This is a genomic window from Curtobacterium sp. C1 (assembly GCF_021049325.1).
GTDB lineage: Bacteria > Actinomycetota > Actinomycetes > Actinomycetales > Microbacteriaceae > Curtobacterium > Curtobacterium citreum.
The window spans coordinates 612,902-1,521,767 of sequence record NZ_CP088076.1 but is presented as its reverse complement, the minus strand read 5'-3'; the positions used below and the strand labels follow the sequence as shown (position 1 = coordinate 1,521,767).

General features: G+C 72.3%; 841 protein-coding genes, 13 tRNA genes, 3 rRNA genes, 1 other RNA gene, 3 pseudogenes and 4 riboswitches (2 of these 865 cut by a window edge). Of the genes and pseudogenes, 306 read left to right on the top strand and 555 right to left on the bottom strand.

Annotated features, from left to right (window positions below; genetic code table 11):
- From LQK89_RS07405 to LQK89_RS07390, 4 genes are all read right to left on the bottom strand, one after another.
- Positions 1 to 410: the 5' end (the start) of a glycosyltransferase family 2 protein gene (locus tag LQK89_RS07405; protein WP_175324853.1), read on the bottom strand. The gene continues 1,207 nt to the left of window position 1, outside the view; the window shows 410 of its 1,617 coding nt (coding positions 1-410); its start codon is at positions 408 to 410; its stop codon lies beyond the left edge, outside the window.
- Between the two features lie 515 nt (positions 411 to 925).
- Complete coding sequence (locus tag LQK89_RS07400) at positions 926 to 3,898, bottom strand: bifunctional [glutamine synthetase] adenylyltransferase/[glutamine synthetase]-adenylyl-L-tyrosine phosphorylase (RefSeq protein WP_231050616.1); 2,973 nt, start codon at positions 3,896 to 3,898, stop codon at positions 926 to 928.
- A 21-nt stretch (positions 3,899 to 3,919) separates the two neighbouring features.
- Positions 3,920 to 5,257, bottom strand: coding sequence for a glutamine synthetase family protein (locus tag LQK89_RS07395; RefSeq protein ID WP_058741328.1), 1,338 nt, complete (start codon positions 5,255 to 5,257; stop codon positions 3,920 to 3,922).
- A 36-nt stretch (positions 5,258 to 5,293) separates the two neighbouring features.
- Entirely contained in the window at positions 5,294 to 5,473 is a 180-nt protein-coding gene (locus LQK89_RS07390) for an SPOR domain-containing protein (RefSeq protein WP_231050615.1), read from the bottom strand.
- A gap of 355 nt (positions 5,474 to 5,828) precedes the next feature.
- Between LQK89_RS07390 and map the strand changes: the two genes are divergently transcribed.
- The 3 genes from map (at position 5,829) to rnpB (ending at position 7,986) form a co-directional block, all read left to right on the top strand.
- Complete coding sequence (map, locus tag LQK89_RS07385; RefSeq protein ID WP_114850996.1) at positions 5,829 to 6,692, top strand: type I methionyl aminopeptidase; 864 nt, start codon at positions 5,829 to 5,831, stop codon at positions 6,690 to 6,692.
- Positions 6,693 to 6,706: 14 nt separating this feature from the next.
- Complete coding sequence (ppgK, locus tag LQK89_RS07380) at positions 6,707 to 7,462, top strand: polyphosphate--glucose phosphotransferase (protein WP_231050614.1); 756 nt, start codon at positions 6,707 to 6,709, stop codon at positions 7,460 to 7,462.
- A gap of 167 nt (positions 7,463 to 7,629) precedes the next feature.
- Positions 7,630 to 7,986, top strand: an RNA gene (gene rnpB, locus LQK89_RS07375) — RNase P RNA component class A.
- A gap of 115 nt (positions 7,987 to 8,101) precedes the next feature.
- Here the strand turns inward: rnpB and LQK89_RS07370 are convergent.
- From LQK89_RS07370 to LQK89_RS07325, 10 genes are all read right to left on the bottom strand, one after another.
- Entirely contained in the window at positions 8,102 to 8,836 is a 735-nt protein-coding gene (locus tag LQK89_RS07370; protein WP_058741331.1) for a zinc ribbon domain-containing protein, read from the bottom strand.
- Positions 8,833 to 9,696, bottom strand: a complete 864-nt coding sequence (locus tag LQK89_RS07365; RefSeq protein WP_231050613.1) for a Nif3-like dinuclear metal center hexameric protein — start codon at positions 9,694 to 9,696, stop codon at positions 8,833 to 8,835. The genes LQK89_RS07370 and LQK89_RS07365 overlap by 4 nt, the downstream gene beginning before the upstream one ends.
- Before the next feature lie 65 nt (positions 9,697 to 9,761).
- Positions 9,762 to 10,775, bottom strand: coding sequence for a hypothetical protein (locus LQK89_RS07360; protein WP_231050612.1), 1,014 nt, complete (start codon positions 10,773 to 10,775; stop codon positions 9,762 to 9,764).
- A gap of 115 nt (positions 10,776 to 10,890) precedes the next feature.
- Positions 10,891 to 11,472 carry an RBBP9/YdeN family alpha/beta hydrolase gene (locus LQK89_RS07355; RefSeq protein WP_231050611.1) on the bottom strand — a complete coding sequence of 194 codons (582 nt, stop codon included), beginning with the start codon at positions 11,470 to 11,472 and terminating at the stop codon, positions 10,891 to 10,893.
- 27 nt (positions 11,473 to 11,499) lie between these two features.
- Positions 11,500 to 12,465: a helix-turn-helix transcriptional regulator gene (locus LQK89_RS07350; RefSeq protein WP_231050610.1), complete on the bottom strand. Its 966-nt coding sequence runs from the start codon at positions 12,463 to 12,465 to the stop codon at positions 11,500 to 11,502.
- A 171-nt stretch (positions 12,466 to 12,636) separates the two neighbouring features.
- Positions 12,637 to 13,050, bottom strand: coding sequence for an ATP-binding protein (locus LQK89_RS07345; RefSeq protein ID WP_231050609.1), 414 nt, complete (start codon positions 13,048 to 13,050; stop codon positions 12,637 to 12,639).
- A complete protein-coding gene (locus tag LQK89_RS07340) occupies positions 13,047 to 13,385 on the bottom strand; it encodes an STAS domain-containing protein (RefSeq protein ID WP_058741336.1) in 339 nt (112 codons plus the stop codon). The genes LQK89_RS07345 and LQK89_RS07340 overlap by 4 nt, the downstream gene beginning before the upstream one ends.
- 57 nt (positions 13,386 to 13,442) lie before the next feature.
- Entirely contained in the window at positions 13,443 to 14,690 is a 1,248-nt protein-coding gene (locus tag LQK89_RS07335) for a multidrug effflux MFS transporter (RefSeq protein ID WP_175324996.1), read from the bottom strand.
- 106 nt (positions 14,691 to 14,796) lie between these two features.
- Positions 14,797 to 17,454: a phosphoenolpyruvate carboxylase gene (locus LQK89_RS07330; protein ID WP_144801372.1), complete on the bottom strand. Its 2,658-nt coding sequence runs from the start codon at positions 17,452 to 17,454 to the stop codon at positions 14,797 to 14,799.
- Between the two features lie 103 nt (positions 17,455 to 17,557).
- Positions 17,558 to 18,220, bottom strand: a complete 663-nt coding sequence (locus tag LQK89_RS07325; protein ID WP_114850905.1) for a biliverdin-producing heme oxygenase — start codon at positions 18,218 to 18,220, stop codon at positions 17,558 to 17,560.
- A gap of 60 nt (positions 18,221 to 18,280) precedes the next feature.
- Here LQK89_RS07325 and LQK89_RS07320 point away from each other — a divergent pair, with 60 nt between their 5' ends.
- On the top strand, positions 18,281 to 19,123 hold the full coding sequence (locus LQK89_RS07320; RefSeq protein ID WP_231050607.1) for a siderophore-interacting protein: 843 nt from the start codon (positions 18,281 to 18,283) through the stop codon (positions 19,121 to 19,123).
- A gap of 63 nt (positions 19,124 to 19,186) precedes the next feature.
- Entirely contained in the window at positions 19,187 to 19,795 is a 609-nt protein-coding gene (locus tag LQK89_RS07315; RefSeq protein WP_442874062.1) for a GIY-YIG nuclease family protein, read from the top strand.
- A gap of 36 nt (positions 19,796 to 19,831) precedes the next feature.
- Here the strand turns inward: LQK89_RS07315 and LQK89_RS07310 are convergent, their stop codons facing one another.
- The 5 genes from LQK89_RS07310 to LQK89_RS07290 form a co-directional block, all read right to left on the bottom strand.
- A complete protein-coding gene (locus LQK89_RS07310; RefSeq protein WP_231050606.1) occupies positions 19,832 to 21,421 on the bottom strand; it encodes a GMC family oxidoreductase in 1,590 nt (529 codons plus the stop codon).
- The gene (locus LQK89_RS07305; RefSeq protein WP_231050605.1) at positions 21,418 to 22,758 is read right to left on the bottom strand and encodes an alpha/beta fold hydrolase; all 1,341 of its coding nucleotides are present in this window, start codon (positions 22,756 to 22,758) and stop codon (positions 21,418 to 21,420) included. Before LQK89_RS07305 ends, LQK89_RS07310 begins: the two co-directional genes overlap by 4 nt.
- 112 nt (positions 22,759 to 22,870) lie before the next feature.
- Positions 22,871 to 23,473, bottom strand: coding sequence for a TetR/AcrR family transcriptional regulator (locus tag LQK89_RS07300; protein WP_058743146.1), 603 nt, complete (start codon positions 23,471 to 23,473; stop codon positions 22,871 to 22,873).
- A gap of 116 nt (positions 23,474 to 23,589) precedes the next feature.
- Positions 23,590 to 23,793, bottom strand: a complete 204-nt coding sequence (locus LQK89_RS07295) for a hypothetical protein (protein ID WP_231050604.1) — start codon at positions 23,791 to 23,793, stop codon at positions 23,590 to 23,592.
- Positions 23,790 to 23,996: a hypothetical protein gene (locus LQK89_RS07290; protein WP_175324993.1), complete on the bottom strand. Its 207-nt coding sequence runs from the start codon at positions 23,994 to 23,996 to the stop codon at positions 23,790 to 23,792. The genes LQK89_RS07295 and LQK89_RS07290 overlap by 4 nt, the downstream gene beginning before the upstream one ends.
- Positions 23,997 to 24,232: 236 nt before the next feature.
- Between LQK89_RS07290 and LQK89_RS07285 the strand changes: the two genes are divergently transcribed.
- Entirely contained in the window at positions 24,233 to 25,189 is a 957-nt protein-coding gene (locus tag LQK89_RS07285; protein WP_231050603.1) for a helix-turn-helix transcriptional regulator, read from the top strand.
- Between the two features lie 29 nt (positions 25,190 to 25,218).
- Here LQK89_RS07285 and LQK89_RS07280 read toward each other — a convergent pair whose 3' ends face one another.
- The 4 genes from LQK89_RS07280 to LQK89_RS07265 all read right to left on the bottom strand — a co-directional run bounded on the left by LQK89_RS07280 (position 25,219) and on the right by LQK89_RS07265 (position 27,868).
- Positions 25,219 to 26,232, bottom strand: a complete 1,014-nt coding sequence (locus tag LQK89_RS07280) for an endonuclease domain-containing protein (RefSeq protein ID WP_231050602.1) — start codon at positions 26,230 to 26,232, stop codon at positions 25,219 to 25,221.
- A 76-nt stretch (positions 26,233 to 26,308) separates the two neighbouring features.
- Positions 26,309 to 26,977, bottom strand: a complete 669-nt coding sequence (locus tag LQK89_RS07275) for an RES family NAD+ phosphorylase (RefSeq protein ID WP_231050601.1) — start codon at positions 26,975 to 26,977, stop codon at positions 26,309 to 26,311.
- Positions 26,974 to 27,528 (bottom strand): hypothetical protein, encoded by a 555-nt coding sequence (locus LQK89_RS07270; protein WP_231050600.1) that lies wholly within the window; start codon positions 27,526 to 27,528, stop codon positions 26,974 to 26,976. The genes LQK89_RS07275 and LQK89_RS07270 overlap by 4 nt, the downstream gene beginning before the upstream one ends.
- An 88-nt stretch (positions 27,529 to 27,616) precedes the next feature.
- The gene (locus LQK89_RS07265; protein ID WP_231050599.1) at positions 27,617 to 27,868 is read right to left on the bottom strand and encodes a DUF4287 domain-containing protein; all 252 of its coding nucleotides are present in this window, start codon (positions 27,866 to 27,868) and stop codon (positions 27,617 to 27,619) included.
- 176 nt (positions 27,869 to 28,044) lie between these two features.
- Here LQK89_RS07265 and LQK89_RS07260 point away from each other — a divergent pair, with 176 nt between their 5' ends.
- From LQK89_RS07260 to LQK89_RS07250, 3 genes are all read left to right on the top strand, one after another.
- On the top strand, positions 28,045 to 29,172 hold the full coding sequence (locus LQK89_RS07260; RefSeq protein WP_231050598.1) for an amino acid ABC transporter permease: 1,128 nt from the start codon (positions 28,045 to 28,047) through the stop codon (positions 29,170 to 29,172).
- The gene (locus tag LQK89_RS07255; protein WP_231050597.1) at positions 29,169 to 29,942 is read left to right on the top strand and encodes an amino acid ABC transporter ATP-binding protein; all 774 of its coding nucleotides are present in this window, start codon (positions 29,169 to 29,171) and stop codon (positions 29,940 to 29,942) included. Before LQK89_RS07260 ends, LQK89_RS07255 begins: the two co-directional genes overlap by 4 nt.
- 62 nt (positions 29,943 to 30,004) lie before the next feature.
- Entirely contained in the window at positions 30,005 to 31,036 is a 1,032-nt protein-coding gene (locus LQK89_RS07250) for an ABC transporter substrate-binding protein (RefSeq protein ID WP_231050596.1), read from the top strand.
- Positions 31,037 to 31,761: 725 nt separating this feature from the next.
- Here LQK89_RS07250 and LQK89_RS07245 read toward each other — a convergent pair.
- From LQK89_RS07245 to LQK89_RS07235, 3 genes are read right to left on the bottom strand one after another with little or no spacing between them, the layout of a single operon-like run.
- Positions 31,762 to 32,889: an LLM class flavin-dependent oxidoreductase gene (locus LQK89_RS07245; RefSeq protein ID WP_231050595.1), complete on the bottom strand. Its 1,128-nt coding sequence runs from the start codon at positions 32,887 to 32,889 to the stop codon at positions 31,762 to 31,764.
- On the bottom strand, positions 32,886 to 34,250 hold the full coding sequence (locus LQK89_RS07240; protein ID WP_058743158.1) for an NtaA/DmoA family FMN-dependent monooxygenase: 1,365 nt from the start codon (positions 34,248 to 34,250) through the stop codon (positions 32,886 to 32,888). Before LQK89_RS07240 ends, LQK89_RS07245 begins: the two co-directional genes overlap by 4 nt.
- Positions 34,247 to 35,521, bottom strand: coding sequence for an LLM class flavin-dependent oxidoreductase (locus LQK89_RS07235; protein WP_231050594.1), 1,275 nt, complete (start codon positions 35,519 to 35,521; stop codon positions 34,247 to 34,249). Before LQK89_RS07235 ends, LQK89_RS07240 begins: the two co-directional genes overlap by 4 nt.
- Before the next feature lie 94 nt (positions 35,522 to 35,615).
- Between LQK89_RS07235 and LQK89_RS07230 the strand changes: the two genes are divergently transcribed.
- Entirely contained in the window at positions 35,616 to 36,176 is a 561-nt protein-coding gene (locus tag LQK89_RS07230) for a histidine phosphatase family protein (RefSeq protein ID WP_231050593.1), read from the top strand.
- Positions 36,177 to 36,400: 224 nt separating this feature from the next.
- Here the strand turns inward: LQK89_RS07230 and LQK89_RS07225 are convergent, their stop codons facing one another.
- Together LQK89_RS07225 and LQK89_RS07220 are read right to left on the bottom strand one after the other, a co-directional pair.
- Positions 36,401 to 37,231 carry a DUF1684 domain-containing protein gene (locus tag LQK89_RS07225; protein ID WP_231050592.1) on the bottom strand — a complete coding sequence of 277 codons (831 nt, stop codon included), beginning with the start codon at positions 37,229 to 37,231 and terminating at the stop codon, positions 36,401 to 36,403.
- A 395-nt stretch (positions 37,232 to 37,626) separates the two neighbouring features.
- Positions 37,627 to 38,583 (bottom strand): SDR family NAD(P)-dependent oxidoreductase, encoded by a 957-nt coding sequence (locus tag LQK89_RS07220; protein WP_231050591.1) that lies wholly within the window; start codon positions 38,581 to 38,583, stop codon positions 37,627 to 37,629.
- Positions 38,584 to 38,715: 132 nt separating this feature from the next.
- Here LQK89_RS07220 and LQK89_RS07215 point away from each other — a divergent pair, with 132 nt between their 5' ends.
- From LQK89_RS07215 to LQK89_RS07205, 3 genes are all read left to right on the top strand, one after another.
- Positions 38,716 to 38,979, top strand: coding sequence for a hypothetical protein (locus tag LQK89_RS07215; RefSeq protein ID WP_058743194.1), 264 nt, complete (start codon positions 38,716 to 38,718; stop codon positions 38,977 to 38,979).
- 89 nt (positions 38,980 to 39,068) lie between these two features.
- A complete protein-coding gene (locus tag LQK89_RS07210; RefSeq protein WP_231050590.1) occupies positions 39,069 to 40,376 on the top strand; it encodes a PP2C family protein-serine/threonine phosphatase in 1,308 nt (435 codons plus the stop codon).
- 128 nt (positions 40,377 to 40,504) lie between these two features.
- Positions 40,505 to 41,407: a glycoside hydrolase family 16 protein gene (locus LQK89_RS07205; RefSeq protein WP_231050589.1), complete on the top strand. Its 903-nt coding sequence runs from the start codon at positions 40,505 to 40,507 to the stop codon at positions 41,405 to 41,407.
- 61 nt (positions 41,408 to 41,468) lie between these two features.
- Here LQK89_RS07205 and LQK89_RS07200 read toward each other — a convergent pair whose 3' ends face one another.
- A complete protein-coding gene (locus LQK89_RS07200) occupies positions 41,469 to 41,678 on the bottom strand; it encodes a hypothetical protein (RefSeq protein ID WP_114850926.1) in 210 nt (69 codons plus the stop codon).
- 23 nt (positions 41,679 to 41,701) lie between these two features.
- Positions 41,702 to 42,043 (bottom strand): DUF3140 domain-containing protein, encoded by a 342-nt coding sequence (locus LQK89_RS07195; protein ID WP_058743218.1) that lies wholly within the window; start codon positions 42,041 to 42,043, stop codon positions 41,702 to 41,704.
- A gap of 151 nt (positions 42,044 to 42,194) precedes the next feature.
- Here LQK89_RS07195 and LQK89_RS07190 point away from each other — a divergent pair, with 151 nt between their 5' ends.
- From LQK89_RS07190 to LQK89_RS07180, 3 genes are all read left to right on the top strand, one after another.
- The gene (locus LQK89_RS07190; protein WP_231050588.1) at positions 42,195 to 43,418 is read left to right on the top strand and encodes a zinc-dependent alcohol dehydrogenase; all 1,224 of its coding nucleotides are present in this window, start codon (positions 42,195 to 42,197) and stop codon (positions 43,416 to 43,418) included.
- A complete protein-coding gene (locus LQK89_RS07185) occupies positions 43,415 to 44,320 on the top strand; it encodes an SDR family oxidoreductase (RefSeq protein ID WP_231050587.1) in 906 nt (301 codons plus the stop codon). The genes LQK89_RS07190 and LQK89_RS07185 overlap by 4 nt, the downstream gene beginning before the upstream one ends.
- A 61-nt stretch (positions 44,321 to 44,381) precedes the next feature.
- Positions 44,382 to 44,522, top strand: coding sequence for a hypothetical protein (locus LQK89_RS07180; protein WP_167510052.1), 141 nt, complete (start codon positions 44,382 to 44,384; stop codon positions 44,520 to 44,522).
- A 130-nt stretch (positions 44,523 to 44,652) separates the two neighbouring features.
- On the opposite strand, the gene LQK89_RS07175 is transcribed toward LQK89_RS07180, so the two are convergent.
- The 7 genes from LQK89_RS07175 to LQK89_RS07145 all read right to left on the bottom strand — a co-directional run bounded on the left by LQK89_RS07175 (position 44,653) and on the right by LQK89_RS07145 (position 50,995).
- Positions 44,653 to 45,066, bottom strand: coding sequence for a VOC family protein (locus LQK89_RS07175; protein WP_208745586.1), 414 nt, complete (start codon positions 45,064 to 45,066; stop codon positions 44,653 to 44,655).
- A 98-nt stretch (positions 45,067 to 45,164) separates the two neighbouring features.
- A complete protein-coding gene (locus LQK89_RS07170; RefSeq protein ID WP_231050586.1) occupies positions 45,165 to 45,938 on the bottom strand; it encodes an FAD:protein FMN transferase in 774 nt (257 codons plus the stop codon).
- Positions 45,935 to 46,471, bottom strand: a complete 537-nt coding sequence (locus LQK89_RS07165; RefSeq protein WP_231050585.1) for an FMN-binding protein — start codon at positions 46,469 to 46,471, stop codon at positions 45,935 to 45,937. The genes LQK89_RS07170 and LQK89_RS07165 overlap by 4 nt, the downstream gene beginning before the upstream one ends.
- On the bottom strand, positions 46,468 to 47,907 hold the full coding sequence (locus tag LQK89_RS07160) for a ferredoxin reductase family protein (RefSeq protein ID WP_231050584.1): 1,440 nt from the start codon (positions 47,905 to 47,907) through the stop codon (positions 46,468 to 46,470). Before LQK89_RS07160 ends, LQK89_RS07165 begins: the two co-directional genes overlap by 4 nt.
- A gap of 136 nt (positions 47,908 to 48,043) precedes the next feature.
- Positions 48,044 to 49,480, bottom strand: a complete 1,437-nt coding sequence (locus tag LQK89_RS07155; RefSeq protein WP_231050583.1) for an ATP-binding protein — start codon at positions 49,478 to 49,480, stop codon at positions 48,044 to 48,046.
- Positions 49,477 to 50,157, bottom strand: a complete 681-nt coding sequence (locus tag LQK89_RS07150; RefSeq protein WP_058741368.1) for a response regulator transcription factor — start codon at positions 50,155 to 50,157, stop codon at positions 49,477 to 49,479. The genes LQK89_RS07155 and LQK89_RS07150 overlap by 4 nt, the downstream gene beginning before the upstream one ends.
- An 88-nt stretch (positions 50,158 to 50,245) precedes the next feature.
- Positions 50,246 to 50,995 (bottom strand): VIT1/CCC1 transporter family protein, encoded by a 750-nt coding sequence (locus LQK89_RS07145; protein WP_141861271.1) that lies wholly within the window; start codon positions 50,993 to 50,995, stop codon positions 50,246 to 50,248.
- Between the two features lie 160 nt (positions 50,996 to 51,155).
- Here LQK89_RS07145 and LQK89_RS07140 point away from each other — a divergent pair, with 160 nt between their 5' ends.
- The 3 genes from LQK89_RS07140 (at position 51,156) to LQK89_RS07130 (ending at position 55,276) form a co-directional block, all read left to right on the top strand.
- Positions 51,156 to 51,620 carry a DUF2231 domain-containing protein gene (locus LQK89_RS07140; RefSeq protein ID WP_058741366.1) on the top strand — a complete coding sequence of 155 codons (465 nt, stop codon included), beginning with the start codon at positions 51,156 to 51,158 and terminating at the stop codon, positions 51,618 to 51,620.
- Between the two features lie 248 nt (positions 51,621 to 51,868).
- The gene (gene katG, locus LQK89_RS07135) at positions 51,869 to 54,136 is read left to right on the top strand and encodes a catalase/peroxidase HPI (RefSeq protein WP_058741374.1); all 2,268 of its coding nucleotides are present in this window, start codon (positions 51,869 to 51,871) and stop codon (positions 54,134 to 54,136) included.
- A 174-nt stretch (positions 54,137 to 54,310) separates the two neighbouring features.
- Entirely contained in the window at positions 54,311 to 55,276 is a 966-nt protein-coding gene (locus LQK89_RS07130; RefSeq protein WP_152999450.1) for an AraC family transcriptional regulator, read from the top strand.
- On the opposite strand, the gene LQK89_RS07125 is transcribed toward LQK89_RS07130, so the two are convergent.
- From LQK89_RS07125 to LQK89_RS07105, 5 genes are all read right to left on the bottom strand, one after another.
- A complete protein-coding gene (locus LQK89_RS07125; RefSeq protein WP_174778373.1) occupies positions 55,261 to 55,398 on the bottom strand; it encodes a hypothetical protein in 138 nt (45 codons plus the stop codon). The two genes, LQK89_RS07130 and LQK89_RS07125, sit on opposite strands and share 16 nt — an antisense overlap.
- A 100-nt stretch (positions 55,399 to 55,498) precedes the next feature.
- A complete protein-coding gene (locus LQK89_RS07120; protein ID WP_175326305.1) occupies positions 55,499 to 55,660 on the bottom strand; it encodes a hypothetical protein in 162 nt (53 codons plus the stop codon).
- A complete protein-coding gene (locus LQK89_RS07115) occupies positions 55,657 to 55,803 on the bottom strand; it encodes a hypothetical protein (RefSeq protein WP_175326304.1) in 147 nt (48 codons plus the stop codon). The genes LQK89_RS07120 and LQK89_RS07115 overlap by 4 nt, the downstream gene beginning before the upstream one ends.
- A gap of 257 nt (positions 55,804 to 56,060) precedes the next feature.
- Positions 56,061 to 56,133 (bottom strand) — tRNA-Val (locus LQK89_RS07110).
- Between the two features lie 42 nt (positions 56,134 to 56,175).
- Positions 56,176 to 57,771 (bottom strand): long-chain-fatty-acid--CoA ligase, encoded by a 1,596-nt coding sequence (locus tag LQK89_RS07105; protein ID WP_174778370.1) that lies wholly within the window; start codon positions 57,769 to 57,771, stop codon positions 56,176 to 56,178.
- 196 nt (positions 57,772 to 57,967) lie between these two features.
- Here LQK89_RS07105 and LQK89_RS07100 point away from each other — a divergent pair, with 196 nt between their 5' ends.
- The 3 genes from LQK89_RS07100 to LQK89_RS07090 all read left to right on the top strand — a co-directional run bounded on the left by LQK89_RS07100 (position 57,968) and on the right by LQK89_RS07090 (position 58,906).
- On the top strand, positions 57,968 to 58,510 hold the full coding sequence (locus LQK89_RS07100; RefSeq protein ID WP_231050582.1) for a MarR family winged helix-turn-helix transcriptional regulator: 543 nt from the start codon (positions 57,968 to 57,970) through the stop codon (positions 58,508 to 58,510).
- Positions 58,511 to 58,589: 79 nt separating this feature from the next.
- On the top strand, positions 58,590 to 58,739 hold the full coding sequence (locus tag LQK89_RS07095) for a hypothetical protein (RefSeq protein ID WP_167510048.1): 150 nt from the start codon (positions 58,590 to 58,592) through the stop codon (positions 58,737 to 58,739).
- A 5-nt stretch (positions 58,740 to 58,744) separates the two neighbouring features.
- On the top strand, positions 58,745 to 58,906 hold the full coding sequence (locus LQK89_RS07090; RefSeq protein ID WP_174778368.1) for a hypothetical protein: 162 nt from the start codon (positions 58,745 to 58,747) through the stop codon (positions 58,904 to 58,906).
- 21 nt (positions 58,907 to 58,927) lie between these two features.
- On the opposite strand, the gene LQK89_RS07085 is transcribed toward LQK89_RS07090, so the two are convergent.
- Entirely contained in the window at positions 58,928 to 60,685 is a 1,758-nt protein-coding gene (locus LQK89_RS07085) for an AMP-binding protein (protein ID WP_231050581.1), read from the bottom strand.
- 70 nt (positions 60,686 to 60,755) lie between these two features.
- Between LQK89_RS07085 and LQK89_RS07080 the strand changes: the two genes are divergently transcribed.
- From LQK89_RS07080 to LQK89_RS07045, 8 genes are all read left to right on the top strand, one after another.
- Positions 60,756 to 61,283 (top strand): hypothetical protein, encoded by a 528-nt coding sequence (locus tag LQK89_RS07080; RefSeq protein WP_231050580.1) that lies wholly within the window; start codon positions 60,756 to 60,758, stop codon positions 61,281 to 61,283.
- A 114-nt stretch (positions 61,284 to 61,397) separates the two neighbouring features.
- A complete protein-coding gene (locus LQK89_RS07075; RefSeq protein ID WP_231050579.1) occupies positions 61,398 to 62,378 on the top strand; it encodes an aldo/keto reductase in 981 nt (326 codons plus the stop codon).
- A complete protein-coding gene (locus tag LQK89_RS07070; RefSeq protein WP_231050578.1) occupies positions 62,375 to 62,989 on the top strand; it encodes a hypothetical protein in 615 nt (204 codons plus the stop codon). The genes LQK89_RS07075 and LQK89_RS07070 overlap by 4 nt, the downstream gene beginning before the upstream one ends.
- Before the next feature lie 50 nt (positions 62,990 to 63,039).
- Positions 63,040 to 63,414 carry a holo-ACP synthase gene (locus LQK89_RS07065; RefSeq protein ID WP_231050577.1) on the top strand — a complete coding sequence of 125 codons (375 nt, stop codon included), beginning with the start codon at positions 63,040 to 63,042 and terminating at the stop codon, positions 63,412 to 63,414.
- Positions 63,415 to 63,517: 103 nt separating this feature from the next.
- Positions 63,518 to 63,838 carry an acyl carrier protein gene (locus LQK89_RS07060; protein ID WP_114851008.1) on the top strand — a complete coding sequence of 107 codons (321 nt, stop codon included), beginning with the start codon at positions 63,518 to 63,520 and terminating at the stop codon, positions 63,836 to 63,838.
- On the top strand, positions 63,835 to 65,091 hold the full coding sequence (locus LQK89_RS07055) for an acyl-CoA dehydrogenase family protein (protein ID WP_206609164.1): 1,257 nt from the start codon (positions 63,835 to 63,837) through the stop codon (positions 65,089 to 65,091). Before LQK89_RS07060 ends, LQK89_RS07055 begins: the two co-directional genes overlap by 4 nt.
- On the top strand, positions 65,088 to 66,050 hold the full coding sequence (locus tag LQK89_RS07050; protein WP_208738901.1) for an amino acid--[acyl-carrier-protein] ligase: 963 nt from the start codon (positions 65,088 to 65,090) through the stop codon (positions 66,048 to 66,050). Before LQK89_RS07055 ends, LQK89_RS07050 begins: the two co-directional genes overlap by 4 nt.
- A complete protein-coding gene (locus tag LQK89_RS07045; RefSeq protein WP_231050576.1) occupies positions 66,047 to 67,627 on the top strand; it encodes an alpha/beta fold hydrolase in 1,581 nt (526 codons plus the stop codon). The genes LQK89_RS07050 and LQK89_RS07045 overlap by 4 nt, the downstream gene beginning before the upstream one ends.
- 17 nt (positions 67,628 to 67,644) lie before the next feature.
- On the opposite strand, the gene LQK89_RS07040 is transcribed toward LQK89_RS07045, so the two are convergent.
- Together LQK89_RS07040 and LQK89_RS07035 are read right to left on the bottom strand one after the other, a co-directional pair.
- Positions 67,645 to 68,514, bottom strand: coding sequence for an alpha/beta fold hydrolase (locus LQK89_RS07040; protein ID WP_231050575.1), 870 nt, complete (start codon positions 68,512 to 68,514; stop codon positions 67,645 to 67,647).
- A 43-nt stretch (positions 68,515 to 68,557) separates the two neighbouring features.
- The gene (locus LQK89_RS07035) at positions 68,558 to 69,046 is read right to left on the bottom strand and encodes a peroxiredoxin (RefSeq protein ID WP_058741353.1); all 489 of its coding nucleotides are present in this window, start codon (positions 69,044 to 69,046) and stop codon (positions 68,558 to 68,560) included.
- Positions 69,047 to 69,291: 245 nt separating this feature from the next.
- Between LQK89_RS07035 and aceE the strand changes: the two genes are divergently transcribed.
- The 6 genes from aceE (at position 69,292) to LQK89_RS07005 (ending at position 77,053) form a co-directional block, all read left to right on the top strand.
- Positions 69,292 to 72,036 (top strand): pyruvate dehydrogenase (acetyl-transferring), homodimeric type, encoded by a 2,745-nt coding sequence (aceE, locus tag LQK89_RS07030; RefSeq protein ID WP_231050574.1) that lies wholly within the window; start codon positions 69,292 to 69,294, stop codon positions 72,034 to 72,036.
- Positions 72,037 to 72,043: 7 nt separating this feature from the next.
- Positions 72,044 to 73,273 (top strand): PucR family transcriptional regulator, encoded by a 1,230-nt coding sequence (locus LQK89_RS07025; protein WP_141861245.1) that lies wholly within the window; start codon positions 72,044 to 72,046, stop codon positions 73,271 to 73,273.
- Between the two features lie 78 nt (positions 73,274 to 73,351).
- Entirely contained in the window at positions 73,352 to 74,308 is a 957-nt protein-coding gene (locus LQK89_RS07020) for an ACP S-malonyltransferase (RefSeq protein WP_058741350.1), read from the top strand.
- The gene (locus LQK89_RS07015) at positions 74,305 to 75,360 is read left to right on the top strand and encodes a beta-ketoacyl-ACP synthase III (RefSeq protein ID WP_058741349.1); all 1,056 of its coding nucleotides are present in this window, start codon (positions 74,305 to 74,307) and stop codon (positions 75,358 to 75,360) included. The genes LQK89_RS07020 and LQK89_RS07015 overlap by 4 nt, the downstream gene beginning before the upstream one ends.
- Before the next feature lie 82 nt (positions 75,361 to 75,442).
- On the top strand, positions 75,443 to 75,691 hold the full coding sequence (locus LQK89_RS07010) for an acyl carrier protein (RefSeq protein ID WP_058741348.1): 249 nt from the start codon (positions 75,443 to 75,445) through the stop codon (positions 75,689 to 75,691).
- 117 nt (positions 75,692 to 75,808) lie between these two features.
- Positions 75,809 to 77,053, top strand: coding sequence for a beta-ketoacyl-[acyl-carrier-protein] synthase family protein (locus tag LQK89_RS07005; protein ID WP_231050573.1), 1,245 nt, complete (start codon positions 75,809 to 75,811; stop codon positions 77,051 to 77,053).
- Positions 77,054 to 77,439: 386 nt separating this feature from the next.
- Here the strand turns inward: LQK89_RS07005 and LQK89_RS07000 are convergent, their stop codons facing one another.
- The 6 genes from LQK89_RS07000 to LQK89_RS06975 all read right to left on the bottom strand — a co-directional run bounded on the left by LQK89_RS07000 (position 77,440) and on the right by LQK89_RS06975 (position 82,527).
- Positions 77,440 to 77,940: a DUF3145 domain-containing protein gene (locus LQK89_RS07000; RefSeq protein ID WP_058741346.1), complete on the bottom strand. Its 501-nt coding sequence runs from the start codon at positions 77,938 to 77,940 to the stop codon at positions 77,440 to 77,442.
- Positions 77,941 to 78,113: 173 nt separating this feature from the next.
- The gene (locus tag LQK89_RS06995; RefSeq protein ID WP_231050572.1) at positions 78,114 to 78,947 is read right to left on the bottom strand and encodes a DUF1684 domain-containing protein; all 834 of its coding nucleotides are present in this window, start codon (positions 78,945 to 78,947) and stop codon (positions 78,114 to 78,116) included.
- Positions 78,944 to 80,071, bottom strand: a complete 1,128-nt coding sequence (locus LQK89_RS06990) for an AI-2E family transporter (RefSeq protein ID WP_083519862.1) — start codon at positions 80,069 to 80,071, stop codon at positions 78,944 to 78,946. Before LQK89_RS06990 ends, LQK89_RS06995 begins: the two co-directional genes overlap by 4 nt.
- Before the next feature lie 34 nt (positions 80,072 to 80,105).
- Positions 80,106 to 80,180: transfer RNA gene (locus LQK89_RS06985), tRNA-Ile, on the bottom strand.
- Positions 80,181 to 80,191: 11 nt separating this feature from the next.
- A complete protein-coding gene (locus LQK89_RS06980; protein WP_174778355.1) occupies positions 80,192 to 81,403 on the bottom strand; it encodes a glycosyltransferase in 1,212 nt (403 codons plus the stop codon).
- Between the two features lie 212 nt (positions 81,404 to 81,615).
- Positions 81,616 to 82,527, bottom strand: coding sequence for a multidrug DMT transporter permease (locus LQK89_RS06975; protein WP_175326291.1), 912 nt, complete (start codon positions 82,525 to 82,527; stop codon positions 81,616 to 81,618).
- Positions 82,528 to 82,566: 39 nt separating this feature from the next.
- On the opposite strand from LQK89_RS06975, the gene def reads away from it, so the two are divergent.
- The gene (gene def / locus LQK89_RS06970) at positions 82,567 to 83,142 is read left to right on the top strand and encodes a peptide deformylase (protein WP_231050571.1); all 576 of its coding nucleotides are present in this window, start codon (positions 82,567 to 82,569) and stop codon (positions 83,140 to 83,142) included.
- A 66-nt stretch (positions 83,143 to 83,208) separates the two neighbouring features.
- On the opposite strand, the gene LQK89_RS06965 is transcribed toward def, so the two are convergent.
- The 11 genes from LQK89_RS06965 to dusB all read right to left on the bottom strand — a co-directional run bounded on the left by LQK89_RS06965 (position 83,209) and on the right by dusB (position 96,840).
- Positions 83,209 to 83,697, bottom strand: a complete 489-nt coding sequence (locus LQK89_RS06965; protein ID WP_231050570.1) for a hypothetical protein — start codon at positions 83,695 to 83,697, stop codon at positions 83,209 to 83,211.
- Positions 83,698 to 83,954: 257 nt separating this feature from the next.
- Positions 83,955 to 84,027, bottom strand: a tRNA-Asn gene (locus tag LQK89_RS06960).
- Between the two features lie 128 nt (positions 84,028 to 84,155).
- Entirely contained in the window at positions 84,156 to 85,169 is a 1,014-nt protein-coding gene (locus LQK89_RS06955) for a D-isomer specific 2-hydroxyacid dehydrogenase family protein (protein WP_231050569.1), read from the bottom strand.
- Positions 85,166 to 86,098 (bottom strand): ATP-binding cassette domain-containing protein, encoded by a 933-nt coding sequence (locus LQK89_RS06950; protein WP_231050568.1) that lies wholly within the window; start codon positions 86,096 to 86,098, stop codon positions 85,166 to 85,168. The genes LQK89_RS06955 and LQK89_RS06950 overlap by 4 nt, the downstream gene beginning before the upstream one ends.
- A 146-nt stretch (positions 86,099 to 86,244) precedes the next feature.
- On the bottom strand, positions 86,245 to 87,930 hold the full coding sequence (locus LQK89_RS06945; protein ID WP_231050567.1) for an ABC transporter ATP-binding protein: 1,686 nt from the start codon (positions 87,928 to 87,930) through the stop codon (positions 86,245 to 86,247).
- Entirely contained in the window at positions 87,927 to 88,922 is a 996-nt protein-coding gene (locus LQK89_RS06940) for an ABC transporter permease (RefSeq protein ID WP_058742427.1), read from the bottom strand. The genes LQK89_RS06945 and LQK89_RS06940 overlap by 4 nt, the downstream gene beginning before the upstream one ends.
- 2 nt (positions 88,923 to 88,924) lie before the next feature.
- Positions 88,925 to 90,031, bottom strand: a complete 1,107-nt coding sequence (locus tag LQK89_RS06935; protein WP_175326286.1) for an ABC transporter permease — start codon at positions 90,029 to 90,031, stop codon at positions 88,925 to 88,927.
- An 84-nt stretch (positions 90,032 to 90,115) separates the two neighbouring features.
- Positions 90,116 to 91,732: an ABC transporter substrate-binding protein gene (locus LQK89_RS06930; RefSeq protein WP_058742429.1), complete on the bottom strand. Its 1,617-nt coding sequence runs from the start codon at positions 91,730 to 91,732 to the stop codon at positions 90,116 to 90,118.
- A 435-nt stretch (positions 91,733 to 92,167) separates the two neighbouring features.
- Entirely contained in the window at positions 92,168 to 94,087 is a 1,920-nt protein-coding gene (gene dnaG / locus LQK89_RS06925) for a DNA primase (RefSeq protein WP_231050566.1), read from the bottom strand.
- A 294-nt stretch (positions 94,088 to 94,381) separates the two neighbouring features.
- Positions 94,382 to 95,671, bottom strand: a complete 1,290-nt coding sequence (locus tag LQK89_RS06920) for a deoxyguanosinetriphosphate triphosphohydrolase (protein WP_058742431.1) — start codon at positions 95,669 to 95,671, stop codon at positions 94,382 to 94,384.
- On the bottom strand, positions 95,668 to 96,840 hold the full coding sequence (gene dusB, locus LQK89_RS06915) for a tRNA dihydrouridine synthase DusB (protein WP_175326285.1): 1,173 nt from the start codon (positions 96,838 to 96,840) through the stop codon (positions 95,668 to 95,670). Before dusB ends, LQK89_RS06920 begins: the two co-directional genes overlap by 4 nt.
- Positions 96,841 to 96,888: 48 nt before the next feature.
- Between dusB and LQK89_RS06910 the strand changes: the two genes are divergently transcribed.
- Positions 96,889 to 97,374 carry an aminoacyl-tRNA deacylase gene (locus tag LQK89_RS06910; RefSeq protein ID WP_231050565.1) on the top strand — a complete coding sequence of 162 codons (486 nt, stop codon included), beginning with the start codon at positions 96,889 to 96,891 and terminating at the stop codon, positions 97,372 to 97,374.
- 16 nt (positions 97,375 to 97,390) lie between these two features.
- On the opposite strand, the gene LQK89_RS06905 is transcribed toward LQK89_RS06910, so the two are convergent.
- The 4 genes from LQK89_RS06905 to LQK89_RS06890 form a co-directional block, all read right to left on the bottom strand.
- Positions 97,391 to 97,555, bottom strand: coding sequence for a hypothetical protein (locus tag LQK89_RS06905; RefSeq protein WP_167510044.1), 165 nt, complete (start codon positions 97,553 to 97,555; stop codon positions 97,391 to 97,393).
- Positions 97,556 to 97,560: 5 nt separating this feature from the next.
- Positions 97,561 to 98,295 (bottom strand): DsbA family oxidoreductase, encoded by a 735-nt coding sequence (locus tag LQK89_RS06900; protein WP_174778347.1) that lies wholly within the window; start codon positions 98,293 to 98,295, stop codon positions 97,561 to 97,563.
- Positions 98,296 to 98,378: 83 nt separating this feature from the next.
- On the bottom strand, positions 98,379 to 99,764 hold the full coding sequence (locus tag LQK89_RS06895) for a glycine--tRNA ligase (protein WP_058742435.1): 1,386 nt from the start codon (positions 99,762 to 99,764) through the stop codon (positions 98,379 to 98,381).
- Positions 99,765 to 99,851: 87 nt separating this feature from the next.
- A complete protein-coding gene (locus LQK89_RS06890; protein ID WP_231050564.1) occupies positions 99,852 to 100,925 on the bottom strand; it encodes an aminotransferase class V-fold PLP-dependent enzyme in 1,074 nt (357 codons plus the stop codon).
- 70 nt (positions 100,926 to 100,995) lie between these two features.
- Between LQK89_RS06890 and LQK89_RS06885 the strand changes: the two genes are divergently transcribed.
- Positions 100,996 to 102,018 carry a LysR family transcriptional regulator gene (locus LQK89_RS06885; protein ID WP_174778346.1) on the top strand — a complete coding sequence of 341 codons (1,023 nt, stop codon included), beginning with the start codon at positions 100,996 to 100,998 and terminating at the stop codon, positions 102,016 to 102,018.
- A gap of 57 nt (positions 102,019 to 102,075) precedes the next feature.
- On the opposite strand, the gene LQK89_RS06880 is transcribed toward LQK89_RS06885, so the two are convergent.
- From LQK89_RS06880 to hrcA, 15 genes are all read right to left on the bottom strand, one after another.
- On the bottom strand, positions 102,076 to 102,873 hold the full coding sequence (locus LQK89_RS06880) for an isoprenyl transferase (protein WP_231050563.1): 798 nt from the start codon (positions 102,871 to 102,873) through the stop codon (positions 102,076 to 102,078).
- Complete coding sequence (gene recO, locus LQK89_RS06875) at positions 102,870 to 103,718, bottom strand: DNA repair protein RecO (protein WP_141861209.1); 849 nt, start codon at positions 103,716 to 103,718, stop codon at positions 102,870 to 102,872. Before recO ends, LQK89_RS06880 begins: the two co-directional genes overlap by 4 nt.
- A 305-nt stretch (positions 103,719 to 104,023) precedes the next feature.
- The gene (gene leuA / locus LQK89_RS06870) at positions 104,024 to 105,793 is read right to left on the bottom strand and encodes a 2-isopropylmalate synthase (RefSeq protein ID WP_231050562.1); all 1,770 of its coding nucleotides are present in this window, start codon (positions 105,791 to 105,793) and stop codon (positions 104,024 to 104,026) included.
- Positions 105,794 to 106,052: 259 nt separating this feature from the next.
- The gene (locus LQK89_RS06865; protein WP_231050561.1) at positions 106,053 to 107,453 is read right to left on the bottom strand and encodes an ABC transporter permease; all 1,401 of its coding nucleotides are present in this window, start codon (positions 107,451 to 107,453) and stop codon (positions 106,053 to 106,055) included.
- Entirely contained in the window at positions 107,450 to 108,202 is a 753-nt protein-coding gene (locus LQK89_RS06860; RefSeq protein ID WP_231050560.1) for an ABC transporter ATP-binding protein, read from the bottom strand. Before LQK89_RS06860 ends, LQK89_RS06865 begins: the two co-directional genes overlap by 4 nt.
- A gap of 112 nt (positions 108,203 to 108,314) precedes the next feature.
- Entirely contained in the window at positions 108,315 to 109,004 is a 690-nt protein-coding gene (locus LQK89_RS06855) for a response regulator (protein WP_141861201.1), read from the bottom strand.
- On the bottom strand, positions 109,001 to 110,239 hold the full coding sequence (locus tag LQK89_RS06850) for a sensor histidine kinase (RefSeq protein ID WP_141861199.1): 1,239 nt from the start codon (positions 110,237 to 110,239) through the stop codon (positions 109,001 to 109,003). Before LQK89_RS06850 ends, LQK89_RS06855 begins: the two co-directional genes overlap by 4 nt.
- A gap of 56 nt (positions 110,240 to 110,295) precedes the next feature.
- Complete coding sequence (gene era / locus LQK89_RS06845) at positions 110,296 to 111,234, bottom strand: GTPase Era (RefSeq protein WP_231050559.1); 939 nt, start codon at positions 111,232 to 111,234, stop codon at positions 110,296 to 110,298.
- Positions 111,231 to 112,553 (bottom strand): hemolysin family protein, encoded by a 1,323-nt coding sequence (locus LQK89_RS06840; protein ID WP_114850972.1) that lies wholly within the window; start codon positions 112,551 to 112,553, stop codon positions 111,231 to 111,233. The genes era and LQK89_RS06840 overlap by 4 nt, the downstream gene beginning before the upstream one ends.
- A 4-nt stretch (positions 112,554 to 112,557) precedes the next feature.
- Entirely contained in the window at positions 112,558 to 113,019 is a 462-nt protein-coding gene (gene ybeY / locus LQK89_RS06835; RefSeq protein ID WP_058742447.1) for an rRNA maturation RNase YbeY, read from the bottom strand.
- A complete protein-coding gene (locus tag LQK89_RS06830) occupies positions 113,016 to 114,077 on the bottom strand; it encodes a PhoH family protein (protein ID WP_229666903.1) in 1,062 nt (353 codons plus the stop codon). The genes ybeY and LQK89_RS06830 overlap by 4 nt, the downstream gene beginning before the upstream one ends.
- A 67-nt stretch (positions 114,078 to 114,144) precedes the next feature.
- A complete protein-coding gene (locus LQK89_RS06825) occupies positions 114,145 to 114,501 on the bottom strand; it encodes a histidine triad nucleotide-binding protein (protein ID WP_174778339.1) in 357 nt (118 codons plus the stop codon).
- A gap of 49 nt (positions 114,502 to 114,550) precedes the next feature.
- On the bottom strand, positions 114,551 to 115,324 hold the full coding sequence (locus LQK89_RS06820; protein ID WP_231050558.1) for a 16S rRNA (uracil(1498)-N(3))-methyltransferase: 774 nt from the start codon (positions 115,322 to 115,324) through the stop codon (positions 114,551 to 114,553).
- Positions 115,324 to 116,436 carry a molecular chaperone DnaJ gene (gene dnaJ, locus LQK89_RS06815; RefSeq protein WP_144801452.1) on the bottom strand — a complete coding sequence of 371 codons (1,113 nt, stop codon included), beginning with the start codon at positions 116,434 to 116,436 and terminating at the stop codon, positions 115,324 to 115,326. Before dnaJ ends, LQK89_RS06820 begins: the two co-directional genes overlap by 1 nt.
- 108 nt (positions 116,437 to 116,544) lie before the next feature.
- Complete coding sequence (hrcA, locus tag LQK89_RS06810; protein ID WP_231050557.1) at positions 116,545 to 117,567, bottom strand: heat-inducible transcriptional repressor HrcA; 1,023 nt, start codon at positions 117,565 to 117,567, stop codon at positions 116,545 to 116,547.
- 109 nt (positions 117,568 to 117,676) lie between these two features.
- Between hrcA and LQK89_RS06805 the strand changes: the two genes are divergently transcribed.
- Positions 117,677 to 118,108, top strand: a complete 432-nt coding sequence (locus LQK89_RS06805) for a DUF4870 domain-containing protein (protein ID WP_229666891.1) — start codon at positions 117,677 to 117,679, stop codon at positions 118,106 to 118,108.
- Positions 118,109 to 118,128: 20 nt separating this feature from the next.
- On the opposite strand, the gene hemW is transcribed toward LQK89_RS06805, so the two are convergent.
- On the bottom strand, positions 118,129 to 119,364 hold the full coding sequence (gene hemW, locus LQK89_RS06800) for a radical SAM family heme chaperone HemW (protein ID WP_231050556.1): 1,236 nt from the start codon (positions 119,362 to 119,364) through the stop codon (positions 118,129 to 118,131).
- Positions 119,365 to 119,393: 29 nt separating this feature from the next.
- Here hemW and LQK89_RS06795 point away from each other — a divergent pair, with 29 nt between their 5' ends.
- A complete protein-coding gene (locus tag LQK89_RS06795) occupies positions 119,394 to 120,086 on the top strand; it encodes an HAD family hydrolase (RefSeq protein ID WP_167510043.1) in 693 nt (230 codons plus the stop codon).
- 45 nt (positions 120,087 to 120,131) lie between these two features.
- On the opposite strand, the gene LQK89_RS06790 is transcribed toward LQK89_RS06795, so the two are convergent.
- From LQK89_RS06790 to LQK89_RS06780, 3 genes are all read right to left on the bottom strand, one after another.
- Positions 120,132 to 120,779 (bottom strand): DUF1990 family protein, encoded by a 648-nt coding sequence (locus LQK89_RS06790; protein ID WP_058742454.1) that lies wholly within the window; start codon positions 120,777 to 120,779, stop codon positions 120,132 to 120,134.
- A gap of 52 nt (positions 120,780 to 120,831) precedes the next feature.
- The gene (lepA, locus tag LQK89_RS06785; protein ID WP_114850978.1) at positions 120,832 to 122,679 is read right to left on the bottom strand and encodes a translation elongation factor 4; all 1,848 of its coding nucleotides are present in this window, start codon (positions 122,677 to 122,679) and stop codon (positions 120,832 to 120,834) included.
- Between the two features lie 155 nt (positions 122,680 to 122,834).
- Entirely contained in the window at positions 122,835 to 124,001 is a 1,167-nt protein-coding gene (locus LQK89_RS06780) for a pyridoxal phosphate-dependent aminotransferase (RefSeq protein WP_231050555.1), read from the bottom strand.
- A gap of 195 nt (positions 124,002 to 124,196) precedes the next feature.
- Between LQK89_RS06780 and rpsT the strand changes: the two genes are divergently transcribed.
- Positions 124,197 to 124,457 (top strand): 30S ribosomal protein S20, encoded by a 261-nt coding sequence (rpsT, locus tag LQK89_RS06775; RefSeq protein WP_058742457.1) that lies wholly within the window; start codon positions 124,197 to 124,199, stop codon positions 124,455 to 124,457.
- Positions 124,458 to 124,768: 311 nt separating this feature from the next.
- Here rpsT and holA read toward each other — a convergent pair whose 3' ends face one another.
- The 13 genes and pseudogenes from holA to LQK89_RS06710 form a co-directional block, all read right to left on the bottom strand.
- The gene (holA, locus tag LQK89_RS06770; RefSeq protein ID WP_231050758.1) at positions 124,769 to 125,788 is read right to left on the bottom strand and encodes a DNA polymerase III subunit delta; all 1,020 of its coding nucleotides are present in this window, start codon (positions 125,786 to 125,788) and stop codon (positions 124,769 to 124,771) included.
- A 705-nt stretch (positions 125,789 to 126,493) separates the two neighbouring features.
- Positions 126,494 to 127,723 (bottom strand): annotated as a pseudogene (locus tag LQK89_RS06765) (ComEC/Rec2 family competence protein); the annotation flags it as partial.
- A gap of 509 nt (positions 127,724 to 128,232) precedes the next feature.
- Positions 128,233 to 129,021 (bottom strand): ComEA family DNA-binding protein, encoded by a 789-nt coding sequence (locus tag LQK89_RS06760; RefSeq protein ID WP_231050554.1) that lies wholly within the window; start codon positions 129,019 to 129,021, stop codon positions 128,233 to 128,235.
- A 114-nt stretch (positions 129,022 to 129,135) separates the two neighbouring features.
- Positions 129,136 to 131,697, bottom strand: coding sequence for a leucine--tRNA ligase (gene leuS, locus LQK89_RS06755; protein WP_058742463.1), 2,562 nt, complete (start codon positions 131,695 to 131,697; stop codon positions 129,136 to 129,138).
- Between the two features lie 138 nt (positions 131,698 to 131,835).
- Positions 131,836 to 133,524: a thiol reductant ABC exporter subunit CydC gene (gene cydC, locus LQK89_RS06750; protein ID WP_174778331.1), complete on the bottom strand. Its 1,689-nt coding sequence runs from the start codon at positions 133,522 to 133,524 to the stop codon at positions 131,836 to 131,838.
- On the bottom strand, positions 133,521 to 135,239 hold the full coding sequence (gene cydD / locus LQK89_RS06745; RefSeq protein WP_231050553.1) for a thiol reductant ABC exporter subunit CydD: 1,719 nt from the start codon (positions 135,237 to 135,239) through the stop codon (positions 133,521 to 133,523). The genes cydC and cydD overlap by 4 nt, the downstream gene beginning before the upstream one ends.
- A 12-nt stretch (positions 135,240 to 135,251) precedes the next feature.
- The gene (gene cydB, locus LQK89_RS06740) at positions 135,252 to 136,256 is read right to left on the bottom strand and encodes a cytochrome d ubiquinol oxidase subunit II (protein ID WP_141861175.1); all 1,005 of its coding nucleotides are present in this window, start codon (positions 136,254 to 136,256) and stop codon (positions 135,252 to 135,254) included.
- 19 nt (positions 136,257 to 136,275) lie between these two features.
- Positions 136,276 to 137,688 carry a cytochrome ubiquinol oxidase subunit I gene (locus LQK89_RS06735; RefSeq protein ID WP_231050552.1) on the bottom strand — a complete coding sequence of 471 codons (1,413 nt, stop codon included), beginning with the start codon at positions 137,686 to 137,688 and terminating at the stop codon, positions 136,276 to 136,278.
- A 277-nt stretch (positions 137,689 to 137,965) separates the two neighbouring features.
- A complete protein-coding gene (locus LQK89_RS06730; protein ID WP_141861171.1) occupies positions 137,966 to 138,886 on the bottom strand; it encodes an ABC transporter substrate-binding protein in 921 nt (306 codons plus the stop codon).
- Positions 138,883 to 139,611 carry an ABC transporter permease gene (locus LQK89_RS06725; RefSeq protein ID WP_231050551.1) on the bottom strand — a complete coding sequence of 243 codons (729 nt, stop codon included), beginning with the start codon at positions 139,609 to 139,611 and terminating at the stop codon, positions 138,883 to 138,885. The genes LQK89_RS06730 and LQK89_RS06725 overlap by 4 nt, the downstream gene beginning before the upstream one ends.
- A complete protein-coding gene (locus tag LQK89_RS06720) occupies positions 139,608 to 140,324 on the bottom strand; it encodes an ABC transporter permease (RefSeq protein ID WP_144801472.1) in 717 nt (238 codons plus the stop codon). The genes LQK89_RS06725 and LQK89_RS06720 overlap by 4 nt, the downstream gene beginning before the upstream one ends.
- The gene (locus LQK89_RS06715; protein ID WP_231050550.1) at positions 140,321 to 141,235 is read right to left on the bottom strand and encodes an ABC transporter ATP-binding protein; all 915 of its coding nucleotides are present in this window, start codon (positions 141,233 to 141,235) and stop codon (positions 140,321 to 140,323) included. Before LQK89_RS06715 ends, LQK89_RS06720 begins: the two co-directional genes overlap by 4 nt.
- Positions 141,236 to 141,463: 228 nt before the next feature.
- The gene (locus tag LQK89_RS06710; protein WP_174778326.1) at positions 141,464 to 142,111 is read right to left on the bottom strand and encodes a TetR/AcrR family transcriptional regulator; all 648 of its coding nucleotides are present in this window, start codon (positions 142,109 to 142,111) and stop codon (positions 141,464 to 141,466) included.
- A 124-nt stretch (positions 142,112 to 142,235) separates the two neighbouring features.
- Here LQK89_RS06710 and LQK89_RS06705 point away from each other — a divergent pair, with 124 nt between their 5' ends.
- Together LQK89_RS06705 and LQK89_RS06700 are read left to right on the top strand one after the other, a co-directional pair.
- Entirely contained in the window at positions 142,236 to 143,309 is a 1,074-nt protein-coding gene (locus LQK89_RS06705; RefSeq protein WP_174778325.1) for an App1 family protein, read from the top strand.
- Positions 143,310 to 143,364: 55 nt separating this feature from the next.
- Positions 143,365 to 145,251 carry a glycoside hydrolase family 15 protein gene (locus LQK89_RS06700; RefSeq protein WP_180225155.1) on the top strand — a complete coding sequence of 629 codons (1,887 nt, stop codon included), beginning with the start codon at positions 143,365 to 143,367 and terminating at the stop codon, positions 145,249 to 145,251.
- Positions 145,252 to 145,504: 253 nt separating this feature from the next.
- On the opposite strand, the gene LQK89_RS06695 is transcribed toward LQK89_RS06700, so the two are convergent.
- From LQK89_RS06695 to LQK89_RS06670, 6 genes are all read right to left on the bottom strand, one after another.
- A complete protein-coding gene (locus tag LQK89_RS06695) occupies positions 145,505 to 146,878 on the bottom strand; it encodes a glucose-6-phosphate dehydrogenase (protein WP_231050549.1) in 1,374 nt (457 codons plus the stop codon).
- A 284-nt stretch (positions 146,879 to 147,162) separates the two neighbouring features.
- Complete coding sequence (locus LQK89_RS06690; protein ID WP_174778322.1) at positions 147,163 to 147,579, bottom strand: cytochrome c oxidase subunit 4; 417 nt, start codon at positions 147,577 to 147,579, stop codon at positions 147,163 to 147,165.
- A 4-nt stretch (positions 147,580 to 147,583) separates the two neighbouring features.
- Positions 147,584 to 149,320, bottom strand: coding sequence for an aa3-type cytochrome oxidase subunit I (gene ctaD, locus LQK89_RS06685; protein ID WP_058741691.1), 1,737 nt, complete (start codon positions 149,318 to 149,320; stop codon positions 147,584 to 147,586).
- 11 nt (positions 149,321 to 149,331) lie between these two features.
- Positions 149,332 to 150,234 (bottom strand): aa3-type cytochrome oxidase subunit II, encoded by a 903-nt coding sequence (ctaC, locus tag LQK89_RS06680; protein WP_058741692.1) that lies wholly within the window; start codon positions 150,232 to 150,234, stop codon positions 149,332 to 149,334.
- A gap of 312 nt (positions 150,235 to 150,546) precedes the next feature.
- Positions 150,547 to 150,921 carry a HesB/IscA family protein gene (locus LQK89_RS06675; RefSeq protein ID WP_058741693.1) on the bottom strand — a complete coding sequence of 125 codons (375 nt, stop codon included), beginning with the start codon at positions 150,919 to 150,921 and terminating at the stop codon, positions 150,547 to 150,549.
- 163 nt (positions 150,922 to 151,084) lie between these two features.
- The gene (locus LQK89_RS06670) at positions 151,085 to 152,563 is read right to left on the bottom strand and encodes a dipeptidase (RefSeq protein ID WP_231050548.1); all 1,479 of its coding nucleotides are present in this window, start codon (positions 152,561 to 152,563) and stop codon (positions 151,085 to 151,087) included.
- 52 nt (positions 152,564 to 152,615) lie between these two features.
- Here LQK89_RS06670 and LQK89_RS06665 point away from each other — a divergent pair, with 52 nt between their 5' ends.
- The gene (locus LQK89_RS06665) at positions 152,616 to 153,191 is read left to right on the top strand and encodes a DUF3043 domain-containing protein (protein WP_058741695.1); all 576 of its coding nucleotides are present in this window, start codon (positions 152,616 to 152,618) and stop codon (positions 153,189 to 153,191) included.
- A gap of 235 nt (positions 153,192 to 153,426) precedes the next feature.
- Here the strand turns inward: LQK89_RS06665 and LQK89_RS06660 are convergent, their stop codons facing one another.
- The 25 genes from LQK89_RS06660 to LQK89_RS06540 form a co-directional block, all read right to left on the bottom strand.
- Entirely contained in the window at positions 153,427 to 154,434 is a 1,008-nt protein-coding gene (locus LQK89_RS06660) for a quinone-dependent dihydroorotate dehydrogenase (protein ID WP_231050757.1), read from the bottom strand.
- 65 nt (positions 154,435 to 154,499) lie between these two features.
- Positions 154,500 to 154,976, bottom strand: a complete 477-nt coding sequence (nrdR, locus tag LQK89_RS06655) for a transcriptional regulator NrdR (protein ID WP_058741696.1) — start codon at positions 154,974 to 154,976, stop codon at positions 154,500 to 154,502.
- A gap of 112 nt (positions 154,977 to 155,088) precedes the next feature.
- The gene (gene hisD, locus LQK89_RS06650) at positions 155,089 to 156,399 is read right to left on the bottom strand and encodes a histidinol dehydrogenase (protein ID WP_231050547.1); all 1,311 of its coding nucleotides are present in this window, start codon (positions 156,397 to 156,399) and stop codon (positions 155,089 to 155,091) included.
- The gene (locus LQK89_RS06645) at positions 156,396 to 157,172 is read right to left on the bottom strand and encodes a hypothetical protein (protein WP_231050546.1); all 777 of its coding nucleotides are present in this window, start codon (positions 157,170 to 157,172) and stop codon (positions 156,396 to 156,398) included. The genes hisD and LQK89_RS06645 overlap by 4 nt, the downstream gene beginning before the upstream one ends.
- Before the next feature lie 115 nt (positions 157,173 to 157,287).
- Positions 157,288 to 160,770 carry a DNA polymerase III subunit alpha gene (dnaE, locus tag LQK89_RS06640; RefSeq protein ID WP_231050756.1) on the bottom strand — a complete coding sequence of 1,161 codons (3,483 nt, stop codon included), beginning with the start codon at positions 160,768 to 160,770 and terminating at the stop codon, positions 157,288 to 157,290.
- Between the two features lie 530 nt (positions 160,771 to 161,300).
- Complete coding sequence (locus LQK89_RS06635) at positions 161,301 to 162,224, bottom strand: RluA family pseudouridine synthase (protein WP_231050545.1); 924 nt, start codon at positions 162,222 to 162,224, stop codon at positions 161,301 to 161,303.
- On the bottom strand, positions 162,221 to 162,886 hold the full coding sequence (gene lspA / locus LQK89_RS06630) for a signal peptidase II (RefSeq protein WP_269145919.1): 666 nt from the start codon (positions 162,884 to 162,886) through the stop codon (positions 162,221 to 162,223). The genes LQK89_RS06635 and lspA overlap by 4 nt, the downstream gene beginning before the upstream one ends.
- 2 nt (positions 162,887 to 162,888) lie before the next feature.
- Positions 162,889 to 163,581 (bottom strand): DivIVA domain-containing protein, encoded by a 693-nt coding sequence (locus LQK89_RS06625; protein ID WP_058743347.1) that lies wholly within the window; start codon positions 163,579 to 163,581, stop codon positions 162,889 to 162,891.
- A gap of 185 nt (positions 163,582 to 163,766) precedes the next feature.
- Positions 163,767 to 164,063 carry a YggT family protein gene (locus LQK89_RS06620; RefSeq protein WP_058743346.1) on the bottom strand — a complete coding sequence of 99 codons (297 nt, stop codon included), beginning with the start codon at positions 164,061 to 164,063 and terminating at the stop codon, positions 163,767 to 163,769.
- 71 nt (positions 164,064 to 164,134) lie between these two features.
- On the bottom strand, positions 164,135 to 164,698 hold the full coding sequence (locus LQK89_RS06615; RefSeq protein ID WP_231050544.1) for a cell division protein SepF: 564 nt from the start codon (positions 164,696 to 164,698) through the stop codon (positions 164,135 to 164,137).
- 42 nt (positions 164,699 to 164,740) lie between these two features.
- Positions 164,741 to 165,466, bottom strand: coding sequence for a YggS family pyridoxal phosphate-dependent enzyme (locus LQK89_RS06610; protein WP_231050543.1), 726 nt, complete (start codon positions 165,464 to 165,466; stop codon positions 164,741 to 164,743).
- A 7-nt stretch (positions 165,467 to 165,473) separates the two neighbouring features.
- Positions 165,474 to 166,634 carry a cell division protein FtsZ gene (gene ftsZ, locus LQK89_RS06605; RefSeq protein ID WP_144801493.1) on the bottom strand — a complete coding sequence of 387 codons (1,161 nt, stop codon included), beginning with the start codon at positions 166,632 to 166,634 and terminating at the stop codon, positions 165,474 to 165,476.
- A 181-nt stretch (positions 166,635 to 166,815) separates the two neighbouring features.
- Positions 166,816 to 168,126 (bottom strand): FtsQ-type POTRA domain-containing protein, encoded by a 1,311-nt coding sequence (locus LQK89_RS06600; RefSeq protein WP_231050542.1) that lies wholly within the window; start codon positions 168,124 to 168,126, stop codon positions 166,816 to 166,818.
- Positions 168,123 to 169,547 (bottom strand): UDP-N-acetylmuramate--L-alanine ligase, encoded by a 1,425-nt coding sequence (murC, locus tag LQK89_RS06595; protein ID WP_231050541.1) that lies wholly within the window; start codon positions 169,545 to 169,547, stop codon positions 168,123 to 168,125. The genes LQK89_RS06600 and murC overlap by 4 nt, the downstream gene beginning before the upstream one ends.
- Positions 169,544 to 170,647, bottom strand: a complete 1,104-nt coding sequence (murG, locus tag LQK89_RS06590; protein WP_114850869.1) for an undecaprenyldiphospho-muramoylpentapeptide beta-N-acetylglucosaminyltransferase — start codon at positions 170,645 to 170,647, stop codon at positions 169,544 to 169,546. The genes murC and murG overlap by 4 nt, the downstream gene beginning before the upstream one ends.
- Positions 170,644 to 171,942: a putative lipid II flippase FtsW gene (gene ftsW / locus LQK89_RS06585; protein WP_442874061.1), complete on the bottom strand. Its 1,299-nt coding sequence runs from the start codon at positions 171,940 to 171,942 to the stop codon at positions 170,644 to 170,646. The genes murG and ftsW overlap by 4 nt, the downstream gene beginning before the upstream one ends.
- Positions 171,911 to 173,437 (bottom strand): UDP-N-acetylmuramoyl-L-alanine--D-glutamate ligase, encoded by a 1,527-nt coding sequence (murD, locus tag LQK89_RS06580; RefSeq protein ID WP_231050540.1) that lies wholly within the window; start codon positions 173,435 to 173,437, stop codon positions 171,911 to 171,913. The genes ftsW and murD overlap by 32 nt, the downstream gene beginning before the upstream one ends.
- Positions 173,427 to 174,530 carry a phospho-N-acetylmuramoyl-pentapeptide-transferase gene (gene mraY / locus LQK89_RS06575; protein WP_058742388.1) on the bottom strand — a complete coding sequence of 368 codons (1,104 nt, stop codon included), beginning with the start codon at positions 174,528 to 174,530 and terminating at the stop codon, positions 173,427 to 173,429. Before mraY ends, murD begins: the two co-directional genes overlap by 11 nt.
- Positions 174,527 to 176,005: a UDP-N-acetylmuramoyl-tripeptide--D-alanyl-D-alanine ligase gene (locus LQK89_RS06570; RefSeq protein WP_231050539.1), complete on the bottom strand. Its 1,479-nt coding sequence runs from the start codon at positions 176,003 to 176,005 to the stop codon at positions 174,527 to 174,529. The genes mraY and LQK89_RS06570 overlap by 4 nt, the downstream gene beginning before the upstream one ends.
- Positions 176,002 to 177,630: a Mur ligase family protein gene (locus tag LQK89_RS06565; protein WP_231050538.1), complete on the bottom strand. Its 1,629-nt coding sequence runs from the start codon at positions 177,628 to 177,630 to the stop codon at positions 176,002 to 176,004. Before LQK89_RS06565 ends, LQK89_RS06570 begins: the two co-directional genes overlap by 4 nt.
- Positions 177,631 to 177,644: 14 nt before the next feature.
- The gene (locus LQK89_RS06560) at positions 177,645 to 179,414 is read right to left on the bottom strand and encodes a peptidoglycan D,D-transpeptidase FtsI family protein (RefSeq protein WP_175326255.1); all 1,770 of its coding nucleotides are present in this window, start codon (positions 179,412 to 179,414) and stop codon (positions 177,645 to 177,647) included.
- Positions 179,415 to 179,463: 49 nt separating this feature from the next.
- A complete protein-coding gene (locus tag LQK89_RS06555) occupies positions 179,464 to 180,159 on the bottom strand; it encodes a hypothetical protein (RefSeq protein WP_058742391.1) in 696 nt (231 codons plus the stop codon).
- 1 nt (position 180,160) lies between these two features.
- The gene (gene rsmH / locus LQK89_RS06550) at positions 180,161 to 181,117 is read right to left on the bottom strand and encodes a 16S rRNA (cytosine(1402)-N(4))-methyltransferase RsmH (protein ID WP_231050754.1); all 957 of its coding nucleotides are present in this window, start codon (positions 181,115 to 181,117) and stop codon (positions 180,161 to 180,163) included.
- A 107-nt stretch (positions 181,118 to 181,224) separates the two neighbouring features.
- Complete coding sequence (gene mraZ, locus LQK89_RS06545; protein WP_058729729.1) at positions 181,225 to 181,656, bottom strand: division/cell wall cluster transcriptional repressor MraZ; 432 nt, start codon at positions 181,654 to 181,656, stop codon at positions 181,225 to 181,227.
- A gap of 530 nt (positions 181,657 to 182,186) precedes the next feature.
- Positions 182,187 to 182,582 carry a DUF3040 domain-containing protein gene (locus LQK89_RS06540; RefSeq protein ID WP_231050537.1) on the bottom strand — a complete coding sequence of 132 codons (396 nt, stop codon included), beginning with the start codon at positions 182,580 to 182,582 and terminating at the stop codon, positions 182,187 to 182,189.
- Between the two features lie 129 nt (positions 182,583 to 182,711).
- On the opposite strand from LQK89_RS06540, the gene LQK89_RS06535 reads away from it, so the two are divergent.
- Positions 182,712 to 183,809: a polyprenyl synthetase family protein gene (locus LQK89_RS06535; protein ID WP_310796266.1), complete on the top strand. Its 1,098-nt coding sequence runs from the start codon at positions 182,712 to 182,714 to the stop codon at positions 183,807 to 183,809.
- Positions 183,810 to 183,882: 73 nt separating this feature from the next.
- Here the strand turns inward: LQK89_RS06535 and LQK89_RS06530 are convergent, their stop codons facing one another.
- A complete protein-coding gene (locus tag LQK89_RS06530; protein WP_058742395.1) occupies positions 183,883 to 184,248 on the bottom strand; it encodes an Rv2175c family DNA-binding protein in 366 nt (121 codons plus the stop codon).
- 174 nt (positions 184,249 to 184,422) lie between these two features.
- Here LQK89_RS06530 and LQK89_RS06525 point away from each other — a divergent pair, with 174 nt between their 5' ends.
- Positions 184,423 to 185,700: a LysM peptidoglycan-binding domain-containing protein gene (locus tag LQK89_RS06525; protein ID WP_231050536.1), complete on the top strand. Its 1,278-nt coding sequence runs from the start codon at positions 184,423 to 184,425 to the stop codon at positions 185,698 to 185,700.
- Between the two features lie 109 nt (positions 185,701 to 185,809).
- On the top strand, positions 185,810 to 187,825 hold the full coding sequence (gene pknB, locus LQK89_RS06520) for a Stk1 family PASTA domain-containing Ser/Thr kinase (RefSeq protein WP_231050535.1): 2,016 nt from the start codon (positions 185,810 to 185,812) through the stop codon (positions 187,823 to 187,825).
- Positions 187,826 to 188,085: 260 nt separating this feature from the next.
- Here pknB and LQK89_RS06515 read toward each other — a convergent pair whose 3' ends face one another.
- From LQK89_RS06515 to LQK89_RS06505, 3 genes are all read right to left on the bottom strand, one after another.
- Positions 188,086 to 189,429, bottom strand: coding sequence for a class II 3-deoxy-7-phosphoheptulonate synthase (locus LQK89_RS06515; RefSeq protein ID WP_114850887.1), 1,344 nt, complete (start codon positions 189,427 to 189,429; stop codon positions 188,086 to 188,088).
- 116 nt (positions 189,430 to 189,545) lie between these two features.
- Positions 189,546 to 190,271: a lysophospholipid acyltransferase family protein gene (locus LQK89_RS06510; RefSeq protein ID WP_058742399.1), complete on the bottom strand. Its 726-nt coding sequence runs from the start codon at positions 190,269 to 190,271 to the stop codon at positions 189,546 to 189,548.
- 30 nt (positions 190,272 to 190,301) lie between these two features.
- Positions 190,302 to 191,255 carry an ROK family glucokinase gene (locus tag LQK89_RS06505; protein WP_058742408.1) on the bottom strand — a complete coding sequence of 318 codons (954 nt, stop codon included), beginning with the start codon at positions 191,253 to 191,255 and terminating at the stop codon, positions 190,302 to 190,304.
- Positions 191,256 to 191,405: 150 nt separating this feature from the next.
- On the opposite strand from LQK89_RS06505, the gene LQK89_RS06500 reads away from it, so the two are divergent.
- Complete coding sequence (locus LQK89_RS06500) at positions 191,406 to 193,250, top strand: AMP-dependent synthetase/ligase (RefSeq protein WP_231050534.1); 1,845 nt, start codon at positions 191,406 to 191,408, stop codon at positions 193,248 to 193,250.
- Positions 193,251 to 193,358: 108 nt separating this feature from the next.
- Here the strand turns inward: LQK89_RS06500 and LQK89_RS18030 are convergent, their stop codons facing one another.
- The 3 genes from LQK89_RS18030 to LQK89_RS06490 form a co-directional block, all read right to left on the bottom strand.
- Positions 193,359 to 193,490, bottom strand: coding sequence for a hypothetical protein (locus LQK89_RS18030; RefSeq protein ID WP_257222091.1), 132 nt, complete (start codon positions 193,488 to 193,490; stop codon positions 193,359 to 193,361).
- A gap of 139 nt (positions 193,491 to 193,629) precedes the next feature.
- Positions 193,630 to 194,124 carry a peptide deformylase gene (locus tag LQK89_RS06495; RefSeq protein WP_231050533.1) on the bottom strand — a complete coding sequence of 165 codons (495 nt, stop codon included), beginning with the start codon at positions 194,122 to 194,124 and terminating at the stop codon, positions 193,630 to 193,632.
- A gap of 1 nt (position 194,125) precedes the next feature.
- A complete protein-coding gene (locus tag LQK89_RS06490) occupies positions 194,126 to 197,536 on the bottom strand; it encodes a pyruvate carboxylase (protein WP_231050532.1) in 3,411 nt (1,136 codons plus the stop codon).
- A 60-nt stretch (positions 197,537 to 197,596) separates the two neighbouring features.
- On the opposite strand from LQK89_RS06490, the gene LQK89_RS06485 reads away from it, so the two are divergent.
- Positions 197,597 to 198,409: a ParA family protein gene (locus LQK89_RS06485; protein WP_058742403.1), complete on the top strand. Its 813-nt coding sequence runs from the start codon at positions 197,597 to 197,599 to the stop codon at positions 198,407 to 198,409.
- A gap of 416 nt (positions 198,410 to 198,825) precedes the next feature.
- Here the strand turns inward: LQK89_RS06485 and LQK89_RS06480 are convergent, their stop codons facing one another.
- From LQK89_RS06480 to LQK89_RS06450, 7 genes are all read right to left on the bottom strand, one after another.
- The gene (locus tag LQK89_RS06480; protein ID WP_058729221.1) at positions 198,826 to 199,386 is read right to left on the bottom strand and encodes a MerR family transcriptional regulator; all 561 of its coding nucleotides are present in this window, start codon (positions 199,384 to 199,386) and stop codon (positions 198,826 to 198,828) included.
- Between the two features lie 202 nt (positions 199,387 to 199,588).
- Positions 199,589 to 200,293: a transcriptional regulator FtsR gene (ftsR, locus tag LQK89_RS06475; protein WP_144801519.1), complete on the bottom strand. Its 705-nt coding sequence runs from the start codon at positions 200,291 to 200,293 to the stop codon at positions 199,589 to 199,591.
- A complete protein-coding gene (locus LQK89_RS06470) occupies positions 200,293 to 200,772 on the bottom strand; it encodes an FHA domain-containing protein (protein ID WP_058742405.1) in 480 nt (159 codons plus the stop codon). Before LQK89_RS06470 ends, ftsR begins: the two co-directional genes overlap by 1 nt.
- Positions 200,773 to 200,970: 198 nt before the next feature.
- On the bottom strand, positions 200,971 to 202,620 hold the full coding sequence (locus LQK89_RS06465; RefSeq protein ID WP_231050531.1) for a chitinase: 1,650 nt from the start codon (positions 202,618 to 202,620) through the stop codon (positions 200,971 to 200,973).
- A complete protein-coding gene (locus LQK89_RS06460) occupies positions 202,620 to 205,085 on the bottom strand; it encodes a glycosyltransferase family 2 protein (RefSeq protein WP_231050530.1) in 2,466 nt (821 codons plus the stop codon). Before LQK89_RS06460 ends, LQK89_RS06465 begins: the two co-directional genes overlap by 1 nt.
- Before the next feature lie 222 nt (positions 205,086 to 205,307).
- Positions 205,308 to 206,288: a FecCD family ABC transporter permease gene (locus LQK89_RS06455; RefSeq protein WP_144801528.1), complete on the bottom strand. Its 981-nt coding sequence runs from the start codon at positions 206,286 to 206,288 to the stop codon at positions 205,308 to 205,310.
- Positions 206,285 to 207,286 carry a FecCD family ABC transporter permease gene (locus tag LQK89_RS06450; RefSeq protein ID WP_144801532.1) on the bottom strand — a complete coding sequence of 334 codons (1,002 nt, stop codon included), beginning with the start codon at positions 207,284 to 207,286 and terminating at the stop codon, positions 206,285 to 206,287. The genes LQK89_RS06455 and LQK89_RS06450 overlap by 4 nt, the downstream gene beginning before the upstream one ends.
- Positions 207,287 to 207,521: 235 nt before the next feature.
- Between LQK89_RS06450 and LQK89_RS06445 the strand changes: the two genes are divergently transcribed.
- Positions 207,522 to 209,066, top strand: coding sequence for a S1C family serine protease (locus tag LQK89_RS06445; RefSeq protein ID WP_231050529.1), 1,545 nt, complete (start codon positions 207,522 to 207,524; stop codon positions 209,064 to 209,066).
- Here LQK89_RS06445 and LQK89_RS06440 read toward each other — a convergent pair.
- On the bottom strand, positions 209,063 to 210,241 hold the full coding sequence (locus LQK89_RS06440; protein ID WP_144801537.1) for a hypothetical protein: 1,179 nt from the start codon (positions 210,239 to 210,241) through the stop codon (positions 209,063 to 209,065). The two genes, LQK89_RS06445 and LQK89_RS06440, sit on opposite strands and share 4 nt — an antisense overlap.
- A gap of 96 nt (positions 210,242 to 210,337) precedes the next feature.
- On the bottom strand, positions 210,338 to 210,610 hold the full coding sequence (locus LQK89_RS06435) for a hypothetical protein (RefSeq protein ID WP_231050528.1): 273 nt from the start codon (positions 210,608 to 210,610) through the stop codon (positions 210,338 to 210,340).
- 44 nt (positions 210,611 to 210,654) lie between these two features.
- Here LQK89_RS06435 and LQK89_RS06430 point away from each other — a divergent pair, with 44 nt between their 5' ends.
- Entirely contained in the window at positions 210,655 to 211,017 is a 363-nt protein-coding gene (locus LQK89_RS06430) for an RNA-binding S4 domain-containing protein (RefSeq protein WP_231050527.1), read from the top strand.
- 25 nt (positions 211,018 to 211,042) lie between these two features.
- Here the strand turns inward: LQK89_RS06430 and LQK89_RS06425 are convergent, their stop codons facing one another.
- From LQK89_RS06425 to LQK89_RS06415, 3 genes are all read right to left on the bottom strand, one after another.
- Positions 211,043 to 211,993 carry a DnaJ domain-containing protein gene (locus LQK89_RS06425; protein ID WP_144801543.1) on the bottom strand — a complete coding sequence of 317 codons (951 nt, stop codon included), beginning with the start codon at positions 211,991 to 211,993 and terminating at the stop codon, positions 211,043 to 211,045.
- A 77-nt stretch (positions 211,994 to 212,070) separates the two neighbouring features.
- Entirely contained in the window at positions 212,071 to 212,820 is a 750-nt protein-coding gene (locus tag LQK89_RS06420) for a phosphotransferase enzyme family protein (protein ID WP_231050526.1), read from the bottom strand.
- Positions 212,821 to 212,968: 148 nt separating this feature from the next.
- A complete protein-coding gene (locus LQK89_RS06415; protein ID WP_231050525.1) occupies positions 212,969 to 213,859 on the bottom strand; it encodes an NUDIX domain-containing protein in 891 nt (296 codons plus the stop codon).
- A gap of 58 nt (positions 213,860 to 213,917) precedes the next feature.
- Positions 213,918 to 214,014, top strand: a riboswitch (TPP riboswitch).
- On the opposite strand from LQK89_RS06415, the gene thiM reads away from it, so the two are divergent.
- The 3 genes from thiM to thiD all read left to right on the top strand — a co-directional run bounded on the left by thiM (position 214,003) and on the right by thiD (position 217,057).
- Entirely contained in the window at positions 214,003 to 214,866 is an 864-nt protein-coding gene (gene thiM / locus LQK89_RS06410; protein WP_231050524.1) for a hydroxyethylthiazole kinase, read from the top strand. (Overlaps the previous riboswitch by 12 nt.)
- Positions 214,863 to 215,603 (top strand): thiamine phosphate synthase, encoded by a 741-nt coding sequence (thiE, locus tag LQK89_RS06405; protein ID WP_231050523.1) that lies wholly within the window; start codon positions 214,863 to 214,865, stop codon positions 215,601 to 215,603. The genes thiM and thiE overlap by 4 nt, the downstream gene beginning before the upstream one ends.
- The gene (thiD, locus tag LQK89_RS06400; RefSeq protein WP_231050522.1) at positions 215,600 to 217,057 is read left to right on the top strand and encodes a bifunctional hydroxymethylpyrimidine kinase/phosphomethylpyrimidine kinase; all 1,458 of its coding nucleotides are present in this window, start codon (positions 215,600 to 215,602) and stop codon (positions 217,055 to 217,057) included. The genes thiE and thiD overlap by 4 nt, the downstream gene beginning before the upstream one ends.
- Positions 217,058 to 217,137: 80 nt before the next feature.
- On the opposite strand, the gene LQK89_RS06395 is transcribed toward thiD, so the two are convergent.
- From LQK89_RS06395 to LQK89_RS06380, 4 genes are all read right to left on the bottom strand, one after another.
- Complete coding sequence (locus LQK89_RS06395) at positions 217,138 to 217,641, bottom strand: metallophosphoesterase family protein (protein ID WP_231050521.1); 504 nt, start codon at positions 217,639 to 217,641, stop codon at positions 217,138 to 217,140.
- Positions 217,638 to 218,153 (bottom strand): MarR family winged helix-turn-helix transcriptional regulator, encoded by a 516-nt coding sequence (locus tag LQK89_RS06390; protein WP_231050520.1) that lies wholly within the window; start codon positions 218,151 to 218,153, stop codon positions 217,638 to 217,640. Before LQK89_RS06390 ends, LQK89_RS06395 begins: the two co-directional genes overlap by 4 nt.
- 87 nt (positions 218,154 to 218,240) lie before the next feature.
- Positions 218,241 to 218,702: a VOC family protein gene (locus LQK89_RS06385; RefSeq protein WP_058743239.1), complete on the bottom strand. Its 462-nt coding sequence runs from the start codon at positions 218,700 to 218,702 to the stop codon at positions 218,241 to 218,243.
- Between the two features lie 21 nt (positions 218,703 to 218,723).
- Positions 218,724 to 219,020 (bottom strand): GNAT family N-acetyltransferase, encoded by a 297-nt coding sequence (locus LQK89_RS06380; protein ID WP_058743238.1) that lies wholly within the window; start codon positions 219,018 to 219,020, stop codon positions 218,724 to 218,726.
- 123 nt (positions 219,021 to 219,143) lie between these two features.
- Here LQK89_RS06380 and LQK89_RS06375 point away from each other — a divergent pair, with 123 nt between their 5' ends.
- Positions 219,144 to 219,791, top strand: coding sequence for an NADPH-dependent F420 reductase (locus LQK89_RS06375; protein ID WP_058743237.1), 648 nt, complete (start codon positions 219,144 to 219,146; stop codon positions 219,789 to 219,791).
- A 102-nt stretch (positions 219,792 to 219,893) separates the two neighbouring features.
- Positions 219,894 to 221,054: a hypothetical protein gene (locus tag LQK89_RS06370; RefSeq protein ID WP_231050519.1), complete on the top strand. Its 1,161-nt coding sequence runs from the start codon at positions 219,894 to 219,896 to the stop codon at positions 221,052 to 221,054.
- Between the two features lie 9 nt (positions 221,055 to 221,063).
- On the opposite strand, the gene LQK89_RS06365 is transcribed toward LQK89_RS06370, so the two are convergent.
- The gene (locus tag LQK89_RS06365; RefSeq protein WP_058743356.1) at positions 221,064 to 221,921 is read right to left on the bottom strand and encodes a LysR substrate-binding domain-containing protein; all 858 of its coding nucleotides are present in this window, start codon (positions 221,919 to 221,921) and stop codon (positions 221,064 to 221,066) included.
- 133 nt (positions 221,922 to 222,054) lie between these two features.
- Here LQK89_RS06365 and LQK89_RS06360 point away from each other — a divergent pair, with 133 nt between their 5' ends.
- Complete coding sequence (locus LQK89_RS06360) at positions 222,055 to 223,380, top strand: MFS transporter (RefSeq protein ID WP_231050518.1); 1,326 nt, start codon at positions 222,055 to 222,057, stop codon at positions 223,378 to 223,380.
- A gap of 209 nt (positions 223,381 to 223,589) precedes the next feature.
- Here the strand turns inward: LQK89_RS06360 and LQK89_RS06355 are convergent, their stop codons facing one another.
- The gene (locus tag LQK89_RS06355) at positions 223,590 to 224,237 is read right to left on the bottom strand and encodes an NAD(P)-dependent oxidoreductase (RefSeq protein WP_231050517.1); all 648 of its coding nucleotides are present in this window, start codon (positions 224,235 to 224,237) and stop codon (positions 223,590 to 223,592) included.
- A gap of 99 nt (positions 224,238 to 224,336) precedes the next feature.
- Between LQK89_RS06355 and LQK89_RS06350 the strand changes: the two genes are divergently transcribed.
- The 4 genes from LQK89_RS06350 to LQK89_RS06335 all read left to right on the top strand — a co-directional run bounded on the left by LQK89_RS06350 (position 224,337) and on the right by LQK89_RS06335 (position 229,006).
- Entirely contained in the window at positions 224,337 to 224,699 is a 363-nt protein-coding gene (locus LQK89_RS06350) for a winged helix-turn-helix transcriptional regulator (RefSeq protein WP_058741795.1), read from the top strand.
- 102 nt (positions 224,700 to 224,801) lie between these two features.
- The gene (locus tag LQK89_RS06345; protein ID WP_141861080.1) at positions 224,802 to 225,830 is read left to right on the top strand and encodes an NADPH:quinone reductase; all 1,029 of its coding nucleotides are present in this window, start codon (positions 224,802 to 224,804) and stop codon (positions 225,828 to 225,830) included.
- Positions 225,831 to 225,911: 81 nt separating this feature from the next.
- Positions 225,912 to 226,784: a patatin-like phospholipase family protein gene (locus LQK89_RS06340; protein ID WP_231050516.1), complete on the top strand. Its 873-nt coding sequence runs from the start codon at positions 225,912 to 225,914 to the stop codon at positions 226,782 to 226,784.
- 104 nt (positions 226,785 to 226,888) lie between these two features.
- Positions 226,889 to 229,006 carry a S9 family peptidase gene (locus tag LQK89_RS06335; RefSeq protein WP_231050515.1) on the top strand — a complete coding sequence of 706 codons (2,118 nt, stop codon included), beginning with the start codon at positions 226,889 to 226,891 and terminating at the stop codon, positions 229,004 to 229,006.
- A gap of 63 nt (positions 229,007 to 229,069) precedes the next feature.
- Here the strand turns inward: LQK89_RS06335 and LQK89_RS06330 are convergent, their stop codons facing one another.
- Positions 229,070 to 230,263, bottom strand: coding sequence for an acyl-CoA dehydrogenase family protein (locus LQK89_RS06330; protein WP_058741791.1), 1,194 nt, complete (start codon positions 230,261 to 230,263; stop codon positions 229,070 to 229,072).
- A gap of 45 nt (positions 230,264 to 230,308) precedes the next feature.
- Here LQK89_RS06330 and LQK89_RS06325 point away from each other — a divergent pair, with 45 nt between their 5' ends.
- Positions 230,309 to 230,947, top strand: coding sequence for a QsdR family transcriptional regulator (locus LQK89_RS06325; RefSeq protein WP_229666900.1), 639 nt, complete (start codon positions 230,309 to 230,311; stop codon positions 230,945 to 230,947).
- 105 nt (positions 230,948 to 231,052) lie between these two features.
- The gene (locus LQK89_RS06320; protein WP_058741789.1) at positions 231,053 to 231,487 is read left to right on the top strand and encodes an acyl-CoA thioesterase; all 435 of its coding nucleotides are present in this window, start codon (positions 231,053 to 231,055) and stop codon (positions 231,485 to 231,487) included.
- 18 nt (positions 231,488 to 231,505) lie between these two features.
- On the opposite strand, the gene LQK89_RS06315 is transcribed toward LQK89_RS06320, so the two are convergent.
- The 3 genes from LQK89_RS06315 to LQK89_RS06305 all read right to left on the bottom strand — a co-directional run bounded on the left by LQK89_RS06315 (position 231,506) and on the right by LQK89_RS06305 (position 235,928).
- Entirely contained in the window at positions 231,506 to 231,943 is a 438-nt protein-coding gene (locus tag LQK89_RS06315) for a VOC family protein (RefSeq protein ID WP_231050514.1), read from the bottom strand.
- A 90-nt stretch (positions 231,944 to 232,033) separates the two neighbouring features.
- Entirely contained in the window at positions 232,034 to 232,189 is a 156-nt protein-coding gene (locus LQK89_RS06310; RefSeq protein ID WP_175326111.1) for a hypothetical protein, read from the bottom strand.
- A 268-nt stretch (positions 232,190 to 232,457) separates the two neighbouring features.
- Positions 232,458 to 235,928 carry a proline dehydrogenase family protein gene (locus LQK89_RS06305; protein ID WP_231050513.1) on the bottom strand — a complete coding sequence of 1,157 codons (3,471 nt, stop codon included), beginning with the start codon at positions 235,926 to 235,928 and terminating at the stop codon, positions 232,458 to 232,460.
- Positions 235,929 to 236,009: 81 nt separating this feature from the next.
- Between LQK89_RS06305 and LQK89_RS06300 the strand changes: the two genes are divergently transcribed.
- The 3 genes from LQK89_RS06300 (at position 236,010) to LQK89_RS06290 (ending at position 239,491) form a co-directional block, all read left to right on the top strand.
- Entirely contained in the window at positions 236,010 to 236,939 is a 930-nt protein-coding gene (locus LQK89_RS06300; protein ID WP_058741797.1) for a LysR substrate-binding domain-containing protein, read from the top strand.
- Between the two features lie 234 nt (positions 236,940 to 237,173).
- Positions 237,174 to 238,727, top strand: coding sequence for a hypothetical protein (locus tag LQK89_RS06295; protein WP_231050512.1), 1,554 nt, complete (start codon positions 237,174 to 237,176; stop codon positions 238,725 to 238,727).
- Between the two features lie 131 nt (positions 238,728 to 238,858).
- On the top strand, positions 238,859 to 239,491 hold the full coding sequence (locus LQK89_RS06290; protein WP_231050511.1) for an FMN-dependent NADH-azoreductase: 633 nt from the start codon (positions 238,859 to 238,861) through the stop codon (positions 239,489 to 239,491).
- 72 nt (positions 239,492 to 239,563) lie between these two features.
- On the opposite strand, the gene LQK89_RS06285 is transcribed toward LQK89_RS06290, so the two are convergent.
- On the bottom strand, positions 239,564 to 240,607 hold the full coding sequence (locus tag LQK89_RS06285; RefSeq protein ID WP_231050510.1) for an MBL fold metallo-hydrolase: 1,044 nt from the start codon (positions 240,605 to 240,607) through the stop codon (positions 239,564 to 239,566).
- Positions 240,608 to 240,783: 176 nt separating this feature from the next.
- Here LQK89_RS06285 and LQK89_RS06280 point away from each other — a divergent pair, with 176 nt between their 5' ends.
- The gene (locus tag LQK89_RS06280; RefSeq protein WP_144801598.1) at positions 240,784 to 241,827 is read left to right on the top strand and encodes an ATP-dependent DNA ligase; all 1,044 of its coding nucleotides are present in this window, start codon (positions 240,784 to 240,786) and stop codon (positions 241,825 to 241,827) included.
- Positions 241,828 to 241,925: 98 nt separating this feature from the next.
- Positions 241,926 to 242,069 (top strand): hypothetical protein, encoded by a 144-nt coding sequence (locus LQK89_RS06275; protein ID WP_174778278.1) that lies wholly within the window; start codon positions 241,926 to 241,928, stop codon positions 242,067 to 242,069.
- 9 nt (positions 242,070 to 242,078) lie between these two features.
- Here the strand turns inward: LQK89_RS06275 and ligD are convergent, their stop codons facing one another.
- Complete coding sequence (gene ligD, locus LQK89_RS06270) at positions 242,079 to 243,098, bottom strand: non-homologous end-joining DNA ligase (protein ID WP_231050509.1); 1,020 nt, start codon at positions 243,096 to 243,098, stop codon at positions 242,079 to 242,081.
- 32 nt (positions 243,099 to 243,130) lie between these two features.
- On the opposite strand from ligD, the gene LQK89_RS06265 reads away from it, so the two are divergent.
- Genes LQK89_RS06265 through LQK89_RS06255 form a run of 3 tightly spaced genes read left to right on the top strand, consistent with a single transcriptional unit; the run spans position 243,131 to position 245,883 of the window.
- The gene (locus tag LQK89_RS06265) at positions 243,131 to 243,967 is read left to right on the top strand and encodes a DUF429 domain-containing protein (RefSeq protein WP_231050508.1); all 837 of its coding nucleotides are present in this window, start codon (positions 243,131 to 243,133) and stop codon (positions 243,965 to 243,967) included.
- A 9-nt stretch (positions 243,968 to 243,976) separates the two neighbouring features.
- A complete protein-coding gene (locus LQK89_RS06260) occupies positions 243,977 to 245,179 on the top strand; it encodes a glycosyltransferase (protein WP_058741828.1) in 1,203 nt (400 codons plus the stop codon).
- Complete coding sequence (locus LQK89_RS06255; RefSeq protein ID WP_231050507.1) at positions 245,179 to 245,883, top strand: uracil-DNA glycosylase; 705 nt, start codon at positions 245,179 to 245,181, stop codon at positions 245,881 to 245,883. The genes LQK89_RS06260 and LQK89_RS06255 overlap by 1 nt, the downstream gene beginning before the upstream one ends.
- A gap of 162 nt (positions 245,884 to 246,045) precedes the next feature.
- On the opposite strand, the gene LQK89_RS06250 is transcribed toward LQK89_RS06255, so the two are convergent.
- Positions 246,046 to 246,474, bottom strand: a complete 429-nt coding sequence (locus LQK89_RS06250) for a DUF6892 domain-containing protein (protein ID WP_058741826.1) — start codon at positions 246,472 to 246,474, stop codon at positions 246,046 to 246,048.
- Positions 246,475 to 246,621: 147 nt separating this feature from the next.
- Between LQK89_RS06250 and LQK89_RS06245 the strand changes: the two genes are divergently transcribed.
- Together LQK89_RS06245 and LQK89_RS06240 are read left to right on the top strand one after the other, a co-directional pair.
- Positions 246,622 to 248,103: an APC family permease gene (locus tag LQK89_RS06245; RefSeq protein ID WP_144801607.1), complete on the top strand. Its 1,482-nt coding sequence runs from the start codon at positions 246,622 to 246,624 to the stop codon at positions 248,101 to 248,103.
- Between the two features lie 87 nt (positions 248,104 to 248,190).
- Entirely contained in the window at positions 248,191 to 248,805 is a 615-nt protein-coding gene (locus LQK89_RS06240) for a hypothetical protein (protein WP_144801611.1), read from the top strand.
- Between the two features lie 22 nt (positions 248,806 to 248,827).
- Here the strand turns inward: LQK89_RS06240 and LQK89_RS06235 are convergent, their stop codons facing one another.
- The 3 genes from LQK89_RS06235 to LQK89_RS06225 all read right to left on the bottom strand — a co-directional run bounded on the left by LQK89_RS06235 (position 248,828) and on the right by LQK89_RS06225 (position 250,215).
- Entirely contained in the window at positions 248,828 to 249,262 is a 435-nt protein-coding gene (locus LQK89_RS06235) for a hypothetical protein (RefSeq protein WP_141861040.1), read from the bottom strand.
- 102 nt (positions 249,263 to 249,364) lie between these two features.
- Entirely contained in the window at positions 249,365 to 249,871 is a 507-nt protein-coding gene (locus LQK89_RS06230) for a DUF6264 family protein (protein ID WP_231050506.1), read from the bottom strand.
- Positions 249,826 to 250,215: a DoxX family protein gene (locus LQK89_RS06225; protein ID WP_231050505.1), complete on the bottom strand. Its 390-nt coding sequence runs from the start codon at positions 250,213 to 250,215 to the stop codon at positions 249,826 to 249,828. Before LQK89_RS06225 ends, LQK89_RS06230 begins: the two co-directional genes overlap by 46 nt.
- An 82-nt stretch (positions 250,216 to 250,297) precedes the next feature.
- Between LQK89_RS06225 and LQK89_RS06220 the strand changes: the two genes are divergently transcribed.
- Positions 250,298 to 250,630 carry a hypothetical protein gene (locus tag LQK89_RS06220; RefSeq protein WP_058741820.1) on the top strand — a complete coding sequence of 111 codons (333 nt, stop codon included), beginning with the start codon at positions 250,298 to 250,300 and terminating at the stop codon, positions 250,628 to 250,630.
- A gap of 78 nt (positions 250,631 to 250,708) precedes the next feature.
- On the opposite strand, the gene LQK89_RS06215 is transcribed toward LQK89_RS06220, so the two are convergent.
- On the bottom strand, positions 250,709 to 251,200 hold the full coding sequence (locus LQK89_RS06215) for a DUF427 domain-containing protein (RefSeq protein WP_231050504.1): 492 nt from the start codon (positions 251,198 to 251,200) through the stop codon (positions 250,709 to 250,711).
- Positions 251,201 to 251,368: 168 nt separating this feature from the next.
- On the opposite strand from LQK89_RS06215, the gene LQK89_RS06210 reads away from it, so the two are divergent.
- Positions 251,369 to 252,787, top strand: coding sequence for an amino acid permease (locus LQK89_RS06210; protein WP_231050503.1), 1,419 nt, complete (start codon positions 251,369 to 251,371; stop codon positions 252,785 to 252,787).
- Positions 252,788 to 252,825: 38 nt separating this feature from the next.
- Here LQK89_RS06210 and LQK89_RS06205 read toward each other — a convergent pair whose 3' ends face one another.
- The 4 genes from LQK89_RS06205 to LQK89_RS06190 form a co-directional block, all read right to left on the bottom strand.
- Entirely contained in the window at positions 252,826 to 253,131 is a 306-nt protein-coding gene (locus tag LQK89_RS06205; RefSeq protein ID WP_058741818.1) for a hypothetical protein, read from the bottom strand.
- An 82-nt stretch (positions 253,132 to 253,213) separates the two neighbouring features.
- Complete coding sequence (locus LQK89_RS06200) at positions 253,214 to 253,660, bottom strand: BLUF domain-containing protein (RefSeq protein ID WP_231050753.1); 447 nt, start codon at positions 253,658 to 253,660, stop codon at positions 253,214 to 253,216.
- Between the two features lie 71 nt (positions 253,661 to 253,731).
- Positions 253,732 to 255,420 carry an NRAMP family divalent metal transporter gene (locus LQK89_RS06195; RefSeq protein WP_231050502.1) on the bottom strand — a complete coding sequence of 563 codons (1,689 nt, stop codon included), beginning with the start codon at positions 255,418 to 255,420 and terminating at the stop codon, positions 253,732 to 253,734.
- Between the two features lie 377 nt (positions 255,421 to 255,797).
- Positions 255,798 to 255,969: riboswitch (M-box (ykoK) riboswitch) on the bottom strand.
- 92 nt (positions 255,970 to 256,061) lie between these two features.
- Positions 256,062 to 257,447, bottom strand: a complete 1,386-nt coding sequence (locus LQK89_RS06190; protein ID WP_231050501.1) for an LCP family protein — start codon at positions 257,445 to 257,447, stop codon at positions 256,062 to 256,064.
- 186 nt (positions 257,448 to 257,633) lie between these two features.
- On the opposite strand from LQK89_RS06190, the gene LQK89_RS06185 reads away from it, so the two are divergent.
- Positions 257,634 to 260,951 (top strand): DEAD/DEAH box helicase, encoded by a 3,318-nt coding sequence (locus tag LQK89_RS06185; protein WP_231050500.1) that lies wholly within the window; start codon positions 257,634 to 257,636, stop codon positions 260,949 to 260,951.
- A 139-nt stretch (positions 260,952 to 261,090) separates the two neighbouring features.
- Here LQK89_RS06185 and LQK89_RS06180 read toward each other — a convergent pair whose 3' ends face one another.
- Positions 261,091 to 261,870 (bottom strand): aldo/keto reductase, encoded by a 780-nt coding sequence (locus LQK89_RS06180; RefSeq protein ID WP_231050499.1) that lies wholly within the window; start codon positions 261,868 to 261,870, stop codon positions 261,091 to 261,093.
- Positions 261,871 to 261,965: 95 nt separating this feature from the next.
- Between LQK89_RS06180 and LQK89_RS06175 the strand changes: the two genes are divergently transcribed.
- From LQK89_RS06175 to LQK89_RS06165, 3 genes are all read left to right on the top strand, one after another.
- A complete protein-coding gene (locus tag LQK89_RS06175; protein WP_231050498.1) occupies positions 261,966 to 262,754 on the top strand; it encodes an HNH endonuclease family protein in 789 nt (262 codons plus the stop codon).
- A 91-nt stretch (positions 262,755 to 262,845) separates the two neighbouring features.
- Positions 262,846 to 263,640, top strand: a complete 795-nt coding sequence (locus LQK89_RS06170) for a glucose 1-dehydrogenase (protein WP_231050497.1) — start codon at positions 262,846 to 262,848, stop codon at positions 263,638 to 263,640.
- Positions 263,641 to 263,775: 135 nt separating this feature from the next.
- Positions 263,776 to 264,219 carry an SseB family protein gene (locus LQK89_RS06165; protein ID WP_231050496.1) on the top strand — a complete coding sequence of 148 codons (444 nt, stop codon included), beginning with the start codon at positions 263,776 to 263,778 and terminating at the stop codon, positions 264,217 to 264,219.
- A 25-nt stretch (positions 264,220 to 264,244) separates the two neighbouring features.
- On the opposite strand, the gene LQK89_RS06160 is transcribed toward LQK89_RS06165, so the two are convergent.
- Together LQK89_RS06160 and LQK89_RS06155 are read right to left on the bottom strand one after the other, a co-directional pair.
- Positions 264,245 to 264,553, bottom strand: coding sequence for a hypothetical protein (locus LQK89_RS06160; RefSeq protein ID WP_231050495.1), 309 nt, complete (start codon positions 264,551 to 264,553; stop codon positions 264,245 to 264,247).
- A 31-nt stretch (positions 264,554 to 264,584) separates the two neighbouring features.
- Positions 264,585 to 264,956: a PH domain-containing protein gene (locus LQK89_RS06155; protein ID WP_231050752.1), complete on the bottom strand. Its 372-nt coding sequence runs from the start codon at positions 264,954 to 264,956 to the stop codon at positions 264,585 to 264,587.
- A 471-nt stretch (positions 264,957 to 265,427) separates the two neighbouring features.
- Between LQK89_RS06155 and LQK89_RS06150 the strand changes: the two genes are divergently transcribed.
- Positions 265,428 to 266,087, top strand: coding sequence for a hypothetical protein (locus LQK89_RS06150; RefSeq protein ID WP_231050494.1), 660 nt, complete (start codon positions 265,428 to 265,430; stop codon positions 266,085 to 266,087).
- On the opposite strand, the gene LQK89_RS06145 is transcribed toward LQK89_RS06150, so the two are convergent.
- Positions 266,051 to 269,590, bottom strand: coding sequence for a TM0106 family RecB-like putative nuclease (locus LQK89_RS06145; protein WP_231050493.1), 3,540 nt, complete (start codon positions 269,588 to 269,590; stop codon positions 266,051 to 266,053). The genes LQK89_RS06150 and LQK89_RS06145 overlap by 37 nt on opposite strands.
- A 34-nt stretch (positions 269,591 to 269,624) precedes the next feature.
- Positions 269,625 to 269,858, bottom strand: a complete 234-nt coding sequence (locus LQK89_RS06140) for a DUF1653 domain-containing protein (RefSeq protein WP_231050492.1) — start codon at positions 269,856 to 269,858, stop codon at positions 269,625 to 269,627.
- Positions 269,859 to 269,914: 56 nt separating this feature from the next.
- On the opposite strand from LQK89_RS06140, the gene LQK89_RS06135 reads away from it, so the two are divergent.
- The 5 genes from LQK89_RS06135 (at position 269,915) to LQK89_RS06115 (ending at position 272,543) form a co-directional block, all read left to right on the top strand.
- A complete protein-coding gene (locus tag LQK89_RS06135) occupies positions 269,915 to 270,493 on the top strand; it encodes a hypothetical protein (RefSeq protein ID WP_231050491.1) in 579 nt (192 codons plus the stop codon).
- A gap of 64 nt (positions 270,494 to 270,557) precedes the next feature.
- The gene (vsr, locus tag LQK89_RS06130) at positions 270,558 to 271,034 is read left to right on the top strand and encodes a DNA mismatch endonuclease Vsr (RefSeq protein WP_231050490.1); all 477 of its coding nucleotides are present in this window, start codon (positions 270,558 to 270,560) and stop codon (positions 271,032 to 271,034) included.
- Positions 271,031 to 271,552: a hypothetical protein gene (locus LQK89_RS06125; protein WP_231050489.1), complete on the top strand. Its 522-nt coding sequence runs from the start codon at positions 271,031 to 271,033 to the stop codon at positions 271,550 to 271,552. Before vsr ends, LQK89_RS06125 begins: the two co-directional genes overlap by 4 nt.
- Before the next feature lie 65 nt (positions 271,553 to 271,617).
- Positions 271,618 to 272,067, top strand: coding sequence for a TlpA family protein disulfide reductase (locus LQK89_RS06120; protein WP_231050488.1), 450 nt, complete (start codon positions 271,618 to 271,620; stop codon positions 272,065 to 272,067).
- A complete protein-coding gene (locus LQK89_RS06115) occupies positions 272,064 to 272,543 on the top strand; it encodes a DUF4395 domain-containing protein (RefSeq protein ID WP_231050487.1) in 480 nt (159 codons plus the stop codon). Before LQK89_RS06120 ends, LQK89_RS06115 begins: the two co-directional genes overlap by 4 nt.
- Positions 272,544 to 272,719: 176 nt before the next feature.
- Here LQK89_RS06115 and LQK89_RS06110 read toward each other — a convergent pair whose 3' ends face one another.
- Positions 272,720 to 273,661, bottom strand: coding sequence for an ADP-ribosylglycohydrolase family protein (locus LQK89_RS06110; RefSeq protein WP_231050486.1), 942 nt, complete (start codon positions 273,659 to 273,661; stop codon positions 272,720 to 272,722).
- A gap of 88 nt (positions 273,662 to 273,749) precedes the next feature.
- On the opposite strand from LQK89_RS06110, the gene LQK89_RS06105 reads away from it, so the two are divergent.
- Positions 273,750 to 274,415: an NUDIX hydrolase gene (locus LQK89_RS06105; protein ID WP_231050485.1), complete on the top strand. Its 666-nt coding sequence runs from the start codon at positions 273,750 to 273,752 to the stop codon at positions 274,413 to 274,415.
- 56 nt (positions 274,416 to 274,471) lie between these two features.
- On the opposite strand, the gene LQK89_RS06100 is transcribed toward LQK89_RS06105, so the two are convergent.
- From LQK89_RS06100 to LQK89_RS06075, 6 genes are all read right to left on the bottom strand, one after another.
- A complete protein-coding gene (locus LQK89_RS06100) occupies positions 274,472 to 276,886 on the bottom strand; it encodes a P-loop ATPase, Sll1717 family (RefSeq protein ID WP_231050484.1) in 2,415 nt (804 codons plus the stop codon).
- Between the two features lie 226 nt (positions 276,887 to 277,112).
- On the bottom strand, positions 277,113 to 277,796 hold the full coding sequence (locus LQK89_RS06095; protein ID WP_231050483.1) for a hypothetical protein: 684 nt from the start codon (positions 277,794 to 277,796) through the stop codon (positions 277,113 to 277,115).
- A 290-nt stretch (positions 277,797 to 278,086) separates the two neighbouring features.
- Positions 278,087 to 278,377 carry a hypothetical protein gene (locus LQK89_RS06090; RefSeq protein ID WP_231050482.1) on the bottom strand — a complete coding sequence of 97 codons (291 nt, stop codon included), beginning with the start codon at positions 278,375 to 278,377 and terminating at the stop codon, positions 278,087 to 278,089.
- Between the two features lie 102 nt (positions 278,378 to 278,479).
- Positions 278,480 to 279,184, bottom strand: coding sequence for a site-specific integrase (locus LQK89_RS06085; protein ID WP_231050481.1), 705 nt, complete (start codon positions 279,182 to 279,184; stop codon positions 278,480 to 278,482).
- A gap of 442 nt (positions 279,185 to 279,626) precedes the next feature.
- Positions 279,627 to 281,342, bottom strand: a complete 1,716-nt coding sequence (locus tag LQK89_RS06080) for a DUF2075 domain-containing protein (RefSeq protein WP_231050480.1) — start codon at positions 281,340 to 281,342, stop codon at positions 279,627 to 279,629.
- The gene (locus LQK89_RS06075; protein WP_231050479.1) at positions 281,329 to 281,649 is read right to left on the bottom strand and encodes a nucleotide pyrophosphohydrolase; all 321 of its coding nucleotides are present in this window, start codon (positions 281,647 to 281,649) and stop codon (positions 281,329 to 281,331) included. Before LQK89_RS06075 ends, LQK89_RS06080 begins: the two co-directional genes overlap by 14 nt.
- Positions 281,650 to 281,831: 182 nt before the next feature.
- Between LQK89_RS06075 and LQK89_RS06070 the strand changes: the two genes are divergently transcribed.
- Together LQK89_RS06070 and LQK89_RS06065 are read left to right on the top strand one after the other, a co-directional pair.
- Entirely contained in the window at positions 281,832 to 283,943 is a 2,112-nt protein-coding gene (locus LQK89_RS06070) for a 3'-5' exonuclease (RefSeq protein WP_231050478.1), read from the top strand.
- Positions 283,944 to 284,028: 85 nt separating this feature from the next.
- A complete protein-coding gene (locus tag LQK89_RS06065; protein ID WP_231050477.1) occupies positions 284,029 to 286,680 on the top strand; it encodes a DEAD/DEAH box helicase in 2,652 nt (883 codons plus the stop codon).
- Between the two features lie 25 nt (positions 286,681 to 286,705).
- Here the strand turns inward: LQK89_RS06065 and LQK89_RS06060 are convergent, their stop codons facing one another.
- The gene (locus LQK89_RS06060) at positions 286,706 to 287,953 is read right to left on the bottom strand and encodes an exonuclease domain-containing protein (RefSeq protein WP_231050476.1); all 1,248 of its coding nucleotides are present in this window, start codon (positions 287,951 to 287,953) and stop codon (positions 286,706 to 286,708) included.
- 189 nt (positions 287,954 to 288,142) lie between these two features.
- On the opposite strand from LQK89_RS06060, the gene LQK89_RS06055 reads away from it, so the two are divergent.
- Positions 288,143 to 288,664 (top strand): hypothetical protein, encoded by a 522-nt coding sequence (locus tag LQK89_RS06055; protein ID WP_175326482.1) that lies wholly within the window; start codon positions 288,143 to 288,145, stop codon positions 288,662 to 288,664.
- A gap of 78 nt (positions 288,665 to 288,742) precedes the next feature.
- Here the strand turns inward: LQK89_RS06055 and LQK89_RS06050 are convergent, their stop codons facing one another.
- Positions 288,743 to 289,672 (bottom strand): NADP-dependent oxidoreductase, encoded by a 930-nt coding sequence (locus LQK89_RS06050; RefSeq protein ID WP_231050475.1) that lies wholly within the window; start codon positions 289,670 to 289,672, stop codon positions 288,743 to 288,745.
- Positions 289,673 to 289,774: 102 nt separating this feature from the next.
- Complete coding sequence (locus LQK89_RS06045; RefSeq protein WP_231050474.1) at positions 289,775 to 290,632, bottom strand: hypothetical protein; 858 nt, start codon at positions 290,630 to 290,632, stop codon at positions 289,775 to 289,777.
- Positions 290,633 to 290,797: 165 nt separating this feature from the next.
- On the opposite strand from LQK89_RS06045, the gene LQK89_RS06040 reads away from it, so the two are divergent.
- Positions 290,798 to 293,218, top strand: coding sequence for an ATP-binding cassette domain-containing protein (locus LQK89_RS06040; protein ID WP_231050473.1), 2,421 nt, complete (start codon positions 290,798 to 290,800; stop codon positions 293,216 to 293,218).
- A gap of 9 nt (positions 293,219 to 293,227) precedes the next feature.
- Here LQK89_RS06040 and LQK89_RS06035 read toward each other — a convergent pair whose 3' ends face one another.
- The gene (locus tag LQK89_RS06035; protein WP_231050472.1) at positions 293,228 to 293,782 is read right to left on the bottom strand and encodes a hypothetical protein; all 555 of its coding nucleotides are present in this window, start codon (positions 293,780 to 293,782) and stop codon (positions 293,228 to 293,230) included.
- Positions 293,783 to 293,934: 152 nt separating this feature from the next.
- Here LQK89_RS06035 and LQK89_RS06030 point away from each other — a divergent pair, with 152 nt between their 5' ends.
- From LQK89_RS06030 to LQK89_RS06015, 4 genes are read left to right on the top strand one after another with little or no spacing between them, the layout of a single operon-like run.
- The gene (locus LQK89_RS06030; RefSeq protein WP_231050471.1) at positions 293,935 to 294,780 is read left to right on the top strand and encodes an ABC transporter ATP-binding protein; all 846 of its coding nucleotides are present in this window, start codon (positions 293,935 to 293,937) and stop codon (positions 294,778 to 294,780) included.
- A complete protein-coding gene (locus LQK89_RS06025) occupies positions 294,777 to 295,643 on the top strand; it encodes an ABC transporter permease (RefSeq protein WP_231050470.1) in 867 nt (288 codons plus the stop codon). Before LQK89_RS06030 ends, LQK89_RS06025 begins: the two co-directional genes overlap by 4 nt.
- Positions 295,644 to 295,695: 52 nt before the next feature.
- The gene (locus tag LQK89_RS06020) at positions 295,696 to 296,907 is read left to right on the top strand and encodes a sensor histidine kinase (protein WP_231050469.1); all 1,212 of its coding nucleotides are present in this window, start codon (positions 295,696 to 295,698) and stop codon (positions 296,905 to 296,907) included.
- Positions 296,904 to 297,527, top strand: a complete 624-nt coding sequence (locus LQK89_RS06015; RefSeq protein WP_231050468.1) for a response regulator transcription factor — start codon at positions 296,904 to 296,906, stop codon at positions 297,525 to 297,527. The genes LQK89_RS06020 and LQK89_RS06015 overlap by 4 nt, the downstream gene beginning before the upstream one ends.
- A gap of 119 nt (positions 297,528 to 297,646) precedes the next feature.
- Here LQK89_RS06015 and rrf read toward each other — a convergent pair.
- The 8 genes from rrf to LQK89_RS05975 form a co-directional block, all read right to left on the bottom strand.
- Positions 297,647 to 297,763, bottom strand: a 5S ribosomal RNA gene (rrf, locus tag LQK89_RS06010).
- A 135-nt stretch (positions 297,764 to 297,898) separates the two neighbouring features.
- Positions 297,899 to 301,027, bottom strand: a 23S ribosomal RNA gene (locus LQK89_RS06005).
- A 466-nt stretch (positions 301,028 to 301,493) separates the two neighbouring features.
- Positions 301,494 to 303,015, bottom strand: a 16S ribosomal RNA gene (locus LQK89_RS06000).
- The 16S, 23S and 5S rRNA genes sit together here, the layout of an rRNA operon.
- Positions 303,016 to 303,476: 461 nt before the next feature.
- Positions 303,477 to 304,709 (bottom strand): 23S rRNA (adenine(2503)-C(2))-methyltransferase RlmN, encoded by a 1,233-nt coding sequence (gene rlmN / locus LQK89_RS05995; protein ID WP_058743283.1) that lies wholly within the window; start codon positions 304,707 to 304,709, stop codon positions 303,477 to 303,479.
- 55 nt (positions 304,710 to 304,764) lie between these two features.
- Positions 304,765 to 305,859 (bottom strand): C40 family peptidase, encoded by a 1,095-nt coding sequence (locus tag LQK89_RS05990; RefSeq protein ID WP_231050467.1) that lies wholly within the window; start codon positions 305,857 to 305,859, stop codon positions 304,765 to 304,767.
- 216 nt (positions 305,860 to 306,075) lie between these two features.
- Entirely contained in the window at positions 306,076 to 306,948 is an 873-nt protein-coding gene (locus tag LQK89_RS05985; protein WP_231050466.1) for an alpha/beta fold hydrolase, read from the bottom strand.
- A 97-nt stretch (positions 306,949 to 307,045) separates the two neighbouring features.
- Complete coding sequence (locus LQK89_RS05980; protein ID WP_231050465.1) at positions 307,046 to 308,116, bottom strand: helix-turn-helix transcriptional regulator; 1,071 nt, start codon at positions 308,114 to 308,116, stop codon at positions 307,046 to 307,048.
- Positions 308,113 to 308,280 carry a hypothetical protein gene (locus tag LQK89_RS05975; RefSeq protein WP_175324824.1) on the bottom strand — a complete coding sequence of 56 codons (168 nt, stop codon included), beginning with the start codon at positions 308,278 to 308,280 and terminating at the stop codon, positions 308,113 to 308,115. The genes LQK89_RS05980 and LQK89_RS05975 overlap by 4 nt, the downstream gene beginning before the upstream one ends.
- 280 nt (positions 308,281 to 308,560) lie before the next feature.
- On the opposite strand from LQK89_RS05975, the gene LQK89_RS05970 reads away from it, so the two are divergent.
- The 4 genes from LQK89_RS05970 to LQK89_RS05955 all read left to right on the top strand — a co-directional run bounded on the left by LQK89_RS05970 (position 308,561) and on the right by LQK89_RS05955 (position 311,724).
- Positions 308,561 to 308,911, top strand: coding sequence for a GntR family transcriptional regulator (locus tag LQK89_RS05970; RefSeq protein ID WP_175324825.1), 351 nt, complete (start codon positions 308,561 to 308,563; stop codon positions 308,909 to 308,911).
- Positions 308,908 to 309,864 carry a DUF1648 domain-containing protein gene (locus LQK89_RS05965; protein ID WP_231050464.1) on the top strand — a complete coding sequence of 319 codons (957 nt, stop codon included), beginning with the start codon at positions 308,908 to 308,910 and terminating at the stop codon, positions 309,862 to 309,864. Before LQK89_RS05970 ends, LQK89_RS05965 begins: the two co-directional genes overlap by 4 nt.
- 308 nt (positions 309,865 to 310,172) lie before the next feature.
- Positions 310,173 to 310,892, top strand: coding sequence for a class I SAM-dependent methyltransferase (locus LQK89_RS05960; RefSeq protein WP_231050463.1), 720 nt, complete (start codon positions 310,173 to 310,175; stop codon positions 310,890 to 310,892).
- A gap of 10 nt (positions 310,893 to 310,902) precedes the next feature.
- Positions 310,903 to 311,724, top strand: coding sequence for a PmoA family protein (locus LQK89_RS05955; protein WP_231050462.1), 822 nt, complete (start codon positions 310,903 to 310,905; stop codon positions 311,722 to 311,724).
- Between the two features lie 63 nt (positions 311,725 to 311,787).
- Here the strand turns inward: LQK89_RS05955 and LQK89_RS05950 are convergent, their stop codons facing one another.
- A complete protein-coding gene (locus tag LQK89_RS05950; protein WP_174778221.1) occupies positions 311,788 to 313,191 on the bottom strand; it encodes a protein kinase domain-containing protein in 1,404 nt (467 codons plus the stop codon).
- Between the two features lie 111 nt (positions 313,192 to 313,302).
- Here LQK89_RS05950 and LQK89_RS05945 point away from each other — a divergent pair, with 111 nt between their 5' ends.
- On the top strand, positions 313,303 to 313,806 hold the full coding sequence (locus LQK89_RS05945; protein ID WP_144801929.1) for a tetratricopeptide repeat protein: 504 nt from the start codon (positions 313,303 to 313,305) through the stop codon (positions 313,804 to 313,806).
- Between the two features lie 87 nt (positions 313,807 to 313,893).
- Positions 313,894 to 314,496, top strand: coding sequence for a dihydrofolate reductase family protein (locus tag LQK89_RS05940; protein WP_144801932.1), 603 nt, complete (start codon positions 313,894 to 313,896; stop codon positions 314,494 to 314,496).
- A gap of 85 nt (positions 314,497 to 314,581) precedes the next feature.
- Here the strand turns inward: LQK89_RS05940 and LQK89_RS05935 are convergent, their stop codons facing one another.
- The 7 genes from LQK89_RS05935 to LQK89_RS05905 all read right to left on the bottom strand — a co-directional run bounded on the left by LQK89_RS05935 (position 314,582) and on the right by LQK89_RS05905 (position 317,819).
- Complete coding sequence (locus LQK89_RS05935) at positions 314,582 to 314,770, bottom strand: hypothetical protein (protein ID WP_058743411.1); 189 nt, start codon at positions 314,768 to 314,770, stop codon at positions 314,582 to 314,584.
- A gap of 25 nt (positions 314,771 to 314,795) precedes the next feature.
- A complete protein-coding gene (aqpZ, locus tag LQK89_RS05930; protein ID WP_231050461.1) occupies positions 314,796 to 315,596 on the bottom strand; it encodes an aquaporin Z in 801 nt (266 codons plus the stop codon).
- 120 nt (positions 315,597 to 315,716) lie between these two features.
- On the bottom strand, positions 315,717 to 316,280 hold the full coding sequence (locus LQK89_RS05925; RefSeq protein WP_231050460.1) for a hypothetical protein: 564 nt from the start codon (positions 316,278 to 316,280) through the stop codon (positions 315,717 to 315,719).
- The gene (locus LQK89_RS05920; protein ID WP_231049397.1) at positions 316,277 to 316,855 is read right to left on the bottom strand and encodes a DUF6286 domain-containing protein; all 579 of its coding nucleotides are present in this window, start codon (positions 316,853 to 316,855) and stop codon (positions 316,277 to 316,279) included. The genes LQK89_RS05925 and LQK89_RS05920 overlap by 4 nt, the downstream gene beginning before the upstream one ends.
- Before the next feature lie 13 nt (positions 316,856 to 316,868).
- Positions 316,869 to 317,201, bottom strand: coding sequence for a hypothetical protein (locus LQK89_RS05915; RefSeq protein ID WP_231050459.1), 333 nt, complete (start codon positions 317,199 to 317,201; stop codon positions 316,869 to 316,871).
- Positions 317,198 to 317,389, bottom strand: coding sequence for a DUF2273 domain-containing protein (locus LQK89_RS05910; protein ID WP_022902999.1), 192 nt, complete (start codon positions 317,387 to 317,389; stop codon positions 317,198 to 317,200). The genes LQK89_RS05915 and LQK89_RS05910 overlap by 4 nt, the downstream gene beginning before the upstream one ends.
- The gene (locus LQK89_RS05905) at positions 317,382 to 317,819 is read right to left on the bottom strand and encodes an Asp23/Gls24 family envelope stress response protein (protein WP_058740372.1); all 438 of its coding nucleotides are present in this window, start codon (positions 317,817 to 317,819) and stop codon (positions 317,382 to 317,384) included. Before LQK89_RS05905 ends, LQK89_RS05910 begins: the two co-directional genes overlap by 8 nt.
- A 287-nt stretch (positions 317,820 to 318,106) precedes the next feature.
- Here LQK89_RS05905 and LQK89_RS05900 point away from each other — a divergent pair, with 287 nt between their 5' ends.
- On the top strand, positions 318,107 to 318,736 hold the full coding sequence (locus LQK89_RS05900) for an HD domain-containing protein (protein ID WP_058740373.1): 630 nt from the start codon (positions 318,107 to 318,109) through the stop codon (positions 318,734 to 318,736).
- Here LQK89_RS05900 and LQK89_RS05895 read toward each other — a convergent pair.
- The 10 genes from LQK89_RS05895 to LQK89_RS05850 form a co-directional block, all read right to left on the bottom strand.
- Positions 318,733 to 320,637: an ABC transporter ATP-binding protein gene (locus LQK89_RS05895; protein WP_058740374.1), complete on the bottom strand. Its 1,905-nt coding sequence runs from the start codon at positions 320,635 to 320,637 to the stop codon at positions 318,733 to 318,735. The genes LQK89_RS05900 and LQK89_RS05895 overlap by 4 nt on opposite strands.
- A 173-nt stretch (positions 320,638 to 320,810) precedes the next feature.
- On the bottom strand, positions 320,811 to 322,043 hold the full coding sequence (locus LQK89_RS05890) for an acyl-CoA dehydrogenase family protein (RefSeq protein ID WP_231050458.1): 1,233 nt from the start codon (positions 322,041 to 322,043) through the stop codon (positions 320,811 to 320,813).
- 41 nt (positions 322,044 to 322,084) lie between these two features.
- Entirely contained in the window at positions 322,085 to 322,717 is a 633-nt protein-coding gene (locus LQK89_RS05885) for an AmiS/UreI family transporter (RefSeq protein WP_058740376.1), read from the bottom strand.
- A 179-nt stretch (positions 322,718 to 322,896) separates the two neighbouring features.
- Positions 322,897 to 323,583, bottom strand: coding sequence for a hypothetical protein (locus tag LQK89_RS05880; protein WP_175325063.1), 687 nt, complete (start codon positions 323,581 to 323,583; stop codon positions 322,897 to 322,899).
- A 106-nt stretch (positions 323,584 to 323,689) separates the two neighbouring features.
- Complete coding sequence (locus LQK89_RS05875; RefSeq protein ID WP_058740915.1) at positions 323,690 to 324,433, bottom strand: SDR family NAD(P)-dependent oxidoreductase; 744 nt, start codon at positions 324,431 to 324,433, stop codon at positions 323,690 to 323,692.
- Complete coding sequence (locus LQK89_RS05870) at positions 324,433 to 325,245, bottom strand: SDR family NAD(P)-dependent oxidoreductase (protein ID WP_231050457.1); 813 nt, start codon at positions 325,243 to 325,245, stop codon at positions 324,433 to 324,435. The genes LQK89_RS05875 and LQK89_RS05870 overlap by 1 nt, the downstream gene beginning before the upstream one ends.
- Positions 325,242 to 326,591, bottom strand: coding sequence for an MFS transporter (locus tag LQK89_RS05865; RefSeq protein WP_174779295.1), 1,350 nt, complete (start codon positions 326,589 to 326,591; stop codon positions 325,242 to 325,244). Before LQK89_RS05865 ends, LQK89_RS05870 begins: the two co-directional genes overlap by 4 nt.
- Positions 326,592 to 326,689: 98 nt before the next feature.
- A complete protein-coding gene (locus tag LQK89_RS05860) occupies positions 326,690 to 327,721 on the bottom strand; it encodes an asparaginase (RefSeq protein WP_231050456.1) in 1,032 nt (343 codons plus the stop codon).
- 5 nt (positions 327,722 to 327,726) lie between these two features.
- Complete coding sequence (locus LQK89_RS05855; RefSeq protein ID WP_231050455.1) at positions 327,727 to 328,074, bottom strand: hypothetical protein; 348 nt, start codon at positions 328,072 to 328,074, stop codon at positions 327,727 to 327,729.
- Positions 328,075 to 328,100: 26 nt separating this feature from the next.
- The gene (locus LQK89_RS05850) at positions 328,101 to 329,003 is read right to left on the bottom strand and encodes a polysaccharide deacetylase family protein (protein ID WP_114851511.1); all 903 of its coding nucleotides are present in this window, start codon (positions 329,001 to 329,003) and stop codon (positions 328,101 to 328,103) included.
- A gap of 176 nt (positions 329,004 to 329,179) precedes the next feature.
- On the opposite strand from LQK89_RS05850, the gene LQK89_RS05845 reads away from it, so the two are divergent.
- The 4 genes from LQK89_RS05845 (at position 329,180) to LQK89_RS05830 (ending at position 333,553) form a co-directional block, all read left to right on the top strand.
- Positions 329,180 to 330,232 carry a LacI family DNA-binding transcriptional regulator gene (locus LQK89_RS05845; RefSeq protein WP_231050454.1) on the top strand — a complete coding sequence of 351 codons (1,053 nt, stop codon included), beginning with the start codon at positions 329,180 to 329,182 and terminating at the stop codon, positions 330,230 to 330,232.
- Between the two features lie 199 nt (positions 330,233 to 330,431).
- Positions 330,432 to 331,952, top strand: coding sequence for an MFS transporter (locus LQK89_RS05840; protein WP_269145918.1), 1,521 nt, complete (start codon positions 330,432 to 330,434; stop codon positions 331,950 to 331,952).
- Positions 331,945 to 332,916: an alpha/beta hydrolase gene (locus LQK89_RS05835; RefSeq protein ID WP_231050453.1), complete on the top strand. Its 972-nt coding sequence runs from the start codon at positions 331,945 to 331,947 to the stop codon at positions 332,914 to 332,916. Before LQK89_RS05840 ends, LQK89_RS05835 begins: the two co-directional genes overlap by 8 nt.
- A 64-nt stretch (positions 332,917 to 332,980) precedes the next feature.
- Entirely contained in the window at positions 332,981 to 333,553 is a 573-nt protein-coding gene (locus tag LQK89_RS05830) for a hypothetical protein (protein WP_231050452.1), read from the top strand.
- A 72-nt stretch (positions 333,554 to 333,625) separates the two neighbouring features.
- Here the strand turns inward: LQK89_RS05830 and LQK89_RS05825 are convergent, their stop codons facing one another.
- From LQK89_RS05825 to LQK89_RS05805, 6 genes and pseudogenes are all read right to left on the bottom strand, one after another.
- Entirely contained in the window at positions 333,626 to 334,303 is a 678-nt protein-coding gene (locus tag LQK89_RS05825; protein ID WP_231050451.1) for a DUF6671 family protein, read from the bottom strand.
- Positions 334,304 to 334,419: 116 nt separating this feature from the next.
- Positions 334,420 to 334,563, bottom strand: a pseudogene (locus LQK89_RS18025) (transcriptional regulator); the annotation flags it as partial.
- Positions 334,548 to 334,736, bottom strand: coding sequence for a hypothetical protein (locus LQK89_RS05820; RefSeq protein WP_217507864.1), 189 nt, complete (start codon positions 334,734 to 334,736; stop codon positions 334,548 to 334,550). The gene LQK89_RS05820 and the pseudogene LQK89_RS18025, both read right to left, overlap by 16 nt.
- Positions 334,733 to 334,936 (bottom strand): hypothetical protein, encoded by a 204-nt coding sequence (locus tag LQK89_RS05815; protein WP_231050450.1) that lies wholly within the window; start codon positions 334,934 to 334,936, stop codon positions 334,733 to 334,735. The genes LQK89_RS05820 and LQK89_RS05815 overlap by 4 nt, the downstream gene beginning before the upstream one ends.
- A gap of 176 nt (positions 334,937 to 335,112) precedes the next feature.
- Positions 335,113 to 335,709, bottom strand: coding sequence for a DUF305 domain-containing protein (locus tag LQK89_RS05810; RefSeq protein ID WP_175325835.1), 597 nt, complete (start codon positions 335,707 to 335,709; stop codon positions 335,113 to 335,115).
- A 108-nt stretch (positions 335,710 to 335,817) separates the two neighbouring features.
- On the bottom strand, positions 335,818 to 336,273 hold the full coding sequence (locus LQK89_RS05805; protein ID WP_231050449.1) for a hypothetical protein: 456 nt from the start codon (positions 336,271 to 336,273) through the stop codon (positions 335,818 to 335,820).
- A 204-nt stretch (positions 336,274 to 336,477) separates the two neighbouring features.
- Between LQK89_RS05805 and LQK89_RS05800 the strand changes: the two genes are divergently transcribed.
- Positions 336,478 to 336,978 (top strand): DUF4396 domain-containing protein, encoded by a 501-nt coding sequence (locus LQK89_RS05800; protein WP_231050448.1) that lies wholly within the window; start codon positions 336,478 to 336,480, stop codon positions 336,976 to 336,978.
- A gap of 231 nt (positions 336,979 to 337,209) precedes the next feature.
- On the opposite strand, the gene LQK89_RS05795 is transcribed toward LQK89_RS05800, so the two are convergent.
- Together LQK89_RS05795 and LQK89_RS05790 are read right to left on the bottom strand one after the other, a co-directional pair.
- On the bottom strand, positions 337,210 to 338,265 hold the full coding sequence (locus LQK89_RS05795) for a cation diffusion facilitator family transporter (protein ID WP_231050447.1): 1,056 nt from the start codon (positions 338,263 to 338,265) through the stop codon (positions 337,210 to 337,212).
- A complete protein-coding gene (locus LQK89_RS05790; protein WP_258554756.1) occupies positions 338,262 to 338,624 on the bottom strand; it encodes an ArsR/SmtB family transcription factor in 363 nt (120 codons plus the stop codon). Before LQK89_RS05790 ends, LQK89_RS05795 begins: the two co-directional genes overlap by 4 nt.
- A gap of 70 nt (positions 338,625 to 338,694) precedes the next feature.
- On the opposite strand from LQK89_RS05790, the gene LQK89_RS05785 reads away from it, so the two are divergent.
- Positions 338,695 to 339,138 (top strand): hypothetical protein, encoded by a 444-nt coding sequence (locus LQK89_RS05785; protein ID WP_144801980.1) that lies wholly within the window; start codon positions 338,695 to 338,697, stop codon positions 339,136 to 339,138.
- Positions 339,139 to 339,286: 148 nt separating this feature from the next.
- Here LQK89_RS05785 and LQK89_RS05780 read toward each other — a convergent pair whose 3' ends face one another.
- On the bottom strand, positions 339,287 to 339,886 hold the full coding sequence (locus tag LQK89_RS05780; RefSeq protein ID WP_231050446.1) for a DUF2625 family protein: 600 nt from the start codon (positions 339,884 to 339,886) through the stop codon (positions 339,287 to 339,289).
- A gap of 86 nt (positions 339,887 to 339,972) precedes the next feature.
- Between LQK89_RS05780 and LQK89_RS05775 the strand changes: the two genes are divergently transcribed.
- The gene (locus tag LQK89_RS05775; protein WP_058741454.1) at positions 339,973 to 340,377 is read left to right on the top strand and encodes a DUF4259 domain-containing protein; all 405 of its coding nucleotides are present in this window, start codon (positions 339,973 to 339,975) and stop codon (positions 340,375 to 340,377) included.
- Positions 340,378 to 340,541: 164 nt separating this feature from the next.
- Here LQK89_RS05775 and LQK89_RS05770 read toward each other — a convergent pair.
- The 3 genes from LQK89_RS05770 to LQK89_RS05760 form a co-directional block, all read right to left on the bottom strand.
- Positions 340,542 to 340,615, bottom strand: a tRNA-Pro gene (locus LQK89_RS05770).
- A 169-nt stretch (positions 340,616 to 340,784) separates the two neighbouring features.
- The gene (locus tag LQK89_RS05765; RefSeq protein WP_231050445.1) at positions 340,785 to 341,366 is read right to left on the bottom strand and encodes a hypothetical protein; all 582 of its coding nucleotides are present in this window, start codon (positions 341,364 to 341,366) and stop codon (positions 340,785 to 340,787) included.
- A complete protein-coding gene (locus LQK89_RS05760) occupies positions 341,363 to 342,193 on the bottom strand; it encodes an endonuclease/exonuclease/phosphatase family protein (RefSeq protein WP_175324835.1) in 831 nt (276 codons plus the stop codon). Before LQK89_RS05760 ends, LQK89_RS05765 begins: the two co-directional genes overlap by 4 nt.
- 127 nt (positions 342,194 to 342,320) lie before the next feature.
- Here LQK89_RS05760 and LQK89_RS05755 point away from each other — a divergent pair, with 127 nt between their 5' ends.
- The 3 genes from LQK89_RS05755 to LQK89_RS05745 all read left to right on the top strand — a co-directional run bounded on the left by LQK89_RS05755 (position 342,321) and on the right by LQK89_RS05745 (position 346,854).
- Positions 342,321 to 343,061 (top strand): SGNH/GDSL hydrolase family protein, encoded by a 741-nt coding sequence (locus LQK89_RS05755; protein ID WP_058741440.1) that lies wholly within the window; start codon positions 342,321 to 342,323, stop codon positions 343,059 to 343,061.
- A 56-nt stretch (positions 343,062 to 343,117) separates the two neighbouring features.
- Positions 343,118 to 344,644 (top strand): hypothetical protein, encoded by a 1,527-nt coding sequence (locus LQK89_RS05750; protein ID WP_231050444.1) that lies wholly within the window; start codon positions 343,118 to 343,120, stop codon positions 344,642 to 344,644.
- 77 nt (positions 344,645 to 344,721) lie between these two features.
- A complete protein-coding gene (locus tag LQK89_RS05745) occupies positions 344,722 to 346,854 on the top strand; it encodes a RecQ family ATP-dependent DNA helicase (RefSeq protein ID WP_231050443.1) in 2,133 nt (710 codons plus the stop codon).
- Positions 346,855 to 346,940: 86 nt separating this feature from the next.
- Here LQK89_RS05745 and LQK89_RS05740 read toward each other — a convergent pair whose 3' ends face one another.
- From LQK89_RS05740 to LQK89_RS05710, 7 genes are all read right to left on the bottom strand, one after another.
- Positions 346,941 to 347,810 carry an oxidoreductase gene (locus LQK89_RS05740; protein WP_175324979.1) on the bottom strand — a complete coding sequence of 290 codons (870 nt, stop codon included), beginning with the start codon at positions 347,808 to 347,810 and terminating at the stop codon, positions 346,941 to 346,943.
- Positions 347,811 to 347,912: 102 nt separating this feature from the next.
- Complete coding sequence (locus tag LQK89_RS05735; protein WP_231050442.1) at positions 347,913 to 348,446, bottom strand: hypothetical protein; 534 nt, start codon at positions 348,444 to 348,446, stop codon at positions 347,913 to 347,915.
- A 143-nt stretch (positions 348,447 to 348,589) separates the two neighbouring features.
- The gene (locus LQK89_RS05730; RefSeq protein ID WP_231050441.1) at positions 348,590 to 349,171 is read right to left on the bottom strand and encodes a hypothetical protein; all 582 of its coding nucleotides are present in this window, start codon (positions 349,169 to 349,171) and stop codon (positions 348,590 to 348,592) included.
- 62 nt (positions 349,172 to 349,233) lie between these two features.
- The gene (der, locus tag LQK89_RS05725; RefSeq protein ID WP_058743357.1) at positions 349,234 to 350,757 is read right to left on the bottom strand and encodes a ribosome biogenesis GTPase Der; all 1,524 of its coding nucleotides are present in this window, start codon (positions 350,755 to 350,757) and stop codon (positions 349,234 to 349,236) included.
- A 103-nt stretch (positions 350,758 to 350,860) separates the two neighbouring features.
- Positions 350,861 to 351,544 (bottom strand): (d)CMP kinase, encoded by a 684-nt coding sequence (gene cmk / locus LQK89_RS05720; RefSeq protein WP_254630065.1) that lies wholly within the window; start codon positions 351,542 to 351,544, stop codon positions 350,861 to 350,863.
- Positions 351,545 to 351,723: 179 nt separating this feature from the next.
- Positions 351,724 to 352,848, bottom strand: coding sequence for a prephenate dehydrogenase (locus LQK89_RS05715; RefSeq protein WP_144802013.1), 1,125 nt, complete (start codon positions 352,846 to 352,848; stop codon positions 351,724 to 351,726).
- 19 nt (positions 352,849 to 352,867) lie between these two features.
- A complete protein-coding gene (locus tag LQK89_RS05710) occupies positions 352,868 to 353,668 on the bottom strand; it encodes a pseudouridine synthase (RefSeq protein WP_141863279.1) in 801 nt (266 codons plus the stop codon).
- Positions 353,669 to 353,893: 225 nt separating this feature from the next.
- On the opposite strand from LQK89_RS05710, the gene LQK89_RS05705 reads away from it, so the two are divergent.
- Complete coding sequence (locus tag LQK89_RS05705; protein ID WP_231050440.1) at positions 353,894 to 354,631, top strand: hypothetical protein; 738 nt, start codon at positions 353,894 to 353,896, stop codon at positions 354,629 to 354,631.
- Positions 354,632 to 354,698: 67 nt separating this feature from the next.
- On the opposite strand, the gene scpB is transcribed toward LQK89_RS05705, so the two are convergent.
- The 9 genes from scpB to LQK89_RS05660 all read right to left on the bottom strand — a co-directional run bounded on the left by scpB (position 354,699) and on the right by LQK89_RS05660 (position 361,599).
- Positions 354,699 to 355,385, bottom strand: coding sequence for an SMC-Scp complex subunit ScpB (gene scpB, locus LQK89_RS05700; RefSeq protein ID WP_231050439.1), 687 nt, complete (start codon positions 355,383 to 355,385; stop codon positions 354,699 to 354,701).
- Positions 355,375 to 356,190, bottom strand: coding sequence for a segregation and condensation protein A (locus tag LQK89_RS05695; protein WP_058742962.1), 816 nt, complete (start codon positions 356,188 to 356,190; stop codon positions 355,375 to 355,377). Before LQK89_RS05695 ends, scpB begins: the two co-directional genes overlap by 11 nt.
- The gene (locus LQK89_RS05690; RefSeq protein WP_058742961.1) at positions 356,174 to 357,052 is read right to left on the bottom strand and encodes a ParA family protein; all 879 of its coding nucleotides are present in this window, start codon (positions 357,050 to 357,052) and stop codon (positions 356,174 to 356,176) included. The genes LQK89_RS05695 and LQK89_RS05690 overlap by 17 nt, the downstream gene beginning before the upstream one ends.
- Positions 357,053 to 357,138: 86 nt before the next feature.
- Positions 357,139 to 357,960: an SseB family protein gene (locus LQK89_RS05685; RefSeq protein WP_174778554.1), complete on the bottom strand. Its 822-nt coding sequence runs from the start codon at positions 357,958 to 357,960 to the stop codon at positions 357,139 to 357,141.
- 6 nt (positions 357,961 to 357,966) lie between these two features.
- Positions 357,967 to 358,713 carry a bifunctional 1-(5-phosphoribosyl)-5-((5-phosphoribosylamino)methylideneamino)imidazole-4-carboxamide isomerase/phosphoribosylanthranilate isomerase PriA gene (gene priA / locus LQK89_RS05680; protein ID WP_141860838.1) on the bottom strand — a complete coding sequence of 249 codons (747 nt, stop codon included), beginning with the start codon at positions 358,711 to 358,713 and terminating at the stop codon, positions 357,967 to 357,969.
- 34 nt (positions 358,714 to 358,747) lie between these two features.
- Positions 358,748 to 359,365: an imidazole glycerol phosphate synthase subunit HisH gene (gene hisH / locus LQK89_RS05675; protein ID WP_231050750.1), complete on the bottom strand. Its 618-nt coding sequence runs from the start codon at positions 359,363 to 359,365 to the stop codon at positions 358,748 to 358,750.
- Between the two features lie 74 nt (positions 359,366 to 359,439).
- Entirely contained in the window at positions 359,440 to 360,042 is a 603-nt protein-coding gene (gene hisB, locus LQK89_RS05670) for an imidazoleglycerol-phosphate dehydratase HisB (protein ID WP_141860836.1), read from the bottom strand.
- Complete coding sequence (locus LQK89_RS05665; RefSeq protein ID WP_175326236.1) at positions 360,039 to 361,145, bottom strand: histidinol-phosphate transaminase; 1,107 nt, start codon at positions 361,143 to 361,145, stop codon at positions 360,039 to 360,041. The genes hisB and LQK89_RS05665 overlap by 4 nt, the downstream gene beginning before the upstream one ends.
- 76 nt (positions 361,146 to 361,221) lie before the next feature.
- Positions 361,222 to 361,599 (bottom strand): LysM peptidoglycan-binding domain-containing protein, encoded by a 378-nt coding sequence (locus tag LQK89_RS05660; RefSeq protein WP_231050438.1) that lies wholly within the window; start codon positions 361,597 to 361,599, stop codon positions 361,222 to 361,224.
- A 235-nt stretch (positions 361,600 to 361,834) separates the two neighbouring features.
- Between LQK89_RS05660 and lexA the strand changes: the two genes are divergently transcribed.
- On the top strand, positions 361,835 to 362,479 hold the full coding sequence (gene lexA / locus LQK89_RS05655) for a transcriptional repressor LexA (protein WP_058742957.1): 645 nt from the start codon (positions 361,835 to 361,837) through the stop codon (positions 362,477 to 362,479).
- A gap of 94 nt (positions 362,480 to 362,573) precedes the next feature.
- Here lexA and hflX read toward each other — a convergent pair whose 3' ends face one another.
- Positions 362,574 to 364,112, bottom strand: coding sequence for a GTPase HflX (gene hflX, locus LQK89_RS05650; RefSeq protein ID WP_231050437.1), 1,539 nt, complete (start codon positions 364,110 to 364,112; stop codon positions 362,574 to 362,576).
- Between the two features lie 61 nt (positions 364,113 to 364,173).
- Here hflX and LQK89_RS05645 point away from each other — a divergent pair, with 61 nt between their 5' ends.
- A complete protein-coding gene (locus LQK89_RS05645) occupies positions 364,174 to 364,806 on the top strand; it encodes a class I SAM-dependent methyltransferase (RefSeq protein ID WP_231050436.1) in 633 nt (210 codons plus the stop codon).
- Positions 364,807 to 365,197: 391 nt separating this feature from the next.
- Here the strand turns inward: LQK89_RS05645 and dapF are convergent, their stop codons facing one another.
- The 17 genes from dapF to LQK89_RS05560 all read right to left on the bottom strand — a co-directional run bounded on the left by dapF (position 365,198) and on the right by LQK89_RS05560 (position 383,211).
- Positions 365,198 to 366,088: a diaminopimelate epimerase gene (dapF, locus tag LQK89_RS05640; RefSeq protein ID WP_231050435.1), complete on the bottom strand. Its 891-nt coding sequence runs from the start codon at positions 366,086 to 366,088 to the stop codon at positions 365,198 to 365,200.
- Positions 366,085 to 367,053: a tRNA (adenosine(37)-N6)-dimethylallyltransferase MiaA gene (gene miaA / locus LQK89_RS05635; RefSeq protein WP_442874064.1), complete on the bottom strand. Its 969-nt coding sequence runs from the start codon at positions 367,051 to 367,053 to the stop codon at positions 366,085 to 366,087. Before miaA ends, dapF begins: the two co-directional genes overlap by 4 nt.
- A 4-nt stretch (positions 367,054 to 367,057) precedes the next feature.
- Complete coding sequence (gene miaB, locus LQK89_RS05630; protein WP_231050434.1) at positions 367,058 to 368,557, bottom strand: tRNA (N6-isopentenyl adenosine(37)-C2)-methylthiotransferase MiaB; 1,500 nt, start codon at positions 368,555 to 368,557, stop codon at positions 367,058 to 367,060.
- A 28-nt stretch (positions 368,558 to 368,585) separates the two neighbouring features.
- Positions 368,586 to 369,560 (bottom strand): regulatory protein RecX, encoded by a 975-nt coding sequence (locus tag LQK89_RS05625; protein WP_231050433.1) that lies wholly within the window; start codon positions 369,558 to 369,560, stop codon positions 368,586 to 368,588.
- Entirely contained in the window at positions 369,557 to 370,624 is a 1,068-nt protein-coding gene (gene recA / locus LQK89_RS05620) for a recombinase RecA (RefSeq protein ID WP_114849117.1), read from the bottom strand. Before recA ends, LQK89_RS05625 begins: the two co-directional genes overlap by 4 nt.
- Before the next feature lie 264 nt (positions 370,625 to 370,888).
- Positions 370,889 to 371,113 (bottom strand): DUF3046 domain-containing protein, encoded by a 225-nt coding sequence (locus LQK89_RS05615; RefSeq protein ID WP_114849116.1) that lies wholly within the window; start codon positions 371,111 to 371,113, stop codon positions 370,889 to 370,891.
- 79 nt (positions 371,114 to 371,192) lie between these two features.
- Positions 371,193 to 371,501 (bottom strand): helix-turn-helix domain-containing protein, encoded by a 309-nt coding sequence (locus LQK89_RS05610; RefSeq protein WP_058742950.1) that lies wholly within the window; start codon positions 371,499 to 371,501, stop codon positions 371,193 to 371,195.
- A gap of 154 nt (positions 371,502 to 371,655) precedes the next feature.
- Positions 371,656 to 372,144, bottom strand: a complete 489-nt coding sequence (locus LQK89_RS05605; protein WP_175326230.1) for a CinA family protein — start codon at positions 372,142 to 372,144, stop codon at positions 371,656 to 371,658.
- Complete coding sequence (gene pgsA, locus LQK89_RS05600; RefSeq protein ID WP_144802051.1) at positions 372,141 to 372,779, bottom strand: CDP-diacylglycerol--glycerol-3-phosphate 3-phosphatidyltransferase; 639 nt, start codon at positions 372,777 to 372,779, stop codon at positions 372,141 to 372,143. Before pgsA ends, LQK89_RS05605 begins: the two co-directional genes overlap by 4 nt.
- A 4-nt stretch (positions 372,780 to 372,783) precedes the next feature.
- On the bottom strand, positions 372,784 to 375,762 hold the full coding sequence (locus LQK89_RS05595; protein ID WP_231050432.1) for an FtsK/SpoIIIE family DNA translocase: 2,979 nt from the start codon (positions 375,760 to 375,762) through the stop codon (positions 372,784 to 372,786).
- Between the two features lie 48 nt (positions 375,763 to 375,810).
- Entirely contained in the window at positions 375,811 to 377,064 is a 1,254-nt protein-coding gene (locus LQK89_RS05590; protein ID WP_231050431.1) for an ABC transporter permease, read from the bottom strand.
- Positions 377,061 to 377,834: an ABC transporter ATP-binding protein gene (locus LQK89_RS05585; RefSeq protein ID WP_231050430.1), complete on the bottom strand. Its 774-nt coding sequence runs from the start codon at positions 377,832 to 377,834 to the stop codon at positions 377,061 to 377,063. Before LQK89_RS05585 ends, LQK89_RS05590 begins: the two co-directional genes overlap by 4 nt.
- Complete coding sequence (locus tag LQK89_RS05580; RefSeq protein ID WP_231050429.1) at positions 377,831 to 378,871, bottom strand: HlyD family efflux transporter periplasmic adaptor subunit; 1,041 nt, start codon at positions 378,869 to 378,871, stop codon at positions 377,831 to 377,833. Before LQK89_RS05580 ends, LQK89_RS05585 begins: the two co-directional genes overlap by 4 nt.
- A 196-nt stretch (positions 378,872 to 379,067) precedes the next feature.
- Complete coding sequence (locus tag LQK89_RS05575) at positions 379,068 to 380,744, bottom strand: ribonuclease J (RefSeq protein WP_175326225.1); 1,677 nt, start codon at positions 380,742 to 380,744, stop codon at positions 379,068 to 379,070.
- A 47-nt stretch (positions 380,745 to 380,791) separates the two neighbouring features.
- Positions 380,792 to 381,769, bottom strand: coding sequence for a 4-hydroxy-tetrahydrodipicolinate synthase (gene dapA, locus LQK89_RS05570; RefSeq protein ID WP_058730183.1), 978 nt, complete (start codon positions 381,767 to 381,769; stop codon positions 380,792 to 380,794).
- 105 nt (positions 381,770 to 381,874) lie between these two features.
- Positions 381,875 to 382,387 carry a dihydrofolate reductase gene (locus tag LQK89_RS05565; RefSeq protein WP_058742942.1) on the bottom strand — a complete coding sequence of 171 codons (513 nt, stop codon included), beginning with the start codon at positions 382,385 to 382,387 and terminating at the stop codon, positions 381,875 to 381,877.
- On the bottom strand, positions 382,387 to 383,211 hold the full coding sequence (locus LQK89_RS05560; RefSeq protein WP_231050428.1) for a thymidylate synthase: 825 nt from the start codon (positions 383,209 to 383,211) through the stop codon (positions 382,387 to 382,389). The genes LQK89_RS05565 and LQK89_RS05560 overlap by 1 nt, the downstream gene beginning before the upstream one ends.
- A gap of 36 nt (positions 383,212 to 383,247) precedes the next feature.
- Between LQK89_RS05560 and LQK89_RS05555 the strand changes: the two genes are divergently transcribed.
- The gene (locus LQK89_RS05555; RefSeq protein ID WP_231050427.1) at positions 383,248 to 384,159 is read left to right on the top strand and encodes a TIGR01777 family oxidoreductase; all 912 of its coding nucleotides are present in this window, start codon (positions 383,248 to 383,250) and stop codon (positions 384,157 to 384,159) included.
- A gap of 79 nt (positions 384,160 to 384,238) precedes the next feature.
- On the opposite strand, the gene LQK89_RS05550 is transcribed toward LQK89_RS05555, so the two are convergent.
- Both LQK89_RS05550 and LQK89_RS05545 read right to left on the bottom strand, forming a co-directional pair.
- A complete protein-coding gene (locus LQK89_RS05550; RefSeq protein WP_231050748.1) occupies positions 384,239 to 384,676 on the bottom strand; it encodes a tetratricopeptide repeat protein in 438 nt (145 codons plus the stop codon).
- 52 nt (positions 384,677 to 384,728) lie between these two features.
- Complete coding sequence (locus LQK89_RS05545) at positions 384,729 to 385,475, bottom strand: 4-hydroxy-tetrahydrodipicolinate reductase (RefSeq protein ID WP_144802067.1); 747 nt, start codon at positions 385,473 to 385,475, stop codon at positions 384,729 to 384,731.
- 23 nt (positions 385,476 to 385,498) lie between these two features.
- Between LQK89_RS05545 and LQK89_RS05540 the strand changes: the two genes are divergently transcribed.
- Entirely contained in the window at positions 385,499 to 385,975 is a 477-nt protein-coding gene (locus tag LQK89_RS05540; protein ID WP_231050426.1) for a GNAT family N-acetyltransferase, read from the top strand.
- A 25-nt stretch (positions 385,976 to 386,000) separates the two neighbouring features.
- On the opposite strand, the gene LQK89_RS05535 is transcribed toward LQK89_RS05540, so the two are convergent.
- Both LQK89_RS05535 and LQK89_RS05530 read right to left on the bottom strand, forming a co-directional pair.
- The gene (locus LQK89_RS05535; RefSeq protein WP_111227629.1) at positions 386,001 to 386,603 is read right to left on the bottom strand and encodes a histidine phosphatase family protein; all 603 of its coding nucleotides are present in this window, start codon (positions 386,601 to 386,603) and stop codon (positions 386,001 to 386,003) included.
- Positions 386,604 to 386,608: 5 nt separating this feature from the next.
- Positions 386,609 to 387,943: a M16 family metallopeptidase gene (locus LQK89_RS05530; protein WP_231050425.1), complete on the bottom strand. Its 1,335-nt coding sequence runs from the start codon at positions 387,941 to 387,943 to the stop codon at positions 386,609 to 386,611.
- A gap of 246 nt (positions 387,944 to 388,189) precedes the next feature.
- On the opposite strand from LQK89_RS05530, the gene LQK89_RS05525 reads away from it, so the two are divergent.
- Positions 388,190 to 388,837: a TetR/AcrR family transcriptional regulator gene (locus tag LQK89_RS05525; RefSeq protein WP_058742598.1), complete on the top strand. Its 648-nt coding sequence runs from the start codon at positions 388,190 to 388,192 to the stop codon at positions 388,835 to 388,837.
- A gap of 112 nt (positions 388,838 to 388,949) precedes the next feature.
- Positions 388,950 to 389,477 carry a YbhB/YbcL family Raf kinase inhibitor-like protein gene (locus LQK89_RS05520; protein ID WP_114849101.1) on the top strand — a complete coding sequence of 176 codons (528 nt, stop codon included), beginning with the start codon at positions 388,950 to 388,952 and terminating at the stop codon, positions 389,475 to 389,477.
- A 72-nt stretch (positions 389,478 to 389,549) separates the two neighbouring features.
- On the opposite strand, the gene LQK89_RS05515 is transcribed toward LQK89_RS05520, so the two are convergent.
- The gene (locus LQK89_RS05515) at positions 389,550 to 391,823 is read right to left on the bottom strand and encodes a polyribonucleotide nucleotidyltransferase (RefSeq protein WP_231050424.1); all 2,274 of its coding nucleotides are present in this window, start codon (positions 391,821 to 391,823) and stop codon (positions 389,550 to 389,552) included.
- Between the two features lie 291 nt (positions 391,824 to 392,114).
- On the opposite strand from LQK89_RS05515, the gene LQK89_RS05510 reads away from it, so the two are divergent.
- The gene (locus LQK89_RS05510) at positions 392,115 to 393,311 is read left to right on the top strand and encodes a coiled-coil domain-containing protein (RefSeq protein ID WP_231050423.1); all 1,197 of its coding nucleotides are present in this window, start codon (positions 392,115 to 392,117) and stop codon (positions 393,309 to 393,311) included.
- Between the two features lie 118 nt (positions 393,312 to 393,429).
- Here the strand turns inward: LQK89_RS05510 and LQK89_RS05505 are convergent, their stop codons facing one another.
- The 5 genes from LQK89_RS05505 to LQK89_RS05485 form a co-directional block, all read right to left on the bottom strand.
- Positions 393,430 to 394,380 carry an FAD:protein FMN transferase gene (locus LQK89_RS05505; RefSeq protein ID WP_231050422.1) on the bottom strand — a complete coding sequence of 317 codons (951 nt, stop codon included), beginning with the start codon at positions 394,378 to 394,380 and terminating at the stop codon, positions 393,430 to 393,432.
- Complete coding sequence (locus tag LQK89_RS05500; RefSeq protein ID WP_186315199.1) at positions 394,377 to 394,703, bottom strand: hypothetical protein; 327 nt, start codon at positions 394,701 to 394,703, stop codon at positions 394,377 to 394,379. Before LQK89_RS05500 ends, LQK89_RS05505 begins: the two co-directional genes overlap by 4 nt.
- 105 nt (positions 394,704 to 394,808) lie before the next feature.
- Positions 394,809 to 395,432, bottom strand: a complete 624-nt coding sequence (locus LQK89_RS05495) for a CE1759 family FMN reductase (protein WP_058742594.1) — start codon at positions 395,430 to 395,432, stop codon at positions 394,809 to 394,811.
- 168 nt (positions 395,433 to 395,600) lie between these two features.
- Complete coding sequence (rpsO, locus tag LQK89_RS05490; RefSeq protein WP_058742593.1) at positions 395,601 to 395,870, bottom strand: 30S ribosomal protein S15; 270 nt, start codon at positions 395,868 to 395,870, stop codon at positions 395,601 to 395,603.
- 118 nt (positions 395,871 to 395,988) lie between these two features.
- Entirely contained in the window at positions 395,989 to 396,435 is a 447-nt protein-coding gene (locus LQK89_RS05485; protein ID WP_058742592.1) for a VanZ family protein, read from the bottom strand.
- Between the two features lie 103 nt (positions 396,436 to 396,538).
- Between LQK89_RS05485 and LQK89_RS05480 the strand changes: the two genes are divergently transcribed.
- The 3 genes from LQK89_RS05480 to LQK89_RS05470 are packed head-to-tail and all read left to right on the top strand — an operon-like array spanning position 396,539 to position 398,971.
- The gene (locus tag LQK89_RS05480; RefSeq protein WP_231050421.1) at positions 396,539 to 397,582 is read left to right on the top strand and encodes a glycoside hydrolase family 6 protein; all 1,044 of its coding nucleotides are present in this window, start codon (positions 396,539 to 396,541) and stop codon (positions 397,580 to 397,582) included.
- A 43-nt stretch (positions 397,583 to 397,625) separates the two neighbouring features.
- Entirely contained in the window at positions 397,626 to 398,681 is a 1,056-nt protein-coding gene (locus LQK89_RS05475; RefSeq protein WP_231050420.1) for a M4 family metallopeptidase, read from the top strand.
- A 17-nt stretch (positions 398,682 to 398,698) separates the two neighbouring features.
- Entirely contained in the window at positions 398,699 to 398,971 is a 273-nt protein-coding gene (locus LQK89_RS05470; RefSeq protein ID WP_058742605.1) for a protealysin inhibitor emfourin, read from the top strand.
- A 57-nt stretch (positions 398,972 to 399,028) separates the two neighbouring features.
- On the opposite strand, the gene LQK89_RS05465 is transcribed toward LQK89_RS05470, so the two are convergent.
- The 3 genes from LQK89_RS05465 to LQK89_RS05455 form a co-directional block, all read right to left on the bottom strand.
- Entirely contained in the window at positions 399,029 to 401,275 is a 2,247-nt protein-coding gene (locus tag LQK89_RS05465) for a HelD family protein (RefSeq protein WP_231050419.1), read from the bottom strand.
- 144 nt (positions 401,276 to 401,419) lie between these two features.
- Positions 401,420 to 402,256, bottom strand: a complete 837-nt coding sequence (locus LQK89_RS05460; RefSeq protein ID WP_174778577.1) for an aldo/keto reductase — start codon at positions 402,254 to 402,256, stop codon at positions 401,420 to 401,422.
- On the bottom strand, positions 402,256 to 402,627 hold the full coding sequence (locus LQK89_RS05455; RefSeq protein ID WP_175326216.1) for an FKBP-type peptidyl-prolyl cis-trans isomerase: 372 nt from the start codon (positions 402,625 to 402,627) through the stop codon (positions 402,256 to 402,258). Before LQK89_RS05455 ends, LQK89_RS05460 begins: the two co-directional genes overlap by 1 nt.
- A gap of 68 nt (positions 402,628 to 402,695) precedes the next feature.
- On the opposite strand from LQK89_RS05455, the gene LQK89_RS05450 reads away from it, so the two are divergent.
- A complete protein-coding gene (locus LQK89_RS05450) occupies positions 402,696 to 404,012 on the top strand; it encodes an MFS transporter (RefSeq protein ID WP_175326215.1) in 1,317 nt (438 codons plus the stop codon).
- Between the two features lie 98 nt (positions 404,013 to 404,110).
- Positions 404,111 to 405,196, top strand: coding sequence for a YihY/virulence factor BrkB family protein (locus tag LQK89_RS05445; RefSeq protein WP_231050418.1), 1,086 nt, complete (start codon positions 404,111 to 404,113; stop codon positions 405,194 to 405,196).
- Between the two features lie 140 nt (positions 405,197 to 405,336).
- On the opposite strand, the gene LQK89_RS05440 is transcribed toward LQK89_RS05445, so the two are convergent.
- From LQK89_RS05440 to LQK89_RS05430, 3 genes are all read right to left on the bottom strand, one after another.
- Positions 405,337 to 406,821 carry an aspartate ammonia-lyase gene (locus LQK89_RS05440; RefSeq protein WP_144802101.1) on the bottom strand — a complete coding sequence of 495 codons (1,485 nt, stop codon included), beginning with the start codon at positions 406,819 to 406,821 and terminating at the stop codon, positions 405,337 to 405,339.
- A gap of 135 nt (positions 406,822 to 406,956) precedes the next feature.
- Positions 406,957 to 407,253: a hypothetical protein gene (locus tag LQK89_RS05435; RefSeq protein ID WP_058742585.1), complete on the bottom strand. Its 297-nt coding sequence runs from the start codon at positions 407,251 to 407,253 to the stop codon at positions 406,957 to 406,959.
- Positions 407,253 to 408,503, bottom strand: a complete 1,251-nt coding sequence (locus tag LQK89_RS05430; protein ID WP_231050417.1) for an inorganic phosphate transporter — start codon at positions 408,501 to 408,503, stop codon at positions 407,253 to 407,255. The genes LQK89_RS05435 and LQK89_RS05430 overlap by 1 nt, the downstream gene beginning before the upstream one ends.
- A 116-nt stretch (positions 408,504 to 408,619) precedes the next feature.
- Here LQK89_RS05430 and LQK89_RS05425 point away from each other — a divergent pair, with 116 nt between their 5' ends.
- The 3 genes from LQK89_RS05425 (at position 408,620) to LQK89_RS05415 (ending at position 412,261) form a co-directional block, all read left to right on the top strand.
- Positions 408,620 to 410,308 (top strand): cation:proton antiporter, encoded by a 1,689-nt coding sequence (locus tag LQK89_RS05425; protein ID WP_141860790.1) that lies wholly within the window; start codon positions 408,620 to 408,622, stop codon positions 410,306 to 410,308.
- 78 nt (positions 410,309 to 410,386) lie between these two features.
- On the top strand, positions 410,387 to 411,943 hold the full coding sequence (locus tag LQK89_RS05420) for an ABC transporter permease (RefSeq protein WP_231050416.1): 1,557 nt from the start codon (positions 410,387 to 410,389) through the stop codon (positions 411,941 to 411,943).
- Between the two features lie 30 nt (positions 411,944 to 411,973).
- Positions 411,974 to 412,261, top strand: coding sequence for a hypothetical protein (locus LQK89_RS05415; protein WP_058742582.1), 288 nt, complete (start codon positions 411,974 to 411,976; stop codon positions 412,259 to 412,261).
- 21 nt (positions 412,262 to 412,282) lie between these two features.
- On the opposite strand, the gene LQK89_RS05410 is transcribed toward LQK89_RS05415, so the two are convergent.
- On the bottom strand, positions 412,283 to 412,789 hold the full coding sequence (locus tag LQK89_RS05410) for an 8-oxo-dGTP diphosphatase (protein WP_058742581.1): 507 nt from the start codon (positions 412,787 to 412,789) through the stop codon (positions 412,283 to 412,285).
- A 64-nt stretch (positions 412,790 to 412,853) separates the two neighbouring features.
- Between LQK89_RS05410 and LQK89_RS05405 the strand changes: the two genes are divergently transcribed.
- The gene (locus tag LQK89_RS05405; RefSeq protein ID WP_174778588.1) at positions 412,854 to 413,204 is read left to right on the top strand and encodes a tryptophan synthase subunit alpha; all 351 of its coding nucleotides are present in this window, start codon (positions 412,854 to 412,856) and stop codon (positions 413,202 to 413,204) included.
- Positions 413,205 to 413,244: 40 nt separating this feature from the next.
- A complete protein-coding gene (locus LQK89_RS05400; RefSeq protein WP_058742579.1) occupies positions 413,245 to 414,135 on the top strand; it encodes an aminodeoxychorismate lyase in 891 nt (296 codons plus the stop codon).
- Between the two features lie 63 nt (positions 414,136 to 414,198).
- On the opposite strand, the gene LQK89_RS05395 is transcribed toward LQK89_RS05400, so the two are convergent.
- The gene (locus LQK89_RS05395) at positions 414,199 to 415,398 is read right to left on the bottom strand and encodes an amidohydrolase (RefSeq protein ID WP_231050415.1); all 1,200 of its coding nucleotides are present in this window, start codon (positions 415,396 to 415,398) and stop codon (positions 414,199 to 414,201) included.
- 348 nt (positions 415,399 to 415,746) lie between these two features.
- On the opposite strand from LQK89_RS05395, the gene LQK89_RS05390 reads away from it, so the two are divergent.
- Together LQK89_RS05390 and LQK89_RS05385 are read left to right on the top strand one after the other, a co-directional pair.
- The gene (locus tag LQK89_RS05390) at positions 415,747 to 416,877 is read left to right on the top strand and encodes a Fic family protein (protein ID WP_231050414.1); all 1,131 of its coding nucleotides are present in this window, start codon (positions 415,747 to 415,749) and stop codon (positions 416,875 to 416,877) included.
- 9 nt (positions 416,878 to 416,886) lie between these two features.
- A complete protein-coding gene (locus tag LQK89_RS05385) occupies positions 416,887 to 419,061 on the top strand; it encodes a S9 family peptidase (protein WP_231050413.1) in 2,175 nt (724 codons plus the stop codon).
- A gap of 95 nt (positions 419,062 to 419,156) precedes the next feature.
- Here the strand turns inward: LQK89_RS05385 and LQK89_RS05380 are convergent, their stop codons facing one another.
- Positions 419,157 to 420,689 carry a CYTH domain-containing protein gene (locus LQK89_RS05380; protein ID WP_231050412.1) on the bottom strand — a complete coding sequence of 511 codons (1,533 nt, stop codon included), beginning with the start codon at positions 420,687 to 420,689 and terminating at the stop codon, positions 419,157 to 419,159.
- Between the two features lie 59 nt (positions 420,690 to 420,748).
- Between LQK89_RS05380 and LQK89_RS05375 the strand changes: the two genes are divergently transcribed.
- Positions 420,749 to 421,021 (top strand): mycoredoxin, encoded by a 273-nt coding sequence (locus LQK89_RS05375; RefSeq protein WP_058741668.1) that lies wholly within the window; start codon positions 420,749 to 420,751, stop codon positions 421,019 to 421,021.
- A 161-nt stretch (positions 421,022 to 421,182) separates the two neighbouring features.
- On the opposite strand, the gene LQK89_RS05370 is transcribed toward LQK89_RS05375, so the two are convergent.
- A complete protein-coding gene (locus LQK89_RS05370; protein ID WP_058741661.1) occupies positions 421,183 to 423,309 on the bottom strand; it encodes a DEAD/DEAH box helicase in 2,127 nt (708 codons plus the stop codon).
- A gap of 485 nt (positions 423,310 to 423,794) precedes the next feature.
- Positions 423,795 to 425,039 carry an aminoglycoside phosphotransferase family protein gene (locus LQK89_RS05365; protein WP_058741662.1) on the bottom strand — a complete coding sequence of 415 codons (1,245 nt, stop codon included), beginning with the start codon at positions 425,037 to 425,039 and terminating at the stop codon, positions 423,795 to 423,797.
- Between the two features lie 80 nt (positions 425,040 to 425,119).
- Between LQK89_RS05365 and LQK89_RS05360 the strand changes: the two genes are divergently transcribed.
- Entirely contained in the window at positions 425,120 to 426,196 is a 1,077-nt protein-coding gene (locus LQK89_RS05360) for an FUSC family protein (RefSeq protein WP_144802127.1), read from the top strand.
- A gap of 46 nt (positions 426,197 to 426,242) precedes the next feature.
- Here LQK89_RS05360 and LQK89_RS05355 read toward each other — a convergent pair whose 3' ends face one another.
- Complete coding sequence (locus tag LQK89_RS05355; protein ID WP_231050411.1) at positions 426,243 to 426,731, bottom strand: hypothetical protein; 489 nt, start codon at positions 426,729 to 426,731, stop codon at positions 426,243 to 426,245.
- A gap of 250 nt (positions 426,732 to 426,981) precedes the next feature.
- Between LQK89_RS05355 and LQK89_RS05350 the strand changes: the two genes are divergently transcribed.
- Together LQK89_RS05350 and LQK89_RS05345 are read left to right on the top strand one after the other, a co-directional pair.
- Positions 426,982 to 427,659 (top strand): response regulator transcription factor, encoded by a 678-nt coding sequence (locus tag LQK89_RS05350; RefSeq protein ID WP_058741664.1) that lies wholly within the window; start codon positions 426,982 to 426,984, stop codon positions 427,657 to 427,659.
- Positions 427,656 to 429,161, top strand: a complete 1,506-nt coding sequence (locus tag LQK89_RS05345) for a sensor histidine kinase (protein ID WP_174778597.1) — start codon at positions 427,656 to 427,658, stop codon at positions 429,159 to 429,161. Before LQK89_RS05350 ends, LQK89_RS05345 begins: the two co-directional genes overlap by 4 nt.
- An 18-nt stretch (positions 429,162 to 429,179) precedes the next feature.
- On the opposite strand, the gene LQK89_RS05340 is transcribed toward LQK89_RS05345, so the two are convergent.
- The 15 genes from LQK89_RS05340 to rplU form a co-directional block, all read right to left on the bottom strand.
- On the bottom strand, positions 429,180 to 432,590 hold the full coding sequence (locus LQK89_RS05340) for an error-prone DNA polymerase (protein WP_231050410.1): 3,411 nt from the start codon (positions 432,588 to 432,590) through the stop codon (positions 429,180 to 429,182).
- A 13-nt stretch (positions 432,591 to 432,603) separates the two neighbouring features.
- On the bottom strand, positions 432,604 to 434,232 hold the full coding sequence (locus LQK89_RS05335; protein ID WP_174778599.1) for a DNA polymerase Y family protein: 1,629 nt from the start codon (positions 434,230 to 434,232) through the stop codon (positions 432,604 to 432,606).
- Between the two features lie 62 nt (positions 434,233 to 434,294).
- Complete coding sequence (locus LQK89_RS05330; RefSeq protein WP_231050409.1) at positions 434,295 to 435,152, bottom strand: hypothetical protein; 858 nt, start codon at positions 435,150 to 435,152, stop codon at positions 434,295 to 434,297.
- 109 nt (positions 435,153 to 435,261) lie between these two features.
- Positions 435,262 to 436,779, bottom strand: coding sequence for an anthranilate synthase component I family protein (locus tag LQK89_RS05325; RefSeq protein WP_231050408.1), 1,518 nt, complete (start codon positions 436,777 to 436,779; stop codon positions 435,262 to 435,264).
- Positions 436,758 to 437,681 (bottom strand): aldose 1-epimerase family protein, encoded by a 924-nt coding sequence (locus LQK89_RS05320; protein WP_231050407.1) that lies wholly within the window; start codon positions 437,679 to 437,681, stop codon positions 436,758 to 436,760. Before LQK89_RS05320 ends, LQK89_RS05325 begins: the two co-directional genes overlap by 22 nt.
- A gap of 135 nt (positions 437,682 to 437,816) precedes the next feature.
- Positions 437,817 to 437,889: transfer RNA gene (locus LQK89_RS05315), tRNA-Ala, on the bottom strand.
- 121 nt (positions 437,890 to 438,010) lie between these two features.
- Positions 438,011 to 438,403 (bottom strand): ribosome silencing factor, encoded by a 393-nt coding sequence (gene rsfS / locus LQK89_RS05310; protein ID WP_058741657.1) that lies wholly within the window; start codon positions 438,401 to 438,403, stop codon positions 438,011 to 438,013.
- 126 nt (positions 438,404 to 438,529) lie between these two features.
- Positions 438,530 to 439,711: a hypothetical protein gene (locus tag LQK89_RS05305; protein WP_231050406.1), complete on the bottom strand. Its 1,182-nt coding sequence runs from the start codon at positions 439,709 to 439,711 to the stop codon at positions 438,530 to 438,532.
- A gap of 293 nt (positions 439,712 to 440,004) precedes the next feature.
- Positions 440,005 to 440,604, bottom strand: a complete 600-nt coding sequence (nadD, locus tag LQK89_RS05300) for a nicotinate-nucleotide adenylyltransferase (RefSeq protein WP_083519913.1) — start codon at positions 440,602 to 440,604, stop codon at positions 440,005 to 440,007.
- An 11-nt stretch (positions 440,605 to 440,615) separates the two neighbouring features.
- Positions 440,616 to 440,816, bottom strand: coding sequence for a hypothetical protein (locus LQK89_RS05295; protein WP_058741649.1), 201 nt, complete (start codon positions 440,814 to 440,816; stop codon positions 440,616 to 440,618).
- A gap of 44 nt (positions 440,817 to 440,860) precedes the next feature.
- Positions 440,861 to 442,126, bottom strand: coding sequence for a glutamate-5-semialdehyde dehydrogenase (locus LQK89_RS05290; protein ID WP_141860745.1), 1,266 nt, complete (start codon positions 442,124 to 442,126; stop codon positions 440,861 to 440,863).
- A 116-nt stretch (positions 442,127 to 442,242) separates the two neighbouring features.
- The gene (proB, locus tag LQK89_RS05285) at positions 442,243 to 443,061 is read right to left on the bottom strand and encodes a glutamate 5-kinase (RefSeq protein ID WP_231050405.1); all 819 of its coding nucleotides are present in this window, start codon (positions 443,059 to 443,061) and stop codon (positions 442,243 to 442,245) included.
- A 7-nt stretch (positions 443,062 to 443,068) separates the two neighbouring features.
- Positions 443,069 to 444,577, bottom strand: a complete 1,509-nt coding sequence (gene obgE, locus LQK89_RS05280; RefSeq protein WP_174778603.1) for a GTPase ObgE — start codon at positions 444,575 to 444,577, stop codon at positions 443,069 to 443,071.
- 86 nt (positions 444,578 to 444,663) lie between these two features.
- Positions 444,664 to 444,915, bottom strand: coding sequence for a 50S ribosomal protein L27 (gene rpmA / locus LQK89_RS05275; RefSeq protein WP_058741646.1), 252 nt, complete (start codon positions 444,913 to 444,915; stop codon positions 444,664 to 444,666).
- A 14-nt stretch (positions 444,916 to 444,929) separates the two neighbouring features.
- A complete protein-coding gene (rplU, locus tag LQK89_RS05270) occupies positions 444,930 to 445,238 on the bottom strand; it encodes a 50S ribosomal protein L21 (RefSeq protein ID WP_058741645.1) in 309 nt (102 codons plus the stop codon).
- Positions 445,239 to 445,417: 179 nt separating this feature from the next.
- Here rplU and LQK89_RS05265 point away from each other — a divergent pair, with 179 nt between their 5' ends.
- Positions 445,418 to 445,690, top strand: coding sequence for a DUF4031 domain-containing protein (locus tag LQK89_RS05265; RefSeq protein ID WP_058741654.1), 273 nt, complete (start codon positions 445,418 to 445,420; stop codon positions 445,688 to 445,690).
- A 162-nt stretch (positions 445,691 to 445,852) separates the two neighbouring features.
- On the opposite strand, the gene LQK89_RS05260 is transcribed toward LQK89_RS05265, so the two are convergent.
- Together LQK89_RS05260 and LQK89_RS05255 are read right to left on the bottom strand one after the other, a co-directional pair.
- Positions 445,853 to 446,710 (bottom strand): hypothetical protein, encoded by an 858-nt coding sequence (locus tag LQK89_RS05260; RefSeq protein ID WP_231050404.1) that lies wholly within the window; start codon positions 446,708 to 446,710, stop codon positions 445,853 to 445,855.
- Position 446,711: 1 nt separating this feature from the next.
- Complete coding sequence (locus LQK89_RS05255; protein WP_231050403.1) at positions 446,712 to 449,603, bottom strand: Rne/Rng family ribonuclease; 2,892 nt, start codon at positions 449,601 to 449,603, stop codon at positions 446,712 to 446,714.
- Positions 449,604 to 449,962: 359 nt separating this feature from the next.
- Here LQK89_RS05255 and LQK89_RS05250 point away from each other — a divergent pair, with 359 nt between their 5' ends.
- Complete coding sequence (locus LQK89_RS05250; protein ID WP_231050402.1) at positions 449,963 to 450,565, top strand: vitamin K epoxide reductase family protein; 603 nt, start codon at positions 449,963 to 449,965, stop codon at positions 450,563 to 450,565.
- Positions 450,566 to 450,970: 405 nt separating this feature from the next.
- Here the strand turns inward: LQK89_RS05250 and LQK89_RS05245 are convergent, their stop codons facing one another.
- Genes LQK89_RS05245 through ileS form a run of 5 tightly spaced genes read right to left on the bottom strand, consistent with a single transcriptional unit; the run spans position 450,971 to position 457,440 of the window.
- Positions 450,971 to 451,819, bottom strand: coding sequence for a DsbA family protein (locus tag LQK89_RS05245; RefSeq protein ID WP_231050401.1), 849 nt, complete (start codon positions 451,817 to 451,819; stop codon positions 450,971 to 450,973).
- Positions 451,820 to 451,847: 28 nt separating this feature from the next.
- Entirely contained in the window at positions 451,848 to 452,267 is a 420-nt protein-coding gene (gene ndk / locus LQK89_RS05240) for a nucleoside-diphosphate kinase (protein WP_058741641.1), read from the bottom strand.
- A gap of 36 nt (positions 452,268 to 452,303) precedes the next feature.
- Positions 452,304 to 452,720 carry a DUF4233 domain-containing protein gene (locus tag LQK89_RS05235; RefSeq protein WP_231050400.1) on the bottom strand — a complete coding sequence of 139 codons (417 nt, stop codon included), beginning with the start codon at positions 452,718 to 452,720 and terminating at the stop codon, positions 452,304 to 452,306.
- Complete coding sequence (locus LQK89_RS05230; RefSeq protein ID WP_231050399.1) at positions 452,720 to 454,189, bottom strand: bifunctional folylpolyglutamate synthase/dihydrofolate synthase; 1,470 nt, start codon at positions 454,187 to 454,189, stop codon at positions 452,720 to 452,722. Before LQK89_RS05230 ends, LQK89_RS05235 begins: the two co-directional genes overlap by 1 nt.
- Positions 454,186 to 457,440 carry an isoleucine--tRNA ligase gene (gene ileS / locus LQK89_RS05225; RefSeq protein ID WP_231050398.1) on the bottom strand — a complete coding sequence of 1,085 codons (3,255 nt, stop codon included), beginning with the start codon at positions 457,438 to 457,440 and terminating at the stop codon, positions 454,186 to 454,188. The genes LQK89_RS05230 and ileS overlap by 4 nt, the downstream gene beginning before the upstream one ends.
- Before the next feature lie 239 nt (positions 457,441 to 457,679).
- Between ileS and LQK89_RS05220 the strand changes: the two genes are divergently transcribed.
- Complete coding sequence (locus LQK89_RS05220) at positions 457,680 to 458,714, top strand: cation diffusion facilitator family transporter (RefSeq protein ID WP_231050397.1); 1,035 nt, start codon at positions 457,680 to 457,682, stop codon at positions 458,712 to 458,714.
- 44 nt (positions 458,715 to 458,758) lie between these two features.
- Here the strand turns inward: LQK89_RS05220 and LQK89_RS05215 are convergent, their stop codons facing one another.
- Complete coding sequence (locus tag LQK89_RS05215; protein ID WP_058742996.1) at positions 458,759 to 459,358, bottom strand: TetR/AcrR family transcriptional regulator; 600 nt, start codon at positions 459,356 to 459,358, stop codon at positions 458,759 to 458,761.
- A 31-nt stretch (positions 459,359 to 459,389) separates the two neighbouring features.
- Here LQK89_RS05215 and LQK89_RS05210 point away from each other — a divergent pair, with 31 nt between their 5' ends.
- Genes LQK89_RS05210 through LQK89_RS05195 form a run of 4 tightly spaced genes read left to right on the top strand, consistent with a single transcriptional unit; the run spans position 459,390 to position 464,612 of the window.
- On the top strand, positions 459,390 to 461,057 hold the full coding sequence (locus LQK89_RS05210) for an ABC transporter substrate-binding protein (protein ID WP_180225515.1): 1,668 nt from the start codon (positions 459,390 to 459,392) through the stop codon (positions 461,055 to 461,057).
- Positions 461,058 to 461,080: 23 nt separating this feature from the next.
- Entirely contained in the window at positions 461,081 to 462,109 is a 1,029-nt protein-coding gene (locus tag LQK89_RS05205) for an ABC transporter permease (protein ID WP_231050396.1), read from the top strand.
- A complete protein-coding gene (locus LQK89_RS05200) occupies positions 462,106 to 462,996 on the top strand; it encodes an ABC transporter permease (protein ID WP_231050395.1) in 891 nt (296 codons plus the stop codon). The genes LQK89_RS05205 and LQK89_RS05200 overlap by 4 nt, the downstream gene beginning before the upstream one ends.
- 11 nt (positions 462,997 to 463,007) lie before the next feature.
- A complete protein-coding gene (locus tag LQK89_RS05195; protein WP_231050394.1) occupies positions 463,008 to 464,612 on the top strand; it encodes an ATP-binding cassette domain-containing protein in 1,605 nt (534 codons plus the stop codon).
- A 186-nt stretch (positions 464,613 to 464,798) separates the two neighbouring features.
- Here LQK89_RS05195 and proP read toward each other — a convergent pair whose 3' ends face one another.
- Positions 464,799 to 466,376, bottom strand: a complete 1,578-nt coding sequence (proP, locus tag LQK89_RS05190; protein WP_231050393.1) for a glycine betaine/L-proline transporter ProP — start codon at positions 466,374 to 466,376, stop codon at positions 464,799 to 464,801.
- Between the two features lie 310 nt (positions 466,377 to 466,686).
- Between proP and valS the strand changes: the two genes are divergently transcribed.
- The 4 genes from valS to LQK89_RS05170 all read left to right on the top strand — a co-directional run bounded on the left by valS (position 466,687) and on the right by LQK89_RS05170 (position 472,432).
- Complete coding sequence (gene valS / locus LQK89_RS05185) at positions 466,687 to 469,308, top strand: valine--tRNA ligase (RefSeq protein WP_231050392.1); 2,622 nt, start codon at positions 466,687 to 466,689, stop codon at positions 469,306 to 469,308.
- 98 nt (positions 469,309 to 469,406) lie between these two features.
- Positions 469,407 to 469,658 (top strand): hypothetical protein, encoded by a 252-nt coding sequence (locus LQK89_RS05180; protein ID WP_141860729.1) that lies wholly within the window; start codon positions 469,407 to 469,409, stop codon positions 469,656 to 469,658.
- 74 nt (positions 469,659 to 469,732) lie between these two features.
- The gene (locus LQK89_RS05175) at positions 469,733 to 470,395 is read left to right on the top strand and encodes a TetR/AcrR family transcriptional regulator (RefSeq protein WP_231050391.1); all 663 of its coding nucleotides are present in this window, start codon (positions 469,733 to 469,735) and stop codon (positions 470,393 to 470,395) included.
- A 9-nt stretch (positions 470,396 to 470,404) separates the two neighbouring features.
- Positions 470,405 to 472,432 carry a M3 family metallopeptidase gene (locus LQK89_RS05170; RefSeq protein ID WP_231050390.1) on the top strand — a complete coding sequence of 676 codons (2,028 nt, stop codon included), beginning with the start codon at positions 470,405 to 470,407 and terminating at the stop codon, positions 472,430 to 472,432.
- Positions 472,433 to 472,619: 187 nt separating this feature from the next.
- Here the strand turns inward: LQK89_RS05170 and clpX are convergent, their stop codons facing one another.
- Positions 472,620 to 473,900 (bottom strand): ATP-dependent Clp protease ATP-binding subunit ClpX, encoded by a 1,281-nt coding sequence (clpX, locus tag LQK89_RS05165; RefSeq protein WP_058742935.1) that lies wholly within the window; start codon positions 473,898 to 473,900, stop codon positions 472,620 to 472,622.
- Between the two features lie 180 nt (positions 473,901 to 474,080).
- On the opposite strand from clpX, the gene LQK89_RS05160 reads away from it, so the two are divergent.
- Both LQK89_RS05160 and LQK89_RS05155 read left to right on the top strand, forming a co-directional pair.
- A complete protein-coding gene (locus LQK89_RS05160) occupies positions 474,081 to 474,797 on the top strand; it encodes a YcnI family copper-binding membrane protein (RefSeq protein ID WP_231050389.1) in 717 nt (238 codons plus the stop codon).
- 56 nt (positions 474,798 to 474,853) lie between these two features.
- Positions 474,854 to 475,468 (top strand): copper resistance CopC family protein, encoded by a 615-nt coding sequence (locus LQK89_RS05155; protein WP_175326459.1) that lies wholly within the window; start codon positions 474,854 to 474,856, stop codon positions 475,466 to 475,468.
- A 57-nt stretch (positions 475,469 to 475,525) separates the two neighbouring features.
- Here the strand turns inward: LQK89_RS05155 and LQK89_RS05150 are convergent, their stop codons facing one another.
- The 5 genes from LQK89_RS05150 to LQK89_RS05130 form a co-directional block, all read right to left on the bottom strand.
- Entirely contained in the window at positions 475,526 to 476,185 is a 660-nt protein-coding gene (locus LQK89_RS05150) for an ATP-dependent Clp protease proteolytic subunit (RefSeq protein ID WP_058728413.1), read from the bottom strand.
- Between the two features lie 26 nt (positions 476,186 to 476,211).
- Positions 476,212 to 476,838 (bottom strand): ATP-dependent Clp protease proteolytic subunit, encoded by a 627-nt coding sequence (locus tag LQK89_RS05145; RefSeq protein ID WP_058742932.1) that lies wholly within the window; start codon positions 476,836 to 476,838, stop codon positions 476,212 to 476,214.
- A gap of 159 nt (positions 476,839 to 476,997) precedes the next feature.
- Entirely contained in the window at positions 476,998 to 478,305 is a 1,308-nt protein-coding gene (gene tig, locus LQK89_RS05140) for a trigger factor (protein ID WP_141860716.1), read from the bottom strand.
- A 36-nt stretch (positions 478,306 to 478,341) separates the two neighbouring features.
- Positions 478,342 to 478,418: transfer RNA gene (locus LQK89_RS05135), tRNA-Pro, on the bottom strand.
- Positions 478,419 to 478,472: 54 nt separating this feature from the next.
- Complete coding sequence (locus LQK89_RS05130; protein ID WP_114849060.1) at positions 478,473 to 478,796, bottom strand: hypothetical protein; 324 nt, start codon at positions 478,794 to 478,796, stop codon at positions 478,473 to 478,475.
- A gap of 56 nt (positions 478,797 to 478,852) precedes the next feature.
- Here LQK89_RS05130 and LQK89_RS05125 point away from each other — a divergent pair.
- A tRNA-Gly gene (locus LQK89_RS05125) sits at positions 478,853 to 478,923 on the top strand.
- Between the two features lie 74 nt (positions 478,924 to 478,997).
- Here the strand turns inward: LQK89_RS05125 and LQK89_RS05120 are convergent.
- From LQK89_RS05120 to LQK89_RS05080, 9 genes are all read right to left on the bottom strand, one after another.
- Complete coding sequence (locus LQK89_RS05120; protein WP_231050747.1) at positions 478,998 to 479,279, bottom strand: DUF1905 domain-containing protein; 282 nt, start codon at positions 479,277 to 479,279, stop codon at positions 478,998 to 479,000.
- Positions 479,280 to 479,304: 25 nt separating this feature from the next.
- Positions 479,305 to 480,849: a glycosyltransferase gene (locus LQK89_RS05115; protein ID WP_231050388.1), complete on the bottom strand. Its 1,545-nt coding sequence runs from the start codon at positions 480,847 to 480,849 to the stop codon at positions 479,305 to 479,307.
- A gap of 170 nt (positions 480,850 to 481,019) precedes the next feature.
- Entirely contained in the window at positions 481,020 to 482,201 is a 1,182-nt protein-coding gene (locus LQK89_RS05110) for a hypothetical protein (protein ID WP_231050387.1), read from the bottom strand.
- Positions 482,202 to 482,393: 192 nt separating this feature from the next.
- Positions 482,394 to 483,353: an endo-beta-N-acetylglucosaminidase H gene (locus tag LQK89_RS05105; protein ID WP_231050386.1), complete on the bottom strand. Its 960-nt coding sequence runs from the start codon at positions 483,351 to 483,353 to the stop codon at positions 482,394 to 482,396.
- Positions 483,354 to 483,427: 74 nt separating this feature from the next.
- A complete protein-coding gene (locus tag LQK89_RS05100) occupies positions 483,428 to 486,427 on the bottom strand; it encodes an alpha-mannosidase (protein ID WP_231050385.1) in 3,000 nt (999 codons plus the stop codon).
- 39 nt (positions 486,428 to 486,466) lie between these two features.
- Positions 486,467 to 487,798: a glycoside hydrolase 5 family protein gene (locus LQK89_RS05095; protein ID WP_231050384.1), complete on the bottom strand. Its 1,332-nt coding sequence runs from the start codon at positions 487,796 to 487,798 to the stop codon at positions 486,467 to 486,469.
- Positions 487,798 to 488,757 carry a carbohydrate ABC transporter permease gene (locus LQK89_RS05090; protein ID WP_231050383.1) on the bottom strand — a complete coding sequence of 320 codons (960 nt, stop codon included), beginning with the start codon at positions 488,755 to 488,757 and terminating at the stop codon, positions 487,798 to 487,800. Before LQK89_RS05090 ends, LQK89_RS05095 begins: the two co-directional genes overlap by 1 nt.
- The gene (locus LQK89_RS05085) at positions 488,754 to 489,632 is read right to left on the bottom strand and encodes a carbohydrate ABC transporter permease (protein WP_058740421.1); all 879 of its coding nucleotides are present in this window, start codon (positions 489,630 to 489,632) and stop codon (positions 488,754 to 488,756) included. Before LQK89_RS05085 ends, LQK89_RS05090 begins: the two co-directional genes overlap by 4 nt.
- The gene (locus LQK89_RS05080) at positions 489,632 to 490,927 is read right to left on the bottom strand and encodes an ABC transporter substrate-binding protein (protein WP_231050382.1); all 1,296 of its coding nucleotides are present in this window, start codon (positions 490,925 to 490,927) and stop codon (positions 489,632 to 489,634) included. The genes LQK89_RS05085 and LQK89_RS05080 overlap by 1 nt, the downstream gene beginning before the upstream one ends.
- 102 nt (positions 490,928 to 491,029) lie before the next feature.
- On the opposite strand from LQK89_RS05080, the gene LQK89_RS05075 reads away from it, so the two are divergent.
- The 3 genes from LQK89_RS05075 to LQK89_RS05065 all read left to right on the top strand — a co-directional run bounded on the left by LQK89_RS05075 (position 491,030) and on the right by LQK89_RS05065 (position 492,803).
- Positions 491,030 to 492,061, top strand: coding sequence for a LacI family DNA-binding transcriptional regulator (locus LQK89_RS05075; RefSeq protein WP_231050381.1), 1,032 nt, complete (start codon positions 491,030 to 491,032; stop codon positions 492,059 to 492,061).
- 165 nt (positions 492,062 to 492,226) lie between these two features.
- Complete coding sequence (locus LQK89_RS05070; protein ID WP_058740424.1) at positions 492,227 to 492,550, top strand: hypothetical protein; 324 nt, start codon at positions 492,227 to 492,229, stop codon at positions 492,548 to 492,550.
- Positions 492,551 to 492,650: 100 nt separating this feature from the next.
- Positions 492,651 to 492,803 (top strand): hypothetical protein, encoded by a 153-nt coding sequence (locus LQK89_RS05065; protein WP_174778623.1) that lies wholly within the window; start codon positions 492,651 to 492,653, stop codon positions 492,801 to 492,803.
- Positions 492,804 to 492,895: 92 nt separating this feature from the next.
- Here the strand turns inward: LQK89_RS05065 and LQK89_RS05060 are convergent, their stop codons facing one another.
- The 4 genes from LQK89_RS05060 to LQK89_RS05045 form a co-directional block, all read right to left on the bottom strand.
- Positions 492,896 to 493,750 carry an EamA family transporter gene (locus LQK89_RS05060; RefSeq protein ID WP_231050380.1) on the bottom strand — a complete coding sequence of 285 codons (855 nt, stop codon included), beginning with the start codon at positions 493,748 to 493,750 and terminating at the stop codon, positions 492,896 to 492,898.
- Positions 493,747 to 494,409, bottom strand: coding sequence for a response regulator transcription factor (locus tag LQK89_RS05055; protein WP_058740426.1), 663 nt, complete (start codon positions 494,407 to 494,409; stop codon positions 493,747 to 493,749). Before LQK89_RS05055 ends, LQK89_RS05060 begins: the two co-directional genes overlap by 4 nt.
- A gap of 39 nt (positions 494,410 to 494,448) precedes the next feature.
- Positions 494,449 to 495,972 (bottom strand): sensor histidine kinase, encoded by a 1,524-nt coding sequence (locus LQK89_RS05050; RefSeq protein WP_231050379.1) that lies wholly within the window; start codon positions 495,970 to 495,972, stop codon positions 494,449 to 494,451.
- Between the two features lie 95 nt (positions 495,973 to 496,067).
- A complete protein-coding gene (locus LQK89_RS05045) occupies positions 496,068 to 497,474 on the bottom strand; it encodes a serine hydrolase domain-containing protein (RefSeq protein WP_231050378.1) in 1,407 nt (468 codons plus the stop codon).
- 33 nt (positions 497,475 to 497,507) lie between these two features.
- Between LQK89_RS05045 and LQK89_RS05040 the strand changes: the two genes are divergently transcribed.
- Both LQK89_RS05040 and LQK89_RS05035 read left to right on the top strand, forming a co-directional pair.
- The gene (locus LQK89_RS05040) at positions 497,508 to 498,161 is read left to right on the top strand and encodes an FMN-binding negative transcriptional regulator (protein WP_231050377.1); all 654 of its coding nucleotides are present in this window, start codon (positions 497,508 to 497,510) and stop codon (positions 498,159 to 498,161) included.
- A complete protein-coding gene (locus LQK89_RS05035) occupies positions 498,158 to 499,639 on the top strand; it encodes an amidohydrolase (protein WP_231050376.1) in 1,482 nt (493 codons plus the stop codon). Before LQK89_RS05040 ends, LQK89_RS05035 begins: the two co-directional genes overlap by 4 nt.
- Before the next feature lie 4 nt (positions 499,640 to 499,643).
- On the opposite strand, the gene LQK89_RS05030 is transcribed toward LQK89_RS05035, so the two are convergent.
- Genes LQK89_RS05030 through LQK89_RS05020 form a run of 3 tightly spaced genes read right to left on the bottom strand, consistent with a single transcriptional unit; the run spans position 499,644 to position 501,766 of the window.
- Complete coding sequence (locus LQK89_RS05030; protein ID WP_231050375.1) at positions 499,644 to 500,573, bottom strand: Fpg/Nei family DNA glycosylase; 930 nt, start codon at positions 500,571 to 500,573, stop codon at positions 499,644 to 499,646.
- Between the two features lie 18 nt (positions 500,574 to 500,591).
- Positions 500,592 to 501,080 (bottom strand): ribose-5-phosphate isomerase, encoded by a 489-nt coding sequence (locus LQK89_RS05025; RefSeq protein ID WP_058740432.1) that lies wholly within the window; start codon positions 501,078 to 501,080, stop codon positions 500,592 to 500,594.
- Positions 501,081 to 501,112: 32 nt separating this feature from the next.
- On the bottom strand, positions 501,113 to 501,766 hold the full coding sequence (locus tag LQK89_RS05020) for an XRE family transcriptional regulator (RefSeq protein WP_231050374.1): 654 nt from the start codon (positions 501,764 to 501,766) through the stop codon (positions 501,113 to 501,115).
- Here LQK89_RS05020 and LQK89_RS05015 point away from each other — a divergent pair.
- Entirely contained in the window at positions 501,765 to 502,292 is a 528-nt protein-coding gene (locus LQK89_RS05015; RefSeq protein ID WP_231050373.1) for a GNAT family N-acetyltransferase, read from the top strand. The two genes, LQK89_RS05020 and LQK89_RS05015, sit on opposite strands and share 2 nt — an antisense overlap.
- Positions 502,293 to 502,371: 79 nt before the next feature.
- Here LQK89_RS05015 and LQK89_RS05010 read toward each other — a convergent pair whose 3' ends face one another.
- Complete coding sequence (locus LQK89_RS05010; RefSeq protein ID WP_058740441.1) at positions 502,372 to 503,001, bottom strand: mycothiol-dependent nitroreductase Rv2466c family protein; 630 nt, start codon at positions 502,999 to 503,001, stop codon at positions 502,372 to 502,374.
- A 136-nt stretch (positions 503,002 to 503,137) separates the two neighbouring features.
- Here LQK89_RS05010 and pepN point away from each other — a divergent pair, with 136 nt between their 5' ends.
- From pepN to LQK89_RS04995, 3 genes are all read left to right on the top strand, one after another.
- Positions 503,138 to 505,717 (top strand): aminopeptidase N, encoded by a 2,580-nt coding sequence (gene pepN, locus LQK89_RS05005; RefSeq protein ID WP_231050372.1) that lies wholly within the window; start codon positions 503,138 to 503,140, stop codon positions 505,715 to 505,717.
- Between the two features lie 84 nt (positions 505,718 to 505,801).
- A complete protein-coding gene (locus tag LQK89_RS05000; protein WP_231050371.1) occupies positions 505,802 to 506,881 on the top strand; it encodes a mechanosensitive ion channel family protein in 1,080 nt (359 codons plus the stop codon).
- 53 nt (positions 506,882 to 506,934) lie between these two features.
- Positions 506,935 to 507,345 carry a globin gene (locus LQK89_RS04995; protein WP_442874063.1) on the top strand — a complete coding sequence of 137 codons (411 nt, stop codon included), beginning with the start codon at positions 506,935 to 506,937 and terminating at the stop codon, positions 507,343 to 507,345.
- Between the two features lie 102 nt (positions 507,346 to 507,447).
- On the opposite strand, the gene LQK89_RS04990 is transcribed toward LQK89_RS04995, so the two are convergent.
- Positions 507,448 to 508,290, bottom strand: coding sequence for an NAD-dependent epimerase/dehydratase family protein (locus tag LQK89_RS04990; RefSeq protein ID WP_231050370.1), 843 nt, complete (start codon positions 508,288 to 508,290; stop codon positions 507,448 to 507,450).
- 127 nt (positions 508,291 to 508,417) lie between these two features.
- On the bottom strand, positions 508,418 to 509,119 hold the full coding sequence (locus LQK89_RS04985; protein WP_174778632.1) for a hypothetical protein: 702 nt from the start codon (positions 509,117 to 509,119) through the stop codon (positions 508,418 to 508,420).
- A 43-nt stretch (positions 509,120 to 509,162) separates the two neighbouring features.
- On the opposite strand from LQK89_RS04985, the gene LQK89_RS04980 reads away from it, so the two are divergent.
- The gene (locus LQK89_RS04980) at positions 509,163 to 510,020 is read left to right on the top strand and encodes an acyl-CoA thioesterase (protein WP_058740438.1); all 858 of its coding nucleotides are present in this window, start codon (positions 509,163 to 509,165) and stop codon (positions 510,018 to 510,020) included.
- Positions 510,021 to 510,262: 242 nt separating this feature from the next.
- Here LQK89_RS04980 and LQK89_RS04975 read toward each other — a convergent pair whose 3' ends face one another.
- From LQK89_RS04975 to msrA, 5 genes are all read right to left on the bottom strand, one after another.
- Positions 510,263 to 510,718: an acyl-CoA thioesterase gene (locus LQK89_RS04975; RefSeq protein ID WP_231050369.1), complete on the bottom strand. Its 456-nt coding sequence runs from the start codon at positions 510,716 to 510,718 to the stop codon at positions 510,263 to 510,265.
- A 30-nt stretch (positions 510,719 to 510,748) separates the two neighbouring features.
- Entirely contained in the window at positions 510,749 to 512,434 is a 1,686-nt protein-coding gene (ettA, locus tag LQK89_RS04970; RefSeq protein WP_058742559.1) for an energy-dependent translational throttle protein EttA, read from the bottom strand.
- Between the two features lie 63 nt (positions 512,435 to 512,497).
- Positions 512,498 to 513,148, bottom strand: a complete 651-nt coding sequence (locus LQK89_RS04965) for a single-stranded DNA-binding protein (RefSeq protein ID WP_231050368.1) — start codon at positions 513,146 to 513,148, stop codon at positions 512,498 to 512,500.
- Between the two features lie 153 nt (positions 513,149 to 513,301).
- Complete coding sequence (locus tag LQK89_RS04960; protein WP_083520052.1) at positions 513,302 to 513,508, bottom strand: hypothetical protein; 207 nt, start codon at positions 513,506 to 513,508, stop codon at positions 513,302 to 513,304.
- 37 nt (positions 513,509 to 513,545) lie between these two features.
- On the bottom strand, positions 513,546 to 514,073 hold the full coding sequence (msrA, locus tag LQK89_RS04955; protein WP_141860682.1) for a peptide-methionine (S)-S-oxide reductase MsrA: 528 nt from the start codon (positions 514,071 to 514,073) through the stop codon (positions 513,546 to 513,548).
- Positions 514,074 to 514,243: 170 nt separating this feature from the next.
- Here msrA and LQK89_RS04950 point away from each other — a divergent pair, with 170 nt between their 5' ends.
- Together LQK89_RS04950 and LQK89_RS04945 are read left to right on the top strand one after the other, a co-directional pair.
- Complete coding sequence (locus LQK89_RS04950) at positions 514,244 to 514,510, top strand: hypothetical protein (protein WP_058742563.1); 267 nt, start codon at positions 514,244 to 514,246, stop codon at positions 514,508 to 514,510.
- A gap of 65 nt (positions 514,511 to 514,575) precedes the next feature.
- Positions 514,576 to 515,793: a hypothetical protein gene (locus LQK89_RS04945; RefSeq protein WP_231050367.1), complete on the top strand. Its 1,218-nt coding sequence runs from the start codon at positions 514,576 to 514,578 to the stop codon at positions 515,791 to 515,793.
- Positions 515,794 to 515,858: 65 nt separating this feature from the next.
- On the opposite strand, the gene LQK89_RS04940 is transcribed toward LQK89_RS04945, so the two are convergent.
- A tRNA-Arg gene (locus LQK89_RS04940) sits at positions 515,859 to 515,931 on the bottom strand.
- A gap of 14 nt (positions 515,932 to 515,945) precedes the next feature.
- Positions 515,946 to 516,506 (bottom strand): AAA family ATPase, encoded by a 561-nt coding sequence (locus tag LQK89_RS04935; RefSeq protein ID WP_175326440.1) that lies wholly within the window; start codon positions 516,504 to 516,506, stop codon positions 515,946 to 515,948.
- Between the two features lie 399 nt (positions 516,507 to 516,905).
- Here LQK89_RS04935 and LQK89_RS04930 point away from each other — a divergent pair, with 399 nt between their 5' ends.
- Genes LQK89_RS04930 through LQK89_RS04920 form a run of 3 tightly spaced genes read left to right on the top strand, consistent with a single transcriptional unit; the run spans position 516,906 to position 520,132 of the window.
- Positions 516,906 to 517,778, top strand: a complete 873-nt coding sequence (locus LQK89_RS04930) for an acylneuraminate cytidylyltransferase family protein (RefSeq protein WP_231050366.1) — start codon at positions 516,906 to 516,908, stop codon at positions 517,776 to 517,778.
- Entirely contained in the window at positions 517,775 to 518,647 is an 873-nt protein-coding gene (locus tag LQK89_RS04925) for an N-acetylneuraminate synthase family protein (RefSeq protein ID WP_058742749.1), read from the top strand. The genes LQK89_RS04930 and LQK89_RS04925 overlap by 4 nt, the downstream gene beginning before the upstream one ends.
- A gap of 51 nt (positions 518,648 to 518,698) precedes the next feature.
- The gene (locus tag LQK89_RS04920; protein ID WP_231050365.1) at positions 518,699 to 520,132 is read left to right on the top strand and encodes a DUF6716 putative glycosyltransferase; all 1,434 of its coding nucleotides are present in this window, start codon (positions 518,699 to 518,701) and stop codon (positions 520,130 to 520,132) included.
- 79 nt (positions 520,133 to 520,211) lie between these two features.
- Here the strand turns inward: LQK89_RS04920 and LQK89_RS04915 are convergent, their stop codons facing one another.
- Together LQK89_RS04915 and LQK89_RS04910 are read right to left on the bottom strand one after the other, a co-directional pair.
- Entirely contained in the window at positions 520,212 to 520,472 is a 261-nt protein-coding gene (locus LQK89_RS04915; protein WP_174778641.1) for a thioredoxin family protein, read from the bottom strand.
- Positions 520,473 to 520,557: 85 nt separating this feature from the next.
- Complete coding sequence (locus LQK89_RS04910) at positions 520,558 to 520,848, bottom strand: hypothetical protein (protein WP_083520084.1); 291 nt, start codon at positions 520,846 to 520,848, stop codon at positions 520,558 to 520,560.
- A gap of 61 nt (positions 520,849 to 520,909) precedes the next feature.
- On the opposite strand from LQK89_RS04910, the gene LQK89_RS04905 reads away from it, so the two are divergent.
- The 5 genes from LQK89_RS04905 to LQK89_RS04885 all read left to right on the top strand — a co-directional run bounded on the left by LQK89_RS04905 (position 520,910) and on the right by LQK89_RS04885 (position 524,510).
- Positions 520,910 to 521,473, top strand: coding sequence for a MarR family winged helix-turn-helix transcriptional regulator (locus LQK89_RS04905; protein ID WP_231050364.1), 564 nt, complete (start codon positions 520,910 to 520,912; stop codon positions 521,471 to 521,473).
- The gene (locus LQK89_RS04900; protein WP_231050363.1) at positions 521,470 to 522,708 is read left to right on the top strand and encodes an MFS transporter; all 1,239 of its coding nucleotides are present in this window, start codon (positions 521,470 to 521,472) and stop codon (positions 522,706 to 522,708) included. Before LQK89_RS04905 ends, LQK89_RS04900 begins: the two co-directional genes overlap by 4 nt.
- A gap of 601 nt (positions 522,709 to 523,309) precedes the next feature.
- Complete coding sequence (gene orn, locus LQK89_RS04895; RefSeq protein WP_058740498.1) at positions 523,310 to 523,948, top strand: oligoribonuclease; 639 nt, start codon at positions 523,310 to 523,312, stop codon at positions 523,946 to 523,948.
- Positions 523,949 to 524,015: 67 nt separating this feature from the next.
- Positions 524,016 to 524,088, top strand: a tRNA-His gene (locus LQK89_RS04890).
- Between the two features lie 77 nt (positions 524,089 to 524,165).
- Positions 524,166 to 524,510: a metallopeptidase family protein gene (locus LQK89_RS04885; RefSeq protein WP_058740497.1), complete on the top strand. Its 345-nt coding sequence runs from the start codon at positions 524,166 to 524,168 to the stop codon at positions 524,508 to 524,510.
- Positions 524,511 to 524,648: 138 nt separating this feature from the next.
- On the opposite strand, the gene LQK89_RS04880 is transcribed toward LQK89_RS04885, so the two are convergent.
- The 4 genes from LQK89_RS04880 to LQK89_RS04865 form a co-directional block, all read right to left on the bottom strand.
- Positions 524,649 to 525,215 (bottom strand): ATP-binding protein, encoded by a 567-nt coding sequence (locus tag LQK89_RS04880; RefSeq protein WP_231050362.1) that lies wholly within the window; start codon positions 525,213 to 525,215, stop codon positions 524,649 to 524,651.
- On the bottom strand, positions 525,208 to 527,634 hold the full coding sequence (locus LQK89_RS04875; protein WP_231050361.1) for an ATP-binding cassette domain-containing protein: 2,427 nt from the start codon (positions 527,632 to 527,634) through the stop codon (positions 525,208 to 525,210). The genes LQK89_RS04880 and LQK89_RS04875 overlap by 8 nt, the downstream gene beginning before the upstream one ends.
- On the bottom strand, positions 527,631 to 528,272 hold the full coding sequence (locus LQK89_RS04870) for an ECF transporter S component (RefSeq protein WP_058740494.1): 642 nt from the start codon (positions 528,270 to 528,272) through the stop codon (positions 527,631 to 527,633). The genes LQK89_RS04875 and LQK89_RS04870 overlap by 4 nt, the downstream gene beginning before the upstream one ends.
- Positions 528,267 to 528,378, bottom strand: a riboswitch (TPP riboswitch). Its footprint overlaps the gene before it by 6 nt.
- A gap of 80 nt (positions 528,379 to 528,458) precedes the next feature.
- On the bottom strand, positions 528,459 to 528,782 hold the full coding sequence (locus LQK89_RS04865) for a hypothetical protein (protein WP_058769316.1): 324 nt from the start codon (positions 528,780 to 528,782) through the stop codon (positions 528,459 to 528,461).
- A 129-nt stretch (positions 528,783 to 528,911) separates the two neighbouring features.
- On the opposite strand from LQK89_RS04865, the gene glgX reads away from it, so the two are divergent.
- Genes glgX through treZ form a run of 3 tightly spaced genes read left to right on the top strand, consistent with a single transcriptional unit; the run spans position 528,912 to position 535,434 of the window.
- A complete protein-coding gene (gene glgX / locus LQK89_RS04860) occupies positions 528,912 to 531,227 on the top strand; it encodes a glycogen debranching protein GlgX (RefSeq protein WP_231050360.1) in 2,316 nt (771 codons plus the stop codon).
- A complete protein-coding gene (treY, locus tag LQK89_RS04855; protein WP_231050359.1) occupies positions 531,224 to 533,683 on the top strand; it encodes a malto-oligosyltrehalose synthase in 2,460 nt (819 codons plus the stop codon). The genes glgX and treY overlap by 4 nt, the downstream gene beginning before the upstream one ends.
- Positions 533,680 to 535,434: a malto-oligosyltrehalose trehalohydrolase gene (gene treZ, locus LQK89_RS04850; RefSeq protein ID WP_174778645.1), complete on the top strand. Its 1,755-nt coding sequence runs from the start codon at positions 533,680 to 533,682 to the stop codon at positions 535,432 to 535,434. The genes treY and treZ overlap by 4 nt, the downstream gene beginning before the upstream one ends.
- 127 nt (positions 535,435 to 535,561) lie before the next feature.
- Here the strand turns inward: treZ and LQK89_RS04845 are convergent, their stop codons facing one another.
- The 8 genes from LQK89_RS04845 to LQK89_RS04810 form a co-directional block, all read right to left on the bottom strand.
- The gene (locus LQK89_RS04845; protein ID WP_231050358.1) at positions 535,562 to 536,356 is read right to left on the bottom strand and encodes a polyprenol monophosphomannose synthase; all 795 of its coding nucleotides are present in this window, start codon (positions 536,354 to 536,356) and stop codon (positions 535,562 to 535,564) included.
- 47 nt (positions 536,357 to 536,403) lie between these two features.
- Positions 536,404 to 537,081, bottom strand: a complete 678-nt coding sequence (locus tag LQK89_RS04840) for a class F sortase (RefSeq protein ID WP_231050357.1) — start codon at positions 537,079 to 537,081, stop codon at positions 536,404 to 536,406.
- Between the two features lie 83 nt (positions 537,082 to 537,164).
- Positions 537,165 to 538,316, bottom strand: a complete 1,152-nt coding sequence (locus LQK89_RS04835) for a glycosyl hydrolase family 8 (protein WP_231050356.1) — start codon at positions 538,314 to 538,316, stop codon at positions 537,165 to 537,167.
- Between the two features lie 96 nt (positions 538,317 to 538,412).
- Positions 538,413 to 539,312: a DUF4397 domain-containing protein gene (locus LQK89_RS04830; RefSeq protein WP_231050355.1), complete on the bottom strand. Its 900-nt coding sequence runs from the start codon at positions 539,310 to 539,312 to the stop codon at positions 538,413 to 538,415.
- Positions 539,313 to 539,482: 170 nt separating this feature from the next.
- Positions 539,483 to 541,471 (bottom strand): ArnT family glycosyltransferase, encoded by a 1,989-nt coding sequence (locus LQK89_RS04825; RefSeq protein WP_231050354.1) that lies wholly within the window; start codon positions 541,469 to 541,471, stop codon positions 539,483 to 539,485.
- Positions 541,468 to 542,958, bottom strand: coding sequence for a glycosyltransferase (locus LQK89_RS04820; RefSeq protein WP_231050353.1), 1,491 nt, complete (start codon positions 542,956 to 542,958; stop codon positions 541,468 to 541,470). The genes LQK89_RS04825 and LQK89_RS04820 overlap by 4 nt, the downstream gene beginning before the upstream one ends.
- On the bottom strand, positions 542,955 to 543,533 hold the full coding sequence (locus tag LQK89_RS04815) for a GtrA family protein (RefSeq protein ID WP_231050352.1): 579 nt from the start codon (positions 543,531 to 543,533) through the stop codon (positions 542,955 to 542,957). The genes LQK89_RS04820 and LQK89_RS04815 overlap by 4 nt, the downstream gene beginning before the upstream one ends.
- Positions 543,534 to 543,769: 236 nt before the next feature.
- On the bottom strand, positions 543,770 to 544,774 hold the full coding sequence (locus LQK89_RS04810; RefSeq protein WP_231050351.1) for an aldo/keto reductase family protein: 1,005 nt from the start codon (positions 544,772 to 544,774) through the stop codon (positions 543,770 to 543,772).
- Between the two features lie 311 nt (positions 544,775 to 545,085).
- Here LQK89_RS04810 and LQK89_RS04805 point away from each other — a divergent pair, with 311 nt between their 5' ends.
- The 4 genes from LQK89_RS04805 to LQK89_RS04790 all read left to right on the top strand — a co-directional run bounded on the left by LQK89_RS04805 (position 545,086) and on the right by LQK89_RS04790 (position 548,911).
- Positions 545,086 to 546,030 carry a hypothetical protein gene (locus tag LQK89_RS04805; protein WP_175324883.1) on the top strand — a complete coding sequence of 315 codons (945 nt, stop codon included), beginning with the start codon at positions 545,086 to 545,088 and terminating at the stop codon, positions 546,028 to 546,030.
- A 119-nt stretch (positions 546,031 to 546,149) separates the two neighbouring features.
- Positions 546,150 to 546,710 (top strand): YceI family protein, encoded by a 561-nt coding sequence (locus LQK89_RS04800; RefSeq protein WP_174778654.1) that lies wholly within the window; start codon positions 546,150 to 546,152, stop codon positions 546,708 to 546,710.
- 447 nt (positions 546,711 to 547,157) lie between these two features.
- Complete coding sequence (locus tag LQK89_RS04795) at positions 547,158 to 547,724, top strand: TIGR03086 family metal-binding protein (protein WP_231050350.1); 567 nt, start codon at positions 547,158 to 547,160, stop codon at positions 547,722 to 547,724.
- Between the two features lie 203 nt (positions 547,725 to 547,927).
- Positions 547,928 to 548,911 (top strand): aldo/keto reductase, encoded by a 984-nt coding sequence (locus LQK89_RS04790; RefSeq protein WP_144802289.1) that lies wholly within the window; start codon positions 547,928 to 547,930, stop codon positions 548,909 to 548,911.
- Between the two features lie 56 nt (positions 548,912 to 548,967).
- On the opposite strand, the gene LQK89_RS04785 is transcribed toward LQK89_RS04790, so the two are convergent.
- Positions 548,968 to 549,891, bottom strand: coding sequence for an oxygenase MpaB family protein (locus LQK89_RS04785; protein ID WP_058743199.1), 924 nt, complete (start codon positions 549,889 to 549,891; stop codon positions 548,968 to 548,970).
- Between the two features lie 59 nt (positions 549,892 to 549,950).
- Here LQK89_RS04785 and LQK89_RS04780 point away from each other — a divergent pair, with 59 nt between their 5' ends.
- The gene (locus LQK89_RS04780; protein WP_174778656.1) at positions 549,951 to 551,633 is read left to right on the top strand and encodes a long-chain-fatty-acid--CoA ligase; all 1,683 of its coding nucleotides are present in this window, start codon (positions 549,951 to 549,953) and stop codon (positions 551,631 to 551,633) included.
- Here LQK89_RS04780 and LQK89_RS04775 read toward each other — a convergent pair.
- The 10 genes from LQK89_RS04775 to LQK89_RS04730 form a co-directional block, all read right to left on the bottom strand.
- Positions 551,620 to 552,618, bottom strand: a complete 999-nt coding sequence (locus tag LQK89_RS04775) for a DMT family transporter (RefSeq protein WP_231050349.1) — start codon at positions 552,616 to 552,618, stop codon at positions 551,620 to 551,622. The two genes, LQK89_RS04780 and LQK89_RS04775, sit on opposite strands and share 14 nt — an antisense overlap.
- A complete protein-coding gene (locus tag LQK89_RS04770) occupies positions 552,615 to 554,516 on the bottom strand; it encodes an amino acid transporter (protein WP_217507578.1) in 1,902 nt (633 codons plus the stop codon). The genes LQK89_RS04775 and LQK89_RS04770 overlap by 4 nt, the downstream gene beginning before the upstream one ends.
- Before the next feature lie 129 nt (positions 554,517 to 554,645).
- Entirely contained in the window at positions 554,646 to 555,494 is an 849-nt protein-coding gene (locus tag LQK89_RS04765; RefSeq protein ID WP_217483555.1) for an ABC transporter permease, read from the bottom strand.
- Entirely contained in the window at positions 555,491 to 556,558 is a 1,068-nt protein-coding gene (locus LQK89_RS04760; RefSeq protein ID WP_231050348.1) for an ATP-binding cassette domain-containing protein, read from the bottom strand. The genes LQK89_RS04765 and LQK89_RS04760 overlap by 4 nt, the downstream gene beginning before the upstream one ends.
- A gap of 51 nt (positions 556,559 to 556,609) precedes the next feature.
- A complete protein-coding gene (locus tag LQK89_RS04755) occupies positions 556,610 to 557,380 on the bottom strand; it encodes a hypothetical protein (RefSeq protein ID WP_231050347.1) in 771 nt (256 codons plus the stop codon).
- Positions 557,381 to 557,500: 120 nt separating this feature from the next.
- Positions 557,501 to 559,198 (bottom strand): inositol monophosphatase family protein, encoded by a 1,698-nt coding sequence (locus LQK89_RS04750; protein WP_231050346.1) that lies wholly within the window; start codon positions 559,196 to 559,198, stop codon positions 557,501 to 557,503.
- Entirely contained in the window at positions 559,195 to 560,310 is a 1,116-nt protein-coding gene (locus LQK89_RS04745) for an ABC transporter ATP-binding protein (protein ID WP_175324877.1), read from the bottom strand. The genes LQK89_RS04750 and LQK89_RS04745 overlap by 4 nt, the downstream gene beginning before the upstream one ends.
- A complete protein-coding gene (locus LQK89_RS04740; RefSeq protein WP_058742253.1) occupies positions 560,307 to 561,137 on the bottom strand; it encodes an ABC transporter permease in 831 nt (276 codons plus the stop codon). The genes LQK89_RS04745 and LQK89_RS04740 overlap by 4 nt, the downstream gene beginning before the upstream one ends.
- On the bottom strand, positions 561,134 to 562,171 hold the full coding sequence (locus tag LQK89_RS04735; RefSeq protein ID WP_231050345.1) for an ABC transporter permease: 1,038 nt from the start codon (positions 562,169 to 562,171) through the stop codon (positions 561,134 to 561,136). Before LQK89_RS04735 ends, LQK89_RS04740 begins: the two co-directional genes overlap by 4 nt.
- Entirely contained in the window at positions 562,168 to 563,343 is a 1,176-nt protein-coding gene (locus LQK89_RS04730) for an extracellular solute-binding protein (protein ID WP_231050344.1), read from the bottom strand. The genes LQK89_RS04735 and LQK89_RS04730 overlap by 4 nt, the downstream gene beginning before the upstream one ends.
- A 172-nt stretch (positions 563,344 to 563,515) precedes the next feature.
- On the opposite strand from LQK89_RS04730, the gene LQK89_RS04725 reads away from it, so the two are divergent.
- Together LQK89_RS04725 and LQK89_RS04720 are read left to right on the top strand one after the other, a co-directional pair.
- A complete protein-coding gene (locus LQK89_RS04725) occupies positions 563,516 to 563,935 on the top strand; it encodes a DUF3054 domain-containing protein (RefSeq protein WP_231050343.1) in 420 nt (139 codons plus the stop codon).
- Between the two features lie 62 nt (positions 563,936 to 563,997).
- The gene (locus tag LQK89_RS04720; RefSeq protein ID WP_231050342.1) at positions 563,998 to 564,975 is read left to right on the top strand and encodes a LacI family DNA-binding transcriptional regulator; all 978 of its coding nucleotides are present in this window, start codon (positions 563,998 to 564,000) and stop codon (positions 564,973 to 564,975) included.
- Between the two features lie 25 nt (positions 564,976 to 565,000).
- On the opposite strand, the gene LQK89_RS04715 is transcribed toward LQK89_RS04720, so the two are convergent.
- Together LQK89_RS04715 and LQK89_RS04710 are read right to left on the bottom strand one after the other, a co-directional pair.
- The gene (locus LQK89_RS04715; RefSeq protein WP_231050341.1) at positions 565,001 to 565,651 is read right to left on the bottom strand and encodes a spermidine/putrescine ABC transporter substrate-binding protein; all 651 of its coding nucleotides are present in this window, start codon (positions 565,649 to 565,651) and stop codon (positions 565,001 to 565,003) included.
- Between the two features lie 290 nt (positions 565,652 to 565,941).
- Positions 565,942 to 566,886: a DUF3097 domain-containing protein gene (locus tag LQK89_RS04710; protein ID WP_058742249.1), complete on the bottom strand. Its 945-nt coding sequence runs from the start codon at positions 566,884 to 566,886 to the stop codon at positions 565,942 to 565,944.
- A gap of 94 nt (positions 566,887 to 566,980) precedes the next feature.
- On the opposite strand from LQK89_RS04710, the gene LQK89_RS04705 reads away from it, so the two are divergent.
- A complete protein-coding gene (locus LQK89_RS04705) occupies positions 566,981 to 568,033 on the top strand; it encodes a zinc-dependent alcohol dehydrogenase family protein (RefSeq protein WP_175324872.1) in 1,053 nt (350 codons plus the stop codon).
- 160 nt (positions 568,034 to 568,193) lie between these two features.
- Here LQK89_RS04705 and LQK89_RS04700 read toward each other — a convergent pair whose 3' ends face one another.
- From LQK89_RS04700 to mnmA, 9 genes are all read right to left on the bottom strand, one after another.
- On the bottom strand, positions 568,194 to 568,916 hold the full coding sequence (locus LQK89_RS04700; RefSeq protein ID WP_083520003.1) for a methyltransferase domain-containing protein: 723 nt from the start codon (positions 568,914 to 568,916) through the stop codon (positions 568,194 to 568,196).
- Complete coding sequence (locus LQK89_RS04695; protein WP_231050340.1) at positions 568,913 to 569,998, bottom strand: type III polyketide synthase; 1,086 nt, start codon at positions 569,996 to 569,998, stop codon at positions 568,913 to 568,915. Before LQK89_RS04695 ends, LQK89_RS04700 begins: the two co-directional genes overlap by 4 nt.
- 127 nt (positions 569,999 to 570,125) lie before the next feature.
- The gene (gene gatB, locus LQK89_RS04690) at positions 570,126 to 571,631 is read right to left on the bottom strand and encodes an Asp-tRNA(Asn)/Glu-tRNA(Gln) amidotransferase subunit GatB (protein ID WP_144802323.1); all 1,506 of its coding nucleotides are present in this window, start codon (positions 571,629 to 571,631) and stop codon (positions 570,126 to 570,128) included.
- Positions 571,631 to 573,178, bottom strand: a complete 1,548-nt coding sequence (gene gatA / locus LQK89_RS04685) for an Asp-tRNA(Asn)/Glu-tRNA(Gln) amidotransferase subunit GatA (RefSeq protein ID WP_058742244.1) — start codon at positions 573,176 to 573,178, stop codon at positions 571,631 to 571,633. The genes gatB and gatA overlap by 1 nt, the downstream gene beginning before the upstream one ends.
- A gap of 10 nt (positions 573,179 to 573,188) precedes the next feature.
- Positions 573,189 to 573,488: an Asp-tRNA(Asn)/Glu-tRNA(Gln) amidotransferase subunit GatC gene (gatC, locus tag LQK89_RS04680; protein ID WP_058728900.1), complete on the bottom strand. Its 300-nt coding sequence runs from the start codon at positions 573,486 to 573,488 to the stop codon at positions 573,189 to 573,191.
- A gap of 521 nt (positions 573,489 to 574,009) precedes the next feature.
- Positions 574,010 to 576,394, bottom strand: a complete 2,385-nt coding sequence (locus LQK89_RS04675; RefSeq protein WP_231050339.1) for a transglycosylase domain-containing protein — start codon at positions 576,392 to 576,394, stop codon at positions 574,010 to 574,012.
- 176 nt (positions 576,395 to 576,570) lie between these two features.
- On the bottom strand, positions 576,571 to 577,905 hold the full coding sequence (locus LQK89_RS04670) for an alpha/beta hydrolase (protein ID WP_231050338.1): 1,335 nt from the start codon (positions 577,903 to 577,905) through the stop codon (positions 576,571 to 576,573).
- 169 nt (positions 577,906 to 578,074) lie between these two features.
- The gene (ligA, locus tag LQK89_RS04665) at positions 578,075 to 580,441 is read right to left on the bottom strand and encodes an NAD-dependent DNA ligase LigA (protein WP_231050337.1); all 2,367 of its coding nucleotides are present in this window, start codon (positions 580,439 to 580,441) and stop codon (positions 578,075 to 578,077) included.
- 83 nt (positions 580,442 to 580,524) lie between these two features.
- Positions 580,525 to 581,631: a tRNA 2-thiouridine(34) synthase MnmA gene (gene mnmA, locus LQK89_RS04660; protein ID WP_152999589.1), complete on the bottom strand. Its 1,107-nt coding sequence runs from the start codon at positions 581,629 to 581,631 to the stop codon at positions 580,525 to 580,527.
- A 42-nt stretch (positions 581,632 to 581,673) separates the two neighbouring features.
- On the opposite strand from mnmA, the gene LQK89_RS04655 reads away from it, so the two are divergent.
- The 3 genes from LQK89_RS04655 (at position 581,674) to LQK89_RS04645 (ending at position 583,962) form a co-directional block, all read left to right on the top strand.
- Entirely contained in the window at positions 581,674 to 582,999 is a 1,326-nt protein-coding gene (locus LQK89_RS04655) for an MFS transporter (RefSeq protein ID WP_231050336.1), read from the top strand.
- Between the two features lie 84 nt (positions 583,000 to 583,083).
- Positions 583,084 to 583,167: transfer RNA gene (locus LQK89_RS04650), tRNA-Leu, on the top strand.
- 102 nt (positions 583,168 to 583,269) lie between these two features.
- On the top strand, positions 583,270 to 583,962 hold the full coding sequence (locus tag LQK89_RS04645; protein WP_058743128.1) for a DedA family protein: 693 nt from the start codon (positions 583,270 to 583,272) through the stop codon (positions 583,960 to 583,962).
- 87 nt (positions 583,963 to 584,049) lie between these two features.
- On the opposite strand, the gene rdgB is transcribed toward LQK89_RS04645, so the two are convergent.
- From rdgB to murI, 3 genes are read right to left on the bottom strand one after another with little or no spacing between them, the layout of a single operon-like run.
- Positions 584,050 to 584,643, bottom strand: a complete 594-nt coding sequence (gene rdgB / locus LQK89_RS04640) for an RdgB/HAM1 family non-canonical purine NTP pyrophosphatase (protein WP_174778674.1) — start codon at positions 584,641 to 584,643, stop codon at positions 584,050 to 584,052.
- The gene (rph, locus tag LQK89_RS04635; RefSeq protein ID WP_058743126.1) at positions 584,640 to 585,374 is read right to left on the bottom strand and encodes a ribonuclease PH; all 735 of its coding nucleotides are present in this window, start codon (positions 585,372 to 585,374) and stop codon (positions 584,640 to 584,642) included. The genes rdgB and rph overlap by 4 nt, the downstream gene beginning before the upstream one ends.
- Positions 585,371 to 586,216 (bottom strand): glutamate racemase, encoded by an 846-nt coding sequence (murI, locus tag LQK89_RS04630; RefSeq protein WP_174778675.1) that lies wholly within the window; start codon positions 586,214 to 586,216, stop codon positions 585,371 to 585,373. Before murI ends, rph begins: the two co-directional genes overlap by 4 nt.
- Positions 586,217 to 586,525: 309 nt before the next feature.
- On the opposite strand from murI, the gene LQK89_RS04625 reads away from it, so the two are divergent.
- A complete protein-coding gene (locus LQK89_RS04625; RefSeq protein ID WP_231050745.1) occupies positions 586,526 to 587,776 on the top strand; it encodes a nicotinate phosphoribosyltransferase in 1,251 nt (416 codons plus the stop codon).
- A gap of 6 nt (positions 587,777 to 587,782) precedes the next feature.
- On the opposite strand, the gene LQK89_RS04620 is transcribed toward LQK89_RS04625, so the two are convergent.
- From LQK89_RS04620 to LQK89_RS04610, 3 genes are all read right to left on the bottom strand, one after another.
- Positions 587,783 to 588,043: a DUF3039 domain-containing protein gene (locus LQK89_RS04620; RefSeq protein WP_114848987.1), complete on the bottom strand. Its 261-nt coding sequence runs from the start codon at positions 588,041 to 588,043 to the stop codon at positions 587,783 to 587,785.
- 187 nt (positions 588,044 to 588,230) lie between these two features.
- A complete protein-coding gene (locus tag LQK89_RS04615; RefSeq protein ID WP_175326687.1) occupies positions 588,231 to 589,802 on the bottom strand; it encodes an ABC transporter permease in 1,572 nt (523 codons plus the stop codon).
- Positions 589,778 to 591,037: an ABC transporter ATP-binding protein gene (locus tag LQK89_RS04610; protein WP_231050335.1), complete on the bottom strand. Its 1,260-nt coding sequence runs from the start codon at positions 591,035 to 591,037 to the stop codon at positions 589,778 to 589,780. Before LQK89_RS04610 ends, LQK89_RS04615 begins: the two co-directional genes overlap by 25 nt.
- 314 nt (positions 591,038 to 591,351) lie before the next feature.
- On the opposite strand from LQK89_RS04610, the gene LQK89_RS04605 reads away from it, so the two are divergent.
- The 4 genes from LQK89_RS04605 to LQK89_RS04590 all read left to right on the top strand — a co-directional run bounded on the left by LQK89_RS04605 (position 591,352) and on the right by LQK89_RS04590 (position 594,095).
- Entirely contained in the window at positions 591,352 to 592,047 is a 696-nt protein-coding gene (locus LQK89_RS04605; protein WP_058741506.1) for a phosphocholine cytidylyltransferase family protein, read from the top strand.
- A gap of 41 nt (positions 592,048 to 592,088) precedes the next feature.
- The gene (locus tag LQK89_RS04600) at positions 592,089 to 592,913 is read left to right on the top strand and encodes an ABC transporter permease (RefSeq protein WP_411914192.1); all 825 of its coding nucleotides are present in this window, start codon (positions 592,089 to 592,091) and stop codon (positions 592,911 to 592,913) included.
- The gene (locus tag LQK89_RS04595; RefSeq protein WP_058741505.1) at positions 592,913 to 593,683 is read left to right on the top strand and encodes an ABC transporter ATP-binding protein; all 771 of its coding nucleotides are present in this window, start codon (positions 592,913 to 592,915) and stop codon (positions 593,681 to 593,683) included. The genes LQK89_RS04600 and LQK89_RS04595 overlap by 1 nt, the downstream gene beginning before the upstream one ends.
- 109 nt (positions 593,684 to 593,792) lie before the next feature.
- Complete coding sequence (locus tag LQK89_RS04590; RefSeq protein ID WP_144802355.1) at positions 593,793 to 594,095, top strand: hypothetical protein; 303 nt, start codon at positions 593,793 to 593,795, stop codon at positions 594,093 to 594,095.
- 94 nt (positions 594,096 to 594,189) lie between these two features.
- Here LQK89_RS04590 and LQK89_RS04585 read toward each other — a convergent pair whose 3' ends face one another.
- The 5 genes from LQK89_RS04585 to LQK89_RS04565 form a co-directional block, all read right to left on the bottom strand.
- Positions 594,190 to 595,422, bottom strand: coding sequence for a CDP-glycerol glycerophosphotransferase family protein (locus tag LQK89_RS04585; RefSeq protein ID WP_231050334.1), 1,233 nt, complete (start codon positions 595,420 to 595,422; stop codon positions 594,190 to 594,192).
- 27 nt (positions 595,423 to 595,449) lie between these two features.
- On the bottom strand, positions 595,450 to 596,358 hold the full coding sequence (locus LQK89_RS04580; RefSeq protein ID WP_231050333.1) for a glycosyltransferase family 2 protein: 909 nt from the start codon (positions 596,356 to 596,358) through the stop codon (positions 595,450 to 595,452).
- Positions 596,355 to 597,173 (bottom strand): CDP-alcohol phosphatidyltransferase family protein, encoded by an 819-nt coding sequence (locus tag LQK89_RS04575; RefSeq protein WP_144802362.1) that lies wholly within the window; start codon positions 597,171 to 597,173, stop codon positions 596,355 to 596,357. The genes LQK89_RS04580 and LQK89_RS04575 overlap by 4 nt, the downstream gene beginning before the upstream one ends.
- Positions 597,174 to 597,182: 9 nt before the next feature.
- Complete coding sequence (locus tag LQK89_RS04570; protein ID WP_231050332.1) at positions 597,183 to 598,226, bottom strand: glycosyltransferase family 2 protein; 1,044 nt, start codon at positions 598,224 to 598,226, stop codon at positions 597,183 to 597,185.
- A gap of 212 nt (positions 598,227 to 598,438) precedes the next feature.
- Complete coding sequence (locus LQK89_RS04565; protein ID WP_231050331.1) at positions 598,439 to 600,493, bottom strand: S1C family serine protease; 2,055 nt, start codon at positions 600,491 to 600,493, stop codon at positions 598,439 to 598,441.
- Between the two features lie 191 nt (positions 600,494 to 600,684).
- On the opposite strand from LQK89_RS04565, the gene LQK89_RS04560 reads away from it, so the two are divergent.
- Entirely contained in the window at positions 600,685 to 601,887 is a 1,203-nt protein-coding gene (locus tag LQK89_RS04560) for an aminotransferase class I/II-fold pyridoxal phosphate-dependent enzyme (protein WP_231050330.1), read from the top strand.
- Between the two features lie 26 nt (positions 601,888 to 601,913).
- On the opposite strand, the gene LQK89_RS04555 is transcribed toward LQK89_RS04560, so the two are convergent.
- The 4 genes from LQK89_RS04555 to LQK89_RS04540 form a co-directional block, all read right to left on the bottom strand.
- Positions 601,914 to 602,726: a carbon-nitrogen hydrolase family protein gene (locus tag LQK89_RS04555; RefSeq protein ID WP_231050329.1), complete on the bottom strand. Its 813-nt coding sequence runs from the start codon at positions 602,724 to 602,726 to the stop codon at positions 601,914 to 601,916.
- 88 nt (positions 602,727 to 602,814) lie between these two features.
- Positions 602,815 to 602,891, bottom strand: a tRNA-Met gene (locus tag LQK89_RS04550).
- Positions 602,892 to 602,954: 63 nt separating this feature from the next.
- Entirely contained in the window at positions 602,955 to 605,942 is a 2,988-nt protein-coding gene (locus tag LQK89_RS04545) for a UPF0182 family membrane protein (RefSeq protein ID WP_231050328.1), read from the bottom strand.
- A 269-nt stretch (positions 605,943 to 606,211) separates the two neighbouring features.
- Entirely contained in the window at positions 606,212 to 607,321 is a 1,110-nt protein-coding gene (locus LQK89_RS04540) for a YlbL family protein (RefSeq protein ID WP_231050327.1), read from the bottom strand.
- Between the two features lie 123 nt (positions 607,322 to 607,444).
- On the opposite strand from LQK89_RS04540, the gene LQK89_RS04535 reads away from it, so the two are divergent.
- Together LQK89_RS04535 and LQK89_RS04530 are read left to right on the top strand one after the other, a co-directional pair.
- Positions 607,445 to 608,839 (top strand): zinc-dependent metalloprotease, encoded by a 1,395-nt coding sequence (locus tag LQK89_RS04535; protein ID WP_175326678.1) that lies wholly within the window; start codon positions 607,445 to 607,447, stop codon positions 608,837 to 608,839.
- 66 nt (positions 608,840 to 608,905) lie between these two features.
- Positions 608,906 to 609,769 carry a TOMM precursor leader peptide-binding protein gene (locus LQK89_RS04530; protein ID WP_083519883.1) on the top strand — a complete coding sequence of 288 codons (864 nt, stop codon included), beginning with the start codon at positions 608,906 to 608,908 and terminating at the stop codon, positions 609,767 to 609,769.
- Here the strand turns inward: LQK89_RS04530 and LQK89_RS04525 are convergent.
- Both LQK89_RS04525 and nudC read right to left on the bottom strand, forming a co-directional pair.
- Positions 609,654 to 611,405, bottom strand: coding sequence for an ATP-dependent helicase (locus LQK89_RS04525; RefSeq protein WP_231050326.1), 1,752 nt, complete (start codon positions 611,403 to 611,405; stop codon positions 609,654 to 609,656). The two genes, LQK89_RS04530 and LQK89_RS04525, sit on opposite strands and share 116 nt — an antisense overlap.
- Before the next feature lie 48 nt (positions 611,406 to 611,453).
- Positions 611,454 to 612,389, bottom strand: coding sequence for an NAD(+) diphosphatase (nudC, locus tag LQK89_RS04520; protein WP_231050325.1), 936 nt, complete (start codon positions 612,387 to 612,389; stop codon positions 611,454 to 611,456).
- A gap of 120 nt (positions 612,390 to 612,509) precedes the next feature.
- Between nudC and LQK89_RS04515 the strand changes: the two genes are divergently transcribed.
- Positions 612,510 to 613,508, top strand: a complete 999-nt coding sequence (locus LQK89_RS04515; RefSeq protein WP_144802382.1) for a phosphotransferase — start codon at positions 612,510 to 612,512, stop codon at positions 613,506 to 613,508.
- Positions 613,509 to 613,636: 128 nt separating this feature from the next.
- Here the strand turns inward: LQK89_RS04515 and LQK89_RS04510 are convergent, their stop codons facing one another.
- Positions 613,637 to 616,900: a UvrD/REP family DEAD/DEAH box helicase gene (locus LQK89_RS04510; RefSeq protein ID WP_231050324.1), complete on the bottom strand. Its 3,264-nt coding sequence runs from the start codon at positions 616,898 to 616,900 to the stop codon at positions 613,637 to 613,639.
- On the bottom strand, positions 616,897 to 620,052 hold the full coding sequence (locus LQK89_RS04505) for a UrvD/REP family ATP-dependent DNA helicase (protein WP_231050323.1): 3,156 nt from the start codon (positions 620,050 to 620,052) through the stop codon (positions 616,897 to 616,899). Before LQK89_RS04505 ends, LQK89_RS04510 begins: the two co-directional genes overlap by 4 nt.
- Positions 620,053 to 620,158: 106 nt before the next feature.
- Between LQK89_RS04505 and LQK89_RS04500 the strand changes: the two genes are divergently transcribed.
- The gene (locus LQK89_RS04500) at positions 620,159 to 620,383 is read left to right on the top strand and encodes a DUF3107 domain-containing protein (RefSeq protein ID WP_058741489.1); all 225 of its coding nucleotides are present in this window, start codon (positions 620,159 to 620,161) and stop codon (positions 620,381 to 620,383) included.
- A gap of 1 nt (position 620,384) precedes the next feature.
- The gene (locus tag LQK89_RS04495; RefSeq protein ID WP_058741488.1) at positions 620,385 to 620,672 is read left to right on the top strand and encodes a hypothetical protein; all 288 of its coding nucleotides are present in this window, start codon (positions 620,385 to 620,387) and stop codon (positions 620,670 to 620,672) included.
- Between the two features lie 59 nt (positions 620,673 to 620,731).
- On the opposite strand, the gene LQK89_RS04490 is transcribed toward LQK89_RS04495, so the two are convergent.
- Positions 620,732 to 621,448, bottom strand: coding sequence for a ferritin-like fold-containing protein (locus tag LQK89_RS04490; protein ID WP_229666750.1), 717 nt, complete (start codon positions 621,446 to 621,448; stop codon positions 620,732 to 620,734).
- A gap of 108 nt (positions 621,449 to 621,556) precedes the next feature.
- On the opposite strand from LQK89_RS04490, the gene LQK89_RS04485 reads away from it, so the two are divergent.
- A complete protein-coding gene (locus LQK89_RS04485; protein WP_058741485.1) occupies positions 621,557 to 623,038 on the top strand; it encodes a DEAD/DEAH box helicase in 1,482 nt (493 codons plus the stop codon).
- A 97-nt stretch (positions 623,039 to 623,135) separates the two neighbouring features.
- Here LQK89_RS04485 and LQK89_RS04480 read toward each other — a convergent pair whose 3' ends face one another.
- Positions 623,136 to 624,008, bottom strand: coding sequence for a PHP domain-containing protein (locus tag LQK89_RS04480; RefSeq protein ID WP_058741484.1), 873 nt, complete (start codon positions 624,006 to 624,008; stop codon positions 623,136 to 623,138).
- Positions 624,009 to 624,110: 102 nt separating this feature from the next.
- Here LQK89_RS04480 and LQK89_RS04475 point away from each other — a divergent pair, with 102 nt between their 5' ends.
- Together LQK89_RS04475 and LQK89_RS04470 are read left to right on the top strand one after the other, a co-directional pair.
- Positions 624,111 to 625,595: an aminopeptidase P family protein gene (locus tag LQK89_RS04475; RefSeq protein ID WP_058741515.1), complete on the top strand. Its 1,485-nt coding sequence runs from the start codon at positions 624,111 to 624,113 to the stop codon at positions 625,593 to 625,595.
- A 9-nt stretch (positions 625,596 to 625,604) separates the two neighbouring features.
- A complete protein-coding gene (locus tag LQK89_RS04470; RefSeq protein WP_231050322.1) occupies positions 625,605 to 626,120 on the top strand; it encodes a GNAT family N-acetyltransferase in 516 nt (171 codons plus the stop codon).
- Positions 626,121 to 626,141: 21 nt separating this feature from the next.
- Here the strand turns inward: LQK89_RS04470 and LQK89_RS04465 are convergent, their stop codons facing one another.
- Positions 626,142 to 627,059, bottom strand: coding sequence for a general stress protein (locus LQK89_RS04465; RefSeq protein WP_175326668.1), 918 nt, complete (start codon positions 627,057 to 627,059; stop codon positions 626,142 to 626,144).
- 169 nt (positions 627,060 to 627,228) lie between these two features.
- On the opposite strand from LQK89_RS04465, the gene LQK89_RS04460 reads away from it, so the two are divergent.
- From LQK89_RS04460 to LQK89_RS04445, 4 genes are all read left to right on the top strand, one after another.
- Positions 627,229 to 628,548 carry a magnesium transporter MgtE N-terminal domain-containing protein gene (locus LQK89_RS04460; protein ID WP_058741482.1) on the top strand — a complete coding sequence of 440 codons (1,320 nt, stop codon included), beginning with the start codon at positions 627,229 to 627,231 and terminating at the stop codon, positions 628,546 to 628,548.
- A gap of 34 nt (positions 628,549 to 628,582) precedes the next feature.
- On the top strand, positions 628,583 to 629,080 hold the full coding sequence (locus LQK89_RS04455) for a DUF1003 domain-containing protein (protein WP_141863260.1): 498 nt from the start codon (positions 628,583 to 628,585) through the stop codon (positions 629,078 to 629,080).
- Positions 629,073 to 630,233: a P-loop NTPase gene (locus LQK89_RS04450; RefSeq protein WP_231050321.1), complete on the top strand. Its 1,161-nt coding sequence runs from the start codon at positions 629,073 to 629,075 to the stop codon at positions 630,231 to 630,233. Before LQK89_RS04455 ends, LQK89_RS04450 begins: the two co-directional genes overlap by 8 nt.
- 72 nt (positions 630,234 to 630,305) lie before the next feature.
- Positions 630,306 to 631,157 carry a class I SAM-dependent methyltransferase gene (locus LQK89_RS04445; protein ID WP_231050320.1) on the top strand — a complete coding sequence of 284 codons (852 nt, stop codon included), beginning with the start codon at positions 630,306 to 630,308 and terminating at the stop codon, positions 631,155 to 631,157.
- A gap of 221 nt (positions 631,158 to 631,378) precedes the next feature.
- Here LQK89_RS04445 and LQK89_RS04440 read toward each other — a convergent pair whose 3' ends face one another.
- Entirely contained in the window at positions 631,379 to 631,759 is a 381-nt protein-coding gene (locus LQK89_RS04440) for a twin-arginine translocase TatA/TatE family subunit (RefSeq protein WP_058741480.1), read from the bottom strand.
- A gap of 65 nt (positions 631,760 to 631,824) precedes the next feature.
- Here LQK89_RS04440 and LQK89_RS04435 point away from each other — a divergent pair, with 65 nt between their 5' ends.
- Positions 631,825 to 632,457 (top strand): O-methyltransferase, encoded by a 633-nt coding sequence (locus LQK89_RS04435; protein WP_058741479.1) that lies wholly within the window; start codon positions 631,825 to 631,827, stop codon positions 632,455 to 632,457.
- Here LQK89_RS04435 and LQK89_RS04430 read toward each other — a convergent pair.
- Both LQK89_RS04430 and LQK89_RS04425 read right to left on the bottom strand, forming a co-directional pair.
- Positions 632,454 to 633,197, bottom strand: coding sequence for an AAA family ATPase (locus LQK89_RS04430; RefSeq protein WP_175326663.1), 744 nt, complete (start codon positions 633,195 to 633,197; stop codon positions 632,454 to 632,456). The two genes, LQK89_RS04435 and LQK89_RS04430, sit on opposite strands and share 4 nt — an antisense overlap.
- Before the next feature lie 120 nt (positions 633,198 to 633,317).
- Entirely contained in the window at positions 633,318 to 633,488 is a 171-nt protein-coding gene (locus LQK89_RS04425; protein ID WP_017887054.1) for a DUF3117 domain-containing protein, read from the bottom strand.
- 145 nt (positions 633,489 to 633,633) lie between these two features.
- Here LQK89_RS04425 and LQK89_RS04420 point away from each other — a divergent pair, with 145 nt between their 5' ends.
- Positions 633,634 to 634,776, top strand: coding sequence for an AI-2E family transporter (locus LQK89_RS04420; RefSeq protein WP_217508198.1), 1,143 nt, complete (start codon positions 633,634 to 633,636; stop codon positions 634,774 to 634,776).
- Here LQK89_RS04420 and LQK89_RS04415 read toward each other — a convergent pair.
- On the bottom strand, positions 634,755 to 636,005 hold the full coding sequence (locus tag LQK89_RS04415; protein ID WP_231050319.1) for a hypothetical protein: 1,251 nt from the start codon (positions 636,003 to 636,005) through the stop codon (positions 634,755 to 634,757). The two genes, LQK89_RS04420 and LQK89_RS04415, sit on opposite strands and share 22 nt — an antisense overlap.
- Positions 635,990 to 637,072: a succinyl-diaminopimelate desuccinylase gene (gene dapE / locus LQK89_RS04410; RefSeq protein ID WP_174778700.1), complete on the bottom strand. Its 1,083-nt coding sequence runs from the start codon at positions 637,070 to 637,072 to the stop codon at positions 635,990 to 635,992. The genes LQK89_RS04415 and dapE overlap by 16 nt, the downstream gene beginning before the upstream one ends.
- 129 nt (positions 637,073 to 637,201) lie before the next feature.
- On the opposite strand from dapE, the gene dapD reads away from it, so the two are divergent.
- Positions 637,202 to 638,170: a 2,3,4,5-tetrahydropyridine-2,6-dicarboxylate N-succinyltransferase gene (gene dapD, locus LQK89_RS04405; protein WP_058741475.1), complete on the top strand. Its 969-nt coding sequence runs from the start codon at positions 637,202 to 637,204 to the stop codon at positions 638,168 to 638,170.
- Between the two features lie 118 nt (positions 638,171 to 638,288).
- Here dapD and LQK89_RS04400 read toward each other — a convergent pair whose 3' ends face one another.
- From LQK89_RS04400 to typA, 7 genes are all read right to left on the bottom strand, one after another.
- The gene (locus LQK89_RS04400; protein WP_083519881.1) at positions 638,289 to 639,587 is read right to left on the bottom strand and encodes a citrate synthase; all 1,299 of its coding nucleotides are present in this window, start codon (positions 639,585 to 639,587) and stop codon (positions 638,289 to 638,291) included.
- Positions 639,588 to 639,813: 226 nt separating this feature from the next.
- Positions 639,814 to 640,932, bottom strand: a complete 1,119-nt coding sequence (dapC, locus tag LQK89_RS04395) for a succinyldiaminopimelate transaminase (RefSeq protein ID WP_231050318.1) — start codon at positions 640,930 to 640,932, stop codon at positions 639,814 to 639,816.
- Between the two features lie 14 nt (positions 640,933 to 640,946).
- Positions 640,947 to 641,264 (bottom strand): ferredoxin, encoded by a 318-nt coding sequence (gene fdxA / locus LQK89_RS04390; RefSeq protein WP_231050317.1) that lies wholly within the window; start codon positions 641,262 to 641,264, stop codon positions 640,947 to 640,949.
- A 37-nt stretch (positions 641,265 to 641,301) separates the two neighbouring features.
- Complete coding sequence (locus LQK89_RS04385) at positions 641,302 to 642,525, bottom strand: PIG-L family deacetylase (protein ID WP_231050316.1); 1,224 nt, start codon at positions 642,523 to 642,525, stop codon at positions 641,302 to 641,304.
- A 19-nt stretch (positions 642,526 to 642,544) separates the two neighbouring features.
- Positions 642,545 to 643,084 carry a hypothetical protein gene (locus LQK89_RS04380; RefSeq protein ID WP_114848962.1) on the bottom strand — a complete coding sequence of 180 codons (540 nt, stop codon included), beginning with the start codon at positions 643,082 to 643,084 and terminating at the stop codon, positions 642,545 to 642,547.
- Positions 643,085 to 643,178: 94 nt separating this feature from the next.
- On the bottom strand, positions 643,179 to 644,372 hold the full coding sequence (locus tag LQK89_RS04375) for an amidohydrolase (protein ID WP_231050315.1): 1,194 nt from the start codon (positions 644,370 to 644,372) through the stop codon (positions 643,179 to 643,181).
- Between the two features lie 94 nt (positions 644,373 to 644,466).
- On the bottom strand, positions 644,467 to 646,389 hold the full coding sequence (typA, locus tag LQK89_RS04370) for a translational GTPase TypA (protein ID WP_058741470.1): 1,923 nt from the start codon (positions 646,387 to 646,389) through the stop codon (positions 644,467 to 644,469).
- Positions 646,390 to 646,514: 125 nt separating this feature from the next.
- Here typA and LQK89_RS04365 point away from each other — a divergent pair, with 125 nt between their 5' ends.
- From LQK89_RS04365 to LQK89_RS04355, 3 genes are all read left to right on the top strand, one after another.
- Positions 646,515 to 647,264, top strand: coding sequence for a CPBP family intramembrane glutamic endopeptidase (locus LQK89_RS04365; protein ID WP_231050314.1), 750 nt, complete (start codon positions 646,515 to 646,517; stop codon positions 647,262 to 647,264).
- Positions 647,265 to 647,534: 270 nt separating this feature from the next.
- Positions 647,535 to 648,014 (top strand): peroxiredoxin, encoded by a 480-nt coding sequence (locus LQK89_RS04360; RefSeq protein WP_231050313.1) that lies wholly within the window; start codon positions 647,535 to 647,537, stop codon positions 648,012 to 648,014.
- A 260-nt stretch (positions 648,015 to 648,274) separates the two neighbouring features.
- Positions 648,275 to 648,829, top strand: coding sequence for a hypothetical protein (locus LQK89_RS04355; RefSeq protein WP_231050312.1), 555 nt, complete (start codon positions 648,275 to 648,277; stop codon positions 648,827 to 648,829).
- Positions 648,830 to 648,963: 134 nt separating this feature from the next.
- Here the strand turns inward: LQK89_RS04355 and LQK89_RS04350 are convergent, their stop codons facing one another.
- Positions 648,964 to 650,676 carry an ABC transporter family substrate-binding protein gene (locus tag LQK89_RS04350; RefSeq protein ID WP_231050311.1) on the bottom strand — a complete coding sequence of 571 codons (1,713 nt, stop codon included), beginning with the start codon at positions 650,674 to 650,676 and terminating at the stop codon, positions 648,964 to 648,966.
- Positions 650,677 to 650,926: 250 nt separating this feature from the next.
- Between LQK89_RS04350 and LQK89_RS04345 the strand changes: the two genes are divergently transcribed.
- Genes LQK89_RS04345 through LQK89_RS04335 form a run of 3 tightly spaced genes read left to right on the top strand, consistent with a single transcriptional unit; the run spans position 650,927 to position 654,986 of the window.
- Entirely contained in the window at positions 650,927 to 651,907 is a 981-nt protein-coding gene (locus tag LQK89_RS04345) for an ABC transporter permease (RefSeq protein ID WP_058741465.1), read from the top strand.
- Positions 651,908 to 651,910: 3 nt separating this feature from the next.
- The gene (locus LQK89_RS04340) at positions 651,911 to 652,849 is read left to right on the top strand and encodes an ABC transporter permease (protein WP_114848957.1); all 939 of its coding nucleotides are present in this window, start codon (positions 651,911 to 651,913) and stop codon (positions 652,847 to 652,849) included.
- Positions 652,800 to 654,986, top strand: a complete 2,187-nt coding sequence (locus LQK89_RS04335) for a dipeptide ABC transporter ATP-binding protein (RefSeq protein ID WP_175326654.1) — start codon at positions 652,800 to 652,802, stop codon at positions 654,984 to 654,986. The genes LQK89_RS04340 and LQK89_RS04335 overlap by 50 nt, the downstream gene beginning before the upstream one ends.
- Before the next feature lie 438 nt (positions 654,987 to 655,424).
- Here the strand turns inward: LQK89_RS04335 and LQK89_RS04330 are convergent, their stop codons facing one another.
- The 8 genes from LQK89_RS04330 to gcvT all read right to left on the bottom strand — a co-directional run bounded on the left by LQK89_RS04330 (position 655,425) and on the right by gcvT (position 666,240).
- Positions 655,425 to 655,931, bottom strand: coding sequence for a PH domain-containing protein (locus LQK89_RS04330; protein WP_231050310.1), 507 nt, complete (start codon positions 655,929 to 655,931; stop codon positions 655,425 to 655,427).
- A gap of 59 nt (positions 655,932 to 655,990) precedes the next feature.
- Complete coding sequence (locus tag LQK89_RS04325; RefSeq protein WP_174778712.1) at positions 655,991 to 657,733, bottom strand: dipeptide ABC transporter ATP-binding protein; 1,743 nt, start codon at positions 657,731 to 657,733, stop codon at positions 655,991 to 655,993.
- Positions 657,730 to 658,680 (bottom strand): ABC transporter permease, encoded by a 951-nt coding sequence (locus LQK89_RS04320; protein ID WP_058741978.1) that lies wholly within the window; start codon positions 658,678 to 658,680, stop codon positions 657,730 to 657,732. Before LQK89_RS04320 ends, LQK89_RS04325 begins: the two co-directional genes overlap by 4 nt.
- A complete protein-coding gene (locus LQK89_RS04315; protein ID WP_058741977.1) occupies positions 658,670 to 659,599 on the bottom strand; it encodes an ABC transporter permease in 930 nt (309 codons plus the stop codon). The genes LQK89_RS04320 and LQK89_RS04315 overlap by 11 nt, the downstream gene beginning before the upstream one ends.
- A 229-nt stretch (positions 659,600 to 659,828) precedes the next feature.
- Positions 659,829 to 661,463 carry a peptide ABC transporter substrate-binding protein gene (locus LQK89_RS04310; RefSeq protein WP_058741976.1) on the bottom strand — a complete coding sequence of 545 codons (1,635 nt, stop codon included), beginning with the start codon at positions 661,461 to 661,463 and terminating at the stop codon, positions 659,829 to 659,831.
- 370 nt (positions 661,464 to 661,833) lie between these two features.
- Entirely contained in the window at positions 661,834 to 664,758 is a 2,925-nt protein-coding gene (gene gcvP, locus LQK89_RS04305; RefSeq protein ID WP_231050309.1) for an aminomethyl-transferring glycine dehydrogenase, read from the bottom strand.
- Positions 664,755 to 665,132: a glycine cleavage system protein GcvH gene (gene gcvH, locus LQK89_RS04300; protein WP_114848950.1), complete on the bottom strand. Its 378-nt coding sequence runs from the start codon at positions 665,130 to 665,132 to the stop codon at positions 664,755 to 664,757. The genes gcvP and gcvH overlap by 4 nt, the downstream gene beginning before the upstream one ends.
- 4 nt (positions 665,133 to 665,136) lie before the next feature.
- Positions 665,137 to 666,240 carry a glycine cleavage system aminomethyltransferase GcvT gene (gcvT, locus tag LQK89_RS04295; RefSeq protein WP_231050308.1) on the bottom strand — a complete coding sequence of 368 codons (1,104 nt, stop codon included), beginning with the start codon at positions 666,238 to 666,240 and terminating at the stop codon, positions 665,137 to 665,139.
- 169 nt (positions 666,241 to 666,409) lie between these two features.
- A riboswitch (glycine riboswitch) is annotated at positions 666,410 to 666,510 on the bottom strand.
- A gap of 95 nt (positions 666,511 to 666,605) precedes the next feature.
- Here gcvT and LQK89_RS04290 point away from each other — a divergent pair.
- From LQK89_RS04290 to LQK89_RS04270, 5 genes are all read left to right on the top strand, one after another.
- On the top strand, positions 666,606 to 667,004 hold the full coding sequence (locus LQK89_RS04290) for a BlaI/MecI/CopY family transcriptional regulator (protein WP_058741973.1): 399 nt from the start codon (positions 666,606 to 666,608) through the stop codon (positions 667,002 to 667,004).
- Between the two features lie 13 nt (positions 667,005 to 667,017).
- Positions 667,018 to 667,755, top strand: a complete 738-nt coding sequence (locus LQK89_RS04285; protein ID WP_058741972.1) for a M56 family metallopeptidase — start codon at positions 667,018 to 667,020, stop codon at positions 667,753 to 667,755.
- A gap of 39 nt (positions 667,756 to 667,794) precedes the next feature.
- Positions 667,795 to 668,277 carry an FBP domain-containing protein gene (locus LQK89_RS04280; RefSeq protein ID WP_058741971.1) on the top strand — a complete coding sequence of 161 codons (483 nt, stop codon included), beginning with the start codon at positions 667,795 to 667,797 and terminating at the stop codon, positions 668,275 to 668,277.
- Positions 668,274 to 668,528: a hypothetical protein gene (locus LQK89_RS04275; protein WP_231050307.1), complete on the top strand. Its 255-nt coding sequence runs from the start codon at positions 668,274 to 668,276 to the stop codon at positions 668,526 to 668,528. The genes LQK89_RS04280 and LQK89_RS04275 overlap by 4 nt, the downstream gene beginning before the upstream one ends.
- A 74-nt stretch (positions 668,529 to 668,602) precedes the next feature.
- On the top strand, positions 668,603 to 669,889 hold the full coding sequence (locus LQK89_RS04270; RefSeq protein ID WP_231050306.1) for a hypothetical protein: 1,287 nt from the start codon (positions 668,603 to 668,605) through the stop codon (positions 669,887 to 669,889).
- Positions 669,890 to 670,053: 164 nt separating this feature from the next.
- Here LQK89_RS04270 and LQK89_RS04265 read toward each other — a convergent pair whose 3' ends face one another.
- Entirely contained in the window at positions 670,054 to 670,932 is an 879-nt protein-coding gene (locus LQK89_RS04265) for a LysR substrate-binding domain-containing protein (RefSeq protein ID WP_231050305.1), read from the bottom strand.
- A 68-nt stretch (positions 670,933 to 671,000) separates the two neighbouring features.
- Here LQK89_RS04265 and LQK89_RS04260 point away from each other — a divergent pair, with 68 nt between their 5' ends.
- The 3 genes from LQK89_RS04260 to LQK89_RS04250 are packed head-to-tail and all read left to right on the top strand — an operon-like array spanning position 671,001 to position 672,244.
- Positions 671,001 to 671,489 carry a GNAT family N-acetyltransferase gene (locus LQK89_RS04260; RefSeq protein WP_058741967.1) on the top strand — a complete coding sequence of 163 codons (489 nt, stop codon included), beginning with the start codon at positions 671,001 to 671,003 and terminating at the stop codon, positions 671,487 to 671,489.
- A gap of 42 nt (positions 671,490 to 671,531) precedes the next feature.
- Positions 671,532 to 672,038, top strand: a complete 507-nt coding sequence (locus tag LQK89_RS04255) for a GNAT family N-acetyltransferase (protein ID WP_231050304.1) — start codon at positions 671,532 to 671,534, stop codon at positions 672,036 to 672,038.
- Between the two features lie 17 nt (positions 672,039 to 672,055).
- Positions 672,056 to 672,244, top strand: a complete 189-nt coding sequence (locus LQK89_RS04250; protein WP_231050303.1) for a hypothetical protein — start codon at positions 672,056 to 672,058, stop codon at positions 672,242 to 672,244.
- Between the two features lie 107 nt (positions 672,245 to 672,351).
- On the opposite strand, the gene LQK89_RS04245 is transcribed toward LQK89_RS04250, so the two are convergent.
- Positions 672,352 to 673,539: a MalY/PatB family protein gene (locus LQK89_RS04245; RefSeq protein WP_231050302.1), complete on the bottom strand. Its 1,188-nt coding sequence runs from the start codon at positions 673,537 to 673,539 to the stop codon at positions 672,352 to 672,354.
- A 110-nt stretch (positions 673,540 to 673,649) separates the two neighbouring features.
- Between LQK89_RS04245 and LQK89_RS04240 the strand changes: the two genes are divergently transcribed.
- Positions 673,650 to 674,426, top strand: coding sequence for an isocitrate lyase/PEP mutase family protein (locus tag LQK89_RS04240; RefSeq protein ID WP_058741962.1), 777 nt, complete (start codon positions 673,650 to 673,652; stop codon positions 674,424 to 674,426).
- Between the two features lie 106 nt (positions 674,427 to 674,532).
- Here the strand turns inward: LQK89_RS04240 and LQK89_RS04235 are convergent, their stop codons facing one another.
- Positions 674,533 to 676,449, bottom strand: a complete 1,917-nt coding sequence (locus LQK89_RS04235) for an amidase family protein (protein ID WP_231050301.1) — start codon at positions 676,447 to 676,449, stop codon at positions 674,533 to 674,535.
- Entirely contained in the window at positions 676,446 to 677,228 is a 783-nt protein-coding gene (locus LQK89_RS04230; RefSeq protein ID WP_231050300.1) for a cohesin domain-containing protein, read from the bottom strand. The genes LQK89_RS04235 and LQK89_RS04230 overlap by 4 nt, the downstream gene beginning before the upstream one ends.
- Positions 677,229 to 677,625: 397 nt before the next feature.
- Between LQK89_RS04230 and LQK89_RS04225 the strand changes: the two genes are divergently transcribed.
- A complete protein-coding gene (locus tag LQK89_RS04225) occupies positions 677,626 to 677,916 on the top strand; it encodes a hypothetical protein (protein ID WP_231050299.1) in 291 nt (96 codons plus the stop codon).
- Between the two features lie 195 nt (positions 677,917 to 678,111).
- Here the strand turns inward: LQK89_RS04225 and LQK89_RS04220 are convergent, their stop codons facing one another.
- The gene (locus LQK89_RS04220) at positions 678,112 to 678,441 is read right to left on the bottom strand and encodes a hypothetical protein (protein ID WP_058742755.1); all 330 of its coding nucleotides are present in this window, start codon (positions 678,439 to 678,441) and stop codon (positions 678,112 to 678,114) included.
- A 114-nt stretch (positions 678,442 to 678,555) separates the two neighbouring features.
- On the opposite strand from LQK89_RS04220, the gene LQK89_RS04215 reads away from it, so the two are divergent.
- Positions 678,556 to 679,020 (top strand): helix-turn-helix domain-containing protein, encoded by a 465-nt coding sequence (locus LQK89_RS04215; protein ID WP_231050298.1) that lies wholly within the window; start codon positions 678,556 to 678,558, stop codon positions 679,018 to 679,020.
- Positions 679,017 to 679,346 carry a HepT-like ribonuclease domain-containing protein gene (locus LQK89_RS04210; protein ID WP_175326646.1) on the top strand — a complete coding sequence of 110 codons (330 nt, stop codon included), beginning with the start codon at positions 679,017 to 679,019 and terminating at the stop codon, positions 679,344 to 679,346. The genes LQK89_RS04215 and LQK89_RS04210 overlap by 4 nt, the downstream gene beginning before the upstream one ends.
- A gap of 7 nt (positions 679,347 to 679,353) precedes the next feature.
- On the opposite strand, the gene LQK89_RS04205 is transcribed toward LQK89_RS04210, so the two are convergent.
- Together LQK89_RS04205 and LQK89_RS04200 are read right to left on the bottom strand one after the other, a co-directional pair.
- Positions 679,354 to 679,815, bottom strand: a complete 462-nt coding sequence (locus LQK89_RS04205) for a hypothetical protein (protein ID WP_058742758.1) — start codon at positions 679,813 to 679,815, stop codon at positions 679,354 to 679,356.
- 37 nt (positions 679,816 to 679,852) lie between these two features.
- Positions 679,853 to 680,206 carry a hypothetical protein gene (locus LQK89_RS04200; protein WP_058742759.1) on the bottom strand — a complete coding sequence of 118 codons (354 nt, stop codon included), beginning with the start codon at positions 680,204 to 680,206 and terminating at the stop codon, positions 679,853 to 679,855.
- 108 nt (positions 680,207 to 680,314) lie between these two features.
- Here LQK89_RS04200 and LQK89_RS04195 point away from each other — a divergent pair, with 108 nt between their 5' ends.
- Entirely contained in the window at positions 680,315 to 680,950 is a 636-nt protein-coding gene (locus LQK89_RS04195; protein ID WP_231050297.1) for a TetR family transcriptional regulator C-terminal domain-containing protein, read from the top strand.
- A 33-nt stretch (positions 680,951 to 680,983) separates the two neighbouring features.
- Here the strand turns inward: LQK89_RS04195 and ychF are convergent, their stop codons facing one another.
- The 3 genes from ychF to LQK89_RS04180 all read right to left on the bottom strand — a co-directional run bounded on the left by ychF (position 680,984) and on the right by LQK89_RS04180 (position 682,835).
- Positions 680,984 to 682,057: a redox-regulated ATPase YchF gene (ychF, locus tag LQK89_RS04190; RefSeq protein WP_144802492.1), complete on the bottom strand. Its 1,074-nt coding sequence runs from the start codon at positions 682,055 to 682,057 to the stop codon at positions 680,984 to 680,986.
- Between the two features lie 61 nt (positions 682,058 to 682,118).
- Positions 682,119 to 682,271 (bottom strand): hypothetical protein, encoded by a 153-nt coding sequence (locus LQK89_RS04185; RefSeq protein WP_175326642.1) that lies wholly within the window; start codon positions 682,269 to 682,271, stop codon positions 682,119 to 682,121.
- A gap of 9 nt (positions 682,272 to 682,280) precedes the next feature.
- Positions 682,281 to 682,835 (bottom strand): hypothetical protein, encoded by a 555-nt coding sequence (locus tag LQK89_RS04180; RefSeq protein WP_231050296.1) that lies wholly within the window; start codon positions 682,833 to 682,835, stop codon positions 682,281 to 682,283.
- A gap of 51 nt (positions 682,836 to 682,886) precedes the next feature.
- Between LQK89_RS04180 and LQK89_RS04175 the strand changes: the two genes are divergently transcribed.
- Entirely contained in the window at positions 682,887 to 683,561 is a 675-nt protein-coding gene (locus LQK89_RS04175; protein WP_058741739.1) for an exonuclease domain-containing protein, read from the top strand.
- Between the two features lie 95 nt (positions 683,562 to 683,656).
- Entirely contained in the window at positions 683,657 to 684,415 is a 759-nt protein-coding gene (locus LQK89_RS04170) for a GntR family transcriptional regulator (RefSeq protein WP_231050295.1), read from the top strand.
- Positions 684,416 to 684,448: 33 nt separating this feature from the next.
- Here LQK89_RS04170 and LQK89_RS04165 read toward each other — a convergent pair whose 3' ends face one another.
- The 11 genes from LQK89_RS04165 to iolC form a co-directional block, all read right to left on the bottom strand.
- Positions 684,449 to 684,856, bottom strand: a complete 408-nt coding sequence (locus tag LQK89_RS04165) for a tautomerase family protein (RefSeq protein ID WP_231050294.1) — start codon at positions 684,854 to 684,856, stop codon at positions 684,449 to 684,451.
- 124 nt (positions 684,857 to 684,980) lie between these two features.
- Positions 684,981 to 686,180, bottom strand: coding sequence for a Gfo/Idh/MocA family protein (locus LQK89_RS04160; protein ID WP_231050293.1), 1,200 nt, complete (start codon positions 686,178 to 686,180; stop codon positions 684,981 to 684,983).
- Positions 686,177 to 687,292 (bottom strand): transaldolase family protein, encoded by a 1,116-nt coding sequence (locus LQK89_RS04155; protein WP_231050292.1) that lies wholly within the window; start codon positions 687,290 to 687,292, stop codon positions 686,177 to 686,179. The genes LQK89_RS04160 and LQK89_RS04155 overlap by 4 nt, the downstream gene beginning before the upstream one ends.
- Positions 687,289 to 688,158: a sugar phosphate isomerase/epimerase family protein gene (locus LQK89_RS04150; RefSeq protein ID WP_058741744.1), complete on the bottom strand. Its 870-nt coding sequence runs from the start codon at positions 688,156 to 688,158 to the stop codon at positions 687,289 to 687,291. The genes LQK89_RS04155 and LQK89_RS04150 overlap by 4 nt, the downstream gene beginning before the upstream one ends.
- Positions 688,158 to 689,219: a Gfo/Idh/MocA family protein gene (locus tag LQK89_RS04145; RefSeq protein WP_231050291.1), complete on the bottom strand. Its 1,062-nt coding sequence runs from the start codon at positions 689,217 to 689,219 to the stop codon at positions 688,158 to 688,160. Before LQK89_RS04145 ends, LQK89_RS04150 begins: the two co-directional genes overlap by 1 nt.
- 41 nt (positions 689,220 to 689,260) lie before the next feature.
- Positions 689,261 to 690,181, bottom strand: coding sequence for a sugar phosphate isomerase/epimerase family protein (locus LQK89_RS04140; protein ID WP_231050290.1), 921 nt, complete (start codon positions 690,179 to 690,181; stop codon positions 689,261 to 689,263).
- Positions 690,182 to 690,218: 37 nt separating this feature from the next.
- Positions 690,219 to 692,114 (bottom strand): 3D-(3,5/4)-trihydroxycyclohexane-1,2-dione acylhydrolase (decyclizing), encoded by a 1,896-nt coding sequence (gene iolD, locus LQK89_RS04135; protein ID WP_175326635.1) that lies wholly within the window; start codon positions 692,112 to 692,114, stop codon positions 690,219 to 690,221.
- Positions 692,111 to 693,013, bottom strand: a complete 903-nt coding sequence (gene iolB / locus LQK89_RS04130) for a 5-deoxy-glucuronate isomerase (protein ID WP_058741748.1) — start codon at positions 693,011 to 693,013, stop codon at positions 692,111 to 692,113. Before iolB ends, iolD begins: the two co-directional genes overlap by 4 nt.
- A gap of 8 nt (positions 693,014 to 693,021) precedes the next feature.
- Positions 693,022 to 694,548 (bottom strand): CoA-acylating methylmalonate-semialdehyde dehydrogenase, encoded by a 1,527-nt coding sequence (locus LQK89_RS04125; protein ID WP_231050289.1) that lies wholly within the window; start codon positions 694,546 to 694,548, stop codon positions 693,022 to 693,024.
- The gene (locus tag LQK89_RS04120) at positions 694,545 to 695,540 is read right to left on the bottom strand and encodes a class I fructose-bisphosphate aldolase (RefSeq protein ID WP_231050288.1); all 996 of its coding nucleotides are present in this window, start codon (positions 695,538 to 695,540) and stop codon (positions 694,545 to 694,547) included. The genes LQK89_RS04125 and LQK89_RS04120 overlap by 4 nt, the downstream gene beginning before the upstream one ends.
- Complete coding sequence (gene iolC / locus LQK89_RS04115; protein ID WP_231050287.1) at positions 695,533 to 696,534, bottom strand: 5-dehydro-2-deoxygluconokinase; 1,002 nt, start codon at positions 696,532 to 696,534, stop codon at positions 695,533 to 695,535. Before iolC ends, LQK89_RS04120 begins: the two co-directional genes overlap by 8 nt.
- Before the next feature lie 154 nt (positions 696,535 to 696,688).
- Between iolC and LQK89_RS04110 the strand changes: the two genes are divergently transcribed.
- A complete protein-coding gene (locus LQK89_RS04110; RefSeq protein WP_231050286.1) occupies positions 696,689 to 697,951 on the top strand; it encodes a DNA recombination protein RmuC in 1,263 nt (420 codons plus the stop codon).
- Positions 697,952 to 697,973: 22 nt separating this feature from the next.
- Positions 697,974 to 699,074, top strand: a complete 1,101-nt coding sequence (locus tag LQK89_RS04105) for a DUF1266 domain-containing protein (protein ID WP_231050285.1) — start codon at positions 697,974 to 697,976, stop codon at positions 699,072 to 699,074.
- Between the two features lie 6 nt (positions 699,075 to 699,080).
- On the opposite strand, the gene LQK89_RS04100 is transcribed toward LQK89_RS04105, so the two are convergent.
- The 6 genes from LQK89_RS04100 to glpX form a co-directional block, all read right to left on the bottom strand.
- Positions 699,081 to 699,821 (bottom strand): PoNe immunity protein domain-containing protein, encoded by a 741-nt coding sequence (locus LQK89_RS04100; RefSeq protein WP_231050284.1) that lies wholly within the window; start codon positions 699,819 to 699,821, stop codon positions 699,081 to 699,083.
- Positions 699,822 to 699,871: 50 nt separating this feature from the next.
- A complete protein-coding gene (locus tag LQK89_RS04095; protein ID WP_231050283.1) occupies positions 699,872 to 700,612 on the bottom strand; it encodes a DUF1911 domain-containing protein in 741 nt (246 codons plus the stop codon).
- Positions 700,613 to 700,710: 98 nt separating this feature from the next.
- Positions 700,711 to 701,469 (bottom strand): PoNe immunity protein domain-containing protein, encoded by a 759-nt coding sequence (locus LQK89_RS04090; protein ID WP_231050282.1) that lies wholly within the window; start codon positions 701,467 to 701,469, stop codon positions 700,711 to 700,713.
- A 5-nt stretch (positions 701,470 to 701,474) separates the two neighbouring features.
- A complete protein-coding gene (locus LQK89_RS04085; RefSeq protein ID WP_331000571.1) occupies positions 701,475 to 703,082 on the bottom strand; it encodes a putative T7SS-secreted protein in 1,608 nt (535 codons plus the stop codon).
- A 100-nt stretch (positions 703,083 to 703,182) separates the two neighbouring features.
- Positions 703,183 to 704,079: a hypothetical protein gene (locus LQK89_RS04080; RefSeq protein WP_231050280.1), complete on the bottom strand. Its 897-nt coding sequence runs from the start codon at positions 704,077 to 704,079 to the stop codon at positions 703,183 to 703,185.
- Positions 704,080 to 704,161: 82 nt separating this feature from the next.
- The gene (gene glpX / locus LQK89_RS04075; RefSeq protein WP_114848921.1) at positions 704,162 to 705,151 is read right to left on the bottom strand and encodes a class II fructose-bisphosphatase; all 990 of its coding nucleotides are present in this window, start codon (positions 705,149 to 705,151) and stop codon (positions 704,162 to 704,164) included.
- A gap of 121 nt (positions 705,152 to 705,272) precedes the next feature.
- Here glpX and fbaA point away from each other — a divergent pair, with 121 nt between their 5' ends.
- Positions 705,273 to 706,301: a class II fructose-bisphosphate aldolase gene (gene fbaA / locus LQK89_RS04070; RefSeq protein WP_144802520.1), complete on the top strand. Its 1,029-nt coding sequence runs from the start codon at positions 705,273 to 705,275 to the stop codon at positions 706,299 to 706,301.
- Between the two features lie 104 nt (positions 706,302 to 706,405).
- The gene (locus LQK89_RS04065) at positions 706,406 to 707,662 is read left to right on the top strand and encodes a M18 family aminopeptidase (protein ID WP_231050279.1); all 1,257 of its coding nucleotides are present in this window, start codon (positions 706,406 to 706,408) and stop codon (positions 707,660 to 707,662) included.
- A gap of 29 nt (positions 707,663 to 707,691) precedes the next feature.
- Here LQK89_RS04065 and LQK89_RS04060 read toward each other — a convergent pair whose 3' ends face one another.
- Both LQK89_RS04060 and LQK89_RS04055 read right to left on the bottom strand, forming a co-directional pair.
- Positions 707,692 to 708,360 carry a DUF6264 family protein gene (locus LQK89_RS04060; protein WP_231050278.1) on the bottom strand — a complete coding sequence of 223 codons (669 nt, stop codon included), beginning with the start codon at positions 708,358 to 708,360 and terminating at the stop codon, positions 707,692 to 707,694.
- On the bottom strand, positions 708,357 to 709,421 hold the full coding sequence (locus LQK89_RS04055; RefSeq protein ID WP_231050277.1) for a 4-hydroxy-3-methylbut-2-enyl diphosphate reductase: 1,065 nt from the start codon (positions 709,419 to 709,421) through the stop codon (positions 708,357 to 708,359). The genes LQK89_RS04060 and LQK89_RS04055 overlap by 4 nt, the downstream gene beginning before the upstream one ends.
- Positions 709,422 to 709,569: 148 nt before the next feature.
- Here LQK89_RS04055 and xseA point away from each other — a divergent pair, with 148 nt between their 5' ends.
- From xseA to LQK89_RS04030, 5 genes are all read left to right on the top strand, one after another.
- A complete protein-coding gene (gene xseA / locus LQK89_RS04050) occupies positions 709,570 to 710,811 on the top strand; it encodes an exodeoxyribonuclease VII large subunit (protein WP_144802529.1) in 1,242 nt (413 codons plus the stop codon).
- A 144-nt stretch (positions 710,812 to 710,955) separates the two neighbouring features.
- The gene (locus tag LQK89_RS04045) at positions 710,956 to 711,225 is read left to right on the top strand and encodes an exodeoxyribonuclease VII small subunit (protein WP_231050276.1); all 270 of its coding nucleotides are present in this window, start codon (positions 710,956 to 710,958) and stop codon (positions 711,223 to 711,225) included.
- Positions 711,222 to 711,860, top strand: a complete 639-nt coding sequence (locus LQK89_RS04040) for a DUF4245 domain-containing protein (RefSeq protein WP_231050275.1) — start codon at positions 711,222 to 711,224, stop codon at positions 711,858 to 711,860. The genes LQK89_RS04045 and LQK89_RS04040 overlap by 4 nt, the downstream gene beginning before the upstream one ends.
- 37 nt (positions 711,861 to 711,897) lie before the next feature.
- Positions 711,898 to 712,512 carry a carbonic anhydrase gene (locus LQK89_RS04035; RefSeq protein ID WP_141860512.1) on the top strand — a complete coding sequence of 205 codons (615 nt, stop codon included), beginning with the start codon at positions 711,898 to 711,900 and terminating at the stop codon, positions 712,510 to 712,512.
- A gap of 95 nt (positions 712,513 to 712,607) precedes the next feature.
- Positions 712,608 to 714,038: a class II fumarate hydratase gene (locus LQK89_RS04030; protein ID WP_442874060.1), complete on the top strand. Its 1,431-nt coding sequence runs from the start codon at positions 712,608 to 712,610 to the stop codon at positions 714,036 to 714,038.
- 86 nt (positions 714,039 to 714,124) lie between these two features.
- On the opposite strand, the gene LQK89_RS04025 is transcribed toward LQK89_RS04030, so the two are convergent.
- From LQK89_RS04025 to LQK89_RS04015, 3 genes are all read right to left on the bottom strand, one after another.
- Entirely contained in the window at positions 714,125 to 715,486 is a 1,362-nt protein-coding gene (locus tag LQK89_RS04025; RefSeq protein WP_175326944.1) for a PhoH family protein, read from the bottom strand.
- A gap of 255 nt (positions 715,487 to 715,741) precedes the next feature.
- Positions 715,742 to 716,851: an aminotransferase class V-fold PLP-dependent enzyme gene (locus LQK89_RS04020; protein WP_141860510.1), complete on the bottom strand. Its 1,110-nt coding sequence runs from the start codon at positions 716,849 to 716,851 to the stop codon at positions 715,742 to 715,744.
- 146 nt (positions 716,852 to 716,997) lie between these two features.
- The gene (locus LQK89_RS04015) at positions 716,998 to 717,783 is read right to left on the bottom strand and encodes an isoprenyl transferase (RefSeq protein WP_231050274.1); all 786 of its coding nucleotides are present in this window, start codon (positions 717,781 to 717,783) and stop codon (positions 716,998 to 717,000) included.
- A 69-nt stretch (positions 717,784 to 717,852) separates the two neighbouring features.
- Between LQK89_RS04015 and trhA the strand changes: the two genes are divergently transcribed.
- A complete protein-coding gene (gene trhA / locus LQK89_RS04010; RefSeq protein ID WP_175326946.1) occupies positions 717,853 to 718,548 on the top strand; it encodes a PAQR family membrane homeostasis protein TrhA in 696 nt (231 codons plus the stop codon).
- Between the two features lie 76 nt (positions 718,549 to 718,624).
- Here trhA and LQK89_RS04005 read toward each other — a convergent pair whose 3' ends face one another.
- Together LQK89_RS04005 and mca are read right to left on the bottom strand one after the other, a co-directional pair.
- Entirely contained in the window at positions 718,625 to 718,921 is a 297-nt protein-coding gene (locus LQK89_RS04005; protein WP_058742781.1) for a hypothetical protein, read from the bottom strand.
- Positions 718,918 to 719,808 carry a mycothiol conjugate amidase Mca gene (gene mca, locus LQK89_RS04000; protein ID WP_231050273.1) on the bottom strand — a complete coding sequence of 297 codons (891 nt, stop codon included), beginning with the start codon at positions 719,806 to 719,808 and terminating at the stop codon, positions 718,918 to 718,920. Before mca ends, LQK89_RS04005 begins: the two co-directional genes overlap by 4 nt.
- A 224-nt stretch (positions 719,809 to 720,032) precedes the next feature.
- On the opposite strand from mca, the gene LQK89_RS03995 reads away from it, so the two are divergent.
- Both LQK89_RS03995 and greA read left to right on the top strand, forming a co-directional pair.
- Positions 720,033 to 720,356, top strand: coding sequence for a DUF4307 domain-containing protein (locus tag LQK89_RS03995; RefSeq protein ID WP_058742780.1), 324 nt, complete (start codon positions 720,033 to 720,035; stop codon positions 720,354 to 720,356).
- A 67-nt stretch (positions 720,357 to 720,423) separates the two neighbouring features.
- Positions 720,424 to 720,912, top strand: coding sequence for a transcription elongation factor GreA (gene greA, locus LQK89_RS03990; protein WP_058742779.1), 489 nt, complete (start codon positions 720,424 to 720,426; stop codon positions 720,910 to 720,912).
- A gap of 110 nt (positions 720,913 to 721,022) precedes the next feature.
- Here the strand turns inward: greA and LQK89_RS03985 are convergent, their stop codons facing one another.
- From LQK89_RS03985 to LQK89_RS03975, 3 genes are all read right to left on the bottom strand, one after another.
- A complete protein-coding gene (locus tag LQK89_RS03985; protein ID WP_058742778.1) occupies positions 721,023 to 721,514 on the bottom strand; it encodes a hypothetical protein in 492 nt (163 codons plus the stop codon).
- A gap of 95 nt (positions 721,515 to 721,609) precedes the next feature.
- The gene (gene ilvA, locus LQK89_RS03980) at positions 721,610 to 722,869 is read right to left on the bottom strand and encodes a threonine ammonia-lyase (protein WP_175326950.1); all 1,260 of its coding nucleotides are present in this window, start codon (positions 722,867 to 722,869) and stop codon (positions 721,610 to 721,612) included.
- Between the two features lie 90 nt (positions 722,870 to 722,959).
- Positions 722,960 to 724,198 carry an AI-2E family transporter gene (locus tag LQK89_RS03975; RefSeq protein ID WP_114848908.1) on the bottom strand — a complete coding sequence of 413 codons (1,239 nt, stop codon included), beginning with the start codon at positions 724,196 to 724,198 and terminating at the stop codon, positions 722,960 to 722,962.
- Positions 724,199 to 724,291: 93 nt separating this feature from the next.
- Between LQK89_RS03975 and LQK89_RS03970 the strand changes: the two genes are divergently transcribed.
- A complete protein-coding gene (locus LQK89_RS03970; protein ID WP_231050272.1) occupies positions 724,292 to 725,554 on the top strand; it encodes a winged helix-turn-helix domain-containing protein in 1,263 nt (420 codons plus the stop codon).
- A 61-nt stretch (positions 725,555 to 725,615) separates the two neighbouring features.
- On the opposite strand, the gene LQK89_RS03965 is transcribed toward LQK89_RS03970, so the two are convergent.
- Positions 725,616 to 726,197: a LemA family protein gene (locus LQK89_RS03965; RefSeq protein WP_141860500.1), complete on the bottom strand. Its 582-nt coding sequence runs from the start codon at positions 726,195 to 726,197 to the stop codon at positions 725,616 to 725,618.
- A 242-nt stretch (positions 726,198 to 726,439) separates the two neighbouring features.
- Here LQK89_RS03965 and LQK89_RS03960 point away from each other — a divergent pair, with 242 nt between their 5' ends.
- Positions 726,440 to 728,926, top strand: a complete 2,487-nt coding sequence (locus tag LQK89_RS03960; protein WP_231050271.1) for an Ig-like domain-containing protein — start codon at positions 726,440 to 726,442, stop codon at positions 728,924 to 728,926.
- A 106-nt stretch (positions 728,927 to 729,032) separates the two neighbouring features.
- Here LQK89_RS03960 and LQK89_RS03955 read toward each other — a convergent pair whose 3' ends face one another.
- The 7 genes from LQK89_RS03955 to hisS all read right to left on the bottom strand — a co-directional run bounded on the left by LQK89_RS03955 (position 729,033) and on the right by hisS (position 736,318).
- Positions 729,033 to 730,382, bottom strand: a complete 1,350-nt coding sequence (locus tag LQK89_RS03955; RefSeq protein ID WP_231050270.1) for a threonine/serine exporter family protein — start codon at positions 730,380 to 730,382, stop codon at positions 729,033 to 729,035.
- 97 nt (positions 730,383 to 730,479) lie between these two features.
- A tRNA-Leu gene (locus tag LQK89_RS03950) sits at positions 730,480 to 730,553 on the bottom strand.
- An 87-nt stretch (positions 730,554 to 730,640) separates the two neighbouring features.
- Positions 730,641 to 732,116 (bottom strand): NAD(P)/FAD-dependent oxidoreductase, encoded by a 1,476-nt coding sequence (locus LQK89_RS03945; RefSeq protein WP_114848905.1) that lies wholly within the window; start codon positions 732,114 to 732,116, stop codon positions 730,641 to 730,643.
- A 43-nt stretch (positions 732,117 to 732,159) separates the two neighbouring features.
- Positions 732,160 to 732,708, bottom strand: coding sequence for a DUF501 domain-containing protein (locus LQK89_RS03940; RefSeq protein WP_231050269.1), 549 nt, complete (start codon positions 732,706 to 732,708; stop codon positions 732,160 to 732,162).
- Between the two features lie 35 nt (positions 732,709 to 732,743).
- Positions 732,744 to 733,301 (bottom strand): FtsB family cell division protein, encoded by a 558-nt coding sequence (locus tag LQK89_RS03935; protein ID WP_231050268.1) that lies wholly within the window; start codon positions 733,299 to 733,301, stop codon positions 732,744 to 732,746.
- A 394-nt stretch (positions 733,302 to 733,695) separates the two neighbouring features.
- Positions 733,696 to 734,979: a phosphopyruvate hydratase gene (eno, locus tag LQK89_RS03930; RefSeq protein ID WP_058742296.1), complete on the bottom strand. Its 1,284-nt coding sequence runs from the start codon at positions 734,977 to 734,979 to the stop codon at positions 733,696 to 733,698.
- Between the two features lie 94 nt (positions 734,980 to 735,073).
- Complete coding sequence (hisS, locus tag LQK89_RS03925) at positions 735,074 to 736,318, bottom strand: histidine--tRNA ligase (protein WP_231050267.1); 1,245 nt, start codon at positions 736,316 to 736,318, stop codon at positions 735,074 to 735,076.
- 461 nt (positions 736,319 to 736,779) lie between these two features.
- On the opposite strand from hisS, the gene LQK89_RS03920 reads away from it, so the two are divergent.
- Positions 736,780 to 737,622: a M15 family metallopeptidase gene (locus tag LQK89_RS03920; RefSeq protein ID WP_231050266.1), complete on the top strand. Its 843-nt coding sequence runs from the start codon at positions 736,780 to 736,782 to the stop codon at positions 737,620 to 737,622.
- A gap of 147 nt (positions 737,623 to 737,769) precedes the next feature.
- Here the strand turns inward: LQK89_RS03920 and LQK89_RS03915 are convergent, their stop codons facing one another.
- Positions 737,770 to 738,426: a MazG family protein gene (locus LQK89_RS03915; protein WP_058742294.1), complete on the bottom strand. Its 657-nt coding sequence runs from the start codon at positions 738,424 to 738,426 to the stop codon at positions 737,770 to 737,772.
- Between the two features lie 99 nt (positions 738,427 to 738,525).
- On the opposite strand from LQK89_RS03915, the gene nhaA reads away from it, so the two are divergent.
- The gene (gene nhaA / locus LQK89_RS03910; RefSeq protein ID WP_231050265.1) at positions 738,526 to 739,704 is read left to right on the top strand and encodes a Na+/H+ antiporter NhaA; all 1,179 of its coding nucleotides are present in this window, start codon (positions 738,526 to 738,528) and stop codon (positions 739,702 to 739,704) included.
- Positions 739,705 to 739,853: 149 nt separating this feature from the next.
- Here nhaA and mfd read toward each other — a convergent pair whose 3' ends face one another.
- The 18 genes from mfd to LQK89_RS03820 all read right to left on the bottom strand — a co-directional run bounded on the left by mfd (position 739,854) and on the right by LQK89_RS03820 (position 761,392).
- Positions 739,854 to 743,465 (bottom strand): transcription-repair coupling factor, encoded by a 3,612-nt coding sequence (mfd, locus tag LQK89_RS03905; RefSeq protein ID WP_231050264.1) that lies wholly within the window; start codon positions 743,463 to 743,465, stop codon positions 739,854 to 739,856.
- 96 nt (positions 743,466 to 743,561) lie between these two features.
- Positions 743,562 to 744,944: a hypothetical protein gene (locus LQK89_RS03900; protein WP_231050263.1), complete on the bottom strand. Its 1,383-nt coding sequence runs from the start codon at positions 744,942 to 744,944 to the stop codon at positions 743,562 to 743,564.
- A 96-nt stretch (positions 744,945 to 745,040) separates the two neighbouring features.
- Positions 745,041 to 745,223 (bottom strand): hypothetical protein, encoded by a 183-nt coding sequence (locus tag LQK89_RS03895; protein WP_144802565.1) that lies wholly within the window; start codon positions 745,221 to 745,223, stop codon positions 745,041 to 745,043.
- Positions 745,220 to 745,804 carry an aminoacyl-tRNA hydrolase gene (pth, locus tag LQK89_RS03890; RefSeq protein WP_204621021.1) on the bottom strand — a complete coding sequence of 195 codons (585 nt, stop codon included), beginning with the start codon at positions 745,802 to 745,804 and terminating at the stop codon, positions 745,220 to 745,222. Before pth ends, LQK89_RS03895 begins: the two co-directional genes overlap by 4 nt.
- 31 nt (positions 745,805 to 745,835) lie before the next feature.
- On the bottom strand, positions 745,836 to 746,477 hold the full coding sequence (locus LQK89_RS03885) for a 50S ribosomal protein L25/general stress protein Ctc (protein WP_058742289.1): 642 nt from the start codon (positions 746,475 to 746,477) through the stop codon (positions 745,836 to 745,838).
- Between the two features lie 347 nt (positions 746,478 to 746,824).
- A complete protein-coding gene (locus LQK89_RS03880; protein ID WP_231050262.1) occupies positions 746,825 to 747,787 on the bottom strand; it encodes a hypothetical protein in 963 nt (320 codons plus the stop codon).
- 9 nt (positions 747,788 to 747,796) lie between these two features.
- A complete protein-coding gene (locus LQK89_RS03875) occupies positions 747,797 to 748,453 on the bottom strand; it encodes a response regulator transcription factor (RefSeq protein WP_083520012.1) in 657 nt (218 codons plus the stop codon).
- The gene (locus LQK89_RS03870) at positions 748,450 to 749,652 is read right to left on the bottom strand and encodes a sensor histidine kinase (protein ID WP_231050261.1); all 1,203 of its coding nucleotides are present in this window, start codon (positions 749,650 to 749,652) and stop codon (positions 748,450 to 748,452) included. Before LQK89_RS03870 ends, LQK89_RS03875 begins: the two co-directional genes overlap by 4 nt.
- A 97-nt stretch (positions 749,653 to 749,749) precedes the next feature.
- Positions 749,750 to 751,429, bottom strand: a complete 1,680-nt coding sequence (locus tag LQK89_RS03865; RefSeq protein ID WP_231050260.1) for an HAD family acid phosphatase — start codon at positions 751,427 to 751,429, stop codon at positions 749,750 to 749,752.
- Positions 751,430 to 751,519: 90 nt separating this feature from the next.
- A complete protein-coding gene (locus LQK89_RS03860) occupies positions 751,520 to 752,440 on the bottom strand; it encodes a hypothetical protein (protein WP_231050259.1) in 921 nt (306 codons plus the stop codon).
- A 31-nt stretch (positions 752,441 to 752,471) separates the two neighbouring features.
- Positions 752,472 to 753,824 carry a D-mannonate dehydratase ManD gene (gene manD, locus LQK89_RS03855; protein ID WP_217508267.1) on the bottom strand — a complete coding sequence of 451 codons (1,353 nt, stop codon included), beginning with the start codon at positions 753,822 to 753,824 and terminating at the stop codon, positions 752,472 to 752,474.
- Positions 753,821 to 755,104 carry a mannitol dehydrogenase family protein gene (locus LQK89_RS03850; RefSeq protein ID WP_231050258.1) on the bottom strand — a complete coding sequence of 428 codons (1,284 nt, stop codon included), beginning with the start codon at positions 755,102 to 755,104 and terminating at the stop codon, positions 753,821 to 753,823. Before LQK89_RS03850 ends, manD begins: the two co-directional genes overlap by 4 nt.
- Entirely contained in the window at positions 755,101 to 755,973 is an 873-nt protein-coding gene (locus LQK89_RS03845; RefSeq protein ID WP_231050257.1) for a sugar phosphate isomerase/epimerase family protein, read from the bottom strand. The genes LQK89_RS03850 and LQK89_RS03845 overlap by 4 nt, the downstream gene beginning before the upstream one ends.
- Positions 755,970 to 757,190 (bottom strand): Gfo/Idh/MocA family protein, encoded by a 1,221-nt coding sequence (locus LQK89_RS03840; RefSeq protein ID WP_231050256.1) that lies wholly within the window; start codon positions 757,188 to 757,190, stop codon positions 755,970 to 755,972. Before LQK89_RS03840 ends, LQK89_RS03845 begins: the two co-directional genes overlap by 4 nt.
- Positions 757,187 to 758,026 carry a sugar phosphate isomerase/epimerase family protein gene (locus LQK89_RS03835; RefSeq protein ID WP_058742281.1) on the bottom strand — a complete coding sequence of 280 codons (840 nt, stop codon included), beginning with the start codon at positions 758,024 to 758,026 and terminating at the stop codon, positions 757,187 to 757,189. The genes LQK89_RS03840 and LQK89_RS03835 overlap by 4 nt, the downstream gene beginning before the upstream one ends.
- Positions 758,027 to 758,106: 80 nt before the next feature.
- Positions 758,107 to 759,057, bottom strand: a complete 951-nt coding sequence (locus LQK89_RS03830; protein ID WP_174778819.1) for a carbohydrate ABC transporter permease — start codon at positions 759,055 to 759,057, stop codon at positions 758,107 to 758,109.
- Complete coding sequence (locus LQK89_RS03825; RefSeq protein ID WP_231050255.1) at positions 759,054 to 760,040, bottom strand: carbohydrate ABC transporter permease; 987 nt, start codon at positions 760,038 to 760,040, stop codon at positions 759,054 to 759,056. The genes LQK89_RS03830 and LQK89_RS03825 overlap by 4 nt, the downstream gene beginning before the upstream one ends.
- Complete coding sequence (locus tag LQK89_RS03820) at positions 760,040 to 761,392, bottom strand: ABC transporter substrate-binding protein (protein ID WP_231050254.1); 1,353 nt, start codon at positions 761,390 to 761,392, stop codon at positions 760,040 to 760,042. The genes LQK89_RS03825 and LQK89_RS03820 overlap by 1 nt, the downstream gene beginning before the upstream one ends.
- Positions 761,393 to 761,536: 144 nt before the next feature.
- Here LQK89_RS03820 and LQK89_RS03815 point away from each other — a divergent pair, with 144 nt between their 5' ends.
- From LQK89_RS03815 to LQK89_RS03800, 4 genes are all read left to right on the top strand, one after another.
- A complete protein-coding gene (locus tag LQK89_RS03815) occupies positions 761,537 to 762,598 on the top strand; it encodes a LacI family DNA-binding transcriptional regulator (RefSeq protein ID WP_231050253.1) in 1,062 nt (353 codons plus the stop codon).
- Between the two features lie 11 nt (positions 762,599 to 762,609).
- On the top strand, positions 762,610 to 764,049 hold the full coding sequence (gene uxaC / locus LQK89_RS03810; protein ID WP_231050252.1) for a glucuronate isomerase: 1,440 nt from the start codon (positions 762,610 to 762,612) through the stop codon (positions 764,047 to 764,049).
- Positions 764,050 to 764,157: 108 nt separating this feature from the next.
- On the top strand, positions 764,158 to 767,634 hold the full coding sequence (locus tag LQK89_RS03805) for an SdrD B-like domain-containing protein (RefSeq protein WP_231050251.1): 3,477 nt from the start codon (positions 764,158 to 764,160) through the stop codon (positions 767,632 to 767,634).
- Positions 767,635 to 767,741: 107 nt separating this feature from the next.
- Positions 767,742 to 768,341, top strand: coding sequence for a class I SAM-dependent methyltransferase (locus LQK89_RS03800; protein ID WP_231050250.1), 600 nt, complete (start codon positions 767,742 to 767,744; stop codon positions 768,339 to 768,341).
- Positions 768,342 to 768,362: 21 nt separating this feature from the next.
- Here the strand turns inward: LQK89_RS03800 and LQK89_RS03795 are convergent, their stop codons facing one another.
- Both LQK89_RS03795 and LQK89_RS03790 read right to left on the bottom strand, forming a co-directional pair.
- Positions 768,363 to 769,154, bottom strand: coding sequence for a response regulator transcription factor (locus LQK89_RS03795; protein WP_231050249.1), 792 nt, complete (start codon positions 769,152 to 769,154; stop codon positions 768,363 to 768,365).
- Entirely contained in the window at positions 769,151 to 770,443 is a 1,293-nt protein-coding gene (locus tag LQK89_RS03790; RefSeq protein ID WP_231050248.1) for a sensor histidine kinase, read from the bottom strand. The genes LQK89_RS03795 and LQK89_RS03790 overlap by 4 nt, the downstream gene beginning before the upstream one ends.
- Before the next feature lie 214 nt (positions 770,444 to 770,657).
- Here LQK89_RS03790 and LQK89_RS03785 point away from each other — a divergent pair, with 214 nt between their 5' ends.
- Positions 770,658 to 770,906 (top strand): hypothetical protein, encoded by a 249-nt coding sequence (locus LQK89_RS03785; protein ID WP_058742273.1) that lies wholly within the window; start codon positions 770,658 to 770,660, stop codon positions 770,904 to 770,906.
- Between the two features lie 15 nt (positions 770,907 to 770,921).
- Here the strand turns inward: LQK89_RS03785 and LQK89_RS03780 are convergent, their stop codons facing one another.
- A complete protein-coding gene (locus LQK89_RS03780) occupies positions 770,922 to 771,461 on the bottom strand; it encodes a gluconokinase (protein WP_231050247.1) in 540 nt (179 codons plus the stop codon).
- A gap of 114 nt (positions 771,462 to 771,575) precedes the next feature.
- Between LQK89_RS03780 and gndA the strand changes: the two genes are divergently transcribed.
- A complete protein-coding gene (gene gndA, locus LQK89_RS03775; protein ID WP_180225616.1) occupies positions 771,576 to 773,033 on the top strand; it encodes an NADP-dependent phosphogluconate dehydrogenase in 1,458 nt (485 codons plus the stop codon).
- Between the two features lie 89 nt (positions 773,034 to 773,122).
- On the opposite strand, the gene LQK89_RS03770 is transcribed toward gndA, so the two are convergent.
- The gene (locus LQK89_RS03770) at positions 773,123 to 773,749 is read right to left on the bottom strand and encodes a hypothetical protein (protein ID WP_231050246.1); all 627 of its coding nucleotides are present in this window, start codon (positions 773,747 to 773,749) and stop codon (positions 773,123 to 773,125) included.
- A 291-nt stretch (positions 773,750 to 774,040) separates the two neighbouring features.
- On the opposite strand from LQK89_RS03770, the gene LQK89_RS03765 reads away from it, so the two are divergent.
- On the top strand, positions 774,041 to 775,657 hold the full coding sequence (locus tag LQK89_RS03765) for a molybdopterin-dependent oxidoreductase (protein ID WP_442874059.1): 1,617 nt from the start codon (positions 774,041 to 774,043) through the stop codon (positions 775,655 to 775,657).
- Between the two features lie 27 nt (positions 775,658 to 775,684).
- On the opposite strand, the gene LQK89_RS03760 is transcribed toward LQK89_RS03765, so the two are convergent.
- The 10 genes from LQK89_RS03760 to LQK89_RS03715 form a co-directional block, all read right to left on the bottom strand.
- Positions 775,685 to 776,461 carry a putative protein N(5)-glutamine methyltransferase gene (locus LQK89_RS03760; RefSeq protein WP_231050245.1) on the bottom strand — a complete coding sequence of 259 codons (777 nt, stop codon included), beginning with the start codon at positions 776,459 to 776,461 and terminating at the stop codon, positions 775,685 to 775,687.
- The gene (locus tag LQK89_RS03755) at positions 776,458 to 777,435 is read right to left on the bottom strand and encodes a ribose-phosphate diphosphokinase (RefSeq protein ID WP_114848877.1); all 978 of its coding nucleotides are present in this window, start codon (positions 777,433 to 777,435) and stop codon (positions 776,458 to 776,460) included. The genes LQK89_RS03760 and LQK89_RS03755 overlap by 4 nt, the downstream gene beginning before the upstream one ends.
- Positions 777,436 to 777,484: 49 nt before the next feature.
- Positions 777,485 to 778,921, bottom strand: a complete 1,437-nt coding sequence (gene glmU, locus LQK89_RS03750) for a bifunctional UDP-N-acetylglucosamine diphosphorylase/glucosamine-1-phosphate N-acetyltransferase GlmU (RefSeq protein WP_231050244.1) — start codon at positions 778,919 to 778,921, stop codon at positions 777,485 to 777,487.
- Positions 778,922 to 779,112: 191 nt separating this feature from the next.
- Complete coding sequence (locus LQK89_RS03745) at positions 779,113 to 780,513, bottom strand: MFS transporter (RefSeq protein WP_231050243.1); 1,401 nt, start codon at positions 780,511 to 780,513, stop codon at positions 779,113 to 779,115.
- 160 nt (positions 780,514 to 780,673) lie between these two features.
- Positions 780,674 to 781,720: an NAD(P)-dependent alcohol dehydrogenase gene (locus tag LQK89_RS03740; RefSeq protein WP_231050242.1), complete on the bottom strand. Its 1,047-nt coding sequence runs from the start codon at positions 781,718 to 781,720 to the stop codon at positions 780,674 to 780,676.
- Entirely contained in the window at positions 781,717 to 783,018 is a 1,302-nt protein-coding gene (locus LQK89_RS03735) for an ROK family transcriptional regulator (RefSeq protein ID WP_231050241.1), read from the bottom strand. The genes LQK89_RS03740 and LQK89_RS03735 overlap by 4 nt, the downstream gene beginning before the upstream one ends.
- Before the next feature lie 160 nt (positions 783,019 to 783,178).
- Positions 783,179 to 784,222: a sugar phosphate isomerase/epimerase family protein gene (locus LQK89_RS03730; protein ID WP_174778834.1), complete on the bottom strand. Its 1,044-nt coding sequence runs from the start codon at positions 784,220 to 784,222 to the stop codon at positions 783,179 to 783,181.
- 26 nt (positions 784,223 to 784,248) lie between these two features.
- Positions 784,249 to 785,349 carry a Gfo/Idh/MocA family protein gene (locus LQK89_RS03725; protein WP_442874074.1) on the bottom strand — a complete coding sequence of 367 codons (1,101 nt, stop codon included), beginning with the start codon at positions 785,347 to 785,349 and terminating at the stop codon, positions 784,249 to 784,251.
- On the bottom strand, positions 785,346 to 786,044 hold the full coding sequence (locus tag LQK89_RS03720) for a ThuA domain-containing protein (RefSeq protein WP_141860448.1): 699 nt from the start codon (positions 786,042 to 786,044) through the stop codon (positions 785,346 to 785,348). Before LQK89_RS03720 ends, LQK89_RS03725 begins: the two co-directional genes overlap by 4 nt.
- Complete coding sequence (locus tag LQK89_RS03715; protein ID WP_231050239.1) at positions 786,041 to 787,237, bottom strand: Gfo/Idh/MocA family protein; 1,197 nt, start codon at positions 787,235 to 787,237, stop codon at positions 786,041 to 786,043. The genes LQK89_RS03720 and LQK89_RS03715 overlap by 4 nt, the downstream gene beginning before the upstream one ends.
- A 97-nt stretch (positions 787,238 to 787,334) precedes the next feature.
- Between LQK89_RS03715 and xylA the strand changes: the two genes are divergently transcribed.
- The 3 genes from xylA (at position 787,335) to LQK89_RS03700 (ending at position 791,149) form a co-directional block, all read left to right on the top strand.
- Positions 787,335 to 788,525 carry a xylose isomerase gene (gene xylA / locus LQK89_RS03710; RefSeq protein WP_058742654.1) on the top strand — a complete coding sequence of 397 codons (1,191 nt, stop codon included), beginning with the start codon at positions 787,335 to 787,337 and terminating at the stop codon, positions 788,523 to 788,525.
- Entirely contained in the window at positions 788,522 to 790,012 is a 1,491-nt protein-coding gene (locus tag LQK89_RS03705) for a xylulokinase (RefSeq protein WP_231050238.1), read from the top strand. Before xylA ends, LQK89_RS03705 begins: the two co-directional genes overlap by 4 nt.
- Before the next feature lie 147 nt (positions 790,013 to 790,159).
- Complete coding sequence (locus LQK89_RS03700) at positions 790,160 to 791,149, top strand: acetylxylan esterase (RefSeq protein ID WP_231050237.1); 990 nt, start codon at positions 790,160 to 790,162, stop codon at positions 791,147 to 791,149.
- A gap of 22 nt (positions 791,150 to 791,171) precedes the next feature.
- On the opposite strand, the gene LQK89_RS03695 is transcribed toward LQK89_RS03700, so the two are convergent.
- From LQK89_RS03695 to LQK89_RS03665, 7 genes and pseudogenes are all read right to left on the bottom strand, one after another.
- Positions 791,172 to 791,744 carry a TetR/AcrR family transcriptional regulator gene (locus tag LQK89_RS03695; protein WP_231050236.1) on the bottom strand — a complete coding sequence of 191 codons (573 nt, stop codon included), beginning with the start codon at positions 791,742 to 791,744 and terminating at the stop codon, positions 791,172 to 791,174.
- A 119-nt stretch (positions 791,745 to 791,863) separates the two neighbouring features.
- Positions 791,864 to 792,034, bottom strand: a complete 171-nt coding sequence (locus LQK89_RS03690) for a hypothetical protein (protein ID WP_167510013.1) — start codon at positions 792,032 to 792,034, stop codon at positions 791,864 to 791,866.
- A 56-nt stretch (positions 792,035 to 792,090) separates the two neighbouring features.
- Entirely contained in the window at positions 792,091 to 792,531 is a 441-nt protein-coding gene (locus tag LQK89_RS03685; RefSeq protein ID WP_231050235.1) for a bleomycin resistance protein, read from the bottom strand.
- A gap of 87 nt (positions 792,532 to 792,618) precedes the next feature.
- Positions 792,619 to 795,010: pseudogene (locus tag LQK89_RS03680) on the bottom strand (beta-glucosidase).
- 170 nt (positions 795,011 to 795,180) lie between these two features.
- Positions 795,181 to 796,059 (bottom strand): carbohydrate ABC transporter permease, encoded by an 879-nt coding sequence (locus LQK89_RS03675; protein WP_114848865.1) that lies wholly within the window; start codon positions 796,057 to 796,059, stop codon positions 795,181 to 795,183.
- The gene (locus LQK89_RS03670; protein ID WP_231050234.1) at positions 796,056 to 797,084 is read right to left on the bottom strand and encodes a carbohydrate ABC transporter permease; all 1,029 of its coding nucleotides are present in this window, start codon (positions 797,082 to 797,084) and stop codon (positions 796,056 to 796,058) included. Before LQK89_RS03670 ends, LQK89_RS03675 begins: the two co-directional genes overlap by 4 nt.
- A 7-nt stretch (positions 797,085 to 797,091) precedes the next feature.
- Positions 797,092 to 798,387, bottom strand: a complete 1,296-nt coding sequence (locus LQK89_RS03665; RefSeq protein ID WP_231050233.1) for an ABC transporter substrate-binding protein — start codon at positions 798,385 to 798,387, stop codon at positions 797,092 to 797,094.
- A 156-nt stretch (positions 798,388 to 798,543) separates the two neighbouring features.
- On the opposite strand from LQK89_RS03665, the gene LQK89_RS03660 reads away from it, so the two are divergent.
- Positions 798,544 to 799,581: a LacI family DNA-binding transcriptional regulator gene (locus tag LQK89_RS03660; protein WP_231050232.1), complete on the top strand. Its 1,038-nt coding sequence runs from the start codon at positions 798,544 to 798,546 to the stop codon at positions 799,579 to 799,581.
- A gap of 177 nt (positions 799,582 to 799,758) precedes the next feature.
- Here the strand turns inward: LQK89_RS03660 and LQK89_RS03655 are convergent, their stop codons facing one another.
- Positions 799,759 to 800,742, bottom strand: coding sequence for an AraC family transcriptional regulator (locus tag LQK89_RS03655; protein ID WP_175326995.1), 984 nt, complete (start codon positions 800,740 to 800,742; stop codon positions 799,759 to 799,761).
- 115 nt (positions 800,743 to 800,857) lie between these two features.
- Here LQK89_RS03655 and LQK89_RS03650 point away from each other — a divergent pair, with 115 nt between their 5' ends.
- Positions 800,858 to 801,304 (top strand): MarR family winged helix-turn-helix transcriptional regulator, encoded by a 447-nt coding sequence (locus tag LQK89_RS03650; protein WP_058743118.1) that lies wholly within the window; start codon positions 800,858 to 800,860, stop codon positions 801,302 to 801,304.
- Positions 801,305 to 801,464: 160 nt separating this feature from the next.
- Positions 801,465 to 801,620: a hypothetical protein gene (locus LQK89_RS03645; RefSeq protein WP_167510011.1), complete on the top strand. Its 156-nt coding sequence runs from the start codon at positions 801,465 to 801,467 to the stop codon at positions 801,618 to 801,620.
- Positions 801,621 to 801,720: 100 nt separating this feature from the next.
- Here the strand turns inward: LQK89_RS03645 and LQK89_RS03640 are convergent, their stop codons facing one another.
- From LQK89_RS03640 to LQK89_RS03625, 4 genes are all read right to left on the bottom strand, one after another.
- Complete coding sequence (locus tag LQK89_RS03640) at positions 801,721 to 802,569, bottom strand: carbohydrate ABC transporter permease (RefSeq protein WP_231050231.1); 849 nt, start codon at positions 802,567 to 802,569, stop codon at positions 801,721 to 801,723.
- Entirely contained in the window at positions 802,569 to 803,537 is a 969-nt protein-coding gene (locus LQK89_RS03635; RefSeq protein ID WP_180225635.1) for a carbohydrate ABC transporter permease, read from the bottom strand. Before LQK89_RS03635 ends, LQK89_RS03640 begins: the two co-directional genes overlap by 1 nt.
- On the bottom strand, positions 803,534 to 804,853 hold the full coding sequence (locus LQK89_RS03630) for an ABC transporter substrate-binding protein (RefSeq protein ID WP_175326997.1): 1,320 nt from the start codon (positions 804,851 to 804,853) through the stop codon (positions 803,534 to 803,536). The genes LQK89_RS03635 and LQK89_RS03630 overlap by 4 nt, the downstream gene beginning before the upstream one ends.
- Before the next feature lie 165 nt (positions 804,854 to 805,018).
- Positions 805,019 to 806,047, bottom strand: a complete 1,029-nt coding sequence (locus tag LQK89_RS03625; RefSeq protein ID WP_231050230.1) for a LacI family DNA-binding transcriptional regulator — start codon at positions 806,045 to 806,047, stop codon at positions 805,019 to 805,021.
- Positions 806,048 to 806,289: 242 nt separating this feature from the next.
- Here LQK89_RS03625 and LQK89_RS03620 point away from each other — a divergent pair, with 242 nt between their 5' ends.
- Genes LQK89_RS03620 through LQK89_RS03600 form a run of 5 tightly spaced genes read left to right on the top strand, consistent with a single transcriptional unit; the run spans position 806,290 to position 811,398 of the window.
- The gene (locus LQK89_RS03620; RefSeq protein WP_174778845.1) at positions 806,290 to 807,525 is read left to right on the top strand and encodes a sugar ABC transporter substrate-binding protein; all 1,236 of its coding nucleotides are present in this window, start codon (positions 806,290 to 806,292) and stop codon (positions 807,523 to 807,525) included.
- Positions 807,526 to 807,583: 58 nt separating this feature from the next.
- The gene (locus LQK89_RS03615) at positions 807,584 to 808,531 is read left to right on the top strand and encodes a carbohydrate ABC transporter permease (protein WP_231050229.1); all 948 of its coding nucleotides are present in this window, start codon (positions 807,584 to 807,586) and stop codon (positions 808,529 to 808,531) included.
- Positions 808,528 to 809,418, top strand: a complete 891-nt coding sequence (locus LQK89_RS03610; RefSeq protein ID WP_058743273.1) for a carbohydrate ABC transporter permease — start codon at positions 808,528 to 808,530, stop codon at positions 809,416 to 809,418. Before LQK89_RS03615 ends, LQK89_RS03610 begins: the two co-directional genes overlap by 4 nt.
- Positions 809,419 to 809,461: 43 nt before the next feature.
- The gene (locus LQK89_RS03605) at positions 809,462 to 810,286 is read left to right on the top strand and encodes a ThuA domain-containing protein (RefSeq protein WP_175326999.1); all 825 of its coding nucleotides are present in this window, start codon (positions 809,462 to 809,464) and stop codon (positions 810,284 to 810,286) included.
- Positions 810,283 to 811,398, top strand: a complete 1,116-nt coding sequence (locus LQK89_RS03600) for a Gfo/Idh/MocA family protein (protein ID WP_231050228.1) — start codon at positions 810,283 to 810,285, stop codon at positions 811,396 to 811,398. Before LQK89_RS03605 ends, LQK89_RS03600 begins: the two co-directional genes overlap by 4 nt.
- A gap of 258 nt (positions 811,399 to 811,656) precedes the next feature.
- On the opposite strand, the gene opgC is transcribed toward LQK89_RS03600, so the two are convergent.
- The 4 genes from opgC to LQK89_RS03580 form a co-directional block, all read right to left on the bottom strand.
- Entirely contained in the window at positions 811,657 to 814,191 is a 2,535-nt protein-coding gene (opgC, locus tag LQK89_RS03595; protein ID WP_231050227.1) for an OpgC domain-containing protein, read from the bottom strand.
- Positions 814,188 to 814,595 (bottom strand): ATP-binding protein, encoded by a 408-nt coding sequence (locus tag LQK89_RS03590; RefSeq protein WP_058742853.1) that lies wholly within the window; start codon positions 814,593 to 814,595, stop codon positions 814,188 to 814,190. The genes opgC and LQK89_RS03590 overlap by 4 nt, the downstream gene beginning before the upstream one ends.
- Before the next feature lie 2 nt (positions 814,596 to 814,597).
- Positions 814,598 to 816,625, bottom strand: coding sequence for a glycosyltransferase (locus LQK89_RS03585; protein WP_058742852.1), 2,028 nt, complete (start codon positions 816,623 to 816,625; stop codon positions 814,598 to 814,600).
- Positions 816,626 to 816,746: 121 nt separating this feature from the next.
- Positions 816,747 to 817,481 carry a TetR/AcrR family transcriptional regulator gene (locus tag LQK89_RS03580; RefSeq protein WP_231050226.1) on the bottom strand — a complete coding sequence of 245 codons (735 nt, stop codon included), beginning with the start codon at positions 817,479 to 817,481 and terminating at the stop codon, positions 816,747 to 816,749.
- 122 nt (positions 817,482 to 817,603) lie between these two features.
- Between LQK89_RS03580 and LQK89_RS03575 the strand changes: the two genes are divergently transcribed.
- Complete coding sequence (locus LQK89_RS03575) at positions 817,604 to 818,536, top strand: NAD-dependent epimerase/dehydratase family protein (protein ID WP_231050225.1); 933 nt, start codon at positions 817,604 to 817,606, stop codon at positions 818,534 to 818,536.
- A 139-nt stretch (positions 818,537 to 818,675) separates the two neighbouring features.
- Here the strand turns inward: LQK89_RS03575 and LQK89_RS03570 are convergent, their stop codons facing one another.
- Both LQK89_RS03570 and LQK89_RS03565 read right to left on the bottom strand, forming a co-directional pair.
- Positions 818,676 to 820,505, bottom strand: a complete 1,830-nt coding sequence (locus tag LQK89_RS03570) for a DEAD/DEAH box helicase (RefSeq protein WP_231050224.1) — start codon at positions 820,503 to 820,505, stop codon at positions 818,676 to 818,678.
- Positions 820,506 to 820,640: 135 nt separating this feature from the next.
- The gene (locus LQK89_RS03565; RefSeq protein WP_231050223.1) at positions 820,641 to 821,117 is read right to left on the bottom strand and encodes a MarR family winged helix-turn-helix transcriptional regulator; all 477 of its coding nucleotides are present in this window, start codon (positions 821,115 to 821,117) and stop codon (positions 820,641 to 820,643) included.
- Between the two features lie 97 nt (positions 821,118 to 821,214).
- Between LQK89_RS03565 and LQK89_RS03560 the strand changes: the two genes are divergently transcribed.
- Both LQK89_RS03560 and LQK89_RS03555 read left to right on the top strand, forming a co-directional pair.
- A complete protein-coding gene (locus LQK89_RS03560; RefSeq protein ID WP_231050222.1) occupies positions 821,215 to 823,401 on the top strand; it encodes an MDR family MFS transporter in 2,187 nt (728 codons plus the stop codon).
- 77 nt (positions 823,402 to 823,478) lie between these two features.
- Entirely contained in the window at positions 823,479 to 824,069 is a 591-nt protein-coding gene (locus tag LQK89_RS03555) for a TetR/AcrR family transcriptional regulator (RefSeq protein WP_114848851.1), read from the top strand.
- Positions 824,070 to 824,396: 327 nt separating this feature from the next.
- On the opposite strand, the gene LQK89_RS03550 is transcribed toward LQK89_RS03555, so the two are convergent.
- Entirely contained in the window at positions 824,397 to 825,155 is a 759-nt protein-coding gene (locus LQK89_RS03550) for an SDR family NAD(P)-dependent oxidoreductase (RefSeq protein WP_231050221.1), read from the bottom strand.
- A gap of 91 nt (positions 825,156 to 825,246) precedes the next feature.
- Between LQK89_RS03550 and LQK89_RS03545 the strand changes: the two genes are divergently transcribed.
- Complete coding sequence (locus LQK89_RS03545) at positions 825,247 to 825,810, top strand: TetR family transcriptional regulator (protein WP_144802694.1); 564 nt, start codon at positions 825,247 to 825,249, stop codon at positions 825,808 to 825,810.
- 38 nt (positions 825,811 to 825,848) lie between these two features.
- On the top strand, positions 825,849 to 826,286 hold the full coding sequence (locus tag LQK89_RS03540) for a VOC family protein (protein ID WP_144802697.1): 438 nt from the start codon (positions 825,849 to 825,851) through the stop codon (positions 826,284 to 826,286).
- Here LQK89_RS03540 and LQK89_RS03535 read toward each other — a convergent pair.
- The gene (locus LQK89_RS03535) at positions 826,283 to 826,552 is read right to left on the bottom strand and encodes a hypothetical protein (protein WP_058741162.1); all 270 of its coding nucleotides are present in this window, start codon (positions 826,550 to 826,552) and stop codon (positions 826,283 to 826,285) included. The two genes, LQK89_RS03540 and LQK89_RS03535, sit on opposite strands and share 4 nt — an antisense overlap.
- A 65-nt stretch (positions 826,553 to 826,617) precedes the next feature.
- Between LQK89_RS03535 and LQK89_RS03530 the strand changes: the two genes are divergently transcribed.
- Positions 826,618 to 826,923 carry a hypothetical protein gene (locus tag LQK89_RS03530; RefSeq protein WP_231050220.1) on the top strand — a complete coding sequence of 102 codons (306 nt, stop codon included), beginning with the start codon at positions 826,618 to 826,620 and terminating at the stop codon, positions 826,921 to 826,923.
- Positions 826,924 to 826,965: 42 nt separating this feature from the next.
- The gene (locus tag LQK89_RS03525; RefSeq protein ID WP_144802703.1) at positions 826,966 to 827,844 is read left to right on the top strand and encodes a DUF808 domain-containing protein; all 879 of its coding nucleotides are present in this window, start codon (positions 826,966 to 826,968) and stop codon (positions 827,842 to 827,844) included.
- 121 nt (positions 827,845 to 827,965) lie between these two features.
- On the opposite strand, the gene LQK89_RS03520 is transcribed toward LQK89_RS03525, so the two are convergent.
- The 3 genes from LQK89_RS03520 to mtnN all read right to left on the bottom strand — a co-directional run bounded on the left by LQK89_RS03520 (position 827,966) and on the right by mtnN (position 831,352).
- Positions 827,966 to 828,190: a hypothetical protein gene (locus LQK89_RS03520; RefSeq protein ID WP_231050219.1), complete on the bottom strand. Its 225-nt coding sequence runs from the start codon at positions 828,188 to 828,190 to the stop codon at positions 827,966 to 827,968.
- A gap of 133 nt (positions 828,191 to 828,323) precedes the next feature.
- A complete protein-coding gene (locus tag LQK89_RS03515) occupies positions 828,324 to 830,273 on the bottom strand; it encodes a potassium transporter Kup (RefSeq protein ID WP_174778851.1) in 1,950 nt (649 codons plus the stop codon).
- Between the two features lie 368 nt (positions 830,274 to 830,641).
- Complete coding sequence (gene mtnN / locus LQK89_RS03510) at positions 830,642 to 831,352, bottom strand: 5'-methylthioadenosine/S-adenosylhomocysteine nucleosidase (protein ID WP_231050218.1); 711 nt, start codon at positions 831,350 to 831,352, stop codon at positions 830,642 to 830,644.
- A 41-nt stretch (positions 831,353 to 831,393) separates the two neighbouring features.
- Between mtnN and LQK89_RS03505 the strand changes: the two genes are divergently transcribed.
- Positions 831,394 to 832,980 carry a sensor histidine kinase gene (locus tag LQK89_RS03505; RefSeq protein WP_231050217.1) on the top strand — a complete coding sequence of 529 codons (1,587 nt, stop codon included), beginning with the start codon at positions 831,394 to 831,396 and terminating at the stop codon, positions 832,978 to 832,980.
- The gene (locus tag LQK89_RS03500; protein WP_058741169.1) at positions 832,977 to 833,663 is read left to right on the top strand and encodes a hypothetical protein; all 687 of its coding nucleotides are present in this window, start codon (positions 832,977 to 832,979) and stop codon (positions 833,661 to 833,663) included. Before LQK89_RS03505 ends, LQK89_RS03500 begins: the two co-directional genes overlap by 4 nt.
- A gap of 36 nt (positions 833,664 to 833,699) precedes the next feature.
- On the opposite strand, the gene LQK89_RS03495 is transcribed toward LQK89_RS03500, so the two are convergent.
- The gene (locus LQK89_RS03495) at positions 833,700 to 834,380 is read right to left on the bottom strand and encodes a hypothetical protein (protein WP_231050216.1); all 681 of its coding nucleotides are present in this window, start codon (positions 834,378 to 834,380) and stop codon (positions 833,700 to 833,702) included.
- A 125-nt stretch (positions 834,381 to 834,505) separates the two neighbouring features.
- On the opposite strand from LQK89_RS03495, the gene LQK89_RS03490 reads away from it, so the two are divergent.
- Positions 834,506 to 835,987 (top strand): glycosyltransferase family 2 protein, encoded by a 1,482-nt coding sequence (locus tag LQK89_RS03490; protein ID WP_331000569.1) that lies wholly within the window; start codon positions 834,506 to 834,508, stop codon positions 835,985 to 835,987.
- Between the two features lie 18 nt (positions 835,988 to 836,005).
- Here LQK89_RS03490 and LQK89_RS03485 read toward each other — a convergent pair whose 3' ends face one another.
- The gene (locus LQK89_RS03485; protein ID WP_231050215.1) at positions 836,006 to 836,986 is read right to left on the bottom strand and encodes a response regulator transcription factor; all 981 of its coding nucleotides are present in this window, start codon (positions 836,984 to 836,986) and stop codon (positions 836,006 to 836,008) included.
- Positions 836,987 to 836,988: 2 nt separating this feature from the next.
- Here LQK89_RS03485 and LQK89_RS03480 point away from each other — a divergent pair, with 2 nt between their 5' ends.
- A complete protein-coding gene (locus tag LQK89_RS03480; RefSeq protein WP_231050214.1) occupies positions 836,989 to 837,336 on the top strand; it encodes a hypothetical protein in 348 nt (115 codons plus the stop codon).
- 88 nt (positions 837,337 to 837,424) lie between these two features.
- Here LQK89_RS03480 and LQK89_RS03475 read toward each other — a convergent pair whose 3' ends face one another.
- Both LQK89_RS03475 and LQK89_RS18020 read right to left on the bottom strand, forming a co-directional pair.
- Positions 837,425 to 838,318 (bottom strand): serine hydrolase domain-containing protein, encoded by an 894-nt coding sequence (locus LQK89_RS03475; protein WP_231050213.1) that lies wholly within the window; start codon positions 838,316 to 838,318, stop codon positions 837,425 to 837,427.
- Positions 838,319 to 838,355: 37 nt separating this feature from the next.
- Positions 838,356 to 838,484: a hypothetical protein gene (locus LQK89_RS18020; protein ID WP_257222040.1), complete on the bottom strand. Its 129-nt coding sequence runs from the start codon at positions 838,482 to 838,484 to the stop codon at positions 838,356 to 838,358.
- A 211-nt stretch (positions 838,485 to 838,695) separates the two neighbouring features.
- Here LQK89_RS18020 and LQK89_RS03470 point away from each other — a divergent pair, with 211 nt between their 5' ends.
- From LQK89_RS03470 to LQK89_RS03460, 3 genes are read left to right on the top strand one after another with little or no spacing between them, the layout of a single operon-like run.
- Positions 838,696 to 839,256: an RNA polymerase sigma factor gene (locus LQK89_RS03470; protein WP_231050212.1), complete on the top strand. Its 561-nt coding sequence runs from the start codon at positions 838,696 to 838,698 to the stop codon at positions 839,254 to 839,256.
- Positions 839,253 to 839,894, top strand: coding sequence for a hypothetical protein (locus tag LQK89_RS03465; RefSeq protein WP_231050211.1), 642 nt, complete (start codon positions 839,253 to 839,255; stop codon positions 839,892 to 839,894). Before LQK89_RS03470 ends, LQK89_RS03465 begins: the two co-directional genes overlap by 4 nt.
- Before the next feature lie 11 nt (positions 839,895 to 839,905).
- The gene (locus tag LQK89_RS03460; protein WP_114848836.1) at positions 839,906 to 840,250 is read left to right on the top strand and encodes a hypothetical protein; all 345 of its coding nucleotides are present in this window, start codon (positions 839,906 to 839,908) and stop codon (positions 840,248 to 840,250) included.
- Positions 840,251 to 840,341: 91 nt separating this feature from the next.
- Here LQK89_RS03460 and LQK89_RS03455 read toward each other — a convergent pair whose 3' ends face one another.
- The 6 genes from LQK89_RS03455 to LQK89_RS03430 all read right to left on the bottom strand — a co-directional run bounded on the left by LQK89_RS03455 (position 840,342) and on the right by LQK89_RS03430 (position 847,559).
- Positions 840,342 to 842,108: a hypothetical protein gene (locus LQK89_RS03455; protein ID WP_217508270.1), complete on the bottom strand. Its 1,767-nt coding sequence runs from the start codon at positions 842,106 to 842,108 to the stop codon at positions 840,342 to 840,344.
- Positions 842,109 to 842,154: 46 nt separating this feature from the next.
- Positions 842,155 to 842,376, bottom strand: a complete 222-nt coding sequence (locus LQK89_RS03450; protein ID WP_144802728.1) for a LacI family DNA-binding transcriptional regulator — start codon at positions 842,374 to 842,376, stop codon at positions 842,155 to 842,157.
- An 83-nt stretch (positions 842,377 to 842,459) separates the two neighbouring features.
- Positions 842,460 to 844,364, bottom strand: coding sequence for a glycoside hydrolase family 127 protein (locus tag LQK89_RS03445; protein WP_231050210.1), 1,905 nt, complete (start codon positions 844,362 to 844,364; stop codon positions 842,460 to 842,462).
- Between the two features lie 32 nt (positions 844,365 to 844,396).
- The gene (locus tag LQK89_RS03440; RefSeq protein ID WP_431831434.1) at positions 844,397 to 845,290 is read right to left on the bottom strand and encodes a carbohydrate ABC transporter permease; all 894 of its coding nucleotides are present in this window, start codon (positions 845,288 to 845,290) and stop codon (positions 844,397 to 844,399) included.
- Between the two features lies 1 nt (position 845,291).
- The gene (locus tag LQK89_RS03435; RefSeq protein ID WP_231050209.1) at positions 845,292 to 846,263 is read right to left on the bottom strand and encodes a carbohydrate ABC transporter permease; all 972 of its coding nucleotides are present in this window, start codon (positions 846,261 to 846,263) and stop codon (positions 845,292 to 845,294) included.
- Positions 846,264 to 846,308: 45 nt separating this feature from the next.
- Entirely contained in the window at positions 846,309 to 847,559 is a 1,251-nt protein-coding gene (locus LQK89_RS03430) for a sugar ABC transporter substrate-binding protein (protein WP_175327020.1), read from the bottom strand.
- Positions 847,560 to 847,729: 170 nt separating this feature from the next.
- Here LQK89_RS03430 and LQK89_RS03425 point away from each other — a divergent pair, with 170 nt between their 5' ends.
- Both LQK89_RS03425 and LQK89_RS03420 read left to right on the top strand, forming a co-directional pair.
- The gene (locus tag LQK89_RS03425) at positions 847,730 to 848,788 is read left to right on the top strand and encodes a LacI family DNA-binding transcriptional regulator (protein WP_231050208.1); all 1,059 of its coding nucleotides are present in this window, start codon (positions 847,730 to 847,732) and stop codon (positions 848,786 to 848,788) included.
- A 96-nt stretch (positions 848,789 to 848,884) separates the two neighbouring features.
- Entirely contained in the window at positions 848,885 to 849,478 is a 594-nt protein-coding gene (locus tag LQK89_RS03420; RefSeq protein ID WP_231050207.1) for a DUF2510 domain-containing protein, read from the top strand.
- Positions 849,479 to 849,611: 133 nt separating this feature from the next.
- Here the strand turns inward: LQK89_RS03420 and LQK89_RS03415 are convergent, their stop codons facing one another.
- The 3 genes from LQK89_RS03415 to LQK89_RS03405 all read right to left on the bottom strand — a co-directional run bounded on the left by LQK89_RS03415 (position 849,612) and on the right by LQK89_RS03405 (position 852,701).
- Positions 849,612 to 850,292, bottom strand: coding sequence for a TetR/AcrR family transcriptional regulator (locus LQK89_RS03415; protein WP_231050206.1), 681 nt, complete (start codon positions 850,290 to 850,292; stop codon positions 849,612 to 849,614).
- A gap of 75 nt (positions 850,293 to 850,367) precedes the next feature.
- Positions 850,368 to 851,864, bottom strand: a complete 1,497-nt coding sequence (locus LQK89_RS03410) for an amidase (protein ID WP_231050205.1) — start codon at positions 851,862 to 851,864, stop codon at positions 850,368 to 850,370.
- A gap of 96 nt (positions 851,865 to 851,960) precedes the next feature.
- Positions 851,961 to 852,701 carry an SDR family oxidoreductase gene (locus tag LQK89_RS03405; RefSeq protein ID WP_231050204.1) on the bottom strand — a complete coding sequence of 247 codons (741 nt, stop codon included), beginning with the start codon at positions 852,699 to 852,701 and terminating at the stop codon, positions 851,961 to 851,963.
- Positions 852,702 to 852,829: 128 nt separating this feature from the next.
- Here LQK89_RS03405 and LQK89_RS03400 point away from each other — a divergent pair, with 128 nt between their 5' ends.
- Positions 852,830 to 853,684, top strand: coding sequence for a helix-turn-helix domain-containing protein (locus tag LQK89_RS03400; protein WP_231050203.1), 855 nt, complete (start codon positions 852,830 to 852,832; stop codon positions 853,682 to 853,684).
- Positions 853,685 to 853,735: 51 nt separating this feature from the next.
- Here the strand turns inward: LQK89_RS03400 and LQK89_RS03395 are convergent.
- Positions 853,736 to 853,807: transfer RNA gene (locus LQK89_RS03395), tRNA-Gln, on the bottom strand.
- Between the two features lie 81 nt (positions 853,808 to 853,888).
- Here LQK89_RS03395 and LQK89_RS03390 point away from each other — a divergent pair.
- Both LQK89_RS03390 and LQK89_RS03385 read left to right on the top strand, forming a co-directional pair.
- Positions 853,889 to 854,383 carry a MarR family winged helix-turn-helix transcriptional regulator gene (locus LQK89_RS03390; protein ID WP_058740569.1) on the top strand — a complete coding sequence of 165 codons (495 nt, stop codon included), beginning with the start codon at positions 853,889 to 853,891 and terminating at the stop codon, positions 854,381 to 854,383.
- An 86-nt stretch (positions 854,384 to 854,469) separates the two neighbouring features.
- Positions 854,470 to 854,922, top strand: a complete 453-nt coding sequence (locus tag LQK89_RS03385; protein ID WP_231050202.1) for a VOC family protein — start codon at positions 854,470 to 854,472, stop codon at positions 854,920 to 854,922.
- 64 nt (positions 854,923 to 854,986) lie between these two features.
- Here the strand turns inward: LQK89_RS03385 and LQK89_RS03380 are convergent, their stop codons facing one another.
- The 6 genes from LQK89_RS03380 to LQK89_RS03355 form a co-directional block, all read right to left on the bottom strand.
- Positions 854,987 to 856,834, bottom strand: coding sequence for an ABC-F family ATP-binding cassette domain-containing protein (locus LQK89_RS03380; RefSeq protein WP_231050201.1), 1,848 nt, complete (start codon positions 856,832 to 856,834; stop codon positions 854,987 to 854,989).
- Between the two features lie 167 nt (positions 856,835 to 857,001).
- A complete protein-coding gene (locus LQK89_RS03375) occupies positions 857,002 to 857,400 on the bottom strand; it encodes a PLD nuclease N-terminal domain-containing protein (RefSeq protein WP_058740572.1) in 399 nt (132 codons plus the stop codon).
- Positions 857,401 to 857,496: 96 nt separating this feature from the next.
- The gene (locus LQK89_RS03370) at positions 857,497 to 857,937 is read right to left on the bottom strand and encodes a molybdenum cofactor biosynthesis protein MoaE (protein ID WP_231050200.1); all 441 of its coding nucleotides are present in this window, start codon (positions 857,935 to 857,937) and stop codon (positions 857,497 to 857,499) included.
- On the bottom strand, positions 857,934 to 858,446 hold the full coding sequence (locus LQK89_RS03365; protein ID WP_231050199.1) for a MogA/MoaB family molybdenum cofactor biosynthesis protein: 513 nt from the start codon (positions 858,444 to 858,446) through the stop codon (positions 857,934 to 857,936). The genes LQK89_RS03370 and LQK89_RS03365 overlap by 4 nt, the downstream gene beginning before the upstream one ends.
- Positions 858,443 to 858,931 (bottom strand): cyclic pyranopterin monophosphate synthase MoaC, encoded by a 489-nt coding sequence (gene moaC / locus LQK89_RS03360; protein WP_231050198.1) that lies wholly within the window; start codon positions 858,929 to 858,931, stop codon positions 858,443 to 858,445. Before moaC ends, LQK89_RS03365 begins: the two co-directional genes overlap by 4 nt.
- Entirely contained in the window at positions 858,928 to 860,196 is a 1,269-nt protein-coding gene (locus tag LQK89_RS03355; protein WP_231050197.1) for a molybdopterin molybdotransferase MoeA, read from the bottom strand. The genes moaC and LQK89_RS03355 overlap by 4 nt, the downstream gene beginning before the upstream one ends.
- A 115-nt stretch (positions 860,197 to 860,311) precedes the next feature.
- On the opposite strand from LQK89_RS03355, the gene LQK89_RS03350 reads away from it, so the two are divergent.
- From LQK89_RS03350 to LQK89_RS03315, 8 genes are all read left to right on the top strand, one after another.
- Positions 860,312 to 861,190, top strand: coding sequence for an MTAP family purine nucleoside phosphorylase (locus LQK89_RS03350; RefSeq protein ID WP_231050196.1), 879 nt, complete (start codon positions 860,312 to 860,314; stop codon positions 861,188 to 861,190).
- Positions 861,187 to 862,257, top strand: coding sequence for an NAD-dependent epimerase/dehydratase family protein (locus tag LQK89_RS03345; protein ID WP_231050195.1), 1,071 nt, complete (start codon positions 861,187 to 861,189; stop codon positions 862,255 to 862,257). Before LQK89_RS03350 ends, LQK89_RS03345 begins: the two co-directional genes overlap by 4 nt.
- 194 nt (positions 862,258 to 862,451) lie before the next feature.
- Positions 862,452 to 863,342 (top strand): glycosyltransferase family 2 protein, encoded by an 891-nt coding sequence (locus LQK89_RS03340; RefSeq protein ID WP_331000568.1) that lies wholly within the window; start codon positions 862,452 to 862,454, stop codon positions 863,340 to 863,342.
- Entirely contained in the window at positions 863,339 to 863,986 is a 648-nt protein-coding gene (locus LQK89_RS03335) for a TIGR04282 family arsenosugar biosynthesis glycosyltransferase (RefSeq protein WP_231050194.1), read from the top strand. The genes LQK89_RS03340 and LQK89_RS03335 overlap by 4 nt, the downstream gene beginning before the upstream one ends.
- Positions 863,983 to 864,645 (top strand): class I SAM-dependent DNA methyltransferase, encoded by a 663-nt coding sequence (locus LQK89_RS03330; protein ID WP_175325356.1) that lies wholly within the window; start codon positions 863,983 to 863,985, stop codon positions 864,643 to 864,645. The genes LQK89_RS03335 and LQK89_RS03330 overlap by 4 nt, the downstream gene beginning before the upstream one ends.
- Positions 864,646 to 864,789: 144 nt before the next feature.
- Positions 864,790 to 865,035: a hypothetical protein gene (locus tag LQK89_RS03325; protein WP_174777141.1), complete on the top strand. Its 246-nt coding sequence runs from the start codon at positions 864,790 to 864,792 to the stop codon at positions 865,033 to 865,035.
- Between the two features lie 39 nt (positions 865,036 to 865,074).
- Complete coding sequence (gene pgm / locus LQK89_RS03320; RefSeq protein ID WP_114850166.1) at positions 865,075 to 866,694, top strand: phosphoglucomutase (alpha-D-glucose-1,6-bisphosphate-dependent); 1,620 nt, start codon at positions 865,075 to 865,077, stop codon at positions 866,692 to 866,694.
- Between the two features lie 201 nt (positions 866,695 to 866,895).
- Entirely contained in the window at positions 866,896 to 869,358 is a 2,463-nt protein-coding gene (locus LQK89_RS03315) for an MDR family MFS transporter (RefSeq protein ID WP_231050193.1), read from the top strand.
- A gap of 63 nt (positions 869,359 to 869,421) precedes the next feature.
- Here LQK89_RS03315 and LQK89_RS03310 read toward each other — a convergent pair whose 3' ends face one another.
- Positions 869,422 to 870,291 carry a DNA-methyltransferase gene (locus tag LQK89_RS03310; RefSeq protein ID WP_231050192.1) on the bottom strand — a complete coding sequence of 290 codons (870 nt, stop codon included), beginning with the start codon at positions 870,289 to 870,291 and terminating at the stop codon, positions 869,422 to 869,424.
- A gap of 85 nt (positions 870,292 to 870,376) precedes the next feature.
- On the bottom strand, positions 870,377 to 871,732 hold the full coding sequence (locus LQK89_RS03305; RefSeq protein WP_231050191.1) for a hypothetical protein: 1,356 nt from the start codon (positions 871,730 to 871,732) through the stop codon (positions 870,377 to 870,379).
- A gap of 116 nt (positions 871,733 to 871,848) precedes the next feature.
- Between LQK89_RS03305 and LQK89_RS03300 the strand changes: the two genes are divergently transcribed.
- A complete protein-coding gene (locus LQK89_RS03300; protein ID WP_231050190.1) occupies positions 871,849 to 872,133 on the top strand; it encodes a GNAT family N-acetyltransferase in 285 nt (94 codons plus the stop codon).
- 6 nt (positions 872,134 to 872,139) lie between these two features.
- On the opposite strand, the gene LQK89_RS03295 is transcribed toward LQK89_RS03300, so the two are convergent.
- Positions 872,140 to 872,469 carry a hypothetical protein gene (locus LQK89_RS03295; protein ID WP_174777146.1) on the bottom strand — a complete coding sequence of 110 codons (330 nt, stop codon included), beginning with the start codon at positions 872,467 to 872,469 and terminating at the stop codon, positions 872,140 to 872,142.
- Positions 872,470 to 872,640: 171 nt separating this feature from the next.
- On the opposite strand from LQK89_RS03295, the gene LQK89_RS03290 reads away from it, so the two are divergent.
- The 4 genes from LQK89_RS03290 (at position 872,641) to LQK89_RS03275 (ending at position 876,762) form a co-directional block, all read left to right on the top strand.
- Positions 872,641 to 874,107: an efflux RND transporter periplasmic adaptor subunit gene (locus LQK89_RS03290; RefSeq protein WP_231050189.1), complete on the top strand. Its 1,467-nt coding sequence runs from the start codon at positions 872,641 to 872,643 to the stop codon at positions 874,105 to 874,107.
- Positions 874,104 to 874,859 (top strand): ABC transporter ATP-binding protein, encoded by a 756-nt coding sequence (locus LQK89_RS03285; RefSeq protein WP_231050188.1) that lies wholly within the window; start codon positions 874,104 to 874,106, stop codon positions 874,857 to 874,859. Before LQK89_RS03290 ends, LQK89_RS03285 begins: the two co-directional genes overlap by 4 nt.
- The gene (locus tag LQK89_RS03280; RefSeq protein WP_144802814.1) at positions 874,856 to 876,046 is read left to right on the top strand and encodes an ABC transporter permease; all 1,191 of its coding nucleotides are present in this window, start codon (positions 874,856 to 874,858) and stop codon (positions 876,044 to 876,046) included. The genes LQK89_RS03285 and LQK89_RS03280 overlap by 4 nt, the downstream gene beginning before the upstream one ends.
- 62 nt (positions 876,047 to 876,108) lie before the next feature.
- The gene (locus tag LQK89_RS03275) at positions 876,109 to 876,762 is read left to right on the top strand and encodes a hypothetical protein (RefSeq protein ID WP_231050187.1); all 654 of its coding nucleotides are present in this window, start codon (positions 876,109 to 876,111) and stop codon (positions 876,760 to 876,762) included.
- Between the two features lie 92 nt (positions 876,763 to 876,854).
- Here the strand turns inward: LQK89_RS03275 and LQK89_RS03270 are convergent, their stop codons facing one another.
- Both LQK89_RS03270 and LQK89_RS03265 read right to left on the bottom strand, forming a co-directional pair.
- Positions 876,855 to 877,904, bottom strand: coding sequence for a lipoate--protein ligase family protein (locus LQK89_RS03270; protein WP_175325346.1), 1,050 nt, complete (start codon positions 877,902 to 877,904; stop codon positions 876,855 to 876,857).
- An 85-nt stretch (positions 877,905 to 877,989) separates the two neighbouring features.
- Positions 877,990 to 878,859 (bottom strand): alpha/beta hydrolase, encoded by an 870-nt coding sequence (locus LQK89_RS03265; protein ID WP_231050186.1) that lies wholly within the window; start codon positions 878,857 to 878,859, stop codon positions 877,990 to 877,992.
- 87 nt (positions 878,860 to 878,946) lie between these two features.
- Between LQK89_RS03265 and LQK89_RS03260 the strand changes: the two genes are divergently transcribed.
- The 5 genes from LQK89_RS03260 (at position 878,947) to LQK89_RS03240 (ending at position 883,440) form a co-directional block, all read left to right on the top strand.
- Positions 878,947 to 880,092: an inorganic phosphate transporter gene (locus tag LQK89_RS03260; protein WP_231050185.1), complete on the top strand. Its 1,146-nt coding sequence runs from the start codon at positions 878,947 to 878,949 to the stop codon at positions 880,090 to 880,092.
- 9 nt (positions 880,093 to 880,101) lie between these two features.
- Positions 880,102 to 880,371: a hypothetical protein gene (locus LQK89_RS03255; RefSeq protein ID WP_231050184.1), complete on the top strand. Its 270-nt coding sequence runs from the start codon at positions 880,102 to 880,104 to the stop codon at positions 880,369 to 880,371.
- Positions 880,372 to 880,415: 44 nt separating this feature from the next.
- The gene (locus LQK89_RS03250; protein WP_231050183.1) at positions 880,416 to 881,354 is read left to right on the top strand and encodes an acetamidase/formamidase family protein; all 939 of its coding nucleotides are present in this window, start codon (positions 880,416 to 880,418) and stop codon (positions 881,352 to 881,354) included.
- A 323-nt stretch (positions 881,355 to 881,677) separates the two neighbouring features.
- Positions 881,678 to 882,097 carry a MarR family winged helix-turn-helix transcriptional regulator gene (locus LQK89_RS03245; protein ID WP_058740593.1) on the top strand — a complete coding sequence of 140 codons (420 nt, stop codon included), beginning with the start codon at positions 881,678 to 881,680 and terminating at the stop codon, positions 882,095 to 882,097.
- On the top strand, positions 882,094 to 883,440 hold the full coding sequence (locus LQK89_RS03240) for an MFS transporter (protein ID WP_186315224.1): 1,347 nt from the start codon (positions 882,094 to 882,096) through the stop codon (positions 883,438 to 883,440). The genes LQK89_RS03245 and LQK89_RS03240 overlap by 4 nt, the downstream gene beginning before the upstream one ends.
- Positions 883,441 to 883,789: 349 nt before the next feature.
- Here the strand turns inward: LQK89_RS03240 and LQK89_RS03235 are convergent, their stop codons facing one another.
- Complete coding sequence (locus LQK89_RS03235; protein WP_231050182.1) at positions 883,790 to 884,683, bottom strand: alpha-E domain-containing protein; 894 nt, start codon at positions 884,681 to 884,683, stop codon at positions 883,790 to 883,792.
- 176 nt (positions 884,684 to 884,859) lie between these two features.
- Between LQK89_RS03235 and LQK89_RS03230 the strand changes: the two genes are divergently transcribed.
- Both LQK89_RS03230 and LQK89_RS03225 read left to right on the top strand, forming a co-directional pair.
- Positions 884,860 to 885,375 (top strand): MarR family winged helix-turn-helix transcriptional regulator, encoded by a 516-nt coding sequence (locus LQK89_RS03230; protein ID WP_174778878.1) that lies wholly within the window; start codon positions 884,860 to 884,862, stop codon positions 885,373 to 885,375.
- A 9-nt stretch (positions 885,376 to 885,384) separates the two neighbouring features.
- Entirely contained in the window at positions 885,385 to 885,606 is a 222-nt protein-coding gene (locus LQK89_RS03225) for a hypothetical protein (RefSeq protein ID WP_174778879.1), read from the top strand.
- A gap of 6 nt (positions 885,607 to 885,612) precedes the next feature.
- Here LQK89_RS03225 and LQK89_RS03220 read toward each other — a convergent pair whose 3' ends face one another.
- The 6 genes from LQK89_RS03220 to LQK89_RS03195 all read right to left on the bottom strand — a co-directional run bounded on the left by LQK89_RS03220 (position 885,613) and on the right by LQK89_RS03195 (position 891,919).
- Positions 885,613 to 886,455, bottom strand: a complete 843-nt coding sequence (locus tag LQK89_RS03220) for an NAD(P)-dependent oxidoreductase (RefSeq protein WP_083519763.1) — start codon at positions 886,453 to 886,455, stop codon at positions 885,613 to 885,615.
- Positions 886,456 to 886,584: 129 nt separating this feature from the next.
- Entirely contained in the window at positions 886,585 to 887,196 is a 612-nt protein-coding gene (locus LQK89_RS03215; RefSeq protein WP_231050180.1) for a M23 family metallopeptidase, read from the bottom strand.
- A gap of 407 nt (positions 887,197 to 887,603) precedes the next feature.
- Entirely contained in the window at positions 887,604 to 887,996 is a 393-nt protein-coding gene (locus LQK89_RS03210) for a hypothetical protein (protein WP_231050179.1), read from the bottom strand.
- A 121-nt stretch (positions 887,997 to 888,117) separates the two neighbouring features.
- Positions 888,118 to 888,831: a lysophospholipid acyltransferase family protein gene (locus LQK89_RS03205; protein WP_231050832.1), complete on the bottom strand. Its 714-nt coding sequence runs from the start codon at positions 888,829 to 888,831 to the stop codon at positions 888,118 to 888,120.
- Positions 888,832 to 888,967: 136 nt separating this feature from the next.
- Positions 888,968 to 890,785 carry a DNA helicase RecQ gene (gene recQ, locus LQK89_RS03200; protein WP_231050178.1) on the bottom strand — a complete coding sequence of 606 codons (1,818 nt, stop codon included), beginning with the start codon at positions 890,783 to 890,785 and terminating at the stop codon, positions 888,968 to 888,970.
- Between the two features lie 9 nt (positions 890,786 to 890,794).
- Positions 890,795 to 891,919 (bottom strand): CPBP family intramembrane glutamic endopeptidase, encoded by a 1,125-nt coding sequence (locus LQK89_RS03195; RefSeq protein ID WP_174778886.1) that lies wholly within the window; start codon positions 891,917 to 891,919, stop codon positions 890,795 to 890,797.
- Positions 891,920 to 891,955: 36 nt separating this feature from the next.
- Between LQK89_RS03195 and LQK89_RS03190 the strand changes: the two genes are divergently transcribed.
- Positions 891,956 to 892,915, top strand: coding sequence for an EamA family transporter (locus LQK89_RS03190; protein ID WP_231050177.1), 960 nt, complete (start codon positions 891,956 to 891,958; stop codon positions 892,913 to 892,915).
- 32 nt (positions 892,916 to 892,947) lie between these two features.
- Here LQK89_RS03190 and LQK89_RS03185 read toward each other — a convergent pair whose 3' ends face one another.
- Positions 892,948 to 893,412, bottom strand: coding sequence for a GNAT family acetyltransferase (locus LQK89_RS03185; RefSeq protein WP_231050176.1), 465 nt, complete (start codon positions 893,410 to 893,412; stop codon positions 892,948 to 892,950).
- An 85-nt stretch (positions 893,413 to 893,497) separates the two neighbouring features.
- Here LQK89_RS03185 and LQK89_RS03180 point away from each other — a divergent pair, with 85 nt between their 5' ends.
- Complete coding sequence (locus LQK89_RS03180; RefSeq protein WP_231050175.1) at positions 893,498 to 894,304, top strand: class E sortase; 807 nt, start codon at positions 893,498 to 893,500, stop codon at positions 894,302 to 894,304.
- Positions 894,301 to 894,477: a hypothetical protein gene (locus tag LQK89_RS03175; RefSeq protein ID WP_167509945.1), complete on the top strand. Its 177-nt coding sequence runs from the start codon at positions 894,301 to 894,303 to the stop codon at positions 894,475 to 894,477. The genes LQK89_RS03180 and LQK89_RS03175 overlap by 4 nt, the downstream gene beginning before the upstream one ends.
- Before the next feature lie 88 nt (positions 894,478 to 894,565).
- Here the strand turns inward: LQK89_RS03175 and LQK89_RS03170 are convergent, their stop codons facing one another.
- The 4 genes from LQK89_RS03170 to LQK89_RS03155 all read right to left on the bottom strand — a co-directional run bounded on the left by LQK89_RS03170 (position 894,566) and on the right by LQK89_RS03155 (position 900,532).
- Complete coding sequence (locus LQK89_RS03170; protein WP_231050174.1) at positions 894,566 to 897,586, bottom strand: AAA family ATPase; 3,021 nt, start codon at positions 897,584 to 897,586, stop codon at positions 894,566 to 894,568.
- Positions 897,586 to 898,749 (bottom strand): metallophosphoesterase family protein, encoded by a 1,164-nt coding sequence (locus LQK89_RS03165; RefSeq protein ID WP_231050173.1) that lies wholly within the window; start codon positions 898,747 to 898,749, stop codon positions 897,586 to 897,588. Before LQK89_RS03165 ends, LQK89_RS03170 begins: the two co-directional genes overlap by 1 nt.
- 64 nt (positions 898,750 to 898,813) lie before the next feature.
- Complete coding sequence (locus LQK89_RS03160; protein ID WP_231050172.1) at positions 898,814 to 899,911, bottom strand: S24/S26 family peptidase; 1,098 nt, start codon at positions 899,909 to 899,911, stop codon at positions 898,814 to 898,816.
- An 18-nt stretch (positions 899,912 to 899,929) separates the two neighbouring features.
- Entirely contained in the window at positions 899,930 to 900,532 is a 603-nt protein-coding gene (locus tag LQK89_RS03155) for a CalY family protein (protein WP_231050171.1), read from the bottom strand.
- 188 nt (positions 900,533 to 900,720) lie between these two features.
- Between LQK89_RS03155 and LQK89_RS03150 the strand changes: the two genes are divergently transcribed.
- Together LQK89_RS03150 and LQK89_RS03145 are read left to right on the top strand one after the other, a co-directional pair.
- Entirely contained in the window at positions 900,721 to 901,194 is a 474-nt protein-coding gene (locus LQK89_RS03150; protein ID WP_058740606.1) for a MarR family winged helix-turn-helix transcriptional regulator, read from the top strand.
- Between the two features lie 50 nt (positions 901,195 to 901,244).
- The gene (locus LQK89_RS03145; RefSeq protein ID WP_058740607.1) at positions 901,245 to 901,754 is read left to right on the top strand and encodes a mycothiol transferase; all 510 of its coding nucleotides are present in this window, start codon (positions 901,245 to 901,247) and stop codon (positions 901,752 to 901,754) included.
- A 175-nt stretch (positions 901,755 to 901,929) separates the two neighbouring features.
- Here the strand turns inward: LQK89_RS03145 and LQK89_RS03140 are convergent, their stop codons facing one another.
- Positions 901,930 to 903,939 carry a DEAD/DEAH box helicase gene (locus tag LQK89_RS03140; protein ID WP_231050170.1) on the bottom strand — a complete coding sequence of 670 codons (2,010 nt, stop codon included), beginning with the start codon at positions 903,937 to 903,939 and terminating at the stop codon, positions 901,930 to 901,932.
- A 211-nt stretch (positions 903,940 to 904,150) separates the two neighbouring features.
- A complete protein-coding gene (locus LQK89_RS03135; RefSeq protein WP_231050169.1) occupies positions 904,151 to 905,005 on the bottom strand; it encodes a PPK2 family polyphosphate kinase in 855 nt (284 codons plus the stop codon).
- Between the two features lie 96 nt (positions 905,006 to 905,101).
- On the opposite strand from LQK89_RS03135, the gene LQK89_RS03130 reads away from it, so the two are divergent.
- Both LQK89_RS03130 and LQK89_RS03125 read left to right on the top strand, forming a co-directional pair.
- Entirely contained in the window at positions 905,102 to 906,130 is a 1,029-nt protein-coding gene (locus LQK89_RS03130) for an alpha/beta hydrolase (RefSeq protein ID WP_231050168.1), read from the top strand.
- Between the two features lie 79 nt (positions 906,131 to 906,209).
- A complete protein-coding gene (locus tag LQK89_RS03125) occupies positions 906,210 to 906,446 on the top strand; it encodes a hypothetical protein (protein WP_058740611.1) in 237 nt (78 codons plus the stop codon).
- Positions 906,447 to 906,494: 48 nt separating this feature from the next.
- Here LQK89_RS03125 and LQK89_RS03120 read toward each other — a convergent pair whose 3' ends face one another.
- On the bottom strand, positions 906,495 to 908,866 hold the 3' portion of the coding sequence (locus LQK89_RS03120; protein WP_231050167.1) for an efflux RND transporter permease subunit. 1,036 nt of this gene lie beyond the right edge of the window; only the last 2,372 of its 3,408 coding nucleotides appear in the window; the start codon falls outside the window, past its right edge — the gene reads right to left on this strand; the stop codon is at positions 906,495 to 906,497.

Sequence of the window (908,866 nt, the reverse complement as noted above, 5' to 3'; positions counted from 1 at the left end):
TCGGAGTCGACGAGCACGGTGATGTCGCCGGTGGACATCTCGGTGCCGACCTTGACGGCGTTGCGCTTGCCCGGGATGGGTGTGTGGGTCCAGCGGACGAGTGGGGCGAACTCGTCGCAGACCGCCTCGAGCGCGGCGTTCCGGGCGCCGTTGATCACGACGATGATCTCGCCGGGGCGCTGCTCGACCATGCGGCCGATCACGTCACGGAACAGGTCGATCGGCTCGTCCACCACGGGGACGACCACGCTGGTCGTGCCGGTGAAGGTGCCGGTGTAGGGGCGGTAGCGGGCGGACAGGACGACCTTGAGCAACCAGAGCAACCAGATCACCGCGGAGTACACGGCGAACAGGTAGAACTCGGGATGCCCTTCGACCATCTGCCGGATCTGCAGAATGAAGGTGAACATCGATCCCTGCTTCAACGTTCGAGGTGGGGATTCCGCTCCATCGAGGAACCTTGGGCCGGTTCGGGTGACCTCATTGAGACAGAACCTGGACGTCCTCGCAACGCGTCCCCCGTCCGGGGGCATTTCAGGCAGGTTACGGGGTACATGAATGTCCTCCTCTTGAGGTCGCACCCGTGTCCGCACTGCTGCTGACAGCAACAGGGTGGACCGGTCCACGCGGGCGGCACGTCACGACGTGGTCGCCAGACGACCGGGAGGCACGGTGCACCTCGACGAAGAACCCCCGGTCAGCAGGTGGTCACCCCTGTTCGGGGGTATCCGCGGGAACGTTCCCCGACACGGTCCGGACGACCCTGGTCACGGTGCGGTCACGATCCCCCCTGCGGGAGCTGACGGGGTACACCGCGGGCAACGACGGGGGACGTCGCGCGACATCGCGAATTCACTTTCGACGACACGTCACCTTGCGCCGAAACGTGTCGGCCCGGGCGTGTCGCGGTCCGTGCGACGCCGTGTCAGGCGCCGTAGAACTCGCGCTCGAAGACCTGGCGGGCCCGCCGGGTGACCCCGAGGTAGTCGTCCTCGAGCTGCGACGCCGAACCCGGCGGGTACTCCATGAGCCGCGCGACGCCCTCGAGCTGCACCCGGTCGACGGGCAGCACGTCGGTCGTCTTCCCCGACCAGAGCACCAGCGCGCTGCGGGTCCGCGACGCGAAGCGCCAGGCGGCCCCGAGGCGCTCGGCGTCCTCCGGCCCGATGAACCCGGCGTCCGTCGCGGCGGCCAGGGCCTCGAGCGTCGAGGTCGTCCGGAGCCCCGGGACGTCGGTCGCGTGCTGCAGCTGGAGGAGCTGCACGAACCACTCGACGTCACTGAGCGACCCGCGTCCGAGCTTGAGGTGACGGGCCGGGTCCGCGCCCCGGGGCAGCCGCTCCGACTCCACGCGGGCCTTGATGCGGCGGACCTCGCGGACCTCGCGCTCGTCGATGTGCTGCGGGTAGCGAGTGCGGTCCGCGAGGTGCTCGAAGTCGCGGAGGAGCGCCGTGTCCCCCACGGATCCCCGGGCGCGGAGGAGCGCCTGGGCCTCCCACGTGAGCGACCAGCGGGCGTAGTAGGCGCCGTACGAGTCGAGCGTCCGGACGACCGGCCCGTTCTTGCCCTCCGGGCGCAGGTCGATGTCCAGGTCGAACGGGTGGATCGCGTCGTCGGTGAGTCGTGCGACCTCGCGCACGATCGCCTGCGCCGCGCGCGATGCCTGCTCGCTCGGCAGCGACTCGGGTGCCCGGTGGACGTAGAGCACGTCGGCGTCCGAGCCGAAGCCGAGCTCCCGGCCGCCGAAGCGACCCATCGCGATGATCCCGAACTCGAGCCCGTCGGGGGCGTCCCGGCGCGCCAGGGTCAGGGCGCCGGCGAGCGTGGCCTCGGTGACGTCGGTCAGCGCGGGTCCGAGGGCGTCGACGTCGAGGTGCCCGAGCACGGCGGCCATGCCGAGGCGCAGGGTCTCACGGCGGCGGGCGGAGCGGACGAGCGCCGCGGCACCGTCCACGTCGTCCCCGTGCCGGGCGGTCGTCGCGGTGACCTCGGCGAGCAGCGACTCGAGCGGCCGCGGGCGCAGGAGCGCCTCGGGTTCGTCGAGCCAGGCCACGGCCTCCGGGAAGCGTTCGAGCAGCCCGGCCAGGAACGCCGACTCGGACAGCACGGTCGTCAGGGAGTGTGCGGCGCCGGACGAGTCCCGGAGCATCCGGAGGAACCAGCTCGACTCCCCCAGCGTGTCGCTGAGCCGGCGGAAGGCCAGCAGCGCCCGGTCCGGTGCCGGACCCTCGGCCATCCAACGGAGGAGCACCGGGAGCAGGTTGCGCTGGATCGTGGCGCGCCGGCTCGTGCCCTGGGTGAGCGCGCGGATGTGCCCGAGCGCGCCGGCGGGGTCCGCGAACCCGATCGCCCCGAGCCGGTCGGCCGCCTGGTCGCTCGTCAGCACGATCTCGCCGTCGGTCGCGGCCACGGCGGACAGCAGCGGTCGGTAGAACAACCGCTCGTGCAGCCCGCGCACCTCGAGCTTGACGCCGCGCCAGCGCTGCTCGAGCGTGGCGGCCGAGGTCGCGAGGCCCGTCGACCGGGCGAGGACACGCAACTCCTCCTCGTCGCTCGGCATGAGGTGCGTGCGCTGGAGCCGCCGGAGCTGGATGCGGTGCTCGAGGAGCCGCAGCAGGGCGTAGTCGGGACCGAAGCGCGCGGCCTCGGGACGACCGACGTACCCGGCGGCCGTCAGTGCGTCCATCGCCTCGAGCGTCGAGCGCACCCGCACGCTCTCGTCGTCCCGCCCGTGCACGAGCTGCAGCAGCTGCACGGTGAACTCGACGTCGCGCAGGCCGCCGGGCCCGAGCTTCAGCTGCCGGTCGACCTCGGCGTCCGGGATGTGCTCGGTGACCCGCTCACGCATCCGCTGCACGGACTCGACGAACCCCGGTCGGCCGGCCGAACTCCAGACGAACGGGGCGACGGCGGCGGCGTACCGCGCACCGAGGTCCCGGCTGCCCGCGATCGGCCGGGCCTTGAGGAGCGCCTGGAACTCCCACCCCTTCGCCCAGCGCTCGTAGTACGCCACGTGCGAGTCGAGCGTCCGGACGAGCGCGCCGTCCTTGCCCTCCGGGCGCAGGTTGGCGTCGACCTCCCACAGGGCCGGCTCGGCCGCGAGGTCGGTGATCGCGTGCGTCGCCGCGATCGCCAGCCGGGTCGCGATGAGCACCGCGCGGTCTGTCCCCACGCCGGTGTCCGCGTCGTCGTCGCGAGTGGGTTCGGTGACGAAGATGACGTCGACGTCGCTGACGTAGTTGAGCTCGCGCGCGCCGGCCTTGCCCATCGCGATGACGGCGAGCGGGGTCGCGGCGACGTCGGCCGCGGGGAACGGGACCTCGCGCCGGGCGACGTCCACCGCGGTCTGCAGTGCGGCACCGGCCAGGTCCGCGAGTCCCGCCGCGACCGCCGGGAACGCCTCGGTCGGTGCGGGGTGCAGCACGTCGAAGAGCGCGATCTGGGCCAGGTGTCGGCGGTACCGGACGCGCAGCCGGAGTCGGGCGTCCTCCCCGGTCGTGCCGTCGACGGCCTCGGCGAGGGACGCCTCGTACGCCTCCTGCGTCCACGGCGCCGTCACCGGGTCGAGCAGCAGCGCGGTCTCGGCCGGACGACGGAGCAGGAACTCCCCCAGGCCGACCGAGGCACCGAGGAGCCGGACCAGGCGCTCGGTCGCGGCCTCGTCGGCCAGGACCGGCCGGACCTCGTCCGGGGCACGCTCGAGCAGCCGCTCGAGCGCGCGCAGCGCGCCGTCCGGGTCGGCCGTCGACTCCCACAGGGCCGGGGCGTCGCTGACCGGCACCCGCACGTCGGGGCCGAACCGTGCCTCCAGGCCGGCGATCCGTTCCAGGCTCTCCGACAGCTCCGCGAAGCCCAACCGGGCCATCTCGGAACGGGACGTCCTCGTCCGACCGGTCATGTGGCGCTCCGAGTCGGGCTGCTAGAGCGCGCCGAGGTTGGTGTCGAGCTCGAAGGGCGTGACCTGGTCGCGGTACGCCTTCCACTCCTGGCGCTTGTTGAGCAGGACGTAGTTGAAGACCTGCTCGCCGAGCGTCTCCGCCACGAGCTCGGAGTCCTCCATGAGGCCGAGGGCGTGGTCGAGGCTCGCCGGGAGCTGCTTGTAGCCCAGGGCGCGGCGCTCCGCGTCGGACAGGCTCCAGACGTTGTCCTCGGCCTCCGGCGGGAGCTCGTAGCCCTCGTCGATGCCCTTGAGCCCGGCGGCGAGGAGCAGCGAGTACGCCAGGTACGGGTTCGCGGCGGAGTCGATGCCGCGGTACTCGACCCGGGCGGACTGGCCCTTGTTCGGCTTGTACAGCGGCACGCGGAGGAGCGCCGACCGGTTGTTGTGGCCCCAGGTGACGAAGGACGGGGCCTCGTCGCCGCCCCAGAGACGCTTGTACGAGTTCACGAACTGGTTCGTGACCGCGGTGATCTCCGGCGCGTGACGCAGGACGCCCGCGATGAAGTGCTTCGCGGTCTGCGAGAGCTGGTACTCGCCGCCCGCCTCGTAGAACGCGTTCTGGTCGCCCTCGAAGAGCGACACGTGCGTGTGCATGCCCGAGCCGGGCTGCCCCGAGATCGGCTTCGGCATGAACGTCGCGTAGACGCCCTGCTCGATCGCCACCTCCTTCACGACGGTGCGGAACGTCATGATGTTGTCCGCCATCGTCAGGGCGTCGGCGTACCGGAGGTCGATCTCGTTCTGTCCGGGGCCGGCCTCGTGGTGGCTGAACTCGACCGAGATACCGAGGTCCTCGAGCATCCGGACGGACCGGCGACGGAAGTCGTGCGCGCTGCCGCCGGGGACGTTGTCGAAGTAGCCGGCGCGGTCGACGGGCTGCGGGCCGCCGTCCTTCCAGTCGCGGCTCTTGAGCAGGTAGAACTCGATCTCGGGGTGCGTGTAGAACGTGAAGCCGCGGTCGCTCGCCTTCGCCAGCGTGCGCTTGAGCACGTTGCGGGGGTCGGCGACGGCGGGCTGCCCGTCGGGCGTCGTGATGTCGCAGAACATCCGCGCGGTCGGGTCGATCTCCCCGCGCCACGGCAGGATCTGGAACGTCGAGGGGTCCGGGTGCGCGAGCACGTCGGCCTCGTACGAGCGCGTCAGGCCCTCGATCGCGGAGCCGTCGAACCCGATGCCCTCGGCGAAGGCGCCCTCGACCTCGGCCGGGGCGATCGCCACCGACTTCAGCGTCCCGATGACGTCCGTGAACCAGAGTCGGATGAACTTGATGCCGCGCTCCTCGATGGTGCGGAGCACGAAGTCCGTCTGCTTGTCCATTGACGCCCTTTCCGTGGAGCAGTTGGGATGCTCAGCCTATTGGTCTTCGTCGTCCCAACGCTCGTTGTTCGCCTTGATGCGGTCGAGGGCGTGTTGCGCCTCCTCGCGCGTCTCGAACGGGCCGATGCGTTCGCGCTGCGGGGACTGCGGTCCCTGCTCGACGGCGTGCGTCTTCTCGTTGAACCACCACTGGGACTCGATGCGTTCGTCGCTCATGGCGCCACCGTACCCACGGGCGGCCCGGGTGGGCCGGGCGCGGCGGCGCGCGGCTGCGCGGCCGCGCGGCGCGGCTGCGCACGGCCTGGGAGGTCTCGGGCTGAGCGACACCTCACGCCGTCAGCGCGACGTGAGGTGTCGCTGCGCCCGTGAGGTCGGTGCCGCTCCGGCAGATCGGAGCGGCACCGCCGCGCCCCGCACCCACGGCGACCGCCTGGAGGCCCGGTGCCGGTCCGGCGGGCCGGCACCGAGCCTCCAGGCGGTCGCTTCCCGACCACGCCGGTCGGGTGGGCCCCGCGCGCTCGGGTGCGACGGGGGCGACGGGGGCGCGCCACGCGCGGATAGAGTGGTCGGCATGCCCCGGGACGCACACGGACACCTGACCCCCGGCCGGATCTCCCCGCAGCGGGCGGTGCCCCGGGAGATCGAGCGCCCCGAGTACGTCGGACGGGCCGAGCCGCACGAGCACGGCCTCGGCGACACGTACACCCCGGACGAGGTCGAGCGCATCCGGGTCGCCGGGCGGATCGCCTCGCAGGCGATCGACGCCGTCGGTGCAGCGATCCGCCCCGGCATCACCACCGACGAACTCGACCGGATCGGCCACGAGTACGTCGTGTCGCACGGTGCGTACCCGTCGACGCTCGGGTACCGCGGGTACCCGAAGTCGCTCTGCTCGAGCCTCAACGAGGTCATCTGCCACGGCATCCCGGACGACACCGTGCTGCAGGAGGGCGACCTCGTCAACATCGACGTCACCGCCTACAAGGACGGCATGCACGGCGACACGAACCGCACGTTCATCGTCGGCGAGGGCTCGCAGGAGGTCCGTGACCTCGTCGACCGCACGCGGACCGCGCTCGAACGCGGCATCAAGGCCGTCGCCCCCGGCCGCCGGGTGAACGTGATCGGGCGGGCCATCGAGGCCTACGCGAAGCGCTTCGGCTACGGGGTCGTCCGCGACTACACGGGCCACGGGGTCGGACGCGCGTTCCACTCCGGCCTGATCATCCCGCACTACGACGCGCCCCACTACGACACGGTCATCGAGCCGGGCATGGTCTTCACGATCGAACCGATGCTCACGCTCGGCGGGATCGACGCGGACATCTGGTCGGACGACTGGACCGTGTCGACGCGCGACAAGTCCTGGACCGCCCAGTTCGAACACACCCTCGTCGTCACCGAGCGCGGCGCGGAACTCCTCACCGTCTCCTGAAAGGCACCATCCCCATGACCTCTCTCGCAGTCGGCGTCGACATCGGCGGTACGGGCATCAAGGGCGCGATCGTCGACGTGACGACCGGTGAACTCCAGACCGACCGGATCAAGAAGGCGACCCCCGAGGGCGGCAAGCCCCACGACATCGTCGCCGTGGCCAAGTCGATCCTCGACGAGCTCGCCCCGGGTGCGGACGTGCCCGTGGGGGTCTGCTTCCCGGCGATCGTCCGCGACGGCAAGACCATGTCGGCCGCCAACGTGTCGAAGAAGTGGATCGGGTTCGAGGCCGAGGCCCTCTTCGAGAAGGAGCTCGGCCGCTCCATCCACTTCGTCAACGACGCCGACGCCGCCGGGTTCGCCGAGCAGCAGTTCGGTGCCGCGAGGGGCAAGGAGGGCCTGGTGGTCGTCACGACCCTCGGCACCGGGATCGGCACGGCACTCATCAACGACGGCGTGCTCATCGTCAACTCCGAGCTCGGGCACCTGGAGATCGACGGGCACGACGCCGAGTCGCGGGCCTCGTTCGCGGCGAAGGAGCGGGACGAGCTGAGCTGGAAGCACTGGGCGAAGCGGCTGCAGAAGTACTACTCGACGCTCGAGGCGCTGCTCTCCCCCGAGCTCTTCGTCGTCGGCGGCGGGGTGTCGAAGCACCACGAGGAGTTCCTGCCCCTGCTCGACCTGCAGGCCGGGATCATCCCCGCGACCCTGCGCAACAACGCGGGCATCATCGGCGCTGCGACCCTGGCCGCGCGGTCGCAGCAGCGCTGAGCGCGGGCGCGGACGCGGGTCGCGCGCCGAACGCGCAGGACACGCCGCGCGCGGTGCGCCGAACGGGCGGTACCGGTCGGGGACGGGCGTCGAGCGCGACAGAAGTGGCACGCTCGGCGACGCGGCGCAGGGACCGGCGCGCGCGGCCGGTAGACTCGGAGGGCGAACGGGTCGGTGAGACGGTCGCGTCACTCCCCCGGGAGTGCCGAGGAACGTCCGGGCTCCACAGAGCAGGGCGGTGGGTAACACCCACCCGGAGCAATCCGCGAGACAGTGCCACAGAAAGCAGACCGCCGGCGGCGACGTCGGTAAGGGTGAAACGGTGGTGTAAGAGACCACCAGGGGTCCGGGTGACCGGATCCGCTCGGTAAACCTCGCCCGGAGCAAGGTCAGACAGAGGACGACGAGGCTGCTCGCTGAGTCCTCGGGTGGACCGCTGGAGGCCGACGGCAACGTCGGTCCGAGAGAGATGGCCGTCACCTCCGCGAGGAGGGACAGAACCCGGCGTACGGCCGGCCCGTTCGCACACAGACCACACAGGCAGCGCACGCAGAGCAGGCGCGCATGCGCGCACATGACGGACGGGAGGCACGGTGCCAGCCGGCACCGTGCCTCCCGTCCGTCGCGTGGTCGCGCTGGCTACAGTCCCGACTCGGCGGTCCGCACCAGGATCGCGTCGCTGTCCGGGCAGAGCACGACGTCGTCGGGCGCGGCCTGACGGATGGTCTGCAGGTCCGAGTTGGTGAGCGTCACGCCGGAAGCCGTGGACACGCCGCCCTGGAGCAGGGAGGCGCCGAAGCCGTAGCGTGCCCGCTGCCGGTCGTACAGGGCGAGCAGGTCGGCGGGGACCTTCGCAGCGACCGCGGCACGGCTCTGCACCGCGGCGTCGCGGTCGGCCTCGACGCGGGCGATCTCGGTGTCGCGCTCGGCGACCAGGGTGGAGCGCGAGGCCTCGACGTCGGCGAGCTGTGCCTCGATGTCGCCGACCCGGGCGCGGTGCACGTCGAGCTGCTCCATCACCTCGAGCTCGGCCGTCTCGAGGTCGCCGATGCGGCGCTGCAGCGACTCCAACTCGCTCTGCAGGCCGGCGGCGTCCTTCGCGTTCGAGACGTTCTGCAGCATGGTGGTGTCGCGCGTGATGCGGGCCTGGGCGGTCGCGGTGTCCGACTCGAGCCGGGCGAGGTCGCGCTCGGCGTCCTCGACCCGGCCGGTCGCGGCGGCGAGCTCGGCGCGGAGTCCGGCGGCGGTGGTGCCGAGCTCGGTCAGCCGGTCGCCCTTCTGCAGGGCGGTGATGCGGTGCGTCAGGCGCGTGACGTCGTTGTCCAGGCGCTGGAGGTCGAGGAGGACGACCTGGTCCTCGGGTGCTGCCTTCACGGTCGGTCTCCTTCGGGGGCGGGGGTGGTGGGCGCGACCGGCTCGGCCGCGGGCAGGACGGCGAAGTCCCACGGGTCGGTGCGGAGCTCGCTGACGGTGACGCGGACCCCGGCGGCGCGCCGGAGCTGTTCGGCGGCGACGTCGAGCCAGAGCCACTCGGTGGCCCAGTGCGAGGTGTCGACCAGGGCTGGACCGTCGCCGAGCAGTGCCTGCTCGCGGAACTCGGACGCGGGGTGGTGCCGGAGGTCGCTCGTGACGTAGACGTCGGCGGCCCGGACGGCGGGGTTGCCGAGCAGCGAGTCCCCCGCGCCGGCGCAGAGCGCGACGGTGCGCACCGGCCGGTCGAAGTCACCGGAGACCCGGACGCCGGTGGCGGTCGGCGGGAGCAGGTCGACGAGGGCGCGCGCGAGCGCACCGAGGGTCGTCGGCGCGGGCAGGGTCCCGACGCGGCCGAGGCCCGTCGCGGGGTCGGCACCGGGTTCGAGCGGACGCTGGTCGACCAGTCCGAGTCGGTCGGCGAGCACCGCCGAGGTGCCGGTCGTCACGACGTCGGCGTTGGTGTGTGCCGCGAGCAGGGCCGTGCCGCCGCGGACGAGGGTCGCGAGGACGTTCCCCTTGACGGTCGACTCGTCGATGGTCGTCACGCCGCGCAGGAGCAGGGGGTGGTGGGTGAGGAGCAGGTCGGCGCCGGCCTCGACCGCCTCGTGCGCGGTCGCGGGGACGGCGTCGACGGCGAGGTGCACGTGCTCGATCGGCTGGTCGGCGCGGCCGGAGACGAGTCCGACGCTGTCCCAGGACTCCGCCCCCGCGGCGGGCCACAGGTCCTCTATGACGGCCTGGAGTTCGCGGAGCGTCGGCATCCCGTCAGTCTACCGAGAGCGCTGGCGGCCGAACGCCGGGACCCGGGCCGGGACCGGCACCTGGGTCATCGGCGGCCGAACAGCCCGAGGAGCCGGGCGACGAACCGCGACCACCAGCCGGCGCGGGCGACGGACGCCGGCTCCTCGACCGCTGCGTCGGACGCTTCCGGCGCCGCGGGCAGCGCGACCGCCTCGGGCAGGACGACGGGCGTGCTCGCCGTCACGCCGGCGTGGGCCGTGAGGGCGGCGGCGAAGGCGGCGCGGTCGATCACGGTCGGACCGGTAGCGGGCTGGACGAGCGGGGTCGGGCGGGTGTTCGCGGACACCGGGCTGACCACGGGCAGGGACAGCACCGGGCGCACCGGCTCGGCTGCCGCTGCGACCGCCTGCGTCACTCCGGGGACCGCCGGCACCGTGCGTGCGGGTGCCGGGCGGACGGGGGTCGGCAGGGAACCGGTCGCGGCGCGACGGGCGGCGGCGCGGTCACGGCGGTCTGCCTCGGCAGCGGCGTCGGCGAGCAGGTCGGCGAAGACGGTGCGCGCGAAGGCACGGGCGGCCTCGACCTCGGCGTCGTCCAGGTGGGCGACGGTGGCCTCCCACGCGGCGAGGCGGGCGAGGTCCTCGTCACGGCGGCGGATCTCGTCCTCGAGCAGCACGATGCGCTCGACCGTGGTACGTCCGGTGGCTGCGGAGAGCTCGACGGCCAGGTCCTCGATGCGCAGGGCGAGGCGCTCCGGCGGCTCGGGGAACGACGGCGCGCAGGCGGCGACGTGGCGGGCCCGGTCGCGGCGGCGGAAGGAGGTGGCCTCGGGTGCGACGGCGGCCTCGGCGGCGACGGTGGCCGGTGCCTCGTCGGCCGGCTCCTCGTCGATCGGGTCGGGCTGGGTCGCCTCCGCCTCCGCGTCCACCGGAGCCGTGTCGACCACGGTGTCCGGACGCTGCACGGGCCCGGTCACCGGCGGCACCACGAGGTCCGCGAGGTAGGGCGTGCGCGTCGCCGGCGCGTCCCGCAGCCACTCCTCGACCTCGCGACCGAAGGGGTCCACGAGGGGGGTGCGTGCGCCGGGCTGCGTCTCCATGTGACGAAGGATAGATATCACGCGCCCGTGAACGGCGGACATCCGCGGTGTGTCGCGGTTCACGGGGCCGCGGACGTGGTGTGCCAGCCCGGACGTGAGCGGCGTGTCGGACCGCTCAGCAGCGCTCCTCGAACGCGGCCAGGAGCTGCCGTCCCTCGTCCCACCGGCCGACACCGCTGGCGACGTTGACGTGCTGCCGGGCGCCCACCCGCAGCACCTCGGCGCCGAGGGCCGCGGCGAAACCCGTCGCACGGTCCGCCGAGCAGTACCGGTCGTCGTCGCTCACGACGAGGGCGGTCGGCGTCGACGCCCGGACGGTCGGGGCCCGGAAGCCCGCGGCGGCCGCGGGGAAGGACGGTGCGTCGGGGTCCGGCGGCGCCACGAGGAAAGCTCCGGCGACGCGGTCCCCGTGCGTCACGAGCCAGTCGGTGACCGCGAGCACGCCGAGGCTGTGGGCGACGAGCACCGGCGGGCGGCTCGCGGACGCCACGGCGCGGGACAGCGCCTGCGACCAGTCGGCCGGGTCCGGGTCCGACCACGACGTGGGCGCGATCCGGACGGCCTCGACCCCGGGCTCCGCCTGCCACCGGGACTGCCAGTGGTCGGGGTCCGAGTCCCAGATCCCCGGGACGATCACCCAGGGGTGCCGCTGCGGGCTCCCCTGGCTCCGGGCCGACGGCCGTGGTCCTGCGTTCACCCGGGCAGCGTAGCGGGGCCCCGGGCGTCAGCGGTGGAGTGTGTCACGCGGGTACTCACCGAAGCGCTGGTGGTACGCGGCGGAGAACCGGCCGAGGTGCGCGAAGCCCCAGCGCACGGCGACCTCGGCGACGGTCAGCTGCCCGGGCGCTCCGCGGAGCAGCTCCTCACGGACGCGGTCCATCCGGACGCCGCGGAGCATCGCGTTCGGTGCCGTGCCGACCTGCCGCTGGAAGGCCTGCTGGAGCCCGCGGACGCTCAGCCCGACGTGCTCGGCGACGTCCGTGGTCGAGATCGGGGTGTGGGCGAACGCGTGCATGAACTCGATCGCCGTCCGGACACGGCTCGTCGCCCCCTGCGGCACGGGGACCTCCGGGGCCAGCTGGCGGTGCGGGAACGTGTGCAGCATCGCGAGTGCGGTCGCGCGGGCGGTCTCGGCCATCGCGATCGGCGACACCGGGCCGCTGCCGAGGATCGTCGATGCGGCGCGCTGGACCTGCGCGTTCCAGGTGACCAGGTCCTCGCGGCGGGGACGCGCTGCCTGGTCGAAGACGAGCGGCCCGGCGGACCCGCCGTGGACCTCGGAGGCGATGCCCTCGAGGAACCGCTTGTCGAAGTGCACCAGGCTCTGCCGGACGTCCTGCAGGTCGAAGGCGAAGGGGCCGTCCGTCGGGAACACCACGGGTGTCCCGGGACCGTAGCGGACCTCGTCCTGGCCGGAGCCGACGACACCCCCGCCCTCCGACGTCCAGACGACCACGTACTCGTCCCCGGACGATGCCTGACCCGCGGCACGGGCGTCGAACACCGTCGAGCGGAAGGACATGACGTCGTCGCCCACGACCCGGAACCGGTAGGAGAACGGCCGGTCGGTGTGGCCGCCGACGAAACCGGCCCCCTCGTACGCCTGCCCGAACATGTCGAGCGCGGCACCGAGGTCGGTGCCGGCGGTCTCGAACCGGGTGCGCGGGTCGATCGGGGTGTCGATGCTCATCGCATCCACCGTCTCACCGGCACCGTCCGACGGCTCGCGTGGCGGCGACGGGTGCGCATGGCGGCTCCGCCCGTGCGCAAACCGGATGACGCGATGCCCCCGTCCGGGTGCCGTCCGGACGGCCGGTCGAGCGTCGGGGCCGCCCGGGATCCGACGGTCAGGTCACCGCCGTCAGTGCCGGTCGCGCCGTGCGGTCCAGCGGTTCTCGTCGCCGACCCGCTCGTACCGCAGGTCCTCGACGACCATCTGCACGAGCGCGAGCCCGCGACCGCTCTCGGCGAGCCCCTCGGGCAGGTGCGCCTTCGCCGGGTCGACCGGCACCGGGACACCGTCGTCGGTCAGCCGGACGCGGACCTCGGACGGGTCCACGTCGAGCCGCAGCGAGCAGCTCACGGCGCCGCCCGCCGCGCCGTGCTCGACGACGTTCGAGGCGAGCTCCACGAGCGCGAGCTCGAGCGCCATGCGGTCCTCCGCCGACACGTCGGGCTCGCTGGCCCAGACGTCGGCGAGGAACGTGTGCACCGCCGTGACGTCGTCCGGCGGACACGCGAGGTCGAGGACGTGCCCGCCCATGGCGAGGGTCATCCCCAGTTCGTCACCGCGGCGTCCCCGTCCGGGTACGTCCGCAGGATCTTGTCGATGTTCGAGAGCTTCAGCACCATCTGGACCTGTTCCGACGGCGCCGCCAGCCGCAGGTCGCCCCCGGCCTGTCGCGCGGTCTTCAGGCAGCCGACGAGTGCACCGAGGCCGGAGGAGTCCATGAACTCGACGCCGGACAGCTCGACGACAAGGCGCGAACGCCCGCCCTCGACCACCTTGGCCACCGTCTCACGGAACGCACCGGCGCTCACCATGTTGAGCCGGCCGCTGCATTCGAGCACGGCGGTGTCCGCCGTGGCCTCGTGTACGACGATGTCCATGCAGGTGTCCCTCCTGATCACTGCGGGTGCAGCTTGCAACCTACCGGGTTGCGTCCGTCAGGTGTTCCGGCCTCGCCGGGTGGCGACGACCTGGACGACGAGCGCGGCGGCGATGAGGACCGCCATCACCCCGCCCATCGCGAGCGCGGTCCCGCCGAGCGCACCGGCCAGCGGAGTTCCGAGCCCGCCGAGGCCGAACGTCAGGCCGCCCTGCAGCGCCGCGGCCGTCCCGGGGTGCGCCGCACCGACGTGCTGCGTCCGCGTCATCGCCGCGGGCAGGACGAAGCCCCAGGCGCCGGTCACGACCGCGAGCCCGCACCACACCGGGACCGGTCCGGCACCGGCCAGCGCCGCGACGAGCACCACCGTGCTGCCGACGGTGCCGACGAGCAGCCCGACGGTCAGCAGGGTGTCCTCGGAGACACGGCCGACGACCCGGCGGAACACGAGCGTCGTGACGACCATCATCGTGGCGTTGGTCGCGAACACGAGCGTGTACAGCTGCTCGGAGAAGCCGTACTGCCGCTGGAAGACGAACGAGCTCGTCGCGATGTAGGCGAAGAACCCGATCGTCGAGAGCACGCCGGTCAGGACGTACGCCCGGAACCGCCCGATCGCGAGCAGGTCCCGGATCCGCCGGCCGTTGTCGCGGAAGCCCGTGCCCCCGCGGGACGCCGGCGGCAGCGTCTCGCCGAAGCGCAGCACGACGGCCGCCGCGAACCCCACCCCGAGCACCGCGAGCACGACGAACATGAGCCGCCACGACCCGACGGTGAGCACGGCTCCCCCGGCCAGCGGCGCGACGACCGGTCCGAGGGCGTTGATCGCCGCGAGGGTCCCGAACACCTTCGCCGTGCGGGCCCCGGTGGTCGTGTCCGACACCATCGCGCGTCCGGCCACCGCCGCCGCGGCCCCGGCGAGGCCCTGCAGGACCCGGGCGGCGACGAGCGTGCCGACGTCCGGCGCGACCGCGCAGCCGACCGACGCCAGGGCGAACGCCGTCGTCCCGACGAGCATGAGCGGTCGCCGTCCGATCCCGTCGCTGACCGGTCCGGCCAGGAGCTGCCCCACCGCGAACGCGACGAGGAAGGCGGTGAGCGAGAGCTGCACGACACCGGGCGTCGTCCCGAGCTCGCGGGCGATCGCGGGGAGCGCCGGGATGTACATGTCCGTCGCGAACGGCGAGACGCCGACGATCAGCGCGAGCGGCACGATCGGCGGCAGCACCGCTCCGGCGGTCGGTCGGGTCCCCCTGCGCTCCGTCGTCACCCGCGCAACGCTACGCGCCTCCGATCGATTCGACAGTGTGACCGCGGCGGGTGGGTGGTGACCCCACGACGGACGGGAGGCACGTGGCGGGTCCGCCACGTGCCTCCGGTCCGTCAGGGGGTCGCGATCGCGACCCGCGGGGTCACCCGGTGTTCTGCAGGCCGGCGGCCACGCCGTTCACGGTGAGCAGGAGCAGCCGGTGGTCGGCGTCCGTCGGGTCGGTGCTGCCGGAGGTGCGGATCGACCGCAGCGCGCGGAGCTGCAGGTGCGAAAGGGCGTCGACGTACGGGCTGCGCAGGCGGACGGCGCGGGCGAGCACGGGGCGGTCCTCGAGGACGTCGCTGCCGCCGGAGACCCGGAGCACCCAGTCGCGGGTGCGGAGCATCTCGTCGAGGACCTTCGCGGCGAGGTCGTCACGGTCGGCGAGCTCGAGGTACCGGCGGGCGATCTGCTCGTCGGTCTTCGCGAGCGACATCTCGACGTTCTTGATCATCGCGCCGAACAGCGGCCACTCGGCGTACGCCGTCCGGAGCAGCTCGACGTCGCGGACCGCTTCGAGTGCGGAGCCGAGGCCGTACCAGCCGGCGAGGTTGATGCGGGCCTGCGTCCACGAGAACACCCACGGGATGGCGCGGAGGTCCTCGAGCGACTCGACGCTCAGACCACGGCGGGCCGGGCGGGAGCCGAGGGGCAGGAGCCCGATCTCCTCCATCGGGGTGACCCGGGCGAACCAGGGCGCGAAGCCGTCGGCCTTGACGAGGTCGTGGAACGCGGTCCGCGACACGTCGTCGAGCTGCTGCGCGAGGTCCGCGAACCGGGTCGCCGCGGCGGCGGTGCGGTCCTCGTTCGAGGGCGACGACGCGAACAGCGTGGCCGAGGCCATCTGCTCGAGGTGCCGCGCGGCGATGTCCTGGTCGCCGTACTGGGCGAAGATGACCTCGCCCTGCTCGGTGAGCTTGAGTCGACCGTCGATCGACCCCGGCGGCTGGGCGAGGACGGCCTCGTTCGCCGGACCGCCGCCGCGACCGAGCGAGCCGCCGCGACCGTGGAACAGCGTCAGCTCGACGTCGTGGTCACGTGCCCAGTCGGCGATGCGGGCCTGCGCGTCGTACAGCGCGAGGTTCGCCGAGACCGGGCCGACGTCCTTCGACGAGTCGGAGTAGCCGAGCATGACCTCGAGCTTCCGGCCCGTCGCGGCGAGCCGTCGCTCGAACGCCTCGGTGCGCACGGCCTCATCGAGGATGTCGACGCTCGCGTGCAGGTCGGCGAACGTCTCGAAGAGCGGGATGACGTCGAGCACGGGTGCTGCCTCGACCGATCCGAGGGCCGCGACCGCGAGCTCGTGGACGTTCGCCAGGTCCTGGGCGGACTGCGTGAACGAGACGATGTAGCGGTGCGCCGAGCGGACGCCGTAGCGGCGCTGCAGGTCGGCGATGGTGCGGAAGACCGCGAGGACCTCTTCCGTGGTCTCGCTCAGCTCACCGCCGGCGCGGATCTCGGCGAGGGCCGTCCGGTGCACCTGCGAGTGCTGGCGGACCTCGAGCTCGGCGAGGTGGAACCCGAAGGTCTCGACCTGCCAGACGAGGTTCTGCAGCTCGCCGTTCGCGGTGCGGGCGGCACCGGCGGCGACGAGCGAGGCCTGGATGACGCGCAGGTCGGCGAGCAGTTCCTCGGGTCCGGCGTAGGCCATGCCGTCCTGACCACGGCGCGTGGCGCGGATGCGGGCGGCGACGAAGAGCAGCGCCCGACGGTGGGTCTCGTTCGGGGCGCGCACCCCGATGCGCTCGGCGACGGCGGGGTCGAGCGACTCCTGCGCGGCGACGAGGGCCTGGAGCCCGGCGTCCGCCGGGGTCTCGGCGGCGTCGAGCGTCAGCGCGGCGCCGATGCGGGTGGCGGCGCGGGCGAGCCCGAGCAGGATGTGCTCGGCGGCGATGTCCGCGGCCTGCCTGGTGACCTCGGCGGTGACGTGCGGGTTGCCGTCGCGGTCGCCGCCGATCCAGGTGCCGAACCGCACGAACGCCGGTGCCGTGACGGGCACGCTGCCGGCGTCCTCGCCGAGCAGCCTGTCGTCGAGCAGTCGGTAGACCTGCGGCACGATCTCGAACAGCGTCTGGTCGAACACGCTCATCGCCGTGCGGACCTCGTCGAGCGGGGTCGGCCGGGTCGTGCGGAGCGGCGAGGTGCGGAGGAGCGTCGTGATCTCCTCGAGCAACCGACGCTCGTTCTCGGCGCGGGCGGTGGCGTTGCGGGCCGCGTCGCGCTCGTCGATCAGGTCGGTGATGCGCCGGACGGCCGTGGTGACGGCGCGGCGGCGGGCCTCGGTCGGGTGGGCGGTGAGCACCGGGTGGAACCGGAGGTCACGGAGCCGCGCGGCTGCCTCGTCCGCGCCGACCTGCTCCACGAGGGACGCGTAGGTGGCGGGGAACGAGTCACCCGCGACACCGCCGTCGTCGCCACGGGCCCGCAGCACGCGCACGCGGTGGTGCTCCTCGGCGAGGTTCGTCAGGTGGAAGTACGTCGTGAAGGCCTGGGCCACGGCCTCGGCACGCTCCGCCGACATCCCCGCGACGATCCGTTCGGCCCGGGCGGCACCGTCGGTGTCGGACCCCTCGTACGCGCCGATCACGGCGGCACGCAGGTCCTCCACGTCGTGCAGGAGTCCGTCTCCACCGGTCTCCCGCAGCACCCGCCCGAGCAGGTTGCCGAGGTACCGGACGTCCGCGCGCAGGTCGCTGTCGACCGCTCCGCTGACGTCGTCCCGTGCGCGCCCGTGGCGCGTCGATCCGTCGATCGCCGTCATGGGTTCCTCTCACGTCCGCCGGGCACGCGGCCCGGGTCCCCAGCAGCGTACCGGCGCGGACAGGACCGTGACGACGACCGTCCGGACGGTCCCCGCGTCGGGCTCAGGCGGTCGCCGCGGGCAGGCCGTGGCCGATCGACCGGAGCACGGCGCGGTCGAGTGCGGCGGCCGTCTCGACCTCGGCCAGGACGGCGTCGCGCTCGGCGTCCGTCCACGGTGCGGCGTCGAGCTCGGCGCGGTAGGTCTCCTGGAACGCGGCCGGGTCGGCGACCTGGTCGAAGATCGTGAACAGGACGCCGTTCGTGTCGAAGCCGAACCGCTCCTCGAGCAGCGCGGCGAGGGTCGGGCCCCCGCTGAGGTCGCCGAGGTAGCGCGTGTAGTGGTGCGCCACGAACCCGCCCGGCGAGGTCGCGGCGACCTCGTTGAGGCGCCGGACGTACGCGGTCGTCGCGGCGGTCGGGCAGCACAGCTCCGACCAGTCCGGACCGACGAGGTACTCCAGGTCCGCGGTGATCGCGGGCAGCCGGGTGAGCTGGTTCGTGACGAAGGGCGCCGCGACGGGGTGGTCGGCCATCCGCTCGGCGGCGCGCTCGAGGGCGGCGTAGACGTGGGCGTACTGGCCGAGCAGGTCGGCGTAGTCCGCGACGTCGCACTCCCCCGCGAACAGGCCCTGCGCGCCGGACGCAGCCGCCCCGGATGCGGCCGCGTCCGAGCGACCCGCCCGCCGCCGCAGCAGCTCGGAGAACGTCGTCACGGTCGCACCCATGAGGTAAGGCTAACCTCAGTGCTCGGAACGTCAAGCAGTCGACTGACAGGAAGTCCCCCGATGAGCTCCAAGCCCCAGCGCCCGCAGCACGTCTTCGTGGTCGAGCGCACCGAGCGGCTCACGCCGCACATGGTCCGCGTGCACCTCGGCGGCCCGGCGTTCGCGGACTTCGTCGCCGCCGCCGACCCGGAGCGGCTCGCGTCGACGGACCGGTACGTGAAGCTGCTGCTCCCCGCACCCGGCTCCGACCTGCGGCCGCCGTACGACCTCGACGCACTCCGGGCGACGCTGCCGAAGCACGAGCTGCCCGCGCGCCGCACCTACACCGTGCGGGCGGTCGACCACGAGGCCGGCACCATCGCGGTCGACTTCGTGGTGCACGGCGACGAGGGGCGCGCCGGCCCCTGGGCCGCCACGGCGCGGCCGGGCGACCTGCTCGCGCTCTCCGGCCCCGGCGGCGGCTACGCGCCGTCCACGGACCCCGCCGTCACGCACGTGCTGCTCGGCGACGACAGCGCGCTCCCGGCGATCGGCTCCGCCCTGGAGGCGCTGCCCGCCGCCGCCACGGGCGTCGCCCTGGTCGAGGTGGCCGGGCCCGCTGACGAGCAGCCGCTCGCCCACCCGGCCGGGCTCGGCCTGCGGTGGCTGCACCGCGACGCCACCGGCGCCGAGCCGGGCACGCTCCTGCTCGCGGCGACCCGGGAGCTGCCCCGTGCCTCCCGGCCGGTCCAGGTGTTCGCGCACGGCGAGCGGACCGCGGTCAAGGCGATCCGTCGACTGCTGCAGGACGAGTGGGGACTCGAGAAGGCGGACCTGTCGCTGTCGGCGTACTGGGCGCTCGGGCGGGCGGAGGACCGGTTCCAGGAGGAGAAGCGCGAGCCGGTCGGGGTGATCTTCGACTGACCGCAGGCGCGGGCGACCCGGCGGCCGCCGGCGGGGTCGGTGGCTGCCGGTAGCGTCCGGCGGGTGAGCACCTCGTCTGCGGCCCGCTGCTGCGTCACCGGGTGCGGTCGCCCCACGGCACCCGGCACGCAGGGCGTGCTGCCGCTCTGTCTGGAGCACCTCGGGCTGGCGGTCGAAGCCGTCGAGGCCGGCGCTGCGTCCGGAGCCGCGTCCGGTCTGGTGTCCGGTGTGGAGGACGTGCTGCCGGGGCCGTGCCCGGCGTGCGGGTCGCGGCTCGGCGTGCGGTACGCGTCGGGGATGCTGTGCGCCGTGTGCGAGTGGCGCTGGGGCGAGGTGCCCGACGGCGACCTCGCACCGCCGCGCGTGGACGTCGTCTACTACCTGCGGCAGCGCGACGACTTCGGCGACCGGATCAAGATCGGCACGACGGCGAACCCGCGGCAGCGGCTCGCGGCGGTGCCGCACCAGGAGCTGCTCGCGTTCGAGCGCGGCGACCGGACGCTCGAGCGGCGGCGGCACGCGGCGTTCGCGGCGGACCGCTTCGCCGGGACCGAGTGGTTCCGGACCACGCCGGCGCTCCTCGACCACGTCGACGGCGTCGCCGCGGGCGTGCCGGACCCGTGGGTCCTGCACGCCCGCTGGCGGAGCGAGGCGCTGGCGCTCCGGGGCTGAGGCCGCCGGTCCTCCGTCTCGGACGGGTGGGCGGGGTCAGGCCGCGGTGGCGGCGCTCCGGGCGCGGTCGGCGGCCGGGTCGTCGCGCAGGAAGCGGTCGGCCGTGCGGAGCGAGAGCGCCATGATCGTCAGCGCCGGGTTCGCGATGACCGCGCTCGGGAACACCGAGTTGTCGCAGACCCACAGGTTCGGCACGTCCCACGAACGTCCGGCCGGGTCGACGACCGAGCTCCCGGCGTCGAGGCCCATCCGCGCGGTGCCGATCGTGTGCGCGGTGCGCTCGAGCACCCGGACGTCGGTCCCGCCGGCCGCTTCGACGATCGCGGTCATCGTCCGGACGGCGTGCGCCCGGATGGCGTCCTCGTTCGCACCGGGCGAGAAGGTCACGCGCGCCCGCGGGACCCCGTGCTCGTCGAGCTCGTCGGACAGCACGAGCCGGTTGTCGTCGTACGGCAGGCACTCCGCGTTGATGCCGACGCCGGCCGTCCTCGGGTAGTCCCGCATCGCCCGGACGAGCTCGGCGCCGCGCAGCCCGCCGCCACGCACGAGCGTGGTGGCGAACGTGAGCGGCTGCACGCCGAGGGACTGGATGAGGTAGCCGCCGGCGAAGTCCGCGTCGGCGGGTCGGACGAAGTCCTCGGTGATGATCGACGACGGGTAGCCGCGGTACGAGCGCATCGACTCGTCGAAGGTCGCCCAGACCTGCGTCGCGCCGTGCGCGGTGAAGTTCCGCCCGACCTGGCCACTGCTGTTCGCGAGCCCGGTGTGGAGCAGGAGCCGCGGGGTCTCCACGCCGCCCGCAGCGAGCACCAGGGAACGGCACCGCTGCCGGCGCTCCTGCCCGTCGCGGGTGTACAGCACCGCACAGACCCGCCCCTCGGCGTCGAGCTCGATGCCGTGCACGAACGACTCGGGACGGATCTCGGCCCCGAACGCCACGGCCGCGGGCAGGTACGTCGTGTCCATCGACACCTTCGCCCCGTTCCGGCAGCCCTGGTGACACGAGCCGCACGACACGCAGGCCTGGCGGAGGCCGTGGTGCTCCTGGACGCGGTCCTCGGTCGTGAGTGCGACGGGGGCGTCGGTCGCGGTGATGCCGAGCGCCTCGGCGCCGCGGACCATCATGTCCGACGAGGCGTTCCGCGGCGGCGGACCCATCCGGTAGCGGCGCTCCGGGTCCCACGGGTAGTGCGCGGGACCCGCGACGCCGACCTCGTACTCGACGCGCTCGATGTAGGCGGTGAGCTCGGCGTGGTCGACCGGCCAGTCCTCGCCCTGCCCGCTCTCGGTGCGCAGGCGCAGGTCGTGGACGCTCGGCCGGGGCGTGAAGGCACCCCAGTGCAGGGTCGACCCGCCGACGCCGGTGCCGCTGTTGTTCGGACCGAACGCGGTCGGTGCGGACCCGCCGCTGATCCGCTCGTCCATCCAGTTGATGTCCGCCGGGGCCTCGACCTCGTCGGGCAGGTGGTCCTCGGGCTCCGTGTTGCGGCCGGCCTCGAAGGCGACCGCGGTCAGGCCCTCGCGGGCGAGCCGGGCCAGGAGCGGGGCGCCGCCGGCCCCCGTGCCGACCACGACCACGTCCACGACCTCGTCGTCCGGGTACCGGCGCTGTGCGTCGAGTCTCATCGTGCTGTTCCCTCCGGTTCCCATGCTTCCCGTTGCCCGGCTCCGAGCAACTGGAAGCCCTGCTTGCGGACACCGTCGCCACCGTTGGCGAAGCCGTCGTAGTCGATGTCGGACATGGTCGCGGGGTGGGCGAGCCACTGCTTGACCAGGTCCACCCCGGCGTCCTCGAACCACGTCCGGAGCTGCCCGGCGTCGAGCGGACCGTCGGAGCGCAGTCGTCCGGCCGCGGCGTCCTCGAGCGCCGCGGGCAGGTCACCGGAGTCGGCGATCGGCGCGAGCACGTCGAGGGCGGCCCGGTAGGCGTCGGCGTCCGTCGGCATGCCGTCGGCGCGCCACCCGTCCCCCTGACCCGCGGCGAGCTGGGCGTCCAGGCGCAACGCGAGGTCGACCTGCTGCGGACCCGGCTGCGGGACGACGACGCGGGCGACCGCGCGGAGCGTGTCGAGCTGCCGGGCGGTCAGGGCGCGGGGTTCCGTCGCGGGGTCGTCCGGCAGTGCGCGGACGGCCAGGACCCCGCGTGTGCGGGCGCTCACCCGCGGCGACGCGAGCACCCGGGCGGTGTCGGCGGGGACGACCGGGGACGGCGCGACCCGGCGCGACCAGAACTCGCGGACGACGGCGGCCACCTCGACCGGGCGCTCCCACGGCAGCAGGTGGGCGGCGCCGTCGACGACGTGCAGCTCGGCGGCCGGCCAGTGCGGCATGGTCAGGCGTCGCTGGGCGTCGGCGTCCAGGTCGCCGTCCTCGGCACCGGCCAGGACGAGCGCCGGCGCGGGGTTGGGCTCGGCGTCGGCCGACCAGTCCTCACGGCTGCCGCGGAGCAGCCAGTCGCGCCAGGCCCGCGGGTCGGTGCGCTCGACGTCGTGCACGGCCATCTCGTGCCGGTCCGGCGGCAGCGTGGACGCGGTGTTCGCGTCGACGAACTCGGCGGCGTGGTCGGGTCGGATGCGTCCGTGCTCGGCCCACGCGAGCATCGACTCCCGACGTTCCTCGGCCATCGGCTCGGGAGCGAGGGGCGAGGCCGCGAGGAGCACGACGGCGCGCAGCCCGAACAGGCCGTTCGCGCCGGAGAGCGTGCGGTCCGCGACCACCGTCGCGACCTTCCCGCCCATCGAGTGCCCCACCAGCGCCCACTCGGTGGCGCCGCTCGCGCCGATGGCCCGCTCGACCGCGACCGCCATCTCCTCGACGGTGGTCCCTGCGCTCGCGGGGCTGCGGCCGAAGCCGGGGAGGTCGATGCCGACCAGGTCGAGGTCGCCCGCGAGCTCGGAGCGGAGCAGCGCGAACTCCTCCGAACTCGACCCGAGTGCGTGGAGGCAGAACGCGGTCGCTGTCATCCTTCGTTCCTACCGGCGCGGAACGGCCGGACCCAGACTGGCGTACCCCGATCCTGTACCCCGCACTGGGTCCGGTCTCCGCGCTGGGTCCGGTCCCCGCGCCGGGCTGCGGTCAGTCGGTCGGGTCGCCCTCGTAGACCGACAGCAGCATCGCGGCGCCGAGGCGTGCCGCCCGTGCGGGCTGGGCGGAGCGCTGCACCGCCGACTCGACGCGGGCGCCCTCGACGAGGAGCGACAGGGCCTGCGCCACGTGGGCGGGCACCCCGGCGCGGGAGCAGAGCATCGTGAGGTGCGCCTCGACGTCGGCGAAGTGCTCCTGGGCGAGCGCGGCGATCGCCGGGTCCTGCCGCCCGAGCTCGGCGTGGCCGTTGATGAACGCGCAGCCGCGCCAGCCCTCGTCGGCGAAGCACTGCTCCAGGTAGCCGAACACCCCGAGGACCTCGTCCCGCGGGTCGTCGGAGGCCGCCGCGATCCCGTCGAGAGCGCGGCGCCAGGCTCCGTGCCACCGCTGCAGCACCGCGACGACGAGCGCACGCTTCGTCGGGTAGGCCGCCGTGAGCTCCGCACGGGTCAGCCCCGCCCGCTCAGCGACGTCGTCGAGGGTGACCGGGGTGACGCCGCGTTCGGTGAACAGGGCGTCGGCGGCACCGGAGGCCCGTCGCTGGACGGACGTCTCGCGGTCGGTCCGGACGAGGGTCGGGGTGACGGTGCTCATGCGCTCTCTGCTGATCGGGGCTGGTGTGGACGTGCGTGCTGGCTCGCTCGTGCGGGCTCGCTCGTGCGGGCTCGCTCGCGCTGGCTCGCTCGTGCGGGCTCGCTCGTGCGGTGAGCCTACTGACCGGGCACGCGCGACGTGTCGAGCGTCTCGGCGAGCAGGGCACGCATGTCGATGGGCTGCGTCGCGGTGTCGGACGCCGCCGACCGGCGCACCGGCAGGAGCGTGTCGGCGAGGGACCGGTCCGCCCCGGGGATCGCCCGGGTGCCGCGTGCGACCCGGGACCCGCGGATGCCGAGCTCGTTGCGGGGGACGCTCATGCGGAGACCCCGAGCAGGATCGCGGCCGACGCGGCCACCGTCACGGACACCAGCCCGGTCGTCACCGCGGCGACCTGCAGCCCGTGCTGCAGGCGGGCCTGGCGGACCTCGGAGAAGGTGGCCCCTCGGCGTCGGCTCGTCGACGAGACCGCGTGGCGGGCGCTCGTGGGTCCGGTGTCCAGGTCGGCGGCGATGGTCGTCACGGTGGCTTCCTCGTCTCGGGGGTCCGGCTGCTCCGGACCCGTCACCGACGACGCTAGGACGCCGGCCGCTGCGACGCGGTGCGGACGCCCGTGGTCGACGATTCCCGGACGTCGGAGTCCGACACGCGACGATCCGTGGACATCGCCCGCGGCGGCGGACCGAGCGGTCGACCCCCGGACCGGGGGCACGGCGACCCGGACAGGGCCGCACGGAGCGGACATCATGCACGAGACCCATGAACCCGACACCCCCGACCCGGATCGACGTCGACGAGCAGAGCTCGGACCTCGACGCCGCCCGCGACCTGCTCGCCACCGCGTACGCGGGGAACGAGTGGCGCGCCGACGCGACCGCGATGCCGTTCGCGTTCCGGTTCGCGGCCGTCGGCGACACCGCGATGTCCCTCCGGACGATCCGCTTCGACGGGCACCTGCAGGGCGTGATGACCCCGTCCGAGGACTTCGTCGTGCAGTGGACGACGCGCGGGACGGCCACGATCGGCTCCGGGGACGACCAGCTCCTGATGGAGACCGGTCGGCCGCAGCTCTGGCCGCAGCAGGGTGCGGCGTTCTCGTACCGGGACTACGAGCAGAAGATCGTGCAGGTGAACCGGGCGGCGCTCGAGGAGGTCGCCGGCGAACGCGGGACGGCACCGGGGCAGCTCGTCCTGGACCACACCGTCCGCCCCGACGAGCGCGCCCTGCGGGTCTGGCGGAGCAGCGTGCAGCTCATCTCGCACACCGTGCTCGACCGCAAGGCGTCGCCGCTGCTGCAGGCCGAGATGGGACGGCTCGGCGCCCTCGCCCTGCTCGAGCTCTACCCGGTGGTCAGCGCGTCGCTCCCCGACGAGCTGCTGCTCCCCCGCAACGCCCACGTCCGACGGGCCGTCGAGTACGTGCACGAGCACGCGCACCTGCCGATCACGAGCACCGACCTGGCCCGGGTGGCCTCGCTGAGCCTCCGTGCGCTGCAGATCGCGTTCCAGCGGGCGTTCGAGCTCTCCCCCAACGCCTACATCCGGCAGGTCCGGCTCGACCGGGTGCGGGACGCGCTGCTGCAGGGCGACCCGGCGACGACGAGCATCGCCGAGGTCGCGAAGCAGTGGGGCTTCGCGCACGCCGGACGGTTCTCCGCGACGTACCAGCAGCGCCACGGCGAGTACCCGCGGGACACCCTGCGCCGACGCGCGTAGCGCCCGGCCGACGGGTCGTCACCCGGGTGTCAGCGCCCGTAGGCGTCGACGAACAGCGGGCCGCGGACCGTGCGGAGGGTGTCGACGAGCTGGTCGATCGTCCGCCGCGAGATGCCGGACACCTCGAGGTCGTACGGCCCGAGTGCGGGGAGCCGACCCGTGCGGATCCGCACGACCTCCCACCCGACGGCCCGGACGGCGCGGTCCTTCCGACGGTCCGTCTCCTGCCGCGGCCCGACGTGTTCGAGTCCGTGTCGCCCCGTGCTGTCGTACTCGATCGCGACGCGGAGCTCCGGCAGCACGATGTCCGGCCACGCCTCGACGTGGTCGAAGAACGGCCGGTCGAGACGGATCGCGGTGTGGTCGAACGTCAGCGCGAACCGTTCCTGCAGGGCCGCCCGGAGTTCGGCCTCGACCGCGGAGGCCGTCGCGGGGGCGCACACGCTCGGGAACGACTCCCCCGACGGCAGCCTCGGGGTCTTCGGGCAGATCGTCCTCGGGACGGGCGGTCGGGCAGCCGCCCGCCGACCACCACCGCCACCGCCACCGCCCGCGCCGGACCGCCCGGACCGCGCACGGCTCGACGCGACGGCACCCGTCGGCCCCGCCCCGCGCGGCGACGGAGCCGCGCCGCGCACCGGTGCCGCGGGCAGGGTCTGGCGACCGGTGACACGTTCGGCCCGCTGCGGTGCAGGCACGGACGCCGGCCAGTCCGCGGGCAGCACGGGCCACCGGCGGGGCTGCGCCTGGAGCTGGCACTCCGGGCACCACACCGACCGGCGACGCTCCCGGCCCGGCCGCGACCGCTGCTCGGCCGGCGTCGCGACGAACACGTGGCCGACGTCGCACTCCCACGTGAGCAGGACCTCGGCCGTCGGGGGAACCTGGGTCAGGACCACGCCGTGGTTCCACTCCGGGTGGTACTGCCGGATCAGCACCGGGTAGGACGCCCACGCCGACCGGAACTCGCCGACGGCGTACGGCACCGCGACGCCGCGGGACCACTGCCGGCGGCGCCACCACGCATCGACGGGTTCGACCACCCCGCCACGGTAGGGACGGCCACCGACACCGCGGCCCGTCGACCGTCCGACCGTCCGCCCGTGCTCGGCCCGGCCGTCAGTCCTGCGGGGGCGTCGTGAACGTGAAGCGCTCCGGCCCGGACTCCGACCCGTCGTCGAGCACCCGGATCCCCGCTTCGCGGCACGCCGTGACCCCGTCGCGGTGCACGCGCTCCGGACGCGGCCGCCGCGGGATGCCCGCCGCGCCGAACACCGCCCACGCGTTCGCCGCCGACGCGCTCGTGAACCGCGTGCTGTACCGCACGCCGGCGAAGCCCGCCGCGTCGAGGGCCCGGGCCCAGGCCTGCGGCACGCGGTAGTCCCCCATCGTCTGCAGCTCCGCGCCGACGCCCCACCGCACCGCCGCCGGGTGCGTGACGTCCGCGAAGCGACGGCCGCGCGAGGCCCGGGCCGCGACGACGACCATCTCGCGGGCGCGCGACGCGAACACCGTGTTCGTCGTCAGGACGTGGTGCGCGAGGCGCTCGCGCACCGCGACCTCGACCGCGTCCGCCCAGTAGCAGGTGCCCCGCGGCACGGCGAGGTCGAACCGACCACCGTCGACCCCGTCGGCGTCCGGCTCCGTGCTCGCGAACCACCACGCGCCACGATCGTGCCGCTTGGCACGGTAGAACGTGGTGCCGCGGCTCTCCTCGGCGGGGAAGTCGGTCAGGTCCAGGTCGTCGCGCGGACGCTGCTGGGCGACGTCGGTGCGCTTCAGCGTCACGCGTCGGCCGCCCAGGCCGTGGCGGCACGGCGGGCGGCGGCGAGGACCTGCTCGTGCCGGCCCTCGCGCAGCGCCTGCGCCGCGGTGGTCCCGCCGAACTCGTCCGCCACGGTGTGCAGCCAGAGGGCGCTGCCCCAGGGATCGAACCGGTCGGGGTCGACGAGCGCGAGGACCTGCCGCAGGTGCGGCAGCGGCGTCCCGGACGCGCCGAACTGGAAGGACGGGAAGACGAGGCTGCCGTCGCCGATCTTCAGCCCGATCAGGTCGCGCTTGGCGACCGCCTTGCTGAGCGCCTGCCGGGTCACCCCGCGCCAGGCCGCGAGCGTCGGGGTGTCGTAGAACGGGCCGATCAGCGCGTCGGCCTCGTGCTTGACGGACGGCAGGGCGGCGAGCATCCGGTCGGCCAGGAGCTCGACGTCGACGCCGGACTCGAGCGCACCGGCCGCGCGACCGTCCGCGATCCGCCGGCGCAGTGCGTCGAGCAGCGCCGTCTCGCCCGCCGAGGGGCCGTCCGTCCCCGTGGCCCGCCGTGCGTGGGTCGTCGCTGCCATGGCGCCTCCTGTCAACTGCGTCAACCGGATCCTAGGCCGTCACGACAACCGCGTCAACCACCGGCGCGCTGGCTCGGCGGCGCCGCGCTCAGGCGTCCAGAGCGCGCCGCACGTACCCCACGAGCGCGTTGGCGTGGCCGTGGCCGAGCCCGTGCTCCACCTTGAGCCACGACACGACCTCCATGTGGCGGTGGTCGTCGAGGCGGTCGGCGACCAGGTCGAGCCACTCCTGCACGGGCCGGCCGTACGTCCGCTCGATGCTCGGGAAGTACGAGGCCGGGCCGGAGACCTTCGTGCCGTCGGCGGGCGGCTGCGGCGCGGGGACGCGATGCGTGGTCACGGTCGTCAGGGTAGCCGCGCGAGGGTGGCACCGACAGGGGTCCCGTGCACGCCGCACCGTCACGCGGGGTCACCGGAGGTCACGCGCGCGACGCTCCGTGACGTCCCGTTCCGTCCCGTGGCGAAGTGTTGCGAGGACCCGTTGTCCGGGTCCGCCGGCCCTCCTACGGTCGCCCCATGACCGACACCACGGACCGCTCGACGCGCAGGTCCGCACCCCACGCGACCGCCCCGGCGACCGCAGCCGGCGCGCGCGACGGGAGCAGTGCCTCCCGTCCGCTCGCCCCGACCGTCGACGCGGCCGCACGCGCCGCGCTCGACCGTCCCGTCCTGCCGCTGCGCCACCCCGTGCGGTGGATCGCCGCCGCGGTCGTCCTGGTGCTCCTGCTGAACGGTGTCGAGACGCTCTTCACCAACCCGGCATGGGGGTGGCCCGCGGTCGGGAAGTGGCTGTTCAGCCCCGCGATCCTGACCGGACTGCAGTTGACGCTCGTCGCGACCGGGCTGAGCGCGGTGATCAGCTTCGCGGGCGGTGTCCTCGTGGCGCTGGCACGGCTGTCCCGCAACCCGGTGCTGTCCGGGCTGGCGTGGGGCTACGTCTGGCTGTTCCGATCGGTGCCGCTCATCCTGGTGCTCGTCTTCCTGTACAACCTCGGGTCGCTGTACCCGACGATCGGGATCGGGATCCCCTTCGGGCCGCAGCTCGAGGTACGGACGGCGAACGTGCTGGGCGACCTGGCGATCGGCGTCCTGGCGCTGAGCCTGAGCGAGATCGCCTACGCGTCGGAGATCGTCCGGGCGGGCGTCCTCGCGGTGGACCACGGTCAGCTCGAGGCGGCGCAGGCCCTCGGGCTCCCCCGCCGTCGGCAGTTCGTGCGGGTCGTGCTGCCGCAGGCGCTCCGCTCGATCGTGCCGGCGTTCGTCAACCAGGTGGTCGGGTTGCTCAAGGCCTCGTCACTGCTGTTCTACGTCTCCCTGCTCGACCTGTTCGGCGTCGTCCAGAACCTGTCGAGCACCTACCCGACGGACATCATCCCGCTGCTCGTGGTCGCGACGATCTGGTACCTCGCGTTGACGAGTGCGGTCTCGGTCTTGCAGTACTACATCGAGCGGTGGACGTCGCGCGGGTCCGCGCGGGCGCTGCCGCCGACGCCCCTGCAGCGAGTGCGGGCGGCGGTCCGGCAGGTGCGGTCGGACCGTCCTGGAGGCACGGCTCGCGTCGCGCAGGTCGCCAGCGCCCAGCGGGTGGTCGCGTCCGGCACCGCGTCCGGCGCCGGCGCCGGAACCGTCGAGGTCGTCTCGTGAGCGCGGCCGTCGCGGTCGTCGGCGCGGTGAAGTCCTTCGGCGACCGGCGGGTCATCGACGGGGTCGACCTGGAGCTCGCCGCCGGGAGCGTCACCGTGGTCCTCGGGCCGTCCGGGTCCGGCAAGTCCACGCTGCTGCGCGCGATCAACCACCTCGAACCGCTCGACCGCGGCGTCGTCACGGTCGGCGGCGAGCCCGTCGGCGTGCGGTTGCGGGCCGGGCGGGACGGCACGACCCGCTGGAAGGAGCTGCCAGAGCGGGTGATCCTGCGGCAGCGGTCCCGGATCGGTTTCGTGTTCCAGCGATTCGAGCTGTTCCCGCACCTGACCGCGCTCGAGAACGTCGCCGAGGGGCCGATCGCCGCCGGGGTGGCCCGTCCGGTCGCGCTCCGTCGTGCCCAGGAGCTGCTCGAGCGCGTCGGGCTCGGCGACCGAGGGGCGTCCCGTCCCCGGCAGCTGTCCGGCGGGCAGCAGCAGCGCGTGGCGATCGCCCGGGCGCTGGCGCTGGAGCCCGCGGTCGTGCTGCTCGACGAGCCGACCTCCGCCCTCGACCCCGAGCTCGTCGGCGAGGTCCTCGGCGTCATCCGCTCCCTGGCCGAGTCCGGCACGACCCTCGTCATCGTCACGCACGAGGTCGCGTTCGCCCGCGAGGTCGCCGACCACGTCGTCTTCCTCGACCACGGGCGCGTCGTCGAGCAGGGGCCGCCGCGCCAGGTCATCGATGCCCCGCAGCACCCCCGCACGCGCGACTTCCTGTCCCGCGTCCGCTGAGCCCTTCCTCCCGTTCCCCACCGTTCCCACCGTTCCCACCGTTCCCATCCGAGGAGTCCGCCTTGCCCACCACCGCTCTCTCCCGCTGGCGTCACCGCGCCGGAGCCCTCGTCCTCGCGGCCGGCGTCGTCGTCGCCCTGGCCGGGTGCGCCGCGAACGCCTCCGCCGCCGACGGCGCTGCCGGGTCCGCCGGGTCCGCTGACGGCACCGTGACGATCGGCGGCGCGTCGAACGGCGCCGCGACCGAGACGAAGGTCCGGGTCTCCGAGGACACCAAGCTCCACGACGCACTCCCCGCCGACGTCAAGTCGTCCGGGAAGCTCACGATCGGCATCGGCGCGCTGCCTGCCGGGTTCCCGCCGCTGGCCTTCACCGGGGACGACCAGAAGACGCTGACCGGTTCCGAGCCCGACCTCGGCCGGCTCGTCGCCGCGAAGCTCGGACTCCGGGCGGACGTGCAGAACGCCACCTGGGACAACCTGTTCGTCGGCATCGACGGCGGGAAGTACGACGCCGGGTTCTCGAACGTGACCGTGACCGAGCAGCGCAAGGAGAAGTACGACTTCGCGTCGTACCGGCAGGACAACCTGGCGCTCCAGGTGCTGAAGACCTCGAAGCTGACCTTCGACGGCGACCCGTCCGTGCTCGCCGGCAAGACGATCGCCGTGAGCTCCGGCACGAACCAGGAGAAGATCCTGCTCGAGTGGAAGGCCGACCTCGAGAAGGACGGCAAGACCATCGACGTCAAGTACTACCCGGACGGGAACGCCGTGAAGCTCGCGCTCGACTCCGGCAAGATCGACGGCTACTTCGGCCCGAACCCGACCATCGCGTACGCGAACAAGCAGAGCGTGGGGAGCGCGCACCCGACGACGACCGCGGGGACGTACTCCGGTGCCGGCTCGACCCTGCAGGGACTCATCGCGGCGACCACGAAGAAGGACAGCGGTCTCGCGAAGCCGATCGCCGACGCGGTCAACGAGCTCATCGCGGACGGGACGTACGCGAAGTGGCTGCAGGCGTACAACCTGTCGAACGAGGCCGTGCAGACCTCGCAGGTGAACCCGGAGGGGCTGCCGCTCGACAACAGCTGAGCGCGTCCCCTGTCCGTCGACACCCCCGTGCCCGTCGTGGTCGCGGGGGTGTCCGGCGTGCGGGGTGCGGCTCGCGGCGCGGCCGTGGCTCGGGCGTGGTGTCCCCGCTCGACACGCCCGGCCGCGGGCGCCCGGGGTGCAGGACACACCGCGCGTAGCTCGCCCCGGGTGCACGACACGACGTCCGGCAGCGCCGAGCGCGCCAGATGTGGGCTTCTCGGCCGCGCCGAGCCGGCGCGTCCGCTCAGCTGATCGCGCCGGGGCCATCCCCCCTCGACACGCCCGAGCGCGGGAGCCCAGCGCAGGACACGCCGCGCGTCGGTCGCCCCGGGTGCACGAAGCGTCGTCGGGCAGCGCCGAGCGCGCCAGATGTGGGCACCTCCACGGGGCGGCCCTGGCACGCCGGACGCAGCCGGTCGCGCCGAGGCCCCCCCCGCTCGACACGCCCGACCGCGGACGCCCGGAGCGCAGGACACGCCGCGCGGCGCTCGCCCCGGGTGCACGACACGCCGCCCGGCAGCAACGAGCGTGCCAGATGTGGGCACCTCGGCGTCGGTGCGCCCCACGCAGCCGGTCACCCCGCTCGACACGCCCGAGCGCGGATGCTCGGGGCGCAAGACACGCCGCGGGTCGTTCGCCCCGGGGGCACGACACGCCGTCCGGCAGCGCCGAGCGCGCCGGATGTGGGCACCTCGGCGCGGCGGCGCAGCACCGGCGCGCCCGGGTCAGGCGGCCGGCGCCACCGCCCGGCGCGCCCACTCGGCGGCGAGCAGCTCGTAGGAGCGGACCCGGGCGGCGTGGTCGTGCGTGATGGTCGTGACGAGCAGCTCGTCCGCACCGGTCACACGGCGGAGCACCTCGAGCCGGTCGGCCACGTGCGCGGGGTCGCCGACGAACCGCGACACGAGTCGGTCCCGCACGGCGGCGGCCGCCTCCTCGGTGAGCGGTGTTGCACGGGCCTCGTCGGGCGTCGGGTACGGGATCGCCCCGACACCGGAGCGGATCGAGTGCACCCACTGGCCGTACCCGAGGGCGAGCTCCTCGGCCTCGGCAGCGGACCGCCCGACGACGACGTCGGCCGAGACCACCACCCGCGGCGCATCGAGCACGCCCGGGCGGAACGCCGCACGGTACGCCTCGACCGACGCCAACACGGTGCCCGGCGACGAGTGGTGGTTCGCGCCGTACGGCAGTCCGAGGGACCCGGCGACGCGGGCGCTCTCGCCGCCGGTCGACCCGTGGATCCACAGCTCGACGTCGGCACCGGTCGCGGGCGGCGCCTCGACGACCTTCCCGTCGCGGGTCCAGGTGCCGGCGAAGAGGGCCCGGACGAGCGCGAGGTCGTCGTCGAAGCGCTCGACGTCGCCCGGCACGCGACCGAGCAGCTCGCCCTGCAGCGCGAACGTCGACCCCGGAGCGACCCGGAAGTCGAACGGTGCGGGGAGGAGCAGGCCGTCGACGATCCGATCGGCACGAGGCGCGAGCGACGGCGGCTTCGGTGTCCCCGGCGCCGGGGCCCCTGAACGGCCGAGCCCGAGGTCGAACCGCGGTCCGTACAGCCCGGTGAGCGTCCCGAAGGTCTCCGCGATCTGCAGGCCGCGGACGTTCCCGACGAGCGTCGCAGCACTGCCGACCCGGATGGTGGAGGTGACCGCGGCCACGGCACCGATCACCACGGTCGGGGCGCTGCCCGCGACGCCGGGGTTCAGGTGGTGCTCGGCGAGCCAGTAGCGGGCGTACCCGGCACGCTCGGCGACCCGGGCCAGGTCGAGGGTGCGGTGCAGTGCGGTCGCCGACGTCGACCCGGAGACGACGGGGACCAGGTCGAGGACCGAGAGCGGGACGGCGGTCACGCGGACACCGCCTGCCGGTCGCGGACGGCCCCGGAGAGGCCGAGGGTGTCGCGGAGCGTGGCGCCCTCGTCGTAGGACTCGCGGTACACCCCGCGCTCCTGGAGCAGCGGGACGACGCGGTCGACGAACTCGTCGAGGCCGTACGGGTTGGTGTGCGGGACGACGACGAACCCGTCCGACGCCCGCTCCTGCACGTACCGCTCGATCTCGGCGGCGATGGACGACGGCGTGCCGACGAACCCGCCGCGCGTCGAGACCTGGATGACGAGCTCACGGATCGACAGGTGCTCGGCCGCGGCACGGTCGCGCCAGCCCTGCACCAGTGCGCGGGGGTCACGGACGTGCCGCACGCGCCCCCGGGTGATCGTCTCGGCGTCGACGTCCGGCTCGACGTCGGGCAGCGGACCGTCGACGTCGTACGACGACAGGTCCCGGTTCCAGACCTGCTCGAGGAAGGCGATCGCCGTCGCCGGGCTGACCTGGGCGCGGCGGATCGCCCGCGAGTGCTCCTCGGCCTCGGCCTGGGTGTCCCCGAGCGTGAAGGTCGCCCCGGGCATCACGAGCAGTTCGTCCTCGGACCGTCCGACGCGCTCGAGCCGGGCGGTGACGTCGTCGTAGAAGGTGCGCGCGTCCTCGAACTCGGTGTGGAGCGAGAACACCACCTCGGCGTGCCGGGCGGCGAGGTCGCGGCCCTCGTCGGAGTCCCCGGCCTGGACGACCACCGGGTGTCGCTGCGGGCTCCGCGGGACGGGGAAGGTCCCGGTGACGTCGAACTGCGGTCCGTGGTGGTCGACGTCCCGGATGCGCGAGCGGTCGGCGAACCGTCCGGACGCGGGGTCCGCGACGACGGCGTCGGCTTCCCAGGAGTCCCAGAGCTCCCGCGCCGTCTCGACGAACTCCGCCGCCCGCGTGTACCGGTCGGCGTGGTCGAGGAACCCGCCGCGGCGGAAGTTCGCCCCGTGGAACGCGTCCGAGCTCGTCACGACGTTCCAGCCCGCGCGGCCGCCGGTCAGGTGGTCGAGCGTCGCGAGCTGCTTCGCGAGCTCCACGGGCTCGTTGAAGGTGGTCTGCAGGGTGCCGACGAGACCGATGTGCGACGTGACCCCCGCCAGGGCAGCGAGGATCGCGAGGGTGTTCGGCCGCCCGACGACGTCGAGGTCGTGGATCCGCCCCTTCTGCTCGCGGAGCCGCAGTCCCTCGGCGAGGAACAGGTAGTCGAAGCACCCGCGCTCGGCGTTCCGGGCGAAGTGCTCGAAGGACGAGAACGCGATCTGGCTCTCGGCGCGCTCGTCGCTCCAGATCGTCGTGTTGTTGACGCCCGGGAAGTGGGCGGCGAGGTGGACCTGACGCTTCGTGCTCATGACGAGACCCCCTGGGCCGGGACGGCGTACCGGCTGAGCGCCGGCGCGATGCCGAGCCGCGTGCGCAGGTCGACGGTGGGACGGGACGGCGGGTCGGCGCGCAGGCCGGCGGTGACGAGGGCGGGGACGAGCTGCCGGGCGATCGCCGTGCTGTCGGCGGGCGTCCGCAGCGGGCGGAGCCGGACCCCGGCGTAGCCGATCGCGCGGAGGTCCGCGATCCGGTCGACGAGGCCCTTCGAGGTGGTGGCGAGCACGGCGGCGTCCGACGCTGCCGAGTACGGCGACCCGGACGCGGCGTCGAGGGCGGCGAGCTCGTCCTCGGCCTCGGCGACCGAGGACCCGAGGAGCACCGCGAGGTCCGCGAGGACCGGACGGACCGTGGCGGACCCGGCCGCCTGCTCGGTGTGACGGACGCGTGCCAGCGCGCCCCGCGCCTCCAGGCCGACACCGCCGACAGCGCCGGCACCGTCGACAGCGCCGGCACCGTCGACAGCGCCAACACCGCGGACAGCACCCGACGGACCTGACCGACCTGACGCGCCCGGTGTGACGAGCACCACGTCGGCCGTGTCGACGGCCAGGCGAGCCGCGTCGTCGTCGTGCGCGAGCGCGAACACGGGCGGCCGCCCCTGCGGCGACCGCGGGACGATCGACGCGCCGTGCACGGAGACGTGCTCGCCCACGAAGCGGGCGTCGTGGATCCGGTCGCGGTCGATGAAGCGTCCCGTCGCGACGTCGCGGATGATCGCGTCGTCGTCCCAGCTGTCCCAGAGACGGGAGACGACCTCGGCGACCTCGCGGGCCTCCGCGGCGAGCGTCGCCGGGTCGTCGCCGCCGGGGCGGCGGCCGAAGAGCGCGGCCTCGCGGGTCGTCGGGCTCACCTGGATCCGCCACCCGGCTCGCCCCGCGGAGACGTGGTCCAGGGTCTGGAGGCCCGTGGCCACGTGGAACGGCTCGGTGTGCGTGACCGAGACGGTCGGCACCAACCCCACCGAGCGGGTCGCGGGTGCGACCGCGCTCGCGACCAGGAGGGCGTCGAGCCGCCCCACGACGGTCCGGGTGTCGAGGTCGCCGTCGGCGTCGAGGGGACCCGCGGTGAAGGCGTCCTCGAGCGTGACGGCGTCGATGCCGGCGCGGTCCTGCTCGACGACCACGCGGCGCCAGTGCGCGAGCCGGGTGGTGTCGCGGGCAACTGCGGGGTCGGCGCGCCAGGCGGCCGGGTGCCAGCCGGCGCCGTGGAGGGCCGTGACGAGGATGGTTCGGTCGGGCATGGAGCCGACGCTACGGCCGGGACGGTCCGGCGACGACGGGTGTTGCGGAGGATGACCGGGCGTTGCGTCGTGTGACGTCTGCCAGGCTCGTCGGATGGTGTCCTGCTTCCTGACCCACGCCGAGGTGGTCGTCGACCCGGAGGTCCCGATCGAGTCGTGGGGGCTGTCCGCCGCCGGTCGACGCCGTGCCGCCGCGGCCCACCGACTCGCGTGGTCCCCCGACGTCGGCCGGATCGTGTCGAGCGCGGAGCGGAAGGCCGAGGAGACCGCGGCGGTGCTCGCCCGGGCCGTCGGAAGCGGATCGGACGTCGAGGTCGAGCCGGCGCTCGGCGAGATCGACCGCAGCGCGACGGGCTACCTGCCACCGACCGAGTTCGAGGCCGTCGTCGACGCGTTCTTCGCCCGTCCGGACGAGTCCGTCAGGGGTTGGGAACGTGCGGTGGACGCGCAGGCCCGGATCGTCGCGGCCGTCCGGGCGCTGACCCGGACCGGGGACGTGACGGTCGTGTCGCACGGTGCGGTCGGCGCACTGCTCCTCGCCGATCTCCGCGGCGTGCCGATCAGTCGGGCGCTCGACCAGCCGGGGATGGGCAGCGTGTTCACGTTCGACCCGCGGCGGTGGCGCGCGTGCTCCGGGTGGGCGCGGGTCGGCTGACCCGGGCATGCGGCGCACCCCGGCAGCGCGGGCGGCTCCGGCGGCGGTGGCCTCGCGCCCGCCGTGGTGCGCACTGCCCCCGCACAACCGGAAGCACGCCGCACCACGCGTTTCCGCGGCACGACGTGCTTCCCGTTGTGCAGAGCGCACCGCTCCGCACCGCAGCGCACCGCACCGCACCGCACCGCAGCGTGGCGTGGCGCAGCCCGGCGGCGCGCGGGCCGTCAGGCCGGCAGGCGCTCCCCCGCCTCGATCGCGACGTCGAGCCGGTTCTCCCGAGGGGGCAGCGGGCAGGTCGCGTGCGCAGTGTATGCGCACGGCAGGTTCGTCGCCCGGGTGAAGTCGAGCCGCACGCGGCCGTCCGCACCGGGTGCCGGCACGTCGAGGCTCCGCGTGGCAGCGGTCGTCGTGCCGCTCGACCGGTCGGTGAACAGCACGTGCAGCCCGTCACCGTGTCCGTTGAAGGCCAGGAGCGTCCGCCGTCCGTCGAGGTCGAACGACAGCGTGCCCCGCGCGGCGAACACGTGCTGCAGGCCGTCGACGACGGACCCGACGGTCACCTCGCGCGGCACGTCGAAGGGTTCGAAGCGGGCCTCGACGACGAAGCGCTCGTCCGGCTCGAAGGTCGGCGTCCCGCGGTACGCCGTGCGCGTCGGGGCGGCCGGGTCGCGCGGACGGAGGAGGTCGCTGCCGCCGCGCCGGGCGACCTCGACGACGACGTCACGGTCCTCCAGGTGCCAGACGACGCGGGGCTCGGGACGGTCCTGCAGCCTGCCGAAGCGGTGGGTTCCCGTGACGGTCGTGCCGTCGACCTCGAGGGACTCGTCGGACGCGAGGGTGACGACCGGACCGGCCTCGTCCGTCGACCACGCCCCGGGGAGGTCGTCGAACCGCTCGGGCGTGGGCGTGAGCCAGCGCATGCTCGTGATCGCGAGGAACCCGTGCTCGCTCGCCCGCGCGGCTTCGTGGGCCGCGTGCCACTCGGCCCACTCGGTCCACTCGGCGGCGGTGGTGCTGGCGGCGGCGGTGCTGTCGGTCCCGGTCGTCGTGCTCATGCTCCGACCGTACGACCCCCGACGGACGGGGCCGGGCGCGGCTGGACGCGCGCCGTAACGCGAGCGGGCGGAACAGGTCGCCCGGACGCGACAGCAGTGACCGAGATGGCCCGTTCGCAGCGCGGGTGGCCGGGACAGCCCGCTCGCGACGGCGGCGACGGGTACCAGCGTGGCCACGGGCCGGACGGGAGGCGCGGTGCGGGCTGGTGCCGTGCCTCCCGTCCGGCTCCTGCCGCCGACGCGACGTTCCTGCCCATCGCACGCGCGATGGGAGGCAGGACCGCGCATGGCAGGCCGGGAGGAACGACACACCACGAGCGGAACGGCTTCCCATGCGCGGATCGGCACGCTACGCGCGGAAGGGCAGGCGAGCTGGCGGGCGGGGCGGGGCCGGCTCAGCGGCGGCGGAGCAGCACCGTGCCGACGACCGCGGCGACGCCGGCCCAGAGCAGCGGGCGCGTGACCCGGCGGCGCTTCGCGACCCACCCGCCGTCCGTGGCGTTCGCGTGGTCCGCCGGGGCGTAGAGGTTGCCGTCGGTGGGGTCCTGGCGGCTACGGAGGGCGAAGACCTCGACGGCGGGCCGGGTGATGCGGTGGAACAGCCACGGCACGACGAACTCGGCGGGCACGAGCGCGGCCTGCAGCCGCCCGACGTACCGGTTCCGCTTCGGGTGCAGGGCCTGGGCGACGACGGCCTTCGCGGCGCGCTGCACGGAGACGGTCGGCGGCAGCGGGTGCGAGGCCTTGCCGGTGTAGTTCGCGCCGTTCTGGTAGATCGGGGTGTCGATCGTCGAGGGCAGCACGGCGCCGAAGCGGATCCGCGTGCCCTGGTGCTCGTCGGCGAGCACGTCCATCAGGCCGAGGGCCGCATGCTTGCTCGTGACGTACGCCGACTGGTACGGCGCGGACAGGAGCGACTGGATCGACCCGACGAGGACGTAGGTGCCCTCGCCCCGCTGCTGCCAGTGCGGGAGCAGGGCCTTCACGGCGTGGACGTGCCCGTGCAGGTTCGTGTCGACGACGCGCTTGAAGGCCTCGGTGGGCGTCTGCTCGAACAGGCCGTAGACGAACAGGGCCGCGTTGCCGACGAAGACGTCGATGCGGCCGTACCGTGCGGTCGTGGTGGCGACGAGGTCGGCGACCTGGTGCTCCTCGGCGACGTCGGTGGGGACCGCGACGGCCTCGGCGCCGAGGTCCCGGCATTCCTGCGCCGCGTCTTCCAGGCTCTGGCGGCCGCGGGCGGCGAGCACGAGGGTCGCCCCCTGCCGGGCGAACTCGTGCGCGGCGGCCCTCCCGATGCCGCTCGATGCTCCGGTGACGACGACGATCTTCCCGCGGAACCGATGTGCCATGACCCCGGTGGTACCCGGACGCCGCTCCACCGTCCCCCAGTCGTCGCGGTCCGCGGCCACGCGCACACGCGTCGGACGTCGGACCGAGGTGCCACGCTTCCGCGCGTCGGAGGGAGGTGCCACGATGGGCGCATGCCCCGTGACGACCTGACCGTCGAGGAAGCGACAGCGATCGCCGAGCACGCTCGCTCCGGTTCGCTGCCGCTCGACGACCCCGAGGTCCGCAAGGTCGTCGACCAGGCCAACCGGACCCTGGTGCGCGCGCAGATGTGGGGCGAGGACCGCAGCCCGAAGCTCCGACGCCGCCGGCGGATCATCGCGTTCGCGGCGCTCGCGATGGTCCTGGTCTGGGTCGTGGGACTGCTCGGCCCGCTGCTGCTCCGGCTCGGCGTCTGACCCGTCGGCGTCGCCCTACCAGTCCGACCTGCGCGACACCCCGGCATCCGGAGTTGCCGAGCGATGCTCGAACCGGTTGACTCGGGCGGGTGACGAGCACCACCGACCGGAGCGGCGTGACGTCGTGGACGACCACCGTCCGGGACGACACCGGACCGATCGTGCTGACCGGCGTCCGGGCCTCGTGGGAACCCCTCGTCAAGCAGACCGTCGTCGCGGTCCTCGTCGTGGGTGCCGCGATCGCGAGCGTCCTGACACCCTGGCTCGAGGTCACCGACGCGCCGCTGATGTGGACGGCCGTCGGACTGGTCCTGGTCGGGCTGCTCGGCGGCGGGCTGATGGCACGCTGGCCGGCCGTCACCCGGGTGGAGCTCCTGCTCCCGGCCCTCGACTTCCTGGCCGTCGGCCTGCTCCGCTACGGCACCGGTGAGGCGCGGTCGGTGTTCCTGGCGATCGTCGTCCTGCCGGTCATCTGGATGGCGACGAACCCCGGTCGCCGACACGTGGTGTACCCGCTGCTCGGCACCGCCGCGACGCTGCTCCTCCCCTACGTCCTGGACCCCGTGGCGCCGCAGCCGAGCGAGCTGGTGCGGCTCGTGGTGGCGCTCCTCGTCTACGCCGCGGCCGCCGCGGTGACGAACGAGCTCGCGCGCCGCGCCGACCTGCAGCTGAGCGCCGTGCAGCGGAAGCGCCGGGTGGCCGAGGGCGAGATCGACCGTGCCGCACTCGTCCAGCGCTCCCTGCTGCCGACGACGACCGCAGGGCTGCCGGACGAGCTGCGCGCGGTCGGGGTCTGCCTGCCGGCCCGGACGGTCGGCGGCGACTTCTACGACTGGTTCCCCACGGGCGAGGGCGCCGCCTTCACCCTCGGCGACGTCATGGGCAAGGGCGTCGGTGCCGGGATGATCGCCGCCGCCGTGCGCTCCCTGATCCGGAGCACCGTCGACGAGACCGACCCCGCGGTCGCCGTCCGCCGTGCGGCCTCCGGGCTCGCCACCGGCGGCTCGGACCTGACGAGCGGCCAGTTCACGACCTGCTTCCACATCCGGATCGACCGGGACGGGCACGCGCGCTGGGTCGACGCCGGCCACGGCCTGACCGTCCTGCGTCGGGTGGACGGCTCCGTGCACCCGCTGCGCGCCGGGCACCTGCCGATCGGCGTCGGCACGACGTGGACCGCCGACACGACGTCCCTCGGCCCCGGCGACGTGGTCGTGGCGGTGAGCGACGGCGTGCTCGACCTGTTCGGCGGCGACCTCGACGCGCTCGACCGGTTCGAGACCTGGGTGGCCTCGCGCTCGCACGCCCAGGAGATCGTCGACGGGATCGCGGAGCTCGCCGCGTCCGGCGACCACCCGGACGACGTCACCGTCCTCTGCGTCGCGTACCGCCCCTGAACACGGACCGACGCGCACCCCGCGGGCCGTCCCTCGCAGGAGGGTCCGTCGAAGTGCGGACTGGTGTACCGTCCGCGTCCGGGCGATGATCCAGCGACCCGATCCGCCCGAACCCCAGGGACCCCCCGATGCCCCAGCACCAGACCCCCGTTGCCGCGCGCCCGCTCGACCGGCGCCGCTTCCTCACCCTCGGCCTGACCGGGACCGCCGCCACCGCAGCCGCGGCGACCGCAGCCCTCGCCGCACCGGACGCTGCCCACGCAGCCACCCGCACCGCAGCCACCACGAGTTCCACGAGCACGACCGCCCCGACCAAGCTGCTCGCCGCCGACGAGTTCGACGGCCCCGCCGGCAGCGCCCCGAACCCGGCGATCTGGCGCTTCGACACCGGCGCAGGCGGGTGGGGCAACCAGGAGCTCGAGACCTACACCGACTCCCGCCGGAACAGCGCCCTGAACGGCTCCGGGCAGCTCGCGATCACCGCGATCCGCGAGCCCGACGGCACCTTCACCTCGGCCCGGCTGAAGACCGAGGGCACCTTCACCGCGCAGTACGGCCGCGTCGAGGCGCGCATCAAGATCCCCCGCGGGCAGGGCATCTGGCCCGCGTTCTGGATGCTCGGGGCCGACATCGGCCAGGTCGGCTGGCCCGCGTGCGGCGAGATCGACGTCATGGAGAACGTCGGGTACGAGCCGACGATCGTGCACGCCACGGTGCACGGCCCGGGGTACTCGGGCGCGAACGGCCTGTCCGCCGCGTGCACGAGCCCGACCGGCGCCGCCTTCGCCGACGACTTCCACGTCTTCGGCGTCGACTGGCGCCCAGACTCGATCACCTGGCTGGTGGACGGTGTCGAACGCGGCACCGTCACCCGGGACGCCGTGGGTACGAACCCGTGGGTCTTCGACAAGCCGTTCTTCGTCGTGCTCAACGTCGCCGTCGGTGGCACCTGGCCCGGGTCGCCGGACGCGACCACGCGGTTCCCGCAGCAGATGCTGGTCGACTGGGTGCGCGTCTGGCAGCTGGGCTGACGCCGGACAGCAGGCCCGCGGCGGGCGCCGCCACCTTCCTTGTGTCCGGTGGGTGGTCGCGTCAGCGACGCTGGCGCGCCAGCAACCAGAGGTAGGTGCTGTGTCCCGCGAGGGCCAGGCCGAAGAACACCGCGGCGACCGCGTAGACGCGGTCGAGCTTGCCCTGCCCGATCACGAGCATGACGACGCAGAAGACGACCGCGGCGGCGAGCACGCCCACCTGGATGGTCGACCAGATGCGGCGGAAACGGGGCATGCCGGAGTCGCTCACGCCTCCATCCTGCCCCAGTCCGGTCACTTCTCGGGGTCGTGGCCCCAGTTCATGAGCGAGTACCGCCACTTCGAGTCGTGCGTGTCGCCCTTCGGCTCCTGCTTCCCGTGCCGGGCCACGTACCCGACGACCTTCCGCATGTGGGCGTAGTCGTCGTCGGTGTAGTCGGCCTGCTTCTTCTCGAGGATCCGGACGATGTGCCGGCCGCTCTCGTGCCCGGTCGACTCGCCACCGCTCGCGGGCTTCTGGCCGACCTCCTTCGACTCGTCGGAGTCGAGCCACCGCTTCAGCTCCGACGCGGTCATGTTGACGGCGTCGGCGAAGTCGTCCCGGGTCTGCTGCTCGTCGTGCTGGTCATCGCTCATGGCCGTCACGCAACCCGTGCCGCCTGGGCGACGACGCAGGAGCGGTTGTCCCCCGAACCGGTGCGCACATCGGACGCCACTGCAGGTGCTTCCAGGGCCGAACGGGTTGTGTGTCCCCCGAACCCACCACCGAGAAGGAAGCGAGAGCAGCATGCGCGCAGTGGTCTGGCACGGGATCGGCGACATCCGACTCGACGACGTCCCCGAGCCCACCATCCAGCATCCGGAGGACGCGATCGTCCGGATCACCCGGAGTGCGATCTGCGGCACGGACCTGCACTTCGTCCGCGGGACCATGGCCCCGATGGAGGAGGGCACGATCCTCGGCCACGAGGCCGTCGGCGTCGTCACCGAGGTCGGCGACGCGGTGCGCGGCTTCAGCCCCGGTGACCGCGTCGTGATCAACTCGACGATCTCCTGCGGCGCCTGCCGGTACTGCCGGATGGGCAAGACCGCCCAGTGCGACGTCGCGAACCCGAACGGTCCGCAGGCCGGCACGAGCTTCTTCGGCGGCCCGCAGTCGACCGGCCCGGTGAACGGTCTGCAGGCCGAGTACGTCCGGGTCCCGTACGCGCGGAACACCATGCACCCGCTGCCCGAGAACGTCAGCGACGAGCAGGCCATCCTGCTGTCGGACATCTTCCCGACCGGCTGGTTCGGCGCCGAGCTCGCCGGGGTCACCCGCGGCGACGTCGTCGTGGTCTTCGGCGCCGGCATCGTCGGGCAGTTCGTCGCGGCGTCGGCGTACAAGCTCGGCGCCGGTCGCGTGATCGTCGTCGACGGGGACGAGACCCGGCTCGCGGCAGCCCTCGCGCAGCACTGCGAAGTGGTCGACTACAACCGCGAGGACCCCGTGCAGGCGATCATGGACCTGACGAACGGCATCGGCGCGGACGCCGTGATCGACGCCGTCGGGGTCGACGCCGAGCGCCCGAAGCGCGGCCCGGCGGCGGTGTCCGACGAGCAGGCCGCGCAGTTCGACGCCGAGGTCCAGCAGGTCGCGCCGGACGCGTCCCCGGACGGCTTCGGCGACCTCGAGCAGTGGAAGCCCGGCGACGGTCCGTCGCAGGTCGCGCAGTGGGCCGTGGCCTCGGTCGCGAAGTACGGCCGGATCGGCATCATCGGCGTGTACGGCCCGACGGCGGAGCGCTACCCGATCGGGCAGGCTATGAACAAGAACCTGACGATCCGGATGGGCAACTGCGACCACCACTCGGTGACGCCGCCGCTCATCGACCTCGTGGCGTCGGGGCAGTTCGACCCGACGGCGCTCATCACCGAGCACGAGCCGGTCGGTTCGGCGATCGAGGCGTACGAGGCCTTCGACCGTCGCGAGCCGGGCTGGGTCAAGGTCGAGCTGGAGGTCGCCGAGTGACCGGGCCGATCGACCAGTACGCGTTCGGGGACCCGCGGACGCGTTACCCCGACGTCTCGCCGGAGCCGCAGACCCAGGACGAGCCGGGCCTGCAGTCCGCGATGACGCCCGTGCCGGACCTCGGTGAAGACTCCTACCGGGGCACCGGACGCCTGGAGGGTCGCCGTGCGGTGATCACCGGCGGCGACTCCGGCATCGGCGCGGCCGTTGCGATCGCCTTCGCCCGCGAGGGCGCCGACGTCGTCCTGGCCTACCTGCCCGAGGAGCAGTCGGACGCCGACCACGTGGTCGAGCAGGTCGAGGCGGCCGGTCGTCGTGCCGTGACGGTGCCCGGTGACCTCCGGGACAAGGCGTACGCCGGGCAACTCGTCGAGCGGGCGGTCGCGGAGCTCGGCGGCATCGACACCGTCGTCAGCGTGGCGGGCAAGCAGCGCTGGCAGCCGGACCTGCTCGACCTGACCGACGAGCAGTTCGAGGCGACGTTCGACGTCAACGTGTTCGGGCTGTTCCGGCTCGTCAAGGCCGCACTGCCGCACCTCGAGCCCGGGTCGACGATCACGACGACCGCGTCGATGGAGGCGTACAAGCCCGCGCCGGACCGGCTCGACTACGCCGCGTCGAAGGGCGCGATCAACAACTTCTCGAAGGGGCTCTCGCAGCTCCTCGTGGAGCGCGGGATCCGCGTGAACGTCGTCGCTCCGGGGCCCACCTGGACCGTCCTGCAGCCGAGCGGTGGTGTCGACCCCGAGTCGCTGCCCGAGTTCGGCAGCAGCGAGTCACCGATGGGCCGCGCCGCGCAGCCCGCCGAGCTCGCCCCCGCCTACGTGTTCCTCGCCTCGCAGGAGTCGAGCTACGTCGTCGGCGAGACCCTCAACGTCAACGGCGGCATGGTCACCCCCTGACCGGGAATGCCGGAGCCCCCTCCGGCGTCGAACCATCCACCGACATGCGAAGGAGCACATCATGACCCTCGACCTCCACAAGGGGAACGGCGTCGACACCGAGCGCCGCTGGAACCCGACCACCACCACGCTGCGCGTGCTGCACGACGAGCCGCAGACGACCTTCGGTCGCTGGCTCGGCCAGATCAACGGACAGCACTGATCAACGGACAGCACTGATCAACGGACAGCACTGACCGGCGGTCGGTACTGGACGACGGACGGGAGGCGCGGTGCCAGCTGGCACCGCGCCTCCCGTCCGTCTGCCGGTGCCGCCTGTGGACCGGCGCGCGTCAGGCGGGGACGCCGCTGATGTTGACGAGCCAGGTGACCCCGAAGCGGTCGGTGAGCATCCCGAAGGTGTCGCCCCACGGGGCCTTCGTCAGCGGCTCGATGACGGTCGCACCGTCCGACAGGCCCTCCCAGTAGCCGGTGAGCCGGGCCTCGTCGTCGCCGCTCAGCGAGACGGAGATGTTGCTCTCGGTCGGGGCGGGCATGCTCGACGGCGAGTCCGACGCCATGAGCGTCAGGTCGTCGGCCTCGATCTGACCGTGCATGACCTTGTCGGCGTCCGCCGGGTCCTGGACCATGCCGCCCTCAGCGAAGGTCATCGTCTTCAGTTCGCCGCCGAAGACCGCGTGGTAGAAGCCGAGGGCGTCGCGGGCCTGGTCGCGGAAGCCGATGTACGGGTTGAGCGTGACGGACACGGGTGGTTCCCTCCGGGTCGGGCGGACGTCGTCGTCCGGTGGGCACCATGCTGGCAGGTCCCGGCCTGCCGCGGAAGTCTCTCGGGCAGCGCCGTCGGTCAGGCCGCGGCGGCGGTGACGTACGCGGAGGCGCCAGGGGTCGCCCACACACGGCCGTCCACCCCGGAGGCCAGGACGTCGACCGAGCCGTCTTCGGTCACCGAGGCGAGGTCGTGCTCGTCGCCCGCGAGGACCGCGGTGGCCAGGACGTCCGCGGTGACGATGTCCGACGCGACGACGGTGACCTGCCGGAACACCGGCTCGGCCCGGCGCCAGACGTGTTCGCCGCGCTCGGCGGTGCCGGAGGTCGCGACCGCCCGACGGTCGTCGCCGAGCGGGACCACGCCGACGACCCGCGTACGGTCGAGCGGATCGACGACGCCGACCTGCCAGGGGTCGTCGCCCTGCGTCCCGCTCGCGAGCACGTCACCGCCGACGGCGAGCATCCAGTCGGCGGACCCCGCCCGGGAGACGGCGTCGAGGACGGCGCCGGCGTCGCGGATCGCGAGGGCCTTCACGACCCCGGACAGGTCGAGTACGCCGTCCGGTCGGTGCGGGGTGAAGGCACCGTGCGTCCGCTCGCGCCAGTCGAGGGCGAGCGCGTAGGTGTCGCGGACGTCCTGCGGTGCGGCCGCGAGCCGGAGCGTCCCGGCGGCGATCCGGCTGAGCGCGGAGTCCGGGTCGTACAGGCTGTACCGGCGGTCGTACGCGACGAAGACGTCCCGGACGGCGAGGGCGGTCGGGGCGTCGGCGCCGCGGAGGCTCACGACCGTGCCCATCGTCTCGAAGGTCCGCACGGCGGTGTCGGCCGCGGGCCGGTCGACGCGGCTCACAGGCCCGCCTGGTCGAGGGCGGACTGCAGCGAGGTCGTGTAGCCCTCGCTCGTGTAGGTCGCACCGCTGACCGCCTGGATCGTCGCGGACTGCGCCTGCAGGGCCTCCTGCCGGAGGATCGGCGCGGCCTGCTGGCTGATCGCGACCGACCGGCCGTCCCGGTTCGTGAGCTGCAGGGCCTGGACGTCGGTCAGTTTCCCTCCGCTGACGGTCACCCGGACCTGCACGGGGCCGTAGCGGGTCTCGGCGGCGGTGCCGGTGTAGGTGCCGGACGCGCCGCTGCCGCCGGACGCGCTGCCGCCGCCGGCGGACGGGGCGGTGGTGGCCGGGGCGGTGGCGGTCGTGCCACCGGTCCCGGTGGCTCCCGTCGCGCCCGTCCCGCTCGTGCCGCTCGTGGTGCCGGAGTTCGTCCCGGCCGTGGTGCCCGACGCGGCGACCTGGGCGGGCTGGCCGCCGAGCTGCCACCCGATGGCGAGCACCGCGACGGAGGACAGCGCGCCGATGACGACCCCGCGGGTCCGCACGGCGGTCACGAGGCGAACCGTTCCTGGTGGATGCGGTGCTCGGGGACGCCGGCCGCGCGGGCCTCGGCCACGACGAGGTCCGTCCAGACCTGCGGGCCGCAGACGTACAGGTCGGAGTCGAGCAGGTCGGGGAACACGCTCCGCAGGTGCACCCCGCGACGCAGGTCGTCCTCGGTCATCCAGCTCTCGGCCGACCGGGCACGCGGCCCGACCATGCCGTACACACGACTGCCGGTGCGACGGGCGAGCTCGGCGGTCTCCTCCCACAGGTACTGCTGGTCGCTGTCGGAGCCACGGAGGAGCACCGTCGCCTCGCCCGGACGCAGGTCGGCGTCCTCGAGCAGGGCACGGATCGGGGTGATGCCGATGCCCGAGGCCACGAGCGCGAGCTTCGGCGCGGACCGTGCCTGCTTCGTGAAGAGCCCGTACGGCCCCTCGAGCGAGACGGCCGTGCCCGGGCGGATGCGGCCGAGCCGCGCGGACCCCGCGCCGAGGTCGCGCACCGTGATGCGGGCGCCGTTCCGGCTCGGGACCGCGGAGAACGACACCGGGTGGGCGTGCCACCAGGTCTGCCGGCTCCAGAAGCGCCAGACGCCGTACTGGCCGCCGTGCGCGCCGAGTGCGTCGAGGTCCCGGCCGGCCATGTGGATGGAGACGACCCCCGGAGCGATCGGTTCGACGCCGACCACCCGGATGCGGTGCCGGAAGGTCACGACGACGGGCAGCACGAACCGGTACAGGGCGACGAGTCCGAACGCGGCGACGTACAGCGCGATCCAGTAGGCCCGCTGCCAGCTGCCCGCACCGAGGACGCTGCCGGTGGTCATGTGCGGGAACGCGACGAGCACCGCCGCGTAGCTGAGCAGGTGGATCACGTGCCAGGCCTCGTACGGCAGCCGACGGCGGACCGCGACGATCGAGGTGCCGACCACGACGACGAACAGGCCGATCGACAGGTAGGCCAGCGGCATGTCCTGCGAGCCGAACAGCGCGACGGTCTCGGCGATCGGGCCCGTGCCGTCGCCGATGCCGTAGCCGAGCGTCAGCAGCGCACCGTGCGCGAGCAGCAGGTACAGGACCGGCTTGCCGAGCGCCCGGTGGTGCGCGATCGCCACGTCCTGCCCGATCAGGCGGTCGATGACCGGCACCCGTGCGGCCAGGACCAGCATGACGAGCACGAGGTCGGTCCCGATCAGTCCCGCGACGATCCCGCCGGCCTCGAGCCAGCCACCGATGCCGGCGACGGTGTGCGACCCCGGGGTCGCGAGCCAGAGCGTGACCGCCACGGCTGCGGACAGCCAGGTCAGCACGGTCAGCAGGTCGACCCCGCGCAGGCGTCGACGGGTGGCGGCACGGCGGCGCTCGGCCGCGACGGGCAGCGGTTCGGGGGCCGGCGGCCGGTCGAGCGGGGTGCGGCGGGTGGTCGGCCGCGCGGTGTCGATCATCGGGTCGCTCCTGTCCAGCGGGGGTTCGGGTCCCTCACAGCATCGGAGCGCGACCTCGCAGGGACCTCGGAACGGGACCCGGACTTCGTTCGAGATCTCGAGTGCTCTGAGAACGGCTGCGGGTCGGAGCTCCTGGTCAGCGCCGCGGCAGCCGCACCTCGGCCGCGGCACCGCCGGTCTCCCGGTTGCGCAGCGTCGCCGAACCGCCGGCGCGCTCGGCGGTGCCCCGGACGAGCGCGAGCCCGAGACCGCTGCCGCCCAGGGCGCTGTTCCGCGACGCGTCCGCCCGGGCGAACCGCTCGAAGGCGTGCGGCAGGAACGCGTCCGGCACACCGGGTCCGTCGTCGAGCACCCGGAGCACGAGCTCGTCGTCGCGCTGCGCGAGGTCGACCTGCACCGAGCCGCCCGTCGCCGCGGCGAGGGCGTTCGCGGTGAGGTTGTCGACCACCCGGGCGAACGCCGACCGACCGATGGCGTACCGGGCGTCACCGTCCGGCACCGCGGTGACGAAGTCGACCTCGGTGGTGACCGCCTCGGGCAGGGCGCGGGCGCGGTCGACGGACGCCATCAGCTCGGAGACCAGCTCGTCCGCCGTCGAGGTCACGTGCTCATCGGCCCCGTCGTCGAGCCGGCTGAGCTCGAGGAGCGACGCGGCGAGCGCCGACAGTCGGGCGGCGTCGCGTTCGGCGGCGGTCAGGTCGCCCTCGAGGGCGGGCGCGTCCCCGCTGTGCCGGTGGGCGAGCTCGAGTCGCGCGGTGAGGGCGGCGAGCGGTGTGCGGAGCTCGTGGGCGGCATCGGAGACCATGCGGCGTTCCCGGGCGGCGTTCTCGTGCTGCCGGTCGACGAAGCGGTTGAGGGTCCGGGCGAGGGCGGCGAGTTCGTCCTCGGCGGGTCCGACGGGCAGGTGTCCGTCCGCTCCCCCGTCGCCGAGGTCCTCGGCGCGGCGGCGCATCCGGGCGACCGGACGGAGGGCGAGCCCGGTGAGGACCCAGGCGGTGCCGGCGAACGCGGCGACGGCGAGCAGGGTGCCGACGACGAGCGAACGGTCGACGCGGCGGATGGTCTCCTGCCCGGGGCGGGTGTCCCGTGCCGCCCAGACGACGGTGTCACCGACCTGCTGACCGGCGACGACGTACGTGCGGCCGTCGGCGCGGACCTCGCGGGTCGCCGCGCGGTCGCCGTCCCCGTCTCCGCTGCCGTCCCGGTCCCGGTCCCGGTCGCCGTCCCCGTCGTCCTGGGGCCGACCGTCCGTGGGACCGGACGTGCCCGCGGTGGTGGGCAGTGCCTCCCGGACGCCCCGCGGGAGCGTGTCGACCACCCAGCGGCCGTCGGCTCGGATGCCGACCAGCACGCCGCGTGTGGGTTCGTCGGGCAGTTCGTCCGGGTTCTGCCGGAGGTCCTGGACGAACGGTGCCAGGTCGCTCGCGGCGAGCGAGCGGTCGGTGTCCTCGGTGGCCGTCCGGACCTGGTGGTGCAGCGCGACGGAGGCGGCGGACAGGACGACGAGGCCGACCGCGACGCTGCCCAGGGTGATGCGCGTCCGGATGCTGCGGCGGAGGAGCCAGCGCCTCACGGGTGGTGCACGTCCAGGGCGTAGCCGACACCGCGCACCGTGCGGATGGCGACGTCCGCATCGGCGGCGGCGAGCTTCTTGCGGACGTAGCTGACGTACTGGTCGACGATCGTCGGGTCGAAGTGCTCGGCGCTCCCCCAGACCTCCTCGAGCACGGCCGTACGGCTCCGGGGTTCCGGGCTGCCCTGGATGAGGAACCGGAGCAGGGAGAACTCCTTGACGCTGAGGGGCAGGTCGCGGCCGCGGACCGTCGCGCGCACGGCGACGGTGTCGAGCCGGACGGCGCCGGCCTGCGCCACGGTGGGGGTGCCGGCGGCGCGACGGCGCAGGTGTGCGCGGAGGCGGGCGTTCAGTTCGGCGATGGCGAACGGCTTGGTGAGGTAGTCGTCCGCGCCGGAGTCGAGCCCGAAGACGCGGTCGTCGACGGCGTCGCGGGCGGTGACGAGCACGACGGGCAGGTCCTTGCCGAGTTCCCGGAGTCGTCGGCACACCTCGAAGCCGCTCATCTCGGGGAGCATGACGTCGATCGCGGCGGCGTCGAAGTCCTCGGCGAGTGCCTGGCCGAGGGCGGCGTTGCCGTCCCGGACCAGGGTGACGTCGTGGCCCTCGTCGGTGAGGCCGCGTTCGACGAGGGTGCCCATCTCGGGGTCGTCCTCGACCACCAGGATCTTCGCCATCGTGTGTCCCCTCCCGGGTGTCCGTCGTCTGCGGTGGCGGCTGGCGGCGTCGGCCGGTGCCGCCGGCCGCTGCCGGTCGGCGCCGGCGTCAGACGACGCCGCTCGTCCCCAGGAGCGATCCGATCAGGAACGTGGCCGCCAGGGCGAGCGCCCCGCCGACGACGACGCGGATGGTCGCCCGTGGCACGGACCCCCCGCCGATCTTCGCACCGATCGCCCCGGTGAGCGCGAGGGCGAGGAGCACGACGACGAAGGTGACGGGGACCCGGACGGCGTCGGGCGGCAGCAGGATCGCGAGGAGCGGCAGGAGTGCCCCGACCGAGAACGCCACGGCCGAGGCGCCGGCGGCGTGCCAGGGGCTCACGACCTCGTCCTCGTCGATGCCGAGCTCCGTCGTGAGGTGTGCACGCAGGGCGTCCCGGTCGGTCAGCTCCGCGGCGACGCGCTCGGCGGTGTCCCGCTGGAGCCCGCGGTCCTGCCACAGCCGCGTGAGTTCCTCGAGCTCGGCGTCCGGGTCCTCGGCGAGCTCCCGGCGCTCCTTCTCGATCAGCGCGCGCTGGCTGTCGGACTGGCTGCTCACCGAGACGTACTCGCCGAGGGCCATCGACACCGCACCGCCGACCAGGGCCGCGATGCCGGCGGTGGCGATCGCCGGCACGGACGTCGACGCACCGGCGACGCCCACGACGATCGACGCGGTGGACACGATGCCGTCGTTCGCGCCGAGGACACCGGCGCGGAGCCAGTTCAGCCGCGACGACAGGTCGCCGGTGTGGGCCTCGCCGGGGTGCGGCTCGGCGGCCGACGGCTCGGCGGCGCGGGGCTCGGGTTCGCTCATGGGTCCGAGTGAACCAGGTCCGGCGGCCCGCGTTCGTGTGTGGTTTCGAGTGATCGCGGAGTGCGCTGATCGGCCCGTCGTGCGGGCGGTGTGCGGACACAGCCGGTTGCCTGGGGGCGAGGCGTCGGACGGACCGGCGCGCGAACCGGAAGGCCCCCTCGTGAACTGGCAGTTCGACGGCGTCCCGCTGCACCCCCTCCTCGTCCACCTGACCACCGTCTCGGTCCCGGTCGCCGCCCTGAGCGCCATCGTGGTCGCCGCGTGGCCCGCCGCCCGACGGTGGCTCGCGGTCGGTGCGCCGATCATCGCGCTCGTCGCCCTGGTGTCGGTGCCCCTGGCGACGTCGTCCGGCGAGTGGCTCGAGCACCGCGAGAAGGAGACCGCCCTGCTCGAACGGCACACCGAGCTCGCGGACGGACTGCTGCCGTGGTCGATCGCGGTGTTCGTGCTCGTGACGCTGTGGTGGGGGTGGCACCGGTTCGCCGCACCGCGCGTGACGAACACCGGGCTCGTGCGGGCCGTCGGCGTCGTCGGTCCGGTGCTGCTCGTCGCCGCCGGGATCGGCTCGATCATCGAGGTCGTCGTGATCGGCCACGCCGGCGCCGTGTCGGTCTGGAAGGGCTGACAGCCACCCAGCACGACCGGGCGGTCTGGACGGGCTGACAGCCTCCGACCGCACCCCTCCCGTGCTCCTCCCAGGCGGGGAGCGAAGCGTGACCACCGGCCCCCGCGTTCCGCGGACAGCATCGAACAGGAGCAGCGTTGAGCGAGAACAGCACGACCAGCAGCAACGGCGACCCGGACCACCGTGGCGCCGGGCACGGCGGCGCGGACCACCGCGACGCCGACGGCACCGACACCTGCAGCTTCCACATGGCCGGCTCCCTGCCGGCCGGCGGCGACCACCTGGGCGGCTCCTTCGGGCAGTCGCCGACCCTCGAGGCCTGGTACCCCCAGCGCCTCCGCGTCGAGCTCCTGCACCGCAACGGTGTGGACGCCGACCCGCTCGGTCCCGACTTCGACTACGCCGCGGCCTTCGCGACGATCGACCTCGAGGAACTCAAGCGCGACATCAAGACCCTCCTCACGACCTCGGTGGACTGGTGGCCCGCCGACTACGGCAACTACGGCCCGCAGATGATCCGGATGGCGTGGCACGCCGCCGGCACCTACCGCATCGCGGACGGCCGCGGCGGCGCGGGGACCGCGATGCAGCGGTTCGCCCCGATCGGCAGCTGGTGGGACAACGGCAACACCGACAAGTCCCGCCGCCTGCTCCAGCCGATCAAGCACAAGTACGGCAACGCCCTGTCCTGGGCGGACCTCATGGTCCTGACCGGCAACTGCTCCCTCGAGCTGATGGGTCTGCCGACGTACGGCTTCGGCGGCGGACGCCTCGACGCGTGGGAGCCGGACGACGGCACCTGGTGGGGCCCCGAGGTCTGGGACCCGCACGCCGTGACGAGCATGGACGAGATGGTCAGTCGTGACGAGCGCTGGCACGGGCAGAACGGCGACGCAGACTACGACCTGCAGAGCCCGCTGGCCGCGTCGCACCAGGCGCTCATCTACGTGAACCCCGAGGGCCCGTACGCGAACGGCGACCCGCTCGGCTCCGCCCGGGACATCCGGATCACGTTCACGCGGATGGCGATGAACGACGAGGAGACCGTCGCCCTGATCGCCGGTGGCCACGCGTTCGGCAAGAGCCACGGCATGGTGCCCGCGGCGAAGATCGGGCCGTCGCCGGAACTCGCACCCATCGAGTCGATGGGGCTCGGCTGGCACAACCCGCAGGGCGCCGGCAACGGCAAGGACACCTCGACGAACGGCATCGAGGGCAGCTGGACGCAGGACCCCACCCGCTGGGACAACAGCTACCTCGAGAACCTGTTCGGCCACGAGTGGGAGCAGACCCGCAGCCCCGCCGGTGCCCTCCAGTGGACGCCCGTCGACGCGGACGCCCCGCGCACGCCGGACGCCCACGTGCCCGGCGAGACCCACGCGCTCATGATGATGACGTCGGACCTCGCGCTGAAGGTCGACCCGGCCTACCGCGAGGTCTGCGAGCGGTTCCTCGCCGACTTCGACCTGTTCACGACCGCGTTCTCGAAGGCCTGGTACAAGCTGACGCACCGCGACATGGGGCCGAAGCACCGCTACCTCGGCCCGGAGACGACGATCTCCGACGAGCTGCTCTGGCAGGACCCGCTCCCCGACGCGACGGGCGCGCCCCTCGGCGAGGCCGACCTCGACACGCTCCGCCAGGCGGTCCGCGACACCGGGATCTCCGCCTCGGACCTCGTCGTCACCGCGTACTCCGCCGCGTCGACCTACCGCGACAGCGACAAGCGCGGCGGTGCGAACGGCGGCCGGATCGCCCTCGCGCCGCAGAAGGACTGGCCGGTGAACCGCCGGACCGTCCCCGTCGTCGAGGCGCTCCGCGGCGTCCAGGCCGACTTCGCCCGCGGCGGTGGCCACGTGTCCCTCGCCGACCTCGTCGTCCTCGCCGGCTGCGTCGGTGTCGAGGACGCCGCACGCGCCGCCGGCGTCGAGGTCACCGTGCCCTTCACCCCGGGCCGGGTGGACGCGACGCAGGAGCAGACCGACGTCGAGATGTTCGAGTGGCTCCGCCCGGTCGCCGACGGGTTCCGCAACCACGTCTCGGAACGCTTCGCGGACTTCGCCCCCGGGGTCGCGCCGGAGGCCGTCTTCCTCGACCGCGCGAACCTCATGACGCTCACCGCGCCCGAGTGGACGGTCCTGACGGGCGGGCTCCGCGTCCTCGGGGCGAACTGGGACGGCTCGTCGACCGGCGTCCTGACCGACCGGGTCGGGGCGCTCACGACGGACTTCTTCGTGAACCTGACGGACACCGACCTGGTGTGGACGAAGACCGACGACACCGAGACGACGTTCACCGGCACGGTGCAGGGCACCGGTGAGGAGCGCTGGACGGCGTCCCGCGCCGACCTGCTCTTCGGCTCGAACGCGCAGCTGCGCTCGATCGTCGACGCCTACGCGGGCAGCGACGGACACGAGCGGTTCGTCCGCGACTTCGTCGCGGCGTGGGACAAGGTCATGATGCTCGACCGGTACGACGTCAAGGGGCACCGCCGGTACGGACCGATGGCGGCGTGAGCCGTCGACGCAGCGGCGCGAGCCGGGCACGTGGCGCGACCGCGTGACGGACGGGAGGCGCGGTGCCAGCCGGCACCGCGCCTCCCGTCCGTCAGCCGGTCACCATCCACCGTCCGCACTCGCCCCCGGTGTGGGGCATCGACCGTCGGTGGAGACCGGCAGAATGTGGAGGGCATGCCCACCGATGCCGCGCTCCCGCACGACGTCGACCGCCGCAGTACCTCGATCGACGAGGCGGTCGCGTTCTACGAGCGCGTCTACGACAGCCCGGACATCAACGTCGGGCGCGCGGTGCCCGACGGGTTCTCCTGGCGCTACCGAGCCGTCGGCGACGACGAGGTCACGGTCGGCACCTCGTCCGTGGGCGCGAACCGCTGGGGCACGGTCGGGCAGGGCACCGGGTACGTGCTCGCCTGGGCGACGGCTCCCGGGCTGACGCTCGACTCGGCGTCCCGCGACCCCCTGCAGATGCAGCCCGGCGTCCCGGTGATGTACCCGGTCGGACGCGACTTCGCGTTCGAGGCACTCCCCACCACGCAGCACCTCATCCGGTTCGACAGCGGCTTCCTCGAGTCCGTCGCCGCGGCCCGTCGCGCCACCGTGCCCGGCCCCCTGACGTTCACCAGCACGACGGATGCCGCGCACCTCGAACACCTCCGTGGCCTCATCCGTGCCGCCGCGCCGGAGCTCCTCGACCCCGGTACCGACCGGGACCGCCGTGCGGCCCTCAACATGCTCGTCGCCGAGTCGGTCGTCGACGCGTACGACGCCGCGCCGACGGTCGACGTCGCCCTGTTCGAGGGCCCGGCGACGATGCGGTTCGCGCAGGAGTGGATGATCGCGAACGCACACCGGCCGATCACCGGGACCGACGTCGCGCGCGCTGCGGGGGTCAAGGCCCGCGCCCTGCAGGCGACCTTCCAACGGCACGCCGACACCACACCGATGGCGTTCCTCCGCCAGGTCCGGCTGCACCGGGTGCGGGCGCAGCTGGTGGCCGGCGACCCGACGACCACGACCGTCGCGGCCACGGCGGGCGCGTGGGGGTTCGCGCACCTGGGTCGGTTCGCCGCGTTCTACGCAGAGTCGTTCGGGGAGCGACCGTCCGAGACGCTCCGACGGGTTCAGCGCCTCGGTTGACCGGGCCGCTCGTCCTCCGGATGGTCGTCGTCGACGGACTCGACGGGTGCGAGCGAGTTGACGAAGTCGTCCACGAACCGCCGGTGGTCGTGGTCGTGTGGTCCGGGCTGCTGGGAGGGCACCGTGCCACCCTAGGCGAATTCGCTAGATCGCCTAGCGATCCGTCCACCCGGCGCGGCGCGCGCTCCGCGTCGGGCGTGCCGCGCGGCGGACGTTCTGCGGTCAGGGCGCGACGAAGAAGTCGCCGTACGTCGGTTCGACCGGCACGTCCTCGTGCAGACGCCGCAGGACCATCGCCGCGATCTCGTCCGGGTGGCTCATCCCGCGGCGGTGCCACTCGACCGCCTGCGACCGGGGGTCCACCGGGTGCTCGTGCTCGGTCACGCCGGCACCAGGACGACGACGAGGACCGAGGCGGCGGCGGTGGCCAGGGCGAGAGCGAAGGCCGTCGCCCCCGCGGCGACCAGCCGGAGGCGCGGCACACCGCTGTGCGCGACGTGGATCGCGGGGATCGTCGTCGGTTCCATGTCGGGCCGCCTCACTGCTGCGCCGGGGAGCGCTCGTCACCAGCATGACGCCTCGAGGTTAGTTTGCCTAACTACGTTCGGGAACCGGATGGCGGCCGACGCGGAGCGCAGCACGCGGACGGATCGGTGTCCCGCATCGCCGCTCACCGATCGGCCGGCTCCCGCACCGAGTCTCGGCCCCAGCGACGAGTTCCGCGTACCCGGGTGCGAGACTCGTCGCACCGCCCGAGACTCGGCCGGCGCCGGTCGCGCACCAGTGGGCCCTGCCGGGATCGAACCGACGACATCCACGGTGTAAACGTGGCGCTCTACCAGCTGAGCTAAAGGCCCCTGCCGCCGATCCTACCGGGACCGGTCAGCGCTGCCGAGACGTCAGGCGTCCCCGAACCGGTCGACGAGCTCCCGCTTGAGCACCTTCCCGCTCGGCCCGAGCGGGAGCGCGTCGAGGACGTGCACGACCCGCGGGTACTTGTAGACGGCGATCTCGTCGGCGACGAAGTGGATGAGCTCGTCCGTGGTGACGGTCGCTCCGTCACGCAGGACCACGGCCGCGGCGACCTCCTGCCCGTGCACCTCGTGCGGGATCCCGAACACGGCGGCCATGGTCACGTCGGGGTGCGACGCGAGGACCTCTTCGACCTGCCGCGGGTACACGTTGTAGCCGTTCCGGATGATCATGTCCTTCGTCCGGTCGACGATCGTCAGGTACCCGTCGTCGCCCTTCGTGCCGAGGTCGCCGGTGCGGAACCACCCGTCCACCATCACGGCGGCGGTGTCCTCCGGGCGGTTCAGGTACCCGTTCATCAGGTTGTGCCCGCGGATCACGAGCTCGCCGATCTCCCCGTTCGGCATGAACCGGACCGCGTCGGTGACCTCGGGGTCGGCGATCTCGATGTCGACGCCCCAGATCGGCGTCCCGATCGTCCCGGGATGCGGCGCGGTGCCGACGTGGTTGAAGGACGCGACGGGCGAGGTCTCGGTCAGGCCGTAGCCCTCGTGGATCGGCGCGTCGTACACCTGCTGGAACTTCTCGAGCACGGCGAGCGGGAGCGACGCGCCACCGGAGATCGCGTAGCGCAGGGCCGGGCGGGCCTCGCTGCGGGCGGCCGCGTCGAGGAGCGCCATGTACATCGTGGGGACGCCCATGAAGATCTCGCAGCCGTGCTCGACCATGGCGGCGAGTGCGGCGTCGCCGTCGAACTTCGGCAGCATCACGATCGTTGCGCCGGCGCGGAAGCCGGTGTTCATGGTGCAGGTCTGCCCGAAGGTGTGGAACAACGGGAGCGCCCCGAGCAGCACGTCGCCGCGGTGCATGTCGAACGTGCTCATCAGGTTCGTGTTGACCTGCTCGAGGAGCGCGAAGTGCGACCCCTCGGCGCCCTTGGGGCGCCCGGTCGTGCCGCTCGTGTACAGGATCGTGGCCGTGTCGAACGGGTCCCGGGGCACGTAGGTGGTGAGGGGCTCGCTCGACCCGGCCAGTGCCTCCAGTCGGTCGTGGCCGTCCGCGGAGTCCGCCGGTGCGAGCACGGTGACCACGTCGACACCGGCGAGGTCGGCGCCGGCGGCGCCCTCGGCGAGGAGCGGGGCGGCGCAGACCAGCAGTCGCGCGCCGCTGTCGCGGAGCACGTACTCGATCTCCTTCCGCTTGAGCAGTGCGTGCACGGGGACGACGACCGCGCCGAGCGCGAGCGTGGCGTAGTAGACGCGGGCGAAGTCGGCGACGTTCGGGACGAGCATGGCGACGCGGTCGCCCTCGGCGACGCCGCGGGCGCGGAGCGCACCCGCGTAGCCGAGCGTCTCGGCCCACAGCTCGGCGTAGGTGGTCCGGCGGTCACCCACGATGACGGCGACGTCGTCGGGGTAGCGGCTCGCGGACTCGGCGAGGATCGCGGCGACGGACGCGGTCGCCTGCGTGGTGCGCGTCCCGGCGGCGGTGCTGGACGCGGGGTGCTCGGTGGTGCTGGTCATGCCGACCTTCCGTCTCGTGTGACGACTGCTCACGACGGAGCCTACGTCCCGGCCGCGGGCGGCGTCCGTGCGCCCCGCCGGGAGCGCCCGGCCGGCTCGGTCGGGGCCTGCCGGCTCCGACGGGGCCGTGCGCCTGTACCCCGGTGCGGGCGCGGCTGCCGGTACTGTTCGGCGCACCGCAACAGGAGGTTTGCTCGTGGCCGAAGGCGACACGTACGACGCGACGGGGTACTGGTACCCCGACCGGCCGTCCCGGTCCGGCGTCGAGGTCCTGACCCTGATGCGGCGCTACCGCGCCGCCGAGGTCGCGATGCGCGAGCGGACGCGGCGGTCGATGAAGATGAACGCCACGGACATGGAGGCGGTCCGCTTCCTCCTGCGCGCCGGCGAGCGTGACGAGCAGGTCCGCCCAGGCGACCTCGCGGCCCACCTCGGCATCACGTCCGCGTCGACCACCGCGGTGGTGAAGCGCCTGGTCGCGTCCGGGCACGCCGAGCGCCGCGCGGACCCCGCGGACGGACGCGGTGCGCTGCTCGTCGCGACGGGGTACACCGACGAGGAGGTCCGGACCGAGCTCACCGACGTGCACGCCCGGATGATCGCCGCCGCCGAGCGGCTGTCGCCGCAGACCGTCGACGAGATGGCCGGGTTCTTCACGGAGCTGATCGCCGCGATGGAGGACGACGGATCAGAGGCGCGTGACCCGCTGTCCCATATGCGTACGCATCCACATCAGTAGTTAGACAAACTAGAGAAACCAGCGCATGCTGGACCCAGCCACCGAGACGGTGGTCTCCGACGACACGGAAGGGCCGGCCATGAGCACCATCGACGCGACGCACTCGCAGTTCTCCGAAGTCCGCGAGGCAGCAAGGGGCCGCCTGCTCGCCGCCGTCGCGACGAGCCTCGGCATCGTCGCCGTGACCGTCGCCACCGCTGCCGTCACCGTCGTCACCCTGGGGGCCTGAGCACGATGGTCCACCTCCGCGAACTCAGCGAGCTCCAGCGCCACCCGCACGAGTGGCACCGACGCGGGATGCGCCACCCGGACGAGATCGACGCCCTCGTGCACCACCGCACGATCGGGGACGTGCCGCAGGAGCCGTCGTACGGGGACTTCTTCCGCGCGGTCTGACGCCGCGCCGGTCTGGGTGGCTCAGCTCCGCCGGTCGTCCGCCCGCCGGCCGACCGACCGCAGCTCCGGGAACTGCTCGTCCCGCCACTCCCCCGCCACCGGTACCCCGTCGGCCACGGCGCGCTCCTCGCGCTCCCGCAGCTCGACCCGCCGGATCTTCCCCGAGATCGTCTTCGGCAGCTCTGCGAACTCGACCCGACGCACCCGGGCGTAGGCCGGCAGCGACGTCCGGGCGTGCCCGAGCACCGCGCGGGCGGTCTCGGCGGACGGCTCCCATCCCGCGGCGAGCGCCACGTAGGCCTTCACCACGTTGAGGCGGGCGTCGTCAGGTGCCGGCACGACCGCGCTCTCGGCCACGGCGGGGTGCTGCAGCAGGGCGCTCTCGACCTCGAACGGTGACACCTTGTAGTCCGAGGACTTGAACACGTCGTCGGTCCGCCCGATGAACGTCAACTGCCCGTCGGCGTCCCGGCTCGCGATGTCGCCGGTGTGGAAGGAACCGTCGCGCATCGCGTCGTCCGTGCGGGCCGGGTCGCCGAGGTAGCCCGACATCAGGTTCGTCGGACGCTCGGTCAGGTCGAGGCAGACCTCGCCCTCGTCACCCGGCTCCCCGGTGAGCGGGTCGAGCAGCACGACGGAGACGCCGGGCAGCGGCTGCCCCATCGCCCCGGGGGTGACCGGGGAGCCGGGGACGTTGCCGATGATCGCGGTCGTCTCGGTCTGCCCGTAGCCGTCGCGGATGGTGAGCCCCCACGCCGCCTGGACCCGCGCGATGACCTCGGGGTTGAGCGGCTCGCCCGCCGAGACGACCTCGCGCAGCGCCCGCGGCTTCGGCCCGAGGTCCGACTGCAGCAGCATCCGCCACGCGGTCGGCGGCGCGCAGAAGGTGTCGACGCCGTCCTGGTCGAGCCGGGCGAGGAGCCCCGCCGGGTCGAACCGCGGGGTGTCGTAGACGTAGACGGTGGCCTCGGCGATCCACGGCGAGAAGAAGCAGCTCCACGCGTGCTTGCCCCAGCCGGGCGAGCTGATCGCCAGGTGCACGTCACCGGGGCGCAGCCCCAGCCAGTGCATGGTGCTCAGGTGTCCGACCGGGTACGAGGTCTGCGAGTGCACGACCATCTTCGGCTTGGACGTCGTGCCCGAGGTGAAGTACACCAGGCACGGGTCGGTGGTCAGGGTCGTGACGACCGGTCGCTGCTCGTCGGCCGGTGCGGGCTCGCCGAGGTCCGTCGGGTACGAGCGCCACCCCTCCACGTCGCCGCCGATCACGATGCGGGACTCCGCCCCGGTCACGCCGTCGAACTTCGGCGTCTCGCCGCGGTTCGTCACCACGTGCGCGACGGCGCCGCGGTCGACGCGGTCCTGCAGGTCCGCGGTGTCGAGCATGGTGGAGGTCGGCAGGATCACGGCGCCGAGCTTGATGACGGCGAGCATGGTCTCCCACAGCTCGAGCTGGTTGCCGAGCATGACGAGCACGTGGTCGCCCTTCCGGACGCCCCAGCGGTCCAGGTGCACCGCGAGCCGGTCCGACCGCGCGGCCATCTCGGCGTAGGTCGTGCGGGAGCCGCCGTCCCCGTCCACGATCCACAGCGCCACCCGGTCGTTGTCCCGCGCGACCACGTCGAACCAGTCGGTCGCCCAGTTGAAGGTCGGGCCGAGGTCCGGCCACCGGAACGCACGGCGCGCGGCGTCGGCGTGGACGGGGTCCTGCTCGTCGAGGACGGCGAGGAGCTCGTCCCGGGCGGCACGGTAGGCGGTGGTCGGGTTCGTGGAGGGCACCGGTCGATCATGCCCGATGCGGGCGGGGATGCGCAGCGCTCCCGCATCGGACGGGGGTACGGTCGCACGCGTGGACGGTGTCGGTGTGGTCGACGAGGCCGGGCGGCTGCGGCTGCTCGGCGCCGCCGTGGCGGGCGCCGCGTTCGGCGGCGTGCTCGCCGTGCTCCTCGCGTCGTCGTGGACGGCCGCGACCACCGGTCTGCTCGTCGGGGTCGGCGTCCCCGCCGGCGCGGTCGGCGCCGGGATCGGCGTGTGGTCGCAGCTCCGGAGCTGGCGCACCGCCGGCGGCTACGAGCAGAGCGTCCGTGCCCAGCGGTGGGTCGCCGACGGCGCCGTGCCGCCCGGCGTCCCCGCCGAGACCTGGGTTCCGCTCCTGCAGGCACAGGCGGACCGCGAGGGCGCCGGCTGGAGCAAGATCGTGCTCTGCGTCCTGTGGAGCCTCATGACGTGGTCGGCCGAGCCGCAGCACGGACCGGTCCTGACGGTCCTGCTCGTCGGCCTGTGGGTCGGCATCGGCGCCTGGTCGGCGCTCTGGGTGATCCCCCGGGCTCGCGCTGCGCGCGCGGTCCTCCGTCGCGGGGTCACCACCGTCCCCTGACCGGGTCGGCCTGGAGGCACGCCCCACCGCCGCCACGCCCGTCGGGCGGACGTCGCTCGGCGGGGGACGGACAGACCGCGGCGACCCCACGGTGGCGTGACTACGCTCGGCCGCATGCAGAGTCGCACCCTCGGCCGTACCGGCCGCTCCGTGTCCGTCGTCGGTCTCGGCACCTGGCAGTTCGGCGGCGACTGGGGTCCCGTCAGCGAGCAGGACGCGAACGCCGTCATGGACGCCTCCGTCGAGGCCGGCGTGACCCTGTTCGACACCGCCGACGTCTACGGCGACGGGCGGAGCGAGCAGCTCATCGGCGCCTGGCGCCAGGACCACCCCGACGTCCCGCTGACCGTCACGACGAAGATGGGCCGCCGTTCCGAGCAGGTCCCGTCGAACTACGTCGCCGCGCACTTCCGCGAGTGGGTCGACCGCTCCCGGGGGAACCTGCGGCAGGACACCCTCGACCTGGTCCAGCTGCACTGCCCGCCGACGCCCGTCTACGAGGACGACGCCGTGTACGACGCGCTCGACGCCCTCGTCGCCGACGGGTCCGTCGCCGCCTACGGTGTCTCGGTCGAGACCGCCGACCAGGCGCTCACGGCGATCGCCCGACCGAACGTGGCGACCGTGCAGGTCATCCTCAACGCCTTCCGCCTGAAGCCGCTGGACCGGGTGCTCCCCGCGGCGCGCGAAGCGGGTGTCGGCATCCTCGCCCGCGTCCCGCTCGCGTCGGGACTGCTCTCCGGCAAGTACACGACGGACACGACCTTCCCGGAGCAGGACCACCGCAACTACAACCGGCACGGCGAGGCCTTCGACCAGGGCGAGACCTTCAGCGGCGTCGACTTCGCCGACGGGGTCCAGGCCGCGCAGGCCTTCGCCGCGGCGCTCCCGGAGGGCGTGTCCGTCCCGCAGGCCGCGCTCGCGTGGATCATCGCGCAGGAGGGTGTCACGGCAGCGATCCCCGGGGCGCGCAACCCGGAGCAGGCCCGCTCGAACGCCGACGCGGCGGACCTCGGCGAGGTGCCGGGGCTCGACGCCACGGTGCACGAGCTCTACGACCGGTGGTTCCGCGCCGCCGTGCACGACCGGTGGTGACGACCACACGACCCGGCCGGGCCGGAGGCCGCGCCCGAGGCGCCCGGCCGACGGCGCCCCGCGCCGTCGTCGTGACGCTCGTCGCGGCGGTCGCCGTCCTGCTGCTGGCCGTCTGCACGGCGCCGGCGGCGGGGACGACCCGCACCGTGCCTCCCTGGCCGGCGCCCACCGACCTGCAGACGCGAGCCGACGCGGCGGGCCTGCACGACGTGTGGGGCGAGCCGCTGGCGGAGCACGTGCACACCCACCTCACCATCCTGGACGGCGACGTGCCGGTGACGGTGCCGGCGAACGTCGGCCACTCCGACCGCGAACGGTTCGCCGCGGAGCTGCACACCCACGACACGTCGGGCATCCTGCACGTCGAGTCCCCCGAGCGACGGACGTTCACGCTCGGCCAGTTCTTCGACGAGTGGGACGTGTCGCTCGGCGCCGGGCACGTCGGCGGGCTGCGGGGCGAACTCACCGTCTGGGTCGACGGCCACCGGTACCTCGGCAACCCGCGCTCGATCGCGCTGACCGACCGCCGGCAGATCGTGCTCGCCGTGGCCGGGATCGGGCAGGTCCCGCACCTGCCGCAACCGTTCGACTGGCCGCCGCAGTACCGCTGAACGATCCGGACGACCAGGGGCGCGCCCCCACGCCGTACGCTCGCACCGTGATGGCCATCCGCACCGGCACCGATCTCGCCGCCGTCGACGACGTCGTCGCGGCCGTCGCCGCACACGGCGAGCGCTACCTGTCCCGCGTCTTCACCGTCCGGGAACGTGCCGACACCGGGGACGACCCGGAACGCCTCACCGCGCGGTTCGCCGGGAAGGAGGCGGTGCTCAAGCTGCTCCGCCCCGCTCGCGACGAGGCGGTCCCGCTCCGCGACGTCGCGATCGTGCTCGACGCGGACGGCGCCCCCACGGTGGAGCTGTCCGGCCGGGCCGCAGCGCTCGCGGACGCCATCGGCTGCGGTGCGATCGCGGTGTCGCTGTCCCACGAACGGGGACTCGCGGTCGCGACCGCGGTCGCGCTGACCCAGCGCTGACGACGGCCGGTCCCGCGTCGGGGCTGGTCGGGCCCGGAGGCGTGCGGTTTCCCGCACCCGCACGGCGGCTTCCCGAGGCCCGGTCGTCCCTATGGTGGCGGGCATGGACCAGGACCCGAACCCCGTCGCCACCGCTGTCGCACCCGACGCCAGCGAGGTCGAGCAGGTCGTGCGCGGCGCCCTGGCGGACCACGGCCGGCTCGCCGTGGACGCCCGGGACGTCGCCTCGATCGCGGACCTCTACACGCTCGGTCTGACCTCGCACGCATCGGTGACCGTGATGCTCGCGATCGAGGACGACCTCGACACCGAGTTCCCGGACGCGCTGCTGCACCGCTCCACCTTCGCCACGGTCGAGGCCCTCGTCGCCGCGGCCACCACGGCGCTCGTCGGCACCGGCACCCCGACGGGGGCGGCAGCGTGAGCGCCCCGGTGCTCGACCGCCCCGCCGGGTCCGGCCCGGGTGTTCCGGCCGTCGCGAGCGCACCGGCCGTCGCGGCTGCACCCGCCGCCGCGGCCGAAGGGGCTCCCGCGGACCGCTTCGCCGAACGTGCTGCCCGGGTCGCCGAGGTCGCCGCCCGCCACGCGGACGAGGTCGACCGGGACGCCCGACCCCCGCGCGAGGCCATCGCCGCGATGCGCGAGCACGGCCTGCTCGCCGCCGCGGTGCCCGTCCGGCTCGGTGGCGAGGGCGCGACCCTCGCCGAACTCTCCCGCATCGCGACCACCCTCGGCCGCTCGTGCGCCGCGACCGGCATGGTGTTCGCGATGCACCACGGCCAGGCGATGGCCCTCTGGCGACACGGCGGCCCCTCGACCGGGATCGCCCGCACGGTCGACGCCGTCCGTGACGGGGCGCTCGTGGCGTCCGCGACCACCGAGCGCGGCGTCGGCGGCGACACCCGCCGCAGCACCTGCGCCGTCGAGACGACCGCCGACGGCCGCGTGCACCTGCACAAGGACGCGCCGGTGATCTCGTACGCCACCGAGGCCGACGCGGTCCTCGTCACCGCGCGCCGCTCCCCCGACGCGGCACCGTCCGACCAGCGCCTGGTCGTGTGCCTGCCGTCGGACACCACGCTGACGCAGACGTCGACGTGGGACACCCTCGGCCTCCGCGGGACGTGCAGCCACGGCTGGGTGCTCGACGCCGACACGGACGCCGACCTCGTGCTCCCCGAGGACTACGCCACGATCTCCGCGACGACGGTCCTGCCGGTGTCGCACGTCCTCTGGGCCTCGGTCTGGCTCGGCATCGCCGCCGACGCCGCCGACCGTGCCCGCGCCGCGGTCCGGAAGCAGGCCCGCGCCTCGCTCGGCACGACCCCGCCGTCCGCCCTGCGGCTCGCCGAGCTGCTCGTCGACCTGCAGGCGCTCGGCGACACCGTCCGCCGGTCGGCCGACCGCTTCGACGAGGCCGCCGACGACCCGGAGACCCTCGGGTCGCCCGCCCACGCCCTCGCCGCGAACGCCCTCAAGGTCGGCGCCTCCGAGCGCGTCACCGACCTCGTCACCCGCGCGCTCCGCATCGTCGGGATCGCCGGGTACGCCGCGAGCGGCCCGACCAGCCTCGGCCGCCACCTCCGCGACGCGCACGGCGCCGCGGTGATGGTGGCCAACGACCGCCTCCTCGCCGCCGACGCCGACCTCGCCCTCATGACGGGAGCACTGCTGTGACCATCACCCAGCCCACGACCCAGCCCGACACCGACCAGGCCCCCACCGCGCTCGACGCCGCGCGCGCCGACCTCCGCGGACGCCTGCTCGCCGACGGGGTCCTGCTCGACCTCGGCTCCCCCGGGCTCTACGGCCGCACGGGCGTCTTCGAGCGCGTGTACGCCGCCGTCGACGCCGCGGCGGTCCGGAGCCAGGCCGACCTCGACGCCGACGTCCTGCGCTTCCCGCCCGTCGAGCCCCTCGCCGCCTTCGAGCGCACCGACTACATCGCGTCCTTCCCCGACCTCGCCGCCGCCGTGTCCGGCTTCACGGGCGACGACCGCGCCCACCGCGCACTCCTGGCGGCCCGCGACCGCGGCGAGCGCTGGGAGTCGTTCCTCGAGCCCGCCGACCTCATGCTGACCCCGGCGGTCTGCCACCCCGTCTACGGGCTGATCGGCGACGTCGTGCCCGCCGGCGGCCGGAACCTCGACGTCCTCGGCGACTCGTTCCGCCGCGAACCGTCCCTCGACCCGATGCGGCTGCAGGCCTTCCACATGCACGAGTTCGTGCATGTCGGCACCCCGGCGTCCGCCCGGGCGCACCGCGACGACCGCATCCCCGGCATGCGCGCGCTGCTCGAGTCCTTCGGTCTCGGCATCGACGTCGTCCCCGCGAACGACCCGTTCTTCGGACGGGTGGGGCAGGTCCTCGCCCGCAACCAGGTCGAGCAGTCGCTCAAGTTCGAGTTCGTCACGCACGTCTACGGCCCGGACCTGCCCGAGACGGCGATCAGCTCGGCGAACCTGCACGAGGACCACTTCGGCACGTCGTTCGGCCTCCGCACCGAGGACGGCGCGGTCGCGCACAGCGCCTGCCTGGCCTTCGGCCTCGAGCGCATCACGATCGCCCTGTTCGCGCTGCACGGCACCGCCCCGGACCGCTGGGACGGCGACGTCCGCGCGGCCCTCGGCCTGTGAGCACGCACCACGGCTGGTCCGGTCGCCCCGCGATGCGGGTCGCCGTCCAGCTCCCCGACGCCGCGCGCGCTGGCGTCGTCCTCTGCCCGCCGCTCGGGCAGGAGGGCGTGATCGCGTACCGCACGCTCCGCCTGCTGGCGGACGGCCTGGAGGATCGTGGCGTGGCCTCGGTACGCTACGACCCGTCCGGACGTGGCGACTCCGCCGACGACGCGGCTCCGGACGCGCAGGTGCGTTCCGCCCGGGACGCAGCGGCGCTGCTCCGCCGCGCGGGCGTCGAGCGCATCGCCTTCGTGGGACTCGCGTCGGCCGCGCTCGTCGGGGCGGCCGCTGCGACGGACGACGACGCGCTCGTCGTCTGGGATGCCCCGGCCTCCGGCCGAGCATGGCTCCGGGGCCAGCGTGCCCTCGCGGCCGTGTCGGTCAGCGGCGCGCTCACGGTGGACGGGGTCGAGTCGCTCGTCGGGATCGACCTCCCGCCGGCCGAGGTCGCGGTCGTCGAGGCACTGACCTACCCGGCGCGGAGCGGTCCGACGATCGCGGTCGTCCGGCCGGGCTCCCGCGCGCCCCGGGCCCTCGGGTCGGCCGAGGTGCTCGAGGTCCCGGGCACCGCGGAGCTGCTCGACGGCACGAGCATCGACGCGCGGATCCCCGGGGCAGCGGTCGCCAGGATCGTCGACCGGCTGGACGCCTGGGCACCCGCGGTCGCGACGCCGACCACGGCGCCGGCGCTCGACGAGGTCCTCGACGTCGACGACCGCGTCGCCGAGCGCATCCTCCGGATCGGCCCGCACGGGCTGTTCGCCGTCGAGACGGTGTCGTCGGCGCAGGACGAGGACGCCCCCGTCGTCGTCCTGCACAACGGCGGTGCCGAACACCGCACGGGCGCCACCGACTACCAGGTCGACCTCGCCCGGGCCCTGGCCCGCGACGGCGTCCGGGTGGTCCGGGTCGACCGCCGCGGCACGGGCGAGAGCTCACCGGTGCACGCGGACGAGCAGGCGTTCCTGTTCGCCCAGGAGTGGCTGGACGACCAGCGAGCCGTCGTGGCCGCGCTGCGCGTGCCCGCCGAGCGACTGGCGATCGTCGGGATGTGCGCCGGCGCCTGGCTCGCCGGCCGAGCGGTCGAGGAGCACCCGCGGCTCGTCGTCGAGATCAGCCCGAACGACTACCGCCGCACCCCGGCCGCGCCGGGGTCGTACGCCGAGACCGCACAGGGGGTCGCGGACGCCTCCCCGCTGCGCCGTTGGCTGCGTGGTCCGTACAACCGCTGGGTCCCGGCCGGTCTCCGTGACCGCATCGCTCGTCGGGGTGCCCTGGGCAGCGTGGTCGGCCACCTCGGACCCGTCCTCGACCGCGGCACCGACGTCGTGGTCGTGGCCACCCCCGAGGACGTCGCACTGTTCGACCGGTTCGGCGGGCGCCGTGCGGTCCGACGGTGGGGTGCCCGGCTGACCGTCGTCGAGGTCCCGGACGGCGACCACGCGCTCTTCTCCCCCGGGATGCGACGGACCGTCGTCGCCGAGGTGCGGTCGCGGGTCGCCGAGACGTTCCCCGCACGGGCCCTGTCCCGCTGAACGCGTCAGGACGTCCGTCAGGGAGTCGGCAGCAGCCCGGTGAACCGCGCGACGGCCGCGGGGTGCTCGACGTGCGCGAAGTGACCGCAGTCCTCGAGCACCGCCGTGCGCACGGCGGGCAGGAGTGCGCGCAGGTCGTCGAGGTCGGACGGTCGGGCGAACACGTCCCCGCGCCCGACGACCGCCGCGACCGGCACGGTGACCGTCCGCCAGCCGTCGACGTCGTACCCCGCGGCGGCGCGGGCGGTCAGGGCGAACAACTCCGGGCGGAACTCCTGCACGAACGCGTCGAGCACGCTCCGGTCGAGCCGCCGCACGTGGGCGAACACCGGGGCGGCCAGCAGCGGCAGCAGCCCGACGCGGGCGAGCCCGCGGAGCATGCCGCGTGCCGCACCACCCGTGACGAGCACGCCAGCGCGGAGCAGCGTGAACGCCGGCAGGGTCCGGAGCGCGCGGAACGGGTGGGCGGCGGCCCTGATGGTCGCCGTCGTGGTCCCGGAGACCAGCCCGAGCGAGCGCACGCGGTCCGGGGACGTCCGGGCCAGGTGGAGCCCGACGAACGCGCCCATCGAGTGCCCGACGACGTCCGCGGCGGCCACCCCGAGCGCGTCGAGCACGTCCACGACCACCCGGGCTCCCGCGTCGACGTCCACGGGGCGCTCCGGCGGCGGCGACGCACCCCAGCCCGGCAGGTCGAGGAGCACGAGCCCCCGGCCGTCGACGCCGTCGGCGGCCCGGAGCACCGGCGTCCAGGTCGTCCACGACCCCGCGACGCCGTGCAGCAGCACGACGGGACGCGGGCCCGGTCGGTGGTGCACCACGACCGGTCCGACGCCGGTCCGGACGACCGTACGACGCAGCGACCACGTGGTCGGGTCGGCCGTCACCGGGTACGGCGCGTAGTCCTCGTCCAGTGGACCGGGGACGGGGTCAGCCGACCGGGACGGGCGCGGTGCAGGCGGCGAGCCGGTCGAGCGCCGCGCGGTACTCCGCGACGTCGCGCTGCAGACCGGGCTCGGTGATGATCGACGCCTTGATGCGGCCCTGCACGTCGATGACGAAGGTCGCGCGGGTGGCGAAGCCCTTCTTCTCGAGGAAGACGCCGTACTCCTTCGACACGGCGCCGTGCGGCCAGAAGTCGGCGAGCAGCTCGAAGTCGTAGCCGTGCTGCTCCGCGAACGACCGCAGCGTGGCCTTCGAGTCGACGGAGACGCCGATGAGCTCGACCCGCTGGTCCTCGAACATCGCGATGTTGTCCTGCAGGGTGCACAGCTCGTTGGTGCAGCCCGACGAGAACGCGAGGGGGAAGAAGACGAGGGCGACCGGGCGGACGCCGCGGAAGTCGCTGAGGCGGACGTGCTCACCGAACTGGTTCGGGAGTTCGAAGTCCGGCGCGATCGAGCCGATCTCCAGGGCCATCGGTGCGTGCTTCTTCCTCGGGCGTGGGGTGTGCCCGTGTCGCGTGTGCAGGCGCGGGTCGCGCGTGCACGATCGGCAATCGTACGCCGACGGCACCCGAATGCAAGCGCGTGTCCACCTGCGCGTCACCATCAGGCTGCCGGTCGGTGGTGGGGCCTAGAGTGGTGTGGGTTTCCCCGCCGGTCGCGACCCGACACGAACGGGAACCACCATGTCCACCACCACGAGAACGAACGAGGTCAAGGGTGACGGTGAACGACCAGGACCCGCGCAGCACCGCAGGGACCGACCAGGACCCGGAGGAGACCGCAGAGTGGCGTGAATCGCTCGACGGTCTCGTCGCGACGCACGGCCACCAGCGGGCCCGCGAGATCATGCAGAGCCTGCTGAAGCGCTCGAACGAGCTGCACCTCGGCGTGCCGATGGTCCCGACGACCGACTACGTCAACACGATCGCGCCGGAGGACGAGCCGGAGTTCCCCGGCGACGAAGAACTCGAGCGCCGCTACCGCCGGTGGATCCGCTGGAACGCCGCGATCACCGTGCACCGCGCGCAGCGCCCCGGCATCGCCGTCGGCGGCCACATCTCGACCTACGCGTCGAGCGCCGCGATGTACGAGGTCGGCTACAACCACTTCTTCCGCGCGCAGGACCACCCGTCCGGCGGCGACCAGGTGTTCTTCCAGGGCCACGCCTCCCCCGGCATGTACGCCCGCGCCTACATGGAAGGCCGCCTCAGCGAGGACCAGCTCGACGGCTTCCGCCAGGAGAAGTCGCACGCCGGTGGCGGCCTGTCGTCGTACCCGCACCCGCGCCTCATGCCGCACTTCTGGCAGTTCCCGACCGTGTCGATGGGCATCGGCCCGATCAACGCGATCTACCAGGCCCAGCAGGCCAAGTACCTCACCAACCGCGGCATCAAGGACGCCGGCGACCAGCAGGTCTGGGCGTTCCTCGGCGACGGCGAGATGGACGAGGTCGAGTCGCGCGGTCAGCTGCAGGTCGCGGCGAACGACGGGCTCGACAACCTGAACTTCGTCATCAACTGCAACCTCCAGCGCCTCGACGGCCCGGTGCGCGGCAACGGCAAGATCATCCAGGAGCTCGAGGCGTTCTTCCGCGGTGCCGGATGGAACGTCATCAAGGTCGTGTGGGGCCGCGAGTGGGACGACCTGCTCGCGCGCGACACCGACGGCGCGCTGCTCAACCTGATGAACGCCACGCCGGACGGCGACTACCAGACGTACAAGGCCGAGAACGGCGCCTACGTCCGCGAGAACTTCTTCGGGCGCGACCCGAAGGCGCTCGAGCTGGTCAAGGACTACTCGGACGACCAGATCTGGAACCTCAAGCGCGGTGGCCACGACTACCGCAAGGTCTACGCCGCGTTCAAGGCCGCGACCGAGCACAAGGGCCAGCCGACCGTCATCCTCGCGAAGACCGTCAAGGGCTACGGCCTCGGCCCGAGCTTCGAGGGCCGCAACGCGACCCACCAGATGAAGAAGCTCACGCTCGACAACCTCAAGCAGTTCCGCGACGAGATGCGCATCCCGATCTCCGACGCGCAGCTCGAGGAGAACCCCTACACGCCGCCGTACTACCACCCCGGCAACGACGACGAGGCGATCCAGTACATGCACGAGCGTCGCCGTGAGCTCGGCGGCTACGTGCCGGAGCGCCGGACGAAGTACACGCAGTTCACCCTCCCCGAGGACGCGAAGTACCAGGTCGTGAAGAAGGGCTCCGGCAAGCAGGAGGTCGCCACGACCATGGCGTTCGCGCGCCTGCTCAAGGACCTGCTCCGTTCCCCGGACTTCGGCGACCGCGTGGTCCCGATCATCCCGGACGAAGCACGCACGTTCGGCATGGACGCGTACTTCCCGACCGCCAAGATCTACAACCCGAACGGCCAGCACTACACCTCGGTCGACCGCGAGCTCCTCCTGGCCTACAAGGAGAGCCCGCAGGGCCAGATCGTCCACGTCGGCATCAACGAGGCGGGCGCACTCGCGGCGTTCACCGCGATCGGTACCTCGTACTCGACGCAGGGCGAACCGCTCATCCCGGTCTACGTCTTCTACTCGCAGTTCGGGTTCCAGCGCACCGGCGACGCCATCTGGGCGGCGGGCGACCAGATGGCCCGCGGCTTCATGATCGGCGCCACGGCCGGCCGCACCACGCTGACCGGCGAGGGCCTGCAGCACGCCGACGGCCACTCGCTGCTCCTCGCGGCGACGAACCCGGCGGTCGTGTCCTACGACCCGGCGTACGGCTACGAGATCGGGCACATCGTCCGCTCCGGCCTCGAGCGCATGTACGGCACGAACGAGGACGGCTCGCCGAAGCACGCCGACCCGAACGTCATGTACTACCTGACGGTTTACAACGAGCCGCTCGTGCAGCCGGCCGAGCCCGAGGGCGTCGACGTCGAGGGCATCGTCAAGGGCATGTACCTGCTCAAGCCGAGCGAGCACGACGGCCCCAAGGCCCAGCTGCTCGCGTCCGGTGTCGCGGTGCCGTGGATCCTCGAGGCGCAGCAGCTCCTCGCCGAGGACTGGGGCGTGTCCGCCGACGTCTGGAGCGTCACGAGCTGGGGTGAGCTGTACCGCGACGGTCTCGACGCGGAGCAGCACGCGTTCCTCAACCCGAACGAGCAGCCGCGCACCCCGTACGTGACCGAGCGCCTGCTCGGCACCGAGGGCCCGGTCGTCGCAGTGAGCGACTTCATGCACCAGGTGCAGGAGCAGATCCGCCCGTTCGTGCCGACCGACTACGCGACCCTCGGCGCCGACGGCTTCGGCTTCTCGGACACGCGTCCGGCCGCCCGCCGCTTCTTCCACATCGACGGCCCCTCGGTCGTCGTGCGGACGCTGCAGCAGCTCGCCCGCCAGGGCAAGGTCGACCAGGCCGTCGTCCAGCAGGCGATCGACCGCTACCGCCTGCACGACGTCACCGCCGGCACGACCGGCAGCGCTGGCGGCGAGAGCTGATCAGCAGGTGAGCACCCCCCGCACCGACACCGCCGTGGGCCGGGAGAGCGATCGCGACCGCGCGCTCTCCTGGCTCCGGCAGGTGTCGGGCGAACTCTCGACCGCGACCATCAAGCGGCTCGAGGACACCCTCCCGTGGTACAGCGAGATGCCCCCTGGGCGCCGCTCGGCCGTCGGGCTCGTGGCCCAGGCCGGCATCACGTCGTTCATCTCCTGGCTCGAGGGCAGCGCGTCGACGCCGTGGATCGCGGCCGCCGACGTCTTCGGCTCCGCGCCGCGCGAGCTCCTGCGCTCGGTGAGCCTGCAGCAGACCCTGCAGCTCATCCGCGTGGTGGTCACCGTCGTCGAGGAACGTGCCAAGGACGACGAGATGCTGCAGGAGGCGATCCTGAAGTACTCGCGGGACATCGCCTTCGCGGCAGCCGACGTCTACGCCCGCGCGGCCGAGGCCCGTGGGCTCTGGGACGCCCGGCTCGAGGCCCTCGTCGTCGACTCCATCCTGTCCGGCGAGTACGACGACGAACTCCCCTCCCGCATCGCGGCGCTCGGCTGGCACGGCCACGGCGAGGTCGCGGTCCTGGTCGGCAACGCCCCGAAGCAGCTCGAGGTCGACCAGATCCGGCGGACCGCACGGCACATGGACGCCGACGTGCTCATCGGCGTCCAGGGATCGCGGCTCGTGGTCGTCATCGGCCGCGCCACCCCGCGGGACGACGTCCCCGAGGGCGAGGAGCCCGTCTCCTTCACCGCCATCGCGCAGGCCCTCGAACCGTCCTTCGGCGAGGGCCACCTGGTCCTCGGCAACGAGGTCCCCGGGGTCGTCGACGCCTCGACCAGCGCGAAGGGCGCCCTCGCCGGGTTCGCCGTCGCGCGGGCCTGGCGCGGCGCCCCACGCCCGGCGCTGGCGGACGACCTGCTGCCCGAACGGGCCCTCGCCGGCGACCCGCTGGCCCGGTCCGCCCTCGTCCAGCGAATCTACGTGCCGCTCAAGGACCAGTCCACCGAGCTCCTCCAGACGCTCTGGTGCTACCTGGACACCGGCCGGTCGCTCGAGGCCACGGCCCGCGAGCTCTTCGTGCACCCGAACACCGTGCGCTACCGGCTCCGCCGCGTCGCCGACGTCATCGGGTGGGACGCCACGCACGCCCGCGACGCCCTCATCGTGCAGTCGGCGCTCATCCTCGGCGCCATGTCCGAGTCGAACACCGGCCGCCGGCGGCCTGCCGCGCGACGATAGGGATCGCACAAGGTCTCCGGCGGATCGCTGTCGGAAGTCCACACGCTCCTCGGCCGCCGGGGCAGGAAGGATCGATGGGTGATCGTCGTCGTCGCGCCCGGACAGGGCTCCCAGACCCCCGGCTTCCTCGCCCCCTGGCTCGAGGACGCCGCCGTCCGTGACCGCGTGGGCGCGTGGTCCGACGCGATCGGCGTCGACCTCGCGCACCACGGCACCGAGTCCGACGCCGACACCATCAAGGACACCGCGCTCGCGCAGCCGCTCATCGTGGCCGCGGGCCTGGTCACCGCCGACGCCCTGCTCGCCGACGGCCGTCGCGCCCTCGTCGGCGGGGTCGCCGGCCACTCCGTCGGCGAGTTCACCGCCGCAGCCGTGGCCGGGATCCTCGAGCCGACGGACGCCGTGTCGCTCGTCGCCGAGCGCGGCCGGGCCATGGCCGACGCCGCCGCCCTCGAACCGACCTCGATGGCCGCCGTCCTGGGGGGCGACCCTGACGCGGTCGCCGCGGCGCTCGAGCAGCACGGCCTCGTCCCCGCGAACCACAACGGCGGCGGCCAGACCGTCGTCGCCGGTCCCGCCGACGGCATCGCCGCCCTCGCCTCGGAGCCGCCCGCCAAGGCCCGCGTGGTCCCGCTCGCGGTCGCCGGCGCCTTCCACACGCGGTACATGGCCCCCGCCGTCGCCCGGGTCGCCCCGGTCGCGGCCGCCGCCACCGCGCACGACCCGAGCCTGCCGATCTGGACGAACGCCGACGGCTCCCGCGTCGACGACGGCCGCCGTTTCGTCGACCTCATGGTCCAGCAGATCGAGAACCCCGTGCACTGGGACGCCGTGATGGAGTCCTTCGCCGCCGCCGGCGTCACCGGCATCATCGAACTGGCCCCGGCAGGTGCCCTGGTCGGCCTCGCGAAGCGCGGCCTCCGCGGCACCCCGACCGTGGCGATCAAGACCCCCGACGACCTGCCCGCCGCCGTCGAGCTCCTGGAGCGCGACCGCGACCAGTCCGCAGGCCAGGAAGCAGACGCAACCGCATGACCGACGCGACCACGCCGTCCCCCGCCACCGACGGGACGGCCGCTCCCCGTGCCTCCCGTCCGCTGCTGCAGCAGCGTCGCGGCCACGAGTTCACCCGCATCCTCGCGTTCGGCGCCGCCCGCGGCGAGAACGTCGTCCCGAACGACGACCTCGTCGGCCCGATCGACTCCTCCGACGAGTGGATCCGGCAGCGCACCGGCATCGTGACCCGCAAGCGCGCGGGCGCCGACGTCGAAGCGGTCGACCTCGCCGAGGCCGCCGCGCGCGAGGCGATCGCGAAGGCCGGCATCGAGCCGTCGCAGATCGGCGTCGTGCTGGTGAGCACCGTCACGCACACCGTGGCGACCCCGTCGATGGCGTCCCTGCTCGCCGAGCGCATCGGCGCCACCCCGGCTGCGGCGTACGACGTCAGCGCCGCGTGCGCCGGCTACGCGTACGGCATCGCCCAGGCCGACTCGTTCATCAAGTCCGGCCTCGCCGACCACGTGCTCGTCGTCGGCGCCGAGAAGCTCAGCGACGTCGTCGACCCGACCGACCGCTCCATCTCGTTCCTCCTCGGTGACGGGGCGGGCGCGGCCGTGGTCGGCCCGAGCGACTTCCCCGGCATCGCCCCGACGATCTGGGGCTCGGACGGCTCGAAGTGGGACGCGATCGGCATGACCGCGACCTACAACGAGTGGGCCGCCGGCGCACCCCGCCCGACCATGCGCCAGGCCGGACAGACGGTCTTCCGCTGGGCCGTGTGGGAGATGGTCAAGGTCGCCCGCCAGGCACTCGAGACCGCCGGGGTCCGCCCCGAGGACCTCGCCGCCTTCGTGCCGCACCAGGCGAACATCCGGATCATCGACGAGTTCGCCAAGCAGCTCGGCCTGCCGGACACGGTGACGATCGCCCGCGACATCACCACGACCGGCAACACCTCCGCCGCGAGCATCCCGCTCGCCACGCACCGCCTGCTCGAGGAGCACCCGGAACTGTCGGGCGGCCTCGCCCTGCAGATCGGCTTCGGCGCCGGACTCGTGTTCGGTGCCCAGGTGGTCGTCCTCCCCTAGTCCCCGCGCCTCCGCGCACGGACCGAGCCCGTGCCCTAGGCTGTCCCACGGTCAAACGACACCCCCCTCAAGGAGAACCCTCATGGCCCTGTCCAACGAAGAAGTCCTCGCCGGCCTGGCCGAGCTGATCAACGACGAGACCGGCATCGCGACCGACACCGTCGCCGCCGACAAGTCGTTCACCGACGACCTCGACATCGACTCGATCTCGATGATGACCATCGTCGTGAACGCCGAGGAGAAGTTCGACGTGAAGATCCCGGACGAAGAGGTCAAGAACCTCAAGACCGTGGGCGACGCCGTCGACTTCATCGTCAAGGCGCAGGCCTGACGCGAGCTTCCTGAGCGCCGCGGCCCCGGCGGAACTGCCGCGGGCCGCGGCGCTCGTCTCGTCCACCCCCGGCTCCCCGCAGGAGCCAGCTCGTCCAACGAAAGAACACGTCGTTCCATGACCAACAAGACCGTCGTCGTCACCGGGATCGGTGCGATCACACCCCTCGCCGCGACCGCCCCGGAGACGTGGGAGGCGCTGCTCGCCGGGAAGTCCGGCATCACCCGCATCGAGGACCCGCGCTACGCCGAGCTGGAGCTCCCCGTCGAGTTCGCCGGCCAGGCGCGCCGCTTCCTCACCGACCAGCTCACCCGCCCGGAGACGAAGCGCCTCGACCCCTCGTCGCAGCTGTCGCTCGTCGCCGCACACGAAGCCTGGGCCGACGCCGGCATCGACGCCGAGTCCGTCGTCCCCGAGCGCCTCATCGTCGACTGGGCGACCGGCATCGGCGGCGTCAACACGCTGCTCGACGCCTGGGACACCCTGCGCGAGAAGGGCCCGCGCCGCGTCATGCCGATGACGGTGCCGATGCTCATGGCGAACGGCCCCGCCGCCGCCATCGAGATGGAGTTCGGCGCCCGCGGCGGAGCCCGCACGTACCTCTCGGCCTGCGCGTCCTCGACCGAGTCCCTCGCCGAGGCCTACCGCCACGTCGCATCGGGCGAGGCCGACATCGTCATCACCGGTGGCGCGGAGGCCGCGCTGCACCCGCTGCCCCTCGCCGCGTTCGCCGCGATGCAGGCCCTGTCGCGCCGCAACGACTCCCCGGAGACCGCCTCGCGGCCGTACGACGTCACGCGTGACGGCTTCGTCCTGGGTGACGGCGCTGCGGCGCTGATCCTCGAGACCAAGGAGCACGCCGAGGCCCGCGGCGCGAAGATCTACGCCGAGGTCGCCGGTGCCGGCATCACCTCGGACGCGTTCCACATCACCGCCCCGGACCCCGAGGGCAGCGCCGCCGCCCGCGCGGTCATCACGGCGCTCGAGCACGCCGGCGCCGCCCGCGAGGACGTCGTCCACGTCAACGCGCACGCCACCTCCACCCCGGTGGGCGACGTGGCCGAGTACCACGCCATGCGTCGCGTCTTCGGCGACCACCTGGACAACGTGGTCGTCTCGGCGACCAAGGCGTCCACGGGGCACCTGCTCGGCGGTGCCGGCGCGATCGAGGCAGCGTTCACCGTCCTCGCCCTGCACGAGCGCGTCGCCCCGCCGACGATCAACCTCACGCAGCAGGACCCGGAGATCGTCATGGACGTCGCCACCGCGCCGCGCGAGCTGCCGGTGGGCGACCTGCTGGCGGTCAGCAACTCGTTCGGCTTCGGCGGGCACAACGCCGTGGTCGCGTTCCGCTCGGTCTGACCCCCGGTCACGGCCTGGAGGCCCGTCCTGCGTCCGCAGGGCGGGCCTCCGTCACGTCGTGGCCGGCCCCGGCACGCCCGCACCGGCCGCCGCGTCACCCTCCCCGCTCACCGTTCTCCCTCGCGAAGGCGACACATCGCGCCCCCCGCACGCGTGTCTGTCCCGCGAGGGCGACACATGCCCGCCGATCAACCGCGCGGAACTGTCGCCTTCGCGGATCGGGCGCGACATGTGCGTCCGGAGACCGGTCCGTGCGTGGCCGCCGCCCGCCGCGTGCGGTGCCGCCCAGCACGTCAGGTGGCGGGGTACGACGGACGCCGCCCGCTCCAGAGGGAGCGGACGGCGTCCGAGGTGCGGGAGGAACCGGGCGGGCGGAACCGTGCGGGTCAGCCGACGCGGTGCAGCCAGACGACGGGGTTGCCCTCGGCGGCGTGGCGGAAGGGCTCGAGTTCGTCGTCCCAGGCCTGCCCGAGGGCGAGCCGGAGCTCCCGGTGCAGCTCCAGGGCGTTGCTCCCGGCGAGCTCCATGGCGTAGCGGACCCGGTCCTCGGGGACGACCATGTTGCCGGACACGTCGGTCTGCGCGAAGAAGACGCCGAGGTCCGGCGTGTGCATCCAGCGGCCGCCGTCGGACTCCGCCGTCGGTTCCTCGGTGACCTCGAACCGCAGGTGCTCCCAACCGCGCAGGGCAGAGGCGATCGCCGCACCGGTGCCGACCTGCCCGGTCCAGGTGAACTCCGTCCGACGGGAGCCGTCGAGCGCGGGCTGGTCGAGCCACGAGAAGTTCACGGCGCGGCTCATCGCGCGACCTGCCGCCCATTCGACGTGCGGGCAGAGCGCGCGTGGTGAGGAGTGCACGTAGAGCACCCCTGTCGTCGTTCCGTTCACGATTCCTCCGCTTCGTCAGGTGCGACTTCCCCATCGACCTGTGGTGCGGAGCCCCGGAACGGGACATCGGTATCCGATTGTGATGTCCTTGCGGACACGCCCATTATGCATGGCACCGGCTGCGAACGCCACACCCGGGTCGCACGGATCGCGGCGACGTCAGTGCTCACCGTTCAGTGCAGGACGGCTCCGGTGGCGTCGACCGGGTGGCGCTCTCCCGCGCGGAGCGGGACCGGCATCCGGTTCTGCTCGGGAGGGATCGGGCAGGCGAACTGGTACGAGAACGCGCACGGGGGCAGGACGAGGCGGTCCCAGTCGAGCAGCACCTCGGCACCGGCGTCGTCGCCGGCGAGGGCATCGGCGCCGGGGTCGTCGAGGTACAGGAACCGGCCCATCGAGTACGAGCTGCCGGGGTCGTCCTCGGGCAGGGCGCTCGTGGCGTCCTGCACGATGAGCTGCAGGCGAGCAGCACCGTGGTGGACCGCCGAACGCACCGCCAGGAGCTCCAGCGGGACGCCGTCGACCTCGGTCGAGACGGTGCCGGCGACCACGAGCGGATCGCCGGCGGCGTCGACGACGCTGCCACGGTCCTCCTGGCCGGTGGTCGCCCGGAACCTGCCGGAGGTGACGTGCGACGGCGACACTGCGAAGCGCGCGATCGTGGCGAAGCGGGTGACCGCGTCTCTCGCCGGGTCCCACACCCGCAGCGTGTGCCCGTGCACCGTGGCGGCCGTGCCGTCCGCGAAGGCGACCGTCGAGGGGACGACCGCCTGGTCGCCGGCGACGAGCACCGCGCCGTCGACCGGGACGCCGTCGACGACGATGTCGTCCGCAGCGTCGGCCGTGACCGTCAGTCCGCCTGCGGCCGGCGCCCACCGCCCCGGCACGGGCCAGACCGGCTGGGGCTGCTCGACGAGCTGCGTCGTCACCAGGGCGAGCGGTCCCCGCGCGCTGCGGGCCCAGCGGTCACGCTCGGCGACGTGGTCCGCCAACGACCGCTCGGTCACGACTGCTCCTGGCGGGGGTAGATGACCTTCTGGACGATGATGATCACCGACGCCGCGAACGGCACGGCCACGAGCGCGCCGAGGACTCCGCCGATCGTGCCGCCGGCCACCGCCGCGATGACCACGAGGGCCCCGGGGACCTGCACGGCTCGGGACATGATGCGCGGCGAGATGAGGTACGCCTCGACCTGCATGTAGACGAGGTAGTAGATCGCCGCGGCCAGTGCGGTCGCGGGCGAGGCGAACAGGCAGAGCAGCGAGATGATGATCGCCGCGGCCAGCGTGCCGACGAGCGGGATGAGCGACCCGAGGAACGCGAAGGTCGCCAGGAGCACCGGCAGCGGCGCCCCGATGATGAGCAGGAACACGAGGCTGAGGATGCCGTTGATGAGCGCCTGGCTGATCTGCCCGACGACGTAGCGACCGACGGCCTGGGTGATCTGCTCGCTGACGTCGATGAAGTTCTCGCGTCGCGTGGCCGGGACGAACCGGTACGCCATCGACTTGAGGCCGCGCATCGACGCCAGGAAGTACAGCATCAGGATGATGACGATCACGGCACCGGTGAGCCCGGAGAGGATGCCCCCGCCGACCGCCAGGATGCCGCCGCCCAGGCTGAGCAGGTTGCCCGGGTCCTCGACGAAGGACTGCAGGGACTGCAGCGCGTGGTTGATGTCGAACGAGCCCGCGAACTGCTGCGACAGGTCCTGCACCCACTCCTGCCGGGAGATGTCCTGCACGATCTCGGGGAAGTTCTGGATGAGGTTCGTCGCCTGCTGGATGAGGATCGGGACGACTGCGAACACGACCCCGGCGAAGGCAGCGAGGACTCCGACGACCACGATCGTGATCGCCGACCACCGCGGGATGTACCGCTCGAGGAACGACACCAGCGGGTCGATGCCGAGCGCGAGGAACAGGGCGACGCCGATGTAGACGAGGACCGTGCTCAGCTCGCTGACGATCGTGCCCACGAGCAGGGCGATCAGGACGCCGAGCGCCCCCGTGAAGCCGATCCGGAAGGCGTTGACCCGGACGCCGGTGCCGACCCGGGTCGCCTCGAACGTCACGTTCGGGGTCGGGCCGTGCTCCTCCGACTCGTCGTGCTTGCGCTTGAACTGCATGGGAGACGGGTCAGCCTTCCTCGGGCGTTTCGCGTAGGGCGGGCGGGACTTGAACCCGCGGATCGTTCGGTTATGAGCCGACTGCCTTGACCAGCTTGGCTACCGCCCCTCGGAGACCGTTCAGGCCACCGCTTCCCCACGATACAGCGACTCGAACGTCGACAGCGTGCGGTTGATGTCGTGTGCCTCGATCATCGCCAGGCTGCGCTCGCGCATCGTCGTGTAGTCCTCGTCCGACGCGGTCAGCACGGTCGTGAGCTTCGCCGCGAGGTCGGAAGCGTCGCCCGGGGTGAAGAGGTACCCGTTGCCGTCGATCAGGTGCGGCAGCGCCATCGAGTCGGCCGCCACGACGGGGAGCCCGGAGGCCATCGCCTCGAGCGAGGAGATGCTCTGCAGCTCGGCCGTCGACGGCATCGCGAACACGGTGCCGTTCGTCAGCGCCTGCCGCTTCGCCTCGTCCGTGACGAAGCCCGCGAACCGAACCCGGTCGTCCAGGCCGAGCTCGTGCACGAGCGCCGTCAGCTTCGGGATCATCTCGCCGCCGCCGACGATGGTCAGGTGCGCGTGCAGCTCGGCGGGGATGAGCGGGAGTGCCCGGACCAGGACGTCGAGGTTCTTCTCGGGGGCGACGCGGCCGACGAAGACGATCTCGTTCGTGGCCGGTCGTCCCGGTCGTGCGGTGTAGCGGGCGGCGTCGATGCCGCACGAGATCGCGAGGACCTGCTGCCCGGCGATCGCCTTGCGCAGGTAGTCGGCGGCGAGCACCGTCGGCGTCGTGATGGCGTCGGCCAGCCGGTAGGTCTTGGCGGCGTCGTTCCAGGCGATCTTCAGCGCGATCGGCAGCGTGAACCGACCGAAGGGCGTGTACTCGAGCAGGTTCTCGGGCATGAAGTGGTTGGTGCCGACGACGCGGATGCCGCGCTCGTGGGCCTCCTGCACGATCCCGCGCCCGATGACGATGTGGGACTGGATGTGCACGACGTCCGGCTGCACGGCGTCCAGGATCGGGCCGGTCCACTTCCGGACGCTCCACGGCCAGACGAAGCGGAGCCACGCGTGCCACGGCCACTTGTACGACTTCAGGCGGTGCACCGTGAGGGTGACGCCGCGGTGCTCCTCGTCGAAGGTGCCGTGGTGGGCGCTCGACGCCGGGGCGACGACGTGCACCTCGTGCCCGCGTTCGGCGAGGCCGACGGCGAGCTGCTCGGCGAACGTGGCGGCGCCGTTGACGTCCGGCGGGAAGGTGTCCGCAGCGATCAGGACACGGAGCGGTCGGGAGCCGCCCGTCGCACCCGTCGGTTCGGCGGTGGCGGTGGTGGCGTCCTCTGACACGGCTGGCGTCGTCCTCTCGTGGGCGGGTGCTGGTCGGTGCTCGACGGTACCGCACGCTCCCGGAGGGACGCGTCCGCCTCGCGGCGGACCCGGGCGGCGGTCAGGCGGACGAGCGGGCGGGCGGCAGCGCGCAGCGCCGCTGGTCAGCTGCGCACAATGCCGCCGGTCAGCTCCGCACAGCGCCGCCGGTCAGCTCCGCACAGCGCCGCTGGTCAGCTCCGCGACTCCGGGTGGTGCTTGGCGAGCAGGAAGACCCCGGTGATCGCGACGACCGCGGCGACGAGGAACCCGAGCACGGCGAACCAGGGCGCCCCCTGGGCCTCGCCGAGCACCACGACGCCGATGCCGACCGCCACGATCGGGTCGATCACGGTGAGCCCGGCGATGACCAGGTCGGCCGACCCGCTCGAGTACGCGTTCTGCACGAAGTACCCGCCGAGTGCCGCCGCGACGACGACCCCGACGATCGCGAGCACCGTGAGCCAGTCGAACGTGCCGGCGACGAAGCGGTTGAGCACGACCTTCGCGAGCGTCGCGACGAAGCCGTAGAGGACGCCCGCCGCGACGATGTAGTACAGCGCGACCTGGTGCTTCGCGGCGTACCGGAACGAGACGAGCACGACCGCCAGCACCACGACCAGGATGAGCAGGATCGTCGTCAGCTGGGCGGCGTCGATCGCGCTCTCCCGACCGACGAAGGCTGCGATCGCGACGAAGATCCCGACGCCGACGATGCACGTCCAGACGGCGCGACGGGCCTGCTGCCCGAGCGGCCGGCCGCTCGACCGCGACGAGAACCACGTGGTGATGACGAGGGCCACCGCCCCGAGCGGCTGCACGACGATGAGCGGCGCGTTCGTGATGCTGAAGAGCTGCAGGACGACCGCGAGCCCGAGCATGAGCGTGCCGAGCACCCAGTACCCGCTGCCGAGCAGCGCGAGCACGTGCCGGACCGAGAGCCCCTTGGACTGCCGGCCGAGCTTGGCCTCGACCCGCTGGACGCCGCGGCTCTGGAACTGCGCGCCGAGCGACAGGAAGACCGCACCGACGAGGGCGACGGGGATCATCAGGGCCTGGAAGGGTGTCAGGTTCACCGCATCCGGGATCGGGAGGTCCGTCGTCACGCGATGAGGCTACCGGTCACCGCCGGATAACCTGGGTGAATGGCCGTTCTCCCCATCCGCATCACCGGCGAACCCGTCCTGCACGAGCGCGCAGCCGAGGTCACCGTCTTCGACGACGACCTGCGCACCCTGGTGGACGACATGTACGAGACCATGGACCTGGCCCCGGGGGTGGGCCTGGCCGGTCCGCAGGTCGGCGTAGGGAAGCGGCTCTTCGTGTACGCATGGACCGATGATGACGAGGTCCTGCACCGCGGCGTCGCGGTGAACCCCGTGCTGTGGACGAGCCCCCTCGTGCCCGAGGCTGTGGAGGAACTCGACGAGGACGAGGAGTCCGAGGGCTGCCTCTCGATCCCGGGCGAGCGCTTCCCGCTGCGCCGCGCCGAGGGCGTCCTGCTCCGCGCCGTCGACGCCGAGGGCACCCCGTTCGAGGTCGAGGCCCACGGCTGGCTCGCCCGGATCTTCCAGCACGAGTACGACCACCTCGACGGCTACCTGTACGCCGACCGCCTCGGGCACCCCTACGCCAAGCAGGCGGCGAAGGCCGTCCGCAAGAGCAGCTGGGGCGTCCCGGGCAAGTCCTGGCTCCCCGGCCGCGACCACCCCGAGGGCTGACGCAGCGCTGCCCGGTGCGGTCCGCCGCGGTCCGGCGCGCTCACCGGACCGGCCTGGAGGCGCGGGTCACCCCCGGTGGGCGAGCAGCGCCTCCTGCAGGCGGTCCCGGTCCGGGTGGCCGGGGCAGTACTCGAGGAGCCCGGCAGCGACGCGCGCCTGGTCGTCCGTCTCGACGGCGGCCGTCCACGGTGCGACCCCGCGCTCCGCGCAGGTCGCCGCGAGGTCGCGCAGGTCGACGGTGTCGTCCGCTGCGCGGACCGCGGCCTGCTGCTGCGCGGACATCTCGGTCCCGGTGATCGGCTTCGCCGTGCAGTCCGTGCGGTCCGCCTCCCACGCGGCGGCGTAGGTCGTGTAGGTCTCCGTCGTGTCGCCCTGCCCCGTACGGCACACGAACGCGAAGACGATCGGCGCGCTGCCGGACGCGGCGACCTCGGCCCCGGAGGTGGCGTCGACCGAGCCGTCCAGCTCGGGCTCGACACCGGCCGTGCACCCCGCGAGGCCGAGCGCCGCGGCGACGATGACCGTCGTGGCGAGGGCGCGGCGCAGGGTGGTCACCTGTGAACGCTAACAGCTTCCGTCCGGACGCGACCTGCGAACCCGGCGCAGCCAGCCCAGCCCGCCCCAGCCGGCCGCCCCGAGACTCGGCCCGGCGGACAAGACTCGCGGCGCGCGACGCGCGTCTCGTCCGCCAGCGCGAGACTCGGCGCACCCGACCACCGCGCCCGCGCAACCATCCCGCACGCGGGCCCCGCACGCGGGACTCGCCCCGGAACGCGAGAAGGCCCCCACCGCGAACGGTGAGGGCCTGCCTGCTCCCCGAGTTGGACTCGAACCAACAACCTGCCGGTTAACAGCCGGCTGCTCTGCCAATTGAGCTATCGAGGATCACTGCCCGCCGAGGTGAACCCCCTGCGAACAACGGGTACCAGCATAGCAGGACGCAGCGGCCGCTCCGCGCATCCGCCGCGCATCCCGGGCGCGCCGCACGCGGACCCTGCGACGACCGCGCGCGGTCAGTACCCGGCGGCGGGGTCGACCACCCCGACGAACCCCTCGCCCGCTCCGCCCAGGAACGCGGTCGTGTTCGTGCGCACGCGCTCGGCGAGGAGCGGCGCCACCATCTCCGGCGTGTCCGCCTGGTGCGGCGTGATGACGACCCCTGGTGTGGTCCACAGCGGGTGTCCGTCCGGCAGCGGCTCGGGGTCCGTGACGTCCAGCCCCGCGCCGGCGACCTCGCCGTCGTGCAGTGCGGCCACCAGGGCGTCCGTGTCGACCAGACCGCCGCGGGCGATGTTCACGATCCGGGCGCTCGGCTTCATGCGGGCGAACTGCGGTGCCCCGAGGAGCTTCGCGGTGCCGCTCGTCATCGCCGCGGCGACCATCACGACGTCGGCGTCCGGCAGCACGGCGTCGAGCTCGTCCGTCGTGACGGTCCGGTCGGCGCCCGGCACCGGGTCGCTCGAGCGCCGCACCACGGTCACCGACACCTCGAACGGTGCGAGCAGTCGGATGTACTCGAGCGCGATGCCCCCGGCGCCGATGACCACGACGTTCCGGCCGTACAGTGAGACACCCTCGGGCTCGGTCGCCCACGAGGTCGCCCGCGCACGCTTCGGCAGGACACGCAGCGTCGCGAGCGTCAGGGCGAGGGCGTGCTCAGCGACGGGTTCGGCGTACGCGCCCTTGGCCGAGGTGAAGAGCACCCGGTCCCCGTGCTCCTCGATGAGGTGCGCGAACGCGTCCACCCCCGCGAACGGCAGCTGCACCCACCCGACTCCCGGGGCCCGGTCGAGCGCCGCGGCGAGCCCGTCGGGGTCGCGCGCGTCGAGCCAGACGACCGCGCGGGTGTCCTCGTCGAGCGGTGCGACCGTCCCGCCGGCCTCGGTGACCGCGGCGACGTGCAGGTCGGCCGGCGACGGCAGGATCGCGACCGGTCCGGCGGTGGGCGGCGCCACCGGGAGCGGTGCGCCGGCGTCGGTCACGACTGCACGGTGCCCGCGGGTGGAGGTCCCGGTGGTGGTCGTCATGCGTGCTCCTGTCGTTCGGCGCGAGGGCCGGTGCCGGCCGCGGCGACGGGCCGACGGGGTGCGGCGGACCGGGCCCCGGAAGCGGTGGCAGGTCGGCGCTTGACCGGCCGGGACGCCGTCGCCGCCAGGGTCTTGACGTACGGGTCGACGGGGTTGTCGAGGACCTCGTCGAAGGTGCCGAGCCCGACCACACGGCCTTCGGCCATCACGGCGACGCGGTCGGCCAGGGCACGGGCCTCGCGGAGGTCGCTCGAGACGACCACGGCGGAGAACTGCCGGCCTCGCTGCAGGTTGGTGAGCGCCTCGAGCACGGACTGCCGCACGAGCACGTCGACACCGCGGGCCGGCTCGTCGGCGACGAGGAGCTGCGGCTCGAGGACGAGCGCCCGGGCGAGGGCGACGCGCTGCCGCTGGCCGCTCGAGAGCTCCCAGGTGTTCAGTCGCATGACCCCGAGCGGCAGGTGCACGGCGTCGACCAGGCGGGCCACGATGAGCCCGGCCTCCTTCCGGTCGAAGCGACGGTCGCGCACGTAGATGGGTTCGGCGATCGCCTCGCCGACGGTCAGGTCCGGGCTCAGCCGGTCGGCGCCGTCCTGCGGCAGGTACCCGATCCGACCGGTCAGCCGGGCGGCCTTCCGCGACGTCGGCCGGAGCCCGCGGACCTTCTGCCCGAGCACGGTGAGCTCGCCACCGGTGATGTGCCGTCGGTGCGCCCCCTCGCCCTCGCCGGTCGCGCCGAGCTGTCCGGCGATCGCCGCGGCGAACGTGGACTTGCCCGAGCCGGACTCGCCGAGCACGGCGAGGATCTCCCCCTGTCGGACGGTCAGGCTCACCCCGTCGACGGCCCGGATCGCGGCTGCGCCGCGAGCCCCCCGGTACTCGATCGAGACGTCGTCTGCGACGACCGCCGGGCCGTTCACCGCGATCATGGATCCCCTTCCGCGGCGCCCCTGACTGCGACCGCGCCTGTCGGTCGCGACGGTGCGGTCACGACGTGGTGCGGTGGAGGTGACCGCCTGGAGGCGCGACCCGCGTCGCGGACGCGGGTCGCGCCTCCAGGCTGGTCGCCACCGGATCAGGACCCGGCGTGCTCCAGTTCGACCAGCGTACGCCGTCGCTCGGCCTGCTCGGCCGGGTCCGGGACCGGCAGCGACGCGAGGAGCCGCTGCGTGTACGGGTGCTGGGGCGCCCCGAGCACCTCGGCGGTCGTGCCGGTCTCCACGAGGTCACCGCGGTAGAGGACCGCGATGCGGTCCGACAGCGCCCCCACGACCGCCAGGTCGTGGCTGATGAACAGCGAGGCGAAGCCGAGGTCCTGCTGGAGCTCGAGGAACAGCTCGAGCACGCGGGCCTGCACGGACACGTCGAGCGCGCTCGTCGGCTCGTCGGCGATGAGCAGCTTCGGCCGGAGCGCGAGCGACCGGGCGAGCGACGCGCGCTGCCGCTGGCCACCGGAGAGCTCGTGCGGGTAGCGGTCGCCGTACGCGGCGGGCAGCTGCACCGCCTCGAGCAACTCGTCGACGCGCTTCCGGGCGGCTCGGGGGTTCCGGACCTCGCCGTGCACGACGAGGGGTTCGGCGACGCACTCCGCGATCGTCAGCAGCGGGTTGAACGAGGTCGCCGGGTCCTGGAACACGAACCCGATGTCCTTCCGGTGCCGCTTGAAGTCCCGCTCGCGGTACCCGAGCATCTCGGTCCCGAGGACGTTCAGCGACCCGCCCGTGATCCGCGTCAGGCCCGCGATGGCCCGGCCGATGGTGGTCTTGCCGGAGCCGGACTCCCCCACCAGGCCGAGGACCTCGCCCGGACGGATCGCCAGGTCGACGCCCTTCACCGCGCGGAACGCCGGCGAGCCGAGCCGGCCCGGGTACTCGATCTCCAGCCCGCGGGCCGACACGAGCGGCTCGACGTCCTCGGTGATCGCGGCACGACGGGCGGTCCCGGTCGACGCCTCGAGCCGGGGCACGGCGGCGAGGAGCTTCTTCGTGTAGTCGGCCTGCGGTGCCGCGAAGAGCTCGGCGACCGGGGCCTCCTCGACCAGCTCGCCCTGGTACATCACGGCGACGCGGTCGGCCAGGTCGGCGACGACGCCCATGTTGTGCGTGATGATGACGATCGCCGCGCCGAACTCGTCGCGGCAGCGGCGGAGCAGGTCCAGGATCTCCGCCTGCACCGTCACGTCGAGCGCGGTGGTCGGCTCGTCGGCGATGATGACGCTCGGTTCGAGGGCCAGGGCGGACGCGATGACGACGCGCTGCTTCTGCCCGCCGGAGAACTGGTGCGGGTAGTGGTCGACGCGCTGCTCCGGGTCGGGGATGCCCACCCGCCGCAGGTAGTCGATCGCCTTCGCCCGCGCCTCCTTCTTCGAGACGCCGCCGTGCGCCCGGAGGCCCTCGGCGATCTGCCACCCGACGGTGAAGACCGGGTTGAGCGCCGTGGACGGCTCCTGGAACACCATCGCACCGGCGGTCCCGCGGAGCTCCCGCAGCTTCGCCGGGCCGACGCTGACGACGTCGGTCCCGTCGAGGTACACCGCGCCGCCGAGCGTCGCCGTCTCCGGCATGAGGCGGAGCATGCTCCGGGCCGTGACGGACTTGCCCGATCCGGACTCGCCGACCAGTGCCAGGACCTCGCCGGGACGGACGTCCAGGCTGACACCCTTCACGGCGTCGACGGCGCCGCCGTCGGTCGCGAAGGTGACGGTCAGGTCATCGACGACCGCGACGGGTGCGTGCTGCTGGTCGTTCGCTGCGTCGGTCATGCCGTCGCCCCTTCCGTGGTCGCGGCCTGCTTGCGCGACACCAGCTGCTTCAGCCGGCGACGGGCGCGGAGACGCGGGTCGGAGATGTCGTTGAGGCTCTCGCCGATGAAGGTCACGCCGAGCACGAGCACGACGATCGCGACGCCGGGGAACACGCCGGTCCACCAGACGCCGGAGGCGACGTCGGACAGCGCGCGGCTGAGGTCGTAGCCCCACTCGGCCCCGGCGGTCGGGCCGATGCCGAACCCGAGGAACCCGAGGCCGGCGAGCGTCAGGATCGCGTCGCTCGCGTTGAGCGTGAGGATGAGCGGGAGCGACCGAGTCGAGTTGCGGAGCACGTGGCGCGTCATGATCCGCCACGGGTTCGTGCCCACCACGCGGGCGGACTCGACGAAGGCCTCGTTCTTCAGCCGGACGGCCTCGGCACGGACGACGCGGAAGTACTGCGGCACGTAGACGACCGTGATCGAGATCGCCGCGGCGACGATGCCGCCGGAGTAGCTCGAGTTGCCGCCGGAGATGACGATCGAGACGACGATCGCCAGGAGCAGCGACGGGAACGCGTAGATCGCGTCCGCCACGACGACGAGCACCCGGTCGAGCCAGCCGCCCAGGTAACCGGACACCATGCCGAGGATGACGCCGATCGTGATCGAGACGACCACGGCGACGATGACCACGAGCACCGCGGTCCGCGCGCCGAACACGACGCGGCTGAACACGTCGAACCCGCCGACCGTGGTGCCCCAGATGTGCTCGGGGCTCGGAGCACCGGTGCGCGGGAAGCCCTGGCCGTCGGCGCCCTGCAGCTGGCCGAAGCCGTACGGGGCGATGAGCGGCGCCGCGATCGCGACGATCAGGTACAGGGCGCAGATGACCACGCCGGTGATGAGCATGGCGCGCTGCCAGCCGGTGCTCCGGCGGAGCTGGACCACCACGGGCAGCCGCTTCCAGAGCGGCTCGTGGCGGTCGACGAGCGAGACGTCGGCCATCGCTAGAACCTCACTCTCGGGTCGATGAGCGCCGCGACGACGTCGACGACGAAGTTCGTCACGGCGACGATCACGGCGAGCATCGCGACGATGCCCTGGACCGCGACGAAGTCGCGGGCCGACAGGTACTGGTTGAGCTCGAAGCCGAGTCCTCGCCAACCGAAGGTGGTCTCGGTGAGCACCGAGCCGCCGAGCAGCATGGCGATCTGCAGACCCATCACGGTGATGATCGGGACCAGCGCCGGACGGAACGCGTGCGTCCGGACGAGACGAGCCTCCCGGACGCCGCGCGAGCGGGCCGCGTCGACGTACTCCGAGCCGAGCGTGCCGATCATGTTGGCGCGCACCAGGCGCAGGAAGATGCCGGCGGTGAGCAGCCCGAGCGTCAGCGCGGGCAGGACGGCGTGCGCGAGCACGTCGCCGATGATCTGGGCGTTGCCGGTGCGGAGCGCGTCGACGATGTAGATGCCGGTCGCGCCCGGGATGTTGTCGAGGACGAGCGACACCCGGGTCGACGCGCGGTCGCCGAGCGGCAGCCACCCGAGCCACACCGAGAAGACGAGCTTGAGCAGCAGGCCGCCGAAGAACACCGGCGTCGCGTAGGTCAGGATCGCGAGCGCACGGAACAGCACGTCCGGCCACTTGTCACGGACGTACGCGGCGAGCATGCCGAGCGGGATGCCGAGGACGAGCGCCACGATGAGCGCCCAGAACACGAGCTCCGCGGTCGCACCGCCGTACGTGACGATGATCTCGGTGATCGGACGGTTGTCGGTCGACGTCGTGCCGAAGTCGCCGCGGACGATGTTGCCGAGGTACTCGAGGTACTGCACGATGACCGGCCGGTCGTACCCGGCGGCGTGCAGGCGCTCCTGGAGCTGCGCCGGCGTCAGGCGACCACCGACGGACGCGGTGATCGGGTTGCCGATGACGCGCATCAGGAAGAAGACGAGCGTGACCAGGATGAACACGGTCGGGAAGATGAGGAGGAAGCGGACCAGGATGTACCGGCCGAGCCCGCCGCCCTGCCCGCGGGCACGTCGCTGTGCCTGGGGCTTGGTGGGGTCGGTGGCCAGCTCCGAGGCCGCCTCCGGGGTGCTGAGGGTCACGAGGACGGGTGCCTTTCGGTGCCGTTCGGGACGCGGCCACGGGGGCGTTCCTCGTGGGAACGCCCCCGTGGGCCGACGCCGGTGTTACTTGGAGAGGGTGGCGTAGCGGAACTTGTACGAGGAGTCGAGGACGAGGCCCTTGACGTCCTTCGAGGCGACCGCGACCGACTTGCCCTGCAGCAGCGGCAGCGTCGAGATCTGGGTGGCCTCACGCTCCTGCGCCTGCTCGATCAGGTCGGCACGCTTGCTCTTGTCCGACTCCTGCTGCTCCTGGGAGATCAGGTCCTGGATCGTCGGGTCGTCGTAGTGGTTCTGCACGAAGTTCTCCTTCGTGAAGAACGGCGACAGGTAGTTGTCGGCGTCCGAGAAGTCCGGGAACCAACCGAGCTGGTACACCGGGTAGGCGTCCTTCGTGCGCTCCTGCGCGTACGTCGTGTAGACCGTCGACTGGATGTTCACGGTGAACAGGCCCGAGTTCTCGAGCTGCGTCTTGAGCTCGGCGTACTCGTCGTCCGAGGTCGAGCCGTAGTGGTCCGGCGCGTACTGGATGTCGAGCTGGACCTTGCCGGTGACCCCGGCCTTGGACAGCGTCTCCTTCGCCTTGTCGACGCTCGGACCGCCGTTGCCGTCGCCGTAGAGCTGCTCGAACGGCTTCGCGGCGCCCGTCAGGCCCTCGGGGACCATCGAGTACAGCGGCGAGTAGGTGTCGTTGTAGACGTCCTTGGCGAGCTTCTCGCGGTCGACGACGTCGGCGACGGCCTGACGGACCGCGAGGGCCTTCGTCTCGTCCTTGTCGGACTGGCTCGCTCCGAACGGCTGCGTGTTGAAGTTGAAGACCAGGTAGCGGATCTCGCCGCCGGGGCCGTCGGTGACCTCGAGCTTGGAGTCCTTGCGGAGGTCCGCGATGTCGGTCGGCGTCAGGGAGCGGTACGCCACGTCGACGTCGCCCTTCTGCACGGCGAGCTTGAGGTCGGTCTCCTTGGTGTAGTAGCTGGCGGTGACCTCGTCGGTCTTCGCCTTGCCGAGGAGCCCGTCGTACTTCGGGTTCGCCTTGTACTGGATGGTGTCGTTCTCCTTGTACGAGGTGATCTCGTACTGCCCGGCGAACGCCTTGCCCTTGACGATGTCGGCCGCGGGCGTGAGCTTGTCGGCCGAGAACACCTGCTCGTCGACGATCGGGCCGGCGGGGCTCGAGAGCACCTGCGGCCAGGTCTGGTCGGCGTGGTCGAGGTTGAACACCACGGTCGTGTCGTCCGGGGTGTCGATGCTCTTGAGGTTGGCGAGCAGCGACTGCGGGCCGTTCTCGTTGTTGATCTTCAGCTCGCGCTCGAACGAGAACTTCACGTCGCTCGACGTGAGGTCGTGGCCGTTCGCGAACTGCAGGCCCTTCTTGAGCGTGACGGTGTACGTCGTCGGGTTCGTGAACTCGCCCTTGGTGGCGATGTCCGGCTTCACGTCCGGGCTGTTGACCGGGGTGTTCATCAGGAACGGGAACACCTGGTTCTGCACGGCGAAGGAGCCGTTGTCGTAGGAGCCCGCCGGGTCGAGTGACGTGATCTTGTCCGTCGTGCCGATGCTGATGCCGTTCAGGGCGGTGTCGGAGACGCTGCTGCTCGCGCAGCCCGTGAGCACCAGCGCCGTCGCTGCTGCCCCGGCGCCGAGCGCGAGACCGCGCTTGCCCCACTTGGTCACGGATGCCATGTCCGCTCTCTCTCTGGTGATGGTTGCAAGGGTCCTGGACAGGGCGGTGGTTCGACTGTGTGCCCGGCCAGGAACGCTCATTGGTACCACCCTGACACGGAATCTCCGGCGCCGGAGGGCATTTGTTTACACCCTTGTAATGCAGGACCGCGTCGCATGGCGCATGATGCGCGCGTGGCGCCCCGGCGTGTCACGCAGGATTGTTGCGTTCGGCAACGGGGTCGCGCGAGCGGGCCGAGCGTGCCACTTGTGGCCCGCTCGGCGGTCCGACCCGACACTTCTCGACCGCTCGAAGCCGAGCACGCGGCGTGTCCTGCCAGTTCGGCGGAGGGCAGACAGCGGGCATGCCGGACAGCGGGCATACCGGACAGCGGGCACGCCGGACAACGGGCACGCCGGCCAGCGGGCACGTCGGACGAGGCGGACGACGAGTCCCTACGCGGACGCCTCGCCATCGGCCCGGAGCCGCATGCGCTGGGCGTCGAGCTCCACGAGCTCCCGCTGGATCTCGGCGCGGCGGTCGCCCTGCTCGTGCGGGTCGGCGCGCTGCAGCTGCCCGAGGAGCGCGGCCTTGCGGGCGAGCAGGTCACGCTCGACCAGGGCCTGCACGATGCTCCGGGCGTAGAGCGCGAGGTCCTCGTCGGTGCGGGCGGGGATCGGCGCGAGCGCGAGCTCCTGCACGAGGCCGCGGAACGGCGCCGGCACGTCCTGCAGCAGCCGGTCGAGCCAGTCCCCCGCGCCGATCGCGTCGACGTTGGCCACGACGGCGTCACGGACGACCGACAGCATCGGCGCCGAGAACGTCGCCGATGCAGCGAGCCAGATCAGCGGCGTCCCGACGTACCCGGGCTGCTGCACCATCGCCATCACGGCGTCGCGCTCCATCCGGGTGACCGGGTCGTTCGGCAGCAGTCGCAGCCCGGCCACGGGCTCCTCCGGAGGGGCGACCAGCTCGCCACCGGGACCCGCCTGTCCGACCGGCACCGAGCCTCCTGACTGGTCCTGACGGGTCGATCCCTGCCGCTGCCGCGCGTTCTCGACCGCGCGCCGGACCTCCGGGATGTCGATACCGAGCCACTTGGCGGTCTCGCGGACGTAGGCGCTGGCCAGGGTGCGGTCGCGGATGCCGGCCACGACGGGTGCGGCGTCGCGGAGCCCGGCGACCCTGCCTTCGGCGGTCTCGATGTCGTGGGACGCCAATCGGCGACGGATCATGAACTCGAACATCGGGCGCTTGGTCTCGACGAGCCGCTCGATCGCGGCGTCACCGCGCGTCAGCCGGAGGTCGCACGGGTCGAGGCCACCCGGCGCGACCGCGACGTAGGTCTGCGAGGCGAACCGGCTCTCCTCGGCGAAGGCGCGTGCCGCGGCACGCTGCCCGGCCTCGTCCGGGTCGAACGTGAAGACGATGTCGCCGAGCTGCGACAGGTGCGCACCGGCCGAGTCGCCGAGCATCGGCCGCAGGACCTTGATGTGGTCGACCCCGAAGGACGTGCCGCACGTCGCGACCGCGGTGGTCACGCCCGCGAGGTGGCACGCCATCACGTCGGTGTAGCCCTCGACGATCACGACCTGCTTCTGCTTCGAGATGTCCCGCCGGGCGAGGTCGAGCCCGTAGAGCACCTGGCTCTTGTGGTAGATCGGCGTCTCGGGGGTGTTGAGGTACTTCGGCCCCTTGTCGTCGTCGAGCAGGCGACGCGCACCGAAGCCGATCGTCGCGCCGGTGACGTCGCGGATCGGCCACATCAGACGTCCGCGGAAGCGGTCGTACGGCGACCGGTCCCCCTGGCCCGCGAGCCCGGCGGCGAGGATCTCGTCCATCGAGAAGCCCCGGCCGCGCAGGTGCTCACGCGTCGCGTCGTACGACTGCGGCGCGAAGCCGACCCCGAAGTGCTGCGCCGCGGCGGGGTCGAAGCCACGCTCCCCGAGGAACCGGCGGGCGGGTTCGGCGCCCGCGGTCGTGAGCTGCGCCTGGTAGAACGCCAGCGCGGCTTCGTTCACGGCGATCAGCCGCGCGCGCTGATTGTAGTCGGTGCGCGGCCCGTCGCCTTCTTCGTAGTGGAGCGTGAAGCCGATCTTCGCCGCCATCCGCTCGACGGCTTCCTGGAAGGTCGTGTGGTCCTGCTTGATGATGAACTCGAAGACGTCGCCGTCCTCACCGCACCCGAAGCAGTGGTACCGACCGACCTGGGGCCGCACGTGGAAGGACGGGGAACGCTCGTCGTGGAAGGGGCAGAGGCCCTTGAGCGACCCGACACCGGCGGACTTCAGCGTGACGTAGTCGCCGACGACGTCGGCGATGTTGACACGCGAGCGGACCTCGTCGATGTCGTTCCGCGCGATCCTGCCAGCCACCCCTCGATCCTAGTTCGTGCAGGTGACCCCGGCGGACGGTCGCGCTCGCCTGTGGACGGGCGTCCGCCTGTGGACGGGTGACGGCCTGGAGGCACGGGGCACGTCCGGCACGTCGGCTGCGGTCGCGGGGTGGTCCGGACGGGAGGCGTGCGCGTCCGCGTCCGCGTCCGGTCGCGCCGAGACGGTCCGGTCGCGCCCAGACGGTCGCGTCCCACCGAGACGGTCCCGGAACCGGCGGCGTCCCGCGCGCACGGGGGCATCTCGCGGAACCGGCACCGGCACGGGCACCGCGCCTCAGACCGGGATGTGCGTCGTCTCCCGCTCGCCGACGACGAGCCGCTTGTGCCACGCGAGTGCCCCCTGGTCGGTCAGGCTCGCCACCTGGTCGACCACGGCCCGCAGCCGCCCGGCGTCGTCGGACGCCGCTCGCCAGTCCGCCGCGAAGCCCGGCTCGAGGTCCGCGCTCCCCGTGGCCGCGAGGGCGTCGAGCAGCTCGGTGAGGACGCGACGCTGGTCCTCGTACACCGGCTGCCGGTCCCCCTGGGTCATCACGAACGCCGCGACGATGCCCTTGAGCACCGCGATCTCCCCGATGATCTCGGGCGGGGTGACGACGGACGCCGCGAACCGCACGAGCGACCCGGACGCGTAGGACTCACGTGTCGCCGCCGTCGCCGTGCGCGCGAAGCGCCCGATGAGCTGCGACGTCAGGTTCTTCAGCCGCGCCATGTCCCGCCGCGACCCGTCGTACGAGGTCATCCACAGCGGCAGGGAACGCAGCCGGTCGAAGGCCTCGAGCAGCTCGTCGCGGCTGAGGTCGGACCCCACCCACGCGTGCATCGCCGTGACGATGTCGTTCTCGCCGACCCGGTCGCCGAGCGCCGCCACGTCGATGAAGCCCGCGACGACCGCGTCCTCGAAGTCGTGCACCGAGTACGCGATGTCGTCGGACAGGTCCATGACCTGCGCCTCGATGCACCGCTGCCGGCGGGGAGCCCCAGCACGGAGCCACTCGAAGGCGTCGTGGTCGTCGTCGTAGAAGCCGAACTTCGTGCGCCCGGACGACGCCTCGGCCACACCCTGCGCCGCCGGCCACGGGTACTTGCAGCTCGCGTCGAGGGAGGCCCGGGTCAGGTTGAGCCCGTACGGACGGTCGTCGTCCGGACCGACGCCGTAGACCTTCGGCTCGAGTCGCGTGAGCAGACGCAGGGTCTGCGCGTTGCCCTCGAACCCGCCGATCCCGGCAGCCCAGGCGTTCACGGCCGTCTCGCCGTTGTGGCCGAACGGCGGGTGGCCGATGTCGTGCGCCAGACAGGCCGTGTCGACGACGTCGGGGTCGAGCCCGAGCGAGTCGGCGAGCTCGCGGCCGACCTGCGCGACCTCGAGCGAGTGCGTCAGGCGGTTCCGCGCGAAGTCGAGCCCCGTGGTCGGGCTGAGCACCTGGGTCTTCGCGGCGAGCCGCCGGAGCGCGCTCGAGTGCAGCAGTCGGGCACGGTCGCGGGCGAAGTCGGACCGACGGTTGCCGTGGGTCTCGGGCAGCCAGCGCTCGGCGTCGGCGGGCCCGTACGAGGCGGTGGCGCTCATCCGCCGCTGTGGTGCAGCTCGGCGGCGGCGAGGACCTTCCGGAACGCCTCGTCGACGTCGCGGGACTCGAGCCAGCGGTCCGGCAGGGCCGTGCGCTTCGGGTGCCCGGCGCGACCGCGCGGCCCCTCGACGTCGGCGCCCGGGTACGGGGCCGTCCAGTCGAGCTGCCCGAGCAGGTCGTCGATCTCCTGCAGGCTCGACGCCATCGACAGCGCCGACCGGACGTCGCCGCCGATCGGGTAGCCCTTGAAGTACCACGAGACGTGCTTGCGGGCGTCACGGCAGCCGTGGTCCTCGGACCCGAAGAACTCGACGAGCAGCTCGGCGTGCCGGCGGAACGCGGTCGCGACGTCGCCGAGGGACGGCATCGCACGGACGTCCTCGCCGCGGAACGCCGCCGCGAGGTCGCCGAACAGCCACGGACGCCCCAGGCACCCGCGGCCGACGACCACGCCGTCGCAGCCGGTCTCGTCGACCATGCGCAGCGCGTCGGCGGCGGACCAGATGTCGCCGTTGCCGAGCACCGGGACGTCGGTGATCGCTTCCTTCAGCGTCGCAATCGCCGACCAGTCCGCGTGCCCGGAGTAGTGCTCGTTCGCGGTGCGGGCGTGCAGCGAGATCGCGGCCACACCCGCGTCCCGGGCGATGCGCGCCGCGTCGAGGTACGTGAGGTGGTCCGCGTCGATGCCCTTGCGCATCTTGACGGTCACCGGGACGTCACCGGCGGCCTTGACGGTCTTCTCGACCAGGTCCTTGAACAGGTCGAGCTTCCACGGCAGGGCCGCTCCCCCGCCCTTCCGCGTGACCTTGGGCACCGGGCACCCGAAGTTCAGGTCGATGTGGTCGGCCCGGTCCTCGCCCACCAGGATCGTCGCGGCCTCGGCCACGGTGTTCGGCTCGACGCCGTACAGCTGGATCGACCGGGGCGTCTCCGACTCGTGGTGCTGGATGAGCTGCATCGAGACCGGGGTCCGCTCGACCAGCGCGCGCGAGGTGATCATCTCGCAGACGTAGAGACCCGCGCCGTACTCGCGGCAGAGTCGGCGGTAGGCCATGTTCGTGATGCCCGCCATCGGAGCGAGCACCACGGGCGCGTCGACCTCGATGGGGCCGATGCGCAGGGGCTTCGCCGGTCGGGTCGCCGTCCGGGGCGCGTCAGTGATCGTCATACGTCGTCCATTCTCCCATGCCCGTTCCGCGCCGGTAGCGTTCTCCACATGTCCGACACCGCCATCGCCCGCTTCGACGCCGACGCAGCAGCCAGGGGGCTCGACGTCGAGGTCGTCGAACGCCCCGCGGCCGACTCGCTCGAGCAGGCCGCCGCACTGCTCGGGATCACCCCGGGCGACATCGTCAAGACCCTCGTCGTCAAGCGGCACGACGGCGGCTTCCTGCTCGCGCTCGTACCGGGAGGGCGGAGCATCGCGTGGAAGAAGCTCCGCGCGGTCGTCGGGGTCAACAAGCTCTCGATGCCCGACGCGGCCACCGCGCTCGAGGCCTCGGGCTACGAGCGCGGCACGATCACCCCGATCGGTGCGACGGGTGACCTGCCGGTCGTCGCCGACGAGCGCGTGCTCGGCCGACGGATCGCGCTCGGCGCGGGACGGCACGGCGCGAGCGCGTTCGTCGACGCGGACGCCCTGGTCGCCGCCTACGACGCGACGGTCGCGGACATCACCGACGAGGAACCCGTCCGGGGCTGACCCGGGCGCGGGTCCGTCAGTCCGGGACCTCGGTCCAGCTCCCCTCGGCGCCGGGCACGAAGCAGCTGTCGCCCTCGCAGACCGGCGCGCCGCCGGTCACGGGGAACGTCAGCAGTGCGGGTCCGGCGGACGGGTTCGACCCGGCCTGGAGGCCCGGTGCGGCCCCGCCGGTCGTCGTCACGTCGCTCACCGGGCCGCCGCCGCATCCGCTGCCGCGTCGTCCTCGGCGCGCTGCTGCTCGGCTGCGAGCTCCTCGGGTGTGGACGAGCGCAGCGCCACGACCTGGCGGAGCACCTGCTCGAAGGCCGCCGGGTCCTGGGCGCCGGAGACGCCGTACTTGCCGTCGATGACGAAGAACGGGACGCCGTTGATGCCGAACGCCTGTGCCTGGGCCTGGTCGGCACGGACGGCGGCGAGCTGCCCGTCGTCGCGCAGGGTCGTCAGGACCTCGTCGCGGTCCAGGCCGACCTCGGCGGCCAGGTCCGCGAGGGACTCGTCCTGCCCGACGTGCTCGCCCCGCTCGAAGTACGCGGTGAAGAGCCGCTCGACCATGTCGAGCTGCTTGCCGTGCTGCTTGGCGAGGTGGATGACCTGGTGCGCCTTCACCGTGTTGGTGTGGTGCATCGCGTCGAAGTCGTAGTCCAGGCCGACGCTCTGCGCGATGCCGGCGACGTGCTCGAGCATCTGCTGCGCTTGCTCGACGGGCATGCCCTTGTGGCCGGACAGGAACTCGGCCTCGGTCCCCTCGAAGTCGACCGGGGTGTCCGGGCTGAGCTCGAACGAGTGGTACTCGACCTCGACCGGCGCGGCGTCGGGACCGGCGCCGAACGCCGCGGCTCCCGCCTCGAACTTGCGCTTGCCGATGTAGCACCAGGGGCACGCGATGTCGGACCAGACATCGACCTTCACGGAGTCGTTCACGCTGACGACAACGCGGCCACTGCCCGGGTATTCCCGGGCCGTGGCCGCGTGTGTCTGTCTGTCCGTCGGTCGGGCGGTCGGTGCTACGCGCCGAGCAGCCGCTGCGCCAGGTAGCCCTGCAGCTGGTCGAGGGACACGCGCTCCTGCGCCATGGTGTCGCGCTCGCGGACCGTCACGGCCCGGTCGTCGAGCGTGTCGAAGTCGACCGTGATGCAGAACGGCGTACCGATCTCGTCATGGCGACGGTAGCGACGACCGATCGCACCGGCGTCGTCGAAGTCGACGTTCCAGTGCTTGCGGAGGTCGTCGGCGAGCCCACGGGCGACCGGCGAGAGCTGCTCGTTGCGCGACAGCGGCAGGACAGCGGCCTTGACCGGGGCGAGCCGCGGGTCCAGGCGCAGGACGGTTCGCTTGTCGACGCCACCCTTCGCGTTCGGGGCCTCGTCCTCGTGGTAGGCGTCGAGCAGGAACGCCATGAGCGCACGGGTGAGCCCGAACGACGGCTCGATGACGTACGGCACGTACTTCTCGTTGGCGGCCTGGTCGAAGAACCGGAGGTCCTTGCCCGAGGACTCGATGTGGTTGTTGAGGTCGAAGTCGGTGCGGTTCGCGACGCCCATGAGCTCGCCCCACTCGGACCCGGCGAAGCCGAAGCGGTACTCGATGTCGGCCGTGGCGTCGGAGTAGTGCGCGCGCTCCCCGTCCGGCACGTCGAACCGGCGGAGGTTCTCCGGGTCGATGCCGAGGTCGGTGAAGAACGCGACCGAGTCGGCGATCCACTGCTCGTAGTGCGTGTCGACGTCGGCCGGCGGCACGAAGTACTCGATCTCCATCTGCTCGAACTCGCGGGTCCGGAAGATGAAGTTGCCGGGCGTGATCTCGTTGCGGAACGCCTTGCCGACCTGGCCGATGCCGAACGGGGGCTTCATGCGGCTCGTCGTGACGACCTGCGCGAAGTCGACGAAGATGCCCTGCGCGGTCTCGGGGCGCAGGAAGTTCAGGCCTTCTTCGGACTCGACCGGGCCGAGGTACGTCTTGAGCATCCCGGAGAACTCACGGGGCTCGGTCCACTCGCCGCGGGTGCCGCAGTTCGGGCAGGCGATCTCCGCCATGCCACCCTCGGGGTCGCGGCCCTTCTTGGCGACGAAGGCCTCGACCAGGTGGTCCTCGCGGAAGCGGTGGTGGCAGTGCAGGCACTCGACGAGCGGGTCGGTGAAGGTCGCGACGTGGCCGGAGGCCTCCCACACCTTGCGCGGCAGGATGACGGCCGAGTCCAGGCCGACCATGTCGCCACGGCCGCGGACGAACCGCTGCCACCACTGGCGCTTGATGTTCTCCTTGAGTTCGACACCGAGGGGCCCGTAGTCCCACGCGGAGCGCGATCCGCCGTAGATCTCCCCCGACTGGAAGACGAAGCCGCGGCCCTTGGCCAGGGCGATGACGCTGTCGAGACGGGAGGACGGTGCCAAGAGGGACTCCTGTGGTCGCCGGACTGGGTGCCCGGGTCGGAACGGTACCCGGCAAGCGTACCGGCCCGTCGAGCGGGGGCGGACGGGCTACCGCACGCTGTGGACGAGCGGCCGCTCCACCGGTCGGAAGCTGCCGAGTCCCCCGAGCACCGCGACGACGCGGTCGACGTCCTCGGCGTCGTTCCACAGGTGGAAGGCGAGCCGCAGCCGCCCCGCCCGGCCGCTCGCGGTGACCCCGGCGTCCGCCAGTGCGCGGAGCGCCGTGCCGTCAGGGTCCGGGAACGTCGTGATCGCCTGCCCGGGTCGGGGCCTCCCGAGCGCGTCGGCGAGCCGGTCCGCGAGACCGGTGGCGTGCCTCCAGGCCGAGGCCGCGTCGACGGACGCGAGGTGCCGCAGGGCGGCGACCGCCCCGGGCCAGGCCTGCCAGGCCGGGGAGACGTCGAAGCGACGGGCGTCGTCGGCGAGCCGCATGTCGGGTCCGTAGCACGAGGACCACACGTCGGCGCCCGCGTACCAGCCCGCCTGCACGGGCCGGAGCTCCGCGAGCGCGCGGTCCGAGAACGTCGCGAACGCGACCCCGCGCGGCGCGCAGAGCCACTTGTAGGCGTGCGTCACGGTGACGTCGAAGGGTGCCGCGTCGACGGGGAGCACCCCGGCCGCCTGCGTGAGGTCGCACAGCGTCAGGGCGCCGACCGCCCGGGCCGCGGCGAGCACGGGCGCCGGGTCGGTCACCACGCCGGAGGCGGACTGCACGGCGGACCACGCGACGAGTCGGGTGCCCGGGCGCACGGCGTCGGCGAGGTCCGCGAGCGGGACGCTCCGCACCCGGACCCCGCGGTAGGCCTGGGCGAGGAACGGGAAGACCACCGAGCTGAAGTCCCCGTCGGGGACGACGACCTCGGCGCCGTCGGGCAGCGAGGCGGCGACGACGGCGACCATCGCCGACGTCTGCGAGCCGGTGGCGACCCGCGCCCGATCGACGCCGACGATCCCCGCGAACAGTTCACGGCCCTGTTCGACGAGTGCGCCGTAGCCGGTCGGGGTCGTCGCCGCCCGGGACCACGCGTCGAGGTCCGCGCGCTGGGCGGTGAGCGTGCCGAGCGTCGGCAGACCGGCGGTGCAGGCGGCGAGGTACCCGGTGCCGTCGACGAAGGAGTCCATGCGTCCAGCATCGACGGCGGGCGGCCATCACACCAGGGCAGCTTTCTTCGGCACCCCATAACATCGTGTTGTGGACGACCTCGACCCCCAGCTGCTCCGTGTGCTCCGTGCCGTCCGGGACGCCGGGTCGATCAGCCGCGCCGCGAACGTCCTCGGGTACAGCCAGCCGGCCGTCAGCCAGCTCCTGGCGCGGGCCGAGCGTCGGCTGGGCCACGAGCTCGTACTGCGCGGGGGAACCGGCGGGAGCGCCGGGCCCGGTGGCAGCGCCGGCACCGGCGTCGGCGGTCGCGGCGGGCCCGCGGGTCGTGGTGGGCGCGGCGCCACCCTCACCGAGGCCGGTGCGGTGCTCGCCGGCCACGCGCAGGCGGTCGAGTCCGCGCTGGCCGCCGCACGCGAGGACCTGGACGCCGTCGGCGGACTCGCACGCGGACGGGTGCGGTTCGCCGGGTTCCCGAGTGCCTCGTCCACCCTGGTGCCCGCCGTGCTCGCCACGCTCGCGGCGGACCACCCCGGGGTCGTGACCTCGTACGTGGAGGCCGAACCGCCCGAGGCCGTCGAGCTCGTCCGCCGCGGCGAGGTCGACGTCGCCCTGGTCTTCTCGCACGCCTTCGTCGAGCCCGCCGACGACACCACCACGGACCCGATGCTCCGCACCCGGGCGCTCGGACGCGACCCGCTCGCACTCGTGACGCCGGGCCCGGGCGGTGGCGACGGAGCACTGCCGGTCGACTGGTCCGGCGGGAGCGTCGCGGACCTCGCCGACCACCGCGAGGCGCGCTGGATCGGCGGCTGCCCGCGCTGCCGGGGACACCTGCTCGCCTCGTGCGCCGCCTCCGGGTTCACCCCGGAGATCGTGCTCGAGACCGACAACGCTGCGGCGGTCGTCGGGCTCGTCGCGGCCGGCCTCGGGGTGGCGCTCCTGCCCCGGCTCGCGCTCGTGTCGACCGTCATCCCGGCCGGCGTCGCCGTCACCCCCGCCGAGGACGACCTGGCCAGGCGGGTCGAGGTGGTCGTCGCGCGCGGGGCGGACCGGGTGCCGAGCGTCCGTGCCGCGCTCGACGCGGTCCGTGGGGCGGCGCACCTGCTCGACTGACGGGGCTGGCCCGTGTCGGACGGGAGGATCGTGGCGGCGCCCGCCATGCGCCTCCGGTCAGGCGGTGGGTGCGTCGACGGCGCCGCCGTACCGGCGGTCCCGGCTCGCGTACTCCTCGATCGCGCCCCAGAGGTCCGTCCTCCGGAAGTCCGGCCAGAGCCGGTCGAGGAACACCATCTCGGCGTAGGCCGACTGCCAGAGCATGAAGTTCGAGGTGCGCTGTTCCCCCGAGCTCCGGAGGAACAGGTCGACGTCCGGCAGCTCCGGCACGTACAGCCGCTTCGCCAGGGCCTTCTCGGTGACCTGGCTCGGCTTCATCCGCCCGGCGGCGACGTCCTCGGCCATGCTGCGGACGGCGTCGACGATCTCGTTCCGGCCGCCGTAGTTCACGCACATCGTCAGCGTGAGACGAGCGTTGTCGGCCGTCATGCGCTCGGCGGTCTGCAGCTCGTCGACCACGCTCCGCCAGAGCCGTGGGCGCCGTCCGGCCCACCGCACCCGGACGCCCCAGGCGTGGAGCTGGTCGCGTCGCCGGTGGATGACCTCGCGGTTGAAGCCCATCAGGAAGCGGACCTCGTCCGGGGAGCGCTTCCAGTTCTCGGTCGAGAACGCGTACGCCGAGACGTGCTTGACGCCGATCTGGATGGCGCCGGCGACGACGTCGAGGAGCGAGGCCTCGCCCGCCTTGTGCCCCTCGACCCGCGTCAGTCCGCGCTGGTTCGCCCACCGGCCGTTGCCGTCCATCACGATCGCGACGTGCTCGGGCACGAACTGCGCGGGGATCGCGGGCGGCTGCTCCCCCGTCCAGTCGACGGGCTTCATCGGCTCGGACGCTGCTGACCGGCGTGGGCTCATGCAGGGGCTCCTTCGGGATCGGACGGCACGGTGTCGGTCGGCACGGGGACCGTGGGTGCCGGTGTCGCGGAGACCGCGGCGGGGACCCCACCCGGCGTCGGTGCGACCGGTGCCGGGTGCTCGCTGCGGTCGACGTGCGGCAGGGACCGGAGCGATCGTTCCAGGTGCCACTGGGCGTACGCCGCCACCACGCCGGAAGCCCGGGAGCGCGTCCGTTCGTCCGCGACGTCCACGGTCGCCCAGTCGCCCGCGAGGAGGGCTCCGAGCAGGCCGAGCGTGTCGATGTCCAGGCGCGGGGTGCCGGGCGGCGCCGCCCGATCGGCCACGACGCCGCCGAGTTGCACGACGAAGGCGGTGTGCGGCCCGGGCTCCCCGGTCACCGCGCAGTCGCCGAACGAGGGCGCCCAACCCGCGATGCTCATCGCCCGGAGCAGGTAGGAGTCGAGCGTCGCGCTCGTGACGTGCTCGCGACGGGACAACGAGCGCAGGGCCCCGACGAGCAGCAGGTACTGCTGCAGCCCGGCGTCCGCCTCGCTCAGGCGGTCGGCGGTCTCGACCATCGCACTCGCGGCCGTGTACGCGCCGTAGTCCGCGACGATCTGGGCACCGTACGACCCGAGGCTCTCGGCCTGCGTGACGATGTCGAGCGTGCGGCCCTCGTAGAACTGCGCGTCGACGACCATGAACGGCTCGAGCCGAGACCCGAACTTCGACGCGGTGCGCCGGACGCCCTTCGCGACGGCCCGGATCTTGCCGTGCTGCCGGGAGAGCATCGTGACGATGCGGTCGGCTTCACCGAGCTTGTGGGTGCGCAACACGACGCACTCGTCCCGGTACAGCGGCATCGCACCAGTATCCCCCGCCCCGCCGACAGCGGGGTGCGGGGGGGGAGGCGACCGTTCCGCGCGTCGGAGACCGATCCGCGCGTCGGAGACCGATCCGCGCGTCGGAGACCGATCCGCGCGTCGGAGACCGCGAGTTCCGTCCTCCCATGCGCGATCCGTCCTCCCATCTCGGGCGCGATGGGACGGAACGCACCACGCGACGGCGGGCGCGACGGGTAGGGACGGGGCGGCACCACGGACGGGAGGCGCGGTGCGGGTCGGACCCGCACCGCGCCTCCCGTCAGGTGGTCGCGCTGAGCGCGCGGTCAGGCGGAGACCAGCTCCGACGCGCCGGACGCGGCCCCTGCGCGGACTGCGCGGTTCACCGCCGAGACGATCGCCTTGAGCGACGCCGTCGCGATGTCCGCGTCGATGCCGACGCCCCACAGGCGGACGCCGTCGACGTCGAGCTCGACGTACGAGGCGGCCTGCGCGTCACCCGAGGCGCTCATCGTGTGCTCCGAGTAGTCGTACAGCGTGACGGCGACGCCCTGGTCGCGCATCACCGACAGGAACGCGTCGATCGGCCCGGTCCCGACCGCCTGCGCCTCGACCGACCCCTCGTCGACGCGCATCGCGACCGAGAGCTTCGTCGTGCCGTCGAAGTCGCTCGACGTCGCCGTCTTCGTGATCTCGTAGCGACCCCACTTGTCCTCGTCCGTGGTCGCGGGCAGGTACTCGTCGCGGAACAGGTCCCAGATGCGCTCAGACGAGAACTCGCCGCCCTCGGAGTCGGTGCGCTGCTGCACGACACCGGAGAACTCGATCTGCAGCTTGCGGGGCAGGTCGATCGCGTGGTCGGTCTTGAGCAGGTACGCGACACCGCCCTTGCCGGACTGCGAGTTGACGCGGATGACCGCCTCGTACGAGCGGCCGATGTCCTTCGGGTCGACCGGCAGGTACGGCACCGCCCAGGCGATCTCGTCGACGGTCGTCCCAGCAGCCTCGGCCTTCGCCTGCATGGCGTCGAAGCCCTTCTTGATGGCGTCCTGGTGCGACCCGCTGAACGCGGTGTACACGAGGTCGCCCGCCCAGGGCTGGCGCTCGGGCACCGGTAGCTGGTTGCAGTACTCGACCGTCCGCTTCACCTGGTCGATGTCGCTGAAGTCGATCTCCGGGTCGATGCCCTGCGTGAACAGGTTCATGCCGAGGGCGACGAGGTCGACGTTGCCGGTGCGCTCCCCGTTGCCGAACAGGCAGCCCTCGATGCGGTCGGCGCCGGCCATGTAACCGAGCTCCGCTGCGGCGACGGCCGTCCCGCGGTCGTTGTGCGGGTGCAGCGAGAGGATGACGTCCTCACGGTGGTCGAGGTTCCGCGACATCCACTCGATCGAGTCGGCGTAGACGTTCGGCGTCGCCATCTCGACCGTGGCGGGCAGGTTGATGATGACCTTGCGATCAGGGGTCGGCTCGAAGACCTCGAGCACGGCGTTGCAGATCCGGACCGCCACCTCGAGCTCGGTGCCCGTGTAGGACTCCGGTGAGTACTCGTAGAACACCGTCGTGTCGTGCTGCAGCGCCGCCTCGGCCGCCTTGCACATCCGCGCGCCCTCGACCGCGATGTCCACGACGCCCTGCACGTCCGTCCGGAAGACGACCTCGCGCTGCACGATCGACGTCGAGTTGTACAGGTGCACGATCGCCTGCTTCGCACCGTCGATCGCCTCGTAGGTGCGGTTGATGAGGTGCTCGCGGGCCTGCGTCAGGACCTGGATCGTGACGTCGTCGGGGATGGCTCCGTCGTCGATGAGCGACCGGACGAAGTCGAAGTCGGTCTGCGAGGCGCTCGGGAACCCGACCTCGATCTCCTTGTAGCCCATCCGGACGAGCAGGTCGAACATCGCCCGCTTGCGCTCGGAGTCCATCGGGTCGATCAGGGCCTGGTTACCGTCCCGGAGGTCGACCGCGCACCACCGCGGCGCACGGTCGATGCGCTTCGTCGGCCAGGTGCGGTCGGGCAGCTCGACCGCGATCTGCTCGTGGAAGGGGACGTACTTGTGGATGGGCATCCCGGAGGGGCGCTGCGTGTTCTGCATCGGTTCGTCGCTTTCGTCGTCAGGTGTGTGTCAGGCCACGACGGACTCCGCGACGAGGTGGGCCGTTGTGTCAGGCCTCGTCGCGGCAGCGAAGGAGGAGGAGTGCCGGGTACATCACGGCCACCGTAGCACTGGTACACCAGCGCGGTGCAAGTGCGTGACGCTGCCGGCGCCCGGGCCTGGGTGCTGCAGTACTGGCCCGGGCGCTGCTGCCCGGGCGCTGCCGCCCGGGCACTGCTGCCCGCGCCAGGTGTCGTGCTCAGTCGACGGCGAGTGCCTCGGTCGGCGGGACCCGCATCGCGCGGCGGACCGGAGCGACGGTCGCGACCACCGCCAGGACGAGCGCCCCGACGACGACCACGGCGACGGTACCGAGCGGCAGGACGGGCGGCACGACGGTGCCGATCGAGCCGAGGAGCGTCTGTCCGCCGACCCAGCCGTAGCAGGTGCCGAGCACGAGTCCGGTCACGACCGCAGCGACGACCATCTGCACGGCCTCGGTCACGATCATCCGCCGGACCTGCGCCCCGGTGAGCCCGAGCACACGGAGCAGCCCGAGCTCACGGCGACGCTGGAGCACGCCGAGGGCGAGGGCGTTCACGACCCCGACCGCGGCGATCACGGCGGAGAACCCGACGATCGCGCCCACGACGGTGTTGAGCTGCACGAAGAAGTCGCGCTGCGCCTGCAGGACCTCGGGCGTCATCGTGCCGTCGTCCATCGCGGAGAGCTGCTGCTCGAGCACGTGCTGCATGATGCCGAGCGCGACCGCGAACGTCACGAGGAGCGTCACGCCGATGACGAGTCCGATCGTGGCACGCGAGGCCCGCCCGGGCGCCCGCATCGCGTTCCGACCGGCGAGGAGCACCACGGGGTCGCGGGAGCCGATCCGTCCGATCAGCTGCAGGACCGGCGGCATCACGATGGTCGCTCCGACGGCGACGCCCGCGAAGGACACGAAGCCGCCGAGGGCGGCCGGCAGGACCGCGAACGGCGAGCTCACGCTGACGCCCAGCCCGAGCAGCATCAGCAGCGAGCCCGCGGCCATGAGCAGGATCGCCCACACCTTCCGCGCAGTGCCGGACCGGACGTCCTCGTGCGCGGGTTCGACACTTGACGACAGCGCCTGGAGCGGGGTCACCGTCAGGACGCGCCGCGACCCGGCGGCGAAGGCACCCCAGGTCGCGAGGACGACGGCGACGAGCGGCAGGACGAGCTCCCACGGGACGAGGGTGTACGCCGTCTCCGGCAGGAAGCCGTTCCCGCGCAGCACCGCGACGAACACGGCCGACAGCCCGGTTCCCACGACGACACCGATCGCACCGCCGAGCGCGCCGACGAGCAGCCCGGTCCGGGTGATGCGGGCGCGGAGCGTGGCGCCCGTGGCACCGACGAGCCGCTGCAGCGCGATGATGCGCGTCTGGCCGGCGATGAGGGTGGCGCAGGTGTTGGCCGTGACGATCGCCCCGACGTAGAGGGCGATGCCGAGGAAGAGCCAGCCGATCACCGCGAGGATCGCCTTGACCGGACCGAGGTCGCTCAACCCCGCCGCGGCCATCGCCTGGGTCACGACGCCCGGTGCGATCACGAGCGCCGAGCCGAAGGTGGTGCCGAGCGCCGCGACGAGCACGGTGGGCGCGAAGGCACGGAGGCCGGTCATGCTGCCGCCTCCATCCCGAGCATCGTGGCGGAGATGTCCGACGCGGTCATCGCCGGACGGTCGTCCACGATGCGGCCGTCGGCGAGGAACAGGATGCGGTCGGCGTTCGCCGCCGCGACGGGGTCGTGCGTGACCATGACGACGCTCTGCCCCCACTCCTGCACGGCGCCACGGAGGATCCCGAGCACGTCGCGCCCGGTCCGCGAGTCGAGGGCTCCGGTCGGCTCGTCGGCGACGACGACGGCCGGACGCGAGGCCAGCGCCCGCGCGATCGCGACGCGCTGCTGCTGTCCGCCGGAGAGCTGGTGGGGACGGTGGCCCAGGCGGTTCCCGAGGCCGAGCATCTCGACCAGCCGGTCGATCCACGCCGACTCGTCCCGCGTGGGCTTCTGCCCACCGAGCAGGAACGGCAGGCTGATGTTCTCGGCGACGTCCAGGGTGGGCACGAGGTTGAACGACTGGAACACGAAGCCGAGACGGCGCCGACGCAGCTCGGTGAGCTCGCGGTCCGCCAGCCCGGTGATCTCGACCCCGTCGATGCTGATCCGCCCCGACGACACCGCGTCGAGTCCGGCGGCGACGTGCATCAGTGTCGACTTGCCGGAGCCGGACGGACCCATCACGGCGGTGAACTCCCCCGCACCGATGTCGACGCTGACGTCATCGAGGGCGGTGACCCGGCGCGCGGCGTCGCCGTAGTGCTTGGAGACGTGGTCGAGTCGGATGATCGGCGTCTGGTTGGTGGTCATGGCACCACCCTCCCGGTCGGGGGCCACGCCCCGCGTCGGTCCGTCGTCTCCTGTGGATCGTCCGCTCGGCTCGGTTCCCTGTGGAGGGGTCATCCTGTCGGATGACGGTCGGTCACTCCGCCTTCGGCACGAGCCCGTGCTCGTGCGCGAACACCACGAGCCGCACGCGGTCCCGGAGGTCGAGCTTCGTCAGCACCCGCGAGATGTGCGTCTTCACGGTCGCCTCGCTGACGTACTCGTGCTGGGCGATCTCGCTGTTGCTGAACCCACGGGCCGCGAGGTCGAAGATCTCGCGCTCGCGCGGGGTCAGCTCGGCGAACGACGGCGGGACCGGCGCGGACTGTCCGGCGGTGTCGTCGTACCGGCGCAGGAGCTCGCGGGTGGCCGACGCGGCGAACACCGCGGTGCCGGCGTGCACCGTGCGGACGGCGGCGAGCAGGAACTCGGGGTCGGCGTCCTTCAGGACGAAGCCGCTGGCCCCCGCGCGGATCGCCTTCGCCGCGGCCTCGTCGAAGTCGAACGTGGTCAGGACGAGGACCTTCGCGGCGTCCGGACCACTCTGCTCGACGATGCGGGACGTCGCGGTGATGCCGTCCATCACGGGCATCCGGACGTCCATGAGCACGACGTCCGCCCGGGTCCGGCGGACGAGCTCGACACCCGCTGCTCCGTCGCCCGCCTCGCCGACGAAGAGGAGGTCCGGCTGCGAGTCGACGAGCATCCGGATGCCCGTGCGGAAGAGCGCCTGGTCGTCGACGAGCGCGACACGGATCTGGGGGGCGGTGGCCGCGGTGGTGGTCATCGGGTGGTGCGCTCCTGCTGGGTCGAGGTGATCCGGTCGCGGGGCATCTGCCCGCTGGCCGGGACGGCGGGCATCCGGACGGCCACCGTGAAGTCGTCGCCGCGGGGTCCTGCGGTCATCGTGCCGCCGGTCATCGTCGCCCGTTCGCGCATCCCGACGAGCCCGTGCCCGGTGCCCGGGCCGCGGGTGCCGTCGTCGGCGCGCCGGTTCACCACGGTGATCTCGACGGTGTCCGGACGGTACGTCAGCGACGCGTGCACGGGGGCTCCGGGCTGGCCGTGCTTCCACGCGTTCGTCAGGCTCTCCTGGACGATGCGGTAGACCGCGAGCTGCGTGGTGGTGGGGAGCCGTCCGGGGTCGCCCTCGCGGTCGACGCGGACGTCCAGCCCGACGTCGCGCATCTCGCCGACGAGCTTCTCGATGTCGTCGACCTCCGGCGTCGGGGCGGTCCCCTGCTCGTGCCGGAGTGCCCCGAGGAGCTCACGGACGTCGCCGAGGGCTCCGCGCGCCGTGCTCGAGATGGTGCCGAGGGCCTGGTCCGCGATCGCGGGGTCGGCCTTGAGCGCGTACCGCGCCCCGTCCGCCTGGGCGATCACCACCGCGAGCGAGTGCGCCACGATGTCGTGCATGTCCCGGGCGATCCGGACCCGCTCCTGCTCGACGGCGACGGCGCGGTCGGCCCGGGCTGCGTCCCGCTCGGCGACGAGCTGCGCTTCGCGGCTCATGCTGGCGGACCGGCGCGTCCGGACCACGAGGCCGGCGAGCCACGGCAGCAGGAGGAGCAGGAGCGTGACGGCGAAGAACGAGATCGTCACCTGCAGGGACTCCTGCAGCGGCGTCGTCGCAGTGGCCTCTCCGACCCGCACCCCGTAGTCCGTGACCCCCTCGTAGAGCGCGGCCGTGACCGACCCGCCGATCGCGGACGCCAGCCCGAGGCCCCGGACCCGCGGGCTGCCGTACGCGCTCGTCGTGTACATGATCGGCGCGATGAACAGGTTCGCGATGCTCGGCGTCTGGCCCGTGACCATCTGGAACGCCGCGAAGACCCATGCGATACCGAGGGCGAGCCCCGGGGAGAGTCGGCGGAACGCCAGCGCGGCGGTCAGTCCGACCACCGTCAGCCAGCTGACCGGGCCGTCCACCCCGCGCGTCGACACCACGAGCACGAGCAGCCCGAGCACCGACGCCGTGACGACGTCGGTGACGATCTGCGAGCGCAGCATGGGACGGAACACCACCCCACGGTACGTCCGGCCGGCCACGAGCGCGTCCGTCCGGCGGATGACGCGGGTCAGAACCCCAGGCGCCCGAGCTGCTTCGGGTCGCGCTGCCACTCCTTCGCGACCTTCACCCGGATGTTCAGGTACACGTGCCGGCCGCCCAGCAGGGACTCGATCTCGGCCCGGGCACGCGACCCGACGTCCTTGAGCCGCTCGCCGCCCCGGCCGATCACGATCGCCTTCTGGCTGTCCCGCTCGACGAACAGGTTCGCGAAGATGCGCAGCGGCCCGTCGGGGTCGTCCTCGTCGTCGGGTTCGACGACGTCCTCGACCACGACGGCCAGCGAGTGCGGGAGCTCGTCGCGGACGCCCTCGAGCGCGGCTTCCCTGATGAGCTCGGCGATGCGGTCCTCGTCGGTCTCCTCGGTGACGGTCGCGTCGTCGTAGAGCTGCGGCGACTCGGGCAGCAGCGAGGTGATCTCCCCGAGGAGCGCCTCGAGCTGCAGGCCCTTCGTGCCCGAGGTCGGGACGATGGCGTCCCAGTCGCGCAGCTTCGAGACCGCCAGGAGCTGCTCCCCCACGGTGTCCTTCGCGGTGCGGTCGATCTTCGTCACGATCGCGATCTTCTTCGCGCGCGGGTACTGGTCGAGCGACTCGTTGATCCAGCGGTCGCCGGGGCCGATCGGTTCGTTCGCCGGCACGCAGAACCCGATCACGTCGACGTCGCTGAGCGTGGACTGCACGAGGTCGTTCAGTCGCTCGCCGAGGAGCGTCCGCGGCCGGTGCACGCCCGGGGTGTCGACGATGATGACCTGGCCGTCGGGTCGGTGCACGATGCCGCGGATCGCGCGCCGCGTGGTCTGCGGCTTCGACGACGTGATCGCCACCTTCTCGCCGACGAGCGCGTTGGTGAGCGTCGACTTGCCGACGTTCGGGCGGCCGACGAACGACACGAAGCCGGCGCGGTAGGGGCGCTCGGGCGTCGTCGGTCCGGTCTCGGTGTCGGTCATGCGTTCGTGGTTCCCGTCGTGGTCGGTGTCGTGTCGTCGAGGGCGTCCTCGGCGTCCTGCAGCGCGGCGGTCCGCTCTGCGAGGACGGTGACCAGGTGGCGGCGCTTGCCCTCCACCCGGTCGGCGGTGAGCAGCAGACCGGACACGCTGACCTGCTCGCCGCTCACCGGCAGTCGGCCGAGTTCCTTGGTGAGGAGTCCGCCGGCGGTGTCGACGTCGTCGTCCTCGAGCTCGATGCCGAACAGGTCGCCGAGCTCGTCGATCGGCAGCCGGGCCGCGATGCGCCAGACGCCGGGCTCGACCTCGGTGCGGTCGACGACGGTGCGGTCGTACTCGTCGGAGATGTCCCCGACGAGCTCCTCGATGAGGTCCTCCATCGTGACGAGCCCGGCGACCCCGCCGTACTCGTCGACGACCAGGACCAGGTGGTTCTTCGCGAGCTGCATGTGCCGGAGCGTGTCGTCGGCGTGCTTCGACTCCGGCACGAACTCGGCCGGACGCAGCAGCGTCGTCACGGGTTCCTGCCCGGCGCCCTGCCGCTCGTACAGCGCGCGGGACACGTCGCGCAGGTACAGGACCCCGAGGACGTCGTCGCTGTCCTTGCCGGTCACGGGCATGCGCGACACCCCGGCGACGAGGAACTGCTCCATCCCGGCCGCGAGGGTGTCGTCCCCGTCGACGGTCAGCATGTCGGTGCGCGGCACCATGACCTCGCGCACGAGGGTGTCGCTGAACTCGAACACCGAGTGGATGAGCTCCCGGTCGTCCTGCTCGAGCACGTTGCTCTCGGTCGCCTCGTCGACGAGCGACAGCAGCTGCTCCTCGCTCGACACTGTCGACGCGCTGCGACCGCGTCCGGGCGTGACCCGGTCACCGATCGCCACGAGCAACCCGGCGAGCGGACCGAGCACGATCCGGACACCGCGGACGAGCCCGCCGGTCGCGGCGATGAAGCGCTCCGCGTGCGCCCGCCCGACGCTGCGCGGACTGGACCCGACGAGCACGAACGAGACAGCGGTCATGATCGCCGCGGACACGATGAGCGCCACCCACCAGGTGTCGAACACCGTGACGAGTGCGATGGTCACGAGCACCGCGGCGGCGGTCTCGGCCAGGACGCGGACGAAGTTCAGGGCGTTGACGTGCGCGCCGACGTCGTCCGCGATCGCCTCGATCGCCCGACGGCGGCTGCTGTCCTTCGCGATCTCGTCGAGGTCGGCGCGGGACAGCACCGTGAGCGCTGCGTCGGACGCGGCCAGCAGACCACCGACGACGACGAGCACGAACGCCACCGCGAGCAGGACGGCGACGAGCACCATCAGGTCACCGCCCGCGCTGCTGGGCGGCGAACGCGGAGAGGATCTCGCCCTGGAGTCCGAACATCTCGGCCTTCTCCTCCGGCTCGGCGTGGTCGAACCCGAGCAGGTGCAGGATGCCGTGGCAGGTGAGGAGCAGCATCTCGTCGGTGCTCGTGTGCCCGGCGGTCTTCGCCTGCTCCGCCGCGACCTGCGGGCAGACGACGATGTCCCCGAGGAGTCCGGCGGGCGTCGGCTCGTCCTCGGTCCCTGGTCGCAGCTCGTCCATCGGGAAGCTCAGCACGTCGGTCGGGCCGGGCTCGTCCATCCACCGGACGTGGAGCTGCTCCATGGCGCCCTCGTCGACGAGCACGATCGCGAGCTCCGCGTCCGCGTGGACGTGCATCGCGTCGAGCGCGAAGGCGGCGAGGCGCTGGATGGCTGCCTCGTCGACCTCGACGCCGGACTCGTTGTTGAGCTCGATGCTCACCGGTTGCCTCCTCGGGCGTCGTTCTGGGGGTACGGGGACTGCTGCCGGTCCTGCGGCGGCCGTCCCCGACGCTCGGCGCGGTTCGCACCGGCGGGGTTGCCGGCGGGCGCGGTGCCCCGACCGCCGGGGCGGTGTCCGGCCTGCTCGGCGAGACGTTCCTCGTCGTAGACGGTGTAGGCGTCGACGATCCGGCCGACGAGCGTGTGGCGGACGACGTCCTCGCTGCCGAGCCGGGCGAAGTGGATGTCCTCGACGTCGCCGAGGATCCGCGTCACGAGCCGGAGTCCGGACAGGTTGCCGGGCAGGTCGACCTGGGTGATGTCGCCCGTGACGACCATCTTCGAGCCGAAGCCCAGGCGCGTGAGGAACATCTTCATCTGCTCGGGCGTGGTGTTCTGCGCCTCGTCGAGGATCACGAACGAGTCGTTGAGCGTCCGCCCGCGCATGTAGGCGAGCGGAGCGACCTCGACCGTGCCGGCGGCGAGGAGCTTCGGGACCAGCTCCGGGTCCATCATCTCGTTCAGTGCGTCGTACAGCGGGCGCAGGTAGGGGTCGATCTTGTCGGTCAGCGTGCCCGGCAGGAATCCGAGCCGCTCGCCGGCCTCGACCGCGGGGCGGGTCAGGATGATCCGGTTCACCTCGCGCCGCTGCAGGGCCTGGACCGCCTTGGCCATCGCCAGGTAGGTCTTGCCGGTACCGGCCGGACCGATGCCGAACGTGATGGTGTGCTCGTCGATGGCGTCGACGTAGGCACGCTGCCCGTCCGTCTTCGGACGCACCGACTTGCCGCGGCTCGAGACGATCGGGGTGCCGAACGTGTCCGAGGGCTTGCGGTCGTCGTCGAGCATCCGGGCGGAGACCGGGATGTCGGACGGCCCGATGTCCTGGCCGCGTCGGACCATCCCGACGAGCTCGTCGACGAGCGCGTGGGCACGGGCGACGTCCCGCTCCGGGCCGGTCAGTGTGACCTCGTTGCCGCGGACCAGGACCCGCACGCCCGGGTACTGCCGTTCGACGGTCTTGAGCAGGCGGTCCTGGGGGCCGAGGAGCTGGACCATCGCGATGCCGTCGACCTGGATGTCGACGGTGACGTCCGACGGTTCGGCGTCGTGGTGGGCGGTCGTGTCAACCGGCAAGGAGGTTCCCTTCGTGCAGTTCGCCTGCGAGCACGTGCGCGTGCACGTGGAAGACGGTCTGGCCGGCGGCTTCGCCGGTGTTGAAGACGAGTCGGTACTGGCCGTCCGCGCGCTCGTCGGCGATGCGCTGGGCGGTGGCGACGACGTGGGCCAACAGCTCCGGATCGCCCGCGGCGAGGGCGCTCACGTCGCGGTACTGCTCGGTCTTCGGGATCACGAGCACGTGCACCGGGGCCTGCGGCGCGATGTCCTCGATCGCGATCACGCGGTCGTCCTCGGCCACGACGGTCGCGGGGATCTCGCGCGCGATGATCTTCGAGAAGACGCTCGGGGTGCTGGTGCTCATTGGTCCATCGTAGAACGCGGGTCCGACGCCGGACCTTCCCGGTCCACCGCTACCAGCGTCCGAGCCGCGTCTGGAGGACGGCCAGGGCGGCCGGGCCCGCGGTGGAGGTGCGCAGCACCGTGTCGCCGAGCCGCACCCGCACCGCACCGGCGCGCTCGAGCCGGTCGAACTCGGCGCTGTCGATCCCGCCCTCCGGACCGACCACCAGGACGATCTCGTCGACGTCCGCCGGCGGTTCCCATGCCGACAGCCGCACCGCGCCCACCGGGTCCAGCACGACCAGCGCACGCCGATCCTCCTGGCCGACACCCGACGACGCGCCGACACCCGACGACGATGCCAGCTGCGCCGTCGTCACCGGCGCGTCCACCTCGGGGACGCGGGACCGGACGGCCTGCTTCGCGGCTTCCTGCGCGATCGCGGCCCACCGGGCCCGACCCTTCTCGACCTTCGCGCCGTCCCACCGCGACACGCTCCGCGTCGCCGCCCACGGCACGATGCGGTCGACCCCGATCTCGGTCGCGGCCTGCACCGCCATCTCGTCGCGGCCGCCCTTCGCGAGCGCCTGCACGAGCACGAGCGCCGGTCGGGGCGCCGGCTCGACCGTGACGGCGTCGACGGTGAGCGTCAGCTCGTCGCGACCCGTCGACGCGACCGTCCCGGCCACCACCGTGCCGCGGCCGTCGGCGATGCGCAGGGCCTCGCCGACACGGACCCGCGCGACCGACACGGCGTGCCGGCCCTCTGGACCGTCGAGCGTGACGGTGTCGCCGACCCCGACACCGTCGAGCGTGCCCGGGTCGACCAGGTGGAGGGACGCCATCAGAAGTGCAGGAAGCGGTCGCGCAGCTTGCCGAACATGCCCTGCTGGAACCGGGCGAGCTGCGGCTTCGCGGCCTTGTGCGACTTCGCGAGCTGCTCGACGAGCTGGCGCTCCTTGTGCGACAGCTTGGTCGGGGTGACGACCTGCACGCCGACGCGCAGGTCGCCGCGACCGTTGCCGCGGAGCTTGGTGACCCCGCGGTCCTTGATCACGAGCACGTCGGCGCTCTGCACGCCCGGGCGCAGCTCGAGCTCGACCGGGCCGTCCAGACCGTCGATCGTGGTGTGCGCGCCGAGGATCGCGTCGGTCATCTGGACCTCGAGCGTCGCGAGCAGGTCGTCGCCGTCGCGGCTGAAGACGTCGTGGTGGCGGACCTTCACCTCGAGGTACAGGTCGCCCGAGGGGCCACCGGCCGGACCGACCTCGCCCTGGCCGGGCATCTGCAGTCGGAGCCCGGTCTCGACGCCGGCGGGGACGTCGACCGGGATCGTGCGGCGCGCACGGACGCGGCCCTGGCCCTGGCAGGTCGGGCAGGGGCTCGGGATGACGGTGCCGTACCCGCGGCAGGTACCGCACGGGGCGCTCGTCACCACGTTGCCGAGGAGCGATCGGACCTGGCGCTGGATGTGCCCGCTTCCGCCGCAGATGTCGCACGTGCGCGGGCTCGTCCCGGGCGCGCAGCACGAGCCGTTGCAGGTCTCGCAGACGACGGCCGTGTCGACCTCGACGTCCTTGTGGGTGCCGAAGACGACCTCGTCGAGGTCGACCTCGATGCGCAGCAGGGCGTCCTGTCCACGCTCGGCCCGGCTGCGCGGGCCGTTGCCCCGCCCGCCACCGCCGCCGCCACCGAAGAACGCGTCGAAGATGTCGCTGAACCCGCCGGCGCCGCCACCGAAGGGGCTGTCCGCCTGCGGTCCGGCGTCGTACCGCCGTCGCTGCTCGGGGTCGCTCAGCACGTCGTACGCGTGCGTCACGTCCTTGAAGCGCTCGGCCGCGTCCGGGCTCGGGTTCACGTCCGGGTGCAGCTCGCGCGCGAGCCGGCGGTACGCCTTCTTGATGTCGGCATCGGAGGCGTCCTGCTGGACGCCGAGGACGTCGTAGTGGTCTGCCACGTATCCCTCAGTCGGTTCGGTCGGTGCGGCGTTCGCCGCCGGTCAGGTCGGTCTGGAGGCACGGATCACCCGCGCGGGGCGGCCTGTGCCCGTCGGGGGCCGGGTCGGTCAATGTTCGCCCAGGAGCTTGGACAGGTACCGTGCGACGGCGCGCACCGCGGCCATGTTCGTGCCGTAGTCCATCCGCGTCGGCCCGAGCACCCCGAGCCGCGCGACCTCGCCGCCGCCGGCCAGGTAGCCGCCGGCGACGATGCTCGTGGCGTCGAGCCCGTACTCGGCGTTCTCGGCGCCGATGCTCGCGGCGACCGCGACGTCGTCCACCTGCATCTCGCCGAACAGCCGGAGCAGGGTGACCTGCTCCTCGATCGCCTCGAGCACGGGGAACAGTCCGCCGGAGAAGTCGCGCTCGCTCTTCGCGAGGTTCGCCGCCCCCGCCATCACCAGGCGGTCCTGTCGGTTCGCCGCGACCTGCTCGATGAGCGTCGCGACGACGACGCCGGCGAGCGTCTGGGCGTCGGGGCGGAGCTGTTGCGGGACCGCCCGGAGCGCCCGGGGCACGTCCTGCAGGAGCAGCCCGACGGACGCGCCGTTGAGAACGGAGCGCAGTTCGCCGAGAGCGTCTTCGTCGAGTGGGACGTCGGTCTCGACGACGCGCTGCTCGACCCGGGCGGTGTCGGTGATGAGCACCACCATGAGCCGCGTGTCGCCGAGGCGGACGAGTTCGATGTGCTGCACGCGGGCGCGCACCATCGACGGGTACTGGACGAGTGCGACCTGGTTCGTGAGCTGGCTGAGCAGCCGGACGGTGCGGCCGAGGACCTCGTCGAGGTCGTTCGGGGTGCCGAGGAACGTCTCGATCGCGTGGCGCTGCGCGCTGGACAGCGGGCGGGCGGCCGCGAGGTGGTCGACGAAGACCCGGTACCCCTTGTCGGTCGGCACCCGGCCCGACGAGGTGTGCGGGGCCACGATGAGCTGTTCGTCCTCGAGCAGGGCCATGTCGTTCCGGATCGTCGCGGCGCTCACCCCGAAGGCGTGCCGGTCGACGATCGACTTCGAGCCGACGGGCTCGCGCGACGCGACGTAGTCCCGCACGATGGCCTTGAGGACCTCGAGGGAGCGTTCGCTGACCATCCGGACCCCTTCCGTTCGATGCTGGCACTCGGACGTCTCGACTGCTGATCCTACGCCCGACCGCCGACGGACCGGGACCCGGGCGGGCCCCTCCCGCTACGCTCTGGGCATGAGCTACGGACAGCAGCCCGGAGGGCCCTACGACCAGCAGCCCGGGGGGCCGGCGAACCCCGGCGGACCGCAGTACCCGCAGGGGTACCAGGTCCCGCAGCCGATGTCGCCGGAGGACCAGCGGCTGTGGGCGACCCTGACGCACGTCGGCGGCATCTTCTTCAACTTCCTCGTGCCGTTGATCGCCTACCTGGTGCTCCGCGACCGTGGGTCGTTCATCAAGGAGCACACCCGCACGGCGCTGAACTTCCACATCACCGCGGCCATCGCGTACATCGTCGCCGGGCTGCTCTGCATCGTCCTGATCGGCTTCGTGCTGCTCCCGATCATCGGGGTGCTCGTCATCGTCTTCGCGATCATGGCGGCCATCGCAGCGAACCGTGGCGACCTCTACAAGTACCCGCTCACGATCGAGTTCATCAAGAACTAGGCCGCTCGAGCAGGACCAGGTCAGTCGAGCAGCTCGCGGACCACCGCGTCCGCGAGCAGCCGACCCTGCAGGGTCAGCTCGAGCCGCCCCCGCACCGCGGCCGGACCGTCCACGAGTCCGCGCGCGATGAGCCCGGCGACGCGCTCGCGTGCCGACGGACGGAGCTCCGCTGTGGTGAGCTCGCCGCGGACCCGCGCGGCGAGCAGGACGCGCTCGACGTACCGGGTCTCGTCGTCGAGCGTCTCGCGGCCGGCTGCCGGTGACTCCCCCGCGAGCACCCGGTTCGCGTAGGCGGCCGGGTGCTTCACGTTCCACCAGCGGGTGCCGGCCACCGCGGAGTGCGCGCCCGGTCCGATCCCCCACCAGTCGTGTCCCTTCCAGTACGACAGGTTGTGCCGGCTCGCGTGCTGCGCCGGACTGCCGTCCGCGTCCGCCCGGGCCCAGTTCGAGACCTCGTACCAGGTGTAGCCGGCGTCACCGAGGACCCGGTCCGCCAGCTCGTACATGTCGGCGGCGAGGTCGTCGTCCGGGGCCGGGAGCTCGCCGCGGGACACCGCGCGGCCCATCGCCGTGCCCTCCTCGACGATGAGCGAGTACGCCGAGACGTGGTCGGGCCGGCACGCGAGCGCCGCGTCGAGGGAGGTCCGCCAGTCGTCCAGGGACTCGCCGGGCGTCGAGTAGATGAGGTCGAGCGAGACGTCGAGCCCGTGCTGCTTCGCGAGGTCGACGACGACGGGCACCCGTTCGGGGTCGTGCGTGCGGTCGAGCGTCGCGAGGACGTGCGGCACCGCGGACTGCATGCCGTAGCTCATCCGCGTGAAGCCCGCGCGCTGCAGGGTGCCGATCGCGTCCGCGTCGACGGAGTCCGGGTTCGCCTCGGTCGTGACCTCTGCCCCGGGCAGGATCCCCCACGTGTCGTCGATCGCCCGCAGGATCATCGCGAGGTCCGACGCCGGGAGCATCGTCGGGGTGCCGCCGCCGAAGAACACCGTGGAGACCGGTCGGCGCGGGACGCCGGAGCGGTCGAGCACCTCGGCCGCCCAGGCGATCTCCTGCACCGCGTGGCCGGCGTAGTCGTCGCGGCGGACCCCTCGGAGCTCGGACGCCGTGTAGGTGTTGAAGTCGCAGTAGCCGCAGCGCACCCGGCAGAACGGCACGTGCACGTACACGCCGAAGGGGACGTCGCCCGCTCCGGGGCCGGGGGTGATCAGGCCGTCCGACGGCGCGGGGTCGGCGATCGGCAGAGCACTCGGCATGGACTCCATTCTCGGTCATGATGGAGGGCATGGAGCACCACACCGTCCCCACCACGGTGCTGTGGGACATCGACGGCACCCTCGTGTTGAACGCCGTCTCGCCCGGCAACCTCTACCACCTCGCGCTCGAACGGGCCGTCGGTCGCGACCTCGCCCTGCGCGTCGGGCACCAGCACGGGCGCACCGACGCGGGGCTCATCGCCGAGCACGTCCGGGCGCACCACCTCGACGACGCGCTCATCCCCACCGTCACCGGGCACCTGCGGGACCTGACCGACGAGCGGCACCGGCGGGGTGACCGTCGTTCGCCCGCGCCGGGGGCGACCGCGCTCGTGCAGCGGTTCGCCGCCCTGGGCTGGCGGAACGGGCTGCTCACCGGCAACTCCGAGCACCGGGCGCGCGTGAAGCTCGCCGGCGCCGGGTTCGCCGTGGACGCCTTCGACTGGGAGCACTCGTTCTTCGGCGACGAGGAGGTCGACCGGTCCGGTGTGACCGCGAGGGCCGCCGCCGCACTGGCGGGCACCCGCGCCGTGATCGTCGGGGACACCCCGCGGGACGGCGAGGCCGCGGACACCGCGGGGATCCCGTTCCTCGCCGTCGCGACCGGGGTCTACGACGTCGACGCCCTCCGCACGACCAACGCCGTCACGGTCGCGCGGGACTGCGTGCAGGACGCGGGGCTCATCGAGGACGCGATCGCCGCGCTCCCTCCGCTGCGGTAGCGCACCCGTCGCGGAGCGCGGCGTCAGTCGTCGCGCAGCGCAGGGTCAGTCGCCGCGCAGCGCCTCGAGGTACTTCGCCGCCATGACCTTCTGCTGCCGCTTGAGCAGCGGCGACAGGAAGCGCCACTTCGGGCTCGCCGGCTGCGAGAACTGCCGGACCTGCAGCCAGACCGACCCGTCGGCGGTGCGCTCGACCACGAACGACTCCTCGCCCGACAGCGGGTGTCCCTCGAGCGTGCCGTAGGCGAAGCCCTTGCGGTCGGTCTCGTCGATGATCGACACGACCCGGACCGGCGCGTGCACGGTCCGCCCGAACGCGTGCATCTCGAGCGTGGCCGTCGTGCCGGCCGTCAGGAGCGGTGTGCCGTCGGCCGCGAACTTCTCGACGCGCGGGGTCCCGATCGACGCCGGCGCGATCGGCACGCCCCGTTCGTCGAAGGTGACCGGGTTGTAGCGCACCTCGTCGTCGTCGGGCTGGTCCTCGACGCGCACCCGGATGCCGCTGCGCTCCTGGATCTGCCAGGACAGCGTCTGCGTGACGGCGGTCTCGAAGCGCTGGTCGCCGTGCCCGATCCGGGCCCGCGACTCCGCCGGGACGAAGCCCTCGGGCGGGTAGGTCATGAGGTCCGCCGCCTGGGTCGCGCCCACGGCGCCGTACGTCAGGGCGGTCCGGTAGCTGCCGCGGGAACTCATGCGGCAAGCCTACCCGGGCGGCTCGGGCGCACCTGCCCGCCCGGGCTCCGCGCTACTTCTTCTTCTCTTCGACGTCACCCGAGAGCGCGGCGATGAAGGCTTCCTGCGGGACCTCGACGCGACCCACCATCTTCATGCGCTTCTTGCCCTCCTTCTGCTTCTCGAGGAGCTTGCGCTTGCGGGTGATGTCACCGCCGTAGCACTTCGCGAGGACGTCCTTGCGCATCGCCCGGATGCTCTCGCGGGCGATGATGCGCGCACCGATGGCCGCCTGGATCGGGACCTCGAACTGCTGGCGCGGGATGAGCTTGCGCAGTCGTTCGGTCATGAGCGTGCCGTACGCGTACGCCTTGTCGCGGTGCACGATCGCGCTGAACGCGTCGACCTGCTCGCCCTGCAGCAGGATGTCGACCTTCACGAGGTCAGCAGCCTGGTCGCCGGTGGGCTCGTAGTCGAGGGAGGCGTAGCCCTGCGTCTTGCTCTTGAGCTGGTCGAAGAAGTCGAAGACGATCTCGCCGAGGGGCATCTCGTAGCGGATCTCGACGCGGTCCTCGCCGAGGTACTCCATGCCGAGCAGGGAGCCGCGACGCGACTGGCAGAGCTCCATGATCGCGCCGACGTAGTCCTTCGGCGCGAGGATCGCGGCACGGACCATCGGCTCGCGGACCTCGACGATGCGGCCGCCGGGGAACTCGGACGGGTTCGTGACCTCGGTCACGGTGTTGTCCTCGTTCGTGACCTCGTAGATCACGCTCGGCGCGGTGGTGATGAGGTCGAGCCCGAACTCGCGGGACAGGCGCTCGGTGATGATCTCGAGGTGGAGCAGACCGAGGAAGCCGCAGCGGAAGCCGAAGCCGAGCGCGACCGAGGTCTCCGGCTCGTAGACGAGCGCCGCGTCGGACAGCTTGAGCTTGTCGAGCGCTTCGCGGAGGTCCGGGTAGTCGGAGCCGTCGATCGGGTACAGGCCCGAGAACACCATCGGCTTCGGGTCGGTGTAGCCCGCGAGCGCTTCGGTCGCGGGCTTCTGCGCGGTCGTGACGGTGTCGCCGACCTTCGACTGGCGGACGTCCTTCACGCCGGTGATCAGGTAGCCGACCTCGCCGACGCTGAGGCCCTTCGTCGGCTTCGGCTCGGGCGAGGACACCCCGATCTCGAGGATCTCGTGCGTCGTCCCCGTCGACATCATCTGGACCTTCTCGCGCGGCTTGATCGTGCCGTCGACCATCCGGACGTAGGTGACGACGCCGCGGTAGCTGTCGTAGACGGAGTCGAAGATCATCGCGCGGGGCGATGCGTCGACGGTCCCGACGGGCGGGGGCACGGAGCCGACGACACGGTCGAGCAGCTCGGGCACGCCGACGCCGGTCTTGCCGGAGACGCGCAGGACGTCCTCCGGCTTGCCGCCGATGAGCTGCGCGAGCTCCGCGGCGTACTTGTCCGGATCCGCGGCGGGCAGGTCGATCTTGTTGAGGACCGGGATGATCTCGAGGTCGTTCTCGAGCGCCAGGTACAGGTTGGCGAGCGTCTGCGCCTCGATCCCCTGGGCGGCGTCGACGAGCAGGATCGCACCTTCGCACGCGGCGAGGGACCGGGAGACCTCGTACGAGAAGTCGACGTGCCCCGGGGTGTCGATCATGTTGAGCGCGAAGGTCTGCCCGTCGAGCTCCCACGGCATGCGGACGGCCTGCGACTTGATCGTGATGCCGCGCTCGCGCTCGATGTCCATGCGGTCGAGGTACTGCGCGCGCATCGCACGGTCCTCGACGATGCCGGTGATCTGCAGCATGCGGTCGGCCAGCGTCGACTTGCCGTGGTCGATGTGCGCGATGATGCAGAAGTTGCGGATCGACCCGGCCGGGGTCGCGGCGGGCTCGAGTGGCGCGGATGCTTGTGGGCTCACGGTTCCTCAGGGGTCGGGACGGTCGAACGATTGTCCCACGGTTGTGCGCGCGGAGCGCGCAGCGCCGGCACACCTGTGGACGGCGGGCGCCGCACCAGGTGGCGTGGAGGACGGACTGGAGGCGCGTGGCGGGGCCGCCCCGCGCCTCCAGTCCGTCAGACGGCCACCGTGGCGGGGGCGGGCAGCGCGCCGAGGCCGCGGCGGAGGTCGTCCGCGGTGGCGGCGAGGCAGACGCGGATCCAGCCCTCGCCGGAGCGACCGAAGGCGCTGCCGGGCGCGACCGCGACCTGCTCGCGGTGCAGGAACGCGAGGGCCCACTCCGCGACGTCGCCGGCGGCGGCGTGCGACACGTCGACCCAGAGGTAGAACGCCCCGCGGGGGTCGAGGTAGCGGATCCCGGCGGCGTCGAGGACCTCCTTCGCGACGGCGAGGTTCGCGCGGTAGTGCTCGCGGGCGTCCTGCACGGACTGGTGGTCACCGACGATCGCGGCCAGCGCCGCCCACTGGTCCGGCTCGGCGACGCAGCTGATCATCGCCTCCTGCGTGGTGCGCATCGTCGGGCCGAGCCCCTTCGGCGTCACGAGGTAGCCGACGCGGACACCGGTCATCGCGTAGGTCTTGCTCAGGGAGAAGGCACTGAAGACGCGGTCGTCCTCGTCGAGGGCGGCGATGCTGACGTGTCGGGTGCCGTAGGTGAAGTACTCGTAGACCTCGTCGCTGATCACCCAGAGGTCGTGCCGCTTCGCGAGGGCGAGCAGGGCGCGCAGGGTGTCCTCGCCGAACACCGAGCCGAGCGGGTTGGACGGGGAGTTCACGACGAGCGCCCGGGTCCGCTCGGTGATGCTCGCCTCGAGCGCGTCGAGGTCCGGCTCGAAGCCGTGCTGCGGCTCGAGCCGGTACGGCACCGGGGTCGCGCCGAGGATGTGCGCGTTCATCGTGAAGGTCGTGTACCCGGGGTCCGGCACGAGCACCTCGTCGCCCGGGCTGAGGACGAGGGTCATCGCCTGGAACAGGGCCTGCGTCGCGCCGATCGTCATCCAGACCTGCTCGAGGTCGACCTCGATCCGGTTCTCGCGGCGCAGCTTCTCCTGGATCGCAGCACGCAGCGGGGCGATCCCGCCGTTCGGCGTGTAGTCGGTGCGGTCCTCGGACCAGGCACGGCGCGCCGCCTCGCCGACGTGCGGGGCCACCGGGACGTCCGGCTCGCCGATCACGAGCATCGCCACGTCGGTGCCGTCGGCCTGGAGCAGGGCGGCCTGCTCGTACACCCGGCGGATGCCGGAGGCGGGGACGGTGTCGATCCGGGGCGCGAGGGAGGGCATGCCGTCACGGTAGCGGCTGCGTGTTGCCGGGCGGTTTCCGACCGCGACGCTCCGGTCTTTGGTGGGACCCCGTCCTGCTGGTAGAGTTGGTGGCTGGCTTCCGCGTTCCCCGCCCACGGGTGGAACGCGATGCGACGGAGGGCCCCTCTACCCAGACGTCGCGACCACCCGGAGAGACGACAAGGAGCAACACGCATGGCGAACATCAAGTCGCAGATCAAGCGCATCAAGACCAACCTGAAGGCCCAGGAGCGCAACAAGGCCTACCGCTCGGAGCTCAAGACGGTCATCCGTCACACCAACGAGGCCGTCGCCGCCGGTGACAAGGACAAGGCCACCGCGGCCCTCGTCCTCGCCTCGAAGAAGCTCGACAAGGCCGTGAGCAAGGGCGTCATCCACAAGAACCAGGCGGCGAACCGCAAGTCGGCCATCGCCAAGAAGGTCTCTGCTCTCTGAGATTCCGCTCTCTGAGCTTCGGCGCTCTGACCCACTGAGTGCCGCACGAAGGCCCCGCACCGATCGGTGCGGGGCCTTCGTCGTTGCCGGGCCCGACGGCGGCCGGGAGGCCCGGCCCGGCGCCGGTGCCGGCATGGTCGCCGAGGGCCGGCACCGGGGCGTGTGTGCGAGCCGCGGGCGGGCACGACGCGGCACAACCGGAAGCACGACGCGCCGCGGAAGTGCGTGGTTCGGCGTGCTTCCGGTTGTGCGATCGCACGACGCGCCACGCACGAGCGCCAGCACCGCGCGGCAGCACGGGCGCCGTCGCGTCAGCGGGCCTCGCCGCGCCGGGCGATCGTGCGGACCATCACCTCGAGCGCGTAGTGCGCGTCCCGCGAGCCGCCCTTCACCGCGGTGTCCGCCTCGGCGATGCTCGTGATCGCGTTCGCCAGCCCGGCCTCGCTCCACCCGGCGACGTCCCGCTGCGCGCGCTGGACCTGCCACGGCGCCATGCCGAGGGCGGACGCCGCCTGGCCGCTCGTGCCACGGAAGGAGCTGACCTTCGCCATCGTGCGGATCTTGCTCGCGAACGCGGCGACGATCGGGACCGGGGCCTCACCCGTCGCCAGGGCGTGCCGCAGCTCGACGATCGCCGGGGCCGAGCGCCCCGCGAGTGCGATGTCGGCGACCTTGAACGCGTTCGTCTCGACGCGCCCGCCGTAGTACTTGTCGACGACCTTGTCCGTGATCTCCTCGGCCTCGTCCGCCAGGAGCTGCCGGCACGCGGCCGCGAGCTCGGCCAGGTCATCGGAGAACGCCGCCACGAGCGTGCGCACGGCCGAGGGGACGACCTTGCGACGGGCGGCTCGGAACTCCGCGTTGACGAAGTCGATCTTGTCGGTGTCGCGCTTGAGCTCGTCGCACTGGACCTCGACGCCGCCGCCGACCCCGCTGCGGATCGTGTCGAGGAGCTTCTTGCCGCGGACCCCACCGCCGTGCCGCAGGACGAGCGTGACGTCGTCCGCCGGACCCTGCAGGTACGCGATGGTCTCGGTGATGAAGGCGTCCGTGCACTTCTCGACGTTGGTGACCCGCACGAGTCGGGGCTCGCCGAAGAGCGACGGACTCGCGAGGGTCGCGAGCAGGCCCGGTGCGTACTGGTCGGCTTCGAGGTCGTGCACCTCGAGCGCGGGGTCCTCACCCACGAGCAGGTCGCGCAGGACGCCCATCGCACGGTCGGCGAGGAACGCCTCCGGCCCGGTGACGAGCACCACGGGCGCGGGACGGATCCCCGACCACGGCACCTGGTCGATCGCGGCAGCGGCGCGCGAGGGCTTCTTGGCGGGCATGCGGTCCTTCCGTCGCGGGCGGGGTCGTGGACGTCGCCGAGGTCGGCGCCGGGGTCGGCTCCAGGGTCGATCGTGGCCCGCGACGATCCTACGGCCGGCCGCCGACGGCTCGGCCCGCACTCCCCCGGTCGGCCCCGGAGATGCGCCGTCCGGGTGTTCCGTCCAGACCCGGAGCGCCCCGGAGCGGTCCCGTGAGACGACGACCGTCCCCTGCACATCGGTCCGGAACGCCGTCGTCCCCGCGGCCCGGAGCAGATCGAGCGTCCGCTGCGTGGGGTGCCCGTAGGTGTTGTCCGCCCCGACGCCGATCAGCCCGACCGGCGCCGCCAGCTGCCGGTAGAGCCCCGGGTCCTGGTCGGCCGACCCGTGGTGCGCGACCTTGACGACGTCGGGGTGCACGTCCAGGTGCGGGCGGAGGCGCCGCTGCGCCCGCTCGCCGAGGTCCCCGAGGAAGACGCCGCACACGCAGGTCCCGCACCCGTTGCCCGCTGTCGTCGCGAGCACGACACTCGCGTCGTTGCCCGCCTCGATGGACCCCGACGGCGGCCACACGACCCGCCACCCCAGGGCGCCGAGCCTGCCCTCGGTCGTGTCGTCCGCCGTCCCGACCCGCACGTCGGCACGGCGCAGGTCCTCGACGACCCGGGCGTCCTCGGCGCGCCCGACCGGTCCGACGAGCGCGCGGTCGACCAGCCCCGCGACGGCGGGCAGTGCGCCGACGTGGTCCCGGTCGAAGTGCGTCAGGACGAGCAGCGCCACCCGCTCCACCCCGAGCAGGTCGAGGCACGCGAGCAGGCGCGGTCCGTCGTCCCCGGTGTCGACGAGTGCGATCGGGCCGTCCGGTGCCCGGACGAGCACCGCGTCCCCCTGTCCGACGTCGCACATCGCCACCGACCAGTCGGCCGGCACGCTCGTCCGCAGGACCGCACGGGGCACCGCGACCGCTCCGACGCCCAGCGCGAGTGCGACCGCACCGACGAGGAGCACCGGGACCCGGAGCCGCTCGCGGACGAGCACGGCCCCCACGACGGCTCCGCTCACGACGACCGCGGCGACGATCCCCGTCCCGCCGGCGGGCCACCCGATCGACGCCGCGGGGAGCGCGGCCGCGGTGTGTGCCACCCACCCGATCGCGGCGGCCGGTGCCCAGGCGACGCCGGCCAGGACCCCCGCCGCTGCGGGCCACACCGGTGCCACCGTGCACGCGACGAGGCCGAGGACCGTGACGACCGGCGCGAGCGGCTCGGTGAGCAGGTTGGCCGGGACCGCGTAGGTGGGGAACACCGGGGCGAGGACGATCGTCACCGGCCAGCAGGCTGCCTGCGCCGCGACCGGGACCGCCACCGCGGCGGCCACCGGTGGCCACAGTCGCCGCGCGAGCAGCTCGGTGAGCGGTGGCCCGAGCACGAGGATGCCGCCGGTCGCGAGCACCGAGAGCGCGAACGCGATCGCCCGCCCGGTCCAGGGGTCGACGATGAGCATCCCGAGCACGGCCAGGGCGACGAGGGGCACGCCGCGGACCGGCCGCCCGGTCAGGCGGACGACGAGCACGACGACGGCCATCACGGTCGCCCGCAGGATGGACGGGTCCGGGCGGACGAGCACGACGAAGGCGACGAGGAGCGCCACCGCCGCGACGGCGCGCATGCACCTGGGCGCGCCGAGCCCGCGGCCGACCGCCACCACGAGTGCGACCACCACCGCGCAGTTCGAGCCGGACACCGCCGTCAGGTGGGTGAGCGCCGACGTCTCCATCGCGGCTTCCGTCCCGGGGTCGAGCCCGCTGCGGTCGCCGATCGCGAGCCCGCGGAGGAGCGCGGCGCCCGGTTCCGGCAGGTCCGCCGTGACTGCGACGAAGGCCCGGCGGACCTCGGCCGTCGCCGCCAGTGCGCCGGTCGGTGGCTCCCGCTCGGGCTCGCCGCGCAGGAACAGCACCGCCGCGGTCGGCGATCCCGGGTCGTCCCGCTCGACGGTCGCGCGCCCGGTGAGCAGGGTCCCCGCGGGCAGCACCGTGTCGGAGGTGGTGACCACCCGCGCCGGCACGCCCCCGACGCCGTGCCCGTCCACCGCGCGGAGCGCCCCGACCACCGATTTGTCGCCCGGCCCGAGGTCGCGGCGCAGGTCGACCGCGACCCGGGCGCTGTGGCCGACGGCTCGCCGAAGGGCCTCGGGGTCGCGGTGCACTTGCCCGACCGCGATCGACACCGCGACGAGCACGCAGCACGCCCCCGCGGTCAGCACGACGGCGCCGACGGCCCGCACCCGCGGACGGAGCGCCGGGTGCCCGGTGACGACCCCGCCGAGCACGGCGACGCCGGCGGCGACCGCCGCGACGAGGAGCGCGGACCCGGGCTGCGCGACCAGGAGCACCACGACCACCCACGCCACGGCGACCGGGCCGGCGAACCGCAGGTCCGTGAGGACCGGACGCAGGTCGACGGCCCTCACACCCGGACCCGCTCCCGGAGCTCCGCGAACCGGGTGTCGCCGATGCCGCTGACGTCGAGCAGGTCCTCGACCGTGGTGAAGCCGCCGTGCTCGTCCCGCCAGGCGATGATCCGCGCGGCGAGGGCCGGACCGATCCCGGGCAGGGTCTCGAGCGTCGCCTGGTCCGCCCGGTTCAGGTCGACGACGTCACCCGCGCCGCCGGCACCGGCAGCCGAGCCGCCACCGGCGCCAGCCCCGGCACCACCGCCGGCGCCGCCCGCCACGTCCGGACCGAGCGCCGCCGGCACCTCGGTCTCGCCCACCGCGGGCACGTACAGCCGCTCACCGTCGACCACCGGGCGCGCCAGGTTCACCCGCGTCAGGTCCGCGACGTCGGTCGCCCCGCCCGCTCGTTCGATCGCGGCCTGCACGCGGGAGCCGTCCGGCAGCTCGACGACCCCCGCGCGAGCGACCGCCCCGACCACGTGGACGGAGACGAGCGCCGCCGTCGGTGACGGAGTCGGACCACCCGTCGGACGCGCGTCGAGCGACCGGGGCGCCCCCGTGCCTCCAGGCCGACCGTCCGTCCCGGCCGACGCGGCCCCCGACGCCGGCCCAGACCCTGCGCCCGACCCGGCCGACCCACCGGACACCGTGACCTGCCCCGTCGATCGCTCCCCGACGGCACCCACGCCGACGATCGCCAGCGCGACCGCCACGACCACCGCCCCGAGCACCACCGCCGTGCGCGGCGTCAGCGTCCAGCGTCGCCAGCGAGCGTCGGGGACCGGGTCAGCAGGAGCCATGCCGGCACGCTAGGACCGCCGCATCGACGACGACGGCCCGGCGTCCGCCCCTGTGGAGGGCGACGCCGGGCCGTCGATTGTGGAGGAGCGGGCTCAGCCCAGGAACACCGGGCCTCAGCCCTTGATCGCGATGTTCACGAGCTTCGGCGCCCGCACGATGACCTTCACGATCTCGCGCTCGCCGATGTACCGCTGCACGTTCGCCGACGCACGCGCGAGCTGCTCGAGCTCGTCCGCCTCGATCGACTTCGACACCTCGAACGAGTCCCGGACCTTGCCGTTGACCTGCACGACCGCCGTCAGGGTGTCCTGCACGAGCAGCGTCGGGTCGGCCTTCCGCCAGCCGTACGTGGCGACGGTGGCCTCGTAGCCCAGCTTCTCCCACATCTCCTCGCCGGTGTACGGCGCGAACACGGCGAGGGCCAGTGCGACGGTCTCGGCGGCCTCGCGCACGGCCGGGTCACCGGCGCCGGGGCCGCTGTCGATGGCCTTGCGGGTGACGTTCACCAGGTCCATGAGCCGCGCGATCACGACGTTGAACTTGAACGACTCCATGAGGCCTGGGGCGTCCGCCAGGAAGCGGTGCGTGACCTGCCGGAGTGCACGGTCGCCGTCGGCCCACACGGCGTCGGGCGACGACGTGACGTCGGTCGCCAGGCGGTAGGCACGGGCGAGGAAGCGCGCGGACGCCGACGGGGAGACGTCCTCCCAGTTGATGTCGTCCTCCGGCGGGCCGGCGAAGCCCATGACCAGGCGGATCGCGTCGACACCGTTCGCGTCGAGCTCGTCGCCGAGCGAGACGCCGCCCTTCGACTTCGACATCTTCGAACCGCCGGACAGCACCATGCCCTGGTTGAGGAGCGCCGAGAACGGCTCGGTGAAGTCGAGGTACCCGAGGTCGAACAGGACCTTCGTGACGAAGCGGGCGTACAGCAGGTGCAGGATCGCGTGCTCGATGCCGCCGATGTACTGGTCGACCGGAGCCCACTTGCGCGCGATGGCCGGGTCGAACGCCTGCGTGTCGTCGTTCGCGGCGAGGAAGCGCAGGAAGTACCACGACGAGTCGACGAACGTGTCCATCGTGTCGGTGTCGCGCAGCGCCGGCGAGCCGTCCACCGGGTTCGGCACGTTCACCCAGTCGGTGGCGCCGCCGAGGGGCGAGGTGCCCTTCGGCTTGAGGTCGAGGCCCTCGGTCGACGGCAGGCGCACCGGCAGCTGGTCGAACGGCACCGGGTGCTCGGTGCCGTCGGCGCCGTGGATGATCGGGATCGGGGTGCCCCAGAAGCGCTGCCGCGAGATGAGCCAGTCGCGCAGGCGGTAGGTCTTCGCGGCACGACCGGTGCCGCGCTCCTCGAGCAGGCCGATCGCCGCGGTGATCGCGTGCTGCTTCGACATGCCGTCGAGCGGGCCGGAGTTGATCATCCGCCCCTGGCCGGTCAGCGCCTCGCCGGTGGAGACGGGGTCGAGGGCGGGCAGGTCCTCGAGCGTCGCGCCCTCGGGGATCACCGGGATCGCGCCGGTGACGGCGGCGTTCGTGTCGACGACGACCTTGACGGGCAGGTCGAACGCCCGCGCGAAGTCGAGGTCGCGCTGGTCGTGCGCCGGGACGGCCATGACCGCACCGTGGCCGTAGTCGGCGAGCACGTAGTCGGCGGCCCAGATCGGCAGACGCTCGCCCGTCAGCGGGTGGATCGCGAAGCGGCCGAGCGGGACGCCCGTCTTCGGACGGTCGGCGTTCTGCCGGTCGATCTCGGAGGTCTTCTGCGTCGCCGTCAGGTACTCGTCGAACGCCTCACGCACCGCGGGCTCGGCCGAGGAGACCAGCGACGCCGCCAGGTCGGAGTCCGGCGCCACGACCAGGAACGTCACGCCGTGGATCGTGTCCGGGCGCGTGGTGAAGACGGTGACCGGCTCGTCGCGACCCTCGATGACGAAGTCGACGTCGGCACCGACCGACCGGCCGATCCAGTTGCGCTGCTGGGCGATGACCTTCGCCGGCCAGCGGCCCTCGAGCTGGTTGAGGTCGTCGAGCAGGCGGTCGGCGTACTTCGTGATCGCGAAGTACCACTGCGTCAGCTTCTTCTTGACGACGACGGCGCCGGAGCGGTCCGAGGTGCCGTCTGGCAGCACCTGCTCGTTCGCGAGCACGGTCTGGTCCACCGGGTCCCAGTTGACCCAGCTGTCCTTCCGGTACGCCAGGCCCTTCTCGTACATCTTGAGGAACAGCCACTGGTTCCACTTGTAGTACTCGGGGTCCGAGGTGTGGATCTCGGTCGTCCAGTCGAAGGACGGCGCGTAGCGCTTGAACGACGCCTTCTGCTGCTCGATGTTCGCGTAGGTCCACTCACGCGGGTCGACCCCGCGCTTGATGGCGGCGTTCTCGGCGGGCAGCCCGAACGAGTCCCAGCCGATCGGGTGCAGCACGTTGAAGCCCTGCTGCCGCCAGTAGCGCGCCACGAAGTCGCCCAGCGCCCAGTTCTCGGCGTGGCCCATGTGCAGGTCGCCGGACGGGTACGGGAACATCTCGAGGATGTACTTGCGCGGGCGGCTGTCGTCGAGGTCGGTGGTGAAGAGTCCGAGCTCCTCCCACCGCGGCTGCCACTTCTCCTGGATGCGCCGGAAGTCGTAGGCGTCGGGGTCGACGGGTGCCTGCTCGGTGGGGTGCTCGGTGGTCACGGTCACCCAGCGTACAAGGCCTGGAGGCGCGGCTCGGCCCCGCTCCGCACCGTCGCTCCCGCCACCGGGTCGCGCCCACCCCGGACCGCGGGCCACATCCGTCCCGACGCCCGTCCGGCTGCGCCTCCGGCCCGCGGCTCACGCCGAGACGAGCCGCCCGTCCCGCATCCGCAGCGTCCGGTCCACGAGGTCGGCCGGCACCGGTACGTGCGACACGACGAGCACCGTCCGTCCAGCCGACCGCGCCGCCCCGACGAGGTCGCGCAGCACGGCGTCGCCGAGGTCGGGGTCGACGTCAGCGGTCGGCTCGTCGAGCACGAGCACCGGGAACGCGTGGAGCAACGCCCGCGCCAGGGCGAGCCGGTGCGCCTGGCCGCCGGACAGCAGCGTGCCCCGCTCCCCCACGGGTGCGTCGAGTCCGCCGCGTCGGGCGAGCCAGCCGCCCAGGCCGACCCGTTCGAGGGCGTCGACGAGCTCGGCGTCGGTCGCGGCGTCGCGGGCGAAGAGCAGGTTCTGCCGCACGGTCTGGTCGAACACGAACGGGTCCTGCTCGACGAGTCCGACCCGGGCGCGCACGGCGTCCGGGTGCAGCCGACGCGCCTCGACGCCGTCGAGCGTGTACGAGCCCTCGTGGTCGACGAACCGGACCAGGGCGTCGACGAGCGTGGACTTCCCCGCGCCGCTCGGCCCCGCGAGGACGACGACCTCGCCGGGCCGCAGGTCGAGGCAGACCCGGTCGACCGCGGGTGTCCCGGCACCGGGCCACCGCACGGTGAGGTCACGGAGGGCCACGGTCACCGGCCCGTCGACGGCGAGCTCGTCCGCGGTCGCGGGCTCGTCCGGCTCGGGGACGATCCCGGCCGGCACCGCTGCCGGGACGACCTGCTCCACCCGCTCGGCGGCGGCCCGGACCCGACGGAGCGTCAGGACCGCGAGCGGCACACCGCCGACGACCTCGAACAGGGCCAGCGGCACGAACACCGCGAGCGCCCACAGCGGTCCGTCCAGCGCACCGCGGACGACGGCGGGTGCGCCGACGGCAAGGACGCCGACGACCGCGCCGCCGCCGAGCAGCCCGACGAGCGCCCCGACGAGCGACTCGACGGTCGCGCGGCGCCGCACCGCCCGCGTGACCCGGTCGTCGAGCGCCGCGATCGTCGCGAGCCGGTCCGGCAGCGTGCCGTAGGCGGCGAAGACGTCGAGCGTGCGCACGGTGTCGAGCACGAGGTCCGCGACCCGGCCGCGCTCCGCGGCGGTCTCGCGGTCGGACCGCCGGGCGACCGCGAGCGTCACGACCGTCCCGAGCACCGCGGCGGCACCGAGGGCGAGGAGCAGCACGAGCGCGGCCGGCCACCACACGACCGCGACGGCGACCACGGACAGCACCGCGACGACCCCCGCCGACACGAGCGGCCCGACGACGCGGATCGGCAGGTCCTGCAGGCGGTCGGTGTCGGTCACGAGCCGCGTGAGCAGGTCGCCGCGGCCGGTGCGGCCGAGCCCGGCCGGGGCGACCGACGCGAGGCGGCGGTACATCTCCGTCCGGACGACCGCGAGCTGCCGGAACGACGCGTCGTGCCCGGCGAGCCGGTCGACGTAGCGCAGGGCGGCCCGTCCGAGGGCGAACGCCCGGACGCCGACCATCACGAGCGTCAGGTACAGGATGGGCGGCTGCTCGGCCGCCCGCGTGATCAGGTAGCCGCTCGCGGCGAGGAGCGCGACCGCGCAGAGCGCGCTGGTCGTCCCGGCGGCGACCGCCTTCGCCCAACCCGCACCGTGCGGCAGGGCGAGCCGCAGGACCGACGTGCGCCGTGCCTCCCGGCTCACGCCCGCACCGCCCGTCGGGCCGTCACGGTCGTCGCGCCGTCCGCGTGCAGGTCGACGCGCACGTCGGCCGCGGCGAGCACGGCCGGGCGGTGGCTGGCGACCACGACGACCGCCCCGTCGTCCGCGAGGGCGCGCAGGGCGCGCACGACGGTCTGCTCGGCCTCGGCGTCGAGGGCCGACGTCGGTTCGTCGAGCAGGACGAGCGGCGTCCGCTCGCGCCGGGCGCGGTACAGCGCGCGGGCCACCGCGACCCGCTGCGCCTGACCGCCGGAGAGGCCGGCTCCGCCGGGTCCGACCGGGAGGCCCGGGTCGAGTCCCAGCCCCGCCTCGCCCAGGGCGCGACGTACGTCGGCCGTGTCGGGTCGGGAGTGCAGGGCGACGTTCTCGGCGACCGTTCCGCGGACGAGGCGCGGCCGCTGGTCGACCCACGTGGTGCGCTCGGCGACCGACCGCGTCGCGGGGACCAACCGATCGGTCCCGGACGGCACGGCGACCGTGCCGTCGTGCGGGAGCACGCCGCGGATCGCGGCGACGAGGCTCGACTTGCCGGAGCCGCTCGGGCCGGCCAGCGCGACGACCGTGCCGGGGGCGGCGCGCACGTCGAGCGGGCCGATGACGGTGTCGGGGCGGGTGACCGTGAGGCGGGTGAGGACCAGGTCGGTCCCGGGGTCCGTCGGTCCGTCGTGCCCGGATGCGCGCGGGACGACGCGGTGGTCGCCTGCGGGGTCGTCTCCTGCGCGGTCGTGTCCAGCGCGGTCGTCGAGCACGTCGAGGACGGCCGCGGACGCCTCGACGCCGTCCTGGGCGGCGTGGAAGTCGGCGCCGACCTGCCGGATCGGCGCGAAGGCCTCCGGCGCGAGGACGAGCACGAACATCGCGGCGCCCAGGCCGAGCGAGCCGTCGACGAGCCGGACGCCGATCGACACCGCGACGAGCGCGACGGACAGGCTTGCGGCGAGCTCGAGCGCGAAGCCGCTGACGAACGACAGCCGCAGGACGCCGAGGGTGCCGCGACGGTACTCGTCGGTGACGTCCCCGATCCGGCCGACCTGGCGGCGGGCGCGGCCGAACACCTTCAGCGTCGCCAGGCCCTCGACCGCCTCGGTGAACGCGCTCCCGAGACGGGCGAGGGCATCGGCCTGCCGGCGCTGCAGCGACTGGGTCGCGAGCCCGATGAGCACCATGAACACCGGGATCACCGGCATCGCGAGCACGATGACGAGCGCGCTCGTCAGGTCGCCGGCCCCGATCGCGAGCAGCAGGACCGGGGTCGCCACGGCGGTGAGGGCGAGCTGCGGCAGGAACCGGCCGAAGTACGCGTCGAGCGCGTCGAGCCCGGGGCCGAGGGTGGTCGCGAACGCGGCGCTCGACCGCCCCTGCAGCCACGCCGGTCCGCGCTCCGCCGCACGCGCCAGGACGGTGGCCCGGAGCTCGCTCTTCACCCGAGCACCCGCCCGGGCAGCGAGGTCGTCGGTCGCCCACGCGGCGACGGCCCGCACGAAGAAGGCCGCGCCGAGCAGGGCGAGCGTCGGGGTGAGCGCGGCGGGGACGACGCGGTCGCGCACCCCGTCGACGCCGAGGGTGACGGCGGTGGCGATGCCCCAGGCGATCGCGACGGTGGCGAGCGTCCGGACCAGGCCGGTGGCCGCGGACGCCGCGACGGCCCCGCGCGCCGTGCGCGACAGGCGGAGCAGTCGGGGGTCGAGCGGCTTCACGGCGGTGTCCTCCTAGTGCGCGGCCTGCGCGATGTGGGCCCGGGAGACCCGCTTGCGGAACACCCAGTACGTCCAGGCCTGGTAGGCGAGCACGAGCGGCACGAAGATCAGCGCCACCCAGCTCATCACCGTCAACGTGTAGGTCCCGCTCGCGGCGTTGACGACGTTCAGGCTGTTCGCCGGGTCGTTCGACGCGGGCATGACGTCCGGGAAGATCGCGGTGAACATCGCCAGGACGACCGCGGCGATCGTGACGGCCATGAGCGCGAACGCCCGCCCCTCCTTCCCCCACGCCGAGCAGAGCACCGCGAGCACGAGGGCCAGGGCCGCGACGACCGAGAGCACGAGGCTCGCCGGAGTCGCGCGGACGAACGCCATCGCGACGAGGAACGCCGCGGCGACGACGATCGTCAGCACGCCCGCCCGGGTCGCGAGGCGCTTCGCCCGCTCGCGGATCTCGCCCTCGGTCTTCAGCGCGACGAACACCACGCCGTGTGTGAAGAACACGAGCAGGGTCGCGAGCCCGGTCAGGAGCGCGAAGGGGTTGAGCAGGTCGAGGAAGGTGCCGGTGTAGTTGTGCCCGGCGTCCATCGGGATGCCCCGGACGACGTTGCCGAACGCGACACCCCACAGGAACGACGGGACCGCGCTGCCGACGACGATCATCAGGTCGAACCGGCGCTTCCACGCCAGGTGCTTCTCCTGGTGCCGGTACTCGAACGAGACCCCGCGGGCGATGAGCGCCGCGAGGATGAGCAGCAGCGCCAGGTAGAACCCGGAGAACATCGTCGCGTACCACTCGGGGAACGCCGCGAACAGGCACGCCCCCGCGACGATGACCCACGTCTCGTTGAGGTCCCAGACCGGGCCGATCGTGTTGATGAGCACGCGACGGTCGGTGTCATCCCTGCCGAGGAACGGCAGCGACATCCCGACGCCGAAGTCGAACCCGTCGAGCACGAAGTACCCGACGAAGAACAGACCGACGATCGCGAACCAGAGAACGGGGAGGTCCATGGTCAGACAGTTTCCATTTCTAGTAGACCGTCACTTCGTGCTTGACCGCGCCGGTCTCCTCGTCGACCTCCGCCGGGGCGGCGGGGCCCTCCTGCGCGACCTTCTTGATGAGGCGGAACTCGACGACCGCGAGCGTGCCGTAGATGAGTGTGAACACGACGAGCGAGATGAGGACCTCGACCCCGGTCACGTTCGGGGAGACCCCGTCGGCGGTCTTGAGCAACCCGAACACGAGCCACGGCTGGCGGCCCATCTCGGTGAAGACCCAGCCCATGATCATCGCGGCCATCGGCAGCGGCACCGACCAGGTCGCCACGCGCCACACCCACCGCTGCGTCGGGAACCGACCCTTGCGGGTCAGCCAGAGCCCGACCAGGGACACGAGCACCGCGCCGACACCGAGCGCGATCATCCACCGGAACGACCAGTAGGTCACCCAGATGATCGGCTTGTAGTCGCCGGGGCCGTACACCTGCGAGTACTGCGCCTGCAGGTCGTTGATGCCCTCGACCGTGCCGGTGAACGTGTGGGTCGACAGGAACGACAGCAGGTACGGGATGCGGATCGAGAAGAGCTCGTGCACGCCGTCCGGCGTCCCCAACGTGAAGATCGAGAAGGAGGCGTCCTTGCCGGTCGAGGTGTTGTAGAGCGCCTCGGCCGCTGCCATCTTCATCGGCTGCGTGTCGACCATCGTCAGCCCGAGCTGGTCGCCGGACAGCACCGTGAGCGCGCCCGATGCGAGCATCGTCCACATGCCGAACTTCAGCGCCGGCAGCATGGTCTCGAGGTGCTGGTTCCGCGCCAGGTGGTACGCCGCCACCGCGACGATGACCGAGGCCGCGACCATGAACGCGCCGAACAGCGTGTGCGGGAAGGCGGCGAGGGCGACCTTGTTCGTCAGGACGGCCCAGATGTCGGTGAGCTCCGCGCGACCCTTGGCCTCGTTGATCGCGAAGCCGACCGGGTGCTGCATGAACGCGTTCGCCGCGAGGATGAAGTACGCCGACAGCATCGTGCCGACGCTGACGCACCAGATGCTCGCGAGGTGCACGGCCTTCGGCAGGCGGTCCCACCCGAAGATCCAGATGCCGATGAACGCGGCCTCGAAGAAGAACGCCAGGATGCCCTCGAGGGCGAGCGGGGCGCCGAAGACGTCACCGACGAACCGTGAGTAGTTCGACCAGTTCATGCCGAACTGGAACTCCTGCACGATGCCCGTGACGACACCCATCGCGAAGTTGATGAGGAAGATCCGTCCGAAGAACCGCGTGAGCTGCAGGTAGTGCGCCCGGCCGGTGCGGACCCAGGCGGACTGGAACACGGCCACGACGAGGGCCATGCCGATCGTCAGCGGGACGAAGAGGAAGTGGTAGATCGTCGTGAGGCCGAACTGCCACCGCGACAGGATCAGGGGGTCGAGGATGTCGTTCATGCGGCGCGTCCATGCCGGGTCGCCGCGCGCTGGTGCTGCACGTCAGTTGCTTCCTGTGGAAGGGGGACTTCTGCTGTCACTGGCCGTTGGGACACCTCCACGCTACCGGCGGGACACCTGCTTCGACAAGTTGTAGAGGCGAGAAATGCACGAACGTGCAGGGGCCGTGATCGGCACAACCGTGCGGAACATCGGTGCTGAGCGGACCCCTCCTGGAACGACGACAGGCGCCGGGCTCGATGCCCGACGCCTGTCGTCTCCTGACGCTGTGGAACCCCTACAGGAGGCCCTTCGAGGAGAGGAAGTCCTTCGCGATCTGCGACGCCTTCTCCTTGTCGACGGTGCTCTTCGAGTTGACCTCGATGAGCGCGGCCTCGGTGAGCACCTTGTTCACCTTGTCGATGTCCGCCGCGGCCTTGTCGTCGACCTTCTTCGAGACGACCGGGATGACGTTCTGCGGCAGGATCAGGTTCTCCGGGTCCTTGAGCGAGACGAGGTCGTTCGCCTTGATGCTCGGGTCCGCGGTGTAGATGTCGGCGAGCTGGACGGTGCCGTCCTTGAGCGCCTTGACGGTCAGGGCTCCGCCGGAGTCCTCGATCGCCTTGAAGTCGACGTCCACGCCGTAGACCGACTTCAGGCCGTCGGGGCCGTACGGGCGGGTCTGGAACTCGGAGTTCGCGCCGACGGTGAGCTTCTCGCTGACGTTCTTCAGGTCGGCCAGGCTCGTGACGTCGTTCTTCTCGGAGAACTCCTTGGTCACGGTGTAGCTGTCCTGGTCGGTGGCCTCGGCCGCGTCGAGGACCCGCAGACCGGACGGGAGCGCCTTGGACAGGCCCTCGTCGATCTGGCTGGCGGTCTTCGCCGTCGACTCCTTGTCGAAGTACTGCAGCAGGTTGCCGCTGTACTCGGGCATGACGTCGATCGCGCCCTTCTCGAGCTGCGGGATGTAGATCTCGCGCTGGCCGATGTTGAAGTTCCGCTTCACCGTGAAGCCGTCCTTCTCGAGCACCTGCGCGTACATCTCGGCGATGATCTCGTTCGAGTAGTACTGCTGCGAACCGATGACGATGGTCTTCGAGTCGCTCGACGCGCTCGAGCCGCTGTCGAGCGGGTTGCTCGACGCGCAGCCGGTGAGGGCGGCGGCGACGCCCAGTGCCAGCGCTGCTGCGACGCCGGCACGGATCTTTGCTGTGATCACGATGGATTTCCTTCCGGGATGGGATTGCGGGAGCGCTCGCGCGACCCCTGGCGCCGCCGGGCCGACGGGTCGACGGTGCCCTTCGGCACCGCCGCCCGCTGGAGAGCGGCGAACACGATCTCGAACGCGATCGCGAGGGCGATCACGAGGATGGAGGCGCCGAGCATCTCGGCGTAGTCCTGGGTCTTGAGCCCGAGGAAGAAGTAGCCGCCGAGACCACCGGCGCCGACGTACGCGGAGAGCGTGGCGGTCGCGACGACCTGCAGGACCGCGGCGCGGAGGCCGCCGATCAGGAGCGGCAGCCCGAGCGGGATCTCGACCTTCCACAGGACCTGCCACCCGGTCATGCCCTGCGCCTTCGCCGCGTCGACCGTCACCGGGTCGACCGACTCGATGCCCGAGTACGCGCCGGCGAGCACCGACGGGATCGCCAGGATGACGAGGGCGAGGAGCGGCGCCTGCAGCCCGATGCCGAGCAGGAGCCCGAACAGCGAGAGCACGCCGAGCGTGGGCAGTGCCCGGATGCCGCCGGACAGCGCGATGGAGAACCCGCGCGCGCGCCCGGTGTGGCCGATCGCGTACCCGATCGGGACGGCGACGACCGCGGCGATGAGCACGGCGAGCAGCGTGATCCAGACGTGCTCCCACACGCGGCCGGGGATGGCGTTGAAGCCCGTGTAGTTCTGCGGGTCGAAGACCCACCCGAACGCCTGCGCGATGATCACGACGCCACCTCCGCCCGCTGCAGCACGCGCCGGACCGCACGGCGGCTCCGGGGTGCACGACGGGTCCACGGCATGACCAGCCGGCCGAGCAGCACCAGCAGCCCGTCGAGCGCGAAGGCCAGGACGAGCACCATCACGATGCCCGACAGGATCTCCTCGTAGATGCCGCGACCGAGGCCGTCCGTGAAGAGCGATCCGAGGCTCTGGATGCCGAGCACCGCACCGACGGTCGTGAGCGAGATCGTGGACACCGCCACGACCCGCAGCCCCGCGAGCAGGACGGGCCCGGCCAGCGGCAGCTCCACGCGGAAGAAGCGCTGCACACCCGAGTACCCCATGGCGGTCGCGGCGGCCTTCGTCCCGGCGTCGACCGAGGTGAGCGCGTCGACGGTCGAGCGGACCATGAGCGCGAGGCCGTAGAGCGTCAGGCTGATGATGAGGTTGACCGGGTCCTGCAGGCCCGTGCCGATGACGGCCGGCAGGGCGACGAAGAGCGCGAGGGACGGGATCGCGTAGAGGAGCCCGGCCACGGTCACGATGCCGGTGCCGACACCCGCGGCGACGCGGGAACCTCCGGGGCGCTGCAGCCGGACGACGAGCCAGCCGACCGGGATCGACAGCAGGAACGCGATGAAGATCGGTGGGATCGCGATCGCGAGGTGCGCGAGCGTGGCGTCACTGATCGTGTCGAGGTTCGACAGGACCCACTTCACCGGGGTCCCCCACCCTGCGCCGGAGCACCCGGGGCGGTGTCACGCGCCCCGGCCTCTGCACCCTGCGGCACGGCGGCTGCCGCGTCCACCACCGTCACCGGACCGGTGAGCACGCCGGCCGCCCGGCCGTCGCCGTCCACCACGATCGGGCCGGTCGGGGTCTGCTCCACCCGGAGCGCCCGCCGACCACGGCCCGCGCCGATGAAGTTCGCCACGAACTCGTCCGCCGGCTCGGCGAGGATCTCGGCCGGGGTCCCGAGCTGGGCGATCTCGCCGCCCTTCTTGAGGATGACGACCTGGTCGCCGAGCTTGAAGGCCTCGTCGATGTCGTGCGTGACGAAGACCACCGTCTTGCCGAGCTCGCGCTGCAGCCGGATGAGCTCGTCCTGCAGGTCGTTGCGGACGAGCGGGTCGACGGCGCCGAACGGCTCGTCCATGAGCAGGACGTTCGGGTCCACCGCGAGGCCACGGGCCACACCGACGCGCTGCTGCTGGCCGCCGGAGAGCTGCGACGGGTACCGGTCCGCGAAGGCCCGGTCGAGCCCGACGGTGTCCATGAGCTCGAGCGCGCGCGCCCGGGCCTCGCCCTTCGGGACACCGGTCAGGAGCGGGACGGTCGCGATGTTGTCGACGACCTTCCGGTGCGGCAGGAGCCCGGCGTTCTGCATCACGTACCCGATGCGCCGGCGGAGCTGCACGGGGTCGACACCGGCGACGTCCTCGTCGTCGATCGACACGGTGCCCGAGCTCGGGTCGACCATGCGGTTGATCATGCGGAGGAGGGTGGTCTTGCCGCAGCCGCTGGACCCGACGAAGACCGTCGTGGTGCGGGAGGGGATGACGAGGCTGAAGTCGTCGACCGCCGTCGTACCGTCCGGGTACGTCTTGCGCACCGAGCGGAACTCGATCATGTGGGTGCCCTTCTGTCCGGAGGTAGCCCGACTCCGACCGAGCGTACACACGCGGTCATCGTCCGGTCCGCGTGGTGACGGCCCATGACGGCTCGCGGACAACGCTCCCCCGACAGCGCGGTCCCGAGCGCGACGACGCCCGCGACTCCTCTTCGGAGCGCGGGCGTCGGCAGGTGGGTCGGACGGTCGGCCGGGCGGGTCGCGCCCGGCTGCGGGGCCGGGATCCGGTCAGGAGGCGGCGATCACCGCTTCGAGGTGCGCCCGGCTCATCGTGCGGTACTCCTCGATCAGCGCGGTGTCGGGCTCCGCCCGGTCTCGCACGGCGCGCGCGATGACGGCGTGCGCGGACTCCGCGAGGACGACCCACGTGCGCTCGACGCGCTCCCCCGTCGGGAAGTCGAACCGGTCGTGCAGGACCTGCGCGACGGCCGCCCCCAGCGCGGCCATCCGGTCCTCGGCGTCCCCGGTCCCGGTGTCCGCCGGGTCACCGAAGCGGATCGCCCGGAAGCCCGGCTCGGTGCGGTACATCTCGACGGTCGCGTCGATGAGTGCGTCGCAGGCGTCCTGCCAGGTCGTCGCGTCGCTCTCGTCGAGCGCCGTGAGGAACCGCTCGGCGAGCCGCTGCGTGCTCCGGATCGCGAGGGCCTCGACCACGGCGATGCGGTCCGGGAAGTACCGGTAGACCGTGCCGATGGACGCACCGGCGCGCTCCGCGACCATGGCGGTCGTCAGGCGCTCGAAGCCGATCTCGTCGATGACGGCCGCAGCGGCGTCGAGGAGTCCCGCGAGGCGCGCCGAACTGCGGGCTTGGACCGGCTCGTTCCTGAGCAGTGATGATCCCCCCGGCAGTGCGTTCGATACCTCGGTGACGAGCACGTGTTCTCCTCTTGCGCCCGGACGGACGCGGTCATGTGGGATGTGACGGGGCAACTCTCGCAGAGACCGGCTGGAACATCGCTGCGACTCACCACAGCCTCCGACAGCGTGGGATAGTGGACGAATGCCCGACTGGACGCCCCACGAGCCGTCGTTGGCCGAGCCGATCCTGCACCGAGCCGCCCGCATCGAGGACGCCGTGCAGGAGTTCCGGGAGCACCGTGCCCGCCGTCGTGGGCTCGTGCCGACCGTGATCCCGTACACCGGGTACGGCGCTCCGGGCTGGATCCGCGTCCTCTGCCGCGTCCTGCTCACCCGGCGGGGGCTCGCGTCCGACGCCTCGTACTACGGCGTGCGCGGGTGGAAGAGCTTCACGAGCGTCGCCGTCGACGACGCCGAGGTCACGGTGACCGCCGGTGGCACGACCCACGTGGTGCAGTCCGACCGCGGCGGCGTCGTCGACGTGAAGGTCCCGATCGACCTCGAACCGGGGTGGCAGACCGTGCGGCTTTCGGCCGGTGGGATGCGCGACGTCGAGGCGGACGTGTTCATCGTCGACCCGTCGACGCGCTTCGGGCTCCTGTCCGACATCGACGACACCGTGATGGTGACCTCGCTCCCCCGCCCGATGCTCGCCGCGTGGAACTCCTTCGTGCTCACCGAGCACGCCCGCCGCCCGGTGCCGGGGATGTCCGTGCTCTACGAGCGCATCCTCGCCCAGCACCCCGGTGCCCCCACGGTCTACCTGTCGACCGGGGCGTGGAACGTCGCGCCGACCCTGCAGCGCTTCCTGACCCGCAACATGTACCCGAACGGCACGATGCTGCTCACCGACTGGGGTCCCACCCACGACCGCTTCTTCCGCAGCGGGCAGCAGCACAAGCGCGACAACCTCCGCCGCCTGGCCCGGGACTTCCCCGACGTGCAGTGGCTGCTGGTCGGTGACGACGGGCAGCACGACGAGACGCTGTACGGCGACTTCGCCCGCGAGCACCCGGACAACGTCGCCGGCGTGGCGATCCGGCAGCTCTCCACGAGCGAGGCCGTGCTCGCCGGTGGCCGCTCCCGTGCGCAGGAGCGCTCCCGCGACTCGGCGGCCCCGTGGGTCTACGCGCCGGACGGCGCCGGGCTCTGGACCGAGCTCGCCCGGGTGGGCGTCGCCGACGCGGACCCGCAGGCTCCCCTGCCCGGCGCCTGAGCGCTCCTTCAGCGCTCCTCCCGCCGCGGACTGGTGGCGGTGGTTCGATGTGCGCATGAGCACCGCGACGCCGCGCAACCGCATCGAGGACCACGCCCTGATCGGCGACACCTACACCGCAGCCCTCGTCGGCCGCGACGGGACGATCGACTGGGCGTGCCTGCCCCGCTTCGACAGTCCGTCCACGTTCGCGTCGCTCCTGGGGACCGAGGACCACGGGCACTGGACGCTGCGACCGAGCGATCCGCACGCGACCGCGGTCCGACACCACCACCGCGACACGCTCGTGCTCTCGACCGTGTGGACCACGGCGACGGGTGTCGTCGAGGTCACCGAGTTCATGCCCGTCGGGTCCCACCGGGCCGCGATCGTCCGCCGGGTCCGCGGTCTGCAGGGATCGGTCGAGGTCGAACAGACCCTCCGGATCCGCTTCGACTACGCGCGTGCGCTGCCCTGGGTCCGGCAGATCGGCGGCGACGAGGACCCCGCCCTCCTGGCGACCGCCGGCCCGGGGTCGGTCGTCGTCCGCGGCGTCCGGTTCCGTGCGGACGACCACCGGCACACGAACACGACCACCGTGCGTGACGGCGACGTCCTCGACACCGTCCTGACCTGGTACCCGTCCCACCGCGAGCCACCGGCGCCGCTCGACGTGGACGCGGCCCTGCACCGGACCGAGCACTGGTGGCGGGACTGGATGGCGACCGCGCACACCGAGGGGAAGTACGCCGAAGCGAGCCGACGCTCCCTGCTGCTCCTGCGCGCGATGACCCACGGCGAGACCGGCGGCGTCGTGGCGGCCGCGACCACGAGCCTCCCGGAGGACCCCGGCGGAGAACGCAACTGGGACTACCGCTACGTGTGGTTGCGCGACGCGTCGCTCGCCCTGGCGTCCCTGATCGCCCACGGGTACCGCGACGAGGCCGCGCACTGGCGAGGCTGGCTGCTCCGCGCGATCGCCGGGGACCCCGCCGACGTCCAGATCATGTACGGCATCGCCGGGGAGCGCGAGCTGCCGGAGCGCACCCTCGAGGAGCTCCCCGGGTACCTCGACTCGACCCCGGTCCGGCTCGGCAACGGCGCCTCGACCCAGTACCAGGGCGACGTCTTCGGCGAGGTCCTCGCCGCGCTCCACGACGCCCGCGAGCTCGGCGTCGAGGAGAACGCGGACTCGTGGGCGCTGCAGCGTGCCCTGCTCGGCTACGTCGAGGAGCACTGGCAGGAGCCCGACAACGGGATCTGGGAGATGCGCGGTCCGCGACGGCACTTCACGCACTCGCGGGCGATGATCTGGGCCGCGTTCGACCGGGGCGTCGCGGCCGTCGAGGAGTTCGGGCTCGAGGGTCCCGTCGACCGCTGGCGGACGCTCCGCGACCAGGTCCGCGCCGAGATCGAGGAGCACGGCTGGAACGCCGACCGCGGCGCCTTCCGCCAGCACTACGACACCGACGAGGTCGACGCGAGCCTGCTCGTCCTGCCCCAGATCGGGTTCTGCCGCGCCGACGACCCCCGGATGACGGGCACGGTCGCCGCGATCGAGCAGGACCTGCGCGTCGGTGACCACGGCCTCGTCCTGCGCTACCGGACGAGCGCCGGCTTCGACGGGCTCTCCGGCAGCGAGCACCCGTTCCTGGCGTGCTCGTTCTGGCTCGTCGAGCAGTACGCGGCCTCCGGTCGGGTCGACGACGCCGAGCGCCTGATGGACGTGCTCGTCGGGTACGCCAACGACGTCGGCATGCTCTCCGAGGAGATCGACGTCGCCACCGGGCACCACATCGGCAACACCCCGCAGGTGCTGTCCCACCTGACGCTCGTGTCCGCGGCGGACGCGATCGCGCGGGCCCGCGGCGAGGCGTCCGGGCACCGCACGCGGCTCGCCGTGCACGACGGCGGCACGCGTTCGTGGACGGGCGGCGGCCGCCGGGCCGGCTCGCCCTCCTAACCCAGCCGCCCCGAGCGTCGTGTGCCGATCCGCGCATGGTGTGCCGATCCGCGCACAGGATGCCGATCCGCGCGTGGGATGCCGTTCCTTCCGGCCTCCGATGCGCGGATCGGTCTCCCATGTCGGTCGCGATGGGCAGGAACGTCGCGGTCGTGCCGTGGGCGCGACCACATGACGGACGGGAGGCGCGGTGCCAGCTGGCACCGCGCCTCCCGTCCGTCAGGGGGTGACGTCCGTCAGGACGCTCGGTCCGTCAGGACGACGAGACCCACTCCGCCGGGCCGCGCGAGCCCGCGCGGTACTCCTCGAGCGGGACCGAACCGGACTTCCAGGCCTCGACGACCGGCTCCACGATCTCCCAGCAGCGCTCCGCGACGTCGCCGCGGATGGAGAGCAGCGGGTCGTCGTGGAAGATGCCGTTGAGGACCTCGCCGTAGGGGGTCAGCTCACCGTCGTCGAACGTCGACGAGAGCGTGACCTGCCCCATCTCGAACGGGTTGCCGCCGCCGTTCGCCGACACCGACAGCTCGATCTCGTCCGGGTTGAGGACGATGCGCAGCGTGTCCGCCTTCGGGCGACCGGACAGGCCGGAGGGCAGGCGCGTCACGGGCTTGAAGGTGATGAGGACCTCCTTGCGGCTGGCGCCGAGCGCCTTGCCGGAGCGGAGGGTGAACGGAACGCCCTTCCAGCGCGCCGTGTCGACCTCGACCTCGATCTCGGCCAGGGTCTCGGTGCCGCGCGACTTGTCGACGCCGTCCTCGTCCTGGTACGACGGCAGTTCCTTGCCGTCGATGGTGCCGGCCGTGTAGACGGCGCGGCGGGAGGCGATCGTCGCGTCGCCACCCTTGAGCTCGGTCGACCGGAGGACACGAGCCAGGGACGAGCGGAACTCGACCGCGTCGATGTCCGCCGGGGCGTCCATCGTCACGATGCCGAGGATCTGGAGCAGGTGCGACTGGATCATGTCGACCATCGCGCCGGCCTCGTCGTAGTACTGCGCGCGGTTCTCGAGACCGAGGGTCTCGTCGTAGAAGATGTCGACCTTCTCGATGTTGTCCGCGTTCCAGATCGGCTCGAACAGGCGGTTCGCGAAGCGCAGACCGATGATGTTCAGGACCGTGGTGCGACCGAGGAAGTGGTCGGTGCGGTGCACGCGCTCCTCGGGGACGAGCCCCAGCACCGTCTCGTTCAGGGCCTTCGCGCTGGCGACGTCGGTGCCGAACGGCTTCTCGAACGCCAGGGTCGTGCCCGCGGGGAGCTCGACCTCCTGCAGCGCCTCGCAGATGTCCGACGCGATCTGCGGCGGCAGCGCGAAGTACAGGATGGGCTCGGCGTCGGCCGCGGCCAGGAGTGCCTCGAGGTGCTTCGGGTCGGTCGGGTCGCCCTGGATGAACTGCGTCGACGCGAGGGTGGCGTCGACCTCCTCGCCCTTGACGTCCTGCGATGCGAAGGACTTCGTGACGACGTCCTTCCACTGGTCCTCGCTGCGGGCGCTGCGACCGGTACCGATGAGCTGGACGGGAACCGCTCGACCGCTCTGCAGGAACGTGCCGAGGCCCGGCAGCAGCAGGCGGGAGGCGAGGTCGCCCGTCGCGCCGAAGATGATGAGGGTGCGCTTGTCGGTCACCGGAGGTGAGTCCTTTCGCTGTGGTGGAGGGGGGTCCGCTCGAGGCCAAGCCGAGAGCGGGCCGGTTGATTCCCGATCGGTACCGGTTCTGCGCGGATCGATGCGGGAGGTCGTGGGGGCACGTACGAGTCTGCTCGGCCGGAGAGCGCTCGGCCCAGGTTGCTCGGCCCGGCGTGCTCGGACCGGCTGGCGCGCTGGCTCCCGGCCCTGGACGCACTTCGGGCGGCACCGGTGGTGGTGCCGCCCGAAGGTGTCAGGTGCGGTGGGCCGCAGCCCGCCGGGACTCAGTGCCCGAAGTTGCCGCGGTAGTACTCGTAGACCCAGCCGACGAGCGTCACGGTGACGAGCGCGAGCCCGATCGGGACGATCCACAGGCCGGCGGCGAGACCGAGGAAGCAGACGGCGGTGGAGCCGGCCAGAAGGATCGGCCACCACGACCACGGGCTGAAGTGCCCGAGCTCGGCGTCGCCGTCCTCGATGTTGGCGTCGGCGCGGTCCTCCGGGAGGACCCCGCCCTGCGACGACATGACCTTGCCGAGGTAGAACGCGATGAACGCGCTCATGATGCCGGTGAGGCCGATCGCGACCGTGCCCACCCACTCCGGGTGCCCGTAGTAGAGCATCGCCCAGATGGTGTACGCGGCGTCCGCGAGGATGAAGAACCCGAAGAGGATCCAGAACAGGTTGACGTTGGCGCGCATCGCCTTACTTCACCTCGCCCTTCGCGGCGTCGTAGGTCGGAGCGTCCGGTGCGTCCTTCGCAGGACCCACACCGATCGGCACACCCGCTTCGGGGTGGTTCAGGTCGAACGCCGGGGACTCGGAACGGATCCGCGGGATCGAGGTGAAGTTGTGCCGGGGCGGCGGGCAGCTGGTCGCCCACTCGAGCGAGCGGCCGTAGCCCCACGGGTCGTTCACGGCGACCTTCGGCGCGTTCCGGGCCGTGACGTAGACGTTGAAGATGAACGGCAGGAACGAGATCGCGAGGATCATCGAGCCGATCGTCGACAGCTGGTTCATCCAGGTGAACCCGTCGTTCGGCAGGTAGGTCGCGTAGCGACGCGGCATGCCGATGACGCCCAGCCAGTGCTGGATGAGGAACGTCGTGTGGAAGCCGATGAACAGGAGCCAGAAGTGGATCTTGCCGAGGCGCTCGTTGAGCATCTTGCCGGTCCACTTCGGCCACCAGAAGTAGAAGCCGGAGAACATCGCGAACACGACGGTGCCGAAGACCACGTAGTGGAAGTGCGCGACGACGAAGTACGAGTCGGACACGTGGAAGTCGAGCGGCGGCGACGCCAGGATCACACCGGTGAGACCACCGAACGTGAAGGTGATGAGGAAGCCGACGGCCCACAGGAGCGGCGTCTCGAACGTGACCGAACCGCGCCACATCGTGCCGACCCAGTTGAAGATCTTCACGCCGGTCGGGACCGCGATGAGCATCGTCATGAGCGAGAACCACGGGAGCAGGACGCCACCGGTGACGTACATGTGGTGCGCCCACACCGTGACCGAGAGGGCCGCGATGGAGATGGTCGCGTAGACGAGGGTCTTGTACCCGAAGATCGGCTTGCGGCTGAAGACCGGGAAGACCTCGGACACGATGCCGAAGAACGGCAGCGCGATGATGTACACCTCGGGGTGGCCGAAGAACCAGAACAGGTGCTGCCAGAGCAGTGCCCCGCCGTTGGCCGGGTTGTAGATCTGGGCGTCGAACACGCGGTCGAGACCGAGGCCGAACAGCGCGGCGGCGAGGACCGGGAAGGCCATCAGCACGAGCAGCGAGGTCACGAGGGTGTTCCACGTGAAGATCGACATGCGGAACATCGTCATGCCGGGGGCGCGCATCGTGATGATCGTCGTGATGAAGTTCACCGCGCCGAGGATCGTCGAGAAGCCCGTCATGCCGAGGCCGAAGACCCACAGCGTGCCACCGAGACCCGGTGTGAACGTCGTGTCACTCAGTGGCGCGTAGGCGAACCACCCGAAGGACGCGGCGCCCTGCGGGGTGAGGAAGCCGCCGACCGCGATGAGCGAGCCGAACAGGTACAGCCAGAAGGCGAACCCGTTCAGACGCGGGAAGGCGACGTCCGGCGCACCGATCTGCAGCGGCATGATCGCGTTCGCGAAGCCCGAGAAGAGCGGCGTCGCGAACATCAGCAGCATGATCGTGCCGTGCATCGTGAAGAGCTGGTTGTACTGCTCCTTCGTCGCGACCACGTGCAGGCCGGGCTCGAAGAGCTGAGCACGGATGACCAGCGCCATCACACCCGCGAGCAGGAAGAAGACGAACGAGGCGATCAGGTACATGTACCCGATGGTCTTGTGGTCGGTGGAGGTGATCCACCGGACGATGATGTTGCCCTTCCGCCCGACCTTCGACGCCTGGAAGTCCGGCGTCGAGGGCCTGGTCGGCTGGCCGACGAGTGACGTTGTCATCAGACGAGCCCTTACTTGTTCTCGCTCGACGCCTCGACCGGCGCCTTGTTGTTCGGTTCGTTCGTGTTGGTGTCGTACTCGTTGCCGAGCAGACCGACCTTGCCCTGCTCGCGCAGCGTGTCGAGGTACTTCTCGTAGTCCGAGTCGGACACGACCTTGACCTGGAAGAGCATCAGCGAGTGGTACTCACCGCAGAGCTCCGCGCACTTGCCCTGGTACGTGCCGATCTTCTGCGGGATGAAGTACTCGTAGTTCGTCTTGCCCGGGAGCATGTCCTTCTTGTAGAGGAAGTCGATGATCCAGAACGAGTGGTCGACGTCGCGCGAGCTGAGCTCGATCTTGACCTTCTTGTCGACCGGCAGGTACAGCGTCGGCAGCTGGGACTCGTCGATCGAGCCGTTCCCGTTCTCTTCTTCCTGGGCCTGGATGCCCTGGTAGTAGACGCTGTCCTCGGGGTTGTCCTTGTCGATGTAGTTGAAGTCCCACGCCCAGCGCTTGCCGTAGACGTGGATCGTCGCGTCGGGGTCCGTGAAGGGCTTCTCGATCGCGGACTGGTCCTTGGCGGTGAAGGCGAAGAAGCCGAGCACCAGGATGAGCGGCACGATCGTGTAGAAGATCTCGAGCGGCATGTTGTACCGCATCTGCACCGGGAGGCCGGTCTGGCCCTTGCGGCGGCGGTAGACGATCGCGGCCCAGATGATGAGGCCCCACACGATGAGACCCACCGCGAGCAGGACGACCCAGCTGGTGGTCCACAGGCCGACGACGCGGCTCGTGTGGTTCGTGACGTCCTTCGTCTCCTCCGTGCCGGGGAGCCACCCGTTCAGCTGCTGCTGCGAGCAGCCAGCCAGTGCGATGACCAGACCGACGGCCACCGGGACGGCCGCCCAACGTATACGGCGATTCGAACGCACTGTTACCTCTCGGAAGACGTGGCGGGGAACCGAGCGCGCAAAGGCGGCTCATTGCTGGTTCCCAGCTTGGTTGGAACACTCCTAGCTTACTCGCAGCTCGCCGACACTCGTGCACACGCGGCCCGTTCAGCGGCCGATCCGGGTGCCGGACCCGCACGTCGGACACCGATCTCCGCACGGCTTTCCCCCGGTCGCGCGCGCCCGAGACCCCCACGGACGACGAGCGGGGAGCGACCGTATCGGTCGCTCCCCGCTCGCGTGTCGATCACGGGTGGTGGACACCCGGACCCGGCGACGCCGATCCTGACAGCGTCAGTGGAAGCTGTCGCCGCACGCGCAGCTGCCCTGCGCGTTGGGGTTGTCGATGGTGAAGCCCTGCTTCTGGATGGTGTCCTCGAAGTCGATGGTCGCGCCGTCGAGGTACGGGACGCTCATCTTGTCGACGACGACCTCGACCCCGCTGCCGAACTCGGCCGTGGCGTCGCCGTCGAGCAGCCGCTCGTCGAAGTACAGCTGGTAGATCAGGCCCGAGCACCCGCCGGGCTGGACGGCCAGGCGCAGGCGGAGGTCGTCGCGGCCCTCCTGCTCGAGCAGGCTCGCCACCTTCGCCGCGGCCGTGTCGCTGAGCGCGACGCCGTGCGAGCGTGCGTCCGTCGCCGGTGCGTTGTCGATGATGGTGTCGCTCATCGCGCTTCTCCCTCCGGGCGGTGACGATCACCGCGCCTGTTCACGATTGTAAGCACGCCGGCCGACAGGGCGAGCATCTCTCCACATGTCGGCTCGCGAGCCGCCGACGGACGGACGGGAGGCACGTGGCGGGCCCGCCACGTGCCTCCCGTCCGGTGCGGCGTCAGCCGCGCGACGCCAGTCGTGCCAGCAGGATCGTCTCGGACGCGATCGCGCGGTGCAGGACGCCCAGGTGCTGCGACTCGTTCGGGCTGTGCGCGCGGGTGTCCGGGTCCTCGACGCCGGTCACCAGGATCTGCGCGTCCGGGAACTCCGCGGCCAGGTCGGACACGAACGGGATCGAGCCGCCGATGCCCTGCTCGACGGCGGGGTTGCCCCAGCCCTCGTGCATGGCCGTGCGGGCCTCCTGGACGGCCCAGCCGGCGGTGTCGACGAGGAAGCCGTCGCCCGTGTCGACCTCGGTCATCTCGAGCCGCGCACCGAACGGCACGTGCGCGCGGAGGTGACGCTCGACGGCGGCGAACGCGTCGGTGGCGGCCTGCCCGGGGGCGACGCGGACCGAGACCCGCGCGGCGACCGTCGGCAGCAGCGTGTTCGAGGCGTTCGCGACGCTCGGGACGTCCAGGCCGGTGACCGTGATCGACGGCTGGAACCACATACGGGACAGCACCGGGCCGGTGCCGACCGGCTGCACGCCCTCGAGGAGCGCGGCGTCGGAGGCGAGCTCGGCGTCGGAGCGCTCGGGGACGTCGGCCTCGTACGCCGTGAGCCCCTCGACCGCGACCGAGCCGGCGTCGTCGTGCAGCGAGGCGAGCAGGCGGGCCATCGGGATCATCGCGTCCGGGGCCGCTCCCCCGAACATGCCGCTGTGGCTGGCGTGCTCGAGCGTCGTCAGGGTGAGCTTGAACGTGACGTTGCCGCGCAGCGAGACCGTGATGGAGGGGACCTCGGCCGACCAGTTGTCGCTGTCCGCCACGACGATGACGTCGGCGGCGAGGTGCTCCTTCTGCTCGCGCAGGAACGTGCGGAACGACCGGGAGCCGAACTCCTCCTCGCCCTCGACGAACAGCACGACGCCGAGGTCGAGGTCGTCGCCGAACTGCGCGTGCAGGGCCCGGAGCGAGGCGATGTGGGTCATCACGCCGGCCTTGTCGTCCGAGGCGCCGCGGCCGTAGAGGCGGTCGCCGCGGAGGGTCGGCTCGAAGGGCGGGGTCTCCCAGAGTGCGTCGTCGCCCTGGGGCTGCACGTCGTGGTGCGCGTAGAGCATCACGGTGGGCTTGCCGTTCCGGGCCGGGCGGACCGCCAGGACCGCGGGCTGGCCGAGCTCGACGTCGGGGGCGCCGGCCTGGGATGCGGTGTCGGCGGACGGGGCGTCCGTGCTCGGGGTGTCGCCCTCGACGGCCGAGCGGACGATGCGGACCGCGTCGTCGGCGAAGACCCAGGTGGAGCGCGCCAGGTCCGCGACGGCCTCGGCGCTCGCCTGCACGTTCGCCGGGTCGAAGGCCGACCAGGACACCGACGGCAGCCGGACCAGGGCGGAGAGGTCCGCGATCGTGGTCGGCAGCGCCCCCTGGACGTGTTCGCGCAGGGCGTCGAGGAGCGCGGGGTCGGTCGCGGTGCTGTGCTGGTCGGTGTCGGTCATGTCCCGTAATCTAGAGGACGATCCAGCACGCAACCGCAGTCAGGAACGCACCGTGGCGAAGGCAGCCCCCAAGACCAACACGACCGTCAACCCCTCCGAGGAAGAACTCCTCGCGCAGGGCAAGGGTCGCCCGACGCCGTCGCGTCGCGAGCGTGAGGCAGCCAACCGCCGTCCCCTCGTCGGCAACAGCCCGCAGGACAAGAAGGCCGCGCGCGCCCGGCTGAACACCGAGCGCGAGAAGGCCCGCGTCGGCATGGCCAACGGCGAGGAGCGGTACCTGCCCGCCAAGGACAAGGGCGAGCAGCGCCGGTTCGTGCGCGACTGGATCGACGCGCGCTGGAACGTGGGCGAGGTCATGATGCCCGTGCTCGTGCTCTTCCTGATCCTCGGCTTCGCCGCTGCCCAGACCGTGATCGCGTCGTACGCGCTCCTGATGGTGTGGGCGTTCGTGGCGCTGTTCGTGCTCGACTGCATCGTGCTCTGGCTGTCCCTGCGCAAGAAGCTCGCCGCGAAGTTCGGCGAGATGCAGCGCGGGACCTTCCTCTACATCCTCACCCGGGCGTGGCAGCTGCGCTTCCTGCGCCTGCCGAAGCCGCAGGTGCGCCGCGGGCAGTACCCCGCGCTGTAGCACGCGAACCGCTCCCCTGAAGCGCCGTCCGGTCCACCGGACGGCGCTTCGTCGTTCCGAGGGCGCGGCGGGCGCTGCGCACCGAGCTGGGCGCGAGGTTGTCTCGGCGCCCCGGACGTCGATGGAGCAGAAGACGTCGGGGTCCCGGTCTGGACCCGACGGTTCCTGCTCCGTCGCCGGCGCAACGAGACCGACGCCGAGACCGAAGCGCCGCCGGCTCGACAGCCGCGGGAGCTCAGCGCGCGGCGCGCCGCAACCGACGACGACGGAGACGGTTGATCCGCGTCGCCCAGGTCGGCCCCTCGTAGAGGAACGCCGTGTAGCCCTGCACGAGCGTCGCCCCCGCGTCGATGCGGTCCTGCACGTCCTGCTCGGTGGTGACCCCACCGACGGCCACGACGCAGAAGTCCGACGGCACCGCGGCGCGCACCCGCCGCAGGACCTCGAGCGACCGGGCCGCGATCGGCGCACCGGACAGACCGCCGGCGCCCATCGCCGCGACCTTCTCGACAGGGGTCACGAGCCCGGTCCGCTCGATCGTCGTGTTGTTCGCGATGATGCCCGCGAGCCCGAGGTCCACCGCGAGCCCGGCGACGGCGTCGATCTGCTCGTCGGTCAGGTCCGGCGCGATCTTCACCAGAACCGGGGTCTTCCCGGCGGCGTCCCGCACCGCGGTCAGGAGCGGCCGCAGCTGGTCCTCTTCCTGCAGGCCGCGGAGACCGGGCGTGTTCGGGGAGCTGACGTTCACCGCGAGGTAGTCCGCGAACGGCGCGAGGAGCCGGGTCGACTCCAGGTAGTCGTCGACGGCGTCCTCGACCGCGACGACGCGGCTCTTGCCGATGTTGACGCCGATCACCGGGCGCCCCGGGTTCCGTCGCGCGCGCTCCAGGCGACGGGCGGCTCGGGCGGCGCCGTGGTTGTTGAAGCCCATCCGGTTGACGAGCGCCCGGTCGGCGATCAGGCGGAACAGCCGCGGACGGTCGTTGCCGGGCTGCGGCTTCGCCGTGATGGTGCCGACCTCGACGTGGCCGAAGCCGAGCAGCCCCAGACCGGCGATGCCGCGCGCGTCCTTGTCGAAGCCGGCGGCCAGCCCGAAGCGCGACGGGAAGTGGATGCCCATCGTCGTGACGCCGTCCTCGGCCGCGGGGCGGGAGTACCGCTCGACGACACCGCTCAGGACGGGGATGCCGGGCAACGCCTTGATCACCCCGAAGGCCAGGTGGTGCGCCCGCTCCGGGTCCATGTTCGCGAACAGGGCCCGGAACACGACGGCGTACCCGCCCCGGACGATCCGCTCGGCGATGCCGCTCACGCCGCACCCCCGGCGGGGTCCGCGGCGTGGTGGTCGAGGCGGAGCTGGCCGATGGCGTCCTCGAAGTCCTCGAGGGACTCGAACGCCTGGTAGACGCTCGCGAAGCGCAGGAACGCGACCTCGTCGAGTTCCCGGAGCGGCGCGAGGATCGCGAGACCGATGTCGTTCGCGTCGATCTGGCTCGAGCCGGACGACCGGACGGTCTCCTCGACCCGCTGCGCGAGCACGGCCAGGTCGCCGTCGGTGACCGGGCGGCCCTGGCACGCCTTGCGCACGCCGGAGACGATCTTGTCGCGGCTGAACGGCTCGGTGACGCCGTTGCGCTTCACCACGTTGAGCGAGGCGGTCTCGGTCGTCGAGAACCGACGCCCGCAGTTCGGGCACTGGCGGCGGCGACGGATCGAGGTGCCGTCGTCACTCGTGCGGGAGTCGACGACGCGGGAGTCCGGGTGGCGGCAGAAGGGGCAGAACATGTCCGTCCCAGGCTACCGGCTCCCCGGTCCGTCCAGGCGCGAGCGGGTCGGCCCAGGCGCGAGCGGCTCGGCTCAGGCGCGAGCGGGTCGGCCCAGGCGCGAGCGGGTCGGCTCAGGCGCGAGCGGTCCGCTCGGTGACCGCGGCGCCGTGGCCGGGCAGCTGCTCCTCGGTCGCGAGCGCGACGATGTGCGGCGCGACCTCGGCCAGGGCCGTCGCGGAGTACCGGATCACCTGCTGGGGGCGCAGGAAGGTCGACGCCGACAGCCCGGAGCCGAAGCGCGCCTGCCCGCCGGTCGGCAGCACGTGGTTCGACCCCGCCAGGTAGTCCCCGAGGCTGACGGGCGTGCTCGGCCCGACGAACACGGCACCCGCGGCGTCGATCTCCGCCAGCACGGCGTCGTCGTCCGCGGTCTGGATCTCGAGGTGCTCCGGCCCGTAGGCGTTGCTGACGGCCGCCGCGTCGGCGAGCGAGTCCACCAGGACGACCGCCGACTGCGGACCGTCCAGGGCGGACTGGAGGCGCGTGGCAGTCCCCAGCGCCGCCACCCGTTCCGGGATGGCCGCCTCCACCGCATCGGCGAAGGACGCCGACGTCGTCACGAGGACGCTGCCGGCCTGCTCGTCGTGCTCGGCCTGGCTGACCAGGTCGGCGGCGACGAAGCCCGCGTCGGCGGTGTCGTCCGCGATGACGAGGATCTCGGTGGCCCCGGCTTCGGAGTCGATGCCGACGACACCGCGCACGAGGCGCTTCGCCGCGGCGACGTAGTTGTTCCCGGGCCCGGTGACCAGGTCGACGGGCTCGAGACCGATCGACGCGACGCCGTACGCCAGCGCACCGACCGCTCCGGCACCGCCCATCGCGTAGACCTCGTCGACGCCGAGGAGCCCTGCTGCGGCGAGGATCGTCGGGTGCACGCGCCCGCCGTGGTCCCGCTGCGGCGGGGACACGAGGGCGATGGACCCGACGCCGGCGACCTGCGCGGGGACGACGTTCATCACGACGCTCGAGGGGTAGACGGCCTTGCCACCGGGGACGTAGAGCCCCACACGGCGCATCGGCTGCCAGCGCTGGTGCACCTCGGCGCCGTCGGCGAGCGTCGTCACCGAACCGGTCGGCACCTGGGCGGCACTCGCGGCGCGCACGCGGCGGATCGCCTCGTCCAGCGCGGCGCGGAGCTCCGGGGTGAGCCCGGCGACCGCCGCGGCGATCTCGTCCGCGGGGACCCGGACGTGCTCGGGCGCTCCCCCGTCGAAGCGCTCGGCCTGCTCGTGCAGCGCATCGGCCCCGCGGTGTCGCACGTCGTCCACGAGCTCCCGCGCGGCGGCGACGGCGGACGAGACGTCACCGGCGGCACGCGGCATCAGGCGGAGGAGGTCGGCACGGGCGGGCAGGCCGCCACGGAGGTCGATTCGCTGCATCATGGGACGTCCAGCGTACCGGCGCTTCCCGACAGCAGTGCGTCCACGACGGGACGGTGCCGCGCGTGCTGCTCCGCGTCCCACGCGCCGAGGACGTGCAGCGTGACGATCCGGAACGCGAGTGCCCGCACGAGCAGCTGCGGCCAGTCGGGCGCCTCGGCGAGCCTGCCGAGTGCCGCGAGCCGGGCGGGCGGCGTGCCGTGCCAGCAGACCGCGTCGACGACCGCGACCGCAGCACCGAAGCCCGCGGGTCGCCAGGTCGGTGCCCAGTCGAAGACGGCGGGCGGTCGGCCGGCGGCGAACAACACGTTGCCGAGCAGGTCGCGGTGGACGACCTGGGACCGCCCCTGGACCGGTCGGAAGGCGGCGGTCAGGCGTCGGACGAGCGGATCGTCCGGGAGCCGGTCAGCGCCCGCAGGTCCGTCAGCCCAGACGAGCCGCTCGGCACGGCTCCACGGGTCGTCGACGCGGTCGAGGAACGACGGCCGGGCGAGCCCCGCGACCGCGCGGTGGAACGCCGTCCCGGCGCGGACGACGTCCTCGACGCGGGTGGGGTCGGGTGCGCCCTCGAGCCGCTCCCACGCCTCCCAGCCGTCGACGACCCAGCGGTCTCCGACCCGGTCGCCGGACCGTCCGCTGCGGTCCCGTCCCCCTCCCGACGCGGCGACGGGGCGCGGCGTGCGGAACGCGACCGTGTGCGGGAGGCAGGCCAGCACGTCGGACCGCCACTGGGCCTCCCGGACGTCGCCCGCCGGTCGCAGGACGACGTCGCCCACGCGCCACGTCGTACCCCGGCCGCCGGGGAGCCGTTCCGGAACGTGCGCCGAGACCCGGAACGCCCGGAGCACCGCGGCCGAGGGCCGTGGTGCTCCGGGCGTCGTCACCGCTCGCCTAGACCAGGCAGCGCGGGCCGAGCAGGCTCTTCAGCTCCCCGAACAGGTCCGGCGTCAGGTTGACCGGGAACGGCAGCTCGAACGTGCGCGCGACGTCCTCCTTCAGGAGCCGCAGCCGCACCTCGGTCTCGCCCTGGTGCCGCCCGAGCACCGCCGCGAGCTCGGTGACCGTCGTCGTCGTGGCCTGGCGCTCCGGCAGGGACAGCGTGAGCGGGCCGGAGCCCATCGCGTCGCCGACGTTCGGCTGGAACATGCTGACCGCGTGCAGCGCCTTGCCGTCGTCGCGGACGTTCACCCGGCCGCGGAGCACGACGATCGAGTCGGCCACGAGCGAGGGCCCGAACTCGGCGTAGGTCTTGCCGAGGAACATGACGCCGATCTCGCCGCCGAAGTCCTCGATCTGGACGATGCCGTACGGGTTGCCGCTCGACTTCGCGACACGGTGCTGGACGCTCGTCAGGAGCCCCGCGACCGTGACGGTCTCGCCCTCGACCGAGTCGTCCGCCGCGATGAGGTCGGCGATGGTGATCGACTGGTGCTTCGCGAGCTCGATCTCGAGTCCGGCGAGCGGGTGGTCGGACACGTAGAGGCCGAGCATGTCGCGCTCGAAGGCGAGCTTGTCGCGCTTGGCCCACTCCGGCCGCTCCGGCACCTGCGACACCGGGGCCGAGGACGGCTGCTCCTCGGCGACCTCGGCGAACAGCGAGTCGAAGTCGAAGCCGACGTTGCCGTGGGCCTCGTCGCGCTTGACCTTGACGGCGCTCTCGACCGCGCCCTCGTGGATCTCGACGAGCGCCCGGCGGCTGTCGCCGAACTCGTCGAAGGCACCGGCCTTGATGAGCGACTCGACGGTCCGCTTGTTGGCCGACGAGATCGGGATCTTCCGCAGGAAGTCGTGGAACGACTCGAACGCACCCTTCTCGGTCCGGGCCTGCACGATGTCGTCGACGACGTTGAAGCCGACGTTGCGGATCGCGCCCATGCCGAAGCGGATGTCGTCGCCGACGGCCGCGAAGAAGCCGATCGACTCGTTGACGTCCGGCGGCATCACCTTGATGCCCATCCGGCGGCACTCGTTGAGGTACAGCGCGAGCTTGTCGCGTGCGTCACCGACGCTGGTCAGGAGCGCGGCCATGTACTCGGCCGGGTAGTGCGCCTTGAGGTACGCCGTCCAGAACGAGACCACGCCGTACGCCGCGGAGTGCGCCTTGTTGAACGCGTAGTCGGAGAACGGCAGCAGGATGTCCCACAGCGTCTTGATCGCCGCGGCCGAGTAGCCGTTGTCCTGCATGCCCTTCTCGAAGCCGGCGTACTGCTTGTCGAGCTCGGACTTCTTCTTCTTGCCCATCGCGCGGCGGAGGATGTCGGCCTGTCCGAGGGAGAAGCCGGCGACCTTCTGCGCGATGGCCATGACCTGCTCCTGGTAGATGATCAGGCCGTAGGTCGTGCCGATGATGTCCTGGAGCGGCTCCTCGAGCTCCGGGTGGATCGGGGTGATCGGCTGCTCGCCGTTCTTGCGGAGCGCGTAGTTCGTGTGCGAGTTCGCACCCATCGGCCCCGGACGGTACAGGGCGATGAGCGCGGAGATGTCCTCGAAGTTGTCGGGCTTCATCAGGCGGAGGAGCCCGCGCATCGGGCCGCCGTCGAGCTGGAACACCCCGAGCGTGTCGCCGCGCTGCAGGAGCTGGTACGCGGCTTCGTCCTCGAGGCCCATCGTCTCGAGGTCGAGGTCGACGCCCCGGTTGCTCTTGATGTTGTCGAGGGCATCACTGATGATCGTGAGGTTCCGGAGGCCCAGGAAGTCCATCTTGATCAGGCCGAGCGACTCTGCTGCCGGGTAGTCGAACTGCGTGACGATCTGGCCGTCCTGCTCGCGCTTCATCACCGGGATGATGTCGATGAGCGGCTCGCTCGACATGATCACACCGGCCGCGTGCACGCCCCACTGCCGTTTCAGGCCCTCGAGCCCGAGCGCGGTGTCGAACACGGTCTTCGCCTCGGGGTCGGTCTCGACGACCGTCCGGACGTCCACCGCCTCCTTGTAACGCGGGTGGTCCTTGTCGAAGATCCCGGTGAGCGGGATGTCCTTGCCCATCACGGGCGGCGGCATCGCCTTGGTGAGCTTCTCGCCCATGCCGAACGGGAAGCCGAGGACGCGCGACGAGTCCTTCAGCGCCTGCTTCGCCTTGATCGTGCCGTACGTGACGATCTGCGCGACGCGCTCCGACCCGTACTTCTCGGTGACGTACTTGATCGCCTCACCGCGGCGCCGGTCGTCGAAGTCGACGTCGAAGTCGGGCATCGAGACGCGGTCCGGGTTGAGGAACCGCTCGAAGATCAGGCCGTGCCGGATCGGGTCGAGGTCGGTGATGCGCATCGCGTACGCCACCATCGAGCCGGCACCCGAACCACGACCGGGACCGACGCGGATGCCGTTGTTCTTCGACCAGTTGATGAAGTCGGCGACGACCAGGAAGTAGCCCGGGAAGCCCATCTGGTTGATGATCCCGACCTCGTAGTCGGCGCGCTCCTGGACCTCTTTCGTGATGCCCTCGGGGTAGCGGTACTCCAGCCCCTTCGCCACTTCCTTCTCGAACCACGAGTGCTCGGTCTCGCCCTCGGGGACGGGGAACTTCGGCATGTAGTTCGCCGCGGTGTCGAACTCGACCTCGCACCGCTCGGCGATGAGCAGCGTGTTGTCGCAGGCCTCGGGGTGGTCGCGGAAGACGTGGCGCATCTGCTGCGGGGTCTTCAGGTAGAACTCGTCGGCGTCGAACTTGAAGCGGTTCGGGTCGTTCAGTGTCGAGCCGGACTGCACGCAGAGCAGGGCCGCGTGCGACTTGGCGTCGTGCGCGTGCGTGTAGTGCAGGTCGTTCGTGCCGACGAGCGGGATGCCGAGGTCCTTCGAGATCCGGACGACGTCCTCGATGACCCGGCGCTCGATCTCGAGCCCGTGGTCCATGATCTCGGCGAAGTAGTTGTCCTTGCCGAAGATGTCGCGGTAGTCGGCCGCGGCCTTGAGCGCCTCGTCGTACTGCCCGAGCCGCAGGCGCGTCTGGATCTCGCCCGAGGGGCAGCCCGTCGTCGCGATGATCCCGTCGTGGTACTGGTCGAGGAGCTCGATGTCCATGCGGGGCTTGAAGTAGTAGCCCTCGATCGAGGCCCGCGACGACAGCCGGAACAGGTTGTGCATGCCCGTCGTGTTCTCGGCGAACATCGTCATGTGCGTGTACGCGCCCGAACCCGACACGTCGTCACCGCCACCGTCGCCCCAGCGGACACGGGTCTTGTCCGAGCGGTGCGTCCGCGGGGTGATGTAGGCCTCGGTCCCGATGATCGGCTTGACGCCGCCGGCCTTCGCGGCCTTCCAGAACTCGAACGCCCCGAACATGTTGCCGTGGTCGGTCACCGCCACCGCGGGCATGCCCTGCGCGGCGGTCTCGGCGACCAGGTCGGTCAACCGCGCTGCACCGTCGAGCATCGAGTACTCGCTGTGCACGTGCAGGTGGACGAAGGAGTCGGAATCCGACACGGGACCTCCGGTTCGACGGATGGCTGCGGGGCGGGACAAGCCTAACCGCGGGCACCGACTTCTCCGCGCGTGTCGTCAGGGCGCTCGGCGCGCCCTGCGCGCTCGCGCGGCGCGCTCGCCCGACAGCGTCGTTCGAGCGGGCAGGACACGCCGTCGGTGTGTCGCCGAACGCACACGACCGGTCGCCGGAGGCGACCCGTCGTGACAGATGTGGCGCGCTCGGGGGGGAGGGCGGACCAGCACAGGGAGCGCGGTACGGGCGGGCGGTGACCGGGTGGCGGACTGGAGGCGCGGGGCGGCGCCGCCACGGGCCTCCAGTCCGACGCTGTCCAGCCGCGGTCGACGCGAGCAGCGCGGTCGACGCGAGCGGGCACGACACGCCGCGCGCGTTGCGCGGCTCGGGCAGTACCGGTCGCCTCGAGGTACGGAGCGTGACAGATGTGGCCCGTTCGCGAGCCGCCCCGCCCCGCCCCGCCCGGCTATGCCGCGCGGATCCGGTCCAGCGCCCGCTGCAGGTCGTCGGGATAGGACGCCTCGAACGTGACCCACTCCCCCGTGCGCGGGTGCTCGAACCCGAGCCGCACGGCGTCGAGCCACTGGCGGGTCAGCCCGAGCTCGTTCGCGAGCACTGGGTCGGCGCCGTACATCGTGTCGCCGACGAGCGGGTGCCGCGTCGCCGCCATGTGCACGCGGATCTGGTGCGTCCGGCCGGTCTCCAGGTGCACCTCGAGCAGGGTCGCGGCGCGGAAGGCCTCGAGCGTCTCGTAGTGCGTGACGCTCGGCTTGCCGTCGGCCGTGACCGCGAACTTCCAGTCGCTCGACGGGTGTCGACCGATCGGGGCGTCGATGGTCCCCGAGGTCGGGTCCGGGTGCCCCTGCGCGAGGGCGTGGTAGACCTTCTCGACCGTGCGCTCCTTGAAGGCGCGCTTGAGGTGCGTGTAGGCGAGCTCGGTCTTGGCGACGACCATCAGGCCGGACGTGCCGACGTCGAGCCGGTGCACGATCCCCGCGCGCTCGGCGGCACCCGAGGTGGCGATGGTGAACCCGGCCGCGGCGAGGCCACCGGGCACGGTCGGACCGTCCCACCCGGGCGAGGGGTGCGCGGCGACGCCGATCGGCTTGTCCACCACGACGATGTCGTCGTCGTCGTGCACGACCGTCATGCCCGGGACCGCCACCGGGACGATGCGCGGGGGTTCCTTCGGCGACCACTCGACCTGGAGCCATGCGTCGGCGTGCAGGCGGTCCGACTTGTCGACGGTGACCCCGTCGACGGTCACGCCACCGGCGGCGACGACCTCGGCCGCGAAGGACCGGCTGAACCCGAGGAGCTTCGCGATGGCGGCGTCGACACGCTCACCGGCGAGCCCGTCGGGCACGGGCAGAGAACGTGACTCGGTCACGTCGCGTCGTGCCCGAGGGCATCCCGGTCGTCGCGCGGGGCCCGGGGGTCCGGGGCGCCGGCGGTCCGAGCGGCCGCAGGAGCCGTGTCGGAGGGAGCTGCGGCGGCGTCCGCTCGAGCGTCGGCTGCGCGCTGCTGCTTCGCGGAGAGCGCCCGCGTGCCGTCGAGGTTCACGCCGAAGACGACGAGCAGGACGAAGACCACCATGCTCACGCAGATGAACGAGTCGGCGATGTTGTAGATCGCAGGCATCATCCACGGCGTCGAGATGAAGTCGACCACGTGCCCGCGGCCGAAGCCGGGCTCACGGAAGAGCCGGTCGAGCAGGTTGCCGAGCGCGCCGCCGAGGAGCATGCCGAGCACGATCGCCCACCACATCGAGCGGATGCGCCGGGCGAAGACGATGATCGCGACGACGACGGCCGTGCTGACGATCGAGAACACCCAGGTCATGTTCACCGCGAACGAGAACGCGGCACCGGGGTTCCGGACGTACAGGAACTGCAGCGCGTCGCCGAGCACCGGCACGGCCTGGCCGTACGGCAGGTTCGCGACGACGAGGGCCTTGAGGCCCTGGTCGAGCGCCACCACGACGACAGCGGCGAAGGCCAGTGCCGCGATCGCGCGGACACTGACCTTCGCTCGTGTTGCTGGTCGCGACAACGTCAGTTGCCGAAGCCCTGCGCCGAGGCCGGCGCTGGGGTGAGACCGGACTGCTCCGAGCCCGACCCGTCCAGCTCGGACAGCTGGGACTGGATGTAGCTCTTGAGCTGCGCACGGTAGTCGCGCTCGAACGTGCGGAGCTCGTCGATCTTGCCCTCGAGCTGACGCTGCTCCTGCTCGAGCACGGCGACCCGCTGGCGGTTCGTGTTCTCGGTGTCGGCGATGATCTGGCGCTGCTTCGCCTCGGCCTCGGAGACCAGGCGGGCGGCCTGCGCGGTGCCCTCGGCGATGAGCGCGTCGCGCTTCTCGATGCCCTCGCGCACGTGCTCCTCGTGCAGACGACGAGCGAGCGTGAGGAGGTTCGTGGTGCCCTCGGTGTCCTCGTCGGCGGGGACCGTCGAGGCGGCCGGCGCTGCTGCGGCGACCGGAGCGGGCTCCGGGGCGGCGGCGACGGGAGCCGGGGTGGGCTCGGGCTCGGGAGCGGCGGCCGGCTCCGGCTGCTCGGTCTTCTCGAGCTTCGGCGCCGACTCGGCGGCCTGCAGGCGCTGGCGGAGCTCGTCGTTCTCGGCCGTCAGGCGGCGGAGTTCGACGACGACCTCGTCCAGGAAGTCGTCGACCTCGTCCTGGTCGTAGCCCTCGCGGAACTTCGTCGGCTGGAACCGCTTGTTGACTACGTCTTCCGGCGTCAAAGCCATTGCCGTCACCTCAATAGAACTGCTGAACGTGTGGAACCACTTGCGTCACGACCGAACCTACCAGTCGTGCCGTGTGGTGCGGAGGCCCGCCGGGGCGGGCATCGATCCCGACCACCGTACACCGACGCGCGTGTCCGACCGTGACCTCTGGGCGGGCGTGGCGCGATTCGTGTGCGGGTGGTGGATCAGAAGGAGCGAGCGAGTCCGCCGACGATCACCCGGAGGATGATCACGACGAGCATCACGATGGTCCAGCCGAAGTCGAGCGCGACGGGTCCCATCCGCAGCGGCGGGAGCAGCCGGCGGACGAACCGGATCGGCGGGTCCGTCAGCGTGTAGACGACGTCGGCGACCACGAGCATCGCGCCACGGGGGCGCCAGCTGCGGTTGTAGGCCTGGACGATGTCGAACGCGAACCGACCCCACATCACGAAGAAGTAGAGCAGGAGGGCGAAGGACAGGATCCCGAAGACCAGTGACACGGTGGGGCTCGCTCGGCTCGGGTGCGGTGCTCAGGCGATCACCGCACGGGGCTACTGGGCCGGGGTCCGGCTCAGGACTGGGCGAAGAAGGACGCCTCGATGTCGGACTCTACCTCAGCGGGCTCACCGCTCACCGCGACGTGCGCCGGCGACAGCAGGAAGACCTTGTTGGTGACGCGCTCGATCTTGCCGTACAGCCCGAGCGACAGCCCCGAGGCGAAGTCGATCATGCGACGGGCGTCGGACTCGGTCATCTGCGAGAGGTTGATGATGACGGGGATGCCGTCGCGGAAGCTCTCGGCGATGGACTGGGCGTCCTTGTACTCGCGCGGGTGGACGGTGAGGATCTCGTTCATTTCCTGGACCGGGGTCGCCTTCTGTGCGGTCGTGTGCGCGCGCCGGAGCGGGGTGACCTGCGCGCCGCGCTGGTGGGTGTGCGGCTTGGGCTCCGCGGGCGCCGCAGCGGGGGCGGCTGCGACGGGCGCCTCCTGCACGGGAGCGGCGGCGGGGACCGCGGTGGGGGCCGGAGCGGCCTGCTGGCGCGCCTGGGCGGGCGCCGGCTGCTGCTCGTCCTCGTACATTTCCTCGTCGGCGAGGCCGAGGTAGACCATCGTCTTCTTGAGCGGGTTGGCCATGGTTCCTCCGGAGTTCTTGCTCGTGGATGCCCTGGGACGAGGCTAGGGCGCGGTGGGCCGGTTTCCCGTGATTGCGGTCCCGATCCGGAGGTGTGTCGCGCCCTCGGCGATCGCGTCGGCGTAGTCGCCGCTCATGCCGGCGGACACGTCCGTCGCGTCGGGCGCGAGCGAGACCACGCGCTCCGAGATCGTGCGGAGCCGGGCGAAGGCCCGTCGGGGCTCCTCGCCGAGCGGTGCGACGGCCATCACGCCGCGCAGTCGGATGGTCCCGGTGTCGAGCACGCGGGTCACCATCGCCTCGACGTCGTCCGGCTGCACCCCACCACGACCGGGGTCGTCGGTGAGGTTGACCTGCACGAAGCCGTCGATCACCCGCGGGTCCGGCTCGGCCTCCGTCGGCGCGAAGGCGTCCACCACGGAGTCACGGTCGAGCGACTGCACCACGTCGGCGTACCGGCGTACCTGGCGGGCCTTCTTCGACTGGAGCTGCCCGACGAAGTGCCAGGTCAGGTCGAGGTCGGCCAGCTCGGCGGCCTTGGCCTGCGCCTCCTGGTGCCGGTTCTCCCCCACGTCCGTGACGCCGAGGGCGGCGAGCTCGCGGACGAGCGACGCCGGGTGGTACTTCGTCACGACGACGAGCGTCAGCTCGTCGACGCTCCGACCGGCGGCGCGGGCCGCGTCCGCGATCCCGGACCGGACGGACGCGAGACGCGCCTCCGGTCCGTCGTCGGGTGACGAGGCGGACGGGAGGCGCGTGTCGGCTGCCAAGGACGGCTTACTTCAGGAAGTCGGGGACGTCGAGCTCGTCGTCGCCGTCGAAGGCCGGATCGGCAGCGCGCTGCGCGGGGGCCTCGTGCTGCTGCGACGCCCAGGACGGGCTCGTGGTCGCGGTGTCCTCCACCGAACCGGTCGCACCTGCGGCGGACGACGCGGCGCCCGACTCCGGGTCGACCCAGCTCGAGCGACGCTCCTTCTGCTGCGCGCTCGGCTCGCCACCGTCGAACCCGGCGGCGATGACCGTCACGCGGACCTCGTCGCCGAGGGTGTCGTCGATGACCGCACCGAAGATGATGTTCGCCTCGGGGTGGACCGCCTCCTGCACCAGGCGCGCGGCGTCGTTGATCTCGAAGATGCCGAGGTTCGAGCCGCCCTGGATCGAGAGCAGCACGCCGTGCGCACCGTCGATCGAGGCCTCGAGCAGCGGGGACGCCACGGCGAGCTCGGCCGCCTTGATCGCCCGGTCCGCCCCGCGGGACGAGCCGATCCCCATGAGCGCCGAGCCGGCACCCTGCATGACGCTCTTGACGTCGGCGAAGTCGAGGTTGATCAGACCCGGGGTCGTGATGAGGTCCGTGATGCCCTGCACGCCGGCGAGGAGCACCTGGTCGGCGGTCGCGAACGCCTCGACCATCGAGATGCCGCGGTCGGAGATCTCGAGCAGGCGGTCGTTCGGCACGACGATGAGGGTGTCGACCTCGTCCTTGAGGCCCGCGACGCCGTTCTCGGCCTGGGACTGGCGGCGCTTGCCCTCGAAGCTGAACGGCTTCGTGACGACGCCGATGGTGAGCGCTCCGATCGACTTCGCGATGCGCGCGACGACGGGCGCACCACCCGTGCCGGTGCCGCCGCCCTCGCCCGCGGTGACGAAGACCATGTCGGCGCCCGCGAGGGCCTCCTCGATCTCCTCGGCGTGGTCCTCGGCGGCGCGACGGCCGACCTCGGGGTCCGCGCCCGCGCCGAGACCACGGGTGATCTCGCGGCCCACGTCGAGCTTGACGTCGGCGTCGCTCAGCAGCAGTGCCTGTGCGTCGGTGTTGATCGCGATGAACTCGACGCCGCGGAGGCCGAGCTCGATCATGCGGTTCACGGCGTTCACGCCGCCGCCGCCGACACCGACGACCTTGATGACGGCGAGGTAGTTGTGGTTCGTGGTCACGTCAGTCGGGCCTCCGGTTGAACCCTCAACCTCTACTTGAAGTTCAGGGGCAATGCTGGTAGATGTGGTGCTCCCGACGACGCTACGGGTGCGCTCCGCGCACTGTCGCCCCGCCACGCCGCGTGTCGCGCGATTCCGCCTCGACATCGCCGGTCGACCGACGCACCGCCCGGCCCCGCGGTCAGGACTTCGCGCGGACGATGCCGTTGTCCGGCGCCGACACGTCGTACTCGACGACCGAGCCGGGGCTGCGGGCCTCGTGGTCCTTGACGAGCGCGGCGAGCAGGGCCGCCTTGGCGCTCGAGTCCTCGGGACTCCCCCACACCACCGTCGACCCGCCCTGCAGCGTGAGCGTCACGTCGTCGGCGGTCGAGGCGGCGACGTCGGTGACCTGCGCCCGCACGGTCGACGGCAGCGCGAGGACGACCTCGGTCATCGTCCGGAACACCGGCGAGCCGAGCTTCGCACGGGCGACGTCGGCGAGCGGCATGCCGTCCGGACGCGAGGGCGAGGACTGCACGACGATGCCCGCGGGGTCCACGAGGTCGAACGCGTCGCCGGACTGCACCGCGACGACCGGCGTCCGCTCGGTGACGGTGACGACGAGCGTGTGCGGCGGCACCTCTTCCGTCACGTAGCTCTCGATGAGCGGGAAGCTCGCGATGTCGCGCTTCACCTCGTCGAAGTCGAGTCGCGCCAGCGGGGTGCCGACCTGGTCGGACAGCGCCTGCCGGAGCGCGGCGTCGTCGACCCGGTTCGTGCCCTTGACCTCGATGGTCTGCAGCGCCATGAGCGGCGAGTAGACCGCCACCAGGAGCGACGCGCCGAAGACCACGACCACCACGCCCGCGGTGATCCAGGCCGCTCGGCGGTGGCGGGCGCGACGGGTGAACCGTCGGACCTCGGCCCGCTCGAGCAAGCGCCGGCGCCGCTTCGCGACGCGCGCCTCACGCGCGGTCTCCGCAGCGCGGACACCGGTACCGATGGGCGCGTCGCCGTGGTCGTCCCGGGTGTCGTGGCCGTCCGCCTCCGGGTCGGTCGACCGGGAGGCACGGTGCACGTCGAGCACGTCGGTCACGGTCGCGACGTGGTCGCGCTCGGCGGTCCGACGCGACGCGCTCGGGTGCTCCTCGTCCGGTGAGTAGCCGCGGAGCTGCTCGGCCACCGACGAGAAGCCGGCGCCGAGCCGCCGTCCGGCGGCACCCGCGAGCGCACCCGCGCGCTCCCGGTTGGAGGGTGCGGCCGTGCGGTCGGCCGTGCGGTCGTCGGCGGGACCGGCCGTCTCGTCGTCCGTCAGGGGCGCGTCGGCCGCGGGGCGTGCCTCCAGGCCGTCGTCCGGAGCACCCGCGTCGGCGACCGGACGGGACGGACGGCGCGCCGACCAAGGAACAGGGCGCTGCCTGGGACCACGACGCTGCCGGGGAGCCGACGCGCCCTCGGCCGGACCGGCCGGCTCGTCCGGTCGGTCGTCGAAGCCCTCCGGCCGCTTCATCGCGCCGGGGTGTCCTCGTCCTGGCGCAGGGCGCCGAGCACCTGCGGGATGATGCGGTACACGTCGCCGCAGCTCAGGGTCATGATGATGTCGCCGTCGCGCGCGACGGCGGCCGCGCGGGCCGAGGCCTCGTCCCAGTCCGGCAGGAACTCGACGCGTGACTGGTCCGCGAAGCGCTCCTGGACCAGGGCGCCGGTGACGCCGGGCTCCGGGTCCTCGCGCGCACCGTAGACGTCGAGCACCACCGTGTGGTCGGCGAGCTCCTCGTAGACCTTCGCGAAGTCGCCGGCCATCAGCCGGGTGCGCGAGTACAGGTGCGGCTGGTGGATCGCGATGATCCGGCCGTCGCCGACCACGTTGCGGGCCGCGCGGAGGGCGGCCGCGACCTCGGTCGGGTGGTGCGCGTAGTCGTCGTAGACCGACACGCCGCGCTCGACGCCGTGCAGCTCGAAACGGCGCTCGGTCCCGCCGAACGCCTCGATGCCCCGGATCGCATCCGCCGGCTCGACGCCGAGTCCCGTGAGCACGGCGAAGGCGCCGACCGCGTTCACCGCGTTGTGGCGGCCCGGGACGCGCAGCGTCAGGTGGTGCGACGCACCGCCCGCGGTGAAGTCGACCTCGACGCTCGCGGCTTCGACGATGCGGTCGATCCGGACGTCGGCGTCGGCGGCCTCGCCGAAGGTGACGATCTCGGGCGCGTGCTCGCGTGCACGGACCCCTGCGGTGACGCGCTGCGCCCCGGCGTCGTCGCTCGACACGACGATGCGCTCGCTCGCCTTGCCGGCGAACTCGACGAACGCGTCGATGAACGCCTCCTCGCTGCCGTAGTGGTCGAGGTGGTCCGCGTCGACGTTCGTGATCAGCGCGACCGCGACGTCGTAGAGCAGGAAGGAGCCGTCGGACTCGTCGGCCTCGACCACGAACAGGTCGCTGCTGCCCGGGGCGGAGCTGGTGCCGAGCGACTGGATGACCCCGCCGTTGACGAAGCTCGGGTCCAGGCCGAGCTCGACCATCGCAGTGACGATCATGCCCGTCGACGTGGTCTTGCCGTGGGCGCCGGCGACCGCGACGAGGCGGTGCTCGGCGATGAGCGCGGCGAGGGCCTGGGACCGGTGCAGGACCGGCAGACCACGGCGCTGCGCCTCGAGCAGCTCGGGGTTGTCCGGCCAGAGGGCGCTGGTCACGACGATCGTGTCCGCCGCGCCGACGTTCGCCGCGTCGTGGCCGACGTGCACCTCGGCGCCGAGGTCGCGCATCGTGGCCGTGGTCGCGGTCTCGCGGGAGTCGCTGCCGGTCACGCGGTGCCCCGCGGCGAGGAACATGCGGGCGATGCCGCTCATGCCGGAGCCGCCGATGCCGACGAAGTGGACCGTGCCGAGGTCGTCCGGGATCGGCTGGGTCAGGTCCGGCTTGATGGTCATCGTTCCTCCGTGGTGCTGGTCGTGCTCGGGGCTGCAGCCGCGTCGCGGACGAGCTCGGTCATCCGGTCGGCGCCGTCGCGGTGTCCGACGCTGCCGGCCCGGACGGCCATGTCCGCGATCCGGGCGCGGTCCTGCAGGATGCCGAGCAGGTGGAACGTCACCCACTGCTCGTCGAATTCCCCGTCCGCCACGAGCACCGCTCCCCCGGCGTCGACGACGTCCTTGGCGTTGTGCCGCTGCTCGCCGTTGCCGACCGGGTAGGGCACCAGGACGCTCGGCAGCCCGACGGCCGTGAGCTCGCACACCATGCCGGCGCCCGAGCGGGACACCACGAAGTCGGACGCCGCGTACGCCAGGTCCATCCGGTCGCAGTACGGCAGCACGTGGTAGCCGTCGAGGTCGCTCGGGCCGATGTCCGACTTGCCACCGACGACGTGCAGCACCTGCCACCCGGCGCCGACGATCGTCGCCGCCGCGCGGTTCACGGTGCGGTTGATGCTGCGTGCGCCCGAGGACCCGCCGGTCACGAGCAGCACCGGGCGGTCCGGGTCGAGCCCGAACTCGGCGAGGCCCTCGGCACGGGACACCCGGCGGTCGAGCGTCTCGATCTCGCGGCGGAGCGGCATGCCCACCACGCGGCCGTGCCGGAGTCGGGTGTTCGAGAAGGTCAGGCCGACGTGCTTCGTCAGGAACGCCGCGAGCCGGTTCGCGAGCCCGGGCTTGGCGTTCTGCTCGTGCACGACGATCGGGGTGCCGGTACGCTTCGCGGCGATGTACGCCGGCGCGGCCGCGTAGCCCCCGACGCCGAGGACGACCTCGACGTCGTGCTCGCGGATGAGCTGCTCGGTCCGACGGACGGCGGCCAGGAAGCGGCCGGGGAACCGGAGTGCGGCGCCGTTCAGCTTCCGCGGGAACGGCAGGCGCGGGATCGTCAGCAGCTCGTAACCGCGCATCGGGACGAGCCGGGCCTCGAGGCCCTCCGCCGTGCCGAGGACGAGGACGCGGGCGTCCGGGTCACGCTCGGTCAGCCGGTCGGCGACCGCGAGCAGCGGGTTCACGTGCCCGGCGGTCCCGCCGCCGGCGAAGAGGTAGGTGCTCACCGGAGCCGTCCGTTCTGTGGTGCGGTGCCGCCCGCGCCGAAGGTCCTCGGGTCGAGGCCGGTGTCGGTGCGGCGGCCGGGGAGGTCGCGCGCGAAGGACAGCACGACGCCGATGGCGATGAGCGTCATGATGAGCGCGGACCCACCGGCGGAGATGAGTGGGAGGGGCACCCCCAGAACCGGCAGCAGCCCGAGCACGACGGCGATGTTGACGAGCGCCTGCCCGATGATCCAGGCCATGATCGCGCCGGTCACGGTCTTGACGAACGGGTCGTCCGACTGCCGGATCACCTTGATCATGCTCACCGCGAGGACGATGAACAGCGCCAGCACGACGACGGCGCCGACGAGCCCGAGCTCCTCGCCGATGATCGCGAAGATGTAGTCGTTGTCCGCCTCGGGCAGCCACGACCACTTCGCCTTGGAGTTGCCGAGCCCGACGCCGAACACGCCGCCGGACGCGAGCGCCCACATGCCGTGGACGGGCTGCCAGCAGAGGTCCTGGTACTGGTTCGAGTCGGTGCACCCGGACAGCCACGCACTGATGCGGACCTGGCGGGACGCCGAGGACATCGTGACGAACGGGAGCACGACCGCGATCGATCCGAGGATCACGAGCAGGTGCCGCGCCCGGGCACCGCCGATGTACAGCGCGCCGAGCACGAGGATGAGCATGATCATCGCCGTGCCCTGGTCGCCGCCGAGGAGCACCATGCCGAGCGGCAGCACCGTGGCGATGCCGACCGGGACGAAGATCTCCTTCCAGTCGTCGAGCTTGTCGCGCTTGACGTACATGATGGCGCCGATGCCGAGCGCGAGGGCGAGCTTGATCGCCTCGGACGGCTGCGCCGTGAAGGAGCCGAACCCGACCCAGTTCCGGTTGCCCTGCACCTCGATGCCGAGCGGTGTGTAGACGAGCAGCTGCAGCGCGAGGGCCGCGCCGAAGAAGCGCATCGCCCACTTCCGCCAGACCCGCGCCGGGATGCGGCTCGCGACGAGCATGAGCGGCACACCGAGGACGGCGTAGAGACCCTGGCGGGACGCGGCGCCGAAGAAGTCGTGCGTCTTGGCGTACTGCTCGACGCTCGAGGACGACAGCACCATCACGACGCCGAACACGACGAGGAACAGCGTGACGCCGAGGATCGTGTAGAACGTGCTCGACTCGGCGACGAAGACGTTCTTCACCGCGATGACCGCGCCGTGCGGACGGCGGGGAGCAGTCCCGCTCGCGCCGCGTCCAGCGCTGCTGCCGGGACGCCCGCTACGGCTGCTCGGGAGATCCGTGGTCGCCATCGGCTGTGCCTCCCAGGTGCTCGTGGACCGCCGCCGCGAATCGTTGCCCCCGGTCCGCGTACGACCCGAACTGGTCGAACGACGCGGCGGCCGGGGCGAGGAGGACCGTGTCGCCCGGTCGTGCGACCGAGGCGGCATGCCGGACCGCCTCGGGCATGACCTGCTCAGTGTCCGTCGCCTCGACCTGGAGGACCGGGACCCCGGGCGCGTGTCGCGCGAATGCCTCGAGCACGGGCGTCCGGTCGGTGCCGATCACGACGACCGCGCGCACACCGGGACCGAAGCGCTCGACGAGCCCGTCGACGTCGACGCCCTTGAACAGGCCGCCGACGATCCACACCACGGTGTCGAACGACGCCAGCGAGGCCGTCGCCGCGTGCGGGTTCGTGGCCTTCGAGTCGTCCACCCACGTGACGCCGTCGGCGGTCGCCACGTGCTCGGTGCGGTGGTGGTCGGCACGGAAGCCCTGCACGGCGGCCCGGATGTGCGCGGGCTCGACCGAGGCGGCGCGGGTGAGGGCCGCCGCGGCCAGGACGTTCATCGTCATGTGCGGGCTCGCCAGCCCGGCCTGCTCGAGGTCGGCCAGGGTCGCGAGCTCGAGCGCGCTGTTCCGCCGGTCCTCGGTGAAGGCGCGGTCGCAGAGCACGTCGTCGACGATCCCGACGTCGCCGGGCGCCGGGACCCCCGGGGTGAAGCCGACGGCGCGGCAGCCCTCGACGACGTCGGCGCCCTCGACCATGCGCCGCGTGGCGTCGTCGGAGGTGTTGTAGACGCATGCCATCACCGAGCGCTCGTACACCTTGGCCTTGGCGGCGCGGTAGGCCTCGGCCGAGCCGTGCCACTCGAGGTGGTCGTCGGCGATGTTCAGGCACGCGCTGGCGAGCGGGACGACGGCGCCGTCGCCGGTGGTCGGCATGTAGTGCAGCTGGTGGCTCGACAGCTCGACCACGAGCACGTCGAAGCCCTCGGGGTCGCGGACCACGTCGAGCACCGGCACGCCGATGTTCCCGCAGGCGACCGCCCGGAGCCCGGCCGCGGCGAACATCGCCGTCGTCAGCTGCGTGGTGGTGGTCTTGCCGTTCGTGCCGGTGATGGTCACCCACGGCGCCGCGATCGGTCCGCGGACGACCTTGTCGCGCACGCGCCAGGCGAGCTCGACGTCGCCCCAGACGGTGCTGTGCTCGACGGCCCAGCGGACGGAGGCGTTGTGCGGCGGCAGACCGGGCGAGACGACGACCAGGTCCGGTGCCTGCTGCTCGAGCGCTGCGGGCACGGTGTCGAGCGCGGTGCGTTCGAACCCGGCGCCGATCACGTCGAGCAGCTCGACCGTGTCGGCGGGGCCGTCCGGCGCGTACACCGTGACGGCGCTGCCGAGCTCGACGAGGGTGTCGGCGACCGAGAACCCGGTGGCGCCGAGGCCGAGGACGGCGACCCGCAGCCCCTTCCAGCCCTCGGCGTACCAGCTGTCGAGTCCGTCCAGGCGTTCAGCCGACACGCGCGATCCACTCCAGGTAGAAGAGCCCGACCCCGGCCGCGACGCAGAGCCCCGCGATGATCCAGAACCGGACGACGACGGTCACCTCGGCCCACCCCTTCAACTCGAAGTGGTGGTGCAGCGGACTCATCCGGAAGATCCGCTTGCCGTGGGTGATCTTGAAGTACGCGCGCTGCAGGATGACCGACCCGGTGACGATGAAGAACAGGCCACCGATCAGGATCAGCAGGAGCTCGGTACGGCTGAGGATCGCGAGACCGGCCAGGGCACCGCCGAGGCCGAGCGAGCCGGTGTCGCCGAGGAAGATCTGCGCGGGCGACGTGTTGTACCAGAGGAAGCCGATCAGCCCACCGCACACGGCGGCCGCGACGACCGCGAGGTCGAGCGGGTCCGAGGTGCTGTAGCAGGCGTGCTCCGTCGAGGCGTCGAGCCGGACACCACCGCAGATCTGGTTCGACTGCCAGAAGCCGATGATGACGTACGAGCCGATCGCGAGGATGCTCGAACCGGTCGCCAGGCCGTCGAGGCCGTCCGCCACGTTCACGCCGTTCGACGTGGAGACCGTGAGCAGCACGATCCACGCGAGGAACAGCACGGTGCCGATCACGGTGCCGAGTGCCATGAAGTCGAGCCACGGCACGTCCCGGATCGCCGAGATCATCGTCGACGCCGGAGGCTTGCCGTTGCCGGTCGGCACCACGAGCGCGATCGTCGCGAACACGACGCCGACGATCACCTGCCCGAGGACCTTCGCCCAGCCGCCGAGCCCGAGGCTCCGCTGCCGCCGGACCTTGAGGAAGTCGTCGATGAAGCCGACGAAGCCGAGTCCGACCATGAGGAACAGCACGAGGAGGCCGGACAGCGTCACCGAGTCACGGCCGACGAGGTGTCCGACGAAGTACCCGAGCACCGCGCCGATGATGAGGACGATGCCGCCCATGGTCGCCGTGCCGCGCTTGGTGTGGTGCGACTGCGGACCGTCGTCGCGGATGAACTGTCCCCAGCCGAGGCGGTGGAACAGCTTGATGAAGAGCGGCGTGGTCAGCAGTGTGAACACCAGCGCGACGGCGCCGGCGATCAGGAGTGCGATCATTCGGGGACACCTCCGAGGCGGTCGCCGAGGAATCGCAGTTCGGCGGACTTCGAGGACTTGACGAGGACGACGTCGCCGGGGCGGACCATCTCCTGCAGGGTGTGGACGGCGTCGTCGACGTCCTCGATGAACACGGACTCGCCGTCCCACGATCCCTCGAGGGTGGCGGCCTGGTGGATGGCCATCGCACCGCGGCCGACGACCACGAGCTGTCCGATGCCGAGACGGACGACGAGCCGGCCGATGCGGTCGTGCTCCTCCGTCGAGAACTCCCCGAGCTCGGCCATCTCGCCGAGCACGGCGACGGACCGCTCCCCCGGTCGGACGACCTGCGCGAGGGTGCGCAGCGCCGCGGCGGTCGAGTCCGGCGACGCGTTGTACGCGTCGTTGATCACGGTGACGCCCTCGGGGCCGCCCTGCAGGAGCTCCATGCGCCAGCGCTCGGCGCGCGTCATCGACGCGAGCGCCGCGGCGCCGTCCGCGAGCGGAACGCCCCACAGGTGGGCGACCGTGAGCGCGGCGGACGCGTTCATCGCGTGGTGCTCACCCAGGATGGCGAGCCGGACGTCGGCCTGCTCCGTCCCTGCGGGCGGGTTGTCGCCACCGTCGACGGGAGGCGCGGTGAGGGTGAAGCGGGTGCCGCTGCGGTCGGTCTCGATGCCGGTGATGCGGTAGTCGGCCGTCTCCGACGTGCCGAACCCGACGACGTGGGCGGCCGTGAGACCGCGCATCGACGCGACGCGGTCGTCGTCGACGTTCAGCAGGGCCGTTGCGGTCGCGGGGAGGTCGGTGACCATCTCCGACTTCGCGCGCTGCGTGGCCTCGATCCCGCCGAACTCGCCGGCGTGCGCGAGTCCGACCTTGAGGACGACGCCGACGTCCGGCTCGGCGATCGAGACGAGCTTGGCGATGTGGCCCTTGCCGCTCGCGCCCATCTCGACGACCAGGAACCGGGTGTCGTGGGTGATCCCGAGCATCGAGATCGGGGCGCCGACGTGGTTGTTGAACGAGCCCTGCGGCGCCACGGTCTCGCCCTGGGTGGCGAGGATCGTGCGGAGCATGTTCTTCGTGCTCGTCTTGCCGTTCGACCCGGTGATGCCGACGACGCGCAGCGGTGCCGGGCGTCCGTCGGCGTCGACGCGGTCCGCGGTCGATGCCCGGACGCGGGCGACGACCTCGTGCGCGAGCGCGGCGAGGGCGGCGTACCCGTCGGACACGACGACCTGCGCGGTGGCGGAGCCCTCGGGCAGGTCGACCACGCGCTCGGTGACGACGAGCGCCGCACCGGCCTCGGCGGCGGCCGGGACGAAGCGGTGGCCGTCGGTCTCCTCGCCGAGCAGGGCGAAGAACACGCTGCCGGGGCCGACGAGCCGCGAGTCCGTCTGCACGGACCCGTCGACGACCTGCTCCGGGGCACCGCTGACGAGCTCGCCGCCGATCGCGGCAGCGATCTCGGCGAGGGTCACGGCGATCATCGGATCTCCTCCGCCGGGCCGCTGTTCGGCTCCCATCCGGCCTCGCGGAGCGCCTGACGCGCTTCGTCGCGGGCCGAGTAGGGCGTGCGGACGCCCTGGATGTCGCGGTAGTCCTGGTGACCGGGACCGGCCCACAGGATCGAGTCGCCCTCGCCGACCAGGCCGACGGCCGTGCGGATCGCCGCCTCGGGCGGGCTGACCTCGTGGAGCTCGTGGTCGGGGAACGCCTCGCGCGCCGCGTCGACCAGCGTCTTCCGGATGCTCGCGGCGTCCTCGAAGCGCGGGTGGTGGTCGGTGATCACGAGGATGTCGCTCCCCGCGGCGGCGACGCGCGCCATGTCGCCGCGCTTCGTCGTGTCACGGTCACCGTCGGCGCCGAACAGCATCAGGACGCGGCCGGGCGTGAACTGCCGGACGGCGGCGAGGGTGTTCTCGAATGCGTCGGCGGAGTGACCGAAGTCGACGTAGACGCTCGGGCCGTGCGGCCCGGACACCCGCTCGGTGCGACCGGGCAGGTAGCACTCGATCGCGCTGACGCGAGGGCCGTCCTCGGTCTCGTCCGGGTAGCGGCGGTGCCCGGACTCGAGCGCCTGGGCGATCGCGCCGAGCTCGAAGCCGCCCTCGACGAGCATGACGATCGCGAGCGCCGCGTTCGCCGCCATGTGCCACCCGATGAGCGGCACACGCGTGGTGAGCTCGCGGCCCTCGGGACCGGTCAGGCGGAACTCGGTGTAGGCCGCGTGTGCGGCGGTGACGTCGACGTGCCACTCGGCCTCGACGTCGGGGTGCACCGTGATGGTCGTCACCGGGATGCGGGAGTCCTGCACCACACGGTGGCCCCAGTCCGTGTCCAGCGAGACGACGCCGCGACGGGCGTGCTCGGGCTGGAACAGCGGGAGCTTCGCCTGGTAGTACTCCTCCATGTCGGCGTAGTCGTCGAGGTGGTCGTGCGACAGGTTCGTGAAGCCGGCCACGTCGAAGACGATGCCGTCGACGCGGTGCCGGCTGAGGGCCTGGGCGCTGACCTCGACGGCCACGGCGCGCACCTCGGACTCGCGCATACGGGCGAGCAGGGCGTGCATCTCGCTGGCCTCCGGCGTGGTCAGCCGGCTCGTGACGCTGAGCGAGCCGATGTGGCGCTCCGCGGTCGAGCTCAGACCGGAGACCAGGCCGAGCTGCTTGAGGATGCCCTCGAGGATGTAGGACGTGCTCGTCTTGCCGTTCGTGCCGGTCGTCGCGAAGAGCTGCGGCAGGTCGGTGGCCTCGTCCGGGCGGGTGCGGTAGACCCACGCCGAGACGTCGCCGAGGGCCGCTCGCGGGTCCTCGACCACGAGCACCGGCAGCCCGGAGGGCTCTGCCAGGGCGGCGCCGTCGGCGTCGGTCAGGACGGCCACCGCGCCACGCTCGGCGGCCTCGGCGGCGAACTGCGCACCGTGCCGGTTCGCTCCGTGCACGCCGACGAACAGGTCACCCGGCTGCACCTCGGCGGCGCTCAGGGTGACACCCGTCGTCTCGACGGCGTCGACCGTCCCCACGACGCGCATGCCGAACGCGTTCGCGAGCTCGGCCACGCTCCTCGGGGTCGGGTGTTCGGGTCGGAGGACCGGGGGGATCCGTGCGGACAAGTGCTCCTTCTTCCTCACCACGTGGACGGGTACAGCTGCGCCTCGGACGTGGAGGGGGCTACTCGGTACTTCTCGAGCACCTGGGACATGAGTGTGCGGAACGCCGGAGCCGCTCCGCTGGACCACTTGTTGGTCTGCGGCTTCGTGAACGTCACCGTGACAACATACTGGGGGTCCTCGGCGGGTGCCATTCCGGCCACCGAGGTGATGCGCTGCCCGCCGTAGCCCTTCGAGCCCTCGGCGACCTCGGCGGTACCGGTCTTCGCGGCCACGTTGTAGCCGGAGATCGGCTTCATGCCGACGAGCGTGCCGCCCGTGACGACGCTCTGGAGCATCTTCACGGTCTGCTGCGCGGCGGCCGGCGAGACGACCTGCGTCCCCTGCACGTCGGGCGCGTCGATCGTCTTGCCGTCGGCCGTCTGGCAGCCCTTGACCATGTGCAGCGGGATCCGGACGCCGTTGTTCGCCAGGGTCTGGAAGACGCTCGCGACCTGGATCGCGGTCGTGGAGATGCCCTGGCCGAACATCGAGTTGATGTTCGTCTGGCTGCTCCAGTCCGGCGTGGCGCCGTACTGCATGGACGGCTGGCCCGGGTACTCGATCGCCGACTCGGGCTCGAACAGGCCGAACTTCTTCATGTACTCGTAGCGCTGCTGCTGCGTCAGGCGTTCACCGAGCTCGGTGATGCCGACGTTCGACGAGTTCTGCAGGATGCCGGTCAGCGTCAGGTTCTCGGTGGGGTGGAACTCCGAGTCCTGGATCCGTCCGCCCCACGGGAACGAGCGGGAGTACGGCACGACGGCGCGGTCGGTCGGGCTCGACTTGCCCTCGTTGATGAGCGCGGCGGCGATCGCCGCCTTGATGGTCGAGCCCGGCTCGTACGTCGCGGTCAGCGCGCGGGAGCCGTAGGCACCGGTGTCCTTCGTCGCGTCGACGTCGTTCGGGTCCACCGTCGGGTAGTCCGCGACCGCGAGGAGCTCGCCGGTCTTCGCGTTCGTCACCGTGGCGGTCGCCGACTCGGCCTGCAGCTCCTTCGCCGCGGACGCGATCGTCTGCTGCGCCATGTACTGCAGGTCGCTGTCGATCGTGGTCTGCAGCGTGCCGCCGTCCTTGGCCTGCTGCTTCGTCACCGTGCTGCCGGGGAGCTGGACGCCGTCCTCGCCGCGCTCGTACGTCTCCGAGCCGTTCGTGCCCGCGAGGCACTGGTTGTAGGAGTACTCGAGGCCGGCCTGGGCGCCGTCGGTCCCCATGAAGCCGGTCAGGGCACCGGCGGTCGCACCGGTCGGGTAGATGCGCGCGGACTGCTGCTCCGGGTAGAGCCACGGCACCTCGAGGTCGCGGACGGCCTCGTAGTGCTTCACGTCGAGGCCCTTGACCAGGTACGCGAAGTCCGACTTCGGGTTCGCCGCGATGTTCTTCTGCATCGTGGCGACGTCTCCGCCGGACGCCTTCGCGATCGCCTGGAGGGCGTCGTCGACCGACACGTCCTTCACACGGGTGCCGCCGAGCTTGCCCTTGAAGGGTGCGACCAGGCGCGGGGCCGTCGTGATGTTGTAGCGGTTCACACTGTCCGCGAGCTCGACGCCGTTGCGGTCGACGATGTCACCGCGGGTGCCGTAGATCGTGACCGGGATGCTGCGCTTGGCCTTCGACTGCTCGTTGAGCTCGGCGGCCTGCACGACCTGGATGTCCACGAGACGGATCACGAAGACCGCCACGAGGGCGATCACCGCCATCATCACGATGCCGTAGCGCAGTCGGCGGTTGCGGATCGTCTTCGTCACGCGGTGCGGTCCTTCCCGGATGGTGCGGCAGGGTGTCCCGACCCGCAGGTCACCGGGTGGCGGGGGCCTGGAGCTGGTTCGGGTCGGACTCTACGTCGGGGGTGGAGGATGCCCCGGCCGACGCGCTGGACCCTGTGGTCTTCCCAGCGTCGCCGCTCGACGGTGCGCTCGTCGAGGACGCGTCCGTCGAGGGTGCGCTCGTCGCCGATGCGTCGGCTGCGCCGCCCGTCTCCTTGCTGGCGGCCGTGTCGCCGGACTTCGCGGCGAGCGGCACCTGGTCGAGCAGGGCGTTCGGGACCTGGTTGTCGCTGCTCGCCGTCGCCTCGTCCGGGGCGGCGGGCGTCGGCGTGCCGAACACCTGCCCGGTCTTCGGGTCGAGGTACACCGGCGTCGAGTTCGCGATCATCCCGAGGGACTGCGCGTTCCTGGCGAGGTTCTGCGGGGAGTCGAGCACCCGGAGCTCCTCGGACAGCGACTGCTGCGTCCGGGAGAGCGCGGTCTGCTCGGCCCCGAGTGAGCTGAGCGTGTACGCGCCCTGGCTCAGGACCATGCTGATGCCGAGCTGCGCGAGCAGCAGCACGCCGAGCGCCGCGACCGCCACCACCGCGTAGGCGATGCGGGGGCGGGCCCGTCGCTGCGCCTTGGTCGGGGCGACCTCGACGAGCTCGGGACGCTCGTGACGGGAGCCGCGGGGCGCACGGGGCGGGGCGACGGCAGGGTCGACGAGTGCGAGGTTCGTGCTCATGTCACTTCCGGATCCGCTGGGCCGCGCGCAGGCGCACGGGGATGGCTCGGGGGTTGGCGGCGCGTTCGGCCTCGTCGGCCAGTTCCGCGCCCTTGACGACGAGGGAGAAGGTGGGGGCGTGCTCGGGCAGCTCGACCGGCAGGCCGGCGGGGGCGCTCGAGGTGGTGCGCTCGACGAGGGCCCGCTTGACGAGCCGGTCCTCGAGGGACTGGTAGGACTCGACGACGATCCGACCGCCGACCGCGACGGCGTCGAGCGCCGCCGGGATCGCCCGCTCGAGGACAGCCAGTTCGGCGTTGACCTCGATCCGGAGCGCCTGGAAGACCCGCTTGGCCGGGTGCCCCTGCCGCTGCACGGCGACGGGGGTCGCGTCGTGCAGGACCTGGACGAGGTCGCCGGACATCTCGAACGGACGCTCGGCCCGCCGCGCGACGATCGCCCGGGCGTAGCGCCCGGCGAGTTTCTCCTCGCCGTAGCGCTGGAAGATCCGGCGCAGCTCGCCCTCGTCGTACGTGGCCAGGACGTCGGCGGCGGTCTGCCCCTCGGTCCGGTCCATGCGCATGTCGAGTGGCGCGTCCTGGCTGTACGCGAAGCCGCGCTCTGCCCGGTCGAGCTGCAGCGAGGACACGCCGAGGTCGAACAGCACGCCGTCCACCGCGTCGAAGCCCTCGCCCGCGATCGCGTCGGCGATCCCGTCGTAGACCGTGTGCACCAGGCGGACGCGGTCGCCGAAGCGGGCGAGCCGCTCCCCCGCGATGCCGAGCGCGTCGGTGTCCCGGTCCAGCCCGATGAGCGTCAGGTCCGGGAAGCGCTCGAGCAGGCCCTCGGAGTGGCCGCCCATGCCGAGGGTGGCGTCGACGACGACCTTGCCCGGGCCGTCGAGGGCGGGCACGAAGAGCTCGACGATGCGGTCGAGCATCACCGGCGTGTGCGGGAACTTCGGCTGGTCGTCGGCCATGTGCAGCCCCTCGGACTCCTGGGCCACGCACCCGGATCCCCATCCATGCGACCTGACACCGGGGAAGGTGTGTCAGGGCACCACGGCTGGGAGTCCCGATCCGCGGATCAGAAGATCCCCGGGATCACCTCCTCGTCGTTGTCGGCGAAGCCCTCTTCGACCTCGGCGTAGTAGGCCTCCCACGCGGGGGTCGACCAGATCTCGGCACGGTCACCGCTGCCGATGACCGTGAGGTCCCGCTCGAGCCCCGCGTACTCGCGGAGGTTCTGCGGGATCGTCACGCGGTTCTGCTTGTCCGGGGTCTCCGCGCTCGCTCCGGAGAGGAACAGGCGCATGTAGTCCCGGGTGCGCTTCGAGGTCATCGGCGCCGTGCGGATCCGCTCATGCAGCTGCTCGAACGTGTCCGCGCTGAAGACCACGACGCAGCGCTCCTGCCCACGGGTCATCACGAGCCCGCCGGACAGCTCGTCCCGGAACTTGGCGGGGAGGATCACGCGACCCTTCTCGTCGAGCTTCGGGGCATGGGTACCGAGCAGCACGTCGGGGCCTCCCCTCCGCTCCACCGGACCGTCGTGTTCCCCACTTTACTCCACTTCGCTCCCCGCAAACCGGAAGCGGCCCCGTGAATTCCCCGGATCCCCCGGAATGGGGGCGTCCAGGGCAGGGTCGGCAAGCTGGCGCGCGGCTCACTCCCCCGGAACGACGGCGATCAGGGCGCGGCTCGACGCCGTGGAGGAAAGTGGAGGACTTTCGGAGGGTGATGGCGGCCCAAGGGCGCGCCGGACGGGAGGATCGTGGCGGTGCCGCCACGATCCTCCCGTCCGCCCTCCCCCCCCCCCCCCACCTGGCGCGCGATCCTTCCCATCGCAGGTGACCTGGGATGCCGATCCGCGCGTGGGATGCCGGGAGGAACGGCATCCGATGCGCGGTTCGGCTTCCCGTGCGCGGATCGACCTCCGACGCGCGGATCGGCACCAGGCGCGCCAGGAAACCACGCTCCCCCACGCACGACGACGGGGCCGGTCCCGAAGGACCGGCCCCGTCGTGGTGGAGGCGTGTGGAGGGGCTGCTACTGCTGCCCGGGGTCGTTGCGCTTGTCCCAGCGCTCGTTCATACGATCCATGAACGAGCCACCGGACGAGGACGGTCGCGCGGGCTTCGCGGATCCACCGGACCGAGGCGCCTTCGCCCCGGACTTCGGCATCCGCATGCCCGGCCGCAGCGCCCACAGGACGCCGGCGAGCATGACGACGAACCCGGGCAGACCGAGCCACGGCTGCTTGAAGACGAGTGCGAGGACGACGATCGCGACGCCGACCAGCGCAGCGAGGACGCCCAGCGTGATGGACGTGTAACTCGGACGACCCTGGCGGCGCGTGACCCGCGCCACGAAGTCGGAGTCGTTCTGGTAGAGGCTGCGCTCCATCTCCTCGAGGAGTCGCTGCTCTTGCTCCGAGAGTGGCATCTCGTTTCCCTCTGTTCCTGGGGATGCTGTTGCCTGGCGGCATCGGGTGTCGTCGTCGCCAGAAGTGGACCGATTCTATGTCTCGACCGCTCCACTAGGGTAGGGACCGTGGCTGAGAGTACGCGATTAGTGGACCTCGTTTCGGCGCGGATCGACCGGGCGCTCGACGAGCAGCGGGAGCGGCTCCTCGCCATCAGTCCCGACCTCGAGCAGTTCGACCGGTACGCCCGCGACCTGCTGTCCGGCGGCAAGCGCTTCCGGGCGCTGTTCTGCTACTGGGGATGGCAGTCCGTGGCGGGGCGGTCCGGCTCCTTCGACCCCCTGGCCGAGGGCTCCCGGCAGACCACGGCCGAGGCCGTCGTCACGGTCGCCGCCGCGCTCGAGGTCTTCCACGCGGCCGCCCTCGTGCACGACGACATCATGGACCGCTCGGACACCCGTCGCGGGCGTCCCGCCGCGCACCGCCGCTTCGAGTCCCAGCACGCGGAGTCCGGGTGGGCCGGCGACCGCGCCTTGTACGGCACGAACTCCGCACTGCTCCTCGGCGACCTGCTGCTGTCGCTCAGCGACTCGGTCTTCGACGAGGGCCTCGCACTGCTCGACCCGGCACGCGCCCGCATCGTGCGCCAGGAGTTCCACACCATGCGGCTCGACGTCACCGCAGGGCAGTACCTCGACGTGCACGAGGAGACCGCCTGGCCGACGATCGACGAGTCCGAGCACCTCGTGCGGGCGCAGCGCGTCATCGTCTTCAAGTCGGCGAAGTACTCGATCGAGGCGCCGCTCGTGATCGGCGCCCTCGTGGCCGGTGCCACCGAGGCGCAGCTCGAGGGCCTGCGGTCCTTCGGCCTGCCGCTCGGCGTGGCCTACCAGCTGCGCGACGACCTGCTCGGGGTGTTCGGCGACCCCGAGGTCACCGGGAAGCCGGCCGGCGACGACCTCCGCGAGGGCAAGCGCACCGTCCTCATCGCCTCGGCGCGGAAGACCCTGGGGGCCGGTCCGCGCCAGCTGCTCGACGAGCTCCTCGGCGACCCGGACCTCGACGAGGCCCAGGTGCAGATGCTCCGCGCCACCCTCACCGAGTCCGGTGCTGTCGCGGCGGTGGAGCGCTCGATCGAACGGCACGTGCAGCGCGCGAAGGCCGCGCTCGATGCCGCGCCGCTCACACCGTCGGCGCGCGACCAGCTGGTCGCGCTGGCCGACACCGTGAGCCGCCGCGTCGCGTAGACGGGGACGACGAGACGGACGGGAGGATCGTGGCGGCGCCGCCACGATCCTCCCGTCCGAGCAGTGGTGGGGTCTAGAGCAGTGACTGGGCCACGCGGCGCACCTCGGCCTTGCGGCCGGCGCGCAGCGCCGCGATCGGCGAGGTGCCGAGTGCGGGTTCCTCGCTGAGCATCCAGCGCACGGCCTCGTCGTCGGAGAACCCGTTGTCACCGAGGACGATGAGGGTGCCGCGGAGTTCGGGCAGGGGCTCGTCACCGTCGAGGAACTCGCTCGGGACGCGGAGCACGCCGCCGACCCGTGCCGGCAGCAGGGTCTTCTGCTCGAAGAGCCGGTGGATGCGACCCGGGGTCACGCCGAAGCGTTCCACGAGGTCGGGCACCGTCAGCCAGCGCTCGGAGAGGGTCGTGTCGTCGGTGGGTGCAGCGCTCACGCGCCCCATGTTGCCAGAGTGTCCGGCCCCCTCGGCGCGTCCCGTTGGTCACACGAGTCACACACACCACATCCGACTCTCTGGTTGACTTGGGAATCAGCCCATGCCAGCGTTGAGTCACCTGTGAGTGCTCGCACACGCGCGCACGGCCCCGAGATCAGGCCCCGAGATCAGGAGAGTCCCGTGGACAACGCTGCAGACGAAGGCGCCCGCCGCGCACGATCGGCCCGGTTCGCCACCATGCCCATCGTGCTCGCGGGGACGATCGCCGTGACCGCCGGCCTGACGGGCCCGATCGCGCACGCCGAGCCCCGGCACGACGACGACGCCGCGAAGAAGCGGCACGTCGACCAGGACCGCAACGTCGGCGACCGCCCGGTGTTCGGCACGGCCGTCGCCCGTCCGGCGGAGACCACGGTGACCACGGTGGCCGCCGTGCAGCGCACCCCGACGACCGCTGCGCCCACGAACTACACCGTCCAGCAGGGCGACACCGTCTCGGGCATCGCCGCCCGCTACGGCCTCTCCGCGCAGGAGGTCCTGGTGCGGAACGGCCTGGGCTGGAACACGATCATCCACCCGGGGCAGACCCTGCACCTGACCTCCCAGCCGGCGTCCGCCCCGGTCGCCGCCGCGTCGTCGTCGAGCACCGCGACCGGGAGCTACCACGTCAAGCAGGGCGACACCGTGTCGGGCATCGCGGCCCGCGTCGGCGTGTCGACCTCGGCGCTCCTCGGCGCGAACAACCTGTCGCAGCGCTCGGTGATCTACCCCGGGCAGACGCTCACGGTCCCCCGTGCCGGGACCCCGGCGCCCGCTCCCGCCCCGGCCGCGAAGCCCGCCGCGACGACCTCGACCGCGTCGGCCCGCTCGAACAGCGTGAAGATCGTCGCCGGGGACACCATCGCGGCGATCGCCGTCAAGCACGGCGTGTCCGTCAAGGCGCTGCTGGCGGCGAACGGCCTCAGCTACACGAGCACCATCTACGCGGGCAAGACGCTCGTGATCCCCGGCTCCGGTGCCGTCGCGACGACGACCTCGTCACGGCCGACGAGCGTCAACGGCGTCTCGCTCTCCGCCGAGCAGCGCGCCAACGCGGCCACGATCGTCTCCGTCGGCCGCACCATGGGCGTGCCGGACCGCGGCATCGTCATCGCCCTCGCCGCCGCGCTGCAGGAGTCGAGCCTCCGGAACCTGTCGCACGGCGACCGCGACTCGGTGGGGCTGTTCCAGCAGCGGCCGAGCCAGGGCTGGGGCGACAAGGCGACGCTGCAGGACCCGTCCGCCGCGACGAAGCTCTTCTTCCGCGGCAACCCCGGCAAGACGCGCGGACTGCTGTCCGTCCCCGGGTGGTCGTCGATGCAGCTGACCGACGCCGCGCAGGCCGTGCAGGTGTCCGCGTACCCGGGCGAGTACGCCAAGTGGGAGCAGACCGCCTCGGCGCTGCTCGCCTCGTTCTGACGCCCGGCCTGTCCGGGCGACCGAGCCGACTCATCCTCGAGATCGAGATTGGGTCACGACCGGTGCGTCAGTGCGGGACCGGCCAGCGCCGCTTCGTAGAATGCCGCCGATGACCACGAACGCCGCCACGGACCCGATGATCGGTCGCATGATCGACCAGCGGTACCGCGTGCGCTCCCGCATCGCGCGCGGGGGCATGGCGACCGTGTACCTCGCGACCGACGTCCGGCTCGAGCGCCGGGTCGCGATCAAGATCATGCACGGGCACCTGGCCGACGACCAGGCCTTCCGGGAGCGCTTCATCCAGGAGGCCCGGAGCGCCGCCCGGCTGTCGCACCCGAACCTGGTCGGCGTGTACGACCAGGGCGCGGAGGACGACACGGCGTACATCGTGATGGAGTACATCCCGGGCATCACGCTGCGGGACCTGCTGCAGGAACACCACGCGCTGACCCCGGAGCAGGCGACGGACATCCTCCGCGCCGTGCTCGCCGGCCTGGCCTCGGCCCACCGCGCCGGGATCGTGCACCGAGACCTCAAGCCCGAGAACGTCCTGCTCGCCGACGACGGCCGGATCAAGCTCGGCGACTTCGGGCTCGCCCGTGCAACGACCGCGAACACCGCGACCGGTGCCGCCCTGCTCGGGACGATCGCGTACCTGTCCCCCGAGCTCGTCACGCGCGGCGCGGCGGACTCCCGGAGCGACATCTACGCGCTCGGCATCATGCTCTACGAGATGCTCACCGGCGAGCAGCCGTACAAGGGCGACCAGCCGATGCAGATCGCGTACCAGCACGCGAACGACACCGTGCCCGCGCCGAGCGCCGCCGTTCCGGGGGTCCCGCCGGAGCTCGACGACCTCGTCGCCTGGGCCACGGCCCGCGACCCCGAGGACCGGCCCCGCGACGCGCGCGAGCTGCTCGACCACATGTCGGGCAACCAGCAGCGTGCCACCGGGCAGTACCGCACGGCTGTCCTGCGCCCCGAGAACGCGACCGCGATCCTCCCGGCCGGTGGAGCCTCGCCGAACTCGGCACCGGACACCGACGACCCGACGACCGTGCTCGACCGGACGCCGGCGGACACGCGCTCCCCGGTCCGCCGGGGCGCACCGGGCCCGCGACGCACCGGATCCCAGCCGGGCGTCCTCTCCCCCGCCGGGCAGCGCCTGGCGGACCTGTCGGCACGGCGCCGGAAGCGCGGCTGGATCGCCCTGGCGATCGTGCTCGTGCTCGTCCTGGCCGCCGGGGTCGTCGGCTGGGCGTTCGGACCCGGTCCGTGGGGCAACGTCCGGATCCCCGAGGTCACGGGCAAGTCCGTCTCCCAGGCCCGGCAGCTGCTCGAGGCCCAGGGGCTCCAGACCGCGCGCGCGACGGCGACCCGCTTCGACGCCGTCGTCGCGAAGGGTCAGGTCTCCACGACGAAGCCCGCCGCCGACCGCGAGGTCCGGAAGGGCACGGCCGTCCAGATCGTCGTGTCGGACGGCCCGCGGCTGATCACCCTGCCGGCCATCGTCGGCCAGCCGGTGTCGACCGTGACGGCCGCGCTCGACGACGACTTCCAGCTGCAGGACGACCAGTACCAGTTCTCGGCCGACGCGCCGAAGGACACCGTCATCGCGGCGACCGGCGTCGGCACCGACGGTGCGACCGTCGACCTCGCGCAGGTGCAGCAGTACGGCGAACGCGGCCCGGTGACCCTCACGGTGTCGCTCGGACCGGTGCCGGACGTCGCCGGCAAGTCCGTCGCCGACGCCACCGCCGCCCTCGACGCCGTCGGGCTGACCGTGGGCGCGCAGTCCGCGCAGTTCTCGGACGACGTCCCGAGCGGCCAGGTCATCTCGCAGTCGGTGCAGGACGACCCTGCGAAGCAGGGCTCGGCGGTCGACCTCGTCGTGTCGAAGGGTCCGGCGCCGATCGCGCTGCCGGACGTCGCGGGCAAGACGGTGCGCGACGCCACGAGCACGCTCGAGGCCCTCGGGCTCCAGGTGAAGGTGCCGGACTGCACGAACATCCTGTGCCGCATCTCGGACTGGAAATCGGTGCTGCCCGTGACCTCGACGGACCCGCCGGCCAAGTCGACGGTGCACCGCGGCGACACGATCACCCTCGCCTACGACGACTGACCCCGTTCCGCCCGCCGCAGGCCGTTCCGCGCGTCGGAGACCGTTCCGCGCGTCGAAGGGCGTTCCGCGCGTCGGAGACCGATCCGCGCGTAGAACGTCGTTCCTTCCGCCCTCCGACGCGCGGATCGTCCTCCCATCACACTCGCGATGGGTAGGAACGTCGCGGGCCGTCGCACGGCGACCAGGCGACGGACGGGAGGCGCGGTGCCAGCTGGCACCGCGCCTCCCGTCCGTCAGCCCGTCCCGCGGGCCTCTCGTGGCTACGCCCGCTGGTACGGGTGCGCGCTGAGCTCCTCGGCGACGAGGAACGCGAGCTCGAGCGACTGCATGTGGTTCAGACGCGGGTCGCACAGCGACTCGTACCGGGTGGCCAGGGTCGCCTCGTCGATCTGCTCCGACCCGCCGAGGCACTCCGTGACGTCGTCACCGGTGAGCTCGACGTGCATGCCGCCGGGGTACGTGCCGACCTGCCGGTGCGCCTCGAAGAAGCCGAGGACCTCGTCCACGACGTCGTCGAAGCGGCGGGTCTTGTAGCCCGTCGGCGTGGTCAGGCCGTTGCCGTGCATCGGGTCGGTGACCCAGAGCGGCTTCGCGTCCATGCCCTTGATCGCCTCGAGGAGCTTCGGGAGCTCGTCGCGGATCTTGCCGGCGCCCATGCGGGTGATGAACGTGAGCCGGCCGGGCTCGCGCTCCGGGTCCAGCTTGTCGACCAGGGCTCGCATGTCGTCGACCGAGGTCGTCGGGCCGAGCTTCACGCCGATCGGGTTCCGCACCCGCGACAGGAAGTCGACGTGCGCACCGTCGATGTCGCGCGTGCGCTCCCCGATCCAGATGAAGTGGCCGGAGGTGTCGTACGCCTGCCCGGAGCGGGAGTCGATCCGGGTCATCGGGCGCTCGTAGTCCATGAGCAGGCCCTCGTGCGAGGCGTAGAACTCGGTGTGCTTGAGCGCCTCGAAGTCGGCACCGCAGGCGTCCATGAAGCGGACCGCGCGGTCGATCTCCTGCGCCATGTGCTCGTACCGGGCGTTCGCCGGGTTCGACGCGAAGCCCTTGTTCCACGAGTGCACCTGGCGGAGGTCCGCGAACCCGCCCTGCGTGAAGGCGCGCACGAGGTTCAGCGTGGAGGCGGCCGTGTGGTACCCCTGCACGAGGCGCCGCGGGTCGGCCTGGCGGCTCTCCGGCGTGAAGTCGTACCCGTTGACGATGTCGCCGCGGTAGGCCGGCAGCGTGACGTCGCCGCGCGTCTCGAAGTCGCTCGAGCGCGGCTTGGCGAACTGCCCCGCCATGCGACCCATCTTGATGATCGGCATCGAGGCGCCGTAGGTCAGGACGACAGCCATCTGCAGGATCGTCTTGACGCGGTCGCGGATGGAGTCGGCGGTCGCGCCGGCGAAGGTCTCGGCGCAGTCACCGCCCTGGAGCAGGAACGCGCGGCCCGAGGCGGCTGCAGCGAGCCGGTCGCGGAGCTTGTCGACCTCGCCGGCGAACACGAGCGGGGGCAGCGTGGCGATCTCGGCCGAGGCGGCCTCGGCCGCGGCGGTGTCCGGCCAGGTCGGCTGCTGCTTGATCGGGAGCGTCCGCCAGTGGTCGAGGCCCTCGATCACGTCCGGATCCTGCAGGGCGACGAAGTCGGTGGACTCGAGCACGGTGGTACCTCGGGGGTTCTGGGGCGTACCGCCTGCGGCGCAGGCGCACCGGCGGGCGCCGGAGTCCTCAGATCCTACCGTCCGGGTGCTGCTGCCCGGTCCTTCATGACCTGCTCGCGGGCGCTGCTCGCGCGCTCCTTGACGCTCGTCGCGTAGACGTCGACGTACTCCTGCCGGCTCAGCCCGGCGAGCTCGTGCATGACCTCGTCCGTGACGCTCCGGAGGATGAAGCGGTCGGTCTCGAACCCCTCGAAGCGCGAGAAGTCGAGCGGCTTGCCGAACACGACGCCGACGCGCTTGAACTTCGGGAACTTCTGGCCGATCTGCTGCACCTCGCGCGTGCCGATCATCGCGACCGGCACGACGGTGACGCGCCCCTCGAGGATCATCCGGGCGATGCCGGTGCGACCGCGGTACAGCTTGCCGTCGGGACTGCGCGTGCCCTCGGGGTAGATGCCGAGCTGCTCCCCGCGGGCGAGGACCTGGAGTCCGGTGCGGAGCGACGCCTCTGATGCCTTGCCGCCGGAGCGGTCGATGGGGAGCTGGCCGATGGCGTTGAAGAACGTCTTCGTCGCCCAGCCCTTGAGCCCCCGGCCGGTGAAGTAGTCGCTCTTCGCGAGGAACGACATCCGGCGGTCCAGCACGGCCGGCAGGATCACCGAGTCGATGAACGAGATGTGGTTCGAGGCGAAGATCACCGGCCCCTTCGCGGGGACGTGCTCGCGCCCGATGACCCACGGTCGGAACAGGGTGAGGATGAGCGGGCCGAGCAGGAAGTTCTTCAGCAGCCAGTAGGTCATCGTCGACTCCAGTCGTTCGCCGAGGCGACCCTACGCCGTGCGGGCGTGGATCCGGGCGAGGTCCGCGGCACCGACGACGCCGGCGTCGTTCACGAGCTCGGCGATGACGAAGTCGGGCTCCGGGTGGTAGCCGCGCGCCGGCAGGTTGCTCAGGTACGCCTGCTTGATCGGCTCGAGCAGCCGGTCCCCCGCGCTGGCGACACCGCCGCCGAACACGAAGAGCTGCGGGTCGAGCACGGCGGAGAGCGACGCGCAGGCCTCGCCGAGGTGACGGCCGAGTCGGCGGAGGGCCGCGAGGGCGCCCGGGTCGTCCGCCAGGATCAGGTCGCCGACGATCCTGCCGTCGAGCTGGCCGCCGTTCTGCTCGCGGGCGTCGGCCAGGGCGGAACCGATGCCGCCGGCGTCCGCGACGTCGTTCGCCATGCGCTGCAGGGCACGACCCGAGCCGTACTGCTCGATGCAGCCGCGGGCACCGCAGCCGCACGGCAGCCCGTTCGGGACGATGCGCAGGTGCCCGATCTCGCCGCCGGTACCGAAGCCGCCGCGGAACAGGCGGTCCTCGGTGACGATCGCGCCGCCGACCCCGGTGCCGATGGTCAGCATGGTCATGTCCGACACGAGCCGACCAGCACCGAAGCGGAACTCCGCCCAGCCGGCGGCGTTCGCGTCGTTGTCGACCGTGATGTGCAGGTCGCCGAGCCGCTCCTGGAGCTTCTGCCGCAGGGGTTCGTTCCGCCACCGGATGTTCGGCGTGTAGTAGACGATCGACTGCGAGGCGTCGATGAAGCCCGGGGCCGCGACGCCCACCGCGCCGACCTCGTGGGCCGCCCGGAGTCGCGACACCATGGTCACGACGTCGTCGAGCATGGCGTCCGGGTCCGCCGCGTTGGTGGCCACGCGGTCCTCGGCGACGATCTCGCCGAGTTCCGTCACGACCGCTCCCGCGATCTTGGTGCCCCCGATGTCGATTCCGATGGCATGCACGAGCATCGACCCTACCGTCTCCCGGTGGCCACGGAGAACGTCCGCGACGCCCGGATGCACACGGAACCCCCGGCTGCTGCCCATATGCTGGCGGTGTCGCCTCGTCGCTGAGGCGTCCTCGTATCGAATCGGCCGACAAGGGAGTCAACCGTGAACGATCAGCGGCAGCCCGCACCCACCTCCGCGCCCGACCACGGCTCCGCGGCCCGACTGCTCTCGGAGCGTGCCCGACGCACCCCGGACCGGCCGATCCTCGCCGAACGCCACGGCGACACGTGGACGACCATCACCGCGGCGGACGTGCTCGCCCGCGTCCGCGGCATCGCGAAGGGCTTCGTCGCCGCCGGCCTGGAGCCCGGAGCACACATCGCGATCCTGTCCCGCACCCGGTTGGAGTGGACGCTGGTCGACTTCGCCGTGTGGACCGCCGGGCTCGTGTCCGTGCCCGTCTACGAGACGAGCTCCCCCGACCAGGTCCGCTGGATCCTGTCCGACTCGGAGACCGTCGCGATCGTCGTCGAACAAGAGGAGCACGCGCGCCGCGTGGCCTCGATCGCCCCCGACCTGCCGCACCTCGGGCAGCACTGGACGATCGACGGCGCCGGGCTCGACGACCTGACCCGGCTCGGCGAGACCGTCACCGACGCCGAGCTCGACGCCCGCACCGCCGACGTGCACGGGCACGACGACGCGACGATCATCTACACGTCGGGCACGACCGGTCGACCCAAGGGCTGCGTCCTGCGTCACGACAACTTCACCGCGACCGTCGAGGGCGCGACCGAGGCCATGCCCGAGGTGGTCGCCGAGGGGTCCTCGACGCTCCTCTTCATCCCGATGGCCCACGTCTTCGCCCGCTTCATCGCGGCGATGTCGGTGTCGACCGGCGTGCTCGTCGGGCACGAGCCGGACACGCGCGACCTCATGCAGGCCGTGTCGACCTTCAAGCCGACGTTCCTGCTCGCGGTGCCGCGCGTCTTCGAGAAGATCTACAACTCCGCCGAGCAGAAGGCCGACCTGGGCGGGAAGGGCAAGGTCTTCCGCGCCGCCGCCGGTGTCGCCGTCGCGCACTCCGAGGCCCTCGCCGCCGGCCGGGTCCCGCTCGGCCTGAAGCTCCGCTTCGCCCTGTTCGACAAGCTCGTCTACGCCAAGCTCCGCGCCGCGATCGGCGGCCGGGTGCAGTACGCCATCAGCGGTTCGGCGCCGCTGTCCCCGCGCCTGTCGCACTTCTTCCGCTCGATCGGGGTGCTCATCCTCGAGGGCTACGGCCTCACCGAGACCACCGCCCCCGCGACCGTGAACCGGGCCGCCGAGCTCCGGATCGGCACGGTCGGGCGGGCCCTGCCCGGCGTGGAGGTCCGGACCGCCGACGACGGCGAGATCCTCATCCGCGGCGTCGACGTGTTCGACCGGTACTGGAAGAACGAGGAGGCCACCGCGAAGGCGTTCGAGGACGGCTGGTTCCGCACCGGCGACCTCGGCCGCCTCGACGGGGACGGCGTCCTCACCGTCACCGGCCGCGCGAAGGAGCTCATCGTCACGGCGAGCGGCAAGAACGTCGCCCCGGCACCGCTCGAGGACGGCATCCGCGAGCACCCGCTCGTCGGGCAGGTCGTGGTCGTCGGCGAGGGCAAGCCCTTCGTCGCCGCCCTCGTGACCCTGGACCGCGACATGCTGCCCGGGTGGTGCGAGGCGCGCGGCATCGTCCCCGGTCTCTCACCGCGCGAGGCCGCCTACGACGAGCGCGTGCACCAGGCGGTGCAGGAGGCGATCGACACCGCGAACCAGCGGGTCTCGCGGGCGGAGTCGGTCCGGTCGTTCACGATCCTCGACACCGAGCTCACCGAGGCGTCCGGGCACCTCACCCCGAAGCTCACCATCAAGCGGGCGATCGTGATGCGCGACTTCGCAGCGGACGTCGAGCACATCTACTCCGGCTCGAAGGTGCAGACCACCGCCACGCCCGTCGTGGCGTCGCGTCGTCGACGCGGCTGACGGCGGTCGGGCTGACGGCAGACTGGAGGCCCGGTGCCGGTCCGTGGGACCGGCACCGGGCCTCCAGTGCGTTGCCAGTCGGGACGGCGCCGCGGCGCCGCGCCCGGCTCAGCCAGCCTGCGCGACCTCCATGTCGACGTCGGCGATGACGCCCGTCGCGGCGGTCGCCACGGGGACCGGCTCGGGGCGGCGGTTGGTGCGGGTGCGGTGAGAGCTGAGCTCGTCGTTCTGTGAGGCCATGGTGCTCGTCCTGGGTGATGGGGTGACACGTCGGTGGGTGCCGACCGGGACACGGTACCTCCTTGTCAGGACGAACCGACAATCCCGCGAAGGGGTGTCACGGGAGACCGCAACGGAACGTGCGGTCCCGCGCCCCCGATCAGTGGAACCAGTCCTGCGCTCGGATGTCCCTCAGGGCCTGCCGGCGGGTCCCCGGGTCGAGCGTCATGACGTACACGGTGCCGTCGAGGTGGTCGCACTCGTGCTGCAGCGCCTCGGCCATCAGGCCGTCGCCCTCGAGCACCACAGGGTTGCCGTCGACGTCGACGCCGCGGACCTTCGCGTGCGGGAAGCGCCTGGTCGGGTAGCCCAGGCCGGGCACGGACAGGCAGCCCTCGTCCATCAGCTCGGGTTCACCGGAGACCTCGACGAGCTCCGGGTTGAGCACGTACCCGACCTCACCGTCGACGTTGTACGAGAACGCCCGGAGGCCCACGCCGATCTGCGGGGCGGCGACACCGGCGCGCCCGGGCTCCTTGACGGTGTCGATGAGGTCCTGCACGAGTTCACGGACGCCGTCGGCACCGATGCGGACCGGGTCGGCGGGCGAACGGAGGACGGGGTCGCCGAACAGGCGGATGGGACGGACGGTCACGTTACTGCAGCACCACCAGGAGGTCGCCGGCGTCCACCTGCTGGGTCGCCGGGATCGCGAGACGGCCGACGGTGCCCGACACGGGCGCCGTGATGGCCGCTTCCATCTTCATCGCCTCGATGCTCGCCACGGCCTGACCGGCCTCGACGACGTCACCGACGGCGACCTTGAGCGTCACGACACCCGAGAACGGGGCCGCGACGTGCTTCGGGTCCGCCTTGTCCGCGCGTTCGGCGGCCTTGGTCTCGACCTCGACCGAACGGTCGCGGACGGACACGGGGCGGAGCTGGCCGTTGAGGGTCGCCATCACCGTGCGCATCCCGCGCTCGTCCACCTCGCCGATCGCCTCGAGCCCGACGAACAGGTTCACGCCGCGGCCGAGCGGCACCACGTGCTCCTGTCCGGGGCGCAGGCCGTAGAGGTAGTCGACGGTCGGGACGACGGACAGGTCGCCGTACTGCTCGCGGACACTCGCGAACTGGCGCGTGGGCTGCGGGAAGAGCAGCCGGTTCAGGGCCTGCTGCCGCTCGGGACCGGGCGACGCGAGGTGCGCGCGCTCGGCGTCCGGCACCGGGGTGACCTCGAGCCGGACGTCGCGCCCGGCGAGGACCTTCGACCGGAACGGCTCCGGCCAGCCACCGGGCAGGTCGCCGAGCTCCCCGGCCATGAAGCCGACGACCGAGTCCGGGACGTCGTACTTCTGGGGGTTCTCCTCGAAGTCGGCGGGGTCGGCGTCGACCGCGGCGAGCTGCAGGGCGAGGTCGCCGACGACCTTCGAGGACGGCGTGACCTTGGTCGGGCGACCGAGGATGCGGTTCGCCTCGGCGTACCAGTCCTCGACCTGCTCGAAGCGGTCGCCGAGGCCGAGCGCGATGGCCTGCTGGCGGAGGTTCGAGAGCTGCCCGCCCGGGATCTCGTGGTGGTACACGCGGCCGGTCGGCCCGGGCAGGCCGGACTCGAACGGCGCGTACGCGCGGCGGACGGCCTCCCAGTAGGGCTCGAGCGCGCCGACCGCGGCCAGGTCGAGCCCGGTGTCCCGCTCGGTGTGGGCCAGGGCGGCGACGAGCGCGGACATGCTCGGCTGGCTCGTCGTGCCGGCCATCGGGGCCGCCGCGACGTCCACCGCGTCCGCTCCCGCGCGGGCCGCGGCGAGGAGCGTGGCGAGCTGTCCGCCGGCCGTGTCGTGCGTGTGCACGTGGACGGGCTGGTCGAAGCGCTCCCGCAGGGCGCCGACGAGCCGCTCGGCCGCACCCGCGCGGAGCAGGCCGGCCATGTCCTTGATGCCGATGACGTGCGCGCCGGCCTCGACCATCTGTTCCGCGAGCCGGAGGTAGTAGTCGAGCGTGTAGAGGTCCTCGGCGGGGTCGAGCAGGTCGCCGGAGTAGCAGAGGGCTGCCTCGGCGACGGCCGTGTCGGTGGCGAGCACGGCCTCGAGCGCGGGACGCAGCTGCGACACGTCGTTCAGGGCGTCGAACACGCGGAAGACGTCGACGCCGGTGGCCGCGGCCTCGGCGACGAACGCGTCGGTGACCTCGGTCGGGTACGGCGTGTAGCCGACCGTGTTCCGGCCGCGCAGCAGCATCTGGATCGGCAGGTTCGGCATCGCGGCCCGCAGGGCGCTCAGTCGTTCCCAGGGGTCCTCGCCGAGGAACCGGAGCGCGACGTCGTACGTCGCACCGCCCCAGGCTTCGACGCTGAGCAGCTGGGGGGTCAACCGGGCCACGTGCGGGGCCACCGCGACGAGGTCCTTCGTGCGGACACGGGTCGCCAGGAGCGATTGGTGGGCGTCGCGCATCGTCGTCTCGGTGACGGCGAGGGCGGACTGCTCGCGGAGCGACCGGGCCCATGCGGCCGGACCCATCGCGAGCAGCCGGTCGCGCTGCCCGGCCGGCGGCGGGGTCGACAGGTCGACCGCGGGGAGCTTCTCGCTCGGCTCGACGGTCTGCGGGCGCCGCTCGCCGTTCGGCTTGTTCACCGTCACGTCGGCGAGCCAGCCGAGCACCTTCGTGCCGCGGTCCTTCGACACGTGGCCGCCGAAGAGCTGCGGGCGTTCCTCGATGAACTTCGTCGAGACGTCGCCGCGGGCGAAGTCGGGGTCGTCGAGCACGGCCTGCAGGAACGGGATGTTCGTGCTGACCCCGCGGATGCGGAACTCCGCCAGCGCACGCTTCGCGCGGGCGACGGCAGCCGGGAAGTCCCGGCCGCGGCAGGTCATCTTCGCGAGCATCGAGTCGAAGTGCGGGCTGATCTGCGCGCCGGTCGCGACCGTGCCGCCGTCGAGCCGCACGCCCGCGCCGCCCGGGCTGCGGTAGGTGGTGATGCGCCCCGTGTCCGGTCGGAAGCCCTGGGTGGGGTCCTCGGTCGTGATGCGTGTCTGGAGCGCGGCGCCGTGCACGCTGACGGTGTCCTGCGTCAGACCGAGGTCGGCGAGGGTCTCCCCCGCGGCGATGCGCATCTGCGACTGCACGAGGTCGACGTCCGTCACCTCCTCGGTCACGGTGTGCTCGACCTGGATGCGCGGGTTCATCTCGATGAAGACGTGCTGCCCGGCGCGCTCGCCCTCGGTGTCCAGCAGGAACTCGACGGTGCCGGCGTTGACGTACCCGATCGACCGGGCGAAGGCGACGGCGTCGCGGTGCAGGGCGGCGGCGATCGACGGGTCGAGGTCCGGCGCCGGGGCGATCTCCACGACCTTCTGGTTCCGGCGCTGCACCGAGCAGTCGCGCTCGAACAGGTGGATCGTGCCGGCCTCGGTGCCCGTGGCGTCGGCGAGGACCTGCACCTCGATGTGCCGCGGCCGGATGACGGCCTGCTCGAGGAACATCGTCGGGTCGCCGAAGGCGCTGTCGGCCTCGCGCATGGCCTCCTCGAGGGCGGCACGGAGCTCGGCCTTCGTCTCGACACGCCGCATGCCGCGACCACCACCACCGGCGACGGCCTTCGCGAAGACCGGGAAGCCGATCGCGTCCGCACCGGCGAGGAGCTCGTCGACGTCGCGGCTCGCCGGGGTGCTCGCGAGGACGGGGACACCCGCCGCGACCGCGTGCTCCTTCGCGGTGACCTTGTTGCCGGCCATCTCGAGGACGTGCTCGCCGGGGCCGATGAAGGTGATGCCGTTCGCCGCGGCGGCCGCCGCGAGCTCGGGGTTCTCGGACAGGAAGCCGTAACCGGGGTAGATCGCGTCGGCCCCCGACTCGCGGGCGACCCGGATGATCTCGGCGACGTCGAGGTACGCGCGGACGGGGTGGCCCCGCTCGCCGATGACGTACGCCTCGTCGGCCTTCAGGCGGTGCAGGGAGTTGCGGTCCTCGTACGGGTAGACCGCGACGGTCCGCGCCCCCAGCTCGTACGCGGCACGGAACGCGCGGATGGCGATCTCGCCACGGTTCGCCACGAGGATCTTGCTGAACACGACGTCCCTTTCAGCCCGGGTTGAGGTGTCACAACCCTACTGGCGGTAACGTGGCTCACCGTGCATGTACTCAGCGTGAGCTCCCTCAAGGGTGGTGTCGGCAAGACGACGGTGACGCTCGGCCTGACTTCGGCCGCGTTCGCCAAGGGACTGCGCACGCTGGTGGTGGACCTGGACCCGCAGTCGGACGTCTCCACCGGCCTCGACATCGACATCTCCGGACACCTCAACGTCGCCGACGTCCTCGAGAACCCGAAGGAGAAGATCGTCCGTCAGGCGATCGCCCCGTCGGGCTGGACGAAGGGCTCGCAGGGCAAGGTCGACGTGCTCGTCGGCTCCCCCTCGGCGATCAACTTCGACGGCCCGCACCCCTCGATCCGGGACATCTGGAAGCTCGAGGAGGCGCTGGCGAACGTCGAGCAGGACTACGAGCTCGTGCTCATCGACTGCGCACCCTCGTTGAACGCCCTCACCCGCACCGCCTGGGCAGCGTCCGACCGCGTCACCGTGGTCACCGAGCCGGGGCTGTTCTCCGTCGCGGCCGCCGACCGTGCCCTCCGCGCGATCGAGGAGATCCGTCGCGGTCTCTCCCCTCGGCTGCAGCCCCTCGGCATCATCGTGAACCGGGCCCGCGTCCAGTCGCTCGAGCACCAGTTCCGCATCAAGGAGCTCCGCGACATGTTCGGCCCGCTCGTCCTGTCGCCGCAGCTGCCCGAGCGCACCTCGCTCCAGCAGGCCCAGGGTGCCGCGAAGCCCCTGCACGTGTGGCCCGGCGAGTCTGCGCAGGAGATGGCGCGCAACTTCGACCAGCTGCTCGAGCGCATCATGCGTACGGGCAAGATCGGCCCGTACGCCGAGGGCGGCGCCGCCTAGGCCCGTCGCGCGGCTCGGCGCGGGTCGGCCGGGGGGCGTCGGCGAGCGAGCCAGATCTGTCCCGCTCGACCCTCCCCGGCGACGACCATTGCACACAGCGCGGTCAGCGCACGGCGTGTCCTGCACGTTCGGCGCCGACGGTCGTCCCGCTTCACGCGCGCGCACGGTCGAGCGCCGTGCAGCCGAGGCCTCGGCCGCGGCGCCGTGTGGACGGACTGCGGTACCCGTCGAGCGAGCAGGACACGCCGCGTGCTGTTCGCCGACCGTGCACTTCCGGTCGGGCACGCCCGTCGGTCGGGACAGAAATGGCTCGCTCGGCGAAGACAGGCTCGGGTGCGCACACGGGCGGGTCCGCGCACGGACGAGCGGGTGCGCGCGAGCGCCCGGGCGAAGCGGGGCGGCGGCGCGCCCCGGCGTCAGGACGCGCGGGAAGCGCGGCGCGCGGCGAGCTCGTCGTCGGGGTCGGCCGCCGGGGTGGCGTCGAGCTCGACGAGTGAGCTCTCGACCTCGCGCAGGACCTTGCCGACGGCGATGCCGAAGACGCCCTGGCCGCGGGACACGAGGTCGATGACCTCGTCGTCGGAGGTGCACAGGTAGACCGAGGCGCCGTCCGACATGAGCGTCGTCTGGGCGAGGTCGGATACGCCCGACTCGCGGAGCTGGTTCACCGCGGTGCGGATCTGCTGCAGCGAGATGCCCGTGTCGAGCAGACGCTTCACGAGCTTGAGCACGAGGATGTCGCGGAAGCCGTACAGCCGCTGCGATCCGGAGCCGGCGGCCCCGCGGATCGTCGGCTGGACGAGTTCGGTGCGGGCCCAGTAGTCGAGCTGGCGGTACGAGATGCCGGCTGCACGGGCGGCGACGGTGCCGCGGTAGCCGTTCTGCTCGTCGTGTTCGGGGAGACCGTCGGTGAAGAGCAGGCCGAGGTCGTACCGGGTCATCTCGGACTCGGTACCGGGGGTGTCAGTCCCACTCATGTGCATGCCTTCCACGACGTTCGAGCTCCCACCCGAAGGTTCAACGACGGGTTGAGAGTTGTTCCGAGGTCCACGGTAGCGACTCGGACGCGGTGCGCCCGGTACATCCGCCCCGGCGCGTCCGGCGTGTCGAGGATACGCCCCGACCACCGACGACCGACAGGTGCAGCTGTCCGCCGGAGCAGGTCGATGGACCGGGGTGTCATCCGTCGAGACGACCGATGGCCGAGCGGATCAGGCTCGACCGGATGACCTCGAGGTGCGCTGCGATCTCCCGTGCGAGCTCGGTGGCCTTCGCCCGCGAGGTGGCGTCACCGCGACGGGACACCGGCATGAGGGCGGACTCGATCAACCCGACCTCGCGCTCGGCCACGCCCCGCATGGTGCGGAGGTGCCGCGGCTCGATGCCGGTCCGCTGCAGTTCGACGAGCGCCTTGAGCACCGCGACCGAGTCGTCGGCGTACGTGTCCGCGGCGGGGAGCAGCGAGGCCGAGACGGCGTCGGACAGGAGCATCGGCGTGGCCCCGGCCGCCCGGATGGTCTCGTCCCGCGTGAAGCGCCGCTCTCGCGCGAGGATCGACGGCTTCGGCGCGTCCCCACCACCGGGGAGGACGGGGTCGCGCCCCGCGTCGAGGTCGGCGAGGTAGTCCTTGATGACCTTGAGCGGCAGGTAGTGGTCGCGCTGCAGGCCGAGCACGATGCGGAGCCGCTCGACGTCGGCCGCTGAGAACTTCCGGTAGCCGCTCGCCGTGCGGATCGGCGTGACGAGCTCGCGTTCCTCGAGGAAGCGCAGCTTGGAGCTCGACAGGTCCGGGAACTCGGGCTTGAGGCGTGCGATGACCTGCCCGATGGTGAGCAGGTCCGGGACCGCGGACCCCGCCCGGGCCGCGGCGGACCGCGCCGCCACTACGCGTTCGCCAGGCGCGCCAGGTCGACCCGGGAGGCGTAGAAGGTGAGCCGGAACTTGCCGACCTGGACCTCGGACCCGTCGGTGAGCAGCGCTTCGTCGATGCGGACGCCGTCGAAGTACGTGCCGTTGAGCGACCCGTTGTCCTTGACGCTGAAGGCCGTCCCGTGCCGCAGGAACTCGGCGTGCTTGCGCGAGACCGTCACGTCGTCGAGGAAGATGTCGGCGTCCGGGTGGCGTCCGGCCGTCGTGACGTCGGAGTCGAGGAGGAACCGCGCACCCACGTTCGGACCGCGGCGCACGACGAGGAGCGCCGAACCGGACGGCAGCGCGTTGATCGCGTCGCGTTCCTCGGTCGAGACCCCCGACTCCGCGGTGAGTGCTGCCCCCATGTCCATGCTGAAGGTCAGGGTGGTGTCGACCAGCCGCTGTTCCGGGGTCTTCTGACCGTCCGGCTGCGGAACCACTGGCTCTGGCATCGTGGACCTCCTCCTCTTGGCGCACCAGCGTATCGGAAACGGGTGGCTCTCCGGCAGCCCCGAACGGGGCCGTGGACAAGTCGGGATCACGCGTACAGCGAACGTACCGGGAACACACCGACGACGGCCTGGAGGCACGGTGCCAGCTGGCACCGTGCCTCCAGGCCGCCGACCGGCCAGGAGTCGGTCACTGCCCGGTCACCGCCCGACGGACGTCGACGCGGTCGGTGACCCCGTCGGCGCAGCGGATGCCGGCGCGGACGGCGCGCCGGTGGCGGCCGACGACGGGATCGGCTTCCCGGCCCGCTGGTCCGCGAGGATCCGCTCGATCTCCGCGTCCTTGAGCCGCACCCAGGGCGACCCGTCGGGGTCGCTCGTCGATGCCTCGGGGCTGTCGCCCGTGTTCCACCACTTCGCCTGGTACGGCACGCCGTGGAACAGGACCCGGTCGCCGGTGTCGTGGACCGCCTCGCCCGACCAGGCCGGGAAGGTCCCCACCGGGAGCGTCAGCGGCTGCACCGGGCGCTCCCCCGGCAGCACCGGGCCCACGAGTCGCCACGGCGTCTCGTACGCGCTGAGCACCGGGTCGTCGGGGAGGTCACCGGACGTCCACCACTTCGCCTCGTAGACGTTGTGGTGCCAGACGATCTTCGTGCCCTCGAGGTAGGCGGCGTCCGCGCTCCACACCGGGTACGGGCTCGTCGAGGGGTCGTCCGTCGGCTGCTCGGTGGCGCTCGGCTCGGCCGTCGTCACGTCACCGGCCGCCGCGGTGATCCGGCCGCCGAAGCCCTTGCCGAGCACGTCCGCGAAGAGCTGGCCGCCCTGGTCGACCCCGGAGCACGAGTTCGACACGGTCGACAGGTTCACGTAGTTCGTCCCGCACGTGGTGTCGCGGTTGAGCGACCACATGGAGATCCGGCCGAGCCCCTGGTCGCGTGCCCAGGCGTTCAGCTTCCGCGCGTCGGCGAGCCCGAAGACCTCGTCACGGACGTCGTTCTGCCCGATCATCGGCGTCGCGCCGACCTTCCGCCAGAGCGTCGCGTCACCGAGGGGCGTGCCGGCGCGGTCGTACAGGACCCCGAGCTGCCGGTGGACCTCCTGCAGGGTCTGCACCGAGGCCGAGTACATGCTCTGGCTCGACCCCTTCCCCTCGCCGAAGTCCATCGTCATCGCGTTGACACCGGCCAGGTCGACGCCGGCGGCCAGGAACTGCGACACCGCCGTCGTGCCGTCCGTGGTCAGCCCGGACGGAGCGGCCGGCAGGGTCAGCCACACGGCGAGGGGGTGCCCCGCCGCCCGGCGTGCCTTCTGGAGCTCGGCGACCGCGGCCGCACGGCGCTCCCCCGCGGCACGGTTCGTCAGGTCGTCGCCCTCGACGTCGAAGTCGACGGTGCTGACGTCGTACCGCTGCACCACCGACGCGTACGCGGCGACGAGGTCCTTCGGGTCGGTGCAGGTCGTCGCGAGCTCGTCGTTCGCGAGACCGCCGAACGAGACGCCGACCTCGCCGTCCTGCTGCTCGAGCCGGGCGATCCGGCGATCGAGGTCGAGCGTGTCCGCGGCGCCGTCCAGCGTGTACGCGGAACCCCAGGTCGGCGTGCAGGCGGCGTCGTGGTCGGCGACCACGAAGGACAGCATGACGTCGCGGCCTCGGGCGGACTTGACGTCCTCGAACGCGAAGGTCGGCGTGACCGTCACGTCGGTGTAGGCCGCGAACCACGGCTTCTCGGACTCGGCGGCGTGGGCGGACTGCCAGCGGTCGAAGCCGACGTACCCACCGGCACCGACGGCGACGACGGCCAGGACCGCGACGGCCACGCGGAGCGGCGACAGGCGACGCGCGGCCATCAGGCGGCGCTCCGCTCGTCGGCGCGGGCCGGTCCCTGCTCGGCGCGGACGGGACCCTGCTCGGCGGCGCGGGCCGCCCGGCGGCTGTCCGGCGCCGCGACGTGCGGCGACCGGACGGCCTGCGGACCCGGCGTGACGACGTGCTGCTCGGTCAGGGTCCGGCCGCGGTCGCCGAAGTACAGCACCGCGCGCCAGTCCTCGGTGACGACCACCGGCTCCGGCACGAGCCCGCGGCGCGCCCGGCGCCGCTCGCTCCGTGCGGCCCTCCGGGCCTCGCGACGGGAGCGCCGCGCCTCCGGGTCGTAGTACATCCACGCCGTCGCCCACATCCAGACGTCGACCACCGAGTTCCACACGCCGATGTACGCGACGATCGCGTACGAGGCGAGGACCGCGTTGAACACCGCGAAGGCCGCGTTGCCCCAGTTGTGCGCCTGGGCGTCGCGGGCGAACGTGAACACCGAGAACAGCACCATCGCGTACGGGGCGAGGACGTAGAGCGCCGGGGCCGCCGTCCGGTCGCGGACCTTCGGCGTGCGGGCGAACGGGATCTTCTTCGCCGTGAGCATCTGCTGGACGCTCTTGAGCACCCCGGCGACGTTCACCGGCATGAGCACGAGGTTGAAGCCGTAGATCCGGAACACGTCCGAGCGCTTGTAGCCGCAGTACCGCAGGTCGCTGCCGAGCAGCCAGAAGTACGGCAGCGCGGCGAGCAGGACCATCGGGCTGAGGAGCCGCGAGTCGTACGGGTAGGCGAGCAGGAAGATCAGCCCGAACGACGCCCAGGCGATCGACGCCATGTAGTTCACACGGAGTGCCATCTCGACGACGCCGACCCGTTCGCCCCGGGCCCGACGCTCGCGCACCTGCCGGATGTACTTCGGCAGGATGAGGAGCCCGCCGTTCGCCCAGCGGCGGCGCTGGACGACGAGCGACCCGAAGTCCGGCGGGGTCGCGCTGTACGACAGCCGCTCGGGGTAGTTCACGAGGGTCCAGCCGTGCATGCCGAGGTCGACGCTCGACTCGGTGTCCTCGATGACGGTGCGGTCCTGGACGAACCGGCGGACCTCGAAGCCGCCGACGGTCTCGACCTCCTCGATGTCCCGCAGCGCCCGCGTCCGGATCACGGCGTTCGCGCCGACCCAGAAGGTCGCGCTGTACCGGGACATGCCCTGGTGAAGGATGTGCTGGATGTCGGTCGTCGCACCCGCGAGCCGCTCGATGCGGGTCGCCGCGCCCCGGAAGGACGAGTACGGCGTCTGCGTCACCGCGACGCGCTCGTTCTCTGGCTGCTCGAGGAAGTACACGAGCCGGAGGCAGTAGTCGCGGAGCAGGACCGAGTCGGCGTCGAGGGTGAGCAGGTAGTCGGACGCGGGGACGACGAGGTCCGCGGCGGGCTCGTCGGCGACCGGCCGGAGCACGGTGCCGGAAGCGGTCTCCTCGGCGGCGTAGGCCCCGCCGAGCAACCCGATGTAGGCGTTGAGGTTCATCGCCTTGTTCGCCTCGTGCGACAGGTTCGCGTAGCGCTTCCGCTCGAACGTCGTGACCTCGGCGGTGAACGTCCACGCGAGCCGGCGGTGCAGCTCGAGCACGCGCTCGGACGTGACCTCGGTGACCGTGCTCCCGCCGGCGACGGCGCTGTCGATCGCGGCCCCGAGGGCCTCGGCGGTCAGCCGGAGGTCGTCGGCGAGCCCGGTGAGCACCTGGTCGTGGAAGAAGTGGTCGACGTGGTCGACGACCTCGTGCTCGCGGGCGTGCCGCCGGAGCCACGCGTCCGCCCAGCGGTGGTGCTCGACGAGGGCGCGCAGGGTCTCGACGCTCGCGCACGGGGTCCGGGACGCCTCGACCTCGGCCGCGAACAGGGCCTCCTGGAACCGACGGGACGGTGCGGCGAGCTGCTGCTGGATCGTCGTGGCGACGGCCCGGGTGCGGTCGAGCTTGGCGGCGGTCTCCGGGTCGGTCGGGAACGGGGCGTCGTCGACGAGCAGCACGATGCGGAGCGCGGGGTACTCCTGCAGCGCGGCCGACCAGAGCGTCGTCGCGACGACGTCGGGTTCCTCGGCGTAGCTCGGCACGAGGACGGTCATCGGTGCCGTGTGACCGGTCGCGAAGTGGCGGTCGAGCTCGGCGCGGGGCACGCGGACGTGGGTCGCGAAGCGCTCGAGGGCACCCTGGCGGGCGACCAGGTGCATGAGCGCCGAGAACGTCAGGAACGTGACGACCACCAGGTACGACAGCGCCTCGGTCGTGAAGCGGAAGCTCTCCGTGCCGTAGTCGAGGAACTGCCGGATCACGGTGTAGACCACGTAGGCGACCCAGAAGGCGATGGTCAGGATGATGGCGACCCGGCCGGAGACGAGCTTCCGGTCGCTGGGTCGCGCGTGCAGGGTGTCGAGCGGCTGGGTCCGCCGCTCGGAACCCCACTGCCGGCGTCGCGCGGGGGCGGCGCCTCGGTGTTCGGTCATGTCGGTCGTCGTCCTTCGGTGCACGTGGACCAGCGGCCCGTCGGGTCGGGAGCTGTCGGGGAGCCCGTGCGGTCGCGACGACCGTACGGCCGACGGTCGACTCGCGGGGACCCTCGGACGGGGGGTCGACGGGGTGTCGTGCGGGAAGCCGTCAGGACGTTGCGCGACGCCGCTGCGGACCATGCGGGAGGACGCAGCAGCGCGCGCCCGCGACCGGCGGCGTCAGCGCCCGCGCGCCAGCAACCAGAGCAGGTACGGCGCGCCGACGACCCCGGTGACGACGCCGACCGGCAGCGCGTTCCCCGGGATGGCGAACTGCGCGACGAGGTCGCTCGCGAGCGTGATCGCCGCACCGACCGCCGCGGTGACCCCGAGCGCGACCCGCCCGTTGCCGACGAGTCGTCGTGCGATCGGCGCGGCCATGAGTGCCACGAACGCCACCGGCCCCGCGGTCGCCACGGCCCCCGCGGTCAGGCACACCGCGGTCAGGAGCAGGAGCACCTTCGCGCGGTCGGGTCGGAGTCCGAGTGCGGCCGCGACCTCGTCCCCGAGGGCGAGGACCGTCAACCGGCGCGACTGCACGAGGGCGGCCGCGAGCAGGACGACGACCGCGACGCCGAGGATCCCGACGAGCCCGCGGTCGACGGCGTTCAGGCTGCCGGACAACCACAGGAGCGCCGTGCCCGCCTGCTGCACGCTCCCCGAGGTGAGCATCCACCCCGTGATGCTCAGGCAGATCGCGGCGACCCCGATGCCGACCAGCACGACCCGGTTGCCGGTGATCCCCCGCCGCCAGGACAGCGCCGCGATCACGATCGACACGAGCACGGCCCCGACGACCACGACGGCGAACAGCGTCCCGCCGCTCGCGCCGAACAGCACGATCGCGGTGAGCCCGGCCGCGCTCGCCCCGGACGTGATCCCGATCACGTCCGGGCTCGCGATCGGGTTCCGGACGACGCTCTGCACGATGCCCCCGGCGACCCCGAGGGCCGCTCCGACGAGCACGGCGCCGGCGACCCGCGGACCGCGGAGCTGCCCGATCACGAAGTCGGAGACCGTGTCGCCGTGCCCGACGAGCGCGGCGCCCACCTGCAGCGGCGAGAGCGGGATCTCCCCGACGCCGAGCCCGACGGTAACCAGGGCGACGAGGACCAGGAGGACGGCGCCGAGGACGGTGACCTCGCGGCGGACGGCGCTCACAGGCCGGTCACCACGCGCGAGCGGACGAGCCAGATGAACACCGGCGCGCCGATGAGCGCGGTCACGATGCCGACCTGCAGCTCCCCCGGGTACGCGACGACCCGGCCGACGACGTCGGCGACGAGCAGGAGCGCGGGCGCGACGAGGGCGGACAGGAGGATCGTCCAGCGTTGGTCGGGACCGCTCAGTCGGCGGACGGCGTGCGGCACGGCCAGGCCGACGAAGGCGATCGGCCCGGCGGCGGCGACGGCCGACCCGGCGAGCAGGACCGTGACGACACCGCCGACGACGCGCACGAGGACGACCCGCTGCCCGAGCGACGCCGCGAGCTCGTCGCCGAGCGCGAGGGTGTTCAGGGAACGGCCGAGTCCGGCGGCGACGACGAGCCCGACGAGCACCGGCACGGCGATCACCCCGGCCGTGCCGAGGTCCTTGCCGGCGAGCGCCCCGACCTGCCAGAACCGCAGCTGGTCGAGCAGGCTCTGGCTCGTCACGAGGACCGCCGTGGTGATCGACGACAGGGCGGCGGCCACGACGGCCCCGGCGAGCGCGAGCCCGACCGGTGAGAGGCCGCGGCGGGCGAGCGCGGCGACCCCGTAGACCAGGAGCGCGGCGAGTCCGGCGCCGACGAACGCGAAGGGCAGGTACGCGGCGGTGCCGCTGATGCCGAACACGGCGATGCCCACCACCACCGCGAGGGCCGCGCCGGCGTTGATGCCGAGGACGCTCGGGTCGGCCAGGGGGTTCCGCGTCACGCCCTGCATGACGGCTCCGGCGACCCCGAGGGCGGAGCCGGCGAGCAGCCCGACGACGGTGCGGGGCACCCGGTTGCCGAGCACGATGAGCCCGATCTCATCCTGCCGTCCCGGGTGCAGGACCGTGTCGAGGACGGTGCCGAGCGGGATCGGCCGCGACCCGAAGGCCACCGAGAGCGCCACCGCGACGGCGAGCACGACGACGGCGGTCACCGCAGCGCCGACGAGTCGTCCGCGGGACACCGGTTCGGGCCGTGGCCGGAGGAGCGGAGCGCGGCGGAGGTGGGGACGGGGACGGGGGCGAGGGGCGGACGCGTGCATGGGCAGTGGTGCAAGCCTATGCGCGCACCCTGCTCGGCGGCCCCCGAGGAACCCCGGAGCAGCCACCGGGTTCGTTCATAGGTCCGTCATGGGTTCGGAGCCTGTACTGGGTCCCACGACGCTCGACCAGGGCGCCGAGGACGACCGGAGAGCACCGATGAACGAGACCCCGAACCCCGCAGCGGCCGACGACCAGCACGACGCGCAGCAGGCACCGCGGACCGAGTGGGAGGCGCCGCACGCCGACCGCACCACGCTCCGCCCGGCGTACGCGTTCGACGGCAGCGGCCCCTACCTGTACGGCGCCGACGGGTCTGGCCCCTACGCCTACACGCAGGACGGACGCGGCCCGTACCTCGTCGGCTCCGCGGCGCTCCTCGGCGGGGCGTCGCTCGGCAACCCCGCCGGTGCGCACGGCCAGCAGCACTGGGCCGGGGCAGCCGCCACTGCGGACCACGCCGGCGGCTGGGCGCACGCCGCTGGCTGGGCGCACACCACCGGGAAGAACGGCAAGCCCCGTCGGCTCGGCCTGGTGATCGGCTCCGGCGTCGCGGCGCTCGCGATCCTCGGCGCCGCGGGCGGCACGGCACTCGGCCTGTCCACGCAGCACACCACGACGACGTCGAGCCAGACGCAGGGCACCCTGCCCGGCACCGGCTCCGGCACGGGCACGGGCGGGTCCGGGACGAACGGCTTCACCGTCCCCGGGTACGGCGACGGCAGCGGGACCGGCGGCAGCGGCACGGGTGGGACGGGCACCGGTTCCGGCACGGCGACCGAGTCGGCCGCCACCGCCGCGACCGCCGCGCAGAAGAAGGGCGTCGTCACGATCGACACGGTCCTCAACTACGACGCGTCGTCGCAGGCCGCCGGCACCGGGATGATCCTGACCTCGGACGGGACGATCCTGACGAACAACCACGTCGTGCAGGGCGCGACGAGCATCACCGTGACGGACGAGACGACCGGCAAGCAGTACGACGCCGAGGTCGTCGGCACCGACGCCACGCACGACGTCGCCGTCCTCAAGCTCAAGGACGCCTCCGGGCTCTCCACGGTCACGCTGGACGACGACGGCGGCGCGAAGACCGGCGACGCGATCACGGACGTCGGCAACGCCGGTGGTACGGGTGACCTGGTGTCCGCCCAGGGCACCGTGACCGCGACCGACCAGGACATCCAGGTGCAGAGCGAGTCCGGCACCGGGACCGAGTCGCTGCAGGGGCTCCTGCAGGTCGCCGCGGACATCGTGTCGGGTGACTCCGGCGGCCCGGTGCTCGACAGCGAGGGCGAGGTCGTCGGCATGGCGACCGCCGCGTCCTCGGGGTCGGCGGACGTCACGGGCTACGCCATCCCGATCGCGACGGCGAAGTCCATCGCGGACGAGATCCTCGCCGGGCACGCGTCGGACACGATCACGATCGGCCTGCCGGCGTTCCTCGGGGTCGAGGTGAGCGGCACCGCCACGAGCGGCGGCGTCGCGGTCGCCGGGACGGTCGCGAACTCGGGCGCCGCCCTGGCCGGGCTGACCGAGGGCGACACGATCACGAGCCTGGACGGCTCCGCGGTCACCTCGAGCGACGCCCTCACGGCGGCGATCCGCGCCCACTCGGTGGGTGACGAGGTGACGGTCGGCTACACCGACGCCACGGGCGCCGCGAAGACCGTCACGGTCACCCTGACCGCGGGTCCGGCCGCCTAGGCGGTCGGCGCGGCGAGCACCGCGCGCACCACGCTCCGGTACACGTTGGCCGGGGAGTCCGTCCGGAAGGACGTCTCCCCGGCCGTCGTGCGTCCGACGCGCGCGAATCCGTGCCCGGTCGCGTGCACGATCGTGACGGGCTCCGGACGGCCGGGACGCAGCAGGTGCGAGACGGTCCACGGGGCGGACCAGAACCGGGCCAGCCGCGGGTCGCCCTCGGCGATCGACGCGGGCAGGTCCGGCACGTCGGTGCCGCCGCCGACGCGGCGACCCAGCAGGTCCGCCCGGAGCGACCCCGTGCGGAACGGGAAGGTCCACGTCGGACCGATGCCGAGCCTCCCGGCCAGCAGCGCGACGACCCGCTCCGGCGTGGCGGAGCCGACCACGACGTCGTCCGTCCCGTCGACGACGGTGTCGGACCAGGCCTGGAGGCGCGTTCGCCGCCCGTCGGGCAGGTGCTGTTCCAGCGTGACCGGCTGGGTGCCCTCCTGCCAGGGTGCGAGGAGCGCCTGCGTGGACTCGGGCAGGGTGCCGAGCCGGCCGACGAGGCCGGCCTCGACGAGCTCGCGGCCCGCCTCGGTGCGGAGGAGGGTGGGGTTCCAGCGGCGGCCGACCAGGCCCTGCAGGGTGGCGAGTGCGGCGACGCTCACCCGCGGTCCGTCGAGGACCGGTGCGGGCGCGGGGGCGGGCAGCGGCTCGAGGTCGCGCTGCGGGCGTGCCGGGGTCGGCTCGGTCGCACGGACCGACTCGAGCACGGCGAAGACGAGGTCGTCGGTGGCGACGAGCTGGCGGAGCGGACGTTCCACGGTGACGTCGACCCGGTGCCGACCGGTGACGAAGAGCAGGTGCGCACCGGCGACGTCGCCGCCCTCGGTCCACTCGTCCGCCGTGGGCCGCACGTACTCGACGAGGCGTGCGGGGGCGCCGGCCGCGGTCCACGCGTCGGAGCCGATCAGGCGCAGCCCCTCGACCGAGCCCGGGAGCCGTTCGAGCAGGCTCGTGTGCTCCTCGGCGATCGTCCGGTCGCTCGGACGAGACCGGACGGTGAGCACGACGTCGTCACCGGTGACGCGGAGGTCCGCCTGCTGCGCGTCCTCGCGGTGCCAGTGGTCGGGGCGGTGGAGGGTCAGCCGGGCGGTCCGGTCCTCGGTGCCGAGCGGGACGGGGACGACCATGCCCCGAGGCTACGGGTGGGCTGCTGCGTGGCCGGGTCGCCTCGCCGCAGCGGGGCGAGGTGGGGCCGGCGCGGTACGGGCGGTTCCGGCGCGGGGTCAGGTGCGGCGGGGGCGTGGTGCCGGGGGTGGTGGGACGGGCTTCGCGGCGACGACGGCGTCCAGGGGCACGACGACGGTGCCACGGCGGGTCGCGATCGACACCGTCGTCGGGGTGCGGGCGACGAGCTCGCCGAGGGCGTCCCGGGCGCCGTCGCCGTGGTGTGCCCGGACGACGAGCCGGTCCCCGGGGGCGGCGGCGGCGAGGACCGCGAGGGCGCGGGCGCGAGCGAGCGCGGCAGGGTCGGACGGCGTCGCTGCGGGCTGGGGCACGGCTGTGAGCCTAGGACGCGGGCACGGCCGCGTAGGGTGGTCTGGTGGAGAAGGCGCGCGTGGACAGCTGGATCTGGGCGGTGCGGATCACGAAGACCCGCTCTGCCGCGACCGCCGCGTGCAAGGCCGGGCACGTCCGGGTGAACGGCGAGCGGGCGAAGGCCGCGCAGCCGGTCGCCCCCGGGGACGAGGTGCGGGTCCGCCAGAACGGCTTCGACCGGATCGTGGTCGTCCGCGGCGTCATCCTGAAGCGGACGAGCGCCCCGGAGGCCGCGAAGCACTTCGAGGACCGCACCCCGCCGCGGCTCCCCCGCGAGGAGGCCGGCTTCGTCCCGACCCGAGAGCGCGGCGCCGGACGCCCGAGCAAGCGGGAGCGCCGGGACCTGGAGAAGCTCCGCGGGTACTGAGGCGGTCCCCCCGCGCAGCGCGCGGTCAGACGAAGCGGACGGTCTGCTGCAGCTGGTCGCGCACCGCGAAGACGTCCACGTTGCCCTCCGGGGACCACACGCCGTTCAGGACCTGCCGGAGCGCACTGCGGCGGACCACGAAGGCCGTCGGCTTCCGCGCGGGCCCGACGACCTGCACGTCCTCGTCCACCGCGGCGTCCGGCACGACGAGCAGCCTGCCGGTGAACCGGACGCGCGTCTGCTTCTGCACGGCACGGGCTGCCCGGACGAGCTCCTTGACGGGACGCTCCCCCGGCGCCAGGGTCTCGCCGGTGACCTCGCCGTGCTCGATGCGGACGGCGCCGCCCCAGTCGATCGACTCGACGGCCCAGAGCCCGGTCGTGGTGAGGACGGCGTGGTCGAGCTTGCCCTCGGCGCCGGCGTCCAGGTCGTGCCACACGGTCACGCCGATGCCCATGTCCGCGACGATCGACGCGGTCGCCTCCTCCGCCAGGGCCTCGCCGAGCAGGCGCCGGACGTGTCGGGGTGCCGAACGGACGAGCACGGGGTCGTAGGGGTCGTCGATCGGGTCGCCGAGTCCCACCCACTCGCGCTCCGCCTGCAGGAAGACCTCGCGGGACCGGCCACCGGGGTGGCCGTGCGACCGGGCGCGCGGACGGGAGTCACGACGGGCGGCCGGCGGCGCGTACGCGTCGCGGCCGGGGTCGCTCCGCCAGCTCGACGACCCGGACGGCCCGCTCGTGCCGGCGGACCCCGACGTCGCCCGGGACCCGGCGTCGTACGCGCGACGGGCGGCCGGGGTGCCGATGCGCTCCCACGCGACCTGGACCTGCCGGAAGCGCCGGGCGTCCCCGCCCAGGTCGGGGTGGGACTCGCGGGCGGCCCGGCGGTAGGCGCGACGGAGCTCGTCGTCGTCGGCGGTGGGGAGGACGCCGAGCACCTCGTACGGGGTGGCGTCGGCCGGGCTGTCGGTCATGGCCTCCCGACGCTACCGGACGATCCGTCGGAGACCGCCGCGTGCGGGCTGCACGCTGCCTGGGCGCGGTCCGTCCGTCAGAGCGCGGTGACCGCCTGGTGGATCGCGTCCGCGTTCGCCTCGATGTACGCCACGTCGGCCCGGTAGAGCTCGGCGTGCCCGTGCTCCAGGTCGCTGATGAACTTCGGGTTGCCGGCGGCGGCCTCGGTCTCCATCGTCGTCACCAGGGCGACGAGCGAGGCGGTCATCGTCTCGACGAGCACCCCGCGGGACCGGTCGTCGAGCTCGTAGGCGCGGCAGAACTCCGCGGCCCGCTCGAGTCGCTCGTCCAGGGTCGGCGCCGTGCTGCCCTCGACCTGCCCGGTGGTGAACGGTGCGAACCGGTACACCGCGCTCGCGACGTCCCACACCCGCGGACCGGGGTGCGCGGTGTCGAAGTCGATGAGCCCGACCGCCGCGATGCCGTCGTAGACGCAGTTGTACGGCGCGAAGTCGCCGTGCACGATCGTCTCGACCGGCAGGCGTTCGGCCTGCGACCACACGTCGGTCGCGCTGCGCGGGTACGTGGCCGCGGCGTCGTGGTACTGCCGGAGCAGGCGCGCGGAGGTGACGAGCGCCGCCTCGCTCGCGATCTCGGCGCTCCACGGGTAGTTCCCCGCGACGCCGGGCACGAAGGTGACCGTCTCGAGCGCGTCGCCGAGGGCGATGGGCTCGGGCGCCGCGACGAAGCCCTGCTCGTGCAGGTGCGTGAGCAGCTGGTGCACCGTCGGCGTCCAGGGCCCGGCTGGGCGGTGGACGCGGTCGTCGGCTCTCGTGACACGCTCCATCGTGACCTCCTGTCGGCACGTCCCCGTCGACGTGGGCGCCAGCGTATCGGCACGGAGCCCCCTCCGTCACGGTTCGGTCACGATGCGCGTCGCAGGGCGACACCGGAACCGGAGCCCGGCGACACCGGAACCGGAGCCCGGCGGTCGCTCAGCCCTGCTCGCGGAACCAGCCGGGACCGCGGACCTCGGCCCCGAGCGCCCCGACGCGTTCACGCAGCTCACGGTCCGCCGTGACGACCACGACGGGCGCGTCGCCCGCATCGACCGCGGCCGCCGTCGCCGCGACCACGGCGTCGTCCCCGGACCCCTCGGCGCGCACCACGGCCACGTCCGCACCGGGGTCGTCCGCACCGCGCGCGGCGCCCTCGAGCACCACGGTCCAGCGCGGCCACCACCGGTCGAAGCCGAGCCCGAGGGCGTCGGCGGACAGCCCGGCCGCGGCGAGCGCCGACACGGACGCGAGCAGTCGCGACGCGGCCCCGGCACGGTCCTTCCACCAGCCGTCGGGCACGCTGCCGACGACGTTCGCGGCGTCGACGACGACGTGCGGGGTGGTCGTGATGGCGTCGCGGAGCGCCGGCCACGAGGCGCCGAAGCCCGGGTGCAGCGGCAGGTCGACGACCTGGTCGAGCGGGATCCAGGACAGCGCGAGGCTCTCGCGGTCCGCGATCACCGGGTCGAACGGCCGGGAGGCGCGGCCCACCACGGTCGTGTAGGTCCAGAACCCGAGGTCGAGCACGGCCGTGTGGCGCAGGTCGACGCCGTCCTCGGGCACCCCGGCCTCTTCCGCGGACTCGCGGAGCGCGCCGGTGACGGCGTCCTCGCCCTGGTGCCGGGCGCCGCCGGGGATGCCCCAGGTGCCGCCGTGGTGGCTCCACTCGACGCGGTGCTGCAGGAGCACGCGGCCGTGGCCGTCGTCGACGAGCAGGCCGGCGGCGCCGAAGCGGCCCCACGCCTTCGTCCCGTCGGGTCCGACCGCCCACGCGTCGCCGGGGTCGCGCGGACCGGGCGGGGGTCCGGGAGGCGTCGGATCTGGCACCCGTCAACCCTGGCACACGGGCCCCCTCGATGACTGCGGACGGCTCGTGTACCGTGTGCCCCGAGACACGGGGTGCCGTCACCGGGCGGCTGAGATCACACCCGTCGAACCTGCTCGAGCTCGTACTCGCGAAGGGATCGTCCATGGAGAACGCTGCGCCCTCCCCTGCCTGGGCCCACCGCACCGCCGACCTGCTGGAGGCCGTCCGGGCCCGCTCGCCGCTCGTGCAGTGCATCACGAACACCGTCGTGCAGAACGTCACGGCGAACGTCCTGCTGGCCCTCGGCGCCTCGGCCGCGATGGTCGACGTCACGACCGAGGCCGGTCCGTTCGCCCGGGTCGCCGACGCCCTGCTGGTGAACACCGGCACCCCGCACGCCGAGCCGCGTGCCGCGTCCGTCGAGGCCGCGACCGCCGCCGTCGGCGCGGGCACCCCGTGGGTCCTCGACCCGGTCGCCGTCGGCTCGCTCCCGGTGCGCACCGCGCTGGCGCGCGAGCTCCTGGCTCTGCGCCCGACGGTCCTGCGCGGCAACGCCTCCGAGGTCCTCGCCGTGCTCGGCGCGAGCGCCGGTGGGCGCGGGGTGGACAGCACGGTCGGCCCCGACGACGCGCGTGCGGCGGCCGTCGGGGCATCGGACGGGAGGATCGTGGGCGCGCTGGCCGTGTCCGGTGCGGTCGACCTCGTGGTCGCGCCCGGCACCGGCGTGGTGCGGGTGGCGAACGGGACGGAGCTCCTGACGCGGATCACGGGCGGCGGGTGCGCGCTCGGTGCGGTCGTCGCCGCCTTCACGGCGGTGGCCCCGGACGACCCCGGGGCCGCGGCCGTCGCGGCGACGGCGGTGCACACGATCGCCGCCGAACTCGCGGCGGCGGACGCCGGCGGTCCGGGGACGTTCCAGCCGCTGTTCCTCGACCGGCTGGCGTCCCTCACCCCGGAGGACGTCGTCCGCACCGCCCGGATCACCGCCGAACCGAGCACGACCGCCCCGCAGGGGGTCGGTGCGTGACCGCGGACGTGGGTGTCTACCTGGTGACCGACCCCGTGCTGTGCGACCGGCACGGCCTCGGCGTGCTCGCGGTCGTCCGTGCGGCGGTGCACGGCGGCGTGCGGATCGTGCAGGTCCGCGACAAGACGGCGTCGGCCCGGGACCTGCTCGCCCTGACCGCGGCGGTCGCGGACGCGGTGGGCGACCGTGCGACGGTCGTGGTGGACGACCGGCTCGACGTGGCCCTCGCCGCGCGGCACGCCGGGCACGCCGTCGCCGGGGTGCACCTCGGCCAGTCCGACGTCCCGGTGACGGCGGCGCGTGCCCTGCTCGGCGCGGACGCCCACGTCGGGCTGACCGCGAACACGCCGGAGCACCTGGCGGCCGTCGAGCGGCTCCCCCGCGGGTCGGTGGACCTGCTCGGGGTCGGGGTCGTGCACCCGACGACGACGAAGCCGGACCACCCGCCGGCACTCGGGCACGACGGGTTCGCGCGGATCGCCGCCGCCTCGGACCTGCCGTGCGTGGCGATCGGCGGGGTCGGGCTGGACGACGTCGCACCGCTCCGCGCCGCCGGCGCCGCCGGTGTCGCGGTGGTGTCGGGCATCTGCGCGGCGGCCGACCCTGGTGCGTCCGCTGCCGCGCTCGTCGCGACGTGGGACGCCGCCGGACCCGGCCACGGGGCGGACCGGACGGACGACGGCGGGGGCGGGGCGTGCCTCCAGGCCGGCGCACCGGACCACGGGGCGGACGCGTGACCGGGGGTGTGCCCCGCGTGCTGAGCATCGCGGGGACGGACCCGACGGGCGGGGCCGGCGTGCAGGCGGACCTCAAGGCGATCGCGGCGCACGACGGGTACGGCATGGCGGTCGTGACCGCGCTCGTCGCACAGAACACGCACGGCGTGCGGTCGGTGCACGTGCCGGACCCGGCGTTCCTGCGGGAGCAGCTCGACGCGGTGTCCGACGACGTGACGGTGGACGCGGTGAAGACGGGCATGCTCGGCACCGCCGCGGTCGTCCGCGAGGTCACGGCGTGGCTCCGGGCGCACCGGCCACCGGTCGTCGTGGTCGACCCGGTGATGGTGGCGACGAGCGGCGACCGGCTGCTCGACGCGGACGCGGTCGAGGCGGTCCGGGAGCTCCTCGGGCTCGCCGACCTGGTGACGCCGAACCGGGCGGAGCTCGCGGTGCTGGCGGAGCTGGCAGCGGGCGCGTCGGACGGCGGGAGTGCCGTGGACGGCGACGACCAAGCCCTGCTCGTCGCACGGACCTGGGGCGTGCGGGTCCTGGCGAAGGGCGGCCACGACGACGGGGCCACGGCGGACGACGAGCTCGTGGAGCCCTCGGGCGCGCGGCGGACGTTCTCGGCGCCGCGGGTCGCGACGACGAACACGCACGGCACGGGGTGCTCGCTGTCGAGCGCGATCGCGACGCTCGTGGTGCGGACGGGCGACTGGGAGCTCGCGGTCGGCGAGGCCAAGGCGTGGCTCGGTGCCGCACTGGCCGGCGCGGACGACCTGCACGTGGGGAGCGGGAACGGACCGGTCGACCACGGGGCCGCCGTCCGGGCGCTCCTGCCGCCGGTGCGGTGGACGGACCGGTGGTGGGCGGACGTCGCCTGGGTGCTCGCGGAGACCCTCGCGACGCCGTTCCTGGTGGGGCTGCGGGACGGGACGCTGTCGACGGAGGTCTTCGCGGGGTACCTGGCGCAGGACGTGCACTACCTGCGGGCGTACCAGGGGCACCTGTCGGCCCTGGCTTCGGCGGCGACACCGTCGTCGGACGAAGCCGCGTTCTGGGCGGGTGCCGCGCAGGGGTGTGCGGACGAGGCGCGGGACCTGCACCACCGCCGGCTCGCGGGCTCCCGGGCGGAGGACCCCGTGCACCCGGTGTGCGCCGGGTACCTCGCGCACCTGCAGCGGGCGGCGGACACCGGCTCGGCGGCGGTCCTGGCGGCCGCGGTGCTGCCGTGCTTCCGGGTCTACGCCTGGGTCGGGACGCGGCTCGGCCGGGCATCAGAGGGACACCCGTTCGGCGACTGGCTCGGAGCCTACGGCGACCCGGGGTTCGCGGCGGCCTCGGCGGCGGCGACGGACCGGGTCGAGCGGCACGCGACCGCGGCGAGCGCCGAGGAGCGTGGGCGGATGACGGCGGCGTTCCGGGCGTCGACGGCCTGGGAGCTGGCGTTCTTCCGGATGCCGACGGGCTGACGGGGCGGCGCGTGCCCCGGGGCGGGCACGGGTCCGGGCCCGGGCCCGGGGTCAGCGCGCCCGGGTCCGCATGCCCGGGGTCAGCGCGGGGGCAGACGGACCAGCTCGACGGTCAGGTCGCTCGCGGACACCTCGCCGCGCATCCACGTGTGGTCGGGCTGGCGGCGGCGGTCCGTCGGCGATCCCGGGTTGAGCAGCCGCATGCCCGACGGGGCGACGGTGTCCCACGGGATGTGCGAGTGCCCGAACACGAGCACGTCGGTGTCCGGGTGGTCCCGGTCCGCCCGGCGTTCCCGCCCCGTCGCGGCCCCGGTCTCGTGCACGACCGCCCAGCGCAGGTCCTCGACCAGCAGGTGCGCGACGAGGGGCAGCCGGTCGTCGAACTCGGGACCGTCGTTGTTGCCGCGGACGCCCGCGAAGCGCCGGGAGCGTGCCTGCACGGCGTCGACGGTGGCCAGGTCGACCCAGTCCCCCGCGTGCACCACGAGGTCCGCGGCGTCGATGTCCGCCCAGAGCCCGGCGGGCAGGTCCTTCGCGCGCTTCGGCAGGTGCGTGTCGGACAGCAGGACGAACGACGTCGTCACGGGGCCGTGCGGCCGGGCATCGGCAGGCCGGCCTCGTCCGCGGCGCCGAGCCGCTCGAGCAGCCCGGCGAGCAGGGCGACGTCGTCGTCGGACCACTCGGCGAGACGTTCCTCGAGGGCGCTGCGGTGCATCTGGACCGACCGGTCGAGTGCGGCGCGTCCGGCGTCGGTGGCCTCGAGCGGCTTGGCGTTGCCCGACCCGCCGTCGGTCGTGCGGACGAGCCCGGCTGCGAGCAGCCCGGACAGCTGCCGCGAGATCGTCGATCGGTTGAGCCGCAGGTACCGGGCGATGTCGATGGCCATGCAGCCGGGGTGCTGCACGACGAAGTCGACGAGGGACTGGTCGACGACGCTCAGTGCCTCGTCGTCACCGCGGGCGCGGATGCTCGCGCGTCGGGTGATCCGGGAGAGTTCCGTGTAGGCACGGCCGATGTCGCTGTTCCGGACGTCGCTGTTCCGGACGGCTCCGTCGCGGAGGTCTCCGTCCCGGACGTCGGAGCTCGGGCTGCTCATCTCGGTCTCCAGCCTCTCGCGGGGGTGCGCCGTCCGTCGGCGCCGATCGGTCCCGCCACCATACCGGCGGGTACGTCCGGGGAACGCTCAGTGACCCGCCGCCGCGGCCCGGAGTGCGGGGATGTCGAGCTTGACCATCTGCTGCATGGCTGCGAAGACCCGGGCGTTCGCCTCGGGGTCGCCGCTACCGGTCATGAGCTCGCCCATCATCGACGGGGTCACCTGCCACGACAGGCCCCAGCGGTCCCGGAGCCAGCCGCACGCGACCGGCTCGCCGCCGTCCGCGAGCAGCGCGTCCCAGACGCGGTCGAGTTCGTCCTGCGTGTCGACGTCGACCTGGAACGACACCGCGTCGGTGTGCGGGTGGCCCGGTCCGCCGTTCATCGCGCGGTACGGCTGCCCGAGGAGCGTGAACTCGACGACCAGTGCGGACCCGTCGGGCATCCGCGCGACGCTGTCGACGCGGCTGTCCTCGAACAGGCTCGTGTAGTACCGCGCCGCGGGCTCGGCCTGGTCGTCGTACCAGAGGAAGGGGGTGATCGTCGGCATCGTCGCCTCCGGGTGGTGAGGTCAGTCCGCGGCGCCGCGACTGAGCAGGTCGGCCTTCTCGGGGTGCTCGTCGAACCACTTCGCGACGAACCAGCACATCGGGACGATGCGCTTCGTGGTGGTGGCCTCGACGTCCGCGACGGCGTGCTCGACGAGCTGCGCCGCGTACCCGTGGCCGCGGTGCTTCGGCACCGTGTAGGTGTGCGGGAACGACACGGCGTCGTCGGTCGCGCGGCGGTCGAGCACGCTGACGAGCTCGCCGTCGACGTACATCGCGTAGCGGTCGCGGTCGGCTTCGTCGCGGAACTCGTGGGCCATGCGGCCATCATGCACCCGGCCGAGACTCGCCGCCCCACCCGGACGAGACTCGCCGCCCCACCCGGCCGGGACGGGCCGTGCACCGTGCGGGAATGCGCCGCCGCACGCGGTGTTGCAGGTCGCATGACCACCATAGGCATCATCGGAGCAGGCAACATCGGATCCCAGCTCGCACGTCTCGCGGTGCAGCACGGCCACCAGGTCGTGATCGCGAACTCGCGCGGACCGGAGACGCTGCAGGACCTCGTCGCGGAGCTCGGCGACGGTGCCCGTGCGGCGACCCGTGACGAGGCGGCGGCCGCCGGCGACGTCGTCGTCGTGACCACCCCTCTCGCCGCGATCGAGACCATCCCCGTCGAACCCCTCGTCGGCAAGGTCGTCATCGACACGAACAACTACTACCCGCAGCGCGACGGCCACATCGCGGCCCTCGACGACGAGACCACCACGACCGCCGAGCTCCTGCAGGACCACCTGCCCGGCGCCCGCGTCGTGAAGGCCTTCAACCACATCGCCGCGACGGCCCTCACCGACGAGGCGCAGCCCGCCGGCACCCCGGACCGCCGCGCCCTCGTCGTCGCCGGTGACGACGAGGACGCCAAGGCCGTCGTGTCGGAGCTCATCGACTCGTTCGGCTTCGACGTCGTCGACGCCGGGCCGCTCGCCGAGGGCTGGCGCATCCAGCGGGACACCCCCGGGTACGTCACGCGGTACACGGCCGACGAGCTGCGCGGCAAGCTCGCCGAGGCCAAGCGCTACCGCGACATGTGACCCCCGCCCGGCGCAGCCCCGCGTCCCCGGAACTGGGGCTGCGCCGAGGTCCATGCGGACGGATAGAACTGACGATGGATCAGTACGGACGAGGGAGCACCAGTGGCGTCGCACCGCATGCCGGACCGGGACCGGCCGCGCCGGCCGGTCCCTGCCTGGGTCACCGCGCCGCCGCACGCTGCGGTCACGACCGTGGTCGCGGACCCCGGCCTGGAGGCACACCCCGCCCCCGTCGTCGCGTCGCACCTGTCCGAGCGGGTCGCCACCACGGCGGCCGCCGCGGAACTCCCGCCCGCCGCGGTCCCGAGCGCTGAGCACGACTCCGCCACGCACCTCCCGTCCCCGGAGGACGTCGTCGTCCCCGACTTCCCGCCGCAGCAGGACCTCCTGCCGCCGGCACCGACCTCGCCCGCCGTGCAGGTCCCGTCCACCGACGCGGTCCCGGTGTCCCCGACCGCCGTCGCCCCCACCTCGACCCCCGCGCCGACCGTCGCCGCCGCGCTCCCGGCTCCTCCAGCGCCGGTGCAGCCCGCCGTCCCCGAGGTCGGGCAGCCGCGCTTCTCGGTCCCCGGGCTCGAGCACGTCGTCGTCGAGGGGACGGAGCCGGAGCCCTCCGGGCCGATCGGCTACCGGACCCCCGCGCGCTTCGCCCGACAGCAGGCACCGCTGCCCGCTGCCGCCCCGCCGCAGCCCGACGCGGCGACCCGGGCGTTCGACGCGATCATCACGCCCGCCGCACCGACTCCGACACCGGTCCCAGCTGCAGCTGCCGCGCCCGCCGCCGACGTCTCGGCCCCGGCCACCGGGTCCGCCACCGACGCGGACCACCGGACGCAGGAGCTGCCGCGACCCGACCAGGCGACGACCGCGAGGGGACGTGGCGGACGGGCGCCGCGCCTCCAGGCCGGAGCGGCGACCACACGGACCGACCGCCGGCCCGCCGTCGGCGCCACCCCGGGAGCGGCGCTCGGTGCCCTGACCGGGATCGCGACGCTCGCGCTCGCGGCCTGGTGGTTCACCGCACCGACGACCGTGCACGCGACCGGACTCGCGCTCGGGGTCGTGGCGCTGCTGCTCTCGGCGACCGTCCTGCGGGACCGGACGGCGACGTGGCAGCGGCCGCTCGCGCTCCTCGGTGCCGTGCTCGGCGGCGTCGGGACCCTCGTGCTCCTGTGGGCGGTCGCGACCGCGCTCCTGCCGCTCGCCGGCGTGACGCTGCCGGACCTGACCGGCACGGGCGCGACGACGACGCTCGCCCCGTAGGGTCCCGGGTCAGACCGCCCGGACGACCCCGCGCGAGGTGATCGCGTTCGTCAGGGCGTCGATCGGCTCGCGCTGCACCGTCGGGTTGGCGATCAGGACGTAGTCGACGGCCGGCAGGTCCGGCAGCGACAGACGCTGCGACACCTTCACGAGGTCCGCGGGGATGAGCGAGTGCGGGAAGACCGCGACACCGATCCCGGCCCGCACCGCCGCGAGGACCCCGTTGACGTCCCGCGTGTTGCAGGTGATCCGCCAGGTGCGGCCGGCGGCCTCGAGCGCGTCGATCGCCATCTGCCGGCTGATGCTCGGCGCCTGGTACGCGATGAGCGGTACCGGCTCGCCGGGTTCGAGGGCGATGCCGTCCTGCGCCATCCACACCATCTGGTCCGTCGCGACGCGGGTGCCCTCGGCGGACTCCCCCGCGGTCTGCTTGATGAAGACCAGGTCGAGCTGTCCGGCGTGCACGCGGCGCAGGAGCGGTGCGGACTGGTTCACCGTGAGCTCGAGGTTCACCTGCGGGTGCAGGCGTCGGAAATCCCGCAGGATCCGCGGCAGCTGCGTGATCGCGAGGTCGTCCGCCGCGCCGAAGCGGAGCCGTCCGCGGGTGGCGGCACCGGAGAAGTACGCGTCGGCGGTGGCGTGCGCGGCGAGGATCGTCCGCGCGAAGCCCGCCATCGCGTCCCCGTTGTCGGTGAGCGCGACGCCACGGGTGTCCCGGGCGACCAGGGTGCGGGCGACCGCGGTCTCGAGGCGGCGGACGTGCTGCGAGACCGTCGGCTGGCTGATCCCGAGGCGCTGCCCGGCGAGCGTGAAGCTGCCGGTCTCGGCGACGGCCAGGAAGGTTCGCAGCAGGACGGGGTCGAGCATCGGCGCCCCCTCCTTCATTCGACATCGCAATGGAGTGATAGCCACCATACGGGAGCCGAATGGCTCCGGTGGAACTAGTTTCGAGTGGGTACTGACCACCCGTCCGCCCGCGACGATCCGGAGCCCCACCACCGTGAGTGCGTCATCGACGACCCTCCCCCCACCCACCGAGCCCCTCCCGATCCAGGCCGAACGTCCGCCGTGGCGCCACACCCTCATCGCGCTCTCCGTCCCGAACTTCCGCCTGTTCACGGCGACGAACCTCGTGGCGATGACCGCGGGGTGGATGCAGCGCATCGCGCAGGACTGGCTCGTCCTGCAGCTGACCGGCTCGGTGGCGCAGGTCGGCATCACGGTGGCGTGCCAGTTCGCCCCGATGCTGCTGTTCGGGCTCTGGGGCGGGGTGCTCGTCGACCGGTTCTCGAAGCGGGCGCTGATGATGCTGACGCAGGGCGCGTTCGCGGTGCTCTCCACCCTGCTCGCCGTGCTCACGCTGACCGGCGTCGTGCAGGCGTGGCACATCTGGGTGATCGCCTTCCTGGTCGGCATGGTGACCGTGATCGACAACCCGGCGCGCCAGGTGTTCGTCACCGAGATCGTCGGCCACCAGCACCTGCGGAACGCAATCAGCGTGAACTCGAGCGTGTTCCAGCTCGGCGGGATGATCGGGCCGGCGCTCTCCGGCGCCCTGCTCGTCGCGGTCGGTGCCGGCTGGTCCTTCGGCGTCAACGCGGTCGCGTGCGTGGCCGTCGTCGTGACCCTCGGGTTCCTGCGGGTGTCCGAGCTGCACCGCACCCCACCGGCACCGCGGACGAAGGGGCAACTCGTCGAGGGTCTGCGCTACGCCGTCCGGAAGCCCACGATCCTGGTGCCGGTCGTCCTGATGGTCTTCTTCTCGGTCTTCGCGCTGACCATGCCCGTGCTGCTCTCGGCCTTCGCGTCCGAGGTCTACGGCGTCGGCGCGGGCGGCTACGGCCTGTTCAACTCCGCGGTCGCGGTCGGAGCCCTCGCCGGGGCGCTGCTGTCCACGCGTCGGGCGAACGTCCGGCTCCGCACGATCGTCGGCGGAGTGTTCTGGACCGGGGTGCTGCTCGTGGTGTCCGGGTCGATCCCGGTCATCGCGCCGTTCACCGTCGCCCTGGTCGCGGTCGGGATGTCGCAGCTGCTGTTCATGACGGCCTCGAACTCGCTCGTGCAGCTGTCGTCGAACGTGGCGATCCGCGGCCGGGTGATGTCCCTGTACGTCCTGGTGCTCCTGGGCGGCCAGGCGATCGGCGGTCCGCTCATGGGCCAGGTCGTCGACCACTTCGGGGCCCACGTCGGCATGGTCGTCGCCGGGGGCGTCCCGGCCGTGGCCGCCGCGGTGGTCGGGCTCGTGCTCGCCCGGCGGGGCGGGCTGCACCTGGCGGTGCGCATGCGCCACCACCTGCCGCTGCCCGCGATCGTCGGGCAGCGGTAGGGCGCGGCGCGCGCCGCGGCGCGCCGCGCCGCGCCGCGCCGCGTGTTCCGCACAACGGGAAGCACGCCGCACCACGCGATCACGTGGCACGGTGTGATTCCGGTTGTGCGCGAGCAGGACGCACCACCCGCCGGACGGGAGGCACGGGGCGCGGCCGCCACGCGCCTCCAGCCCGGTGGGCGGTCGGGTCGCGCGCGGCGCGCGCCGCGTCAGTACGCGACGCCGAAGCGGGCGCGGTGGTGCGCGGGGTGCTCGACCTCGTCGACGAAGGCGATCGCGAAGTCCTCGCCGGAGATGTCCGAGTTGCCCTCGGCGTCGGTGAGCAGCAGGTCGTCCGTGGTGCGGTAGGTGCCCTTCCGCTCGCCGGGGTTGTAGCCGCCGAAGGCCGCCGCCGGGCTCACGTAGAACCAGTCGACCTCGGTGCCGGAGGCCTTGAGTGCCTCGAGGACCTCGGCGTGGCTCTTCGCCTCGCCCTTGAACGCGTCGGGGAAGTCCGGGGTGTCGAACAGGGCCGGGCCGCCCTCGGCGACGAGCAGCGAGCCCGCGCCGCCGACGACGCCCAGGCGCGCACCGGCTGCGGCTGCGGCGTCGACGAAGTGCTGGAACTTGTCCTTGAGCTCGCTGCCGTCCGCCTGGACCGCGTGCAGGGCGACCACGACGACGTCGGCGCCCTTCGTGACGTCCGCGACGAAGTCGGCGTCGAAGGCGTCGCCCTGCGCGAGGGTCAGCCCCTCGGCGGCGTCGAGCTTCGAGGTGTCGCGCGCGACGGCGGTGACGGCGATGCCGCGGGACAGTGCCTCGCGGGTGATGGCGGAGCCGGCGTACCCGGTGCCGCCGAAGACGACGATGCTCGTCATGGTGGTCCTTTCCTCGGACGTGGATCTGGTGCGACCGACCGTACTCGCGTTACTCTCTTTCAGGAAGTAGGCACCTGTCAGTGCGTAACGGAGGTCGTGATGTCTGCACTCGAGTACAGCCCCTACGCGGCGGACTGCCCCTCGCGGCAGCTGCTCGACCGGATCGGGGACCGGTGGAGCGTCCTGACGATCGGGTCGCTCGCGGGTGGTCCGCTCCGGTACTCGGCGCTCGCGTCCCGGGTGCAGGGCGTGTCGCAGAAGATGCTCACGCAGACCCTGCGCGCCCTCGAGCGTGACGGCCTGGTCACGCGCACGGTGTACCCGGAGATCCCGCCGCACGTCGAGTACGAGCTGACCGAGCGCGGCCGGTCGCTCCGGGCCGTGCTCGAACCGCTCGAGGACTGGGCGACGACGCACATGGCCGAGGTGCAGGACTCCCGCGACGCCTACGACGCCCGCTGAGCGGACGCGCACCGGAGCCGACCGGAGCGCACGCCCGGCGGCGCGCACGCCCGCTGAACGTCGCCGGGAAGCCCACGGCCCCCGCGGTGGTTGCCTGGTCCCATGCGATCGATCGTCTACACGAAGCCCGGAGCCAGCAGCGTCCTCGACCTGGTCGACCGGGAGGTCCCGCAGCCCGGCCCCGGCGAGGTCCGCGTCCGCGTCGTCGTCTCCGGCGTGAACCCCACCGACTGGAAGGCCCGCGCCGGCGGCACCTACGGTGACGCCCTGCCCTTCCCGGAGATCACCCCGAACCAGGACGGAGCCGGGGTCGTCGACGCCGTCGGCGAGGGCGTCACCGACCTGGCCGAGGGCGACCGCGTCTGGCTCTACATGGCCGCTGCGAGCCGCCCGACCGGCACCGCGCAGGAGTACACCGTCGTCCCCGCCGCGCGTGCCGTCCGGCTCCCCGAGGGCACGAGCTTCGACGTGGGTGCCTCGCTCGGCGTCCCCGCGATGACCGCCCACCGCGCCCTGACCACGCACGAGCACGGCCCGGCGCGCCTGTCCCCCGGTGCGCTCGAGGGCCGCACCGTCCTGGTCGCCGGTGGCGCCGGAGCCGTCGGGCACGCGGCGATCCAGCTCGCCCGCTGGGCCGGCGCCACCGTCGTCACGACCATCAGTTCGGACGCCAAGGCGGCCCTCGCGACCGCCGCCGGCGCGCACCACACCGTGAACTACCGCGACGAGGACGCCGCTGCCCGCATCCGCGAGATCGCCCCGGACGGCGTGGACATCGTCGTCGAGGTCTCGATCCCGCAGAACGCCGGGCTCGTCGCGGACGTCCTCGCGAACCACGGGGTCGTCTCGATCTACGCGAACAACGGCGGGGACGACGCGACCCTGCCGATCCGCCCGAACATGAGCGTGAACGCCCGCTACCAGTTCCTGCTGCTCTACACGATCGGCGACGACGCGCTGGCGGCCGCCGCCGAGGACGTCACCGCCGCGCTCCGGGACGGCGTCCTGCCCGTCGGCGAGGACGCCGGCCTGCCGCTCGTGCGTTTCGGGCTCGAGGACACCGCCGCGGCCCACGACGCCGTCGAGGGCGACGCGGTCGGCAAGGTGCTCATCGACGTCGCGTCGGTCTGACGCGGTGACGGACGGGAGGATCGTGGCGGGGCCCGCCACGATCCTCCCGTCCGCTGTTCCCGGACCTGGTAAGCAGGTCGCATGAGCGAACTCGCCACCCCCGCCCCCGGTACCCGAGCCCTCGTCCTGGGCGGTGGCGGCGTCGCCGGCATCGCGTGGGAGGTCGGCGTGCTCTCCGCCCTGCAGGACGCCGGGGTCGACCTCGACGCGGCCGACCTGGTGGTGGGCTCGAGCGCCGGCAGCGTCGTCGGGGCGTTCGTCCGCGCCGGGCAGGTGCAGGCCGCGTACGACCAGCAGCACGCGCCGCTGCCGACGAGCTACGAGGAGCCCGCCCGGATCGCGTCCGAGGACTACCAGGAGCGGCTCGTGCAGATCCTGACCGGTGCCGCCTCGGAGCAGGAGGCCCGCGCACGACTCGGGGCCGTGGCGCAGCAGGTCGTCACCGGGCAGACCGACGAGGAGCGCATCGAGACCTTCTCGCACACGCTGCCGACGACCGAGTGGCCGGCGAAGCCGTTCGGCGTCACCGCGATCGACGCCGTCGACGGGACCTTCCGGGTCCTCACGGCGGAGTCCGGCGTCCCGCTCCCCCGCGCGGTCGCCGCGAGCTGCTCGGTGCCGTTCGTCTGGTCGCCCGTCCGTGTCGACGGGGTGCCGCACATCGACGGCGGGATGCGTTCCGCGACGAACGCCGACGTCGCCGCCGGGTACGAGCGGGTGCTCGTGATCGCCTGCGGTCCCGAGGGGCCGTCGCCGCTCGGGCCGTGGCTCGACGTCGCGGTCGAGGGCCTGCGCGCCGGCGGGAGCTCGGTCGAGGTCGTCGTCGCGGACAGTGCCTCGCAGCACGCGTTCGGTGACGACTCGCTGTCGCTGTCGACCCAGGCGCCCGCGTCCACCGAGGGGCGGCGGCAGGGGCAGACGGTGGCCGAGGCGATCGCGGCGTTCTGGGCCTGAGCGGCGTCGCCGGTCGGACCTGAGCGGTGGCGTCGCCCGGGCCTGAGGGGCTTCGTCGCCGATGCCCCCTGTTGCACGGTGCACGACAGCCGTAGCGTGAGGGCATGACGACGCCGTTCTCCGACCTGGACCAGTACACCGCCCTGCCCCGCGTGGACGGGATCGCCCTGAGTCCGGACGGCACGCGCGTCGCCCTGACCGTGAGTGCCCTGGACGAGCGCGGCACCGGGTACCGACGGTCGGTGTGGCAGGTGCCGGCAGCCCCGTCCGACGCCGACGGGTCCGGCGCCCCGGTGCGCCTGACGCGCTCGGCGAAGGGTGAGGGCGGGGTCGCCTTCACGCGCTCCGGCGACCTGCTGTTCGTCTCGGCACGCCCCGACGAGTCCGGGGACGAGCCCGAGGGCGCCCAGCTCTGGCTCCTGCCCGCGGCCGGGGGCGAGGCACGACCCGTGACGGCCCTGGCGGGCGGCGTCGGCGGCGTGTTCGACGTCGCGACCGCGGCCGACGCCGTCGTCCTGACGGCCGACCTGCTGCCCGGTGCCGGGACCGACCGCGACACCGTGGTCGCCGAGGACGCCCGACTGCGGGACCGGCGGAAGGACCGTCGGGTCCGCGCGGTCCTGCACGAGACCTACCCGGTGCGGTTCTGGGACCACGACCTGGGTCCGGCGCAGCCGCACCTGCTCGTGCTGGACACGTCCGAGCTGCGGGAGCCCGAGGCCCGGGTGCCCTCGACGGCAGCCACCGACGCCGCGCCCGAGCCGGGCGCGGACGAGGACCGTGCTGCCGGGTACCCGGCGCACCTGCCGGTCCCCCGCGACATCACGCCGGCGCCCGGTCGCACGCTCGACCACGTGGGCGGCACGGTGTCGCCGGACGGGTCGACCGTGCTCGCCGCGGTCGGCGTGCAGGAGGCCCGCGGCACCCGGTCGGCCGTCGTCACGATCGACGTCGCGACGGGCACCCGGACGGTGCTGTTCGACGAGGAGGGCGTCGACCACGAGCTGCCGACCCTGAGCCATGACGGCACCATGATCGCCTGGGTGCGGACGGTCCGGTCGACCCCGGCCGGCGCGCACGAGCAGGAGGTGTGGGTCGCCGCGGTCGACGGCTCGGGGGCTCGTCGCGTCGCCACGGACTGGGACCGGTGGCCGTCCGAGCTCGTGTTCACGCCGGACGACGGTGCGCTCCTGGCGGTGGCGGACCAGGACGGGCGTGCGCCGCTCTTCCGGATCCCGCTCGACGGCGGCGCCGTCGAGCAGGTGACCCACGACGACTGGGCGTACTCCAGCCTGCGCGTGGCGGGCGGGACGGACGTCGTGGTGGCGCTCCGTGCTTCCTGGGCGGCGCCGCTGCACCCCGTCCGGATCGCGACCGACGGGACGGTGACCCCGCTCGCGACCCCCGCGCCCCTGCCGGAGGTGCCCGCGCGGACCGAGGAGGTCGCGGTGACCGCGGCCGACGGTGCCCGCGTGCGCGGTTGGCTGCTGCTGCCGGAGGGCGACGGGCCGCACCCGCTGCTGCTCTGGATCCACGGCGGACCGCTGAACTCGTGGAACCAGTGGTCCTGGCGGTGGAACCCGCAGCTCATGGTCGCGCGGGGGTACGCCGTGCTGCTGCCGGACCCGGCGCTGTCGACCGGCTACGGGCTCGACTTCGTGAACCGCGGGTGGAACGCGTGGGGGCAGGCGCCGTACACCGACCTGATGGCGATCACGGACGCCGTGGTCGCGCGGGACGACATCGACGAGACCCGGACCGCGGCGATGGGCGGGTCCTTCGGCGGGTACATGGCGAACTGGGTCGCCGGGCACACCGACCGGTTCCGGGCGATCGTCACGCACGCGAGCCTGTGGGCGCTCGACCAGTTCGCCGGGACGACCGACTCGGCGCAGTACTGGCAGTCGATCTTCGACGAGCGGGGGCTGCACGAGAACGACCCGCACCGCTTCGTGGCGGACATCACGACGCCGCTCCTGGTCGTGCACGGAGACCGCGACTACCGGGTGCCGATCGGCGAGGGGCTGCGCCTGTGGGCGGAGCTCGCCGAGCACCACGCGGGGCCGGACGGGTCGATGCCGCACCGGTTCCTGTACTTCCCGGACGAGAACCACTGGGTGCTCGCTCCGCAGCACGCGGTGGTCTGGTACCAGACGGTGTTCGCCTTCCTGGCAGAGCACGTGCTGGGCGAGGCGTGGGAGCGGCCAGAGTTGCTGGGGTAGGCGGGCGCGGGCCGGGGCGGGCGCGGCGCGGGCGCGGCGGCTGCCCCGCCGCGGCGGCCCTGACTACACGAACGCGGCCTGGCCCGTGATCGCCCGCCCCACGATGAGCGTGTTCACCTCGCGCGTGCCCTCGTACGAGTAGATCGCCTCGGCGTCGGCGAAGAACCGCGCCACACCCTTGTCGAGCACGATGCCGTTGCCGCCCTGCACCTCGCGGCACCACCCCACGGTCTCCCGCATCCGTGCGGTCGCGAACGCCTTGGCCATCGCCGAGTGCTCGTCCGCGCCGATGCCCTCGTCCTGCATCTGGGACGCCCGGGTGCACAGCGCGATCGACGCCGTGATGTTCGCGAGCGACTTCACGAGCAGGTCCTGCACCATCTGGTGCGATGCGATCGGCTTGCCGAACTGCACGCGCTCCCGGGCGTAGGCGAGCGCTGCGTCGTACGCACCGACCGCGATGCCGATCGCCTGCCAGGCGACCTCGGTCCGGGTCAGGCGCAGCACCTCGGCGGTGGCGCGGAACGAGTTCGCGCGCTGCAGCCGGCGCGACTCGGGCACCCGCACGCCCTGCATGACGATGTCGGCGTTCTGCACGCCACGGAGGGCGATCTTGTCCTCGATCTTCGTCGCGGTGAACCCCGGGGTGTCCGTCGTGACGAGGAAGCCCTTCACCTGTTCGTCGGCGACGTCCTTCGCCCAGATGACGACCACGTCCGCGAAGGTCGCGTTCCCGATCCAGCGCTTCTCACCGTCGAGCACCCAGGTGTCGCCCTCGCGCCGGGCCGTCGTCCGGAGGCCCCGGGCGGAGTCGCTGCCGGACAGCGGCTCGGTCAGCCCGAACGCCCCGATGACCTCGCCGGTCGCCATCCGCGGCAACCACTCCCGCTGCTGTTCGTCGCTGCCGCCCACCGCGATCGAGTTCATCGCCAGGCCGGACTGCACGCCGATGAACGTCGCGACGCTCGCGTCCACCCGCCCGAGCTCCAGGGCCGCCCACCCGCGGTACACGGCCGAGTTCTCGAACTGGCGCACGAGCGGGATGCTCGGCCCGTACATGCCGAGCTCCGCGAGCGGCGCGATGGTCTGGCGCGGGAACTCCGCCCGGGCCCAGTGGTCGTCGACGATCGGGCGGACCTCGGACTCGAGGTACGCGCGCAACTGCCCGAGCGACTCCCGCTCCCGCTCCGTCAGCCCCTCCTGGAACCGGTAGAAGTCGGACTCGAGCAGGGTGGTGGGCACGGACGTCGTTGACATACCCCCGAGCGTGCATCATTCTCGGAAACGTTGCAAGGGAGGACCGTGCCTTCACAGGAACGCACAGCACACGACATGGGGACGCTCGGCGCGGCCCTCGTCCCGTCTGCGCTCACCGCCAGACTGGAGGCGCATCCCGAGTCCCGACGCGCGTTCCGTTCCGCGCGGCACAGCTTCATCGCCGGCTCCCGGATCGACATGGGATCCCTGGCGACGTCGCTGGGGGTCGACCGCACCTCCCTGTTCCGCTGGGTCGGGAACCGCGACCAGCTGCTGTCCGAGATCCTCTGGTCGCTGGCAGTCCCGACGCTCGACGCCGCGTCCCGCGCCGCGGCGGACCTGGTCGGCGCCGCACGGATCGTGGCGGTGCTCGACCACTTCACGGCGGACCTCATCGAGGCGCCGTACTTCCGGACCTTCCTGACCCGCGAGCCGGCTCGGGCCCTGCGACTCCTCACGACCACGGACAGTGATGTCCAGCGCCGGTTCGTCGCCGTCGTGACCGCCCTCGTGCAGGAGGAGCACGACCACGGCGCGTTCGACCCCGCGCCGCTCGCCGCCGAGGAACTCGCACGACTGCTCGTCCGCATCTCGGAGTCGTTCACCTACGCCGACCTGATCAGCGGCGACCGCCCGGACCCGGCCCGGGCGCGGACGACGTTCGAGTACGTCCTGCGCCCCTGACCGACCGCCACTGTCCGACCGCCCACTGTCCGACCGCCCACTGTCCGACCACCCGCTGTCCGACCACCCGCTGTCGGACTTCCCCGCCCTACCGAACGGATACCGATGCCCCTCGACGAGTACCCGTACCGCCGCGCGTACCCCACGCGGTGGAACGACAACGACATGTTCGGCCACGTGAACAACACGCTGTACTACAGCGCGATGGACAACGCGGCGACGTACTGGTTCCGCACGGAGGCCGGGCTCGACCCGTTCACCTCGCCGTGGATCGCGGTGCTCGTGTCGTCGAGCTGCCACTTCATCGAGTCCGCGGTGTGGCCCGACGTGATCGAGGTCGGGATGCGGTCCAAGCGCATCGGTACCACGAGCCTGGCCTGGGACTTCGGCCTGTTCCGCCAGTCGGACGGTGCCCTGCTCGCGACGGGCGAGTTCGTGCACGTCGTCATCGACCGCGAGGGCGCCCGTCGGCCGACACCCGTGCCGGAGACACTCCGCGCGCTCGTCACGGAGCGGATGACGGTCCCGGTCGACGCCTGACGACCGACGGGCCCGTACCTACTTCTGGGCGGCCAGCTCCAGGTTGATGTCGTCGGGGTCCTGCACCGACAGGATCACCATGCCGGCGTCCCCGAGGTCGGTCACATCACCGTGCTCGATACCCGCGTCGTCGAGGCGCGACCCGGCGGCGCGGAGCTCGTCGACGGAGCCGACCGTGAAGCTGACGTGGTCCAGGCCCACGGTGTCGGGGTCGAACCGCTGGCCGCTCGGCGCCACGGGACGCAGGCCGAACAGCTGCTCCCCCACGGGGAAGATGCAGCCGCCGTACAGCCGCTCGCGGTCCTCGGCGATGCCGGGCTCGTCGATGTGCTCGCTGAAGTCCATCGCGGGCGCGACGCCGAGCAGCTGCTCGTAGAAGGCCTTGCTGCGGTGGATGTCGGTGACGGTGACCCGCACGTGTGCGAGGCCGAGGGGACGGACGATCTGTTCGCTCATGTCCCCGATCCAACGCCGGGCTCCTGCGCACGACCGTGACGAGCGCGGCTACCGGCCAGGGTCGAAGAGGGACGGCTCAGCGAGCGGGGCTCAACGAAAGCCCATGCCGTCGAGCATGTGGTTCGGGAAGCCGTGTCCCGCGCACCGGTCACGGCGGCGGGTCCCGCGGAGCACGTCCCGGACGTGGTCGCCGCAGCCGGTCCACGTGGTCTTGCCACAGACGGGGCACTGGACGGACTCGCACATGGACCCGACGGTACGCACGGGGCCGGCGGCTGGTGTCGTGACACCGGTCCGCCGTCCGCCATGCGCACATCGGCACCGTCCGGCGCGGGGCGCATGGAGACCTCGGCCCGTTCCGAACCAGGAATGCGACGTCGAACACCCCTGCCGGGGTGGTTCGACGTCGTTTCCGTGGTTCGATGCCGCGCCGACCCGCCGGCGCGTCGCTTCGACGCCTCGCCGGCCCGACGACGCGTCGGTCCGACGGCGCACGGGGCGCCGCCCGTCGCCGCTAGATGAGCGCGTCCGTCAGGTGGTTCGGCGTGCCGAAGCGGTGCGCCGTGATCGACACCGCCTGCTCGCGGAGGAACGGCAGCAGCTCGACGCGACCGGCCTCGGTGACGGGCTCGCCGTACACCGCGACGTCCGGACGGCCGTCGACCGCCGCGTACAGCGCCGCGACGTCACCGCCGATCAGCCGCACGCGGGTCGAGGGTCCGGCGGCGATGCGTCGCGCGAACGCCTGGTCCGACTGGCCCTCGGCGACCGAACGCACGACCGGCAGCGCGCGGACCGCGGTCGCGACGTTCGACGGCAGCGGCTCGGCGGTCGAGACGTCCACGGTCGTCCCGGCGCGGAGGGCTGCGGCGACGACCCGCACCAGGTCGACCACCGCGTCGTCGCCCGAGGTCGCGAGTCGGACGTGGACGCCCGGGTACGGCAGGTACCGGGCGACGTTCCGCTCGGCCGAGAGCGCCGACACGTCCACCGCGGCACCGAACAGCGTCGACCAGACCTGCTCGTCCGACGCCACGGACCGGTCGAGCGACGGGGATGCTACCCCGGCTGCTCGGACGAACTCCTGCACCGGGCGCGAGGCCGGCACGCCGGTCTGTGCCGGTGCCGTGCTCCAGGAGCCCAGGCCGAGCAGGTAGTTCAGGCCGCCGGCCTTCGTCCCCGCACCGACGGCCGACTTCTTCCACCCGCCGAACGGCTGCCGGCGCACGATCGCTCCGGTGATGCCGCGGTTGACGTAGAGGTTGCCCGCCTGGATCCGCTCGAGCCACGTGCCGATCTCGGCCGGGTCGAGCGAGTGGAGCCCGGAGGTCAGGCCGTAGTCGACGTCGTTGACGATGTCGATCGCCTCGTCCAGGGTCGACGCCGTCATGATGCCGAGGATCGGGCCGAAGTACTCCGTGCGGTGGAAGGCCGAGCCACGGCGGACACCCCCGCGGACGCCAGGGCTCCAGAGTCGACCGGTGTCGTCGAGGCGCTTCGGCGCGACGGCCCAGTGCTCGCCGGCGCCGAGGGCGGTGAGGCCCTCGAGGAGCTTGCCCGCGGCGGGCTCGATGACCGGGCCCATCTGCGTGGTGGGGTCGGACGGGTACCCGACCGTCAGGGACGACACGGCGTCGAGCAGCTGCGAGCGGAACCGGCGCGAGCGGGCGACCGACCCGACGAGGACGACGAGCGACGCCGCGGAGCACTTCTGCCCGGCGTGCCCGAACGCCGACGCGACGACGTCCTTGACGGCGAGGTCGAGGTCCGCGGACGGCGTGACGATGATCGCGTTCTTGCCCGAGGTCTCGGCCAGCAGCGGCAGGTCCGGCCGGAACGACCGGAAGAGCTCGGCTGTCTCGTACGCACCGGTCAGGATGACGCGGTCGACCTGCGGCGCCGTGATGAGCTCCTTGCCGAGCTCGTCCTCGGCGACCTGCACGAACGCGAGCAGGTCGGCGGGCGCGCCGTGCGCGTCGAGAGCGGTCTCGATCACGGACGCGAGGACCGCGCCGCAGCGTTCGGCCGGCGGCGCGGGCTTGAGCACGACCGCGGACCCGGCGGCCAGGGCGGCGAGCGTCGAACCGGCGGGGATCGCGACCGGGAAGTTCCACGGCGGCGTGACGAGCGTCAGGGCCGCCGGCGTGAAGGTCGCACCGTCGACCTCGTCGAGCTGCGCGGCGAGTTCGCCGTAGAAGTGCGCGAAGTCGATCGCCTCGGACACCTCGGGGTCGGCCTGGTCGATGGTCTTGCCGGCCTCGGCCGCCATGACCTCGACGAGGGCTGCGCGGTTGGCCTCGAGCGCGTCGCCGACCGCGTGCAGCACGGCACCGCGCGCCGCGCCGGACCAGCCTGCCCAGGTCTCGCCGGCGGTGCGCACGCGGTCGAGCACGGTCGACAGCTGGTCCGGCGAACTGAGCCGCGCCTGCTGCACGCCGCGCTCGCCGAGCGTGGACGATGCGACCCGGGCGTGGATGCCGGCGCCCCACTCCCGGACGGCGGCCACCGACGGGTCGCTGTCGGGCGTGTTCTCGAAGTGCCCCGGGCGGGGCCGCTCGATCGCGGCGTAGCGGTCGGCCACGCGGTGCGGTGCGGGCGCGTCGAGCCCACCGGGGAGCGACAGCGGCGCGAGCGAGTCGCGGAACCGCGTCTCCTCGCGGGCGAACAGTGCCGGCGAGGACGCGAGCGAGAACACCGCCGACATGAAGTTGTCCTGCGACGCGCCTTCTTCGAGTCGACGGATCAGGTACGCGATCGCGACGTCGAACTCGCCCGGGTGGACGACCGGCGTGTAGAGCAGCAGCGACCCGACGGTGCGCCGGACGGCCTCGGCCTGCCCCTGCGCCATGCCGAGGAGCATCTCGAACTCGATGCCGTCACGGACCCCGCGCTCCCCCGCGAGCAGCCACGCGTGCGCGACGTCGAACAGGTTGTGCCCGGCGACCCCGACGCGCACGTTCTCGATGCGTGACGGGGTGAGCGCCCAGTCGAGGACGCGCTTGTAGTTCGTGTCGGAGTCCTGCTTGGTGTGCCACGTCGCGAGGGGCCACCCGTGCACCGATGCCTCGACCTGCTCCATGGGCAGGTTCGCACCCTTGACGAGCCGGACCTTGATGTCCGCGCCGCCACGGGCCCGGCGGGCGGCGGACCACTCCTGCAGCTGCTGCATCGCGGCGAGCGCGTCGGGCAGGTACGCCTGCAGCACGATGCCCGCTTCGAGCGCGGTGAACTCCGGCTCGTCGAGGAGCTTCGTGAAGACCGCGATCGTCAGGTCGAGGTCCTTGTACTCCTCCATGTCGAGGTTGATGAACTTCGCCGGGCTCGCCGCGGCCGCACGGCGGAACAGCGGCCGGAGCTTCTCGACGATGTCGTCGACCGCGTGGTCGAACGCCCACGGCGAGTGTGGGTGCACGGTCGACGAGACCTTGATCGAGACGTAGTCGACGTCGTCCCGGGCGAGCAGCCGCTCGGTGCCCTCGAGCCGTCGGGACGCCTCCTTCTCGCCGAGCACCGCTTCGCCGAGCAGGTTCACGTTGAGCCGGACGCCGTCGCGCTTGATCTTCGCGATCGCCGGTCCGAGCTTGGCGTCGGTCGCGTCGACGATCAGGTGGCCGACCATGTCGCGCAGCACCCGTCGGGCGATCGGGACGACGACGTTCGGCAGGACCGGCGCCATCCCGCCGCCGAGCCGGACGAGTCCGCGGAGCGCGGCCGGCAGGAACCCGGGCGCGTCCGGCGCGATCGCCCGGAGCTTGCGCGCCGCGACACCGAGGTCCTCCGGGCGCACGACGCCGTCGACGAACCCGACGGCGAACGCCAGGCCCTTCGGGTCCGCGAGCACACCCGCGAGCTGCTTGGCCGAGCCGTCCACCGGGTAGGACTCGGCCTCGGCCAGCCACTGCCGGACGAGCGCGACGGAGGCGTCGGCGAGGGCATCGGGAGCAGGCGTGGCGTGCGCGTCGGTGCGCGGCTGGACGTCGGTCATGGCCTCAGTGTGGTGCCGGTCAACCGGTAGCGGAAGCAAATAGTTCTGACGCGTACCGTGAAGAAGAACTACTGTTCGGTCATGCTCGACGTCCGGCGCCTGGTCCTGCTCCGCGAACTCTCGATCCGCGGCACCGTCGCGGCCGTGGCGGAAGCCATGAACCTCACCCCGTCGGCGGTCTCCCAGCAGCTCGGGGTGCTCGAGCGGGAGGCCGGCGTGCAGCTCCTCCGCAAGGCCGGACGTCGGCTGCAGCTCACCCCGCAGGCCGACGTGCTGGTCCAGGCGGCCGGACACGTCCTCGACGTCCTCGATGCCGCCCAGGCGCAGGTGGAGTCCTCGCTGCCCACCGTGCAGGGTCGGGTCAAGGTCGCGGTGTTCCAGTCCGCGGCGCTCGCGCTGATGCCGAACGCGCTCCGGGAGATGGCGACGGAGCACCCCGACGTCCGGGTCGAGATGGTCCAGCACGAACCGGAGTCGGCGCTGCACGAGACGTGGGCACGCGAGTTCGACATGGTCATCGCCGAGCAGTACCCCGCACACGCGGCACCGCACCTGTCCGGACTCGTCCGCGCGGACCTGACGACCGATGAGGTCCGGCTGGCGCTCCCCCCGGTCGGGACCGCCCTCGCCCCGGTGTCGAGCATCGAGGACGCCGAGGCCCTGCCGTGGGTGATGGAACCCCGGGGCACGGCGTCGCGGCACTTCGCCGAGCAGGTGTGCCGGCGCTTCGGCTTCGAGCCGGACGTCCGGTACGAGACCGCCGACCTGCAGACCCAGATCCGGCTCGTCGAGTCGGGCAACGCCGTCAGCCTGATGCCGGACCTGATGTGGACGGGCCGGACCACGACCTGCCGGCTCGTGGACCTGCCGGAGCGGCCACGGCGCACGATCTTCACGACGGTGCGGTCGGCAGGCGCCTCGGCGCCCGCCGTGCGGGCACTCCGCGATGCGCTGGAGCGCGCGGCGGCGACCGTCCACGGTGATCGCGAGTCGGCGACGACCACGCCGTGACGCGGCGGACGGGAGGCACGGTGCCGGCCCGCCCCGCGCCTCCCGTCCGCCGTGTCGGTTGCGTGGGCACGCAACCCGTCGGGTGATCCCGGCACCTCGACCCCCAACCAAGGTCACATTTCGGACTCCGCGCCCCGATCCGCGTTCCTGTGCCGATACGATCCGATCACGCCGAGATTCTCGGCGGATTCTTACGATCCGGTACCCGACCGGACCTGACCCCTGGGGGGACCCGTGCACCGCAGCACCTCCTCGACCCGGCGCGCCTGCGCGCTCGGGACGACCGTCGCACTCATCGGCCTGACGACCGGACTCGGCGTCTTCACCTCGACCGCGGCCTTCGCGGTCGACGAGCCGACCTCGGCCGTCGCACCGGCCGACCCGTCCTCGACCGGCACGACCGGAAGCGCCACCACCGCCACGACGGGCACCGACTCGACCGGCGCCGACACGACCGCGACGGACACCACCGGCTCGACGACGCCGACGGACGCCGCGACCGCGCCGTCCAGTACCGGCACGTCGACGGACGCCGCCCCGGCGCCGACCTCGGGCGACACCACCGCGCCCGCCCCGACGAGCACCTCCCCCGCGCCGAGCGCGACGACGAAGGCCGCGCCGTCCGCCGCGGCCCCGACCGCGACCTCCTCGGTCACGATCGTGGGCGAGCCGAAGGTCGGCAAGACGCTGTTCTACACGACCTCCGGCATCGACGACCCGCGTGCCACGTGGACCGTCGAGGGCGGCACGCCCGTCGTCGCGTCCTCGTTCGCGATCACCGCCGACATGATCGGCAAGACGATCACGCTGACCGTCACGGGCTCGGCGCCGGGTCAGACCGCGACGGAGACCACCGCGGCCGTCAGCGAGGACGTCGCGTTCGCGACCGAGACCTCGTACGAGTCCCCGCGCACGATCGAGATCACCGCCGGTGACACCCTCGACGAGGTCTTCGGCGTGAGCAAGGGCAGCGGCACGGTCGAGTACTCGATCGGTTACGCCGACCCCGACAGCGTCGACCCGACGATCGACTCCCCCGAGTCGTTCCTGCCGTACGACACGACGTTCGACGCCGCGACCGCGACGCTGAGCGGCCGCGTCACCAGTGCGTCGGTCTTCGACTTCACGATCGTCGCGACGAACGGCACGTCGACCGCGACCGAGTACGTCGAGGTCGTCGTCGACCCGGCGAAGGCAGTCGGGGTCCTCGCGAGCACGGTCGACCGTTCCTACGACGAGCAGTTCGACGGACACCCCTTCAACGCATGGATCATCCAGCCGGACGGCTCCGTGACCACGCTGGCGTTCTCAGCGGACCCGGACATGGACCCGGCGGTCATCGACGGCGGTCGCCCGACAGTCCAGCAGGGCGGTTCGCTCTGGGTGTCCGGCTACGCGGTCGACGAGTTCGGCAACGACACGACCCAGTACGACGACGAGGGCAACGCGGACCAGGTCACGGTGACGAGCGACCACGCGACCGACCAGATCGCGTTCGACGAGGACTCGTTCTCGACGAAGGTCACCTTCCCGCACGCGTCGACCCACGTGCTCACGGTCGCCGCGCAGTCCGTGTCGGTGTCCTTCCCCGTGACGGTCGTCCCGACCGCGGCGCCCGCCGGCACCGTCAGCTCGGTCACGCCCGCCGTCGCCACCGCCCCGAAGGGCCAGCTCGCCTTCACCGGCACCGACGCCACGAGCGCCCTCCCCTGGGCCCTCGGCTTCGTCGCCGCGGGTGCCGGGCTCCTCGGCGCCGGCGTCCTGCGCCGCCGTCGCGCCCAGCGCTGACCCCGCCCGCGGTCCGTCGCGCCCCGGCGTGACGGACCGCAGGCCCACCACGGCCCCGTCACACCCCACACGGTGTGACGGGGCCGTCCGCGTTCCCCGCCGGTGCGGCCCGGCGTGGGTAGCGTGGGCCCATGCCCTCCCTGCTGCACATCGACTCGTCGGCCGACCTCGCGCACTCCCGCTCCCGCGACCTCACCGCGGCCTTCGCCGACGCCTGGCGCGCGCGGGGCCCGGAGTACACGGTCGTCCGCCGGGACCTGCACACCGACCCGCTCCCGCACCTCGAGACGTCGGCGCTGCACTGGGCCGCCGCGGACCGTCGACCGGACGAGGTCGTCGCGCCCGAGGCCGAGCAGCTCCGCCAGGACGTCATCGACGAGCTCCTCGCCGCGGACGTCGTCGTGGTCGGGGCGCCGCTGTACAACTACACGGTGCCCTCCACCCTGAAGGCCTGGATCGACCGCGTGCACGTGCCCGGGGTCCTCGCCGGTGACGTGCAGCCCCTGGCGGGACGTCCGGTCGTCACGGTGGTGAGCCGCGGCGCGACCTACGACGCCGGGACCCCGACGGAGACCTGGGACCACGGCTCCCCCGTGCTCCACCTGATCCTCGGCGCGGCGCTCGGCATGAAGCTCTACCCGGTCACGGTCAGCGCGACCCTGGCCGACCGCATCCCGGACCTCGCACCGCTCGCGGAGCACGCCGCTGCCGAGGTCGCCGACGCCCGCACGACCCTGGAGCGCCTCGCCGCCACCCTCGCCTGACGCCGCACGGCGGGAGGGCCGGACGGCGGCACGACCGGCTGGCCGGCCCGCCCGACGGCCGGCGGTCGCCCGTCAGGCGGGGCGGACCTCGTCGGCGCGGCCGAGCAGGTCCGCGTGGAACGCCGTCTGCGTCAGCGCGCTCGCGAGCAGGAAGCCCGTCATCGACTCGATGCCGCCGGAGAACGGCACGCGGGCGGCCACCTCGAACAGCGTCGGGCGGTCGAGCGCGTCGAGGGCCCCGGCGACGTGTCGGCTCCGCTCCTCCCGGTGCAGCGCGAGCGTGCGGGCCCGCCGCACGACGTCGGCGAAGCGGTACTCGTGCCCGGGGCAGACCTCGAGGTGCGCGTACGGCTCGAGCCGCGCGAGGGACCGCAGGTAGTCGGCGAGCGGGTTCGTCGCGGTACGGCCGCCGAGTCCGATGCCCGGGTTGATCCGCGGCAGCACGTGGTCGCCGGTGAACAGCAGCCCGTCCGGCCCGTCCACGAAGCACAGGTGCCCGGCGGTGTGCCCGGGCGTCCCCAGCGCGGTGAGCGTCCGACCGGGCACGGGCAGCACGTCCCCGTCCTCGAGCAGCAGGTCGGCGTACGGCGGTTCCCCGGCTCCGCGGCCGATCCGACGGCCGGTCCCCCACGCCGCGACGACCCCGGCGCGGAGCTCCTCGGGCAGGCCCCACGTCGCGATGTCCGCGTCGTTCGCCGCCGCGTCCGCCCGCTCGTCCTGCAGGGCGCGCACCTCGGCGCCGTGCATCGCGATCGGAGCGCCGGACACCGCGCGGACCGCCGCGGCGGCGCCGAGGTGGTCGGCGTGCAGGTGCGTGACCGCGACGAGCGCCACGTCCTCGAGCGACCGGCCGATCGTCCGGAGACCGGCCCGGAGCTCCGTCAGCGAACCGTCGCCGCTCCACCCCGGGTCGATCACGGTGAGGTCGCCGGCCGTGTCCTCGATCACGTACGCGAGCGTCGCCGCCGGGACCCCGCCGTGGAACGGGACCGCGAGCGTCCACACCCCCGGCCGGACCTCCTCGACGGGCGGGAGCGCACCGGCGCGGAGCGCGGCGGCCTGGACGGGACTGGTCGGTTCCGGTGCCGGCGCTGCCGACGGGGCCTCGGTCGTCACGCGACCACCCTAGTGAGGGGACGGACGCGCCCTGGCGAGCCGCGCCTCCAGGCCGACCGTCGCGACCGCCCACCGCGACCCGGCCACCCGATCCGGCCACCCGCCCGCGCGTCCGCGTCCCCACCCGCATCCGCCGGCCCGCGCACCCGCCAGCGCCCGCCGAGTAGACAGGCCGCATGGACACCGCACCGATGCTCGCCAAGGCGGTCGCCGCCGTGCCCGACCCGGACAGCGTGCGGGGCGGACTGCGGTACGAACCGAAGTGGGACGGCTTCCGCGGGATCGTGACGGTCGACGGCGACGACGTGACGATCGGCAGCCGCGGGGCGAAGCCGCTCACCCGCTACTTCCCCGAGCTCGTCGAGGCGTTCCGGGCGCAGCTCGGCGGGCGGGACCACCCGGTGGTCCTGGACGGCGAGGTCGTCCTGCGCAGCGGGCAACCCGGCGCCGAGCACCTCGACTGGGAGGCGCTCTCGCAGCGCATCCACCCCGCCGAGTCGCGGATCCGGAAGCTCAGCGCCCTGACGCCCGCGCAGTTCGTCGCCTTCGACCTGCTCGCCTGCGACGGCGAGGAGCTGCTCGACCGGCCGTTCGACGAGCGCCGTGAGCGGCTCGAGACCCTGGCCGCGGACCTCACCGACCCGCTGTTCGTGACCCGCACGACGCTCGACGTCGACCTCGCCCGCGAGTGGCTCACGACGTTCGAGGGAGCAGGCCTCGACGGTGTCGTCGCGAAGCCCCGAGCGAAACCGTACGAGCCGAACAAGCGCACCATGCTCAAGGTGAAGCACCACCGAACCGCCGACGTCGTCGCGATCGGCTACCGCGTGCACAAGAGCGGCTCCGGCGTCGGCTCGCTGCTCGTCGGGCTGTACGACGACGACGGGGAGCTCCGGCAGGTCGGCGGCGTGTCCGCCTTCACCGACCGCCGTCGCCAGGAGTTGGTCGAGGAGCTCGCGCCCGTCGTCGTCCGGGACACGGACGGGAGGCCCGTCACCGGTGACGGGGAACGGTCGCGGTTCTCGTCGGGTCGCGACACGTCGTTCGTCCGGCTGGCGCCGGAGCGGGTGCTCGAGGTCCGGTACGACCAGATGGAGGGCGACCGGTTCCGGCACACGGTGCAGTTCGCACGCTGGCGTCCCGATCGCGAGGCCGGATCGTGCCGGTTCGACCAGCTCGAGGTCCCCTCGGCGTACGACCTGCGAGACGTCCTCACCTGAGGCTTGCGCTGTCCGGTCCGCGCTCCTATGCTCGCAGTAGTTAGCCTAACTAGTAACTTGGGTGCGGCAGGGACGCCCACGGCAGACGGGAGCGGGACATGATCATCGACGGCATCAGCGACGCCCACCGTGGCACCTGGTCCCGCCTGACCAGGCTGCACACCGCCAGCGTCACGCTCCCGATGCAGACCACGCGCGTGGCCGAGCCGGAGCACCGCGCCGAGGACGTCGCCGCCGCCTAGCCGCCCGGCTCAGCCCTTCTTCGCGCGGGAGGGCTGCACGCGTGGGGGCTCCCCCGGCATCTTCGGGAAGTCCGGCGGGAACGGCAGTTCGCCGAGGCCCTCCGCCACGTCGCGGTCCCACCACGCCAGGAGCGGCGCGAGGTCGCCCGGCTCCGCGTGCAGCTCCGCCCACGGATCCCCGGTCGACCGGAGCCGCTCGGGGACCGACCGGACCGTGAAGGTCGTCGGGTCAGCGCCGTCGAGCTCGTCCCACGTGATCGGGGTCGAGACGCTCGCGTGCGGGAGCGCCCGCGGGCTGTACGCCCCGGCCATCGTCCGGTCGCGGTTCGCCTGGTTGAAGTCCACGAAGACCCGCCGTCCCCGCTCCTCCTTCCACCACGCCGTCGTCACCCGGTCGGGCATCCGCCGTTCGAGCTCCCGCGCGGCGGCGATCACCGCGTGCCGCACGTCGAGGAACTCGTGCTCGGGACGGATCGGGGCGAACACGTGCAGCCCGCGGTTGCCGCTCGTCTTGATCCACGCCGTCAGTCCGACCTCGTCGAGGACCCGGCGCAGCTCGTGGGCGACCGGGACGGTGTCCCGGAAGTCGGTGCCGGGCTGCGGGTCCAGGTCGATGCGGAGCTCGTCCGGGTGGTCGCTGTCCTCGGCGCGGGACGCCCACGGGTGGAACACGACGGTGTTCATCTGCGCCGCCCACACCGCCACGGCCGGCTCGTCCACCACGAGCTGCGGGTGCGACCGGCCGCTCGGGTAGGTCACCGTCACGTCCCGGACGTACTCGGGCGCACCCTTCGGCGGGTTCTTCGAGAAGAACGAGTCGCCGTCGATGCCCGCGCCGTACCGCTGCAGGGAGATCGGGCGGTCGCCGTTCGTCCGGACGAAGGCGTCCCCGACGGCGACCAGGTACTCCGCCAGTTCGAGCTTCGTGATCCCGGGCTCCGGGAAGAGCACGCGCGAGGGGCTGCTGATCCGGACCTCGCGGTCGCCGTGCGGCCCGGGGACCGTCAGCGTCGTCGCCTCGCTCGCCATGCAGCGGAAGGTACACGGTGCACGATGGGTGGGTGACGGCGTACCTCGGGGTGGACCTGGCGTGGGGGCTCGGCTCGGCGCGGAAGCCCGCGAACGAGACCGGGCTCGTGGCGACCGCGGCGGACGGGACGATCACCGACGCCGGATGGGCCCGCGGCGTCGACGCCGTGACCGACTGGATCGCGCAGCACCTCGGGCCGCGAACCCTGATCGCCGTGGACGCCTCGCTCGTCGTGACGAACCCGACCGGCATCCGCGAGGCCGAACGGCAGGTCGGGCAGCGCTACGGCCGGTGGAAGGTCGCGGCGAACCCGACGAACCAGGCCTCGGCGGCGAGCGCCGGCACCGCGCTCCTCGAGCGGCTCACCGCCCTGGGGGTCGGGTACGTGTCGGACACCGCGTCGATGCGGGATCGGACCGGGCCGGTGGCCTTCGAGTGCTACCCGTACACGACCCTGGTCGGGGTGGAGGAACTCGGCTACGACGTCGAACGGCCCCGGTACAAGCGCCTCGACCTCGCACTGCCGGCGCCCGTCGCCCGACAGCGCCGCGCAGTGGCCTTCGACGACCTGGTGCACCGGCTCCGGACGACACCGCTCGACCCGCCGCTGCACCTCGACTCGCACCCGCTGACGGCCGGGCTCGCCGAGCCCTCGGTGCCGCACGGCCCGACGCACAAGCACCGGGAGGACCTGCTCGACGGTGCCCTGTGCGCCTGGACGGCCGCGTTCTGGGACCGGCACGGCGACGGACGGGTGCAGGTGCTGGGAGGTGATCCGGGCCTCCCGTCCGACCCGCTGGACGAGGCGGGCCGCAGCCCGGCGATCATCGCTCCCGCGCGCCCGTCCCAGCGGCGACCCGCTGGGTAGGCTGACGACGTGAGCACCACCACCGAACCCCTGCGCATCGGGCTGGTGTCGCTGCACACCTCCCCCGGCGACGAGCCCGGCTCCGGCGAGGTCGGCGGCATGAACGTCGTCGTCCGGCACCAGGCCGAGGCCCTGGCGGACCGCGGCCACCAGGTGGACGTGATCACGCGGCGGTCGTCGCCGACCCAGCCGGACTCCGTGTCGCTGCTGCCGGGCGTCTGCCTGCGCTTCCTGTCCGCCGGGCCCGCCGAGCCCGTGCCGAAGGGTGAGCACGACGCGTTCATCGCGCCGTTCCGGGCGGAGCTCGAGCACCTCGGCCCGTACGACGTGCTGCACTCGCACCACTGGTTCTCCGGCGCGGCCGCGCTGCCGGTCGCGCGCGAGCGGGGCATCCCGCACGTGCAGTCCTTCCACTCCATCGCCGCCGCCTCGGACACCCCGCTGTCCGAGGGTGAGCGCCCCGAGTCGGCCGGTCGCGAGGCCGGGGAACGTCTGCTTGCCCGCGAGTCGGACGCGGTCGTCGTCGTCTCCGGGGCCGAGGCCGACACGGTCCGGACGCGCCTGGGCGGCGACCCGACGCGCGTGTGGATCGTGCCGCCGGGCGTCGACGGCTCCGTCTTCCGTCCCGCGGGCGCGGCTGCGCGCCGCGCGGACGTCCCGTACGTGGTCGCCGCCGCGCGCGTCCAGCCGTTGAAGGGACTGGACCTGGCGATCGAGGCGATCGCGGGCATCGGCCAGGAGGCACGCCCCACCCTCGTCATCGCGGGGGACGCCTCGAGCGAGGCGGGCGACCACGTGTCCGAACTGCGTCGGCTCGCCGCCGCGCTCGGCGTGGCCGACCGGGTCACCTTCATCGGGCCGCAGTCGCGGGCCGACCTGGCGTTCCTGTTCCGCGGCGCGGCAGCCGTGCTCGTGCCGTCGCACTCCGAGACGTACGGCCTGGTCGCGCTCGAGGGCTCGGCGTCCGGGGTGCCCGTCGTGGCCGCCGCTGCCGGAGGGCTGCGCGAGGCGGTGGTCGACGGCGAGACCGGGATCCTGCTCGAGTCCCGCGACCCGGCCGTCTGGGCCGCCGAGATCGAGCACATCCTGACCGACCCGGTGTACGCGGCATCGCTCGCGGCGGCCGGGCGGGAGCACGCTGAGCGGCTGAGCTGGGAGCGGTCGGCCGGCGGGCTCGAGGACGTGTACCGCCGGGTGCTCGGGCGCGACTGATGGAGCCGGGCGCGGGTTCGGGCCAGGGGCTCGGTCTGGACCAGGGGCAGCCGTCGTTCGCCCGGTTCTGGGCGGCGCTCGACGCGGTGCCCGTGGCCGACGACGCCGAGGCGCTGTACGACCCGTCGACCCCGGCGGGCCGGCTCCGCCGCGAGAACCTGTCCCGGTACCTGGACCACGTGGGCACCGACGCGGACACCCTGCTCGTCGCCGAGGCCCCGGGCTGGCGCGGGATGACGAACACGGGCATCCCGTTCACGAGCATGCGGGAGCTCGGGTCGCTCGGCTTCGACACCCTGGAGCCGCCGGAGCCGACGGCACCGTGGGAGGCGTCGTCCCGTGTGGTGCAGGCAGCGCTGCAGGACTGGTCGGGGCCGCTGCCGGTGGCGTGGGCGATCTTCCCGCACCACCCGTTCGTGGCGTCGGACCGGCTGACGAACCGGACCCCGCGGCCGGCGGAGGTCCGCGCGGGGGCGCCCGTCGCGCTCGCGCTGCTCGACGCGTTGCGGCGGTCCGGGTCCGCGGGTGGCGGCTCGGGCGGACGGGACGGCGCCGCCGGGCGGCCGGTGCGGGTCGTGGCCGTCGGGCGGAAGGCGCAGGGGGCGCTCGCGCTCGCGGGCATCGACGCCGTCGCGGTGCGCCACCCGGCGCAGGGCGGCGCGGCACAGTTCACGGAGCAGGTCCGGGCGCTGCAGCGCGGGTAGGGCGCGACGCCGCCCGCTCGCCCGGCCGCCTGCCTGCCTGCCTGCCTGCCTGCCGCGAGTTCACGCGCTCAGCGACACTTCACGGCCGCGCGAGCCCGTGAGGTGTCGCTGAGCGCGTGAGGTCGACACGCGCCCACTGGCGCGCCGCCGACGCCGACCGGGTCAGGCGGAGCGGACCTCGACGCCCTTGGCGGCCAGGCGCTCGGAGACGTGGGCGGGCAGCGGTGCGGCCGCGTAGACGACGGACAGCGACGGCAGGTCGAGCACGTCGTCCCAGTTCTGCGGGTCGTAGCGGTCGTCCGAGCCGTCCCAGCCGGGGTGCACGTCCTGCAGGACCTCGAGGTCGGCGTCGACGGTCAGCTCGGTCACGAGGTCGAGGTGCGACGGCAGCAGGTCGAGATCGTCGTAGTACTCGCGGGCGCGGTCGTCCTGCCCCTCCACGTCGAGGTCCTCCTCGCTCTCGTCGTCCGCGTCCCCGTCGTAGGGCTCGAGCACGTCGAGGTCGTAGCAGAGGACGTCGAGCACGAGCAGCTTCGCGTTGAAGTCGGCGAACTCGACGGGTTCTTCGGTGGTGTTCGACTCGTCGTCCATGGCTCCGCAGCGTAGCGACGGACCTCGGAGAGTGCCCGCAGACCGCAGCCGCCGGGGTCGAGACGGGCAGGACACGGGCGTGTTGCGATCACCGGGGAGCTTGCTGTGAAAGCGGACAGCATCGTGTCCCCCGGAAGAGGCTGACGCATGGCCACCACGAACACGGACCGCCCAGCGCAGGAGCAGACCGAGCTCCGCCGAGTGATCGGTCCCAAGCTGCTGCTGCTCTTCATCGTCGGCGACATCCTGGGGACGGGTGTCTACGCACTCACGGGTCAGGTCGCGGCCGAGGTCGGAGGAGCAGCGTGGCTCCCCTTCCTCATCGCCTTCGCCGTCGCCCTGCTGACCGCGTTCTCGTACCTCGAGCTCGTCACGAAGTACCCCCAGACGGCCGGCGCCGCACTGTACGTGCACAAGGCGTTCGGCATCCACTTCGTCACCTTCATCGTGACGTTCATCGTGATGTGCTCCGGCATCACCTCGGCGTCCACCGCCTCCCGGGCGTTCGCCGCGAACCTCGGCGCAGGCTTCGGGCTGGAGCTGCCCAACGCGGCCGTGATGCTCATCGCGATGGGCTTCATGCTCGCCGTGATGGCGATCAACTTCCGCGGCGTCAGCGAGAGCGTCAAGACGAACGTCGTCCTGACGCTCGTCGAGCTGTCCGGCCTGGTGATGGTCATCCTCATCGGGTTCTGGGCGATCGCCGGGGGCAACGCCGACTTCTCCCGCGTCGTGATGTTCGAGACCCCGGAGGACAAGACGCTGCTGCTGTCGGTGTCGACCGCGACGTCGCTGGCGTTCTTCGCGATGGTCGGGTTCGAGGACTCGGTGAACATGGCCGAGGAGACCAAGGACCCCTCGCGGATCTTCCCGAAGGTGATGCTCACGGGCCTCGGCATCACGGCCGTCATCTACGTGCTCGTGTCCATCTGCGCCGTCGCGGTCGTCCCGATCGGCGAGCTCGCCGGCAACGAGACCCCGCTCGTCACCGTGGTGCAGACCGCCGCGCCGGACTTCCCGATCGCGGACCTGCTGCCCTTCATCTCGATGTTCGCCGTCGCGAACACCGCGCTCATCAACATGATGATGGCGTCCCGGCTGCTGTACGGCATGAGCAAGCAGGGTGTCCTGCCGGGCTTCCTGTCGCGCGTCTCGCCGGCCCGCCGCACCCCGTCCACGTCGATCGTCTTCACCACGCTGATCTCCCTGGCGCTGATCGGCTGGGTGTCGCTCGACCCGGACTCCCCCATCGTCGTGGTGCTCGGCGGGACGACGTCCCTCCTGCTGCTGTCGGTGTTCGCGGTCGTCAACGTCACCGTGCTCGTGCTACGCCGCGACCGGGTCGACCACGAGCACTTCCGGGCCGGCGTCGTCGTCCCGGCGATCGGCGTCATCACGTGCCTGTGGCTCGTGCTCCCGTTCTCGTCCGGACGTGACCCGCAGCAGTACCAGATCGCCGGTGCCCTGCTCGGGCTCGGGATCCTGCTCTGGGTCGTCACGTGGTTCACGCACGGGCGGAAGCAGCCCGAGAAGGCGCCGACCGGACTCGTCACCGAGCCGACAGCGGTCGTCCGCCCGGGAACGGGGCACCGCGGCCACGACGACGACCACGAGGGCGAGCGAAGCTGACGGACTGCGCGCGCCCGGCGCGGGTGCTGGCGCGCTCCCAGGCAGCACCAATACCCTCGCCGTGCCCACCGCACGAGAGGACCCGCCATGCGCCGCGCCGGCATCACGATCGCGTCGATCTTCGGCGCGGGCGTCGTCGCGGCCGTCATCGGGGTCGTGGTCGTCGTCGTGATCGCGGTGCACTCCCTGACCGGCGCCGCGAAGTCCGTCACCGCGGCCCCTGCCTGCCCCGAGGTCGCCACGCAGAGCATCGGCGGCATCGTCGTCCCCGCCGGACCGGTCGCCGGGTTCTGCCAGGACCGGCTCGTGAACGCCGCGTACGTCATCGAGGCCGCCCAGGCACTGGGCATCGGACCGCACACCCAGGCCGTCGGGGTGATGACGGCGATCGGCGAGTCCAGCCTGGTGAACCTCGACCACGGCGACGCCGCCGGCCCGGACAGCCGCGGGCTGTTCCAGCAGCGGGACAACGGCGCGTGGGGCACGTACGAGCAGCGGATGGACCCGTACACCGCGGCGACGATGTTCTACACGAAGCTCGTGAAGACCCCGGGGTGGAAGACGATGACCCCGACGCAGATGGCGCACGCGGTGCAGATCAACTCGGACCCGGACCACTACGCCAAGTTCTGGCCCGAGGCGAAGGCCGTCGTCGAGGGCTTGACCGGCCAGACCGTCCCGGACGCAGCACCGCAGGGCTGACCCCGAGCAGCGTCCAGCACGCTCACGCTGGCTCCGGCAGCTCGTGCTCCTCGAGCTCGATCATCGCGACCCCCGCGGTGTGCACGACGACCTGGCCGCGCAGCCGGATCCCACGCTCGCGGAACGCACACGCGCACGCGTCCACCCACTCCCAGTCGACCGGGAACAGTCGCGAGTCACCCGGCCGTTCCCACACGAGCACCACCTCGGCCGCCGAGGCGTCGTCGCGCACGTCGGCGACGAGCGCCGCGAAGTCCTCGACGTGCTCGTCCGGCTGCCACGGCAGGTCGGACACGGGCAGCAGGAACGGCACCGGCCGCGCCCGGTCGTCGAGGAACACCACCCAGCACTGCCGTCGGACGGGCCGACCGACGATGCCGGTGACGAGCGCGACGACGTCGTCATCGGTCCGCGCCGGGGTGGAGAAGAGCTGTTCGAGTGCTTCGGTGTCTGCCATGCACGGCAGCGTCGCGGGTCCCCCGGCCCTCCCTCGGGCGGACGACCTGTCCTGTGGACGACACCGCCGGACGCCCCGCCTGTGGAGGAGCAAGCTCCGCGCTCAGATCCCGCGCGTGACCGCCATGTCGGCCAATGCCCGGGCCACGAAGAACACCACGACCACGAGCCCAGCCCCGAGCAGGGGCACCGGCCAGGTCAACCGGCGCTTCACGAGCCGGACGATGCTCACCACGAGGGCCGCCACGAAGACGAGGGCGACCAGGACCGGCCCGACGTACACGACCGCCCCGCCGAGGCCCTGGTCGCAGGTGTTCCCGGGGGCCGCGCACGAACTGAACCCGAGCGACAGGAGCAGGATCCCCATCACGGCGACCACGGCCTCGACGGCGAGCAGGACGAGCAGCACGACCGAGGCGACCACGTCGGCGACGCGACGGGGTCCTGACGACGGGCGCCGTGCCTCCAGGCCGACGCCACCCGCAGACGCACCGGGCGCGCCGGAACCAGCCCCGGGACCAGCCACGCCGGCACCCGGGCCGCCGGACCCCGCCGGCGCGACCATCAGCGCGCCCGCGAACCCGGGCCGCGCGTCGACCAGAGCGCCCACGCGATGAGGAGCGGCTGCCCGAACAGGCGCGCGAACCGCTTCTCGTCGGTGTCGAGCCCGAACGCGTCGCGCTGGTTCACCCACTGCGCGAGGTTCCCCGGGAAGATCGCCGTGAAGAACAGCGCCGCGACGTTCCCGACCGTCCGACGACGGCCTCGCGGCGCGAGCAGCATCGCGCTGCCGAGACCGATCTCCGCGACGCCGGACGCCAGCACGGTCGTGTCCGTGTCGAGCGGCACGAAGTCGGGCACCTGGGCGCGGAAGTCCCGGCGGGCGAACGTGAGGTGGCTCGTGCCCGCGAACACGAGCGCCAGACCGAGCAGGACACGGAAGAAGGAACGCATGCCTCCATCGTGCTCGGAAGTCGGCGGACCCGCCCGCGTGCCGCCGACGGACAGGGTCGTTCCGCGTCGGTAGGTTCAGGGCATGGGAGGAGCCCGACGGGACACCGAACCGCCCGCCGTGCCCGCGACCGTCGCCGTGCTGCTCGGCCCCGTCGCGGTGTGGACGGGGATCATCGTGCCCGCCGCCGGTCGTGGCCAGCACGTGTTCCTCGCTGCGGCGTTCGGGGTCGTCTGCGTCCTCAGCGGCGTGCGCGCGCTCCGCATCGCCGGTCGTCGACGTGCCGTCCGGGTCTGGTCGTGGGTCGGCCTGGTCCTCGGGGCGCTGGGCCTGGTGATGCTGGTCTGGCAGGTCCTGTCGTTCGCCACGGACGGCGCGTTCCCGCCGCCGTTCTGGTCGCCCTACGCGCGCGGCTGACGGTCCGCGGGACGGCCGACGGCCGGGAGGATCGTGGCCGCGTCCGCCCCGTCGCTCACGGCTGCCGTCCGGGTGGGGTCACCAGCCGAGGGTGCCCGGGCCGCCCTTGAACGGTCCCACGACCTTCGAGGTGATCCACCCGCCGTAGAAGTCACCCTCCTGCGCCTGCACCACCTCGCCGCCGACCTCGCACGAGTCCATCGCCGACGGATACAGCGCGACGCGGTCGCGGAGCGACTCGTACCCGGGCTCCGGCGTCGGGTAGTTCCACGCGGCCCGAGGAGCGACGACCTCGTCCCCACCGACCACGTCGAAGTAGCGCGCGCGGCCCTTGAACTCGCACGTGCTCGTGCCGGGGGCCGGCCGCAGCTCGAGGTCCGCCATCGGCACGTAGTACACCGGCGGGTGCGAGGTCTCGAGCACCCGCACCGCGTCCGTCGTGTCGACCACGACCGTGCCGCCGAGCCGGACGACCACGCGCTCGGGCACGGGTTCGACGGCGGGCGGTCGGGGGTAGTCCCAGACGGACTCCTGGCCGGGTCCGGGTTCGGTCCTCGCGGGGTGGCGCATGCGTCCGGTGTACACCGCGCGGCTGCCGGCGTCTGCGCGGACGACCCCACGCGCTCAGCGACACCTCACGGCGCCGGCGGGGCGCGAGGTGTCGCTGAGCGCGTGAGGTCGGCGTGCCGATCCGCCTCCCGCCTGACACGGAACCCGCCGCAGGAGCAGAGTGGGCGCGTGACGACGACGACACAGGGCATCTTCCGACGGAAGCCGATCGACGCGATCGACGACGAGACCGGCGAGGGCAGCGGCGGCCTGAAACGGCACCTCGGCCTCTGGCAGCTCACCGCGATCGGCGTCGGCGGGATCATCGGCGCGGGCATCTTCACCCTCGCCGGCACGGTCGCGAACGGCGTCGCCGGCCCCGCCGTCCTCATCAGCTTCCTCGTCGCCGGGATCGCGAGCGCCGCCGCGGCCCTGTCGTACGCCGAGTTCGCCGGGCTCATCCCGAAGGCGGGCAGCGCCTACACGTACGGGTACGCCGTGCTCGGCGAGGTGGTCGGGTGGTTCATCGGCTGGGACCTGCTGCTCGAGTACACCGCGATTGTCGCCGTCGTGGCGATCGGCATCTCCGGGTACGTCGGGTTCCTGGTCGGCCAGTTCGGCATCGACCTGCCCGCCTGGATGCTCGGCGCGCCCGGCACGGGCGACGGACACGTGGTCGACGTCTTCGCGATCATCCTCTGCCTGCTCACCGCGTTCGTCCTGACCCGCGGCATCCGCAGCGCCGCTCGCTTCGAGTTCGTCGCGGTCGGCATCAAGGTCGCGCTGGTGGTGCTCATCATCGTGCTCGGGGTGTTCCACATCAACAGCGCCAACTACGACCCGTACTTCCCGTTCGGGTTCGGCGGCGTGATGACCGGCGCCGCGACGGTGTTCTTCGCCGTGTTCGGCTACGACGCGATGTCGACCGCCGCCGAGGAGTCCACCGACGCCCGCAAGCACATGCCGAAGGCGATCCTGCTGTCCCTCGGCATCGCGATGGTGCTGTACGTGCTGGCCACCCTGGTGCTCACCGGCATGCAGAAGTACACCGACATCGACCCGGCCTCCGGGTTCTCGTCCGCGTTCGCCTCGGTCGGGCTCGGCGGCGTCGCGAACGTCATCGCGATCGGCGCCATCGTCGGCATCGTCACCGTCTTGATCACCTTCATGCTCGGGGCCTCGCGCGTCTGGTTCTCGATGAGCCGCGACGGCCTCATGCCGAAGTGGTTCGCGAAGACCGACCCGAAGCGCCACGTCCCGACCCGGGTCACCTGGATCCTCGGTGTGGCGTCGGCGGTGCTCGCCGGTGTCCTGCCCATCGGGATCGTCGCCGAGCTGACGAACATCGGGATCCTGCTCGCGTTCGTGGTGGTCTGCTCCGCGGTGATCGTGCTGCGCTACCGGCAGCCCGACCTCGACCGCCAGTTCCGGCTGCCCCTCATGCCGGTCGTGCCGATCATCGGCATCGTCGCGTCGCTGTGGCTCGTGACGTTCCTGCAGTGGGAGACCTGGGTGCGCTTCGCGATCTGGTTCGCGATCGGCCTCGGCGTGTACTTCGGGTACTCGCGGAAGCACAGCAGGCTCGCGCAGCCCAGCCGCGAGCGCTGAACGCTGCGCGACACGACGGCGGCGCGACCGTGGTGGGACTACTCCTCGACGACCCACACGTGCTGGACCTGCCACCCCTCGGGGACGGACTCGCGGTAGGCCCGGAGCGCCGCGTCGTAGTCCGGCCCGGACGCCTCGTGCGGCCTCGTCGCCGTGGAACGGGCCGTCGCGCGGATGGTCGTCTCGCCCGTGGCCTTGCTCTCGACCGCGTTCGTCTGCTGCAGCGCGAAGCCGTCCAGGTCGAGGTTCGCGATCGCGACCTCCTTCGCCGTGACCACGGAGTCGGCGAACCCGTCGGCCTCGCGGGTCTCGGTGGAGCGGATCGTGCCTCGCAGTGTCGTCACCCGACCAGTATGGACCGGAGGACGAACACGACGGATCGGACGACGAGCACGACGGATCGCGGGACGAACCCAGCCGTGCAGCTCAGGCCTCGCGGCGGTGCTTGCCCTTCGCCGCGGTCGGATCGGCCATCGGGTGGTTCCGGAACCAGCGCAGGAGCTCCCGCGGCCGGCTCTGGTCGGCGCTGCGGTCCCCCTCGTCCAGGAACGTGCTGAAGCCCTCCGGGACGGGCACGCCGTCGGACTCCCGGTCGTACGCCATCGACCACTCCGGGAACCGTCGGGTGTGGACGCTCTCCTCCACGAGCAGGCGGACCTCGTCGTGCCGGTCGTCCGCGACGATCCGGGCGTAGGTGGCGAGCACGGCGTCGTAGGGCCCCTCGAGGAGCTGCATGAAGCGTCCCCCGCGGTGCACGAGCATCCCCGTCAGTCCGTCCTCCGTGTTCCGACGACGGGCGTGCTCGAGCACCGCCTGGAGCGCGTCCTCGTCGAACGGCTCGGTCGCCGAGCTCATGTACACCAGGGAATGCATCACGCCTCGATCCTGCACCCGACACCCGTCGTCCGTCTCCCCCAGAACGGGACAGCAGGATCCCAGACCGGTCAGTGTCCGAGCGCCAGCTGCACGACCCGGACGACCACGAGCACCACCGCGACCACCAGGTACACCCGCAGCGCGGTCAGCCCGAGCCGACGACCCGGCGACAGCTGCGGCGCCGGCAGCTGCTCGACCGGCGGCATGCGCCACGACGCACGGTCCGTGGCGGAGGTGACCCGTGCCTCCAGGCCGGCGACCGCACCACCCACCGGGCCGCCACCGATGCGCGTCCCCGCGGCGGCACCCGCGCGACCCCGCCGCGTCCGGACCAGGAAGACCACCCCGACGGCCACCGACAGTGCCGCTCCCCCGAGCAGCACGTCGGTCACCTGCCCGCTCGTGATCGCGGGGAACACGACGCTCACCGTCAGCACGAGCGAGAGCACCACGAGCACCGCCACCACCGCGGCGGTGAAGAGCGTCAGCCACCGTCCGTTCACCCACGGCCCGAGCACCGCCCGGTCCGTGCACAGGAGCAGCAGGAACACCGTCGCCGACGGCAGCAGGACCCCGGCGAGCACCTGCACGCCCACGGTGATGAGGCCGAGCGGGCTCCCGGGTACCAACACCACCGCGGCGGCGAGCGCGAGCACCCCGGCGAACACGGCGTAGAAGCCCTTCGCGTCCCGGACCGAGCGGTGCAGCGAGTGCCGCATGCCGAGCACGTCCCCGAGGGCGTACGACGTCGACAGCCCCACGGCCGCGGCGCCGATGACGGACGCGTCGATGAGCGCGATCGCGAACAGCACCCCGGCGAGGTGCCCGACCGCGTGCCCGATCCCGACGGCGACCCCACCGGCGTCCGTGAAGTGCCCGGCGCCGGCGCGACCGCCGAACACCGCGGCGGGCACGGTCATCAGGATCGCGCCGCCGAGCACGACGATCACGATGCCGATCACCAGGTCGACCTTCTCGTAGCCCATGAAGCGCGGCGTGATCCGCTTGTCGATGACGTACGACTGCTGGAAGAACAGCTGCCACGGCGCGACGGTGGTGCCGACGATGCCGATCACCAGGAGCATCACGGTGGACAGGTCGGCACCACGCGGGAAGCCCGGGACGAGGAACCCGCGCACGACCGCCCCCGCCGCGGGGTGGGCGAGGAACGACAGCGGCACGAGCACGAGCGAGCCGGCGATGAGCACCATGCAGAGCCGCTCGAACCGGCGGAAGGACCCGGTGCTCACCGCGGCGATGACGAGCACGGCCGCGGCGACCACGCCGGGGACCTCGGGCAACCCGAGGTACCGGAGCCCGAGGCTGATGCCGATGAACTCCGTGACGATCGTCATCGCGTTGAGCACGAACAGGTCGACCACGCTGAAGGCTCCCCAGAACCGCCCGAACCGCGCGGTGATGAGCTTCGCGTGCCCCACCCCGGTGACCGCGCCGAGCCGGAGCACCATCTCCTGGTTGACGTAGAGGACGGGGACGAGCAGCAGCAGGGTCCAGAGCAGCGAGGTCCCGTCGTCCTGACCGGCCTGCGTGTAGGTGCCGAACGCGCCGGCGTCGTTGTCGCCGACCATCACGATGAGGCCGGGGCCGACGATCGCGACGAGCGTGCGGAGCTTCCGGCGGAGGCCGGTGCGGCGGTCGGTGTCGCCGACTCGGATCGTGCCGAAGGCGCCCTGGATGTCGCCGAGGTGGGCGCTGTCGAGGACGGCGGTGGGACGGGTGTCGGGTGCGGTGGTCATGGCGGGTTCCGTTCCGGGAGGAGGTGGGCGCGGCGACGGTGGGCCGGGCACGGGGGCGCGGCGGCCGTCGGTCGCGACGCACAGGGGTGCGGCCGTCGGTCGCGGCGCGCAGGGCGGCCGTCCGTCCGGCGGCTTGTGCGGGCCGGACGGGAGGCACGGGGGCACGTCCGCCACGCTTCGTGCGGGCGGACGGTGGTCACCGGCGCGCGCGACGGACCCTCCGGCCCGGAGGCGGGCACGGACGGGTCACACGGCGACGGTCGACGTCAGGATCGTGAGGGAGGCGCGTCGGAGGACGACCTGTGATGGTCACTGCTCATGGCACACCTCCCGTTCCGTCGGTCGCGCGCAGCGCCCGGCGGACCGGGGACCCGGTCACGCCACTCCCACGTCAGACCTTCAGCACTCCGTGACGTCGACCCGCGGTGTGCGGGAGCCAGTCGGGGCAACCCCTTGCGCCGGGGAGGCCTGTCCTGACCCGTGGCGTCTCTCGACGTTCGGGGTCGCTGGCATGTATCCACGAAGGAGCCTCAGCGAACGGAGGGCGCCTTGCAGGGACGACTGTAGACCCGGCGCACGGGCCGGCACGACCCCGCGGGCCGTTCCTGACCGGACCATCAGTCGGCGCCGGTCCGGGTCGTTCAGTTCACGCAGGGGATGCCGCCGGACGCCAGCGGCTGTGCGGCGCTCGTGGTCGTCGTCGAGGGGACCCCGGACGTGGTCGGCGCGCCCTGGGCCGCCCCGGCGCCCTGCCCGGCAGCGCCCTGTCCGGCGGCACCCTGGCCGGCGGCGCTCCCCGTGCCGGCGGTGCCCTGCCCCGCTCCGGTGCTCGGCGTGGCCGCGGTGCTCGGCGTGGCCGACTGCGCCGCCGCCGGGTGGTCGGACGCCGCGATGAGCGCCGCCGTCGTGGACCGGACCTGCGCGAGGTCGACGATGTTCACGTCCTGCCCGTCCTCGACCCCGTACCGGACGATCGGCAGCGTCTGGAACGTGATCCCGCCACCGGCGAAGCGCTGCGCGTCCCCCGCGAACGAGAGCAGGTCGAACCCGGAGTCGAGCGCGATGTCCTGCTTCGCGGTGTCGATCAGGTGCTGCACGAGCGGAAAGTTCGTCAGCACGTCCTCGTGCCGGAGCTTGTACGCCAGCGCGACGATGAACGCCTGCTCGCGGCGCTCCCGGTCCAGGTCGGTGAGCTCGACGCCGGACCCGCTCGTGTCCCGCCGCTGCCGCACGAACGACAGCGCCTGCGAGGCGTCGAGCGACTGCAGCCCCTTGTGGAAGTCCGCGCCGGAGTACGTGTCGGACGTCGTCTCGTTCAGGCAGACCTGGATCGGCTGCACGGCCTGGGCGATGTCGTAGAACGCCGCCATCGTGACCTCGATGAAGTGGTTGATCGGCACGCCGCCCAGGAACTGCGACACCGTCGTGATCTCCTCCTGCCGCGCGGCCGACCGGGCCTGCTGGTACGCGTCGTCGTGCGACACCCCGGGCTCGGTGTTCACGATGTGCCGCAGCGTCTGGTCGAGCTCGTACCCGTACGCCTGCTTGATCTTCCCCTCGGCGTTCCCGTCCGGCGCCCCGGGGAGCGTCGTCCAGTCGTCACGCGGGATCGAGATGCCGACCGCAGGACCCCCGCCCGCGGGGATGTGGATGAGCATGAGGACGTTCGTGTTGTACCCGCCGTCCGAGCCGTCCCCGGCGTGCAGCGCCTGGTAGGTCGCAGCGGGCAGCACGTTCCCGTCCTCGTCCCGACGGCTGTCGAGCCCCATCACCAGGATGTTCGACTCCCCCTCGGCCTGCGGCACCGCGCTGCTGCTCGCCGACGCCCCGGCGACCGGCAGGTGGATGTCCGAGCGGTGGATGCCGGTGTCCAGGTCGACGACCGTCCGCGCGACGGCGACCCCACCGCCGACCAGCGCCAGGGCGGCCACGGCCGAGACCCCGAGCAGCACCCGACGTCGGAGTCGGCGTCCGGGACTCGGGGCACGGCGGTGTGCGGCGGGTCGCGGTGCGTGCTGCTGGTCCATCGGGTTCCTCCGGCTCGGTGGGTGCCCGCACTGTACGGTCGCGCCCGACAGGGAGCCGGGGACCTGCCTCGGACCGGGCCTGCACTCCTCCACAGCCTCGGCCGCGGCCCGCGGAACCGCGCGGTTCCGCCGCACCGGATCGGCCTGCGGGGATTCGCAGTCGGTGGCGGCTGGCACGATGGTCCCGTGCCAGCCGTCCCGATGATCGACGCCGTCGACGTCATCCGCTTCGTCGGTCCGCAGACCTTCGGGCGCGGGCGCGACGTCGTGCGGGCGGGACTGGTCGAGGACGCCGCCTGGCGCGAGGACGACGGCACCGTCACCGCGACCGTCACCGGGTCCGCCGACGACCCGTACGAGCTCCGCGTCGAGACGACGCTCGCCCGCGGGGACTTCGTCCGCCCGGTCCGCAGCACCTGCACCTGCCCCCTCGGCGGCGACTGCAAGCACGTCGCCGCCGCGCTCCTCACCATCAACGCGCGCGCGTTGGCAGCCGCGTCGGGTCCGCGACGCGTCGCACCCGTCGAGACCCCACCGGAGCCGGACTGGAGGCACGACCTCGCCCGCCTCGCCGGCGACGACCCGCAGGTGGCCGGCCCGCAGGGCACCCCGATGGGGCTGCAGTTCGAGCTGCGGGACGCGGTGCCGTCGAAGCTCGCCGCCCGGGCACGCGCCGTCGGTCGAGCGCTGCCGTCCCGTGCCCGCAGCGTCCGGCTCGGTGTCCGGCCCGTCACGCGGAGCGACGCCGGCAACTGGGTGCGCGGGCAGCTCACCTGGGGCACGCTCCCCTACTCGGTCAACCGGCTCGGGCTCGCGCCGGAGCAGCACGCGTGGTTCCTGCAGTTCGCGGCGCTCCACCGCGCCGGCCAGCTCGCCGGGCTGCCGGGCGAGAGCGACTGGGTGCACCTCGACGACTTCCAGAGCCCGCTCCTGTGGCCGCTGCTCCGCCAGGCGCCGGCGCTCGGGATCGCGTTCGTGGCCGGGAAGCGCGAGGGCGGTGCGGTCCTCGGCGAGCAGGCCCAGGTGCTCCTCGACGCCGTCCGGTCCGAGGACGGCCTGGTGCTCGGCGCGAGCGCGGTGCTCGACGGCCGACCGGCGCCCGACGGCGCAGCCCGCACGATCGGCGACCACGGTGTGTACGTCTTCCGCGAGAGCCCCGAGTTCCACGTCTCGCTCGCGCCCACGCCGGCTCCGGTGCCCGAGGACCAGCGGCGCATGCTCGTCGACGACGTCCGCATCACCGTGCCCCGAGCCGAGGTCGACGAGTTCCTGGCCGACTGGTCCCCCCGGCTCCGCGGCGCACTCGGGCTCGTCAGCTCCGACGGCTCGGTCGAGCTCCCCGAACGTCGGGCGCCCGAGCTCGTGCTCACCGCGACCTTCGAGCCCGCCCGCGCGCCGCGCACCGACGACCGCCTGCACCTGCAGTGGCGCTGGCAGGTCGACGGGCGGAAGGACCCGGTCGCGCTGCACGGCCCGCTCCCCGACCTGACCGGCGTCCGGGCGGCCGACGACCCTTCGTCCGCTGCGAACTCCGAGTCGTCCGCCGCCGGCCCGGGGGGCGGCCTCGCCTGGTTCGAGGACGGCACCATCGACGGCGCCGACGTCGCCGTCTTCGCGAACGAACTGCTCCCGGCGCTGCCCGACCACGGCGTCCGCACGGTCGTCCAGGGCGAACGGCAGGACTACGAGCGCCTGACCGGACGTCCGCACATCAAGGTCACGACCATGCCGTCGGACAAGCACGACTGGTTCGACCTCGGCATCTTCGTCACCGTGAACGGCAAGCAGGTGCCCTTCACGCCGCTCCTCCGCGCCCTCGCCAACCGGGACCGGCGGATGAAGCTCATCGACAACTCGTACCTGTCGTTGTCCGACCCGGCGTTCGACCGCCTCAAGGAGCTCATCGAGGAAGCCCGCGACCTCGAGGAGTGGGAGCCCGACGCGCCCCTGACGGTCACGCCGCTGCAGGCCGGGCTCTGGTCGGAGTTCGACCAACTCGCCGACGAGACCGAGCACGACGAGCGCTGGCAGCGGATCGCCGCGGGCCTCCTCGACGCCACTCCCCCCGCGGACGTCCCGGTGCCCGACACCGTGCACGCCGAGCTCCGGCCCTACCAGCACGCCGGCTACGCGTGGCTGCGCTTCCTGCGCGAGCACGGCATCGGCGGGGTGCTCGCCGACGACATGGGTCTCGGCAAGACCCTGCAGGTGCTCGCGATGATCGCCGCCGCCCGCCGGGACGAGCCGGACGCGCCGCCGTTCCTCGTCGTCGCCCCGACCTCCGTCGTCGGCAACTGGGCGGACGAGGCCGCACGGTTCGTGCCGTCCCTCGCGGTGACCACCGTCACGGCGACCTCGCTGAAGGACCCGGCGCGCGTGTCCCGGGCGGCAGCGGCGTCCGACGTGGTCGTGACGTCGTATGCCCTGCTCAGGCTCGACGCGGCCGAGTACCGCGAGACGCGCTGGTCGGCGCTCGTGCTCGACGAGGCGCAGTTCGTGAAGAACCCGCAGTCGCAGACCCACCGGGCGGCGGCGGAGCTCGGCGCCCCCGTGACGTTCGCGATCACCGGCACGCCGCTCGAGAACGGGCTCACGGACCTCTGGGCGCTGTTCCACGTGGTCGCTCCCGGCCTGCTGTCGTCCTGGTCGCGGTTCGGCGACGACTACGTGAAGCCCCTCGGGTCGCCGGACCTCCGCGGCGAGGCCCGCGCCGAGCTCACCGCGCGGCTCCGGCGGCGGATCCGGCCGCTCATGCTGCGCCGGACGAAGGAGAGCGTCGCCGCCGACCTGCCGCCGAAGCAGGAGCAGGTCGTCCGGGTCACCCTCGACCCCGCGCACCGGGCGCTGTACGAGACGACGCTCAACCGGGAGCGGCTGAAGGTGCTCGACCTGATCGACGACCTGGCCCGCAACCGGATGATCGTCTTCCGGTCCCTCACCCTGCTCCGGATGCTCGCGCTCTCACCCGCCCTCGTGCAGGAGACCGAGGAGCCCGTGCCCTCCGCGAAGCTCGAGCTGCTGCTCGACGAACTCGAACAGCTCGCCGCCGAAGGTCGCCGGGCGCTCGTGTTCAGTCAGTTCACGACCTTCCTGCGGATGGTCGCCGAGGCCTTGGACGCGCGGGGCGTCGGCTACGAGTACCTCGACGGCTCCACCCGGAAGCGCCCGCAGGTCATCGAGCGCTTCCGCTCGGGCACCGCGCCGGCGTTCCTCATCTCGCTCAAGGCCGGCGGCTTCGGCCTGACCCTGACCGAGGCGGACACCGTGTTCGTGCTCGATCCGTGGTGGAACCCGGCTGCCGAGTCCCAGGCGGTCGACCGGACGCACCGCATCGGGCAGACCCGGTCCGTGAACGTGCAGCGGTTCATCGCCGAGGACACCATCGAGGAGAAGGTCCTCGCGCTCGCGGCGAAGAAGGCCGAGCTGTTCGCCACGATGATCGACGACGACGCCCTGTTCGCCGACGACCTGACCGCCGACGACATCCGCTCTCTCCTCACCTGAAGCACGTTCCTGCGTCGGCCGCCGGCGCGGCGTGCTCCCGCACAACCGGAAGCACGCTGCACCACCGCGATCCGCGGCACGGCGTGCTTCCCGTTGTGCGACGTTGCCGGCGGGCCGTCGGCCGCGCACGGGCGCGAGGTCAGCGCGCGAGTGCGTCGATCCGAGCGACCTCGTCGGCGGAGAGGTCCAGGTGCACACCCTCGGCGTTCGAGCGGATGCGGTCCGGGTTCGACGACTTCGGGATGACGACGAACCCGTGAGCAACGTGCCACGCGACGATGACCTGCGCACTGTCGACGTCGTGCGCGCCGGCGATCTCGACGAGGGTCGGGTCCTGCAGGTTGCTCGCCTTGAAGGGGCTGTAGCCTTCGAGCACGACGCCGCGCTCCCGCAGCCCGTCGGCGATCGCACGGTCGAACTCGACCGGGCTCCACCGGATCTGGTTGACGGCCGGGGCGGTGCCGGTGGCAGAGACGAGCTCGTCGATCTGCGCGAGCGAGTAGTTGCTCACGCCGACCGCCCGGGTCAGCCCGTCGGCCTGCGCCTGGACGACCTGCTCCCAGACGTCCGGTCGGGCCTCGCCGTTCGGCGGCCAGTGCACGAGCCACAGGTCCAGGTGGTCGAGGCCGAGCTGCTCGAGGCTCTCCTCGATCGTCTGCCGCACGCGGTCGGCGTTGTCCGGCGGCAGCTTCGTGGTGACGAACACGTCGTCACGGGCGAGTCCGGACGCGGCGAGGGCCTTGCCGACGCCGCGCTGGTTCGAGTAGCCCGTCGCGGTGTCGACGTGGCGGTACCCGGCCTCGAGCGCAGCGCCCACGGCAGCGGGTGCATCGGCGTCCGGGATCTGCCAGGTGCCGAAGCCGAGGAGCGGCATCGACCCACCGGTGACGGGCACGGAAGGAGTGGCGTGATCGGTCATGCACCCGTGTCTACGCCGACGTTCGTCGGTGCCGTACGGGAAGGTGGACGACGGCCCACCCGGGCCCGTACCACCGCACCACCCGGAGTCCCCCCATGCCGTCGAACCGACGCCGCACCCCGATCACCCTCACGTCCCTCGTCGTCGTCCTCGTCCTGACGGCCGGCGGGTACCTCGTGCACCGGACCGGCGACGCGGTGCCGACCCCCGGCGCGACCGCAGCCGGCGGGACGGGCCCGAGCCGTGCCTCCAGTCCGACGACCGGGGCGACCGCCCCGACCACCGCCACCGGCCCCGTCCCCAGCACCGCGCCGGACCCCACCGGCACCGTGGACGCGGCGACCGCCCGCCAGCAGCTGGCCGCGCTCCCCGTCAAGGGCAAGGCCCCGGCGACGGGGTACGACCGCGTCGGGGACTTCGGCACCGCGTGGCTCGATGTCGACCACAACGGCTGCGACACCCGGAACGACGTGCTCGCCCGGGACCTGACCGACGTGCAGCGCGAGGGGCCGTGCAAGGTCCTCCGCGGCGCCCTGACCTCCCCCTACACCGGGGAGCACGTCGACTTCGTGCGGGGGAACACCACCTCGACCCTCGTGCAGATCGACCACGTCGTCGCGCTCGAGAACGCCTGGCGCACCGGCGCCCAGCAGCTCAGCCAGCAGGAGCGCGAGGCCCTGGCGAACGACCCGGAGAACCTGTTCGCGGTCGACGGGCACTCGAACGCGCAGAAGCGGTCGGGCGACGCGGCGACCTGGCTGCCCGCGGCGACGGGCTTCCGCTGCACCTACGTCGCACACCAGGTCGCGGTGAAGACGAAGTACCACCTGTGGGTGGCCCCTGCCGAACACGACGCGATCGCGCGCATCCTCGATCGCTGCTGACGAACGCCCTGGACAACAGGTGTAGCCTAACTGGCGAGCTGATGCAGACGCATCGACCCTTCATCGTCGAAGACCGCAGGAGGCCTCCAGCATGACCAGCACCACCACCCGCTTCACCGACCGCGTCGTCCTCATCACCGGCGGCGGCTCCGGACTCGGCCGCGCGACCGCCGTCCGACTGGCGACCGAGGGCGCCGCGCTGTCCCTCGTCGACGTCTCCGCCGAGGGCCTCGAAGCGACGAAGACCGCCGTGCTCGACGCCGCTCCCGAGGCCCAGGTCATCACCACCGTCGCCGACGTCTCCGACGAGGCGCAGGTCGAGGCCTACGTCGCCGCGACCACCGAGCGCTTCGGCCACATCGACGGCTTCTTCAACAACGCCGGCATCGAGGGCAAGCAGAACCCCACCGAGTCCTTCACCGCCGCCGAGTTCGACAAGGTCGTGTCGATCAACCTCCGCGGGGTGTTCCTGGGCCTCGAGAAGGTCCTCAAGGTCATGCGCGAGCAGGGCTCCGGCATGGTCGTGAACACCGCGAGCGTCGGCGGCATCCGCGGCATCGGCAACCAGTCCGGGTACGCCGCCGCCAAGCACGGCGTCGTCGGCCTGACCCGCAACTCCGCCGTCGAGTACGGCCAGTACGGCATCCGCATCAACGCGATCGCCCCCGGCGCCATCTGGACGCCGATGGTCGAGAACTCGATGAAGCAGATCGACGCCGAGAACCCCCGCAAGGCCGCCGAGGAGTTCATCCAGGTCAACCCGACCAAGCGCTACGGCGAGGCCCCCGAGATCGCCTCGGTCGTCGCCTTCCTGCTCTCCGACGACGCCAGCTACGTCAACGCGACGGTCGTCCCGATCGACGGCGGGCAGTCGGCCAAGTACTGAGCGGGTCCCCTCCGGCAGCCGGCGCGCGCCCGTCTGCGCCGACTGCCGGCCGGGAGGCACGACACACGTCCGTCCCGCGTGTCCCCCTGCCAGCAGTGGTCGGGTGTGCACCCCGCGGCGTGACAGCATGGCGGGATGACGAACGAGACGGACGGGTCGGCCTTCGGTCGGGGCGTCGACAAGCCCCCGCCCACCGCAGCCGCCGAGCTCCGCCGTCGGATGGCGACGTCGCCCGCAGGGTTCCTCCGCAGCGCGGCCTGGGTGCCGTGGAAGCCCGAGGGCACCCCGGAGGGCGGCAGCATCGCGCACGTGATCATCCGGGACCTGCCGTTCGTGCCGGTGTTCACCGACCCCGCGGAGCTCGCCGCCGGTCTGCCCGACACCGAGGGTCGGCCAGTGCCGATGTCCGAGCTCGTGACCGCGCTCCCCGAGGAGTTCGGCATCGTGGTCGACCCGACGAGCGCCGAGGCCGCGAACTTCCTGCACGCCGACGTCCTGGCGAACATGCGCGAGCAGATGCGCGTCGGCGTGCCGACCGAGAACGGCTCCGACTCCGGCGGCGGCACGGACCAGGCCTGACCCGTCCGCGCCGCCGGCGAAGCGGTCACCAGACGGTGCCTGCTCCGAAGAAGATGCTGAGGAACGCCAGGCCGCCGAGCACCAGGCCCGTGACCGCCAGGCCCATCCCACGGCGGACCCGGTTCGCCCGCACGATGCCGATGATCCCGAAGACGATCGCGAGCAGGTCGGGGAGGAATCCGAGGAACACCCCGATGAAGAAGGGGATCCAGGTCACCAGGAAGCCGAACAGGCCGAGCACGAACGCGGTGACCGCGAATCCGTTGCCCGGTTGAACGGGGCCCGGCGCACCCATGGGCGGGAACGGCTGCGGACTGAACTGCTGATATGTCATGCGTTCACCCTAGAGGGTCGCCGAGGACAGCTCAGAGCACGTGGTGCGCGATGAGCCGTCCGAGGTACGTGACGTCGAACTGCCCCTTGAACTCGAACCGTACCTTGCCGAGGCCGCTGAACCACAGGTCGAGCTCTGCGTCCAGGTCGAACGTCCCCGCGGTCTCCACCGAGAACGCCTGGATCTTGCCGTACGGCAGCGAGGTGAAGTCCCGCTTCTTGCCCGTGATCCCCTGCACGTTGCAGGCGAGGATGCGCTTGTCGGTGAACACGACGAAGTCGCGGATGGTCTTCGCCGCGACGAGGATCCGCTCGCCGTCCAGCAGCAGACCGGCGATCTGCGGCTCGATCTCGGCCGGGTCGCAGTGCGAGAGCTTGAACAGGGTGCCGTTGGAGAAGTCCATCACGCCGCGAGCGTAGCGGCAGATCGCACGTCGGGGCGGAGCGGGTCCGTGACGGCGACCGGCGGTCCCGGGCCGGGATGCTCGCGGCGGCCGAAGCCGCCGGCCGGCCGCGCGAGCGGCATCACGCTGACCGAGCGATCGGCCGTCCTGGTTCATGAATCCCGGCTTTCACGAACCAGAACGGCCGAACACCGACCGAGGAACGTCTCCGCGTTGCGCCACGCGCCCAGTTCTGGGGATCCTTCACGATCATCGTCCTCGCCAGGATGGACAGGTTGCCGAGACGAGGGGGCGCACATGCCGTTGGGTGGACCAGGGCCACGAGATTGGTCGCCGAGTGAACCGAGCACTCCGCCGTCGACTTCTCGCTGGGGGACGCCACCGCTCCACTCCCCCGCGTCCTTCCTCGGCACGACGACCACCACGGCGCCACGGCGTCGGACCCGGCCGTGGGCGTTCGCGACGCTGGCGATGCTGCTCGGCGGCGGGAGCGTCGTCCTCGCACTGGTCGAGCCCCAACGCCAGGGTGTGCCGACGGGCTTCGTCGTCTCGACGATCGGCGTGACGGCGATCGCCTGCGGGGTGCAGGCCGTGCGCCGTGCACGGTGGGGCTCGGTCGTCGCACGAGCCTTCGGACGCGTCGGTGGCGGGCTTGGTGCGGCCGGGTCGGCGCTCATGCTCTACGCGTTGCTCGGGTACGGCCTGGCGACCATCGGCGTGCACGTCCCGGCGCTCTCGCTGCCGTCCCCCACGAACGGCATGGCCGACACCGTCGCCGTGCCGGCCGGCACCGCACCTGTGGTCGCTCCCCAGAGCGCGGCGGCACCCCCTCCCGCAGCCGTGACCGCTGAGCAGGAGCGGAGCTCCCTGACGCAGGCGATCGGTTCGCTCGCCTTCTCGATGCGCGAGCGCTTCCCGTCGGGTGGCTTCCCGGAGCAGCTCGTCACGTCGACGAGTCCGAGCAGCATCGCGCTCCCGGACGGATCAGGGCTCGCGTCGTTGCCGGAGGACACCCGCGTGCTCTACTCGGTGTCCGCCGACCGGAGCGCGTGGTCGATCACCCTCGTGGGCGCTGCGCACCGGTCCGTCGCGACCTACAGCTCCGTCGACGGCACGCTCAGTGTGGGCTGATCGGTCTCCACGCGCGATCGGGGCTCGACGAGCTCGATGAACCGGGAGAGCAGGGACAGTCCGGCGATCGACGGCGGCAGCCCGGTGGTCAGCGCGGGTGAGTGCACGAGGTAAGCCGTCCACTTCGCCCGGGACAACGCGACGTTCAGCCGGTTCGGCATGAGCAGGAAGTCGAGCCCTCGTGGGATGTCCGCCGCGCTCGAGGCGGCGAGCGACGTGATCGACACCACGGCCTCGCGCCCCTGGAACATGTCCACCGTGCCGACCTGCGTCCCGCGGAGGCCGGCGGCGTCGAGTGCCTCGCGGATCACGGCACCCTGCGCGTTGTAGGGAGCGACGACGATGACGTCCTCGTCGGTGAGGACGCGCGTGGTGTCCCCGTCGGTCCAGGTCCGGCCGACGACGTCCCGGGCGAGGGCCACGACCCGCTCGGCTTCCTCGACCGAGGACGTCGTGTTCCCGGCGTGCACGACCGGCACGGGGTGGACACCAGGGTCGATGCCGTCGAGGTGCCGGCCGGACGCCATCGACGCCAGCTGCCCGTCGTACGACAGACCGGACACCGCGGCGGTCAGCGCGGGCTCCATCCGGCGAGTGCGGGCGAGGAAGTAGCCGAACTCCGCGGGCAGCACGTGCTCCCCGTCGGCGAGCCAGCCGAGCGCCGACTGGTCGACCGGCTCCGGGTGCGACCCCTGGGAGACCTGCGGCAGCTGCTGCGGGTCGCCGAGCAGGAGCAGGCGGGTCGCGGCGATCGAGGACGCGATGGTCGGGGCGAGCGAGAACTGCCCGGCCTCGTCGACGACGAGCAGGTCGAGGGAGCGCCGCGGGATCGTGCCCTCGTTCGCGAACGTCCACGCGGTCCCGCCGACGACGCCGCCGGTGCCGGTCTCGGCGCACGAGGACAGGAATGCAGCGATGGCGGCGTTGTTCTTCACCGGCGTCCACGCGGCGGCCTCGAGCTCGTCATCGGTCGCGCCGGACTTCGGGACCTTCACGACTCGGTCGGCGGGCACACCTGCACCCACGACGGACGCGAGGAAGTTCTCCGACGTCGCGTGCGACTGCCCGACGACCCCGACGCGCCAGCCGTGCTCGCGGACGAGTCGGGCGACGACGTTCGAGCCGACGTAGGTCTTGCCGGTGCCCGGAGGCCCCTGGATCGCGAGGTACGACCGGTCGAGGCCGAGCAGCGTCGCGACCACGGCGGACACGGTGTCGTCGCCCTGGACGGCGGCGAGCGCTCCTCGCGGCGGGATCCGACGGAGCAGGTCGAGCGCGGGGTCGGGCAGCATCGCCGGCAGCGCGTCGAGCACCTCCTGCCCCCACTCGGCGATCGCCTCGGGCTGGGGCTTCGCACGCGGCGGGGCCGCCGGGGCGAGTGCGACCGGGAAGTCGGCGTGCGGCTGCCCGCCACCGACCGGCAGGCTCTCCTTGACCAGCACCTCGAACGCCTCGCCGTTCTCGGACGCGTCGAGCACGACCGCGCGAGCCGACGCACCCTTCGACCCGGGGGCCGGAGCGGTGACCGACGGCGGGAGCGGGTCGTCGTAGACGAGGTGGGGCGTGCCTCCAGGCCGGATCCGCGAGCCGGGGGCGAGCGTCCCCGACAACCGGATCTCCCGCGACTGCGAACGGGCACGCGGCAGCGTGCCCCAGTCGCGCTCGACCGACGCGCGCTCGACCACCAGGACGTCCCGCGTGTCCGCCCAGTCGTCGACGGGGTTCCGGAGGCGGTCGAAGTGGTCCTGCCAGAAGGTCTTCGCCTCGCGGCGGTGGTAGTCGATCGCGGCGGCGGCGAGCGCCAGCGCGGTCTGGTCGGCGTCGCGGTCGAGGGGGTCCACGTCCGCCAGCTCCGCGGCGAGCGCCGTGTACACGGGGTTCGGCTCGCGCTCGACCGGGATCGGCGGCAGGAGTTCCTCGGCCGCGACCGGCGCGGCCGGCGCTGCCTGCCGCAGGGACAGGAGCCAGTCCCGCAGCCGCAGCGTCGAGCGGCAGTCGTAGGCGTTGTAGTCCGCGACCTCGTCGAGCATGTGCTGCCCCGCGGCCGGGTCGCCGTTCCGGAGCTCGTCGATCGCGTCGACGTAGGCGGTGATGCTGTCCGCGGCGTTCGTGACGTCGCTCAGCCGCAGGTCGTCGCCCATGTAGAGCGGCTCGAGCTTCTTGATCGAGTAGCTGTGGCTCCCGACCACCAGGGCCTTGCGGACGATCGGGTACAGGTCGACGAGGACCCCCGCGCGGAGCAGGTCGTCGACGACGTCCTCGCCGACGCCGTGCCGGGCGGCGAGGGAGAGCAGGTGTGTCCGCTCGTACGCGGCGTAGTGGTAGACGTGCATGCCGGGGTGCTGCTCGCGGCGCTCCTGCACGAACGCGAGGAAGTCGACCAGCGCCTGCCGCTCGTCGCGGATCGTGTGCGCCCAGAACGCCGTGAACGCGGCGCGTTCGTCGACCAGGCCGAACAGGTAGTCGAGTCCCCAGTGCACGCCGTCCTCGGTGTGCAGGGGGTCGCCCTCGAAGTCGAAGAACACGTCGCCCGCGTCGGGTGCGGGGATCGCGTCGAGCGCGCGCGGGTCGAGGACCTCGAAGCGCGGCTTGGTCGGGTGGCCGGTTCCGCGGTGCGCGTGCTGTTCGGCTTCGCTCTCGGTCTGGAGGCGCGCCTGACGGACCAGCCTCTCTTGCGTGGATCGCGACATGCCTGGCACGGCCGCGGTGCGGGCCGCCAGGTCGTCGATCGTCCGCACCCCCTGCCGGATCAGCTTCGTGCGCTGGTCGAGGCGCATCCCGGCGACGAGGACCAGGTCGCGGTGCTGCTGGACCTGCGTCTGGCAGATCGCGCAGCGCCCGCAGCTCGAGTAGCGCGGGTCACCCCAGCGCAGGTCGTCGGTCTCGCTCATCCGCTCGGCGATGACCCGCTCGAGCTCGGCGCGCTGCGTCCGGTAGACCGGGGCGATGTCGGCGAGGTCGTGCGTGGTCGTCGTCCGGTCGCCGAGGACGAGGTGCACCTGGCGGCCCGTCGGGACGCCGTGCGCCTGCATCCGCTCGGCGTAGGCCGCGAGCTGGAGCAGGGCGCTGATCTTCGCGTGCCGGGCGAGCTTGGTGTCGTAGACCTCGTACTCCCCCACCTCGTTCCGGACGATGAAGTCCGCGAAGCCGATGAAGCCCGGACGGTCGACGGTCGGCGGCTCGTGGAAGGTCGGCTGGTAGAGCACGTCGGCGCCTTTGTCGAAGGCGTCCAACGCTTGTCGCGCTGCTGTCTCGTAGTCACGCGGAGCGGGTCGGTCGAACTCCACGACGTCTCGGATCTGCTTGAGGATGTCGAGGTAGTCGAGCTCATGCTGGTCCCCCAGGCGGGCGGTGCGCTCGAGCATGTCGTCGTGCTCGTCGGGCAGGGGCCCGCCGCGACCGAGCTTGGCGTCGAGGCGGCGGAGGAACGCCCACTCGCAGGACGCCCACGTGCTGAGGTCGCTCGGGCTGAGCAGGACCTGCCCGTCGACGCCGATCTGCATGCGCTCCCCCGTCTCGTCTGGTGCGCTGACGAGCCTAGGGGCGGCCGCCGACAGGCTCGAGACGCACGAACCGCGGGCCCTCGTAGCCGTCGCGGGACACGTGCGCGGTGAAGTCGGCGAGGGACCGGACCCAGTGCCCGCGTTCGCCGTAGAGCGCCTGGTAGACGACCACCGGCTCCTCGGTCTCGACGTCCTTCGCGACGAGGACCACCTCGTACTCGCCGCCCTTGAAGTGGCGGTACCGGCCGGCGGTCACGTCGCTGCTCATCCCCCAGATGCTACGGAACCGGACGGACCGGCGCGGTCGTGCCTACAGTCACCGATGTGGACGGGACAGCGACGCGGGCACGGCGGGCGATCCGCCGCTCGATCGTGATCGCGGTCGTCGGCGCGGTCGTCGGCGGTGTCGGGAGCACCATCGGCGGCGTGAGGCTTGAGAAGGGCTCGGACGTCGTCCTCCTGGCGATCGGTGGCACGGTCACCGTCGCCGGTCTCGCCGGGCTCGTCTCGGTCTTCCTGACGCTGATCGACCTGATGCCGGAGCTCCAGAGCCCGGTCGAAGGACTCGATCGGGCCCAGCGGCGCGAGATAGATCGGATGATCCGCGAGGGCCGCCCGATCGCGCCGGACGGCAGCGAAGCGGCCCGACGCGCGTTCGACCGAGCACGCGGCACGGCCATCGTCCTGCCGCTCCAGACGACGCAGCTCGTCCTCCTCTACTGCCTGATCGCCGGACCGCAGATCCCACGGTTGACGTCGGGCGAGCCGTGGCAGTGGTGGTTCAGTCGCATCTTCCTGGTGGTACTCATCTGCGTGATCGTCTGGTTCGTGCCGCACGCACGGCGTCGAGTGGCCGCTGCACGCCGGTACATGCAGGCCGCCGACGAAGCCGTCCGCGCCTGACACGTCGTCCACAGATCACCGGCGAGGTGTCGGTCGTTCCGGTCCCGGATGGAACGCTGGGGCGATGGACCGCTGGGAGGCCGACGACGCCCGCCGCCGCCACATGGCCCGGGTCGGGCGGCGGGACACCGCGCCCGAGCTCGCCGTCCGTCGCGAGCTCCACCGCCGAGGCCGCCGGTTCTTCGTCGACCGCCCGGTGAGCTCCCGGTGCCGGGTCCGCCCCGACCTCGTCTTCACGCGCGCGCGCGTCGCCGTGTTCGTCGACGGTTGCTTCTGGCACTTCTGCCCGGACCACACCCACCTGCCGAAGACCAACGCCGAACTGTGGCGCCGAAAGCTCCTCGCGAACCGGCAGCGTGACGCCCGGAACGAGGCGATCCTGGTGCACGAGGGCTGGCGGGTCGTCCGCGCGTGGGAGCACGACGACCCGGCCGAGACCGCGGATCGCGTCGAGCGGGTCCTCGACCAGTGGCACGCCATCGCTCGCCGGGCCGAGCACCCGCCGATCCCGGTACGGTGTCCGACGGAGGGGAATCGATGAGCGAGCAGACGAACACCTGGGGCGGCACCGAGACGACCAAGGGCGAGGGGCCCCTGTTCGTGGTCCGGCGCCCGCGCTTCCCGGGCGTCATCTTCACCGGAGTCGGCGCAGCGGCGGTCGTGATCGGCATCCCCGGGATCGTCATCCAGCAGCTCGTCTCCCCGGGAGCCAACAGCACCTCCCTCGGCTTCATGGCCGGACTCGGCGCTCTGCTCCTGCTCTTCGGTCTCGCGCTCGGCGCCACCCGGGTGGACGTGTACGACCGCCACTACGACGTGAAGTCCGGCTTCGGCAAGCTCCGCCGCCGCGAGGTCGACGACATCCGCACGCTCCGCTACGCCACGCAGTCGAACGGCGGCGGACAGCGGTTCGTCAGCCTGACCGCGTGGAACGATCGCAAGAAGAAGCAGTTCATGATCTTCACGAACTACCGCGGCTACCAAGAGTTCACGGCCTGGCTCGCGGAGCGCCGCCCCAAGGAGTGGGCTGAGTGCGAGCGCCTCGGCATCCCGGACTGATCCCCGCCAGTGTCACGGAGCGACACGTTCCCTCGAGCGTCACCGGTCGGGCGTAGCGTCGCCACATGACCGTCGGAACCGCGATCGCCGTGCTCGTCGGGGTCCTCGCCCTCGCGACCGTGATCGGCCTCGTGCTGCGTCAGCGCACCGGCCGGGCCCGCACCGCCGCGACGACGACCGACGCCCCACGGACCGACGACCTCGCCGCAGCGGAGGACTACGGCCCCGCGGCGACCCTCGTGCAGTTCTCCACGCCGACCTGCGCCCGCTGCCCGGCGACCCGCCGCCAGCTCGACGCCGTCGCCGACCGCCACGAGGGCGTCCGCCGCATCGAGGTCGACCTCGCCGAACGTCCTGAGCTCGCCCGCCGCTTCGACGTCATGCAGACCCCGACGGTCCTGCTCCTGGACGCCGACCGCACCGTCCGCACCCGCTTCGGCGGCCCGCCCCGCCCCGCAGAGCTCGCCGCCGCACTCGACACCGTCCTGACCGCCGGATCCCGGGAGTCCCGATGACCACCACGAACGACACCGCCCGCGGGATCGACCCGCGCTCGCCCCGCTTCGGCGCCGCGATCACGACCGTGCTCCTCGCGGCGACGATCATCCTCACCCTCGTGCCCGCCACGTGGGTCGCCGGCATCGTGCTCCTGGCCGTCATCGTCGTCTTCTTCGCGATCGGCGGCATCGCCGGCATCCGCCGCCACCCGTACGGCGCGCTGTTCCGCCGCTTCGTCCGGCCGAGGCTCGCACCGCCCGCCGAACTCGAGGCACCCGAGCCCCCGACCTTCGCCCAGCAGGTCGGCCTGGTCATCACGGGCCTCGCCCTCGTGCTCGCCCTGGTCGGTGTCCCCTACGCCGCACCCGTCGGCGCCGCGATCGCACTGGTCGCCGCGTTCCTCAACGCCGTCTTCGACGTCTGCATCGGCTGCCTGCTGTACGTGTGGCTCGTCCGGGCGGGCGTGTTCCGCCCGCGACGCAGCGCCGCCTGACGGTCGCCGGTCCTCAGGACCACCGGCAACCGGCCGGGAGGATCGCACCACCTGCACGACGCACGTCGCGCTGGCAGGGTGATCTGTGCCTCCAGTCCGCATCGAGTCTGCTCTGCGGTGCCAGGGCCGGGGCGGAGGACCCCCCACAGCATCCTCCGACCCGGTCCCTGCCCCCGCTACCGCGCGGCGAGGGCCTGCTCGCTGAGGGCGACGAGGTCGTCCGCACGCAGCGCCGGCCAACCGTGGAGCAGCTCGCGCCACTCGGCCGGGAGCGCCGACGCGCCGTACAGCGCTCCCGCCAGGCCTCCGGCGATCGCGGCCACGGTGTCCGTGTCGTTGCCCGTGCGAACCGCGCGGACGAGGGCGTCCTCGAGGGTCGTGCTCTTGAGGACAGCGGCGTACGCGGCCTGCAGCGCGGACACGACCCAGCCGTTCGAGTCGGTGAAGTCGACCGGTTCGGCGTGCTCGGCGCGGACGAGTCGCTCCGCCCAGAGCTCGCGGCGGTCGAGGTCGAGCAGCTCGAGCCCGCGGAGGACGTCGAGCTCGCCGGTCAGCACCGCGTGCCGGATCGCGACGCACCAGAGGACGCACCCGTCGCCGGCGTCCGCCTCGAAGTGGGTCAGGTCGCTGATCGCACGTGCTGCCGCTGCGAGCCTCGCCTCTTCACCGTCCTCGTCGCGAAGGTAGCCGAGCACCAGCGGAGCCGTGCGCATGAGCGAGCCGTTGCCCGCGGACCGGCCCTTGAAGTCGTGTTCCTGGCGGGCCGCAGCGCGACTGTGGGCGGCGGTGCGTGCCTCCAGGCCGGTGAGCACGTTGCGTGTCTGGATGCCGACGTCGGGGGCGGTCTGCGCCCACGCTGCCCAGGCGGCGACGAGGCCGTCGAGCGAGGACTCGTCGGCGGGGTCGCCGCCGCGGGCGAGGGTGCGGAGGATCGGGACGGCCATGCTCGTGTCGTCGGTCCACTCCCCCGGCGCCCAGCCGAAGGAGCCGCCGCCCGCCATGCGGATGGGTGTGGGTTCCGGGACGACCGGCTTGAACTCGTAGCCGGCGCCGAGGGCGTCGCCCGCGGCGGAGCCAAGTACTGCGCCGATCGCGCGGTCTTGTGTCGTGGTGTTCATGAGCGCCTCCCCTGGTTTGCGCGCTTCTGCGTAAACACGATCGTGGCATGCGATCGCGGTTTGCGCAAGTGTGCGTAAAATCGTCGTCGTGAGTGAGTACCGCGATGCTGACGGAAAGCGCCTGGTCGACTACCCGCGACCCTCGGTGGCTGTGGACACCGCCGTGCTGACGGTGCCTGTGGAGGACGAGCTGTCCGTGCTGCAGGTGCGGGACGCGGTCGACGGGGACTGGCGGCTGCCGGGGACGTTCGTGCACGAGGGCGAGCGGTTGGCCGATGCCGTGCTGCGGTCACTGCAGGCGAAGGCTGGCGTGACGGGGTTGGCGCCGCAGCAGTTGCAGGTGTTCGACGATCCTGCGCGCGACAGCCGCGGGTGGGTGATGTCGGTCGGGCACCTCGACGTGGTGCCGTTCTCGTCGCTGGCCTCAGGGCTGGACGAGTCGCGGGTGCGGCTCGTGCCGGTCGCTGCGGCGACGGGGATGGTGCACGGGCACGACGACATCGTGGCCGTGGCGGTGACGCGGTTGCAGGCCTCGTACGAGGTGGCTCCCGATCCGTGGGGGCTCGTGGCGGAGCCGTTCACGATGACGGAGTTGCGGCGGGTGCACGAGGCGGTGGCTGGGCGGGCGTTGCTGCCCGACTCGTTCCGGCGGGCGATGGTGCCGATGCTCGTGGCTGCGGAGGGGAAGCGGGCGGAGGGGCCGGGGAAGCCGGCGGGGGTGTGGCGACGGATTTCGGCTCCACACCCCCGCTGAGTCTTTCTTCGGGCAGGCCTAGGACTCGCGCACACCGAGTGACCTATAACCGGCTCTTATGTCAACTCACCCGATCCGTCATAAGTAGCGTCTCGAATCTCGCCATTGTGCAGATCATCATCCCTGACTTCCAAGAAGCCGCGGAAAGCAGGATGAACTCTGAAGCGGACTTCTGCCTCAGACCGATTCGCAAAACGCCTAGCCACTTTCAACTGACGCTTTGCCTCGGTTTCGCCCTCTACATGTATGAACTCACCGGAACGCACTTCAATTCCCAAGAAGGACGTTCGAATCAACCAGTCTCGGATGGATGGCGCATCGTCGTAACTGGCTAGTAGTTGATCCAATTCCCCTGCCGTCATTGTGGAGTCAACGCCGGCAAACTCATACAAAGCCTCTTCCAAGTCAAAGCCCTCGGCCTCACTTTCCACAAGTAAGGCTTCGATGGCAAAACGGGAGTATTGCTTCTCTGCAGTCGTGACATCCCCTGCCGAAATCCTGGAGTGCTTCCGATTGATTGCGGTAGTGAGCGCAGCGTTCGCAAAATAGATGAAGTCACGTGGCCTAGGCAGAGTTCTCCACAGGAAATAGTCGCGCGTCGGAAGCCCCCTCACCTCCGATTCGAACACGTCCTCCCACATATCAAACGCAGGGAGGCCACGCTTTCTCGAACGATTGGCTACATATCGGTCTTCGAGAACTCGCACAAGTAGCTCGGCGTCCTGCCACCGAACGGACAACACCCCCACCTTGTCAGGTTCCCTTGCAAACTTGACAATTGCATCGTAAATGTCAGTTCGCAGGAATACTGTCAAAGTGACGTTCACTGGATCGAACCCGCGCGGCGGCCGCCCGAAGTCTTTCTCCACACGACCAATCGCGGTGAGGAGTGAAAGAATGAAGCGAGCCATCACGCCGTAGTCAGCTCCGCGCTCCCACGTTTTATCCAGGTTGTCGATTAGGACCGCCACCCGGTCGAAGTCCTTGAGTGTTTGAAGAATAAGCTCCTTGAGGTGCCCTAGGCGGTGCAGCCCAAGTACGCGTCCGATGTAGACATGCGCCGTCTCCCCGTCCCTGCGGGACTCCACCGTCAACGATGTGACGGCTTGTTCAAGCCGAGTCGACAGATCTGCTTCGACGTCGATGTCGAGGTCGTCTAGCTCTTGGGTTAGAAGAACGAGCGCGTTGTCGGTCCCGGTACCCGCGGGACGCTCGCTCGCGTAGCTAACAGTACGAACGGCAATCTCCGTATACAAGAGGTACGTCCAGATGCTCAACATTGCGTACTCGGATTGGCTATCTGATTCGAGCGCCTCTACAAATTCAACAAGTCCGGCAAGTTCGTAGGCGGAGGGCTTGACCGAGACCACGAGGTTTCTGCGATCCTTACGCAACTCGAGCACACCTTGGCTCATCGTCGCTGTTTTGCCGGTGCCTTTGCGGCCTACGAAGACCTTTGAGTCTCCCGCGAGAATCGACCTGAACTCGCTGGTCTCCACAAAATATTCTGTCAGCTCGTCGCGCTCGTACTCAGCTACATACTGCCCGAAGCTCCGCAGTGGGAGCTCGATATCAAGTGCGAGCTTCCCTAGACGCTTATTAGTTCCGGCCTGCTTTGGAAGCGCCTCGAGCCAACTCTTTACATACTCCTGCAGACCGGCAGCGCTGTCATAAGTATACAGCAGGTCCTTATAGTCGAGCGGAGATTCAAAGCCCTCTTCGACTACCATCAGTACGGGCAGCTCAAAACCGTGGGCCAGGCCCGCCAAGAAACTCGCCCGCGCATTGTGTTCAGCAGCGCGAAGGCGCTTGGGTGCCAGCAGATGGAATACAGCCGCCGAAGCGCGGTAAATCTCCTTTACATAGAAGTCAAGAGGAGCCATACCAAGGTCGTCACCAGCGCCGAGAATGGTTAGGTGCGATTGACGCTCAAGAAAGCTTTCAAGGGTCAACGCGGCTTGAAACCGGATGGGGAGCGCGGGCGCAAAAACGGCGTCCGCTTGTTTGGCACGCCCGCCACTCATAAGGGTTTCAAGTAGGGTGGGGCCATCCGACGGCCGGGATGTCGCCTGCTGCCACTCCGAGACGAGCTTGTCGCTTCGTCCGGAGTAATTGACACGGCCAACAGTAGCAAATATCCCAAGCTCCTTCCATCGACGGAGGGCGTCAGAGTCGGTCTCGTCGAGCGCAAGCCACAGGTGCTTATTCGACGCAAGCGCATAGCCTGCTTCGAATAAAACGTTGCTATTGAGGTCACTGACCTCAGCGACAACGGTGTCAGATTGATCGATCGCCCGGCATATGGTCTCGATCAGGACGCTGCCCCGCACCTCGAGGTCCTGCCACGTCTTGGCCTGGTAGCCCTGCTTCGCCAAAGTCGAGGCCGCGTCTTGCACAGTCTCGGCGCGCAGGTGCGGCGCCCCGCCGTACGCGAAGAACACGGACGAGAACGAGGGGGGCTTTGGCACCATGTTCGAACCTTAGTCACTTACCGGGCCGACTGGGCGGGTCACTTGCGACGAGGCAGCTGTGGTTCTGGGGCATGCCCCATCGACACGCCTCCTTGGGACCGGCATTCCTTGGATCTGGGCGCAAGAACAGGCCTCCGCGAAACATGTGGGCGCAGATCCAGAGCTGATGCGACACGGTGCAGACCACCGGTCGCGGTCCGGGGCGTGGAGAGCCGCCGGCAGCGAGCTAGTTGCTGATATCTGGTGCTAGCCCGTGCTTGGCCTCGCTAGCTGCTTGCTCGAGTTCGGTGTCGAGCGCCCGAGCATCGCCCCAAACCGCTGTGAGTCGAGCGAGGGCTGCGTCGACCGCCGCATCTGTAGCGCCGAGCTCGGCATAGGCCTCTTGCAGCGTCAGCGCATCGAACCGCGAGGGTCGCCGCGCGACAACGCCGACCTTCTCCGCGATTGAGCCGTCCGCTGCTGCAGCGCGTCGCGCCGGGATGATGCTCGTCATAGACCGCCCCGACAGGCTCGCCCCGGTGCGCGCCCATCCATGGACGTCTAACGGCAACAACAGCTGCTCTGCCCGTCGCCACTCCCCCGGTACTGGCTGCTCGCAGTCGTGCCGGTCGAGGTTCCCTTTCGTCGGGTCAAGCAGGCGGATGACGTCGCCGCGGAAGCCGGTCCAGACGGGTCCGACGATGCGCAGCCACCGGGTCACCGCGCAGGCAGCACAGGACACCGGGTCATCGGATGAGGGAACGACGTGTCCGCGGATCCGGATGATGCTCGTCACTGCGACGTCGGCAGGGGTGATGGTGCGGGCTTGTTCGCGAGTGAGGTGGAGGGTGCCGAGGAGGACGATGAGGAAGGCGTCGCGGCGGCCTCGGAGCCCGATCGGGTATCGGTACTTCGGGATCGTCGCCAACACCCTCACAACCGCCGCTTGGTCGGCGGCTGCTGGTCGCGGCCACACCCGTGCCTCCACCGTCGGGATCGGGTCCGCGAGACCTGCGTCAAGGTGGCGTGCGCGGATCGCGTGCCGGCGGAGCCGCTGCGTCGACGGGGCCCCGGGGAACTGAGTCAGGAACTGCTCGATCGTGGCTGCCGTCGCCGGGAGCGGTTCGTGACCTGTCGCCTCGCACCAGGCGACGAATCGGCCCCAGTGCGCCTCGAGCAGTGCCCTGCTGTCGGGCGCGGGTTTGGGGCATGTTTGGGGAGTCACAAGCGCATCCGGGTGACGGCGTTGCGGACCATGGGTGCGTATTCGCGGTCGTAGATCTGCAGGGTGGCGGCGTTGGTGTGGTGGGTCTGGTTCATGACCTCCACGTCCGTAGCGCCGGCATTGCGTGCTTCGGTAACGAACCCGGCGCGGAGGGAGTGCCCCGACCAGCCGTCCTCCCCGAGCCCGGCCGCTTGCGCGCGGCGGGCGACAGCCTTCCCGACGGCGGTCGGGCTGATGCCGGTGTTCCGGAACAGGCCCCACTTCGACACGGCCCGGAAGAACGGCATCGACGGCGGCAACCTATCGGCGCCGAGCCCGTCCGCGCAGACGTGCACAGCGAGACTCGCACCAGTGAGTGCAGCGAAGAGGCCCGCTTCCCCGAGGGCGTCCTACGCCGCCATCAGCCGTGAGAGCCGGACGTACGCGCAGGGGGCGCAGGTGACCGGGTTGGCGCCCTGCTGCAGTACGTTGATCCGGCCGGCGCCGTCCTGGTCGGTCTTGGACTTCCGGACGCGGGCGTATACGCCTTCGCCGTCGACGAGGCGGAGGTCCGCGACGGTGAGGGCGGTAAGTTTGGACTCGCGGAACGCGCCGACGAACCTGAACAGCAGCAACGCCTGATCCCGGGTTCCGAGGGCGCCGGTCTGCAGGTCGGCGACGTCGATCTTCAGCAGCGTCGTCTGCAGCGCCTTCAACGTCATCGGCTTCGCCCGTCGCACCGGCACGGACCGGGTGCGACGGATGCCCTTCAACACGTCGCGGACGATCGGGGTTGCGCCGGGTGGGGTGTGGCCGCGACGGGCGTGTTCCCAGTCGATCGCGGCGACGTAGCGGCTGATGGTCGACGGCGCGTACCGCTGCCCACCATCAGGCAAGACGGCGTTGGCCTTGTCCGCGAGGAGCGCCGCGACCTCGGCCGGGTCGACCGGCGCCGTACTGATCTGCTCGAGCTCGTGCGGTTCGGAGATCTCGTGCTCGAGGAACCCGGCACGCCACCGGGCGAACTGCCGCAGGTCCGACCGGTACGCGCGGATCGTGTTCGGCGACAGGGACGCTTCGGCGAACACCCGCGGCGACGCGTCAGCCGGCGCCACCACGGCCCTTGAGTCAGTCGGGCGCCCCTCCCCCGCCCCGGTGCGGAGCCGCGCGAACGCGGTCCGGGAGCGCTCCGCAGCGGCACGCTCCGCAGCAGACGCGGCGCGACCAACAGTCCGAACGCCTTGCGAGCTCGACGCGACGCGCGCCCCGTCCGTCTCGCTCACCTCGTCCACGCGTCCTCGTTCCTGCCTTTGGCGGCACTGTGCACGCCTGCCGGGTCTGTTCCGATAATAGTTCTTATCGGATTCGAGACTTGGCTGCTAGGTGCTCTACAATTGCTCACCGGTCGCGCGGCATCTGACCATTCTTCGGGCCGACAATCTCGCCCCCAGGGGCCAACGGAGCCAGATCCGATAGCGCTAAAGGTGATTCCGGATAGGCGACTCTTTCGACATCGGCCCCGCGATTTGGGCCGATCGATTCCCGCTCAGCTCACATTTACCCGACGACCGCTCGCAGCCGCTCCCGCAGAGCTGAGTCCACGACGTACAGGTAAGTGCCGAGCACTCCCCTCGTCATCAGGACTGCATAGATGTTAGAGACGAAGCGAAGCACGTCATCATCGGTGTACTCGATGCCCAGACGCGGATTGTTCTCCATGCCCTTCTTGTCGAAGTAGTTCGCCCGGTCGAACACGACCCGCTGTGTCTCCCGGTCGAAGCGCAGGTCCGGTCCGATGATGACGCCCGCGTAGTTCAAGTCGTAACCCTGCACAGTGTGGATCGAACCGACCTGCTCCAACGCGCCCGCTGACGTGATCCAGTCCTTCTGCGTCTGGTTCCACCTCAGCCGCTGCCCGTCGACCTCGATGTCGAAGGCGTCCGCGTCGTTCTTGCTCTTCCACTCCCATGCATACCCAGCGACGAGCCGTGCGAGCCCCACCTCGGCGTCTCGTGCACGGATCGCCTCGTGCATCTCCCCGAGGTCATCGAAGAGACGCAGTTCGTAGTCACCGAAGTCTGCTCGCTCGCGCTGCTCACCGCGAAGCAGCCCGCGGACGAACGAGACGTAGTCCGAGCCACCTTGCACCCGCATCTGCGTGAAGAGCCGGTAGTGACGATCCGCCTCGCGCGCTCCAGCGATGAGTGCCCTCTGCGTGCTCTGCGGAAGGTCAGCCGGTCGGACACTCTGGTCGGAGTCGATCAGGAAGATCTGGTGCCGGCTCTGCCTGCGGATCCAGTCCGCCTGCGTCAGGTGGTCTGCATCCTCTCCGAAGAGCTTGCGGTTGATCTCTCCGAAGCTCTTGTTCTGCATGCCCGAGGCCTGATTGGCTCGATGGTTCAACCGATGGGACTCGTCCACGACGAGCAGATCCCATCGCTCGTCGCTCTGACCGACCTCGAACGGCGTCAGCACCATTGCCTTGTCGAGCCCGGGGGTCTTGGCGAAGACCCGTTTGAGCGATGCCCGCAGGGCTTGTTGTGGCACTACGAGTCCGAGCCGTGCGGTGCTCAACCGGTCGCGATTCTCTTCGGTGAAGAAGTCGGAGAACAGCGCGTCGCTCTCGAGGTCGTCGAACCCTTTTCCATCAGCGACGTCACGCAGGAGCTTGAGGAGGTAGACCGCGACGATGGTCTTGCCCGTGCCAGGGTCGCCCTGCACGGCGATCGGTGCAGCTGCATCGAGCTCCCAGTCGTCGAACAACCCCTCGAGGATGTCCTCCATCACGACCGCCTGGTCACGATTGAGCGCCTTGAACGGAGACAGCTTGAAGAGTTCCCGGTTCTCGATCTCCGGCAGGCTCCGCGTGAACACCTCCTGCCGCCGCAGGGCGTCGAAGATCTCTCGGAACGTCTGGCGGTAGCGGGACCGGTCGTAGTACTCGGCGTCGACGATCCCCTTGTTGCTGTTCAGGACCGTGTACTTGCCGTCTGCGGCGAGCAGAGCGATGAGTTGCGACTCGAGGTCGAGGCAGACCGACTTGTTGAAGGTGTCGTCGAGCACGAGACGAACCGCCTTCAGCGTTCCGCGATCAGGCGAATCCAGGTGCTGACGCATGCGGGCGGCTGTGTTCAACGTCTCCCCGACGTAGACCCGTTTCCCGTCGTCGAGGATGTACACGACCGGCCAGTTGATGAAGCGTGGGTCGACTTCGCGCCAGGATCGAAGATGATCGGCCGTGAACGGCAGCTTCTCGATGTCAAAGCTGGTCATACTTGGCGCTCCGCCCTCGAGCCCGCTCAACCGGGTACTTGGCTCGCGTCACGACGAGCTTCTCCCGGATGAGGGCTTCGGGCGAGACCCCGAGCCCGTCGGCCAGGAGGAAACAGTAGGTGAGGACGTCCGCGAGCTCCCCGCGCACCCGCGACTCATCACCCTCCGCGTCCCACTGAAAGCATTCGAGCAGCTCCGCCGCTTCGATCGAGATGCTCTTCGCGAGGTTCTCCGACGTGTGGAACTGCGCCCAATCGCGTTCTCGGACGAACGCGCGGAGTTCTTCCTGGAGTCCGTCTTCCGCCATGCCCAGACGGTAGCAGCGCGACCATCGCGGGCGGCCCCTCAGCGCAGCCTCGGAACAACGCCCTGCACCCCGAACGGGTACTGACCTCACGCACCGCTGATCCACGAGGATGGTTCAGCACCGCGCGCCCAGGGACGACGCACGCTGCAACGCACAGGATCCCCGGGGAACGCACCATGACGATGGCCGGGGAATCCGCAGGCCTCGAGGCCCGCCGCCAACGCGGTCTCGCCGACGCACACCGACGGCAGGCCGACGATGCCGAACGACGAGCCGAGCGCTTCGAGATCGCCGAGCGCACCGAGAGCGAGACCGCCCGGATCCTCGCTCCACTCGCCGGCATCGGCTACCACCTGCTCGCCGACCGACGATGGCCCGGCAGCCCTACGGCCCAGGTCGACATGGTCGTCGTCGGCCGCGGCGGCGTCTTCATCGTCGACACGAAGGCGTGGCGCGAGGTCGCAGTCCACGGCGACCGGATCACCCGCGGCCAGGAGGACGTCACCGACGACATCGCCCGGCTCGCCGACCTCGCCTACTCGACCGAAGCCGCCCTCGCCGACACGGGCCTCGCACCGAACGAGGTGCACGCGATCGCCGCCCTCGCCGGCCAGAGGCGGATGCACGCCCGGGTCGCGTCCGTCGACGTCCTCGGCGTGCACGACGTCATCGGGCACATCACCAAGCGCGGTGCCCGGCTCTCGGTCTCTCGCGTCGACGAGGTGCTCGCGGCGCTGCTGCGGCACTTCCCCGTGATCGGCGAGCAGCCGGACACCCCACCGCAGGTCATCGTGCCGTCACCGGTCCTCTCGCGGAGCGTCCCACCAGCCATCCCAGGAGACGACCGAGCCGACGACGACGACCACGCTGACGAAGCGCACGACGACGAGCTCGCAGAGAAGCTGCTCGACGGCGTCCTCGAGGCCCCGATCGAGGAGTGGATGGCGTTCCTCGACCCGGCGCAGGCGAAGCTCGTCGGTTGCAGCTTCAACGGTCCCGCGCGGATCCGCGGTGCCGCCGGCACGGCAAGACCGTCGTCGGCCTGCACCGCGCCGCCTACCTCGCGCGCGCCACCGGCAGCCGCGTCCTGTTCACGACGTACATCGCGACCCTCCCCGCCGTCCTCGAATCGCTCCTCGCGCGCCTCGCGCCCGACATGGTCGGTCGCGTCGACTTCATGGGCGTCCATGCGTTCTCCAAGCGCCTGCTGGACGAGCGCGGGATCGCGTACCGCGTTCCCGGACGGGAGGCGCGACGCGTTCGACGACGCATGGAACGCGATCCGCGCCTCCAGTCCGCTGCGCTCGGCGCGTTTCACGCGCCGGGACTTGGAGGACGAGGTCAAGCACGTCATCAAGGGACGCGGCCTGACGCGGTTCGAGGAGTACGCCGACCTGTCCCGTGTCGGACGCAAGCACGCACTCCCGCTGGAGACGCGGCAGGCGGTGTGGGACCTGTACGAGGCGTACGCGACGGATCTGCGGAAGCGCGGCGGGACGGACTGGGAGGACGTCGTCCTCATGGCGCGCGACGCCCTCCGTGAGCGCCCGCTCGACCGGTACGGCGCGGTGATCGTCGACGAGGCCCAGGACCTGTCGTGCGCGATGGTGTCGATGCTGCACACGCTGGTCGGCGACCGGCAGGACGGCCTCACCCTGATCGGCGACGGGCAGCAGACGATCTACCCGGGCGGGTACACCCTCGGCGAGCTCGGGATCAGCCTGGCCGGACGCGGTGTCGTGCTCGACGTCAACCACCGGAACACCGCCGAGGTGCTCGAGTTCGCGAAGCAGATGGTCGCCGATGATCAGTTCGTCGACATCGAGGGGGTCGACGGCGTGGGCGACGCGGTCTCCGCGGTGACCCGATCCGGGAGCGTGCCGACGGTGCACCGGGCGACGAGCAGCGGCGACCACGACGCGGCGATGATCGCGCGCATCCGGCAGGTCCTGCACCTGGTGGGGACCGGCCGCGGCGACGTCGGCGTGCTCACCGCGACGAACCAGCAGGCGGACGAGGTCACGGCGGCGCTGCGGGTGGCGAGCATCCCGGTCGTGTCGCTGCAGCGCGACGACGGCAAGACCGTCGACGCGGTGAAGGTCGGGACGATCAAGCGCGCGAAGGGGCTCGAGTTCAAGCAGGTGCTGCTCGCGCACGTGCGCGGACGGCTCCTCGCCGAGCAGACGGGCCAGCCGTCGGAGGCCGACCGGGAGCGCCGGGAGCTCGACCGCCGGGAGCTGTACGTGGGCATGACCCGGGCCCGCGACGGGCTGTGGGTCGGCGTGCTCCGGTGACGGCGCTGTCGGCGTCGGGGTCGTCGGCGTCGGGCGCGGGCTCGGCGCCGTGCAACGATGAGTTCGACAACCGGGGAGGGCGGCGATGGTCGACAAGGTGATCCGAGACCGCATGCGGATGCTCGCCGACGTCGCGGACGGCATCCGTGCGCACCGCACCGCTGCAGCATTCGCAGCGACGGCAGCGGTCGACGCGATCCTGTCCCGTCGTGTCGAGGTCCGCGGCACCGCACTGTCCTGCTCGGTCATCCCGCTCCGCCAAGGCGACGAATCGCTCGCGGCCACCATCGAGCACTCCGCTGCGCTCCCCCGCATCGACCGGCCCGTCGAGGACCTGCTCGACATGCTCACGAACGACGTCCGCCGCGCACTCGACGACGAAGACGCGGTCTCCGGTATCGCGAGCCTCTTCGTCGGCCGGGAGCGCCGCGACGCAGCCGCACGCGCCGACCACTACCTCGAGGACACGAACGCCTGGCTCGACCGGAGCGGTGTCCTGTCGGCGTTGCAGGCGGTCGACAGCCGCGACCGCCGTCCCGCGCCGACCAGCCTCGAACCACTGCTGGACACCGAGGGGCGGCTGCTCTCGTCGACCGCGGACCTCGGTCCTGCTGCCCTCATCGACCTCGCCGCGCTGGACCACCTGCCGAGGACGATCGGGATCCTGCGTGAGGCCGTGAAGGCAGCCGAGTCGTCGCGCGAACGCGTGCTCGAAGCCGGTCGACGAGTCCGCGAGGACGCCGCGCGCCGCGAGCTCCGCCAGATGGACATCGACCGGCTGCGCGAGGTCACGCGGGATCAGCTCCGGCTCGGTGCTGTCCGGGACGCGGGCATCGAAACCGTCGGCCAGTTGCTCGCGGACCCGATCGTGGCTGGTCGGCTCCCCGGCGTCGGCGAGACGACCGCGACCCGGATCAACGCCGCCGCTCGGGCGATGCAGGACGCGGCTCGTGCCGATGCGGCCGTCCAGATCGACGCCCGTCGGCAGGACACCGGGAGCGTCGCGCTCGTCTCGGCGCTCCGGACGTGGGAAGCGGTCAAGAACAGTGGCGGCCCCCGCGTCGCCGGGCTCGTCGACGAGCTCGGCCCCTTGGCGACCGCGGTCGCTCACGGCGCCGTCCTCGGCATCGTGCACCAGCCGGGAGCGATCGCCTCCAACGGCTTCAACCCCTCAGAGGGCACGGTCGAGCGGCTCGAGATCGACGCGGACGACGCGCGGCAGCGGGCCGTCCGTGCAGCCGGCGACCGCGAGCGGCTCCGGTCGACCGACGACTGGAGCGACTTCCTCGACCGCCCGGCGAGCTACTTCGCGCTCCTCGACGAGATCGGCCTGACGGACTCGACGACCGCCGGCCGTGGGTCACTCCCCGAGGGCCTGATCGAGCAGGTCGAGCGCTTCGAGCTCGACACGACGCTCCTGACGGCATCGCTGCGCGGCTACCAGCGGTTCGCCGCCGCGTTCGCCCTGGTGCAGGAGCGGGTCGTCATCGGCGACGAGATGGGACTCGGCAAGACCGTCGAGGCGCTGGCCGTGGTCGCGCACGTCGCAGCAGCACACCGGACGGCGGACGGACCAGCACCGCGGTTCGTCGTGATATGCCCCGCGGCCGTGGTGGCGAACTGGATCCGCGAGACCGAGAAGCACACCCGGGTTCCGGTGCACCGCCTGCACGGCCCGAGCCGTGTCCACGGCGTCGACGCCTGGCTCCGCGACGGTGGCGTCGCGGTCACGACCTACGAGACGCTCGCATGGCTCGGCACCCGCATCCCCGAGGACCAACGGATCGCGGCCGTCATCGTCGACGAAGCGCACTACGTCAAGAACCCCGATGCCAAACGCACGAAGAACACCCGCACGCTCCTCAACCGCTCCGAACGCGTCGTCCTGATGTCGGGCACGCCGCTCGAGAACCGCGTCGAGGAGTTCCGCGTCCTCGTCGACCACATCCGCCCGGACCTCACGGTCGATGCCGAGCACGACCCGATGGCGTTCCGGAAGCAGATCGCACCCGTGTACCTGCGCCGGAGTCAGGAGGACGTCCTGACGGAGCTCCCCGACCTCGTCGAGGTCGACGAGTGGACCGACCTGACCCCGGCCGAAGCCTCCCGGTACGCCGATGCGGTCGCCAGCGACAACTTCCACGCGATGCGACAGCTCGCGATGCTCGACGGCGACGCTTCGAGCAAGGTCGAGTCGCTCCGGGAGGTCGTCGCCGATGCCCGCGCGAACGGTCGCAAGACGCTCGTGTTCTCGCACTACCGCGCGGTCCTCGAGGCGGCACGCCAGGCGGTCGGGGGCGAGGTGTTCGGTCCGCTCAGCGGCTCGACGTCGCCGACGGCCCGCCAGGAGATGGTCGACGTGTTCTCCGCCGCGGCGCCGGGGGCGGTCCTGGTCGCCCAGATCATCGCCGGCGGAGTGGGACTCAACATCCAGGCGGCCTCGGTCGTCGTGATCTGCGAGCCGCAGCTCAAGCCGACGACCGAGTGGCAGGCGATCGCCCGGGCCCGACGGATGGGCCAGCTCGACACGGTCCAGGTGCACCGGCTGCTGTCCGAGGACGGCATCGATGCCGCCCTGGTCCGGATGCTCGCGAGGAAGTCGCAGATCTTCGGCGACTTCGCCGCCGTCAGCGACACCGCGCAGGCTTCGGTGCAGGCGTTCGACATCTCCGAGTCACAGCTCATCACCCAGGTGCTCGCCGAGGAGCGCGCACGTTTGGCCGCTGTGCCGGCCTGATCCAGCGCGGACCTGGCGGGGATGCTCAGCGCGCCGCCGCCAGGGCTTCCTCGAGCACGTCCTCCCCGAGGATCGGGATCCCGTACTGCCGCGCCTTCTTCGCCTTCCCCGACAGGCTGTCGACGTCCGCCGCGATGAGCACGGTCGTCTTCTTCGTCACCGCCGGTGCCGTCCGGATGCCGTACCGAGCCAGGTCGGCCTCAATGGCGGCACGATCGCGACGCATCTCACCCGTCAGCGTCACGATGCTGCTCTCATCGAGCGAGACGCTCTCGTCCTCGGGCTCGACCGCCGCCGTCGCCGCACGCCGCTCGCCCGGCTTGCGGCTGTGCACCGCGTCCTCGAGGCGGTCGTTCGGGATCCCGAGGAGCGCAGCCACACGCTCCAGCTGGATGTGCTCCTGGATGGTCAGGATGCCATCGGCCCAGACCGCCTCGACCAGGTCGTCGAAGTAGCGGTGGTGCAGTCGGCGCTGCTGGTCGGTGGTCAGGCCCGAGTCTTGCGCGAGTGCCTCGAGCGCCGCCGTCTCAGAGGTGCTGAGGAGCCCGTCCGCGAGTGCCGCGTCGAGCAGCGCTGCGTACTGGAAGGCAGCGCCGCTGCCGTCGACCGCCGGCATCCGATCCGTGGCCCGGTCGACCCTCGACCGAGTGACTGCAGCCCCACCGCGCCGTCGCGGAACCCACCCGGCTCCGGTCGACGGGACCCGCGGCCACGTGAGCCCTGCGGCCGTCGCGCCCCAGGTGTCCCAGCGGCTCCGGTCCGCTGACGTCGCCATGTAGGCGGCGAGCAGCTGGGAGGTCGCCCGGGCGTCGGCGAGCGCCTCGTGCGCATCGGTCAGCTCGATGTCGTAGGCGCTGCAGCAGTCGGCGAGCTTCCGCCCGGAGCCGGGCAAGAACTCGAGCGCGAGCCGCATCGTGCAGAGCGCCCGCGACGCGTCGGAGAACGGCGAGCGCACACCGATCCGGTCGAACTCCGCGTGTAGGAAGCGCGCTTCGAACGGTGCGTTGTGCGCGACGAGGACGCGCCCTCGGAGGCGATCGACGAGCGTGCCTGCGATGTCCTGGAAGGTCGGCGCTCCCGCCATGTCGGCGCCCCGCAGCTGGTGGATGTGCGTCGGTCCCAAGTCGCGGTCCGGGTTCACGACGGTCTCGAAGGACTCCTCGACCTGTCCATCCGGTGCGACGTGGACGATCCCGATCTCGATGACGCGGTGCCCGTAGGCCGGCGACAGACCCGTCGTCTCGAAGTCGACGACGGCGTACCCGTTGTGCATGTTCCCCCGGTGATCCTTTGCCCGCGTCGGTGGTGCGCGGATCTCGTGATCATCATGGCTCGTACGACGCGGAAGAGCGAGCACTGCGAAGGTGTAGAGACCGCGTGACCCGCTCGGGTGATACATCACAGGTCGAACGGTGGCGCCACGGCTGTAGCGTGATCATCGAGCACCGGAGGGGGACTGCTGATGGATGGAACGACTGTTGCGCCGTGGGTCGGCATCGGGGTGACTCTCGCGGTTTCGATCTGCAGTCTGATCGTCGCCCAACGTGCCGAGCGGCGAACCCGATCCGACCGCGAGGAGCGCGAGGCCGCGCGAGTGAGCGCGTGGGTGTCGTTCGTGTACTCGAACCGGGACCACCGGGACGAGCAGCATTGGGACAACGTCCTGGTCATCCGGAACGCATCAGATGCCGTCATCCACAACCTCGAGGCGAAAGCCGTCATGAACGGTCAGGACGAGATCGCCTTCACGGCGCAGGTCTGTCCTCCTGGTGAGTCGTACTCCCGATGGATCCACCCGAAACACCGGGACCATCAGCGGCGGGCGTGGGCGCTGCTGTCGAGCTGCGCGGATCTCGCAGTGGCCGACAAGGGCATGCGTCCGTTCACGAAGGCTGATCGGTGGACTCTCACGACCCTGACGTTCACCGATGCCTTCGGGAAGCGTTGGCAGTACGTCTCAGGGCAGGGCGTTCAGCCACTCTGAGCGTGGACGGACGGGAGGCACGGTGCCAGCTGGCACCGCGCCTCCCGTCCGTCTCCCGGTCGCCCGGGCGACCGCCACTCACCAGGTGAGCACGAACCGCCCCCGCGTCCCGCCGGCGGCGAGGCGCTCGTGCGCCTCCCCCGCCCGCGCAGCGGGCAGCACCTCCGCGACCCGCGGCGTCAGGACGCCGGCCTCCACCGCCTGCCGCAGCTCCTCGAGCAGGTCGAACGACGTGTACTCCGAGAACACCATGATCCGTTCGAACCGGATGCCGCGAGCGCCGTTGCCCTCCCAGCCCCGGACGTCCGCGAAGACCCCGCCGTCGCGGACCGCGTCGACGACCTCCTCGCGCTGGACCGCGGCATCGGCGAGCGCATCGGCCCCGTCCGGCACGATCCCGCGGACAGCCGCGGCGAACCCGTCGCCGCGCGGCACGACGTGGTCGGGGCCGAGCGAGCCGACGAGCTCCTCGTCCTTCGGTGCGGCGTCCGCGATGACCGTGATCCCCCGCTGCTTCGCGAGCTGGACGACGTAGTTGCCGAGCAGCCCCGCGGCGCCGGTCACCGCGAGGGTGTCCCCCGGCGACAGTGCGGCACGCGCGAGGATCTGCAGCGCGGTCAGACCGTTCATCGGCACGGTCGCGGCATCCTCGATCGAGGTGCCGGCCGGGATGCGGGTGAAGGACCCGACGGGGGCGACGAGGTGCTCGACGTAGGCACCGCCGTGCTCGGACAGCGGGAGGGCCATCGCCATGACCTGGTCGCCCACCCGCCAGCCGTCGACGTCGGGGCCGACCTCGTCGACCACCCCGGCGGCGTCCATCCCGGGCACGTACGGCGGGGCAGTGTCGGTCTCCCGCTGCCCCTCGCGCACGCCCGTGTCGGTGGGGTTCACGGCGAATGCCTGCACCCGGATGCGGACGGTGCCGGGGCCGGCGTGCGGCTCCGAGACCTCGTGGACGGCGAGGGCTTCGGGCCCTCCGAACGTTTCGACTCCGACGACCTGCATGTCCTCCGGTCTACCCGCCGTCCAGCCCGGGGACTCAGCGGACGTTGCAGGAGCGAACACCCGCGGCCGATGCCGAGCGGTCGCGCTCGGGACCGCTGCCGGTCAGTCCTCGTCGACGGCGTCCGGGTCGACCAGGCACCCGCTCTCGAGCAGCACGTCCTCGGCGCGCTGCCCGATCGTCGCCCGGCCGTGCCAGTCGTCCGGCGCGGACAGGCGTCCACCGCCTCCGTCGAACCGCTGGGTCAGCTCGTAGCCCTCGTCCTGCAGCAGGCGGACGGCCGGCTCGCTCATCCGGGCACCCTCGGCGTCCGGCACCGTCGCGGACGGCGACGGCACCTGCGGACCGGTCGCCGCCGTCGCGGGATCCGTCGGCGCCCCGTCCCCGACGAACCAGGAGTAGCGGACCATCGTGCCCGCGCCGTGGTTGTCCAGTCGGCAGGTGTCCGTCTCGACCTCGGCCGTCGGCGACGAACTGTCCCGCCCCATGGCCGCGACGACCCGGTCACCGAGGGACCGCAGCTCCTCCTGCGCCTGCGCCACGGTGCGCGCCGTCTCCTGGTCCGTCGGCGGCCGCGCACGCTCGGCAGCGTCGGCGGCCATGCGCACCCCCTGGACGAACGGCAGCGGCAACAGCGTCACCCCGCCCAGGGCGGTCAGGAGCAGGCACACCGTCGGACCGACGATGCGTGCCGACCGGCCGTCACGCTGCTCCCGGCGCAGCCGGAGGAAGCCCCAGAGCGGCACGCCGAAGCCGAGCACCGCCGCGACCAGGTAGGCGAGGAGCATGCCGCCGTCGGACCACCGGTCCGACCACGGCCCGGCTGTGGACAGGACGGAGGCCAGGGCCACCCACCAGCCGACGAACAGCGCGACGATGCTGCCCGCGATCCATCCACCGGCGCTCGCGCGGCCCTCGCCGGCCGGGGCGCCGCCCCGCGCCTCGTCATCGTCCCCAGTCATGCCTCCCCTTCCCCTCGCCCACCGTACCGACCGCCGGACGGGAGGCACGGTGTCAGCCCGCCCCGTGCCTCCCGTCCGTCTCCCGGTCACCACCGCAGCCGACCCACCGGGGCCCGAACCTGCGATCCGGAACGGCGCTCGACGGTTCCGCCTACGCTCGAACGAATGCCCGCCCCGCACCACCCAGCCGACCAGCCGTCGTCGTCCGACGGGTTCATCCGCGTCCGCGGCGCCCGCGAGCACAACCTGCAGGACGTGGACGTGGACATCCCCCGCGACCGCATCGTCGCCTTCACGGGCGTGTCCGGCTCCGGGAAGTCGAGCCTCGCGTTCGGCACGGTCTTCGCCGAGGCGCAGCGCCGCTTCCTGGAGTCCGTCGCGCCGTACGCCCGCCGACTCATCGCACAGGGCAGCACCCCGCACGTCGACTCGATCACGGGCCTGCCGCCGGCCGTCGCCCTGCAGCAGCGCCGTGGTGCCCCGAGCACCCGCTCGACGGTCGGCACCCTGACGACCCTGAGCAACTCCGTCCGCATGCTCTACTCGCGCGCCGGCACCTACCCCGAGGGCGCCGAGCAGCTGTACTCGGACTCGTTCTCGCCGAACACCGCGACCGGGGCGTGCCCGCGCTGCCACGGGCTCGGGACGGCGCACGAGGTGACCGAGGCCTCCGCCGTGCACGACCCCTCGCTGAGCATCCGCGACGGTGCGATCACCGCGTGGCCCGGCGCGTGGCAGGGCAAGAACCTCCGCGACGTGACGGCGGTGCTCGGCTACGACATCGACCGGCCGTGGCGGGACCTGCCGCAGGCGGACCGCGACTGGCTGCTGTTCACCGAGGAGCAGCCCGTCGTGCAGGTCCACCCGAAGCGCGACCGGGTCGCGAAGCCCTACAAGGGGCGGTTCTGGAGCGCCCGGCAGTACACGCTGCACACGTTGGCGGACTCGCAGAGCGAGGCCCAGCGGAACAAGGCGATGCGCTTCGTCGAGTCCGGCCCGTGCCAGCTCTGCGGCGGCTCCGGACTCACCCGCGCGGCCCTCGCGGTGACGTTCGGCGGACTGTCGATCGCCCGGTTCAACGCCTTGCCGCTCACCGAGGTCGCCGAGGTCCTCCGTCCCGCGGCGACGCTGACGGACCCCGCGCCCGCGCAGAGCCGGGTCACGTCCGGCGAGCGGTCCGAGGTGGCGAAGTCGATCGCCGCCGACCTGCTGTCCCGTGTCGAGGTCCTCACCGGACTCGGGCTCGGCTACCTCGGGCTCGACCGGGCGACGCCGACGCTCTCCCCCGGCGAGATGCAGCGCCTCCGGATCGCGACGCAGCTCCGCTCGGGCTTGTTCGGGGTCGTGTACGTCCTCGACGAGCCGAGCGCCGGCCTGCACCCCGCGGACGCCGAGCCCCTGGTCCGGGTGCTCGAGGACCTCCGCGCGAGCGGCAACAGCGTGTTCGTGGTCGAGCACGACATGGACATCGTCCGTCAGGCGGACTGGATCGTCGACGTCGGCCCCGGCGCTGGCTCCGGCGGCGGCCACGTCCTGTACAGCGGTCCGCCCGAGGGACTCGCCGAGGTGTCCGAGAGCGTCACCCGGCGCTTCCTGCAGCCCGGTCGGGCGGTCCCGGTGCACGAGCAGCGTACGCCCGTCGGCACCCTCGAGATCCGGGACGTGTCGCTGCACAACCTCGACCACCTCGACGTCGACCTGCCCCTCGGGGTGATGACCGCGGTCACCGGGGTGTCCGGCTCGGGCAAGTCCTCGCTCGTCGGCGGTGTCCTGCCCACCGTCGCGACCTCGCACCCGATCGTCAGCCGCGTGGTCGAGGTCGACCAGAAGCCGATCGGTCGCACGCCCCGCTCGAACCTCGCGACCTACACGGGGCTGTTCGACGCCGTCCGCCAGGCCTTCGCCGCCACGGACGACGCACGGGAGCGCGGCTGGTCCGCCGGCCGCTTCTCGTTCAACGTCAAGGGCGGCCGGTGCGAGGTCTGCCAGGGCGAGGGGTCCGTCTCCGTCGAGCTGTTGTTCCTGCCGGGCAGCTGGGCACCGTGCCCCGAGTGCCACGGCTCCCGGTACAACGCCGAGACGCTCGAGGTCCACCGGAACGGCGCGTCGATCGCCGACGTCCTCGGCATGACGGTCGACGAGGCCGCCGCAGCACTCGACGACCTGCCCGCCGCCGCCCGCGCGCTCGACGCCCTCCGCAGCGTCGGGCTCGGGTACCTGCGCCTGGGGCAGCCCGCACCGGAGCTGTCCGGCGGCGAGGCGCAGCGCATCAAGCTCGCCACCGAACTCCAGCGCGCCCGCTCCGGCCACACGCTCTACCTGCTGGACGAGCCGACGACGGGCCTGCACCCGGCGGACGTCGAGCTGCTCACCGCCCAGCTCGCACGGCTCACCGACGCGGGCAACACCGTCGTGGTCGTCGAGCACACGATGTCGGTCGTCGCGCAGGCGGACCACGTCATCGACATGGGCCCGTCCGGCGGGGACGAGGGCGGCCGCGTGGTCGCGGCCGGCACACCGGCCGCGGTCGCGGCAGCGCCGGACAGCCGGACCGCGCCCTTCCTGCGCGCGGCGCTCGGCGGCTGATCCTGGGACTCAGTAGCCGATGAGCAGGACGGCTCGGAAGGGCAATCGGAGTCGCTGGGAGGCGTAGATCGCGCTCAGTTGCTCTCGCGTCTTCGCGTACGCGTCTGTCGTCGACGTCCTTCCAGCGCTCTGATAGCGGTACGAGATCGGCATCATCAGGACGAAGTAGTCAGCGTCCAGGAGCAACGACGTGCGGATGATGTCGCGGTAGGCCGCGTTGCTCATCGCGCCGCGCCCTGCTTCCACCTCCACCGCGATCCCGAGACCGTCGTGGAAGGCATCGATCTCGTACGTGACCTCTGCGCGGCCGTTCTCGCCGAACAGGACTGGCCGCTCGATCCGCTGGCTCCGTGTCTTGCCTGCCTCGACGAGGTAGCCAAGTCGCTCCATCGACGGACGCAGGACCTCGAGTACCCCGTCACTGCTCGGACGAGTAGCGCCTGTCGGCAGCGGCTGGAGAGTGTCCAGGGCAGTGCGTTGAGCCCCGACCGCCGCACAGAGCGCTTCCGCCCACGGCTCCGGACGAGCGTTCCGCGGGAAGTAGCTCCAGGAGGGGTAGGACACGTAGCGATTATGCATGCAGGCGATAGGTGAATCGGTCCGTCGGTCCGTCGGTCCGTCGGTCCGTCGGTCCGTCGCGGCATCCTCCGATCGGAGGATGCCGTTCCGCCCGGCCCTCCGATCCGGTGCGGCCATCCGGCGAGGACGCTGGGGTCATGCCCAGCAGCCCCGCCATCGAGGTCGAGCACCTCTCGAAGCAGTACCCGAACGGCAAGCGCGCCGTCACCGACGTCTCGTTCACGATCGACCGCGGCGAGACCTTCGCCCTGCTCGGCCCGAACGGCGCGGGCAAGTCCACGACCGTCGAGATCCTCGAGGGCTACCGGTCCCGGTCGGGCGGTTCCGTTCGGGTCCTCGGCCACGACCCGGCCCGCGCGAGCCGCAGCCACAACGCCCGCGTCGGCATGGTGCTGCAGACGAGCGGCGAGTCCCCGAACGTCACCGTCGCGGAGCAGCTCGCGCACTTCCGGCACCTGTACCCGCGGAGCCGTCCGGTCGAGGAACTCCTCGCGGTCACCGGGCTCCACGAGCAGCGCAACACCCGCATCAGCAAGCTGTCCGGTGGACAGCGTCGGCGGGTCGACGTGGCCCTGGGGATCATCGGCCGCCCCGAGGTGCTGTTCCTCGACGAACCGACGACCGGCTTCGACCCCGAGGCCCGCCGGCAGTTCTGGCAGCTCATCGAGCAGGTCGCCAACGAGGGCACGACGATCCTGCTCACCACCCATTACCTCGACGAGGCCGCACACCTGGCCGACCGCGCGGCGGTGATCGCCGACGGCAGTCTGATCGACCTTGCCCCGATCGACGAGATCGGTGGCGCCGCGGCCCGCATCCCGGTCGTCCGGTGGCGGGACGACGACGGCGCGCAGCACGAGCGACGGACCGCGGACCCGGTCGCACTGGTCCGCGGCTCGACCGAGCCGATGCACGACCTGGAGGTCGTCCGCCCCGCACTCGAGGACGTCTACCTCGCCATGATCGCGGAGCACGCAGCATGAACGCCGCGACGCCCGGCCCGGTCCGCGTCGACCCGGTGCGCAGTGGCCCAGTCCGCGTCGGCGCGGTCCGAACAGGCGCGGTCCGCATCGGGTACGAGGTCCGTTCCTACTTCCGTGCCCCCGACTCCGTGTTCTTCACCTTCCTGTTCCCGATCATCATGCTGGCGCTGTTCTCCGTCGCGTTCGACAGCGCCCCGGACATCCAGGCCGGCCCGGGCGTCAGCGTCGACTACGCGACCTACTACCTGCCCGGCCTCGTCGCGACCGCCTTCCTGCTCTCCGGCACCCAGTCGCTCGGGGTGGACATCGCCGGCGAGCGAAGCGACGGCACCTTGAAGCGCCTCGGTGGCACCCCGCTGCCCGTGCTCGCGTACTTCGTCGGCAAGGTCGGCATGGTGCTGGTGACCGTCATCGCCCAGGTCGCCCTGCTGCTCGGCATCGCCGCGATCGTCTTCGGCGTGCAGCTGCCCACCGACGGCGGCGCGTGGGCCCGCTTCGCCGGGATCATGCTGCTCGGCGTCGCCACGAGCTGCGTCCTGGGCATCGCGATCTCGGCGCTCCCCCGCGAGGGCCGACGCGCCACGGCGACCATCGTCCCGATCGTCCTGGTCCTGCAGTTCATCTCCGGCGTGTACCTCCCCTTCACGCAGCTCCCCGACTGGTTGCAGACCGTCGCCGGGGTCTTCCCCCTCCGCTGGATGGCGTCGGGCATGCGGTCGGTGTTCCTCCCCGAGGGCTTCGCGTCCGCCGAACCCGGGGGCGCCTGGCACCTCGGGATCGGTACCGCCGTCCTGACAGCGTGGCTCGTCCTCGGCGCCCTCGTGTGCCTGCTGACGTTCCGGTGGAACCGACGGGATGCCTGACGTTCCTGTGGAGAGACCCGAGCGCGACGGCAACCGGTGGGATGCTGTCCACATGGACCGCAGCGGCACGCACGCCAACCGGGGCCTCCACGTCGCCTTCGGTGTGACCGTCGCGCTCGTCACGGTCATCGCCGCCCTCGGATGGTCCCCGTGGTCGAGCCGCTGGCCGGCGTTCGTGATGCTCGGGGTCCTCGCACTCGCATACGGCGCGTACGGCTGGCGCGGGTACGCCCGACCCCGCGCGGCAGCCGGCTTCGTGCCGGTGCTCGTCGTGGCTGCCCTCGTCCTGCCCGCGGTCGTCCCGAGCACCGCGTTCGTGCAGTGCATCCTGTTCCCGGTCGCCTGGTGCCAGCTCGACCGCGTCCGCACCTCGGTCGCGGTGTCGGTCGTCATCGGGGTCGCCTCGGGCACTGGCCTGCAGATCGCCTCGGGACCGGCCGCCGTGGTGTCGACGCTCCTCATCGAGAGCGTCAGCGTCGCCGGCGCCTGCGCACTCGGACTGTGGATCACGCGGATCGCCCAGCTGTCCGACGAACGCCGCGTGCTCCTCGAACAGCTGCAAGCCACCCAGGCGTCCCTCGCCGAGGCCCACCGGACGGCCGGCATCACGAGCGAACGCGAACGCATCGCACGGGAGCTCCACGACACCGTGGCGCAGGACCTGGCGGGCATCGTCATGCTGACCGAGCGTGCCCGCGGCGACCTGGCCGCTCACCGCACGGACCGACTCGACGAACGGCTCGCCGTGCTCGAGGAGTCCGCCCGGACGGCGCTCGAGGGATCCCGCACCCTCGTCGCTGCCGGAGCAGCAGGGGTCGCGAGCGACGGCCTCTGTGCCGCACTGCACCGACTCGGCGAACGGTTCCACCGCGAGACCGGCATCCCGGTCGAGGTCGACGCGTCGGACTCCGCGCTGGACCGCGACGTGCAGGTCGTGCTGCTCCGCGTCGGACAAGAGGCGCTGGCGAACGTCCGCGCACACGCCCGAGCGGAGTCGGTGCAGATGCGCCTCCGCACGGATGCCGATCGCGTCACGCTGCGGGTCGTCGACGACGGAGTGGGCTTCGAGCCGGCCCGTGCCACCGCCGGTCGCGGGTTCCCGGGACTGCGCGATCGACTCACGCTGGCCGGGGGCACCTGCACGGTCAGGTCCGCACCCGGCTCCGGAACCGTGGTCGAAGCCGCCCTGCCCCTCCAGCTCGTCACGACCGGCGCACTCGCACCTGCTCAGGCCGTCGCCGTCCCCCCGCCGGTGCCCGCGTGATCCGGGTCGTCGTCGCGGACGACCACCCCATCGTCCGCGCAGGCATCGTCGCCCTGCTGCAGGACGCCGACGACGTGCAAGTGGTCGGCCAGGCCAGCGATGGCGAGACCGCGGTCCGCCTCGCACTCGCGGAACGGCCGGACGTCGTCCTCATGGACCTGCGGATGCCCGGCATCGACGGCGACCAGGCCACCGCGCGCATCCTGGCCCGCGAGCCCGGGGTCCGCGTGCTCATCCTCACCACGTACGAGTCCGACGACCAGATCCTCGCCGCGATCGAGGCGGGCGCCGCAGGCTACCTGCTCAAAGCGGCCCCGGAGTCCGACATCCTGGCGGGCCTCCGGGCCACTGCCCGCGGCGAGACCGCCCTCGCGCCGTCCGCCGCCGCGGCCCTCGTGCGCCGAGCCGCCACGAAGGGCCCGACCGGACCGGCCCTCTCCCCCCGCGAGCACGAGGTCCTTCGACTCGTCGCGCAGGGCAACTCGAACCCAGCGATCGGCCGTGCGCTCTTCCTCAGCGAGACGACGGTGAAGACGCACCTCGGGCATGTGTTCGAGAAGCTCGGCGTGAACGACCGGACACGTGCCGTGACCCGAGCGATGGAGCTCGGGCTGCTCTGACCGCCGCGCCGATCACCGGAGCCACCACACAGGCTACCAGCTCGCCCGATGAACGGCCCGAAACGCAGGGAACCCCTGACCAGTCATGGTCAGGGGTTCCCTGGTGTTACCAACGTTGAGTCCGGCGGCGTCCTACTCTCCCACAAGGTCCCCCTTGCAGTACCATCGGCGCTGAGAGGCTTAGCTTCCGGGTTCGGAATGTGACCGGGCGTTTCCCTCTCGCTATGACCACCGGAACACCTTCGACTTGACCCATCGGATCAAGAAAGCTGTCCCGCGCATGCGCGGTGTTCAGTTTCATGTTCCCGATCGTCTGTCGGGAACCACAAAGTGGACGCGAGCCCCACACCAATGGTGTGGGTAAAAAGTGTGTTGTCAAGTCTTCGGCTTATTAGTACCGGTCAGCTCCACGGGTCGTTAGTCCCCGCTTCCACATCCGGCCTATCAACCCAGTAGTCTGCTGGGAGCCTCTCACACTCAAGGTGCATGGAAATCTCATCTCGAAGACGGCTTCCCGCTTAGATGCTTTCAGCGGTTATCCGGTCCGAACGTAGCTAATCAGCGGTGCCCTTGGCAGAACAACTGACACACCAGAGGTTCGTCCATCCCGGTCCTCTCGTACTAGGGATAGATCTTCTCAAATTTCCAACGCGCGCAGCGGATAGGGACCGAACTGTCTCACGACGTTCTAAACCCAGCTCGCGTACCGCTTTAATGGGCGAACAGCCCAACCCTTGGGACCTACTCCAGCCCCAGGATGCGACGAGCCGACATCGAGGTGCCAAACCATGCCGTCGATATGGACTCTTGGGCAAGATCAGCCTGTTATCCCCGAGGTACCTTTTATCCGTTGAGCGACAGCGCTTCCACAAGCCACTGCCGGATCACTAGTCCCGACTTTCGTCCCTGCTCGACCTGTCAGTCTCACAGTCAAGCTCCCTTGTGCACTTACACTCGCCACCTGATTGCCAACCAGGTTGAGGGAACCTTTGGGCGCCTCCGTTACTCTTTGGGAGGCAACCGCCCCAGTTAAACTACCCATCAGGCACTGTCCATGAACCCGATCAGGGTCCTACGTTAGACATCCAAAGTGACCAGAGTGGTATTTCAACAATGACTCCACGAACACTAGCGTGCCCGCTTCACAGTCTCCCACCTATCCTACACAAGCCACTCCGAACACCAATACCAAACTGTAGTAAAGGTCACGGGGTCTTTCCGTCCTGCTGCGCGTAACGAGCATCTTTACTCGTAGTGCAATTTCGCCGAGTTCGCGGTTGAGACAGCTGGGAAGTCGTTACGCCATTCGTGCAGGTCGGAACTTACCCGACAAGGAATTTCGCTACCTTAGGATGGTTATAGTTACCACCGCCGTTTACTGGGGCTTAAATTCAGAGCTTCGCCCGGAGGCTAACCCTTCCTCTTAACCTTCCAGCACCGGGCAGGCGTCAGTCCGTATACATCGTCTTGCGACTTCGCACGGACCTGTGTTTTTAGTAAACAGTCGCTTCCCACTGGTCTCTGCGGCCTTCAACGCTCAACAAAGCAAGTTCGTATCACGTGTCCGGCCCCCCTTCTCCCGAAGTTACGGGGGCATTTTGCCGAGTTCCTTAACCACGATTCTCTCGATCTCCTTGGTATTCTCTACCTGACCACCTGAGTCGGTTTCGGGTACGGGCGGCTGCAACCTCGCGTCGATGCTTTTCTCGGCAGCATAGGATCACTGATTTCCCCAAACGGGTACGCGTCGGATCTCAGGCACACAGACGACGGATTTGCCTATCGTCAGCCCTACATCCTTACACCAGGTTCACCTTACGGATACCATCGCCTGGCTCAGCTACCTTCCTGCGTCACACCTGTTCATACGCTAGCCGCACCAGCATGGGGTCGAGCGTTAGACCGGACACCATCACCCCGAAGGGATCCGGTGAATCCGGGTTAGGACTCTTAGCACCACTGGATTAGCTTGGGCGGTTGTTCGCCGGTACGGGAATATCAACCCGTTGTCCATCGACTACGCCTGTCGGCCTCGCCTTAGGTCCCGACTTACCCAGGGCGGATTAACCTGGCCCTGGAACCCTTGGTCTTTCGGAGGACGGGTTTCTCACCCGTCTTTCGCTACTCATGCCTGCATTCTCACTCGTGTGGCGTCCACGGCTGGATTCCTCCGCCGCTTCACTCGCCACACGACGCTCTCCTACCACTCCGCACGACTGAACCACGAAGGCTAATCGGTGTGCGAAATCTACAACTTCGGCGGTGTGCTTGAGCCCCGTTACATTGTCGGCGCGGAATCACTTGACCAGTGAGCTATTACGCACTCTTTCAAGGGTGGCTGCTTCTAAGCCAACCTCCTGGTTGTCTGTGCAACTCCACATCCTTTCCCACTTAGCACACGCTTAGGGGCCTTAGTTGGTAGTCTGGGTTGTTTCCCTCTCGACGATGAAGCTTATCCCCCACCGTCTCACTGCTGCGCTCTCACTCACCGGCATTCGGAGTTTGGCTGACGTCAGTAACCTGTTGAGGCCCATCGGCCATCCAGTAGCTCTACCTCCGGCGAGAAACACGCAACGCTGCACCTAAATGCATTTCGGAGAGAACCAGCTATCACGAAGTTTGATTGGCCTTTCACCCCTATCCACAGCTCATCCCCTCCATTTTCAACTGAAGTGGGTTCGGTCCTCCACGACGTCTTACCGTCGCTTCAACCTGGCCATGGATAGATCACTTCGCTTCGGGTCTAGGACATGCGACTGAATCGCCCTATTCAGACTCGCTTTCGCTACGGCTGCCCCACACGGGTTAACCTCGCCACATATCACTAACTCGCAGGCTCATTCTTCAAAAGGCACGCCGTCACCCCTACAAGGAGGCTCCGACGGTTTGTAAGCAAACGGTTTCAGGTACTATTTCACTCCCCTCCCGGGGTACTTTTCACCTTTCCCTCACGGTACTTGTCCGCTATCGGTCATCTGGGAGTATTTAGGCTTATCAGGTGGTCCTGACAGATTCACACGGGATTTCTCGGGCCCCGTGCTACTTGGGATACACATCCGGCCATAACACCATTTCGTCTACGGGGCTGGCACCCACTACGGCCCGGCTTTCAAACCGGTTCGACTATGATGCGCTGTAACCGCCCCAGTCCGGCAGAACTGAGCGACGTGTCCCACAACCCCGACCATGCAACGCCCGCCGGCTATCACACATGATCGGTTTAGCCTCATCCGCTTTCGCTCGCCACTACTCACGGAATCACATGTTGTTTTCTCTTCCTGTGGGTACTGAGATGTTTCACTTCCCCACGTTCCCTCTACCCGCCCTATATATTCAGGCGGGAGTCACCAGGTCACAAAAGCGCCTGGCGGGGTTTCCCCATTCGGAAATCCTCGGCTCACAGCTCGATTATCAGCTCCCCGAGGCTTATCGCAGATTTCTACGTCCTTCTTCGGCTCCAGATGCCAAGGCATCCACCGTTTGCTCTTAGAAACTTGACCACAAAGATTAAAAATTGCAATCCACTCACAACAAGCCGGTCAGACCCGAAGGCCCACCAACCATTGCAAGCGATTTCAAAGATGCTCGCGTCCACTGTGTAGTTCTCAACATACGATCGGCACCACACCCCACCGACACCAACGCATCAGCTTCATGTGGCCCACCGAAGAACCCTGACGGATCACTCCGCCGGCTCAACCCCCGGAAACCGTCCACCCTGGAACAGGGCAGCGACCGGGAAGCCTGGTCCCTCAGGACCCAACAACGTGCACCAGCCGACCCGCTCACCACCGACCCGTCCCAACCAGCAAGCTGGCGTACTAGGGCCGGAAGCTGCGCTCCCGACTGCACTGTCAATGTTCCACCCATGAGCTACCCGTCGGACACGTTCGGTCCGAACCAGGCGCCTGGACCCACCCCACACCTGCCTACTGCAGACGAGGGGACGAGCCAGATGCTCCTTAGAAAGGAGGTGATCCAGCCGCACCTTCCGGTACGGCTACCTTGTTACGACTTAGTCCTAATCACCGATCCCACCTTCGACGGCTCCTTCCACAAGGGTTAGGCCACCGGCTTCGGGTGTTACCGACTTTCATGACTTGACGGGCGGTGTGTACAAGGCCCGGGAACGTATTCACCGCAGCGTTGCTGATCTGCGATTACTAGCGACTCCGACTTCATGAGGTCGAGTTGCAGACCTCAATCCGAACTGAGACCGGCTTTTTGGGATTCGCTCCACCTTACGGTATCGCAGCCCTTTGTACCGGCCATTGTAGCATGCGTGAAGCCCAAGACATAAGGGGCATGATGATTTGACGTCATCCCCACCTTCCTCCGAGTTGACCCCGGCAGTCTCCTATGAGTCCCCGCCATAACGCGCTGGCAACATAGAACGAGGGTTGCGCTCGTTGCGGGACTTAACCCAACATCTCACGACACGAGCTGACGACAACCATGCACCACCTGTACACCGACCACAAGGGGGCAACCATCTCTGGCCGTTTCCGGTGTATGTCAAGCCTTGGTAAGGTTCTTCGCGTTGCATCGAATTAATCCGCATGCTCCGCCGCTTGTGCGGGCCCCCGTCAATTCCTTTGAGTTTTAGCCTTGCGGCCGTACTCCCCAGGCGGGGCGCTTAATGCGTTAGCTACGACACAGAAACCGTGGAAAGGTCCCTACATCTAGCGCCCAACGTTTACGGCGTGGACTACCAGGGTATCTAATCCTGTTCGCTCCCCACGCTTTCGCTCCTCAGCGTCAGTTACGGCCCAGAGATCTGCCTTCGCCATCGGTGTTCCTCCTGATATCTGCGCATTCCACCGCTACACCAGGAATTCCAATCTCCCCTACCGCACTCTAGTCTGCCCGTACCCACTGCAAGCCCGAGGTTGAGCCTCGGGATTTCACAGCAGACGCGACAAACCGCCTACGAGCTCTTTACGCCCAATAATTCCGGACAACGCTTGCACCCTACGTATTACCGCGGCTGCTGGCACGTAGTTAGCCGGTGCTTTTTCTGCAGGTACCGTCACTTACGCTTCTTCCCTACTAAAAGAGGTTTACAACCCGAAGGCCGTCATCCCTCACGCGGCGTTGCTGCATCAGGCTTTCGCCCATTGTGCAATATTCCCCACTGCTGCCTCCCGTAGGAGTCTGGGCCGTGTCTCAGTCCCAGTGTGGCCGGTCACCCTCTCAGGCCGGCTACCCGTCGTCGCCTTGGTGAGCCATTACCTCACCAACAAGCTGATAGGCCGCGAGTCCATCCCCAACCAAAAAATCTTTCCACCACCAGACCATGCGGCCGGCAGTCATATCCAGTATTAGACGTCGTTTCCAACGCTTATCCCAGAGTCAGGGGCAGGTTACTCACGTGTTACTCACCCGTTCGCCACTAATCCACCCAGCAAGCTGGGCATCATCGTTCGACTTGCATGTGTTAAGCACGCCGCCAGCGTTCGTCCTGAGCCAGGATCAAACTCTCCGTAAAAAAAATACAACCAACACCCGAAAGTGTCAGCGAGTTGAAACTGACTGTAAAGACTGTCTACTGACAATCAATTCAATCCAAAAGGAATTGTCTCCGACAACCGAAGCCCCCAAAAGAGCCACGATCGCACGGGGTCAAAATAATTGGCATTGACAATGTGCACGCTGTTGAGTTCTCAAGGACCAGACGCACCCACCAATCAGCCCGACAAACACCGGACCTCAACAGAGGGGCTGGAAGTTCGCTGCCCGGGCGAGACTCGGAACCGAACCAACCGGCCGTTCCGTTCTCCGCCTCAGCGGCAACGAGTGATTACTTTACGCAGAGGTGAACAGCAGCGCCAACAGCGGTCGCATCCCGGGCGTGTCGCCCGGGCGGCCCGGGCCGGGCCGGCACCGGGAACGACGAGAGGCACGGTGCGGAACTGCACCGTGCCTCCTGGCCGTGACCCGACCAGCCGTCTACTCGGCCGCAGCCAACTGGCCGCACGCGCCGTCGATCTCCTTGCCGCGGGTGTCGCGGAGGGTCGTCGGGATGCCGGCGGCGTTGAGTCGGCGGACGAACTCGTCTTGCACGTGCGGCTCCGACGAGGTCCAGACCGAACCGGGCGTCGGGTTGAGCGGGATCGGGTTGACGTGCACCCAGCCCTTGCCGCGGGCGTTGAGCTTCTCGGCGAGCAGGTCGGCACGCCACGCGTGGTCGTTCATGTCCTTGATGAGGGCGTACTCGATCGAGACCCGCCGACCCGTCTTGGCGTAGTACTCGTACGCGGCGTCGATCGCCTCGTCGGCCTTCCACCGGGAGTTGACCGGGATGAGCTCGTCGCGGAGTTCGTCGTCGGGGGCGTGCAGCGACAGCGCGAAGGTCACGGGGATGTTCTCGTCCGCGAGCTTCTTGATCGCCGGGACCAGGCCGACGGTCGAGACCGTGATGCCGCGGGCGCTCATCCCGAGGCCGTTCGGCTGCGGCGCGACCATGGTCCGGACGGCGTCCATCACGCGCTTGTAGTTCGCGAGCGGCTCCCCCATGCCCATGAAGACGATGTTCGTGACGCGCTCGGCGTCGACGCGGTCCTGGCCGCCCTTGCGCGGGTCGCCGCCGAGCTCCCCCGCGGCGATGGCCGCGTTCGCCCGGACGATCTGCTCGATGATCTCGGCCGTCGACATGTTCCGGGTGAGGCCCGCCTGGCCGGTCGCGCAGAACGGGCAGTTCATCCCGCAGCCGGCCTGGGACGAGACGCAGAGCGTGATGCGGCCCGGGTACCGCATGAGCACCGACTCGACCAGGGCGCCGTCGTGCAGCTTCCAGAGGAACTTGATCGTGTCGCCCTTGTCCGTCGCGAGACGCCGGGTCTCGGTGAGCAGGGGCGGCAGCATCCCCGCGACGAGTTCGTCGCGCTGCGCGGCCGGCAGGTCGGTCATCGTCGCCGGGTCGGACGAGTAGTGCGTGAAGTAGTGCGTCGAGAGCTGCTTCGCGCGGAAGCCCGGCAGGCCGAGCTCCTTCACCCGCTCGACGCGCTCCTCCACGGTCAGGTCGGCGAGGTGCACGGGCGGCTTGCCGCGCTTCGGCGACGCGAACTGCAGGAGGGGACGGCCCTCGGAGTCCTGCGCCTGGGTCCAGCCCTCGGTGCGCGGGCGCACCTGCGGACGAGCGGAGCGCTGCTCTTCGAACGGGGTGCGGGTCTCGGTGGCCATCACTCCAGCTTACGGGAGGAGTGCAACCCGTCGGGAACGGGTCACTCCCCCGCGCTCACTCCCCCGCGGGCAGCAGCCGGGCGAAGTGGTGGGCGTTCGGGTACACCGGCACGATGTCGACCGGGTCGCCCGGGTGCGGGGCCTGCAGCACGACGCCGTCGCCGAGGTAGATGCCGACGTGGTCCTCGTCGTCGAACACCACGAGGTCACCGGGCTGGGCCTCGGACTCGGGGATCGTCGTCGCCACGGCGTCCTGCGACGGGACGTAGTGCACGAGCGGGATGCCGACGGCCGCGTAGGCGACCATCGTCAGCCCGGAGCAGTCGATGCCGGAGTGGCTCGCGCCGCCCTCGAGGTACGGGTCACCCATGTACTGCAGCGCCGTCGAGACGATCGTCGCGCGCTTGCCGCCGGCGGACAGGACCTTCGAGATCGCGTCCTCGGCCTGCTGGGTGGTGACCCCGTACTTCGTCACGATCGTCGGGTAGGACACGATCGTCGTCGTGGTGGTCATGCCGTCGGTCTGCACGACGGGGACCTCGACGTCGCGGGCGACCGTGTAGGACTGGTTCGCCTCGTGCCCGAACGCGGCCTGGTCGGTGTGGGACGTCGACGTCGCCGAGCGGTCGGCGCCGGTCATCGGGTCGGCGTTCGCGGGGAGGGTCAGCGTCAGGCTCGAGGTGACCGCGAGGGCCGGTGCCAGCAGCAGGGCGGCACGCTTGGCGTTCGCCGCGCGGCGGATGTGCCGCGGGTCGGCGGCACGCTCGGCGCGCAGGGCAGCGGACCGGGAGAGCACCACCGAGCCGGCGACGGCGGTCGAGGCCACCGGACGGGGCGCGGTGCGGGCGGGACGTCGGACAGACGGGGCGGTGACTGCGAGCGGAGTGTCGACGGTGCGGGCCGCGCGGGCCTGGTCGACCGCGGTGCCCAGGGCCGAGACGGCCGGCGCCGGGGCGGCAGGAGCCTGGCCGGAGACGGCAGTCGCCGGGAGGGCGGGTGCCTGGACCGAGACGACCGGAGCCGCGCGCCGACCGCGCGGACGACGCAGCGTCGGCGGCAGGTCGGCCGGGGTCTCGGGGGTCGTGGCGACGCGCTGCGGGCGCGCCGGCTCGGTGCCGTCGGGGGCTGCGGGCAGGGCGTGACGTCCCATGGTTCCTTCCGGGTCGAGCGAGCGACTCGGTTGTGTAACGTATTGGTCACGAACCTGGGTCCGCCTGGGCAGCGCCTGCCGGTTCCTGCGGTTCGTCACAGTCTCGGCGCGTCAGCCCAGTCGGTACCGAGGACACGGGGGACGATCCGCCACCGCGTGTCCCCCGTTCCGTCCCCCGGGTGCTCCGGTCACAAGGAGCCCTGGGGCCACGGGCCGTCAGCGCGCCAGGTGCTCCGCGACGCGCTGCTGCACCGCGACCGAGTCCGCGTGGTCCCAGAGCGCGAAGTGCGTCCCCCCCGGGAGCGTCACGAGCTCGGCACCCGGTACCTCGGCGAGCGCGCGACGGCTGTGCGCCGGGTCGACGTCGGTGTCCGCGTCGCCGTGCAGGAGCAGCGTCGGCGTCCGGACGGCAGCGAGGTCGAGCCGCTCCAGCGCACCCAGGACCCGGACGTCGTTCTCCCATCCGGCGCGGTGCGCTCCGGCGGCGTTCCCGCTCGTCGCGAGGTCGAGCACGGTGGTGCGGCGGACCGGGTCGTGCAGGACGTCGCGCACGTGCGCCCGCAGCGCCGCACCCCGGAGCGAGCTCACGCCCGCGACGACGGTGCCGACGACCGCGCGCGGGACGACGTGCCCAGCGATCGCGGCGAGCGCGCCGCCGAGTCGGGTCCGCGCGACGAACCACTCCGCCGGCGACGCGTGCGGCGGCACCCAGTGTCCGGAGAGGCCGGCCGTCACGACGAGGGCGCTGACCCGGTCGGGGTGCCGGGCGGCGAAGTGGTACGCCGACGGACCGCCGCCGGACCAGGCGAGCACCGCGGTGCGGTCGACGCCCAGGTCGTCCAGGAGGGCGGCGTAGCGGTCGGCCTCGTCGTCGAGGGACGCGTGCACGGGGATGATCGGGGTCCCGGCGTACCCGGGGCGGGCGACCGCGACGACCCGGAAGCGGTCGGACGGCAGGAATCGGGCCATCGCCTCCGCGCCCTCCAGGCTGCCGGGGGTGCCGTGCAGGACGAGGACCGGTGCGCCCGTGCCGCGCACGGTGTTCGCGACACGTCCGGTGCCGGTCGCGGGGGCTGATCCGGTCTGCATCCCTCGACGGTACCCACGCGACCAGTGGACGGACCGGGGTGCGCCGATGGACGCACCCCGAGCCTCCCGTCCGACCTGCGTGACCACGCAGGGTCCGTCAGCCGACGGTGCGGACCGGACCGCCGGCGACCGCGATGCGGCGCCGCTGCCCGCGCAGTGTGTCGCCGGGGTGCTCGCCGTACCGTCCGGCGTACGACCCGGAGAACCGACCCATGTGGCGGAAGCCGCACGAGGAGGCGACGGCCGCGACGGAGGTCTCGCGGACGTCGGCGAGTTGGAGGGCGACGCGTGCCTTGCCGAGGCGGAGGTCCCGGAGGAAGGCGGTCGGGGTCGTGCCCTCAAGACGTTGGAAGGTCTCCTGCAGCGTGCGGACGCTGACGTCGGCGGCGCCGGCGATGTCGGCGGCGGTGAGCGGGACGCCGAAGTGGGCGTACATGTGCGCCTTCGCGCGGTCGATGGCGTCGACCGGGACGCCGGGCTGCCCGCCGTCCGGTTCGGGACGGAACGCCGCGAGCACCGCCTCGGCCAACCGGAGGTCGAGGACCGCCCGGTCGCCGTCCACCACGGCGGTGTCGAGCATGGCGGGAGCGACCTCGCGCAGGGTCGTCTGCAGCGACTCCAGGTGGGTGGAGGGCACCGAGGCGGGGAAGGCCAGCGGCACCGGGACGCGCGCGGTGCCGACGACGGCGACGGCCTCGAGGAAGTCCGCGTCGAAGTGGACGAGGTGCATCGTCCCCGGGGGCGCCGTGGTCGCGAAGGGCCGTCCGGCGGGCACCATCACGGGCACGCCGGGCCGGAGGGTCACGCCGTCCTCGCGGTCGGGGTCGATGACGACGCCGCCCTCGACCGACCACGCGAGGACGTACTGACGACCGGGCGCGAGCACACCGCTCCGTCGGGCGGTCACGGACGACGTCCAGAGGCTGACCCGGTCGTCGCCCGTGGAGCGGTAGCGGAAGTGGAAGGGGCCGTCGGGGTCGATCACGACGTCGCGGGCTCCGTAGACCTGCTCGAGGAGCTCGCGTGCGGCCTCGGGCTCGGTGCCGCTACGGTGCACCTCGTGCACGGCGACCCGGCGGACGCTGACCGGACCCTCGGAGACGGCCGTGCGGTCCGGGCGCAGCGGAGCCGGGCGCGCCGGGTCGGGGCGCGCCGCCACGGTGCTCACGTCCGCTCCGTCCGGCCACGGACGCGCACCCGCGACAGGTCGGCCAGCGACGGTGCCGCCGGTGGCTCCGGCAGCGCCCAGCCGCGGCGCACCGCGCGGCGGAGGTGGCGGTAGGTGGTGATGTGGACCGGCTCGACGCGCTGGTCCGACTCGTACTCCGACATCGACGTGCTCCCTGCATCACGCGTCGCACGCGTCGCCCCGGTCGGCCTGTGCCACGGGCCGCCGACACGGTGTGGACGCTCTCGGACTGTCGTGGTCGGCACGCTACGCGGACAGTGGTCCGTCCATGTGGAGCCGGTTGCCAGTCCGCGCATGCTGGACGTTTCGGACGGGAGCGGTCGCACGACGACGGCGGGTGGTCGGTCCGGTAGAACGTCCCGAATGGCTCGATGCCGTCGGATGATCTCGACGCTCGACGTATTGTTCGCATAGAATGCGAACATGTTGATCACCGTCGACCCGTCTGCGCGCGCCACGCTCGCGGACCAGATCGCCGCACAGGTGCGGCTCGCGATCGCGCGGGGCGACCTGCGGACCGGCGAGCGCCTGCCGCCGGCGCGGGACCTCGCGGCGTCGGTCGACGTCAACGTGCACACGGTGCTCCGCGCCTACGCGCGCCTGCAGGAGGACGGGCTCATCGAGCTCCGTCGCGGCCGCGGCGCCACCGTGATCCGCTCGGGGCACGCCTCGTTCGACCAGCTGCGGTCGCTCGTCGCGGAGCTCCGGAACCAGGCGGAGACCCTCGGGGTCCCGCTCGACGACCTGCTCACCATGATCAAGGGGGAACGATGACGACACGACCGATCGACCGAGGGGCCCGCACGGCGGTGGTGGCCCCGGGGGCGGCACTGTTCGCCGGGCTCGTGGTGGCCGCTGCGGTGCTCGGGCCGACGCTGCCCGCTCGGATCGCGCAGCACTTCGGTGGCGACGGACAGCCCGACGGGTACGGCTCGCCGTGGCCGTTCTTCTGGGCCACGGCCACGGTCGCCGCCGCAGCCGTCGCCATGTCACTGTGGGCACTCCGCGCGCGGGACCGACGGACCGCGGGACTCGTCGTGCTCGTCGGGAACCTGCTCGCCGGGATCCTCGTCGTGACCTGGGTCTGGCTCGCGGTGATCGCCCAGGACCCCGAGCCGACGTTCTCCGGGTGGTCGACGGTGCCGGCGCTGCTCGTCGGTGGCGTCGCCGGAGTCGTGCCGCTCGTCGTGCTGCGGCGCGCCGCTGCGCCGATCGAGCGCGGGAGTGCGGAACCGCTCCGGGTCGGTCCGGACGCCCGGGTCGCGTGGCGGGGCCGCACCGGCAGCGCGGTCTTCGGGGTGATCGGCGTGCTCGTGCTCGCGACGGGCTGCACGGTCGCGGTGCTGCTCGGCGTGCGCGGTGAGACCGGCGGTGCGGTCACGACGGCGGTGGTCGCGGTGGTCGCCGGGGCGTCGACGCTCGTGCTCGCCCGGGTCGAGGTGACGGTCGACCGCCGGGGGCTCCGGGTGGTGTCCGCGCTTACGCGCGTCCCGCTCATGCGCGTGCCGCTCGAGCGGATCGACACCTGCGGGTGGGAGCAGGTCTCTCCCGGGCAGTGGGGCGGCTGGGGCTACCGGGTCAGCGGGCGCGGGGTCGCGTACGTCGCGCGGTCGGGTCCGGGGCTGGTCGTCGAGACGACGGGCGGGTCGGCGCGGCTCGTGACGGTGGACGGGGCGGACCGCGCGGCGGCCGCGCTCGGCACCCTGCTCGCGGCGCGGGCGGCCTGACGGGAGCGAATCGCGTCCGGCGGACCGGACGGGTGACGGACGGGAGGCGCGGGGCGGGCTGATGGCGTGCCTCCCGTCCGGTGGTGGGCCGGGCCGGACGGTCCGCGGGCGGCGGGGCGGGCTGGTGGCGCGCCTCCCGTCCGGTCGTGGGCTGGGCGGTCCGGAGGCTGACTGTACGGGCTGGGCGACACTTCACGGGCGGCCGCCGCCGTGAACTGTCGCTGAGCGCGTGAGGTGTGCCGGGGCGCGTGTTGCCAGGTCGGCAACGGCGCTTGCGCCGGGCGGGTGCGACGGGGTGCACTGGGCCCATGGACGAACACGACGCACGCGACTGGTGGGAGGCGCGCTACGCCGGCAGCGAGGGGATCTGGTCCGGTCGGGTGAACGCCGTGCTCGCCGCGGTGGCCGCGGACCTGCCCGTGGGGCGGGCGCTGGACCTGGGGTGCGGCGAGGGCGGCGACGTGGTCTGGCTGGCGGAGCAGGGGTGGACGGCGACCGGCGTCGACCTGTCCGCCACGGCGGTCGCGCGCGCCGGACGAGCGGCAGCGGCCGCCGGTGTGGACGGACGGACGACGTTCGTCGCGGCGGACCTGGCCACGTGGGCACCCGAGGACGACGAGCGGCACGACCTCGTGACGGCGTCGTTCCTGCAGTCGTGGCCGGTCGAGATCCCGCGGGCGGCGATCCTCCGCCGGGCGGCCGGGTTCGTCGCGCCGGGCGGGCACCTGCTCGTCACGGCGCACGCCGCACCGCCGCACGGGGACCTGCCCGAGGAGATGCGGGCGTACCGGTTCCCGACGCCGGAGGAGGACCTCGCTGCGGTGCTCGGCAGCGACGAGGCGACGGCGGACGACCCGGCGGCGGGCGGTCCGGCGGCGGGCGGTCCGGCGGCGGGCGGTCCGGCGGCGGGCGGTCCGGCGGCTTGGGCCGTGCTGTCCGCGGAGCGCCGACCGCGGACGACGACCACCGCCGACGGCACGACGCACGAGACCGAGGACAGCGTGGTCCTCGTCCGGCGCCGGGCGTAGCCTGCAGCGCGTGGAGCACACCGCGGTCGACCGGGTCCTGCGCACGCTCGAGGTCGGCGGGACCACGGTCGCGACGCTCGTCGACGGCGGGGCGAGCCCAGTCGCGTGGAGCCCGCGGCCGTTCCTGCACCCGGTGCGGACCCTCGCGGGCACGGTGCTGACCGACGCGCGGCCGGTCGACCACCCGTGGCACTGCGGGGTCGGGACAGCGGTGCCCGACGTCGACGGCGTGAACTGCTGGGGCGGACCGACGTACGTGCACCCCACCGGGTACGAGGAACGCGACGACCACGGGCGGGCCGTCGTCGCGGGGGCCTCGGACGGTGCCGGGACGCTCGCCCAGGACCTGCGCTGGACGGGCTCGGGCGGGGCGGTGGTGCTGCGGGAGACGCGGACGCTGACCTGGGACGCGTCGGGCTCCGGCTGGGTGCTGGGGTGGACGTCGGCGTTCCGCGCGCCGGAGTCGTCGCCCGCCCGACTCGGGAGCCCGGGGAGTCACGGCCGTGCGGGAGCCGGGTACGGGGGCTTCACGTGGCGGTTCGCGCCGTGTGACGACGTCGCCGTGCGGACGTCGACCGCCGTGGGCGAGGATGCCGTGCACGGGGCCGTCGCGCCCTGGGTGGAGTGGACCGGGACGTCCGACGGGCGGCACGGGTCAGGGGCGCGTGCGTCGGTGCGGTTCGAGGCCCTCGGCCACGCGGACCCGTGGTTCGTGCGGGTCGCTGAGTACCCGGCGGTCGGGTCGGCGCTGGCGTGGGACGCCCCCGTCGTGGTGGAGCCCGGCGCACCCCTGGTGCGGTCCTTCCGGGTGACGGTCCGCGACGCGGCGTGACGGTCCCGCCGGCCGACCGTGCACGCGCGCGGCCGTTCGCCGGGTGCTGACCGGTGGTGGCTGTCAGGCGCCGGACTGCTGCACCGGGAGGGCGTCGCTCGTGGTGCGGAGGGACTCGCGCCGGAGCTCGAGCTGCGTGACCGCCAGGGCCGCGAGGTCCCGGAGGTTCGCGAGGTCGGCCTCGGTCGCCTCGCGCGGGCGGGTGTCGAGCACGGCCAGGGTGCCGACCGCGGTGCCGTCGTGGCGGAGCAGCGGGACGCTCACGTAGAACCGGAGACCGAGCGGCCCGGTGACGAGCGGGCTCTGACGCATCTCCGGGTGTGCGGCGCCGTCGGGGATCACGACGGGCACCGGCACGGGGGCGAAGCCGTTGCGGAAGGTGATGTTGCGCGCGGCCTCGTCGACGCCCTCGGCGATCCAGGACTGCGTCCACTCGCGGTCGTCGTCGAGCACGTCGACGAGGGCGATCGGGGCGTCGAACAGGCGCGCGGCCATGGCGACGGTGCGCTGGAGGGACTCCTCGGGCAGGGAGTCGAGCGTCGCCGGACGGGCGTCGGCGGCCGCGGGAGCCGGATCTGCTGCCGTCGGGTGCGCCGGTGCCGCAGCGGAGGGCTGCTCGGGCTGCGCGGTCGCGGTCTCGGCGATGACGACGTCGCGGAGCATCGTGACGAGCTGGGCGCCGAGCGGCCGGGCCGTCGGGTCCTGCGCGGTCATCGCCCGGAGCACGTGCTTCCAGTGCTCGGGGAGCGGCTCGGGCACCACCGGGTCGCGGGTCAGGCGCGCGATCGCGGACTCGACGAGCGAGCCGGGGAACTCCCGACGCCGGGTGAAGCACTGCAGCAGCACCAGGCCGAGCGAGTAGACGTCCGTCGCGGGTCCGACGTCGCCGCCGCGGGCCTGCTCCGGGCTGAGGTACGCAGCGGTACCCGTCGTCACACCGTCCGCGGTGAGCCGCTCGACCCCGGCCGCGAGGGCGATCCCGAAGTCGGTCAGCCGCGCGCGGGCACGGTCGGAGCCGTTGCCGTAGTCGACGAGCAGGATGTTCGAGGGCTTGATGTCCCGGTGCACGACGCCGTGCGCGTGGATGTAGTCGAGCGCCTCGGCCATGTCGTAGCCGACCTCGGCGATGTGCTTCGGTGCGAGCGGGGCGACCTCGAGCCGTTCCTCGAGGTCCTGCCCGACGACGAGCGACATCACGAGGAACCGGCGCGGCCCGCTGCCGACGACGTCGACGACCCCCGCGTCGAGCAGCCCGACGAGGTTGTGGTGCTCGAGCGCGGCGAGGACGCCGAGCTCGGCCTCCTGTCGGGCGAGGTCGACCGTGCCGGGGTTGAACAGCTTCACGGCGACGGGTCGGTGCAGCACCTCGTCGGTGGCGCGGTACACGACGGACATGCCGCCGCGGCCGATCACGTCGCCGAGGCGGTAGCGCCCGTCCAGGAGCGGCGCGGCGTCGTCGTGTCCCATGGGTTCCTCGTCGTCCTGTCGGTGGGCAACGATGCATCTTCGCATCCCGGTGCGCCGCGTGCCCGCCGAGCCGCGCTCGGTGGCCGGACCACGCACCGCTACCGTGGCCGGATGGACAGCAGGGACGACGAGTGGGAGGCGCGGGTCGCCGCGCTCTGGGCCGACGAGACGGTGGACGACCGCGACCGCATCGACCGGATGCGCGAGCTCGCGGCGACGGCCCCGCACCCGGCACTGGGGGCGTTCGAGCTCGGCGGCGCGCACGACTCCGGCGGCGACGAGGCCGGCGCCCACGGTCACTACGCGGCAGCGACCGCCGCGGGCCTGGACACGGTCGACCCGGACCGTGCCGCACAGATGGTGGTGCAGCACGCGTCCACGCTCCGGAACCTCGGCCGCGTCGACGAGGCGATCGCGATGCTCCGGGACGCCCCCGAGCACCCGGCGACCGGTGCGGCGCCGCGGGTGTTCCTGGCGCTCGCACTGCACAGCGCCGGACGAGTCGACGAGGCCCTGCGCGTGGCGATCGAGGCCGTCGAGCCGACGCTCCCCCGCTACCACCGCTCCGTACGGGCCTACGCGGCGGCGCTGACGGAGCAGCACGTCCAGGACTGACGGCCCACGGACGCTGACAGCCGACCGCGCGGGCGCTACCCTCGCGGTCAACGAGCGACGAGGAACCGGCACGACGAAGGAGTCCCCATGCCCGCACGGTTCGTGTACTGGATGAACGTCTCGGTGGACGGGTACATCGAGGCGGAGGCGGGCGAGCACGCCGGCCCCGACGCCCCCGGCTGGGTCCGGATCGACGAGCAGCTGCACCAGGAGTTCAACGACCGCGCACGCGCGATGTCGCTCTCGGTGGAGGGCCGGATCGTCCGCGAGATGATGGACCCCTACTGGCCGGACGCCCGCTCCGACGAGGACTCACTGCCGGTGGAGCGCGAGTACGCCGAGATCTGGACCGCGCAGCCGAAGATCCTCGTGTCGCGGACCCGCACCGAGGCCGACCACCACACGCGGGTGATCGGTGCCGACGGGGACGCGATCGCCGAGCTCGCGAGGATCCGCGCAGAGGGTGACGGGGACGTCGGTGTGGGCGGGGCGAACCTCGCGACGCAGCTCCTGGACGCCGGGCTCATCGACGAGCTGCTCCTGTTCGTGCACCCCGCCGTGCTCGGACGCGGCCGACCGCTCTTCGACCCGCCGGCGTCGGGCTCCCGCCCGCCGCTCCTGCTCGACCTGCTCGAGACGAAGGCCTTCGACAACGGCGTGGTGCTGCACCGGTACGCGGTGCAGCGGTAGCGGCGGTCGCGACGCGACCACGCAACGGACGGGAGGCACGGTGCCAGCTGGCACCGTGCCTCCCGTCGGTCTGGGCGAGCGCCCGTCAGTGCGACGCGGCCTTCTCGATCTTCTTGCGGAGCTTCGCGCGCTGCTTGCGCGCGTGCGGGTCGTTCCAGGCCTTGCGGATCGTCTCGGCGGTGCTCGTCTTCTTGACGACCGGTCGGTTGGACCGGGACCCGATCCAGAAACCGATCAGGACGATGGCTCCGATGACGATGATGCGGTTGCGCACGGTGGTCTCCTCTCGCGTGGGTGGGTCAGCTCGTGATGCAGCGGCGTCCGCCGACGCGGACGATCAGGCCGGCGACGATTCCGCCGACGATCGGGGCGACGATGAACACCCACAGCTGGGCGAGCGGCGTGGCCCCACCGTAGACCGCGGTCGCGATCGAACGTGCGGGGTTCACGGAGGTGTTGCTGATCGGGATGCTCACGAGGTGGATCAGGGTCAGGGTCAGACCGATGCCGATCGGGGCGAGGGCCTGGTACTCCTGCTTCGCGGTGATCGAGAGGATGACCGCGATGAAGACCCCGGTCAGGACGGCCTCGGTCAGGAAGACGGCGCCGAGGTCGTAGCCGCCCGGGCTCGCGCTGCCGAAGCCGTTCGACGCGAAGCCGGCGTCGTGCGCGGCGGAGAAGGCCCCGGCCTTGCCGGAGAGCACGACCGCGATGATGCTCGTCGCGGCGAGTCCGCCCACGACCTGCGACACGATGTAGCCCGGGACGTGCTTGACGTCGGTGCGCCCTGCGGCGAGGAGACCGAGGGTGACGGCCGGGTTGAAGTGGCCGCCGGAGATGTGTCCGACGGCGGCGATGCCGGCGACGAGCGTCAGGCCGAACGCGAGTGCGACGCCGAGGAAGCCGACGCCGGACTGGTTGTCGGTGTCGCTCGGGAAGTTCGCCGCGAAGAGCGCGGTCCCGACGCCGCCGAGGACGAGCAGGAACGTGCCGAAGCACTCGGACAGGTAGCGGGCGAGCGGGCTCCAGGTCGCGGCGTCCTCGCGGCGCTGCTCCGAGGTCGACGCGCTGACCGCGCCGGGGGTCTTCTTCCGTGCCATTCGGGGTGCCTCCTTCTGCGGGCATGACGGATCACCGGACGAGGGCGTCCGGGCAGCACTCGGCCGGGAGACGTCGGGCGTCTCCCGGCCGGTGGTGGTGCGGTGGTGGGGTCCGGCGTCCTAGTGGACGCGGGTGGTCTTGGCCAGTGCGGTGCGGGTGCCACCGGTGAGGTGGACCAGGACCGGGAGTTGCTGGCCGAGGGTGGTGTCCAACGTGTTCACGGCGTGGTCGACGGCGTCGAGGACGGTCACGGCGTCCCCGCCGCGGCGGACGTGGACCCGGATCCGGGCGGCGCGCTGCTGCTTGACGGTGTACGTGTCGACCTTCGCGGCGACGACGTCGTGGACGCCGTCGAGTTCGTGGTCGATGACGTCCCGCACGAGGGCGACGTTCACGGTGACCTGGTCGTCGCCGGTCTTCGTGCGGGCAGCGACGGACGTGCCCCCGCCGCCGCGGGTGAAGACCACGATCAGCGCCAGGACGATCACGACCGCGCACACGGCGGCGATGATCCACAGCGACGCCGCGGGAACGCTCACCCGCTCGGGCAGGGTGAGGTATGGCTTGAGGGCGTCGCGGACGGGGGTGAGGACCCCGGCGCCGATGGTGACCCCGACGATGACCGCGACCAGGCCCAGCAGGAGCAGGATGATGCGGTTCAGGGTGCGGTTGGTGGTGGTCATGCCAGCGTTCCCTTCTGCTCCACGTGCACCTTCACGTGGGTGCCGTGCTTGCCGCCGAGCCGACCGAGACGGTCCTGGACGGCTTGCTGGACGACGTGGGTGTCGACGGGGATACCGGACAGGGGCACCACCCGCACCTCGGTGCGGTGCCCCCTCGCGGAGGCGCTGGTGTTGGACTCGGGAACGCCCGCGGCGAGGGCTGCTGCGTTCGCGGCGGTGGAAGCCAGGATCCTGGTGTCGATCACGACCGCGCCCCGGTCGTGGTCCACGACCGAGCGGGGCTGCCGGCCGGGCCCCACCGCCAGGACGATCAGGATGATCCCGACGATCACGAGGACTCCGGCGATCACCTCGGCGATGGTCGTGAACGCGGCGTCGGGCTTGAGGGCGGCGTCGACGATGGTCTGCGGGTCGGCCAGCAGCGGGGGCTGGCCGATGGCCTTGAGGACCGCTTCGACGCCGATCCACGCCGCGACCAGGGCGGTGACGATCAGGGTGATCGCGACCGCGGTGGACCGGGACCGGTGCACGCTCCGGCGGCGCAGGCGCCGCTCGAGCGAAGAAGTGCTGCTCATCAGTGTCTCCCCTTCACCGGACCCGGTCCTCGTGCTCACGCACGATCCCGGTCAGTTCGATGTGGGCACTGCCCACCTGCCGCCCCGACAACTCCGACACCCGCGCCTTGATGGCATCGGCTGCCCGCGAGGCGGCGGACACGATGTCCGGCTGCTCGCGGATCGGCCCCGTCACGTCGAGTGCGAGGCTGCCGGCGTGGTCGCCGACGTCGATGCGCAGTCGCTTGGCGGGGACGCCGAGGCGCTCCGCGGATGAGGCACGGGCGAGGGTCGTCAGGGCTCGGGCGGTGATCTCGACCCGGCCCGGGACGGCGCTCGTGTGGACGCCTTCCGGGCCGGCGTTCACCGGGAGCTCCGGCGTCCGGTCAGCACGTCGGTCAGGGCGCCGCGGTCGATCTTGCCCGAGCTGATCGCGGCCACGAGGGCACCGATCGCACCGAACACGATCACCAGGACGAAGCCCCAGAAACCGAACTGCAGGGCCACGACGGCCAGGATCGCGCCGATCAGGGCGCCGACGAGTGTGTTACTCAACGCGCGACTCCTTCTTGTCCTCGTTGTCGTCGTCGTCACCCGGGATGTGGACGTCCTGGACGGTCACGTTGACCTCGACGACGTCCATGCCGACGATCTGGGTCAGGGCGCGGCTCACGGACGAGCGGACGCCGTCGGCGACCTGCTGCAGCGGCACCGGGTACTCGGCGACGATGGTGACGTCGGCGGCGACCTGCTTCTCGCCGACCTCGACCTTGACGCCCTGGCCGTGGTCGCGCTGGCCGATCGCGTCGCGGATCGCACCGATGGCACGGGCGGCACCGTTGCCGAGCGAGTGGACCCCGTTGACCTCGCGGGCGGCGATGCCGGCGACCTTCTCGACGACGGTGTCCTCGATGTGGGTCTTGCCCGAGACGTTGCCGGCGCCGGTGGCGGGACGGGCGGCGGTGAGGTTGGTGGTGTCAGCCATGTGTGTGCTCCTTCCGAGGTGTCCGCCGGGTGTTCCCAGCGGATGCTGTTCACGAGTGGGACGGACTGCATCCGAGGATCGTCACGTCCCCCGTTTCGTTCCGAGGAGACGCCCAGGAAGCCGTCGTTCCGGGGCGTCTCTGTCCCCCGATCGGCCGTTGCAACGGCGTTGTCGTGCGCAACGCGTCCGTGGACGTGCGTCGATCGGACCGTGACCGCGACCGTCCGCCGGAAAGCGCGCCGCGTCGTCGGGCGCCGTGTCGTCGCGCCCCGTGCCAGGATCGCCGCATGCGCATCGCCGACTTCGTCGTCCCCGACACCGCCGCCGCCCGCGCCGCCCGGGTCCTCGCCGAGGAGTACCAGTCGCCCGCGATCACGGCGCACGGGATCCGCTCCTGGTACTGGGCGGAGGCGTTCGCGGTGCACGACGGCATCGTCGACGTCGACCACGAACTGCTCTGGGTCGCCGCGGTCCTGCACGACGTCGGGACTGTGCCCGAGTTCGACGCGCACGCGATCTCGTACGAGCACGCGGGCGGCCACGTCGCGGTCGCACTCACGACCGGGGCGGGGTGGGCCGCCGAACGCCGACACCGGGTGCTCGACGTCGTCGTCCGGCACAACTGGCCGTCGGTCGACGTGGGACTCGACGTCGAGGGACACCTGCTCGAACGGGCGACCGGGCTCGACGTGTCCGGCGCCGAACCGGACGTGCTCCCCGAGGCGTTCCTGCGCGAGGTGCTCACGGCGTACCCGCGCGGCGACTTCGCCGCCGAGTTCGGCGCGTGTGTGGTCGACCAGGCGGCGAGGAAGCCGACGACGGCGGCCCGGCGACTGGTGGACGGCGGGGTCGTCGAGAAGCTCGCCCGCAACCCGCTCGAGCAGCTCGGGCGGCCCGGTTCGGTCGGGCCTGGCTAACGCTCGCTCAGTGCCGCCTCGGCCTCGGCCGCGACGGCCTGCTGGACCGCGAACTGGGTGCGGTGCAGCTCCTCGTACCGGCCGCCGGCGGCCAGGAGCTCGTCGTGCGTCCCGCGCTCGACGATCGACCCGTCCTCGACCACCAGGATCTGGTCGGCGCTGCGGATGGTCGAGAGCCGGTGCGCGATGACCATCGCCGTGCGTCCCTCGAGTGCCTCGCTCAGCGCCGCCTGCACCGCGGCCTCGGACGTGGAGTCGAGCGCCGCCGTCGCCTCGTCGAGGATGACCACGCGCGGCTGTGCGAGGAGGAGCCGGGCGATCGTCATCCGCTGGCGCTCCCCGCCGGACAGCCGGTAGCCGCGCTCCCCCACCATGGTGTCGAGCTGGTCCGGCAGCGACCGGATGAGCGGCTCGAGCCGGGCCCGGCGAACGGCGTCCCAGACCTCGTCGATGGTGGCCTCGGGTCGGGCGAGCCGCAGGTTCGCGAGGATCGTCTCGTGGAACAGGTGCCCGTCCTGCGTCACCATGCCGAGCGTGTGGCGCATCGACGCGAACGTCACGTCGCGGACGTCGGTGCCGGCGAGGCGCACCGCACCGCTGTCGACGTCGTACAGGCGGGAGAGCAGCTGGGCCACGGTCGACTTGCCGGCGCCCGAGGTGCCGACGAGGGCGACGGTCTGCCCGGGCTCGATCCGGAAGGACAGGCCGTGCAGGACCTCGTCCCCGCCACGGGTGTCGAGCGTCGCGACCTCTTCCAGGGAGGCCAGCGAGACCTTCTCGGCGGACGGGTAGCCGAACCGGACGTCGTCGAACTCGACCGAGACCGGGCCGTCCGGCACCGTGACGGCGTCCGGGCGCTCCTTGATCAGCGGGTCGAGGTCGAGCACCTCGAAGACGCGCTCGAAGCTCACCACGGCGCTCATCACCTCGACCCGGGCGTTCGCCAGGCTCGTCAGCGGCGCGTACAGGCGGGTGAGCAGGAGCGCGAGCGTCACGACCTCGCCCGTGTCGAGCTGCCCGCCGAGCGCGAGCGTGCCGCCGAGGCCGTACACGAGCGCCAGGGCCAGCGCGGACACGAGCATGAGCGCCGTGAAGAAGACGAACTGCAGCATCGCCGTGCGGACGCCGATGTCCCGCACCCGCGCGGCGCGGACGCGGAACTCCTCGGCTTCTTCGTCGGGACGGCCGAACAGCTTGACGAGGGTGGCGCCCGGCGCCGAGAACCGCTCCGTCATCTGCGTGCTCATCGCCGAGTTGTGGTCGGCCGCCTCACGACGCAGGGCGGCGAGGCGTCCGCCCATCCGACGCGCGGGGACGAGGAACAGCGGGAGCATGACGATCGCGAGCACGGTGACGAGCCACGACGTGCTGAGCATCACGGTCAGGGTGAGGATCAACGCCACGAGGTTCGTCACGACGCCCGAGAGCGTGCCGCTGAACGCCTGCTGCGCACCGATCACGTCGTTGTTGAGTCGGCTGACCAGGGCCCCCGTGCGGGTGCGGGTGAAGAACGCGATCGGCATCTTCTGCACGTGGTTGAAGACCGCGGTGCGGAGGTCGAGGATGACGCCCTCGCCGATCCGCGCCGAGTACCAGCGGGTCAGCAGCGACACCGCCGCGTCCGCGACGGCGACCAGGGCGATCACGACGGCGAGCCACACGATCGTGCCGACGGCACCGCGGGCGACGATGACGTCGACGACGTTGCCCGCGAGGACCGGGGTCGCGACGGCCAGGAACGCACCGACCACCGAGAGGGCGATGAACACGACGAGCTGGGTCCGGTAGGGCACCGCGAAGGTCATGATCCGCTTGACGGACGCGCGCGAGATCCCCCGCGTGCCCTCCTTCGCGGACGAGATCTTGTAGAGCGAGCTCCAGGCCGCGCCTTCCATGCTCATGGCAGTTCCTCCCGGGCACCGGATCAGCGGGCCCCGGTCAGGATACGGGGCGGCCTCCGACACGCGGGTGGTCGCGGTCGCGACCAGGAGCCGGACGGGAGGCCCGTGGCGGCGTCGCCACGGGCCTCCCGTCCGATGGTGGGTCGCGCTCGACGCGAGCCGACCCCGTGCCGTCAGCGGGACCGGGTCGCGCCGATCGCCCAGACCCGCGGCGGCTCCGCGCCGTTGACGGCGTGGTCGCCGACGATGCGGGCCTTGAAGACCCACGGGTTGTGGCTCCCCGCGGTGCGGGCGTTCCGCCAGTGCCGGTCGAGGTTCTTCGACGTGCTCACGCCCGACGCGGCGAGCGCGTCGAAGAGGTGGGACGTCGCGGTGGTCGCGAGGGTCGTGAGCGCGACCTGCGCCTGCGCGGTCGCGAGCTCCGCGCGGTCGTTCCGGCGCTCGTCCTCGGTCTCGTCGAGGGCGGCGCCCTCGTACGCGGCCTGCAGCGCCTCGGCGGCGCGGTCGACGATCGCGGACGCGGCGAAGCCGGCGGCGGAGACCTCGCCGACGACCTGGAGGATCTGCGGGTCCGCCGCGAACGTGTCGGCGTTGCCGTGCGAGAACACCCGGTTCCGGTTCCGGACCTGCAGCGCGATCTCGCGCTCGGCGGCGAGCACCGACCCGGCGAGGACCGTGAGGAGCACCGCCTGGTAGTACGCGGTCTGGTACTTGAACCGGTCGTCGAAGGGGATCACCGCGTCGGCGGCGACGACCGCGTCGGTGAAGGTGCTCGTCCCGGACCCGGTGGTGCGCTGCCCGAAGCCGTCCCAGTCGTCGGCGTGCGTGACCCCGGGCTGGTGTGCGTCGACGATCGCGATGACCCGCTCCCCGGTGTCGGTGCGTTCGGCGTACGTGTCGATCCAGTCGGCGAAGATGCTGCCCGTCGAGTAGTACTTCTGCCCGCTGATGCGGAAGGTGCCGTCCGGCTGCGGCGTGACCTTCGTGATCACGTCGCCGATCTGCACGGCGCCGACCTCGGTCCAGGAGTTGCCGGCGATCTCGCCCCGGCCGAACCGCTCGAGCCACGCGTCACGCTCCCCGGAGCGGGCGACCAGACGGTCCTCGACGAGGGCGAAGTGGCCGCGGAGCGCCTGCGGGATGTTGCTGTCCGCGGCGGCGAGCTCCGTGAGCAGGCGGAAGGTCTGCGGCAGGGTCGCGCCGGCGCCGCCGAACTCGACGGGGACGCGGAGGGCGCCGAAGCCCGCGGCGGCGAGCTCGCGGATCTCGTCGTGCGGCAGGCGGTGCTCCTGCTCGCGGGCGCTCGCGCCGGCGGCGATGCGGTCGAAGATCGGGCGGAAGCGGGCGGCGAGGGTCTCGTCGTCGGGGGTGGTGGTCGGTGCGGTCGTGGCGGTGGTGGTGGTCATGGTGGCTCCTCGGGCTGGTGTGACGGGTCTGGGTGTGTCGGTCAGGCGACGGCGGGGGTCGCGGTCTGCGCGTGGTCGGACGCGGACCCCGATCGCCGGGGGCGGCGCGCCAGGACGGCGGCCCCGCCGAAGACGGCGACGGCGACGAGGGCTGCCGCAGCAGTCCAGACGGGCCCGGTCGGCCAGTTCCCGGACAGCCCGAGCAGCGCCGGGACGGTGGTGGTCGTCTGGCTGGCGAGGACCAGCGCCCACGCGGTGTACCGACCGATCGGCCGGCCGAGCGCGAGCAGCACGAAGAAGAGCGACCAGAGCCCGGCCCACGTCGCCCAGAGGACGGCGAGGACGGGGTCGACCGTGGCGTTCGTCACGGCGAACACCACGGCGACGCCCGCCACGAGCCCGCAGAACCAACCGAGTCCCGCCGAGCCGAGACCGGTCAGGGCGTCGAGCCCGACGTACAGGTAGGTCAGGCCGAACAGGAAGGTACCCGCGATCGCGAGCAGGGCCGGCAGCGAGCCGTCCGCCGTGACGGCGACGGCCGTGCACAGGACGAGCTGGAGGCCGCCGACGAGGACGTTGAACACGCCGCTGTCACGACCGGGCACCCGTCCGAGCAGGGTGAGGCCGTTGACCAGGAGGGCGGCCCCGGAGAGGAGCAAGCAGATGTACGCCATACCGGAACCGTGGCAGCGTCGAGCGCCCCGCGGAAGGGACGTGTCGATGTGTGTCCGATGGTGACGCCGTGTGACGCGCGGACGTCGGCGTCCGCCCGGCGGAGCCTTCGGGGGCCTCGACCCGCACGGCCCCCGCTCGCGAGTCCGCGAGCGGGGGCCGTGATCTCGTGCACGAACGATCAGTTGGTGCGGACGACCTGCACCGGGGAGAGGTCGCTCTGGCCGTCGAGTCGCTGGACGAGGACGAGCTGGTTCGCCCCGAGGTCCAGGTCACGAGTCACCTGGAGCCGGAAGTCCCAGTTCTCGTCGACGACCGCCTGACCGTAGGAGTTGCCCACCGAGTCACGGAGTTCGACGGTCGCGCCGGGGGTCGCGACGCCGTCGAGGACCGGACGCGCCGACGCCGCCTCGGAGGTCAGCAGGCCGGCCCAGCCCAACGATGTCGGGGCCGAGTAGGACGCGGTCTGGACTACCCCGTTGCCCGGTGTCGCAAGGGTGAGTGGGTACGCCGACGAGACGGTGCCGGCCGGCGTGGACGCGAGGAGCTGCATGTCGTTCACGCCGGGCGTGAGCTCTCGGAGCATGTAGACCTGCCAGCGTCCTCCGGCACCGACGACGCCCGAGCCCATCAGTTCCCTGCCCCGCACCAGGGCGACGCGGGTGGCGCCGGGCGCGGTCCCGCTCACCTGCGGTCGAGCCGTCGAGACGGTCGAGCCGGACGGGATGGTCGGGGTGATGGCCGTCTGCGCCTGCGTGGTCGCGATCGCCGAGACGTCGGTGGGCGCGTGCCCGACACCCGATGCAAGGGGAGCCAGCGGAGCGAGGAGTGCGCTGCTCAGTGCGAGCGCGGTGGTGATGATCGTCATGTCGTTTCCGATCTGTCGATGGTTGGGACGATGAACAGTATGTCGGTATTTCACATGACGCATGCTCGATCCGGGTACTCGCGGTGCGTGCACGCTGTGTCAGGCCCTACGGCATGACGTCGCCGGAGTTCGGACCGAGGGTCTGCCCCGTGTACAGGTCCCCGCCGGGCGAGCTGGCCAGCAGGAGCGCGGTCGGGGCCACCTCGGCGGGGACCCCGAACCGGCCGAGCGGGAGTTCGGCGGCCTTCGCGGCCCGCCACGCCTCGGTCATGCCGTCCGTCATCGGTGAGACGACCGGGCCCGGGGCGATCGCGTTGACCAGGACGCCGCGGCCGCTCCACTCGATCGCGGCGCTCTTCGTCAACGCGATGACACCGGCCTTCGCGGCGGCGTAGTGCGCGACCTCGGCTCCGCCCTTGATCGCGAGCTGGGACGCGACGGTGATGATCCGTCCGCGGCCGTCCCGGAGCATGCGGCGTCCAACGGCCCGCATGACCAGGAAGACGCCGGTCAGGTCGACCGACAGCACCCTCGACCACTCCGCGGCGGACAGGTCCTCGAGCGGCGACTGGGAGAGCACGCCGGCCGCGTGCACGAGGACGCCGATCCCGCCGTGCTCCTGGTCGACCGCGTGGACGACGGCCTCGACAGCATCCTCGTCGGTCACGTCGAGCACGACGGGCTGCACGCCGGGGCGACCGGCGAGCGCCGCGAGGGCGTCCGCGTCGCGGTCGGCCGCGACGACCTGCGCTCCGGCGGCGACGAACGTGTCGACGACGGCGAGCCCGATGCCGCTCGCCGCCCCCGTGACGAGTGCGGTCGTGCCGGACAGGTCCCCGGTGGCCGCCATCAGTCGGCCATCAGGATCGTCAGCCCGCCGTCGACGACGAGTTCCTGCCCGGTGACGTAGCGCGCCTCGCGGCTGAGCAGGAAGCGGATCGCGGCCGCCGCCTCGTCCGCCTGACCGACCCGGCCCCACGGGATCCGCTCCCCCGCCGCGGCGAGCCCGTCCGGGCCGAGGGAGTTGACGGCGTCCGCGGACTGCGGCGTCTCGATGAGCCCCGGGATGATCGTGTTCACGCGGATGCCGCGTGGGGCGAGCTCAGCCGCGGCGCTCCGGACGAGGCCGATCACCGCCGCCTTCGCCGCGGCGTAGTGGCTGTGCGCGACCCATCCGTACACGCCGCCGGCGATCGACGAGACCGCCACCATCGAGCCGCCGGGGCCGAGGTGCCGGGCGCCGGCGCGGAGCGTGCGCATCACCCCGTGCAGGTCGACCCGGAGCAGGTCGTCCCACGCGGCGTCGGTCATCGTGTCGAGCGGCTGCCGCCGCAGCACCCCGGCGCCCGCGACGACGTGGTCGACCCGGCCCCACTGGTCGATCGCGGTCCGGAAGACGGCGTCGACGTCCTCGGTGCTGCGGACGTCGGCGGTGACGGTCACCGCGCTGCCGCCGGCCTGCTCGACCGCGGCCACCACGGCGGCGGGGTCGTGGGGGTCACCGGCGAACACCGGGATGACGATGTTCGCCCCGTGCTCGGCGAGCTGCACCGCGAGGGCGGCGCCGATCCCGCTCGCGGCGCCCGTGACGACCGCGACGCTCCCCGCGAACTCGGAGTAGACGCCCGTCGGTGTCGTCGTGCTCGATGCTCGCTCACTCAATGCTCGATCACCGCCACGCGCTTCGTGGCGAGCATGATCACGCCGGAGAGCACCATGCCGCCGGCGCCCACGATGAGCGCCGCCGGGCCGAGGCCGATGCTGCCGGCGACGAGGACGGTGAGGACCGCGGAGCCGATGATCGACCCGGGCTGTCCCATCGCGGTGACGAAGGCAGACCCGGTCGCACGGCAGCTCGAGTCGAAGCACTCGGCCTGCAGGAACAGCAGGGACGCGTACGGCCCGAGCAGGAAGAACAGCGTCGCCATGTAGGTGACGAGCACGTAGCCGAAGTCGCTCGGACCGGTCACGAACAGGGTCCAGCAGACGCCCGCGAGCACCCAGCCCGCGACGATGGTGGTCTTGCGGCCGATCACGTCGCCGAGCCAGCCGTGGAACAGGTAGCCCGCGGCGCCGACGACGTTCGACAGCACGATGATGAGCAGGGACATGCTCGGATCGACGCCCTTGACGCCCTCGAGCATGGTCGTGCCGAGCACGCTCGTCGTGGTGATGCCGAAGTAGTTCACGATCCAGGCGATCGAGAGCACGACCGTGTTGCGCGCGTACCGACGACCGAAGATCGCGCGGAGCGGGTTCGGCCCCTCGTCGACGATGCCGAAGCGGGCGGCGATCTCCGCGGCCTCCTCGGTCCGACCCGACTTCCGCAGCTGGCGCAGGTACGTGTTCAGGCGGTGCTGCGGCGTCTCCTTGATGCCCTTGCGGAGGAACAGCACGAAGATCGCGGGGACGGTGGCGATGAGGAAGGCGAGCCGCCACGAGTCCTGCCCGAACACCCCGGCGACGCCGGCGATGAACGCGGCGGCGAGGAGCGCACCGATCGGCCATCCGGTCTGGACCAGGCTGTAGAAGAACCCGCGGCGCTTCTTCACCCCCTCGAGCTCGGTGAGCGCGAAGACCTCGTTGAGGTACGTGGAGTTGACCGACTGCTCCGCCATGCCGAAGCCGCTGAGGGCGCGGAAGCCGACGAGCGAGGCGACCCCGGTCGACGCGGCCGTCAGGAGCGAGGAGAGCGCGGCGCCACCGATGGTGACCATCATCCCGCGGCGGCGGCCGAGGCGGTCGACGAACAGCCCGACGAGGATCACGACGACGAACACGCCGACGCTCACGAGCGTGTTCGCGAGGAGGGCCGTCTGCTCGTTCCAGCCGAAGTCCTGGGCGATGCGCGGCAGGAGCGTGCCGAACATGATGAAGTCGTAGACCGCCAGGGTCCAGGCGAAGAAGGCGAGGGTCGCGCCGCGCTTGGTCTCCTTCGCCCCGATCGCGGGGAACGTCCCGGAGGACAGCTGGAGCCCCTCGGGTTCGCGGGTGGTCGTGGTGGTCATGGGTGGTCCTCTCGGTTCGGCGGTGCGGGCTGACGGGTGGAGGGATGGGGTCGTGCGGGTCGGAAGCGGCCTTGGTGGGACGGGCCGGGGTGGTGCGGTCAGGGGCGGGGCGTCGGCGGTGTTCCGCGGCCGCGCGCCGCGAACTCCTGGTGGATGCGGTCCCGAGGGGCGTCCTGCGCGAGGAGCGTCGCGAGCAGCAGCCGTGCCTTGAGCCCGTCGAGGCGTCCGGCCGGCACCAGGCCCGACCGCAACAGGTCGATCTCGCCGCCGGGGAACCCGTAGGTGGACGTGAGCGTCTCGCCCGCGCCGGTCCGCGAGGCCAGGACGACCGGCATCCGGGCGGCGAGCGCGCGGACCGCGTCGACGGTGTGTCCGGCGACGTGGCCGCCACCGAAGCCCTCGATGACCGCGCCCCGGTACCCGAGCCCGTCCAGCGCGGACAGGACGCGGCCGTCGTCGGCGAGGGTGACGCGGTGCAGGGCGACCGGCGGGAGGGGCGCGACCCGTCGGGTGAGCGCCGGGAACCGGCCCGCGGGGGTCCGGAAGCGGGGCGTCCCCTCGGTGAGCAGGCCCACCGGCCCGGTGCCCGGCGAGGTGAAGGCGCCCGTCGAGGAGGTGTGCGTCTTGCGGACCGACGCCGCAGTGTGGACCTCGTCGTTGAGCACGACGAGCACGCCCCGGCCGACGGCGGCCGGGTCGGCGGCCACGGCGACGGCGGCCAGCAGGTTCGCGGGGCCGTCCGCTCCCGGGGCGGATGCGTGGCGCATCGCGCCGGTGACGACGAGCGGCTCGGGTCGGTCCCAGCCGAGGTCGAGCAGGTACGCGGTCTCCTCGATGGTGTCGGTGCCTTGCGAGACGACCACACCGGACGACCCGGTGGCGACGGCCTCCCGTGCGGCGTCGAGCGTGCGCTGGACGTCGTCGAACCCGAGCGAGGGCGACGGGAGCAGCCCGAGCTGGTGGGCCTCGACGTGCGCGATGTCCGCGATCGCCGGGACACCGCCGACCAGGTCCGCAGCGGTGATCCGCGGGACGGCGCCCGGGCGGCCCGTGGCGGAGCCGGTGGCCCCCTCGTCGACGCTGGCGATGGTGCCGCCGAGTGCGAGGTACGCCAGGCGGGGCAGGGTCACGACGGTCACCGGAGCGCCCCCGTCCGCCGGTCGAGCGCAGCGACCAGGGCGCGGAGGTCCAGGTCGAGGACATCGCGGTCGTCGCCGAGCGCGCGGGCCCGGGCGGCGACCGACGTCCAGTCGACGCGCCCGGGGCGGAGCCGCTCCACGGCGTCGAGCACCCCGTCGATCCCCTGGGCCACGACCTGGCCGCCCGTCGGCCCCTGCACGACGACGCGGACGGTGCCCGGGGCCGGGCGCACGCGGATCCGCTCCGAGGCGAAGAGCCGCGTCGTCCACGACGCCAGTGCCCGCTGTGCCCGGGTGCGACCCGCCGGGGTGTCCTCGACGTCGGCCGCCGACCGGTCACGCACCGCGCCGCCGCCGCACGCGCCGCACATCAGTACTCGCGGGGGCGCTCGGCCCCGGCGAACGGGAAGCGGACGCGGAAGTCGTCCGCGATCTCGTTCATCGTCACGAACCGCACCCCCTCGTGTCCGCGGAGGTACTCGATGAGGCGCTCGATCATGAGCAGCACCTGGGGTCGACCGGAGACGTCGGGGTGGATCGTGATCGGGAACACCGCGTAGTCGAGCTCGCGGTACACCCAGTCGAACTGGTCCTTCCACATCTGCTCGACGTCGCGGGGGTTGACGAAGCCGTGGCTGTTCGGGCTCGACTTGATGAACATCATCGGCGGCAGGTCGTCGACGTACCAGTTCGCCGCGATCTCGACGAGGTCGATCTCGGAGCCGTGCACGAGCGGCGTCATCCAGGTCGCCGGGTCCTGCGCGTAGTCGATCGGCGTCCACGAGTCGCCGACGATCGAGTAGTACGGGACGAAGTCCTTGTGCTGCTGGCTGTGGTCGTAGCTGAACCCGAACTTCTTCAGCAGGGTCGGCGTGTAGCTGCTCAGTTCCCACCAGGGGGCGACGTACCCGGTCGGCTGCTGCCCGGTGAGCCGGGTGATCAGCTCCACCGAGCGCTCCATGACCGCGTCCTCCTGCGCCTCGGTCATCGCGACGGGGTTCTCGTGGCTGTACCCGTGGGCCCCGATCTCGTGCCCGGCGTCGAACAGCGCGCGGCACTCGTCGGGGAAGGTCTCGAGCGAGTGGCCGGGGATGAACCAGGTCGCCGCGATGTCCGCTCGGTCGAACACCTTCTGCAGACGGGGCACGCCCGTGCGCCCGGCGAAGATGCCGCGCTGGATGTCTGAGGGCGAGTCGGCGCCGCCGTACGAGCCGAGCCACCCGGCGACCGCATCGATGTCGACGCCGAAGGAAACGAGGATCTCTTTCACCATGGGTCATCGTCTTTCGTTCGTGATTGCAATACATGCAATCGTTTGCAACACCGTCGATGGTTCCAGCGGCTTGTTTCGTCCGGCCTGCTCGCGTGTAACCAACGTGTTTCACTTCCGGTGACCGCAATCGATTGCGTGACTGCGGGGTGCGACCATCCGTCACCTAGGATCGGGACATGGGCACCACGGAGGACGGACCGGTCGAACGCGACCACCCGGGTCGTCGCGGCGAGGCGACGCTGCAGGCGATCGCCCAGCGGGCCGGGGTGCACGTCTCGACGGCGTCGCGGGTCCTGCGCCAGACCGAACCGACGCGTGGGTGGAGCGCCTCGGCGCAGCGGGTGATCGCGGCGGCACTCGAGCTCGGGTACCGACCGAACCGGCTCGCCTCGTCGCTGCGGACCCGGCGGTCGGACACCATCGGCGTCGTGATGCCCCGACTCGCGGACACGGTCATCGCCACCATCTGCCAGGCGATCGAGTCGGCCGCGCGGTCCGCCGGGTACCAGGTCCTGCTCACCACGCCGCCGGACGACATGGGCGCGCAGCTCGAGGCCGTGGACTTCCTGCTCTCTCGTCAGGTCGACGGGCTGATCGTCAGCTCCCTGCACCTGTCCGCGCGGACACCGCGTCTGGCCGAACTGCCCGTCCCGATCATCGCGACGAACCGGCACCCCGGCGACTGGATGCCCGCGGTCGTCGGTGACGACGTCGAGGGTGGCCGGATCGCCGCGGAGCACCTGCTCGCGCTCGGCCACCGACGCATCGGTGTCGTCGCGGGGCCGCGGCACGCCAGCACGGCGGTCGAGCGGGTGGCCGGCTTCCGGCTCGCACACGAGCAGCGCGGCATCCCGGTCGACGACGCCCTGGTGGTGCACAGCGACTTCGAGGTCGAGGGCGGCGTCGTCGGCGCGCACGCCCTGCTGTCGTCGGTGGACCCGCCGACCGCGATCTTCGCGGTGAACGACACCGCGGCGATCGGGGTCATGGGTGCTGCCCGGCAGCGGGGTCTGCGGGTCCCGGACGACCTGTCGATCGTCGGCTACAACGACATCTCGATCGTCGCGCAGCTGCCGACGCCGCTCACCACGGTGCACTCGCCGACGGGCCGCATGGGTGCCGTCGCGGTCGAACGCCTGCTCGCTGCACGGGCGTCCGGGACGCCGGACGGTGCGGTGCTGCCCGTCTCGCTGGTGGTGCGGTCCTCGACGGGCCCCGTCCGGTCCTGACCCGACCGCCCCGGCCCCGACCAGCCCCGCCGGCCCGGTCCAGCCCCGCCGTCCCCGCCCGGCCCCGCAGCTGCCGCTGGCGTCACGGCGCGGTCTGCGCTACCGTCGGCGCCAGAGGGAAAAAGCCTCCGGTCCCGATCGGCGGCAGCGCGTACGTGACTCGTGGGAGTCGCCACTTCTTCGTCGAAGGAGTGCGCCCGTGTCCGTACCGATCACCCGTCCGGGGTCACCGCAGCGCCTGCGTGACGCCTGGGTCGCCCTGGCGGGGCTGTCCGCCGTGTTCCTGTTCGAGATGCTCGACAACTCGGTCCTCACCGTGGCCCTGCCGACCATCGGCCGCGACCTCGGCGCTTCGACATCCGCGCTGCAGTGGGTCTCGGGCGCTTACTCGCTGGCGTTCGGCGGCCTGATGCTCCTGTTCGGCGCCGTCGCCGACCGGTTCGGTCGCCGCCGGGTCATGCTCGTCGGACTCGTCCTGCTCGCCGGGGTGAGCGTCGCGACCCTCGCCGTCACCTCGGTCGAGGGGCTGGTCGTGGTCCGCGCGCTCACGGGCGTCGCGGCGGCGATGACCACCCCGGGTGCGATGGCCCTCGCGTTCCGCCTGTTCGACGCCGAGGACCTGCGCGTCCGGGCCCTCACCGTGATCTCCACCGCGGGCCTGGTCGGGCTCGCGGTCGGACCGACGGTGGGCGGGCTCGTCCTCGCCGTCGCCCCGTGGCAGGTCCTGCTCGTCGCGAACGCGCCCGTCGCCGTGGTCGCGTTCGTCGGGATCCGCGCCGGCATCACCGCCGATCGCCGGACGGACCTGCGGCGGGGTCCGGTCGACCTCCTCGGGGCGGTCCTCGGCACAGCCACCGTGGCCGGGGTCCTCGTCACGCCGACCATCGCGGTCGCGGCCGGCGAGCAGGCCGACGGAGCAGCCGGTGGGCCAGCCGGCAGCCCGCTCCTGTGGTGCATGGTCGCCGCGACGCTCGCCGCCGCGATCGCGTTCGTCGCGCGGCAGCGGACCGCCGCCGCGCCGCTGCTCGACCTCCGGCTCGTCGCGCGTCCGCTCGTCGCGAGCGGACTGCTCTACAGGGCCGCCGCTGGGCTCGCGACCGCCGGCCTCTCCTGGACCGTGACCCTCCAGCTGCAGGTCGTGTGGGGGTGGCCGCCCGCCCTCGCCGCGGTCGGGACCCTGCCGCAGGTGGTCGTCCTGCTCGTGAGCGGACGGTTCGTCGGGCCGTTCGTCCGTCGGGTCGGCCTGCGCACGGCAGCCTGGACGAGCTCGGTCGCGGTCGTCCTCGGGCTCGCCGTCTCCGTCGTCGCGACACCGCTCGGGTACCCCGTGGTCGTCGTGGCGCTCGTGCTCGTCGCCGCGGGCATGCGGGTCGTCGGCGCGGTCGCCGGGGCCGAGGTCCTCGCCGGGCTCCCCGAGGACCGCACCTCGGTCGGTGCCGCGCTCGTCGACACCGCGAGCGAGGTCGCGACCGCCGCGGGGGTGGCCGTCGCGGGGACCGTCCTGGCGGCGCTCGTCCCCGGGGCCGTCGCTGCCGCGCACCTCGACGCGGCCCACCGTGCGGCGGTCGGCGGTGCGCTGTCCGTCGCCGGCCTCGCCCTCACCGTGGTCGCCGCCGCACTCGTGGTGGCCGGGATGCTCCGCGCCCGACAGCACGCACCCGACCGCCACCAGCCCGTCACCCCGTCCCACCACACCGACCAGGAGTCCGCCGATGTCTGAGTCCACCGTCCGCCCGCCGTTCGACCCGGAGCTCGACGTGTTCCTCACCGCTCTGCAAGCCCGGGGTCCGATGGCCCTCACGCCCGAGGCGCTCCCCCGCATGCGTGCCCTCGAGGTCCCCGAGGCCGTGCTCGACGCCCACCTGCACGAACTCGGCTACCACCGGCGGAGCGTCACCGTGCCGGGCCACCTCGGCGACCCGATCGACCTCGCCGTCATCCGGCGCACCGACTCGACCGGCCCCGTCCCCGCCGTCTACTCGATCCACGGCGGCGGCATGATGTTCGGCCACCACCTCGGGAACCTGGACTCGTTCGACGACTGGCTCCTCCGCGACCACGACGTCGTCCTGGTGAGCGTGGACTACCGGCTCGCCCCCGAGCACCCGGACCCCTACCCCGCCGAGGACGCCTACGCCGGCCTCGTCTGGCTCGCCGAGCACGTCGACGAGCTCGGCGTCGACCCGGCGCGGATCGTCGTCGCCGGGCAGAGCGCCGGTGGCGGGCTGGCCGCGGGCGTCACCCTGCTCGCCCGCGACCGGCAGGGTCCGGCGGTGGCGGCGCAGGTCCTCGTCTCCCCCATGCTCGACGACCGCGACGACACGGTGTCCGGCCGCCAGTTCGACGGGGTCGGCGTCGCCGACCGGCAGATGATGCACGTCGCCTGGGACGCGTACCTCGGCGAGCGCCGCGGGACCGAGGCCGTCGATCCGTCGGCCGCGCCGGCACGCGCGACGGACCTGTCCGGACTGCCGCCGACGTACCTGGACTGCGGGAGCGCGGAGGTGTTCCGCGACGAGACCGTCGCGTACGCGAGCGCCCTCTGGGCCGCCGGGGTCGACGCCGAGCTGCACGTCTGGCCGGGTGCCTTCCACGGCTCCACGAGCATGGTGCCGGACGCGGTCCTGTCGCGCGCGGCGGTCGCCGCGCTGGCGGCGTGGACCGCCCGCCTGCTGGCGCGCTGACCAGGGTTCCCACAGACGGACGGGAGGCACGGTGCCGGCTTGCACCGTGCCTCCCGTCCGACGGGTGGTGACCGTCGTGACCGGTGCGGACGACCGCACCAGACGGTCGTCTGGCGGGGCACACTGGAGGCGACGTCGCCGTCCCGCGACGCGCACCAGGAAGGAGCCGACCCTGTCCGGACCGACCATCTCCCTGCGCCTCGGCGCCCCCGTGTACGCCCAGGCCCTCCGCTACACGGCCATGTTCCACGCCAAGCCGTTCGCCGAGGCCCTGCTGGTCTACCGTGAGGGCGGGACGTACACGATCCTGTCCCCGGGCGAGGACCACCACGGTTGCTACGTGTCCGCGACGCTCCCCCTCGACCCGCCGAGGCGGGTGCAGTTCACGTCGTTGCCGTCGACCGACTGGAGCGACGACGTCGCGACGCACGTCCTGGGGTTCGCCCCGGACACCGGGGGCTTCACGCAGGAGCTCCACCTGCCCGGGGAGCCGGTCCCCCGGGTGCAGCACGGCTTCGCGGCGCCGGTCGCCGAGCCGCGGTCGATCGACACCGATCGGGGCTGGGCGACCCTGCGCGCGGAGCACGCCGCGGCCTTCGACCGCGCACGGAGCCTGGCGGGCGCCGCCGCGGGCTGAGCCGCGGACGCGCCGTGGTCGCCAGGCGCTGCGTCCGCCCGCGCGGGGTCCGGTCGCGCGGCGTCGTGACGCTCAGGGGTTGCACACGTCGCACGAGGCCGGGTCGACCGGGGCCGCGCGCCGCGGGACGACCTGGGTCGCGTCGCACCCGGCGCACCCGAGCACGTCGGCCGCGACGGCGGTCGTCGGGGCGCCGCAGCCCGCGCAGGGCACGCCCCGTTCGACGCCGACCCGTCCCCACCCCGGGGCGGCGTACCGCGGGCAGGGGCGTGTGAGCCGGGTCGCCATCCGGCGGCACAGTTCCGCGATCACCCGCTGGCGGGCCGGGTTCACGTGCGCCCGGAGGTCGGGACCGACCGATGCGGTGCCGCCGGTCGTCGTCAGGTCGGTGACCGCGTCGGCCAGGTCGGCGGCGGTCGCCAGGCCCTTCCGGGCGTGCACGTCCCCTCCGTGTCGGGCGACCACGACGGCGCGGGTGTCCGGGAACCCGAACCGTCGTGCGCGCTCGAGGGCGTCGGCCGGGTCGCGGAGCACGACCGGGTCGTGCCCGTGGACCGGGACGACGGCCTCCTCGGCGAGGACCACGCCGCGGTCGTCGTCGAGGAGGGGCGTCCGCGTGCGCGGGACCTCGCCCGTGAAGGACCCGAAGCGGTCGGTGTCCAGGTCGTCCGGGGCGACGACGCGGGCGTCGAGGAGCTCCCGGAACGGCCCGGCCGCCTGGTGCTGCTTGCCGTGCCGGGTCGCGAACACGATCGTGGTGCCGCGGTGGCGGTGCGGGCCGACGGCCCCGGCCCCGGTACTGCTGCCGGGCCGCTGCCGTTACCGGTGCCGGCGCCGGTGCCGGTGCCGGTGCCGGTGCCGGTGCGTCACTGGAAGTACTGGGACCGCGACACCCAGGTGTCGGTGATGAACATGACCCCGCTCCCACCCTCGAGCAGCTCGCGCAGCGCCTCGATCAGCGGCTCGGCACGGGCGGCCGGCAGGACCGTGATGGTCATCCCGAGGGCGTCCTGGTCGTTGAAGCGGTGCGGACCGTCGTGCGGACCGGAGTGCCCGACGCCGGAGACCCGGCGACGCTCGTGTACCCGGTCGCGCCGGCGGAACTGATGAGCTCGTGGACCGCGGGGTCGACGTCGGCGGGAGCGATGACCTCGATGCGGATCATCGTGATGAGGTGGTTCACGCGGGGTTCCTCTCGTGGGTGCGGAAGCCGTCGGGACCGTACTGGTCCCAGGGCTGGTCGGGGGTCTCGCGGGCGTGCAGGGTCATCCAGCCGCCGTCGAGCAGGGTGCGCAGGGCGTCGGTACCGGCGATGATCCGGGCGATGCGGTCGAGCGGGGCCTGCACGAGGACGCCGCAGGGCGGGTCCTGACCCGTCACCACGGCGCCGTGGTCGCGACCACGGAACGGACGGGAGGCACGGTGCCAGCTGGCATCGTGCCTCCCGTCCGTCCGTGGCCGGGTGGCGGCGGACGACTGTGCGGCGAGGGTGAGCTCCTCGGGATCGAGACGACGGTGACCTGCGTGCCGAGGACGAGCCGCCGCGATCCACGCTGGGCTCACATCGACGCGAGCATGTCCTGCATCTGGGTGATCTGCTCGGTCTGGCTCGACACGATCGACCTCGCCATCGCGACCGCGTCGGTGTTCCCGCCCTCGGCGACCTCGGTCTTGGCCATGTCGACGGCGCCCTCGTGGTGCTGGACCATCTGCTGCAGGAACAGCTTCCCGGCGTGCTTCGCGGACGCCTGGTCGAGGTCGCTCATGTCGGAGTCGGACATCATCCCGGACATCGAGTGGTCCATCCCGGACATGCTGCTGTCAGCGTCCCAGTCCTTCAGCCAGCTGGTGAGCTGCGTGATCTCCGGACCCTGCTCGGCCTTGATCTGCTCCGCGAGGTCGGCGACGTCAGGGTCGACACCGTCGCCCTTGGCGAGGAGCACGTCGCTCATCTCGACGGCCTGCTCGTGGTGCGGCAGCATCATCTGCGCGAACATCACGTCCTGGTCGTTGTGGGCCGACGCCGCCGAGCTCGACGTGGCGGACGAGCCCGCGTCGGAGCCGGTGTTGTTGCTGGTGGAGCAGCCCGCGAGGGTCAGCCCGAGGCTGAGGGCGGCGGCGATCGCGAGGGTGCGTGTGGTCGTGGTGGTGTGCATGAGAGATCCGTTCCCGTGGATGCGTCAGGTGGTCCGGGCAGGCCGATGCCTCCCGGTTCTGGGCATGCGGGAGCCACCCTGCGACGGCGTGGTCCCGCAGGGGGCGGATCAGATGCGGATGATCTGCAACGCCGTCAGTGACGGTGGTCTCGGTACCGCGATGCGGCGCGGCAGCCGGCCGGCCAGCGCGAGCAGGCGAGACAGCAGCGCGAGGACGCCGCCGGTCCGTGCGCGCAGCAGCGCCCACGTGAACAGGGCGATCGTCAGCGCGCACGCCATCCCCATCAGCGAGCACATCAGCGCACACAGACCACCGTCGCAGCCTGAGTTGGTGAGGACTGTCATCACCGCAGTCGTCGGAGCTGCGTGCTCGTCATGGCCGACGGCCGCGACGTGACTGTGCTTGGCGGTAACCGCGGTGGCACTCATCGGGTGCTCGTGGCTGGCGGTGTGCCCGGCCATCGTGTGCATCAGGACCGTGAACCCGACCAGGAGCAGCAGCGCCAGCGTCGTCACGGCTTGCAGCAGCAGCCGGCGACGCGGGGAGGCGGTGGTGGTGAGCATCGGTCTTTCGAGCAGGAGGGTCGGGTGAGGGCTTCCATGGTGCGGTACTCCCGCGGGCGGCGGCAACCGGGAGGGCGGATCCACACCGAACCCGGCGGAGACGTCCGGATCGGGAACACATCGCGTGGTTCCGCGTTGGAACGCATGATACCCCCAGGGGGTACACATGAACTGTCGGCGTCGGCCGCGTCAGATCGGAGCACCATGGGCACGCACGAGCATCATCAGCTGAGCGGACACGCGCACACCGGACACGGTGCCGGGCATGGGACGACGTCGTGGGCGACGGCGGCACAAGCGACGCTGCACTGTCTCACCGGCTGCGCGATCGGTGAAGTCCTCGGCATGGTGATCGGCACCGCTGCCGGCTTCCACAACGCCGGCACCGTCGTCCTGTCGGTCGTGCTGGCGTTCGTCTTCGGCTACGCCCTCACCATGCGCGGCGTCATGCGATCGGGCCTGCCGTTCGCGGCGGCGTTCAAGGTCGCCCTCGCAGCCGACACCGTCTCGATCGCCGTCATGGAGATCATCGACAACACCGTCATCGTCGCGATCCCGGGCGCGATGGACGCGCAGCTCGACCAGTGGCTGTTCTGGGGCTCCCTGGCACTGTCCCTCGCACTCGCGTTCGTGCTCACCACGCCGGTGAACCGATGGATGATCAGTCGCGGCCTCGGCCACGCTGTCGTCCACGGCAACCACTGAACAACCCGGCGGTCCGCCTTCACGTCTTGTCGTACCGGACCACCCAGGTGCGGGCCACGCGCCTCAGCGGCCGCCGCGACCGCGGCCAGGGCCGCACCCGCGCTCACCACGGCGAGCAGCACCACGCCACCCAGCGCCACGAACGTCCAGAGCATCGTCATCACCTCGGTGCCGACCGTGCACCACGCGCCCCCAGGAACCGCCGAGGCCCGGTGGCCGGTCTCGACGAGATCAGTGGCGGTACGTGGCAGCGGTCACGGTGAAGTCGTCGACGTTGCCCATCGCCTCGTGCACGTGTTCGGCAGCGTGCTCCGCGATGTGCTCGGCGTCGTGCAGGGACGACGCCGTGACCGCGACCGTGGCGGACCCGGTGAGCCGGTGCCCGACCCAGCGCAGCCTGATGTCCCGGACGGCTTCGACACCGGGAGTGTGCTCCAGCGCGTGCTCTGCCCTGCCGAGGAGCGCGGGATCGATGGCATCCATGAGCCGGGCACCGATCGACTTCACGGTCCCCCAGAGGAGCACCATGATCGAGACGGCGATGAGCAGGCCGATGATCGGGTCAGCGATCGGGAACCCGAGGAGCACACCGATCGCGCCGAGGACGACCGACAGTGACGTGAACCCGTCGAGACGAGCGTGCACCCCGTCGGCGACCAGAGCGGCTGAGCCGATCTTCCGGCCGACGCGGATGCGGTAGATCGCGACCGCTTCGTTGCCGGCGAAGCCGATGAGACCGGCGGCGACGAGCAGCCACGGGTTCTCGATCGGTCGCGGGGTGATGAACCGGTCGATGGCCTGCCAGCCGGCGACGACGGCAGAGAGAGCGACGACGAACACGATGAACATGCCTGCGAGGTCTTCCGCGCGGCCGTAGCCGTAGGTGTAGCGGCGGTTCGCGGCCCGCCGGCCGACGACGAACGCGATCCACAGCGGCACCGCGGTCAGGGCGTCGGCGAAGTTGTGGATCGTGTCCGCGAGCAGCGCGATCGATCCGGTGAACGCGACGATCACCGCCTGCAGCACCGTGGTGGCGAGGAGGACGAACAGGCTGGTCTTCAGGGCGCGGACGCCGGCGGTGCTGGCCTCCATCGCGTCGTCGATCGAGTCTGCGGAGTCGTGCGTGTGCGGCACGAACAGGTCGTGGAGGAACCCCTTCACCCCACCGTGCGGATGCGAGTGGCCGTCCCCACCGTGGTCGTGGTCGTGGTCGTGATCGTGATCGTGATCGTGGTCGTGGTCGTGGTTGTGTCCGGCGTGGGTCACCGTTCGGTCGTGCCCGCTCATGCGCTCCCCCGCTCTCCACGGTGGTGGTGCGCAGACCCGACGACGTGCTCGGCCTGCTTCACGGCGTCGACCACCAGCTCCGATGCGTGCTCGTCGGTCAGGCGGTAGTAGACCGTGGTCCCGTCGCGACGTGTGGACACCATCCGCGCGAGACGGAGCTTGGCCAGGTGCTGCGACACCCCGGCGGCGCTCTTGTCGACGACCTCGGCCAACCGGTTGACGGACAGCTCCTCGGCGTCGCGCAGCGCGAGGATGATCTTCACGCGGGTGGCGTCGGCGAGCATCGCGAACACCTCGACGGCGAGCTCGACGTACTCGGACTCCGGGCTCAATCCGCAGGGTTGCTTGTCTACGTGCACACGCAGATAGTACACAAGAATGACCGCTCTGGAGCCAGAGGTCCCGGAGGCGAGCCCGTATCCTCGCGGCGTGACCGATCACCTGTGGCACCAGCGCGACCCGATGCAGGCACGCGGTCCGGCCGGGGCGGGACGGACGTCCGCCGGCTGGTTCGCGCTGGCCCTCGTGCTGGTCTGGTCAGCAGCTATGGCACTCGCGCTGTCGGTCGCGAACAGTGTGTCTGCGGCGGACCTCGCCAGCACCGCGGTGCCGCGGCATCCGCTGGACGACCCTCCCGTACCGGTCGCGCGAGCAGAATTCCTCGCCGGGCTCATCGGCATCACGGCGCTGCCGAGCGCGCTCGTCGTCATCGGTCTCGGGTACCGAGGCGTCGTCCGGGGCTGGGTCGCGGGGCACCGCGTCGGATGGGTCGCCCTGTGCATCGGCGCGCTCGGCCTGCTCCCGGCGCTCCTCGCGACCATCTTCGGCGTCGTGATCTGCGTGTTCGACGGCGGTGCGCTCACGGCTGGGTGACACCGCATCGGCCTCGGCCAGCGGCGGGACAGGCGGACGGGAGGCACGGTGCCAGCTGGCTCCGTGCCTCCCGTCCGCCCTGTGGTCGGCCGCTCGGGCAGCTCGCTCCACACGAGCACCTCCGGCCATGAGCCGACGCGCCCTCGGCTCAGTCAACGGGCCAGTGATCGCCGACGAGCTCCGGCAAGGATACGTCCCGTCGACTGCTGCGGTCCGGGTCCTTCCCCTCCGCCGTGAACAGCGGCGGGTACAGCGACATGCCGCGGTCCAGCGTGAGTGCAGCGACCTCCTCGCGCCACCCGTTCCACCGGAACGGCTCGTAGAACTGGCCGATCGCGTCGGAGAGCATCGCCGCCAGGAACTGGCTGTGCGGGATCTCGAGGTCCTCCCACTCGAGGCTGTCCGGCGCGAAGTAGTGCACGCTGCCGTCACCTGCGCCGAGCGCACCGCCGTCGAGTGCGAACACCCCACCGAGGACGTCGAACGCGACGACGCAGAACCCGGAGGACCGGTCGTTGGCGTCGACGACGGACGCGAGGCCTGAACCTGGTCCGCCGAGCAGCCGGAGCCAGCCGTGGTCCACGGTGACACCGCCGGTGTGCGCCACCAGCGCGCCGAGGAACGACCGCTCCGTGAGACCGAGGGAGTCGAGGTCCTCGCTCGACCCGCCCGGCAGGACCTGTGCCGTCGGTGCAGCAGCGAGCATGTCGGTCAGTTCCGGCCACGCGTCCTGTGCAGCGTTCGTCATGGGAGCGATCGTCCCACGACCCGCGCGGAGCGGTGACCCTCGGCCCGGATGGCCCCTCTGCACGGTTGTCGTCCTACGCTGGGCCCGTGGGGACGTGGAGCGCAGAACCGGTCGGGAACGACGACGCGGCCGACTTCGTCGCGGAACTCGACGGTCAGCAGCGGTGGACGGTCGTCAAGCGGGCCCTCGCCCGAGCAGAGCGAGCCGGAGAAGGACTCGACAGCGACGACGCCGCCGTCGCCGTGGCTGCGGCAGAGGTCGTCGCGCACGGACTCGGTCGACCGTCGCAGACCGACGCGTACACCGAGGACATCCAGGACTTCGTCGGCCGCGCACGCAGACCGAGCCGCCGTCTCGCGGACCGGGCGCTCCGTGCAGTGGCGATCGCCGCGCACCCCGACGGCGAACTCGCCGAGCTGTGGGCCGAGACCGGGACGACCGAGTGGCGGGACTCGATCGACCGCCTGGTCGCGAACCTCACGAAGCGCTGACGGCGCAGCCGAACGAGCGAGCCACCGCGGTCGCGTGGTCGGCTCCACGGAGGAGACGGAACCGGACCACGTCTTCCTGCGATCCACGAAGGAGTCCGGGGCTGCGGATGCAGCGCACACGACGAAAGCCCCGACGGAACCTGTGTTCCATCGGGGCTTCTCGGTCGGGCTGACAGGATTTGAACCTGCGACCCCTTGACCCCCAGTCAAGTGCGCTACCAAGCTGCGCCACAGCCCGTGAGTCCTGACGGACCCGGACCCCACGAGTGGGACCCGCCGCCGCGTCCGACCGGAGCGCGAGCAGCCCGTCAAGCATAGCGGACGCCGGACCCCCTCCGCGCCACGGCGCGTCGCGCCGAGGCCCACCACGCGTCCCGCCGAGGCCCACCACCCACGGCACCCCACCGTCACCGCCGCCGGACGACCTCCCGCGACGCCGCCAGCCACGGCAGCGCGAACCCGACGAGCAGCCCGCCGAGCCCGTCCGCCGCCAGGTCCCCGATCGTGTCGTCGTACCCGACGAAGATCGCCGAGTCGACGTAGTTGTGCCCGAGCCACTCGCACATCTCCCACACGGCCCCGATCGCGAGCCCCGCGCAGAACACCAGGAGCGCCACGGCCACCCGTCCGGCGTCCGGCGCGTGCGGCACGAGCCGCAGGTCGGCGGCGATCACCGCGAGCAGCGCCGCCAGCAGCCCGGTCAGCACGACGTGCACGACCTTGTCCCACAGGAACACCGACGTGTACCACTCGAGCGCGCTCGACCACCCCGCGAGCAGCACGAGCAGGCAGACGGCCAGGTCGAACGCGGGCCGCAGCCCGAGCGCGCGGGGCACGACGACGCCGAACAGCGCGAGGGCCATCACCGCGAACGAGGTGCTCCCCCACCCGACGGCGGCGACCGGCACGCTGACGAGCGTCGCGAGCCGCACCACGTCGGCCGGTGTGAAGCGCCTCCGCAGGAACGTCGGTCCGAGCGTCGCGATCACGACGCCCACCGCACGACGGCGTGCACGGCCGCGTGATCGGACGGCCAGACCCCGCCGGGTCGGCGCACGGACACAGCGGCCCGCTCGACGACGGCGTCCTCGGTCACGAGCACCCCGTCGATGCGCCGGCCCCCGACACGCGGACTCCGGTAGTGCGGGTACGTCCCCCACTCCTCGCCGACCAGCCGGGAGGCACGGGGCACGCTGTCGACGACCCCCGCCTCCGCCAGGGCTCGCCAGGGCGCGGAGCCCGCGGGACAGTTCCAGTCCGCCATCACGACGGCGGGCAGTCCCCGCTGGCGGACAACCCGGCCGAGGAGCTCCGCCTGCCGCAGGCGCGCCCACGGGGACGCGACGTCGAGGTGCGTCGCGACGGCGAGGAACACGGTGCCGGTCGCGCGGTCCTCGAGGACCGCGCCGACGGCGTGCCGCGGGAACGCGGTCGCCCACGAACGCGACCCGGGTCGCGACGGCGTGCGGGAGAGCGCCCAGGTGCGCCGCTCGACGACCCGGACCCGCTCCCGGTCGAGCAGCAGGCCGACGGCCTCGCCGCCCCCGCGCGCGCCGCGGCCGACGACGACGGGTTCCCAGCGCGACCCGAGACGCGACGTGAGGTCCGCGGTCTGCGTGGGCAGCGCCTCCTGGACGGCCAGCACGGTGGGCGCTTCGGAGGTGACGAGCGCGACCACGGCGTCCCGGCGCCGCTCCCACGCGTCCGGGTGGGTCGGCGGTCGCGGGACGCGCCGCCGCAGGTTGAGCGTCATGCAGTGCACGGCGGGAGCCGGGACCGGTCCGATGGTGGGCTGGTCGTCCGGCGGGGCCTGCATGCACCCTGTCTACGAGACGACACCTGTCGGCTTCCCAGGTCGCGCTCCCCATGACCCAGCCATGAAGCGTCCAGCAGTCGGCACAGAGACCGGACAGCGACCGCTCCGGCGACCTACAGTCGAACCCATGCCCTCGACCCGTCCGCTCCTCGCCGCTGCGCTCGTCGCGGTCGTCGCCGGCGTCGGCGTCCTCGGTTGGCACGCCGCCGTCGGACACGAGTCCGTCGCCTCCGCCGCGCGCACCACCGCCTCCGCGAGCCCGACCCCGAGCGCATCGCCCACGCCGACCCCGCCGTCCTTCACGGTGGACAGCGACGTCGTGACGATCGGCGACTCGATCATGGCCGGCTACGGGCTCGACGACTCCGCGGACGCGTGGCCGTCCCTGGTCGGCAAGCAGACCGGCGCGGTCGTGGCGAACGACTCGTGCAGCGGCGCCGGGTTCATCTCGGTCGGCGACTGCGGGACGGACTACGCGGGGCTGATCCAGGGCGCGGTGTCCGCGAAGCCCGAGCTCGTGGTGATCCAGTCGTCGGACAACGACCTCGGGGAGGACCCGACTGCCCTCGCGACGGCCACGATGCAGACCGTGACGCAGCTGCACCAAGCGCTGCCCGACGCGAAGATCGTCGGGTTCAGCACGCTGTGGGACCAGCCGGGCGACGTCCCGGACGAGGTGGCGCAGAGCAGCACCGACCTGCAGCAGGCGCTCGCGACGGTCGGTGGGACGTACATCGACGTCGGCCAGCCGATCGCCGGGCACGCCGACTGGCTGCAGGACGACAGCGAGCACCCGACGGTCGCCGGGCAGCAGCAGCTCGCGGCGGCGTTCCTCGCCGACCTGGAGCGCGCCGGCTTCCACCTCTGAACCGAGCGTTGACGGAGCATCCAGGTCGCGCCCGTGGCCCCCGTTAGGGTGGCCCGATGCGTTCCGGTCGTCCCCTCCGCCCCCTGCTCGCACTCGTCGTCTCCGGGCTCCTGCTCGGTGCCGCCGGGTGCACGGCGGACGCAGCAGACCGGACGGCGACCGAGCTGACCCGTCCCGCCGCCGACGCCGTGCGGGTCGCGGCGTCCGACGACCCCACGACCCGGTCCGTCCAGGTGAGCCGCGCCCTCTTCGCGCACGCACGGGGCGCGGTCGTGGCGCCCGCGGGCGACGAGCGCGCGGTCGCCACGGCGGCGAGCGCCGCCCGTCGCGCGCACGTGCCACTGCTGGTGACGCCGTCGGCCGGCCATCCAGCGGCGGGCGAGCGCACTCCGGGCGACGACGGCTCCTCGCGGGGCGACGCGGCCGTCGCCGCGGAGCTCGCGCGGCTCGGCGCGGACTGGTACCAGGCCGAGGGCGACGTGTCGGTCGACACCGACGTGCCGGAGCGGGACGCACCGGACGCGGGCGACGCTGCGGCGGTGGGGCGTGCCTCCCGTCCGGCGACCGTCGTCGTGGCGGACCGCCGGTCGGACGCGCCCGCCGTGGCGACGGCGGAGGCGGCCGGGGCGCACGTGGTCGTGATGCCCGCGGGGGTGACCGACCCCGCAGCGGCGCCGGACGTCGTGTCGACGCTCCACGAGCGCGCGGGGCACCCGACGGTGTTCGCGGGCGCGAGGTTCCGAGCGCTGTCCGACCCGGGGTGGACGGTGCGGGCCGCGCAGGGTGGTTGGCAGCTGCCGCACGGCGGGCAGCGGCCGTTCGACGGGCACCGCTGGACGGCGCTGTACGGGGCGCCGGGCGCGCCGGTGCTCGGGGTCCTCGGTGAGCAGGACCCGGCGGCGACGGTACAGCGGGCGGAGCAGCTCGCGGCGTCGTACGACGGCCTCGGCGACGAGCCGGTCTCGCCCGCGCTCGAGGTCATCGCGACCGTGGCGGCCGGCGACCCCGGGGCGGACGGGGACTACTCGCGCGAGCTCCCGGTGTCGACGCTGCAGCCGTACGTCGACGCCGCGCGGCGGGCGGGGATGCCCGTGGTGCTCGACCTGCAGCCCGGGCGCTCGGACTTCCTGTCGCAGGCCAAGCGCTACGAGTCGCTGCTGCGGGAGCCGAACGTGTGGCTCGCGCTCGACCCGGAGTGGCGGCTCGGGCCGGACCAGGTGCCGCTCCGGCAGATCGGGAGCGTCTCGGCGGACGAGGTCGACCGGGTGTCGTCGTGGCTCGCCGCACTCGTCCGTCAGCACGGCCTGCCACCGAAGGCCCTGGTCCTGCACCAGTTCCGGCTGTCGATGATCCAGGACCGGGCGTCGCTGACGCAGCACCCCGAGCTCGACCTGCTCGTGCACGTCGACGGGCAGGGGTCGCAGCCGGACAAGCAGGCGACGTGGAAGGCGCTGCACCAGGACGCGCCGGCGGGGGTGCACTGGGGCTGGAAGAACTTCATCGACGAGGACACGCCCATGCTCACCCCGGAGCAGACGATGGCGGACGTGACGCCGACGCCGTCGCTCATCACCTACCAGTAGCGGGTCGCGTCGCCGGGTTGTCCACAGTCGGGAGGATCGGGGCTGGTTCCGTCGGTCGGTGCTGACAGCATGGGGGCATGGACACGACCACCGCGCAGCCGTCCGCCGCGATCGCCGCCGAGGCGCAGGAGGCCCTCGCCGCCCTGACCGGCCGGCCGGACGCGGTCTTCCACCCCGGTCAGCTCGAGGCGATCTCGGCCCTCGTCGAGCACCGGCAGCGTGCGCTCGTCGTGCAGCGCACCGGGTGGGGCAAGTCCGCCGTGTACTTCCTCGCAACGCTGCTGCTCCGGCGGCGGGGCGGTGGGCCGACCGTGCTCGTCTCCCCTCTCCTGGCGCTCATGCGGGACCAGGTCGCCGCGGCCGCCCGGGCCGGGGTGCGCGCCGTGTCGATCAACTCCGCGAACGCGCACGAGTGGGCGGACACGCAGGCTGCCCTCGCCCGGGACGAGGTCGACGTGCTGCTCGTGTCGCCGGAGCGGCTCAACAACCCCCGGTTCCGCGACGAGCAGCTCCCGACGCTCGTGGCGCGGATGGGGATGCTCGTGGTGGACGAGGCACACTGCATCTCGGACTGGGGCCACGACTTCCGGCCGGACTACCGACGGCTCGCGGAGCTCATCCGCTCCCTGCCGCACGGGGTCCCCGTCCTCGCCACCACCGCCACCGCGAACGAGCGCGTGGTCGAGGACGTCGCCGAGCAGCTCACCGCGGGCCCCGCCGACCCGGTGTTCACCATCCGCGGGTCGCTCGCCCGTGCGTCGCTCCGGCTCGGGGTCCTGACGCTTCCGGACGCCCGACAGCGGCTCGGGTGGTTGCTGGCGCACCTCGCCGAGCTGCCCGGGAGCGGGATCGTCTACACGCTCACGGTCTCCGGGGCCGAGGACATCGCGCGGCTCCTGCGCGAGAACGGGTACGCCGTCCGTGCGTACACGGGGCGCACCGACAACGAGGAGCGCGAGCAGCTCGAGCAGCAGCTCAAGGCCAACGAGCTCAAGGCCCTCGTCGCGACCAGCGCGCTCGGGATGGGCTTCGACAAGCCGGACCTCGGGTTCGTCGTGCACATCGGGGCGCCGTCCTCCCCCGTGGCGTACTACCAGCAGATCGGTCGCGCTGGACGTGCGACCGACAACGCCGACGTCCTGCTCCTGCCCGGGCGCGAGGACCAGGAGATCTGGCAGTACTTCGCCAGCGCCTCCATGCCGACCGAGTCCCGCGCCGCCGCGGTGCTCGGCGCCCTGTCCACCGACACCGCGATGTCCACCGTCGCGCTCGAGGGGCTGGTCGACATCAAGCGGTCGACGCTCGAACTCCTGCTCAAGGTGCTCGATGTCGACGGGGCCGTGCGCCGCGTCGCCGGGGGCTGGGTGTCCACCGGCCAGCCGTGGCAGTACGACGCCGCCCGGTACGAGCGCGTCGCTGCCGCCCGCGCGGCGGAGGCGTCCTCGATGCTCGCGTACGAGTCGACCACGGCGTGCCGGATGCAGCTGCTGCAGCAGGACCTCGACGACCCGTCGGCCGAGCCGTGCGGTCGGTGCGACAACTGCGCGGGCGTCTGGTACCCGACCGCGGTCTCGGACTCCGACACCTCCGGTGCTGCCGCCGCCCTCGACCGGGTCGGGGTCGAGGTCGCACCGCGCGCCCAGTGGCCGTCGGGCATGTCGGCGCTCGGCGTCCCGGTGAAGGGGCGGATCCCGGCCGGCGAGCTCGTGGAGCCGGGTCGGGCGATCGCCCGGCTGACGGACCTCGGGTGGGGCGGCCCCCTGCGCACGCTCTTCGCGTCGTCGACACCGGACGGACCCGTGTCGAAGGCGCTCGTCGACGGGTGCGTCCGGGCGCTCAAGGACTGGCCGTGGGCCGAGCGGCCGACCGGTGTGGTCGCGATGTCGTCGCGGTCGCGGCCGGAGCTCGTGGCCTCGCTCGCGCAGGCGCTGTCGACGATCGGTCGCCTGCGGTTCCTCGGCACGCTCGGGCGGAGCGGGGGCGAGCCGCGCGGGGACGGTGCGACGAACAGCGCGTACCGGTTGTCCGGGGTCTGGGACACGTTCGTGGTCGACCCCGAGCTCGCGGCGGCGCTGCAGGCGCACGAGGGGCCGGTGCTGCTCGTGGACGACCTGGTGGACAGCCGGTGGACGGTGACGGTCGCGGGGCGGGAGCTCCGGCGGGCGGGGGCGGACGCCGTACTGCCGTTCGCGCTCGCCACGGTCGCCTGACACCGAGTTCGGTCGGCCGGGCTCGGCCGGTCGGGCTCCGGCGGTCGGGCTCCGGCGGTCGGGCTCCGGCGGTCAGGATCCGGCGGTCATGCGGCTGCGATCGCGTCCAGTTCGGCGAGTGCGTCCGACGGCAGGGTGATGCCTGCGCCGGCGACGTTCGCGCGGAGGTGCTCCACCGACGACGTCCCGGGGATCAGCAGGATGTTCGGCGAGCGCTGCAGCAGCCACGCGAGCGCCACCGACAGCCGTGACTCCCCCAGGCGCTCGGCGACGGCGTCGAGGGCGCCGGACTGGATCGGCGAGAAGCCGCCGAGCGGGAAGTAGGGCACGAAGGCGATCCCCTCCGCCGCGGTCAGGTCGACCAGGTCGTCGTCCGCCCGCTGCGCCACGTTGTACATGTTCTGGACGCAGACGACGGGCGCGATGCGGAGCGCCTCGAGGAGCTGCGCGGCGGTGACGGTCGACAGGCCGAGGTGCCGGATCAGCCCCTGCTGGCGGAGTTCCGCGAGCGCCTCGAACTGCGGTGCGATGCTCCCGGCTTCCGGGGCGTCGAACCCGCCGACCCGGAGGTTCACGACGTCGAGCTGCTCGAGCCCGAGTCGCTCGAGGTTCGCGTGCACGTCCTCGACCAGCTGCTCGGGCTTCCGCGCCGGCGGCCACTGCCCCTTCGCGTTCCGCCGCGACCCGACCTTCGTCACGATGTGCAGGTCCTCCGCGTACGGGTGCAGTGCCTCGCGGATGATCTCGTTCGTGACGTGCGGGCCGTAGAAGTCCGCCGTGTCGATGTGGGTGATGCCGAGCTCGACCGCCGTGCGGAGCACGCGGACGGCCTCGTCCCGGTCGGCCGGCGGCCCGAACACCTGCGGTCCGGCGAGCTGCATGGCGCCGTACCCGAACCGGGTGACCTCGAGGTCGCCGAGGTCGTACGTGCCGCCGGGGAGCGTGTCGTTCGTCATGCCTCGACGATGCTCCTCGCTCCCCGGTCCTGCCCGGCAGCGCGTACCCCGAGTCTCGCGTTCCGCGACGAGTCTCGGCGCCGGCGGCGCGTGACTCGTCGGTCAGGGTGAGACTCGGCCGCCGCGAGTTCCGTGTCGCGCCGGCTTCGGGAACGTCGCCCGCATGTGGTCGCTCGTCAGCACGTCCCCGATGCCGATCATCAGCAGCGAGAACACGATCTGCTCGATCACCATCCAGAACGGGTACAGCCCCGGGATCGCCGCGACGACGAGCGTCACGACGGGGAAGATCCGGCTGAACAACCGCAGCCGCTGGTACGCCCAGTAGTAGCCGAGCTGCGCCCGCCAGGCGAACACGTACAGCGTCAGGGTGATGAGGAGCACGACGGTGGCGCGGAACCAGACCGCCCACGGGACCGTCTCTCCCGCACGGGTCAGCAGCACGGCCACGACGATCGCCGCCAGGCCGACCACGGTCTCGGCGACGAGCAGCCACCGGATCCACCGGAAGGACCGGACCGTGTCGGGGTGCGCGAGCATGTCCTCGCGGATGACGTAGCCGGCCTGACGGCCGCCGGCGAGACGGTCCAGCTGCAGCCGACACCACAGACGGTCGGCGAGGACGGGGAGACGCACGAGTCCATGGTGCCGCATCCGGCGGGGCGGCCCCGCACCGCGCCTCCCGGTCGGACCGACGGGCCGCACGACGGGCGACACGACATGCGGCACGACCGGCCGCGCGACGGCCAGCAGGACGGGCCGCACGAGCGCCGCGGTCGTCAGGCGGGGAGCAGGACGGCGCGCCCCAGCACGACGCCGCTGGCGGCGTCCGCCACGACGACCGACCGGACGTCCGTCGGGATCCGGGACAGGTCCGACAACACGATCGAGGCGGACACATCGTCGGCGGGGAGCTCGACCAGCGCGTCGGCGACGTCGACGTGTCCCGGCGACGGGCCGTCGCCGTGCACCTGTTGCGAGAGCAGCACGACCACGGACGGGTGTCCAGGAGCGACGACCACGTCACGCAGCGCGATCGTCACCTCGGAGCTCGCGGTCGCTCCGACCCGGACCCGACCGGACGCACCGCCGGCAGCGGCCACGAGGTCACCTTCGAGCGGCAGCGCCTGCACCACCCAGTCCCGGACGGCGCGCGGCACCGGTGCCGCAGACTGCTGCGGCACGGGCGCACCGAGCGCGTTGCCGACGCGCACGTCCTGCGTGGCCGCAGCGGACGGCTGGGGATCGGACCACGGCCGCACACTGCTGACCCGACCGCCGTCCCGTTCGGACCCGATCGCGAGGAACACGCCCCCGCTCGCGACGACCACGACGATCGCGAGCACGACGACGGCGAGCACGACGGCGACCGTCCCCGGTCTCCGTCCTGCTCGCCGTCGCACCCCCTGCCCCCGCAGTCCCGCTAGGAGCGCTTCCGCCGCTCGCGGACGCGCATGTTGACGTTGATCGGGGTGCCCTCGAAGCCCCACACCTCGCGGAGCCGGCGCGTGATGAAGCGGCGGTACTGCGGGTCGAGGAACGCCGAGGTGAACAGCACGAAGGTCGGCGGCTGGCTCGACGCCTGCGTCCCGAACAGGATGCGCGGCTGCTTGCCACCGCGGACCGGGTGCGGGTGCTCCTGGACGAGCTCGGCGATGAAGGCGTTGACCTTGCCGGTCGGGATGCGGGTGTCCCACGACTCGAGCGCGGTCTCGAGGGCCGGGACGAGCTTCTCGAGGTGCCGACCGGTGCGGGCCGAGATGTTCACGCGGGGCGCCCAGGCGACGTGCGCCAGATCCTGCTCGATCTCGCGCTCCAGGTACCGGCGACGGTCGTCGTCGAGCAGGTCCCACTTGTTGTAGGCGAGCACGAGTGCACGGCCGGACTCGAGCACCAGGTCGATGATGCGCAGGTCCTGCGTCGAGATCGGCTCGGTGACGTCGAGGACCACGACGGCGACCTCGGCCTTCTCGAGCGCGGCGGTCGTGCGGAGCGACGCGTAGAAGTCGGCGCCCTGCTGCAGGTGCACGCGCTTCCGGATGCCGGCGGTGTCGACGAAGCGCCAGACCTTGCCGCCGAGCTCGATCTGCTCGTCCACCGGGTCGCGCGTGGTCCCGGCGAGGTCGTTGACGACCACGCGCTCCTCGCCCGCGGCCTTGTTGAGCAGCGAGCTCTTGCCGACGTTCGGGCGGCCGAGGATCGCGACGCGACGGGGCCCGCCGACCTCCTGCTTGGCGACGGCCGAGGTGTCCGGCAGCGTCTTGATGATGAGGTCCATCAGGTCCGCGACGCCGCGGCCGTGCAGCGCGGAGACCGGGTGCGGCTCGCCGAGGCCCAGGTTCCACAGCTCGAAGGCGTCGAGGTCGCGGCGGTCGTCGTCGGCCTTGTTCGCCACGACGATGACCGGACGGTCGGTGCCGCGGAGCATCTTGACGACGTGCTCGTCCGTGGCGGTGATGCCGACCGTGACGTCCACGACGAACAGCACGGCGTCGGCGAGGTCGACCGCGACCTCGGCCTGCGCGGCGACCGAGGCGTTGATGCCCCGGGCGTCGGGCTCCCACCCGCCGGTGTCGACGAGCGTGAAGCGCTTGTCGTTCCACTCGGCCTTGTACGAGACGCGGTCGCGGGTGACGCCGGGGACGTCCTGCACGACGGCCTCGCGACGACCGATGATGCGGTTCACGAGCGCCGACTTGCCGACGTTCGGGCGGCCGACGATCGCGAGCACCGGGTACGCCGGCAGGTAGTGGACGCCGTCCTCGCCGAGTTCGCCGGCGTCCAGGAGCGCGACGTCCTCGTCGTCCAGCTCGTACTCGTCGAGTCCGGCACGGAGCGCGTTCGCCCGCTGGTCCGCCTCGGCGTCGTCGAGGCCGGCGAGTCGCTCACCGAGGGCGTCGTCGTACTCCGGGAAGTCGTCGTTGTCGTGGCTGTCCTGCTGGGCCATGGGGTTTTCCTCGCGTGCGGCCGGAACCGCGGGTTCGGTGGCCGGTGTCGGCCGGGCCGGTCACCCGGCTGTGGGGACCGGACGGGAGCCGTCCGGTCGTGCGTCAGTGCGTGGCCGCGCGGGCCAGGTCGACGACCGCCTGCACGGTCTGGTCGAAGTCGAGGTCGGTGGAGTCGAGCGTCGTGACGCCGTCCGCGGCGTTCATGAAGTCGACGACCTTCGCGTCCGCCGCGTCGCGACGAGCGAGTGCGGCGGAGGTCTCGGCGGCCGACTGGGTCGTGACCTCAGCCGAGCGTCGAGCCATCCTAACCGACTCGTCCGCCGTCAGCAGGATCCGGACCTCGGCATCGGGCGCGACGACCGTGGTGATGTCCCGGCCCTCGGTGATGATCCCCTGCCCGTCGGCCTTCCGCATCACCTGGCGGAAGAGCTGCACGAGCCGCTGGCGGACCTCCGGGAGCTTCGCGATGTGCGCCACCGCGGCGGTGACCTCCGGGGTGCGGATCGCGTCCGTCACGTCGGTGCCGCCGACGCGCACGAAGTAGTCGTCGGGGTCGGTGCCGATCGCGTAGTCGAACGTCTCCCAGCTCGCGAGCACCGCCGCGGCGTCGTCGAGGTCGACCCGCTGCTGCAGGGCGTGCCAGGCGAGCGCGCGGTAGGCCGCACCGGTGTCCTGGTACCCGAAGCCGAGCACGCGGGCCGCGGCGCGGGAGACACTCGACTTGCCGCTGCCGGCGGGACCGTCCACCGCGATCACGGTCTTCGCGACGAAGGCGCCCTCGGGCAGTCCGGCGGGGACCGGCGCGCTCGTCGAACCGGGCTCGCCGCCGCCCTGGCCGTCGAGGCCGCCCGCGACGTCGCCGCCGAGGGGGCCGCTGGGGTCGCCGGGGGTCGGCAGGCCGGTGTCCGGTCCGTCCGGACCGCCGGTGACTCCGGACTCGTGCACGGTCGGGGTCGTCTCGTCGTTCAGGCCCATGCTGCTGCGATCCTCCATCCGCGACCGTCGAGCTCGTCGACGAGTCGCTGTTCCTGCTCGGGGACGACCGACACCTCGACGATGCCGATCGGTGCGCCCGGTGAGTGCTCGAGGCGCATGTCCTCGAGGTTGATGCCGATCTCCCCGATGAACGTCAGGAGGGCGGCGAGCTGACCGGGGGTGTCGTCGATCAGGACGACCACCCGGGCGAAGCGTCTGGTGGTGCCGTGCTTGCCGGGGAGCCGCTCGACCCCGCGGTTGCCGGCGGCGATGGTCTCGGCGATGGTCCGCGGCGACCCCGTACCGTCCGGGTCGTCGAGGGCGTGCAGCACGCGGTCCAGGTCGTCGCGGAGGTCCGCGAGCACCGGGCGGATGCGCGCCGCGTTGGCGCCGATGATCTGCACCCAGAGTCCAGGGTCGCTCGCCGCGATGCGCGTGACGTCCCGGACACCGCCGCCGGCGAGGTCGAGCGAGCCCTCCGGTGCGTCCTGCAGCCGCGCGGCCATGAGCGTCGAGACGAGCTGCGGGGCGTGCGAGACGTAGGCGACGGCCTGGTCGTGCGACTCCGGCGCCATCGGCACGACCGTGGCACCGACGTCGAGCGCCAGGTCCTCGACCACGGCGGCGCGCTGGTACGTGATGGCGTCGTGGCCGGCGATCACCCACGGCCGTCCGACGAACAGGTCCGCGCGCGCAGCGGTCGGTCCGGAGCGTTCCCGCCCCGCCATCGGGTGCGACCCGATGTAGCGGGAGACGTCGGCCCCTGCCGCCACGAGCCGGTCGAGCGGACCGGTCTTCACGCTCGCCACGTCCGTGACGACCGCACGCGGGTACGCCGCGAGCTCGCGCTCGACGACGGCGGCCACGACGTCCGGCGGCACCGCGACGACGACGAGCTCCGGGTCGTCCCCGTCGGCGGGACGACGCCCGGCGCCGTAGTCCACGGCGAGCGCCAGGGCGGCCGGGGACACGTCGTCGAGGACGACGTCGACGCCCTTCTCGCGCAGCGCCAGTCCGATCGAGGCCCCGAGGAGCCCGGCGCCGACGACGCGCACGGGTCCGCGGAGCCGCCGGTCGATGTCCGGTTCGGCGAGCGGTGCGGGGGCGTCGGTCACCCGGCAAGCCTACCGACGGTCAGTCGGCGGACTCCTCGTCCGGACCGGCCTGTGCAGAACCCCGGGCCTCACGCGCGATGCGGAGGAGCTTGCCGAGTTCCACGGTGGACAGCTCACGCGTCTTGCCGACGGGCAGCGACCCGAGGTGCAGCGGACCGAACGACCGACGCACCAGGTCGGTCACCGGGTGGTCGACCGCCTCGAGCATGCGACGGACGATCCGGTTGCGCCCGGAGTGCAGCGTGATCTCGACGAGCGACTCGCCCTTCGCCGACTCGAGCAGCCGGACCTTGTCCGCCGCGATCGGCCCGTCCTCGAGCTCGACGCCGTCGAGCAGGCGCTGGACGGTCCCGGGGTTCACGTTGCCGCGGACCTTCGCGATGTACGTCTTCGTGATGCCGAACGACGGGTGCGCGAGCACGTGCGCCAGGTCGCCGTCGTTCGTCAGCACGAGCAGCCCCGAGGTCTCGGCGTCGAGCCGGCCGACGTTGAACAGGCGCTCCTCGTAGCGGTCGACGAACTCGGACAGGTCGCGCCGGCCCCGTTCGTCCTGCAGGCTCGACACGATCCCGACCGGCTTGTTGAGCAGGACGTACCGCCGCGAGGCGTCGCCCTGCACCGGCACGCCGTCGACCGCGATCTCGTCGGTCGCAGGGTCGACCCGGCGACCGAGCGCGTCGACGACCTCGCCGTTGACCGTCACGCGACCCTCGACGATCAGGTTCTCCGCGACCCGTCGGGACGCCACGCCCGCAGCGGCGATCACCTTCTGCAGGCGCTCACCGTCGGCCTGGAGGCTCGCCCCGGCCCCGCCGGACACGGTCGCCCCCGACGCGTCCCAGTCCGGGATCACGGGGCGCTCGGGCGTGCCCTCGAGCGGTACGCCCTGGGGGTCGCGGGCACCCTCCGGGTGCGGCGTCGTGTCCGCGCGCGGCGCGGTGCCGCGGCTGCCGACGGCACGGTTCCCGGCGCCGCGGTTCCCGACGCCACTCGGGCGGTCGGCGTTCCGGGCGGTCGTGGTGCCGCCGACGTAGCGGCGGCCGTTGTGCCAGACGGTGCTCGGGCGACCGTCGGGGCTGCGGCGGTCCTCGCGGGCGGGGTCACGGCGGTCGTCGCGCCGGTCGTTGCGGCGGTCGTTGCGCCGGTCGTCTCGGCGTCCGCTGTCGCGGCGGTCTCCCCCGCGTCGGTCGTCATCGCGCCCGCGGTACCCGCCACCGGCGCGGTCGTCGCGCCCGCGGTACCCACCGCCGGCGCGGTCGTCGCGGCCACGGGGTGCGCCGCGGTCGTCGTCGCGTCGGACGAACCCGCCGCGCTCGCTCGCGCGCCGGTCCTCGCCGCGCCCGACGAAGCGGCCGCGGTCCTCCTCGCGCCGGTCGTCGCGGCCGCGGTACCCACCGGCGGGACGCTCGTCCCGCCCGCGGTACCCACCAGCAGGACGCTCGTCACGCCCGCGGTACCCACCAGCGGGACGCTCGTCACGCCCGCGGTACCCACCAGCGGGACGCTCGTCACGCCCGCGGTACCCACCAGCCGGGCGCTCGTCACGGCCGCGGTACCCGCCCCGGTCCTCCGACCGACGGTCCGACCCACCACGCTCGTCACGGCCACGGAACCCACCGGCGGCACGGTCGTCACGCCCGCGGTACCCGCCTCGGTCCGACCCGCCGCGCTCGTCGCGGCCCCGGTACCCACCGGTACCGCGGTCGTCACGCCCGCGGTACCCACCGCGGTCGTCGCCGGACCGGCCACCCGCGCGACCGGAGCCAGCGGTGCGGTCGCGTGACGCGCCTCCAGGCCGGCTGTCGCGACCGGAACCGGCGCGGTCTCGCGACCCGCCTCGTCGTTCGTCCTCATGTGCGGCCATCGGGGATCCCTTCGTTCTGCTCGAAGCCGCCGGCGCCGTCCTCCAGGAGGGGCGAGATGAGCGGCAGCTCGTCGAGCGAGTTGATGCCGAGCTGCTGCAGGAGCAGGTCGGACGTGACGTAGTTGATGGCGCCGGTCTCCGCGTCCGTGAACGACTCCTCGATGAGGCCGCGCGCCACGAGCGTGCGCACCACCCCGTCGACGTTCACGGCGCGGATCGACGCGATCTGCGACCGGGTGATCGGCTGCTTGTAGGCGACGACCGCGAGGGTCTCGAGCGCGGCCTGCGACAGGCGCGCGGGACGCTCGGCCTCGACGAACTGCTCGACCACGGCGTCCAGGTCGGCCCGGACGTAGAAGCGCCAGCCACCGCCCACCTCACGGAGCTCGAAGCCGCGACGGACGGTCCCGACGAGCCCGTCGAAGTCGGCGACGAGCCGCTCCACCGCCTGGCGGACGACGGGCACGGGTGCGCCGACGGCTGCTGCGAGCGACACGAGCGACTGGGGCTCGTCCGCGATCATCAGGATCGCCTCGATCTGCCGGTCGACGGCGACGTCGAGCGGCGCGGCGTGCGGCGCGGCGTCGAGCTCGTCCGCGCCCCCGGGCTCGGCCCCGGCCCCGCCGTCGTGCGCGACGTGGGCGGCGGTGCGGTGCACGGCGTCATCCGTCATAGTCGGCTCCCAGGTTCGCGAGGCTCTCGTCGGACCAGTCCTCTGCGGTCCACCGGAGTGTGAGCTCCCCGAGCGGTTCGGCCTGCTCGAACGAGATCGACGCGTTCCGGTACAGCTCCAGGATCGCCAGGAAGCGAGCCACCACGATACCCGTCTCCGTGACCCCGGCGACCAGGTCGCGGAACGAGACGTCCTCGTCGGCGCGTGTGCGGAGGATCGAGACCACGATCGCGGCCTGCTCCCGGATGCTCACGAGCGGGGCGTGCAGGTGGTCGAGTCCGACGGTCGGGATCTCCCGCGGCGCGAACGCGAGCATCGCCAGAGCGGCGAAGTCCTGCACCGACAGCGTCCACACGAGCTCCGGCGTCCGGGCACGGAACCGTTCCTCGAGCCGCACACGACGCACGTGCCGTCGGGACTCCTCCTGCCAGCGTTCCCCGAACCACTCCGCGGCCTGCTTGAACGCCCGGTACTGCAGCAGCCGGGCGAACAGCAGGTCCCGCGCCTCGAGCAGGGCGACGTCCTCGGCGTCGACGAGCTCGCCCTGGGGCAGGAGCCCGACGATCTTCAGGTCGAGCAGCGTCGCCGCGACGACGAGGAACTCGCTCGCCTCGTCGAGCTCGTCGGCGGACTCCGCCTGGCGGACGTAGGCGATGAACTCACCCGTCACGGCGCCGAGCGACACCTCGGTGATGTCCAGCTCGTGCTTCGTGATGAGCGACAGGAGCAGGTCGAACGGGCCGTCGAAGTTCGACAGCCGGACGCGGAACCCGGTGGCGGCCGCCGGGTCAGGCGACGGCGCCACGCTCGACGAGCTCCCGTGCCAGCTGCCGGTACGCGTGGGCGGCGGCGTGGTCCGGGGCCGTCTGCGTGATCGGGCGTGCCGACACCGTGGCGTCCGGGAACTTCACCGTGCGGCCGATCACCGTGTCGAGCACCCGGTCGTCGAAGGTCTCGACGACCCGCTCCATGACCTCGCGCGAGTGCAAGGTCCGCGAGTCGTACATCGTCGCGAGGATGCCGTCGAGCTGCAGTGCCGGGTTCAGCCGGTCCCGCACCTTGTCGATCGTCTCGATGAGCAGCGCGACACCGCGGAGCGCGAAGAACTCGCACTCGAGCGGGATGAGCACGCCGTGCGCGGCCGTCAGCGCGTTCACCGTCAGCAGGCCGAGCGACGGCTGGCAGTCGACGAGGATCACGTCGTAGTCGTTCGCGACCTTGCGGAGGACGCTCGCCAGGATCTGCTCCCGCGCGACCTCGTTCACCAGGTGGACCTCGGCCGCGGACAGGTCGATGTTCGCGGGGATGACGTCCAGCAGCGGGACGTTCGTCGGCTGGATGACCTGGTTCGGGTCCTTCACCGAGCCCATCAGCAGGTCGTAGACCGTGGGGATGTCGTGGGTCCGCACGCCGAGGCCGGCGGACAGGGCGCCCTGCGGGTCGAAGTCGACGGCGAGGACGCGACGGCCGTACTCGGCCAACGTGGCGCCGAGGTTGATCGACGTCGTGGTCTTGCCGACGCCGCCCTTCTGGTTGCAGAGCGCGATGATGCGAGCCGGCCCGTGGCCGTCGAGTTCCTCGGGGACCGGGAACTGCCGCACGGGCCGCCCGGTGGGGCCGACCGGGGTCTCGCCGGTGCCGGGGCTGGTCGTCGGGTTGGTGCTCACCCCGTCATGCTACCGGCGGGCCGCCGACGTCCCGGCGCGACCGGCGGGGCGGGCGCGCCACGGGCCTGCGGGCCTGGAGGCGCGACTCACGCCCGGCGCAGCGCCACCCGCATGCTGTCCACGCGTTCCGCGACGACGGCGTCCGCCGTCCACCGCTGCTGGAGGCGGCCGACGAGGGCCTGGACGTCACCTTGGTCGAGACCGGGGTGGAGCGCGAGGCCCACCGTCAGCTCGGCCCCGGCGAACCGACCGAGCGGGTCCCCCGGAGACAGCTCGACCCGCGCGACCGCCGGTTCGTCGGCCACGGAGTCCGCGAACGCCCGGGCGACCTCCGGGTCCTCGAAGCACGGGGTCCACGGCACGTCCTGGCCGATCGCCCACACGGCCGGTCGGCGCAGCACGAACTCGGTCGGCGCCGTCGGGTCGAGGACCACGAGCTGGGTCTCCTCGCTCGCCGCCGCCATCGCCACGCGCCGCGTCTCCGCCGGCACGGGCCGCGCCGTCGGGTCCCACGACCGCATCGCCTCGGCCGAGGTGAACGCCGGCATGACCGTCCGCCCGTCCGGCCCGGCGACCGTCACGATGGACAGCTCCTGGGTCTTGTCGACGAGCTTGCCCTCGGGCGTGTGGCCGACGTCCCCGGCCTCGGCGACGAGCGGGATGAGGAGCCGCGCGGTCCGGAGCGCGTCCACCACGGCGCGCTGCGAGCCGCCCTGCTGCAGCCCGGTGATCGCGGCGACCACCGCGGGGTCGGCGAGGCCGTCGTCCTCGTCGTAGGCGGTGTCGTGCGCGTCGAACGTCCGTCCGGCCCAGGGGTTGCCCGCGGAGTCGGCGGCACCACCGGGGGTGTGCGCGTCGTCGTCCGTCGGCTCGGGTCCCGTGCCGCGGCCGTTCGAGATGCCCGCCACCGCGCGCTACGCCCCGGCGACGTCGAGGGCGGCCGGGAGCGTGAACGCGCCGGAGTAGAGCGCCTTGCCGATGATCGCGCCCTCGAGCCCGTGCGGGACGAGCTCGCGGAGGGCCCGCAGGTCGTCGAGCGTCGAGATGCCGCCGGAGGCCACGACGGGCTGGTCGGTCCGGTCGCAGACCGCACGGAGGAGCTCCACGTTCGGGCCCTGCAGCGTGCCGTCCTTCGTCACGTCGGTCACCACGTACCGGGCGCACCCGGCGGCCTCGAGCCGGTCGAGGACCTCCCACAGGTCGCCGGCGTCCTCGGTCCACCCGCGGCTCGCGAGGGTCGTCCCGCGCACGTCGAGCCCGACGGCGATCTGCTCGCCGTACTGCTGGATCACCCGGGCGGCCCACTCGGGCTGCTCGAGCGCGGCGGTGCCGAGGTTCACGCGGGCGGCGCCGGTCGCGAGGGCGGCCTCGAGCGAGGCGTCGTCGCGGATGCCGCCGGAGAGCTCGACGGAGACCCCCTCGACCTCGTCGATCGCGCGGGCGATCACCTGCCGGTTGTCGCCGCGACCGAACGCCGCGTCGAGGTCGACGAGGTGGATCCACTCGGCGCCCTGCTCCCGCCACGTGCGGGCGGCGGTGACGGGGTCGCCGTACGAGGTCTCGCTGCCGGCCTCGCCCTGGGTGAGGCGGACGGCCTGGCCGTCGACCACGTCGACGGCGGGGAGCAGGACGAGGGGCGGGGTGGCGGTGAGGTCGGTCATGGTCCTGTCGGTACTGGTCTCGGTGGCGGCTTGCTCAGAGTGAGCGGACCCAGTTCCGGAGGAGCTGGATGCCCGGCTCGCCGGACTTCTCGGGGTGGAACTGGGTGGCGGTCAGCGGGCCGTTCTCGACCGCGGCGACGAACCGCTGGCCGTGCTCGGCCCAGGTCAGCCGGGGCGCGCGGAACGGGCCGTAGGCGTCGAGCGGGAAGTCGGTGACGCCGTAGGAGTGCACGAAGTAGAACCGCTCGTCGTGCAGCCCGTCGAACAGGACCGAGTCCTCGGGCGCCTCGACGGTGTTCCACCCCATGTGGGGCAGGACGTCGGCCTCGAGCTGCTCGACCGTCCCGGGCCACTGCGCCAGGCCCTCGACGTCGGCGCCGCGTTCGACTCCGCGCGCGAACATGACCTGCATGCCGACGCAGATGCCGAGCACCGGACGCCCGCCGGCAAGGCGGTGGTCGACGATCTCGCCGCCGTGCACGCCCTCGAGCTGGTCGACGACCGCGGCGAACGCACCCACGCCCGGCACGAGCAGTCCGTCGGCCCGCAGCGCGGTCTGCTTGTCGGCGCTCAGGGTGACGTCCGCGCCGGCGCGCTCGAGGGCCTTCGCGGCGGAGTGCACGTTGCCGGAGCCGTAGTCGAGGACGACCACGTTCGGCCGCGCGCCCGACGGCTCGGTCTCGGGGTCGGTGCCGGGTCGGTCGGTGCCGGGTCCGTCGGTGCCGGTCACAGGGCGCCCTTGGTCGACGGGATGCCGTCGACGCGCGGGTCGAGCTCGACCGCCTTGCGCATCGCCCGGGCGAAGGCCTTGAACTCGGCCTCGGCGATGTGGTGCGGGTCCCGGCCCTCGAGCACGCGGACGTGCACGGTGATGCCGGCGTTGAACGTGATCGCCTCGAACACGTGGCGGACCATCGACCCGGTGAAGTGCCCGCCGATGCGGTGGAACTCGAAGCCGGCTGGCTCCCCCGAGTGCACGAGGAACGGACGGCCGGAGACGTCGACGACCGCCTGTGCCAGCGCCTCGTCGAGGGGCACGAGGGCGTCACCGTACCGGCCGATGCCGGACCGGTCGCCCAGGGCCTGCTTGAGCGCCTGCCCGAGCACGATGCCGGTGTCCTCGACGGTGTGGTGCACGTCGATGTCGGTGTCGCCCGTCGAGCGCACCCGCAGGTCGATGAGCGAGTGCTTGCTGAACGCGGTCAGCATGTGGTCGAAGAACGGCACGCTCGTCGAGACGTCGGACGAGCCGGTGCCGTCCAGGTCGAGCGAGAGCTCGATGCTCGACTCGCTCGTGCTCCTGCTGACGGAGGCGGTACGGGCGGTCATGCGTCCAGCCTAACCGGGGGCTGGTCGGCGGCCACGCGACGCATGGCGTCGAGGAACGCGGTGGTCTCCTCCTCGGTCCCCGCGCTCACCCGGAGGTGGTTCGGGATGCCGAGGTCACGGACGATCACGTCCTGGTCGAGCAGGGCCTCGAACGCGGCGTTCGGGTCCGCGACGCCGCCGAACAGGACGAAGTTCGACCACGTCTCGTACGTGCGGTACCCCATCGCGCCGAGCTCGGTGACCATGCGGTCGCGCTGTTCCTTGATGTCGTCGACCATCGCGAGCATCTCCGGCGCGTGGCGGAGCGCCGCGACGGCAGCAGCCTGCGTCAGCGCGGACAGGTGGTACGGCAGCCGGACGAGCCGGATCGCGTCGATGACGGCCGGGTCGGCCGCGAGGTACCCGACGCGGGCGCCCGCGAACGCGAACGCCTTGCTCATCGTGCGCGAGACCACGAGCCGCTCGCGCCCCGGCAGCAGCGAGACGGCACTCGGGACGTCGGCGGGCATGAACTCCGCGTAGGCCTCGTCGACCATCACGATGCCGTCGGTGGCGTCGTACGCGGCGCGGACGGTGTCGATCGACAGGGGCGTCCCGGTCGGGTTGTTCGGCCCGCACAGGAAGACGATGTCGGGCTGGTGCTCGCGGATGGCGGCCACGACGGTCTCGGGCGAGATGCGGAACTCGTCGTCGCGCTGCGCCGGGATCCACGTCGTGCCGGTGCCGGACGCCAGGATCGAGTGCATCGAGTAGGTGGGCGGGAACCCGAGCACGCTCCGGCCGGGACCGCCGAAGGCCTGGAGGAGCTGCTGCAGGACCTCGTTCGACCCGTTCGCCGCCCAGAGCTGCTCGGCGGTCAGACCGTGCCCGAGGTACGCGGCGAGCGACTGGCGCAGCTCGGTGAACTCCCGGTCGGGGTAGCGGTTCACCGTCGTCAGCGCCTGACGGATCGACTCCACGATGTCGTCGGCGACGTCCTGCGGCACCGGATGCGTGTTCTCGTTGACGTTCAGCTGCACCCGCACGTGCTTCTGCGGGGCACCGTAGGGGCTCTGCCCACGGAGGTCGTCGCGGATCGGGAGGTCGTCGAGCGTGGTTGCCACCGATCCATCGTAGGCCGCGCTGCCGTGCGGACGACCGGCCGTCCGGACGGTCGCGGCCACGTGGACGATCGGCAGGTCAGTTAACCGCGGAGTACTTCGCCGGGATCGCGATCTGCTCGCCCGCCTGGAGCGTCGAGCCGTCGAGCGCGTTGAGGCTGACGACGTCCTGCACGAAGTCGCGCGGGTCGGCGTCGGGCGCGGTCTGCTCGGCGAGCGACCACAGGGTCTCGCCCGGCTGCACCGTGACGGTCTCGAAGTGGACGGGAGCCCCGGCGCGCGAGGCGTCACCGGCGGAGGCCTGGCCGCCGTTGATGACGGCGAGCAGGATACCGACAGCGACCGGGAGCGCAGCGAGCGTCGTGAGGACGACCCGTCCACGGCGCGTGAGGCGCAGGCGCGTCCGGACGGCGGGCGTCGCGGTGCGCTGGGTGTCAGCGATGGCGATGGTGCTCATGTCGTTCTGCCTTCCCGTTCGGTGAACCGAAGTCGTGTACCGAACATACTTTCGAACCTACGGCCGCACAAGTCCCAGGAAGGGATTCGTGCGGGATTTCTTGCCGACACGCTCGAACAGGTGTTTGTCCGGCGTGGGACGGTCGGATACTGTTTCGAGCGACTGGGACGAGTCAAGCGGGTACCACCGACATCCGCGGCGATCACGTCCCGACACCGACGAAGGGCGGCCCGACGTGGCGGACGAACTGCGGAGCCAGAAGCCGCTGACGGCGAAGCAGCAGGCGATCCTCGACGCGATCCGAGCGTCCATCGCCAGCCGCGGCTACCCGCCGAGCATGCGGGAGATCGGCGACGCCGCCGGCCTGTCGTCCCTGTCGAGCGTCTCCCACCAGCTCGGTCAACTCGAGCTCGGCGGCTGGATCCGTCGTGACCCGAACCGTCCCCGCGCGCTCGAGGTCCTGGTCGACGAGCCGAACCCGGACGTCCAGACCCCGGACGTCGACGCCACGACGCTCGTGCCCCTCGTCGGCCGGATCGCCGCCGGTGTGCCGATCACGGCCGAGCAGCACGTCGACGAGATCGTGCCGCTCCCCCGTCAGCTCGTCGGCACGGGCGACCTCTTCATGCTCAAGGTCGTGGGCGAGTCGATGATCGACGCCGCCATCTGCGACGGCGACTGGGTCGTCGTCCGGTCGCAGCAGACCGCGGAGAACGGTGACGTCGTCGCGGCGATGCTCGACGAGGAAGCCACCGTCAAGGTCTTCCGCCAGCGCGACGGCCACACCTGGCTGCTCCCCCGGAACTCGGCGTTCGAGCCGATCCTCGGTGACGCGGCGACGGTCCTCGGCAAGGTCGTCGCGGTGCTCCGCTCGCTCTGACCGCGACCCGCTCTGATCCAGACCCACCGACGGACGGGAGGCACGGTGCCAGCTGGCACCGTGCCTCCTGTCCGTCCCGGTGTGGGTCCGGTGACTAGGCCGTGGTGACGGGCGCCACCACGTAGGGGTCGAGCTCGGCGACCTGCCGCTGGAAGACGCGGACGTGCAGTCGGGTGCCGTCCTCGACGTAGTCGGTCGTCTCGACCGCGCCGGCGTCGTGCAGGGCCGACACCAGGTCGCCGCGGTCGTAGGGGATGACGACCGTCAGGTCGACGTCCGGTTCCGGCAGACGGTCCTCGATCGCCGCCAGGAGCTCGGCGACGCCCTCGCCCGTGCGTGCCGAGACGAAGACGGCGTCCGGGACCAGGCCGACGAGCACGAGGCGCTGCGCGTCGTCGATCAGGTCCGCCTTGTTGAAGGCGACGACCTCGGGGACGTCGCGCGCGCCGACTTCGCCGATCACGTCGCGGACCGTGGCGAGCTGCGCGGCCGGGTCCGGGTGTGAGCCGTCCACGACGTGCACGATGACGTCGGCCTGGCCGACCTCCTCGAGCGTGGACCGGAACGCCTCGACCAGCTGGTGCGGCAGGTTGCGCACGAAGCCGACGGTGTCGACGAACGTGAACTCGCGACCCTTGGTGCTCTCGGTGCGGCGGACGGTCGCGTCGAGCGTGGCGAACAGCTGGTTCTGCACCAGCACGCCGGCGCTCGTCAGCCGGTTGAGCAGCGACGACTTGCCGGCGTTGGTGTACCCGGCGATCGCGACGCTCGGCACCTCGTTCCGGGCACGGTCGGCGCGCTTCGCCTCGCGGGCCGGGGTGAAGCCGGCGATCTGGCGCCGGAGCTTCGCCATCCGGGTGTGGATCTTCCGGCGGTCGAGCTCCATCTTGGTCTCACCGGGGCCACGGGAACCCATGCCCGCACCGCCGGAGACCTGGCCACCGGCCTGCCGGGACATCGACTCGCCCCAACCACGGAGGCGCGGGAGCAGGTACTGCAGCTGCGCGAGCTCGACCTGCGCCTTGCCCTCGCGGGTGGAGGCGTGCTGGCTGAAGATGTCGAGGATCACGGCCGTGCGGTCGATCACCTTGACCTTGACGACGTCCTCGAGCGCACGACGCTGCGAGGGTGCGAGCTCGGTGTCGGCGATCACGGTGTCGGCGCCGGTGGCCTTGACGACCATCGCGAGTTCCTCGGCCTTGCCCTTGCCGAGGTACGTGGAGGGGTCGGGGGTCGGTCGGCGCTGCAGGAGTCCGTCGAGCACCACGGCACCCGCGGTCTCGGCCAGGGCGGCGAGTTCGCGGAGGGAGTTCTCGGCGTCCTGCGCGCTGCCCTGGGGGTAGACGCCGATGAGGACGACCTGCTCGAGCCGGAGCTGCCGGTACTCGACCTCGGTGACGTCCTGGAGTTCGGTGGAGAGGCCGGTGACACGGCGCAGGGCCGCCCGGTCCTCGCGTTCGTACTGGTCGCCGTCGCCGGCCCAGCCGTGCTCGTCGACCGATCGGGTCTGGATCGCCTGCGCCGGGGCGAAGATCGCGGACGATGCCTTCGAGTCCGCGTTGCGGAGGACGCGTTCCACGACACCTTCGGCGCTGTCGTCGGATCGTCCGTCGTTCATGGTGGTTTCCGTCATCTTCTCCACAGGGTACCGCCGCCACGCCCGGGACACACGGGGGTCCCGGTACGGTTCTTCCATGGCGAACGAGCACTACTTCTCCGCGAACCCGTCGTCGGAGACCCGTGCGCGCCAGGTGCACGTCACGCTCGCCGGCAAGCCGCTGAGCCTGACCACCGCTGCCGGGGTGTTCAGCCCGGACGGCGTCGATCGCGGCACGCGGGTCCTGCTCGGTTCGGTGCCGCCGCCCGCGTCGTCGGGCGCCCTGCTCGACGTCGGCTGCGGTTGGGGTCCGATCGCGATCACCATGGCGCTCGAGTCGCCGGACGCGCACGTGTGGGGCGTGGACGTCAACGAGCGGGTGCTCGGGCTGGCGCGGGACAACGCCGCCGCCGCCGGGGCTGCGAACGTGACGGTCGGCCTGCCGTCGGAGATCCCTGCCGACCTGCGCTTCCGGACGATCTGGTCCAACCCGCCGATCCGCGTCGGGAAGGACGAGCTGCACGAGATCCTGCTCACCTGGATCCCCCGGCTCGAGATCGGGGGCGACGCGTGGCTCGTCGTGTCGAAGGACCTCGGTGGCGACTCGCTGCAGCGCTGGCTCGGGGACACGCTCGGCGCCGGGTTCCGGGTCGCGCGGGCGACGACGGACAAGGGCTTCCGGGTGATCCGGGTGCACCGCGTGGCGGAGGACACAGCCGCAGCGGACTGAGGCGGGGCTGGTCCGTCCTGCTCGCTGGCGGGTCGTGCTGTTCCGGAGTGCCGGCGCGCGTGCTCGGCGGTCCGGACTGCCCGCGCGGCTCGGTGCTCGTTGCGCTGGTGACACCCCGGCGTGCTCGAGACGCCTCCGATCACGCGAGACGCCCGGCGAAGCGGTGGCGTCTCGACGGTGGCGCGGCGTCTCGCGGGCAAGGCGGCGTCTCGCGGGCGCTGCAGTCCCCGTGGGCGTGGTCAATCGTTCCCATCACGCCCGACATGGGAGGACGAACCGCGCGTACTCGGTCAGGACGAACGACCTCCGACGCGCGGAACGGCCTCCAGTGAGCGGATCGGCCTCCTTCGCGCAGAACGACCCCCGCGCCGAGCCCCGGCGCCGACAGCCCTCAGACCGTCAGGTCCCCCGAGAACACCAGCTCCGCCGGCCCCGCGAGCGCCACGTGCTCCCCGTCCTCGGCCGCGAACATCCGCACCGTGACGATCCCGCCCGGGACCCGCACGCGCCACGTGTCCGGCGCCGAGGGCCCCGCCCAGTACCGGGTCGCCAGCGCTGCCGCGACCGCGCCGGTCCCGCACGACAGCGTCTCGCCGCTCCCGCGCTCGTGCACCCGCATCGTGATCTCGCCGACGCCGTCCTTGACCAACGGATCGCCGGGCAGCACGAACTCCACGTTCGCCCCGGCCGCCGGTGCCGGGTCGAGCACGGGGATCCAGGTCAGGTCGAGTCCGGCGAGCTCGTCCTCGGTCGCGACCGCGACGACGACGTGCGGGTTCCCCACGTCGATGCTCAGGCCGGGTCGCGCGCCGTCGAGCTCCCGCGCCCGGACCATGACGTCGTTCGCGCCGCCGCCCTCGATGCCGAGCCCCCACCGGCCCAGGTCCGCCGAGAAACCGTTCGTGGTCCGCTGGATGTCGACCAGGCCCTTGCGGCTGCCGACGGTCAGGGTCTCCCCCGGCGCGAGGTCGACGAGCCCCGACTCGGTCAGGTACCGCGCGAACACCCGGATGCCGTTGCCGCACATCTCCGCGACCGAGCCGTCGGCGTTGTGGTAGTCCATGAACCACGTCGCCTCGGGCGCGACCGCGACGAGCGCCCGCCCCTCCGGGAGCGCCTCGGAACGGACCGCCCGGATCACGCCGTCGCCGCCGACGCCGAACCGACGGTCCGCGATCGCCCGGATCCGCTCGGGGGTCAGGTCGACCGTCGCGTCGGGGTCGGCGAACAGGACGAAGTCGTTGCCGGTGCCCTGGCCCTTGGTGAAGTGCAGTTCGGTCACGGGACGATCCTACGGGCCGCCTCCCGCAGGCCCGCGAGGTCCGTCCCGGTCATGTCCAGCACCTCGGCGTCGGCGTACCGCTTGAACCAGGAGACCTGCCGCCGGGCGTACTTGCGCGTCGCCACCGCAGTCGCCTCGACGGCGTCGTCCCGAGTCGCCCGCCCGTGCAGCACGTCGAGCGCCTGCGCGTACCCGATCGCGGCGCGGGCGGTCTTCCCCTGCTCCAGCCCCTGGTCGCGGAGCCCCGCGACCTCGTCGACGAGCCCCCGGTCGAACATCCGCGCGGCACGCTCGTGCAGTGACGCGACGAGTCCGGTGCGTTCGCGGTGCAGGTGCAGGATCCGGGCGGGTCGCCAGGCGCGGGGCGCGGACGGGAGGCTCGGGGTCACGACCTCGGATCGGCTCGCGATCTCGAGTGCGCGGATCAGACGCCGCGGGTTGCGTTGGTCGACGGCGGCCGCGGCGGCGGGGTCGAGCGCCCGGAGCCGCTCGACGAGGACGCCGGGTCCGAGTTCGGCGTGCTCACGCTCGAGCCGTGCGCGCAGTTCGCGGTCCGTGCCCGGGAACGCGAGGTCGAAGAGCACCGACGACACGTAGAGCCCGCTGCCGCCGACGAGGAGCGCGACGGAACCGGAGTCCGTGATCCGTTCGACGTCGGCTCGCGCGTCGCCCTGGTACGCCGCGACGCTCGCCTCGTCGGTCACGTCGAGCACGTCGAGCTGGTGGTGCGGGACCCCTCGGCGCTCCGCGACGCTGAGCTTCGCCGTGCCGATGTCCATGCCTCGGTAGAGCTGCATCGCGTCGGCGTTGACGATCTCCGCAGGACGTCCCGACCGGGCGAGTTGCTCGGCGATCGCCAGGGCGAACTCGGACTTGCCGGTCCCCGTGGCGCCGACGATCGCGATCAGGTCGACCGCGGCAGGGTCTGACGACCGGCCGTCGAGCGCCAGGCCCTCGGGCGACAGGGGCTCAGCGCCCGACACGGAGCGACGGCAGACCGAGCGAGACCGGACGCAGCCCCGCGGCCGCACCGGCGGACGCCGGGGTCGGGACACCGCAGCTCTCGGCCTGCGCACGGTCCCAGGCGTCGCCCGCGCGGGTTCGACGGATCTGCAGGGGCCCGTCGTTGTCGGCGATCAGGAAGTGCGGGGCCGCACGGGTGACCTCGACCGTGACGACGTCACCGGGACGCGGCACGGCGGAGTCGGCCGGGACCGAGAAGTGCACGAGCCGGGAGTCCTCCGCGCGCCCGGACAACCGGTGGGTGGCGTCGTCCTTCTTGCCCTCACCCGTGGCGACGAGCACCTGCACGGTGCGACCGACCTGCTTCGCGTGCTCCTCGGCGGTGATCCGGTCCTGCAGCGCGATGAGTCGCTCGTAGCGTTCCTGGACGACCGCCTTCGGCAGCTGGTCCGGCATCGTCGCCGCCGGGGTGCCGGGACGGATCGAGTACTGGAAGGTGAAGGCCGACGCGAACCGGGACTGTTCGACGACCCGCAGGGTGTCTTCGAAGTCCTCCTCGGTCTCGCCCGGGAACCCCACGATGATGTCCGTGGAGATCGCCGCGTTCGGGATCTTCGCCCGGACGCGGTCCAGGATCCCGAGGAAGCGCTCGCTCCGGTAGCTCCGACGCATCGCCTTGAGTACGCGGTCGGAACCGGACTGCAGGGGCATGTGCAGCTGTGGCATGACGTTCGGCGTCTCCGCCATCGCGTCGATGACGTCGTCGGTGAACGCCGCCGGGTGCGGGCTCGTGAAGCGGATCCGCTCGAGCCCCTCGATCGCGCCGGCGGCACGGAGGAGCTTGCTGAACGCCTGGCGGTCCCCGAACTCGACGCCGTACGAGTTGACGTTCTGCCCGAGAAGGGTGACCTCGATCGCGCCGTCGTCGACCAGCGCCTGGATCTCGGCGAGGACGTCCCCCGGTCGACGGTCCTTCTCCTTGCCGCGGAGCGAGGGCACGATGCAGAACGTGCAGGTGTTGTTGCAGCCGACGGAGATCGACACCCACCCGCTGTAGGTCGAGTCGCGCTTCGTCGGCAGCGTCGACGGGAACACGTCGAGCGACTCGAGGATCTCGATCTGCGCCTCGTCGTTGTGTCGCGCGCGCTCGAGCAGGGTCGGCAGTGACCCCATGTTGTGCGTCCCGAACACGACGTCGACCCACGGCGCCTTCTCGAGGATGACGTTCTTGTCCTTCTGCGCCAGGCACCCGCCGACGGCGATCTGCATGCCGGGGTGCTCGCGCTTGACGCCCGCCAGGTGCCCGAGGTTGCCGTAGAGCCGGTTGTCCGCGTTCTCGCGCACCGCGCAGGTGTTGATCACGACGACGTCGGCCTGCTCGCCGTCGGCGGCGACGTACCCGGCCGACTGCAGCGAACCGCTGAGGCGCTCGGAGTCGTGCACGTTCATCTGGCACCCGTAGGTGCGGACTTCGTAGGTGCGGGGGCGGGCGTCGACGGTGGCCATGATCGTCCCAGTGTAGGTCGGTGCGGGACTACTCGAAGCGGACGGTCCCGCCACCGGACGGAGGTCGCCGTCCGCCGCCGTCGAGGGCGCGCTCGACCGCGATCCGCACCACGCCGGAGCCGTAGCCCTTGCGCATGAGGAACCCGCTGAGGCGTCGCTCGGCGGTCGCGCGGTCGAGCCCACGGAGCTGCCCGGCGCGCTTCTGGGCGAGCTCGATCGCACGGACGAACTCGTCGTCCGCGTCGTCCGCCGCCGCCTCGAGCGCGGCGTCGATCGCCGTCTGGTCGATCCCGCGCCGACGGAGCTCCGCGACGACCCCCTGGCGCCCGAGGCCCTTCCGCTCGTGGAGCCGGCCGACCAGGTCCGTCGCCAGGGCCACGTCGTCGAGCAGGCCGACCCGGACGAGCCGTGCCACCTCGTGTTCGACGACGTCCGGATCGAGGTCCTGCTTGGTCAGCACCTGACGCATCTCGGACTCGCTGACGCCCTTGCGCCCGAGCGCCCGCATGCTCACCCGTTCGGCATCGGCACGCTGCTCGTCGAGCGGTCGCGGGACCTCGTCGGGTTCGAGCTCCTGTCCCCCGCGGATCGAGAACACCGACGCCGTCGCAGCGTCCGCGGTTTCGGTGTCGTACCCGCGCTGAGCCTCGTACCCGGTCCGCTCCGACCGTGCACTCCGGCCGCTGCCGTCCCCGATGACGGGCGACAGCCACTCCGCCTGTGGACGAGCACCGTGCAGCGGCACCGGCGCATCGGCGTCCGCCGCACCCGTGAATGCCGTGTCCGACGTCGTCACCGCGCCGACCCCGGCCTGTTGCTCGGGATCGGACTCGACCTCGGACTCCGGCTCGTACCAGCGCTCGTCGTCACCGGACGGCGCAGCGGTGCGCGGGAGACCGTCGGGCCGCTCGACCGGCTGAACCGAGCGACCACGACGCGACCGCGCACCGAACAGGTCGGTCACCGGCGCGAGGTCTGCGTCGTCGTCGTGCTCGTCCGTCACGCGCCCTTGCGCTCCGCGATCTTCGGCGCGATGGACTCGACCTTGGCGTCGTCGGCGTCGGCCTTGGCGCCACCGACACCGAGCTTCGCGAGGATCTTGCCCTCGATCTCGGCGGCGATGTCGGCGTTCTGGATCAGGAACGAACGCGAGTTCTCCTTGCCCTGCCCCAGCTGGTCGCCGTCGTAGGTGTACCAGGCGCCCGACTTCTTGACGATGCCGTGGTCGACACCGAAGTCGAGCAGCGAGCCCTCGCGCGAGATGCCCGTGCCGTACAGGATGTCGAACTCGGCCTGCTTGAAGGGCGGCGCCATCTTGTTCTTGACGACCTTGACGCGCGTGCGGTTGCCGACCGCGTCGGTGCCGCTCTTCAGGGTCTCGATGCGACGGATGTCGAGACGGACCGACGCGTAGAACTTGAGCGCCTTGCCGCCCGCGGTGGTCTCGGGGCTGCCGAAGAACACACCGATCTTCTCGCGCAGCTGGTTGATGAAGATCATCGTCGTCTGCGTCTGGTTCAGCCCACCCGCGAGCTTGCGGAGCGCCTGCGACATGAGACGTGCCTGCAGACCCACGTGCGAGTCACCCATCTCGCCCTCGATCTCGGCGCGGGGCACGAGCGCCGCGACGGAGTCGACCACGATCAGGTCGATCGAACCCGAACGGACGAGCATGTCGGCGATCTCGAGCGCCTGCTCACCGGTGTCGGGCTGGGACACGAGCAGCGCGTCGATGTCGACGCCGAGCTTCTTCGCGTACTCGGGGTCGAGCGCGTGCTCCGCATCGATGAAGGCCGCGATGCCACCGGCGCGCTGCGCGTTCGCGATGGCGTGCAGCGTCAGGGTCGTCTTACCGGAGGACTCCGGGCCGTAGATCTCGATGATGCGGCCGCGCGGCAGTCCACCGATGCCGAGCGCGACGTCGAGCGCGACCGAACCGGTCGGGATGATGGCGACCGGAGCGCGGTCGTCCGACCCGAGGCGCATCACGGTGCCCTTGCCGAACTGGCGGTCGATCTGGGCGAGTGCGGTCTCGAGGGCCTTCTCGCGGTCTGCGGGTGATGGCATGGTGGTGCTCCTTCGTGCTCGGTGTCGGCCGCCTGTAGGCTGTCGCGTCCACCCCGGCCGGTGCTGCAGGGCCGGGACTTGAGCGACAAGGCTTCGGGCTGTTCCCGATGACTCGAACCTAGGGTCGGCCACCGACATCACTGCCGGTCGACGCGCCACCTGTGGACGGACATCCGGAGCAACTCCGATGTGGAGGAACGTAGCACCGATCGAACACGCGTTCGAGCAACACGCCGAACACAGTTTCGGGACGTGCGGACCGGGTCAGTCCCGCGGTTCCGCGAGCCCCTTGCCGTGCCGCTTGTCGAGCGGCACGTCCTGCGAGTCGCACAGCGCCTCCCACACACGACGCGCATCGATCCCGGCGTCGAGCGCGTCCGCCGCGGACCGACCCCCGAGCTCCTCGAGCACGACGTCCCGCGTCACCACTGCGCCGTAGGCCGACCCGAACACCTGGTCCACGGCACGCCAGAACTCACTCACCCGCATCCGACCAGCGTAACGAGCGCCCCGGACAGCAGGACGCCCCCGCCGGCATCGGCGGGGGCGTCCGTGGAGCGGTACGGGGTCAGCGCACCGCGAGGTCGTTGTCGAACTCGGCGACGAGGTCGTCGGGCAGGGTGTCGGGGACCGGGGTGAGTCCCTCGACGACCGCGAGCCGGTCGCCGACCTCGCGCATGATGGTCGAGATGGGCGTGTCGAGCGCGTCGGCCACGGAGGCGAGGATCTCGGAGCTGGCCTCCTTCTGACCGCGCTCCACCTCGCTCAGGTACCCGAGAGCAACGCTGGCCTTGGACGCGACCTGACGGAGGGTCCGGCCCTTCTGCAAGCGGAAGTCCCGCAGCACGTCGCCGATCTCCTGACGAACGAGAACCATGAGAACTCCTCCTCTCTGTCGTCTCCGCGCCCGCCTGGTCCGGGTGACCGTGGTCGGGTTCAGCAACAGTAGCGTTGCCGGTTGCAGCATGCTAGCGACGCCGGCTGCCGTCCTGCTGGAGATTGCGTGGGATGTAACCCGGCGGTAACGAGGCCTATTCCCCGCTGCGCACCGTGGCCGACATCCGTGCCAGGAGTTCGGAGACCGTGGCCTGTCGGATTGCCTCGCGGTCGCCCTCCAGGTGGAGTTCGTACGCCTCGGCGCCCGACGCGGACGCGATGCCGACGAACACCGTGCCCACGGGCTTGCCGTCCTGCGGGTCCGGGCCGGCGACACCGGTCGTGCTGATCCCCCACGTGGCGGGCACGCCGTCGACCGCGAGCGCGGTGCGGACGCCGCTCGCCATCTGCCGGGCGACCTCGGGGTCGACCGCCCCGTGCTCGGCGAGGAGGTCCGCCGAGACGCCGAGCACGGTGTGCTTGACGGGCGTCGCGTACGCCACGACACCACCGCGGACGACGGCGCTGGCCCCGGGGACCCCGACGAGGGTCGCCACGACGAGGCCGCCCGTGAGCGACTCGGCCACAGCCACGGTCTCGCCCCGGGCGGTCAGCGCGGCGACGAGCGCGCGGACGTCGGTCACGCGGCGGTCCGGTTGTGCTTCCAGGCCTGCCAGAGGTAGTCGGCCCCGCTGAGCACGGTGGCGAGGAGCGCGGCGGTCATCAGGATGCCGTTCACCCAGTGCGCGAGGTCGCCGACGACGTTCCACCACGGGAACAGCGCGAGCGTGATCGCGACGGCCTGCAGCACGGTCTTGACCTTGCCGCCGCGGCTCGCCGGGATCACCCGGTCGGACAGGACGGCGAACCGGAAGACGGTGATCCCGATCTCGCGGAGCATGATCAGCACGGTCACGATCCAGGGCAGCTCACCGAGGATCGACAGTGCGACCAGGGCACCGCCGATGAGCACCTTGTCGGCGATCGGGTCGACGAGCTTCCCGAAGTCCGTGACCAGGTTCTGGCGGCGGGCGATGATGCCGTCCGCGCTGTCGGTGACGATCGCCACGACGAAGACGACCGCAGCCCACACCCGCAGCGACGTGTCCTGCCCGCCGTCGGCGAGCAGCATCACGAAGAACAACGGCGCCATCAGGATGCGCACGACGGTGATGACGTTGGCGACGTTCGCGGTCGACGCCGGTCCCTCGCCCTTGCGGAGCAGCCGGCCCCGCCACGGGAACCGGGCCGCCGAGCGGGTGTGCTGCGAGCTGGTCACGTCGTCACTCCCTGCCCGTCAGTCCCCAGGCGTCCTCGTCCGGGCCGTCCTCTTCCTCAGGGTACCCGCGCGTCATGTCGGCGACCGGGTCGGCACCGTAGCGGTCCTCGTCCGGCGGCGTCGACGTCGGCGCGGAGGCGACCGGTGCCGCCGAGCCCGGTGCGGGAGCCGCTGCCGGCTCGGCGGGCGGCTCCTCACCGCGGAGCTTCGCGAGGACGGCGGGCAGCTGGTCCGGCGTGACGAGCACGTCGCGGGCCTTCGACCCCTCGGACGGGCCGACGATGTCCCGCGACTCCATCAGGTCCATCAGGCGACCGGCCTTCGCGAACCCGACGCGGAGCTTGCGCTGGAGCATCGACGTCGAGCCGAACTGCGTCGACACGACCTGCTCGACCGCGGCGAGCAGCAGCTCGAGGTCGTCGCCGATGTCCGCGTCGATCTCCTTGCGCTCGACCACGGCGGCGACGTCCTGCCGGTACTCGGGCTGGGCCTGCCGGGTGACGTGCTGGACGACCTCGGCGACCTCGCTCTCCTGCACCCAGGCGCCCTGCACGCGGACGGCCTTCGAGGACCCCATCGGCAGGAACAGCGCGTCGCCCTGGCCGATGAGCTTGTCGGCGCCGGGCTGGTCGAGGATGACGCGCGAGTCGGTGACGCTCGTCACCGCGAACGCGATGCGTGACGGCACGTTCGCCTTGATCAGACCGGTGATGACGTCGACCGACGGACGCTGCGTCGCGAGCACGAGGTGGATGCCGGCAGCCCGGGCGAGCTGGGTGATGCGGACGATCGACTCCTCGACGTCGCGGGGCGCGACGAGCATGAGGTCGGCGAGCTCGTCCACGACGACGAGCAGGTACGGGTAGGGCTTGAGCTTCCGTTCGCTCCCGGCGGGCAGGACGATCTCGTTGTTCTCGATGGCCTTGTTGAAGTCGTCGACGTGGCGGAACCCGAACGACGCCAGGTCGTCGTACCGCATGTCCATCTCCTTCACGACCCACTGCAGCGCCTCGGCCGCCTTCTTGGGGTTCGTGATGATGGGCGTGATGAGGTGCGGGACCCCCGCGTAGATCGACAGCTCGACGCGCTTCGGGTCGACGAGGACCATCCGGACCTCGGACGGCTTCGCGCGCATGAGGAGCGACGTGATCATCGAGTTGATGAACACCGACTTGCCGGAGCCCGTCGAGCCCGCGACGAGCATGTGCGGCATCTTCGCCAGGTTCGCGACGACGAAGCCGCCCTCGACGTCCTTGCCGACGCCGATCGTCATCGGGTGCTTGGACTTCCGCGCCGCGTTCGAGCGCAGGACGTCGCCGAGCGAGACGACCTCGCGGTCGGTGTTCGGGATCTCGACGCCGATCGCGCTCTTGCCGGGGATGGGCGAGAGGATGCGGACCTCGTTCGACGCGACCGCGTACGACAGGTTCTTCGACAGCGCCGTGACCCGCTCGACCTTGACGCCCGGACCGAGCTCGATCTCGTAGCGCGTGACCGTCGGGCCCCGGGAGAAGCCGGTGACCTTCGCGTCGACCTTGAACTCCGTGAGGACCCCGGTGATCGCGGCGACGATGTCGTCGTTCGCCTGGCTGCGCGCGACCGAGGGCGTCCCGGCGCTCAGCGTCGTCGCGGCCGGCAGTCGGTACGGCGCGGACGGGTCCTCGTCCGCTGCGCCTGCGGCGGCGAGCCCCTGCAGGTCGTCCTCGGCCGGTTCGGCGTCCGGCACCGACGCGGGCGCCGAGGCGGACACGACCGGCGAGACGCCGGCGTCCGGGCGCGCGACCGGAGCGACGGCCGGCGTGGCAGCCGGAGCCGCGACCGACGCAGCCGCCGTGTGGTCGGGCACCGCCACCCCGGCGTCACGGAGCACGCGCTCGGCGACCTCGAGGTCCTGCTCGATGGAGTCGTTGAGGTTGACCGATCCGGGCTCCGTCGGCGTGTGGTCGACCAGGCCGGCCGCGGCACCCGCGTTCGGGCGCTCCGACGTCGGCGCAGGCGCGGCCGCGGGCAGCACCGGGGTGTCGTACGCGGGGTCCTCTTCGCGCCCGGACCCGTTGCGCCGCCACCACGGGACGGTGCCGCCCTCGGGCTGGTCGCCGCCGGACTGCTGGTCGCCGCCGGACTGCTGCTCGCCCTCGAAGCCGAGGTCGTCGAAGAGCTGGAAGTCGCCCTCGCCGCCCTGCTGGCGCTTGCGACCGCGGGCCCGCGGGGTGGGAGCGACGGCGTCGGCCGCCGGGTCGGCCTCGGCCGCGGGCGCCGGGGCGCCGAACAGGTAGGCGTAGAGCTCGTGCAGCCGTCGGCCGGTCTTGTTCGGCGGCGTCTTGGTGATGATGAAGAGCGAGAGCACGAGCAGCAGCACGGCGACGGGCACTGCGACCCAGACCGTGGCGACCGCGACGAGCCAGCTGATGACGACCCAGCCGAGCACGCCGCCCGCCGCGGCGAGGGCGACCATGCCGTCCGCGGCGCTCGGCTGTCCGCCGAACACGTGGCAGAGCGAGGCGATCGACACGAGCATCAGCCCGAGCCCGATCCCGATCCGGGTGTTGTCGTGCACCGAAGCGGGGTGCCGGAACAGCCACCCGGCGAAGACGATCATGATCACCGGCAACGCGACGGCGAGCCGGCCGAAGAGCCCGCCGAACGTGTACGCGTCGAGCGCGACCGACACCGGGTTCGTCGGGTTGAGCCACTCGACCACGCCGCCCGCGATCGCGAGCACGAACAGCAGGAACGGGAAGCCGTCGCGGCGCTGGTCCTTCTCGAGTGACTCCTTGCCGAGCAGCCGGAAGAGCGCGCCGACCCCGTGGGCCATGCCGAGCCAGGCGCTCACGATCGGGTTCTGCTCGCGGAACACCGGCGTCGGTGCGGCCTGCGGCAGCTTCTTCGTGGTCGCCTGCGTGCGCGACGTCCCGCGCGACCCGCTCCCGCGGGACGACGATGACGCGCGCGAACGCGTGGTCGACTTGGTGCCTCCGGCCATGGGGACGACCCTAATCCCCGCTCGGGACATTCCGCGGTCGCCCCGCCATCAGTACCGGATCGCGTCGATGACCTTGACGCGGACCGCGACGATCGCCGGCAGGAACCCGGCGAGCGCTCCGACGAGCACGGCCGACCCGACCCCGACGAGCGCGGCCTCGACCGGGAACGGTGCCCCGCCCACGTCGACGCCCTGCGTGATGAGGCCGCGGACGGTGTCGTTCCCGAGCAGCGCGGCACCGACCATCACCCCGACGCCGCCCGCGACGAGCGTGCCGAGCACGTTCTCGAGCAGGACCGCGACGAAGATCCGTCCGGCGGTCGCCCCGACGCCCCGTCGCACCCCGATCTCGCGGATGCGCTGGCGGACGCTGACGAGCGACACGTTGAGCAAGCCGAGCCCACCGAGCACCAGGACCAGGACCGCGACGCCAGCGATCACCCAGCGGAGCGGTCCGAGCGGGTCGCCGTCCACCTGACCGGCGGCGTCGGACCGGTCCGCGGAGACGGTCCACCCGGGGCCGAGGGCGCGCTCGGCGTCGGCGGCGATGCGTTCGGCGACGGCCTTGCCGGTGGCCGCCGGGACCCACGCCTGGAAGGTCCGGCCCGCCCCGAGGTCCGGCGACACCGCGGCGTTCGCGGTCGCGACGGAGTTCGCCAGCTGGTAGAAGGACGGATCGGTGTCGTACTCCGACGACACCACCTGGCCGATCACGACGGCGGTGACGTCGGGCGTCCCCGGGAGTCGCACGACCGGGTGCGTCACGATGTCCGGGCTGCCGATCCGCTCGAGGAACGCCCGGTTGACGACGATCGCGGGGGCGAGGCGGTCCCGGTCCCGCTCGGTGAACCACTCCCCCGACGCGAGCCGCACGCGGTGCATCTCGGCGTACGCGGGGTCGACCGTCGTGCCCTGCACGAGCGCGACCCCGTCCGGGAACTGCACGTCGCGCTGCACGAACGTGGCCTCGGACGCGTACCGGACGTCGTAGCGCTCGGCTCCCGCGCGCAGCTCGCGGTCGAGCGCAGCGGCATCGGCGACGGCCGCCGTCCCCGCGGGGTCCGCGGACCCGGAGCCGGTGGTGGAACCGTTGAACGAGTACGTCGCGGGTCGGCCGCCGTACTGCTCGTTGAACGCGGCGGTGACCCGTTCGGCGAGCGACCCGAAGCCGACGACGACCGCGAGGGACGCCACGGCGATCGTCACGCCGACCAGGCTGAGGACGACGCGGCCGCGGTGCACGCGGAGCTCCTGCCACGACTCGACGAACGTGCCGACGACCGTGGTGAGCAGCCGGTTCACGCGACGCCCCTGACGATCCCGGACGCAGCAGCACCGGACAGATCAGCACCGGACAGATCAGCACCGGACGGATCAGCACGGACGAGCGCACCGCCCTCGGCCACGAGCCCGTGGTCGATCCGGTGCACCACGTCGGCCCGGGCGGCGACCGCGGGGTCGTGCGTGATCGTCACCAGGGCCGCACGCGTCTCCGCCGCGACGGTCTCGAGCAGCTCCATCACGACCCGCCCGGTGTCGACGTCGAGCGCCCCGGTCGGCTCGTCGGCCAGGATCAGGCGCGGGGCGCGGACGAGCGCGCGGGCGATCGCCACGCGCTGTTGCTCGCCACCGGAGAGCCGGTGCGGCTGCGTGTCCGCCTTGTCGGCGAGCCCCACCCGGTCGAGTATCTCGAGCGCGAGCCGACGGCGCGACCAGAACGCGCGGCCGCTCGCGTAGAGCAGGGGCACCTCGACGTTCTCGACCGCGGTGCGGCCCTGCAGCAGGTTGAACTGCTGGAAGACGAAGCCGACGTCGGCGCCGCGGATCCGGTCGCGGCGGACGGACCCGGCGCGGCCGACGTCGCGTCCGTCGAACTCGTGCAGCCCGTCGGTCGGGGTGTCGAGCAGCCCGAGGACGTTGAGGAGCGTCGACTTGCCCGATCCGGACCGTCCGACGATGGCGACCCGGCTGTCCGCCTCGACGTCGAGGTCGACCCCGCGCAGGATCTCGAGCGTCGACCCGTCCGGCAGCGGCACGGACTTCCGGAGGTCCCGGACGTGCACCAGGCTCATCCGACGAACACCCCGCCCTCGTCCGTGTCCTCGTCGGACTGCTCCTGCTTGCCGGGGACGAACTGCAGGACCGTGTCGCCCTCGGCGAGCCCGGCCTTCACCTCGACGGTCTCGCCGTCGTTCAGGCCGAGCTCGACGGTCTTCTCGGAGCGCCCGCCGTCGCTGTCGACGACGGTCACGACACCCTTCTGGGCGGTGCCCTCGACCGCGGTGGTCGGGAGCGTCAGGACCCCCTGCGCCGACCCGGCGGACACGGCGAGGGTCACCTCGAGCCCGGGGAACACGGTCACGCCGCCTGGGACGTCGCACCGGAGCTGGGTGCCGCCGGTGCCGCCCCCGGTACCGTCCGAGCCGGTGCCGTCCGAGCCGTCGGAGCCCGTGCCGGACGAGCCGGCCGCGGACGAGCCGGCCCCGGAGCCGTCGGCCCCGGCGCTCGTGAGCGACAGGTTCGTGCACGTGAACGGGGCCGGGCCGTCGGTGATGGTGACGGTGGCCTCGGACGGCCGCGAGGTCAGCCGGTACAGCTGTGCGGCACCGAGCGTCGCGGTCGCCCGGTACGCCTCCGGCGCGACGCGGGCCACCACGTCGCCGATCGCGACGGGCTGCTTCGCGACGAGGTCCAACCCCGAGACCACTCCGGCTGCGGGCGCGACGACGGTGGCGAAGGTCACCTTCGCGGGCAGCGGCTGCCCGTCCTCCGTCGTGCCGGTCGACGGGGTCTCGACACGGACGTCGACGATCGGGGCGCCCTGCTCGACCGCGGTGCCGTTCCCGACGAACACCTTGTTGATCGTGCCCTCGGCGGTGGCGCGGACCGGGGTCGCGGCGGCGGACTCGATGGTCCCCTTCGCCTCGACGTCGTTGACGACGTCCCCGGTGGTGACGGTGACGGTCGGGTCCTCGAGCTGCGCCGTCGGCGTGGTCTCCTGCCCCTCGGGCAGCGCGGCGAAGAACGCGAGACGGACGAGGGACACCGCGATGACGGCGAACACGAGGAACTTCAGGCCGGGCCACACCCAGCGACGCAGGACGGTCACGCTCCGGACGGTAGCGACTGGTATTCCAGATGCGCGTCATCCTGTGGGATGAAACAGGTTGGCCGCCGGGCCGGGACCGTCCCGACCCCGCCGGCCCGCCACGGGGGTGCGGAACGGCCTGGAGGCACGGGGCAGGGTCCGTGACGGACCCGCACCGTGCCTCCAGGCCGGTTCTCGCAGCAGCGCTGCGCGCCGCCTACGCCTCGATGACCACCGGGACGATCATCGGACGGCGGCGGTGCTTGGTGTTGACCCAGCGGCCCACCGTGCGCCGCACCACCTGGCTGAACGCGTGCGAGTCGCGCGTACCGTTGGCGGCCGCCTCGGCGAGCGCCTTGGTGATCTGCGGGCGGACGCTGTCGAAGACCGAGTCGTCCTCGGCGAAGCCGCGCGACTGGATCTCGGGGCCGACGACGCACTGACCGGTCGTGAAGTCGACCGCGCAGAAGACGGAGATGAAGCCCTCTTCGGCGAGGACCCGGCGGTCCTTGAGGTCGGCGTCGGTGATCTCGCCGACGGTGGAGCCGTCGACGTAGACGTAGCCGATGTCCAGCTGGCCGGCGACCGTGACGGCACCGTCCTTCAGGTCGACGACGATGCCGTCCTGGCCGAGGATGACGTTCCGCGGCGGGACACCCGTCTGGATCGCCAGGTCGGCGTTCGCGTACAGGTGCCGGTGCTCGCCGTGCACGGGGAGCACGTTCTTCGGGCGCAGGATGTTGTAGCAGTACAGCAGCTCGCCGGCCGAGGCGTGCCCGGAGACGTGCACCTTCGCGTTGCCCTTGTGCACGACCTTCGCGCCGAGCTTCGTCAGGCCGTCGATCACGCGGTACACGGCGTTCTCGTTGCCCGGGATCAGGCTCGACGCCAGGATCACGGTGTCGCCCTCGCCGATCTCGATCTGGTGCTCGAGGTTCGCCATGCGCGCGAGGACGGCCATCGGCTCGCCCTGGGACCCGGTCGACATGTAGACGATCTGGTCGTCGGGGACGTTCTTCGCCTTCTTCGTGTCGATCAGCACGTCCTCCGGCACCCGCAGGTACCCGAGCTCGGCGGCGATCGTCATGTTGCGGATCATCGAGCGGCCCATGAACGCGACCTTGCGGTTCGCGGCCGCCGCGGCGTCGAGGACCTGCTGCACGCGGTGCACGTGCGACGAGAAGCTCGCGACGACGACCTTCTTGCGGGCGCGCGTGATGACGTTCTCGAGCACGGGTCCGATGTCGCGCTCGGGCGCGGTGAAGCCCGGGACGTCGGCGTTCGTGGAGTCCGGCAGGAACAGGTCGACGCCCGCTTCGCCGAGGCGGGCGAACGCGCGGAGGTCGGTGATCCGGTCGTCGAGCGGCAGCTGGTCCATCTTGAAGTCGCCGGTGTGGAGCACACGGCCGGCGCCGGTCGTGATCGCGACGGCGAGCGCGTCCGGGATGGAGTGGTTCACGGCGACGAACTCGAGGTGGAACGGGCCGAGCTGCTCGGTCTGGTCCTCGGCCACGACGAGCGTGTACGGCTTGATCCGGTGTTCCTTCAGCTTCGCCTCGACGAGCGCGAGGGTCAGGGTGGAGCCGATCAGGGGGATGTCGCCCTTGAGCTTGAGCAGGTACGGCACGGCGCCGATGTGGTCCTCGTGCCCGTGCGTGAGCACGACACCGAGGACGTCGTCGAGGCGGTCCCGGATCGGCCCGAAGTCCGGCAGGATGAGGTCGACGCCGGGCTGGTGCTCCTCGGGGAAGAGCACGCCGGCGTCGACGACGAGCAGCTTGCCGTCGAACTCGTACACGGTCATGTTGCGACCGATCTCGCCGAGACCCCCGACGGGGATCACGCGGAGGGTGCCGGGTTCGAGCGGCTGCGGTGTGGAGATCTGGGTGGGCATTCGGTCCTGACTGTCGTGCGACGCGCTGGTGCTGCGCCGCGGTCTTCCTAACGTGTGGTGCCTGGCACCTTCGGCAGTGCGCCGCCCGCCGCTGCGTTGCGGTCCGGGCGGAAGTTCGAGAAGTCGGCGCCGGGGATGTCCCGGACCGCTTCGAGGGAGGTCTCGATGGCGTAGGCCTCGGTGTCCTCGGGGCCGACGAGCGGCAGCCGGACGCGCGGGCTGCCGATGCGGCCGAGTCCGTGCAGCACGTACTTCGCCGCGACGGTCCCGGGGACGTGGGTCATGATCGCACGGACCAGGGGTTCGACGCGCTTGTGCTCGGCGGTCGCGGTCGCCAGGTCGCCGCGGTTCACGGCGTCGACGATGGTGCGGTACGGCGTGCTCGTGATGTTCGCGGTGACGCCGATCAGCCCGGTCGCGCCGATCGACAGGTGCGGCAGGACGTTCGTGTCGTCGCCCGAGAAGTACATGAGGTCGGTGTTGTTGAGCACGCGGGACACCTCGGCGAAGTCGCCCTTGGCGTCCTTCACCGCGAGGATGTTCGGGTGGTGCGACGCCCGCACGATGGTCTCGTACGTGATCGGGATGCCCGTGCGGCCGGGGATGTCGTACAGGATGACCGGCAGGTCGGTCGCGTCGGCGATCATCCGGAAGTGCGTGAGGACACCGGCCTGCGTCGGCTTGTTGTAGTACGGCGTGACGATCATCACACCGTCGGCGCCGGCCTTCTCGCTCTGCTTGTACAGGTGGATGGCGTGCGCGGTCTCGTTCGAGCCACCGCCGGTGATGATCTTCGCGCGGCCGGCGGCGACGGACTTGCCGACCTCGACCAGGCGGAGCTTCTCCGGGTCGGTCAGCGTCGACGTCTCGCCGGTCGTCCCGGTGACGACGATGCCGTCGGCGCCGGCGGTGATGCAGTCGTCGATGTGCTGCTCGACGCCGGGCCAGTCGACCTCGCCGTCGGCCGTGAACGGCGTCACGAGGGCGACGAGGACCTGACCGAAGGGATTCTCACGCGGGGACACGCGGACCAGCGTACCGGCCCGGTGCGCCGGGCCGGCAGTCCGCCCGGACGGTGCGCGGCGGACGGACGGTCGGGTGCCGCCCGGCGGGTCCGGGCGCGGCGGCCGTCAGGACCGCTCCGCGCGACGCCACTCCCGGAACCGGTAGCGGGTGGCGTCCACGCGCGACTCCTGCCAGGGGCCGTCCTCGACGAGGGTCCACCCGTCGCCGAGCTCCGGTGCCCGGGTGTCGCCGGGGACGTCCAGGTCGACGATCGTCTCGGACACCCGGTCGGCGAACGGCAGCGCCTCGGCGTACACGGCGCCCCCGCCCATCACCCACACGGGCTCGTCGGTGTCGAGGGCGGCCCCCAGGTCGTGAGCCACCTCGGCCCCGTCGGCCGTCCACGCCGGGTCGCGCGTCAGCACGACGTTCCGGCGTCCGGGCAGCGGACGGAACCGCGGTGGCAGCGAGTCCCACGTGCGACGGCCCATCACGACGACACCGTCGCCGGTGACCTGCCGGAAGTGCGCGAGGTCCTCGGGCACGTGCCACGGGATGCCGCCGTCGGCGCCGATGACCCCGGACGCGGTGCGCGCCCACACCATGCCGACGCCGCGGACGGGCTCGGTCCACGCCATCAGACGGCGACCGCGGCCTTGATCGCCGGGTGGTGCTCGTACCCGACGACCGTGAAGTCCTCGTACTCGTAGTCGTCGATCGAGTCGCGCGGTGCGAGCTCGAGCGTCGGGTACGGGTAGGCCGTGCGGGACAGCTGCTCACGCACCTGGTCGACATGGTTGTCGTAGACGTGGCAGTCGCCGCCGGTCCACACGAAGTCGCCGACCTCGAGCCCCGTCTGCGCCGCGATCATGTGCGTGAGCAGGGCGTAGGACGCGATGTTGAAGGGGACGCCGAGGAACATGTCCGCGCTGCGCTGGTACAGCTGGCACGACAGCTTGCCGTCGTTGACGAAGAACTGGAAGAACGCGTGGCACGGGGCGAGCGCCATGTCCGGCACGTCCGCGACGTTCCAGGCCGACACGATCAGCCGGCGGGAGTCCGGATTCGTGCGGATCTGCTCGATGACCTGGGCGATCTGGTCGACGTGCTCCCCCGACGGCGTCGGCCACGAGCGCCACTGCACGCCGTACACCGGGCCGAGGTCGCCGTCCTCGTCGGCCCACTCGTTCCAGATGCGGACGCCGTGCTCCTGCAGCCACCGCGCGTTGCCGTCGCCGCGCAGGAACCAGAGCAGTTCGTACGCGACGGACTTGAAGTGCACGCGCTTCGTCGTGACGAGCGGGAAGCCCTGCGACAGGTCGTACCGCAGCTGCGCCCCGAAGATGCTCCGCGTCCCGGTCCCGGTCCGGTCGCCCTTCGGTGCCCCCTCCTCGAGCACCCGCCGCAGCAGGTCCTCGTAAGGGGTGGGGACGGTGGGATCGGGCTGCACGGTCTCGGTCACGACAAGAGCCTACGTCCGATGAGTAGCGTTGCGAGCATGTCGACAGAGCCCCTCTCGATCCTCGTCGCCGGTGCGTCCGGCTTCATCGGGACCCCCCTCGTGCACGCCCTCCGCGAGGCCGGACACCACGTCACGACCCTGACCCGCAGCGAGCCCCGCACCGCGAGCGCGTTCCGCTGGTCCCCCGGCACCCGTCCGCTCGACCCCGCGGTCCTCGACGGCGCGGACGTCGTCATCAACCTCGCCGGAGCGAACATCGGCAAGCTCCCGTGGACCGAGTCCTACAAGCGCGAGATCCTCGAGTCCCGCGTGCAGGCGACGGACACCCTTGTCGAGGCCATGCGCCGTGCCGCGAACCCCCCGGCGCTCTTCCTGTCCGGGTCGGCCTCCGGCGTCTACGGGGACCGCCCGACGGACGTGCTCGACGACGACGCCGTCGCCGGCAGCGGGTTCCTCGCCGACGTCTGCACGAAGTGGGAGGCCGCCGCGACCGCCGCCCCCGAGGGCGTCCGGGTCGTGCTGCTCCGCACCGGCATCGTCGTCGGCCAGGGCGGCGGTGCGCTCGCGCCCCTCGTCCCGCTGACGAAGGCCGGCCTCGGCAGCAAGCTCGGCACGGGCGGTCAGTTCTGGCCGTGGATCGCGCTCGAGGACGAGGTCGGCGCGATCGTCCACCTCGCCACGAGCCCGGACGCCGCGCAGGTGTCCGGCCCGGTGAACCTCGCGGGTCCGGAGCCGGCGGTCGCCGACCGGATCACGAAGCGCGTCGCGCAGGACCTGCACCGTCCGTACCTGCTCGGCGTGCCGGCCTTCGCGCTGCGGCTCGTGCTGCGCCAGGCGGCCGACGAGATGCTCCTGTCGAACCAGCAGATGGTGCCGCGGAAGCTCGAGGAGTCCGGGTACACGTTCCGCCACCGGTACGCCGAGAGCGCGGTCGACGCGGCCTTCTGATCCGCACGGACGTCGCGGCGGTCGCGACCGTCGACCGGACAGGAGGCTCGTGGCGGGCCCGCCACGAGCCTCCTGTCCGTCAGGCCGTCGGTCCGTCCGCCCGTCGGTCGGTGCGCGCGGTGGCGAGCGCCGTCCGCATCGCGGCCCGCGCACGCCTGCGGTCACCCGCGGCGTCGTAGACGACACCGAGCCGGAACCAGGCCCGCCAGTCGTCGGGGTCGGCCTCGACCGCGGCCTTGTAGCGCGGGAAGACCTCGTCGGCCGCCGCACGGTCGGGGCGGCCGCTCGGCATGAGCGGCACGACGTCCTGCGGGGTGCCGCCCTCGCGCTCGAGGCGACGACCGAGCCGGGTGATGCGGATCCCGAAGCGGAACTCGAGCACGAGCAGGAGCGCGCCGATCAGGGCCACCACGACCAGCGCGACACCGATGCCGATGCCGATCGGCTGCCCCGTCGCCATGAACGCGACGGCGCGCTGCCCCACGACGACGATGTAGAGCAGGAGCAGGGCGGCCATCAGGGCGGCGGGCCAGAACGGCGAGCGGAACGATCGGAGCACGGCGTGCCGCTCAGCCGACGCCGAGGACGCTGCCGAGCCCGACCGTCAGGCCACGGGCGTCGACCACGTGGGCGAGCGCCGCCCGGATGCCGGCGACGTACGCGACGTCGTCGTTCGTGTCGTGGCGGATCGTGACGGTCTCGCCGGGGCCGCTCAGGTGCACGTCCTGGACGGCCTTGACCCCGGGGAGCCGGAGCGAGTGGATCGGGACGCTCGCGACCTGCTGCCCGCGGGCGCGCTGGTCGACGTGCGGGGCATCGACGGGGCCGACCTCGCGCCGGGCGTCCGCGATGAGCTCCGCGGTCCGCACGGCGGTCCCGGACGGCGAGTCGACCTTGCCGGCGTGGTGCGTCTCGACGATCTCGACCGCGGGGAACCACGGCGCGGCGATCGTGGCGAGGTGCGTCGCGAGCACCGAGCCGATCGAGAAGTTCGGCACGACGAGGACCCCCTGGTCGGGTCGTGCCTCGAGCCCGGCGCGGAGCTTCGCGAGCCGGTCGGACGACCAGCCGGAGGTGCCGACGAGCACGTTCGCGCCGCTCGCGAGGGCGTTGTCGACGATCGCCGGGCTGAGCGCCGGGACGGTCACGTCGACGACGAGTGCGGCGCCGGCGAACACCGACGGCGGTGCCTCGTGCGCGCCGTCCCGCGACGACAGGGATGCGACGAGCTCGAAGCCGTCGAGGGACTCGACCACGGAGGCCACGAGGCCCCCGAGACGACCGGTGGCGCCGACGACGGCGACGGGAGTGACCATGGCTCCCATCCTAGGATCGGACCATGCCGCTCCAGGTCAGGTCCGTGCCCGCCGACGCCCCCGAAGTCGACGCGCTGCTCGACGCGTACCTCGACGAGCGCGAGGCCACGTTCCCGAGCGCGCAGGGGTCCTACTCGCGGAAGCGCACCCCGGCGGCGGAGTTCGTGCCGCCGAACGGCACCTTCGTCGTGGCGTACGACGACGACCGGCCCGTCGGGTGCGGCGGGCTCCGCCGGATCGCCGACGACGGGGACGACGTCCGCTTCGAGGTCAAGCACGTGTACGTGACCCCGGTCGGTCGCGGGAAGGGTGTGGCGACCGCGGTGATGGACGCGCTCGAGGACGCTGCCCGCGGGTTCGGGGCGACGAGCGTCGTCCTCGACACGAACGACTCGCTCGTCGCGGCCGGCGCGATGTACCGCGGCCGCGGCTACGAGCGGGTCGCGCCGTTCAACGAGAACCCGAACGCGACGGCCTGGTACCGGCGACCGGTCGGCTGAAGCCCGCCCGGGACGGTCGACGTCCCTAGACCGGCTGGTCGACCGGCAGCCCCGTGCGGAGCTCGACCGGCAGGTGCGCGAGGTCGTTGAGGGTGACGACCTCGGCCGGCTTGGCGGAGCGGATCCGGATGATCGTCAGTGCCGTGTGCGCGACGTTCGTCCCCATCCACCGCCACTCCGGCGCCTGGAACGCCTCGCGCACGAACCAGCCGATGACGGCGTTGTGCGTGATGAGCAGGTCGTGGCGGTCCTCGCGCGCCGGCGTGAACCACTCCGCGACGGCGTCGCCCATCTGCGCCTGGCCCGCGACGATCTCCTCTTCCGTGACGCCGCCGTACCAGCCCTGGTAGGCGTGCGGCATGTCCGGGGTCGGACCGGAGGGGATGCAGTCGAAGAGCAGGGTCGAGGGCTCCGGCTGGATCGACGGCAGACGCTGGGCGAGGAACGCCGCGGTCTCGCTCGGGGCGTCGAGCGGCGAGTGGTACACGCCGTCGAACGGCACCCCGCCGAGCCGGTCGGCCACGAGCATCGCCTGGCGCTTCCCGCGCTCCGAGAGCTTGCCGTCCCGCAGGCCGTGCTCGGCGTCCTGGTGCTCACCGTGCCGGACGAGGTACAGGTAGTGCGACACGTCGGTCACCCCTCGGCGCCGATGGCGGCCGCGAGCTCGTCGCGCTGGACGGCCCCCACGACCGAGGTGATGGTCGGGCGGGTGAGCAGGTCGCGGGCGAGGTCCAGGACGTCCGCCGGGGTCACCCGGTCGACCCGCTGCAGGGCGGTGCCGAGGTCGGTGAACTCGCCGGTGCCGAGCTCGGACCGGCCGAGTCGGGTCATCCGTGCGTCGCTGTCCTCGAGCGAGAGCGTCAGCGCGCCCTCGATCTGGCCCTTCGCACGGCGGAGTTCCTCGTCGGTGATGCCGTCGTCGACCATGCGGCGGAACTCGGCGTCGATGATCTCGACGACCCCGGCGACGTTGTCGGGGGCGCAGCCCGCGTAGACCCCGAAGGCTCCGTTGTCCAGGTACGCCGGTGCGAAGGAGGACACTGCGTAGGCGAGGCCCCGGCGCTCACGGACCTCCTGGAAGAGCCGCGAGCTCATCCCGCCACCGAGGACGGCGTTCAGGACGCTGAGCACGGGGCGGCGCTCGTCACGGAGGTCGAGACCCTGCGAGCCGCGGAGCATGCTGACCTGCTCGGTCGGACGGTGCGCGACGGCGAGCTTCGGCACGGCCGGATCCGCCACGGGCTGCGGCGTCCGCCGGGCCAGCGGCGACGCGTGCGGGGCGTCCCGGAAGACGTGCTCGACGAGCTCGCGGAAGCGGTCGTGGTCGACGGCACCGGCGGCGGTCACCACGATGCCGTTCGGTGCGTAGTGCTCGCGGTAGTGGTCCAGGACCTCGGCGCGCCCGACCGCGCGGATGCTCTCGGGCGTCCCGCCGATCGGTCGGCCGAGCGGGTGCCCGTCGAAGGCCGCGGCGAAGAACGCCTCGCCCGCGACGTCGGCCGGGTCGTCCGCGGCCATCGCGAGCTCCTCGAGGATGACGCCGCGTTCGACGTCGAACGCCTCGGCCTCGAGCACCGAGCCGGTCACCATGTCCCCGATCACCTCGACCGCCATCGGGACGTCGGTGTCCCGGACGCGGGCGTAGTAGCAGGTGTACTCCTTCGCGGTCGCGGCGTTGTGCTCGCCGCCGACCGAGTCGAAGGAGATCGCGATGTCGAGGGCACTGCGTCGCTCGGTGCCCTTGAAGAGCAGGTGCTCGAGGAAGTGCGTGGAGCCGAACTGGCCCTCGCGTTCGTCGCGGGACCCGACGCCGACCCAGAAGCCGAGGCTCGTGGAACTGGCTCCGGGGACCGACTCGGTGAGGACCCGGACTCCGGACGGCAGCACGGTCCGACGGACGAAGGCACCACCGGACGTCAGGAAGGACGTGTCCGGGGCCTCGAGCGGCAGCGGTACTGGCTGGTTCATCGCAGACGAGCCTACTGACCCTCGGGAGCCGACCGCCCAGTTTCCCCAGGCCCACAGCGCGTGCCTCGAACTGGGGTACATCGGATGAGGATAGAAAGACTCGTCTGTCTGTCCTCCCCGTGGTACAGTTCTTGCATCGGGTCGGAAGCCCCCCTAGATTCCGACCCGATGGCTCGGGACATCAGTCCTCGCGCGGCGGAGTCCCCCCACTCCCCCGCGGAGCCGATGAGTCCGAGGAGCAACGCTGTGACGGTCGATTCCCCCCAACCGGCCGTCCAGCGTCTCCCCGGCCCGAGCACGAACCTCGCGTCGCCGGACGGGTCGAGCGTCCCCCCGGCTCCCCGTTCCGGCGGCGCGAAGGTCCGGATCCTCGAGACCGCGACGCGCCTCTTCTACGAAGAGGGCATCCGCGGTGTCGGCGTCGACCGTCTCATCTCCGAGGCGAGCGTCACGAAGGCCACCTTCTACAAGCACTACGGCTCGAAGGACAACCTGATCCTCGCCTACGTGCGCACCCAGCACGAGCGCGTGCGCGCCGGCTTCGAGCAGCTCGTCGCCGACGCCGCCAGCCCCGAGGCCGCGGTCCGCGCCTGGGTCGCCGCCGTCTCGGACGAGGTCGGTCGTGCCGAGTTCCGCGGCTGCGCGTTCCTGAACGCCGCCGCCGAGTACCACGACCCGCGCGACCCCGTGCGCGAGGTCGTCGCCACCCACCGCGACTGGTACACGGACCAGCTCGCCTCGCTCCTGCAGCGCGCCGGGCACCCGCTGCCCGGGGACGGCGCCGACGAGCTCATGCTCGCGCGCGACGGCGCGATGGCCGGCGCGTACGCCGGCGACGCGATCGCCGCGACCGCTGCGCTCGGCCGCGTGGTCGACCGCGTCATCGCGGCCTGACGCCTCGCCTTCGACCCGACCGGCGGACTGGAGGATCGTGGCGGCGCCCGCCACGATCCTCCTGTCCGACCCGTCCCACCTCCGCGACAGGAGCCGGGTGTTTGCTGGCGGCATGGCCAACGACCCCAACTGGAACCTCCCCGAGGTCCCCACGTTCACCCTGACGAGCCCCGACTTCTCCGACGGCGACGCACTGCCCGACTGGGCGCGCGGCGCCGACGCCGGTGGCGAGGACCGCTCCCCCGCGCTCGAGTGGTCCGGGGCGCCCGAGGGCACGCAGAGCTACGTCCTCACCGTGTACGACCCCGACGCCCCGACCGGCTCGGGCTTCTGGCACTGGAGCCTGACCGACCTGCCGGCGTCGACGACCTCGCTGCCCCAGGGTGCCGGGACCGACGACGCACTGCTCCCCGCCGAGGCGCTCCGCCGCCGCAACGAGTACGGGACCGACACCTTCCTGGGTGCCGCACCGCCCGCCGGCCACGGCCCGCACCGGTACGTGTTCACGCTGAGCGCACTCGATGTACCCGTGCTCGAGGCCCCCGCCGACGCCACCCCCGCCGTGGTCGGCTTCCTGCTCCGCGAGCACCTGCTCGGGCGCGCGCAGCTCACCGGTACGCAGGAGACCCCGGCGTCCTGACGCCCCGCTCCCCGAACACGACGACGGCCGTCACTCCCGTGGGAGTGACGGCCGTCGTGGGTCAGCCGGGGATCAACCCTCGGCGTTGTCCTCGGTGTGCTTCTCGTGGCCCTCGCGGCCCTCGGTGTCCACCTCGTCGGCGACGACCGGCGCGAGCGACAGCTTGCCGCGGTCGTCCACCTTGGTGACCTCGACCAGGATCTTCTGGCCGACGCCCAGGACGTCCTCGACGTTCTCCACACGCTTGCCACCGGCGAGCTTGCGGACCTCGGAGACGTGCAGCAGCCCGTCGCGGCCCGGGAGCAGCGACACGAAGGCACCGAAGGTCGCGATCTTGACGACCGTGCCGAGGAACTGGTCCCCGATCTCCGGGTTCGTCGGGTTCGCGATCGCGTTGACCTGCGCACGGGCGGCCTCGGCCGAGGGGCCGTCGACGGCGCCGATGTAGACGGTGCCGTCGTCCTCGATCGAGATGTCGGCACCGGTCTCGTCCTGGATGCCGTTGATCGTCTTGCCCTTCGGGCCGATCAGCTCGCCGATCTTGTCGACGGGGATCTGCACCGAGATGACGCGCGGGGCGGTGTCGGCCATCTCGTCGGGGGCGTCGATCGCCTCGGTCAGCACGCCGAGGATCGCGGAGCGCGCTTCCTTGGCCTGCTTGAGCGCGGCGTCGAGGACCGACGAGGGGATGCCGTCGAGCTTCGTGTCGAGCTGGATCGCCGTGACGAAGTCGGACGTGCCGGCGACCTTGAAGTCCATGTCACCGAGGGCGTCCTCGGCACCGAGGATGTCGGTCAGCGCCGCGTAGCGGGTCTGACCGTCGACGGTGTCGGAGACGAGGCCCATCGCGATGCCCGCGACCGGGGCCTTGAGGGGCACACCGGCGTTGAGGAGCGACAGGGTCGAGGCGCAGACCGAGCCCATCGACGTCGAACCGTTGGAGCCGAGGGCCTCGGACACCTGACGGATGGCGTAGGGGAACTCCTCGCGCGACGGCAGCACCGGCACGAGGGCGCGCTCGGCGAGGAACCCGTGCCCGATCTCGCGACGCTTCGGCGAACCCACACGGCCGGTCTCACCGGTCGAGTAGGGCGGGAAGTTGTAGTGGTGCAGGTAGCGCTTCTTCGTGACGGGCGACAGCGAGTCGATCTGCTGCTCCATCTTGAGCATGTTCAGCGTGGTGACGCCGAGGATCTGCGTCTCGCCGCGCTGGAAGATCGCGGAACCGTGGACGCGCGGGATCACGGCGACCTCGGCGTCGAGCGGACGGATGTCGGCGAGGCCGCGGCCGTCCATGCGGACCTGCTCGGTCAGGATGCGGCCGCGGACGACCTTCTTCGTGACCGACTTGTAGGCGCCGCTGACCTGGCCGTTGGCGGACTCGGGGAGCTCCCCGGCCTCGACCTTGGCCGCGATGGCCTCCTTGACCTTCGCCTTGAGGGCGTCGTCCTTGTCCTGACGCTCGAGCTTGCCAGCGATCTGGTAGACGCCCTTGAGCTCGTCGAGCGCGAGGGCCTCGACCGCGTCGTAGACCTCGGGGGCGTACGGCGGGAAGACCGGGTAGTCCTGGATCTCCTTGGCCGACTGGGCGGCCATCTTCGCCTGCGCCTCGACGAGGACCTTGAGGAACGGCTTCGCCGCCTCGAGGCCCTGCGCGACGACGGCCTCGTCCGGCTTGGTCGCGCCGCCCTGGATGAGGTCCCAGCTGTGCTCGGTGGCCTCGGCCTCGACCATCATGATCGCGACGTCCTCGTTGCCCTGGTCGTCGGTGACGACGCGGCCGGCGACCGTGAGGTCGAAGACGGCCTCGGCGAGCTGCGACGCCTTCGGGAACGCGACCCACTGGTCACCGATCAGGGCCAGGCGCACACCGGCGATCGGGCCGGAGAACGGCAGACCGGAGATCTGCGTCGACGCAGACGCGGCGTTGATCGCCAGCGCGTCGTAGAACTCGTCCGGCGCGATGCTCAGGACGGTGATGACGATCTGGACCTCGTTGCGGAGGCCGTCGACGAACGACGGGCGCAGCGGCCGGTCGATGAGGCGGCAGACGAGGATCGCCTCGGTGCTGGGACGGCCTTCACGACGGAAGAACGAACCGGGGATCTTGCCGGCGGCGTACGAGCGCTCCTCGACGTCGACGGTCAGCGGGAAGAAGTCGAAGCCCTCCCGCGGGTGCTTGCCGGCGCTGGTGGCCGAGAGGAGCATGGTCTCCTCGTCGAGGTACGCGGCGACCGCGCCCTGCGCCTGCTGTGCGAGGCGGCCGGTCTCGAACCGGACGACGCGCTTGCCGAACTTGCCGTTGTCGATGACGGCCTCGGCGAACTTGATCTCGGGACCCTCCAAAAGGGTGCCTCCTTGACGTGTTCGGCAGACCGGGGCGACGGCACCCGACGGTGCGTGCGCGCCGAGGGGGTCGGGACGCATGTCTGGCCAGCAGTAGAAGCACTCGGGACTCCGAACGGCCCGCGAGCCACCACCGATGACCAGCTCCGTGCCGGGTCTGCGCAGTGTTGTGTGCCACGACTGAGCGTGACGTCCGGGGAACGGTCCCCGGACGGTGAGGACTTTACCAGCCCTCAGGCGCAGCGCGGCGAGGCGCCGGTGACACGGGCGTGTCCCCGCTAGCCTGCCGCCATGCGTCTCTCTCCGTCCCGGAGCGTGCTCGTCGCGGCCGCCGTGGTCGTCGGCGCGCTCGTCGTGCCCGCCATGTTCGCCGCGCCCGCGAGCGCCACCGACTACCCCACGTGGGCGGACGTGCAGGCCGCGAAGGGCAACGAGCAGGCGAAGCAGGCCGAGATCGGCACCGTGCAGGACGCCCTGCACGCCGCCCAGGCCGACGCCGCCGCCAAGTCGCAGACGGCGCTCGACGCGTCGGCCGCCGCGGACGCCGCCGAGGCGGACCTCAGCGCCGCCACCCAGGCCGCCACGAGCCTCCAGGCCCAGGCCGAGGACGCCCAGCAGACGGCCGACCGCGCCCAGGCCCGCGCCGGGCAGCTCGCCGCGAGCCTGTACCGGGACGGCAGCGAGAACGCGATGGCCACCCGGATCGCGACCGCGAAGGACCCGGACGACCTGCTCTACCAGCTCGGCGCGCTCGACCAGCTGACGGGCACGTGGACGGACGTCCTCGACGACGCCTCGGTCGCCGCCCACACCGCGTCGTCGCTGCACGAGCAGGCGACCCGCGCCGAGGACGAGCGGGCGTCGCTCGCGTCGGCTGCCGAGCGGAAGTCCGACGCGGCCGCGGCGGCGTCGAAGACCGCGGCGCAGGCGGTGTCGAGCACCCAGCAGCACAGCGACGAGCTCTACGCGCAGCTCGCCTCGCTGAAGGACACGACCGCGGCGACCGAGCAGCAGTACGCCGTCGGGCAGGCGGTGGCCGCACAGGCGGCGGCGCAGGCACGCGCGGCACAGGCCGCGGCGCAGGCAGCAGCGGCGGCGAAGGCGCAGGCGACCCCGGGGAGCTCGGGCGCGGCGTCCTCCGGCAACGCGTACCCGAGCACGGACGGCGTCGTGGTCGACCCGGCCGGCGCCCAGGCCTACGCCCGCAGCGCCATCGGGGCGTACGGCTGGGGCTCCGACCAGTTCTCGTGCCTCGTGTCGCTGTGGACGCAGGAGTCCGGCTGGCGCGCGAACGCCCTGAACGTGTCGAGCGGGGCGTACGGCATCCCGCAGTCCCTGCCGGCGAACAAGATGGGCGTGGCCGGAGCGGACTGGCGGACGAACGCGGCGACGCAGATCAACTGGGGCCTGGCCTACATCCACGACGCGTACGGCTCGCCCTGTGCCGCGTGGAACCACGAGATGAGCGAGAACCCGCACTGGTACTGAGCGGGTGCGCGGCCCGACGACGCCGCTCGTGCGCGCTCGGGTGACGCCGCGCCGCTCGTGCCGGCTCGGGTGACGCCGCGACGCGGGTGCGCGCTCGCCTGACGCAGCGTCGGGCCGGTCAGGCGGCGGCCGCGTCCTCCGCCGGCCAGCCGCCGAGGCGCACGACCGAGCCGTCGGCAGCGACCAGCCGCGCCGCCCGCCCGCTCTGCCGCAGCCAGTCGACGGCGGCGTACCCCCGCACCACGGCGGCGGTCGTCATCGAGTTCGCCGTCACGCAGGACGGTGCCACGACCGTCACGGAGCGCCAGACCGGGTCGGCCGGCAGACCCCACCGCGGGTCGAGGATGTGGTGCCGTGCCCGACCGTCCTGCTCCCATCGTCGCTTCTGCGTGCTCGACGTCGCGACGGACCAGCCGGAGGCGATGCGCACGTGGTCCGCGGGATCGTCGTCGAGGTCCTGCACGCGCACCTGCCAGCCGCCGGACGGGTCCGGGCCGGCGGTCGCGACGTCGCCGCCGAGCGAGACCAGTGCACCGATGCCCAGGCGCGCCGTGATGCTCGCCGCAGCCATGTCGGCCGCGGCGGCCTTCGCGGTCGCGCCGAGGTCGAGCGTGACGCCCTCGGGGACGCGCAGGAACGTGCCGGAGAGCAGGATCCGCTGCCACGCCGGACGGTCGTCGAACGCCCTGGCGAGCAGCTCCGGCGACGCCTCGGGGTCGGGCCCGTCGGTCACGAGGGCACCGTCGACGAACGCAGCGTCGTAGCCCAGGCGCACCATCCGGCGGCCGAGCGTCGGGTCGACGTCGCCGTCCGTCAGGCGCGCGGCGTCGACGGCCTGGTGCACGAGCGACGCGAGGAGTGGGGAGACCTCGGTGCCGCGGACGAGTGCGTCGGCGCGGGCGACGAGCTCGGAGTCGGCGCGGAACCGACTGCACGCGGCGTCGACCGCTGCGGTCACCTCGCGCACGCAGGCCTCGGCTGCGGCGAGGTGCCGACGGTCCCGGCGGTCGAGGACGACCCGGGCGGTGGTGGTCCAGAGGTCCCACTCGGCGGCGGCGCGCACGGTCACGATCCCGTCGTCGTCGCGTCGCTGGCACCGGAAGCGCCGGTGGTCCCCTGCGAGACGCCCTGGTCCGAGGTGCCGGTGCCGGTGCCGCTCGAGCTGGTGCTGCCCGAGTCCGTGGTGCTCGAGCCGGACGTGCTCGTGTCCGTCGTGCTCGAACCGGACGTGGTCGTGCTCGTCGTGCTGGAGTCCGTCGCGCTCGTGCCGGTCGTGGTCGTGACCTCGTGTCCGATCCACACCCCGGCGCCGGTGAGCCCGGCGACCACCAGTCCCGCCGTGCTCACGATCGCGCTGGTGGTGCGTCGCCCGTTCCTGCGGTTGCCGTCCATGGGTCCTCCTCGTCGTCACGACGAGCCTCGCGGACCGGCCCGGGTGTCCCCGGGGCGTGCGCTGCGGCCGCACCCCGCGGATCCGATGAGGACCCTAAGAGCGGATCAGTGACCGAGTCCGCCGAGCAGCGACGCGAAGTCCACCGTTTCGGGGAGGGCGTCGGTCCGCTGCGGGGTCCGCCGGGAGGATCGGATCGCCCAGGCCAGGTCGACCCCGGCCCGGCGGATGCGTGCGTCCAGGGCGGCCGCGTCCTCCGGGCTCCCCCAGTCGTCGGTCGCGGCGAAGACGCCCGTCGGCACGACCGCGGCGCGGAGGTACGCGAAGACCGGTCGGAGCGCGTGGTCGATCGCGAGCGAGTGGCGCGCCGTGCCGCCCGTGGCGGCGAGCAGCACCGGCACGTCGGTCATCGCGTCCTTGTCGAGCACGTCGAGGAAGGACTTCGCCAGGCCGCTCACCCCGGCGGTGAAGACCGGTGTGACGAACACGACGGCGTCGGCCTCGAGGACCGTCGCCTGCGCGGCCGCGAGCCCCGGCGCCGCGAACCCCGTGAGCATCGCGTCGACGATCTCGTGGGCGATCGGACGCAACTCGACGTGGCGGACGTCCACCGAGCCTCCCGGCCGATCCGCCGTGATCGCGGCGACGGCCGACCCGGCGAGGCGATCCGCGAGCAGGCGCGTGGAGCTGGGCTCGGAGAGCCCGGCGGAGACGACGGCGATGGTGGTCATGGCGATTCCCGACTTTCGATGCGTTTGCATGAACATCGTACCCAACCGGCGGAGGGACGCAACCATTCCCCGCCGTCGTGCGCGGGAACGGAGAAGGCCCCGGTCCTCACGAGGAGGACCGGGGCCTTCGGTCGAGCAGTGTCTGCGAGACGACCAGCGGCGCTGACCTTATCGGCGCAGGCCGAGGCGCTCGATGAGCGCACGGTAGCGGCTGATGTCGACGTCGGAGAGGTACCCGAGGAGGCGGCGACGCTGGCCGACCATGAGCAGCAGACCACGACGCGAGTGGTGGTCGTGCTTGTGCTCCTTGAGGTGCTCGTTCAGGTCGTTGATGCGACGCGTCAGAACGGCGACCTGGACCTCGGGGGATCCGGTGTCGCCCGGGTGGGTCGCGTACTCTTCGATGATCTCCTGCTTGACCTTCGCGTCAAGTGCCATGGATGATCCCCTTCCCTGTCCTCTGAACGAGAACTGTCGTTGCGCGGTGCCCGTGCCTGATGCACGAGCGCTCTTTGTCCGCGGCCGTTCGACGGCAACCGGACGAGACTACCAGAGATCAGGCCGTGCGGGCACGCAGGCGGCGGCGGCGCGGGGCCGGCAGCAGGCTCCGGACGAGTCCGACGAGCGTCGCGCCGAGCAGGCCACCGAGGCCGTTCGACAGGACGTCCCGCGGGTCCGCGACGCGGTAGGGCAGCCAGGCGGCCTGCGCTGCCTCGATGCCGACGGACAGGCCGACGCCGACGACGGCGCCGAGGAACCACCACCGGCGGGGCAACCACAGCGCCGCGAGCATCCCGACCGGCACGAACATCGCGATGTTCGCGAGGAACTCGACGCGGTCGTAGCCGAACCAGGCGCCGTGCGGCAACTGCTGGAGCCAGGCGATTGCGTGCAGGACGAGCTCGCTCTGGGCGTGCGTGAAGACCTGCGGGGTGAGGGTCATCCGCCAGATCACCCAGGCGTAGCCGACGGTGACGGCGAGGAGCAGGGTCTTCCGGAACATCCGGTCAGTATCGGTGCACGCGGCTGGCAGATCCCGGCGGGCCGGCTGAGCGGACGCCGGGTCGCGGTTCCCCGGAGCGGGCCGGACCTGCCAGCATGGGCGCATGCCGGAGCAGGGGAACCGCAGCCGCCGGGGTGCCGGTCGGCGCCAGTGGGCGTGGATCGGGGGCGCCGCCGTCGTGGTCGCGGCCCTCGTCACGACGCTCCTGCTCGTGCTCCCCGCGGGCGACCACCAGGACGGCCGGGACGTGACCGACCGACGCACGGCGGCGCAAGCGTTCCCGGGTGGCCTCGCCCAGCAGCCCGCGACCGACAACCAGGCCCTGCGCCGGGAGTCGGACGCCCGGGCCGCCGGCGACACCACCACCGCGTCCCGGCTCGACGTCATCGCGGACCAGCCCGTCGCGACCTGGCTGACCGACCCGTCGCAGGACGCCACCCGCCAGGTCGTCCGTCGTGTCGTGCGGGACGCCGAGCAGCAGGACCGGACACCGGTGTTCGTCCTGTACGCGATCCCCGACCGCGACTGCGGCAGCTACTCCGCCGGCGGGACGACCGAGCGCGACTACCTGCCGTGGGTGCGTTCGGCCGTGCGGGCGATGGCCGGATCGCACGCCGTGGTGCTCGTCGAACCCGACTCGATCGCGCAGATCCACGTGTGCAAGCGGCTCGGCGAGGACCGGCTGCACCTGCTGCGGAAGGCCGTCGACGAGCTGACCGGACACGGCCTCACGGTGTACCTGGACGGCGGCAACGAGAACCGCGTCCCCGTCGCGACGATGGCGGGGTGGCTCCGGCAGGCCGGGGTGGACCGGGTGCAGGGGTTCGCCACGAACGTCTCGAACTTCTACCGCGTCGACCAGGAACGTGCGTACGCCGACCGGCTCGCCGACGCGATCGGGGACGACCCGCACTTCGTCATCGACGTCTCGCGCAACGGTCGGGGCTGGAAGGGCACGTGGTGCAACCCGCCGGGCGCCGGACTCGGGCAGGCGCCGCACGTCACCGGCGGCACGACGCGGCTCGACGCCCTGCTCTGGGTGAAGACCCCCGGCCTGAGCGACGGCACCTGCCACGGCGGACCACCGGCCGGACAGTGGTGGGAGTCGTACGCGCTCGCACTGGTCGAGAACCGCAAGCAGGACTGAGTCCCGTCGGCCACCGATCGGGGGTCGGTGGTTGCATGACGCCATGACCGCGCCCGACCGCATCCGCTCCGTCGTCCCGCCCTACCTGCTCAGCGCCGTCGCCGACGCCGCCGAGCACCCCCGCGCCGCCGCGGCCGCCCGGACGGCCCTGGGCGAGATGACCGCGGTCGCGGCCCCGAAGCGGGAGCACCGCGTCCGCCCGCAGGGCGTCGCCGGCACCGTCGACCGCTCCCCGCAGCGGACGATCGCCGACGCGGCCGGTGGCACGACCCTGCCCGGACGGGTGGTCCGCCGCGAGGGCGAGCCGGACACCGGCGACGCCGCCACGGACGAGGCGTACGCGGGCCTCGGCGCGACGCACGCCTTCTGGCTCGACGTGTTCGGGCGGGCCTCGGTCGACGGCGCGGGACTCCCCCTCGACGCCACGGTGCACTACGGGCAGGACTACGACAACGCGTACTGGGACGGGCAACGGATGGTCTTCGGCGACGGTGACGGCGAGGTGTTCAACCGCTTCACGATCGCCCTCGACGTGATCGGCCACGAGCTCGCGCACGGCGTCACGCAGTACACCGCCGACCTGACGTACGAGGGGCAGTCCGGCGCGCTCAACGAGTCGGTGTCGGACGTCTTCGGCTCGCTCGTCGCGCAGTACACCGCCGGGCAGACCGTCGACCAGGCGAGCTGGCTCATCGGCGAGGGGCTCTTCACGGACGCGGTGCACGGGGTCGCCCTCCGCTCGATGCGGGCGCCGGGGACCGCGTACGACGACCCGGTGCTCGGCAAGGACCCGCAGCCGGCGACGATGGCCGGGTACGTGCAGACCACCGAGGACTCCGGGGGCGTGCACGTCAACTCGGGCATCCCGAACCACGCCTTCTACCTCGCCGCCACGGCCATCGGGGGTCGCGCGTGGGAGGGTGCGGGCGCGGTCTGGTGGGACGCGCTGACCTCGCCGTCGACCACCGCGGGGATCGACTTCGCGGGCTTCGCGGGCGTCACGCTCGACGCAGCGTCGGCCCGCTTCGGTGCCGGGTCGACCGAGTGGACCGCGGTCCGCGACGCCTGGCGGACGGTGGGCGTCCACACCGCGTCGTGACGGCGTACAACCGGGGCATGCAGATCGTCGTCCGTCGCAGTGGTGGCCTCGCCGGCCTGACCCGGGGCTGGCGGGTCGACACCGAGTCGTGCGCCGACCCGGACGCGTGGCACGAGCTCGTCGGCGCGCTCCCCCGCGAGTCGCCCGGCGCACGTCGCCGCACGGTGCCGGACGACTTCACGTGGACCGTCACGGTCGCGCGGACGACCGTCGAGATCCCGGGCAGCCAGCTCGACGGACCATGGGCCGCGCTCGTCTCACGGGTGCGCGACGAGGGCGACCCGGTCTGACCGCGGCCCGACCGCCGGTCCGGCGCCCCGGACCGGCCCGGCCAGGCCGGGGGGACCTCAGTCGGTGACGTCGACGACCACGAGCCGTCGCGTCGGTCGGGTCATCGCGACGTAGACGGCCGCGGCCGCCCGGGCCGCGTCGGCCCCGACCCGCTCGGGGTCGACGAGCAGCACGCCGTCGAACTCCAGGCCCTTCGCGTCGGCACCCGTGAGCACCGTGACCGATCCCGGACGCGGCGAGCCGAGCCCCCGGACGTCGGCCTGCGTCGCCGCCAGCCGTTCCCGGACCGCAGCCACCGACGCCTCGGGCACGATCACGCCGACGGTGCCGGAGCCGATCCGGTCGCGCTCGGACAGCACGAGCTCCGCGACCGTGTCGAGCAGCAGCGCCCGGGACACCGACACGCGGTCCACCGGGTCGCCGTCGCGCACCGCCTCGGTCCGGGTGACGGCGAGCGCGGCGGCGTCGGCGAACGCGCCGGCGGCCTGGACGATCGACCGCGGCGTGCGGTAGTTCACGGTGAGCTCGGCGATGCGGTGCTCGATCGGCACGAGCGGTGCACGACCCCGGCGACGACGGGCGAGCGCGCCGACGACGTCGTCCCACGAGCGGGCCGCGGCCGGCGACGACCCCTGCGCCATGTCGCCGACGATCGTGAACGACCGGAGCGGGTTGCGGCGGGCGAGCACGCGCCACTGCATCGGCGAGAGCTCCTGGGCCTCGTCGACCACGATGTGCCCGTAGGTCCACTCGCGGTCCTCGGCGGCGCGCTCGGCCGTGGTGCGGGGGTCCCCGCCCTCGGCGAAGGAGCCGGCGACCTGCTCCGCGGTGACGATGCCCTCGACGCCCATGTTCTCGATCGCCTGTCGCGCGTTCTCGACGTCGCGTGCGTGGCTCGCCTTCGCACGGCGCTTCGCGGCCCCGCCCGTCGGGTCGAACGGGCCGAGGAGCTCCGCCGCCTCGTCGAGGAGCGGGACGTCCTCGATCGTGAAGCCCGAGCCGCGCGGACGCTCGAGCAGCGCGCGCTTCGCCGGGGTCCAGTCCGGCGTGAGCGACGCGAGCCAGTTCGGCCGGGCGTAGAGGTCCTCGAGGAACTTCTCCGGCGGCAGCGGCAGCCACGCGGTGTTGAGCAGCACGCGGGCGTCGTACGAGCCGCGGATGTCCTCGCGCAGGACCTTCTCGTCGGCTTCGTCGACCGTGGTGCCCCGCTCCCGGAGCTGGTCGGCGAGCAGTCGGGTCATCGCGTCGAGGGCGATCTTGTTGAACGTCACCCGGGCGACGTTGTGCGGCTTCCCCCGGTCCTGCGCGCGCTTCATGGCGTCGGCCACGAGCTGCGGCGGGACGGTGAGCCGCTCGCCCTCGACGTCGAGCGTCACGGACGCGGTCGGCACGACCTGGCGCGAGCGCACCGCCCGGCGGAGCAGGGCGGCCATCTGCGCCGAGCCCTTCACCGCGGCGACGTCGCCGTGGTCGTGCGTGGTCGCGTGCAGGCCCGGGTACAGCGACCCGAGCGACGCCATCACGACGCCCGTCTCGCCGAGGGACGGGAGCACCTGCTCGATGTACGTCAGGAACGCCGACGACGGCCCGACCATGAGCACCCCGGAACCGCGCAGGCGCTCCCGGTGCGAGTAGAGCAGGTACGCGGCGCGGTGCAGCGCCACGGCTGTCTTGCCCGTGCCGGGGCCGCCCTGCACGATGAGGACGCCCTCGAGCGGCGAGCGGATGATCCGGTCCTGCTCGCCCTGGATCGTCGCGACGATGTCGGTCATCCGGCCGGTGCGCTCCGCCGTGACCGCCGCGAGCAGCGCGCCCTCGCCCTGCAGGTGCGTGCGCTCGTCGTCGTAGAGCGTCGCGTCGAAGACCTCGTCCTCGACGCCGACGACCGTGCGGCCGTCGAGGGTCAGGTGTCGGCGGGCGCGCATGCCCATCGGGTGCGCCGCGGTCGCCTGGTAGAAGGCGCTCGCCCCGGGGACGCGCCAGTCGAGCAGGAGCGGGCGGTGCTCGTCGTCCCGCAGGCCGACACGGCCGATGTAGCGGAAGGTGTCCTCGTCGTCGTCCGGCTCGGAGACCTCGAGCCGACCGAACACCAGGCGGTCGCCGACCCGGTCGAGCGTCGCGATGGTGTCCTCGTACAGTCGCGCGTACGCGTCACGCTCGCTGCGGCTCTGGTGGTTGCCACCGACCGCCTGTCGGCGGGTCTCGGCGAGCCGCTGCTCGGCCTCCGCCGTCAGCTCGTCGAGCCGCGCGAACAGCCCGTCCACGTAGCCGCGCTCGCGGTCGATCTCGGTCGGTTCGGACACACGCCACCCTTCGGGAAACAGGGGTGTCCAGTGTAGTCCCGCCGGACCGACACTCCGTGCCGCGCAGCAGCGGTCCGGACCGGTGACGGACGGGAGGCACGTGGCGGACCCGCCACGTGCCTCCAGTCCGTCAGCGCGTCAGCGCTACATCTCTTCGTGCGTGTCCGGGTCGCCGTCCCACAGGCGCCCGCGCTCGAGGCCGGAGATCGCGGCGACCTCGTCGTCGGTCAGCGCGAAGCCGAAGACGTCGAGGTTCTCGCGCTGCCGGTCGGCGTCGCCCGACTTCGGCACCGGCACCGCGCCGAGCTGGACGTGCCAGCGGAGCACGACCTGCCCAGGGGTGACCCCGTGCGCCGCGGCCGCGTCGGTGACCGGGCGCTCGGTGAGCAGCTCGGAGCGCTTCGCGAGCGGGCTCCAGCTCTCCGTGACGATCCCGTGGTCGGCGTGCACCTTCCGGAGCGCCGCCTGCGGGAAGTACGGGTGCAGCTCGACCTGGTTGACGGCCGGGGCCACACCCGTGGCGTCGATGATCCGCGTCAGGTGCTCCGGCGTGAAGTTCGAGACACCGATCGAGCGGACCTTGCCGCTGTCCCGCAGGTCGACGAACGCCTTCCACGTCTCGACGAACTTGTCGACGGACGGGTTCGGCCAGTGGATCAGGTACAGGTCCACCCGCTCGAGGCCCAGGTTCGCGAGCGTCTCGTCCACCGAGCGGTGCGCCTCGTCGTACCCGTGGTGCCGTCCGGGGAGCTTCGAGGTGACCACGATGTCCTCGCGGTCGACCTCGGCGTCCCGGACGGCGCGGCCGACGGCGTCCTCGTTGCCGTAGTTCAGCGCGGTGTCGAGCAGCCGGTAGCCGCCCGCGATCGCCGCGCCCACCGCGGCGGCGCCCTCGTCGCCGTTCAGTCCGTACGTGCCGAGACCGAGCTCCGGGAGACGGTGGCCGTCGTTCAGCTCGATCGTCGGGGCGCCGACCTGCATCAGCGGACCCCGAGCAGGTCGATCACGAAGATCAGGGTCTTGCCGGACAGGAAGTGGCCGCCACCGGCGGGGCCGTAGGCGAGCTCCGGCGGGACGACGAGCTTGCGGCGACCGCCGACCTTCATGCCGGGGATGCCCTCCTGCCAGCCGCGCACGAGCGCCGCGAGCGGGAAGTCGATGGGCTCGCCGCGGTTCCAGGAGCTGTCGAACTCCTCGCCGGTCTCGTACTCGACGCCGGCGTAGTGCACCTTGACGGTGGAGCCCGCGGTGGCCTCGTCGCCGGAGCCCTCGACGATGTCGGTGATCACGAGCTCGGTGGGGGCCGGGCCCTCGGGGGCGTCGAACTCGGGCTTGCTGTTCAGGTCAGTCATGCCGGCCAGTCAACCAGTTCGCGCGGGCATCGCCGTCCAGCCCGCCGAGGCCCCAGAATGGTTCCACCGTGACACGATCCGACACCGCCCCGCGCCGCCGCCTGCTCGCCGACCTCACGCCGCTCCGCCGCTCCCCCGCGTTCGCGCGGCTGTGGGCCGGCACGGCGATCGCCGGCATCGGCACGCAGATGACCACCGTCGCGGTCGGGCTCGAGGTCTACGAGATCACCCACTCCACCTTCGCGGTGGCCCTCGTCGGCGTCATCGCCCTCGTCCCGATGATCGTCGCGGGACTCTACGGCGGGATGCTCGCGGACGCGTTCGACCGGCGGCTCGTCGCCCTGGTGTCCGCGATCGTCGCGTGGGCCGCGGTCGCCCTCATCGCGACGCACGCCTGGCTCGGACTGCACAGCGTCGCGCTCCTCTACGTCCTCGCGACCGTGAACGCCGTCGCGGCCACGGTCAGCAACGCGTCCCGGTCCGCGATCGTCCCGCGGCTCGTCGGTACCGACCTGCTCCCCGCGGCGAGCGCCCTCGGCGGCATCGCGTCCGGCTTCCAGGTCACCGTCGGGCCCGCGATCGCCGGCGTGCTGATCGCGAGCGTCGGGTTCGCCCCCACGTACACGATCGACGTCGTCCTGTTCACGTTCGCGTTCCTCGGGGTCTTCACGCTTCCCCGGATGGCGGCGGAGCACGGTGCCCTGAAGCCCGGGCTCGGCTCGCTGATCGAGGGTGCGCGGTTCCTCCGACGCTCCCGCAACATCACCATGACGTTCGTGCTCGACATCGTCGCGATGACGTTCGGGCAGCCTCGCGTGCTCTTCCCCGCGATCGGCGCGCTCGTCATCGGCGGCGGGTCGATCACGGTCGGCACGCTCACCGCCGCGTACGCCGTCGGCGCGTTGCTGTCGAGCGTGTTCTCCGGCCCGCTCGGGCACGTACGCCGCCAGGGCGAGGCGGTCGGTTGGGCGATCACGGCCTACGGCGGCGCGATCGCCGCGTTCGGCGTGGTCATCGCGCTGGCGCACGTGCTCGGCGGCCGGTCGGGCGAGGCGTTCGGCGTCGAGATCCTGCCGGCGCTCGGGCTGGCCGCGCTGTTCCTGGCGCTGGCGGGCGGGGCGGACAACGTCAGCTCGGTCTTCCGCAACACGATCCTGCAGGCGGCGTCGCCGGACGGGATGCGCGGCCGTCTGCAGGGCATCTTCATCGTGGTCGTCACCGGTGGTCCGCGGCTCGGTGACCTGTACGCCGGACTGGTCGTCGCGGCAGGGATCGCGTACCCGCCGGTCGTCGGCGGCGTGCTCATCATCGGCTTGGTCGCGCTGCTGCTCCGGCTCGTGCCGTCCTTCCGCCGCTACGACGCGCTGGACCCGCACGCGAACTGAGGGCGCCGCCCGCGGTGCGACCAGGGGACGGACGGGAGGCGCGTGGCGGGGTCGCCACGATCCTCCAGGCCGGTACGGGGTCGGGTACCGTACATCGCATGCCCGACAGCGCCTCGCGCGACCTGCAGCGGACCGGGATCCGCGCGGTCGTCCGGCGCACCTACCACTCCGTGATCCGGCACCGCGTCGTGGACGCCGCCGCCTCGCTGACGTTCTTCGCCCTGCTGACGGTGTTCCCGACCGCCCTCGCGGTGGTGTCCGCACTGTCCGTCGTGGACCGGCAGGGTGACAGCCTGACCGACGTCGTGCAGGTGCTCGGGTTCATCGTTCGTCCGGAGACCGCGCAGCACCTCGAGGGACCGCTCCGGCAGCTGTTGACGCTCGACAACCCGTGGCTCGGCTTCTCGATCGGGGTCGTGCTGACGCTGTGGTCGCTGTCCGGGTACGCGACCGCGTTCGGCCGGGCGATGAACACCGCGTACGAGGTCGAGGAGGGGCGGCGGATCTGGAAGTTCCGGTCGATGATGCTCCTCGTCACGCTGCTCGTGATGGTCGGCGGGGCGATCGCGATCGTCATCCTGCTCGGCACCCCCACGATCTCCGCGGCGATCATCCGGCAGCTCGGGTGGGCGCCCTGGATCGACGACGTGTGGAACGTGGCGAAGTGGCCGGTCCTCGCGGTCGACCTCGTCGTGATGGTCGCGGTGCTGTACTACGCGACGCCGAACGTGAAGACGCCGCAGCTGCGCTGGGTGTCCGCCGGCGCCGGGTTCGCGATCGTGACGTGGGCGCTCGCGACCCTGGGCTTCTCGGTCTACGTCGAGACCATCGGCGGGGGTGGGAACCGGGCGTACGGGTGGCTCGGTGGCGCGATCCTGCTGCTCGTCTACCTGTACATCTCGAACTTCGTGCTCGTCGTCGGCGGGGAACTCGACTCCGAGGTGATCCGGATGCGCCAGCTGCTCGCCGGCATCGAGGCGGACGAGTCGATCCGGCTGCCGCTCCGGGACGTCACGCGGAACTTCACGCTCGCGCGGTGGCGGGACCAGGACATCCGGGCCGCCCAGGACGTCCGGACCGCGGCGCTCGAGCGGGCGGCCGAGGACGACGAGCCCGACCCCGTCGCCGAGCACCTGCGGGAGATGTCCCGGCAGGTCCGGGCCGGCGAGCGTCCCCTGCCGTAGCGCGGCGGCCCGGCGGGGGGCTGCCCGCAAGACGCAACGTGGGCGGTTCCTCGCAGCGGAATGTCGATGCGAGAAACCGCCGACGTTGCGTTTTGCGAAACGGGAACCGGGGAACGGGCAACGGGGAACGGGCGAGCGGCTCAGCGCTCGCGGTGCATCCGGGCGGCCTCGGCGTCCAACATCTCCTCGGTGATGACCGGGATGGCGCCGGTGGCCAGCTCGATGCCCGACAGGCGCGCCGGGCTCAGGACGCGCTGGACCTGGTCCTCGTCCATCAGCCCCGCCGCGGTGACGAGCGTCGCGATCGGCGTCGAGGTGGTCAGCGCCGTGTGCGCGATCGACGCCGCCGCCGCGTAGCCGATGTACGGCGTCAGCGCGGTGACGACGCCGACGTTCGTGTCGACCTGCGCCGCGAGCTTCGCCTCGTTCGCCTGGATCCCGGTGACGCAGTTGATCCGGAGCGTCGCGCACCCGCTCGCCATCCACTGCAGCGACTGCAGGATCGAGTGCGCGATGATCGGTTCGAAGGCGTTGAGCTGCAGCTGCCCGCCCTCTGCCGCCATCGTCACGGTGGTGTCCGCCCCGGCGACGGCGAACGCGATCTGGTTCACGACCTCGGGGATCACCGGGTTGACCTTGCCGGGCATGATCGACGACCCCGCCTGGCGTGCCGGGAGCGTGATCTCGCCCAGGCCGGCCTGCGGACCCGAGGCGAGCAGCCGCAGGTCGTTGCAGATCTTCGAGAGCTTGGCGGCGCTGCGCTTCACGGTGCCGGACAGCGTCATGAACGCCCCGGCGTCGCTCGTCGCCTCGATGAGGTCCGGGGCCGTCACGATGTCCAGCCCGCTCGCGACCTGGAGCTGCCGGCGCACCTCGTCCCGGTACTGCGGGTCGGCGGTGATGCCCGTGCCGATCGCCGTCGCCCCGAGGTTCGTCTCCGCGAGCAGCGGCATCACGGTGCGCAGCAGGAGCACGTCCTCCTGGATGGTGTGCGCGAAGCCGGTGAACTCCTGCCCGAGGGTCATCGGCACGGCGTCCTGCAGCTGGGTGCGCCCGATCTTCAGGACGTCGGCGAACGCGTGACCGCGCTCGGCGAACGCGTCGGACAGCAGGGTGAGCTGCTCGACGAGTCGCTGCACGCCGAGGATCATCGCGAGCTTGATGCTCGTCGGGTAGGTGTCGTTCGTCGACTGGCTGCGGTTGACGTGGTCGATCGGGTGCAGGTACCCGTAGTCGCCCTTCTCGCGGCCGAGGAGCTCGAGGGCCCGGTTCGCGAGCACCTCGTTCGTGTTCATGTTCGTCGAGGTCCCGGCACCGCCCTGGACGATGTCGACGACGAACTGGTCACGCAGGGCACCGTCGCGGACCTCCTGTGCGGCCCGGTCGATCGCGTCCGCACGCTCCGCGTCGAGCACGCCGATCGCCTTGTTCGCCCGGGCGGCCGCCTGCTTGACGGTCGCGAGCGCCTCGACCAGGTCCGGGTACACCGCGATCGGCACCGAGGTGATCGGGAAGTTCTCCTTCGCCCGCAGGGTGTTGATGCCCCAGTAGGCGTCGGCGGGGACCTCGCGGGACCCCAGGGAGTCGGTCTCGGTGCGGGTTCGTGGTGCTTCGTTGCCGGTCACCCGTCCGAGGCTAGCCCGTCCGGCCGGTCGGGTCCGGCAGGCGGGTGCGCGTGGTGACCGTGGGACGGACGGGAGGCCCGTGGCGGCGTCGCCACGGGCCTCCCGTCCTTCCGGTGGTCGCGACCGCGACCCGCGTCAGTGGAACTGCGGGACGATCAGGTAGATCCCGTAGAGCACGGCGATGCCGGAGACCGCGAAGCAGGCGACGGCGAGCGCGCGGAACGCGCGCACGCCGGGCTGCACCACGCCCGGTTGGGGGAAGCCGGCGGTGGCCGGGCCGACCGTGCCGTCGTCCTTGACGGTGTACTTGCCGGCGCGGGTGTCGGCGGCGCTCCAGAGGCGCAGGCCGATCGAGTAGACGAGGACCACGAAGCACGCGGAGACGACCGCGACGATCGCGACGGTCAGGAATGCGAACCAGTCGATGCCCATCAGCGACGTCCTCCGTTCCGTCCGGCCATGCGGCGCAGGGTGCGCTCGCGGCTCAGCTCGGCGCGGCGCTCGGCGACCCGGGCAGCGCGCTTCTTGCGCTGCATGTCGCGGAGCTCCTTGCGCGTGAGCACCGCGTTCGCAGCCACGTCCACCTCGATCGCCTGCTCGTGGGGCTTCCGCAGCGACCACAGGTACAGGCCGAGGATCACCGCGGCACCGATGACCGCGTCGATGACGAGCCCGGTGACGCCGAGGAGCGCGATGCCCGAGGCGACCGCGCCGACCGCCGCGGCGGCGGGGAGCGTGATGAACCACGCGATGACGATCTTGCCCGCGGTCGACCACTGGATCTTCGAGCCACGGCGACCGAGGCCGGCGCCGATGATCGAGCCGGACGACACCTGCGTGGTGGAGAGCGCGAAGCCGAGGTGACTCGACGCCAGGATGGTGGCGGCGGTGGACGCCTCGGCCGCGAAGCCCTGCGTCGCGCGGATCTCGGTGATGCCGGACCCGAGCGTGCGGATGATCCGCCAGCCGCCGGTGTAGGTGCCGAGGGCGATCGCGAGCGCACAGGCGACGATGACCCAGAACTGCACGCCGGAGTCGGCGGACTGCGCACCGGAGGCGATCAGCGTCAGCGTGATGACGCCCATCGTCTTCTGCGCGTCGTTCGTGCCGTGCGCGAGCGACACCATCGAGCTCGTGAAGACCTGCCCGATCCGGAAGCCGCCGCGCTCGTTCGGGAAGACCGGACGGCGCGTGACGCGGTAGGCGATGCGGGTCGCGAGGAGCGAGACGAGCGCCGCGATCACCGGGGACAGGAACGCCGGGATGATGACGACGGTCAGGAGGGCGGCGTAGTTCACCGCCCCGAAGCCGGCGCCGACGATCGCCGCGCCGATGAGCCCGCCGAACAGTGCGTGCGAGGACGACGACGGCAGACCGCGCAGCCACGTGATCATGTTCCAGACCACCGCGCCGATGAGTCCGGCGAAGATCATCTCGGGCGTGATCGCGACCCCGCCCGGGCCCTCGTTGATCAGCCCGTGCGAGATCGACGTCGCGACGGCGGTGCTGAGGAACGCGCCGATCAGGTTGAGCACCGCGGCGACCGTGACCGCCACCTTGGGCTTCATGGCGCCCGTGGCGATCGGCGTCGCCATCGCGTTGGCGGTGTCGTGAAAACCGTTTGTGAAGTCGAAGAACAGGGCCAACGCGATGACCAGGACGACTATGAGTGTGATGTCCACCGCGGGAAAGTGTCCCAGGCCGGACCGCTGAGCACAAACCCTGCCGTTCACCCGGTGTTCACCACGCCTGCGGGGTCGTTCAGGTTCGGTACGACCCGGATGGGAGGATGGCGGTCATGGACACCGCGGAACTCCTCATCCTGCTGATCGGTTCCCTCGCGGTGACCGGGTTCGCGCGGGCGAAGGGCCTCCCCGCGCCGCTGCTCGTGACGGCGGTCGCCCTCGCGGTCTCGTTCGTCCCCGGCCTGCCCGAGATCACGATCGACTCCGAGGTGATCCTGACGGTGGTCCTGCCGCCGCTGCTGTACTCGGCGGCACTCGACGTGTCGTGGCAGAGCTTCCGGCAGTCGATCAAGCAGATCCGACGCCTCGGGATCTTCCTCGTCATCATCACGGCCCTCGCGGTCGCGGTCGCCGCCTACCTGCTCATCCCGGACATGGACTGGCCCGCGGCGATCCTGCTCGGTGCCGTCGTCGCCCCGCCGGACGCGGTGTCCGCGGCGTCCATCGGCCGGAAGCTCGGACTCCCCCGCCGGGTGATGACGGTGCTGTCCGGCGAGAGCCTGATCAACGACGCGGCGTCGCTGACGCTCGTGCGGGTCTTCACGCTCATCGCCGCGGGCACCTCGCTGACGATCTGGCAGGACCTCGGGATCTTCGGGCTCGCGATCGGCGTCGGCTTCGCGGTCGGGATCGTGCTCGGCGTCGCGGTGCACTGGATCCGGATGCGCATCAACGACCCCGTGGTCGAGACGATCATGAGCATCCTGCTGCCCTTCGTCGCGTACGTCCTCGCCGAGCACCTGTCCGGGTCCGGGGTCATCGCGGTCGTCACGGCGGGCCTGTACATCGGCTACAACTCGCCGAAGGAGGGCTACGCCACCCGGCTGCAGGAACGTCCGCTGTGGACGAGCATCGACGTCATCCTCGAGGGGTTCGTCTTCGCGCTCATCGGCCTGCAGCTGAAGACCGTGGTGCAGGACCTCCTCGAGAGCGACCGGAGCCTGACGCAGACGCTCACCGCGGCCGCCGTCGTGCTCCTCGTCGTGATCCTGGTCCGCCCGCTGTTCGTGTTCGAGTCGTACGTGCGGAACCGCTTCAACGGACGGTGGCTCCGGCCGCTGCGCATCCGTCTGTCCCGCGGACACCCGTCGCTGCGGTGGTTGCGGGGCTCCGCGGAACCGAAGCTCAACTGGCGGGAGCTGCTCGTCATCTCGTGGACCGGCATGCGCGGCGTGGTGACGCTCGCGGCCGCGGTCGCCGTCGTGGCCGACCCCGTGCAGATCAAGGCGCAGGACACGATCTTCATCATCGCGTTCGTCGTGACCGTCGGCACGCTCCTGCTGCAGGGCCTGACGCTGCCGTTCGTGATCCGGGCGCTCCGCGTGCAGGACCCCGGCGAGGGCGAGGAGGACGTCCGCAGCGAGATGCGCCTGAACCAACGGACGACAGAGGCGGCCATCGCGCTGCTCGAGCGACGTCGGCCGGCGTGGTCGGAGCAGTACGGGGCCGCGGCCGTCGACTCGGTGGTGAACCGCCTCAAGGCCCGGCTCGAGCGCCAGGCCGAGACCTTCCGCCGCGACGCCGAGGAAGAGGAGGACGAGGAACGCAACGCCCCGATGCGCCTCCGGGGCGCGCAGATCCAGGACATCCGGCGCGAGCTGCTCGACCGACGGCGGGAGATCGTGCTCGAGGAGCGCGAGAAGGGGAACCTCGACGAGGAGGTCATGCGCCGCGTGCTCGTGACGCTCGACGCCGAGGAACTCGCGATGGACTCGGCCCAGGCGTCCCGCAGCCGCTCCTGACGTTCCCCGCTCTCGGCGCACGGTGAGTGCACCGGGCGTATCGTGACGCTCCGACCAGCAGAAGGAGCACAGCGCCGAGTGAGCGAGCCGCGGAACGACGTCCCCAGGAACCACGACCTCCCTGATCGAGACGGAGCGCCGCGCACCGCCGCGCCGAAGCCCCGGCAGACCCGGCCCTCCACGCGGGGCGGCTCGAAGCCCCGCCGCGGTGCCCCGGTCGCCGGGAGCCGGTCGACCGGCGCACGCGCCACCCCGGTCCGCCAGGCGCCCGTGCCGGAGCCGCAGCGGATCAGCCGCTACCGCCGCTGGTACGGCACGCTGCACCCGTCGCTGCAGCTCATCGGCCTGCAGCTCTGGATGCCGCTGTTCTTCATCGTCGGCTTCTGCCTCTGCTACGTCTTCGCGTTCCACGCCCCGCACCCGCACGACGTGCCCGTGGCGCTCGTCGGCAGCGACCCGACGCTCGTTGCCGCCGTCGACAAGGCACTGCCGGGCGAGTACGTGTTCCACCTGTACGACTCGCTGGCCCAGGCGAAGCGCGACGTGCTCGCCGGGACGATGGCGGTGGCGTACGACCCGTCGACGAACGAGGTGTTCAAGGCCAGCGCGCACCAGTTCCAGGTGGCCTCGCTCGTCCCGGCGACACTGACGAGCGTCCTCACCGCGACCGGAGCCGCCGCCCCGACCGTCACCGAACTCGCACCCCTGCCCGCGTACGACGAGTACGGCACCGTCGCGATGTACGTCATGCTCGCATGGTGCATCGGCGGCTACATGGTCGCGATGTTCATCGGCATCATGGGCGGCCCGCTCCGGCACCGCACCCGGATGACGGTCATCGTCGTCGGCGGCCTGGTCATCTCGCTCATCACGAACACGCTCGCCGGCCCGGTCGTCGGCGCGATCCAGGGCCACTGGATCGAACTCGTCCTGATCGCCTGGGGCTGGATCGTCGCGATCGGCCTGGCCGTGAACGGCCTGAGCTACTTCGTCGGCCGGTTCATCGCCGCCCCCGCGATGATCTGCTTCGTCTTCCTGTCGATGCCGTCCTCCGGCGGTGCGTACCCGAAGTGGTTCATGCCGGAGCCGTTCGCGTGGCTGAACAACGTCGTCGTCGGCTCGAGCATGGTCGACATGATCAAGCACGAGATCTACGGCGTCGGCCCGGGCTTCGGCCGCGGCCTGCTCACGATGGCCTGCTACGCCGCGGCCGGGCTCGTGCTGATGTTCTTCGGCAAGAAGCTCTGGGAACGGCGGCGGATCGCGGCGATCGTGAACGGCCGCACGACGATGTTCCAGGACGCCCAGAACGCCAACCGCGAGTTCCTGGGCAAGCAGCGCGACGCCGAGCTCGAGCGGCACGGGCTGACCTCGACCGAGACCGGCACGCTGAGCGTCCTGCGCGACGACGACTGGGAGGACGACCGCGTCGGCGGCGACGTCTTCACGGGTGGCCGGGACGGGCTCGAGGGGCAGGCACCGCAGACGGGCCGGATCCCCGTGGTGCGTCCGGCGGACCGGTCCGGTCCAGGGCGGCCGGGAGGCGCGGGGAACGGCCCGCGCACGCGTCCCGTCCCGCGGACGGACGCGTCACGCACCCCGGAGCCGCAGCACGGGCGGCACGCGGAGCGCTGAGTGACGCCTGCTCCGGCGTATCCTGGCGCGATGGACTCCCGCACCGTCTGGCACCGCACGCTCGTCACCGCCGTCGTCGTGTTCCTCGTGCTCGCCGCAGGGCTCTGGGTCACGAGCGTGGTCCTCGCTCCCGCCGACGGGCGGAACGTCGCCGGGCTGTTCGTCGGCTGGGCGATGTTCGCCGTGCTCGCCGCGATCGCGGTCGGCATCGTGGACTTCTTCGTGCGCCCGCTCGGCGGCCGGAGCGGTGACGCCGAGGTCATAGCCGCCGCGGAAGAGGCGCGGACCGGCAGCACCCGCACCCAGGCGCAGCGCTGAGGTCGCCGACGGGTCCCGCTGTCAGACCCCGGTGCCGCTGAAGCCGGACACCGTCGCGTTGTCCTCGGCGAAGGTGAAGCGCGCGTCCACCGCTCCCCCGGCGAGCACGGCCGGCAGCCAGTAGCGCGCGTCGTCCCACATCGCGTCGTACGGGACGGCGTCGACCGGGATCCACCGCGGCTCGAGCTCGTCGCTGCCCGACGGGCTGCCGTGCCAACGGCGGCAGACGAACACGTCCGAGACCTGGGACCAGGACGGACGGTACGGGAACCGGTAGTCCAACGTGCCACGAGCCTCCAGGTCGGCGGGGTCGAGCCGCAGGCCGACCTCCTCCTGCACCTCGCGCACGGCGGCCGCCACCGGCGGCTCGCCGGTCTCGCGCTTGCCGCCCGGACCGACCAGGCGGCCCGTCCCGAGCCCGCGCCGCTTCTCGCCGAGCAGGACCTCCGGGCCGGCGTCGCCGTCGCGGAGCAGGTACACGACGACCACCGGGGCATGCTGGGACTTGCTCTCGTCGCGCTCGGTCACGCGTCCAGTCTGTCGGACGATCTGCCGTACGCTGATCCCATGGCAGGCGTGCTGCGGGGGCACCATGGCTGAGCCCCGCAGGACCGGGCGCAGCCTCGAAGTGCTGCGCGCCGAGGCCGCCGAGGAGATCGCGGTGCTCGTCGAACACCGCAGCCGCGCGGGCGAGGACCCGTGGGAGTTCATGCCGCTCCTGCCCACCGTCGACGAGCAGGTCGTGCTGATCCTGCAGGCCGAGTCCGTCGAGCTCGACGCCGCGATCGGGCAGCGGAGCGCGCACTGGGCGGTGCACCCGGCCTCCGGGCACGGCACCGAGCTCGGCGAGGAGTACCACCGGCTGCGCCGCATCGCCCTGCTGCACCCCGAGCTGACCCCCGCGGTGTGGAAGCTCATGGGCGCGCTGCCCGGCGACCACTGACCTGCGCTCCGGGCCGACCGACCTGCGGTTGGATGGGGGCATGACCGACACCGTCCTCGCCGTCCTCAACCAGCCCTCGCGGCACGCCGACCCCCACGACCCGTCGGCCGACGCGTACACGTGGGCGAAGCCGCTCGAGGAGCACCTGCAGGTCCAGGACCTCGGGGCGATCCGCGGCGACGGGGTCTTCGAGACGATCACGGTCGTCGACGGCCGCCCGCAGGCGCTCGAGCCGCACCTGGCGCGGTTCGTCCGGAGCGCCGCCATGCTCGACCTGCCGGAGCCGGACGTCGACGCCTGGCGGCAGGCGATCGAGGCCGTGTGCGCCCGCCTCGACCCCGTGCACGAGGCGTTCGCGAAGACCGTCATGACCCGGGGCGTCGAGGGCTCCGGCCGCCCGACCGGCTGGGTCTACGCGGCGCCGTCCGGCGACCAGAGCGTCGCACGCACCGAGGGCATCGCGGTCGTCACGCTCGATCGCGGCTACCGGCACGACGTCGAGCGCACCTCGCCGTGGCTGCTGCAGGGCGCGAAGACGCTGTCGTACGCGGTGAACATGGCCGCCCTGCGCGAGGCCGAGCGACGCGGGGCGGACGATGCGCTCTTCGTCTCGACGGACGGCTACGTGCTCGAGGGCACGCGCGCGAACCTCGTGATGGCCGTCGACGGGCGTTTCGTGACGCCCCGGACGGACATCGGCATCCTCGCCGGCACCACGCAGGCCGACGTGTTCCGCTTCGCCGAGGGCGAGGGGATCGCCACGTCGTACGAACTGGTCACGCTCGCGGACCTCGAGGCGGCGGACGCCCTGTGGCTGCTCTCGAGCGTCCGCCAGGCGGCCCCGGTCCGGTCCGTCAACGGGGTCACCCGGGCGATGGACCTGGCGATGACCGAGCGCATCAACGACTTCCTGCTGTCCCGCGAGCAGTAGCCGCCACGCGGCGGACGGGAGGATCCTGGCGGGGTCGCCACGATCCTCCCGTCCGCCTCCCGGTCACCAGCGCGGGGTGGTGACGCCCGTCCCGTCGGCCCACTCGAAGACGGACGCGCCCTCGATCCAGACGCGCGTCGCGCGGCTGGTCGCGTCGAGCGGGTCGCCGTCCCACAGGACGAGGTCGGCGTCGAAGCCGGTCTCGATGCGACCGACGCGGTCCCCGAAGCCGAGGAAGTCGGCCGGGTTGACCGTGAGCGCCTCGAGCGCGGTCTGCCAGGGCAGCCCCTCCTTGACGGCCGCGGTGGCCTGGTCGACGAGCATGTTGATCGGTACGACGGGCGCGTCGGTCGTGATCGCCACCCGGACGCCCGCGGCGGCGAGGACCGCGAGGTTCGGGATGCCGCGGTCGCGGAGCTCGACCTTCGAGCGGCTCGTGAAGAGCGGGCCGTAGATCACCGGGACGTCCCGTTCGGCGAGCAGGTCGGCGATCTTGTGCGCCTCGGTCCCGTGGTTCACGACGAGCCGGTAGCCGAACTCGTCGGCGAGGCGCAGGGCGGTCGCGATGTCGTCGTGCCGGTGCACGTGCTGGTCCCAGGCGAGCTCGCCGTCGAGCACCCGGACCAGGGTCTCCTTCGTCAGGTCGCGGGTGAAGGGCTCCCCCTTCGCCGCCGCGGCGTCCCGCGCGGCGCGGTAGTCCTGCGCGGCGACGAACGCCTCGCGGATGACCTTCGCGACGCCGAGGCGCGTCGACGGGGTCTTCCCCTTCTCGCCGTACACGCGCTTCGGGTTCTCGCCGAGGGCGCTCTTCACGCTCACGGCGTCGGAGATGAGCTGCTCGTCGATGGTGCGGCCGCCCCAGGTCTTGATCGCGACGGTCTGGCCGCCGATCGGGTTGCCGGAGCCGGGCTTCACGACGATGCTCGTGATACCGCCGGAAAGGGCGTCGCGGAAGCCCTCGTCGTCGATGTCCACGGCGTCGATCGCCCGGACGGCCGCGGTGTTCGGGTCGGTCATCTCGTTGGTGTCGTTGCCGGCCCAGCCGTTGGCCTCCTCGTGGATGCCGACGTGGCCGTGCGCCTCGACGAACCCGGGGACGAGCCAGGCGCCGGCGGCATCCACGACGGGCAGGCCGGGCGGCGGGGTGACGTCCGGGCCGACCGCGGTGATGCGGCCGTCCTGGACGACGACGGCGCCGCCGTCGAACTGCGGAGCGGTGACGGGGACGACGTGCGCCCCGGTGACGACGAAGGAGTTGCGCATGTCACCACGGTACGTCCGTCCGTGCATGCGACATGTGGATTGCTGGCGGTGGAGCGGCGGCGGGTCCTAGCGTCGTCGGTCCCGGGTGCGTGGGGCACCCGCTCGGACGAGCCCGGAGGAGCCCTCGTGACCGTGTCTGATCCTGTCCCCGGTGCTGCGGCTGGCCCTGCCTCCGGTGCCGCGGCTGGTCCTGCCCCTGGAGCTGCCGTTGGCCCTGCCCCCGGAGCTGCTGCTGGCCCTGTCCCGGACGGTCGGCGATGGCCGTCGCACCGGCGCGAGGAGCGTCCGTGGCGGAGCAACGGACGCGGTCCCCGTGCCGACCGCGAGCTCCGCACCGTCTCCGTCTCCGTGCCGCCACGGATCGCCGACCTCGACTGGGCACCGGACGACGGCACGGCCGTGCTGCTCGCCCGGACCACCCTCGCGCTCCGTGCCCTCGACGAGGCGGACGGCACCGGGCCGCTCCGGAGCATGCTCCTCCGCACGGACGCCGTCGCCTCGTCCCGCATCGAGCACGAGGCCGCGGGGCTCGAGGACGTCGCCCGGGCGCTCGTCGGGGTCCGGGCGAACACGAGCGCCACCGTGATGGTGCACGCCGCTGCGGCCCTCGAGGGCTTCGTCGACGCCGCCGGGGCGGGCCGGATCGACGAGGACGCCCTGCTCGCGGCGCACCGCAGGCTGCTGCGCGACGACCCGGTGGACGGCCCGGTCGCCGGCCGGTACCGGACGGTGCAGAACTGGATCGGCGGCGGGGTCACGCCGCGGCTCGCCACCCACGTGCCGCCGCCCCCGGACCTCGTGCCCGGACTGATGGCGGACCTGTTCGCGTTCCTCGACCGCGACGACCTGCACCCGGTCGCGCAGGCGGCACTCGCCCACGCACAGTTCGAGTCGATCCACCCCTTCACCGACGGCAACGGACGGATCGGCCGGGCGCTCGTCGCCGCGGTGCTCCGGCGGCGCGGGGTGACCCGGACCGTCCACGCACCGGTGTCGGCCGCGCTCGTCGCCGACCGGGACCGCTACTTCGCGCACCTCGACCACTACCGGGACGGCGCCGTGGACGAGTGGGTCCGCGACCTCGCGATCGCCCTCGGGGCCGCCGCCGACGAAGCCCTCGTCACGGGGCTCCTGCTCGCCGAGGCCGCGTCCGACCGTGCGGCGACGGTGTGCGCGACGGGACTGCACGCCGTGGTCGGACGCGGGCTCGACACCGACGGGGTGCTGACAGAGGACGCTGCCGAACGGCTCCTCACCGCGGTGGACCCGGTCGCCGGGCCCGAGACGCTCGACGCCGTGGTCGAGGACCTGTGCGCCGCCGGCGCGCTCCGCCCGGTCACCACGCGGCGGCGACGGCGGGCGTGGGTCGCGCCGGCCGTCGTCCGGGAGCTCGACGCCTTCACGGAGCGAGTGCGCGACGGAGTCGAGGCACGGTCGCGCCGACTCGAGCACGAGCGGCGCTCCGGGGGCGGCGCATAGGCTGGGTCGGTGAGCAGCGAGCACGCCCAGGCCACCACCCCTCCGTCCGCCGCGAAGCGGCCCGTCACCCGGAGCCACCACGGCATCGACTTCGTCGACGACTACGAGTGGTTGCGCGACAAGGAGTCCCCGGACACGCTCGCGTACCTCGAGGCCGAGAACGCCCACACCGACGCGGCGACCGAGCACCTCGGACCGCTCCGCGACCGGATCTTCGCCGAGGTCAAGAACCGCGTGCAGGAGACCGACCTCTCCGTGCCGGTGCGCATGGGCGGCTGGTGGTACTTCACGCGGACGGCCGAGGGCAGCCAGTACGGGGTGCACTGCCGCGCCCCGATCGCCGGCCCGGACGACTGGACGCCGCCGAGCGTCGGCGACGGAGACGGCACCCTGCCCGGGGAAGAGGTCGTCCTGGACGGCAACGCCCTCGCCGAGGGGCACGACTTCTTCTCGCTCGGCAGCTACGACCTGAGCGACGACGGCACCCGGCTCGTCTACGGCGTCGACGTCGAGGGCGACGAGCGGTACACGCTGCACGTCCGGGACCTGACCACCGGGCAGGACCTCGGCGACGAGATCCCGAACACCGGCGGCGGCGCGACCTTCGACCCGTCCGGCCGCTACGTCTTCTACCCCACCGTCGACGAGTCCTGGCGACCCGACCGCATCTGGCGGCACGCCGTCGGCTCGGCGGCCGCGGACGACGTCGTGGTCTTCGAGGAGCCGGACGACCGCTACTGGGTCGGTGTCGGGGTCACCCGGTCGTCGCAGTACATCGTCATCGAGCTCGGGTCGAAGATCACGTCCGAGGCACTCGTCCTCGACGCGGCGGACCCGACCGGGGAGTTCCAGGTCGTGTGGCCGCGCCGCGAGGGCGTCGAGTACGAGATCGAGCACGCGATCGTCGGCGGCAGCGACCGGTTCCTCGTCCTGCACAACGACGGCGCCGAGAACTTCGAGCTCGTCGACGTCCCGGCCGACGACCCGACGTCCGAGCAGGACCGCCGTGTCGTCGTCGCACACCACCCCGAGCGGCGGATCGAGTCGGTCGACGCCTTCGCCGGCCACCTGGCGCTCGAGTACCGGTCCGAGGCGCTCCCCCGCGTCGCGGTCATCCCCATCGAGGGCGACGGCTACGGCGACGCGCACGAGGTCCCCTTCGACGAGGCCCTGTTCTCCGCGGGGCTCGGCGGCAACCCCGAGTGGGACCAGCCGACGCTGCGGATCGGGTACACGTCCTTCGTCACGCCGTCCGAGGTGAGCGACCTGGACCTGGCGACCGGCGAGGTCACGGTCCTCAAGCGGCAGCCGGTGCTCGGCGGCTACGACCCCGACGACTACGTGCAGGAGCGCGACTGGGCGACCGCGGCGGACGGCACGAAGGTCCCGGTCTCGCTCGTCTGGCGCCGGGACGCCGTCGACCCCACCCGTCCGGCCCCACTGCACCTGTACGGCTACGGCTCGTACGAGCACTCCATCGACCCGGGCTTCAGCGTCATGCGGCTCTCGATGCTCGACCGTGGCGTCGTGTTCGCCGTGGCGCACGTGCGCGGCGGCGGCGAGCTGGGCCGGCACTGGTACGAGGACGGCAAGACCCTCACGAAGAAGAACACCTTCACCGACTTCGTCGCGGTCGCCGAGCACCTGATCGACACCGGGCGCACGAGTGCGGACCGGCTCGTCGCCGAGGGCGGCAGCGCGGGCGGACTCCTGATGGGCGCCGTCGCGAACCTGGCGCCGGAGCGCTTCGCCGGGATCCTCGCCGCGGTGCCCTTCGTCGACGCCCTGACGAGCATCCTCGACCCGGACCTGCCCCTGACCGTGATCGAGTGGGACGAGTGGGGCGACCCGCTGCACGACCCCGAGGTCTACCGGTACATGAGCGAGTACACGCCGTACGAGAACGTCCGCGACGACGTGCAGTACCCGCGGATCCTGGCGGTGACGTCGATCAACGACACCCGGGTGCTCTACGTCGAGCCCGCGAAGTGGACCGCCAAGCTGCGGGAGGTCGGCGCGCCGGTGCTCCTGAAGACCGAGATGGCGGCGGGCCACGGCGGGGTGAGCGGCCGGTACGACTCGTGGAAGGAGCGGGCGTTCGAGCTCGCCTGGCTCCTCGACGTCCTCGGGCTCGCCGAGGTGAACCCGGCCGCCGCGTCCGCTGAGCCGATCGCCGCCGGCTGAGTCCGTCGATCGCACACGCTCAGCGACACCTCACGGGCTGACGGCCGCGTGGAGTGTCGCTGCGCGCGTGGAGTCGTGCCCCAGCTCCGCGGGCGTCACACGCGGTTGAGCGCGTGCACCGCCTGGTCGTAGGACTCCTCCGCCAGGCGCACGCGGTCCCCCGCGAGCACGCCGTAGCCGAAGGTGCCCTCGCCTCCGCGCTCGGCGATGCCCGAGTGCACCCGCAGCACGTCGAGGGCGTGCAGGGACCGCACCCGCTCGGTGAGCACGTCCGCCGCGTCGCCGATCCGCTTCCACAGCGCGTGCGGGAACGCGTCGTCGCCGAGCACGTCCATCGCCGCGCGTGCCCGGGTGGCCGCGCGCCAGGCGTCCTCGGTCGCAGCTCGCTCGGAGGCCTCGCGGTCGACCAGGCCCACGCTCTCGTCGTCGTCGGACACCGCGCGCTGCACGAGTTCCCGCACCCGCGGCTTCTCGATCGCCGTGACGTCCTGCGCGACGTGCTTCGGCGACCGGAGTGCCCAGTCCGTCGGCGCCGGGCGTTCCACCGCGTCGTCGAGGGCGTCGAGCAACTCGAGGTAGGGCTCGCCGTGCAGGAACGCGACGACCTCGCGCACGGCGACGGCCCGACGCTCCCGTGTGGCCGCGAGCACGCGCTCCCGGGTCATCGCGTCGACGAGCAGGTCCTGCGCCGGGGACGACGCGTACGGCAGCCGCTCGACCAGGTAGTCGGCGAGTGCGGCCCGCGCCGTCACGGCCGCCAGGCCGTCCGCGGCCTCGGCCGCGCGGTCGGCCGCCTCGGTCGCGGCGAACGCGGGTCGGTACGAGCCGAGCACCGCGGCGATGCCGAGGGCGGTCCGGGCCGTCTCGCGGAGGTCCGCCTGCTCGCCGGAGCGGAGCCGCGCCTCCTGTTCGGGCCAGCTGCTGCGCAGCTTCTTGAGCCGCTTCGTCAGCGCACGGGCGGCGGTGCCCTTCTCCGGCTTGTCCGCGGTCCGGAGGCGCGGTGCCGGTGCTCCTGCCAGCCCACGTGCCAGCTTGGACGCGACGGCGGCCGGGGCGGCGCCGACGGCCGCGAAGCGCGCGTCGAGGGCCGCGAACAGCTCGTGCGCGACCTGCTCGTCGACGCCGTCGACGGTCTCGACCTCCACCTCGCGCCAGGTGCGCGGCGTGGTCGGCGCGTCGTCGTCCAGGCGCTGCGCGGCGACGCGGTCGTCCGCGAGCTCGGCGACCTGCTCGCCGTCCTCGTCGAGGAGGCGGGTGATCGTGCGCGCCGTCGTGATGCGGACGACCGGGCGGAGTCCGCGCCCGCGACGCTCGGTGAAGAGCGCGGCGAGGACGGCGTCCGGGACGGCGTCGGCGTCCTCGGTCAGGGGGAAGTGCTGCTCGTGCCGGACGGTGTCGGACGCCGCGCGCTTGATGTGCCAGCCGGCGTCGGCGCCGCCGGTGCGTCGGCGGACGGTGACGCGGGCGGCGACGAGGTCGTAGCGCTCGGTGTCCCAGTACGTGGCGTCGAGGGCGATCGGCGCCTGGTGGTCGGTCGCCAGGATGCTGCCGACGCCGATGAGGTCCGGCAGGTCCCCGCCCTCGGGCAGGTCGTAGGTGCGCTCGATCTCGAGGTGCGTGTCCGTCACGCGCTCCTGTCTACCAGGAGCCACCGGGTTCCCCGAACCGGCCGGGTTAGCCTGTGGACATGAGCGAGACGATCACCCGCGACGCGTTCGTGCCGGAGGCCGGCGGCGTCACGATGTTCACCACGACCTGGTGCGGCTACTGCGCCCGGTTGAAGAGCCAGATGACGAAGGCCGGCGTGCCCTTCCGCGAGGTCGACATCGAGCACACGCCCGGGACGGCCGAGCTCGTCGCCGAGGTCAACGGCGGCAACCAGACCGTGCCGACGCTGGTGTTCCCGGACGGCAGCACGGCGACGAACCCCTCGCTCGCCGAGGTCCAGTCCCGCATCTGACCCGCGGTCACCGCCACCGCAGTCGCGCACCCGCGACGAACCAGGAAACCGACGTCGAACCAGGCCAGAGCCGTGGTTCGACGTCGGTTTCGTGGTTCGACGGCAGCCGACGCCCCAGCCGCGCCGCGGCCGCGCCGCGGCCGCGGGGCACCGCGAAGGGCTCAGCGCGAGAGCGCCTCCGTGAGCAGCGCCGCCATCGCGTCCAGCTGGATGTCGCCGGAGTCGACGAGCTCCTCGTCCGAGCCGTCCAGCGCGCGAGCGGCCAGGGACGCCTTCGAGTCGATGAGCTCGGCGATCTTGGTGTCGATCGTCTGCGCGGCGATGATGCGCCACGCGGTGACCGGTTCCTCTTGCCCGATGCGGTGCACGCGGTCGATCGCCTGGGTCTGCTCGGCGCTCGTCCACGACAGCTCCGCGAGCACGACGTTCGACGAGACCTGCAGGTTCAGGCCGACACCGGCCGCGGTGAGCGAGCAGACGATCACGGCGACCTCGGGGTCGTTCACGAACGCGTCGATCTCGGCCGTGCGCTGCGCGGGCGTCTGGTCGCCGCGGACGGTCGCGGTCTTCAGGTGCCGGCGCGCGAAGACCTCCTCCGCCTGGTCCATCACGTCGAGGTGCTTGGCGAAGAACACGACCTTGCCGACGTTCGAGGCGAGCTGCGCCGCGTAGTCCGCCGCGAGCTGCGCCTTCGCACGGCCGATGCGCCGCACCATCGAGAACACGTTCTCGCCGGTCGACGAGGCGTCCTGGTCCTCGAGCTCCCAGCGGGCGACCTGCCGGACGAGCTTGTGGTCGATGCCGACGACGGGGTCCTGCCCGGTCCGGGCGTCGAGCGCCTGGTGGTACCGGCGGACGAGCTTCGCGGTGAGCTCCCGCTCGGCGTCGCGGATCGAGCGGCCCTCTTCGCCGTCGAGCTCGACCGGGATGTCGGCGATGCGTCGGGCGGGGATGTCCGCCGCGACGTCGACCTTGCGGCGCCGGACGATGCCCTGGTCGATGACGGCCTTCCGCGCCTCGACGAAGAACCCGGGGTCAGCCGGCGTCAGGCCGATGTCCTCGAGCTCGTTCATGAGCTTCGCGCGGGGCTTCTTGTCGTCGATCCAGCCGAGGTACTCCCAGATCGTCCGGAAGTCCTCGACCGAGTTGATGAGCGGTGTGCCGGTCAGGGCCATGAGCAGCGGCGCCGCGACCCGCGACCGGATCTTCTCGGCGATCTGCAGCACGAACCGGGAGCGCTGCGACTCCTTGTTCTTGATGAAGTGCGCCTCGTCGACGACCATGCCCTTGAACCCGAACGACCCGAGCCACCCGGCGTGCCGGTCGAGGATCTCGTAGTTCACGATGACGATGTCGGCGAACCCGTCCAGGTCGCCGCCGTCGCCGTGGATGACCGTCGCGCGTCGGTTCGGCACCCAGCGCTCGGCCTCGCGTGCCCAGTTCGTCTTGACGACGTTCGGCACGACCACGAGCAGCGGGAACGCGTCCGCGGCGTCGGCGGCGAGCAGCGACTGCGCGGTCTTGCCGAGGCCGGGCTCGTCGGCGAGCAGGAACGTGCGGTGGCCGTGCGACGCGGCGGCGACGAGCTCCGCTTGGTGCTTCATGAGCGTGGTGCCCGACTTCGAGTGCAGCGTCGAGGGCTCCGGCAGCGGCATCGACGCCGCGCCCCCGCCCGCGCCGTACTCGAACGACTTGAAGAGCGGACCGAACAGCTCCCAGTTCGCCAGGCGTCGCGGGTGGGCGACGGGCTGGTCGGCGAGCGCGAAGTCCGGCGGCAGGAACGGGTTCGCGAGCTGCCGCTGTACGACGGCCTGCGGCACGACCGAACGGACCGGGCTCTCGACCACGGGCGACGGCTCCGCCGCGATGACGAGCTCCTCGGGCTGCAGCTCCATGCCGCCCGCGATCATCATGTCCCGCTTGACGGTCCGCGTCGCCTCGCTGACGGAGGCCTCCTCGGTCAGCAGCTGGATGACGCTCGTGTCCCGGGCCGCGGTCTTCGCGAGGATGGTCGCGACGCCGTCGAGCCGCTTCAGCTGCTCCGCGCGCTGCGCGTCGGTGAGCTCCTGGTCGGCCTTCACCCGTGCGCGCTCCTCGCGCATGAGCAGGGCCACGGCCTGGAACTTCGACCGGTTCGACGCCTTCAGCGGGCCGCGCTGCGCGGCCGCCTCGACCTCGCGCACGGCACGTGCGAGGACCGGGATGACGCCGTCGTTGTCGAGCGGCCTGGTCCGACGCGACGCGGTCCGCGTCCCGCCGGCTGCACGCCGGGTGCCTGATCGAGCCAACGCTCCTCCTTGTTCCGCCCGTGTCCGGGCGAGCCGCCGTCGTGGCGGGAAGTCATCGACCGGCGCCTGGCGCGGCTCCGGTCCACGGGCCACCTTGGCCCGCTCGTTCGCCGGTCCCGCCTCGGGACGTCCGGTGGAGTCCCGCGGACCGTTCCGCCGTGACACCACTCGGTGTCGGGCACGACGGTCCGCGCCGGGATCCGGCGCCGTCGCACGCACGCGACGCCCTGCTGGGCGGTCACGGATCCGGTCCCCGCGTCGGTCAAGCGACCGACCGCCGCATCCGGAATCGACGCAGCACGCGGGCACGCGGTGCGTGCTCTGGGCAGTTTACTCCCGCACCGCCGACACCGGCGACTCCACGCGACCCGCGCGCGTCGCGTGGGCGACCAGGGGCCGGACTGGAGGCGCGTGGCGGTGCCGCCACGCGCCTCCCGTCCGTCGCCGTGTCGACCCGCGACCCTGCCCGGCGGGCCGACCGCCTGTCAGACCTGGGGGGCCGACCGCGGACGGACGAGCCCGTCCGACGGCAGCGCGGGAGCCGCCTCGGCGAGCGCCGCACGCGTGGCAGCGATGAGCTGCTGGGCCGTGGCGATGCCGTTCGCGGAGCCCGTCGTCGCCTGCCCACCGGCGTGCGCGAGGAGCTGCGCACCGATCGCCGGACCGATGCGGTCGGACTCGGCAGGGTTCCGCGCGACCCAGTCGCGGGCGACCGCGTCGGCGAGCCGCTCGGCCGCGGCACCCCGTTCCGCGTCGCCGCGTGACCGGTGCCACAACCCCGTGACGACGAGGTGCGCCACCACGGCGCCGATGTCCCGGACCGGGAACCCCCAGCCGGCGGTGTCGATGTCGAGCAGCCCGGAGATGCGCCAGGGCTCGTCCTCGTCGACGAAGACCTGCTCGAGGTGCAGGTCCCCGTGCACCACCTGCCGGGGCGCGCTGCCCCACCCGATCGAGCGGCGACCGATGTCGTCGTACAGCGCGTCGATCTCGACCGCGTCCTGCGGCAGCGCGGCGACGAGGGTCCGGCGGTGCCAGTCGGCGTGGTCCATCGCGTCCGCACGGGCCTGCTGCGTCATCGGCACCGTCGCGATCCGTCCCGTGAGCGCCGCGAGGGACGCGACGAAGCGCGGGTCGTCGGCGATCTCGGTGATGCGGCTGCCGGCGGGCACGCCGCGGATGCGCTCGAGGACGAGGAGCCCGTCGCCGCGGCTCGACAGCACGCGCGGGACCGGGAGCCCGGCCGCCGCGAACTGCTCGTGCGACTCGACGATCGGGGCGACGCGGTGCGGGCGGACGATCTTCAGGAAGAGGGTGCGCTCGGGGGCGTCGACACGGACCACCGCGCGCTTGCCCGGACGGTAGGCGGCGACCGAGAGCGTCGGGTCGGTGACCGGCATGCCGATGCCGCCGAGGAGCTCGGCCACCGCGTCGCGGTAGGTCACCTGCGGCAGGACCGGCAGGCCGGGGTCGTTCGGGTACGCCCAGACGGACACCGGGTCGCCGGTCGCCGGGTCGGTGACGATGGCGCTGTTCTGGTCGTGGGCCCCGCCGGTGTCGACGTAGGTCAGGACGGTCGACCGCTGGCCGGCGCGGTCGACGGTGTCGACCTCGTAGCCGTACAGGTACCCGTTGCCGGACGGCTCGACGGAGTGCGCCCGTGCGGCCACGACCGAGGTCCCGGAGCCGGCGAAGGCCTGCGGGATGACGCGCTCATGGTTGGGCCACACGGGACCAGTCAACCGCGCCGGTGCGGATTCGTCGCGATCGTGCACGGCTCGGCGTGCGGCTCGTGGCTAGCGTGGTCGACGTGAACCCGGTCTCGCGACTCCGCAGCTCCAGCCGGACCCCGTTCCTGCAGGTCGTGAAGACCGCGGTCGCGGTGGTCGCCGCCGTGCTGCTCTGCCGGCTCGTGATCGACGGCCCGTTCCCGACGTTCGCCGCGATCGCCGCGCTGCTCGTCGTGCAGCCCAGCATCAACCAGTCCTTCGTGAAGGGCCTCGAGCGCAGTGCCGGCGTCGTGCTCGGGGTGGTGCTCGCGACGGGGTTCCACCTGTGGCTCGGCGACGCCGTGTGGGTCGTGCTCGTCGTCATCGTGCTCGCGATCCTGCTCAGCTGGGCGCTCCGGCTGACCCCGACGTCCGCGACCCAGGTCGGCATCAGCGGCATGCTCGTGCTCACCGCCGGGGTGGTCACGCCGAACTACTCGGCCGACCGGATCCTCGAGACCGTGATCGGCGCGGTCGTCGCGCTCGTGGTGAACGCACTCATCGTCCCGCCGGTGCTGCTCGAGCCGGCGCACCTCGCGGTCGCGCGGCTCGCACGCGACACCGCCGCGGCGTTCGAGCGGATCGCGATCGGGCTCACCGAGGGGTGGGACGCCGACCGGTGGCACGAGGCACTGCTGCAGGCGCGGGCGCTCCGGCAGCAGCACGCCCGGGCCGAGGCCTCGCTCACCGCGGCCGGCGAGTCGCTCACCATGAATCCCCGGGGCGGACGGCACCGGACGATCCTGCAGCGGGACGTCGCGGTCGCCGAGCACCTGCGGGTCCTCGTGACGCGGGTCACCGGCATGACCCGGGCGATCCGGGACAACACCGCGCCGGGACTCCGCTCCGACCCGGTCGTCGGGAGCATCGCCACCGAGGTCGCCCGGATCGGCGCGGACGTCCGTGCGCTGAGCGCCCGCGTCGAGGCGACCCGGATCGACGCCCCGGACGGCACGGCGGCGCTCGACGAGGGACCGGACCCGGCCGAGGCCGCCGCGCCGGCACTCACGGCACCGCTGCGGGTGGTCCGGCCGAACTCGCAGCACTGGGTGCTCATCGGCGCACTGCTCGAGGACATCCGGCGCGTTCGGGAGGAGCTGCTCGGCGAGGACGACTGACGCGGGCGCAGCGCGCCCGTTGCCTGCAGCCTGGCTCGGGCGCAGGTCAGGCGTCGGCGCGTTCGGCGTGCGTCGGCCCGTCGACGAGCGTCGTCGCGACGCGGGGCAGGTCCGCCCGGACCGGGCCCGCGTTCGTCGGCTCGTCGCTCGGCGGCTCGACAGCTGTCGGCTCGGCGCGCGTCATGTCGGCGCCCGTCGGCCCGGAGTTCGCCAGGTCGGTGCTCGTCGGCTCCGCCGCCGTGGCTGCCGCGAGGGCGGCGCGCACGAGGTCGTCGCGCAGCCCCGGCTCCCCCGGTGCCCGGTCGCTCGTCGGCGCGTCCGGCACGAGCCGGCGACGCACCTCCGCCACGACCGCCTCGGGATCGGTCTCCCGGGCCGCGCGGCTCGCGGCGTCCGGGACGCTCGTCAACAGGTCGGCGACGACACGCTCGCGCCCACCGTCCTCCAGCTCGCCGAGCACGTCGAGGCCGTCCCAGGCCGCGTCGAGCTCCGCACGCAGGCGGACGAAGGCCGGGTGGTCCGACTGGTCGTTCATGGTGCCCCCACTCGGACGCTGCGTCGGGTACGCCGCGTCCGGGGGAACCATAGCAACGCGTTGTAGGGGTTTCACCACCCCACTCCGCGGGACAGACCGTTCTGCCCTCGTCCGCGGGCCTCGGGGCGCGCCGCGACCCCCGTTCCCAGGTGCCTCCGGGGCGATCATGTGACGAGATTCAGCGACTCCGGGGCCGGTACCGCCCCGACTGCCCCGTTCGATGCCACGATGGGCCGAGAGGAGGTCGATCATGCGCCTGTTGGTGGTCGAGGACGACGACGAGATGCGCGCGCTCATGGAGCGTGGGCTCGCGGCAGAGGGGTACCGCGTCACGGCGGTCGAGAACGGGGTCGAGGCGCTCATCGCCCTCGGCGAGCAGGGCTTCGACCTCGCGGTCGTGGACGTGATGATGCCGGGCATGTCCGGCTTCGAGCTCGCCCGCCGCATCCGCGAGCGCGAGGATCCGGTGCGGATCCTGCTCGTGACGGCCCGCGACGCCGTGGACGACCGGGTGTTCGGGCTCGACGCCGGTGCCGACGACTACCTGACGAAGCCGTTCGCCTTCGCCGAGCTCACCGCGCGGCTCCGCGCACTCGGCCGCCGCGAGAGCGCGGGTGCGCCCCGGACGATCGAGGTCGGGGACGTCTCCATCGACTCCGAGGCCCGCCGGGTCTCGATCAAGGGCCAGCGCGTCGCCGTGAGCCCGACGGAGTTCGCGCTCCTCCGGCTCCTCGCCCGCTCGGTCGGCACCGTGGTGGACCGGCCGAAGATCCTCGAGGAGGTCTGGGACGGCTCGCAGCACGTCGACCCGAACGTCGTCGAGCAGTACATCTCGTACCTCCGCAAGAAGCTGACCTCGCACGAGGCGACGGTCGCCATCTCCACCGTCCGGGGCCGCGGCTACCGGCTCGACCTGCTCGGGGCGTGACCGGGTCGGCACCCGTCTCCGGGGTCGGCCGCGTCGGGCGCGGCCTGCCCCGGCCCCTCCGGGTGCTCTCGCTGCGGGCGCGCATCACGATCGGTTCGACGGCGATCGCCGCCGTGGTGATCCTGCTGCTCGTGCTCGTCATGCGCTTCCAGGTCGTCAGCGTCGTCGCGAGCGCCACGCGGACGCTGCTCGACGCCGACGTCGACCCGTACGTGGCCACCCTCGAGGTCGACAGCGACCCGGACCTGTCGGCCCCGGGCAACCTGCAGCTCGTCGCGGTCGTCGCCCCGTCCGGTGACATCCGGCTGTCGACGATGCCCGAGAGCGTCGAGCGGGCCCTCGGCAGCCTGACCGCACGGCCGGCCGGGGCGTCGCTCGTCGACGTCGCCGGGTCCGAGTACCGCGTCGTCATCGAGCACCCCGTGAACCAGGCCGGGCGGTGGACCGTCGTCGCCGCACGCAACTCGCAGGCCGAGGCCATCGTCGTCGACGACCTCACCACGACCCTGTCGCTCACCGGCCTGGCGATCCTCATCGCCTTCGGCATCGCGTCCTGGGTCCTGGCGACGACGGCGCTCCGTCCCGTGAACCGGATGCGCCGCGAGGCCGAGCGGCTCTCCGTCGCGCCCGAGCGCGCGGAACTGCCGGTCGGTCCGGCACAGGACGAGCTGGCCTCGCTCGCGACGACCCTGAACGCGTTCCTCGCGCGCACCCGCCAGGCGACCGAGCGTGAGCGGCAGATGGTGTCCGACGCGAGCCACGAGCTCCGGACGCCCCTCGCGATCCTGACCACGCAGCTCGACCTCGCGTCGCTCGACGCGGACGACGCCACGGCGCTCGCGGCGCACATCGACCGCGCGAAGCGGAGCGTGGCCCGGCTGTCCCGCCTGGCGAACGACCTGCTCACCCTGTCCCGCATCGAGGAGTCCGAGCGCCGCGAACAGGACGGCGGACCGCCACCGCTCGCCGCCTGGACGGACCTCGGTGACGAGGTCATGGCCGCCGTGGACCGCGTGCGGCTCATCGCCTCGACGAAGGACGTCACGGTCGACTTCGAGCTCGAGCCCCCGTCGACGGCCGGCGGCACGGACGAGCCCCGCTACCGACTCGACACCGGGGGCATCGCCCAGCTCGTGACGAACACCGCGAGCAACGCCGTCGCGGCACTCCCCCGCGGCGGCGGCGTGTTCGTATCGTGGCGCACCGAGGGGACCGAGGGGGTCCTGCAGGTCACCGATGACGGTCCCGGTGTGCCCGAGTCGTTCATCCCGGTCGCGTTCGACCGCTTCACGCGTCCGGACGAGGCACGCACCTCGCGCCCCGACCCGGACCCCGCGACCGGCGCGGTCCCGATGCCGGGCGGCTCCGGCCTCGGGCTCGCGATCGTGCGCGCCATCGCGGAACGGGCGGGAGGCACGGCCGCCCTCCGCAACGTCCGTTCCGGTGGTCTCGAGGTCACCATCCGCATCCCCGCCGTCCACGAGCCGGCATCGCGCGGCTGACCTCCGGCCGGGTGCCGGTCACTGGAAGTCCCGCGAGCGCGTCCGGACCGCCAGGGGCAGGTGCTCGATCCGGTCGGCGACCAGGTTCACCACCCCGTCCGGCGACCGCTCGAGGATCCCGCGGACCACGACCGCGGGTGACTCCCGCGCGACCCGGCGGTACCGTCCCCACACGCCGACGCTGCAGATGACGTTCACGAGACCGGTCTCGTCCTCGACGTTCATGAACGTGATGCCGGACGCCGTCGCCGGACGCTGTCGGTGTGTGACGATGCCGCCGACCTCCACCCGGCGCCCGGTCTCCGCCGTCGCGGTGTCCTGCACGCTGAGCACCCCGCGGGCGACCAGCCGATCCCGGACGTGCCGCACCGGGTGGTCGTCCGTGGTCATGCCCGTCGACCACATGTCGGCGATGAGCACGTCACCGCTCGTCATCTGCCCGAACAGCGGCGGCTGCACCGTGACCTGCGTGCCCGGGAGCTGGTCGGGACGCTCGGCCGCGGCCTGGGCGGCCGACCACATCCCGCTCCGCCGGTCGATCCCCAGGCCGGCGAACGCGTCGGCGGCGGCCAGGGCCTCGAGCTGCGCGGTCGTCAGCCGGACCCGCCGGGCCAGGTCGGACATGTCCGTGAAGGGTCCGTGCGCGGTGCGCTCGGCGACGATCGCCTCGGCGCTCCGCCTGCCGAGCGAGGCGACCTCGGCCAGCCCGAGCCGGACCGCGTACGCGCCGTCGCGACGGTGCCGTGCGGTGTCGTCGGGTGTCGCCGGGTCGAACGGCAGCACGGGAGGCTGCTCCTCCGCCGTGCACGCGTCGTCGCCGGTCGCCCCGGAGGCGTCGCCCAGCGCCTCGAGCGTGGCGTCGACCCCGGAGCGCAGCACGTCGGGTCGGAGCACCTGCACACCGTGGCGCCGGGCGTCCGCCACCAGGGTCTGCGGCGAGTAGAACCCCATCGGCTGGGCGCGGAGCAGCGCGGCGAGGAACGCCCCCGGGTAGTGCAGGCGCATCCACGCGCTCGCGTACACGATGAGGGCGAAGCTGATCGAGTGGCTCTCGGCGAACCCGAAGTTCGCGAACGCCTGGATCTTGGCGTAGATGGCGTCGGCGTCCTCGCCGTGGATGTCGTTCGCCGCCATCCCGGCGTAGAGCTTCTCGCGCAGTCGCTCGATCTTCTCGAGGCCCCGCTTCGACCCCATCGCACGACGGAGCAGGTCGGCGTCGTCGCCGGAGCACCCGCCGACCGCGATCGCCATCTGCATGAGCTGCTCCTGGAAGAGCGGCACCCCGAGCGTCCGTTCGAGCACGGGTTCGAGCGACGGGTGGATGTAGGTGATGGGCTCCTCGCCGGTCCGCCGACGGATGTACGGGTGCACCGCGCCGCCCTGGATCGGCCCCGGTCGGACGAGGGCGACCTCGATCACCAGGTCGTAGAACCGCCGCGGCAGCAGCCGGGGCAGCGTGCCCATCTGCGCCCGGGACTCGACCTGGAACACCCCGATCGTGTCCGCGCGGCACAGCTGGTCGTAGACGCCCTGCTCTTCCTTCGGGATGGAGTGCATGTCCCACCGCTCCCCGCAGTGCTCGGCCGCCAGGTCGAACGAGTACTGCAGGGCCGCGAGCATGCCGAGGCCGAGCATGTCGAACTTCACGAGCCCCATGAACGCGCAGTCGTCCTTGTCCCACTGCAGGACCGTGCGACCGTCCATCCGGGCGTGCTCGATCGGCACGACCTCGCCTACCGGACGGTCGGTCAGCACCATGCCACCGGAGTGGATGCCGAGGTGCCGCGGGAACCCGAGGACCTGCTGCGCCATGTCGACGACCGTGTCCGGGATGTCGTGGTCCTGGCTCTCGGTCACCGACCCCCAGCGCTCGACCTGCTTCGACCAGGCGTCCTGCTGCCCGGGGCTGTGCCCGAGGGCCTTCGCCATGTCCCGGACCGCGCCCTTCGGCCGGTAGGTGATCACGTTCGCGACCTGCGCGGCGTTGAACCGGCCGTACTTGTCGTAGACGTACTGGATGACCTCCTCGCGGCGGTCCGAGTCGAAGTCGACGTCGATGTCCGGCTCCTCGTCGCGCATCGCCGACAGGAACCGTTCGAACGGCAACCCGTAGCGGATCGAGTCCACCGCGGTGATCTCGAGCAGGTAGCAGACCGCCGAGTTCGCCGCCGACCCGCGCCCCTGGCACAGGATGCCCCGCTCGCGGGCGAACTGGACCATGTCACGGACGATGAGGAAGTATCCCGGGAAGTCCTTGTCGGCGATCACGGAGAGCTCGCGTTCGATGCGCTCGCGCTTCACGGGGTCGACGCCGTCCGCGCTGCCCGGGTAGAACCGGCGGGCCCCGCGCCAGGTGAGCTCCCGGAGCCACGACATCGTGGTGTGCCCCTCGGGGACCTCGACGTCGGGCAGCCCTGGCTTCGCCGTCCGCAGTCGGAAGCCGAGTTCGTCCGCCAGCTCGACGCTCGTCGCGACCGCTCCCGGGTACCGGGCGAAGCGCCTGGCCATCTCGGCGCCGGAGCGCAGGTGCGCGGTCGGAGCAGCCGGCAGCCACCCGTCGATCTCGTCGAGGCTACGCCGTGCACGCACCGCGGCGAGGGCGGTGGCCACGGGGAACCGGTCGGGGGTGGCGTAGTGCACGTTCCCGGTCGCGACGACCCGCAGGGCGTGCCGCGCTGCGAGCCCGGCCAGGACGTCGTTCCGGGCGGTGTCGAGCGGATCGCCGTGGTCGGTGAGCTCGACGACGACCCCGGCGGTGCCGAACCGGTCGAGCAGCGCCCGGAGGGCTTCGTCCGCAGCGGACTCGCCCCCACGTTCGAGGGCCTGCCGCACCGTCCCCTTGCGGCAGCCGGTGAGGACCCGCCAGTGCCCGTCCGCCTGCGCCGCGAGGTCGTCCAGGTCGTACCGCGGCCGGCCCTTCTCGGCGCCGGCGGCCAGGTGCGCGCGCGTCACGGCCCCGGCGAGCCGGTGGTAGCCGTCCTGACCGTCCGCGAGCAACAGCAGGTGCGTGCCCTCGGGGTCGGGGACGCCGTTCTGCGGCCCGGTCAGCCCGAGGGACAGCTCGGTGCCGTAGACCGTCGACACGGTCGGGTACGCCTCGGCCACCTCTGCCATCCGGGCGGCACCGTAGAACCCGTCGTGGTCGGTCAGCGCCAGCCCGTGCAGGTGCAGGCGCGCCGCTTCCTCGACCAGGTGCTCCGGTCCGCTCGCACCGTCGAGGAAGCTGAAGGTCGAGTGCGCGTGCAGCTCGGCGTACGGCACGACGGGTTCGCCGTCGTCGGACGGCGGCGGTGGCGGGACGTAGCGGGAGCGCTTCCGCGACCACGCGGGGCTGTCGCCGCCGTCACCGGCGTGCGCCGCGTCCGGGCGCTTGTCGGAGAGCGCGCGCTCGAACTGCGACCACGGGATGGGTGGGTTGCTGTAGCCCATCAGGCACCTTCCGTCACGTCGCGACCGCCTCGGCCCACCAGCGGTGGTCGGCGAGCACCAGGTACCACGCCCGGCCGCCCTCGTCGACGAGCTGCAGACGGTGCAGTCGACGACCGCCCGACTCCCACCAGCGCACGACGAGCGGCCACGGTCCTGCCCACGCCGTCACCGACGCGAAGCCGCCGCCGCGCTCCCCGTCGGCCCGGAACCGCTCCGGGGCTCCGGTCAGCGCCCCGCGGTCGTCCACGTCGACGGTGCCGCCGTCCGCCGTGACGACGTCGACCGGGCGCGGTCGTTCGAGCACGGTCGCCGGTGGCGGTCCCGGGAGCCTGCCGGGCCAGGGACGGTCACGGACGGTCGCCAGGGCACGCTCGCCCCCGACCGGCGCGTCGCCCCACGGCACGAGCACGACGCGCTCGGCCAGCGTGCGGCCCCCGCCGATCCGCGGTGTGACGACCCCGTCGTGCCCGACGAGCCCCTGCACGCGGGCCAGGGCGTGGTGCACGCGTTCGTCGGGACCGGTCCCCCACAGCCCGCGCTCGTGGTTCGCGGCGTCGTCCACCGCGACCGGTTCGAGCACGACCTGCACCACCGGTGCCTCGAGCCCGGAGGGGTCGACCCCGCCGGCGAGCTGCCACCGCACCCGGTCGACCACGTCGGCCGCGTCGAACCAGCGGGGGTGCACCCAGGTCCGCTCGAGCAACAGGTCGCGCTCGTCGACGATGCCGACCCGGATCGTCGTCGCCACGAGCCCCGCGGACCGCAGCCGCGCGGCGAAGTCGTCCGCCGACCGTCGGAACGCGAACGCGACCTGGTCGGCGCGGTCGAGCGGCGGTTCGAACGACGCCTCGACCCGGAGTTCGGGGGGCACCGCGCGCGAGGCGACCTCGCGAGGGTCGCGCCCGCCCGCGAGCCGGTGCAGGAAGGCGCCGGCGACCCCGAACCGGTCACGCACCTGCTCGTCGCCGAGTGTCGCGAACGCTCCGAGCGTCGCGATGCCGAGCCGCCCGAGCACCATCGCCAGGTCGGGGTCGCCGAGCACTCCGAGCGGCAGGTCGGCCAGGAAGTCCGCGGATCCCCCGACGGGCACGATCCGCACGCGTTCGCCGGGGCGCACCGGGCGGGCCCGGGCGGCCTGTTCCGCGGCGAACGGGGTGTCGGCGACCCCGGCACGCACCCCGGGCGCCCCGTGGTCGGCCGCGATGCCCGCGAGCGTGGCGGCCGCCGCGCGTTCGCCGCCGTAGTACCGCGCCGGGCCGCGGGAGCGCAGGGCCACCGTGCCTGGTCGCAGGACCTCGACCCCGGGGACGGCCGCCTCGATCGCGCGGATCACCGGTTCGAACGCCCGGTGGTCGAGCGCGTCGTCGTACGGCTGCACCACGAGCTCCGGGCAGCGTGCCTGCGCCTCGCGCACCCGCAGCCCGCGGACCACCCCCTGCTGCCGGGCAGCGGCGGAGCTCGCGAAGACCTGCCCGTGCACCACCAGGGCGAACGGCTGGTCCGGTGGCGTCCCCGCTGCCCGTGCGGCGGCGATCACCGGCCAGTCCGGGCACCACAGCACGACCGTCCGGGTGGGCGGGGGCTCCGGCAGGGCCCCGCCGCGGGCGACGGCGTCGGCCCGGACGGTCGCGGGCCCGGGCACACCGCTCCCCCGCACAGCCACGCGCGGCCCGGTCGTCCGGGTGCGCCCGCTGCCGCGCGGACTCACGAGGCCACCGCCACCGGACGGAGCACCCGCGTGTCGGACGCCCCGGCCGCCGCCAGCGGATCGGCAGCACGCACCGCGCCGTCCGCCGCCGGCAGGAGCAAGTCGGCGCTGACCGGACGTCCGGCCCCCGCGCGTCCCGAGGCCGTGACGGTGGCCCGACGCTCGGTCAGGTGTCCGTGGCCGTCGCCGATGCCGCTCCACACCGAGTCGGTCACCCGGAGCGTGACGTCGGCGCCCGGCCAGGCCCCCAGCGCGACGAGCGCCCCGCCGCGCTGGCGGAGCCGGGCCCCGAGCCGGGAGACGTCACCGGGCACCACGCGCCCGAGCGGCCGGGTGAGGACGACCTGCGCGACGTCGACGAGCGCCGCGGTCACGGTGAGCCACTGGTCACCCGGGTCGGGGACGAGCACGAGGCGTTCGAGGTCGATCCCCATCGCGGCCGCGGCCTCGACCCCGAGGGACGGCACGCCCACCACGGCGCACCAGGCCCCCTCGGCCGAGGCCGCCTGCAGCATGGTCATCGCCAGCAGCACCGACTCCTGCACGGCGTAGGAACCGCCGACACGGATCGCGCCGCCCGGCAGCAGGGGCCGCAGCGCCGACGCGGTGGGCAGACCCTGCACGTCGACCCGGGGGGCTTCCATCTCGGCGACCCGGGAGCGCAGCGCGGTGATGCGGTCGAGCGCCGCACGAGCGTCCCCGAGGTGGTCGACCCGGCCCTGGTCAGCACGGCCCGAGTCAGCACGGCCCGGGCGGGCAGCACCGGCGGGCCCGGTCGACTCCCGCCGGGGTTGCCGCGGGGACCCGGGCGACCGGAGTGCCGCCGCCGTCTGCATGCCCTCATATTCGAACATGTGTTCGATGATGTCAACCGGGTCCGACATCCGGTGGACAACCGGATCGAACACCCGTTCGACACGCCCGAGCGCACCCGCGCGCACGCACCCGCCCGCGCCCGCGCCCCTACCAGCGCCCGACGATCCCCAACCCGCCGAACACCGACCGCGTCTTCGCCTCGACCTCGTCCGCCTCGTCCGCCGCCACCGAGGACCACGTCACCGCACCCCCGGCCCCGAACGTCCTCGTCCGCACCGAGCCCGCGTCGTCGAGGACCGTCACCAGTGTGCGGATGGCCACCGACAGGTCGACCGAGCCGTCCGCCGAGAAGTACCCGATCGCCCCCGAGTACACCCCGCGCGGCGCCCCCTCCAGCCGGTCCGCGATCGCCGACGCGCTCGGCTTCGGCGCGCCCGTCATCGACCCCGGCGGGAAGGCCGCGCGCACGACCTCGGCCCGTGACGTCCCGTCCGGCAGCACCGCCGTGACCGTCGACACCAGCTGGTGCACGCTCGCGTACGTCTCGACGTCGCACAGGCGCTCCACCCGGACCGACCCCGGCCGCGCCGAACGCAGCAGGTCGTTCCGGAGCAGGTCGACGATCATCACGTTCTCGGCGCGGTCCTTCGCACTCGCCGCGAGCCCGGTCCGCACCGCCAGGTCCCGCTCCGGGTCGGGGTCGCGCGGACGCGTCCCCTTGATGGGTTCCGCAACGACCCGCCCGGTCGCCTCGATGCGCAGGAACCGCTCCGGGGACCGGCTCGCGACCCGCAGCGGGCCGAGTCGCAGGTACGCGCCGAACGGGACGGGGTCGACGGTACGCAGCCGCAGGTACTCGTCCAGGTGCGGGTCCGTGCCGGACCCGACCCGCGCCTCCAGGCCGACCGCGAAGGCGGTGGTGAGGCAGACCTGGAACGCGTTGCCCTCGCGGATCTCCGCACGGCAGACTTCGACCGCCGTCTCGTACGCGGCGCGCGGGACGCGGCCGGTCGCCGTGCCGGACGGGAGGATCGTGGCGACGTCCGCCGGTCCCGCTGCGGTCGTCGGCACCGGCACCGGCACCGCGTCGAGCCACGCCCGGTTCGCCGCGCTGGCCGCCGCCTCCGCCGGGTCGACGAGCGCGAGGGCCCACGCGCCACCGCGCGCGTCGACGACGACCGCCCGGTCGACGAACCGCAGGTCGGCGTCGGCGTGGCCGTCGGCGGTCCGGTCGGGGCCGTCGACCTCGCGGCCGAGCTCGTGGCCGAGGAACCCGACCCAGCCGAGCGCGAAGCCGCAGCCGCCCACCGGGGCGTCGAGCCGCGGCGTCCGGTCGAGCAGGTCGGCGAGCACCGCGAAGGCGGGTCGGTCCTCGGTCCGGGTCCCGTCGAACCAGCGCTCGGCGGCCGGGCTGACGGTGATCCGGGCGAGCCGGTCCTCGTGCCGGAAGCGCGTCGCGAACGGCCCGTCCGTGCACGCGACCACCGACCAGCGGGCGCGCTCGTGGGCGGTGTCCGGCGCACCGGCCGGCAGCGCCGAGTCGAGCCAGACGACGTCCGCCGGGGTCGCGGCGCACATCGCCCCGAGGTCCGGCGCGGTGCCCGTACCGTCGGTCAGCCGACGGACGACGATCCGCGCTCCGGTCAGACCGCCGCGATCGTCCACGAGGCGGCGTGGGACGCACCGGGCTCGAGCACGACGAGGCCCGCGTCCGCGCCGGCGTTGAACGCGTCGGGGGCACAGGTCATCGGCTCGACGGCCAGGCCGGCGCGGTGGTACTCGGGCACGACGTGGTCGGCCGTGTGGACCTGGACCCACGGGCACTCCGGACCGAACGCGACGCGGACCCCGTGTCCGTCGGCGGCGGTGAGCACGATCGTGGCGGTGCCGGCGTCGTCGCGGTCGAAGTCCGTGAAGGCGTGGTCGATGAACCGGTCACCGAGGGGCGTGGGGGTGCGGAGGTCGAACGCGTCGTGGACGTCTGCGAGGCCCGTCGGGACGAGGCGGTCCTCGGAGACCTCGAGCACCCGGGCGGCGGGCAGCGTCAGGGTCCAGTCGTCCACCCGACCGGCACCGCCGACCAGGTACGGGTGCGGCCCGGTCCCCCACGGCGCTGCGGCACCGCCCGTGTTCGTGCCCGTGATCGTGGTGTGGAGCCCGTCTGCGTCGAGGTGGTACGCGACGAGGACCTCCACGCGGAAGGGGTAGCCCTCCTGCGCGGCGACCGTGGTGGCGAGGACGGCCCGGTCGGGCTCGTGGGACACCGTGCGGAAGTCGGTCCACGCGACGAGACCGTGCAGGGCGTGGTGCCGCTTCGGCTCGGTCAGCGCGAGCTCGTGCTCCTGCCCGCCGAACGTGTAGCGACCGTCGACGACCCGGTTCGGCCACGGTGCGAGGACGGCGCCGCGGAAGGCCGGGCGGACCTCGTCCGCGTCGAACGGCACGACCAGGTCGCGACCCTCGTACCGGAGGGTGCGGAGCGACGCCCCCACCGAGGCGATCTCGGCCGTGTAGCCGGCTGCGGTGATCGTCAGGGCGGATCCGGACAGGGGCGCGTCGTTGCTCATGCGCAACAGCGTAGTGGGGCCGCCGGACGCCCTCGGACACGGGCACGGACATGGACACGGACACGGGTACGGGCGGCGGGAACGGAACAACCCCGCCGCTCGTGAGCGACGGGGTTGTTCCGTGGTGTGTTCGGGTGGATCTGAGGGGACTCGAACCCCTGACCCCCTGCATGCCATGCAGGTGCGCTACCAGCTGCGCCACAGACCCGTACAGGTGTTGCTGTTGTTCCGTGTCCCCGTTCCCGGAGGCACCATGGAAGCGTACACCACGCGAACGCCGGGTGACGAAATCGGCCTCGTCACCCGGGCGCGTCGCGAGCGGGTGACGCTCAGGCCGACTGGTCGGCGGCCGCGGTCTGGTCGACCGACAGCTCGAGCGGGATGGTCGGGCAGTCCGACCAGAGACGCTCGAGCGAGTAGTACTGACGGTCTTCCTCGTGGAAGACGTGCACGACGATGTCACCGAAGTCGATGAGGACCCAGCGGCCCTCGGTCCGTCCTTCGCGACGGAGGGGCTTGGCACCGGCCTGGATCAGGCGGTCCTCGACCTCGTCGGCGATGGCGAGCACGTTGCGCTCGTTCCGGCCGGTCGCGAGCAGGAACACGTCGGTGAGCTGCAGTGGGCCGGTCACGTCGAGGGCGACGAGGTCCTCGGCCTGCTTGTCGTCGGCCGCGGTGGCCGCGAGCTGTACGAGTTCCAGTGCGCGTGGGGAGGCGGTCACGGAGTCCTTCCGGTCGGTCGGACCCGCGGTGTGCGGGCCCCGGTGATGGGACCCGATCATAGGCCACCCCGCCGACACCGGCCAGGCCGGGCAGCGGGGTGGGTGATCGGGACGGTGGCGGCTGGGTCAGCCGCCCATGTGCGTGGTGACGAGCGCGACGATGATCACGGCCGCCGCTGCGACGCCGACGGCCCCCACGGTCACGCCGAGGATCACCGGCGTGCGGGACTCCTTGGGCTTCGCGGCCGCGAGGACGACCTGGCGCGTCGACGTGTGGCTCGAGATCGCACGGCTGGCCCGGACCGGGCTGGCGTCCGTCTCGGGCTGCTCGTCGTGCTGTTCGAGCAGACGGTCGACCTCGGCCCCGTCGATCGGCCGGTGCGACCCGGTCGACGACAGCGACGCCGGCAGGTCGATCGAACCGGTGAGGATGACCTCGCCGGTGGCGTTCAGCGCACCGGTGGGGTCCGCGAGGGCCGAGTCGGGCAGGACGATCGAGTTCGTGTTGTGCACGGCGACGCGGCGGGTGCCGGTCTCCTCGTCGTGGACCTCGGCGTCGTTCGAGTCGTGCGCGAGCTGCGACCAGTGACCGGTCGGCGGGGCGAACGCCGTCGTCACGGGCTTCGGCTCGACCGGCCGACGGAACGCGTCGGGGACGGCCGGGGCGTCGAGCTCGTCGTCGGGGTCGCTCGTGACGGTCGGCTGCTGGACCGGGACCTCGTTCGTGTCGTCGTCGAGCGACAGCGGGAAGACCCCGGGGGTCGCGGACGACGGCACGCTCGGGACGGCGGGGACCCCGGGCAACGGCGCCGCGGTGGGCGCGGCGTCGACCGACCCGTCCTCGGCAGGGGTCTCGTCGTCGTGCGCTGCCCAGGTGGACCGGTGACGTCGGGGTTCCTCGGCGTGCGCGGCGGCCTCGCCGAGGGGTTCGAGCGCGTCCGGGGAGCCGTCCGCCTCGGTCGCCTGTGCGATCGCGGCGTCGTCCAGGACGTCGGACTCGGGTTCGGCGACCTGATCCGTCGCGGACTCCTCGTCACGGCGGCCGTCGGACGGCACGACGGCGGGCTGCGGCGCCGAGCCGGGCGGACGCCCGCCGTCGGCACCGCGGTCGAGGGTGTCGACCGACCCGATGACGTCCTGCACGGTCCGGTCCGACGACTGCGGGGTCGGCGCACGGAGGGGGACGGGCTGGACGGCCTGGCCCTCGGCCTCGCGCAGGAGCCGGAGCTGCCGGCGCGTCATGCCGCCGGTCCCGGGGACGATCTCGGTCGCCGACGCCGGCGCCGACGTCACGGGCACGCTGGTCACGGGCACCGACGGGCTCGGCGCGGAACCCACAGGCGCAGGAGCGATCGGCGCCGACGGGACGGAGGAGTTCGGCGCGGACGGAACGGACGAGTCCGGCGCCGACGGGACCGGTCGCTGGGCAGGACCGTTCAACGACGGCGCCACGTGCGAGCCGGGCCGACGCCGAGGCTCCTCGGTCCGGTCGGGGGCGGCGACGGTCGGCGGAGGGGTGACGGGCTGCGAACCCGCTGCGGCGGCACGCTCCCGCTCGCGCGCCTGGCGCCGCGACAGTGGCGGCTGCGCGTCGGACGAACTCATGCAACGCTCCGATACAGATGGTGCTTGGAGATGTACTGGACGACGCCGTCGGGGACCAAGTACCACACGGGGAACCCGCGCCTGACCCGGTCGCGGCAGTCGGTGGACGATATCGCCAGCGCGGGGACTTCGAGCAAGCTTACGTCGCGTTCCGGCAGCCCGGTGATGCTCAGGTCGTGACCCGGGCGTGTGACCGCGACGAAGTGCGCGAGGTCCCAGAGGCCATCATGGTCCTTCCAGTCGAGGATCTGCTGAACGGCGTCTGCGCCCGAGATGAAGACGAGCTGCGCGTCCGGTCGCTGCTCGTGCAGGTCACGGAGCGTGTCGACCGTGTACGTCGGCCCCGGGCGGTCGATGTCCACGCGGCTCACGGTGAACATCGGGTTGGACGCGGTGGCCACGACCGTCATGAGGTACCGGTGCTCGGCGTCCGTCACGTCGGACTTCATGTACGGCTGACCGGTCGGGACGAAGACGACCTCGTCGAGGTCGAAGGCGCGCGCGACCTCCGACGCCGCCACGAGGTGCCCGTGGTGGATCGGGTCGAACGTGCCGCCCATCACGCCGATGCGTGGGCGCCCCGTGCTCTCGAGCATCGAGCCGGGGGTCAGTGCTTGGTGTGACCGAACTCGTCGACACCCGTCTCGTCGTGGCGGGTGGCCTCGAACTTGTGCGAGTGACGGTACGCGACGTCGCGGAAGCTCCAGGTGACGAAGCCGAGGAACGTGAAGAACAGCGCCCCGCAGAGCGGGAACACGAACGCGGGCACCCCGGAGGAGGTCTCTGCAGCTGCAGCGAGGAAGGTCATCGGTCCGGTGCTCCGTTCGGTCGGGTGGGAAGACGCCGCTCAGTCTAGCCGCGGATCTGTCCCTGGCCGCGCACGATCCACTTGGTGCTCGTGAGCTCGGGCAGGCCCATCGGCCCGCGAGCGTGCAGTTTCTGGGTGGAGATCCCGACCTCGGCGCCGAAGCCGAACTCCCCGCCGTCGGTGAACCGCGTCGAGGCGTTGACCATCACCACGGCCGAGTCGACCTCGGCGAGGAAGCGCTCGGCGGTGTCGACGTCGTCGGTCACGATCGACTCGGTGTGGTGCGTCGACCACCGCGCGATGTGCGCCATCGCCTCGTCGACGTCGGCGACGACCCGGATCGACAGGTCGAGGTCCATCGACTCGGTCGCCCAGTCGGCCTCGGTCGCCCGGAGGACACCGGGGACGATCGTCCGCGTGGCGTCGTCACCGCGGAGCGTGACCCCGGCGGCGCGGAGCCGGTCGGCCAGCACGGGCAGCAGTCGATCGGCCGCTCGCTCGTGCACGAGCAGGGTCTCGAGCGCGTTGCACACGCTGGGGCGCTGCACCTTGCTGTTCAGGACGATGTCCACCGCGCGGCCCTCGGGTGCCGAGGCGTCGAGGAACACGTGCACCACCCCGGCGCCGGTCTCGATCACGGGGACGGTCGACTCGGTGACGACGGTCTGGATGAGCGACGCGCTGCCCCGGGGCACGAGCACGTCGACGAGCCCCCGTGCGCGCATCAGTTCGGTGGCGCCGGGCCGCCCGAACTCGTCGATCGTCTGGACCAGGTCGGCGGGCAGCCCCACCGACGACACGGCCTGCCGGATGCGCTCGACCAGGACCGCGTTCGTCCGGAGCGCCGCCGACCCGCCACGGAGCACGACCGCGTTGCCGCTCTTCAGCGCGAGCGCCGCGATGTCGACCGTCACGTTCGGTCGGGCCTCGTAGATCGCGCCGACGACACCGAACGGCACGCGGACCTGGGACAGCTGCAGCCCGTTCGGCAGCCGCGACCCGCGGACCTGCTCCCCCACGGGGTCGGTCAGCCCGACGACGTGCTCGACCGCGGCGGCCAGCGCCTCGATGCGGTCCGGGTCGAGCCGGAGCCGGTCGAGCAGGCCCGACGACAGCCCGTCCGCCTCGCCCGCCACGAGGTCGCCGTGGTTCGCCGCGACGATGTCCGCGGTCCCGGCACGGAGCGCCTCCGCGACCGCGCGCAGCGCGCGGTCCTTGACCGAGGTCGTCGCGGTCGCGAGCGCCGACGACGCGGCGCGGGCGGCGACGAGCTTGTCGGTCAGGGTCGGGGCGGCTGCGGTCAGCGACATGGGACGATCGTAGTGCGGCCCCTGCCCCCGTGACAGGCCGGTGACGCGACCCGTCACGCCGGGGGTGACCCGTGCCTCCCGTCTGGTCTACCCGACCGACGCCGGGCCGGACCGACCTACGGACGCGGCCCCGCGTGGAACCACGTGCCGACGTGCTCGCCGGACAGCGCCCGGTCGACGAGCGCCGTCGCCGTCACCAGGACGGCGGTCCCGGCCTCGGCCGCGAGCCGCGCGGCGGCGACCTTCGTCCCCGCTCCTCCGGTGCCCACGCCGGCCTTGCCGATCGACCCGAAGGTCACCCCGGCGAGCTCGTCGCCGAACGGGACCTCGTCGATCGGCTCGGCGTCGGGGTGCTCCGGCGGACGCGTGTAGAGCGACTCGACGTCCGACAGCAGCACCAGGGCGTCCGCACCGAGCAGGCGGGCGACGAGCGCCGCGAGCCGGTCGTTGTCGCCGAACCGGATCTCGTGGGTCGCGACGGTGTCGTTCTCGTTCACGATCGGCAGCACCCGGAGCGCGAGGAGCCGATCGACGGCCCGCTGCGCGTTCACCCGGTGGGTGGGGTTCTGCAGGTCGCCCGCGGTGAGCAGGATCTGCGCCGCGATCACCCCGTGCCGGTCGAGTTCCTTCTGGTACCGGAACATCAGCACGTTCTGCCCGGTCGCCGCCGCGGCCTGCTGGGTCGCGAGGTCGTCGGGGCGTCCTTCGAGCCCGAGGAACGGGAAGCCGGTGGCGATGGCGCCGGAGGACACCAGCACCACCTCGGTCCCGCGGGCGTGCGCCGCGGCCAGGGCGTCGACCAGGGCGGCGATCTGCCCCGTGTTGTCCCCGCTGACCGAGGACGACCCGACCTTGACCACGAGCCGCCGCGCACGCGGGATGTCCTGCCGCCCGGTGACGGGTCCGAGGTCGGTGCGTGCGGTCGTGTCGGTCATGCGGGGATCAGTCCTCGTCGTCGTCGGCCCAGAGACCCGACACGCGCTCCTGCTCGAGCTCGGCGCGGGCGGCGGCCTTGGCGTCCATGCGCTCGAAGTACTCCTCGCGCCGCTCGTTGCGGGTCGGCCGCGAGGAACCACCGACGCGGGCGTCGGTGCCGCGGGCACTCGTGATGAGTTCCGCGGTCGAGGTGAGCGTCGGCTCCCAGTCGAACACCATGCCGCCGTCGCCACCGATGACCACGGTGGACCCGGCGACGGCACCGGCCTTGAACAGGCCGTCCTCGACACCGAGCTTCGCGAGCCGGTCGGCCAGGTAGCCGATCGCCTCTTCGTTGGTGAAGTCCGTCTGCACGACCCAGCGCTCCGGCTTCGCGCCGCGGACGCGGTAGAAGCGGTGCTCCTCGCCGCCCTCCGCACGCACGGTGAAGGGCTTCTCGTCGACGGCCTTCGGGCGGAGCACGATGCGCTCCTGCTCGGGCGCGGCCGGGCGTGCGGCACGGGCCTGCTCGACGACGTCGGCGAGCGCGAACGTCAGCTCGCGGAGCCCGGCGCGCGAGGCCGTGGAGATCGGGAACACGCGGTAGCCGCGGGACTCGAGCTCGGCGGTCACGAACTCCGCGAGCTCGGCGGCCTCGGGCACGTCGACCTTGTTCAGCGCGACGAGCTGCGGGCGCTCGAGCAGGGGCGTCTGCCCCTCGGGCACGGGGTAGCGCTCGAGCTCGCCGAGGATGACGTCGAGGTCGCTGATCGGGTCGCGACCCGGGTCGAGCGTCGCGCAGTCGATGACGTGCAGGAGCGCCTCGCAGCGCTCGACGTGGCGGAGGAACTCGAGGCCGAGGCCCTTGCCCTCCGACGCGCCCTCGATCAGGCCGGGGACGTCGGCGACCGTGAACCGGGACTCCCCCGACTCGACGACGCCGAGGTTCGGGACGAGCGTGGTGAACGGGTAGTCCGCGATCTTCGGCTTCGCGGCGGAGATCGCGGCGATGAGCGAGGACTTGCCGGCACTCGGGAACCCGACCAGGGCCACGTCGGCGATGGTCTTCAGCTCGAGGCTGACGTCGCCTTCCCACCCGGGGGTGCCGAGGAGCGCGAAACCCGGGGCCTTGCGCTTCGTGGTCGCGAGCGCGGCGTTGCCGAGACCGCCCTGACCGCCGGGGGCAACGACGACACGCATGCCCGGCTCGGTCATGTCCGCGAGCACCTCGCCGCCCTCGTCGTGCACGACGGTGCCGATCGGGACGGGCAGCTCGAGCGTCTCGCCGCTCACACCGCTGCGCATGTCGCCCATGCCGGGCTGGCCGTTCCTCGAGGAACGGTGCGGCGAGCGGTGGTAGCCGAGCAGGGTCGTCACCTGCGGGTCGGCGACGAGGACGATGTCGCCACCGTCACCACCGTTGCCGCCGTCGGGTCCGGCGAGGGGCTTGAACTTCTCACGGCGGACCGACACGCAGCCGTTGCCACCGTTGCCCGCGCTGAGGTGCAGGGTCACTCGGTCGACGAAGGTCGCCATGGGTCCACTCCTAGGTACTGCAGAACGAAGAACGGGAGGGGCGGGCACGTGGCCCGCCCCTCCCGCAGAGTCAGATCGTCGCGGTGTTACGCGTTGACGATGTTGACGACCTTGCGGCCGCCCTTGGTGCCGAACTCGACCGCACCGGCCGAGAGGGCGAACAGCGTGTCGTCGCCACCGCGGCCGACGTTGGCGCCCGGGTGGAAGTGGGTGCCGCGCTGGCGCAGGATGATCTCGCCGGCGTTGACGACCTGTCCACCGAAGCGCTTCACGCCGAGGCGCTGTGCGTTCGAGTCACGACCGTTGCGAGTGGAGCTCGCACCCTTCTTGTGTGCCATCTTCTACTCCCGCCTTACGCGATCGAGGTGATCTTGACGCGGGTGAGCTCAGCGCGGAAGCCCTGGCGCTTCTTGTACCCGGTCTTGTTCTTGAACTTCTGGATGACGACCTTCGGACCGCGGAGGTCCTCGAGCACCTCGGCGGTGACGGTCACGTTGGCGAGCTCGGAAGCCGCCGAGGTGATCTTGTCACCGTCCACGAGGAGCACCGGGGCGAGGTCGATGTTGCCCTTGTCGTCGGCCTTGGCACGGTCGATCGTGAGGATCGTGCCGACCTCGACCTTCTCCTGACGGCCGCCGGCGCGCACTACTGCGTAAACCACGTGGAAATCCTTACGTACTCTGCTTGAGGGAAGTCTCGGGTGCCCACTTCTGCACGAGCGGCTCCCGGTAGGCCGGGCCCGATCGGCGACGCAGGCAGAACGGCCCGCTGACACCAGGGATCGAGTTTACTCGATGCCCACGGGTCCGGTCAAACGGCGACACACGTACGATGGCACGCGTGACCGTGTTGATCGACCCGCCGACGTGGCCCGCCCACGACACCGTCTGGTCGCACCTCGTCAGTGACGCATCCTACGACGAGTTGCACGCGTTCGCCGAACGGGCCGGGATCCCCCGCCGCGCGTTCGACCACGACCACTACGACGTGCCGCTCGCGCGCTACGACGAGCTCGTCTCGCTGGGGGCGACGGCCGTGACCGGCCGCGAGCTGGTCCTCCGGCTCATCGGGAGCGGCTTGCGGGTCGCGCAGCGGGACAAGCGGGCGCGCTGACGACGGCGGGCTGCGCAGCCCGCGGGGTCGACGGCCTGGAGGCACGAGACCGGTCCGGCGCGCAGCGCACCACCCGCGCGACTCGCATCAGCGCTGGTCGGGGCTGCGCTGGTCGGGCCAGCGCCGGTCGGAGCAGCGTGGGTCGGGTCAGTGCTGGTCGCGTCAGCGCGGGGCCGGGGGCGCCCAGCGGCCGTCCGACGCCTGCGCGCCGGGCTGCTGCTGGAGGGGCGGCTGGTACTGCGGCGCCTGCGGCTGGTACTGCGGCTGGTGCGGCTGCGGCTGGTACTGCGGCTGCTGCTGCACGGTCGCCGGGGGTACCGCGTCGGCGGGCCGCACGGTCCCCGGACGCCCGACAACCGACGCGGCCCGACGGCCGCCGCGGGGACGACCGGTCCAGAGCCACGCGACCGTCGCGGTCCCGAGCAGCATGAGCGTGAACGGCACCCCGTTCTGCAGCGGCCCCGTCAGCACGTCGGTGACGAGTCGGACACCGCTGCCGGTCCGCGTCGCCGCGTACAGCCCGGTGAACACGCCGACGAGGGCGAGCGCCACCGTGCCGGCCGCCCCGGCGAGCACGGCCCGCAGGAGCACGGTCGGCAGCGGGCTGCGGCGCGCGATCGGCGTGAGGAACGCCAGCGCCAGGAAGGCCCCGGCGTAGAACGGGAACGGGGACGCGAAGACCCCGGAGACGAAGCTGCCGATCAGGCTCGCCCCGGTGCCGGACGTCGTGAAGGGGTGCACGACGAGCGACGTCCCGAGGAGCCCGAAGACCCCCGAGACGAACTCGACGACCACGATCGAGACGACCGCGATGAGCGCGCCCGTGGTGTTCGCGACCGAGGCCCCTGGGGCGAAGGCCCGACGCGGGTCGGCCTCGGCGCGGTCCCGGGGTCCCCGGGCGGGCGGCAGCGGCGGGACGTACCCGCCCTGCGGCGCCGGGGCCGACGGCGCGGGCTGCTGCCAGCCCGCACCGTAGTACCCGCGGTCCTGCTGCCCGCTCGGCTCCCCCGGTCCCGTCACGTCAGTTCCCCACGATCACGGGGCCGTCGTCGCCGTCCGTGCCGTCGTCCTTCGTCGCCGGTGCGCTGATGCTCGGCGAGGACACCCGGCGCGAGCGCGAGCGACCCTGGCCGGGCTGCTTCGGCTCCGGGAGCGCCTGCAGCACGGAGTCGAGCAGGGACTCGGCGTCGCCGGAGACCGGGCGGGGAGCGCGCTGGGTCACCGCGACCGGGATGTCCAGGATCGCGACGGTGTTCTCCGTCGGGGTCACCGGCGCGCTCGAGCTGACGCGGCGTCGAGCAGGGGCCTTGGCCTTCGGCTCCGTAGCGGCGGGCTCGGACTCCGCGGGTGCAGCGGCTGGCTGCACGACCGACTCCTGGGCTGCAGCGGGCACCTCGGCGGAGGCGTCCGTGCTGCTCGACCCGGTGCTGCTCGACTCGGTGGTCGTCGACTCGGTCTGCGCCGAGCCCCCGTTGCCACCGCGGCCACCGCGGCGACGACGACGCTTGCCCGAGGGCTGGTCGCCGTTCCGCTGCTCGGACTCCTCCGGCGCGGAGGCGGGCGTGGCGGTCGAAACGGGCGACAGCGGGGTCTCCGACGCGGCGTCCGGCGTCGCGGCACCGCGCGCCGGAGCGGCGATGCCGGTCAGCGGCTCGTCGTGCGGGAGCGTCGAGGCAGCGATCCGCGAGAGGGCGTTCTTGACGTCCTCGGTGATCTGGTGCGCCTGCGACGCGTGCGACGAGCCGGTGCCGGACGAGGAACCGCCGCCGTTCGACCCGTTGCCGCCGTTCGACCCGCCACCGTTGCCGCCGGTGGAGCCGTTGCCCGAACCGCTGCGGCTCTTGCGACGGCCCTTGGTCGGCCCCGGGTCGGCGTTGTTGTCGTTGACCTTGGCGTTGACCTCGTCGAGGGACTCGCGGAGCCCGACGCCGATCTTCTTGCGGGTCATCTGCACGAGGCCGAGCGACGTGACCTCGGCGACCTGGTGCTTCGTCCGGTCGCGGCTCAGGCACTCGACGAGTCGACGGAGCACCAAGTCGCGGTTCGACTCGAGCACCATGTCGATGAAGTCGATCACGATGATGCCGCCGATGTCCCGCAGGCGGAGCTGCCGGACGATCTCCTCGGCCGCCTCGAGGTTGTTCTTCGTGACGGTCTCCTCGAGGTTGCCGCCGGAGCCGACGAACTTCCCCGTGTTGACGTCGACGACCGTCATGGCCTCGGTGCGGTCGATCACGAGCGATCCACCGGAGGGCAGCCACACCTTGCGGTCGAGGGCCTTCTCGATCTGCTCGTTCAGGCGGTGCTCCTCGAAGGAGTCCGGGCCGTCGTAGACCTCGACGCGGTCCTTGAGGTCCGGGGCGACGGCGTCGAGGTACTCCTCGATCGTGCCGCGCGCGGCGTCGCCGTCGATGATCAGCTTCGTGAAGTCCTCGTTGAAGACGTCACGGACGATCTTCACGAGCAGGTCCGGCTCCGAGTGGAGCATCACGGGCGCGTGGCCGGCGGCGACCTTCTTCTGGATCGCCTCCCACTGGCTCGTCAGACGCTGCACGTCGCGGGTCAGCTGCTCCTCGGTCGCGCCCTCGGCCGCGGTGCGGACGATGACACCGGCGCGCTCGGGGAGGATCTCCTTGAGGATCTTCTTCAGCCGGGCACGCTCGGTGTCCGGGAGCTTGCGGGAGATGCCGTTCATCGAGCCGTTCGGCACGTACACCAGGTAGCGACCCGGCAGCGAGATCTGGCTCGTCAGACGGGCGCCCTTGTGGCCGACCGGGTCCTTCGTGACCTGCACGAGCACCTTGTCGCCGGGCTTGAGCGCGGCCTCGATACGACGGCCGTGGTTGCCGGTGTCCACCGACGCCCAGTCGACCTCGCCCGCGTAGAGCACGGCGTTCCGGCCGCGGCCGATGTCGACGAAGGCCGCCTCCATCGAGGGCAGCACGTTCTGCACCTTGCCCAGGTACACGTTGCCGATGAGCGACACGTTGTGCGACTTCGTCACGTAGTGCTCGGCGAGGATGCCGTCCTCGAGCACGCCGATCTCGATCTTCGACGAGCTCGACCGGACGATCATCTGCCGGTCGACGCTCTCGCGGCGGGCGAGGAACTCGTCCTCGGTCACGACCGTGCGGCGACGGCCGGCGTCACGCCCGTCGCGGCGGCGCTGCTTCTTCGCCTCGAGTCGGGTGGAGCCCTTGATGCGCTGCGGCTCGGTGATGAGCTCGGGCTCGCGACGACGCGGCTCGAGGTGGTCGCGCGGTCCGCGCTGCTCGCGGTCGGCGCTGGTGCCGCGGCGACGCGACCGGCGCCGACCGGCGCCCTGCTCGTCGTCCTCGTCGTAGCGGTCGTCCTGGGCGGAGCGCGCGGGCAGCTCCGGCAGGACCGGCGCGTGGAAGATCAGGCTGAGGGTGCTCGTCGCCTTCGGGACGACGACCTCCGGGGCGGGCTCCGGGGTCGGCTCGCCGCCCTCCGGCTCGTCGGACCACGGCAGGGAGGCACGGGGCGCGTCCGTCTCGCCGGTCGCCGCGGCGGCGCTCGGCTCCGCGACCGTCGCAGCGTCGGTGCCCGACGCCTCGGTGCGGGTCTCCCCGGTGCCCGACTCCTCGGGCTGCTCGACCACGGGCAGGTCACCCGTCACCGTCGAGACGGCCTCCGGGGTGTCCGAGCCGCCTGCGACCGGGGCGACCTCGACCGGCACCGCGGTGCCGTCGACGTCCACGGTGGTGACCGGCGAGGCAGCGTCGGCCGTCTCGTCCGTCAGCGCGACCGTCTCGTCGACGTCCGTCGTCTGGTCAACGTCACCACGGGCCTCCTGGCCGGCCGAGCGGGCGCGACGCCCGCCGAACAGGCGACCACGACGCTTCGGGGTGGTGTCTTCGTTGTTCGTGTTGTCGGTGTTCTGCTCCACCATGTCCTGGTGCACTCCTTGACCCCGCTCGCGCCCTGACGGGCGGCGGGAACTCTGTCCGCGACCGCTGTGGCCGCGGGAACTCTTCGGTTGTGACGGGCGGCGTCCACGCCCCCGTCGTCGTGCTCACGTGACCGGTGTGCGCCGACTTCAGGTGGTCCGCGACCGATCCGTGTCGGGCACCCGGCCCGTGCGGCTCGGCGTCGGAGTGACGCACGTCCGACCACGGTGCGCTCTCACCGCACCTGATCGTCCGGGCTGGGCCCGGAAAGCTCTGCTCGCCGCGCAGCGGACCGCGCGACCTCGTCATTGTCGCACGCCCTGCCAGGGAAGGGCCGGAACCGGCGTGCGAAGATGACGCCGTGAGCACGAGCGCAACCACGCCCCGCCGCCCGATCGCCATGGGGATCTTCCTGCTGGTGACCGGTCTGGTCGGCCTCTACGCGTCCTTCTCCCTGGTCCTCGACGAGTTCGCGAAGTACGAGAACCCGAGCAAGGCGCTGTCGTGCGACGTCAGTGTGTTCGTGAGCTGCTCCGACGTGATGACCAGCGCGCAGGGGCACCTGCTCGGCTTCCCGAACCCGCTGCTCGGCGTGATGGGCTTCGTCGCGCCGATCGCCGTCGCGCTGCTGCTCCTGTCGGGCTTCCGCAACGGGTCGCGCTGGTTCTGGGTCGCGTTCAACGCCGGAGTGTTCCTGGCGTGGGTGTTCGTGACCTGGCTGTTCACCCAGACGGTGTGGGTCATCGGGGCGCTCTGCCCGTGGTGCCTGCTGGTGTGGTCGATGACGATCCCGATGTTCTGGGTGTTCACGATCTGGAACGCGGCGCAGGGGCGCTTCGGCGCCGGGCTCCAGCGGGTCGGTCGGACGCTGCTGCCCTACTCGTGGGCCTTCGTGCTGGCGAACTACGCCGTGATCGTCGTGTCGATCCTGATCATGTTCCCGCGGCTGTTCAGCTCGTTCTGATCCGCTGGCGCCGGGCGCTGCGCCTGGCGCCTTGAGCCTGGTCTTCCTTCGCCTTACCGGGTGGAACCGGGCGTGGCTGGTCGGAACGACGGACCAGGGACGCCCGGAGCGTCCAGGTACGCCCGGAACATCCGGGTGTGCTCGGAGTGCCCGTCCCCGCGCACGGCGGGTGTGCCCCGCGTTCGGCGCGCGGGATCGGCAGACCTTGCGCAGAGGATCCCATCGCGCATGACCTGGGAAGGCAGAACGCGCGTGGGGAGGCGGAAGGAACGGTCTTCTTCGCGCGGAACGGCACCCTCCGCGCGGAAGAGCACCGTACGCGCGAAACGGCACCTCGCGCGCGCACGACGACGCCCCGCGCTCCCGGGACGGGAACGCGGGGCGTCAGCGGCGTTGCGCGGCGGACTACTTCGCCGCGGACTCGATCGCGGTCATGACGTCGGTCAGGTTGTCGAGGCGCTTGCCGTCGACCACGATGGTCGGCGTGCCGAAGCCCTGGGCACCGGCGAGCGACTGGTCGTTCAGCACGACGTTCGTGGTCTTCGTGACCCAGCCCTTGAAGGACTCGTCGGCGACGCACGACGCCACCTGGGACGAGGTCGCCCCGCCGGCCTTCACGAGGTCCTCGATCTCGGCGTTCGTCAGGCCCTTCGTGCCCTCCTCAGGCTGCTTGTCGAAGAACTGCGTCTGCACGTCGAGGAACTTGTCCGGCTCGTAGTTCGCGACGCACATCGCGGCGTTCGCGGCACGGCTGGCGTACCGGGAGCCGGCGTAGCTGCGGTCGAGGATCGACACGGGGTGGATCGCGAGCGTCACCTCGCCGGACTTCACCTTGTCCAGGATCTGGTCGGCGTAGGCGCCCTCGAACTGCTTGCAGACCGGGCAGGCCCAGTCGACGTACTCGGTGACCTGCACGGAGCCGTCGGCACCCTTGGTCGGCACGGCGGACTCGGTCCCCGAGGCGCTGACGGCCTTCGAGGTCACCGGGGTGACCTCGCCGTTCTGCCCGGTGAACTGGATCGCACCGGTGGCCATGTTCTTCGGGCCGGCGGCCGAGGTGGTCCCGCCGTTGTTCGCGTTCACCACGACGATCGCGATGATCGCCGCGACGGCCACGATGCCCAGGCCGATGCCGCCCTGCAGGAACCACTTGTTCCGGCGCTTCCGGCGCTTCTCGGCCTCGGCCCGCTCCCGGGCGACCTCGCGGGCGTGCTGCCGACGCTCGTTCTTGGTCGGTCGGTCGTTGTTCGTCATCGCTTCGATGTCCTGTCGGGCCGGAGGATCAGGCGAACCAGAGGGCGAGCTCGCGCGCGGCGGACTCGGGCGAGTCGGAGCCGTGCACCAGGTTCTGCTGGACCTTCAGGCCCCAGTCGCGGCCGAGGTCCCCCCGGATGGTGCCGGGGGCGGCGGTCGTCGGGTCGGTGGTGCCGGCGAGCGAGCGGAAGCCCTGGATCACCGCGTTGCCGCCGACGCGCACGGCGACGACCGGCCCGGACTGCATGAACTCGACGAGGGGCTCGAAGAACGGCTTGCCCTGGTGCTCCTCGTAGTGTGCGTCGAGCAGGTCGCGCGGCGCGGTCAGCATCTTCAGGTCGACGATCTCGTAGCCCTTGGCCTCGATGCGGCGGAGGATCTCTCCGGTGAGCTGGCGGGCGACGCCGTCGGGCTTGACGAGGACGAGGGTCTCTTCGAGGTCGGACACGCAGTTGCTCCTAGTGTTCGGTCGCGGGGGTGCTGGTCACTCCTCGCCGAGAGCGGCGCGCCGCGCGGCGTTCTGCCGGTCGAGCTGACCGCCCTTGACGAAGCAGAACACCCACAGCGCCAGGAACACCACGCCCACCGCGTACATGAACGGTTCGATCAGCCCGGTGGCGAGGATGGCCGCCTGCAGCAGCCACCCGAACCATACACCGGCCGACTTGCCCGTCAGGCGTGAGGCAGCTGCGAGGACGATCATCGCCGCGATGCCCCCGCCGAAGGCCGCGAGGGGCGGCAGGGTGCCCTTGCCGTACACGACGAGCATCGGGAAGAAGAACATGATCGCCTCGAGCACGAGGGTGATCGAGAGCAGGCTCTCCTGCGCCCCGCGTTCGCGACGCGGCTTCCGCACCCGGGGCGGTCGACCCGGCCTGGAGGCACGTGGTGCGCCCGTCATCACCGCTCACCTTCTGCGTGCACCAGGTCCATGACCCGGCCCACCATCACGATGGAGCCGGCGACGAGCACGAGCGCGTCCTCGGCGTCCGCCTCGTCCGCGAGGTCACGTGCCTCGTGCAGCGCCTGTTCGAGCGAGGGCTCCACGACGACGCGGTCCTCGCCGACCTCGGCCACGACGATCCGCGCGAAGGCGTCCGCGTCGAGCGCGCGGTCCCCCGGCGGCTGCGTGACGACGAACGTCTGCACGGTGTCCCGGAGCGCGCGGACGAACCCGCGGGCGTCCTTGTCGCCGAGGATGCCCACGACGCCGACGACGTGCCCGGACGGGAACGCCACGGGCAGCGCCTCGGCCAGGGCGCGGGCGCCATGCGGGTTGTGCGCGGCGTCCACGACGACCGTGGGGTCCTGCGCGATCGGCTGGAGTCGGCCGGGGCTCGTCGCGGCGGCCAGGCCCTCGGACAGCACGTCCTCGTCGAGCGCCTGCGACCCGCGGCCGAGGAACTGCTCGACCGCGGCGATCGCGAGCGCCGCGTTGTGCGCCTGGTGCTGGCCGAACATCGGGACGAACAGGTCGTCGTAGCGCCCAGCGACGCCCTGCACGGTGACGAGCTGCCCGCCGACCGCCGGGGTGTCGGACACGACGGAGAACCCGGTGCCCTCGACCGCGAGCGTCGACTCGGTCAGTTCGGCCGCCCGCTCGAGCTCCGCGAGCGCCTCGGATGTCTGTGCACTCGACACGACGGCGGAGGACGGCTTGATGATGCCCGACTTGGTGCGGGCGATCTCGGCGACGGTGTTGCCGAGTTGCTTCGCGTGGTCGATCGCGATCGGGGCGAACACCGCGACCTGGCTCTGCACGACGTTGGTGGAGTCCCACTCGCCGCCCATGCCGACCTCGATCACGGCGACGTCCACCGGCGCCTCGGCGAAGCACGCCAGGGCGAGGACGGTGAGCGCCTCGAAGAAGGTCAGCGGGAGCTCGCCCTTCGCGGTGAGCTCGGCGTCGGTCATCTCGAGGATCGGGACGATGTCGTCCCAGTTCTCGACGAAGCGGGCCGCCGCGATCGGTTCGCCGTCGACGACGATGCGCTCGCGGATCGACACAAGGTGCGGGCTCGTCATGAGCCCGGTGCGCAGCCCGTGCGCACGGACGATGCTCTCCGCCATCCGCGCGGTCGAGGTCTTGCCGTTGGTGCCCGTGACGTGGATCACCGGGTACGCCAGGTGCGGGTCGCCGAGGAGCTCGACCGCGCGGCGGGTCGCGTGCAGCCGCCGTTCGGGTGCCTGCTCGCCGACCCGGGCCAGGAGCGCGGCCTCGACACGGCGGACCTCGTCGTCGTCCCCGCCGTATGGCAGGGCGTCGGCCGGGGACGTGTCGCCCGCCGGTCCGACCGGGATCTCCACGCCGTCGGCACCGTCGTGGTCGACGCCGTCGTGGTCGTCGTCGTACTGGTTGCCGTCGCTCATGCGCGTGCCACCTCCACGGACACCGTCGCTGCGTCGCCGACGGCCGAGCCCGCACCGGGCGCGAACGTCGTCGGGGTCACGGTCACGCTCGTCGACAGGGTCTCCGCCGCGATGAGCTGCTCGTGCGTGCGGACCGCCGCCTCGGCCTCGGTGGAGACCCGGAGCGTCAGGGAGATCCGGTCGCTGACGTCGAGGTCGGCGTCGCGACGGGCCTGCTGCACGGCCCGGACGACGTCGCGCGCCAGGCCCTCCGCCTCGAGCTCGGGGGTCGTCACGGTGTCGAGCACCACGAAGCCGCCGCCGTCGAGGAACGCCACCGCCACGGAGTCGTCCGCGACCGTGAGGTCGAGCGTGTACTCGCCCTCGACGAGGTCGACGCCGCCGACGATGACGCCGGTCTCGGTCGCGACCCAGTCGCCCTTCTTGGCGGCCGGGATCACCTGCTGGACCTGCTTGCCGATGCGCGGACCGGCGGCGCGGGCGTTCACGGTGAGCTTCCGCTCGATGCCGTACCGGCCGAGCGAGGACTCCTCCTGCTCCTCGAGCACGACCCGCTTGACGTTGAGCTCGTCGCGGAGGATGTCCGCGAACGGCTCGACGGCGGCGGGGTCCGGCACGACGAGGGTCAGGGTGGCGAGGGGCAGACGGACGCGCTTGCCGGTGGCCTTGCGGAGCGCGAGGCCCTTCGAGGCGACGTCGCGGACGCGGTCCATGGCGGCGACGAGGGCGTCGTCCGCGGGGAACTCGCCGGCGTCCGGGAAGTCCGTCAGGTGGACGCTGCGCCCGCCGGTCAGGCCCTTCCAGATCTCCTCCGTCACGAGCGGCGCGAGCGGTGCGGCGACGCGGGTCAGCGTCTCGAGCACGGTGTACAGCGTGTCGAACGCGGCGCGGGCCTCGGGCGACGAGTCCGCCCCGAGCCAGAACTTGTCGCGCGAGCGCCGGACGTACCAGTTCGTCAGCACGTCGGCGAAGTCCCGGACGGCCTGCGCCGCGAGCGGGGTGTCGAGCGCGTCGAGGTGCGTCGTGACGTCCTCGACGAGCACGCGGGTCTTCGCGAGCAGGTACCGGTCGAGCACGTCGGTGCTCGCCGTGCTGCGCGAGGCCTGGTACCCCGTCTCCCCCGACGCATTCGCGTACAGCGTGAAGAAGTAGTACGTCGACCAGAGGGGCAGCAGGAACTCGCGGACGCCCTGGCGGATGCCTTCCTCGGTCACGACGAGGTTGCCGCCGCGGATGACCGACGACGACATGAGGAACCAGCGCATCGCGTCGGCGCCGTCGCGGTCGAAGACCTCCGACACGTCCGGGTAGTTCCGGAGCGACTTCGACATCTTCTGCCCGTCCGAGCCGAGCACGATGCCGTGGCTGATGACGTTGCGGAAGGCCGGGCGGTCGAACAGCGCGGTGGACAGCGCGTGCATGACGTAGAACCAGCCGCGGGTCTGCCCGATGTACTCGACGATGAAGTCCGCGGGGCTGTGCGCGTCGAACCACTCGCGGTTCTCGAACGGGTAGTGCACCTGGGCGTACGGCATCGAGCCGGAGTCGAACCACACGTCGAACACGTCGGTGATGCGGCGCATGGTCGACCGCCCGGTCGGGTCGTCGGGGTTCGGCCGGGTGAGCTCGTCGATGAACGGACGGTGCAGGTCGACCTCGCCGTCGGCGTTCGTCGGCAGCCGGCCGAAGTCGCGCTCGAGCTCCTCGAGCGAGCCGTAGACGTCCTGCCGCGGGTACGCCGGGTCGTCGGACACCCACACCGGGATCGGCGTGCCGAAGTAGCGGTTGCGGGAGACCGACCAGTCGATCGCGTTCCCGACCCACTTGCCGAACTGGCCGTCCTTGACGTTGTCCGGCACCCAGTTGATGTCCTGGTTCAGCTCGCCCATGCGATCACGGAACGCCGTGACCCGGACGAACCACGACGAGACCGCCTTGTAGATGAGCGGCTTCCGGCAGCGCCAGCAGTGCGGGTAGCTGTGCTCGTACGACGCCTGGCGGAGCAGGCGCCCCATCTCGCGCACGGCCTTCGTCAGCGGCTTGTTCGCGTCGGACCAGAGCATGCCGGCGACCTCGCCGAACTGCGCGGTGAACAGGCCGCCCTCGTCGAGGGAGAGCACGACGGGGATGCCCGCGGCCGCGCAGACCTCCTGGTCGTCGGCGCCGTACGCGGGGGCCTGGTGCACGATGCCCGTGCCCTCGCCCGTCTCGACGTACTCGGCGACGAGGATGCGCCAGGCGTGCTCGTAGCCCTCCTGGTCGGCCAGGAAGTCGAACAGCCGCTCGTACTCGACGCCGTCGAGCTCCGCGCCGACGACCGCGCGCAGCACGGCGGCGAGCGCGTCCTCGGCGCTCGCGTAGCCGAGGTCCTTCGCGTGCGCGGCCACGGTGTCGGACGCGAGCAGGTACCGGGCGGAGCCGGCGGGACCGCCGTCAGCCGCGCCTCCAGGCCCTGCCGGCACGACCGCGTAGGCGATCTCGGGTCCGACCGCGAGCGCCGCGTTCGTCGGCAGCGTCCAGGGGGTCGTCGTCCAGGCGAGGGCGCGGACGCCGTCGAGTCCGAGCTCCGTCGCGCGGGTCCCGCGCAGCGGGAACGCGACGGTGACCGACTGGTCCTGGCGCATCTGGTAGACGTCGTCGTCCATGCGGAGCTCGTGGTTGGACAGCGGCGTCTGGTCGTTCCAGCAGTACGGCAGGACGCGGAAGCCCTCGTACGCGAGGCCCTTGTCCCAGAGCTGCTTCCACGCCCACAGGACGCTCTCCATGAAGGTCACGTCGAGGGTCTTGTAGTCGTCCTCGAAGTCGACCCAGCGCGCCTGGCGGGTGACGTACTGCTGCCACTCGTCGGTGTACTGCAGCACGGACTTCTTGGCGGCGGCGTTGAAGACGTCGACGCCCATCGCGTCGATCTCGTGCTTCTCGGTGATGCCGAGCTGGCGCATCGCCTCGAGCTCGGCGGGCAGGCCGTGCGTGTCCCAGCCGAAGCGGCGGTGGACCTGCTTGCCGCGCATGGTCTGGTAGCGCGGGAAGACGTCCTTGGCGTACCCGGTCAGCAGGTGGCCGTAGTGCGGCAGGCCGTTGGCGAAGGGCGGGCCGTCGTAGAACGTCCACTCGGTGCACCCGTCGCGCTGGTCGATCGAGGCCTGGAAGGTGTCGTCGCCCTTCCAGAACGCGAGGATCCCCTGCTCGACGGCGGGGAAGCTCGGCGACGGGTCGACGCCGTCTGCGGGGACGTTGAGGGGGTAGGCCACGAGCTGCTCCTGTGGGTTCGGTTCGTCTCCACGAGGACGGAGCGCGCTCCGCGGTACCACCTCGCTTGCCGGCCGCTGCTCGCGCTGCGACCGACCGCTCGTTCGCCGGATGGGTGCGGTCCGGTCCGCCCGGTTCTACTGACGGCGGTGGTGCTGCCGCGTTCTGCCGGAGGCTCCCCGGTGATGGCCGGTTCGACGCCTGTGGGGCCGAGTCTACAAGACCGGAGCATGCTGGAGCGATGCCCTCGTCTGAGAAGCAGGACCGTCCCGAGTCCCTGCTCACCGTCGTCATCGCGTTCGCCGCGAACCTGCTCGTCGCGATCGCCAAGACCATCGCCTCCCTGCTGTCCGGCTCCGCGTCGATGACCGCCGAGGCCGCGCACTCGTGGGCGGACACGGGCAACGAGGTGTTCCTGCTCGTCGCCGAGCGGCGCGGGGCGAAGCCGCGGGACACCCGCCACCCGCTCGGCTACGGCCGTGAGACCTACATCTGGTCGATGTTCGCCGCGTTCGGGCTGTTCACCGCCGGCGCCGTCGTGTCGATCTGGCACGGCATCACGCAGCTCGGGGAGACCGGTCCCGCCGAGGACCCGCTGCTCAACTACCTCGTGCTCGCGGTCGCGTTTGTCCTCGAGGGCACGAGCTTCGTGCAGGCGTTCCGGCAGGCCCACGGCGCCGCGACCAAGCGCCGCGTCCCCGTCCTGCGGCACGTCCTGCAGTCGTCGAACCCCACGCTCCGCGCCGTCTTCGCCGAGGACGCCGCGGCCCTGATCGGGCTCGTCATCGCCTTCCTGGGCGTGTTCCTGCACCAGGTCACGGGCCTGGCGGTCTTCGACGCGATCGGCTCCATCGCGGTCGGCGTGCTGCTCGGCGTCGTCGCGATCGTGCTCATCGAGCGCAACCGCCGGTTCCTGCTCGGCGAGGCCACCTCGCCGGAGCTGGAGGACGCCGTACTGACCGAGCTGCTCCGCCGCGACGAGGTCGAGCGCGTCACGTACCTGCACCTCGAGTTCGTCGGACCGTCCCGGGTGTTCCTCGTCGCGGCCGTCGACCTCGAGGGCAACGAGGACGAGGAGCACGTCGCGGTCCGGCTGCGCCGCGTGGAGGCCTCACTCGAGACGAGTCAGTACATCGAGGAGGCGGTGCTCACGCTGAGCATCCCGGGTGACGCGTCGCTCCGGTCGCGCGGGGACGGGCAGGTGCCGTCGACGGTGCGGGACGGCACGGCGGAGGACGTCGCGGCCGGGGGCGCGGGCACGTTGCGCACCGAGTGACGCGCTGACCCGCTGACGCTCCGAGCCCGGACGCCGCGCGCACCTCAGTGCGCGTCGAGCCCCACCGCGACCGGTGTCAGGGCCGCCCCGACGTACTCGACGAGCGCCCGGCGCCCGACGCCGTCGGCGACCCACACGCCGAACGCCGCCGCGGCCGCACCGAGCATCGCCCCGGACACCGTCTGCGGCCACAGCGACATCGGGTGCTCCCCGGTCCGCGACCCGACGAACGCCGCGACCGCCCCGTGCTGCGCCATCACCCGCGCCGCCACGCTGGCGACGAGCTCGGACCCGATGTCCATCACCTCGGCCTGCGCGATCGCCCACGGCACGCGCTCCGGGTCGTGCGCCCGGGCAGCCGCGAGCAGGGCCTCCTCGACGGCGCGGACCGGGCTCGCCTCGGTCGACGCGGCGAGGAACCGCGGGACGTCGGCCACCGCGGCGTCGAGCTCGAGCCAGAGCACGTCGGACTTCGCGGCGAAGTAGTTGAAGAACGTCGCACGACTGACCCCGGCTCGGGCGGCGATGTGGTCGACCGTCGTCCGCGCGTAGCCCTGCTCCAGGAACAGCTCCGCGGCGGCGTCGGCGAGCACCTCGGCGCTCGACCGTCGGGGGCGGCCACCGCGCCTGGTCGTCTCGTCCATGCGCACAGTAAACCGCTAGACTCGACCAGCCATGATCTTGGACCGAGTACAGAAAACAGCCCGCGCGCGCCGAGCCAGCTCCCGTCGCACCGTCCTCCGGAGCACCACGACCGCCGTCGCGGGGGCCGCAGCGGTCCTGCTGGCACTGACCGCCTGCACGGGCGGCGGCGCGGCGACGTCGAACAGCACACCGGTGTCCGGCGGCACCCTGACCTACGCGTCCGGGGACGCCGAGCCGACCTGCCTCGACCCGCACGTCGGCGGGAACTACCCGCAGGCGCTGCTGTCGACGCAGTACATCGAGGAGCTCACCGCGCTCGACGACGGCAAGCCGGTCCCCGCGCTCGCGGAGTCCTGGACGACGAGCGACGACGGGAAGACCCTGACGTTCCGGCTCCGGGACGACGTGCGGTTCTCGGACGGCACGGCGTTCGACGCGGCGGCGGTCGTCGCGAACATCGAACACGTGCAGGACCCGGCGACGGCGTCGAGCACGGGCTACCTCGCGCTGCAGTCGATCACGAAGGCCACCGCGACGGACGACCACACCGTCACGCTCACCCTGAGCCGCCCGGACAGCGCCCTGCTCGAGTCCTTCTCGCAGCCGTGGGTGGGCATGGAGTCCCCGAAGGCCCTGCAGCGCCCGCAGGCCGAGAACTGCGAGTCCCCCGTCGGCACCGGCCCCTTCACGATCACCGGCTGGAAGCACGGCGACCGGGTCACGCTCGCGAAGAACGACGACTACTGGGGCAGCACGAAGCCGCGGCTCGACGGCATCACCTGGCGCTTCCTGCCCGACTCGACCTCGCGGTACGCGGCGCTGCAGTCCGGTCAGGTGGACGTCATCGACAACGCGCAGCCCGACCAGCTGAAGGCCGCCTCGGCGAAGGGCGCGATCCGCGACCTCGACGCCCCGCGGCCCGGCGCCTCGAACCGGCTCGAGCTCAACTCCGGCCACGGCGTCTTCCGCGACGAGGCGGTCCGCAAGGCCTTCATCGCCGGTGCGGAGATCGACCCCGGGCTGCAGAGCCTGTTCCTCGGGACCGCGAAGCGCTCGTACTCGGTACTGTCGAGCGTCGAACCGTTCGGGTACTCCGACCCGAGCCTGTTCCGGTACTCCCCCACGAAGGCGAAGCAGCTGCTCGACGAGGCCGGCTGGAAGGTCGGCAGCGACGGCGTGCGAGAGAAGGACGGGCAGCGCCTGACCGTCACCTTCCCGGTGTCGACGAACCAGTCGGTGCCCGCCGAGCGCAGCCTGTTCCAGCAGGTCCAGGCGTCGGAGAAGGCCGTCGGGTTCGACGTCCGCCTGCAGGAGCTCGACCTGTCGAGTTGGTACGCCGCGCTGGCGAAGAACGAGTACGACGTCGTCAGCGCCCCGTACACGAAGGTCGGCGCGGACGTCCTGCGCATCCTGTACGACAGTGCGAGCATCGAACCGGCGCCGTCGGGCTACTTCGCGAACCTCGCCCAGCTCGACGACCCGCAGGTCGACCGGCTCCTGCAGCAGGCCGCGCAGACCGCCGACACGGCCGAACGCGGGAAGCTCTACGAGCAGGCGCAGCGGCTGATCCTGGCGAGCGGCACGGTGCTCCCCCTGTACGACCAGCAGAACCACTTCCTGTACCGCTCGTCGGTCCACGGCATCCGCACGACGGCCGTCTCGACGCCGTGGTTCGGCACGGCGTGGATCGACCGCTGACGCGGTCACCGGACGGGAGGCCCGTGGTGCGTCGTGCGCGCGGCGGCCTGCCCGTCGGCTGGTCCGGCTGGGCACTGTGGGGAATCCGTCGCGTCGCCGGCGGGATCGGCGTGCTCTGGGCGGTCGCCACGATCGTGTTCGTCGCGATCCGGCTCATCCCGGGTGACCCGGCGCTCGCGATCCTCGGCGGGCCCGGGTCGCAGGCCTCCGCCGAGGCGGTCGCGCAGGTCCGCAGCGAGTACGGGCTCGACCGACCCGTGCTCGTGCAGTACGCGGTGTTCCTCGGCCGGCTCGCGACGGGCGACCTCGGCGACTCGTACGCGTTCCGGACACCCGTGGCGACGCTCCTCGGGCAGCAGCTCCCCGTGACGCTGACGCTCGCGGTGACGGGGCTGGTCGTCGCGTGGGTCCTCGCGGTCGTCGCCGCGTGGTGGTCGACGCAGCGGGGCCGGGTGGCCGCGGCGCTGACCGGGGCGATCACGGTCACGGCGAACGTCGTGCCGCACTTCTGGCTCGGCAGCGTGCTCATCGTGGTGTTCGCGAGCGGCCTCGGCTGGGTCCCCGCCGTGTCCGACGGCAGCGTGGCGGGCTGGGTGCTCCCGGTCCTGACGGTGGCGGTGCCGGTCGCCGGCTACCTGGCCGAGACGGTCCGGGACGGCGTGGTGGACGCCCAGCGGTCGGCGTTCGCGCTCGCCGCGCGGGGTCGCGGCGAGTCCCGCCTCGGGCTGTTCGGCCGTCACCTGCTCCGGCACGCCGCACTCCCCGGCATCGCGCTGTCCGCGTGGGCCTTCGGCTCGCTCGTGTCCGGCGCGGTCGTCGTCGAGTCGGTCTTCGCGCTGCCCGGGATCGGCCGCGCCCTGGTCGCGGCGGTGACGCAGCGCGACATGCCCCTCGTCGTCGGCATCGCGATGGTGTCCTCCGTGGCGTACGTGGTCGTGCTCGCGGTGGCCGACCTCGTCGAGCGGGCCGTCGACCCCCGCGGTCGCGACGGCGCAGCGCGCTGCGGTGCCCGGCGACGGGTCGGGACGGGCCACGGGGCGGTGGCGCGGTGAGCGGCATCGTCGACCCGCGCCTCCCGGCCGGTGGTGCCGTGAAGCGCCCCGGCGACCGTGCCCGCCGGTCCGAGCGGTCCCGTGGGGGGACGCTCGGGCCGGTCGGCACCGTCGCCGCGGCGGTCGTCGTGCTCGCGGTCCTCGCGGCGGCGTTCCCCGCGCTGCTCGGCGGCGGGGACCCGCTCGCCGTGCACCCGACCGACGCGCTGCAGGCGCCGTCGTGGGCGCACCCCTTCGGCACCGACGAGTCCGGGCGCGACGTGCTCGGGCGCGTCGTCGCGGGTACCCGGGCGTCGCTCCTGGTCGGCGTGCTCGCGACCCTCGTCGGCGGTTTCGCCGGCGTCGTCCTCGGGACGGTCGCCGGGCTCGGTGGCCGGCTCGTCGACGCGGTCGTCGGACGGATCACCGAGGTGGCGTTCGCGCTGCCCCTGCTGCTCGTCGCACTCGTGGTCATCGCGGTGACCGGACCGGGTCCGGTGCCCGCGACCCTCGCGGTCGGGGCGGCGATCGCGCCGGGCTACGCACGGATCGTCCGGGGACTCGTCCGCACGGCCCGGCGCTCGCAGGTCGTCGAGACGGCCGTGCTGCAGGGCCGCTCCCCCGGCGTCGTGCTGGTGCGGCACGTCCTGCCCGCCGCGCTGTGGCCCGTGGTCGCGGTGGCGACCCTCGGCGTCGGGCAGGCCGTCGTGTGGGCGTCGGCCCTGAGCTACCTCGGTGTCGGGACCCCGCCGCCGGCCCCGGAGTGGGGCGCGATGCTCGCCGACGGTCGCACCTACCTGCTCACGGCACCGTGGACGAGCACCTTCCCCGGGCTGGCGATCGTCGTGCTCGCGACCGCCGTGACCGTGCTCGGCCGTGCCGTCCGACGGAGCGGGGCGCCGCGGTGAGCGGGCCCGGCGTGGACGAGCTCGGCGCGAGCGTGCTCGACGTGCGCGGCCTGACCGTCCGGGCGGGTGACGCGGTGCTCGTGCACGACGTCGCGTTCACGGTGGCGCGCGGGGAGTGCGTCGCGCTCGTCGGGGCCTCCGGTTCGGGCAAGACCGTCACCGCGCGGGCGGTGCTCGGGCTCTCGGCGGCCGGGACCTCGGTGGACGCCGAGGTACTCAGGCTGGCCGGACAAGACGTCCGGGGGTTGTCGGAGCGGCAGTGGCGGCGACTTCGCGGTGCCACGGTCGGCTACGTCGGGCAAGAGGCCCTGGGCGCCCTCGACCCGCTCCGCCCGGTCGGCCGCGAGGTCGGCGACGCCCTGCGGCTGCACACCCGGATGACCGCCGCCGAGCGGATCGACGCCGTCCGGACGGCGCTCGCGGCGGTCGACCTCGACCCGGACCTGGCGCACGACGGCCGGCTCGCGGGCACGCTCTCGGGCGGGATGCGGCAGCGTGCCCTGATCGCCGCGGCCACGGTCGGCGCTCCGGACCTCGTGGTCGCGGACGAGCCGACGACGGCCCTCGACGCGGCCGTCGCCGTCACCGTGATGGAGCAGCTGCGTGCCGCGCAGCGCCGCGGGGCCGGGCTGCTCGTCATCACGCACGACCTCGGGCTCGTCGCGGGGTGGGCGGACCGGGTCGTCGTCGTGGACGACGGCACGGTGGTCGAGCAGGGTCCGACCTCGGCGGTGTTCGCCGCACCGGAGCACCCCGCGACGCAGGCACTGGTGCGTGCGGCCCGGGCCGACCGGTCCCGCGACGACGCCGGCGACGATGCTGGTGACGGGCCCTCGGCTACGGTCGGCCCGGCGATCCTCGCGGGGCGCGGCCTCTCCCGGTCCTTCGCGGGCGTTCCCGCGGTGCAGGACGTCTCGTTGTCCGTGCGGCCGGGGCGCGTCCTCGGCGTGATCGGGGCCTCCGGATCCGGCAAGACCACGGTCGCGCGGATGCTGCTCGGCCTCGAGGAACCGGACGCGGGCACGGTCACGCTCGACGGCGCGCCGTGGGTGCCGCTGCCGGAGCGCGACCGTCGGGCACGCCGGCACCGCGTGGCCGCCGTCGTGCAGGACCCCGGTGCCACCTTCGACGAGCGGTGGACGGTGGAGCGGGTGCTCGCGGACGCGCTGTCCGACGGCCGCGAGCGCCGCGCGCGCGGGGCACTGGGCGGACGTGTCGACGAGGCGCTGCGGCAGGTCGGACTCGACCCGGCGCTGCGGCCACGGTCGCCGCGGACGCTCTCCGGCGGGCAGCGGCAGCGGCTCGCGATCGCCCGGGCGCTGGCGACCGCGCCCGAGGTGGTGGTGCTCGACGAGCCCGTCACCGCCCTCGACGCGACCGTGCAGGACGCGGTGCTGACGCTCCTCGAGCGGCTCCGGGACGAGACCGGGGTCGCGATGGTCCTCGTGTCGCACGACCTGCGGGCCGTCCGGCGGACGGCGGACGAGGTGCTCGTCGTGCACGGCGGCCGGGTCGTCGAGCACGGTCCGGCCGCGCGGGTGTGGGCCGCGCCGGAGCACCCGGAGACCGCGCGCCTGCTGGCCGCGGCCGCGCGGCTGGCCGCCGGCCCGGCCTGAGCGCGCACCGGACCGCTCTGGTCTGCGCCGAGTCTCGTGCTCGGCGACGGGTCCCGGGCCTCCCGGCCCGGGACTCGTCGCCCTGCCCGAGACTCGGATCCGGGGCGCGCGCACGACGCGACCACACGCAGGAGGCGCGGTGCGGGACGGACCCGCACCGCGCCTCCAGGCCGGTGGATGTGACGCCTACGCGCCCGTCGTCTCCTTGTCCTGCCCCGGCGTCGGGGCGTCACCCGAGATGATCGGGATCTCGCTCGTCGAGAAGTCCTTCGCCCAGTCGGACTGCGCGAGCTCCGAGGTCGGGTCGTTGTAGTCCTTGATGACGTCGGCGATCTCGTCCTCGTGCGCGACCGTCGGGCCCGAGCCCATCAGCGGGGTCGCGGCGGTCTCCTTGGTGAAGTACACCGCGACGAGGCCGATCACGGCCGCGGCCATCAGGTAGAAGGCCGGGATGTCCTCGGCCCACGACAGGCCCGCGTCCTTCGCACCGGCGATGAGCGCCTGCGTCGCGAGCGGGGTGGTGCCGCCGAATAGCGAGACGGACACGTTGAACGCGATCGCCAGGGCGCCGTAGCGGATGATCGTCGGGAACAGCGCGGGGAGCGTCGACGGCATGGTCGAGGTGAAGGTCACCAGGACCAGGCCGAGGAGCAGCAGACCCGTGAAGACGCCGACACCGGTGCCGGTCTGGACCAGCTTGAGCGCCGGCCAGGACAGCACGAGGAAGCCGATGCAGCCCGCGGCGAGGACCGGACGACGACCGAACTTGTCGGACAGCCGACCGCCGAACGTGATGACGACCATCATCAGGATCATCACGATGACGATCAGGATGAGCCCGAACGTGGCGTTCTGGCCGAGGTTCGTCTCGAGGTACGTCGGCATGTACGACAGCAGCATGTAGTCGGTCACGTTGAAGACGAGCACGAGGCCGATGCAGACGATGAGCGAGCGCCAGTTCTCGGCGAACAGCTTGAGGAACGGCGTCTTCTGCGACTCGCGCTCGGCTGCCTGCTCCTGCTGCTTCTGGAAGGCGGGGGTCTCCTCGAGCTTCAGGCGCAGGTAGAGCCCGATCAGGCCGAGCGGGCCGGCGACGATGAACGGGATGCGCCACCCCCAGCTGAGGAGCGCGTCCTCGGGCATGGCGTACTGCAGGACGGTGACGATCGACGCACCGAGGACGTAGCCGGCCAGCGTGCCGAACTCCAGCCACGAGCCCATGAACCCGCGGCGCTTGTCCGGCGAGTACTCGGCGATGAAGGTCGCGGCGCCGCCGTACTCACCACCGGTCGAGAAGCCCTGCACGAAGCGCGCGACGAGCAGCAGGACCGGGGCCCAGAAGCCGATCGTCGAGTACGACGGGATGAGGCCGATCATGAGCGTGCCGGCGGCCATCAGGATCATCGTCAGCGCGAGGACCTTCTGCCGGCCGATCTTGTCACCGATCGGGCCGAACACCGCGCCACCGATCGGGCGGACGATGAACGCCGCGGCGAAGAAGCCGAACGTCGCGACGAGGTTCGAGGTGGGGTCGCCCTCGGGCAGGAAGACCTTCGAGATCGTGACCGTGAGGTACGCGAAGATGCCGAAGTCGAACCACTCCATCGCGTTGCCGAGTGCGGCGGCGGCGACGGCGCGCTTGAGCAGTGACTCCTCGACGACGGTGACGTCGTCCTCGGTCAGCTTGCGTCGCGCGCGCTTCGCGGCGGCCTTCGTGCGCAGCGGGCGGTCGCCCTGCTGGTTCCGTGCTTCGTGCGGTGCCAAGTTCGTTCCTCCGGTAGTGCTGAGTCTTGCCTTCGGGCGTCCGGCGGAGAGCAACGGTGCGGTCCCGACGGAACCCACGTTCGCCGGACAAACTCCGACAGACTACCAGGCGCTCTCCAGCGTGTCCCGGCTCCTCCTGTGGTACACGCAGTCGGGACCGACCGCCGCAGGTGCCACGGCCGGTGCCGACCGCGGCGGGTGCGCCGCCGCACGTGCTGGCGATACCATCGACTCGCCGCGCAGTGCGCGCGGACACTCAGGCACCTCACCACGGACTCGGTGCCGCACACATCGATCGAGAGGCCCCGCCATGTCGAAGCCCATGCCCGAGAAGCCCACCGTCGACGGACTCGAGCAGGTCTGGGGTCCGGTCTGGGAGCAGGACGGCACCTACCGGTTCGACCGCGACAGCGCGACCAAGGACGCGGTGTACTCGATCGACACCCCGCCGCCGACCGCCTCCGGTTCGCTGCACATCGGCCACGTGTTCTCGTACACGCACACCGACCTCAAGGCCCGGTACGAGCGGATGCGCGGCAAGCACGTCTTCTACCCGATGGGCTGGGACGACAACGGGTTGCCGACCGAGCGTCGGGTGCAGAACTACTACGGCGTCCGCTGCGACCCGCAGCTCCCCTACGACCCCGCGTTCGTCCCGCCGTTCGAGGGCGGCGACAACAAGTCGTCGAAGGCCGCCGACCAGCTGCCGATCTCGCGCCGCAACTTCATCGAGCTGTGCGAGCGGCTGACCGTCCAGGACGAGCAGCAGTTCGAGCACCTGTTCCGCACCCTGGGCCTGTCGGTCGACTGGACGCAGTCGTACCGGACGATCGACGACACGTCGCGTGCGAGTGCCCAGCGCGCCTTCCTCCGCAACCTCGAGCGCGGCGAGGCCTACCAGGCGGACGCCCCGACGCTCTGGGACGTCACCTTCCGCACCGCGGTCGCGCAGGCCGAGCTCGAGGACAAGGAGATGCCCGGCGCGTACCACGGCCTGGCCTTCCACCGCACCGACGGCGGCGAGGACGTCGTCATCCAGACCACCCGCCCGGAGCTGCTCCCCGCGTGCGTCGCCCTCGTCGCACACCCGGACGACGAGCGCTTCCAGGACCTGTTCGGGAGGACCGTCCGCTCCCCCCTGTTCGACGTCGAGGTCCCGGTGCTCGCACACCACCTCGCGCAGCAGGACAAGGGCGCCGGCATCGCGATGGTCTGCACCTTCGGCGACACCACCGACGTCGTGTGGTGGCGCGAGCTGCAGCTGCCGAACCGCGCGATCATCGGCTTCGACGGTCGCGTTCGCTCCGACGAGCCCACCTGGATCGAGAGTGCCCGCGGCAAGGAGCTCTACGCCGAGATGGCCGGCAAGACGGTGTTCTCCGCCAAGAAGGTCCTCGTCGACGCCCTCACCGAGTCCGGCGAGCTGGTCGGCGAAGTCAAGACGATCAACCATCCGGTGAAGTTCTTCGAGAAGGGCGACAAGCCGCTCGAGATCGTCTCCACCCGCCAGTGGTACATCGTGAACGGCGCACGCGACGAGGAGCTCAAGACCACGCTGCGCCAGCGCGGCGAGGAGATCGCCTTCCACCCGGACTTCATGCGGGTCCGCTACGACAACTGGGTCGGCGGCCTGTCCGGTGACTGGCTCATCTCGCGCCAGCGCTTCTTCGGCGTGCCGCTGCCGGTCTGGTACCCGCTCGACGCGGACGGCAACCCGGTCTACGACCAGCCGATCGTGCCGACCGAGGCGCAGCTGCCGGTCGACCCCGCGTCCGAGCCGGCTCCCGGCTACGACGAGTCGCAGCGCGGCGTCGCCGGTGGGTTCCAGGGCGAGCTCGACGTCATGGACACCTGGGCGACCTCGTCGCTGACCCCGCAGCTCGCCGGCAAGTGGGAGACCGACCCGGCGCTGTACGACCTGGTGTTCCCGTACGACGTCCGCCCCCAGGCGCAGGACATCATCCGCACGTGGCTGTTCACGACCGTGCTGCGCAGCCAGCTCGAGGCCGACGTCGCTCCGTGGAAGCACGCCAGCATCTCGGGCTTCATCGTCGACCCGGACCGCAAGAAGATGTCGAAGTCGAAGGGCAACGTCGTCACGCCGCTGTCGATCCTCGAGCAGCACGGCGCGGACGCGGTCCGGTACTGGGCGGCCTCGTCGAAGCTCGGCACGGACGCGGCGTTCGACCCGCAGAACCCGAAGCAGATCAAGGTCGGCCGTCGTCTGGCGATCAAGGTCCTCAACGCGGCGAAGTTCGTCTACGGCTTCCCCCTGCCCGAGGGTGCCACGAGCGTCACCGAGGCGCTCGACGTCGACATGCTCGCCGAGCTCGGCGCGGTCGTCGACCAGGCCACCGCGGCCTTCGACGGCTTCGACCACGCCCGTGCACTCGAGGTCACCGAGCGCTTCTTCTGGACCTTCTGCGACGACTACCTCGAGCTCGTGAAGGAGCGTGCCTACGGCACGGCGTCCGACGCGACGCACGAGACGCAGGCGAGCGCCGTCCTGGCGCTCCGCGCCGCGATCGACGCGCTGCTCCGGCTGCTCGCACCGTTCCTGCCGTTCGCGACGGAAGAGGTGTGGGCCTGGATCCACGAGACCAGCGTGCACCGGGCGCAGTGGCCCACGGCGAGCGGCCTGGCGGCCGCCGCGGGGCCGAGCGCGGCGAACCTGATCGCCCAGGGCCCGACGGGGCTGCTGGGTGCGGTCGGGCAGGCGCTCATCGGGATCCGCGGGGCGAAGACCGCCGCCAAGGCGTCCCAGAAGACGCCCGTGACGCGTGCCGTCGTCGCGGCGCCGGCCGAGCAGCGGGCGCTCATCGAGCGCGCGGCGGTCGACCTGGCGGCCGTCGGCCGCATCGAGAACCTGTCGTTCACCGACGGCGACGAGCTCGCCGTCACCGAGATCGAGCTCGCCGAGCAGCAGGCGTAGCGTCGGCTCCCCGGGGCCGGTCACGTCGGCGACGCGGCCGGCCCCGCGCCGGTCGCGTCGTGCCGATGCGGCCGGTCCACACCGGACTGGAGGCACGGATGCAGTTGGGCACGCGCTGGAACGTGGGTGGGCAGCCACCCGAGCGACTCCCCGAGGCGATGGTCGTCGCCGTGCGCGGGGTCGAGGACGAGCTCGCCGCCGCGTCCGTCGACGCGTCGTCGTGGCGGTGGACGCTGACGTTCCTCGAGGGCAAGCCGATCGTCGAGCTCGACGACGGCACGTCGATCCGGCTCGACCCCGACGGCCACGCGCAGGTGACCGACCCGGACGACGCCCCCGAAGAGGACTAGCCGCCGCGGCGTAGAGTGAGAACCGTCGTTCCCGACGCAAGGCCGGGACCGCTGGACCAGGGATCGGGACCGTCATGCCCACCACCGTCGACCCGGACACCCGGGACCGCATCGTCGACGTCGCCGACGAGCTCTTCTACGCCCGCGGGATCCAGTCGGTCGGGATGGACGAGATCCGCACCGGTGCCGGCGTCTCGCTGAAGAAGCTCTACGCGGCCTTCCCCGGCAAGGACCAGCTCGTCGCGGCGGTGCTCAGCGGTCGGCACGACCTCTGGGAGCGGGGCGTCCGCGGTGCCGTCGACGCCGCGACCACCCCGCGCGACAAGCTCCTGGCCGTCTACGACTTCCTCGAGGACTGGTTCGGCGACGCGTCCTTCCGCGGCTGCGGCTTCATCAACGCCTTCGGCGAGCTCGGAGCGACCTCCCCCGAGGTCGCCGACATCGCCCGCGCGCACAAGGCGTCCTTCCAGCGGTACGTCGCGGACCTCGCGGCGACCGTCGTCGCCGACCGGGACGCCGCCGAGACGCTCGCCGCGCAGCTCGCGCTCCTCGCCGAGGGCGCGCAGACGACCGCGGCGATCTCCGGCGAGACGACGCCGGCGGCACACGCGCGGAGCGCGGCCGCCGTGCTGGTCGACGTGGCGACGGACGCCAGGCGCGTGGCGGCGGACGGGAGGCGCGTGGCGACGCCGCCACGATCCTCCCGTCCGGCTGTGGACAGGACCGACGGTCCGTAGGGTGGGGCCATGGCCAACCCGTTCGACGCACCGAGCACCTTCCCCTACGCCCTCCCGCCGTTCGACGACGTGCGGCTCGAGCACTTCCGTCCGGCGTTCGACGCCGGCATCGCCGAGCAGCGCGCGGAGGTCGAGGCGATCGCCACCGACCCGGCGCCGCCGACGTTCGAGAACACCCTGGTGGCACTCGAGCGCTCCGGCCAGCTGCTGACCCGCGTCAGCCACGTGTTCTTCACGCTGTCGTCCGCCGACTCGACGCCGGAGCTGCACGACCTCGAGGCCGAGGTCGCCCCGCTCCTCGCCGCGCACCGGGACGCGATCACGCTCGACTCCCGCCTGTACGCGCGGGTCGACGCGGTGCGGTCCGCACTCGGCGACCGCTCGGACCTGACCGACGAGGACCGTCGCCTGGTCGAGCGGGTGCACACGGAGATGACCCTCGCCGGCGCGGGGCTCGACGACGCCGGCAAGGAACGACTGACGGCGATCAACCAGGAGCTGTCGACGCTGACGACGACCTTCGAGCGCAACCTGCTCGAGGACACGAACGACCTCGCGGTGCACGTCACCGAGGAGCGCGAGCTCGACGGGCTCGACGACGGCGCGAAGTCGGCCGCCGCGGGCGCCGCGTCCGACCGCGGGCTGGACGGCTGGCTCGTGACGCTGCCGCTCTACACGGGCCACCCTTGGCTCGCGTCGCTGACCGACCGCGGGCTCCGCGAGCGGATCATGCGCGCGTCGCTCTCGCGCGGCCGCCGCGGCAACGAGCACGACAACCGCGACGTGCTGCTCCGCATCGTCCGGCTCCGCGCCGAGCGTGCCGAGCTGCTCGGGTTCCCGAACCACGCGGCGGTCGTCACGGCGGACGAGACCGCACGGACGCCCGAGGCCGTCGAGGGGCTGCTGTCCTCGCTCGTGCCCGCCGCGGCGGCCAACGCCGAGGACGAGCGCGCCGTCCGCTCCCGCACCGTCGGCTTCGAGGTCGAGGCGTGGGACTGGGCGTACGCCACCGAGGTCCTGCGCGGCGAGCAGTTCGCCGCCGACAGCTCCGCGCTCCGCCCCTACCTGGAGGCCGACCGGGTCCTGCACGACGGGGTGTTCCACGCCGCCGGTGCCCTGTACGGCCTGACCTTCACCGAGCGCCCCGACCTGCACGGCTACAACGACGAGGTCCGCGTCTTCGAGGTGCGCTCCGAGGACGGCGCAGAGGTCGGCCTGTACCTGCTCGACCTCTACACGCGGGACGGCAAGCGCGGTGGCGCGTGGATGAACCCCGTCGTCGAGCAGTCGCACCTGCTCGGCACGCTCCCGGTCGTCGTGAACAACCTCAACGTGGCGAAGCCCGCACCGGGATCGCCGACGCTCCTGATCCAGGACGAGGTCGAGACGCTCTTCCACGAGTTCGGGCACGCGCTGCACGGGCTGATCGCCCGGACGACCTACCCGCGGTTCTCGGGGACGAACGTCGAGCGGGACTTCGTGGAGTTCCCCTCGCAGGTCAACGAGATGTGGGTGACCTGGCCGTCCGTGCTCGCGAACTACGCCAAGCACCACGAGACCGGGGAGCCCCTGCCGCCGGAGCTCGTCCTCGGCCTGAGCGATTCGGCCGGCTTCAACGAGGGCTTCGGCACGACCGAGTACCTCGCCGCGGCACTGCTCGACCAGGCGTGGCACCGACTGTCGGCTGAGGAGGCCGCCGCGGTCACGTCCGTCGAGGACTTCGAGCGGGACGCCCTCGCGGCCGCCGGGATCGACGTCGCCGCCGTCCCGCCGCGGTACTCGTCGACGTACTTCGCGCACACGTTCTCGGGCGGGTACGACGCCGGGTACTACGGCTACATCTGGTCCGAGGTGCTCGACGCCGACACCGTGGAGTGGTTCCGCGAGCACGGCGGGCTCTCCCGGACAGCCGGGGAGCGCTTCGCGACGATGGTGCTCGGCGTCGGCGGGGCGCAGGACCCGCTCGAGGCATACCGCGCGTTCCGGGGTCGCGACGCCGAGGTCGGGCCGCTGCTGCGCCGCCGCGGGCTGGAGTAGGGGCGCGGGGGCGCGGGCGGCCGCGGGGGCGGCACGGAGCGCTGCCGCTCAACCGGAAGCACATCACGCCACGGATCGCCGTGGTGTGGTGTGCTTCTGGTTGTGCGGAGCGCCTCCGCTCACGCCCGCTCCCCGCACACGACGACGACCCGGCCCCCGAGGGGACCGGGCCGTCGTGCGACGCGACCTACGCGGACTTCTCGACGCGCTTCGCCCGCGGCCGCGGCACGATCGTCGGCGCGGCGTTCTCGAGCACGGACTCGCGGGTGATCACGACCCGGGCGACGTCGTCGTCCGAGGGCACGTCGAACATGACCGGCCCGAGCACCTCCTCGAGGATGGCGCGGAGCCCGCGGGCACCGGTCTGCCGCAGGACGGCGAGGTCCGCGATCGCCTCGAGCGCACCACGGTCGAACTCGAGCTCGACCCCGTCGATCTGGAACATCCGCTGGTACTGCTTCACGAGGGCGTTCTTCGGCTCGGTCAGGATCTGCATGAGCGCCGACTGGTCGAGCTGCGACACCGTGGTCACGACGGGCAGACGCCCGATGAACTCAGGGATGAGCCCGAACTTGTGCAGGTCCTCCGGCAGGACGTCGGCGAACAGGTCCTGCTGGTCGAGCGGGCTGTGCAGCGGCGCGCCGAAGCCGATCCCCCGCTTGCCGACCCGGGACGACACGATGTCCTCGAGCCCGGCGAACGCCCCCGCCACGATGAACAGGACGTTCGTCGTGTCGATCTGGATGAACTCCTGGTGCGGGTGCTTCCGACCGCCCTGCGGCGGGACCGAGGCCGTGGTGCCCTCGAGGATCTTGAGCAGGGCCTGCTGCACGCCCTCGCCCGAGACGTCGCGCGTGATCGAGGGGTTCTCGGCCTTGCGCGCGATCTTGTCGACCTCGTCGATGTAGATGATCCCGGTCTCGGCACGCTTGACGTCGTAGTCCGCGGCCTGGATGAGCTTGAGCAGGATGTTCTCGACGTCTTCGCCAACGTAGCCGGCCTCGGTCAGCGCGGTGGCGTCGGCGACGGCGAACGGCACGTTGAGGCGCTTCGCCAGGGTCTGCGCCAGGTAGGTCTTGCCGCACCCCGTCGGGCCGATGAGCAGGATGTTCGACTTCGCGATCTCGACGTCGTCGCGGTCTTCCGCCGCGGTGATCTGCCCCTGCGCCCGGATGCGCTTGTAGTGGTTGTAGACGGCCACGGCCAGCGCGCGCTTCGCGGGGTCCTGCCCGATGACGTACTCCTGCAGGAAGTCGAAGATCTCGCGCGGCTTCGGGAGCTCGAAGTCCCCGCTCGTGGTGTCCTCGCCCGCCTCGGCCAGACGCTCCTCGATGATCTCGTTGCAGAGCTCGACGCACTCGTCACAGATGTAGACGCCCGGCCCGGCGATGAGCTGCTGGACCTGCTTCTGGCTCTTGCCGCAGAAGGAGCACTTCAGCAGGTCGGCGCTCTCTCCGATGCGTGCCATGGCGGTGCCCTCCCTGGTTGACCTCCGCGCGGGTGACCCGCCCGGTGTGACCGAGCCTAACCGCATCCGGCGACACCCACCGCGACGCCGTCCGGCCTGTCCCGCGGCGTTCGCCCACGGCGTCGTCTCCTGGTACCGTTGCACCGCTGCTCTACAAGTTGTAGAAACCGGAAGGACCCCATGACCAAGCGCCTCGCCCTCGTCGGCACCGCCACCCTCGGCGTGACCGCCGCGATCGTCCTCGGCACGGCGGCCGCCGCCAGCGCCCACGTCGAGGCCGACGCGACCTCCACCGCTGCGAACTCCTACACCACGGCGACCTTCTCCGTGCCGCACGGCTGCGACGGCTCCCCCACCACGAAGCTCGAGTTCCAGGTGCCGAAGTCCGTCATCGAGGTCACGCCGACGGTCAACCCGAACTGGACGATCACCAAGACGACCGAGCCGTACACGAGCGGGGCGTCGAGCAGCAACGACGAGGACGAGGCCGGCGCCGTCCGCGTCACGAGCGTCACCTACACCGCGAAGACCCCGCTCCCCGCGGACGAACGCGACACCTTCTCGCTGTCGTTCTCGCTCCCCGACGGCAAGCCCGGCGACCGCGTGTCCTTCCCGGTCGTGCAGACCTGCGAGCAGGGCACGACCGACTGGGACCAGGTGCAGCAGACCGGCAAGGCCGAGCCGGAGCACCCCGCCCCGTCGATCGTCCTGACCGCCGCGACCGCCACGAGCGGTGACGACGACGACGCCCCCGCCACCACGGCCGCCGCGTCGACGAGCACCGCCGCCCAGCCCGACCTGGTCGGTCGCTTCCTCGGCCTCGGCGGCCTGGTCGTCGGCGCCGTCGGCCTGGTCGTCGCGGTCGCGGCCACCCGCCGCCGGGACGCCGCGAAGTGACCCGTCCCACGCCCGGCCGTCGGTCCGCCCCGGGTCGGCGGTCGCCCGGGAGGATCGTGGCCGCGTCCGCCACGGCCCTCGCGATCGCGGGCGGTGCGGTCCTCGGGCTCGCCGCCCCCGCCAGCGCGCACAACTACCTGGTGTCGTCGACGCCACAGGTCGGTGGGACGCTCACCGCGCTCCCGGACCGGTTCGACATCACCACGAACGACCGGCTGCTCGAGATCGGCGGCTCGGACTCCGGCTTCGCGTTCCGGGTCCTCGGCCCGGACGGCCGGTACTACGAGGACGGCTGCGTCACGGTGGACGGCCCGTCGATGACCACGAAGGCCGCCCTCGGGAAGTCCGGGAAGTACGCGGTCGAGTGGCAGATCGTCTCCGCGGACGGCCACACCGTGTCCGACCGGTACGACTTCACGTGGGACGCCCCCGCGGGCTTCTCCCCCGCAGCCGGCACGACCGACCCGCCGGTCTGCGCCACCGACCGGGCGAGCGCGGGGTCCGGCGCGGACGAGTCCGGCACCGCGACCAGCGCCGGCGACTCGACGGCGACCGACGCGCTGTGGATCGGCGCCGGCGGGGTCGTGCTCGTCGGCCTGGTCGTCGCGGTCCTGCTGCTCCTGCGACGCCGCCCGGCCCCGACCGCCGACCCGCACGACGACGAAGACTGACCCGCCACACCACGACGGCCCCGCACCGGGAGGTGCGGGGCCGTCGTGGTGCTGGTGCTACTTGACGAGCGCCGGCAGGTTCTTGCGGCTCGTGAGGACCTGGTCGATCAGGCCGTACTCGAGTGCCTCTTCGGCGGACATGATCTTGTCGCGCTCGATGTCGTTGTTGACCTGCTCCGGCGTGCGGTTCGAGTGCTTCGACAGCGTCTCCTCGAGCCAGGTGCGCATGCGGAGGATCTCCGCCGCCTGGATCTCGATGTCCGACGCCTGACCGCCACCCTGCTGGGTCGCCGGCTGGTGGATCAGCACGCGGGCGTTCGGGAGCGCCAGACGCTTGCCCGGGGTACCGGCAGCGAGGAGCACCGACGCGGCCGAGGCCGCCTGGCCCAGGCACACGGTCTGGATCTGCGGACGGATGTACTGCATCGTGTCGTAGATCGCCGTCATCGCGGTGAACGAGCCACCGGGCGAGTTGATGTACATCACGATGTCGCGGTCCGGGTCCATCGACTCGAGCACGAGCAGCTGGGCCATGACGTCGTCGGCGGACGCGTCGTCCACCTGCACGCCGAGGAACACGATGCGGTCCTCGAACAGCTTCGCGTACGGGTCCTGACGCTTGAAGCCGTAGGCCGTGCGCTCCTCGAAGCTGGGGAGGATGTAGCGATCGGACGGAGCCGGGACGTTCTGCGCGCCACCGAGCATGGGGAGGTGCATTCTCGTTTCCTTCTCTTCGGTGGTGGTCAGTGGGACTCGGGCTCGGCAGCCGCGGTCGGCGTCTCGCCGTCGCCCACGGTTCCGCCGCCGCCGACGACCTCGTTCGAGGACGCACGGAGGTGGTCGACGAAGCCGTACTCCAGGGCCTCCTGCGCCGTGAACCAGTTGTCGCGGTCGTTGTCCTTGAGGATCTGCTCGATCGACTTGCCGGTCTGCTCGGCCGTGAGCTCCGCCATCCGCTGCTTCATGTCGAGGATGACCTTGGCCTGCGTCTGGATGTCGGCAGCGGTGCCGCCGAAGCCACCGGACGGCTGGTGCAGGAGCACGCGCGCGTTCGGGGTGATGTAGCGCTTGCCCGGGGTGCCCGAGGAGAGCAGGAACTGCCCCATCGAGGCGGCGAGGCCGATGCCCACGGTGACGATGTCGTTCGGCACGAACTGCATCGTGTCGTAGATCGCCATGCCCGCGGTGATCGAGCCACCGGGCGAGTTGATGTAGAGGTAGATGTCCTTCTCAGGGTCCTCGGCGGCGAGCATCAGCAGCTTCGCTGCGATCTCGTTCGAGTTCTCGTCGCGGACCTCAGAGCCGAGCCACACGATCCGGTCTCTCAGAAGGCGGTCAAAAACACTGGGGTTCAGTGTCGCTTCGGCCATGGAAAAGCTCCCGTTCAGTTGTCGCTTGATGTCGAACTTATCGGGTGCAACGCGGCTGTTCGCGTCTGTTCGCTCTGGGCGGTCGGGCCGGCCCGCCAACGGACAGGAGGCGCGGTGCCAGCTGGCACCGCGCCTCCTGTTGCGGAAGGTGGTCGCGGACTACTCCGCGTCCTCCGACGGGGTCTGCGCGACGCCCGCCGTGAAGGCGGAGAGGTCGACGTCCCCGCCGTTGGAGTCCTTGACGGTCACCTTCGACAGGACGGTCGCGACCGCCTTCGAGCGGGCGACCTCGCCGACCATGCCCGGGATCTGACCGTTCTGGTCGATCACCTTGATGAACTCGGCGGGCTCCATGCCGTACTGCGCCGCAGCCTGGATGAGGTACTGGGTCAGTTCCTCCTGGGAGACCTGGATCTCCTCCTTCTCGGCGATCGCGTCGAGCAGGATCTGCGAGCGGAAGGCCTTCTCGCTGGACTCGGAGACCTCCTTGCGGTGCTCCTCGTCCTCGAGGCGGTTCTCCTGCTCGAGGTGACGGTGCACCTCGTCCTCGATGAGCTGCTCCGAGATCGGGATGTTGACGTCCTCGATGAGCTTCTCGACGAGCTTGTCGCGCGCAGCAGCACCCTGGCCGAAGGTCTTCGACTTGGCGATCTGCTCCTTGAGGTCCGCCTTGAGCTCGTCGATGGTGTCGAACTGGCTGGCGATCTGGGCGAACTCGTCGTCGGCCTCGGGGAGCTCGCGCTCCTTGACGGCGGTGACGGTGACGGCGATCTGGGCGGTCTCGCCCTCGCGGTCGCCACCGACCAGCGTCGACTCGAAGGTCGTCGACTCGCCGGCGGTCAGGGACTCGAGCGCCTCGTCGATGCCCTCGAGCAGGTCGCCCGAGCCGATCTCGTAGGAGACGCCGGTGGCCGAGTCGACCTCGTCGTCACCGATGGTGGCGGTCAGGTCGATCTGGGCGAAGTCGCCGGTCTTGGCCGGACGGTCGACCGTCACGAGCGTGCCGAAGCGGGTGCGCAGGTTCTGCAGCTCTTCCTCGACCTCGTCGTCGGAGACCTCGACCGCGTCGACCGTCAGCTCGTACTCGTCGTACTTCGGCAGGTCGAACTCGGGGCGGACGTCCACCTCGAAGGTGAGGACGAGGTCGCCCGTGAAGTCCTTCACGTTGGGGAGCTCGGCGACGTCGGCCTCGGCGCGGCCGAGGATGCGCAGCTCCTGCTCCTCCACCGCCTGGCGGTAGAAGGTGTCGATCGCGTCGCCGACGGCGTGGTTCAGGACCTCGCCGCGGCCGACACGCTGGTCGACGATCGCCGGCGGGACCTTGCCCTTGCGGAAGCCGGGGATGTTGATCTGCTCGGCGATGTGCTTGTACGCGTGGTCGATGCTCGGCTTGAGATCTTCCGGCGTCACGTTCACGGTGAGCTTGACGCGGGTGTCGCTCACCTTGTCGACGGTGCTGGTGGCCAAGGGATGTACTCCTGTTGGTTGACGTTCGTGTGGACCTGGTCGGGGCGACAGGATTTGAACCTGCGACCTCCCGCTCCCAAAGCGGGCGCTCTACCAAGCTGAGCTACGCCCCGTGACTGGGCCAGGGTGGCCGCGCACACCCGAGGGCACGCACGACCGCGACGAGTCTAGCGGTCCGCCGGTGACTGGTTCCCGGGCGGCGTGCCGCGCTGTGGAGGAGCCGGGTCGGCCGCCCGACGGAGGCCCTGCCGCCAGCGAACCCCGACGGCCACCTGCACCGCTCCCGCGCCCAGGACGAGCAGGAGTCCGACGACGATCCGCCACACGTGCAGGAGCGCGTGCCACGGCTGGGCCTGCGGGTCGCCGAAGACCTCCGGCCGGAGCGAGAACACCACGGCGGCGAGGGCCAGCAGCACGAACGACACCACCCGCGAGCGGCGGATCCGCCGGGTGTCGCCCGGGTCGGGCTGCGGCAGCACGTTCGATGGCATGTCGGGGGTCGTTCGTCCGCTACGATGGTGGCGCTGCGCAACCAGTGCTGCAGCGCGGGGATGTAGCTCAATGGTAGAGCCCCAGTCTTCCAAACTGGCCACGCGGGTTCGATTCCCGTCATCCCCTCCGTGTCATCAGCGCTCCGCGCGGTCGTCAGTTGCTCGTCCTGAGGCCGGTGGGCGGTGCGCCAGGGGTGCTGCTCAGGGGGCGCCGAGCGTCAGGGTGAGGTGCACGGTGTCGCCGAGGCCGACCCCCGCCCGGGTCCGCTCCGCCTTCCGCAGCGGCACGAGGTACCCGCCGTCCTTCGGGAACAGCGACGTCGTCCACCGCACCCGCCCGATCGCGACGCCCGCCGGGACGACGCCCCAGCCGTAGGTCAGCTCGGACACGAGCTCGTGGACGAGGTCGGCGACGTCGTCGGGCACCACCGCGTACACGTACGGCGCCGGACCGCGCCACTCGATCACCTCTGCCTCGAACATGAGCTTCACGCGGGCATCGTAGGTCTCAAGCGGTCGTCTTCGTCAGGCCGTGCTCCGTCTTCTCCCAGTAGTGCGGCCGGGTGATGAGTTGCCAAAGGCCCTTGTACGCGGCGACGGAGTGCAGGATCCAGTACAGCGGGTTGAGGAGCGCCCACCCCATCAGGTCGAAGCGTCCCCGCTTGTACGGCCCCATCATGGTCAGGTAGATCATCGTCGCGTTGCCGAGCAGGAAGTCGAGCACGCACAGCCAGAGCACGGGCGCGGGGAACATCGGGGACGTCCACCCCGCCGGCAGCACGAGCGTCGCGATCGTCACCACGACACCGGGCAGCATGCCGAGGAAGGTGAGCGGTGTGCCGGCGATGAGCAGGGCGAACGCAGCGGCACGGCGTGGGCCGATCTCGCCGACGAGTGCACGGGGACGCCGGGCGTGCACGAGGGCGGTCTGCATGTAGCCCTTGATCCAGCGGGAGCGCTGCCGGACGAAGTTCGGGATCGAGGTGTTCGCCTCCTCCATCGTCGTGGAGTTCACCACGGCGACGCGGTACCCGACGGCCGAGGCCCGGATGCCGAGGTCGGCGTCCTCGGTGACGTTGTACGGGTCCCACCCGCCGAGTTCGCGGAGCAGGTCGGTGCGGAAGTGGTTCGACGTGCCACCGAGCGGGATCGGCAGCTCCCGGGCGTCGAGCCCGGCGAGCATGTAGTCGAACCAGTACGAGTACTCGAGCGTGAACATCCGGGTGAGCGCGTTCTCGTCGGCGTTGAAGTAGCTCAGGGCAGCCTGCACGCACACGGTGTCGTCGCCGGCGCGGTCGAAGGTCAGGAACACCTTCTTGAGCTGGTCCGGGTCGGGTCGGTCCTCGGCGTCGTAGATGACGACGTACTCCCCCTGGGCGATGGCGAGCCCGACGTTGCAGGCGCGCGGCTTCGTCTGCGGCGAGCCCGGCGGCACGATGACGATGCGCATCCACTCTGGAGGATCGGCGTCGACGACCGCCTCGCGCGTGGCGTGGTCCTCGGCCTCGACGAGCACGAGGACCTCGAGCCGGTCCTTCGGCCAGTCCAGGACCTCGAGGTTGCGGACGAGGGCGTGCACGATGTTCGCCTCGCGGAAGACGGGCACGAGGACGGTGTAGGTCGGCAGCGCGTCGTCGTCGAGCGCGGCGACGTCGTCGACGGAGACCTGCTCGACGAGGTCGAAGCGCGCTCCGACCATCGACACCCAGAACTTGAACACGATGCCGGCCAGGAACCCGATCGACAGGACGGCGGTCGCGATCGCGACGGTGGTGCCCGGCACCGCGACGAGACACGCAGCGAACACGAGCAGCGCGAACGCGCCGCCGACCTGTTGACCGCGCGACAGGACGGTGCGGGCGGAGAGGGCCGGGTTCGTCCGGGCGAGACCGTGGGCGGCGAGGTCGGCGACCTCCTCCTCGAGCTCGTACGCGATGCGCTGCCGCACGGCGGCCTCGGTGGCGCTGCGGAGAACGACCGGCTCCCCGAACTCCTCGGCCAGTGCTGCGCGCAGCACGTCCGGGTCGGACCGACCGCTCGTGAGGACGATCACGCCCTCCCGGATGCGGGCCGAGGCGACCCAGCCCTCCTCGACGTGGCGTCGGACGGAGCAGCGGTGTCGCGGGCGCCAATCGATCTCGTGGCCGCGGTGCCGGCCCTGTGGGACGCGGACGACTGCGGGTGGGACGCTGGGCGGGACCTCGGGAGCGGACTCGGCGACGGTCACCCGGACACCGCCGCCACGAGTGCGTGCATCCACTCCACGACCACCTCTCGCTGGGAGGAAGCTGCCCACGCGAGCGGCACCTGCAGCACCGCGAGCACGACGACGAGTACGCCGGTCAGCCGGCTCTGGACCGGCGGCAGGATCGCGATCGCGACACTGAGCATCGTCACGAACACGTTGCCCGCCGCAGCGATCGGGACGAGACCGATCGCGTAGCCGCCGATGATCCCGACGAAGAGCGCGACGACGAGGGCGATCGCACCCGGTCGACCGACGAGCAGGGCCAGGGTCGCGCCGGCGACGACCATCGCGATCAGGAGCAGCCCGTCAGCGGTGGCGAACAGGTGGTGCAGCCCGGCCAACCGCTGCGGCGAGACGTCGATCGTGCCGCGGATCGCAGCGAAGGGATCGTGGAGCACCATCCAGTCGAGCACGGCGGTGGAGAGCGCGACCGCGACGCTGGGGAACACGAGGACGAGCACGTTCGCCCGACGGATGCCACGCTGGTCGTGCCGCGCCAGGTCGAGCACGGGGGCGGCGAGCGCTGCGATGCCGACGTAGACGAACCCCATCGGGTCGAGCAGCGTGGAGAGCATGAGCGCGAGGCCGGCGCGGAAGCCCGCCTGCGTGTCGCCCCACGCGAAGAACCGGACCATGTCGACGACCGCGACGGCGAAGAGCGCGATGCCGAGGAACGCCTGCAGGTCGTTCAGCGCGACGAACGCGTACAGCGGGTTCGCGCCGAGGGCGACCGTGAAGGCCAAAACCTCGCGCATCCGCAGCCCCCGGCGGAGCATGTCCTGGGCGAGCAACTGGAGCAGGACCCCGGCGGCGACGGCCCCGAGCACCGCCGCACCCTGGACTCCGAACGGCATGAACCGGAGCAGGACCCCGGACAGCAGGGGGTAGAGCTGCCCGATCGCCTGCACGACCTCGCCGTCGAGTGCTGCGGTCGCCCGGTCGAGCGTCACCTGGTTGCCCGTCAGCCCGAGGAGCGGCGTCGGCGTGGCGCGGGCCGCCACCAGCGCGAGGACGACGTACGGCGCCGCGAACGCGGCGCGGAGCGACCAACGGACCGCCTGCCGCGGCAGCGGCCGCAGGGTCGCGGCGGCGGGCGCGAGCGCGGCGGACGCGAGCCCGGTGGGCGCCTGGACAGCGCGGGCGAGCGTGACGGTCATGCGGCTCCTTCGGGTGAAGCACGCAGGGGTGTCCTGCACCGACCATTCCACCCCGCGCTCCGCGGACACGACAGCCCACGAACGGGGTACGGACTCGTCCCCCGTGATGCCGACGCGGCGCGACGGACGCGCCCCGCGCCTCCAGGCCGGAGCCGAGGAGCGCGGGGCGCGGGCCGCCGTGCGGAGGCGAGGTCAGCGGTACGACGCGGCCTGCCCGTAGAGCACTTGTGTGAACGACGACACGTACGGCGAGACGTCGCCGTCCGGCAGGTTGTACGTCATGAAGACGCCGTAGCCGTCGGCCTTGGTGCGCTGCGCCAGGGACACCGCCGTCGACTGCGGGGTGTTCTGGATGTCGACCGCCGCCGCCGACAGCCGCGACTTCCCGAGCCCGGGGATCGACGGCGCCGAGTACGTGCCGTAGTAGGGGTTCCAGGCGTAGTCGAGCTGCGACCCGATCGCCGGGCTCGACGAGGACAGCGCGTCGGACGCCGGGCCGATGTCGTAGAACGAGACGAGCTTGCCGGGCATGTCGGCGCGCAGGGCGCTGATGAGCCAACCGATGGACTGCTGGTTCGGCTGCGGGGTGCCGTTCGTGCCGTAGTCGGAGTACTCGTCGTCGAGGTCGACGCCGTCGAGCCCGTACTTCGCGACGGTCGCGGACACCTGGGCGGCGAAGTCCTCCGCGGCGGCCTGCGTCGGGAAGTTCGCGATGCCGGCGCCCTGGTGGTTGCCGAGGATCGACAGCGAGACCTTGATGCCCTTCGCCTGCAGCGGCCGGATCTGGGTCGCGGCGTCGTCGAGCGTGCGCTGCACGTTCTCGTTGTCGTACAGGACGGCCTTCGACCCGTCCCAGTTGATGTTCGCGGCGAAGATGATCGCCACGTCGAACGCGTTCGCGCCGTCGGCGAGCGTGTAGCGGCCGACGTTCGCGAGCTGGTCGTTGTTGACCTCGACGTAGGCGATGCTCGTCGGTCCGTCCTTCGTCGGGGCGGCGTGCGGCTGCTTCCCGTGCCCGACGCCGTGTCGTGCCCCGACACCGTGTGACAGGCCGGTGGGCGACGGTGCGGCGGACGCGGCCGCCGGGACCATCGAGACGGCGAGCGCCGCGGCGAGCGCCGCGACGATACCGAGCTTCGTTGAGTGCTTCATCTCGTTCCTCCTCGAACTGGTGTGACTGCGACCGCTGGTGGGACTGCGACCGCTGGTGGGACTGCGAGCGGTGGTCAGGCGCGCGCGAACCGGACGGTGCGCACCTCGTAGGCGTCGACGGCGAACCCGGACGGGTCGATCGCCGCGAGTGGTTCCTCGAGCAGGGTCACCTCGGTCGGGTCGCCGAAGGGTCCGTCCACGGCGATGCCGCCGGTCCCCCGGCGCCCAGCGGGCTCGTACACGCGGACGACCAGGTCGCCCGAGCGGTCGTCGGCGAGCTTGACGCTCGACAGGACGACGTCGCCGGCGACCCGCACGAGCGGCGCGAAGCCGTGCCCGCCGGTCACCGTACGGGCGCCGGCGTTCATCACGACGCCGGCCGCCGTCGCCCCGAGCTGGTCGGTGCCGACGACGATGCCGTACCGGTGCGTCTGCACGCCCTGGTCGGTCTCCGGGTCCGGGAACCGCGGCGCGCGCAGCAGCGAGAGCCGCACGGTCGTGGTGACGTGGCCGTCGACCGCGTCGCGGGTGGTGTCGAAGCCGTGGATCGAGTCGTTGACCAGGGCGACCCCGAAGCCGGGCTCCTCGACGAGCACGTAGCGGTGCATCGAGGTCTCGAACTTCGCGGCCTCCCACGACGTGTTCGTGTGCGTCACGCGCTTCTGCGCGCCGAACTGCGTCTCGGCGACGGTGTGCTCGGCGCGGACGTCGAGCGGGAACGCCACCTTGAGGAACTTCTCGGTCTCGTGCCAGTCGGTGACCTGGTCGAACTCGAGCGTCCGGGAGCCGGGCGCCAGGACGATCTCCTGCGTCACGGTCGAGTCGCCGAACGCCCGCTGGACGACCACCCGGGCGGCACCGGTGTCGTCGACGGCGGCACGCAGCCCGGTGACGTCGGTCAGGTCCTCGACGCGGTTGCGGTAGTAGCGGTCGACATCCCACGCGTCCCACATGTTCGGGAAGTCCTGGTGCAGCTGCAGCAGGTTCGCGACGCGGCCGGGCGCGATCGCGTCGCGCTCGGTCGCCAGGTCGACCGCGCTCGTGACGAGTCCGCGCGCGTCGACGACGACCCGCACCAGTTCGTTGGCGAGCATCCACCCGCCCTCCCGCTCGGTCAACGACACCGGGGTCGCCGCCGGCACGTCGGCCGCGGTGGTCGCCCCCAGCGCGGGCGCGCCGGCCTGGAGGAACGGGGCCGGGTTGACGACGACCGGTACGTCACCCGGACCGGCGAGCGCCGCCAGCGCGCGCTCGGTGATCGCGGTCAGCGCGGCGGCCGTCTCGGCGTACTTCGCCACCGCCTCGCGGTGCACCCAGGCGATCGAGGTGCCGGGCAGGATGTCGTGGAACTGCTGCAGCAGGACCTGCTGCCAGAGGGCATCGAGCTCGTCGTACGGGTACGCGAAGTCGGTGCGGGCCGCCGCGGTCGTCGCCCAGAGCTCGGCCTCGAGCAGCAGCTGCTCGCACCGGCGGTTGCCCTGCTTCGTCCGGTGCTGGCTGGTCAGGGTCGCCCGGTGCAGCTCGAGGTACAGCTCCCCCACCCACACGGGCGGATCCACGAGCTCGGACTTCGCCCGGTCGAAGAACGCGTCCGGGTGCTCCCACCGGACCTTCGCGCTGCCCTCGAGGTCGGCGAGCCGCGCGGCCGTGCCGGTCATCTCGCGCGTGGTGCCGCCGCCACCGTCGCCCCACCCGACGGGGGCGATCGAGCCGGAGGCCAGGCGGTTCTCGCGGAACTGCCGGGAGGCCTTCGCGATCTCCTCGCCGGAGAGCCGCGAGTTGTACGTGTCCATCGACGGGAAGTGCGAGAACACCCGCGAGCCGTCGATGCCCTCCCAGAGGAACGTGTGGTGCGGGAACTTGTTCACCTGGTTCCACGAGATCTTCTGCGTGAAGAACCACTCGAACCCGGCACGGCGCATGAGCTGCGGCAGGGCCGGCGAGTACCCGAAGCTGTCCGGCAGCCAGACGCCCTTCGGACGGATCCCGAACTCGCGCTCGAAGAACCGCTGCCCCTGCGAGAACTGCCGCACGATGCTCTCGCCCGTCGGCATCACGGTGTCTGACTCGACCCACATCCCGCCGAGGGGCAGGAACCGACCGGCGGCCACGGCGTCCCGGACCCGGGCGTACACCTCGGGGCGGTGCTCCTTGATCCAGGCGTACTGCTGCGCACTGGACATGCCGTACAGGAAGTCGTCGGTCTGGTCGATGAGCTCGGTCATCGTCGACGTGGTCCTGGCGACCTTGCGGATCGTCTCGCGCACCGGCCAGAGCCACGCGGAGTCGATGTGCGCGTGGCCGATCGCCGAGACGGTGTGCGCGGACGCCTCGGCCGGGGCGGCGAGGACGTCGACCAGGGCTGCCCGGGCGTCCCCGGCGGTCTCGGCGATGCGCTGCAGGTCGAGGCGGTCCAGGGCGTCGTCGAGCGCCTGCAGGATGCGCATCCGCCGCGGCCCGTCGGGGAGCTGGGCCTGGAGTTCGAGCAGCACCTCGAGGTCGAGCGACAGCTCGTGCACCTCGGACGCGAACACCGCGAGGTCCATCCGGCGGCTCGTGTAGAGGCGCTTCGACGACGAGGTCTGCACGTCCCCCTCCTGCGTCGGCAGGAAGGGGCGGTAGTCGAGCAGGACGGGGTTCGACGCCGCCTCGACGAACAGCTCGACCGTCTCCCCGCCCTCGGCGCGCTCGGTGACGAGCACCCACTGGTTCCGGGGGTTGATCGACTTCACCGGGGTCCCGTCGGCGCGGTGCACGAGCCCCTCGCACTGGAACCCCGGCATGTTCTTGTCGAAGCCGAGGTCGACGACCGCCTCGACACGCTGCCCGGCGTACGCCGCCGGCACGGTCCCGGTCAGGCGGAACCAGGTCGTCCCCCACGCGGCGCCCCACGGCGTCCCGACCTCGTACGGCGTCCAGTCGAGCGCGAGCCCCTCGGCGGGCGGGACCGGCTCCCCCGGCAGCTCGTGCCAGGCGACCTCGAGCGGGACCGACGTGGCGTGCACGGCCGGCAGGATGCGCTCGTCGAGCACCCGGCGGGCGCGTCCGGTGGTGAGGGGGATGTCGTCGTGCATGGGGTCCTTCCGGGTGGAGCGGTGTGGGAGGTCGGGCGCTCAGGCGCCGGTGGCGGGGTGGGCGACGGCGAGGACGGTGCCGTCCAGGCCGTCGGGCACGTGCTCGATCGTCGTGATGCCGCGTGCTGCGCGCAGGACGTCGTCGTGGAGCCGGGACCGCAGCAGCACCTGCGGACCGCGGCCGTCCGGCGCGGCCTCGGCGAGTGCGAGCCAGCCGGCCGCGAACCGTCCACCTGGGGCACAGTCGGCCCGGACGCCGGGGCGCAGGGTGCCGTCCGGCCCGACGTCGTCGAGGACGATCCCGGTGGCGGGCGGTGCGGCCGGCGACGCGGTCGCAGATCGAGCGAGGGCGGCGAACGCTTCGCCCGCGGGCTTCCGCCGACCGTCGTTCGTGAACAGCCCGAGGTCGTACTCGAGCTCGGGGAAGTCGGCGAGGGACCGGGCGACGTCGTGCGAGCACCACCACGTCACGCCGAGCACGTCCTGCGCCCCGAGGACGTGGCGGATGGTCTGCTCGGTGAAGGACGCGGCGTCGGCGGGCGGGACGACGTTCGTGGGGGCGCCGACCTCCTGCAACCAGTTCGGCCGGTGCGGGTCCCGGTTCCAGGCCGCGGCGAGCTGCAGCAGGTACTCGCCGTGCCGCACCGAACCGGGTCCGAGGGCGCCGTGGAGCTGTGCCGCGCCGTTGAACACCCAGGAGTGCGTGACCGTCGCGTCACCGTGGTCCGCCGCGTGCTGCGGGCCGAAGGGCTGCGCGTCGTCGTACCAGGCCGCGTCGTACTGCGCGACGGTGACCAGCGGGGCGGACCCGCGCCGTGCCTCCAGTCCGGTCTCGCCGTCCGTCCCCAGGCCCCGCCGGGCGGCGGCGACCATCGTCGCCGCCCATGCATGCCCCTGCTCGGCGGTGACGCCGAACGGCGCGGGGTGCGGTGCGTGCGCGAACTGGTTGACCTCGTTGCCGATCGTGATGCCGAGCAGGTTCGGCCGGTCCGCGACGGTCCGGGTGAGCGCCTCGACGTAGGCGGCGGTCGAGGCGACGACGTCCGGGTCGGTGAACAGGTTGCGGCGGTGCCAGGTGTCGAGCCAGGCCGGCACGAAGTCGAAGCTCGACAGGTGCCCCTGCAGCGCGTCGACGTTCACGTCGAGTCCGAACGACCCGGCGATGTCGACGACGGTCGCGACGTCGTCGAGCGCCCGCTGCCGGATCATCGTCCGGTTCGGCTGCACGACCGGCCACAGGGGGAAGATCCGCACGTGGTCCGCGCCGAGCGACGCGATCTGCTCGAGGTCCCTGGCGGTGTCCGACGGCGAGAAGTCGAGCCACGAGTGGAACCACCCGACCGACGGCGTGTGGTTGACGCCGAAGCGCATCAGCCCTTCACCCCGCCCTCTTCCACGCCCTTGAAGAAGAAGCGCTGCAGGACGGCGAAGACCACGGCGATCGGGATGAAGGCGATCATCGTGCCGGCGGCGATCATCCGCTGGTCGGTGGCGAACGTGCCCTGCAGGTACTGCAGCCCCACGGTCAGCGTGAGGTTCTGCGGGGACTGCAGGACGATGAGCGGCCACAGGAAGTCGTCCCACGCCCCGATGAAGGAGAAGATCGCGATCACGGCGATGGTGCCCTGCACGGCGGGCAGCGAGATGTACCGCAGGCGCTGCATCGCGTTCGCGCCGTCGACGACGGCCGCCTGGTCGATCTCCTCGGGGATCTGCCGGAACGCGTTGAACATGAGCAGGACGTTGAGCGCCGCGATCATCCCGGGCAGGGCGACGCCGACCAGGTTGTCGGCCAGACCGAGGTCCTTCACGGTGACGAACTGGCTGATGATCGTGGCCTCGCCGGGGAGCACGAGCGTCGCGAGGAACAGGCCGAGCACGAGCTTCCGGAACCGCCACTGCAGTCGGGCCAGGGCGAAGCCGGCGAGCGTCGCGAAGACGATGTTCCCGACGACGTCGATCGCCGCGACGAGCACCGAGTTGCCGATGTACCGCCAGACCGGGATCGCCGCCGCGACCTTGAGGTAGTTCTCGATCGTCGGCTCGGACGGGATGAACGACGGGTTCGCCGTGTAGATGTCCTCGCCGGCGCCCTTGAGCGACGTCGAGAGCTGCCAGAGGAACGGCCCGATCGTGATGAACAGCACCACGACGAGCAGGACGTAGCGGACGCCCTTCTCGCGGGTGGACATGACGCCCCAGACCGCGCGGCGGCGACGCGGGGGCCGGGCCCGGCGTGCGTCCGTCGCGCCGGTCAGGTCCGGCGCGGGTGCGGCTGCACCCGCGGCGCCGCCGAGGGCCGGTTCGGTCGTGCTGGTCGTGTTCGTCACTTGTCGGCCTTGCTGTTCATGCGGGCGAGGGCGAGCATCGGCAGGAGCGTGACCACGAAGAGCAGCAGGCTCAGGGCGGACGCGTAGCCGAGGTTGCCGGTGAACCCGCGGGCGTACTGCTGGATGAGCATGACGAGCGAGTTGTCCTGCCCGCCCGGACCGCCGGTGCCGTTGGTGAGGATGTAGAGCTCGCTGAACACCCGGAGCGCGCTGACGCAGACCAGGATCCCGACGAGCGTCATGGTGCCCCGGACCCCCGGGACCGTGACCGACCAGAACCGGCGCACCGCTCCGGCACCGTCGAGCGCAGCGGCCTCGTGCAGGTCCTTGCCGACGTTCCCGAGTGCCGCCAGGAAGATGATCATGTAGTACCCGAGGCCCTTCCAGACCGTCAGGCTGATCGCGCTGAACAGCAGCAGCCACCGGTCGGTCAGGAACGGGATCGCGCCCTGCACGACGCCGAGCGCCTGCGCCATCTCGTTGACGACGCCGCGGTCGTCGAGGATCCAGGTCCAGATGAGCCCGACGACGACCGCGCTCGCGATCACCGGCGTGTAGAACGCGGTCCGGAAGAACGCGATGCCGGGGAGCTTCTGCTGCACGAGCACCGCGATGAGCAGCGGGCCGATCGTCAGGAGCGGCAGGCACACCGCCATGTAGACGACGCTGTTGAGCAGCGCCTCCCACACCTGCGGGTCGGCGAGCAGGGTCTCGAAGTTCCGGAAGCCCACCCACTGGCTCACGCCCCCCAGCGGGCTGGCGTTCGTGAACGACAACCGGACGGTGTTGATCGACGGCCAGAGGCTGAACGCGAGGAGCCAGACGAGGGCCGGCAGGACGAGCAGCCAGGGCGTGAACCAGCGGTTGGCGCGCATCAGCCGTTGGCCAGGAGCGAGTTCATCTTGTCCTGCGCCGTCTGCAGGGCCTGCGCGGGCGCGACCTGCCCCTTCATGGCGAGGGCGATCTGCTGGTCGAGGAAGTCCGTCATCGCGGAGTTCGCCTCGACCGGGTTGAGCACCTTCGCCTGCTTCAGGGCCTCGTTCGCGAGGACGCGTGCCGTCCCGTTCACGGTGCCGTCGTCCTTCGAGAAGTACGGGTCGGACTGCGACGACGTGGTCGACGGGAAGATGTTCACCTGGTGGGCGAACGCCTCCTGGTTCTTGGCGTTCGTCATGAACTGCGCGAACGCCTCGGCGGTGGCGAGGTGCTTCGACTTGCTGGACACCGACAGGCCCTGCACGTACAGCGGCGGGGTGTCGAGCGCCGGGCTGACCACGACGTTGCCCTTGAGCGACGGGTTGTTCTTGATCATGTCCGAGAGCGCCGTCGCGCCGCCGGTCGTCCACGCGACCTTCTGCTGCGTGAACAGCGTCGAGTTGCCGAGGTAGTCGCTGTTCAGGACGTTCGAGGGCATGTAGCCGTCCTGGTACGCCTCCTTGTAGCGGTCGATGAGATCGACGGCCTTCGACGAGTCGGCGAAGGTGAACTTCGTGCCGTCCGAGTTCAGCACCTTGACCCCGGCGAGCGTGAAGTCACCGAGACCCGGCTTGCGGCTCATCAGGTAGTCGTCCGGGCAGTTGCTGTGCATCGTCTTGGCCTGCGTGAACAGCTCGTCGGTGGTCTTCGGCGGGTTGTCCGCGTCGAGGCCGCACTTGTCGAACATCGACTTGTTCCAGTAGTCGACATCCGTGTTGAGGTACCAGGGGTAGCCGTACGTGCCGTCGAGCCCCTTGTACCGGTACGAGTCCAGTGCGCCGGCGACGTACGTGCTGCCGAGCTTGCTGTCGTCCTTCGACACGTCCTGCAGGAAGCCCCGCTTGGCGAGCGGCAGTGCGATGTCCGGCGGCAGGTTGATCACGTCCGGCAGCGTGTTCGAGGACGCCTGGCTGAGCACCTTGTCGGCGTAGCCGTCGCCCGGCTGGTCCTGGAGCTTCACGGTCGCCTTCGGGTGCTCCTTCTCGAACGCCGAGATGACGCCCTGAAGGTAGTCCGTGTACGTCGGCGTGAGCGCCCACGTCTGCAGGGTGATCGTCCCGTCGATCGCCCCGCTCCCGCCCCCGCTCGCGCCGCTGCTGCCGCTCGAGCAGCCCGTCAGGACGAGGGCGGTCGCCGCCGCCGTCGCGAGCAGCGCTGCCGCGCGGCCCCTCGTCACCCGTGTGGTGGTCCTCATCGCAACCGACTCCTTCGTCATCGTGCTCAAGCGGTTCAGTTGGTGGTGCCGAACCGGCGTGTGGCTGCCACTGTTCATGACTAAAGCGCTATAGTCAACCCCGTGGCCAGCAGACGTCGCACGACCATCGCCGACATCGCCGCACGCGCCGGGGTGTCCATCAGCGCGGTGTCGTTCGCGCTCAACGACCGGCCGGGGGTGTCCGCCGAGACCCGCCGCCGTGTGCAGGAGATCGCCCGCGAACTCGACTGGCAACCGCACACCGCCGCCCGCGCCCTCGGTGGCGCCCGCGCCGGGTCGATCGGCTTCGTGTTGAACCGGCCGGCACGGACGCTCGGCACCGAGTCGTTCTTCGGCGACCTCATCTCGGGGATCCAGCTCGGGCTCGCCGGGACCCACGTCGGCATGACCCTGCTCGTCGCCCGGGACGCGGCCGAGGAGCTCACGACCTACCGCGACTGGTGGCGCGGGCACCGGGTGGACGGCGTCGTCGTCATCGACCCGCGCCGCGACGACGAGCGCCTGACCCTGCTCGCGGAACTCGGCATGCCCACCGTGGTCGTCGGCTCGCACCCCTCGCCGGACGGCGCCGCCCCGAGCGTGTGGATCGACGACTCGGACGCGACGGACACCGTGCTGCGGTACCTGCACGCGCTCGGACACCGGCGGATCGCGCACGTCTCCGGTCGGCCGGAGTTCGAGCACACGGCGATGCGGGTCGAGCGGCTCCGGGCCTTCGCGGCGGACGCCGGGCTCGAGGACACCGTGTCGATCCCCACCGACTACTCCGCGGACGAGGGCGCCCGGGCCACCCGCGCACTGCTGTCCCGCACGGTGCGACCGACGGCGATCGTGTACGACAACGACGTGCTCGCCGTCGCGGGGCTCGGCGTCGCGAGCGAGATGGGCGTCGCGGTCCCGGGCGCCGTGTCGATCGTGTCGTTCGACGACTCCGCGATGATCCAGCTCGTCCGCCCCGCGATCACCTCGCTGACGCGCGACACCGTCGAACTCGGGCAGCGCGCGGCGGTGCTGCTGCGCGAGCAGATCGACGCCCCGGCTCCCCTGCCGTCCCGGCCCGGACCGTCACTGACCCTGAGCGTGCGCGAGTCGACGGGGCGAGCGGCCACCTGACGCCGGGGACCCGGTGGGTGCGCAGCGCGCCCCGACATGCCCACGGCCCGGTCCGGGCGCGCAGCGTCCACGTGGCGCACCCCGACACGCCCGCGCCTGGGTCGAGGTGCGCAGCGTCCGCGCGGCGGACTTGACGCACGTTCGAACACACGTTCGAATACCGTCGTGGGACGGCGTCGCGAGAACCGGTGGCAGCCCCCGGAACACCCGGAGGTCGAGCGTCCGCGCGCCTACTCGCTGTCCGAGGAAGCGCGCGGCCCCGACGTCTGCCACGCGGTGACGCCCGTCCCGGTCTGGGCGTGGATCCAGTTCCCGACCTTCCACATCCGGGTCAAGGGCTTCGCGTCGAGCTGGACGCGGGACGCCGTGCACGTCGAGTGGGCGCAGTTCGGGCAGCAGGCCGACGCCTGGGTCTGGCGCTCAGCGGTCAAGCACCGCGCGCTGCGGACGGACCGCGCCGAACGGCATCCGGGGAACGCACCGCATTGACATCCGGACCCGATCCGAGGATCGTTCCGGGAACCCCGCCTCGCCGAACTACTCACCGATCAAGTGGTTCGACGGACGAACGACAGGAAGGAGGCCCACAGTGAACCAACGCGACGTGCCGTCCTGGGTCGCCCACGTGCTCACTCCGCCGGAGGTCATCGCCGCCTACGTCGAACGCCGGATCAACGACCCGGCGCTCCTGGCGGTCGAGCAGTCGGAACCCACCTACGCGGACTTCCTCAGCGCCGAGTAGCTGACGACCGACCCGGAGGCGGGTCGTGGCGCGTCCGGTGGTCGGGAACGGCCTGGAGGCGCGTCACGGCTCCGCCGGTCGGCTCGCCGCCGTCAGGGAACGGCTCGGCGGCGACGTCCCGACAGGGTCACCCCGATGCTCGCCGCGGTCACGCAGGCGAGCGCCACGACCTCCTGCACCGAGAGCGCCTCGCGCAGGACCAGGAGTCCCGCGAGTGCGGCGATCGCGGGACCGAGGCTCTGCAGCACGCCGAACACGCGGGTCACCATCCGGCGGAGCGCCGCCATCTCGAGCGCGTAGGGCAGCACGCTCGACAGCAGGGCGACGCCCGCGAAGACGAGCAGCAGCGTCGGGTCGTCGACCACACCGGCCGCGGCGGAGTGCAGTCCGAACGGCAGGGAGACGAGCATCGCGACGACCATCGACACCGCCAGGCCGTCGATGCCGGGGATCGCCGCCCCGACGCGCTGGTTCATCACGATGTAGCCGGCCCAGCACACCGCCGCCGCGACGGCTGCGGCGACGCCGCCGACCGCGGTCACGGCCGTCGGTCCGACGCCGAGCAGCACGACGCCGGCGAGCGCGAGCACGGCCCACGACACGTCCCGCCAGCGACGGGTGTGCGCGAGCGACAGGACGAGTGGCCCGAGGAACTCGATCGTCACCGCGACACCGATCGGGATGGTCGCGAACGCCACGTAGATGAAGACGTTCATGCCGCCGAGCGCCAGGCCGAGCAGGACCGCGGCCGTCCACTGCGCGCGGGTCCAGTGCCGCACGCGCGGGCGGACGACGAGCGCGAGCACGAGGGCGCCGATCACCAGGCGCAGGGTCGCGGCGCCGACCGAGCCGACCTCGTCGAAGCGCGTCTTGGCGATCGCGGCCCCGAGCTGCACGGACACCATCGCCGCGAGCGCCAGGAGCGGCGCGGGGACCCGCGTCGTCATCCGAGGTAGGCGAGGACGGCGAGGACGCGGCGGTGGTCCTCGCCGGTGTCCTCGAGCGCGAGCTTGCCGAAGATGCTCGTCACGTGCTTCTCGACCGCGCCGGTGCCGATGACGAGCGCTCGGGCGATGGCGGCGTTCGTGCGTCCCTCGGCCATCAGCCCGAGGACGTCGCGCTCCCGCGGGGTCAGCGCCTCGAGCGGGTTGCGTCGACGGCTCATGAGCTGCGTCACGACCTCGGGGTCGAGCACGGTGCCGCCGGCGGCGATGCGGCGCACGGCGTCGTCGATCTCCTCGAGCCGGGTGACGCGGTCCTTGAGCAGGTACCCGATGCCGGTGGCGCCGGCGGCGAGGACGTCCTCGGCGTACGTGGCCTCGACGTACTGCGACAGCAGCAGGACCCCGGTCTGCGGGGCGACCCGTCGGGTGACGACGGCGGCGCGGACGCCCTCGTCGGTGAAGGTCGGGGGCATCCGGACGTCCATCACGACGACGTCGGGGGCGGCATCCGGCAGCGTGGCGAGGAAGGAGTCGGCGTCGGCGTACTGCCCGACGACCTCGATGCCCGCCTCGTCGAGGACGCGGGCCAGTCCCTCGCGCAGGAGCACGGCGTCGTCGACGACGACGGCCCGGATGCGTGCTGCACCCGGGCCGTCGCTCATGCCGACCAGCCTAGTGGGAGCGTCCCCGCTCCCCGCCGGTCACCGGCGGACGGTCGGGACGCCGTTCAGCGCGCCGAGCGGGATCCGTGCGGTGGCCTCGGTCGGACCGCCGTCGGGGCTGTTCACGATGAGCTCGCCGTCCAGGGCGCGCATGCGGCCGACCAGCCCCTCGAGCCCGTGGCCCTCCTGCGGGCGGGCTCCCCCGCGGCCGTCGTCGGTGACGCTGACCGTGAGGTACCAGAGGCCGGACGCGTCGACGATCAGCCCGAGGTACACGCCGGCGGTCGAGGCGCCCGCGTGCTTCGTCGTGTTCGTCAGGAGCTCGCTCACCGTGAAGTACACGTTGCGCTGGATCTCCGTCGCGAGCTCGAGTCCCTCGGGCAGGCGGACGTCGAGCCCGACCGGGATCGGCGTGCGGGCGACCAGGGCCTCGAGCGCGGCGACGAGCCCGCGGTCGAGCAGGATCGGCGGCGCGAAGCCGCGGGACAGGGCGCGCAGCTCGTCGAGGGCGTCCTTCGCGTGCTCGCCGGCCTCGCCGATCAGCCGCTTGGCCTGCTCCGGGTCGCGGTCCATCGCACGCTCGGCGGCCGCGAGGTCCATGCGGAGCCGGACGAGGCGCTGCTGCGGGCCGTCGTGCAGGTCGCGCTCGATCTGGCGGAGCGCCTGCCCCTCGGCCGTGACCGCTCCGGCGCGGGAGGCCTGCAACCCGGCGACGCGCTGCTCGAGCTGCTCGGCGCGGAACCCGCCGAGCAGACCGAGGTCGATCCAGTAGTGCGCGAGGACCGAGCCGCGCGCCCAGAGCGGGAACAGCACCACGGACGCCGCCATCGACACGAGTCCGAGCAGGCCGAGGAGGAGCACCGGAGCACCGCCGAGCCCGCTGTAGTAGTCAGCGGCGACCCGGTTGAGGAGCGCGATGCCACCGACCGCGATCGGCCACGTGAACCCGACGACCAGGAGCGCGCCGGCGCCGACCGTGCAGAGCGCCGCGAGCGGGTACACGACGACCGCGTGCAGCAGGTACAGCCAGTAGTGCGGGTTGGCGACCGCTGAACCCGTGCGGGTCCACCAGTTCTGCTGCCAGCGCGGGGTCCAGTCGACCGGGCGGATCGGCCGCGGGTCGGCCCAGCCGATGCGGAGCTTCTCGAACTGGCCGACCCAGCGGGCGACGAACAGCGCGACGAAGAACATCAGGAGCACGAACGGGTTGAACAGGTCCCGGAAGCCGCCGCCCAGGATCGCCGCCGGGAAGGCCGCGTAGAGCGTGCAGAGCAGCACCGCCGTGAGCGCCATGTAGCCGAAGTCCCGCGGCAGGCGTCGCCACGCGTCCCGGTAGAACGCGCCGGCGGACATCCCCGAGCCGCCACCGCCGCCCGGCTGCCCCACCGCCGGCGTCGCCGACCACCCCGCGGGTGCTGACTGTGGCTGTCCGGGCATGGGCTTGGTCGCTCCCTGCGGTGCGGTGTCGTCGAGCGGTGTCGTGTCGAGCGGTGTCGTGTCGCGCGCTGTCGTGTCGTCGAGCGGGACGGTGTCGGCCTGGTCGAGGCGGGCGGTGTCGGTCATGACTCGAGCCTCGCGGACCGCGGGCTCCCGTCCCATCCTGCCGTCTCCCGGACCCGTGGTGGGGTTGTCCCCCCCTCCTGGTCCGGCCGCGGGTATCAGACGAGCGCGGCGGCGACTTCGGGGGTCTCCTCGGGGACGGCCCACGGGCGGTGGGTCATGCCGCTGTCGCCGCGCACCGACACGACCGTGCCCGCGTCGTCACGCGTGAACGACACGAGCTCGTCGATCGACCCGAAGCGGTTGCCCGCGGCCATGCGCAGCGTGTCGGCGTCGACGACGTCGAGGCGGACCGGGGACTCGGTCGGCACGGGCTGCGTCGGGTCGATCGCGAGCAGCCGGTCGCCGACCCGGGCGAAGTCGGTGATGCCCTCGAACGTCGTGAAGCGCCCGACGTAGCGGGAGGTGTCGACGTCGTCGGGCAGTGCCGGCCCCGCGGCGTGCTCGTCCGCGGCGGCGTCGAGCAGGTGCACGATCCCGTTCGCGAGCATCCCGGCGGGCCCGGTCGCGCTGCTCGTCAGCACGGACACGACGAGCGACGACGCCGGGTCGAACACCGACTGGGTGATCTGGCCGGGGAAGCCGCCGGAGTGGCCGCGGACCTCGCGCCCGTTGATCCGGTCGACGATGAAGCCGGCACCGTAGCCGCGGGCGGCCGGATCGGTGTCGAGCGCGCTCCACGCCTTCCGCTGCGCGAGGCGCTTGGCGTGGTCGGAGAGCAGCTCGCCCCGGCCGGGGACGTGGGCGGAGAAGTACCGGACCAGATCGGACGCGGTGCCGTGGAACCCGGTGGCCGCGGCGAGCGCCCCGGTCGTCACGTGCGGGACGCGCGTGCGGGTGCGGGCGGTGTGCAGGCCGGTGTAGCCGACGACGAACGCGTCCTCGTGGGCGGGGTCGAACTCCGGACCGGTGTGGGCGAGGCCGAGCGGCTCGGTGATCGCCGCCCGGACGTGCTCTGCGTACGAGGTCCCGGTGACGGCCTCGACCACGAGCCCGAGCAGGCCGTAGCCCAGGTTCGAGTAGTTGAACGCCGAGCCGACCGGCACCTTGGCGCCGCCCTCGACGACGAGCGCGACGAGCTGCTCGGCGTCCGGGAACGGGTGCGCGAGTGCCCAGTGGTCGCCGTCGGCACCGTCCCGGACGACTCCGCCGCCCATCTCCATGAGCTCGCGCACCGTCGCGCCGGCGATCGGCGAGCCCGCGTCGACCAGGGCCGGCACGAACGAGCCGACGGTGTCGTCGAGCCGGAGCGCGCCCGCGTCGGCGAGCTGCAGCAGGGCGGTCGCGGTGAACGTCTTCGAGTGCGACGCGATGCGGAACCGGTCCGTCGTGGTCAGGCGACGACCGGCCTCGACGTCGGCGTACCCCCACGCCCCGGCGAACAGCTCCTCGCCCTCGAACCCGACGGCGACCTGCACCCCGGGGAGCCGGAGCTGCCACACCTTGTACCCGATCCACTCGCGGACGTAGGGCAGGACGAACTCGTACGCGGCGCGCTTCTCCATGCCGACCAGCCTGGCATGTGCCACGCTCGTCGGATGCGGCACACACCCCGGTTCCTGATGACCGACGTCGACGAGGTCAAGCGCGTGGTCGCCGAGCACCCGTGGGCGACGATCGTGTCGCACACCGCGGCGGGCACGGTCGCCTCGCACTACCCCGTGCTGCTCGAGACGCCGGGGCCCGACGACGACCCGGACGCGATCGTGCTCGTGACGCACGTCGGCCGTCCGGACGAGGTCGCGCACGAGCTCGGCCGGCACGAGGTCCTCGTCGTGTTCCAGGGCCCGCACGGCTACGTCTCCCCGGGCTGGTACCCGCCCGAGCAGTTCGTCCCGACCTGGAACCACGTGACCGCGCACCTGTGGGGCACGCCGGAGATCCTGTCCGACGACGAGAACTTCCGCGTGCTCGGCGAGCTCGTCGACCACTTCGAACGGGTGATGCCCGAGCCGGTCTCGCTCGACGTCGACCCGGACACCGCCCGGCGGATCGCGCAGGGCACCGTCGGCGTCCGGATCCGGGTCACCCGCTTCGACGCCCGCGCCAAGCTCTCGCAGAACAAGGCGCCGGACGTGGTCGCCCGGATCGTCGCGGAACTCCGCGGGGACGGCCCGTACGCGTCGCCGGCGCTCGCCGACGAGATGGACCGGGTGCGCGCGGAGCGCGCGGACGGACTGGAGGCACGGTGACCGACCTCCTGCTCCGCACCGTCCGACGGGTGGGCACCTCCGGCGCCCCCGCCGACGTCCGGATCGTCGACGGGCGGGTCACCGCGGTCGCGCCGGCCGGCACGCTCGACGCGGCCGGCCCCGACAGCGACGTGCTCGAGGCGGCGGGGGCCTGGCTCGCACCCGGCCTGGTCGACCACCACGTGCACTTCGACCAGTGGGCCCTCGTCCGGCGACGCGTCGACGTGTCCGGCTGCGCCTCCGCGGAGGCGACCGCCGACCTGCTCGCCGAGGTCCTGCGCACCGGTCCCGTCGACGGGGTGCTCGTCGGGCACGGCTACCGGGACGGCCTCTGGCCCCGCCCTGCGCGACGCGAGCTGCTCGACCGGGCCGCACCGCGCCTCCCGACCGTCGTCATCAGCGGCGACCTGCACGCCGTCTGGTGCAACGCGCTCGCCCTCGAGCGGTTCTCCGCCGAGGTGGGCCGCCCGCTCGTGGCGGGCGACGACGGGGTGCTGCGCGAGCAGGACGCGTTCGACGTGACGGCCGCGCTCTCCCGCGTGCCCGACGCGGTCCTCGACGGCTACGTCGCGGACGCCGTCGAGGCGGCCGCGGCCCGCGGCGTGACGCGCATCGTCGACCTGGAGATGCGGTTCGGACTCGACCGCTGGACCCGGCGGGCGCACGCCGGGACGGACGGCCTGCGCGTCGCGTCCGGGGTGTACCCGGACGAGCTCGACGACGTGGTCGCGAGGGGCCTGCGAACCGGGGACGTCGTCCCGGGCACCCGCGGCCTGCTCACCATGGGGCCGTTCAAGGTCATCACCGACGGGTCGCTCGGCACGCGCACGGCCGCGACCGCCGACGGCGAGGGGGTGCTGGCCTACGCGTTCGACGACCTCGTGGCCATGGTCCGACGCGCGGTCGACGCCGGGCTCGTCCCCGCCGTGCACGCGATCGGCGACCGGGCGAACACCCTCGCGCTCGACGTCTTCGAGGCGGTCGGCACGCGCGGGTCGATCGAGCACGCGCAGCTCCTCGACGGGACCGACCTCGAGCGGTTCGCGCGGCTCGGCGTGGTCGCGTCCGTGCAGCCGGAGCACGCGATGGACGACCGGGACATCGCGGACCGGCACTGGGCGGGGGGCACCGACCGGGCGTTCCCGTTCGCGGCGCTCGAGCGAGCCGGGGCGACGCTGCGACTCGGCTCGGACGCGCCCGTCGCGCCGCTCGACCCGTGGGTCGGGATGGCGGCGGCCGTCGGACGCGACCGCGGTGGTCGGGAGCCGTGGCACCCGGAGCAGCGGATGTCGGCGCTCGCCGCGTGGCGGGGGTCGACGGACGGCCGGGTCTCGGTCGCGGTCGGCGACGTCGCGGACCTGGTGCTGCTGCCCGCCGACCCGCTCGCGGTGGCGACGACCGGACCGTCGGACGTGCTCCGGTCGATGCCGGTGCTGGCGACCGCGATCGCGGGGCGGTTCACGCACCGCTCGGCGTGACGCGCTACTTCTGGTCCTTCGGGCACCAGTAGAGCTTGCGGCCGGCCATGTCCGCCATCCGGATCTCGGTCCCGCACACCCGACAGGGCTCGCCCTCGCGGTGGTACACCCAGTGGCGGTCCTTCCGCGACCGGACGGCCTTCTTGTGGTCGGCCTCGGACAGGTCGTCCATCGTGAGCATGAGGCCGTCCCGGACGCCCGCGTGCAGGAGCTTCGACCAGTCCTGCCACAGCGCCTTCGCCTGCTTGACGGTGATCTTCTTCCCCGGCTTGTACGGGTCGATGCGCTGCCGGAACAGCAGCTCGGCGCGGTAGATGTTGCCGATGCCCGCGACGACCGACTGGTCCATCAGGAGCTGTCCGATCGCGACGTTCCGCTTCCGGACGTTCTCGACGAAGGTCTGCTCGGCCTCCGGGCCGTCGTCGTTGATCGGGTCCGGGCCGAGCTTGTCGAGCGCCTTCTGCACGCCGGCGGGGTCCTCGACGACGCAGGCGGTCGGGCCGCGGAGGTCGGCGACGGTGTCCTCGGTGAGGATCCGCACCCGCACCTGTCCCACCGGGTCCGGCGGGAACGACTCGATCGGGTCCTCGGCCTTCTCCTGCTCGGCCATCCGGTACCGGGCGAGCCGCGGGGCGCCGATCGACGCGAGCGACTCCTCGCCGTCGCCGTCCTCGGACAGCGCCTCGGCGGAGGAGATCAGGCCCGCGAAGTCCCACGCGCCGTACAGACCGAGGTGCACGCGGAGGAACAGGTCGTCCTCGAACTCCAGGAACATCTGCTTCGCGACGGCCCGCGCAGCCACCATCTTCTTGCCGTCGAGCTGGGCGGCCCCGGCGGCGAAGCGGCCCTGCGGACTCGACACCTCGCAGCGCTTTCCGACGAAGTGCCGGGAGAACTGGTTCGCGATGCGGTGGACGGAGTGACCCTCTGGCATCGGTCCTGTCTACCCGGACTACTCGTCGATCTGCCGACCGGCGATGTGCCCCGTCGTCTCGTACTCCGCCAGCTGGGCGATGCGGCGGGCGTGGCGCTCCTCGCCGGAGAAGGGCTCCGCGACGAACAGGTCGACGAAGCGCATCGCCTCGTCCTCGGTGTGCTGGCGGGCGCCGATCGAGATGACGTTGGCGTCGTTGTGCTGGCGGGCGAGCAGCGCGGTGGACTCGTTCCACACGAGCGCGGCCCGGACGCCCTCGACCTTGTTCGCGGCGATCTGCTCGCCGTTCCCCGAGCCGCCGAACACGACACCGAGGGCCTGGACGCCCGCGCGCTGGTCCCGCACGACGGCGTGCGCGGCGTTGATGCAGAACGAGGGGTAGTCGTCGAGCGCGTCGTACTCGGTCGGTCCGTGGTCGACGACCTCGTGCCCGGCCTCCGTCAGGTGCTGGGCGAGGGTCTTGGTGAACTCGAGGCCGGCGTGGTCCGTTCCGAGGTGGATGCGCATGTGACCGATCCTATTCCCGCGGGACGACCGCCCTACGCCGCCCGGACCACCACGACGACGTACCGGACGGTGTCCTCGCCGGGGTTCCGGTAGACCACGTCCGCCGGCTCGCCGAGCTCGATCCGGTCCCCTGCGCCGAGGCGGGTGACCTCGCCGCCCGCGACGACCTCGAGCACGCCGTCGACGACCCAGATGCAGTGCCGGAGGAAGGCGTAGGCGCTCGCCGGGTACGCCACCTGCTGCGCGGGCGGCAGGCGGACCTCGGTGACGTCGGCGGGGAACACGGCGCTCGACACCGGGCGCCGGCGGTACCCCGTCTCCGGGTCGGTCCACGAGTCGGCGGTCGCACCGCGCTGCACGCCCCGCGCGGCGTCGGGGTCGGCGGTGCGCGGGACGTCGTGCTCGAGGGACTCGTCGAGGAGCTGGGAGACCGTGAGCCCGAACGCGCCGGACAGCCGTCCGAGGATCGTCGCGGTCGGGCTGGAGACCCCGCGTTCGACGCGGTTGATCATTGCGCGGGAGACGCCGGACTCCTCGGCGAGCTCGGTGAGGCTCCACTTCCGCTCGGTCCGCAGGCGCTGCAGCCGGTCACCGAGTCGACGCTGCGCGGCGTCGTCCGGGTGCTCGGCGCCCGTCGTGTCGCCTGGTTCCTCGAGCAACGCGGCGTCGTCTACGATCTGAGACATGACGACAGCATATGCGACGGGCTCCACCGCTCCGGTCACGGTGCGGGACTGCGAGCCGCGGGATCTCGACGTCGTCCACGCACTGCACGTCGACGCCGTCCTGCACTCGACCACGATCTGGCAGGACGAGCCGCACCCGCGACCGTGGTTCGACGGCTGGCTCGCGGACCGGCGTGGTGCGGGGCTGCCGGTGCTCGTCGCCGAGGTCGACGGCGTCGTGGCCGGCTACGCGACCTACAGCGCGTTCCGGCCGCACCAGGGGTACCGGCACACCGCCGAGCACAGCGTCTACGTGGTGCCGGCGTTCCGCGGCCGGGGCGTGGCGACGGTCCTGATGGACGCGCTCGTCGACCACGCCCGCGCCGCCGGGATGCACGTGCTGATGGCGGGGATCTGCTCGTCGAACGTCGGGTCGATCGCCCTGCACGAGCGGCTCGGGTTCACCACCGTGGGCGTCCTGCCCGAGGTCGGGCGGAAGTTCGACCGGTGGCTCGACCTGACGCTGATGCGGTTGCCGCTCGGCTGAGCGGCGCACCGGAGGACTGGAGGCGCGTGGCGGGCCCGCACCGCGCCTCCCGTCCGACCCGCGGTCGCGGGCTCGGTTGCTACTCGACGGTGTCGAAGACCGGGCCGACGGTGCGCGAGCGCTTGAGCTCGAAGAAGCCGGGGTACTTCGCGACGGCGACGACGCCGTCCCACAGGTCCAGGGCCTCCTGCCCCTTCGGCGCCGGGGAGATCACCGGACCGAAGAACGCGGTGCCCTCGACGGCGATCACCGGGGTGCCGACGTCCTGGCCGACCCGGTCGATGCCCTCCTGGTGGCTCGCACGGACGGCCTGGTCGACCTCGTCGGTCCAGGCGTACTCGAGCAGGTCCGCCTCGAGGTCGAGCTCGCGGAGCACCGCGGGGACGACCTGCTCGGGGTCCGACTCCTGGCGGTGGTGGACGTGTTCGCCGAGCGCGTCGTACAGCGGCTTGACGATCTCCTGCCCGTGGCGGAGCTTCGCGGCGGTCACGATGCGCGGGTAGAGCTGCCCCTTGTGGATCCGCTCCCGGTACTCGTCGGGGATGTCCTGGTCCTCGTTGAGGACGAACAGGCTCATCACCTTCCAGGTCACGTCGAGGTCGCGGTGCCGGGCGACCTCGCCGACCCAGCGGCTCGTCATCCAGGCCCACGGGCAGTTCGGGTCGAACCAGAACTCCACAGCGGTGGGGGTCGTCTCGGTCTTGTCCACAGTCGTCTCGGTCACGATGCGAGCGTACGCGCGCTCGCTAGGCTGATCCCATCGTCCCGACGGCGCACGACGCCGTGCCGGGACCCCCTCACCGCGGACATCGATCGTCCGCGCCGTCAGCGAAGTTGGAGCGTCCGTGCCCGGAGAGAACCTCACCAGAACCGAAGCCCAGGAACGTGCCGCGATCGTCGACGTGCAGACGTACGACGTCGAGCTCGACCTGACCCGCGGCGCCGAGACGTTCGGCAGCACGACGCGGGTCCGGTTCACCGCGACGCCCGGCGCCGCCACGTTCATCGACGCCATCACGAAGACCGTGCACTCGGTCGAGCTGAACGGCACCGCGCTCGACGTCGCCGCCGTGAACGACGGCGTGCGGATCCAGCTCGACGGGCTGCAGGAGCAGAACGAGCTGGTCGTCGTCGCCGACGCGCTCTACACGAACACCGGCGAGGGGCTCCACCGCTTCGTCGACCCGGTGGACGACGAGGTGTACCTGTACTCCCAGTTCGAGGTGCCGGACTCCCGTCGCATGTTCGCGGTGTTCGAGCAGCCCGACCTCAAGGCCGAGTTCTCCTTCACCGTGACGGCCCCGGCGCGCTGGCAGGTCGTCTCGAACGCCCCGACCCCGGAGCCGCACGTCGACGGCGAGGTCGCGACGTGGACGTTCCCCCCGACGGCCCGCATCTCGAGCTACATCACCGCGCTCGTCGCCGGCCCGTACGAGGTCGTGCGCGACGAGCTGACCAGCCGTGACGGCCGGACCATCCCGCTCGGTGTCTTCGCGCGTCGCTCGCTGGCCGAGTACCTCGACCCCGAGTACGTGTTCGAGACCACGAAGAAGGGCTTCGCGTACTTCGAGGAGAAGTTCGACGTCGCCTACCCGTTCGAGAAGTACGACCAGCTCTTCGTGCCCGAGTTCAACGCCGGCGCGATGGAGAACGCCGGTGCGGTCACCTTCACCGAGACCTACGTGTTCCGCTCGAAGGTCACCGACGCCATCAAGGAGCGCCGGGTCGTCACGATCCTGCACGAGCTCGCGCACATGTGGTTCGGCGACCTCGTCACGATGAAGTGGTGGAACGACCTCTGGCTGAACGAGTCGTTCGCCGAGTGGGCGTCCACCATCGCCACGGCCGAGGCCACCGAGTGGACCGAGGCGTGGACGACCTTCCAGGCGATGGAGAAGTCCTGGGCGTACCGCCAGGACCAGCTCCCCTCGACGCACCCGATCGTCGCGACGATCAACGACCTCGAGGACGTCCAGGTCAACTTCGACGGCATCACGTACGCCAAGGGCGGCTCGGTCCTCAAGCAGCTCGTGGCGTGGGTCGGCATCGACGCGTTCTTCGCGGGCGTCTCGGCGTACTTCAAGAAGCACCACCACGGCAACACCGAGCTGCGCGACCTGCTCGTCGAGCTCGAGGCGACCAGCGGCCGCGACCTGTCCGAGTGGTCGAAGCTGTGGCTCGAGACCGCCGGCGTGAACACGCTCCGTCCGGAGATCCAGGTCGACGAGTCCGGCGTGATCACGTCCTTCGCCGTCCTGCAGGAGGCACCGGCCGACCACCCGACGCTCCGCCCGCACCGCCTGGCGATCGGCGTCTACGGGTTCGTCGCCGACGAGACCGCCCCGTTCGGCGCGGACACCGCGTCCTCGGGCGGCAAGCTCGAGCGCACCCACCGCGTCGAGATCGACGTGGACGGCGCCCGGACCGAGGTCCCCGAGCTCGTCGGCGTGCACCGCGGCGACCTCGTGCTGCTCAACGACGACGACCTGGCGTACGCCAAGATCCGCCTCGACGAGCAGTCCCGCCGCACCGCGATCGAGCACCTCGCCGCGATCGCGAACCCCCTCGCCCGGTCGATCGTCTGGGGCGCGATGTGGGACGCGACGCGCGACGCCGAGTCCCCCGCGAGCGACTACGTCCGGCTCGTGCTCGGCAACATCGCGACCGAGACCGAGTCGACGACCATCCGCACGACGCTGTCGCAGCTCCTGCTCTCGGCCCGCAACTACGTCGCGCCGACCAAGGTCGACGCCACCGTCCGCACCGTCGGCGACACGCTCTGGCAGCTCGCCAGCGCCGCCGCCGCCGGGTCGGACGCGCAGTTCCAGTTCGTGAAGTTCTTCGCGCAGATCGCCTCGACGCCGGAGCACGTGGCGACGCTGCAGGGCCTGCGCGACGGTTCGGTCACGCTCCCGGGGCTCGAGATCGACACCGACCTGCGCTGGGAGCTCCTCGAGGGGCTCGTGCTCGCGGGCGCCGCCGGCGACGCCGAGGTGGACGCCGAGCTCGCCGCGGACAAGACCGCGTCGGGCGAGCAGGCCGCGGCCCGCGCCCGTGCGACCATCCCGACGGCCGGGGGCAAGCTCGCGGCGTTCTCGTCGCTGGTCGACTCGGACGAGCTGCCGAACGCCATCGTGCGGCAGACGACGGTCGGGTTCCAGCACACGAACAGCCCGGTCGTGCTCGAGGGACTGGTGTCGGGGTACTTCGACGTCCTCACCCGCATCTGGGCCGAGCGCAGCTACCACATGGCCGACACGATCGTGACGGGGCTCTACCCGGCACCGCTCGCGTCCGTCGAGCTCCGCGACGCCGCGCACGCCTGGCTCGCGGCGCACCCGGAGACCCCGGCGCTCCGCCGCATCGTGTCGGAGAACGTCGCCGGTACCGAGCGCGCGCTGCGCGTCCAGGCGGCCGACGCCTGACCTGCGTCGGACGACCACGCACGGGCGGGGCCTCGGTGATCCTCAGGGGTCGCCGAGGCCCCGCCCTCTAGCATCGATCGGATCATGAACCTGGCTGCGACCTCGACCGACGACGTCCCCAAGTGGATGTCGAACACCTTCACCCAGTTCGTCGACACCTGGCACGTGCCGATCGTCATCGTCATCACGCTCCTCGCGGCGGTCATCGTCCGGCTCGTCCTCCGCCACACGATCAAGGGCGTGGTCGAGCGGGTCGTCACCGGGGCCAAGCGCCGCCAGAACGTGGAGGACACCCAGGCGCTCGTCGCCTCCCCCGTCCAGACCGCCCGCGTCGTGCAGCGGACCCGCACGCTGGGCAGCGTGCTCGAGAACCTGGCGACGGTCGTCGTCGTGCTCATCGCCCTCGCGGTGATCATCCCGCTCGTGCTGCCGAACGCCGCGGTCGGCATCGTCGGCGGCGCCTCGCTCATCGCCGCGGGCCTGGCGGTCGGTGCCCAGAGTATCGTCAAGGACCTGCTGTCCGGGGTCTTCATGATCCTCGAGGACCAGGCGGGCGTCGGCGACGTCGTCGACACCGGGCCCGCGACCGGCGTCGTCGAGAACGTCGGGCTCCGCGTCATGCAGATCCGCGACGTCAACGGCATCCTCTGGTTCGTCCCGAACGGGCAGATCCTGCGGGTCGGGAACCTCTCGCAGGGCTGGTCGCGCGTGCTCGTCGACATCACCGTGCCGTACGACACGGACATCGACGCCGTCCAGGACGCGCTGCTCCGTGCAGCCGTCACGATGTCGCAGGAGCCCCGGTGGCGCCAGCGGATCGTCGAGAAGCCGGAGATCTGGGGCATGCAGTCGATCAGCGACGCGGGCATGGTGTTCCGCCTCGTCGTGAAGACCCGCGCGTCCGAGCTCGACGTGGTCGGTCGCGAGCTCCGGGTCCGCCTGAAGCGCGCCGTCGACGAACTCGGGGTGACCCTGCCGGCGATGGCGATGATCATGCCGGAGGGCTGGGAGAACGCCACCTCGATCAACGGCCTGCGCTCCGTCCGGACGCAGCCGACGCCGGCACCGACGAAGTCGCGCGGGAAGCGTGGCAACCTGTTCGGACGGGCGATCCACACGGACGACCAGGACCGCGACCAGGATCCCGGGAAGGACCACCAGTGAACGACCCGATCCCCAGCCCCGGCTCGGGCCCCGGTGGCGTCCCGGCGCAACCGATCACGCTGCGCGTCGGCGAGCACGGGGCGTCGGCGACCGGTTCGCTCTACGTGCGGATCGGCGGCGCGCCGACGTTCGACCGGCTGGTCCGGCGGTTCTACGAGGGCGTCCAGCAGGACGACGTGATCTGGCCGATGTACCCGGCTGACGACCTCGAGGGTGCGATCTGGCGCCTGTCGGCCTTCCTGCAGCAGTACTGGGGCGGCCCCGGCACCTACAGCGAGGAACGCGGGCACCCGCGGCTGCGGATGCGGCACAACCCGTTCCGCATCACGCCCGAGGCCCGCGAGCGCTGGCTGCACCACATGCACGACGCGGTGGAGTCGCTCGACCTCGCGCCCCTCGACGAAGCCGAGCTCTGGGCCTACCTCGACCGCGCCGCCCACGCGATGACGAACACGTTCGACTGACCGCGGCTCACGTCGGCGACGCGACCAGGAGACGGACGGGAGGATCGTGGCGGGCCCGCCACGATCCTCCCGTCCGTCTGCCCCCGCTGTGAGTGGTGCGGACTACCGGACGTAGGACCCGTCGGCCAGGTCCTCGACCAGGGTCGGCCGCGTTGGGTGCCAGCCGAGGTCGGCGCGCGCGTGCGCGCCCGAGGCCTCCTGGTGGAGCAGCAGGGCGTCTGCGAAGTCGGCCCCCAGGCGCTCGCGCGACGCGTCGACGCTCTCCGCGACGACCGGTGAGCCGTGCGCGCCCGCCTCCGCCACCTCGCGCAGCGTCGGGTTGTCGCCGGACGCAGCCACCACGTAGCCGTCCTGCTCCGCGGCGTGCACCGCGAGCACGTACAGCTCGCCGAGGTCGTCGATGTGCACCGTCGTCCAGCGCTGGGAGCCGTCGCCGACCAGGCGCACCTCGTGCTCGCCGTCGCCGACGAACATCGCCGGGATGCCGGCGCCGCGGCCGTAGACGATGCCGGGCGCGACGATCGTCGTCCGGGCGGCGCTGGCCCGCACGCGCGCCTCGATCGGGGCGCGCCACGCGGTGAGGGCCGGCGGGTCCACCGGCGACTGCTCCGAGATGTCCGTCGAGTTCCCGAACGTGAAGATCCCGCCCGTGTGCACGAAGGGCTTCGGGGTCCCCGCGAGGGCCTCGGTCACGGTCTCCGTGAAGCTCGGGTCGACGTCCGCGGCCGAGGCCGTGTGCACGACCGCGTCGGACTCGTGGGCCAGTCGGCGGACGACGTCGGTGTCCGTGACGTCGCCGACGATCGCGTGGCCGCCCGCGTCCCGGACGGCCTGCGCCTTCTGGTCGGAGCGGACGAGGGCCGTGACCTCGTGCCCGTGGGCGACGAGGGCGCGGAGGACGGAGGAGCCGATGTAGCCGGACGCACCGGTGAGGAAGACCTGCATGCCGTCACCCAACCACGCGTGTCATGGTGCGGGGTGGACGTGGCGGTCTGGTCCGCTCAGGCAGACGGTCGCGGTGGCGGCGTCGTCGGTCGGGCGTCGCTCCGCGCTGGGCGGCTTCGGTTCGGGGTCAGACGCCGAGGGACCAGGCGCGGCGCTTCACGAGGACGTGCCCGCGCGAGGTCGTGAGCCGGCTCCACGGTCCGGTCTCGAACAGCCGGACGGGGTCGTGCCCGAGGAACCCGAGGCTCTCCCCCGCGAAGCCCGCACCGGCCGGCAGGTGCTCGATCCCGGGCACCGGACGGCCCCACACCTCGGACCGGATGCGGCGCACGATCGCCTCGCCCGCACTCGCCGGGACGGCGTCCGCGACCTCGGCGATGCCGTCCCGAGCAGCACGGCGGAGGAGCTCCGGCGAGACGTCCGGCAGCGGCACCCACCCACCGCGAGGCGGGCTGATCGCCGCCCAGGTCACGGTGTGCACCTCGTGCGGGAGCTCGACCTCGATCGGGGTGGCCCGGGTCGGGTCGGCTCCGTCGGCGCGCTCGGCGTCGTGGTGCTCCGCGAGCAGGCGGAGGCGTTCCTGCAGCGACGCGAGCGGCACCACGGCGTCGATCGTCGCGGGCTCGGTGAGCGAGAACGTGCGGAGACCGAGCACCGTCGGCAGCTCGTCGAGCAGGCCGAGCGGGTAGAGGATCGCCGTGTACACCGCGAGGACGCCCGAGTCGGCGACGAGCCGGACGGACCCGTCCTCGATGCGGGCAGCGCGTCCGAGGTAGGTGCGGAGGTCGCCGAGCGAGGCGGCGTCGGGAAGCGTGAACGAGGTGCCCATGTCGGGTCCGATCCTACCGGGGGCCGGTTCGTAGACTGCGGGTGTGAACGGCGAACCCGACTTCCTCAGCACCCTGCGCCTCCAGGACACCGGCGCGAGCACGGGCGAGACGATCCTGACCGGGGCGAGCCACTGGTCCCCCGGCGGGCGGGTCTTCGGCGGGCAGGTCCTGGCGCAGTGCATCGTCGCCGCGCAGGCCACGATCGAGGGCCGGGACATCCACTCGATGCACGGCTACTTCCTGCGCCCGGGCGACATCGACGTCCCGATCACCTTCGGGGTGGAGCGCATCCACGACGGCCGGTCCTTCGCGACCCGACGCGTGCAGGCGTACCAGCGGGGCGTGCCGATCTTCTCGATGATCGCCTCGTTCCAACGCCCCGACGAGGGCGTCGAACACCAGGACCCGTTCCCCGTCGACGTCCCCGAGCCGGAGTCGCTGCCGTCGGCGGCGTCGATCCTGTCCGCGATCGACCACCCCGTCGCACAGGCCTGGGCCGAGCGCTCCATCGACCTGCGGCACGTCGAGGGCCCGGTGTTCGTCGACGTGCAGGGCGAGCGGGTGCCGCACCAGGCGGTGTGGTTCCGGGTGGAGGGGGCGCTGCCGGCCGACCCGGCCCTGCACCGGGCGGTCCTGGGGTACGCGAGCGACATGTCGATCCTGGAGCCGATCATGCGGCGGCACGGGGTGGCCTGGGGAACGCCGGGGGTGAAGAGCGCGAGCCTGGACCACGCGATGTGGTGGCACCGTGACGGTCGCGCCGATGACTGGGTGCTGTACGTGCAGGAGTCCCCGAGTGCGCAGGGCGGGCGGGGACTGGCGTTCGGCCGGATGTTCGCGCGGGACGGGCGGTTGCTGGCATCGGTGGCGCAGGAGGGGATGATGCGCGTCCCGCGGTGAGGGGTGCGCTTCGCGCGGGGCGCGGGGCGCGGCGCGCGGTGCCGCGCCGCAGCGCCGTCTGCACTCGCCGGGCGCCGTTCCGCGGTGCAGTGTGCGCTCGCACAACCGGAAGTGCACCGCGCCGCGGATCGTCATGGTGCGGTGTGCTCCCGGTTGTGCGGAGGCGCAGGTCCGCAGCTGGACCAGGATCGACCCAGCCGGGCTCGGCCCAGCCGGGCTCGGCCCAGCCGGGATCGGCCGGGTCAGGGCCGGGAGAACTCGACCGGCGGCTCGGCGAACTGCTCACACGCGGCACGCTCGACGGGCGTCAGGCGTCGCGGCCGGTTCGTCGCGGCGTCGACCATCACCAGCGCCGTGGTGGCACGGGTGTACAGGACGGCGGGCTCGACGCCGACGGGCGACCAGACCTCGTACGACACGTCGATGCTCGCGCCGCCGATCCGCCCGATCCACATCTGCACGTCCAGCGGTCGGCGCAGGTACGGGATCGACGCGAGGTACTCGAGGCGCTGTGCCGCGATCACCGTCATCGTGCCCGATCCCGGGCGCCCGTCGATGATCGGGTCGGGCAGGTCGCCCTCGCCGTTCGCGTCCGCGGGGTCGTGCCCCCAGAACCCCACGATGCGCGCCTCTTCCAGGAGGCGCAGCATCGCGGAGTTGTTGACGTGACCGTACGCGTCGATGTCGCTCCACCGCATGCGGATCGGAGCGTGCAGTCTCGCCACGGGTCAGTCGCGCGTGAGCTTGCGGTAGGTCGCGCGGCCGGGCTTCGCGGCGTCGGCACCGAGGCGCTCGACCTTGTTCTCCTCGTAGGCCTCGAAGTTGCCCTCGAACCAGTACCAGTTCGGCGTCCCGTCCTCGTTCAGGCCCTCCCACGCGAGGATGTGGGTCGCGATCCGGTCGAGGAACCAGCGGTCGTGGGTGATCACGACGGCGCAGCCCGGGTACTCGAGCAGGGCGTTCTCGAGGCTGCCGAGGGTCTCGACGTCGAGGTCGTTGGTCGGCTCGTCGAGGAGCAGGAGGTTGCCGCCCTGCTTGAGCGTGAGCGCGAGGTTCAGACGGTTGCGCTCACCACCCGAGAGCACGCCGGCCTTCTTCTGCTGGTCCGGACCCTTGAAGCCGAACTGCGACACGTAGGCGCGGGACGGGATCTCGGTCTTGCCCACCTGGATGTAGTCGAGTCCGTCGGACACGACCTCCCACAGGTTCTTGTTCGGGTCGATGCCACCACGGCTCTGGTCGACGTACGAGATGTCGACCGTCTCGCCGATCTTCAGCGTGCCGGCGTCGAGCGGCTCGAGACCGACGATCGTCTTGAAGAGCGTGGTCTTGCCGACGCCGTTCGGGCCGATCACGCCGACGATGCCGTTGCGGGGCAGCGTGAACGACAGGTCGTCGATGATGACGCGCTCACCGAACTGCTTGTGCAGCTTCTCGGCGTCGATGACCTGCGAACCCAGACGCGGACCCACGGGGATGACGATCTCCTCGAAGTCGAGCTTCCGCGTGCGCTCGGCCTCGGACACCATCTCCTCGTAGCGGGCGAGGCGGGCCTTGGACTTCGCCTGGCGGCCCTTCTGGTTGCTGCGGACCCAGTCGAGCTCCGAGGACAGACGCTTCGCGAGCTTGGCGTCCTTCTTGCCCTGGACCTCGAGACGAGCGCGCTTCTTCTCGAGGTAGGTCGAGTAGTTGCCCTCGTACGGGTACAGGCGTCCGCGGTCGACCTCGGCGATCCACTGCGCGACGTGGTCGAGGAAGTACCGGTCGTGGGTCACGGCCAGGACGGCACCGTGGTACTGCTGCAGGTGCTGCTCGAGCCAGAGCACGGACTCGGCGTCGAGGTGGTTGGTGGGCTCGTCGAGGAGGAGCAGGTCGGGCTTCTGCAGCAGGAGCTTGCAGAGCGCGACGCGGCGCTTCTCACCGCCGGACAGGTGCGTGACGAGCTCGTCCCCCGGGGGGCACTGGAGCGCGGCCATGGCCTGCTCGAGCTGGGAGTCGAGGTCCCACGCGTCGGCGGCGTCGATCTCCTCCTGCAGGGTGCCCATCTCGGCGAGGAGCGCGTCGAAGTCGGCGTCCGGCTCGGCCATCAGCGCGGAGATCTCGTTGAAGCGCGTGATCTTGCCGTGGATCTCGCCCACGCCCTCTTGCACGTTCTCGAGGACGGTCTTCGACTCGTCGAGCTCGGGCTCCTGCATGAGGATGCCGACGGTGAAGCCCGGGGTCAGCTTCGCCTCGCCGTTGGACGGCTGGTCGAGACCCGCCATGATCTTGAGGATCGTCGACTTGCCCGCACCGTTCGGCCCCACGACGCCGATCTTGGCGCCGGGGAGGAACGACATCGTGACGTCGTCGAGGATCAGCTTGTCGCCGACCGACTTGCGGGCGCGGACCATCTGGTAGATGTACTCAGCCATATCGCGCCCAGTCTACTGACACCCCGCCGCGTCGGCGCCCCCGGATGTCGGCGCTCCCGCAGGTCACGCCGCTGCCCGCCCCGCTGCGTCGACGTCGTCGGGGTCCGCGCCATCGGCCGTGTCGGCTCCGGTGCCCAGGTCAGCGGGCAGCACCGTCGGCGGCGCGAACTGCCCCTCGAGCGCGACCTCCGTGTGCCGCGCGGCCTCGGCGGGCTCCGGCAGGTCGTCCCGCTGGACGGGCCCGCCGTCGGCGAGCGCCCCGTCGGTCCCGGCACCGTCGTCGGCGCCGTGGACCTCTCCGGTCTGCGGGTCGATCGTCGGCGACGTCCCCGGAGCCGCACTGTGCTCGTTCGCGTGCCGCGGCACGCGGATCCAGTTGCTGATGCCCCACGCGAGGTCGTGGCCGAGTCCCTCGGCGTCGATCTCGACCGAGGTGCCACCCCGGCCGTCGCGTTCCCACGTCCGGATGCGGACGCGGCCCGTCACGACGACGCGGTCGCCCTTCTTCAGGGACTTGTGGACGTTCGCCGCGAGGGAGCGGAACGCGGTGACCGTGTACCAGTTCGTGGCGCCGTTGGTCCACGTGGAGTTCGAGCGGTCCCACCGGCGGGACGGGGACGCGAGCCGCATGCTCGTGATGGCGATGCCGGTGTCGGTGACGAGGTGGCGGGGCTCGGTGGCGATGATCCCGCAGACGGTGATGGTGTCGTTCATGCCTCGATCGTGAGCGAGCCCCGGGGCGCGGAAGCGCCCCGGGGCTCGCCCTGTGGACCGATCATCCGCAGAGGTGGGTTGTGGAGGACGAGTCTCCCCGTGCCTCCAGTCCGGCCCGTCGCGACCATGCGCCGGACCGACGCCCCGACTGGATCAGTGCGCTCGGAACTCCGGCCGGTCCGCGAGCGGACCGAGGGCCGCGTGCACCGCGCCCTTCGCGGACTCCAGCGACGGGTACGTGCCCCCGCCGGATCCCGACCGGCCGTAGAGCTCGACGTGGAACCCGTCCGATGCGCGGTGGATGCTGCCCACCGCGCCGGCCGGTCCGACCGCCACCCAGGTCCCGGTGTTGTCCATCATCGTTCGACCACCTCCTCGTGGCCCCGACGCCCGTGTCTCAGGACGCCAGGATGTACTGACTGTAGGCCTTGCGGACCTTGTTCACCTTGGGCAGTGCGACCGCCATGCAGTAGCCCTGTCCGGGGTTCTTCGCGAAGAAGTCCTGGTGGTACTCCTCCGCACGGTAGAAGGTACCCAGCGGCTCGATCGTCGTGACGATGCCACCGTCCCAGATGTCCGATGCACGCTGGATCGCCTGCTCGAACAGCGCGCGCTGCTCGTCGTCCGCCGGGAACATCGCCGAGCGGTACTGGGTGCCGACGTCGGCGCCCTGCCGGTTCAGCTGGCGCGGGTCGTGGAGCGTGAAGAAGACGTCGAGGATGACGTCCGCGGGGATGACCGACTCGTCGAACGTCACCGCGACCGCCTCGGCGTGGCCGGTGGCACCGGTGCAGACGGCCTCGTACGACGGGTTCTCCGTCGCGCCGCCGACGTAGCCCGAGACCACGTCCTGCACGCCCTGGAGCGTGCGGTACACGGCGTCGAGACACCAGAAACATCCACCTGCGAGCACGAACGTCGTCATGGGGGGAACCTACCTTCCTGGGCTCCGAGGGAGCCGCGATCCGGGTTGCCTCCTCCACAACCCGCACCGGGCCCGAAGTGTTCCCCAGGGGACTCGGGCGCGGCGCGGCTGTCGGTGGCGGTCCGTAGCGTTCCCCGCACACACCGCGACCGACCACCAGGAGGCACCACGTGCAGCGCACCACCGAACCCGCGTTCCGCATCCGCACCGCGCCCGTCGCGCGCAGCCGCGGCGACCTCCGGGTGCTCGACGTCCGCGACGACCTGAGCCGCGTCACCCGCGCCAACGGCGAGGTCGTCGGCTACGTCGACCGGGTGGACGTCGCCGGCGGGACGGCGTACCGCGCACGCCGCTACGTCGCGACCGAACGACGCTTCGTCGAGCTGCCGAACGTGTGGTCCGCCGACGACGCCGTGGACTGCCTCCGGTGGGGTTGAGCGGAAGCGACGGAACGCCGCGCCACCTCCCCGTGACCGGGCTGTTCCGTGCGTAGGGTTCGCCCATGGACTGGTGGAACGAGCTGACCGACTGGACGTCGTCCGACAACGGGTGGCGTGTGCTGTCCGGCGCGATCATCCCCTTCGTGGCCATCGTCGTGGCCGGCATCATCGCCGCGCTGATCGGCCGCGGTGCGACGAAGCGCGTCGTCGCGATGCAGGAGCGCGAGAGCCGGAACGCGGCCGTCGCTGGTGTCGTCTCCGCGGCGCGCAAGGCGGCGACGTGGGGTTCCCTCGGGCACGATGAGCGGTCGTACGCCGACCACCTCGCCGAGGACGCCGACATCCGACTGCGGCTGCTCCCCGTGAGCGGTGCGCCCCTCGCGGCGAACTGGGCGCAACACGAGATCGCCGACATCAAGAAGAACTCGTCGACGTTCAGCTTCCAGGCCGACCAGTCCCTCGCCGAGTTCCGCGACCGGATGCTCGAGTGGCAGGCCCGTCCGAACCGCGCCAAGAAGCTCTTCAAGGCCGACCTCGAGCGCTGGAAGTTCGACTCGCCGGATCCCGACGACGCCGAGCTGATCGCCCGCCAGCAGGACTGGAGCGCGGACCAGCAGGACCGCCGCGAGCAGGACCGGCCGTCCACGCCGGCACCGGCGCCGGCCGCCGAGCGTCCGACCCCGACGACGACCGGTCTGCGACCGGCACCCCAGCAGCCTGGAGGCACGCCCTCCCCCGCCGCGCCCGTCGCCTCGTCCGCCGCTCAGGCACCGGCCCCTGCTTCCGCAGCGGCTCCGGCAACGGCGCCGGCAGCGAATTCCGCGCCGTGGTCCGCGCGCTCCGGCAGCGAGGGCACGAACACCACGCGTGCCTACGGCGAGGGTGAGACCACCCCGCTCGACGGTGCTCCGATCCGTCCCGCACTCGGTTCGCCCGTCGCGTCGCGCAACGACGTGCCGCAGCGACCGGCAGCCTCGGTCGACCGCTCGGACGACGACGCGGTCGACGATCGCGCCGACGACCGCGCCGGGGACCTGTCCGACGACGTCCGTCCGGCCTCGGCCCCGCGCGTCGCCTCCCCCACCGCAGCCGACGCGCACGTGAACCGCGCGACCGCATCGGGTTACGGGACGTCCACGACGAACACCACCTCGATCCCGACGCGCGTCGCCGATGCCCCGGCCGAGCCGACGGACTCGGACGAGACGGACGAGTCGCCCTACACGCAGCCGATCAGCGCGAGTGAGCTCCGACGCCGCGCCGCTGACGACGAGGACTGAACCCCACCACCGGTCTGCAGCCAGAGGCCGCCATCCCGAGACGGATGGCGGCCTCTCGTCGTCGGTGCCCCCGGCAGGAATCGAACCCGCGGCACGGTGGGTAGAAACCACCTGCTCTATCCACTGAGCTACGGAGGCGGACGGCGTCGATTCTAGCCTCGGCGCTCCGCCAGGTGCTGCACGAACCGGTCGACCTCGCGCTGCGTCCGGAGGTGCACGATCCGCAGGTGCGGGGCGGTGTGGACGAGTGCGGGCACCCGCCTCCGACTCTCGTGGCGCACGCGGATCCCCCACCGGACGATGTGGCCCGGGTCGGTGAAGAACGTCCACAGCGGCGGCTCGATGTTCCCGTTCCACAGGGGTGTGCGCCGGAGTCGTCGTCGGAGGGTCCGTCGCACGAGCCGCCACAGGGCGACCGGGACGGGGAGGTCGATCCAGACGAGGGTGTCCGCGCGGGCGGCGAGCATGTCCCGGGCGAGCGTGTACTGCCACTCGGTCACCCAGGTCGGCTCGCTGGTGTACGCCTCGACCTCCTCGAGGAAGGACTCCCGCGGCGTCCAGTCCGGCCCGTGGTAGATCGAGTCGATCTCGGTGTGCCGGATGCCGAGCGCGCGTCCGATGCGTCCGGCGGTCGTGGTCTTGCCGACGCCCGTCGTCCCGGCGACCAGGACGCGGCGGGGCTCCGGGACGAGGACGTCGTCGGCACCGAGCATCCCCCGACCCTAACCCCGCGGCGAGCGGGCGGAAGCGGCTCGCCCCATGCGGTCACCCGCGCACGTTCCGCCCGCTCGCGCTCTCCCGGCGCTGCGCCCGCCGTCCCCCGGCACTTTCCGCTCCGGCCCGGGACCGAGCGGGCGGAAGCTGCGGCCCCGGTGCGCGGACGGCCACTGGTTCCGCCCGCTCGCGCTCCCCCCGCGCTGCGCCCGCCATCCCGCGCACCGAGCGGGCGGAAGCGGCTCGCCCCATGCGGTCACCCGCGCACGTTCCGCCCGCTCGCGATCACCGCCCCCTTTCGCATCCGCGCCCGCGCCCGCGCCCGCGACGCGGAGGGTTCCCCGGCCGTCTCCCTGTCGTTCGTCTCAGGGACACCGCGCCTCCGTACCGTCCGGTGCATGCGCTCCAGCGGAACCGTCGTGGCCGTCGTGCCCGCCCGCGCCGGTTCGAAGGGCATCCCGGGGAAGAACCTCCGGCCCGTCGGTGGGAGGTCGCTCGTCCGCCGTGCCGTCGAGGCAGCGCTCCGCACAGAGACCATCGACACCGTGGTGGTGTCGACGGACGGGGACGCCATCGCCGCCGAGGCCACCGCCGCCGGCGCCATGGTGGTTCGCCGCCCAGCCGAGCTCGCGGGCGACGAGGCGACCTCGGAGTCGGCGCTGCTCCACGCCCTCGACGCCCTCGCCACCGAGAGCACCGACGACGGGCGCGACGAGCACGACCAGCACCGCGACCCAGAGATCCTGGTCTTCCTGCAGGCCACCTCGCCGTTCATCGACCCGGTCGACCTGGACGCCGCGGTCCACCGCGTGCTCGACGACCACGCGGACGTGGTGTTCGCCGCTGCTCCCTCGCACGCCTTCCTCTGGCGCACGGACGCCCAGGGCCGGGCGGTCGCGGTCAACCACGACGCCGCCGTCCGACCGCGCCGCCAGGACCGGGAACCGGAGTACCGCGAGACCGGCGCCTTCTACGTCCTGCGCACGAGGGGCTTCCGAGAGCACCGACACCGCTTCTTCGGTCGGGTCGAACTCGCGGTCGTGGATCCCCGCGGCGCGATCGACGTCGACGAACCGGCCGACCTGGCCCTGGCCTCCTCGCTCGCCCACACCCTCGACCGACCGATCGGCCACCCGACGAACCCGGACGCAGATCGCCCAACGACGAGGCCCGCAGCCGCATCCGGGACCGCCCGTTGGCCCCTCGCCGCCACGACCGACCGGGTCCCGAACCCAGATCCGCACCCGTCCCAACAGAACGGAACCCCATGACCGTCTCCATCGGCACGTCCACCATCGGCGCCGGCCACCCCGCGTACCTGATCGGCGAGATCGGCCTGAACCACAACGGCGACGTCGACATCGCGAAGCGGCTCATCGACGTCGCAGCGGACGCCGGGCTGCAGGCCGTCAAGTTCCAGAAGCGCACCCCGGCGATCTCGACGCCCGAGCACATGAAGCAGACCCCACGCAGCACGCCGTGGGGCGAGATGACGTACCTGGAGTACCGCTACCGCGTCGAGTTCGACCGCGAGCAGTACATCGAGATCGGCGACCACGCGACCCTCCGCGGCCTCGACTGGTTCGCGTCGCCGTGGGACGAGCCGAGCGTTGCCTTCCTCGAGGACCTGAACGTCGTGGCGTACAAGATCGCCTCGGCCTCGGTGACGGACCTCGGGCTCCTCGCGGCCGTCGCGGCGACGGGAAAGCCGGTCATCCTGTCGACCGGGATGTCGACGCTCGAGCAGATCGACCGCGCCGTCGAGGCCCTCGGCACCGAGCGACTGGTCCTCATGCACGCGACGTCGACGTACCCGCTCCCCGCCGAGGAGGCGAACCTCCGCATGATCGACACCCTCGCCGGCCGCTACGCCGGGGTGCCGGTCGGGTACTCCGGGCACGAGCCGGGGCTGCAGATCTCCCTCGCCGCGGTCGCGCTCGGCGCCACGGCCGTCGAGCGCCACATCACACTCGACCGCACGATGTGGGGCTCCGACCACGCCGCCTCGCTCGAGCCGCACGGCCTGCAGACGCTCGCCCGCGACGTCCGGATCATCGAGACCGCGCTCGGCGACGGGATCAAGAGGATCTTCCCCGGCGAGCAGGCGCCGATGGCCAAGCTCCGCCGCGTCGGCGCGTGACCCGGCAGGACAGGCGCGTGAGCCAGCGGGACCGGTGAGCGGGGTGCGCGCGTGAGCGACGGACGTCGCGAGCCGACCGACGGACTGGAGGCGCGCCTCCCGTCCGCCGACCGGCCCCGCGTCCGACGCGTGGTCGGCCTGGTCGACACCGACTCGTTCGCGAAGTGGGGCGCCCACCTGCTCGCCGACGCTCCCGCGCACTGGCAGCTGGAGCTGCTCGTCGTCGACACCCCGAGGTCGGCGAGCCCCGCGCAGCTCCGGTCCGCGTTCCGGGGTCTGGACGGCCGACTCGAGCACCTCGCAGCGGCACCGCCGGCGCCCCTCGGGGTCGACGCCCTCGTCGACCGGCTGCGAGCGGACCCGCCGGACGCGGTCCTGGTGGCGTGCATCGGCCCGGTCGCGGAGCTCCTGGTCGACGAGGTCGTCCGTCGGGTCCCGCGGCGGCCGGTGCTCCTGACGGGGCTGCCCGGCATCTCGTACCCGGCGAAGTGGAAGGGCGTCTTCTTCCGCGCGCGGGCCGACGTGTTCGTGCTGCACAGCCACCGCGAGGTCCGCGCCTACCGTGCCCTCGCGTCAGCGGGCGGGATCGAACCGTCGTTCGCCCTCGCGACGTTGCCCTTCGCCCGCTCGCGGGGGCAGGGCGGGCACGGGGACGAGCGGGCGGGCGGACGGGGCGACGAGCGGGGCAGGGACGCGGTCGTGTTCGCGGCGCAGCCGAGCGTGCCCGCCGACCTCGAGGACCGCCGACGCGTCGTGGACTGGCTCGTCGAGACCGCCCGGCGCCACCCGGAGTGGCGCGTCGTCCTCAAGGTCCGTGCGGCGGCCGGGGAGCACCAGACGCACCGGGAGCAGTGGCCCTACCCGGAGCTGCTGCCCGCCGACCGGCCGGCGAACCTCGTGGTCGAGAGCGGCCCGATGGCGCAGCACCTCGACCGGGCGGTGGCGCTTGTGACGATCAGTTCGACGGCGGTCCTCGAGGCCGTCGCCCGGGGCGTCCCAGCGCTGACGCTGACGGACTTCGGCGTCTCGCGGGCGCTCATCAACGAGGTGTTCGTGGACAGCGGGCTCGAGGGCGACGCGGTCGACCTCGTCGAGGGACGCTTCGGGAACGTCCGACCCGAGTGGCTGCACGACAACCACTTCCACCCGCCCGCGGAGGACGACTGGGCCGACCGCGCCGAGGAGCTCATGGTGCTCCGGGACGCCGGTGCCCTGACGGTGCGACCGGCCGCTCGGCGGAGCGGCGGCGGTGCCCTGCGTCGGGCGTGGGAGCGGAAGAACGCGCTCGGCGCGGCCGACCGGACGGCGATCGGCGTCGTCGCGCTCGTGCTCGGCACGCCGGTGCGGACCGTGAAGCGCGTGCTCCGTCGACTCCGGCGGGTGGTGCTGCGGCCCGGCGCGAGCGACGCGGCCCTCGTGCTGCCGCCCCGCTCCCAGCGGGACGCCGTGGGAGCCGGCAGCGGAGGTACGGGCCGCACCGCCTGACCGGGTGGGCGGTGGGGCGGAGCCGCACCGTGCCTCCAGACCGTTCGTCAGCAGACTGCCGTGACGGGCGGGGCGGACGTCAGAGCGCCTTCGCCACCGCCACCAGCAGCTGGTCGCGGGACGGGACGCCGGGCGAGCGGAAGACCTCGGTGCCGTCCTCGCGCCGGACGATGATCGTGGGCGTCGAGCGGATGCCGACGGCCTCGGCGCCGTCGGGGTCGGCGGCCACGTCGCGTTCGCGCACGGCCAGTCCGGGGACGAGGGCCGCCGCCTCACCGGTGACGCGGCGGGCCGCAGCACAGGGCGCGCAGAAGGCGGAGGTCCACAGGTCGAGTCGCACGGAGGGCACAACGCAGCGAGCGCCGCGTGCACTCCCGATCGGATCGGGGCACGCGGCGCTCGCCGGGTCGAGCCGGGCGGTGTGGCTACTCGCGGTCGAACTCGCCGCTGCGGTCCCCGCGGTCCTGCAGGTCGTCGACCGGGTCGGAGTCCTCGGCGTCGTAGGCGTACTCGACCGAGGTCTGGTCGAGCACCTGACGGGTCTTGGTGGCCTTGTAGGTGAAGGCCGTCTGCAGGCCCTCGACGTCGGCGTACACCGTGACCTGGTCGTCCACCGCGTCGCTCGTCGCGGTGCGGGTGTCGGTCGTCCCGTCGAAGGGGCCACCGTGGAAGATCGCGGTGTACTCGTCGCCCTCGTGGATGGTGATGTCGCTCATGCGTCCCTTGTACCAGGGCCGACCTGTTGACGGATGCATAGGTCGGCTATATAGTTCCGCTATGGAACCGACCAGGGCGCAGACGATCGAGACGCTCCTCGTCTCGGTGAACCGCCTGATCCGCGCGGCCGCACAGGCGACGGGGAACCCGACCTCGGCGGCCGTGTGGCGCACGCTCGGCATCCTCGAGACCGACCAGCCCCTGCGGCTCGGGGAGCTCGCGGCACTGTCCCGCGTCGCGCAGCCGACCATGACCCGGCTCGTCGCGGGGATGCTCGCGGACGGACTCGTCACCCGCACGGTCGACCCGGACGACTCCCGCGGGCAGCTCATCGAGATCACGCCGGCCGGCCACGACCGCCTCGTGACGTGGCGGGCCACCATCACCGAGACCGTCGGGCCCGTGTTCGCCGACCTGGACGACGACGAGTGGGACGTGCTGCACGACGCGGCCGAGGTCATCGCGTCGCGGGTCGCGGTGCCGCTCGCGGTTCCTTCCCCCGGCGGTCCGGGCGCCGGCCCGTCGTCGACCGCCCTGTCGTCCAGGGCGTCGGGCGCCGCCCCGTCGTCCACCAGCCCGTCCCCCACCAGCCCGTCGTCCACCAGATCGGAGATCCACGCGTGAACGCCCACGCCCCCGCTGCCTCGGGCAGCATCCTCAAGCAGTCCTCCGCGGTCTGGGCGATCGCCTTCGCCTGCGTCGTCGCCTTCATGGGCATCGGCCTCGTCGACCCGATCCTGCCCGCGATCGCGACCTCGCTGGACGCGACCGCAGCGCAGACCGAACTGCTCTTCACGAGCTACCTCGCCGTCACCGGCGTCGCGATGTTCTTCACCAGCTGGGTGTCCAGCCGCATCGGCGCGAAGAACACCCTGCTCATCGGGCTCGCGCTCATCGTGGTGTTCTCGGTGCTCGCCGCCACGTCGGGCAGCGTCTGGAACATCATCGGGTTCCGCGCCGGCTGGGGTCTCGGGAACGCGCTCTTCATCTCCACCGCACTCGCGACCATCGTGGGTGCGGCCTCGGGCGGCACCGCGTCGGCGATCATCCTGTACGAGGCGGCGCTCGGCCTCGGCATCGCCGTCGGCCCGCTCGTCGGAGGCCTGCTCGGCTCGGTGAGCTGGCGCGGCCCGTTCTTCGGCGTCACGACGCTCATGGCCGTCGCGTTCATCGCCGTCGTCGCGCTCCTCAAGAACTCCGGGCTCGAGAAGCCCACGCCCACCCGGCTCTCCGCCCCGTTCCGTGCCCTGCGCCGACCGGCACTCGCGGCCCTGGCGGCCACCGCGCTCTTCTACAACATCGGCTTCTTCGTCCTGCTCGCCTACACGCCGTTCCCGCTCGGCTTCGGTGCACTCGGCATCGGCTTCACGTTCTTCGGCTGGGGCGTCGGGCTCGCGATCACCTCGGTGTGGGTCGCGCCGATGCTCACCGCCCGGCTCCGTCGCACGACGGTCCTGAAGATCGCGCTGCCCCTGCTCGCGCTCGACCTGTTCGCCGCGGCCGTCGTCGTGCGGTCGCAGCCGGGCCTGATCGTCTGCGTGATCGTCGGCGGACTCGTGCTCGGTGTCCTGAACACCGTGCTCACCGAGTGCGTCATGGAGGCGACGGACCTCCCCCGCTCCGTCGCCTCGAGCGCGTACTCCGCGGTGCGCTTCATCGGTGGCGCGATCGCCCCGCCGGTCGCGACGCTGCTCGCCGACGCGATCGCCCCCTCGGCGGCGTACGTGTTCGCCGGGGTCTCGGTGGCGATCGCGTTCGTGGTGGTCGTCGCGACGACGAAGGTCCTGCGCCGGGTCGACGACGGGGCTGAGCCCGAGCGCGTCGAGGCCGAGGCGATCTCGGCGGGCGAGATGGTCTGACGTTCCTCGCGGGGCTGACCGGACGGCTCGGGGTGCTGCGGCGCTCCGAGCCGTTCGTGTGTGCGCGAGTGGGGCGGGTCGGGTCTCGGGGCTCGGGGCTCGGGGCTCGGGGCGAGCGGGCGAGCGGGCGAGCGGGCGAGCGGGCGAGCGGGCGAGCGGGCGAGCGGGCGAGCGGGCGAGCGGGCGGAATGCGCGGCGGCCTCCTGGCGAGCGGGTCGGTTTTCGCCCGCTCGCGGGCTGGATCCGTGAGCCGTGGATGCGCCAGCACCGTGCCCCTCCGCGAGCGGGACGTGCGTCGGACGGCGTCAGTCAGCAGCGCTGGAACGCGAGCGGGCGGAACGTGCAAGGAGTCCGGCGGACGGCGCGCCGATTCCGCCCGCTCGCGGACAGCGCAGCGGCTGGTCGCCCGAGTCGGACGGCTCGGCCGGCTCGGACAGCTCGGCCGGCTCGGTCGGCTCGGACGGGAGGCACGGGTCGACTCCGCCACGCGGCGCACCAGCACGGGGCGCGGCCGGTCCCTGCGCGCCCGGCAGCGTGGTCGCCGTCCACAGGAGTCGGAGCGCGGGCAGCAGCGTCACACCCGCGGAATAGGATCGTCGGCATGGCAACTGCGAACGACCGCCTCGTCTGGATCGACTGCGAGATGACCGGCCTGGACCTCCAGGTCGACGAGCTCGTCGAGGTGGCCGTCGTCATCACCGACTTCGACCTCGTCCCGGTGCACCCCGGGTTCGACATCGTCATCAAGCCGGACCAGTCCGCGCTCGACAACATGAACGAGTTCGTCACGAACATGCACACGACCTCGGGCCTCATCGACGAGATCCCGCACGGTGTGAGCCTGGCCGACGCCGAGTACCAGGTGCTCGAGTACATCCTCCAGCACGTCCCCGCCGAGGGCTCCGCTCCCCTGGCCGGCAACACGATCGGCACCGACCGCGCCTTCCTCGCCAAGTACATGCCGCGCGTGGACGGCCACCTGCACTACCGCAGCGTCGACGTCTCCAGCATCAAGGAGCTCTGCCGCCGCTGGTTCCCGCGCGTGTACTTCAACGCGCCGGAGAAGCACGGCGGGCACCGTGCCCTCGCCGACATCCTCGAGTCCATCCGCGAGCTCGAGTACTACCGCCGCGCGGGCTTCATCCCCGAGCCCGGTCCGACGACCGAGGACGTGCGTGCCGTCGCCGCCTCGGTGGTCGAGCAGTGGGCCCCGCGGCTCGCCCAGCCCGCCGCCGAGTAGTGGTCCGCGCAGGCCGCGGCATGTACTACTATTGAGGGGTTGCTCCGGCCAGTCCGGGGTCAGCATGGTGGGTATAGCTCAGTTGGTAGAGCGCCTGGTTGTGGTCTAGGAGGTCGCGGGTTCGAGACCCGTTACTCACCCGGTTGACGAAGGCCCCGTCCTGATGGACGGGGCCTTCGTCGTTCTCGGATGCGCATGTGCCACGATCGTGCCCGTGATGGAGATGTCCGCCGACGCGTTCGAGCAGCTCGTGACCGACGAGCTCGACCGGCTGCCCGACGAGATGGTCGACGGACTCGACAACGTCGTCTTCGTCGTCGAGGACGAACCCGAGGACGGTTCCGACCTGTTCGGCGTCTACGACGGGGTCGCCGCGACCGAGCGTGGCCAGTACGGCTTCGGCGAGCTCCCGGACCGGATCGTGGTGTTCCGGAAGCAGCACCTGCTGGAGTGCGACACCGTCGAGGAACTCCGGGACGAGGTCCACACGACGCTGGTGCACGAGATCGGGCACTTCTACGGGATCGACGACGAGCGGCTGCACGAACTCGGATGGGCGTAGCGACCACGAATCCACCCACGTGGCGACCACGAGTCCACCCGCGGAGCGACCACGAGTCCACCCGCGGAGCGACCACGAGTCCACCCGGGGAGCGACCACGAGTCCACGCACAGCGCGACCCCGGGTCCACCCGCCCCCCTACGTCCGCACCACCAGGTCGGCCAGCGCCGCCGGGTCCTCCGCCGCGATGAAGGACGCCTCCTGCGCTGCCCACCGGTCCCACTCGCGGGCGAAGACCTCGCCGTCACGGCCGATCGCCCGGTCGCGCCGGACGGTGTCGTCCGCCTCGAGCCAGACGCGGAAGGTCGCGAGCGGCGCCGAGGCCCGGGACAGCGCACCGCACCCCTCGACGACGAGCGGCACGCCCGGGTCGATCGACTCCCACCCCGCCGGGCTCGACGTCGTCCAGTCCCACCGCCGGTAGCCGGAGTGGGCGCCGAGGACGTCCGTCACCACCGCGTCAGCCGCCGCACGGAGCCCGTCCCACCCCGGGTAGACGTCGTCGAGGTGCACGACCCGGGCGCCGAGCCGGTCCCCGAGGGCGTCGCCGAGCGTCGTCTTGCCGGTCCCCGAGCGCCCGTCGACCAGCACGACGAGCCGCCCCCGCCCGGAAGCCGCACGGAGATCCGGAGCAGCACCAGCAGCGGCAGCGGCAGCGGCAGCTGTCGCCGCAGCCGCGAGGCCGTCCACGACCCCGTCAGACACGCCACGTCCCCGCGCCCACCGCCACCGCGACCGAGACCGCACCGATCCCGACGAGCACCGCGACCATCGCCCACTCGGGGCCGCCGAAGCGCGCCGGTCGCGCCCACGTCCGCCGACCCGGCGCCCCGAACCCTCGCGACTCCATCGCCACCGCGAGCGTCGTCGCCCGCCGGAGCGCGAGCACGAGCAGCGCGAACGCCATCGATGCACCCCGACGCAGCCGCCCGGTGTCGGCCAACCCCCGGGCACGCCGGGCACTGCGCAGCTGCCGCCAGTCCCCGCCGAGCAGGGTCGTCATCCGCACCGCCGCCAGCGCCCCGAGCACGAACCGCGCTGGCAGCCGCAGGAGCTGCGCCAGCCCGTCCGCCAGGTCGGTCGGGTCGACCCGCACGAACAGTGCAATCGCCGGCAGTCCGACGGCGAGCACCCGAAGCGCGGTGGCCAGGGCGAGCTCGAGCGACCCGTCGGTGACGTGCACGAAGCCGAGGTCGAACCACTCGCGTCCGGACGGCCGGCCGTACAGCGCGATGCTCACGGCCGTCAGCGGGACCGCTGCGGTCAGGGGTGCGGTCCGGAGCAGGAGCGTGCGCCAGGGGATGCGGAGCAGCGGCAGCAGCAGGACCTCGAGCAGGAGCGCGACGGCTGCGGACACGACGTCCAGGCTCAGGACGAGCAGCAGGCCGAGCGCGAGCACCCCGAGCAGGGACGCGACGGGCTGCACCCCGCGGATCCCGCGGGGCCGGGCGGGAGGCACGGATCGCCCTCGCGCGTCCGCTGCGGTCCCCGGGACGACCGGCCGGGCATCCCCCGTCACGTCGGCGACGACACCGTCCGCCGTCCCCGGGCCGGTCGGCCGCAGACCGCCCGGGCCGGCTGGTCGCAAGCCCTCCGGGCCGAGCACCACCTCGTCCGCGTCGAGCGCCCGCACCAGGTCACGGTCGTGCGTCACGGCGACGACAGCCGTCCCCGCGTCCGCGAGCGCGCCGAGCCGGTCCACGACGGCCTGCCACGTGGCGCGGTCCTGTCCGGAGGTCGGCTCGTCGAGCACGAGCACGTCGGGCTCCGCCGCGAGTACCGTGCCGATCGCGAGCCGTCGCTGCTCGCCGCCGGACAGCGTGAAGGGGTTCGCGTCCGCCAGGTGCGCCAAGCCGAGGTCGTCGAGCACCCGATCCACCCGGTCCTCGACGTCCGCTTGACCGAGCGCCCGAGGTCCGGCGGCGAGCTCCTGCCGTACGGTGGCCGCGACGAACTGGTGCTCGGGGTCCTGGAACACCGTCCCGATCCGGCCGGCGAGCTCTCGGCTGGACCAGGACGACGGCGCCGCCCCGGCCAGGCCTTGCCGGAGGGCGGAGGTGGCCTCGAGGACGCCGGCGTCGGGCGCGAGCAGCCCGGCGAGCGTCAGGCCGAGCGTCGACTTCCCGACGCCGTTCGGCCCGGTCACCGCCAGCACACGCCCGCGCCGGACCGTCAGGTCGATGCCGCTGCCGACCCGGTGCCCCCGGCCGCGCGCCGTCGCGAGTCCCCGAGCATCGAGCAGCGCCCGAGCGTGCGCGCGGTCCTCCCCGGGGACCGCCTGCCGAGCCGAGCCCCGAGCGGGCTCCGACCCGGGCACCCACACGCCCGCCGCCGCGAGCGCCGGACCGTGCGCGGCGAGGACCTCGGTCGGCGTGCCGTCCGCGACGACCCCGCCGGCGGGAGCGAGCAGCACGAGCCGGTCGACCAGGTCGAGCCAGGTGCCGATCCGGTGCTCGACGACGAGCAGCGTCGCACCGGTCTCGTCGAGGACCGCGCGCACGGCGTCGTGCACCTGACGCACGCCGTCCGGGTCGAGGTTCGCGCACGGCTCGTCGAGCACGAGCGCGCCGGGACGCATCGCGAGCACGCCCGCGAGTGCGAGCCGCTGCCGCTGCCCGCCGGACAGCGCGGTCGTGGACCGGTCGAGGGGCAGGTCGAGGCCGACCACGTCGAGCGCCGACCGGACGCGCCGCCAGGTCTCGTCCCGCGGCACGCCGGTGTTCTCGCAACCGAACGCGACGTCGTCCCCGACGCGCGACATCACGGTGTGCGCCTCGGGGTCCTGCATGACGAGGCCGACCCGCCCGCGGACCGTCCCCGGTGCGGCATCGTCGACGAGCACCGTGCCCTGGACGGCCGCGGCGGTGTCGTCCTCGGGGTCCGGCTCGTCGGGCAGCACCGCGGCGACGGCCCGCAGCAGCGTCGACTTGCCCGCGCCGGACGGTCCGACGACGGCGACCCGCTCCCCCGGGCGCACCGCGAGGTCGACTCCGCGGACCGCCCACTCGTCGCGGGCGGCGTAGCGCCACCCCCAGTCACGGAAGACGATGCCGGCCGGGCCGGTGCTCGCCGGGACCTGGGTCGCGGGCGCTGCGTCCGCGCGACCGGCGGACACGGCCGTCACGCCGCGCTGCGGGTCGTGCGCTTGGCGTGCTCCCGGCCGACCGCGAACTGCGACAGGACTCCGGTCGCGGCGAGCGCCCGGACGATGGCCCAGGACCCGGCACCCGCGATGACGGCGCCGGAGACCACGGCGCACACGACGTAGACGGCCTTGAACCCGGCGTCGAGCCCCGGGTACCACAGGACGGTGTCGTTGATGCCGAGCGCGAGCCCGGCGGCCGCGCCCGCGAGGACGACGACCGGCAGCCGGTACACGCGGTACAGGAACAGCGCGAGGACGAGCTCGGCGCCGAGGCCCTGCACGAGGCCGGCCTCGAGCGTCAGCCACCCCCACTGCGTGCCGAGCAGCGCCTCGACCGAGGCGGCGACCATCTCGGCGTACAGGGCGGCTCCGGGCTTCCGCACGACGATCGCGACGATCGGCCCGGCGAGCAGCCAGACGCCGCCGAACAGCGACTGCGATCCCGGCAGGACGAGGGCGGCTCCCGCACTGAGCGGCTCGTAGCCGAACTCCCAGAGCTTGAAGACGACGCCGATCGCGACCGCGAGGACGCTGGCGACGACGATGTCGACCACGCGCCAGCGGAGCGACCGCCGGAGGGTGGTGGACGGGACGGTGGACTGCATGGTTGCAGGCATGGTGCTGACTCCTCCCTGCGCCGGCATGACCCGGATCAGGTTCGACGGTCGGAGCGCCGTTCGCTCCCTCTCAGCCCGGTGGTCCCGGACTCCCGTGTGTGTGGCAGCAGTCTAGACGGGTGACGACCAGATGACGGACGGGAGGACCGTGGCGGCGTCGCCACGATCCTCCCGTCCGTCCTGTGGTCACTTCTTGAGTGCGCGGACCACCTTGGCGAGCGCCTTGCCGGTCACCCAGATGGTCGGGATGCTGACCGCGAGCAGCGAGATGAGGTTCGGCTCGAACTGCAGGTCTTGTCCGGGACGGCGCACGTAGGCGCCGACGGGGATCGACACGCCGCCGCCACCCCCGCCGCCGTTGTCGTCGCCGTCCCCGCCGCCGCCGAAGCCGAACCAGCCCAGCGACACCGGGATGAGGGTCTGGTCGCCGACCTCGACCGGCTCGCCGTAGTTGGTGGAGACGCCGATCGGGCGCACCTTGTCTGCGATCTGACTCACGATGTTGGCCATGCGCGCGAGGCTACTCGGCCACTCCTCCACAGCGACGCGCGGAGTCACCCTCGTCCACTGCTGGGGCTTGTCTGCGGACGCGGAGGGGCCGCGCCGATACGTTGGCGACACCCACACCTGGAGGACCGTTTGCACACCTGGCCCGGCAGTCCGTACCCCCTCGGGGCGACCTACGACGGCAGCGGCACGAACTTCGCCCTGTTCAGCGAGGTCGCCGACCGCGTGGAACTGTGCCTCTTCGACGACGCTGGGAACGAGGAGTGCGTCGACCTGGTCGAGGTCGACGCGCACGTCTGGCACGCGTACCTGCCCAACGTGGCACCGGGGCAGGAGTACGGCTTCCGCGTGCACGCCCCGTACGACCCGGCGAGCGGACTGCGCGGCAACCCGAACAAGCTGCTCCTCGACCCCTACGCCAAGGCGACCAGTGGCGACATCGACTGGGACCAGGCGCTGTTCTCGTACACGTTCGGCGACCCGGACTCGACCGACGACCAGGACTCGGCGCCCCACATGATGAAGGGGGTCGTCATCAACCCCTTCTTCGACTGGCAGGGCGACCGGTCGCCGGGCATCCCGTACGGCGAGACCGTCATCTACGAGGCCCACGTCAAGGGCCTCACAGAGACGCACCCCGACGTCCCCGAAGAACAACGGGGCACCTACGCCGGCGTCGCGCACCCGGCGGTCATCGAGCACCTGAAGCGTCTGGGCGTCACCACCCTCGAGCTCATGCCGGTGCACCAGTTCGTGAACGACTCCACCCTGCAGGAGAAGGGGCTGTCGAACTACTGGGGCTACAACACCATCGGGTTCTTCGCGCCGCACTCGCACTACTCGTCGTCCGGCGACCGCGGGCAGCAGGTGCAGGAGTTCAAGGCGATGGTGCGCGAGCTGCACCGTGCGGGGATCGAGGTCGTGCTCGACGTCGTCTACAACCACACCGCCGAGGGCAACCACCTCGGGCCGACGCTGTCGTTCCGCGGTATCGACAACGCCGCCTACTACCGCCTGGTCGAGGACGACAAGCGGTACTACATGGACACCACGGGCACCGGCAACTCGCTCAACGTGGGTCACCCGCACTCGCTGCAGCTGATCATGGACTCGCTGCGGTACTGGGTGACCGAGATGCACGTGGACGGGTTCCGCTTCGACCTCGCGGCCGCCCTGGCGCGGGAGTTCTACGAGGTCGACCGGCTCGCAGCCTTCTTCGAACTGGTCCAGCAGGACCCGATCGTGTCGCAGGTCAAGCTCATCGCGGAACCGTGGGACGTCGGTCCCGGCGGCTACCAGGTCGGCAACTTCCCGCCGCAGTGGTCCGAGTGGAACGGCAAGTACCGCGACACCGTGCGCGACTTCTGGCGCGGTGAGCCGTCGACCCTCGGCGAGTTCGCGTCCCGCATCTCCGGGTCGGCCGACCTGTACGAGCACGACGGCCGGACCCCCAAGGCGAGCATCAACTTCATCACCGCCCACGACGGCTTCACGCTGTACGACCTCGTCGCCTACAACGAGAAGCACAACGAGGCCAACGGCGAGGACAACAACGACGGCGAGAGCCACAACCGCTCGTGGAACTCCGGCGTCGAGGGGCCGACCGACGACCCGGCGGTGCACGCGCTCCGGCTGCAGCGTCGCCGGAACTTCCTCGCGACGCTGCTCCTCAGCCAGGGCGTGCCGATGATCGCGCACGGTGACGAGCTCGGGCGGACCCAGGGCGGCAACAACAACGTCTACGCCCAGGACTCGCCGATCAGCTGGATCGACTGGGAGCACGCCGACGACGAGCTCATCCAGTTCACCGCCGACGTCGTGAAGCTCCGGCACGACCACCCGACCTTCCGCCGCACGCGGTACTTCAACGGCCGTCCGGTCCGCCGGAGCGAGGGCGAGCCGCTCCCCGACGTCGTGTGGCTGACGCCCTCCGGTGATGCGATGGACCCCGAGGACTGGGACTCCGGCTTCGGCAAGAGCGTCGGCATGTACCTGAACGGCGAGGGCATCCGCGGGCGCGACCGCTGGGGCGAGCGGGTCACCGACGTGGCGTTCCTGACGTACTACAACGCGCACGACGACGTCGTGACGTTCACCCTGCCCCCGGAGGAGTACTCGCCGGGGTGGACCGTGCGGATCGACACCGCCGACCCGGGTGCCCGCGACGAGGTCCTCGACGCCGGGACGCCGCTCGACGTCCCCGCGCGGTCGATGATCGTGCTCCGTGCCGAGCCGGACCACGAGGTGACGACGGCCCCGGTCGACGCCGCCACGGACACGAAGCCGTCCACGCCGACCAACCCCGCGGCCTCGCCCACCACCTCGGCGACGGACCCAGCGGGCACCGACCCGTCGACCTCCGAGCCCGCGAGCTCCGAGCCCGCGAGCTCCGAGCCGGCCGACGACAGCGCCACTCCCGAACCCGACAGCACAGGAGCCACCAGGTGACCGCCAGACGCGTCCCCACGTCCACCTACCGACTGCAGGTCACACCCGACTTCGACCTGACCCGGGCGCAGGACGTGGTCGAGCACATCCGCGACCTCGGCGCCGACTGGGTGTACCTCTCCCCCGTGCTGCAGGCAGAGCCCGGTTCGCAGCACGGCTACGACGTCGTCGACCACTCCCACGTCGACACCGAGCGCGGCGGCGACGCAGCGCTGCGCGGGCTCGCCGAGGCCGCCCACGCCGCCGGACTCGGCGTGCTCGTCGACGTCGTCCCGAACCACGTCGGCGTCGCGACACCCGAGGCGAACCCGTGGTGGTGGTCGCTGCTCGAACAGGGCCAGGCCAGCCCGGTCGCGTGGGCGTTCGACGTCGACTGGGAAGCCGGCGACGGCAAGGTCCGCGTCCCCGTGCTCGACGACCGCCTGCTCGACGCCGTCGAGCTGCGTGACGGTCGGCTGTACGTCGGCGAGACCGCCTACCCGACCGCTCCCGGCACCGTGCAGGACGGCGACGACGTCGAGACCGTGCACGCCCGCCAGCACTACGCGTTCGTGCACTGGAAGCGCGCGGACCACGAGCTGAACTACCGCCGGTTCTTCGCGGTGAACACCCTCGCGGCGATCCGCGTCGAGGAGCCCGAGGTGTTCGCGGCCTCGCACGACACGATCGGCGGCTGGTTCCGCGACGGGCTCGTCGACGGCCTGCGGATCGACCACCCGGACGGCCTGTACGACCCGGCCGGGTACCTGCAGGACCTCGCGGACCTGACCGGCGGGGCCTACACGCTGGTCGAGAAGATCCTCGAGCCGGGCGAGCAGCTCCCGTCCTCGTGGCCCGTCGACGGCACCACCGGCTACGACGCGCTCGGCGTCGTCGACCGCGTCTTCGTCGACCCCGCGGGCGAAGAGGCGCTGACCGCCGCGTCCGGTGCCGAACCGACCGACTGGCAGCAGCTGACCCACGACACCCGCCGGGGCATCGCCGACGGGATCCTCGGCAGCGAGGTCGCGCGACTCGCCCGGCTCCTCGCGTCGACGGCCGGTGACCTGCCGCAGGAGCGCGTGGTCGACGCGGTGGCCGAGATCGTCGCATCGTTCGACGTCTACCGCACCTACCTGCCCGAGGGCGTCCACCACCTGATCGCCGCCCTGGAGCGCGCGGCCGAGACGCGACCGGACCTGGACGACGTGATCGACCGGATCGCGCCGGCGCTCGTCGACCCCGGGCACGCCGCGGCGCTCCGCCTGCAGCAGACCTCCGGCATGGTGATGGCGAAGGGCGTCGAGGACACCGCGTTCTACCGGACGTCGCGCCTGAGCTCCCTGAGCGAGGTCGGCGGCGACCCGAGCGTGTTCGCGGTGTCGGTCGACGACTTCCACCAGGCGCAGCGCGAGCGTCAGGGCAGCTGGCCGCACACGATGACCACGCTGACCACGCACGACACCAAGCGGAGCGAGGACACCCGCGCCCGCATCGCGGTGCTCGCCGAGCTCGGGTCGGAGTGGTCGAGCGCCCTCGAGCAGCTGAACGCCCTCGCGCCGCTCGACGACGCGGTGTTCGCGGACCTGCTCTGGCAGGCGATCGTGGGTGCCCGACCGGCCAGCCGCGAGCGCCTGCACGCGTACGCCGAGAAGGCCTCGCGCGAAGCCGGGGACAGCACGACCTGGACCGAACCGGACGAGGCCTTCGAACAGCAGATGCACGCCCTCGTGGACGCCGCGTTCGACGACCCGCGCGTGGTCGCGGTGCTCGACGAACTCGACCGCACGATCGACGCGGCCGGCTGGTCGAACGGGCTCGCGCAGAAGCTGGTCCAGCTGACGATGCCGGGCGTCCCGGACGTCTACCAGGGCACCGAGGCGTGGGACCGCTCGCTCGTCGACCCGGACAACCGCCGCCCGGTCGACCACACGGAGCTGCGGCACGTCCTCGCGACGCTCGACGGCCCCGAGGGCACCGGTCCGGAGCAGCTACCCGAGGTCGGCCTGGACGGTGCGGCGAAGGTCCTCGTGACGAGCCGCGCCCTGCGGGTCCGACGCGACCACCCCGAGCTCTTCACCCGGTACCTCGGGCTCGAGGCCACCGGCATCGCCGCCGACCACGTGCTCGCGTTCGACCGCGGCGGTGCCGTGACGGTCGCGACGCGGCTGCCCGTCGGGCTCGAGCGCGTCGGAGGGTGGGGCGACACGCTCGTCCACCCGGTGCCGGCCGACCGGGTCGACCTGCTGACCGGTCGTCGCTTCCCGGCGTCCCGCGGCATCGCCCTGTCGGCGCTGCTCTCCGACCTGCCCGTCGCCCTGCTCGTCCCGGTGGACGTCGCCGACGCCGACCCCACCGGAGCCGAGCACGACGCCGCACCGGTGACGTCCGGCGCGGACCCCGGCACGAGCACGAACAACACCGCTGCGGTCTCCGACCAGCAGGCCGAGATCGAGATCCTGGAGGGTCACGCATGACCGTTCCCGCCCGCTACGCCGTCTGGGCGCCGAACCCCGAGCGCGTACGCCTGGTCGTCGACGGTACCGAGTACGCCATGACCCGCGGCGAGGACGACTGGTGGGCGACCGACGAGGTCGTCCCCGTCGTCGGCGCGCGCTACGGCTTCCGCATCGACGACGACGACTCCGTCCGACCCGATCCGCGCAGCCGGTACCAGCCCGAGGGCGTGCACGGCCCGTCCGAGGTCGTGGACCCCGAGCGCTTCGCCTGGACCGACGATTCGTGGACCGGTCGGCCCGCCCGTGGGGCCGTGATCTACGAGATGCACGTCGGCACCTTCACCCCCGAGGGCACGCTCGACGCCGCGGCCGCCAAGCTCGACCACCTCGTCGAGCTCGGGGTGGAGTTCGTCGAGCTGCTCCCCGTCAACGCGGTGAACGGCGAGTGGAACTGGGGCTACGACGGTGTCGGCTGGTTCGCCGTGCACCACCCCTACGGCGGTCCCGACGCCTACGACCGGTTCGTCGACACGGCGCACGCGCTCGGCCTCGGCGTCATCCAGGACGTCGTGTACAACCACCTCGGGCCCAGCGGGAACTACCTGCCGCTGTACGGGCCGTACCTGCTCCAGGGGCTCGGCAACACGTGGGGTGACTCGGTCAACGTCGAGGACCCCGAGGTCCGCCGGTACGTGCTCGACAACGTGCGCATGTGGTTCCGCGACCACCACGTCGACGGACTCCGGCTCGACGCGGTGCACGCCATCCGCGACACCACCCGGCCCCACGTCCTGCAGGCGATGGCCTCCGAGACCGAGGCGTACGCGCAGTCCGTCGGCCGCCCGCTGTCGCTCATCGCGGAGTCGGACCTCAACGACCCGGTCATGTTCCGCCCGCAGGAAGCCGGCGGGTACGGGCTCACCGGTCAGTGGTCCGACGACTTCCACCACGCGGTGCACGTGGCGGTCACCGGGGAGACGAACGGCTACTACGCCGACTTCGCCCCGCTGTCGGCGCTCGCGAAGGTCCTGGACCACGGGTTCTTCCACGACGGCACGTGGTCGTCGTTCCGCGGGAAGCGGCACGGTCGACCGATCGACCGCGGGACCTCGCCCGCGACCGCCCTCGTCGTCGCGAACCAGAACCACGACCAGATCGGCAACCGGGCCGCAGGTGACCGGCTCGCCGCGACCCTCGACGACGAGTCGCTCGTCATCGCGGCCGCGCTGACCCTGCTCGGGCCGTTCACGCCCATGCTGTTCATGGGCGAGGAGTTCGCCGCGACGACGCCGTGGCAGTTCTTCACCTCGCACCCGGAGCCCGAACTCGGCAAGGTGACGGCCGAGGGACGCATCAAGGAGTTCGCGCAGCACGGCTGGGACGAGTCGACGGTGCCCGACCCGCAGGACCCGACGACGTTCACGAACTCCAAGCTCGACTGGGCCGACGTCACCTCGGAGCGGGGTGCGACGATCCTGCGCGCCTACCGGGTGCTCGTCGCGCTGCGTCGGACCGAGCAGGCGTTCGTCGATCACCGCTACGAGGCGAACGCGGTCCGCTTCGACGCGGACGACCGGTGGCTCGTGCTCACGCGCGGGCTGCTCGGACCCGACGCAGCGCCCGTCCACGTCGTCGTGCACTTCGCCGACGACGCCGCGGACGTGCCGGTCCCGGACAGCTCGGGCGAGGAGCTCTACCGGTTCGGGTCGGCCTCGGTCGAGGACGGCCGCGTCCACTTCGACGGCCGCGGGATCGTCGTGCTCCGGTAGTCACCAGGGCGACGGTGGACACCACGGCGACGGTGGTCACCAGGGCGACCACCGGACGGACGGGAGGCGCGGTGCCAGCCGGCACCGCGCCTCCCGTCCGTCCTGCAGGTCCGGCAGACCTGCTGCGTCAGGCGGTGCGGTCGGCGACCGCGTGCGCGTTGCGGCGCACCGACGGCAGCCGTCGGTGGTCACGCACGATCGAGCGGAGCTCTCGGAGGCGGCGGTCGATGCCCCACTTCGTGACGAGGGTCAGGCTCTCGCGCACGATGTTGCCGCTCATCTTCGAGACGCCGAACTCGCGCTCGGTGAAGGTGATGGGCGTCTCGACGACGCGCAGGCCGGCCTCGAGGGCGCGCCAGCACAGGTCGACCTGGAAGCAGTAGCCCTTCGAGGCGACACCGGCCAGGTCGATCCGCTCGAACGCCGACGCGGTGAAGACCCGGAAGCCGCCCGTCGCGTCCCGCACGGCGATGCCGAGCGCCATCCGGGTGTACAGGTTGCCGCCGCGGGACAGCAGCTCGCGGTACCAGGGCCAGTTCTCGACCTCGCCGCCCTTGATCCAACGGGAACCGAGGACCAGGTCGTTCGAGTCGGCGAGCTCGAGCATCCACGGGAGGTACTCCGGGTGGTGCGAGCCGTCGGCGTCCATCTCGACGAGCTTGTCGTAGCCGTGCTCGAGGCCCCAGGCGAACCCCGCCAGGTACGCGCCGCCGAGGCCGTCCTTGACCGTGCGGTGCATCACGTGCACCCGGTCGGTCTCACGGGCGATCGCGTCGGCGATGTCGCCGGTGCCGTCCGGGGAGTTGTCGTCGACGACCAGCACGTGCACGCCGTCGTCGGTCGCGGCGAGGGTGCGCGCGACGATGGGGCGGACGTTCTCCGCCTCGTCGTAGGTCGGGATGATGACCAGGGACTTGCTCATGGTGCTCCTTGCGGGGTCGGGTCAGACGATACCGAAGTGCGTTGCGGTCAGCCTGACGACAGCTCTGCGAAGACGATCAGATTGTCCGTGTAGTGCCCTGTCGCCGTGTCGAAGGTGCCGTCGCAGGTGATCAGGCGGAGTTGGGGCGTCGGCGCACTGCCGTAGACGTCGCTCGTCGGGAAGGCCGACTTCGCCGCCCGTTCGGACCGCTCGACGGTGAACGTGCGGGTGCTCCCGTCCGACATGCCGACGTGCACCTGGTCGCCCGCCACGAGCTCGTCGAGCCGGAAGAAGACCGCCGCGCTCGTCGGGCTGTCGACGTGGCCGGCGATGACCGCCGGCCCGACCTGCCCCGGGACGATCCCGTCGGCGAACCAGCCGGCGCTGTCCCAGTCCTTCGGCGGATCGAGCTCGCCGGCGGGGCCGCGGCCGAGGTCCTCGAGTCCCGAGGAGACGCCGATCGCGGGGATCTCCACCCGGACCGGGGTGGCGGTCGACCGAGCGGCCGGCGCCGCTGGGTCCTGGAATCCCGAGGTGTCTCCCGCGCCGGCCCCGTTCTTCGCCGCGCCGGCGTCGTTCTTCGCCGCGCCGGGGTCGGATGACGCCGATGCGCTGCTCTCGGGGACCGACCGGGCCTGGCCGCCGCCCGCCGTCGTGGTCGCGACCGCCACGCCGGCGACGCCGCCGACCACGAGGACACCCGCGACGACTCCGGCGAGCACCACGCCGCGCCGGCCGGGACCACGCCCTCGCCACCACGCAGCGGATGCCCGGGACGAACGCTGCGGCTGGGCCGCCCGACGCCCGGTCACGAGGCGCTCCCCGCGTCGGTCCCGCAGCCGCCGAGCAGGTTCGACGTGAGCATCGTCGCGCCGAGCGCCGCCCACGCGTCGCCGTAGTAGGTGCGCGTCGTCGCCGAGGTCCGGTCGCTCCGCCGCAGGTCCGCGGAGGCCGCCGGGATCGCCCCTCCGGCACGTTCGGCTGCCGCCCGCGCCGCGTAGGCGAGCGCGCTGGTGTCGGAGGTGACGGCCGAGCCGCCCAGGTCCAACTGCGCGGCGAGCTCGGTACTGCGCCGCAGGGTCGGGGCGAGCGACCCGGCGAGCGCCCGGTCGTCCGCCGAGCAGGACTCGGCGTAGCGGAGCGGCAACCGCATCGCGTCCCAGCCGTACACCACCTGCCCCTGGTCGCCGGACGCGGGCATCGGGTCCACCGATCCGTCGGCGTGCACCTGTGACCAGTCGCTGGGCAGGTCGCTGCGGTCCAGGACCGCCGCGGTGGCGGCGTGCGAGCCGGCATCGAGCTCGCCCCACCGGCGGTCGCCCGTCGCACGCTCGAGGACGCGGAACGCCGCCGGGGACGCGTACGAGGCGTTGTACCGGTAGGGCTCCTGGTCGGCCCACGGACCCGGCAGGAGGATCGTCCCCAGGTCGGTGCGCGCGGTCTCGTGCTCGAGGATCGCCGCTGCGAGGGTCTTCCCCGCCGCGGTGTACCGCGGGTCGTCCCAACGGTCGCCGGCGAGCACGAGGGCACGCGCGGCGTCGAGGTCGGCGTCGCTGGCGGGCTGTTCGTCCGCCACGCCCTTCCCCGGCGTCCACCGCCACGCCAGCAGGTGGTCGTCGGTCAGCAGGTGACGCTCGGTCCACGACCAGATCGCGCGGAACGTCTCCCGGTCGTCGTTCGCGTAGGCGATGAGCAGGCCGTACGCCTGGCCCTCGCTCACGGTGTCGCCGCCCTGGTCGGTGCGGACGACCCGACCGTCGCGCACGTACCGGTCGAGGAAGTCGGACCGGAGCTGTGCTGCGCTGCGGTCCACGTCCGGAGCGGACGTCGAGGTGGCGTTCGAGGTCGCGGCCGCCTGCGGGGCGGCCCCGCCCCAGGGTCGGACGGCGACGAGGGCGATGCCGACGGCGACGACGAGCGTCGCCGCGGCGGCGATGGGGATCCAGGTCCTGCGGGTCATGCCTGCTGCACCTCTCCGGGGTGGTCGGGAACGGTCGGGATGGAGGCGCGGATCACCTCAGCGGATCCGCCGGCGTCGTCCGCGCCTCCTGTCCCGTCAGCGGAAGAGCGAGCGGAACGCCGCGACGACCGCGTGCGTGAACTCGGTGAACGGCCGATCCGCGGACGCGCCACCGCCGCCGGTCTGGACACCGCCGGAGGGCGTCGAGGCGGTGGCCGCGGCATCCGTGACGGGCACGACCGTCAGGTCGCCCTTGCTGTCGTCGAGGACGAACAGCGTGGAGACGGTGTTCCCCGCGAGGTCCACGTCGGCGGTTCCGCGCTGGCCGTCGCCCGAGACGTCGAGTCGCCACTTGCCCGCACCGACGGTCGCGTACTTCGTCGCCGTGCCGAAGGCTGCGTCGGCGGCGACGGTGGTGCCGTCCGGCGTGCTGACGTCGACCTCCTTCGCGGTGGTCGCGGCCTGGACCAGTCGGAGCTTCGCCTTGCCGTCGCCCGGCTGCTGCAGGTCGTCGGTGAACGCCGTCGTCCGCAGGGCGTCGTTCTTCCCGTAGGCGACGACCGTGTTCGCGTCGCCCTGCTGCACTTGCACGTCGGTCGAGATCACCGGGGTGGAGTCCGGGGCGTCGGCGGCGCGCATCGAGAGGACGTACGTCCCGACGGGGAGCTCCTGGTACGGGCTCACCTGGCCGTAGGTGACGTCGTCGAGCTCGAACACCTTCTTGCCGCCGGACAGGCTGGTCAGTTCGACGTCGACGCTCTTCGTGTCCGGGGAGAGGTGTCCGACGCGCAGCCAGCCCTCGGCTCCGGTGGTCGCTGCCGTGGCGGTCTGCGGGACGGCGAGTCCGACGGTGGCGGCGACCAGGGCCGCCGCGATCCCGCCGACGACGACCGGTCGACGGACCGTGCGGCGGGGTGCGGCGTGGCGGGCGGCGGTGCGTGCGGTGATGTTCGCGGTGGTGCGGACGTCGTTCGGGGCGGAGGTGCGTGCCTGCATCGTGGTGCTCCTTCGATTCGGGTGCTACGGAGTGCTGCTGGTGGTGGGTGAGTGGTGCTCGTGCTGCGCTGGTGCGTGGTGCGCTGGTGCGAGCGGGCTGTTCCTGCTCGTATCCGGCGATTCCGCTGCCGGTTCCGCCCGCTCGCGGCCACGAGCGGGCGGCCCCGACGTCAGGACGCGCTGGTCGGCGTCGTCGTGGGGTCGGCGGGTGCGTAGGTCACGACCACCCGGTCCCCGTCGCGCTCGATGTCGGCCGGGCGGATCCCGTCACTCATAGCGGCGAAGGTGGCTGCCGCGCGGACCGCGCCGGCGTCCCCGTCGATGTGCAGGACCATCCGACGGAAGGGCTGCCCCTCCTCGCCGGTCAGTGCCGTGAAACGGTCGACGCGGACGTCCTGGTCGGCGAGCACCTGCCCGAGGGCGAGCATCGCCCGGGAGTCGACCTGACCGGCGCGGAACTGGGACCTCGTGCCGGCGTCGGCACGGAGCGCCGGGTTCTGCGCCAGCTCGGTGCCCATCGTCTTCCGCCCGTTCGTGGCGGCGGTGATGGCCTCGTCCGCGGCGGTCGTCCCCGCTGCGTGGATGCGTCGGACGTCCACGCGCTGGTCGCCGGTGCCGAAGCTCGCGACGCTCGTCGAGTTCTGGATCGCGAGCGAGACGTCCCGGGACGAGTTGCCACCGGTGCGCATCGAGTCGGTCGTGACGACGTAGTCCGAGTCCTTCCAGCCGTTCGGCGACTGGCGCTGGACGGCGGCGTCGGTGTCGAGCTTGTAGTACCAGACCACGTTGTTCCTGGCGAAGCCGTCGCGCACCAGGTCGACCCACATGGCGTCGTCCACGAGCAGGCGCGAGGACTTCGGCACGTTGTCGCCGACCCACTGCTCGGCCTGCTGCATCGGCAGGTCGAGGTCCGCGACGAGGAAGCCGCGGAGCTGCGTGCCCCAGAGAGGCACGGCCACCACGAGTGCAGCGGCGGTGACGACGGCCCACGTGGCACCGAGGCTCCGGCGGGCGAACCAACGGACGCGCGTCCGTGCGTTGCGGCGCGTCCGACCGGCCAGGGCGAGGACAGCCCGCTCGGCCGTGTAGGCCACGAGCAGCGCCGCGAACGGGACGAGCATGATGACGTAGGGCACCGGCAGGTACCCGTTCGGACGGAACATCATCGCGAGCAGGAAGACGAGCATCGCCGCGATCGGTCGGACCCGGCGCAGGAAGAGCCCGACGACCGCCGCGACCGTGCCGAGCACGATGAACACGGGGTCGAGCGCCCACCACTGGGACGCCGCCTGGTTCGCCAGGCTCCCCGCGTCGAAGACGGAGCCGGACGCGGCGCGGGATCCGAGCTGGTAGGTGATGCCCTGGAGGAGGCTCACCCGGCCGCTGCCGGGCAGGAGTTCGCCCTTGACCGCGGCGAGCAACAGGTACCCGCCACCGATCACGACCAGGACCGCACCGGCCACGCTCAGCGTGTACCGACGTGTGCTGCGGTCGGCCCGCCGCACGGCGATCCACACGAGGAACGGCAGCGCGAGCAGGTACGTCTCCTTCGAGAGCACTGCCACGCCAAGACAGGCAGCCGCCCCGGCGAACCCGGCGAGCTGCTGACGCCGGCTGAGCACGAGGATGAACGCGGCGAGGAGCCACGGCGTCGCCACGTTGTCGATGTAGACCGTGCGGTGGTACTGCAGGGCGAGCGGGGAGAGCGCGAACACGAGCCCGGCCGCGGCCGCGGTCGCCCGACCAGCGCCGAGTCGGCGAGCGAGGACGAAGAGCAGGAGGCTCGAGACGGCGGCGAAGAACACCATCGCCTCGCGGCCGGCCTCGACGGCGAAGGGGTAGCGGGCGAAGGCGCCCGTCAACGCGGTGTACCCGGCGATCTGGATCCACCCGAGCGGCGGGTGGTCGTACCAGTACGTGTAGTGGGTGAGTTCACCGAGGTGCCCGATCGCCCAGGCCTGCGCCGTGTACGTGCCCTCGTCGTCGATGCGCTGCGGCGTGCCGGACATGTTCCACGCCTGCACCACGACGGTGACGGCGAGGACCGGCACGAGCCAGCCGAGGCTGGCTGCGTGGACCCGGAACCAGCCGCGGACGCCGGAGAACGTCTCGGCGCCACGGACCGGGATCCCGGTGGTGTGGGTGATGCTGGCGCTCATCGGGCACCTCCTGCGGTCGTGCCGGCGAGTTCGCGGGGCTCGGCATCGGTGGTCACGGCGTTCGCGAACCCGACGACCTCCGGCTGCGCGCCACCCGTGCGGTGCTGGCCGGTGTGCTCGGTCTTCTCCCAGCCGTTCTGGCCCTTGACGTGCCGGACGACCGCCCGGACCGCAGCTGCGGCGAGGAACACCTGGTAGGGAACGAGTCCGAGGACGAGGTACACGTAGTCGCGGACACGCACCTTCTCCCGGTAGATGCGGCCGAACTCGTTGAGCCCGACGACCTCGACGGCCAGCAGCATCAGCGTCGGCGCCACGGGGATGAACGTGATGAGTGCGATCGCCGTCGGTACCTTGACGAACAGGATCATCAGGGCGCTCAGCGGGATGAGCAGCCCGGTCGCGGCCTGGATGAACGGCATCGTCAGCATGTAGCGGGCGAAGAAGCGCTGACGGAACGAGGGCAGCTTCTTCCACTCCCCCTTCCCGAGCACTTGGAGGAAGCCCTGGTTCCACCGGGTCCGCTGCTTGAGCAGGGACGCGAACGTGGGCGGGGTCTCCTCCCGGGTGACGGCTTCGGGGCTGTAGGCGACGACGACCTTCGCGCCGTCGGCGGACAGCCGCACGCCCAGCTCGCAGTCCTCGGCGAGGCAGTGCGCGTCCCAACCGTTCGACCACTCGAGGCGTTCCTTGGTCACGAACACGGTGTTGCCACCGAGCGGGATGAACTTCGAGCCCGCGTGGAAGTGCAGACGCGAGCGGAACCAGAAGTAGTACTCGAGCACGTTGCGGAGCGCCCACCAGCTCGACCGGAAGTTCATCAGCTGAACGCCGCCCTGCACGACGTCGGCCCCGGTCTCCTGGAAGCGGGAGTCGACCAGGCTGAGCAGGCGCGGGTAGACCTCGTCCTCGGCGTCGAAGACACCCACGATGTCTCCCGTGGCGTACTGCAGCGCGAGGTTCATCGCCTTCGGCTTGTTCTTCGGCGCTGTGTCGTCGACGACGACCTTGATGAGCGACGGGTGACGTGCAGCAGCGGCCCGGACGACGGCGTCGGTCTCCGGGTCGTCCTCGCCGACGATCGCGATGATCTCGAAGTCGGGATGGTCCTGCGTCGCGAGCATGTCGAGCGTCTGGCCCATCACGTCCTGCTCGTGCCGACCAGGCACGAGCAGCGTGAAGCGGTGCGCCGCGGGCAACGGTGTCTGGCTGAAGCTCGTCGACTTCAGGGCGTCCCGCGACCGCCATGCGTGCAGCATCCACCACAGGGTGGCGAGCGCGATCACCGTGAGCAGCACGGAGACGGCGACGAGCGCCGAGTAGCCGATCGTCTCACCCAGCGACCAGGCGACCTGCGTGCCCTGCCCCGAGCCTCCCGTCGGGACGTCGGTCGTGCCACGGTTCGGGACGTCCCCGGCCGGGTCGTTTCCCTGGCCGGGCTGCAACAGCGGCGCGGCGGCCGTGAGCAGGGTGGTGGCGATGGTCATGCGAGGTGCTCCTTCGCGTGGGCGTCGGTGGAACGGAAGACGAGGGCCTTGTACGCGGCGAACCGGAACGCGGTGCCGAGCACGAGACCCACCCCGTTGCCGGCGACGTTGTCGGCGAGGGTCGAGGTGAAGCCGAGGACGTAGTGCGAGACGAACAGGCAGGCCGCGGCGATGCCGAGGCCGAGGACGTTCGTGACGGCGAAGAGGAACCCCTCGCGGAGGGTCTCCTTCCCGCCGACCTGCCGCTGCGAGCGGAACGTGATGGAGCGGTTCGCCTGCCACGCGAACACGGTGGCGACGACGGCGGAGAGGATCTTTGCCGCGATCGGACCGTCTGACAGGACGGTCGCGCGCAGCAAGTTGTAGACGCCGAGGTCGATGAGGAAGCAGACGGCGCCGATGGCGCCGAACGAGGCGAGTTGGGTCGCCCCCGCACGCAGGCGGGAGGCGACCGTCGGTGCATCCGCGGTCGCCGCAGGGCCGGCGGGCGCCGCTGGGTGGGCGGCACGTGCAGCGAAGGTCGGCACCGACCCGGTGCCGCATGGCACCAGAACGGGGGTGTCGGTTCGGGTCATGCCCCCTCTTCGGGGGCACGCGTCGGGGCGGTTTGGGTGGGGTACAGGTTCTGCCAGGACCCTGCCAGTTCCCCGACACCTGCTGTTCATCAGTGAACATCCGTCAGTGTTTCGGCTGATCAGGGCCCACATCGACCGTCCATCTGGACGGTCGCCGATGCTGGATACTGGCTGAACGACGGACGGGAGGCGCGGTGCCGGCTGGCACCGCGCCTCCCGTCCGTGGGGTGGTCGCGTCAGGCGGGACGCCGCTCCGGGCTGACCGTCCTGCTCGCGTCGCGCTCCGGGATGTCCCCGAGCGCCGCGTCGATCGCGGCGAGCGCTTCGGCGTCGAGCGTCACGCCCGCAGCCTTGACGTTGTCGGTGACCTGCTCCGGACGGGAGGCGCCGACGATCGCGCTCGCGACGTTCTCGTTCTGGAGCGTCCACGCGATCGCGAGCTGCGCCAGGGTGAGGCCGGCCTGGTCGGCGACCGGCTGCAGGCGCTGCACCGCCTCGAGGACCTCGTCGCGCATGAACCGCTTGATCATGTCCGCGCCGCCCTTCTCGTCGGTCGCGCGGGACCCGGCCGGCGCCGGCTGACCCGGCTTGTACTTGCCGGTCAGGACGCCCTGGGCGATCGGCGACCAGACGATCTGGCTGAGGCCGAGCTGCTTCGAGGCCGGGACGACCTCGCCCTCGATGACCCGCCACAGCATCGAGTACTGGGGCTGGTTCGAGATGAGCTGGAAGCCGAGCTCCTTCGCGAGCGCGGCGCCGGCGCGGATCTGCTCGGCGTTCCACTCGCTGACGCCGATGTAGAGCGCCTTGCCCTGGCGGACGACGTCGGCGAAGGCCTGCATGGTCTCCTCGAGCGGCGTCTCGTGGTCGTAGCGGTGCGCCTGGTACAGGTCGACGTAGTCGGTCTGCAGCCGCTGGAGCGACCCGTCGATCGACTCCATGATGTGCTTGCGCGAGAGGCCGACGTCGTTGTGCCCCTTCGGCCCGGTCGGCCAGTAGACCTTCGTGAAGATCTCGAGCGACTGGCGACGCTCGCTCTTCAGCGCTTCGCCGAGGACGGTTTCGGCGGCGGTGTTGGCGTACGTGTCGGCGGTGTCGAACGTGGTGATGCCGGCCTCGAGGGCGGCGCGGACGCACTGGGTCGCGACGTCGTTCTCGACCTGCGAGCCGTGCGTCAGCCAGTTGCCGTAGGTGATCTCGGAGATCTTGAGTCCGGAGTTGCCCAGGTACCTGAATTTCATGGTCCCGACGCTACCGGGGCCCGGGCCGGGGTGAGGGGCCGCGCGAGTACCTGGTTGGCGCGGGCGGGGCGGGGTGCGGCGGGGCGGGGCGGGGTGTGGTGGGGTGCCTGGGACGCGAGCGGGAGGAACACGCGCCCCGCGCCTCCCGTCCTACGTCGTATCCGCCCGCTCGCGTGCCGCTCGCGCCACGCCCGCCCGCTCCCGCTCCAGCCCCTCGCTCCCGTCCCTCCACAGCCATCCTCGCGGGCCGACCATCCACAGTCGACCGCTCGGACCGCCCACGGTCCGGTCAGCTCGGCGACGCTGCCGGCATGGACTTCGCAGCGCACTTCCCGCACTCCCTCCGGACGCGACCGTTCCGCGTCCGTGAGGCCCTGCACCGCGGCGTCTCGCAAGCCGTCCTGCGCTCCCGCCGCCTCGTCCGACCGTTCCACGGGACGCGGAGTTGGACAGCACCCCGCTCGCACGACGAGCTCGCACGCGCCGTCGCACCACGACTGCGCCGCGATCAGGCGTTCAGCCATGCGACCGCCGCCCACCTGCTGGGCGTCCCGCTGCCCGTGCGGCTCGAACGCGACCGACGCGTGCACGTCACGACCATCGGGACGGACCAGGCGCTGCGGGTTCGCGGGACGATCGGCCACCGCACCAGGCAGGGGCGCATCCGAGTGGTGCACTCGGGCACCGCCGCCCTCGTCGCTCCCGAGGACACCTTCGTGATGCTCGCCACCGCCCTGACGGTCGACGAGCTCGTCGTCGTCGGCGACGCACTGGTCGGCTGGCTGAACTGGTGCACCGTCGACGAGCTCCGGCGAGCCCTGCGCAGACACCGCGGCGCGCGGGGCACCCGGCGCGCGAGGGCAGCCCTCGAACTCGTCCGGGTCGGGTCGCGGAGTCCCGGCGAGACCCGACTCCGACTCGCACTCGTCCGGCGAGGGCTCCCAGAACCGCTCCGGAACCACGACGTCGTCGAGCACGGCCGCTGGGTCGCGTGTGTCGACCTCGCCTACCCGGAGGCACGCGTCGCCATCGAGTACGAGAGCGACCTGCACCGCACCGACGCCCGCACCTTCCGGAAGGACCTCACCCGCGGAGAACGCCTGAAGGACGTCGACTGGTGGCTGGTACGAGCGACCGCCGACGACGTCGGCCCGCTGGTCGACGAGTTCGTCCGGCGGGTGGCTCGCCTCCTGCGGACGGGTTCGGACGGGAGGCACGACTCACGTCCGTGGCAGCGGCTCACGTCCGTCTCGTGAACATTGGTTGACGCTTCAACCAAACGGGTGCAGAATGGGCTACCATCGGGTTCGATGCAGGCGCATGTAAAAGTGTGTGCTGTTCGGGAACCGCAGACCAACGCTTCGAAGGAGTCACCATGACGCTCACCGCCTCCGCCATCCCCGGCTACCAGACCGGCACCTGGAAGATCGACCCCACGCACTCCGAGGTGACCTTCTCCGTCCGCCACCTCGCGATCAGCAAGGTCAAGGGCTCGTTCGAGCGCTTCGACGCCACGCTCGTCACGGCGGAGAACCCCCTCGACTCGACGCTCGAGGCCTCGATCGACGTCGCCAGCGTCAACACCAAGCAGCAGCAGCGCGACCAGCACCTCGCGACCGGCGACTTCTTCCTCGCCGAGGAGCACCCGCAGATGACCTTCAAGTCGACCGGCATCCGCGAGGACGGCGACGACCTGCTGATCGACGGCGAGCTCTCTCTCCGTGGCGTCACCAAGAACGTCACCCTGAAGACGGAGTTCGGCGGCGTCACCACCGACGGCTACGGCCAGGTCAAGCTCGGCGCCGAGGCAACGACCAAGATCGACCGCACCGAGTTCGGCGTGAACTGGAACGCTGCGCTCGAGGCCGGTGGCTTCACGCTCGGCAACGACGTCACCATCAACCTCGACGTGCAGTTCGTCCTCCAGGCGGCCTGAGCACCCTCGACCCCGTCCGGCTGCTGTTCGTCCGCGTGACGCTCAGCGGCTGACCAGGGCACCGAACACCTGCAGTACCCGGCGAACGGCCCGGCTCCTCCCCCACGGAGCCGGGCCGTTCGGCGTTCCCGGGCACCGGCGCCGGCCTGGCGTGGCGTGGCCGTCGGCATCGGCGTCGTCGGGCACGAACACGAGCAGCCGAGCGCGAGCAGCCGAGCGCGAGCAGCCGAGCGCGAGCGGGCGAGATGTGCGCCGCAGCGACCACCAACCCCGCCGATTCCGCCCGCTCGCCCGAGCCCGCCCGCTCACCAGACCCCATCTCGCCCGCCGACCCCGGCGTACCGTGACCGATGAACGACGGGAATCGCCCGCTCACGCCGGCCGTTCCACCAGGACCGGACAGACGTCGACCACCCACGACCCCTCCCGACGAACAGGAGCACCATCATGGCCACCGACTGGATCGCGCTGCAGGCCCTCGCGGCAGCCGAGTTCGGCCGCCGCGTCGACGCCGTCACCGACTGGGACGCCCCCACCCCCGACTCCGAGTGGACGACCCGGGACCTCGTCGCCCACGTGATCGACGAGCAGCGGTGGATCCCGAAGCTCCTGACCGGGTGCGACTACGCGCAGGCCGAGGCCGACCTCGAGCCGATCGGCGCCGACCTGCCCGCCGAGTGGGCGAAGTACGCGGCGAACGCGACCGAGGCCTGGCGGAATTCGCCCGCTGACGTCCAGGTACACCTGAGTACCGACGTCGTGAGCGCGCGGCAGTACCTCACCGAGCAGACGAGCGACATCGCCATCCACACCTGGGACCTGGCACGGGCGACGGGTTCGGACGAGACGCTCCCCGACGATCTCGTCCGCGCGGTGTGGGAGTACTTCGAGCCGCAGATCGAGGACCTCGCCGCGACCGGCCTCTACGCCGCCCCGGTCGACGTCGACGACGACGCTCCGCTGCAGGTCCGCCTGCTCGCCGTCACAGGGCGCGATGCCAGGGTGAACGCATGAGTGATGCAGCTTCTGCCCGGTCGAGTCGAGCGGGCGAAACGGACGACCACGACGACCTGGACGCAGCGGATTCCGCCCGTTCGCGCCGAGCGGGCGGAACGAGCGACCAGCCCGACCAGAACACAGCACACACCGCCCGCTCGACGAACGCGAACGGGGACCCGGGCCCCGGCAACCCGGGCCCCAGCGCCCCGAGCACCCGCGTGCCGACCACGCGCCTCGGGGCCTCCGGCCTGGAGATCAGCGGGGTCGTCCTCGGCATGATGTCGTACGGCCGGCCGGACCAGGGCGCGCACCCGTGGAGCGTCGACATCGACGACGCCAGGCCCTTCGTCCGCCGCGCGTACGAGGCCGGCATCACCGCGTTCGACACCGCCAACGTGTACTCCGCGGGCTCGAGCGAGGAGATCACCGGCACGCTCCTCAAGGAGATCGCTCCGCGCGAGGAGGTCCAGGTCTTCACCAAGGTCTTCAACCGCATGCGCCCCGGCCCGAACGGCGCCGGGCTGTCCCGCGCCGCGATCATGCACGAGATCGACGCCTCGCTCACCCGCCTCGGCACGGACTACGTGGACCTGTACCAGATCCACCGCTTCGACCCGCACACGCCGATCGAGGAGACGATGGAGGCGCTCCACGACGTCGTCAAGGCCGGCAAGGCGCGCTACCTCGGCGCGAGCAGCATGTGGACGTGGCAGTTCGCGCAGATGCAGCACGTCGCGGAGCGCAACGGCTGGACGAGGTTCGTCAGCATGCAGGACCAGTACAACCTGCTCGAGCGCGAGGAGGAGCGCGAGATGCACCCGTTCGCGCAGGCGACAGGTGTCGGCGTGATCCCGTGGAGCCCGCTCGCCCGCGGTCGCGTCACCCGCCCCTGGGACGCGCAGGGCTCCGGCAGCCGCGCGGACACCGACGAGTTCGGCAAGACGCTCTACCGCCAGGACGAGGCCGCGAACCGCGCGATCGTCGACGCGGTGCAGCAGGTCGCCGAGGCGCGCGGCGCGAGCATGGCGCAGATCGCCCTCGCGTGGGTCGCCGGGAAGCCCGCGGTCAGCGCACCGATCATCGGCGCGACGAAGGAGCACCACATCGACGACGCGGTCGCCGCGACCGCGATCGAGCTCACCCCGGACGAGGTGTCGCGACTCGAGTCCGCCTACACCCCGCGGGTGCCGTCCGGTTTCTGACGCACCGGGGGACGGACAGGAGGCACGGTGTCGGCTGGCACCGTGCCTCCGGTCCGTCAGTCGGTCGCGTCGGACGCGCCCTGCAGGCGGGCGATGCGGACGAGCGCTGCGCGCTCCGATCCGGGGGTGTTGCCGAGCACCGCGCCGATCCCGTCGAGCACCACGCCCGCGACCTGACGGACGGGCAGGGCCACCGGGCCGACGGCCGGCGTCCGCAGGCCGAGCATCGAGCGGTGCCGCGGGTCGAGCGACAGGACCGCCCCGTCGAACAGCGCACGGTAACCGGGACGCAGCAGCCGCGCGAGCGGCGGGTCCTTGATGAACCGGACCACGTCGTGCGTGCGGGCGTCGGCCTTGAGCTCGCCGCGGTCGAGGTACCCGTTCATCTGCGCGCGGAGCTCGGACTCGGACTCGGGCGCGTCGTCGACGCCCATGAGGCGTCCGGCGATCGCCCACTCGCGGACGTAGGCGTCGGCTCCGCCGGGGATCGGCGCTCCCCAGACCTGCGCGCTGCGGAGGAACGCGTCGGTGAACGCGAGGTGCACCCAGCGGGCCAGGTCCGGGTCGTTCGCGGCGTACGGCCGGGTGACCCCGTGCCCGTCGACGTACTCGCCGACCACCCGCTCGTGCAGCTTCCGCACCCACTGGCTGGCGTGCGTGGCCTGTTCGGTGTCGCCGTGCGAGACCGTGTAGATCCAGCGGATGGTGCCGGCGAGCCGTCCGAACGGGTCCTCGCGGTAGCGGGAGTGGTCGGCGACGCCGGCGAGGGCGCCGGGGTGCAGCGCCTGCACGAGGAGCGCGCGGACGCCCGCGAGCACGGTGTGGTTGCCGCCGTGCACGGCCCAGGTGGCGGAGCCCGGCCCGAAGAAGCCGGCGTCGGAGCCCTGCTCGAGGGCGTCGATCCACTCGGGTCGTTCGGTGGCGCCGTTGGTGAAGGTGTCGTTGAGGCGGGTGCGGAACGCGTCGGACACGGAAGGCATGCACCCATCGTCCGTCGTGCCCCTGACAGTCGGCAGCACCCCGCCGGTAGGTTGGCCGGGTGAGCATCGACACGCCTCGTCCCTGGCTTGCCTCGTACGCCCCGGGGGTCCCGCACGACATCGAGGAGCCCACGGGCTCCCTCGCCGACATCGTGGAGCAGTCCGCGGCACGGTTCCCGGGGAAGGTGGCGCTCGAGTTCTTCGGCCGGACCACCACCTACGCGGACCTGCAGGAGCAGATCCTGCGCGCCGCGAACGGGCTGCGGAAGCTCGGCGTCACGGCGGGCGACCGGGTGGCCATCGTGCTGCCGAACTGCCCGCAGCACGTCGTGGCGTTCTACGCGGTGCTCCGGCTCGGCGCGATCGTCGTCGAGCACAACCCGCTCTACACGGCCCGCGAGCTCCGGCACCAGTTCGAGGACCACGGCGCGAAGGTCGCGATCGCGTGGGACAAGTCGGTCGCCACGCTGCAGGACTTCCCCGCCGACGTCGCCGTGGACGCGATCGTCTCGGTCGACCTGACCCGTGCGATGCCCCGCACGACGCGCCTCGCCCTGGCGCTGCCGGTCGCGAAGGCGCGGGAGTCCCGCGCGAAGCTGACCACGAACGTGCGCGGCACGACGAAGTGGGACGACCTGGTGTCGACGCGGAAGCTGTCGAAGCGACACCCGCGTCCGGCGACGAGCGACGTCGCCCTCATCCAGTACACGTCCGGCACCACCGGGGTGCCGAAGGGCGCGGTCCTCAGCCACCGGAACCTGCTCGCGAACGCCGCGCAGTCCCGTGCATGGGTGCCGCAGATCCGCCGCGGCGACAACACCGTGTACGCAGTGCTGCCGATGTTCCACGCCTACGGCCTGACGCTCTGCCTGACCTTCGCGATGAGCATGGCCTCGCGCCTGGTGCTCTTCCCGGCGTTCGACCCGGCCCTCGTCCTCAAGGCGATGAAGAAGCACCCGCCGACGTTCCTGCCCGCCGTGCCGCCGATCTACACGCGCCTGCAGCACGCCGCCGACTCGGCAAAGGTGTCGCTGCAGGGCATCGAGATCGGCATCTCCGGCGCGATGCCGCTGTCGCAGGACGTCGTCGAGCCGTGGGAGGCCCGCACCGGCGGGTACCTCGTCGAGGGCTACGGCCTGTCCGAGTGCTCCCCCGTGCTGATGGCGAACCCGGTCTCCCCGGAGCGGCGACTCGGCGCGATCGGTCTCCCGCTCTCGTCGACCGAGGCGCGTGTGGTCGACCCGGACGACCCGACGAAGGTGCTGGGCACGGGCGAGGCCGGCGAGCTCCAGGTGAAGGGCCCGCAGGTGTTCCGCGGGTACTGGGGCAAGGCCGAGGCGACCGACGAGGTCTTCACCCCGGACGGCTGGTTCCGCACCGGTGACGTGGTGTCGATCGACGCCGACGGCTTCGTCAGCATCGTCGACCGGCTCAAGGAACTCATCATCACCGGCGGCTTCAACGTGTCGCCGTCCGAGGTCGAGGACGCCCTGCTCAAGCACCCGAGCGTGCGCGAGGTCGCGGTCGTCGGCATCACGCAGGGCGGCAACGAGCAGGTCGTCGCTGCCGTCGTGCCGAAGGACCCGGGGACGTTCGACGCCGAGGCGCTCCGCGCGTGGTCCCGCGACCAGCTCGCCGCCTACAAGGTGCCGCGACGGATCGTCGTGGTCGAGGACCTGCCGCGCTCGATGATCGGCAAGGTGCTCCGGCGCAAGGTGCGCGACCAGATCACCGGGAACTGACGCGGATCGATCGCTCCCGCGCTGCCGGGCGTCCACCCGGCAGCGCGAGCAGCGCCAGGCCGCCGACCACGAGGGCGATGCCCACCCATCCGAGCATGCCGAGGTGCTCCCCGACGACGAGCACGGCGAGCACCGCGGCGACGACCGGCTCGAACAGGGACAGCAGCGTCGCGACCGAGGCGCTGACGCTCCGGAGTCCGACGGCGTACAGGGAGTGCCCGAGCACCGTCGGCACGAGCGCCAGGTAGAGGAACACCGGCCAGTTCACCCCGATCACGAGCGCGTCCCGACCGGCGACCAGGGCGAGGCCGACCAGCGGCAGCGCTGCGAGCCCGAACACCGCACCCAGGACGCCGCGCGCGTCACCGACGCCCGGTCCGCGCGCCGGCTCCGGCGCAGGGACCGGCACGGGCACGGTCCGCGTGGCCGCGTGCATCCCGCGCGCGACCGCCCACGAGTACGTCGCGTACGTCAGCCCGGCGAGCAGCGAACTCCCGAGCCCCACCGGCAGCGCCCCGGAGCCCGCGGCCTCGGAGCGTGCGAGCGTCACGAGCACCATGCCGGCGACGCTCACCACGGTCGCCAGGACCCACCTGCCGGTCACGCGCCGACGGTCGGCGACCCAGTCGACCAGCCCGGCGAACACCGGCGACGACCCGATCGCGACCGTGGTGCCGAGCGCGACCCCCGCGTCGGCGAGCGCGGCGTAGAAGGCCACCGCGTAGACGACGAGCGACGCGGCGCCGAGCAGCACCCAGCCGCGGGTCCCCGCCCGGCCGAGGGCGCGGACCGCCGGGCGACCGGTGGTCGCGGCGAGCAGGAGTCCGCCGAGCCCGAACGTGACGGCCCCGAACACGAACGCCGGGACCCCGGGGGCGAAGTGCGTCGCGGTGCCGGTCGTGCCCCACACCGTGGCGGCGACGAGCACCGCCACGGACCCGCCGAGCGGCCGGGAGGCGCGGTGCACGTCCGCCCCGTCGGTCACGACACGTGGACGGTCGGCCGCCGGTTCACGTCCGGTTCGGCTTCGCGGAGGACCTCTCGCGTGACCGGGGCGACGTCACCGACGCCCGTGAAGACGAACCGGATCGCGTTCCGGATCGGGTTGCCCTCGTTCCACTCGAAGTAGATGCCGGGCACGACCCCGGCGATGTCCCGGATCGCGAGCAGCGTCGACGCGATCGTGTTCGGCACGTTGCCCGAGCGCACCTTGAGCACGCGGTGCCCGTGCACGACGTGGCCCTCGACGAGCAGGTCCTCCTCGAAGTCCGACGAGTCGGCGGGCAGCACCTCGAGGAACATCGTCGGCACGCGGGCGGGGATGCCGGAGTCGCGTCGTTCCTCGCGTCCCTTCGCCTGGTACGCGGCAGCGGTGCCGGCACCCGGCTCGTTCGCGATGATGCACACGGCGCTGAACTGGTCGGCGTCGGCCTCGATGAACTGCCGGGCGACGGCGTCGAGCTCGATCGACGACGCCCGGAGCTCGAACGACCGGCGGACGCGGGAGACCAGCGAGACGACCACGATCGCGACGATGAACACGGCGGCGATCCGGACGCCGTCCGGCCGTTCGATGATGTTCGCGACGGTCGTGTAGACGAACGCGACGGTGATGACCCCGAAGGCGACCACGCGCTTCCGCTGCTGCTTCCTGCGCGCGGACAGCGTCACCGCGAAGGCGGCGCTCGTGATGAGCACGAGGACACCGGTCGCGTACGCCCCGCCCTGCGCGTCGACGTTCGCCTCGAACAGGATCGTGATGGCGAAGGCGATGAGCGTGAAGATGATCACGAGCGGACGCGTGGCACGGGCCCACTGCGGCGCCATCCCGTAGCGGGGCAGGAACCGGGGCACCAGGTTGAGCAGGCCCGCCATCGCGCTCGCACCCGCGAACCACAGGATCGCGACCGTCGAGAAGTCGTACACCGAGCCGAAGACGTTCCCGAGGTACTCGTGCGCCAGGAACGCCAGGGCACGCCCGTTCGCCTGGCCACCGGGCTGGAACTCGCGCTGCGGGATGAGGAACGTCGTCGCGATCGACGACGTGATGAGGAACGAGCTCATGATGATCGCCGCGGTGGTGAGCAGGCGACGCGTCCCCCGGATGCGGCCCTCGGGGCGTGCGCTCGTGCCGTCGGCCGCGTCGCCGCGGACCTGCGGCATGACCGCGACGCCGGTCTCGAAGCCGGACAGGCCGAGTGCGAGCTTCGGGAACACCACGAGCGCGATGCCGATCATCACGAGGGGGTTGCTGTGCTGCGTGGTGAGGCCGGTCCACCAGTCGTCGACCACGACGGGACGCTCGAACACGTGCCAGAGCGCGACCCCCACGACGACGGCGTTGAGCGTCAGGTACACGGCGACGAGCCCGACGGCGATGCCGATCGCCTCCTTGAAGCCGCGGAGGAACACGACGCCGAGCAGCAGGAGGAGCGCGAGCGTCAGGGGCACCGGGATGTCGGTGAACCAGTGCGGCGTGAAGGGGTTCTCGGCGATGTGCGCCGTCGCGTCGGCGGCCGACAGCGTCATGGTGATCATGAAGTCCGTCACCGCGAAGCCGAGCAGCACGAGCACGAAGAGCTTCCCCGCCCACCAGGGCAGGAGCTTCTCGAGCATCATGATCGAGCCGGCACCCTTGAAGCTGTCCTGCGCGACCCGGCGGTACACCGGGAGTGCACCGAACAGGGTCACGAGGACGAGCACGATCGTGGCGATCGGGGACAGCAGCCCGGCGGCGAGGGCCGCGATGGCCGGCTGGTAGCCGAGCGTCGAGAAGTAGTCGACGCCGGTCAGGCACATGACCCGCCACCACGGGTGGGTCTTCTCGACCTCGACCTGGTGCGGTCCCTGGTGCGAGGCCCCCTGGTCGGCTCCGTGCAGCATCCAGCGACGAAGCCTGGTGCTCCGGTCGGGGGCCTGCTCGGTGGCGTCGCGCTGGGCGGCGCGCTCGGCATCGGTCGCTGTCACGAGAGACGATGGTAAGCGGTCCCGGTGGTCCGCGGGAGCACGGGTCTACTTCGCGCTGATCCGGGTGTACTTGTCCACCGCCCACGGCACGAAGACCGCGAGCATCACGGCGATCCCGACGAGCACGGTGAGCACCGGGTGCTGCATCGTCCAGACGTCCGGCACGGGCGCCGTCCCGACGTTCCCGAACAGCTCACGCGCGGCCTGCACGAGGGACGACACCGGGTTCCACTCCGCGAACACGCGCAGGACGAGCGGCATCGTCTCGCTCGGCACGAACGCGTTCGAGATGAACGTCAGCGGGAACAGGATCATGAACGAGGCGTTGTTGATGACCTCCGGGGTCTTCACGCTCATCCCGAGCAGGGCCATCACCCAGCTGAACGCGTAGCTGAAGAGCAGCAGCAGCCCGACCCCGGCGAGGAACTCGTGCGGCGCGGACTGCACCCGCCACCCGACGGCGAGGCCGGTGGCCATCATGATCACCATCGAGATCCCGTTGAGCACGAGGTCCGAGTTCGTCCGCCCGACCAGCACGGCCGAGGCCGACATCGGCAGCGTCCGGAAGCGGTCGATCAGCCCCTCCTTCAGGTCCTGCGCCATCGCGGACCCGGAGAACGTCGCCCCGAACACGACGGTCTGGGCGAAGATCCCCGCCATCAGGAACTGCGTGTAGTCCGTCCCCCGCACCTGGATCGCGCCGCCGTAGACCTGGCTGAAGAGCAGCACGAACATGATCGGCTGCAGGACCGCGAACACGAGCATGTCCGGGGACCGCTTGATCTTCACGAGGTTCCGCTTCGTGACGGTCCAGCCGTCCTCGAACCAGACCGCGACGGGCGACGTGACGACGACGGGCAGCTGGCGTCCGGACGCCGTGCCGACGGCGGTCACCGGACACGCTCCGAGGCCTGGTCCGCCGTGTCGGCCGACGTCGTGCCGTGGTCACCGCGACCCCGCCGGGAGGATCGTCGCGGCCCCGCCCCGCCGGTCGCCGCCGCCTCGTCCGCCGTCGCGGCGTGGCCGGTGAGCCGGAGGAACACGTCGTCGAGGGTCGGGCGCCGCATGCCCGCGTCGTGCAGCTCGATCCCGGCGGCGCCGAGGTCGGCGAGCACCCGCTGGAGGGCGGCCGGACCGGCCTCGACCGCGATGCCCGAGGTCCGGCGGTCGCCGGAGGTCTCGACCGCGCCGACCCCGTACCGCTGCAGGACGGTGTGGACTGCGTCCGCGTCGGCCGGGTCGACGAGCGTGACGACCACGCGGTGGCCGCCGACCTGGGCCTTGAGCTCGTCCGCGGTGCCCTCGGCGATCACCGTGCCGTCGTCGATCACGGCGATGTCGTCGGCGAGCTGGTCGGCCTCCTCCAGGTACTGCGTGGTGAGCAGCACGGTCGCGCCGTCCGACACGAGACCCTCGATGATGCCCCAGAGCGCCAGGCGGCTACGCGGGTCGAGGCCGGTGGTCGGCTCGTCCAGGAACAGCACCCGCGGGTTCATCACGAGCGCACCCGCGAGGTCGATGCGCCGTCGCATGCCGCCGGAGAAGCCCTTGACGGGGCGGTCCCCGGCCTCGGACAGGTCGAACACCTCGATGAGCTCACGCGCCCGCTGCCGCGCCGTCCGGCGACCGAGGTGGTAGAGCCGGCCGATCATCTCGAGGTTCTCGAACCCGGTCAGGTTCTCGTCGACCGCCGCGTACTGCCCGGACACGCCGATCGAGCGCCGGGTGGCCTGCGGGTCGGCCACGACGTCGACGCCGTCGATCGTCGCGGTGCCGGAGTCGGGTGTGACCAGGGTGGTCAGCACCTTCACCGTCGTGGTCTTGCCCGCGCCGTTCGGCCCGAGGAGCGCCGTAACGGTCCCCTCGGGCACGGACAGGTCGAGCCCGGCCAGGGCGTGCACGGGGCCGGACTTCGACCGGTACGTCTTGGTCAGCCCGGAGGCCTCGATGATTGCCATGCCGCTCCTTCGTCGGACATGCTCGGTGTCGGAGGGTCGGTGGCCTCGGCGTCAGACGTCGAATCCGCCGCCCATGTCGCCACCGAAGTCGTCGAAGCCGCCGCCGCCCCCGAAGTCGGAGCCGCCACCGTCGTCGTACGACGTGTTCTCGGCACCAGTGTCCTCCGGACCACCGTCACCCGCAGCATCGGTACCGCCGTCGAACGATCCCGCGTCCGGCAGGAAGGCGCTCATGATCGCCGAACCGATGACGTAGCCGGCGACCGTGCCGAGGATCGAGGCACCGATCATCCTCCCGAACGAGGGACCGCCGCGCTGGCCCATCGCGCCGGCACCGCCGCCCATCCCGCCGAGCGACCGCTCCATGAACCCGGGCTGCCGGATCTCGGACCGCGTCGCCGCCTGGGCCAGGGAACGGGGGTCGTCCCCGCGCGGGGCCTCGCCGGCGGGCGCCGACCGGGTGAACTCGTCGTAGACCATCCGGCGCTGCTCGGGCGACAGGGTGGCGAACGCCTCAGCGTGGACCTCCTCGATGCGCTCCGGCGGTGCCGTGCGGAGGAGGTAGCGGTACCGTTCGACGGCCCGCTCGTCCTCGGCGGTCCCGCCCGCTCCCCCGGCGTCCGGCTGCTGCGGCGGGACCTGGTAGGACTGCTGCCCGTACCGGTACCCCTGCTGCTGCGCGGGCTGCTGCGGCTGCCCCCACTGCTGCTGCCCCCACTGCGGCTGCCCCCACTGCGGCTGTCCGGCCTGCGGCTGCCCCCACTGGTCCGGCGTCTGGCGGTCCCGGTCGGGACGGCCGAGCAGACGGTCGAGGAATCCCATGGCGATGCTCCTTCGGTGCGGGACGGCCCGGTCGGGACGTGCCGTGGACTGCCACCCTAGGGAGCGGCGACGACCGCTGACTGTACGCACGCACAGAGTCGGCCGAGAGCCCTCGCCCGCTCAGCTCGACGCGCCCCGACCCGCCGCCGACCCCGCGGCGAGCGCCGCCGTCCACACCGCGTGCAGCTCGTCCGCGGCGCCCGGGTGGGCGACGAGGAACGGCTCCCCCTCGGGCGGGAACCCGTCGACGGGACCACCCTGTGTGAGCACGACGCCACCGGCCTCGTGCACGAGCAGCACCGCGGCACCGTGGTCGACCGGCGAGAACGCACCGACGCAGCCCCCGACGCCCCGACCCGCGGCGACCTGGGCGATCGTCATCGTGCCCGAGCCCTGGACCCGCAGCGTGCACGACCGGTCGGCGAGGGCGCGCAGGAACGCCTCGAAGCCCGGCCACGGCCGGTGACCGTCCAGCTCGGTGCCCACGACGGCCCCGGCGAGGGAGCGCGGGACGTCGTCGAGCCGGAGCGGGCGCTCCCGGAGCACCGCGCCGCGCCCCCGCCGGGCCTCGAGGACCTCGCCGCGCCAGGGGTCGGCGACGACCCCGACGAGCGGACGTCCGCCCCGGACCAGGCACAGCGACATCGCGGTCCACGGCACGCCGTTGACCAGGTTCGTCGTGCCGTCGACGGGGTCCAGGTACCAGCGGTGGCGGTCGCCGGGGGACGCGCCGTACTCCTCGCCCGTGAAGCCGTGCGTCGGGAACGCGCTGCGGACCCGGGAGCGGACGAACTGCTCGACCATCCGGTCGACGTCGGTCACGAGGTCCGCGACGTGCGCCTTCGTCGCGACCTCGCCGACGGGGTGCTCGCGCGTGAACGCGATCACCTCGTGCGCCAACCGGTGCGCGAGCGCCTGCGCCCGCGAGGCGACCTCGGTCTCGGTCGGCTCCCGGTCCCCGGCGTCCGGTGCGCGGCGCGCGGCGGCCTCGACCGCCGCCCGGACCAGGCCGACGTCGTTCGTGGTGATCGAGTCGACGCCCTGCGCGGCGGCCCAGGCGGCCGGCTCGGCCTCGTCGACGGTCCACACCGAGACCTGCAGGCCGAGGGCGTGCGCCGTGGTGACGGTGTCGGGCGTCAGGAACGCGAGCTCCAGGTTGAGCGTGGAGGGTGCGAGCTCGTCGAGGTCCTCGGGCCTGGGCGGCAGCAGCGACTCCCACGCCAACCAGACGTCGGCGTCCGGGAGCACCGAGCGCACCGCGACCATCGCCGGCACCGAGCCGCACCAGGCGACGGGGACCGACCCGCCGTGCCCGGCGACCGTGCGGGCGGCGACGACGGCGTCCTCCGGGTCGGTCAGGTCGACGAGCAGCGTGGTGGACTCGCCGTCCAGCCGTTCGAGCACGGCGTCGAGCCGCGGGATGCGGTCGATCCCGTTGCCGAGCCGGGCGACGTCGCACCAGTCGACGTCCGCGACGCGGCGGGCGTCGCCCCACATCCGGCCGAGGGTCTCGTCGTGCAGCAGGACCGCGACGCCGTCCGCCGTGCGTCGGACGTCGACCTCGATCGTCTCCGCGCCGAGCGCCGCCGCGACGGCGACCGCCGGGAGCGTGTTCTCGCGCCGGACCCGCGGCGCACCGCGGTGGGCGACGAGGCGTGGCGGACGGGCACCGTGCCTCCCGGCCGGACCAGGGGGTGCCACCGCGACGGACGCGGCGGACCCGACCACGTCGTCCGACGCGGCGGACCCGACCGCTGGGACGGACACGGCGGACGCGACCGAACCGACCACGTCGGCCGCGCGCTGCGCGGCGGTCACCGGACCACCTCGGCGAGCAGGCCGGCACGGTAGACCAGGACCTCGCCCAGCCGCACGCCGGTCTCGCTCCCGACCGCGGGTGGCGGCCCGGTCACGTACGCCCGGAGCTCGGCGTCGTCCGCGGCGAGGACGACCTCGGCGAAGTGCCCGCGCACCAGGACGCGCGCGACGGTCGCGCGGAGCGGCGAGTCCTCGCAGAGCGTCACCTGCTCCGGTCGGACGAGCACCGTGTCGTCCGCACCGACGGTCGCGGGCGTCCCGGTCAGGAACCGACCGGCCACCGTGCTCGTGGACCCGATGAAGCCGGCGACGAACAGCGTCGCTGGTCGGGCGTAGAGCGCCGCGGGCGTCGCGATCTGCTCGATCCGACCGTCGTGCATGACCGCGATCCGGTCCGAGATGCTGAGCGCCTCGTCCTGGTCGTGCGTGACGATCACGGTCGTGATGCCGAGGCGCTGCTGGATGCGCCGGATCTCGTCACGGACGCCGACGCGGAGCTTCGCGTCGAGGTTCGACAGCGGCTCGTCGAGGAGCAGCACGTCCGGCTCCTGCACGACCGCGCGCGCGAGCGCGACGCGCTGCTGCTCGCCACCCGAGATCGCGGTCGGCTTCGAGGTCGCGTGGTGCGTCAGCCCCACCAGCTCGAGCGCGGCGCGCACCCGCTCTGCCGTCTGTGCCTTCGCCACGCGACGGGTGCGGAGCGGGAACGCCACGTTCTGCGTGACTGTCATGTGCGGCCAGAGCGCGTAGTTCTGGAACACCATCGCGCTCGGCCGGCGCTCCGGCCCGAGGGTCGTCACGTCCCGGTCACCCATGGTCACCACGCCGGCGTCGGCCGTCAGGAACCCCGCCACCATCCGGAGCGTGGTCGTCTTGCCGCATCCGGAGGGCCCGAGCAGCGAGACGAGCTCGCCCGGTGCGACGTCGAGGTCGATGCCGGCGACGACGTCGCGCCCGCCGAGGGTCTTCCGCAGACCGTGCACGGACAGTCCGGTGGACGCGCTGCGGTCCTGCGCGGGGTCGAGGGATCCGGCCGGGAGGCGCGTGGCGCGGTCCGTGAGCAGGGGTGCGTCCGTCATCTGGTCGCCCTTCTGGGTGGTCGTGTCGGTCATCGGATCTGGAAGCCGTCCGCCAGACGGCCGCCCATGACGTGCTTCCGCGCCAGGGTCATGAGCAGGACGGACGGGATGCTCAGCGCGATCGCGAACACCGCCGAGACCTGCCGCGGCGAGTTCAGGACGAGCGAGTACATCTCGGTCGGCATCGTCATGTAGGTCGGGGCGCCGACGAGGTACGTGCCCTGGGCCTCGTCGAACGAGGCGAGGAACGACATCACGACGGCGACCAGGATCCCCGGCCACGCGATCGGCAGCGTGACGGTCGTGAAGGTGCGCCAGCGGCCGGCGCCGGCGTCGCGGGCGGCCTCCTCGAGGGAGCGCGGGACGGCGGAGAACGCGGCGGCGGGCAACCACGTCATGAACACCACGCACCCGAGGACGTGCACGATGAGGATCCCCGCGACGGTGTTCATCAGGTCGAGCGCGGTGAACATCGCGGACATCGTCACGAACAGGCCCATCTTCGGGAACGCGTTCGTCGCGAACAGCCCGACGAGCACCACCCGCCGGCCCGGGAAGTCGATCCGGCTGATCGCCCACGCCGCCGGCAGGCACACCACGGCCGCGATGGCCACCGTGAGCGGGGCGAGCACGAGCGAGTTCTGCACCGCGACGCCGAGCCCGGGGTCGTCGAACACGGTGGTCCACCAGTGCAGCGTCCACCCGTCCGGCAGCAGGTTCGGGTACGTCCAGCTCGTCGCGAACGCGCGGGCCGCGAGCCACAGGAGCGGGCCGGCGATGAACACGGCCAGCACGGCCGCGGTGGCCCACACGAGCGCGGTCCCGGTGGCGCGCCGGATCGTCCCGCCGTGCTGCGTCATCGTGATGCTCCCTTCGTCGCGAGCTCCCGTGCGTTCGCCCGCACGGTGGAGCGGATGTAGAAGACGCTCGCCGCGGCGGCGAAGGCGAACACGACGAACGCCATCGCGGTGGACTGCTGCGGGCGGTTGTAGGCCTGGAAGTACTTCGCGATGTCGACACCGAGCATCGACGGGGCGTTCGGGCCGGTGAAGTACGGCACCGTGAACGACCCGAGGACCCCGATCACCGTGAAGGTCGTCGCGATCACGAGCGGGGTCGCGGCCATCGGCAGGAGCACCCGGAAGACCACCCGCCACGTCCCCGCGCCGGCGTCCCGGGCCGCGTCGACGAGCGCGTCGGGCACGCCCTGCAGCGCACCCGCGATCATGAGCACCGCGAACGGCAGGCTCGTCCAGACGCTGCCGAAGACGACCGCCACGAGGGTGTACCCCCACACCGGCAGGTCGAGCCCGACCTGCGCGCCGAGGCTCCTGACGAACCCCTGGCCGTCCGTGAAGGTCAGCACCGACCAGCTCGCGATGACGACCGGCACGAAGATCGGCACGACCGCCAGGACGCTGAGCGTCGACCCGACCACACCGCCGCGGAGCCGGAGCACGACCGCGACGACGACCGCGAGCGCGACCGTCAGGCCGGTCGACAGCGCGGTCACGCCGAGCGTCGCAACCAGGTCGCGGCGGAAGACCGGGTCGCCGAGCAGCGCGCCGTAGACCGCGAACGAGAACCCGTGCACGGTGTCCTGCCCGATGTCGGCGAGCGCCTGGTTGAGGCCGCCGGTGGAGCCGAGCGAGAACAGTCCGGCGTTCACCACGGGGACGCCGACGAAGAGCACGACGACGAGCACCGGGGCGGCGACGAGCGCGAGCCCGGTCCAGGCGGCGCGGCGCCGACGGCGGCGCTCCTCCGGGGACGGTCCGGGCTGCTGGTGTGCGCGGCGCGGCGTGCCGGTGCGTCCGGTCGGAGCCGGCGACGGGGCGGGCGGGAGGCCCGTGGCGGAGTCGCCACGGGCCTCCCGGTCGGTCACCTGCGTCACTGCGGGACCTTCGCGTCCCACGCCGCGTTCATGTCGGCGGCGAACTGGCTCTGGAAGCCGAGGCGGAGGGTCGACGGATCGGCGTCGGCGAACTGCTGGGCGACCGACTTCGGGAGCGAGTCGAGCGGGACCACCGGGTAGCCGGAGACGGCGCTCGCGACGAGCTGCTGCCCCTTCGACGACAGGACGAAGTCGGCGAGTTCCTCCGCGGCCTGCTTCTTGGCCTCCGGCTCGGTCTTCGGGATGCCGAGGAAGCTCGCGCTCCCGGTGAACGACGGGTCGGAGATCTGCGTGAAGGCGACGTCCTTGCCGATCGTGCCGGCCTTCTGCGCGGTGATGAACTGGTCGCTCCACACCGGGGCCATGGCGATCTGCCCGGAGCCGAGGAGCTGCAGGACCTGGTCGTTGCCGTTCGGGTACACGCCCTTCTGGTACGTCGACGGGCCGAGGTCCTTCAGGGTCTGGAACCCCTCGTCCCACTTCGACTCGAGCGACTTGTCGTACGAGGTCTGCATCGTCGCCTGCTCGGACTCGGACATGTACTTCGCGAGCACCGTCATGACGAACGCGCCGCCCGAGCCGCCCGACGCCGGGGAGTTGTACGCGAACTCCCCCGGGTGCTGCTTGATCCACGCCAGCAGGTCGTCGAGGGTCTTCGGCGGGTCGGTGACCTTCTTCGTGTCGTAGGCGAGCAGGACGCTCGACGCCCGGTACGGGATCGCGGCGTCGCCGCCCTGCCGCTTCGTCGCCGCGGGGACGTTCTTCAAGTTGGGGATCGCGCTGGCGCTGACCGTGGACAGGAGCCCGGCCTTGCCGACGGTGGCGACCCAGCCGGCGTCGACCAGGTCGTACGCGACGGTCTTGTCCGCCTTGACCGCGGTGGCCAGGTTCGCCTGGGTCTGGGCGTCGTGCTGCCCGTGCAGGTCGATGCTCGTCGAGACGTGGACGTTCGGGTGGGCCTTCTCGAACGCGGGGATGAGCGACCCGTCCCAGAGTGCCTGGACGTTGGTGTCGCCGCTGATGAACACGGTGAGGTTCGTGGTGCCGGTGCTCGCGTCGTCGCCGGCGCTCGAGGCGTTCGCGCTCTGGACGCAGCCGGACAGGGCGACGGCTGCGGTGGCGGCGATCGCGATGCCGGCGAGGGACCGGGGGTGCACGGCTCGTGTCTTCACGTCGGGGGTCTCCTGGTTCGTGGGGTCGGGAGGTGCGGGAACGTTCCCGCACGGTGGTCGAGTGTGGCGACCCCGGGTGAACGACGGGTGCCGGAGACGTCGCCACCCGGTGAACTCGACGTACCGGGACGTTCAGGCTCCGGCCCACTGCGCAGCCTGCGATGATGACGGCATGCACGCACGCACCCGTACCTGGACCGCTGCGGTCGTCGACGTCGTCCTGGTCGTCGCGTTCGCGACCATCGGGCGTTCGTCGCACGGCGAGGCGACCTCGGCCGCCGGCGTCTGGACGACCGCGTACCCGTTCCTCGCCGGGTGGCTCGTCGGCTTCCTCGTCGTCCGGGCCTGGCGTGCGCCGATGCGCGTGTGGCCCACGGGCGTGGTCGTCTGGGTGGCCACGGTCGTCGTCGGGCTGCTGCTCCGCGTGGTGACCGGTCAGGGGGACGTCTCCGGCGACCCCCTCCCGCTGTCGTTCGTGATCGTCGCGACGATCGTCCTCGCCGTGTTCCTGGTCGGGTGGCGCGCGGTCGTGGCCGCGGTCACCGGCGCGCGTCGCTCGCGCCGGACCCGGCACCCCGCGGCGGGCAGGTGAGCGGCGAGGCCGACGGCGACCGGCAACCCCGGGGGCGCGGCGCACAACCGACGATCCTCGACGTGGCAGCCCGCGCGGGCGTCTCGAAGTCCGCGGTGTCCCGGGTGCTGTCCGGTACCGGACGGTTCTCCGACGAGACCCGTGAGCGCGTCGAACGTGCTGCGGCCGAGCTCGGGTACGTCGCGAACGCCATGGCGCGGGGGCTCGTCAGCGGCCGCACGCACACCATCGGGATGCTCGTCCGTGACGCCTCGTCAATGGTCTACACCGCGCTGCACGCCGTGATGGAACGGCGGGCCTCCGAGCTCGGGTACCGCGTCGTGACGACCACCGGCGTCGGACGCGTGCAGGACGAGAAGTCCGCACTTGCCGCCCTCGTGTCGATGCGCGTCGACGGACTCGTGGTCTGCAGCGGCCTCATGCCCGCGGCGGAGATCGCCGAGTTCGCGCCCCGCATCGCGACGGTCGTCGCCGGTCGACCCGAGCTGCACCCGGCGCTGTCGAGCGTGTACTGCGACGAGACGCACGGCGGCGCGACGATCGCGGACACGGTCGTCGCAGCGGGTCACCGGACCGCGGTCGTGCTCACCGTCCCGGTCGGCGACGCCCTGACCCAGCACGCTCGCACCCACGCGATGGTCGAGCGGCTCCGGGAGCGCGGGGTGCGCGTGGTCGACCTCGACGCGAGCTTCGTCCGACCGGTGTCCGAGCTGGCCGCGGACGTCCAGGACGTCGTGCGCGAGTCCGGTGCCACGGCCGTGATGTGCCCGACCGACCGGCTGATGCTCGAGCTCTGCGACGCGCTGTCCCGCCGCGGGATCCGTGTGCCCGAGGACCTCTCGGTGACCGGGTTCGACGGGGTCTTCCCGCTGGCCAACGACTGGATCGGCTTCACGACCCTCGAGCAGCCCATCGAGCGGATCGGCCGTGAGGCCATCGACCTCGTCGTCGGCCGCATCGACGACCCTTCGCGCCCGGTCGAGCACCGGTCGCTCCGCGGCACCGTCATCCGGGGTCGGACGCTCCGCGCGGTGTCCTGACGATCGCCGCGCTGGTGCTGCCTGCTCAGAACAGGCCGTCGCGGGTGGTCTCCGGGCCGTCGAACCCGCGGAACATGTCCGACACGAGCGCCGCGATCTGCGGTTCCACCAGGCGCTCGACGGCCTCGGCGATCCGCGGGCGGTGTTCCACGAGCGCCAGGCACACGGCCGTCCCGGTCGCGCGGGCGCACTCGTCGGACAGGGCGATCTCGTGCCGGAGCGCGGCCTTCGCTTCCTCGGACAGGGGTTCGCGCGGGGCCTGCTCCGCGGCGCCCGTGCCGGTCAACTCGCCGAGGGTGAACAGGAACGGCTCCCCCGCCGAGGGCTCCGGGTCGACGTCGAGTCCCTGGAACTCGGGCGACAGTCCCTCGGTCGGCTGGTACCCCGCGTGCCGCTTCCGTGCCGCGGCCCGTTCGAGCTCGCGCTGCAGCAGCGGGAGGTTCTTCGCCGTGTAGTCGTCCACGGCGTCCTCGATGATCGTCGAGATCCGCCCGATCAGTGCGTGCTGCACGGCGTGCGGGACGTCCGGCCCGAAGCCCGCCGCCGAGGCGATCGGCGACCCGGTGCACTTCCGGCAGATCCGGGTCCGCGGCCGTGCGGTCCCGATCTGCCACCGCGGCAGCCAGCGGAGCCACACGTCGACGGCGCCGCGCACACGCCCGTCGATGCCGTCCATCCTTCAACAGTAGGCCGCGACACGCCGTTCACCCCGGGACCGCGCGCGAGCGGGAGGAAACGGATCGCTCAGCCGGACAGGTCCCGCCGATTCCGCCCGCTCACGCGCACGCGCGTCCGACGCGGGAGCGCCCACCCCGGCGAGTGGGCGGGAACGGATGGCTCAGGCGGACGCGCGCCGCGGATTCCGCCCGCTCGCGTGGGCGAGGCGGGCACGCGGGCAGGCCGCAACGGCCGGGAGGCACGTGGTGCGCCCGCCCCGCAGCAGGAGCGCGCGGGTGGCCGGGTGGGTCAGGCCTTCGGCTCGGTGACGAAGTCGATGAGCTCCTCGACGCGTCCGAGCAACTGCGGCTCCAGGTCGGCGAAGGTCCGCACCTGCCCGAGGATCCGCTGCCAGGCACGGGCGACGTCCGCCTGCTCGTCCGCGGGCCAGCCGAGGTGCTGCAGGATCCCCTTCTTCCACTCGATCGAGCGTGGGATCGTCGGCCACGCGGTCAGCCCGAGCCGCGACGGCTTCACCGACTGCCAGACGTCCACGAACGGGTGCCCGACGACCAGGACGTGCGCGCCCCACTTCCCGCGCATCACGGCGTCGGCGAAACGGGACTCCTTCGACCCGGGGACGAGGTGGTCGACGAGCACGCCGACACGACGGTCGCGCGAGGGCCGGAACTCGTCGAGCACCTCGGCGAGGTTGTCGACGCCCTCCAGGTACTCGACCACGACGCCCTCGACGCGGAGGTCGGCGCCCCAGACCTTCTCGACGAGCTCGGCGTCGTGCCTGCCCTCGACCATGATCCGCGACGGGAGCGCCACCCGCGCGCGCTGCTGCTCGACCGCGAACGACCCGGACGCGGTGCGGAGGCGACCACCGTCGGACGCGTGCCGGACGGCGGGCGCTGCCCCGATCCTCCCGGCCGGGGCCGCCGCACCACCTGTCGGACCGGCGGCCGGACGCGCACCCCCGGAGCGGCCGACCGGGGCCTGCGGGCGGCCGAGCGTGACGAGCTCCCCTTCGAGCAGGAACTGCCCGGTGAAGGGGAAGGCGCGGGTGCGTCCCTTCCAGTCCTCCAAGGAGACGTTGCCCGCCTCGAGGCCCACGACGGCGCCCGCCCAGCCGGAGTCCGGGTCCTCGAGCACCATGTCGCGCTCGAGCGGCACCTGCCGCACCTTCTTGACGCCCTGCGAGCGCCAGTCGCCCGAGAGCACGTCACTGCCGTACCGGTCGTCGTCCACCCGGGAAGCGTAGTGTCGACGGGTCCCGCAACGGCGCCGGCACCCTGGCGCGTCTCGGCACGCGCCGTGACCACCACCGATCGGAAGGCCCATCGTGCGCGCAACCGTCATCCATGCCCCCCGCGACATCCGCGTCGAGGAGCGTGACGCCCCCACCGTCATCGACCCCACCGACGCCGTCGTCAAGGTCACCGCCGCCTGTGTGTGCGGGTCGGACCTCTGGCCGTACCGCGGCGTCCGCGACACGACGGAGCCCCGTGCGATCGGGCACGAGTTCGTCGGTGTCGTCGAGTCCGTCGGCGACGCGGTCACCGGCCTGTCCGTCGGCGACTTCGTGATCGCACCGTTCACCACGAACGACGGCACCTGCCAGGCTTGTGCACACGGCATGACGAGCGGCTGCGACCACGGCTCGACCTTCGGCGTGACGCCGGACGCGTACGGTCACCCGCTGGGCGGCGCGCAGGCCGAGTACGTCCGCGTGCCGGACGCCGCCGCGACGCTCGTCGTCGTGCCGGGTCCCGTGGACGACGACCTCGTGCCCTCGCTGCTGACGCTGTCGGACGTCTTCTCGACCGGGCACCACGCGGCCGTCTCCGCCGGGGTCGGGCCGGGCAAGACCGTCGTGGTCGTCGGCGACGGCGCGGTCGGGCTGTCCGCCGTGCTCGCGGCCGCGCGCCTGGGTGCCGAGCGGATCATCGCGATGAGCCGGCACGCCGACCGTCAGGCCCTCGCGCGGGAGTTCGGCGCGACGGACGTCGTCGAGACCCGCGGCGACGAGGGCGTCGCGGCGGTGCGGGAGCTGCTCGGCGGGGACCTCGCGGACTGCGCCCTCGAGGCCGTGGGCACCGCGGAGAGCATGGACCAAGCGCTCCGGGTCGTCCGTCCCGGTGGCGCGGTCGGCTACGTGGGCGTCCCGGCGGGCGACCCCGAGCTGCCGATGCCGTTCCTGTTCGCGAAGAACATCACCGTCGGTGGCGGCATGGCCCCGGCGCGCGCGTACATCCCCGAGCTGCTGCCCGACGTGCTGTCGCGGGCGATCGAGCCGGGCAAGGTGTTCGACCTCGAGCTGCCGCTCGAGCAGGCGCCCGAGGCGTACGCGGCGATGGACGAGCGGCGGGCGATCAAGGTGCTGCTGCGCCCGTAGCGCGCGGCGCGCGCGGGCGCGGTGCGCGGTGCGCCCGGCGGGCGGGACGAGTCTCGCGCTCAGCGACGAAACTCGGCCCCGCGAGCGCGAGGCTCGTCGCACAGCGCGAGACTCGGCTCAGCCGGCGCCCCGCCCGGCGGCCCGGCCGCCGGGGCTCCCCTCAGGCGTCCCGCACCGCGAGCACCCGGTGCGGCGCCGCCCGCTCCGCACGCCACCCCGCCGGCAGCACGTCCTGCAGTTCGGGCACGGTGAACGACCGCCGGATGGACCGCAGTCCGTCCACCCGCACGAACGTCCCGGCCGCCACGAGCGGCGACGCCACCGCGTACGCCCGGTAGGCCTGCCGCGACCGCCGGATGTCCGAGTGCAGCACCCGACTCGTCGCGAGCTGCTCCGAGTCCGCCAGGAACGCCGCCCGCGCCGGGTCGTCCAGGTGGTGCAGCACGTGGTTCGACACCACGACGTCGAAGCGCTCCCCCGCGGCCACGAGCTCGCCGCTCGACGCCTGTCTGAACGTCACGCCCCGCGCGGTGGAGCGGCGCGCCGACGCGATCGCCCGCTCGTCGGGGTCGATCCCGACGACCTCGACCGCGAACCCGTCGCTCCCCGCCCAGCGCACGAGCGCCCGGGCCAGGTCGCCCCCGCCGCACCCCAGGTCCAGGATCCGCGCGCGTCCCGAGGCGGGCAGCGCCGGCACGACGTGCGTCCGCCACGCCGCGCGCCACCCGCTGACCAGGGCGTTCACGACGGCGAACCGCCGGAAGGTCCGTTCCAGGGCGCGCGGGTCGCAGTCCGGGTCGTCCATCAGTTCGCGCAGGTCCGTCGCGCGGGCGCTCAGGTCCACGGCCTGGAGGCGCGGCTCCCCTCCGGCACGTCCGCTCACGCCGTGACCGCCGTCAGTCGGGCGCTCTCCACCGTCAGCCCGGGGCCGAAGGCGACCGCCACGAGCGACGACCCGTCCGGCACACCCTGCTCGAGGGCGTCGCGGAGCACGAACAACACCGTCGCGCTCGACATGTTGCCGTGGTCGCGGAGCACGCTCCGGCTCGACGCGACCGCCGCGTCCGGCAGCCCGAGCGACTCCTGCGCGCGGTCGACGATCGCCCGGCCACCGGGGTGCACGGCCCACACCGGCACGTCCGACGGGGTCTCGCCCTCGCCGAGCAGTCCCTGCACCGCGGCCGGCACGTGCACGCCGACGAGCTTCGGCACGGCCGTCGACAGGATCATCTCGAAGCCCTCATCGCCGATGTTCCACGCCATCTCGGAGGCGCCCTCGGGGACCGTGGCGGTGGCGAACCGCTCGATCCGGAGCCCGGGTCCGCCCTGCGTCACGACGACCGCGGCGGCCCCGTCCCCGAACACGCTGTTCGCGACGATCTGGTCGGGGTCGTCCGATGCGCGGACGTGCAGCGTGCAGAGCTCCGCGCAGACGACGAGCACGACCGCGTCCGGGTCGGCCTCGGTGAACGCGGCGGCGATGCGGAGCGCCGGGAAGGCCGCGCAGCACCCCATGAAGCCGATGTGGTGCCGGAAGACCCCGGCGGGCAGTCCGAGCTGCGCGACGACGTCGATGTCCGGCCCGGGCTGGGTGAACCCCGTGCAGGACACCGTGACGAGGTGCGTCACCCGTGCGGGCTCGATCCCCGCGCGCTCGACGGCGTCCCGGGCTGCGGCGACGAACAGGGCCGGGGCGAGGTCCCGGTAGCGGTCGTTCCGCGTGCCCGTGGACGGCGAGACGAGTGCGCCGTCGTCCTGCCGGAAGGTCCCGCCGGGCCGCGCGCTGTCGAGTTCCTCGAGGACCGTGTGCCGGTGTGCGACGTCGGATCCCTCGAAGGCGGCCGGCACGAGTCGGCGGCCGAGCCTGCCGAGGTCGGGCTGGCCGGCGAACAGGTCCCGCACCGCCGCCTGGTCGAGGGTGGTGTTGGGGACGGCGGTCCCGACGGCGCGGATCGTTGCGGTCACGACCCATCCTGTCACCGGGTCGCTGACGCGTCCCCAGGATCGGTGACCCCACCGCAGACGGGCCGCGAGACGGACTGGAGGCACGTGGCGGACCCGCCACGTGCCTCCAGTCCGTCTGCTGGTCGCGCTACGACTGCTGCGCGCGCTCCAGGACCAGCTCGCGGACCCGGGCCGCGTCGGCCTGACCCTTCATGGCCTTCATCACCGCACCGATGATCGCGCCCGCTGCCTGGACCTTGCCGTCCTGGATCTTGGCGAGCACGTCCGGCTGGGCCGCGAGGGCCTCGTCGACGGCGGCGGTCAGCGCCGAGTCGTCGGAGACGACCTTGAGCCCACGCGACTCGACCACCTGGGCGGGCGAGCCCTCGCCGGCGATGACACCCTCGAGCACCTGGCGAGCCAGGCGGTCGGTCAGGTCCCCGGACTCGACGAGCGCGATCGTCTCGGCGACGTGCTGCGGCGACACGAGGTCACCCGCTGCGGTCTCCTGCGCGTTCGCGACACGGCTGATCTCGCCTGTCCACCACTTGCGGGCGGCCTGCGGCGACGCACCCGCGGCGACGGTGGCCTCGACCTCGTCCAGCAGGCCGCCGTTCACGACGTCCTGGAACTCGAGGTCACTGAAGCCCCACTCGCCCTTGAGGCGACGACGACGCGCGACGGGGGCCTCCGGCAGGGACGCGCGGAGTTCCTCGACGACGGCGGGGTCCGGCACGACCGGGAGCAGGTCGGGCTCCGGGAAGTAGCGGTAGTCGTCGGCGTCGGACTTCGGTCGGCCGGCCGAGGTGCGGCCGGTGTCCTCGTGCCAGTGCCGGGTCTCCTGCGTGATCGTGCCGCCGGCGGCGAGGATCGCGGCCTGCCGCTGGATCTCGTAGCGGATCGCGCGCTCGACGGCACGGAACGAGTTGACGTTCTTCGTTTCGGTGCGGGTGCCGAGCTTCTCCTGGCCCCACGGGCGCAGCGAGATGTTCGCGTCGCAGCGCAGGTTGCCGCGCTCCATGCGGGCCTCGGAGACGCCGAGCGCACGGACGAGGTCGCGGATGACCTGCACGTAGGCGGCACCGAGCTCGGGGGCGCGGTCCTTCGCGCCGAAGATCGGCTTCGTGACGATCTCGACGAGCGGGACACCGGCGCGGTTGTAGTCGACGAGCGAGTACTCGGCGCCCTGGATGCGACCGGTGGCACCGCCGACGTGGGTCAGCTTGCCGGCGTCCTCCTCCATGTGGGCGCGCTCGATCGGGACGTTGAAGATCGTCCCGTCGGCCAGTTCGACCTCGACCTCGCCCTCGAACGCGATCGGCTCGTCGTACTGCGAGATCTGGTAGTTCTTCGGGTTGTCCGGGTAGTAGTAGTTCTTCCGGGCGAACCGCGAGGACTCGGCGATCGAGCAGCCGAGCGCGAGCCCGAGCTGGATCGAGTAGCGCACGGCCTGCTCGTTCACGACCGGCAGCGACCCCGGGAGCCCGAGGTCGACCGGCGTCACGTTCGTGTTCGGCTCACCACCGAAGAAGTTCGGGGCGTCCGAGAACATCTTCGTCTTCGTCGCGAGCTCGACGTGGACCTCGAAGCCGAGCACCGGCTCGAAGCGCTCGAGCGCCTCGTCGAAGTCCATCAGCGCGTCCTTCTGCGCCATCAGATCACACCTTCCTGCGCAGCGGACTGCTGGTACGGGTCGAGGTCCGGGATGCTGTCGATGAGCGGGTGGCCCCACTGCTGCTCGAGCAGGCGCTCGAGGGCGGCGCCGTAGCGGTACAGGCGGGCGTCCTCGCGCTGCGGGGCCATCAGCTGCACGCCGGTCGGCAGCGAGTCCTCCGGCGCGAGGCCGTTCGGGATGCTCATGCCGGGCACGCCGGCGAGGTTCGCCGGGATCGTCGTGAGGTCGTTGAGGTACATCGACAGCGGGTCGTCGAGCCGCTCCCCCAGGGGGAAGGCGGTCGTCGGGGCCGACGGGCTGATGAGCAGGTCGACCTGCTCGAACGCGGCCGCGAAGTCGCGCTGCACCAGGGTGCGGACCTTCTGCGCGGAGCCGTAGTACGCGTCGTAGTAGCCCGCGCTCAGGGCGTACGTGCCGAGGATGATGCGGCGCTTGACCTCCGGGCCGAAGCCGGCCTCGCGCGTGGCGGCCATGACGTCCTCGACGGTCGCGCCGTTCTCGGGCGTGACGCGCAGGCCGAAGCGCACGGAGTCGAACTTCGCGAGGTTCGACGACGCCTCGGCCGGCAGGATCAGGTAGTAGGCGCTGATCGCGTACGCGAAGCTCGGGGCGTCGACCTCGACGACCTGGGCACCGGCGGCCTCGAGAATCGCCACGGTCTCCTGGAAGCGCTGCGTGACGCCGGCCTGGAAGCCCTCGCCACCGGCGAGCTCCTTCACGACGCCGACCTTGAGCCCGCGGAGCGTGTCCGCCTGCAGGCCCTCGCGCGCGGCCGCGGCCATCGACGGCCAGGCGTCCGGGATGGACGTGGAGTCCTTCGGGTCGTGCCCGCCGACGACGTCGTGCAGGAGCGCGGCGTCGAGGACCGTCCGCGACACCGGACCGATCTGGTCGAGGCTCGACGCCAGCGCGATCGCGCCGTAGCGGCTGACCCCGCCGTACGTCGGCTTCACACCGACCGTGCCCGTGACGGCGCCCGGCTGGCGGATCGAGCCGCCGGTGTCGGAGCCCAGGGCGAACGGTGCCTCGTGCGCGGCGACCGCGGCGGCCGAACCGCCGCCGGACCCGCCGGGGATCCGGTCGAGGTCCCACGGGTTGTGCGTCGGACCGTAGGCCGAGAACTCGGTGGTCGAGCCCATCGCGAACTCGTCCATGTTCGTCTTGCCGAGCGGCACGAGGCCGGCGGCGCGGAGCTTGGCGACCGGGGTGGCGTCGTACGGCGGCCGCCAGCCCTCGAGGATCTTCGAACCCGAGGTCGTCGGCATGTCCTGCGTGCACAGGACGTCCTTGATCGCGATCGGCACGCCCGCGAGGGCACCGAGGTCGTCCCCGGCCGCGCGGCGAGAGTCGATCGACTTCGCGACGGCGAGGGCGTTCTCGTTGACGTGCAGGAACGCGTGGACGTCCCCGTCGACGGCCGCGATGCGGTCGAGGTGGGCCTGGGTGGCCTCGACGCTCGAGACGTCGCGCGCCACGAGGGCGTCGGCGAGCGCCGCGGCGCTGAGCTTGGTGATGTCGTCGGTCATCTTCTGTCGCCTACTGTTCTTCGCCGAGGATCGCCGTCACCCGGAACCGTTCGCCGTCGGAGTCGGGGGCACCGGACAGCGCCTGCTCCTGGGTCAGCGTCTGCCCCACCACGTCGGGTCGGGTGACGTTGCCGAGCGGCACGGGGTGGCTCGTCGCGGGGACGTCGTCGGTCGCGACCTCGGCGACCTTGGCGACGCTCTCGACGATGTGCGACAGCTCACCGGTCAGCTTCTCGATCTCGTCGGGCGTGAGTGCGATGCGGGCGAGGTTCGCCAGGTGCGCGACCTGCTCGCTCGTGATGTCAGGCATGGTGCTCCGTCGATCGGTTCGTGGGATGCGCACCAGTCTATTGGCCGGTCCCGACGCTCGGGTCCCGCTCCGGTTCCGGGCCCGTTCCCTCCCCGATCCCGCCCCCGCCCCCGTTCCCGTTCCGCGAGCGGGCGGTATCCGCGCCCACCCCGCCAGGCGACGCACCCTTTCCGCCCGCTCGCCGCCTCGCTCCACGCGAGTGGGTGCTTCCCACCTGCCGTAGGGAGCGCGCACCGCACGGAACGCCCGCTCGCGGTCGCGAGCATCGCCCCGTCACGGCCTGGAGGCACGGGCCCGATCCGCCGCGCGGGCCCGGTTCCGCAGCGCGCAGCCGACCCCGGACCCCGAGCGGGCGGAATCGTCGCGCCACTCCCGCCGGACACCGCGTACTTCGCCCGCTCGCCGCCCCGCGCCCCGCGCCGAGCGCAGCCGCACTGCACGCCGCGACCCACAAGCCCGGTACCCGCACACAGCGGAGGCGCGGCGCCGACCCACCGGGCCGGCACCGCGCCTCCTGTCCGCTACTTGCCGGAACCCGAGCCGGGCCCGGTCGTCCCGCCCTTCCCGGATCCGCCGCCGGACGCACCGCCGCCGGTCGAGCCGGAACCAGAACCAGACCCGGCCGCAGCACCAGCACCAGTACCACCAGCAGCCGGAGCAGCTGGCGTGGACGGCGCGGACGGCGTCGAACCGGCGCCCTGCCCGGACGAGGCCGAACCCGCAGTCGAACCCGCGGTCGACTCACCGGACGAGGACGACGACGGCGCCTTCGCCACCGAACCGATCATCGCCGGGTCCGGCGCCGGCAGCGCCCCGCCGGACAGCGTCTGGTCGAGGTAGGTCATCATCGAGCGGCCGACCCCGAACTTCGCGCTGTACCCGGTCGTCCCGTGCGGGAACGGCACGTTCGCGAGCCCGACGTTCCCCTGCACGTTCCCGATCCAGGTCGCGTTCGTGTACTTCGTCGTCGAGGTGACGAGCCAGTTCTGCACGTCACCGTCGGTGGTGCCGGTCTTCGCGAACTTCGGTACGGAGTCGCCCGGGTTCGCCGTGGCTGCCGTCCCGGCGCCGGTCAGGACCCCCTGCAGGGCGTAGTCGACGGTGCCGGCGACCTGCTGCGAGACACCCCGGGTGCAGGACGAGGGCGACGGGGTGATGCTCGTGCCGTCGGCCTCCTTGACGGAGTCGATCACGGTCGGGGTGCAGACGATGCCGCCGTTCGCGAAGCCCGCGTAGGCCTCCGCCAGGTCGATCGGCGACAGGTTGTTCGTCCCGAGCACCGACGCCGGGTTGGAGTCGGGCGCGGACCCGTCCGCCTGGTGGATGCCCATCGCCTGCGCGGTCTCCTTGATCTTGCAGAGGTCGAGCTGCTTCGCCATCGCGCCGAACGCGGTGTTGATCGACTCCGACGTCGCCGCCTGCACGGTCATCGACGCGGGCACGCTCTCGGCGTTCGCGACCTTCCACGGGTCACCGCCGAGTCGCACGCACGAGTTCGTGAACTCGGACTGCGGGAAGGTGTGCTCGGTCGTGTTGACGGACTCGGACAGGGTGTGCCCGGACGCGAGCCACTCCGCCAGGGTGAACACCTTGTACGTCGAACCGGTCTGGAAGCCGCCGGAGTTGCCGTACGCGGTGTCCGCGTTGTAGTTGATCGCGGTCGCGCCGGCACCGCCGTTGTCGCTCTGCGTGTAGCTCGTGTTCTGCACCATCGACAGCACGCGACCGGTGCCCGGCTCGACGGTGACGTTGGTCCCGCCGACGTCGACGCCGTCCATGGTGGCCGGGACGTAGGACGACAGCGCCGACTGTGCCTGGGCCTGCAGGTCGAGGTCGAGCGAGGTGTGGATCTCGAGCCCCTTCGTGTCGAGCGTCTCGATGCGGTCGGCAGCGGTCTTGCCGAACGCGGGGTCCTGCAGCACCTGGTTCCGCACGTAGTCGCAGAAGTACCCGGCGTCGTACGTGCTCGCCGCGGCGGAGCAGCCGTTGGCCGTGTCGGTGATCTTCGGCGTGATCGGGGTGGCCTTCGCCTGATCGAGCTGCGCCTTCGAGATGTCGTGGTGCACGTACATGCGCTGCAGCACGTAGTCGCGGCGGTCCTTCGTCAGCGCGTAGCCGTTCGCCTGCCCGTTGTCCTTGTCGTTCGGCTGGTCGATGCGCAGGTTCGACGGGTTGTTCAGGATCGCCACGAGCGTCGCGGACTGCGGGAGCGACAGGTCCTTCGCGTGCACGCCGAAGTAGTACTCGGCTCCGGCCTCGGCGCCGTAGACCCGTCCGCCGAGCCCGACCAGGTTGAGGTACCCGGTGAGGATCTGGTCCTTCGAGTACTTCTTGTCGACGGCGATCGCGTACCGCATCTCCTGGAGCTTGCGCTGCGGGGTGACCCCGGCGGCGTCCTGGTAGCAGGCGGCGATCTTCTTCTGCGTGTCGGCGGCGTCCTTGCCGGTCAGTTCCTCACACTGCTGCACGAGCACGTTCTTGACGTACTGCTGCGTGATGCTCGACCCGCCCTGCACGTCGCCGCCGACGACGGTCGCCGCGACGCCGCGGATGGTGCCGAGGACGTCGATGCCGCCCTCCTGCCGGAAGCGCGGGTCCTCGGTGTCGATGGCGGCCTGCTTGAGCGTGTCCGCCATCGCGTTCGAGGTGACGTCGGTCCGGTTCTCGCTGTAGAAGGACGCGATCTTGACCTGCTGGCCGCCCTGCGTCGCGTAGACGGAGGACACCTGCTGCGGGGCCTGGATGTCGAGGTAGCTCGGCAGGTCCTCGAAGAACGCCACCGCGCCGGAGGTGCCCTCGCCGGCGACGGCGACCGCCGGCGTCACCGCGACCGCGACGAGCATCCCGGCCAGGCCGGAGATCACCACGAACGACAAGAGGGCACCGGGCCACCGCAACGCACGCATGGCGGAACCGTACGGGCGTGGTCTGGGGTGGTTCTGCCGTGGAACCGTCGGTGGCTGCACCGGCCCACAGGAACCCCTTCAGGAAGCACGTGGGCCGGCCTGGAGGATCGTGGCACGTCGGTCCGTCGGCCGCGGCCCGCCTCGCCACGGCCCCGGCAGGCGGTCGGGCGGCGCGGTCAGTCCCGCGGCTGCAGGTCCTGGGGGCGCACCAGGTACATGTCGGGCAGGGGCTGGGTCGAGCCGTCACCGCCCGGTCCGCCGCCGCCCTGGTGCCGGACGAGGTCGCCGCGGCCGACCGCGATGAGCGCAACGTCGTGCAGCGAGGCCGTCCCGGGCTTGAGGTAGTCGTTGTGCCCGACCGGCCGACGGAACGTGCTGTCGCCCTGCGCAGCGAGGTCGTCCGACAGGTCGAGGAGCGTCGAGCCGAACCCGGCCGAGCCCGGGTCGGTGCCGAAGTAGCCGGTGCCCGCGATCGGGTCGTCGTGCGCGTCACCGACGAACACCTGCCCGTGGCGGACGGCGAGCTGCGCCGCGGAACGGACGTCGCTGCCGGGCGAGCCGAGGACCGTGAGCGTGTCCGCCTGCATCCGCCCGGATGCCAGGGCCATCATCGCCGTGGTCGACCCGTACGAGTGCGCGACGACGTTGAGCCGCGGCCGCTCCCCCGGGCCGCGCACGGCGTCGAGCCCGTCGACCAGTCGTTCGAGCCGCCCGGCGCCGGTCTTCGCGAGGTCGAGCGACAGGATGTTCGACAGGTCCGGCGTCTCGTAGCCCATCCACGCCAGGACGGCCTCGCCCGTGCCGCTGCCGCGCCGGGTGTCCGGACGCGCCAGTCCGGCGACCGCGGTCTGTTCCCGGTACACGTCGCCGGCGGTGTCCGTGAAGTCGTGCATCTGGCCGCCGACGGTGAAGAACATCCCGGGGACGACGACCGTGACGTCCGCCGCGGTCCCGAGGTCGCCGACCGCGATCGCCGCGCGGCCCGTCCCCCGGGTGTCGAGCACGACGAGCGACCGGTACGGCGTCCCCGCGGCGTGCTCGAGGGAGTCCCGCACCTGGTCGAGCATCGCGCGCTCGGCCGCCGTGGTGCCGGGGTCGGCGAGGTCGATGCCGAGGGCGACCCGGTTCGCCCGGTCCCGGACGTCGTACGGAACCCCGTCGAGGTTCCCGACGACCGAGGGGGCGAGGGCCACGAGTCGGGCCTTCGTGGTGTCGTCGAGCGCGGACCACCACCCGGCCACGTCGGCCGCGGCCGGCGGGGTGTCCTGCGCGGTGGCGAGCACGCGGTCGTCGTGCCCGGCGGCCGCGAGCGTGTCCCGGTCGACGGTCGCGAGGTCGGCGAGGAAGTCCGTGCCCCGCGCGGTGCCGAGCAGTCCGTCCGCGGAGCGCGTCGGAGCGGCAGCGACGACACCGTGTGCGGACGAGTGCGCCGCCGTGGGCACCCCAGCGGCCTCGATCACTCCGAGCGAGTGCATCGAGGCGGTGAGCAGGGCCGCGGCGATGAGCAGCATGGTCTCCCCCGGGAAGGCCGTCTCGCCGTCCCCCTCCAGGCGACGAGTGATGCCCTTCCGAGTGTAAGGAGAATGGCCGCGGAGCGGCATGCACGCTGCAACTTGTGCCCCGAACTGGGTACCGACCGGGGTGTGGCGTACCCCGGTCCGGCCCGGAGACCGTGCTGGGTCAGTCCGCGGCGGTGTCCGGCGCGGCGGCCTCGGGCTCGGCGGTCTCGCCTTCCGGCTCGGGTTCCGGCGCGATCGCGTCCGGCCCCTCGGTGACGAGCAGCCGGAACTGCTCCGCGTCGATGATCCGGACGCCGAGCTGCTCGGCCTTCGTGAGCTTCGACCCGGCTCCGGGGCCGGCGGCGACGTAGTCGGTCTTCTTGCTGACGCTCGACGCGGCCTTGCCGCCCGCGGCGATGATCGCCTCCTGCGCGCCTTCGCGGGTGTACCCCTCGAGGGACCCCGTCGCGACGACCGTCAGGCCGGTCAGCACGCCGCCCTCCACCGCGGCACCGGGCCCCGGGTGGTCGGGCGTGGTGAACTGCACGCCGGCGGCCGTCCAGCGGTCGATGATCTCGCGGTGCCAGTCGACGGCGAACCAGTCGATCAGGGCGTCCGCGATGATCCCACCGACGCCGTCCACCGCCGCGAGGTCCTCGCGAGAGGCCTCGCGGATCCGGTCGAGCGAGCCGAAGTGGTTCGCGAGGGCACGCGCGGCGACCGGTCCGACGTGCCGGATGCTCAGGCCGACCAGGATGCGCCAGAGCGGCTTCGTCTTCGCGGCGTCGATGTTCGCGAGCATCTCGAACGCGTTCTTCGACGGGTACCGGCTCGGCGCGCCGGTGTGGTCCGCGCCGCGGGCGTCGGAGTCGAACGGCGGGTCGGTCTTCTTGCGCGCCCGGCTGAACGGCGTCACACGCTTCGGGGTGCCGTCCTCGTCGGTCTTCTCCATGCCGGTCTCGGCGTCGCGGACGATGACCTCGATCCCGACGATGTCCTCCATCGTCAGGTCGAACAGCCCGGCCTCGGTCACGAGCGGCGGCGTCTCGGGGTGGAGCGGCTGGGTCAGGGCGGCGGCGGCGACCTCGCCGAGGCCCTCGATGTCGAGCGAACCGCGGGACGCGATGTGCTCGACACGACCGCGCACCTGCGCCGGGCAGCTGCGGGCGTTCGGGCAGCGCAGGTCCTTGTCGCCCTCCTTCGCCGGGCGGAGCGGCGTGCCGCACTCCGGGCAGTTCTCGGGCATCACGAACTCGCGCTCGCTGCCGTCGCGGAGCTCGACCACCGGGCCGAGGACCTCGGGGATGACGTCGCCGGCCTTCCGGAGCACGACCGTGTCGCCGATGAGCACGCCCTTGGCCTTGACGACGTCCTGGTTGTGCAGGGTCGCCTGGCGCACGACCGACCCGGCGACCTCGGCCGGCTCCATGACGGCGAACGGGGTGGCCCGGCCGGTGCGCCCGACGCTGACGACCACGTCGAGGAGCTTCGTGTGGACCTCTTCCGGCGGGTACTTGTAGGCGATCGCCCACCGCGGCGCCCGCGAGGTCGACCCGAGCTCCTCGTGCAGGGCCAGGTCGTCGACCTTGATCACGATGCCGTCGATCTGGTGCTCCACCGAGGACCGGCGGTCGCCGTAGTCACGGACGAACGCCTGCACCTCGTCGATGGTGTCGAACACCCGGTAGTGCGTGCTCGTCGGCAGACCCCACGTCTGCAGCAGCTCGTACACCTCGGACTGGGCGTGCACGTCGGTCTCGGACTCGAGCTCCCGCACCGGCCACGCACCGATCCCGTGCACGAGCATCCGCAGGCGCTGCAGGCGGTCCACCATGAGCGCCCGCTTCGCCTCGGACTTGCCCTCCTCCTTCTGCCGGAGGGACCCCGCCGCGGCGTTCCGCGGGTTCGCGAAGACGCGCTCCCCCGCGTCGCGCTGCCGGGCGTTCAGCTCGTCGAACTGCTCGACCGGGAAGAAGATCTCGCCCCGCACCTCGACCAGGGGCGGGTGCCCGGTGCCGGCGAGCCGGTCCGGGATCGTGCCCATCGTCCGCACGTTCCCGGTGACGTCCTCGCCGACCACGCCGTCGCCGCGGGTCGCCGCCGAGACCAGCCGTCCGTGCTCGTACCGCAGGTTGATGGCGAGCCCGTCGATCTTCAGCTCGGTGAGGAACCGCACGCGCTCGGCGCCGGCGTCCCGCTGCACCTTGACGGCCCAGTCGGTCAGCTCGTCGGGGCTGAACACGTTGTCCAGGCTCAGCATCCGCTCGGCGTGCTCGACCGGCGCGAACTGCACGGTCTGCGCCTGGCCGCCGACGGTCTGCGTCGGGCTGTCCGGCGTGAGCAGGTCCGGGAACCGCTGCTCGACGGCGTCGAGGCGGTGCACGAGCCCGTCGTACTCGCCGTCGGAGACCGTCGAGCCGTTGCCCTCGTAGTACTGGTCGCGCAGCTCGTTGATGCGCACGCGCAGCCGGTCGACCTCGCGCTGGGCCTGGGCCGCGTCGAGGTCGTCCGGGTCGATGGTCTCGAACGTGGCGTCGGTCTCGCTCATGCGTCAGTTCTACCGTGCACCGCCGACGCGGGACGCAGCGACGACCGCGCCCCGGCGCGGCGCACCGCGGGACGCAGCGACGGTCAGGCGGGGACCGGGACCGCGGACACCGTCCGGTCGATGGTGCACTGCCCGAGCACCCGGGTGCCGACGTAGACCACCGCGGTCTGCCCGGGGGCGACACCCGACAGCGGCTCGTCGGGGTCCACCACGAGCGCACCGTCCTCCACCCGGGCGGTCGCCGGCACTGGGTCGCCGTGCGCCCGGATCTGCACCTCGCACGCGAAGGGCACCGTCGGGTCGGCCGGCGCGGACCCGGCCCAGGTGTACCGCGACCCGGCGAGCGAGGACACGTCGAGCGCCTCCTTCGGGCCGACGACGACGGTGTTGTCCTTCGGGCGGATCTCGAGCACGAAGCGGGGCTTCCCGTCCGGCGCCGGCCGGCCCAGGTGCAGCCCGCGGCGCTGCCCGACCGTGTAGCCCGTGGCACCCTCGTGCTCGCCGACCACCGTGCCGTCGCGCTCGACCACGGATCCGGGGGCGGTCCCGACGCGGTCGGCCAGCCAGCCGCGGGTGTCACCGTCCGGGATGAAGCAGATGTCGTAGGAGTCGGGCTTCTGCGCGACCGTGAGCCCGCGCGCGGCCGCCTCGGCCCGGACCTCGTCCTTCGAGGGGGTGGCCCCGAGCGGGAACATCGCGTGCTCGAGCTGCTCCGCGGTGAGCACGCCCAGGACGTACGACTGGTCCTTCGCCCACGCCGCCGACCGGTGCAGCTCGCGGGCACCGTCCGACCCGGTCACGATCGAGGCGTAGTGCCCCGTGCAGACGGCGTCGAACCCGAGCGCGAGCGCCTTCTCGAGCAGCGCCGCGAACTTGATCCGCTCGTTGCAGCGCATGCAGGGGTTCGGGGTCCGACCGGCCTGGTACTCGGCGACGAAGTCGTCGACGACGTCCTCCTTGAACCGCGCCGAGAAGTCCCACACGTAGTACGGGATGCCGAGGGCCGAGGCGGCGCGCTGGGCGTCCATCGAGTCCTCGATCGTGCAGCACCCCCGGCTGCCGGTGCGGAGCGTCCCGGGCATCCGGCTCAGGGCCAGGTGCACGCCGACCACGTCGTGCCCGGCGTCGACGGCCCGTGCCGCGGCCACCGCCGAGTCGACCCCACCGCTCATCGCCGCCAGAACACGCATGCGTCCAGGGTAACTCCGGGACCGGCGTACCGTGGCTCGACGATGACGAGCACCAGGAACGACGCCTTCGACTTCCGGGGCGTGCTGCTGTCGGGCTTCCTGCCCGCGGCGCTCTTCGCGATCGGCGAGGGCGCGATCATCCCGATCATCCCGATCGCGGCGTCGTCGCTCGGGGCGAGCCTGGCGTTCGCGGGCTTCGTCGCCGCGCTCATCCTGGTCGGGGAGCTCATCGGCGACGTGCCCTCCGGGATCGTCGTCGGCCGGATCGGCGAGCGGAACGCGATGATCGGCGCGGCGGTCGTCTCGGTCGTCGGGCTCATCGTCTGCACCGTCGCGCCGAACCCCTGGGTCCTCGCGGTCGGGGTGTTCCTGGTCGGCGTCTCGACCGCGGTGTTCGCCCTCGCCCGGCACGCGTACATGACGACCGCGATCCCCCTCCGGATCCGCGCCCGCGCCCTGTCCAGCCTCGGCGGGGTCTTCCGCTTCGGCTACTTCGTCGGACCGTTCATCTCCGCCGCCGTCGTGCACCTCACCGGCACGACCCAGAGCGCCTTCTGGATCCACGTGACCTGCTGCCTGGCCGCGGCCGTCGTCCTGCTCGTCCTGCGCGACCCCGCGACGGGCACACGCGGTCTGCGGGTGCCGCCACGATCCTCCCGGCCGGCAGACGCGACCACGGCGCCGACCGCAGCCGACGGGGCAGACGTCCGCCACCCGCTCGAACCGCCCACCGACACCGGCGCGCAGTTCGTGCAGCGCGAGGCACAGGGCCTCTTCCGCACCCTCCGCGAGCACCGCGGGGTCCTCGCACGGCTCGGCAGCGGCGCCGCGCTCATCGGCGCGCTCCGTGCCGGCCGTCAGGTGATCCTGCCGCTCTGGGCGGTGAGCGTCGGCATGGACGACTCGACCGCGGCGCTCGTGATCGGCATCGCGGGTGCCGTCGACTTCGCGCTGTTCTACACGAGCGGGCAGATCATGGACCGCTGGGGGCGTCTGGCGAGCGCCCTGCCGTGCATGCTCGGCCTCGCGGTCAGCTACTTCCTGCTCGCGTGGAGCGGGCACCTGGACGCCCGCGTCGGCTGGTTCGTCGCGATCGCGATCGGGATGTCGCTCGCGAACGGCGTCGGCTCCGGCATCCTCATGACGCTCGGCGCGGACCTCGCGCCCCGCGGGGAACCTGCGCCGTTCCTCGGCGCGTGGCGCTTCACGGGCGACTTCGGGTCGGCGGCGGCGCCGCTGGTCATCTCGGGGGTGACCGCGGTCGCGTCGCTCGCGCTCGCGAGCGGGGTGATGGGGGTCCTCGGGCTGGTCGGCGCGGGGGTGCTGCTGCGGTACGTGCCGCGGTACCTGCCCCGCAGGCTGCGGTGACGCAGGTGGTCGGGCGCGCGATCCGGTCTGGAGGATCGGTGCCCGTCCGCCCCGCCGGTCACGCTCGGTAGACTGCCGCTGCTCGCGGGAGTGGTGGAATCGGTAGACACGCAGGATTTAGGTTCCTGTGCCCCAGGCGTGAGGGTTCGAGTCCCTCCTTCCGCACCAGGGCGGGGCGCATCAGTCTCCCGGGGGATGGTTCGACAGGGACTGGGCGGTACCCTCGTCGAGCGGGTGTCCCCCGTGACCCCGACCTCGACCGGAAGAACCATGCACGCGCTTCCCCTCGCCCTCATCCCCTGGCTCGACCCGCAGTACATCCTCGACCACTTCGGCGCGATCGCCGTGCTCGTCGTCTGCGGGATCGTCTTCGCGGAGACCGGCCTGCTGATCGGGTTCATCTTCCCCGGTGACAGCCTGCTCGTGATCACCGGTCTGTTCGCCTTCGACCGCGGCGGCCAGATCGGCGGGATCCCGATCTGGGTCGCTGCGCTGATGATCGGCGCCGCGGCGTTCCTCGGCGGGGAGCTCGGGTACTACATCGGCAAGAAGGCCGGCCCACCGATCTTCGAGCGCAAGGAGAGCGGCCTGTTCTCGAAGGAGAACGTCGACCGCACGAACGCGTTCTTCCACCGCTTCGGCCCGCTCGCCGTGATCCTGGCGCGCTTCGTGCCCGTCGTCCGGACCTTCCTGCCGATCGCGGCCGGGGTCGGGCGGATGAACTACAAGAAGTACTCGCTGTACAACGCGATCGGCGCGGTCATCTGGGGCGTCGGGGTGACCTTCCTCGGGTACTTCCTCGGGTACATCCCGCCGATCGCCTACGTCGTGCGGAACTACATCGACGTGATCCTCATCCTCGCGGTGCTGGTCACGGTCGTGCCCGCGGGCCTGCACTACTGGCGGACCGCTCGGAAGGCCAAGCACGCCGCCGAGGCCGAGGCCGAGCGGGAACGGCCTTGACGGACTGAGACGCCCCCGAACCGTCGAGACGCCCCCGTTGCCGGGGGCGTCTCGTGCGTTCGGGGGCGTCTCGTGTGCCCGGGGGCGTCAGGCCTGGAAGTACTCGCGGACGATCGGTGCGATGCCCCGGAAGGCCTTCGAGCGGTGCGACAGGGCGTTCTTCTCGTCGCGCGTCAGCTCGGCCGAGGTCCGGTCCGCGTCGTCCGGCCGGAACACCGGGTCGTAGCCGTGCCCGCCGGTGCCGATCGGCTCCGTCGTCACCTCGCCGTTCCAGACCGCCTCGAACACGTGCTCGGTCCCGTCCGGGGTCACGAACGCCGCCGCGCAGACGAACGCGGCGGTCCGCTCCACGACGCCCTCCAGGTTCTGCAGCAGCAGCGCGATGTTGTCCGCGTCCACCCTGGTCCCGGCGTAGCGCGCGGAGTGGATGCCCGGGGCGCCGTCGAGCGCGTCCACGGCGATCCCGGAGTCGTCGGCGAGCGCCGGCAGTCCCGTGTGCGCCACCGCCGCACGCGCCTTGATGAGCGCGTTCGCCGCGTACGAGTCGCCGTCCTCGACGGGCTCCGGTCCGTCGTAGCCGACGAGTTCGACCCCGCGGCCGAGCGCGTCGCCGAGGATGTCCCGCAGCTCGACGACCTTGCCGGCGTTGTGGGTCGCGAGGACGACACTGCGCCCGGTCACGAGGACAGCCCCAGCACCTCGCGCTGGATCGCCGCGAGCGAGGCGTTGCCCGCCAGGCCGAGGTCGAGCAGCGTGTTCAGCTCCTCGCGGTCGAACGGCGCGTGCTCAGCCGTGCCCTGCACCTCGATGAACTTGCCGGAGCCGGTCGTGACGATGTTCATGTCGGTGTCGGCCGCCGAGTCCTCGGTGTAGGCGAGGTCGAGCATCGGCTCCCCCTTGACGATGCCGACGGAGATCGCCTGCACGCTGTCGGTGAGCGGGGTGGCCTTCTTCGCGATGAAGCCCTTGTCGCGGCCCCACTCGATCGCGTCGACCATCGCGACGTACGCGCCGGTGATCGACGCCGTGCGGGTGCCGCCGTCGGCCTGCAGCACGTCGCAGTCGATGACGAGGGTGTTCTCGCCGAGGCCCTTCGTGTCGATGACCGCGCGGAGCGAGCGCCCGATCAGCCGCGAGATCTCGTGCGTCCGGCCGCCGACCCGGCCCTTGATCGACTCGCGCTGCATGCGCTCGTTCGTCGAGCGCGGCAGCATCGAGTACTCGGCGGTGACCCAGCCGGTGCCCTTGCCGGCGAGCCACCGCGGCACGCCGTTCGTGAAGCTCGCGGTGCAGAGCACCTTCGTGTTGCCGAAGGAGATGAGTGCGCTGCCCTCGGCCTGCGTGCTCCACCCCCGCTCGATGGTGACGGGACGGTGGTCGGTGGCGCTGCGGCCGTCGATGCGGGTGCTCATGGGGTCCTTTCGGTGCGGGGCAACGTGATGGCCCCTGTCTGGAGGTGTCCGACGCTCGAGACCTCGGGACCGAGGAAGCGGCGTGCGAGTCGGATGAAGCCGTTCCGGTCCTCGCCGGTGGCCTCGAACGAGTACGTGGGCGGCTCGGCGGCGGTCCGCTCGAGGCCGTGCTCGACGAGCCGTCGGTAGACGTCGTTCGCGGTCTCCTCGGCGCTCGACACCAGCGTGACGTCCGGGCCCATGACGTACTGGATCGCGGCGGACATCAGCGGGTAGTGCGTGCACCCGAGGACCAGGGTGTCGACGTCCGCCGCCCGGATCGGGGCGAGGTACTGCGCGGCGACCTCGCGGAGCGCCGGCGACGAGGTGTCCCCCGCCTCCACGAACTCGACGAAGCGCGGGCAGGCGGCGAGGGAGAGCGTCACGTCGGCCGCGACCGCGAACGCGTCCTCGTACGCCCGCGAGGCGATCGTGCCCACCGTGCCGATCACGCCGATCCGCCCCGTGCGGGTCTGCTTGACGGCGGCGCGTGCCGCGGGCTGGATGACCTCGACGACCGGGATGCCGTACGCCTGCTCGTACCGTTCGCGCGCGTCCCGGAGCACCGCGGACGAGGCGGTGTTGCACGCGATCACGAGCGCCTTGACGCCCTGGTCGACGAGGTCGTCCATGACCTCGAGCGCGTAGCGGCGGACGTCGGCGATCGGCTTCGGGCCGTACGGCGAGTGCACGGTGTCCCCGACGTAGCGGATGCTCTCGCGCGGCAGCTGGTCGATGATCGCCCGGGCCACCGTGAGTCCACCGACCCCGCTGTCGAAGACTCCGATCGGTGCATCCGTCACGGCCCCAGCGTACCGACGCCCGCACACCCGCGGGCCGCCCCACGCCCCACTCCCGACCACCCCCGCGACCGCCCCCACGCGAACGGGCGGAAACCGCGCCACCACCGCCAGCCGCACCGCACCTTCCGCCCGCTCGCGCTCCCCGCTCGCGCTCCCCCACCTCCCGCCCGCTCGCGCTCCCCGCACGCCCAGTCGGCCCCCACACCCACCGCGGCCGACCTGCCGGAAGCACCCCGCGCCTCCAGGCCGCTGCTGGGTAGTGTCGGGGAGGTGACCAGCGCGCTCCTCACGGACCAGTACGAACTCACCATGGTGGACGCCGCCCTCAAGGACGGCACCGCCGACCGACGGTGCGTCTTCGAGGTCTTCACCCGCCGGCTGCCCGACGGCCGCCGGTACGGCGTCGCCGCGGGGCTGGGACGGTTCCTCACGGCGCTGACGGACTTCCGGTTCGGGGACGCCGAGATCGGGTTCCTCCGCGACCGCCGGGTCATCGACGAGGGCACCGCGGCCTGGCTCGCCGACTACCGCTTCACGGGCAGCATCCGCGCCTACCGCGAGGGCGAGGTCTTCTTCCCGAACTCGCCGATCCTGCAGATCGAGGGCACGTTCGCCGAGTCCGTCGTGCTCGAGACCCTCGCGCTGAGCATCCACAACGCCGACTCCGCGATCGCGAGCGCCGCCGCCCGCATGGTCTCCGCGGCGGACGGCCGGCCGCTGGCGGAGATGGGCTCCCGCCGGACAGGCGAGTGGAACGCGGTCGCCGCCGCCCGGGCCGCGTACATCGCCGGGTTCGGTGCGACGAGCAACCTCGAGGCGGGGCGCACCTGGGGCATCCCGACGATGGGCACCGCCGCGCACGCGTTCACGCTCCTGCACGACTCGGAGGAGGCCGCGTTCCGCTCACAGCTCGACGCCCTCGGCGACGCCACGACCCTGCTCGTCGACACCTACGACATCGAGGCCGCGGTCGAGACCGCCGTCCGCCTGACCGACGGCCGACTCGGCGCGGTGCGCATCGACAGCGGCGACCTGCCGTCCGTCGTCGCGTCGGTCCGGGCACAGCTCGACCGGCTCGGCGCCCCGGCGACGAAGATCACGGTCACGAACGACCTCGACGAGTACACGATCGCCGCGCTCCGGGCCGCCCCGGTCGACTCCTACGGCGTCGGTACGAGCGTCGTGTCCGGTTCCGGGCACCCCGCCGCCGGCATGGTGTTCAAGCTCGTCGCGCACGAGTCCACCGGCGGTGGCGACTGGGTGCCGGTGGCCAAGAAGTCCACCGACAAGGCCTCGACCGGTGGCCGCAAGGAAGCCGGTCGACGGCTCCGGAACGGGGTCGCAACGGCCGAGGTGGTGCTGACGACCGGACAGGTCGGCCCGGACGAGCGGCCGCTCCTGGTGCCCGTGGTCGACCACGGCGAGGTCGACCCCGCCTTCACCGGGGTCGCCGGTGTCGAGGCCGCCCGCGCGCACCACAAGCGTGCGAAGGCAGAGCTGCCGGTCGACGCGTCACGGATCGGTCGGGGCGACCCGGCCATCCCGACGCTCGTGATCTGAGCGGCGCTACTCGGCCCGCATCTTCTCGTAGATGGCCTTGCAGTCGGGGCACACCGGGAACTTCTCCGGGTCGCGACCGGGGATCCACTTCTTGCCGCAGAGCGCCTTGACGGGCTTCCCCGTCAGGGCGGACTGCAGGATCTTGTCCTTCTTGACGTAGTGCGAGAACCGCTCGTGGTCGCCGGGCTCGATCGCCTCTTCCTCGAGGAGCTTCTCGAGCTCGCGGTCCATCACGTCGAGGCCGCCGCCGGGTTCCGTCATGCTCATGGCTCCAGGGTACGACGGTGCGGCTGCCGACGCATCGGACGGGAGGATCGTGGCGGGGCCGGCACGCGCCTCCCGTCCGGCATGCGGTCGCGTCGGCCGCGCCGGTCGGCGCTCGGGTCGGGTTGCGCCGGGTCGGGAGCGCGGATCGGGCTGATCCGGACGGCGTGCGCGGGTCGAGTCGCTCGGGTCAGTTCCGCTGGGCGGCGGCGAGCAGGTCCGGTCCGTGCCGGTCGAAGAGTCGACCGCCGAGGGCCACCCCCGCGACGAGGACGACCGCACCGACGCCCAGGCCGACCAGCAGCGTGAGCACCGCCCAGGGCTCGGGCCCGTCGGTCAGCGCGAGCACCGCGAGCCAGACCGCGGGGATCGCCGCGACGAGGATCCCGACCACCATGGTCGTCTGCGCGACCGCGGCCGTGGTGCCGGCGGCCTGGGGCTGCTGGAACGGGTGGTCGCCCGGACGGACCGTCGGGTAGGGCAGCAGGACCGACACGACGCTCGACAGGCCGAGGCCCGCGAGCAGCGCCCCACCGGCGACGCCGACCAGGAGCGGGAAGGCCGTCCAGTCGCCGAACAGCCGCGCGGACACCGCCGCGCCGAGCAGGACGGCGGGGAGCCCGACGACGAGCAGCGGGACGAGCCGACCGAGGCGGTCGCTCCACCCGGGCGCTCCCGAGGCGACGTGCAGCCAGACGGCGGTGTTGTCGTACGAGACGTCGTTGTGCGGCAGGAACCCGGCGATGAGCGCCATCAGCGGCAGCGGCACGAGGGCGGTCCAGTGCCACGGCACCCCGGCGACCCCGAGCGGGATCACCACGATCGGCACGAACACGATCACCAGGTACGACATGCGGTACCGGGGGTCCCGCGCCCAGTAGGTCAGGGCACGGGCCGCGACGGCGCCGACCGGGGTGGACCCGAGGCGCGCGAACCAACCGAGGCCGCGGTAGCGACGAGCCGTGGCACGACCGTCGACGGTCTCGAGCGCACGCCCGACGAGGGCCCACCAGGCGAGTCCGAGGAGCCCGAGCGTGACCAGCGCGACGAGGAGCTTGAGCACCCCCTCGCCGACCCGGCCGCTCGCCACGTCGGCGGGCACCGCCCACGCGGCACCCCACGGGGTCCACCCGGCGACGTCGGCCACGCGGGAGGCCTCGGCGCTCGTGGCGTCGGTCCAGGGGCCGCGGACGAGCAGCGACACGACCGGCAGGCCGAGCACGACGACCACCAGGGCGGCGAGCCACCCGGCGTCACGCGAGCGGTGGGGGCCGATCAGGGCGGCACCGACGGCGGAGCCGACACGGGCGAGCAGGGCGCAGGTGAGCGTCCCGAGGAGCGCGGCGAGGACCGCCAGGACGCCGAGCCCGCCGGAGCGCGACCACGCCCCGACCTGCCCGACCGCGACGATCGCCACCGAGAGCACGGGCACGCCGACGAGCCCGGCGACACCGAGACCGACCGCGAGCTGGCGACGGTCGAGGCCGAAGACGGTGAAGCGTCGGGGGTCGAACTGGTCCGTCCCGCCGACGACGAGCGGCACGACCGTGAAGGCGACCGCGAGGAACGCCCCGACCGGCACCGCGACGGAGCGCGCGATCTCGACGGGCGCGGACCGGAGTCCGAGGAGCTCACCGGCGACGAACACCGCGGCGACGAGGCCGAGCAGGCTGCCGAGCACGACGAGGACCGACTGCCGGGCTCCCCCGCGGACACCGCCCGCGAGCAGGTCGACCCTCAGTCGGAGAAGCTGTGCAACCATTCCATGCTCTCTGCCACGACGCGGCCGCCCGCGAGTTCGACGAACTTGTCCTCGAGGCTCCGACGACCGCGGACCTGGGCCATCGTGCCGGAGGCGAGGACCTTGCCGCCGACGATGATCGCGACCGAGTCGCACGTGCGCTGGACGAGCTCCATCGAGTGGCTGGAGAGCACCACGGTGCCGCCGCCGCGCGTGTAGCGACGCAGGATCTCGGTGATCGTCGCGGCACTGACCGGGTCGACGGACTCGAACGGCTCGTCGAGGACCAGGACGCGGGGCGAGTGGATGAGCGTCGCGGCGAGGGCGATCTTCTTCGCCATGCCGACGGAGTAGTCCGCGACCTGGCGCCCGAGCGCCTCACCGAGGCCGAACGCCTGGGCGAGGTCGGCGCTGCGCTGCCGGGCAGTCGCACCGTCGAGCCCGCGGAGCGTCGCGGAGTAGTGCAGGAGCTGCGCGCCGGTCAGCCGGTCGAACAACCGGAGCCGGTCGGGCAGGACCCCGAGGTCGCGCTTGGCGGCCGTCGGGTCGGACCACACGTCGTGGTCGAGCACCGAGACGGTGCCGGCGTCGGGGCGCAGCAGGCCGGTGATCATCGACAGCGTGGTGGTCTTGCCGGCGCCGTTCGGGCCGACGACGCCGAAGATCGAGCCCTGGCGGATCTCGAGGTCGACCTCGTCCGCCGCGAGGGTCTGGCCGTACCGCTTGACGAGGCCGCTCGCACGGAGCACCACGGGCTGCTGCGGGGTCTTCGTCGCGGCCGGGGTCTCGCGGGCGGCGGGCTGGCGCTTCGGCACGCGCTTCTTCTTCTGCGCCGCGGTCGTGCCGGCGTCGTGCGCCGCCGTCGGGGCCGCGGAGGACTGCTCGGATGCCTCGGGCTGCGCGGACGCGGTCGTCGCGTCGCGGACCGCTGCTGCGTCGTCGCGCACGGCGGCGGTCTGGACCGGTCGGGTGACGCGCCCGCGCCCCTTGCCCTTGCGCGGCGCCGGACGGCTGGCGGGCGAAGGGCCCGCGGCGGTCGTGCTCGCCGCGATCGTGCTCGCCGTGGCAGGCTCCGTCACCGCCGGGTCGCTGACCGTCGTCGTCGTGTCGTCGGTCATGCCGTCACCAGCGGAGGCGTCGCGCGCATCCCCGTCCCCCAAGTCGTCGTCGGTGGCGTCCCCCTCGGCATCGTCCACCTCGGTCATCCACGCAGCGTCGGACGTCACGTACACGTCGTCGTCATCTGCCGCTGCCACCGCTCCACCGTACCAACGGGTTCCGGACACGGCGGGACACGCTCGCCGCCCGGGTCACGAATCGGGCACGAACCGGACGATGCCGTACCCCGATCCCGACTCGTTCCGTATCATTCACCAGGGCACGACGGAGTGTTCACCACTTGGAAACCTGCTCAGAACGGGCCCCGAGACCGTCCGCCCTGCCGATCCGCCCCGTGCCGATCCGCGCGGGAGCGGCGCGTTCACGGGAAACGCAGACCTGGAGCGAGCAGACTCGACGAGGCCCGCCCGTGCCCCACGGGGCGCGCGGGCGGACACCGGAAGGGACCAGCATGACCACGCAGATCGTCATCCTCGCAGCGGGGATGGGCAGCCGCCTCGGGCGCAGCCTGCCGAAGCCGCTGACCGAACTCAGCGACGGCCGCACCATCATGCAGCAGCAGTTCGACAACATCCGCGCCGCGTTCGGCTCGAGCGCCCGCGTGACGATCGTCGTCGGCTACAAGTCCGAGTACATCGTCGAGGCCTTCCCCGAGGCGAACTTCGTCTACAACGAGTCCTACGACTCCACGAACACCTCGAAGTCCCTGCTCCGTGCGCTCAAGGCCACGGGCAAGGGCGGCGTCCTCTGGATGAACGGCGACGTCGTCTTCGATCCTCGCGCGCTCGTCCGTGCCGCGGACATGATGGACCAGGACCGGTCCTTCGTCAGCGTGAACACCGAGAAGGTCTCCGACGAAGAGGTCAAGTACACGGTGGACGCGCAGGGATGCATCCACAAGCTGTCGAAGCAGGTCGTCGGCGGTCTCGGCGAAGCGGTCGGCATCAACTACGTCTCGTCGGCCGACAAGCAGGCGCTCATCCGTCAGCTCGGGCGCGTCGACGACCAGGAGTACTTCGAGGGCGGCATCGAGGCTGCCATCGCCGAGGACGGGCTACGCTGGTCGCCGGTCGACATCTCCGACCTGTACGCCGTCGAGATCGACTTCGCGGAAGACCTCGAGCGCGCGAACGACCTGTTCGCCTGAACCGTCATGACCCCCTGGGCGGTTCCGCCCGAAGGGACACCGTGACCACAGCGAGTGCGCAGACCGCGTCCCGGACCGCCGGCCCCCTGGTGAACCGGGGCGCGGTACGCCGTTACCGGCATGCGCTGTGGTTGCTGACCTCCCGCGACCTGCGGGTCCGCTACTCGACGTCCGCGCTCGGCTACCTCTGGTCGATCCTCGACCCGCTCGTCATGTCGGCGATCTACTGGTTCGTCTTCACGCAGGTGTTCCACCGCGGCAAGGTCGGCGAAGAGCCGTACATCGTGTTCCTGCTGTCGGCGCTCCTCCCGTGGATGTGGTTCACCGGTGCCGTCTCGGACTCCACCCGGGCGTTCACGAGCGAGGCCAAGCTGATCCGCTCGACGACCATCCCCCGGAGCATCTGGGTCGCGCGCGTCAACGCGTCGAAGGGCATCGAGTTCCTGCTGAGCCTGCCGGTGCTCGCGGTCTTCGCGATCGCCACGGGGGCGCACGTCCACTGGGGCCTGGCCCTGTACCCGCTCGCGATCCTGCTGCAGGCCGGCCTGGTCTACGGCATCGGCCTGATCGTGGCGCCGCTCGTGGTGTTCTTCCGCGACCTCGAGCGCGCGGTGAAGCTCGTGCTGCGGTTCTTCTTCTACGCGTCGCCGATCATCTACGGCACGACCGCGCTCCCCGAGAAGCTGCGCGACCTCGCGGCGCTCAACCCGCTGAGCGGCATCTTCGGCATCTACCGCTCGGCGTTCTTCCCGAACCAGCTGAACTGGTTCGAGGTGCTCGTGTCCGTCCTCGTCACGATCGTCGTCCTCGCGGTCGGCCTGGTCGTGTTCCGCCGCAGCGAGCACCGCGTCCTGAAGGAGCTGTGATGACCTCGACCGAGCCCCGCGAGCGCGCGGCGACCACCGCCCCCGTGATCTCCGTGCGCGACGCCGGCATCCGGTTCAAGCGGAACCGTCGGGCGAGCCGCAGCTTCAAGGACCTGTTCGCCGGGAGCTCCCGCCGCAAGCGCGCGGACGAGTTCTGGGCGCTCCGGGGCGTGTCGTTCGACGTCCGCCCGGGCGAGGCGATCGGTGTCGTCGGTCGGAACGGCCAGGGCAAGTCCACCCTGCTCAAGCTCGTCGCGCAGGTCATGCTCCCCGACGAGGGGCGGGTGCGGGTGGGTGCCGGTGTCGCCCCGCTCATCGAGATCACCGGCGGGTTCGTCGGCGACCTGACGGTCCGCGACAACGTCTTCCTGACGGCCGGGCTGCACGGGATGAGCCGGGCCGAGATCCGCGACGCCTTCGACGAGATCATCGCGTTCGCCGAGATCGCGGACTTCGTCGACACCCCGTACAAGCACCTGTCGAGCGGCATGAAGGTGCGCATCGCGTTCGCCGTGATCTCCCGCCTGGACGAACCGGTGATCCTCGTCGACGAGGTCCTGGCCGTCGGCGACAAGGCCTTCCGTGAGAAGTGCTACAAGCGCATCGAGGAGCTCCTGGCTGGCGGGCGCACGCTGTTCTTCGTCTCGCACAGCGACAAGGACCTGCGCCGCTTCTGCGACCGCGGGCTGTACCTCGACAAGGGCCGTCTCCAGCTCGACGACACCATCGAGAAGGCCCTCGCCGCGTACGCCGCCGACTACGGCGTCTGACCCGCTCCCTCCTCCACACCCGGTTCCCCGACCGACCCCCTGCACAGGCGCCAGCCCCACCGCGGCCCGAGCGGCCCCGACGTCGGACCCTCCCCCTAGCGTGACCGGCATGCACCACCCGACCACGGCCTACGCAGTCCCGTTCACCGTCGATCGTTCCCGGGCACCTCGTCGCTACGACCTGGTGAACACCGGATCCGAACCCCTCCACGCCATCTCGCTGACGCACCTCGGCAACGGGTACTGCCCGCCGCTCGCGGTGAACCAGCTCGACCCGGGACGGTCCCTGTCCATCGCGGTCTTCGGCGCCGACCCCGAGGACACCGGTGTCGTCGTCGTCCGCTGGCGACGCCCGGACCGCTCCGAGTACCTGTGGCGCATGTCGCTGGTCGGGGACCGCCGTGCGGCCTGACGTACCGGGGCGCCGCGCCGTGACCCGACAGCACTCGGTCGGCTGCGCCTCCGGCCGCCGGGCGGACCGCTCCCCCAGACCCGCGGCGGAGCGCTCAGCCGGCCCGGTGCTCCGCGGCGACGTCGTGCCACCGCGCGACGAGCCGGTCGACGGCCTCGTGCAGGCGTCGGGTCGCGACGCCCGGCGCGGTGTCCCCGAAGTACCGCTCGACCCAGTGCCGCAGCTTCGCGAGCTCTTCGGCGTCGTTCGCGGCGGCGTCGACCCGGGCGACGACGTCCCCGGCCTGGTCTGCGAGCAACCAGTTCGCGTCCGACAGGTACCCGCGCTCGTCGACGTCCGCACCGCTCGCCACCGGGCGGGTGACGATCAGCGGCTTCCCGACCGCGAGCCGGTCGTAGATCATGGCGCTGATGTCGGTGATCGCGACGTCCGCCGCGGCGAGCTGCCAGCCGAGCTCCGGGCCGTCGTCGTACACGTGGTGCGCGGTGGCGTCGGCGACGTTGGCGGCGCTGATCGCGGCGACGATCCGCTCGTGGGCGGCGCGGTAGTCCGCGTCCAGCACGCCGCTCCGCGGGTGTGGACGGTAGACGAGCCGGTGCCGGGGGGACGCCAGGAGCCGCTCGGCGAGCTCCACGCCGTGGCTCGCGATCGACCCGTACGCGGCCGCGGCACGGTCGCCCTCCCACGTGGGGGCGTAGAGCACGACGGTCCGGTCGTCCTCCGGGTACGGCACGTTGCCTGCGAAGTGGTCGGCCTGCGGGCGCCCGATGGCGATCGTCCGGCGGTCCAGGTCGTAGTCCCAGAGCGCGTCCGCGAGCCGGTCCCGAGCGGCGTCCCCGGCGATCAGGGCGTAGTCGTACGCCTTGAACTGGTTCGTGGTCATGTACATCTTGTCGCTCTCGCCGTGGTTGACGAAGACGTGCCACATCCGCCCGTACCGCATCATCTGGAAGTTGCGCGCGTTCTGGTTGACGTACAGGACGATCTTCGGTGCCTGCTCGTCGACGAAGCGCTCGAGGTCGACGACCTGGCGGGCGTAGACCACCGGCACCGGCGACTCGTCGAGCAGGGCGAGCATCGTGCCGGGGCTCCGGGACAGGATCGCGACCGGGTGCTCGGCCGCGAGCTCGGCGAGCGGGGCGTACCACTGCCGCACCTGGTACATGTTGACCGGTCCGTCCGCGAAGTACACGGCGATCTCGACGGACCCCGGCGCGAGTCGCGACTGCGTCCGCAGGCGGCGCGCGAGCTGCTGGCGACTCCGACGGGACCGCAGGAGACGCTGCACGAGCCGCACGGCGGTCGTGGCGTCACGGATGATCGGCATGGTGCTCCTCGGGCGATCGGATCGGACTCAGACGACGGGCGGGCGCCCGGCGAGCGTCATGCGGGCGACGGTCAGCCACCCCATCGTGCGGGTCGGCCCGCAGTCCGACGTCCAGCCTTCCCGGGCGCCGGCGAACCAGGTGCGCAGGCGGGCCGGGTGTCGCCACCACCGCGCGACCTGGATCGCTGCCCACGAACCCACGTACAGCGGACGCAGGGGTGCCGGCAGGTTGCGTCGGGCGAGCCAGACCCGGTTCCGGGCGTTCAGGCGGTAGTACTCCGTGTGGCGGGCGGGGTCGATCGCGGGGTGGTTCGCGACGAGGTCCCCGGCGTACCAGGCCCGGCGTCCGGCGTCCCACACGCGCCAGGCGAGCTCGATGCCCTCGTGCGCGTAGAAGTACTCGGCGCCCCATCCCCCGACGGCCCGGTAGACGTCCATCGGCAGGACGACCGCGCCCTCCCACACCGAGAACACCGGGGACGAGTCGGCGGCGTCGCCCTTCCGGATCCGCGGCACCCAGCGCCGCGGGTTGGCCGCACCGGTCGGGTCGACGACCCGCGGCTGGACCAGGCCGAGCGACGGGTCGCGGTCGAGCATCTCGACGGCGTCGCGCAGGAAGGTGTCCGACGGCACCCAGGCGTCGTCGTCCAGGAAGAACACGTGGTCGCCGTCGACGACCTCGGCCCCCGCGTTCCGTCCGGCCGGGATCCCGAGGTTCTCCGGCAGCGCGAGCGCACGGACCCCTGCGGGCAGGTCGGTCGGCTCCCAGCCGTTGCCGACGCACACGACGTCCAGGTCGACGTCCCGCTGGGCGAGCACGCTGTCGATCCCGCGTCGCAGGTCGGCGGGCCGGGTGCCCTGCGTCAGGACCACCACGGCGATGCGCGGGCGTCCACGATACGGGGCGGCGTGCCGACGGACGGTGCCCTGGCTCACGCGCGGACCCGCTTCGACGACATGATCGCCAGGAAGTGCCCGGCGGTGGCGAGCACGGCGAGCGGGAGCAGCGCGCCGACGAGCACACGGTCGGCGAGCGGGTGACCGGCCACGAGCGCGATGAGCGCGAACACGAACGCCAGGATCGTCAGTTCGACGGAGTGGTACAGGCGGTGGAACGGCAGGAACCGGGCGGCCCGGCGGAGCGTTGCCAGTCGACGGCCGGACGGCGCGGTGCCCGCGTCCCGGCGGTCCACGAGCTTCGCGAGTCCGGCGTTCGCGCGGGCGACGTGCACCATGTCGTTGAGCGCCTTGTTCAGCACGATGACCAGGCCGAGCGCGCAGCCGATCGTGGTCCACATCCAGTCAGCCCCCTGCACCGGCCAGGTCGCCGCCCGGACACCGAGCGCGATCGGGATCAGTCCCTCGGTCGTGTAGTGCCCGACCTTGTCGAGGAACACCCCGGCGGGCGACCGGGTCCCCCGCCAGCGCGCGACCTCGCCGTCGCAGCAGTCGACGAGCATCTGCAGCTGCCCGAGCACGAGTGCCAGCAGCGCGCCCCAGATCCCCGGGACGAGCAGCGCCGCGGCGGTGCTCCACCCCACGAGGATCATCAGCCCGGTGACCTGGTTGGCACTGACGCGGGTCTTCAGCAGGACCCAGGTCAGGTACGGCGAGACGTCACGCAGGTACAGCGAGGCGGTCCAGTGCTCGGCGTTGGCTCGCGAACGGACCTCGTCCGGCTGCGCGACCGCGCGGAGCTCGGCGATGGACGTCGGACGGGCGGAGCCGCGTGCGGTGGAGTCGTCGGTCAAGGGTCCAGGTCACCGTCCCGTGTGGGTGGTCAGTTCGGAGGTCCGGGTCAGGAAGCCGACCACGAAGCCGGCACCCCACCCCACGTGGATGCACGGCAGCACCACGATCAGCCAGAGCAGGGTCGCGAGCCCCGAGCGCCGCGCGACGACGACCGAGCCGACGACGACGAAGAGCAGGTACACGGCGGGGACGGCGAATCCGGTCATCGCCCACGCCAGCGGGCTGCCGAGCAGGGCGCCCACGACGCCGACGACCCCGGCGACGAGCCCGAGCGCGACCGCCGTGACCATCGCGGGGGGCACGAAGTAGCGCACGCCGTTGTTCGACGGGAAGCGGCGGGCGAGCTCGCCGCGCCACAGCCCCGTGGCGACGAACTGCCGGACGAGTCGGCGCAGGCTCGGGCGAGGGCGGTAGGTCACGACCAGCTCCGGCGTGAACCACACGGTGCCACCGGTCTGCCGCAGACGACGGTTGAGCTCCCAGTCCTGCCCGCGCTTGATGCCCTCGTCGAAGAGCCCGACCTCGAACAGCCGGTCCCGCCGGAAGACACCGAGGTACGCGGTCTCGGCCGGTCCGGCCTTGCCACCGACGTGGTGGGGCGTGCCCCCGAGACCGACGCGGCTGCCGTAGGCGTGGGCGACGGCGCGTTCGAAGGGCGTCCGCCCCTCGGCGTGCATGATCCCACCGACGTTGTCCGCGCCCGACTCGTTCAGCACGCGGACGGCGACGCGTGTGTAGTCGGTCGGGAGCACCGAGTGCGCGTCGACCCGGATGACCACGGGGTGCACGGACGCCCGGATCGCCACGTTGAGCCCGGCGGGCGTCGAACCGACCGGGTTCTCGATCGCCCGGATCCGGGGGTCGGCGGCGCTCATCTCGGCGACGAGCTCGTTCGTGCCGTCGATCGACGGACCGAGTGCCAGGATGACCTCGAACGGGCCGGCGTAGTCCTGCTCGAGCAGGCTGCCGACGGCGGCACGCACCTCGGTCACCTCGTTCAGCACCGGCATCACGTACGAGACCCCCGGCAGGGGCTGTCCGTCTGTCTGCATGCGTACCTCGGGGTCCTGACTGGTGCGCGGGGCGCACCGCGGACGGCGCCCGCCCCGCAGAGCGACCCCGAGCCTATCAAGCGGCCAGGCCGCGCACGTGCCGGGCCGCTTCCCTGCTCCTGCGGGCACGGCGCCGTCACGGGTCGACACCGGAACGGACGGGAGGCACGGTGCCAGCTGGCACCGTGCCTCCCGTCCGTCCTGGACCTGCGTCAGCCCTTGTAGGTGCCGAGCGTCACGTCCGTCTCACGCGTCTGACCGTCGCGGATGTAGGTGATCGTCGTCTTCGCGCCACCGGCGAAGAAGCGCACCTGCGCCGTGAGGTCGGTCGCGTCGGAGACCGTGGCGGACCCGATCTTGGTGACCACGTCGCCCTTCTGCAGGCCGGCGTTCGCCGCCGCGCCGCCGGACGAGACCGACTTGATGAGGGCGCCCATCTGCTTGGCGCTGGCGTCCTCCGCCGCGTCACCGACCGTCGCGCCGAGGAGACCGTGCGTGGCGGAGCCGTTGTCCTTGATCTCGTTCGCGACGCGCTGCACCAGGTTCGACGGGATCGAGAAGCCGACGCCGATGCTGCCGGACTGTCCCTCGGACGACGAGGAGCTGCCGGCGCTGGCGATCGCGACGTTGATGCCGATGAGCTTGCCCTTCGAGTCGAGCAGCGCACCGCCCGAGTTGCCCGGGTTGATCGACGCGTCGGTCTGGATGACCGGGAGCGAGACGGTGGTGTTCGACGACGAACTGCTGCCGTTGTCGCCGTTGCCCCAGAAGTCGAACGGGCCGCCGTTGCCGTTGCCGCCCTCGTTCGAGTCGCCGCCCTGGCTCGGTGCGCTCGACGTGACCTGGATGCTGCGGTTCAGCGTCGAGACGATGCCGTCGGTGACCGTGTTCGAGAGGCCGAGCGGTGCGCCGATCGCGACCGCGGTGTCGCCGACGTTCAGGTCGGACGAGTTCGCGAACGTGATCGGCTTCATGTCGGTCGCGTCGATCTTGATCACCGCGAGGTCGACGGTCGGGTCGGTGCCGACGAGCTTCGCCGGGTAGATCTTGCCGTCGGAGGTCGTCACCGTGATCGTGCCGTTGCCGCTGTCGCCGTCCAGCGTCACCACGTGGGTGTTCGTGACGATGTAACCGTCCTTCGAGAAGACGACGCCGGAACCGGTGCCGCCCTCGGAGCCCGCGGAGACGTTGATCGTGACGACCGACGGCGTGGCCTGGGCAGCGACGGCCGTGACGACCGTGGCGTTGTTGTAGTCGTTGACCGTGAGGTTGCCGCCGTTCTGCGACGAGCTCGACCCGACGACCGTGCCACCACCGGCCTGCGAGGCCCCGGCGGCCCATCCCGCACCGCCGCCGACGAGCCCGGCGAGCACCAGGCCGGCGACGATCGGGAGCACGAGCTTGTTGCGCCCGTCCTTCGTCTTCGTGGCCGTCGCGGTGCCGTCGCCGGCCGTCGGGGGCGCGCCGAAGTAGTGGCCGTTGCGCTGGTTCGAGCCGTCGACGTCTCCGAAGGCGCTCGTCGCCGAGGACGGGGCCTGCGAGGAGCCGGGCTGGGCGGCGGAGGCGTACTGCGAGGAGCCGTAGGCGCTGGTACCGGCGGTGTTCGTCCTGTCCTGGGCGTACTCGCCGTAGCGCGGCTGCTGCCCGTACCGGCTCTGCTGGCCGTACTGGCTCGTCGGGGCCTGGCCGTACTGGTCCGGCTGGCCGTACTGGCTCTGCTGGCCGTACTGGCTCGTGGGCGCCTGACCGTACTGGTCCTGCTGGCCGTACTGGCTCTGCTGGCCGTACTGGCTCTGCTGCCCGTACTGGCTCTGCTGCCCGTACTGGCTCGTCGGGGCCTGACCGTACTGGTCCTGCTGGCTCTGCTGCCCGTACTGGCTCGTCGGGGCCTGACCGTACTGGCTCGTCGGGGCCTGACCGTACTGGTCCTGCTGGCTCTGCTGGCCGTACGGCGTCGTGTGCGAGCCGTACCCACCGGAGGTGGGGGCAGCATCGCCCGCGATCGTCGGGTACGGCGCGGTGTACCGGTCCGTCGGGTGGTCGCCGGAGGTCGACAGGACGTCGGTCTCGTTCGCACCACCGGGTTCGATGACGTCGGTGTGGTCGTGGTCGGGCGAGCCCGTTGCTGCGCTCGGCTGTCCGGAGTCGTCCCGCGCCGGCTCGCCGTGGTCGGCGGTCCCGTGGGTGGCGTCCTCTGCTGAGCCCTGACGGTGGAGGTCCTCGGGACGGTCGTCGTCGCCGCGGCCGTGTGGCGTGGTGTCGGTCATGCTGGACGTGCTCCTTTCAAGCTCGTGCAGTCTTCCGGACCCACCTGAGCGGTGCTCCTGCTGGGGCTGCGAGCGGCCTATGGCGATCCTATGCGTGCGCTGGGCAGCCGTTCCCGGGATCCGGTCCGCGCGCGCACTAGGTTGGGTGCACCCGGCGCACCGAGGGCGTCCGGCGCATCGGGAGGACGCACATGCACCGCACCGGACCGTGGCTCCGCGCCGCCGAGGGAGCCATGCTCCTCGGGCCCGACGGGTCGCCCGCCCCGACGGTCTTCGCCGAGATGAGCGCCCTCGCCGCGGCGACGGGTGCGATCAACCTCGGACAGGGCTTCCCGGACGAGGACGGACCGACCGAGGTGCTCGACGCCGCCGTCGCCGCCGTCCGTGCCGGCGTGAACCAGTACCCGCCGGGACGCGGCACCGCCGAGCTGCGTGCGGCGATCGCGGAGCACCAGGCGCACTGGTACGGCCTGTCGGTCAACCCGGATCGCGAGGTCCTCGTCACCGCCGGCGCGACCGAGGCCCTCGCGGCGACCCTGCTCGCGTTCGTCGAGCCCGGCGACGAGGTGATCACCTTCGAGCCCTTCTACGACGCCTACGGCGCCCTGGTGCGGCTCGCGGGCGGCACGCACGTCACCGTGCCGCTCACGGCCCCCGACTTCCTGCCCGACGAGGACGTCCTGCGCGCTGCGTTCTCGGACCGCACCCGCGTCGTCCTCGTGAACACCCCGCACAACCCCACCGGACGGGTGCTGCCGCGCGCGGTGCTCGAGACAGTGGTCGAGCTCGCCGAGCGCTACGACGCCCTGGTCGTCACGGACGAGGTCTACGAGCACCTGACCTTCGACGTCCCGCACGTGCCGATCGCGACGCTGCCCGGTGCCGCGGAGCGGACGATCTCGATCTCGAGCGCTGGCAAGACCTTCAGCACCACGGGCTGGAAGATCGGCTGGCTCACCGCTCCCGCGCCGCTGGTGGACGCGGTCCTGGCGGTGAAGCAGTTCCTGACCTTCGTGAACGGCGCCCCGTTCCAGCCCGCCGTCGCCGCGGGACTCCGCCTGCCGGACACCGTGTTCCACGGGATCGCCGCCGAGCTCGGTGCGAAGCACACGCTCCTGGCCGCGGGGCTGCGGGAGGCGGGGTTCGACGTCCTGCACCCGGACGGCGGGTACTTCGTCATCGCGGACGCTGCGCCGCTCGGGTACAACGACGCCCGGGCGCTCTGCCTCGAGCTCCCCCGGCTCGCGGGTGTGGTCGGCGTGCCGGTGTCGGCGTTCGTTCGGCCGGAGCACGCGCCGGGCTACCGCTCCCTCGTCCGGTTCGCGTTCTGCAAGCGCCGGAGCGTGCTCGAGGACGCCGTGGACCGGCTCGGAGCGCTCCGCACGCGGTCCTGAGCGGGAGCTGCGGTCGCTCGGTGACGTCAGCCGCGCGGTACGACGTCGTACCGCCGCAGGCCCAGGGACGGGTTCACTGCGCGCACCGAGTCGGTCACGGCGGTGTCGACGGTCGCCACGAGCAGCCCGGGTGTCGCCCCTGCCGCCGCGACCGCGACGCCCGAGGGGTCGAGCACGACGGACGAACCGATGCCCACCGGCGGCGTCTGCCCGACACCGACGACCCACACGGTGTTCTCGATCGCGCGGGCGGTGAGGAGCGTCCGCCAGTGGTGTTCCTTGCCCGGACCCCGCACCCACTCCGCCGGGACGAGGACGACGTCCGCCGCACCGCCCTCGGTCGCAGCGAGGCGACGCGTGACCTCGGGGAAGCGCAGGTCGTAGCAGGTCTCGAGGCCGACCCGCACGCCCTGGACGGTGACGACCGGCAGCTGGTCGGTCGCGCCGGGCTCGATGCGATCGGACTCCCGCGAGCCGAACGCGTCGTACAGGTGGACCTTGCGGTACGTCGCGCCGATCGACCCGTCGGGCAGCACGGCGACGAGGGTGTTGCGGAACCGCTCCCCCTCGCCCACCTCCGCGACGCCGGCGACGATCGCGATCCCGGTCTCCCGCGCGACGTCGGCCAGCCCCGTGACGAACGGCCCGTCGAGGGGCTCCGCCGCGGCGACGAACCGGTCGTCGATGTCCGCGGTGAAGTACGAGGTGTACTCCGGCGTCACGAGCAGGTCCGCTCCGCGCCGGGCGGCGTCGACGGCTGCGCGACGGACGGTCTCGAGGTTGGCAGTCGGGTCGTCGACCGGCGCGAACTGCGCGGCGGCGATCGTCAGGGTGCCCATCCGCCGAGCGTAGCGAGGGAAGGCGTCGGCGGACACCGGGAACGGCGAAGGCCCCGGTCCGACTGGACCGGGGCCTTCGTGTGACGCTTGGTTGCGGGGGCAGGATTTGAACCTACGACCTCTGGGTTATGAGCCCAGCGAGCTACCGAACTGCTCCACCCCGCGGCACGTCTTACAGCCTACACACGCCCGTGGCGGGGCACAAATCGAGTGCCCCGCCACGGCGTGTCAGTTCCCGCCCTCGGCCTCGGTCGCGGCCTGGATGGCCTCCTGCAGGCGCTGGTCGGCCTCGGCCGCAGCGACCAGGTCGTTCTTCGCGTAGGCGTCCTGGCGATCCTGCAGCGCGGACTTCGCGTCGGCGAGGGCCTGCTGCAGTGCGGCGTTGTCGGTCGCACCACCGGAGCTGGAGCCCCCGGTCGAGCCGGACGCGCCGGAGCCCGTGTCGGTCGACCCCGAGCCGCTCGACCCGGAGTTCCCGGAGCCGGTGTCGCCCGAGCCGCTGTCGCCCGACCCGGATCCGTTCGCGGCGCCCTGGTCGCCCGCCGTGGCACCCGAGTCGCCGCCGAACAGGCTGTTGAGCGCCTCGTCGAGGGTGTCCTCGAACGCGATCTTGTCACCGAAGGCCACCAGGACCTTCTGCAGCAGCGGGTAGGAACCGCTCGACGTCGACTGGACGTAGACGGGCTGCACGTAGAGGAACCCACCGCCGACCGGCAGGGTCAGCAGGTTGCCCTGCTTCACCGTCGAGTTGCCCCGCTTCAGGATGTTCAGCTCCTGCGACACGGTGGTGTCACCGTTGAACAGGTTCTGCACCTGCGCCGGACCCGGGATGTTGTCGGTCTTCGGCATCGTCAGGAGCGTGAGCTTGCCGTAGTTCCTGGCCTTCTCGCCCTTGCCGGCGCCACCGGCGTCCGAGTCCACCGCCAGGTACCCGGTCAGCACGTTGCGGTTGTTCGCTCCGGCCGACTGCTGCGGGATGTACGTCGTGTACAGCGAGTACGCGGTGTCCTGCCCCGGCACCTTCATGGTCAGGTAGTAGGGGTCCTGCAGGTTGGACCGGTTCGCGGTGGTCTGCGTCCCGAGCGCGTTCGTCGTCGTCTGCGTGTCCGCGGTGTCGGCGTCGTTCGTGCCCGAGGTCGGTTCCTGCGGGGTGTTCCACGCGTCGTCACCCGAGTAGAACGAGTTCGCGTTCGTCACGTGGTACGTGCCGAGGATCGACCGCTGGACCTTGAACAGGTCGGTCGGGTACCGCACGTGGTCGAGCAGTTCGGCGCTCATCTCCGACTCCGGCTGCATCGACGTCGGGAAGATCTTCTGCCAGGTCTTGAGCACCGGGTCCTGCGTGTCCCAGGCGTAGAGCGTGACCTTGCCCGTGTAGGCGTCGACCGTGGCCTTGACCGAGTTCCGGATGTAGTTCACCTGGTCGGTGCGGAACGTCGACGACTCCGTGCCGTTGATGCTGTCCGACAGGCTCTGGCTCTGCGAGTACGGGTACGCATTGCTCGTGGTGTACCCGTCGACGACCCACTGGATGCGGTGGTCGACGACCGCCGGGTAGGCGTCGCTGTCGAGTGTCAGGTACGGCGCGACCTTCTGGACGCGCTGGATCGGGTCGCGGTCGTACAGGATCTGCGAGTCCTTGTTGACCGCGTTCGACAGCAGGATCTGCTCCGACTGGAACTTCGCCGCGTAGACGAGCCGGTTGAAGAAGTTGCCGAGGCTCGGACCGCCGTTGCCCTGGTAGGTGGTGGTCGCGTTGCCGCCGTTGTCGTCGTCCGAGCCGGACGGGTAGTCGAGCTCGATGTTCTTCGAGCCCTTCGGTCCGCCGACGATCGAGTACGGCGGCGAGGTCTCGCCGAAGTACACGCGCTCCTGGTAGTCGCCGAGCGCGCCGTTCGACGGGATGCCCGACTCGAGGAACACCGGCTTGCCGTCGCTCGCGCGCTGGTTGCCGTAGGCCGCGGTCACGCCGAAGCCGTGCGTGTAGACGAAGGTCCGGTTGTACTGCGTGTTCGCCTGGGCGCTGAGGCCGTCGAGGTCGATGTCGCGCACCGCGATCACGGTGTCCTCGGTCTGGCCCTTGACGTCGTACCGGTCGACGTCCAGCTCCTTCGGGAACTGGTAGTACTGCCGGTACTGCTGCAGCTGGCTGAAGGTGTCCGACACGATCTTCGGGTCGATGAGACGGATGTTCGCCGTCGTCTGGGCGTCCTGCGCGAGGGCGCCCGAGCTCGCCTCGGTCGTCGCGTCGTAGTTCTGCTCCTGCACGTCGGCGACGTCGTAGGCGTCCCGCGTCGCCTTGATGTTCCGCTCGATGTACGCCGACTCGTAGGTCCGCTCCGAGGGCTTCACCTGCAGCCGCTGGACCACCCACGGGTAGATGCCGCCGATGACGATCGCCGCGACGAGCAGCAGCCCGGTGCCGACGATCGAGATGCGCCAGCGGCCGATGACGGCCGTGACGACGAACAGGACCGCGACGATCGCGGCGATGCCCGCCATGATCTCGCGACCGGGGATGACGGCGTTGACGTCGGTGTACTGCGCACCCGTGATGAGCGGGTTGTCCTTGGTCAGGGCCGCGTACTGGTCGAGCCACAGGCTGACGCCCTGCAGCGCCACGTAGACCGCCGCGGTCACGGCGAGCTGGATGCGCGCGGCGCGGGAGATGCGGACCTCGCGCCCGCCGAACCGGAGGGCTCCGTACAGGTAGCACGCGGCGAGCGCCGCGATCCCGGCGATGAGCACGACCGCCGACGAGTACGCCACGATCGCACGCCAGAAGGGCAGCTCGAACACGTAGAAGCCGATGTCGAGGCCGAACTGGGGATCGGTCTTGCCGAACGACGTCCGGTTGAAGTACTCGAGCACCATGCTCCAGCGGCCCGCTGTGGAGAGCCCGGCGAAGACGCCGAGGACCACCGGGATGCCGATCATGACCGCACGGCGCAGCGGCTCGATCACCTGCTGGTAGCGGTCGAGCTGCGAGTTGAGCTTCGCGTACACCGGCCGGAACCGGAATGCGAGCGCGATGCTCACGTACACCGGAACGGCCATCCCCAGGAAGCCGGCGATGAACATCGAGGTGCCTGCGATCCACCGGGTGGTGAGGACCTGCTGGAACCCGAGCTGCGAGAACCACGCGTAGTCGGTGTACAGGCTGGCGAAGATGAAGAAGCCGATCACCAGTGCGGCCAGCACGATGATCGTGACCACGATCGGGACCCGCGGCGAACGCCGCCCGGAGGAAGAGGGTCCCGAGGTGGACGAGGTTGTCGTCACTTGATGTGCTCCAGACGTGTCGGACCGGCGGGCCCGGCGCGGCGGGCCGTCAGTGCGTCGATCCTATTGGTCGCCACCGACAGTGAAACTGTACGGGTACTCAGGAAGGTGATCCGAGCCTCCCGGCAGACGGCCTGGAGGCGCGGATCGCGACGTGCGCGCACGTCGCGGTGCGCACACGGCCGGCCTGGGTCGCAGCGTTCTCAGGAGCCGCAGCGAGCGAGCCCGGCGGTGCTCTTCCCGGAGGCGATGGTCTGCAGGTCCGTGACGGCCTGGTCGAGCGTCGCGACCTTGTAGACGTCGAGCCCGGCCGGGACGTGACCGACGACCTCGTCGCAGTTGTCGGCGGGTGCGAGGAAGACCGTCGCCCCCGCGTCCTTCGCGCCGTAGAGCTTCTGGCGGATGCCGCCGATCGCGCCCACCTCGCCGTCCGCGGTGATCGTGCCGGTGCCCGCGACGTGCTTCCCGCCGTTCAGCTCGCCGGGGGTGAGCTCGTCGATGATCCCGAGCGCGAACATCATGCCGGCCGAGGGCCCGCCGACGTCCTGCAGCGCGATCTTCACCCGGAACGGGAAGTCGTAACGCTCGGTCACGCCGACGCCGAGGAGCGCGGTGCCCTGCTCGTCGCGCGGGGTGACCTCGACCTGGCGGCTCTCGCCGTCCCGCTCGATCGTCACGGTCGCGGGCGACGACGTGCCGTGCTTCGCCACGGCGGCGCGCAGCGTGCCGGCGTCGACGTTCGTGGTGAGCTGCTCGCCGTCGAACGCCGTGATGACGTCGCCCTTCCGGATGGTGCCGTCCGCCGCGGACCCGGGCTGCACGGAGCCGACCTCGAGCCGGGTCGGAAGTTCCTCGCCCTGGTGGATGAGCGCCGCGGCGACCGCCGACTGCTGCGAGGACTGCATGTCCGCGGCGTCCTGCTCGTTCACCTGCTGGGTGGTCGTGCCCTCCGGGTAGATCGCGCTGGCCGGGATGACCGCCTCGGACCGCGAGAACAGCGCGCGCACGACGCTCGTCCAGGACGGGCGGTTCGTGGCGTCGCCCTGGATGCCGACGGTGAGCATGTCGAGCGCACCGGACGTCGGGTACGTCTCCGCGCCGTCGATCTGGATGAGCTCGACGTCCTTCGCGTCCTTGCCGCTCCCCTGTCGCTGGGTGCCGATGGTGTTGTACACCGGGCCGGGCACCTCGATGAGGTACGGGCTCGGCAGGAAGCTCGCGAGGAGCCCGAGCACCACGGCCCCGATGACGAACGCCCACCCGACGGTCCGGGCGCGCGAGCGACGGCGGGGAGCGGGGGCGAAGAGGGTCACGGACGTCCTTCCACAGGGTGCGGCCGCCTGCTGGCGGGCTGTTCGCCGTGGGCGCAGCGGTCCGGGCGTCCCCACGGGAGCATCCCAGGCGCGTGCCCGTGAGCAGCGGTTAGCGTAGTCGGCATGCCTGATCAACCGCAGCCGGGGCCGGACGACGACTTCCAGGAGATGCTGCGCAAGCTGCTCTCCGGAGAGGGACAGATCGACCCGTCGCAGCTCGCGGGCGCCGCGGGGCTGCCGAACGACCCGGCGTTCGTCGCGAACCTGATGGGCCAGCTGCAGCGCGCGGCGCAGTCCGGCGGCGACGGCATCGACTTCACGGTCGCGGCGGAGCGGGCGACCGCCATCGCCCGCGACGGCCAGCACCCCGTCGACCCCGCCACCGCGCAGGCGACGGACCAGGCGTTCCAGGTCGCGGCCCTGTGGCTGGACGAGGCGACCTCGGTCCCCGAGCTCACGGCGACGCCGAGCACGTTCACGCGCGAGCAGTGGGCGACCGCGACGACCCCGGTGTGGGCGCAGATCGCCGAGCCGGTCGCGCTGAGCATCGCGAACGCCCTGACCGAGGCCATCGAGCAGCGCGCACCCGAGCAGCTCAAGGCGATGCTCGGCGACGTCTCGAAGGCGATGCGCGGCGTGGGCGGGGCCCTGTTCGCGATCCAGCTCGGGCAGGTCGTCGGGCAGCTCTCGAAGGAGGTCGTGTCCGGTGGCGACGTCGGCGTGCCGCTCCTCGACGAGCAGGTCGCCGCGCTCCTGCCGCAGAACGTCGCCGAGTTCGCCGAGGGCCTGGACGTCCCCGAGGACGAGGTCCGGATCTACCTCGCGGTGCGGGAGCTCGCCCACGCGCGGCTGTTCCGGTCCGCCCGCTGGCTCCGGCTGCACATCATCACCTCGATCACCGACTACGCGCGGGGCATCCACATCCCGTTCGACCGCGTCGAGGAACTCGCGTCCGAGATCGACCCCACGAACCAGGAGCAGCTCCGCGACGCGCTCGCGTCCGGCGCCCTCATCCCGCCGCGCACCCCCGAGCAAGAGGCGGCGCTCGCCCGGCTCGAGACCATGCTCGCGCTCGTCGAGGGCTGGGTCGACACCGTCACCGCGGCCGCGACCGTCCGGCTGCCGCGCGCCGGCGCGATCGCCGAGATGGTCCGCCGCCGTCGTGCCTCGGGTGGCCCGGCGGAGTCCGCGTTCGCCACGCTCGTCGGCCTGGAGCTCCGCCCCCGCCGACTGCGCGAGGCCGCGGCGCTGTGGCAGCGCGTGACCGAGGAACTCGGCGCCGAGGACCGCGACGCGCTCTGGGCGCACTTCGACGCCGTCCCGACCTCCGAGGACGTGGACGACCCGGAGGCGTTCGTGCTCCGGCTCCGGAACCCGGGTCGCTCGGCCGAGGACGACGCGTTCGACAAGGCCCTCGCCGACCTGCTGGCGGACTCGACGGGCGACCGCCCGCACGAGGACGAGCAGGGCGGGGTCGACGAGCCCCCGGCGTCCGACGGGGACACCCCGTCCCGCTGACCCCGACTTCTCCACAGATCGGACCCGTCGCCCCCACCGGGGTGGCGGGTCCGTCATCGTCGGGGCATGGGCATCCGCATCGACCCGACCCTCGAGTTCGTCTGGCGTGACCCGGCGACCGTCCAGCTCGGGGTCGACCCGCCGCGCGCGGTGGTCCCCGTGCCGACCACGGCCGAGGAACGGTTCCTGTGTGCGCTGCGCCGCGAGACCGCGCGTGACGCCCTGGCCGCGCTCGCCCGGACGGTCGGCTGCCGACCCGAGGTCGCGGCGCGGGTGCTCGGGACGGCATCACCAGCGGTCGTCGACGTGCTCCCGGAGCCCCTCGCCCGGGTCGAGGTGCACGGCGCCGGTCCGCTCGCCGACACCGTCGCGGAGATGCTCCTCGGCGAGGGCGTGACCGTCGTCCGGACCACGGCGCCCCTCGGCGGGCCGGTGTCCCTCCCCGAGCCGGAGCCCCGGCTGGCCCTGGTCGTGGCCGACCACGTCGTCGACCCGGCGCTCCGCGCGGCGTGGACCCGACGGGGCACGCCGCACCTCGCGCTCGTGGTCGGCGACGGACGGGTCCGGCTCGGGCCGTTCGTGGTGCCCGGCACCGGGCCGTGTCTGCAGTGCGTCGAGTACGCCCGCGTCGACGCCGACCCAGCCTGGGCAGCCGTGGCCGCCCAGGTCTGGGGGCGTCCGGCAGCGCCGCTCTCCCCCTGGCGCACGGCGGCGGTGGCCGCGGCGGCGACGCGGATGCTCGTGCAGCGTCTGCCGTCGGCGACACAGCACCCCCGGGCGGACCAGGTGGTGTTCGACCGGGACGACCTGTCGGTCAGCGTGCAGCCGGTGGCGCCGCACCCTCGCTGCGCGTGTCGAGCGCTGCCAGGAACCGACTCGGCGCCCGGGCTCCGGCACGCGTGGAGCCCTGCCGGGACCACGTCACCGTGACGGACCGGCGCGCGCGGGTCAGACCGACGTAGAACAGCCGACGCTCCTCCTCGACCTCGTCGTCGGTCGTGGCGTGCGAGATCGGCAGCAGCCCCTCGGCGGCGCCGACCACGACGACGTGGGGCCACTCCAAGCCCTTCGACGAGTGCAGGGTCGCCAGGGTGACGGCGTCGAGCTCGGGCTCGTGGTGGGTCGCGGCGCGGTCGACCAGGTCCTGGGTGAACTGCTGCATGGTCGTGCCGGCCGGCGCTTCCTCGGCCAGGGTCATGATCGCCTGCAGCGCCTCCCACTGGTCGCGCACGGCTCCGGAGCCCTCCGGCGCGGTCGGCGTCCACCCGCTCAGTTGCAGGACGAGCCCCACGCGACGGGTCAGCTCGTCGTCGGTCCGGCGGACGGCCTCGCCGCGCATGTGGTGCACGGCGAGCTTGACCTCCGGGCGGTCGAAGAACCGTGCCCCGCCCTGCACGCGGTACGGGATGCCGGCACGGCCGAGCGCCGACTCGAGCGCGGCGGCCTGCGCCCCGACGCGGTAGAGCACGGCGCAGTCCCCGAAGGACGCGCCGGCCGCGACCGTCTCGGCGATGCGGCGGGCCACGGTCTGCGCCTCGTCGCCGTCGTGCACGCACGCGAGCACCTCCGGTGCCGGTCCGGAGACGTTGGTCTGCGCGACCAGGTCCAGGGCACCCGGTTGCCCGCGCATCAGGGTGTTGGCCGCCTGGACGACCTCGGGCGTCGAGCGGTAGTTCCGCTCGAGGCGCACGACCGAGCCCCGTGGGAACTCCGAGCCGAAGCCGAGCAGGTAGCGACTCGACGCGCCCGCGAAGGAGTAGATCGTCTGGCTGGCGTCACCGACCACGCAGACGTCGTCCCGGCCGCCGAGCCACGCCCGGAGCAGGTCGTGCTGCACGGGCGAGACGTCCTGGTACTCGTCGACGACGAAGAACCGGTACTGCTGCCGCACGTACGACGCCACCCGCGGCTCGGACTCGACCATGCCGAGCGTCGCGAGCAGGACGTCCTCGAAGTCCAGCTGGCGGCGGTCGTCCTTGAGTTGTTCGTAGGCGCGCATCAGGTCGACGACCCGGCGGGGCGTGGTGTCGCGGGGCATCACGCGGTCCGCGGCGGCGGCCTCGTACTCGTCGTAGGACAGCATCTGGACCTTGCGCCACTCGACCTCGGCGGCCAGGTCGCGGAGCACCGGGGTGTCCACGTGCAGGCCGACGGTGTCGGCGGCGTGCGCGATCACCCGTCCCTTGGACTCGACGATCCTGGGTGCGTGCCCGCCGATGGTGTCCGGCCAGAAGTAGCTGAGCTGCGCCATCGCGGCGGCGTGGAACGTCCGCGCCTGCACCGCCCCGGCGCCGAGGGCACGGAGCCGCGACCGCAGCTCGCCGGCGGCACGCGTGGTGAAGGTCAGCGCGAGGACGTGGCTCGGCGAGTACGTCCCGGTGGCGACGCCGTAGGCGATCCGGTGGGTGATGGCGCGGGTCTTCCCGGTGCCGGCACCCGCGAGGACGGCGACCGGGCCGAGGAGCGTCCGGGCGACGGTCCGCTGCTCGGTGTCGAGGGCGGCGAGGAGCTCGTCCGGCGAGGGGGGTCGGACCCCGTCCACGGCGACGCGCGGGTCGGCGCTCACGACGGAGTCCCGCGCACGGCCGGGCCGCCGGTCACCGAAGTGCCCCGCTCACGGCAGGTCGAGCGGCTCGCCGTACCACTCCTCGATGATGGCGCGGGCGATCGACGTCCGCCCCGGCAGCAGCAGGGTGTCCCCGGCACGCTCCCGGACGTCGTCGCGCGAGAACCACCGCACGTCCAGGATCTCGACGCCGTCCGGACGCGCGGTCGACGGGTCGCCGTCCACGGCCCGGGCACGGAACCCGACCATCAGGGACGCCGGGAACGGCCAGGGCTGCGAACCGAGGTACTCAGGCTCCTCGACCCGGACACCGGACTCCTCCCAGACCTCACGGCGGACGGCGTCCTCGAGCGACTCCCCCGGCTCCACGAACCCGGCGAGCAGCGAGTAGCGGTCGGCGTCCCACGCGGCGTTCGAGCCGAGCAGGATGCGGTCGTCCGCGTCCGTGACCCCGACGATGATCGCGGCATCGGTGCGCGGGAAGTGCTCGTGCCCCTCGGGGTCACGGCGGACCCAGCCCCCCGTGACGACCTCGGTCGCGGAGCCGGTGCGCGGCGAGAAGCCGTGCACCGCGTGCCAGTTCGCCATCGCGACCGCCTCGACCGCGAGGCCCTGGTCGCGGGCGGACAGCTCGGTGCCGAACATGCGCAGGCTGACCCAGGCGTCGTCGTCCGGCTCGATCGCGGCCGCGGTCCGGTCGTCGACGAGCACGGCGACGAAGCGCGTGCCCGCGGGGGCGTCGGCGGCGTCCGCGACGGCCCGCCCCAGGTAGAGCGTCACCGCGTCCTCGGGCACGGCCTCGGCCCGCACGAAGCGCAGCGCACCGTCGGTCTCGCGCAGGAGCTCGCCCCGGTGCACGGGCAGCCAGCGGGTGGCCGGGTCGTCGCGCAGGACGCGGTCGAGGTCGGGCGTGGTCCGGAACTCCGCATCGCGGTCGAGTTCGTTGCGGGACAGCGGCAGTCTGGCGGCGAACTCGACGGTCACGGCGGATTGCTCCTCGGGTCGGCGTGGTCTTCTCGGCGGGAGCCTGTGGAGCGTCCCCGGGGTTCCACAGGCCAGCGTGGCGCACGCTCGCACGTCGACCGCGGACCTACCCTGAGGGGCATGGCGGGATCCCAGTTCACTCTAGCCGCGTTGGCGACGACGGCCGTGTCCGGCCTGCTCGTGACGGGCACACGACCGCTCGGTTCCGCCGCGTCCGGTGACTTCGAGTCCGCCGTGCTGCGCGAGGCGGACGGCACCCTGTCCGCGATCCGGCGTCCGCGCAACCAGCGGGCCGAGGCACGTCAGTCCGCCGACCTCGTCGCGATCCGCGCACTCAGCGCCGGCATCCGGACGCGACTGCCGTTCGCCGTCGCCGAGTACCGCGGCCAGGCGCCGATCGGCTCGACCCGCGCGATCGTCACCTCGTACGTGCCCGGGACTCATCCCGCGCTCCGCGACCTGACCGAGCGCCCGGAGCTCGCCGCCTCGGTCGGTCGCGCCGTCGCCGCGGTGCACCTGCTGCCCACGAGCTTCGTCACCGACGCGGGTCTGCCGTCGCTCACCCCGTTCGAGGTCCTGCGCTCGGCCGTCTCCGTGATGGACCGCGCAGTCGCCACGAAGCTCGTCCCGGCGGCGCTCAAGGAGCGGTGGGAGGGCGCGGCCCGCGACCAGCAGCTGTGGCAGTTCACACCGACCGTCGTGCACGGCGCCCTCGGCACCGGTGTCCTGCTCGTCGACGGCGATGCCGTCACGGGCGTGCTCGACTGGGGCGAGCTCCGGCTGGGCGACCCGGCGAAGGACCTCGCGTGGGTGCTCGCCGGACGGGCGGACGCGTTCGACACCGTGCTCGCCGCCTACCAGGCAGCGGGTGGCGGTCGGGACCGCCAGCTCGCGCAGCGCGCTCGGGTGTACCACGAGCTCGAGACGGCGCAGTGGCTGCTGCACGGGGTCCAGGCGAAGAGCACCGAGGTCGTCGACGACGCGGTCGCGATGATGCACCGCCTGGTCGACGCGGTGCAGACGCCGAGCGCGGCACCGCTCCAGTCGGTCTCGCCGGACACGATGGAGATCGGCGAGGTCGAGCAGCTGCTCTCCTCCACCGAGCGCCGACACGGCTGACCCGACCGACCGCCTGACGGACAGACCGGCTGACGGCCCGACCGGCTGACGGTCCGACCGGCTGACGGCCTGGAGGCGCGTGGCGGCGCCGCCACGATCCTCCAGTCCGTCACCGGGTCGCGCCCGGATCAGCCGAGCGCCGCGCGCCAGGCGCGCTCGAGCCCGTCCCGGTCCAGCAGGTCGGTCGGCCGCACCTCGAGGTCGTCCGCGACGAAGTAGAAGACCGCGTCGACCTCGTCGACCGGCCGCCCCGTGAACTCGGCGTAGGCGACACGGTAGAGCGCGAGCTGCAGCTGCCGTGCCGCGAGGTCGTCGGCGCTGGACGGTGCCTTCCCCGTCTTCCAGTCGACGACCTCGGCGCGCCCGTCGATCTCGTACACCGCGTCGAGCTTGCAGACGACGCTGTGCCCGAGGAACGGGATGTGGATCTCGCGCTCGACCTCGACGGGCACGCGGTCCGCCCAGCGGGACCGGGAGAACGTCTCCTGGAACGTGGCGAGTCGGCGGGCGTCGTCGTCGGTCACCGCGGCGTCCGCGTCGGCCGCTCCGAGTTCGTCGGGATCGAGGTCGAGCTCGCCGTCCCAGGCGTCGAGCGTCTCGAGCGATCCGCCGCGGGCCACGCGCTGCTCCACCCACTGGTGGAAGAGCGTCCCCAGGCGGGTCGCCCGGTAGGGCCGCTCCGGCATCGGTCGTCGCAGCCGCTCCGCGACGCGGTCCGGCTGCGCGAGGTAGTCCTTGAAGCCCGAGGCCGGCACGCGGTGCGGGATCGCGACCGTGTGCCGGGCGGACCGCTGGGCCTGGCGTTCAGCCAGCAGCAGGTCGATGTCCGCGGCGAAGCGGCCGGCCGCTCCCGGGTTGGCGTTCCGGACCCGTTCGGCCGCCGCGAGGACCCGCGTCCCCCGGGAACCGAACGGGGCGTGCGGCCAGGACTGGACCGCGCCGTCGGTACCGAGTGGGTCCTCCTCGTACGACGTGCCGTCCGGGACCGCATCGGCGTCGACGACCCCGGCCTCGACCAGGTCGCGCAGGTACCGACTCGGATCCGTCGGCCGGACACCGCCGGCCCAGAACGAGCCCGACACGAGCAGGTCGTGCCGAGCCCGCGTGAGTGCGACGTAGGTGAGCCGGCGCTCCTCGTCCTCGTTGCGTGCAGCGACCTGCTCGCGGTAGGCGTCGATCGCGTCGACGACCTCCTTCTGCGACGCGCGTCCCCGCCAGTCGAGCCGCGGGAGCTCCTCGGCGTCGCCGCGGAACTCGTACGGCAGGCGTCCGAAGCCGAGCCAGCCGGATGATCCCTCCTGCGGCCGGGCCGGCAGCGCGCCCTCGACGAGCCGGGGCACGGCGACCGCGTCCCACTCCAGGCCCTTCGAGCCGTGGATCGTCAGGATCTGGACCGTGCCGGCCTCGGGCTCCTCGGACCGCGGCCCCATGTCGTCGCGCCGCGCGGCCGCGTCGATCCACCCGAGGAACGCCCCGAGGTCGGCGCGGTCGTCGGTCGTCACGAAGCCGGCGAGCTCGTCGACGAAGGCGTCCAGGAAGGCGCCGCTCCCCTGCTCGTGCGCCGCGACCTCGACGTCGAGCTGCATCTCCTGCACGACGAGCGTGACGAAGTCGACCAGGTCGCCTGCGGCCCGGGCGCGCAGTGCGGCGAGCTGCTGCCCGAGCGCGCGCATCCGGGCCCGGCCCGCCGGACTGATCGCGGCGAGCGCGCCGTGCTCGTCCGGGGCGGTGGCGACGAAGTCCAGGGCGTCGACGATCGATCCGTGCTCGCCGACCGCGACCGACGCCCGGAAGGCCGCCGTCACGTCGTCGTCGAGTCGCTGGTGGGTGTGGTCGCGGCTGAACAGCCAGCGCGCGAGACCGTGCAGCTCCTTGACGTCCGCGGCACCGACACGCCACCGGGCGCCGACGAGCAGGCGGATGAGGTCGTTCCCGGCGGCCGGGTCGTGCAGCACTCGCAGGCAGGCGACCAGGTCGACGATCTCCGGCCGTTGGAGGAGTCCGCCGGTGCCGAGCACGTGGAACGGGACGCGGTGGTCGGCCAGGGCGCCGGTGAACGCGAACAGGTCCTTCCGTGAGCGCAGGAGGAGCGCCATCGAGCCGGCGGGGTCGGCCGCGCGGCGTGCGGCGAACCATCGGGCGACGGCGTCGGCTTCCTCCGGCAGGGTCTCCAGGAAGGCCACGTCGACGGTGCCCGCGTCCGCACCGGGTCGTGGGGCGAGGCGCTCGACGGCGACCTCGGACGCGTCGGACAGCGGCCCGACGACGGCGTTCGCCCCGGCCAGCACGTCCACCGGGTTCCGCCAGCTCGTCGACAGCGCGAACGTGACGGGGACGGTGTCACCGTCGCCGAAGTCCCGCGGGAAGCGCGCGAGGTTCGCCGCGCTCGCACCGCGGAAGCCGTAGATCGACTGGTGCGGGTCGCCGACCGCCATCACCGGGTGGCCCCGGAACAGCCGGGCGAGGAAGCGCGTCTGCACCACCGAGGTGTCCTGGTACTCGTCGAGCAGGACGACGCGGAACCGGGTGCGCAGGTCCTCGACCACGCGGGGGGCGGACTCGGCGGCCGCAAGGGCGAGCGCGATCTGGTCGGAGAACTCGACGAAGCCGCGGTCGACCTTCTGCCGCCGGAACTCCTCGACCAGCTCGACGAGTGGCTCGAGGGCCCCGACGGCACGCACCGCGTCGGTGACCGCCTTGTACGGGTTGCCGCGGTTGTTGCCCGGCAGCTCGAGCAGGGCGCCGAAGTCGACGGCGAAGCGACGGAGTCGGTCCGGGTCGACCAGGTGCTCGGACACGGCACCGGCGAGGGCGACGACGGCGGCCGTGACGGTGTCGACGTCGCGGTCGAGTCCGGCCAGCCGGTCGTCCCGGGCGGCCACGACGACCCGGCGCGCGAGCTGCCAGGCGGACGGCTCCGTGAGCACCTGGGACTCGCCGTCCCGCCCCACGAGCAGGGCGTTCTCGCGGAACACCGCGTTCGCGAAGGCGTTGTAGGTCGACACGGTCGGCGCCTCGAACGCGTCGCCGGCGTCCAGCAGTCCGACGTCCTCGAGTGCACGGATGCGGTCGTTGATCCGGACCGAGAGCTCTCCGGCGGCCTTGCGGGTGAAGGTCAGTCCGAGGATCTCGGCCGGTCGGACGAAGCCGTTCGCGAGGAGCCAGACGACGCGCGACGCCATCGTCTCGGTCTTGCCGCTGCCGGCGCCCGCGACGACGAGCGCCGGGGCGAGCGGGGACTCGATGACGGCGCGCTGCTGGGCGGTCGGGCGGGGGCGTCCGAGGGCGTCGGCGATGGCGTCCGCGTCGTGCTGAGACGTCCGGGGCGCGCCGACGGTGGGGAGCGCCCCGGCGTCGCTCGTGTCCGTCGTTCCGCTCGTGTCCGTCGTCACCAGGTGACCTCCCCCACCAGGTGGATCCGGCACTCGACCCCGGTCCGGGCCTTGGCGCAGTGGTCGTCGACGCGCGCCAGGAACGTCCGGCCGGCCATGCCCCGGGCGACCTCGTGCAGCCGCTCCCGGTACGCCGCACGCGCCTCGTCGTCGAACGCGTGCTGCGTGCGCTCCGAGTAGGCCGAGCCGCTCCGCGGGTTCTGCACGAACACGAGCCGTGCATCGGCCATCGCGGACCCGGCCGGGACCCCCTCGACCGCACCGTCCTCGACCGCGAGCTGGTACGCGCCGAGCTGCGGGTGCGCGGGCATGTCGTTCTTCTCGCTCGGCATCGAGCGACCGGTCTTCAGGTCCACGACGCTGACGCGCCCGTCCGGGTCGACCTCGATCCGGTCGATGCTCCCCCGCAGCCGCGCCGGGCCGGTCTCGAGCGCGAAGGACGTCTCCGCGCCGAGCAGTCGACGCCCCGCCCCGGCGAAGGTCCGGAGGTAGTCGCTGAGGCCCTCGATCATCCGACGGGTCCGGGCCCGCTCGCGGTCGGCGACCCACGGTGACTCGAAGGTCAGCTCGCCCCACCGCGCCTCGACCTGTTCCCACAGGGACTCGACGTCGACGGCGGTCGCGTGCTCCATCGTCTCGTGCACGATCGTGCCGATGCCCATCGCCGGACTCGGAGCGCCGCCGCCGAAGGTCTGCACGAACCAGTGCACCGGGCACTCCTCGAACGTGCCGATCCGCGACGGCGACACGGAGACCGCCGGTGCGACCGGCTCGCCGCCCTCGTGCAGGGGTGCCGGCGGGGCGTCGAGGTCGACGAGGGGTTCGTCGGTCGTGGGCTCGGCGAGCCCGTACCAGTCGTCCGGCGAGGCGCCCGGCACCTCGGCCTCGGCGAGCCGGGCGAGGGCCGATGCCGCTTCGGGGTCGCCGGTCGTCACGACCCGTCGCCGCAGCGACCCGGCGAGCCCGCGGAGCGAGAGCGGGTGCGCGGCGGGCTGGCGGTCGGGCGGCACCGGAACGAGCCGGACGAAGGGCGACGGCGCCTCGTCGTCGTTCGCGACCGTGCCGACGACGACCTGGGTGGTGGCGCGGGACACCGCACGGGCGAAGAGCCGCAGCTCGTCGGCGACCACGGCGGCACGGTCGTCGACGGGACCGTGGGCGATCCCGTTCGCGGCGCGCACGAGCCCGTCCGGGTCGAGCAGGCTGCCCCGGACGCGGGTGTTCGGCCAGACGCCGTCCTGCAGCCCGAGGACCACCACGATGTCGCACTCGAGCCCGATCGTCGCGGACGGGGTCAGCACGCGGACCCGCCCGGCGGTCCGGTCGGGTCCGATCGAGTCCTCGGGCAGGTCCGCGCCCAGCAGGTCGTCGACGAAGACGCGTGCCGGGGCGTCCGGCGTCCGTTCGACGAAGCGCTTCGCGGCGGTGAAGAGCCCGACCACGGCGTCCAGGTGCCGGTCGGCCTCGGCCGCACCGACACCGCCCGCCGCCGACTGTCCTCCCCAGACCCCGGCCAGCCCGCTGCGCTCCCACAGTCCCCAGAGGATCTCCTCGATGCTCGCCCCGCCGTCCGCGTCGGCACGCGCCTGCACCAGGCTGCGGGCCAGACGGGTGGCGCGACGGGCGAACCCGGCGTCCACGGTCGCGAGCCGCTCCGGCGCCCCGAGCGCCTCGACGAGGAGCTCGTCCGCCGTCCGGGTCCCGCCACCGGCGAGTTCCTCGCGGCGCAGGGCGAGTCGGAGTCGGCGCATCGCGAGGGTGTCGAGTCCGCCGAGCGGTCCCGTGGCGAACGCGGTGGCCAGTTCGGCGTCGAGCGGCAGGACGTCGAGCGACACCGCGGCCGCGTCGAGGAGCGCACGCGCCGCGGAGTCGTCGCGGGGTCGGACCGGAGCGGCACCGGCGGTGGCCGGGACCTCGGCGACGGAGAGCGCACGGACGAGCTCGGGGATCGCCGCACCGCTGCGGGTGACGACGGCCATCCGGTGCCACGGCACCCCGTCGAGCAGGCGGTGTTCACGGAGGCGTCGGGCCACGGCGACGACGAGCGCCGACCGGCTGCCCGCCTCGAGGTGCAGCACCGCGTCGGAGCGGGCGTCGGTGGTCGACGCGGTGGCCGTCCGCTGGCGACCGGCCGCCGCGGCCCCGATGCGGCCCGTCACGGCGCCGACGAGCTCACGGATCGGAGCCGGGTGCCGGTGCACGGTCCCGAGGACGATCTCCTCGACCCGGGGCACACCGAGGCGCACCGCGAGCCGACCGAGCACGTCCGGCTCAGCACCGCGGAACGCCGAGGACGCGATGTCCGGGTCGCCGAACGCGACGACCCGGGTGCCGGACCGGGCGAGCGCGCCGAGCAGTGCGACCTCGCCCTCGACCAGCTCCTGCGTGTCGTCCACCACCACGAGCCGCAGTGCCGCGACGCTCGGTGGGACCTGCCCGCGGAGCACCGCGGCGGTGGCGTAGGCGACGAGCTCCGCCGCGTCGAGCGAGGTCGAGCGGAACGCGGTGAGCGCTGCGCGGTACTCATCGACGAAGTCCCCGACCGCACGCCATTCGGGTCGGCCTGCCTCGTCCCCGAGCTCCCGCATGTCCTCGGGTTCGATGCCGGCCGCCACCGCACGCATCATGACGTCCCGGAGCGCCGTCCGGAACCCGGCGCGCTCGCGGACGACCGCGGTGATCGGCTCCGGCCACGCGGGCCCGGTGCCGTCGGCGTCGTGCCCGGCGAGCAGGTCACCGATGATCCGGTCCTGCTCGCCACCGGTCAGGAGCGTCGGCGCGTCCTGACCCTGGGCGGCGGCCGCGTGCGCGACGACCTGGAAGGCGAGCGAGTTCACCGTGCGCGCGAGGGCTCCGGGGACCACCCGGTCGACCGTGGCGGCCAGTCGGTCCCGCAGGGCCGTGGCGGCGGTGCGCGCCGACGTCAGTGCGACGACCGTGGCGTGGCCGTCCGACGAGACCGCGTCCGACCGGTTCATGCGCCGGGCGACGAGCCGGGCGAGCGTCGTGGTCTTCCCGGTCCCCGGCGCACCGAGGACCGCGGCGTGGACCCCGTCGGGCAGCGCGAGGACGGCGTCCTGCGCCGGGTCCGCCCCGAGCGGCCGGACGACGTCGGTGTCGTCTGGCGTGGTCGTCAGCAGGGTCCGGGGCACGGCCACACGCTACCGAGCACGGCCGACAGCCACGGTCCCCGCGCCCGCGCGTGCGCCCGCGGCGAACGGTCGATCCGGCCGGGGGACGCATGGGTACGCTGAGCACGTGGACATCAAGATCGGCATCATCAACAGCCCGCGCGAGATCGCGTTCGAGACCGCCCAGACCGCCGAGGAGATCGAGCAGGCCGTCGCACAGGCCCTGGAGTCGCAGTCGACCCACCTGTCGCTCAAGGACGAGAAGGGCCGTCGCTTCATCGTGCCGGTCGCCTCGCTGGCCTACGTCGAGGTCGGCGCCGAGGAGTCGCGCCGCATCGGCTTCGTCGCCTGACGTGGAACTGCTCTTCGCCGTGCTCGGCGGCCTCATCCTCGGGGCCGTCGCGCACGTCGTGGTGCCGTGGCGGTCGACGCGTGGCGTGCTGCTCGGCCCGGTCGTCGGCGGCGTCGTGGCCGCGGTCGTCTGGGAAGCCCTGACCTGGGCCGGCTGGCGCTACGACGGCACCTGGATCTGGGTCGTCGCCCTCGTCGGTGCGCTGCTCGTGGCCGTCGTCGCCGAGTGGGTGCTGGGCCGACGCCGCTCCGCAGCCGACGACACGTACTTCGAGCGCGCCAGGGCCTGAGCGCACCGCGACAGCGGCCGACCAAGCCGGCAGCGGCCGACCAAGCCGGCAGCGCCCGACTAGGCCGTCAGCCCGAGCGCGTCCATCCGACGCGTGTGCGCCGCGATGAGCTCGGTCCACACCGGCTCGAGCCGGGCCTGGTCCTGCCGGGCGTGCGACGCGAGCGCGGACCGTGCCACGAGCAGCGTGTCCCCGACCAGGCGACGACCCCACATCGCGAGCCGCGAGCCGACACGGGGGTCCTGCTCGATGTGCGCCGCGAGCTCGTCGACGACCGCGCGCTCCTCGCGCCCGTCGTACACGGAGCGCAGGCGCTGCCGCACGTCCAGGGGCAGGGAGCGGAGCAGGCTGCTGAACAGGTCGTTGAGGATGCCCGCGGTCACGTACCCGGTGAGCATCGACTCGTACCAGTCCGCGCCGCTCGTGCGGAGCAGGAACCGGTCGATCGCGGCGCGGTGCGGCTCCATCAGCGCAGCCGGGTCGCCGCCGGACCGCTCGATCTCGGCGACGAGGGTACGGTGCCGGTCGAGGGCGGCCGTGGCGAGCACGCCGGTCACCAGGCGGCCGGACATCGTCGGTGCAGCGGCACCGGCACGGCCCATCGTCTCGTACAGCGAGAGCTGCAGGTAGGCGGCCTGCCCGAGGAAGACGTCGAGCTCGGGGCTGACGTCGTCGAGCTGCAGCCGTTCGACGGGCGAGGCGCCCCGCGGGTTGCGCGACGCGAGCCACGCGGCGGCGAGCTGCGCAGCGCGCTTCCGGTTCCACCACGACACCACGGACACAGCATACGGGCCGGTCAGTCGTGCTCCGGACGCCCGTGGACCGGGGCGGGCCGACCTCGCCGGTAGACTGACCGGGACTCCCACCAGGACCAAGGTGATCCATTGACTTTCGCAGACCTCTCCATCGAGCAGGACATCGTCGACGCGCTCGCGACGAAGGGCATCAGCGAGCCCTTCCCGATCCAGCAGCAGACGATCCCGCTCGCCCTCACCGGCCAGGACATCATCGGCCAGGCCAAGACCGGTACCGGCAAGACCTTCGGCTTCGGCCTCCCCCTCATCCAGCGCCTCGGGGCCGACCCCGAGCCCGGCGTCAAGGCGCTCGTCGTCGTGCCCACGCGTGAACTCGCGGTGCAGGTGACCGAGGACCTCGAGCTCGCCACCTCGAACCGCCCGACCACGATCGTCTCGATCTACGGCGGCAAGGCGTACGAGGGCCAGATCGAGCAGCTCAAGGCCGGTGCCCAGATCGTCGTCGGCACCCCGGGTCGCCTGATCGACCTGCAGCGCCAGCGCCTGCTCGACCTCTCCCACGTGCAGGAGGTCGTCCTCGACGAGGCCGACCGCATGCTCGACCTCGGCTTCCTGTCCGACATCGAGCGGATCTTCCAGGCCGTCCCCGCCGTGCGTCACACGATGCTGTTCTCGGCGACCATGCCCGCGCCGATCGTCGCGCTCGCCCGCCGCTTCATGTCCCGCCCGGTGCACATCCGCGCGACGGACCCGGACGAGGGCCTGACGCAGGCGAACATCAAGCACGTCATCTACCGCGCGCACTCGCTCGACAAGGACGAGGTCATCGCCCGCATCCTGCAGGCCGAGGGTCGCGGCAAGACCGTCATCTTCACGCGCACGAAGCGCGCCGCCGCGAAGCTCGTCGAGGAGCTGAAGGACCGCGGCTTCAACGCCGCCGCCGTGCACGGTGACCTCAACCAGGAGCAGCGCGAGCGCGCGATGGCCGCCTTCAAGGCCGGCAAGCGCGACGTGCTCATCGCGACGGACGTCGCCGCCCGCGGCATCGACGTCGACGACGTCACGCACGTCATCAACCACACGATCCCGGACGACCCGGACACGTACCTGCACCGCGCCGGGCGCACCGGCCGTGCCGGCAAGACCGGCATCGCGGTCACGTTCGTCGACTGGGACGACCTGCACAAGTGGACGCTCATCGACAAGGCGCTCGAGTTCGGCATCCCCGAGCCCGTCGAGACCTACTCGTCGTCCCCGCACCTGTTCACCGACCTGGACATCCCGGCCGGCACGAAGGGTCGCCTCCCCGGGGCGTCCTCGCACGCCGCCGCTGCCGGTTCCGGCGAGCAGCGCCGCTCCGACAAGCCCGCCGGTGAGCGCAGCGGCTCGCGTTCGCGGTCCCGCACCCGGACTGGAGGCACGCAGCAGTCCGCCCCGCGCGCCACGTCCTCGGATGCGCCGGCCCCGACCACCGAGGCGTCGCAGCCCGCCGGCGAGGGCAGCTCGACCGACGGCGCCGCGAAGCGTCGTCGCCGTCGCCGTCGCCGCAGTGGCGGCGCCGGGTCCGAGGCGACCGCCTCGGCACCGCAGGCAGCCGGCGAGGGCGAGTAGCGCCTCCCGTCCGCAAGGCCCCGTCGCTGACGCGACGGGGCCTTCGTCGTCTCCGCCCACCTGCCGCCCCTCGGCCCTGGGCGGCAGGCGGGCGGCGTCAGGCCAGGCGGGAACCCGGGCCGTGCACCGGCGCACTGCCGGTCGCCTGGGACACGATCGCGTCGAACGCGACGCGGGCCGTGCGGTGCTCGCCGAGGCGGTTCGGCTTGCCGGTGCCGTGGTAGTCGCTCGACCCGGTGACGAACAGGTCGTGGCGGGCTGCCCAGTCGAGCAGGGTGCGCTTGCCGTGGGACTGGTTCTCGCGGTGGTCGACCTCGAGGCCGCCGAGCCCGGCGTCGACGAGCTCGCGGAGCATCGGCTCGTCGATGACGATCCCGCGGGAGGACGCCGCCGGGTGCGCGATGACGGGCACACCGCCCGCGGCGCGGATGAGCGCGACCCCGTGCAGCGGTGACGGTGCGTCGTGCGGTTCGTAGTACCCGGACGCCGGGTGCAGGATGCCGCGGAAGGCCGCGCTCCGGTCGGACTCGAGCCCGGCGGCGACGAGCGCGTCCGCGATGTGCGGGCGGCCGATCGTGGCGCCGTCGGTGGACTGCGCGATCACGTCGTCCCAGGTGATCGGGTGGTCCTGGCCGATCCGGTCGACCATGCGGCGGGCGCGGGCGAACCGTCCCTCGCGGATGCGGGTCGTCTCCGCGACGAGTCCGGGATCGGTCGGGTCGACGAGGTACCCGAGCACGTGGACGCTGCGGTACCCGACCCGGGTGCTCAGCTCGAGCCCGGGCAGCAGGGTCATCGGCAGCGCGGCGACGGCGGCGATCGCCTCGTCCCAGCCGGCCGTGGTGTCGTGGTCCGTCAGGGCGACGCCGTCGAGCCCGGCCGCGGCGGCTGCGGCGACGAGCTCCGCGGGCCGCTCGGTGCCGTCGGACACGCTCGAGTGGGCGTGCAGGTCGATGAACGGATCGGGCACCCGTTCATCGTACCGACACGTGAACGGCCGTTCAGGCCGCGGACCCAGGTCGTCGGCGGACCGGGTCGGTGCGGCCGCGGGGTCGGTGCGATGATGGGACGCATGGCCGACACGACTCCCCGCGCGACGAGCAACCGTTCCACGACCCCCGGGTCCTCGACGTTCAAGGACCACATCGCGTCGCAGTGGGCCGACCGCGAGCGCCCCCTGCCGGAGCCGCGCGAGCAGGCCGCGTTCGCCGCCGAACGTCGCGCCCGGATCTCCGAGCTGCACCCCGGCCGCACGATCGTGGTCCCGGCCGGCCAGGCGAAGGTCCGGTCGAACGACTGCGACTACCCCTTCCGCCCGCACTCGACCTTCGCGCACCTGACCGGCTGGGGCACCGACACCGTCGTCGGCTCCGTCCTCGTGCTGACGCCGAACGGCTCCGGGCACGACGCCACGCTGTACTTCCGCGCGACGGCCGGCCGCGACTCCGAGGAGTTCTACGCGAACCCGGAGATCGGCGAGTTCTGGGTCGGCCCGCGTCCGTCCCTCGACGAGGTCGCGGCGGACCTCGGCATCGCGACGGCCGACCTCGGCGCGTTCGACGCCGTCGCGCAGGACCTCGACGCCACGGTCCTCGTCGTGCGCGACGCGGACGACGAGCTCACCCGGTCGCTCGACGCCCGGCTCGGCACCGCGGTCGGCGGCGCCCCGGAGACCGACGCCGCCCCCGCCACCGACGACGTGCTGTCCCGCGACCTGTCCGAGCTCCGTCTCGTGAAGGACGCCTACGAGGTCCGGGAGCTCCGGAAGGCCGTGCAGGCGACGAAGTCCGGCTTCGACGACGTCATCGGTGACTTCGACGCCGTGCTCGAGCACCCCCGCGGCGAGCGCATCGTCGAGGGCACGTTCAACCGCCGCGCCCGCGCCGACGGCAACACGGTCGGCTACGACACGATCGCCGCGTCCGGGCACCACGCCTGCATCCTGCACTGGACGCGCAACGACGGCGCCGTGCAGCCGGGCGACCTCATCCTCATCGACGCCGGGGTCGAGGTCGACTCGTTCTACACGGCCGACATCACCCGCACCCTCCCGGTCTCCGGGACGTTCACCGACGTGCAGCGGATGGTCTACGAGGCCGTGCTCGAAGCCGCCGACGCCGCGTTCGCGATCGTCAAGCCGGGCATCACGTTCCGCGAGGTGCACGCCACGGCGATGGAGGTCATCGCGCGGAAGACCGCCGAGTGGGGCTTCCTGCCGGGCACCGCGGAGGAGTCGCTGCAGCCCGACAACCAGTTCCACCGCCGCTACATGGTGCACGGCACGAGCCACCACCTCGGCCTCGACGTGCACGACTGCGCGAAGGCCCGCCGCGAGATGTACCTGGACGGCACCGTCCAGGCCGGCATGGTGTTCACGATCGAGCCCGGCCTGTACTTCCAGCAGGACGACCTGACCGTCCCGGAGGAGTTCCGCGGCATCGGCGTCCGCATCGAGGACGACGTCCTGGTGACCGAGGACGGCGCCGAGAACCTGTCCGTCGGCATCCCCCGGACCCCCTCGGAAGTGGAGGGGTGGATCGCCCGCTCCGGCCGCTAGCCTGAGCGGGTGACCACGCCCCCGACCACGCCGTCGCAGACCACGCCGGCGCAGCAGACCGTCCCGACCACGGACCAGCTCGCGATCGACGTCGAGCACTTCGACTCCCCCGACGCCCAGCGCCTGCGGGCAGCGCAGCGTCTGGAGATCGACCGGGCGTACGGCGGCGACACCGAGCCGGGCGAGAAGCCGACGGCAGACTCGATCGCGGTGTTCTTCCTCGCGCGGGACGCCGACGGCACCCCGCTCGGCTGCGGCGGCCTGCGGATCGTGCAGGACGGCATCACCGAGATCAAGCGCATGTACGTGCGTCCGGAGTCCCGGGGCGCGGGCGTCTCGTCGGCGATCCTCCGCCGGCTCGAAGAGGCCGCGATCGACCTCGGGTCCCCGGCGCTCGTGCTCGAGACCGGCGACGAGCAGAAGCGCGCGATCGGGTTCTACGAGCGCGAGGGCTTCACCCGGATCGCGAACTTCGGTCCCTACGTCGGTGCCGCGCGGTCGATCTGCTACTCGAAGGTCCTGTAGGACCGACGGCCGGGGAGCGGCTCAGGCCCGGTCGTCGCGCCGATCTGCGTCGCGCTGCTGAGCCTCGTCCTGCCCGGGAGCAGAACGCGGCGCGTCCGGCTGGGCCGGGACGGTCGGCGTCTGGCCGGACACCCGCTCGCCGTACTGCGGCGGCTCGTCCGGACGCGCGTTCGGCACCCGGGGGTCGACGGCCGGCGGACGCTGCTGCGCGGTCTCCGGCGTCTCGCCGTAGCGGGGACCGTCGTTCGTGCCGTAGCGCGGCGCATCCGTCTGCGGAGCGGGAGTCGACGCACCCGGCTGCTGCGCGCCTCCAGGCTGGTGCGGCGTGGCGTGGCCACCGTAGGGCGACCCCTGGGACGGACCCGGACGCCACGGCTGCTGGCCCTGGAAGGGCCGCGCCTGCGTGCCGGGCGCACCCGGCTGCGGAGCGTCGTTCCAGTGCGTCGACGGGGCCTGCCCGTGCTGGCCGAGGATCCGCTGCGCCTGACCGGTCAGCTGCGGGTCGACGACGATCTGGTAGTTCGTGGCGAGCACCTGGTGCACGCTCGTGAAGTCGCGCTGCCGCTTCGTGATCGCGAACGACACGATGCCGTAGAGCATGCCGAACGCCGCACCGATGATCGCGGCGGCGATGATCAGGCCACCGGCGCTCGGCGAGAACAGCGTCAGGACGATGCCGAAGAAGATGCCGAGCCAGAGACCGGACAGCGCACCGGCGACGGCGGCGCGGCCGTACGTCATCTTGCCGGTGACGCGTTCGACGGTCTTGAGGTCGTTGCCCACGATCGCGATCTTCGCGACCGGGAAGTCGGCCTCGGCGAGCTTGGCCACCACGCGCTGTGCGTCGGGGTAGCTGTCGTAGGTCCCGAGGACGTCGCCACGCGGGAGCGTGGGGAAGGCCTGGGCGGTGCGTCCGGCGAACGGGCTCTGGTTGCTCACCCAGCCATCATCCACCGGACACCTTGCGATCGCACGTACGCCTCCCGGGAGCTCCCCGGCCGCGAGCGCGCGACGGGGCACCGCTCGGGCGACCGGCACATCTGTACCCGCTCAGGCGCGGCCGATCCGCTGCCCGGTCCGCGGGGAGCCGAGCGACTACGCTGGACGGGTGAGCGCCACGAAGGTCTTCGTCGCCCGCCTCGCCGGGTGCTCCGTCTTCGACCCCGCGGGCGACCGCGTGGGCCGCGTCCGGGACGTCCTGGTCGTCTACCGTCGCGTCGACCCTCCCCATGTGGTCGGGCTCATCGTCGAGGTCCCCGGCAAGCGTCGGATCTTCGTGAGCATCGGCCGGATCACCTCGATCGGCGCCGGGCAGGTCATCACGACCGGGCTCGTCAACATGCGTCGCTTCGAGCAGCGCGGCGGCGAGGTCCGGGTGATCGCCGAGATGCTCGGCCGCAAGGTCCTCATCAAGAAGGAGCGCACCCGCGCCACGATCGAGGACGTCGCGATCGAGGACCGCGGGCAGGGTGACTGGGAGGTGTCCCAGCTCTTCCTCCGCAAGCCGAAGACCACGCCGTCGCCGTTCGGCAAGGGTCCGACCACGTTCGCCACCTGGAACGAGGTCACCGAGGACGAGCTCCCCGGCGAGGCCCAGTCCGCCGAGCACGTCATCGCCGCGTACTCCGACCTGCTGCCGGCCGACCTCGCGTCGACGCTGCTCGACCTGCCCGAGGAGCGGCGGTTCGAGGTGGCCGAGGAGCTGCCCGACGACCGACTGGCCGACGTGCTCGAGGAGATGCCCGACCAGGAGCGCATCGACATCCTGACCCGGCTCGAGGACGCCCGCGCCGCCGACGTCCTCGACCAGATGCAGCCCGACGACGCCGCCGACGTGCTGGCGCAGTTCCCCGACGACCGGAGCGAGGCCCTGCTGCAGCTCATGGAGCCGGAGGAGGCGCAGGACGTCCGCATGCTCCTGGAGTACGAGCCGGACACCGCCGGTGGCCTCATGACCACCGAGCCGGTGATCGTCTCCGCCGACGCGACCGTGGCCGAGGGCCTCGCGCTCATCCGTCGGCACGAGCTCGCCCCGGCCCTCGGCGCGAGCGTCTGCGTGACGCTCCCCCCGTACGAGCCGCCGACCGGCCGGTTCCTCGGGCTCGTGCACTTCCAGCGCATGCTCCGGTACCCGCCGAACGAGCGCCTCGGCACGCTCATCGACCAGCAGACCGAACCGGTGCGCGTCGACGCGAGCGCCGCCGAGGTCACGCGGGTGATGGCGACCTACAACCTCGTGTCCGTCCCCGTGGTCGACGACGCCCACCGTCTGGTCGGGGTGGTGACGATCGACGACGTCCTCGACCACGTCCTGCCGGACGACTGGCGAAGTCAGGGCGAGGGAGACTCCCCCTCGCGACTCCGCCAACGCCCGCGCAAGACGCCCGTGACCACGGGAAGGAGGACCACTCGTGGCCCGAACGGATGACTCCCGCCAGGAGCGCCTGGACTCGCCGAAGGGCATGCGCACGCGCGTGCTCCCGACCCGCCGCCGTGGCCGCGGCGACACCTTCGGTCGTGCGACCGAGGGCATCGCCCGCGCGATGGGCACGCCCTGGTTCCTCGTCGGCCTGACGCTGTTCTGTGCCGTCTGGATGATCTACAACTCGGTCGCCCCGGCGAACTGGCAGTTCGACTCGGCCTCGATCGGATTCACGGCCCTGACGCTCGTGCTGTCCCTGCAGGCGTCGTACGCGGCGCCGCTCATCCTGCTCGCGCAGAACCGGCAGGACGACCGCGACCGGGTGCAGTTCGAGCAGGACCGGCAGCGCGCCGAACGGAACCTGGCGGACACCGAGTACCTCGCTCGCGAGGTCGTCGCCCTCCGCCTGGCGATGCGGGAGATGGCGTCGAAGGACTTCATCCGCGCCGAGATCCGGTCTCTGCTCGAGGAGCTCGACCGACGGGACGCCGCAGAGGCCTTCGACGACGAGACGGGGAGCGCCCGGACCCGTGGCTGACCCCCAGCAGCCGGACGAGCGTCTGGGTGCAGCGGTCCTCGCTGCGCTCGGCCGCGTGCTCGACCCGGAGATCCGTCGGCCCGTCACGGAGCTCGACATGATCCGCGGGGTCGACGTGCAGCCGGAGGGCGCTGTGCGCGTCGACCTGCAGCTCACGATCGTGGGGTGCCCGGCCGCCGACACGATCGAACGCGACGTGCGCGCCGCCGCCGGTTCGGTGGACGGCGTGCGGCACGTCGACGTCGACGTCACCGTGATGAGTCCGGCGACCCGGGCCGCGCTCACCGAACGGCTCCGCGGCGACCGCCCGCGCGGCGTGCAGTTCACGCCGGACTCGCTGACCCGGGTGATCGCCGTGACGAGCGGCAAGGGCGGCGTCGGCAAGTCCACCGTGACCGTCAACCTCGCCGCGGCCCTCGCCGCCGCCGGGCAGCGGGTCGGGATCGTCGACGTCGACGTGCACGGGTTCAGCGTCCCCGGGCTGATGGGCCTGACGGACGCGAACGGCGTCGCGCCCCGGCCGACCCGAGTGGACAGCATGATCCTGCCGCCGGTCGCGCACGACGTGAAGGTCGTCTCGATCGGGATGTTCGTCGACGACGTCTCCACCGCGGTGTCGTGGCGCGGACCGATGCTGCACCGCACGGTCGCGCAGTTCCTGACCGACGTGTGGTTCGGCGACCTCGACGTGCTCCTGCTCGACCTGCCGCCGGGAACCGGGGACGTCGCGATCTCGGTCGGGCAGCTGCTCCCCCACGCCGAGGTGCTCGTCGTGACCACGCCGCAGGCGGCCGCGGCCGACGTCGCCGAGCGCAGCGGGGTGGTGGCGCGCCAGACCGGGCAGCGGGTGATCGGCGTCGTCGAGAACATGGCCGGGCTCGTCCAGCCGGACGGCAGCGTGCTGCACCTGTTCGGCGAGGGCGGGGGCGACGAGACCGCCGCACGGCTGTCGCGCGGCCAGGACGTCCCCGTGCCGGTGCTCGGTCGCGTGCCGCTGTCGGTGCCCCTCCGCGAGGGCGGCGACACCGGCCTGCCGGTCGTCCTGGGCGCCCCCGAGGACCCCGCGGCGGTCGCCCTGCGGGACATCGCGGCGACGATCGCGACGATGGGCCGCGGGCTGGCCGGCCGGAAGCTCGGGCTCTCGCTGTCCTGACCGACGGCGAGCGGCGAACCGCGGACGACCGAGCGGACGACGGCAGACGAACGGTTCGCTAGCGTGGCGGGCATGAGCAACACCGACCACGTCACCGTCGACTGGGACGCCGCCCGCGACACCAACCGCGCGAACTGGGACGACCGGGTGCCCATCCACGAGGGCGCCTACGACGTCGCCGCCCTCGACGACCCCGCGCACCGCTCCGACGTCGTGCGGGACGATCTGCCGGTGCTCGCCAGGTGGCTGCCGTCCGGCTCGCTCGACGGCCTGGACGTCTGCCACCTGCAGTGCCACATCGGCACCGACACCATCTCGCTCGCCCGAGAGGGCGCCCGCGTCACCGGCGTGGACTTCTCGGCCCCGGCACTCGCCTCCGGCGCTGCGCTCGCGGAGCGGCTCGGCCTCGACGTCACGTGGGTGGAGACCGACGTGCTCGACGCCCGCGCCGCCGTGGTCGGCGACTTCGACGTCGTCTACACGAGCATCGGGACGATCTGCTGGCTCGCCGACCTGGACCGCTGGGCTGCGCAGGTCGCAGCGCTCCTGCGGCCGGGCGGGGTGTTCTTCATCCGTGACGGGCACCCGGCGCTGTACGCGCTCGACGAGAGCGCCCCGGAGCTGGTGACACGGTACCGGTACTTCCCGGACGGCACGGCCCAGCAGTGGGAGGACACGGGCACCTACGCCGGCGAGGGCACCGTCGCGCACACCCGCACGTACGAGTGGCCGCACCCGCTGTCCGAGGTCGTGAACGCCCTGCTCGGCGCCGGGCTCCGCCTGCGGCTGCTCGACGAGGGACGCACGCTCCCCTGGCGCTTCAGCCCCCGCATGGTCGAGGACGGGCACGGCTCGTGGGTCTGGCCCGCCGAGGACCGCGACCGCCTGCCCACCACGTTCACGGTCGTCGCCACGAAGGACTGACCGCGTCGGAGACCGTTCCGCGCATCAGAGGCCGATCTGCGCGTCGGGGGCCGATCCGCGCGTGGGGTGCCGTTCCTTCCGCCCTCCAATGCGCGGATCGGCATCCCAGGACGGTTGCGATGGGCTCGAAGGACCGGCCGGGCGCGACCCACGGACGGACGGGAGGCACGGTGCCAGCCGGCACCGTGCCTCCCGTCCGTCACCGGGTCACGGAACGGGCGTCAGGTCGCCTCGGCGTCGAAGGGTGCCGCCTCGCCCGCGGCGAGCGGCACCACCGGTGCCGTCGCGCGCACCTTCGACGCGGTGACCTGCGCGGTCTCGACCGCAGCCATGCCGCTCGCGGTGCTGGACGGGGAGTCGAGGAGGGCGTCGCGGATGATGCGACGCGGGTCGTACTGCCGGGGGTCGAGCTTCTGCCAGTCGACGTCGTCGAACTCGGGGCCCATCTCCTCGCGCATGCGGTCCTTCGCGGTGTCCGCGAAGCGGCGTACCGCCTTGACGAACTCGGCGAGCTTCTGCGCGTACATCGGCAGGCGCTGCGGACCGAGGAGCAGCACCGCGATGATCCCGATGATCAGGATCTTGTTGAAGTCGATGGACACGCAAACGAGCGTAACCCGTCCCCACTGCGCCACACCCGTAGAGTTGTCCTCCGAACGGAGTGTGCGTGTCAGAGAAAGAGTCGAACTGGAAGTTCGCCGAGGACATCGTCTCGGAACCCGAGGTGATCGCCCGAGCGCGTGAGCACTCCCTGGAGCTCGGGGTCGAGGCGATCTCGCCCGCCATCGGCGCACAGATCGCCGTGGTCGCCGCCGCGTCGCGCGCCACGAGCATCATCGAGATCGGCACCGGGCTCGGGGTGTCCGGCCTCTGGCTGCTGAGCGGTGCGCCCGAGGCCACGCTCACGACGATCGACGTCGAGGTCGACCACCAGCAGTACGCCCGCGACGCCTACATCGCCGCCGGTACCGCCCCCGCCCGCGTCCGGCTCATCCCCGGTCGGGCGAACCAGGTCCTGCCCCGCATGAACGAGGCGTCGTACGACCTCGTGCTCGTGGACGCCGACCCGGAGCACGTCATCGAGTACGTCGAGCACGGCCTGCGGCTCGCCCGGGTCGGGGGCACGGTCCTCGTGCCGCACGCCCTGTGGCGCGGTCGGGTGGCGGACCCGGTGCGTCGGGACCGCGCGACCACGGACTTCCGACTGCTCCTGACCGAGGTGTCGACGTCCGGGGCCGTGCGGAGCGCGCTCTCGCCCGCCGGCGACGGCCTGCTGCAGATGACGAAGGTCAGCGCCTAGGGACCGTCCCGGCCGCCCGCGTCCAGGTGGCGCAGGTACCGCTCCGGCGCCGCGAGGAACGCCCGCTGGTCGCGGACCAGGTCGAGGTCCTGCCACGCCGTCCGGCGGATCCCCCATTGGCCGACCTCGTGGACGGCGGCGCCCGGGAACGCCGCGAGCACCGGCGAGTGGGTGGACAGGAGCACCTGCCCGCGACCGGTCTCGACGATGGACTGCAGCAGCCCGATGAGCGCGAGGCACCCGGAGAACGACAGCGCGGACTCCGGTTCGTCGAGGATCCACAGCCCGGGCCACTGCGACCGGTCGATCACGAAGTCGAGGAACGACTCCCCGTGGCTCCGCTCGTGGAACACCGGTTCCGGCCGACCACCGCCGTGCTGCTCGAGGTACGTGAACACCCCGTGCATGGTCTCCGCGCGCAGGAAGAACCCGCTCTTGGCCGCACCGGGCTCGCGCACGAGGACGAGGTGCTCCCACAGCTGCGACTCGCTCGGGCGGGTGCTGTGACCGGACATCGTCGAGCCGCCCTCCGGTCCCATCCCGAACGCGATCGCGATCGCCTCGACCAGGGTGGACTTGCCGACGCCGTTGTCGCCGACGAACACGGTCACCGGGTCCAGGTCGAACCCGTCGTCGAGCAGCTGCCGGACGGGCGCGAGCGTGGCGGGCCAGGCGTCGCGCGGGAGCGGGTCGGGCGCGTACTCCTCGACGCGGCGGATCGGCAGGCGGGTGCGGGGCACGGCACCATCCTGGCGGGCAGCACCGACAGGCGCAGGGGCGCACGGGCCCGGCCGGCCGCACGCGCAGGAGGCCCGGAGCGTACGCGCTCCGGGCCTCCTGTCGGTGGTGCTTCGACGGAACTACGCCGAGACGACCTCGGCGAGTGCGTCGTGGAGTTCCTTGGCCTCGGCGTCGTTGACCGAGACCACCAGGCGGCCTCCACCTTCGAGCGGAACCCGCACGATGATGAGTCGACCCTCCTTGACAGCCTCCATCGGCCCGTCACCGGTCCTCGGCTTCATCGCTGCCATCAGATGTCCCCTTTCGTGCAGAAGATGCTCGCCCATTATCCCGTACCGAGGGGGCAACTGCGAAACCGCCCAGGTTGGGGGTGTCGGAATGCGACGTTCTCGCGGCTCCGAGTGGTGACCTTGGGGAATGCCGAACATCCGCTCCATGCTCCGTCCACAGGCCGACCCGGTCGCCGAGGCGGTGCCCACGGGCATGCGCATCGCCGGAGCCTTCTCGTGGCGCTTCCTCGTCACGGTGGCAGCCCTGGCCGTCGTCGTCGCGCTGGTGGTCCTGCTGCAGGACATCGTGGTGCCGTTCCTGGTCGGGCTGCTCGTCTGCGCGCTGCTCGCCCCGTTCTCGGCGTTCCTGCAACGACACCGGTGGCCGAAGTGGCTCGCGGTGCTGACGGCCTGCATCTCGGTCGTGGTGGTGCTCGGGATCCTGGCGCTCGTCGTCACGGCGCAGGTCCGCTACGACCTGCCGACGCTCGAGCGACGCCTGACGAGCAACGTGCAGACCTTCCAGACCCTCCTCGCGTCCGAGCCGTTCGGCATCACCTCGGCGCAGGTCACGAAGTACCTGGCCGAGGCGACGAAGTTCCTGCAGACCCACGCCACGTCGATCCTGTCCGGCGCCGCCGAGGCGGGCAGCGGACTGGTGCACGCGCTCGAGGGGCTGTTCATCGTGGTCTTCACGACGATCTTCGTGCTGATCGACGGGCACCGGATCTGGTCGTGGGTCGTCCGGATCTTCCCGCGGCGCTCCCGCGGCCGCATCGACGCGGCCGGTCAGGCGGGGTGGAAGACCCTCACCAGCTTCATCCGCGTGCAGCTCATCGTCGCGGTGACCGACGCACTCGGCATCGTCATCGGCGCGCTCGCACTGGGGCTGCCGCTCGCCGTGCCCATCGGCGTCATCGTGTTCTTCGGGGCGTTCGTCCCGGTGGTCGGCGCGATCGTCGCCGGCATCGTCGCCGTGGTCATCGCGCTGGTCTTCAACGGACTGGTGCCGGCGCTCATCATGCTCGCCGTGGTGATCGTCGTGCAGCAGCTGGAGAGCCACGTCCTGCACCCGTTCCTGACCGGCAGTGCCGTCAAGGTGCACCCGCTCGGCGTCGTGCTCGGCGTCACCGCGGGCACCACCATCGCGGGCGTCGTCGGCGCCTTCTTCGCGGTGCCGTTCATCGCGACGGTGAACGCGATGGTGCACGCGGCGGCCGACTGGCGCCCGGGCGAGGACCCGTCCGCCACGGCCGCCGCCGAGGAGTCAGACGACCGCGAGGTCGATCACGGCGGCGTCCAGTCGTAGCCGTCGACCAACCAGCACGCGTCGAGCCACATCCACTGCAGCACGAGGCACGCGGCGACGAGGAGCACCCGGTAGACCGGTGACCGGGGCAGCGCCACGATGCCCAGGAGCGGCGCGATCGGCAGCAGGATGCGCCAGGTGCTCGACTGCGGGAAGAAGACCGCGAGCAGGTACACGACGTACGCCACCGCCCAGAGCCGCAGCTCGAGCCCGATCCGGCGAGCAGCGGGCTGGAACACGAAGACGGCGAACCCGACGACCGCGACGGCGAGCAGGATCCCGCCGGCCGGCTGCCGGAACCACCAGCCGAAGCCCTGCACCCACGGGGTGAACGGCACGAGCTCCTGCCAGCCGATGTACGACGACCGCCAGGCGAGCTCGGTGTCGGTGTACGCCTTCGGCACCCCGGTCACGGCCCAGGCGATCGCCGGCCACGCGAGCCCGACGAGACCGGACACCGCGCCGACCACGAGCGGCGGCAGGGCGGTGCGGACGGTCGGGCGGGCGGACTCGCGCACCCAGGCGGGACGGACGGCCCAGACGACCAGGAACAGCGCCACGAGCAACCCGAACGCGAGTCCGGTGGGGCGGGTCATGCCGAGCAGCAGGACCACGGGCAGCATCGTCCACCAGCGCCGGTCCACGAGCAGCAGCAGGGCGACGAGGAGCAGGAACATCCCCATCGACTCGGCGTACGCGACCTGGAACATCGCGGACACCGGCGCGACGCAGAACAGCACCGTGGCGAACGTCGCCCGGCCGTCGTCGAGGAACCGTCCGAGCAGCCGTCGGAACACGAGCGCGGCACCCCACCCGGAGACCAGCGACACCGCCACGGCGACGGCCTCGAACGACGCCCCGGTGAGGAGCATCAGCCCGCGGACCAGGAACGGGTACGCCGGCATGAACGCCCACGCGTTCTCGGTGACGTGCCCGGCGGCGTCCACCGGGAGCGTCGACGGGTAGCCGCCGGTGGCGATCACCCGGTACCAGGCGCCGTCCCAGATCGCGGCGAACGACAGGTACGAGGGGTGCTGGACCGTGAACGAGTTCGCGGCCTGCTGCCCCGCGTACGCCAGGAGCATCGCCCCGGTGACGATCCGCGCGACGACGTACACGACGGTGATCCGCACCCACCAGGGCACGGCACGGTACCGGGCGCGCCACCGCACCCCCGGCCGACGCCCCGCGACGACCGGCGCGGAGCCCGTCGTCACGCCGTCAGCCACCGCCGCAGACCGTCCTCGACCGCGGTGATCTGGTCGACGGGGACCTGCTCGTCGTCGTGGTGCGCGAAGACCGGCTCGCCGGGGCCGTAGTTCACGGCGGGGACGCCGAGCGCGGAGAACCGGGCGACGTCCGTCCAGCCGTACTTCGGGCGCGGGGCCGGCCCGCCGACCGCGGCGACGAAGTCCTGCGCGAGCGGGGCGTCGAGCCCGGGACGCGCGCCGGCGGCGAGGTCGACGATCTGCACGTCGTACCCGTCGAAGAGCTCGCGGATGTGGGCCACGGCCTCGTCCGCGCTGCGCGAGGGCGCGAAGCGGTAGTTCACGTGGACCATCGCCTCGTCCGGGATGACGTTGCCGGCGATGCCGCCGGAGATCCCGACGGCGTTCAGGCCCTCGCGGTAGTCGAGGCCGTCGACGGTCACCGTGCGCGGCTCGTAGGCGGCGAGGGTGGCCAGGATCGGCGCGGTCTTGTGGACGGCGTTGTCGCCGATCCAGCTGCGGGCGCTGTGCGAGCGCTTGCCGAACGTGCGGACCTCGGCCCGCAGGTTGCCGTTGCAGCCGCCCTCGATCTGCGCCCCGGAGGGCTCGCCGAGGATCGCGAAGTCGCCGGCGAGCAGCTCCGGCCGGGTGCGGGCGAGCCGACCGAGGCCGTTCAGCGAGTCGCTGACCTCCTCGTGGTCGTAGAACACCCAGGTGACGTCGACGTTCGGTGCGACGAGGTCGTACGCCAGCTTGAGCTGCACCCCGACGCCGGCCTTCATGTCCACGGTGCCGCGACCCCAGAGGATCTCGGTGCCGTCCTCCGTGGTCCGGAACTCGGTCGGCAGGTTGTGGTTCAGCGGCACGGTGTCGATGTGCCCGGCGATGACGACGCGGCGGTCCCGACCGAGGTCCGTCCGCGCCACGACGGCGTCGCCGTCGCGGACCACCTCGAGGTGGTCGAGGGGCGCGAGCGTCGCCTCGATCGCGTCGGCGAGGCGGCCCTCGTTCCCGGACACCGACTCGATGTCGCAGATCACGCGGGTGATGTCGATGGACGAGGCGGTGAGGTCGAGCAGCTCCGGCATGCGGTCAGCGTACCGGCCGCGTCCTGCGGTCGGCTGGTCCACGGCACCGGTCGGGAGGCACGGATCGCGTCCCCCACGACCGTCCCGCTGGACGGGTGGCCGGGCCCGGCGGGTCGGTAACCTGGTCGCGTGACCGACGCGCCCGCAGCCACCGACCGCCCCACGCACGCCTGGGGCCACGGCCTCGCCACGATCGCCGCCGACGGCACCACCCTCGACACCTGGTACCCGGAGACGCACCTGGGCGAGCTCCCCGCGGACGCCGCGTTCCCGGAGGACCTGCGCGCCCACGTCGGCGACGACCCGCGGCGTGACGTCCGGGTCGAGGCGGTGACGACGGCGATCGTGCTCGACGACGCCCCGGCGAGCACGCCCGACGCCTACCTGCGCCTGCACCTGCTCAGCCACCTGCACGTGCAGCCGAACACCATCAGCCTGGACGGTGTCTTCGGACACCTGCCGATCGTCGCGTGGACGAACGCCGGCCCGGTGCACCCCGATGCCCTCACCCGGCTCCGTCCGGTCCTGCAGCGCGCCGGGATCGCCGTGCACGCGGTCGACAAGTTCCCGCGCCTGCTCGACTACGTCGTCCCGGACCGCGTGCGCATCGGCGACGCGAACCGGGTCCGGCTCGGAGCGCACCTCGCGCCGGGCACCACCGTCATGCACGAGGGCTTCGTGAACTTCAACGCCGGCACCCTCGGCGACGCGATGATCGAGGGCCGCGTCTCGCAGGGCGTCGTCGTCGGGAACGGCACGGACATCGGTGGCGGCGCGTCGATCATGGGGACGCTGTCCGGCGGCGGGACGCACCGGGTGTCGCTCGGCGAGCGCGCCCTGCTCGGGGCGAACGCGGGGCTCGGGATCTCGCTCGGCGACGACTCCGTGGTCGAGGCTGGACTGTACGTCACGGCCGGCACGAAGGTCGTCCTGGTCGGGGCCGCCCCGGACCCGGACGGCACGCCCAGGACCGTGAAGGCCGCCGAGCTCTCGGGGGCGCCGAACGTGCTGTTCCGCCGGAACTCCGTCACGGGTGCCGTCGAGGCACTGCAGCGACGGGGCGAGGGCATCCAGCTCAACACCGCGCTGCACGCGTAGCCGGGGACCGGCCCAGCGCACGAGCCGACGGACGGGAGGCACGTGGCGGACCCGCCACGTGCCTCCCGTCCGTCGCATCCCGGCCACCTGCCCAGCGTGCGCGGGCAGGACGCACCGGTCAGCGCGTCGGCAGGTCCCGTTCCGGGTGCCCCACGTAGAGCTGCTGCGGGCGGCCGATCTTGTTGAGCGGGTCGTTGTTGAGCTCACGCCACTGGGCGATCCAGCCCGGCAGGCGACCGATCGCGAACAGGACCGTGAACATCCGCGGCGGGAAGCCCATCGCCCGGTAGATGATGCCGGTGTAGAAGTCGACGTTCGGGTAGAGCCGACGGCTGACGAAGTACTCGTCCTCGAGCGCGATCTGCTCGAGCTCCATCGCGATGTCGAGCAGGTCGTCCTGCACGCCGAGGGACTCGAGGACCTCGTGCGCGGACTCCTTGACGAGCTTCGCGCGCGGGTCGTAGTTCTTGTAGACGCGGTGTCCGAAGCCCATGAGCTTCACCCCGCGCTCCTTGTTCTTCACCCGCTCGACGAAGCGCGACACCGGCTCGCCGGAGTCCTTGATCTGCTGGAGCATCTCGAGCACGGCCTCGTTCGCACCGCCGTGCAGCGGGCCGTACAGGGCGTTGATGCCCGCCGAGATCGACGCGAACATGTTCGCCTTCGTCGAGCCGACCAGGCGCACGGTCGAGGTCGACGCGTTCTGCTCGTGGTCCTCGTGCAGGATGAGCAGCCGCTCGAGCGCCTTCGACAGCACCGGGTTCGGCACGTAGGTCTCGGCCATGGTGCCGAAGTTCAGCCGCAGGAAGTTGTCGACGAACGACAGCGAGTTGTCCGGGTACAGGAAGGCCTGCCCGATCGCCTTCTTGTGCGCGTAGGCGGCGATGACGGGGAGCTTGGCGAGCAGCCGGACGGTCTGCAGCTCGACCTTCTCCGGGTCGTCGACGCTCATGTCGTCCTCGTAGTACGTCGACAGGGCGCTCACCGCGCTGGACAGCACCGACATCGGGTGCGCCGAGTGCGGCAGGGCGTCGAACAGGCGACGGAGGTCCTCGTGCAGGAGCGTGTGGCGACGGATGCGGGCGTCGAACCCGGCGAGCTCGTCCGCGGTGGGGAGCTCGCCGTAGATCAGGAGCCAGGCGACCTCGAGGTAGGTGCAGCCCGACGCGACCTGGTCGATCGGGTACCCGCGGTAGCGCAGGATCCCTTCGTCGCCGTCGATGTAGGTGATGGCGCTCTTCGTGGCGCCGGTGTTCACGAAGCCGTAGTCGAGCGTGTTCAGCCCGGTCTGCTTCTTGAGCGTCGAGATGTCGATCGCCGACGCGCCGTCGACGCTCGGCAGGATCGGGAACTCCGCCGTGCCGCCCGGGAACGTGAGCGTCGCGGTCTCCGTGGACTCGGCGGCGGCGGGGCTCACGGGGACGGGCGTGGTGGGCGGTGTGGCCGTCTTCTGAGCGTCGTTGGCAGTGTCAGTCACGACCACAGCCTAATCGCGGGGACTGTCGGTCGTGCACCACGGGGGCCCTCGGAATTGGTGGGAACCGCGGATTGTGCACGGAGACGGACCCGCTCCGGCCGCGTCCCGTGGACGTTCCGGCCGCGTCGCCCGGGTGTCCGGACCGCGGCGCCCCGGCGCGGCTGGGTCAGGAACCGGCGAGTCGTCGGGCGCTCGCCAGACGCTGCGCCGCCGCCGCGATCCGGTCGTCGGTGGCGGTGAGCGCGACCCGCACGTGCTGGGCGCCCGCGGGGCCGTAGAACGTGCCGGGGGCGACGAGGATGCCGCGGTCCGCGAGCCACGACACGGTGTCGAGCGCGGGCTCGCCTCGGGTCGCCCAGAGGTACAGGCCCGCCTCGCTGTGGTCGATCCGGAAGCCCGCGTCCTCGAGTGCCCGTCGGAGCATGTTCCGCCGGGCGCGGTACCGGGTCTTCTGCTGCTGCACGTGGGTGTCGTCGGCCAGCGCCTCGACCATCGCCTGCTGCACGGGCAGCGGCGGCATCATGCCGGTGTGCTTCCGGACGGCGAGCACGTCGGCGAGGACCGCGGCGTCACCGGCGACGAACGCGGCGCGGTACCCGGCCAGGTTCGACTGCTTCGACAGCGAGTACACGCTGAGGACGCCGTCCACCGAGTCCCCGACCACGCGCGGGTCGAGGATCGACGGCGTGGGGGCGGTGTCGTACGGCGGTTCCCAGCCGAGCTCGGCGTAGCACTCGTCCCCGACGACGACGGCGCCGAGTTCGCGGGCGCGGGCGACGGCGGCTCGGAGCTGCTCCACCGACAGCACGCGGCCGTCCGGGTTGCCCGGGGAGTTCAGCCAGACGAGCCGGGTCGTGTCCGGCCAGGTCGCGGGGTCGTCCGCGGCGAGGGCATCGGCGCGCACGAGGGCCGCGCCGAGCTCGTAGGTCGGGTACGCGGCCTCGGGGAAGACGACGGTGTCGCCGGGTCCGATGCCGAGCCACAGCGCGAGCCCCGCGATGAACTCCTTCGAGCCGATCGTCGGCAGGACCTGGTCGGCCGTCAGGGTGATCCCCTGCCGGCGGCCGTACCAGTCGGCGATGGCCTCGCGCAGGGCCGGCGTGCCCGCGACCTGCGGGTAGGCGTGCGCGTCGGTGGCGTCGGCGAGGGCCCGTCGGACGACCTCGGGCGTGGGGTCGACGGGCGAGCCGACGCTGAGGTCGACGATGCCGCCCTCGGACGCCGCTGCGCGCTGCTTGAACGGGACGAGCTGGTCCCAGGGGAAGTCGGGGAGGTCGAGCGCCACGGGGGTGTCGCCGGTCAGCCGCGCGGGGGTTCGGCCAGGACGACCGGGTGGTCCTTGTGGATCACGCCGACCTTCGCGGCACCGCCGGGCGAGCCGATCTCCTCGAAGAACTCGACGTTCGCCTTGTAGTAGTCGGCCCACTCCTCGGGGAGGTCGTCCTCGTAGTAGATCGCCTCGACCGGGCAGACCGGCTCACACGCACCGCAGTCGACGCACTCGTCGGGGTGGATGTACAGCGACCGTTCACCCTCGTAGATGCAGTCGACCGGGCATTCGTCGATGCAGGCGCGGTCCTTGACGTCGACACAGGGCTGGGCGATCACGTAGGTCACGGTGCGGGTGCTCCCTTCGGACTGAGCGCTCTCGATCCTACTCGCGGGGCAGGGCCGACCCTGACCGCACACCGTCCCGCGCCTCGGCGGCGGCCCGGGCGGCCCGGAGTCCGGACAGGTCCGGCCAGGCGAGGGCGAGCAGCGTGATGACCGCGGGGGCGAACGTCCACACGTACCCGGCGGGGTTCGCGAGCACGAGCGGGGACGACTGTCCGCCGACCGACACGAGCACCTGGGTCGCGACGATCACCGCGACGCCGGCGGCTGCGACGAGGACCCGGGAGCGGAACAGCAGGCGGAGGCCGACGACGAGCCCGACGACGACGAGCGTCGTGATGACCATGCCGACCGGGACGCCGCCGATCGTCTGCTGGTGGGTGACGGTACCGAGCGCGCCGGCGAGCAGTCCGGCGACCACGGACACGACGACGGCCGCGGCCTTGCCCTGGCCGGACAGCTCCGCGAAGGTCTGCGGGGTCTCGGGCACCGGGTCGGCGTCGTGTCGGAAGGCCTCGACGTCGCGGGCGTGCTGCCGCTCCCCGTGCGGCATCAGCCACGACAGCGCCCGCGGGTCGTCGGTCGCGGCCGGGTCCACCGTCAGCTGGGAGCGGTACTGCTCGAGCGCCGCGCGGACCTTCGCCCGGACCGGCACGACGTCCACGGTCAGGTCGGGCTCCGTCGTCGCGGGGTCGACGATCATCGAGAACGGGACCTCCTCGGCACGGGCGGCGTACCGGGCGGCGTGGTGCACGCGCACGTGGTCCGGGTGGCCGTAGCCACCGTCGTCCGCGTAGCTGACCACCGCGTCCGCCCCGGTCGACCGGATCGCGGCCCGGACGTCGTCGACGACCTCGCCGAGGTCCGCCGCGGTGAGCGAGTCCGCCGGGGCGTCGTCGGCGGCGATCGCCCGCCCGTCGGGGCCCCACTGCATCCCGGAGTCGGTGTACCGCCGCGGCGCCAGATCGGTCGGGCGTGCGCCGGGTCCGCCGAGCCACAGGTGCGCCGGACCGCCGAGGGCGGCGAGCGCGGCGGCGATCTCGGTCTCGCGGTGCTCGGCGACGCGGGGGCCGTCCCCGGCGATCCCGGCGAGCTCCGGCACGAGCACCTCGCCCTGCTCTCCCCGCGTGGCGGTGAGCACGGTGACCTCGGCTCCGAGCTCGAGCAGCGTGGCGATGGTGCCGCCGGAGGCGAGGGTCTCGTCGTCGGGGTGGGCGTGCACGAACAGGACGCGCTCGGGGCGCGTGGCGGGGACCTTGGACATCAGGCCCAAGGCTACTTCGCTACCGCGGGGTGACGATGTACGTCGCGGTGACGCCGTCCCCACTCTTCGAGAACGTCAGCACCACGCGGTGCGCGTCGCTCCGGAACAGCCCGAACGCGCTCGAGGCGTCCGCCCGCTTCGCGGACTCGGTGTACCCGGCGTCCGCCAGGCGCTGGGCGGCCGCGGCGAAGTCGTCGACCGACCCCGCACGGACCTGCACCACCCAGCCGGAGCCGTTCGGCCCGGTGCCGCCGCCGAGGACCGTGCCGTCGACGAGCGGGACCTCGGCGGTCGGGAACCCGTCCGGGACCTTGCCGTCGGAGGTCACCCCCGTGCCCTTGAGGGCCGCGTCGAGGGCGCCGTCGATGCCGCCCGCGACCGAGGACATGCCGTCCTGGATCGCCTTGCCGTCGATGCCCTGGACGGTCTCGGAGACGTTCGAGGCCACCGAGGATCCGAGGGCGGTCGCCTGCTGGACGTCGGCGGCCGAGCAGCCGGTCAGACCGGCGAGGGTGATGCCCGCCGCCACGGCGGCGAGCAGGGTCCGGGTCGTACGCATGGGGTCACCCTAGGGCGACAGCCGGGAGGCGCGGCGTGCGTTCCCTGGGAACCCGCCTGCCCGCCACCGGGTCACGCCCGGCGGGTGGGGCGCGTCAGGACAGCCAGGCGCGGGTCGCGGCCGTCAGCGCGTCGACCCCGACCGGGATCGCGGTCTCGGCCTGCGGCGCGTAGAACGGCGAGTGGTTGCTCGGGACGTCGTCGCCGCGACGGAAGAGCTCCGGGTCGGTGATCCCGGTGAACCAGTACACGAGCGGCACGCCGGCCGCGGTGGCGAGCTGCCCGACGTCCTCGGACGCCATCGCGAGGCCGATCTCCAGGTCGCGGGCGTCCGGCACCGCGCCCTGCAGCGCCTCGAGCACGCGCCGAGCGGCCTCGGCGTCGTTCACGGTGACCTCGGCCCCCGGCGCCCGCTCGATGGTCGGGGCAGGGAGGCCGCCCGCGTCGCTCTCCGCACGCACGATGCGCTCGATCGACGCGATGATGCGCTCCCGGGTCTCCTCGTTGCGGGCCCGCGTCGAGATCTCGATGACGGCCTGGTCCGGGATGATGTTCGGCCGGGTGCCGGCGTGGAAGCTGCCGACGGTGACGACACCGGCGTCCGACGGCGAGACCTCGCGCGAGACGACCGTCTGCAGCCGCACGACGGCGCTCGCGGCGGTGACGATCGGGTCGAGCGAGGCCTGCGGCGCCGAGCCGTGCGCGCCACGGCCGTTGAACGTGACGGTCAGTCGGTCGCTCGACGCCATCACGGGACCGGAGCCGACCGCGACGACGCCGACCGGCGCCGGCGCGGAGTGCTGGCCGAGGACGACGTCGGGCTTCGGGAACCGCTCGACCAGGCCGTCCTCGAGCATCGCCCGGGCGCCGGAGATCACCTCTTCCGCCGGCTGGAACACGGCGACGACGGTGCCGGACCAGGCGTCACGGGTGTCGACGAGCTGCTCGAGCGTGCCGAGCAGCCACGTCACGTGGATGTCGTGCCCGCAGGCGTGCATCGTCGGGACCTCGGCGCCCTCGTCGTCGCGCCCGGTGTGGGTGCTCGCGTACGGCAGTCCGGTGCGCTCCTGGACGGGCAGGCCGTCCATGTCGGCGCGGAGCCAGACGACCGGGCCGTCCCCGTTCGACAGCACACCGACGACCCCCGTGCCGCCCACGCCCGTGGTGACGTCGATGCCGCCGAGCTCGGCGAGCCGGTCGGCGACGACGCCGGCCGTGCGGTGCTCCTGGAAGCCGAGCTCCGGGTGGGCGTGCAGGTCCTGGTACAGGGAGAGGAGGTCGAGGGTCACGCGCTCCACCGTATCCCCACGCGCCGACGGCCCGGCCACCTCGATGAGGTGACCGGGCCGTCGGACGGAGGCAGTGCCTCCAGGGTGGGCCCGCTTACGCGTCCTGGCGCTTCAGGCGGGCGTACGCGCGCTGGCGCGCCTGCGCGTCCAGCTCGACCTTGCGGATGCGGACGTGGTCGGGGGTGACCTCGACGCACTCGTCCTCGCGCGCGAACTCCAGGCACTCCTCGAGGGAGAGCTGGCGCGACGGCGTCATCGACTCGAAGGAGTCGGCGTTCGCCGAACGCATGTTCGTGAGCTTCTTCTCCTTCGTGATGTTCACGTCCATGTCGTCGGCGCGCGAGTTCTCGCCGATGACCATGCCCTCGTAGACCTCCTCCGTCGGGTTGACGAAGAACGTCATGCGCTCCTGCAGGTTCGTGATGGCGAACGGCGTGACGACACCGGCGCGGTCGGAGACGATCGAGCCGTTGATGCGGGTCTGGATCGGGCCGGCCCACTCGTCGTAGCCGTGCGAGATCGCGTTCGCGATGCCGGTGCCGCGGGTCTCGGTGAGGAACGACGTGCGGAAGCCGATGAGGCCGCGCGACGGCACGATGAACTCCATGCGGATCCAGCCGGTGCCGTGGTTCGTCATGTTCTCCATGCGACCCTTGCGCGCGGCCATGAGCTGCGTGATCGCGCCGAGGTGCTCCTCCGGCGTGTCGATCGTCATGTGCTCGTAGGGCTCGAGGAGCTTGCCGTTCTCGTCACGCTTCGTGACGACCTGCGGCTTGCCGACGGTGAGCTCGAAGCCCTCGCGGCGCATCTGCTCGACGAGGATGGCGAGCGCCAGCTCACCGCGGCCCTGGACCTCCCAGGTGTCCGGGCGGCCGATGTCCTGCACCTTGAGCGAGACGTTGCCGATGAGTTCGCGGTCCAGACGGTCCTTGACCATGCGGGCGGTGAGCTTGTGCCCCTTGACCTTGCCGACGAGCGGGCTCGTGTTCGTCCCGATGGTCATCGAGATGGCCGGGTCGTCGACCGTGATGGTCGGGAGCGGACGGACGTCCTCGGGGTCGGACAGCGTCTCACCGATGGTGATCGTGTCGAAGCCCGCGACGGCGACGATGTCACCGGGGCCGGCGGACTCGGCCGGGTAGCGGTCGAGCGCCTTCGTGATGAGGAGCTCCGTGATGCGGGCGTTCGCGACGGTGCCGTCGTGCTTGACCCACGCGACCGTCTGCCCCTTCTTCATCGTGCCGTGGAAGATGCGGAGCAGCGCGAGGCGGCCGAGGAACGGCGACGCGTCGAGGTTCGTGACGTGCGCCTGCAGGGGGTGCTCGTCGTCGTACTTCGGGGCCGGGACGTGCTGCAGGATCGCCTCGAACAGCGGCTCGAGGTCGTCGTTGTCGGGCAGCGAGCCGTCCTCGGGCTTGTTGCGGCTCGCGGCGCCCGCGCGCCCCGAGGCGTAGACCACCGGGACGTCGAGGATCGCGTCGAGGTCGAGGTCGTCGACCTCGTCCGCCAGGTCGGAGGCCAGGCCGAGGAGCAGGTCCTGCGACTCGGACACGACCTCGTCGATGCGGGAGTCCGGGCGGTCCGTCTTGTTGACGAGCAGGATCACCGGGAGCTTCGCGGCGAGCGCCTTGCGGAGCACGAAGCGGGTCTGGGGCAGCGGGCCCTCGGACGCGTCGACGAGCAGCACGACACCGTCGACCATGGAGAGGCCGCGCTCGACCTCACCACCGAAGTCGGCGTGGCCGGGGGTGTCGATCACGTTGATCGTGATGCGACCGCCCGGGTTGAACTCCTCGGCGTGCTTCCCGTTGTAGAGCACCGAGGTGTTCTTCGCGAGGATGGTGATGCCCTTCTCGCGCTCGAGGTCGTTCGAGTCCATCATGCGGTCTTCGCCCTCGAAGTGGGCGTCGAACGAATTGGTCTGCGTGAGCATCGCGTCGACGAGGGTGGTCTTGCCGTGGTCGACGTGTGCCACGATGGCGACGTTGCGCAGGTCGGACCGGGTGGCGAGCGCCATACAGGACATCCTTCAAGTGTTCGGAGAAGATCGGGCGGCCGGTCGTCGTGGACACATGGCACCCGCGGGCAGAACGCCCGACACGCCAGTCTACCGGTAGTTCGCAACCACGAGGAGTACAGCGCATGAGTCGACGGCGAACGTGGGTCGAGATCACGATCGTCCTCATGCTGTCGCTCGGCGGGAGCGCCCTGTACTCGATCCTGCAGATCATCGACGACCTGTCGCAGACGACCCCGCTCGGCGAGCAGTCCACGGCGCTCAACCAGTCGACGACGACCATGCAGTACGTCGACCTGGCGCGGCAGCTCCTGGGCATCGCGGTCGACCTGGCCCCGGTCGCGCTCGTCTGCTACCTGCTCTGGAGCACGACCCGCCCGCACCTGTCCCGGCTCGGCATCGACCGGTTCCGCGTGCGCCCCGACCTCGGCGGCGCGGCGCTCATCGCCCTGGGCATCGGGATCCCGGGGCTCGCGCTGTACTTCACGGGCCGGGCGCTCGGCTTCACGGTGAACGTCGACCCGGCGGCACTGAACACGTACTGGTGGACGATCCCCGTCCTGCTGCTCTCGGCGATCCGGTCCGGGCTGCAGGAGGAGGTCATCGTGATCGGCTACCTGTACGAGCGGCTCGGCGGGCTGGGGTGGGGGCGGTGGCAGGTGATCCTGTCCACCGCGGTCCTGCGCGGGAGCTACCACCTGTACCAGGGCTTCGGGGCCTTCGTGGGGAACGCCGTGATGGGGATCGTGTTCGGCTGGATCTACACCCGGTGGGGGCGGCTGCTCCCCCTCGTGATCACGCACTGCCTGCTCGACGCGGCGGTGTTCGTCGGGTACCCGTACGTCGCCGCGGCGTTCCCGCAGCTGTTCCGCTGACCGGGCGGGATCGGGACGTCGGTGCCGGCCTCGGTGTTGGTGGAGCAGAAGACGTCGGGTCCGCGGGCGCGACCCGACGTGTTCTGCTCCACCGACGCGCCGGACGCGACCGACGGCCGGGCGGGAGGCGCGTGGCGGGGCGGCACCGTGCCTCCAGGCCGTCAGCCCGCCGCCTGCCGGGCCGCCCGCCGCCTGCTCGCCCGGCCACCCACCGGGCCGCGACACGCAGGTCGCGGCCGGCTCCCGGCCACCTGGCCCTACCGTGAGCGCATGAGCATCCCCGAGGTCGGCGAACCGGCTCCCGACTTCACCCTGCCGGGCACGATCGTCCGCGCCGGTCACCGCACCGACGGCGAGTACGCGCTCTCCGCCGAGATCGGCCGACCGGTCGTCCTGGCCTTCTACCCCGGGGACGCCAGCCCGGTGTGCACGGCGCAGCTCTGCAGCTACCAGGAGGAGCTCGACGGGTTCCAGGACCTCGGTGTCGTCGTGTGGGGCATCAGTCCGCAGGCGCTGGACTCGCACGAGGCGTTCGCGCGCGGGGCGTCGCTGACGTTCCCGCTGCTGAGCGACCCCGCAGGACGGGTCGTCCGCGCCTACGGCCTGCAGGCTCCGGGGATCGGACTGCGCCGGTCGGTGTTCCTCGTGGGACCGGACGGGGTGCTGCGCTGGCGGCACGTCGGGCTGGTCGGGTTGCGGTTCCCCAAGGCCGCGACGATCCGCGAACAGGTCGAGCGGCTGGTCGAGTAGCGGGCGCATCGCCGGGGCAGCGAGTTCTGTGCCGGTACGGCGTGGCGACTTCCTGAAGGTTCCGCCGTGGGGTATTGACACCCGAACTGGGGCGCGGTGACCATGGATGCACGAGAGGTCCACAGGACTTGCCTCCCCGGGGAATCGGGTCGTCCGGAGATACGCGCCGGTGTGTCACACCCGCTCCCCGGACGTCCCCGGGGAGGCACTCTCGGGATGCTCCGCCGCCTCCGCGGTGCCCGCTCGCCTACCATGCTCGGGTGACCCGCACCGTGATCGTCGCCCCCGGCATGCGTCTGTCCGCCGTCGTCCTCTGGGCGGTCGCCGTGCTCCTCGTGCCGCTCGCCCTGGTCGGCGGCGGCTCCCCCTGGCTCGCCCCGGTGCCCAGCCTGTTCATCGCGCTCGTCGCGTGGGCGGTCCTGTGGCGGCCGCGCTTCGTCTGCACCGACGAGCACCTGCAGGTCGTCGACGTCCGCCGGACCAGCACCTACGACTGGCGCCGCATCACCGAGATCCGGACGAGGTACGGGATCGAGATCGTCTCGAGCGAGGGCGTGCGCCGTACCTGGCTCGCCACCCGCAGGACGGCTCGGCTGGGCGCGCTGCCGAAGGAAAGGACGGGAGGCACGACCCGCCTCGACGTGGAGGCTGCGGCCGCTCGGATGCGTGCGTTCCTGCCCGAGCCGGTCGTGCAGGACGGCCCGCCTCCGGCGACCGTCGTGCCGGCGGTGATCACGCACCGGGCGCACGGGTGGTCGGTGGTCGGGATGATCGTGCTCGGGGTGGCCGCGTCGATGGCGGGCGCGCGGCTCTGAGGGGGGTCGGCGGCCGCCAGGCGACGGCCGGCTGCGGCCGACGGCTGCCGGCTGCCAGCTGCCAGCTGCCAGCTGCCGTACACGGGAGAACCCCCGGCGCCCGGAGGCGTCGGGGGTTCTCGGTGCGGTCGTGACTACTTCGTGTAGCCGACGTCCTGCCACTTGACGGAGCTCTGCTGGAACTGCGCCGGACCGTAGTTGACCAGGTCCTTCCGCACACCCCAGGCGTAGGGCTCCGGGAACAGCGGGATGGTGCCGGCGACGCCGACGATCACCTTGTCGATCTTCTGCGCGTCCTTGATCCGGTCGTTCGCGTTGAGCTCGGCGTTCGCGGTGTCCCAGAGCTTGCCGAGCGACTCGTCGGTCACGCCGGTGTAGTTCTGGCCTGCGTCGGCCGGGTAGTAGATCGACTTCGTGGACGACACCGGGAAGGGCGTGCCCTGCCAGGCGAAGTAGGTCGCGTCGAAGTCACGCGTGGTCGTCGTGACGTACTTCGTGAAGAAGTCGTCGGTCGGGACCGTGTCGATCGTGACCTTGAAGCCGGCGAGCTTCGTCTGCTGCTGCACGAGCTGCGCGATGTTGGCCGAGTTCTGGTTGTCCGACGGGATCACGAAGCGGACGTCGAGCTCCTTGCCGCCCTTCGACGCGTACCCGTTCGAGCCGATCTTCCAGCCGGCGTCCTCGAGCTTCTTCTTCGCGGAGTCGGTGCTGTAGCCGTAGACCTTCGACGCGTCGTCCTGGTACCCCTTCTGCCCCGGGAGGTAGATGAGGTTGTTCAGGACGGTCACCGGGCTCTTCACCGGCGAGAGGATCGCCTGCGCGAGGACCTGACGGTTCATGGCCTGCGCGAACGCCTGGCGGACCGACTTGTCCTTGAACACCTCGGACGTGCCGTTCAGCGTGATCTGCCGCTGGGTCGTGCCGAGCGAGCGCTCGATCTTCGAGTCGGACCGGCTGTTCGCGGTCTTGAAGTTGTCGGCGCTGCCGTTCAGGTTGAACGCGTCGAACTCCTTGTTGGCGTACGCCTGGGCCACGCTGTCGCGCGACACCGTCTTGAAGACGATCGTGTCGAGCTTGGGGGTGTCACCCCACCACTTCGGGTTCTTCTCGAAGGTGAGCACGCCGCCGTTCGCGTCGAACGACTTGACGATGTACGGCCCGCCCGACACGTACGTCGTCCCGTCGGCCGCGTACGGGCCCTTCGCCCACGCCTTGTTGAAGTGGTCCGGGGTGTCGACGGCCCAGTACGGGTAGATCCCGCCGAGCACGCTCGGCCAGTCGGCGTTGACCTTCTTGAAGGTGATGACGACGTCGCGCTCGTCCGAGCCCTGCGTCACGGAGTCGACGTCTTCCCAGACGTTCGTCGCGAGGGGCGCGAACGCCGGGTTGATCCCGTTCAGGGCCTTCCAGTTCGCCTCGACGTCCTTCTCGGTGATCGGCGTCCCGTCGGACCACACGGCCTTCGGGTTGATCTTGATCTCGACGGTCTGCGGGGAGTCCTTCGTGAGCTTCACGGACTCGGCGTAGTCCGGGTTCGCCTCCCAGTCACCGTTCTCCTTGAACTGGATGAACCCGGGCAGGTACACGCCGGCGATGGTCTGGTCGTCGACCGTGCCGGAGTCGAGGTTGTTGATCTGGAAGTTGGCGGGAGCCGAGTCGATCGGCAGCGTCAGGGAGCCGCCGTCCTTGATCGAACTGCGGTCCGCGGTCGTCCAACCCGTCGACTTGAGCGACGACTGGGCGACCGCGGAACTGCTCTCCCCCGCCGTCCCGCCGCCCGAGCAGCCGGCCAGCACGAGTGCTGCGGCGGCTGCGGTGGCGAGCACAGCGGTGCTCTTGATCCTCATTCGCATCGCGAGGATCCCCTTTCGGTGTGGTTCGCGCTGAGCGCTGGCGAACGTCGGCGGCCCCTGCCGTCACGTCTTTGGTCGATCACCCTAGCCACATCAGAAGACTCCACAAGAGTCCCTGCGAGGAATCGAAACACGGCCGTAACACGTGTTGCATAGCGTCACTTCGCATCACCACGACGTCGACGGATGGGGTTACGCTCTCCTCGCCGACAACGCCGTCCGTACCCTGCGAGGTCCATCGTCCATGCTTGCCTTCATCGCGAAGCGCATCGTCAACTACGTCATCCTGACGATCGTCGCGACCACCCTCGGGTACCTGCTCGCCAGTTCCACGCTGAACCCGGCATCCCGGTTCCTGGGCCGCAACCCCGCCGTGCCACAGGGCACGATCGACGCCTCGCTCCGCAAGCTCGGCGCCGACCCGAACACCCCGCTGCTCGTCCGCACGTGGGACTGGTGGGTGGGCCTCGTCACGCACGGCTCGCTCGGGATCAGCGCCCGCGGCACCGAGGTCACGGCCGACATCGTCGCCCGGTCCGGCACGAGCCTGCGGCTGCTGGTGATCGGCACGCTGCTCGGCGCGATCCTCGGCGTGTTGCTCGGCGTCTGGAACGCGGTCCGGCAGTACCGGGCGTCCGACCAGGTGTCCTCGTACCTGTCCTTCGCCGTCCTCGCGACGCCGGTGTTCGTGATCGCCGTCGTGCTCATGATCCTCGCGACGGCGCTGAACAACGCGGCGGGGACGCAGCTCATCAGCTTCACCGGTGAGTACACACCGGGGGTGACCGGGTTCTTCCCCGTCCTCGGCGACCGACTCGTCCACCTGTTGCTCCCGACGATCTCGCTGACGATCGGCGCCGTGGCCTCGTACTCGCGGTACCAGCGCTCGGCGATGCTCGACGTCCTGTCGAACGACTTCATCCGCACCGCCCGGTCGAAGGGCCGGACGCGCGGATCGGCCATCATGCGCCACGGCGTCCGCGTCGCCCTCATCCCGATGTCGACCTTCTTCGCGTACTCGTTCGGCCTGATCCTGACCGGCGCGAGCATCACCGAACTGGTCTTCAGCTGGCACGGCATGGGCGAGTACTTCGTGCAGAGCATCACCAACAACGACATCAACGCGGCAGCGGGCACAATTCTCTTCACGGCGATCCTCGTGCTCATCGCAGGCACCCTCGCGGACCTGCTCTACGCCGCGCTCGACCCGCGAGTGAGGGTGTGACCCGTGTCCGTACTCGACCCCACCACCACGACCACCGCCGGCGACCCGGGCAGCGGTGACGCCGGGACGCCCGCGCACGTCATCGAGGTCCGGTCCGGCCGCACCCCGCTCTGGCGCAAGGTCCTCGGCACCTGGCGCGCCCGCATCGGCGGTGGCGCCCTGCTGCTCATCATCCTCTGGGCCTTCGTCGGTCCGTACCTGTACCACTGGAACGCGGTCGACTCGGACGGCCTGGCCTTCGGCGCCGCACCGAGCGCCGCCCACTGGTTCGGCACGAACGACATCGGACAGGACATCTACGCGCAGACGCTCGTCGGCCTGCAGAAGTCGCTGCTCATCGGTCTCATCGCCGGTCCCGCCTCCACCCTGATCGCGGGGATCGTCGGTGCGGTCGCCGGCTACTTCGGCGGATTCGTCGACCGCGCCCTGGTGTGGGGCATCGACCTGCTGCTCGTGATCCCGTCGTTCTACGCGCTCGTGCTCCTCAGCCCCCTCTTCAAGAACCTCAGCTGGGTGGCCCTGATCGTCGGCCTGGCGATCTTCGGCTGGATGATCATGGCGCGCGTGATCCGCGGGCAGACGATGTCGCTGCGCGAACGCGACTACGTCAAGGCCGCCCGGTTCATGGGCGTGCCGTCGTCGACGATCATCCGCCGGCACATCCTGCCGAACGTGGCCTCGCTGCTCATCATCGACGCGACCCTCGGCGTCGGCGCGATGATCCTGTCGGAGAGCGCCCTGAGCTTCTTCGGCTTCGGCATCCAGGTGCCGGACGTGTCCCTCGGCACGCTGCTCGCCGCCGGGAGCCAGTCCGCCGTCACCCGTCCGTGGCTGTTCGTGCTGCCGGCCGCGACCCTCGTCGCGACCGTCCTGTCGACCAGCCTGCTCGGCGATGCCCTGCGCGACGCCATCGACCCCACCTCTGGAGCCAACCGTGACTGAGCCGCTGCTCACCGTCTCCGACCTGTCCGTCACCTTCAACCCGCGGACCAAGCCGGTCTACGCGGTCCGGGGTGTCGACTACTCGGTGCAGCAGGGCGAGTTCCTCGGCATCGTCGGCGAGTCCGGTTCGGGCAAGTCCGTGTCGTCGATGGCCGTGATGGGCCTGCTGCCGTCGTCCGCCCAGGTGCAGGGCAGCATCCGATTCGACGGCCAGGAGCTCGTCGGCCGCACCGACCGCGAGATGTCACGGCTCCGCGGTGGCGACATCGCGATGGTCTTCCAGGACCCGCTGTCCGCGCTGACGCCCGTGTACACGATCGGGCAGCAGATCGCCGAGGGCCTGAAGCTGCACGACCGGGCCCTCACGACGCAGGCCGCCCGGGTCCGCTCCGAGGAGCTCCTGCGTGCCGTGGGCATCCCGAACCCGGCCCGCCGGCTCGACGCCTTCCCGCACGAGTTCTCCGGCGGCATGCGCCAGCGCGCGATGATCGCCATCGCGATCGCGAACGACCCGAAGCTGATCATCGCCGACGAGCCCACCACGGCGCTCGACGTCACGATCCAGGCACAGATCCTGGACGTGCTGCAGACCGCGAAGGACATGACGGGCGCCGCGGTCGTGCTCATCACGCACGACCTCGGGGTCGTCGCGGGCAACGCCGACCGGGTCGCGGTGATGTACGCCGGACGGATCGTCGAGACCGCGCCGGTCGACGAGCTCTTCCACGAGCCGGTGATGCCGTACACGATCGGCCTGCTCCGCTCGATGCCGAACATGACCTCGGCACGGACCGAGCGTCTCGTGCCGCTCGACGGCCGCCCGCCGCTCCTGACCGCCCGGCCGACCGGGTGCCCGTTCGCGGACCGCTGCCCGGCCGTCATCGACGCCTGCCGCGACGGTGAGCCCGCACTGCTCGCGCCCACCGTCCCGGCCGCGGCGGGCAACCCCGTGCTCACCGGCACCACGCCGACGATCACGAACGGTACCTTCCTCGACGACCACACCGCCGCGTGCATCCGTCGCGACGAGATCGCCGCCGGCACCCTCGCCCGCTCCGAGATCTTCCCCCGCCCCGAGGACGTCCCCGAGGCCGCCATCGACCACGGCGACGAGGTCGTCCTCGAACTCCAGGACGTCGTCAAGACCTTCCCGCTCACCAAGGGTGCCGTCTTCCGTCGGCGCATCGGCGAGGTGCACGCCGTCGACGGCATCTCCCTGACCCTGAAGCGCGGGCAGGTCCTCGGGCTCGTCGGCGAGTCCGGCTGCGGCAAGACGACCACGATCATGGAGATCCTGGAGCTCGCCGGCGCACAGCAGGGCACCATCCGGGTGAACGGCGTCGACACCGGCACGCTCTCGAAGCGCGACCGCCGCGCCCTGCGGAGCGACATCCAGGTCGTCTTCCAGGACCCGATGGCGTCCATCGACCCCCGACTCGACATCGGATCGGTGATCGGCGAACCCCTCACCGTGCACGGGGTCGCGAAGGACGAGATCCGCCGACGGGTCCGCGACGCGCTCGAGCTCGTCGGGCTCGAGCCGAGCTACATCGACCGGTACCCGCACGAGTTCTCCGGCGGCCAGCGGCAGCGCATCGGCATCGCCCGCGCGCTCATCGTCGAGCCGAAGATCCTCGTGCTCGACGAGCCGGTCTCCGCGCTCGACGTCTCCGTCCAGGCCGGAGTCATCAACCTGCTCGAGGACCTCAAGCACCGCCTCGGCCTGTCCTACCTGTTCGTCGCGCACGACCTGTCGGTGGTGCGGCACATCGCCGACGACGTCGCCGTGATGTACCTCGGCCGGATCGTCGAGTACGGCGAGGGCGACCGCGTCTTCGACGACCCGCAGCACCCGTACACGCGGGCGCTCCTGTCGGCGGTCCCCGTCCCGGACCCCTCCGCCGAGGCAGCCCGCGGACGCATCCTGCTGCAGGGAGACCTGCCGAGCCCCACCGAGCGCATCGAGGGCTGCCGGTTCCGCACCCGGTGCCCGCTCTACCAGCTGCTCGACGAGGGCCGCCAGCAGCAGTGCCGCGCCGTCGACCCGCACCTGCAGGACGTCGCGGGCCGCGGGGTCGCCTGCGTGCAGACCGACCAGGAGCACCTGCTCACGGAGCACGCGACCGCCGCGGTCTGAGCCACCCACCGGACGGGAGGTACGTGGCGGCCGCGCCACGTGCCTCCCGTCCGGCGTTCCCACGTACCCGCACGCCCCGTGCGCTCGCCCGTGCACCGGCTCCCCGCGCCCCGCGCGAGCGGGCGGAATCCGCGCGTCAGCGACTCCCCGGCCCGTGTGGTTCGCCCGCTCGGCTCGTGCGGTCATCCCACGCCCGCGAGCGGACGGTACACGTCACGTTCGCCGGAACCGGGTGACACCTTCCGCCCGCTCGGCGGGCGGGTCCATGCGGCGCCACGCGAGCGGGCGGAATCCGCGGCGTGCATGCGGGGCGCGTCGCGGAAACCGCCCGTCCGGCGAAGCGTGTGAGAGACGCGCGGGCTGCGGTGGGCGCGGGCGCGACGGACGGGAGGCGCGTGGCGGGCTGGTGCCGCGCCTCCAGGCCGGTGGGTCGCAGGGTCAGCGCAGCGCGGCGCTCACCAGGGAGACCGCGAGGAGGACGACGGCCGCCGCGCCGACGAGCAACGCGAGTCGGTCCCATCCGCGGACGACCAGGCCACCGGCGGCACCCGCCTCGCGGCGCTCCGCCCAGCGGTCGAGCAGCACCGACATCTCGACCGGCTGCGGCAGCGTCCGCGGCTCGCCTCGGCGCGTGGGCTTCGGGCGGGGCAGCGACGGGCCGCCCCAGCAGGAGACCTTGCGGCCCTCGGTGGTCTCGACGACGATCTGCCAGCGGAGCCGGACGTCGGCCACCGCGCCCCAGGGCACGCGGGTCTCACGGAGGGGGTTCACGACGGTCAGCGCGTCGTCGTCGAGTCGGATCGACGGACGGAAGGTGAGCACCCAGAGCGCCCAGACGAGCACGGCGAGTGGGCCGAGGGCGGTGAGCACGACGTCCCAGCTCCCCCGGACCGCAGCGTCGCCGAGCAGGAAGAAGCCCAGCAGCGCGACGAGGCCGGACGCCACCGCTCCCCCGCGCCCAGCGCGGAGGACGACGGTGCGTCCGGCCTCGGTACCGCTCAGGATCAGCGCCCGAACTCGAACCCGGCGCCCGGGATCGCGGCGAGCAGGTCCTTGGTGTACTGCTCCTTCGGCGCGGCGAAGACCTCGTCGGTCGTCGCCTTCTCGACGATCTGCCCCTTCCGCATGACGCAGACGTTGTCCGCGACGAGGCGGACGACGGCGAGGTCGTGCGTGATGAAGAGGTAGGTCAGGCCGAGCTCGGTCTGCAGCTCGGTGAGCAGGTCCAGGATCTGGCCCTGGACGAGCACGTCGAGCGCGGAGACCGCCTCGTCGAGCACGATGACCTCGGGCTTGAGCGCGAGAGCGCGGGCCACGGCGATGCGCTGGCGCTGACCACCGGAGAGCTCGTTCGGGTAGCGGTTCACCATCGACTTCGGCAGGGCGACCTGGTCGAGCAGCTCGAGCACGCGGGCCCGGCGGCTGGCCTTGTCGCCGACCTTGTGCGTGGCGAGCGGCTCCGCGATCGTGTTCCCGACGTTGTACATCGGGTCCAGCGAGCCGTACGGGTCCTGGAACACCGGCTGCACGCGACGGCGGAAGTCGAAGAGCTCCTTGCCCTTCAGCGCACCGATGTCGATGCCGTCGAACTGCACCGTGCCGCTCGTGATCGACTCGAGCTGCAGGACGAGCTTCGCCACGGTGGACTTGCCCGAACCGGACTCGCCGACGAGCGCCGTGGTGGTGCCCTTCGGGATCGCGAAGGACACGTCGTCGACGGCCTTCAGCTCCCGGGTCTGCAGGTTCTTGCCGCGCAGCTTGTAGACCTTCTCGAGGTTCTTCACCACGATGAGGTCCTTCGCCGGCTGGTGCTCGCGCTCCTGGGCGCGGGCGATCAGCTCGTCGTCCTCGCTGCCGGCGTCCGCGATGTCGACGTGCTGGTGCTGCACCTTCGACTGGATGCGGCGGCTCGCGAGCGACGGCGCCGCGGCGACGAGGCGCTGCGTGTACGGGTGCTGCGGGTCGGCGAGGATCTCCTTCGAGGGCCCCGACTCGACGACCTGGCCCTTGTACATCACGACGAGCTTCTCGGCGCGCTCCGCGGCGAGCCCGAGGTCGTGGGTGATGAACAGGACGGAGGTGCCGAAGTCACGCGTCAGCGTCTCGAGGTGGTCGAGGATGACGCGCTGCACGGTGACGTCGAGCGCTGAGGTCGGCTCGTCGGCGATGAGCAGCTTCGGGCGGCTCGACAGGCCGATGCCGATGAGCACGCGCTGGCGCATGCCGCCGGAGAACTCGTGCGGGTACTGCTTCAGGCGGGTCGCGGCGTCACCGAGACCGGCCTCCTGCAGCACCTCGACCGCGCGGGCACGGATCGCGTGCTTGCCGGTCGCCATGCCGTTGGCCTTGATCGCCTCTTCGACCTGGAAGCCGATCGACCACAGCGGGTTGAGGTTCGACATCGGGTCCTGGGGGACGTAGCCGATCTCCTTCCCGCGGATCTCCGACATCTCCTTGTCGGACAGCCCGACGAGCTCGCGCCCGTTGAACTTGATCGAGCCACCCGTGACCTCGCCGGTCCCGGCGAGGAGCTTGATGACCGCCTGCGCGCTGGTCGACTTGCCCGAACCGGACTCGCCGACGATCGCCAGGCGCTCGCCCTGCTCGAGGGTGAAGTTGACACCGCGGACGGCCTGGACGAACCCGCTCTGCGTCTTGAACCCGACCTGCAGGTCCGTGATCTCGAGGAGCGGCGTCCCCGGGTTCGTCGGACGGCTGGTCGTGGGGTCGGTGAGCGTCTCGGTCATCGGCGGGCCCTCGCCTTCGGGTCGAGCGCGTCGCGGACCACGTCACCGAGGAGGAGGAACGCGAGCACGGTGATGGACAGGGCGGCGGACGGCCAGAAGATCGTCGACGGGTTGGTGCGGATCGACGTCTGGGCGGTGCCGATGTCGAGACCCCAGCTGAGCGCCGACGGCGGCAGACCGATACCGAGGAACGACAGGGTCGCCTCGGCCACGATGAACGAACCGAGGGACACCGTCGCGACGACGATGACCGGAGCGAGCGCGTTCGGGATGACGTGACGGACCAGCGTCGTGAAGCGGCTGACGCCGAGGGCGGCCGAGGCCATCACGTAGTCGGACTGCTTCGCGCTGAGGACCGCACCGCGCATGATGCGGGCGATCTGGGGCCATGCGAAGGCCGCGAGCACGAGGGCCACGGTCAGGGCGTTGCGCGCGGGGATGACCGACATGATCACGATCGCGCCGAGGATGGTCGGGATCGAGAAGAAGATGTCACCGATGCGGGACACGATCGTGTCGAGCCAGCCGCCGTAGAACCCGGCGAGGGCGCCGATCACGATGCCGACGACGGACACGAGGATCGTGGCGACGAGACCGACGATGATCGAGTTCTGCGCACCCCAGATCACGCGGGCGTAGACGTCGTAGCCCTGTCGGGTGTACCCGAGCGGGTGTCCCGGGCGCGGCCCCTCGTCACTGAAGTCGAGGTTCGCCGCGCGGGGGTCGACGTGGGTGAACAGTCCGGGGAAGACCGCGACGACCAGCACGAGCAGGATGAGGACGGACGAGATCCAGAACGTCGGGCGCGTCCGCATGGAGTCCCACGCGTCCGTCCAGATGGAACGGGTCTTCTCGTCCTCGTTGACCTGGTCGACCGCCTGCAGCGGCGTCTCCTCGATCGGCGCGACGTAGTGCGTCGCGGAACGGGACTCGGCGTTACTTGGCATAGCGGATCCTCGGGTCCAGGACGGCGTAGAGCAGGTCGACCAGGAGGTTGGCGAGCATGAAGATGATGACCATCACGGCGACGAAGGACACGACCGTGGGACCCTCGCCGAGCTTGACGGCGCGGAACACCGTGCCACCGACACCGTTGATGTTGAAGATGCCCTCGGTGACGACCGCACCGACCATCAGGTTGCCGATGTCGACACCGAGGTAGGTCACCACGGGGATGAGCGAGTTGCGGAAGATGTGCACGCCCACGACACGACGACGCGGGAGGCCCTTCGCGGTCGCGGTGCGGACGAAGTCGGCGCTGATGTTCTCCGCGACGCTCGCGCGGGTCAGGCGGACGATGTACGCGAACGACACGGACGCGAGCACGATCGCCGGCAGCACGAGCTCCGACCACGGCGCCTGACCGGACACCGTCACGCGGAACAGTCCGAGCTGGATGCCGAAGACGTACTGCAGCAGGAAGCCGACGACGAAGGTCGGGACCGAGATGAGCAGCAGCGAGACGACGAGCGCGGTGGCGTCGAACCACTTGCCCTTCTTCAGACCCGCGATGACACCGACGACGATGCCGGCGACGGCCTCGAACACGAGGGCGAGGATGGCGAGGCGCGCGGTGATCGGGAACGCCGACGCGAGCTGCTGCGAGACCGGCAGGCCTGAGTAGGTGACGCCGAGGTCGCCCTTGAAGACGCCGCCGATCCAGAGCAGGTACTGGACGATGAACGGCTTGTCGAGGTTGTACTGCTGCCGGAGCTGCTCGATCACCTGCGGCGATGGCTGCCGGTCGCCGAACAGCGCGGCGATCGGGTCGCCGGGCAGCGAGAAGACCATGAAGTAGATGAGGAACGTGGCCCCGAAGAACACGGGGATGAGTTGCAGGAGGCGCTTGCCGAGGTACCAGAGCATCAGATCGCCCGGTCCTGCGCGGCGCGCATGTCGTTCAGGTTCATGTCGTGAGGGGTGGACGGTCCGCGGGTCGGCACGGGAGTCCGGTGCGGGCGGCGGCGCCCGCTGTGGTGGGGGAAGGTGTTGCCGCCGTGGTACGGGGGCCCAGGGACCGTTCGGTCCCCGGACCCCCGTCCGGTGGTCGCGAAGCAGGATACCTGCTCGCGGTGTGTCTCCGAGGAGACGGGTGTTACTTCTTCTTGACCTCGACGTCGTAGTACAGCGGCACCGAGTCCCAGCCGAACTTGACGTTGGTCACGTTGTCGTTCGACCACACGCCGGTGACGTTGGAGTACCAGAGCGGGATCTCGGGCAGGTCCTGGAACAGCAGCTCCTGGGCCTGGTCGAAGATCTTGTTGCCCTCTTCGACGGAGGAGGCCGAACGGCCCTTCGCGAGGAGGTCGTTGTACTCGGTGGAGTCGTAGCGCGCGTAGTTGCTCGACGAGCCCTTGCCCATGGTCGGGCCGAGGAAGTTGTACAGCGACGGGTAGTCGGCCTGCCAACCGGTGCGGCTACCGCCCGTGAGCTTGTCGTTCTTCTGGATGTCCAGGGCTTCCTGGAAGGTCGGGATCGCGTTGCCCTGCGCCTTGATGCCCAGCGTGCTGGAGATCGAGTTGGTGACCGCGGTCACCCATGCCTCGTGGCCGCCGTCGGCGTTGTACGAGATGGTGAGCGTCTCGTTGTAGGGCGAGATCTTGTCGGCCTCGGCCCACAGCTCCTTGGCCTTCGACTTGTTGTAGTCGAGGACGTCCGAGCCCTTGAGGTCGCCGTTCCAGCCGGAGATCACCGGCGAGGTGAAGTCCTTGGCCGGGGTGCGGGTGCCGTCGAAGATCTTCTCGGTGATCTGCTTGCGGTTGATCGCCATCGAGACCGCCTCGCGACGGAGCTTGCCCTCTTCACCCTTCCAGTGGTCGAGGTAGTAGGGCAGGTAGATCCCCTGGAAGATCGCCGCGGCCTGGTTGACGTTCGAGTCGGGGAAGTCCGACTTGTAGGTCTGGAAGGCGCTGTCCGGGATCGCGTCGAGGACGTCGAGGTTGCCACCCTGCACGTCGGCGTAGGCGGTGTCCTGCGAGGTGTAGAACGTGATCGTCAGACCACCGTTCTTCGGCTTGCGCTTGCCCTCGTAGTCCTTGTTGGTGACGAGCTTGATGGACTGGTTGTGCGTCCAGGCCTTGTCACCGTCGAGCTTGTACGGGCCGTTGCCGATCGGGTTCTCACCGAAGGCCTTGGTGTCCTTGTAGAACTCCGAGGGCAGCGGCATGAAGGCCGAGTAGCCGAGCGACAGCGGGAAGTCCGACTGCGGCGAGTTGAGCGTGACGGTGAACTCGTCGTCGCTCTTGACCTTGAGGCCGGTGAGCTCCGAGTCCTTCTCGGCGTCGTAGCCCTGGATGTTCTCGAAGAAGTAGCTCGCGCCCTGCGCGTTCGAGAACTGGGCTGCCCAGTTCCACGCCTTCGTGAACGACTCAGCCGTGACCTTCTCGCCGTTGGTGAAGGTGTAGTTGGTGTTCAGCTTGATGTCGTAGGTCTTCGAGTCATCGGTGGTGATGCTCTTCGCGACCTCGTTGACCGGCTTGCCCTTCTCGTCGTACGAGACGAGGCCTTCGAAGATCGACGTGATGATCTTGCCGCCACCGGTCTCGGTGGAGTTCGAGGGGATGAGCGGGTTCTGCGGTTCGCTGCCGTTCGTCGTGACGATGCCGGACGCGTTCGTCGAGCCCGAGTCACCACCGTTGCTGCTGCTGCCGTTGGACGAGCAGGCGGTCAGGGCGAGTGCTGTGGCCCCGAGCACGGCGAGGGCGGAGAGCCCAGCGCGCTTCTTGATCAAGGTTCCTCCTGGTGCATGGGACGCGCCAGGCACAGAGGTGCTGCCGGGCGCGCGTGTCATTGCACTGTAGGCAGTGCCGAGACCCCCGACCAAACCCTGCGGAGATCGGTTACAAATCGGAAACCAAGTCGCAGGATCGTTGCGAGAGGATGCAAGTTTCGCGCGCTCGCACGGGCCCGGTGCCGGATTGTTGCTTCTGCAACGAAGTTGTTGCACGAGCGCACAACGGTGTGCAAGCGAATCCCGACGCCGTGGGGCGTGGAGCGCTCCGACCTTTCCGGCCGCCGGGACGGACCCGGACGCACGCGTGCCCCGCCCGGACGGACCGGACGGGGCACACGCTACCTGCTCTGATGGATCGGGGGAACGGTCAGGCGAACGCCTCGATCGGCGGGCACGCACACACCAGGTTGCGGTCCCCGTACGCCTGGTCGATGCGACGCACCGGCGGCCAGTACTTCCGCGCGCTGATGCCGGGCAGCGGGTAGACCGCCTGCTCCCGGGTGTAGGCGTGCGCCCACTCCCCCGAGATCACCGACGAGGCCGTGTGCGGGGCGTGCACGAGCGGGTTGTCGTCCGCCGGCCACTCGCCTCGTTCGACGGCCGCCGCCTCGGCCCGGATCGCGAGCATGGCGTCCACGAACCGGTCGAGCTCGGCGAGGTCTTCGCTCTCGGTCGGCTCGACCATGAGCGTCCCGGCGACCGGGAACGACATCGTCGGCGCGTGGAACCCGTAGTCGACGAGCCGCTTCGCGACGTCGTCCACCGTGATGCCCGTGCTGTCGCGCAGCGGCCGCAGGTCGAGGATGCACTCGTGCGCCACGAGCCCGTCGGCGCCCGTGTAGAGCACCGGGAACGCGTCCCGCAGCCGTGCCGCGACGTAGTTCGCGCCGAGCACGGCTGCCTCGGTCGCGCGGGTCAGCCCCTCGAGCCCCATCATCCGGACGTAGGTCCACGTGATGGGCAGGATGCTCGGGCTGCCGTACGGCGCCGACGACACCGGACCGCCGGCGTGCGCGAGGCGCCCGTCGGCCGCCTCCGTCGTCGTGCCGGTGCGACGGTCGTCCTGCTGGGCCATCGGGTGGCCGGGCAGGAACGGTGCGAGGTGCGCCTTCGCCGCGACCGGGCCGACACCGGGGCCGCCGCCGCCGTGCGGGATGCAGAAGGTCTTGTGCAGGTTCAGGTGCGACACGTCGCCGCCGAAGTCGCCGAACCGCGCGTGCCCGAGCAGGGCGTTGAGGTTCGCGCCGTCGACGTAGACCTGGCCGCCGGCGTCGTGCACGGCGTCGCAGACCTCGCGGATGTCGTGCTCGTAGACGCCGTGGGTGGACGGGTAGGTGATCATCAGCGCCGCGAGCGTGTCGGCGTGCTGCGCCGTCTTGGCGCGGAGGTCGTCGAGGTCGACGTTGCCGTCGTCGTCGCACGCCACCACGACCACGCGCATCCCGGCGAGCACCGCCGACGCCGCGTTGGTGCCGTGGGCGCTCGACGGGATCAGGCACACGGTCCGCTCGGTGTCGCCGTTCGACCGGTGGTACCCGCGGATGGCCAGCAGGCCCGCGAGTTCGCCCTGGCTGCCCGCGTTGGGCTGCAGCGAGACGGTGTCGTAGCCGGTGACCTCGGCGAGCCAGGTCTCGAGGTCGCCGATCATGTCGAGGTACCCCACGACGTCCTCGCGCGGGGCGAACGGGTGCACGTTCGCGAACTCCGGCCAGGTCACCGCCGCCATCTCGGTCGCCGCGTTGAGCTTCATCGTGCAGCTGCCGAGCGGGATCATGCCGCGGTCGAGCGCGTAGTCCTTGTCGGACAGGTGCTTCAGGTACCGCATCATCCGGGTCTCGCTGCGGTGCGCGCTGAAGACGGGGTGCGTCAGGTACTCGCTGCTGCGCAGCAGGGCGGACGGGAGGCCCGTGGCTGCGTCCCGGACGGCGGTCTCCGTCCCGGGGACGGTCGCGTCCACGGCACCGAACACGACGGCGAGGGCCGTCACGTCGTCCGGGGCGGTCGTCTCGTCGACGGACACCTGGAGGGTGTCGGCGTCGACGCGGTGCAGCAGGTACGAGGCGCTCCGGGCGGCGTCGACGATCGCACCGGCCCGACCCGGCGCGCGGAGGGTGAGGGTGTCGAAGAACGCCTCGTGCACCACCTGGAGTCCGGCACCGCGTGCCGCGTCGGCGAGCGCCGTCGTCGTCCGGGCGACCCGGTCGGCGATGAAGCGCAGCCCCTCGGGCCCGTGGTAGACGGCGTACATCGAGGCCATCACGGCGAGCAGCACCTGCGCGGTGCAGATGTTGCTCGTCGCCTTCTCGCGGCGGATGTGCTGCTCGCGGGTCTGCAGGCTGAGGCGGTAGGCCATCTGTCCGTCGGCGTCGAAGGACACCCCGACGAGTCGGCCCGGCAGCTGGCGCTCGAGACCGGCACGGACGGCGAGGTAGCCGGCGTGCGGGCCGCCGAAGCCGAGCGGGACGCCGAAGCGCTGGCTCGTGCCCACGGCGACGTCGGCGCCGAGGTCCCCCGGGCTGGCGAGCAGCGTCACGGCGAGCAGGTCCGCGGCGACGACCGCGATGCCGCCGCCCGCGTGGACGCGCTCGATGGTGGTGGTCGGGTCGACGATGCGTCCGGAGGCTCCGGGGTACTGCAGGACGACCCCGAACGCGCCGTCGAGCTGCTCGTCGGTGGGGCCGTCGACCGCGTCGAAGGTGCGCAGGGCGATCCCCACGGCGTCCGCACGGTGGTCGAGGAGCGCACGGGTCTGCGGCAGCAGGTCGGCGTCCACGAGGAACGCGTCCCCCTTGACCTTCGACGCGCGGCGGGCGAGGAGCATGCCCTCGACCACGGCAGTGCCCTCGTCGAGCATCGACGCGCCCGCGGTCGCCATACCGGTCAGGTCGGACACCATCGTCTGGAAGTTGATGAGCGCCTCGAGCCGGCCCTGCGAGATCTCCGGCTGGTACGGCGTGTAGGCCGTGTACCAGCTCGGGTTCTCGAGCACGTTCCGCTGGATCACCGCGGGTGTGTGCGTGCCGTGGTAGCCGAGGCCGATCATCGCGCGGCGGACGGTGTTGCGCCCGGCCTTGGCACGGAGTTCCGCGAGGGCCTCGGTCTCGCCGACCGCAGCGGGGATCGCGGAGTGCGTGACCGGGACGGCGTGGATCGACTCGGGGATCGCGGTGCGGACGAGCGCGTCGAGCGACGGCTGCCCGACGGTCTCGAGCATGGTGCGCTGGTCGGCGGCCGTCGTGCCGATGTGGCGGTCGGCGAAGGACGTCTGCAGGTTCTGGTCGGCGGTCGTCATGCGATGGAGGCCCGGTACGCGTCGTGGTCCATGAGGTCCTCGGGGAAGGAGGTCCCGTCGACCTTGAGCTTGACGAGCCAGCCCGCGCCGAAGGGGTCCTGGTTCACGGTGTCGGGGGCGTCGACGACGGCGTCGTTCACCGCGATGACCTGTCCCTCGATCGGCGCGAAGAGCTCGCCGACGCTCTTGGTGGACTCGATCTCACCGATCTGCTCACCCGCGGTCGTGGTGGTGCCCACGGCGGGGAGCTCGACGTAGACGACGTCTCCGAGCTGCTCGGCGGCGTGGTCGGTGATGCCCACGGTGACGGTGTCGCCCTCGACGAGGATCCACTCGTGGTCGGCGGTGTACTGGAGTGCGGTCTGGTCGGTCACGGGCTCAGCCTCTCGGAGTGCGGCGGTAGAAGGGGAACGGGGTGACGGTGCTGGGGACGGCGGTCCCGCGGACGTCGATGTGGAGGACGGTGCCCTCGGTGGCGAGGGCCGGGTCGACGAAGGCCATCGCGACCGGGTGCCCGAGCGTCGGGGAGAGCGCCCCGGAGGTGACGGTCCCGACGACGGTGCCGTCGTGCAGCACGTCGTACCCGGCGCGGGGAGCGCGACGGCCCTCGGTCACGAGTCCGACGAGCACCCGGGCGTCGTCGGCGGGCTGCACACCGGCGTCCCCGACGAACGAGCCCGAGGTCGCGACGACCCGGCCGAGTCCGGCCTGGGCGGGACGCACGGTGGTGTCGAGCTCGTGCCCGTACAGCGGCATGCCGGCCTCGAGCCGGAGCGTGTCGCGCGCGGCGAGCCCCGCCGGGACGACGCCGCGGTCGGCGCCGGCGTCCAGGAGCGCGTCCCAGATCGCCGTCGCGACGTCGGTGTCGCTGTAGATCTCGAAGCCGTCCTCGCCCGTGTAGCCCGTGCGGGCGACGAGGACCTCGGCGCCGTCGAACAGCGCGTGCAGCACCCGGTAGTACCGGAGCTCGTCGAGCGGCGTCTCCGGCTGCAGGCGGTCGGCGACGACGAGCGCGTCGAGCGTCCCGGCGGCGGCGGGCCCCTGGATCGCGACGAGCGCGGTGCTGTCCGAGTCGTCGGAGACCGCGAGGTCGAACCCGGCGGCGCGGGCGGTGAGCGCGTCCACGGCGACGGATCGGTTCGCGGCGTTCGCGACGACGAGGAACACGTCCTCGCCGGTGCGGTAGACGACGAGGTCGTCGAGGATGCCGCCGTCCTCGGCGAGCAGGAGCGAGTACTTCGCCCGGCCGACCGGCATCGCGCCGAAGGAGCCGGCGAGCGCGTGGTCGAGGAAGGCCACCGCCTGCGGACCGGTGACCCCGACCTCGGCCATGTGCGAGAGGTCGAAGACCCCCGCGGCCGTGCGGACGGCGTGGTGCTCGGCGAGGTCGGAGGAGTAGCGCACGGGCATCCGGTACCCGGCGAAGTCGGTGAAGGAGGCGCCCGCGGCTTCGTGGGCGGACTCGAGTGGAGAGGAACGCATGAGGGAGTTCTCCTGGCATCGGCAGGACCCGACGGCCATCGTCGGGCGGAACTCCCCCTCTGTCATGGGCCTGAGAGTTTCACCGCGGCCCGTGAGGTCCGGCGGCTTTCACCGTGGGCGAGACGGCGGACCACCCGGCGGGGGCACGTCGTCTGCTTTTCAGAGTGGCCTGTCCGCTGCGGTGTGGGACCTGAGAGATTGGCGGGGGGATTGCTCCTTCGGTGCCGCGCGTGCCGGTGGGCACCGCACGACGTCTCCCGCGACGGATGAGCGGCCGGTGTTCAGTTGTCCGGTGCCGAGTGTACCGACACCGCGTTTCCGGCATGTGTCGCAGCCGGGGCTTCGACGTCTCGTAGAATGCACCGGTGGCAGGACAGCGATCGCGCCCCCGCGGGCAGCTCGAACAGGCGGTGCTCGAGGCGCTGTGGGCCGCTGACGACGACAGGGCCGCCGACGCGGACGCCGGGCTCACCGCCCGCCAGGTCCTCGACGCGTTCCCCGAGCCGCGGCCAGCGCTGACCACGGTCCTCACCGTGCTCGACCGGCTCGGCCGCAAGGGCCAGGTGGACCGACAGGAGCACGACGACGCGCCCCTGACCTTCCGCGCCGCGCACAGCCGCGAGCAGCAGACCGCCTCGCTGATGTCGAACGCGCTCGCCGCCGCCTCCGACCGCGAGGCCGCCCTGCTGCAGTTCACGGGCTCGCTCGCCTCGGACGACCTCGACGTCCTCCGCCGCGCCCTCGACGCCCGAGCCCGCTCCTGACCCAGAGCCGCCCGTGGTCGTCGCCGGAGTCGCCCTCATCGCCCTCGCGCTCGTCGTGGTGGTCGTCGCGCCGCGGGTCCTGACCCGCTCGGCCTGGACCATCGACCACCCCCGGACCGCCCTGGTCTCGTGGTCGGTCGCCGTCCTGCTCGGCGTGGTCGGCTTCGTGGTCGGCATCGCCCTCGTCGTCCTGACCGACCGCCCGCTCACCGATCCGCTGCGCCTCGGCGACTCCCCCACGCACGGCCTGAACCTCGGGGTCGCCCTGCTCGGCGTGCTCGCGTTCGTCGTCGCGGTGCGGGTCCGTCCCGGGGCGGAGCACGAGGCCGTCCGCGACGCCATGCAGTCCGGCGCGGCACCGCAGCGCGAGATCGTCGGCACGCGCGTCGCGCTGGTCGAGGCGGACCACGCACTGGCGTGCGCGGTCCCCGGCAGGTCCGGCGGGGTGCTGGTGAGCACCGGGCTCGCGGACCTGCTGCGGACGGACGAACTGGAGGCGGTGGTCGCCCACGAGCGCGCCCACCTGACCCAGCACCACGCGTGGGCGGTCGCGGTCGCCGAGTCGATCGAGCGTGCGGTCCCGTGGGTGCCCGGGGCGCGCGCCATGGCGCGCTCGACGCGCGTGCTCGTCGAGTTCGCGGCGGACGACGCAGCGGCACGTCGCGTCGGACGCGACGCGCTGCGCCGGGCGGTGCTCGTGGCGGACGGGACGAGCGCGCTCGGGGCGATCCGTGCCTCCAGGCTGGGGTGACGGCGTCTGTCGGGGGCGAGGCATAGGGTGACAAGCACCGTGAAGCCACTGACCGAAGCAGACATCCGTTCGTCGTTCGTCAACGCCACCCCGGACGAGCTCGAGCAGCTCCCGATACCGGGGCTGCACGAGATGCTCTGGGACGACCGCGAGTTCCTCGGCTGGCGCGACCCGCAGGCCGCGCGCCGGGGGTACATCGTGTCCTGGATCGACGACCGCCCCGTCGGGATCGTCGTGCGCTCCGCCGGCGGCTCCCTCCGACCCGGCATCGCGGCCATGTGCTCGTTCTGCCACTCCCCGCAGCCCGCGACCCAGGTGCGGCTGTTCTCCGCGGCGCGCGCCGGCGAGTCCGGCCGCAACGGGAACACCATCGGGTCGTACATCTGCGAGGACCTCGGGTGCTCGATGCTCATCCGCACCGCGCCGCCGCACCTCAACCCGCCGGCGACGATCGCCATGCGCGGCGAAGCGCTGCAGCAGCGCGTGCGGAACTTCACCGAGGACGTCGCGAAGACCGCGTGAGCCGCTTCGACACCGCTCGCTGGGCCGTCGTCGAGGAGCTCGGTGACGGCCGCTGGCGGCTGAGCCTGCGCGACGAGGCCGACGACGAGCTCGGGGCGTTCGGCCTCGGGGTCGAGGGCGCGTGGGACCCGGACGTCGAACCGCACGTGGGGTTCGTGCTCGTGCAGCTCGGGCTCACGCTCCGTGGTGCCCGGCCCTGGCGGGAGGACGAGCTCGGCAACCAGCGGGCGGCGGTGCTGCCACCGGGCTGACCGACTCTGTGTCCCCGGGCACAGTGCGGGGCGACGATCCACTGGCGGCCGCGCGCTGTTCCTAGGGTCGGCCCGTGACCACCATCCGGCCGACCGTCCTCGCCGCCCTGCTCGCCCTGCTGACGGTGCTGCTGCTCGGCGGATGCACCCGGGGGTTCCTCGAGACACCGCCGCCGAAGGGGTCCGAGGACGCCCTCGCCGCACTGCTCGACGACCTCCGTGCGCTGCCCGGCGTCGCCCGTGCCGGGGGCGACGTCGACCAGGTCGACGCGAAGGACGACCCCACCCACTGGCTCGCCCACGTCGACGTGCGTGCCCGGACCAGCGACCTCGACGTGGCCGCTGCGGTGCGCGGCGTGGTGGCGGACCGGGGGCGGTCACCCGTGCCCGGCACGACGCTCGTCGTCGGGCTCGCCGTCCCCGCCGGTGGCGGTCGCGCCTCGGTCGTCGTCGACCCGATCGACCCGGACCTGGTCGACACGGCGGCACGACTCCGCGCGGAGCCGTTCGTCCGGACCGTCGACGCGGACCGGTTTGGCACCCGGGTCGAGGCGGACGCCCTGCCTTCGTGGACCGAGACCGTCCGCCGGGTCCGGACCGACGCCGGGGACCGCACCGTGACGGTCGAGGCCGGCGACTCCTCGGTCGAGGTCGACGCACTGCACCCCGGAGCCGCCCTGCTCGCAGCGCTCGACCAGGCCGGTGCCCGCGACGTCCGGTCGGAGGTCGGGACCCGTTACGACCGGACCGACCGCGGGACGCCCTCTCGTCCCTTCCTGCGCGCGATCGTCACGGATCCGCGCGGCACCGCGGCGGCGCTCGCCGGCACCCGGGACGAGGCGGCCGAGGACGGGCTGACCCCGCGCACCGCGTTCTCGCTGGCGGGGCCGGACGGCACCGGTGCCACGGTCGTGGGACTGCTCGGGCTCCCCCTCGGCTCGGCAGAGCCGCAGGACCTCGAGGGTCCGGCGCTGCCGTGGGTGTCGGCGGACGTCAGCGCCGAGACGGAGACCGTGCGGTCCCTCGCGGCGGAGTCCGTGGCGCGGACCGGGGTCGACGCCACGGTGACGACGACCGTCGAGCCCTGCGCGGTGGGTCGGGAGGCACTGGGGAACGAGCAGGGCACGCGGGCCGTGGCGACCGTCCTCGTGCCGGTCTTCAGCCGGTACCCGGACGCGCAGGTGCCGTTCGACCGGGTCACGGCGACATGGACCGCCGCGGGACTGACGATGAGCGGTCGGGCGATGGGACTCGACGAGTGGACCGCCGACGACCCGGTACCGCACGGCGTCGCGAGCGCGGACATCCGCGGGACCGCGGAGGGGTTGTCGCTGCGCGTCCGGTCCGTCTGCGTGGGCTGACGGCGCGTGGCGGAGCGCGGTCGGTGCCGGTCGGTGCCGGTCGGTGTCGAACCACCGATCCGACATCGAACCAGCCCCGCGCGCTGGTTCGATGTCGGGTGCCTGGTTCGATCCGGACCCCCGGACATCGGGCGCCGTGCGGGTTCGGCAGTGCACCGCGCGGCTCAGGGCTCCGTCGCGGCGATGAAGTTGCGGAGGATCTCGCGGTCGTCGTCGGCCCGGACGGCCCACACCAGCTCGCTGCGGTGCGGATCGTCCCGCAGCGGCAGCAGCACGACCGTGTCCGGCGCAGCGAGCGTGGCGCTCTCCGGCGCGACCGTGACCCCGAGCCCCGCTCCGACCAGGTGCAGCACGGTCGCCCAGGTCGTCGCCTCCTGCACGACCCGCGGCCGGCGCCCCTCGACCACGACGGGCGCGAGGTTCCGCTCGGTCGCGACCGAACCGGCGACGGCCGGGAAGAAGACGAACGGGTCGTCCACGAGCTCCGCGCCGTGGATCGCCGTCCGGTCCGCGAGCCGGTGCCCGCGCGGGACCGCGGCCACGAACGGTTCCGACCGGAAGGGCCGGAAGCGCACGGCGGGCGTCGGGTCGGGATCCCGCAGGACGGCGAGGTCCAGCTCGCCGCGGACGATCCGGGCGAGGAGCGTCGACGAGTAGCCCTCGGACAGCTCGACGCGGACGAGCGGGTACCGCTGGCGGAACGCCTGGACGCGCTCGATCGGACCGAGGGGCAGCGCCGAGACGACGAACCCGACGTCGAGCCGGCCGGCCTCGCCCCGACCGACCCGGACGACCTCGTCCAGGTCGCGCTCCACCTGGTCGAGGAGCGACCTCGCCCGACCCTGGAGCACGTGGCCCGCCGGCGTGAGCGCCACACTGCGCGAGGTCCGGACGAACAGGTCGACACCGAGGTCACGTTCGGTGCGCCGGATCTGCTGCGACAGGGCGGGCTGCGCGATCCGCAGTCGGGACGCTGCCCGACCGAAGTGCAGTTCGTCCGCGACGGCCAGGAAGGCGCGCAGCTGACGGAGGTCGACATCCATGCGGTCAGATTATCGATGTGCACGAACGAGTATTGGACGTGACTGGATCGTCCGTCGAGGATGGAGGCATGCCCGAAGCGACGCCCACCCTGACCATCGCCGAACTCGACTCCCCCGCCGACGCCACCGCGTTCCGGACCCTCAACGAGGCGTGGATCGAGCGGTACTTCACGCTCGAGGACGAGGACCGCGCGATCCTCGGCGACCCGGTCGGCCGCATCGTCGAACCCGGCGGTGCGGTGTTCGTCGCCCGCCTGGACGACGAGGTGATCGGCTGCGTCGGCCTGATGCCCGTCGGCGAGCGCGTGTACGAGCTCGTCAAGATGGCGGTGTCGCCCGAGCACCAGGGGCACGGCACCGGCCGGAAGCTCATCGCCGCAGCGCTCGACCGGGCGAGGGTCCTGGGCGCTCAGCGCGTGGCACTCGAGAGCGCCAGCCGCCTGGCGAGCGCGGTGCACCTGTACGAGGCGTTCGGCTTCCGACACCTCGAACACGACGAGATCGCCCCGAGCCCCTACGCCCGCGCCGACGTGCACATGGTGCTCGACCTGGTGTGATCCCCGGCCCGGTAGCGTCGCGGCCGCGGTAGCGTCGCGGTCGTGCACATCCGACCGCGCCGCGACGACGACCTGGAGCACCTGGTCGAGGTGCTCCGGCGCACGCACGACGAGGACGGCTACCCGGCGCGCTGGCCCGACGACCCCGCGTCGTGGCTGACGCCGCCCGGGCACCTCGCCGCCTGGACAGCGTGGTCGTCCGGCAGCGTGGTCGGGCACGTCGGGCTGGCCGCTCCCGACCCGGACGCGGCCCCACTGGTCACCCGGCTCGTCGTCCACCGGGACCACCGCGGGCTCGGGATCGCCGACGCCCTCCTCGCGACCGCCGAAGCGGCAGCCGCAGCGACCGCCGAGCCCGCCGCCGACGCCGCCGCCGCCGTTACCGCTGCCGTACCGACCCTCCGGCTCAACGTGACTGAGGAGACCCCAGGCGCGTGGCGGCTGTACGAACGCCGCGGTTGGCGCTTGACCCACCGGTCCCCCGCGGACTGGGCGAAGCCGGACGGCACCGTCCCGACCATGCGGTGGTACGAGAAGCGCCTGCGGTGAGCCGGTACGCTCGCGGCATGGCGACGTACGAGGTGCAGGCCGTCCGCGAGCGCGGCGTGTGGCAGGTGTTCATCGAGGGGACCCCGATCACCGAGGTCCTGCGCTGGTCGTCCGTCGGGCCGGTCGCACGGGAGTTCCTCGCCATGGACCGCACCGGCGACCTGCGCATCCGCGTCGTCGGGCGCAACCAGTACGTCGACGACTGAGCTCGCCGCGCGAGCCCGTGCCCGAGACTCGGCCCCGGCGACGAGACTCGAGCGCCGGCCCGCGGGACTCGTCGCTCAGCCCGAGACTCGGCCCAGGCCGCCGGCACTCACGCCACGTGCCAGACCAACCCCTCCTGCGCACTCGACGGGTACGCCGCCGCGATGCGGAACACCGCCTCGCGCAGGGTCTCCGGTGAGCACGCCAGGTTGAGCCGTGCGAACCCCCGGCCCTGCGAGCCGAACCCGAGTCCCGAGTTCAGCGCCACGTAGGCGTTCTCGCGCAGGGGCACCGCCGGGTCGTCGCCCAGGCCGATCCCCCGGAAGTCCAGCCACGCCAGGTACCCGGCCCGCGGACGCGTGTAGACCACCCCGGGCAGGTGCTCGGCGAGCAGCGACCCGAGCAGCCGCTCGTTCGCCACGATCCGGGCGACGACGTCGTCGAGCCAGTCCGTCGCGAGCGTGAACGCAGCGAGGTTCGCGTGCAGCCCCAGGATGCTCGTCCGGCAGGCCACCTCCTCCCACAGCGTGTCGAGGAGCGCCTCGGTCCGGTCGTCCCCCGCGACGATCACCGAGCACTTCACCCCCGCGAGGTTCCATCCCTTGCTCGCACTCGTCACGCAGACGCTGCGGGCACCGGCGGCCTCGGCGACCAGCGCGAACGGGGTGAAGCGGACGCCGGGGTGCGTCAGCGGCGCGTGGATCTCGTCGCTGATGACGAGCACGTCGTACCGCGCGGCGAGTTCGGCGAGCGCCACCAGGTCGGCTCGGTCGTGCACCAGGCCCATCGGGTTGTGCGGGTTGCAGAGCAGGAAGACGCGGACCCCGTCGGCGAACGCCCGCTCGAGCCCCTCGAGGTCGAGCCGGTAGACGCCCCACTGCTCGGCGAGCGGCACCTCCTCGACCTCACATCGCGCTTCTTCGACGAGCTCGAAGAACGGCGGGTACACCGGCGGCGTGATGGCGACGCGGCCACCGTCGGGCAGCGCGAGACGCAGCGACTCGACGATCCCGACGCTGACGTCCGTCGCCAGGTGCACGCGTGCCGGGTCGACGTCCCAGCCCCACCGCTCGCGGGCGAACTGCGCGAATGCGGGCGCGAGCGGCCCCGGTCCGTCCAGGTACCCCAGGTCGGACTGCTGCACGCGCTCGATCAGCGCCTGCCGGATCGCCGGCGCGACGTCGTGGTCCATCTCCGCGACGAACAGGGGCAGCACGTCGGGCGCGTACCGCGTCCACTTGATGCTCGTGCGGACCCCGCGGAGCGAGCCGACCGGGTCCTGTTCGTCGTCAGCCATGCGTCCAAGCATGCATCGGAGAGGAGGCACGGTGCGAGTCCGACCGTCATCCCGCGTCGTCTGCGGTGCCGTTCCCGGCCCCGCCAGGCGTCCGCCCGTAGGTTCGGGTCATGAGCACGAGCACCGCCGACAAGGCGACCACCCTCAAGCAGCTGCACGAAGCCCCCGAGATCCTCCGCGTCGTGAACGTCTGGGACGCGATCAGCGCCAAGGTCGTCAGCGACCTGCCGGAGACGAAGGCGATCGCGACCGCCGGGCACTCGATCGCCGCGAGCCACGGCTACGACGACGGCGGGATGCCCCTCGACGTCGCCCTCGCCGGCGCCGCGACGATCGCGAGCGCGACCGACCTGCCGGTGACCGCAGACCTCGACGACGGCTACGAGGACCCGGCCGAGACGATCCGGCGGGCGATCGGCGCGGGCATCGTCGGCGCGAACGTCGAGGACCGGCTCCGCCCCTTCGACGAGGCCGTGGCCCGCGTCGCCGCGATCACCGCCGCCGCCCAGGCCGAGGGCATCGACTTCCAGCTCAACGCCCGCACGGACGCGATCGCCCGCGGTGGAGACCGCCCGATCGACGAGAGCATCGAGGACGCGATCGCCCGCGGCAAGGCTTTCCTGGACAACGGCGCCGCGCTCGTGTTCGTCCCCGGCGCTATCCAGCGCGACGTGGTCGAGCGACTCGTCGCGGGCCTCGGACGCGGCAAGCTCTCGGTCATCGGCCTGCCGGGCGCCCTGCCCGCCGCCGAGTACCAGGAACTCGGCGTCGCACGCATCTCCTACGGCCCGCTCACGCAGCGCGTCGCGCTGCGCGCGCTCCGCGACCTGGCGACCGACCTCTACGGCGGCGGCGTGGTCCCCGAGGACACCCCCGTCCTCAACTGACGGTCACCGACCGGCCACGTGACGGACGGGAGGCGCGACACCAGCTGGTGCCGCGCCTCCCGTACGGTGTGGGGTCGCGTCGCGACCGACCGACGGCCGCTCCCGGTCAGCCGACCGGCCCGTAGAGGGCCGGTGTGGTGCGCGCGTGCGTCGCCTGCTCGAAGGCGTAGCCGAGTCCGATGACCGTGGCCTCGTCGAACGAACGGCCGAGGAACTCGAGGTTCACGCCGCCGCCGGTGACGGTGCCGTCCGCTGCCGTGGCCTGGCCCATCGGAACGGTGATCGCCGGCATGCCGGTGTTCGGGCTGAGCCGCATGTTCGTCGACTGGGTGCCGTACGGCGTCCCGGACGGGTACACGAGGGCGTCGAGGTCCTGGTCCTGCAGCATCTGCGTGACGAGCTGCTTGCCGGTCGCGAGCTGCGTCGTGTGTGAACCGCTCGGACCCGCCCACGCCTGGTACTGCGCGTCGGTGACCGCGTTCCGCGACTCGTAGGTCGCCTTCCGGCTCGGGACGTACCTGCCGGAGTCGAGGATGCCCTGCAGCGACCGCGCACTCACGTCGGGGTCGAGGTGCTTCGCCACGTACTCGTCCAGGTCGTGCCCGAACTCGTTCGTGCTGCCGCTCCCCTCGGAGAGCACGCGGTTGAAGCCCGTCGTCGCGGTGATCGGGACGACGGTCGCGCCGGCGGCCTGCAGCTCGGCGACCGACTGGTCGAAGAGTCGCTTCGTCGTCGCGTTCGTGCCGACCATGCTCGTGACGTAGCCGATCCGGGCGCCCTGCAGCGCGGTCGGGTCGAGCGACGCGGTGTACGACGTGGGCACCTTGCCGACCTGCGCGCTCGTCGCCGGGTCGGCGGCGTCCACGCCCGTGACGGCGTCGAGGGCCACCGCGGCGTCGGTCACGGAGCGGGCGATCGGCCCGCCGGTGTCCTGCGACAGCGCGAGCGGGATGATCCCGTCGCGGCTGGTCAGGCCGACGGTCGGGCGGATGCCGACCAGCTGGTTGTAGGTCGACGGGATGCGGATCGATCCGCCGGTGTCGGTGCCGAACCCGATGCCGGCGAGGTTCGCCGCGATCGCCGCGCCGGTGCCGCCGCTCGATCCGCCGGCGCTCTGCGCGGTGACGTACGGGCTCGCGACGAGGAGCGAGGAGCCGGCCGGCTGGCCCGCCGAGAACTCCGACACGAAGCCGTAGGCGAACTCGTCCAGGCTGGCCTTCGCGAGGATCACCGCGCCGGCGTCCCGGAGCCCGGCGACCATGGTCGCGTCGGTGGTGGTCTGGTTGCCGTCCCAGCAGCCGCAGCCACCGGTGGTCGGCATGTCCTTGGTGTCGTAGTTGTCCTTCACGGCGATCGGGACTCCGAGGAGCATGCTCGTCATGCCGTGCGCGGCACGCTCGGCGTCGGCGGCCTTCGCGGCGCTCAGCGCGGCGGCGTTCGTCGTGATGATCGAGTTGAGCGGGCGGCCGGTCGACGCCGGGTCGACCTTGGTGCGGTCGTAGGCGGCGATCCGGTCGAGGTACTCCTGCGTGATGGCGGCCGAGGTGGTCACCCCGGCGTTCATCGCGGCCTGCATGTCGATCGTCGACGCCTCGACGAGCTGGAACGGACCGTCGTCGTAGATCATCCGCTGCGAGAGCGCGGCGACGTCGGCGACGGTGATCGTGCCGTCCTGGTCGGTGTCCGCCGCCGCGACCGTCGACCAGTCGGGGTCGGTGCTGCTCGTCGCGCCGAGGTGGGCGGTGAGGAGTGCCACGTCGTCACGGGTGACCTGGTCGTCGCCGGTCAGGTCGAGCTGCGTGTAGTACGGGGCGAGCATCGCGGCGGGGCTCGCGTCGACCGTCGGTGCAGCGGTGGCGGTGAGTGCCGGCGCGGCGGCGAGCGCCGTGCCGACGAGGGCGATCAGGGCGACGCCGGACGCGGCGGTGCGCTTCCGGGAGGTCCGTGCTGCCTGCTTGCTGCTGACGGTGGCTGCCCGCTTGCTGTCGGTCGTGGCTGCCTGCTTGCTGTCGGCGGTGGTCATGCGGCGGCTCCCTCGCGCTCGCGGCGTGCACGACGGGCGCGCACGGTGAACAGGGCGGTACCGAGGCCGAGGAGTGCGAGCGACGCGGCCGCCCACGGCAGGACGTCGGCGCCGGTCCAGGCCAGCGCGCCGCCGGTCGGTCGGCCGCCGTCGGTACCGACGGGCGTGACCCCGGCAGGCGTCGTGGCGCTGCCGGACGGCTCGCTGGTCGGGGTGCCGGTGGGGTCGGCACCGGCGGTCGGGCCGCTCGTCGGGGGCGTGCTGGGCGAGGGCCCGGCGACGGCGACCGTAGCGGAGGCCGGGTCGGCGAGGGTCGTGGTCGACCCGTCCGATCCGACGAGCACGAGGCGCGTGACCGTGAGGGTCGTCTCGCCGGCGGCCTCGGGCGTGAGGGACACCCCGGCGTCGAGGTCACCGCTCAGCGCCGGCGAGGTGCCGAGCCGGGTGTGGACGATCGTGATCGCGTCGGCGTCCTGGTCGGCGCGGTCGAAGCCGCCGTCCGGGCCGGTGACGCTGTCGTCGACGAGTGACACCGCGCCAGGGTCGGCGTCGAGGGTGATCTCGTACGCGTAGACGTCCGTGGTGGCCGGGATCGTGACGTCGAGGTCGAACGGCTGGCCGACGGTCGCGGCCGTCGGAGCCGCGACGCGGACGGTGGACGCGGTCGGAGCCGCCGACGCCGGTGCGGCGACGAGGAGGCTGAGGCCGATGGCCCCGGCAGCGGCGATCGTCGCGGAGACGACCGTGGCGCGGGGACACCGGAGGGTTCGGTGCTGCATGCAGGCAGGCCCTTCGGGTGCGGGATGGCTGAGCGGGTACTCAGTGATCCGCACGCTAACGACGTGCTGTTTCACGGACGGGCGCGGGGCGTTTCATCGGCGTTACGTCGTGCCCGCCCAGCGCGGGCGTGGGATCTTGCTGGACGTTCCCCACGACCTGACGTATAGTGTCTGGTTGGTGAACTGCAGCGAACCCATCTGACTCGCGCACACCGAACCGTCTCGACACCGATCCGCCGGATCGCATTCCACCGAGACCACCGCTCGATCTCAACGGACGAGCTGCACGTCGAGACACGACGTGCGCGCCACGCCCCGATGCGTCGGACCGGACTGGGACGTCCGTGCCGACACCGGGAGCCCCTGGCGCCGAACGACCAGGAAGTACCGCACCACCATGACCAGCACCATCGACCGCATCAGCATCTCCGGGACCGCACTCGCGGCGCCCGTGATCACCCCCGACCGCATCGCCGAGTTCCCGGTGCGCGAGGACCGCTCGCAGCGAGAGTACCTCGTCCGCATCCCGGCCGACGACCTCCGGACCTTCGTCTCCCGTGACGCCCGCGTGGCCGTCGACGGCGAGGCCGGCTGGACCGTCCCCGGACGCTCCTGGCGGGGCGAGGCGAGCCGGACCATCCTGCTCGCCGGGTCCGTCCACCAGGGCGAACTGGCCCTCGCGGCCTGACCGCACCCGCTCGACACCGAACGCCGCCGGCTCCGTGCCGGCGGCGTTCGTCGTGTCGGGCGTCGGTGCCTTTTCCGTCAGACTGCCTGCTCGCCTGCTCGCCTGCCCGTCGATGGAGCAGCAACCGTCGAGTCCTGGCGGGACGCCCGACGTCTTCTGCTCCATCGAGTGGGCTGCGCGTGTCTGGCCTCCGGGTCAGCGGTCGTCGGCGCCGCGGAAGTGCGCGCGGCCGTCGGCGTTCACCGGGACCGCGGGGCCAGCGCGCCGAGCGGCGTCGCGGAGCCGGCGGATGAACGCCGGGTCCTCGGGCTCGAGTTCGTCGTCCGGCGCCACGGTGACCGTGAGCTCGCTCGCCGGCCCGATGAGCACGAGCGCGGTGGAGACCGAACCGTCGTCGCCGACGATCGGCACCGTGATCGCGTCCGTCCGGGCGTTCGCGCCGAGCACTGCTGCGTAGTCGACGACCGCGTCGGCGATCAGGTCCCCCGTCAGGATCAGGTTGGCGTCGTAGTGGATGTACTTCACGTGCCCTCCCGCTCTGTCCCCGTCGACGCTAGGTGGGCGGTGTGCGAGGCCGTTCGAACTCTGCGTTCCCTGGCCAGGCAGGACCGGTACAGTCCGGGTCTATGGGGACGGAGCATGCGCATCGATCGGGCCGCTGACCTCCTGCGTGCCGCGCGCGAGGACGTCGGCATGTCGCAGAGCGCGCTCGCCTCGGCTGCCGGGATTCAGCAGCCGACCATCTCCGCGTACGAGAGTGGCCGCAAGCAACCCCGCGGTGAGACGCTGGCACGACTGCTGCGCGCCGCCCGCGTCCGTCCGAGCATCCCGCTCGCGTTGTACGCGGACGACATCCTGCGCGCCGCTGAACGGCACCACCTCACGAACGTCCGTGTGTTCGGTTCTGCTGTGCGCGGTCAGGACCACGAGGACAGCGACATCGACCTGCTCGTGTCCCTGACCCCGGACGCCTCGTTGTTCGATCTCGGTGGGTTCGCCCACGATGTCGAGACGATCACCGGGTTCACCACCGACCTGCTCACCGACGACCTCGACGGTGACGACGCGTTCCGGCACGTGCTGGACGAGGCGGTGCCGTTGTGAGCGATGAGCGTCCCGTCCGCGTCCGCGACGGCCTGTTGGACCTGCTCGCGGAGTGTTCCATGATCGTCGACCGCGGCCGCTCGGAGTTCGACGAAGCACGCAGCCTGACCTACCGCGCCGACGAAGCCGTCGTCATCCACTTCGATGATCTGCTGGGACGCCTTCCAGACGACCGGCTCGCGATGCTCCCGGCAGATCTCTCGCTGGCAGCGGTGCGCCGAACCCGGAACATCTTGTCGCACGACTACCGACGCGCGAGGAAAGAGATCGTCTGGGACGTCGTGGAGCACAGGATTCCGGCCGTGATCCTGGCGGTCGTCGGCTGACGCCGGGTCAGTACTCGTTCTTGATGACGAAGTACGAGCCGCGGATCGTCCCGGCGAGCTTCGACCGCTGCCGCGCGAACTTGAACGCGCTCAATTCCTCGGGCTCGTCCATGCCGTCGGAGAGCTTGAAGCCGACCGCCCGTTTCCCGCCGGGCTCGAGAGCGTAGAGGACGTTGATCGACAGGCCCGACTCGTGGAACACGTAGGTCCACCGGAGTCCCTCGACCTCGAACTGCGTCGCCTCGAGCACCGGCGACGAGATCTCGATGCCCCGCTCCTCGCGCAGGATCCGGGCGACGTACTCGACGAGCTCGGGAACCTCTGCCGCCGGCTCCGTCGTGAAGACGTGGTCGTACTTGTTCCGGAAGTACCGCGCCTCGTTCGCCCGGAGTCCTGCGAGGGCCTCGGCGTGCGGTGAGGACTCCAGGCCCTCGGTGGAGACGGTGACGAAGTCGACGACGTACGACATGGCGACACCGTATCGGAACGGCGCCCGCCGGGGCAGGTCAGGGGGTGGGCGGCTGCGTGCGGAGCTTCCGCGCCTCGGGCTCGTCGGAGTGCGACGAGGCGGCGTCGGCGAAGCGTCCCCCACCGACCGCAGCCGTACGACGGACCAGCTCGTTGACCAGGTCCTCGTCCTCCGGCTCGAGCTCGTCGTCGGGTGCGTCCTCGACCATGATCTGCGACGCCGGGCCGAGCAGCACCTCGGCGGTCGTGCTGAACCCCTCGGCGTCGGCACTCGGGATCTCGACGATGTCCGTCGTCCCGTTCTCACCGAGCGCAGCGGCGTAGGCGAGCACCGCTTCGGCGATCGCAGTGCCGGTCATCACCCGGTTGTCTCCGTAGACCACGTACTTCATGCCACCATCCAACGCCCCCACTTCCGGGCGTCCCCAGGTTCGTCCCCCACTCGGGCACGGCCTGTTCTGGGGGTGGCTCCCCGGACGGACACCGGGTGGACTGGTGACATGCTCCCCGTCGCCCCCGCCGATGCTGCCGCGCGCCTCCGAGTCGAGGTGGTCGGGGCGATGATCCGCGTGCTCCGTGTCCGCGCCCTGCACGAGGTCACGTTCGAGCACGTCGCGACGGAGTCCGGTCACCCGATCGACATCGTGACCGAGGTGTTCCCCACGTGGGACGGGCTCCTGCTCGCGACGATCGACCAGTGGAACGAGCAGCGGACCCTGCCGCTCATGCCGATCGCGGAGCGCAGCGGCACCGTCGTGTTCCTGCGCGCGATCGTCGGAGCGAACGTGGCCGATCCGTCGCTCATGCGCTTCCTGACGTCCACGCTCAACATCGCCGCGACGCCGCACCACCCGCTCGCACCGATGCTGTACGTGCGGTGGCGGCGCTTCCACGCGTTCGTGCAGCAGGCGCTGCAGCACGACGTCGAGGTCGGGCGCGAGCCGGACACCATGGAGCCGGCGCGGGGCGCCGAGCAGCTGCTCGCGACCTACGAGGGACTGCAGCTGCAGTCGATGGTCCGGCCGGAGATGGACCTGCTCGAGTCGTTCGACCGGGCGGTCACCCGGCTGCGCGAGGGGTGGTCACGCGCGTACGTGCCGCCGGTGTGGGACCTGGACGCGCTCGAGACGGTCTGACCCCGCGCAACCGCACCCAGGTCGCCCGCTCGATCAGTTGTTGAAGCGGAACTCCACCACGTCGCCGTCCTGCATGACGTAGTCCTTGCCCTCGATCCGGGCCTTGCCGGCAGCGCGCGCCTCGGCGATCGAGCCGGTCGCCATGAGGTCCTCGAACGAGATGACCTCGGCCTTGATGAAGCCCTTCTCGAAGTCGGTGTGGATCACGCCGGCAGCCTGGGGCGCCTTCCACCCCTTGCCGATCGTCCACGCCCGCGACTCCTTCGGCCCGGCCGTCAGGTAGGTCTGCAGCCCGAGGGTGTCGAAGCCGATGCGCGCGAGTTGGTCCAGCCCGGACTCGGTCTGCCCGGTGGACTCCAGCAGCTCTGCGGCGTCGGCGGGGTCGAGGTCGATCAGCTCCGACTCGACCTGGGCGTCGAGGAACACGGCCTGCGCGGGGGCGACGAGCGCGGCGAGCTCGGCCTTGCGGGACTCGTCGGTCAGGATCGCCTCGTCGACGTTGAAGACGAAGATGAAGGGCTTGGCCGAGAGCAGCCCGAGCTCGGCGATCGGCGCGAGGTCGATCGTCGCGGCGGACAGCAGCGTGCCCTGCTCGAGGATCTCCTTCGCGGCGCGCGCGGTCTCGAGCACGATCGGCTCGGCCTGCTTGAGCTTGACGGTCTTCTCGTACCGGGGCAGCGCCTTCTCGATGGTCTCGAGGTCGGCGAGGATCAGCTCGGTGTTGATGACCTCGAGGTCGTCCTTCGGCGAGACCTTGTTCGCCACGTGCACGACGTCGTCGTCGGTGAAGCCGCGGACGACCTGCGCGATGGCGTCGGCCTCGCGGATGTTCGCGAGGAACTTGTTGCCGAGCCCCTCCCCCTCGCTGGCGCCCTTGACGATGCCGGCGATGTCGACGAACGACACCGGCGCGGGCACGGTCTTCTCGGACCCGAAGAGCGTCGCGAGCTGGTCGAGCCGCGGGTCGGGCAGGTTCACCACGCCGACGTTCGGCTCGATCGTCGCGAACGGGTAGTTCGCGGCGAGGACCTGGTTCTTGGTCAGGGCGTTGAACAGGGTCGACTTGCCGACGTTCGGGAGACCGACGATTCCGATGGTGAGAGCCACGGGAGGACAGCCTACCGGCGGCCGCCCGCCGGGGCCGACCCCGATCCTCCAGGCCGGTGGGTCAATGCTGCCAGAGGGAGGCCGCCGCCACCCAGATGGTGGTCCACAGCCCGTAGGCGGTGCCGGTCACGACGAGCGCGACGGCGGCGCCGCTCGCGGCGAGCGCCGCTCCGAGTCCGATACCGCGCTGGGCGGTCCCCTGGTCTTCCCCCATGCAGCGAATCTACGACGGGTCGCCTCCGGACGCCAGGGCGCGGATCCGGCGGTCCACGAGTTCCAGGACGTCGGACTGGAGGCGCTGCGAGCGTCGCCAGTCACCGGTCACCTCGAGCGCGTGGTCGGCCCCGTCGACGGTGTGCAGCCCGGCACGGGTCGTGCCGACCGCGGACGGCACCCAGAGCGGATCGGCGGAGCCGCCGACCGCGAGGGTTCCAGAGCCGCATCCGGCGAGGGCGGCGGCCACCGTGCCGTCGGTGAGGACAGGGGTCAGCCAGACGCCGTCGACGCCGTGGCGGACCGCCCACGGGAGCGCGTACGAGCCGAAGGACTTCGCGACGACCAGGTCGGGCATGCGGCAGTCGAGCGCGGCGGCGACGGCGCGCTCGACGAACGCGACCGGGTCAGCCTTCGCGGCGGCGTCGACCGTCCAGGTGGGCGCGACGACCTCGGCGCCGTACCCGGCGGCGATCGCGTGCGACCACCACAGCAGCGGCGCCTGACGGCCGTAGCCGGCGCCGGGCAGCAGCAGGACGAGCGGGGGCGTGGTGGTCGCGGTCACGCTCCGGACGCTACCGCCCGGTGGCCGCAACGCCGAGGGCACGACGGGGGGATGTCGGAACCCCGTGCGACGATCGGGCCCGTGCCGTTGAACTTCACCGCGATCGACTTCGAGACCGCGAACAGCTCGCCCGCCAGCGCCTGCTCCGTCGGACTCGTCAAGGTCCGCGGCGGCCGGGTCGTCGATCGGGCGTCGTGGTTCATCCAGCCGCCGACCGGGCACGACGCCTTCCTGGAGTGGAACACGCGCATCCACGGCATCGTCGCGTCGGACGTCGTCGGCGCGAAGGGCTGGGCGGAGCAGTACGCGGACATCGTGGCCTTCGCCGAGGGGGACGTCCTCGTCGCGCACAACGCCCGCTTCGACATGGGCGTGATCGCCGGAGGGTGCTCCGCCACGGGCACCGAGCTGGCCGAGCACCACTCGCTGTGCTCCCTGCAGGTGGCCCGCAAGACCTACGCGCTCGAGTCCTACCGCCTGCCGATGGCCGCCCGGGCAGCGGGGTACGTCGGTTTCCAGCACCACGACGCGGCCGCGGACGCCGAGGCCTGCGCCGCGATCGTCGTGCACGCCGCCGGCCAGCACGGGTGCGACACGGTCGAGGCGCTCGGGGCGGCGACGCGCGTGCACATCGCGCCGGTCCGACCGCGTGCCGAGCAGCCACGGGCGACGACGCAGCCGCGGCAGCCGCGCCTGTCGAACCGCCCGATGATCTTCGCCGACTGACGCCAGCGGGCCGCCGGGGAGCCGCACAGCGCGGTGGTATTGTCACGACAATCCGTCCGGCGCTGTCGCCGACCCCGTCTTCCCGAAGGACCGCGATGACCAACGAGGGCCAGCTGCCGTCCGACCTGTTCCTGGACCTGGACCGGTCGGGTCCGATGCCCCTGTACTTCCAGGTCGCCTCGCGCATCGAGGAGACGATCCGCTCGGGTGTCCTGCCCCCCGGTGCCCGGCTCGAGAACGAGATCGCCCTCGGGGAACGCCTGGGCCTGTCGCGGCCGACGATCCGCCGGGCGATCCAGGACCTCGTCGACAAAGGGCTGCTCGTCCGTCGGCGCGGAATCGGCACGCAGGTCGTGCACGGCCCGGTCACGCGGAAGGTCGAGCTGACCAGCCTGTACGACGACCTGGCGCAGGGGTCGCAGGCGCCGACGACGAAGCTGCTGGAACGGAACGACGTGCCGGCCTCGGACGTCGTCGCCGAGGCCCTCGGCGTCGCCCCCGGCACGCTCGTCGCCCACATCCGCCGGGTGCGGTTCGCCGAGGACGTGCCGATGGCGGTGCTCGAGAACTACCTGCCGCCGGAGTTCACCGACATCACCGACACCGACCTGCAGGCGCACGGCCTGTACCAGCTGCTGCGCGGCCGGGGCGTGACGATGCGGGTCGCGAAGCAGCGGATCGGTGCCCGCGCAGCGACCGGCGACGAGGCCGACCTGCTCGAGATCGAGGACGGCGACCCGGTGCTCACGATGAGCCGGACGGCGTACGACGCGTCGGGCCGGGCGGTGGAGTACGGCGTGCACTGCTACCGCCCGGACCGCTACTCGTTCGAGGTCACCCTCGTCGACAAGTAGGCCGCGCGGCCGCCACGACCCGGTCGGGACGGGTCAGCTCGCGTCGGGGACGCCGAGCTCGCCGGTGACGTACTGGGCACGGCCGAACCCGAACGACCAGTCCTGTGGGCCGTTCTCGACGTAGCCGATGAACACGTCCTCGCTCGCGACGCCGGCCTCGGTGAGCCGGTCGTGCACGGCACGGTAGAGGCCCTGCTTCGCCTCGTCGCTGCGGCCGCGCTGCGTGAAGACCTGGATGACGACGACGCCCTCGGTCCGCTCGAAGCCGAGGCCGGCGTCCTGCGCGATGATCTGCTGTGCGGGGTGCTCGGTGATCACCTGGAAGCGGTCGCGCTCCGGGATGCCGTACTCCGAGACGATGGCGGTGTGGATCGCGTCGGCGATCGCGCGGACCTGCTCGGGGGTGCGGCCGGTGGCGAGGTCGATACGGACGAGCGGCATGGTGCCTCCTGGTTCGGGACTTTGTCATTACATACTAACAAGCGCCAGTCCAGAAGTCTCCCCGAGACGGACTGGAGGCGCGGTGCCAGCCTGCACCGCGCCTCCAGTCCGCTTCTCGGCCCGTCTACAGCACCGGTGTCGCCGCCCGGTAGGTGAGCGGCCCGTCGACGCGCGCCACGTCGTGCCACGCCCCGTCGGCGAGCGAGGCCTCCGCCGCCTCCACGATCGACGCGGCCGCCAGGCCGTCGGCGACCGACGGTGCGAGCTGCTCCCCGCGGCGGACGCCCGCGACGAACTGCGCGGCCTCGATCGTCTTGAGGTCGTCGTACCCCATCGCGGTCCCGGCGCCCGGCTGGAAGCGGGCGAACTCGCCGTCCCCCGGAGCGACGAGGTGCGTCGTGTAGCCCGCCACCTCCTGCCCGTCGAGGAAGACGTCGAGCTCGTTCAGGCGTTGGAAGTCCCAGCGGACGGACCCCTTCGTCCCGTACACCTCGAGTGCGTACTCGGCGTGCGGTCCGCGCATCACCCGGCTCGAGTCCATCGTGCCGACCGCGCCGTCCTCGAAGCGGAACAGCAGGGCGGCGTAGTCCTCGTTCTCCACCGGGCCGTGCTCTCCCGTCGCCGCCGCCGTCCGGTCGACGATCCCCCGCCCGGGGCGCGGACGGGTCTCGATGAACGTCTCGGCGAGGGCGGTCACGCTCGCGATCCGGCCGACGACGTACTGCGCCAGGTCGAGGCCGTGCGACAGCAGGTCGCCGAGGACCCCGGAGCCGGCCCGGTCACGCTCGAAGCGCCAGGTGAGCGGCGCTGCGGGGTCGGACGAGTAGTCGGCGAGGAGCGCCCCGCGGACGTTCGTGATCCGTCCGAGCCGACCGCTCCGGACGAGCTCGCGGGCCCGTTGGATCGCGGGGGCGTGCCGGTAGTTGAAACCGACGCTCGTGATCACGCCCGCGCGTTGGACGGCCTCGTGGATCTGCCGCGAGTCGCTCGCGTACCGGCCCATCGGCTTCTCGATCCAGAACGGCTTGTCCGCCTCCGCCGCGGCGACGGCCACCTCGCGGTGCAGGAAGTTCGGCGAGCAGATCGACACCACGTCGACCTCGGGGTCGGCGAGGACCTCGCGCCAGTCGGCGACCGCGCGCTCGCACCCCAGCCGCTCGAGCGCCTGGTCGCGGGCGGCCTCGACGGGATCCGCCGCGACGACGAGCCGCGGCTGCACACCGAGCTCCGGGAAGTGGTCGGGCAGGGCGCGGTAGGCGCGGGAGTGCAACCGCCCCATCCACCCGACCGAGACCAGGCCGACGCCGATCGTGTCCGCGGTCATGCCGCCGGGACCACGATGTCGCGCACCAGGGCGTCGAGCTTCGCGTCGGCGTCCAGGAACTGCCGCAGCGTCGTGACGGTCGCGCCGAAGCGGTCGAACTCGTCGATCGTCATGCCGTCGACGTCGTACCCGCGGGCGAACTCCGGCGTGGCCGCACGCAGGGCGTCGAGGACGTGTGCGGGGACCTCGTCGTCGATCGCGTCCGGACGCCAGGGGAACGCGTTGTCGTTGATGTCCTTCGTCCACTGGAACGGCGGCGAGACGACGAGGTCCCCGCCCTGGAACTCCGACCACTGCAGGGCGTTCCGGAAGGCCGCGACGAGCACCCGCGACCGGAACCCGCGCTCGCGGAACACCCGGTACGCCTGCTTGACGGCGGCGACCCCGGCCCACTCGAGGATCCCCGGGTCGACGAGCACGTGGTCGCGCCCCACGACGGTCTTCAGCCAGTCGTCGAAGCGGCCGGCCATGAGCGTCACGACGTGCCCGAACTCCTGCTCCGGCAGTCCGTCGGCGGCCCGGCGGTCCAGGGCGCGCTCGATCGCCTCACCGACGGCGACCACCTGCGGCACCGTGAACGACACGGTCGCGTTGATCGAGACCCCGCGGTACGCGGCCTCCTCGATCGCGGCGATCCCGACCTTCGTGGCGGGGATCTTCACGATGATGTTCGGCGCGAGCCCGGAGAACCGGACGGCCTGCTCCACCAGCGCGTCACGGTCACGGTGCAGTCGCGGGTCGGTCTGCATGCTGAGGCGACCGTTGCGGCCGCCCGAGGCCTCGAACGCCGGGAGCAGCTGCTCGGCGGCCGCGATCGAGAGCTCCTCGACCGCCTTCCAGCCGATCCAGGACTCCCCCGCGGTCGGGTGCTCCGCGGCGATCTCGCGGATGCGGGGCACCCACCGGTCGGGGTCCTGCTGGATGCAGGTGAACGCGATGACCGGGTTGCAGGTGGCACCGACCGCGCCGTACTCGTGGATCGCGGTGGACAGCTCGCGCGGGTCGGCGGAGTCGTTCCAGAGCGCCGTCGGCGTGGCGGTCGCGGCCTGAAGGGTGACCGGGCGGAGATCCGCGGCGGCCCGGTCGGCGGCCGTCTCGAGCGTGCTGGTCATCGGGTGAGTCCCTTCGTGATCGCGTCGAGCTGGGAGCGGGACACCGCGTCGGCGTTCTCGTCCTCGGCGAAGACGCTCGACACGGCGACGGTGTCGTCCCGGTCGGTGAAACCGATGCGTGCCAGCCCGGCCCAGAAGGCGTCGAAGTCGACGTCGGCCTGTCCGACCGGCAGGTGCTGGTGCACGCGCGCGGTGTTCCCCGGCGGGTTCGAGATGTACCGGAGGCCGTGCGAGCGACGGTGGTCGTACGCGTCGGCGACGTGCACGAGCTGGAGCGAGTCCCCCGCGGCGTCCATGATCGCGTCCATGTCGCCGCCGTAGTGGAAGGTGTGGCAGGCGACGTAGACGAAGCCGACGTGCTTCGAGTTGAGCCCGCGGATCACCCGCAGGGCCTCGAGGCCGTCCTCGACGAAGTCGTCGGGGTGCGGGTCGATGAGGACGCGCAGGTCGGACGACTCGATGATCGGCAGGAGCTCCTCCATCGAGCGGTAGAAGGCGTCCTCGGACTCCTCCGCACGCTCCGGTCGCCCGGAGAACTCGGTGTTGATCGTGTCGACGCCGAGCCGCTTCGTGATCTCGATGACCCGCTTCCACTTGGTCACCGCGGCCTCGCGGGCGTCGCGGTCCGGGCCGGACCAGCGGAGCACCGGCAGGACGCTCGCCACCTGCACCCCGGCGTCGCGGCACGCTGCGGCGAACGCGTCGACGAGGTCGTCGTCCGCCTTCGGGTGCCGGTAGAACGGGATGAAGTCCTTGTGCGGTGTCAGCTGGAGGTACTCGTACCCGAGGTCCGCAACCTTCTGCGGGAACTCCAGCAGCGACAGGTCGTGGTGGAACGGAGTGGGGTCGAGGGCGATCTTCGGCATCAGGCCTCCGCGGTCGCTGGCTCGCGCTGAGCCGCGGTGTCGTAGAACGCGGGCTTCGTCAGCGCGTACTCGACCGTCTCGAGCGCGCCCGACTGCTGGGCGCGCACGGCGACTTCGGCCACGACGGACGCCGTGTACCCGTCCCAGGCGCTCGGCCCGTCGATGCCGCCGTTCCGCGCGGCGTCCACCCAGCGCTGCACCTCTTCGTCGTAGGCGGCACCGAAGCGCTCCTTGTACGACGGCGTGACGCCCTGCGACGACTGGCCGGCGGACACGATGGTCTGGGAGGTGTCCCGGCCGATGTACGCGACCCCGGACTCGAAGACCGCGTCGGTCGTGACCTGGTAGCCGAACTGGGCGTTCACGTTGATCTCGACGATCGCCATCGTCCCCGACTCGGTGGTGAACAGCACGAACTGCGGCTCGGGCAGGTCCGCCGGCGCGAGCGAGTTCTTCCGCGGCTTCTTGACCTCGACGCTCGTGATCGCCTCGCCGGTCAGGAAGGGGATGATGTCGATCTCGTGGATCACCGAGTCGTGGATGAGCATCGACTCGCTGAAGTTCGGCGGGGTCGTCGGGTTGCGGTGGGCGTGGTGCAGGGCCAGCAGGGCGCCGTTCGCCCCGGACTCCCGGAGCGCCCGGAGCTCCTGGTAGCCGGCGTCGAACCGGCGCATGAAGCCGACCTGGATGACCGGGTGGTCGGCGTGCTGCTGCTCGAGCTCGACGATGCGCAGCGAGTCCTCGGCGCTCGTCGTCAGGGGCTTCTCGCACAGCACGGTGAGCCCGCGCTCGAGCGCGGTCACCAGGATCGGCTCGTGCAGGAAGCCCGGCGTCGCGATCACGACGGCGTCGATCTCGGTCTCGGCGAGCGCCTCGTCGAAGGACGCGGCCGTGACCGCGCCGGGGGCGAGGGCGGCGGCGGCCTGCGCGCGCATCTGGTCGGGCTCGACGACGGCGACGACGTCGGCGTTCGAGATCTTCGCGGTGATCCGACGGACGTGGTCGGCGCCCATCATGCCGGCGCCGACGACGGCGACGCGGAGGTTCTGGTTGCTGCTCATGGGGTGCTCCTGGAGGGGTTGGACGCGGTGCTGGCGGTGCGTCAGGAGACGCGGGCGGCGGCGGTCGAGCCGAAGATGTGCTGGAACGTGCGCTCGGCGATCGGGCCGGGGGCGTCGACCGAGCAGCCGTACATGTCCTGCTCGACGATGCCGAAGATGTCCGGGTTGATCGCGGCGACGGCCTCGATGATCGGTGCCAGCTCGGGGGTGCCGTGCGGGGGCTCGGTCATGATCCCCTGCGCGACGGCGTCGCCGAACGGGACGTCGTTCTTCAGGACGTCGAACAGCAGGTCGGTGTCGACCTGCTTGAGGTGCAGGTAGCCGATGCGCTCGGGGTGTTCGGCGATGAGCTTGAGGTTGTCGCCGCCGTAGTAGGCGAAGTGGCCCGTGTCCAGGCAGAGGTTCGTGTACGCGGGGTCCGTCTCCGACAGGAACCGCACGGTCTCGCGGTAGGTCCCGACGTGGCTGTCGGCGTGGGTGTGGAACTGCTGGTGGACGCCGTACTCCTCGAGCAGCGCCTTGCCGAGCTGGTCGTGCCCCTTCCCGAGCCGCTGCCACTGCTCGTCGGTCAGCGTCCGGGACTCGAGCACCTCGGCGGTGGCGTCCGAGCGCCACAGGTCGGGGATCGTGACCAGGTGCTCGGCACCGAGCGCGGCGGCGAGCCCGGCGACCTTGACCGCCTGGTCCCACGCGCGCTGGAACTGGTCCTCGCCCTTGTGGAAGCCCGTGAACACGGTGCCGGCGGACAGCCGGAGTCCGCGGGACTCGAGCTCGTCGGACAGCTGCGCGGGGTCGGTCGGCAGGTAGCCGTAGGGGCCGAGCTCTATCCACCGGTACCCGGCGGCGGCGGCTTCGTCCAGGAAGCGCTGCCACGGCACCTGGTTCGGGTCGTCCGCGAACCACACGCCCCACGAGTCGGGAGCGGTGCCGATGCGGATCGAGGCGGCAGGGGTTTCGGTCATGGCGGGTGGTGTCTCTCTGCAGTGGTGGGCGGGTGTCTCAGCCGAGCAGCGGGCGCTGGGCGGCGACCTGCTGCTCGTACTCGGTGCGGGCCTGCCGGGTGCTCGGCAGGGTCGAGGTCTGGGCGACCGGGACGTCCCACCAGCCGTGGCCGTCCGGGGCGTAGACGAGCGGGTCGGAGTCGACGTGCACGAGCGTGGTGTGGTCGTTCGCCTTGGCCTGGCGGACGGCGGCCTCGAGGTCGGCGATCACGTCCGGCCCCGGCTGCACCTCGATCACGTCCACGCCGTACGAGCGGGCGTTCGCGGCGAGGTCGACGGGCAGCGGGTCGCCGTTCTCGAACGACTGCGTCTCGTCCAGGTAGCGGTACTTCGTGCCGTACCGCTCGGACCCGACGGTCTCGGACAGGTGCCCGATCGACGCGTACCCGTGGTTCTGGATGAGGACGACGACGATCTTGATGCCCTCGGCCACGGCGGTGACGAGCTCGGTGTGCAGCATCAGGTACGAGCCGTCGCCGACCATCACGATCGCGTCGCGGTCGGGGGCGGCACGTCGGACACCGATCCCGCCGGCGATCTCGTAGCCCATGCACGAGAACGCGTACTCGACGTGGTAGCCGAGCTCGTCGCGCACCCGCCACAGCTTGTGCAGGTCGCCGGGGAGCGACCCGGCCGCCTGGACGACGACGTCCCGCGGGTCGGACGCGCGCTGGACGGCGCCGATGATCTCGGCCTGCCCGGGCAGCGCGTTGCCGGACGGTGCGAGTGCGGCGTCGACGACCGCGTCCCACTCGGCCTTGCGCGTCGCGATCTCGTCGGCGTACCCGGCGTCCACCGAGTACGACGCGAGCTCGGCCGTCAGGGCGGTCAGGGTCTCGCGGGCGTCGGCGATCACCGGCAGCTGCGACCCGTGCTTGTAGGCGTCGAAGGACGCCACGTTCACGTTGACGAAGGTGACGTCGGGGTCCTGGAACGCGGTCCGGGACGCGGTCGTGAAGTCGCTGTACCGCGTGCCGATCCCGATCACGACGTCGGCCTGGGCTGCGATCGCGTTCGCGGCGGCCGTGCCCGTCGCGCCGATGCCGCCGAGGTACTGCGGGTGGTCCCACGCGAGGGCACCACCGCCCGCCTGGGACGTGCCGACCGGGATGCCCGTCGCCTCGACGAACTCCCGCAGCGCGTCGGCCGCGTCGGCGTAGAGCACGCCGCCACCGGCCACGATCACCGGGCGCTCCGCCGAGCGGATCGCCTCGACCGCACGCGCGAGCGGCCCGCGCTCGGGCAGCGGCCGTCGGATGTGCCACTCGCGGGGCTGCAGGAACGCGACCGGGACGTCGAGCGCCTCGGCCTGGACGTCCTCGGGCAGCGCGATGGTCACGGCGCCGGTCTCGGCCGGGTCGGTCAGCACGCGCATCGCCGCGAGGGCGATCGAGAACAGCTGCTCAGGTCGCTCCACCCGGTCGAAGTAGCGCGACAGCGGGCGGAACGCGTCCGTCACCTGGAGCGAGGTGTCGTGCGGCAGCTCGATCTGCTGCAGCACGGGGTCGGTGGTCCGCGTGGCGAAGGTGTCCGACGGCAGCAGCAGCGCCGGGAGCCGGTTCGTCGTGGCGAGCGCCGCGGCGGTCAGCATGTTCGCCGCTCCGGGGCCGACCGAGGCCGTCGCGGCGAAGGTCGCGCGGCGGCGGTGCATGCGGGCGAAGCCGACGGCCTGGTGCACCATCGCCTGCTCGTTGCGCGCCTGGTGGTACGGCAGCAGACCGGGCTGCTCGACGTGCAGCTGCTTGATCGCCTGCCCGAGCCCGGCGACGTTGCCGTGCCCGAAGATCCCGAAGATCCCGGGGACGGTCCGCTCGCGGTGGTCGCCGTCGACGGTCCACTGGTTCGCCAGGAACTCGACCAGGGCCTGGCCGACGGTCATCCGACGGGTGTTCATCGGGCGGTGTCCTCTCCGTAGGGCAGGCGCGGGTCGATCGTCTCGGTGTCCCACACCTGGCGGACCCAGCCGTGCGCGGGGTCGTCGGTGATGTTCCAGACGCGCTCCGGGTCGGGCCCGGCCATCACGTTCAGGTAGTACATGTCGTAGCCCGGTGCGGCGACCGCGGGTCCGTGCCAGCCGTACGGCACCAGGGCGACGTCGCCGGTGCGGACCTGACGGAACTCGTCGATGGGCCGGTCGTCCGACGCGTACGTGCGGTGCAGCGCGAAGGGCTCGGCGCCGGCGGGGGCGTCCACACCGCGGGCCACGTCGACCTCGTAGTAGTAGATCTCCTCGAGGTTCGACTCCTCGCCGTCACGGTGCGTGTCGTGCTTGTGCGGCGGGTACGACGACCAGTTGCCGGCCGGCGTGATCACCTCGCACGCCAGGAGCTTCACCGCGTCGAGCCCGGCCGGGGTGCCGAAGTTGTGCACCTGCCGCGACGACTGTCCGGCCCCGCGGAGCTCGACGGGGACGTCGGCCTTCGCGATGTACGCGACCGGCTTGACGACGTCGGTGGGCGCCTCGGCCACCGCGACCCGTCCGGATCCGGTGATCTGCGCCTGCAGTCCGGAGCCCAGGTACAGGACGTCGGTCGGTCCCTCGAAGACCCCGCCACGTCCCTCCAGGCCCTGCTCGCCGTTCTCGGCACCGGACCAGGTGACGTGGAAGCTCCCCGAGAGCGGCACGACCATGCGCTCCACGGCAGCGGCCGGGAGGCGCAGCTCGGCCCCGTCGGACACCGTGCCGGTCCGCAGACCCGTGTGCTCCCACCCCGCGATGCGTCCGTCCACGACGTCGGTCCAGCCGGCCTCCGGCCGGCTGCCGCGCGGGTTGAACCAGTGCTGTCCAGCCATCGGTCGGGTCAGCCGTTCGACGGGAAGCCGAGGTTGATCCCGCCGTGCGAGGGATCGAGCCATCGGGAGGTGATCGCCTTCTGCCGCGTGAAGAAGCTCACGCCGTCGGCGCCGTACGCCTTGTGGTCGCCGAACAGCGAGTTCTTCCAGCCGCCGAACGAGTAGTACGCGACCGGCACGGGGATCGGGACGTTGATGCCGATCATGCCGACCTGCACGTCGCGCTGGAAGCGCCGGGCGGCGCCGCCGTCGTTCGTGAAGATCGCCGTGCCGTTGCCGTACGCGCCGGAGTTGATGAGCTCGAGGCCCTCCTCGTAGGACTGCACGCGGACGACCGACAGCACCGGGCCGAAGATCTCCTCGGTGTAGACGCGGCTGGTCATGGGCACCCGGTCGATCAGCGTCGGGCCGAGCCAGAAGCCGTTCTCGTCGCCGTCGGGTCGGACGGTGCGACCGTCCACCACGACCACCGCACCGTCCTGCTCGGCGACCTCGATGTACGAGGCGACCTTGTCGCGGTGCTGCTCGGTGACGAGCGGGCCCATGTCGCAGCCCCGGCGCCCGTCACCGATGCGCAGCGTCGCCGCGCGCTCCGAGATCTTCGCGATGAGCTCGTCGGCGACCGGCTCGACCGCGACGACGACCGAGATCGCCATGCAGCGCTCGCCCGCGGAGCCGAAGCCCGCGTTGATCGCGTTGTCCGCGACGAGGTCGAGGTCGGCGTCCGGCAGCACGAGCATGTGGTTCTTCGCGCCGCCGAGGGCCTGCACGCGCTTGCCGTGCTTCGTGCCCGTCTCGTAGACGTACTGCGCGATGGGGGTCGAGCCGACGAACGAGATCGACTCGACGTCGGGGCTCGTGAGCAGGCCGTCGACCGACTCCTTGTCGCCGTTCAGCACGGTGAACACGCCGTCGGGCAGTCCGGCCTCCTGGAACTTCCGCGCGAGCCAGATCGCCGCGGACGGGTCCTTCTCGCTCGGCTTCAGCACGACGGTGTTGCCGGCCGCGATCGCGATCGGCAGGAACCAGAGCGGGACCATCGCCGGGAAGTTGAACGGCGAGATGATGCCGACGACGCCGAGCGGCTGCCGGATCGAGTAGACGTCGATCCCGGTCGAGACCTGGTCGGAGAACTCGCCCTTCATGAGCGACGGGATGTTCGTCGCGAGCTCCACGACCTCTTGTCCGCGGGCGATCTCGCCGAGCGCGTCCGAGACGACCTTGCCGTGCTCGCTGGTGATGATCTCGGCCAGCTCGGCCTTGTCGCGGTTCAGGATCTCGCGGAAGGCGAAGAGGACCTGCTGGCGCTTGGTGAGCGACAGGTCGGCCCACGCCGGGAAGGCCGCCTTGGCGCTGGCGATCGCGCGCTGGATCTCGGCCTGGTCGGCGAGGGCGACCTGCTTCGTCACGACGCCGAGCGCCGGGTCGTACACGGGCGCCGTCCGACCGGAGGTCGAGGTGACGTGCTCCCCGTCGATCCAGTGGCCGACGGTCGTGGTGCCGGACCGCTGGTCGGTCGACTCGGTGGTGGTCATGCGTTGCTTCCTTCCGGGACGGACAGGGGCGAGGGCTGCTGGGCGGGTGCCGGGGTCGAGGAGTGCGGGACGTGTGCCGGTGCGGCGGACCGGCCCCGGTCCTCCAGGCCGTGGACGAGGGACGCGGCGACGTCGACGGCCGCGGCCACGTCGCCGTCCCGGGGGTAGAGGAGGGTGCGCCCGACGACCAGTCCGCGGACCCCGGGGAGCGCGAGGGCGTCGGCCCACGTCGCGTACGTCTCGTCCGGGCTGCCGGATGGGTCGCCGCCGAGCAGCAGCGTCGGCAGCGTGGTCGCCGCCATCACGCGCGCCATGTCGTCGACCACCGGGATCTTCAGCCAGCTGTAGGCACTCGACTCGCCGAGTCCGGCGGCGATGGCCATCGACGTGATCACCGCGTCGGCCGACAGGTCGTTGACGACCCGGCCGTCACGCCACGAGGACATGAACGGCTCGAGCATGATCGGCAGCTGCAGCGCGGCGGCCTCGCTGACCGCCTTCGCCGTCGCCTCGAGCGTCGCGACGGTGCCGGCGTCCTCGAGGGCCACGCGGACCAGCAGCTTCGCGAAGTCGAGCCCGGCGGCCTTGATCGCCTGCGCGGAGTACGCGGTGTAGCGGTCGTCGAGCTCGAACGTCGCGCCGCGCAGTCCACCGCGGTTCATCGAGCCGACGACGACCTTGCCGTCGAGTGCGCCGAGGAGCGCGAGGTCCTCGAGGACGTCCGGCGTCCCGAGCACCCCGTCGACGCCCGGCCGGCCGAGGGCGACGACGAGCCGCTCGAGCAGGTCGTAGCGGTCGGCCATGGCCGTGGCGTCGGACCCGACCGCCAGGGCGCCGCGCGCCGGATGGTCGGCGGCGACGATGAAGAGCTTGCCGTCGTCGGCGAGCAGCGGGCGGCGGGTGCGGGTGCGGAGCACGTCCGCGACCCGCTCCGGTGCGCCGGCCCGCAGGTCGCGCAGGCGGGCGAAGTCGGCGGAGCTGATCTCAGGCATCGACGTCCTCCTTGGTGGGCTGCACGGGGTTCTCCTGCAGGAACTGCTCGATCTCGTCGCTCGTCGGCATCGCCGTCGAGCACTCGAAGCGGGTGGCGACGATGGCCCCGGCGGCGTTCGCGAACGCGAGGGTGCGGTCGAGCGACCACCCCTGCAGCAGGCCGTGCACGAGCGCGCCGCCGAACCCGTCGCCCGACCCCAGGCCGTTGACGACGTCGATGGTGTGGGGGCGGAACTCGACGAACTCGTCGCGGGTCTTGGCGAGCACACCCTTGGGGCCCTGCTTCACGATCGCGACCTCGACGCCCCGTTCGAGCAGGGCGTCGGCCGCGCGGACCGGGTCGGTCTCCCCCACCGCGACCTCGCACTCCTCGCGGTTGCCGACGGCGACGGTCGCGTGCTCCAGGGCGACGGCGACCTCGCGCGTCGCCGCCGCGGGGTTCGACCAGAACATCGCCCGGTAGTCCAGGTCGAGCACGGTGTGCGCCTTCGTGGCGGCCGTCGAGGCGGTCCGCGCCGCGTAGGCCGCGTGGTGGGCGCTGCGGCTCGGCTCCTCGCTGAGGCCCGTGACCGTGGTCCAGAAGACCCGCGCGCGCTCGATCTCGTGCAGCGGCAGGGACTTCGTGGTGATCATCAGGTCCGGCGCCTTCGGGGCCCGGTAGAAGTACAGCGGGAAGTCGTCCGGCGGGAACACCTCGCAGAACGCGACGGGGGTGTTGAGCCCCGCGACGGTCTCCACGAACGTGTTCGCGACGCCGAACTCGGGCAGTGTCCGAGCGATGTAGCGACCGAACGGGTCGTCGCCCGTGCGGGTGATCACGGCGGCGTCGGCACCGTGCCGTGCGGCGGCGATGGCGACGTTCGTGGCGCTGCCTCCGACCGACTTCGAGAAGGTCGTGACGTCCTCGAGCGGGCCGGTCTGCTGCGGGTAGATGTCGACGGACACGCGGCCCATGGTGATCACGTCGTGTGCGTGGGGGGCTTCATCGGTCATGCGACGCGGGGACCTTCCGTGCGGCTTCATCGTCGGACGGTCACGACTGTACACCGCGTTTGGCCGAATGTCATTACATGGATCGAGGCGGGTTCACGACGCCACACCGCCGGCCTGGAGGCACGGTGTCGGTGGGCACTGCCACGGTTGCGTCATGCAGATCCTCGCGCTGGTCATCGGTCTCGTGCTCGGCGTCGCCGTCGGCGCCGTCGTCGCCTGGTCGCTCGCCCGCTCCCGGGCCGGCGTCGACGCCGCCGCGGCCCGGGCGACCGCCGACGCGCTGCGGGCGCAGCTCGACACGGTCCGCTCCGACGGCGAGGAGCGGCTCGACGCGCAGGACGCCCAGTACCGGCGGCAGGTCGACTCGCTCGAACGCCGGGCCGCCGAGCTCGAGCACCTGCTGCAGCGGATGCACGGGGTGGACGCGGCGCGCCAGCAGGGCGAGTCGAAGGTGCTCTCGGCGCTGAGCCCCGTCGCGCAGACCCTCGACGTGATGCGCGCCAAGATCGCCGAGCTCGAGCAGTCCCGCAGCGAGCAGTACGGCGCGCTCTCCGCACAGCTCCGGTCCGCCGCCGAGTCCGAGGAACGGCTGCGCGCCACCGCCGACACGCTCGCGAGCGCCCTGTCCTCGAACAGCACGCGGGGCGTCTGGGGCGAGACCCAGCTGCGGAACGTGGTCGAGGCGGCCGGGCTGCTCGAACGCGTGGACTTCGACGTGCAGTCCGCCGTCACCACGTCGGCCGGCGCCGCTCGACCCGACATGGTCGTGCACCTGCCCGGCGGCAAGACGATCGCCGTCGACGCCAAGGTGCCCTTCAGCGCCTACCTGCAGGCGGCGGAGATCCCGGCGGGAGCCACCGGCGCCGAGGGCGCGCGGCGCGACCAGCTCGTCGCGCAGCACGTCAAGGCGCTCCGGGCGCACGTCGACGCCCTCGCGGCGCGCGAGTACTGGTCCGGGTACGACGCCTCCCCCGAACTCACCATCGCGTTCATCCCGTCCGAGTCCCTCATCTCGAGCGCCCTCGCCGCCGACCCCGGGCTGCTCGACCACGCGTTCCGGAAGCGGATCGCCCTCGCCTCGCCCGTCACGCTCTGGTCGGTCCTGAAGACCGTGGCGTTCTCGTGGCAGCAGGACGTCGTCACGGCCGAGGCGCGCGAACTCTTCACGGTGTCGCGCGAGCTGTACGGCCGACTCGCGACCCTCGGCGGGCACGTGGACAAGCTCGGACGGGCCATCCGGGGGTCCGTGGTCGACTACAACCGGTTCGTGGGGTCGCTCGAGCGGCAGGTGCTGCCGAGTGCCCGGCGGCTGTCGCTGCTCGACGAGTCGAAGGTCATCGCCGACCCGGTGTCGATCGAGGACGAGCCGCGGTTGCTCACGGCGCCGGAGCTGGTCGGGGCGCTCGACGAGGACTGACGGGCCGCTACACTCCCCCATCGTGGGGGAAGTACTGCAGAACCATCCTGGGGACCGCGAGTTCCCGGTCCGAGGTCGGTGGCGTCACCGCGCGATGGTCGCGAAGGCCCGCCGCCAGACCGGGCGGCGACGCGATCGGGCAGCCGCGTGGATCATCATGGCGCTCGCGATCGTCGCGTTCTTCGTCGCCCTGGTCGCATCGACGGCCGGTCCGTACGACGTCAGGCAGCACTTCGGCTACGGGTTCCAGGCCGTGTGGCGGTGCTTCCTCATCGCGTTCGTCGTCTGGTTCGTCCTGACCTTCGTCACGTCGCTCCGTGACCTGACCCTGCCGGTTCGGGAACAACGGCGCTACCGGGCCCTCGCCCGGACGCCGGAGCTCCCCGAACACCGGCTCCAGCAACTCGCACTCGCGTCGTTCGGCGACTTCTCCGACGGCTGGTGGCCGGCGTCGCTCGCCCCGTACGGTTCACGCACGGAGCTCGGAGGCCAGTGGCTGGACGACACCACGCCGTCACCCTTCGTCACGATCCCGCTCCCCGCGCTGCCGTTCCTGCGTCAGGAGCTGGACCAGACGTACAAGGTCGCCAGTGGTCGGGACGCGCAGACCTTCGCGCTCGACTTGATCGGGCCGAAGAGCATCTCGTGGCAGTTCGCCGCGCTCGCTCGTTCCCCGGAGGGTGACGAGCGCCTGTCCAGGATGTCCTCGCTGCTCGGCGAGGACGCATGGGCGGCCAGGAACCTCCTCGAAGCACGCGACACGCGCCCGGCCAAGCTCCTCTGGGCGATGGACGTCAAGAACGCCGTCTCGATGATCAGGGGCGCGTACTGCGCGGGCCTGCTCACCAGCGACGACGCATGGGCGACGATCGACATCGTCTCGACCGTCGCGTTCACGGTGTTCGACTCGTGGGACGACTTCTTCGACGATCTCCGCGCCGGGTACGCCCTCGTGTACGACGACCTCAAGACCATCCAGGAGTTCGACCGTCTGCGCGCCGAACTCGCACGGTCGAACTGGCCCGTGACCCGTCTCCCCTTCCCGGCAACGCCGCATGCGCCGCTCCCGCGCACCGTGGTCGAGCCGCTCGCGGCCGCCGAGGACGACACGGGCCGGAGCTGACCGCCGTCAGGAACCGCGGTGACGCGCGTCGACGAGGTCGGCTGGGTAGAACGGTGACTTCCGCAGCGCTGTGTCGTCGAGTCCTCGGGCCACCGCGAGACCAGCTGCCTCCCACGCCCAGTACCCGAAGTACTTGGCAAACCGATCGCCCTGCACGGCCTGGAGCGCCGGGGCCCACCAGATGAACGAGATGTTCTTCTGCCACGCCTGCAGGTAACGGTCCAACGCCGCTACAGCACGATCCGGCTTCGCGGTCGACGCCGTCGCGAGGTTCTGGAACGGCCGCTTGTGCCAGACCGTGTCCCGCACCGGCTCGATCCCCAACAACTGCGCGAGCACCGGATCCGCACCACCAGCGGCGTCAACGATCCGAACGAGACGCTCCGTCAACGCCTGTTCGACCCCGACGCACCGCGCCACCGACGACAACCACAACGCGTAGTAGTACGCCGACTTGTTGTCGAACGTGAGCGGGTCGAATGTGAGATCAGCGTTCGGCGCAGCCGCGTACCGGTTCCAGACTTCCCAAACGGTCACCGTCGATTCGAGGTCGTCGGCGAGCGCCGCGACCGGGTACCCGGCCGAGTAGCGAGCTCCCAGCAGGAAGAGCGTGGTCTCGAAGTTCGTCTGGGTCCCGATGATCCCGCCCCGGAGGTCATCGGCCCGGAACCGGTGGCTGAACGGCCGGAACTCCTCGACGCTCCGTGTCAAGACCTCGATTGCGCCGGTCCAGTACGCAGGGCTCACCCGATCATCACGCGGGGTACAGGCGTTCTGCACGACACGTCGTCGCAGAATCACCGGCGAGTCCTATCGTCCAACAAGTCGACCGGCACGACCGGCGATCGAACGGCAGCGGCGGCACGCTCGCCCTCAGCGTTCAGTGCAGCCAGCTCAAAGGCCCAGTACCCGAAGAAGCCCTGACCGTAGCTGTCTCCCGGAGCCACGCGCTCGAGGGACCCCATCCAGTCGGTTGCCTGCATCCGGAGGGGCCAGTCCGCGAGGTAGGTCGAGACGTGATCCGCTGCTGCCCCGGGGCGTTCGAGGACACGTAGCAGCGGCCGAGCGAATCGAGGTGTCGGTGGGACGGCAGCACCGGTCTCGAGGACTGGAGCGCAGTGCATCACCGCCAGTGCCGAGATGAGAGCTTCAGGTTCATGACCGCCAGCGTGCGACAGGACCAGCTGTGCGCTCTCCACCCGACCCGTTCCCATCGCGAGCCCGACCAGTCGGAGAACGCTGATCAGGTACTCGTTGCTCTTGGCGAAGCTCGGAGTAGCCGCGCCAGCCTCGGGCATGCATGCCGTCCACTCCGCATACGAGGACGCGACGTCAGCGACGACGGTGCCGACCTCGTCAAGCGTCCTGCCAGCCGAGTACTGCGCGCCGAGGTAGCGAAGCCCTTGATGCCACGATCCGCGCAGAGCACTTCGTCGATCGTGCGGACCTGTCGCCCGCCTGACCGCCTCGCGGCGACCTTCCCAGTTAGTGCGGGTGACGTCGAGCGCGCTCTGCCAGTAGCTGGTGTCGAACTGCACCGCGCGCGGCTGCAACGATTCGTGGGAACTTCCGCCACGCCTCATCCTCGCGAGTGAGAACCACTTCGCGGTGACGCTCCAGTCGAGCCCGAGGCCTTTCATCCGCGGTGACGCGCGTCGACGAGGTCGGCTGGGTAGAACGGGGACGACCGCAGGCTCGTGTCGTCGAAGCCTCGGGCCACCACGAGACCAGCCGCCTCCCACGCCCAGTACCCGAAGTACTTGGCAAACCGATCGCCCTGCACGGCCTGGAGCGCCGGCGCCCACCAGATGAACGAGATGTTCTTCTGCCACGCCTGCAGGTAACGGTCCAACGCCGCTACAGCACGATCCGGCTTCGCGGTCGACGCCGTCGCGAGGTTCTGGAACGGCCGCTTGTGCCAGACCGTGTCCCGCACCGGCTCGATCCCCAACAGCTGCGCGAGCACCGGATCCGCACCGCCACCGGCGTTCACGATGCCGACGAGGCGCTCCGTCAACGCCGGTCCGACCCCGACACACCGCGCCACCGACGACAACCACAACGCGTAGTAGTACGCCGACTTGTTGTCGAACGTGAGAGTCTCCAACGGAAAGCCGCCGTCCGGAACGGCCGCGTAGCGATTCCGGTTTTCCCACACGGTCACGACCGATTCAAGATCGTCCGCAAGCGCTGACACCGAATATCCCGCGGAGTACCTGGCACCCAGCAGGAACAAGGTACTTTCAAAATTCGCTTTCGTCCGGACGATCCCTGCCCGCGTGTCATCCGGCCGGAAGACGTGGCTGAACGGCCGGAACTCCTCGATACTGCGCTCAAGGACTGCGATCGCATCGGCCCAGTACGCGGGGCTCACCCGATCATCACGTGGCGTCATGTCGATCAGCGTAGACGGGCCGCCGTGTTGAGCAGCTGCGGGAGACACGAGCCGTCGGGGCTGATCTTGACGACCGCACGCTCAAGAGTTCCATCCAGGAAGGCGTTCAAAACCGAGTTGCGGTGGCTGAATTCGGTGCCGACCTCAAGACGCGACCCTGCTTGCCCCGGCAGATCGCCCTCCAGCCAAGTGTCCGACATCTGCCGGCCGTGTTTCTTCGTAGTACCCAGGAGATCGACGCCGGACTTCCCCGCGTTGGAGGAGAACTTCGACTCCACGACGACGTAGTGGCCGGTGTCCGGGTGGTGGAACACGTGGTCGATGCCGTTCTTGAAGACGTGCTTCGGCACCGTGACGTCGACGTAGCCCTGCGCCTCGAACAGCGCCTTGGTCTGCGCCTCACCGAACGCGGCCTTGGCCTTGTTGGTGGCGAGACGAGAGATCGACCGGCCAGTGGGGTTCACCGCTTCGGTCATCCTCCGAACCGGCGGCAGCGCCTTCGCGGTGACGTTCGCGACACCAGCGAGCGGGCGCTGGACCCGCGTCAGGAGCGCGCGCGCAGTCCGCGTTCCCATGCTGAAGGCCCCGGAAGTGCGTCCGACGACCTCGACCCCCTTCATGCTGATCGAACCGACCCGGGCGACCTGCGTCGCGATCCGAGTGCTCTTCAGCAGCGTGCCCACGGCGCCGCCGGCGGGGACGCAGTCGAGCAGGGCGAAGGCGAGGTCCCACCCGTCGGCCCTGCCCTGGCTCATCTTGTACAACGTGTCCGCGAGGACCACGAGCGCGATCGCGGCGATGATCAGTGTCCAGGGGCCGGGGATGATCATCGCGATGATCCCGCCGACCGCGACGACGACCTTCGCGACCGACACGATCGTCTCCCACGCCTCGGACCCGAAGACCTGATCCCAGAAGGACTGCTTCCCCAGGCCCGCGTCGGCGGCCTCACCGATCTTCGTCGCGGTACGCCGCTCCCCGTCCTCCCAGTCCCCGCGGGCGTCGGCGACGAGTCGTTTCGCGGCGTCGATCCGGGACTGCGCCGCGGCGATGTCGCCCTGCGCACTCGAGACGGAGCCCTGCGCGACGGCGGTGTTGTCCGACGCGGCCCGCACCTGCGCCGGCGTCGGCACCTCCACCCCGTCAGGCACCTCCGACCCGGCCGGGTACTGGTCGGCAACCTGCGACAGGCTCCGGGCGGCGGTCTGGTAGTGGGACAGGGTCGACTGCGCATCCGACAGGCGATCCTGTGCGGCGGTGAGGTCCCCGGCGGCGTCCTTCGCGTCCGCGAGGGCACCATCAGCCCGGTACTGGGTGTCATCGACCACGTCCGCCCACCCCGACAACGCCGACGCTGCCAGCGCGTACGAGTCGACGAGCTTGGACAGGTCCGACGGGGTGTCCTGGATCGCGTCGACGAACACGTCGGCGGCTTCGCCCTCCCAGTCGGTCAGCCACCCGGAGCCCTTCACCGAGTTCAGGCGAGTGGACGCATCGGACGCGGCGTCGGAGATGCGCTGGTACTCCCGACCCATCATCCGGATCGTCGCCGGATCACCCTTGACCGGATCATCACCCTGATCGACGACATCCCACCCCGACGGCCGCGCCATCATTCCTCCCCAAGTCGTTCTGCTGGCTACGTTCTCCACAGAAGTACGGGTGTGACCATATCAGGGGACACGGAAACCACCAGGTCGTCGCCCCTCGGGGTCAGAGCGCTTCGCGGAGCGACGCGACGTCCGGGAAGCCGCGGAGTCGGTAGCGGGTCGGGCGGACGGCGAGCTCCTCGACGAGCTCGGGTACGAGCGCCTGCAGACGGCCGAACGGAACCGGCAGCGTCTGTCCGTCGAGGGTCACGAGCACGACGGTGTCCACGGCCGCGACGACGGTCTCGACGTCCTCGGTCCACGCGGAGTACGAGAACGCCGGGTCACCCTCGTCGAGCCGAGCGACCGACACCGGCGCGACGTGGACGTCCTCACCGGCGCGGTCGAGGACCGCCTGGAGTGCCTCCTGCTGCAGGTTCGCTGCCGTCGACGTCCAGAGTGCTCGGATGGTCCGGAGGTCCGCGTCGAGGTCGGCGTGCTCGAACGGCCGCCACCCCTCCGAACCGAGCACGACGGGTGGTCCGCTCAGGACGTCGCCGTCCTCGTCAGCGAGGATCTGCTGCGCCAGGCCGGCGGCGGTCTCGAGCCCGACCGGGTCGGTGTCGCCGGTCAGGATGAAGGTCGTCGGCCCGACCGGGAAGAGCACCGGCGCGCCGTCGAGGTCGATGCCCTGCAGGCTCGACGGAGCGGCCACCACGAGCACCGCCAGGTCCGGGTCCTGCACCACCACCGTCCCCGGCCGGACGACGGCGATCTCGCCTGCTGCCTGCTGCTGCGCGACCTCGACTGCGGCCTGCAGGACGTCGGCGTCCGTCCACCCCAGTTCCTGCAGCGCAGCCGCGCTGAGCACGGTCCCGCCGTCGTCCGCGAGGATCATGCCGAGGTCGGGTGCGACGGGAACGATGTGCGGCAGGCGCTCCGTCGTCCCCTCGACCTCCGCCCTGGTGCGGCGGATGCCCGCGGTGTCCAGTCCGACGATCCGTGCGGTGGCGATGCTCATGCTCCGACCCTACGCAACGAGGCGACGCCGACCCGCGGCGCCGCCTCGGCGTGGTCAGACCGAAGTGGTCAGACCGAACTGATCAGAACCACTTCTCCGCGCGGTGGTCCGCCTGGATCCGGCGGATGGTGTTCGAGCGGGACCGCAGCACGAGCGAGTCTGTGTGGATGACACCGCGTGAACGGCGGACGCCGTCGACGAGGACACCGTCGGTGACACCGGTCGCGACGAAGAACGTGTTGTCGCCCGTGACGAGGTCGTCCTGGTCGAGGACCTTGTCAAGGTCGTGCCCGGCGTCGATCGCCTTCTGCCGTTCCTCGTCGTCCTTGGGCTGGAGCTTGCCGAGGATCACACCGCCGAGCGCCTTGATCGCGCACGCCGTGATGATGCCCTCCGGGGTCCCGCCGACACCGACGCACATGTCGATCTTCGACCCGGGCAGCGCCGCCGAGATGCCGCCCGCGACGTCACCGTCGAGCAGCAGCCGGGTGCCGGCACCGGTCGCACGGATCGCGCGGATCAGCTCGTCGTGGCGGGGACGGTCGAGGACGGCGATCTGCATGTCCTCGATGTCCTTGTGCTTCGCCTTCGCGAGCGCGCGGATGTTCTCGCCGATCGGCTTCTCCAGGTCGAGGACCCCACGGCCCTCGGGCCCGGCGGCGATCTTGTCCATGTAGAACACGGCCGACGGGTCGTACATCGAGCCGCGGTCCGAGACGGCCATCACCGAGATCGCGTTCTGACGGCCGGCGGCGGTCAGCGAGGTGCCGTCGATCGGGTCGACCGCGATGTCGCAGGCCGGGCCGTGGCCGTTGCCGACGTGCTCGCCGTTGTAGAGCATCGGGGCGTTGTCCTTCTCGCCCTCGCCGATCACCACGACGCCGTCGAAGTTCACGGTCCCCAGGAACTTGCGCATCGCGTCGACGGCGGCACCGTCCGCGAGGTTCTTCTCACCCCGACCCACCCAGGGCTGCGCACGGATCGCCGCGGCCTCCGTCGCACGCACGAGCTCGAGCGCCAGGTTGCGGTCGGGCTGGAGGAACAGGGAACCGGTCTCAGTGCTGGGAGTCACGACCAGAGCCTACCCACCGCCCTCACAGGAGCCACACCGGGTGCACGGACGTGCACCCGTAACGCCTCCAGTCCGCCTGACTAGGCTCGGCGTGGACACCACCACGTCGAAGGAGATCGCAGTGCCCATCGCAACGCCGGAACAGTACGCCGAGATGCTCGAACGAGCGAAGGCCGGCAAGTTCGCCTACCCCGCGGTGAACGTGTCCTCCTCGCAGACGATCAACGCCGTCCTCCAGGGACTTCAGGAAGCCGGCTCGGACGGCATCCTCCAGGTGACGACGGGCGGCGCCGACTACTTCGCCGGCCACACCGTGAAGAACCGTGCTGCCGGCGCCCTCGCGATGGCGCGCTTCGCCCACGAGGTCGCGAAGAACTACGACATCACCGTCGCACTGCACACCGACCACTGCCCGAAGGACGCCCTCGACGGCTTCGTCCTGCCGCTCATCGCCGCGAGCGAGGAAGAGGTCCGCCAGGGCCGCAACCCGATCTTCCAGTCCCACATGTGGGACGGTTCCGCGGTGCCGCTCGACGAGAACATCGAGATCGCGAAGACCATGATCGAGAAGACGCGCAACATCAACGCGATCCTCGAGGTCGAGATCGGCGTCGTCGGCGGCGAGGAGGACGGCGTCCAGCACGAGGGCACCAACGACGCGCTCTACACGACCCCGAACGACGTCGAGAAGGTCGTCGACGCGCTCGGTCTCGGTGACCAGGGCCGCTGGATCGCGGCGCTCACCTTCGGCAACGTGCACGGCGTGTACAAGCCGGGCAACGTCAAGCTGCGTCCGGAGCTCCTCGGCGAGATCCAGCGTTCCGTCGCCGAGAAGCACGGCACCGGCGAGAACCCGCTCGACCTCGTCTTCCACGGCGGCTCCGGCTCGACCGACGACGAGATCCACGAGGCCGTCCGCAACGGCGTCATCAAGATGAACATCGACACGGACACGCAGTACGCGTTCACGCGCTCGATCGCCGACTCGATGTTCCGGAACTACGAGGGCGTGCTGAAGGTCGACGGCGAGGTCGGCAACAAGAAGCAGTACGACCCCCGCGCCTGGGGCAAGGTGGCCGAGACGGCCATGGCGGCCCGCGTCGGCGAGGCGGCGAAGGTCCTCGGCTCGGCCGGGCACACCAAGGGCTAGTCCACACTGGACGGGAGGCACGGGGCGCGTCCGACGGACGCGCCCCGTCCTGCGTCCGGTCACCACTGGGCGTCGTGCACCGCGGGCCGTGCCACGATGGTCGGGTGACCGCCGACGCCATCGCCTCCGAGTTCGCCCAGTACGTCACCGAGTCCCCCACCGCGTTCCACGCGGCAGCGGCGGCCCGCGACCGACTCGTCGCGGCGGGCTTCACCGAGCTGTCCGAGCTCGACGCGTGGCCGACCGAGGCCGGCGCCTACGTCGTCGTCCGTGACGGCGCACTCATCGCCTGGCGACTGCCGGAGGGCGCGACCGCGACGACCCCGTTCCGCATCCTCGGCGCGCACACCGACTCCCCCACGTTCCGCGTCAAGCCGAACCCCGCCGTGCGGACCCTCGGGTGGGAGCAGCTCAACGTCGAGGTCTACGGCGGAGCGCTCCTGTCGACGTGGTTCGACCGCGACCTGCAGATCGCCGGCCGGGTGGTCGACGCCGACGGCAGCGTGCGGCTCGTGTCCACCGGGCCCGTCGCGCGCATCCCGAACCTCGCGATCCACCTCGACCGCGGGGTGAACGACGGCAAGGAGATCGACCGGCAGCGCCACACGATCCCGATCGTCGGCGTGGGCGGCGACGACGGCGGCACGGACGTCACCGCGTGGCTGCGTGCCCGGGTGGGCGACGCGGTGTCGTGGGACCTCTTCCTGGCCGACACGCAGGCCCCGGCGCGGATCGGCATCGAGCGGGAGTTCCTGGCGTCCGGACGGATGGACAACCTGACGAGCGTGCACGCGGGACTCCGCGGGATCGTCGACGCCCCCGCGGACGGCGCGCACATCCCCGTGTTCGCCGCGTTCGACCACGAGGAGGTCGGCTCCTCGACGCCGTCCGGTGCCGGTGGTCCGTTCCTCGAGGACGTGCTCGGACGCGTGCAGGAGGGCCTCGGCGCCTCGCGGTCCGAGGCTGCCCGGGCGTTCCGTGCCTCGTGGCTGCTGTCGAGCGACGCCGGGCACCTCGTGCACCCGAACCAGCCGGAGAAGCACGACCCGACGAACCGCCCGCGTCCCGGCGGCGGTCCGCTCCTGAAGATCAGCGCGAACCAGCGCTACATGACCGAGGCGAAGGGCGAGGCGGTCTGGGCTGCCGCGTGCGACACCGCCGGCGTGCCGTGGCAGCCGTTCGTCAACGTGAACACGATCCCGGGCGGCTCGACGATCGGCCCGATCGCGGCGACGCGGCTCGGCATCCCGACCATCGACATCGGCGTCGGCCTGCTGTCGATGCACTCGGTCCGCGAGCTCGTCCACGTCGACGACCTCGCGGCACTGCACGGCGCGGTCGCCGCCTTCCTGGCCGGGTAGGGCTCGTCGGGCGCACTCGTCGGGCGGGCTCAGCCGCCGGAGTGCTGCATCACGGCCTGCAGGAACCTGGGGTCCTGCAGCACGACCGCGATGAACGCGGTGACGCTGATCGCCGTGGCGACCACCCCGCCGAGGAGCGGCACCCAGAAGGTCCGTCGGCGTGCCCGGAGGCGACGGATCGACCACCACGTCACCAGCGCGAACACGACGACGCTGCCGATCGCGCCGACCACGGCCGCGGTGGACAGGGCTCCTGGGTCCGCGAAGGTCGTGTACTGCTGCTCGAAGGTCTCGCGCACCGAGGACGCGACCTGCGTCACCGAGAGCGACTGCACGGTCGAGAACAGCCCGGTGACGAGCAGTCCGACCGTCAGCACGAAGTCGAGCGGGGACGCGCCGAACCGGCTGCGCGGTACCTGCTGGGCGGCCGCCGCGGACTTCGCCGTCGCGATCGGCTGCTCCTCGCGGCGCTCCTGGGCTCGACGCTCGTCCTCGCGGCGCTGGGCCTCCAGGACCGGGTTCACCCACCCCTCCGGGGCGTACTCGCCGTACTCCGGTGCCGGACGGCCGTGGACCCGGCCGACCGCGGGACCGGCGGCCGACCCGGCGGAGGCGGGGCGTGCCTCCCGGCCGAGCGCCGTCTCGTCGACGTGACCCGGCTCGCGGGCCGGTGCCGCGGACCAGTCCCCGCCGCTCACCGGCGACGCCCGCCGAGCGCGCGCGTCGGCTTGCCCGACGCGTCGGTGCGGAGCTCCTTCGGGAGCGAGAACATGAGGTCCTCGTGCGCGGTGACGATCTCCTCGACGGTGCCGTAGCCGGCGTCCGCGAGCTGCTCGAGCACCTCGGCGACGAGTTCCTCGGGCACCGAGGCGCCGCTCGTCACGCCGACCGTGGCGACGCCGTCGAGCCACTCCTGGCGGATCTCCTCGGCGTAGTCGACCCGGTGCGCGGCCTTCGCGCCGTGCTCGAGCGCGACCTCGACCAGCCGGACGCTGTTCGAGGAGTTCGCCGAGCCGACCACGATGACCAGGTCGGCCGCGGGGGCGACCTTCTTCACCGCGACCTGGCGGTTCTGGGTGGCGTAGCAGATGTCGTCCGACGGCGGGTTCTCGATGGACGGGAACTTCTCGCGGAGCCGGCGGACGGTCTCCATGGTCTCGTCGACGCTCAGCGTGGTCTGCGACAGCCAGACGAGGTTGTCGGGGTCCGGGACCTCGAGCGCGGCGACGTCCTCGGGGCCGTTCACCAGGATGGTGCGTTCGGGGGCGTGGCCCATCGTGCCCTCGACCTCCTCGTGCCCGGCGTGGCCGATGAGGATGATCGTGCGCCCGGCCTTCGCGAACCGGGTGGCCTCGCGGTGCACCTTCGTGACGAGCGGGCAGGTCGCGTCGATGGCGTGCAGGTCGCGCTCGGCGGCGCCGGCGACGACCGCCGGGGACACCCCGTGGGCGCTGAAGACGACGTGGGCGCCGTGCGGGACCTCGGCGACGTCGTCGACGAACACCGCACCGCGCTGCTCGAGCGTGGAGACGACGTGCACGTTGTGGACGATCTGCTTGCGCACGTAGACGGGCTCGCCGTACTGCTCCAGGGCCTTCTCGACCGCGACGACGGCCCGGTCGACCCCGGCGCAGTAGCCGCGCGGGGCGGCGAGCAGGACCTTCTTGTCGCCCGGGACCGGCTCGTCCCGCAGGCGACCCCGCGCTGCGTGCACGCGCGGCGGGGCGAGCGGGACCGTTCGGCCGTTGGTGATCGTCACGCCCCCGATGATAGGTGCGCGGGCGGCACGGGGCCTGGGACGGCGGGGTGCGCCGCCGGGCGGCGCCGGCCGTCGCGCGGCCCGGCGGCGTGGCCGGTCGGCGGTCGCTCGGCCCGGCGGTGTCGCCGGGATGCGGCAGCATGGGGGCATGGCGATCGAGCAGGGCCCACCGACGGCCGACAACCCGTGGCCCGTCGCGCTGCTCGGCGCGAAGATCCGCGACTGGATCGACCGGCTCGGCGTCGCCTGGGTCGAGGGCGAGATCACCCAGTGGAACGTCGCCGGCGGCAACGTCTACGGCAAGCTCAAGGACGTCGAGGTCGACGCGACCGTGTCCTTCTCGATCTGGTCGAGCGTGCGGTCCCGGGTGCCGGCAGACCTGAAGCAGGGCGCCCGGGTGGTCGCGGCCGTCAAGCCGAACTACTGGGTCAAGGGCGGCTCGCTGACGATGCAGGTCGTCGAGATGAAGCACGTCGGGCTCGGTGACCTGCTCGAGCGCCTCGAACGGCTGCGCCGGACCCTGGCGGCCGAGGGGCTGTTCGACCCCGCCCGCAAGAAGCGCCTGCCGTTCCTGCCGCACCGCATCGGCCTGATCACCGGTAAGGACTCCGACGCCGAGAAGGACGTCAAGCGGAACGCGCAGCTGCGGTGGCCGCAGGTGGAGTTCCGCACGCTGCACACCGCCGTGCAGGGCGAACGGGCGGTGGGCGAGGTCACGGCCGCGATCGTCGAGCTCGACGCCGACCCGACCGTCGACGTCATCATCGTGGCCCGCGGCGGCGGCGACTTCCAGAACCTGCTCGGCTTCAGCGACGAAGGGCTGGTCCGCACCGCGGCGGCCGCGTCGACGCCGATCGTCTCGGCGATCGGGCACGAGGCCGACCGACCGATCCTCGACGAGGTCGCTGACCTCCGCGCCTCGACCCCGACCGACGCGGCGAAGCGGGTCGTGCCCGACGTGGCCGAGGAGCTCGCCAACGTCCGGCAGGCCCGGGCACGCCTGGGCCTGCGGCTGTCGCACACCCTGTCGGTCGAGGCCGACCGGATCGCCGCGCTCCGCTCCCGCCCCGCCCTGGCGTCGACCGCGTGGCTCGTCGACACCCGGGCAGAGGAGGTGGCGCGCGATCTCTCCCGCGCCCGCGAGCTGCTCGACCGTCGGCTCGAGCGCTCGCACAGCGACGTCGGCCACCTGACCGGCCGGCTCCGCGCGCTCTCACCCCGCGACACGCTGCGCCGGGGCTACGCCATCGTGCAGACCGCGGACGGCGGGGTCGTCCGCGGCACCGACGACCTGTCGGGACCGACGCCCGTGCACGTGACGCTCGGGGCGGGCACGGCGACCGGCACGCTCGAGCCGGAGGGACCGGGGCCGGACGGGTCCGGGGCCTGACGGGTCCGCGGCCGGACGGGTTCGGGGCCTGTCGCCGAGCCGGACGCGCCCGGCGTCGCGGGACGTGGGCGCCGACGCCGGGCGGTTCTCCACCGGACCGGCCGCCGGTACGCCGCGTCGGAGGGTGCTCGGTAGGATCGAGGGGTGTCGACCCAGCAGGAACCCGTGCCGTCCGACGTGCAGTCGCTGAGCTACGAAGCGGCGCGCGACGAACTCGTGCGCGTCGTCACCGAACTCGAGCAGGGGTCCGCGACGCTCGAGCGTTCGCTGGCACTGTGGGAGCGCGGGGAGTCCCTCGCCGCCCGGTGCGAGGAGTGGTTGGTCGGCGCCCGTGCCCGGCTCGACGCCGCCCGTGCGTCCACCGCCGGTCCGGCCGCGGACGGTGCCGTCGAGCAGGACGGAGCCGACCGGTGACCGACGCCGACGGCCGTCCGATCGTCGCCGAGCTCGGCCGCCCCGAAACGGCCGAGGAGACCTGGGCGCGCAAGGACGCCGCACGCCGCACCCGTCGTGAGCACCAGACGGCGTTCAACCTCGTGCTCGCCCTCGTCGCCTCACTCGGCATCGTGCTGTTCCTGGTGCTCGTCGTGGTCCGCCCCGACCAGACCGTGGACCGGACCGTCGACTACCAGCAGATCGCGTCGCAGGCGAACGTCCCCGGCGTGACCCTCGCAGCCCCGGACCTGCCGAAGGACTACAGCGCCAACCGCGCCGACTTCCAGGACAAGACCTCCGACGGGGTCAAGGTCTGGACGATCGGCCTGATCACGCCCGACAAGCAGTACATCGGCCTGCAGCAGGGCATCGACGCGAACGCCTCGTGGGTCGCGAACCACCTCGACCAGAAGCCGTCCACCGGTGAGCGCACCATCGCGGGCACGAAGTGGACCGTGTACGACCGGCGAGCCGAGGGCAAGGACGCGGGCAACCACGCGTACTCGCTGGTCGGTACCTTCGACCGGAACACCATCGTCCTGTCCGGCACCGCCGACGACGCGTCCTTCACGACCGTCGCCACGGCCGTGTCGAAGCAGTTCGCGCAGCAGTAACCGACCCGACGCAGCCCACCCGACCCCGAGGAAGCCCATGCCCGACCGCGCCGCCGCCACCCCGTCCGAGGCCCTCCGCCTGCTCGTCGAGGGCAACGCCCGCTTCGCCGCCGACAAGCGCCGCACCGGCCGGATCGACCCGGACCGCCGCGGCGAGCTCACCGGCTCGCAGGCACCGTTCGCCACCGTCCTCGGGTGCTCCGACTCGCGCGTGCCGTTCGAGCACGTCTTCGACGCCGGCATCGGCGACCTCTTCGCGATCCGGAACGCCGGGCAGATCGTCGACGACGTCGTCCTCGGCTCGATCGAGTTCGCGGTCGTGGCGCTCGGCACGCCGCTCGTCGTCGTGCTCCGCCACACCCGCTGCGGAGCGGTCGCCGCCGCCCGCTCCGGTGAGCCGGTGCCCGCACCGCACCTGCAGGCCCTCGTCGACGCCATCGCGCCGAGTGTCGAGCAGGTCCGCACCACCGACGCCGACCTGCCGCAGGAAGCCGTCGGCGCCGCCCACCTCGAGGCCACGCTCCGCCAGGTGATCGAGCGCTCCGGCGCCGTCTCGGACGCGATCGCCGAGGGACGGCTCGCGGTCGTCGGCGCGACCTACGACCTGGGGACCGGCGAGGTCTCCATCGACACCGTCGTCGGACAGGCCTGACCGGCCCCGACGACGCAGGCCCCGACACCGACGGGACCGTACGACCGCGTCGACGCGACCGCGCCGGCGAGCACGACAGGAAGGACCACGACGACGTGACCGACACCACCGCGACCACCGCCCCGGACAGCATCCCCGAGGGCGACTACCGCATCGAGCACGACACCATGGGCGAGGTCCGGGTGCCGGCGTCGGCGCTCTACCGCGCCCAGACCCAGCGTGCCGTCGAGAACTTCCCGATCTCCGGTGCCGGCCTCGAGTCGGCGCAGATCGTCGCGCTCGCCCGGATCAAGCGTGCCGCCGCGGTCGTCAACGGCGAGCTCGGCATCGTCGACGCGGCCGTCTCGGACGCGATCGCGCAGGCCGCGGACGCGATCATCGGCGGGGAGCACCACGACCAGTTCCCGGTCGACGTGTACCAGACCGGCAGCGGCACCTCGTCGAACATGAACATGAACGAGGTCCTCGCGACGCTCGCCACCCGGATCGCCGGGTCGGACGTGCACCCGAACGACCACGTCAACGCATCGCAGTCCTCGAACGACGTGTTCCCGACCTCCGTGCACGTCGCCGTGACCGAGGCGCTCATCCGCACCCTCGTCCCGGCGCTCGAGCACCTCGCCGAGTCCCTCGAGGCCAAGGCGACGCTCTGGGCCGACGCCGTGAAGTCCGGCCGCACGCACCTGATGGACGCGACGCCGGTCACCCTCGGCCAGGAGTTCGGCGGCTACGCGCGCCAGGTCCGGCTCGGGATCGAGCGGGTGCAGGCGACGCTCCCCCGCGTCGCCGAGGTCCCGCTCGGCGGCACCGCGGTCGGCACGGGCATCAACACCCCGAAGGGCTTCCCGCAGCGCGTCATCGCGCAGCTGGCGTCCGACACCGGGCTGCCGATCACCGAGGCGCTCGACCACTTCGAGGCGCAGGGCGCCCGTGACGCCCTGGTCGAGGCGTCCGGCGCGCTCAAGGTCATCGCGGTCAGCCTGACGAAGATCAACAACGACCTGCGCTGGATGGGCTCCGGCCCGAACACCGGCCTGGGCGAGCTGCACATCCCCGACCTGCAGCCGGGGTCGTCGATCATGCCCGGCAAGGTCAACCCGGTCATCCCCGAGGCCACGCTCATGGTCGCCGCGCGCGTGATCGGCAACGACGCCACCATCGCGTGGGCCGGCGCTTCCGGAGCATTCGAGCTGAACGTGGCGATCCCGGTGATGGGCACCGCGCTGCTCGAGTCGATCCGCCTGCTCGCGAACAGCTCGCGGGTCCTCGCCGACAAGACGATCGACGGGCTGCAGGCGAACCTCGAGCGCGCGCGGGCCTTCGCCGAGTCGTCGCCGTCGATCGTGACGCCGCTCAACCGGGTCATCGGCTACGAGGCCGCCGCGAAGGTCGCGAAGTACGCCGTCGCGCAGGGCATCACCGTGCGCGAGGCCGTCGTGGCCCTCGGCCACGTCGAGCGGGGCGAGGTCACCGAGGAGCAGCTCGACAGCGCCCTGGACGTGCTGTCGATGACGCACCCGAACTGACGGGCGCACCCACCGACGGACAGGAGGCACGGTGCCGGCTGGCACCGTGCCTCCCGTCCGTCCCGGGGTGGCGTCCACCCCGCGCGCTACACCAGGTCCGGCGAGTCGAGCAGGTCGGTCACGAGCGCCGCGATCGCCGAGCGCTCGGAGCGCGTCAGCGTGACGTGCGCGAACAGCGGGTGCCCCTTCAGCCGCTCGATGACCGACGCGACCCCGTCGTGCCGCCCGACCCGCAGGTTGTCCCGCTGCGCCACGTCGTGCGTCAGCACGACCCGCGAGTTCTGCCCGATGCGCGAGAGCATGGTGAGCAGGACGTTGCGCTCCAGGGACTGTGCCTCGTCGACGATCACGAACGCGTCGTGCAGGGAGCGCCCGCGGATGTGGGTCAGCGGGAGCACCTCGAGCATGCCGCGCTCGACGACCTCGTCCAGGACGTTGTCGGAGACCAGCGCGCCGAGGGTGTCGAACACCGCCTGCGCCCACGGGTTCATCTTCTCGTTGGCGTCGCCCGGCAGGAACCCGAGCTCCTGGCCACCCACCGCGTAGAGCGGCCGGAACACCATGATCTTCTTGTGCTGCTGCCGTTCGAGGACGGCCTCGAGCCCGGCGCAGAGCGCGAGCGCCGACTTGCCCGTGCCGGCCGACCCGCCGAGCGAGACGATGCCGATCTCCGGGTCGAGCAGGGCGTCGATCGCGAGCCGCTGCTCCGCCGAGCGCCCGCGGAGCCCGAAGACCTCGCGGTCCCCGCGCACCAGGGCGACGGACCCGGCGGTGTGCACGCGGCCGAGGGCGGACCCGCGCTCCGAGTGGATGACGACCCCGGTGTTGACCGGGACGCCGGCGAGCTGCGACGAGGGGATCTCCTCGCGCTCGTACAGGTCGGCCATCTGCTCGCCGGACACCTGCAGGTCGGTGATGCCGGTGTAGCCCGAGTCGACCGCGAGCTCGGCGCGGTACTCCTCGGCCGCCATGCCGATCGACGACGCCTTGACCCGGAGCGGCAGGTCCTTCGACACGACGACGACGTCGAGTCCGTCGTTCGCCAGGTTCATCGCGACCGCGAGGATCCGGGAGTCGTTGTCACCGAGCTGCAGGCCCGAGGGCAGCACCGACAGGTTGGAGTGGTTCAGCTCGACCCGGAACGACCCGCCGTCAGCGAGGGCGATCGGGAAGTCGAGTCGTTCGTGTTCGATGCGCAGCTCGTCGAGGAGCCGGAGGGCCTGCCGCGCGAAGTACCCGATCTCCGGGTCGTTCCGCTTGGCCTCCAGTTCGCTGACGACGACGACGGGCAGGACGACCGCGTGCTCGGCGAAGCGGAACAACGCCCGCGGATCGCTGAGGAGCACCGATGTGTCGAGCACGAACGTGCGCTGGGCGACCGAGGTGGACGAGTCCGCGGTGTGGTGCTGCTGAGTTCCGCGAGAGACGTTCTGAGAGGTCACGACCACTCCATCCCCGGGCCGCGCGCGGCCCGGTCACTGTCCTCGACGCGGCCGTGGAGCGGGTCCCGAAGCACCGACTGTGGCCGCTTCGATCGGGCGCGGTGCCCGATGGGGCCAAGCTACGTCCGCCCTCCGACAGCGGCATCCCGACACGCTGTTCGGCAGGTTACGGTCACGTGAACGGGACAGTTCCGGCCTGGAGGCTCGTGGCGACGCCACCACGCGGCTCGCGTCGGTCCGCGCGCACCTGCGCGACCGGCGTCACTGCATGGTCGCGTAGGACAGGCAGGCGTCGCGGAACATGTCGAGCGTCTCGTCCGTCGTGGACGCGAACACCGACACCCGGGCGACCCCGAGCCGCGTCGTGGCGGTGACCCCGTGGTTGTGGAAGGCGGCGGACAGCGCGGTGAGGCGGCCCTGCGGCGGCCGGAGCACGACGATCCCGGCGCGCTCGCGCGGGTCGCGGCTCGACTCGACGGACAGCCCGAACTCGTCGGCGATGTCGAAGACCCGCTCGACCCGCTCGGCGACCTGCTCCTGCACCGCGGCCACGCCGACGGACACGAGCCGTTCGAGCGCGACGGCCGTGCGGGCCTGGGCGACCGGATCGGTCCTGGTCATCTGGAACCCGGCGGCCCCGGGCTTCACCGAGGGCACCTCGGTCGGCCAACCGGTGGTGCCCTGCGGGCCGGACAGCGCCGGGCGCAGGCGGTTCAGGGCGCGGTCGCTGAAGGCCGTGAAGCCCGTGCCCCAGCCGGCGTGCAGCCACTTCTGCCCGCCGGTCGCGACGACGTCCGCGAGCTCGTACGGGGCGTCCACGACGCCGAAGCCCTGGATCGCGTCGACGATCAGGAGCCGGTCGCCGATGACCTCGCGGATCGCGGCGAGGTCGGCGAGGTACCCGGTCTGCCAGTCCACGAGGGACACGGCGACCGCGGTGACGTCGTCCGAGAGCCGCGACGCGATGAGCGACGGCGTCATCCACCCGGCGCCGGACTCGACGACGACGGGCTGCACGCGGCCGCCCGTGGCCGAGGCGGCGCTCGCTAGGGCGAGGGGCAGCGACGGGTACTCGTCCGCGGCGACGAGCACGCCACCGGTCAGGCCGAACGCGGTGTGCAGCAGCCCCGGGGTCGTCGCGGTCTGGGAGACGACCTGGTCCTCACGTCGGCCGACCAGCCGCGCGGCGACCGTCCGGACACGGGCGTCCTGCTCGTCGAGCGTCTCCATGGCGCCGAAGCGCATGTGCTCCTGGATCGTCCCGAGCACGCGCTGCTCCTCGAGCACCGCGGTCTGCACGGGACCGAACGCGGCGTGGTCGAGGTAGCCGGGCTCCTCGGCGAAGCCGGCGGCGTACTCGGTGGTGTTCACAGGGGCAACCTTCCGTGGGTGGAGAACCCTGTGAGTGTACTGGGATGCCCGGGCGCGGGCGAACGCAGGCCGCCTGACGCACCGGAGGACGCGGCGCGAGCCGCGACCGCGGCACGGGCCGTCCGCGGGACGGCTCCGGCGCAGCCTCAGCCGCCGAAGCGTCGGGACCGCAGGCCGAAGTCGCGGACGGCGCGTAGGAAGTCCACCTCGCGCAGGTCCGGGTAGAAGGCCTCGACGAAGTAGAACTCGCTGTGCGCGCTCTGCCACAGCATGAAGTCGGAGAGCCGCTGCTCGCCCGACGTCCGGATCACGAGGTCCGGGTCCGGCTGCCCCTGCGTGTACAGGTGGTCGCCGATGAGCTCCGGGGTCAGCACCTCGGCCAGGGTGTCGAGCGTGCCGCCGCCCTCGCCGTGCGCCCGCACGATGCTCCGCATGGCGTCGGCGATCTCGCGGCGGCCGCCGTACCCGACGGCCAGGTTGACGTGCAGGCCGGTGTGCTCCGCGGTCGTCGCCTCGGCGGTCTCGAGCGCGTCGACGAGCGCCGTGGGCAGCCCCTCGTTCGCCCCGACGTGCTGGACGCGCCAGTCGCGGTGGTCGGCGAGCGTGCCGGCCAGGTCGGCGATGATGCCGATGAGCTGCTCGAGTTCCTCGCCGCCGCGGCCGGTCAGGTTGTCCGACGACAGCAGGTACAGCGTCACGACCTCGATGCCGAGGTCGTCGCACCAGTCCAGGAACTCGGGGATCTTCGCCGCGCCGGCCCGGTGTCCGTGCGCCGCGGACTCGAGTCCGAGCTGCTTCGCCCAACGGCGGTTCCCGTCGACGATCATGGCGACGTGCTTCGGCATCGCCTGTCCGTCGATCTGGCGGCGGATACGACGCTGGTAGGCGCGGTAGAGGATCCCGCGCCCGGCCCACTGCACCCTGCCGCTCACGGCACGACTGTAGTGCACCGATCCTCAGATGTTCGGCTGCCGTTCGGGCAGTGGCCCTACTGTCGCCCCATGCAGGACGAGACCGCGACCCTCCCCCACGTCCCGTTCACCGAGGAAGCCGTCGCCGAGCCGCCCCGTCCGGCCTGGCGCGGGTGGATCCACCTCGGCACGTTCCCCTTCGCCGTCGCGATGGGCGTCGTGCTCATCACGCTCGCCGACAGTGCGGCCGCCAAGGCCGGCAGCGCCGTCTTCATGGCGTCGTCCCTGCTGCTGTTCGGCGTCTCCGCGACGTACCACCGGTTCCCGTGGGGGCCGACGGTCAAGAAGGTCCTCAAGCGGATCGACCACACGAACATCCTGCTGCTCATCGCCGGCACGTACACGCCCATCGCGATCTGCGCCCTGCCGCACACGCTGATGGTCGTCGTGCTGTGGGTGATGTGGTCCGGCGCCGCGCTGGGCATCGCGTTCCGCGTGCTGTGGATCGGTGCACCGCGCTGGCTGTACGTCCCGATCTACCTCGTGCTCGGGTGCGCCGCGCTCGGGCTGCTGCCGCAGTTCTTCGCCGCGAGCGTCCCGATGACGGTCCTGGTGCTCTCCGGCGGGCTCGCCTACATCCTCGGTGCGCTCGTGTACGGCTTCAAGCGTCCCGACCCCGCCCCGACGGTGTTCGGGTTCCACGAGGTCTTCCACGCCCTGACGGTCGTGGCCTTCGCCGCCCAGTGGGTGGGTGTGCTCATCGTGGCGCTGCACCCGGTGCGCTGACCGTCCCGGGGCGCGTCACGAACGGGAGGCGCGTGGCGGTCCCGCCACGCGCCTCCCGTCCCTCCGGTGGTGCCGTCTACCCGCGTTCGGTGTCGTCGCCGACGTCGGTGCGGCCGTCCTCCGCCGCGCGCCGCTCCGGCTCGTCCGTCGCGGTGTCGGCGTCGCCCTGCTCCAGGCGCTCCCGGATCTCGGCGCGGTAGCGCGTCCGCCGGATGCGACGGGTCATGTCGACCACGAGCAGGATCGTCACGACGGCGACGACCGCGATGGCGATGAAGCCCGCGACGCCCGGGGTGACGTCGACGTCCGGGACGGTCGTCGGGCTCGGGCTGGGGTTCGTGGCGGCGATGATCGTCGCCGTGATGGTGCTCACGCGGTGGTGTCCTCGTCCTCGGGGATCCCCGCGAACAGGTCGGACTCCGGCAGCTCGGTGGGCACGCGTGCCTCGACGAGCTGGTAGTCCTCGGTGGGCCACACCGTCGCGAGGAGGTCGTTCGGCCAGGAGAAGAAGGCACTGTCCGGCGGCACCTGGCTCGCGTGCGCACGGAGCGCGGCGTCGCGGGCGTCGAAGTGGTCGCGGACGTCGACGTGCGACGTGGACAGGTCCGGTCGGTCCGCGAAGCGCTCGACCCACTCGCCGAGCTGCTCGAGCGCCGGGTCCTCCGGGTTCCGCTCGCGCATGGCGTCGTAGATCGTCCGGAAGCGCCGCGGGTTCATCGTCCGCTCGTAGTACAGCTTCGACACCGCCCACGCCGGGCCGGCCGCCGGGTACTTCGTCGGGTCCGCGGCGTCGCGCCAGGCGGCGACCGAGACCTCGTGCGTGCGGATGTGGTCCGGGTGCGGGTAGCCGCCGTTCTCGTCGTAGGTGACGAGCACGTGCGGACGGAACCGACGGACCACGCGGACGAGCGTCTCGGTCGAGTACTCGAGCGGGACGGTCGAGAAGGTGCCGGGACGGACCGTCTCGCCCTGCTCGGCGTCGGGCAGCCCGGAGTCGTGGTACCCGAGCCAGACGTGCTCGATGCCGAGCGCGGCCTGTGCGGCGGCCATCTCGGTGCGGCGGTACCCGGCCATGTCGCGGTGCGCGCGGCTCGTCGCCGGTTCGCCGAGCTGGTCGTTGAGGATGTCCCCGGCCTCGCCACCCGTGCACGAGACGACCATGACCTGGTGTCCCTCGGCGACGTACTTCGCCGCGGTGGCCGCTCCCTTGCTCGACTCGTCGTCGGGGTGGGCGTGGACGGCCAGCAGGCGGAACGGCACGGGGGTCCCTTCGGAGACGAGTGGGATTCGGGCGGTGCACAGCGGGGCGTGGCCTACCCTGGGACCAGGATAATCACCCCAGGAGCCCCGAACTGTCCGAACCGCTTCCCTCCGTCGCCCCCGACGCCACCCGCACCGCTCCGGCCGGCGCCACCGCGGCGACCCTGGACGACCGCTACGGGCGCACCGCGGGCAACCGGAAGCGCTCCCGACTGATCGCGATCGTGGCCGCCGCCGCCGTCGTCGTGGTGTTCGCCGCCTGGGTGATCTGGGCCGGGCTCGACCAGAGCTCACACGGGCTCGACAGCACGGACGTCGGCTACCAGGTCGTCTCCGACCACGAGACCGTTGTGCACTCCCAGGTGTCCGTCGACCCCGGGACCGAGGCGAAGTGCGCCGTGCAGGCCCTCGACAAGTCGTACTCGATCGTCGGGTGGAAGGTCGTCACCCTGCCGCCGTCGAGCGAACGCACCCGCAGCATCACGACGCCTGTGAACACCACGACGCGCGGCGTGACCGGCTTGATCCACGACTGCTGGGTTCCCTAGACTCGTCTGATTCGCGAGCGAGACCGGCCACACCGGCCGGTCTCGTTCTCTGTCGAAGGGAACCCACATGAGCAACGACCCCCAGGTCACCTGGCTGACCCAGGAGGCGCACGACCGTCTGACGGCCGAGCTCGAGCAGCTCTCCGGCCCCGCCCGCAAGGAGATCGCGGACCGCATCGAGGCGGCACGTGAAGAGGGCGACCTCAAGGAGAACGGCGGCTACCACGCCGCGAAGGACGAGCAGGGCAAGATCGAGGCGCGCATCCGTCAGCTCACCGAGCTCCTCAAGCACGCCACGGTCGGCGAAGCGGACTTCGACGGCACCGTCGAACCCGGCACGGTCGTCACCGCGGTCATCGCCGGCGACGAGTCGACGTTCCTCGTCGGCAACCGCGAGATCGTCGCGGACGGCTCGGACCTCACCGTCTACAGCCCGGTCAGCCCGGTCGGCGCGGCCATCGTCGGCATGCGTGCCGGCGACGAGACCACGTACACGGCGCCCAACGGCAAGGAGATCGCCGTCACGGTCACGAAGGTCGAGCGCTACGAGCCGTAGCCCGATCGGCCCCGCGCCGTGCGGGACGTGAGGAACCACAGAACCGACGTCGAACCGGGCACCCGCCCTGGTCCACGTCGGTTCTCTGGTTCGACGGGCACCGCCGGGCGTCAGAGCGTCGCGACCTCGCGGTGCGTCAGCGCTCGGGCGCACGGGAAGCACACCAGGTCCCCCACCGCGACGTCCCCGGGCAGCACCGCGTCCCGGCCGGCGGTCCCCGTCGGGTTCGTCGTCACGGTGACCGCCGCGGCCGGGGCCACCGATCGGCGGCCGATCAGCCGGGCCTCGGTGAGCACGGCGCAGTCGGGCAGCACCGCGTCGAGCTCGACGAGCAGCACGCCCCAGGGCCGCCGGACCCGGGTGACCGCGGCCACGGCGACGCAGACGTCGCGCGGCACCCAGTCGCGCGGGCGGTACCGCGGCGGTGCCTGCTCCGCGGTGTGCACGCAGGGTGTCCCCGCGACCGCCGCGAGCCGCTGCATGGACACCGCACGCACCCGGACGTCGTCGGTCGTCGCCTCGGTGCTCGCCGGCCAGAGCACCGGGTCGAGGGGATCGGGGAGCGAGGCGCGGAGCGAAGGGAGGATCGACGTGAGGGTCATGACGGCAGCATCACGCGCCTCCAGGCCGTCCGCCCCGTCGCAGACGGAACCCTGACGGCCACGCGCGCGGTCCGTGCGGACCGCTGACGGGTTCTCTAGTGCTCGAGGAGCTCGGGGCGGAACCCGACCTCGTGCAGGCGTTTGATGACCTCCTGCGCGTGCTCGGGGCCGCGGGCCTCGATCGACAGGTCGAGCGCGACCTCGTTGATGACGAGGCCCTGGCCGTGCCGGGTGTGCAGCACCTCGACGACGTTCGCGCCGGCCTCGGAGATGACCTGCGCGACACGGGCGAGCTGTCCCGGACGGTCCGGCAGCATGATCCGGATGCCGATGTACCGCGACGCCGCGACGAGCCCGCGGGTGATCACGCGCTCCATCATGAGCGGGTCGATGTTGCCGCCGCTCAGCAGCACGACCGTGCGGCCGGTGTCCTTGACCGCGCCGGACATGATCGCCGCGACGCCGACCGCGCCCGCTGCCTCGACGACGAGCTTCGCCCGCTCGAGCAGCACGAGCAGCGCCCGCGCGGTGTCGTCGTCGGAGACCGTGACGATCTCGTCGACGTGGTCGCGGATGATCGGGAAGTTGAGGTCACCCGGGCGGGCCACGGCGATGCCGTCGGCGATCGTCGGCGTGGTCGCGACCGTGACCGGCTCCCCCGCTCGGATCGACGACGGGTACGCGGCGGCGTTCTCGGCCTGGACGCCGATGACCTTGATCTCGCGGCCGAGCCGCTCCGCCGTGCCCTTCACGGCCAGGGCGATGCCGGCGATCACACCGCCGCCGCCGATCGGCACGACCACGGTGTCGACGTCCGGCACCTGGTCGATGATCTCGAGGCCGAGGGTGCCCTGGCCCGCGATCACGGCGGGGTGGTCGAACGGCGGGATGAACACGGCGCCGGTCCGGGCGGCGAAGTCCTTCGCGGCGACGAGCGCCTCCTCGACGGAGTGCCCGCGCAGGACGACCTCGGCGCCGTAGTGCCGGGTCGCCTGCAGCTTCGGCAGGGCGACGCCGACCGGCGTGAAGATGGTGGCGGGGATGCCGAGCTCCCGGGCGGCGAGCGCGACGCCCTGCGCGTGGTTGCCGGCGCTGGCGGCGACGACGCCCGCTGCACGCTGCTCGGGGCTGAGCGTGGAGAGGCGGTTGTACGCGCCACGGACCTTGTACGCGCCGGTGCGCTGCAGGTTCTCGCACTTCAGGTGCACTGGCGAGCCGAGCAGCTCGGCGAGGAACTGCGACGTCTCCATCGGCGTGACGCGTGCGACCCCCGCGATCGTCTTCCGCGCGGCCTCGATGTCCGCGAGCGTCGGGTACGCGGCGGTCTGCGGTCGGGGCGTGGTGGTGTCGGTCACGGGACCATCATCGTCGCTCCCGGGCCGCACGGCGAACTCATGACGAGCGGCCTGTGGAGGCGCTCAGCCCGCGGTGCCGCCGCGAGGCGGTCAGCCCGCGGTGCCCTTCGCGGCGGTCGGCTGCTCGTCGCTGCCGGGAGCGGGCACGCCGTCCGGGTGCCGCTTCCGCCAGCGACGCTTCCGCTTCGCCTCGACGCTCGCGTGGTGGTCGCGCTGCTTCGCCTCGAGCACGTGGTCCGAGTCGAGGCCCTTCCACCGCCCGCTCGCGATCGTCGTCACCATGGAGTTGACGGTCGCGATGAGCGGCACCGCGAAGAACGCCCCGGCGATGCCCGCGAGACCGGACGCCGCCGTCACACCGAGCACGACGGCCAGCGGGTGCACCTTGACCGCGCTGCCCATCACGAGCGGCTGCAGGATGTGCCCCTCGACCTGCTGCACCACGAGGATCACGCCGAGCATGATCACCGCGGCGACCCAGCCGTTGAAGATGAGCGCGATGAAGACGGCGAGGAAGCCGGTGACGATCGCACCGACGACCGGGATGAACGCGCCGAGGAACACGAACACCGCGATCGGGATGACGAGCGGCAGCTGCAGGGCGGCCGCACCGATGCCGATGCCGACGGCGTCGACGAACGCCACGAAGATCTGCACGCGGATGAAGCTCGTCAGGGTGGTCCATCCCGCGACCCCGGCGCCGTCGATGGCCGCACGGGCCTTCTTCGGGAAGAGCCGGACGGTCCAGCGCCAGACGTTCTTGCCGTCGATCAGCAGGAAGATCACGGTGAAGATCACGACGAAGAGCCCGGCGAGCAGGTGCGTCAGCGACGACCCAGCACTCGCGACGCCGGACAGGATCGACCCCGAGTTGCTCGAGAGCCAGTCGGTGGCCTGGCTGAGGTACTTGTTGAGGTCGCCCTGGCTGATCCCGAGTCCGGAGTTGGTGACGAACTCGCGGATGGTGTCGTACTGCGACAGCGTCCGGTCGCGCAGGGACGGGTAGGACGCGGCGATCTGGTCGACGACGAGCCAGATCAGACCAGCGACCGCCGCGAGGCCGCCCACCAGGCTGACCACGACCGCGATCCACTTCGGGACGTGGTGCCGCTGCATCCAGTTCGACAGCGGCACGAGGAGCGCCGCGACGACGATGCCGATGAGGAACGGGATGAGCACCTCGCTGAACAGCGTGACGAGGTAGATGACCACCGCGACGACCCCGAGCACGACGAGCACGCGCCACGACCAGGCACCGGCGATCCGCATGCCGGTGGGCACCGAGTCCTCGACGACGGGATCGGGATGCGTCTTCTTGCCCCAGGCCATGCCCGCGAGTGTACCGACGCGGCACATCGGACGTTCCAGATGCGGCATACGCGTCAGGCGGCCGTGTCGGCGCGGCTCGGTAGCGTCGTCCCCATGGTCAGGACGACGCTCTCCGCCGCCGAGGCACGACGGGTCGCGCTCGCGGCGCAGGGCTTCGGCGCCGCCCCCGCCGACACCGTGTCGACCCGGACGCTCACGGCAGGGTTCGCACGGCTCGGGCTGCTGCAGATCGACTCCGTGAACGTGTTCGAGCGGAGCCACTACCTGCCGCTGTTCGCCCGGCTCGGGTCGTACGACCGGGCCACGCTGGACCGCCTGACGATGACCCGGCGCGGACCGTACGCCGAGTACTGGGCGCACGAGGCGGCCTTCGTCGCCCGCACCGACCTGCCGCTGTTCCGCTGGCGCATGGACGCGTTCCGGGAGCGCGACGCCCGGCCGAACCGGATCGAGGGCGTCGAGCGGACCGCCGGTGTCCGACGCGAGCTGCTCGCCCTGCTCCGGGCCGAGGGGCCGATGCCCGCGAGCGCCGTCGAGCACGAGGCGAACGTCCGCCGGGGGCCGTGGTGGGGGTGGAGCGACGTGAAGACCGGGCTCGAGCAGCTGTTCCGCTGGGGCGAGGTCGTGAGCGCCGGGCGGTTCGGCTTCGAACGCGTCTACGCGCTGCCCGAGCAGGTCCTGGCGCCCGGGGCCCTCGAGACCGCCCCCGACCGGACCTCCGCCGTCACCGAGCTCGTGCGGCGCGCGGGCCGTGCGCTCGGCGTCGCGACGCGCGCGGACCTCGCCGACTACTTCCGGCTGCGCTCGGACGACACCGCCGCGGCCGTGGCCGAGCTCGTCGAACGCGGCGAGCTCGTGCCGGTGACGGTCGAGGGCTGGAAGGAGCGGGCCTGGCTGCACGCCGATGCCCGGGTGCCCCGACGCCTGACCGCGGACGCCGTGCTGAGCCCCTTCGACCCGGTCGTGTGGTTCCGTCGCCGGGCCGAGCGGATGTACGGCTTCCACTACCGGATCGAGATCTACACGCCGGCGCCCAAGCGGGTGTTCGGCTACTACGTGCTGCCGGTCCTGCAGGACGACCGGCTGACCGGGCGGATCGACCTGAAGAGCGACCGGCAAGGCGGGGTGCTCCGGGTCCGGACGGCGTGGCAGGAGCCCGGGGAACACCTGGACGCCGAGCGGCTCGCGGAGACCCTGCGGCGGACCGCGGCCTGGCAGGGACTCGACGGCGTCGAGGTCACCGACCGCGGCACCGCTGCGGCAGCCGTTGCCGGGGCGCTCGGTGTGCCGCTCGTGCCGCACGTCGCAGCGGACGACGCCGACGCTCCCGAGTCGACGCCGGATGACGTGACCTGACGGTCAGCGGTCGCGCTGCGGGTTCACCGGTCGCGCTGCGGGGCGACCGGGCCCGACGCGGTCAGAACTGGACGCGCGGGGGTTCGGCGATGGCCGAGGGCTCGGCGGTCTCGAAGAACGACGCCTCCTGCACGCCCTTGCTCTTCGCGAACGTCGACGTGGGGAAGTGCTTGATCTTGGTGTTCAGCTCGCGGACGCCGCCGTTGTACGAGCGTCGCGCGGCCTGGATGCGGTCCTCGGTCTCGACGAGCTCGGACTGCAGCTGCAGGAACGCCTGGCTCGACTGGAGCTGCGGGTAGCCCTCGGCGACGGAGAACACGCTCTTCAGGGCCTTCTGCATGTGGCCCTCGGCCACCGAGGCGCTCGGGGCGTCCGCGGCACTGAGCGTCTCCGCCCGGGCCTTGCTGACGTCCGCGAAGACGGCCTTCTCGTGCGTGGCGTAGCCCTGGACGGTCTCGACGATCGTGGGGATGAGGTCCGCGCGACGCTGCAGGTGGGTGGCGACGTCGTTCCACGAGGCGTCGACCCGCCCCGTGAGGGACATCAGCGACCGGTAGCTCGACCAGAGGGCGATCCCGACCACGACGAGCAGGACCACCACCACGGCGACGACGATGAGCGTCGTGACGAGTCCGGTGTCCATCGGGCGTACTCCTTTGCGCGTCGGGTACCGCGCGGCGTGCCGCGGGCGGTGCATGGCCGTGCGAGGGCCGCCCACGATCCTACCGAGGCGCTCCCGGGAGGACCGACCGCGGCCACGGTTCACGGGTGATTCCCGAGTGGCGTCCACCGGGCGTCCGGGCGCCGTGCGGGCTCGTGCACCGTCGGACACATCATCCGTGCGGCGGATTGACCACGGCGCGCGGATCACGTCTGATGGAGGCGGTGAACACGCGCGGGGACAACGTGGACGAGACGGCCGTCGGGGGCGACGGCCGCGTCCGTCGACCCCGCGCCCGGCGACTCGTCGGCACGGTCGCCGCCCTGTCCGCGGCGGCGGCGCTGGCCCTGTCCGGCGCGCTCGTGCTGGGCACCCCGGCCGAGGCGACGGCTGCCACCACGTTCACGTTCACGTCCACGTCCACGTCCACGTCCACGACCAGCACCGCGAGGCCCGACGGAGCCACGCCGGACGCCGCCACAACCGCAGCCACCACCACCGAGACCGACGGCACAGCCGACACGACAGCCGCAGCAGCCGCCACACCCGCGCAGCGCACCGCCACACCCGCCCCCACGGGCACCCCGGCGCCCCTGCTCGGCTCGCTCCCACCCGACGCCGGCGGCTCGGGCTCCGGCTCCCCGACACCGACCCCCACCGACCGCCCCGCCGTCCGCCCGACCATCGCCGACCCCGGCGACGTGACGACCGCGACCGTCCGCCTGCACGGGACCGGCACCCCCGGACACACCGTCCGGATCACCGGTCCGGGCGGGACGGGCTGCACGACCACGGTGGGCACCGACGGTTCCTGGGCCTGCATGGCGACGGTCCGCTCGGGTCCGCAGCAGGTGTTCAGCGTCACGGACCGCGACGACACCGCACTGGGCTCGTCGAGCGCCCCCGCCTCGGACGTCGTCGTCCCGCCGTCCGTCACCACCGCCGGTCCGACCGCGGGTCCGCTCTCGGGCACGGGCCTGCCCGGCGCGACGGTCACCGTCGGCGTCGTCGGCGCCCGCGGCGAGGCGGTCGCCACCGTGCGCGCCGACGGCACCTGGACCGTGGCGCTCGGGTCGGTCGCCGCGCAGGACGGCCGCCTCACCGTGACGGCCTCGCAGACGGCGAGCACCGCGGGCGGCTACCGGTCGGACCTCCGCAGTGCCTCGTCCACGCCGCGCACTGTCACGCTCGACCGCACGCCGCCGTCCGCCCCGCGCATCGAGACGCCGCGGTCCGGGTCGACGATCGACGCCGCGGGGACCACGATCGCGGGCTCGGGCGAGCCGGGCGCCACCGTCACGGCGTACGTCGACCGCGCTCCGGTCTGCCGCACCCGGGTCGGCGACGACGGCCGCTGGCGCTGCTCGACCGAGGGTTCGGTCCTGAGCGGGGGCACGCACGCGGTCACCGCCCTGCAGCAGGACGCCGCGGGCAACGTCTCCCCGTCCTCCCCCGCGATCCGTGTCCGGGCGAGCGGCTCCACCACGTCCCCGAGCACGGCACCTGGCACCCCGTCGAGCACGGCGTCGAACGCATCGCCGACCGGTCCCCCGGGCCGGACCGCGGGCGCCACGCCCGGCACGACGCCGACCGCGGGCGGCGTCGGCGCGCCGGGCAGCGCGAGCAGCGGCCCCGGCGGCACGACGGGTGGCGGCGGCACCGCGGGCGACCCCGGGAGCCGCGGCGTCCCGGACTGGTCCGGTCCCGCTGGCGACTGGGCGGCCGCGACGACCTACGACCGCGGGGTGCCGTCGCTGGCAGCGTCGTTCTCGTGGGGCACCGTCCTCGTGGCGACCGCGGTCGCCGCCGGGTTCCTGGTCCTCGTCACGACGCCGCTCGCCCTCGTCGGTGCGGCGGCGCGGGGACGCATCCGGACCGCGTGGCTCCGCAACCCCTTCGCCGGCGTCCTCGGCCGGAACCGCACGCGCGCCGAGCGTCGCCTCGGCGACGACGTGCTGCCCACCTGGGCAGCCGTCGCGCTCGGTGTCGGGGTCGTCACGGTCGCGACGCTGCTCGGCGTCGGGGTCGGTCTGGAGGCCCGCTACGTCCGCCTCGCCGTCGCCGTGCTCGCCGGCTCGGCCGTGCTCACCGCGGCCGTGGTGGTCGCGACCCGCTGGGCTGCGGGGCGCGACCGCGGCACGGTCGGCTTCCGCGTCTCGCCGTGGCTCGTCCTCGCCGCGCTCGTCGCCTGCGCGCTCACCCGGACGACGGACGTCTCCCCCGCCCTGGTCGTGGGCGCCGTCCTCGTCCCGGTCGGCCGCCCGGGAGCCGACACCGGCGCACTCCGTCTCGGCTCCGGTCTGGCCGCGGGTGTCCGCAGCGCCACCGCCCGCACCGGCGCACTCCTCGTCGTCACCGCGGTCGGCTGGGTGCTGCACTCCGTCACGCCGGACACCGGCTTCTGGGCCGCGCTCGGCTCCGAGTTCGCCACCACGCTCTGCGTCGGCGGCATCGGTGCGCTGGTCGTGTCGCTCGTCCCGGTCGCCGGCTCCGCGGGCGCCACGCTGCTGGACGCGGCACGGGGCCGGTACGTCGGGTTCGCGGTCGCGTCCCTCGCCCTCGCGGCCGCGGTCTACGTCGGCTCGGCGATCCGACCGACGGGCACCGGGGTCGTCACCGCCGTCGCGACGGCCGCGGTGGCCCTCCTGGTCGTCGGCTGGTGGTGGCAGCGCCGACCCGGCGCCGCCGTCGGCGGCGACACGGCCCGCTGAACCGCGACGTCCGTCACGTGGTGCGTGCACACCGGACGGGAGGCACGGGGCGGGCCCGCCACGCGCCTCCCGTCCGGCGTCCGTCCCGTCCCGGTGACCGCCGCGCTCAGCCGGCCGCGTCGGTCGCGTCCGCGCGCGGGTGCGGCGCGTTGCGTGCGAAGAGCCCGGGCAGGAGGCCGCCGATCTTCGTGCCGATGCACAGCGACACGAACGTCGCGAGGGGGACGCCGAGCGCCTGCGGGTCGAACGTCGCGACCGCCACCAGCCCGACCGTCCCGGGGACGAGGAGCAGGAACGCGGGGAAGAACGACACGGTCGCCGGGATGACGGGCACGAGCCGCTCCAGCAGTCGGGTCGCGACGAACAGCAGGGCCGCCGCCGCTCCCGTCGCGACGACGCTCCCCCACACCGGCGTCGTGCCGCTCACCACCGCGTAGGCGGTGACCATGACGGCGACGGACACGAGCGTCAGCCGCCACCCGGACCGGAACACCAGGCCGAGGCCGACCGCGAGCCCGACGACAGCCACCCACGACACCCAGTAGGACGGCACGGCCTCCCACCCACCGCGGTCCGTGCCGATGCCGGCGACCTCCCCCACGAGCGCCGCGGAGGCCGGGTCGACCCGCAGTCCGGTGAGCGCGCTGCCGGCGGCGATGCCCGCGGCCATGAAGCCGAGCGTGATGAGCCCCTGGACGAGCCGCGACGACCCGGTGACGATGTCCGCCGCGGTGAGCTCGAGCAGCGCGTTCGTGATGAGCGCACCCGGGACGAACACCGCGACGGGCGCGCACACGGCGAACAGGGGCACGTGGTCGAAGCCGGTGCCGGCGGCGACGAGGCCGACGATGCTCGTCGAGACGAAGGCCCCGAGGAACGGGATGATCGCGACGGCCTCGCGGAAGCGGCGCAGCACGAAGCTGATCACCCCGACGAGGGCGCCGACGCCGAGCGCGAGCAGGACCGCCCACCAGGGGCAGCGGAACACCACCGCGAGGCCCGCCGAGGTCAGGGCGTTGCCGACGATCCACGGCAGGGCCGGCGGCGGCACGGTGCCCGCGCGGATGGCCCGGACGCGGGCGGGGATCTCGGCGAGGCCGATCGACCCGCTCTCCAGGCCGAGCACGAGCCGGTTCGCGCGGGCTGCCTGGCGCGAGGAGAGCTCGATGCCCTCGGCGTTCACGATCGTGGCGGCGCCCGTCGCGACCTCGCTCACCATCACGAGCGCGGGCAGGACCCCCACGGCGAGGGTCGGCCCCACCCCGGCGGCGTCGCGGGCCTTCTCGAGCGCCGAGCGGACGTCGGTGACGGAGCTGCCGGCGTCGAGGAGCAGGGCGCCGAGCGTGCCGAGGAGCATGCCGGTGGGGACGGTCTCGCCGTCGACGACCTCGACGTGGGCCTCGGGGCGTCCGAGGGCGTTGCGCAGGTTCGCGAGGGCGCTTCCGAGTCCGACCACGGACACGATGCTAGGTGGTCCTCGCAGTGGCGACGGACGGGGCGGGGCCGCCCCGTGCCTCCAGGCCGTTGCGACCCGGACGACGGGACCCGTTCCGTACCCCCGGTGGGACTCGAACCCACAACTCGGCGATTTTAAGTCGCATGCCTCTACCGGTTGGGCCACGGGGGCGCAGCCGCAACAGCCTACCGACGCGACGACGGCCGCCGCCCCACCGGGCCGACGGCCGTCGTGTCGTGCGTGCGTGCGGTGCGACGCCTACTTGGCGTCGGCAGCGGCCTCGACCGGCTGCGCGTCCTTCGAGACGTCCTCGGCGGGCGTCGCGTACGCGGGGCCGGCCGCGTCGGCGGGCTTGCCCTCCTCCGGGGCCGGCGCCGCGGCGGCCGGAGCCGACGCCTCGACCGCGGGCTTCGGACGCGAGGCCCAGGCCTCGAACGAAGCACGAGGGGTCTCGCGGTCGTCGAGCGACGCGATGTCGCGGCCGAGGAAGAAGCCACCCACCCAGTCGCCGATGACGCGCCACTTGCGCTCCCACGACGGCATCGCCAGGCCGTGGTAGCCGCGGTGGGCGCCCCAGGCGAGGAAGCCCTTCATCGCGAACTTGCCGGACTGGAAGACACCGATGCCGAGACCGAGGCCCGCGACGGCGCCGAGGTTCTCGTGCTTGTAGTCGTTCGTCGCCTCGCCACGGAGCACGGCGACGAGGTTCTTCGCGAGCTGCTTGGCCTGACGGACCGCGTGCTGGGCGTTCGGGACGCAGAAGCCGCCCACGCCGCCGCCGGTGAGGTCCGGCACGGCCGCGACGTCGCCGCAGGCCCACGCGTCGGCGACGACACCCTCGTCGTCCACGACCCGCAGGTCGGGCTGGACGCGGATGCGGCCGCGCTGCTCGAGCGGGAAGTCGGTGCCCTTGACCATCGGGTTCGCCATGACGCCGGCGGTCCAGATGATGAGGTCGGACTCGATGGTCTCGATCGAGTCGTCCTTCGCCTTGAGCTGGCAGACGCCGCCCTCGGCCGAGGCGAGCTGCGTCTCGAGGTGCACGGTGGCGCCGCGGGACGCGAGGTTCTCGAGCACCCAGTGCGAGGTCTCGAGCGACACCTCGGGCATGATGCGGCCCATCGCCTCGACGAGGTGGAAGTGCGTGTCGTCGAAGGACAGCTCGGGGTAGCTCTTGAGCAGGTCGGACGCGAAGGAGCGGAGCTCGGCGAACACCTCGATGCCGGCGAAGCCACCACCGACGACGACGACCGTGAGCAGGCGGTCACGCTCGGGACCGGCCGGCAGGGTCGCTGCCTTGTGGAAGTTCACGAGGATCTTGTCGCGGATCGCCGCGGCTTCCTCGATGGTCTTCAGCCCGATGGCCTCGTCCGCGACGCCCGGGATCGGGAACGTGCGGGAGACGGCACCGGCGGTCATGACGATCTGGTCGTAGGACTCCTCCCACGCCTCGCCCTCGGCCGGGGTGATCGTCGCGGTCTTGGTGGCGTGGTCGACCTTCGTGACCTTCGCCGTGACGACGCGGGTCTTCTTGAGGTGACGACGGTGCGAGACGACCGCGTGACGCGGCTCGATCGAACCGGCGGCCACCTCGGGCAGGAACGGCTGGTACGTCATGTAGGGCAGCGGGTCCACCATGGTGACCTCGGCTTCGCCCTGACGAAGGTGCTTCTCGAGCTTCCAGGCGGTGTAGAAACCGGCGTAACCGCCGCCGACGACGAGGATCTTGGGCACGGGGGATGATCTCCTTGGAGTGGGGTGGTTGCCGGGAGGCTGGTCAGAGTTCGCCGCCACCCGCCCCGACTCCGGCGTCTGCCATGCCATCATACGCCCGGCACTCGCACCGGGAGGGCGACCACTCGATGCGCTCGAGCGCGAGGTCGCCGATGGGGTTGACGCCGGGTCCGGCAGCGAGGGCGTGGCCGACGAGCGCGTGCAGGCACTTCACGCGGGTGGGCATGCCACCGGCGCTGATGCCGTCGATCTCGTCGACGTGCTCGATCGACTCACGGTCGGCCAGGTAGGACTCGTGCGCGGCACGGTACTGCGCCGCCACGGTCTCGTCCTCGAGCAGGGCCGCCAGTTCCGGCATGACCTGGTTCGCCTCGAGAGTGCTCACGGCGGCGGTGGCCGCCGGGTGGCACAGGTAGTAGAGCGTCGGGAACGGGGTGCCGTTGCCCAGCCGCGGCTTCGTGGACACGACGGTGGGGTTGCCGCAGACGCAGCGTGCCGCGATCCCGATGACGTCGCGCGCCGGTCGGCCGAGCTGCGCCGACACGACCTGGACGTCGTGCTCGGAGGGCGGGTCGAAGGGAGGGGTCGTCACGGGCACGTGAGCCTACCCGAGTCCCGGCGCTCGGCCTACTTCGTGTCGCTGCTGGCCGCGCCCGTGGGGTCGCCGGTGCCCGAGACGTCCGGTGCGACGAGCTGGTCGGTGGTCTTCTTCGTCAGCCCGGACTCGAGCACCGAGGACAGCATCGCCTGCACCCAGTCGACCTTCGGCGTCTGCACGGTCGAGCTCACCGGGCTGCCCGAGTCGGTGCGGGCCTTCGTGTCCCCGGAGCCCTCGCCGGACCCCATCACCAGGTAGCTCTCCTCGCCCGGGTAGACGTAGAGCAGCCGGTCGCGGGCCTGCGCCTCGATGTACGCCGGGTCGTCCCAGCGGGCGACGTCCTGCTTCTTCTGCGCGACGTCGGCCTTCTGCGCGGCGACTTCGCGCTGCTGCTGGGCGATCTGCTCCTGCTGCTGCACGAGCGTCCGGAGCGAGGGTGCGAGCACCACGACGAACAGCACGATGATCGCGAGCATGAGCAGGCTGAAGCCGGAGAACCGGATGGTCCGGTACCACGGCTGTTCGTGGCCGCCGGTCGCCGGCATGGCCACGGGGACGCGGCGGACGCGGGGCTTCTGGCTGGGCACGTCACGACGATAACCCGACGGGGCGGGTCAGACCGGGACCGGCACGCGGGCGTGGGGTCGCCTCCCAGCCGGCCTGGAGGCGCGGTGCGGGCCCGCCCCGCCGGTCCCGTCCTGGCGTGTGGTCGCTTCCGCCGACCGCGTTCGCCATCGTCCTGTCACCCTGTCGCTCCGTGGCCCGTGCTCCCGCCCATGCTCCCCGCCGCGCCGTCGCCCCCGTCACCCCCGTCGCCCCGAGCGGGCACAACACGCCGCCGGTGGTCCGTCGAGCGGGCGAAACCGGTCGCCGCGCGGGGCCGAGTGTGCCAGATGTGGCCCGCTCGACGGGGGGCGGAGCCGGGGCAACGACGAGACGCCGCCCTCCCGGAGGAGGACGGCGTCTCGGTGGTGCAGCGGGTTACAGCGCGGCCGCGCGCGGGAACGCCGTGCGGCCGGCGTAGACCGCGGCGTCGCCGAGCTCTTCCTCGATGCGGAGGAGCTGGTTGTACTTCGCGACACGGTCCGAACGGGCCGGGGCGCCGGTCTTGATCTGCCCACCGTCGACGGCGACCGCGATGTCCGCGATCGTGGTGTCCTCGGTCTCGCCCGAGCGGTGCGACAGGATCGCGGTCATGCCGTGGCGGTGCGCCAGGGAGACGGCGTCGAGGGTCTCGGTCAGCGTGCCGATCTGGTTCACCTTGACCAGGATCGAGTTGCCGGCCTGCTCGTCGATGCCGCGCTGGAGGCGCTTCGGGTTCGTGACGTACAGGTCGTCGCCGACGAGCTGGAGCTTCGAGCCGAGCTCGGCGGTCAGGTGCTTCCAGCCCTCCCAGTCGTCCTCGGCCAGGGCGTCCTCGATGGTGACGAGCGGGTAGTTCGCGACGAGGTCCGAGAAGTACCCGGTGAACTCCTCGCTCGAGAGCTGCTTGCCCTCGAACGCGTACTTGCCGTCGTGGAAGAACTCGGTCGCGGCGACGTCGAGGCCGAGCGCGATGTCCTTGCCCGGGGTGAAGCCGGCCTTCTCGATCGCGGCGAGCAGGAAGTCGAGGGCGGCGCGGTTCGAGGCGAGCTCGGGGGCGAAGCCGCCCTCGTCGCCGAGGCCCGTCGCGAGGCCCTGCTTCTTCAGCTCACCCTTGAGGGCGTGGTACGTCTCGACACCCCAGCGGAGCGCCTCGGAGAAGCTCTCGGCGCCGTAGGGCACGAGGAAGAACTCCTGGATGTCGACGTTGGTGTCCGCGTGGGCACCACCGTTGACGACGTTCATCAGCGGGACCGGCAGCGTGTGCGCGTTCGGGCCACCGAGGTAGCGGAACAGCGGCAGGTCGGCCGAGTCGGCGGCGGCGCGGGCGACGGCGAGCGAGGCACCGAGGATCGCGTTCGCACCGAGGCGCGACTTGTTCTCGGTCCCGTCGAGCTCGATGAGCGCGGCGTCGACGAGGCGCTGGTCGGTGGCGTCGAAGCCCTCGAGCGCCGGGCCGATCTCGTCGAGGACGGCGTCGACGGCCTTCAGGACGCCCTTGCCGCCGTAGCGGTTCGCGTCGCCGTCACGGAGCTCGTACGCCTCGAACGCACCGGTGGATGCACCGGACGGGACGAGCGCGCGCGAGACCACGCCGTCGTCGAGGAGGACCTCGACCTCGACCGTCGGGTTGCCTCGGGAATCGAGGACTTCGCGTGCTCCTACGGCATCGATCACGGCCACGGGGTACTCCCTACACGTTGGTTGGTGGTTGCGGACCCGATCCTAGCGAGGCCGCGTGGACGCCACGTTCCGCGTGACGCCCGCTGTGGACGGCTCAGGTGAGCGGACGGAACTCCACACCCTCGAGCGTCTCGGTGTCGGCGCGGACCGAGGCGAAGGCGTCGAAGCCCTGCGCGGCGAGCCCGGCCAGCAGGTTCTTGGTGTTCTTCGTCCGGCGCTCCAGCCGGACCCGCCGGTGCGACTCGAGCGCCTCGGCCTTGAGCGCGGCGAGTCGGACCGGGTCGACGTCCTTGTCGTGAACGAGCACGACGGCGTCGGACTCGGCGGACTCCGGGAGCGTCACGAGGTCGACTAGCCGCTCGAAGCCGAGCGAGAAGCCCACCGCCGGGACGTCCTGGCCGAGGAATCGGCCGATCATGCCGTCGTACCGGCCGCCGCCGCCGAGACTGTAGCCGAAGTCCGGGTGCGCGACCTCGAAGATCGTGCCCGTGTAGTAGCCCATGCCGCGCACGAGCGTCGGGTCGAAGCGCAGGTCGACCCCCGGCAGGGCCTCCCGCAGGCGCAGGAGGTCGGCGAACGCGTCGGGCTCCAGCCAGGCAGCGCCCCGGACCGTGTCCCAGTCGGCGGACTCGAGCGCACGGATCGTGTCCTCGAGCCCGGGCAGCTCCGCCCCGACGACCTCGCGCAGTTCGGCGGCGACGCCGTCGGCCCCGATCTTGTCGAGCTTGTCGATCGTGATGAGGGCCCGGTCCGCCATCGCTGGCTCGGTGATGCCCCACGAGGCGAGGAGCCCGAGCAGGATCCGGCGGTCGTTGATCCGGATCGTCGTCCCCGCGATCCCGAGGGCGTCGAGCGCCGCCGTGGTCGCACGGATCAGTTCGATCTCGGCGAGCTGCCCGGGCTCACCGAGCACGTCGATGTCGCACTGCACGAACTGGCGGTAGCGGCCCTTCTGCGGGCGCTCGGCACGCCAGACGGGCGCGATCTGCACCGAGCGGAAGACCGTGGGCAGCTCCGAACGGTGCGAGGCGTAGAAGCGGGCGAGCGGGACCGTGAGGTCGAACCGGAGCCCGAGGTCGGCGAGGTCGAGCGGCGCCTCGGCACGCTGCAGGTCCTCGGTGGACAGCCCGCGCTTCATGACCGCGAACGCGAGCTTCTCGTTGTCGCCGCCGAGACCGGAGTGCAGGCGCGCCGCGTCCTCGACCACGGGCGTCTCGATCTCGTCGAAGCCGTGTCGCGCGTACACGCCACGGATCACGCCGAGGACGTGCTCCCGACGGGCCTTCTCCGCGGGGAGGAAGTCACGCATGCCACGGGGAGCCGTCACGGTCGTCGCCATGCCCGCAATCCTGCCAGAGTCCGACGCCGCGCTTGCACGAGCACCGACCCACTGATACTCTGCATGCAGAACCTCGGTCCGGTGGTCTCCTGATCCGATCACCGGGCCGTTCGCGGGGCCGATGTGCTGCAACAGGCCCCGCGGTTCGAGCGGGTGTCCCTGTCGGCGCGTTCCCTGGCGCGCCGTGGCCCGCTCGCGGGCGTCCTCCTTTTTCGGGTTGGGAGGACGCCCGCCCTCTCTGCGATCGAATCGCGACGACGCTGCTCGCGTTTCCACTAATGATGAACCGCGGGCGACACCGTTTTCTCAGCGATCCCGATGCCGACCTGGCGGAGTGATCCCGGGCCGAGAGGAATCATTCTCTACATCAGGGCATTGAACTCGTCAAGTCCGCAGAAGTGACGACCGAACATCTCTTGTCCCGCTTTGTTCCGATGACTAACGTTCCCCTTGAATTGAGCATGATCGAGGTCGATCGAGAACGCGGAGGGGACGATGTGAAAGACGAAGATCGAACACCGAGAGGTGTCAGCCGGCGGACAGCACTCGGGGGGATCGGCGCCCTGATCGCCGCGGCCGGAGTCGGTTCAGTGGTGCTCACCGATGCCCGGTCCGCGGACGCGGCTACGGGATGGGGTGGGTACGCGAACGGCCAGATCCCGACGTCCGCGCTTGCATCCGTCGCGGGAGTGCTCCTGCATCCTGAAGCAGCATCGAGCATGACCCGGCTCCGAACCGCCTACGCCTCGGCACTCGGAACGACGCTCGGCATAACAGAGGGCTACCGGGACCTCGCTCGTCAGCAGTACCTCTACAACGAGTACAAGGCAGGCCGGGGCAATCTCGCCGCGGTCCCGGGGACGTCGAACCACGGCTGGGCCACCGCCGTCGACTTCTCGTTCCCGATCACCGTCGCTGGGACTCCGGGCCACAACTGGCTCAAGGCCAATTCTCGCGCGTACGGCTGGTGGTGGGCCGGAGGCACATTCAGTCAAGTAGAGCCCTGGCACTGGGAGTACGTTCTCGGCTCCGCCACCGTACCGAATCAACCAACAACACCGAAACCACCGGAGGACGACGACATGGGCAAAGTAGTGATGATCGGGGACAACACGGGGCTTTGGCTCGCGGACATCGGCGCGAAGACGAAGTACAACATCGCCATGGGCGGCCTCGACGCGGCATCCGGTATTGCACGAAAGGACGTGTTCGTCGCAATGGGCATTCCGTTCTACGACAAGCAGTCGGGCATTCTGCTCGCTGGATTCACGGACATCACGTCGAAGAACGCTCCGTACGCCTGAGCGGGGACGCTCCAACGCCCCTGCCCGGCACGGCCGACTCGACGGGTCGAGCATGCCGGCCAGGGGCGTTGCGTCGTCTCGCCGTCGGCGACCGGCAGGATGGCACTGCTCGCCGCTCCGATGACGGTTGGAGAGCGGGGACTCCCGTCACTCCCCCTCGCGTCCGACCTCCTCGAGCCGCGCCACCGCAGCACGCAGTCCCGCCACCGGGTCCACCCCCGCAGCCCGGGCCGCCGCGACCTGCGCGAGCATCTCGATCCCCCACCGCTCGTCCGCGCCGGGGCGAGCAACAGCACCGGCACCCGGACCAGCTCCGACCCGCTCGACCACCGCCCCCGCGTCCCCACGCTCGTCCAACCGCTCGAGCAGCTTCACGGCCCGCTCGAGCGGCGGCATCGCCCGTGGCACCCCGTCGAACACACTCCGTCGCCCGGCCTTCTCCGCCGCCTTCGCCGCACGCCAGACGCGGACGACCTCGTCCTCGGTGTCGGCGTGCTCGTCCCCGAAGACGTGCAGGTGCCGGCGGACCATCTTGTCCCGGACCCCGGCAGCCACGTCCTCGAGGTCGAAGCCCCCGGCGGCGGCCGACAGCCCCGCGTGCAACACCACCTGGTACAGCACGTCGCCGAGTTCCTCCCGGAGCTCGTCCCGGTCGTCGGCGTCGATCGCGTCGACCAGCTCGTACGACTCCTCGACGACGTACCGCGCGAGCGAGGCGTGTGTCTGCGCCCGGTTCCAGACGCACCCGCCCTCCGGAGCGAGCAGTCGGTCGACGACGGTGACGAGGTCCTCCACGGCGGTCATGGCGCCATGCTCGCACGCAGGCCGGTCCGGTAGCCTGGAGGCGGTGTGTCGGGAAGTCTGGTCGACGGTCGTCGACCCGTACCCCGAACCCGGAGATCCATGCTGGCACTCGTCCGCTCCCCCCGCTTCAGCGCGATCGCGCTCCTGACCGCCGCCGTCCTCGGCCTCGTCGTCGCGAACACCGCGCTCGGTCCGGGCCTCGAACGCCTTCTCGACGCCCACTCGCCGTGGGGTGCGGTCGGCCTCGACCTGTCGGTGTCGCACTGGATCAGCGACGGCCTGCTCGCCGTGTTCTTCCTGCTCGTGGCGATCGAGCTGAAGCACGAACTGCTCGAGGGTGAGCTCTCGAACCCGAGGACGGCGGTGATCCCGGCGATCGCAGCGGTCGGCGGCGTGGTCGTCCCGGCCCTGGTGTACCTGGCGGTGACCGCGGGCACGCCGTACCAGCACGGCTGGCCGATCCCGACCGCGACCGACATCGCGTTCGCGCTCGGTGTCCTCGCGATGTTCGGACGTGGTCTCCCCTCGACCGTCCGGGTGTTCCTGCTCGCGCTGGCGGTCCTCGACGACCTCATCGCGATCGTCATCATCGCCGTAGTGTTCGCACACGGCACCGACTTCGCCGCCCTCGGGGGCGCGGTCGTCGCGCTCCTCGTGTTCGCCCTGCTCGGCCGGCTGCTCCGCCCGGGACGCACCGGTCAGGCGTGGATCATCGTCGCGATGGTCGTGGTCGGCCTCGTCACGTGGTGGCTCGTGTACCACTCCGGCGTGCATGCGACGATCGCCGGCGTCGCCCTCGGCCTGGTGCTCCCGCGTCGGCCGGGCCACGTGCTGCACGAGCGCGTCGAGCCGTGGTCGAACGCGATCGTGCTGCCGCTCTTCGCGTTCGCCTCGGCTGCGGTCGTGGTGCCGAGCGTCGGCCTCGGCGAGCTCTCCCCCACGTTCTGGGCGGTCGTCCTGGCCCTGCCGGTGGGCAAGCTGATCGGCATCACCGTCTTCGGCGCCATCGCGACGCGGGTCTTCCGCGCGCCCGGCCGCTCGACGCTGTCGTTCGGCTCGATCGTCACCGTCGGGGTGCTCGGGGGCATCGGCTTCACGGTCTCGCTGCTCATGAACGAACTGGCCTTCGCGCGGAGCGAGGAGGTCCTGGACGAGGGCGTGCTCGCCGTCCTCGTCGGCTCGGGCATCGCCATGGTCGCGTCCGCGATCGTCGTCAGCCTGCGCGCGCGGCGGTACCGCGCGCGGCGCGCACTGTCCGAGGCGGAGGCGACCGAGTAGCGGTCACGACCCACGGGTGGTGACCCGCTGACGGACGGAAGGCACGGTGCCAGCTGGCACCCCTCCCTCGCAGGCTCGGTCGGCGCGCCCCGCGCAACGCTTCGCGTCGCCGCTGAGCGGGGCGCGCCAGGCCGTCCAGGAGTCGCCGCTCAGGCGGCCGGTGCCTCGGCCGGCGTCTTCGACGCCCCGTAGACCGCGGTGAGGATGCTCTCCACCCACTGGATGAGGCCGTCGTCGGGCAGGGATTCGCCGTGCGGCTTCGGGAGCGGGATGCTCGACGCGTTCTGCTGCGGGAACCAGCGCGCACCCGGGAACATCCGCTTGAGCCGGACCTGCGCCGAGTCGGCGAGCTCCTTGCCGGCGACCCGGAGGTTCGAGCCCATCACGACCACGTCGGACAGCCCGACCTGCTGCGCCATGCGGCGGAGCCGGGAGACCTCGACCAGGGTGAGCACGGCCTGCGGCGGCTGACCGTAGCGGTCGGTGAGCTCGTCGAGCACCATGTCGATCGCCTCGGGCTGCGCCGTCGGGGCCGAGGCCGCTGAGAGCTTCTGGTACGCCTCGAGCCGGAGCCGCTCGGACTCGACGTAGTCCTCGGGGATGTGCGCGTCGACCGGGATCTCGAGCCGGAGCTCTGTCTGCCCCTCGGCGACGTCCCCGCGGAACTGCGACACCGCCTCGCCGATCATCCGCAGGTACAGGTCGAACCCGACGCCCGCGATGTGGCCGGACTGCTCGCCACCGAGCAGGTTGCCCGCACCGCGGATCTCGAGGTCCTTCATGGCGACCTGCATGCCCGCGCCGAGCTCGTTGTTCGCGGCGATGGTCTCGAGGCGGTCCTGCGCGGTCTCGGACAGCGGCTTGTCGGCGTCGTAGAGGAAGTACGCGTAGCCGCGCTCCCGCCCACGACCGACGCGACCGCGCAGCTGGTGCAGCTGGGACAGGCCGTACTTGTCCGCCTTGTCGATGATGAGCGTGTTCGCGTTCGCGATGTCCAGGCCGGTCTCGACGATCGTGGTCGACACGAGCACGTCGAACTTCCGCTCCCAGAAGTCGACCATGACCTGTTCGAGAGCACCCTCGGACATCTGCCCGTGCGCGACCTGGATGCGGGCATCGGGGACGATCTCGGCGAGGTGCGACGCCACGGACTGGATGTCCTTGACGCGGTTGTGCACGTAGAACACCTGGCCCTCGCGCAGCAGCTCGCGCCGGATCGCCGCGGCGACCTGTAGGTCGGACTGCGGTCCGACGAAGGTCAGGATCGGGTGGCGGTCCTCCGGCGGGGTGGCCAGGGTGGACATCTCGCGGATGCCCGTGACCGCCATCTCGAGCGAGCGCGGGATCGGCGTCGCGGACATCGCCAGGACGTCGACGTTGGTCTTGAGCTTCTTGAGCTGGTCCTTGTGCTCGACGCCGAAGCGCTGCTCCTCGTCGATGATGACGAGGCCGACGTCCTTGAACTGGATGCTCTGCGACAGGATCCGGTGCGTGCCGATGACGATGTCGACGGTGCCGTCGGCGAGACCCGCGATGGTCTCCTTCGACTCCTTCTCGGACTGGAAGCGGCTCAGTGCGCGGAGGTGCACCGGGAACCCGGCGAAGCGCTCCTGGAACGTCTCCATGTGCTGGCGGACGAGCAGGGTCGTCGGGACGAGCACGGCGACCTGCTTGCCGTCCTGCACGGCCTTGAACGCGGCGCGGATCGCGACCTCGGTCTTGCCGTAGCCGACGTCGCCGGACAGCAGGCGGTCCATCGGGATCGGGCGCTCCATGTCGCGCTTGATCTCGTCGATGGTCGTCAGCTGGTCGGCGGTCTCGGCGAACGGGAACGCCTCTTCCAGCTCGCGCTGCCACGGGGTGTCCGGGCCGAACGCGTGCCCCTTCGACGCCATGCGCGCGGAGTACAGCTTGACCAGGTCGACGGCGATGTCGCGGACGGCCTTGCGCGCCTTCGACTTCGCGGCCGCCCAGTCCGAGCCGCCCATCTTCGACAGCGTCGGGCTCTCGCCGCCGACGTACCGGGAGAGCTGGTCGAGCTGGTCGGTGGGGACGAACAGCTTGTCGCCCGGGTAGCCGCGCTTCGACGGCGCGTACTCGAGCACGAGGTACTCGCGCTGAGTCTTCACGGCGTTGCGGCCGCCGCTCGAGACCTCGCGACTGACGAGCTCCACGAACTTGCCGATGCCGTGCGTGGCGTGCACGACGACGTCGCCGGCCTTGAGCTGCAGCGGGTCGACGACGTTCTTGCGGCGGGCCGCGAGCTTCTTGACGGTGCGGGCGCCCTGCTGGACGCTGCGGCCGTAGAACTCGGCTTCGCTGAGGAGCGCGATCCGGGGGTCCGGCGTGGCGAAGCCGGCCTCGACCGAGGCGGTCGTGACGACGGCGACGCCCGGCTCCGGCGGGGCGGTGAGCTCACCGGCGCGGGCGGCGACCCCGGCGTCCGCGAGGACCTGCACGGCGCGCTCGACGAGGCCCTTGCCCTGCGCCGTGACGACGACCGCCCAGCCGTCGTCGACCAGGTGCTTGACGTGCTCGACGGCGCCGTCCGCGCTCCCGGCGAAGCTCGGGATGGACTCGGCGCGCACGCGGATGTACTGCCCCGCCTCGGCCGCTGCCTCGGCGTCGGTGAGCACGCGGTCGCGGTCACCCTCGTCGAGCCCGGAGTCGAAGGGCGTGATCGTCCACCAGGTGCGCTGCCCGCGGCCGTTCTTGAGCTGCTGCACGGTGAGGAAGTTCCCCGCGTCGAGGTCGATCGGCGCCTGCGCCCCGGCGACCGCGGCGCTCCACGCCGCCTGCAGGAACTCGGTGTTCGTCTCGGCCAGGCTGTGCGCGCGCCCGGCGACCCGCTCCGGGGAGAGCACGGCCACGGTCGCGGCGTCCGGCAGGTAGCTCGTGACGGGGACGAGGTCCTGCACGAGCGCCGGTGCGAGCGACTCCATGCCCTCGACCGGGATGCCCTCCGCGATCTTCGCGAGCATCTGGGACAGGTTCGGGAACTCGTGCAGCATCTCGCGCGCCCGCTGCCGCACGTCGTCGCTCAGCAGGAGCTCACGGGAGGCGGTGAGGTCGACGGCGCCGAGGTCGTCGTCGGTCGTGCGCTGGTCGGCAACGGAGAAGGCCTTGATCGCCTCGATCTCGTCGCCGAAGAAGTCGACGCGCACCGGGTGGTCGGCGCCCGGGGGGAAGACGTCGAGGATCCCGCCGCGCACGGCGAACTCACCCCGACGGGTGACCAGGTCGACGCGGGCGTACGCCAGGTCGACGAGCTGCGACGCGATCTGCCCGAGGTCGTTGCCGCGGGAGCCGCTGCGGAGCGCGACGGGTGCGAGCGACGTGAGGTTGCCCGCGATGGGCTGCAGCGCCGCACGGACGCTCGCGACGACCACGGTCGTGCGGCGCTCGGTCGGCGCGGCGTCCTGCCACGCAGCGAGCTTCCGGAGCGTGGCGATGCGCGTGCCGACGGTCTGCGCGCTCGGGCTGAGCCGCTCGTGCGGCAGGGTCTCCCACGCGGGGAACTCGAGGACCTCGGCGTCGGGCACGGTGCACGTGAAGGCGCCGCGGACCGCCTCGGCCTCGCGCCCGGTCGCCGTGATCACGAAGAGGCACTGGGGGCCGTCCCGCTCGGCCAGGAGCGCCGCGAGCAGCGGCACGCGGAGGCCGTCGACGACGGAGAAGTCGGCGTCACGCCCGGCGGCGCGGAGGACGCGATCGAACGCGGAGGCGCGCGAGAGCGCAGGGATGATGCCCGAGATCGTCACTCAGACGATGGTACCGGCGCCCTCCGACAGGCGTCGGGGCGTGCGCGATCGGCGAACACGGGCCGAGCCCGACGCTCGTCGCGAGGGCCCGCCGGTTCAGGCCCGACGGCGGCGGGCCGCGACGCCGGCCAACCCGAGCAGCAGCAGGAGCCCGGCGACCGCGAGGGCGGGGACCACCGGTGCGCTGCCGGTCCAGGCCAGGGCACGCGCGTCGTCCGGTCCGTCGGTCGGTGCCGTCCGCGTCGGTGCCGTCCGCGTCGGTGCCGACCGCATCGGGCCCGAGCCGGGAGGCGCGGCGCCGGCCGGTCCCGCCCCCGCCGTCGTCGACGTGGTCGGCTCCACGGCCGCGGACCCGGAGGGGGACGCGGAGGGACGGCTCGTCGCGTCGACGGGCGGCGCGGTCGTCGGCTCGTCGTCCGGCGTGGTGGTGGTCGGGGTGTCGGTGGGGACGGACGTCGGGGCCGCGGTCGGCGCGGGGACCACCCGTCCCGAGGACGCCGCCGTCACGATCCGCTGCCGGTTGTAGTCGGCGACGACGAGCGAGCGGTCCGCTCCGACGGCGACGCCGGTCGGGTTGACGAGCGGCGACCCGTCCGGCGCGGTCGAGACGGCGACCCGCCAGGACCCCTGCACCCTCGCCCACACACGGCCCTCGCCGTTGTCCACGACGAACACGTCGCCGTGGTCGACGGCGACGCCGCGCAGGGTGCTGCCCGGCTCGCCCGGGAACCCGAGCGACACCGCGGACCCGGTCGTGCGGTCGACCTGCCAGACGTCGTCGACACCGGCGTCCGCCACCGTGAGCACCCTGCCGTCGTCCGAGAGGGCGACGCCGGACGGGTCCCGCCACGGGCCGTCCACCGTCGTCCACGTGTCCGAGCCGAGCGGCGCCGTCCACAGGGCACCACTGCCGGGCACCGCGGCGAACACGGTCGCGCCGTCGACGGCGAGGCCGCTGACCTGCCCTCGGACCGGCGGTGCACCCTGTCGTGCGACGTCCCCCGTTCCCGGGTCCACCGTCGCCAGGGCGGGTCGACCGGCCTCCGCGACCAGCACACGGCCGTCCGCGGTCGTCGCCAGGGCGGACGGGTTCCACATGTCGCGCGACCCGGTGCCGAAGGGGGCGACGACGCTCCACACACCGTCGGCCGATCGACGGAGGACGCCGTTCCCGGCGAAGTCCGCGACCAGGACGGAGCCGTCGGCGTCGACGTGGACGTCGTTCGGCGCGGCGAAGGTCGACGCGACGGGCGGTGCGGAGGAGTCCGCGCGGAGCGGCGTCCAGCGCTCGACGACGGTCGCGCCCGGGTCCGCCAGCGCGGCGCCGGCCCCGGCGAGGACCACGGCGACCGCGGCGGCACCGGCTGCGAGGAGGATGCCCGGACCGCGACGGGGGGAACCGCGGCGGCCGGGAGCGTCTCCGCTGGTGCTCGGTCGTGCGGTCGCGTCACCCTCGGGCTCGCGGACGGTTCGGTGCATGGTGGACCCCCTCGTGGAGGACCTTCCCCCGGCGCCGACCGTACTGATCGGCGGGGGACGGCGTGGTCCCCCAGTTCGGGGACCGAAGCGCAGCGGTCAGTCCTTGCCGGGTTCGAGGTCCTCGGGCTGTTCCGGGAGCCGCGTCGGGTCGTCCGGGGGTTGCACCGCTCTTCGCGTCAGGACCCGGGCCGTGAACACGAAGGTCAGGCCGACCACGGCGACGACCACGATCGTGATGGTCTGCGCGAGCCCGTTCGCCGCCAGCAGGACCGGGGTCACGACGGGGCGTGGACGCGCTGCTGCGCGGCGAGGAGCCCGAGCTCGGCGATCGCCTCGACCGCGTCGGCGCCGTCGGCGAGCAGGTTCGGCAGCGTCTTCTTCTCGGTCGGCGAGAAGTCGCGGAGCACGAAGTCGGCGGGGTCCTGGCGTCCCGGGGGTCGGCCGATGCCGATCCGCACCCGGGTGAACTCGTTCGTGCCGGTCGCCTTGATGATGTCGCGGAGGCCGTTGTGCCCGCCGTGCCCGCCGCTGCCCTTGAGCCGGACGGTGTCGAACGGCAGGTCGAGCTCGTCGTGCACGACGACGAGGTCGGCCGGGGTGGCGCTGTAGAACCCGAGCACGCTCGAGACCGGGCCACCGGAGGTGTTCATGAACGACCCGGGCTTCGCGAGGACCAGCTTCGGGCCGCCGGGCACCAGGCGCCCCTCGGCGACCTGGTTCGGGGTCTTGTGCTTCTTGAACGTCGCACCCATGCGGGCGGCGAGTTCGTCGAGGACCATCTGGCCGACGTTGTGACGGTTCCCCGCGTAGCCGGGCCCGGGGTTCCCGAGCCCGACCACGACGAGGGTCGTTCCTGTCATCAGCGTCGGCCAGACGTCCTGCGCGGAGTGACTACTCGGAGTCGGCGTCGGTCGACTCGGCGGCCTCGCCCTCGGCACCGGCCTCGGCGCCCGCCTCGGCGGACTCCTCGTCGGCGGCGATGTCGTCGGCGGTCGCACGCGGGGTGACGATCTGGACGACGAGCGCCTCGGCGTCGGTCTCGAGCTCGGCACCGGCCGGCAGCTCGAGCTGCGAGGCCAGGACCTGCGCGCCGTCCTCGAGGCCCTCGACGTCGACCGTCACGTGCTCGGGGATCGCGGTCGCCTCGACGAGGAGGGAGACCGAGGCGAGGTCCTGGACGTGGATGGTGCCGGAGAAGGACTCACCCGTGACGACGACGGGCACGTCGACCGTGACCTTCTCGCCACGACGCACGACGACGAGGTCGATGTGCTCGATGATCTGGCGCACCGGGTCGCGCTGGACGTCCTTGACGAGGGCGAGCTGCGCCGCACCCTCGATGTCGAGGTCGACGACCGCGTTGGCGGTACGGACGAGCAGCATCGTCTCGTGGCCCGGGAGGGTGATGTGCTGCGGCTCGGTGCCGTGGCCGTAGACGACCGCGGGGATCTTGTCGGCAGCGCGGAGCTTGCGCGCAGCGCCCTTGCCGAACTTGGTGCGGTTCTCCGCTGCGAGCTTGGTGTAGTCGGCCATGGTGCCTCCTGGTGTCGGGGTCGACGCCGGGGTGCCGGCATCGGGGGTCTGTGGTGTTGCAACTCGAACGCGTGCACGCGTGAGGAACGCTCCCAGGACTGGGCCGGGTCTCCCTACCGCGTCGATCACGGCCGCGCGTACGCGGCCCTCGCCGAAGTCGGTTTGCGAGTCTAGCAGGAGCAGCCGGGCGTGTCGCACCAGGGCTGAGCTGCGGTCCGCAGGTGCCCACGACCGGACGGGAGGATCGTGGCGGCGCCGCCACGATCCTCCCGTCCGGTGCTCCCCATCCCGCGGACGCGGGCCGGTCCCCCCAGGACCACCTGCCCAGGTCCGCACGGCGAAGCGCGTCATTCGACGCCCTCGGGTGCCGGCGGCGCGAGCCGCTCGATCGTCGCGGCGACGCGGTCCGCGAGCGCGGCCTGGTCGCCGTCCGCCGACCCGAGCACGGCGGCGTCGGTCGCCGTCACGTGCAGGAGCCGGTTCCACTGCGCGTCGTACAGCGCGGCGCGGTACCCGGACGAGGTCTGGCAGGCGACGTCGTGCTCGGCGAGCGCGATCTCGTCGTCGCTCGCGACCGTCCGCGCCTCGAGCGCGAAGGCCTGCCGCATCGCCGTCGTCGGCATGCCGTGCGGGTCGTCGGGGAGCTCCTGCGTCGCCGTCGGCGCGAGGCACTCCCGCCAGCGCGTCGCCGCCGCTCGGACCTCGGGTGTCCGGCGCGCGTCCTCGGCCGCGAGGTACGTCAGGCGCTTCGCGGTGATCGAGGCGCTCTGGTCGGCACCGTCCCGGTCCGCCGTGCCGAGCTCGCGCCGGGCATCGTCGAAGCACCGGTGGAGTGCGTCCTGGTCGACGTCGTCGAACGCCGCGGCGTGCTCCGGGTCCTGGGCCCAGGCGCGCCAGCCGTCCTCGTTCGCCCCGGCGGTCGACGGCGCGTGGTATCCCCGGTCGGCGGCGGCCTCGGCGGAGAGCGGCCGCGACCACGCGAGCGCGGGCGACGTGTTGCCACGCTCCGGCGTCTCGTCGGCGATCGACGCCGCCCGGAGCCCGTCGACGGTCGCCCACGGCACCGGGAAGTCGACGCCGAGGTCGCGGAGGCACGGCTGGTCCAGGAGCGCCTCGGCGAAGTCGGTCTCCGACCACCCGGGTTGGACGTAGCCGTCGAGCGGCATCGACCAGGTGTCCAGGTCCCGCTCGGCGGTGGGTCGGATCGTCTGGTCGGCCGGCTCGGGCAGCTGGTGCAGGACGGCCGCGCCGAGCCCGGCGACGACGAGGAGCAGGGTGCCGGTCTTGGCGGCACGCTGGGTCGGACGCATGGTTTCCCCCTAGGCGCGGACGAGGCCGCGTTCGTGTGCGGTGATGACGACCTGGATCCGGTTCCGGAGCCCGAGCTTCGTCAGCACCGCGCGGACGTGCGTCTTGACCGTGGCCTCGCTGAGGAACACGGCGGACGCGATCTCCTGGTTGCTCAGGCCCTTGGCGACGAGCAGGAACACCTCGCGTTCGCGGGCGCTCAGGGCGTCGAGGACCGCGTCCGGACGGGGCGTCTCGACGAGGGTCCCGTCGGCGCGGAGCAGGTCGAGCGCCTCGGCCTCGGTCGGGGCCGGGCGTCCCTCGTGCACGTCCCGGATCGTGGCGAGCACGACCTCCGGCAGCGCGTCCTTCGTCAGGAACGCTGCGGCTCCGGCGCGCAGCGCGGCGAGCACCGCTTCGTCCCGGCGGATCGTCGTGAGGGCGACCACCCGCGGGCGTTCCCCGCCGCGCTCGGCCAGCCGGGCCGTCGCCTCGATGCCGTTGAGCACCGGCATCCGGAGGTCGAGGAGGAGCACGTCGGGGTCCTCGGCGGCACAGAGGTCGAGGGCTGCCTGGCCGTCGCCCGCGGTGCCGACGCAGGTCATGTCGTCCTGCGCGTCGACGAGCATCCGCATGCCGGACGCGAACAGTCGCTGGTCGTCGACGACCGCGACGCGGATCGCGCTCACCGGCCGGTCTCGGTCGGGAGCCAGCCCGTCACGACGAACTCGTCGGGGTCGTCGCCGTCCCCCGCGCGGAGCCAGCCGCCGGCGAGACGGGCGCGCTCGCGCATGCCGTCGACCCCCGAGCCCGGGCCGTCGAGGGCGACGAGCGGAGCGTCCCCGCGTGAGGTCACGACGACCCCGAGTCCCGGCCCGCGCCAGTCCAGGACGACCCGCGCCTCGGCCGTTCGCCCCTGGTGCTTGAGGACGTTCGTCAGGCTCTCCTGCACGATCCGGTGCACGGCGGCGTCCGTCGCGGTCCCGAGCCGGACGGGGTCCCCGTGCTGTTCGAGCGTCGCCCGCATGCCGAGTTCGCGCATGTCCTCGACGAGGCCCGGGAGGTCGTCGAGCCCGTTCGCCGCGGCCGGACCGGTGCCCTGGATCCGCTCGACGAGCGACCGGACGTCCCCGAGGGCGCTCCGGCTGACGTCGGCGATGTCGCGGAGGGCCGTCGCCGTCGGGCCGTCCGACTCCGCGACCGCCGCGGCACCCTGGGCCTGCGACACCACGACCGCGAGCGAGTGGGCCAGGGAGTCGTGCACGTCCCGGGCGATCCGGGCGCGGTCCTGCTCGGCGCGCAGTTCGGCCGTCGTGACCGCGGTCTCGCGCTCCGCGACGGCGACGCGGGTGCGGGCGAGCCCGATCCGCCAGGCGGCACCGATCGCGACGCCCACCGCCCAGGCGATGCCGCTCGCACCCGCGACGGCGAGCGACAGCAGGACGAGACTGCCGCGCGTCCCCTCGCCCGAGGCGGTCCAGTTCGACCAGACGTCCGGGTCGGCCACGGTCGGCACGGCCATCGCCCACGCCGCCGCGACGCTCGCGACACCGAGGACCGGGACCGCCAGCCACCGCAGCAGCCCGGACCGGCCGGCACCGACGACCCCGACGACGATCGCGATCGCCAGGTACTCCGGCCACGTCGTGTCCCGCGGGCGGGCGAGCAGGTGGAGCGCCTGCAGCAGCGGAACGACCACCACGAGACCGAGGGCCGTCGCGGGCATCCAGGACGCCAGGCCGATCGCGACGGCGAGCGCGCTGACGACGAGCACGTGCCCGGTCAGGTCGGCGCGTCCGGCCTCGGCGAGGATCCAGAGCACGAGGTACACGGCGCCCGCGGCCGGTGCCAGGAGGTGCCGTGCCCGGCGGCGGAGGAAGGAGGTCATGTCGGCGAGCGTAGGGCGGGCGTCCACGCGGGAGCGAGCGGGCCGGGCCGCTTTCATCCGAGGGGATGAGCGGCCCGGCACCTCGCCGCGACCCTGCCTACGGCAGGTAGTACGTCGGGTTCGGCAGCTTCACGGACCGGTCGGCGGAACCCCCGATGAGGTCGCTGTACTGGTCGCCGAGGTTCGCGACGATGTCGTACCGTCCGCCGCTCGGCGACTCGATGTGCTTCCGCGTCTGCGACTTGTACTCGATCGTCGTGCACTTCGCGCTGGCGCAGGAGACGTACGACGGCTGCTGCGACGAGCCGACGCCGGTCCACTTCGTGTAGTACGTCTGCGTGCCGTGCTGCTCGGCCGCGAACTGCGGGTAGCCGACCCGCTGCAGGTTCGCGATCGTCGCGGCGCGCTGGTCGTCGTTCCGCCCGGTCAGCCCGATCACGGTGCAGCCCGCGCGCTCGGCGATCGACACCAGGTTCGTCATCGAGGGCGTCGCGGGGAAGCGTTCGTCCTGCACCCAGACGTCCTGCTCGGCCGGGTCGAAGACGAAGTGCATGTCCGCGACCTCCATGTCGTAGGTCCAGAGCGTGGTGTCGTCCGCGTCGAGCACGACCGCCGGGTTCCGGTGCTGTCGCTGACCGACCGCGCACCGGGCCGCGATGACCGGCGCCTGCTTCGCGACGATCGAACGCATCTCGCGGATGTACGGGCTGTCGGTCTTGTCGGCGATGCCGGTGCCGGGGTCGCCGTAGTACGTGGCGATGGTCTTCTTCACGGAGTCGATGTTCGGGATGCCCTCACCGCCCTGGGTCGCTCCCGACGATCCGTCCGCGGCCATCGTGAAGTGCGTCCGCGGCGCGAGCTGCGGCTCGTGCACGCCGGCGAGGTCCGGCGACGGGAGGAAGTAGGTCGGGTTCGGGAGCTTGACGTCGCGGTCGGCCGATCCGCCCTGCAGGTCGCTGTACTGGTCGCCGATGTTCAGCGTGATGTCGTACCCGAGGTCCTGCTCGATGTGCTTGCGCGTGCCGGCCTTGTACTCGACCGTCGTGCACTTCGCCGTGGCGCAGGAGACGTAGGACGGCTGCTCGCCGGTCCACTTCGTGAAGTAGTGGTCCGCGGTGAAGCCCCGGTAGCCGACCTTCGCGAGGTTGCCGAGCGTGGCGGCCTTCTGCGCGTCGTTCCGGCCGGTGAGCCCGAAGACGGTGAAGCCCTCGGCCTGGGCGGTGTTCACGAATTCGACCATGGCCGGCGTCGCGGGGAAGCGCTGGTCCTGCACCCACACGTCCTGCTCGGCCGGGTCGAAGACGAAGTGCATGTCCGCGACCTCCATGTCGTACGTGAAGAGGGTGGTGTCGTCCGCGTCGAGCACGATCGCGGGCTTCTCACCGCGGCGCACCGCGGCGTCGTGGATCCGCGGGAGCTGCGCGGTGAGGTCCTTCGTGATCCGCGTCATCTCGCGGATGTACGGGCTGTCGGTCTTGTCCGCGATGCCGGTGCCGGGGTCGCCGTAGTACGTAGCGATGGTCTTCTTCACGGAGTCGATGTTCGGGATGCCCTCACCACCCTGGGTCGCTCCCGAGGATCCGTCCGCCTCCATCGTGAACTGCGTCCGCGGGGTGAGCCCGGCGTCCGGTCCGTGCGCGGGGTCGGGGACCTGTGGGCCGTGCGGAGCGGGCCCCCAGCCGTGGGCGCTGGCGGGTGTGGCCGAGACGGCACCGGCCAGGGCGACGGCTGCGGCCGTGACGGCGACGAGGGCGGTGCGGGACGTGCGACGACGCATGCGAGGTGTTCACCTTCGGTGTGGGAAGCCCCCTCGAACGGGGGTGGCAGCACGCTAGCTGGCAATCTGCTGTCACGTCCAGCGGTTCGTTCAGCGTCCGACGTCGCGGCGGTGTCGCTGTGCGGCGCGCAGGAGCTCGCGGGCGCGGTCGCTCGCCGCCTCGGCGTCGTCGCGGGCACGGGTGGCGCGCTCGACCTCGGCCGTGGCGTCGGCGAGCTGTCGCTCGAGGTCGGCGCGGTGGTCCTCCGCGCGCTCCAGGTCCGTCTCGGCGGCGTCGAGCGCGGCGTCCGCGTCGCGGGACTCCGTGCGGGCGAGGGACTCCGCCTCGCGGGCCGCCCGGCGTTCCGCCGCCGGGTCGACGCGTGGTTCGGGCTCCGGCTCGGACTTCGGCTTCGACTCGGTCTTCGGCTGCGACGGCTTCGCCGGCCTGGAGGCGCGGCTCGGCTTCCGCGCGCTCCTCGCGCTCGCGATCGGGACCGGTTCCGCACCGCTGCCGGACCAGGCCGCCGGGACCGCGTCGGGGTCGGCGAGCGCGCCGTCCAGGTCGACGGTGTCGAACCCGGCGCTCTCGAGGGGACGGACGAGCAACCCCGACCGGACCGCGGCGCCCGCGTGCGGATCGGCCATCGCGGCCTCGACGGTCGCCCGGACCTGCTCGAGGACCACCGGGGTCACCGGGTGCCCGGCGGCGGCGGCCCGGTCGGCTCCGGTCTCGGCGAGTGCGGCGACGACCGCGGACCGCTGGCGTCGGAGCTGTCGGATCGCGTCCGGGTCGGCGTCCGCCTGGGCCCGCCGGATCGTCGGTCCGAGGGCGACCGCCTCGTCGAGGGCGCCCTCGTGCGCGAGCAGGTCGACCACCCAGGCGGCCGGGGCGGGCTTCCGGAGCCCGCCGATCCGGGTCGCGAGCGCACGGTCGTCCCCGCGGACCGCACGCTGCCGGGCGGTGCGCTCCCGCACGAAGTCCGCGGGCGCGACGAGGAGCAGTTCCCTCGCCACGTCCGCGAACTCCACGCCCCCAGCATGCCCGGGCAGGGCGGGCGCGCTACCAGTCGTGGACGGTGCCGTCGGCCAGTCGGTTGAACGGCAGGTACGCCTGCTCGTACGGGTACTTGCCGGCCTCGTCGACGTCGAGCGTCACGCCGAGGCCCGGCTCGTCGCCCGGGTGCAGGTAGCCGTCCGTGAAGGTGAAGGTCTGCCGGAACACCTGGTTCGTCTGCGGCCCGTGCTGCATGTACTCCTGGATGCCGAAGTTGTGGATCGCCATCCCGAGGTGCATCTGCGCGGCGAGCCCGACGGGCGAGATGTCCGTCGGCCCGTGGAACCCGGACTTGATCTGGTACATCGCGGCGTAGTCCATCGTCTTCCGGAGCGGGGAGATGCCGCCCATGTGCGTCACCGCACCGCGGACGTAGTCGATGAGCTGGTCGCGGATGATGTCCTTGAAGTCCCAGATCGTGTTGAACACCTCGCCGATCGCGAGCGGCGTCGTGGTGTGCTGGCGGACGAGCTTCAGCGCCTCCTGGTTCTCGGCGGGGGTGCAGTCCTCGAGCCAGAACAGGTCGTAGGGCTCGAGGGACTTGCCGAGCTTCGCGGCCTGCAGCGGGGTCATCCGGTGGTGGCCGTCGTGGAGCAGCGGCAGCTCGGGGCCGAACTCGTTCCGGACGGCCTCGAACACGGTCGGCACGTGGCGCAGGTACGCCCGGGTGTCCCAGTCCTCCATCGCGGGGAAGGCCCCGCGCTGTGCCGGCTCGAAGTCGTACCGGACGCCGGCGTTGCCCTCGGTGGTCTTGTTCGACGCGATGCCGTAGATGCTCTCGAGTCCGGGGACCCCCGTCTGGACGCGGATCGACCGGTAGCCCTCCTCCTGGTGCTCGCGGATGGAGTCGAACAGCTCCGGGAGCTCCTTGCCCGAAGCGTGCCCGTACGCCATGAGCCCGGTCCGCGAAGCACCGCCGAGCAGCTGGTAGACGGGCATCCCCGCGACCTTGCCCTTGATGTCCCAGAGTGCCATGTCGACGGCGGCGATCGCGGCCATCGTCACCGGGCCGCGGCGCCAGTAGGACGAGCGGTAGAGGAACTGCCAGGCGTCCTCGATGCGGCTCGCGTCCCGTCCGACGAGCAGCGGGACGACGTGCTCGGTCAGGTACGCGGCGACGGCGAGCTCACGGCCGTTCAGCGTCGCGTCCCCGAGCCCCGTGACACCGTCGGCAGTGGTGAGCTTCAGCGTGACGAAGTTGCGGTTCGGACTCGTGACGACGACCTCGGCCCGGTCGATGAGCTGCCCGCGGTCGGCCGAGGACCAGGTGTCCGGGCGGCCTGCGGTCGGGTCGGTCGCCGCTCCCCCGTCGCCGGCGCCGGGCACGGGCGCGGCCGGGTTCGTGGTGCTCGTGCTCATCGGAGGACTCCTTCGTCGACGGTGCCGCGAGCAGGTGCCGCGGCGGTGCGGATGCGGTCGGCCGCCGCTGTGACGGCGTCGACCACGGGGGTGGTGTCGAGGTCGGGCGCGACCACGGCGAGGACGTCGTGCACGTCCGAGTCTGGCCCGGGCGCCCCGGGGTCGTCCACCAGCTCCGGTTGCTCGGTGCAGTGCAGCCACCAGGCCGCGAGGGCGGTCGCGGCGCCGGGTCCGACGCCGGCGGCCGGGTCGCGGTCGAGTCGTCGGCGCAGGACGTCGACCACCCGGACCGGCAGCTTCGCCGCGCTCCCGGCGACGATCTGCCGCAGGGTGTGGCGGATCCGCGGGTTCGCGAAGCGTTCGACGAGGGCGGCCCGGGCGTCGTCGACCTCGGCGGCGGGCAGCGGGAGCTCGGCGGCGGCCTCGTCCCAGAGCTGCTCGACCGCGGCGCGGCAGCGGGGGTCGGCCATCGCCTCGGCCACGGTCTCGTGCCCGAGCAGGAGTCCGAGGGACGCCAGGAGCGAGTGCGAGCCGTTGAGGAGCCAGAGCTTCCGCTGCTCGAACGGGGTGACGTCGGGCACGAGGCGCACCCCGGCGGTCTCCCACGCGGGGCGGTCGACCCCGTCGAAGGCGTCCTCGAGCACCCACTCGACGAAGGGCTCGGTGACGACGGGGACACGGTCGCCGGGCAGGGCGCCCGGCAGGTCGGCGAGCCCGGCCACGTCGTCGTCGGTCGTCGCCGGGGTGATCCGGTCGACCATCGACGACGGGAAGGTCACGTGGTCGTCGATCCAGGCTCGGAGGTCGGGGTCCGCCGTCGCGGCGTGCACGGCGTCCCGGAGGACGTCGCCGTTGTGCGTCAGGTTGTCGAGCGACACCAGGGCGATCCGTCCGCCGTCCGTCGCCCGCCGGGCGGCGAGCCCGTCGACCAACCGGGCGGGGACGTCGGAACCGGCGCGGTACCCGGCCTCGGTGACCGTCAGCGTGACGATGCTCGTCGTCGGGGACGCGACCGCGCGCCTCCAGGCCGTGTCGTCGCTGCCGGGGTGGGCGGCCACGATCGTGTCGACCACCTCGGCGACGTCGCCGTCCGCTGCCCGCGTGACCAGGGTGTACCGACAGTCCTGCGCGGCGAGCGCGTCGGCGGCCGCGGGCGAGCGTCCCGTGAAGGCGGTGATCCCCCACGGTTCGCCGGTGGCGTGCTGCGTGTACCAGGCGAGGTGTGCGCGGGCGAACGCACCCACCCCCAGGTGCACGATGCCGGGTCGACGGTCGGTCATGCCGCCACCGGGACCAGGGAGCGGAGGTAGGCGAGGTTGTCCGCGGTGCGCTCGGCGAGCGGGAGGTCGGTCGAGAAGTCCTCGATCGTGACCCAGCCGTCGTAGCCGACCTGGCGGAGCGCGTCGAGGTACTCGGACACGGACGCCTGCCCGTCACGCAGCGGCGCCCACTCGTGCTGCCAGACCCGGCTGCCGTCGGCGCGGGTGTCGCCGGTGTCGACCCACCGGGCGTTCTTGACGTGCGCGTGGGCGAGGTACGGGCCGAGGAGCTCGAAGGCCGCGAGGTGGTCCTCATGTCCCTCGATGACCAGGTTGCCGAGGTCGTGGATGACACCGACGTGTGCGGGGTCGAGGCCGTCGACGAGCCGCAGGGCCGCCGACGCCGACGGGGTGATCGTCATGTGGTGCAGCTCGACCAGCGCCTTCACACCGAGCTCCGCCGCGCGACCGACCGTCCACTCGAGGTCGGCCCGGGTGCGGTCGAACATCTGCCCGTACGTCTCGTGCGTGCGCTCGCGCTCGCGCCGGTACCAGGGCATCGTGACGCGGACCTGACGGGCACCGAGCTCGGCCGTCACGCGGAGCATCGTCTCGACGCCCGCACGGTCGGACACGGGCTGGTACCCACCGATGCCCGAGAACTCGAGCCCGGCGGCGTCGGTGGTCCGGGCGATCTCGCCGACCTGCTCGGCGATGCCGCTGTACTGCCAGGTCGACCGGTTACCGGCCCAGAAGCCGGACGAGCCGTCCTCGGTGCGGTCGTCGACGATGCGCCACTCGATGCCGTCCCAGCCCTGGCCCGCCAGGTTCCGTGCGGCTTCGTCCGGCGTCCAGTCGGGGGTGGAGGCGGTGAACACGGAGAACTTCATCGGACTGCTCCTTCGCTGGCGGCGGTGGTGGCGGTGGCGGCGGTGCGGGACGGCGCTCCGACGACCGGCACGACCTCGTCGTACAGGCCCTCGATCACGTCGTCGATCCGGACCGCCTTGCCGAGCGTCGCGCTGACGTACAGCCCGCGGACGGTCGCGAGCGAGACGAGTGCGGCGTCCACCGTCACGCCGGGGTCCCGGCCCTCGCGGATCGCGGCGACGATGTCGGTGTACTGCCGGGCGTGCCCGGCGGCGAAGTGGTCCGGCTCGACCGGCCCGCCGACGACGTGCTCGGGCGGGACGACCCGGTCCTTCTGGTCGGCGGCGTCGGCCACCGCGGTGGTGTTCGCCGTCGTCGCCGCGGACTCGAGCGTCGCGGTGTCGGGGGCGACGTGGAAGTACGCGAGCCGGTCGTCGTCGACGATCGCGGAACCGTGCGTGCCGTACACGGCCCAGCGCGCCGAGAGGCCCGGGTAGGCGGCCGTCGTGCAGTGGACCACGCCGAGCGCCCCGCCGCGGAACCGGACGGTGGCGACGGCGGTGTCCTCGACCTCGATGCGGTCGTGCGCGAGCAGCCCGACCTGGGCGGAGATCTCCTCCGGACGACCGAGGGCCCACACGAGCAGGTCGACGGTGTGCACGCCCTGGTTCATCACCGCGCCGCCGCCGTCGAGCTCCCAGGTGCCCCGCCAGTCGCCCGAGTCGTAGTACCCCTGCGACCGGTACCACGCCACGCTCGCGACCCCCGAGGTCACGGTCCCGAAGTCGCCGCCGTGTGCCGCACCGGCGACGGCGACCGACGCCGGGTCGAACCGGTGCTGGCTGATGACGCTCGTGACGAGTCCGCGCTCGCGAGCGTCCGCGGCGAGCGCCGCGATCTGCCGGGCTCGCGGCATGGTCGTGTCGAGGGGCTTCTCGATGACGACGTGCTTGCCCGCGGCGAGGGCCGCCTCGGCCAGCTGCACGTGCATGCCCGACGGCGAGCAGATCGCGACGACGTCGATGTCGGTCTGCTCGATGGCCTCCTCGATCGTGGACGTCGTGATCGGACGGGTGGCTCCGGTCGACTCGAGTTCGTCGGCGGCGTTCGTGGCCGCGGCGGGGACGGCGTCGACGAGCGCCACGACCTGCAGGTCCGGGTGCCGGACGGCGACGCGGGCGTGGTGGCGACCGATGACGCCGGCACCGACGACTGCCAGCTTGAGTGGTGTGGTCATCGCAGGGTGACTCCGATCTGGTCGGTGAGGGTGCGGAAGGCGCGACCGGCGCGACCGAAGGCCGCGGGGCCGGAGAACCCGCCGAGGTGGGTGAAGTCGCTGAGGTGCGGTTCGAGCGACGCGTAGCCGGCGTACCCGGCGTCGCGGAGTGCGGTCAGGGTGTCGAGCAGTTCGCCGTCGCCCTCACCCGCGGGGACCACGGACGCGTCCGCGGCGAGCGCGTCCTTGACCTGCAGGTAGTCGACGTACGGGGCGAGCTGCGCCCACCCGTCGGTGAACGGCCGGACCCCGCACTGCACGTAGTTCGCGTTGTCCCAGGCGAGCCGCAGCGCGGGTGACCCGACGCTCTCGACGACGTCGAGCACACGGTCGGGCACGTCGCCGTAGATGTCCTTCTCGTTCTCGTGCAGGAGCGTGACGCCCTCGCGCTCGGCGAGGTCGGCGAGCGCCCGCATCCGGACGAGGACGTCGTCGCGGACGTCCTCCGGTGCACGGTCCGGGAAGTAGAACGAGAAGATCCGGATGTTCGTCGTACCGAGGGCGTGCGCGGCGGCGATCGCCCGGCCGAGCCGGCCCACCTCGTGCTCGACGGGTTCGTCGACGGCGACCTTGCCGATCGGTGAGGCGATGGCGGAGACGGTCTGACCGCGCTCGTGGAACAGGCGGTGCAGGCCGGCGAGCTGGTCCTCGTCGAGGTCGACGACGTTCACCCCCCAGGCGCTCCGCACCTCGATCGCGGAGGCGCCGAGCGCCTGCAGCACGGCGACCTGGATCGCCGGGTCGGCGTCGATCTCGTCGCCGAAGCCGGAGAGCTCCCACGTTGGCTGGTCGGTCATAGCATTCCCTTCGTGAGACCGGACGGGAGGCGCGGGGCGGGCTGGCACCGCGCCTCCTGTCCGACGTCTGGTTGCGTTCGCTACTTGACGGAGCCGGCCGTCAGACCGCCGACCAGGTAGCGCTGGAAGATCAGGTAGAGCGCGACGACCGGCACGGCGCACACGATCGAGGCGGCCATCATCTGGCCGTAGATCGGGACGGCGCCGCCCTCCTGCGTGGTGCCGAGCACCTGCAGGACGACCGCGACGGTGCGGGTGTTCGGGGTCGTCATGATCGTGCTGAACAGCACGTCGTTCCAGCCGAGCAGGAAGGCGAAGATCGCCGACACGACGATCCCGGGCCACGACAGCGGCAGGACGACGCTCCGCAGGATGCGTCCGCTCGAGGCGCCGTCGATGCGCGCTGCCTCCTCGAGTTCCTTCGGCAGACCACGGAGGTAGGTCACCATGACCCACGTCGAGAACGGCAGTGCGAACGTCAGGTACGTGACGAAGAGGCCCCACCGGGTGCCGATCACCTGCACACCGGTCGCGCTCGCGATGTTGGCGAAGACGACGAAGACCGGCAGGAGCAGGAGGGTCCCGGGGATGGACTGCAGGGCGAGGAGCCCGCGCAGGATCGTGAGCCGGCCGAGGAACCGGAACCGGACCAGGACGTAGGCGGTCGACACGGCGAGCGCGGCGCTCGCGACGGCCACGGCTCCGGCGGTCAGGAGTGAGTTCACCAGCCCCTGGCCGAGGGCGACGGTGTTCCAGATCTCGACGTAGTTCGCCAGCGTGAACTCGGACGGGAAGTACTCGCCGCGGGCGACCGCGACGTCCGAGTTGACCGAGCCGAACAGGATGTAGAGCACCGGCGCGGCGATGAACGCGATGATGACGGCGATCACGACGACCAGGAGCCACCGGGGCAGGAGCCGGGTGACGTCGGTGTCGTACGGGCGCTTGGTGCGCCTCCTGGCGCCCCCGGTGGTGATGCTCTCGGTGAGCGTCGCGGTGGGCCGGGTGCGGGTGGTGCTGAAGGCGCTCATGCGCGGGCTCCGTCGAGGTCGGCGGCGGCGGCCGGGGTCGCTGCTGCGAGGGTCAGCCGGTCGCTGCGGCGCTGCTTGCGACTGGGGCCGGCGTCGTCGCCGGTGTCGAGCTTGACGGCCCGCAGGTACACGAACAGCGGGATGGCGACGATCACGAGCGAGCAGATGGCCATCGCCGCGGAGAGCCCGAAGCGGAACGACTGGAAGCTCGCGATGTACGTCAGGACGGGCATGACCTCGACACTCGAGGGCAGCGGGATGCCGAACAACACGAACGGAAGCGTGAAGTTGTTGATGTTGTGCAGGATCGAGATGATCACCGCCAGACTGAGCGGTCCGCGGAGGTACGGGAAGACGATGTACCGCAGCTTCGCCCACCACGTGACGCCGTCGAGTGCCGCGGCCTCGTGCACCTCGTTGTCGACCGCCTGCAGGCCCGCGAGCGAGAGCAGGTAGACGAAGGGCCAGCTCGTCCAGATCATCACGCCGGCCAGGGCCCAGTAGGACGCCGAGCCGTTCAGCCACAGCACGTCTGTGCCGAGCACCGTGTTCACCACGCCCTGCGGCTGGAGCATCGTGCGGAAGAACGTGCCGACGACGAAGGCCGGGAGCACGTACGGGATGAGGTAGATCGAGCGGACGAGTCCGCGCCCGGGGAACCGGTTCTGCGTGGAGACCGCCGCGGCGACGCCGATCGGGACGGTGATGGCCGTGACGAGCACGGACAGCGACACCGAGATCCAGACCGAGTGCAGGAGCGGCGAGTCCGTGAACGCCTCGGCGAAGTTGGCGAGGCCGACGAACGGGGCGCTGAACCACTCGCGGAGGGTGTACTGGTCGAGGTCGAGCATCGCGATGTACACGCCCACCAGGAGCGGCACGACGATGACGACGAGCATGAGGACACCGCCTGGCAGGAGCATCCACAGGGGGCGCTCGCGCTTGTAGAGGGGTGTCTTGCCGTGTGGCCGGACCTGCGTCATCACAGGCCTCCGTTCTTCTGGCGGTCCAGGGTTGCCTGGGCGTCCCGTTGTGCGGCGTCGAGCCGCTTCCTGAGCTGGTCGTCGGTCACCTCGCCGCTCTTCAGCGACGGGATGGACTGCACGACGACGTCGACGAGCGAGAGCTGGATGTCGGACCACGCGCCGGTGAAGGCGGTGGGCTTCGAGAGCTTGCCGGCCTGGACGATCGGAGCGAGGTCGGGGTTCTCCTGCGCGATGGTCTGCGCGGCCTGCGTGTTGGTCGGCAGCTGCCCGAACAGCTCGAAGTAGCGCTCCTGGGCCGCCGGTGACGAGACCTGCTTGACGAAGTCGAAGGACAGGTCCTGCTTCTTGCCGTAGTCGGCGACGACGAGGTTGTCGCCGGACAGGATGCTCGCCGCCTCGATCCCGTCGGCCGGACGCTCGATCGCACCCGGGGGCACCGTCGGCAGGAGCGCGTACTCGTACTTGCCGTCGACCGCCGAGCCCTTGAGGGTGTTCAGCGACGTCGTGGTCGTCATCGGGAAGAACGCGGCCTTGCCGTCCGCGAACTGGGCGAGGGCCTGGGCGTTGTTCCAGCCGATCGCGGCCTTGTCGACGACGCCGTCCTTCGTCACCCAGTCGAAGTAGGTGCGGTAGGCGTTCTCGACGGCGTCCGCGGAGATCTCCGCCTTCGAGCCGTCGACGATCGTGTTGCCGGCGTTCTGCGCCATGCCCCAGACGAACTTCCACGGGTCGAACCCGTCGGCGTAGGCGATCGCCATGCCGAAGTGGCCGTCACCGGTGGTCGCCTTCGCGTCCGCGGTGAGCTCGTCCCAGGTGGTCGGCAGGTCGGTGATGCCCGCCTGGGCGAGGAGGTCCTTGTTGACCGCCATCACGAACGGCCGGCTGGCGAACGGGATGCCGATCTGCTTCGACGCACTCGGCCCGGAGATGCCGAGCGAGGCGGCGTCGAACTGGTCCTTGCCGCCGACCGCCCGCCACTCCTTGCTGCCCATCTCGACGAAGGCGCCGGTGGCGTAGGCGGTGGGGGTGAACGTCGTGCCGATCGCGTAGACGTCGGGGCCCTGTCCGGAGATGACGCTCGTCTGGATGGCGGTCAGCTCCTCCTGCGCGGAGGAGTACGTCTCCCACTGGATCCGGGCGCCCGTGGTGCGCTCGAACTCGGCAGCGGTCTCCTGCTGCCACTGCTTGCGCTCCTTGGGGTAGGTGGTGTCCGCGCCCATCATCACGCGGAGGGTGTTCGGGTCGTCGCCGCTGCCGTTCACGATCGCGCAGCCCTGGAGCGTGAGGGCGGCGACTGCGACGACGGCGGCACCGACGAGGGCGCGGGTCCTGCGTCTTCCTGTGCTCATGCGGGGGTTTCCTCCTCGAAGCCTCCACCGGGCTGAGCCCGGCCGACCGGCGGCGCTGCCGGCTGTGCGCCCCACTGTCCCGCTCCGTGGCAACATGCGGCAACCGGTTGCCACTTGTTGCCACGGCGGCTTAGCGTCACCACCGTGAGCAGCGCAGACACCGACACCGCACGGCGGGTGACGATCCGGGACATCGCCGACGCGACCGGCGTGGCCCCGTCGACGGTGTCCCGTGCGCTGTCCCTGCCCGACCGGGTGAACCGCGCCACGCAGCAGCGGATCCAGGACGCGGCGCGGGAGCTCGGCTACGTCCCGAACCAGCAGGCACGGGCCCTGACGTCCGGTCGCACCCGGGCCGTCGCCGTGCTCGTCTCGGACATCACGAACCCCTTCTACTTCGACGTCATCCGGGGCACGCAGCACCAGCTCGCCGCCGCAGGGTGGACGCAGCTGCTCGTCGACACCGAGGAGTCGGCCGAGGCGGAGCTCGCGGCCCTGAGCGCGATCGCGACGAAGGCCGACGGCGCGGTGCTCACCGCGTCCCGCCTGTCCGACGCGCAGATCGCCCGGTTCGCGGAGCGGACGCCGCTCGTCGTCGTGAACCGCCGACCGGCGGGGGTCCCCTCGGTGCTCATCGACACCCCCGGCGGGGTCGAGCAGGCCGTGCAGCACCTCGTGTCGCTCGGTCACCGGGACGTGCTCTACGTCGCCGGTCCGGACAGCTCGTGGTCGAACGAACGCCGCTGGCGGGCGCTCGTCCGCGCCGGGAAGCGCCTGGGCGTCCGGGTCGCACGGATCGGCCCGCACGCGCCGTTCGTCGACTCCGGTGCCGCCGCTGCCGACGCCGCCGTGCACGCGGGCGCGACGGCCTGCATCGCGTTCAACGACCTCATCGCCATCGGCATGCTCACCCGACTGCGGGAGCGCGGCGTCCGCGTCCCGGACGACATGTCCGTCGTCGGGTGCGACGACATCTTCGGTGCCGACTTCTGCAACCCACCGCTCACCACGATGACGTCGCCGATCGAGCGCGCCGGACAGGTCGCCATCCGGATGCTGCTCGGTCGGCTCGGCGCGTCCCCGTCCGACGATCCGCTCGGCGACCCGGTCGGCGACCACCCGGCGAGCGCCGTCGCCCTGCCCACCCACCTGACCGTGCGGGAGTCCACCGGCCCCGCACCGGCCACCGCCCGCCGCCCGTCCTGAAGGAGTCGACGATGACCCGGACCAGCACCGCCACCCCACTCGCCCCGCACCCCGACCGGCTGTTCGCCGCCGACCCCGCCGCACGGACCGTCGCCCGGACCGTGTACCAGGCCGTCGCGGACGCGCCGATCATCTCCCCCCACGGGCACGTCGACGCGGCCCTGATCGCGGACGACCGGCCGTTCGCCGACCCCGCGTCGCTGCTCGTCACGCCCGACCACTACGTGCTGCGGCTGCTCCACGCCAACGGCGTCGGCCTCGACGAACTGGGACGGCCGGACCGCTCCGGCGACGGGTCCGTCCCCGACGGTCGACAGGTCTGGCGCCGCCTGGCGGAGCACTGGGACGACTTCGCCGGGACGCCCGTCCGGTACTGGTTCGAGACGGAGCTGCACGACGTCTTCGGTCTGACGGAGCAGCCGTCGGCCGAGAACGCCGACGCGCAGTACGACCACCTGGCGGAGCTGCTGACCACGCCCGCGTTCCGTCCCCGGGCGCTCTTCGACACCTTCCGCATCGAGGTCCTCGCCACCACCGACGACCCGACCGCGGACCTCGCCGCGCACGCGCGGCTCGCCGCCGACCCGACCTTCCGGGGACGGGTGCTGCCCACCTTCCGCGCGGATGCGGTCTTCGACCCGTCCCGACCGGACTGGAGGCACGTGGTCACGTCGATCGGACAGGCGGCGGGCATCGACGCGGGCACCCACGCGGGCCTGCTCGCCGCGCTGCGCGCGCGGCGACGGTACTTCATCGAGCACGGCGCGACCGCGACGGACACCGGTGTGCTCGACGCGGGGTCGACCCCGCTGTCCGCGGAGGCGCGGGAACGCATCCACGCAACGGCGCTGCGCGACCCGGCGTCCCTGACCGAGGCGGACGCCGTCGCCTACCGGCACGACATGCTCTACCGCTGGGCGGAGATGAGCGTCGAGGACGGGCTGGTCATGCAGCTGCACCCCGGCGTGCACCGCAACCACCACCGGCCGACGCTCGAGCGCTTCGGGCCGGACACCGGGCACGACCTGCCCGCGGTCGGGTCCTTCACCGAGCCGCTCCGGCCGCTCCTCGAGGCCTTCGGCACCGTGCCCGGCTTCCACCTCGTGCTGTTCACGGTCGACGAGACGGTGTTCTCGCGGGAGATCGGGCCGCTCGCCGGCTTCTACCCGGCCGTCTACGCAGGGGCGCCGTGGTGGTTCATCGACACCCCGGCGGCGATCGGCCGGTACCGCGCCGCGGTCACCGACTCGGCATCGTTCACGAAGACGTCCGGGTTCATCGACGACACCCGGGCCTACTGCTCGATCCCGGCGCGGCACGACATGGCGCGGCGGGCGGACGCGGCGTACCTGGCCTCGCTCGTCGTGACGCACCAGCTCAGCGAGGAGGACGCGGTGCGCACCGCCCACCGGATCGTGTCGGACATCCCGCGGGCGACGTTCAAGCTCTGACGGCGCGAGCTGGCCACCCTCGATCGTATGTGACATCTGAAGGGCTTGTCGAGCGCATGTCGTACGCCCTACGGATGAGGGGTCCCGTCCCCGTGTCCGAGGAGCGTCATGTCCCGTCGTCGTCCATCCGCCCGTCCCGCCGGACGCCTGTCCGCGCTGGCCGCCCTGGTCGCACTGGCCGCGCTGGCCGCCCAGTGTGCGATGGTGACCGGTCCTGCGGCCGCTGCCGGATCCGTCGACGCGGACGAGCCCGCGCCACGGGCGACGTCCGTCGCGCTGGCTCTCGAGGTCGCCGCGGACGGTCGCGGCCCGTTCACGCCGGACGACCAGCCGGGCGGTGACAGCGGTCCCGCGAACGGCCTCACGCGGACCGGGGACACGATCACCTACCGGGTGACGGTGAACGCGACGGGCGGAACCGCTCGCGACGAGCGGTTCGTGATCGACGCTCCGTCCGGAACGACCTGGGAGGCAGTCCCGCTGGCCTGTGCGCCCGGTTCGCTGATCGACGGCCAGCGGTTGACCTGCCGTCTCGGCGACGTGACCGAGGGGCACGCCACCGCCGTCCCGGTCGCGCTCACCCTGTCCGGCGATCTGCGGCACGGTGACCACGTCACGGTGTCGGGTACGGCCAGCGCCGAGGGCGTGGAGTCGACACCGGCCGTGCAGGCACCGGCGACCACGGTGTCAGCGGCTCCGCGCTACAACCTGTCGAAGAAGGTCGTCGGCTCGGTCCTGCGGACGGACGTACCCGGCCCTGACGGCTCGCCGGGTGTCCAGCTCGTCTACCCGATGACCGTCGACTGGCTCCCCGTCGTCCCGGGTCAAGGGCTCCTCGGCTTCGAGCGGAGCTCCGGCGACATGTCGTTCACGGACGACGTCTCGCGGCTGCTCGGTGACCGGCCGTCCGGCGCCGTGCTCTGGAACGGTGGTCGGCCGGTGTGCGGCCGGAACGGCGAGGACGGTGTGGCCTTCGGCGGTCTGCCCGGTGGGCGGGGTGGCGGGAGCGGGTCCGTCGCGGACTCCGGGCAGATCTCGTGCGCCCAGGGCGCTGCCGGACAGCCCGTCACGGTGACGATCAGCGGCGCGGTCACCGACGCCGGCCGGATGCCGACCCGGAACCTGGCCGGCGGCCCGATCAGCGGCGGCGCGAAGCCCTACGTCGTGAGCGGCTGGATCAGCTTCTGGATGCCGACGCCCGAGGCACCGACCTCCGTCGAGTCCGTCAACACGTTCACCCCGCTGCAGACCACTTCGTCGGCTGGGACCCCGAACTTCCCCGGCGGCGCCGAGCCCCTCGAGGACAACGAGGCCCGTCGGAACCTCGTCGAGCTCGCTTCCGGCTCCGCGGGGAAGCGCCTCTGGCGACTCGGCGACGACGGCCGCACGACGACGGCGGGATCGGCGAAGGAAGGTGACCCCTGGGCCACGGGTGGCACGCTGCTCCGGAGCGACGTCGCCGTGTCGAACCCCGGGCTCCGGCCCTTCGTGGACACCGTCCTCTGCGACACCTTCGACCGGCGCACGCAGCGGCTGACCGCGGTGTCGGGACGGTCGCCCGCGTGGAGCAGCGGTCTCGAGCACGCCCGGGTGCAGTACGCGGCGTACGCGATGCACGAGCCCGCGGACGGCCAGCGTCGGACCTGCGACGACGCCGACGGCCCCTGGTTCGACGACCCCGCCGCCGTACCGGGCGGTGTGGCCGCGGTCGGTGCCGTCCGGGTCACCGGCGACGTGCGCGGGGGTGGCAACGGCGCGCTGTACACGACCGTCACCACGCTCCGGTCCCCCGACGGGACGCGCGCGTACGACTTCGCGCACGTGCACTTCGGCGACCACCGACCGGGGTGGGTGCACGACCAGCAGGACCCGGTGCTCGGCGCCGGAGGACTCGCCGACAGCGTCGTGCTGACCGAGGACCTCGCCCGCGTCACCAAGGCGGTCGTCGACCCCGGGTCGAACGCCGAGGACACCCCGGACACCACCGCCACCGTCCTGGCGGGCAACACGGTCGACTTCGTCCTGCGCCCGACGCTGACGAACGGCCTGGCGGACGGCCGGCCGACCGCGATGACGGTCCGGGACGTCCTGCCCGGGCACACCTCGTTCGTCCCGGACAGCGCGTCACTCACGCCCGTGGTCGACACCGTCACGGCCGAGGACGGATCGACCCGGCAACGACTCACGTGGACGCTGGACGACGTGACGCCCGGTGAGCGGATCGCACCCATCACCTACTCTGCCGTGGTCGAGCAGGGTGCGCCCGCCGGGTCGATCACCAACTCCGTGGTCGTCTCGGCGCCCACCGACCGTTCCGACGAACGCTGGCGCACGGCGGAGCGCGGGTTGCGCGTCGTCACGACCGGGGGCGTCGGCGTCGAGAAGACCGCACCGGCGCCGGTCGTCGTCGCCGGCGACGCGGTCGAGTGGGACCTCCGCGCCACGAACACCGACGACACCGATCTGCGGGACCTCGACGTGATCGACGTCCTGCCGCACCGTGGTGACCCGTACGGCACGGCGTTCCACGGAAGCGTCGAGCTCGCGCAGCCGGTGGCCGTCGACGCGGACGCCGGTGAATCGGTCCGCTACACCCACCGTGCCGCGGAGGACGTGGCACTCGACGGAGCCGACCCGAGCAACCAGCCGCACGGGGCGACCCGGTGGTGCGCGGAGACGGAGTTCGGGACGTCCGGCTGCCCGGACGGCTGGTCGGAGGTCACGGCCCTGCGGATCCTCCGCAGCAGCCCGGTGGCGAGCGGTGCGACCGTGTCCCACCGGGTCTCCCTCGCGACGCACGGCTCCCGCGACGGCGATCGGTACGGGAACCGGTTCGGTCTCCGCGCGTCGAACCTCGCCCTGCCCGTGCAGTCCAACCCCTCGACCGTGCGGGTGGTCGCCGGAGCGATCGGTGACCGGGTCTGGTTCGACCGCAACGGCGACGGCGTCCAGGACGACGACGAACCGGGTCTCGCGGGCGTCCCCGTCGCGATCACCGGGCAGGACGACCGGGGAACGCCGGTCGACCAGCGTGGGACCACCGACGAGGACGGCGACTACCGGTTCGACGGACTGCGGCCAGGGGCCTACCGGATCCACGTCACCGTCCCCGAAGGGCTCCGCCCGACCATCCGTCACGCCGGGGACGAGGCCGCGCTGGACTCCGACGTGGACGAGGACGGGACGACCGACCCCGTCGAACTGACGCGCCGATCGGAACCCGGCGAGGGCCTCGTCGGGGTGACCCACGACGTGACGATCGACGCCGGCTTCGTCGCCGAGGACGGCGACGGGAGCGACGGAGGCGACGGAGGCGACGGAGGCGATCCGGACGCGGGCGTCGGCGTCCCGGACACGGGCGGACAAGGCACCGGCTCCGGCACCGGCTCCGGCACCGGCTCCGGCTCCGGACCGGGTCTCACCGCCGGGCAGGACGACGGAGCGTCGAGGATCAGCGGGTCGCGCCTCGCCTTCACCGGTGCTGAGATCGGGACGGCCGCGGTCGTGGGACTCGGGCTGCTCCTGGCGGGACTGACCGTCCTGTTCCGCCGTCGTCGGATCCAGAGGGCGTCCGACCGCGGCTGACGGTCCGCGCAGTCGCTCGCACGCTCGGCCTGCCCGCCGCTGCCCTGTGGCCGGTCCTCGTGACCGAGACCACAGGGCAGCGATGCGGGTGACGGTACGGTCGTCGCGTGGATGACCGAGTGGCACGGGCGTACGGCGGACGCGCCCAGGAGTACGCGGCAGTGCTGGGATCGATGCAGGCTGTACACCCCGCCGACCGCACCCACGTCGAACAGTGGGCGGCCGGCTGCCACGGGGTCGTCGTCGACGCCGGGTGCGGGCCCGGGCACTGGACCGCGCACCTGACCGGTCTCGGACACCGGGTCGTCGGGCTCGACGCGGTCCCGGAGTTCGTCGCGATCGCGCGGCGGACGGCTCCGGACGTGGAGGTGCGTCGGGCCACGCTCGAGTCGACCGGGCTGCCGCCCGGGAGCGTGGGCGGGGTGCTCTCGTGGTACTCGCTCGTGCACCACGAGCCGGAGGCCGTCCCGGTCGCCCTCGCGGAGTTCCACCGGGTGCTCGACGCCGGTGGCGGGCTGCTCGTCGGTGCCTTCGCCGGTGCCGTCCTGGAGCCGTTCGACCACGCGGTGACGACGGCGTGGCGGTGGCCGGCGGAGCGCCTGGTCGCGGCGGTCGAGGACGTCGGGTTCACCGTCGTCGACGTGCGGGAGCGCGAGGACGAGGGGGTGCGGCCGCACCTGGCGGTCAGCGCGGTGCGGCCGGGGTGATGCCGTCGCGGCGGGTGGTCGTCAGGGCTGCCAGCCGGGCGTGGCCAGGCCGGTCTCGTAGGCGAAGACGACGAGCTGGGCGCGGTCGCGGGCGCCGAGCTTGATCATCGTGCGGGAGACGTGGGTCTTCGTGGTCATCGGGCTGACGAACAGGCGCTCGGCGATCTCGGCGTTGGTGAGTCCGAGGGCGACGAGCTGCATGACCTGGCGCTCCCGCTCCGTCAGCACGTCGAGCGACGGGGCGAGGGCGCTCGGCTTCGCGTGCGCGGCGTAGGCGGCGACGAGGGAGCGGGTCGCCCCCGGGGAGAGCAGGGACTCCCCCGCGTGCACGGTGCGGATCGCCCGGAGGAGCTCGGCGGGCTCCGTGTCCTTCACCAGGAAGCCGGCGGCACCACCGCGGATCGCCTCGAACACGTAGGCGTCCTCCTCGAAGGTGGTGAGGACGACGACGTGAACGCTGTCGAGCTCCGGGTCCGCGGCGATGCGTCTCGTCGCGTCGAGCCCGTCGGAGCCCGGCATGCGGATGTCCATGAGGACCACGTCCGGACGCTCCCGACGGACGGCGTCGACCGCGGCGTCGCCGTCGCCCGCGTCGCCGACCACCGTCATGCCCGGTTCGGCGTCGACGAGCGCGCGGAGCCCGGCCCGGACGAGCACCTGGTCGTCGACGAGCAGGACGCGGATCGGCTCGCCCCCGTCGTCGGCAGGGGTCGGGCCTGCGGAGGTCGAACCTGCGGAAGTCGGGCCTGCGGGGCTCGGGCCTGCGGGGCTCGGGCCTGCGGGGCTCGGGCCTGCGGGGCTCGGCTCGGTCATGCTGGCTCCTCGGATCGGTCTGGTGGCCGGTTCGTCGGCACGGGCAGGCGCGCGGCCACCCGCCACCCGCCGTCCGGGGTCGGTCCGGCCGTCATCGTGCCGCCCACCGCGTCGGCGCGCTCGCGCATCCCGATGAGCCCGTTGCCCGACTCCCCGAGCCGGGTCGACCGCTGGACGGCTCCGGGCAGCGGGTGGTCCTGGACGACGAGGTCGAGCACCTCGGCGCCCACCGAGACGGTGACGTCGACGCGGTGGCCCGGCGCGTGCTTCATCACATTCGTCACGGACTCCTGCACAATCCGGAAGGCGTTGCGGTCCACCACGCCGCCGACGGTCGTCGGGTCGCCCTCGACCCGTGCGGTCACGTCGACGCCCGCCGCCCGCGCACGGTCGACGAGGTCCGGGACCCGGTCGAGCCCCGGCACCGGGTTCCGCTCCGGCACGACCCGGCCGTCGGGGTCGGGACCGGCGCCGTCCGCCGAGCGCAACACCCCCAGGATCGTCCGGAGTTCGACGAGGGCTTCGCGACTGGTGTCCCGGATGCTCGTCAGCGACTCCTGCGTGCCCGAGGGCAGGGCCGCCCCGAGGTGCAGTGCCACCCCTGCCTGCAGGTTGATGAGCGACATGCTGTGCGCGACCGAGTCGTGCAGCTCCCGCGCGATCCGGACGCGCTCGTCCCGGGCGCGCTGTTGCTCGACCTCGGCGCGGGCACGTCGACGCTCGGCGGCCCGCTCGAGACGGACACGGGCGAGTTCGGTGACGACGATCGTCACGGTCGCCCAGGCGAGCGCGAGGACTGCGGCGTCGAGGCTGTACACGGGCGATCGACCCGTCAGCAGGTCGGCGGCCGGCAGCAGCCCGACGGCGACGACCGCCGCGGCGAGGACGGAGCGCCGGTGCCCGCGGAACCAGGCGTTCGCCATCGCCATCGTCAGCGCCGCGACGAAGGGGCCGCGGGGCGTCACCAGCAGCGCGTACCCCGCGGTCGTGGCGAGCGTGACGGCGAGGACGACCCGGGGGAACGACCACCGCCAGGGCAGCACGAGCACACCCACCACGAGCAGCACGACCGCGAGCGGGACGACGTCCACGGGCTCGACCACCACGCCGGTGCCCGCCCACGGGGGCCGCTGCCCACGCGGGGGTCCGCCGCTGATGCGCGACGCGAGCAGGGTCCCGGCGACCTGCACGACCGCGACCGGGAGCACCCGACCGACGCGGGCGAACCGCGGGCTCCCCGAGGACCGGCGGCGGTCGCCGGTGGTCGGAGCGGGGGCGTCGGTGGTCACGGGGCGAGCCTAGGGGCGGCAGCGCACCCGGGCGTCGGGCCGCCGCACCATCTGTGGACTACTCCCCCGGGCGTAGTCGCCTGTGCAGGAGCGGCGCCGCCACCACTGCGGGAGCAGCCGGAAGTGGGCCCGACCGGCGGACGCGCACCGCGCCTCCAGGCCGGAGGCTCGTCGTGTCGCACCAGCGACGACCACGCAACCACAGGAGGCAACCGTGATCCCCGCACTCTCGTCCATCGCCGCCGTCGGTCCGTACGCCCACGGACCCGGCTTCCCGTTCCTCGTGTTCCCGCTGTTCTTCTTCCTGGTGCTCGTGGCGCTCGGCGTCGTCTTCGGCGTCCTCCGCCGCGGGTCCTGGCGGGCGCGCTCCGACGCCCGGGCCGTGCTCGCGGACCGGTTCGCCCGGGGCGACATCGACGCCGAGGAGTACCGCGGGCGGCTCGCCGAGCTCAGCCGGAAGTGACCTACAGCGCCGAGCTCAGCCGGAGGTGACGGACAGCGCCGACGTGATCGTCGCCACGGTGTCGTCGACGGAGCCGTCGATCGACACCGCGACGGCGGTCTCGTCGGGCTCCGGCCGCTCGAGCGTCGCGAACTGCGAGTCGAGCAGCGACGTCGGCATGTACTCGTGGTGCCGGTGCGACTGCCGCTCGGCGATGAGGTCGTACGAGCCGTCGAGGAAGGCGATGACCAGGTCCGGGGCGGCGGACCGGAGCCGGTCGCGGTACACGCGCTTGAGCGCTGAGTTCGCCATCACGCAGCGGCGACCCGAGGCCTGCACCGCCGCGATCCTGGCCGCGCAGGCGTCGAGCCACGGCCAGCGGTCCTCGTCGGTCAGCGGCGTGCCCTGCCGCATCTTCTCCTTGTTCGCGGCGGGGTGCAGGTCGTCCGCGTCGACGAACTCGCTCGGCTGGCCCTGGTCGGCGAGGGCGTCGGCGAGCGCCTGCCCGATCGTCGACTTGCCGGAGCCGGAGACCCCCATCACGAGCACGGGCGGGAGGACGGCGACGTCGTTCATCCCTCCACAGTAGGAGAGCGTCCGGTTCCCGTCCCCAGTTGCCGTCACACTCGTGCGACCCCAGGGTCCGGCTCGTAGGTTGGGCACCGAACATCCAGGACGAAGGAGACCCAGGTGGCAGAGCACGACGGACAGGCGAACATCGGGGTCATCGGCCTCGCGGTGATGGGCTCGAACCTCGCACGCAACCTCGCGTCGCGCGAGGGCAACACGGTGGCGGTCTACAACCGCACGTACGCCCGGACCGAGGAACTCATGCAGGAACACGGCGACGCCGGGTTCATCGCATCAGAAGACATCGACGGGTTCGTCGCGTCGCTGTCGAAGCCCCGGACCGCGATCATCATGGTGCAGGCCGGCAAGGGCACCGACGCCGTCATCGACCAGCTCGCGGAGCGGTTCGAGGAAGGCGACATCATCGTGGACGGCGGCAACGCGAACTTCCACGACACGATCCGTCGCGAGCACGACCTGCGCGAGAAGGGCCTGAACTTCGTCGGCACCGGCATCTCCGGCGGCGAAGAGGGCGCGCTGAACGGCCCGTCGATCATGCCCGGCGGCTCGAAGGAGGCCTGGGAGACCCTCGGACCGATCCTCAAGTCGATCGCCGCCGTGGCCGAGGGCGAGCCGTGTGTGACGCACATCGGCTCCGACGGCGCCGGCCACTTCGTGAAGATGGTGCACAACGGCATCGAGTACGCCGACATGCAGCTCATCGCGGAGTCCTACGACCTGCTCCGTCGCGTCGGCGGGTACTCCGTCGAGCAGCTCGTGCAGGTGTTCGACGAGTGGAACAAGGGCGACCTGGAGTCGTACCTGATCGAGATCACCGGTGAGGTCCTCAAGCAGCAGGACGCCGACACCGGGAAGCCGCTCGTCGACGTCATCCGCGACGAGGCCGGGTCGAAGGGCACCGGCGTCTGGACCGTGCAGAACGCCGTCGGTCTGGGCATCCCGGTGTCGGGCATCGGCGAGGCGGTCTTCGCCCGTGCGGTGTCGTCGAAGCCGACCCAGCGTGCCGCGGTGCAGCGGAGCGTGGAGAACCGACCGGACATCGCCGAGGTGCCGGACTCGTTCGCCGACGACGTCCGTGCGGCGCTGTACGCATCGAAGGTCGTCGCGTACGCGCAGGGCTTCGACCTCATCATCGCCGGCGCCAAGGAGTACGACTGGGACATCGACCTGGGCGCGGTCGCGAAGATCTGGCGCGGTGGCTGCATCATCCGGGCGCAGTTCCTCAACCGCATCGTCGAGGCGTACGACAAGAACCCGGCGCTCGAGTCGCTGCTGGTCGACCCGTACTTCGCGGACGCCGTCGCCGAGGGCGAAGCAGCCTGGCGGCGGATCGTCGGCATCGCGGTCGCGTCCGGGATCCCGGCGCCGGGCTTCTCGTCCGCGCTGGCGTACTACGACTCCCTCGCCTCGGACCGGCTCCCCGCGGCGCTGATCCAGGGGCAGCGTGACTTCTTCGGGGCGCACACCTACCAGCGCATCGACAAGGACGGCACGTTCCACACGCTGTGGTCCGACGACGACCGGCGCGAGGTCGAACAGGAGCCGTCGACGCACTGACCGAGGGGCACTGACGGGTCCGGACCGGCCGACGGGCGAGGAGCGCAGGCTCCTCGCCCGTTCCCGTTCCCGTTCCCGTTCCCGGTCGTTCAGGCGACGATGCGCTCGCGAGCCAGGTCGGCGACGAGCCGCTCGAGCCGCGGGCCACGGCCGAGCAGGCGCTGCGACCCCGGAGCCGAGCGGACGAAGAACGTGGCGACCGCGGTCGTGTCGTCCGGCCGGACGTAGTGCAAGGCGACCGCCGTGGCGCTCCGTTCCCCGACCACGTCCTCGAGTCCGACGTGCACCATCCGGCTCCAGCGGATCACGAGCAGCCGGGTCGCGCGGCGCTCCTCGAGTTCCCAGAGCGACGCCTCGGTGGCACCGAACGCCCAGGTGACCCGCTGCCCGAGCGCCGTCTCGGGACGGGCTTCGTGCACGGCGTCGCGGAGCTCCTGGGTCGGCGCCGAGGGCACGAGCCAGACGGTCGGGTCGATGCGCCGGATCGCGAGCGCGAGGGCCTCGTCGGCACGGCGACGCCGGATCGCCCGGGCCCGGAGGACCGCGACGGCGATGAGGACCAGGCCGCCCGTGATCGCGACCGCCTCGAGCACCCCGAAGTACGACAGGTCGGACTCCGGCGCGGTGGTGGACACCACGATGCGGGTGACGAGCAGGGCGACCCAGATCCCCACGATCGTCCAGCGCAGGGCGGCGAAGCGTCGGGCGACCGACATCGCCGGGCGGGACCGCCGCTGTGCACGTCGCTGTGCTCGCTGCTGGGCTCGTTCCTGGGCTCGTTCCTGGGCCCGCTGCTGCGCACGCCGCCGACGCGGCACGCGGTCGGGTCGGCTCAGCACATCCTGATCCTCGCACGGTCCGGCGTCGCCGCGCTGGCCCGTTCCGGGGAACGAGGCGGTGAACGCCCGGGGAAGCGCCGCTCCTCCACAGCAGGTCGGCCGCCGGCGCCCGTCCACCGTCCGGCCGCCTGTCAGCCCGTCGGCGACCTGCCGACCTACGCTGCACGGGTGAGCACCGCACCACCCTCCGCCTCCTCCGCACCCGCTGCCGAGCCGCTCCCGCCGGGGACGTCCGTCCGCCGCCCGGCCGGATGGGCCGCCGCGTGCGGGATCGTGGCCGTCGTCGCGTTCCTGGCCGTCGCCGAGTTCGGTGCGCTGCTGCTCGGTGGCGCCGGCAGTCCGCTCGTCGCCGTCGGCTCGGCGGTCATCGACCTCGCTCCGCCCGCTGCGAAGGACCTCATGGTGGGGTTGTTCGGCACCGGGGACAAGGCCGCGCTCTTCGTCCTGATGGCCGTCGTCACGGCGGGCATCAGCGCCGGCGCGGGCGTCCTCGAACGACGACGTCCGCCGTTCGGGGCGCTCGTGTTCGCGGTCGGTGGTGCGCTGTCGCTCGCAGCCGTCACCACGCGGTCGGGCAGCGGCACGTGGGACGGGCTGCCGAGCGTCCTCGGCGTGGTCGCGGCGATCGTCGTACTGCGCCTGCTCCTCCGTCGGCTCCGGCGGTGGGAAGCCGCAGCAGCCGTCCCGTCGGCCTCGCCCAGACCGGCGGCGACCGAACGTCGCACATTCCTGGTGTGGGGTGCGGCGACCGCCGTCGCCGCGGTCGTGGTCGGTGGCGCGTCCCGCCTCGGGACCTCGGCGATGCAGGCGGCCGCGGCTGCACGGCGGGCGATCCGCCTACCGCAGCCCGCGACCACGGCGACGCCCGTCCCCGCCGGGGCGTCCCTCGACGTGTCCGGGATCACGCCGTACGTCACCTCGAACGCCGACTTCTACCGGATCGACACCGCCCTGCGCGTGCCGTCGGTCGACCCGGCGCAGTGGAAGCTGCGGATCCACGGCGCGGTTGAGCGTGAGGTCGAGCTGACCTGGGACGAACTGCTGGCGCTCCCGCTCGAGGAACACATGGCGACCCTGAGCTGCGTCTCGAACGAGGTCGGCGGCGACCTGATCGGCAACGCGCTGTGGCTCGGGTACCCGATCCGCGAACTCCTGGCGCGGGCGGGGGTCCGCGACGGTGCCGACATGGTGCTGTCCCGGAGCGTCGACGGGTTCTCGGCCGGGACGCCCCTCGACGTGCTGCAGGACCCCGACACCGCCGCGATGCTCGCCGTCGGGATGAACGGCGAGCCGCTCCCGCCCGAGCACGGGTTCCCGGTCCGGATGGTCGTGCCCGGCCTGTTCGGGTACGTCTCCGCGACGAAGTGGGTGAACGAGCTCGAGGTCACCCGCTTCGCCGACGCGCAGGGGTACTGGACCCCGCGTGGTTGGTCGGAGCGCGGTCCGGTGAAGCTCGAGTCGCGGATCGACACACCTCGGAACGGGGCGTCGCTCACGGCCGGGAAGACCGTCGCCGTGGCGGGTGTCGCCTGGCAACCGCACCACGGGGTGAAGGGCGTGCAGGTCCGGGTCGATGACGGCGAGTGGCAGGACGCGACCCTGGCCGACTCGGTGTCCGCCGACACCTGGCGGCAGTGGGTGTGGCGGTGGACCCCGACGGCCGGGTCGCACCGGCTGCAGGTCCGCGCCACGGGGACCGACGGGCAGGTGCAGACGAGCGTCGAACGGCCTCCGGCGCCGAACGGCGCAACGGGATGGCACACCGTGCAGGTCAGCGCGGACTGACGACGGTCCGCGGACGGCTGCCGGGCGTCAGGCCGGCCGGACCGCCACGACGCACGTCCCGTCGACCTCGTCGTCGCGCTCGACCGCGACGGTGAACCCGGCGGCGGCGAACAGTGCCGCCGACGCCGCGGACTGGGCCGCCGAGACCTCGATGACGACCGCCCCGCCCGGGCGCAACCACGCCCCGGCCCCGTCGGCGATGCGGCGGTGCACGTCGAGGCCGTCCGCTCCCCCGTCGAGGGCGACGAGCCGCTCGTGGTCGCGGGCCTCCGACGGCATCGTCGCGACCTCGCCGGACGGCACGTACGGGGCGTTCACGGCGATGACGTCGACGGCCTCCCGGAACCGCTCGGGCAGCGGCGCGAACAGGTCACCCGTGACGACGATCCCCCGGTCCCCGATGTTCTCGGCGGCCACGTCGGTCGCGTCGGGGTCCACGTCGGCCGCGACGAGGTCGAGCGCACCGACCCGGCCGAGCAGCGCGACGGAGATCGCGCCGACCCCGCAGCACAGGTCGACGACCCGGTCGTACCGGTGGAGCCGCCGCGCCGCCTGCTCGACGACGACCGCGGTGCGTGCCCGGGGCACGAAGACCCCCGCGGCGACGCGGACCCGGTGCCCGTCGAAGGCCGCCCAGCCGAGGACGACCTCGAGCGGCTCACCGGCAAGGCGCCGCTGCACCAGGGCACGCAGACGGACCGGATCGCCGTCGCCCGCTTCGAGCAGCAGGTCGGCCTCGTCCTCGACGAACACGCTGCCCGCCGCCCGGAGCCGGGCGGCGAGCGCGTCCCGCGCTGTGGTCAAGCCGCGCCGTCGAACATCGACGTGACGGAACCGTCGTCGAAGACCTCGTGGATCGCGCGGGCGATGAGCGGGGCGATCGGCAGGACCTCGAGGCGGTCCCAGCGCTTCTCCTCCGGCAGCGGCAGGGTGTCCGTGACGACGACGCGGTCGATGAACTCGCTCTGCAGCAGGTCCTTCGCCGGGTCCGAGAACACCGCGTGGGTCGCCGCGACGACGACGCCGGTGGCACCGTTCGCCTTCAGGGCCTCGGCGGCCTTGGCGATCGTGCGACCGGTGTCGATGAGGTCGTCGACGAGCAGGCAGACGCGGCCGGAGACGTCACCGACGATCTCGTGCACGGAGACCTGGTTCGGGACGAGCGGGTCACGCCGCTTGTGGATGATGGCGAGCGGGGCGCCGAGCTTCTCGGACCAGATGTCGGCGACGCGCACGCGGCCCATGTCCGGCGACACGACGGTGAGCGTCTCCGGGTCGAGGATCTGCTGGAAGCGCTCGAGCAGCACGGGCATGGCGAACAGGTGGTCGACGGGGCCGTCGAAGAAGCCCTGGATCTGGGCGGCGTGCAGGTCGACACTCATGATGCGGTGCGCACCGGCGGCCTTGAACAGGTCGGCGACCAGTCGGGCCGAGATCGGCTCGCGACCGCGACCCTTCTTGTCCTGTCGGGCGTAGGGGTAGAAGGGCGCCACGACCGTGATGCGCTTCGCCGAGGCACGCTTGAGCGCGTCGACCATGATGAGCTGCTCCATGAGCCACTCGTTGATCGGCGCGGTGTGCGACTGGATGACGAACGCGTCGCAGCCGCGGACCGACTCGTCGAAGCGGGCGTAGAGCTCACCGTTCGCGAAGGTGCGGGCGTCGGTCGGGACCAGCTCGACCCCGAGCTCGTCGGCGATCTGCGCCGAGAGCTCCGGGTGCGCTCGTCCCGAGACGAGGACGAGTCGTTTCTGGCCGGTTGTCTTGATTCCGGACAAGTGCGGTGCTCACTCCCTGACCCGCTCGGGGTCGCTGCCGACGGCCGGGTCAGGTCGCCGTGTTCTGTTCGCCGTGCGCGCGCCGAGCCGCCTCGGCCGCCGGCGTACCGGGTCGGTGTTCCTCGACCCATCCGTCGGTGTTGCGCTGCGGGGCGTAGCTGATCGCGAGCGACCCGGCCGGTACGTCCCTGCGGACGGTCGTACCCGCGCCGGTGTACGCCCCGTCGCCAATCCTAACCGGGGCGACGAACACGTTGTGCGAGCCCGTCCGCACGTTCGACCCCACCTGGGTGCGGTGCTTGTGCACGCCGTCGTAGTTCGCGGTGATGGTGTTGGCCCCGATGTTGGAGTCCTCGCCGACCTCGGTGTCGCCGATGTAGGACAGGTGCGGCACCTTGCTGCCCCGCCCGATCACGGCGTTCTTGGTCTCGACGAACGTGCCGATCTTGCCCTGGTCGCCCAGGATCGTGCCCGGCCGCAGGTACGCGAACGGCCCGACCGAGGCACCGTCCCCGATCACGGCGAGCGTCGCGTCGACCCGGTTCACGGTGGCCCCGGCGCCGACCTCGGTGTCGCGCAGGGTCGTGTCCGGTCCGACGACGGCACCGGCGGCGATCGCCGTGGCGCCGATCAGCTGGGTGCCCGGGAGCACCTCGGCGTCGGCCTCGATGGTGACGTCCAGGTCGATCCACGTCGTCGCGGGGTCCTGGACGGTGACGCCGGCGAGCTGGTGCCGACGGACGATCCGGGCGTTGAGCTCGCGGGCCGCGTCGGCGAGCTGCGCGCGGTCGTTGATCCCCGCGACGAGCCACGGGTCGGTGAGGGTCACGACGTCGATCGCTCCGCCGCGCGCGGCGATGAGGGCCGGCACGTCGGTGATGTACTTCTCGCCCTGGGCGTTGGCCGTCGTGAGACCGGGGAGCACGGCACGGAGGTGCGCGACGTCGAACGCGTAGATCCCGGCGTTCGCCTCGGTGATGGTGCGCTGCTCGTCGGTCGCGTCCTTGTGCTCGACGACGGCGACGAAGGCCCCGGAGGCGTCGCGGACCACGCGGCCGAGGCCGGTCGGGTCGGGGGCGATCGCACTGACCAGGGTCGCGGCGTTCCCGGCGTGGGCGTCCACGAGAATCCGGAGCGACGCGGCGTCGAGCAGCGGGACGTCGCCGGAGAGCACGACTACGGCGCCCTCGAAGTCCTCGGGGAGCGCCTGGACCGCGACCTCGACGGCGCGGCCGGTGCCGGGGACGTCGTCCTGGTCGACGACGATCGCGCCGGGTGCGCGCTCGGCGACCTCGGCGGCGACGCGCTCCCGCTCGTGCCGGACCACCACGGCGACGTGCTCGGGCTCGAGCGACGCCGCGGTGCGGAGCACGTGGGCGACGAGGGGCAGGCCGGCGAGGCGGTGCAGCACCTTGGGGGTGGACGACTTCATGCGCGTGCCCTGCCCGGCGGCGAGGACGACGACGGCGATCCGCTGGTCGGTCATGCCCTCCATCCTGGCGCACGGGAGCCGAGCGGGTGCCACGGGGGCGTCACCGTGGACGATCCGGCCCATCGCAGGTGACGTGGGAGGCAAGACCGCGCAAGGGGTGCCGGAAGGAACGACACACCACGCGCGGATCAGCACCCGACGAGCGGAAACACCTCCGACGCGCGGAACGGCACCCGACGCGCGGATCAGCCTCCGACGCGCGGGACGGCCGCCGCCCCGTCCTCCCGCTTGACGAACGCCATGAGCACGAGGCCCGCGACGAGCACCACCACGATGCCGAGGATGCCGAACCGCGTCGAGCCGGTCACGGTCACGGCGACCCCGAACAGCGCCGGCGCCAGGAACGACGCCGCCCGCCCGGTCGTGGCGTACAGGCCGAACAGCTCCCCCTCGCGGCCCGGCGTCGCGAGCCGCGCCAGGTACGCCCGCGACGACGACTGCACCGGCCCGACGAACACGCACAGCGCGAGCCCGAGCACCCAGAACCCGACCTGGGCCGTCCCGACCGCGAGCACCGCCGTGCCGCACACGACGAGTCCGATCAGCGACACCGTGATGAGCGCCCGGGAGCCGAACCGGTCGTCGAGCCGCCCGGACAGGAACGTCGCGACCCCGGCGACGACGTTCGCGACGATGGCGAACAGGATCACCTCGGACGCACTGAAGCCGAACACCTGCGCGGCGATGATCCCGCCGAACGTGAACACCGCCCCGACCCCGTCGCGGAACACCGCGCTCGCGACCAGGAACGCCAGGACGTTCCGCCGCTCGCGCCACAGCCGGGCGACGTGGCGTCCGAGGTCCCGGTAGGCCCCGAGCAGGCCGCCGGTCTGCGTCCGGTCCGGCGCCGCCTCGGGGACGGTCAGGAACAGCGGCACCGAGCTGACGGCGAGCCACACGGCGGCGATGCCGATCGCGACGCGGACGTCCCACTGCCCGGTCGCCACGGTCGCCGGCAGCTGCAGGATCCCGGCCACGCCGGGCGTCCCGAAGTCCTGGATGCACAGGACGAGCAGCACGACCAGCAGCACGATGCCGCCGAAGTACCCGGCCGCCCAGCCGATCGCCGAGACCCGGCCGGTCTTCGGCCCGGAGGCGACCTGGCCGAGCATCGCGTTGTACCCGACGGTCGCGATCTCGTACGCGACCGTCCCGATCCCGAGCAGGGCGGCCCCGAGCACGAGGTACGGCTGGCTCGGTGCGACGAACACCATCGCCCCGATCGACAGCGCGATGCCGATGGTCGCGACGAGCACCGACCGGCGCCGGTGCCCGGAGGAGTCCGCGAGCCGGCCGACCGCGGGGGCGACGAGCGCCACGACGATCCCGGCTACGGTCAGGGCGGTCGAGACGGTCGCCGCGTTCTGCGCGAGCTCCCGCTCGACCGCGCGGGTGGCGGCAGCCGAGGTGCCCTCGGCCGCGACGAGCCGCGGGTCGACGAACGCGCGGCTCGCCAGGTAGGTGCTGAACACGAAGGTGGTGACGACGGCGTTGAACGCCGCGGACCCCCAGTCCCAGAGCGCCCAGGACACGAGGGCCCGTCGGTCGGTGCGCTGCGGCACTGCAGCCGCCGGTGTCGCCGTCATGGCCGAACCGTAGCGCGTCGCGGTGTCGCGCCGGTGCCCCCGGTCCGGGTGCACCGGCGGGTGCGGTCGCCGGACACGACCGCAGGACGGACTGGAGGCACGTGGCGGGCCCGCCACGTGCCTCCAGTCCGTGTCCTGGTCGCGCCGCGACGGAGGCGGGTCACGAGGCGGACGGGACCCCGTTCGGGTAGACGACCGACTTGAGGGAGGCCGGGTCGGTGTCGCTCTCGAGAGCCTCGCGGACGTCGTCGAGCCCGAAGCGTCCCGTGACGAGTGCGTCCAGGTCGACCTGTCCGGAGGCGACCAGCCCGATCGCGACCGGCCAGGTGTTCGTGTAGCGGAAGATGCCGGTGACCGTCACCTCGAGGTTCTGGATGTGCTCGACGGGCAGCACCATCTCGGAGTTGCCGAGCCCGACCAGGACGGCGGCGCCGGCCGGTCCGACCGCCTTGATGCCGTCGGAGACCGCGCGGGGTGCGCCGCTGGCGTCGATGAAGGCGTCGACGGGGACGATGTCCGACGTGACGTCCACCGCGACGGGGTCGACGACCTCCGTCGCGCCGAAGGACAGCGCCCGCTCGCGGCGCTCGGGGACGAGGTCGCTGACGACGACGCGGGTGGCGCCGAACGCGCGGGCGACCTGTGCGCAGATGACGCCGATCGGGCCGGCGCCGGCGATGAGGACGCTCGACCCGGGGACGATGCCGGCCTTGCGTACGGCGGCGATGCCGACGGACAGGGGTTCGAGGAGGGCGCCGGCCTCGAACGAGACGGTGTCGGGCAGGGTGTGGGCGAACTCGGCCTCGATCGTGACGTACTCGGCGAACGCGCCGTCGACCGGCGGCGTCGCGTAGAAGCGCATGTGCGGGCAGAGGTTGTAGCGACCGGCCAGGCACTGCGCGCAGCGGTGGCAGGGGCGCTGCGGTTCGACGGCGACACGTTCCCCGACGCGGGCGGGGTCGACGCCCTCGCCGACGGCGGTGATCGTGCCGGAGAGCTCGTGACCGAGGACGAGGGGCTCCTCGACGACGAAGTCCCCGATGCGGCCGTGGCGGTAGTAGTGCACGTCGGAGCCGCACACGCCGACGGCGGCGACGCGGACGAGGACGTCCCCCGCGGCGACCTCGGGGACGGGGCGGTCCTCGACGGTGAGGTCCTGGGTGCCGAGCAGGACGCTCGCGCGCTGGGTGGTGGCGGTGTCGGTCATGCGGATCTCGCTTCCTCGACCGCGTCGTCGCGGTCGGACGGGGTGGTCGGTGTGTCGGCGGCGGGCGGGGCCGTCTGGGCCGGGGCCTGCGTCGCTCGGGCCGGGGCCTGCGTCGCCTGGATCGGGGTCGCCTGGCCGTCGCGGAGCAGGTCGGTGAACCCGAGCTCGGCGGCCCCGCGCACCAGGACGTCCCGGCCGAGCGCCGCCGGCACGACCCGGAGCCGGTCGGTCATGGCGGCCATCGTCTGCGCCCGGACCTCGTCCTCGACGCGGTCCCCGACGTGCCCGAGCAGCTCGCCGAGGAACCCGCCGAGGACGACGACCTCGGGGTCGACCGTGTGGACGGCGTTCCGGATCGCGGTGGCGAGCGCCGTGACCTGCCGGTCAACGACCCGCTCGACCTCGTCCCGGCCCTCGGCGAGCGCCGCGGCGAGGGCGTCGAGGTCGTCCGGGGGTGTCCCGGTGACCGCGGTCAGGGACTCGCGCGAGGCCTCGGTCTCCAGGCACCCGACGGCCCCGCAGTGGCAGCGGACGCCGTTCGCGGCGACGAAGGTGTGCCCGAGCTCGCCCGCGTACCCGTCGGCGCCGCTGAACGGTCGGCCGGCGCTGACGATGCCGCCGCCGATGCCGCTCGCGCCGCCGTTGAGGTAGACCAGGTCGTCGACGCCGCGGGCGCTGCCGTACAGCCGTTCGGCCCAGGCGCCGACGTTCGCGTCGTTCGCGGCGCGGACGGGCAGGCCGAGGCGATCGGCGAGCGGTCCCGCGAACGGCTCGTCCCGCCATCCGAGGTGCGGGGCGTCCCGGACGACCCCGTCCTCGACGCGGACGATGCCGGGGACCGCGACGCCGACCCCGACGAGCCGCAGGCCCGGTGCCGCCCGGGTGGTGAGGGTGCCGAGCACGCGGGCGACGGCGTCGATCGCGACGGCCGCGCTCGGGACGCTGGGCTGGGGTTCGACGAGCCGGTCGCGCACGGTGCCGTCGAGCGCGACGAGGGCCACCCCGACGGCGTCGATCTCGACCGTGACGGCGGCGGCCACGACGTCCGGCGACGCGCGGACGATCGCGCTGGGACGCCCGACGCCGGCCGCGGGGCGTTCGGCACCGGGGCTGCCGGGGGCGGGGGACTCCTCGTGCACGAGCCCCTGTTCGACGAGCTCGCCGACGATCGCCAGGACCGTCGAGCGGTTCAGGCCCGTACGACGGGTGAGCTCGGCGCGCGGGAGCGGCCCGCCCTCGTGCACGATGCGGAGGACGCGCGCGGCGTTGCCGGGCGTGGTCGTGGCCGGTCGGGCCATGGGTCCTCCTCGTGGGGTGGTGGTGCGGGGTCGGGCGGTGCCGAGTCTCGGCACGAGCGACAAGTCTCGCGCGGCGCTCCGCAGAACTCGTCGCCCAGGCCGAGACTCGGCGCGGCGCCGGCGGTGCGCCGGCGGCGCGGGGCCGCCGGCGCGGCCGCGGCTAGCGCGAGCGCGAGAACGCGGCGTCGAACGCGGCGTCCGGCGGCGCGATGGTCCCGAGCTGCCGCACGAACGCCAGCGCCTCCGGGCCGCCGACGAGCCGGTCCATGCCCGCGTCCTCCCACTCGACGCTCGTCGGCCCGTCGTACCCGATGTGGTTCAGCACGCGGAACACCCGCTCCCACGGCACGTCCCCGTGCCCGGCGGTGACGAAGTCCCACCCGCGCCGCGGGTCGCCCCACGGCAGGTGCGACGACAGGCGTCCGTTGCGGCCGTCGAGCTGCTTCACCGACTCCTTGCAGTGCACGTGGTACACCCGGTCCGCGAAGTCGAGCAGGAACGCGGCGGGGTCCAGGTCCTGCCAGACGAAGTGCGACGGGTCGAAGTTGAAGCCGAACGCCGGCCGGTCCTGGAACACCTCCAGCGCCCGCTTCGCCGTCCAGTAGTCGTAGGCGATCTCGGACGGGTGCACCTCGAGCGCGAAGCGGACGCCGACCTCCTCGAACACGTCGAGGATCGGCGACCACCGGTCGTGGAAGTCCTGGTAGCCGGCGTCGATCATCGAGGGCGGCACCGGCGGGAACCCGGCGACGGTCTTCCAGATCGACGACCCGGAGAACCCGGTGACGGTCGTGACGCCGAGCGCCGCGGCCGCGCGGGCGGTCCACTGCAGCTCCTCGGCTGCCCGCTGACGGACGCCCTCGGGGTCGCCGTCGCCCCACACGTGCGGCGCGAGGATGTCCTCGTGCCGCTGGTCGATCGGGTCGTCGCACACGGCCTGCCCGGTCAGGTGGTTCGCGATCGTCCAGACCTGCAGGCCGTTGCGCTCCAGGATCGCCTTCCGGTCCGCCACGTAGTCGGGGTCCGTCGCGGCGCGACGGACGTCCAGGTGGTCGCCCCAGCAGGCGATCTCCAGGCCGTCGTAGCCCCACTCCCCCGCCAGTCGGGCGACCTCCTCGAACGGCAGGTCCGCCCACTGGCCGGTGAACAGGGTGACCGGTCGCGTCGCCACGCTCGGCCGGGAGGCACGGGTCGTCTCCGTCATGCTGCTTCCTTCCTCCTGCTGCTCGTTCACCAGGTGCTCGGCTCGGCTCCGGCAGGAACGGTCTCCGGTCGGTCGACGCGCGACCGCACGTCGACCACGGCGTGCTCGCGGGCGGCGGTCGAGACCGCCTCCATCACCTCGAGCACGTGGAACGCGAGGTCGCCGGACGCCCGGTGCGGCCGGTCGGTGGCGATCGCGTGTGCCATGTCGGCGAGGCCGTACCCGCGTCCGGCGTCGGCGTACCCGGCGCTCGTCGGCAGGTCCCGCCACTCGCGGGGCCGTGCTGTTCCCCCCTGGGCATCGGCGATCGACACCGGATCGGAGAACCGGTTCGGGTCGGGGACCCCGAGCGTGCCCGCGGTGCCGTACACCTCGAACAGTGGCGCCCGGGTGGCCCAGACCTCGAAGGACACCGTGACCGTGGAGACGACGCCGTCCGCGTGCTCGAGGACGGCGACCACGTGCGTGTCGATGTCGACCCGGAGCGGGGTGCCCGCGGCGGGTCCGGTCGCGATCGTGCGCTCGCGGTCGGAGCGGGTCGAGGCGCCGCTCACCCGGACGACCGGTCCGAAGAACGACACGAGGCTCGTCAGGTAGTACGGCCCCATGTCGAGCAGCGGCCCACCACCCGGCTGGTAGTAGAACGCGGGCGCCGGGTGCCACAGCTCGTGCCCGGGCGCCGACCAGGACACGGCGGCACCGACGGGCGTGCCGATCGCACCGCTGTCGAGCGCCTGCCGGGCCGTCTGGATCCCGGTGCCGAGCACGGTGTCCGGCGCGCTGCCGACCCGCAGCCCCGAGCGCCGGGCGAGGTCGAGCACGGGCTGCGCCTCGGCCGTCGACATCGCGAGCGGCTTCTCGCCGTAGACGTGCTTGCCGGCCTCGAGCGCCCGGGTCGCGATCTCGGCGTGCGCGGCCGGGATCGTCAGGTTGAGCACGACGTCGACGTCGTCCGCCGCGATGAGCTCGTCGACGCTCGTCCCGCGGACACCCTGTGCCTCGCCGACCGACTGCGCCCGGGCGACGTCGATGTCCGCGACGGCGGTCAGCTCGAGCCCGGGCAACGCCGGGAAGTGCTCGAAGTACTGCTGGCTGATGACGCCGACCCCGACGACACCGACCTTCATCGCGCTGCCCACAGGAGTCCCCTCTCGATGATCGTGCGGAGCGGCTGCGACTCGACGACCTCGAGCCGGTGCCCGGGCGCCGAGACGAACACGCGCCCCTGCCCCCACTGCCGGGTCCAGATCGCCGGCGCCGTGACCGGACGGTTCCAGGCGTCGAAGTCCCGGGCCTCCTGCGTCGTGGTCGCCAGCACGTCGTTGTACTCGTCGGAGAGCACCCAGTACTGCTCGGTCACCAGGTCGAAGTCCTCGATGCCCTGCGTGATCGGGTGCTCGTGCCCGGCCTCGGTGATGTGCACCGTGTACGGGATGTAGTTGTCGGACTGCTCGCCGGTGCGCTCGGACGGGTGCTTGCCCGCGTGGTGCGCGAACTGCCCGCCGATCATGTGCAGGTAGTCGGCGGTGTTCCGGAACGCGTCCGCGATCCCGCCGTGCCATCCCGCGAGTCCGGCGCCGCCGAGCACGGCCTTCTGCAGTCCGGCGAACTCGTCGTCCGCGATGGTCGACATGGTGACGACCTGCACGATCAGGTCGACGTCGGCCATCACGGACTCGTCGGCGTACACCGCGGTCGAGTCCGACACCTGCACGTCGAACCCGTTGTCCCGCAGGAACGGGACGAACAGGTCGGTGGTCTCGACCGGCATGTGCCCGTCCCACCCGCCCCGGACGACCAGGGCCTTCTTCCCGCCGGTCATCGGATCGCCGTCCAGGCGCTGCCGTCGGCCGCGCTGCGCTCGACCGCGTCGAGGACCCGCTGCACGTGCAGGCCGTCCGCGAACGACGGCTGCGGGTCGGTGCCGGCGACGATCGCCCGCACGAAGTCCGTGACCTGGTGGCTGAAGGTGTGCTCGTAGCCGATCAGGTGCCCGGTCGGCCACCACGCGGCCATCCACGGGTGCTCCGGCTCGGTGACCAGGATGCGGCGGAAGCCCTGCTCCCCCGCGGGCGCCGACGACTCGTACAGCCGCAGCTCGTTCATCGACTCGAGGTCGAACTGGATCGCGCCCTCGGACCCGCTGACCTCGAGCGTCAGGCCGTTCTTCCGACCGGTCGCGTAGCGCGTGGCCTCGAACGTGCCGATCGCGCCGTCGGCAGCGCCACCGCTGAGCCGCCCGAGGAAGAACGCGGCGTCGTCGACGGTGACCTGTCCGCGTTCGCTCGACGCCGTGCCCGACAGGCCGACGCCCTCGGCCATCAGCGGGCGTTCGTGCACGAAGGTCTCGAGCGTGCCGGACACGGTGGACAGCTGTGCGCCCGTGACGTGCTCGACGAGGTCGATCGCGTGCGCGCCGATGTCGCCGAGTGAGCCGGAACCGGCGAGCGTCTTGTCGAGGCGCCACGTCATCGGGCCCTCGGCGTCGGCCAACCAGTCCTGCAGGTAGAGCGCGCGGACCTGGCGGACGGCCCCGATCCTCCCGTCCTGCACCAGCTGGCGGGCGAGCGCGATGGCGGGCACGCGGCGGTAGCTGAACCCGACCATGGCGCGGACGCCGCGCGCAGCGGCGGACTCGGCGGCGGCGGTCATCGCCTCGGCCTCGGCCACGGTGTTGGCGAGGGGCTTCTCGCACAGCACGTGCTTGCCGGCCTCGAGCGCGGCGATCGCGACCTCGACGTGCGAGGAGCCGGGCGACACCACGTCGACGACGTCGATGTCCGGGTCGGCGACCACCCGGCGCCAGTCGGTCGACGCGGCCTGCCAGCCGTACTGCCGGCGCGCGGCCTCGGTGCGCTCGGCGTCCCGCCCGACGACGACCGCCATCTCGGGCTCCACGCCGAGGTCGAAGAACCGCGGGGCGGTCCGCCACGCCTGGGAGTGCGCCGCCCCCATGAAGCCGTGCCCGACCATCGCGACCCGCAGTCGACCCGGTCCGTGTCCGTCCTGTGCCATCCACTCGCTCCTTTGCGATCCGGTGTTGCCAGGATCCACCCTACCGCTTATGTTGGGCGCGGCAACATTTTGTTTCGACGACGAACGGTGACCCACCATGGCAACGACGCCCACCCGTGACGACAAGTTCTCCTTCGGTCTCTGGACCATCGGCTACAACGGCTCCGACCCGTTCGGCGGCCCCACCCGTCCCGCGCTGGACGTGGTCGAGGCGGTCGAGAAGCTCGACGAGATCGGCGCCTACGGCCTGACCTTCCACGACGACGACCTGTTCGCGTTCGGGTCCACCGACGCCGAGCGCCAGGGCCAGATCGACCGCCTCAAGGGCGCGCTCGAGTCGACCGGGATCATCGTGCCGATGGTCACGACGAACCTGTTCTCGGCCCCGGTGTTCAAGGACGGCGGCTTCACCTCGAACGACCGCCAGGTCCGCCGGTTCGCGCTCCGCAAGGTGCTCCGCAACATCGACCTGGCCGCCGAGCTCGGCGCGAAGACCTTCGTCATGTGGGGCGGCCGCGAGGGCTCGGAGTACGACTCCGCCAAGGACGTGCAGGCCGCGCTCGAGCGTTACCGCGAGGCCGTCAACCTGCTCGCCCAGTACGTCACCGACAAGGGCTACGACATCCGCTTCGCCATCGAGCCGAAGCCGAACGAGCCCCGCGGCGACATCCTCCTGCCGACCCTGGGCCACGCGATCGCCTTCACCGAGACGCTCGAGCGCCCGGAGCTGTTCGGCATCAACCCCGAGGTCGGCCACGAGCAGATGGCGGGCCTGAACTTCACGGCCGGCATCGCCCAGGCGCTGTACCAGGGCAAGCTCTTCCACATCGACCTGAACGGCCAGCGCGGCATCAAGTACGACCAGGACCTGGTGTTCGGCCACGGCGACCTGCAGAACGCGTTCTCGCTCGTCGACCTGCTCGAGCACGGCGCCCCGCAGGGCGGCCAGGCGTACGACGGCCCGCGGCACTTCGACTACAAGCCGTCGCGCACCGAGGACATCACGGGTGTCTGGGACTCCGCGAAGGCGAACATGCGCATGTACCTGCTCCTCAAGGAGCGCGCGCAGGCGTTCCGCGCCGACCCCGAGGTGCAGGAGGCCCTGTCCGCCGCGAAGGTCGACGAGCTGAGCACCCCGACGCTGAACAGCGGCGAGTCGTACGACGACTTCCTCGCCGACCGCTCGGCGTTCGAGGACTTCGACGCCGACGCGTACTTCGGCGGCAAGGGCTTCGGCTTCGTGCGCCTGCAGCAGCTCGCGATCGAGCACCTCATGGGCGCTCGTTGAGCCAGCAGCTCGTCGCCGGGGTCGACTCGTCGACCCAGTCCTGCAAGGTCACCATCCGGGACGCGTCGACCGGTGCGGTCGTCCGGGAGGGGCGTGCGTCCCACCCGGACGGCACCTCCGTCGACCCCCGCCACTGGTGGGACGCGCTCGGCACCGCGATCGCGGACGCCGGTGGGTTCGACGACGTCGCCGCGGTCGCGATCGCCGGGCAGCAGCACGGCATGGTCGCGCTGGACGCGGACGGTCGCGTGGTCCGCGACGCGCTCCTCTGGAACGACGTCCGCAGCGCCGACGCGGCCGCGCAGATGGTCGAGGAGCTCGGCCGGGAGGCATGGGTCGCCCGGACGGGTCTGGTCCCGGTGGCCTCGTTCACCGGGACCAAGCTGCGCTGGCTGCGGGACGCGGAGCCCGAGAACGCGGCGCGGGTCGCCGCGGTCGCGCTCCCCCACGACTGGCTGTCGTGGCGGCTGCGCGGGTACGGCCCGGCGGACGAGAGCCCGCTCGGTCCGGACCTCGACGCGCTCGCGACCGACGGCTCCGACGCCAGCGGCACGGCGTACTGGGACCCGGTGCGCCGCGAGTACGACGCGGAGCTGTTCGCGGCCGCCCTCGGTCGTGGCCTCCGCGTCGCGGGTGGCGCAACCGCAGCCGCAGCCGGTGACGACGACGCGGTCGTGGTGCCGCGGGTGGTCGCACCGGACGAGGCGATGGGCACGCTGGGGTCCGACGTCGCGCTGCCGGGCGGCGCGACCGCCCGCGCCGGACTCGTGGTCGGCCCGGGACTCGGCGACAACGCCGGGGCCGCGCTCGGCCTCGGCCTCGGTCCCGGCGACGTCGCGGTGTCCCTCGGCACGAGCGGGACGGTCTTCGGGGTCACCGACACCGAGGTGACGGACCCGAGCGGGACCGTGGCGGGCTTCGCCGACGGGACCGGGTCGCGCCTCCCGATCGTGACGACGCTCAACGCGGCCCGCGTGCTCGAGGTGATCGGCGGGCTCCTCGCCGTCGACCACGACGGCCTCGGCGAGCTGGCGCTGCAGGCGCCGGCCGGCGCGGACGGGCTCGTGCTCGTGCCGTACTTCGTCGGCGAGCGCACCCCGAACCGACCGGACGCGACCGCCTCGCTGCTCGGGATGACCCCGGCGACCACGGACCGGGCGCACCTCGCCCGCGCCGCCGTCGAGGGCATGCTGTGCGCCCTCGCCGACGGGCTCGCCGCGGTCGAGGGCACCGGCGTCATGGTGTCCCGGCTGCTGCTCATCGGCGGGGCCGCGCGGAACGAGGCCGTCCGGGCCGTCGCCGCGCAGGTGTTCGGCCGCGACGTGTCGATCCCGGAGCCGGGCGAGTACGTGGCGTCCGGTGCCGCTCGACAGGCCGCCTGGGTGCTGACGGGGAGCCTGCCGTCGTGGGAGGTCTCCGCCACGGTCGTCCCCGCGGACCCGCGCCCCGAGGTGCTCGAGCAGTACCGGGCACACGCCGCGCGCTGACACCGCTCGCGAGCGATCGATCCCATCGCGCACGGTGTAGGAAGACGTTCTGCGCGTCGGAGGTCGGAAGGTTCGTCCTCCGACGCGCGGAACGACCCACGATGCGCGGAACGCCATCCCGCGCGCAGAACGACCCCGGAGGACCCCATGCCGCTCACCGACCTGCCCCTCGACCAGCTCCGGGCGTACCGCCCCGAGGTGCGGCGTCCGGCCGACCTCGACGCCTTCTGGGCCGACACGATCGCCGAGGCCCGGGCAGCCGGTGCCGGCACCGCACCCGTCACCACCCCCGCCGAGACGCCGGTCACCGCCCTCGACGTGCAGGACCTGACGTTCCCGGGCTTCGGCGGCGACCCCGTCCGCGCCTGGGTCTCCCGCCCCGCCGGCCCGGCCGACCAGGACCTGCCCGTCGTGGTCGAGTTCCTCGGGTACGGCGGTGGCCGCGGACTCCCCGGGGAACGCGTGTCGTGGGCGCTCGCGGGCTTCGTGCACGTCGTGATGGACACTCGCGGGCAGGGCAGCGGCTGGGGCTCCGGCGGGGACACGCCCGACCCGCACGGCTCCGTGCCGCACGTCGGCGGGTGGATGGCGAGCGGCGTCGACGCCCCGGCGAACCACTACTACCGCCGCGTGTTCACGGACGCGGTGCGGCTGGTCGAGGCGGTCCGCACGCTCCCCGGCGTCGACGTCGACCGGATCGCGCTCACCGGCGGCAGCCAGGGCGGCGGGATCACCCTCGCCGCGGCCGCCCTGGTCGAGGCGCACGTCGGCCCGCTCGTCGCCGTGCTGCCCGACGTCGCGTTCCTGTGCGACTGGGAGCACGGAACGGCCGTCGCGGTCGGCGGCCCGTACCTCGAGCTCGCCACGCACCTGTCGGTCCACCGCGACGACGTCGACCGGGTGTGGGACACGGTGGCCTACTTCGACGGCGTGCACTTCGCCGAGCGCATCACCGCGCCGGCGCTGTTCTCCGTGGCGCTGATGGACGACGTCGTGCCGCCGCGGACGACCTTCGCGGCGTACAACGCCCTGGGCTCGGCCGACCGCGAGATCGCCGTGTACCCGTACAACGGGCACGAGGGCGGCGGCTTCCGGCACTGGGAGCGCCAGGTGGCATTCCTGCGCGAGCGGCTCTAGCGGGTCGCGCGTCCTGGGCGGTTCAGCGGCCGAGCAGCTGGGCGACCGCATCCACGACGACCTGCCGACGGCGCGCGGCCACCACGGCGGACACGGAGCCCGTCGCCTCGGCGGGCAACGCGGTCCACACCCCGGCGAGCTGCTGCACGAGGGCCAGGAGCACCGCCGGCCGGAACGACCGCGGCAGGACCCCCGCGCGCTGCGCCCGCTCGACCTCGGCGACGCTGGACTCGTGCCGCTCGACGAGCGCGGGGACCGGCGCGTCCGCACGCTCGAGGCGCTGCCAGGTCGCCAGGCGCGCGACCCACGGCCGCTCGACGACCGCGTCGTGCAGGCGTCCGGCCCACGCGGGCAGGTCGTCCGTGTCGAGCGGGACGGCGTCGTGCAACCCGCCGAGCTCCTGCACGAGGAGCGCGTCGAAGAGCCCCTCCTTGCCCCCGAAGTAGTGGAAGACCTGCGCCTTGTTGCTGTCCGCCGCCGCGGCGAGGCGCTCGACGCGCGCCCCCGTCAGCCCGTGGGCGGCGAACTCGTCGCGGGCGGCGTCCAGGATGCGCGCGCGCATCGCGTCGGCGGCAGGGGGCGTGAAGCGGGCCATGCGACCACGGTACCGACCCGACGGACGGTCGCCGTCGCGACGTGGTGACCGGGAGACGCAACGGGAGGCCCGTGGCGGCGTCGCCACGGGCCTCCCGTTGCGTCTGTGGTCGCGTCCGCCTACTCGGCGGCCTCGTCCTCTTCGTGGTTGAAGTGCGAGTCGTCCCCGGCGAAGCCGGCGGCGACGCCCTCGGGGTGGTCGGGGATGGTCCCGTCCTCGCCGAGGCCGTCGGGCTTCGGCGTGCCCTCGGGGTCGTTCGTGGTGTCGCGGGGGTCGTGGGCGTCGGACATGGCCTGCTCCTTCGAGGGTCGTGAGGAACGCGACGGTACGCGCGCTCCCCGGGAGTTCAGCCGCGGTCGGCGCGGACCGGACGGCGGCCGAGGGACGACTGGAAGCGGACGAGCCACCCGTCGGGATCGGCGACGACGAACTGCTCGACCCCGGTCTCCTCGTCGTCGACGCGGTACCACCGGTGTTCCACCGGCATGAACAGCGCGATGCCGGCGTCGGTCAGGCGGGCCGCGAGCGCTCCGGCGTCGGGGACGGCGACCTGCAGGTTCAGCCCGCGGCCGAAGGGGCGTTCGAGGGGGCCCGCGAGCCAGTTGCGCCCGACGCCGACCTGCTCGAGCAGCAGGTGCGCCGAGCCGAGGGCGATGGCCGCGAAGCGTTCCTCGGGGCGGGCGTACCGGACGACGAAGCCGCAGCGGTCCCGCCAGAACGCCAGGCTGCGGTCGAGGTCGGTGACCAGGAGTTCGGGCACCAGGGCGGGATCGGGATCGAGCGGCACCCGGCCATCGTCCCACCCGGGTGCCCGGTCGGCGGCGCCGAGTCTCGCGCGGGCGCACCGCGCGGGTGCGCGACCGCACCCGCGCCCTCAGACGAGCGACCAGGTGACCGTCCGACGGTCGGCGAGCGACACCTCGTGCACCGCACCGGTCACGCGCACGACCGCACGGTCCGTGGCGGACCCGGGCACCTCGTGCCGGACCGGACCGTCCCCGGAAGCGACGATCCCACCCGTCGGCACCGGGCCTCCCGGCCGGGACGCCGCCGCGTCGGACGCGACCCAGACCTGCACGTCCCCCGGCTCGACGACCTTCCGCATCGCCCGGTCCGTGAACGCGAACCGCTGCACCGGCACGTCGAAGCGCACCCGCACCGACCCGCCGGCGGGGAGCGCGACCCGGGCGTAGCCGAGCAGCTGGGCGACCGGACGGGTGACCGACGCGGCGACGTCGTGCCCGTAGAGCTGCACGACCTCGATCCCGTCCCGGTCCCCCCGTGTTCCTGATCGTGACGGACGCCGTGAACGCGCCGTCGGTGGCGACGGCGTCGTCGACCTGCAGGTCCTCGTACGCGATGCTCGTGTACGTCAGGCCGAAGCCGAAGGGCCGCACGGGCGTCGAGTCGGTCGCGGTGACGTCCGACGGGCCCCCGAGCCGCGGGTGCAGGTACGAGTACGGCTGCGCACCGGCGAACCGGGGCAGCGAGACCGGCAGACGACCGGACGGCGACGCAGTCCCGGTCAGCAGGTCGGCGATCGCGAGGCCACCGCCCTCCCCCGGGAAGAACGCCTGCACGACGGCGGACGGCTTCGCGTGGTCGCCGTCGAGCATCCAGCCGATCGCGTACGGACGGCCGGTCAGCAGCACCACGACGGTCGGGGTGCCGGTCGCGACGACGGCCTCGACGAGCTCGCGCTGCACGCCCGGCAGGTCGAGCGTCTCGGAGTCGTTGCCCTCGCCGACGGTGCCGCGGCCGAACAGGCCCGCCTGGTCGCCGACGACGACGACCGCGACCGCCGCGTCGCGCGCCGTGGCGACGGCCTCGGCGAAGCCGGAGTGGTCGTCGCCCTCGACCTCGGCGCCGGGGGCGTACCGCACGGCGTCGTCCCCGAGGGCGTCCTGCAGGGCCTCGAGCACGGTCGGGATCGCGAACCCGAGCGGCAGGCCCGGGTGCGTCGCGAGCACGTGGTTCGCGAAGGAGTAACAGCCCTGCAGGGCCTCGGCACGGTGGGCGTTCGGGCCGATCACCGCGACCGGGCCCCGCAGGACTGCGCCCGCAGCGGCGACCGCGCCCGCCGCGGCGTCGACCGCGCCCGTCGCGGCGCCGGAGACCGGGCCGCCGAGCGGGAGCACGCCGTCGTTCGCGAGCAGGACGAGCGACTCCGCCGCGAGCCGCCGCGCGAGCGCCCGGTGCTCCGGCGAGTCGAGGTCGACGCCCGTCGGGGGCTCGTCCTCGAAGGCATCGGGGTCGAGCAGCCCGAGCCGCTCCTTCTGCCGGAGGACCCGCAGCACCGCCCGGTCGACGAGCGCCTCGTCGACGAGGCCGCTGCGAACCCGCTCGACGAGGGGCGCGAGGTACGCGTCACCCGTCGGCAGTTCGACGTCGATGCCCGCGGTGAGCGCGAGTGCGGCCGCCTCGCCGCGGTCCCGGGCGACGCCGTGCATCACCTCGAGGAACGCGACCGAGAAGTAGTCCGCGACGACCGTCCCGTCGAAGCCGAGCCGGTCGCGCAGGAGCCCGGTCAGGAGCTCGGGGTCGGCCGCCACGGGCACGCCGTCGACCTCGGCGTACGAGTTCATGACGCTGCGGGCGCCCCCGTCGAGGAGCGCCATCTCGAACGGCGGCAGGAACACGTCCGCCACCTCGCGTGGTCCGGCGTGCACGGGCGCGTGGTTGCGTCCGGCGCGCGAGGCCGAGTAACCGAGGAAGTGCTTGAGGGTCGCGTCGACGCCGGCACTCTGCACCCCGCGCACGTACGCGGAGCCGACGGTGCCGACCAGGTACGGGTCCTCGCCGATGCACTCGTCGACGCGACCCCACCGGGGGTCACGCACGACGTCGAGCACGGGCGCGAGGCCCTGGTGCACCCCGAGTTCGCGCATCGAGCGGCCGATCACCGCGCCGACCTGCTCGACGAGCTCCGGGTCGAACGCGGCACCCCACGCGAGCGGCGTCGGGAAGGTCGCGGCGCGCCACGCGGCGAGCCCGGTGAGGCACTCCTCGTGCACGAGCGCCGGGATGCCGAGACGCGTCTCGTGCTTGAGCCGCCGCTGCTCCGCCCACAGCCACGCGGCGCGCTCGTCGGGCTCGACGGGCCGGGTGCCGTACACACGGGTGTACTGCCCGAGCCCGTGCCGGGTCACGTCGGCGAGCGTGTCGCCGCCCTGCGCGGCCGCCATCTCGCCCTGCATCGGCGCGACGACACCGTTCTGGTCGAGCCAGTAGCCGACGAGTTGCGCCGTCTTCTCCTCGAGGGTCATCGCGGCCAGCAGCGCGGTCACCCGGTCGGGCGCCGTCCCGTCCGCGACGTGCTGCGCATCGGACGGGAGGCGCGTGGCGGCGCCGCCACGCGCCTCCCGTCCGTCCGTCCGGTGGCGTCCGTCCGTCGGCTGGCGTCCGTCCGTCGGGTGCGTGGACGTGTCGAGCGCCGTCACCCCTTCACCGCCCCGGTCAGGCCACCGACGATGCGGCGCTGGAAGATCGCGAAGAACACGAGCGCGGGGATCATCGAGAGCGAGGTGAACGCGAGCACGCGCGCGGTGTCCACCGAGTACTGCGACGAGAACGCCTGGACCCCGAGGGGCAGCGTGTACGCCGACGAGTCGTTGAGGATGAACAGCGGGAGGATGTAGCTGTTCCAGCTGCCGATGAACGCGAGGATGCCGACCGTCACGACCCCGGGCAGGGACAGCGGCACGACCATGCGGAAGAAGAACCCGAGCCGGCTCGCCCCGTCGATCGCGGCGGCCTCCTCGAGCTCGTCCGGGATCGCCCGCAGGAACGGCACGAGGATGATGACCGTCGTCGGCAGGGCGAACGCGATCTGCGGCAGGATCACGCCGGCCAGGCTGTTCGTCAGACCGAGGTCCTTGACGAGCAGGTACAGCGGGGTGATCGCGACGGTGATCGGGAACATCAAGCCGGCGGCGAACAGCGAGTAGAGCGCGCCGCGACCACGGAACCGGTACCGGGCGAGCACGAAGCTCACCATGAGCCCGAGGACGACGACGCCGACCGTGGTGGTGACACCGGCGACGACGGAGTTGCCGAGCTGCTGCCAGAAGACGCCGCTCGTCAGGACCGAGACGTAGTTCCCGATCTGCCACGGGTTCGGCAGGCCGGCGGGGCTCGCGGTGATCTGCGAGTTCGTGCGGAAGCCGCCCAGGATGATGTACGCCACCGGCGCGATGCAGACCGCGATGAAGACGAGGGCGATGAAGTACGTGCCGAGGTTGCGTTCCTTGCGGACCGGACCGTGGTCACGGGAGCGGCGGCGGTTCGGCGCGACGATGGAGGCGGTGGCGGTCATCGGTCGCCCTTCTCGGTCAGGGCGCCGGCGGTGTCGCGGCGCAGGACGAACCGCTGGTAGACGAGGGCGACGACCAGCGAGATGAGGAAGATGACCACGGCCACGGCGTTGCCGTACCCGTAGTTGCCGGAGAGCCGACCGTTGGCGACCATGTACGTCGCCATGGTCGAGGTCCCGGCGGTGGCAGCGATGTACTGACCCCAGATGATGTAGACGAGGTCGAACAGCTGGAGCGAGCCGATGATCGACAGGAACGCCCAGATCCGGATGGTCGGGCCGAGGAGCGGGAGCGTGATGCGCCGCTGGATCTGCCAGTAGCTCGCGCCGTCGAGCTGCGCGGCCTCGAACAGCTCCTCCGGGATGCTCTGCAGGCCGGCGAGGAACAGGATCACCGCGAAGCCGATGTACTTCCACGAGATGATCGCGAGCAGCGTCCAGATGGCGATGTCCGGGTTGGACAGCCAGTCGTTCCGGAGGGCCCCGAGCCCGACGGCCTGGAGCAGGTCGTTCACTGCGCCGCTGGACTGGAGCATCAGGCTCCAGCCGGTGCCGACGATCACCTCGGAGATGACGTACGGCACGAAGATGAGCACGCGGATCAGGCCGCGCCCGCGGATGCGCTGGTTGAGCAGGAGCGCGAGGATGATCGCGATCGGCCCCTGCACGACGAGCGACCCCACGACGATGAACAGGTTGTGCCAGAGCACGCCCCGGAAGTCCGGGTCGGTGAAGATGATCGTGTAGTTCTGCAGGCCGACGAAGTCGGTCGGGGTGCCGTACCCCTGCCACTTGTAGAAGCCGTAGTACGCGGCCAGCACGACGGGCAGGATCACGAACCCGACGAACATCAGGGTGGCCGGTCCGGCGAGGACGGCGATCTCGACCCGGGTGCGGACGTCGTTGCCCTTGCGGGCCCGGCGGGCCGGGGCCGACGGCGAACCGTCGGCCCCGCCCGCGCGACGCCCCGTCCCGGACCGCGCTGCCCCGGACTGGTCCGTGGAGCGACTGGTGACGGAGGTGGTCATGGGTGCGTCAGCCCTTCGCTGCTGCCTGGTTGACGGTCGAGACGATGTCCGACACGGACCCCTTGCCGGCGAGCAGGTTGACGACGCTCGTGTTGAGGGCGTTGCCGACGTTCTGGCCGTAGACGGTGTCGAGGTAGTTCGAGACGAACGGTGCCTTGTTGTAGGCCTCGAGCACGCTCTTCAGGTAGGGCTCACTGACGACCGACTGCGCCGACTTGTTCGCGGGGATCGCGTTGAAGGCCTTGTAGTAGGCCTCCTGCACGGGCTTCTCGGTCATGTAGTTGAGGAAGTCGGTGCAGGCCTTCTTCGGGGCCTTCGCCGAGCAGGAGTACCCGTCGACGGCGCCCATCATCGAGCCGGGTGCGCCCTTGCCGCCGGAGACCTCCGGGAAGGGGAAGAAGCCGAGGTCGGACAGCGGCTTGCCGTCCGGGGTGAGCGAGGAGATCACACCCGGGTCCCACGCGCCCATGAGCTCCATGGCCGCCTTGTGGTTCGCGATGAGACCGGCCGAGCTGCCGGCGCCCTGCTGTGCGGCGGTGGTCAGGTAGCCGTCGTTGAAGGGCTTCGTGTCGAAGAAGGCCTTGGTCTCCTCGCCGGCCTGCTTCCAGCACGAGTTCGTGAACTTCAGGTCCTGCGCGGTCTTGTTGAGGACGCTCTCGGGGCAGGCCCGGAGCGCGAAGTTGTAGTACCAGTGCGCGGCCGGCCAGGCGTCCTTCGCACCCACGGCGACCGGCTGGATGCCCGCGTCCTTGAGCTTCTGGATGTCGGCGTTCAGCTCCTCCATCGTGGTGGGGGTGCCCTCGATGCCGGCCTGCTTGAAGAGGTCCTGGCTGTACCAGATGCCCTCGGGGTTGACGTCGACCGGCATGGCCCACGTCTTGCCGTCCTGCTGGTAGCCCTTGAACGAGCCCTCGCTGATCTCGGACTTCGCGGTGGACCCGATCGAGTCGGAGATGTCGAGCAGCTGGCCGGCGTTGACCATGGCGGCCATCTTGCCGCCGCCGCGCTGCAGGAACACGTCCGGGGCCGAACCGGAGTTCAGGGCGGTCTGCAGCTTGCCGTCGAGGTCCTCGTTCTGGATGGCCTGGACCTTGATCGTGACGTTCGGGTTCTTCGCCTCGAAGTCCTTGACGGTCTGGTCCCAGAAGGCCTTGCCCGGACCGGTCGTCGAGTTGTGCCAGAAGGTCATGGTGACCTTGCCGCCGTCGCTGGAGGCATCGCTGCCCGCTGAGCAGCCTGCCGCTGTGAGAGCGGTCGCCCCGATCAGCGCGATGGCTGCCGCGGCACGGATCTTCCTCGTCATCGTGGAACTCCTCGGTGTCGTCGTTGACGTGCGGCAGCGGATGCCGCTGCGGAGAGCGTGCCAGGCATGAAGCAGGCTTGTCAATCGTTATCGATAACGTTTTCTTTATCTGGCTCACGAGCCGTGCCGGGTTCTGAGCGGTTGTACGGTGAGCACATGCAGACGGCCCTCGACACCCCGCCCGGACCGGGCCGGGTCACGATCGCGGACGTCGCGCGGGCCGCCGGGGTGTCCATCCCGACGGTGTCGAAGGTGATCAACAACCGGGACGGCGTGGCTGCGGCGACGATCGTGCGCGTGCAGGAGGTCGTCGAGCGACTCGGGTACGAGACCTCGCTCGTCGCGCGGAGCCTGCGGAGCACCCGGACGAACGTGATCGGCATCCTGGTCACCGAGTTCGAGCCGTTCTCGACCGAGCTGCTGCGCGGCATCTCCGCGGCGACGACGGGCACCGGGTACGAGCTGCTCGCCTACGCCGGCCTGCTCACCGGGTCGAGCCGACCGGGGTGGGAGCGGCGGTCGCTGTCCCGCCTGTCCGGCACGCTCATCGACGGCGCGATCGTCGTCACCCCGTCCGAGGCGATGTCCGCCGCGTCGATCCCGGTCGTCGCGATCGACCCGCACACCGGGCCCGAGGGCCACGCCACCGTGGACACCGACAACGCCGCCGGCGCCCGCGAGGCCGTCGAGCACCTCCTCACCCTCGGGCACACCCGGATCGCGCACCTGCAGGGTCGCGGCGACCTGGCGTCGTCGCAACTCCGCGACGCGGGCTTCCGCGCGGCGATGGCCGCGGCGGGCGTCCCGGTGGACGAGCACCTCGTCCGCCCCGGCGACTACCAGGAGGAGCGCTCCGCCGCGGTCGCGCACGAGCTCCTGACCCTGCCGGACCGGCCGACCGCGGTCTTCGCGGCGAACGACTCGTCGGCGATCGGCGTGCTGCACGCAGCCGAGGCGCTGGGCCTCCGCGTCCCCGAGGACCTGTCGGTGGTCGGCTTCGACGACGTGCCGCAGGCGTCGACGACCACGCCGCCGCTGACCACCGTCGCCCAGCCGCTGGTCGACCTCGGCGCGAGCGCGGTGTCGATGCTGCTCGCGATGCTCCGCGGCGAGCCGACGACCGACCACGTGCGGCTCCGCACGACGCTGCGCGTCCGCAGCAGCACGGCGGCGCCGCCGGTCGCGCGCGACTGACGCCGCGGCCGCGCGCGGCGCAGGGGGCCCGTCGAAGCGTCCCGTGCGCTCCGCACAACCGGAAGCACGCCGCACCACGCGAGACCACGGCGCGGTGTGCTTCCGGTTGTGCGCGGGCACACCGCACCACGCAGGCGGCGGCGCCGGGCGCCGCGCCAGGCCGCCGCGCGCCGCGCGTCAGCGCCGCAGCGTCTGCTTCGGGTACTCGCCGAACCGCTCGGCGTACGACGCCGAGAACCGCCCGAGGTGCGCGAAGCCCCACCGCCGCGCGATGTCCCCCACGGCACCGGCGTGCGGCCCGGCCTCGAGCAGCTCCTCGTGCACGTGGTCGAGCCGGACCTGGCGCAGGTACGTCAGCGGCGACACGTCGAACACCCGGCGGAAGGACTCCTGCACGGACCGGACGCTCAGACCGGCGGCGTCGGACAGGTCCGTGATGCTGACGTCCTCGGCCGCGTGCGCGTGGATGTACTCCACCGCCGCACGGAGCCGGGCGTTCCGGGGCTCCGCCAGGACGTCGGGCAGGTCGTCGGTCTGCGGGGGGAACATGTCGAGGAAGACCTCGGCGGCCGACACCTTGGCGTCCTGCCACACGTCCGACTCCGGCCCGCCGACGCGCAGCGCCCGGGACAGCGCCGTGAGCGCCCCCTGCCAGCGCTGCCCGATCGTTGCCTCGGGCGAGCGGCCCCCGTCGAAGCGCAACCCCTGCTCGCCCACCTCGCCGCGGGTGGCCGCGACCCGACGCACGAAGTCGCGGTCGAAGTGCACGAGCCGCTGGTCGTAGTCGGCGCTCGTGAACCAGAACTCCTCGTCCGAGGGGAACAGCACGGGGACGTCCCGCTCCATCGGCCAGCGCTCCCCGCGGACCTCGACCTCGCCCGTGCCGGCACTGATCCACGTGACGACGTAGTCCCCGCCGCCCTGCACGACGCCGCGGATCTCGCCGTGCATCTGGGACCGGCGGATCGTCACCTCGCTGTCGCCGATCGCGGTGTACCGGTAGTCGAACCGGCCGCCGGAGGCGCTCGCGCTCCACCGGTCGCCGGCGTAGATGCCGCCGAGGTCGCGGACGGCGTGGTCGGTCCGGGTGCCGGAGACCTCGAAGCGGACGGGGGCGATCGTGGCCTCGGCGGCGAACGCCTCGATGAGCGGGTCAGCCACGGTTCCCTCCGACTGTCCACATGGCGCGGTACATCTCGTTATCTGGATACGCTTCCGGGGTAGGGGCGGCGTAACGTCGCCCGGGACCACGACGCGACGAGGGGGCGACCACCACGTGAGCGAGATCGACCTGACCGCCGCCCTGACCCGGCTCGAAGCCGCGATGGGCGCACTGCGCGGACGACTCCGTGAACGCCTGTCGGTCTCCGGTTCGGACCTGACCGTGCTGCAGTTCGTCGCTCGCGCGGAGGCCGCAGAGCGGAAGGTCCGCGTGAAGGACCTGGTCTCGCACCTCGGCCTGACGAGTCCCGCGGTGACGGGCACGATCGACCGCCTGGAGCGGGCCGGGCACCTGTGCCGCGTCCCGAACCCCGACGACGGCCGCAGCCGGTTCATCGAACTCACCCCGGAGACCCAGCGCGCCTACGCGTCCGCCATGGACAGCACCAACGAGCATCTGCACGAGCTGTTGTCCTCCTTCTCGGAACGCGACCGGGTCAAGTACGTGCGGGTGATCAACCGCGTGATCGAGGCGCTCGAGTACGGCGCTCCGACCCCCTGACGCAGGCTACGGGCGCGCGAGGACACTGCTCGAACATTTGTCCAACAAGCGCAACTAGGTAACTTCCCGACCTATCTTGCCGGACGTGACGGCCGCACGTCCGTAGCGTCCTCCGTGGGAGCCCCCGATCGGGGGCAACACAGGGAGACGGGGAGGCACCATGGGCGCGTACCAGTCCGAGCCGGGCATCGACCCGGTGCGCATCGAGACGTTCCGTCGCATGCGCAAGCGTTGGAAGTACGGGGAACTGCAGGACAGCAACGGCCTGTACGCCGACTTCTTCACCGACACCGCTCGGGACCCGCGGCGCGGCTGACCAAGCGGCGCACGGTCGCCCAGGGCGACCGGCAGACGGACGGGAGGCCCGTGGCTCGACAGCCACGGGCCTCCCGTCCGTCTCCTGGGCACGCCCGGCATCAGCCCTTCACGGCACCCGAGGTGAGCCCCGACACGATGGACCGGCGGAACACCAGCACGAGGATGACGATCGGGATCGTCGCCGCGACGCTCGCCGCGAAGATCTGCGCGAAGGGCACCGTGAACTGGGTGCCGAAGAGCGCGATGCCGACCGGGATCGTGCGGAACGAGTTCTCGCTGTTGAACGTCAGCGCCATCAGGAACTCGCTCCACGACGCGGTGAACGTGAACACGCCGACCGTGAAGAGCCCCGGCTTCGACATCGGCAGGATCACCGACAGCACCGTGCGCCATGCTCCGGCGCCGTCGATCTCGGAGGCCTCCTCGATCGTCGAGGGGATGCCCTGCAGGTAGTTCCGCATGATCCAGATGGCGAACGGCAGGTTGAACGCCACGTACGGCACGATCAGCCCCGGGTACGAGTTGAGCAGCCCGAGGTTCCGCTCGAGCAGGTACAGCGGCGTCAGCACCGCGATCGCCGGGAACACCGACAGCATGAGCAGCGACGTCATGATCGCCGTCCGCCCCGCGATCCACCGGCCGGCGAGCGCGTACCCGGCGAGGAACGACAGCGCGAGGACGATCACCGTCGTCGAGACCGACACGACGACGCTGTTCACCATGTACTGCCCGAGCGCGTTGTCCCGGAACGCCGTGACGAAGTTGTCGAACGTCAGGGAGCGCGGCCAGATCGTCGGCGGCGACTGCGCGATCTCGGACGACGGCTTGAGGGACGTCGAGACGAGCCAGTACAGCGGCAGTGCGGTGAGCACCGCGATGACGACGCCACTGACGTTGATCGTGTTGACCCACCGCCGCCAGCCCTTGCGCACACGTGTCCGGGGCATCAGTCGTCCCCTCCCTTCGCCTGGTTCCGGAACGCCCGGAGGAACAGCAGGCACCCCGCCGCGACGATGACCGCCGTGCTCGTCGCGATGGCCGCGCCCGGTCCGATGTTGATGTCCTGGAAGAGCACCTTGTAGCCCATGATCGCGAGCGACTGGGTCGCGGTGCCCGGGCCGCCGTTCGTCAGCACGAACGGCAGGTCGAAGACGCCGAACGCCTGCAGGACGCGGAAGAGCACCGCGATCGTCAGCGTCGGCGTGAGCTGCGGGAGCACCACGCGCCAGAACGTCTGCCACCCGTTCGCGCCGTCGAGCTCTGCCGCCTCGTAGTGGTCCTCGGAGATCTGCACGAGCCCCGCGAGCAGGATGATCGCGACGAACGGCGTCGTCTTCCAGATGTCCGCGACCATCAGCCCGGTGATCGCGGGGACCGGTTCGCCGAGGATGACCGGGGCGTCCCCGAACAGCCCGAAGAACCACGTCGCGACGCCGTACGTCGAGTCGTAGATGTACTTCCACAGCTGGGCGTTCACGATCGTGACGAGCGACCACGGGACGAGCATCAGCGCGAGCATCCACCCGCGGGTGACCCCGAGCCGCTCGAGGACGAGCGCGACGAGCATGCCGAGGACGAGCTCGACCGAGACGGTCACGAGCGTGTACAGCACCGTGAAGCCGAGCGCCCGGTACCAGTCGGCGCTCTGCAGCAGGGCCGCGTAGTTGCCGAGCCCGAAGCCCTGGATGCTGAACCCGTCGTAGCCGATCTCGACGTCCGCGAAGCTCAGGACGATCGAGTACACGACCGGGAAGATCGTCACCGCGGCGACCACGAGGAGCGCCGGGGCCGCGAAGCCCCACGCCCCGCGCGCCCGGATGCGCTCCATGCGCGACCGAGCCGGGGTCCGGCGGTACCCGTCCGGTCCGGCGCCCGGGGTCCGTGCGGCGGGCCGGGTGGCGGTCCCGGCGCTCACAGCGCCTCCCCCGACAGGGCGAGCGAGATCGCCGAGGCCATCGCCCGGGTGCCGCCGTCCACCGACGCCTGGCCCCCGAGGATGCTGTTGCCGTTCTGGTAGACGCCCTGCGAGACCTTCGGGTAGTACGCCGTCGACGTCGGGCGGGGCACGAGCGTGATGCCGGCGGCCGTGTCGTACGTCGGCCGGTTCTGGCGCTTCGCGTCCTCGCTGACCAGGCTCGCGCTGCGGGCCGGCAGGACACCGCCCTCGCGGGTCAGGAACTGCTGCGCGGTCTCGCTCGACATCCACCGGGCGAACGTCAGCGCGGCGGCGGGCTGCTGGGTGTGCGGGTTGATGTAGTTCCCCCACCCGCCGATCGTCGAGTGGTGCTCGTCCGTGCCGTCGAACGTCGGTCGGGCGGCGAGCCCGACCTTGCCCGCGACGGCGGAGTCCGGCCCGTTCGCGATCCCCCACGCGTACGACCAGTTCCGCAGGAAGGCGGCCCGTCCGCCCGAGAAGGCGTCGTTCGTGTCCTGCTCCTGGTACGTCAGGGTCGCCCGGGGTGCGGCGCCGTCGGTGATGAGCGAGCGCATGAACTCGAAGGCGCGCTTGGTCTCCGAGCTCGTGGTCTCCGGCCGGGTCAGGTCGTCGTTCAGGAGCGAGCCGCCGGCGTCCGCGACGAACTCGGTCACGTTGCAGGTGAGTCCCTCGTACACGTCGCCCTGGAACGCCAGGCCGTAGCTGACGTCACCGGTGTCGACGAGCTTCGCGGCGGTGTCCTTGACCTCCTCCCACGACCGGGGCACCTGGAAGCCGTGCTTGTCGAGCAGGTCCTGGCGGTACAGGAAGAACGACTCGTCGATGTAGAGCGGGAACATGTAGTACGTCCCGTCGACGCTCGCCGCCTGCCGCAGTCCCTCGGGGAACTGCTCGAAGAAGTCCGCCCCGACGAGCTCGTTCACGGGCGTCGCGAGCTTGTTCTTCGCGAACTGTCCCGGCCAGGCCACGTCGCCGAGGTACACGTCCGGCGTGGGGCTGCCCGCGGCGATCTGCGTCGTCAGGCTCGTCCGGTTCGTGTCGGTGTCGCTCGGTGCGCTGACGATCCGGACGCGGATGTTCGGGTGCTCCCGCTGGAACTCCGCGATGAGGCGCCGTCGCAGGTCGCCGCCGTCCTTCGAGGCGACCTGTCCGGCCCACCAGCTGATCGTGACGTCGCCGTCCGGCGGGTCCGTCGGCCAGTCCTGGACGGTGGTGCGCTCGGGTCGCGTGGAGCAGCCGGCGAGCAGCAGCACCCCCGCTCCCCCGAGCAGGAACAGTCTCCGGTCGATGGCCATCCGTCCTCCTCGACGTGTGGTGCTGCGAACCTGTGAGTCCACACAACCAAGCGTCCCTGGGAGGGCGTGCAGGCGGTGCCGTCGTCGCACTCGGCGCACGTCCGCGCGCAGCCGGCACGGACGGACGGGAGGCACGTGGCGGCGCCGCCACGTGCCTCCCGTCCGTCAGGCGGTCGCGCCGGTGGGGGCCGCGGCCACCGACTCCGCGGGGCGGAGCACGCAGGGCAGCAGGAAGTGCGGTTTGCCCTCGCTCGCGCCGTCGAGCTGGTCGATCAGGGCGTCCGCTGCACGCTCGCCGAGCTCGCGACCCGGGGCGACCATCGTCGTCAGGCGGGGGTGGTGCTGGTCGCCCGCGGTCCCGGACGAGGCGATGCTCAGCACCGAGACGTCGTCGGGGACCCGCCGCCCGGCCGCGTAGAGCCCGACGAGGAGCCCGGCGGACGAGTCGTCCTTCATGACGAGCACGCCCGAGACCTCCGGGTCGGCGTCGAGCAGTGCGCGGGCCGCCTCGCGTCCGCCCTCGCTGCCGGCTCCGGCGTAGACCACGGTCCCGACCGCGCCGCGGGCCGCGACGGACCGTCGGAAGGTGTCCTCGACGCGCAGGTGCGGGGCGTACCCGGCCATCGGCGTGCCCTCGAGGTTCTCGAGCACGAGTCCGAACCGGCGGTGCCCGAGCTCCTGCAGGTGGTCGAGGGAGTCCTCGATCGTGGTCTCGAAGTCGATGTCGACGAACGGCAGGTCGCTGCTGTCCCGGGTCCGGCCGATCAGCGTGAAGGGCACGTCGAGCTCGCTGAGCTTCCGGACGCGCGGGTCGTCCATCCGCACCTCCATGAGCACGACCCCGTCGACGAGTCCACCCGACACGAGGTCGTCGAGGTCCTCACCCGCGGGGTCGACCGGCCAGAGCACCAGGTGGTAGCCGCGCTGGGACGCCCGCTCGGCGGCGCTCATGAAGAACTCCGACGTCGTCGGGCTGAACCGGTTGCCGACGGTCGGGAAGAGCAGCGCGATGATCCGGGTCCGCCGGCTCGCGAGCGCGCGTGCCACGAGGTTGCCGCGGAACTTCAGCTCGCGCATCGCCGCCTCGACCCGGGCAGTGGTCGCCGGCGTGACGTACTTCGTGCCGTTCACGACGAAGGACACCGTCGCGATCGAGACGCCGGCGCGGTCGGCGACCTGCTGCATCGTGGCCATGGCGCCTCCGGGTCTGGTCGTGCTGTCTCGTCAGCCTGTGTGTGGTCAGCCTGCGTGTGGTCAGCCTGCGTGTGGTCAGCCTGCGTCTCGTCAGCATAGACCCGCCGATCTCTGAAAAAAGCGCTTTACAGGCTAAGCGCTTTGCTGTTAAGTTCTCGCCCCAAGGACCACCGCGACGACGACGTCGATGGAGCCGTCGCCGGGCGTCCCCTCATGCATCCGCCCAAGAGAAGAGCTACGCAATGAAGCACCGGTTCCACTCCTCGTCCCGTCGGATCCGCGCCCTCGTCGGCGCGGTCGCCGTGGTCGCCACGGTCCCCCTCGTCCTGTCCGGCTGCTCCGGCTCCGGGTCCGCCTCGTCCGGCGGCGGCTCCAAGACCCTCACGATCGAGGACTACTACGCCGCCAACTACGACCCCATCTACCAGCAGTGCGCGAAGACCGTCGGCGCCCAGGTGAAGATCAACCACGTCGCCGGTGCCGGTCTCATCTCGAAGGTGCTGCAGCAGGCGTCGTCGCGGACGCTGCCCGACGTCCTCATGCTCGACAACCCGGACGTGCAGCAGATCGCCGCCTCCGGCGCCCTGTCCGATCTCGGCGACTACGGCCTCGACGCGAACGACGACGTCCCGGGCGTCAAGGGTGCGAACACGTACGAGGGCAAGCTCTACGGTCTGCAGCCCGTCACCAACTCGATCGCGCTGTACTACAACAAGAAGCTCCTGGCGGACGCCGGGGTGCAGCCCCCGAAGACGTGGGACGAGTTGAAGGCCGCCGCGAAGAAGCTCACGAGCGGGTCGACGTACGGCTTCGCGATGAGCAACATCAACACCTACGAGGGCACCTGGCAGTTCCTGCCGTTCTTCTGGTCGAACGGCGGTGACGAGAAGGACATCGCGACGCCCGAGGCCGCGCAGGCCCTGCAGCTCGTCGAGGACCTGCAGAACGACGGCTCGATGTCGAAGAGCTCGATCAACTGGGCGCAGGCCGACGTCAACAACCAGTTCATCGCCGGCAAGGCCGCGATGATGATCAACGGCCCGTGGCAGCTGCCGGCGCTGAAGGAAGCGAAGAACCTGGAGTTCGACAGCGTCCCGATCCCGACCCGCACCGGCTCGGCGACCGTCGCCCCGCTCGGCGGCGAGGCCTTCACCGTCCCGCAGACCGGCGACGAGGCGAAGATGCAGCTCGCCGGCAAGTTCGTCGGCTGCCTGAACAGCGACAAGATGCAGAACGTCATCGCGGGCGTCACGGGCAACGTGCCGACGAACACCGAGGTCGGCGCCGCGTGGGCGAAGGACCACCAGGACGTCGCCTCGTTCGTGACCACGGTGCAGACCGCCCGGGCCCGCACCGGCGAGCTCGGCCCGGACTGGCCCAAGGCCGCCACGAAGATCTACACCGCCGTGCAGCTCGCGCTGACCGGGAAGGCCGACCCCGAGCAGGCGCTCGAGCAGGCGCAGTCACAGAACCAGTAGCGGATCCGGGGAGCCGGTCCCCCGACCGGCTCCCCGTCCTCGACGCAAAGGACCTGACATGAGCGCCTCGACCCAGCTCCGTTCGCGAGCGACGTCCCCGGCCCCCGTACGACCCGGACAGCGCCGCGCGCGGCTCCGTTCCGGCCTGACCCGATGGCTGTTCGTCATCCCCGCCGCCGTCTTCGTGGCCCTGTTCTTCGGCTACCCGGTGGTCAAGAACGTCGTGATGTCGTTCCAGGACTACACGACGAAGACCTTCTTCACCGGCGAGGCCCCGTGGGTGGGCTTCGGCAACTACGTCTCGGTGTTCACGAGCGCCGTCTTCACGACGAGCGTCGTCAACACCGCCCTCTTCACTGCGGGGTCGATCATCCTGCAGTTCGTCCTCGGGCTCGGGCTCGCGCTGTTCTTCCGGCGGCACTTCCCGCTGTCCGGGTTCCTGCGCGGCCTGCTGCTGCTGCCGTGGCTGCTCCCCCTCATCGCCTCGAGCGCGGTGTGGAAGTGGCTGCTCGACCAGGACAGCGGCGCGCTGAACCAGCTGCTCGGGGTCGTCGGCATCGGGCCGGTGCCGTGGCTGGTCAGCCCGAGCCTCGCGCTCATCGCGGTGATCGGCGTCAACGTCTGGCTCGGGATCCCGTTCAACACCACGATCCTGTACAGCGGGCTGCAGTCCGTGCCGCCGGAGCTCTACGAGGCCGGCGCGCTCGACGGCGCCACCGGGTTCAAGGCCTTCTGGTACATCACCTGGCCGAGCATCCGGTCGGTGGTCAGCGTGGTGATCGTGCTCGGGGTCGTCTACACGCTGAAGGTCGTGGACATCATCCTCGGCCTGACCGGTGGCGGACCGGCGAACTCGACGCAGACGCTCGCCACGAACGCGTACCACCAGTCGTTCATCAACTTCCAGTTCGGCATCGGAGCCGCGGTGAGCAACGTGCTCATCGTCGTCTCGTTCGTCTTCGCGATGGTCTACATCGCGATCTCCAGGAAGGCGGTCGACGAATGAGCGTCGGACTCGCAGGCAGGACCGTCACGGCGACCCGGGCGATCACCACGGCACGGAGCACCCGGGCCCGCCGACCCCGTTCGAGCCGGAAGGGGATCCCGTTCACGATCCTCGGCATCGTGTTCCTCGCGATCATGATCTTCCCCGTCTACTGGATGGTGAACACGTCGCTGCAGGCCACGTCCGGTGCCGCCACCGCGACCTGGTTCCCCTGGAACCCGACGTTCGCCGGCTACCAGGCGGCGTTCGCCCAGCAGGGGCAGAACTTCGTCTCGAGCATGATCATCGGCCTCGGCACCGTCGTGCTGACGCTCGTCATCGCGACCCCGGCGGCCTACGGACTCGCCCGCTTCCGGATGCGCGGCACGAAGGCGTTCCTGCTCGTGCTGCTCATCACGCAGATGATCCCCGGGATCGTGATCGCGAACGCGCTCTACACGCTGTTCAACAACGTCGGACTGCTCAACAGCTACCTCGGACTGATCCTGGCGGACAGCGCCGTGCAGGTCCCCTTCGCGGTGCTGCTCATGCGCGCGTTCATGGAGTCGATCCCGCCGAGCCTGGTCGAAGCCGCGCTCGTCGACGGTGCGAACGACCTGCGGGCCTTCGTGTCGATCGTCCTGCCGATCAGCCGGAACGCGATCGTCACCGCGGCGCTCTTCACGTTCCTCGGTGCCTGGGGCGACTTCCTCATCGCGCTCACCCTGACGTCGACCGACGCCGTCCGACCGATCACGCTCGGCATCTACAACTACATCGGCTCGAACGTGACCGACTGGGGCCCGGTGATGGCGACGTCCGTGCTGGCATCGCTGCCGGCCGCGGTCCTGCTCATCGTCGCCCAGCGCTACATCTCCGCCGGTGCGCTCGGCGGTGCCGTCAAGTGACGACGGCCCGCCCCGCGCTCCCACAGCCAGGAAGGCACACACCATGACCACCACCCCCCTCCGCGTCACCGTCTGGGGCGAGAACGTCCACGAACAGGTCGAGCAACACGTCGCCGAGCGCTACCCCGAGGGCATGCACGGGGCGATCGCCGCGGGCATCCGCGAGCACCTGCCCGAAGCCGTGGTCCGCACCGCGACCATGCAGGAGCCCGAGCACGGCCTGACCGACGCCGTGCTCGCCGAGACCGACGTCCTCACCTGGTGGGGGCACGCCGCCCACGCGGACGTCGACGACGCCGTCGTGGACCGGGTGCACAAGCACGTCCTGTCCGGCATGGGGCTCGTCGTCCTGCACTCCGGCCACTGGTCGAAGATCTTCGGCAAGCTCATGGGCACGACCTGCACGCTCCGGTGGCGTAGCGAGCACGACCAGGAGCTCGTCTGGACCGTGAACCCGCAGCACCCCATCACCCGTGGCGTCCCGAACCCGATCGTCATCCCCGAGCAGGAGATGTACGGCGAGTACTTCGACGTCCCGACCCCTGACGAGTTGATCTTCATCTCGGGGTTCACCGGCGGCGAGGTCTTCCGGAGCGGCATGACCTACCGCCGCGGCCTCGGGAAGATCTTCTACTTCTCGCCGGGCGACCAGGACTTCCCCGTGTACCACCACCCCGACGTCCGTCGGGTGATCGCGAACGGCGCGGAGTGGGCCCGGCCGGACCGGGAGCGCGAGCTGCCGACGCTCCGCCGCTACGACCTGGGCGAGTACTTCGACGGCCAGCACTACCGGGGCCCGTTCGACGACGAGCCGGTCGAGCCGGCGTCCGAGCAGGCCGACGACCAGGCCGCCGGGGTCCGCGCATGACCGAGCACGCCCCGCTGCGGGTCGTGCAGGTCGGCGCCGGCGGGATGGGCCGCGCGTGGCTCGCCACCGTCGCCGCCGACCCCGACGTCGAGCTCGTCGGCGTCGTCGACCTCGACCTCGACGCCGCACGCGCCGGGGCCGACCTGGCCGGCGCCCCGTCGATCCCGGTCGGCCGGGACCTCACGGCGCTCCTCGCGGAGACCGGTGCCGAGGCCGTCCTCGACATCACCGTGCCCGTCGCCCACCACCAGGTCACGATGGACGCCCTGCACGCCGGCCTGCCGGTCCTCGGCGAGAAACCCGCCGCCCAGACCGTCGCCGAGGCCCTGTCCCTCGCCGCCGCGGCCGAGGTCACCGGGCAGCTGTTCATGGTGTCCCAGTCCCGCCGCTACAACGACCAGCTCGTCGCCTTCCGGCAGCACGTCCGCGCGCTCGGCGGGGTCGGGAGCCTGAACACCCGGTTCGCGAAGGCACCGCGCTTCGGCGGCTTCCGTGAGGAGATGGACGACGTCCTGCTCCTGGACATGGCGATCCACGCCTTCGACTCCGCCCGCTACGTGCTCGAACGCGAGCCCGTGTCGGTGTACTGCGAGTCGTGGAACCCGTCGTGGTCCTGGTACCGCGGGCACGCGAACGCCGCCGCGGTGTTCACCTTCGAGGACGACGTCCGCTACGTCTACGACGGCTCGTGGTGCGCGCCGGGCGACGAGACGTCCTGGAACGGCGACTGGCGGGCCACCGGCGCGACCGGCTCGGCCGCCTGGGACGGCGACCACGACCCGTCGAGCGTCGTCGACGGCGGAGCGGGGTCGCCCGACGCCGCCCCCGGGGTCGGGACGGAGATCGCGGGAGCGCTCGCCTCGTTCGTCCGCGCGGTCCGGTCCGGGCACCGTCCCGACGGCGAGGTGCACGGCAACGTGATGAGCCTGGTGATGGTCGACGCGGCGATCGCGTCGGCGCGCTCCGGGCAGCGCGTGGTCGTCGACGAGGTGCTCGAGCAGGCGCACGCGACGGCCCTGGAGACCGAGCGGGACGAGGCGGTCCGGGAGCGGCTCGCCGCGTGGGGTCCGGTCCGGCAGGCGCTCGCGTCCGACAGCGGCGCGCTCGCCTGACCCGCCCCACGTGACCACCCCACGGACGGGAGGCGCGGTTCCGGCCGGCACCGCGCCTCCCGTCCGTCCGTGGTCGCGTCCGCACCCGCCCACCCGCGCTCGCGCTGCCGGATCCACGGATGCCGGGCCGATCCGTGCAACGAAGGCCGATCCGCGCGTACTGGGTCGAATCGCGCGTACCAGGTCGTTCGTTCTGACCAGGTATGCGCGGATCGGCTTCCTACGTCACGCGCGATGGGAACGACCGCGCGGGCGGGGTCAGCGGGGGATGACCGAGAAGAGGAACTTCTTGCGGATCATGTACCAGACCAGCAGGATCAGCGCGGTGTGGGCGGCGAAGCCGATCCACCCGTTGAACCAGTCGACACCGGGGATCGACGCGATGGCCAGCGCGAAGAACACCTGCCACACGAAGACGTAGAGGCTCGCCTGCCCGATCGGGATCCAGAGCCAGCCGAGGACCGCCGCGATCGGCTTCCAGAACACCGTGAGGATCGCGTACGACACGATCGCGAAGAACGCGATGTCGACGAGCCGGCCCCACTGCAGGTCCACGCGCTGGTACGCCGTGTTGTAGAGCTGGTCGTACATCGTCGCGGGGAACGGGGTCGGGGTGAAGCCGAACTGGTTGCCCGCCCAGACGTAGACCAGGAACAGCGCGTACCCGGTGATGCCGACGCCGATGAGCACCTTGCCGAGCCGACCGGTGAGCGCGCCGATGACCTGTCGGCGGTAGTAGCCGAGCACGAGTCCGTGCGTGAAGACGACCTGCCAGGTGAGGAGGGGGAAGACCGCCTCGAACTGCGAGTTCAGCGGACGGAAGTCGGGGTTGAGGGCCTGGAAGACGTAGACCGCCCAGCTGACGACGAGCAGCGCCCACCAGAACCCGCGCCGGATCACCCACATGAAGAGCGGGATGAACAGGCTCAGCACCACGAAGAGTCCCATGATGTTGAACGGCCACGGGCCCATCTCGAGCAGCAGGAACTGCCGGATCGCGTACCAGGGCGGCGGGTACGCGAGCAGCTGCATCGCGTTCGGGTACAGGTCGTACACCCGTCCCTCGGCCCCGACGCCGCCGGTCCCGGTCCCCCGGTCCGTGAAGGTCGTGATCGCGTCGGTGTTCAGGAAGGGGATGAAGCTCATCGCGAAGACGACCAGGATCACCCCGAGCGTCACGAGGTACTGCTTCCGCGCACGCTTCCACGCGCCGACGGCGGCGACCCACTCGCCGAACTTCTTGATCGCGAACGGGTAGGTCATGCCGAGGACCATGCCGGACAGGAACACGAACATCTCGGCGCCGGTGATCGCGCCCGTGGCGTGCAGCGTGATGTACGAGTACGGCCCGCCGATCTCGATGTGCGTGATGACGACGGCGAGGATGATGAAGCCGCGGAACAGGTCGAGCCGCAGGTCGCGCCCGGGCTTGCCGTCGTCGGGGTAGCGCCAGCTCGGCAGGAGGCGACCGACGAGGCCGCTGAGCAGGAACACCGCCGCCAGACCGGCCGCCAACCAGACGATCCACGCCATCTGGTCGCCGCCGGTCTCGTACTCCTGGCTGATGGCGGCGGCGCCGTCCTGCGGTGTGATCCGCTCGGTGACCGGCCCGAAGACGAAGTGGTCGGCGTCCTGCAGGTCGGTGCGGAACGACCCGGCGATCCCCGGGACGGCCGTGTCCCGCCAGTCCGCGACCCGGTTGCCGGCCTCGGGCTCGCGGCGGTTCGTCTCGAGGAACGTGACGCCGCGGACCTCGGGGTGCTGCTGCACGGCGGCGATCACCTGCCGCCACCACTCCTGCTTGACCGGGAGCTCCGCGGCTCCCTCGAGCGAGTGGTCGTAGAGCGCCCCGGTGTCCAGGAGCATCGGACGGTCCTGGTCGACGGCGAAGCGCTGGGTGAAGGTCCCCTCGGTCTGCGGCTGCTGGTAGCCCCAGGTCTCGTCGAAGCGTGCCTGGACCTCACCGGCGGCGGGGACCTCGTTGGTGGTGAGAGGGACCTCGCGCCCGGCGGCCTCGGTGGCCTTGCCCTTGCCGAAGGAGAACATCGACAGGCCGACCCAGTCGACGCTCGAGGCACCGGGCCAGTACGGCGCGTACGGGTCGTCGGCCGCGGTGAGCTGTCCGTCGCCGTTCGTGTCGAGCTTCGACACGTCGGTCGCCGACAGGTCCTGCAGGCGGCCGGCGGACTCCCCGAACGGGTAGCCGGCCCCGTACGACGGCGACCACACCATCGCGGCCGACGAGTCGCCGGCGTGCACGACGCGGGCGAGCGTACGGAAGGCGTCGACGAACGCGGTCGGCTGCTGCCCCCACCGGACCCACGTGCCGTTCATCTGCGGCGCGAAGCGGACGAGCACGCGGGTGTCGTACTGCCGGTGGACCTCCTCGAACAGGCGGTTCGCGGTCTCGGCGTCGGCGCGGGTCAGGGAGCCGAGCGACTGCGAGGGCTCGAGGCTGACGACGAGGACGGCCCCCTGGGCGGCCGCAGCCCGGGTCGCCCGGAGGAACTCCTTCCGGGCGCTCCGGTCGAAGGGGTACTCGATCTCGACGCCGTACATCGACGGCACGGCACCGAGTCGGCCCGCGTAGCCGTCCGGGCCGTCGTCGCCCCAGTCCAGGTCGGGGCCGAACCACGCCCGGTCGGACGCCGGGAGCGCACCGCGGTCCGAGGCCGCCGCCGGGGTCGCCGCCGCCGGGGTCGCCGTCACCGCGGCCGCCGGGAGTGCGCCGCCGAGCAGCAGCGTCCCGATCACGACGAGGAGCGCGACGGCCTTGGCCAGGACGCCCCTCACCGGGTGCACGCCAGCGTCCAGATGTTGTGACCGCCGACGTGCTGGTGCTCGAGCCGGTCGAGCGCGGCCGTGGCGAGCGCGAGGCCGCGGCCGCTCTCCTCGTCGACGTCCGCCATCGTCACCGCGGACAGGTCGACGTCGGCCGGCTGCCCGTTGTCGGTGAGCACCGCGAGGAGTTCGCGGTCGGTCGCCAGGAGCTCGACCGTGTACCGGCGGCCCTCGACCCGGTCGGTGCGCTTCGTGTGCTCGACGATGTTCGCGGCGATCTCGGCCAACGCGGTCTCGAGCGCGAAGCGGAGCCGCACGTCGTCGACGTCGAGCGTCTCCCACCAGGCGGCGAACCGGTCCTGCACCTCGTCGAGGGACGCGGCGACGGCCGGCACCTCGAAGGTCACGTGCTGCATGGTCACAGCGGGCCTCCTGCGGTCGAGGACTCGTGTTCGGACTGCACCGTGCCGGGGCCGGGACCGCCGTAACGGACGGCCCGGATCACGATGCTGAAGATGAAGAGGTCGAAGACGACCCAGGCGGAGTTGACGAGGGGCGCGATCCCCTCCGCCTGGCCGGTCAGGTAGCGGATGCCGATGAGCACGAGCGACGCGACGAGGGCCGCCATCGCGATGAGCTGCGGCTTGACGAGGTCCCACCGCGGCTTCTGCTCGGACTCGTCGCGGACCTTCGGGGTGACCCGGAAGCCGAGCGGCTTGCCCCGGAACACGTTCTCGAAGGCGCTCGTCACGGACTCGATCCACACGGGGAACAGCGCGAGCGAGTACTGCTGCCCGCGCCACGTCGGTCTCCCAGCGGCCACCACCCAGAACAGGGCCTGGTTGAGCACGAGGAACGGGATGAGCCGCACGAAGAAGTCGACGCTGTACGCCTGGACCGGGACCACCCCGAACGACAGGCAGAGCACCGGGGCCGCGATGTAGACGACCGCGGCGAAGCCCGACAGGTAGCTCCACATCGTCGAGAAGTACATGAGGCGCTGCCCGAACGAGAGCCCCTTCTGCACGAGGGGGTTCTCGCGGAAGAACACCTGCATGGTGCCCTGTGCCCACCGGAGGCGCTGCACGAGCATGGTCGGCAGGTCCTCGGGCGCCAGGCCCTTGGCGAGGATCTCGTCGTGGTACGCCGACTTCCAGCCGAGGCCGTGCAGGCGCATCGCGGTCGCCATGTCCTCGGTCACCGAGATCGTGGCGAGCGGCATGATCGGCTGCGCCTCGTCGTCCCGGTTGACGTCGAGCGCGCGGGCCAGGACGGCGATCGACTCGATGGCCGCGACGGGCGAGGCCTCGCGCCGACCGAGCACGTCGAGTGCGGCGTCGTCGAGCCCGGCGAACGTGTCCGCCTCGGTCGACATCGCCGCGAGCTCCTGCAGGTCGCGGCGGACCGCCTCGAGGTCGGCGGCGGCGAACCGGAAGGCGATCGCGTCGATGCCGCGCTGGAAGTCGTACGTGACGTCGCCGAGCGGCTCGCCCCGGTCGATCTGGTCACGGGCGCGGTCGACGACCTGCTCGGCCCCGTCGAGTGCGTCGAGCACGCGCGGGTCGGTCTCGGTCTCGCGCGCTCGGGCCAGGAGCTTCCGCGAGGTCTTGATCGTCCGCTCGACGGACTCCTCGACCTCGCGCACGTAGCGGGTGACGCCGAGCTGCATGAGGGCCTCGCGGCGCAGGATCGCGTTCGAGCCGCAGAAGAACGCGGCGTTCCAGCCGTCCTTCGACTGCTGGATCGGCCCGTAGAACAGGGGCGCCTGGCTTCCGAGGAGATCGGCGTCCGGGACGTTCTCGAACCACTGCGGGGTCTGCACGAGCGCCATCCGCTCGTCCTTGAAGTACCCGAGCGTGCGGTCGAGGATCGACGGTTCCGGGACCTGGTCGGCGTCCAGGATGAGCAGGAACTCCCCCTGGGTGGCGAGCAGCGCGTTGTTCAGGTTGCCGGCCTTGGCGTGGCGGGGCCGGTCGACCCAGTCGGCACCGCGGGTGATGACCCCGATCCCGAGCGACTCGGCGGCGGCGCGCATCTCGGGGCGGTTGCCGTCGTCGAGGATCCACGTGCTGTGCGGGTGCGTGATCGCCTTCGCCGCACGGGCGGTGCGGACGACGAGCTCGACGGGCTCGTTGTACGTCGTGATGAAGACGTCGACCGTGACGTCCCCGGCCGGCTTCGTCGGCGGCTCCCCCCGCTCGCGCAGCCGCCACGCTCCGAAGGCGAACAGGAGCGAGTCGATGACGCTGTAGGTCTCCGCCAGGATCAGCGGCACCGCGATCCACCACGAGTGCCAGTTCACGGACGCGGCCCAGCGCCAGACGATGTAGTTCACGCCGGCGATCGAGGCGAGCAGTGCGACGGTCCGGACCACGGCGAGACGCCGGGTCGGGGTTCCGGTCGTGAGCCGTCGCCGGTCCTGGCGGCTGACGTCGAGCGCCGTCATCGGCATCCTTCCCTGCTGCTGCCGGACAGCGCTGGTGAGTGCGCTGCGTACCAGCCTGTCTACCGCAGCACACGAGGACCTGTCAGCCCGACGCCCCGATGAACCCCCCGTCCGACCGTGCTCAGCGGTGCACGACGCCCAGGTCGTGCGCGAGGCGGACGATGACCTCGTCGAAGTAGGCGTCGGGATCGGAGACCGATCCGACGGCGTGACCGAACAGCTCGAAGGACAGGACCCCGAACACCGTGGTCCACGCCATGAGCAGGCGGAGCACGGCCTCGGGGGGCGGATCGGCGTGGAAGCCCCGCTGGCGCGTGTAGGCGACGGCGTCGGCGATCGCGGCGGCCGTCCGCACCGGGTCACCCACCGCGGGACCGGTCCCGAGCCGCGAGGAGGCACCGTCCCGGTCAGCCCACGCGTCGGTGACGATCCGGACGAGCACGTGCGTGGCGCGCGACGCCGGCTCGATCGTGTCCTGCGGTGCGACGTAGCCGGGCACGGGTGAGCCGTACAGCAGCGCGAAGTCGCCGGGGTGGGAGGTCGCCCACGTCCGGATCGCCCGGCACGCCGCAGTCCAGCGGCCGAGGTGGTCGGCGCGGTCGACCGGCGCCTCGGCGGACTCGACCGCGGCGCCGAGCTCGTCGTAGTCCGAGACGAGCAGCGCCGTGAGCAGGTCGTCCCGGCTCGGGAAGTACCGGTAGACAGCGGAGGACACGAGTCCGACGTCCCGCGCGACGGCGCGCAGGCTGAGCTGCGCGGGACCCTCCTCGGTCAGGCGCACCCGAGCCGCAGCGAGGATCCGCGCGCGGACGGTCTCGCGCGCCAGGGCACGGGCGGTCGGGGCCTTGTCGGACATCCCGTCAGGATGCCATGCGAGAGCAGTGCACACAAACGAGAGCACTGCTCTTGCAATCGGAGCCGAAGCGCGCCACACTGCTTCCGAGAGCACCGCTCTCCGAATCGACCCAGGAGGCCACCATGTCCCGTCACCACGTCGTCGTCGGCGCCGGTCCCGTCGGGCGGCACGTCGCCGCCCACCTCGCCGACCGCGGGGAGGAGGTGGTCGTCGTCACGCGGTCCGGCCGCGACACCGGCCAGCCAGAAGTCCGGCACGAGGCGCTCGACGCATCCGACGCCCGCGCACTGACCCGCGTCACCGAGGGCGCCGCTGCGCTCTACAACTGCGCCAACCCCGGCGACTACACGCAGTGGGAGCGGGTGTGGCCGCCGCTCGCGGACGCCCTGCTGACCACCGCCGAGCGGACCGGGGCCGTGTACGGCATCACCGGCAACCTGTACCCGTACGGCCCCGTCGACGGACCGATGCACGAGGACCTGCCCGACGCGGCGACGGACCACAAGGGCGTGCTGCGGGCACGGATGTGGGCGGATGCCCGGGCCGCGCACGAGGCCGGACGCCTGCGGGCCGTCGAGGTCCGCGGTTCGGACTACGTCGGACCCGGCATCGGCCAGAACGGGCACGTGACACGGGTGTTGCCCGCCGCACTGCAGGGGAAGGCCGTGACGGTGATCGGCCGGACCGACCGACCGCACACCTACACGGACGTGCAGGACGTCGCGCGGACCCTCGTCGCGGCCGTCGACGACCCCTCGTCGCACGGGCGTACCTGGAACGTGCCGTCGAACCCACCCCGGACCCAGGAGCAGGCGCTCACCGACGTGCTCCGGGCAGCAGGTCGTCCGCCGGTCCCCGTGCGCGGGCTGCCGATGGGGCTGGTCCGGGCCATCGGCCTGGTCACGCCCCTGATGCGCGAGCTCGCACAGCTCGGGTACCAGTGGACCGCGCCGTACGTGCTCGACGACCGGCAGGCGCGGGCGCACTTCAGGATCGAGCCGACGCCGTGGGACGAGGTGTGCCGCCGGACCCTCTCGGGGCTCGTGACGGTGTAGCGAACCGCGCCCCGGACGCGCCGACACGCCCCCGAACGCGCCGACACGCCCCCGAACGAGCGAGACACCCCCGGATCCGGGGGCGTCTCGGCGACGGCAGGGCGTCTCGGCAACGGCGCCGAGCCGGCGACCTCGCGGCTCAGTACCGGGGCTTGCGCGGCGCGCGCTCCCGGTCGCCACCACGGAACCCGCGGTCGTCGCGGTCGCGGTCGCGGTCGCGATCCCGGCCCCCGCCACGCGGCCCACGGTCATCCCGGTCCCGGTCACGCCGCACGCCACCACCCCGGCGGTCCGGCTTGATCTCGATGAGCTTCCCGCTGATCCGGGTGTCCGACAGCCGGTCGAGCACGCCGGCGTCCATGTCCTGCGGCAGCTCCACGATGGAGAAGTCCGGCCGGATCTGGATGGCGCCGAAGTCGTCACGGCGCAGGCCGCCCTCGTTCGCGAGCGCGCCGACGATCTGCCGGGGCTCGACGCGGTGGCGACGCCCGACCTCGATGCGGTAGGCGGTCATCGGCTGCGAGCGACGCGGACCACGGTCCTCGCGGTCCCGGTCGGGCCGGGCGGCGCGGGCACCGTCGCGGTCGACCTGGTTCCGCAGCTGGTCGTCCGCGGGGTCGAGCAGCAGCGGCGACTCGCCCTGCGCGACGACCGCGAGCGCGGCGGCGACGTCGTCGGCCGGCACGTCGTGGTTCCGCACGTAGTGGGCGATGACGTCACGGAACGCCGTGATCCGGTCCTGCTGCTCGAGCGCCGCGGTGATCGCGTCGTCGAAGCGGGTCAGGCGGGTCTCGTTGACGTCGTCGATCGTCGGGAGCTGCATCTGCGTGAGCGGCTGCTTGGTGTGGCGTTCGATCGCCGAGAGCAGGCGGCGCTCGCGCGGCGTGACGAAGCTGATCGAGTCGCCCTTGCGGCCAGCGCGACCGGTGCGGCCGATGCGGTGCACGTAGGACTCGATGTCGACGGGGATGTCGAAGTTCACGACGTGCGTGATCCGGTCGACGTCGAGACCACGGGCGGCGACGTCCGTCGCGACGAGGATGTCGAGCTTGCCGGACTTCAGCTGGTTGACCGTCCGCTCGCGCTGCGCCTGCGCGACGTCACCGCTGATCGCGGCGGCGGCGTACCCGCGGGCGCGGAGCTTCTCGGCCAGGGTCTCGGTCTCGCTCTTGGTGCGGACGAAGATGATCATGCCCTCGAAGTCCTCGACCTCGAGGATGCGGGTGAGCGCGTCGACCTTCTGCGGGTACGACACCATGAGGTACCGCTGCGTGATGTTCGCCGCGGTCTTGGTCTTCGTCTTGACGGTGATCTCGGCCGGGTCCGTGAGGTACTGCTGCGAGATGCGGCGGATCTGCGCAGGCATGGTCGCCGAGAACAGCGCGACCTGCTTGTCGTCCGGGGTCTCGGCGAGGATCGTCTCGACGTCCTCGGCGAAGCCCATCTTGAGCATCTCGTCGGCCTCGTCGAGCACGAGGTACTTCAGCTCGGACAGGTCGAGCGTGCCCTTCGCGATGTGGTCCATGATGCGACCGGGCGTGCCGACGACGACGTCGACGCCGCGGCGCAGGGCGGACAGCTGCACGCCGTACGCCTGGCCGCCGTAGACCGGCAGCACGTGCACGTGCTTCATGTGGGAGGCGAACTGCTCGAACGCCTCGCAGACCTGGAGCGCGAGCTCGCGGGTGGGCGACAGCACGAGGGCCTGCGGCACCTTCGCGCCCGATTCCATGCGGGACAGGATCGGCAGCGCGAACGCCGCCGTCTTGCCGGTCCCGGTCTGCGCGAGGCCGACGACGTCGCGCCCCTCGAGCAGCGTCGGGATGGTCGCCTCCTGGATCGCGGAGGGGGTCTCGTAGCCGATCTCCTTGACGGCCTTGAGCACCGGGTCGCTCAGGCCGAGGTCGGCGAAGGTCACCACGGGCCCCTCGTCGGTGGTCTCGGTGGTGGTGGCGGTGTCCGTGCTCATGCGGAAACGGTACCCCGGCTGCGACCTGCGCGGCGACCGCGCGTGGTGACGGAGCACCGGACTGGAGGCTCGTGGCGGGCCCGCCACGAGCCTCCAGTCCGTCCCCCGGTCGCGTCCGCGACGCGGGCCGCGTGGTCAGGCCGCGTCGTCGCGGTCCGGCGCGCCGATGCCGAGCACCGTGTCCGCACGGTCGTTGAGGCGGGCCAGCAGGCCGGCCAGGGTGTGCAGCTCGTCGGTGGCGAAGACCTGCGTGAGCTCGTCGACGGCCTCGGCACCGGCGACGTCGAGCCGGTCGAGCAGACGTCGCCCGGCGTCGGCGACCGCCACCAGGCTCGCGCGTCCGTCCGCGGGGTCGGGCGAGGTGTCGAGGTACCCGGCCTCGACCAGCGACGCGACCCGGCGGCTGACGACCGGCCGGGACAGCCCGGTCGCGTCGGCGATCGCCATGGAGCGGACGGCACCGAAGTGGTCGACGGCCCGCAGGATCACGCGCGCTGTCGGGTCGAGCCCGCCGCGCGACTCGATGAGCGACGAGCGGAGCGCCTGGCGGACCCAGAGCCGGTCGAGCTGCGCGTGCAGGAGTCGCTCGGCGACGGCGCGGTCCTCGGTCACGCGGCCAGGGTACCGGCGCCGAATTAGTTGCTTGCTGGAAGCAATGGATGTATCGTTGCGCGGTCTGCAAAGTTACACAGCCAGAAAAAGGAGTTCGATGACCGCCACCGCACCCGTCCCGGTGCAGCACGGCCGCCACGCGGCCGAGGCGCCCGCGGCGACCGGCGCGCCCGCGCCCGGCACGCCCGGCCAGCAGCCGCTCATGACGCACCGCCAGATCCTCCTCGTGATCTACGGCCTGATGGCGGGCATGTTCCTGTCGTCCCTCGGCCAGACGGTGTTCGGCACGGCCATCCGCACCATCGGTGACGACCTGCACGGGCTCGACCAGCAGGCGTGGGTCACGACCGCGTACCTGATCACGTCGACCATCGCGACGCCGATCTACGGCAAGCTCTCCGACATCTTCGGCCGCCGACCCCTCTACATCTTCGGCATCGTGGTGTTCATCCTCGGCGCCGTGCTCTCGTCGATGTCCACGTCGATGCTCATGCTCGCCGCGTTCCGTGCGGTGCAGGGCATCGGCGCCGGCGCCCTGATGTCGCTGCCGCTCGCGATCATGGGCGACATCCTCGCCCCGCGCGAGCGCGCCAAGTACCAGGGCTACTTCCTCGCCGTGTTCGGCATCTCGTCGGTCATCGGCCCGCTCATCGGCGGCCTGCTCGCCGGCTCCTCCGAGATCCTCTGGATCACCGGCTGGCGCTGGGTGCTCCTCATCAACGTCCCGATCGGCGTCGCCGCGCTCATCATGGTGATCGTCTTCCTGCACCTGCCGAAGGTGCACGGCAAGGGCGACAAGCCGAAGGTCGACTGGTGGGGCGCCACGGCGGTGATCGTCACGCTCGTGCCGCTGCTGCTCGTCGCCGAACAGGGCCGCACCTGGGGCTGGGGCTCCCCCGCCGCGATCGCGAGCTACGTCATCGGCGCGCTCGGTCTCGTCGCGCTGCTGCTCGTCGAGTCGAAGATGGGCGACGCGGCGATCATCCCGCTCAAGCTCTTCCGGTCCGGCACCTTCTCGATGGCCACCGTCATCGGGTTCCTGGTCGGCTTCGCGATGTTCGGCGCCATGCTCACCATCCCGCTCTACCTGCAGATCGTCGTCGGCCTCACCCCGACCGAGTCCGGCTTCGCGACCCTGCCCCTGGTCGGCGGACTCATGATCGCGTCGATCACCTCCGGCCAGATCGTCGCCCGAGTCGGTCGCTACCGGATCTTCCCGGTCATCGGCACGTTCCTGGTGTCCGCCGGCTACGTCGTCCTGACCTTCATGACGATCGACAAGCCGCTCTGGTTCCTGATGATCGGCATGTTCCTCATCGGCCTCGGGCTCGGCTCGGTCATGCAGTCGCTGACCCTGGCGTCCCAGGGCTCGGTCGAGGCCCGGGACATGGGCGTCGCGACCTCGTCGGCGACCTTCTTCCGGCAGATCGGCGGCACGCTCGGCACCGCCGTGCTCCTGTCGATCCTGTTCTCGGTGATGCCGTCGAACATCCTCACCGCGACCGCGAACCAGGCCGACCTGAAGCCGGCGCTCTCCGCCGCGCTCGACCCGTCCGTGGCGGGCAAGGCCGAGAACCAGGGTGCGATCGACAAGATCTGGGCCCCGATCACCACGCCGCTCACGAAGACCGTGCAGTCGCAGCTCGACGACGCGACCGCACAGGCGAAGCAGGCCGCCGACGCGCAGGTCGTGTCGAAGGTCAGCGCAGCCGTCCAGGCCCAGGTCGACGCCGGGGCGCTGCCCGAGGCCGCCGCCCAGACCGTCATCGACCAGCAGGTCGCCGACGCCAGCCCCGCTGCCGAGGCCGCCGCACTCGACGCCGTGGCGACGAAGGCCCACGCGAGCGTCCAGGACGGCACGGTGACCGTCGACTGGTCGGACGCCTCGCAGCGGTCGTACTGGGTCGACGAGCTCACGCCGAAGCTCGCGGAGGAGATCCAGGACGGCAGCGGCACCGACTCGAACGCCACGAGCACGAACGACACCTCGTTCCTGACCGGTGCCGACAGCCGGCTGACCCGGCCGTTCATGGCGGGGTTCAACGCCTCGTCCGTGACGATCTACTGGGTCGGGCTCGGGGTGATCCTGCTCGCGTTCGTCCTGACCTGGTTCTTCCGGGTGCCGCCGCTCCGCCAGCGTTCGGCGCTGCAGGAGCAGCACGACCAGGCGAACGGTGCCGGCGACGGCGCTGACGAGCTGGAGGTGCAGGCCGGTCTCGCCGCCGCCGAGGCCGGGTCCTTCACCGGGCCGATGACCGGCTCCACGCCGACCCAGCGTCGGTGACCACGCGGCCGGTCCGGGTGCACCGCGCACCGGGACCGGCCGCTCCCGTCCCACCCACCCTCCACCCAGGAGTGCACGTGACCACCACAGCAGCACCGGACCCGGCCACCGCGCCGTGCACGTTGCGCGAGCGGAAGAAGCAGCAGACCCGGCAGGCGCTCCACGACGCCGCGCTCACGCTCGTGTCCGAGCACGGTCTCGACGGCGTCACCGTCGAGCAGATCTGCGCCGACGCCGACGTCTCCCCGCGGACCTTCTTCAACTACTTCACGTCGAAGGCGCACGCCGCGCTCGGCCTCGACACCGTGGAGGTCCCCGCGTGGGCCGCCTCCCGCTTCGCCGAGGCCGACGGACGCCTGGTCGACGACCTCTGCACGCTCATCGCCTCGACCGTCCCGCTGTCGCCCGACCGTCGGCGCATGAAGGAGCTGCTCGTGCTCCGGCCAGAGATGGCCTCGATGGTGATGCGGTGGATGGCCGAGTCGCGGCAGTCGCTCCTCGCCACCGTCGGTGTCCGGACCGACGAGCAGACGGCACGGACGGCGGTCGGGCTCGTGATGTCCGCGCTGTCCGAGGTCGCACACCGGGACACCGTGGGCGACAGCGACGAGCTCGACGCGCGGCTCCGGGTCGTCGTGGCGGAGATGGGCGCGCTGGCTTCGGCGTAGGGCGCGATCGGACCCGGTCCCGGTCCCGCTGGCTTGGCCGCTGCCGCTGCCGCTGGCTCGGGGAGACACCCCCGTGTGGCCGAGACGCCTTCGTCCCCGGGGCCGTCTCGACGGGGCCGGAGCGTCTCGACGGGACCGGGGCGTCTCGAGGCAGGCGGGCGTCTCGGCGGGGTCACGCGAGCAGCGTGCGGGTTGCCGTAACGCAGCCGTCGGTGCCGGCGGGACCGCCCTATGCTCGGTCCCGCCGGCCCCGGTCGGCGGGAACCCGTGTCGGCGGCGCCAACGTCGTCGTCGTCGACACCGGGGGTCCCCGCTCGGCGCACCGGGTCAGACGGCCGACCACCCGCCGTCGGACGGCAGCACGACGCCGTTGACGTTCGCCGAGTCGTCGCTCAGCAGCCAGGTGATGGCCGCCGCGAGCTGCTCGGGCTGCGCGACCGGCGGGATGGCCACCTGCATGATCGGTCCGACCCGACCGGCCGCGTACTCGCTCCGCATCGGCGCCTCGATGTTCGTCGCTACCGCACCGGGCGCGACCGCGTTCGCGCGGATGCCCTGCGGGCCGTGGAAGAACGCCACGCTCTTCGTGAAGCCGGCGACCGCGTGCTTGGACGCCGTGTAGGCGGCCCCGGCGGCGGAGGCCCGGAGCGCCGCCTCGGACGCGACGTTCACGACCGCACCGCGACCGGCCCCGATCATCACGGGCAGGACGGCCCGGGTCAGCCGCATCGGACCGGTGACGTTGACGCTGAACACGCGGTCCCAGGTGACGTCGTCGACCTCGTCCGGCGGCAGGAACGCGTCCATGATCCCGGCGACGTTCGCGAGTCCGTCGATGCGCTGGCCCGCGGCGGCGAGCAGGGCGTCGATCGTGGCCGGGTCGGCGACGTCGCCGACGACGGTCTCGACGGCGAGCCCCGGGAGGTCGTCCCGGAGCGCGTCCAGTCGCTCGGGCACGACGTCGGTCGCGACGACGCGGCCGCCCTCGTGCGCGATGCGCGTCGCCGTGGCGCGTCCGATGCCGGACCCCGCTCCCGTGACGATGATGGTCTTGCCGGCGAACCGTCCGGCGGTGGTGTCGCTCATGTCGTCTCCTCGTCGAGGTGCGCGGTGCGCGAGCTGCGCAGGTGCGCGGTGTCCACCACCCAGTTGTAGCACTCAGTGCCGAAAGGATGCCATGGGAGCCGTCGGTCGCCCGCGCACGATCGATCCGGACGCGGTGTCGCTCGTCGCGCTCCGGATGTTCGACGACCAGGGCTTCGACGCCGTCTCGATGGACGAGGTCGCGGCGGCCGCCGGGGTCAGCCGTCGTTCGTTGTTCCGCCTGTTCCCGAGCAAGGCCGCGCTCGTCTGGGGCGGCCTCGACGAGTTCGCCGACCGCTTCACCGCGGCGCTGCGGGAACGCCCGGCGGACGAGACGTCCGCGGACGCCCTGCGTGCCGCCTACCGGATCGGCGCGACCTTCCCGGACGACGTCGTCGAGACGACGCGGCACCGACTCCGGGTGATCCGCGCGGAGCCGTCGCTCGGTCTGGTCGGCGCGGAGACGATCGCCACCCTGACGAGGACCGTGGTCCGGTTCGTCGCGGAGCGGGACGGGCGGTCGCACACCGACCTCGAGGTGGTCGTCCGGGCGAACGTCCTGGTCGCCGCCGCGAGCGCCGCGCTCACGTGGTGGGCGGTCGACGGCGACGGACGCCCCGAGGACGCCGTCGACCGTGCCCTCTCGATGCTCGCCTGAGGCTCGCGGTCCCCGACGACCGGGCGTAGCGTCGGCGCATGGACGTCAGCGGACCGGCACCGTACTTCCTGCTCCCCGGGACGGCACGGGTGGCGCTCACCCGGTGGCAGCGGGTCTTCGGCGGCGAGCTCCGGATCGCCACCTACGCCGACTTCTCCCGGGACGACGGTCCGGCCGACGCCGTGGCGCACGGCGAGCTCGTCGGTGGTCTCCGGCTGTTCGCGGCGGACGCCGGCCCCGACGACGAGTCCTTCGCGGCGTCGGGCCTGCTCTTCTCCCTGCTCGGCGCGGCGGAGCCCGAGGTCCTGCGGCGGTGGTTCGGGGAGCTGGCGACCGACGGCACCGTGGTCGACCCGCTGCAGCAACGACCGTGGGGCGACTGGGACGGCGTCGTCCGGGACGCCTTCGGGGTCACGTGGCTGATCGGTTTCGAGGCGTCCGCAGCGGCGACCGGCCCGGCCCTGGCCGGCTCCTAGGCGGCGTCGGCAGGCAGCAGCGGGGCCCAGAACGCGTCCGGACCGTCGGCGACGACCGCGTCCCGCTCGAACCGGAAGCCGTACTCGCGCACGAAGTCGAGGGCCGCGGCCTGCTCGTCCTCGGCGTCGTCCTGCGCCGCGTCGAACAGGTACACGCCGTGCCCCATCGCGACCCCCGCGTCGCTGATGACGGAGAGGTCCCAGCGACCGGGTTCGGCGCGCTCGATCCGGACGACGGCGGCCTGTGCAGCGGAGAAGTCAGCCATGTCGCGAGCATACGGACGCCGATCCTGCGGCCGTTCAGGACCGCGGCACCCCGTAGCCTGAGCGCATGGACGCCCCGCAGCCGTCCGGCACGACGAGGCGCCGGATCACGCTCACCATCGACCGGCCCTGGTGCACCTGGGGTGCCCGCCCGACGGTGACGATCGACGGCGTCGGGCACCCCGCGCAGTGGGGCACCGGCACGTGGGCGGTCGCCGAGTCCGGCGACACCGAGGTGGGCGTCTACCTGTACAACCGGGTCTGGCGGTTCGGCGCCGCACGGGCCACCGTCCGCACGGCGCAGACGTTGCGCTACCGCGGCGGCTCCCTGCCCCTCGGACCCGGGACGATCACGGCGCGGACGACGGCCTGACGCAGGCGGAGCCCCAGGTACCGTCCCAGTAGTCTGAGGATCATGTCAGTCGGGTTGCTCGCCGTGGTGGACGACATCCTCTCCGCGGCCCTCAAGGCCAGCGCGAAGACCGCCGGCGTGGTGATCGACGACGCCGCGGTGACCCCGCAGTACGTGCAGGGCCTCGAGCCCGCGCGCGAGCTGCCGGTGGTCGGGCGCATCGCCCTGGGCAGCCTGTTCAACAAGTTCGTCATCATCATCCCCCTGGCCCTGCTGTTGTCGGCCTTCGCGCCGTGGGTGCTCCCGTGGCTCCTCGTGATCGGCGGGACGTACCTGTGCTTCGAGGGCGCCGAGAAGGTCACCGAGTGGTTCGGGGTGCACCACGCGGCGCACGGCGACGAGCAGCCGACGACCGAGCCGAAGCTCGTGTTCGGCGCGATCCGCACGGACCTCATCCTGAGCACCGAGATCATGCTCATCGCGCTCGCGAGCCTGGACACGAGCCTCGGGTTCTGGCCGACGGTCGGGGCCCTCGCGCTCATCGGCGCCGGCATGACCGCGCTCGTCTACGGCGCGGTGGCGCTCCTGGTCAAGGTCGACGACATCGGCCTGCAGATGATGAAGCAGGAGTCGCGCCGCACCCGACGTGCGGGCGCCCGGATCGTCGCCGCGATGCCGACGGTGTTCCGCGTGATCAGCATCGTCGGGACCGTGGCGATGCTCTGGGTCGGCGGGCACCTGGTGATCGCGAACCTCGCCGAGACGTTCTGGTCCGGGCCGTACGACCTGCTGCACCTGGTCGAACACGCGGTGGAGGCCGCCGGCCCGGTCGTCACCTGGATCGTCGACACGGCCGTGTCCGCCGTCTTCGGGCTCGTGCTCGGCATGGTCGTCGTGGGCGTCGTGCTCGGCGTCGGTCGGCTGCGCCGCCGCTCGCACTGACGGCGGCGGCGACCTCACGCGCTCAGCGACACCTCACGGCCGCGAGTGCGCGTGAAGTGTCGCTGAGCACGTGGACTCGCGCGCGCCGCTCGACATACGCCGCGCGCCGCACGCACGCGCCTCAGCGCCCGCCGTCGCCCGGCGACGCCGTCGACCACTGGTACCAGGCCTCGAGCTGCGCCTGCGCGCTGCCGAGCGAACTGTGCGACCCGCGGACGGAGTTGTCGGCCGAGGCCAGTTCGTACTGCCGCTCGAGCACGATGGTCCCGAGGACGGTCTCGCCGTCGAGCGCGGACCACGCCGTCGCGGAGTCCTGTCGCCAGGTGAGGGGGTGCACGTGTGCCATCGGGGGCAGCTTCCGCTCGGTGCCGCAGGAGCCCGGATGGCGGAACGACTGCCCGGACGCTACGCCGTCCGCCTGGACGGTGCCCAGCATCGGAGCAACGAGCAGCACCGCGGCACGCAGCCCACTGCCGCGGTCAGATCTCGACGTCGCTGCCCATCGTCACGGTGCGCTGCGCCGGTAGTCCGAAGCGTGCGGCGGGGTCGGCGGCGTTGTGCGCGAGCCCCACGAACAGCTTCTTCCGCCAGCGCGCCATGCCCCGGTTGCCCGGCTGCGGCCGGAGTGCGCCGCGGGAGATGAAGTACGACGCGTGCTGCATCTCGTCCGGGTCGATGTCCAGCACCTCGGCCAGGCACGCGGCGTGCAGGGCACGGGGCAGGTCCTGGTCGTCCGAGAACCCGAACTTCACGGTGATGTGGTCGATCCCGTCGTCCTCGTAGCCCAGGTCGTCGCGGAAGAACGCCTTGGCGTGCGGGACGTGCGGCACGTTGGCGGTGAGCACGGACACGATGAGCACGGTCCGGTGCATCACGTGGTTGTGCTCGACGTTCGCCCGGAGCGCGAGCGGGGTGGTCTCCTTGTTCGGGTGCGGGAAGATCGCGATCCCCTCGACCCGCGGGATGTGCTTCGTGTTGACGCGCTCGATGAACTCGGCGAGGGATCCCTCGCGCTCCTTGCGTTCCTCCTGCACGAGCTGCCGACCCCGGCGCCACGTCGTCATGAGCGTGATGACGGCCAGGGCGATGAGGAGCGGGACCCACCCGCCGTGCAGGATCTTCGACAGGTTGCCGGCGAGGAAGGTCAGCTCGAGTCCACCGAAGACGACCGCGGCGAGCACGAGCTTCCACGTCTTCCACTGCCAGAGCGGCTTCACGACGAGCAGGAGCAGCAGGGTGTCCACGACGAGCGCGCCGGTGACGGACACCCCGTACGCGGTCGCGAGGCTCGCGGACGACCGGAACGCCAGCATGATCGCCATCACGCCGATGAACAGCAGCAGGTTCACGGCGGGCAGGTAGATCTGGCCGCCTTCCTCGCGCGAGGTCTGCCGGATCGTCAGCGGCGGCAGCAGCCCGAGCTGCACGGCCTGCCGCGTCAGCGAGAACGCCCCGCTGATCACCGCTTGGCTCGCGATCACCGTGGCCGCGGTGGCGAGCACCACGACGGGGAGCCGCAGACCGTCGGGGAACAGCAGGAAGAACGGGTCCTTCGCCGCCGAGGGGTCCTCGAGCACGAGCGACGCCTGGCCGAGGTAGTTGAGCACGAGCGCCGGGAACACCACGAAGAACCACGCGCGCAGGATCGCGGGACGCCCGAAGTGCCCCATGTCGGCGTACAGCGCCTCGGCCCCGGTGATGACGAGGACGACCGCCCCCATCGCGACGAACGTGATGTACGGGTGCGCGACGAGGAACGCGATCGCCCAGGTCGGCGAGAGCCCCTGCAGGACGCCCGGGTGCGCGATGATGTGCGGCACGCCGGCGACCGCGATCACGACGAACCACAGGAGCATCACGGGACCGAACAGGTTGCCGACCTTGCCCGTGCCGAACCGCTGGACGAAGAACAGCAGCACGAGGATCACCGCGGCGATCGGGACGATCAGGTGCTCGACCGACGGGGCCGCGGTGGACAGGCCCTCGACCGCGGAGAGCACCGAGACCGCCGGTGTGATCACCGAGTCGCCGTAGAACAGCGAGACGCCGATGATCCCGATCACCAGGAAGATCGTCGCCCCGCCGCGACGCTCGGCGTACAGCCGCCGTGCGAGGGCGGCGAGCGCCATCACCCCGCCCTCGCCGTTGTTGTCGGCCCGCATGAGCACGAGCACGTACTTGATCGACACGACGACCGTGACGCTCCAGAACATGATCGAGATGACGCCGTAGACGTCCTCCTGCGTCGCCTTGACGATGCCGCCGTCGATCGTGAAGACGGTGCGCAGCGCGTAGAGCGGGCTGGTGCCGATGTCGCCGAAGACGACGCCGAGCGCCGCCAGTGCCAGCGCGACGACGCCCTTGCCGGGGACGTGGCCGTCGTCGGCCACGGTGTCCGTGGTGGGCGACGGTGAGCGGGTCTCGGTCACGCGCGTCTCTTCCGTCAGGGTCGTCCGGGCGACGACCGCGGATCATCATCGCACCGACGGGCGCCTCCGGTTCGCAGGCGACCTCCACCTGAGGACAGCCGTGCGGAGACCGGCCTGCAGTGTGCTGTACCCCGACACCTCGACGCGTACAGGAACGGCGTCCTACCGTCGGCGACGAACAGAGCGCGGACCCGCGCGGGAGGAGCACACCATGAACCTCGACGGCTTCGAACCAGCCCAGCTGATCGTCTTCGTCATCGCGGTCGTGCTGGTCTTCGGCGGGCTCATCGCGAGCAGGCGCCGCCGCTGACGCGGCACCCCCATGGGCCTGGAGGCACGGGGCCCGGTCCGGCGCGGACGTCGGCCCGTCAGGCGGTCAGGTCGGTGACGACGTCGTGCGCGACGCGCGCGGCACGCGCGGACGCGTCGTCGAGGTGCTCCTTGAACTCGTCGCCGTCCGGCGCGCAGAGGTCGCTGATCCCGCGGATCGACACGAACGGCATGTCGTGCACGTGGGCGAACTGGGCGATCGCCGCGGACTCCATGTCGACGGCCGCGACCTCGGGGAACGCCTCGCGCAGGACGCGTGCCCGCCCCTCGGTCACGAACACCTCGCTCGAGCCGATCGTGGCCGATCGCACCCGGTACGGGGTCTCGGCCGCAGCGGCGACGGCGGCCATCCGTGCGTCCGGCGCGTACCCAGGCGGCATGCCCGGCACCTGGCCGAGTGCGTACCCGAAGGCGGTCGCGTCCGCGTTCACGTTGACGTAGTGGTCGCCGACCACGACGTCGCCGATGGCGATCCCGCGCATCAGCCCACCGGCGGTGCCGACGCTGATCACGGGCACGGCGCCGAAGTCGTGGAAGCAGTGGGCGACGGCGGCGGTGGCGTTCGTGAACCCGATGCCGCTGCGGCGGAGCGCGACCGTCCGACCGCTGACGTCGAGCAGGTGGTGCTCGTCGTGTCCGCCCACGGGACCGTCCTGCAGGACCACACCGCCGAACAGGTCGGCGACGGCGGCGAGCTCCTCGCTCATGGCCGCGATGACGACGGCGACGGGTCGGGACTCCTGGTGCACCGGACGATCCTCCCACGCCGTGCGCGTGCCAGCATGTCCGCATGGGGATGCGCACGGACCGGGACGAGCGGGCTGGCCTGCGGGCGTTCCGCAACCAGCTCGCCGTGGTGGCCGGGATCACGCCGGTCGTCGCCTTCGTGCTGGTCGTCGACCGCGAGTCGGTCGGCGTGCTCGCCGCCGTGGGGACCGCGCTGCCACTGGCTGCCCTCGCGGTCACGGCGGCGGTGCCCGCGACGGTCGACCCGCGGTGGTTCGCGGTGGTGCTCGCGGTCGACGTCGCCGCGATCGCCCTGATCCGCGGGGACGTGCCGTCCATCGGCGTCAGCGCACTGTTCACGCTCCCCGCGCTCTGGGCGGGCTACGCGTTCGGCTTCCCCGGCGCAGCGACGACCACGGCGTTCGCGGTCGGCCTGCTCTGGGTGGGCGCACCGGGCGAGTGGGCGGCGATCGACTCCGGTGACACCGCCCGCCTGGTGTCGCTGCCGCTCGTGATCGCGGCGGTCAGCGGCACGGCGGCCGCCCTCGCCCGACGGGGACGCGCGCGCCAGGAGCTCCTGCACGACCAGGCCGCACTGCTGCGGCGACGACTCCACGAGGTGACCGCGCGCGAAGAGCTCGTCCGCGCGGTCCTCGACTCGGTGGACTTCGACGTGCTCGCCTTCGACGCGGACGGGAACACCACGATCACGAACGCGGGGCGGAGCGGCGCGGCCGCCCGGGACCTCGCCGCCCGCACCACGGCGGACGGGGTCGGGTCGCTCGTGCGGCGGACCCTGGACGGCGCCGAGCTCGAGGAGGAGCTCGTGCCGGTCCGGCGCGAGGACGGTCGGGCCAGGACGTACACGGTCAGCACGCGCCTGCTGCCCGACGAGGGCGGCGGGGGCGGCGTCCTCGTGGCGAGGGACGTCACCGCCGAGCGGAGCGCCCTGCAGGCCCGGGACGACCTGGTCGCCTCGGTGTCGCACGAGCTCCGCACACCGACCACGGCGGTCCTCGGCTCCGTGGAGCTCGCGCGCGAGGTGGAGGGCCTGCCCGCGGACGCCGAGCGCCTGCTCGACGTGGCCTCCCGCAACGCCGAACGACTCGTCGAGCTCGTCGGCGGCATCCTCGACGCGGCCCGGGAGGAACGCGTCGACCTCGTGCTCGCACCGTGCGACCTGCTCGAGGTCGTCGACGCCGCGGTCGAGGCCGCCGAGCCCGCCGCCCGCGCCGCCGGGGTGACGCTCCGGACGAGCGCGGCGGCGTCCCCGGTGACGGTGGTCGCCGACGCCTTCCGCATCCGGCAGGTCGTCGACAACCTGGTGAGCAACGCCGTCAAGTACAACCACGACGGTGGCTGGGTCGAGATCGGGGCGCACGCGGTCGGCGACCTCGTGTGGCTCATCGTGCGCGACGACGGGATCGGCATCGCGGACGCCGACCAGGACCGGCTGTTCGAGCGGTTCTTCCGTGCCGAGAGCGTCCGGAGCACCGGGATCCACGGCACCGGGCTCGGCCTCGCCATCTGCCGGCAGATCGCCCGGCGGCACGGCGGGGACCTCACGGTGCTCAGTGTGCTCGGCGAGGGCACCACCGCGACGATGACGATCCCGGCAGCGGGACCCGACCGGACCGAGGCCCTGGCGTGAACCCCTACCTGCTCTGGACCGCGGTCGGCAGCGGCCTCGTCCTGCTCGCCACCGCGCTGGTGAGCCGTCGTTCGGGCGCCCGACGGCCGGACGTCCCCCGGAGTGCCCTCGACGCGGCGGTCGGCATCGTCGGGGCGTTCCTCGTCTGCATCGCCGCAGCGCTCTTCGCCGGACCCGCCACCCGCGTGCTGGTGGTCTGGCTCGTCGTGCTGCTCACGGTCGGGCTCGTCTGCACGGTGCTCCGCGTCCGCCCGGGGATGGCGGCGGCCGCGGGCGACGGCGTCCCGCAGCGGGCCGAGGCGCTCCCGGCGGCGCTGCGGATGCTCGACCGCGCCGACTACCACCAGGTGTCGGTCGTCCGCCTCGCGGTGACCGTCGGCGACGCCGCGCAGCTCGGGACCGCGTTCGGCTCCGAGACGGTCGACGCCGCTCGTGCTGCCCTCGCCCGGGCACTCCGGGGCGTCGTCCCCCCGGACGCCCCCCTGTGGACCGAGCAGCACGACCGGGTGGTCGCGCTCGTCCGGCAGGAGGAGTGCGACCTGACGGCCTGGCGTGCCGAGGTCGAGACGGCCCTCGTGGCGGTGTCACCGGACCGCGTCCCGACGGTGCCGACGGCGACCTGGCGCACGACCTCGACCGACGACCTCGGCTACCGGCTCGACGACCTCGAGCGGGAAGACTGACAGCCGACGCCCCGCGACCGCCCGACCTCCGTGCGGTCAGCCCGCCGGGGCGAGGTCGATCGACAGCGTGTCGGTCGCGGTCTGCTGTGCCGTCGCGCCGCCGCTCCCCGCCGTGGTCTCGGTGAACACGAGCGTCACGATCGCCCGGAGCCGCGCGGCCTCGGCGGGCGCCGCCCCGAGCACGAACGTCCCGGACCACGACTGCGGTGCGGCGACCGCGAAGCCCTGTCCGTCCGCCTGCTCGGCGGGCGAGCCGTCCGACGCGACGTCGGCGCCAGACCCCGTCCGGTACGACACGGCGACGGCGGCCCGCACGAGCCGGACCTCGGCGTCGCCGCCGGACCGGGTCGTCACGGACATCGACAGGGGCTTGTCCGCTCCCGGGGTCCACTCGTCCATCGGCAGGGTCGACCAGTAGCGGACGTCCACCGTCAGGTCGCCGGCCTGCAGGGTCCGGCTCGCCGCCCCGGAGGCCAGGTCCCCGCCGACGGCGGACGGCGTCGCGGACGGCGTGCGCGACGGCGCCCCGGACCCCGACGCGGACGGTGCCCCCGATGCCGACGCGGACGCCGATGCCGCGACCTCCCACGGCGGCGTCCCGCACCCGGCGAGCACGAGCACCGCACCGACCGCGAGCGCCGACACGGCCGCAGCCCGCGCCACGACGGAACGCCCCATCGTCGGCCGCCGCACGTCCGACCCCCGCCGAACCGTCATCGTCGCCCCCGCTCCTGCGTCCAGAGCAGATCTTGAGGATCCGCTGCGCCATGGTAGCGCCGGCGCAGAGCGGCGGCCCGGAGACTCGGTGCAACCGCATCGACCCGAACGATCAGGAGCACCCCGTGTCCGCCACCCGACCCACCGAGGCCACCCGCACCGTCCCCACCACCTCGACCGCCGCCGACCGCAGCCGCTACACCCGCCGCCACGACCCCGAGCTGGCCGCGTCGGTCCTCGACGACCTGCAGGCGCTGCCGGAGTACCGCCCGTCCATCGGCTGCGTCATCCCGGCCTACAACGAGGAGGAGAGCATCGCCGCCGTGCTCACCTCGCTCCTCGAGCAGACCCGGCTGCCGGACGTGGTGCACGTCGTGATCAACAACACGACGGACCGGACCTTCGACGTCGCCGCGGACTTCGCCGGCCCGCACGTGGTCGAGCACGACGGGGTGGAGCAGCGCACCGAGGTCTACGTGCACGACATCGGCGAGAACCCGGACAAGAAGGTCGGGGCCCTGAACTACGGCTTCAGCCTCATCGAGGGTTGCGACTACATGCTCGGCGTCGACGGCGACACCACGGCGCACCCGGACGCCGTGGAGTGGTTGGCGCAGGAGATCGTCTCCGATGCGCGCATCGGCGGCATCTCCGCGATCTACTCGATCGACGACCGGCCCTTCCGCGGTCCCGTGCAGCGCTTCCTGATCGCTGGGCAGCGCGCCCAGTTCGCCGCGTTCAACATGCAGAACATGCTCAAGGGCCGGAACATGGCGGTCCTCGGCGGCCAGTTCTCGATCTTCTCGATGCGCGCCCTGCACGAGGTCATGGACGCGAACCACCAGGGCTCGCCGTGGGTGAAGGACAGCGAGGTCGAGGACTCCCTGCTCTCGCTCCAGGTGAAGAGCGCCGGGTACCTCACCAAGATCAGCGCCCGCGCCCGCGCCGACGTCGGCGGGATGCACACCCTGCGCGGCCTCGACGCCCAGCAGGTCAAGTGGAACTTCGGCGCGATCGAGCTCATGTGGCCCGGGCAGCGCGGCGACACGAAGGGGCAGCCGTTCCACCCGAACCTGCGCCTGCGCTGGGTCGAGCACGCCTCGATGGCGATGAACTTCCTGACGCGCGTGCTCTTCGTGCTGCTGCTCGTCGCGTCGCTGTCGATCCACGCGTTCGTGTTCAGCCCGCTGTGGCTGGTCCCGCCGGTGGTCGCCGTCGCGCTGAACCTGCGGGTCGTCGCGTCGATGAAGCACCGCACGTGGCGCGACGTGCTGTTCGCGGCGCTCATCGCCCCGGCCGAGGTCTACATGTGGATCCGGCTCGGCCACTTCCTGCGTGCGTGGACCCGCTTCGCGAGCAAGAAGCAGACCGACAACTGGGCCGAGCAGGCCAAGGCCGAGCGCGGCTCGGGCAACGCGCACCTGGCACCGGTCGCGATCGTCCTGCTCGTGATGGCCGCCGCGGTGTACGGCTGGCTGCAGCTCGACGTCGTCGCGCAGTCCACGATCCTGTGGTTCGGATGGCCGGTGCTCGCCGTGATCACGGCGATGCAGACCCTCGGGATGGTCGGCAAGCTGCTCCGCCGCCAGTTCGGGTACCGGGTCTGACGGATGCCGCCTCCCCGCTCACTCCGCGACGAACCCCGGGTCCCCGGGTCCCGTCAGCCGGTAGCCGACGCCCCGGACCGTCACGACGAAGCGTGGCGCGTTCGGGTCGTCGGCGAGCTTGCGTCGCAGGTTCGCCATGTGCACCTCGACGTTCCGCCGGTCGGCGTCGCCGATGTAGTGGGTGGTGACGTACGCGTCGTTCCGGACGGCCAGCGCCAGGTCCGCCTTGGACCGGACGCGGCGACGGGTCTCGACGAGCGTCGCGATGAGGTCGAACTCGGTCTTGGTCAGCTCGACCGGGACGCCGTCCACCCGGACGAGCCGGGCCTCCTGGTCGATCGCGAGCCCGTTGTGGTGCACCCACGCACCGTCGACGTCGGCCGGACCGACCGGCGAAGCCGGCGACGCCGGGCCGTCGGGCGAGGTCGGCGGGTCCGCGGCCGCCGAAGCGGCAGGGACCTCGGGCGTGACCGTCGCGACGGACAGGACGGCCGAGGGCGCGGCGGACGCGACCGGGACCTCGCTCGCGGCGAGCGGACCGGTGCCGTCCGGGTCGCCGACCTCGGGCGCCGCGGGCTCCGCGATGCGCGGACGCCGGAGCATCGCCCCGAGCCTGGCCCGGAGTTCCCGCGGCCGGAAGGGCTTGACGAGGTAGTCGTCCGCACCGGCCTCGAGGCCCTGCAGGATGTCGATCTCGTCACCCATCGCCGAGATCATCACGATGTAGGTGCTGCTCGACTCCCGGATGCGTCGCGCCACCTCGAAGCCGTCGATCCCCGGCAGCGACACGTCGAGCGTCGTCACGACGGGCTCGTGCGCGAGGACCGCGCGCACGCCGTCCTCGCCGTTGCCGGTGCTGACCGTCGAGAAGCCGGCCTGCATGAGCACCTGCTCGAGCAGGTAGCGGATGTCGAGGTCGTCCTCGATGACGACGGCGACGCGTCGTTCCTGTCCCGGGTCCGTCACGACGGAGTCCCCCTCCCCCGCCACGGTGGTCACCCGTGAACGGCACGCTGGTGGTCCTGGACGCGCACGACCGTGCCGAGCGGTACGGGTGGCTCGTCTCCGAGGAGTATTGCAGCACCCTCCTGCATGCGGACACCTGGGGATCCGCGCTCCGCGGCTTCGCGCCGGCCCCGGACGTGCTCCTGGTCGCGTCCCTGACGGACCGCGACGCCGCCGCCGTCGCGTCGATCGTCCGGGTCGGTCGCGCGCTCGGCGTCCGCGTGGTCTGCGACGGCTCGCGGACGGGCGACGCCACGCTCCGCGCAGCCGTCGCTGCCGGTGCCACCGGGTGGGACGGCTCGGCTGCGTCCGCCGGGGCCGCCTTCGCCTCGCCCGTCGCGTGACGCGACCACCCACCGGCCGGGAGGCACGGTGCGGCCCCGCCACGTGCCTCCCGTCCGGTGGTCCCCGCCCCGGTGACGGGACGCGCCGTCAGGAGGCGAGCACCGCGTCCACGGCGACCGCGAAGGCGTCCGCCCCGCCGTGGTCGTCGGCGGTGCCCGTGACCACGGCGTCGGCGGCGGACATGACCAGCTGGCCGTACGCGCCGTGCAGGCGCCAGAGCCGCCCTGGCCCGCCCCAACCCGCCATCGCGTACCGGTCGTAGCCGGGGTCCGCGTCGGGTCGGACGACCCAGTCCGTGTGCATCGCGTCGCACCACCGCGCCCCGACGACGCGCCGTCCGTCCACGACGCCGCGGTCGCGCACCAGGCGGCCGAGGCGGGCGACCTCCTCGGTGCGGAGCGCGATGCCGGCCCCGCCGGCGACGAACCCGCGGGAGCAGCGCTCCCAGGTGACGCCGTCGACGCCGAGCGGCGTGAACAGGCGGTCCGCGACGAACGCGCCGACGTCGCCGACCCGGGTCTCGAGGACGCGCATCGCCGTGTACGTGCTGACGTTCGCGTACTGGAAGACCCGGCCGCGTGCGGGCCGGGCGAGGAACTCGGCGGCGAGGTCCGGCCACTCGGTGAGCTCCGTCGCCGACCAGGGCATGTCGATGCCGCTCGTCATCGTGAGCAGGTGCCGCAGGGTGACCTCGCCGGTGCCCGGGCCGAACGCGGTGCCCGGCAGGGCGGACGCCATCGCCTCGACGACCGGTGCGTCGACGTCGACGAGGCCGTCGTCCGCCGCGATGCCGACCGCCAGGACGGCGACGCCCTTCGCGATCGAGTGCACCTCGCGGCGGACGTCAGGCGTCCAGTGGTGCTCGGCCGTCTCGTCACCGATCCGGACGTGCAGGCCGTGGGCGCGGAAGCCGGTCCGGTCGGCGTGGGCGACGAGGGTGTCGAGGACGGCGTCGGCGCGGTCGGAGTGGGCGGGGTGCACGGAGGCCATCATCGCGGACCCGCGGCCGCGGCGCGCGTCAGAGTCCGCGGAGCCGGCGCCCGGACGCGGCGTCGTTCCACGACGTCGACGAGCCCTCGACCTCGGCGGCGTGGAGGCCCTCGTGGCCGTCGGCGAGCGCGCAGCGCCAGCGGTCGAAGACGCTCATGCAGAGGTCGCGGACCACTGGGTCGGACGGCGGACCGCCGACGTCGTGGGGACGGTGGGGTGTGCCGGGTTCGGGTGCGGGTTCGTGGTGCATGTCGACAGGAGGACGTCCCGAGCGCGCGTTCTGTCACGAAATGACCGATCCGCGGCGTGTCCGTACGGGGCACGGCAGCGTCCGGCGTCCCCGCGGGCGCGGGGTGTTGGCTCGGGGTGTGCCCGAGGACGACCCCCTGCTCCACGCATCGGACGCGACCCTCGTGTCGCGCGCCGGTGACGGGGACGTCCTGGCGTTCGAGGTCCTCGCCCGGCGCCACGGTCCGGTGATGCGCGTGTACGCGGAGCAGGTCCTCGCGTCGAACGTCGAGTCGGACGACGTCGTGCAGGAGTCCTTCCTGACCGGGTGGCGGAAGCTCGGGGAGCTCGAGCAGCCCGCGCGGTTCCGCTCGTGGATGATGCAGATCGTCACGCGCAAGGCCCTCGACCGGCTGCGGCGACGGCGGCACCACGAGGAGCTCGACGACGACGTCGCCGAACCGACCCACGTCGCCCGGGACCCGGAGCGCATCGTCGAGACGCGACTGCAGCTCGACGCCGTCTGGGCCGCGCTCGACCGGCTGCCCGTCGACCAGCGTCGGTGCTGGCTGCTCCGGGAGACCGCCGGCTACAGCTACCAGCAGATCGCCGACGAACTCGAACTGCCCGTGACCACCGTCCGCGGGCTGCTCGCCCGAGCGCGACGGTTCCTCTCCGCGGAGATGGAGGGATGGCGATGAACCAGGACGACCTGCCCGTGCCCGACGACGACCTGCCCGTGCCCGACGACGACCTGCCCCTGCCGGACGACGACCTGTCCGTGCCGGACGACGATCTCGACGGCCACTCCATGGAGGAGCTCGCCGAGTACCTCGACCGCGGACGGAACCCGATCGACCCGTCGATCGAGGGCTCCGCCGCGTGCCGCCTCGCGCTCTCGAACATGCAGCGGCTCCGCGAGCTCTCGATCGACGCCCTGCAGCACCGCGCCGACGGTGAGTCCGACCGCGAGACCGGCTGGGTCGACCGGCTGCTCGAGGCGATCCGCGCCGAGGTCCGGTCCGGCCGGGACGTCCCGGTCTCCCACCCCGACCCGCGGCTGCGCCTGTCGATGACCGAGGCCGCCGTGCAGGGCATCGTGCGGCGGGCCGGCGACACCATGGGCGGGGTCGTGATGGGACGCTGCACGCTGTCCGGCGACCTCGACGTCCCCGGCGCCCCGATCACCGTCTCCGTCACCGCCGGGCTCGTCTACGGACACCCCGCCGAGGAGACCGCAGAGCGACTCCGGCTCGCCGTCACGCGCGCGCTCGAGCGGCACACCGAGCTCACCGTCGCGTCGATCGACGTCCGGTTCGACGACGTCTTCCTGCCGTGAGGAGCAGCACCGTGGACGACGAAGCACTCTCCCGCGACCTGACCGCCGCCGTCCGGGCCGTCCCCGGCGTCGTCGGCGTGCACGCGCCCCGGTCCGCGGTGCACGCCGCCGCCGAGGCCGTCGCGGTCGCGCTCTCGCTGCGGGAGCCCGACGTGCTCGTCGACGTCGACCGGCTCGACACCACGCTCCGGCTCACCACGCACATCGCGGTGGACGACCGGCGGCCGGCGCCCGACACCCTGCGCGAGGTCGGGGAGCGGTTGCGCGAGGTCGTCGACGGGGTGCCGGGGCCGTCGGCGGACCTGATCACGGTGACGATCCGGGTGGTGGAGGACGGCGGTACGGTCGTCGGGTGACGGCTCCCCGCAGCCGTGCGGGGGCCGCCGTGACGGACACCCGCGACGGGCCCGTCCCGAGGAGGAACGGACCCGTCGAAGCACAGCGCCCCTACTGCAGGTGGATGCTGTCCAGCTCGGCGTACCCGGTGCCGCCCGCGAAGTTCGGCGACCCCTTCGCGAGTCGGATCACGTTGTAGCCGGCCCGCAGCTGCACCGTGACGTCGACGCTGCCGGTGGGGTTGCCCCAGCCGGCGGTGGTCGGCGGGTACGTCACCGTGGAGAACCCGCCGCCGTTGTACGCGAGCCCCTGGGTGGCGTTCGCACCGGTCGCGTTCGCGTACTTGACGGTCATCGTGTACGACCGCGCGGTCGGTACGTCGACCAGGAAGTCGACGAAGCTGTCCGTCCGGGCATCACCGGAGCCGTCGATGCGGCCGACGTAGCCGCCGTTCGACGCCGTCGACGAGGACAGCCGCGACGCGTTCACGACCGTCGCGTTCTCGGCCTCGTACGTCTGCTGGTACGTCGTCGCGCCCGTGGTCGGCGTGATGAGCAGCTGGTAGGCGGCCACCGCGTCCATGTTCGACACCGGCACCGTGATCGACCCGTCGACGACGCTGTAGGTCGTCGTCGACAGGAGGTTCGGGGCGGTCTGGTTGGTCGTGCGCCCGGTCGTGTTCGTCGACGAGAGCTGCACCGAGACCTGGCTGCCGAGACCCGACAGACCGTTGACCTTGACGGTGTTCGAGCCGCTGTCGCCGCCGAAGACGACGTTCACCTGCTTCCGGCTGGCGTCGTACGATGCGACACCGTCCAGGTACGACTGGGGAACGGTCTGGACGACGTTGCCCGACTGGTCGCCGTACCACTTGTAGGCCCAGTAGGACGCCGTGGGCAGGTCGTTGTACAGCAACCCGTCCATCGTGCCGGCCTCGTACCAGTAGGCCCGCTCGGCGTCGTGGATGCCGGCACGCTCGAACGCGGCCATGTAGTGCACGCCGATGCTCGGCTGGTCGACCTGCCCGGGCGAGGCGTACTCGTTGATCGAGATCGGGATGTGCGGCAGCCCGAGGGAGTCCTCGATGCTCCGGAAGTCCGCGACGTGCGCCTGGACGTCCTGGTAGCTGAAGTCGCCGAGCTCGTGCCACACCGCCACGGACGGCAGCGTGTTCGTGTTCTTCGCGTTCGTCATGAACGAGAGCATGAAGTCGTGGCTGTAGCTGCTGGCGCCCGGTCCGATGATCGGTGTGAGGGTGTCGATCGCGCGGATGTCGCGGTAGGTCCGCGTCCACATGTCGAGGTAACTGCCGGCGTTCGGGTCGTTCTTCGTGCTGGTCGTCCAGTTGGCGTCCGGCTCGTTCCAGATCTCGTACCCGGCGATGTTCGTGGTGCTGGTTGCGTTCACCCGCGCCGTGATCATCGTCTTGATCTTCGACTCCCAGTCCGCCCAGCTGACCCAGTCGTAGGGGAACGTGCTGAAGATGTCCGGCAGTCGGAGGTACTGCTGTCCGCCGGCGTCGGTGACCTTGCCGGCGACCTGCAGGCCGTCGCAGCAGGGGTGCGTGGCGCCGTTGCCGAGCTGCTGGGTGCCGGGCGGCGGCTGCGTGAACGTGTTGACGTGCAGCGGGTAGAGCTGGCTGAGCGGCGGGGTGCTGCCGGTGTCGACGCCGTACAGCCCGCCGGCGGCGACGTGCGTGACGGGGCGGACGGTCGTGCCGACGTTGACCGTCAGGGTGTTCCCCGCGGCGAAGGCGGGTGCGGTCGACCCGAGCCCGAGGGCTGCGGTCCCCGCGACGGCGAGCGCGGCGAGGACTGCTGTGGTCCTCGTCGGTCGGCCCCGACGGGTGCGTCGGAGCGGTGTTCGAAGATGCGTCATTGCTTCCTCCTCGTGGTGCTCCGGGTGGTCCCGGAACGCTGGTGGGTCACTCCGCGTCGTCGGCGGGGTGCTTGTGGAGCCGACCGAGGCGCTCCGCCTCGGCGTTCCGCTCGTAGCCCAGGTACGCGATGACCGCGAGGACGCGGTGGCGGTTCACCGGTCGCACGGTCTCCGGGCAGTTCAGGACGCGCGAGACCGTCTGGTGGGACACGCCCGCCACGGTCGCGACGTCGTAGATGGTCGGCTTCCCGGCGCGGTCGAGCGTCATCGCTCCTCCTTCTGTGATCGCCCGCCAGGCGGTCGCCGTGGTGCGGACGGGAGGCACGGGACGGCTTCCGTTCCGCGGCTCGCCTACCCGACGGGCAGGAAGACACGCATCGTGGACGGACCGCGGTTGCCCCACGTCGCGTAGGGCACGAGTCGCACCTCGCGCGGGCCGTCCACCGGGAGCGCGACGGGTCCCGGTCCGTAGGGCAGCCCGTCGGGTTCCGGTGCCGCGAGGGACCGGACGGGCAGGCGGACGTCATCGGCGCCGTGGTCGACCGGCTCGGCCCCGGTGGGCACGAGCACGTCACGGACGTCGGTGCCGGCCTCGAGGGACTCGAGGGCGTAGACCAGCGGCCCGCGCTCGACGGCGACGGTGCCGCGGACGGCGTCGATGCGCGGGTCGGGCACGGTGATCCGGGCTCGGACGGGGACGTCGAGGACGATGCGGTCCCCCGCTGCGAACCGCCGGGTCACGGTCACGGTGTCGCCCTCCACGGGCACCGCCTGGCCAGCCACGTCGAGCGTGGCGCCCGAAGACCAGGACGGTACCCGCAGCCGGAGCGCGACCGGTTCGTCGCCGTCGATGGTGGCGACGACCTCGACCCGTCCGGAGCGCGGCCAGTCCGACCGGACCGAGAACGCCGCGCGGGTCCCGTCACCGAGCACGGTGTCGACCTCGTAGTCGCCGTACTGGTGCAGCTGAAGGCCGTCGTCGCTGACGGTGGCGAACACGGTCTGCACGCTCGCGAGCGTCCGGGACAGGTTCGTCGGGCAGCAGGACACCTCGAACCACGGTGCACGGAGACTCGAGAGCGCGCGGCGGCTGACCTCGTCCTCGGGCGGGACGGTCCCCTCGACGCGCTGGTGCATGGTGTTGGCGTAGAAGAACGCGCGGCCGTCCTCGCGCGGGGCGACCATCACGGCGTTGTACAGCGTGCGTTCGATGAGGTCGGCGTACTTCGACGCCCCCGTCTCGAGCAGCAGCCGCCACGACAGCATGTTCGACGCGATCGCGGCACAGGTCTCGCCGTACTCGCGGTCCGGCGGCAGTTCGTGGTCGGCCCCGAACGCCTCGTCCTGGTGGTGGGCCCCCATCGCCCCGGTCAGGTAGGTGCGCCGCGCCACGGTGTTCGTCCACTGGGTCTCCACCGCGCGCAGGAGCTCCCGGTCGCCGGTCTCGACCGCGACGTCGACCGCACCGGCCGCCAGGTAGAGCGCCCGGACGGCGTGCCCGCGGAGCACGTCGGCGTCACGGACCGGCACGTCGTCCTGGAAGTACTCCTGGCCGTACTCGATCGGCGCGAGCAGCCCGTGCCCGCGGCGCTCGACGAACGTCCGCGCCAGGTCGACGTACCGGTGGTCGCCGGTCGCCCGGCCGAGCTCCACGAGGGCCGGCTCGATCTCCGGGTGCCCGCACACCGCCTCCCGTCCGCCCGTCCCGAACACGTCGACCAGGTGGTCGGCGACGCGGATCGCCACGTCGACGAGCCGTCCGCCGCCGGCGGTGCGCAACCGCGCGACCGCAGCCTGCAGGAGGTGACCCATCGAGTAGAGCTCGTGGCCCCACTCCAGGTCGGACCACCGGGGCCGCTGCCACGCACGGCCGAAGCTCGTGTGCAGGTACCCGTCGGCGTCCTGCGCGGCCGCGACCCGCTCGACGAGCCGTTCGTAGCGGTCGGCGAGGTCGTCGTCGGGCTGCACGCCGAGCTGCCATGCCATCGCCTCGAGGAGCTTGTAGACCTCGGAGTCGACGAACTCGATGCCCGCGTGGTCGAAGGGTTCCCCCGTCGCCGCGGCGTCGAAGTTGCCGGTCCAGCCGATGCGCTCCATCCAGGTCTCGCAGTGGCGGATCACGGTGTCGGCGTTCCGCTGCTGCCACTCGGCCCAGTAGCCGCCGGTCAGGCGCAGGTCGCCGAGCGGGAGCGGTCGGAGTGCACCCGTGGACGGGACGACCGGTCCGGCCGGGACGGTGGTGTGGGTGATGGTCACGATGTCCTCCTGGGACGTGGGGAACGGGGGCGTCAGTCCTTGACGGCGCCGGCGGTGACCCCAGCGGCGACGTAGCGCTGGGCGAGGACGAGGAGCACCGCGGCGGGGATCGACGCGACCACGGCGGTGGCCATGATCGAGTTCCACTCCTGGTTGTTGTTGCCGATGTAGGCGTAGATGCCGAGCGTGATCGGCTTCGCGTCACCGCCCCCGTCGAGGGTGTTGGCGAACAGGAAGTCGGACCACGCCCACAGGAAGCTGAAGAGCGACACCGTCACGACCGAGTTGCGGCTGACCGGCATGACCACCGAGGTGAAGGTGCGCCAGGTGCTCGCCCCGTCGATCCGGGCGGCGTTGATGAGCTCGTCCGGGATCCCCCGCATGAACGCGGTGAAGATGAGCACGCCGAACGGGACCGCGATCGTCGAGTCGGCGAGGATCAGTCCCCACACGGTGTCGAGGATCCCGAGCTGCACGTAGATCGTGTAGAAGCCCATCGCCATGATGATCGCGGGGATCATCTGCGCGATGAGGAGCACGAAGCTCATCGCCCCGCCGCCACGCGGCTGCAGCTTGGCGAGCGAGTACGCGGCCGGAGCGGACAGCGCGAGCGTGAGGACGACCGTGCCGAGGCCGACGACCAGGCTCGTGCCGAGGAACGGCAGCTGCTGGCCGAGCACCGTGCTGTAGCCGTGCAGGGTGCCGTCGATCGGGATGAGGTTCGGTGGGCTCTTCCGCATGTCCTGGTCGCGGGTGAGCGAGACGTTGACCATCCAGTAGACGGGGAAGAGCATCACCGCGGTGAAGACGACGCCGAGGGCGGTCCGCCACCACCGCTTCGCGGCGGGCGGGGTCGCCGTGGCGCGCTGCCGGCCCCCTCGGGCGGTCCGGGTCGTGACGGCACGGGTGACGGTCGTGGTGGCCATGTCACACCTCCAGGCGGCGCTGCACGCGCGCGTAGACGAGGCCGACGACCAGGGCGATGACGATGAGCACGTTGCCCACGGTGGCGGCGGAGCTGAAGTCGGGCAGGAGCGAGCCGAACCCGAGTTGGTAGGACCAGATGGCGAGGGTCGTGGACGAGCCGGACGGGCCGCCCTTCGTCATGATCCAGATGATGTCGAAGACCTTGAGCGTGTAGACGAAGCCGAGCAGCAGCGTGATCGCGGTGACCGGACGGAGCAGCGGGAAGGTGATCCGCCAGAACCGCTGCCAGCCGTTCGCGCCGTCCAGGGACGCGGCCTCGTACAGCTCGCCCGGGATGCCCTGCAGCCCGGAGTACATGATCACGAGGTTGAACGGGATGCCGATCCAGATGTTCGCGACGAGGACCGCGAACAGCGACCAGTCGGGTGAGGTCAGCCAGTTGATCTGTCCGATGCCGACCGCCTCGAGGAACGCGTTCACGATGCCCGAGTCGCTGTTCATCATCCACGACCACGTGCTCGCGGACACCAGCAGCGGCAGGAGCCACGGCACGAGGAACAGCGCCCGGAGCAGCCCGGACAGCGGGAAGTGGTGGTGGAAGAACACCGCCAGGGCGAGCCCGAGGGCGAACTGCGCGACGATCGACACGAGGACGAAGACCGTCGTGTTCCAGATCGCCGGGGCGAAGGTCGCGCTCGAGAACACCGAGACGAAGTTCTGCAGGCCGACGAACGGGGCGTTGCCGGAGACGAACGACGTCACCGTGTAGTGCCGCAGGCTCAGCTCGATGTTCTTGTAGAGCGGGTACGCGTAGAAGAGCAGCAGGTAGAGGGCCACCGGGGCGAGGAACGCCCAGGCCGTGAGCTGTGCTCGTCGCTGTGCGTGGGCGCGGCGGGCCCGGGCCGAGGCGGGGGTGCCGTCGGCCCGGGGACGCGCAGCCGACGGTCGCAGTGACGTCGTGTCGGTCGTCATGGTCGTGTCGACTTCCGTTTCCGTGGTGGTGCGGGTGGGGTGGACTTACTTCTTGAGCTTCTCGTCGACGGCCTGCTGGGCTGCCTGCAGTGCGTTCGACGGCGACGCGGAACCGGACTCGGCCTTCTGCACCGCGGTCCACAGCTGCTCGGAGATGACGGGGTACTTCACGCCGAGGTCGTCCCCGGTGCGGGCCTTCGCCGCCTTGACCGCGTCGACCCAGGTGGACAGGTCCTTGTTCCCCGCGAGTTGCTGCTGCTGCAGGCTCGACGACGCAGCGATGTAGTTCAGCGTGTTGTCCGTCGTGACGACGTTGTCGCCCGACGACAGGCACTCGACGATCTTCTTCGTCGTCGCGTAGCGGGCGGTGTCCTTCTGCACCGGGATGGTGAAGAACTCACCGCCGGTCGGGACCGGTGCGGCTCCGCCGTCCTTCGCGGGGATCGTGATGACGCCCGCGCCCATCTGCTTCGCGGCGTCCTTCTGCCACGTGCCGTTCTCGCCGAAGGCGAAGTCGCCGGTCTGGAACTCCTGCCAGCTGGTCGTCTGGGTGTTCTGGATGACCGAGTTCGGGGCGTAGCCCTCGTCGATCCAGCCCTTCCAGAGGCTGAGCGCCTCTTCTGCCTTGGACGAGTCGAGCTTCGTCAGGTCGGCGTCGGCGCCCCAGAACCACGGGAGGAACTGGAACGAGCCCTCCTCGGTGTTGATGCCGGAGAAGGTGATGCCCTTCTTGCCGGCGGCCTTGACCTTCGCCAGCGCCGCGGTCAGCGAGTCCCAGTCCTTGACGGAGGACGGGTCGACACCGGCGGCCTGGAGCACCTTCGGGTTGTAGTAGAGCGCCAGGGTGTTGGCGCCGATCGGGACGCCGTACGTCTTGCCGTCGACGACGCCCGCTCCGAGGATGTTCTTCGCGATCGAGCCGGTCTGCAGGCCGTTCGTGCCGGTGTCGGTGACGATGCCGGCCTGGGCCAGGGTCGAGACCACGGGGTTGTCGACGAGCAGGACGTCGGGCGACTTGCCCTGCTGGCCGGCCAGCAGCGCCTTGTTCGTCAAGTCGGACGTGTCGTAGCCGGTGCGCTTCACGGTGACGCCGGCGTCGGTGCCGCACTTCGCGACGAGCTTGCCCCACGCGGAGGACGCGTCGTACTGGGGGTACGGGTCCCAGAACGTGTATGTGCCCTTCGCGGCGTCCGACGAACCGGAGCCGGAGGACTGGGCCGAACAGCCGGTGAGACCGGCGACGACGCTGGCTGCTGCCACCAGCGCGCCGATGCGGATTGCGGTCTTGGTGCGCATGATCACGGGTTCCTCTCTGAATGCGACGTGATCGCAGGTTCGGGTCCGGCAGCGGCCCCCTCGGCGACGCTGCCTCGCCGTCGAGGGGAACCGAAACCGGTTTCGGGAGGAATCTACGATCCGCCCTGGAGAAGTGTCAAGGGGATTCGTAAACTAGTTTCGGAGGCAGGATGAACGACGACACCGCGCAGTCCGTCCCGACCGCGGAGACCGCGACGCTCGCCGATGTGGCGCGAGCCGCCGGGGTGTCCGTCGCGACGGCGTCGAAGGCGCTCAACGGCAAGGCGCACGTCAGTGCGCGGTCGCGCGAGGCCGTGCTCGCAGCGGCAGCGGAGCTCTCGTTCGTGCCGAACCCGTTCGCCCGCGCGCTGAACCGCGCACCCACGAACACGATCGGCATGCTCACGAGTGACCTCGACAACCGGTTCGTCCTACCGATCCTGCTCGGGGCCGAGGACGCCTTCGGGGCTGGCTCGCTGTCGGTGCTGCTCGCAGACGCCCGCGACAGCGACCTCCGCGAACAGCTCCAGCTGCAGTCCCTGCTGACCCGCCGGGTCGACGGGGTCCTGGTCGTCGGTCGCACCACGAACCCGAGGCCGCCGATGCGGTCGAAGCCGGACGTCCCGGTCGTGTACGTGTACGCGCCGTCCGCCGACGACCAGGACCTGTCCTTCGAGCCGGACAACGAGCTCGCCGGCCGGCTGGCGGTCGAGCACCTGCTCGCGGCCGGCCGCCGACGCATCGCGATCGTCAACGGCGAGGACGGGTACGCCGCGGCGCGCGACCGCCTCCGTGGCGCCGCCGCGGCGATGGACGACCACGGGCTCGAGCTGATCGGCAACCCCGGGCTCGTGTTCGGCGCCTGGAACGAGACCTGGGGCCGGCGCGCGACCGAGCGACTGCTCGAGACCCACCCGGACGTCGACGCCGTGGTCGCCGGCAGCGACCACATCGCCCGCGGGGTGATGGACACCGTGCGCGAGTCGGGGCGGCGGATCCCGGACGACGTCGCGGTCGTCGGCTTCGACAACTGGGACGTCCTGGTCGAGGGCGCCCGCCCCCAGCTGACCAGCGTGGACATGAACCTGCAGGAGCTCGGACGACTCGCGGCGGAGGCGCTCGTGGAGAGCATCGACGGCGTGGTGCGACAGGGGCGGGTACGGAACCCGGTGCAGCTCGTGGTGCGGGGGTCGAGCGACCCGGACCGCGGAGACGTCCAGCAGACCTGAACACTCCGCCATCTCCGGTGCGCCACCCGGCCCCTTGCGCCCGACTACCGTGGGATCTGCCGGGCACCGTGTCCTGCACCGTCCGAGGGGGATCCGATGTCGAACGCGACGCCGCCAGGCTGGTACCCGGACCCGTCTGGTCACCCGGGGATGCGGTGGTGGGACGGCACCGCCTGGACGCAGCACGTCGGACCGCCCCCGGCGCAGTCGCAGGCGCAGGCGCAGGCGACCAGGCCGCGTCTGCGTGACGAGGTGCCGACCGACACCGTGTGGGTGTGGCTCCTCGTGCTCCAGCCGGTCCTCGCCGTCCTGCTGCAGTTCGCCTACCAGCCACACCTGCAGTTCCGGACCGTCGGGCCGGAGCGCTTCCCGACGGTCGACCCGACCTCGCTCTACACCGCCGGGTACTTCGTCGTGCAGGTCGGCGGGCTGGTCCTGTACGGCGCGGCCGTCGTGCTCGCGTGGCTCGACCACCGGGAGCTACGGCGACGCGGGGTCGTGCGACCGTTCCCGTGGCCGTGGGCGTTCCTGTCCGCGATCGTCTACGTGATCGGGCGGTTCGTGGTCGTCCGCAAGGTCGCACCGGGTCGGCCGATGTGGCCGCTGTGGTCGTACCTCGCGGTCTTCGTGCTCAGCACGATCGTCGGCCTCGTGCACGGCCTCGCACTGTTCCGGCAGCTGCTGCCGTAGGCGCAGCAGGCGGAACGTCCGGTCGGGCGTCGCTGTCGCAGGCGCTCGGGGCGCCTGCCGAAGGAGCAAGCGGACGACGTCGACGGCTCTGGGCGTCGGGAGGTGTCACCGTTGCAGGACACCTCGTCCGCTCCTACCGAGCGACGCGATCGAGCCAGTCGCTGAACAACGCCCTCTCGTTCGGGGTGAGCGCTCCGGTGTGCTCGAGCTGGTGTCGGACCTGCATGACTGCGCCGGTCCGGGTCACCGGAGCGGCGGGCACGGCGAGGACCGCGTTCAGTGCCGCGTCCCGGGATCGCGTGGACAACGACATGTCGCGGGACTCGGCGGGCCTGGCGAGCAGGGTGAACACGACGCCGACGCCTGCAGCGCGGATCACGTCGACGGCGTCCGCCACCGGCACGGCGAGGCGTCCGGTCTTCGCTGCCTCGACCAACTGCTCACGGAGGATCGCGTCGATCGCGTCCGCGGCGGGAGAGGACGTGCCGTCCCGAGGGTCGCCGTAGGCGATGGAGTACACCTGCGGGTGCCGCAGCCCCCAGTCGATGTGCATGTCCCACCCCTGACGGAGCGAGTCGATCGGGTCCGCTCCCGGGGTCCATCCGGTCCAGGTCGCCAGGTGTGCGGCGAAGCCGTGGAGCGCGACCTGGTCGAGGAGACCCTGTTTGTCGCCGAAGATCCGGTAGATCGTCGGCGCCTGGATGTGGAGCGCGGAGGTGATCGCCCGGGTCGTGACCGCATCGCGGCCTTCCGCGTTCAGGAGGTCGTGCGCGGTGTCGAGGATCCGGACGCGCATGTCCTCGGAACGAGTCAACGGCTGGCCTTTCGGTGGGAACGAGCCAGCCGGCGGGATCTGGCTCCGTTCCATGATCCCACCGGCTCGGTGACGTCAGCGCTGCTCGATCGCCCGCCCGACCCGGTAGAGCGTGGCTTCGTCGAAGTGCTTCCCGATCAGCTGGAGACCGACCGGCAGTCCGCCGACCCGGCCGCACGGCACGCTGAGCGCTGGGTGGTGCGTGATGTTGAACGGCGTGGTGTTGGCCGACATCTCGATCGCGGCGCCGACCGCAGCACCGGCACCGTGCTCCGGGTCCGGCAGCGGCCGCGCGGTCTGCGGGGTGGTCGGGGTGACGAGTACGTCGAACCGGGCGAGGGCGTCGTCGTAGGCAGCCCGGAGGACCTGTGCCCGGTTGACGGCCCTGGCGTAGTGCAGCCGCCCGGCCTGCTGGTCGACGTAGGCGCCGACGAGGGTGAACAGGCGCACGTTCGCCGGGTGGGCCTCGGCGGCTCCGCGGTGGTCGAGGACGTGCTGCATCATGTCGACGGGGTAGGCGTCCGGCCTGCCGAAGCCGAACCCCTGGTTGCGGAGCACCGTCTCGGCCATGCCCTCGATCGCGATCGCGGTCCAGATCGCAGGACCGAGGGAGTGCAGCGGGACGGAGACCTCCTCCACGATCGCCCCCTGTGCTCGTAGCGCAGCGACGGCGTCGCGGACGGTCTGGTCGACCTCCGCTTCTGCGTGCTCGGTGCCGAACCCCTCGGTGAGGACGCCGATCCGCATCCCTTCGACGCCGCTGTCGATCTCGGTGAGGTAGTCGTCGACGACGACGTTCCGCTGGCGCGGATCGATCCCGTCGGGACCGGCGATGGCGGCCAGGAAGCGCGCGTTGTCGAGGACGGTGCGCGTCATCGGTCCGACGTGGTCGAAGTACCCGTCGAGGGTGGCGATGCCGGTGTACGGCACGAGGCCGTAGGTCGGCTTGAGGCCCACGACACCGGACCACGACGCCGGCATGCGGATCGACCCGGCCTGATCGGCGCCGAGGGTCATGTCCGCGTCCCCGGTGACGAGCGCGACGGCGCTGCCGCTGGAGGAACCACCGGAGGAGTACCCCATCCGGTGTGGGTTGTGCACCACGCCCGACGCGGCCGTGTGACTGCCACCGGACATGCAGAAGTACTCGTTCGTGGTCTTGCCGACGATCTCCGCCCCCGCAGCCAGGGCCCTGGTCACCACCGTGGCGTCCTCGTTCGGTACGAAGGTCTCGAGCTCCTTCGAGCCGTTGCGCATCGGGACACCCGCGACGAGGATGCTGTCCTTCACCCCGAGGCGCACGCCCGCGAGGAGGCCGGAGTCGGCTCCGTGGATCGAGGTCCGGACCTCCCACGCATGGTGCGGGTCCTCTGCGGCGGAGGGGCGGACGGAGTGCACCGGCTCGCGCGTCGGCAGGGGTCCGGGTTCGGGGATCGCCTCCAGGGCGTCGTACACACCGACCATCCCGGCGATCATCGCCGTGTACTCCTCCGGGGCGGCAGCGATGTCGCTGTAGCCGATCTTCGAGGCGAGGTCGGCGATCTGCGCCGGTGTGGGCTGCTGGACAGACATGGCTGCTCCTTCGGGTCAGCTGGAGCGCGAAACGCGCTAACAAAAAAAAGTTAGCATGCAAGAACCCATCGTGTCCGGCGTCCTGCGCTGCAGGCGTCAGCGGTCCCGCAGGACGCGCAGTGACTGCGATCGCTGAGCGAGCATCGTGTCGTAGCTGCCGTCGCGTTCCGCCCAGCGGAGCGGCCGGGCCCGCTCCACGACGATCTCCCTCGGTGTCGGCTCCTGGACGAGCAGGCTGATCACCTCGTCGAGGAACGCGTCGAGGGGCAGGGCGTTCGGGTTGACCTTCTCCTGGCCGGCGGTCGCCACCGCCGGAGGAACGAGCTCGATCACCCCGACACCCGTGCCGGCGAGCTGCGCCCGGAGGGATTCGGAGTACGAGTGCACGGCTGCCTTCGTGGCGCCGTAGGTCGGCATCAGCGGGAAGGGCATGAAGCCGATACCGGAGGTGACCGTCAGGAGGTCGCCGTGACCCTGTTCGAGCAGGTGCGGCGTGAACGCGTCGATCACGCGGATCGTGCCGAGCAGGTTGACCGCGATCGAGTGCTCGGCCTGTGCGATGTGCCCAGGATCGCGCAGGTCTTCCTGCTCCATGACGCCGGACATCGTGACCACGAGATCCAGGTCCGGATGCGCACGGAGGACCTGGTCGCGTGCCCCGAGGACCGATAGCGGATCGGTCACGTCGATCACGACCGCGTCGACGTCGTTGACCCGTGCCGCGCTGCGGCCGCCGACGACGACCGTCGATCCGGCTGCCGCCAAGCGTCGAGCCAGGCCGGCGCCGATCCCGGTCGTGCCGCCGGCGATGAAGACGGTGCGGTTGCTGATGTCCATCTCGGTTCCTTCCGATTCGGTTGCTGATCCGATGTTCGCGCTGAGTCCGGCGGTCGAGGAGGCCCCGCTCTTCCAGGGGAGTACCAGGACCCCCGCTCCTCGCCAGCGCACTGGTTAGCGTGGAGTCCATGAACGATCCGGACGAGAACCGGCTCGGTCGGTACCTGGCTGCGCGACGCGCACTCGTCACCCCCGAGCAGGTCGGCCTCCCCGCCGGTCCGAACCGCCGCGTCCCAGGACTCCGCCGCGAAGAGGTCGCACTCCTGGCCGGGATCAGCGCGGACTACTACCTGCGACTCGAGCGCGGACGAGACCGCAACCCGTCCGCGCAGGTGCTCGACTCGCTCGCCCGGGTGCTGACGCTCGACGACGTCGAACGGGCCTACCTCGCGGACCTCACCGCGTCCCGGCCGCGCACGCGTTCTCGTCCGAGCCTGGTGCGCATCCCGCCTCGTCTCCGCCACCTGTTGGCCGCGGTCGAGGTACCCGCCTTCATCGAGAGCAGGACGCTCGACGTCCTGGCAGCGAACAGCCTCGCGACCGCGCTCTCACCCAGGCTGGCCGCCGGGCAGAACCGGCTGCGGTCGCTGCTCGTCGACCCTGAGGAGCGGGCCTTCCAGCAAGACTGGGAGCGCGCGGTCGTCGAGATGGTCGCTGCGTTCCGTCATGCCTTGGGCAGTGACGTCGACGACCCGAGGGCGGTCGAGCTCGTCGGGCAGCTCTCGCTCGCGAGCGCTCGGTTCCGGGAGCTCTGGGCGCGACAGGACGTGCGACCGCTGGCCGGCACCACCGTCACCGTGCAGCACCCGGAGCTCGGCTCCCTTCGCCTGAACCGGGACAAGCTTCCGGTCGGTGGTGTGATCCTCGTCCTCTACTACGCGGACGAAGGCTCCGCGGACGCCCAGAAACTGCGTCTGCTCGCTTCGCTGGCTCGCACGTCTCGGACGGAGACGGGTCCGCAGGAGGCGTCAGCGATGGCCTGACGACCGAGCCGCCGCGCGTACCCGATCCATCCGGAGCGGGGCCAGCGCTCGCTCCGCCTCCAGGATTCGAACCCGGACCTAACGGCACCAAAGGCCGTCGTGCTGCCGTTACACCAAGGCGGAACACACCCGTCCGGGTGCACCGACCATCCTCCCACGACGCGGACGCTGGCCGCGCGCCGTCGGTTCGGCCAAGATGGAGGGATGCCGCAGCAGGACGAGGTCGACCGGATCGTCGCGGCGTGGGGTGGGGAGCGCCCCGACCTGGACTTCGGCCCGCTCGAGGTGCTGTCCCGCGTGGACCGGCTCGCCCGGCACCTCGACCGCGCACGACGGGCGGCGTTCGACGCGAGCGACGTCGAGCCGTGGGAGTTCGACGTCCTGTCGGCGCTGCGCCGTGCGGGGGAACCGTACGAGCTCAGCCCGAAGTCGTTGCTGCAGCAGACCCTGGTTTCGAGCGGCACGATGACGAACCGGGTGGACCGGCTCGCCGCGCGCGGGCTCGTGAGCCGCCGGACCGACCCGAAGGACGGCCGGGGCATCCTCGTGTCGCTGACGAGCCGGGGTCGAGCCGCGGTCGACGCCGCGATCGCGGACCTGCTGCGCGCAGAGCGGGACATCCTGACCGGAGTGTCCGACGACGAGCAGGCGCAGCTCGCCGCGCTGCTCCGCCGGCTCATCCTGGGCCTCGGCGACTAGCGACGGACGGTCGCGGTCGCACCGTACCCGACACACGCGCCGGACCCCACGCACGCGCCGACAGCGGCCGGACTACCGTGCCGCCCATGCACGCGATCACCCTCGCCGTCACCGACGTCGCCCGCTCCGCCGCGTTCTACCGCGCCCTGCTCGGGATCGAGGGCAGCGGCGTCATCGGAATGGAGTACCCGGCCACCGACAACACCGCGGGCGGCACGACGGCGATGTTCACGCTCGACGACGGGCTGATCGTGAGCGTCTACGGCCGGGAGGACATGCGGAAGGACTCCGGCGTCGACCTGGCCACCGGACCGAGCACGGCGATCGGGCACTTCACCGACTCGCAGGCCGAGGCGCAGGCGTTCCTCGACCGGGCCCGTGTCGCCGGGGCGACGATGCTCGCGCCGCCGTACACACGCCCGTGGGGGATGTGGTCCGGGTTCTTCCAGGACCCGGACGGGCACCTCTGGGAGGTCGTCGCGAACCCGGGTGGCGGCGACCCCGCGTCGGTGGAGCAGGAACCGTCGGGGCGCTCGTGACGACCCGACGTCTTCTGCTCCATCGACGGCCGACCCGGCAGCGCCGACCCGGCCCCCGGCACCCCTAGACCCCGAGCGCCTCGGCGACCTCGAGCCAGCGCTCCTCCAGCTGCTCGACCTCGGCCTCGAGGTCACCGAGCTGCGTCTGCAACGCTCCGAGTCCCGCGTAGTCGGACTGGTCGTGTGCCGCGAACGCGTCGAGCAGCTTCTGCCGGTCCTGCCCTGCCTTCGCGATCTTGCGGTCGAGGGCCGACATCTCCTTCTCGGCAGCGCGCCGGTCCGCTCCGGACAGGCCGGGCGCAGCAGGGGCACCGGACGCGACCGTCCCGGGACCGGACCCGCCCGCCGGGGCCGTGTCGGGCCTCCCGGCTGATGCGGCGGCAGCCGCCGACGCCGTCTGCGGGACCGAACCCGACGCACGCAACCGCATGTACTCGTCGACCCCGCCCGGCAGGTGCCGGAGGTGCCCGCCGAGCACCGCGTACTGCTGGTCGGTGACGCGCTCGAGCAGGTACCGGTCGTGCGACACGACGAGCAGGGTGCCCGGCCAGGTGTCGAGCAGGTCCTCCATCGCGGCGAGCATGTCGGTGTCCAGGTCGTTCGTGGGCTCGTCGAGGATCAGCACGTTCGGCTCGTCGAGCAGGATGAGCATGAGCTGTAGCCGCCGCTTCTGCCCGCCACTGAGATCGCGAACCGGCGTGGAGAGCTGCTCCGACGTGAAGCCGAGGCGCTCGAGCAGCTGCGACGGCGTCATCTCCTTGCCGTCCGCGACGTAGCTCGTCTTCTTGCGGGCGACGACCTCGCGCACCCGGTCGTCGGCGAACTGCGCGAGGTCCGCGAGCTGCTGGTCGAGCACCGCGACCTGCACGGTCTTGCCGGTCTTCACCCGGCCGACGGTGGGCTGCAGCGCGCCCGACACCAGGTTCAGCAGCGTCGACTTGCCCGCGCCGTTCGGCCCGAGGATGCCGGTCCGCTCCCCCGGCGCGATCCGCCACTCGACGTCGCGCAGGATCACGTCGTCGCCGAACGAGACGCCGACGTCGAGCAGGTCGACGACGTCCTTGCCGAGCCGCGCGGTCGCCGTCTGCGCCAGGGCGACGGTGTCGCGGATGGGCGGGACGTCGTCGATCAGCGCGTTCGCCGCGTCGATGCGGAACTTCGGCTTGCTCGTGCGGGCCGGGGCCCCGCGGCGGAGCCAGGCGAGCTCCTTCCGCGCCAGGTTCTGCCGGCGCTGCTCGGACGCGGCGGCCTGCCGGTCGCGCTCCACGCGCTGCAGGATGTACGCCGCGTAACCGCCCTCGAAGGGCTCGACGACGCCGTCGTGCACCTCCCACGTGTCCGTGGACACCGCGTCGAGGAACCACCGGTCGTGCGTCACGACCACGAGCCCGCCCTGGTTCGAGGACCAGCGCCGGTTGATGTGGTCGGCGAGCCACTGGATGCCCTCGACGTCGAGGTGGTTCGTCGGCTCGTCGAGGAACAGCACGTCCCAGTCGCCCACCAGGAGCTTCGCGAGGGCGATCCGTCGACGCTGGCCACCGGAGAGGTCGTCGACGACGGCCTCCCACGGGATGTCCGACACGAGACCGCCGATGACGTCGCGGATCTTCGGGTCGCCCGCCCACTCGTGCTCCGCGAGGTCGCCGACCACGGTCGCGCCGACCGTGGCTCCGGCCGGGAGCACGTCGCGCTGGTCGAGGTAGCCGATCGTCAGCCCGCGGCGGTGCGTGACGCGGCCGGCGTCGGGCTCCAGACGCTGGGCGAGCAGCGCGAGCAGCGTCGACTTGCCGTCGCCGTTCCGGCCGACGACGCCGATGCGGTCGCCCTCGTCGAGGCCGAGGGTGACGCTGTCGAAGACGACACGGGTGGGGAACTCGAGATGCACGTTCTCGGCGCCGAGGAGATGAGCCACCCGACAAGGGTAGGTGGCGCGGGTGACGAGTCGAACCAGGGATGCGACGTCGAACCGACCGCGGTGGCTGGTTCGACGTCGGGAACGTGGTTCGACACATGGCTGCGCGCGGGCGTGCGCGCGCGCAGACGCGGGGCGCTGTCGCGCCGTCGGCCTGGAGGCGCGGGTCAGCTCCCCGGGGTCGGCTCGCCCTCGCCGGCAGCCTCCTTGGCACGGCGCAGTCGCGCCTGGGCCTCCCAGTACTCGATCTCCCGCTCGAGCGCGGCGAGCTCCTGCTCCGTGCCGGTCACGCGCGCATCCCCGTGGGCGGCGCGGGCGTGCCCGAGGCTCGCGTACTGGTCCTCGTGACGGTTCGGCTCGAGGTACCGGCCGTGGTTCCGGTCGTTCGCGCTCCAGTCGTGGCCGACGGCGAACCACACGATGCTGCCGACGACGGGCAGGAAGACGCAGATCAGGATCCACGCGAACTTCGGCAGACCGCGGACCTGGTCCTCGCCCCGCGTGATGATGTCGATCAGGGCGAACACGAGCAGGACGACTCCGGCTCCGTACAGCAGCACGCTCATGTCTCGGGAGTCTATGGACCAGTTGAGTGCCCGACCACGCCCAGGACGGGTGCCGCGATCACGATCCCGCGTCGGTCTCCTGCGGGGCCGTACAGGTCAGAGTGCGGCCACCCACTCGTCGCTGCCGTCGGTGAACCGCTGGTGCTTCCAGATCGGCGTCCGCTCCTTGACCAGGTCGACGAGGGCGCCGCACGCGGTGAAGGCCACCCCGCGGTGCGGTGAGGCCACGGCGGCGGCGAGCGCCACGTCCCCGATGCCGAGCGCGCCGACGCGGTGCAGGACGGCGATGCGGACCTCGGGGTGCTCGTCGGCGATGGTGCGGGCGACCTCGGCGATGACCTCGGCCGCGCTCGGGTGCCGCTCGTAGTCGAGCGCGGTGACGCCCTTGCCCCCGTCGTGGTCGCGGACGATCCCGGCGAAGGTCACCACGGCGCCGTCCTGGTCGGTCGCGACGGCCGCGGAGACCTCGTCCACGGTGATGACCCGGTCGACGACGTCGGCGAGGACGACGCGGTCTGCGGAGGCCCCGGCGCTCACGACGCGCTCCGTCGTGCGTGTCCTTCGCCGTGCAGCTGGGCGAGCACGTGGTCGAGCACCCCGTCGAGGACCGCGAGTCCGTCGGCGACCCCGCCGCGCGATCCGGGCAGGGTGACGACCAGGCACCGGCCACGGGCGATCCCAGCGACCCCCCGGGTCAGGAGCGCCGTCGGACCGGCGCCGGCGAGCCCGCGGCGACGGATCTCCTCGGTGATGCCGGGCAGCTCGAGGTCGACGAGGGGCGCCACGGCCTCGGGCGTGCGGTCGGTCGGTGTGACGCCCGTGCCGCCGGTCGTGACGACGAGCCGGGCATCGGCGAGCAGCTCCGCGGACACCGTCTCGGCGATCGGGCCGCCGTCCGGCACGATCGTCGGCTCGGCCACGGTGAAGCCGCGCTCGCGCAGCCAGCCCGCGATGACCGGTCCGGTGCGGTCGAGGGCGGGGTCCGTCGCAGCGGAGGTCGAGACGACGACCACGCCGGCGCGCCCCCTGGTCGGTTCGGTGGTCATCGGTTGCTCCAGTCACCGGAGCGTCCGCCGTGCTTCTCCAGCACCCGCACCTCCGTGATCACGGCCGCGCGGTCGACGGCCTTCACCATGTCGTACACGGTCAGCGCAGCGACGCTCGCCCCCGTCAGCGCCTCCATCTCGACGCCGGTGCGCGAGGTCGTGCGCACGGACACCTCGATCCGGACGCGGTCCCCGTCGCCCGTGATGTCGACCTGCACCCCGGCGATCGGCAGGGGGTGGCAGAGGGGCACGAGGTCCGAGGTCTTCTTGACGGCCATGATCGCGGCGATCCGGGCGGTGCCGATGACCTCGCCCTTCGGCAGCGACCCGTCGAGGATCCGGTCGACGACGTCCTCGCGCGTCACGAGGGTCGCGGTCGCCGTCGCCGAGCGGTCGGTGACGTCCTTCTCGGAGACGTCGACCATGTGCGCGGAGCCGTCGGCCCGGACGTGGGAGAGGTCGGGCTGGTCGGGCGCAGTGGTCATCGCAGGCTCCAGACGGTCAGGGGGTCGCCCGGTGCGACGGTGTCGGTGCCGACCGGGACGTGGACGAGGTGGGTGGCCGCCGCGAGGTGCCCGAGCAGGTGCGAGCTCGGCCCGCCGACGAACCAGACCCGGCCGTCCTGCACCCGGCCGCGACGGACCTGGTGCTTCGTCGGGGGCGAGGTCGTGCCCTCGGCAGCGGGGAGCTCGGCGGCGGCACGGTCGGGCGCGCCGACGAGTGGGGCGAGCACCGGGCGGAGGAACAGCTCGAACGACACGAGCGCGGACACCGGGTTGCCCGGGAACGCCACGACCGGGACCGGACGTCCGCCGAGCGCGACGGTGCCGAGCGCCTGGGGCCCACCGGGCTGCACCGCGACCGGGGTGACGGCGAGGCCGAGCGGCTCGAGGGCCTGCCGGACGACCTCGTACGCACCCGCGCTGATCCCGCCGGTGGTGAGCACGAGGTCGGCACCGTCCACCCCGGGGCCGCCGATCGCCTCGCCGAGGGCGTCGACGAAGCGGTCCGGGTCGTCGCGCAGGCGGACCGTGCGGGACCGGGCGCCGACCTCGGCCAGGGCGGCCTGCAGCGCGACACCGTTCGCGTCCCCGATCGTCGCTGCGGCGTCGGCACCGGCACGCGCATCGGCACCGGGGTTCGTCGTGTCGTCCCGCAGCTCGCTGCCCGTCGACACGACGAGCACACGCAGGGGCCGTACGACGTCCACGGCGTCGATGCCCGCCGCGGCGAGCGCCCCGAGCAGGGCCGGCGTCACCGGGGCGCCCGCGGGTGCGAGCTCGGCACCGGCGGCGACGTCGCTCCCGACGGTCCGGACGAACGTGCCCACCGTGGTGTCGACCGGGACCGTGAGCACGTCGAGCGCCATGGCCGCCGGGAAGGCCCCCGGCGGGACGGACTCGACCGGGATGACCGCGTCCGCGCCGTCCGGGATGCGCGCCCCGGTCATCACCGGCGCGGCGGTACCGGGGTCGAGCGGCGCGGGGACGATGCCTGCCGGGATCGGGTCGACGACGCGAACCACCGCACCGGCGTCGGCGGCCCGGACCGCGAAGCCGTCCATCTGGCTGTTGTCGAAGGTCGGTAGCGGCACCGGTGCGTGCACGGCCGCGGCGAGCACGCGGTACCCGCGCCCGGCGTCCGACGCGGTGGCGAGCGCCGCCAGCGACCGCCGCTCCGACCCTAGGCCGCCGAGGACCGGCGCGAGCAGCGTCGCGACCGCCTGGCGGTGCTGACCGATCGATCGCACGCGTGCCTCCGAACTCGTGTGGGCCCGAGCACTCGGCTGCTGCCGGTGGGCCGTCGATAGCGTATCCAGGGCGCACCGCGCGCCGAGGACATCGCCAGGACCTGTGGAGGACGACGTGAGCACGACCGCACCTGTGGACGGAACGACCGCACGCATCGGGGTGATCGGCGGCTCCGGCCTGTACCGGCTCTTCGAGGAGGGCACGGCCGACGAGCTCGTCGTCGAGACCCCGTTCGGCGCGACCTCCAGCCCGATCACCGTCGGCACGATGTCGGGCAAGCGCGTGGCGTTCCTCACCCGGCACGGCCGCGAGCACTCGGTCGCCCCGCACCTGATCAACCACCGCGCGAACCTGTGGGCGCTGCGCTCGCTCGGCGTCCGCGCGATCGTGTCCTCGAGCGCGGTCGGCGGCCTGCACCCGGACTACGCGCCCGGCACCTTCGTCGTGACGGACCAGCTCATCGACCGCACCTGGGGCCGCGCCGACACCTTCTTCGAGGACCAGGTGCAGCACCTGTCCTTCGCCGACCCCTTCGACCCCGTGCTCCGGCGCGCGGCGATCGACGCGGTGTCCGCCCTCGACGTGCCCTTCCGGCCGACCGGCACCTGCGTCGTGATCCAGGGGCCGCGCTTCTCGACCCGCGCGGAGTCCGTCTGGCTGCGCGAGGCCGGCGGCCACACGATCAACATGACCATGACGCCCGAGGTCCCGCTCGCCGCCGAGCTCGGCATCGGCACCGTGAACCTGTCGTTCGTCACCGACGCCGACGCCGGCCTGGCCCCGGCAGCGGACGAGACGGCCGGCCGGCCCGCCGCGGACACGGAGGCCCCCGTCACGCACGCCGCCGTGATGGAGCGCCTGGCCCGGGCGAACGAGGTGATCGTCCGCGCCATCGGCGACATCGTCGGTGCGCTGCCGGACGACTACACCCCGCGCGAGCTCGTCCCCGCCGCCGCCAGCGCCAGCGTCCTGTCCCGGGGGAGCGAGCGGTGACCCGCCTGCTCGTCACCGGCGGCGCGGGCTTCATCGGCTCCGCGATCGTCCGCCGCGCCCTCGCCGAGGGGTACGAGGTCCGCGTGCTCGACTCCCTCCGTGACGACGTGCACGGCGACCCCGCCGAGGTCGTCCGCGCCCACGAACAGCAGGGCACCGCGTTCGTGCACGGCGACGTCCGCGACCGGGCCGCACTGGAGGCCGCGCTCGACGGCGTCGACGTCGTCTGCCACCAGGCCGCCAAGGTGGGGCTCGGCGTCGACTTCCAGGACGCCCCCGACTACGTGTCCTCGAACGACGCCGGGACCGCGCACGTCCTGGCCGGCATGGACCGCCACGGCATCGGGCGACTCGTCGTCGCGAGCTCGATGGTCGTCTACGGCGAGGGCGCCTACGAGACCGCCGACGGCGAGCCGACCCGCCCGCCGGCCCGACGCCGCGAGGACCTGGACGCCGGACGGTTCGACCCGATCGGCCCCGACGGACGGCCGCTCGTCCCCGGCCTGATCGACGAGTCGGCGGCGCTCGACCCGCGGAACGTCTACGCGCAGACCAAGGTCGCGCAGGAGCACCTGGCCTCGAGCTGGGCCCGCGCGACCGGCGGGACCGCGGTCGCCCTGCGGTACCACAACGTCTACGGCCCCGGCATGCCCTCGAACACCCCGTACGCCGGCGTCGCGTCCCTGTTCCGGTCGGCGCTCGCCCGGGGCGAGGCACCCCGCGTCTTCGAGGACGGCCGCCAGCGACGGGACTTCGTGCACGTGGACGACGTCGCCGGGGCGAACGCGGCCTCGATCGCGGCGACCGCCGACCTGCCCGCCGAGACGTTCCGCGCGTACAACGTCGGCTCCGGCGTCGTGCACACGATCGGCGACATGGCGTCCGCGATCGCCGGACCGGACGGCCCGCAGCCCGTCGTCACGGGCGAGTACCGGCTCGGTGACGTCCGGCACGTGACGGCGTCCTCGGAGCGCATCCGCGCCGAGCTCGGCTGGCACGCGCAGGTCGACTTCGAGCAGGGCATGCGCGACTTCGCGACCGCCCCGCTCCGCGCCGCCGTCCGCTGACCCGCACCGGGCCGCGCCTGACCGCGGCCTGCCCATCCCGGGCACCCGCCCGGCGCGACGCGCGCGCCGGGCGGGTGCCGTGCCTCCCGTCCGTCCCCCGAACGTGTGACGCGACAGCCGCAACACGCGCACTGACGCGCCCGGGGGACACGGATCCTGTACCCCGCGACGTTGCATCGTGTTGTGTCGAGGGCATGCACCCCGAGCCGACCGACGCCCCCGACCCCGCCGAGGACGCGACGCGCGCGGCGGACGCCCCGACCCGTCGATCCGGCGTCCCGCACCGAATGGGCGGCATGGACGTCGACGTGATCCTGCCCTGCCTGGACGAGGCCGACGCGCTCCCGCGCGTGATCGGCGCGCTGCCCCCGGGCTACCGGGCGATCGTCGTCGACAACGGCTCGACGGACGGCTCCGCCGACGTCGCCCGCGCGCACGGCGCGACCGTCGTCACCGAACCGGTCAAGGGCTTCGGCTCCGCGTGCGCCGCCGGTGTCGCCGCCGCGACCGCCGAGTACATCGCCTTCTGCGACGCCGACGCCTCGATGGACCCCGGCGAGCTGCCCGCCCTCGTCGCCCGCGTCGCGGACGGCCGCACCGACCTCGCCCTCGGCCGACGCGTCCCCACCACGCGCGGCGCGTGGGCACCGCACGCCCGGTTCGCGAACCGCGTGCTCGCCGTCCTGATGCGCCGCGCGACCGGGTACCGCCTCCGCGACCTCGGCCCGATGCGCGTCATGCGCCGCGCCGACCTGGTCGCGCTCGACCTGCAGGACCGCCGCAGCGGCTACCCGCTCGAGATGGTCCTGGCCGCGCACGCGGCCGGCTGGCGCGTCGACGAGTCCGACATCGGCTACGCGCAGCGCGTGGGCGACAGCAAGGTCACCGGCACGCTGCGGGGCACCGTCAACGCGGTCCGCGACATGTCGCGCCTGCTGCGCGAGTACGGCCGGGAGGCACGTCCCCGGACCGTCGCACCCGGTCCCCTCCGGCGGACGGCCGGGCCCACGGCCCCCACTGCTCCCGCCGGCACCACCGCTGGCACCACCGCCACCGCCACCGCCACCGAGGGAGCACGCTCATGACCGACGTCACCGTGGTCGTCGTGGCCAAGGAGTGCCTTCCCGGCAAGGTGAAGACCCGGCTGACGCCGGCCCTGACTCCCGAGGGCGCCGCGCGAGTCGCCGCGGCCTCGCTCGCGGACACGATCGCGACGGTGCGTGCGCTGCCCGCTTCGCGTCGGGTGCTGCTCTACGACGGCGTCGTGCTGCCGGACGGCACCGACGACTTCGAGGTCCTGCCGCAGGTCGGTGGCGGCCTGGACGAGCGACTCGGGGCGATGTTCGACGCGATGAGCGGTCCGACGCTCCTGGTCGGGATGGACACCCCGCAGGCCTCGGCGGCGGACCTGTCCCCCGTGTTCGACGACCCCGACCGGGACGCGTGGTTCGGTCCGGCCGAGGACGGCGGCTTCTGGTCGCTGTACCTGCGCGAGCCGGACGGGGCCCTGCTCCGCGGTGTGCCGATGTCGCAGGACGACACCGGCGCCGTGCAGCGGTCGCGACTGGCCGACGCGGGGCTCGACGTGGGCCTGCTCGAGACCCTGCTCGACGTGGACACCGTGCCGGACGCCGACCGCGTCGCCGCGCTCGTGCCCGACTCCCGGTTCGCCGCGGCCCTGCGCGACGAGACCCTGACCGAACTCGCCGAGTGCGGAGGTACCCGATGACGATGCACGACACCGTGACCTTCGGGGCCGGCGGCGGCGAGCCGTACGCCCGGGCCCTGCGCACCGACGGCAGCATCCGGCTCACGGACCCCGAGCGCCCGGACGTCACCGTCACGATGGACGTCGGCCGCTGGAACGCCGCCGCCGACCGGGTGGACCGGTCGCTGCTCGACGGTGCGGACGGCCCCGTGATCGACATCGGCTGCGGCCCCGGGCGGATGCTCGTCGCCGCACGGACCCTGGGCATCCCGGCGCTCGGCGTCGACGTCTCGGCCGAGGCCGTCGCGATCGCCCGACGCTCCGGCGGCACCGCGGTGCAGGGCTCGGTCTTCGACCCGATCCCGAGCGAGGGCCGCTGGGACACCGCGCTCGTCATCGACGGGAACATCGGCATCGGCGGGGACCCCGTCGCCCTGCTCGCCCGCTGCGCCGCGATCGTGCGCGACGGCGGCCGGGTCGTCGTCGAGGCGCACCCGGACCCGACCGCCGACCGGGCCTTCACGGCGCACGTGGTGGACACGGACGGGAACCGCAGCGGGGCCTTCCCGTGGGCCGAGGTCGGCATCGAGGCGCTCCTGGAGCACGCGGAGGCCGCCGGGCTGCGGCCGCGCCAGAGCTGGACCGCCGAGGGCCGGACGTTCTGCGAGCTCGTCGCCTGACCCCGTGTCCCTCGTCGTGTTGTCTTGCATCGTGTTGTCTTGCATCATGCAACACACGGGCGTAGGGTCGGGGTACCAGCCGACGGCGTCGTGACCGTCGGACCCGGCGGTGCACGAGCCTCGGCACGACGACGAGGAGCACCCGTGCAGAACCGACAGAACCCCCTCGGCGGCGCGTACGTCTCCGGTCTCGAGACCCGCGACGAGCTCGGCGCCTACGCGGTCGAGGCCGCCTGGCGTCCGATCGGCAGCTACACCGGGACCGGAGCCGGGCGCACGCTCGGCCGCTTCGTGGACGTGCAGTCCCGACGCCCGGGCACCGCGACGAGCTCGAACCGGACCGTCACCGGCTCCCTGCGCACGACCACGGGGTCCTTCCGCACCGCCTGACCGGCGACACGAGCAGGGGGCCGGTGCCAGGATGGGGACATGAACGACCGCGCCGGCACCCCCGCGACCGCAGACGACCTCGTCGACCTCGACGCCCTCCTGGCGGCCTACCACGAGCGCGTCCCGGACGTGTCGATCCCCGAGCAGAAGGTGGTCTTCGGCACCTCCGGTCACCGCGGCTCCTCGCTCGACACCGCGTTCAACGACACCCACATCGCCGCGATCACGCAGGCGATCGTCGAGTACCGCACGCAGCAGGGCACCGACGGGCCGCTCTTCATCGGCCGGGACACGCACGCCCTGTCCGCCCCCGCCGAGCAGACCGCGCTGCAGGTGCTCGCCGCGAACGGCGTCCGGGTCCTCGCCGACGCCCAGGACGGCTTCGTCCCGACGCCCGCGCTCAGCCACGCGATCATCGCGTACAACCGGGCGGGCAACACCGACACCGCGGACGGCATCGTCATCACGCCGAGCCACAACCCGCCCCGCGACGGCGGCTTCAAGTACAACCCGCCGCACGGTGGCCCGGCAGACAGCGACGCGACGTCGTGGATCGCCGACCGGGCGAACGCGATCATCGCCGGCGGCAACGCCGAGGTGCGCCGGCAGGACGCGACCACGGCGGAGGGCTACGACTACCTCGGCTCGTACGTCGCCGACCTCGAGCACATCATCGACATCGACGCGATCAAGCGCGCCGGGGTGCGGATCGGCGCGGACCCGCTCGGCGGCGCCTCGCTGCCGTACTGGGAGCGCATCCGCGACCACTACGGGCTCGACCTGACCGTCGTGAACCCCGAGGTCGACCCCCGGTGGGCGTTCATGACGCTCGACTGGGACGGCAAGATCCGGATGGACCCGTCGAGCGCGAGCGCCATGGCGTCCGTGGTGGCCCGCAAGGACGAGTTCGACGTCCTGACCGGGAACGACGCCGACTCCGACCGCCACGGCATCGTCACGCCCGACGGCGGCCTGATGAACCCGAACCACTACCTCGCCGTCGCGATCGAGTACCTGTACGCGCACCGGCCCGAGTGGCGTGACGACGCGGCGATCGGCAAGACCCTGGTGTCGTCGAGCATCATCGACCGGGTCGCCGAGTCGCTGGGTCGGCGCCTGTGGGAGGTCCCGGTCGGCTTCAAGTGGTTCGTCCCGGGTCTGATCGACGGCTCGGTGGCGTTCGGTGGCGAAGAATCTGCCGGGGCGTCGTTCCTGCGCAAGGACGGCACCGCGTGGACGACCGACAAGGACGGCATCATCCTGGCGCTGCTCGCCTCGGAGATCATCGCCGTGACGGGCAAGACGCCCTCGCAGCTCTACACGGAGCTGACCGAGCGGTTCGGCGCGCCCGTGTACCAGCGCGTCGACGCCGCAGCCAGCAAGGAGCAGAAGGCCCGCCTGTCGAAGCTCGACGGGGACGCCATCACGGCCGACACCCTGGCGGGCGACCCGATCACCGCGAAGCTGTCGAAGGCCCCGGGCAACGACGCGGCGGTCGGCGGCGTGAAGGTGGTCACCGACCGGGCGTGGTTCGCCGCCCGCCCGTCCGGCACCGAGGACGTCTACAAGATCTACGCCGAGAGCTTCGTCGGGCAGGAGCACCTGGAGCAGGTGCAGCGCGAGGCCAAGGAGATCGTGGACGCGGCGCTCGGGGCGTAGTCCCAGCCCGCTGGTCCCCCGGGAGGCGTCGTCGGATCCGTCCGACGGCGCCTCCTCCACATCCCGCAACCACCCTGCCGATGTCCACAGGAACGCCGTCGGTGGGAACAACTGGGTTGCGTCGGTTGTATTTTTGCAGCGAGCGCAACCTTCGATCACCGGGACGGTCGCGCACGCACCAGCACGGGAGACCCGAAGCACATGACCCAGACAGCGACCGCACCTGCGGCTCCCACGACGTCCTCGAACGCCGTGATGAACCACCGGCAGATCCTGCTCGTCATCTACGGACTGATGGCCGGCATGTTCCTCGGTGCCCTCGACCAGACCATCGTCGGCACGGCCATCCGCACGATCGGCGACGACCTGCACGGGCTCGACCAGCAGGCGTGGGTCACGACGGGGTACCTCATCGCCTCGACCGTGACGACCCCGATCTACGGCAAGCTCTCCGACATCTTCGGCCGCCGACCGCTGTTCCTCACCGCGATCGGCATCTTCATCGTCGGCTCGCTCGCCGCGTCGTTCTCGACCTCGATGCTCATGCTCGCCGGGTTCCGCGCACTGCAGGGCCTGGGTGCCGGTGGCCTGATGTCGCTGCCCCTCGCGATCATGGGCGACATGCTCGCCCCGCGCGAGCGTGCGAAGTACCAGGGCTACTTCCTGGCGGTGTTCGGGATCTCGTCCGTCATCGGCCCGCTCGTGGGCGGTCTGTTCGCCGGGGCCTCGCAGATCCTGTTCATCAACGGCTGGCGCTGGGTCTTCCTGATCAACGTGCCCGTGGGGATCGTCGCGCTCGTCATGGTGCTGACGTTCCTGCACCTGCCGAAGTTCGGCGACCGCGGCAAGCCTCGCATCGACTGGTGGGGCGCGATGCTCGTCATCGTCACCCTCGTCCCGCTGCTGCTCATCGCCGAGCAGGGCCGCGAGTGGGGGTGGGACTCCCCCGGCGCCATCGCCTGCTACGCCATCGGCGCGCTCGGACTCATCGCTTTCGTGATCGTCGAGCGCTCGATGGGCGACGACGCGATCCTGCCCCTCAAGCTCTTCGGCTCGCGGGTGTTCTCGATGGCGGCGGTGCTGAGCGTGCTCGTCGGCTTCGGCATGTTCGGCGCGATGCTGACCATCCCGCTGTACCTGCAGATCGTGAAGGGCGTGACCCCGACGGAGTCCGGCTTCGCCATGCTCCCGATGGTCCTCGGCCTGATGATCGCGTCGATCGCCTCCGGCCAGATCATCTCGCGCACCGGCAAGTACCAGGTGTTCCCGGTCACCGGCACGGCGTTCACCGCGATCGGCTTCACGGTCCTGACCTTCCTGACCGCAGACCGTCCGCTCTGGTTCCTCATGCTCGGCATGTTCGGCATCGGGCTGGGCCTCGGGCAGCTCATGCAGACGCTGACCCTGGCGGCGCAGAACTCGGTGAGCCCCCGGGACATCGGTGTCGCGACGAGCGCGGCGACGTTCTTCCGGCAGATCGGCGGCACCATGGGCACCGCGGTGCTCCTGTCCGTCCTGTTCACGCTGATGCCGACGAACATCACCGGCGCGATGCAGAACGAGTCGACGCTCAAGCCGGCCCTGACCGCCGCCCTCACGCCGTCCGTGGCGAACGCCTCCGAGAACAAGGGCGTGATGGACCAGATCTGGTCGAAGATCGTCCGCCCGGTCCAGCAGAACGTCCAGAGCGGGCTCGACAAGGGGGCCGCCACGGCCAAGCAGGCAGCGGACCAGGCGGTCACGCAGAAGGTCACCGCGGCCGTCCAGCAGCAGGTCGCCGCCGGCACCGTGCCCGCATCGGCCGCCGACAGCGTCATCGCCCAGCAGGTCGCGGCCGCGAAGCCGCAGGCCGAGCAGCAGGCGCTCGAGACGGTCGCGTCCAAGGCGAACGCCGAGGTCGTCGACGGCACGGTCCAGGTCGACTACAGCAACGCCGACCAGCGCAGCGCCGTGGTGGACGAGGTCGCCCCGAAGCTCGTCGACCAGCTGAAGAAGGGCGACACGGCGGCGAGCTCGGGAGCCGGATCGGCCACGAGCGACACCTCGTTCCTGAACGGCGCCGACCCGCGGCTCACCCGTCCGTTCCTCGTCGGGTTCAGCAGCTCGGCCGTCGTCGTCTACTGGGTCGGCCTCGCGGTCATCCTGCTCGCGTTCGTCCTGACCTGGTTCTTCCGCGTCCCGCCGCTCCGCAAGGTGTCCGCCCTGCAGGAGCAGGCGAACGCCGCCAAGGGCGCCGCCGGCGGGAACGGCACCGACCAGCTGTCCGCCGACGCCCAGCGCGCGGCCGCGAACACGGGCTCGCTCGTGTCCCCGGACACCGGTTCGATGCGGACCGTGCCCGTGTCGCCGGACGTCGCGGCGGCCCCGCAGCCCCGGAGCGCCACCTCGGCCGTCGGAGCGGGCGCGACCGGCGGGACGGCCACCGCGGTCGCGGACCGGGCGACCGACACGCGTGCACCGCTGCCGGACGCGACGACGCACGGTGCGCACGCCGCGGCGGCCCCGGTCGACGAGCCGGCCGCCACCACGGGGACCATCCGCACCCACCCGGCCCACGCGGCGGCCGGGACCGACGAGGCGGACGCGAGCCGCGCCTCCCGTCCGACCGCCCCGGCGGAACCGCAGACGGGACCGCACCCGACCCACGGACGCCACTCGGCGTAGCGGTCCACGGGACGGCACGAGGGGCGGGTGCGACGCGACGGCGTCGGACCCGCCCCTCGGTCGTCAGCCCTCGGTGCCCTGCTGCTCCACCGACGCACCGGGCAGTCGCCGGCGCATGACGTCGACCGCGACCGGGTTGTGGTCGACCAGGACGAAGCGCCGACCGAGCGCGTTGGCGACGGCGCCGAGCGTGCCGCTGCCGGCGAAGGAGTCGAGGACCCAGTCACCCTCTCGTGAGGACGCCTGCACCATCCGGCGGAGCACCCCCTCGGGCTTCTGCGTCGGGTAGCCGGTCTTCTCGCTCCCGGTCGGCGACACGATCGTGTGCCACCAGACGTCCGTCGGGAGCTTCCCGCGCTCGCGCTTCTCGGGGGTGACGAGTCCCGGCGCCATGTACGGCTCGCGGTCGACGGCCTCGGAGTCGAACCAGTACCGCTCGGGGTCCTTCACGTAGACCAGGATCGTGTCGTGCTTGGTCGGCCAGCGCGACCGGGACTTCGCGCCGAAGTCGTACGCCCAGATGATCTCGTTGAGGAACGCCTCGCGGCCGAACAGCGCGTCGAGCAGGACCTTGGCGTAGTGGGCCTCGCGGTAGTCGAGGTGCAGGTAGAGGGTGCCGTCGTCCGCGAGCAGGCGCCAGGCCTCGAGCAGCCGCGGCTCGAGGAACGACCAGTAGTCCTCGAACCGGTCGTCGAAGCGCATCAGGTCGCCGCGGACCCGCTCGTACGTGCGACCCCGGAAGCCCGTGATCGTGGACGGTGATCCGGTGTCCCGCTGCACGGCGGTCACGGCGTGCCGACGCTGCTTCCGGCCGGTGTTGAACGGCGGGTCGAGGTAGACGACCGTGAACGCCCCGTCGGGCAGGGTCGGCGTGACGTCGAGGTTCTCGCCGAGCACGACCAGGTCGGGGCTGCGGTCGTCGATGGTGCGCACCGGACCATCCTCCCCGACCCGAGGCGGGCGCCGATGCCGTGGGTCGGCGCTCGGCGGCGGCGCCGAGCGTCGGTGCCCGCGCCGGTCAGGAGTTCGCGGCGTACCCCGGCTGGTCAGAGGCCGTCCGGCACGTCACCGCGCCGGCGTGCACGTCGGACGCGTGCTCCGTCCCGCCGACGAACACGTCGGTGACCTTCCCGGCGTGCAGCGGGGTGACGACGGCGACGTCGTGCGGCTTCGTCAGGGACCCGACCGCGGCGTCGACGGTGAACTGCACGGCTGCGGCGGCGCAGTCCGCGGAGGGCGTGACGGCGAACGCCACGCAGTCCTCCTCGTCGCACCCGGCGGGCACGTCGGCGTCGGCCACCGTCGTGTCCTCGTGCTGGGTCGCCGTCACGCGGTCGCCGTCGGTCTCGTCGCCGGTCGCACAGGTCACGTCGCCGATGTCCGAGGCCTCTTCGTCGTAGTTCTCGACCAGGACCAGCGGGACGCCCTTCGTCAGGGTGACCGTGCGCTCCTCGATGCGGCTCGGCTGGTCGTCGTCCGCCGAGGCGAAGAACCCGACCGTGACGATCGCCGTGCAGCTGTGGTCGCTCGTGATCTCCCACGGGTCGCAGGTGGTGGTGCCCGGGGTCATGTCGCAGGTGGCCTCCCACTCGTCGTCGGCGGCCAGCCAGTACGTCTTGATGCTGCCGTCCTCGGACGCCCAGCCGGGCTGCGGGGCATCGTCCCCGCCCGACGGGTCGTCCGCGGACGGGCCGCTGCCGTCCGTGCTGGACGCGGCGGACAGCTCCTGCCCGACGGAGTCGACGGCGGGGACCGCGGCGACGACGGCACCGCCGAGCAGCACGAGCGCCGCGACGCCCGCGGTGACACCGGCGAGCACGTGCTGCGCCCGCGGGATCGCCCGGGAGGGTGTGCCCTCGTGGAAGGGACGAGCAGACGGAACGGACCAGGCGTCCGCGTCCCAGGCAGCGAGCGCCTCGTCCGGCGCCACGTCGGGGTGTGCCTGCGCGACCCGCGGCGGCAGCTCCCCGGCGCGGCGGGCGGCTGACCATGCACGGACCTCGGCCACGGCCTCGCTGATGCGGTCGCCGTACCGGACGACACCGACCACCCACAGGGCGGCACCGGCAACCAGGGTCGGGAGTGCGAAGACCGCGGGCAGGCCGAGCGCCCAGAGGACGACGGCGACGACGAACGACGCGACGGTCACCGCGGCGCCCACGGACAGCAGCACCAGCGCGGACCGGGGCACGCGACGGCGCAGCGCCCGGGTCGGCACCCAGAACGTCCAGCGCGCCGGGGCCGGGGGCACGTCCGCGGCGGGGCTCCACCCGGCGGTGGGTTCGGCGCCCTGGAAGAGCTCGACCCACTCGGGCGAGGGCGTGGGCCACCCGGGCGGGGTCCGGAAGCGCAGGGGCGGTGTCTGGTCGTGCACGAGGTGACAGTAGTGCGTTCCGGGAGCGGTCACAGCCCCGCGTTCGGGGATCGGCGGGAGCACTGCGCGGGACCGCAGCCGGAACGTCGTCAGGGCGGGGGCGTAGCGTCGCCCGCATGGCATCACCCGAGGTCCGGAACGACACCGACGCGCAGCAGTACTCCCTGGTCGAGGACGGCGAGGTGATCGGGTTCGCCGCGTACGAGGTGGACGGCGAGGAGATCCGCTTCACCCACACCGAGGTCGACCCGGCACACCGCGGCGGCGGTCACGCGTCGATCCTCGTCCAGCACGCGTTGGACGACGTGCGCGAGGGCACGCGGCGGGTCGTCCCGCTGTGCAGCTACGTCAAGGCCTGGATCGAGCGGCACCCCGACTACCAGGAGCTGACGACCCGCTAGTCGGGATCAGTAGCTGCGGTCGAGCGTGCCGGGACGGGCCTCGTGCCGACCGGTGTGCCCGACCGTGGGCACCTTGATGAGCACGCTGCCGCTGAGCAGGTCGTGGTCGTCGTCGGCCGGCGTCGGGGCTTCCCGGGGCAGGCGTGACTGCCGTTCGTACTCGGCCTGGGACTCGTGCCGTGTCGGCGCGAAGACCTCGTCCATCATCGAGATGACGCCGCCGGATCCGCCCGAGCGAGTGGCCTTGTTCGACAGGTCGATCCACCCCAGGCGATCGGCGATCCACATCACGACGACCGCTGCGGCCACCGCCCCCATGAGGATCAACCAGTTCACGTGCCCGACGGTACGTCAGCCGGGCGGGTGACACCTCCACCGCGCGGATGATCCTCGCGATCCGACCGGATGTGGCCCGGATCGGAGGACGTTCACGAAGCGGGCGCGACGGTCGGCGGAACCACTGGTTCTCCCGAGCCGGCCGCGAAGGAACGCGTCGACGCTCGCGGCATGGAGTCGAAGCAACAGCTGTGGGTGGCGATCGGGCTCGGTGCCGCACTCGTCCTCGGGGGCGGTGCCGCCGTCGTGGTCCTGACCGCTCCCCCGGCCTCCGCGCACGCCGGGGCCCTCCTGACCGGGACCGTCCGGCAGGGATCGGTGTCGGCCGGGGTGAGCACCACGGGCAACGTCGCCCCGGTGTCGGAGACCGCCGTCGGGTTCGCCGTGGGCGGGACGATCGCGACGCTCGACGTGCAGGATGGGCAGACCGTCCAGGCAGGGCAGACGATCGCGACCATCGGCACGGCTGCCCTGTCCGGACAGTTGACCGACGCGCAGGCGGCGCTGTCGAGCGACGAGACCGCCCTGTCCGACGCGCAGACGGCGCTGACGGCGGCGGAGTCGACGCCGAGCACGACCGCCGAGTCGGTGACGACCAGGAGCGGGACCTCGGGTGCCGCGTCGGGGTCGGGCGCAGCGTCGGCGTCGAGCGCCTCGTCGGCGTCGGGCGTCGACCAGGCGCAGACGCAGGTCCTGGCGGACCAGGCGAAGGTCACCTCCGACCAGACGGCCGTCACGGACGCCCAGACCGCGGTCGGCGAGGCGACCTTGACGGCACCGGTCTCCGGCGAGGTCGTCGCGGTCTCCGGCGCGGTCGGGCAGACCGTGTCCGGCACCGGCTCGCAGACCGTGTCCCCGAGCGCCACGGGTTCGACGTCGACGAGCGGCGGATCGGGGTCGGGCGGCTCCGGGTCCGGTGGATCGGGTTCCGGCGGGACGAACGGCTCGTCGGGCACCGCGTCGTCGACCGGCTCCGGCGGGGTCGTGACGATCGCGGACACGTCGCACGACGTCGTCACCACGGACGTCCCCGAGTCCGAGGTCGGCGCGCTGAAGACCGGGCAGACGGCATCGGTGACGTACCCGGCGGCGAGCGGCGTCACGAGCACCGCCACCGTCACGGCGATCGCCCCGGTCGGGACCTCGTCCGGCGGTGTCGTGGTCTTCCCGGTCACCGTGACGCTCGCCGCCCTGCCGTCCGGCGTCCGGTACGGCGACACCGCCGACGTCACGGTCACCACGCAGTCGTCCCCGGCGAGCGCGCTGTCCGTCCCGGCGGCGGCGATCCACACGTCCGGGAGCGGGTCGTACGTCGACGTCGTCACCGCGGGCACGACGAAGCGGGTCCCCGTGACGACGGGCGTCGTCGGCACCACCGGGACGCAGGTGAGCGGGTCCGGGCTGCGCGCCGGCGAGACGATCTCGCTCGGCACCGCAGCGGCGACCACCGGGACCGGCACGGGAGCCAGCGGGACCGGGTTCGGCGGCGGGTCGGGCTTCGGCAGCGCCGGTCTCGGCGGCGGCACGGGCTTCGGCGGCACCCGCGGCGGCGGCGGGGCCGGCGGGGGCAGCCGGACCGGCGCAGGGGGCACGGGCAACGGCGGCGGCACGGGCGGCACCTCGGGCGGCGGACGATGACCCCGACCGCGACGGCTCCCCGGGGACCGGCGATCGAGCTGCTCGACGTGCACCAGGTCTACGGCACCGGCGACGGCGCCGTGCACGCCCTGCGCGGCATCGACCTGGTCGTCGAGCGGGGCGAGTACGTCGCCGTGGTGGGTCCGTCCGGGTCCGGCAAGTCGACGCTGATGAACATCCTCGGCTGCCTCGACGTCCCGACGCACGGCGTGCACCGGCTCGGCGGCACCGACGTCCGGCTCCTCGCCGAGGACGACCTGGCCCGGGTCCGGAACCGTGACCTCGGCTTCGTCTTCCAGTCCTTCAACCTGGTCCAGCGGATGACGGCGCTCGCGAACGTGGCGCTGCCCCTGGCGTACGGCGGTGTCGGCCGGGTGGAACGCACCCGCCGTGCCCGGACCGCCCTCGAGCGTGTCGGACTCGCGGACCGGGCGGACCACGCGCCGGTCGAGCTCTCGGGCGGGCAGCAGCAGCGCGTCGCGATCGCCCGGGCGCTCGTCACCGAGCCCACGCTGATCCTCGCGGACGAACCGACCGGCAACCTCGACTCCCGCGCCACGGCGGACGTCCTCGACCTGCTCGACTCGCTGGCCGACGAGCACCGCACGATCGTGGTCATCACGCACGAGGACGAGGTGTCGGCGCGGGCCCACCGGGTGCTCACCATCGCCGACGGTCGGATCGTGGCGGACGAGCGGACCGGGAACGCGCGGCGGACCCAGGCCGGCGTGCGGATCGGAGGCGCACGGTGACGCCCGGCGACGTCCTGCTGAGCGCGCTCCGCGGGGTCACGGCGAACAAGCTCCGGTCCGTGCTGACGCTCCTCGGCGTGCTCATCGGCGTCGCGGCGGTCATCCTGCTCCTCGCGGTCGGCAACGGGTCGGCGCAGCAGGTGGCGGCCTCGATCGACTCCCTCGGCACGAACACCCTGACCGTCCGCCCGAACACGGCCCAGGCCACCGCGACCGGCACCGCGACCCGGCCCCTGACGGTCACCGTCACCCAGCAGCTCGGCGACGCCGGTCTCGGACACGTCGCCACGGTGGTCCCGGAGGTCAACGCCTCCGGCACCGCGGTGGCCGGGACCGTCTCGGAGCCCGACACCCAGGTGATCGGCACCACGCCGTCGTACTTCACGGCGAGCACGGCGAAGGTCGCCGCCGGCCGGGCCTTCCCGTCCGGCGACGCACGGGACGCGGTGGTCGGGACGACGATCGCCCAGGAGCTGTTCCCCGGTCGGTCGCCGATCGGGCAGAGCGTGTCCGTGGACGGCGTGCCGTTCACCGTCACGGGCGAGCTGGGCGAGCAGACGAGCGTCGGGTTCCAGGACCCGAACGCCGAGATCGTCGCTCCGCTCGCGGCGGTGCAGGCCGACCTGACCGGCTACGGCGCCGTGTCGGACGTCCTCGTCGCCGCGACGTCGCCGAGCACGGTGACGCAGGCCGAGGACGAGGTCACCATCGAGCTCGACCAGCTGCTCGGCGCGACGGCCGTCGACCAGCCGTTCACGGTGAACAGCGCCTCGACCGTGCTGCAGACCCGGCAGCAGAGTGCCCAGGCCTTCACGGTGCTGCTCGCCGCCGTCGCCGCGATCAGCCTGCTCGTGGGCGGCATCGGCGTCACGAACGTGATGCTCGTGACCGTCACCGAACGCACCCGCGAGATCGGCATCCGCAAGGCCGTCGGCGCGACCCGGCGGGCGATCCTGGCGCAGTTCCTCGCCGAGGCGGCGATCCTCACCCTCGCGGGCGGTGTCCTCGGCGTCGTCGTCGCGATCGTGGGGGCGCAGTTCCCGATCGACGGCACCACCCCGGTCCTCGTCTGGTCAAGCATCCCGCTGGCGCTCGGCGTCTCCGTCGCCATCGGCGTGTTCTTCGGGGTCTACCCGGCCGCCAGAGCCGCCCGCATGCGCCCGATCCAGGCGCTCCGCACCATCTGAGCCCGCACCAGCACCAGCACCAGCACCGACCCGCACCCCGATCGAGAACGGATCCACCCGTCATGTCCAGCACGACCCCCGCCCCCGCACCCGCCGGCCAGCCCGGACCCGCCGTCCCTCCGCCACCGTCGGCGGCCCCGCGATCCCCGCTCCGGTGGATCGTCCCCACCCTGGCGCTCCTCGTCGCCCTCGTCGCCGGACTCGTCGGCGGCATCGCGATCGGCAAGCAGACGGCCTCGGCCGCAGGCACCGGCACCGGCACCGGCACCGGCCAGTTCGGCCGAGCAGGCATCGGCCAAGGCCAGGGCCTGGGCCAAGCGGGCCAAGCGGGCCAAGCGGGCCAAGCGGGCCAAGGCCGAACCGGCCAGGGCGGGACCGCCGGCGCCGGCTTCGTCGCCGGGACCATCACGTCGGTCGACGGGTCGACCCTCACGATCACGACCCAGCAGGGCACGAAGGAGACCGTCACGGTCCCCTCGTCCGCGACGGTCACGACGACCCAGAGCAGCTCGGTCTCGGCCCTCAAGGCCGGCGAGCGCGTCACGGCCGTCGGGACCCCGGGCTCCTCGTCGGGATCACTGACCGCGTCCCGCGTCTCCGAGGGGCAGACCTTCGGCACCCGCGGCGGACGCCCCGAGAACACCGGCGGCACCGGCGGCACCGGCGGCACCGGCGGCACCGGCGGCACCGGCGGCACCGGCGGCACCGGGCAGTGAACCAGGCCGAACGCGGCCGACCCTGCCCGCCTGGCACCGGCCCGCCGACACGGGGCCGTCGGCCCCGGCCCCGCCCGCCGACCCACGCGCGCTCAGGGCACGCGCTCGAGCCACTCCCGCGTCGAGAACTTCGTCGCCACGAGCTCCTGCGCCCGGGCCCGCTCGGCCTCGGTCACGTGTCCCTCGTGCGCCCCGTACAGCTTCGTGAAGGTGCCGATCAACCGGTCGATGATCTCGGCGCGCGTCAGCCCGGTCTGCGAGCGAAGCGGGTCGACCCGCTTCGCCGCCGAGGTCGTGCCCTTGTCGCTCATCTTCTCGCGCCCGATCCGCAGGACCTCGACCATCTTCTGGCCGTCCATGTCGTAGCTCATCGTGGCGTGGTGGAGCAGCGCACCGGTGCCGAGGCGCTTCTGCGCCGCCCCGCCGATCTTGCCCTTCGTCGAGGTGATGTCGTTGAGCGGCTGGTAGTACGCCTCGATGCCGAGGGACTTCAGCGCTTCGATCACCCACTCGTCCAGGTAGGCGTACGAGTCCGCGAAGGTCATGCCCTGCACGAGGTCGGTCGGGACGTAGAGCGAGTACGAGATGATCGCGCCGGCGTCCATGAACATCGCCCCGCCGCCGGAGATCCGGCGGACGACCTGCACGCCGTACTTCTCGGCGCCGGCGGGGTCGACCTCGTTCTTGAGGGACTGGAACGACCCGATGACGACCGCGGGCTGGTCCCACTCCCAGATGCGCAGGGTCGGGCCGCGGCGTCCGGCGCCGACCTCCTCGGTCAGGACCTGGTCGAGCGCGAGGTGCTCGTTCGGGCTGATCGGTCCCTCGTGGACGATCTCCCAGTCGTACTCCTGCCACGTCGACGCCCGTGAGAGCGCGCGTCGGACGGCCACGCCCACGGACTCGGGCGTGAAGCCGAGCAGGACGGCGTCCTCGGGCAGCGCGCCGCGGACCGCGGCGGCGATGCCGGCCGCGTCGGTGGTCGCGGGCAGACCGGTGACGGCCTGGTCGATCAGCGGGAGGGCGTCGTCGGGTTCGAGGAAGAAGTCGCCCGCCAGGCGGAACTCCTGGATGCTCCCGTCGACGACCTCGAGGTCGACGACGACCAGCTTGCCTCCGGGGACCTTGTACTCACCGTGCACGGGTCGAGCCTACGCCCGCCACGAGTCGGACTGGAGGATCGTGGCGGGCCCCGCCACGATCCTCCCGTCCGTCATCGGTGTCGCGTCAGCGACCCACGTGCCGGTCGAGCCACGCGACCAGGTCGGCGACCACCTCGTCCCGGTTCGTCTCGTTGTAGACCTCGTGCCGCGCCCCCTCGTAGACGTGCACCTGCACGTCCGACAGCCCGCCGCGGTGGCGGTACGCCTGCGCGAGCCGCTCGACGGAGCGGGGGCCGCCGAGCGTGTCCTCGGACCCGACCTGCAGCAGCATCGGCAGGTCGTGCGGGATGCGGCGCCGCGGGACCCCGAGCAGCCGGAGGGTGTCCCGGAGGCCGAAGAGCTTCAGCACGTCCGCCTCGACCGCGAGCGGGTCCGCCGCGATCGCCTCGATGACCGCGCGGTCGCGACTGATCCACTCGTACCGCGTCGGGCCGGAGCCCGCGTGCCGGGCGTTCAGGTCGCCGCTGTTCATCCAGCCGGGCAGGCGGTACGCCGTGGCGGAGAGCACGACCCCGTCGTACGCGGCGGACGAGGTGTTCATGATCCGCTGCGCCATGAGGGAGCCCCACGAGTGCCCGAGCAGCACGAGCGGCAGACCAGGGTCCTGCTCGCGCGCGACCGCGGTCATCTGCTCGACCGCGGCGATCGCGGCCCGCAGCCCACCGGGTCCGAGCCGGCCGAGCTGTGCGTGGTCGCCGTCCCACTGCCCCAGGCCCGTGCGGCCGTGCCCGCGGTGGTCGTTCGCGTGCACGGTCCACCCGGCGCGGACGAGGTCCTGCGCGAGCGCCTCGTACCGGAGCGAGTGCTCGCCGACGCCGTGCGCGATCTGCACGATGCCCCGCGGCCGTCCCGCACGCCACGTGGAGTAGACGATCTCGACGCCGTGCGCGTCGGTGAACGAGGCGTCGCCCCGGGCTGCGGAGAAGGTCGGCACGGGTGCATCCTCGCAGACCGTGCAGCCCGCGCGCGTGTTCACCCGGCGTTCACGCAGCGGGTCCTCGGCGGGCCTACCGTCACCGCCATGGACGTCCTCGTCACCGTCGTGCTGGTGATCGTGGTGGCCCTCGTGTTCGACTTCACGAACGGCTTCCACGACACCGCGAACGCCATGGCCACCTCGGTCGCCACCGGAGCCCTGAAGCCCCGGACCGCCGTGCTCATCTCCGCCGTCCTGAACGTGGTCGGCGCCTTCCTGTCCACCGAGGTCGCGAAGACGGTCTCGCAGGGCATCATCCGCGAGGGCCAGGACGGCATCCAGATCAGCCCGACCATGATCTTCGCGGGACTCGTCGGCGCGGTGCTCTGGAACCTCGCCACCTGGTACTTCGGGCTGCCGTCGTCGTCGACACACGCCCTGTTCGGCGGGCTCATCGGCGCGTCGATCATCGGCGCCGGGCTGCACTCGGTCGACTGGGCCATCGTCGTGTCGAAGGTCGTGCTGCCGGCGCTCCTGTCGCCCGTGATCGCGGGGGCGATCGCCCTCGTCGCGACGTACCTGGCGTACATGCTCACGAGGAACGCGACCACGCACGGCGCCGCCACGGGCTTCCGGCACGGGCAGACGATCTCGGCGTCGCTGGTGTCGCTCGCGCACGGCACGAACGACGCGCAGAAGACGATGGGCGTCATCACGCTGACCCTGATCGCCGCGAACTACCAGCCGTCCGGCACCGGTCCGGCGCTCTGGGTGATCCTGGCGTGCGGGTTGGCGATCGGCCTCGGCACCTACACGGGCGGCTGGCGGATCATGCGCACGGTCGGCAAGAAGATCTCCGACGTGCAGTCCCTGCAGGGCTTCGCGGCCGAGACGAGCTCCGCGGCGACGATCCTGGTGTCGTCGCACCTCGGGTTCGCGCTCTCGACGACGCACGTCACGAGCGGCTCGGTCATCGGCTCCGGCCTCGGCAAGAAGCTCGCCGACGTGCACTGGTCGGTGGTCGGCCGGATCGTCGTGGCGTGGGTGATCACGCTCCCCGCCGCCGCGGTCGTCGGTGCCCTGGCGACCCTGGTGGCCTCGACGAGCACGATCGGCCTGGTGGTCGTCGCGGTGCTCGCCCTGGTCGGGGGCCTCGGCTTCTTCTTCCTCGCGCGGCGGAAGCCGATCACGAAGGACACCGTGAACGACGAGCAGCCGACGGAACCCGCTTCCGCCTCGGTGTCGGCCTAGGGAGCGACCGTGTCCATCGACTTCAGCAGCATCGGGATCGTCGCCGGCGTCGGGTTCGTCGCCGCGGTCGGCATCGTGCTCGTCTACACGCTCGGCTTGCGACTGCTCGGGACCGGGCAGCCCGTCGACACCGCCGGCGAGCGCACCGAGTACCGCGACGAGACCCCGCGGTCCGGGCACACACCACCGGCCGCCCTCGCCGGCGCCGTGGTGTGCTTCGCGGTGTGCGCCGCTGCCGTCCTCTACGGGATCTGGCTGACCATCCCGCAGTTCCACTGAGTCCGCTGAGTCCACTGGGGCGGGGCGGCTGGGAGGATCGTCCGGTGACCTCCCACCGCCTCGATGCCTCGCTCGACACCGCCGTCGACGTCCTGACCGCCGAGCGCGCCCCCGTGCTCCGCGTCGCGGACGGCGACACCGTGACCGTCCGGACGCTGAGCGCCGCCGGCTACACGGAGCGGGTCGCGTCGCCCGGCGCCGACGCACCGACCCTGCTCGACGGGCGCCGCGGGCACTGCCTGGTCGGCCCGATCGCGGTGACGGGTGCCCGCCCCGGACAGGTCCTGGCCGTGCGGTTCGACGCGCTCGTGCCGGACGACTGGGGCTACACCGGGTCCGGTGGGGTCGACACGGAACTGAACCGGGCGCTCGGGCTCGCGGACCCGGCGTCCCGCGGTCCCCTGCTCTGGGACGTCGACGCCGCCGCGGGCACCGCCCGGAACCAGCTGGGGCTCGGCGTCCGCACGGCGCCGTTCCTCGGCGTCGTGGGGCTCCCGCCGGAAGCGACCGGGGAGCACTCCACGATCCCGCCGCGGCCCCTCGGCGGCGGCAACGTCGACTGCCGCGAGCTCGTCGCCGGGTCGACGCTGTTCCTGCCGGTCACCGTGCCGGACGCGATGCTGTCCGTCGGCGACGGCCATGCCGCGCAGGGCGACGGCGAGGTGTCCGGCACCGCGGTCGAGTGCGGGATGACGACCACGATGACGCTGTCGCTCGTCGACGAGGTCCCGGTCGCCGGCATCCACGCGGACACCCCCGCTGGACGGATCACCTTCGGGTTCGACGCGGACCTGAACGCCGCGACGACGACGGCGCTCGACGGGATGGTCGACTGGATCGCCGGGCTGTACGACATCTCCCGCGCCCAGGCGCTCGCGATGGCGAGCGTCGCCGTGAGCCTGCGGGTGACGCAGGTCGCGAACCGCACCTGGGGCGTGCACGCCCTGCTTCCCCACGATGCCATCACCGGTCCCGCGCGCTGACGGCGCATCCGTCACGCGCCGACAGCGCGCGTCCGTCGCGCGCTGACGGCGCGTCCGACGCGCGCTGTCGGCGCGTCCGTCACCACACGGTCGGACGGGAGGCGCGGGTCAGGTCGGCGGACCCGCTCACCCGACCCGTGCCTCCAGTCCGGCGGTTCGAGCCCATCGCACCTGTCATGGGAGACCGATCCGCGCGTTGGGTGGCAGAAGTTCCGACGTCCGATGCGCGACTCGTCCTCCGATGGGCGGAACGGCACCCCACGCGCGGATCAACCTCGGGGCAACCAGTTCGTTCGCTGAACTAATGAGGTAGGCTAACGGCCGTGCCCGATTCCTCCCTCGCCACCGACCTCCGCATCGCCGTGAACCGGCTGTCGCGGACGCTCCGCGCGCAGAAGGCCGACGCGAGCATGCCGGACGCGCACTTCTCCGCACTCGCCCGGCTGCACCGCGAGGGCGCGATGACCCTCGCCGAGCTGAGCCGCCAGGACGGGGTGACACCCCCGTCGATGACGAAGTCCGTCGCTGCGCTCGTCGAACGGGGCCTCGTGTCGAAGTGCGGCCACGGCGACGACCGCCGCAAGGTGCTGCTCTCGGCCACCCCGGCTGGGTCCGCCTTCGTGGAGGAGACCCGGCGCCGCCGCGACGACTGGCTCACTCCGAGGCTCGGCGCCCTCACCCCCGACGAACGCCGCACCCTGGCCGCCGCCACCGACGTCATGAGGAGGCTGGCCCAGCAGTGACCGCCATGTTCCGTTCCCTGTCCGCCCGCAACTACCGCATCTGGTTCGCCGGCGCGCTCGTGTCCAACGTCGGCACGTGGATGCAGCGCACCGCGCAGGACTGGATCGTCCTCACCGAGCTCTCCGACAACGACGCCGTCGCGGTCGGCATCACGATGGCCCTGCAGTTCGGTCCGCAGCTGCTCCTCCTGCCGTTCACCGGACTGGTGGCCGACCGGTTCGACCGGCGGAAGATGCTCATGCTCACCCAGGGCCTGATGGGGGCACTCGGCCTGGGACTCGGCGTCATGGTCCTCACCCACACCGCCACGCTCTGGTCGCTGTACGGCTTCGCGCTCGCGCTCGGCATCGTCGCCGCGTTCGACACCCCGATCCGACAGGCCTTCGTGTCCGACGTGGTGCAGGGCGAGCACGTGGCGAACGCCGTCGCGCTGAACTCCGCCTCGTTCAACGCCGCACGACTGATCGGCCCCGCGGTCGCGGGCGTGCTCATCGCCGCGATCGGCTCGGGATGGGTGTTCGTCATCAACGCCGGCTCGTTCCTGGCGGTCCTCGTCGCGCTGCGCTTCGTCGACCCCGCACAGCTCGCCGACCGACCTCGTGCAGGGCGCGGCAAGGGCCAGATCGTGGCGGGCTTCCGGTACGTCCGGACCCGGCCGGACATCATCGTCGTGCTCTGCATGATCTTCGTCGTCGGTACGTTCGGCGTGAACTTCCCGATCTTCACCTCGACGATGGCGCGCGTCGAGTTCGGCAAGGGCGCCGGGGAGTTCGGCCTGCTCAACTCGGTGATGGCGATCGGTTCGGTCGCCGGTGCGCTCCTGTCCGCCCGGCGGGACCGCCCGAGGATGCGCACGCTCGTGATCGCCTCGGCCGGGTTCGGGCTCGCGTGCACCGCGGCCGCCCTCGCTCCGACCTACTGGTCGTTCGCCGTCGTGCTGGTGTTCGTCGGCCTCGCCTCGCTGACGTTCATGACGACCGCGAACGCCCTCGTCCAGACCACCACGAAGCCGGCGATGCGCGGCCGCGTGATGGCGCTCTACATGGCGATCTTCGCGGGCGGCACCCCCATCGGCGCACCGATCGTCGGCGCCGTGGCGGACGCATGGGGACCGCGGTGGGCGATCGTCGTCGGTGCCGCGTCCGGGTTCGTCGCGCTGGCGATCGCCCTCGTGTGGCTCGTCCGGTGGGAACGCTTCCGGGTCCGGTACGACGCCGACAACCGCCTGCACCTCGCGATCACGCACGCGATCCCGGTGGTCGGGACGCGCGCGTCGCGCGCCGCGATCCGGCGCGACCTGGAGCGCGACGAGGCGGTCGCGGACCGCTCGAGCGCCGTCTGACCCGTGGGTCCGGCAGGACCCGCGTGCGCTGGTCGCGCCGAGCGGGCAGGACGCGTCGTGCGTCGTCCGCCGAGCGGGCGGAACCGGTCACTCAAGAGCGCCGAGCGTGACAGAAGTGGCCCGCTCGCGGTGCGGTGACGGAGCAGCGGGAGAGGGCGGACGGGAGGCGCGTGGTGGGCCCGCACCGTGCCTCCAGGCCGCCGCCACCCGGCCCCACCCCAGGCGGTCGCGCAGCGAGCGGGCAGGAAACGCCGCCCGTCGTCCGCCGAGCGGGCGGAACCGGTCGCCTTCGGGCGCCGAGCGTGACAAAAGTGGCCCGCTCGCGGAGCGACGGGTGAGCGGCGGGCGCTCAGCGCGCCGCGACGGCGGCCGCGAACACGCGCTCGTCGAGGGCCGCCACCACGGCGTCGACCGCCGCGGCGAGACGCGCCGTCACCGTGCGCGGCCACGCGTCGGGCTGCTCGGGGTCGGGGTGCTCGAGCGCGGCGCGTGCCCGGCGGAAGGCCTCGACCTCGTCCGCGACGCAGGCCGGCGCGACGTCGGCCAGGCAGTCGTCCGCCCGCTGCGCGAGGAACGCGAGCGACCGCGGACTGTGCCCGTCCCGGAGCAGGAAGCCCGCGACGCTCGCCGGGTCCGTCGCACGGTGGTCGCGGCCTCGTCGGAAGGCCTCGACGGCACCGCAGGCCCGCAGCGCGGTCGCCCACGAGTGCGGCGCCGCGGTGTCGACGAGGTCCGAGGCGAGGAGCCGCGCGGTGGCCCCGCAGCGCAGGAGCGACCGGCCGAGCGTGAAGAACTCCCACACCTCGTCGCGGCTCGCGTCGCCCTCGACGACCCCGACGGCCAGGGCACTCCGCTCACGGACCCACGCCAGGAACTCGTGCGCGCGTTCGACCGACACCTTCCGTGGCATCCGGGACCGGGTGACGTCGAGGCAGTCCCAGAGCTCGGTGGGGACGACCTCGCGGGCACGGCGGGCGTCGTCCCGGGCCACCGCGACCGCGGACGCGACGGAGGCCGGCTCGTGACGGTCGAGCGCGAGCGACTCGATCGTCGCGGCCCGTCCGGACCGTCCCGGGCCCTGGGCGCCGAGCACCGCGCGCAGCGCCGACGCGACCGCCGGGTCCTCCCCCGCGGCGACGACGTCCGGGCGGACGACGTACACCTCGAGCATCCGGGCGACGACGTCGGCACGCTCGACCGCGGTCCCGACACGGAACACGCTCCCCGCGAGTCGGCTCAGCACGTCGGCTCCTGCATGGGGTGAACCTACTGAGGGGTCGTTGCGCTGGTGTTACGGGCGCGGGTCACCGGTGTTGCACCGGTCGCGGAGCGCGCAGAGCGGCCACCGGGTCGCTGGGAAGTGCATCGGTTCCCGCGCACTCGCTAGACAATCTAACTAGAGCGTCTAGCATTGTCCTCATGACGACCGAGGTGACGGACACCACCACGGGCTTCTGGTATGGCAAGGGTTCCAGGGTCGACGCGGTGGACGTACTCAATGCGCTCCGCAGGTACCGGAGCGCCGAGAGCGCTGCCCAGCGACGGGCACGCGAGGCGCTCGGCATCGGCGAGAACGCCCTGCTCGCGCTGCGCATCCTGCTCGACGCCGAGACCACCGGCCGCGCGGTGAACTCGAAGGAGCTGGCCGACCGACTCGAGATCACGCCGGCGTCGACGTCGGCGCTCGTCGACCGACTCGTCCGCAGCGGACACGTCGAGCGGCACGCCGACCCGCACGACCGCCGCGGGGTCATCCTCACCGCATCCGGCGGCTCGATGCGGCAGGTGCTGCAGGTCATCGACGAGCTCGACACCCGCACGCTCGAGGTCGCCGAGCACCTGCCCCAGTCGGAGATGGGCGTCGTGGTCGCGTTCCTCGAGGAGATGGCCCGTGTCGTCGACCAGGACGATGACGAGGACGAGCGGTCCGCGTAGCCTGACGGCATGCGTGCGACCGACGACCCCACGGCGGTGCCGGCGCACGACCCCGAGGACGACATGCCCCTCGCGGAGCTCGACGCCCGTGCCCGCGCGGACGCCGCCCTCCGGCGCATCCAGGCCGGGGCCGACCCGGCGCGTGAGGCGTTCGACCTCGCGAACACGATGAACGACGAGGCCGTGGGCCGGCTCACCGGCGCGCTGCGGCGCTGGCTCCGCCGGCCCTGACCGGCGTCAGAACGCGGTGCCGACCGCCGCGATGTCGTCGCCGCCGTGCCCGTCCGCGCTCGCCTGCGCGTAGACCCGGTCGATGCCGTCGAGCAGCTCCGTCGAGACCCCGGCGTCCCGCGCGGCGTCACGGATGAGCCCGATGTCCTTGCGGATCCCGTCGAGCGCGAACTGCGGCGCGAACTCCCCCGACAGCATGGCCTCGCCCTTCGTGTGCGCGTAGGGCGAGTCGCTCGCGGTGCCCTCGATCGCGTCGAGGAACAGGTGCGGGTCGAGTCCGAGCGCGCGGGCGATGGCGAGGGACTGGCCGGTCGCCGCCGTGATCGCGGCGACCCAGGCGTTCGCGGCGAGCTTGAGCGCGGTGCCGTCGCCGACCCGCTCGCCGGCCCGGACGGTCTTCGCGCCGATCGCGTCGAGCACCGGGTCGATCCGGTCGACCGTCGCCGAGGGGCCCGCGGCGAGCATGGTGAGCTTGCCCTGCTCCGCCGGGCCCTTCGTCCCGAGCATCATCGCCTCGACGAGGGTGATGCCGTACTTGCCGGCGAGCTGCACGACGGTCTCGGTACCCGCGACCCCGATGGTCGAGGCCTGCACCCACACAGCGTCGGTCGGAGCATCCCCGGCTGCGGCCTCGAGCACGTCGACCACCGCGTCGGTGTCGAAGAGCGTCAGGAGGACGACCTCGGCCTCCGCCACCGCGGCGGACGCGTCGCGCTCGACCGTGGCGCCGTCGTCGGCGAGCGGTGCGGCACGGTCGGCGTTGCGGTTCCAGACCGTGACGTCGTGTCCCTCGCGGAGCAGCGACCGCGCGACCCCTGCCCCCATCGTCCCTGTGCCCAGCACCGTCACGCGCACGTGTGTCTCCGTCCTCGGACGACGCCGTGCCGTCCTCGGTCCGACGCTACGCCCCGGGTGCGGACGGGTCCCGGTCAGTCCGTACAGCCCACGGCCGCGGGCGCGGGCGCGGGACAGTCGGGGTCAGAGCAGCCCGCGGGCAGCGAGCCACGGCGCGGGGTCGACCGGGACACCGCCGAGGATGACCTCGAAGTGCAGGTGCGCTCCGGTCGAGATGCCGGTGCTGCCGACGGCGCCGACCGGTTCGCCGACCGCGACCCGGCGCCCGACGACCACGTCGATGCGGGACAGGTGCGCGTACCGCGTCTCGGTGCCGTCCGGGTGACGGAGCAGCACCTGGTTGCCGTACCCGCCGAGCACGCCGGCCGACACCACCGTGCCGGACATCACCGCGACGGCCGGCGTCCCGGCGCGGGCCGCGAAGTCGAGTCCGTGATGGTCCGTCGAGCACGCGCTGCACCCGTCGATGTGGCGACCGCCGAAGCCCCCGGCGGTGGGGACCGTGCCGTCGACCGGTCGGACCACCGTGACGTCGGAGCTGATGCGCGGCCCACGCCGGAAGTCGTCGCGGATCGAGAAGCCGTCGCGCTGCACGTCGGGGTCCGATCCGGCTGCGACGGCGTACCACTGGGCGGTGCCCTGCGGTTCGGCGGCCGCCGGGAGCGTCGGGTCCAGCGCCTGCGCCGGGGTGGACACCGAGACGACGAGACAGGCTGACAGTGCAGCAGCGGTCACGGACAGTCGAGGCACGGTGGACGTCGGGCGGACGACGGTGCGGAGCAGTGCCCGCGCCGGGTCACCGGAGGTTCGTCGGACCCGTGGGGCGCGGGGCCTGGTGACGGACCGCTCGCGGGCGAGCGCGGCACGCCGACTCGACGAGGACGAAGCCGAGGACGAGGAGAACGGACGAGCCGCCTGCGGGAGTGGCACCGGGACGGCAGCAGGGGGGACCGCCGCCCCGGTGGTCGAGGGACGTCGTGCGGACGTCCGGAGGGAGACCGGGGCGGCAGCAGGGGGGACTGCCGCCCCGGTGGTCGTGGGGCCGGGACGCACCGACCGGGATCGTCGGGCGCCGGCGGCGTGCCGTGCGGCGGCTCGCGGGCGGAGGACGGGGTCCGGTGCGGTCATCGCGGTGGTCCGGGTCAGGCGCGGACGACGCCGTCGCGGGTGATCCGGTCGAGCTCACCGACGACGGCGTCGACGACCGCACGGGTGATCGCGTCGGCGACGGCCTCGACGAGGGCGAGCTGCTCGGTCGACACCGCGTGCTCGGCGCCGAGCGCGCCACCGAGTCGAGCGGGGATCTCGTCGATCGCGGCCACGAGCGCGGCCGGCACGAGCGCCGACGCCTGCGGCGGGACGGGCGCCGACAGCGGGGACGACGGGACGGGCGCGGTCGCGAGCGGGGCGGACGCACGAGCCGCGGGGGCGGGTGCTGCAGGCGCGGGAGCTGCCGCGGCGCGGACCGCGGGTGCGGAGACTGCGGGTGCGGACGTCCGACGGGAGACGGCGTCGAAGAGCGGGGTGGAGGACATGCTGCGTGCCTTCTGGTCAGGGTCGGCGCGGCCCGTTCCTGTCGGGCCGCTCGGTCACGTGCCGCTCGGGCACGGACCGATTGAACCACTGATATTCCAGATGTGCAATAGGCGTTCTGGGTCAGTCCGGCTCGACGGCCTGCGTCGGGTCGTCCCGGCGCAGCACCTGCTTGACCCGCTCGACGATCGTGGCGGGCGGGTTGTTGTACGCGTTCGCCGGCTCCTGGCCGCTCAGGGCCTGGATCGCCGCCATCACCGCATCCGTGGCGTGCCGTCGCGCCCGACCGGACGAAGCGTCGCCGAACGAGGACAGGTCCATCGGCTCACCGAACTCGATGGTCACCTTCGCGAGCTTCGGGATGCGCGAGCCCACGGGCTGCACGTGCTCGGTCCCCGTCAGGGCGACGGGCACCACAGGGGCACCGCTCGTCAACGCGAGCCAGGCCACGCCCGTGCGGCCCTTGTAGAGCCGCCCGTCGAGGGACCGGGTGCCCTCGGGGTAGATCGCGAAGGCCTCGCCAGCCTCGAGCCGTTCGAGCCCGAGGTCGAGGGCGTGCTGCGCCGCGGCACCCGCCCCGCGCTCGACGCCGATCGCTCCGATGCCGCCGAAGAACGCTCGGGACACCGCGCCGCGCAGACCCGTCCCGGTGAAGTACTCCTGCTTGGCGAGGAACGACACCTTCCGCGGCGCCATGAGCGTGATTGCCGGGGAGTCGATGAACGAGCGGTGGTTGCTCGCGAGGATCACCGGTCCGTGCTTCGGGACGTGCTTCCGGCCGATGATCCGCGGACGCCAGAGCATCCGCGCGAGCGGCGTCACCACGGCACGGCTCATGGACGTGGCGAGCTTGGTCGAACCGGGCACCGGACCTCCTCGTTGGCGAGTACCCGAGTGTAGTGAGCACCCGCGGAACCGCATGCCGCCGACGGAATGTGTCCCGACCGGTGCGGCCGGGCCCCGGTCCCGCCGCTCAGTCCGCGTGCGCCGCGACCACCTCGAGCACCGCACGACCGTACCGCTCGAGCTTCGCCGTGCCGACCCCGGAGATCTCGGCGAGCTCGTCCTGGTCGGCGGGCTTCACCGCCGCGATGCCGCGGAGCGTCGCGTCGTTGAACACCACGTAGGCGGGGACTCCCTGTTCGCGGGCCTGCCCGGCACGCCAGGCACGCAGGGCCTCAAACAGCCCGACGGCCTCCCGCGGCATGTCCGACACGACCGTGCGGCGGGTGCGGGACGACCGCGTGGACTTCACGGGGTCGCGGCGCATCAGGACCTGCACGCGGCCGCTCAGGACGTCCGCACTGGTCGGGCTGAGCACCACCGTGCCGAACCCGTCACCGGAGACCGCGGCGTAGCCCTGCGCCAGGAGCTGCCGGGCGACGGCGCGCCACTCCCCCTCGCTGAGGTCGCTGCCGATGCCGAACGTGGCGAGCTGGTCGTGCCGGAGCTCCTGCACGCGCGGCGACTGCTTGCCGACGAGGATGTCGACGAGGTGCGCCACGCCGTACCGCTGCCCGCGCTCCCGGTCGAGCCGGACGACCGTGGACAGCAGCTTCTGCGCGGGGACGGTGCCGTCCCAGGGCTCCGGCGGCGCGATGCACGTGTCGCAGTTGCCGCACGGCGTCGACTCCTGCCCGAAGTACGCGAGCAGCCGCACCCGGCGGCACTCGATCGTCTCGCACAGGGCGAGCATCGCGTCGAGGTGCGCGCTGAGCTGCCGACGGTGTGCGGCGTCGCCCTCGGACTGGTCGATCATCCGCCGCTGCTGCACGACGTCGTTCAACCCGTACGCGAGCCATGCGGTCGAGGGCAGCCCGTCCCGCCCGGCACGACCGGTCTCCTGGTAGTAGCCCTCGACCGACTTCGGCAGGTCCAGGTGGGCCACGAACCGCACGTCGGGCTTGTCGATGCCCATGCCGAAGGCGATGGTCGCGACCATGACGACCCCGTCCTCGCGCAGGAAGGTCGACTGGTTGCGTTCGCGGACCTTCGCGTCGAGCCCCGCGTGGTACGGCAGCGCCGGGATGCCCTGCTCGGCGAGGGCCGCGGCGGTGCGCTCGACCGAGTTCCGGGACAGGCAGTACACGATGCCCGCGTCGCCGCTGTGCTCGGTGCGGATGAACGTCAGGAGCTGCTGGAGCGCCCCCGTCTTCGGCTCGATCCGGTACTGGATGTTCGGTCGGTCGAAGTCGGCCACGAAGTGCGCGGCGTCGTCGAGGCCGAGGCGGGCGGAGATCTCGCGGTGGGTCTGCGGGGTGGCGGTGGCGGTCAGGGCGATCCGCGGCACCGTCGGCCAGCGCTCGTGCAGGACGCTCAGCTCGAGGTAGTCCGGCCGGAAGTCGTGCCCCCACTGGGCGACGCAGTGCGCCTCGTCGATCGCGAACAGCGCGATCCGCGCGCGGTCGAGCAGCGAGCGGGTGGACTCGAGCCGCAGTCGCTCCGGCGCGAGGTAGAGCATGTCGACCTGCCCGGACACCACCGCGCGCTCGACCCGGGCGCGCTCGTCGGGTCCCTGCGTCGAGTTGAGGAACGCCGCCCGCACGCCGTTCGCCGCGAGGGCGTCGACCTGGTCCTGCATGAGGGCGATGAGCGGCGAGACGACGACCCCGATGCCGTCGCGCACGAGCGCGGGCACCTGGTAGCAGAGCGACTTGCCGCCGCCGGTCGGCATCAGGACGAGCGCGTCGCCGCCGCCCACCACCTGGTCGATGATGGCGGCCTGCTCGCCCCGGAAGGCGTCGTACCCCCAGACCCGGTGCAGGACGTCCAGCGCGGGCGTGGAACTCATGCCAGGAGCCTACGGCCGACGGGCGACACCCACCGCACTGTCCACAGCGCCACCCGTGCGGTCGCCGGGCCCGGCCGCGTCGTCGACGCGGGCCGGTGCGCCCGCCCACCCCGTGCCTCCCGGCCGGAACCAACGCGACCCACCTGCGAAGGCCGGCGGCGTCCCCCGGAACCGGGGCGCCTCGTGACCGGCGAACCGCCGGTCCAGCTTCCGCCACCGCGCGAGCACCTCGACCATCCCCCAGTACAGGAGCGAGGTGCCGAGCGTCACGAGCCATCCGCCCACGGTGCCCTGCGCGTCCTGCGACGTCAGGTCGATCCGCGACCAGCCGGGCGCCTGCAGCACGAAGATCATGATGTTGTTGAAGGCGTGCTGGAGCACCGTCGCCTCCATGCCGCCGGTGCGCAGCACGATGATCGCGGCGACGAGGCCGAACGAGCCGACGTCGAGGATGCCCCAGACGTTGTAGCCGTTCGGGATGTGCAGCAGCGCGAACACGACGGTCGAGACGCCGACCGCCACCACCGTGCCGACGACGCGGACCGGGATCCACGAGCCGATCGTCTGCATGAGGAAGCCGCGGAAGACGTACTCCTCGGCCGCGCCCTGGAACGGGACGAGCAGCACGACCAGGACGATCGTCAGCGTGAGCGTGCTGACCGAGACGGTCGACTGCCCGATCGCAGCGTGGTCCCAGCCGAACCCGCCGTCGAACGTGAACATGCCGATGGTCTGGACCGAGAACATGATCACCGCGATGACGAGCGTCGGCAGGAGGCACCACGCGGTCCAGCGCCAGCGCACCCGGAAGCGCGTCGACGACAGGACGTTCGCCGGCCCGAGCTTCGCGAGCTTGACCGCGAGCAGGATGCCGGGGAGCAGCACGACGAGCGACACCAGGGACAGCGACAGGATCAGCGGATCGGTCGGGTCGAGCGCACCGCTGGCCAGGTCCTGCTGGAAGCGCATCAGCCCCTCGGGACCCTGTGACGCCCCGATCGGGACGAAGTAGGCGACCGCCAGGACCACCTGCGTCGCGACGTACCACCCGGCCAGGACCGCCAGCGCGACGAGCGGGCGCCACCACCGCCAACGGGCGTCGACGCGGGGCAGGCGGTGGTACGGAACGCTCACGCTGCGCAGGCTACCGGGCCGGGCAGGATGGGAGCCGTGCTCACCGTGCTGCTCGGCCTGACCGGGGCGGTCGTCTACGGCGCCGCCGACTTCCTGGGCGGCGTCGCGGCCCGGCGGCTGCGCGCCGTCACGGTCGCCGCGGCCGCCGCGGCGGTCGGGCTGGTGCCGCTCACGGTCGGGATCCCGGTCGTCGGCGCGGATCCGTCCGGTCCGGCCGTCGGGTGGGGGCTCGTCGCGGGACTCTCCGGCGGGGTCGGGGTGCTGCTGCTCTACCGCGCGCTCGCGATCGGCCCGATGAGCGTCCTGTCGCCGCTGACCGCGGTCTTCGCGGCCGTCGTGCCCGTGGTCGTCGCGTTGGTCCGGGGCACGTCGCTGTCGCCGACGGCGTGGGTCGCGCTCGTGGTGGCGGTCGTCGCGGTCGTGCTCGTCGCGGCGGTGCGGGACACCTCCGGCGCGCGGGTCACCCCGGCCGGGCTGGTCACGGCAGCCGTCGCAGGGTGCGGGTTCGGTGGGATCGTGCTCGCCTACGACGCGGCGCCGGACGGGTCGGGGGTCGCGCCGCTGCTCGTGGCGCGCGGGGTGCAGACGGTGCTGCTCGGGGCGGCCGCGGTGGTGGTCGCGGTGCGGTCCGGTGCGTCGGGTCCGGCGGGTGCGGCACTCGCTGTCGGTGCGTCGCGTCCGGTGGGTGCTGCTGCACGGACTGGAGGCACGGTGCGCGTGAGCGCGTCGGCACGCGCGGGTGCGTGGTCGCGTCGCGTCGTGGCGACGGTCGTCGCCTGCGGGGTGCTCGACGCGCTGGCGAACGTGTGCATCCAGGCGGCGCTCCACGCCGGGGACGACCCGTCGACGCTGCCGGTGGTGAGCGTGCTCAACGCGCTGTACCCGATCGGCACGGTGGCGCTCGCGGGAGTGGTGCTGCGGGAGCGCCTCACGCCCGTGCAGTGGAGCGGGATCGGGCTCGCGTTCGCGGCGGCCGTCGGGCTCGCGCTCGCGTGAGGCGGGCGGCCGTCTGGCTAGCGCGGCTCGGGTCAGTCGTCCGCGATCAGGCGCTTGCCGAGCGACACCGCGTGGTCCTCGGCGTACCCGAGCGAGGCGTAGAACCCGAGCACCCGCTCGTTGCCGGCGCGCACCTGGACGTTGACCTTCGGGCATCCGCGCGCGAGCAGCAGTCGTTCGAACTCGGTCATGAAGGCGCGGCCGAGCCCGGTGCCCTGGTGGTCCGGGTCGACGGCGAGGTAGTTCACCCAGCCGCGGTGGCCGTCGTAGCCGGCCATGCCGGCGCCGACCAGGGCGGCCGGGGCGGCGGTCGCGCTGGCGTCCGTCGCGGTGGCGTCCGTGGACTCGGCGACCAGGAAGAGCTCGGGCTGCTCGGCGGTCTTGCGGGCGATGTCGCGGTACGGGTCGTTCCACGGGCGGAGGAGTCCGCACGCTTCCCACAGGGCGACGACGGCGGCGGTGTCGTCCTCAGCGAAGGTTCGGAAGCGGTACGACATGTCCACAGGCTAGCGCGGCCCCCACCGGACGGACGCTCACGTCTGCTATACCTGTTCGACCACCGCACCTCGGACCAGGAGCCCCGTGACCGCACACGACACCATGCCGTCGGGGCTGTCTCCGTCCGGTGACGAGATCCCGGAGCGCCCCCGCCGGCACCGTCCGAAGCAGACGGTGGGTGGCGCGCTCGTGTCCCTGCTCGCCGAGCTGCTCATCATCGCGGGCGCCGGCACCGGGCTCTACGTGCTCTGGACCGCGTGGTGGACCGACGTGGTCGCGGTGAACGAACAGACCGCCCTCGTGCAGGACCTCGAGCAGACCGCGGTGCCCAAGACCGCGGGGACCGAGCACCGCGAGGCCGCTCCCGTCCTGGCCGAGCCCCCGGGACTGTCGTCGGTGTTCGGCACGATGCAGATACCCCGGTTCGGCGCCGACTACAACCGCCCGATCGGTGAGGGCACGGACCGTGAGAAGGTCCTCAACACGATCGGCCTCGGCCACTACCAGGACACCGCGATGCCGGGCGCCGAGGGCAACTTCGCCGTCGCCGGGCACCGCGTCACCTACGGCAAGCCGCTCAACCAGATCGCGGACCTGAAGAACGGCGACTCGATCGTCGTGCGCGTGACCGACAAGGCGAAGGACTTCGACGTCTGGTACGTCTACAAGGTCACCGACTCGCAGATCGTCACGCCCGACAAGATCGAGACGATCGCTCCCGTGCCGAACCAGCCCGGCGTGCAGCCCACCGCCGAGGACCGCTGGCTCACGCTCACCGCGTGCCACCCGATGTGGTCGGCCAAGGAGCGGTACGTCACGCACGCCAAGCTCGACTACTGGATGCCCGCCTCGGAGGGCACCCCGAAGGAACTCTCGGAGACGCCGAATTGATCTTCCCGTTCGTCTGGCGCATCCTGCCGGGCCCCGTCGTCCTGAAGGTGCTCGAGCTGCTCGTGCTCATCGCCGCGGTCGTGTGGGTGCTCTTCACCTTCGTCTACCCGTGGATCGCGTCGGACATCCTGCCGCCGCCCGACGGCACGGTGGACGTGTCGCCGTCGCCCTGACGCTCCACTGACGGTCCGCTGACGACCGCTCGCAGTCCGGGACGGACCGCGCCGGGCCAGGTCGGGCTGGGCTGGGCCGAGCCGGGCGTCAGACGGTGACGGTGACGCGGGAGCCGCCGCCGGGGGTCCGCCGGACCGCGATGCGCTCGGGGATGCGCTGCTTGAGCTCCTCGACGTGGCTCACGATGCCGACCTGTCGGCCGCCGGCCGTGAGCCGGGCGAGCTGCCCGATCACGTCGTCGAGCGTCTCCGGGTCGAGCGTCCCGAAGCCCTCGTCGACGAAGAGCGTCCCGAGCGCGACGCCGCCGGCCTCGGCCTGCACGACGTCGGCGAGCCCGAGCGCCAGGCAGAGCGACACCGTGAAGGTCTCGCCGCCGGACAGGCTGCCGGGAGCCCGGAGCGTGTCGGTCGTGTGGTCGTGCACGGCGAGGGCGAGTCCGGTCTTGCGCGCGCGTGAACCGGTCTCGCGCTCCTCGGAGGTCTCGAGGGTGAACCGGCCGCCGAGCATGCTCCGCAGGCGGTCGTTCGCCGCCGCGACGACGTCCTCGAACCGCCGCATGAGCACGTACGTGCCGAGTGTGATGCCGCTCGGGTTGACCGAGGTGGACCCGGCGGCGACGTCGGCCAGCCGCACGACCGCGCGGCTCCGGGCGGACGTGGACTCCCGTGCGCGGACGGCGCGTGCGACGTCCTCGCCGCACCGGGCTGCGGCCGCGAGCCGGTCGGCCGCCGAGACCGCGACCCGGGTGGCCGCGTCGGCGCGCTCGACCGCGGTGTCACGCGCGGCGACCGCTGCCGTCAGGTCGAGGGGTTCGTCGGCGGTCCGAGCGGCCTCGAGGACGGCCGGCTCGGCGAGGCCGGCGTCGACGACGGCCCGCTCCCGGTCCGCCGTGGCCACGACGACACGGAGGCGTTCCCCCTCGGCCGCGGGGACGATTGCCGTGCGGGCCCGCTCGACGGTGTCGAAGCCCTGCTCGGCGCAGACTGCGGTGACCTCCGACTGCCGCTCGGCGACGGACGCGGCGGCCGTGGCGACGCGCGCGTCCGCGGCGAGCACGGCGTCGAGCTCCGCGACACGGTCGTCCAGGGCACGCACCGCGTCGGCGAGCGAGGACCCGGTGCCTGAGGCCGTTTCGGTGACCTCCGTGTCGGTGCTCGCGCTCGTGCCGGCGTCGAGCGCCACGGTGGCGCGACGGACGGCCGCGTCGACGGCGGCGGTGTCCTGGGCGAGCCGCTCCGACTCGGCCGCGGCGGAGGACACCAGGACGGCGTGCTCGGACGCGACCGTGGTGCGCTCCTGCTCGAGCGCGCGGGTCTGCTCGTCGTGGGCGGTACGCCGGCGCTCGAGGTCGAGCACCTGGACGGCAGCGTCGTGCGCTGCCCGGACCCGCTCGGCTGCGGCGGTCGCACGGGTCTCGAGGGTGTCGGCGTCGAGGTCGCCGAGCACCGTCCGGAGCCGCTCGTGTTCCTGCTGCGCGAGCGCGAGGTCGGTCGCCGCGGCGGCGAGGGCGGCCTCGGCAGCGCGGGCGGCGGACGCGGCGGACTCGACCGCGTCCGCGGAGGGGTGGTCGTCCTGCGGCACCGCGACGCTCGGGTGCTCGACCGCACCGCACACCGGGCAGGCGTCGCCCGGCTGCAGGGCGGCGCCGAGTTCCCCTGCCAGGCCGGCGATCCGTCGAGCGCGCAGGTCGGTCTCCGTGGCGAGGGCGGCCGACGCTGCGGCTCGGGCGTCCGCGACCGCTCGCTCGGCCTGCTCCTGGGCTCGGGCTGCGGTGACGCGGGTGGACAGGTCGGCCCGGAGCTGGGCGACCCGTTCGACCTCGACCCGGGCGGGCTCGGCGTCGGCGGCGAGGGCGGCGGCGGTCCGGGCGGACTCGACGATCATCGCGCGCTCGGCCGGGCGGCGCTCGAGCGCGTCGACGAGCGCCGCCGACCGGGCCGCGACGTCCTCGGTCCGGACGGCCGCGTCCGCAGCGGTCCGACGGCGGACAGGGAACGTGCGCTCGACCGCGACGAGGTGTCGGATGTCCGACAGACAGTCGGCGAGGGCGGTCCGGAGGCCGACCACGTCCGAGTCCGCGTCGAGTCCGGCACCCTGCCGTCGGGCCGTCGCCGCATCCGTCGTCTGAGCGGCACGCGCACGCGCCGCGTCGAGGGCGTCGGCGCTCGTCGCGACGCGGGCGGCGCGTTCGCCGAGTGCCAGACGGTCGCGCGCGGCGGTGACCTCGTCCGCCGCCGCGTCGAGCGCCCGACGACGATCGAGCAGTGCGGCACGACGTTCGCGGGCGGTGACGCGCTCGCGGATCGACCGCTCGTGCTCGCGGGCCCGCTCGGCGTCGGACACCGCGGCCCGGCGGTGCTCGTCGGTCTCGGCGGCGACGCTGCGGAGACCCGCGACCACGTCGTCGACGGCGCGTTCGTCCGGGTCGTCGACCCCGGCGGCCTGCGCGAACCGGGACAGCGCGTCGCGGACGCGGGACTCGGCACCCTCGACCTCGGCGAGGACCGCGCGACGACGGGCCGCGAGCTCGTCGGCCGTGCGGTCGTAGACCTGCGTGCCGAACAGGGACTGCAGGAGCTTCCGGCGTTCCTCGCCCGGAGACCGCAGGAACCGAGCGAACTCGCCCTGGGGCAGCACGACGGTCTGCAGGAACTGGGCGCGGTCGAGTCCGACGATCCGCGTGACCTCGAGCCCGATCTCCGGGATGCGCGACGACACCGGCTCGCCAGCGGGGTCGGCGGGGTGCGCCAGTCGGAAGAGCTGGGCGGACGCCTGCTGCCGGACCGTGCCGGTGCCGCGCTGCTTGGGTCGGTCGTACTGCGGAGTGCGCCGGACCCGGAACAGCCCGGCACCCGTCTCGAAGACCAGCTCGACGAAGGGCTCGGTCGCAGGGGCGGCGTGCTGGCTGTGCAGGCGGTCGGACGTCGAGGACTCCCCCGCGAGCCCGCCGTACAGGGCGAACACGACGGCGTCGATGATCGTCGACTTGCCGGACCCCGTCGGACCCTCGAGCAGGAACACCCCCGAGGCGGCGAGGGCGGCGAAGTCGATGACGACGGTGTCCGGGTACGGCCCGATCGCGCGGAGTTCGAGGCGGTGCAGGTACATCAGCGCGTCCCGTCGGCGTCGAGGGTCTGCAGTGCGGCCTCGTACGCCTCGGTCAGGACCGCCAGGTCGTCGTCGTCCGGCGCCGAACCCGTCGCGAAGGTCACGAAGTCCGCGGCGACCTCGACCGGGTCGGACGTGGCGCTCACCGCGCGGGCGGCGACGCGCTCGGGGCGTTCCGCGGGCTCGTGCGTGACCGCCAGGGCGAACGGGAAGTGGTCGCGGACGCGGGCGTACATCCGCTCGGGGTGCACGGTGTCGGTGACCGCGACCCGGACCCACGCGTCGGCGTCGGCGTGGTGCGCACCGGACTCGATCGCGTCGATCGTGGCGCGGACGTCCACCAGGCGGCGCGGCACCGGGGCCGGCAGGAGCTCGACCGCGACGCCGCCGTCCGCCGCGAGGTCGACGAGGGTCACGCTCTTGCGCTGGTGCCGCTCGCCGAACGAGAACGCGAGCGGGGAGCCCGCGTACCGGATCCGGTCGCCGTCGCCCACCCGCTGCGGCCCGTGCAGGTGGCCGAGCGCGACGTAGTCGATGCCGTCGAACACCGCGGCCGACACCTGGTCGACCCCGCCGACGCGGATGTCCTGCTCGCTGTCGCTCGGCGCGGCACCGCTGACGAAGGCGTGCGCGACGACGACGCTGCGGTGCCCGGGACGCGCGCCGAGGTCGGCGCGGATGCGGTCCACCGCGGCACCGACGACGGCCTGGTGCGACCGGGCGAGGGGCTCGTCGGGGACCGTCGCGAGGGCGTACCGCGTCAGGTCGGGGTGCAGGTAGGGGATGCCGTAGACCGCGACCGGGCCGTGGTCGTCGGCGAGGAGCACCGGGTCGGCCAGCCGCGCGGGCTCGGCGACGATGCGGACCCGGTCGTGCATGACCCCGGCGCCGAAGCCGAGCCGTGCCGCGGAGTCGTGGTTGCCCGGGGTCAGGACGACGGTCGCCGTCTGCGCCAGGCGCTCGAGCGTGCGGGAGAGCAGGCGGACGGCGTCGACGGGCGGGATCGCGCGGTCGTAGACGTCACCGGCGATGACGACGAGGTCGACGGCGCGGTCCCGCACGGTGTCGACGAGGAAGTCGGCGAACGCCGCCTGGTGCTCGAGCAGGTCGGCTCCGAGCAGCGTGCGGCCGAGGTGCCAGTCGCCGGTGTGGAGGATCCGCATGCCGTCACGGTAGCGGCGGCCGGGGACATCGCCGGGCACCCCGCGGCGAGCTGTGGAGCGTGCGTCAGCTGCACACGTAGAGGATGGTGGCCGACCCCACGGAGAGGGTCCGGTTGCCGTCCGCGTACCAGCTGCTCGTCGGCGTGGGGTCGAGGACGCGGATCTTCACGGTCTTGCGCGTGAGGCTGAGCAGCCCGCCGGAGACCGTGACACTGCGGACGCCCGAACCCGCGGTGGCGACCACCTGGTCGTCCAGGAGCACCTGGAACCCCCTCGCGTCCGGCGCGTCGTAGTCCCATGCCACCTGGACGCCAGCCACGCTGATCAGTCCGCAGCGGACGTTCGTCGGGCCGGGCAGGACCGCCGCCACCAGGTTCGAGGTGGGCGAGTTCGTCACCGCACGGAACGGTGCGGCCTCGGCCCGGTGCGGCGCGACCGCCCCGACCCCGCCGAGCACCGCCACCGCGACGAGCAGCGCGCTCCCCTGCCGCAGCGCGACGTGCCGCGCGCCGCCGCGCACGACCGGACCGCGCGCGGACCGCCGCCCGTGGACGCGGGGAGCATCGGACGGAAGATGCGGGGCGGAGGTGCCACGGGCCTCCCGTCCGGTCCGACGCAACCCCGCGTCCACCGTGCACAGCGCGAGCAGGCCCGCCAGTGCGGCGGCCGCCGCGGCGACCGCGCCCCACCGGCCCTCGTGCGCCCACAGGACGGGCGTGCCGATGAACGGGATGCGCAGGTAGCCGACCCCGTGCACGGCCGAGCGGTCGAGCGGTGTCGAGTCGGCGGCGGGGTTGGCGTCGCCCTTCGTCACGATCGTGCCGTCCGCGCCCGTCTCGACGTACCGGTGCAGCCGCAGGTGCCCGGCCTGGTCCGGGTCGTCGGCGAGCAGGACCCGGCCGGGGACGACCTCGGGCGTGGGGACCGGCCGGGAGACGACCACGTCCCCCGGCACCAGCCGGGGTGCCATCGACGCGGTCACGACCGTGGTGGGCTGCCAGCCGATCACGGCCGGGACGGCGGCCCAGAGCGCCATGCCGACCACGGTCGCGACGATGCCGCGCGCGAGGGTGCCGACCACGACGCGCCCCCAGTCGAGCGCGTCGAGCACGGTGTCCGGACGGGCGTGGCGGTGCTGACCGCCGACGCCGGTGGTGTCCATCACGGTGCCCGTCGCGGATCAGGTGTTCTGGGCCTCCCAGGTGAAGCCGAGCGAGGCCGAACCGCCCTGGGCGGTGTTCGGGGTGTCCGGCGACACCGTGTAGGTGAACTTGAAGACCCGGGTCTCGGGGGCGGTACCCGTGGGCGTCCACGATCCCTTGCCGGTCGCGTACGTCGTGGTGTTCGTGCCGAGCGTCGAGAGCGTCGTCGCGGGGACCACCGAGGCGCCGGTCGCCAGGGCGGTGAAGCCGTCGCACGACCCGAAGCCGCCTCCGGTCCCCTGGTCGACGGTCATCGTGATGTTCGCCGCCAGGTCCTTCTGCGACGCGAGGGACGACGTGTAGAGCTTCACCGCGGACGGCAGGGATCCGCTGGACGTGACGGCGATGCACTTGGACCCGGTCGACCCGGGCTTGAGGTTCGTGACCGTGAACAGCGCGGTGTTGCTGTCGTCGTCGGACAGGGCGACGCTGCCGGCGGTCCAGTTGCTCGTCGGGTTCGACGTGGTGTCGGAGAAGGCGGAGTACGAGGCCGTCGAGACGACGACCCCGGAGGCGACGAGTGCGGCCGGGACGGCGATCCAGGCTGCGAGCCGGGCAGCACGAGGAGACACACGGGACATGGTTGTCCTCCGAGAGGGGTTCTGATCGGTTTCGATTCCGGACCCGCGGTGGTTGGTCGCGCTGCGGAACCTGGTGGTTGGGCAACACCGTACGTGCTTCCTGAGCGTTCCACAAGACTCTTCGCGCATCACTTGCTCAATCATTCACATACTTGTTGAATGAGGTACATCCTCCCGAGACGAGTCCCATGACGAACACCCTCACCGCCCCCGCCACCGCGGACCGCACCGCGTCGACCGACGACCTGGACCGCGTGCTCCGCGCCTTCCGTACGCTGCAGACCCAGCACGCGCGGGTCCTGGCGCACCAGAGCGCGCTGCGCGGGCTGCACGCGACCGACCTGCGGTTCCTGGTGTTCGTCGCCGGTGCAGACGCGGGCGTCACGCCGAAGCACGCGGGCGAGCACCTCGAGCTCACCACGGGGGCGATGACCTCGTTGATCGACCGGCTCGAGCGGCGCGGGCACATCGAACGGCGGCCCAACCCGGGCGACCGGCGGAGCATCCTCGTGCACCTGACCCCCTCCGGGGCGGCGATCGCCGGCGAGGTCGCGGCGGTCTACCGGGAGGCCTTCCGCTCGGGCGTCGACCCCGCGGACCTCGCCCGTGTGGCGGCCGCGCTCGAGGCCGTCGGAAGCGCCCTCGACCCCCGCGACCGCTGACGCCGGGCGAGCCCGTCCGGGCCGCGGGGCGGCCGCGTAGCGTCGGCGGCATGACACCGTCCGAACTCCTCACCGAAGCGTTCTCCCGCGTCCCCGAGACCGTCGCCCGGGCCCTCGACGGCCTGTCCGAGGACCAGCTCGCGACACGACCGGCCGCCGGCGCGAACACACTCGCCTGGCTCGCGTGGCACACCGCACGCGGCCAGGACGCGCAGATCGCGGACCTGGCGGGCAGCGAGCAGGTCTGGACCGCGGACGGCTGGGTCGAGCGCTTCGGCCTGCCCTTCCCCGCCGAGGCCCTCGGCTACGGCATGTCCCGGGACGACGTCGGCCGCGTCCGGGCCTCGGCCGAGCTGCTGAACGGGTACCTGCGTGCCGTGCACGAGCGCACGGTCGCCTACCTGGCGACGCTCGGCCCGGAGGACCTCGACCCCGTGGTGGACGACGCGTGGGACCCGCCCGTCACGCGCGGCGCACGGCTGGTCAGCATCCTCGACGACTGCGTCCAGCACGCGGGGCAGGCCGGGTACGTGCGCGGCCTGCTGTTCTTCTCGCGCTGACCCGCCCTGCCCCGCACCGCACCCCGCAAAACGCAACGTCGGCGGTTCCTCGCAGCGGTATGACGCTGCGCAGATCCGCTGACGTTGCGTTTCGCGGAAGGTGCGGGAAGACGGACGGGAGGCACGGTGCCAGCTGGCACCGTGCCTCCCCGTCCGGTCTCCGGTCGCGTCGCGATCAGCGAGCGGCGAGCTCCGCGACGATCCCGTCGCCCGGGCCGGCCTCGACGAGGTCCGCCTCGATCTCCGCGTTCTCGAGGATGCCCTCGATCTTGCGGCGGCGGCCACGCGGGACGAGCGTCACGACGGTGCCCTCCTTGCCGGCACGACCCGTGCGGCCCGAGCGGTGCAGGTACGCCTTGTAGTCGTCCGGTGCGTCGGCCTGCACGACGAGCGAGACGTCGTCGACGTGGATGCCGCGCGCCGCGACGTCGGTCGCGACGAGGACGTTCACCCGGCCGCTCGTCAGGAGCTGCAGGTTGCGGGTACGACGGGACTGGTTGAGGTCGCCGTGCAGCGAGGTCGCGCGGATGCCGGCGTCCTCGAACTGGTCGGCGAGACGCTCGGCGTAGGCGCGGGTGCGGGCGAAGACGATGGTCTTGCCGTCGCCCGCGACGAGCTCCTCGAGGACCTGGTCCTTCTGGCGCTGCTCGACCACGAGCACGCGGTGGTCGATCGTCGAGGACGCCTGGTCCTCGCCTGCGACCTCGTGGACGCTCGGCTCGTGCAGGAACTCCGACACGAGCGACGCGACCTGCGCGTCCAGCGTCGCGCTGAACAGGAGCTTCTGCGCGCGGTCGCCGTGCGGAGTGACCTCGGCCGTGGCCGAGAGGATCTCGCGCACCGGCTCGAGGAACCCGAGGTCGCACATGTGGTCGGCCTCGTCGAGCACGGAGACGACGACCTCGCTCAGGTCGAGCTTCCCCTTGTTCATGAGGTCCTGGACGCGACCGGGCGTGCCGACGATGATGTCGACGCCGCGCTCGAGGGCGCCCTCTTGGCGGCCGTACGGGACACCGCCGTAGATCTGCGTCGTGAAGAGGCCGACCGAGCGGGCGATCGGCTGCACCGTGCGGTCGATCTGCAGGGCGAGCTCGCGGGTCGGGGCGAGGATGAGCGCGCGCGGGGCACGGCCCATCCGGCGCTTCGTGCCGCCGCCGTGCTCCATGAGCTTCTCGACGAGGGGCGCACCGAACGCGATGGTCTTGCCGGAGCCGGTGCGGCCACGGCCGAGCACGTCCTTGCCGGCGAGGACGTCGGGGATGGTCGCCGCCTGGATCGGGAACGGGCTGGTGGCGCCCATCTCCGCGAGGGTGCGGGCGATGTTGCCGCCGATGCCGAGGTCGGCGAAGGTCACGCCCTCGACGTCGGCCGCGATCGTCGCCTCGGCCTGGAGCTTCTCGAGCTTGACGTCATCCGCGGGGACGTACCCGGTGCGGGCCTCGTCGCGGGCGTCGCGGCGCTGGGGGCGGTCGTCGCGGTCGAAGCGGCGGGGCGCGCGGTCGTCGCGGTCGAAGCGGCGGGGCGCGCGGTCGTCGCGGTCGAAGCGGCGGGGCGCGCGGTCGTCGCGGTCGAAGCGGCAAGGCGCGCGGTCGTCGCGGTCGAAGCGGCGGGGCGCGCGGTCGTCGCGGTCGAAGCTGCGCGGGGCGCGGTCGTCCCGGTCGTTGCGACGCTGCGGGCGGTCGTCGCGGTCGAAGCTGCGCGGGGCGCGGTCGTCCCGGTCGAACGAGCGCCGCTGCGGGCGCTCGTCACGGTCGAAGCGGCGCGGGGCGCGGTCGTCCCGGTCGAAGCGACGCGGGACCCGGTCGTCCCGGTCATCACGACGGGGAGCGCGGTCGTCACGGTCGAAGCGACGCGGGGCGCGGTCGTCCCGGTCGAAGCGACGCGGGCCACGGTCGTCACGGTCGTACCCGCGTGCACCGCGGTCGTTGCGGTCGAACCCACGGGCGCCACGGTCGTCGCGACGCTGGCCGCCGTCGCGAGGCTCCCAGTTCGGACGCGCCGGACGCTCGCCCTGCGCCGAGCGGCCGCGGCGCTCCTCGGCGTCCCAGCGCTGCTTCTGTCGGGGCTGCGACGGGTCGGCGGCACGGAAGCCGCGGTGCTTGCTGCTGCGCGCGGCGGGGGTGCCGTTCGGGTGGCGGACTCGGTCGTCGGCACGCTGACGCGCGCCCTTGTCGTACGGGGCCATGGCTACTTTCCGGGGTGCGGACGTCCGCGTGCCCGGCAGCGACATCGGCGCGGAGCTTCGAGCGGAGAGGGGGTTCTTCCCGTCGCGGTTCGACGTGAATCCAGCCCTCGAGCAACACACACCCAAGCAGAATCCGTGATCTCAGTGTCACGGTGTCGAAGGCCGACCGCGAGAGTCTACGCGAGATCCGCCGCCACGGCCAGCCCCCGGGTCAGGAGTCCGCGAGCCGACGCCGCTGCTCCGCCACGTCGAAGTCCGCCGGCGGCCAGGTGAGCTGCATGTCCTCGAGCGCGCGGAGCAGGAGCTGCTGCACCGCGAGCCGGGCGTACCACTTGCGGTTCGCGGGGACGACGTACCACGGTGCCCGCGCCGTCGACGTGCGCTCGAGGGCGATCTGGTACGCCTGCTGGTAGTCGTCCCAGAGCAGGCGCTCGTCGATGTCGCCCGGGTTGAACTTCCAGTGCTTGTCCGGGCGGTCCAGCCGGTCACCGAGGCGCTCGCGCTGCTCGTCCTTCGAGATGTGCAGCATCACCTTGACGATCGTGGTGCCCTGCGCGACCAGGTCGTCCTCGAAGTCGACGATCGCGCCGTAGCGACGCTCGATCTCCTCCGGCGGGGCGAACGACCGCACGCGCTGGATCAGGACGTCCTCGTAGTGCGACCGGTCGAAGACGCCGAGCTGCCCGGCGCGCGGCAGCTCGCGTTCGATCCGCCACAGGAAGTCGTGCTCGCGCTCCTCGACCGTGGGCGCCTTGAACCCGGCGTAGTGCACGCCGTTCGGGTCGACCGCACCGACGACGTGGGAGACGATGCCGCCCTTGCCCGCGGTGTCCATCGCTTGCAGGACGAGGAGCACGCGGCGCACGTCGCCGGCGGTGCTCGCCGCGTGCAGGCGCTCCTGCAGGGCGGCGAGGCGTGTGGCCCCCGCGGCGAGGGACTCGAGCCCGTCGATCTTGCGGCCGGCGAACCCCGGCGTCGAGTCCGGGTCGACGCGGTCCAGGCGGAAGCCCTCCTCGACGCGCAGCAGGGGCTCGGGGTCGGTGTTCCAGGCCTTGCGACGGCTCACGGGGTCCTCCAGCTCACGGGGTCGCCCCCATCCTGGCACCCGCTCGTGGTCCGCGTGGTGGTGGGGAACGCCCGGTGCCGGGTTAGCGTGGACGCGATGAGGTCCAGCCGTCGAACGATGCTCGCGCTCCTCGCCGTGGGCGTGGCGATCGGGGTGCTCGGAGCACTCGGCTCGTGCAGCGCGGACCCGGCCACGGACAGCAACGCGACCGTGACGACGGACCCGGTGATCTACCCGCTGTCGCTCCGCTACCCGGGCATCGACGTCGTGACGGACGTCCCCTACGGTGCGGACGCCCTGCAGCGGCTCGACGTGTGCCTACCGCCGGACAGTGCCCCGGACACGAAGACGACCCCCACAGCGGCGCCGACCCCGTCACCACGGCCGTCGGCGGCGACCGACGACGCAGCCGACCGCCGCGGTGGACGGCCCGCCGTGATGATGGTGCACGGCGGCAGCTGGTCCCACGGCGACAAGGCCACCGCGGCGTACCGGGCCGTGTGCGAGTACCTCGCCTCCGAGGGCTTCGTCACGGTGAACGTCGACTACCGCCTGGCGCCGACCGACCCCTTCCCCGCGGGTCTCGACGACGTCCGCCGGGCACTGGACTGGGTGTTCCGCCCGTCGACCCTCGCCGCGTACGACATCGACGCCGCCCGCGTCGGGGTGTTCGGCGGCAGTGCCGGCGGGAACCTCGTCGCGCTGCTCGCCGTCACCGACCACGAGTCCGCCGCGTACGCCGCAGGTGATCGGATCCGCGCGGTCGTCGATCTGAGCGGCCCGACCGACCTGACCGAGCGGTCCACCCGCGCGGACGGCGTCTCGGCGTCGTTCCAGCGGAAGCAGCTCCTCTACCTCGGCTGCCGGACGTACACCGCATGCCCCGCTGCCGAGCGCGCGTCGCCGACGTTCCACGTCACCCGGGACACGGCACCGTTCTTCGTCGGACACTCCACCGACGAGTTCATCCCGCTCTGGGAGTCGCAGGAGTTCGTGGCGGCGCTCCGTGCCCACGACGTCCCGGTGACGTTCGTCGCGGTGGAGGGGTCGGCGCACTCGATCGCACAGCTCGACCGGGCGATGAGCGAGCGGGTCGTCGCGTTCCTGCACGCACGGCTCGGCTGACGGCGAGGCGCGTGCCCCGTGCGGGTGCCACCCGGAGGCGGGCGTGCGCGAGGGTCCCTCGCACCCCCAGACTCCTGGGGTGACCGACACGCCGACCCGCCCCGCGCGCGCCACCTCCGAGTGGCCGCGCCGCACCGCCGCCCAGACCGGGACCGAGCTCCTGCTCGGCCTGTCCTTCACGGCCACGGTGGCGACGAGCGGCTACGCGGCGGCGACCGGCCACCTCGCCGTGGTCGCCCAGGGCACGGCCGTCGTGTTCCTCGTGACGCTCACGTGCGTGCTCGTCTCCTGGTTCCGGGGCAGCGAGACCCGCTGACCGAGTCCGCGACCGGGACCGGGAGCGCGACCGCGACCGCCACCGCGATCAGCGAGGGTCGCTGACCCCGTCCGGAGCCGGTTCCCCGGCACCTCCCGACTTCACCGCCCGCCGGTCCGCCCGCCGCTCCCGAGCACCCTCGACGACGGAGTACAGCGCCGGCAGCACCACGAGGGTGAGCAGCGTCGAGGACACCAGCCCACCGATCACCACGAGCGCGAGCGGCTGCGAGATGAAGCCCGACTTGCCCGTGAGCCCCATCGCCATCGGCAGCAGCGCGAAGATCGTCGCGAGCGCGGTCATCAGGATCGGCCGGAGTCGCCGCGTCGCTCCCTCGACCAGGGCCTCGCGCACCCGCAGTCCGCGGCGCCGGTACTGGTTCACGAGGTCGATGAGCACGATCGCGTTCGTCACGACGATGCCGACGAGCATGAGCAGACCGATGATCGACGCGACGCCGAGCGGGATGCCCGTCGCGATCTGGAGCAGCACGGCGCCGGTCGCGGCGAACGGCACCGAGAACAGGAGCAGCACCGGCTGGAGCAGGCTCCGGAACGTCGCGACCATGATCACGTAGACGATGAGCACCGCGACGAGGATCGCGAGGAACAGCTGGCTGAACGCGGACGACTGGCTCGACGCGACGCCGCCGATCGAGGCCGACGCACCCTTCGGCAGGTCGAGCTGGTCGACCGCCTTCGTGACGTTCTGCACGGCCGCACCGAGGTTCGATGCGTCCGGCGTCACCGTGATGGTGGCGGTGCGGACGGCGTTCGACGTCGTGATCGTCGTCGGGCCGTCGGACTGCTCGACCGTGGCGAGGTCGGACAGCGGCACCTCGCCGGTCGCCGTGGGGATCGACAGGTTCTTCAGCGCGTCGACCGTGGCCGGCGGGTTCGCGTCGGCGATGTACACGTCGAGCGTCGCGTCGTCGATCTCGACGCTCCCGGTGTCCCGCGGTGACACGGCTGCGGCGACGAGCCCACCGACCTGGGTCTCGGTCAGCCCGCGCTCGGCGGCCGCCTGCCGGTCGACCTTCACAGCCAGGTACGGCTCGGCCGCGGACAGGTTGCTCGTCGCCCCCGTCGTCCCGTCGACCGCCCGCATCTCCTCGAGGACCTGCTGCGCAGCGGTCTGCAGCTCGGTCTGGGTCGGGGCGGTGACGTCCACCTCGATGTCGCTCGACCCGCCGAACCCGCTGCTCGAGGTCAGCGACACCTCGCCGGCGCCGTCGATCCGGTCGATGCGCTTCCGCGCGTCGGACTGGATGGTCGTCTGGTCGCGCTGCGCGTCGGTCGTCACGTTGTACTGCACCGAGGCCGACGCCCCGCCGCCGAACGCCGCCTGGATCGACTGGCCGCTCGAGCCGATCGTCGTCTGGACGGTCTGCACGCCGGGGACGTCGCGGAGTGCCCGCTCGACCTTCTCGGCTTCGTCCGACTGCACGGCGAGGCTCGTCCCCGGCTTGAGGTCCTGCGTCACGGTGAACGTGTTCTGGCCGGAGTCGCCGAGGTAGTTCGTCTTGACGAACGGCACCGCTGCGGCCGTCCCGCCGAGCACGAGGACGGCGAGCACCAGCACGATCGCGGGCCGCCCGATCGCCCAGCGCAGCACCGGCTGGTAGCCGCGACGGAGCCGGTCGGGAGCGGCGGCGTCGTGCAGGTCCGCGGCGGACGACAGCGCCCCGGTCGACGACGCGGCCGACGCAGCCGACGCCGACGCCGACGCCGACGAGTCAGGAGACGCCGACATACCGGCGTGCTTGTGCCCCTTCGGCGGGCGCAGGAACCAGTACGCGAGCACCGGCACGATCGTCAGCGACACGAGCAGCGACGCGACGAGCGCCATCGTCACGGTGAGCGCGAACGGCCGGAACAGCTCGCCCACGAGCTCGGCGACGAACGCCACGGGCAGGAACACCGCGACGGTGGTGAGCGTGGAGGCGGTCACCGCTCCCGCCACCTCGCGCACGGCGTCGAGCACCGCGCGCCCCCGGTCGACGCCGGGTTGCAGGTGCCGCTTGATGTTCTCGATCACCACGATCGAGTCGTCCACCACGCGACCGATCGCGATGGTCAGTGCCGCGAGCGTGATGATGTTCAGCGTGTAGCCGGCCGCGCGCATGCCGATCGCCGCGAGCAGCACCGACGTCGGGATCGAGATCGCGGTGACGATCGTCGACCGCAGCGACAGCAGGAACACGAGGATCACGACGACGGCGAAGCCGAGGCCGAGCAGGCCCTCCTCGGCCAGCGAGTCGATGGACTGCTGGATGTACGGCGCCTGGTCGAACACGACGGTGAACTGCGGGCTCCCCGTCACCTTCGCCTCGATCCCGGGCAGCGCGGCCTTCACCGTCTCCGAGACGTCGACGGTGTTCGCCTCCTGCGTCTTCGTGATCGCGATGGTCAGCGCGGTCT

Excerpts from the sequence above, each read along its gene's own strand:
- LQK89_RS05545 (WP_144802067.1), bottom strand. The coding sequence starts at position 385,475 with ATGGTCACTCCCGTCGCCGTCGTCGGCGCCACCGGTCGTCTCGGGGGC.
- LQK89_RS06175 (WP_231050498.1), top strand. The coding sequence starts at position 261,966 with ATGCCGTCGAACCGACGCCGCACCCCGATCACCCTCACGTCCCTCGTC.
- LQK89_RS04385 (WP_231050316.1), bottom strand. The coding sequence starts at position 642,525 with ATGTCCAAGGTCCCCGCCACGCGCCCCGAGCGCGTCCTGTTCGTGCAC.
- LQK89_RS03455 (WP_217508270.1), bottom strand. The coding sequence starts at position 842,108 with ATGACGCATCTTCGAACACCGCTCCGACGCACCCGTCGGGGCCGACCG.
- LQK89_RS05130 (WP_114849060.1), bottom strand. The coding sequence starts at position 478,796 with ATGCCATCGAACGTGCTGCCGCAGCCCGACCCGGGCGACACCCGGCGG.
- LQK89_RS03335 (WP_231050194.1), top strand. The coding sequence starts at position 863,339 with ATGACCGACGTCACCGTGGTCGTCGTGGCCAAGGAGTGCCTTCCCGGC.
- LQK89_RS05760 (WP_175324835.1), bottom strand. The coding sequence starts at position 342,193 with ATGCAGGCCCCGCCGGACGACCAGCCCACCATCGGACCGGTCCCGGCT.
- LQK89_RS04160 (WP_231050293.1), bottom strand. The coding sequence starts at position 686,180 with ATGACCGCGGACACGATCGGCGTCGGCCTGGTCTCGGTCGGGTGGATG.
- LQK89_RS05925 (WP_231050460.1), bottom strand. The coding sequence starts at position 316,280 with ATGACCACCACCAACCGCACCCTGAACCGCATCATCCTGCTCCTGCTG.
- manD (WP_217508267.1), bottom strand. The coding sequence starts at position 753,824 with ATGAGCACGAGCACCACGAACCCGGCCGCGCCCGTGCCCGGCGCCGGC.
- LQK89_RS07395 (WP_058741328.1), bottom strand. The coding sequence starts at position 5,257 with ATGGACAAGCAGACGGACTTCGTGCTCCGCACCATCGAGGAGCGCGGC.
- LQK89_RS03900 (WP_231050263.1), bottom strand. The coding sequence starts at position 744,944 with ATGCACCGAACCGTCCGCGAGCCCGAGGGTGACGCGACCGCACGACCG.
- LQK89_RS04320 (WP_058741978.1), bottom strand. The coding sequence starts at position 658,680 with ATGCCAAGTAACGCCGAGTCCCGTTCCGCGACGCACTACGTCGCGCCG.
- uxaC (WP_231050252.1), top strand. The coding sequence starts at position 762,610 with ATGACCCGGACCAGCACCGCCACCCCACTCGCCCCGCACCCCGACCGG.
- LQK89_RS05755 (WP_058741440.1), top strand. The coding sequence starts at position 342,321 with ATGCCCTCGACCCGTCCGCTCCTCGCCGCTGCGCTCGTCGCGGTCGTC.
- LQK89_RS07305 (WP_231050605.1), bottom strand. The coding sequence starts at position 22,758 with ATGACAGCGACCGCGTTCTGCCTCCACGCACTCGGGTCGAGTTCGGAG.
- LQK89_RS07350 (WP_231050610.1), bottom strand. The coding sequence starts at position 12,465 with ATGAGCATCGACACCCCGATCGACCCGCGCACCCGGTTCGAGACCGCC.
- LQK89_RS03140 (WP_231050170.1), bottom strand. The coding sequence starts at position 903,939 with ATGGCCCCGTACGACAAGGGCGCGCGTCAGCGTGCCGACGACCGAGTC.
- LQK89_RS03735 (WP_231050241.1), bottom strand. The coding sequence starts at position 783,018 with ATGGCCCGACCGGCCACGACCACGCCCGGCAACGCCGCGCGCGTCCTC.
- LQK89_RS07065 (WP_231050577.1), top strand. The coding sequence starts at position 63,040 with ATGGCCATCCGCACCGGCACCGATCTCGCCGCCGTCGACGACGTCGTC.
- LQK89_RS06255 (WP_231050507.1), top strand. The coding sequence starts at position 245,179 with ATGGAGCCGGGCGCGGGTTCGGGCCAGGGGCTCGGTCTGGACCAGGGG.
- treZ (WP_174778645.1), top strand. The coding sequence starts at position 533,680 with ATGACCGTTCCCGCCCGCTACGCCGTCTGGGCGCCGAACCCCGAGCGC.
- LQK89_RS06705 (WP_174778325.1), top strand. The coding sequence starts at position 142,236 with ATGCCCGACTGGACGCCCCACGAGCCGTCGTTGGCCGAGCCGATCCTG.
- cydB (WP_141861175.1), bottom strand. The coding sequence starts at position 136,256 with ATGGACCTCCCCGTTCTCTGGTTCGCGATCGTCGGTCTGTTCTTCGTC.
- LQK89_RS04425 (WP_017887054.1), bottom strand. The coding sequence starts at position 633,488 with ATGGCAGCGATGAAGCCGAGGACCGGTGACGGGCCGATGGAGGCTGTC.
- LQK89_RS03410 (WP_231050205.1), bottom strand. The coding sequence starts at position 851,864 with ATGTCTGTCCAGCAGCCCACACCGGCGCAGATCGCCGACCTCGCCTCG.
- LQK89_RS04985 (WP_174778632.1), bottom strand. The coding sequence starts at position 509,119 with ATGGGCACCTCGTTCACGCTTCCCGACGCCGCCTCGCTCGGCGACCTC.
- greA (WP_058742779.1), top strand. The coding sequence starts at position 720,424 with ATGAGCAACGACCCCCAGGTCACCTGGCTGACCCAGGAGGCGCACGAC.
- LQK89_RS06350 (WP_058741795.1), top strand. The coding sequence starts at position 224,337 with ATGTCTGCACTCGAGTACAGCCCCTACGCGGCGGACTGCCCCTCGCGG.
- LQK89_RS03605 (WP_175326999.1), top strand. The coding sequence starts at position 809,462 with ATGACCACCACCCCCCTCCGCGTCACCGTCTGGGGCGAGAACGTCCAC.
- LQK89_RS03205 (WP_231050832.1), bottom strand. The coding sequence starts at position 888,831 with ATGAGCCGTGCCGTGGTGACGCCGCTCGCGCGGATGCTCTGGCGTCCG.
- hflX (WP_231050437.1), bottom strand. The coding sequence starts at position 364,112 with ATGACGGAAACCACCATGAACGACGGACGATCCGACGACAGCGCCGAA.
- LQK89_RS04905 (WP_231050364.1), top strand. The coding sequence starts at position 520,910 with ATGGAACCGACCAGGGCGCAGACGATCGAGACGCTCCTCGTCTCGGTG.
- LQK89_RS07115 (WP_175326304.1), bottom strand. The coding sequence starts at position 55,803 with ATGGAACCGACGACGATCCCCGCGATCCACGTCGCGCACAGCGGTGTG.
- LQK89_RS05835 (WP_231050453.1), top strand. The coding sequence starts at position 331,945 with ATGTCTGAGTCCACCGTCCGCCCGCCGTTCGACCCGGAGCTCGACGTG.
- LQK89_RS03550 (WP_231050221.1), bottom strand. The coding sequence starts at position 825,155 with ATGAGCGACACCACCGCCGGACGGTTCGCCGGCAAGACCATCATCGTC.
- LQK89_RS04815 (WP_231050352.1), bottom strand. The coding sequence starts at position 543,533 with ATGACCCGAACCGACACCCCCGTTCTGGTGCCATGCGGCACCGGGTCG.
- LQK89_RS03740 (WP_231050242.1), bottom strand. The coding sequence starts at position 781,720 with ATGACCGACACCGCCACCACCCAGCGCGCGAGCGTCCTGCTCGGCACC.
- LQK89_RS06145 (WP_231050493.1), bottom strand. The coding sequence starts at position 269,590 with ATGCAGATCGGCGTCGACGGGCAGGTCCTGCTCAGCCCGAGCGACCTC.
- LQK89_RS07150 (WP_058741368.1), bottom strand. The coding sequence starts at position 50,157 with ATGGCGAAGATCCTGGTGGTCGAGGACGACCCCGAGATGGGCACCCTC.
- hisD (WP_231050547.1), bottom strand. The coding sequence starts at position 156,399 with ATGATGCAGCGAATCGACCTCCGTGGCGGCCTGCCCGCCCGTGCCGAC.
- LQK89_RS07360 (WP_231050612.1), bottom strand. The coding sequence starts at position 10,775 with ATGGAGACGCAGCCCGGCGCACGCACCCCCCTCGTGGACCCCTTCGGT.
- LQK89_RS07105 (WP_174778370.1), bottom strand. The coding sequence starts at position 57,771 with ATGACCAGCACCACCGAGCACCCCGCGTCCAGCACCGCCGCCGGGACG.
- LQK89_RS03610 (WP_058743273.1), top strand. The coding sequence starts at position 808,528 with ATGAGCGTCGGACTCGCAGGCAGGACCGTCACGGCGACCCGGGCGATC.
- LQK89_RS04925 (WP_058742749.1), top strand. The coding sequence starts at position 517,775 with ATGACCGTCTCCATCGGCACGTCCACCATCGGCGCCGGCCACCCCGCG.
- LQK89_RS04380 (WP_114848962.1), bottom strand. The coding sequence starts at position 643,084 with ATGCGTACGACCCGGACCCTGCTCGCCGCCGTGGCGGCGGGCATCACC.
- LQK89_RS06600 (WP_231050542.1), bottom strand. The coding sequence starts at position 168,126 with ATGAAGCGGCCGGAGGGCTTCGACGACCGACCGGACGAGCCGGCCGGT.
- LQK89_RS04770 (WP_217507578.1), bottom strand. The coding sequence starts at position 554,516 with ATGCTGCACGGAGCCGACCAGGGGGCCTCGCACCAGGGACCGCACCAG.
- LQK89_RS03700 (WP_231050237.1), top strand. The coding sequence starts at position 790,160 with ATGCCGCTCACCGACCTGCCCCTCGACCAGCTCCGGGCGTACCGCCCC.
- LQK89_RS06880 (WP_231050563.1), bottom strand. The coding sequence starts at position 102,873 with ATGAGCCCACGCCGGTCAGCAGCGTCCGAGCCGATGAAGCCCGTCGAC.
- LQK89_RS04590 (WP_144802355.1), top strand. The coding sequence starts at position 593,793 with ATGCACCACCCGACCACGGCCTACGCAGTCCCGTTCACCGTCGATCGT.
- LQK89_RS03495 (WP_231050216.1), bottom strand. The coding sequence starts at position 834,380 with ATGACGGTTCGGCGGGGGTCGGACGTGCGGCGGCCGACGATGGGGCGT.
- trhA (WP_175326946.1), top strand. The coding sequence starts at position 717,853 with ATGCAGGACGAGACCGCGACCCTCCCCCACGTCCCGTTCACCGAGGAA.
- LQK89_RS06030 (WP_231050471.1), top strand. The coding sequence starts at position 293,935 with ATGCCCAGCAGCCCCGCCATCGAGGTCGAGCACCTCTCGAAGCAGTAC.
- LQK89_RS03290 (WP_231050189.1), top strand. The coding sequence starts at position 872,641 with ATGGAGTCGAAGCAACAGCTGTGGGTGGCGATCGGGCTCGGTGCCGCA.
- LQK89_RS04835 (WP_231050356.1), bottom strand. The coding sequence starts at position 538,316 with ATGACCCGCAGGACCTGGATCCCCATCGCCGCCGCGGCGACGCTCGTC.
- LQK89_RS04745 (WP_175324877.1), bottom strand. The coding sequence starts at position 560,310 with ATGACCGACACGACCACCCAGAAGGGCGACCAGATGACGGACGCACCC.
- LQK89_RS04675 (WP_231050339.1), bottom strand. The coding sequence starts at position 576,394 with ATGCGTGCGTTGCGGTGGCCCGGTGCCCTCTTGTCGTTCGTGGTGATC.
- LQK89_RS05660 (WP_231050438.1), bottom strand. The coding sequence starts at position 361,599 with ATGAGCACCATCGCCATCGCTGACACCCAGCGCACCGCGACGCCCGCC.
- LQK89_RS05805 (WP_231050449.1), bottom strand. The coding sequence starts at position 336,273 with ATGCTCACCACCACCGCCTCCCCGCGTCGCCGGCTGCTGCTGCAAGCC.
- rpsO (WP_058742593.1), bottom strand. The coding sequence starts at position 395,870 with ATGGCACTTGACGCGAAGGTCAAGCAGGAGATCATCGAAGAGTACGCG.
- hisB (WP_141860836.1), bottom strand. The coding sequence starts at position 360,042 with ATGACCGCCCGTACCGCCTCCGTCAGCAGGAGCACGAGCGAGTCGAGC.
- LQK89_RS06480 (WP_058729221.1), bottom strand. The coding sequence starts at position 199,386 with ATGAGTGGGACTGACACCCCCGGTACCGAGTCCGAGATGACCCGGTAC.
- LQK89_RS06820 (WP_231050558.1), bottom strand. The coding sequence starts at position 115,324 with ATGGCGTCCCTCCACCTGGTCGACCCGGGCACGCTCGACGGTGTCGGG.
- LQK89_RS04155 (WP_231050292.1), bottom strand. The coding sequence starts at position 687,292 with ATGACCAGCACGCTCGAGACGGCCGCCGACCGGGCCGCCGCGGATCTC.
- LQK89_RS04200 (WP_058742759.1), bottom strand. The coding sequence starts at position 680,206 with ATGAAGTACGTGGTCTACGGAGACAACCGGGTGATGACCGGCACTGCG.
- LQK89_RS05175 (WP_231050391.1), top strand. The coding sequence starts at position 469,733 with ATGCCCACCACCGTCGACCCGGACACCCGGGACCGCATCGTCGACGTC.
- LQK89_RS05235 (WP_231050400.1), bottom strand. The coding sequence starts at position 452,720 with ATGACGGGCGCACCACGTGCCTCCAGGCCGGGTCGACCGCCCCGGGTG.
- typA (WP_058741470.1), bottom strand. The coding sequence starts at position 646,389 with ATGGCGCTCGCCACCCGGTCCGACCTGCGCAACGTCGCCATCGTGGCA.
- LQK89_RS05040 (WP_231050377.1), top strand. The coding sequence starts at position 497,508 with ATGCGGCACACACCCCGGTTCCTGATGACCGACGTCGACGAGGTCAAG.
- LQK89_RS04085 (WP_331000571.1), bottom strand. The coding sequence starts at position 703,082 with ATGGCGCGGCCGTCGGGGTGGGATGTCGTCGATCAGGGTGATGATCCG.
- LQK89_RS04785 (WP_058743199.1), bottom strand. The coding sequence starts at position 549,891 with ATGCCTTCCGTGTCCGACGCGTTCCGCACCCGCCTCAACGACACCTTC.
- LQK89_RS07205 (WP_231050589.1), top strand. The coding sequence starts at position 40,505 with ATGCCCCAGCACCAGACCCCCGTTGCCGCGCGCCCGCTCGACCGGCGC.
- LQK89_RS06950 (WP_231050568.1), bottom strand. The coding sequence starts at position 86,098 with ATGATCGCGGTGAACGGCCCGGCGGTCGTCGCAGACGACGTCTCGATC.
- LQK89_RS04885 (WP_058740497.1), top strand. The coding sequence starts at position 524,166 with ATGGAGATGTCCGCCGACGCGTTCGAGCAGCTCGTGACCGACGAGCTC.
- LQK89_RS03725 (WP_442874074.1), bottom strand. The coding sequence starts at position 785,349 with ATGAAGGTCGGTGTCGTCGGGGTCGGCGTCATCAGCCAGCAGTACTTC.
- LQK89_RS03440 (WP_431831434.1), bottom strand. The coding sequence starts at position 845,290 with ATGGCCACCACGACCGTCACCCGTGCCGTCACGACCCGGACCGCCCGA.
- LQK89_RS06070 (WP_231050478.1), top strand. The coding sequence starts at position 281,832 with ATGGCCGGGGAATCCGCAGGCCTCGAGGCCCGCCGCCAACGCGGTCTC.
- LQK89_RS03880 (WP_231050262.1), bottom strand. The coding sequence starts at position 747,787 with ATGCGTCCGACCCAGCGTGCCGCCAAGACCGGCACCCTGCTCCTCGTC.
- LQK89_RS05940 (WP_144801932.1), top strand. The coding sequence starts at position 313,894 with ATGCCCGCACGGTTCGTGTACTGGATGAACGTCTCGGTGGACGGGTAC.
- LQK89_RS03745 (WP_231050243.1), bottom strand. The coding sequence starts at position 780,513 with ATGACGGCGACACCGGCGGCTGCAGTGCCGCAGCGCACCGACCGACGG.
- LQK89_RS06355 (WP_231050517.1), bottom strand. The coding sequence starts at position 224,237 with ATGACGAGCATCGTCGTCTTCGGCGGCACCGGGTACGCCGGCTCCGCC.
- LQK89_RS05850 (WP_114851511.1), bottom strand. The coding sequence starts at position 329,003 with ATGGTGAAAGAGATCCTCGTTTCCTTCGGCGTCGACATCGATGCGGTC.
- LQK89_RS04845 (WP_231050358.1), bottom strand. The coding sequence starts at position 536,356 with ATGAGCAAGTCCCTGGTCATCATCCCGACCTACGACGAGGCGGAGAAC.
- obgE (WP_174778603.1), bottom strand. The coding sequence starts at position 444,577 with ATGGCGACCTTCGTCGACCGAGTGACCCTGCACCTCAGCGCGGGCAAC.
- LQK89_RS05990 (WP_231050467.1), bottom strand. The coding sequence starts at position 305,859 with ATGGGACGTCACGCCCTGCCCGCAGCCCCCGACGGCACCGAGCCGGCG.
- LQK89_RS04515 (WP_144802382.1), top strand. The coding sequence starts at position 612,510 with ATGGCGGGATCCCAGTTCACTCTAGCCGCGTTGGCGACGACGGCCGTG.
- LQK89_RS03660 (WP_231050232.1), top strand. The coding sequence starts at position 798,544 with ATGCAGACGGCCCTCGACACCCCGCCCGGACCGGGCCGGGTCACGATC.
- LQK89_RS07285 (WP_231050603.1), top strand. The coding sequence starts at position 24,233 with ATGAACCCGACACCCCCGACCCGGATCGACGTCGACGAGCAGAGCTCG.
- iolB (WP_058741748.1), bottom strand. The coding sequence starts at position 693,013 with ATGGCTGGACAGCACTGGTTCAACCCGCGCGGCAGCCGGCCGGAGGCC.
- LQK89_RS06250 (WP_058741826.1), bottom strand. The coding sequence starts at position 246,474 with ATGGACGACGAGTCGAACACCACCGAAGAACCCGTCGAGTTCGCCGAC.
- LQK89_RS03160 (WP_231050172.1), bottom strand. The coding sequence starts at position 899,911 with ATGGACACCACCGGCGTCGGCGGTCAGCACCGCCACGCCCGTCCGGAC.
- LQK89_RS05215 (WP_058742996.1), bottom strand. The coding sequence starts at position 459,358 with ATGGACGAGACGACCAGGCGCGGTGGCCGCCCCCGACGGTCGAGCGCC.
- LQK89_RS07260 (WP_231050598.1), top strand. The coding sequence starts at position 28,045 with ATGACCGACACCACGGACCGCTCGACGCGCAGGTCCGCACCCCACGCG.
- LQK89_RS04945 (WP_231050367.1), top strand. The coding sequence starts at position 514,576 with ATGGACTGGTGGAACGAGCTGACCGACTGGACGTCGTCCGACAACGGG.
- rph (WP_058743126.1), bottom strand. The coding sequence starts at position 585,374 with ATGAGCACCCGCATCGACGGCCGCAGCGCCACCGACCACCGTCCCGTC.
- LQK89_RS04570 (WP_231050332.1), bottom strand. The coding sequence starts at position 598,226 with ATGCAGACAGACGGACAGCCCCTGCCGGGGGTCTCGTACGTGATGCCG.
- LQK89_RS03920 (WP_231050266.1), top strand. The coding sequence starts at position 736,780 with ATGATCGAGGTCGATCGAGAACGCGGAGGGGACGATGTGAAAGACGAA.
- LQK89_RS06045 (WP_231050474.1), bottom strand. The coding sequence starts at position 290,632 with ATGACTGGGGACGATGACGAGGCGCGGGGCGGCGCCCCGGCCGGCGAG.
- LQK89_RS03730 (WP_174778834.1), bottom strand. The coding sequence starts at position 784,222 with ATGACGGAGACGACCCGTGCCTCCCGGCCGAGCGTGGCGACGCGACCG.
- valS (WP_231050392.1), top strand. The coding sequence starts at position 466,687 with ATGTCGAAGCCCATGCCCGAGAAGCCCACCGTCGACGGACTCGAGCAG.
- LQK89_RS06305 (WP_231050513.1), bottom strand. The coding sequence starts at position 235,928 with ATGACCGACGTCCAGCCGCGCACCGACGCGCACGCCACGCCTGCTCCC.
- LQK89_RS06200 (WP_231050753.1), bottom strand. The coding sequence starts at position 253,660 with ATGCATTCCCTGGTGTACATGAGCTCGGCGACCGAGCCGTTCGACGAG.
- LQK89_RS03615 (WP_231050229.1), top strand. The coding sequence starts at position 807,584 with ATGAGCGCCTCGACCCAGCTCCGTTCGCGAGCGACGTCCCCGGCCCCC.
- LQK89_RS05900 (WP_058740373.1), top strand. The coding sequence starts at position 318,107 with ATGCGCATCGCCGACTTCGTCGTCCCCGACACCGCCGCCGCCCGCGCC.
- LQK89_RS05965 (WP_231050464.1), top strand. The coding sequence starts at position 308,908 with ATGACGACACGACCGATCGACCGAGGGGCCCGCACGGCGGTGGTGGCC.
- pgm (WP_114850166.1), top strand. The coding sequence starts at position 865,075 with ATGAACGACCGCGCCGGCACCCCCGCGACCGCAGACGACCTCGTCGAC.
- LQK89_RS04185 (WP_175326642.1), bottom strand. The coding sequence starts at position 682,271 with ATGGGGGAAGACCAGGGGACCGCCCAGCGCGGTATCGGACTCGGAGCG.
- LQK89_RS18020 (WP_257222040.1), bottom strand. The coding sequence starts at position 838,484 with ATGAGCGTCTTCGACCGCTGGCGCTGCGCGCTCGCCGACGGCCACGAG.
- LQK89_RS04910 (WP_083520084.1), bottom strand. The coding sequence starts at position 520,848 with ATGAGCGACATCACCATCCACGAGGGCGACGAGTACACCGCGATCTTC.
- LQK89_RS04145 (WP_231050291.1), bottom strand. The coding sequence starts at position 689,219 with ATGAGCAGCAACCAGAACCTCCGCGTCGCCGTCGTCGGCGCCGGCATG.
- LQK89_RS04035 (WP_141860512.1), top strand. The coding sequence starts at position 711,898 with ATGCCCGACCGCGCCGCCGCCACCCCGTCCGAGGCCCTCCGCCTGCTC.
- glmU (WP_231050244.1), bottom strand. The coding sequence starts at position 778,921 with ATGACCGACCAGCGGATCGCCGTCGTCGTCCTCGCCGCCGGGCAGGGC.
- LQK89_RS06300 (WP_058741797.1), top strand. The coding sequence starts at position 236,010 with ATGCTCGACGTCCGGCGCCTGGTCCTGCTCCGCGAACTCTCGATCCGC.
- LQK89_RS06440 (WP_144801537.1), bottom strand. The coding sequence starts at position 210,241 with ATGGTCGTCCCCGTCCCGCTCGGCACCGAGGACCGGACCGCCCGGCTG.
- LQK89_RS07220 (WP_231050591.1), bottom strand. The coding sequence starts at position 38,583 with ATGGCACATCGGTTCCGCGGGAAGATCGTCGTCGTCACCGGAGCATCG.
- dnaE (WP_231050756.1), bottom strand. The coding sequence starts at position 160,770 with ATGCTCGACGGTGCAGCGCGGTTGACCGACCTGGTCGCCGAGACCGCC.
- LQK89_RS05025 (WP_058740432.1), bottom strand. The coding sequence starts at position 501,080 with ATGCGCATCCACCTCGGAACGGACCACGCCGGCCTCGAGTTCACCAAG.
- LQK89_RS05350 (WP_058741664.1), top strand. The coding sequence starts at position 426,982 with ATGCGCCTGTTGGTGGTCGAGGACGACGACGAGATGCGCGCGCTCATG.
- LQK89_RS06115 (WP_231050487.1), top strand. The coding sequence starts at position 272,064 with ATGACCACCACGAACGACACCGCCCGCGGGATCGACCCGCGCTCGCCC.
- LQK89_RS05880 (WP_175325063.1), bottom strand. The coding sequence starts at position 323,583 with ATGACGATCATCACCACCGCGCTCGCACTGAGCAGCGCACTCCTCGCT.
- LQK89_RS03965 (WP_141860500.1), bottom strand. The coding sequence starts at position 726,197 with ATGGACACCGGACTCGTCACGACGCTCATCGTCGTCGCCGTGGTGGTG.
- LQK89_RS03225 (WP_174778879.1), top strand. The coding sequence starts at position 885,385 with ATGCGTGCGACCGACGACCCCACGGCGGTGCCGGCGCACGACCCCGAG.
- LQK89_RS03375 (WP_058740572.1), bottom strand. The coding sequence starts at position 857,400 with ATGAGCGTGCTGCTGTACGGAGCCGGAGTCGTCCTGCTCGTGTTCGCC.
- LQK89_RS07235 (WP_231050594.1), bottom strand. The coding sequence starts at position 35,521 with ATGCCCGACCGAACCATCCTCGTCACGGCCCTCCACGGCGCCGGCTGG.
- LQK89_RS05160 (WP_231050389.1), top strand. The coding sequence starts at position 474,081 with ATGACCAAGCGCCTCGCCCTCGTCGGCACCGCCACCCTCGGCGTGACC.
- LQK89_RS06220 (WP_058741820.1), top strand. The coding sequence starts at position 250,298 with ATGGGAGGAGCCCGACGGGACACCGAACCGCCCGCCGTGCCCGCGACC.
- LQK89_RS06180 (WP_231050499.1), bottom strand. The coding sequence starts at position 261,870 with ATGACCGATCACGCCACTCCTTCCGTGCCCGTCACCGGTGGGTCGATG.
- LQK89_RS04140 (WP_231050290.1), bottom strand. The coding sequence starts at position 690,181 with ATGACCGAAACCCCTGCCGCCTCGATCCGCATCGGCACCGCTCCCGAC.
- LQK89_RS04420 (WP_217508198.1), top strand. The coding sequence starts at position 633,634 with ATGCTCCGTCCACAGGCCGACCCGGTCGCCGAGGCGGTGCCCACGGGC.
- LQK89_RS06225 (WP_231050505.1), bottom strand. The coding sequence starts at position 250,215 with ATGCGTTCCTTCTTCCGTGTCCTGCTCGGTCTGGCGCTCGTGTTCGCG.
- LQK89_RS03520 (WP_231050219.1), bottom strand. The coding sequence starts at position 828,190 with ATGGCACACGTGCACCCCCTCACCTGGCGACAGGACTCCGCGACGGCG.
- LQK89_RS06365 (WP_058743356.1), bottom strand. The coding sequence starts at position 221,921 with ATGCTCGACCCCGTCCTGCTGCGAACCTTCCTGGCCGTCGCCGAGACC.
- holA (WP_231050758.1), bottom strand. The coding sequence starts at position 125,788 with ATGCCCGCCAAGAAGCCCTCGCGCGCCGCTGCCGCGATCGACCAGGTG.
- LQK89_RS03915 (WP_058742294.1), bottom strand. The coding sequence starts at position 738,426 with ATGACCGCCGTGGAGGACCTCGTCACCGTCGTCGACCGACTGCTCGCT.
- LQK89_RS04930 (WP_231050366.1), top strand. The coding sequence starts at position 516,906 with ATGCGCTCCAGCGGAACCGTCGTGGCCGTCGTGCCCGCCCGCGCCGGT.
- gatB (WP_144802323.1), bottom strand. The coding sequence starts at position 571,631 with ATGGCGCAGAAGGACGCGCTGATGGACTTCGACGAGGCGCTCGAGCGC.
- LQK89_RS05575 (WP_175326225.1), bottom strand. The coding sequence starts at position 380,744 with ATGCCCACCCAGATCTCCACACCGCAGCCGCTCGAACCCGGCACCCTC.
- LQK89_RS06910 (WP_231050565.1), top strand. The coding sequence starts at position 96,889 with ATGTCCGACACCGCCATCGCCCGCTTCGACGCCGACGCAGCAGCCAGG.
- nrdR (WP_058741696.1), bottom strand. The coding sequence starts at position 154,976 with ATGTTCTGCCCCTTCTGCCGCCACCCGGACTCCCGCGTCGTCGACTCC.
- LQK89_RS04620 (WP_114848987.1), bottom strand. The coding sequence starts at position 588,043 with ATGAGCATGACGGAACCCGGCGGCGGCCTCGACGTGATGGACCGCGAG.
- LQK89_RS03620 (WP_174778845.1), top strand. The coding sequence starts at position 806,290 with ATGAAGCACCGGTTCCACTCCTCGTCCCGTCGGATCCGCGCCCTCGTC.
- LQK89_RS05540 (WP_231050426.1), top strand. The coding sequence starts at position 385,499 with ATGCCGCTCCAGGTCAGGTCCGTGCCCGCCGACGCCCCCGAAGTCGAC.
- LQK89_RS04865 (WP_058769316.1), bottom strand. The coding sequence starts at position 528,782 with ATGGCCAACATCGTGAGTCAGATCGCAGACAAGGTGCGCCCGATCGGC.
- LQK89_RS06215 (WP_231050504.1), bottom strand. The coding sequence starts at position 251,200 with ATGCGCCACCCCGCGAGGACCGAACCCGGACCCGGCCAGGAGTCCGTC.
- murC (WP_231050541.1), bottom strand. The coding sequence starts at position 169,547 with ATGACCATCAAGCCGGACCTGACCCAGCCGATCCCGGACGACCTCGGC.
- LQK89_RS05495 (WP_058742594.1), bottom strand. The coding sequence starts at position 395,432 with ATGACCACCATCGCCGTCGTCTCCGCCGGGCTCTCCGAGCCCAGCTCC.
- LQK89_RS03580 (WP_231050226.1), bottom strand. The coding sequence starts at position 817,481 with ATGTCCGACAAGGCCCCGACCGCCCGTGCCCTGGCGCGCGAGACCGTC.
- LQK89_RS06625 (WP_058743347.1), bottom strand. The coding sequence starts at position 163,581 with ATGGCTTTGACGCCGGAAGACGTAGTCAACAAGCGGTTCCAGCCGACG.
- scpB (WP_231050439.1), bottom strand. The coding sequence starts at position 355,385 with ATGACGGATGACGCCGTGCACCGCACCGCCGCCCACGTCGCGCACGAC.
- LQK89_RS06385 (WP_058743239.1), bottom strand. The coding sequence starts at position 218,702 with ATGCCGACGATCACCCCCTTCCTCTGGTACGACGACCAGGCCGAGCCC.
- LQK89_RS05415 (WP_058742582.1), top strand. The coding sequence starts at position 411,974 with ATGGACTCCCGCACCGTCTGGCACCGCACGCTCGTCACCGCCGTCGTC.
- LQK89_RS03840 (WP_231050256.1), bottom strand. The coding sequence starts at position 757,190 with ATGACCACACCACTCAAGCTGGCAGTCGTCGGTGCCGGCGTCATCGGT.
- LQK89_RS05425 (WP_141860790.1), top strand. The coding sequence starts at position 408,620 with ATGGACACCGCGGAACTCCTCATCCTGCTGATCGGTTCCCTCGCGGTG.
- LQK89_RS03365 (WP_231050199.1), bottom strand. The coding sequence starts at position 858,446 with ATGACCACCGAACCGACCAGGGGGCGCGCCGGCGTGGTCGTCGTCTCG.
- LQK89_RS03170 (WP_231050174.1), bottom strand. The coding sequence starts at position 897,586 with ATGTACCTGCACCGCCTCGAACTCCGCGCGATCGGGCCGTACCCGGAC.
- LQK89_RS03155 (WP_231050171.1), bottom strand. The coding sequence starts at position 900,532 with ATGTCCCGTGTGTCTCCTCGTGCTGCCCGGCTCGCAGCCTGGATCGCC.
- priA (WP_141860838.1), bottom strand. The coding sequence starts at position 358,713 with ATGACCGACCTCACCGCCACCCCGCCCCTCGTCCTGCTCCCCGCCGTC.
- LQK89_RS06855 (WP_141861201.1), bottom strand. The coding sequence starts at position 109,004 with ATGACCACCACCGCGGCCACCGCCCCCCAGATCCGTGTCGCGCTCGTC.
- LQK89_RS05295 (WP_058741649.1), bottom strand. The coding sequence starts at position 440,816 with ATGACCTTCCTCGCTGCAGCTGCAGAGACCTCCTCCGGGGTGCCCGCG.
- LQK89_RS06615 (WP_231050544.1), bottom strand. The coding sequence starts at position 164,698 with ATGGCCAACCCGCTCAAGAAGACGATGGTCTACCTCGGCCTCGCCGAC.
- LQK89_RS05615 (WP_114849116.1), bottom strand. The coding sequence starts at position 371,113 with ATGCGGGTGAGTGAGTTCTGGCGTGCCGTGGACCAGGTGTTCGGGTCG.
- LQK89_RS03975 (WP_114848908.1), bottom strand. The coding sequence starts at position 724,198 with ATGGCCTGGGGCAAGAAGACGCATCCCGATCCCGTCGTCGAGGACTCG.
- LQK89_RS05480 (WP_231050421.1), top strand. The coding sequence starts at position 396,539 with ATGCCGGAGCAGGGGAACCGCAGCCGCCGGGGTGCCGGTCGGCGCCAG.
- rlmN (WP_058743283.1), bottom strand. The coding sequence starts at position 304,709 with ATGGCCACCGAGACCCGCACCCCGTTCGAAGAGCAGCGCTCCGCTCGT.
- LQK89_RS06345 (WP_141861080.1), top strand. The coding sequence starts at position 224,802 with ATGCGATCGATCGTCTACACGAAGCCCGGAGCCAGCAGCGTCCTCGAC.
- LQK89_RS04555 (WP_231050329.1), bottom strand. The coding sequence starts at position 602,726 with ATGGGCACCCTGACGATCGCCGCCGCGCAGTTCGCGCCGGTCGACGAC.
- LQK89_RS04230 (WP_231050300.1), bottom strand. The coding sequence starts at position 677,228 with ATGCAGCACCGAACCCTCCGGTGTCCCCGCGCCACGGTCGTCTCCGCG.
- LQK89_RS03150 (WP_058740606.1), top strand. The coding sequence starts at position 900,721 with ATGACGAACACCCTCACCGCCCCCGCCACCGCGGACCGCACCGCGTCG.
- LQK89_RS03300 (WP_231050190.1), top strand. The coding sequence starts at position 871,849 with ATGGCATCACCCGAGGTCCGGAACGACACCGACGCGCAGCAGTACTCC.
- LQK89_RS05865 (WP_174779295.1), bottom strand. The coding sequence starts at position 326,591 with ATGACCACCACGACCACCCGCGAACCCGAGGGGCTCCAGCTGTCCTCC.
- LQK89_RS03970 (WP_231050272.1), top strand. The coding sequence starts at position 724,292 with ATGGTCAGGACGACGCTCTCCGCCGCCGAGGCACGACGGGTCGCGCTC.
- LQK89_RS04125 (WP_231050289.1), bottom strand. The coding sequence starts at position 694,548 with ATGACCACCACCGAGTCGACCGACCAGCGGTCCGGCACCACGACCGTC.
- rsmH (WP_231050754.1), bottom strand. The coding sequence starts at position 181,117 with ATGGCCGACGACCAGCCGAAGTTCCCGCACACGCCGGTGATGCTCGAC.
- LQK89_RS05595 (WP_231050432.1), bottom strand. The coding sequence starts at position 375,762 with ATGGCCGGAGGCACCAAGTCGACCACGCGTTCGCGCGCGTCATCGTCG.
- LQK89_RS04645 (WP_058743128.1), top strand. The coding sequence starts at position 583,270 with ATGCACGCGCTTCCCCTCGCCCTCATCCCCTGGCTCGACCCGCAGTAC.
- moaC (WP_231050198.1), bottom strand. The coding sequence starts at position 858,931 with ATGACCACTGCGCCCGACCAGCCCGACCTCTCCCACGTCCGGGCCGAC.
- LQK89_RS06075 (WP_231050479.1), bottom strand. The coding sequence starts at position 281,649 with ATGGCGGAAGACGGACTCCAGGAAGAACTCCGCGCGTTCGTCCGAGAA.
- LQK89_RS06660 (WP_231050757.1), bottom strand. The coding sequence starts at position 154,434 with ATGGACCCGGAGCGGGCGCACCACCTGGCCTTCGGGGTGATCAAGGCG.
- LQK89_RS07225 (WP_231050592.1), bottom strand. The coding sequence starts at position 37,231 with ATGAGCACGACGACCGGGACCGACAGCACCGCCGCCGCCAGCACCACC.
- LQK89_RS04335 (WP_175326654.1), top strand. The coding sequence starts at position 652,800 with ATGCCCTGCGCGACGCCATCGACCCCACCTCTGGAGCCAACCGTGACT.
- LQK89_RS06120 (WP_231050488.1), top strand. The coding sequence starts at position 271,618 with ATGACCGTCGGAACCGCGATCGCCGTGCTCGTCGGGGTCCTCGCCCTC.
- LQK89_RS06240 (WP_144801611.1), top strand. The coding sequence starts at position 248,191 with ATGCGCCGCGCCGGCATCACGATCGCGTCGATCTTCGGCGCGGGCGTC.
- rpsT (WP_058742457.1), top strand. The coding sequence starts at position 124,197 with ATGGCGAACATCAAGTCGCAGATCAAGCGCATCAAGACCAACCTGAAG.
- LQK89_RS04805 (WP_175324883.1), top strand. The coding sequence starts at position 545,086 with ATGGACTTCGCAGCGCACTTCCCGCACTCCCTCCGGACGCGACCGTTC.
- LQK89_RS03715 (WP_231050239.1), bottom strand. The coding sequence starts at position 787,237 with ATGGCACAGGACGGACACGGACCGGGTCGACTGCGGGTCGCGATGGTC.
- clpX (WP_058742935.1), bottom strand. The coding sequence starts at position 473,900 with ATGGCACGCATCGGAGAGAGCGCCGACCTGCTGAAGTGCTCCTTCTGC.
- LQK89_RS06380 (WP_058743238.1), bottom strand. The coding sequence starts at position 219,020 with ATGGCCCACGAGTTCCGCGACGAAGCCGACCGCGACCGCTACGCGATG.
- LQK89_RS03645 (WP_167510011.1), top strand. The coding sequence starts at position 801,465 with ATGGGCGCGTACCAGTCCGAGCCGGGCATCGACCCGGTGCGCATCGAG.
- LQK89_RS05500 (WP_186315199.1), bottom strand. The coding sequence starts at position 394,703 with ATGGACGGCAACCGCAGGAACGGGCGACGCACCACCAGCGCGATCGTG.
- LQK89_RS05245 (WP_231050401.1), bottom strand. The coding sequence starts at position 451,819 with ATGACGAACAACGACCGACCGACCAAGAACGAGCGTCGGCAGCACGCC.
- LQK89_RS04170 (WP_231050295.1), top strand. The coding sequence starts at position 683,657 with ATGACCAACGAGGGCCAGCTGCCGTCCGACCTGTTCCTGGACCTGGAC.
- LQK89_RS05520 (WP_114849101.1), top strand. The coding sequence starts at position 388,950 with ATGGCCAACGACCCCAACTGGAACCTCCCCGAGGTCCCCACGTTCACC.
- LQK89_RS03640 (WP_231050231.1), bottom strand. The coding sequence starts at position 802,569 with ATGCCCCGGACACGTGTGCGCAAGGGCTGGCGGCGGTGGGTCAACACG.
- LQK89_RS06805 (WP_229666891.1), top strand. The coding sequence starts at position 117,677 with ATGAGCTACGGACAGCAGCCCGGAGGGCCCTACGACCAGCAGCCCGGG.
- LQK89_RS06190 (WP_231050501.1), bottom strand. The coding sequence starts at position 257,447 with ATGGACCAGCAGCACGCACCGCGACCCGCCGCACACCGCCGTGCCCCG.
- LQK89_RS05180 (WP_141860729.1), top strand. The coding sequence starts at position 469,407 with ATGCAGTTGGGCACGCGCTGGAACGTGGGTGGGCAGCCACCCGAGCGA.
- LQK89_RS04110 (WP_231050286.1), top strand. The coding sequence starts at position 696,689 with ATGCAGATCCTCGCGCTGGTCATCGGTCTCGTGCTCGGCGTCGCCGTC.
- LQK89_RS04670 (WP_231050338.1), bottom strand. The coding sequence starts at position 577,905 with ATGCTGCTCATCGCCGCGGCCCTGCTCACCGCCTCGATGCACTCGCTC.
- nadD (WP_083519913.1), bottom strand. The coding sequence starts at position 440,604 with ATGCTCGAGAGCACGGGGCGCCCACGCATCGGCGTGATGGGCGGCACG.
- LQK89_RS04240 (WP_058741962.1), top strand. The coding sequence starts at position 673,650 with ATGAGCACGAGCACCGCCGACAAGGCGACCACCCTCAAGCAGCTGCAC.
- dapE (WP_174778700.1), bottom strand. The coding sequence starts at position 637,072 with ATGCCGGAGCTGCTCGACCTCACCGCCTCGTCCATCGACATCACCCGC.
- LQK89_RS03835 (WP_058742281.1), bottom strand. The coding sequence starts at position 758,026 with ATGACCGACCAGCCAACGTGGGAGCTCTCCGGCTTCGGCGACGAGATC.
- gatC (WP_058728900.1), bottom strand. The coding sequence starts at position 573,488 with ATGCCTGACATCACGAGCGAGCAGGTCGCGCACCTGGCGAACCTCGCC.
- LQK89_RS18030 (WP_257222091.1), bottom strand. The coding sequence starts at position 193,490 with ATGGCCTCACAGAACGACGAGCTCAGCTCTCACCGCACCCGCACCAAC.
- LQK89_RS07130 (WP_152999450.1), top strand. The coding sequence starts at position 54,311 with ATGCCCACCGATGCCGCGCTCCCGCACGACGTCGACCGCCGCAGTACC.
- LQK89_RS04350 (WP_231050311.1), bottom strand. The coding sequence starts at position 650,676 with ATGAGGATCAAGAGCACCGCTGTGCTCGCCACCGCAGCCGCCGCAGCA.
- LQK89_RS03430 (WP_175327020.1), bottom strand. The coding sequence starts at position 847,559 with ATGCGCACCAAGACCGCAATCCGCATCGGCGCGCTGGTGGCAGCAGCC.
- LQK89_RS04325 (WP_174778712.1), bottom strand. The coding sequence starts at position 657,733 with ATGACCGAGACGCTCACCGACCCCACGACCAGCCGTCCGACGAACCCG.
- LQK89_RS07095 (WP_167510048.1), top strand. The coding sequence starts at position 58,590 with ATGAGCACCATCGACGCGACGCACTCGCAGTTCTCCGAAGTCCGCGAG.
- LQK89_RS07160 (WP_231050584.1), bottom strand. The coding sequence starts at position 47,907 with ATGATCGACACCGCGCGGCCGACCACCCGCCGCACCCCGCTCGACCGG.
- LQK89_RS05740 (WP_175324979.1), bottom strand. The coding sequence starts at position 347,810 with ATGACGAACGACACGCTCCCCGGCGGCACGTACGACCTCGGCGACCTC.
- hisS (WP_231050267.1), bottom strand. The coding sequence starts at position 736,318 with ATGGCGACGACCGTGACGGCTCCCCGTGGCATGCGTGACTTCCTCCCC.
- LQK89_RS07400 (WP_231050616.1), bottom strand. The coding sequence starts at position 3,898 with ATGACCGGTCGGACGAGGACGTCCCGTTCCGAGATGGCCCGGTTGGGC.
- LQK89_RS05875 (WP_058740915.1), bottom strand. The coding sequence starts at position 324,433 with ATGGCGGCCACCGGGGACCTGTCCGGCACGACCGCACTCGTCACGGGG.
- LQK89_RS06235 (WP_141861040.1), bottom strand. The coding sequence starts at position 249,262 with ATGGCAGACACCGAAGCACTCGAACAGCTCTTCTCCACCCCGGCGCGG.
- LQK89_RS06335 (WP_231050515.1), top strand. The coding sequence starts at position 226,889 with ATGACGACGCCGTTCTCCGACCTGGACCAGTACACCGCCCTGCCCCGC.
- LQK89_RS03390 (WP_058740569.1), top strand. The coding sequence starts at position 853,889 with ATGCCGCAGCAGGACGAGGTCGACCGGATCGTCGCGGCGTGGGGTGGG.
- LQK89_RS05220 (WP_231050397.1), top strand. The coding sequence starts at position 457,680 with ATGCCCTCGTCTGAGAAGCAGGACCGTCCCGAGTCCCTGCTCACCGTC.
- LQK89_RS06155 (WP_231050752.1), bottom strand. The coding sequence starts at position 264,956 with ATGGACTTCTCCAACGGCACCCTGTTCAAGCTCTCGCACTGCGACCCG.
- leuA (WP_231050562.1), bottom strand. The coding sequence starts at position 105,793 with ATGCAGAACACGCAGCGCCCCTCCGGGATGCCCATCCACAAGTACGTC.
- LQK89_RS06700 (WP_180225155.1), top strand. The coding sequence starts at position 143,365 with ATGAGCACCGCGACGCCGCGCAACCGCATCGAGGACCACGCCCTGATC.
- LQK89_RS03210 (WP_231050179.1), bottom strand. The coding sequence starts at position 887,996 with ATGTCCTCCACCCCGCTCTTCGACGCCGTCTCCCGTCGGACGTCCGCA.
- LQK89_RS05030 (WP_231050375.1), bottom strand. The coding sequence starts at position 500,573 with ATGCCAGAGGGTCACTCCGTCCACCGCATCGCGAACCAGTTCTCCCGG.
- LQK89_RS03425 (WP_231050208.1), top strand. The coding sequence starts at position 847,730 with ATGAACGACGACACCGCGCAGTCCGTCCCGACCGCGGAGACCGCGACG.
- LQK89_RS03385 (WP_231050202.1), top strand. The coding sequence starts at position 854,470 with ATGCACGCGATCACCCTCGCCGTCACCGACGTCGCCCGCTCCGCCGCG.
- LQK89_RS05015 (WP_231050373.1), top strand. The coding sequence starts at position 501,765 with ATGACGACAGCATATGCGACGGGCTCCACCGCTCCGGTCACGGTGCGG.
- LQK89_RS04800 (WP_174778654.1), top strand. The coding sequence starts at position 546,150 with ATGACGCTCACCGCCTCCGCCATCCCCGGCTACCAGACCGGCACCTGG.
- LQK89_RS04205 (WP_058742758.1), bottom strand. The coding sequence starts at position 679,815 with ATGTCGTACGTCGTCGACTTCGTCACCGTCTCCACCGAGGGCCTGGAG.
- LQK89_RS05255 (WP_231050403.1), bottom strand. The coding sequence starts at position 449,603 with ATGGTGGAGCAGAACACCGACAACACGAACAACGAAGACACCACCCCG.
- LQK89_RS05290 (WP_141860745.1), bottom strand. The coding sequence starts at position 442,126 with ATGTCGCTGACCGCAGCCGCCCCGACCCTGACCGACAAGCTCGTCGCC.
- LQK89_RS03985 (WP_058742778.1), bottom strand. The coding sequence starts at position 721,514 with ATGACCCTCACGTCGATCCTCCCTTCGCTCCGCGCCTCGCTCCCCGAT.
- miaB (WP_231050434.1), bottom strand. The coding sequence starts at position 368,557 with ATGGCCACCGTCGACGCCCGCCCCCGCACCTACGAAGTCCGCACCTAC.
- LQK89_RS06940 (WP_058742427.1), bottom strand. The coding sequence starts at position 88,922 with ATGGCCGACGTCTCGCTCGTCGACCGCCACGAGCCGCTCTGGAAGCGG.
- LQK89_RS06390 (WP_231050520.1), bottom strand. The coding sequence starts at position 218,153 with ATGAGCAGCCCGAGCTCCGACGTCCGGGACGGAGACCTCCGCGACGGA.
- LQK89_RS06675 (WP_058741693.1), bottom strand. The coding sequence starts at position 150,921 with ATGAGCGACACCATCATCGACAACGCACCGGCGACGGACGCACGCTCG.
- xseA (WP_144802529.1), top strand. The coding sequence starts at position 709,570 with ATGGCGATCGAGCAGGGCCCACCGACGGCCGACAACCCGTGGCCCGTC.
- LQK89_RS06340 (WP_231050516.1), top strand. The coding sequence starts at position 225,912 with ATGAGCGAACTCGCCACCCCCGCCCCCGGTACCCGAGCCCTCGTCCTG.
- LQK89_RS06795 (WP_167510043.1), top strand. The coding sequence starts at position 119,394 with ATGGAGCACCACACCGTCCCCACCACGGTGCTGTGGGACATCGACGGC.
- LQK89_RS05750 (WP_231050444.1), top strand. The coding sequence starts at position 343,118 with ATGCGTTCCGGTCGTCCCCTCCGCCCCCTGCTCGCACTCGTCGTCTCC.
- LQK89_RS04365 (WP_231050314.1), top strand. The coding sequence starts at position 646,515 with ATGAGTCGACGGCGAACGTGGGTCGAGATCACGATCGTCCTCATGCTG.
- LQK89_RS06670 (WP_231050548.1), bottom strand. The coding sequence starts at position 152,563 with ATGACCGACACCGACCAGCACAGCACCGCGACCGACCCCGCGCTCCTC.
- LQK89_RS05985 (WP_231050466.1), bottom strand. The coding sequence starts at position 306,948 with ATGCAGACCGGATCAGCCCCCGCGACCGGCACCGGACGTGTCGCGAAC.
- LQK89_RS03850 (WP_231050258.1), bottom strand. The coding sequence starts at position 755,104 with ATGACCGACCGTCGACCCGGCATCGTGCACCTGGGGGTGGGTGCGTTC.
- LQK89_RS07390 (WP_231050615.1), bottom strand. The coding sequence starts at position 5,473 with ATGAGCGACGAACGCATCGAGTCCCAGTGGTGGTTCAACGAGAAGACG.
- LQK89_RS05120 (WP_231050747.1), bottom strand. The coding sequence starts at position 479,279 with ATGTTCGAGGCAGAGGTGATCGAGTGGCGCGGTCCGGCGCCGTACGTG.
- LQK89_RS03600 (WP_231050228.1), top strand. The coding sequence starts at position 810,283 with ATGACCGAGCACGCCCCGCTGCGGGTCGTGCAGGTCGGCGCCGGCGGG.
- LQK89_RS06315 (WP_231050514.1), bottom strand. The coding sequence starts at position 231,943 with ATGAGCGAACAGATCGTCCGTCCCCTCGGCCTCGCACACGTGCGGGTC.
- LQK89_RS04740 (WP_058742253.1), bottom strand. The coding sequence starts at position 561,137 with ATGACGCAGCACGGCGGGACGATCCGGCGCGCCACCGGGACCGCGCTC.
- LQK89_RS03590 (WP_058742853.1), bottom strand. The coding sequence starts at position 814,595 with ATGCAGCACGTGACCTTCGAGGTGCCGGCCGTCGCCGCGTCCCTCGAC.
- LQK89_RS03625 (WP_231050230.1), bottom strand. The coding sequence starts at position 806,047 with ATGGCCACGATGCAGCAGGTCGCCGACCGCGCCGGCGTCTCGATCGCG.
- LQK89_RS07270 (WP_231050600.1), bottom strand. The coding sequence starts at position 27,528 with ATGGCAGCGACGACCCACGCACGGCGGGCCACGGGGACGGACGGCCCC.
- LQK89_RS04810 (WP_231050351.1), bottom strand. The coding sequence starts at position 544,774 with ATGAAATTCAGGTACCTGGGCAACTCCGGACTCAAGATCTCCGAGATC.
- LQK89_RS04965 (WP_231050368.1), bottom strand. The coding sequence starts at position 513,148 with ATGAACGACACCATCACCGTCTGCGGGATCATCGCCACCGAGCCCCGC.
- LQK89_RS06460 (WP_231050530.1), bottom strand. The coding sequence starts at position 205,085 with ATGACCGAACACCGAGGCGCCGCCCCCGCGCGACGCCGGCAGTGGGGT.
- LQK89_RS03340 (WP_331000568.1), top strand. The coding sequence starts at position 862,452 with ATGCACCCCGAGCCGACCGACGCCCCCGACCCCGCCGAGGACGCGACG.
- LQK89_RS06025 (WP_231050470.1), top strand. The coding sequence starts at position 294,777 with ATGAACGCCGCGACGCCCGGCCCGGTCCGCGTCGACCCGGTGCGCAGT.
- LQK89_RS03560 (WP_231050222.1), top strand. The coding sequence starts at position 821,215 with ATGACCGCCACCGCACCCGTCCCGGTGCAGCACGGCCGCCACGCGGCC.
- LQK89_RS05475 (WP_231050420.1), top strand. The coding sequence starts at position 397,626 with ATGACCGCGCCCGACCGCATCCGCTCCGTCGTCCCGCCCTACCTGCTC.
- LQK89_RS03695 (WP_231050236.1), bottom strand. The coding sequence starts at position 791,744 with ATGGCCCGCTTCACGCCCCCTGCCGCCGACGCGATGCGCGCGCGCATC.
- LQK89_RS06320 (WP_058741789.1), top strand. The coding sequence starts at position 231,053 with ATGCCCCTCGACGAGTACCCGTACCGCCGCGCGTACCCCACGCGGTGG.
- LQK89_RS05895 (WP_058740374.1), bottom strand. The coding sequence starts at position 320,637 with ATGAGCATGGAAGGCGCGGCCTGGAGCTCGCTCTACAAGATCTCGTCC.
- LQK89_RS06530 (WP_058742395.1), bottom strand. The coding sequence starts at position 184,248 with ATGGGGCGCGTGAGCGCTGCACCCACCGACGACACGACCCTCTCCGAG.
- LQK89_RS05510 (WP_231050423.1), top strand. The coding sequence starts at position 392,115 with ATGCGTCTCTCTCCGTCCCGGAGCGTGCTCGTCGCGGCCGCCGTGGTC.
- LQK89_RS07005 (WP_231050573.1), top strand. The coding sequence starts at position 75,809 with ATGACCAACAAGACCGTCGTCGTCACCGGGATCGGTGCGATCACACCC.
- def (WP_231050571.1), top strand. The coding sequence starts at position 82,567 with ATGGCCGTTCTCCCCATCCGCATCACCGGCGAACCCGTCCTGCACGAG.
- LQK89_RS05905 (WP_058740372.1), bottom strand. The coding sequence starts at position 317,819 with ATGGCTGACACCACCAACCTCACCGCCGCCCGTCCCGCCACCGGCGCC.
- LQK89_RS06150 (WP_231050494.1), top strand. The coding sequence starts at position 265,428 with ATGCTGCTCGGCGGCGGGAGCGTCGTCCTCGCACTGGTCGAGCCCCAA.
- LQK89_RS03505 (WP_231050217.1), top strand. The coding sequence starts at position 831,394 with ATGGGGATGCGCACGGACCGGGACGAGCGGGCTGGCCTGCGGGCGTTC.
- LQK89_RS07310 (WP_231050606.1), bottom strand. The coding sequence starts at position 21,421 with ATGAGACTCGACGCACAGCGCCGGTACCCGGACGACGAGGTCGTGGAC.
- vsr (WP_231050490.1), top strand. The coding sequence starts at position 270,558 with ATGGACCGCTGGGAGGCCGACGACGCCCGCCGCCGCCACATGGCCCGG.
- LQK89_RS03285 (WP_231050188.1), top strand. The coding sequence starts at position 874,104 with ATGACCCCGACCGCGACGGCTCCCCGGGGACCGGCGATCGAGCTGCTC.
- LQK89_RS04475 (WP_058741515.1), top strand. The coding sequence starts at position 624,111 with ATGGCCGACACGACTCCCCGCGCGACGAGCAACCGTTCCACGACCCCC.
- LQK89_RS06165 (WP_231050496.1), top strand. The coding sequence starts at position 263,776 with ATGACGAACGAGACGGACGGGTCGGCCTTCGGTCGGGGCGTCGACAAG.
- LQK89_RS04615 (WP_175326687.1), bottom strand. The coding sequence starts at position 589,802 with ATGGTTGCACAGCTTCTCCGACTGAGGGTCGACCTGCTCGCGGGCGGT.
- LQK89_RS05585 (WP_231050430.1), bottom strand. The coding sequence starts at position 377,834 with ATGAGCCTGGTGCACGTCCGGGACCTCCGGAAGTCCGTGCCGCTGCCG.
- LQK89_RS05445 (WP_231050418.1), top strand. The coding sequence starts at position 404,111 with ATGCCCGACAGCGCCTCGCGCGACCTGCAGCGGACCGGGATCCGCGCG.
- LQK89_RS04360 (WP_231050313.1), top strand. The coding sequence starts at position 647,535 with ATGAGCATCCCCGAGGTCGGCGAACCGGCTCCCGACTTCACCCTGCCG.
- LQK89_RS04345 (WP_058741465.1), top strand. The coding sequence starts at position 650,927 with ATGCTTGCCTTCATCGCGAAGCGCATCGTCAACTACGTCATCCTGACG.
- LQK89_RS06865 (WP_231050561.1), bottom strand. The coding sequence starts at position 107,453 with ATGACCGGCCTCCGTGCCTTCGCGCCCACCGTGCTCGTCGCGGCGCTC.
- thiM (WP_231050524.1), top strand. The coding sequence starts at position 214,003 with ATGGAGAACGCTGCGCCCTCCCCTGCCTGGGCCCACCGCACCGCCGAC.
- LQK89_RS06780 (WP_231050555.1), bottom strand. The coding sequence starts at position 124,001 with ATGCCCTCCCTCGCGCCCCGGATCGACACCGTCCCCGCCTCCGGCATC.
- xylA (WP_058742654.1), top strand. The coding sequence starts at position 787,335 with ATGGCAACGACGCCCACCCGTGACGACAAGTTCTCCTTCGGTCTCTGG.
- LQK89_RS06445 (WP_231050529.1), top strand. The coding sequence starts at position 207,522 with ATGAACGAGACCCCGAACCCCGCAGCGGCCGACGACCAGCACGACGCG.
- ligD (WP_231050509.1), bottom strand. The coding sequence starts at position 243,098 with ATGGCGAGCGAGGCGACGACGCTGACGGTCCCCGGGCCGCACGGCGAC.
- LQK89_RS06195 (WP_231050502.1), bottom strand. The coding sequence starts at position 255,420 with ATGACCACCGCACCCGACACCCGTCCCACCGCCGTCCTCGACAGCGCC.
- LQK89_RS05885 (WP_058740376.1), bottom strand. The coding sequence starts at position 322,717 with ATGGCGTACATCTGCTTGCTCCTCTCCGGGGCCGCCCTCCTGGTCAAC.
- LQK89_RS05000 (WP_231050371.1), top strand. The coding sequence starts at position 505,802 with ATGAACCTGGCTGCGACCTCGACCGACGACGTCCCCAAGTGGATGTCG.
- LQK89_RS06930 (WP_058742429.1), bottom strand. The coding sequence starts at position 91,732 with ATGGCATCCGTGACCAAGTGGGGCAAGCGCGGTCTCGCGCTCGGCGCC.
- LQK89_RS06330 (WP_058741791.1), bottom strand. The coding sequence starts at position 230,263 with ATGTCAACGACGTCCGTGCCCACCACCCTGCTCGAGTCCGACTTCTAC.
- LQK89_RS04755 (WP_231050347.1), bottom strand. The coding sequence starts at position 557,380 with ATGGGATTCCTCGACCGTCTGCTCGGCCGTCCCGACCGGGACCGCCAG.
- LQK89_RS03230 (WP_174778878.1), top strand. The coding sequence starts at position 884,860 with ATGACGACCGAGGTGACGGACACCACCACGGGCTTCTGGTATGGCAAG.
- LQK89_RS06375 (WP_058743237.1), top strand. The coding sequence starts at position 219,144 with ATGACCACCATAGGCATCATCGGAGCAGGCAACATCGGATCCCAGCTC.
- LQK89_RS06140 (WP_231050492.1), bottom strand. The coding sequence starts at position 269,858 with ATGAGCAGCGACGTGACCGCCGGCCGGTACCGCCACTTCAAGGGCGGC.
- nhaA (WP_231050265.1), top strand. The coding sequence starts at position 738,526 with ATGCTGGCACTCGTCCGCTCCCCCCGCTTCAGCGCGATCGCGCTCCTG.
- LQK89_RS03885 (WP_058742289.1), bottom strand. The coding sequence starts at position 746,477 with ATGGCCGACTACACCAAGCTCGCAGCGGAGAACCGCACCAAGTTCGGC.
- LQK89_RS07240 (WP_058743158.1), bottom strand. The coding sequence starts at position 34,250 with ATGAGCACGAAGCGTCAGGTCCACCTCGCCGCCCACTTCCCGGGCGTC.
- LQK89_RS04595 (WP_058741505.1), top strand. The coding sequence starts at position 592,913 with ATGACCTCGACCGAGCCCCGCGAGCGCGCGGCGACCACCGCCCCCGTG.
- LQK89_RS04625 (WP_231050745.1), top strand. The coding sequence starts at position 586,526 with ATGGTGGACGCCGCCCTCAAGGACGGCACCGCCGACCGACGGTGCGTC.
- LQK89_RS05945 (WP_144801929.1), top strand. The coding sequence starts at position 313,303 with ATGGACAGCAGGGACGACGAGTGGGAGGCGCGGGTCGCCGCGCTCTGG.
- LQK89_RS04120 (WP_231050288.1), bottom strand. The coding sequence starts at position 695,540 with ATGCCTGAGATCAGCTCCGCCGACTTCGCCCGCCTGCGCGACCTGCGG.
- LQK89_RS07300 (WP_058743146.1), bottom strand. The coding sequence starts at position 23,473 with ATGAGCACCGTCACCCCGACCCTCGTCCGGACCGACCGCGAGACGTCC.
- iolD (WP_175326635.1), bottom strand. The coding sequence starts at position 692,114 with ATGAACACCCGTCGGATGACCGTCGGCCAGGCCCTGGTCGAGTTCCTG.
- LQK89_RS06715 (WP_231050550.1), bottom strand. The coding sequence starts at position 141,235 with ATGATCGAGTTCCGCTCGGTGCGCAAGACGTACCCGGACGGTACGACG.
- gcvP (WP_231050309.1), bottom strand. The coding sequence starts at position 664,758 with ATGACGACCGCCGACCAGAACCTGCAGACGTCCTTCGCCGACCGCCAC.
- LQK89_RS05555 (WP_231050427.1), top strand. The coding sequence starts at position 383,248 with ATGTCGACAGAGCCCCTCTCGATCCTCGTCGCCGGTGCGTCCGGCTTC.
- LQK89_RS05320 (WP_231050407.1), bottom strand. The coding sequence starts at position 437,681 with ATGAGCAACGACGCGCCCCTGTCCGGATCCGCCCTGACGATCACCGCA.
- recQ (WP_231050178.1), bottom strand. The coding sequence starts at position 890,785 with ATGAGTTCCACGCCCGCGCTGGACGTCCTGCACCGGGTCTGGGGGTAC.
- LQK89_RS05170 (WP_231050390.1), top strand. The coding sequence starts at position 470,405 with ATGGCCAACCCGTTCGACGCACCGAGCACCTTCCCCTACGCCCTCCCG.
- LQK89_RS04195 (WP_231050297.1), top strand. The coding sequence starts at position 680,315 with ATGCTCCCCGTCGCCCCCGCCGATGCTGCCGCGCGCCTCCGAGTCGAG.
- orn (WP_058740498.1), top strand. The coding sequence starts at position 523,310 with ATGGCAACTGCGAACGACCGCCTCGTCTGGATCGACTGCGAGATGACC.
- LQK89_RS03870 (WP_231050261.1), bottom strand. The coding sequence starts at position 749,652 with ATGACCTCCTTCCTCCGCCGCCGGGCACGGCACCTCCTGGCACCGGCC.
- LQK89_RS06555 (WP_058742391.1), bottom strand. The coding sequence starts at position 180,159 with ATGAGCACGAACCTCGCACTCGTCGACCCTGCCGTCGCCCCGCCCCGT.
- LQK89_RS05405 (WP_174778588.1), top strand. The coding sequence starts at position 412,854 with ATGGCTGAGCCCCGCAGGACCGGGCGCAGCCTCGAAGTGCTGCGCGCC.
- LQK89_RS06050 (WP_231050475.1), bottom strand. The coding sequence starts at position 289,672 with ATGCAGGTCGTCGGAGTCGAAACGTTCGGAGGGCCCGAAGCCCTCGCC.
- LQK89_RS06290 (WP_231050511.1), top strand. The coding sequence starts at position 238,859 with ATGCCCTCCCTGCTGCACATCGACTCGTCGGCCGACCTCGCGCACTCC.
- LQK89_RS04605 (WP_058741506.1), top strand. The coding sequence starts at position 591,352 with ATGACCACGCAGATCGTCATCCTCGCAGCGGGGATGGGCAGCCGCCTC.
- LQK89_RS04565 (WP_231050331.1), bottom strand. The coding sequence starts at position 600,493 with ATGACCGACACCACGCCACACGGCCGCGGCGACGACGACCGTCCCGAG.
- LQK89_RS06840 (WP_114850972.1), bottom strand. The coding sequence starts at position 112,553 with ATGGTGCTCGTCGCCGTCCTGCTCGCGGTGGCGTTCGTGCTCGTCGTC.
- LQK89_RS04655 (WP_231050336.1), top strand. The coding sequence starts at position 581,674 with ATGACGAGCACCAGGAACGACGCCTTCGACTTCCGGGGCGTGCTGCTG.
- LQK89_RS03525 (WP_144802703.1), top strand. The coding sequence starts at position 826,966 with ATGTCAGTCGGGTTGCTCGCCGTGGTGGACGACATCCTCTCCGCGGCC.
- LQK89_RS04225 (WP_231050299.1), top strand. The coding sequence starts at position 677,626 with ATGACCAGCACCATCGACCGCATCAGCATCTCCGGGACCGCACTCGCG.
- pth (WP_204621021.1), bottom strand. The coding sequence starts at position 745,804 with ATGACAGGAACGACCCTCGTCGTGGTCGGGCTCGGGAACCCCGGGCCC.
- LQK89_RS07180 (WP_167510052.1), top strand. The coding sequence starts at position 44,382 with ATGACCCTCGACCTCCACAAGGGGAACGGCGTCGACACCGAGCGCCGC.
- LQK89_RS07035 (WP_058741353.1), bottom strand. The coding sequence starts at position 69,046 with ATGGCCCTGGAGATCGGCTCGATCGCGCCGGACTTCGAACTCCCGAAC.
- proB (WP_231050405.1), bottom strand. The coding sequence starts at position 443,061 with ATGACCGACACGACCGCACGCACCGACCTCGGACCCGTCACCGGGCGG.
- mraY (WP_058742388.1), bottom strand. The coding sequence starts at position 174,530 with ATGATCGCACTCCTGATCGCCGGCGCCGTCGCGCTGGTGTTCACACTG.
- gatA (WP_058742244.1), bottom strand. The coding sequence starts at position 573,178 with ATGACCGACGACATCACCAAGCTCAGCGCCGCGGCGCTCGCCGACGCC.
- LQK89_RS03405 (WP_231050204.1), bottom strand. The coding sequence starts at position 852,701 with ATGGACATCAGCAACCGCACCGTCTTCATCGCCGGCGGCACGACCGGG.
- LQK89_RS05395 (WP_231050415.1), bottom strand. The coding sequence starts at position 415,398 with ATGCGCAACTCCTTCGTCGTCACCGGGGCGCACGTCGTCCCCGTCACC.
- LQK89_RS04870 (WP_058740494.1), bottom strand. The coding sequence starts at position 528,272 with ATGCCTGCAACCATGCAGTCCACCGTCCCGTCCACCACCCTCCGGCGG.
- LQK89_RS04090 (WP_231050282.1), bottom strand. The coding sequence starts at position 701,469 with ATGACGCCACGTGATGATCGGGTGAGCCCCGCGTACTGGGCCGATGCG.
- LQK89_RS05150 (WP_058728413.1), bottom strand. The coding sequence starts at position 476,185 with ATGCACCTCCCCATGCTCGGTGGCGCGCAGAACGTCCCGGCTCCGTCC.
- LQK89_RS07060 (WP_114851008.1), top strand. The coding sequence starts at position 63,518 with ATGGACCAGGACCCGAACCCCGTCGCCACCGCTGTCGCACCCGACGCC.
- LQK89_RS03805 (WP_231050251.1), top strand. The coding sequence starts at position 764,158 with ATGTCCCGTCGTCGTCCATCCGCCCGTCCCGCCGGACGCCTGTCCGCG.
- LQK89_RS05330 (WP_231050409.1), bottom strand. The coding sequence starts at position 435,152 with ATGTTCGAATATGAGGGCATGCAGACGGCGGCGGCACTCCGGTCGCCC.
- ctaD (WP_058741691.1), bottom strand. The coding sequence starts at position 149,320 with ATGACAACGTCACTCGTCGGCCAGCCGACCAGGCCCTCGACGCCGGAC.
- LQK89_RS07090 (WP_174778368.1), top strand. The coding sequence starts at position 58,745 with ATGGTCCACCTCCGCGAACTCAGCGAGCTCCAGCGCCACCCGCACGAG.
- LQK89_RS06065 (WP_231050477.1), top strand. The coding sequence starts at position 284,029 with ATGGTCGACAAGGTGATCCGAGACCGCATGCGGATGCTCGCCGACGTC.
- aqpZ (WP_231050461.1), bottom strand. The coding sequence starts at position 315,596 with ATGGCACGGAAGAAGACCCCCGGCGCGGTCAGCGCGTCGACCTCGGAG.
- LQK89_RS04165 (WP_231050294.1), bottom strand. The coding sequence starts at position 684,856 with ATGCCGCTCGTCCGTATCGACCTCGCCACCGGCCGCACCCCCGAGCAG.
- LQK89_RS05565 (WP_058742942.1), bottom strand. The coding sequence starts at position 382,387 with ATGGCGTGGACCGAGCCCGTCCGCGGCGTCGGCATGGTGTGGGCGCGC.
- LQK89_RS07195 (WP_058743218.1), bottom strand. The coding sequence starts at position 42,043 with ATGAGCGATGACCAGCACGACGAGCAGCAGACCCGGGACGACTTCGCC.
- LQK89_RS05810 (WP_175325835.1), bottom strand. The coding sequence starts at position 335,709 with ATGCACACCACCACGACCACACGCACCCTCGCGATCGCCGCCGCCCTC.
- ppgK (WP_231050614.1), top strand. The coding sequence starts at position 6,707 with ATGACCTCTCTCGCAGTCGGCGTCGACATCGGCGGTACGGGCATCAAG.
- LQK89_RS06425 (WP_144801543.1), bottom strand. The coding sequence starts at position 211,993 with ATGACCGACAGCCCGGCCGACGCCACCCCGTACGAGGTGCTCGGCGTC.
- LQK89_RS07295 (WP_231050604.1), bottom strand. The coding sequence starts at position 23,793 with ATGAGCGTCCCCCGCAACGAGCTCGGCATCCGCGGGTCCCGGGTCGCA.
- LQK89_RS06125 (WP_231050489.1), top strand. The coding sequence starts at position 271,031 with ATGAGCGAGCAGACGAACACCTGGGGCGGCACCGAGACGACCAAGGGC.
- LQK89_RS07340 (WP_058741336.1), bottom strand. The coding sequence starts at position 13,385 with ATGGACATCGTCGTACACGAGGCCACGGCGGACACCGCCGTGCTCGAA.
- LQK89_RS06080 (WP_231050480.1), bottom strand. The coding sequence starts at position 281,342 with ATGACCAGCTTTGACATCGAGAAGCTGCCGTTCACGGCCGATCATCTT.
- LQK89_RS06990 (WP_083519862.1), bottom strand. The coding sequence starts at position 80,071 with ATGCAGTTCAAGCGCAAGCACGACGAGTCGGAGGAGCACGGCCCGACC.
- LQK89_RS06160 (WP_231050495.1), bottom strand. The coding sequence starts at position 264,553 with ATGACATATCAGCAGTTCAGTCCGCAGCCGTTCCCGCCCATGGGTGCG.
- LQK89_RS03540 (WP_144802697.1), top strand. The coding sequence starts at position 825,849 with ATGGACGTCAGCGGACCGGCACCGTACTTCCTGCTCCCCGGGACGGCA.
- LQK89_RS03575 (WP_231050225.1), top strand. The coding sequence starts at position 817,604 with ATGTCCCGTCACCACGTCGTCGTCGGCGCCGGTCCCGTCGGGCGGCAC.
- LQK89_RS05920 (WP_231049397.1), bottom strand. The coding sequence starts at position 316,855 with ATGAGCAGCACTTCTTCGCTCGAGCGGCGCCTGCGCCGCCGGAGCGTG.
- LQK89_RS03330 (WP_175325356.1), top strand. The coding sequence starts at position 863,983 with ATGACGATGCACGACACCGTGACCTTCGGGGCCGGCGGCGGCGAGCCG.
- LQK89_RS07365 (WP_231050613.1), bottom strand. The coding sequence starts at position 9,696 with ATGCCGACGCTCCGCGAACTCCAGGCCGTCATAGAGGACCTGTGGCCC.
- LQK89_RS03570 (WP_231050224.1), bottom strand. The coding sequence starts at position 820,505 with ATGAGCACGGACACCGCCACCACCACCGAGACCACCGACGAGGGGCCC.
- LQK89_RS04715 (WP_231050341.1), bottom strand. The coding sequence starts at position 565,651 with ATGGACGGCATCGACGGGCGTGTGCGCGGCGCCGTCGACGTGTGGCTC.
- LQK89_RS04250 (WP_231050303.1), top strand. The coding sequence starts at position 672,056 with ATGGCGACGTACGAGGTGCAGGCCGTCCGCGAGCGCGGCGTGTGGCAG.
- LQK89_RS04760 (WP_231050348.1), bottom strand. The coding sequence starts at position 556,558 with ATGGCAATCATCGAGGCCTCCGGGCTGACCAAGACGTACCGGTCGAAG.
- LQK89_RS03420 (WP_231050207.1), top strand. The coding sequence starts at position 848,885 with ATGTCGAACGCGACGCCGCCAGGCTGGTACCCGGACCCGTCTGGTCAC.
- map (WP_114850996.1), top strand. The coding sequence starts at position 5,829 with ATGCCCCGGGACGCACACGGACACCTGACCCCCGGCCGGATCTCCCCG.
- LQK89_RS05745 (WP_231050443.1), top strand. The coding sequence starts at position 344,722 with ATGGACACGACCACCGCGCAGCCGTCCGCCGCGATCGCCGCCGAGGCG.
- LQK89_RS05975 (WP_175324824.1), bottom strand. The coding sequence starts at position 308,280 with ATGTCGGAGTACGAGTCGGACCAGCGCGTCGAGCCGGTCCACATCACC.
- LQK89_RS04455 (WP_141863260.1), top strand. The coding sequence starts at position 628,583 with ATGCGCACGCGCGTGCTCCCGACCCGCCGCCGTGGCCGCGGCGACACC.
- LQK89_RS05375 (WP_058741668.1), top strand. The coding sequence starts at position 420,749 with ATGAGCGAGACGATCACCCGCGACGCGTTCGTGCCGGAGGCCGGCGGC.
- LQK89_RS07320 (WP_231050607.1), top strand. The coding sequence starts at position 18,281 with ATGAGCTCCAAGCCCCAGCGCCCGCAGCACGTCTTCGTGGTCGAGCGC.
- LQK89_RS03260 (WP_231050185.1), top strand. The coding sequence starts at position 878,947 with ATGGACGTCCTCGTCACCGTCGTGCTGGTGATCGTGGTGGCCCTCGTG.
- LQK89_RS05045 (WP_231050378.1), bottom strand. The coding sequence starts at position 497,474 with ATGGAGAAGCGCGCCGCGTACGAGTTCGTCCTGCCCTACGTCCGCGAG.
- LQK89_RS03720 (WP_141860448.1), bottom strand. The coding sequence starts at position 786,044 with ATGACCGGCGGGAAGAAGGCCCTGGTCGTCCGGGGCGGGTGGGACGGG.
- LQK89_RS05435 (WP_058742585.1), bottom strand. The coding sequence starts at position 407,253 with ATGGGCATCGACTGGTTCGCATTCCTGACCGTCGCGATCGTCGCGGTC.
- LQK89_RS07075 (WP_231050579.1), top strand. The coding sequence starts at position 61,398 with ATGCAGAGTCGCACCCTCGGCCGTACCGGCCGCTCCGTGTCCGTCGTC.
- LQK89_RS05060 (WP_231050380.1), bottom strand. The coding sequence starts at position 493,750 with ATGACGACGCGGGTCCCCGCGCCGCTCCTGGCGCTCGCGGCGATGGTG.
- LQK89_RS06275 (WP_174778278.1), top strand. The coding sequence starts at position 241,926 with ATGATCATCGACGGCATCAGCGACGCCCACCGTGGCACCTGGTCCCGC.
- LQK89_RS03530 (WP_231050220.1), top strand. The coding sequence starts at position 826,618 with ATGGACGCCCCGCAGCCGTCCGGCACGACGAGGCGCCGGATCACGCTC.
- recA (WP_114849117.1), bottom strand. The coding sequence starts at position 370,624 with ATGCCATCACCCGCAGACCGCGAGAAGGCCCTCGAGACCGCACTCGCC.
- LQK89_RS03675 (WP_114848865.1), bottom strand. The coding sequence starts at position 796,059 with ATGACCGCCACCGCCTCCATCGTCGCGCCGAACCGCCGCCGCTCCCGT.
- LQK89_RS06890 (WP_231050564.1), bottom strand. The coding sequence starts at position 100,925 with ATGGACTCCTTCGTCGACGGCACCGGGTACCTCGCCGCCTGCACCGCC.
- LQK89_RS05530 (WP_231050425.1), bottom strand. The coding sequence starts at position 387,943 with ATGAACCAGCCAGTACCGCTGCCGCTCGAGGCCCCGGACACGTCCTTC.
- LQK89_RS06020 (WP_231050469.1), top strand. The coding sequence starts at position 295,696 with ATGGACCGCAGCGGCACGCACGCCAACCGGGGCCTCCACGTCGCCTTC.
- LQK89_RS04935 (WP_175326440.1), bottom strand. The coding sequence starts at position 516,506 with ATGCTCGGTGCCGACGACGTCCTCGTCCCGGAGCCCCGCCGCGTCCTG.
- LQK89_RS05095 (WP_231050384.1), bottom strand. The coding sequence starts at position 487,798 with ATGCGCTTCGGCGTCAACCACACGCCGTCGGTCGGGTGGTTCCACTCG.
- LQK89_RS05230 (WP_231050399.1), bottom strand. The coding sequence starts at position 454,189 with ATGAGCGACGGCAACCAGTACGACGACGACCACGACGGCGTCGACCAC.
- msrA (WP_141860682.1), bottom strand. The coding sequence starts at position 514,073 with ATGACGACGTTCGTGCTCGCAGGTGGATGTTTCTGGTGTCTCGACGCC.
- LQK89_RS03545 (WP_144802694.1), top strand. The coding sequence starts at position 825,247 with ATGGGAGCCGTCGGTCGCCCGCGCACGATCGATCCGGACGCGGTGTCG.
- pknB (WP_231050535.1), top strand. The coding sequence starts at position 185,810 with ATGACCACGAACGCCGCCACGGACCCGATGATCGGTCGCATGATCGAC.
- LQK89_RS05145 (WP_058742932.1), bottom strand. The coding sequence starts at position 476,838 with ATGGCCGAAGCGACACTGAACCCCAGTGTTTTTGACCGCCTTCTGAGA.
- LQK89_RS04535 (WP_175326678.1), top strand. The coding sequence starts at position 607,445 with ATGCCTGATCAACCGCAGCCGGGGCCGGACGACGACTTCCAGGAGATG.
- ligA (WP_231050337.1), bottom strand. The coding sequence starts at position 580,441 with ATGAGCGAGACCGACGCCACGTTCGAGACCATCGACCCGGACGACCTC.
- LQK89_RS06690 (WP_174778322.1), bottom strand. The coding sequence starts at position 147,579 with ATGCGCGCCAACGTCAACCTGTTCTGGATCCTCTTCGGGTTCTTCATC.
- LQK89_RS05645 (WP_231050436.1), top strand. The coding sequence starts at position 364,174 with ATGGCGAACGAGCACTACTTCTCCGCGAACCCGTCGTCGGAGACCCGT.
- LQK89_RS03690 (WP_167510013.1), bottom strand. The coding sequence starts at position 792,034 with ATGTCCGACGCCCACGACCCCCGCGACACCACGAACGACCCCGAGGGC.
- LQK89_RS05890 (WP_231050458.1), bottom strand. The coding sequence starts at position 322,043 with ATGACCACCACCACCGCCACGACCGCACCGACCACCACCCCCGACGAC.
- LQK89_RS06955 (WP_231050569.1), bottom strand. The coding sequence starts at position 85,169 with ATGACGACCACCACCGGGACCTCCACCCGCGGGCACCGTGCAGTCGTG.
- LQK89_RS06465 (WP_231050531.1), bottom strand. The coding sequence starts at position 202,620 with ATGGCCGCGCGTCGCCTGTCGCCGCTCCGCGTGGCCGTCGCGGTCCTG.
- LQK89_RS03795 (WP_231050249.1), bottom strand. The coding sequence starts at position 769,154 with ATGACCGAGCCGAGCCCCGCAGGCCCGAGCCCCGCAGGCCCGAGCCCC.
- katG (WP_058741374.1), top strand. The coding sequence starts at position 51,869 with ATGGCCGGCTCCCTGCCGGCCGGCGGCGACCACCTGGGCGGCTCCTTC.
- LQK89_RS05455 (WP_175326216.1), bottom strand. The coding sequence starts at position 402,627 with ATGACTGACCTGAACAGCAAGCCCGAGTTCGACGCCCCCGAGGGCCCG.
- LQK89_RS03400 (WP_231050203.1), top strand. The coding sequence starts at position 852,830 with ATGAACGATCCGGACGAGAACCGGCTCGGTCGGTACCTGGCTGCGCGA.
- LQK89_RS05110 (WP_231050387.1), bottom strand. The coding sequence starts at position 482,201 with ATGACCGTCACGCTCGCCCGCGCTGTCCAGGCGCCCACCGGGCTCGCG.
- LQK89_RS07215 (WP_058743194.1), top strand. The coding sequence starts at position 38,716 with ATGCCCCGTGACGACCTGACCGTCGAGGAAGCGACAGCGATCGCCGAG.
- dusB (WP_175326285.1), bottom strand. The coding sequence starts at position 96,840 with ATGACGATCACTGACGCGCCCCGGACGGCGACCCGACCGGCGAAGCCC.
- LQK89_RS05795 (WP_231050447.1), bottom strand. The coding sequence starts at position 338,265 with ATGAGCGGGCACGACCGAACGGTGACCCACGCCGGACACAACCACGAC.
- LQK89_RS04795 (WP_231050350.1), top strand. The coding sequence starts at position 547,158 with ATGGCCACCGACTGGATCGCGCTGCAGGCCCTCGCGGCAGCCGAGTTC.
- LQK89_RS03130 (WP_231050168.1), top strand. The coding sequence starts at position 905,102 with ATGAGGTCCAGCCGTCGAACGATGCTCGCGCTCCTCGCCGTGGGCGTG.
- LQK89_RS06470 (WP_058742405.1), bottom strand. The coding sequence starts at position 200,772 with ATGCCAGAGCCAGTGGTTCCGCAGCCGGACGGTCAGAAGACCCCGGAA.
- LQK89_RS04315 (WP_058741977.1), bottom strand. The coding sequence starts at position 659,599 with ATGCTCTGGTACCTCGGCAAGCGCCTCCTGCAACTCATCCCCGTGTTC.
- LQK89_RS06945 (WP_231050567.1), bottom strand. The coding sequence starts at position 87,930 with ATGACCGACGCAGCGAACGACCAGCAGCACGCACCCGTCGCGGTCGTC.
- LQK89_RS06280 (WP_144801598.1), top strand. The coding sequence starts at position 240,784 with ATGGACACCGCACCGATGCTCGCCAAGGCGGTCGCCGCCGTGCCCGAC.
- LQK89_RS07230 (WP_231050593.1), top strand. The coding sequence starts at position 35,616 with ATGGTGTCCTGCTTCCTGACCCACGCCGAGGTGGTCGTCGACCCGGAG.
- LQK89_RS06570 (WP_231050539.1), bottom strand. The coding sequence starts at position 176,005 with ATGATCGCCGTGACCCTCGCCGAGATCGCTGCCGCGATCGGCGGCGAG.
- LQK89_RS05020 (WP_231050374.1), bottom strand. The coding sequence starts at position 501,766 with ATGTCTCAGATCGTAGACGACGCCGCGTTGCTCGAGGAACCAGGCGAC.
- LQK89_RS04235 (WP_231050301.1), bottom strand. The coding sequence starts at position 676,449 with ATGACCACCGCCGACAGCAAGCAGGCAGCCACGACCGACAGCAAGCGG.
- LQK89_RS04445 (WP_231050320.1), top strand. The coding sequence starts at position 630,306 with ATGAGCAACACCGACCACGTCACCGTCGACTGGGACGCCGCCCGCGAC.
- LQK89_RS04990 (WP_231050370.1), bottom strand. The coding sequence starts at position 508,290 with ATGCAGGTCTTCCTCACCGGTGCGTCCGGCTACATCGGCTCCTCCGTC.
- LQK89_RS05800 (WP_231050448.1), top strand. The coding sequence starts at position 336,478 with ATGGGCACGCACGAGCATCATCAGCTGAGCGGACACGCGCACACCGGA.
- LQK89_RS03535 (WP_058741162.1), bottom strand. The coding sequence starts at position 826,552 with ATGGCTGACTTCTCCGCTGCACAGGCCGCCGTCGTCCGGATCGAGCGC.
- LQK89_RS05080 (WP_231050382.1), bottom strand. The coding sequence starts at position 490,927 with ATGAGGACCACCACACGGGTGACGAGGGGCCGCGCGGCAGCGCTGCTC.
- LQK89_RS05340 (WP_231050410.1), bottom strand. The coding sequence starts at position 432,590 with ATGGGCTACAGCAACCCACCCATCCCGTGGTCGCAGTTCGAGCGCGCG.
- LQK89_RS05845 (WP_231050454.1), top strand. The coding sequence starts at position 329,180 with ATGGGCACCACGGAGGACGGACCGGTCGAACGCGACCACCCGGGTCGT.
- LQK89_RS04245 (WP_231050302.1), bottom strand. The coding sequence starts at position 673,539 with ATGGCTGACGACGAACAGGACCCGGTCGGCTCGCTCCGCGGGGTCCGC.
- LQK89_RS04265 (WP_231050305.1), bottom strand. The coding sequence starts at position 670,932 with ATGGATGTCGACCTCCGTCAGCTGCGCGCCTTCCTGGCCGTCGCGGAC.
- LQK89_RS05105 (WP_231050386.1), bottom strand. The coding sequence starts at position 483,353 with ATGAAGCACTCAACGAAGCTCGGTATCGTCGCGGCGCTCGCCGCGGCG.
- LQK89_RS07010 (WP_058741348.1), top strand. The coding sequence starts at position 75,443 with ATGGCCCTGTCCAACGAAGAAGTCCTCGCCGGCCTGGCCGAGCTGATC.
- LQK89_RS06760 (WP_231050554.1), bottom strand. The coding sequence starts at position 129,021 with ATGGCTCCTGCTGACCCGGTCCCCGACGCTCGCTGGCGACGCTGGACG.
- LQK89_RS05055 (WP_058740426.1), bottom strand. The coding sequence starts at position 494,409 with ATGAGCGACGGCCCGGGTGCAGCACGCATCCGGGCCGTCGTCGTCGAC.
- LQK89_RS05460 (WP_174778577.1), bottom strand. The coding sequence starts at position 402,256 with ATGCAGGTCGGCGCCCCGACGATCGAGCTGAACGACGGCCACCGTCTC.
- LQK89_RS03865 (WP_231050260.1), bottom strand. The coding sequence starts at position 751,429 with ATGCGTCGTCGCACGTCCCGCACCGCCCTCGTCGCCGTCACGGCCGCA.
- LQK89_RS05400 (WP_058742579.1), top strand. The coding sequence starts at position 413,245 with ATGACCGACACCGTCCTCGCCGTCCTCAACCAGCCCTCGCGGCACGCC.
- LQK89_RS04830 (WP_231050355.1), bottom strand. The coding sequence starts at position 539,312 with ATGCAGGCACGCACCTCCGCCCCGAACGACGTCCGCACCACCGCGAAC.
- LQK89_RS07345 (WP_231050609.1), bottom strand. The coding sequence starts at position 13,050 with ATGACCCTCGCCATGGGCGGGCACGTCCTCGACCTCGCGTGTCCGCCG.
- LQK89_RS03585 (WP_058742852.1), bottom strand. The coding sequence starts at position 816,625 with ATGACGGCGCTCGACGTCAGCCGCCAGGACCGGCGACGGCTCACGACC.
- LQK89_RS06170 (WP_231050497.1), top strand. The coding sequence starts at position 262,846 with ATGACCAGCACCACCACCCGCTTCACCGACCGCGTCGTCCTCATCACC.
- LQK89_RS05960 (WP_231050463.1), top strand. The coding sequence starts at position 310,173 with ATGGACGAACACGACGCACGCGACTGGTGGGAGGCGCGCTACGCCGGC.
- LQK89_RS05085 (WP_058740421.1), bottom strand. The coding sequence starts at position 489,632 with ATGCGCGCCAACCGCTGGTTCACGCCCTGGCTGCTCGTCCTGCCGGCC.
- LQK89_RS06830 (WP_229666903.1), bottom strand. The coding sequence starts at position 114,077 with ATGGTCCAGCTCCTCGGCCCCCAGGACCGCCTGCTCAAGACCGTCGAA.
- LQK89_RS04080 (WP_231050280.1), bottom strand. The coding sequence starts at position 704,079 with ATGAGCATCGCCACCGCACGGATCGTCGGACTGGACACCGCGGGCATC.
- LQK89_RS03450 (WP_144802728.1), bottom strand. The coding sequence starts at position 842,376 with ATGACGCTCGACCGCGCCGGGAAGCCGACCATCTACGACGTCGCGACC.
- LQK89_RS07145 (WP_141861271.1), bottom strand. The coding sequence starts at position 50,995 with ATGAGCGAACCCGAGCCCCGCGCCGCCGAGCCGTCGGCCGCCGAGCCG.
- LQK89_RS04585 (WP_231050334.1), bottom strand. The coding sequence starts at position 595,422 with ATGCCGATCATCCGTGACGCCACGACCGCCGTGCGGCTCGTGCAGCGT.
- LQK89_RS04725 (WP_231050343.1), top strand. The coding sequence starts at position 563,516 with ATGCACGCACGCACCCGTACCTGGACCGCTGCGGTCGTCGACGTCGTC.
- LQK89_RS05355 (WP_231050411.1), bottom strand. The coding sequence starts at position 426,731 with ATGAACGACCAGTCGGACCACCCGGCCTTCGTCCGCCTGCGTGCGGAG.
- LQK89_RS06420 (WP_231050526.1), bottom strand. The coding sequence starts at position 212,820 with ATGGAGCGTGTCACGAGAGCCGACGACCGCGTCCACCGCCCAGCCGGG.
- LQK89_RS03630 (WP_175326997.1), bottom strand. The coding sequence starts at position 804,853 with ATGGCCATCGACCGGAGACTGTTCCTGCTCGGGGGAGCGGGGGTGCTG.
- hemW (WP_231050556.1), bottom strand. The coding sequence starts at position 119,364 with ATGCCGAGTGCTCTGCCGATCGCCGACCCCGCGCCGTCGGACGGCCTG.
- LQK89_RS05970 (WP_175324825.1), top strand. The coding sequence starts at position 308,561 with ATGTTGATCACCGTCGACCCGTCTGCGCGCGCCACGCTCGCGGACCAG.
- LQK89_RS03665 (WP_231050233.1), bottom strand. The coding sequence starts at position 798,387 with ATGACGAGGAAGATCCGTGCCGCGGCAGCCATCGCGCTGATCGGGGCG.
- LQK89_RS07190 (WP_231050588.1), top strand. The coding sequence starts at position 42,195 with ATGCGCGCAGTGGTCTGGCACGGGATCGGCGACATCCGACTCGACGAC.
- LQK89_RS04960 (WP_083520052.1), bottom strand. The coding sequence starts at position 513,508 with ATGATGGACAACACCGGGACCTGGGTGGCGGTCGGACCGGCCGGCGCG.
- LQK89_RS05470 (WP_058742605.1), top strand. The coding sequence starts at position 398,699 with ATGCAGATCGTCGTCCGTCGCAGTGGTGGCCTCGCCGGCCTGACCCGG.
- LQK89_RS03435 (WP_231050209.1), bottom strand. The coding sequence starts at position 846,263 with ATGACGACCGACACGACGTCACTGCGACCGTCGGCTGCGCGTCCCCGG.
- LQK89_RS04175 (WP_058741739.1), top strand. The coding sequence starts at position 682,887 with ATGTCGGAACCCCGTGCGACGATCGGGCCCGTGCCGTTGAACTTCACC.
- LQK89_RS07015 (WP_058741349.1), top strand. The coding sequence starts at position 74,305 with ATGACCGACGCGACCACGCCGTCCCCCGCCACCGACGGGACGGCCGCT.
- LQK89_RS04560 (WP_231050330.1), top strand. The coding sequence starts at position 600,685 with ATGCACCGCACCGGACCGTGGCTCCGCGCCGCCGAGGGAGCCATGCTC.
- ettA (WP_058742559.1), bottom strand. The coding sequence starts at position 512,434 with ATGGCTGAGTACATCTACCAGATGGTCCGCGCCCGCAAGTCGGTCGGC.
- LQK89_RS06540 (WP_231050537.1), bottom strand. The coding sequence starts at position 182,582 with ATGCCACTCTCGGAGCAAGAGCAGCGACTCCTCGAGGAGATGGAGCGC.
- hrcA (WP_231050557.1), bottom strand. The coding sequence starts at position 117,567 with ATGGTCAGCGAACGCTCCCTCGAGGTCCTCAAGGCCATCGTGCGGGAC.
- LQK89_RS03825 (WP_231050255.1), bottom strand. The coding sequence starts at position 760,040 with ATGACGCAGGTCCGGCCACACGGCAAGACACCCCTCTACAAGCGCGAG.
- LQK89_RS03275 (WP_231050187.1), top strand. The coding sequence starts at position 876,109 with ATGTCCAGCACGACCCCCGCCCCCGCACCCGCCGGCCAGCCCGGACCC.
- LQK89_RS05950 (WP_174778221.1), bottom strand. The coding sequence starts at position 313,191 with ATGGGACACGACGACGCCGCGCCGCTCCTGGACGGGCGCTACCGCCTC.
- LQK89_RS05780 (WP_231050446.1), bottom strand. The coding sequence starts at position 339,886 with ATGACGAACGCTGCACAGGACGCGTGGCCGGAACTGACCGACATGCTC.
- LQK89_RS06110 (WP_231050486.1), bottom strand. The coding sequence starts at position 273,661 with ATGAACACCACGACACAAGACCGCGCGATCGGCGCAGTACTTGGCTCC.
- LQK89_RS03165 (WP_231050173.1), bottom strand. The coding sequence starts at position 898,749 with ATGCGGATCCTCCACACCGGCGACTGGCACCTCGGCCGCACGCTGCTC.
- era (WP_231050559.1), bottom strand. The coding sequence starts at position 111,234 with ATGACCGACACCGAGACCGGACCGACGACGCCCGAGCGCCCCTACCGC.
- LQK89_RS03315 (WP_231050193.1), top strand. The coding sequence starts at position 866,896 with ATGACCCAGACAGCGACCGCACCTGCGGCTCCCACGACGTCCTCGAAC.
- LQK89_RS07330 (WP_144801372.1), bottom strand. The coding sequence starts at position 17,454 with ATGACGGCGATCGACGGATCGACGCGCCACGGGCGCGCACGGGACGAC.
- gcvT (WP_231050308.1), bottom strand. The coding sequence starts at position 666,240 with ATGCGTTCCTCTCCACTCGAGTCCGCCCACGAAGCCGCGGGCGCCTCC.
- LQK89_RS05485 (WP_058742592.1), bottom strand. The coding sequence starts at position 396,435 with ATGTTCCGGAAGACCCTGCTCCTCGCCGTCACCGTCGGCTACGCCTGG.
- LQK89_RS03780 (WP_231050247.1), bottom strand. The coding sequence starts at position 771,461 with ATGAACGACGTCGCCGTCCTCCCGCCCGTGCTCGTGATGGGGGTCTCC.
- LQK89_RS04975 (WP_231050369.1), bottom strand. The coding sequence starts at position 510,718 with ATGCGGTGGAGCGACATCGACGCGTACGGTCACGTCAACAACTCCGCG.
- rpmA (WP_058741646.1), bottom strand. The coding sequence starts at position 444,915 with ATGGCACACAAGAAGGGTGCGAGCTCCACTCGCAACGGTCGTGACTCG.
- LQK89_RS03465 (WP_231050211.1), top strand. The coding sequence starts at position 839,253 with ATGAACCAGGACGACCTGCCCGTGCCCGACGACGACCTGCCCGTGCCC.
- LQK89_RS05550 (WP_231050748.1), bottom strand. The coding sequence starts at position 384,676 with ATGGCCGCCCTGCTCCTGCTCTACATCGTCGTCGTGGGGCAGCGCGCC.
- LQK89_RS03670 (WP_231050234.1), bottom strand. The coding sequence starts at position 797,084 with ATGACCACCTCCGTCACCAGTCGCTCCACGGACCAGTCCGGGGCAGCG.
- LQK89_RS03770 (WP_231050246.1), bottom strand. The coding sequence starts at position 773,749 with ATGTCGGTCGCCCGACGCTTCGCCGCCCTGCGCTGGACGATCGTGGGG.
- recO (WP_141861209.1), bottom strand. The coding sequence starts at position 103,718 with ATGCCGCTGTACCGGGACGAGTGCGTCGTGTTGCGCACCCACAAGCTC.
- LQK89_RS03185 (WP_231050176.1), bottom strand. The coding sequence starts at position 893,412 with ATGTCGTACCGCTTCCGAACCTTCGCTGAGGACGACACCGCCGCCGTC.
- LQK89_RS06040 (WP_231050473.1), top strand. The coding sequence starts at position 290,798 with ATGCCCGCCCCGCACCACCCAGCCGACCAGCCGTCGTCGTCCGACGGG.
- LQK89_RS06055 (WP_175326482.1), top strand. The coding sequence starts at position 288,143 with ATGGATGGAACGACTGTTGCGCCGTGGGTCGGCATCGGGGTGACTCTC.
- LQK89_RS06310 (WP_175326111.1), bottom strand. The coding sequence starts at position 232,189 with ATGTGCGAGTCCGTCCAGTGCCCCGTCTGTGGCAAGACCACGTGGACC.
- LQK89_RS05100 (WP_231050385.1), bottom strand. The coding sequence starts at position 486,427 with ATGCACGACGACATCCCCCTCACCACCGGACGCGCCCGCCGGGTGCTC.
- iolC (WP_231050287.1), bottom strand. The coding sequence starts at position 696,534 with ATGACCGATGAAGCCCCCCACGCACACGACGTGATCACCATGGGCCGC.
- LQK89_RS03845 (WP_231050257.1), bottom strand. The coding sequence starts at position 755,973 with ATGAAGTTCTCCGTGTTCACCGCCTCCACCCCCGACTGGACGCCGGAC.
- LQK89_RS03145 (WP_058740607.1), top strand. The coding sequence starts at position 901,245 with ATGACACCGTCCGAACTCCTCACCGAAGCGTTCTCCCGCGTCCCCGAG.
- mnmA (WP_152999589.1), bottom strand. The coding sequence starts at position 581,631 with ATGCGTGTTCTGGCGGCGATGAGCGGTGGGGTCGACTCGGCGGTGGCC.
- LQK89_RS06860 (WP_231050560.1), bottom strand. The coding sequence starts at position 108,202 with ATGACCACCAACCAGACGCCGATCATCCGACTCGACCACGTCTCCAAG.
- LQK89_RS06090 (WP_231050482.1), bottom strand. The coding sequence starts at position 278,377 with ATGCCGTTCTTCCGGGCCGTGTCGAAGTGGGGCCTGTTCCGGAACACC.
- der (WP_058743357.1), bottom strand. The coding sequence starts at position 350,757 with ATGGCCCAGCAGGACAGCCACGACAACGACGACTTCCCGGAGTACGAC.
- LQK89_RS04150 (WP_058741744.1), bottom strand. The coding sequence starts at position 688,158 with ATGCCGAAGATCGCCCTCGACCCCACTCCGTTCCACCACGACCTGTCG.
- LQK89_RS06920 (WP_058742431.1), bottom strand. The coding sequence starts at position 95,671 with ATGAGCGCCACCGCCTCGTACGGGCCCGCCGACGCCGAGCGCTGGCTG.
- LQK89_RS05610 (WP_058742950.1), bottom strand. The coding sequence starts at position 371,501 with ATGGTTCTCGTTCGTCAGGAGATCGGCGACGTGCTGCGGGACTTCCGC.
- LQK89_RS04530 (WP_083519883.1), top strand. The coding sequence starts at position 608,906 with ATGGGCATCCGCATCGACCCGACCCTCGAGTTCGTCTGGCGTGACCCG.
- LQK89_RS06735 (WP_231050552.1), bottom strand. The coding sequence starts at position 137,688 with ATGAACGACATCCTCGACCCCCTGATCCTGTCGCGGTGGCAGTTCGGC.
- LQK89_RS03820 (WP_231050254.1), bottom strand. The coding sequence starts at position 761,392 with ATGAGCACAGGAAGACGCAGGACCCGCGCCCTCGTCGGTGCCGCCGTC.
- LQK89_RS04260 (WP_058741967.1), top strand. The coding sequence starts at position 671,001 with ATGCCCGAAGCGACGCCCACCCTGACCATCGCCGAACTCGACTCCCCC.
- LQK89_RS04820 (WP_231050353.1), bottom strand. The coding sequence starts at position 542,958 with ATGACCATCGCCACCACCCTGCTCACGGCCGCCGCGCCGCTGTTGCAG.
- ftsW (WP_442874061.1), bottom strand. The coding sequence starts at position 171,942 with ATGGCGACCACGGATCTCCCGAGCAGCCGTAGCGGGCGTCCCGGCAGC.
- LQK89_RS07325 (WP_114850905.1), bottom strand. The coding sequence starts at position 18,220 with ATGGGTGCGACCGTGACGACGTTCTCCGAGCTGCTGCGGCGGCGGGCG.
- LQK89_RS06100 (WP_231050484.1), bottom strand. The coding sequence starts at position 276,886 with ATGGTGCCAAAGCCCCCCTCGTTCTCGTCCGTGTTCTTCGCGTACGGC.
- LQK89_RS04825 (WP_231050354.1), bottom strand. The coding sequence starts at position 541,471 with ATGAGCGCCAGCATCACCCACACCACCGGGATCCCGGTCCGTGGCGCC.
- LQK89_RS05050 (WP_231050379.1), bottom strand. The coding sequence starts at position 495,972 with ATGACCGACACCGCCCGCCTCGACCAGGCCGACACCGTCCCGCTCGAC.
- LQK89_RS06790 (WP_058742454.1), bottom strand. The coding sequence starts at position 120,779 with ATGAGTTCCCGCGGCAGCTACCGGACCGCCCTGACGTACGGCGCCGTG.
- LQK89_RS05210 (WP_180225515.1), top strand. The coding sequence starts at position 459,390 with ATGATCTTGGACCGAGTACAGAAAACAGCCCGCGCGCGCCGAGCCAGC.
- LQK89_RS06510 (WP_058742399.1), bottom strand. The coding sequence starts at position 190,271 with ATGACCTACTGGCTGCTGAAGAACTTCCTGCTCGGCCCGCTCATCCTC.
- LQK89_RS04215 (WP_231050298.1), top strand. The coding sequence starts at position 678,556 with ATGCGCATCGATCGGGCCGCTGACCTCCTGCGTGCCGCGCGCGAGGAC.
- LQK89_RS03830 (WP_174778819.1), bottom strand. The coding sequence starts at position 759,057 with ATGAGCGCCTTCAGCACCACCCGCACCCGGCCCACCGCGACGCTCACC.
- LQK89_RS06060 (WP_231050476.1), bottom strand. The coding sequence starts at position 287,953 with ATGCACAACGGGTACGCCGTCGTCGACTTCGAGACGACGGGTCTGTCG.
- LQK89_RS06245 (WP_144801607.1), top strand. The coding sequence starts at position 246,622 with ATGGCCACCACGAACACGGACCGCCCAGCGCAGGAGCAGACCGAGCTC.
- LQK89_RS06825 (WP_174778339.1), bottom strand. The coding sequence starts at position 114,501 with ATGAGCACCAGCACCCCGAGCGTCTTCTCGAAGATCATCGCGCGCGAG.